Below are 922,746 nucleotides of genomic sequence, written 5' to 3'. Positions count from 1 at the left end.
GAGATTTCCAGATGGCCCGAATGATCTGCAACCTTCAATTGCACATCCTGTCTTTCCGGCCGATTCACAACCATAAGGCTCTGTTTCCCGCTGAACTCCGAATCCAAAGTATAACGGATTCCGGCAATCCCGGGTGTGCAAAATGCGATCTGCATGATTCCGGCAGAGGTGTTTAACGTAACGCCGTTCGCTTCGGTATGAAAATGAGTCAACCTCAAAACTATCGCTACCCTTCCCCGTGGATTTGATAATATAATGATATTATTGTTAATCCCAACATATCTAGCAGATAATTGCGTATTATCGTCACTATATTACGATTTCCAGGAGGGCGCATGTTCGAGCATCGTTACCGGGAAAACAAGCCGCACGGCGTTCCCGACTTTCCGCTGCATATATACCAGGTGGAGCATCAAGCCGGGGTTCTTTCCATCCTTCCCATCCATTGGCATAATGAGATGGAAATCATCTATCTGGCCCGAGGAAAGGCCACGTTCCGCATCGAAAGCCGGGAGTTCGCCATTCGGGAGGGAGAAGCGCTCGTCGTTCACCCGGGCGAACTCCATTCGGGAATGAACGATCATGAAGCAGGGATATGTTATTACTCCATCGTGTTCAAATTATCCTGGCTGTCTTCGCTCCAGGCCGATCGAATTCAGGAGCTGTTCCTCGGGCCGATCCTGCAGGGGACAGCCAGGCTGCCCGCCTTGTTGTCCGCTCCCGCAGGGACGCCTCCCGAATTGCTGGACTATATACGGCAGCTTCTGATCCGCTTCGAGCAGCGGTCGCCCGCTTACGAATTGAGCTTGAAAGGCCTCCTGCTGCTGCTGATTGCGGATGTTTGCCGGCACGGGTTGATGGAAAAAAACGACGATCAAGGAAAACGCCACGCATATGAATATAACCGGCAAATCAAAAAAGTGCTGGCTTATATGGAGGAGCACTCCCATGAAAAGCTTGAGTTGGATCAACTGGCTGCCGTAGCGTCCCTTAGCCGCTCCCATTTTTGCAAATTTTTCAAAACGCAGACCGGGATGCGGCCGATGGAATATGTGAATTTTATCCGGATCAATAAAGCCGCGGGCTTGCTGCGCAGCGGATCGTACAATGTTCTGGAGGCCGCGCTGGAGTCCGGCTACCAGCATGTCAGTTACTTTTCCAAATGGTTCAGGTTTTATATGAATATGACGCCTGCGGAATACAAGGCCTGCTATGCTTCCGGACTTTAAAAGGCAACTTTAGAAAGCGTCAAAATCACAAAAAGGACCCGTCGCCGCTTTGCGTGCCGGTGCGATATTCCTGCGGCGTTAAGCCGGTCCATTTTTTAAAAAAACGGGTAAAGGATTGCGGCATTTCGTATCCGATCAACCAACCGACCTCGGCCACCTTCAACTCGTCCTTCCTCAGCAGCTCCTTCGCTTTGCGGATTCGGAGCTCATCGATATATTCCGACAGATTGACACCCCGTTCCTGCTTAAACAGTCTGGACAAATAGGAGGGATTGAAATGGAATTCTTCCGCCAGTCTCACAAGGGACAGATCTTCGCTAATATTATGTTCAATGTACACGCACATTTTATCGATTGCGCCGGCCGCTCTCTTCTGCTCTCCGCTTTGCCGGAGCGAAAACAGAACCTCGGCCGCGCCTTTCAAAAACTCCAAGGCTTCTCTCCAGGAATGATAGTCCTCCAGCCGCATCAGGCCAAACGAACCGATCTCGCGAACTTCCCAGCGATTGATGTAAGACAGCAGCACAAGCGCAATGGTGTAACAAAGCTCCGTCAGATTGGGGTCTCCCCTCCCGTGTTCGTAAGCTGCCGGCTCGGCCAATTCGTCGAACAGCCTCATGAATTCCGCTCTTCTTCCGGCTTCCAAATGCGCGGCTAACGCTTCGGATTTATCGCGCAATGACCGGCTGCGGATCGAGGCGGACGCCGGGGTGTCCTTATTGGGAAACACCTTTTGGACCATTCGCGTTCCGTCCCCGGTCCGATCATGCTGGTGCCGCCTCATTTTGTCGTAAACGGCGGGAAGTCCTTCCCAGGCAAACGCTTCGCCGCTTAGCGTAACGGCAACCGTCGTATCGAGCGACTCCAGGCAGGCTTGCTGAATCAGCTCAAATGTCCCTTCCAAATACATAACCGTCTGTTCGAAAGCGTCCGTTCTTTCCCCATCGATAAGCCGCTTGGGCTGAAAAAGCCAAATCAGATCGCCGTATCGATCAATGACGCCGATGCTGTTCGTCCGCTCCGCCAAAAACGCCTCCGCCAGAAACTTAACCGCAAGTGCCGTCTCCTGCCGCTCGGCATACGATGGGGACGCCCCCGCCGTTCCGGCATGCGTTAAATTGCCGAGCGCGATCAGCACCGGCAGAGACGCGTCCAGCGGTATCTGCAGCCGCTGGAAATCTTCCGCCAGTACCCGCTCGAAGAGGACGTCGTGGAACAACAGATTTCGAAAATAGTCCCCATGCGCAAGCGTCTCAAGCGTATGCAGCTGCTCTTTCGACCGCCGGATCAGATCGTTCGCGCGCAAGGTATCCGCCAATTCCTGAAGCGCTCGCTCAACGGCTGCGATCAATTTCGGATAACCTTCGTTCTTCAGCACATATTGCACGTCCGGCGCTTGAATCGCCTGATAGACATAGTTGAAGTCGCTATGCCCCGTCAGAAAGATAATTTTACACTGCGGCCAGTTGAGACGTATGGCTTCCATCAGTTCCAGGCCGTTCATACCGGGCATGCAGATATCGGACAAGACGATATCGACTCTGGTCCGGTTTAACAAGTCCAGCGCTTCTTGGCCGGAATACGCCTTATACAGATCGAGATCGAGGTTCAGCTTTCCGAAAATATCCGCCAAGCCATCCGTAATAATCTCTTCGTCGTCAACGATCAGCATTCTGTACACCTGACCGGTCACCTCCATCGGCAAGAAGGATCGTTACCCTAAGCCCTCCAAGCTCGCTCCGTTCCGTTTGCAATCCGCTATCCTCCCCGAATGTGATGCGAATTCGGCGATGAATGTTGACCATCCCCGTGGTCTCGGCCTGATCCCGGACATCGTGCAATGCTTTCCGTATCCGCTTCAACGCTTCATCCGCCAAGCGATCTCCGTTATCCTCCACGATAATTCGGACCTGGCTGCTCGCCTTCTCGAAACGGACGGCGATCAAGCCGTCCTTGACCTTTTTTTCAAGGCTGTGCTTGAATGCGTTTTCAATGATCGGTTGAACGATCAACCGGGGCACGGGAATCGACCGCAGCTCATCGGGCAGCGGATCGAAACGGACCTGAATCCTTCTGGAAAACCGCAACTCCTGTATTTCCGCATACATTCTCGCATGATGAATTTCCTGTTCCAAAGCAACCAGGTCGGAAGCATTTCTCGTCACAAACTCGAAATACTCCCCGAGCAGCGTCGTAAACTGTTCGATGCGTTCCGTGTCCCCCGTCTTGGCCATCGTATTCAAGATAAAAAAACTGTTATATAAAAAGTGCGGGTTGATTTGCGATTGCAGTTGCTTCAGCTCCGCTCGCTGAGCCATGATTTTTTGCTTATAGACTTGATCGATCAAGGAACGCAAATTTTCCACCATCTGGTTAAACCGGCCGTACAAGTACCGAAACTCGTCTTTGGATTCATGGGCGATATAAATGCTCAGATCCCCTTGCTCCATCCTCCTGAAGCTTTTAACGAGCGTCAGCATAGGCTTGTGGATGAACTTATAGGTAGACAACGCAAAAGCGGCAAAAATCCCCAACGCACAGGCGGCGAATACCCATGCCCATTTGTAAAACTTGCTCAACGGCTTTTGCACGACCTGTTCGGGAATGAAACGGTAGATCGATAATCCCAGGTCCGCAGAGTGCGCCTGGACGGCGTAATACCGGTTCCCCGCAATAAGCAGCTTGGCCGTTTTGCCTGCTGCGTCCGGCCGGATTTCCCGGATATAAAAGGGTGCGCCGGCTTTCGACAATTCCCCCGTTCCGCCCGCCAAAGCCACCTTGGCGCTATCCGACAGCAGCAGCGTGCCGCTGCCGGGATAGGTGTTGAATTGGGCCAGCGCCTCCTGAAGCTTTTGCGGATCCAGCTCGATCTCGACCGTAAACAACGGCTCCGCCCCCTTGGTTCCCCGCTGTTTCATCGCGCCGAGGAACAGTCCGCCATTCCATTCGATGACCTGGGAACCGCCGCCAAATACAGAGCGGATTTCGCGGTAGCGCTCAGCTTCGAACCCGCGCACTCCGCCCAGGGCCGACATCGTTCGATCGATCGTCGCGATATGAACGCTCACGTCCTTGATATACATGCTGCTGTTTTGGACGGTGTACAGCCGTTTCATCAGCGAATTCATATTCTCCGTACGGTCGATCGTCGCCATCGTTTCCCAGGCGAGGGCGAGTTCGTTCAGGTTATCGTCCTCCAGCAGACTGAACTGCAATAGCTTTATACGCTCGATCTCATTTTCCAGGTCGGTCAAATAGAATGCAGTTTGCGCGGCAGCCGTCTTGGTTATGTCCGCGCTTGCGGTTTGCACGACCCAATGGTACAGATAAACCGCGGATAACAAAATAGGCAGCATGATCAGCAGAAAAGTGATGATCAACCGTAGAAATATCGTATTTCGCAGCGAAAAGTCCTGCCTTAAAAACAAAGCCGATGCCTCCAGCCATTTTTTCTCAATTATAGCCCGAAACCGAAGAGACAACCAGACATTCGAAGCAGCCCTATGCAATTAATCGCACATTCATCCTTTGACGCTGCCCAAAACGATGCCTTTTACGAAATATTTCTGCAAGAATGGATACGCCAAAATAATCGGGAGTGAACCGAGGAAAATCTGCGACGATTTCAACGTCCGATCGGAAATAAGCGCCAGGTTGAGCATATCGTCTCTCGACATATTCGACAGGTTTTGCTGGATCACGATGGTTTGAATATAGCTTTGCAGCGGATAATTGGACGGGTTGCCCATCAGCAGCAGACCATCGAACCAGCTGTTCCAATGCTCGACCATGGAAAACAAGGCCAGTGTGGCAAGCGCGGGCTTGGAGATCGGCACGAAGATCGACCACATCGTCCTCCAGTGGCTCGCTCCGTCAATGAGCGCCGCTTCTTCCAGCTCCTTCGGAATCTCCCGGAAAAAGTTAAGCAGCAGCACGACGCTGAATACGGGAACCGCGCCCGGCAGAATAAGCGCCCAGATCGAATCGAGCAGCCCGTATTCTTTAATCGTCGAATACCAGGGAATCAGTCCCCCGTTAAACAGCATCGTAATAAAAAAGAGCCACGCATACAGGCTGCGAAACCGAAAAGCATGCGACTCTTTGGCCAGCGGATAAGCGACCAAGATGGTCAACAGCAGGTTAAGCGGAGTTCCCAAGCCAATCCGCGTCAGCGACACGAGCATCGCTTGCCAGAATTCGTTGCGGCTCGCCGTATACATGTAAGAGGCGAATGTGAAATCGACGGGCCACATCCTCACGTACCCCGCCGAGGCCGCCGCGCTCGAACTGAAAGAAACCGCTATGATATGAATCAAGGGCAAGACGCAAATGAGTGAAATCAAGATAAGAATAACGGCATTGACCAGGGGAAACCATTCAAACCGTTTTCCCTGCCGGATGCGGGCATACCCTGCCGGTTTTGGCGCCAACCTTTGCTCCAAAGTTCTCCCTCCTCTAAAAAATCCGATATTTCGCAACCCGATAGGCAAAGAAATAGGAGCCGGAAATCAGCGTAAACGATACGACCGATTTGAATAAACCGACCGCCGTCGCTACCCCGTACTGCGCGTCAAGCAAGCCGATCCGGTACACGAACGTATCCAAAATATCGCCGCTCTCGTAAACTTGCGGACTGTATAAATTAAACACTTGATCAAACCCGGCATTCAGCAGCTGCCCCAGGCTTAATACCGACAGCAGCACGATCACCATGCGCATTCCCGGAATCGTGATATGCCACATTTTGTGCCAGCGATTGGCGCCGTCCATGGTCGCCGCTTCGTACAGTCCCGGATCGATGCCCGTGATTGCCGCCAAATATACGATTGTCCCGTAGCCGAAGTTTTTCCAAATGTCCGAAGCGATCAGCGTGAAGGGAAACCAGTCGTTGTCGCCGAGGAAAAAGATCTTCGAAATCCCAAATAATCCGAGGAATTCATTAACGATCCCTCCGGAAGGGGAAAGAATATCGATCAGAATGCCGCCCAGCACGACCCAGGATAAAAAATAGGGTAAATAAATCGCGGTTTGCACGGAGCGTTTGATCAGATTATTTTTCAATTCGTTTAAAAGAATCGCAAAAATGATTGGAACCACGAGTCCTAAGATAAGCTTAAAGCCGGAAATAAAAAGGGTGTTCCACAAAACCTGGGTGAAATTCGGCAAGTTCATGACATACTCGAAATTGTCCCAGCCGACCCACTTCTGCTCGCCGAACAAGCCTTTGGCGGGAATAAACTTTTGAAACGCAATCATCACGCCGGCCATCGGGATATACGAAAATAACACGATCAACATTAGTCCCGGCAGTATCATTAAATGAAGCGGCAATTCTCTTCGCCATTTCGCTCTCATTTTCATCCTCCACATCGGTGAGCAAGAGTAGGGCCAAGGGAGAGCAATAGCCCCCCTCCGGCCCGGAATCGTTACTTCGTAGTTTCATACCATTCGTTGACTTCCTGGGTAATTTGGTCACCGCCAAGCTTTTTCCAATCGGCCACGAACTGATCGAATTTATCGATGGGATCCCCTAATATGATCTTGACGAACACCTCGTTTTGCAGCTTTTCGAGCGTCGCTTTGCGTTCCACCATGGTCGGAGTCGGGGCGCCGACAAATTTTTCCCGCAGAAACTGATTGTTTTTGTCGTAATGATCGGCGATTCCCATGGAGCCTTCTTCTCCATAAATCCGTTCCCAGCCCCATAATGCAAACCCATCCGACGATCCCGACGCGTAGGCTTCCAGTTTTTCTTGAATCGTCTTGGCCTCCCCGGTCAGTGTGGAGAAATCACCGGCTTTGCGCGCGGCATCAATCGCCCGGAAGGCGTCTACGTTTTTCTTAACCGGATACGGCGTAACGGGCGAGAGCTGCCATACGCTTTCGGCCTCCGGCGGCGCAAAATACTTATCGAACTCCGCGGTCTCGCCCCAGTTTTTCTCCAGATGCAAATTGAACATTTTGATCACCGCTTCAGGATGAGCGGCGCCCTTCTTAACGGCGAAGAAACGGGTAGTGCTGAATTTAAGCGGCACCTTCGGGGTCTCGCCCGACTCCGATACAATCGGGAAAGCCTGCCATTGCGCGTTCGGATCATTATCGCGGTTAAGCTGAAGCGGCCATATAGAATTCCATTGCTCGCCGTACTCCATCCCGATCTTTCCGGCGGAGATCTGTTCGGACACCTTGCCCCCGTCTTTGACCCCGAATTCCTGGTCGATCTGGCCGTTTTTGGCCATATCCTGCAGCACCTGAAGCGCCTTTTTCACTTCCGGCTGAGTGCTGCCAAACACGAGTTTGCCCGAGGCGTCTTCCACCCAAATGTTAGGGTAGGCATCGTATCCGGCCATAAAACCTTCAAGTCCCATCGCCCCGCCCCACAAATCTTTCGTCACGCCAAGACCGAAGGTATCCTTCTTGCCATTCCCGTCCGGATCGCCCTCCGTAAACGCTTTCGAAATCGCCAGCACGTCGGCCATCGTTTTCGGCGGCTTCAAGCCTAATTTATCCAGCCAATCGGTACGAATCCAAATGTACATCGCCCGTTCCATGGAAGATTCCAGCTGGGGAACCGCCATCAACTTTCCGTCGAACGTAGCGGCATCGAACACACTTGTTCCTTCTTCCGAGAGCACTTTTTTCGTAAAAGGAGACGCGTACTTTTCGTATAACTCCGTCATGTCCTCGATTTGGTCGGAATCGGCCAATTGCTTGAGCTGCGTGGCATTCACCGGGATGACGTCCGGCAGGTCGCCGGAAGCCAAAGTAACGTTGATTTTCTGCAGATATTGATCGGAAGTCGGGCTGCCCTTGACGACCCAGTCGTATTTGATCTTGATGCCAAGCTCGTCCTCGTACAATTGGGTCCAGCGATTGTTGTCGATCGTTTCGCCCTTCAGCACGCCAAGCACATTGTTCTCCACAACATCGCTCAAATCTCTGACGAATGATACTTCGATCGCCGGATCGTATTTGCCGAGCGGGCCGTCATCCGCGGCGGAGGCCTGGTTCTGGTTATCCTTTGAAGCTCCGCCCGGATCCCCGTTTGCCCCGTCCCCGCCCCCGCCCGAGCATGCGGCAAGCATAAGCGAAGCCAGCACTATTACGGAGAGACCTTTTAACCACACTGAGCTATTTTTGGTCCTCATTTTCATTTTCATCCCCCAGTTCAATTGTATTCGCCTTCCATTTGGTTACGCTTTCATTATGCATTGGCGCACATTTCGCGACAACGTTCATCTTTTTACTTTACTTCTCCTTCATTTACCGAAACCCATCGACCTACCGTACATGATTATCTTCCTTGCAGAATTTAAAAAAGGGCTGCCCCTTAGGTCAATGTTTCACGACCTTTTGGGACAACCTCTTAATCTGCTTCTTTTTCAGGAGGTTTAACGTAGGTTATCTACGACAGCGTCAGGCAAGGTTGTGTCTGTCTCAGCTTCATTGGCTGCGCTTCTGCCTGAAGCTGTACCAAGATCAGCTACGAAGGTGGTCACGCTTTGGGCTGGGAGATGAGCCCAGAAATTCTCGCCCGTCACCGTAAGCTCCGTTCCGGGTTGAAGATTGCTGCTGCTGTTCGTGATCCATCGGGATACTTTCGAAACCGATCCATTCCGCAGGACAAAGTTCTGATTAACCCCGGAGCCGCTCCTGTTAATGGCAACGATAACGATTTTGTTGTTACCTTTATAGGCAGATACGTAAACGTTCGTTTCAGGATTTTTCGTGGCATCCACCCTAACATAGCCGGGACGGACGAATTTGGAGAAATGAGCCATATTATAACCGCGTTTGCTGATTGTGCCGTCTTCCTTCATCGGACCGTATGATCTGCGGATATACCACCATACGTAAGCCTGAAAATCTCCCTCTACCATCGCATTGTGGATATGATAGGACACATCCAAGGCTTCGGGCCAGCGATCCGCCGAGTTGTTGTCGCTGTTCGGGTAATATACTTCCGTCATCCAGAGTTCTTTTCCCGCTCCTTTTTGTTTGAATAGCGGATAAGCGAAATTGCTGATCTGGGTACCGTATAGATGCGCACCAAGAATATCCATATTGGCAAGCGCCTGCGAATCGTTCAAAATCGGGTCCGACATATTTTTCAGATACTGGAACGATTCCGGCGCGATCACTCTGGCATTAATGGAACCGGCGTTTTCTTTCATGAAGCGAAGCATTTCCTGGGGAGTCCACCACGTCCAGTCATGCGCATAATCGGGTTCGTTTTGTACGGAAATCGCATACAGATTCACGCCATTATTCCTCATATAAGTCACGAAATCATTAAGGTGCTGGGCATACGCAGCGTACTTGTCGTAACGGAGCCGTTTTGCCGACGTATCACCGTTGCGGTTGAAGGTCTCTACCATGTCGGCGGGCGGGTTCCATGGCGACGCAAACACGATGGCTCCGAGGGCGATGGCTCGTTTGGCCGTTTCCAATTCCCGGTACCACTGATTGCGGTCATCATGCACATAGATTCTTAAGATCGAGAAACCTAACTGGTTATTTCCGTTTCCGAAAGCGGTTTCTCTTTGTGCCGCCGTCAAATCTCCGATCCAAGCCGGGTGGTTGATGCCTCCGAAACCGCGAATCACTTGTTTTTCCGCCGATACATTCACGACGGCGTCGCTGGCTGCGGCAACATCGCCCGGCGCTACCATGAGGGTCAATGCTATTACAAGGGCCGAACCTGCACAAATAGCTTTCTTAAACCGTGAAATCATAAATCTGCTCCTCCCTAATTTTTTCGGATCCAAATCTGGACGCACTCGATTGAATAAATATACGGCCTATCAACCTCCTTAAAAAAACATATAATAGTAATTTATTACATTTTTACAATTTCACTATAAATGGATTAGCGATAAAATTTAATAGAATTTTTTTTGATTTTATTGAACTTTCTTTTGAAATATTGATTTAGTGGTTAGCAGATCAATATCCACTGTCCGGACGCTTTGCACGATTATACCGTTTGATCATGAAGCAGAGCTGACGGGAGGGATGGGGCAAGACACCGGGAAAAATGAAAAGACCGTGAGCCTACTGCAGCCTGAATCCGATTGCAGCAACGACTGCACCGTTCAAGCACTTCTATCAGGCTGCAGCCGCAAGGGGCTGATTCGGTTGGCGCGCGATCAGCCGGCGGTAAGAGATCGCCGGAATCGCCACACAGATACGCAGTAACTTCTGCCGCATCGTTTCTTCCGCTCCGGGCAGGCGCAGCCGACGGCGTCCGGCGTACTCGTTCAGGTACGCCTGCAGATGTTTCAGTCCCAAAGCTACATACGTACTCTTCAGCCGATTCCCACGCCTCTCTCACCACTTTCCGCAAGGGCGCATACAGCCGATAGGCTAGAGGAAACGACTCTACCCCCGATGTACGGACATCTGGATCCCTTATCCTTGCCCCCAACCCCTGCCCCCTGAACGAAGGGGATAATCGTGCAAAGCAGCATGCAGGGACACCAAGACACGAACGCTATAAATAGACAGTCCCCTCAGTCCTCAGTACGGCAGCCTCGAATCAATAGAGCTAAAGTCATAATTTATTTCGTCAGCCGCTCCTTCTCATTGTTTAAACTTTAAACAGCAGTTGGGAAAAATAGTACAGATCGTTTTTCCACACGGGCCAATCGTGTCCGCCGCTTTCCTCAACCCAAATGTGAGGCACACCGTGCTCCGCCAAATAAGCGTGCGTCCGTTCGCTGATATGCTTGAGATTATCCTGATCCCCGCAAGAAAGCCACAGCAGTCTGAGAAGGGCCGCCGCCTGCGGATTCGGAACGAGTTGCTCGGGAGCTTTTGTATTGGGGGCCGGGGAAAAAGCCCCGATCCAGGCGAAGCGGTCGAGATGCTTCAATCCTATGTTCAAGGACTGCCCGCCGCCCATGGATAAACCTGCAATCGCGCGGCTCCCCTGATCAGTAGATACCAGGTAGTTCGATTCAATAAAAGGGATCAGATCATGGAGCAAATCAAATTCGAACCTCTCAAACGCCTGGATCTTTTCGGGGGCGAAAATGTCTCCCACCGGACGGTCGTCCGGCATGGCGCGTCCGTTGGGCAAAACGACGATCATAGGCGCGAGCTTGTTGTCCGCGTAAAGATTGTCAAGGATGATATGGGGCTGCCCATGGTTGAACCATTCATTTTCATCCCCGCCTATGCCATGCAAAAGATACAATACGTTATACATTTGGTTTCCGGAATATCCGGGCGGAGTATATATCCTCGTTTTGCGAGGGGTCCCTACCGCTCCGGAGAAATATTCCACCACTTCGACATTGCCGCGGGCTATGTTTTCCCTGTACCGGTCGTATCCGTCAGGAGCTGTTGTTCTCATTTCATTCTCTCCTTTCGTTTTTCTCAAAGCGAATTCTTAACGGCGCATATCCAAATCCCAGGATCGTAAATCGATTATGCTCACGGCCTTGATCATATCACGATAAGCATGCGACTCCCGCGGCGGCTTGATCACCCTTTAACCCCGCCGACCATCATGCCTTTGACGAAATATTTTTGCAAGAAAGGGTACACCATGATAATGGGGACGGAGGCGACCATCGTCATCGTGGCGCGAACGGACAACGGTGTAACGGTGTTTTGCTGCGCCCCGCTGGCGCCCTGGATCATCCCGTCCAGGCTCGAAGTTCCCGAAGTCGTATTGGAATTCTGCAAAATTTTCTGCAGTTCATACTGCAGTGTGCTTAATTCAATGTGCGAAGAATTGTACAAAAACACGTCAAACCAGGAGTTCCACTGAAAGACGCCCGAGAACAAGGCAACCGTAGCCAAAACCGGCGTTGTCAACGGCAATACGATGCTGAAAAAAGTTCTGTAATCGCCCGCTCCGTCAATCCGTCCCGATTCCAGAATGCTCTCGGGGAGGTTCTCAATAAAGGATCGGATGATGATCAGGTTGAACACGCCGATTAATCCGGGCAGGATGTATACCCAGAAGTTGCCCACGAGTTGCAAATCCCTCATCAGCAAATAGTTGGGGATCAACCCGCCGTTAAAATACATGGTTAAAATAAAGGCGACCGTAATAAATTTGCGGAGCACGAAATCCTGCCTGCTGATCGAATAAGCCACCATGGCGGAGCAAAACACCGTAGCCACCGTACCGATGATCGTACGCAATATCGAGACGAGCGTGGCGTGAAATATCGTGGCTTCCCTGAAAATATATTTGTAATTTTCCAGCGTCCAGATCCTCGGAAGCAAGTAAATCCCGCCTTTGAGCGAATCTTGAGCGCTGTTTAGCGACACGGCCAGAACATTTATAAACGGATACAGCGTCACGGCCATCAATAGAACCATAAAAATGTAATTGCAGATATCAAAAATACGGTCAGCGCCGGAAGATTTGATTCGCGTATTCTTAACCCTTCTCGCAGCGCTTGCGGATTTTTGATCCATTGGCTTTGCCTCCTTCTCTAGAAAAGCCTGGCTTCGCCCGCCCGTTTCGCGATATGGTTGGCGAAGAACAGCAAGATGAAGCTGACCACCGTCTTGAACATGCCGGCCGCGATGGATAGCGAGAAGTTGCTTTGGGCGATGCCGTATTTCAATACGAATATGTCAATGTTCTCGGAATAATCCACGTTCATGCCGTTACCCAGCAAATATTGGGGCTCGAATCCCGATTCCAGCAAATAGCCGATATTCATAATTAAAAGGACGACAACGACGGATTTAATGCCCGGCAATGTAATATAGATCATCCGTTTAAACCTGCTGGCGCCGTCGATTTCGGCGGCTTCGTATTGCGCCGGATCAATCGTCGTTATCGCGGCCAAATACACGATCGTGTTCCAGCCGATATCTTTCCAGACGGAGCCGGCTCCAAATATTCCCCAAAAGTATTCGGGAATCCCCAAAAATAATATTTCGTTCCCCTTATCGACCAATCCCGTCCAGCTCAACAGCTGGTTGATGATTCCGTCGGGCGCGAGCGTCGTTTGAATGATGCTTGCGGCCACCACCCAAGAAATGAAATGGGGCAGGTAACTAATCGTTTGCACCGTCCGCTTAAATGCTACGTTCCGGAGTTCATTGAGCAGCAGCGCGAGCGTAATCGCCGTCACAAAGCCGAGAATCAAGTTGATGGAACTCATGGCCAGCGTATTTCGCAATACGCGCAAAAACCGCTCGTCTCCAAACAAAAATGTGAAGTGTTGAAATCCGACCCAGGTTTGATCCAAATACCCGCGCGCCGGTTTATAATCCTGGAAAGCAATCGTCCAGCCCCATAAAGGAACATATTTGAAAATGACCAACCAAATGAAAAAGGGGACGGTCATTACGGCCAAGGCGCGCTGCTGCACCAATTTTTTGCAAAACGGCCCGATCCCTTTCGGCTTTTTGCATGTCTCCGGCCCGGACGCGGCCAGCACCGAATCAGTCTCCATACCATTCTCTCCTCCCCGGCCTTCCGGTAGAATCGATTATTTACCGCCGGTAACGATTTTGACTTTCTCCTGCGCTTGCTCCGTCGTCCACTTTTCATAACCGGCCGTGTCAAGCTTGCCGAATTCGTTCAAGTATTCGCTCCACACCGATTCGAACTTATCCGGCGTTGCAAGCACGAGTTTCGGGAAGTATTTTTTGGTCAATTCATCCTTGGCCGTTTCCCACAGCTGCTGCGGCGAATTTTGTTCCTTGGCGAATCCCCAGGCAGGATACCAAGGGCGGAACTTCGGGGTCGCGAACATTTGGCTGTAAGTTTGCACGCCGTATTTGTCCAAAATGGCCTTATCGGCCTGCGTCAAGCTCATTTGGAATACTTCGGGCTGGTAAGCCACGCTTTTGGCATTCCCGCTCGCGAGCGTGGAATTGGCGTTGTACATCGGCCAGTTCCAATTGTAATATTTAAAGCCGAACTTCTCGTTAAAAGCTTCGTCGATCATGTTGATCTGTTCCTGTGTCCGGTAAAAGCGGCCTTGTTCGTTAACTTCATAGGTTTCGCCTTCAATGCCCCAAGACAACAGGGTTTGGTTATCCTCCGTCAGCATATTGTCGAAATATTGGATGATTCTTGCCGGGTCCTTCGCGCTGACCGTAATACCGATGCCGCGGTTCGTTGCCAATCCGCCTTCGGCGTCGACATACGCATCCGGCGTGTTCTCGTCAAAGGTAACGGGGAGCGGGAAGTAGTTGTAAGCGTCCTGGGCGGGATCCTTGCGGGCTGCGTCCTTAAGGACGTTGAGTGCATTTCCCGCCTGCCAGCGGTAATCAAAAAAGCCCAGCACTTTATGGGAGGTTAATTTGGCGATGTATTGATCGTAATTGTCCACGAAAGAAGCCTTGTCGAACAGACCTTCCGCATTTAACTCGTTCAGCGTCTTCAGCCATCTTTTCGTCGCCTCGGAAGCCGCGTACGTCTTGGCTTCAAAGGTTTCCGGATCGACGATGACTTCGCCGTCGTTCGGGTAACCCATGAGGTGCATCGGCGGATTGGATGTCGCAAAAAATCTCCAGTCATGCGTGAGGGTGATCATGCCCGTCAAATCTTCATCCTTATGCTTCTCGGCATAGTTTCTGATCAGTTCAATATATTGATCCAGCGTGTTGACTTTCGGATAACCGGCCTCGGCCAAGACGCGGCGCTGAATCCAAAATGCGGCTCCGGGCTCCGGGTCCGGAACGAAGTCGCCGACCTGCACGGCGATCGGAAGGAAATAAAGCTTGCCGTCTTCAGCTCTCAGCTGGTCAAAATATGGCCCGAATACCCGTTTGATATTCGGGCCGTGCTCCTCGATCAAATCGTCAAGCGGGATAAATACGCCTGCGTTCAATACGCTTTCCATCGCCGCATCCGGAATCAGCACGTCCGGATACTCGTTCGCGGCGATCATCGTACCGATTTTCGTATTCAGGTCGCCGACCAGAAACTCCAGTTTGAAATTGACTCCCGTTTGGTCTTCCAGTATTTTTCCAAGGGTGGTCTCGTTTGTATTCCGGTCCTTGGATCCGGCTACGCCATTAAAGATCGTAAAGGTGACCTTGTCCTGTTTGTTGCTTTCTTCCGGGTTGTTGCCTGTCTCGCCCACGGCATTATGGTTGTTTTTGCCGCCGGAACAAGCGGAGACTACAGACAACAGCAATGCTGCGACCAGAAAGAGAAGCCAAAATTTCTTTTTTGTCAAAACCGATCTGCCCCTTTCGTTTGTTGAGTGGTATTTACAGGAACAGTATAAAATCGTTTTCAATGTTGGGTTACCCGGAGAACTATAGAGCTTCCTGTAAAAATTTCAGTATTTGTTTCGGCGCTCAACTCTTTTCGTTCGGGATTGCGAGCATGACGCAGGTCCCTTCTCCCGGACGGCTGTTCAGCGAAAAACGGATCTTCTCCCCGTAGATTATTTTCGTGCGGTATATCGCGTTTTGAACACCGATGCGTTCGCCCATGGTTTCCTCGGCCTCCAGGTAACGGTACAGCTTGTTGACCGTTGCATCGTCCATTCCGATCCCGTTGTCTCTGACGGTAAAAGTCAGTTCATCTTCCGTAGCGTCGATGCGAATCTCGATCATCCCTCCGTGTTTCAGCGGCTCGATGCCGTGGATACAGGCATTCTCAACGAAAGGAAGGAACGCCATTTTCGGCACCAGGCATTCATACGCTTCCGGCGCGACGGCGATCCGGCAGTCCAGCTTGTCCTCGAAGCGATATTTCTGAATGTCCAAGAAGCATAAAATAAACTCCAGCTCTTCCTTCACCGAAACCAGGTCTTTGTTCCAGGTCAAGGAGCCTCGGAAGAATTTGGCCATGCTATGGATGATCTTCGCGGTATCGCGCTCTTTTTTCAGCAAACTTCTCATCCGGATCGTTTCCAGGGCATTGAACAGAAAATGGGGATTCATTTGGCTTTGCAATGCATTCAACTGCGCCTTCCGGCGCTCCAGCTCCAACGATTTCTTCTGAATTTCCGCCAGGTACACGTCATGGATCAAGCTTTTGATCTGCAGGATCATCCGGTTGAATTCCAGCGTCAATTGACCGATCTCGTCCTTATAGGCCTCGCCCTGAATCGGTTCAAAACTTTGGCTTTTTACTTTTTTCATCTGCTTCAGGATTTGGATGATGCGCAGGTTAATCGACCGGGTGATGATAAGAATAATTATGGTCGGAATGATCATCATCACGCCGCCGGACCATAAAATAAAATCGCGCGAATCGCGGACTTCTTTAACGATTTCGTCTTCGCTGACGATGCCGGCGATCTTCCATCCTTCCAGATAGCTGACTCCCCGGTATTCCTTCACGAACCGGATCGTTTTGTCCGATCCGAGCGAGGCGAACGCGGTTTCATTCCCGCCCTGCCAGTCGATTTCCCCGTTTGTCGTGTACTCGATCCCGCCGTCCGGGTTGATCAGATACATATCTCCCTGCACGTTTAAGTTCGAAAACAGAGACACCAGATCGATCGTTTTAAAATCGATTTTGAGCAGCTTTTCCTTTGACATCCGGTTCGCAAAATAGTCCAGACGCCGGATCAGCGAGAAACTGGCGAAATGCCCGTCATCCGTTTTCGTGCGCGCAAACACAGGCTGGGTCCGATCGCTGCCCGCCGCCATTCGATACCAATCCTCCGACCTGATATCATCCGACAGGTAGCCGATGTTTCCGGAATTCAGCAGCGTCGGGTTGTTCACGTAAATCATCATGTTCTGGAGATACAGGGAAACGGGGTGATAACTGTTCAGCACCCGTCTTAAATAATCGTCATAAGCTTCGACGTAATCTTCCGTATTGGCAAAATTCCGCTCCAGAATTTCATTGGTCTTGAGGTCGGCGTAAAAAAATGAGGACAAGCCCACCGCATCGTCAACCTGGGAGCGGAATTCGTTTTTGATTTGCTCCACCGCCAGGTCGATATCCTTGATTCTCCCCTCCCTGACATTATTCGAGATGAGACTATAAAAAATAGCGTTGGTCACGATCATCGGCGTAAAGATGCAAAGAAAATAGACCAGCAGCATCTTGTTCCTTAGCCGGGTATTATGAAGCAGTCGGTTCATCGCGCGCCGCCCCCTTCCGCTACCGATGGCTCATGCGATTGCGGTATTCCGTGGGAGTCATCTTCTCGACCTTCTCGAACTGGGAGACAAAATACTCGGCGCTGTTGAATCCGACCCGCTCGGCGATTTCATAAACGCGCATATCCTTTTGCCTCATCAGTTTTTTGGCCTCTTCGATGCGCAGCAGCAGCAAATATTCGTTAAAATAAACGCCATAATGCTTCTTGAACAATTGCCCGATGTACGCAGGGTTCATGAAGAACTGCGCCGCAAGGCTTTTTAAGCTCAAATTTTGCTGGAAGTGCTGGTCCACGTACGATTTAATTTTGTGAATTCCGCTCTTGCCGCTGGAATTATAAAGCTGTTTGACGAGTTCCGCGGCTTCGGACGCGAATTCGCCAAATAATCCGCGCAATTCTTCCAATGTGAGATTATAATCGTGCCAGCCCAGAATCGCCTCGATCAGGCCGAGTTCCTTCTCGTCGCCTTCCACGCTTCTGACGGAGTGCACGATGCCCAGAACACATTGCATGATCGATGTTTTGATCGCTTCGATAGAGAAGTTCCGCTCCAGAAAATCCGCAAAGATGCGGTCGATGGCGCTTCGAATGCCGTCCCTGTCCGATGCTTCGACCGCTTCGATCAAAGCGTGGATCGACGGTTCGCGAAGATGCAAATAGTTCAGTTCCGCGCCGGCGATGTCCGAGTATAGCAGCGCATGGGTGTTGTGACGGAGCCATTTGTGCTGCATCGTTTCCTTCGCGCTGATATAGGAGAACCTCAACCGGTTTAAGGATTCGACGGATTGGCCGGCATAGATTCGCAGTTCCAGGGCGAAAGCATCCTTCAGCCGCCGAAGCGCGGACCGCATAAAAAGACGGATATCTCCGCCGAAAGGGATGAGGTACGTATCCGGCACAATGAAGCCGTACGTGCGGCGATGCTCATACACGATCGGCGGCGAAGCGGCAGCGCCGAGTTCTTGCACCGTTTCCCGGATGGCTTCCATTAGCCGGTCTCTTGCCGGGCAAACCGCATTTTTCCATGGTACGACATTGTTAACCTCCAGCAATATATAAGAAAACGCTTTCGCATCAGCGAAAAACGAAACCTGCCCCCACTCATCCAACGCCGTCTCGTCGATCTCGTCCCGCAGCAGGGTTTCGATCAGTTTTTCGCCCATCTGCCTGCGGTTTTGATCCCGCAACCGTTGTTTTGCCGACAGCTTGTCTCTAAGCTTAACGAGCGCTTGCTGAATATCGTCCGGATCGATGGGCTTGAGCACATAATCCTGCACGCCGAACCGCACCGCCTGCTGGGCATAGCGGAAATCGTTATGCCCGCTGATGATGACGAATTCCGTTTCCAACTGCAGCTTGCTCGCGGCCTCGATCAATTCGAGCCCGTCCAGCACCGGCATACGGATGTCGGTCACGACCAGATCCGGTTTTTTCGCCTGGATGATCGCCAGGGCGTCTTCTCCGTTATCGGACTCGTCAATCACTTTAAAGCCGCTGCTTTCCCAATCGATCATTTCGATTAAGCCTTTCCGGACAAACAACTCATCGTCCACAATAATGACGGAATACATTCAGACCCCTCCTTATGAAGAATTGTAATTACTATACTTTTTCGAGAAAACGCTTTAATTTATTTACCTCCTATTGTGCTATAATATAGCAAAAATAGAAAATATGGAGGATTTTTCTATGCCAATTATCCAACAAGGCGCTTTTTATACGAAAGAATACAGGAACCTGTTCAAGGAGCTCGGCTATCCCAAAGCGGACATCGAGGCTAGGCTCGAGCGGACATGGACCGATTTGTTTTATGGAGATCCGGATGTGCGGATCTATTATCAGTTGGGCGACGATAAAGGCTATATTCTCGATACCGGCAATCTGGACGTTCGGACGGAAGGGATGTCCTACGGGATGATGATGGCCGTGCAAATGAACAAAAAAGAAGAGTTTGACCGGTTGTGGAACTTCTCGAAGACGTTTATGCAGCACAAAGAAGGCCGTTACGCCCATTACTTTGCCTGGCATTGCAAGCCTGACGGCACCCGCATCTCCCAGGGGCCCGCGCCGGACGGGGAAGAATATTTCGCAATGGCCCTGTTTTTCGCCGCAAGCCGTTGGGGAGACGGGCCGGAACCTTATAACTATTCCGAGCAGGCGCGAACGATTTTGCGCGCATGCGTACATCAGGGCGAAGCCGGCGACGGCGATCCGATGTGGGACCCGGAAACGAAATTAATCAAATTCGTACCGGAATCCCCTTTCAGCGATCCGTCTTACCACCTGCCGCATTTTTACGATTTGTTCGCCCTTCGGGCCGACGAGCGGGACGGTGCGTTTTGGAAACAAGCTGCGGATGCCAGCCGCGCTTACCTTCACGCCGCATGCCATCCGGAAACCGGTCTTGCCCCCGAATACGCCAATTTTGACGGAACCCCGGCAGAGCCGCAGCCGCATGGCGATTTCCGTCATTTCTTCAGCGAGGCTTACCGGGTTGCCGCCAATATCGGGCTGGATTGGGCATGGTTCCGAAAAGATCCCTGGCAGGTCGGGCAATCCAACCGGATTCAAAGCTTTTTTCGGAACATTGAAGTTTCCGATTACCGCCGATATACCATAGACGGACAGCCCTTCGACGAACCGGCGCTGCACCCGATAGGACTGCTGGCGACCAACGCGATGACATCGCTCGCCGCCGACGGCCCGGAAGCGAGTCATTTTGTCCGTCTGCTTTGGAATACACCTTTGCGCACCGGCCAACGGCGTTATTACGACAACTGCCTGTATTTTTTTAGCCTTTTGGCCTTAAGCGGAAATTATCGGATTTACTGACGGGCCCGATTTATGCATTTTGAAGCGATTTCAGAGGCGACTTCGGAGGCGATTTTGTGGATCAGCTCCAGCGGTTGCAGTAAAGCGACGCCTCACCTGAGCATACCTGCTTCCAGCCCTAGCTTTCCTGGTCCATGTTGAATAGAATAGTTGCAAAATGTACATTTACTTATCCTGAAATGCTGCCACAGCGCTTGATTAAGTGTAAAACCTGCAATTACTCCGCTATCTTTTGAAGAATGAGGCTAAAATCAGGAAATAAATGTATGAAATGCAATTAAACAGATGATTGGGTGAATGGACGTAAAGTTAGTTGTACGATTTACAGTTAATGGGCAGAGCCAAGCCGGTCAAGCACACTTTTGCGTGTCAACCGGCCCGGCGAAATTAAATAGGAGCCGATTTGGGTTCTGCGAAAGTTGAAACATTAGTTTAGATGCGGGATTCATAAATGCATTAAAGCCGCAAAAAAAGACCAGCGAGGCCAATGATAGCCAAGTGGTCTTTTTTACAACTATAAAGTTTAATATTAACCAAAACCGTGACTATTCGTGGTGATAACGCCGGGGCTTTGCTGCTTTCCGATAGGGACTAGAGTAGTAACTGGGGCCGCCACAGCCGCCAATAAGCTACATGTAAATATCCATATAGCCAACTTTCTTTTCATTCAGTTTTTGCACCTCGCTAATTAAATTTTTATACCGCTCGTTTGCCGCTTCCGATGCAAAATTCCGGTATTGTTCAAATAGCCCTATACATTTTAGCATACCGTATCTGTTATAAATTTCAATCGCAAATGCTAAACTGTCCAGTACATACTCCAGTCCTTGGGCAAAAGCTTTTTTGTTTAAATAATACTCCCCTAAACCTGCCAACAAATTTGCGTATCGATCTCCGGTATATTGCTCGCTAATTTTCTTAATACGGTGGTGTTGCTCTTCATAAGTTAGATAAGATGTGTATTTTTCAAGCGCATCGTCGATGTTTATATCGAACTTGTTCGCAGCAGTCACGATCTCACATAAGGCAGGGAATACTTCATATTCCCTTGCGGAAATATATTCCAAATATTCCGAAAGAACTTCGACCTTGCCGGACACTAATTGATACATATGACGGTTGCCTTCAGCCCATTCTTGAAACTGCTCAATTACAGCCACCTCGTCTTCAGTGGGGTTCTTGACCCAACTGCAATCCGTATACAAGGAGACATAATGGAGTGCATTCTCATAATCTTCTAAAATAAAATGAGCTGCACCCAATGATAAATAAGAATAGAAAATGTAAAAAACAATTTGCTTTTGGGTTTCCGGTGATTTTTTGCTCCCGTTTAACTCATAATGAATGGTCGCTTTTATTTTCAGTTTTTCAGCTAATTCCTTTACCTTTTCCCAGTGACGTAATGAACCAAACACATTGATTAAATCATTCAGTGCATCCAGTTGATAGGGCTCGTCCAGCCGGTCGACAAAAGGCTCAAATTGCACGGTCAACAATAAATTCCGGTTCTGATCTTTAGACAGCCGCAACGTGAACAACCGGTATTGACACAGCGCCAGCCGTTCGGAATGCTGCTTCTGTTCACCTTCCGCTACGGCTTCATACAGCAAGATGGCCGCTTCTTGTTTGCCTTCATGAAAAAACTGCTCGGCCAAGTGAAAAAGTAGGGGTATGTAAGATAGGTTGTCCAACATCAACCGTATTGACCGCTCGATACAGTCCAGCTTGTTCAGTTCGGCGCAACGCCGCAAGAAGGGCCCAAGTCTGCGCCAATCGGGCGCGGCCTGAAAGAAACACTCGTCAACATACAAATCGTAAAAATAACCTTCGGGCAACCCCATCCCCTCCGTAATCCGGTCAAGCTGCTGCATGGCAATGGGACGATGGCCATTGATGATCCCGCTTAACGTCCCGGAATTGATCCCTGTAAGTTCGGTGAACTGATTAAGCGAGAGTCTCTTGTTTTTTAAATAATCCTCCAATTGAGAGCGAATCGTGCTTGCCGGCTTCATACGAACACCTCCTCTGTTCAATAATGGAATTATCAACCATATATTCCTAATGATATTGTTTATTGTAACATTGGTCAATAAATAATAAGGAAAAAAATGTGTCTGTTTCCATCGTAACCTTAGGTAACCCCCTCCTACCACATCTTCGATGATTCCTTTAATACGTGTCCAAGCCATGGGAGAAAACACTCTATATGCTGTCCCGTGTTCAACATTAAGAAGAACGGTGCCGTTAGGTCCTGGAGTTGGATCTTTAGCCATTGCGGTACTTATCGCCCAAAACATATTTCGCCAGGCAAGATCCTCCCTCCTCGGCGCAAAAAAGTCATATTCATCAATATGAGCTCTGGGTTATCCATTATACGGATTATGGAACAATTTCAAAAACAGTACCTTGATTAAAATCAGTCACTTTCATAGAGCCATGCACCCCTAAATATAGCCTGCTCTGATCCAGATTCGTCCCCAAACTAACATAATAAGCGGATTGAGACCCAAAGTTATAATTGGTTTCAATCACACCAAAATCACTTAGTTTGCAATCATATCTTATCCTAGTGTAAGCCAGAACCCCATTAACCGGAGGTCGAGATTCTTCTTTTCGGGCAAGATCGGTAAACACAACGCTTCCTTTTAAATCGGGGATTCCATTCCCCATATATGACTGGACTCCTGTAAGTGAAGTTCCTCCAAACTTATCGGGACGGGGGTCTTTATGAAAATAACTAGTTAAAGGCTGAAGACGCCTCGCTGAAGTTTTTACTGCTTCATTGTAATAAGCGATTGTTTTCTCATCCAAGATTGGGCTCGTGGGGCAATCTCTTATAATCGAAGTCGGAAAAGCACCTTCCCACCCTCGCCAGCCAAAATTAATAAATCCCTCCGAGTCAAGCTCAACTTTCATTAAAGAAGCTTGAATAAGCTGTGTAACCGGTATGGGTTTATAATGAGTGAATGAAAAAATCGACTCTACCAAACCTTGCCCGACATTTCCTACATATTTAATATACTGACTATAAGACCTTTGAAAGGAAACCCCCGGAATATTGCGAACCCCTTTAGCCATTGCCGTAAGCGTTTCCTGAATAGTTGATGGAAGTTCATTAAAACGTGTGACTACAGGCGGATTTTCGATAAGTGTATTCTTAGCCACATCGATTTCAATTATTTTTCCGGCGATTTCCATATCATCCTGACTTAAATTAAATGGGTCATAGCCCGCTCCGCCGTCTCCGGTTGTTAATATCAGTTTTCCATTTTCAGGTGAAAAGTTTAAACTATTGACGCCATTATGATTAAAAAATGGTCTTCTTATGTTAAGCAATGTCCGTCGTTTTTGAGGTTGCCCATTCGGCTGTAAAATCCATTCTTCAACGGTATCAATGTGATCATATTGCGTTTCCCTATTCATCCACTGTAAGTTTAAGGTTTCCGGATCACACGGGTCTGGCTTGAAAGGTTTAGGAAGAGCACCCGGACCTTGTGTTCCGGCCACAGAATAATGAAGATAAAACCGGCCGTTATAATAAAAATCGGGATGAAACGCCAGCCCTACTAATCCGCGTTCGTCATATCCGCCTCTAGAAGCACCTAGTTTTATGATTCGTGGGCGAATATCCAAAAAAGTCCTTATAACTCCGTTTCCTATGTAAAAGATCTCTCCTACCTGGGTTGCAATAAATAATCTTTCAATGGAGTCCCCCGGAAGCACAGCTGTTTTCATTACAGTCGGTAAATTTATCTTACTTACAATGGGCTGTAAACTAACCTTAACTTTTTTCAACTAGCTTTACACTCCCCCCTATTTTTTCTTTTAAAGAATATGAAAAGTACGGTTTCATTAGTACCAATATGCATGATCTTGCAAGGTGTTATTGATGCTTCAGTGAGAAATAATCCAGGAATGTGTACTTGCGTTGGTTTGTACGATATATATCATGGAGGTAATGAGTATTGTTTTGATTTATAAAATAAATAGAAAAAATGAAAAAGAAGATGATTACACGCTCATTTGTGATATTGAAGGTTTTATTGCTTCGTCGTGACTATAATAATCTTTTTTGCACCTTTCGACATCCCTATAGAATTCATCTATTAAATCTTGATATTGCCACGCCATATGAATTACCTCTTATTTTTTTGGAATTTTATTTCCATCATTATGAATAACTTCAACTCCATGATACAGACTTGATAAAACTATATATTCAATTTTTCACGGAGCGCTTTTTCTAAATATTCTTTAAAACTGCTTGCCATAATTTCTATTTCACCAAAATCAAAGTCAAAGACAATGATCCTTTTCATGAATTCGTTCTCCCTCATGATGCAGTGACGACATTTAGTTCTTCCTGGGCTTTCCACTTCCACCATAACAGATATTGACGCTGTACTTAGGAAGGGAAAAAGTAATCGAATTTGCTTGGTTTCATTTTTTTCTACCTCACTAATAATCATGGTATTAGATAGTTGCATATCCTCTAACATAAGTGAGTATTCTAGAGCCATCCCCTTATAAACCTCCATAACCCTAAACAAAAACGGTCGATATTGGTGGTTCTAACCATAATCGACCTGTTCAAGTAATGCTATTCTGTTAAAACTGTGTATATTTTTCTCATATAATTCTGTGCATACATCTTATACTAAAATACATGCGTCATTTAATTAAAATTAAACCCGTACAACAAATATGCTTCCTCTTCTTGGTCATTAACGGTTACTCTGCCATTTTTTCTTTCTAAAAGTACACTTTCTTTACGATATCCCCTCCAATACCCCTGCACTCTCGTTAATTGATAATCTCCAGCAAATCTGGTAGTAACGCTTTTAAAAAAGCTTAACATCTTCTTTAACCTCGCAACATCATCAGAAGTAAAAATATGATCGCACATTACATTTACTGCAGTTCGAACCTTAATAGCATGTATTTGTAAATCATCCCAAACGATAGTAATTCCAGGTGAGTCATCAGAATCTTCTACTACCCTAGCCTTGTCTTCATTCTCAGAGTCTTCTAAAATTTCTAGACTTTTCAGTTTGATTTCTTCTTTGGCAAAACTACCTTCGACTCGTAACACGAAATTTTTATATACTCCCAACTTATAAGAAAGATTTAATACCTTATGATCATCATTAAAAAAGTGGCTGTCTGCATATAAAACATTCCTTTTTCTTTCCAATACTCTATATTCTGAATCCATTAATAGCAAAGCATCTCCACTGCAACTTTTAAGCATATTACTTAAAAACTCTAGAAATTTCTTTTCTCCATCTGTATGTACACTGCAATACAAACTATAATTGATATGGAGATCATAGACCCTAGAAATGTTATTCACATCATAAAGCGAAGTACTGAAGCTGAAGAATGGACATTTAACATACAAATCATCTTCTTCACCTTCCTCACTTTCTTCTTGCTTTGTAAAGCTGAAATTCCCTTCGGATCCAGCAATGCATTTTACCTGATGCAGAAGAAAACTTTCAATTTCCTCTCTATTATGAAAATGGTTTTTAAAATAATACGTTATTTCCAATTTAATCTCCTTTCCAAAACCATCTTGTTATTTTACCATCTTTAACAACAAGTAACTCCTTCAAATTTTTCAAATCACCATTAGGGTTAGCTTTTCTCAGTATTCCTTGTTTTAAGTCGCCTATATCATCAACATTAAAGTCATCAAGATTTAAGATTATTCTATTTGCTTGTTTTTTCGTTTTCTTGTATATTTCTCTAACCTTATTATCTGATAAGATACCTTGAGGAGAATAACAATCAAATACATTACCCTCTATTATAAAGTCTGGGTTTGATTGAGGTGCTATTCCCCAGCCATTTCCACCAGGTATTTCTTTTAACGGTGTTATATCATATCCCTCAGCTTTTAAGAGTTTAAATGTATCTACCTCCCTTTCATATCCAGGATCTTTTCTCTTGGAATCGAACAACTTAAGCTCTTGATCTGTAACTTTTGAGCCTTTAGGTAATGATGGTTCTGTTAATTTATTGTGACTACCAACTTTTTCGATCCTCTCATCCGAACCCTTCCTTCTCTCCCTCTCATCTCCCCCGCCACCATGATGTTTCCGGTAATCATTATTATACTCCACCTCAAAATGACGTCCTAAGCCTCCGCCGCCATTACCTTCGAAGCCGAGGCGTCTTCCGCCCATGCCGCTCATCCAGCCTTGCAGGCTTAGGGAGAGGCCTTCCAGGATTTCCTCAAAAGCTTCCGCCGCTTGCTCCAAAGATTTCAAGCTTCCGGTTTTTAGCTTGCCGTCCCCCAGTTTGGGAACTCCGTGTTCATCGGTGAAAAATGACTTCCATTTTCCTGCGAGCCCCAGGCCTCCGGCTGCACCGGCCGCGCCCATTTCTGCGTTCCCCAGGGCCCGGCCTGCCGCACTTTTCGCTTTCAGCATACTAGATTTGGTTGCAAAGTCCCGGATTGTTTAAGCCAATGACGAAAGTAAACAAGCGACTTCCGGTAGGCTTCAATTCTCAGCGTATTCTTACGAGTTTTCGGAGCAAAAACCAACTTGAAAAAACCGTAAGAAAACGAAGATAACAAAAAACAGGTCTTTTATGGTGGTATCTGACCATAATTGACCTGTTTCGCATAACGCTATTACGTTAAATTAGGTATACTTTTTACAGACATTCAGTACGTACATCTTTATTCATGAAAACTTGGTTCATTCGGCACTGGGTAGCCCCACCCATGATATACTAGAGGACTGGAATTTCCACGTCATTACCAGGAGATTTATCCAATAAGACATCGGGAATATTAGGGTTTGATTTTCTCAGTTTGAAAACCTGTACTTTTGTTAATGGAGGAGCATAAGAAATACTCTTATCTGAGAAGTTGCCATCAAGTAATTTCTTGTACAAGTTGTTAATGAACTCTTTCCACTCCCCAAAAGAAGACCCCGAAATAGCATCATTTGATTCAAGTAAACGATAACCATCAGCACGATAAAACATTAGTAAACCAGTTCCAAAGTCACAATTTTCATTGTCCAGAATAGCCTTAGGAACTTCAAGTCCACTATTCCAGTTATAGTTAGCGGCAAATATATGTAGAAATATTGGATTCTTTATTTTTTTGACTCCTTCACGAATACTATGAATATCTTCATTGTATAACAGTTCTTTTAGATACTGTAATTCCTCGCTATTCATTATTATTTTCCATCCTTTCACAATAATGGAGCTACTTCATCAATTGACTCAATTTCCGTTCCCAAAGTTCTACTGTTGCTCCTTGGTTAGGATAGAGAGGCAATCCTTTTTCTTGAAGGTACCTAAGATTCTTCTGCAAATCAAAAACCTGCTTTTGTAATACATCGACGCTTTCGTTAATATCCATTCGATTTAATGCCCTTTCAACTACTTCATTATAAACGGAATGGTATCCTTGATGTCTAGCCATAGGACTAATCTGGTTGTCAGGTACTCTTAGGAAAACCCCATTTGAAGCATGGTCAAAATCCATTCCAATTTTTTTGATAACTGCATGGTCTTTCATTTCTGAAGGAATAACGTGTTGAGCCTGATAACCAGACCATTTTTGTGAACGTTTTAATCCCATTTCCTCCATCATATTCTTACCTAATTTGGTCGAATTACCCCCAGTTACTACACCTGGGCTTCCAGGAATAAGTCTCTGATTATTACCCGTCCCCTCAGCCTCTTTCTCTTTCTTTTCTTCTTCTCTTCGCCGTCTTTCCTCTTCCTGTCTCTCTTTATTACCTCTATCCTTCCTCTCATCTCCCCCGCCACCATGATGTTTCCGGTAATCATTATTATACTCCACCTCAAAATGACGTCCTAGGCCTCCCCCGCCATTGCCTGCGAAGCCGAGGCGTCTTCCACCCATGCCGCTCATCCAGCCTGGCAGGCTTATGGAGAGTCCTTCCAGGATTTCCTCAAAAGCTTCCGCCGCTTGCTCCAAAGATTTGAAGCTTCCGGTTTTTAGCTTGCCGTCCCCCAGTTTGGGAGTTCCGTGTTCATCGGTGAAAAGTGACTTCATTTTTCCTGCGAGCCCCAGGCCTCCGGCTGCACCGGCCGCGCCCATTTCTGCGTTCCCCAGGGCCCGGCCTGCCGCGCTTTTTGCCTTCAACATGCTGGCGGCTTTTTTGGCGACTCCGGCTCCTCCGGCAGCGGTAAGGCCGATATCCACCGCCAAACCCGCAGTTTCAATCGAGTCATACCCAATCTTATAGCTCTCGTCTTCCCGGTCGGTGAGCGGGTTCGGCAAGCCGTTGTTCCACCATTTGACTAACGGGTTAACGAACTCCTTTAAGGTCTCTCCGCCATCATGCAGCAGCTCGGGGACCGATTTTTGAAACGTCACCGCTTCCAATACGTATTGTCCCGTATGGATGGCCGACTTCACCGTCTCATTGCGTTCCGCCAGCGGCTTGACCTCTTCGTCGGTAAACAGACCGTAGTATGATCTGACCAGAGGATCTCCAAATTGCTGCGTCAAAAGCACGTCCGAGATATCGCTGGCCGTGTTCCATAAACCTTTAACGAAGTCTACGGCTCCATCCCATTCCCCTTTTAAGGTCGCCCCAATATTGTTTAGGGCAACTTCCCCGACGGCATATGCCGCCCCTTTCTCCTTAAGCACCTGCTCAAACGGAGACAAGAGTCTCTCATACGTTTGGTGCAGACTTCCGGCCAATTCGACCTTCTGTGCGCTGAATTCAGCGGATTCATTATGCTGTGCCTTACTGTTCTTTGCTTCTACATCAAGACCGTCCGTTCCTTCCACCCGGATCTGGCCCGCCCGCAAAAACAAACTTTTCGATGTACTGACATTTATTTTTTGCGAGCTCTGAAGACGAACTCCGCCCGTCTGGTTCATCCCGATATACAAGGTATCTTCCTGTGCGCTGATCAACAAGTCCGCATCGCCGAGCACGATTTCTTTGCCTTGCGGGTTGCCGAACGATTTGACGCCCGGGTCCTGCATTTTGCGCTCATATTTGTCAGCCGGACTTTCCGGCAAACTCTCCGCAGGTAACGCTCGCCCGGCTCCTCCAACCACAGGCTTAAACGCTGGAGCAGGCTCCATCCGCACCGACTGAATGACCATCGCCTCGTCCTCGTCCGCGCTGGGAAAATACAGCTTGATCCGGCTGCCGATTTCCGGCATCATATACCAAACCTGACTGCCTTCGGCGGCATAAGGGAACCACTGGGCATCTTTCGGATCCTGCCGTTCGTCCATATCCAGATGAATGCGCACCTGGTTGCGGCTGATTTGTAAAATCTTCCCTTCGATCGCCGCGCCAATCACCGTGGAATTATATTTCTTCGGAACGATCAGCCCTTCCGGACGTCCGCACTCGTAACTCCAAGTCAAAACTCCCTGACGCATCCGGGCCGTGCGTTTGTAAATGGCAAAGGTTACTCCCCCGCACTCCACCTCATCGCCAAGCTGCAAAATTTCCGGCCATTCGAACGTATACCCGGTATGCCGAATAACTTCTTCCCCCGCAGAAGCTTCATTTGCAGCGCTTAACGATGCCAGCGGAATCATTTTCCGCTCGTACACGAGGGGGACATTTTCCAACTTTAAGCGGCGCCGGCCTTGCGGCAGCCCCACCCAGAACTGAATCCGGTGCGCCGTAATATTCGGGACCAGCACCGCCCCGGCATGCGAAGCCAAACGCTGCAAAAAACTCCAATCCGTCTCCTGATACTGCAAGATAAACCGTCCGGTCGCCCGTTTGGCAAACGCTTCATCGATCATATCCGCGCCGGGATAGCCGCCGATCACTTGGCGAATGACCTCGACGTAGGATTGACCCACATGCTGAAAAGAGCGGTTCCGTAGTGTCGTGTCCAGCTTGAAGCTGTGCGACACCGCCGCCAGTTTTATATTCAGCCGGTCCATCGCCTTCGAAATTTCGATATCGTACAATTGCCCTTTAAAAAGCGGCTGATCCTGCCCCGCATCATCGGTGTGCCAAAGCTCGATCAAATCATCCGGACTCGTTTGCCTAAGGATCGTCTCTTCCACAGCCGGATCGGCGCTCCCTTGAATGCTTAGCCGCGCATGTTCCCCGGCCGTATGGCAAAGTTCCACCCCAACCAGGCGGAGCGCACCGTACGGCCAAATCATTTTTAACTGCCCATATGTAATGACGTTATCGGTGGTTGCAGCCACGTTCCTCCCCTCCTTCCCTCGAGAAATCAGCCGCCCTGCCCATCGTTCGTAATGGTAATGATCCCCCCGGGGCTTTTACATGTGCAGCGCAGCGTCGATTTGCTCAGCAGAGCCTGCTCCCCTTCGATCAGAACATCCTCCTTGCCATCCGTCCATTTCGACCCGAAGTCGATTTTCGGCTTGCAGATATTGTTTAACAATTTACACATGCCAAAAGCGCCCACATTGCTAATGTTGGCATCGGGTCCGCAGACGCAATCGGCAATATTCATCACCGGCTTGCCTTTGACATATACGCCGTGGCTGAGCGGCAAATTAAGCACCCCCGGGCGATTCCCTCGATCGCATTCGAGTTCGGCCCCCCGAACCACATAAGAATATTCCGCGTTTAACGCCCCGAAGCTGTATGCCATTAATAATTGCTGCAGGTTCATCGGCTGACCTCCTTTTCGGCTTTTTCCCAGCGCAGCGCCCCCGCCATAGCAAAGGCAAGCGGATAATAAAGCCCCGCTTCCGGCAAAGGAAACTGCACACTGGCCATCAATCCTTTTCCGCTGCTCCCTTCCATTTCACGCTGACAGTAACCAACCAGCACTACCTGGTAAAAGGGCTTGGCACCCGCCAAAAAAAGCGCCTCATAATAAGCAAACGGCTGCTTCTTCCCAGGGTAAACGCCCTTTCCCTGAACCTTCATTTCCGGTTTTGCAAACAAGCTGTTCGTAAGCATCATATCGCGCACCGCCTCCAGCTGCGCTTCACCCAGCTTGATGTCCAGCCATTTCACTCCAAAGCCTGCGGCGGCCGTGCGATCCAGAAAGTAACTGCGCGTAGGATCCGGCCTCCCTTGCCCGATCGGAATGTCAGGGTGAAACGATTCCGGCATCAAAAGCGCCAACTGTCCGCCCAACGCGCTCCGCCCTGCGACGCCGATCGTTTGTCCGTCGCGCAAGTCAATCGTTCCCCGCTCCAGGCCTTCCAGACATTCGTCCATGCCGACGCTCATCCACGAATCGTCGTTGGCGGCCTCGGTCAGCTTCCGGTGCATCAGCCGCTGATTGTACGCCGTCAAATACTGTTCATCCAAATATTCGGTCACAGAGCATACCCTCCATCCAGTTCGGTCTTTTCCAAAACAAAACCGCTTAACCCCCGGCGCAAAAAACTCTCGGCGGCATGGAGGCTGATCGCAAGGTAGCTTTCTCCCCTTCTCGGTCCGCGAATCTGCACGATGTGATGCCCCCGCAGCTTGCCCCGGTCCAGCACCAGACGTTTCACCGACCCGTCATGGACGTGGTATTCCGTAGCGGGCGACAACACGTCCACGGACGGATAATCGGCAAGCCAGTAGACCAGGTCATTCCCGGATGAAGGATCAACGATATAAACCTTCTTGAACCGGATAAAAATGTTGTATTTCTCCGCAATATTTTTCAGCGCGTCCGAGTAAAGCGGTACCGGATCGGCGATCCAGTCCACCGCTTCCATCGCGGGGTCCGGCCTGGCTTCCAGCACCTGTACCGGCGGCAGCTCATGAAAGGGCTTCTTCAACAAGTCGATCTGCAGCACGGCCGGTTTATGTGCTATACGCGGATCGTTTTTCATCACAAAATAGTCAGGCAGCCTCATCATCCCCTCTCTATTCGATCCAATGAACCGATCCTGCCTGCTCCTCGCTCAGGTCCAATTTCTCCCGGTCCAAAGCGCGAAAGCGCGTGCCTTCCAGCGAAGCCTCGTGAAAGCTGACCCTTCCGTTTAAACCCGCCGCAGTAAAATCCGCCCCGTCCAGCCTAGCCCGATCGAAGCGCAAGCCCAGCAGTCCCGGCAGGCGGTAAATGGAATCCAGCGGCTCCAGCCGGCCGATATTCACGAATACCGCGCCCTGCAGATCGCTATCGGTAAAATCGGCGTCGGTAAGCAGGCTTCCGCGGAACTCCGCCCCGTTTAGGTTTGCTCCCCGCCAACTCGTCCCGACCAAGTTGCATTCCACAAAGCGGCAGAAACTAAGGTAGCCCCGGCTGAAATCGGAATACGGCATCTTCTTTCCGTTAAAGCTTTGCCCGGTTAACGACAAGCTGCGAAAATGGGCATAAGCCAGCCTTCCGCGATCCCCCTCATCCGATTCGAGAAGCGCCTGTATTTTTTCCGCCTCGCCCGCCTGCTTCTCCTCCCAGTACAATATCTCGCCCCGGTCCATCAGTTCCCCCGTCCTGATCTGCAGCCGGTCAGCTTTGTCGAGCGCGGCAAACTCGGGAACTTTTACGAGTTCAGGCATAGCTGTCCGCAATAAAGCGGTGACGTATTGGTCAAACGCGGGAGCGCACTCGAGCGCCAGCCGCTCCGCATCGGCCCCGCTCAGCAGCCCCATATATTTCTTGCTTTCCCGTTCCAATTCGGCCAAAAGGCGCGAATAACTCCGGTAGGCCCAGCCGGCGTCATACGTAACCGCACACTCGGCCTCGTCAAAATAAAATTCGCGCGAATCGGCCGCTAGCAAATACGTAAAGGATTGATCCAGCAAGGAGGTGCGCAGCATGGAATAATGAATATAGGCGATCGGCGCTTTTTGCGAACGCTGCTGCATGTCGGAAGCCTGGCGGCATAACGCAGCAAAAGACGCTTTCAGTTGTTCCGTCAGCCGCTGCCGGTTATGCAAAAACTCCAGCTCCGCCTCCTGAAGACAGTCACCAAGCAAAGGGAGTACTTTTTCTTCCGAAAGTTGCCGTAACACATCCTGCTTATTCATAGGCGTTCCTCGCATCAGTTCATTTTGATTTCCGACCCGGACAATAAAATCTCCTCTTCCAAAGACAAGGTGCTGCCCTTGCCGGATAATTCGATTTTGTCCGCCGACAGCTGCAGCATCTGGGAGGACAATACCAGCTCTCCACCCGCCGTAATGCCGATATCCTTGTCGCTTTTGATCGTAATTCCCTCGCTGTCGCTGATGATGATGGACATTCCGCCCGAGGAGATCACGATTTTGTCCGGGGCCAGCACGATTTTTTTGCCGTATTTCGTTTGCAGCGTTTTCACCGCCGGATCGGCCATCACATCCTCGCCATTGTCTGAGCTATGCGGCTCGGAGGCTGAGGCTGCCGCCGCTTTTCCCGGGGCTGCCGCAGCTGCGGACGTCTGGCTTTTTAAAGGTGCCGAAGCCGGGTTTGTCCGTTTTACCGAACTGATCGCGTAGCCTTCTTCCTCTTTGTAGCTGGGAAAATAGATGCGCAACTGGTCGCCGACCTCCGGCATGCAATACCAGCCCGTCTGTCCCTCCGATGCATAGATGGTCGAGTAAGGAAACCAGAAATCGGTGGCCGGATCGACCTGCTCGTCCATATCCAGCTTTACCTGCACCTTGTCCTTCCGCACCGCCAGTACCTTGCCGTGAATGGACGCCCCGATAATCGCCCGATTGAACATTTTGATCGGACGCAGTCCGCTGCGCGGGCTCAGCTTATAGCTGTGCTTCAGCAAGCCTTGCCGCAGCTCGCTTACCGCTTCGGCGACCAGCCACGGCCGCCCCTGAAACAGCACCTCATGCCCCGGCTCCATCAGCTTGTCCGCCTCCACCTCATATTGCAGAAAATCCTCGTTCCGTACCCCGGGAATGCGGTTTTCCGCAGCCGTCTGGTAGGCGGAGACTCTTTTTACGGCTTTGTAGTTATGGACCTGCAGTTCCCCCTTGCTTAAGCCCATCGGCATCCCGAAATACAACTTGGGCACCCCGTATCCGACAGCCGGAATTAGCGGTGAGTAGAAATGGGAAGCCAAGCGCTTCAAAAACTCCCAATCCGTCTCATCGTACTGCATCACAAAGGTGCCGATCGCTTTGCCGCTGGAAGCGACGTCCAACACATCGGCTTCTTTTCCGTACTCCGCCACAATGCTTTTGATTAACTCGGTATAGGTCAGGCGCGGGTTTTGAAACGACCGCTTCCGCCGCTTCATATCCAGCTGGTGCGTATGGGAGATGGCCTCAACCGTCATATAGTTAATCCCGTTAACCGTCTTGACCTTAACGTCCAGGGCGATTCCCCGAAACAGAGCATGCCGGCCCCCTTCCCCATCTTTAACAAAAACCTTCACCTGCGTCTCTTCATCCGAAGCCTTCATGTAATAGTCGCGTAAGTTTTCATCAACCGTCCCGGCAAAAATCAAGCGGGCATGATCGTTCGCCGTTTTTACGACTTTCAGTTCATGAAGATGTATCAATTGGTAAGGCATAATTTCGATTTGGCTAAGCGTAATCTTCCCGTCCATGTTCCACCTGCCCGTATTAATTTTTTAACAATAATCCATATAGTTCCATTAAATCTCTATATATCCCTATATCGGTCAATATTGTATAGGTTTTAATATAACGTAAGGATTGCAGCCCCTGTTATGGACCGTTTAAGGTCGCTGGGGTCCGTCTTAGCAACGCAAAGGCTGTCCAATTCGCATACACGTATCAAGCTGCTCCCTCTTTTGCTTAGTGAGGACCATTGAAGGGAGGCTGATAAATAGATAGCCATAGAAAAAAGCCGCACAGGACCAAATCCCGTACGGCCAATCATCTTGAATTGAGCAAATTGCGTAAATCCAATAAACGTCTTTCGATTTAGTAATTAGCGGATCGACTCGGCAATGCGGATGATTTCGTTTCTGTCCACACTACGACTGGAGAGGTAATATAATGCGTCCTTGGTTTCCCAAAGCAGAGCTCTGTCATCCATCAGGATTGCTTTAACGCCATTCAACTGCAATTCCTCAAGCTTGCCGTCCGTACCCGTGCTGTACGCGGTTTCTTCATCAGGCAGCCGCTGCTGCATGTAGATACTGCCTTTTGTCTCCTCGTTTGTAAAATGGAGAGTGACATATTTGCCGCTTACCTCCTCCGCGTCACGATAAAATTCCGCGCTGTCGAAGGCGTATCCCTCTGGCAAATACTGCGGGAGCTTTACCGGAAAGTCGGCATAGTCGGCCAGCTTCGTTGTGTCCTTTATGCTGAGTATATGCTCCGCGATGTCCGGGTCCCGCTCTTCCTTTTTAACAGACTGCTTGCCCGTTGATTCTGCCGGTTGTGCCTGAGGTTCTGTCTGTGCGACCTCAATATGTCCCAGATTGAACGAAGCCAGCACTTTATCTACTATATCCTGTGCAAAGGAAGGCTGGGCAATGGCTATGCTCAGTACTCCGGCAGCCAGTGTCGCGCTCAGCGCGATGGCAGGACGTTTGAATCCGCGTTTATTTTTCATTGTGTTTGCCTCCTGTTTATTGTTCATGGTCCGTACTTTAAACAGCACGGCGCTGCGGTTGGAATATTGGCTGAAATCCTTGCCGGACAGCGCTTGACTGAGCTCCAGCAGCTCACGGTTTTCTTTTGTATCGGCCAGATCACCGGGAACTGCACCGTGCTGGCAAGCCTCCATATCACGCAAGAACTTATCGTTGTTGCCTTTGAGTCTCATAACTGATCCACACTCCCAAGTTCAGCTTTCAGTTTTTTCATGGCACGGTAGAGAATCACGCCGATATTGCTTTCGGACAACCCGGTAATCTGGGCAACTTCCGTGTTCCGGAGACAGGCTCCGAATTTCAGCGCCACCAGATTCCGCTCTCTTTCATCCAGTTTGTTCAGCGCACCGATCAGTTTGTCGCTCCGCTCTTCCCGCAGGATCAGGTTTTCCGGGTCTTTTTTGCTTGATACCAGTTCCCTGACCGCTTCCAGCGAGAAAAACTGCCGTCTTTTTTGCCTTCTGTAGTAGTCGTTCACGACATTTCTGGCGATCGCGAACATCCATACCTCAAAAGGAGCTTTGTTTTGCGAATACGTATCCAGCTTGCTTAATATTTTCTCAAACACCACACTCGTCAGATCCTCGGCCGTATGAATGCTGCTCACACGATAGCCGATATAGTTGAAAATCCGTTTATAGTAGGCTTCAAAAATCTCTGTAAACAGCCTGTCTATTTCCGTCTCTTCCCTGATCTCCTCCTGCATGAAAGGGTGAAGCAGCGCGCGGTCTTGCATCACTTGAGAATCTCCTTTCGCCAATGTATTACCTGGCCAAGTAATTCAACAGTTAATACGCCTTTCCTCCGGTTCCATTACAAAAAAATACCGGCTCCTGATCCCAGGAAACCGGCATTTTTAACTGTACACCCGTTTATTCTTCCCATATTCCCCACCTTTGTTATAAGACCAGCCATACATGAACATCACTTTCAATAAATTAAAGCGGAATCCAACGCCCCAAACTTCTCGATTATTGAGGTTTGGACGGATCCCGCTCGACTTTCCCCCTTCATTTGCTGCTATTTAGAACCGGGTCGAATGTAACTGAAATTATTGATAAACCCGTCATCTTGAAGAAATATTGGCTCCGCTTTCTTAGTTGTCAGGTCGAGATAAAATACCCCTCTTTGATCTGCTTTGGCATTTGCGTCTTCACCCAAGTAATAAATGCCTTTCCCATCCTTAGACAGAGCTATACCGCTTCTCGCTATAAAAGGTAAATCTATTTTCGTTCTTTCACCTGTGTTAACATTAATCATGCTATACTCCACCGAACTGCCATTAATCACTTTTGTCGTGGCTATCAGAATTTGCTCACCGCTTACGGTTAAACATAGAATTTGCTCCTCTTTCAGTTCGATGATTTTGCGAGTCGCTAGCGTTGCATTGTCGATCTCAACGATCGAGTGATTAGGCGGGATCATATCCTTATGCGCTTTATTTGCTTTCCTTAATTGAATGTAGTCCTGGGCTTCAGAGTATTGGGCCGCATACGTTTTGTTGGTTTCCGGATTATAAGCGATGTCCCACGTAGTGGTATCCAAATCTTGATCATTCACAAAGCGAATATCACCGGTTTCCTTATCAAAAAAGCCAATTTTCAAGTTTCTTTCGCCTTGTTTTACCGCTACCATAATCAGCTTGTTATCGGCAGTAAAAGGAACAATACTGTTGATCGCAAAAAGATTGGAACTTAGCTGCTTTGAAACTTGTGTCTTTAAATCATAAACAAAAAGTTCGTCTTCATCCTGCTCCCCCTCCCCAGAATAGTAAATTTTCTGCTCCGGTAAAGAAGCCGACGTTAGGGGATATTGTGATGTATAGGGTAATTCCGTCACTTTAGTCAACTTTTTGCTGTTAAGCTCATAACTGTACACCTCCATCGTCATGCCATCGTTTGTATCCGTCCCGTTCGTATACTTGGTATAAGTGATGCTCAGATAGTCGCTTAAATCATTATTCAGGGACTTATCGGATATTTTACTATACATAGGACTGCAACTGACCAATGAAGCGGTTAAAAGAAACAATATAACTAATTTCATACCAACGTTTATTCTTCCCATATTCCCCACCTTTGTTATGAAACCCGGGAACAATATATTGTCCCCGGGTACAACCTATTTGTTGTATTAAAAACTGTAATAATACCGCCCACTAAACGATACGTATTCTGACCAGTCTACCCCAAAATCCTCTACGGTCGTTTTCCAAAGATCCAAAACTGCATCATGAAGAGCACCATTATCCCTTTTTTCTACAGTACCCGATTCGTCATTATCCAAATTTCTAACACGCAGTCTAGTTCCATGTTTTGGATTATCAATGTCACCCCGAGTAGCCGCATCGCCACGTTGTAATTTACGTTCGTTTTCTCCCTTTTTATCCGTAAAATTGGTTATTCGCCCTTCACCTTGCACTTTGCTTTTTGAAATGATTATCGTATTATCATGTTTACCATAGGTGTAGGTTCCAACCGGCTTTCTGGTTCCTTCTGGCAAAGCCTTATATTTAAAAGGAACAAAGACACCATCGTCTTGGATAAGAAATTGTTTAATATAGCCTTCGCCGTCATACTCAACTCGCAAACCGGGTTGCGGTGCTGGATTTTCAATTTTATATACCGGATAGTTTGCCGCTTCCGCTTTAATCTCGTTTACTAATTGATTTTCTTCATCAAGCGCCTTTTGTTCGTCCGGGGTAAGGTTGGATTTCAATGGCTTCACACTGGAATTAGATTCAGTTACAGGTGTTCCCTCTTCAACGATCACCATCTGATTATTCGCATCATATTCAATCACGGTTCCAGCATTCATTCTATCAGGGACTTGGTCATTTTGAGATTCAGCCGAAACCATCGATGTAATACAGAGACCTACTAAGCAAGTTGCAGATAGAATTTTGAACATATTTTTAATAACCTGCAATTTGCTGCATCTCCTTTATTTGAGTTTCGACGCCTCGGGCTTTTCATGATGTTGCGAACAGCTTGCAATTCTCTCCTAGTAAGCAAAAGACACCTACACCACATTAACAAATGGTTTCTACCAAAAGTTACAGCTAATGAGTTTTTCATAGATCACCCCATTTTCTACATCTCCTGTTATTTATTTCACGTTCATTATAACAACCATTTCATGTCGAATTTCTTTCAATCATTCAAGTTATTCGACAAAAATGCCTATTCCCTATTTGCCGTTAGCATATATCCGATGCCTTTTATTGAAATTAAATATTTTGGTTTTATTGGATTTACTTCAATTTTCTTCCTCAATCGACTTATGTACACCTGCAAATCACTTACGCTTATTTCAGTAAAAAGTACAGATAAAAGCTCATTATACCGAACGATATGACCTAAGTTCTCTGTTAATCGTGTTAACAACAGAATCTCGCTATGTGATAAAGCACATGGCAGATCATTTTTCATGAAAATAGACTTATCAAAGTCAATATAACTGTCTCTTCCAAGGGGCAACTTATGGATTGTCAGGTTCATATTCTTGTTTCCTCTCTCTATTTTCCAATTATTAGAATAATATAAAAGAGAGCGACTTGTCCTTACAGAATGGTTACACTGGCGGTTACAAAGTCATTACAACTATATACAGCCCCGCCGAGAACTGGAAGAGATAGTTGCAAAATATACATTTACTTATCCGGAAATGCTGCCACAACGCTTGATTAAATGTAAAACCTGCAATTCCTACGCTATATTTCGAACAGCAGCAAAGAGACGAGGAAATACCTGTATGAAATACAATTAAACGATTGATTGGGTAAATGGATATAAAGTCAGTTGTATGATTTGCAATTCATGGTCAGAGCTAGGCCGATCCAAGCACATTTTTTTCCGCCATCCTCCCAGCTCATAAGGTGAAATAAATAGGCAGCGGTGTTTTTCTGTTTTGGTCAAGGCTAAAAAAACCGGATTACTGGTTACGAATAACCAATAATCCGGCTTTTCCGAATGACATATTCGCTTCTAGTGCGTGTTCAAAAAGCCGGCTTTTCAGCACCGAAGCTTATGCTTACGATATGCGTTTTTTCATAACGCTTTAGGTTGGATAAAGCTAGCGACGTCAGGAGCGGAGCGTACGTTTGGGTACGTGAGCGCCTGAAATGTTTCCGTAAGAAACATGCTTCGGAAGCATATGCTTGGCCCGGCTGAATTCAAGATTCGATGTCGAGACCACTTCACGACCTGCTTCGTGATAAGAAAAACTTTATCGATGTACATTCTCAGAAGACAGACCGCCTTAAGATGAAGTTTTTCTTGCGATATAAAGAAGTGCTGCACGGATGGTTTTGCATTTTATATCTTCAAAAGATGACTTTTTGAACAACCTCTTACAGGCAAAAGTTAAGACCCCGCTCCCCGGTACCGCTTCACGCCGTAGTTCCAAGCGGTGATGCCGATCGCCAGGAAAACCGCGCCAACGACCGGAGTGAGCCAAGCCATCATCTGCATCTCCTCCCGGTGCAAAAACAGCGAAGCCGGATAAACGCCGACGAAAGCGAACGGCAAAATCCAGGTCAGCAGCACTTGAATCGCCCGGTTGTAAATCGTCACCGGATACCGGCCATACCCCTGCACGTTGTACATCAGCGGCAAAATGCCGGTCGGCGCGTCGGAATAAAACGACAGCGAGGTCAGCGTCGTGTAAATCCCGGTGTAAATGGCAACCGCGCTTAATGTGAACAGAATCAGGGCCGGGATTGTCCACCACTCAAAATCAAGGCCCAATTGCCCCCCGCTGACGCCCATGATGATTAGGCCGATGATCGAGCCGACGAGCGCCGGCGGATCGACGTTTTCCAGGAAGATCTGGAACAGGTTGTAGGCCGGCCGGGTCATGATCCGGTCCATTTCGCCTTTGACGATATAACGTTCGCTAAAGTTCCACATGTTGACGAAGCAGCTGAACACCCCAAACGGCACCATAAAAAAGCCGTAAACAAACACCACTTCGCTTTCGCTCCACCCGCCGAGGCTGTCGGTATGCATGAAGATGACGAAAATGAAGATCAGGTTTGTCGCCTGGAACAGCAAATCGGAAATGACCTCCACCCAAAAATCCGCGCGATAGGTCAACCGGGTTTTCATATAATTTTTCAAATATTCGCCAATGAGGCCTAAATAATACATGTTGTTCTCAACCTCCTTGAACGAACAGGCGCCGCCGCGACGCGCGGTACAACCAGACCATCGGAATCAGCAAAATCACGAACCAGACGACCTGAATGCCCAGCACGCTCCAGATCGAGGCGCCTTGAATCCGGCCCGTAAACACGGAGCCCGGCAAATAGGTGATCGCCTGAAACGGCAGGTAATTCATGATCCCCGAAAGCCAGGATGGAAACAGGCTGATCGGAATGATGAGCCCCGAAAACAGGTCGACGACGACGCGTTTCATGCGCATGAAGCCTTCGTTGTTTTCCACGAAAAAAGCCATTAGCCCGGTAATCACGTTGAGCTGCGAATTGATCAGAAAGCTGAAAAACAGCATCACGAGGAAACCCGCCCAGGCGGAAGGCGCCGTCGGCAGCTTCACCGGATACAGCAGCATGGCGATGGCCATGCCGGGGATCATGAGCATCATGAAGCGAAACATCCCTTCACCGAGGCCCTGCATCATTTTTACCATCAAATAGTTATAAGGGCGGATAAACTGGATGGCGATGCTGCCGTCGCGGATATCCGTGGAAATTTCCCGGTCGAGATTGTTGAAATAAAACGCGCGGGCCATCCACGATACGGCCAGATACGTGGTCATTTGCGAGGCGGTAAAGCCACCGAGTTCCCCACCCCCGCCATAGATCGCTTTCCACGTAAAATAATAAACCCCGATGTTCAGCGTATAAATCAAAATGCCCGAATAATAATTCACCCGATAGGCCAGCATGGTCAAAAAACGGATGCGGATAAAATCGATGTAAGCTCCTAAGGTGTTAGACATGGACCACCGCACCTTCGCTTTCGGCCGGCTCGTCCGGTTTTTTCTCCGCCGAACCGGCCTGGTAGATGCTGCGCACGATTTCGTCGGTGTTCGTCTCGATGATTTTGATATCGGTGATGTCCGCTTTGCCGACGACTTGCCCCAGCACCTCGGACACGCCGATGTCGAGGGGAATCCAAACCTTGGCGTTCAAATCGTTTTCCGCCGTCCAAACGACCGGCAGCGAACCGGTCCAGGACCGGAGCTGATCCAGCTTGGTCGCCATCCCGAATTGGAACAGCACCTCCCTGCCTGTCCCCCAGCGGTTTTTGAGTTCCTCCAGGCCGCCGTCGTAAATGATCCGGCCGTCGTCGAGCATGATGACCCGGGAGCACAGCGCCTCGATGTCCTGCAAATCATGCGTGGTCAGCAAAATCGTCGTTCCGTGCTCGCGGTTCATGTCTTTCAGGAAATCGCGGATTTCCGATTTGACCACGATGTCCAAGCCGATCGTCGGTTCGTCGAGGAACACGATCGACGGGTTGTGCAGCAGCGCGGCCACGAGCTCGCAGCGCATCCGCTGCCCCAGGCTCAGCTTGCGCACCGGGCGGTTCAGCAGCTCCTGCAGCTGCAGCCGTTCCACCAGCTCGTCGAGCCGCTTCTTGTAATCGGCCTGCGGCACGCGGTACACCTTGCGCAGCAGCTCAAACGATTCGATTACGCCGATGTCCCACCACAGCTGGCTGCGCTGCCCGAACACGACGCCGATATGCTGCACGAATTTCTCGCGCTCCTCATAAGGCACAAAGCCCCCTACCTTCAAATGTCCCGAAGTCGGCACCAAAATGCCGGTCAGCATTTTGATCGTCGTCGACTTCCCGGCCCCGTTTTCCCCAATATATCCGCAGATCTCCCCTTCCGGAATCTGAAAAGAAATATCTTTAACGGCGGCCACTTCGTTGTACTCCCTCTTGAACAAATCAAGAAAGGCCCCTTTGAGGCCTTCGCGGTTTTTCTGCACTTTAAACGTCTTGCGCAAGTCGCGCACTTCAATGGCAGCCATGTCATCCCTCGCTTGTATATAAATTTTAGCCCGCTAAAAATTATATAGTAACTTCCACCAAAGCACCAGACCTTATAAGCGCATTCTTCTATCGGATGTTCGGAAGCGCGGCACGCCTGACTGAACTTCCTGTCACTAAGCATAACCGTCAGGTCTAAAACATCTCTAAACGAATACTTAAAAAAGTATAAAAAAGAGGGGGAAGGTTGCGCCGATACAAAATTTAGTCTGAAAAGCGGTTGGCGAGAAGCCTGTGAGGCGGGCGGTTATACCGAAGAAAGGCGGGGCGCAGTACAGGGCATAGGTACAGGACGTAACACTGAGAATAGCACAGGGAGTAGTAAAAGGTGTTGTATATCAAGCGTGATGAAGTGTTGCACGGGGGATGTGTGAATCGCGGATTTCCAAAGTACTGGACAAAAGTCGCTAGCGCCGCAACAAATCTGAACCTAGAACCGTTCTAACGGTTGCCCTGGCACTAGCGTTGCATTAAATCTGACAAGATACATTTTCTAGCTACACCAATATTCTAACGGTTGCCACAAGCGCTATTTGTTCTAATACCGTTGATTTCAAACTGTAACGGTTGCCATGGAGCTTATTTCGCCGAAAACCGTAATTTTTGCTTGGATTCAGGCAAATAACGGCGCTGGCAACCGTTAGAATTTCGAAAAGGTCTTTTTTCGGCAAATAGCCGCTGCGGCAACCGTTAGAGTTCCGGCTAGGCTGGCGGGCTCGGGCGTATCACGGTAACCGCGGCGGCAAGCTTAATGTTTCCCCAACGCATGGCTTCAGCGTATCGCGAATCACCCGGACGATAAACGGAAACAGTACCGATAGATGGGTTTCCTCCGCGAAACATGTGTAGGATACGCGGAACCCGGGGATGCCGGCGGTATTCAACCGTTCGTACAATGCTTTGGCGTCTTCGATCATATGCGACTTTTCCAGGCTGCCGACGCCAAGATAAAGCCCGCTGGGCGGCTTCGCCTCCCCTGCCGGGGAGTTCACGGTTACCGGGGAATCCCCGGCGAAACCATCATCTGAGGCCGGCCCCGGCCCCGCCGCTTCCCTCCATTGCCGAATCAAGTGTTCCGCGACCGGCACGATACAGCGATTTTTCCACCAGATCGACGGGCTTCCGGCGGCATAATATTGAAAAGCCCGGGACCGCGTAAACAGCGTGTAAAGCACCAGCCAGCCGCCCAGCGAGTGGCCGAACAACGTTTGACGGGTGCGGTTAATCGGCACCTCCCGCTCGACAAGCGGTTTTAACTCCTCTTCGATAAACGCCAGGAACTGCTCCGCTCCCCCGGTTTGCGGCCACGGTACATCAATCGGGCGCTGCGGCAGCTCCTCATGATCAGCATGGATCGTAAAATCGTAGAAACGGGCGTCCGTGTCAAACGGCTGATCCGTCTCATACCCGATGCCGACGACGGCGGAAGCTTCCAGCCGATGGGGTCCGCGCGCATGCATGCGCACCGCCTCCGCCATCGCCCCAAAACAGGCGTTGGCGTCGAGCAAATAAATCGCCGGGAAGCCGCCCTCAGGGGCCGGCCCGTCCGGCTTCCACAGCATGATGCGGTAATCGCGTCCGCCGCGGCTCTTCATTTTCCATTGCTTAGCCCCGGGGATACAAAACGGCTGTTTCTCCAGCGTCTGATTCATGATGGCCCCCTCCTAACTTCTTCTTGCCCGATATAATTGGTAAACGAAATAAGGCACCCCGATGATCGAGATGACGATGCCCACGGGCAACTCCACCGGCGCAAACACCGTCCTGCCGATCAAGTCGCCGATGATGACCATCGCCATCCCGATCGCGCCGCAGGCGGGAATCACATAGCGGTAGTGGATGCCGACCAGCCGCCGAGCGATATGCGGGGCGATCAGCCCGACAAAGCCGATGCTGCCCGACACCGCTACACAGGCGCTGACAAGCCCGATGCTGCAAACGAGCAGCCACTGCCGCTCTGCTCCCGCCCGGACGCCCAGGCCGATAACGCTCGTCTCATGCAACTGCATCATGTCGAGCACGCCCGCTTTGCGCCAAATGACCGGGATGAGCACCAGCAGCCACGGCAGCGTCGTCAACACCTGCTCCCAGCTGGCGCCGTATATGCTGCCCGTCAGCCAGACCGTGGCCATTTCGAAATCCTGGGGATTCATCTTCAGGGATACGTACAATGTAATGGCGCCAAAGCCCGAGCCAAGCGCGATGCCGACGAGGATCAAGCGCTGGGGGTCGATGATTCCATTCCGGCCGGAAAAGAAATAGAGCAGCGTTGCCGCGGCGAGACCGCCGATCCAGCCAAACAGCGGCATCGATAAAACCGAGCCGAAACCGCCGCCATTCACCGTCCCCTGCACAAAAAACATAAACAAAACCACCGCCGTACCCGCCGCGGCATGAATGCCCAAAATGCCGGGATCGGCGAGCGGATTTCGCGTAATCCCCTGCAGCGCGGCGCCGGCCACGCCAAGCCCGCAGCCGACCAAAGCGCCGATCACGATCCGCGGCAGCCGGAATTCGAAGATGACCAGGTCGCGGTCCCGCTGCGGATCGATGCGGAGCAGCGTCCCGAAGACATCGCGAACCGACAGGTCAAACGACCCGTTTGTGAGGCCGAGGTACATCCCGCATAACGCAAGGCCGCAACAGACGGAAAACACCAGCCAAAACCGCGCCGAAGAATAAGGCCTACTCACTTCTTTCCCCTCCTCTCGTCTTGATCAAGTAGAGGAAATAAGGCACGCCAAACAGCGCGGTAACGACGCCGACCGGCACCTCGAACGGCGGATTCAGAAAGCGGCTGAGCAAATCGCACCAAGCTAAAAACAAAGCGCCAAGCAGCGCCGCAAACGGAATCACCCTCCGGTAATCCGGCCCTACCAAAAGCCGCGTAATATGCGGCATGATCAAACCGACAAAGGCGATTTTCCCCGCGATCGCCACGGCGGCGCCGGTCATGACGACGACGCCGAGCATTGCCGCCGCTTTGATCAGCTTGACGTTCAGCCCCAATTCCGACGCCAGCTCATCCCCCAACGCAAGCGCCGTTACCGGACGGGCCAAGAGCAGGGCGAGCAGCAGTCCGAAGATCCCGAAAGGAACGGCCAGCCACAGCATTTCCGGTGCGATATCGTGCAGCCGGGCGTTGTACCAGAAGCTGATATTTTGCGATACCTGAAAATAACTGGCCAAGGCCTGGGACACCCCGCCGAGAAAAGTGCCCAAAAGCGTGCCCAGCACCGCCAGCATGACGGGGGAGGAACCGCCGGGCAGCACCCTGGACAAGCCGAACACGAGACACGCGCCTAGCGCCGAGCCGGCCAGGGAATACCCGATCATCCCCATGTTCGTCGTTCCCGGCATAAACGCCATGCACAAGGTGACCGCAAACGCCGAACCGTCCGAAATCCCCATTATGGAAGGCGAGGCCAGCGGATTTCTGGTAATTCCCTGCATCAAGGCGCCGGAAACGGCGAGCAGCGCGCCGATCAGCAGCGCGCCGAGCGCCCGGGGAATCCGGGACGCGCGGACGATCTGATCATCGATGTTGCCCGCATCAAAATGAACGACCGCGTCCCATACCTTATCGTAGGTGATCGGCTTCGTTCCGTGCAGCACCGACCCCGCGATCGTGACGGCGATGAGCAGAATGCCCAGAGTCAGGAGGCCCGCTATTCTCAGCTTGCGTATTCCCGCCGGCGTCCCGGTTCGAATATTCCCGCTCATTCCATTACTTCGGCAAGCCGTTCCTGCGCCGCTTTGAGGAATTCGATCCGGCTCCACGCAGGGCCTCCTTCCGCCAGCGGATCGATCACGTTCACGAACACTTTGCCGTTCTTCACCGCATTTATGTTTTTGACGATCGGGTCATTCAAAAATTCGTCCAGCGCCGTTTTCGTCTCCTGATTCTCATCGCTCGCAAACTGAATAAACAAATAGTCCGGATTCATCGCGGCAAACTGCTCGACCGTCACTTCTTCCTGCGCTTTGGCCGCGGCAACCTCCGCCGGCGCCTTCAAACCAAGATCCTCATACAAAATCGGGTTCAAAAATACCGTTTCCGGATAAATAAACAGCTTCCCGGTACGGATTCGCACCGTCAGCACGTTTTGATCCTGGAGTTTCCCGGTCAGTTCCGCTTTGGCTTTCTCCAGATCGCTTTGGTACTCCGAAATCGCCTTGTCGGCCGCCGCCTGCTTCCCCGTCAGCTCCGCCAGCAGGTTCAAATTCGCTTCCCAGTCGACGGCCAAATGCGAGACGAGGACGGTCGGCGCGATTTTGCCGAGCTTCTCCGCTACCTCTGCGGGAAATTTCGTCGAGCCGAGAATAACGTCCGGTTTAAGCTTCAGAATCGTTTCGAAATTAGGCTGGATTTTCTCCCCGATCGATTCCGCCTGATCCGTTACCTTGGCAAAACGCTCCGGAAAAGCTCCGCCGAACGAAATCGCGCCTACCGGATGCACGTCCAGCACCAGGGCATCCTCCATCGACTCCATCGATCCGGTAATGACGATCCGCTCCACCTTGGCCGGAACCTGATAGGTCTGGCCCAAATATTCAAGCGTGCGCGTTCCCGTCCCGGCTGCCTGCCCATTCCCGGCGGCATTTGCATCCGCGGCCGGATTCGCCGGCGCATTCGATGAAGCGGCATTCGCGTTCCCCGCAGCGTTTTGCCCCGCCCCCGCTTCATCGCTTTTCCCCGACCCGCACGCCGTCAGCGCCAATGTAAACAGCAGGATAAGCAACGCTGCCCAAGTCAATTTTTTCATCTCTCCGTAGACCCCTTTCCATATGCGGACAAAATCATCATCGCTTATTTATGATAATGATTATCATTGTCGATTATAAAAAGAGGACTTCCGCTTTACCATGGATTATCTTCGGAACAATTATGGACATTCTCCCGGAAACAACCGGGCAAGCTGCTCCAGCATGCGGAGATGCGCATGCGGGGAATATTCGAGCCACGGGTCCGATGTCAGCATGCGCACCTTTTGCCGTTCAACGGCGGGGAGCGCCAGCCATTCCCGGCGCTTTTGCAATCTTCCCCACGCATCGATCGTCTCGCTGTCCTGACGCACTATCATCAAAATATGATCGGGGTTGATTCGTCTTAGCTCCTTCAGGCTTACCGGCCGGTTGTAAACGTCCGTTTCCCCGGCATAAGCGGGAAGCAATTCCAAATCGCCGTACAATAGCCCGGCCATGCCGCGATTGCAGTGGAGAAACAGGCTTTCGTCCACCATGCGGATCACGGCCACCGTTCCCTGGCGGAGCGCAAGCGGCAGCAGTTCTTTCGTCCGCTTCAATTGAAAAGAATAATCTTCCAGCCATGTTCCGGCCTGCCATGTTTCGCCCAATTCCCCGGCCAGCGACGCAAACTGCTCCCGCCAGTCGAGACGGGAAACGGCAAGCAGCTTCACGGGAGCAATCCGCTCCAGCTCGGCTTGTTCTTCCGGCGAAATCGTATCGGCGGCGAGGATCAGATCGGCGGAAATTTGCCGAAGCTGCTCCAAATTGGCCCGCCAGTCCTCGTTGTACCGGTAAGCGCTGAACTGCACCGGAATTTCCCCGCTGAACTCGCGGTAATAGTATTCCGTCCACTTGGGATGGAGCGGCGCCGCGTGCGGCAAAATCCCCAGCGGCACCAGATAGCCGAGCACCGGCGGGCTGTAGGCCGCCAGCTTCCGGCGGCTGCTTTGCATATAGGCGCTCGGCGATACGCCGATCTCCTGTTTAAACTTGCGGCTGAAATAAAACTCATCCGTATAGCCGATCATGTGCGCGATGTCGCGCAGCTTGGCCGGGGACTGCGCCATCAGCCGCTTCGCCTGCCGCATACGCAGTTCCGTAACGTATTCGATCGCACTTTTGCCATATTTTTTCTTATATAACTCCACGAAATATTTCGGGCTTAGCTCCGCGATCCGGGCCAGCCGCTCGATCGTAATCGGCTCGGCGTAATGCTCCTCGATGTAACGTTTGGCGTATTCCACGGCCGCGCCAGCGTTTTCCGGCTTTGACCGGCGGTTCCGGTAAATGTGAAAAAGCATTTCCTGCAAATCGATCTGACAGCGGAAATGCCCCATCTCGTCCTCGCCATGCCATGTCCGATACAGATCGGCGCTCATCGCCGCCAGCTGATCGTTTGGATAAACGAACATTTTTCCCGAACGCGGCAGCGCTTCGGAAGAACGGTCTATTCGGAGGATGCTCCGCCCCTCGCTGTGACCCTTTTGCGGGCAGGCAAACACATCGAAGTAAAAGGCATACAACTCGGCCTCCCCGCTCCGCTCGGCGGCGCCAAACGTCTGCCCCGGAACCGCGAGGAAAACGCTGCTCCGGTCCAGCTCCGCCGGCTCCTGGTCGATGATCAGCCGCACGCTGCCCCGAACCGCCACGATCAAAACAAACGCCATGGCCAGTTGCTGCCTTAAGACACTTCCGGTATCGCCCTTTACGTTCTCAACGGAACGAAGCCGGAATGATAACTCACCCAGCTTGCTTAGTTTCAAGTCATTTTTCGCCTGCTTCATGTTCCGACATCTCGCTTTATCGATATACTTATGTACTAGCTTTAAGTATATGGATAGCCGTACTCAACATCAATCCTTAATCCTTGCCCAGTTCCGCGCTGATTTTATCGATCCGGTTCGTCCAGATCCAGCCGGAGTATCCGGCCGGCAGCCGCTTCAGGTCCTCCGCCGTGTCGAAGCCGCTGGAAAAATCGCTGCCGTCGCCGCCGACCACAACAACCCGCGTGTCGACCGAGTCCATCCGGTTCAGAAACTTGTCCGGCCACCCCCAAATCCACGGGGCGATTTTCTCGGGAATGTGCAGTTCCGTATTCCGGCAAGCGGCCGGAATGTATCCCGTCCACCCGGAAGCCTCGTACGACAGCAAACATCGCTTCAGCGTCGCCTTGGACATGACCCGCAGGTCCGGCAACTGCTCCTGCAGCGTGCGGATCGGCTCGTCGCCGCCATAAACGGTCAGCAAGCTCCGCTCCTCCGGGGGCCTTGTCGATAAGAAATCCGCCAGCTGCGTTCCTTCCTCCGGATCATTGCTTTTGACGTGAATGAGGAACGCTTTGCCGGGAAAATGCTCCAGCACCTCCGGCAGCGACGGCATCAGCCCGATGCCTTTGCCGCGGAACGGGTACGTCGCCCCTTGGTCCGCCGTATACCCGTAGCCGATATCCAGCATTTTCAGCTCGGCCAGCGTATAATCCTTCGTCGTCCTTGGCGCATTGGTCCGGCAATCCAAGGTCCAATCGTGAAACACGGCAAACTGCCCGTCCTTAGTCGGCTTGACGTCAAGCTCCACCATATCCGCCCCCGCCGCAAACGCCGCTTCCATGGAAGCGATCGTATTTTCCAAAAAGGGATGCTCCGGCTCGTAAATCCGCTCCGCGGTGCAGGTATCGTTCTCAACGCCCTCCAGCGGAAAAGTTTGCGCCAGTCCCCGGTGGGCCAGCAATTTAGGCTCGCCGCCCCGCGAAGCCGTGAAGTGCGATGAATTGTTTATGTAAACGAAAACGAGAAAAGCAAGCAGGAGCCACGTCCTTTTTCGCCTTATCATCTTTCTGAGCATGTTATGACTCCTTCTCCAAAATATACCCGCTGCCCCGGACCGCGCTGATCTGGAACGTGTCCCTGCCGAACTTTTTGCGGATGCGGTAGATCAGCGTGCTTAATTCGTCCATCGCGACGTCCGGCAGGCCGTCCGGGCCGCTTTGCCGGTCATACCAAACCCGCTGTTTGATCGCCGGGATCGCCACCAGACGATTGGGATGCTCATGGAGCAATTGAAGCAGCAAAAACTCCCGTTCCGACATCGAAATTTTTACGCCGCCCACGATGCATTCCCGTTTTTCCCAATGAATCACGACATCCTCGCCCTCCGTCTCTTGCCCGTACGGCAGATCATCCGGCGGTTCGAATTCCAGTGTCTGCTCCCCCGGCGAATACGAAAAATGCAGCACGCCCGTTCCTCTTGCCAGCTTAAGGATATCGTTCGTTTCCAGCATATAGGGAGCATTCGGAATCATCCGCACCCCGTTCAGCTCCGTTCCGTGACGGCTGCCGCGGTCGTATGCCACGACCCGGTCCCCCTCTTTCCGCAGGGTCAAATGCTTGCGGGAAATGAAGATATTCGTGAACGCCAGATCCGGGGCGCTCCCGGAAGAGGCGCGGCCGATCTCCATAACGTTCTGGCATAAATTTACGCACGATCCGGGGCGGAACGGCTCCCCCCGAAGAATATAAATACAGGCGAAAGTATCCAGCCCTGCTCCCTCCATTCCATGCAACATCATCATCTTATCTTAATTTGCGGGCGGGCAACATGGCAACCCGGCTAACAATACACTGACAATTGACTGATGGCGTTGGCGCGAGCAAAATGGGCCGGGCGTTTTTCCGATGGTCCCTTTTCTGTTATCATAATGGGAGATCATTGTCGAACGGAGAAAGGAAATAAACCATGAGCTTTCAACTAACGCAGCGTGTGATCAAATTGTTGTGCGGACGCATTTCTTACGAGCGCGGAGAGGCCTATTACCGGGCCGGGAAAGTAATCTTTCAGCAAATCGACCACGCCTCCCGCGTCTACGCAGCGGATGTGTCGGGAACGGGCCTGTATCACGTATCGGTGCAGATCGATCAACACGGGGACGTCCACGCGGAGTGCAATTGTCCGGCTTTTTATACCTATACCAATTATTGCAAACATATCGCGGCGGTACTGCTGGGCGTGCACGATCTGCAGCAAAACGGCAAGCCCCCGGTGCGTTCTTATCCTTCCCTGCTGCATACGGGACTTGAGGAGGACGAGCGATATGGGGAACGCGGGGCAGACGATGCTTTGGGCGCGGCCCGGAACGCCGCTTCCCAAGCGCGTCCGGTTGAAATATCTTCCCGGGACATCTGGATCGCCCGCGACATGATGCATTTGTTCGAGGACAACACGAAGCAGCCGCTGCGCGCCGGAACCCGCTTCGATGCAAGAACGCCGCTGCAAGCCGTTTTTACGCTGCGTCCCGTACCTTACGGGTACCGGAAGTATATGTTTGGGCTGGAGATGAAAGTCGGGGAGAAACGGCCTTATATCGTCAAAAACATCCGGGACTTTCTCGATAAAGCAGGCCGGCGCGAACCGTTCGTCTTTTCCAAGCATTTCTGCTACGATCCGGACCGCCACAGTTTTCTGCCGGCCGACGAGCAGCTGCTGCAGCAGCTCATTGAAATTAACCGCAACGAGCGGATGTACACGGAAACCTTGGGCGGTTATATGCCTGCCAAGAAATACGGGAACGGGGACCGGCTGCTGCCGATCCCGCCGTTTTTTTGGGACCGCGTGCTGCCTCTGCTGACGGAAGCCCCGGCTGCCGAGCTGGAGCAAGATGGACAAACCTGGCCCCGCCTGGCGGTTTCCGATGAACCGCTGCCGCTGCAATTCGAGCTGGGCGAAGCCGGGGACAACCACTTTCATTTTGCCGTCCGCGGTCTTGACGATTGCATTGTTTTGGAAGATTACGGGGTCATTCTGACCGCAGGCAAAATCATAAAAAAGCCGGCGGCGGAGTGCCGGCGTCTGGCGGAAATCAAACATCTGCTGGCGACGGCCCGCAAGCAGCGGATCATCGTTCAGCCGGAGCAGATCGAGCCATTTGCGGAAAAAGTATTGCCCGGACTGGCCAAGCTCGGCAAAATCGAAATCGAGGACAACGTTGCCGGACGGATGGTCCGCACGCAGCTTAAAGCCAAGCTGTATCTGGACCGGGTGAAGGATCGCCTGCTCGCCGGACTGGAGTTCCAATACGGGGACATTATTTTTAACCCCCTGGAAGAACATGGCCCCAAGCGGGGAACCGACCTGATTTTGCTGCGGGACAGCGAAAAGGAACGGCAAATTCTCGAGCTGATGGAAGCAAGCTCGTTCGCGAAAACGGAAAGCGGCTATTTTCTGGACAACGAAGAAGCGGAATATGAGTTTCTGTACCATGTCGTGCCCGAGCTTGAGAAGCTGCTTGAAATTTATGCCACCTCGGCCGTGAAGGTTAGGCTCCTGTCCGACCTGCGGCCGCCCAAAATTTCCGTGGAGCTGGACGAGCGTACGGACTGGCTGGAGTTCCGCTTTGACATGGACGGGATCAATGAATCGGAAATTCGCGGCTTGCTGCTGGCTATCGAAGAAAAAAGACGCTACTACCGCCTTCCGAACGGAGCGTTGATGCCGCTGGAAAGCGCCGAATTCCAGGAAATCGTCAAATTTATGAACGAGTTCGGCATTCGCCGGAATGAAATTAAAGGCAGCGAATTCCGTTTGCCGGTCAGCCGCGGGATTCACCTCCAGGAGCAGACGGAGCCGGGAAGCCCGATCAAGCTTGGCAAATCGCTGCGGAAGCTGCTCCATAACCTGCGGAATCCGGATCATCTGGACTTCCCGGTTCCGGCGCAGCTCTCCGGCGTTTTGCGGGATTACCAGGCTTACGGTTACCAGTGGTTAAAGACACTGGCCCATTACCGTTTCGGCGGGATCTTGGCCGACGATATGGGCCTCGGCAAAACGGTGCAATCAATCGCTTTCATCGTATCGGTGCTCCCGGAGATCGCCGCGTCCGGGCAGTCGGCTTTGATCGTCTCGCCCGCTTCCTTGATATACAACTGGAAAAACGAACTGGAGAAGTTTACTCCCGAAATCAAGGCGGTGATCGCCGACGGCAGCAAAGCCGAACGGGTGAGGGCGCTCAGGGAAGCGGCCGAAGCCGATGTGATCATCACCTCCTATCCCCTGCTGCGCCGGGACATCGAGCAATTTGCCGAACTGTCGTTCCATACGCTTATTTTGGACGAAGCGCAAAGCTTTAAAAACTATGCCAGCCAAACCGCGCAAGCGGTCAAAAGCCTTCAGGCGCGGCACCGGTTTGCCTTGACGGGGACGCCGATCGAAAATTCGCTGGAGGAGTTATGGTCGATTTTCAGCGCCGTGTTCCCGGAGCTTTTCCCAAGCCGCCAAGCGTTTAACGAGCTGTCCCGGGATACGATCGCAAAGCGGATTCGCCCGTTTCTGCTGCGCCGCGTAAAAACCGACGTGCTAAAGGAGCTGCCGGAAAAAATCGAGTCATTGCAGGCGACCGAACTGCTGCCTGAACAGAAGAAGCTGTACGTGGCCTATTTGGCCAAGCTGCAGCAGGAAACGTTAAAGCATTTAAACGAGGACGCCTTCCAGAAAAACCGCATCCGCATTTTGGCCGGACTCACGCGGCTGCGCCAGCTATGCTGCCATCCCGCCCTGTTCGTCGACGGTTACGAAGGCGGCTCGGCCAAATTCGAGCAGTTGATGGAAATGGTGGAGGAATGCCAAGGCGCCGGAAAACGCGTGCTGATCTTCTCGCAGTTTACGGAAATGCTGGGGCTCATCGGCCGCGAATTGGGATACCGGGGACTGCCGTTTTTCTATCTGGACGGGAAAACCCCCGCTTCCGAACGGGTCGAGCTCTGCACCCGGTTTAATGAAGGCGAGCGCGATCTGTTCCTGATTTCGCTGAAAGCGGGCGGTACCGGCCTGAATCTGACCGGCGCGGACACCGTCATTTTGTACGATTTGTGGTGGAACCCCGCGGTGGAGGAGCAGGCCGCCGACCGCGCCCACCGGATCGGGCAAAAAAACATCGTGCAGGTGATCCGCCTGGTAGCGCAAGGGACGGTCGAAGACAAAATGTACGAGCTTCAGCAGAAGAAAAAGAACCTCGTGGAGGAAGTGCTGAAGCCTGGCGAGGAATCGTTCTCGGCGCTCACCGAGCAGGAAATCCGGGAAATTCTGATGATATGAAAAAACCCGCCGTAGAATTCACTCCGGCGGGTTTTTCATGTGCAAATCCATGCTTTTGGCGTAGAGAGGTGAAGTAGGAACTTGGGTAGCTTACGTTGCGCAGCTTATGTTGAGTAGCTTATGTTGCGCAGCTTATGTTCAGTAGCTTATGTTACGCAGCTTATATTGCCGGAAATAAGAGCAATTTATGTCGCTATTTTCGAGATTTACCTCTCCTGCGAAAAATAGCGGTACTTTTGGTCCTTATTTGAAGATCAAGCTTGGAAAACAGCGCCTTTTACCCCCATCTGTGTAGAATAGCGACAAAAAAATCCTCTATTTATGCTATTCTCCCTTTTTTGTAGAATATAAGGACATTTTATGCCGTTATTTCCGCGGACTCCCGGACAACGGGACAGCCGGCCAGCGTGAGTGGCCAGGGGCCAGGGGGCAGCGACCAGCCGTCAGCAGCCAACGGCCAGAGGCTGACGGCCAAGCGCTAGCGGCTAACGGCCAACGGCTAGCGGTTAGCGGCTAGCAGTCAGCGGTCACCAGTCACCAGTCACCAGTCACCAGTCACCAGTCACCAGTCACCAGTCACCAGCGATTATCCTTGCCGCGCTACTGCCCGGCAACCTCAAACTCGTATAGCGAATAGCCGTATGGGGTTCCCCGCTCGATCCCGTACATTCTTACGTATCTGGCCGGCTTGGAGTCCAGCGGGATTTCGTCCACGCCCCCGTCTCCGCTTGTCGCCGTGTAGACGTCCGTCCAGTGCTCGGGATCGCCATTGTCGGTGGATACCTGGATTTTATACTGCGTCGCATAGGCATCTTCCCAGCGCAGCTTAATGCCGGTAATTTGCCGGACCGATCCCAGGTCCACGTAGATCCATTCCGGGTCGCTGCCTTCGCGGCTGGCCCATCTCGTCATTTGATTGCCGTCGACCGCTTGGGCCGGCTCAAATCCCACGCCTTCCACAGAGCTGGACACCGCCGGCTTGTTTAAGGCCAGATTGGGCGTCGAAGGCGGCACGGTCTGGGCCTCCGGTTTCCACCAGTTGCCGGAAAGAAACAGCATGTTCAGCAAATTGTAGGTGTCGCTGAAATAGTCCTCTTTCTGATGGATCATCCAATCCCACCCGGCGTTAACCCATGCCTGATTGGCGCTGGAGGCCGTTCCCGCCGAGATGAGCGGAGCGGCAAACACCGCCGTGGCGTAGTCCCCGACCGCCGAGCCGTCCAGCTTGTACCCGTTTTTGATACCTGCGGGCGATCCCCCGGTCTTGCTTTGAATCCAGGCCGCCAGCTTGTCCGTGATCGCTTTGCCCCGCGTGTCCCCGTACAAGGCGTAATCCATCACGACGCGCAGCGGAACCCGACTTGCATTATAGTAATACAGGTTGGTTTCCTTGAACTCGTCCAAATACCATTCCGGCGCCGGCTTGGGCGGATTCCCCACCACAAAATCCGAGATCAGCCCGGTGTTTGGCGAATAAGCTTCGCTGAATTGCCGGTACACATTGTATAAACTATCGATGACGTGAATCCAGGTTTCATCCTCCGTCACTTCGTAAAAAGCCCGAAGATGGCTGAACATCCAGTCCGAAGGGCGCGTGTTGAGAGCGTCTTTGGAGTCCCAATCGCCCAGGTTCAAGCGGTAGGTCTTGGTCACGTAGCTGGTTTTGATGCCGTCCGTGATCATTTTTTTCGCTTCCTGCAAATAGTTGACCGGTCCGCCCGATCCCCATTGATTGTGAGCGAGAATAAGCGAGTAAGCGATGTCGAGATCGCCGTCGGTGGCCGAACCGAAATGCCCTTGCGCGGCCGGATCGTCCGCCACGACCCAGCCCATCAGGTTGGGATTGCCCGAGCTTTTGTAAGCCCTTGCCGTTTTAAACAAACCGTCGTAAATCGTCCGGGCGTCGGGATCGTAGCCGGCCATCAGCGCGGTAATGATCATCCCGTACCCTTGACCTTCGGAGGAACCTAATGCGGTAAAGCCGTCCGGATCACCCGTGATGTCTCCTTTCACGTAATACCCGCCCGGCAATGATTTTAAGTCGTGTTTGAGGTATTTCGCTTTCCAATAGTCGTAATACTCCGCCACGGCTTGGTTCATCTCCGTTTGCGTCACGTGATTCGGCTTAATAATCCCCGGGTAGCTGACCTGCTGCGGAAAAGGTTTTAATTCTCCGGCAGCGCTCGCACGCCGTTCCGGACCGAGCCATCCCGCCGAAACGAACACCGTCATGCAAATAAGCAGCAGACATAACCTTTGAAGCTTTAGAGCAGGTACTGCGGCTTTCCTTGTCAAACGCATCATCATTCCTCCTCGAATCGAAAGTGTAAATCATGGCTTACGTTTTCGGTTGTCGGATATGAATAGCAAGAATGTCCTTAAATGTATTTTATTACAATTGAACATGAAGTTAAAGCAAGACGGAAAGCGAAAATGTTTGTAATTGCGCGGATCGGGAAACGATAAATAAGGCAAACTACCATTAACAGAGTAAAACAACAAGGAGGAACAGCATGGAACAGCACAATGGACAGCACTCCCGCGACGAAGCCAAACTTCGCAATAAAATCGATCCCGCCGGCGACTCTATGGCCGAGCAAAAGAAAATGAAAAGCGGTGTGGACATCGAACCGGAAGCCGACGAATGGGTGGCCAAACCGGCGCCGTTTGCCAACACCGATTCCGCAAAACAATAAATCGCCGATAAAGATCCGCTTGGCCGCTGGCCATGGCGGATTTTTTTTAGGATATCGCCGGATTTTTTCTTACTGCTGTGGCCTTTTTTTGCGCTTGATCAGCATCGCCATGAACAGCAGCGCCGGAGCGCATATTTGAATCAGCGGGTACCACTTCAGCACAACTTCGAGGCCGACCCATATAAAATGCGAATAATTCGGAGATGTTAAAGCAGCACCAAAAATCGCTACGCCCACCGGAATGATCCATTTTTTATAAGGAACTCCGGTAACCCGGTCGCATCCCTGTACGGCGCCGATATAAAACAGAAGCAATTTGGCGCCTAGCCCGATGAACAAAACAACGACAAACAGCACATCCATCCTCTCAAACACTTCGGCCAATTCGATCAGTTGCACGGTCTGCAGCAGCGGAAAGGCTACCGCGTTCGCCAGTTTGGGGCCGAGCACCAGCACGTTGATTTGATTGACGGCCATTAGGAACACGGCAGTGCTCCCATAGGCGATCAAAAGCGCCTTGCGGGCATTTTGCTTCGTTTTCAGCCGCGAAAAAAATACCAGAAACAGCACCGGTTGAGCGAAAGGGAAAGAGATGATATTCGGGACTTCCTTCCAAACGGGCTTTAAGCCGTTTTCCAATACGGGGAGCATATTTTCAAAGTTCATTAGCCCCAGTCCCCCGATCATCGAAATGAGTGTCATATAACTTAAAACAACGAACGGAAACAAGACAAGACCGCAAAGAAACACGACCCGAAGGCCGTATCTGGCACTGCTGGCCACGATGGCGATCCCGATAAGCATAATGACCACCAGCGGGGTTCGGTTCAGCAGTACGTAAGCGGCCAATTCTCCCAAATCGCGCAAATTACGTGAGGCTTCATAAGCAAAATAAACGACGAACAAGGCGGAAAGCAGCGAACCTGCCGTTTTCCCCAAATATTTTCGGCACAATTCAAACAGATCGAGGTCGGGATCGCGGCGGTGAATGGCCCAGTACATCATTAAAAGAATGAACCCGGCAACGGCGGCGATGGCCATGGCTGCCCACGCATCTGGCCCGGCTTCACCGCCGATTTGAAACAACGTGGTGCTCCCGACCTCAAACAAAACAAATCCGCTTATAAATTCGGCAAGTCCGGATTTCTCCTGCTTCATGATTTACCTTCTTCCTGCTTCATCCGCCACCTGGGGCCGTTTTTTGGGACAACTGCTTAAACGATTTCTTCAATAAGCCGGGACGCTCGATTTTTACCGTCACATGCACTTCCAGTTCGATCTTGGAGAGTTCCTCTTCCCAGTGATCCTTCAGCTGTCTCCAGGCTTTAGGATCTTTCCGATGAATCTTTCCGGCAAATCCCGGCAAATCCACGCGCATTTTTTGCGCGGCTTCCCAACCCGTATTAACCGTATCGATAATCGTAACGCCAACTTCCCGCTCGAGCGCCTGTATCGTCTTTGGACTAAAGGGATCGCCCTCGCACATATATTCCATCAAATCTCCGCTGGCTTGAATGTTGACCTTCATTTTGTAATGATCCCCCGCCTTTACGGGCGTTATATTCGTTTTCGCTGTAATAATACGCAGGGAACCCTTAGAATCGGTCCGCGGACAAGTAAACGACAGAGTACTGCCCTTTACCTGATCGGTAAGCCAGGCAATGCCGTAACTCTGCGCCCGGTTCAGCCATCCCGCCAGCCGATCGCCTTTGAATACTCCCAGCCGCACGATTTTCATTTTAACGGGGGGAGAGGTGGTTTTGTTGATATCCAGGGATTCCAAAGGCTTTTCGCTTCCTTCCGGAACGCTTATAACCGGTACGCCGGCCGCCCGCGAGTCGGACGAAATTTTTAGCGCCAGCTGAAACAGGTTAATGATTGGAAAATAGGAAGAATTGGCACTCTGTTTACGCATGATATCGGCCAGCGCGCTGCCGGGAATTTTCTCCCGAGGCACCATATTTCTCAACATATCCGAGGCCTTGCGATCCGTAACGGCAACCAGTACGGTTTCGCGCGCTTCGACCGTGCGGAAATATAAATCCAAAATTTGGTTAATCCCCGCTTCCGCCGCCTCTTTGCCGATGATCGTGATCTCGGTGTGGCCGAAGTAGAGCTGGCGCGGATTCTCCTCATACCCGTGAGCGACCGCTTCACGAATCGTCTTTCCTTTCGTCGTAAACACGGACACGCTGGGCTGAGAGCCGCCGCCGCCGGCGCCTCCTCCCTGGCTGGCTCCCGTGGCGGAGGGAACGACAATCTGGTAGGAGATTTCCCACTCGTCTCCGGACCGGTCGAATCCCGTGGCCACGGTGATGCCCAGCTCATTAAGTTCCGTACGATTCCAGCATCCGGTTGCAGTAAGAAATATGACCGCTGCAGCGCAGCGCAACAAAAACATCCGCATATTGGCGCTCATTCCCCTACTTTTTATTCAGCCCGTCGTTCGGTACGGAGCCTTGTCTCGTTTTGTTGTCTTCGTTGATGTACGCCGGACGCTTCTTCATCTTCGGCCAGGGCGCCCGAATAAAGACGTCCTTCATATTCGTAAAGCTCAGAGGGGCGATCGGCAATAAATAAGGGACCCCAAACGATCTTAAGGAGACAAGGTGCATCAGGAGCGGGATCAGGCCGGCCAAAATGCCGTACAATCCAAACGTTCCGGCCAAGAGCATTAATCCGAAGCGGATTAGTCTGACCGCGGACGACATGCCGAACGTAGGGATGACAAAATTGGAGATGGCCGTAAACGATACGATGATGACCATCGCGGCGGATACCAAACCGGCTTGCACCGCAGCCTGCCCCAAGACGAGCGCGCCGACGATCGAAATCGCCGACCCGACCACCCGCGGCATACGAACCCCGGCTTCGCGGATGACTTCAAACGTGATTTCCATCAGCAAGGCCTCAAACAGGGCCGGCAAGGGCGTGCCTTCACGCTGCGCCGCCAGACTGATCAGCATCGTGGTCGGCAGCATTTCCGGATGAAAGGTGGTCACGGCGATATATAAGGAAGGAAGCAGCATGGCGACTAAAAAGGAAAGCAGGCGGATCCAACGCAAAAAGGTCGAAATATCGTAACGTTGATAATAATCTTCGCTGGACAGGAAAAATTTGAAAAACGTGACCGGGCAAATCAGCACAAACGGACTCCCGTCCACCAGAATGACAACTTGTCCCTCCAATAAACTTCCCGCCGCGGCGTCGGGACGCTCCGTGTTCATGATTGTCGGAAACGGGGTGAACACTTTGTCCTGGATAAATTCCTCGATATAACCGCCTTCCAAAATGCTGTCCGTATGAATGGCATCAAGGCGGTTAAGTACCTCTTGAAGCACGGCAGGACTGGCAACTCCCTCGATATAAGCGACGACAACCTTCGTTTGCGTATAAGTCCCCACCGTTCTGCTTTCGAAACGCAAATCGGGGGACCTGATTTTTCGTCTCAGCAAAGCCATATTCGTGGACATCTCCTCGGTAAATCCTTCCTTTGGCCCGCGAATGACGGTCTGGGTCGAAGGCTCTTCGACCGATCTGCGCGGTCCCCCCGGTATGGGGGCAACGATGGCGCCTTCCGTCCCGTCGATAATGATCGCGGCCGAACCGCTCAATAAGGAGGAGATCAGATCGCTGCCGCTGGTAATCCGCTTTACGTTTCCGGTACTGATTTGTTCGGCGATCGGCCGGTGCTGATAGTCCCGATCCGCAGCAAAAAAACGCTTGTCCAAATCGTCGATCAATTCGCTTAAAAGCATTTGATCAATAAGCCCGCCAACATAACAGATAGCGATGTCCTCTCCTTCCGGACCGCGGTTTTGCAGCCGGCGAATGACGACGTCGGAGCTGCCCCCCATTTTTGAGCGGAGATAAGCAAGCGTACCGGATAATGAGCCGCCCAAGCCATCGCTTAATGTTTGACCCATTTCCCGATCCGCAGGGGCCGTGGCTCTCCCCCGGCTTCCTTTTCGTAGATTTCGGCCTAGTTTCCTCATAACGCGCCTCCAACCCGTGAACTAACAGTAATATGGCCTATATCCATAATTTGTATTCGATTCAAGGAAAGCCAAAAAGAGCGGGGCACAAAGGTCATTCCTTTGCGCCCCGCTCTTGTCAATAATGTTTTTTAGTTTTCGCTTGCCCGTTCAAGTTTATCGTTCAATGATTTCGAGGTTGCCCTAGCTTGCCCGCTCCGCGCCGCCGCCATGACCAGCAAATAAATGACCATGAACATGCCCATAAACCCGGCGGAATACCGGTACATTACGGCGTAATCCGTAGCGGAAGCGATCGCTCCCAAAATGACCGATCCGATCGCAACGCCGAAATCGGTGGAATTGTAAAACATGCTGTTGGCCGCACCGTATTGCTCGGGCGAGCTGCTTCGGATCATCCAGGCCTGTAGCGTCGGCTGAATCGCGCCAAAGCCAAGCCCGTACAGCAATGCCGACAAAATCAGCATGCCCAGCGACGTTGTGAACGATAGGATCACCATGCTGGCGATCACCGACACGGCGGCGGGCAAAAGAACGGCGGCATGTCCCCTGCTGTCGAAGATGCGGCCGGAGATCGGGCGGATAATGACGATCGTAAAGGCGTTAAACAGGAAAAACAGGCCAACCTGGGACAAATGGACAAACTCTCCGTAAAGCGCGATAAAGCTGAGCAACCCGCTGTAGGTAATCGCCAATACAACATTTAAAAAAGCGGGGAACAAGAGCTTGCGGTTGAAGCCGCGGGTTATCTTGCCTTCGCCTTCCTTTCGGCCGCCGGACGCCTCCTCTTGATTAACCTTGCCCGCTGCTTGGCCGCGGGATGCGGGCGGCAGCGCCCGGGTCAGCAGCAAAAGCGGAATCATGATCACCACCGCTGCCGAACCGGCCAGCGTCAATGTGCCGAATCCAAACAGCCCCATCACGTTAAGTCCGATCATCGGGCCAACCGACATCGCCAAGCTGGTGGACAAACCGAAATACCCGATGCCTTCCCCCATCCGCCGGACCGGTATGATTTGCGAAACGAGCGTCGGCAGAATCGTGCTGGCGATCCCGAAGCCGACCCCGTATCCGGCCCTGACGATCAGCAGCCCCCCGACGGAACCGGCCAGGCTGTTCAGCGCAGTCGTGGCCGCCGCAATGGCCAGGCCGATGAACAACAAGCTGTTCGAAGACATTCTTTTTAACAATGCCGCCGCCAAAAAGCGCGTAACGATGGCGGAAGCCGCAAACACGCTGGTCACCAGACTGACCTGCAAATCTGTGGCGGCCAATTCGTTTTTGACGTAAGCCGAAAATGAAGACAGCAGCATATGCAAATTTAAAAACAGCAAAAAAGTAGAGATCGTTAACGAAATAAACGACCTCGTCCACAATGGCTCGGATTGAATGGATGCTTTCATCTCTGATTTCTCCCACTCTCTATCTGATTGTGCTCCAGCTGCCTGGAAATGTGCGCGTTGACCCGCTCCAGCAAATTCAGCAGCATGAGGTACTCCTCTTCGGACATGCAGCGCTTCACCTCTTCCGTGACCCCTTGCTCCAGCGCGATTGTTTCCCGGATTAACGCCCTGCCGCGCTCCGTACTGAACACCGCAAAGGATCGGCGGTCCTGCTTTCCGGTCTGCTTGTAGATTAAGCCCTTGCTTTCCAATAAATCGAGGATGCGCGTGGTCGTAGGCTTGTCTTTGCCGCAGCGGTCGGCGATTTCTTTTTGAATCAAACCCTCGGATTGGTCAATCTGATTAAGCACGGACCACTGCTCCGGGGTAATGTCGTACTCCTTCAAACGATGCTGCAGCAATGACGCGATTTTCCGGTAGGTCACGCCCATAATGAAGCCGACCGCCAAGTCGGCCCCGCGTTGATCCGCCTCCATCCGCAATACTTCCCTTTCCGCAAATTAGTTGTTATAACAATTATATTATAGCTAACTTTTTTTGTCAAAGCCGCCGGCAGATTTTTTCCGCTGCATAGGTCATTATCCTTTCCTTTCGGACATAGCCGCGAATACACTGCCAGTAAAACGCCGCAAAGGGGAATTTAATCCATGAAACCAGGCCGGCATCCGCGCCATGTAATCAGCAAATGGAAAAAAAACAAAGCGCTCCTGGAAAACAAAAAACTAAGGCCCTTCCTGCCGGAGATGCGCAAGTTCAGCCGGGCCAACCTGCTTAACATGCTTAAGAAGCACAAAATGGTTTACGTCAAACCGGTTAACGGCTCCCTGGGAAGAGGAGTGATGAGAGTGGAGTTGAAACCGGCGGCAAGCGCCGTCCCGTACCGGTACCAGCTCGAAACCAAGGCCCGTTCCTTCAAAACTTTCGACGAACTTTATGTGTCTATCCAACAGCATAAACGAAAGGGGGACTACCTCGTTCAACAAGGCATTCACCTGCTCACCTACCAAAACCGCACGTTTGATCTGCGGGTCATGGTCCAAAAAACGCCGCAAAAAGTCTGGAAAACAACCGGTTACATCGGCAGGCTGGCCCACCCTAAAAAAATCGTCACCAACTATCATAGCGACGGCACGCTAATGCCTGTGGAAAAACTGCTTTCCCCACATATGAAAGGCCCCAAAATCAAGGCATATTGCACAGACTTGCAAGACCTTGGCGAAGACGTCGCCAACCACCTTCATAAGGTTTTTCCCGGGATCCGCGAAATCGGCGCGGATATTGCCGTCGACCAAAAGCTGCGTCCCTGGATCCTCGAAGTCAATACATCGCCGGACCCGTATATATTCAGGAAGTTAAAGGACAAAAACATATTCCGCACGGTCATCCGCTATTCCCGTGCGAACGGAAGAGTTCAGCGCAAATAGCTCTAATCCAAAAACGCGGAGGATTGCCGCATGATGCCTGCAGCAATCCTCCGCCCGTGTTTTCAGGATACATACCGGTTATAAATCTTCATCAGGTTCGCGGCCGTCTGGTTCCAGCCGAACTTGCTTACCGCATCGCGTCTGGCCTGTTTGGACATTTTTGCAGCCGCTTCCGGATGTTTCGCCAACTGTAAAATCCACTTGGCATGCTCCCGGGGGTCCGAATAGGGCTTTACCAAATAACCGTTGTGGCCATGGCCTACGATTTCCCCGATGCCCCCGATATTGGAGGCTACGACAGGCAGCCCGGAGGCCATCGCCTCTACATTGACGAGGCCGAACGCTTCGTGCTCTTGAGAAGGACAAGCAAAGCAGTCGGCCTGACGGAAATAACGGTCGATCTGCCGATGCGGAACCTTCCCCACAAAGCGGACGGGCACCCGATGCTTGCCGGCCAACCGGCGCAGCTCCCGCAAATACCCGGCTTTTCCCCCTCCGACGACCGTCAGGCTCGCTCCGGCGCATTCCCGCCGCACCAGTTCGATGGCTTTGATCAGAACGGGGACTCCTTTGCGGGGGATGACCCTTCCGGCAAACAGCACCCGGAATTGACCCGGAGCGACTGTTCGCCGGGCTGGCGGTTTAAAACGTTCGGTATCGACTCCCAGGTGCACCGTATATATTTTACCCGCCAACCGGGCGAATCGCTCCGACAATTTCGCTTTCAGCGAATCGCTGTTGGCGACGATGAGATCGGGTTTGGCTATGCTGGCGGCCACCGCGGACGTATTTCTCACAAAAGTTAATGAATGAAGGAACAGGGAGACCGGCGTGCGCGGAAAAGCGGCTTTGATTTTGGCCGCGTAATGGGGCCGGTTGTCGACCTGAATCAGGTCATAGTTCCTGCCTTTTAAATAATTCAGCACGGAAGCGATATATCGGTTCGGACTGCCCGAAGGCACGCGGACGATCGTTAATTTGCCGGTGCGGCTCACCGGCGGCAAGCCTTTCGACTGTCTGCTGAGGATCGTAACGGTATGGCGGGCGGCCAGCTCTTTGGCGATCGCCAGCATGCAAATTTCCACCGATCCGTTCCCCGGAACCGGAATCTGCTCGGGCGCAACCATTAAAATGTTCATTTTATCCTCCTTACGCATAGGATCAGATGGCTTATTCACCATATGCGTCCGGAGCTTTGGTTGCTGCGGGGCAAAGGCCGAATTTAGAGTTCTATCATTTGACCATTTGAAAAAACGAACGAAGCGTCTTCACCCACGCGTTTTGCGCCCTTTTGCCCTTGCCGCACCGTTCCCGAATGATCTTGTCGTCTATATACCATGCTTCGTAAAGCTTGCCCTTTGTTTTATGATAATGCTTCAGCTCCCGCTCCCTGCGGTAAAATTCATCGAAACTCATGCGTATGACCTCCTTACGGCTTCCCGTTTGATTCTAGCTGTTTAAACTGCTCTCATTATCCGCTTTAAAAGCAGGAAGAAAAAGTGTACACTATTGCCAAAGCACTTCCCCTTTTAGGGAAACAAGCGGGACATGTCCGGGAATTACGGTTCTTTGTACTTGCAAGCATCAAGATAATATCCGCTGTGGAGGCGATCGCATATGTTAACGGCAGAACGTTATGTAACTTTGCTTAATCATTTTTCCGGGCCGGAATCGACGGAAACGCGGGAAGTGGAGGTGGCGCTGGAGGATTTGACGGAGCTGTTTCACTGCACCGAGCGAAACGTCAAGCTGATTATCCGCAAGCTGCAGGAAGAAGAGCTGATCGAGTGGCATCCCGGCCGGGGCCGCGGCCACCGCTCCCGGCTCGTTCTCCGCATCGGCCGGCCCGCTTTTCTTCTGCAACTGGCGCAAACTTTGGCGCAAAAGGGGGAATACCGGGAGGCGTTTGAATTCCTCAATCAGCGCGAAGAGGATAAGCCGGTGGTGGAACAGTTTATTTTATGGTTAAACGAGCAATTCGGGATCGAGCAACTCGCCGCCGGCCAAAGCTGCAGGGACATTTTTCGTTTGCCCGTATACAAGAAGCCGATGACGCTCGACCCGGCCAACCTGTTTTACGGGTTCGACTCGCATTTGGTCCGGCAATTGTTCGACCGGCTGGTCCAATTCGACGGAACGCTTGGCGAAGTCGTGCCGATGATCGCGCACCATTGGGAGCATAACGAAAACGGTGACGAATGGACGTTCCACCTGCGTAAAGGCGTCCGTTTTCACCACGGCAAAGAGCTGACCGCGGAAGACGTCATGTTTACCTTCGGCCGCCTGAAAGACGGTTCGGCCAACCTCTGGCTGTTGGCTACCGTGGAACGGATGGAGGCGCCTGACCCGAGAACGGTCAAATTTTTCCTGACCCAGCCGAACTGGCTGTTCCCCCGCCTCCTCTGTTCATCCTGCGCTTCCCTTCTTCCCTCCGACCTGCTCGGCCGGGATGAGCAAGCTTTTTGGACGCAGCCGAGCGGCACGGGCCCTTTTCGCCTGACGCACTGGAGCGACAGCCGGATGGAGCTGGAGGTGAACCCGGCGTATTTTCTCGGCAGAGCTTATCTGGACGGCGTGACCCTTGTGTTCCTGCCCGACAACATCCCGAATTCCTCCAGAATCAAATGGGAGCAGATTATCGGAGGCGATACCCGCATTCCCGATCGTGCCGGAACGGATTGGGAACGGATCGAGAAGCTTTGCAAAGGATGCAGCCTGATCAACTGGAACCGCAACAAAAAGGGGCCCCAGCAGTCGCTGGCTTTCCGCCAGGCGGTCAATCTGATCATTGACCGTCCCGGCATGCTCGCGCATACCGGAAAACCGGGATACCCGGCCCGCAGTTTCCGCCCTACCGAAGATGCCGCGCTTGGCATCCACCGCCACGATCCCGCGGCGGCCCGGCAGCTGCTGGAGGAGTCCGGATACGACGGCACCCCAATCCGTCTTATCGCCAATTATCTGGACCGCGATGAAGCGGAATGGATCCGGTGGCAATGCGCCACGATCGGAATTCCTGTGGAAATCCGCTATGCGGATAAATCGAATATGGCCAACACGGCCGATCTTTCCCAGGAAGCGGACTGCGTTTTGTCCTGCCTTGTTTTCGCCGAAGATGAAGTTTGCGAGTTGGAATGCTATTTGATGGATAACAGCTTCCTGCGCCGGACTATGCCCCCGGAACTGACCCGCTGGGTGTTCGGCATGGTGTCCGAGGTGCTGGCTTCCTCCTCCGCGGAACGGCGCCAGGCTTTGCTTCGGCAAATCGAATTCCGGCTGCAGGAAGAGGCGCAGGTGATGTTTTTGGTTCATCAAAAGCTGCACACTTACGTCCACCCGTCGATTCGGGGGCTCGCGATCAACAATCTCGGCTGGATGGATTTTAAGGACATCTGGCTGACCTCTGCGCTGCCGGCGGGATAAAACGGTGATGTCCAATTCCGCCAAGCTGGGGTATAATGGAAGAAAATGCTGGAAATACCGATCCGGGAGTGTATTTAGCCGTGGCGAAAACAAAGGTGTTCATTAGCTCCGTGAACGAAGACGGGTTGAAGCCTCTCCGCAAAACCGCGTTCCGGGAACTGGCCGCTATGGGGCATGAGCCGGTCATGTGGGAGGAGAATCTCGGTCCGTGGCCGGCCGGAACCGATCCTGTGCTACGCTGCCTCGAGGCGGTGGAGGAATGCGACATTTATCTGTTGTTTATCGGCAGCAAAGCCGGGACCTATGAGCCCGATGCCGATCGAACGGTCACTCATCTCGAATTCATCAAAGCGTTTGAAGCCGGGAAAACGATTCTCGTCTTTGGCGACGTACAGCTTAAATCGCTGTTTTTCGGCAGCGTCAAGCCGCTGCTTGAACCGTTCATCGACCGGTTTATCGCCAAGGAAGAACGTTTTCCGAGCTCCAGGCAAATGATGGATATCCTTGCTGCCGAGCCCGGCCTGCCTCATCATATCGATCCTTACATATGGCTGCTGCTTTACGACATCGCCATACGCAAAATATACATTGACGATCTTTCGCTGGGCGTTCCGATCGATTGGCGCGGGTATTTCAGCGACCTGCTCAGGCGCGGCGCTTTGCTGCTGCCGCTGGAGCCGTCAATTGAGCAGAACAGCGAGCGTCTGGAACAGTTCGATCATGCGTTCGAGCTGATCAGCGGCCTGCTTCCGCAGCTGGAAATCGGCGGCCTGCGGGAGCCGGAGGCGTTTCTTCAGAGACTCATCTCCCCTTTTGAAGGCGGAATGATCGCACACCGTTACGGACAGTATATAGCCGAGCAGGTCGGTTACTACAAGGATTGCAGCGCGGCCACGCTATACGTCCGGTCGGACGACAGGCTAAAGGCCGTGGCTCAGGCCGGCGAGGCGAACGGACCGGCTGAATACACCCTCGACAACAACGGCTCCTACGCCGTGTTGACCTACCATTTGGGGAACCAGCAGGAGCAGGTTTTTTTCACGGAATCGAAAAGCATGTTCTATTACTGCATCCGCTCGGGAGAATATGTGCTGACGCTGCACTTCCCGGCCGACCCGTCTTGGGACTACAGGAAATTCATCCGCTACAAAGAGAGCGCCAATCATGCTATAATGAGTAAAAATCCGGTCATCATCCAATTTGTCAAACTATGTTTAGGAGGGATGCCGTCTTGAGTCGCGGCGTATTCGTATCCAAAAACGGAGTCGTCTCCAAAGCCATCGGTTTTCAGCCGAAGGAAGCGCTGCTGTTTGCCCCTTCGGATAAAAATTCCTCCCAAATTTTGCGCGATCAGCGCTCGGCGATGAAACGCAACAACAAACAAATCAAGGACCGTTTTGCCCAGGCCAGCAAAAAGGCTTGAGCTCTCCAAATCATAAACCGCTTTTGCTTCGACATTAAAATGCCGGGCGAAGCGGTTTTTAGCGTTTAGGGCGGCTGAGCGGGGCTTCCCCTTTACGAATCTACTGCAGTCCGACGACAGCGCCTAAAATCATTGTGATAAACAGTTGTTGAATGGAATAGTTGCAAAATGTACAGCTGCTTATCCGCAAATGCTGCCATAGCGCTTGATCAAGTGTAAAACCTGCAATTACTCCGCTATCTTTTGAAGAATAGGCAAAGAGACGAGGAAATAGATGTATGAAATGCAATTAACCGAATGATTGGGCAAATGGATATATAGTTAGCTGTATGATTTGCAATTATTGATCAGAGCGGGGCCGGTCAAGCACACTTTTTCCCGCCATCCGACCAGACGAAATAAATAGACAGCGGCAAAGCCGTTTTTTGGCTCTGCGAAAGTGAGATTTAAGTATAAAAAAGTATCCTATACAACAAAATTGTGCGTACTTGTATCTTTGTGTGGCGTGAATTACGATGGTATAGGATGGTTTTTTTAAATGAGATATCGATAAATATAAAAGGAGTGGTTATCATGAGCGCCAAACTGTTTTCCCCATGGACGGTAAAGCAGGTTACTTTAAAAAATAGGATCGTCATGTCTCCTATGTGCATGTATTCTTCCTCGAACCAGGACGGAAAAATCGCCGACTGGCACCGGGTTCACTACGCCAGCCGTGCCGTCGGCGGCGTCGGACTCATTATCGTGGAAGCGACCGCCGTCGCCCCCGAAGGACGGATTAGCTATGACGACCTCGGCATCTGGAGCGACGAGCATATCGCCGGGCTGAAGGAACTCGCGGACCTTGTTCACCAAAACGGCGCCAAGATCGGGATTCAGCTCGCGCACGCCGGCAGAAAAGCGGTGCTGGACGAGACGATCGTCGCTCCGTCGGCCATCCCGTTCCCGGACATGAAAGTGCCAAAAGCCGCTGACGCCGGCGATATCCGGCGGATCGTCGAAGGCTTCCGGGAAGGGGCGCGCCGGGCGAAGGAAGCCGGGTTCGATGTGATCGAAATCCACGGCGCTCACGGATACCTGATCCACGAATTCCTCTCCCCGGTTTCGAACCATCGGGAAGATGAATACGGCGGCGACGCAAACGGCCGCTACCGCCTGCTCGGCGAAGTGATCGACGCGGTGAAAAGCGTATGGGACGGCCCGCTGTTCGTGCGGGTTTCGGCAAATGAATACGCCCCGGAAGGCAACTCACTGGATCAATATATCGATTATGCCCGGCGGATGAAGGAACAGGGCGTCGATTTGATCGACTGCAGCTCCGGCGGGCTCGTGCCGGCGCCGATCGACGTGTTCCCCGGCTATCAGGTAAATCTGGCGGATCAAATCCGCGCCCAGGCAGGCGTTGCTACCGGGGCGGTCGGCTTGATCAACAGCCCGCTCCAAGCGGAAGAAATTATCGGGAACGGCCGCGCCGACCTTGTGTTCCTCGGCCGCGAATTGCTGCGCAATCCTTATTGGCCTTACGAAGCGGCCAAGGAACTGCGCACCACGCTGGAGCGTCCCGTTCAATACCAGAGAGCCTGACCGCCGCCGGGGAGTGGTAAAAGCCGCTTTTCTAAAACCGGACCTTGAGCTTTTGTACGCAGGTTTGCGTAGGCTCAAGGTCCGGTTTTTGCCGCCTCGGCCCCGGCCGGTACGGCCCGCTGCCAAGCGCTGCAGTTGCTCCGCGGATCGGCCCTGAATTCGGCGGGCCTGGCCGAGCCCCGCTTGGATTTCCCGGGACGAAAGCTATATAATTTGAAGAGTGAGTTTGGTTAAGGAGTTGTCAAGCTGTTATGAACCTTTCTGATTCAATAAATCGTCCCGGGCTCGCCCCGGCCGGCACTGCTTCGTTTCGTGCGCCGAAGCGCGTCCTGATCATGACGGCGGTGGAGGCGGAGCGGGATGCCGTGCAACGCGGCCTGGGCGGACATGCCGGGGCCGAGGTGCGGCTCGCCGGCGTTGGCCCGGCAGCGGCTGCCGCGGCGACGGCGGCAGCGCTCGCTGCGGCTGGCGGCGAATACGAGCTCGTCATCAGCGCGGGCATCGGCGGCGGATTTCGCGGGGCCGCCGAGGTCGGTTCGCTGGTCGTTGCCAGCGAAATCATCGCCGCCGATCTGGGCGCGGAAACGCCGGACGGCTTTGCGAGCGTGGACGAGCTCGGCTTCGGCTCCGCGCGGATCGCGGTGGAACGCCGCCTTGCCGCCCGCTGGGCGGACGCCCTTGCCGCTGCCGGGCTTCCGGCCTATTGCGGGCCGGTCCTGACGCTGTCGACCGCGACCGGTACGGCGGAAACGGCCGAAGCGCTGCGGGCCCGCTTCCCCGGCGCGGGAGCCGAAGCGATGGAAGGCTACGGCGTCGCCGAAGCGGCGCGCCAGTTCGGCCTTCCGTCGCTGGAGCTGCGGGCCATTTCCAACGCGGTCGGCCCGCGCCGGCGCGAGCTGTGGAAAATCGGCGACGCCCTGCAGGCGCTGGAACAAGCCTGCTCAATACTACCGGAGGTGCTGCAATCATGAACATCGCTTTTTCCCCTTGTCCCAACGATACTTTCGTTTTTCACGCCTGGGTGCACGGACTGATCCCCGGCGCGCCCGAGTTGGACGTGACTTATGCGGATATCGACATAACGAACGGCCTTGCGGCATCCGGCCGCGGACCGGATGTGCTTAAAGTTTCCTACGCGGCTCTGCCTTGGCTGCTGGACGAATATGCGCTGCTGCCCTGCGGCGGCGCTTTGGGACGCGGCTGCGGGCCGCTTGTGCTGACCGCCGGAACGGATGGCGGCGCGGACGAGGCGTCCGCCCTGTCCGGACGCCGGGTGGCGGTCCCGAGCGAACGCTCGACTGCCTATCTGCTGTTCCGCCTGTGGGCGGCACAACATGTCCCGGGCGGCGTCGGCGAAATCATCGTCATGCCGTTTGACGAGATCATGCCGGCCGTGCAGCGCGGCGATATCGACGCCGGGCTGGTCATTCACGAAGCCCGGTTCACCTATCAGAACTACGGGCTCAAGATGCTTCAAGATCTGGGCAGCTGGTGGGAATCCGATACGGGGCTGCCGATTCCGCTGGGCGCCATCATCGCCCGCCGCTCGCTTGACCTGGCGGCCCTTGCCGGCTGGACGCGGGAATCCGTCGAATACGCCTGGGCGCATCCCGAAGCTTCCGCCGATTACGTGATGAGCCACGCGCAGGAAATGTCGCCGGAAGTGACGCAGGCGCACATCAATCTGTACGTCAACCGCTATACGGCGGAGCTGGGCGAAGACGGCTATGCCGCCGTGGCCGCCCTGCTCGACCGCGCCGCGGCCGAAGGGCTCGTCCCGAAGGTGGACCCCGCGAAACTGAGATAGAAGCGCCGGCCACTTGGCGGATATGCTAATTATGCGTCGACCCTCCCCAAATCTACTCAAAAAGGAGCCGTACAGGCTCCTTTCATTTTCCCCTTTTCTCTTACTTGAGTCCGGCTCCTAAGCTCCACCGCCAAAACGCTGGCGGTACCCGCATTTCCGGCACAGTTCTTCCACCGCTGTCCGGCGCGAAAACCCTTCGTACAATCGGTTGGCCCGTTCCCCTTCGATAATTTCTGAAAACGGGGTTTTGTACACGTTGCCTAAATTGATCACCCCTTCGCCGTCGAGGCAGCAAGGGATCACCGTACCGTCGACCAAAATCCCCGCCTGATTGCGGAGCGCATGGCAAAAGCCCTTGCCGTCGTCCTCCTGCGCTTTTAAATCCGGCCAGGCGAATTCATGATCCTGATTCAAGTAAATCCGCTCGGCCAATTGAACTCCGCTGCCGGGTACGACTTTCTCCTCGATGCGGTAGTCCAGGCCAAACTCTTTTTCGATGATCTCCAAAGTCTCGCGGTTGCGTTTGCGTTGCAAGTTCGTTTCGTTGTCCTTCGTCAAGTTCCAGAGCCGGAACGAAACGATCAGATCGGACGAAGCGACGGCCTCCCGGACGAAAGACAAAATGGAGTACAAATAACCCTCCCGGTCCGCGGAGCCTTCATGCCCGTCAAAGCTGTGCAGCGAAAAATTCATCTGACGCAGCGCCGGCTTGCCGAGCAGCTTACCCTTAACCTTCGGAATCAATGTGCCGTTGGTCGTGATGTTTACCTGAAATCCTTTTTCGTGGCTGATGTCCAGGAGCCGGTCGATTTTAGGATGCAGCAGCGGCTCCCCTTTAACGTGGAAATAAATGTAATCCGTATGAGGTTTAATGTCGTCCAAAATTTTGCTGAAGTCTTCCGTTTTGATAAACTGCGCGTTGCGGTGCGTCGGCGGACAAAAGCTGCACGCCAAATTGCAAATGCTGGTCGTTTCGATATAAAACTTTTTGAACTTTTTCATGTACTTGAGCCTACTTCACTTTGATTTAGTATTCGGGATTTGTCCGCACTAGTTGTATTAAATCCGACAAGATACATTTTCTCGCCACCACATTCTAACGGTTGCCACAGCCGCTATTTGCTCCAATATCGCCGTTTTCGAATTCTAACGGTTGCCATAGCGCTTATTTAGCTAAAACCCGGATATTTGGAATCAGATTTGAGCAGATAACTGCGCTCACAACCGTTAAAATTTAGAAAGGGGCTTTTTTGGCAAAATAGCGACTAATACAACCGTTAGATTTCTGGCGTGATCTCAAATGAAATAGCGGGCTAGGTGTACCAGAGATTTTGTGTAGGCGTTAATGCAACGCCAGTGTAGAAAAGGTTTTTTTTCGGAAAATAGCTGCTGCTATAACCATTAAATTTCCGGGCTTGTCTTTATTCTAGCTGATACGGGGCAAAAGCCCAACAAAAAATGCTCTAAAGCCGCCGAAGCTTTTCAGTAAAAGGTCATGTGGCTTTTTTCCGCCCGGTAGTAGTCGAGACGATCCGCCAGCGTTCCCGTATGGAATTCAAACAGATGCCCGTCGGGATCGAAAAAATAAATCGATTTTTTGTCCCGCACATCCCTCTCGCGCCCCGGCAGCACTTCTACGCTCAATTGCCGCAGCTTGTCCAGAACAGCGTCAAAATCCGTTTCTTCGATCGTAAACGCGATATGCGTGTATGTACGGTTCTCTTTGTCCCGGGGGATGTCTTCTTGATTCAAAGCGATCCATAAACCGTGTAAATCGAAATAGGCGAGTTTCCTCCCTTTCACGACCATTTTTGCGTCAAATACCTGTTCATAAAAAGCAATCGACCGCTCCAGATCGGCTACCGAAAAGCAGAAATGGTTAATTCCCTTAATATCCATTGGGCTCCTCCCAGCAAAAATTAGGGGCAAGGCCATAACGCCTCGCCCTTTATGCGGCACGCATTATGTGATAAAAATGATTTTCAGATTATGGCTTGGGCCGTAATCTGCACGATTTCGATAATAATCGGCGTCCCCGCCAATATCATATCCTGACCGAGCAAAAGCGTCAAAGCCTGGGGGGACAGCGTATACAGGCTGCCTTCCTGCATTACGCCGTTTATATACAAATTGGCATATGATTCGCTGCCAAGCCCGGAAAATGCGGCCGGCGGATTTCCCTGGTCATCCGTAAACTCGCTCGCCGGGACGGTGACATCCCCTTGTAAATTAGCAGGAGGAAAATAAAAGTAGCGGAACACGGTAGGCGTTACCTGAATCGCGCCGCCGGGAGGTCCGGGGGGGCCAGGAGGCCCCTCGGGGCCTTGCGGGCCTATCGGCCCCTGCGGACCCGCTTCTCCCACCGGCCCTGGATCTCCCGCTGGCCCTTGCGGACCCACTGGCCCCTGTGGCCCCGCTTCTCCCGCCGGCCCTTGCGGTCCCACTGGCCCCTGTGGCCCCGCTTCTCCCGCCGGCCCTTGCGGTCCCACCGGCCCCTGGGGACCCGCTTCTCCCGCCGGCCCTTGCGGACCCACTGCCCCCTGTGGTCCAGCTTCTCCCGCTGGCCCTTGCGGTCCCACCGGCCCCTGGGGACCCACTTCTCCCGCCGGCCCTTGTGGACCCACTGGCCCCACCGGCCCTGGATCCCCCGCCGGCCCTTGCGGACCCACTTGCCCCGGCGGACCTGGATCGCCCGCTAGCCCTTGCGGTCCCACCGGCCCCTGGGGACCCGCTTCTCCCATAGGTCCCTGCGGACCCGCCAGACCGTACGCCCCCGCTTCTCCCATAGGTCCCTGCGGCCCCGCCAGACCGTACGCCCCCGCCTCTCCCACAGGTCCCTGCGGACCCGCCAGACCGTACGCCCCCGCTTCTCCCACAGGTCCCTGCGGACCCGCCAGACCGCGCGGACCCGCTTCTCCCACAGGTCCCTGCATGCCCACCGGCCCCCGTGCACCCGCTTCTCCCGCCGGTCCCTGCGGGCCCACCGGCCCGATCGTTCCCGGTGGCCCGAGAGCTCCATGCGGTCCGGCCGGCCCTGTATTTCCCGCGGGACCCGGTCCCCCCGGAGCGCCTGCCGGGCCATTCGCCCCCGGCAAACCGGGGACGCCGGAGCAGCCACCCGCTCCCGGGCGTTCCATTTGCCCGTGGCGCTCATGAAGCAGATGCTCTATCCGCCGCATCCGTTTCCAGCATATGATAAGACGGCCGCGCAATCTCCGGTTTTGTGCACGCAGAGCATAATATGCGGCGGCCCTCTTTTTGCGGCTTCTCGTGCCTCTCTTTCTTTTTCCCCCTGGGGCACACTTTCCTTTCCCCACTTGCCATTCCTCCCACACGGAAATGCTGTATTGTGCCTCGTTATTCGCCTGCATTATCATACGTGCTTTCGTGTAGAGGCGAAATAGACAAATATCCTGCTCCCCCGCAAAAAATTGCATATTTTGCCGATGAAGATGCGCCGCTTCTATTAAGTCAACCTGATCATTATATGTGATATATCGAGTCTCTCGATAACATTCTAGATTAGGAGGTAATACCATGCCGGTAGTAAAACCCGTCTTTACCGCCACGGCCACCGCTCCGGTTGCATCGGGCGGAGCTATCACCACGACGGTTTCCCCGACCGTCACCCGCTTTTTCGCCACGATTACGGCCGCAATGATCGGAGCCACGGACATCACCATTCCCGCCGGGAGTTTCGTCGATGACACGGACACGGCCGTCACCGCTTTGCCCGCCTTGACCGGGAGCGACTTCTTTAATGTGTATGTCAACGGCGTGATCCAGCAGCAGTCACTGTCCACGTTGACGACGGCAAGCCTGGTTTTGGCTACGACGGATATCAGCGCAGGCGTTCCCGTTCAATTGGAAGTCAACAGCTTCGGCGATGTCACGTCCACGATTACGACGCAGCCCACAATCTCCGCCCCTACGATTACCATTACCACTTAAAGCGGCCATTTAAAGTGTAATATTGACTCCCCGCGTTCCATCGACTAAAATGGACCCAGTATTAAAGGCGATGGAGTTCGCCTGAACCGCTCCCCGAGCTAATGACTCCTACCAGTTGCTGCTGGTAGGGGTCTGTCTATTTTTAGGAGGCTGATCGCTTTTGGATGTAATCGCACTGATCGTTGGCGGATTTTTCGGTTCGCTGCTGCGTTATGGATTAGGGGTTGGGATTCCTTCTGTAGGATCCTTCCCCCTCTCTACCGTCATCATCAACTTGACCGGCTGTTTGTTCCTCGGATGGTTTTTTACCATCGCACCGCTGCGGAAAATCCCTTCCCATCTGCGCCTTGGCCTGGGAACGGGCTTTACCGGAGCATTTACGACCTTCTCCACCTTTTCCGTACAGACCTTGGAAGCACTAAGCTTCAACCGCCCCGGAACGGCGGCCGCTTACGCGCTGGCGAACGTGATCGGCGGCCTGCTCATGGCCGGGCTCGGCGTGCGGATCGCCGGAAAGAACCGCCGCCGTCAGGGGGAAGGTGCGGCATGATCGGCATCTTGGGCGTTGGCGCAGGCGGCATATTGGGGACGCTTCTGCGGTATTATCTGGGAAAATGGATATCCGGCAAAATGGGCGGCGGATTCCCGTACGGGACCTGGGCGATTAACCTTAGCGGTTCTTTCCTCCTCGGTCTTTTGTCAGCCTTACATAGCCGTCACGGTATCCCTGAATGGAGCTGGCTCATGTTCGGGGTCGGCTTTTGCGGAGCTTATACGACTTTTTCCACATTCGGTTACGAAACGATCGGCCTGATCGAGCAAGGGCGGAAGCGAAACGCCGCCGTTTACGTCATATCCTCCGTTTTGCTGGGCGTTCTGTTTGCCTGGCTGGGCAATATGTGCGTCCGTTAGGTCAACAAGCCGGCAAACTCACGGACAGTCAACCTTTCCCGCCGCTGCATATGATAAAGCAAATCCGCAAAAACGCGAGAAAAGGTGATACCTATTGGCCAGTTTTCGTAAAGCTTATTTGCTGAAGCAGCGCATTGCCAAACGCTTGCTCAAACGAAAAGGCATCCACGGCGTCGGCATCGGCCTGCATGATCCCAAACGCCCGCGAAAAGGCGCCGCCATCATCGTTTACGCCGAAGCCCTTTCGTCCACCGCCCATAAAAAAAGAAAAGTCAAAAAACGGCCGCCCGCTGTGCCGCTCCAGCTAAAATCCGCATCCGGCGTGCCGTTTCGCATCGTTCGTTGCCGGCGCTTTTGCAAACACGGTAAACCAGGCGCCCGCTCCACGCTAACCTTCACCGGCCGCATCCGCCCGGTCGTCGCCGGGTATAGCGTCGGTACTTCCGCCGCATCGGGAACCGCCGGCCTGATCGTCAGCGACAAACGTTCCGGGGGCGGCCGCTATATCCTAAGCAACAACCACGTGCTTGCAAACAACAACACGCCGCGATACTCGGCAACGCTTCAGCCGGGAGGGGCGGACGGCGGCCGCGGCCCAAAGGACCGGATCGGAAGTCTGGACCGCTTTGTCAAGCTCCGCAAGAAAAGCGCCAATTATCTGGATGCCGCGACCTCGAAACCGCTGCGCCGCGATTTGCTCAAACCGGCCTACGCCGTTTTCGGAGCCGTCCCGGGGCATGTCGTCACCTATAAAGTCGGGGACCGCTTCAAAAAAATCGGGCGGACCACCGGGGTCGTCACCGGCACCGTCGAGTCGATCCATACGGACATCCGGGTCGATTACGGCGATTACGGCAACCTCGGGACGATCACCTTCAAGGACCAAAGCGTCATTCGCGGCAAACGCCCGGTATCGCTGGCTGGCGACTCCGGGTCCGTCTGGCTGACCGAGCGCGGCAATCTGGCGGCGGCCGTCAATTTTGCCGGTTCCGAAAACGGCCGCCTGTCGATTTCCTATCCGGTGCATTGGTTTATGCAGGTGTTCGGATCGCGAGTAGCCCGTCCCGGCAAATCCGCGCTTCTTCGCGCGCAGCGGAGCCGGAAGGTGAACTATCGCAGCGTTCGCCCGCTCACCTCGAAAGTCCTGGGGCAAATTAGCCTGATAAGAGGGCGTTCTCGTTCAACGCGAAAATAATTGCAGGCAAAAAAAGAAGCGGTCCATCGGTCAAATCCCGATGGACCGCTTCTTTGGTTTATTCCATAAAGTCTTTCAGCCGTTTGCTGCGGCTGGGGTGTCTCAATTTGCGGAGCGCTTTGGCTTCAATCTGCCGGATCCGCTCCCGGGTAACGCCAAATTCCTTGCCAACCTCTTCGAGCGTTCTCGTCCGCCCGTCGTCCATTCCGAAGCGGAGCCGAAGCACGTTTTCTTCCCGTTCGGTCAGCGTGTCGAGCACTTCCTCCAGCTGTTCCTTGAGCAGTTCGTAGGCCGCCGCTTCCGCGGGCGCCGGGGCGTCGTGATCTTCAATAAAGTCGCCGAGGTTCGAGTCGTTCTCCTCGCCGATCGGCGTTTCCAGCGAAACCGGCTCTTGGGCGATTTTCATAATCTCGCGTACTTTATCCGGCGAAATATCCATTTCCTTGGCGATTTCCTCCGGCGTTGGTTCCCGTCCGATTTCCTGCAGCAACTGCCGGGAAACCCGGATCAATTTGTTGATCGTTTCGACCATATGCACCGGAATCCGGATCGTTCTGGCCTGATCGGCGATCGCTCTCGTAATCGCTTGGCGAATCCACCACGTTGCATAGGTGCTGAACTTGAAGCCTTTGGAGTAGTCGAATTTTTCGACCGCTTTAATCAGGCCCATATTGCCTTCTTGAATCAAATCCAAAAAAACCATGCCGCGCCCGACATAACGCCGGGCTATGCTGACGACGAGCCGTAAATTCGCTTCGGCCAAACGGCGTTTGGCATCCTCATCGCCGTTTTCGATCCGCTGCGCGAGTTCGATTTCCTCTTCGGCGGATAGCAAAGGAACACGCCCGATCTCCTTCAAATACATACGTACCGGGTCATCGATTTTTATTCCTGGCGGCAGCGTCAGGTCGTCGGTAAATTCCGTTTCATTATGCTTCAAGTCCTCCGTCATTTTCAGACCCCCACCCTAAATAAATAATTGCCAAGTCTTTCTATCTGGGTCGCCCAAATCCATTTGACAAATCATTGATATTATGCTATTATTGAGTAGATTATTGTATGAAGCATATGTGATTTGGCTATCCGTCATTTTATCATAGAAATTGAAGTAATACAAGTTTTATTTTTTATGTGTCGTTTACATAAAGCTAAACATACGCTGATCCTTAACGGATCAGCGTTTTTTGTCTTTCCATTGTATTCATTCCAAGCTATGCCTGATCCTCCCAAGCGCGCAGCAGCGCTCCTTGAAAAATTTCCAGCGGCTGTGCTCCGGACACCGCGTATTTGCCGCGCAGCACGACGAACGGAACGCCGCGGATGCCAAGCTGTCGGGCTTCCCGCTCATCCCCCAGCACCTGATCAGCGTACCGGTTCTGGTCCAATACCTCCCCGGCTTCCCGGCCGTCCAGCCCTGCCTCTTCCGCCAGCCGAACCAACGTATCCCTGTCGCCGATATGTAATGAGTCCGTAAAATAAGCCCGGTATAATCTTTCCGTCATCTCTTTAGCCTTCCCTTTTTCCCCGGCATAATGCGAAAGCCTGTGAGCGTCAAACGTATTTGTCGGAATGGCCGTGTCGAAATGATAATCGAGCCCCTCGGCCTTTGCTTGGGCCGCCACGTTCTGATTCGATTCCTTGGCCTGGAGCAGGCTTAAGCCATATTTAACGGCCAGCAGCTCGTGGATGCTTAATTCCGCGTCCTTTGGAGCTTCCGGGTCCAGTTCAAAGCTGCGGTACACCACCTGTACTTCTTCCCTGTGCTCAAAAGCTTCCAGCGCCTTCTCCAGACGTCTTTTCCCGATATAACAAAACGGGCAGCTAAAATCCGACCAAACTTCAATTTTCATCATTCATTCCTCCCACCAAGAAGCCGTCCGCATGCGGAAAAGCATGCGGCGCTTAGTCTATACCCCATATTAACCGCCCGCTCCCGCGTAATGCAATCCATTCCTTGGGGATTTTCGGCCCGTTTAATGGATTAACCCGTAATTCCGCGCTTCTTCCTCCGTGAGAATGAACTCCTCCCGCTCCCATACCTCATCCTCTTCGGACAAGCCGAACCGCTTTCTGACTTCAGGCCAGATTCCTTTCTCCACGGCTTCGCTTTGCGTGATGATAATTTTCATTTCCGCCAACGCCTCCCTATGCTGCAGTCCTTTTTTAAGCGTACCCCGTTTCGGAAGCTTCAACCCGCCGCAAAATGAAACATTACTCCAAAATCATATGGTAATTTCAAGCATTTATGAAAAAAAGAACGCCGGAATTTTAGCTCCGGCGTCCCGCCTGCCTTGAAGGATAATTAAATTTTTCCTTCCACGAAAATTTGAAACGTAACGCCAAACTTATCGGTCAGCGAACCGTAGGCCGGACTGAAAAACGTCTCCTGAAGCGGCATATTAATTTGGCCGCCCTCAGCCAGCGCTTCAAACATACGTTTCGCCAGTTCGGCGTCATTTGTCGTCAGGCAGATCGTCACCTGAGTTCCGCTTTGGTGAGGCTGGCCCGGAAACGTGTCCGAAAACATCATCTCGGATTCTCCGACTTTCAGCAGCGCATGGGAGACGCGGTCCTTCGCTGCCTCCGGCAGTGGAAATTCGGGATTTTCCGGCATTTCTCCAAACGATTGAAGCATAATGACCTTAGCTTCCAAAGCTTTTTCGTAAAATGAAATGGCTTCCTTGGCGTTGCCGTCCATCACGAGATAAGGGGTTAACCGCATTGTCATATTGTACGTGCTCCTTTGGTGTTGGATTCTGACTTCCTCATCAGTATGTCCCGTAACATTGTACCTTTTCTCCGAGCCAAAAATTTCTTACCGATTGCTTTTTTGCAGCGATCTCCTTAAAAAACGATTCATCAGCACGGAAAGCGATATCAGAATCGGCGGGTCGTCGGCCCGCGGAGGGTACAGCATAACCTCTTGATAAGGCACCGGAATCCCCGGTTTAACGGCGATCGGATGGTGAAAGCGCGTCCGCAGCGTACGCTGCGGCAGCAAAATATCATTGGCATTCGTGCCCCAATCGAGAGAAGTCGCCATCAGATAATAAGTGCCCGGCTTGACGGCGGTGAAGCAAAACTCCCCCAAGGAAAACAGCAAAGTACCGTAAAGGGGCAGTCCTTCCGGAATCGGTTTGGCAAACAGCCCGATAAAGATCACCCCGGAAAAAGCCGACGCCGCCTGCACCGTCCCACCGATATTCCCCGGCCGGTTCATCTTCCAGCCTCTTAGCCTGCCTTCATTAAAATGCTGCAACGAGCGCAGCAGATCGCCGGCATGACGGGTGGAATTGCGAAAATCCGACGGAGTCATGCCAACCCGTTCGGTGAAGCGGGTCGTGAAGGTGCCAAGGCTCTGCTGGCCGATTTCCAAACCGATGTCGCGGATCGTCATGTCCGTCCGCAGCAGCAGGTCCTTTGCCTTTTGCAAACGCATGGCGGAGACGTAATACAGCGGGGGCAGTCCCATTCGTTCTTTAAAAATGCGCGAAAAATGAAACGGACTGTACGCCGCATATTTGGCCAATTTGGACAACGGGAGCGGCTCGTGAATGTTCTGCTGAATGTAGGCGATAACCTCATCGATTTCGGGATACCGTTCTGTCATCCGGACCACCTTTCTTTGGGGCTTCAAGGACCTATCCAGTTAAAATTTCCAATTCTAGTTTATCTGCCGGCGGCGGGTTAGTCTAGCGTTACTTTTAAAAATGCTATAAATTTGATCACATCAGATCAGATAAAAAAACTCACCGCTGACGAGGTCCTTTGTCATGTAAACCCATACGTTGTAGTACCCTTCCCCCTTTTTCCTAAGCAGCACCACCTGGTACTTCGGCTCTTTCAAATTTGTGGCGCGCAACAGACTTCAGCGACCTTATCCGCCTATTTTCCGGCTACCTTCCACTGGCGTTGCATTAACGCCTACACAAAATCTCTGGTACACCTTGCGCGCTATTCCATCTGTCCTTTACATTTTGCAAACCTCCGTTTTTCCGCAAATAAGGTCCCTATGGAGCCCTTTAGCTCTTACAACCAACCTTTTTTCTCACTTCGCATAAAAAAAGGGCAAACCTCTTGGTTTGTCCCTTGTCATTTATCAATCCTTATATGGAATCACCGTACCGCAGTACTCGCAAGTCGCCGGCTTATCGGGATACACCACCGTTTTGGCCCCGCAGCCCGGGCAATCGAGGGAAACAGGCTCTTTTGGAGCAGGAGGTTTCTCTATTACATCCATTTGCTGCCCGCCAAAAAGGGAACTCATAAATTCGGCGGCGCCTTTGACCACCTCAGGGTCTAAGTCAATAGGCGTAAATGATGGCGAAGAAGCCCCCGGCGATGGCGAGCCCGGTCTTTGTCTTTGCTGCGGATAAGGACGGGATCCGGGAGGCCCTGAATACGTTGGAATCACTTTTTTCTTGGAGCCTTTAAACAAAAGAATGCCAAGAAAGAGAAATAGGCCTGCCGGAATCAGCAAAACTAAAGCTACGATTAATATCGTATCCGGATCTTCAGCGGCGAGAAGAACGATTAAAAATATGCTTCCTAAAAGGCCGGCCAGGACCGTGCAAATAACTCCGAACAAATTTTTAAAGAATGATTTCATGTGGTCCTCCTAATCAACCGTACACATAACTATTTGGACAGCAGCAATCGGGCGTTGCGATCGTCCAGCAGATGCTTTAGTTCTTGCAGACGCAAAAGAACGGACTCTGGAGCGAGACGCTGCTCCTTCTCCCCTTGCTGCAGCTCCTCTTTGAGCATATCGATGCGGAACAAAAGATCCTGGTCCAGATAGGCCAGCGTATCCGGGACGACCGGATCGCTGAAACGAACTTGTTCGATCAGTTTCGTTAGAAAGGATTTGATGTCTCCGGTTCCCGCCTCTCCGTAAGCCTCGATCTTCATCAGCAGGCTTTTGAGGCCGGACTCGATCTCATACAAATGGATTAGCTGCGATTGAGTGGTTTCGTCGCTTTTCAGCGTGTAGTTCAGGAACAGCAAAACCGCTCCTCCAAGCAGCACGGCAATCGTCAAGGTTAGAATGTGCAGCAGCACCAATCCGCTCAAAAACCGGCCATCGATCCCCGCAATAAATGAATACACGAAAACGGCGATCAAATAAGCGGCGGCGATGGTTCCGAGTGCCAGAAAACCGGGAATATTTCTCTTTACGCGTTCGTTATGGTTTATCCAATAGGTAACATACTGCCACATCACGGTTTCGGCCAAAATCAGGGCACCCAGGGAAATCCACGCCGAAAAAGAATCCATTCTCCCCTGCCGGATGATGGCGAATACCGAAATGGTGGAGACAAGTCCAACAAGGTACAGGATCAATACGATGAGTGAAGCGGCCGCATACCGTCGCAACCGCATTATCCCTCCCTTCCCTTCGTTTGATCCGAGCCGCATTCCGGACAAAATTTCTGACTCGGCTGAAGCTCATGTTGGCAGTTGTAGCATTTTAACGTTAATTCCGAACCGCAGTTTCCGCAAAATTTGCTGTCCCCGCTTACCTGATGGCTGCATTTGGGGCAGCGTTTCGGCAAAGGAGACCGGCACTTGACGCACTCGGCGGCGTTCTCGGGATTATCCGCCCCGCAAGTGGGGCATGCGTTATACGGGTCTCCGCAGTTTGGACAGAACTTGGAGGCCTTCATTAACGCCGTGCCGCAGCGATTGCAAGCGATGACCGGTTCCGCTTCCGGCTTCCCTCCCGCTCCGGCCAACGATGCTCCGCACTGGCTGCAAAAGATCGATTGATCCGGGTTCATATGCTGGCAATTGGGGCATTTGCAGGATTCCCCCGATGCGCGCAGCACTTGGGTCATGCGGGACATTTCATGGCCGAGCGGACCTCCGATGCTGTAACCCATGCCCATTCCGATACCGGCCCCCATCAGTCCCGCATTGGCGCCTCCTTCATTTTTGGCCGCGCCTTCCAGGGTATCAAACGTTCTTTCCTGCTGATAGCTGAAGCCGATGATATCCATTTCCGCCTTTTTGGCCAAAGCATCCCGCAAACGGACGACGGACGGGTCATCCTCGGGCACATTGATGCTGTTGACGTAAAAATTGAGCAGGCTAATGCCGTATTCCTCAAGTACAGGGGTCATTGCCGCTTGAAAATGCGCGGACATTTCGCCGATGTACGCGTTGATCTCCAAAATGCTTACTTTTTTATGTACCAAATAAGAGGTTAACGTCGAGTTGATATTCATCGTGACGACGCCCCGAAAATACTCCACCAAATGTTGCTGGTTAAATTCCGCAAGCGTGCCGATCAGCTTCACCAGAAATTTCCGGGAATCCGCGATCTGCACCCCAAACTGCCCAAAAGCTCTTACGGGAACCAGGACATTGTACTTGGGATCCTGCACATGGATCGGTTTGGGCGTTCCCCATTTTACATCCAGCGAGCTTGCTTTGTTGACATACCAGACCTCGGCCGCAAACGGAGAAGTTCCTCCAAACGGGAGGTTGATAATGTTGTTTAAAATCGGAATATTCGCCGTCATCAGCGTATGTCTTCCCGCACCAAACAAATCAAGCGCTTTGCCGTCCTTGAACAGAATCGCTTCCTGGGACTGATTTACGATCAGCTGCGTCCAAGTGCTTAGCTCCGCCTCGGGATGCTTCCAGGCGAAAACATCCGGAGATCCGTCGTATTTGACTACATCAATCAAAGCCATTTGTTAAATTCCCCTTATTCAAAATAATGACAAAATCCGCTATGGTTATATTCGGGGTATTCATAGACATATCCTGCTTTGCGACTAGGTTTTTGGTATGAAACTTCTATGGCATGTGACAGGCCCGCGGGCGGAGGGTATAATAATTTAGGAAGGATATCTTTTCCAATGAGGTGATAGGCATGAAAATCACATACTTGGGGCACTCCTGCATCCATTTGGATACGGGAAAACATCAAATCATCATCGATCCTTTTCTGACCGGCAACCCGCTGGCGGGAGCGGCGGCCGATGAGATCAAAGCGGATTACGTCCTGCTGACCCACGGGCACTCCGACCATATCAGCGATGCGGACAGCATTTCAAGACGCAACCATGCCCCCATCGTCGCGATCGTCGAGCTGGCGAACTATTTCGCCCATGCCGGGCTGCAGACGATCGGGATGAACCTGGGCGGCTCCATCCAATTGCCGTTCGGCAAACTGAAATGGGTGCCGGCGCTGCACAGCACGTCGGTGACTCGGGAGGACGGCGTCAGCCTTTATTTTGGCGTCGCCGCGGGCATCGTGTTGGAGCTGGGCGATCTGACCTTGTATCATGCGGGGGACACGGCTTTGTTCAGCGACATGAAGCTGATCGGCAGCCGCCGGCCAATCGATCTGGCGTTTCTGCCGATCGGCGATCATTTCACGATGGGACCGGAGGACGCGCTGGTCGCGGCCGAGTGGGTCAATGCCAAACATGTCGTCCCGGTACACTACAATACCTTCGAGCTGATCCGCCAGGATGGGGAACGTTTTGTTTCCGAATTGCAGAAAATCGGCATTCAAGGCCACTTCTTAAAGCCGACACAAACCCTGAATACCGAGACATGGAATTAAACGCCCATTAAGAGGCAGGCCCCGGCCGATACTTACCTAAAGTATCCTCCGAGGGCCTGTTTTTTTAAAACATCCAAGTTCAGTCCGCCAATTCCTTCCCTTTCGTTTCCGTCCCCAGCCACCATACGGCCAGCGCTCCGATCACGATCGTCACGAAAAACAGCCAAAAAATCGAACCGACCGCCACATGCCGGGCAACCAGCATGCCGACGAGATAAGGCGCAATGATCCCTCCGATCCGGCCAAACGACGCGGCCAGGCCCACTCCCGTGGAGCGAACCGAGGTCGGATACAGCTCGGGCGTATAGGCGTACATGCCGCCCCATGCTCCCAGATTGAAGAAGGACAGACAGATGCCGGCGGCCATCAGCATCCCTTCGCTGGTGGCGGCTCCGAACCAGGCCGCGCTGGCGGCGGTCAGCAGCAAATAAAGCACCAGCACGAATTTGCGGCCGAACTTTTCGATGAAGTACGCAGCCGTGAAATAACCGGGAAGCTGGGCCAGCGTGATGATCAAGACATATTCAAAGCTTTTGACCAGGCTGAAGCCTTTGAGCACCATTACCGAGGGCAGCCACAAAAACATGCCGTAATACGAAAAAACGACGGTAAACCACAGCACCCACAGCATGACGGTGGAACGCCGGTGCGGCCCTGCCCATACGGAGGCGAACCGTTTGCCGAAGGACGGCGCCTGCCCTTTCCTTCCGGCGGCCTGTTCCCGGTAGCGTACCGGCTCCTGAATCGATTTGCGCAAATATAACGCGTAAAGCGCCGGGACCGCGCCGATCAGGAACGCCGCCTGCCAACCCCATTTGGGAATAACGAAATAGGAAATGAGTGCCGACGCAATCCAGCCGGCCGCCCAAAAGCTTTCGAGCAGCACTACCGCCCGCCCCCGCTCTTTGGCGGGAACGGACTCGGAAACGAGCGTGGAGGCCACCGGCAGCTCTCCCCCGAGCCCAAACCCCGCGATAAAGCGCAGCACGCATAGTACGGCAAAACCGGTTGCCGCCGCCGACAAGCCGCTCGCCGCCGAAAATATAAGCAGCGTCCACAACAGCACGGATTTCCGCCCGAACTTGTCCGCCATAAACCCGGCGACCGCCGCACCAAAGGCCATTCCGACCGAATTGATGCTCGTAAAAAATCCGGTCTGCTCCGGAGTCAAACTCCATTCCGCCGCCAAAGCGGCGGCGATAAACGAGATGATGCCGACGTCCATGGCGTCGAACATCCAGCTGAGACCGGCGCTCAGCAGCAGTTTTCTTTGTTTGGGCGCCGATTTCGTATCTATGGCGTCCCCTGTTGTGGCATTCATATTCATTGCCCCCTATCCGTAAGCATCTAAGTCATCATGCCGCGATCTTTTCCAGCCATCTTCCGGTTTCTCAGGTAAAAAGCGGCGCCAAGCGCCAGCAAAAACGCGGCGTATAACAAGATCAGCTGCCGCAAATCGACGCCCGGGAACACGAGCGGCGCGCTTAAGATCCCGAACAGCCAGATGCTGGACAAGTTCCCGACCACGTTCGACCAAGTGTACGACCACAGTCTTAAATTGGAAATCGCCGCCATAAACGAAATCAAGTTGTTCGGCATAATCGGCACCGTGCGAAGAAAAATAACGGCCCACACCCCGTACCGATCCAAACCTTTTTGCCATTTCTCGTATTTCCTCAAACGGCTCATCCATTTCCGGTTAAACCAGTCGGTGAACAAATACCTGCACAGCAAATATACGATCATTCCCGCCGCGCTTCCGGCAATCCAACTGGCCGCGAGGCCGCCGGCGATGCCAAGCAGCGAGATATGCAGCATCACGATCGTGGCGAACGGGAAAAAGCCGAACAACCCTTGCACGACGGCTAAAGGTATCGTCAGCAGCAGGATGGAATAACCGGTCAAGCCTGTCGTCTGCAGAAACCAATCCGTGATTTGTTTAATCCATTCGTTCAACTTCTTTTTCCCCAATCGCAAAAATTTCGCTACGCTTCAACCCTTCTTCCCAAAATGACAAGGTCCCTCTCCACCCCGTCCAAATTGGCTACCCGCGGCAAAAACGCCCACTCTTCAAAACCGAATTTGCGCAGCAGGGACAAGCTCGGCTCGTTATGGGCAAACACAAAACCAAGCAAAGTCTTCACCCGAATGCCCGGGCAAGCCGCAATTGCCTTGTTCAGCAAGATACTGCCAATACCGCGGGAACGATACTCGCCGCTAATATAAATACTGATCTCGGCGGTAGCGTTGTAGGCCGGGCGGCCGTAAAAGGATTGAAAGCTGAGCCAGGCGACGATGCGTCCGCCTGATTTCATGACCCAGAGGGGGCGGGAATCCGGGGAGTGCTCCTCAAACCATTTCCGCCTGCTTTCCACCGTAACCGGCTCCAGATCGGCGGTGACCATCCGCCCGGCAATCGTTTCGTTGTAAATGGCGACGATCGCCGGCAAATCTTGCAAAGTTGCGTCCTCAACCGTATATTCCATGTCCGTAGGCATATGTATCCGCTCCCGACTTCCTTTCTCCCGTAATTCCGTTAATCCGTTTCATGCCTGATCTGAACGTAGTGCTCCACCGTCGGAAAAGGATCGTAAAAGTGGTGCAGCAGCGCTTTCCACTCCTCGTAATGCGGCGACTTTCGGAACCCGACCTCGTGCGCCGTAATCGACTGCCATCTCACGAGCAGAATATATTTGTTTTCCGTTTCCACGCATTTATGCAGCTCGTGTTCAATATAGCCTTCCGTCTGGGCGATAATCTTCGACGCTTTGCGGAAATTGCTTTCAAATTCGTTGATCATCCCGGGTTTTACGTGTAGTTCCGCTACTTCAAGAATCATTCTCCTCATCTCCTTCGTAAGGCTGATTATAGCACGGACTAAGCGCTTTATGAATCGAAATTGCCGCGGCCGCTTCGCCCCTTAACAATTTATTAGTCGCTCCTTCGTTTATTTCGCGCATACTCCGCCTTTAAGCCGGGGAAATTAACGGCAGGCAGAAGGAGGTGCATTACCGTGAGTAAATTTTTCGTCAAACTGCTTGGAAACGGCATTATCGTCGTGGCCATGTTGCTGTGGTTGAGCAACGCATCGCTGGTCGGGGCGCTGATGACAGCTATAGCGTTGGCCATTTTGGCTTATTTATTCGGGGACTTGTTTATTCTCCCGCGTACCAACAACGCCATCGCCACGCTGGTAGACGCCGTGCTTGTGTATCTGATGTTATGGGCGATTGCCGCCAGCGCGGGGTGGACGCTTTCGCCCGGGGAGATTTTGGCCATCACCGTCGTTGTCGGCGTGTTTGAATATTTCTTTCACCGGTGGCTGCTCAAAGACGGCATCCGGAACGACAGCAGCGTACGAGTGCGGGGGTAAAATTATTAAACCCGAAAACGCCAAGCGACGTACTTTTAAGGGGGTAAAATCCCACGAAATGCAAAAGTGCAGGCGAATTTCGTCGAAACTCCCCGAAACAGGAGGTTCAAATGCAAATGTGCAGTTCATTTCCGGCTAAAGTCACTTTTTGATCAAATCGCTGATATTCAGATGTTCTTTTGCATTTCAATCGCCGAAAAACGGAGTTTGAACAGAAATTCAAATGCGCTTTTGCAGTTGGTCCCACCGCTCCGTTAACAAAAAAAGCCTGCCCCGCGAATGCTCCGCCGGGCAGGCTTTTTATTCTTTAAGGCGATGGCTAGCCTCCTAAAACTACGCGGTCGTCGGACAGCTTATGCCCGCTGATCCGCTCGAATTCGCCGAGCAATCGCTCCATGGTCAGGTCGCGTTTGCGCGACTCGTCCACATCGAGGATGATGCGCCCGCCGTCCATCATGATCAGGCGGTTGCCGAGGCGAATCGCCTGCTCCATATTATGCGTGACCATCAGCGTCGTCAGTTTAAGTTCGCTGACGATGTCGCGGGTCAGCTGCGTAACCAGCTCGGCGCGGGCCGGGTCGAGCGCGGCCGTGTGCTCGTCGAGCAGCAAAATCTGCGGCTCGGTGAACGTCGCCATCAGCAGGCTGAGCGCCTGGCGTTCGCCGCCGGACAGCGTGCCGACTTTAGCGCGCAGCCGGCCTTCCAGCCCGATCCCGAGCCGGCTTAGCTGCTCCTGGAACATCGCCCGCCGCTTGGCGGTGACGCCAAAGCCCAGGCCGCGCCGCTTGCCGCGGGCATAGGCCATCGCCAGATTCTCCTCAATCGTCATATGCGGCGCCGTCCCGGCCATCGGATCCTGAAACACGCGGCTGATCCAGCGGCTCCGTTTGTACTCCGGCAGATGTCCGACATCGGCGCCGCCGATGCGGATTTCGCCGGCGTCGGGCTTAATGACGCCCGAAATTACGTTCATCAGCGTCGATTTGCCTGCACCGTTGCTGCCGATGACCGTCACGAAATCTCCTGGGGCCAAATGCAGATTAATGTCGATCAGGGCGATTTTCTCGTCCGGCGTTCCGGGATGAAACAGCTTGGACACGCGGGAAAGCTGCAGCATCAGAGCCCACCTCCCAAGCTTTTCCGCCCGGACGAACCGGTGATTTCGGCGGCCCGCTCCCGGGCCAGGCTTTTTTGCTTAAGCGATCTGCTCACGGTCGGCAGCACCAGAGCGATAATGACGATGATCGCCGTGATCAGCTTCAGGTCGGTTTGTTCCAGCCATTCGACGCGCAGCGCAAGCGCCACGACGACCCGGTAAACGACCGAACCGAGAATGGCGGCCAGCGTCGCCCAAAATACCGTGCGCGATCCGAAAATCGCTTCGCCGATAATGACGGAAGCGAGGCCGATGACGATCATCCCGATCCCTGAAGAGATATCGGAAAATCCCGATTGCTGGGCGATCAGCGCCCCCGACACCGCCACGAGACCGTTGGACAAGCTGAGGCCCAAAATAATCGTGTTGTCGGTGTGGGTGCCGAAGCTGCGGATCATCCGCTGATTGTCCCCGGTCGCCCGCAGCGCGAGGCCAAGCTCGGTGCGCAGGAACAGGTCCAGCAGCAGTTTGATCGCAATTACCACAAACGGCATCAGCACAAGCGGCGAAACCGATGTGAAAATCGTATCTTCGCCGAGCAATGCCACGTTCGGTTTGCCCATAATCCGCATATTGATGGAGTACAGCGCGATCATCATCAATATCCCGGACAACAGACCGTTAATGCGGCCTTTGGTATGAATGAGCCCGGTCAGGGCGCCGGCGGCCATCCCGCCGAAGAAAGCGGCCGCTGTGGCGATCCAGGGGGAGATTCCCCCTGAGATCATTACGGCGGCGATGGCGCCGCCGGTCGTAAAACTGCCGTCCACGGTCAAATCCGGAAAATCCAGAATCCGAAACGTAATGTATACGCCCAGCGCCATCACCGCATAGAGCAGTCCGGATTCCAGCGCTCCCAGCAGTGAATTTAACATATTAGTACCTCCCCCGAACCTGCGGAGCCTTTATTCGATAATGTTGTTTTCTTTGTCGACCACTTGATCCTTCATCGCGTCGGTTACTTCGATGCCTTGCTCTTTGGCGGCCTTCAGGTTCAGGATGAGGTCAAGCTTATCCGGCACCGTCACCTTCATGTCGCCGACCTTTTTGCCGTTTTTCAGCACATCCACGGCCATTTGTCCCACTTGGTAACCATGGTCGTAATATTTGAAGCCGACGGTGGCGAAAGCGCCGTGCTCCACCGTGTCGCGGTCGCTGGAGAAGAAAGGAATGTCGTTATCGTTGGCGACCTGGATGATCGTGCTGACGGCTTCAACGACGGTGTTGTCGAGCGTAATGTACAGCGCGTCGACGCGTCCGACCAGCGATTCCGCCGCTTGCTTTACTTCCGAGGTGTTTGTGACCGTAGCTTTAACGAGCTCGATGCCGTGGGCCTTCAGCGCCTTTTCGGCTTGATCCGTCATGATGACCGCGTTCGGTTCCCCTTGATTCAGCACTACGCCGACTTTTTTGACATCCTTAAAATTCGCGGCGATAAAGTCCATCAGCTTCGTGATCGCTTCGGGATTGGTATCGGAAGCGCCGGAAATGTTTCCGCCGGGATGATCAAGATTATCGACCAGCTTGGCATCCATCGGATCGGTCACGGCCGCGAACAAAATCGGCGAGTTTTTTACCTGCTGGGCGACAGCCTGGGCCGGAGGCGTTGCAATCGCCAAGACCAGGTCGTAATCTCCGCCGGCGATTTTTTGCGCGATGGCCATATTGTTCGGTTGATCGCCTTGGGCATTATTGTAATCCACCTGCAGGTTTTGGCCTTCCACGAGCCCCGCGTCCTTCAGCGCCGCCATGAAACCTTCGCGGGTCGCATCCAGCGACGGATGCTCGACGATTTGCGAGATGGCAATCTTGTATGTCTTATTGTCCGTCCCGCCCCCAGAACCAGCATTTTGCGCCTTGCCGGCTTCGGCCGCTCCATTGTTTTGAGCGTTTGCGCCACTTCCCGAACTTGCGCTGTTGCTGCCGCAGCCAATGACGCTAAGCAGCATGAGAGATACCGCGAAAAATAGTCCGATTTTCTTCCTCATCTTCATTTTCCCCTTTCAACCATGATCAGGCCCTTTACAATAGAGCTGTAATGCACGATCCCGTTGACGCTTTCATAGATGAAAGTGATAAAGCGAGCGGGAACTTGAATACGCCGCCCCGATTAGGACATGAGTATGACTTCTATATTAAATGGTGGTCAATTTTCCGTCAATAAGCGGCTTCCGGCCAATTCTGGAAACCGCCGCTCATTATTTTATAAAAATATGCTTTGCTCTCAGCCCTTTTGCCCCAATTTCCAATATCCCGAAGCTGTATTTCTCCTCACGCCGTTTGTCGGTCGGGGAACCGGGATTAAACAGCAGCACGCCGCCGCTATGGGCAAGCAGCGGTTTGTGCGAATGGCCGAACAGCACGGCGTCGAGCCGCTTGCCGGTGAATACGCGTTTGGCGTTATCGAAGGCGTTATGCCCGCCTCCCGGCAAGTGGCCGTGGGTCAGACCGATTTTTTTCGTCCCAAGCTCCAGCACTTTGTGGTAGCCGAACCGGCGGACGATGTCCGCGGGATCGTTGTTCCCGGCCACGCCTTCGACCGGCGCAAGCGCGGACAACTGCTCATAGACCTCGAACGTTGTCCAGTCCCCCAAATGCAGGATCAGATCACAGCTTGCAAACTGCCGGAGCAGGGCGGACGGAAGCTCCTTGCCCCGGCGCGGCAGATGCGTATCCGAAACGATGCCGATCTTCATGGGCCAAGCACCGAGGCCAGGCCGTTGTTCTCGTATTTCTCCATGTCCTCACCCCAATTTCAAACGTTTTATCCGCGGCTGCCTTGTTGCAAATACACCCTTGCTTCATAAGGCCGGAGCCGCAGCTGGCGGAGATCTTCCCATTCGTCCGGCTTATAGTTGGAAATCAGCAGCTCGATCCCTTCGATCTTTACGGAATCGGGCCATTCAAACACCGGTTCGCCGGCGAAGAAGTTCAGGATCACGAGCAGCAGGGTATCGTCAAGCGTCCGGGTATAGGCGTAGATCTCCGGATGATCCTCCAGCAGCAGCCGGTACTCGCCGTACACAAACACCTCATGCCGCTTTCGCAAACGAATTAATTCCTTATAATAGTGATACACGGAATCGCGGTCCTGCATCGCCTGTGCCGCGTTAATCTCCTTGCAGTTGGGATTCACGGCGATCCACGGCGTCCCCGTCGTGAAGCCCGCCTGGCCGCCAGCTTCCCACTGCATCGGCGTGCGGGCGTTGTCCCGGCTTTTCAGATGAATGGCCCGCATGATCTCATGCTCCGGCACCCCGGCTTCCACCCGTTCCTTATAAAAATTCAGCGTTTCCACGTCCCGGTAATCGTCGATCGCATCGAAAGCGATGTTGGTCATCCCGAGCTCCTCGCCCTGATAAATATAAGGCGTCCCTTCCAGCGTATGGATGAACGTGGCCAGCATTTTTGCCGAAGGAATCCGGTACGGGCCGTCATTTCCGAACCGCGACACGCAGCGGGGCTGGTCGTGATTGCACAGATAGTTGGCGTTCCAGCCCTTCTTGTGCAGGATCGTTTGCCAGCCTGTCATAACCCGCTTGAGGTCGGCCAGCTTCCAGGGCACGACGTCCCATTTGCCGCTGCCGGGAGAAGCCGCATCCAAGAACATATGCTCAAACTGAAACGTCATATTCAGCTCCCGCCGCCCGTCCCCGACGTAATCGAGCGCCTGCTCGGGCCCCAGCCCCGAGGTTTCCCCTACGGTCATGATATCATAGAAATACAGCACCTCATCGTGCAAATTTTGCAGCAGCGTATGGACATGGTCCAAATTTGAAAACATGCCGTACGCCCGCACGGTCGGCGAATGGTCCGGATTGTCGGCGTCCGGTAGCCCTTTCGCTTTTACGATATGCGCGATCGCATCGAAGCGGAAACCGTCCACCCCTTTTTTTAGCCACCACTGGATCATATTGTGCATCTCGCCGATGACGGCCGGGTTTTCCCAGTTCAGGTCCGGTTGATGTTTGGAGTATAAATGCAAATAATATTCGTCCGTCCGCGCGTCGTATTCCCACACCGAACCGCTGAAATACGACTCCCAGTTGTTCGGAGGGCCGCCGTTTTTCCCTTTTCGCCAAATGTAATAATCCCGTTTCGGATTGTTCCGGGACTGCCGCGACTCCAGAAACCAGGGATGTTCGTCCGACGTGTGGTTCAGCACCAAATCCATCATCAGCTTCATCCCGCGCGTATGCAGCCCGTGCAGCAGTTCGTCGAAATCCTCCATCGTGCCGAACTGCGGTTTTATCTCGCAATAGTTGCTGATGTCATACCCGTTGTCGTGCCCGGGCGATTTATAAATCGGACAGATCCACACCACGTCGACACCGAGATCCCGCAAATAATCCAGCTTGGATATGATGCCGCGCAGATCGCCGATACCGTCCCCGTTCGAATCTTTAAAGCTGATCGGGTAAATTTGATAAACTACGCTTTCCTTCCACCAGGTTCGCTTCATGTTTGCCGCCCTTTCCATATCTTTCGGTTTCCGTATCCGGCCTGTAATATCACTATTAACCTCGGGGCCGAATTGTATAACCGGAAGCCGGCGCGGCAAGCCCCGTTTTGAACAAACAACCCGGAGATCTCTGCAATCCCCGGGTTGAAGCGATAAACCGTTATCCGTAATTCTCTACGATCCGCACATATTTTCGGGTTAACTCGGCAAGCTCGCTTTCGGCTTTTCGTTGGGCGGCGTCCAGCTTCTGCATTAGACGGCCCACCTCGGATTGCTTCTGCTCAACCTGCGCCAGCGTATCTTGAATCCGCCCTTGCACCAGCCAATCGGCGATCAAACCGTCAAAAAAATAGTCGGCAAACGTCAGCATCCCGCTGATTTCCATTTCGACAGGGAGCCCGCCCCCCACGTCGCGAAGCTCGGCCTCAAACCGGGCCAGGCTGCGCTGGGCCTGATAGATATGATCCATCGCCTCGTCGATCCGGTTGTGCTTGATATGCGTGGATAACATGCCGCCGCCGAGCATATCGTACGTGCCCCAATTTTTGGCGGAGTGAAGATCATCCTCGGCGGCGCTTAAATCGCTTTGCACCGATTGGCCGGCAAGGATCGCCTCTTCCAGTTCCTTCAATTGTACGCTTAGCTCGGCCCGCCGGTCGGCCAGTTCCGCCAGCTCTTCGTTTTGCGCCAGGACCTGCCGCTCCTTCTCCTGAAACACGCGGGTATAGGCCGTTTTCCAATTGCGGACCTCCTGCCACTGCCGCTCAAGCTGGGCTATTTGCTGCTCCAAGCTCCGTACCTAGCGATCGGACTCGTCGTATTTCACCTTCGCTTCCAGCACCTGCCGCTGCTCGCAATCCAGCTTTTCCGCCTTGTTGCCAAGAATTGTCGCCAGCAGATTGGACAAGGACATCCCCGACAGCTTTCGGACATCCTCTTCCTCGTGGGCAAGCTTTTGCCGCCACCGATCCCTGGCGCCTTCCGCTTCAGCCAGTTCCTGTTTGTATTGCTCCAGCCGTTTTCTCCATTTTTCCTCGTTCCGCCCTTTTTCCTTCAGCTCCGCCAGTTGTTCGGTTAAGTCCTCAAACAAAAGTATCCCTCCAAATAAAGAGTACAAAGCGCCGGCATCTTTTGCTGCACGATGTTCCCTTGGATGCACCTATGCTTTTAAGTACGTGCTGAACGGCGGTTTTGTTTCATCTCGCCAGGTCCCACGGTTCGCCGCCGCTTGCCGCAGCATACGCCCGCCTGCTGGCGATGCCTACCCAAACCGAAATCGCGCTTAACAGCGCGGCAAGCAAATAAACCCAGACAATCCCGAATATTTCGGCCACGCCGCTCATAAACAGAACGGAGAAACCAAACGTGAAGCTTTGCAAGGCCGATTTGGCCGACAAAACTTTGGGCAGCAATTCCTTATCGACACTACGTTGGGTAAAGGTCTGGCGGATGACGCCGTTCAACTCGGTAAACGGGCCTGTCAGCAGCACGATCAGCAAAGTTAAAAACCCCGACCTGTTTAACGCAAACCAAAAGGTCAAAACGGCGTATCCGAGCAGCCCGACGAGCATCGCGGCGAACATTCGTTTTTCCATACGTGCCACCAGGGCTACGATCAGCAGTCCTCCCAATACGGCTCCGGCAAAATAGCTGGCGTTGATATAACCCCACCACTCGTCTCCTTTCAACAATACCTCCCGGACGAAGACGAGCAGAAACGCTCCGGCCCATACCGAGCCGCCGATCATATCCGTGATCTCCATCAGCGTCAACGAACGAAGCCGAGGCGAGCGCCACAGCGCAACCCAGCCTTGCTTCAGCGTTTCCCGGCGCGACGGCTTCCGCATGTTTCCCGCCGCCGCTTCCATGCCCTGGCATTCTATCGTTTCAGCGACTGCAGCCGTACGAACATCCATCAGATGGCGGCGCGGAGGTTCTGTCGGATCGTCGATGACCGTTGTGGCCAGCATCGCCACCCCGTACCCGGCCGCCACCAGAAGCAGGGTGGGAAAAGAGCCGAACACGGCAACCGCCAGCCCGCTCACCGCCCATCCGGCAAATTGTACGATCTGATCGGTGGCGGCCATGATTCCGTTCGCTTTTAACAGCGCCTCATCGGCGACAAGCCTGGGCACTAACGCGTTCCGGGCGGGCGTCGTCCAGCCGTCGAGGAAGGAAATGCCGAAAATAAATACATACAGCACCCAAAGGCTGGCGCCTCCAAACCACGGCGAGACGTATCCCGCCATAAACCCGAACAGCAGAAATTGCCCGCATTGCGACAACGTTAGCAAGAAAGGAAGCCGATATTGGGCGATCATTAAAGGCGCCAGCAAACCGCTGATAAGCTGGGACGTGACGCGGATAAATGGCACCAGCGTCGCAAACACGACCGAACCGGTTTGGTCCAGCACAAAAGTCGTTAATGCCACTAAATATAAAACATCCGCCGCGTTGGACAGGGACTGCGAACCCCATAAATAGTAAAATGACTTTTTAAACATTCTCTTTTTGTCCTTCCTCTTCCATCCGATCCACGAGATTTCCCGGACTCCAATAAATACAATATTTTGATTGGCGGTTGAAAGCGACACTGATTAAATCGGTCTCATATGAATCCCCTTTTGGAGTTAATTGTTAACTCGGGATATTTTAACATTGGATTTTAAAATGCATCAAGCTCTCCCGGCAAGTTGCTCTGCGTTAACAATCGTGTGATAAAGTGGTAGGAAACGCCTGAACCATGATGGGGAGGCAGCAAAAAGAAAGGAGCGGTACCTATGGAAAAAGAAGGGCAAGATTCTACTGCGCCCGCACCTCCTTCGCACAGCGCACTTCGCCGCGCCGTGGAGATTTTGGCCGTTTCCGCCAAGCTGGGGGTTACTTCGTTCGGAGGGCCGATCGCCCATCTCGGTTATTTTCATGAAGAGTATGCAAACAAGCGCAAATGGCTTAGCGAGCAAAAATATGCGGAATTGGTCGCGTTGTGTCAGCTCCTCCCGGGCCCGGCAAGCAGCCAGGTGGGGATGGGGATCGGCTTGTACCGCGGCGGCGTGCTTGGTGCATTAGCGGCCTGGGCCGGCTTCACCCTGCCATCCGCCTTTTTGCTTGCACTGTTCGCGCTGCTGCTAAAAGGGACGGAACTGGCGCACAGCGGCTGGCTCCATGGCCTCAAGCTCACCGCCGTGGCGATCGTGGCGCAAGCCGTATGGAGCATGGGCCAAAAGCTCGCCACCGGCCGCAGCCGGGCTACGATCGCCGTGCTTGCGGCCGCCGCCGCCCTGTTATGGCCAAACGGGCTTGCGCAAGTGCTGATTATTTTGATTTCGGGACTTATCGGCATATGGCTTTACCGCGACTTGCCCGGTGCGCCGTCCCCGCGCGTGGACGAGGAGCCATCCACAGCCATTGTTCTCGGCAAGAAGCGGGCCATTGCCGCTCTGGCGGCTTTCTTTGGGCTGCTGGTGATCCTCCCGCTCAGCGGTTGGTTATGGCCTTCCCCCGGCCTGCAGCTGTTCGCCGGTTTCTACCGGGCCGGTTCGCTCGTATTCGGCGGCGGCCACGTCGTGCTCCCGCTGCTGGAAAGCGAAGTCGTGCCGCGGGGATGGATCGGCGAAGCGGATTTCCTCGCCGGATACGGCGCGGCTCAGGCGGTTCCCGGGCCGCTGTTCACGTTCGCCTCGTATTTGGGGGCGGTGATCGGCGGAGTATTCGGGGCTGTGCTGGCTACGGTGGCGATTTTTTTACCGGCTTTTCTGCTCGTCATCGGGGTGCTCCCGTTCTGGAGCCGCCTGCGCGTCATGCCGAACATCCACCGCGCGCTGCAAGGCGTCAACGCCGCGGTGGTCGGGATTTTGCTCGCCGCCCTGTACAATCCGATCTGGACCTCCTCCGTCCGGCATACCGGTGACGTTGTCCTGGTGCTCGCCTTATTCGCGCTGCTCGTGCATTGGAAACTGCCCCCCTGGATCGCCGTCCTCGCCGGCGCCGGCGGCGGCGTTCTGCTTGGCTGGGCTTACGGCTCGTAAATCATTTTGCGCGTCATGCCGCCGTCCACGACGAGATGCGCCCCGGTCACGAAAGTATTGTCGGGATGGGTTAAATACAGGCACGCCCGGGCGATGTCCGCCGGTGTTCCGACCCGGCCCGCCGGATGCTGGTCGTGGTCGATTCCGCGCAGCGCTCCGTAATCGCCGGTTTCGATCCACCCGGGACTTACGCAGTTGACGCGGATTCCATCCTGTCCCAGCGATACGGCAAGCGCATGGGTGATCGACACGATCGCGCCTTTGGAGGCCGCATACGCCTCGGAACCCGGCTCGGACATGATCGCCCGGGTCGAGGCGATGTTGACGATCGCCCCGCCGCGGCCGCTCCACCGCATCCGTTTCCCCGCTTCGCGGGAAGCGATGAAGCAGCTCCGCACATTGGTGTTCAGCACATCGTCCCATTCCTCCACCGTCAGCTCAAACAGCGGTTTAAAGCGGGAAACTCCCGCATTGTTGATCAAAATATCAATGCTCCCGAATTCCCGCTCCGTCGTCTCCATAAGCCGTATGATGTCATCTTCCTTCCGGACATCGCAGGGAACGAACAAGGCTTTTCCGCCTATTTGCCGGCTCTCCTCTTCTGCCTTAACCCCTGTTTCGAGATCAAGCTCCGCCAGGACGACCGAAGCCCCTGCCTTGGCGTAGGCTTCCGCGACGCCTCGGCCGATGCCTTGCCCGGCGCCCGTCACGATAACCGTCAATTGTTCAAAAGACATGTTATGTTATTCACTCCCGTTTGTCATTCTGCCGCAATTTGCCGTACTAACTGCGGAAGCCAATCGGTCAATGCTTCAAACCGGAAACCCGCCGCCTTCGCTTTGCCATTGTCCAGAACCCAGGAGGACGGAATCCCAAACGGAGAAGCATTATCGTTGTCGACTGGGGTTTCGCCATGGACAACGGCTTGCTTCCCTGTGATTTCCTCAATCAGGCGGATGATGCCGCCGATCGTTATGCTTCCGTCGGAGCAGGCGTTGATCGGTCCCGTCGCTTCACTTCGTCCAAGCCAGGCCAGAAAGTCCGCGGTTTCCCCCGAGGAAATGAAGGAAATCGCCGCGTCCGGGTTCGGCATGGCGATAGGCAGCCCTTGCCGAATCCGCTCCACATGCCAATGCAGCCTGCGGGTGTAATCATCCGGGCCTAGCACGATCGGAATCCGCAGGGCGCTAACCGGAAAGTCGGCCCGCTGAAAAAACGCCGCTTCCGCCATCCGTTTCCCCTCGCCATAATCGAAATCATCCGGGCCGCCCGGTTTAAGCTCATAAATATAAGGATCGAAACCGGACTCCGAAATCGGATTTTCGCTAAAGCCGTAAACGGACATCGTAGACGTCAGGACATAACGCCGAACCTTTCCGTCAAAGGCCCGTATGGCCGCCAAGGCATCGTTAGGTGTAAAGCAAATATTGTCGTATACGACATCCCAAGGTCCCTCAGCCGCTGTCTGGTGCAACGACGCTTCATCGCCGCGGTCGATTCTTAAGTGACGGACGTTGCCTTCCGCATTGACCGCCGTCAAGCCGCGCGTGGCTACCGTGACCTCATGCTCGCCTGAAAGCGCCAGCAGGCTGACGAGCCTTTTTCCGAAATATCGCGAACCGCCCAGCACCAATATTTTCCCCATGCGTTATGCCCTCCGATATTAAATGAGTTTATTTGCTGGAAAACAGGCTTTTCATCAAAGAGTAGCCGCTAAGCAGACCAATAAAGAACAATTGTACTTGCCCCACCCATTGGTGGTATCCGGCAATACGGATTTGGTTGATATAAATCGTTATCAGCGGGTACAACAGCAGGATGAGGCTGGGCAAAAATACGAAAAAGAACAGCGGGCGGTGCAAGCTTTTCCGGCGCGGCCATCCGCTCAAAAAGCTCAAGTATAGTCCGAAAACAAAAGAATAAACGATATCCCCCAGCAAGCTGTAGTCCATTCTGTACAACGTGCCGGTCTTTTGATCCATCATGTGGGTAAACTGTTGTCCGTAATACACCAGCACGATCGCCCCAACGATCCAAACCAAATAATAAAAATATCCTTTCGAGTTGTTCATCGCTTCATTCCCCCATCAGTAAGTATTCTAAGAAGCGTCGTATGCGGGCCACTCAAATTTTATCACAAATCCGGACGGGGGCGTTGAACTAAATGATCGTACGGGTAGAGGCAGCCGGGTGAAATGTTCCTCCGGTCAAAAAGGCCTGCTGAAGCATATGCTTCCGAAGCTGCTTTTTTTCAGGAAGCTTATATTGCTTTACCTCCTGGCGAAAAAAGCCTGTTCCTACTTAGACAAATATAGAAACAGGCTTTTCGTAAATCATATAATTTTAAATATGTGTTACCGAAAATTACCCTAAATCATACAGAAGTTCTTCCATAGCCGCGTATATTTCTATCATCATTAACGCCCCAAGCTGAAACCCGTCTGTGAAAGTAGATGTAGCATACATCGACTCGGACTGGCGGCACAAATCGAGCATAGCTTCAAGCTGGTTAAAATCATCGGCAGATAGTTTCTCTTTCCATATTTCCATGGCCTCGGATATACTTCTGTTAATTTTACGGTATTCGGGATCTCTTGGAACGATATTTCCTTCTGGATGAATTTCGCCATAATATAATGCTTCCAGCATACTTTTCATTTTTCATCTTCCCTTCGTATCGACTGCAACACTTTAAAGCTTACTTTCACCCCCCAAATTAAAATTATCGGCTGACAAAAATTCCAGTGGCAATCCCTTTCGTTTTCTTGCATCAATTAGTTTCAAGAATGGAAACTCTCCTTTTCTATTTACTTTTATATTAATCGGTTCGTAAAATTTATGTCACACATTTTAATCGGCTAATTATAGTTGGCGTAGTATAATTCGGCGCATAGGCCGTGGAATAAGGGAACACCTGGCTTCCGTCTTTCTCTTAAAATCTTTCACTCTTCTGGCCTATGCCATGCTTTATTCAATTATTTTCGCTTATAAAGACCGGCTTCGGAGGAGCGTCTATGAAAATCAGGTTAAGATTAAAAGAAATCCTTACCGAGAAGGGCATCTCCCAGAGAGAACTTGCCCGAAGAATGGGGATTCGCCACCCAACCATAAACCATCTGTGTTCCGATTCTGTCGACAGAGTTTACATTCGTACTTTGGAGCAGATCTGCGAGACCTTGGACATCACGGTGGACCAGTTATTGTTTCGGTTGAAGACAAAGTGTTTCCAGATAAATCGCATTAAGAAAAAACAGGTTAATCATGAAGGTATCTGACCATAATTGACCTGTTCAATGTAATGGAAAAGTATAATTTAGGGGAGAAAAATCAAGCATTGATGTACTTACAAATAAAATAACTAAATCTTGTACGGTTAATACTGGTTATATATTATTGGTTGAATGGTGATTCAATCGGCAATGGGTAGCCCCAAAAATTAGATTTATTTAAGATAAGTCAATTAATTTTGGGATCTTTATAACACCAATCGGAATCATAAGGTAAAGATTTTAATTTCTTCATATCTTCCCAGTTGTATATCCAATCATAGTCTACAACCCAGAAGTAATCATCCGGATTTAATCTAAGGTATTCATAAATAAAATTAAAAATGAGTTCTTGGACACCAAAAATATCTTCTAGACTATTAATACTATGAACATAAAAAATAAAAGAGTGCTCACTGTTCTTCGTGAATGAGTAAGACCATATTTCTGTTTTTCACCATCATCGATAATTGACCGGGCTAGTTTGTAAGTGGGGACTATTGAGGGAGAAATAACGAAACAGAAAAAAGAATTGGCCGGTTACCGCAAGTTAGCGGCGGCAACCGGCCAGTTGTCCTCCTATACATAAAGCGCTTGGTACATTATTCTTCGATCAGTTGAAGCCGAGGCCACAAACGCAGCCACTCTTTGGCTGTCACCCGCTGCCTGAGCACCGCGGTATCTTGGAAGTACGGGCTTTGCCGAATCTTCAGCGCGAGCAAGTCGTCCAGCCCCCAAGGCGCGAGGAACTCAATATCGTCCGCGGCATGCAGACGCACTCCTACCGCCGTGCACGTTTCGGGCCAGTGCCGCATCGCGTCTTCAACCGAGCGGTACGGTGCCTTCTCCCCGTTCCTCAAATGCATACGGGCCTGGTTTTTGACCGACCAACTCCGGTGCGGATTGCGTGCTCTTAATGCGGCTTCATACCCTTTCTCGACCGCCTCGTCCAAGCATTCGGGGTCATAATACAGCACGTCAACGTCATGCAGCGGCGTTCGGCTGGTGTAACCGTGCAGCACATCCCACGCAAAATTGCGCACGTAACCGGCGGCGATGCAGCCGTGCGGCAGCCCTTGTTCGGCCACCGCCCGTAAATCCTCCAGCATTTCCGGCTGATGGAGGATCGCTTCCCTTAAACCTGCGGCATCATTCATCGCGGAATTACTCGGTTCATATTCAGGATAATGTATGATCATAGTTTCACGCCCCTTGCAGCGTTTTATCCTTGGGCAGCAGTACCGTCAGCAGGCCGATCAGCGGCAGCAGCGAGCACAACTGCATAATAAACAGGATGCCGGTCTGATCGGCAAAATTGCCGAGCACCGCCGAGCCAAGCCCGCCAAGTCCAAAGGACAAGCCGAAAAACAAGCCGGACACAAGCCCCACCTTCCCCGGCAGCAGTTCCTGGGCGTATACGACGATGATCGAAAAGGCGGAAGACATGATCAGTCCAGCAATCACGACAAGCACGCCGGACCAGAACAAGTTGGCGTACGGCAGCAACAGGGCGAACGGAGCCGCACCAAGGATGGACACCCATATGACATTGCGTCGCCCGTAACGATCCGCCAGCGGCCCGCCGAAAAACGTTCCGACCGCGGACGCCGCCAAAAAGGCGAAAATATACCACTGCGCCGCTTCTTTAGTTACGCCGTAATGGTCCATCAGAAAAAACGAATAAAACGTGGAAATGCTGATGGAATAAACGTTTTTGGAAAATAGCAGCAGCACCAGTATGGCAACGGCCAGCAATACTTTTGCCCGGCTGAGATTGGCATGGCGAACAGGTTCGCCTTTCGCGGCTGCCGTTCGTTTTCGGCGCGGCTGCAGATCCTGGGCTCCGTACCATCTCGCGACGAAAAACTGAATGACGATCGCCGCCACGGCGGCCAGCGCAAACCAGGCGACGCTTGCCTGCCCCAACGGGATAAAAATAAGCGCCGACATAATCGGCCCCAGGGAAGCGCCGATGTTTCCGCCGACCTGAAAAATCGACTGGGCCAGTCCTCTTCGGGGGCCGGCCGCCAAATAGGCGACGCGCGACGATTCCGGGTGAAACACTGACGAGCCGATGCCGATAGACGTGACGGCCAGCAAAATCAGGCCGTAGCTAGGGGCAAACGCCAGCATGACGATCCCCGCCAGAGTGAAGCATACGCCAAGCGGCAAAATATACGGCCGCGGCCGGACATCCGAATACAATCCGACCATCGGCTGAAGCACCGAGGCCGTCATATTCATCGCGAAGGAAATCCAGCCGATCTGGCCGTAAGAGAGCATAAGGGATTCGCGCAGAATCGGAAACAAGGCCGGGATCGCCGATTGCATCGTATCGTTCAGCATATGGACGATACTGATCGCGAACAAAATCGGGTAGACCGTTAAAGCGGGGGAGGCGGGTTTCATAGCAGTTGTCTGATTCATCGTCCGCTAATCCGCTAGAAACCGAAATTGTCCGGGTCCGCCCCGAACCGCTTGTTTTGATTTAACCTGTCGATCTCCCGAATGTCCTCTTCGCTTAACGCAAAATCGAATATATCGGCGTTTTCGGCGATCCGCTCCGCGCGTACGGATTTCGGAATCGTGACGACACCGACCTGGAGATCCCAGCGCAAAATGACCTGCGCCGCCGTTTTGCCGTATTTCGCCGCAATCTCCTTTAACGTTTCATGATCAAGCAACTGGCCCTGCCCCAGCGGCGACCACGCTTCCGTCTCAATGCCCTTTGAGCGGCAGTACTGCAGCAGTTCTTTTTGCGTTAAGTGCGGATGCAATTCCACCTGATTCACCGCCGGAACGACCTTCGCATCCGCCAGCAAATCCTCCAGATGGTGGATTTGAAAATTGCTGACTCCGATCGCGCGCACCTTGCCTTCCGCGTATATCTTTTCAAGCGCCCGCCACGTGTCCTTGTATTTTCCCTTGACTGGCCAATGCACCAGAAACAGGTCGATATATCCAAGGTTCAGTTTGCTCAGGCTTGTTTCGAACGCTTGCAGCGTCGATTCGTAACCTTGGTCGCTATTCCATACCTTTGAGGTAATGAACAGTTGATCCCGCGTCAGCCCGTTTTCCTCCATCGCTTCCTTTACCGCCTGGCCGACTCCTTCTTCGTTGCGGTACAAGGCTGCGGTATCAATGCTGCGGTAACCGGTGCGAATCGCCGCTTTGACCGCCTGAATCACTTCTTGGCCCTCTTTGGCTTGATAAACGCCCAGACCGAACCAGGGCATTTCGACTCCATTGTTTAATGTGACGGTATCCTGCAAATGATTGGGCATCGGTCAATCCTCCTCTAATTCTTAAGATGGGCTTATTTTCCGTATCTCCTATTATGGCGGACCCTCCCGCGAATTCCAATCGTTTTCTTCATAAAACAAAAATCAGCGCTTGAGCGCGGGATAAGTGAGAATAGCGTAAAGGCCATGCGAAAAAAATCTAGCAAACGGTTGTGAGCGACGCTATTTGGGCAAAAACGAACGGATACAAAATGTAACGGTTGCCAGAGGGCCTATTTCCCATTTTATCGGCAGTAATAGGCATAAAGTTCCGCTATTTTGAAGGCTGACGGCCGGTTAGCAGGTGGGCTTATGGGCTTGTTGGCCAGCGGCCGGCCATGCCGGCAGCTGGCTGTCAAGCGCCGATTTCTAAGTTGATCCAATCCACAGCAACGCGATAAAGCCGCCGGGTTTTCTACCCGGCGGCCCATAGTTCCTGCGTGCGTTAACGCGCTTATACAATTATGCCGTTTTACCCGCGCCGCGCAGCTTTTGTCTGGCCCGGTACAGCAAAATTTTGAAGTGGGACAGTGAAATCCCCATCAGATCGGCGGCTTCCTGATAAGAGAAGCCGTGTATGTCGTACAGCAGCACCGCGTGCTGCTGGTTGGGCGCCAACACGGAAAGCAGGGCGTACAATTCCTTTCGGCTCTCCTGTCCGAGCACGCGTTGTTCCGGCGTGTCATCGCTGGCGTAGCCGAAGAAAAATTCATTTTCATAAGACGAAGACCGGCTTTCTTTGCGCAGCTTGTCAATGTAGGCGTTATGGGCCACCCGCAGCAGCCACGCTTTAGCCTTGCGCCCTTCCGCCCCGTCCAAATGCTTGAGCGCCCGGCAAAATGTCTCCTGCATCAAATCCTCCGCGGTGTGATGATTGCGGCACATACTGTATAAATAGCGGTAAACGTCGTTTTTATATTCGCGATAAAGAAGATCCATAGAACGGGTTTTCATCTTTTTCCCCTCATTTCTATCCATTGAAATTTCGGCAGCGCCCCGTTTCGTACCGGCGCTTGCCTGGTTCCATGGTTCATTATGAAGGTTATAGTTTGCGTCCCGTCTAAGAAATTGTTAAGTTTTTCTTAAGAAATTTCTTCATTTTTCTTAAACGATTCGGAATTTTGCGGCAGCCGTACGGTAAACACCGTGCGGTATTCGTTGCTGTCCGCCGCTATCGTCCCCTGGTGGAGATCAACGATGTGCTTGGCGATGGCCAGGCCGATCCCCGACCCGCCGGTGTGCGACGCCCGGGATTTTTCCACCCGATAGAAGCGGTCGAACAGATGCGGCAAATCGGATTCGGGAATCGGGTCCCCGTAGTTGGCCACTTCGGTAACGGCCTCCTCCCCTTCCATCCAGCCGCGAATATCGATGTATTTTCCCTCATGTCCGTAACGGATCGCATTTGTGATCAGGTTCTCGTACACCCTTCTCAGCTTGTCCCCGTCCGCGTGAACGTAAAGGTGGCGCCCCTGCAAATACAGCCGGCATTCCATGCCGCTCTCCTGCAGCTGCCAGCCGAAATGGGCGATAATTTGATCCAGCATTTCCGCCAGATTAATCCTTGTTTTCTGCAGCTTCATCTCCTTGTTCTGCAGCCGCGTAAACTCAAACAAATCCTGAAGCAGCTGCTTTAGCCGCAGCGATTCCTCGTACGCCATGTTGACGTAGTAGCGCAGCTCGACCTCATCGCGGTAACGGTCCTGATCGATCAGGCCGAGATAGCCGGTAATGGAGGTGAGCGGCGTCCGCAAATCATGCGATACGTTGGTGATCAGCTCGTTTTTCGTTTGCTCCGCCCGGCGTTCCTCCTCCATCGACGTTCTTAAGCGCTCAACCATGCGGTTGATGTCGGTGGCCAGCTGTCCAAGCTGTCCCACGTTTTCCACCGGTATTTTCCGCACGGAGCCCTCCTCGATCTTATGCACCTCTTCAATCAGCAGCTCCAGGTACTTTTTCTCGTGGCGCCGGACGCTACGGCGGTAGAAATACAGCGCGAACAAGAGCAAAATCGGCACTCCCGCCAAATAATAGGCCAAGGGAAAGCCGATGTTCCGGTTGATCCAAACGATAAAGGTATAAACCGACATCTCCGGATACAGCATGTAAAACAATCTGGCCAGCAGGATGAGCAGCAGCAGCGAAATCAGCGAAGCGACCGTCGTCCAAAACAGCCAGGTCAAAAAGCGCAAACTAGCCTTCAATTTTGTAGCCGACCCCCCACACGGTACGGATCAGCTTTTCTCCGTCCATCTCTTTCTCCAGCTTGTCGCGCAGGCGGCTGATATGCACCGTCACGGAATTGCTGCTCTCCAAAAATTTATCTTTCCAAATAAGTTCGAAAATTTCGTCCGAGCCGAACACCCGGCCGGGATGGCTGGCAAGCAAATATAAGATTCCGAATTCGATCGGCGTCAGCTTCAGCGGATTCCCGTCAACCGCAGCCGTATGCGTCTCCTTGTCGATCTGCAGCGAGCCGATTCGGATCATATGATCCTGGGACGCCTGCGCCTGTACGGACGATTGCGCCTGGGCGGCGTAAGAGGATCTGCGCAGCAGCGATTTCACCCGGGCGACCAGCTCGAGCGGATTAAACGGCTTGACCATATAGTCGTCCGCTCCGGTCATCAGGCCCGTAATCTTGTCCATATCGCCGTCTTTAGCGCTCAGCATCAGAATCGGCGTCGTCCGCGTCTCGCGGATCTTCAGGCAGACGGAAATCCCGTCAAGCCCCGGCATCATGACATCGAGAATGACCAGATCGACCGCCTCGCGCTCCATGATGTCCAGCGCTTTAAGCCCGTCCCCCGCTTTCACGACATCATAACCTTCGTTTACGAGATAAATTTCAATCAGTTTGGCAATTTTATCATCGTCGTCGACGATTAAAATTTGTTTGTTCATAGATTATTTCATCCTTTATTTGAAAAACTGGAATGGCACATCGGTACTATCATACCATGTTCACGCCACCCGTTTACAAATAAAAGATTGTCATCAATCTGGAACTTAGGTCCAATCATACGGGACGGCGATAACGAACCTCGTCCCTTGACCCGGTTCGGACGCTACGGAAATGTTCCCTTGGTGGATTTCGACGATTTTCTTCACGATCGATAGGCCTAGTCCGCTGCCGCCTGCGCTGCGCGTCCGCGATTTATCGGCTTTATAAAACCGCTCGAAAATATGGACCAGATCCTCTTTGGCGATGCCCATCCCGCTGTCGGCGATCCCGACTTCGGCATGCCTTCCTCCGCGCGAAAGCGTCAAGGTAATTTCCCCGCCATGCGGCGTAAATTTAATGCTGTTGTACAGCAGGTTCAACCATACTTGAGCGAGTAAATCCTCGACCGCCTCCACCTCGACAGGCACCAGGTCCAGATTAATCTGGATGTTCTTGTCCAGCCATTGCGGTTCGCAAGCCAAAACGACGGTCTTAAGCTGACGGTCGAGCCGAAACCGGTTGGCCTGAAAAGTGGCGCGCTCCGCCTCAAGCGAGGACAATTTCAGCAAATTGTCGCTCATCTGCGACAACCTGCGGCTCTCCGACTCGATAATTTCCAAGTAATGGTCCCGTTTTTCCTGCGGCAGCCCCGGTTTCCGTAAAGCTCTGGCAAATCCGCGAATGGAAGTGAGCGGCGATTGGATTTCGTGCGAGACATTGGAAATGAAATCCTGGCGCATCGTTTCCATCCGCCCCAGCTCGCTGGCCATTTCGTTAATGCTGTGTACGATCGATTCGAATTCCCTCAATTTCTCAAAACCCTCCAGCCTGACGGAGAAATCCCCTTTGGCGATCCGTCGGATCGCCGCGATGACCGAATTGAGCATCTTTAACTGGTTGTTATGGAGCAACTGGCCGATCAGAAAGGCAATGAAGACAAACAAAATAAATCCAAGAATCACATTCAGCAGTTCGAGCGCATAGTCGGAAAAAGGCGGTTCCCAATGCCGATAGACAACAGAGGTGGTAAAAGTAGCAGCCGTCCATGTCAAGCCGAAAACCGCCAACACCGCCAGAGACCCAAAAATATGGAACAGTACTTTCCAAATTTTTTTCAACCAGTTCACCGTTCCCCCGCCTCCAGGCGGTAGCCCAGGCCGCGGATCGTGCGGATTTTAAACCCGTACCGCTCCTCGGGAAAACGTTCGCGCAGACGGTTGATGTGCACGTCGATCGTCCGTTCGTTCCCCTCGAAATCGTAACCCCATATATCTTCGATCAGCTGCTCCCGCGTCAACGTTCGACCCGCGTGGCTGCCGAGTTTAAACAGCAGCTCGAATTCCTTCAGCGGCAGCGTAAAACTCTCGTTCTGGGCGGAAACTTCAAATGTCTTGCGGTTGATTTTCAGTTCGCCGATCGCAACGACCTGGGACAGCGTCACATGATAACGCTTGAGCAGCGCCTTGACCCGGGCGACCAGCTCCGCCGGCTCAAACGGTTTGACCAAATAATCGTCCGTGCCCAGTTCGAAGCCTTTCACCACCTGCTTCGTTTCGCCTTTGGCCGTCAGCATCAAGAGCGGCATGTCATAATCCCGCCGCAGCTGGCGGCACAGCTCCCAGCCATCCATATTCGGCATCATAATATCCATAATGACCATATCGACTTTTTCCGTTTCCACCAGGGTGAGCGCCTCGCGTCCGTCCTCCGCTTCAAGCACCTGCACCATTCCCGCTTCCTCCAGAAAAACCTTGACCAGTTCGCGAATGTGCTGATCGTCGTCCACCACAAGTATTTTTGCCATAGCCAATTACCCCTTTACAATATCGCCTCTGCGCGTACACCGGTCTTATCTGCGCGTTCACCGGCTTCCGGAAGCTGCAGCTGTTGGGCGGCGAACTCCCGGTACATCGCGTGATGACGCAGCAGCTCCTCGTGCGTTCCCCGGCCCGTTACTTTGCCCTTCTCGATAAAAATCAGCTGATCGGCGCCGACGACGGTGGACAGCCGGTGCGCGATCACGATGGTGGTGCGGCCCTGCATCAAATTGTTCAGCGCCTTTTGCACCACGATTTCCGAGCGGCTGTCCAGACTGGAAGTCGCTTCGTCCAGCATAAGAATTTTCGGGTCTCTGAGGAGTGCCCGGGCGATCGCAATCCGCTGCCGCTGCCCGCCGGACAGCTTCACGCCGCGTTCGCCGACATCGGTGTCGAACCCGTCCGGCAATTCGGCGATAAAGCCGTCGGCATAGGCCATTTCCGCCGCCCGCTTCAGTTCCTCTTCGCTCACTTCGCGCTCGATGCCGTAACATAAATTTTCCCGGATCGTGCCGGCGATAATCGGACTTTCCTGGGATACGTACCCGATCAGCCCCCGCCAGGAACGGAGCGAAAACGCATCGATCGGGTCATCTCCCAGCCTGATCGTTCCTTCCTGCGGGATATAAAACCGTTCCAGCAGGGCAAACAGCGTCGTTTTGCCGCCGCCGCTCGGCCCGACAACCGCCGTCACCGTGCCGGGCTTCATCGTAAAGCTAACGCCCTCCAGCACCGGCTCTTCCGGCTTGTACCCGAACGTCAAGCCTTCGACCGCCAGCGGCTGGTTCGCGTCCGCCACTTCCTTGCCCGAAGCAAACGGCTCTTCCTCCGCGTCCAGCGTCTCCAGCATTCTTTCGGTTGCTCCCATCGCCTTCTGCAATTGCGTGAAAAACGTCGTCAATTGCGTCATCGGCATCACCGTCTGAATCAGATAAAGGATAAACGCAACCAGCTCACCGGCCGTCATTGCGCCGCTTGATACCTGCATGCCCCCATAACCGATCACCACGACCAGCAGCATCATCATTACAAAAGAAGTGAACGGGCTGATCCAGGCCATCACCTTGCCTTCCCGGATGCCGAAAGTCATCAGTTTGCCGATGGCGGCGAACCCGTTCTCATATTCCTTGCGTTCGGCATTGGACGCCTTGACCAGCCGGATTTCCGACAGCACCTGGCTCAGAACCGCCGTGAAAGAAGCGGTCTCGTCCTGCATGCCCAGCGAAATTTTGTACATCATTCGCCCGAGCGGCACCATAATAAGCGCCGCGATCGGGATGACGACAAACATGAGCAGCGTCATTTTCCAGTTCAGGTAAAACAACACCGCGACCGCCCCGATGATCGAAATGATACCGCTGAAAAAACCGGTCACATGCTCGGAAATCAGCGATTTGATGATCCCCGTGTCGTTCGTCAGGCGGCTCACCGATTCTCCGGTGCGGTTGTTATCGTAATAGGACACCGGCAGCCGGAGCAGTTTTTTCCAAAGCCGGTCGCGCAGGCTGGCCACCATTTTTTGCCCGGCGTAATTAAGCAAATAGATCGACAGCCCCGAAGCGATCGACATGCCGATAAATGCCGCCCCGATCATCACGATCTGCTGCGTACTGATTGATGACAGCGAAAAGCCGTCGACCAGATTTTTCGTGAACATCGGAATGACCAAGCTCACAACCGTTGAAGCGACGCTCAGCAAAAGCGCTCCGATCAGCAGCGCCATGTTCGGTTTCGTCTCGCGGATCAGCCGCAAGAACGCCCGCAGGCCGCCCCGTTTTTTAGCTATCTGCTTATTGGGTTCATTGTATAAAGTTTCTCTCTCACGCATGTTCTTCTCTTCCCTTCCTTATGTCCCGTCCCGGATAAGCTTCTATTTAAGCTCAGGAAAAGAATATAACTGTTTTTTAAACTGAATTTAAACGGGCCCACCGGACTATAAATTTTCCACTTCCACGCTGTGCACATGCTCGATCGTCCGCAGAAAATGGTAAATTTCCGTCGTGTATTCTTTCTCCGACGCGGTGATGACCATGTCGATCCGCTGTCTCCCATCCTCCAGGTCTTTGATTTTCAGCCGGCGAATGCGATGGCGGTTTACCCTGTCCCTCCGGTTCTTTTCATCCTTCCGCTCGATAATGCGGATCAGTTCCGTGACGTTGCCCGGATTCTCCATCACGACTTTGATCGACACGTCGCGCTGGCTTAGCTTGTATGGGCCGACCCATTTGATCACGTAGGGAATAAAGTTCACCGAAATGATCAGGAGCACGGTCGTAAGCGCCGCTTCAAGATAAAAACCGATCCCGATCGCAATCCCGATCCCGGAAGCGGCCCAGATCATCGCCGCCGAGGTTAATCCGGATATCCCCTCGTTGCTCCGGCGCAAAATCGCGCCCGCCCCCAAAAAGCCGATACCGCTAACGATTTGTGCGGCGAGTCGCATCGGGTCCATGTTCGGATGCTCAGGCGTGGCGAATTTCGCAAATGATTCGATCGATACGATCGTTACCAGGCAGCTGGCGATGCATATCACCATGCTGGTCTTGATGCCGAGCGGTTTTTGCTTCAATTGCCGGTCGATGCCGATAAACAGCCCGAACAATAAAGCCATGCATAGTTTAAAGGCCATTTCCCATTCCATCATCATGTTGAACTGCATCTCCTTCAGTCATATAAAGTGAGTATAATTGGATTCGGCTGCTCCGTGCAAATTGTTAATATACATGAAATCGTTTGCGTGGAAAAGGGCAGAAACCGGTGTACTAAAGGTATTTTTTGGGGGCAACCTAAGAAATCATGAAAATCATGGAAATCAGTGCATGACTGCCGACTACCGGAATACCTGGAACGACCAACCGTCAGCCTTCAAATAGCGGCACTTTATGTACTTATTATCAGGAACCAGGCAGGATCATCCGCATTAGGGACATTTTTTGTCCTTATTTTCCTACTAATGGTCCAGAATGCGGGCATTTCCTAGCGATTCGAGAAAATAGCGACATAAATTTCCTCTGTTTCTCTTTCAATAGGGGATATCGTAGGAATAACATCATTTTTTGCTCTTATTTTTTCGTTGGAGTTTCTTAGTCAGACCACTTTTCTTACGATTCCGAAGTCTTAAACAAAAAAAGCCGCCCCACGGATCAAAGATCCGAAGAAGGCAGCTTTTTTTAGATTATTTATAACAAGCGGATTAAAACTTGGCGGCAAGATCGGCCGCGCGTTTTACGCCGTCCTGAATGATTGCTTCGGCACGGTCCGGGAATTGGTTGTGGCCTTCCACAACGACGACTTCCGGGTTGTTGATGCCCCAGAAAGCCAGCGTGTTTTTCACGTAATTCAACGACATTTCAAGCGCCGCCATCGGACCTTCCGAGTAAACGCCGCCGCGGGCTTGCAGCAATGCGATCTTCTTGCCGCCAACGAGGCCGACAGGTCCTTGTTCGGTATATTTGAACGTTTTGCCGGCTTGGTTCAAGTAGAACAGATAAGTCAGCAGTTGGGCCGGGATCGTGAAGTTCCAGAGCGGGAAAGCGAAGACGACTTTGTCGGCGCCCAAAAATTGATCGAGATAAGTGTTGGCCAGGTCGGCTGCTTTTTGCTCTTCCGCCGTCGCCTCGATGCCTTTGCCCACCTTGAACAATCCGTTCAGCATGTTCAAATCATAGTAAGGAAGCTCGGCGTCAAACAGGTTGAGTTCGGTAACCGCATCTTCCGGATGCGTTTCCTTGTACGTTTTCAAGAAGCTTTCATACAGCTTAACCGTAGCGGATTGGTCCGCCGGACGGTTATTCGCTTTGACAAATAAAACTTTAGCCATCTGTATTCCCTCCACTTTTTCATTTATTAACTTACTATTTAATAGCTACTTAATATTAAGCTGTAACTATTGTTTATAATAACGGCTAACTAAAACTTTGTCAACAACAGTTACTTAAGTATAAAACCGAGCCTGCAGCCGGCCCTGCGTTATTTCTTCCGCGTATCGATCCATCCCCGTTCCAACGCGTAGCGCGTTAATTGGACGCGATTTTCCAAATGCAGCTTGTGCAAAATATTTTTCAAATGATTTTTCACCGTCTGATCGGAAATTTGCAGTTCGCCGGCAATTTCGCGATTGGTCATGCCTTTCGCCACCCAGCCGAGAATTTCGCGCTCCCGGGCGGTAAGCGGCGGTTCGCCGGCCGCATCTTTTTTCGTGAGCGGAAACTCCTGCAAAATGCGGAGCGCGAGCTCGCTGGACAGCGGGGCTTCGTCGCTGGCGATGGCCCGTAAATATTCCAGCCATGTCCCTGGCTCCAAATTTTTGAGCAAATAACCTTGCGCCCCCTGCTTAAGCGCCTCAAACAGATGCGCGGCATCATCCGAAACGGTAATCAGGACGATCTTGACATACGGGTACCGAAGCTTGATTTCCCGCGTCGTTTCGAGCCCGTCCTTGCCCGGCATCTGAATATCCATCAGGATCAGGTCCGGCATCCACAGCTCGGTCAGTTCAACCGCCCGCTCCCCGTTTTCGGCATAACCGATCACTTCAAACCCGTCGTCCTCCGCCAAAATTTCGCCGATCGCCTCCCGCGCGTGCGGATGATCATCGACGACCAGTACGCGTACCTTCATCCAAACCGTCTCCTCCCGCTATTTCAACCGTCGTTTTTCCCGGCCGGGATGTCACCTGCAGCGTCCACCCCATAGCTTCCGCCCGTTCCCTAATAATTTGCAGTCCGTACCTTCCTTTGGCTTGCGGTTTATCCGCTTGAAAACCGGTTCCTTCATCCATGACGGACACTCGAAACCGCCGGGCATCGCCCGTCCCGGTCACGCAAACTTCCTGAACCCCGCCATGTTTGCCCGCGTTGACGATCGCCTCCCGGATACATGCCAGCAGCTCCATTCGCGTCCTGGGGGACCAATCTTTTTCATTTAACCGCCAATCCATACTCAGCCCCAGCTGCCGCTCCTCCGCCATCTGCCGGATCAGCCCCGGAAAATCGGCGGTTCCGCTTTCGGAGAGCCGGGAGTCCGGGGGAACGCGCAAATCGGAAATCGCCTCCCTGACATAGCGGTTCACCTCGTGGATCGTCTTGCGCAGCTCGTGCCAATCATAAGCTTGTCCGGCCTCCGCCTGCTGCCGTTCAGCCCGGTCAACCTTCACCGACAGCAGAAACAAAGATTGGGCAATCCCGTCATGCAGCTCCCTGGCTAACTGTTCCCGCTGCTCCAGGCGCGCTTTGAGCGCCCGCTCCCGCTGCAGTTCCTCCTGCATCTGTTCCAGATAGGAAAACCAGCGGTGCAATAGGGGCACGCAGACCCCGAACAAGATAAAAGGCGTAAGGATGTTCCCCAGCTCCATGGAAAGATAAGGCATCAAAAATTGATGGCGCACATATTCCCATATACCGACGACAAGCGTCGGAACTATTAGGATCATCCATTTCGTGATTTTATATGACATACAGGGCCTCCGCGATCGATCTCTTTCTCCACCGAATATACTTTACCTGCCGTTTGCTGGCAAGCTTTGGCGAAAAAATGAACGGGGGGCCGATCCGTAAGAAAAAACGTTTATCGACGTATCTTTGAAGAAGCCAGACCGCGTTTAGCGGTAGTTTGTACTACGATTTAAGGAAGCAGAGGCTCCGAAACTTATACTTTCTTATGGCTCAACCTAATAATCAGTGTTTGAGAGTCAAGTACAATCAATCTTGGCAAGAAATGCGGAAGGGCGTTGAAAGCTTGAGAACAGGGAAGGCCAGTGAAAATTTTATTTACAGGAAGCACTTTTTGAATACTTTTTTTCATTTACTATAGTAGTTATTTCACTCCACATATTTATAAAACTTTTTTTAAAATTCTCTTCAGAAATAATGCTACCAACATAATTGTTCACTTCATTTGTTTTATAGTCCTTACTGAAATATAACTCATTAAGTTTATCTACAAGCATTTCAAGCGAGGGAGAAAATTTATATTTTTGCGGAAAAAATCTGGATGCTTCCACCAGATCTGAATCCGGCATAATAGTGCATACACCACTTAAGACAGCTTCTAATGGTGTTATTCCAAGTGTTTCATATCTAGAAGTAAATACGAAAATCCCCTTTCTTTTCATTATTTTAAAGAGCGCATAAAGTTCAAGTTTTGACAATTTTTCAGTAAACATAAATCTATATCTAAGATTCTCTGGTATCAGTTTATAAAGAGCTTCTCTTTTATGCTCATCAACCTTTGATCCTCCTGTTATGATTACTTTTACCGGAATATTCTTTTTTGTTAATTCTAAAGCCGAGTGTATTAATAAATCCATATTTTTAAAGTAATCAATCCTTGCAGCATTCGATGTTAATATTAATTCATTTTCAGAAATGTTCTTCAAAAAATATTGTAACTTTTCACCTAAATTAACTTCACTTACAGTTATCGGAATGATTGGAGGAATAATCGCCTTAATTAAATCTTGCCTAATTCCTTTATTTCTTAAGAACCTGCTTTGCATATTTGAATGCTGTAAAACAAAGATATTTTCATTGCTTAGCAACGTAGTCAAACCTCGTTTTTGCTGTTCTAACATATGATGCACCTTTTCGTTACTTTCAAATGCCTTATAAGCCTCGATTAACGAATAATTTTCAATAAAATCTTCAACAAAAGGTCCATGATGAGTTAAGCAAGCGGGAATATGTTTAGGATGGTACTGTATAATTGTATCTGTATGGTAATAGACAATCAGATTATCCGTTTCACTTCTGTATAACATGACAATAGCCCTGTCTATGGCTTCCATAACACTCTCGTCATTCATTCTAAAATTAAAGAATAATGTTATTGTATTGTAACCGTTTAGAGTTTCGTTTTTAATTGCTGGTTCTGATAATGTTTCATCTCGCTTATATAATATAATTCCTAGTAAAGAACCATTCTCATTTAGACACTTTATTATTTCAAGCGCAAAATGAGTAGCACCTACTTTATAAGCACTCATTTCGGAATCAGGAAAATAATTTCTATTCAAAACAACAATTCCAGGCAACAATTGATTTTCCATTTAATCCGCCTCCTATTTACTCTAAGTTTCTGTAATTTCCGTAAAATTACATCAGTAGTGTTGCATAAACGGTGACACGGTTAGTTGTCGAGTCTTTTTACTCTGCCGCAACGACCGACTTCTGCTTTTTCTATCGCCCATTTGAGGTTCGACTGGGTGTCCTGTTCAGTGCGGCAATGAGTTTATCCCACGGCTTCCATAGAAGCGTCTTGAGCGAATCCATCAATTCCGTTAGCGTGCTGGAGGAGGAGTCACGCCGCCTTTGTGTGAATCCGCCGCCTTTGCGGCCGTCGGCTGTCGGAGACCTCCCTGAAGCAACAGAGACAATGTCAAGCAGGTCATGGCAAATAGCTTCCACTTTTGGGAGAATCGGTGGGTTCTCATCGAATGCATAATTTGAAACCCTCTTTCACTAGAAAATTAAATGAAATAAACCAAGCAAAAAGAGCGCAATCTGGTGCTTCCCAAATCATTATTTGTATAGAGACGAAAGCAAACGATGTGTCCCTTTCCCTCTGACATCCGAAGGAAATATCTGCCATAGGTTACAATTCTATTAAATCATACTCTTCTTGGCGATTAAAGGATAAATTTCTACTATTTGTTCGAATCTTGCCTGTGAGAAATGAGATAATCGCCGAAATAAAACTGGTGGAACGACAAACAAGCACGGCGATCCCGGAAGATCACCGCGCTTGTGGTCAATGCGATTAGATTGCAGTCTGTATCACGTTCATCCAACGTCCGGCTATCGTTGCCCGTCCGGACGCACCTTGCGGGTAGCCGTCGCCTCCATGGGATCATCCGGCCAATAATGCTTGGGGTAACGGCCTTTGAGGTCTTTTTTGACCTCGAAATAGGTCGTCTCCCAAAAGCTGCGCAAATCCGCGGTCACCTGAACCGGCCGACTTGCTGGCGACAGCAGATGCAGGGTGATCGCCACCCGGCCGAAGCCGATTCGCGGGGTCTCCATCATCCCGAATACCTCCTGCAGGCGTACTGCAGCATACGGGGCCTGTGGCCCATCGTAGTGAACTTGGATTTTGGAGCCGCTCGGGACTAGCAAGTGCGTTGGCGCCTCGGCGTTCAGCACTTGCCGCAACGGCCAGTCCAACAGGTTCTCCAGGATGCCGTACAACGATAAAGCTTGCAAATCGGAACGCTTGCGCACGCCGGACAAATACGGAGCCAGCCACGATTCTGCCGTCGCCGCCAGCGTCTCGTCAGAAACGTCCGGCCATCGCTCATCCAAGCGGTGCAAGAACAGCAGCCGCTCTTGCAGCATTCGCGCCCTGTCCGTCCACGGCAGGATGCCCACGCCCTTGACGATAACTGCATCCAACAGGGCGCGGGTAATCTGCTCGGGACCCGGTTGCGGATCCGGCTGCTCCTTCAGGACGATCGCGCCGAACGTTTGGCGGATTCGGGCTCGCACCGCACCGGAAGCGTCGTCCCAAGCCGCGCTGCGCTCCTCGGCAATCTCTTTGCCGTAATAACGATACAGGTCCGTTTCGTCGAGCGGAGCAGCCAAAAGAATCCGCCCTTCCGCCCCCTCGTCGTCGACATCGGCGATGGCCAGAAAAGCCGCGGCCCCGAGGGACTCTTTCATCGGTAAAACCGCGCCGCGCCCGCTTCGCAGCAAATACCGCCCGTCCGGGCGGCGCATGGCGATGCGGTCCGGGTAAGCGAAAGAGACCAGCAGGCCGCAATACCGGTCCGGCTGCTGCGGGTCAAGATCGGCGCGCGGCTGAGGAGCCGTGGGCGCTTGGGTAGACAGCGCCTGGGCCGGCGGCGTTTGGGCTGGCGGCGCTTGAGTCGGCGGCGTTTGGGGCGGAAGCGTCCCGGGCGCCGGCGCCTGGGCGGACGGCGGCGCGGCCAAGCCTTCAGCGGCAGCTTCGTTGGCCGGCTGATCCAGCTCCAGCAGCCGCGCCTCCCATTGGCGGCGGAGCTGCTGGACGCGCTGCAGGGCGGCCGGGTCCGCCTCGAGCGCCGAGCCGGCCCCGCGCGCACCCTTGGCCGCGTCCAGCACCAGCGCGAGCCGGCGGCGCAGGTCGCCGTCCCGGCCGGCGGCGCCTTTGAGCAGGTCGCGCTCTTCGAGCAGCGCGGCCAGGGCGCAGGCCGGCTCGGCCAGGCCTAGCTCGCGCGCCCGCAGCAGCATATGCGCCAGCCGCGGGTGCAGCCCGAGCGCGGCCATCTGCCGGCCGTGCCCGGTGATGCGGCCGGCCGCATCCAGCGCGCCGAGCTGCTGCAGGAGCAGGACGGCGCTGGCGTAAGGCGCTGGCGGCGGCGCGTCGAGCCAAGCCAGCTCGTCCGGCGAGCCGGCGCCCCACGCCGCCAGCTCCAGCGCGAGCGGCGCCAGGTCCGCCTCGAGGATCTCCGGCGGCGTGCGCGCGGGCAGCGCGCGGTCTTCCGCCTCGCTCCAGAGGCGGTAGCATACGCCGGGCGCGGTTCGCCCGGCGCGGCCCCGCCGCTGGTCGGCGGAATCGCGGGCGGCGCGGACCGTCACCAGACGGTTCATCCCGGTCCGCGGGGAAAACAAGGTGGTGCGCCGGAGGCCGCTGTCGATGACGACCGTCACGCCGTCCACGGTCAAGCTCGATTCGGCGATCGACGTGGCCAGCACCACCTTGCGCCGGCCCGCCGGCGCCGGCTCGATCGCCCGCCGCTGCGCCTCCTGCGGCAGCGCCCCATAAAGCGGCGTGAGCAGCACGCCCTCGGGCAGCGGCGATCCCGCAAGCAGCGACTCGACGCGGCTGATCTCCCGGGCCCCGGGCAAAAACACGAGCAGGCTGCCGTCATGCGCCGCCAAAGCGCGGCGCACCGCCCGCTCCACCACGGTTTCGAGCGGTTCTTTCGCGGCTGGCGCTTGCGGAAGGTATAATGTCTCCACCGGATACATGCGGCCGCGGCTTTGAACGACCGGCGCATCCCCAAGCAGCCGGGCGACCGGCTCCGCGTCCAGCGTCGCCGACATGATCAGAAGCCGCAAATCATCGCGCAGCAGCTCGCGGCTCTGCAGCGCCAGCGCCAGCCCCAAATCGGCGTGCAGGCTGCGCTCGTGGAATTCGTCAAAAATGATGAGTCCCGTCCCCAGCAGCGCCGGGTCCTGCTGCAGCAGCCGGGTCAAAATCCCTTCCGTCACAACGGTAATCCGCGTTTTGCGCGACACGCGGCTCTCCCCGCGCATCCGGTAGCCCACCGTTTCGCCGACCCGTTCGCCCAACTGCGCGGCCATATACACGGCGGCGGAACGGGCCGCGAGACGGCGCGGTTCCAGCAAAATGACGCTCTGGCCTTCCAGCCACGGCTCGCTTAACAGCGCCAACGGCGCGCGCGTCGTTTTCCCCGCTCCGGGCTCGGCCAGCAGAACGGCGGCGCCTGCCTTACGCAGGCTGTCTTTTAACGCGGGAATCGCTTCATCTATAGGCATCGGTTTAGGTTCAGACAGCTTCGTCATCGTTCTCTCCTCAAGTCTCTATTCGTATCGATTTTACCACATTCCCCTTAGGTGTGATCAAAACCGCCTTTTTTGAACAACCTTAATAAAGCAACATAAACTCCAGCCCTATGTTCCGGTCCATTGATCCAGAATAATAAGGACAAAAAATGCCGTTAATGGGGATGAACATGCCGGAGCGCCGGATAATAAATACATAAAATGCCGCTATTTTGCAGGCCTGCGATTCGTTAAGTTCCGCAATTTTACAGCCCCGCGATTCGTTGCTCCGCTTGACCGGATGTCAAGCGCCGATTTCTAGGTTTGAGCTGAAATAATTACTTTTCAAGGTCCAAAGGAGTTTTCGAAAAGATGAGTGTGTACGGAACCGATCTGATCAAACTGGCGGTTATCTTTGCATTGATCCCGCTCACCGCCTTGTTCGTGGTTGCCGAATCTTCGCTTCGCGCGCTCCGCCCGGGTCGGGTGAACGCGCTGAGGCGAGAAGGCCGCAAAAACGCAGCCGCGTTAAAAAATCTGGCCGACCGCATGGATCAAGCGCTGTCGACCTGCCAGCTCGCCATCACGGCGATCTCCTTAACGCTTGGCTGGCTGGGACAACCCGCCGTTCGCCGGCTGCTGCGGCCGCTGTTTTTATATATCGGCTTGTCCGAGCCGGTAGAATCGTTTTTTTCCTTTCTGATCGCTTTTATTGTCATCACGTATTTGCATGTCGTGCTGGGCGGACTGGTGCCGCAGGTGCTTGCCTCCCAAAAGGGGGAGTCGTTCGCCCTGGCCGCATCCCGGCCGCTCCTCTGGTTCGCGACGCTGCTCTCTCCAATGATTTGGCTGCTTAACCGCTCTTCCCGCTGGATCGTTTCACTGCTTGGCCTTAAGCCGCCCGCGGAATGGAACGAAGCGCACAGTGTGGAAGAACTGCGGGCCCTGCTCAGCCAAAGCCTGGAAAGCGGACAAATCGGCACCAACGAATTCAGTTTTGTTAGCCGCATATTCGCGTTTGACGATAAGCTCGCCAAAGACATCATGGTGCCGCGGACCGACATGGTTTGTCTGCACGCCGGCAAATCGCGGGAGGAAAACCTGCAGATCATTAAGGAAGAGCAGTATACCCGCTACCCCGTGATCCGGGAAAACAAGGACGATATCGTCGGAATGATCAACACGAAGACGCTGTTTTTGTCCGATGAGGAGACGTTTCGGGGTTCCCTGGACTCGCTTGTCCGGCCCGTGATGACGGTATCGGAAAATATTCCGCTGCCCAAGCTGCTGAAAAAAATGCAGAAGGAGCGCTCCCACATCGCGGTCTTGATCGACGAATACGGCGGAACATCCGGAATGGTGACGATTGAGGACATTTTGGAGGAAATCGTCGGCGACATCCGCGACGAATTCGATGCCGAGGAAGAGCAGGAAATTACCGAAGTTGCGGCGAATCATCTCATTGTGGACGGCAAAGTGTCCGTCTCGCTGATTAACGAACTGCTGCTGACCGACCTGGAGGAAGAGGAAACCGATACGATCGGCGGATGGGTTTACGGGCAAAACATGGACATCGAGGAAGGAACGGAACTTACGCACGGCGATCTCCGTTTTAAGGTGCTGGAACGGGAAGAAAGCCGGATCCGGAAGATCGAAATCGAAAGGATCGAGATTCCCGTGCTTCCGGAAGAAGCTCCCCAGGAACGATTGTAAAGGCTAATCTGATGCAACACCTGATGCAACACCTGATGCAACAAATGTTTCTAACACGATAACTTTCTAACGGTTGCCACAGCCGCTATTTGGTCCCACAACGTTGATTGCAAATTTTAACGGATGCCATAGCGTTTATTTTACTGAAACTCGGCTATCTTTACCTGGATTGAGGCTAATAGCGATGCTCACAACCGTTAGAAATTGGAAACCGCCTTTTTTCGTAAAATAGCGGCTGTTACAACCGTTAAACTTCCGGCGGATGGGGTAATTCCCTTAAAAAAGCACCAGTGCTTCTACGGTTTTCACGGCTTTCACGGCTTTCACGGCTTTCACGGCTTTCACGAATTTCACGAATTTCACGAATTTTACAGATTACACAACTTTCACAACTTTTACAGCTTACACACAACATCATGCACAACATCATAAGGAAGTGATCACCATGAGACGCGGACGCTTTGCGCCGACGCCTTCCGGCGACATGCATCTGGGCAACGCCAAAATGGCGCTTTTGTCGTGGCTGCAAATGCGGGCGGCCGGAGGAGCGTTTGTGCTGCGGATTGAAGATATCGACATCCAGCGCTCAAAACCGGAAATTACCGAACGGATTATCGCCGATCTTCGCTGGCTTGGCCTGGATTGGGACGAGGGCCCCGGTGCGGACGGTCCGTACGGCCCGTATTGGCAAAGCCGCAGGACGGCGATGTACGAGGAGGCTTTGGCCAAGCTGGACCAAGACGGCCGCTTGTATCCGTGCTATTGCAGCCGCGCGGAGCTGCTGGCCGTGGCCGGCGCGCCGCACGGGTTAAGCTCGGAAGGCGCGCCGTACCCCGGGACGTGCCGCCATTTAACTCCAGCGGAACGCCGGATCAAAGCGCAGGCGAAATCGCCTTCGCTTCGTTTCGCGCTGGGCGGCGAAGGCGTCGCCTTCGTGGACGGCATCGCCGGGCCGCAGTCGTTCCCGCCGGGCAGCGGCGGCGACTTTGTGGTGCGGCGGGCGGACGGGCTATTCTCGTACCAGCTAGCCGTCACCGTCGATGATTGCCTGATGGGCATCACCGACGTGCTGCGCGGCGACGACTTGCTGGACTCCACGCCCCGCCAGCTCCACTTGTACGCCGCGCTCGGATGGACGCCGCCCGCCTTCGCCCACGCCCCGCTCATCCTTGGCGAAGACGGACGGCGGCTGGCCAAGCGGCACGGCAACCTCGGCATCGGCGCGCTGCGCCAGGCGGGTACGCGGCCGGAGACCGTCATCGGCTGGCTGGCGTACATCAGCGGCCTGACCGATCGGCCGGAACCCGCCGCCGCGGGCGATTTGGTCCGCGAGTTCCGGCTGGACAACATCTCCCGCGAGCCGTTTATTCTAACGGAGGCGATGGTGCGTAAGCTGCTGCCATAACCGCTGCCGTGTCGCAGCCTTTAGCTGCCTTTAGCTGCCTTTAGCTGCCTTGAGCAGCATACCGGCCTCCGGCCGCTCCGGCCGAGCCCATGTCTCCAGCCGCAGCGCGAGCTTACTCCAGCTTCCGGCGGATCGCATCTTCATACTGGCGGAACGCCGGACTGTGTGTCAGCCCCCGCTGTTCCGCCAGCATGTTCAGCCGCAGCTGCTGCTCTGACAGCTTTTTCTTCAGCTCCCGCTTCTCTTCCTCATCCTGACAGGCCGCGATCAAATCGGCCAACCGCAGGCATTCGCCGTGCAGGTTTAATTCTTCCGGAACGCAGCCGGCGTTTTTCAGCAATTTGTAGGCCATCCGCAAATCTTCGGGAACGGACGACAAATCCTCAATTTGCAGCGGCCGCCCGTTCCCGGGCAGATGATCGAATTCCCCGCGCGCCATCGCTTCGGCTATTTTTTGCTCAGCGAGCCAAGACAACATTTTCTTCTCCTCCTTCGCACCTATTTGCCAATCCCCTTCTATACCAACAAGTTTCGCACATCTGCGTTCGTGTTTAGGTATCCCTGCATGCTGCTTTGCACGATTCTCCCTTTTGTTCAGGGGGGAGAGGGCGGAGGCTAATCACGGTCCTTTCATTTTTCCCGGCGTCTTGCCCCATTCCTCCCGTCAGATCTGCTTCACTTCTCCAACCTCCTTCTCACAAGCCTGTCTAACGATGTCAGACATGTGATCTCGAACATGTGATCTCGAGCATGTCTGCTTCTCCCAAACCTATTTTCTTCTCCTGAATTTATCTTCCTCTCTGCTGCCGGATCAAACGGGATAATCGTGCAAAGCGTCCGGACAGCGGATATTGATATTGATCTGTCGAAATTTCTTGCCACGATCGCTTACCGGCCTCCCCTGCCAAGCGCTGATTATTAGGTTGAGCCTTAATTACAAAGTTGAGTTCACGCTAAATACCGGTTTTACTTGCGATTATACATTGGTTCGGCCCCGCTGAAAACCAGCTCCGGTCCGGCCAGCCGCCGTACATACGGGAAGGCGCGCCGGGAGAAGCGTCATCCACGATCACCGCCGCCATAATTCGGAGTATTAGCCCCTTTCCCTTTCTTGCCTCATGCCCCAATTACGGGCGATCAGCATCAATCTATTGGATTTTTTCCAAAGTGGGGATAGCAAAAAAAAGCTTCCGCCCCAAGGACGGAAGCAAACGCCTGAAATGCCATTTTAAATTTTTGGCTACAGCAGCGATTCCGCGCCGTCGATGACGATTTGGGCGCCGGTGATGTGAATCGCTTCGTCGGAGGCCAAAAAAGCGACCAAATCGGCGACGTTCTCCGGCTGCCCCGGCCCATCGGATAGCGGCTGCGAGCCTTCAGGATATTTGACCGGAATGATGATTTCCTGCAGCTCCTTGCTTTTTTCCGTGGAAGCGTCGATATTCGTGGCGATCGCTCCAGGGCAAATCGCATTGACACGGATTTTGAACTTGGCAAGCTCCAGGGCGAGCATTTTGGCAAAAGCGACCTGCCCGGCCTTGGTGGTGCTGTATGCCGACATGCCGAAACCGGAAAATTTATAGTTGCCGTTAATGGAACTTGTGATGATAATGCTGCCGCCGCCGCGCTGCTTCAAATACGGGACCGCGTTTTTTACCGTCAAAAAAGTGCCGTTCAAGTTGACGCTGAGCGTTTTTTCCCATTCTTCAAAGCTAAAATCCTCCACCGGGGCCAGTCTCCCGTTAATGCCGGCGTTTGCGAAGACGATATCGATGCCCCCAAAATGCCCGGCCGCCTCGCGGACCGCCTTCTCCATACGCGCCGGATCGGCCACATCCACATCGAAGGCCCGGGCCGCCCCGGCGTGGAGGCCGTTGATTTCCCGCTCCGCCTGCCCGGTCCGTTCATCCAGCAGATCGAACAGCGCCACCTTCGCGCCTTCGGCAGCCAATTTAACGGCCGCCGCTTTGCCGATGCCGGAGCCGGCTCCGGTCACGATCGCCGTTTTTCCCTCAAAACGCCCGCGCTTGTTTGTTTGATGTCCTTCCATCATCTGCTCACACTCCTATCAGAGGTAGTTCAAAAAGTCATTTTTCTGCCTCTTTCCAGATTGCCCATCTAGGGGTGTGATTTAGTCACGATGTTTTTCTTAGAGGTCCCGTTTTGCGAAAATCAGACACGATACTTTATAGGAAACGAATACGGCAAGCGCCGCAACGCCGATCCCCATCAGGCCGGCGACATAGGGGTGCGCTCCGATCCGGGCGATCATCCCCATCGCTCTTTCGCTGCCCAGTACGTTGTACACGGTAAAGCTGACTCCAAAAAAGAAGATCATCATGGCGATGTTCAAAAATTGGGCCCCTTTCGGACCAAGCCAAAAATAAAGCGGAATATAAACAGACATGACCAGAATCTGGAGTGCAAACACGCCGAGCAAATATGAAGGCTCCCAGCTAACCGAACCTCCCTGCAGCACAGCGGCTCCTTTATCCAGCACAACGCTCAAGAGGAACGCCGCCAGCATGAAAATAAACGCGGAGGCATATTTGGACAAAACGAGCAGGCTGCGGCGCACCGGCAGGTTGACCAGAAACTGCTGAACCGGCAGCTGCATGTCGGCGCTAAGCGTCAAAATCAGCACCATCCCCGGCAGCATTCCGTACAAAAACGAATTGTTCGCCTGAATAAAACCGGAGAACACGATGGCATAAACCGCCAACACTCCGATATAACGCTTCATCAGCAATAGATCCTTGTGCAGCAATCGAACGATGCTAGACATTTGCTTTTCCACCCTTCACCGTAAAATACATGATTTCTTCCAGCGTAGGCCGGTCGTACAGCACCTCGCCGCCGAACAGCTCGCGGGCTTGTTCACGATCCGGCGCCAAGCCTTCGAATCCAACCTCCGTCTCCCGCACCCCGATCAGGGCCCGGCGCACATCGGCATCGAGCAAGCCGCGGCTGCCTTTGACGAGCACATACCGCTCAAGCACATCGTCCTTTGTATCGGAAAATACGATGCTCCCGCGGTTCAAAAAGGTAACGTAGTCCGCCACCCGATCGAGATCGGCCGTTAAATGCGTGGAGAACAAAACCGTATTCTCCCCGCTCAAGATATACTCCGCAAGCAAATCCAGCAGCTCGCGCCGGAAAACGGGATCGAGCCCCGCCGTCGGTTCGTCCATAATAAGCAGCGCCGGATGATGCGACAAAGCGAGCGCGATCGCATACTTCATTTTCATCCCCTTGGAGCAATCCTTGATCTTCTTGCGTTTCGGCAGTTCGAACCGGTCCATGTACCGCTCGAAAACGTCCTCGTCCCAGCCGGGATAAAACGGGGCAACGATCCGCTTCATTTGCTCCATCGTCAAATAATCATAAAAAATATTTTCGTCTGATATATAGCCGACATGCTGCTTGTACCCGGCATGCTCCGAACCCGCCGTTTCACCGAGCACCGAAATTTTGCCCTGATCCGGCAGCACCATGCCCATGACCGCTTTGATCAGCGTGCTTTTTCCGGCTCCGTTGGGACCGATCAGCCCGGTAATGTAGCCTTTCGGCACTCCGAAGCTCACGTCCGATAATGCAAAGCTTCCGTACCGTTTCGAAAATCCATCAACCTGTATCGCGTTCATTTCTTTGCTCCTCCTTCGCTGTCCAAAAGCTTCATCCATTCGATCAGTTCCTCCATGCTCACCGGTATGCTGCGGCATTCCTCCAGGACCTCCCTCAGCTTGTTCTCAAGCGCTCTCAGCCGCTGTTCGCGGATAAATTCCTGATTTCCGCCGGCAACGAAGGAGCCTTTTCCCACCACGGAATCGATGAGGCCCTCCTGCTCCAGCTCGTTATAGGCCCTTTTCGTCGTGATGACGCTGATTTGCAAATCTTTGGCCAACTGGCGTATGGAAGGAAGCGCCGTACCGGGGGGAAGCTTCCCCTGCAGGATGCTCTCCCGGATTTGCCGGACGATCTGCAAGTAAATCGGTTCGCCCGAAGAATGGGATAGCAAAATATCCATTGTACATCTTTCCTTTGTTGTATACTTTGTCAACAATGTATATATACAATATATACACTCACACATAAAAAATCAACCCCTGAGTTTAAAAACGACAAAAAGAGGCCAACCGGGATTATCCCGTTTGACCTCGTCTTATAAAGCCGTCCCCGCGGGGACGTTCTGATCTTATTTCCGGCCGGACGAATCACCTGGACTTGGCGCGGACTTCCTCTCGGGATTCCTTTTGGGCTTCCGGCGGCTGCCGAAACCACATGTGCAGCATGTCCTGAAATTGATGGCGCGGGGTCGGCGTGGCGATCAGCCAGTCTTCTTCCTCATTGGCGCTGAATCGGATCAGCCAGTTAATATGTTCATTGTTCAGAAAATGTACCGTCTGCAGCTCCCAAGCATCCCCCGCCTTAGCGTAAAAACGCATTTCTCCCTGCGCCAAGGGAGCTTTCAGACAGCGGGCAAGCGCGATGCTGCCTTCCTCGTCATTCGTCAGCGCGGTAAGCGCGCCGGTCAACTTCTCCAGATCCAGCTTGTCCATTTGGCCGGCGATCTCTTCAAACCGGCGTCTGGACATCATTAAAGCGGGGAGCTCGACGCGGAGCGTTCGCGAATTCCATCTCATTTTCAAAGTCAGGTCCTCGCACCACTGCTGCATCCCGCCAGCGCTTTCCAGCAGCAAACGCGGCGATTCCTCGTGAAGCCGCTCTACTTTAACCATTTGTTTTCCGGCCAAATATAAATATTGTTCATATTTCTTCGTCCCGGCCCGAAAATTTAGCCAGCAGGCTTTGCCCGCCAGAAACGCAGCAGTCAGACAGGTCGATACGTGCAGGGGCAAGCTTGGCAGATTCTCGATCAGCGGTGTGGGGGTTTCGTTTTTGCGCAGCCCTCTATGCAAATATTTTAAAAAAGGATGGTCCGCTTCAAGCAGATCTCCTGGTCCTAAAGTCTTCGTCAAATAAAACCAAGAGTATGCATCCAGCTTCACTGTGCCTTTCCGCACAGCACTTGAGACCAACATCTGTCCACCTCCTCATTAGGATCAAAGCTTCATTTTCGTTCCTTTGGTGTAATCATAACACTTATTAATTTTGCAATGCGCGGAAATTTTTCCCATTCTATTACAATATACCCACAAAAATAGGGCATGAAGCATATTTTTGAGCGAGATGAAACTTTTTTAATCCTGAATTCGTAATTAAGGTAAGCGCAAAAAAGAGAGACTTCCGTCCCTCCCCGGTGATATTATGTCATCAAACATTAATCGAATTATAATGTTTTCTTAATGTTTTTTTAAGTTTCTTACTATAGTATTGTACTATGAAACCACTGTATAGAGGTGATTACTATGAGAATTCTCATTAACTTCCAAAACAATCTCGTACCCGTTTACTTTAACGTCGACAGCAAGCAACCTGTACAGCGTACTTTAAAACTGCTGACCAGCGCGCTCGAGTACAAATATTATAACGGCAAACAAGCTTTGAAAAAATGTTTGAGCTCGCTGATCAGCATTGAAATCGAAGGTTCCGAAGCGATCCTTCACAGCAAAAGCGAATTCGACACGCTGGCGCTTTCACTCTATTAATCTGGCGGAAGCCGCGGCAAAAGAAACTCCCCCTCGTTAGCTCATTACGCTAAGAGGGGGAGTTTCTTTTATCTTATCCCGATCTGCCGGCGGCTGAGCCGGGGCTTTTGCCGGCATGTCTGGCTTGGAGCAGCGGCTTCAGGCGCAGCGTCACCGCGGTGATGGCCAGCAATGCGCCGTTCAGCACAAAAACCAGCGGAATGGAAATCCAGCCGCCAAGGGCGCCCCCTGCGATCGGCCCGACCATATTGCCAAGCTGGCTGGCCGATTGGTTCAGGCTGAAGGCCCGGCCGCGGAACTCCGGCTTGGTCACCTCAACGATCAGCGCGTTCAAAGCCGGGAACACCGCGGCAAAAAACAGGCCGTACACAAAACGAAGCGCCCCGAAGCCAACCTGATTGTGGAAAAGAACCTGCAGAATATTGCCCAGACCGCCGCCAATCAGGCCGATCATCAGCGTATTCTTGTAGCCGATACGGCCGCCGATTTTACCCCAAATCGGCGCGGCGATCACGGTCGCGATGCCCACCGCCGAGAAGATAATGCCCGAACTGAAGGAGGCGTCGGACGCCGAGGCGCCAAGATCAAGCACATAAAGCGAAAGCAGCGGCTCCAGTACCATGACTGAAGCCGTGACGAGCATCACCACGAGCAGATGGCCCATAAACGGACGGTTCGCCGAAGCTTCCTTTAAGTCGTCCAGCACATGGGAGCGTTCGCGGTTGCGGTCGAAGTTCTCTTCCTTCACAAAAATCAAAGCGATCAAGGCGGAAAACAACACCACCGCTCCCGCAACCAGAAAGCATTCGCGGTACCCGATAAATTTGCTGAGCGAGCCCCCGACCAGCGGTCCGATAATGCCGCCCGCCGCCCCCGCCGTCGACATGATTCCTAGCGAGTAGCCCACCTGCTTCTCCGGCGTATTCGTCGCCACCAGCGCGATCGCCGACGGCACGTATCCGGCCAATAACCCGGAGAGGATGCGTACGGCGATGAGCTGGTACGGATCCTGAACCAATGAGTTAAGTATATATACGGCGCACAAGGAAAAACCCGAGCGCAGCAGCATCGGCTTGCGTCCGTATTTGTCCGACAGCGATCCCCAATAAGGAGATATCAAAGCCCCGGCCAAAAACGTAATGCCGAACGCAAAGCCCGACCAAAGGGTCAAATTCTTCGTCACTCCGAGATCATGCGCGATAAACAAAGACATGAACGGAATGACCATGGAATAAGCAGTGCTGCAAAAAAACACCCCGATCCACAGCACGTACAGATTTCTTTTCCAGGGGAATTTCATCTTCCCACCCCCAGCGTTGTCACCTCGATACCCTGGAACTAACCCGTCCTTCTTATTGTAGCACGATTTCAGCGGAACGTTTGGAAAGATGAAGAAATTAATCCTGTCCGGCGTTATAATTGAGCTATAGCCATGAAAGGCAGACGAGAGTTGGCCAGGTATGGCTTCATTCCAATCATGCGTTCAGGAAAACGCTTACGCGAAGCGGCACGGCGTTTTTCCGAATCGCATAAGCAAAGGAGCATGTTAAATGGCACTGTTTCAATGCCGCTTTTATTCCGAAGTGCTGGGGCTCAGCACGTCGATGACCGTGATTTTGCCTGAGCCCGCCAAGTCGCAAATCGGAATGTCCGCCAAAGGAGCTCAAGGTCCTTATCCGGCCCTCTACCTGCTGCACGGCATGTCCGACGACGACACCGTCTGGCTGCGCCGGACGTCGATCGAACGTTATGTATCGGGCATGGGGCTCGCCGTCGTCATGCCTCAGGTCGATTTGAGCTTCTACACCGATATGGCCGAAGGCAACCGGTATTGGACATTCGTCAGCGAGGAGCTGCCGCGGCTCTGCCGTTCGTTTTTCCCGTTGTCCGGACGCCGGGAGGACACGTTTGTCGCCGGCCTGTCGATGGGCGGATACGGAGCCTTTAAGCTGGCCCTGCGAAAACCCGAGATGTTCGCCGCGGCGGCCAGCTTATCCGGGGCTTTGGACATGAATGCAAGATTTCGTTTGGACGACGCGAACTTTGCGCTGCTGCGCCGCATCTTTGGAGATGCCGGTCCGCAGAACAGCGAAAACGACCTGCTGGCGCTGCTCGAGCAGACCGGCAAAGACGGCAAGCCGGTGCCCCGGCTGTACCAGTGCTGCGGCACGGAAGACTTTCTGTACGCGGATAACCGGACGTTCCGCGAAGCCTGCGTCCGGCTGGGAATCCCCCTGACCTATGAGGAAGGCCCCGGCGAACATGAGTGGGGATACTGGGACGCCAAAATCCAAGACGTGCTGCAATGGCTGCCGCTGCGGGCCCCGTCATTTTAATGTTGGGTTGCCACAAGCGTTGCATTAAATCTGATCTGACTAGATACATGTTCTAGCCACACAACTATTCTAACGGTTGCCACAAGCGCTATTTGTTCTATGAAACGTTGATTTCAAATTGTAACGGTTGCCATGGCGCTTATTTCACTTAAATCCGGCTATTTTGCTCAGATTCAGGCAAATAACGGCGCTCACAACCGTTAAAATTTAGAAAAGGTCTTTTTTCGTAAAATAGCCGCTGCTGCAACCGTTAGATTTCCGAGAAGCTTTTACGGGAAATCTTTGGCAAAAGTTAATGCAACGCTAGGGGCGGATTATAACCGTTAGAAATTGAATCCGCGTCTTTTCGACGAAATAAGCCCGATCACAACCGTCTGCTATGAACGTTTTTGTCAAGCCCTCCGTGTGAGAGGTGCCTGAGCACGTGGCGCGAGAGCAAAAATGCGAGCGACGGTCGGCACGCTGCTATCCGTGGGTTGGTACCACATGTTATGCCTTCGTCAAGGAGAGCTCTTGCAAGCTAGAAGCGCACGTTCAGTTACTCACCTAGTGCAAACGGTTGACGCAAATTCTCTCCCGGAACCTTCGTTTGCTCCCGGGCCTCGTGCTCAGGCGTGAGCTTGTCAAGCGCTTTTCTTGACAAGCGGTTAGGTTCAAATCAACACTTTTCCTATTCCTCATTGGAAATGAGGAACGCCTCACGGCGAGTGTGGGGGTGCAGGGGGCAACGCTCCCTGCGTCTCCCCAAAGGGGACGGAAGGGGCGTTAGTTAGCCACCGGTTGTTCCACCGTTCGAGCAACAGCCCATATGAACCCGGTTAGCTCCCTGGCCACCGCGCCTACGGCCACATTTTTGTGTTTGTTCTTTCCAAAAATGAGATGACGGTATTTGTAATGCAATCTTTCTTGCGCTTTCCACGACAACAGTTGTATATCGGCCGGCATGCCATCCAAACGCTTGGCGAGATCTCCTTTCACCGCAGGCCGATGACGGTAGCTCCAGGCGGATTCCACCAAGGATCGGCGCAAGCGCCCGTTACCGGCTTTGGTCATACTTCCGCGCCGAGTACTCAGGCCGGTTGAACTCTCACGAGGAACCAACCCTAAATACGCCATGAGTTGGGCCGGGGAGCGGAAGCGAGTAAATGAACCGATCTCAGCAGCTAGAGTGACGGCCGTCAGTAGTCCAATCCCACGCAGGGACTGAAGCACCCGAATCAGAGTTGCCTTGGAGCCGACCGTGGCTTGCTGAACCAAGGCTTTTTCCAAACGCCCCATCCGCTGCTCGATCTCATTTAAGGTATGGAGCATCTCGTCGAAGGCTACTTGCATGGGCTCATAAGGGAATGTCAGTTGCTCCAGCCAGGAACGGTACTTCCGGGTCCAACGACGCTTTATCGTAGCCGGCGGTTCGATTTGATGGCGGAGCAGGAACTTCAATATCCGCTGGCGTGCCCGATGCGCGTCCTCTTTGGCGGCCTCCCGGGCGCGAACCAACTCCCGCAAAGCCTCGTCTTCCCGCTCCGGGACGTAGACAGGAGTCAATTCTCCTGCACGAAACAGACGGGCAAGCTGCTCGGCGTCCCGTCGATCCGTCTTCACGTGATCGCCAGGGCGTTTGGGAATAAGCGACGGAGCAATGACAACGCAATGGGCTCCCATGGAGGTGATCCAGCGATAGGTTTCGTAACCTGTCGGACCTGCCTCATAACAAAACGATAGCGTTTCGGCCGGTCCCAGTTCTTTGATCAGCTTGCGCAGCGCCGCCGGGGTGTGAGGAATGCTCCCGTAATAGCGAGGAGTTTCACCGCTTGCATCTGCAATAGCAACCGAAATTTTTTCTTTGGATACATCTAAACCGACGAATTTTGTGGTAGACTGCATAGTATCAGCTCTCCTTTGCTATGTAGCTCTGAAATGGTTTGGTTTTCACTATCCATTTTAACCTACGAGATGTAGCAATATGGAGGGCTGTCTTTTGTTTACGTTCATCATAGCTAGCGAAAGACTGGAGATCCGGGACGCAGAGACGCAGGGTCGTTAACTCCATACGAATGGATGGCTAACTGACTTTGTCGGGAGATTTCCCGGAAATCAATCACACCCATAAGCCAACTCCCGACTACTCCCACTCCTGCGCAAACCGCCGGCGCTGCTCCCCTTTGCCGCGGGGAGCGCCGCCTTTGCCGGAACCGGCCTTGGCGGCGCTTTTGCCGGCCCCGGCCTTGGCCGCGCGCTGCCGGCTTTGCTCTTTGGCGGCCTGAAATTTAAGCTCCCGCTGCGTCTTAAGGTAATTGTCCAGCCGTTTACGCTCAAGCTGTCCGGTGCGCAGCGCTTCCCGGACCGCGCACCCGGCCTCCTGCTGGTGCCGGCAATCGCTGAAGCGGCACGCCTTGGCCAGCTCCTCGATGTCGCTGAACGCTTCCGCCCAGCCGCCGTCATCGTCCCACAGCTGCAGCTCGCGCATCCCCGGCGTGTCGATCATGACCGCGCCCTGGGGCAGCACGAACAGCTCCCGGTGCGTCGTCGTATGCCGGCCGCGGCTGTCGTCCTCGCGCACGCTCTGGGTCCGCTGCATCTCCTCTCCGGCCATCCAGTTAAGGATGGTCGATTTTCCGGCGCCGGACGAGCCGGTCAAGGCGACCGTCACGCCCGGTTTAAGCAGCGCATCCACCTGCTCCCGCCCCCGGTTTTCCATGGCGCTGACCACGATAACCGGCACCCCGGGCGCGATTCCCTCCGTCTCGCTGACGTAACGCTCCGGATCGGGGCATAGATCCGCTTTGCTCAGAACGATCACCGGCGACGCCCCGCTGTTCCACGCCATAATCAAATAGCGCTCCAAACGCCGCAAATTGAAATCCAGATTCAGCGCGGCCACCACAAACAACAGATCGACATTGGCCGCGACGATTTGCTCGGCCGGTACCGAACCGGCGGCGCGCCGGGAGATCCGGCTGGTACGCGGAAGCAGGCCGTGTATCACCGCATCCTGGCTGTCGTCCGCCAGAAAACGGAGCGCCACAAAGTCGCCTACCGCCGGAAATTCGCTGCGCTCGCCAAGCTCATGCTGCAGGCGGCCGGACATTTCCGCCCAGCCTTCGCCCCGCTCCGTAGCCACGCGGTATTTGCGTCCGTGGTCGGCCACGACTCTGCCCGGCCATACCTGCCCAAGGCCCAGCCCTTTTAATGCGGTTTCCCGCTCATGATTCCATCCTAAATTGGTCAAATTCAATCGGGTATTCCTCCTAAAATGATATCGTTCGGTTTGATTTTTCGCGGTCTCTTGGCGGATCTGCAGCAAGCTAAAACAGCGCAAAAAGACGCGAGGTTCTTCGCCCCGCGCCCGCTTTGGAAGTCGCAGGAAAACCGGCCCCCATTTCCGCGCGCACACGCTCATGCAATCGGAATTAGGGCACTGTTCCCTGCGCAGTTTCTCCCGGCCGCCTAGCGAAATTCGCCGGCGGCCACAGCAAAAAGCCGCGGGACGACAATACGGTCCCGCGGCTGGGTAATCCTGCACCTTATGGCTAGCTTTCATTCATTAACAAAAGGTTAGCGTTAGATGCTTTTCCGCCAAGCAGGCCGTACTTACGTCAAAAGTTTCATGAACATCAAGCTTAGACACATGGACTTTTTTCATAATTACCAGCCTCCTTCAAGATTTTGTATTCATCATATTGGATCGGGCAGGCTTTGTCAATCCTTCCACTTGTAAAATGCCCCTACCCGGTTATTGCTCCGTTCCCGCAAGTTCCTCCAGCAGAGGGGGAATTTCGTCCAACCCATAAACGGAACGCCAAGGTTCTCCTCCGGCCAGCTCCGCGTCCCAGGCATGTTTGCGCCGCAGCCAAATCCCGCGAATCCCGACCTGCGCCGCCCCCCAAATATCGTTGCGGGGATGGTCGCCGACGATCACCGCCTTCTCCGGGGTTACGCCAAGCCGCTCCAACGCCAGCCGGTAAATTTGCGGATCCGGCTTGCGGATGTCCACGTCCCCGGATACGACGATCGTGTCAAAATACGGCCGCAAGTGGAGCAAATCGATTTTTCCGTGCTGCAAACGGCTTATTCCGTTGGTGATGATGCCTAACCGGAGGCCCCGCGAGCGGCAGGCTTCCAATGTCTTGGCCGCGTGATCCATCGCCTTGGCGTGGGTCATATAGTTGCGGTCATAATAAGCCTTTAGTTCCTCCAGGTCGGGCCGCTTCTTCCACGGCAAATGTTCGATCAGCTCCCGGAAGAAGCCCTCTTTCGGCCGGTATCCGTCGGCGTCCCTCTCGATCATATAATCAATCAGCCTGTTCCGCTCCTCTTCTTCCAAGACAGGCACCAGGCATTCCCGCGCCAACTGTTCCGCAAACCGGCGAAACGTATGGTCCCGGTCCATCAGCGTATTATCCAAGTCAAACAACACCGCTTCTAGCTGCAATTTTAAGTTCCCTCTCTCCCCACTTATTCTCTTTCTCTATTGTAAAACAGGCTGTCAAATGAAAAAAGCGCAAGGCCCTGACCGGGCCCTGCGCTCCAGGCTCACATAACACGTCTGGGGCGGTGGGTTAACAGCATCTCCTGCTCCGTAACATACAGCGGAAACGGCGGCATTTCCTTGAGGTAGTGCTCCCGCATTAACAGCCGGTAATCCACCTGGAGCTCGCGGGACTGTTCCAGCACCGGAAGTTTCCCCTGTTCATCCATGTAAGTATCCACCGCAGGCTGAACCATGTCCAAGTAATAGGGAATCAGGCGGTCGGTTTCATCAAAAATCTCATAGGTTTCCCTGGACAGAAAAAATCGTTGCTTCGTAATGCCGCCCAAATAACGCGACAATCGCTTCATTTCCAGACTTCCGTCAGGAAGCAGCAGCGATAACCGGTTTACGCCTTCGGGCATGTCGGCCTCAAAACGCAATACGGCCTGCCTCACCTCGTCGAGCGAAACCGAAACGGTATCCGGGGCTCCGGCGCGAGTTGGTTTTGGTTTTCTTTTGAACCACGACAGCATGTACGGCACCTCCCTAAATCTATCAAATTTATGGCAAGCGCTTACAATATTAGTTTACTCCAAATTTTACGTTTTGAGACAGCCGCGCTTCAATTGTCACTCAATGGACACAACAAGGCCTGATTTCGCCAAAAAACCGTTAATGTCTGGCTATTCTTTGGCATTTGCTGTAGGATGGTATTGTTTTGAAAATTCTTTTTGAAAACCAAAAAAAACAACAAACACAGGAGGAACCCATGCAGGATGTCATCATCATCGGAGCAGGGCCATGCGGACTGTCGGCAGCGATCGAATGCCAGCGGCGCGGACTGCATGTGCTCGTTCTCGAAAAACATTGCTTAGTTCATTCCATCTACTCTTATCCAACCCATATGCAATTTTTCAGTACGGCCGAGCTGCTGGAAATCGGGGATGTGCCGTTTGCTACGCCCAATGACAAGCCTTTCCGCCATGAAGCGCTGGCATATTACAGAAAAGTGAGCGACTTCTACAACGTCCCGGTATCGGCTTATGAGGAAGCCACGGAAGTCCAGCGGCAGCCGGACGGTACGTTTATCGTGCGCTCCGTCAAGCGCGGCGGGGAACACACGGAGTACGCGGCACGAAATGTGATCATTTCGACGGGGTATTTCGATCACCCCAATATTTTGGGCATTCCGGGAGAAAATACCGATAAAGTGTCCCACTATTTCCAGGAGGCGCATCCGTATACCGGCACCAAAGTGACGATTATCGGCGGCAGCAACTCGGCCGTGGACGCGGCGCTGGAGCTCGTTCGCGTGAACGCCGAGGTCACCGTCGTCTACCGGGGTGACGATCTTTCCGGCAACATCAAGCCTTGGGTGCGGCCGATCTTCGAAAGCCTGGTCAACAAAGGCAAAGTCGATCTGCGGCTAAACTCCCGGGTGATAGAAATCCATCCGGATCATGTGGTCGTCGAGGCCAACGATAGCGGCGAAACAACGGCGCTGATCAACGATTTCGTGCTGGCCTTGACCGGATTCCGTCCGGACCGCAAACTGCTGTTTGGCGCCGGGGTGGAAATGGCCGGCGATATGGAGAAGCCGGTGTTCGATCCGGAAACGATGGAGACGAACGTGCCGGGGTTGTACGTCGCGGGCGTCATCGCCTCGGGCCGCAACGCCAACGAGGTGTTTATCGAAACCGGGCGCGGCCACGGCAAGCTGATCGCGAAGCATATTTTGGCTTCCCGTTCCGCCGAAAAATAACGCCCCAAAAGGGGCAAGGCCCGGTTTGGATTTCTCCATAGGAGGAGGTGCAAAGCACCATGAATCAAATCGATGTCACGGCGCTGCTGCTGTTGCTTCTGGCCGCGCTCGGGATCTTCAGCAGCAATATGCCGATCACGGTGGCGATGATCGTCCTGCTGCTGCTGCGCGTGCTGCATTTGAACAGCACGTTTCCCTGGCTGGACAAGTACGGTCTGACGATCGGCATCATCATTTTAACCATCGGCGTCATGAGCCCCGTCGCCAGCGGGAAAATCTCGATCCAGACGCTGTGGGCATCTTTTCTCAACTGGAAATCGCTGCTCGCCATCGGCGTCGGCATGCTTGTCGCCTGGCTCGGCGGCCGCGGCGCGGCGCTGATGGGCAGCCAGCCGACCGTCGTGGCGGGGCTGCTCATCGGCACGGTGCTCGGCGTCGCCTTTTTCCGCGGCGTCCCCGTCGGCCCGCTGATCGCCGCCGGGATTTTGTCGCTGGTGATCGGGAAGCTGTAGGCTGCCGCACCCTCCGCCCTGCCGATAGGACCTAAACGAGGGGCAGTCACCTTAAGTTCACGTAAGTCCAAGCTGATAATCGGCCGGCAACGGCTTCCGATGCTAACGGACCCAGATGCCGCTATTCGCACCATTTCCCGGTATTTCCCAAGCTTACGGACTCAGCGGGCCAGCGGGCGTTATTTGCTCTCAATGAGCATACTCTTGTGCCATTCGGCCAAATAACGCCCACCCAGTCCGTTAGGGGCAAAATCAGCTTGTTTGGGCCCGGATAATTTCGTTCAGGTCCGTTACGAAAGAGAATAGCGGAACTTTTAGAGCTAGAATAAAAAGTGGACACCTCGTTAAGAGAAAAAGATAATGGAACTATCTGAGGAGGTGTTCACATGGGTGAACAACGGAAACGATATAACGAAGAATTTAAGAGACAAACGGTAAAATATCTCCAAGAACAGACAAAGTCGGTGGAGGACGTAGCCTTGGAGCTAGATATCCCAGCAAAGACATTGCATTCCTGGAAGGCGAAATACCGTGAGTTTAAGAACGAACCCATCACAAACGTCGAACGCGTTCGGGAACTCGAACAACTCTTGAAAGACAAAGAGCGTGAACTCCGCGAAAGCCAGCAGCGTATCGCCGATGTGGAAGAGGAACTGGCCATCGTAAAAAAAGCAGTGCACATCTTCAGCAAACCAAAGAAGTAAGGTTTCAGTTTATTGAAGATCACCGCTCCGAGTTTTCTTTGGAGAAGATGTGCCAGGTTTTTAGAGTTTCCCGGAGCGGCTACTACAAATGGCGAAACAAAAAGCCGAGTGAGCGAGCATTGCGTAAGTTACACCTGCTGAAAAGGATTACTTATCACTTCAACGATTCCGAGCAGCGTTACGGGGCCCCTAAAATCACGTACTTGCTGAATCAGGAAGGCGAGAACGTAACGGAGAGGACGATTGGTTTATACATGCGGGAGCTCGGCTTTCGCGCCTGTGTCGCACGTAAATACAAAGTGCAAACTACCGATTCTAACCATGACTTACCGATTGCTCCCAATATCCTTAACCAGCAGTTTCAAGTGAACAAACCCAATAAGGTTTGGGTTACCGACATTACGTACATTCCTTGTAGAGAAGGTCGGCTGTACCTTGCCAGCGTTATGGACCTATGCACCCGTGAGATCGTGGGCTGGCGTTTGAATGACCGAATGACAACCGATCTTGTTCTGGACGCTCTGAAGGATGCCTATGTGGCCAAAAGGCCTAAAAAAGGGCTCATTCATCATTCGGATCGAGGGAGCCAATATGCGTCCCACGAGTACAGAGAACAACTCAAAATTTACAAAATGACAGCCAGCATGAGCCGCAAAGGCAACTGCTACGACAATGCTTGTATTGAATCCTTTCACAGCATCCTCAAGAAGGAGTTGATTTACTGCAAGCGATTTAAGACCAAGCAGCAAGCCTATGACGAGATCTACCGTTACATTGAATTCTTCTACAACCGAAAACGGATCCATGGTTCACTCGGCTATTTGTCACCGGTTCGCTTTGCTGCGCAATTTAATAAGAGAAAAGTTGCTTAAAAGGGTGTCCACTTTCTTGACAGAGGTCCATTTTTGTATCTATTTCCTCGTTGTGAAGGTTGCTTGGTAGAATAGGGGAAAATTATGGTCTTATTTTCTATCCAGCCGCCAAGAACTGTCCTGATTGCTCTCTTCTTCGAAAAATAACGCCATTTTTTCCCTCTATTGCCCGCATTTTCGGTAAATGAACTGAAATAACGTACTTTTTTTCCGTTATTTAATAACTCCCTCACCGGCCGACAATCGGAGCAGGCGGCCTGAGATCGTTGCCGAGCCCGTCATTACCCTACCTCCACCGGGCTTAAATTCTGGATATTGTAGAGCTGCGCATACACGCCTTCCGGTTTAGCCATCAGTTCCTCGTGCGTACCGCGTTCGGCGATTTCGCCGTCCTTCATGACGATGATTTGGTCGGCATGGGTGATCGTGGACAGGCGGTGCGCGACGATCAGCGTCGTACGGCTGTGCGCAAGCTGCAGCAGCGACTGCTGGATCAGATGCTCCGACTCCAGGTCGAGCGCGGACGTCGCCTCGTCGAGGATGAGGATCGGCGGATCCTTCAGGAACACGCGGGCGATGGCGATCCGCTGCTTTTGGCCGCCGGACAGCTTCACGCCGCGTTCCCCGACCTCGGTGTCGTAGCCGCTTGGCAGCTGCATGATGAAATCATGCGCATTGGCCGCTTTCGCCGCAGCGATGACCGCCTCCTCGTTCGCGTCCGGGCGGCCGAACAAAATGTTGTCGCGCACGCTGCCGCTGAACAGGAAATTGTCCTGCAGCACCATGCCGATCCGGCTGCGCAGGCTTTCCATCGTCCACTGCCGGACGTCCCGGCCCCCGACGACGACCTCCCCTTTCTCTATATCGTAGAAACGGGGAATCAAACCGACCAGCGACGATTTCCCGCCGCCGCTCATGCCGACGAACGCCACCGTTTGCCCGGGCGCCGCCGCAAACGAAATATCCTTCAGCACCCACTGCCCTTGCTCCTGGTACCTGAACCAAACGTTCCGGAACGCCACGCCGTGGCTGCCCCGGGGCAGCGCCGCCGCGTCCGGCGCATCGGTCATGTCGTACGGCTGCTCGAGCAGCTCCAGCACCCGTTCCCACGAGGCGGAGGCCTGCGTCAGCGTCGTCGACGCATTGATCAGCCGCTTGAGCGGCGCGTACAAACGGTCCAGGTAGCCGAAAAAGGCCACGAACGTCCCCAAGGTCAGATGCCCCTGAATCACCTGGTAGCCGCCGTATCCGATCACGAGCAGCGGCGCGATGTCGGTCATCGTGTTGATGATGGCGAACGTCCAGGCGTTCCAGCGGCTGTGGGCCATCGCTTTTTGCAAATATTTGCCGTTGATTCCTTCGAATTTCTTGCGGTCGTGCCGCTCCAGCGCAAAGCTGCGGATGACCGAGATCCCCTGAATGCGCTCATGCAAATAAGCCTGAATGCCTGCCAGGGCCGCGGACCGGTCTTTGGTCAGCTTTTTCAGCCGCTTATACAGCACCTTGACCGCGATGGCGTACAGCGGAAAAATCGCGATCGACACCAGCGCCAGCAGCGGGTTCAAATAAAACATAAATCCCAACACGAACACGAGCGTAAACGTGTCCAGCCAGACATTCATCATCCCGACTTCGACGATGTTTTTCGTCTGCTCCGCGTCGTTGATGAAGCGGGAAATGATCTCCCCCACCTTCGTGTTCTGATAATACCTTAGCGATAGCCGCTGCAGATGCCCGTACAGCCGGTTCCGCAAGTCAAACAATATCCGCGCCGTGATAAACTGGGCGAAATACTGCCGCGCATATTCCACCGGTCCGCGGACGATGACGAACAGGAACAGCGTAATTCCCAGTACCATCATCAGCTGCGGCACCTTTTGCCCGGCCGCCATGCTCCCGTTCAGCAATATATCGTCCACCACGTATTTTTGCACGAGCGGGAGCAGCGACGGAATGCCGAACTTCAGCATGCCGATGAACAAGGTTAATATAATCCACTTCGTATAAGGCCGGACAAACGTAAAATAGGCTTTCCAATATTTCAATTTGCGTACACATCCCTCTCCTGAAATGGCAACATATCCCGATTTTGGGGATAAACGCCGATTTTCGTCAAGCAAAGCTGAATTTATAAACCGATTGTGATATACTCCATTATAATTGATAACTCACTATGAAAATAATATAGCAACGAGGCACAGGCCGGTTTAGGAGGATGACCATGTCACGCCGATTTGTCATTGAAGCCGTGATGGTGGCGATTTATGGAGAATTGCTGGTGCCCCAGGCACCTGTTGAATATATTGTACCTTACACCACCGTCATGGAGCTCTATGAATTTCAAAACAGCCCGGAACCGTTGATGAACGATCCGGCCGACGATTTCCACGTCAAACAAAAAATAGCCGAGCTGATCGCTTATTTGGAGGAGCCGCTAAACCGCAAGAAGCTTGAACGCGCGTTAGGCGTGCCCTGGTCCAAAAGCCCGTCCATATTGTTCGGCGATAAAATATCCTGGACCGTCATCAACGCGGTCGACAATGAGCAATACGGCGAATTTCTCGACCCGATCGAAACGGAAATCGTGCTTACCGCGCAGCGGGAGAACGCCCCGATTCTAACCGATCAATTGGAGCTGATCCGGCGGATCATCGAAGCGGAAATGCCGGTTCAAGTGTTTGATATCGGCGATTTTGAATTTGCCATGGAAGACAGCATTATCTGATGAGGAAAAAGACAGAAAAGGCCCGTAAAGATCGGGCCTTGTTTCGTTATGGCATGCGGCTGCTTGCGCTGCCGGCGATAAGGCGGTCAGTTTGGGAGTGCCGCCTCGTATTTATATTCAATGTCGCCAAGCCCCTCGTCATACGTCACATTCAAATGATAGCCGTCCAAATACCACTTATCCTGGTCCTCCATGTAGAACGTGATGCCCTCCACCTCCGAAGTCAAGGCCGGCGATACCGGGCGATCGACTCCGATGCCAAGCGAGAACCCCGGATACAGTTTCCCCCCCGAGCTGTAGCGGGCGAAAAAGCGCACGGCTTGCCCGTTTTTCAGGTTCAACTCCCGTTTAAACCATTCGGCTGCTTCTTGTGTAACGTGGATCATCAGAATCTCCCCTCTCCTTTTTCTCTTATTGTAGACCAAACCGGGCCGATTGCCAAACCCTTGTTCGGAAGCGGAAAAATAAAGTTTGACATCTTCTTGAATCCGGTGATACAATCGGGAACATACGAATCGCATTTTCAAGTAATTACCAATGAAGAAAGGGTGAGCACGGTGTTCAAGTTCAAAGATTCCGATGTACGTCCGCGTACGGATCGCCTACAACCGAATACCGGGGCAGACCCTGCCCGCTTGAAACGAATCGAACGCTAACCGCCAATTGTTATGAAGGGACGGATTCGGCGGCGAAATTATACGCGGGGCTGCTTTTGATAATAAAGCGGCGTACGCGGCATATGTTAAGGTTCTTTAAGGCATATCGTTTACGGACGGTATGCCTTTTTTGCCGTTTTTCAAGCTGTAGAACAACCTGGTATGGAAAAAGGAGGAAATCGCAACATGTTTTCGGTTCTGAAAAATTTGGGCTGGTTTTTTAAGCGTGAAAAGAGGCGCTACACCATCGGCCTGTTCCTGCTCATCGTGGCCGGAATCGCTGAACTCGCCCCGCCGCGGCTGCTCGGCAGCGCCATCGACGAAATCGTGGGCGGCACCGTAACTTGGGGCTCGCTCACGAAATATATTCTGCTCATCATCGGCTTTCTGCTGTTCATCTATCTGACCACCTACATATGGATGCATTCGCTGTTCGGCGGCTCGAACTTGGTCGAGCGGCTGCTGCGCTCGCGTTTTATGAGCCATCTGCTGCGGATGACGCCGCCGTTTTTCGAGCGGAGCCGTACCGGGGATCTGATGGCCCGGGCCACGAACGACCTGCGCTCGGTCGCCCAAACCGCCGGCTTCGGGATGCTGACGCTCACCGACTCGACGGCGTATCTGGCGGTCATTTTTATCGCCATGAGCACGTTGATCAGCTGGAAGCTGACGCTCGCGGCGATCATCCCCCTCCCCTTTATCGCCCTGGCGATGAAGATTTACGGGAAGATCATCCATGAGCGTTACACGCTGGCCCAGGATGCGTTCGGGGACATGAACGATCAGGTGCTGGAATCGATCGCCGGCATCCGTGTCATTCGCGCCTATGTGCAGGAACGGAATGATGAACAGCGTTTTGCCGACATCACCAACGACGTTTACCAGAAAAACCTGGCGGTCGCCAAAGTGGACGCCTACTTCGAGCCGACCATCCGGCTTTGCGTCGGGCTAAGCTATGCGATCGGACTGACGTACGGCATTTATCTCGTCTTTCATAACGAATTAACCCTGGGCGATCTCGTGTCCTTCAACATGTACCTGGGGATGATGATCTGGCCGATGTTTGCGATCGGCGAACTGATTAACATTATGCAGCGCGGCGGCGCTTCGCTCGACCGCGTCAACGAAACGCTGAACGTCAAGCCGGACGTTCAGGACGTGCCGAATCCGGTGCGGGTGGAAACGCCGGAAACGATCGAATTCAAAGACGTCACGTTCCGTTATCCGACGTCGACCGTCAACAATCTGGAGCAGATCGACCTGACGATCCGGCGCGGAGAAACGCTCGGCATCGTCGGCCGGACCGGCAGCGGCAAGTCGACGCTGCTGAAGCAGCTGCTGCACGAGTATCCGCTCGGCAGCGGCGAGCTGACCGTCTCCGGCGTGCCGATCCAGGATATCGCGCTGAAGCAGCTGCACGGGTGGGTCGGGTATGTGCCGCAGGAGCAGATCCTGTTCTCCAAAACGGTCCGCGAGAACATTCAGTTCGGCTTCAAAGACGCGCCGGATGAAACCATCATGGAAGCGATCCGCACCGCCGCATTTGACCAGGACCTGGGTACGTTGTCCGACGGGCTGGACACTCTGGTCGGCGAGAGAGGCGTGGCCCTTTCCGGCGGTCAGAAGCAGCGCGTGTCGCTGGCCCGGGCGTTTATCGCCGACCCGGACATCCTGATTCTCGACGACGCGCTGTCGGCCGTCGATGCGCGGACCGAAGCCCGGATCATCGAAAATATCCGCACCCGCCGGGCCGGCAAAACGACGCTCATCTCCACGCACCGGCTGTCCGCCGTAGAGCATGCCGACTGGATCGTCGTGCTGGAGAAAGGCCGCATCATTGAAGAAGGTACCCACGAATCGCTGCTTGCGCGCGGCGGCTGGTACCGCGAACAATACGAACGCCAGCAGGTGGAATCGAACCTGACTGACTAAGGAGGTGTCCTAAGTTATGCACGCCCATACGGGGAAATCTTTATTCAAATACGCTTTAACGGCCAAAAATACCTTTATACTCGCGCTCGTCATGCTGGCGATCGGCGTAGCCGCCGAACTCGCCGGCCCGTTTATCGCCCGCGCGATGATCGACGATCATATGCTGGCGATCGAACAGCCGTTTTACGAAACGGCAAGCCAGAACGAGAGCACCGTCCTTTACGACGGCCGGTACTTTAAGCGGGGCGACCGCTTTGCGGAAAGCGAAGCCAAAGGCGGTGAGGTGCGCGTGCTGCAGGCCGGAACCAGCTTCCTGTTCATCGATGAGCCGGTCGCGGACGTCACCGGCGACCGCAGCTTTAAGGACGGCGTCCTGACCATCGCCCGGAAGGACGGCACCGTTAGCGAATATCCGGCGCAAAAGCTCAGCGCCTCCGGGCTGTTCGCTTTTTACAAACCCGAGGTTCCCGGCATTATTTCGCTGATTATATGGTACTTCGTTTTTCTGGCCGTCTCCATCGTGATGGAATTTGGCAAAACGTATTGGCTGCAATCGTCCGCCAACAAGGTCATCCGCAAGCTGCGCATGGACGTCTACGCCCACATTCAGCGGCTGCCGGTGTATTTCTTCGACAATCTGCCGGCCGGGAAAGTCGTATCCCGGGTGACGAACGACACGGAAGCGGTCAAAGATTTGTTTATCGCGGTGCTGGCGAACTTTTTTTCCGGGATTATCAATATGCTGGGCGTCTATGTGGCGTTGTTTATTCTCGACGTGCGGCTCGGCCTGATCTGCTTGTTCATCGTGCCGGTCATCTACCTGTGGGTGGTGCTGTACCGGAAATTCGCCACCAAATACAACACGATCATCCGCTCGCGGCTTAGCGAGATCAACGCGATCATCAACGAGTCGATCCAGGGCATGTCGATCATCCGCATTTTCCGCCGCGAGGCGAAAACAAAGGCAGAGTTCGAAAACCTGAACGACGATTATATGAAACATCAGAACAAAATGCTGAACCTGAACGCTTTTACGTCGCATAACCTGGTGAACGTAATCCGCAACCTCGCTTTTGCCGCGGTGCTCTGGTATTTCGGTTCGGCGCAGCTTGGCGGGGACAGCGTTATTTCGCTCGGCGTGCTGTACGCCTTCGTCGACGTGCTGGGGCGTCTGTTCCAGCCGATCACCGGGATGGTCAACCAATTGGCCGCGCTCGACACCTCGATGGTGTCCGCCGGGCGGGTGTTTGCCCTGATGGACGAACCGGGCGAAGACGTCACGGACGGCTCGATGCCGCGTTACAAAGGGAACGTGGAGTTCAAGGACGTATCGTTTGCTTATAAGCAGGATTACGTGCTGAAAAATATTTCGTTCGAAGCGAAGCAGGGCCAAACGGTGGCGCTGGTCGGGCATACCGGGTCCGGCAAAAGCTCGATCATCAACCTGCTGTTCCGGTTTTACGATCCGCAAAAAGGCCTGATCACGATCGACGGCCAGCCGGTGAAGGACCTGCCCAAGCAGTGGATCCGCCGGCATATGGGCATCGTGCTGCAGGACCCTTACCTGTTCACCGGGACGATTCTGTCCAACGTCACTTTGGGCGACGAGCGGATCTCCCGGGAAGCGGCGGAGCAGGCTTTACGCGACGTCGGTGCAACGCGGATTCTCGCGCATCTGCCCAAAGGGCTGGACGAACCGGTCGTGGAAAAAGGCAGCACCCTTTCCGCCGGCGAACGCCAGCTGATCTCGTTTGCGCGGGCGCTTGCCTTCGACCCGGCCATCCTGATTCTCGATGAGGCGACCGCCAACATCGATACGGAAACCGAAGCGCTGATCCAAAACGCGCTGGAGGTGTTGAAGCGGGGCCGGACCACTTTCATCATCGCGCACCGCTTGTCCACGATCCGCAGCGCCGACCAGATCCTCGTGCTGCATCGCGGCGAAATCGCCGAGCGCGGCACCCACGATGAGCTGCTCGCCATGGGCGGACGGTACTATCAAATGTACCGCCTGCAGCACGGAGGCGCGGAAGCGCCCGGCGCGCCGGCGGCAGGCCAGCCCTGGGCGCCGGTGGCTAATCCGCGCTGACAAAAAAAACTTCAGACCCGCTTATTAGGCGGTTCTGAAGTTTTTTTTAGTTTAAAGAAATCTGTAAATTTTCACATGTGCGTTTTGGTCAAGGCAGTTTCTTAACCTCCACCGTATATTGGCTGGAGATGTACGTCTCTGCCCTCGTATCGGAAATGACCTGAATATAATTCATGCCCGGTTCGGGGGACAGCAGTTCGTAATAGACGGTGGCCTTGTCGCCGGAGAACTCCACTTTAGCTACACGGATGCCGTATCCCGGGTTCGGCTGCTCGGCGCGGGTGAGCACCACCTTGTTGATTTGGTCGTTTACTTTTTCGACTTGAAAGCTTACGTTATCCTGCATCCCCTGTTCGGCTTCCTTGTATTTATCGATGTATTCGGCCGCATTATATACGAGCCGGGCCGCTTCAATGCGGGTTATGGTATCCTGCGGATGGAATTTGCCCTGCTCGTCCAGGCTGGCGATCTTCATTAGCAGCAGCTGCTGGATGTGGCCCGAATATTCCACGGTGATCTGATCGGCATCGGCGATTTCGATGAACATTTTGACCATTGGATAGTCGCCAGTCGTACCTACGGCCTGCACCAAAATATCGGCAAAAGCTTCCCGCGTCAGCTCGGCATTGGGGTCAAAGTCTTTGGGCAGCTTGATACCTTTGTCTGCGGCGATCCGCAGCGCGGAGGAATACCATTCATCCTTGGCGGGAACCTGTGATTTGGCGGCGTCCTTCACTTTGAGACCAAGCCCGTTGACGATCATCGTCACCGCCTGTGCTCCAGTCAGTTTGCCCATGGGAACGAACTTGTCCGGCGTAATTCCTTGGATGATTCCTTTTTGTTGCAGTGACTCGGTAATACCGGCGTCATCTCCCTGCACATCGCTGAAAGCAGAAACGGAAGTCGTCAAAAGCAGCGAACCGGCCAGCAGCAGAGCGGCTGAAAGTTTCAATTTTGGCGTTTTTTTCATATCTCATCACCTCTGTCCCCCTAGACGGGAGGCCCGCCCAAAAGGTTGCAGTAATTTCCGTTTCACAAATTTATGTGTGCTCGTAATTGTTCGGCAGCAGACGGTAGACAGTAGACAGTAGACGGTGCGGCTTAATGGTTATTTGACTAACCTATTCGTTTGAAGTTAACAGCCCCTGCTTTCTGGATCTCCAGTCTTTTTCTAACGGTTGTACTCGAGCTTATTTCGCCAAAAAGACGAGAATTCAATTTCTAACGGTTGTGGTTGATCTTATTCAGTGAAAGAGGCTCGAATTCGTAGAAGAAAAGCGAAATAAGCTCTGTCACAACCGTTAAATTTAATTTCACCTCTATTTTATCAAAATAACGGCGATCACAACCGCTAGAATGACAAACTAGGCTTAAAGGCACGCATCTTCATCCTAACTATTCAGTTTTCCAGCACGATGGTATTGGGATCAGGGCCTCAAGGGGGAGAGGGACGCTGAACAAATAAGCCAAGTTGCTTGAGAAACTCCGGCGAAAAAAATAAGTACAAAAAATGTCGTTATTCCGGCGATATCCGCCCATTTGAGAGGAATAGAGGCGATTTATGCCGCTATTTTCCTCCGTCGTAAGGAAATGCCGGTAATCTTCCCCATTTATAGGAATATAAGTATATAAAATGCCCCTAATGAGGATGTACACGCCCAGCTCCGGATAATAAGCACATAAATTGCCGTTATTTTGAACGCCGGCGGCAGGCCGTTCCATTTAACTGGCTGTCAAGCGCCGATACTTAGGTTGAGCCCCACTTTTCACCTCTGTTTCACAGTTCCCAGAACGCTTTGCTGCGGCGCGTGCCGGCAGTGGGCGGGGGGGTTGGACGACTTGGTCTATCCGTCCCGCCGCTTTCGGAAATCGAGGTCCATCCGGCCCGATTTTCTGCACCGCTTCTACGCTTGTTTGCGTTCAAGCTCTTTTAAGCGCCGCGCGATCAGCTCCCGGTCGAAATGCTCGCCGATGAACACGGCCACATCCGGCACCTCGCCTTGCGGCGTAATTTTCAAGTAATCCGCTTCCCGGTAGGCGTATTGGAACAGAAAGCGGCTGGCCGTGTCGGTAAAGGTCAAAACGCCTTTGCCCCGGTACACTTCGCGCGGCAGCTCGGCAATAAACCGTTCGAACTCTTCACTGTCCACCGGCCCGTTAAAATAGTGCGTATACACGGTAACATGCTCATGCGAAGTATGGGGGTAATGGTGATCGTGATCGTGGTTATGGTTATGGTTATGGTCATGGTTATGCTCATGGTCATGTGACGCAAATTCGTGCTCACGTTCATGCTTGCGCTCGTGTTGATGCTCATGTTCGTGTCTGTGTTCGTTCTTATGTTTGTGTTCGTGCTTGTGTTTGTTCTCCAGTTCGTGCTCGTGCTTGTGCTCATGTTGATGCTCGTGTAAAGGTTCAAGTACTTGCCCATGTTCGTGCCCGTGCCCATAGTCGTTCTCTTCATGACCAAGCCGGAGATCGCGCCCCCCGGAACCGGACCGTCCTCCGCTCAACAAACCGGGAATGTCGACCTCACATTTCACGGTGGACACGATTTGCGCGTATGGGTTTAGCTTGCTCAGTAAATCGATCATTTCCCGCTGCCGCCCCCCGCCGATCATATCGATCTTGTTCAGGATAAGGACGGACCCGCAGCGGATTTGTTCCAGCATTAAACGGTAGGTTTTCCCCTTTTGCAAATCGTGCAGTTCGGCCAAATGCGCCGCGTCCACGACGGTGATCATCGGTTTTATCTCCAGCTTCAAATACAGCGACACTTCGGTGACCGCGTCGAATATCTCCAGCGGATTGCCCGCCCCGGTCGCCTCGATGACGACCAGATCCGGCTTTTCCGCCGAGATCAGCTCGGCCATCTGTACGCTTAAATCCCCGCGGATCGTGCAGCAAATGCAGCCTCCCAGCATTTCCGCCATCGGCACTTCGCCCGGGACGAGCAGGCCGTCCAGGTTGACGTCCCCGATTTCGTTCATGATGACAGCCGGGCGCAAACCTTTATCCTGCCAAAACCGCAGCAATCGCTGCAGCAGCGTTGTTTTACCGCTCCCCAAAAATCCGGACAATATATATACTGGCGTAATTTTCTCCATGACTTCCCCTCTTCTCCTTCTAGGCTGACCACCATGCTATGGTTGGGCGGCATTCGTTCCATCTGTACGAATGCGAGTTTACACCAAGCGGCAAGGACATGCAACCCTATTTCAAGCCCTATTTCACGCCGCTGTTTCCCCCCCCTGTTTCAAGCCGCTGTTTCACACTCTTTTTTAAAGTCGCTGTTTCACACTTTATTTCAACCCCTATTTCACGCCGCATTTCATGCCGAGATGTTTTGCCTAGGAAGTGATAAAATGGGATTAACTCTATCTCAACCTGAAAGGAATCGATTTAAAGATGAGATCTGTAGATGAACATCGGAATGAAGCGCCGGATCAAGTATCATGCCTGGTGGTCACGGTATCTGACACGCGGACGGAAGAAACGGACAGCAGCGGCCGGCTGATCAAAGAGCTGCTGCAGCAGAACGGTTACCGGGTTGCCAGGTACGTCATCGTCAAAGACGATTACGACGGGATTCGCCAGCTGCTGCGCGAAGCGGCCTCCGACCGCAGTATCGAAGCGGTGCTGCTTACCGGCGGAACCGGGATCGCGCCCCGGGACACAACGTATGAAGCGGTCCGCAGCTTGCTGAATAAAGAGATGCCCGGATTCGGCGAAATTTTCCGCTATCTCAGCTTTACCGAGGATATCGGTGCCGCCGCGATTCTTAGCCGGGCGATTGCCGGAACGATCAGCAACAAAGCCGTGTTTTCCATGCCCGGTTCGCAAGGGGCCGTCAAACTCGCCATGGAGCGGATCATTATCCCCGAACTGCGCCATGTGATGCGGGAAATTTACAAAAAATAATATCCAAAAAAATAACCAACCTCTTACCGGGTGCGGCCCTGAAAAAGAGGTTGGTTATCGCTTCATAATTATTGGGCGGTGCGGTCCTGCATCCGCATCAAAAGACGGTCAAAGATCGTTTTCATTTGCTCGCGATATTGACTGTTTTTTTGCGCCGTGGAGGCGTAAACCAACGCCGCGTTGTCCCGGGTCCGTATGACGGAAGCCTGGCTGGCTGCAGCAGCCGCGTGAAGCCCCTTCTTTCCATCGCCGGAGCCGTAAATTTCCGTCATTTCGCGAATCCGGTCCTGCTCGCTGGGGAAAACGTGAACGATGATGAAATGCCGCGCGTCTCCGTTAATGAAATAACTGTAGCTGATATTCCCATCAAGCCCTTCGGCATACGTTTCATGCGTTAAACGGATTCCCCGCTCGGCGCACTCCGCCTTTAACGAACGCAGCAAGGAGGTGTTGAGCGTCGTTCCGCTCGTCAGCTGCCTGTGGTTGCCCTTCCGGTAGCTGTTCATATTGTATTTTTCCATTTCCTGCTTCGCCACTTTTTGCATCCCATTACCGCAGCCCGTGGACAGCGATACCGCCAATACCAGGCCAAGACCGAGTTTACACCAATTCATGTCAATACCCCACCTTTGCACAAAGCTTTCGCTTGCCGCTCCGATGGGGTTAGGGTGTCTCATATGCGCCCAGTTTATACCATCCTCTGGGTCTAATCTTTAAAAACGATCACCTGCCGGCCAACGGCCTGGCCGGAAAGGATCGTTTCCAGCGTTTGCGGAAGCTGCTCAGGGGGATATACGTTAATCCCTTCGTTCAGCGCGCGCTCCGGCTTCCATTCCCCGGCCAGCCGCTGCCATAACTGAAGGCGCAGCGGCGTCGGGCAAAAGACGGAATCGATGCCAAGCAGATTCACGCCCCGCAAAATAAACGGATAAACGGTGGTTTCCACGTTACCGCCCGCAGTCAGTCCGGACAAGGCGACAGAACCGCCGTATTTGACCGCTTTAAGCAAATCGGCCGTCATCGCGCCGCCAACCGGGTCGACGATGGCTGCCCAGCGTTCCTTGCCGAGCGCCCCTTTGGCTCCGGACGATGCCTCTTCCCGCGAGATCACGTCGGACGCGCCAAACGCCAGAAGTTTTTCCCTTACACCGGTTTTGCCGGTGACGGCAACGACTTCAAACCCCAGTTTGGCGAGAATGGCCACGGCCATGCTGCCGACGCCGCCGGTCGCCCCCGCGACAAGGACGGGGCCGTCCTCCCGCGCCAGCCCGTTATCGAGCAGGCGTTGTACGGACAATGCCGCCGTAAAGCCGGCGGTGCCGATCGCCATCGCCTCCTGGGCCGTCAGCCCCTGCGGCAGCGGCACGAGCCAGTCCCCGGGCACCCGGGCGATTTCGGCAAAGCCGCCTTCATGCGTTACGCCCAGCACGTAGCCGGTGCACAGCACCAGATCCCCGGGCCGAAACCGCGCATCGCGCGATTCGGCGACTTCTCCGGCCAAATCGATCCCGGGGATAAACGGATACTTTCTCACGATTTTGCCGTCCGGAATGCTCGCCAGTCCGTCTTTATAGTTGACGCCCGAATAGTGGACGCGAATCGTGACCTCGGCATCGGGCAGGTCGGACAAGCCGATCGTCTCCAGCCCGGCGCGAAATCCCTGCTCGTCCTGATGCACGCGGAAGGCGCGAAATTGTTGTTCCATTGTTTTTCCTCCTTTAAGAGGTAGTTCAAAAAGTGCTGTGAACACTCATTTTACATCAAAGATAAGGATGCTCATGCTTGGCCAGCAGCATCTGCCAGCGGCGCTCGACCTCCCGTTCAAATTCGGCCAGCGCTTCGGCATTTTCCGGCTTCGTTAAATGGCGGGTTTTGCCCATCGTTTTCAGCCAGTCCGTCAACGGCACACGTTTACCCTTCTCCTCCGGGTTGTACGTAATCGTCGTCTGTCCATGCTCGACTTCGTACAGCGGGAAAAAGCAGGAGTTCACCGCCGCATCGACGATATTTGTGCCCTGGTCGTCGGGGCTGATCCAGTTGAGCGGACAGGCTATCAATATTTTACCATAAACCAGCCCTTCGTTTTGCGCATACCACTGCGCTTTGGCCGCCTTTTTCACCAAATCCTGAGGATAAGCCTCGCTGCCCGTAAAGACGTAAGGGATGTTGGTCGCCGCCATAATTTGCGCCGTGTCTTTATGCTGGAACGCCTTCCCTTTTTGCACCTTGCCGATATTGGACGTGGAAGTCCGGTGGCCCAGCGGTGTCGAATAGGACAATTGCGCCCCGGTGTTCATGTATCCTTCGTTATCGTACTCGATGATTATCATTTTGTGATTGCGCAGCGCGGCCCCGATCGCCGGTCCCATGCCGATATCCATCCCGCCGTCGCCGGTGACCATCACGAACGTAAAGTCGTCCTTCAGGCCAAGATCGTCCAGTTCGCCCCGGCGTTTTCTTTCCCAAAACATCTCGACGACCCCGGACAGGGTGGCCGCGCCGTTCTGGAACAGGTTGTGAATATAGGTCGCCTTGTGGGAGGAATACGGATACCCTGTCGTTACGACCATCGCGCAGCCCGTATGGAACAGCGCCACGATATCGCCTTCGATCCCTTTGAAAAACAGCTCCAAACCGGAGAAAATCCCGCAGCCCGGACAAGCGCCGTGGCCCGGAGCGATCCGCTTCGGCTTCTTCGTAAGCGAGCGCAGCGGCGGAATCCGCACGCCCAGTTTGCCGGTTTCTTCGTTCCGGGTAACGGTGATCAGCCCGGTCTTCAAATCTTCGAATTTGAGCGGATTCAGCACCCGCTTCGGCGTTTTGTCCGGATCGCCCGGCGTATGGCCGTAATAATCGAACGGAACCTCAACATGTCCCTTCTCCGCGGCATCGATCGCCAGCTTGAAAAAGTGATGTCCGTCTTCGGCGTAAAACTCTTTGCCCCCGAGGCCGTAGATCCGGCTGATCACCTTCGTTGTATGGTTGCCGTGCGTAAACAGCGCCGCCTTGATCTCGTTGACCATGTTTCCGCCGTACGCCCCGTAGGAATCGCCGCGGTCGCCAACGGTGATCGCCTTGACGTTTTTGAGCGCCTCGGCGATTTGCTTCTGCGGGAACGGGCGGATCATGTTCGGCGCGATCGAGCCCGCTTTGATGCCTTGGCGGCGCAAGTCGTCAACCACGTCCTTGATGATTTCGGACGCCGAATTCATCAGGAAGACCGCGACTTCCGCATCCTCCATCCGGTACAGATCAAGCACCTTGTATTCCCGGCCGGTCAGCGCCTCGTATTCGCCGGCAATGCGCTCGAAAACGCGTTCCGCGTTGTACATCGCCACAGACTGCTGGTAGCAGTTGTTGATATAATCGGGCTCGTTCATATACGGGCCGACCGTGATCGGGTTGTTGCGGTCAAGCGTATGCGCAAACCCGGCCGGCGGACGTTCCCCGATGAATTTCAGCACGTCTTCTTGTTTCGCGAAGGTATGCACCCGGCGTTTTTGATGCGACGTAAAATAGCCATCCGAAGCGACGAGCACCGGCAGCCTTACCTCCGGATCCTCGGCCAGCTTGATCGCCATGATGTTCATGTCGTAAACGGCCTGCGGATCGCGGCACATCAGAATCGGCCAGCCGGTATTCAGCGCAAAGTACAGGTCCGAATGGTCGCCGTGGATGTCCAGCGGCCCGGAGATCGCCCGGCAAACCAGATTCATGACCATCGGGAAGCGGGTTCCCGACTGCACCGGCATTTGCTCCAGCATATACAAATAGCCTTGCGCGCTGGTCGCGTTAAATACCCGCCCGCCGGCAGTGGAAGCACCGTAGCAAATCCCGGCGGAGCTGTGCTCGCCGTCCGAAGGAATAAGCTTGATGTCATGTTGGCCGTTCGCTTTCATCAAATCGAGAAACTGCGCGACCTCCGTGGACGGGGAAATCGGAAAATACCCCATGATATGATAATTGATCTGGCTCGCGGCATAAGCGGCCATTTCGTTGCCCGACTCATACACGACGCGCTGTTCGACCGTGCCGGCGCGGCGTTCTGTTTCAATATCGATCGCCATATGTTTGTACCACCTTTCCCCTTAATATTAATGAACCGCCAAATCGAACAGATGCGGAACCCGATGCTCCTCCGCATAACCGTCTTCTTCCCGCTCCCCGGACAAAGCGTCCGTCGGACAAGCGTGAACGCATTTCAGGCAGCCTTTACAGTACTGGTAATCGATGCCTTTCAGGAACATCTGCGGCCGCCCTTTTTTATCCGGCTGTTCTTCCCATACAAAGCAATTGTCCGGACAAACATTGTCGCAAGCCGCACAATTGATGCAAGTTTCCGCTTTAAAATGCGGCATCATCCCGGAGCGGGAAATGCTGAGATCTTTCAGAATGCTGTTGCCCGGATTGACGACAATACCGCCGATCGGCTGGGTTTCATACCCGAGCATCGGCGTATCGGCGCGTACGAAAGCGGGCATGCTGACTCCTTCCGGCAGCGCAAACGTTTCAAACACAACCTCGTTATATCCGCGGTCAAACGTCGCCAAAGCAGGCGCCACCGTCTGCGGATATTTCTTCTCCAGCGATTTGCGGATAACGTCTTTCATCGTTTCCGGATCAAGGAACGGGCATAACCGGAACAAAGCCCCGAGCATCGCCATATTGACCCGGTTCTTCTCCTCAAGCGCGATCCCGGTCGCATCGATGACGGCGATCGTCCCGCCGACAAGCTTCATTTTTTCCTTGAGCTCCTGCGGAGTTTTGCGCGAATTGACAAGTACGGTGCTGTCCTCGTAAATTCCGCTGATGACGTTCACCGTTTTGGACAACGCCTCCTGAAAAATGCCGACGATATGCGGCCGTTCCACCGGCGACGTATCGCGGATCGGCGTATTTAAGTCACAAAACCGGATATGCGCCTTTACCGGGGAGCCTTTTTTCTCCGAGCCGTAAGACGAGAAGCTGACCCCGTTGAAGCCAGCTCCCTCCACCCCGGCTTCCGCCAGCATTTTGCCGGCCAGGTTGGCTCCCAAGCCTCCAATGGATTCCAAACGAATTTCAAAAAAACCAAGTTCATTTACTTTCGGCAACTGTACCACGCGTTTGGCCCCCTCCTTCTCGCATAGCGAGTTTATTAACAGCGTTAAAACAAACTATCGATGAATGACAATACAGCATGACTTTGTTAATTTTTAAAATATCACAGAAGACGTGTGACTTATGTAACAAATGTCATATATACATTCTTGATTTGCGCCGCCAAATAAACAAAAAGCGAGAGCCCTCCGATCTGCCGGAGATGCTCTCGCTTCAACCTATATCCCGTTTTCATTGCATCCTTACTTCATCTAATGTCCGATCATCACTCCAGGGTCCGCCTGAGCCCCTTCGCCGGCTTGCGCTTCGGCAGGTTCGGCCTGCTTTTTCGGTCTGGACAGCATCAGGGTAAGCACAAAACCGGCGGCGGCCAGGCAAGACGCCACAAAGTAAGTATCACCGAACCCGGCAGCAGCGGCCTGCAGCGAATCGCTTCCTCCCTTCAGCGCCGCCTCCGCCATATGGCTGTTGATCCGCGAGGTTAAATACCCGGTTAACCCGGCGACCGCAAAGGAGACGATCACCTGCTGCGCGGCGGTCATCAGCGGCGTGACCCGGGCGACCAAATGGCGCGGCGCGGAGTTCAGGATATGGGTGTTCAGCGGCATCATCGTTAGCCCCATACCGCTGCCGAGCAGCCCGAGCGGAAGCAAAACCATGCCGAGGCTGGTGTCCGCCGTGATCCGCGACAGCAGGAACAAGGCGGCGGATACGATGCCGAGGCCGATAAATGCGAGCGGGCGGGCCCCCACCCGGTCAAACAGCCGTCCGCTGATCGGCATGAAGAAGGCCGAGGCCAGCGCTTGAGGAAGCAGGAAAATCCCGGTTTCGAAGGCGCTGTAGCCTCTTACCTGCTGCAAGTATAGCGGCGTTAAAATCATCGAGCCGAACAACGCCGCCTGGGCAATCCAGACCAGCACGATCCCCCGCGTAAAATGGGAGGAACGGAATACCTTCAGCTCCAGCAATGGCTGCTTATGTCTGAATTCAACGATGATGAAGAGAAGCAAAGCCATAGCGCCAACGCTGAGCCCCGTAATCGTAGCCGCGGAAGTCCAGCCTGCGCCTCCTTCACCTACCCCGAAGGTCAGCATAGCAAAGGCGATAGGGGCCAAAATCATCCCTAACATATCCAACCGCGGCGCTTCCCGCCGTTCGGATTTCGGCAAAAAACGCAGGCCCACCAACAAGGCGATAATGCCGATCGGCAAATTGATCAGAAAAATCCAGTGCCAGCTTAAATTTTCGACCATCCAGCCGGACAAAACCGGACCGAGGGCCGGCGCCAGCAGCATTGGCACGCCGAGCGCGCCCATGACCGCGCCGCGCTTATCCGGAGGAGCAAGCTTGAACACCATCGCAAAACCGATCGGCGAGACCATCCCGCCTCCCAAGCCTTGAATGATGCGGAACACGATTAATTGGGCCGGCGTCTCGGCCAAAGCGCATAAGACCGAACCAATGGTAAACAAGGCGATCGTAATCAGGAAGATCCGCTTCTCGCCAAATTTATCGGTCATCCAGCCGGCCAAGGGGATCACGGCGGATAACGCGAGTGTGTATCCGGTGATCGTCCACTGCACTGTCTTCAAATCCGTGGCAAAATAATCCACCAGCCGGAGAACGGCGACATTGACCACCGTACTATCCAATATGACCATAATCATGCCGACAATGACGGCTAACATCGGCGCAATGATGGAGCGGATGGAAAACTCTTGGGCGTTGGCCGGGTTTCCCGCAGTATTCGGCATACTCTCTCACTCAACTTTCTATCTCAGGTTTAAACAACGTTTTAAACATTGTTTAATTTAATATTAAATATCCCTTCCCCGGTTTTGTCAAGCGAACAGATTTTAATTTAAACTCGGATTCGCGGATTTAATCCCGCGTTGACATTTGGTATACTTAGGCTGAGATGATTTACGCCATAAAGGAGCGGAACTATGGGCTACTGTGCCGATCATGGGCTGACCACCAAAAAAAATATTTTAAACGCAACGCTGGAGCTCATTAAAACGGAGGGTGCCGATCAAGTCACGCTGCGCAAAATCACCGCGGCCGCCAATGTCAACCTGGCGCTGGTCAACTATTATTTTGGTTCCAAGGACAAGTTGATTAACGAGGCGCTGAAAATGCTGCTAACCTCGTTTCAAGCCAACTTTACCGTACTTGACGACACCGCCCTGAATCCGAAAGACCGCTTGAAAGCGTTTATGCTTCAATATGTCGACTACATTTCCCAGTATCCCGGGCTGCTTCAGGAGGTTCTCGGCAAAGGAAACATCACGTTTGAATCCAATCAGGAGTTCAGCAGCTTCTTAAAAACGACCGGTTTCAACAAAATCAGATCTACGGTGGGAGAAATTACCGGGGAGGCGGATCCGGAGATCCTCAACATCATGATGCTGCAAATCAACGCCGCCGTGTTGTTTCCGATCATTATGATGCAGCATATCAAGCATATCGCCGGCGATCCCGACCGCAATGCGGTCGAGCGGCAGATCGATATATTGTTTAAGCATTATTTCGCCAGGTACTGCGAACAGGACGTGTCGAATCAAAACCGGGAGAACGCCGATTTATAGCGGTTTTTGCGCTTTCCCGAGAAATATTCCCCGCGGGTGCCCACGCAAAAAAAGATTGCTTTAACGGCAACACCGCCGCAAAGCAATCTTTTTTCGCCCTAGTCTTCCTGATGCCCCAAATAATCCTCAATCATTTTCTGCTTCAATTCCCAAGCTTCCTGGCTTAAGCTGATGCGGTAGATTTCCGGGTTCAGCTTGCGCAAATACTCCGGCCAAAACAGGCTTAGCTGCGTTTGATGATATTTCCGGATCTCCTCCAGCGACGGCAGCTCGTAAACCAGCTCGCCATCCTCGAAAATCGGCTGCAGCATGGACACGGCCTCGTAGTTTTTCACCGATTTCTTGATATAAGGATGGACGGGGTCGAACAGCCGCAGGTTGCCGCCGTTCCTAGCCTGCTGCTCATGCGGAAAACAAACGTAATCGGCCATCGCCTTGCCGCTTTCCTTACTGACGATGCGCAGCACGTCTTTTTTGCCGGGGGTCGTCACTTTTTCCGGGTTGCCGGAAATTTTGATCGTTGGCTCCATCCGGCCTCCGATTTCCCGCTCCACCAGCTTGTATACGCCGCCGAGCGCCGGCTGGTCCGCCGCGGTAATCAGCTGCGTGCCGACGCCCCAAATATCGATTTTCGCCCCTTGGGCTTTCAGGTTGAAAATCGTATTCTCATCCAAATCGTTGGAGGCCACGATTTTCACGTAAGGCAAACCGGCTTCGTCAAGCATTTTGCGCGCCTTGATCGACAAATACGCCAAATCGCCGCTGTCCAGCCGGATGCTGCTCAGCCGCTTCCCCTGCGCTTCAAGCATTTTAGCCGTTTGGATAGCGTGCGGCACCCCGCTCTTTAACGTATCGAACGTATCGACCAGCAGCGACACCTGGTCGGGCAGCGCTTTGGCGTACCGTTCAAACGCCTCCTGCTCGGAATCGAAAATTTGCACCCATGAATGAGCGTGCGTTCCTTTGGTCGGAATGCCGAAAATTTCGCCGGCCAGCAAATTCGAGGTGGCGTCGAAGCCGGATATATACGCGGCCCTCGCGCCCCAAATGGCGGCATCCGCTTCCTGCGCCCGGCGGGTCCCGAACTCCAGCAGCACGTCGTTCTCCGCCACCCGCTTCACCCGCGAAGCTTTAGTGGCGATCAGCGTCTGAAAGTTCATGAAGTTAAGCATCGCCGTTTCCACGAGCTGTGTCTCCATAATCGTCCCTTCCACGCGGATCAGGGGTTCATTCGGAAAGCAAAGCGCCCCTTCCTTCATCGACAGCAGCGTGCCGCCAAACCGGAAATTGCGCAAAAGCTCGAGAAATTCCGGCTTGTAGTTTTCCTCCTGCTTGGCTAGATAGTTCAGGTCCTTCTCCGTAAAACGCAGATTGCGAATATACTCCACGATCCGTTCCAGGCCCGCAAACACCGCGTACCCGTTGCCGAAAGGCAGCTTGCGGAAATAAGCTTCGAACACCGTCTGTCTCTCATGCGTTCCGTTCACCCAATGGGCGTAAATCATATTGATCTGATATTTATCGGTATGCAGCGCTAACCCTTCGGTCGGCATCTCTCTCATCCTCTCTGGCTGTTGATTACATGTGCTCCCAAACTGGTGCGGAAGTGGCCAAGCGCCCAGGCATGGCCTTCCGGATTAAAGCTGGCCACCGCATCTTCATATACGGTTATGTCAAATCCTTTGTTATAAGCGTCCACCGCTGTGTGCAGCACGCAGATATCGGTGCAAACCCCGATCAAATGAACTTCCCGAACGCCGCGTTCCCGCAGCTTCAGCTCCAGATCGGTTCCGCAAAAAGCGCTGTATCTCGTTTTGTCCATCCAATAAATCCGCTCGGCGTTCCGCTTATACACTTCCGCCAATTGACCGTACAGGTTGCGCCCTTCCGTACCGCGGAGATTATGGGGCGGGAACAACTTTGTTTCCGGATGCCACGGGTCCCCCTGTTCATGCAGATCGACGGCCATCACGACAAAATCCCCTCTGCCCGCGAACTCCTCCGTAAGCCGGCAAACCGCCGGCTCGATCGCCACCGCCGGCTCTCCTACCGGCAGGCTCCCATCCACAAAATCGTTGGTATAATCGATCACGATCAAAGCTTTCATCGTCTCTTCCCCTCTCCTGTTTGATTACGCCCGGGTTCAAAGATATGTAAAAGTAAAGCTTGGGTTACGTGTAAATCGACAGCTGCGGCGTATAATCGGTAAACCGGTACAACTGCGCGGGCCGCTGCGAGTACTGGTTGGACAGCATCGGCTTGCCGTTTTCATCGCGCACTTCCTCCAGAATCCCCTGCCGGCTGCGCGTCGAAGTGATTTTACGGATAAAATTAAGCTCGGCAAAATCCGGAACGACCGTTTGAATAACCTGATACAATTCGCCCAGCGTAAAATGAGGAGGGAGGAACTGCTTGGCGATCGTCGTCTGCAGCATTTGCTGCTGAATTCTTTTGTAGGCGTCCTGCAAAATTTCACGGTGGTCAAACGCCAACTGCAGTTCCTCCAGCGCTTCGCGTACGGTGAACAGGCCCACCTCCTGAGCATCGTCGGCGGATTGGCGTTTTTCCAGAACCCACTCCTCCACCAGCGCAAAAAAAGCGTGGGAGATGATCCAGCCCCGCGGATCCCGCCCCGGCGCGCTGTATACGCCCAAATACTCCAAATGCGACCCGTCGACCCCGGTCTCTTCCTTCAGTTCTCTTCGCGCCGTTTCATACAAGGATTCATCCTCCTGCGAAAAGCCTCCGGGCAGCGCCCAGGCTCCGGCGAAAGGCCAGCTGCGGCGCTTGATCAGCATCACCTTCAGATCGAATCGCGGCAGCGATTTCGTCGCCGCTTTGCGTTCCTGCCTGGTCAGCGTAAACATTACGATATCGGCAGGAATGCCGTCCGGGGTACGATATTTTTTAACCTCATTAATTGGTTTTTTCTGCTCTTCTTTTTCATTCATCCCATATTCACCATCCCTTATTTGGGCAGCCGGAACGTCGCTGTCGAAATGCAGCCAAGCGTTCCTGCTCCATCCCGGACCTCGGAACGGAGCGTCATGGTCCGATGGGTCTCATGCAGCGGAAACGCCGCAGCGACAAGTTCGCCGACCCGCATCGGGCTCAGGAAGTTGACGTTCAGATGGGTCGTGACCCCCAAACGTCCTTTAACGGCGCCCACCAGCATGCCCATCGCCTGGTCCATCATCGAAGACAATACGCCCCCGTGCACAATCCCCATCGCATTCAAATGCGAGGTTCCCGCCGTTAAACCCAGCTCCACGCGGCTTGCGTCCGCCGAAATAAGCCGAAGCCCCAATAGCCCCCAAAACAACTGCTCATCCCGGCGCATGATATCCTCACTCCAACTCATGGATTAGCCTCCTATGCTCTCTATATAATATTCCGAAGATGCCCTGCGTTCAGTCGGGCAAAGCGGCGTTTTCTATTCAAAAAGTGCGGAGGAACATGCCTCCGCACCGCCATAATCAGCCTATTCCCCGTATCCCGAAGTCACGGCCGGTTCGCTGCCGGACTCCACGTTTACCTTGCTCGCCACCGTGTCGCGGATCACCGAAACGACCAACTGGAGCAGGTAGTTTATATCGCTTTGGCTTTGCTGAAACTCCGTCACCAGCGGAATTTCGTCGAGTTCGTCCTGAAGCGCCGCGATCTCTTGTTCGATCTTCTCTACCATCGCCTTGTTTTGGAATGTCTCGAAAGCGACGATTTCCTTTTGCTTCTTCTTGATCGCGCTGATCAAAGTTTGCACCCGCTCATGCTCCTGAATGAGCTTTTCGGCCTTTTTGAACTGCTCTACCTCTTCGCTTGTTCCGATCAACTCGGCCAGTTCTTTCGCTTTAGCCATAATGTCCGCGCGGATCACCAGATCCCGGGAGTCAAATTTCGGAATTCCGCAATCGGTATGTTCGGTATGCTGCTCCACCTTTGATTACCTCCTAACAGTTCTTTGGGACTTACGCCATCTTGGCGGTTTGCGATACAAGGACCCCTTTGGTAAACCATGTCATCGGGTCCGTAATTTCCACATCGACGAAATTGCCGATCAGTTCCGGGCCGCCTTCGAAATGGACGAGCTTGTTGCTGCGGGTGCGGCCGGACAGCATGTTCGGGTTGTTTTTGCTTTCGCCTTCCACCAGCACTTCCACGATTTGGCCGCGCAGTGCGTCGTTGCTGCGCCGGCTGAATTCGTTTACGGTCTCGTTCAGCCGCGCCAGCCGCTGCTTCTTCACTTCGAGCGGCACGTTGTCTTCCATCACCGCCGCCGGCGTTCCTTCACGAGGTGAATAAACGAACGTATATGCAGAGTCGTAGCCGACCTCGCGCACGAGCGACAGCGTCTCTTCGAATTGCTCCTCCGTTTCGCCCGGGAAACCAACGATAATGTCCGTCGTCAGCACGACGCTTGGAATCTTCGCCTTGATTTTGCGGACGAGCTCGAGATAATGCTCGCGGGAATATTTCCGGCTCATTTTCTTCAGGATTTCGCTGCTTCCCGACTGCACCGGCAAATGGATATGCTCGACCAGGTTGCCGCCCTTGGCCAGCACGTCGATCAGCGCATCGTCGAAATCGCGCGGATGCGACGTCGTGAAGCGAACGCGCGGAATATCGATTTTGCGGATATCGTCCATCAAATCGGCAAACGTATACTTGATGTCGGTAAAGTCCTTGCCGTAAGCGTTGACGTTCTGCCCGAGCAAGGTCACCTCTCTATACCCTTGACGCGCCAGCTCGCGCACCTCGGCAATCACGTCCTCCGGACGGCGGCTGCGTTCCTTGCCGCGCGTAAACGGTACGATGCAGTAGGTGCAGAACTTGTCGCAGCCGTACATGATGTTTACCCATGCGCGCATGCCCTCGCGTTTTTTCGGCAGGTTTTCGATGATGTCGCCTTCCTTGGACCAAACCTCGACGACCATTTCCTTGCTGAACAGCGCTTCCTGAATGAGATGCGGCAAACGGTGTATATTATGGGTACCGAAAATCATATCGACAAACCCGTGCTTATGCAGGATGCGGTTGACGACGCCTTCCTCCTGCGACATGCAGCCGCAGACGCCGAGCAGCAGATCGGGCTTCTCCGTCTTTAAGCCCTTCAGATGGCCCAGTTCGCCAAACACTTTATCCTCGGCGTTTTCGCGGATCGCGCAGGTATTCAGCAGGATAATGTCGGCTTCCTTGCGGTCTTCCGTAGGCGCGTATCCCATTTGCTCCAGCAATCCCTTGATCGTTTCGGTGTCGTGTTCGTTCATTTGGCAGCCAAACGTATATACAATGTACCGTTTGCCCGTGCCGAGGCCCTTCAGCTCCTCCGGAACGGCATTTTCGTACAGCACTTGAACGTTTTCCTTGCCCCGCTGCTTCTCCATCCGGTGATTCGGTTCGGATAAAATCTGAATGTCTCTTCCGCGGATTCTAATCTTCTTGCCCCGTTCATCCTCGGATATTACCCGGGCGTCCGAAAAATCAAAATACTTGGAATAATCCTTCGTTTCCTTAGCCATGATGCCCGCTCACTCCTTCAATCTATCTATTTGCGGTCCCAATGGACGATTCTTCATATCTAGAAAAAGGCATTACACTAAATTATAGCATGGTTCCTTTCCGATATCCAGAAAAAGACCCGCTCTATGAAAGAACGGGCCTTCCTTCGAAAAATTCAATTTAGAACCCTTTATATTGAGGCTCTTCGCTCTCCAGCTGCTGTACGCGGCTTTCCACTTGAGTCACGATTTGCTGCGTCTGTTTAGCGGCATCCGTGAACAGGTTTTTGGCTTGCTGGTTTTGCGTGTTCAGCGCAAATTGCTCAAGGTTGGCCTGAGCGCTTTTCAAAGAAGCCAGCGTCGTTTTGACTTGTGCTGCCACCGTCATGTTTTTCACCACCTTTGAAATGCAAAATCGTTGAGACACAGCATAATTTTGCCTGCTAAATGAATCTTCATGCGGCATTTGTTTTTCCATATTTTGTATTTAGTAAAAGTGGTTTGGCTCGCGCATAATGGGTTTAGTTCAACCCGATTTTTGACAAAAGCATTAAGCCGAAAGGAGTATCCGCATGCCGGTATGGCTGGAAGTCATAGTTAGAACGCTGGTGGCTGTCGTTGTTTTATATGTGCTTACTCGGTTGCTTGGGAAAAGGCAGGTTTCCCAGCTTTCCTTTTTCGAATATATCACCGGAATCACCATCGGCAGCATCACGGCTTACATCTCCCTCGATATCGGGAACGACTGGTATTTGGGGATCATCGCCGTCGCCGTTTGGTTTGCCGTGTCCCTTGGCATCGAATTTCTGCAGATCAAGAGCAAAAAGGCCAGGGATTTGATCGACAGCAAAGGCACCGTTTTGATCAAAGACGGCAAGGTGATGGAGGATAATTTGAAAAAAGAGAGGCTCACCAACGAGGAATTGATGGCCCAGCTGCGCAAAAAGAACATTTTCAAAGTTGCCGAGGTCGAATTCGCCGTAATCGAGCCCGACGGGGAAATCAACGTGCTGCCTAAAAAGGAATACCTGCCGCTGACCCCTTCCGATCTGGGCATCAAAGTTTCCCCCGAACCCGAACCGCAAACGGTCATCATCGACGGAAAAATCATGGATGAGCCGCTCGCCACGATGGGGCTGAACCGGCATTGGCTGAACACCCAGCTGGAGAAGCTCGGCGTCTCGCTTGACAATGTCAACCTGGGGCAAGTCGATGCGTACGGTCAATTTTATGCCGATTTGTACGATGATCAGCTGATGGTGCCGCAGCCGCAGGAAAAGGCGGTATTGCTGGCGGAACTGAAAAAATGCGAAGCCGATCTGGAGATGTTTGCCCTTTCGTCGGAGGAGGGCGAAGCCAAAAAGCTGTACGGCGATTGCTCGAACCGCCTGCAAAAGGTCATCGAAGGCGTCAAGCCGCTCTTATCATCGTAAACGAAGGAGGAATGGGATCATGGCCAAGAAAAAAAATAAAAAGCCGACGCCGACGCAGCAGCAATACCAACGGCTGGCCAATTCGCATGAGCCGAAGCGCCCGGTGGCCCTCAACTGCGTGCGGGCGTTTCTGGTCGGCGGGCTGATCTGCCTGCTTGGCGAATGCATCCGCCAGGCTTTTATTCATTTTGCCGGAATGAGCGAAAAAGAGGCGGCGAGCCCCATGGTAGCCGTTCTCGTCATTTTGTCCGTCCTGCTGACGAGCCTTGGCGTCTACGACAAGATCGCCCAATGGGCGGGGGCCGGCACGGCCGTGCCGGTGACCGGCTTTGCTAACTCGATGGCTTCGAGCGCCATTGAACACCGCCCCGAGGGATTGGTGCTTGGCGTCGGCGCCGGGATGTTCCAACTAGCCGGTTCGGTTGTCGTGTTCGGGACGGTAGCGGCGTTTATTATCGGGATCATTTACGCCATCTTCGTTCCGGGCTACGCCGGAGGAGGTCATTGACATGCTGAAAGGACATCAAAGCTGGGTGTTTGAGAACAAGCCGAAAATCATCAGCACGGCCACCGTCGTCGGCCCGTTCGAAGGCCAAGGGCCGCTCGCGGAAGATTTCGACATCATCCACGCCGATTTGTATTTGGGTCAGGACAGCTGGGAAAAAGCCGAGAAAACGCTGATGGAGGAATCGGCCAAGCTGGCGATCGAAAATGCCGGCTTAACGAAAGAGCAGATTTCGTTCCATTTCGGCGGCGATTTGATGAACCAGATCATCAGCACCAGCTTTGCCGCCCGGACGTTAAGCATCCCGTATGTCGGCATGTTTGGGGCATGCTCCACCTCGATGGAAAGCCTGGCGCTCGCTTCCTTTGTCGTGAACGCGGGGGGCGCCAAATACGCGCTGGCCGGCACGTGCAGCCATAACGCCAGCGTTGAGAAGCAGTTTCGCTACCCGACGGAATACGGTTCGCAAAAACCGCCGACAGCGCAATTTACCGTCACCGGGTCCGGTTCGGCCGTCGTGTCGCTGGAGGGGACAGGGCCGTCGGTGACGGCGGCCACCATCGGCAGAGTGGTCGACATGGGCATTACCGATCCGCTTAATATGGGAGCGGCGATGGCCCCGGCGGCCGTCGACACGATTCAGGCGCACTTGCGGGATTTGGAAATCGCCCCGTCCTACTATGATCTCATTGTGACGGGCGACCTGTCCAAAGTTGGTTACGCGATCGCCAACGATCTGTTTAAACGCCATAACGTGCCCATTCAGGAGACAACGTATAAAGACTGCGGGATGATGATTTACGATTATGAAAAGCAGCAGGTGCAGGCGGGGGCGAGCGGATGCGCCTGCTCGGCCGTCGTGACCTACGGGCACCTGCTGAACAAGATGGAGCGCGGGGAACTAAACCGGATACTCGTTGTCGCCACCGGCGCGCTGCTCTCCCCGCTCTCCTACCAGCAAGGGGAAAGCGTTCCGTGCATCGCTCACGCCGTAGCGATCGAACGCTCCGGAGGCTAAATCTATGGAAAAACGTCAAGGGCTTGCTCCCGGCACATCTTCTGCCGGGAGCAAGCCCTTCTCCATTGGTGTATCTATGATCCTATCAAAGCGATTAGTCGATGATCTCCGCCGTGTCCCCCGTTTTGGCGCCGGCGGCGTTCGCTTCGTCCGTATCGATATGCATGTCGAGCGCAAAGTTGTCCGAAACGCGCGCGATCACATTTTCGAACACCAAACCGCGTTCCCCGCCCAAACGGACTTTCAGCAGCTGCTTATCTTTAATGCCCCATTTCTCCGCATCCGAGGTATGGAAGTGAATATGGCGGGCGGCTACGATGACGCCCTTGTCCAATTCGATTTCGCCGGACGGCCCTTTGACTTTGATGCCCGGCGTGCCTTCGATGTTGCCCGATTCGCGAACCGGCGCCTTCACTCCGATCGCGAAGGAATCCGTACGGGAAATTTCCAGCTGGGAAGCCGGACGGGCCGGGCCCAAAATACGAACTTTATCGAATTGTCCTTTCGGTCCGATCACGGCCACTTGTTCATTGGCGGCAAATTGCCCCGGTTGGGACAACGGCTTGAACTCGGTCAGCTGATAGCCTTGGCCAAACAAAATTTCGATGTGCTCCTGGGTTAAGTGGATATGACGTGCAGAAACGCCGACAGGTACTGTCTTACTCATCTTTGCAAACACTCCTCGTATATTCTCTATGTCGATGACGATTCACATCGTTACCCATTATACACCTATTGTGTACAAAAAGGAAAAGACGTCCACCAAAAAAGGACGTCTTTCGAAATATTATCTAAATTCTGCTACAAGATTGTCAAACTCGGCTTCGGATATTGCCAGCTGTTGGTAGGCAAGCGGCTCTTGCTTAAAGCCGTGAACCAGATTTTCGTAGCTCTTCTTCTCCTTGTTCTGATAGATCAGGCCGGTAATCATGCTGCCCGTTTCCATCAGCTTCGCCATCGCCATCGCCCGGTTGGCCGGATCGTAATCCGGAATCGTATCGAGGTTGATAATGTTTTCCTTGAACCAGTCGTACGTATTCACCTTGTTGAAGGTGACGCACGGGCTAAACACGTTGATCAGCGAAAAGCCTTCATGCTGGATGCCCTGCTCGATCAGCGACGTCAGCTGCTTCAGATCGCTGGAGAAGGCCTGGGCGACAAACGTTGCGCCCGACGCCAAAGCGATTTCCAGCGGGGACAACGTCGATTCCACCGACCCTTCCGGCGTGCTTTTGGTCTTGAATCCTTCGCCGCTGCGCGGGGAGGTTTGCCCTTTCGTCAACCCGTAAATCTGGTTATCCATTACGATGTACGTAATGTTGATGTTGCGGCGGATCGCATGCACCGTGTGCCCCATCCCGATGGCGAAGCCGTCGCCGTCGCCGCCGGAAGCGATCACGGTGAGATCGCGGTTGGCCAGCTTGACGCCTTGCGCAATCGGAAGGGCGCGGCCGTGAATCCCGTGCAGGCCGTAGGCGTTAATATAACCGGAGATCCGGCCGGAGCAGCCGATCCCGGAGATGACGGCCAGATTCTCCGGTTCCAGACCTACATTCGCCGCGGCGCGCTGGATAGCGGCTTGAATGGAGAAATCCCCGCAGCCCGGACACCAGTTTGGTTTAATGTTGTTTCGGAATTCCTTAAAGGTTGCCATTTTTCACCAACTCCTCCTGCGCTTTGTTTCCGGCCGCCTTCTTGCATTCTTCGTAAACATCCGAAGGAAGGAACGGATTTCCGTCATATTTCAGCACATTCGCGATCTTATCGTGATGGCCGACATGCAGTTTGATCAGATTGGCCAGCTGCCCTGTCGCATTGTTTTCCAACACGACGACTTTTTTCGCTTTGGCGACTTGCGGCAGCACCAGCTCCGTCGGGAAAGGATGCAGCAGGCGAACCGTCATGTGATTCGTTTTGATGCCGTCCGCTTCAAGCTGTTTACGCGCTTGATCGATCGTACCGCCGGTCGAACCCATGCCGACGATCAGCAGATCCGGTTCGGCGTGCGGGGCCTGGAGGTGAATCGGATCGCTCACTTCCACCTTCGCCAGCTTGCGCAGCCGCTTCTCCATCATCTTTTTGCGGTTGACCGGACTTTCCGACGGGCGTCCCGCCTCGTCGTGCTCCACCCCGGTCACATGGTGGATGCCGTTTTTCTCCCCGGGCAGAACCCGCGGCGAAATGCCGTTTTCGGTAAAGGCGTACCGGTTAAACATGCTCGAATCCTCGCGGTCCGGAATGTCTTTGACCAGGTAGCCGCGATCGATCGTAATTTTGTTGTAATCGAGCAGCTCGCAGGACTGTTTGCCAAGCGACAGCTGCAGATCTGTGGCCAAAATGACCGGCACTTGATATTTATCCGCCAGATTGAAGGCCTGAACGGTATCGTAGAAGCACTCTTCAATGGAGCTTGGCGCCAGCACGATTTTGGGAATTTCGCCGTGCGTGCCGTAGATCAGCGCGTTGATATCGCTCTGCTCCTGCTTCGTCGGCAGGCCCGTGCTTGGACCGCCGCGCTGCGTGTCGACGATCACGACCGGCGTTTCCGTCATGCCGGCGAGGCCGATCGCCTCCATCATAAGAGACAAGCCCGGTCCGGCCGACGCCGTCATCGCCCGCACGCCGCCATAACTGGCGCCGATCGCCATCGTAATGGCCGCGATTTCGTCTTCCGTCTGAATGACGGTGCCGCCGAATTTCGGCAATTTCTTGATTAAATATTCCATGATTTCGGAAGCAGGCGTAATCGGGTACGCGCTCATGATCCGGCACCCCGCGGCTACGGCGCCGAGGCCGATCGCATCGTTGCCGATCATGAACAGCTTCTGCTTGCCGTCGGCCGGCTCCAGCTTAAATTCTTCCAACGGACCGCCGGCCAGTTCCAGCACATAGTCCGCGCCCCGTTTAACCGCTTCGATATTTTTTTCGACAATGGCCGGCCCCTTGCGCCCGAACTCTTCCTCCACGGCTTTGTTGAACACTTCGAGCGGAAGTCCGAGCAGCGCCCAGGATGCGCCCGACGCCACCATGTTTTTCATCAGCGAAGTCCCGAGTTCTTCGGCAATGCTCGTAATCGGAACCGGGAACAATCCGGCATCCACGCCTTCGGGAACGGTGGGGTTAAATTTGGCATCGGCAACGATAACCCCTCCGCTGCGCAGTTCTTTGGCATTCAAGTCGATACTTTCCTGGTCAAAAGCGACTAAGATGTCCAAGTCGTCGGAAATCGCACGAATCGGCTTGGTACTGATCCGGATTTTGTTGTTTGTATGTCCGCCTTTGATACGGGACGAGAAGTGACGGTACCCATACAAATAATAACCCAGCCTGTTTAAGGCCGTCGAAAAAATCCGGTCCGTACTTTCAACCCCTTCGCCTTGCTGTCCACCGATCTTCCAAGACAATTGACTAATCAAGATCGCCCACCCCTTTAATCGTATCGCAATGGAAACTAAAATTATAAATCACACTCATAGAATGTAGACGTGTGAGACCTCACTGTTGGCCTCGCATTTTGTGAACATTCTGTTTCAGAGTCATGTCAATTTTATGTCTCCACCGGACAAAAAGCAAGCGTTTTCTCGACTTTTTCGTATAGTAGTTTTCGATTAATTCGATCTCGCAATTGGATGAATTAAAGCGCTTTCTCTCCTTTGGGCAGCCAGGCCCGCAGGAACGCGGCCGCATGGCCGTACAACCATCCGCGGACAAGCTCCTCCGGGTAATATTTCAGCAACGTTTCCTGCCATTGGGCGTAATGTCCGGCATGCCGCAGATCGCTCAAATGCGATTCGATGCCGTCGAAGTCGGAGCCGAACATGATCGTCCCCGCTCCCCCAAGCGAGCAAATCCGGTCCAGATGCGGCAAAATATCCCGGCTCGCAACGTTTCGGCCCTCTTTGACGAACCAGGGAACAAAGGTGATTCCGATCCGTCCGCGGAGTCGGACGATCTCCTTGATCTGATCGTCGCGCAAATTCCGCGCATGCCCGCAGACGCTATAAGCATTCGAATGCGAAGCGATAAAAGGTTTTCCCGCCCGATCGGCCAGCTCCGCCAGTTCCCAAAACCCTTTGACCGACAAATGCGATACGTCGAGGATAATTCCAAGTTCATGGCAGGCCTTGACCAACTCCAGGCCTTGCGGCGTAAACCCGCGGCCTTTGGGCTCCATTATGCCGTCGGCCGCCCAATTGGCATGATTCCACGTAATGCCGAGAAACCGAACCCCGCGCTCATAGCATATTCGCAGATAATGCAGGTTGCCTTCCAGCCCGTCGGCTCCTTCCAGCGACAGAAAGCCGCCGATTCCGCCTTTCCGCTCCAATGCCTCAACGTCTTCCGCCGTACGGATCTCGGACACGCCTAGGGTTTTTATTTTTTGCCGAAACAGGTCAAGCTGCCCCAGGACATGCTCCATTTTCGGTGTCCCCAAACGTTCGGAAAGAAAAATCGCAAAGCACTGCAGGGCAACGCCCCCGTCCTTCATTCGCCGCAAATTGACGTCCAGCCGTTCATCGCTGGCAAAATCAAGCGCCGGGTCAAGCATCATTTTGCTTAAAGCATCGCAATGAAAGTCAATCACCGGATATTTCAAAGCGGATTCCTCCTGTCCCATTTTCTGAAAATAACAAAAAAACCTGTCTACGTCGGGTTACGTCGTAAACAGGCATCATGTCATCATAACTCTCATTTATCTGGGTTCTACGATAAGTTTAATAGCGGTACGGTCCTCACCATCGATCACGATGTCGGTAAATGCCGGAATGCAAATGAGGTCTACACCGCTTGGCGCGACAAATCCCCGGGCGATCGCTACAGCTTTAATGGCTTGGTTTAGTGCACCAGCCCCAATGGCTTGAAGTTCAGCAGCGCCGCGTTCTCTAAGAACTCCAGCTAACGCCCCGGCAACGGAGTTGGGGTTGGATTTTGCTGAAACTTTTAATACTTCCATGGTCAAGTACCTCCCTGGGAATAATCGGTTGATTCCACTACTTAGAACATATTCGTGAGAGCTCAAATAATTCCTTCTTTTTCCCTTGCTGTACTTTGGGAGGCCTTGATCGGCCGGTTTCAATCCATCCGCCACTCGTCTTCGAGCAAACGGATTTTTTCGATTTTCAGCGCCCGGCCGGTCGCTTCGTCCAGTTCCACGAACACGGCGTGAAAATGCCATTTGCCTTCGCATACTTGAAACCGGACCGGCAGTTGGGTGGTAAATTTCCGCAGCACGGCCGTCCGCTCCATGCCGAGAATCCCTTCCCGGGAGCCGACCATGCCGGCATCCGTCAAATAAGCGGTGCCTTGGGGCAAAATCGTGTCGTCGTTGCTTTGCACATGCGTGTGCGTGCCGACCACCAAAGAAGCGCGGCCGTCCAAATACCAGCCCATGGCGATCTTCTCCGAAGTGGCTTCGGCATGGAAATCGACCAGAATGCATTTGTGCTTCTTGGACAACTGCCCGATGATTTCGTCCGCCTTGCGGAACGGATCGTCCAGCGGCGGCAAAAACGTGCGGCCCATCAGGTTTACGACCGCCAGCTCCTTGCCGCCCGCCTTGATGACCATCGAGCCCCGGCCCGGCGTGCCCGGGGGATAATTGGCCGGACGAATCATCCGCGGCTCCTCGTCTATAAAATCGAAAATCTCTTTATTGTCCCACGTATGGTTGCCCATCGTTAATCCGTGAATGCCCTGCTCAAAAAATTCCTTGGCGATATTGGCGTTGATTCCCCGGCCGGCCGCCGCGTTTTCGCCGTTGGCGATAATGATGTGCGGATTGTACTTGGACTTCAGATGAGGCAGCGTCGCCTTCAACGCCTTTCGCCCCGTATTCCCTACGATATCTCCGATAAACAGAACTTTAATAATGCTCCCTCCTTAGGCATGACTACCCCTATGCAGCATCCGGCGTTCGCCATCTTGCGATAAAATCTCCGAATGCCTTGCGCAACGCAAGCCGCGTTGTCAAGCAATGAAAAAGCGGCCCCCCCAGGGGGCCACTTTTCAGCATATCCTTTACTTGGCGTATTCAACCGCCCGCGTTTCGCGGATGACGGTAACTTTGATATGACCCGGATAATCCAGCTCACTTTCAATCTTCTTGGTAATGTCTCTCGCCAAGCGGAACGCTTCCGCATCGTCGATCTTATCAGGCTGCACCATCACGCGAACCTCGCGGCCCGCCTGAATGGCAAACGATTTCTCGACGCCTTCGAACGACTCGGAAATCTCTTCGAGTTTCTCCAAACGGCGAATGTACGTTTCCAGCGTCTCGCGCCGCGCCCCCGGTCTTGCCGCCGACAAAGCGTCTGCGGCGCCAACCAGCATGGCGATGACGGAAGTCGCTTCGCAATCGCCGTGGTGAGAGGCAATACTGTTGATGACCACCGGATGTTCCTTGTATTTCTTAGCCAGTTCCACGCCGATTTCGACATGAGATCCTTCCACTTCATGATCAAGCGCTTTACCTATATCATGCAACAAGCCCGCCCGTTTGGCCAGCGCGATATCTTCGCCGAGTTCTCCGGCCATCAATCCGGCCAGGTACGCAACCTCCATCGAGTGCTTCAGCACGTTTTGACCGTAGCTTGTCCGGAACTTGAGGCGTCCCAGGATTTTGATCAAATCGGGATGAAGAGCATGCACGCCGACCTCGAAGGTAGCCTGTTCGCCATATTCGCGAATGCGTTCGTCCACTTCCCGGCGCGACTTCTCGACCATCTCTTCGATGCGCGCCGGGTGAATCCGTCCGTCCGCCACCAGTTTCTCCAGCGCGGTGCGGGCAATTTCGCGGCGTATCGGATCAAAGCCCGACAGAATCACCGCTTCCGGCGTATCGTCGATAATGAGATCAATTCCCGTCAACGTTTCGAGCGCACGAATATTACGTCCTTCGCGTCCGATAATCCGTCCCTTCATCTCTTCGTTCGGCAGGGTCACGACGGACACCGTCGTTTCCGCCACATGGTCGGCAGCGCAGCGTTGGATCGCCAGCGTGATGATTTCGCGGGATTTCTTGTCCGCTTCCTCCTTCGCCTGCTGTTCGATGTCCTTGATCATCTGTGCCGTCTCGTGGCGGACTTCCTGCTCAACGTTGTTCAAAATAATCGTGCGAGCATCTTCCATCGTCAGATTGGAGATGCGTTCCAATTCTTGAACCTGATTTTTGTAAATCAACTCGATTTGCTGCTGGGTTTCTTCGATCCGTTTCTCCTTGCTGACCACTTGCTCTTCTTTACGTTCAAGCGATTCTAATTTTTTATCCAGCGACTCTTCTTTTTGCAACAATCGTCTTTCTTGTCGTTGAATTTCATTCCGACGTTCACGAATGTCTTTATCAGCTTCGGTTCTTAGCTTATGGACTTCATCTTTCGCTTCCAGAACCGTTTCCTTTTTCAGTGCCTCTGCTTCCTTTCTCGCGTTTTCCAAGATTTGGCTTGCAGCGTGTTCCGCACTGGAAATTTTAGCTTCTGCAAGAGATTTGCGAATAAAATACCCGATCACGAACCCAAAGAATAAAGCGGCTGCAACGAGAACGAACCAGATTACAGGATTCATCTGTTCACCTCCCCGTTGTTTCCTCCAAGGCATTCCTTGGGATGTTTGCAGTTGTTAGTTACTTTTCTCATTCATCATTCGTACTAAGAATACATGACATGCCCATTCAGTTCAGCTGGTTCATGCTTATGCATGACGGTTCCGCAGAAAATACGGAAGTATCGGCCTCATGATTGGAGAACAAGAATCACATTCGGAGCCCATAATTTTGGAAGGAAAAAAAGGGACTTCAGCGATATGGATTCAAGTATCATTTTATTATTTGATGAAAGAAATTGTCAAGCAAATGACAAGAGTTCCCTCCCGTTCCGGTCTTGTCCGGCTATTCCGCGTCCCACTCGTCTTCAGCGCTCATTCCGTCTTCGCGGCCGAGCTCCCGAAGCACTTTTGAGACGATTTTTCCGGAAAAACCTCTGCGCTGCAAAAAAGCTCCTGTCTTGCGTTTTTTATCTAACGGTTCGCCGGAAGTACCGCGCCATTTCTTGGCCCCCAGCAGCATCGCGCTCGCGAATTCGTCGTCTTCGCTGACTTCGCCCAGCGCGTCCTCGATCAGAGGCTTGGAGACCCCTTTCTGGCGCAGTTCGTGGCGCACCCATAGTTTTCCCTTCCCCCGCAGTTTCACCCGCTGTGCAGCCCATTCCTGCGCATATGCGGCGTCATCGAGATAACCTTCGGCTTGCAGCCGGCCGATAACATCGTTTATCGTTTCCTCTCCCCAGCCTTTTTCCTTTAGGCGCATGGAGATTTCATACGCGGTCCGCGGCTTCCGGCTCAAATACGTCTGAGCGTCCGCATACCCCTGCTGCCGCTCATCCGCCGAAACGATCTCCTCCAGCTCCGCTTTGGTGAAAACCGCCCCTTTGATCATGCGGTATTTGATCATGACATCCTCATGAACCTCAAACGCGTACGCTCCGAAAAAAATCCGGTACCGATGTTTCGGCCGCTTCAGCACCTGCACCGAAGTAATGACCAGCTCCGCGTCTTCCGGAAAAGCGGATAATCCGGATTCCTTCACTTGGACGGAGTCCTCTACCTGGACGGAATCCTGCACTTGCCTGGATCCCTCCACTTGTCTGGATCCTTCCAGTTGTCTGAATCCCTTTCGGTCAGGCGTCCGCAATCTTTCCTGCCAAAACATCTCATCGGATATGTCAACGATATCGTGCCCGCCGCTTTGATCTTTTCCACGGCTTTTCTCCCATTGATTCAACTGCGTTCCTCCTGTGTCACACCCGGACCGGACTGGTACCAGGTGTAGATTCGGCTTTGTGTGTCCAAAAAAATACGCCGCTCGATAAAACTATAAGAAAACCTGCAAACCCAGGCTGCCTGGTATACTCCAGCGAAAAACACAAGAGTAAAAAATGGCGTTATTCCGGCGATTTCCGTCCATTTGAGGGAAATAGAGACAATTTATGTCGTTATTTTCTCGAGTCGCCAGGAAATCCTCACGTTCTGGGCCATTCATAGAAAAATAAGTACAAAAAATGCCGCTAATGAGGATGAACATGCCTGACTCAGGATAATAAGCACATAAAGTGCCGCTATTTTGAATGCCGACGCTCTGTCGTTCCAGTAGCCAGCTGTCAACACGGATTTTTAGGTCAAGCTGTATTTTTACCGTTTTCGGCCAACCGCCCCCAAACTGCAAAAGCGCCCTGCCCCGGCTATTTACCGACGGGGTCAGAGCGCTTCATGGCTGCTGCCTTATTCATCTCCGAAAAGCGCTTGCTCCTCTTGGAGTTCCATTTCCAGTTCGCTTGGCGACGCAGGAGCAACCGCAGTGGTCAAATTGCTCGATTCCCGGATTTTTTGTTCAATCGAATTGGCGATTTCCGTATGCTCTTTCAAGAACTGTTTCGCGTTCTCCCGGCCTTGACCGAGGCGTTCGCCCGCGAACGAATACCATGCACCGCTCTTATCCACGATATCCAATTCCACGCCGATGTCGATGATGCTGCCCTCTTTGGAAATACCTTCGCCGTACATAATGTCGATTTCGGCTTGTTTGAACGGCGGAGCGACTTTATTCTTCACGACTTTAATCCGCGTCCGGTTTCCGACCATATCGTTGCCCATCTTGATCGTTTCCACGCGGCGAACGTCCAGACGGATCGTCGAATAGAATTTCAAGGCCCGTCCACCCGGCGTTGTCTCCGGATTCCCGAACATTACGCCGACTTTCTCGCGAAGCTGGTTAATGAAGATCGCGATCGTTTTCGATTTGCTGATCGCCCCCGACAGCTTCCGCAGCGCTTGAGACATCAAGCGGGCTTGCAAACCGACGTGGGAATCCCCCATCTCGCCTTCGATTTCCGCCTTAGGTACGAGCGCGGCAACAGAGTCGATAACGATGATGTCAACCGCACCGCTGCGCACGAGCGCTTCGGCGATTTCCAACGCTTGTTCGCCCGTATCCGGCTGGGACAAAAGCAACTCGTCGATGTTTACGCCAAGCTTGCTTGCATAGGAAGGATCCAGAGCATGTTCCGCGTCGATAAATGCGGCTTGTCCGCCGATTTTCTGAACTTCCGCAATCGCGTGCAGCGCTACCGTCGTCTTACCCGAAGACTCCGGTCCGTACACTTCAATAATACGGCCGCGGGGCAATCCCCCGGTACCCAAAGCAATATCCAAAGCGATCGATCCGCTTGGGACGATCTCCACTTGCATGTGCGTCGACTCGCCCAGTTTCATGATCGAACCTTTACCGAATTGTTTTTCTATTTGCCGAAGCGCCATTTCCAGCGCAGCTTTACGATCTGACAATCAGCTCACATCCTTAAATGAGATAATAACACGATTACTTCCAACGTCTATAATTGTACCTTGTTTTGGAATGTTTGCCAAGCACTTTTTCGAACATATATTCGCGTAAATTTTCAACCCTCTCAAACCGGGATCTCAACCCTCCCAAACCCTCCCTTACCGTAAGGGAGGGCCCCAAGAGCCTGCTGCCCTTTGGATTCCCGCAAATTGAACTAACGCGGGAGGTTCTGAGGCGCTCCCTTGGCGCTCTCCCTGCGGGATTCGCTTACTTCGTGCTTGGAACGCTTTTCTCCCCTTCGGGGTACGTCTTACTATTGGTGCTCCAGGGCTACCTGAAAACACGCTGCAGGCACTGCTGCTTTCACGTGCACCCGGGTAGCTATGGGGAAGACTGCCGCTTGTCGCCCTTCGGGCACGCTCTGCTTATGGCGCTCCTGCGGGGGTGAACTGCTACGTAAGCTGTTTATTCTGCAATGTTTGTGCTTGCAGCCGCTCTCCCTCCGGGATTCGCTTTACTTTGGCGCAAGGCTTTAGCTTGTTTATCCCTTGCTTGGTGCTCCTATAGTGACTTTTGTGCTTGCAGCCGCTCTCCCTCCGGGATTCGGCTATACTTCGGTGCAGGGCTTTAACTAGTCAATTGATTAGACACAACTAGACATCGACCCAACGTTCGCCAAAACGTACAACTTCGCTCCTCCTCCCAAACAAATTTCCAAACAAAAAAAGAACCGCAGCACAACTGTTCGTTTGCTACGGTTCTTCCGTGTCTTGATTATATGCCAAGCGGCCGAAAAGTGCAAGAAGCATGCTGAGACGGTGAGCATCGTGCGCCATACGACCAGAGCCTCTGCAATCCGGTTGTCCCTTCACCACTCATTGGAAAAATCCAATAGATTGTCGGAACTCGCTCGATTTTTGGAGTTCTCATTGGAAATATCCAATAGATCGCGCTCAAAATCGCCCGTTATGCTCCTGCTGAATCTAATCAATTGGAAATATCCAATCAAACTGCCGGGTTTGCCGTTAAATTTCAATTCTATTGGATAACTCCAATCAGAACGCGGTGTCAATTAAGCTGCGGGAACTCATCGCTCTCACACATGCACATGCACTAAGCTTACGACTCCATCAACGCTCTCCACAACCGGTACAAAATCGTTTTGGCCGAGCGCATGCGGACGGCATCGCGGTTGCCTTTCAGGTTCAGCTCGTATACGGCCGTATCCCCGCCGCGGCGGGAGATCGCGATATAGACGAGCCCGGCCGGCTTGCGTTCGGAAGCGCCTGGGCCGGCGACGCCGGTGATCGAAAGGCCAAAGTCGGTATCGGCGGTCAGCCGCACCTGCTCAGCCAGCACCCGCGCCGTTTCCGCGCTGACGGCGCCAGGAGCGCCATCGCCTTCGAGCAGTTCATGCGGAACGTTCAGCAGCTTCTCCTTCATCGCGTTGGAATAGCAGACGATGCCGCCCATAAACACGGCCGAGCTCCCCGGAATCGCGGTGATCATCTCCATCAGCAGCCCGCCGGTGCAGCTCTCGGCCGCACTGAGCGTCAGCCCGCGCTGGGCCATCAGCTCCAAAATCTTCTGCTCGATCGGCACATCGACGTTCGCGTACAGATGCTCCGGCAAGCGGGAAGCGATTTCCCGCTCCATAGCACCCAGCTTCTCCATCGCTTCCCGTTCGCTCGCCGCCTTGGTGGAAACGCGGATCGTGACCTCGCCTTCCTTGGCGTAAGGGGCCACGGTCGGGTCCGACTGCTCCTTGATCAAATCGAGCAGCTTCGTCTCCAGCGCCGATTCGCCGATCCCGGCAAACTTGAGCATTTTCGAATAGATCGGCATTTCCTCGGATAGCGCATGCTTCAAAATCCACGGCTTCGCCTGGCGCTCGAACATCGGTTTCATTTCCTTCGGCGGACCGGGCAAAACGATATAAAACTTGCCGCCGGCCGCAACCGCATCCCCAACCGCCAGACCGGTTTCGTTCGGAAGCGGGGTCCCGCCGTCAATCGCCAGCGCCTGGCGGCGGTTGTTTTCCGTCATCGGCACGCCCCTGTCCTTGAAAAAGCGTTCGACATTCGCCATCGCTTCCGGGTCGACATAGAGCGGCCGCCCAAGCACCTCGGCCAGCGCCTCCTTGGTCAAATCGTCTTGCGTCGGCCCGAGCCCCCCGGTAAAAATCAGCAAATCGGCGCGGGCAGCCGCCGTCTCCACCGCTTGGGCAAACCGCTTCCGGTTGTCGCCGACCACCGTCTGAAAATATACGTCAATCCCAAGCGCGGCCAGCTCCTGGGATAAATATTGCGCATTGGTGTTTACGATTTGCCCGAGCAGCAGCTCCGTCCCCACCGCGATAATTTCCGCTTTCATTTGCTTTCACGTCTCCTTCCGGCAATCCAAAACAAGCCTCTGCCTGAGCATTAAATACTTCGCTTCAAAACATAGCACGCAAAGCATCGCATTCAAAGCATCTCACTCAGAGCATCACATTCAAAGCATTACACCCCAAGGATCACACTCAATGGATCACACCCCAAGCATCGCACTCAAGGCACTACATTTTCGAAAAAGAAAGCACGCTTTTATTTTTGACGAAATAGTCGATGCCCGAATAAATCGTAATGATCGCCGCCAGCCAGATCGCGATATCGTCAAACGGGATGTTCAGCCAGGCAAACGGGAAATTGTTCAGAAGCAGCACGGTAATCGCGATGATCTGGATGATTGTTTTCGCTTTACCCCATTTGCTGGCGGCGATCACGGAACCTTCGAGCAGCGCTACCTCCCGCAGGCCGGTTACCGCAAATTCGCGCGCGATAATGATGACGGCGATCCAGGCGTTGCATTTGCCAAGCGACACGAGCCCGATCAACACGGTGCCCACCAGCAGCTTGTCGGCAAGCGGGTCGAGCAGTTTGCCCAGATTCGTCACCAAATTGTATTTCCGGGCGATGTATCCGTCGATTCCGTCCGTGCTGGCGGCGACGATGAACAGCACCGCGGCAATCAACTGATGGACCGGCAGCGCGTATGTGCCCGCAACGAGCTCATAAGACAGCCAGCCCGCATCCAGCAGCAAAAAAAGCAGCATCACCGGAATCATAAAAATACGCGTCAGTGTAATGCGGTTGGGCAAATTCACAGGACAGCCTCCCCGGTTAAATCATATTCAAATGCGTGCGTAATCCGCACTTTGGCAATATCGCCGATATTCCCGGAGCAGTTCGTCACGAACACTTCCCCGTCGATTTCGGGCGCGTCGAATTGCGAGCGCCCCACATAAACGTCGCTCCGCCCATCGTAGCGCTCCACAAGGACATCCAGCACTTTGCCGATGTATTTGCCGCTGTTTTCGTTCGCCACGGTGCGCTGAATCTCCATCAACGTATTGGCCCGCCATTCCTTGACGTCCTCGGCGACCTGATCCGGCAGCCGCGAAGCCGGCGTATCCTCTTCCTGCGAGTATGTAAACACGCCCAGCCGGTCGAATTTGATCTCCCGGACGAAATCGCATAGCCGCTCGAAATCTTCCTCGGTTTCGCCCGGGAATCCCACGATCAGCGACGTGCGCAAAGAAACGTCCGGGATGCGGGAGCGGATTTTGGCGATCAGTTCGCGGATATCCCGGTTGCGTCCGGGGCGCCGCATTCTTTTCAGGATCGCGTCCTCGCTATGCTGCAGCGGCATATCCACGTATTTGCAAATCTTCGGATTGGACGCGATCATATCGATCAATTCATCCGTAAAAAAGCCCGGATACGCATAATGCAGCCGCACCCATTCCACACCGTCCACCCGGCTGACGCGGTCCAGCAGCTCAGGCAGTTTATAGTCCCCGTACAGATCGGTGCCGTAATTGGTGGAATCCTGGGCGATCAGGCTGAATTCCTTGACCCCTTGCGCAGCCATGCCTTTGACTTCCTCCACGATCGATTCGATGGAACGGCTGCGGAATTTGCCCCGCATCAGCGGGATGCTGCAGAAGGTGCAGTTGTTGTCGCAGCCCTCGGCGATTTTCACATACGCCGTATAACGGGCCGTCGACAGCTTGCGCGGCAGCACCTGCTCGTAGTTGAACACCGGATTGCCTACATATACCGGCTTCTTGCCCTTCACCGCCTCATCGACGATCTGCGTGATGTTATGGAAATCGCCCGTTCCGACGATTCCGTCGATCTCCGGCATTTCCTCCATGAGCGCTTGTTTGTAGCGCTGCGTCAGACACCCCGACACGATCAGCGCCTTCAATTTTCCGCTTTCTTTAAGCTCGGCCAGCTCCAGAATCGTGTTTACCGACTCTTCTTTGGCGGCGTCGATAAAACCGCACGTATTGACGATGATGACCGTGGCGTCATCGCGGTCGTCCACCAAGGAATAGCCGCGCCGGTCGATCAGCCCCGACATGATTTCGGAGTCAACCAAGTTTTTCTCGCAGCCAAGTGTAACGATTTTCACCTTTTCAGTCATGACGATTTCCCCCATAATTCAAGCCGTGATCAAGCCATGTTCATCGATTGAACAGCCTCTACAAGTATAATATTCGGAAAAGGCGGCTGTCAAAAATATGAAAAGGGTCTCAAGCAGGCGCGGGAAGCGCCGCAGGAGACCTTTCCGGAGTCATTTAAAGTTCGTAAACTGCAAATCGAGCGACAAATCGGCTTTGCGCAACAGCTGAATGATTTGCTGCAAATCGTCCTTGCTTTTGCCGGTGACGCGGATTTGATCGCCCTGGATTTGGCTTTTGACCTTCAGCTTGGAGTCGCGGATCAGCACGTTGATTTTCTTCGCGTTCTCCTGGTCGATGCCCTGTTTCAAGCTGATGCGCTGCCGCACCGTGCCCATCGAAGCGGGCTCCACTTTGCCGTAATCCAAATTTTTGATCGGCAGCCCGCGCTTGATCATTTTGGATTGCAGGATATCGATCACGGCGCCGAGCTTATACTCATCGTCCGCCACGATCACCAGCACGTCCTTTTCCAGTTTAAGTTCGCTTTTGCTTCCTTTAAAATCAAAGCGGCTGGCGATCTCCCGTTCCGTCTGATCGATCGCATTGTTTAATTCCTGCATGTCCATTTTCGAGACGATATCAAATGAACTTTCCGAAGCCATACTTCACGTTCCTTTCTGGTTCCCAATCTTTTCTTCTATCACTCATTATATGTAATAGTTTTCCCGAAGTCGAGCCAACCCGCCATTTCCGAGCTGTTTCCAAGCCATAACCGCGGCGGGTAAAAGATGCGAAAAAGGCGAGATCCAAACCCTTGTCAGGTCCAAATCCCGCCTTTAACAGAGGCCCAAGCGGACAAAGCCGATCCTTACTGCCCGCTTGTTCCGTTTCCGCTCTCGACGCTCTCGACATTGTCTCCGGATGTATCTCCGCCTGCGCCGGCGTCGCCCGCGGAACCGGTATCCGCACCGGTGCCGTCATCCAGGGTAAGCAAAATCCGCGAGGTTGCTTTGCCGTCTTCCACCGTTTGCCCGGCTACCGTAATCGCCGTTTTGTTGGAAGCCCCCGACAAAATAAACAGTCCCTCCGGCGCGATATCATACGTCAGCACATCGCCGTCGGACGTTTTGCCGAAGTAAAGCTTGTCGCCCTTTCTGCCGCCTTTGCGAACCTCGACCCAGCTTTCGCCGGAAGCCGTAATGACAGCCTGCACCGGCTGGCCGCCGGCATTTTGCACCTTGAACTTCGTGGTGCTGCCCTCTTTGCCGTCGGGAACGACTACGATGTCTTGCGGACTGGCCGTTCCGCCGGTGTTATCGGTACCCGTCCCACCGTTAGCGCCCGTGCCAGCACCGGTATTTGCCCCCGTTCCGGCATTGCTCCCTGTTCCGGCATTTCCCGTATTGCTGCCTCCGTTCACGGCGTCGCCCGTACCGGTTTGATGGTTTCCGGGGCTGGTTTGTCCACCGTTTTTGGCGTTCCCCGATCCGTTCGTCCCTTGTCCTTCCGCTTGCGTGGCCGGCGTTACCGGCGTCGGGTCCGGCTTCTCTCCGGCCGACTGGTTCGTTTTCCCCCAAATCGTGAAATACATGTAAATGACGATCAGGATCAGCACGGCAAAAGACCACATCAGCGTGGTGGAGAGCCACTTCGAATTGCGCTCGGCGTGCTGGCGGCTGCGGCGTTTTTGTATCACGGGCTCCATCGTTTGCTCCGGTACGGCATCAGGCACGTTCTGTCGGTGCTCGGCGAGGAGTTCATCCGCATCCACGCCCACCGTTTCGGCATACGTCTTAATAAAAGCCCGGACGTAGAAACTCCCGGGAAGCACTTTATAATCTCCCGACTCGATGGCTTCCAGATATCGTTTGCGAATTTTCGTCATTTCCTGTATGTCATCTAACGACAAACCTTTGGCAAGGCGGGCTTCCTTCAACTTCTGGCCCAATTCCGACATGACCATCACCTCCTGTGTTTATTGGTTATGCTTTATCGAATTACACATCGTCCGTGTAAATCGTCGTAAACGTATCATAAACGATTTGCTCCTCAGGATTGTTACGCAATTCGATAATAATATCAAAATTGTCATAACTGTATTCGGATTCCTTGACGAAAACATCCGGATGCTCGATCACCTTCGTGGAAGGCATCGACATCAATTCCTGGAGCAGCTGATGATGTTTCTCGTTCGAACGCAACGTACTGATAATACCGTCGATGATAAAAACATTGTGCGGATTCATTTCATCCTCCGACAGCTGGCTCCTTACCGTTTGGCGCAGCAGCGTGGAGGAGACAAACGTCCAACGCTTCATCGAACAGACGCTGCCGGCGATAATCGATTCCGTCTTGCCGACGCGCGGCATGCCCCGAAGACCGATGACCTGATGGCCCTCCCGCTTGAAAATTTCGCCGAGAAAGTCCACCAAAATCCCGAGTTCGTCGCGCGTAAAGCGAAAAGTCTTCTTATCGTCGGAATCGCGGTCGATGTACCTGCCGTGCCTTACGGCCAGCAGATCGACAAGCCGCGGACAGCGCAGCGCCGTAACGGTGATGCTGTCCACCTTGCTGAGCATTTTGCTGACCTGGTCGATCTTTCCGTCGTCATCGCTTTCCAGCAGCAGCCCCCTGGTTTTGCCTTCGACGCCGTTGATCGTCAAAATGTTGATTTCCAGCATCCCCAGCATCGAAGCGATATCGCCCAAAAGTCCCGGGCGGTTTTTATGTATTTTGTACTCCAAATACCATTGTTTTAACTCCATCCGAAGACACCTTCTCTATCCTACTCACCCATTTTCGACAAAATCAACCTTGAATCCTTCTTACAGCTTCAAAAAGTTTAGTGCCCTTTCCTTAGCCCGACAATAATCATATGTGTTTTATGATATATAAAATGAAAATGAAAGGCAAGCCACTGGCGGAAAATGGCTGAAAAGCTCCCATAACGCGGGAGCTTTTCAAGCAAAAACTATGAGTTTTTCTTCGCCAGCTTTACCATCAGGCGAGCGATCGTTTTACGCTCGTCTTCGCTGCCTACTTCCCAAATCTCTTTGAGTACCCGGTTGGAATCGTTCTGCGGATCGACCTTATCTTCGAGAAATCCGCCGATTTCATAAGCCAGGTTGGTGATCGCTTCTTCGCTGAACCCCGCTTTTTCCGCATGCTCCACACGGTCGCCCAAAAACTTCTTCCATGTATCAAAATTTTTGAGTACGGTTGACATCCTTAAATCCTCCTTCGCTTGGCGATTTAAAATCAACAGTCGTAATATGTGAAGTTTGCGCGGGTTTTATGCGCTCCTGACGGGCAAAGCGAAAGGCTCCCCCGGGCCCGACCGGAAATTTTCAGGTAATCCAGCCCCCGTTGGGGCTGATGATTTGACCGGTGATGTAGCCCGATTCCGGCAGGGCGAGAAAATAAATAAGGGAAGAAATTTCCTGCGGGGAGGCGAGCCTTCCAGCGGGAATTTCTTCCTCCAGCTGCTTTAGTTCCCCCTCGTCGAAACGTTCCATCATTTCGGTCCGGACGGCTCCCGGGGCTACCGCGTTTACCGTCACCCCGGACGGAGCAAGCTCCTTGGCCAGCGCTTTCGTAAAAGCGTTGACCCCGCCTTTGGCGGCGGAATAAACCGTTTCGCAGGAGCCGCCGGAAATGCCCCATACGGAGGATACGTTGATGATCCGCCCGAAGCGCTGCCGGATCATGTAGGGCATAAACAGCTGGCTGCACATAAAAACGCTTTTCAAATTGACGTTCATCACGTCGTCCCATTCCTCTTCGGCAACGTCCGAAAGCAGCCCGTAATGGGAAATCCCCGCATTGTTGACGAGAATGTCGGGATGCAGCCCGTAATGGTCCAGCCGTTCCTTCATGCGCAAAATCTGCTCCTTGCTGCGCAGATCGGCCGCCACCGTATAGGCTTTGCCCCCAACCTCCAGACATCTGCGGGCCACCTCGTTTGCCGCTTCAAGCGAGTTCCTATAGTGAATAACCACGTTCATGCCCACCGCCGCAAACCGCAGCGCCGTATCCGCGCCGATCCCCCGGCTTGCTCCGGTAATGAGTACGGTCATGTCCGCGATGTTTTTTCCAATCCCATGCTCTTCGTTCATGTTACGGGCTCACCACGACCGACACGGCCATCTGCTCCCAGTTCAAGTGCTCGCGCAGCCGGGCGTTCACTTCGTCCAGCGTCAGCGATTCGTACATCGGCAGCACCGCAAACAGATCGCTGCCCCGGAAGCGGAAGCGCGTGAATTCGTGGGCGATATTTTCCGGGGAGTTAAGCATCCGCAGGTAGCCGCCGATTTTTTTCTTCCGCGCCCGTTCAAAATCTTCCCCGCGGAAACCTGCGGCCAGCACAGCCTTCGCTTCCTCTTTGATCACCGCCAGCATCCGGTCCGGGTCGGGCGTGTCCCCGCCGATCGCCGAAAACGCGTAATTCGGATTGCTGTTGTACTCATGCCCGAAGCTGTCGGAAATCAAATCCATGTCATACAGCTTCTGATACAACTTCGTGCTGGGCCCAAGCAGCAGATCGAGCGCGAGTTTCGTCGTCAAATCCCGGCGCAGCAAAGCTTCACCGGTCAACCCAAGATCCGTTTCCTTGAATCCGAACAGGCATTTCGGCAGCGATACCGGCAGCCGCGATTCCCGCCGCTGCTCATGAACTTCGCGGGGCTCGGGGTCAAACAACCGCTCGATCGCGCCTTGCTTGCCGTACTGCTTCTTCGCCTGATTATTCCGAACCAGCGTAAACACCTCTTCCGGATCCACCCCGCCAACGACGAACAGAAGCATATTGCTGGGGTGGTAAAACGCGTTGTAGCACGTGTACAGCGTCTCCTTCGTAATCGTGCCGATCGATTCGACCGTACCGGCGATGTCGATGTGAACGGGATGCACCTTGTACATCGCTTCGATCAGGCCGAAATAAACCCGCCAATCGGGATTGTCGCGGTACATGCCGATTTCCTGGCCGATGATGCCTTTTTCCTTCTCGACGTTCTGGTCGGTGAAATACGGATGCTGCACGAAATTGATCAGCGTTTCCAGATTAAGCGCGATGTTTTCGGTCGCGGAGAACAGGTACACGGTCTGATCAAAGCTGGTAAAAGCGTTGGCCGAAGCCCCATGGGAAGCAAACGTGGCGAAAATGTCGCCCTCCGGCTCCTCGAACATTTTATGCTCCAAAAAATGGGCGATCCCGTCCGGAACGGAAATCTCCTCCTGACCCTCGACCCGGAAATGGTTGTCGATCGAACCGTATTTTGTGGCAAACGTGGCGTATGTCTTTTGAAAACCCGGTTTCGGCAGCACATACACCTGAAGCCCGTTATCCATCGTTTCGCGGTATAACGTTTCCTGCAAAGCATCATAGCGAAGCGTTTCCAAGCGGCTAAACCTCCTTTTTACCTGTCAAAAAGTAAATCGTATCAAGCTGCACCGTTTCCGCCGCCTGCACAACGTCCCCGGGGGTTACCCGCTCTACCTGGCGCAGCAACTCTTCGGCCGGACGGTCCTTGCCGGACAGCACCCGGTTGAAATCGTAGGCGATCATTTCGAAGGCCGAGTCCTGCATTTCCAGCAGGCTGTTGCGGATCATCGCTTTGGTCTGCGACATCTCCAGCTCGCTGATCTCCCCCGACCGCAAGCTGGCCAGCTGGGCCTGAATAATCTCCAGCGCTTTGTCGTAGTTTTCGATTTCGATTCCCGATTGAATCGCCACGATCCCCTTGTGCCCATCGAACCGGGAAGCGGCGTAATAAGCCAGGCTGGCTTTTTCCCGCACGTTCATGAACAGCTTCGAATGCGGGTAACTGCCCAAAATGCCGTTATACACCAAAGCGGCCGCGTAGCGGTCGTCCCCGTACGTAATCGGCGTGCGCAAACCGAGATTCAATTTGCCCTGATTGACGTCGAGCGCCTCTTTGACGGTGCGCACTTCCGCGGTCTTCATTTCGACGTGCTCCGGCTTATATTCCGGGGAAGCCGTCCGGTTTAAGCTGAACTGCCTTGCGACCAGCTCCTCCACTTCGGCAAGCGATGTGTCTCCCACCACGTACAGGTCCAAATTCGCCTGCTGCAGCCAGTTCTGATAAGCGGCAAAAAGCGACTGCGGCGTGATGCCGTCAAGATCGGCGCGTTCCCCAAGCGGGTGCAGCCGGTACGGATCGTCCTTAAACATCTCCTCCATGCAGCGCTCGGCCGCATAGCGGATTTTATCGTTGATGATCCCTTCCAGCTTTTTGCGTACGGATTCGCGTTCCGAAGCCACATAAGACGAACGGAAAACTCCGTTCTCCGTGGCCGGTTTCGTGACGACTTCGCCGAGAAAAGCGAACGTTTGACCGAGCAGCGAATCGTCGCTTTGCACGAAAGAATCGTTGATCGTATCCATGCGGAACTGGACAATCTGGTAATTGCCCCGTTTATAGACGTCAAAGCCGAAGCCGGCGCCATACAGATGCTCGAGCTGTTCCCGGAACAACGTCGTTTCGGGATAAGACGCGGTGCCCCGCCGCAGCACAAAAGGGGTCAGCGCCGTAGTCGTAACCGTTTGCTCGCCCAGCGGCAAACCTGCGTAGAGAGAAACGGCAAATGTTTTGAATCGGGTTGTAGGCAGCACGTGAATGCGGATTTGGCCCACGCTGCCGCGCTCAAATACCGTTTTGTTCAAAACCAAAACTCCTTTGCGAGTAGACTTTTTGAATAGCGCGTTCATTTCCTGCGTTCCATTCTATACCAATCCAAAGGAAAGAAGCAACCTGACACCAGCGGCTGCTCCTTCATCCAAATCATATTTACATGCAAAAAATATGTTCCCCGATCGTTTTCACCTGCGGGCGGGACCAGATCCATTTGGAGGTTGCCGTTCTCGGGTTGAAATAATAGATGCAGCCGCCGGTCGGATCCCAGCCGTTCAACGCTTGCTGCACAGCTTTGCGGGCCGTCTCGTTAGGCTCCAGCCAGATTTGCCCGTCAGCCACTGCGGTAAAAGCGCCCGGTTGAAAAATGACGCCGGAAACGGTATTAGGGAAGCTCGGCGATTTGACCCGGTTCAAAATCACCGCGGCGACCGCCACCTGCCCTTCGAACGGCTCGCCCCGGGACTCCCCGTAAACGGCGTTGGCCATAATGCGCAGATCGTTTTCGCTTAAGCCCATGCTGTTGGAAGGGGCCAGATTATCCGAATTGTTTTTCGCGGCTTCGGTATTTTGCTTGTTTCCGGTATTCGTCTGCTGGTTTCCGGCGTTCGTCTGCTGGTTTCCCTGGTCCGCGTTGACGTATTCCATGCCAGGCTTCCAATCTTTGGTGGCATTATATAACTTAAGCTTGGTTTTTGGCCCGGCCAACCCGTCCGCCTTCATCCCGAACTCCGATTGGAACCATTTCAGCGCATCGCGGGTTTTCGGACCGAAATAGCTGTCCAGCTTTCCGTGGTAAAAACCGAGAAAAGCAAGCCGGCCCTGCAATTCGTATACGTCTTTGCCGAAAGCCCCGTAATCGATGACTTGCTCGCTGAATACGGCCTTGGCTTTGTCCGGAGCCTCCTTGTTCTCGACGTCAAGCGAATGCCGGAGTACGTTGGCCCCGTAACCGATTCCCAACAAAAGCAGCACTAAACCGGCGGCAAACCATATCTTAGTTTTATTCATACGTTTAGCTCTACCTTTCTTTAGTGGATTAACAAGGATGGGTAACTTTAGTATGACAAGCGGACTCCCTTCCTATGCACCCTAAAGTTTCAAGGCCTGGCTCGCCGGATACGGCCGAAAAAAAGGGAAGAACATCCCTTGACCGCAAAGGTCATGAAGATATTCTTCCCATTTTGTATTGCTCTATGGACATAAGCACCTCGCGCGGTTTGCTTCCCTCGTACGGACCGACGATCCCCCGCGCCTCCATGGAATCGATCAGCCGCGCCGCCCGGGTATATCCGACGCGCATGCGGCGCTGGAGCAGCGATACCGAGGCCTGCTTGGCTTCCAGCACGATTTGCACGGCTTGATCGTACAGCTCGTCCAATTCTTCCTCCGGTTCCTGGACCTCATCGTCGACTTCCGGAACAAGGCTTTCGTCATATTCCGCTTGCCCCTGGGCGCGAACGTAATTCACGATCGTCTCCACTTCCTGGTCGCTCATGAACGCCCCCTGCACCCGGGTCGGCTTCGAAGCCCCCATCGGCATATACAGCATGTCACCGCGGCCAAGCAGTTTCTCCGCGCCGGCCATGTCGAGAATCGTCCGCGAGTCGACCTGGGACGAAACGCCAAAGGCGATCCGCGACGGAATGTTCGCTTTGATCACCCCGGTGATGACGTCGACCGACGGCCGCTGCGTGGCGATGATCAGATGGATGCCGGCGGCCCGGGCCATTTGCGCCAGGCGGGCAATCGCATCCTCCACATCGCTTGCGGCGACCATCATGAGGTCGGCAAGCTCGTCCACAATGACGACGATATACGGGAGGATCGCCTCCGGATTGTCCTTCATCATCTGATTGTACCCTTCCACATTGCGGGCCCCCGATTTGGAGAACAGCTCGTACCGCTTCTCCATTTCGACGACGATCTTCTTCAGCGCCAGCGAGGCTCTTCGCGGATCGGTGACGACGGGCGTGAGCAAATGCGGAATCCCGTTGTATACGTTCAGTTCGACCATTTTCGGGTCGACCATCATAAACTTAACTTCATCCGGCTTGGCTTTGAACAAAATGCTCGTGATGATGCCGTTGATGCAGACGGATTTCCCCGAACCCGTCGCCCCCGCGACGAGCAAATGGGGCATCTTCGCCAGATTGCCGACGATCGTCTGCCCGGAAATGTCGCGGCCGAAAGCGATCGACAGCTTGGATTCGGCCTCCATAAACGTCGGCGTCTCCATCACTTCGCGCATCGTCACCAGCGAAACCTCGTTGTTCGGCACCTCGATGCCGATCGCGGATTTGCCCGGAATCGGGGCTTCCATGCGGATGTCTTTGGCGGCCAAAGCCAGAGCGATATCATCCGTCAAATTGACGATCCGGCTAACCTTGACCCCGATGTCCGGCTGAATTTCGTAGCGGGTCACCGCCGGACCGCGGACGACTTCAAGCACCCTTGCCCTTACGCCAAAGCTCTCCAGCGTAGCCTCCAGCTTGCGGGCCGTCTGCATATAATCGGCCTGGTCGCCGGATTTGCCGGCCCCCGCCGGCTTGGCCAACAGCCGGAAAGGCGGAAGCTTGTACGGTTTCGGGGCCGGTTTCGGCGGGGCCGCCGGCACTTCCGCCGCCGCTTCGGAGCCGTCATTCGGAACTCCAGCCGCGGCGCCGTCGGCGCCCTCCTCACCTGACGCTCCGCTTCCCGGCGGCATATCCGGCTCTCCGTCCGCAGCGCCGCGCAGGTCATCCGCAACCCCGGATTCGCCCCGCCCCCCGTAGGCAGCGTCCGCATCATCCGCGGCCGTATATAATGGACTCTCGTTCTCGTCTTCGTCCTCCCGGTCACCCAGCCCTTCCCGCTGAATATGGTCGAAGAAATCGCGGATGATCGGCCCGGTATCCGCCGCGGTCTCGCCGCTGCCGTGCGGTACGCCCACGGAGCCGCCGTCCGCTCCGCGGCCGGTGTAATCCAGTTCGTTCCAGTTAATGCTTGCTACCGGGGATTCATTGTAATCGTCGGCTTCGTCATCCGGGCCGAAAGGTTCCGGCACTTCCGCGGCCGGTTCTTTGGAACGTCCCTTATACCCGAGCAGTTGAAAGAACACCGGCTTTTTTCGCGGCTTTGCGGAAGGTTCGGGCAGCTCCTCCTCTTCCGACTCGCCGGCATCATACGCCGCATCATATTCCGTAACGGCGGGAATCTTCGGCTCGGGCCGTCTCCCTTTGCCCCGCACCGGCACCGGGCGGAGCAGCCGCATTTTTCTGCCGAAGCTTTCGCTGAGCCCGCCCAATTTGGAGCGGAGCAAGCGAAACAGGTCGACGTACGACAGCCCTGTTACCAGCATGAAGCTGATCGCCAGCATCACGATCATAATCAGCTTGGCCCCGGCCATGCCGAACAAGGAATACAGCAGGACGAATTCCAGCGCGCCGATATAACCGCCGCTGATGTCCATGCCGAGCAGGCTGAATCCGGCGTCGCCCGCAGCCGTCTGAAACAATGCTCCCTGCAGATCGCGTTGGATTTGTCCGAAAATATTGCCCGCGGATAAAGAAACGGCCGGAACAAGCTTGTGCTGCACCGCCGAAATCGTGCTCATCAGCGAAAAGGCCAGCACCGCAAGCAGCAGCCCGCTGCGCCGCGAATTCCACCGGGACGGCCATTTCCGGTTGATCATAACGGCCAGGCCTATGTAGATGCCGATCAAAGGGATCACAAAATAAAACTTGCCGAGGATCAGCGCGGACATTTTCGATAACGTTCTTCCCACCGCCGCTTCCCCGGACAAGGCAATAACCGATAAAGTGATCAGGATGATTCCGTAGATTTCATATTTGAGCATGCTGCCGAGGGCAGCCTTCTTTTTCTTCCGTTTGCGTGCCAAACGAAAACACCCCCTAGATGAATATTATACCATATTCACCAAAGGGGGGCCTAGCTTTACGAGCCTGCTAACTTTTGCAATGGTTATTTCAGCAGTGCGGGATAAAAGGTGATTTGCTTGCCCGGAGCGAAATCCGGATTTAAGTAATCTTCCAGGTTGCAGCGGAGCAGCCTCACGATCGTCGCCCGGTTTCCCGGCTCAAGCCGGACCTGCATCAGGACGCCGCCCAGCTCGATCTCACCGTAAGACTCCTCATGTTCCTCTTGTTCCCAGTAGATTCCATCAGGCAATATGGTATAATGGGTCACTGCGTGATCCCTCCCGCCGTTTTCTCACTGCGGCGCGATTCGATCAGCGAATTCAGCTTGCTCAAGCCTTCGCCGATCCCGCCGATCGCATCGATGAGACCGTATTTCACCGCATCGGTGCCGCCCACCGCGGTGCCGATGTCCCGGTTAAGCTCTCCGGTTTTGAACATGAGCTCCTTAAACTGCTGCTCCGAGATACGCGAGTGGGTGGTGACAAACCGCACCACTCTTTCCTGCATTTTTTCGATATATTCGAAGGTCTGCGGAACGCCGATGACAAGGCCGGTCATGCGGATCGGATGGATCGTCATCGTGGCGCTTTCGGCGATCAGCGAATAATCCGAAGCCACGGCGATGGGGACGCCGATGCTGTGTCCTCCCCCGATAACGACGGTGACGGTCGGCTTCGACAACGATGCGATCATTTCGGCGATCGCCAGCCCCGCCTCTACGTCGCCGCCCACCGTATTTAAAATGATGAGCAGGCCTTCAATCCGCGGGTTTTGCTCGGCAGCTACCAGCTGCGGGATCAAATGCTCGTATTTCGTCGTTTTATTTTGCGGCGGCAGCACCAAATGGCCTTCGATTTGCCCGATGATCGTCAGGCAATACACATTCGACTCGCCCGGAGTAGGCACGGCCGTTTGTCCCAGTTGCTGAATGACGTCGGGCACGGTAGGTTCTTTTTTTTCGGAATCCGGTTGTTGGTTCGGAGGCAGTTCCGCATTTTCGCGGAGATCGGGCGTTTTGCTGGAATCCTTGTTCATCGCTATAGCCATCCTTTCGGTTTTAAGCATACAACTAGTATGCCGACAACCTTCGCTGGTCTATGCAAAAACCCATAAAGTACGTGTCCGGTCTCAAAAAATAAAAAAAGCCCCTTTCCCCGTCAGGAACCGTCCAATTATTGCCTGCGGGAAAAGGGGCGACTGTGTGCTATTCGTCTTTTATACTTCCATAATGATCGGCAGGATCATCGGTCTGCGGCGCGTTTGCTCGTACAGGAAACGGCCGAGCGCGTCTTTGACGTTCGTCTTGAGCGACGCCCACTCGTTGACGTTTTCGTTCATCAATTTCTCCAAGGTGCTGGAGACGATCCGGTTCGCTTCGTCCAGCAAACCTTCCGACTCGCGGACATACACGAACCCGCGGGAAATAATGTCCGGACCGGAGATGATCGTGCCGTCCTGCTTGCTAAGCGTGACGACGACAACCAGGATCCCGTCTTGAGACAGCAGCTTACGGTCGCGCAGTACGATGTTGCCGACGTCGCCGACGCCTAGGCCGTCAATCAGCACGTTGCCTGCCGGCACTTTGCCGGCTTTGCGGGCAACGCCGTTCTGAATCTCGATCGTTTCCCCGATGTCGATCAGGAAAATATTGTCGGGTTCCACGCCCACCGATTCGCCAAGCAGCGCATGCTTGCGCAGCATCCGGTATTCGCCGTGGATCGGAATGAAATATTTCGGCCGCATCAGGTTCAGCATCAGCTTCAGCTCTTCCTGGCTGCCGTGCCCGGACACGTGAACGCCCGAATTGGAGCCGCTGTAAATGACTTCCGCTCCGAGGCGGAACAGCTCGTCAATCGTCCGTCCCACGTACTTCTCGTTGCCCGGAACCGGCGTCGCCGCGATAATGACGGTGTCTCCCGGCAAAATATCGACCTTGCGGTGCGTCGAACGGGCCATCCGCGTCAGCGCCGACATCGGCTCGCCTTGGCTACCGGTGCACAAAATCACCACGCGATCCGCAGCCATTTTGTTGACTTCTTCCGGCTCGATCAAAATACCGTCCGGCACGTTCAAGTAACCCAATTCATCGGCGATCGTCACCACGTTCACCATGCTGCGGCCGATGATCGTGACTTTGCGTCCGGTCTCGTAGGCCGCATCGATCACTTGCTGAATCCGGTGCACGTTGGAAGCAAACGTTGCCACCACGACGCGCTGCTGCGCTTTATGGAAAATATCGCTAAGCACGAGTCCTACATTTCTTTCCGATGGCGTAAAGCCGGGTTTTTCCGCGTTGGTGCTGTCGGACAAAAGAGCTAGAACGCCTTTTTTACCGATTTCGCCCATCCGATGCAAATCCGCATATTGATCATTGACTGGGGTATGATCAAATTTGAAGTCCCCGGTATGAACGACATTTCCTTCCGGCGTTTCAATGCACACGCCCACCGAATCCGGAATACTGTGATTGGTCCTGAAGAACGTCGCCTTCAGCGTCGAGCCCAGCTCGATTTCCGAATCGGCGTTGATCAGCACCCGTTTCGTTTCGCCGAGCAACCCCGCTTCCTTCAGCTTGTTCTCGACAAGGCCAAGCGTCAATTTCGTCCCGTAAACCGGAACGTTCAAGTTCTTGAGCACATAAGGCAATCCGCCGATATGATCCTCATGGCCGTGCGTAAGCAGGATACCTCTTACTTTGTCGCGGTTCTCCGTCAAGTAAGTGATATCGGGAATGACGATGTCGATGCCGAGCATATCCTCTTCCGGAAACTTAAGCCCGGAATCGATGACAACGATATCATTGGCATATTGAACGACATACATGTTTTTTCCGATTTCTGCGACGCCGCCCAATGCAAAGATCGTCAATTTTTCATTATTCATTTTTTTGGACAAGTGAATCTAACCCTCCTATAAGTTTGGACGTCGTATTTTTCATATGGAAATGGCTCCGATCACTGCAGACCACATATGTTTCGCAGGAATAAACGACCGCCTCGCCGGACGGTCCAGCCGTTTCTCAATATTGCTATTTTTTAAAAAAATCACCGCACCCAGTCACTTGAGATCATTATACATGATTAAATTGGCAAAAAACAAGTCAGGCGTTTTACGCGCTTTTAACGTTACCTTGCGCCGCAGCAAAAAAACCGATGCCTCATAACGAGGCATCGGTTTTTGGAAATTGAGCGCATATTTGGCTGAACGCTTACTTCAACAGTTCGCGTATCCGCGCCGCTTCCTCCGCATTCGGCGGAATAAGCGGCAGCCGTACCGTTCCGACCCGGCAGCCGATTTCATTCAGCGCGTATTTCACCGCAACCGGATTCGGGCATTCGAACAAGCCTTTAAACAGCGGCAGCAGCTGGCGATGCAGCTTGCCCGCTTCGCCGACCCGGCCGCTCAGGAACAGCTCGATCATTTCCTTCATCGTGCTGCCGGCCAGATGGCTGGCCACGCTGACGACCCCGTGGGCGCCAACGGCCATCGCCGGAAGCGCTGCCGCGTCTTCTCCCGAATACACGCGGAATCCGTCCGGAGCGCCGCTCACAATTCCGGCCACCTGGTCCAGGGACGCGCATTCCTTGGTCGCCACGACATTCGGAATTTGCGCCAGCCGGAGAGTCGTTTCCACGCTGATGCCGACGATGGTCCGGGACGGCACATTATACAGCATAACCGGCAAGGAGGTCGAAGCCGCGATCGCTTCGAAATGCCGGTAAAGCCCTTCCTGATTCGGTTTGTTGTAGTAGGGAACGACCAGCAAAACACCGTCCGCGCCGCACCGCTCGGCCTCCTGCGTCAAACGGATGGAATGGGCCGTGTCGTTGCTCCCCGTGCCGGCGATGATTTTGCAGCGGCCCGCGGCGTGCTTCACCGCAAATTCGAATAAATCCCGCTTCTCTTCATCGCTTAAAGTAGGGGACTCCCCCGTCGTTCCGCAAACGACCAAAGCATCGGATTTTTGCTCCTCAATCAAATAATCCATTAAGCGAGCGGTTCCGTTTAAATCAACATTCCCTTGTTCGTCAAAAGGCGTTACCATAGCTGTGATCAATCTTCCAAACTCTGCCACACTTTATCCTCCTCCCATTTTCCGCGCGTTCGATTTACCTGCCGAGTTCGAATTTGTCGTGCAAAGCGCGAAGCGCTTGAACCATGTCGTCCTTATGGACCAGCACCCAGATCGTTGTATTCGAATCTGCGGATTGCAGAATTTGAATATTTTGCTCCGTCAAAGCCTCGACGATTTTCGCCATAATGCCCGGAACCCCGTTGATGCCCCCGCCGATGACCGATACTTTGGCGCAGCCGGACAAAATCTCCGGCGACAGCTCCAAGTCGTTCAGAATCGCTTCGGCTTTCGCCGCATCTTTGTCGAATACCGTATAAACGACGCCCGTCGGGGTCACATTAATAAAATCAACGCTGATCGCGTTTCCCGCCATCGCTTTAAAGACCTGAAGCTGCAGGTTGTCGGCCCCTTTGCCGGCGGCTTCGACGCGAATCTGCGTCACGTTCGCCACATAAGCAATCCCAGTCACGTAGCGGTCCACAATGCCCAACTGAACGTCTTTAAAGCCTTCGGGATTGGCCACCAGCGTCCCTTCTCCTTCCGAAAAGGTGGAACGTACGCGCACCGGTATCCCCGATTGCATGGCGATCTCCACCGCCCGGGGATGAATCACCTTGGCTCCCTGATGGGCCATGTTGCAAATCTCCGCATAACTTACATATTCCAGAGGCTTTGCGTCCTCCACGATTCGGGGATCGGCGGTTAAAATCCCGTTCACGTCGGTATAAATGTCTACCATTTCGGCATGCAGGGCCGCACCCAGCGCCGTTGCCGAAGTATCGCTGCCGCCGCGCCCCAATGTAGTGAAATCACCGATTTGATTTTGGCCCTGGAACCCGGTCACAATGACCACTTTGTCCTGCTCGAGCCCTTCAAGCACCCTCGTGGGCACGATGTCCAAAATTCTGGCATTTCCAAAGTGGCTGTCCGTTCGAAACCCGGCTTGGGCGCCGGTTAAAACGACCGAAGAAATGCCGCTTTCCGCGAGCAGGCTGCACAGCTTCGCCGCGGAAATAATTTCGCCGCAAGCCATCAGCAAGTCCTGTTCGCGCGATGGTAAAAGGCCGCTTCCTGCAGAAGCCAATTCCAATAAAGTATCCGTGGCGTATGGATCGCCCTTCCGGCCCATGGCCGAAACCACCACGACGAGCCGGAAACCATTTTCCAGTTCCCGGCGAATGTGTGAGACGACATGATCTCTCGCTTCCGCGGTCGATAGAGATGTGCCGCCAAATTTTTGCACCAAAATGCGCATGGGTATTCCTCCAGTTAAGTAAATGCGGAGTGTAGCTTAACTCCTATCCATCGCCCGGGCACCCCGAGCGGACGAAAAGCCGGAAGCTAAACCTTCACTGCAGTCCTCTCCGCGAATTGCAAAGCGTTCCATGACGCGCCTTGAGCAAATGATCCAAAACGATTTCCGACGGATCAGCGACGTTCCGTTCTCTCTTGCTCATCCAGCAAGTCTCCCATTCTCTTAAAGTGCGTGTTCAAAAAGTCGGCTTTTCAGCACCGAAGCTTATGCTTCCGATGAGCGTTTTTTCAAAACGCTTCAGGCTGAATGAAGCTAGGGCCTGAGGAGCGGAGCGCACGTTTTGGGTACGCGAGCACCTGAGATGTTTCCGTAGGAAACATGCTTCGGAAGAATATGCTTAGCCCGGCTGAATTCAAGATTCGACGTCGAGAACCACTTCCTGACCTGCTTCGTGATCAAAAGATGACTTTTTGAACAACCTCTTAAATCGAACGATTATATTCTAAAATACGAGTATGTTTCCGCCAGCAGGCGGGCTCATCCATGAAAACGCTCGATAATCAGCGGCTGCAGCTGCTTGCCTTCCAGCGCCGCATAGCAGGTTTCCGGCACCAGTTCCATCCTGGCCACCAGCGAATTCGGTTTCCCCGTCGGATTGTCCTGACCAAACGGAACGAAATATACGTTTTTGGCTACGATCAGCTTGGCGATATTCGCCAGATTGAAGCCTAAGCCGTCATTGGTCGACACGGCAATCACGAGCGGGCGCCCGTTCCGCAGCTGGGCTTTGGCGGCCATAAGCACCGGACTGTCCGTGACGGCATTCGCCAGCTTGCTTGTCGTGTTGCCTGTGCAAGGAGCAATGACAAGCACATCGAGCAATTTGCTGGGTCCCAGCGGCTCCGCTTCGACAATTGAAGAAATAATATCATTCCCCGTAATATCTTTCAACTGTTTCCGCCAATCCTCCGATTTTCCGAAACGGGTATCCGTCGTCAGCACCGACTGGGAAATGATCGGGATGACCTTAGCACCTCCATCGACAAAACGCTCAATCTGAGGCATCACCTCAGCGAACGTACAATGCGAGCCCGTAATGGCGTATCCTACCGTTTTGCCCTGCCAATTCACTCTTCATCCCCCCGTATTTGAAACTCATCCAAAATCGACTGACAGATCGTATTGGCCATGATGATTCCAGCCGTTTTGGGAGCGACGATACCGGGGAGGCCGGGGGCAAGGATCGCCTTGATGCCGCGCTTCTCGGCAAAACGGAAATCCGTCCCGCCGGGAGCGGACGCAAGGTCGATAATAACCGCCCTGCGCGGCAGTTTTGAGATGATTTGCGCTGTGATTATCATAGTCGGTATCGTATTAAAAATCAAGTCAACATCGCCGACATTAGCGGCCAAATCCCTTGTGGCAAAAGGCTTCCAGCCCATTTGCACCGCCCTGGCCATATCGTCTTCCCGGCGCACTCCCACCTTCACGGTCGCTCCCAAACCCTGCAGTGTTTTTGCCAGCGTAAATCCCGTACGGCCAATCCCAAGCACGATGCAGGTCGATCCGTGAATCGTAATGTCCGTATTCTGGATCGCCATCATCACGGCCCCTTCCGCCGTCGGTATCGAGTTGTAGATCGCTACGTCGTCGCGCTCCAGCAGTTCAATAATCCGGAACCCGCCCCTGTCTCCCATTTGCCTCAAAAAGCTTTTGGCGATTCCCGTATATACCAACGTATCTTTTCGTACAGCTTCAAACCCTTCCGGCTTGATGACAAGCTCTTCCGCAGAGAACGGGGCCGGTACGACACCGTGATCATCGCAACCGATTACCGGAAGAATGATGATATCAGCCCCGGCCAGCAAGCCGGGGGTCAGCGCTTCATTCGAGACTCCGGGAAGCGGCATATCCAACCGGTCGAAGCCGACGATGCGCACCGTGGCATCCAGCTCCAAACATTTGTCGATGACCTCCACCTGGCGGGCGTCTCCACCAAGGAATACAATCGTGATTCCCGTCAGCATTCTTAGACGGCACTCCTTCCAAGCAACACAGTATAGACCATCTTATGCCGCAGCCTAAAAAGTGGTGAAAGAGGGAGCTGCCGCCGGAAACTGACCAGCGGAAAAAAAATCATTGCTTAAATGCAGCGGCCGTCTGTAAAACTAATCCATTGCCGTGAAGGAGAGTCTCAGAGGAAGACAACCCGTTATTCGGCTTTGACAATTGCCTGTTTGCTCGTATCGCTACTCTTTGGCACGCTTTTAATTTCAGGCTACGAACCAACATCACCCAAGGAACGCTTCTACTTTATTGCCGCCGAAAGCCTCGCGGGTATGCACGACGCTCATACAGCCGTCCGACTAAACTTGTACCCCGGCGCCGCTTCGATTGACCCTTCTTTATTCTGGACCCAAGAAGGTCCCGTGGTTTTATATTCAACTTCAGAGCTGAAGCGCGGGGATCTTTTGCTGGAACTTGGAGGTCGGACACCCGACCAGTTTCTGGAAGAGTTAACCAAGATTATCCCCGCCGAAAATGATCAGTGGATTAAAATGAAAGGAGCCTCTAAGCTTACAAGCGGAGCTGTCTTGGATTACTATCATCTTCTGAAAAACGGAAAAGTTCATGTGAGGGTTAAGCGGGATAATCAGTTTATACCTAATAGGAAATAAATTCTTTCAACGTGAAAGACCGCCCGATCAAATATGTCGGGCGGTCTTGGTCTTCCAGCGGGATGGTGCTTGTATTGAAGGCCTCCGGAGCATCAAAGCAGAGTCTGTCGATAAACCGGCAATGCTCAAAAACCAGACTGTTTGAGGACTCCAGCGCCTAAAAAATAAGGTCTAAAAAGGGTGTTATTCCGGCGATATCGGTCCATTCGAGAGAAATAGGGTAAATTTAGCCGCTATTTTCTCGAATCGCAAGGAAATGCCCGCGTTATGGACCGTTTATAGGAATATAAGTACATAAAATGCCGCTAATGGAGATGCAATGCCAGGGCTTCGGATAATAAGCACATAAAGGGCCGTTATTTTGACGGCTTACGAAAGGCGCCGGTTGTTCCGGTAGCCGATTGCCGCATTATTTCGTTCCGGTATGGCCAAAACCGCCGGCTCCACGTTCGGTTTCGGAAAGCTCGTCCACTTCGGTAAGAGCCACTTCCGGCACGGTTTGAAAGACCATTTGCGCGATGCGCTCATTGCGTTTAATCGCAAAGGGCTCCTGGCCAAGGTTGATGAGCAGCACCTTGATCTCGCCGCGATAATCGGCATCGATCGTGCCCGGCGTGTTGAGACAAGTGATGCCATGCTTCAGAGCCAGGCCGCTGCGCGGGCGGATCTGGGCCTCCAGACCGCCCGGCATCGCAATCGCGATCCCGGTCGGGACAAGCGCCCTCGCCCCAGGCTGCAAGACCAGGTCCTTCGTTACCGCGGCGTACAGATCAAAGCCGGAAGCCAGTTCCGACATCTTACGCGGCAGTTCAATATCTTCATTTCCGGCAAAACGTTTGATTTGTACTTCAAATGACAAGTTCATCTCTCCTTAATCCCGTAATGGCGCGATCGGACCCGCCGACCATCGCCAGTGCGAACGGCCGGCTGAACATGCGCCCCAGCACGTCGTTCACATCGTCCATCGTCACCGCCTCGATGCGGGCGATCATTTCATCCAGCGTATAATGCCGGCCGAGCATCAGCTCGTTTTTACCCAGCCGGTTCATGCGGCTGCCCGTGCTTTCCAAGCTTAAAATCAGGCTGCCCTTGAGTTGCTCCTTGCCTTTGCCGAGTTCGCTTTCGTTAATCCCGTTGACGGACACATCGTGCAGAATCTCCTTCGTCAGCTCCAGAACCTCTTTCGTTTGCCGCGGCGCCGTACCGGCATACACGGTAAACAACCCGCTATCGGCATGTGAGCTGTGATAGGAGTAGACGGAATAGGCCAAGCCGCGTTTTTCGCGGATCTCCTGAAACAGCCGCGAGCTCATGCCGCCGCCAAGCGCGTTGTTCAGCAGGGTCATGGCATACTGCTTCTCGTCGCCGATCGGCAGCCCCGGGAAGGACAAGCAGATGTGATTTTGTTCCGTTTTTTTGCGGTAAAATTTGAGGTCTCCGAGAAAATCGGGCGCGGCCAGCGAACCCCGGTCTCCCCGAATCGCGAAATCGCCGAAATATTTTTCCAGCAGCTCGACCACTTGGTCATCGATATTGCCGGCTACGCTGATCACCGTATTTTCGATCGTATAATGCTCGCGCATATACGCGCGCAAATGGTCCGATTCCATAGCCCGGAGCTTTTCCTCCGTTCCCAGTATCGGGAGAGCCAGCGGATGGTCTCCGTAAGCGGCCTGCGACACCAGATCGTGCACCATGTCGTCCGGCGTATCTTCGTACATGGAAATTTCTTCGACGATGACGTTTTTCTCTTTTCGCAGCTCCTCGGCGTCAAACAGCGAACGGAAAAACATATCCGCCAAAACATCCACCGCGATCGGCAAGTGCTCGTCGAGCACCTTCGCATAATAACATGTGTATTCCTTGGACGTAAACGCGTTTACGTTGCCTCCGATGGCGTCGAATTGCTCGGCGATATCCCTGGCGCTGAAGCGATCCGTCCCCTTAAACAGCATATGTTCGATAAAATGCGAAATCCCGCCGACTTCGGGTTGTTCATTGCGCGAGCCTGTCTTGACCCAAATGCCAAACGAGACCGAGCGGCAGGTCGGAATCTGTTCCATAACCACCCGGAGGCCGTTTTTTAATTGCGTTCTCTTCACGAAAGGCCCTCCTAAAATTTCAATAAACGCAGTTCCTATCCTACCAAAAAAAGGCGCTCCGCTCAACTCTCCGGAACTTCCACCCGATTCGGCGACAGCGTCTCCTCCACCGTGCCGAGAACCAGGCCTTTGCCGCGGATAACCCGGATCACGTCCTTCAGCGCGTCCCGGGTTGGCGCCGTCGGATGCATGAGAATCAATGAGCCCGGACCTACCTGGTTGGCGATCTTGCTTACAATACTTGAGGCCGGAGGCTTCCTCCAATCCACCGTGTCCACTGTCCACAGCACCGTTTTAAGGCCCTGCTCCGCGGCCAGCTTGACGGTTTGACTGTTATAATCTCCCGAAGGCGGGGCGAACCAGCGGTTGTTTACGCCCAGCTTCTCTTTCAGCAACCCTTTCGTTTTGGAGATTTCCAAGCGGGCCCGGGACGCCTCGAGCTGGCTCATGTTGGGATGGGAATAGGCGTGATTTTCCAACAGATGCCCCCGTTTTTGAATTTCCGCGGCGAGCTCCGTATTTTTCTTGAGCCAGCTTCCGTCCAGAAAAAAAGTCGCTTTCACCTTCGCTTCGTCAAGCGTGTCCAGCATCGGGAGGAGGTACTCTTCTCCCCAAGCCACATTGATCATCAGCGCCGCCATCGGTTTGTTCGGATTCCCCCGATAAATGGGCTGCGCCCCCAAATCATCAAGGCTCACCTGCGGCTTAATTTCCCGGTATATGTATTCGATCTCCGCTCCGGCCGGCAGCAGCTTCGCCTTCTGATAAGTGCGCTCGATGTCCACTTCCCGTCCATTATATCCCGGAATCGCCTTCCAGACGCGATCGACGGTGGCGTTGACCGGCTCGATCCGCCTTTTGGCGGCTTCCTCGCGTATTTTTAGCAGCAGATCGTCTTGTTTGTTCCCGTCTTGACCCAACTCATTGCTTTCATAAAAGTCGCTAAACAGACGGAAGGCAAAACTTCCGTCTTGCCCGCCGCCGTTCTCGACAAATGTGCGAATTCCCGCCAATTGCCCGAGAATCACGACAAATGCGATACAGACCGCAATGATCACAAATTTGTTCCGCCCCATGCCAGGTTCATCCCTTCAACCGGTTTTTGTCCCCATCATATGTAGACAAGACCCGGATTATGCACCTTTTAACGGCCCATCGGGGCATGCGCATTAAAAAAGAGCCAGAATTGATTCATTCTGTCTCTTTTCCCGCACATCTTAAGTTCACATGCAGCCGTTCATCGTTTATGAAGGAGCTTTTTCCGTTTGGGCAGTCAAAACCGCTTTGCGGGAAAGATTGATCCGTCCTTGGCTGTCGATTTCGGTCACCTTGACGGTTACCGTATCGCCGATGGCGACGACGTCTTCCACTTTGCCTACACGCTCCGTCGAAAGCTGGGAGATATGCACCAGCCCGTCTTTGCCCGGCAAAATTTCCACAAAAGCGCCGAATTTTTCGATCCGTTTTACAGTGCCGACATATATTTCGCCGACAACCACTTCCTTCACGATGCCTTCGATAATCGAACGGGCTTTGTTGTTCATCTCTTCGTTGGCCGAAGCGATAAAGACGCGGCCGTCCTGTTCGATATCGATTTTCACGCCGGTTTCCTCGATGATCTTGTTGATGATCTTGCCGCCGGCCCCGATAACATCGCGGATTTTGTCCGGATTGATGTTCATGATGAGGATCTTAGGCGCATACGGAGACAAGTGCTCCTTCGGCTTTTGGATGCGCTCCATCATCTTGGCCAAAATAAACATCCGGCCTTCTCTCGCCTGCTTCAAAGCGTCCGTCAAAATCTGCCGGTCGATGCCGTCGATCTTGATGTCCATTTGAATGGCGGTTACGCCCTCCGCGGTTCCGGCCACTTTAAAGTCCATATCTCCGAGATGATCCTCCATCCCTTGAATGTCCGTCAAAATGGAGACATGCTCTCCGTCTTTGATCAGGCCCATCGCCACCCCGGCTACCGGCGCTTTGATCGGCACGCCCGCGTCCATCATCGCCAAAGTGCTGGCGCAAATGCTGGCTTGCGACGTCGAACCGTTCGATTCCAATACTTCCGACACGAGGCGGATCGTGTAAGGGAATTCCGATTCCGGCGGAATGACCTTGGAAAGCGCCCGTTCGCCAAGCGCGCCGTGACCGATTTCGCGGCGGCCCGGTGCCCGCAGCGGACGGGCTTCGCCTACGCTGAACGGAGGGAAGTTGTAATGATGCATGAACCGTTTCGACTCTTCCAGGTCGATGCCGTCGAGAATTTGCACATCGCCCAGCGCGCCGAGCGTACAAACGCTTAGAGCTTGCGTCTGGCCGCGCGTAAACAAACCGGAACCGTGGGTACGCGGCAACAGGCTGATATCGCATTCGATCGGCCGGATTTCGCTGAGCTTACGGCCGTCCGGACGAATTTTCTCATGCGTGATCAAGCGGCGGACTTCTTCTTTAACGATATCGTGCAGCACTTCCTTGACGTCGGCAATGAGCTCCGGAGACTCTATGTATTTCTCTTCGAAATAAGCAACCGTCTCCTCGTTGATGGCGTCAATCGCATCCTGCCGCGCATGCTTCTCGGCGATCTTTACGGCTTCCACGAGCCGATCCTTGGCATAGGCGCGAACTTCCTGGTTCACGTTTTCGTCGACCGCGTGCAGCTTCACCTGCATTTTCTCTTTGCCGGCAACTTGGACAAGCTCTTCGATTACGGCAACGATTTTTTTGATTTCCTCATGGCCGAACATGATGGCTTCCAGCATAACTTCTTCCGGAACTTCGTTCGCTTCCGCCTCAACCATCATAATCGCGTCTTTCGTCCCTGCCACCACGACGTAAATATCGCTGGCTTCCTGCTGGGCTATATTCGGGTTGATCACAAATTCGCCGTTCACCCGTCCCACCGCCACGCCGCCGATCGGCCCGTTAAACGGAACATCCGAAATGCTCAGCGCGGCCGACGTTCCGATCATCGCGGCGATTTCAGGCTCGCAGTCCTGATCCACGCTCATGACCAGATTGACGATTTGCACATCATTGCGGAACCCTTCCGGGAACAGCGGACGAATCGGACGGTCCGTCAACCGGCTGGCCAAAATGGCCTTTTCGCTGGGACGGCCCTCGCGTTTAATGAAGCCGCCGGGAATTTTACCGACCGCATACAGCTTTTCTTCATAATTGACCGTAAGCGGAAAAAAGTCCAGGTCCTTCGGTTCCGAGGAGGCCGTTACCGTGCACAGCACAGCCGTATCCCCATAACGCACCATGACCGCTGCGTTGGCTTGCTTGGCCAATCGGCCCGTTTCGAGGATAAGAGGTCTTCCCCCCAGATCCATTTTCACATGATTCTCCATGTAATCCCTCCTTATCACATTAAAAGTTCGGTACAAAGTTCATTATTTCCTGCTTTATCTTAAATCATTAAGGAGCAATGAACTTGTCCCTTCACAACAAAAGCTCCTGACGGAGCCTTTCGTTTACGCTATTCAAAACACCGCCGAAATACCCGTTCATTTGTAAAAAGCAACCCGGCGGCACATCGTTCGCTTGAAAGCGTCCGACGGCAACCAGGCTGCTTTTTCGTAAAGATGTCAAATTAACGACGCAATCCGAGTTTTTCGATCAATGCGGAGTAACGCTTCACGTCTTTGTTCTTCAAGTAAGCCAGCAGCTTACGGCGTTGACCGACCATTTTCAAAAGACCGCGACGGGAATGATGGTCTTTCTTGTGCGTGCGCAAATGTTCCGTCAAGTTCGTAATGTTCTCCGTAAGGATAGCAATTTGCACCTCTGGGGATCCGGTATCGGACTCATGAGTTTTGTGCTCTTCGATCAATTGTTGCTTACGTTCTTGAGTCAATGCCATCCTGTTCACCTCCTTTTCCTCAATCGCCGTTAGCCTCGTCGCCGGCGGTGAAACCGCACAACCAAGCCAAGGTTATAGTTGACGCCCGGAAAGAAAACCCATGGGCATAACAACGTAGATCAGTATACCATACAACCCGGATAAAAGTAAATGCCGCTTTCCCGTTTACGCTTTTTCCGCTTTCAGCAAGCTTTTGGCGGTTTCGGCATCCTTGGTTATTTGCGCGATCAGCTCATCGATCGAGCCGAATTTGCGTTCCTCGCGGAGGAAATGAACCACTTCGACGGACAGGCTTTCATCATATATTTCTCCGGAAAAGTCAAACAGATGAACCTCGAACGAGGGGACGGTCGCATCGTTGTGAAAGGTCGGCTTGACCCCAACGTTCATCACGCCTTCGTAGGAGTGGCCGCCGTGATGCGCACGCACGGCGTAAACGCCGCTCGCAGGGATCACATAATGCTCGGTGAGCTTCAGGTTGGCTGTGGGAAAGCCGAGCAATCTCCCCCGCTTTTCCCCGTGCATGACCGCGCCCTTCAGCGAATAGCTTCGTCCGAGCCAGCGGTTGGCCAAGCGGATGTCGCCTTCCTGGAGCGCTTTACGGATGCCCGAACTGCTCACCTTCTCGCCGTCGATCAGGAACGGCGGAACCGTGCTTACGTCCAGGACGTTATCGCTCAGCTCGCGCAGCATTCCGGCGTGCCCTTCTCCCCGGTAGCCGTAGCGGAAGTCAAACCCGACCACAGCGGTGTGCACCTGCAGGGGAACCAAAATGCCGGTGACGAAATTTTGCGGGCTCACCCGCGAGAACGAGTCGTTAAACTCGACAATATATACAAAATCCACGCCCATGCTGCGAAGGAGGCGTTCCTTCTCCCGGGGCGGAGTCAAATATCCGTCGTAATCGCCTTTTTTCATGACTTCCTTCGGGTGAGGGTGAAAAGTCATGACGGATGCGGGCAGACCAAGCTCGGCCGCCAGCTTGACGGCCGTCTCAATCACGCTGGCGTGCCCTAGATGGAGGCCGTCAAACTGGCCGATGGCCAGCACCTGCGGCCTCGCGCACGTTGCAATAAATTGTTCGGTTAAAGGGTATGATAAGCTTATCGTTTCCATCTAAAGTCTCACCTGCAATTCCCTCGGATTGGCACAATCGTTCATATGATTCAGTCGGGAAGGAACACCTTGACCGCCTTCACGGCAGGCATTTCTTCATCCGCCTGGAATATCCCCAAAAACCGCTGCTGCGGATCATAAAGCCGGATCAGTTCCCCCCGGTTTGCCCGCGGATGTACCGCGGCGGCGGGCAGGCGCTGACCTTGCAGGGCCGCCTTAACTTTGTCCCCGGCGATCGTATGTGCCGGCAGATGCCGGACTCCCTGGTCGACCGGCAGCAAATAGGAAGCCAGGTCCCCTTGCGCAGCATGCCTGGCGATTTCTTCCAGCGTTAAACAGCTCTCTTCCGCGATCCCGGCCGACACCGTCCGCTTCAGCTGCCCCATCGCCGCCGGCACGCCAAGCGCCCGGCCGATATCGACGCAAAGCGTGCGGATGTAAGTTCCTTTCGAGCAGAGCGCCCGGAACTTGATCTTCGGATGCGGTCCCTCCGGTTGAAAGGACAGCAGCTCCAGCCCATAAATCGTCACCTCGCGGGCTTTGCGTTCGACCGTTTTTCCTTCTCTCGCCAGCTCGTAGAGGCGCTTTCCATCGTGCTTCAAGGCGGAATACATCGGCGGAACCTGGGAAATCGTGCCGACGAATCGCTGAAGCACCTGCCTTACGGCCTCTTCCGTCACCGAAACTTGATCCAGCCGCTCCACGACCGTACCCGACATGTCTTCGGTGTCCGTGGCCACCCCCAAAATCAGCGTGGCCTCATATTCCTTGGGCAGCTCCTGCAAATATTCGACCATCCGGGTAGCCCGTCCCAAGCAAAGCGGAAGCACTCCGGTGACAGCCGGATCGAGCGTGCCCGTATGGCCGATCCGCTTCATTTTGAGGATGCCGCGGCATTTGGCCACAACGTCGTGGGAGGTAAAACCGGCGGGTTTCAAAACCGGCAGGATGCCTTCATACGTGGTCATAGCTGCAGCCTCACCTGCTCCACCACGCGGGGCACGATCGCCTCCAGCGTTCCTTCAACGCGCGCTCCCGCGGCCCGGACGTGCCCGCCCCCGCCAAAGCTTTGCGCCACCTTGGCCACGTCCACTTTGCCGGCGGAACGCATGCTCACTTTTACGGCTTGCTCATCGATCACCTTAAACAGGAGGCCGACCTCCACCCCTTGAATATTGCGGGGATAGTTGACGATGCCTTCCATATCCTCATGAACCGCCCCGGCGAATTTCAAGTCTTCGTCCGTCACGACCACCCAGCTGATTTTACCGTCTTCGGTCAGCTGCAGCCCGTTTAAGGCTCTCGTCAGCAGGCGCAGCTGCGGCAAAGTCATTTGCTCCAGCAACAGTTCGGACAAGCCCGGTCCTTCAACACCGTACTCCAGCAGCTTGGAGGCGGTTGCCATCACTTTGGGCGACGTGTTCGAATAGCGGAACCCGCCCGTGTCGGTCAGCAGTCCGGTGTATAGCGCCGTAGCGATCGCCTCGTTCAACTCCAGACCCATAAATTGGATAAGGTCGAATAAAATCTCCGCCGTGGCTGCGGCATAGGGGACAATCAAATTGACCGTGCCGTATCCGTCATTGGTCGGATGGTGATCGATGTTCAGCAGTTTGGCTCCTTCCGCAAACAGCTCTTTGGTCATCCCGACCCGTTTGAAATCGGCGCAATCGACGCAGATCACGTTGTCGAATTTCCGATTCAAGGGCTCTGCCGACAGGTCACGAATTTGATCCGCCTGCCATAAATAACCCATCCGCTTCGGAATCGGCCCTTCGTTGACCATTACGTATTTTTTACCCAGACATGACAGAAGCCAGCCCACCGCAAGGGTGGAACTGACTGCGTCTCCGTCCGGCTGAACATGCGCCACCACGAGGAAATCATCATGCTCCGTCAAAAAAGCCTGGCTCTGACGCAGCTCCCGTTCATATTGCATTGCCGGTCTCCTTTTAGAGGTAATCAAAAATTCAGAATTTGATCACGAAGCAAATCATGACATAAATTCGGCATCGAATCTTGAATTCAGCCGGGCTCTAGCATATGCTTTCGAAGCATGTTTCCTCCGGAAACATTTCAGGTGCTCACGTACCCCAAACGTACGCTCCGCTCCTGGCGTCCCTAGCTTCATCCAACTAAAGCGTTTTGAAAAAACGCACATCGGAAGCATAAGCTTCGGTGCTGAAAACCTGACTTTTTGATCCCTATTTTAATTCATTTGTCGTGCTCGTGCGTAATTTCGCCCAGAAGCTGCTCGATCCGGCTACCGTAAGCGATCGATTCGTCGATTTTAAAGATCAGCTCCGGCGTATGGCGCAGCCGGATCCGCTTGCCGAGCTCGGTGCGCAAAAATCCGTTTGCCTTCTCCAGCCCCTTCAGCGATTCGCTTTTCTTCTCATCATCCCCGAAAACGCTCAAGTAGACTTTGGCCTGCGACAAATCGCTCGTCACATCCACCCCGGTCACGGTGACAAAACCGATGCGCGGATCTTTCAGTTCCTTCTGGATAAGAACGCTGAGTTCTTTTTTAATCTGTTCGCCTACGCGGCCGGTCCGATTTTTGGCCATTTATGACACCACCTTACTTCCGTTCAACGGTTTCCATGATGAAGGCCTCAATCACGTCGCCTTCTTTAATATCATTGTAGTTATCGAGGGTGATCCCGCATTCGTACCCTTGCGCAACTTCTTTGGCATCATCCTTGAACCGCTTCAAAGAATCGATTTTGCCTTCGTAGATAACGATGCCGTCGCGGATCAAGCGCGTTTCCGCCGAACGGGTAATTTTGCCGGAGGTGACCATGCAGCCCGCAATCGTGCCGACCTTGCTGATCTTGAACGTATTGCGGACTTCGGCATGCCCGATGACGGACTCCTTGTATACCGGATCCAGCATCCCTTTCATCGCTTGTTCGATTTCCTCGATCGCATTGTAAATGACGCGGTGCAGACGAATGTCGACCTTTTCCTGCTCGGCGGTCGCTTTCGTCTGGTTGTCCGGACGTACGTTAAAGCCGATGATGATCGCGTTGGAAGCCGCGGCCAAAATAACGTCGGATTCGGTAATCGCCCCGGCGCCGCTGTGGATGATTTTCACGCGCACGCCTTCGATGTCGATTTTCTCGAGCGCGCCCTTCAGCGCCTCCACCGAACCTTGAACGTCCGCTTTGATGATCACGTTCAGCTCTTTGATTTCGCCTTCTTTAATATGGCGGAACAAATCGTCGAGCGTCACGCGCGTATTCGCGCCCAGATCGGACTGGCGCTGCGTAATCGCACGTTTGTCGGCGATGGAGCGGGCTTTGCGTTCGTCCTCAAACACCATAAACGGATCGCCCGCCTGCGGCACTTCGGTAAGGCCGGTAATTTCCACCGGCGTCGAAGGCCCCGCTTCCTTGAGGCGGCGTCCCCGGTCGTTCACCATTGCGCGGACGCGGCCGAAGCAGTTGCCGGCCACAAAAGCGTCGCCGACTTTCAGCGTGCCGTGCTGCACCAGTACGCGGGCCACCGGTCCGCGGTTTCTGTCTAGCTCGGCTTCGATAACCGCACCGCGGGCGCGTTTGTCCGGGTTGGCTTTGTACTCGTTGACTTCCGCCACGAGCAGGATCATTTCGAGCAGGTCTTCCAGACCCATTTTTTGTTTGGCCGACACGTTGACGAAAATCGTATCGCCGCCCCATTCTTCCGGTACAAGCTCATATTCTGTTAATTCCTGCTTGACTTTATCCGGGTTGGCTTCCGGTTTGTCGATTTTGTTGACTGCCACAATGATCGGCAGCCCCGCCGCTTTGGCGTGGTTGATCGCTTCAACCGTCTGCGGCATCACGCCGTCGTCAGCCGCAACGACGATGATCGTAATGTCGGTCAGCTGCGCTCCGCGCGCCCGCATCGCCGTAAACGCCTCGTGACCCGGCGTGTCGAGGAACGTGATCTTCTTGCCGTTGATCTCGACCTGATAAGCGCCGATATGCTGCGTAATGCCGCCGGCTTCGCCGCCGGTCACGTTCGTCGAACGGATCGCGTCCAGCAGCGTCGTTTTCCCGTGGTCGACGTGCCCCATAATCGTCACCACCGGCGGACGCTCTTTCAAATCCGCCTCATCGTCAACCTCTTCGATCGTTTCAAAACGGTCTTCCTCGACCGGAATTTTCACTTCGACTTCAACGCCGAAATCGCCGGCCAAAAGCTGGATCGTCTCGATGTCGAGCTCCTGGTTGATCGTGGCCATGACCCCGAGCAGCATCAGCTTTTTGATCACCTCGGAAGCGTCTTTATGCAGCAGTTTCGCGGTTTCGCCAACGGTCATCGTGCCGCGGACAATGATTTTCTTCGGCGTATTGTCGATTTTTTCGCGCGGCGGCTGCTGATATCCGCCACGGCCCCCCCGGCCGCCTTTGCCGCCGCGGTTGTTGTTTTTAAAGTTGCCGCTACGGTTGTCGTCAAAACCTTTTTGATTTTTCCCGCCATGATTGCCTTTTCTGCCTTGACCTTGGCCTTTGCCTCCGCCATTGTTATTATTGCTTCCGGCCGAAACAAAATTGCGGTTTGGCGCTTGCCCGCCGCGGTTTGCTCCGCCGTTTCCTTGACCGTTTCCTTGGCGGTTGCCGCCGCCGTCACGGCGCTGCGAATCGCCCCCGGTTTGGCCTTGCCCCCGGTTTCCTTGAGGGTTGCGGCCTCCGGCATTGCCGGCGTTTTGCGCAGAAGCGCGCGGGCCTTGCTGATGGCCTCCGTTTGGACGTTGGTTTCTTTCCTGTACAGCGGTAGTTCCGCCTTTTGCGTTTTGGTTTTGATTAGGTTTATTATTCATACTTACCTGCTTTTCATGTTGATTTTTTTTGGCTTGACCGCCGGGATTTCCGTGAACCTTCGCCTCCCGGCCTTGTTCTCCGCGATTTCCCGCCCCTTCCGGGGCCGGATTTTTCGCAGCCTGGCTTCCTCCTGCGGAAGCCGGCGCCGGCGATTTGGACGGGGTTTCGGCGCGGCCCGAATTTTCCCGCTTGGCGGCAGCGTTCGTCTTAATATCCTTGAAAAATTGCTCCACGCGCGTTACGGCATCATTCTCCATCACGCTCATATGGTTATTCACCGGGATATTAAGTCGCTTAAGAATCGTAATGATTTCTTTGCTGCTCATGTTGAGCGATTTTGCATATTCATATACCCTGAGCTTATCTTGTTTTTCTTGTTTACTCAATATACTCCACCTCCGACGTTTTCGCGATCGCTTTACGAACCATATCGGCAAACCCCTGATCGGTAAGGGCCAGAACGACCCGTTCCGGCTTTCCTACGCTCGATCCGAGCATATCCCTGTCAAATCCGACCATCAAAGGAACTTTGTACGTACCGCATTTATCGCGATACTTCTTTTGCGTATTGGCCGACGCATCGCCGGCTACAATCACCAGTTTGGCTTCCGCGGAGCGGATTGCCTTCAGCACGACTTCATCCCCCGTCACCAGCTTGCCCGCCCGCATGGCAAGGCCAAGCCCGGACAACGCTTTATTCATCGCCATCCCCTTCACGCCCCTGGCCGGCGCGGAACTCCTCTTCCACTTTCAAAAAATCGCGGGCAAGCTGCTCGTAAACCTCCGGACTGACCGGCGCTTTCAGCGCGCGGTCGAGCGCTTTGGTTTTGTGGGCAAGCTTGAAGCAAGCTTCCTTACCGCACAAGTATGCTCCGCGCCCCGATTTTTTGCCGGTGAGGTCGATCGACACCTCGCCTTCCGGCGAACGGACGATGCGGATCAGCGATTTCTTGGGCATCATTTGCTGGCAGGCCACGCATTTGCGCAGCGGTACCTTTCTCTGTTTCATCCTTCAACCGCCCCCGATCAATCTACGGAGATGGAATCCTGAGGCATTTCGTCCTGATCGGTTTTTTCTCTTCCGAATTCCTCTTCCGCTTGGGTTTCGCTCTTGATATCGATTTTCCAACCGGTCAATTTGGCCGCCAGGCGAGCGTTCTGGCCTTTGATGCCGATCGCCAGCGAAAGCTGGTAATCCGGCACGATGACGCGCGCCATCTTCTCGGCCTCAAACACCTGCACTTCCAGCACCTTGGACGGGCTGAGCGCATTCGCCACATATTCCTCGACATTCTCCGAATAACGGACGATATCGATCTTCTCTCCGCGCAGCTCGTTCACGATCGTTTGCACCCGGGTGCCTTTCGGCCCTACGCAGGAGCCGACCGGATCGACCTCGCTGTTGCGGGAGTATACCGCGATTTTGGAACGGAATCCCGCTTCGCGGGCGACGGAACGGATCTCCACCACCCCGTCGAAAATTTCCGGCACCTCCAGCTCAAACAAGCGTTTCAACAGGCCCGGATGCGTGCGGGACAGCAGAATTTGCGGCCCCTTCGTCGTATTTTCCACCTTCGTAATGTAGGCCTTGATGCGATCCCCATGCTTGAATTTCTCGTTTGGCATCAGCTCGTTCAAGGGCAGATGCGCTTCGATTTTGCCGAGGTCGACATAGATGTTGCGCAGATCCTGACGCTGCACGATGCCGGTTACGATATCCTCTTCCTTCTCGACAAAGGCGTTGTAGATCAGTCCGCGCTCGGCTTCGCGAATCCGCTGGGTCACGACTTGTTTGGCGGTTTGCGCGGCAATGCGGCCGAAATCGCGAGGCGTAACTTCAATCTCGGTAATATCGTCAAGATGATAGTTCTGGTTGATCTCGCGCGCGGCCGCCAGCGAAATCTCCGTGCGCGGATCCAGCACTTCTTCCACGACGAGCTTGCGGGCGTATACTTTAATCGCGCCGGTATGGCGGTTCATATCCACGCGAACGTTCTGCGCCGTATTGAAGTTCCGCTTGTAGCTGGAGATGAGCGCGGCTTCAATCGCTTCGAACAAAATATCTTTGCTGATTCCTTTTTCCCTTTCCAATTCATTCAAGGCTTCGATAAAATCCATACTCATTTGCCTCGAGTTCCCCCTTTCATAGTTCCCTGCAGGTCACGCTTAACCAAACATCCGCTGTTCTAGAAAATAATGGCCAACCTTGCGCTGGCTACTTTGCTGTATGGAATCGTGTGACTCTTCTTTCCGACTTCAACGACCAATTCGCCGTTCTCGAAGGAAAGAAGCCGGCCTTCAAACTCCTTCAGGCCGCCTACCGGTTCGTATGTAGTGACAAATACGTCTTTGCCGACGGCTTTCGATACATCCTCGGCTTTTTTGAGCGGACGCTCCGCGCCCGGCGAGGACACTTCCAGAAAATAAGCCGATGGAATCGGATCATTCTCATCGAGCTTTTCGCTAAGGTATTCGCTGATCCGGCCGCAGTCATCGATGTCGATGCCGCCGTCCTTGTCGACGAATACGCGAAGGAACCAGTTGCTTCCCTCCTTGACGTATTCCACGTCAACCAATTCAAAGCCGTGTTCCTCCAAATAAGGCGTGACCATTTGCTCTACGGTCGCTTTGATCTTCGGTGTGCTCAAGCGTACATTCCCTCCATCGCGTTCATTCCTGTATACCAAAGAGTAAAGAGTGGGTTTCCCCACTCTTTAAACAACGGTTCTATCTTCATGATTGCCAAAAAAATTATAACATAGTCCGCCAACAGTGACAAGTAAAACACCTTTACTACTATAGGTAGTTCAAAAAATCAGCTTTTGAAGATTTAAGAATGAATAGTCGCCGGAGTCTCTCTTCCTTAAAATCGCAAGAAAAACTTCATCTTAGGGCGGTCTGTCTTCTTTGATTGTTCATCGATAGAGTTTTTCTTATCACGAAGCAGGTTAAGAAGCTTAATCGACGTCGAATCTTGAATTCAACCGGGCCAAGCATATGCTTTCGAAGCATGTTTCCTACGGAAACATTTCCGGTGCTCACGTACCCAAAACGTACGCTCCGCTCCTTATGTCCCTAGCTTCATCCAACCTTCTCGGTGCTGAAAACCTGATTTTTGAACTTATATTTAAACTCACACTTAAAATAGCGACAACTGGTTGCTTTCGGGAAGTCCACGGAAGCAGCCCATGTTGCCGAGGAGCTCGACGATCGTTTTGCTCGCCTTCGATTTCTGCTGGAAGTCCTCGATCGACAGAAATTCGCCCTGCTCCTTGGCCGCGGCGATATTTTTGGCGGCGTTCTCCCCGATCCCGGCCAGCGCCGAGAACGGCGGAATCAGCGAATCGCCGTCCACGATGAACTTCGTCGCGTCGGAACGGTACAAATCGATCGGTTTGAAATGGAAGCCGCGCGCGGTCATCTCCAGCGCCATTTCCAGAATCGGCAGCATCGCTTTCTCTTTAGGCAGCGCCTGAAAGCCTTTCTGCTCGATCTCTTCGATCTTGCGGTGAATCGCCTCATATCCCTGACAGCAAAGCTCGATGTCGAAATCCTCGCCGCGAACCGAGAAATATGTCGCGTAAAATTCGATCGGATGGTAGAGCTTGAAATAGGCGGTGCGCACCGCGGAAATAACGTATGCGGCGGCGTGGGCCTTCGGGAACATGTACTGGATCTTCAGACAGGAGTCGATGTACCATTGCGGCACCTTGCATTTCTTCATCTCCTCGATCCATTCCGGCGTCAGCCCTTTCCCTTTCCGTACGCTTTCCGTGATTTTGAAGGCGAGGCCGGCGTCCATACCCGCTTTGTAAATCAAAAACAGCATGATGTCGTCACGGCAGCCGATCACCGTTTTGATGTTGCAGGTTCCGTTTTTGATCAAATCCTGGGCATTGCCAAGCCAGACGCCCGTTCCGTGCGACAAGCCGGAAATCTGCAGCAGGTCGGCAAACGACGACGGCTGCGATTCCACCAGCATCTGCCGGACGAACTTCGTGCCCATCTCGGGAATGCCGTACGTGGCGACCGGCGTGCGGATCTGTTCCGGCGTCACCCCAAGCGCTTCCGTCGAGTTGAAAATGCTCATCACCTTCGGATCGTTCATCGGGATGGTCGTCGGATCGACGCCCGTGAGATCCTGGAGCATCCGCATCATCGTCGGATCATCGTGCCCGAGGATATCGAGCTTCAGCAGGTTCGCGTCAAAGGCGTGATAATCGAAGTGCGTCGTTTTCCATTCCGCCTCGGTGTCGTCGGCCGGATACTGCACCGGGGTGATATCCTCCACCTCGATGTAGTCCGGCACGACCACGATCCCGCCGGGATGCTGGCCCGTGCTGCGCTTGACGCCGGTACACCCCGCCGCAAGCCGGCTCAGCTCGGCTCCGCGCCAATGCTTGTGATGCTCTTCCTCGTATTTTTTGGCGAAACCGTACGCCGTCTTTTCCGCCACGGTGCCGATCGTGCCGGCGCGGAACACGTTTTTCTCGCCGAACAGCACTTTCGTGTAGTTATGGGCGTGCGGCTGATATTCCCCGGAGAAGTTAAGGTCGATATCGGGAACTTTGTCGCCCTTAAACCCAAGGAACGTTTCGAACGGGATGTCGTGCCCCTCGCCCTTCAGCGTTTGCCCGCATTTCGGGCACGTCTTGTCCGGAAGGTCGAAACCGCTTGGCACGCTGCCGTCAAGGAACCATTCGCTGTACTTGCATTCCGGGTTTTGGCATATATAATGCGCCGGCAGCGGGTTGACCTCGGAGATGCCGAGGAACATGGCGACGACCGAGGAGCCGACGGACCCCCGGGAACCGACCAGATACCCGTCCTGGTTCGATTTTTTGACCAAACGTTCGGAGATCAGATAGTTCGCCGAGAACCCGTATTTGATAATCGGCTCGAGTTCTTTCTCCAGCCGCTTGACGACGACTTCCGGCAGATCCTCGCCGTAAATCTTTTTGGCCGTATCGTAACAAGTCCGGCGGATTTCCTCTTCCGCGCCTTCGATGATCGGCGTAAACAGCTTATCCGGAAACAGCTCGTATTCCTCAAATTCGTCGGCCAGCTTGGAGGTGTTGGCAACGACTACCTCGTAAGCCTTCTCCCCGCCGAGAAAAGCGAATTCCTCCAGCATTTCCTCCGTCGTCCGAAAATGCGCATCCGGCTTGCGTATATCCTTCAGCGGGCTAAACCCGGTGATGCCGTGAATCGTGATGTCGCGGAACAGCTTGTCCTTTGGATCGAGATAGTGCACGTTGCCGGTAGCCACCACCGGCTTATTCAGCTTCATCCCGATCTCGACGATTTTGCGGATCGCCGTCTCCAGCTCGGCCACGCTGCCGACCAATCCTTTGTCCACCAGATGCATATACATCGTCAGCGGCTGGATCTCCAGCACATCGTAAAACTCGGCCACAGCTTCCGCTTCCTCCACCGATTTGTTGAGCACCGTTTCGAAAAACTCGCCTTTTTCGCAGCCGGACATGATGAGCAGGCCTTCGCGCATTTCCACCAGCTTCGATTTGGGAATGCAGGGCACTCGTTTGAAATAGTCGGTGTGCGACAGGGACACGAGCTTAAACAGATTTTTCTTGCCCGTAGCGTTGAGCGCGTAGACGCCGCAATGAAACGGCCGGGTATTGGACAGATCCTTGCCGACCTTATCGTTCAGCCGGTCCAGCGTCGTATACCCTTCGATTTTGATCGCATCTTCGAGCAGGCCGTTCAAAATTTCCCCGAGCGCCAGCGTATCGTCGATCGCCCGGTGGTGGTTCTCCAGCGACACCTTGTATTTGGCGGCAAGCGTATTTAACCGGTGATTCTTCAGGGTCGGAAACAGCATCCGGGCTAGTTCGAGCGTATCGAGCACCGGGTTGTTCATCTGCGGCAGGCCCAGCTCTTTCAGCTTCGCGTTGACGAAATCGACGTCAAACCGGGCGTTATGGGCGACCAGCACCGCGTCTCCGGCAAACTCCACGAACCGCCGCAGCACGGGTTCCACATCCGGAGCGTCCCTGACCATTTCGTCGTTGATGTTGGTGAGCTGCTGGATATTGTAAGGAATCCGTTCATGCGGATTGACGAAGGTAGCGTAACGGTCCACTTCTTTGCCGTCCTGCATTTTAACGGCGGCAAGCTCGATGATTTTGTTTTGGGTGACGGAGAGACCGGTGGTTTCGATATCGAATACGATATATGTAGCGTCTTTCAAATCGTCCCCGCGCGGGTTCAGCACCACGGCGACATCGTCGTTCACCACGTTGGCTTCAACGCCGTAGATCATTTTTATGCCGTTTTTCTTCGCCGCCTTAGCCGCGTCGGGGTAACTTTGCACCCCGCCGTGATCGGTGATGGCGATCGCTTTATGCCCCCATTTGGCGGCCATCTTCACGTAATCGCCGATCGGGGTGACGGCGTCCATCGTGCTCATCGTCGTGTGCAGATGGAATTCGACCCGCTTCTCGGGAGCATTGTCCTTGCGTCCCGGAGGCGCCGTAATTTCCGTCAGATCGGAAGGGATCATCACCAGCTCGGGCACCTGCATAAAGCGGTCGAATTCGACTTTGCCGCGGGCTTTTACCCACTTGCCGTTGGCCAGCTGGCCCATCACTTTCAAATCTTCCTTGTTTTTCGCAAACAGCTTCATCGCCAGCGAGTCGGTAAAATCCGTCAAATTGAACGTAAACAACGTATTTCCGTTGCGCAGCTCCTTGCGGTCCAGACCGAAAATCGTTCCCTGGATCGTGATTTTCTTCTCTTCATCCTGAATGTCCTGAATCGGCACCGGCGGCTCCTTGATGTCGTATCCGATTTGCAGTTTGACGACTTCGCCGTCCACCTCTTCAGGCGGCGCTTCCACCGTCATGCTTTCCATCATTTTCTGGATGACCTCGCGTTCTTCCTCCACGATCCGCTGTTGGAACTCCTCGAACGCTTCGGCGCTCGTTTCGCCGGTTTGCAGCTTGACCCGCAGCTGCAGAGCAAAATAAGTTTCGTAAAACGTCACGATCGCCCGGTCGATATTTTTCTTGCGGGCCAGCTCCAGTGCGGTAGAATCGCCCAACGTTACGGTAACGAGATCGTTTTCGACTTCAAATCCGGCCCGGACCATCCAGCCGTTGACGGAAGGAACCTGACGCTGCACCCATTCCAAAAACAACTTCCAATACTCTCCAACGATATCTTTGGCCGACACTTCGCCGCCGTACCTGAATTCAAAGGAAATTGCCGCGATGTGCTCCATTTTTTCCTTGATGCGAAGGCAAAAAGTGCGGTAAGCCTGAGCCGGCACCAACGTATCCTTCCTGATCGTGATTTTCCATTCCTTGTTGCTGCGGCTAACCTCAACCCGCTCGATATAACCTTCGAGAAAATAGGGATCGATTAACGAGGCGGGAAGCTCCGCCTGCTTCATCAACAGTTCAAGCCGGTTTCTCTTGTCCTGAGTCTCCGTCATGTCTTCCTCCCCCATCTAAGTGCTGAAAACCCGACTTTTGGAACGCTCCGTTATAAAAGCCAGGTCGATGACTCCACGTCCGCTTGCATGAAAAAGGCTTCCGGCGAGAAAACCGGCAGGCAATGAACCTGCCCGACAATTTACTGCCGAAAGCCCTCTTTTGGCTGTGTTGGTTTGCCCGCACAGGGGTTTCCCCGTATCATGCGTGTTCAAAAAGTCGGCTTTATCGCTTTTTGATCAACCTCTTATGGCTTGGACAAATAATTCAAGTTTTAATAGGCTCTGGCAAAAACGACGGTATGTTTGGCTTGTTCCCCGCAAACAAGGCAAGTATGCTTCTTCTCTTTCGGTTCAAATGGAATGTTGCGGCTGGTCGCGCCGGTTTCCTCTTTCACCTGGCGTTCGCAAGCCTCCGAACCGCACCAGCCGGCCAGCGTAAAGCCGCGTTTTTCTTCAATGCTCGCCTTCATTTCATCCAGCGTGTCCACGGAGTAGAAATGCTCCTCGCGGAACGCCTTGGCGCGATCGTACATTTCCTGATGCACCTGCTCGAGCATCGCCCGGACTTCTACGACCAGATTGGCCTGCTGCACGACTTTTTTCTCGCCGCTGATGCGGGAAACCAGTACGCACACGCCGTTCTCCATATCCCGCGGTCCGATCTCCAGGCGTACCGGCACGCCGCGCATTTCGTATTCGTTGAATTTCCACCCCGGACGAAGATCGGAGCGGTCGTCGATGCCGACGCGAATCCCCGCCTGCTTCAGTTCAGCGAACAATTCGTCGGCTCTTCCCACCACCGCGTCCCACGTTTTCGGCGGGCCGATCGGAATGATCATCACCTGCTTCGGCGCAACCTTCGGCGGCAGAACAAGGCCGCGGTCGTCGCCGTGAACCATGATCAGCGAGCCGATCAGCCGGGTGCTTACCCCCCAGGAAGTCGTATGCACATATTCCCGGACATTCTCCCGGTTCAAATATTGAATATTAAAGGCCGAAGCAAAATTCGTCCCCAAATAATGAGAGGTTCCGGCTTGCACGGCGCGGCCGTCCTTCATCATCGCTTCGATAGAATAGGTGTCCACCGCGCCGGCGAATTTTTCGGACGGCGTTTTTTGCCCGACAATGACCGGAATCGCCAAGTAGTTCTCGACAAAATCGCGGTAAATCTCCAGCATGCGCATCGTCTCTTCCCGCGCGTCCTGCTCGTTTTCATGGGCGGTATGGCCTTCCTGCCAAAGGAATTCGCTAGTGCGCAGGAACGGCAGCGTCCGTTTCTCCCAACGGACCACATTCGCCCACTGGTTGATCAGCATCGGCAAATCCCGGTAGGATTGAATCCATTTCTCATACATATGCCCGATCATCGTTTCCGAGGTCGGACGGATGGCCAGCCGCTCCTCCAATTTCTCGCCGGCGGCTTCGGTTACCCAAGGCAGCTCCGGGTTAAAGCCTTCGACATGTTCCTTCTCCTTCTGGAAGAAGCTTTCCGGAATGAAGAGCGGAAAATAAGCGTTGCGATGCCCCGTTTCCTTAAAACGGCGATCCAGCTCCTCCTGAATGTGTTCCCAGATTTCGTAACCGTCCGGCTTAAAAACGATACAGCCGCGCACCGGCGAGTAATCCATTAAATCCGCTTTTTTAATCACGTCGATGTACCATCTGGAGAAGTCTTCTCCCTGCGGGGTAATCTCCGTAACGAATTGTTTCTCCTCTTTTGCCATAAGAACCCTTGTCCTCCCGTTAAAAAACAACAATTTTTATTTCACCGCGTGATTCGCACGGTTCGGGCAACCGGTCAGCCGTGGAACAAACGCAATATATCATTATAGGTGACCGCGATCATCAGCAGGAACAGCATCGCAAAGCCGATGAAATGCACCATGCCTTCGCGGTTCGGATCGATCGGCTTGCCGCGCAGTGCCTCGACTCCAAGGAACACGAGGCGGCTGCCATCCAGCGCCGGAATCGGCAGCAGGTTGAATATGCCAAGGTAAAGGCTCAGGATTGCCGCCCAATACGTAAGCTGGGCTAACCCTTGTTTGGCGATTTGCCCCGTCATTTCAAACGTGCGCACCGGCCCGCCCAGATCGTCCATGGAAAACTTGTTGATCAACTGCTTAAAGCCGAGAAAAATCCCCTCGGTCGTGGACACCATTTTCTGTCCGGCCACCTGGAACGTCTCGCCGAAGGAGGCGCTGCGGGTCGGGAAAACCGTCACGATCGTGCTGCCCACTTTTCCGTCTTCATTTTCGGCTCCGCGCGGGGTAATCGTAAAGCTCAGCGTTTCTTCGCCGCGTTTGACCGTCCATTGCATCGGTTTGCCCTTGGAAGCTTGAATCTTCCCGATCATTGCGTTCGCATCGGTGCCGACCGGCTGACCGTTGATCGTCTCGATAATATCTCCAGGCTGAAGCCCGACTTCCGCCGCCGGCATCCCTTTCACAACTTCGCCGATCTGCAGATGGCTTGGCGTTTCCAGCGGAATCCCCGCCATTTGCGTATGCAGGGCAAACAACACAAAGGCCAAAACAAAGTTCATAAAAGGCCCGGCGAAGATCGACAACGCCCGCTGCCCGACCGTCTTGCTTCCGTATTGCCGATCCCTCGGCGCGATTTGTGTTTCTTTGCCTTTGGTCACCAGCATCGCCTGCGGATGAACGGGGTAAGAGACCACCTCTCCATCCACATCCAGACGAACTGCAAGATCGTCCTGCAAATCAGCGTGCCGCACCTCGCCGCGGATAACATTTTTGCGGCTGTCCAGCCGGTCCAAATAAATTTTACGTACGGTATCGCCATCCAGGCGCAGCGCGACGGTTTGTCCTTCGGCGATCTGGACCAGTTCGGGCTCTTCCCCCGCCATGCGGGCATACCCGCCGAACGGAAGCAGGCGCAATGTAAACTGCGTCTCTCCTCTTCTGAAAGAAAGCAGTTTCGGTCCAAAGCCAATCGCGAATTCACGCACCAAAATACCTGCGCGTTTCGCGAAGTAATAGTGCCCCCATTCGTGCACCGTGACGATGATGAAGAACATGAGCACCGTCAAAAATATGATTTTAAGCAATTCCAAGCGTAAGCATCCTCCTTTTGGCCACGGATCGTCCTAGGGCGTCTTCTTAGATTAACATTATTCTCCGATCAGGCACAAGAGAATACCGCCGCCGGACTTTTCCGGTGCAAAAGAGGAATTTTATAGAGGTTCCGCCCAAGCGGGCGGGCTCTATAAAGATTCGGCCATGTTCCGGGCCCAGCGGTCGGCGGAGCGAATCCCTTCCAGATCCGGCTCCTCCTGAACGTCGTGTTTGGACAACACCGTTTCAATAATCGTCTCAATCTGCAGAAACGAAATGTTTCCGCTTAGAAAGCGGGCGACGGCCACTTCATTGGCAGCATTGTAAACACAAGTGGCTGTCCCCCCTATTTTACCACACTCGAAGGCTAGTCTTAAACAAGGGAACCGGTTGTAGTCCATCTCCCGGAAATGCAGCTTGCCCACTTCCGCCAGGGACAGCCTTTTGGCTTCGGACGGCCAGCGGCGCGGATAGGAAAGCGCGTATTGGATCGGAACCCGCATATCCGGTGTTCCTAATTGGGCGATTACGCTGCCGTCACGATATTCAACGAAAGAGTGGATAATGCTCTCGGGATGCAGCAGCACTCCGATCTGTTCGTAAGGAAGGCCAAACAGCCAATGCGCTTCAATGACCTCCAGTCCTTTGTTGACCATCGTGGCCGAATCGATCGTAATTTTGGCGCCCATGGACCAATTGGGATGCTTTAACGCATCCTTGACCGTAACGTTTCGCAGCTCTTCACGGGTTAAATCGCGGAACGAGCCGCCGGAAGCCGTCAGCGTAATTTGGCGCACCTCTTCGATTCGCTCCCCGTTCAAACATTGAAAAATAGCGGAATGCTCGCTGTCGACCGGCAGCAAAGCGACGCCCTTGCGCCCCGCCGCTTCGGTAACCAGATGGCCCGCCGTTACCAGCGTTTCCTTGTTCGCCAGCGCAATATGCTTTCCGGCCTCAATCGCCGCGATCGTCGCCGGGAGGCCGGCGCTGCCCACGATGGCGGTGACTACCGTTTCCGCCTCCGTCCCCGCAGCCACCTCGATCAGTCCTTGCTCCCCGTAATACAGCTGCACATCTTCCGGAAGCTGAGGGCGTACCCGCTCGGCCAGCTCTTTCGTGGCCACCGAAGCTTTTTTCGGCCGAAACCGGCTTACCTGTTCGGCAAACAGCCCGATATTTCCGCCGGCCGCAAGCCCCGTAATTTCAAATTGCCCGGGATGCTGCCGTACGACATCCAGCGTTTGGGTACCGATCGACCCCGTCGATCCGATCAACGCTATTTTTTTCATCTCGCACCTCTAAACAATGGAGTTTTGTGATTTTCAAACTCATTTCAATCAATGTTTAAAAATCGGCTTTTCAGCACCGAAGCATATGCTTCCGATGTGCGTTTTTTCAAACCGCTTTAGGTCGGGCGAAACTAGGGACTGAGTAGCGCAGCATAGGTAAAGCCTATGTGAGCAACGGAAGCCCGGCTGAGTTCAAGATTCGATATCGAATCATCATCTAGCAGAATGATCCGGAAATAATATAGCTTATCTGCGGACAGGGGCCATGGATCACTTTATTCTACATTAGTCTTGTGCTCAGCATCGTCCCCATAAAATAGAGGAACTTTAGGGGCCTATTTCCCGAATTTGAGCCAATTCATCACCATAAGGGAACTTTTGGGTCTTATTTCCGATGAACAGGTCGAAAATGCTGCCTTTTGCCACTAGATCGTGAAAATAGCGCCATAAAACTCCTCTATTTCACGCAACATGGGGGACATCGGCTGAAATAGCGCCCTTTTTTTCCTTTATGTTGTCCCCGGGATTTTCAAAAGACTATTTTGCCGTTTTCTCAATTCTTCACTTACCATCATACTGACGTTATTTCTCAGAACCGTCTACTAGTTCTTGCCTCGTAAACAAAAGCCGATTTTTAAACTACCTCTACGGGAGGAGAGAAAGGATATGTATGAATGGGAACACCACAATCCAACTGTCGCAGCGGTCCAAAATCCCGCCATGACCGGGCAGCAGCTTCCCCGTATCCTTAACACCGTATACACGTTTGTAGGCAGACTGAATCAAATCGCCGAATTGTCCGACGACGGCGGCGGATACCCCAACCGCCGCAGCTCGTCCAATACTTAACAAGCCGCCGGAAATCACGGCAAAAACGACCGCAACGATCACCGCCAACGCTACTCCGCCAAGCGCTCCCTCAACCGTCTTGTTCGGACTGATAGCCGGCCACAGCTTGCTCTTTCCAAACCGGCGGCCGGTGAAATAAGCCCCGGCGTCACTGCTCCAAATCGCAGCCAGCAGCAGCAATGTCCAAAACAGCCCGTGGCCGTCCGGCGTGCTGCGCGTCTCAGCGATCGATGCAAACCCGATTCCGATGTAAACGGCGCCCAGAAACAGCAGCGCGGCTTGAGCGATCGGAACCTCGTTTTTGGAAGTCACCGTCACCGCCAAAAACAGAAGCATCAGCAGCCATAGGATCGCCAAGGTCGGGAGCGGCATGGGGATTTGTAAAAGAGTCCAAGGAAAACCCAAATACAAAACGCTCAAATATCCCAAAACGGCGGTTCCGCCAAACGCCGGCAGCCCGGTCATACGGACGAATTCATAGTAGCCGATCAGAGCCATTATTAAGATGAGTACATGATAGGTTAGTCCGCCCAGCCAGCACATGCCCAGAAAAAAACCGCCGGCGACGATCCCTGTAATCAACCGCTGTTTCAAGAGTTTACACCTTCCATCGCTAGCTTAATCCGCCGTAGCGCCGCGTGCGCCGCTGATATTCGGCCACCGCTTCGATCAAATGCTCCTGCTTGAATTCCGGCCAGTAAACATCCGTGAACCACAGTTCGCTGTAAGCCGTTTGCCAAAGCATAAAGTTGCTGAGCCGCAGTTCGCCTCCGGTCCGGATGAGCAGATCCGGCTCAGGCAGCCCCGCCGATAGCAAATGGCTATCAATCGAATCGGGGGTAATGTCTTCCACAGACAGCTCACCGTTCTGCACAAGCCTGGCAACGGCTTTGACGCTCTCGGCAATTTCGCGGCGGCCGCCGTAATTCAGGGCAAAATTCAAAATAAGTCCGGTATTGTGTTTTGTACGCTCGGTCGCTTCTTCCATGGCGGCTATCGTATGGGGAGGCAGCATGTCCGTGTATCCCATCATTCGCACCCGGACATTTTTTTCAATCAACTCGTCAAGCTCAATCGCCAAAAATTCCTGCGGAAGCGACATTAGAAAATCGACTTCATCCTTCGGCCGTTTCCAATTTTCCGTCGAGAAAGCATACAGCGTTAAAACGGAAATGCCAAGTTCGTCAGCCGCAATCGTCGCACGCTTGACGGCTTTCATACCTGTACGATGTCCGACGATTCGCGGCAAACCAAGCCTGCGCGCCCAACGCCCGTTCCCGTCCATAATGATGGCCACATGCTTTGGAATGTTGTCGGGAGCTAAAACAACAGACGCCGGACGCTGCTTTTTTTTCCACCAGGGTTGAAATAACTTGATCATTCCTTTTCCTCCAGCCGATGATGAAAAAGAGACAAAACCCCACCGTAAAAGGAGGGGCCGCTTATCGTCTCTTAAACTTCCATAATCTCTTTCTCTTTCGCAGCAAGAACCTTATCTACTTCCGCGATGTATTTATCCGTCGTTTTCTGAATATCCTCTTGATGCCGGCGCGACTCGTCTTCCGAAATATCCGTTTTCTCCAGCTTCTTGATCTCGTCGTTGGCATCGCGGCGAATGTTGCGGATGGCGACTTTCGCCTCTTCTCCATGCTTCTTCGTCATCTTCACGAGTTCAATGCGGCGTTCCTCCGTCAACGGCGGAATCGTCAACCGGATGGACGATCCGTCATTCGCCGGGGTCAGCCCGAGATCGGATTTTTGGATCGCGCGTTCGATATCGGACAGCGATGATTTGTCCCAAGGCTGGATCAACAATGTCCGGGAATCCGGCGTATTGATGTTGGCCAATTGATTGACCGGAGTCGGCGCCCCGTAATACTCCACCTGAATGCGATCCAAAAGCGATGGAGTTGCTCTTCCCGCACGCAGCGTCGCAAGATCTCTTTTCAGCGCCTGGATTGCTTTGTCCATGCGTTCTTCGGCATGCTTTTTAACTGACTGTGGCATTATTCAACACTCCCTTTAACGATCGTCCCGATTTTTTCACCGAGCACGACCCGCTTAATGTTTCCTTGTTCCGTAATGGCAAACACGATCAGCGGAATGTCATTGTCCATACACAGCGATGAAGCCGTGGAGTCCATAACACCTAAGTTTTTGTTCAGCACATCCAAATAAGTGAGGGATTCGTACTTCACCGCATTCGGATCTACAAACGGATCGGCGGAATAAACACCGTCCACTTTATTTTTCGCCATGAGGATCACTTCCGCTTCGATCTCGGCGGCGCGCAGCGCAGCAGTCGTGTCCGTAGAGAAAAACGGATTGCCCGTGCCGGCGGCAAAGATGACGACCCGGCCTTTCTCCAAGTGACGAATCGCCCGGCGCCGGATATAAGGTTCGGCGATTTGCTGCATCGCGATGGACGTTTGCACCCGGGTCGGAACCCCGATCTGCTCCAGCGCGTCCTGCAGGGCCAGGGAATTCATCACCGTCGCGAGCATGCCCATGTAATCGGCCGTAGCCCGGTCAATGCCCTTGGCGCTCCCGGCAATTCCGCGCCAAATATTGCCCCCGCCGCAAACGATCGCTACCTGAACGCCCAGTTCCACCACTTCCTTGACCTGTTCGGCGATGGATGAAATGGTGTCGGCGTCGATACCGTACCCGTTTTGACCGGCAAGCGACTCCCCACTGACCTTTAATACAACACGTTTAAACACTGGCTGTTCCAAATGTATACCTCCACATCGAACTCATTCGCGACAAACAATAAAGAAAAACGTCTACCAACGCCTTTGATCTTAAAAAAGAAGGAACACGGCGTGTTCCAACTTTCCTTGCGTTTATGATTGGTCTTTAGATTATTTATTTACTTGGGACATTACTTCTTCTACGAAGTTGTCCACTTTCTTCTCCATACCTTCGCCAAGTTCATAACGAACGAAGCGGCGGATGGAAATGTTTTCGCCGATCGTGCTGATTTTTTCATTAACCAGCTGGGAGATCGTTTTGTCCGGGTCTTTAACGAAAGCTTGCTCCAGCAAACAGAACTCTTCGAAATATTTGCCGATGCGGCCTTCCACCATTTTTTCCACGATTTTTTCCGGTTTGCCTTCGTTAAGGGCTTGTGCCTTTAAAATTTCCTTTTCCTTTTCGATTTCTTCCTGCGGCACTTCTTCGCGGCGAACGTAACGCGGGCTCATCGCAGCGATATGCATGGCGATATCGCGGGCGAAATCTTTAAATTGATCCGTTTTGGCAACGAAGTCGGTTTCACAGTTGATTTCCACCAAAACCCCGATCCGTCCGCCGGCGTGTATGTAAGACTCAACCACGCCTTCCGTAGCGATGCGGCCAGCTTTATTGGCGGCAGCGGCAAGACCTTTTTCGCGAAGCAACTCGATCGCCTTCGTCAGATCGCCGCCGGCTTCCTCCAGCGCTTTTTTGCAATCGAGCATCCCTGCGCCCGTTTTTTCACGTAGTTCTTTAACCGTTTTAGCGTCAACAGCCATTGTTTAATTCCCTCCGTTATTGTTATAAAAATCAAAAGCCGATTTTAAACTTCTCTTTAAAATCAAGGTTTAAAAATCGGGTTTTCAGCACCGAGAAGGTTGGACGAAACCAGGGATTGAGGAGCGGAGCGTAGGTAAGGCCTACGTGAGCACCGGAGATCCCGGCCCAAGTTCAAGATTCGACGCCGAAATCTCTCCCACGAAATATCTTCGTGATCAAAATCCGATTTTTAAACTTCCTCTTTAAAAAAAGGGTAGTGAGAGGTTTGACACCTACCAACCACCCTTTTCATTTAATTTATCGCTTATTGTCGGCAATTAGCCGCTTACGCCGTCGTTTGTTCGCCTTGGTTAGCTTCGATCACGGCGTCCGCCATTTTGCTGGTCAACAGTTTAACCGCGCGGATCGCGTCGTCGTTGCCCGGAATGACGTAGTCGATTTCGTCCGGATCGCAGTTGGTATCAACGATACCTACGATCGGGATGCCAAGTTTGCGGGCTTCCGCAACCGCAATGCGCTCTTTGCGCGGGTCGATGACGAACAAAGCGCTTGGCAGGCCTTTCATGTTCTTGATCCCGCCGAGGAATTTCTCAAGACGTTCTTTCTCCTTGCGGAGAATGATAACTTCTTTTTTCGGCAATACGGTAAACGTACCGTCTTCTTCCCAAGTTTCCAATTGTTTCAGACGGTCGATCCGTTTCTGAATCGTTTGGAAGTTAGTCAAAGTACCGCCCAGCCAGCGTTGATTAATGTAGAATTGGCCAGCGCGTTCCGCTTCTTCTTTCACGGAATCTTGAGCTTGTTTCTTCGTGCCCACGAACAGAATGGTTCCGTTCTCTTCCGCAATGCTTTTTACGAAGTTGTAAGCTTCTTCGACTTTCTTGACCGTTTTTTGCAGGTCGATAATGTAAATGCCGTTTCTTTCGGTGAAGATATAACGATCCATTTTCGGGTTCCAGCGACGAGTCTGGTGACCGAAGTGAACGCCTGCTTCAAGCAGTTGTTTCATGGAGATTACTGCCATCTTCACGCACCTCCTAAGTTTGGTTTTTTTATGATGCTTCCTCCGCAGGTTTCATTTCCCGACAAGACTCCCTTGCTTAAAGAGGTAGTTCAAAAAGTCCGCTTTTGATCACGAAGAAGGTCAAGAAGCGGATTCGACGTCGAATCTTGAATTCAGCCGGGCCTTCCGTTGCTCACGTACCCAAAACGTACGCTCCGCTCCTTTCGTCCCTGGCTTCATCCAACCTTCTCGGTGCTGAAAACCAACCTTTTTGAACACACATTTTATTGAGAGAGCACCCTTGTCGAAATCAGCCGGCGTGCGTTATAACACCGTGAATTAATATACCATAAGTGAAAAACGGATGCAACCGATGTTTCCCTTATTTCGCCTTTCGGACGAGTACACGCGAAAAAGGCACCTTTCGGTGCCTTGCGGATGGGCTCCGGTTTATTTTCCCGAAGCCTTTGGCGAAATTTTGGCAATAATCGAGTCGTAATCTTCACCCTCGGTAAACGTGTACGTTCCGGTTCGGATTTTGTTATTGATTTTTTTCGCTTTGGCCGCCTTCAAAAAAGCTTCCTTCTCCGTAATCACGCCGGCCTTATACAAGCCTTCCGCCACGCCGGCAAGCGTGCTGCCGTAAGCGATTTTGTACTCGACGGAAACCGCCGCGGGCTTGGCCGGCTTAGCGGGCGTTTGCGGCTTCTCCGCATCCGCGCTTGCCGGCGGCTTGTTTTCTGCCGAGCTCGGCTTGGCCGGCGCGGCCGGAGCTTGCGGAGCATCGGGATTCTTGGGTGACGCCGGAACATCCGGCTCAACTCCTTCTCCCCCATCCTCCTGGCCGGTGCCGGCTTTCTCCTGCCACTGCTCTTCGGTCAGCAACTCTTCATCCGCAGCGACAACTTTCAGGCCGAGTTGTTCGGCGGCTTGCTTCACCTGCTCCGCCGTATAAATCTTGCCGCCCCCTTGTCCAAGGATCATCAACTGCAAAAGGAGCGCTCCGGCAATCAGACCGCAGCCAAGCCCCAGCATAAAATGGCGGTTTTTAATCATCGGGACTCCTCCTTTTTGGCCAACTGCAGGATGAGCTGCACCTCGCCCCGTTGAAGTCCCGTCGACTTTGCGATCATGTCGATCGACTTTCCTTTTTCATATAAGTCAAACAGTTCCGGATACCTGCCGCGGACATGATCTCCGTCATCCTCCGGTGCAGACGCCGGTTCCGGGGCGGGCCCGGCCGCAAGCGCGGCCGGTTCGGAAGCTTGTCCGGAAACGGCGGCGCTTGCGATCGTCAAGCTTGCTTCCGCCGCGGCTGCTGCCGGAACGGAAACGGCGGAGACGTTCTCCCCTGCGGAAGTCGCCAAGCTTTCCAAGCGCGCTTCGCTCTGCCGGGCCGAAAACTCCACATCGCTAAGCCGCTTGCGCAGCTCGGCGATCTGCTCCTGCTGGGCCAGCTGTTTGGAGGCAAACTCCTGTTTCATCTGGGACACCAAATCGATAAGCTCCTGATTTTCTCTTTCGATTTCCGACATGTATTGTTCCAGCGTGGCTTCCATCTCTTTCGCCGCGTCGTTCTTCGGGCTTGAGGCTTGGCGTCCCGGCAATAGCAGGGCGTATACAAGCGCCGCCGCCCCCAGAAGTACAACATAGAACCAGGGGTCTCCAAATGACAATGTAATCCTCACCTTTTTGCTGTTGAATTGAAGTGCCTAACTTAAGGCCGGCTTGCATCCTCGCCCGATCCCTGAAGTAAGTTCCCCGAATTACAGAGAGAAATCGATATGCCGCCCTTTATACGGATGCTCGGCCAAGTGCTCCGGCTTCGTCTCCGGCTCATCCGGTTTGCCGCCGGACCCGCGTTCCGGTTCCTGCTCCTGGCCGGAGGAGCCATTTCCTTCCCGCCTTACATTCTTATTGCGGTTGCTCTCGTCCATTTCAGCGGTCCGCTGGCGGTCCGCTTCCCCGGTTTTGACGGCTTGCTGCGAAAGCAGATTCTGATCGAGAAGAGGGCGATGCTGCTGATCATGCTGAACGCGGCCGGCTTCGCTGGTACGCGGGACCGCGATTTGCAATTCCACGGGTTTCATATTCATGGGATCACCTCATCCGAAATGAAGGAAAATACTTCGATAAGAACCAGGATTCCTTCCTAATAGGAGCCGTTGTTAGATGTAAGCCGACATGGAAATATCCCCTTCGCTGTAGTAAAAAGACATGCGCGAAATGGGCTCTTTGATATATTTCGTATAGCGGCCAATCACGATTTTGGAACCGCCGTAAATCATTTTCAGTACGTCAACGCGCGCCTTGCCGGTATCCTCCAGCGCTTTTTCGATCGCAAGCATGCGTTCTTTCATCAAATCCAATTCCTGCATATTCGATTTTTTAGTCAAATTCAGTTTGGAACGCATCGCCACCTTGTCCGGCGTCAGCTTTCCGAGCGAGGCGAGTTGATCCAAAAGTGTCAGCGCTTTCTCGGTTTTGTCGAGATTCGCCAGCTGATCCTTCACCTGCTGGCGTAATTCCTGAAGCTCGTTGCGCAGCTCCGGCAGCGCCCCCACCTCGATCGAGGTCGTCGTCGACATCGGGTTGCCGATGATCCGGGCGATCACTTTTTCCCCGGCCTGGACGCTGCCGCCGACGATGAGCCCTTTCGCCCCGCTGCACAAAACGTCGCGCCCGGCGCGGATATTGGAGTGCATAATGCTTTGGGAAACGATGACGTCCTCCCCCGCCTGAACGTTTCCGTCCTGAATAAACGAGCTTTTCACGTTTTGCCCGGCTTTGACCAAACCTTTGTTGTAACCGATGATCCCGCCGGTGATTTCGATAGACCCGTCGGCGTACAGTTCCGCCCCTTCAACCCCGCCAACAACGCGAATGTCCCCGGCCGCACTGATCCTAAAGCCGGTCAGTACATTACCGCGGACAACGACTGTTCCTACGAAATCGATATTGCCGATGCTGTAATCGACGTCCCCGTTGATCTCGTATACCGGGAATACGTTTAGCTTCCCCTTGTCGGTAAGCGTCACCAGACCGTCAATCGCCGCATACAGGGCGGTTTGCTCCGGGTTCAGGACGACGTTCTTCCCGATTTTGAAACGGGCGGCTTTCCCGTCTTTGCAGGGAATCACTTCCCCGGTCACGGCCGTTCCCGGGCGTCCGGGCACAGGAGGGACAAGTTCGGCGATGATTTGGCCTTTACGGATATTGTTCAGCCTCGTAATATCTTTCAAGTCCACTTTGCCGTCTTCGGTTTCCGCCGGTTGATGGCGGTTGTCGTCATCGAGGGAAAGCGCGTAGCGGATTGAACCGTCTTGCCCGTGCACCGGCTCTTGCCCGATGGCAATCGGCGTTCTACTGAAAAAGTACTCCTTCGGATTCGACGCAAAACGTCTGACGATGTCTTCCTGTAGCCCGAATTTAAGCCCTTCGCTATGTAAAAATTGACGCAGCGCGTCCTCCGTACAGGAAAAATCGTCTTCCTTCTTTAAAAACTGCAGGTAGGCTACCGTCTTGTCATCATTTAACGTGACGCTTAAGATCTGCCTTAAATCGTCCATAAGCTCCAAGAAGTCGTTCCTCCTCTCTTCCGATTCACTCGTTCATGATTTACCCGTCAGTCTTCGCACATCAGCAATTCCCGCTGCTTCTCCAAACTGCCGCGAAGCCGTAAAATCGCTTTGGAGTGAAGCTGGGAAATTCGCGAAGGCGAAAGCGACATCACTTCCGCGATTTCGCTTAACGATAAATCTTCATAATAAAGCAGGGAGACGACCGTTCTTTCCTTTTCGGTCAGTTTTTCGATTCCTTTTGCCAATGAATCCCTTAAATAAAACTCCCTGACTTTATAATCCGGGTTTTTTGCTTTTTCGTCAACGAGTAATGTGAGACGAGTTTCCGACTCTTCTTCGCGAATCGGGTCCTCAAGGGAACAAAGTGTCATGACGGCGACTTCTTGGAGCATGCTCTGAAACTCTTTCTCGCTGATATTCAAGTAGGCGCTCATCTCGGCGTCCGTTACGGAGCGGAGATATTTCTGTTCCAAGTGCTGATAGCCTTCTTCGATTTTTTTGGCTTTCTCTCTCACGGAACGGGGAACCCAGTCCCCCTGCCGAAGGCCGTCCAGAATCGCTCCCCGTACCCGCCAGGATGCATAGGTTTCAAATTGAAGGCCGCGTTTGTAGTCGAATTTTTCGACCGCATCGATCAGCCCCATCACCCCATTGCTGGCTAAATCATCTTTGGAAACGTTCTTGGGAAGGCCAACGGCGAGACGTCCCGAAACGTAGTCGACAATATGCAGATATTTTTCGATAAGTTGTTTCTTGGCCTCCAAATCGCCGTGCTCTTTCCATCTTTCCCAAACCTCGGCATAATTCAGAGTTGATGTCTTCCGCTCGTTCAATTGCCTTCACCCTCCTTATTTTTCTGTCAGGTGACGAACGACCTTGGCCAGCTCTTCAGGATCTTTGTCGTCAGGTGTTTTCACGAGTTTCGGCGGACTCAGCGGCGTAAAATCCGCGGCTTCGCCCGGCGAATTCGAGGGCGGCTTCAGCAGTTCATTAAGCTGCTCGCTTTCGTCCGGCGTCGTCAAGTCGAGATTGCCCCCTTTCCCCTGTTCAGAAAGCAAGGCTTCCTGCGGCTCGACCGTTCCGTTTCCCGGAAGCTCCTTCAGAAAACCGAACATCCAGCTTGCCGCAAAGGCAAGCACAAACCAGACGACAAAGGCGATTAGTCCCCGGATAAAGCTGGTCATAAACAAATTGTTCCCCGCCGATACCGCAAATGTAATAAGAAAACCGATAAAGCCCAACAACAAGTAATATCGCGTTTTTCCTGCCATGGCTACAATTCCTTTATCCCCATTTGTACACTTCGCACATATAATATCCCCGTTTCGTTATCCAGCTCGATCGTCCTGCCGTAATTTCCTCCGGTATCCTCCGCCAACAAGGGGATCTTCAATGCTTCCAATTGCAACTTGCAAGATTCCACGTTTCTCGGACCGATTCGCATCGAATCACTGTTCCCCCCAAAGGAAAACATCTGGGAGCCTCCGGCCATTTTGGCCACCAGCCGGGATGGAGAGGCTCCGAGACCGATTAGTTTCTGGTACAGCGCCGGAATGGCCGTATCCGCGTATTTCGCAACGTTCAAAGCCCCTTCCCGGGCGATCTCCGATGAGGGCAGCATGACGTGCGCCAAGCCGGCCACTTTCAATTGCGGATCATATAGCGTAAGCCCAACGCAGGAGCCTAGCCCAGTCGTACGTATCAACCCCTGCTGCGTTATGACGTTCAACTCGGCCATGCCCACTTTTACGACACGTTGTTCATCAATCATGCTGGGCCGGTACTCCCAACGCAGTGAAAATTTTGGCGAATGAATCCGGATCGGGAATCAGGAAAAACTGTCCCTCTACCTCATGGTGTCCTTCGATAAACGTAGTATCGATCAGCAGGGCGGAGTCTCCCATCTCACCAAACTGCAGGAGCCCGTAACTCAGGATCGCCCCCGCCATATCCAGCGCCAGCGCAGGTACCGTGGGCGCCATCGACAGAGACGTAAAATCGGCCAGCGAGGACAAATAAGAGCCCGCCAAAATGTTGCCGATTTCCGAAAGCGCCGACCATTCCATTTCCGAAAAGCTGTCCTCGCTTTCCACTTCGATCCCCGCCAGGCGATGCAGCAATTTTTTGGCCGCTTCCGGGCTAAGAATGAAAAACAGGTTTCCCGGAGCTTCGCCCTCCACGCGGAAAAATACCGCAAGCACGATATTTTCGGCGCCGCCGACGCGTTCGGCTACCGCTTCGAAAGGCAGCATCTGCACCTTCGGCACCGCCATATCGATCGGCTTGTCCAGCAGCTTCGACAGCGCGGTCGCCGCGTTGCCCGCCCCGATGTTGCCGACTTCTTTTAAAATGTCAAGCTTCAAATCCTCAAAGTCTTTAAAGAGCTCCACGGTCTAGTCCTCTAAGCTTTCCAGCTGGATGATTTCTTTCCGGCTTAGCACTTCGGAAAGGTTCAACATCACGAGCAAACGTTCCTCGGAAATTTTGGCCACTCCGTCCAGGTATTTGGCTTTGACTCCGCCGACGACATCCGGCGGCGAATCGATCAAATCGGAATCCAAATCGATGACATCGTTGGCGGAATCGACGATAAAGCCGACTTCCAAATCGTTGGCCGCAACGATGACGATCCGGGTCTGATCGGTGTACTCGGTTTCCGGCAGACCGAAGCGGCCGCGAAGATCGATAACGGGAATAACGACGCCGCGCAGGTTGATAACCCCTTTAACGAAGGAAAACGTCTTAGGCACGCGCGTGATCGGCATCATCCGCTCGATCGTTTGCACTTTGTCCACTTCGATGCCGTATTCCTCATGCCCCAACTTAAAAACGATGACTTTCAATTCCTGTCCCATGTGGAAATCCCTCCTTAATGATTCAAACCTTATTTAATGAATGCATTTGGATCGATGATTAGCGCCACTTGCCCGTCTCCCAAAATGGTGGCCCCGGCCACGCCCTGAATCGCAGGGAGGTATTTGCCCAGGTTCTTGATGACGATTTCGCTTTGTCCGATGAAACTCTCCACCGCAAGCGCGGCCATCCGGTCGCCTTTGCGGATGACCACGATTTCCGTCTCTTCCTCATCGCTTTCCGAAAAGCCCGGAATGTCGAACAATTGCGCCAGCGACATCAGCGGAATATGCGTGTCCCGGTACGGAATCATCGTGTAGCCGTGCAGCTCGCGGACCTGCTCCCGCTTGATCAGTCCGGTTTCGACGATAGAGGAGAGCGGAATCGCGTATTTCTCCGCCCCGACCTTGATCAGCATCGCGGATATGATCGATAAGGTCAGCGGCATCTGAACCGAAAATTTGGTGCCAGCGCCCAGCTTGGATTGTACCGAAACCACCCCGCTGAGCGATTCGATTTTGGATTTGACGACATCGAGGCCGACGCCGCGTCCGGAAATGTCGGAAATCACTTCCGCCGTGCTGAAGCCTGGAGCGAACAACAGCATGTACACCTGTTCATCGGTCATGGAAGCCGCCTCGCTCTCCTTGACGACCCCGTTTTTGAGCGCCTTTTTCAGCACTTTGTCACGGTCGATGCCGTGCCCGTCATCTTCGATTTCGATAAACACGTGGTTGCCGCTGTGGAAAGCGCGGAGGTTGACCGTTCCCGTCTCCGGTTTGCCGGCGGCCACCCGTTCGGCCACCGGCTCGACTCCGTGATCGACGGCGTTCCGCAGCAGATGGACGAGCGGATCGCCGATTTCGTCAATCACGGTCCGGTCAAGCTCCGTTTCGGCTCCCACGATGACGAGATCGATTTTTTTGTCGAGCGATTTGGCCAGATCGCGGACCATCCGCGGAAACCGGTTGAATACGGTATCGATCGGGACCATCCGCAGCTTCAGCACGATATTTTGCAAATCGCTGCCGACCCGGCTCATGTGCTCCACCGTTTCCGTTAAATCGGCGCGTTTTACTTCATTCGCCAACTGCTCCAGGCGGGAGCGGTCGATGAGCAGCTCGCTGAGCAGGTTCATCAGCACGTCCAGCCGGTCGATATCGACGCGGATCGTCCGCGACGGAGCGGGGGTACCGCCGCCGGCGCGAGCGCCGCTTTTATGTTCCCCTTGCTGCGCCGGCGTTTTTGCTGCCGGCGCGGGATTGGCTGCTTTCGTCTCCGGAGCCGGCGCAGGCGCGGGCGCGGCGGATGCCGCCGTTTCCTTGGCGCCGGCCGCAAGCTGGGCGAGCGTCTCGTGATCCAATGCCGCAACCTGAGCCGAACCGATCTCCGAGAGATTCAGAATCATGCTTTGGATTTCAGCAGCCTCTTTCTGCGTTATGTAATAAAGCGAGAAACTGCGGTCGAATTTCTCTTGTTCAATATCCTGCACCGAAGGGTAAGCCTTCACGATTTCCCCGAAGCGTTCCAGCAGGTCGAACACCATGTAAGCTCGCGCCGCCTTCAACTGGCTATCCTCGGAAATCGCGACTTCGACATACAGCACTTGGTGCCCTTCGGCGATGGACTGCTCCAAAACGGAGTATTGGTACTGGTCCAATTGGATCGCACCGGCAGCGGACGCTCCTTGAGCTTCCGCCGCCGGTTTGGCGTCGGAGCCGCCGCCCTGCCCAAAATCGCCGCGCACGATCGACTGCAGATCGGCCACGATGGAACTGACGTCGGCCTTCCCTTCGCCCCCCTGGGTTATGTCCTCAACCATCGACTGCAAAGCATCGAGGCCGCGGAACAGCGTATCGAAAATGAATTCCTGCATTTTCAGCTTCTCGTTGCGAACCAAATCGAGCACGTTCTCCATTTGGTGGGTGAGGGATGACAGATCCTCAAACCCCATCGTAGCCGCCATCCCTTTTAAGGTATGCGCCGACCGGAAAATAACCTGGACGATGCTGATATCGTCCGGGTTGCTTTCCAGCTCCAGCATCTTTTCGTTCAGTGATTGCAAATGATCGTTCGACTCATCGATAAACATGGATAAATATTGATTCATGTCCATGGTGAGGCACCTCCTCCAAGAGATTCCGTTTATTTCACAACTTGTACAAGCTTGGGGCCGATTTCATGCAGCGGCAAAACGTGGCTGACGCAATTCAGTTCGATTGCCGAGCGCGGCATGCCGAACACCACGCAGGTCTCTTCGCTCTCGGCAATGGTGGAGGTCACGCCGGCGTCATACAGCCGCTTCATGGCTTTCGCCCCGTCGCTGCCCATTCCCGTGAGAAGCACGATATGCCGTTTTAGCGATTCCAGCGGGAACAGCGATTTATACAAGACATCCACCGACGGCCTGTGTCCGTTGCAGGGCTCTTCCTGCGACAGATGCAATCTGTAGCTTTCGGCCGGACCAGGCACCACGTTTAAATGGAAACCTCCCGGAGCAATATAGGCCGTACCGCCGAGCAGCTCCATGCCCTCTTCCGCTTCGACCACGTTCAATTCGCTCAAACTATTGAGGCGTTGGGCCAGCGATTTGGTGAAATTCGGCGGCATATGCTGCACGATAACGATCGGGGCCGGAAAATCCGCCGGAATTTTCTCCAGCACGGCTTTCAGCGCTTTGGGGCCGCCCGTCGACGTACCGATCGCAACCAGATCGGTAAAGCTCTTGGCGGCGGCGTTCCGCGGGCGGGACCGTGCGGCGCTGCCGCCGGCCGCTTCCCGGGCCGCCGCGGTCTCCGCCTGAGCCGGCTCCAGCGGCGGCTTCGGCGGCGCCGCAGGCGCGCCCTGCCGCGCGGAGGCCGCGCGCGCTGCCGGCCGCGCTGCCGCGGCAGGCGAAGCCTGCGGCTCCCGGCGCGGCGGCCCGCCCGCAGGGCGCGCGCTGTCCCCGTCCTGCGGCGGGCGCCGGTCCGGTTCGCCCCGGCCGGCGTGCGGCGCGGCCGGGGGCTGCGTCGCGGCACGCCCGGGCTGCGGCCGGGGCAGGCGCGCCTCCGGGCGGCGCGCGCCTTCGCTGCCGCTGCCCGGCGCCCCGGGCGCGGGCGCCTGCGCGGACGCGGCGCTGCCGGCAGGGGCCGCCGACGGCCGGGCCGGCTTCGTCCGGCCTGGCGCAGCCGCCTTACTGCCCGCGTCCGCGCCCGCCTTGCCGCCCGCAGGCGGCGCCATGGCCGAGCGCAGCGCTTCCTCGCGGGCCGCTTTCCGCTCCGCAGCCAGCATCGCGCCGCGCATCTGCTCCCGCAGCTCGCGCCCAACCTGCGCGATGTCGTGCGAGCTGGTCGAGGCCGACGGCTTGCGGATAAAGTCGAAGGCCCCGAGCTCCAGGGCCATGATGGTTTCCCTCATCCCCTGCTCATTGATTCCCGACAGCATAATGACCGGGAGCGGATGCTCCTTCATAATCACTTTGAGCGCGTCCAGCCCGTTCATCTCCGGCATCTCCACATCCATGGTGACGAGGTCGGGCTTCAGCCCCGCGATTTGTTCGATCGCTTCCCGGCCGTTTTTGGCCGTAGCCTCCACTTTGAAATCCGGATCCTGCTCGACGAGGTCGGACACGATTTTCCGCATAAACGCTGAATCGTCTACCACCAATACTCGATAAGGCATCGATTGTTCCACTCCTGTTCCAGAATCATTTTGCTAGTTTCAACCACTTTTGCATGAATCCCTTGATTCCTGACATAGTATCCCTTGGCTTGATTTGTGGAACATTCATATAAGCGATAGCCAAACGCTCAATATCGCGCGCCGCCGCAGAGCCCGGAAAAGCGATGGTAAAGGGCACCTGCTTCTTGACCGCCTGCACGACGCGCGCATCGTCGCTCAGAAACCCAAGAGTAGGGATGTCCATCCCCAAAAAACGGCGGGTTACCAGCGATATTTTATCGGCAACCTGACGGGCCTCCCGTTCCCCGGTAACCCGATTGATCACCAACCGGAACGGCACATGTTCGTCCAAACCGTGCACGACTTTGATCAAAGCGTACGCATCGGTGATCGACGTCGGTTCGGGCGTCGTGACCACCAGGCATTCGTCGGCGGCGGCGATAAATTTCAACGTTTCTTTGGACAAGCCCGCACCGGTATCGAAAATGATGTAGTCCATCCCCTCCGAGACGGATTCGATTTGCGAGGTGAAGTAGTTCAAATCCGCATCGGATAACGCGAACAGATCCGCCAATCCCGATCCGCCGGCAATAAACGGCAATGAATGAGTTCCCAGTTCAATAATTTCCGAGATGCTTTTTTCGCCTTTGAGCAGATGGTACAAGTTGTACCTCGGTCTCACGCCCATCAATACGTCGATATTGGCCATGCCGATATCGGCGTCAAACAACAGCACGTTGCTTCCAAACGACTTTAGGGCCAAGGCAAAATTGAGCGTAAAATTCGATTTGCCGACCCCGCCTTTGCCGCTGCTGACGGTAATGATCCGGGCCGAACCTTTTCTGGGGACCGATTCCGCAGAATCATCCCGCGACGAAACCAGCTGTCTGAGTGACTGGGCCTGATCATTCATATCTTCCGTTCCCCCAAAAGGATGTCGACCAGCAGCTCCCGGTCCGCTTGAAGCAGATCATCCGGGACGTTCTGGCCGTTGGTAATGTAAGAAACCTTGAGCGGATAAGCATTCAACAAATTATAAATCGGCCCGACGCTTTCCGTTTCGTCCAACTTGGTGAAAATCACTTTATCCAGGCCGTATTTGCTGAAATGCTCGGTTATTTTTTTCATGTCCTGCGTTTTCGACGTCAAGCTGAGCACCAGATACATTTCGCTGACATCCGAAGGCGCAAGCAAACTGTGCAGCTCCGCCACAAAAATTTCGTTCAAATAGTTCCGGCCGGCCGTATCCATCAGAATCAAATCGCAATGTTCAAGCCGCTGCATCGCCCGCTGCACATCTCCAGGAGATTGTACGACTTCAAGCGGCACATTCAGGATCGTGGCGTAGGTGCGAAGCTGCTCGACCGCCGATATCCGGTAAGTATCCGCCGTGATGAAACCGACCTTTTTGCGGACCCGGAAAATCTGATCGGCCGCCAGTTTGGCGATTGTCGTCGTTTTGCCGACGCCCGTCGGCCCGGCAATATAGACGATACGCGTCCCCTCTTCGATCCCTAAGCCGATCCGCCCCTCCAAAAACGCGCCGGCTTTATCGCGGAACTGTGCGGTAAGCTCCTCATCGCTGAGCGACTTTCCGGATTCGGCCCACTCCTGATACACTTCCTCGATCCAGGAATCGCAAAGATCGGCCGACACCTCCTGGCCGAACAGCTGATTCTGAATCGACAGGAGGGCCTGCGGCAGCTCGCGGCCGCCTTCCTGGTTTTTGGCAAGCTGGCTGAGCCACATCTTCATCTGCCGGATGTCTTCAAGCAGCCGTTCCTCCCTGGAATCCGCAGCCGGAGCGCCGGCCGGACTTGTGTGCTCCAAAGCCGGGCTCAGCCGGGCAGGCTGTGCACCGTGATTCGGCTTGCCCGCGGCAGGCCAGGCATCGGCGGCAGGCGCCGCCTGCGGAGAGAACGGCGCCCGCTCGGGAGCGGCTGGAAGAGAGGTTCCGATGACCGGCGGTTCCTCCCGCTCTTGCAGCGCGATGGCCGCGAGGCCCGCGGTTGCCGCGGATGACAAAGACGAACTTGCCGCCGGCGACCCGAGCTGCGATGTTTTACGATACGCCTCGGGAACGGCTCCCCTTGCCACCGGAGCGGGCGCCTCTCGGGTTGTCCTAACCGGTTTGGGCCTTGGGGGAGGAGCATCATTGCCCTCCGTCGCAGCGATGACCTCGATCTTCTTCTTTCCGAACAATCCGAGGAACCCCCCGACCTTCATTTCTTTGGTGCTCAGAATAACGGCGTCCGCCCCAAGCTCGCTCCTGATCTTCAGCATCGCGTCAGGCATTGCGTCGACGATATAGCGCTTCACTCTCATAAATTCACCACCCCGACACTTTGGATTTCAACATTGGGTTCAAGCTCGCTGTAGGACAATACCGGGATATCTTGCATGCTGCGCTCAATGATTTGCCGCAAATACATGCGAATGGTCGGGGAGGTCAGCAAGATCGGCTGCTGCCCCATCTGCACAAGCCGGTTGATCTGTTCCGTAAGCTTCTGGAACACGGTTTGCGTCGATTGGGGATCCATCGTCAAGTAGCTGCCCTGTTCCGTTTGCTGGACGCTTTCGGCGATTTTTTTCTCCAGCGACGGACCTACCGTAATGACCCGCATCGTTTCGCCCGGCCGGGTGAACTGCTGCGTAATCTGACGCGACAGCGCCTGTCTGACATATTCGGTCAAGACATCGGGGTCCTTGGTGTAAGTCCCGTAATCCGCCAGCGTCTCGAAAATCGTGACCATGTCGCGGATGGAAATTTTTTCGCGGAGCAGCTTGGCCAGCACTTTCTGCACATCCCCGATCGACAGGATCGACGGAATCAGCTCGTCGACAAGAACCGCGTAATGTTCCTTGAGGTTGTCGACCAGCGCCTTTGTTTCCTGCCGTCCGAGCAGTTCGTGCGCATGCTTTTTAATCAGCTCCGTCAAATGCGTGGCTACGACGGAAGGCGGATCCACGACCGTGTACCCGGACAATTCGGCCCGGTCTTTGATCGTTTCGTCGATCCAAAGGGCCGGAAGTCCGAAGGCGGGTTCCCGGGTCTCAATACCCGTGATCGACTCGTCATCCATCCCCGGACTCATCGCCAAATAGTGATTAAGTAATAATTCACCGCCGCCTACGACATTTCCTTTTATTTTGATGACATATTCGTTAGGTTTTAGTTGAATATTGTCGCGAATGCGGATAACCGGAACGACGAGCCCCATTTCAAGCGCGCACTGGCGCCGGATCATGATGATCCGGTCCAGCAAATCCCCGCCTTGGCTCGTATCGGCCAATGGAATAAGCCCGTAGCCGAACTCGAATTCGATCGGATCGACCTGCAGCAGGTTGATGACGCTCTCGGGACTGCGGACTTCTTCGATCTGCTGTTCTTCCTCTTGCTGCTCTTGCTCGATTTGCTTGCGGTTCATATTTTTTTGCATCCGTATGGCCGCAAAAATCATCAGTCCCGCAAACGGGAACGTGGTCCAAATGCCGATCGGCGTAAACAGGCCGAGCATGGCGATCGTTCCGGCAACGATATAAAGCAGCTTCGGATAATGGAACAACTGCCCGGTGATATCTTCGGCCAGGTTGCCTTCGGAAGAAGCCCGCGTCACGATCAGACCGGCCGCCGTGGAAATCAGCAGCGCAGGAATCTGGCTGACCAGACCGTCCCCGATCGTCAGTATGGAATAAGTTGACAACGCTTCGCCAAACGGCATGCCATGGATCGACATCCCGATGATAAAACCGCCGATCAAATTGATCAGGAGAATGACGATGCTGGCGATGGCGTCGCCTTTCACGAATTTGCTCGCACCGTCCATCGCGCCGTAAAAGTCGGCTTCCCGTTCGATTTTGGAGCGCCGCTCCCTGGCCTGCTGCTCATTGATCAGCCCGGCGTTCAAATCGGCGTCGATGCTCATCTGTTTCCCCGGCATCGCGTCCAAGGTGAAACGGGCCGCTACTTCGGCCACGCGCTCCGAACCTTTGGTAATGACGATAAACTGCACAACCACCAGAATCAGGAAGACGACAAAGCCGACCACGGGTTGTCCCTGCGATATCCATGAGCCAAACGTGGCGACAACGTCGCCGGCTTTGGCCTGTCCCAGAATCAGCTTGGTGGTAGATATGTTCAGCGCCAGCCGGAATAATGTCGTAATCAGCAGCATTGCCGGGAAGATGGAAAATTGCAATGCTTCCTTCGTGTTCATCGCGACCAGCAAAATGATTAGAGCCAAAGAAATATTTACGATCAGAAGAATATCCAGCAGCAACGTCGGGATCGGGACGATCATGAGCAGAACGATGCCGATAATGCCAACAAGAATGAATAAATCTCTATACTTTTTCACGGGGAGTTCCCTCCGTCCCTTCCTTATTTCACTTTGCCTTTTATTCTATATACATAGGCCAGCACTTCGGCGACGGCCTGAAACAGATCGGCGGGAATCGTGTCGCCGATTTCCGTTCTTTGAAACAGCGCCCGCGCGAGGGGCTTGTTTTCCATCGTGATGACGCCGTGCTCCTTGGCGATCTCTTTAATCCGCAAGGCCACGTAATCCTGGCCTTTGGCGACGACCTGGGGAGCATCCATCTTCGAGTTGTCGTATTTTAAAGCCACCGCGAAGTGCGTCGGGTTCGTAATAATGACATCGGCTTTCGGCACTTCCTGCATCATCCGCTGCAGCGCCATCCGACGCTGCCGCTCGCGGATTTTTCCTTTGATCAGCGGATCGCCTTCCTGGTTTTTGTACTCGTCCTTAATGTCCTGTTTGGACATTTTTAGACTTTTTTCGTGCTCGTATTTCTGGTACATGTAATCGAGCACCGCAAGTACAAGCAGGGCGGCGGCGATCTTGATTCCGAGGTTCGTCGTCATCTCCGCGGCAAAATGAAAAATCCCCTCCGCCGGAAGATGCGCCAGTGCGGAAATGCTTCCCCTTAAGCCCCAAATCGTCGAATATACGATATAACCGATCACCGTGAGCTTAAATAATGTTTTTGCGAATTCAACCAGCGACCGCATCGAGAAAATTTGTTTGAACCCTTTGATGGGGTCGAGCTTGCTAAGCTTCATCTTAAGCGGCTCGCCCGTCACCATAAAACCGACTTCCGCCAGGTTGGTGGCGACCGCGACGACCATAACGACAAGCAAGATCGGAGCAATCAGCAGTAAGATCTGCACCGCGTAATCGCCCAGCATCGTCATGACGTTCTCTTTCGTCACCTCGGTTGTAAGCCGATTATAGAACACGTCCACAAACAATCCGACCAGCCGTTCCTTAATGAATCCGCCGAAAAAAAGCAGACATAAAAACCCCGATAATAGGACGAGCGCTCCCGACAGATCCTGGCTTTTGGCCACTTGACCTTTTTTGCGGGCATCTTGCCGCTTCTTGGGCGTGGCTTTTTCCGTCTTCTCGCCGGCGAAAAGCTGCAAGTCAAGCGAATAGCGATACGCCACCTTCAATCCCCCATCCTACGTCGGTCTTTGCCCGATCGTGCTGAGCAGGTCGTGCAGCGCGTCAAACAGCACCTCGAACAAAGCTTGAAAAGCATAAATGAAACTAGGCACAAGCAACAGCATCACAAGCAGCCCGACGATAATCTTCACCGGAATCCCGACGGCAAAAATGTTGAATTGCGGAGCCGTACGAGCCAATAAGCCGAGGGCTACGTCGGTGATAAATATGGCGACGACTAACGGGGCCGACATCTGGAACGCCAGCAGCAGCGCTTGTCCGAACGTTTGAGCCAAAAAATCCGCCAAATTTCCGTTGTAGATCCGCTGAAACACATCGTTGGACAACGGAACCCAGTCATAGCTGCGAATGATCGCATCCAGCAAGTAGTGATGCCCGTTCATGCTGAGGAACACCAGCATCGCCACAACGTACTTGAGGTTCCCCAATACCGGTGCCGTCGCCCCCGTCATCGGATCAAGCACGTTCGCAATCCCGAAGCCGACTTGCAGATCGATAAAGGACCCGGCCATTTGAATGACGGAAAAAATAAGGAACGCGACATACCCCATCAAAAGTCCTACCAGCACCTCGCGGAGGATGTACAATATGTATCCCAGATCGCCGGGAACGGGTTGACCCGGACCGATGATAAATAAAACCATAAAAGCGAGAATGCCCGCTAAACCGACTTTGAACGTTGTCGGCACCGCTCGCGATGAAAACACCGGTGAAACTACAAAAAAAGCTGTCATTCGACAAAAAATAAGCAAAAAGACAGAAAATCCGTGCAATAAAGTATCCATAATCTATACGGCCTAACCGATAAAACTAGATAGGTTGTTTAAGATCCCGTAAGTAAAATCGACCAGAGTCGTTAAGATCCAGGGGCCAAACAACAATAGCGCGACCAAAACGGCGACGATTTTCGGAACAAAGGCCAGCGTCTGCTCCTGAATTTGCGTCGTAGCCTGAAAGATACTGACCAAAAGACCTACGGCCAGCCCTAATATCAGCATCGGCGCGCTGACTTTCAAAACGGTATAAACGGCTTGTCCGGCCAAACCGATGATAAATTCCGAACTCATAAACCGTCTTCCTCTCCTATAAATAAGTCGAATCGAGTTCAAAAAGTCAGGTTTTCAGCACCGAGAAGGGTCAAAAGATGACTTTTTGAACTGCCTCTAAGGATTGAAACTTGCCAGCAGCGACTTGACGACCAAATACCAACCGTCTACAAGTACAAACAACAGTATTTTAAACGGCAGCGAAATCATGGAAGGCGGCAGCATCATCATCCCCATCGCCATCAACACGCTGGAAACGACGATATCGATAATAAGAAATGGGATAAAAATCATAAATCCCATTTGGAAAGCCGTTTTGAGTTCGCTGATGGCAAACGCCGGAACCATGACCGAAAGCGGGATATCCTGATAGCTTTTCGGTTTTTCCATTTTCGTGTAACCCATAAACAACTGAAGGTCTTTGGTTCGAGTATGGGTATACATGAACTTCTTCATCGGCACCGCCGCTTTTTCCAGCGCCTCCGATTGGGTAATCTCGCCTTTGATATAGGGCTGAAGCGCTACCTCATTCACCGTGGAGAGCGTCGGGCTCATGACAAACAGCGTCAGGAACAGCGCAAGCCCGATCAGCACCTGGTTGGGAGGCATCGTCTGCGTCCCCAGGGAACTGCGGACAAAACCCAACACAACGACGATCCGCGTAAAACTCGTCATCAGCACCAGGATGGCCGGCGCAAGGCTGAGCACGGTGATGAGCAGAATAATGGACAACGAACTGGTGCCCGATTCCCCTCCCGTGCCACCGATCTGAATGCCGATGTTCGGAATCGGATCCGCCGGTGCTGCGGAAGCTACGGAGACGGCAAGCACGCTACATAAAGCCAACAGCAAGCTGACGAGTATGACTTTTTTCTTCATGAATCCCTCGACCGATCTGTAGATTGTTCTTCCGGATCCTGCAACAATTCCTCCATTTGCCGTTTCCGGTTTGGCATTTTCCGCAGCTGAGATTGGAACACCTCATGAAAAGCCGTACCTTCCAGCTCCTCTTCCTGAGGGGGTTCCTTTTTGAAGCGGGAGATTACGCCGGACAGAATGGAAGAAAGTCCGGCAAACTCCGTCTCTTCCTCCGCCAAGGCCTGCCGCAGCGCCTCGACTTCAGCCGGGCCGGAGATTTTATCGACCAGGGATATGTCCTCTCCTACTCCGACGACGTAAATGGAGCCCCCGATTTCAATCACCTGCAGCGATTTGTTCGGTCCCAGACCCACGGCTCCCAAAGTGCGGACCGACCGGCTCTGGGACATGATGCGATTTCTTTTGCCGATAAAACGGAGCAATACAACGATTAAAACCAGGATGAGGCCAAGGACAACGATGACCGTTATCAGGTTCCCCCATAGACTCGCATCCCCAGAACCGAACTGGGGAGCCGGCTGATTCGGATTCATCGTACAGGCCTACAGTCCCAGCGTTTTGTTGATCGCTTCGATAACCCGGTCGGATTGGAATGGCTTCACAATGAAGTCCTTGGCTCCGGCCTGAATCGCATCGATAACCATCGCTTGTTGCCCCATGGCGGAGCACATGATCACTTTGGCGTTGGGATCCAGCTTTTTAATTTCTTTGAGCGCGGCGATACCGTCCATTTCCGGCATCGTAATATCCATCGTGATCAGATCGGGATGCAGTTCCTTGTACTTTTCGATCGCTTGCGCGCCGTCTTGTGCTTCCCCTACCACTTCAAAGCCGTTTTTGGTCAAAATGTCGCGGATCATCATTCTCATAAATGCTGCATCGTCTACGATTAGAATTCGGTTTGCCATTGATTTAAAATCCTCCCTAAACTTCTACTATTGTAATTTTTGGATGCGGTCCCACTGGCTGACGATATCCGTTACGCGAACGCCAAAATTCTCATCGATGACGACAACTTCGCCTTTGGCGATCAATTTGTTGTTCACCAGAATATCGACGGGCTCGCCGGCAAGCTTGTCCAACTCGATGATGGAGCCTTGCGATAATTCCAGGATATCCCTGATCTGCTTTTGGGTCCTTCCTAATTCTACGGTCACTTTAAGGGGAATGTCCATCAGTAAGTTTAAATTATTTTCATCAACTTGCCCGAAGGACGGACTTCCCAGGTTCGCAAACTGCACGGGCTGCACATTCACATTCCGGCCCGGAACGCCGCCGTAATGATGCGGTTCCCCGTAAGGCTGGCCTTGCGGCGGATAAGGATGCGCACCTGGCTGTCCGTACGCGGCGGGCTGCTGATATGGATCCGGCTGATGCATCGGCGGCGCTTGATACGATTGCTGAGGCGCTGCCGGCGATTCGTGATAAGCCGGTGCCGAAGGCTGCGGAGCTGCTGCCGGAGCCGGGGCTGCCGCCGCGGCGCTCTCCTTGGACCCCGAGTCGGTTGCCGAACCGCTGATCAGGCTGTTTACCATCTCCTTGGCGAATTTTACGGTCAAAAGCTGCATGATCGTGGAATCGATCAAATCGCCGATCGTCAGCCGGAACGATATTTTAATCAGCGGATCCGCAGGCGGCAGGCTTCCCACCCCATGCCCGTCGGTCATGTTCAAAATATCGATCCCAGGCGGCGAGATGTTGACAAACCGGTTGAATATGGTCGACATCGACGTCGCGGAGGAACCCATCATCTGGTTCATCGCTTCCTGTACGGCGCTGATATGAATTTCATTCAATTCCTCTTCGGCCGGATTTCCTTCCCCCCCGAGCATCAGATCGGCGATAACCTGAGCGTCTCTCGTCTTGATCACCAGGGAGTTCATCCCTTCAAACCCGTCAACGTATTCAACGTGAACGGCAACATGCGGCTTCGGAAACTCGGCTTCGAATTGAGCCCGTGTAATGACGGAAACTTTCGGCGTCGTAATGTCCACCTTTTTATTGAGTAGCGTCGAGAGCGCGGTAGCCGCACTGCCGAACGTAATGTTGCCGATTTCGCCAAGCGCGTCCTGCTCAAGCGGGGTCAATACGTCGTCCACCGTAGGCTCGGACGCCGTTTCCTGGTTGGCCTGTTTGAGCAGGGCGTCGATCTCCTCTTGGGACAAATAATCTTTACTCGTCAAGTTCCTCAACTCCTTCGCTGACAATATCGTTAATTTGCACCGCAACTCGGTCCTTGATGGTTCCCGGGCTGCCGATATACTTCAATCTGTCTCCGATCCGGATCTGCAATCCTTCCTGGACCGGTTTGTTCAAGGAAATCACATCGCCGACCGATAAGCCCAAAAATTCGCGAACGGTGATTTGCGATTCCCCCAATTCCGCTACAATCGGCAGCATCGCCTTATTGACCCGGTGGCGGAGCGCATCGACCTCTTCGGGGACACGCGACTTTTTCTGGGAGACGAACCAGTGGTGAACCGAAAGCTTCGGCATGATCGGTTCAATGACCACATGCGGGATACAAAGGTTGATCATCCCGGAGGTGTCTCCGATTTTGGTACTCAGCGAAATGAGCGCGATCGTTTCGTTAGGCGAAACGATTTGCATGAACTGCGGGTTCGTTTCCAGCCCCTCCATCCGCGGATTGATATCCACGACGGTTTTCCAGGCTTCCTGCAAGCTTTCGAAGGCCCGGCTGAAAATCCGCTCCATGATGATCGTTTCGATTTCGGTCAAGGAGCTGATTTTCGAAGGCGCCGTCCCGATCCCCCCAAGGAGTCTGTCCAGCATGGCAAAAGCAACGTTTGGGTGGACCTCAAGCACCATTCTTCCTTCCAGCGGCTCCGCTTCGAAAATGTTCAGAATCGTCATTTTCGGAATGGAGCGAATGAACTCGTCGTAAGGAAGCTGTTCTACCTGAACCACGTTGATCTGCACGAAGGTGCGCAGCTGCGCCGAAAAGTAGGTGGTGAGATAACGGGCAAAATTTTCATGAATCCGGGTTAAGCTGCGAATATGGTCTTTGGAAAATCGCACCGCTCTTTTAAAGTCGTAAGAGCGGATTTTCTTCTGCGTTTCTTCCTTTTTCAGTTCTTCGGCATCCATTTCACCGGATGACAATGCAGCGAGCAGCGCATCGATCTCGTTCTGCGACAATACATCTACCAAACATCTCACCCCCTTAGAAAAATCAGTTTCGCTCGGGTATGCCTAGATCGCCTGCATAATGAAATTGGTAATATCGATTTGAATCAATTTCCCTTCCGGCAGCGATTTATTGATCAGGTTCAGCAGCTTGGAGCTCAAATTGTCCTTGCCCTGCGCCCCTGTCAGATCCTCCGGCTTCGTATCCGCAAGCGTTTTGATGATAATCGGCTTGATTTTGTAATCCTTGATCTTGTCGAACGCCGCCTTGGACGTTTCCTTATCCAACTGGAAGGCAAAATTCATGACGACGACGTAGTTCGGGTCGGATAAATTCGTCTTGACGTCATCGATCGTCGAAGTCACTTTTACGATTTCGTCGGCCGACATCATTTGGGGCTCTGCCACTGTTTCGACATTTGCCTTCGCTGCGTTGCCTGATTCCGGTTTGTTCATTAAGTTCATCAAAAAGCCGGCGGCAATCACAATCAACGTAATCGCAAGCAAAATCGTAATTAGCCAGGGCAACATTTTTTTCATGACCATTCCTCCGTTTGTTGCACTTTAATAGTCGCTGCGTGGATGCCGATATCCCGGTAATATTCCTCGATCTTTGCGATCACATCGGCCGCCTTCTCCAGCACGATAATCCGCTTGCCCGTTACGAGAGTGACATATGTATCCGGCGTTTCTTCGACAGTTTCGATCATGATGGCGTTAAGCCACATCTGCGAACCGTTCAGGCGTGTTACTGAAATCATGGTACCCCTCCTACGCGGTAACGGGAAAGTTAGGGATGCGGGGGAGGCACATAGCTTACGCTCCCCCGCTGACGTTTACTAACGTTTCAGGTTGACGACTTCCTGCAGCACTTCGTCGGAAGTCGTGATGATACGCGAATTCGCTTGGAATCCGCGCTGCGCGACGATCATTTCCGTAAATTCACCGGTTAGGTCTACGTTGGACATTTCCAATTGGCCTGGAACTAGAGCTCCAGCGCCGTTATTGTTCGGGGTCGCATAGGCCTCTTCAAGATCTCCGTCTTCAATCGCATTTCCTGTCACACGGTAAAGATTGCCGCCGACTTTTTCCAGCCCTTCGGGATTCGATATCATTGCGAGGCCAATTGGGCCGGCAGTACCGGTCGATCCGTCAGCATTTTTCTGTAAGATCGTACCATCCGCAGAAATGGAAATGGACACCACACCTTCCCCAGCAACAGCACCGAGCGCTTCTCCGCCAGTACCGCAAACCAGAAAACCATCGGAAGTAACCAACTGGCCCAGTGCGTCAACATGGAAATCCCCAGCCCTTGTTAGAAAAACGGGGCCATCGTCGCCCATTGTGACCATGAAAAAACCATCTCCGTTTATACGCACATCAAGCGGATAGTTGGTCGTCATCGCACTGCCGCTGGTATGCATCGTATCGATAGAGCCGATCTGCGAGCCAAGGCCGATTTGCTTGGCATTGATACCGCCGTTTGCATCTTCAACCGGAGCGGTAACTCCGGATACCGTCTGGCTCATGATGTCTTTGAACATCACGCGGCCGGACTTAAACCCTACGGTGTTGACATTGGCGATATTGTTGCCGATAACGTCCAGCTTGGTTTGAAATCCGCGCATCCCGGATACGCCCGAATACATTGATCTTAACATCTGTTCCCATTCCTCCCAGTCATAAAATCGTTCGCTTGGCAGCCGCATCAGTCGATCCGCGGCTATTTGGCTTTCCGTACCCGGTCCAGCCAATCAAGAAATAACGACGGCGCTGTCGATCTGCGTAAAAACGTTGTCCTTCATGCTGCTGCCGTCCATGGCCGTCACAACCGTACGATTGCTGATGTTTACGATCAGCGCCATATCCTTCATTAAGATCAGCGAATCCTTGGCGCCTTTTGCGGCCGCGCTGTCGATCGCCGATTTAATCTGATGAAGCTGCTCCGGTTTGATCTCGATTCCCCGCTGCTCCAAACGTTTTACGGCGTGATTGCTGAAATGAATCAACTGGTCCGCGAGCATGTCCTTGAAGGACGTCTCTCCCGGAGCGCCCGCTTGTGCGCCTTTCCCTGGCGATAATGAGCTTGGCGGGATTCGTCCCGGATAAAGATGCCCGATTTTTACCGGATCACTCATGATCCATCAGTTCCTTGCTCAGGCTCATTTGTTTCATCCGGCTCTGTAGCAGGATTCCCAACCTGTTGTACATCGGAAATTTTGATTTCTTTATCCCCGACTTTCACATAATGAATTCCGTCCCGAACGATGATGGAGTCAACGATCCCGCTATCGGTCTCGACGATAACTTCACCTTTTCCCGTTTTTACATCATAATTGCCGGTTTTCGTCTCTACGACCCAGGTGACTTTCTTGCCGATCAAGCCGGATTCATTCCCCAAAGATTCTTTCATGGCGGCGAGCTGGTCCGAAATGTTCACAAGCTGTTCCAACGAAGTGAACTGCGCCGTTTGTGCGACAAATTGGGCGTTGTCCATCGGAGATAACGGATCCTGATATTGCAGCTGGGTGATCATCAATTTCAGAAAATCGTCCTTGCCTAGCTCGCTAGTCTTCGTACTGGACTTTTTCGTATTGGTTTGCGAATAACCCGGCCACGAGATATTGCCCGTATACGCATCAGCCACAAAGCTGCCTCCTTTCTTCTATGCTCTTGCGCTAAAGGAGCTTCCAAAACCTTGTTCCTTCTCCCTTACCTCGGCAATCCACGCGTTCCACTCTTCATTCAAATCACGGATTGCCAAAGCATCTTCCTCGACCAGCGTACGGCGTCTTTCGCTTTGCTGCTGCTGTCCCGCCCCGCTGCCGGATTGCTGTCCGTCATGGTACATATGCGAAGACAGCGCGGTATTTTGCGTCACTTCCAGCTTGTTCACCTGCAGGCCCTGGGATTGCAGCGCCGAACGAAGCTGCGACATCTGCTGTTCCAACGATTCCTTGGCAAATGCGTGCTCGGTCATAAACTGCGCCGTTAATTGGCCGCCCTGCATCGTAATCCTCACATCAACCTGGCCTAAATGTTCAGGGTAAAGCGAAATTTTAGCTTCGGACACACCTTGCAGCTTAACGATCTCCAGTTTGTTTACCAGAAAGCCGCTCATTTCTTTAGCGAAATTCTCCACAGGCACCGGGCGCGGCGTATGCTTTACAGCAGCAACACCGGCATCCCGCAGCGCAAGCTGTCCGGCCGTAACGACACTGCCCGGTTGCAGCGGACTATCCACATCCGCATTATCCGTTGGTTCAGCCTCAACAGCGCTGATCTCTCCGGCAGCTCCGGCGACTCCGGCGGCAACGGAAAATTGGGATTTCCCCGACTCCGCTTTAGGCTGGCTTACCGCAGCGGCCTGCGGGTTTTCGCCCTTCAGGGAGCCGTCATTTCCATGTTGACCCATATTCCCTTGGCTGTTTGTTTCCGCAGGCTTGTTCCCCGATACCAAGTTATGTACACTTGGAAGCTCGGCGGTTTTGCCACCGGTTTGCGCCGGTTCGGAGGAATCCGGAACACTGTCCAGCACGTTTTGCAGCGAATCCAGCAATGCTTGGATTTGAGGTAGTGCCGTCACGTTCGACGGGCCTGCAACTTGCTGCGCATCAGCTTGGGCGGTCAGCAGTTGAACCAGCGCATCCTGCACGGCAAAGCGCACCGTTTCCGGTTGCTGCGCCAAGACCAGGATTTCCGCGTTGCCATCCCCCCCGGATTTCTCCGCCTGAGGCATGATCAAGCTCTGAAAGCTTTGCAGCCAACCCTGGAGCGCCTCAAGCAGCGACGGGTTGTCCTCAAGCGCATCGTCCAGCTTCGGAAGCTGCTGCAGCAACCCTTCGATCATCGACAGAAGGCTTTCGTTCGCATTTTCTTCTTGCGTGCTGCCGCCGCTTTGCAGACCTGCCAAAGTGAGCAGTTGGGCATTGGCTTGCCCTGTTCCCAGCCCCGCATTTCCAAGCAGCATTGAAACCAGCTTTTGATCAAAAGACTGCCCGTTTCCCTGGCCGGCCGCCGCACTGACGCCATTTCCGCCGACGGTGTAAACCAGCGCGCCGGCCGCCGTTCCCGAATTTATCGATACCGATTGACCCATTTATTTTCACCTCCTTTCATGGGCGTTGCCCGCTGTTTTGATATCATTTGGCTAACAGCTGATTCAAAATTTTCACCGAAGTTTTTTCGTCGGTTTTCGTCATGCTTTCCAAAATTTTTGACCGGGTGTTGTCATCGACGGCCTTTAAAATTTTCAAGCCTTTGTCCGGGCTGACTTTGTAAGTTTGCAAAATCAACTGGGAAGCGGCGTCGGACGACATGGAAGCGAACGTCTGGCTAAGCTGGGCATCGTCCAGTCCTTTGGCCGAACCCGCGGCTCCCGAAGCCGCGTCCTTCTTCAGCCGCGACTGCAACGCGGCGATCGCCAAATCATCCGAGGTCTTTACGTCCTTGAGCTTGATCGAAATGGCCGCCGCTTTTTGCGGATCCATTTTTTCGAGAATCGCCACTTTGCTCTCATTGCTCATCGCGTTAAGCATCTGCAGCGTTTCATCCGTCGTTAAATTGCCGAAAATGGCCGCCGCTTTACTGGGGCTCATTTCCGCATACAACTGAGCCAGCTTTTTTACTTCCTTTTGATAAGCCTCGGTTTCGGCGGCCTGCTGTTCCTCCGCGGATTTCTGCTCTGCCGCGGCCAGCTCCTGCTCAAGCTGCTTCACCTTGTCCTGCTGCTCCGCAGCTTGCTGGTTCGCCGCCTGCAACTGCGCCTGTTGACGGGCGACCTGTTCCTTCAATTCCTTGACCGTAGCGTCCGTGCTTTCTTGCTGCTTCTTCTCATCCGCCGGCGCAGCGGCCTTCTCTTCATCGGTTAGCTCGGGATCGGGCACGAAGTTGTTAATAAACGGCACTTTGTTCCCGATATCCAGCAGCGTATTCCGAAAGTTCGTGTTAAACAGATACAATAGCACCGCAAAAAGAACAACCGTAAACAAGATCGGCGTCATGAAAAACAGAAAACGCGAGAACCCGCCGCCCGATTCCTCCAGCTCTTCTTCCTCCAGCTTCAGCTCCGTCTTAGCCATTTTCTTTCCTCCTTCGAAAAACCCATAATTTTCGCCCGCACAAAATTTAACGGGCCCTCATGGCAAACCGGACGGTGGCCATCTCATCCAGCTCGTTTTGTTCCCGAAGAAGCATTTCGTGCTGAAATTTTTCTTTCGCTTTTTCTTTCGCTTTCAACCAAACTTTTTCATCGAGCATCTTTCCGTTTAAAATCGACTTCTTTTGCTCTACCTTCAATTCGGCGCGCTTGACATCCCCCAGCTTCCGGGCGATGGATTGCTCGATATATTCCATGTACCGTTGAAGTTCCTGGAGCTTCAGCATTGAAGCGCTATTTTCCATCTCGTCTTGAATGGCCGAAGCGGTTCTCGCCTGTTCCTCGAACAATTGCTCCAAGGAACGCTGTTCCGACTGCAGTTCCCCGACGGCGGCGGACAACATCCATTCAGCTTGCGTCTTCTCGTTTGATTTCAAATCCAAAACTTTCTGATAGACGTAACGGAATTTCATCCTTTAAGGGTCATCTCCTTGCAAATTCGGAAATTAAGCGTTCTTGCGCTTCGGCGAGCGTTACCTTTTCGCTTACTTTCTGTTTCGAGAAAGCCCAAATGCCCTGTATGTATTCGATCGCTTCGTCGATATCGGCATTGGACCCCCGCTGGTAAGCGCCGATGTTGATCAGATCCTCGGAATCTTTGTATACCGCCAGCAGCCTTTTGTAATTTTCGGCCGCCTCGTTTTGCTGCTCGGGAACAATATCTTTCATAACCCGGCTTATGCTGGCCAAAATGTCGATAGCCGGAAAATGTCCCTTGTTCGCTATGCCCCGGTTCAGCACAATATGTCCGTCCAAAATCCCCCTCACCGCGTCGGCGATCGGCTCATTCATGTCGTCACCGTCAACCAGCACGGTATAGAAAGCGGTTATCGATCCGGCCGGCCCGGTACCCGCCCTTTCCATCAGCTTGGGCAGCGCGGCGAATACCGAAGGCGTGTACCCTCTCATCGCCGGCGGCTCTCCGACGGCAAGCCCCACTTCACGGAGCGCCATCGCGTAACGCGTCACCGAATCCATCATCAGCATGACGTTCAAACCGCGATCGCGAAAATATTCGGCAATCGTCGTAGCGATGAGCGCGCCTTTCATCCGAATCAAAGCGGGCTGGTCCGAAGTGGCCACGATAACGACGGATCGTTCCAGGCCTTCAGGGCCAAGATCCCGTTCAATGAAATCCAGCACCTCCCGGCCGCGTTCCCCGACCAAAGCGATAACGTTGACATCGGCCGCCGTATTGCGGGCAATCATTCCCATCAAGGTGCTCTTACCTACCCCGGAGCCGGCGAAAATACCTACCCGCTGCCCTTTGCCAATCGTCAGCAATCCGTCGATCGCTCGGACCCCGATGCTGATCGGTTCGGCTACACGCGGACGATTCAGCGGGTTCATCGGCTTGTTGAAGGTCGAGTAGTGGCCCATCCGCGAAGGCAGAAGCGAACCGTCGAGCGGCTGGCCCAAACCATCCAGCACTTTGCCCAAAAGCTCGGACCCCACTTGCACGGTGAGCGGTTTTCCGGTTCCGACCACATCGCATCCGGGACCGATGGACTGGAGTTCTCCCAGCGGCATCAGCAGCACTTTGTTGTCCCGAAAGCCGACGACTTCGGCCTGCAGCGGCTGCGACGCTTTCGTCGGATAGATGTAGCAGACGTCGCCGATGCTGGCATCGGGACCTTCGGATTCCACCATAAGACCTATGACCTGAGTCACCTTTCCGTTAATCCGGACCGGATCAAGCTGCCTAAGATGATCGATATAACGCTCAGCGTTCATGCTCATCGTTCGTCTGCCCCCGCTCTTCCGCCTGCATCGCGATGCGCACCAGCTCTTTTTTGATTTCGGCCAGCTGCGTATCGATACGGGCATCCACGCTGCCGAAAGCGGAACGAATCACGCAGCCCCGGTCTTTTACGGTAGGGTCCGGCAATATTTGCAGCTCCGCTTGCGAATCGATCGCCAGGCCGAGCTCCTCCCTTGCAGCCTGCACGAAAGCAAAGTGAGCGGGCGAAACGCACAATGTAATAACGCCTTGCTCCCGTTTGCGCGCCAGGCTCTTCTTGATCAGCTCCAGCGTATAATCCGGATCGACGTTCAGCTGCTTATCGATAACTTTTTCGGCAATCGCACAGCTAAGCTCCACGAGAAACGGTTCAGCCTCCTGAATAATCCGTTCTTTCTCAACGTAAGCCTGCTGCAGCACGCCTCCCGCTTCCCGCATCATTTCGTCGACCTTAGCCTTCAACGTCAACTCCGCTTGAACTTTACCTTCCTCAAACCCTTGGCTGAAGCCTTCCGATTTAAGCGCCTCAATCAAATGCTCATCCTGCTCCCGGCGCTCTTGCCACCAAGCTTCAATCTGCTCGCGGGCTTCGGCAAGCAGCTGCTCGGCTTGTTCCGACGCTTCCCTTACCTGGCGTTCGGCAAACTCCTTGGCATCTTCAAGCATTTGCTTGCGTGTTTGTTCCGCGGCGATATCCTCCGGCGACGGAACGTCTTCTTCAACCACAGGGGACGCCGCTATATCATGGTGCTCCTCCGGAGCCCCAAGCGGCTTCGCCAAATTGAGCTGTTTCAACACATCCACCGGAACGTACTGCGACACCTTAATCACATTAGACAATGATGTCATCTCCTCCGCCGCGGGCGATGATGATCTCACCAGCTTCTTCCAGTCTGCGGATCGTAGCTACGATGCGGGTCTGCGCTTCTTCGACATCACGCAGCCGCACAGGTCCCATGTATTCCATTTCTTCCTTGAACGTCTCGGACATCCGTTTCGACATGTTGCGGAAAACGGCTTCCCGGACTTCTTCGCTGGCCACTTTGAGGGCAAGCTGCAGATCGGCGTTTTCGATATCGCGAATAATCCGTTGGATCGAGCGGTTGTCGATGTTGACGATATCTTCGAAAACAAACATCCGCTTTTTGATTTCCTCGGCCAGCTCCGGATCTTGAATTTCCAGCGAATCGAGAATCGTCCTTTCCGTCCCCCGGTCGACCCCGTTCAAAATCTGCACGATCGACTCGATGCCGCCCGCGCTGGTGTAGTCCTGGGTTACGGTAGCGGAAAGCTTTTGTTCCAACACTCGTTCTACTTGAGAAATCACTTCCGGAGACGTGCTGTCCATCACGGCGATTCTTCTGGCAACCTCCGCCTGCTTCTCCTGCGGCAAGGAGGAGAGGATCGCCGCCGCCTGTTCAAATTGCAGATAAGACAAAACAAGGGCAATCGTCTGGGCATTCTCGTTCTGAATAAAGTTTAAAATTTGGTTCGGGTCGGCCTTGCGGGCGAAATCGAAAGGTCTCACCTGCAAGGTCGCCGTCAGCCGGTTAATGATATCCAGCGCCTTGGACTGTCCAAGCGCCTTCTCCAAAATCTCCTTGGCGTAAGTGATCCCGCCCTGCGTAATATACTCTTGGGCCAGACAAATCTGGTGAAACTCGGCCATGATCATCTCTTTTTCCGCGCTGTCCACTTTGCGGACATTGGCGATTTCCAGCGTCAGTTGTTCGATTTCATCATCGCGCAAATGCTTGAAAATTTCCGCCGATACCTCAGGCCCGAGCGTGATCAACAATATAGCCGCTTTCTGTCTCCCGGTTAACACTGTGCTCGTTGTTTTTGACAATGCGTTCACCTCTAATCGTCAGCTAGCCATGTGCGAAGCAAGTTAACGAATTCCTCCGGCTTCTTCTTGGCCAGCGTCTCCAGTTGTTTGCGCACTTGGTTCTCATTCGTGACCGAATCCAAATTAATGGACGGAAATTCCGGAGTAAGAGGCATCGAAATATCTTCTTCCTCTTCTGCCAGTTGTTGGTTGCGGCGGCGGCGGAACAAGACGAATCCTATGCCTGCCAGTGCCAGCAGTGCAGCCGCGCCCACGCCCCATACTACCGGGTTAGAGAGGCTCAGACCTGTATTTTGCTGCGCTTCATTATGAAATGGTTGCGAGACGACTGAAACTTTTCGCTGCAGTTCTGCGTCTGTATATGTAGTACCGGAATCGGCAAGATAGGAACCGACGATGTTAGTCAAAATATTTTCAATGGCCAAACGGGTCGTATCGTCCAAGGTTTGCTGTCCATCCGGTGGTTCAACGGCAACGTTGATGGTTAAATCTTTAATGACATAAGGGCTGGCAACGATATCCTTCGTAATCCGATTCACTTCGTAATTGATCGTCGAGGACGATTCCTCCGAAGATGAGCCGCCGTTAGCCTGAGCCGAAGGATAGTTGACGACATCCTGCTGGCCGGTTCCCGGAACTCCGCTGTCCGGACTTGCATTGCCCGTGTAGCTCTTTTGCACCTTTTGCGCGCTGATTTCGATCCCTTTCATGTTGTCGGTATCGACCGGCGTCACCAGATTGTCTTTTTGCGTTACTTGGTCAAAATTGAGTTTGGATGCGACCAACACCTCAATTTTGTCCGGTCCCGTCAATCTGGAAAGGAACTGTTTCACACTCTGGCGAACATCGCTTTCGAATTTTTTCTGCAAGGCCATGTTTTCCTGAACCGCCGCCGATAGAGTACCGCTGGTCCCGCCTTGTCCGCTGGGCAATAGTACGGTATCGTCGCTGGATGACATGGAGATGTTTTCAACCGGCAAATTCGGCACCGACGTCTTCACCAGATTGAAGTATCCGTCGATAGCTTCCTGGTTTGCGCGATATCCCGGATTGAAGGTAAGCACGACGGAAGCCGTCGCTTTTTGCTGTTCGTCCGGACTGGCAAACACGTTTTCCGCGGGAAGATTGATCAATACCTTGGCGTCCTTGACACCCTGCATCTGTTTAAGCAACTGTTCGACTTCACCGTTCAGAGCGTTTTTGTATTTGACATTGAATTCATTATCCGTCATGCCGATCAGCGAAGTGCTCTCGTTAAAAGCTTCCAGCCCGATGGAGCCGCTTTTAACGATTCCTTGCGACCCAACGTCCACCTTGACGCGGGACGCGTTTTTGCTCGGAACCGAAATCGCTGTGCCGTCCGGACTCAATTTGTAAGGGATGCCTCCGGATTCCAAATAATTGATAATCCCGGCAGCATCGGTCGAATCCAGGTCCGTAAAAGCTACTTCATACTCCGTTTTGGAGAATTGGATCGTCATCAGGATCACGGCGAGCAGTACGAATGCGATGGTAGCTATCAATAATGTCTTCTGTTTTTTGCTGAATTGGTTCCAGTACCCGGTTAATCGGTCCCGGTACTGAGCGATTCTCTCATTCACAATGTCACCTCATCCGAAGCATCTAAAATCGTTAAATTTGCGTACGCATAATTTCTTGATAAGCTTCTATCACTTTGTTGCGTACTTGTGTCGTCAATTGCAAACTTAACAAAGCTTGCTCTGAGGCGATCATCATCTGGTCGGCGCTTGCATTTCCTAGCATAAATTGATCGTTGACTGTCTGCGCGTTCGTTTCTTGCGCAGCCACTCCGTCCAACGCGTCGCTCAAATAAGAACTGAAACTTTTAATCGATTCGGCGGGAGTCGGCACCTGCGGTTTGCTTGGCAGCTGCGGCCCCACTAGCGATTTGACGGCGTCAAAGCTCATTCTTTCAATCAAAGGTCAACACTCCTAACTGCTTGATTTCTAGCTTGCCTTATGTTTATTTGCCGATTTGCAGCGCTTTGGTGATCATTGCCTTACTGGCGTTCAGCACCGTTACGTTGGCCTCATAGGACCGGGTAGCCGAAATCATGTCCACCATTTCTTTCAAAATGTCCACGTTCGGCATGTACACGTACCCTTCGCTGTCCGCATCGGGATGCGTCGGATTGTACACCGGCTTAAAAGGAGCGGGGTCTTCCTGAATCTTCGTGATTTTAACCCCTTGGCCGTCGAAGCCGCCCTCCAGAGCGGAACTCAACGCGCTGCCAAAGTCAGCTTCCTTGGGAGCCATGACGACGGTTTTTCTGCGGTAAGGAACCGCTTGGCCGTTCTCGATTCTGGCTCTTGTCGTCTCGGCGTTGGCAATGTTCGAGGAAATGACGTCCATCCGGAGACGCTGCGCAGTTAGTGCGGAAGAACTAATACTGAAACTGTTGCTGATCGTCATTTAGGTTATCTCCCTTCTATAGCCGTGCGTTTCATTTTGATCATGTAACTCAGCTGTTCGATGTAAGAATTGTACCGAAGCTGATTTTCGGCGAGTTGGGCCATCTCGCTGTCGATGTCCACGTTGTTCTGGTTGTTGTTCATGATCGTGCTCTCATCCGTTAGGACTTTCGGTTCCGGAATGCCCGTCGACGGCCCTATAACGAAATGCCTGGAATCGGTTCTTTTGCCCTGCAAGGCGGGCATGTCGCCGTTCAATTCGGCCTGCAGCATGCTTTCAAAAGAAACGCTTGAACGCTTATAGTAGGGGGTGTCTTCATTTGCGATATTATTGGCAATAACCCCCTGCCGAAGATTGGCGGCCTGCAATGCGGTCTCCAGTCTGTTAAATCCCAACCCATTCAACAATTGCACCTTATTTCCCCCCCTTAAGTCTTATTGAGTAGTTAATTTTCATAATTCAACAAACAACTAATAAATCCTCTTTTTTTCGACAAATTTTTGCTAATTATTGTCTTTCTCGCTGTCTTTCTTATGTCCTAGTTACAGAAAATTTTCCATGATGTCATATATCCTAAGTTTCATGGAGATTCGACATTATTACAATAAGAAAAAAGCCCTATCTTTAGGACATAATTAGTTATCATTTTCATTAATTGAAGTTTTTTCTATAAAACACCCAAGATTCGACAATTTTCAATCAAACCAAAATTTATCAATTTTGTCGGAATAACAAAAAAACCGCCCCTATTTTCATAGGCAGGCGGCCTTTCTTGAAGAATTTGTGAAAAGAGTGTCAGGTCCTGGGTAAAAAAGCCGATTTGCACAAAAAAATCGTCGAAATGCTTACAAAATAAACTGGCTCAAATCACGATCCTGGGCAATTTCTCCTAATTTTTCCCTTACGTATTCCGGAGTGATCACCATTTTTTCCAACGTTAGCTCCGGGGCCTCAAAGGATAAGTCCTCCAGCAATTTTTCCAGAATAGTGTGCAGTCTTCTTGCCCCGATATTTTCGGTGTTGGCATTTACGGACGCGGCGATTCTGGCGATTTCCCGAATGGCTTCGTCGGAAAACTCGATCTCCAGGTTTTCGGTGCGCAGCAGTTCAATGTACTGTTTGGTGAGCGCGTTTTGCGGCTCCGTCAAAATCGAAACAAAATCGTCCAGCGACAAACTGCTAAGCTCAACGCGGATCGGAAACCGCCCCTGCAATTCGGGAATCAAATCCGACGGTTTGGCGATATGGAATGCCCCTGCGGCGATAAACAAAATATAGTCGGTTTTGATCGGGCCGTATTTCGTCATAACCGTCGAACCTTCAACGATCGGCAAAATATCGCGCTGCACGCCTTCGCGGGAAACGTCCGGTCCGGAGCCTTGCCCCCGGCTGGCCACTTTATCGATTTCATCGATAAAAATGATCCCGCTTTGCTCCGCTCTCGTGATCGCCTCTTGGATAAGATCATCATGGTCGATCAGCTTGGAGGCTTCTTCCTGCGTCAGCACTTTACGCGCTTCTTTTACGGTCAATTTTCTTTTTTTTGTGCGTTTCGGCAAAAGGTTTCCGAACATTTCCTGCATGTTGATCCCGAGCTGGTCATTGCCTTGTCCGGCAAACATGTCCATCATCGTAGGCGTATTGTCCTCCACCTCGACTTCGACAATATCGTTTTCCAGTTGGCCGGCAAGCAGCTTGAAGCGGACCTGGCGGCGGCGTTCGGCCAGGCTGGTGTCCTCCTCGTCTTGCTCCTGGCTCGGAACGCTGCCCTGGTTTCCGCCACCAAACAGCATTTCGAACGGATTTCGCCCGCTCTTGGCCTTGTTTTCGGAAGGAACCAGTATATGGACGAGCCGTTCGTTGGCAAGCTCTTCCGCCTTGTCTTTGACCTTTTCGGTACGCTCCAGCTTTACGGTGCGTATGGCCGTTTCAACGAGATCCCGGACCATGGATTCAACATCCCTGCCGACATAACCAACCTCGGTAAATTTGGTAGCCTCCACTTTCACAAAAGGCGCTCCTACCAGCTTGGCGAGACGGCGGGCGATTTCCGTTTTACCAACCCCTGTCGGGCCGATCATCAAAATGTTCTTCGGCACGATTTCATCCTGTACCTCTTCGTGGAGCAGGCTTCGCCGATAGCGGTTCCGCAAGGCTACGGCCACGGATTTTTTCGCTTGTTTTTGGCCTACGATATATTTGTCCAGCTCTGCGACGATTTGTCTTGGCGTTAAATTTTTCTCGCTCACGATACGTCCCTCCTGAGAAAATAGTGTGGCCTAGGCCGCTTTAAAGCTCTTCCACGATAATGTTGCTGTTCGTATACACGCAAATTTCCGAGGCGATCTGCAGGGACTCCCGTACGATGTCTTTGGCCTCCATTGCGCCGGCATGCCGTTTGAGCGCCCGGGCCGCCGAAAGCGCAAAGTTGCCGCCAGAGCCAATGGCCAACACGTCGTCATCAGGCTCGATGATTTCTCCTCCCCCGGAAATGAGCAGCATTCCCGAATGGTCCATCACGATCATCAGCGCCTCCAGCTTGCGCAGCACCCGATCCTGACGCCAATCTTTGGCCAGCTCGACGGCAGCCCTTTGCAAATTGCCGTGGTGTTCTTCCAGCTTGCCTTCAAATTTCTCAAACAACGTTATCGCGTCAGCAACCGAGCCCGCAAACCCGGCGAGCACTTGCCCGCGGTATAAGCGGCGGACTTTTTTGGCGGTCTGCTTCATTACAACGTTCTCTCCAAAAGTAACCTGTCCGTCGCCCGCAATCGCCCCCTTGCCGTTATGACGAACGGCGCAGATCGTTGTAGCGTGAAAAGTCGGAATCATGTGTATCGCCTTCCTTTCTTCTTATCTCAACCCTCCCAAACCCTCCCTTACCGTAAGGGAGGGCTCCAAGGGCCTGCTGCCCTTTGGATACCCGCAAAGGGGACTAACGTAGGAGGGAGTGAGGCGCTCCTTAGGCGCTCTCCCTTCGGGATTCGCTTGACTACGAGCTGCAACTGGCGCTTTTTTTAACGCTAGTTCTATGTTATGACTTAATGAGCTTGCTGGATTCCCTTTTGTCACGTAGAGTGCAAAAAAACGGTGGTTAGCCCAACCGTTCTTCTGTCATAAAGTTTCTCAAGCTTTGCAGCGCACGCTGGGCGAGCGCTTCGTTTTTTTCGGCTTTTTTGCGGTAGCGGGTATCCAGCTTCGGGAACAGGCCGAAATTGGCGTTCATCGGCTGGAAATGCTCGAAGTCCGCGGTCGTGATGTAACGGGCCATGCTGCCGAGCGTCGTGTCCGCGGGAAAGACGATGCCTTCGGCGCCGGAGGCGGCGCGCGCGGCGTTGATGCCGGCGATCAGGCCGGAGGCGGCGGACTCGACGTAGCCTTCGACGCCGGTCATCTGGCCGGCAAAAAAGAGCGTAGGCCTCGCCTTCAGCTGATACGTCGGGTCAAGCAGCTTCGGTGAATTGATGAAGGTGTTGCGGTGCATGACGCCGTAACGGACGAATTCGGCGTTTTCCAGGCCGGGGATCATCGAAAAGACGCGCTTCTGCTCGCCCCACTTCAAATGGGTCTGGAAGCCCACCAGGTTGTACAGCGTCCCCGCCGCGTTATCCTGGCGAAGCTGCACAACGGCATAAGGGAGCGTGCCGGTATGCGGGTTGACGAGGCCCACGGGCTTCATCGGCCCGAACAGCGCGGTCTGCTTGCCGCGCCGCATCATGACTTCGATCGGCATGCAGCCTTCGAAATACACTTCTTTCTCGAATTCTTTGAGTTGGGCCACTTCGGCGGAAATCAGCGCTTCGTAGAAAGCGTCGAACTCCTCCTCCGTCATCGGACAGTTGAGATAAGCGGCTTCGCCTTTATCGTAACGGGAGGCGAGATACACTTTGCCCATATCGATCGAGTCTTTCTCCACGATCGGGGCGGCGGCGTCATAGAAATAAAAGTAGTCCTCGCCGGTCAGCCGCTTGATCTGTTCCGACAGTGCGGGAGACGTAAGCGGACCCGTGGCAATCACGACGATCCCCTCCTGCGGAAGCTCCCGGATCTCCTCGTTCACCACTTCGATCAGGGGATGCTCGCGCAGCGTGCGCGTAATTTCTCCGGAGAAGCCGTCGCGGTCCACCGCCAGCGCCCCGCCCGCCGGAACCGCATTGCGGTCGGCGGCGCCGAGCACGAGCGAATTCAGCAGCCGCATCTCTTCCTTGAGCACGCCGACGGCGTTGGTTAAACCGTTGGCCCGCAGCGAGTTGCTGCATACGAGCTCGGCGAATTTATCCGTGTGGTGAGCCGGGGTTTTTACGACCGGGCGCATTTCGTAGAGCACGACGGGGACGCCGCGGCTCGCGATTTGCCAAGCCGCTTCGCTGCCCGCCAGCCCCGCACCGATAACCGTTACTTTATTGTTGTTCATAAGAGTAAAATCCCCCCAAGTCTCCTGCTGGGTATCTTAGATGATTTCCCGCTTCAAATATGGATTTGTACGGTAGTGGTTCTAACGGGAGGCCGCGGTTTATTCGTCGGCCCCGTCGTCGTTTTCCTCGATGGCCTCCACGTAATCGCAGGAAGTGCACTGCAGCTTGCCGCCCTGCTTGTTCCGCTTTTCCACAAGCAGCGAGCCGCATTTCGGGCAGGGCTTGGGCGACGGCTTATCCCAGGATACGAAATCGCACTCCGGATAACGATCGCAGCCGTAAAAAATCCGCCCTTTCTTGCTGCGCCGTTCTACCACATGGCCTTCCTTGCATTTCGGGCAAGTAACGCCGATATCCTTGACGATCGGCTTCGTGTTCCGGCAATCCGGGAACCCCGAGCAAGCGAGAAACTTGCCGAACCGCCCCAGCTTATACACCATCGGTTTGCCGCATTTTTCGCAAAGCTCATCGGAAACCTCGTCTTCGATCTCGATTTCCTTCATTTCTTCCTCGGCCACGCTAAGCCGCTTCTCAAACGATTCGTAGAACTCGCTGAGCACCCGGACCCAATCCTCGGCGCCCTCTTCCACATGGTCAAGATCTTCCTCCATATGGGCCGTAAACTCCACATCGAGGATTTCCGGGAAAAATTGCTCCATTTGCTCGATGACCAGCTCGCCCAGCTCGGTCGGCACAAACTTCTTCTCCTCAATCGCGACGTATCCGCGTTTTTGAATCGTCTCCAGGGTCGGCGCATAGGTGCTTGGGCGTCCAATGCCCAGTTCCTCCAGCGTTTTGACGAGGCGGGCCTCCGTATACCGTGGTGGCGGCTGGGTGAAGTGCTGCTTCGGCTCGATCTCTTCCGTGATCAGCTTATCCCCTTGTGCCAGCGGCGGCAAAAACTTGTCATCGTCGTTGGCGCTTCCGTCGTCGTTGCCCTCCACATATACCTTCATAAATCCCGGAAAGCGGATTTTCGACCCGACGGCGCGGAACGTTGCTTCGCCGGCAGCGATATCGACGGACAGCGTATCCAGTACGGCCGAAGACATTTGGCTGGCCATAAAGCGGTCCCAAATCAGCTTATACAGCCGATACTGGTCCCGGCTGGTGAATTCCTTGACCGATTCGGGGTCGCGCATTGCCGACGTCGGGCGGATCGCTTCGTGGGCATCCTGAGCGCCGGCCGCCTTCTTCGAATACTGGCGCGGCGATTCGGGAACGTAGTCTTTGCCGTACTTGCCCAGGATATATTCCTTCGCTTCCTCCTGCGCCGACGCGGCAATCCGGGTCGAGTCGGTACGCATGTAGGTAATGAGGCCGACGGTGCCTTCTTTCCCGAGGTCAACGCCCTCATACAGCTGTTGGGCGACGGACATCGTTTTGGCGGCGCGGAAATTCAGCTTGCGGGCCGCTTCCTGCTGCAGGGAGCTTGTCGTAAACGGAGCGGCGGGATGGCGCAGACGTTCCTTCTCCTTGACTTCGGCAACGCTGAATTTAGCTTTTTCGATGGATTGTAAAATCTCCTTAACCTGCTGCTCGCTCTTCAGCTCAAGCTTTTCGCCGCGGAGTTGATGAAACTTCGCTTCAAACGAAGACTCTCCGGTTTTTAGCCTCGCCGTAATGCTCCAGTATTCTTCGGGCACAAACGCGGAAATTTCGTTTTCCCGGTCCAAAATGATCTTGACGGCAACCGACTGAACACGGCCGGCCGACAAACCCTTTTTGACCTTTTTCCACAGCAGCGGGCTGATCTTGTAACCGACGAGCCGGTCCAGAATGCGTCTGGCCTGCTGCGCGTTTACCAAATCCATATTGATTTTGCGCGGGCTTTTAAACGCATCCTTCACGGCCTGCTTCGTAATCTCATTAAATACGACGCGGCACGTTTCTTTTTCATCCACGTCCAAAACATGGGCCAAATGCCAGGCTATCGCTTCTCCTTCGCGATCAGGGTCGGCTGCCAGATAGATTTTTTTGACCTTTTTACTGGCATCCTTCAATTCTTTTAATACGGAACCCTTCCCACGGATCGTAATATACTTCGGACTGAAGTCGTTCTCAACTTCAACCCCAATTTGGCTTTTGGGTAAATCGCGAACATGGCCCATTGAGGCTTTCACGATGTATTTGCTGCCTAGGTATTTGCCAATCGTTTTCGCCTTGGCAGGCGATTCCACGATGACGAGTGAATCCGCCACAGGTTCGTCCTCCTCTCAAACATACAAACTTCCATCTGATATAGTCATATATTCAGCCACTCTCGGTTAGGAATGGACTATATTAGTTGATATACGGAGCCAGGGAGCTGGACCACCGTTTTTTTCATGATTAAAGATAACAGAACTGAATGTAAAAGTCCAAAATCCCATTCGGTTTTTACAAGCAATTCGTCAAAACTGGCGTTTCCCTGCTCCAACATATGGTATATGCGCCGCTCCTCATCTGTCAACTTGTTTGCGTTTTTCCCGGTTTGGACAGGCATTTTGGGCACGGGAAGGATAGCCCCATATTCCTCCCAAATATCCTGGGCATCGGTCACGATTTTCGCCCCCTGCTTTAGCAGCGCCAGCGTACCGCGGCTTTTGGGCGAGGTGATCGGACCGGGCACGGCAAATACGTCCCGGTTCGCTTCCAGCGCCCAATCCGCCGTAATAAGCGAACCGCTGCGGGCGTCCGCTTCCACGACCACCGTGCCGCGGCTGATCCCGGCGATGATCCGGTTGCGCCGTGGAAACATGCCGGGATGGCCCGGCGTGCCGATCGGGTATTCGGAGACGATCAGCCCCTGTTCCGCAATGCTGCGGTACAGAGAGGCGTTTTCCGGCGGATAGGCGACATCAATGGCCGTACCCAGCACGGCGATTGTCGAGCCGCCCGCCCGGAGCGCCGCCTCGTGGCTGATCCCGTCAATCCCGCGGGCCAAACCGCTGACGACCGTAATGCCGTGGGCACACAGCTCCTCCGCCAGCTGAACGGCAACCTTGCGTCCATACGCGGTAGGCAGACGCGTTCCTACGACGGCTACCGACAGCGTGGAGAGCAAGCGGGGCTCGCCCAGCGTGTACAACACCCAAGGCGGGCGGGCGGTCTCCTTCATTAATAAGGGATACTCCTCATCAAACCGGGTGATCGCTTGAATCCTTTTGCGCCTCATCAGCTCCAACCGGGACTCGATCCAGTTCAAGGTGAAAAGCTCGGACATTTGCATGGCCAGTTCGGAACCGAGCCCCCGCTCCATCCAGTCCGCGGAGGTGAAGTCCGGCGCCTCCCCCCAATCGGGCCGGGACAGAATGCCCCGAATTCTTTTCCAGCCAAGTCCGGGGCTTTCGTGCAGCCCCACCAGAATCCATTTTTTCTCCATCGCCATTCCTCCATTCAGATGTATGCCAGTACAACAAAAAAAGCAACCTTCCCGCCGCAATGGGCCATAAGAAGGTTGCTTACCTTTCAAAGGTAGTTCAAAAAGTCAACTTTTGATCACGAAGCAAGACAAGAAGCGGATTCGACGTCGAATCTTGAATTCAGCCGGGCCTTCCGGTGCTCACGTACCCAAAACGTACGCTCCGCTCCTCAGTCCCTAGCTTCATCCAACCTTCTCGGTGCTGAAAAGCCGACTTTTTGAACTCGCACTTTAGCATATTATACCAAATAAAAATCAATGTGTCGTGCAGAGGTCGAGCAGACCGCGTTCTTCGAGCACGCTGACGAGCGTAGCGCCCATTTCCGAAGGCGTCGGCGCAACTTTGATGCCGCAGGCCTCAAGCTTGGCGATTTTTTCCTTCGCCGTGCCTTTCCCGCCGGAAATGATCGCGCCGGCATGACCCATCCGTTTTCCCGGAGGCGCCGTAACCCCGCCGATGAAACCGACGACAGGTTTCGTCATGTTTTCCTTGATCCATTCGGCCGCTTCCTCTTCCGCCGTGCCGCCGATTTCCCCGATCATGATAACGGCATGCGTATTCTCGTCTTCATTAAACCGGCGTAAAATATCGATAAACTCCGATCCCTTTACCGGGTCGCCGCCGATGCCGACGGCCGAGGATTGCCCGATGCCGCGGGTCGTAAGCTGATGCACGGCTTCGTACGTCAGCGTACCGCTGCGGGAGACGACGCCGACATGACCGGGAAGATGAATGTATCCCGGCATAATGCCGATTTTACATTCCCCCGGTGTGATTACGCCAGGGCAGTTCGGACCGATCAGCACGGTCTTTTTTCCTTCCATATAACGTTTGACTTTAACCATATCGAGCACCGGAATCCCTTCCGTAATGCAGATGACGAGCTCCATTTCCGCTTCTACGGCTTCGAGAATGGAATCGGCCGCCGCCGCCGGCGGCACGTAAATCACGCTGGCGGTCGCACCGGTAGCGGCTTTCGCTTCCTTCACCGTGTTGAAAACGGGCAGGCTGACCGTGCTCCCGTTTTCCAGGGCAATGTCAACCTGGCTTCCCCCTTTGCCCGGCGAAGTCCCCCCCACCATTTGGGTGCCGTAATCCAGGGCGCCTTTGGCGTGAAACAGGGCGGTTTTGCCTGTAATCCCCTGGGTGATGACCTTTGTATTTTTATCGACCAAAATACTCATATTTCGAGCCTCCCCTTCATGGATAGGTAAAACTTAGGATACAAGCGAAACGATCTTTTGCGCGCCGTCAGCCATGGAGTCTGCGGATACGATCGCCAGCCCCGAATCGGCCAAAATCTGTTTTCCAAGAGCTACGTTCGTGCCTTCCAGCCGTACGACGAGCGGACGGTCCAGACCGACCTGCTTTGCCGCTTCAACAATGCCGGAAGCAATGACGTCGCATTTCATGATGCCGCCAAAAATATTGACGAAAATACCCTTCACCTTGGCGTCGGACAAAATGATTTTAAACGCCTCCGTGACTTTCTCGGCCGTCGCACCGCCCCCTACATCCAGGAAGTTGGCCGGGTCGCCGCCATAATATTTAATGATGTCCATCGTTGCCATCGCCAGGCCGGCCCCGTTAACCATGCAGCCGATGTTCCCATCGAGGGCGATATAACTAAGGTCGAATTTGGAGGCTTCGATCTCCTTTTCGTTCTCTTCTTCCAAATCGCGCAGCTCCAAAATGTCCTTGTGACGGAACAAAGCGTTCGAATCAAAATTCAGCTTGGCGTCGAGTGCCAGCACATTGCCGTCACCGGTCACAACCAACGGGTTGATTTCCGCAATGGAGCAATCTTTGTCAATAAACGCATTGTACAAAGCCAGCATAAACTGCGCGGCTTTTCCGACAAGCTCGCTTGGAATGTTAATCGCAAAAGCCAAACGGCGCGCCTGAAACGGCGTAAGTCCGACTGCCGGATCGATCACTTCTTTAAAAATTTTCTCCGGCGTAGCCGCGGCCACTTCTTCGATTTCCGTGCCGCCTTCCTCGGAAGCCATCATCGTAACGCGTCCCGTGCCGCGGTCGACGACAACGCCGACATAGTATTCCTTCTTGATATCGCAGCCCTGCTCGATCAGGAGTCGCTTAACCTCCTTGCCTTCAGGTCCCGTCTGATGCGTGACCAGCACTTTGCCGAGAAGCTCCTGCGCATAGCTTTTGACTTCGTCCAAATTTTTCGCGACTTTGACGCCGCCGGCTTTTCCCCGGCCCCCGGCGTGGATCTGCGCTTTGACAACGACTACAGGAGTCCCCAGCGCTTTCGCCGCTTCAACGGCTTCATCGACCGTAAATGCCACCCGTCCTTCAGGAACGGCAACGCCGTACTGCTTCAGGACTTCTTTTCCTTGATATTCATGGATATTCATGCGTAAAAATCCTCCTATCAACAGGCGGTATTAGAGGTTAAAAAGCCCTCATCATGGAAACATCAGCTGAAACCCAGATTATTGTACCACTTTTTTAAAACGCTTTCCTTAAAAAGTTCATCATTTATACACAACTTTTTTATATCGTTTTCATCTCAAGTTGAGATGAATCATTACTAGACACATTTCATCATTTTTAACTGTCTATCCGATAAAAAAGCTGATTTTTGTCGGAACACACATCTCGCATCGAGATGAATCTCGACTTTTTTTTAACAACAACCCGAACGTTGTCACTATTGTTTCAATGTGAGAAATATGCTTGCAATTCCGGGGCTGTATTCATGCTTTTGGCATGGGTCTGAGGACAGGGGAGTGGAGGGGGGTGAGGCAGATCGACACTCGATGTCCGGAGACTTTGCATGATTATCCCGTTTGATCAGGTAGCAGAGAAACAGACAAGCTCGGGAGAAAAAAATATTAGTGAAGAAGCAGATAGGTTCGAGATAATTTAGACGGGCTTAGGAGAAGGAATCAGGTTTAGGGTAGGTAAAACAGACCGGACAGGAGATCAAGGACCCATTAAGTTGATCTGCATCAAGCTCCCCCCACCGTTCCAGCGTCTCGATCAGGCCGCAGCCGCAAGGGACTGGTTCGGTTGGCGCGCGATCAGCCGGCGGTATGGGATCGCCGGAATCGCCACACACATGCGCAGCAACTTCTGCCGCATCGTTTCTTCCGCTCCGGGCAGTCCTCCTTGCAGGCGCAGCCGACGGCGTACGGTGTACTCGTTCAGGTACGCCTGCAGATGCTTCAGTCCCAGGGCTCCATACGTACTCTTCAGCGATTCCCATGCCTCTCTCACCACTTTCCGCAAGGGCGCATACAGCCGAAAGGCCTGAGGGAACAACTGTACCGCCGATGTACGGACATCCACATGCCCATTGATGAACGCGGTTAGATCGTGACGGTTTGCCCTTTTTTCGCCTCCCCGCTTATGCGGTACCAGGCGGATTTTGACCTGTTCCGGCTCGCCCGACTCCGTGACCGTGCAGCCGGCCACGACCGCCGAGGCGTACGGATGCGAAAGCTGACACCGGGACGGATTACGCCCATACTGATCGCTGTTCACCTTCACGTCTCCGGAGAGCAGCTCCCGGGCATCGAACTCCCCCACGGCATGGCGTATTTTGTGCAGCATCGACCAGGCTGTTTTGTAGGCGACCCGGATCACCTTGCTCAGCCGCAGCGCCGAGATGCCGCCCTCAAGCAGGAATAAATCCAGGGCCTGAAACCACTTCACCAGAGGGAGATGCGTTCCTTCAAAAATCGTGCCGACCAAAGGCGATGTTTGATGCTTGCACTTTCCGCACTCGAACAAAGGGATATGCCGGGAGGTCAGATAGCTGCACCGGGTGTGAGCGCAGCGCGGGCAGACAAAGCCGTTTGGCCACTTCATCGCGATTAGCGCTTCCATGCAGTCCTGCTCGCTGTTAAAACGGCTGCTGAATGATTGAAGTTCCGTTCCCGCATTGACTTCCATATCCGCTCGCCCCCGAATCAAGAATATACGTACATATATTCCATTTATTTCATTATAGCAAACATACGTTCTCTTATCAAGCCGTAAATCTCACCTGAACCACCTCATTTTTTCCTCAGCTTTTTTGTTTTTTCTTCTCTCTTTTTTGGAACCTTTGCTCTAGCCCTCCCCCTGCTCCCTGCTCCTGAACGAAGGGAATAATCGTGCTAAGGCAGCAGCAGGCAGGGACACCAAGACACGAACGCTTTAGACAGTCCCTTTAGACGGCCCCTCGCCTGGCGGCAATTTGTGACACGGCTCGAAACGGCTACGGAGCAAAAGGTAGGTACGCTGACCCCGCCGGATCGTGACGCCTCTGCATCGTTGACGCTTCCTCCGGCCAATGGATTGCTGCTTTACCCAGCTACATCAAGGCGTGTCTGCCGATTTTTTGCTGCGAAAGTTGAGTTATAAGTCTTTAATCTAAAAAAACCGCCGGTACAAAAAACCGGCGGTTCAAACATTTAAGCAACATCCTACAGGCGTATGCCTATTCCGCTTCTCTACTATTGTATATGTTCATCTCCGAATCAGTTACACAAGATGGCAAGCGGCCTGCCGGCCGGAAGACACATCCCTTAACGCGGGGGGCTCCTTGCGGCAGAGATCGGTCGCTAGCGGGCAGCGCGTATGGAATGCGCAGCCGCTCGGCGGATGCTCCGGATTCGGAACATCGCCGGTAAGAACGATTCTTTCCGGACGCTGCTCCGGGTTCGGCACGGGCACGGCGGACATTAGCGCCTTGGTATACGGGTGCAGCGGGGCCGCAAACAGCTCCGCCGTCGGCGCCAGCTCGACTACTTTACCCAAATACATCACCGCGACACGGTCGCTGATAAACTTCACCACGGACAGGTCGTGGGATATGAACAGATAGGTCAAACCAAACCGGTCCTGCAAGTCCTGCATCAGATTCAGCACCTGCGCCTGAATCGACACGTCCAGCGCGGATACCGGCTCGTCGCAGACGATAAACTTCGGGTTCAGCGCCAGGGCCCGGGCGATGCCGATCCGCTGCCGCTGGCCGCCGGAAAACTCGTGCGGGTAACGGTCAGCGTGATAAGGCGACAGCCCGACGACCCCCATCAGTTCGGCCACCCGGTCCTTCAGCTCGCTGGCGCTGCCGGGACTGTGCGTGCGGAGCGGCTCCTCCAGCGTTTGCCGCACGGTCCAGCGCGGATCCAACGAAGCGTAAGGATCCTGGAACACCATCTGCATCTGCGTGCGCATCTGCCGCAACTGCTCCGGGTTCAGCGCCCGCACGTCGGTGCCGTCAAACCGGATTTCGCCGTCCGTCGGCTCGATCAGGCGCAAAATCGCCCGCCCCGTCGTCGATTTGCCGCAGCCGGACTCGCCGACAACGGCGAGCGTTTCCCCCCGCTGCACCGACATCGTGACTCCGTCGACCGCTTTCACCGAGCCGACTTGCTTGGACAGCAGTCCTTTGCGGATCGGGTAATGCTTTTTCAAGTTCCGCACTTCAAGCAGGGTACTCATAAGCTAGCCTCCTGTTCAAGCAGACACCGGCACAGATGGCCTGGAGCGACTTCCTTAAGCTCCGGCTCCGCCTGTTGGCAGCGTTCCTCACGCATCGGACAGCGGGGCGCGAAGCGGCAGCCCGAAGGCATTTCCAGCGGGCTCGGAACCTGCCCCGGAATCGACTTCAGCCGGTCGGCGTCCCCCGCCAGCTGCGGCAGCGAAGCCAGCAGGCCGCGGGTATAAGGATGCCTCGGCTCCCGGAACAGCGTCTTGACGTCCGTCTCTTCCACGACCTGCCCGGCATACATAATGACGACGCGATCGCACATTTCCGCCACGACCCCAAGGTCGTGGGTGATCATCATGATCGATGTTCCTTCTTTGCTCTGCAAATCGCGCATCAAATCGAGGATCTGCGCCTGAATCGTCACGTCGAGGGCTGTGGTCGGCTCATCCGCGATCAGCAGGCTCGGGTTGCACACCATCGCCATGGCGATCATCACCCGCTGCCGCATGCCGCCGGACAACTGGTGCGGATATTGGTCGAATATTTTTTCGGGACGGGGAATCCCGACTTTGGCCAGCATCTCCACCACCCGCCTACGCGCTTCCTGTTTGCCGATTTTCAAATGATAGCGCGCGGCTTCGGATACTTGCTTGCCGACTTTGAATACCGGATTCAGGGACGTCATCGGCTCCTGGAAAATCATCGCAATGCGATTGCCGCGAATTTGGCGCATTTCCCTGCGCGAAGCGGTCAGCAGGTTTTTGCCCTCGAAGCGGATTTCCCCCGCCGCGACGCGGCCTACCCGCTTCGGTAGGAGCTGCATGATCGACAGCGAGGTGATGCTCTTCCCGCATCCCGATTCGCCGACGATCCCGAGCGTTTCCCCTTTGCGCACCGTAAAGCTGACGCCATCCACCGCCTTGATGACGCCTCCCGGCGTCGTAAACTCCGTGCGGAGGCCGGAGATCTCCAGCAAATTGGCCATCCTGGTCCCCTCCTTTGCCAAAAAACTTCAATGATAACTCTTCAAGTTCGCCGTCCTGCTATTTCACGTTATTTCCTGCTATTCCTCATCGACTCCCAAATATTTCAGGGCCGTGAGCGCGTACACTTTCGCGCATTGGATGATTTGCCAAACCGGGGCCTTCTCATTGAAATTGTGGATCGTGGACAGCTCTGCCGGACCGTACTGCAGCACCGGGATTTGATGGGTGCGGAAATAGCGGGCGTCGCTGGAAGCCCATTGCAATACGCCGTAAGCCTCCTCGCCGCTGACCTCGGAAATGCTGTCCACCAGATGGCGGACGACCGGCTCCTCCGGCGGCGTCCAGTTGGCGTTGCCTTGAAAACCAAACGGTTTAATTTCCGTTTCGATCCCCGCGCCAAGGAGCAGCGAATGAGCCCGTTCCATCACCTCGCGGTAATCCACGCCAAACGGCACGCGGGAGTCGACCTGCACGGTGCAGCGGTCGGCTACAACATTGACCTTGGTGCCGCCTTGAATCGTTCCGATATTGACCGTAACATGATCAAAAACTTGATAAGCCAGGCCCTGACCTTCCCGCTCTTTCGCGTACTCCTTGGAAATCTCGATGATTTCCTTCACTTCGTCCGGTATTTTAGGCTCGATATCCCACAGCCGCTGCAGCGCCTCGATGCCTTTGGCCGCTTTGACGATCGCGCTCTCGCCGACGATCGGCGACAGGCTGCCGTGGCCCGGCGTCCCTTCCACGGTGAACTCGAACCAGCAGCTTCCTTTCTGTCCGATCGTCGGATTCAGCGGCCCCGAAGGCTCGGCGATCACCGCCGCGGTGCCTGCGATCAAGCCGCGTTCCAAAACCCACGGCACGCCGAGATGGCCGCCCGTTTCTTCGTCCGGGACAATGAGCAGCGACAGATCGCCTTGCAGCGGCACGCCCAGCTTGGCCAGCAGCGCGGTGGCAAAAATAAGGCCGGCCAGTCCGCCTTTCATGTCCGAAGCGCCGCGCCCCAGCATGTAGCCGTCGCGAATTTCCCCGCTGAACGGATCGAAGTCCCAACGATCCAGATCTCCTGCGGGCACCACATCGGTATGCCCGCAAAAGATCAATTTTTTCCGGCCGTTGCTCGAAGCCGGTTTGTATTTCGACACCAGGTTCAGCATCTGTTCCGTCGCCGCGTGAATGTCCGTCGATATTCCCGCCCGGTGCAAGTAGTCAATGATAAAAGCGCTGATTTCACGCGAGTCGCCGGGCGGATTTTCCGTCGGAAACTGGATCAGTTTCGAGCAAAGCTCAAGCAGCTCGTCCTGCCGCGCGTCGATTTCCTCCAGCACTTTCGTTTTCCAGTCTGTCACAAGGCGTCACTCCTTTTTCTCCGTATAAATCAGTTCTTCGACAACGGATAGAAGCGAATGACTTCATCCGGGTAATACACATAGCCGCTCACTTTGCTGTTCATGCCCACGATGCGGTTGTATTCGTATAAGTAGAGCCATGGCGATTCAGTCGTAATGATTTCCTGCGCTTTAGCGTACAGTTCGTTGCGTTTGTCCAGGTCCGGCTCCAGGTTGGCCTGCTCCCACAACTTGTCCACTTCGGCATTGCTGTAGTTATGGTAGTTGGACGATCCTTTGCTGTACATCAGAAAACCGAGGTGATAGGAAGGATCGTTGACGAAAGACGTCCATTTCGAAATGTAGGCGGTCAGGTTTTTCTGTTTTTGCATTTCCAGAAATTGCGCGCGCGCCACTTTGTTGATGTTCATCGTTACGCCGATTTTAGCCAGTTCCGCTTGAATGAGCACCGCGTCGTCTTCCCAGTCCTGGAAGCCCGAGCCCAGCGTCAGGTCAAATGTGAATCCGTCCGGATAACCAGCCTCTGCCAAGAGTTGCTTCGCTTTTTCCAGACTGTGCTCGTAACCGTAACCTTTGTCGGTGAATCCCGGCGTATTGCTGGCCACGGAGCTTTTCATGATTTTCGCCTGGCCGTGCATAACATCATTGATCAGCTGATCGTAAGGCACCGCGTAAGCCATCGCCTGGCGCACCTTCACATTATCGAAAGGCTTGACTTTGTTGTTCAGAGCGAGGTACAAAATCCGGTTGCTGGCATTCGACTTAACGGCTAACGCGCTGTTGGCTTCCAGGCTGGCCACATCTTTCGGCGGAATTTCAATGGCCATATCGATGTCCCCTTTATCGAGCAGCATCACGCGGTTCGAAGCTTCTTTGGTGAATTTGAGCGTGACCTTGTCCAGTTTCGGAGCGCCTTGCCAGTAAGCTTTGTTGGCCGTCAGCACCGCTTCGCTGGCCGGATCCCATTTCTCCAGCAGGAACGGACCGGAACCGGCCGTGTTCGTGTTCAGAAAGTCGGCGGGTTTGCCTTCCATGGCCACGTCGTCAACGATGGAGAAATTGTATAAAGCGATGATTTGCAAAAACATATGATTTGGTTTGTTCAGCACCATTTGCACGGTGGAGTCGTCGAGCGCGGTTACCGATTTGATGTCCGCCATTCCGTACAGGAAGCTGCCGGAGTTGGAATTTTTCACACGGTCAAACGTATAAACGACCGATTTTGCGGTGAGCGGATTGCCGCTATGGAATTTGACGCCCTCCTGCAGTTTAAACGTATAGGTCAATTGATCGTCGGACACTTCCCATTCCTTGGCCAGCATCGGCTTAATATTGTCGGTGTCGGCTACATCCGCCCCGTCGACGTTTTTCACCCCGTAGGTGACAAGCTGGTCGTAAGCGGCGATAACGAACGTGTCGGACGTAAGGTCGCTGGCTTCCGCCGGATCAAGGGTCGTGCCCCCTTCGGAAAAAGCGACGGTCAACGTCCCGGAGCCGCCAGCCGCCTGGCCGGACGTTTCATTTTGCCCCTTGGAATTTCCTTCGGCTGCCGGAGGATTGGCTTTCGGAGCACATCCGGCCAACACTACGCACAGCGATACCAGCGCCAGAAAATATTTCATGCCTGTCTTCATCACTCGATCTCCCCTTTTGTTTTATTTTTATATGGTCAAGAAAATAAACCCCTATTTACCGGACCGCAAGCGCGGGTCCAAAATATCGCGGAATCCGTCGCCCAGCAGGTTGAAACCGAGAATCGCCGTGGCGATGGCCAAACCGGGGAAAGTGACAAGCCACCATTCGCCCGAAATGATATATTCCCGGCCCTCCGAAATCATGGCCCCCCATTCGGCGATCGGCGGTTTCACCCCGAGGCCGAGGAAGCTTAAGCTGGCCGCGGTCAAGATCGCAAACCCCATGCCCAACGTCGCCTGAACCAAAAGCGGAGCAAGGGCGTTCGGGAGAATATGCTTGAACAAAATGACGCGATCCTTGACCCCGATCGACCGGCTGGCTTCCACGAACTCTTTTTCACGCAGGGAAACGGTTTGTCCGTACATCAGCCTGGCGAATTCGGGAATCCCGACGATTCCGACCGCGATCATGGCGCTGGATAAACCGGCCCCCATGGAAGCCGCGATCGCCATGGACAGAACGAGCGATGGAAAAGAAAGCAGCACGTCCATCACGCGCATAATGATCGTTTCGGTTTTCCCCCTGTAATAAGCGGCGATGCCGCCCAAAGGAACACCGATCGCAAAGGAGATTCCCACCGCGATCAAGCCCGTCCAAATGCTGATTCGCGCCCCGTAAAGAACGCGGCTGAAAATATCTCTCCCGAAGTTGTCCGTACCCAGCCAGTGGGCGGCGTTCGGCGGCTGCAATTTGGCGGCGGTATCCGGTACGTAAGGATCGTACGGAGCGACCCACGGCGCAATGATCGCGGCGATCGTCCACAAGAGGATAAACGTCAAACCGATGGTCGCCAGCCGGTTGCGCAGCAGCAGCCGCAGGAACGTAGCTTTGCGTGCTTTGGCCGGCTGAACCGGAGATTCCGCCGTCATCGTCGACCCGGCAGACATGGCATTTCCCCCTTTCTCTAATCTAGTGAGCTTCGTTGGCCTATTCGTAGCGAATACGCGGATCCAGGAGGCCATACAGCAAGTCCACCAGCAAATTAATCAAGCAGTACAACACGGCGCTGACCAGCGTAAAAGCTTGAATCGGCGCGTAATCCGCCGCTAGAATGGAATCGGTGATATAACCGCCCACCCCCGGCCAGGAAAAGATCGTTTCCGTAATGACCGCGCCGCCCAGCAGATAACCGAACTGCAGTCCAAGCACCGTAAGCGTCGGAATCAGCGCGTTGATTAGCGCGTGCTTTCCGATCACGACCGCTTCGCCGAGGCCCTTGGCCCGCGCCGTACGGACGAAATCCTGGCCGATGGTCTCAAGCATGCTGGAGCGCGTCATCCGGGCCACGATCGCCATCGTGCCGGTGCTAAGGCAGATGGCCGGCAAAATCAGATGGACAATGCTGCTCTTTAAAGCAACAAAGTCCGCGGACAGCAAACTGTCCAAAACGTACAAACCGGTAATGTCCGTCGGCGGATTCAGATCGCCGCTGATTCTCCCCATCGGCGCCGGCGCCCAGCCGAGCTTGGAGTAGAACACGTAAATCAAAATCAGTCCGAGCCAAAAAATCGGCATGCACGCGCCCACCAGCGAAAATACGCGCGATATGTGGTCGATGATCGATTCTTTGCGGGTTGCGGCAACGATGCCTACCGGGATGGCCACGATCACGGCGATCAAGATACTCGCCAGCGTAAGCTCCACCGTGGCCGGGAATCGCGAAGCAAAATCGCTTGCCACCGTATGCCCGGTGTGGTACGCAAAGCCCAAATCCCCGCGCAGCAATTGCCCCAGGTAGTCGAAAAATTGGGCAAACAGAGGCTTGTTCAACCCCATGTCGTGCCTGATTTTCTCGATGACCTCCGGAGGCGCCTGTTCGCCGGCCACCATCACCGCCGGATCGCCCGGCAGCACGCGGGACAGGATAAACGTAATCAGCACGATGCCGATCAGCGCCGGGATCATCTGTCCGAGTCTCCGGATCGTATAAGTGAACAACCTCTCACCCCCTCTCTCTCACCTTCAGTTCAGTCCATGTCAGGTTAGGTGTCCTGCGAAAAAGGTTTTACTGAATTGTGCTCATTCTACATAGTTTCCGAGCGGCTCACTACGTCCCCTCCAACTAAAAAATGCCCGCCCCGTTTGTATCCTTAGGACGAATATGTCTTTAAAAGTTAGAATATATAACACTGCAAATGGAAGTTATAGGTCGGCGGGTGCGTTATCATGCAAATAAAAATAGATTAAACACAAATGGCAGACGAGCTGTTCCCGCGCATCGCTTAGATCAAATCCCGTGATGTCCTTGATCCTCTCCATCCGGTATTTCACGGAATTGCGGTGAATGTACAGCCGGCTTGCGGTTTCGATCAAGCTTCCGCGCGTCTCCAAATAGCAAAGGAAGGTGCGCATTAAATCTCCGTTATGCTCTTCGTCATAGCGGCGCAAAGCGCCCAGTTTCCGCTCAAACAGCTGGCTGAAATCGGTCTTTTGCATCGCCTCTCCCAGCAAATGATAGATCTCCACCTCTTCGTAGCGGATGATCGGCGTTTCCCGGGGCATACGGCGGGCGACGGCCATCGCTTTGCGCGCTTCGGTATAGCTATCGTAAATCTCCCACAAATATTTTTTGCCTCCAACCCCAACCAGGCTGCCCGTTGCCCCCAACGCCTTATCGCCAATCCACTCGTGCAAAGTGTCCGCCCATGGCTTCGGCAGGTTGCGCAAATCCTCGGCTCTTTTCACGTCCAAACTGGGCAGGAACAGGACGGCGCGGTTCGAGCGAAACTCGACATGCGGGCTGACCCGCCGCAGTCTGGCTTCCTCCCCAAGCCGTTTCAGCAGCGCTTCCTCAGCGGGAGCCTGATCCCCTTCGATCACGGCGACTTCCCACAGATGTTCCACATGCATGCCGAGCTTGCGGCCCCGCTGCTCCACTTCATGCCGGGAAGGAACGGGCGGGGTAAGCAATTCATCGATGAAATTTCCGCGCAGCCGGTGCTCCGTATCCGCGACGATTTTCCCGCGCATGATTTCCAGCGCCAGCACAATCCGGGCTTGTTCAATACAGACCTTTTCCATTTCATCCAGCCTGTCCTTCGCTACAAGCAGCTTGGCCACCTGGCGGCGGTCCACCGTGATCCCCCATTGCAAAGGCGAATCCGCCTCTCCCCAGTACAGATCCGCCGGCGAAGACACAATCGTTTTTCCTTCCGTGTCCACCACCTTGACGGGAGCGCGCAGCAAGCCGGACACGCTGTCGCTGACGGCCTGAATCCCGCTGTTCTCCAGCACCATGGCGGTGAGCGTGCGGTATACTTCTTCGGAACGGCGAAGCAAAGCGGCCTGACGGTCCAAAATCAGCTCCATGATCGGCCGGGTGATGTCCGTATACGGAATTTCCGCCGGTATTTCAATGATCGGCAGCTCGATTTCGTTGCTGACATCCAAGGTCTGCTGCGGAATCCCCTGCAAAAAACGGGTCGGCTTGATCGCCAGCGCCGCTCCGCCGGAAGCGTGCAAAATCCGGACAAGCTCGGTCAACTGCAGCGGTTCGTTGCGGATCGCGTACGCCGTAGTCAAAATAAGCACGCCTTCCTTAACCCATCCCTTAAGTTCGGGCACCTCCATAATATCGATGAACTGGATGACGCGATCCAAGCCTTTGTACCCGCTAAGCACTTTGGCCTGCCGCAAGATCGGAAGATTAAGCACTTCCTTGACGGTGGTTCCTGTATTTTTTTCCACATCTTCGCCCCCCTTGTGCCGGCACAGAAAATAATATTTCATGCTAGTTTACCAGAAGACGGCTTTTAAAAAAATCAAAATGGCAAAAAATGTCGAAAAAATAAGCGTCCAACTTGTACCATCAGCACAATCGAACGCTTGTTATGAATTATAAGACGCGTTATTTACTTTCAGAAGGCCCGCAGGGTTATAGGATCGATCATATGGAGGATGTTCATGTTACTGTGCGTAACGTGCATGTCCGGCGACAGCAGTGGCAATTTACAACCAGGATGCCAGACTGAGGTGGTTGAGGTAAGCGGCTAAAGCGGCTCTATAGCATTCGTGTCTCGGTGTCTCCTGCATACTGCTTTGCACGATTATTCCTTTCGTTCAGGGGAAAGGGTTGCAGGTTCTTTCTCATAAATCTGTCTAATGATCTCGAACTTGTCTGCTTCTCCCAACCATATCTTCTTCCCCTGAATTGATCTTCTTCTCCTGAGTTGATCTTCTTCCCCTGAATTGATCTTCTTCACCTGAATTGATCTTCTTCCCTGCTTCCTGATCAAATGGGATAATCGTGCAAAAGCGCCCGGATAGGGGATGTTGATCTTCCGGCCAACCCATCAGCCTTCGCTGTTCACTAGTGTTGAAAACTACTAGAACCGTTGTTGTGCCGCTCGGCCATAACGGCCGCGGCCCCCAGCGAATCAATCGGATCAAACGCAGTCAGCCCAAGCTGCGCCTTCAGTTCCGCGGCAAAGCCGATCGTCGCAAATCCGGTGCAAGCCAGCACAATGCCGGCCGCTCCCCGCCGCGCCAATCTTTGCGCCGCTTCGAAAGCCGCTTCCCGCCCCCGGTCTGTCCGCAAATCCAGGGTGGTCGTGACCCCCTCGGGGCGGTCCATTCCAACGTAAGCCTCTCCGAGAATGGAACGGATGAGCGGCGGAGTCTCCTGCAAAATGGTCAACACGCCGACGCGGGTGCTTTGGGTAAGGCTTAGGTGGGCCGCACAAGAGCCCGCCCCCAGCACCGGAACCGAAAGCGCTTGCCGGCATTCTTCCAGGGCCGGATCGGCCGCGCAGCTGATGCCGATGGCCGTGCATCCTTCATCCGCCAGCCGCTTGGCCAAGGCGACAATCTTAGGCACGGCCAGCCGCTCGGTCCGCTCGTCATAAACCCCGCTTGGCTGGTCCGGAATGCAGGCGCTCCTGACGTCAAGTCCGAATTTTTGACGGATCAGTTCCCCATGCAATTCCGCGTCCCGGCGGTCTTGCAAAGTGATGACTCGAATTATTCCCAGCATTTGAACCTGGCCTCCCCTTCGCACAACTTGACTTCATTTAGACAAGTTTTCCTTGCGACATGATCAACTGGCCGTCCAAATACACGTCCGGCTCCTTCACAACGATATCGATATGCACCCCGGCCGCGATTTGGCCGCCAAACGTGTTGTTGCTGCCAAAAGCGACGTGAATCGTGCCGAATACTTTTTCGTCCTCCAGCACAACGCCGGTAATGCGCGCTTTGTCGTTGGTGCCGATGCCAAACTCGCCAAGCCAGCGTCCGTCGCCATCGCCCAGCATTTCCAGCAGTTCCTTGGCTCCGTCGCCTTCCGCTTGGACAAGTCTTCCCTGCTCCACCGTCAACAAAAGCGGGGCGGCAAGAACGCCGTAACCGGCCACGGAACCGTCCGCCAGCAGCTGCCCCGACGCGCTCCCCTCTACCGGAGCGATATAAGCCTCGCCGGAAGGGAGATTGCCCGACTGCCCCGGTTCCACAAACATGCCCGTGCTCGGCACCCCGTCCCGGTTCTCAATCGAAAATTCCAACGCCCGGCCCGCTTTCTCAACCCGCACATGACGCGCCTGGGTCAGTCTGGCGGTTAATTGCTCGGTCAGTTCCTTGACCTGCAAATAATCGGCCGTCACCGCTCCGTTTAGAAACATATCTTCCGTAATCCCCGGCATCGTGGCTACCCTGGCCCCCGCAGCCGCCGCTCGTTTCCGCGCGTTCGTATGCGTCAGCGAGTGCTCCGTGACGCATACGACGGCCTGGGCGGCCTCCATGGCCGCGGCCACCGCCGCCGGGGGCTCTTCCCCTGACCGGGAGCGCTCTTCCATGACCATCAGCACGGATTCCGCGCCGAGTTCACGGCCGGCTTTTTGCAGCAGCTCGCCCAACGTTTGTTTGGGTCCGTCCGCCACCACCAAAAAGTTTTCCCCGGCCTTAAGCGCCAGGCATTCAGCCAGCAGCTTTTTGCTGGACTTCACAATTCTCTCGTTCATGGTCGTCACCTTTCATTGGCGCGCTTTGCGTAGGCAAAGCCGCCTTACTTCGTTCAGGCGATCACTTCGGATACCAGTTTGCTCATCAGCGAGCTGGACAAAATCGTCGGCAGCCCGGACAGCGCGGTGACCCAGTTTCTGTGCCCTTCGGTATAACCCATGCAATCCAGCAGCAAAACATCCGCCCGCCCCTTCAGTTCTTTGGCCGCAGCGGCAAAATCCTGCCAGTTTCCGGTATAAGGCGATGCCGCGGCGAAAACGGGTTTGATGCCGTATTCCGCGAATTTCGCCTGAAGGGCAGCGGCTTGCCCGGGAAGCGGACAGATCACACCAAGCCGGCGGTTCCCCGCCAGCGCCGCCACGGCAGGAGTCAGAACGCGGTCCGGCTCGATCAAATGGGCCGATGCTGCCTGCAGCCCCGGAAACACGCCCGTGCACAAAAGCAGGATATGGCGGATCCCCTGCGCTTCCAATTCGGCGATTTTGCGCTGCAGCAGGGGCAAGATTTTGTCGCGGGCCACGACTACCGCCTGGCCGTCGGCCAGCCGCGAGGTCAACATGTAACTGCTGCCTGTTGGAGACAACTCGGCTTCGATTGCCTCAAGCCCCCAGCCGTCAAGCACCCCCGCCTGCACCAGTTCGGCCCGTCCTTCAAGCTGCTTCAGCAAGAACGGGGCCACATCAGTGCGCGGGGCCTGGCCGATCGTAATCATGCCTAATTTAGGAACGAGTTCCAGGCCCGTCCGGATCATTGCCGGACCGCCGTCTCTTTCCCCATCGTTTGCAGCACTTTCATCGAACCGTAGAGTTTGGTGATGTGGGCAAACTCTTCGGCACTATAGAAACGGCAGGTCCCGCCGCCCACTTCCTTGGCCGTTTCCACCGCAAAGCGTACCGCTTGGGCGATATCTACTTCATGGCTGGCCCCCGTCCCGCAGCCGGGAACAGCCGATTGCGCCGTAATCGCAACGCCGACCACCGGGGCATCCGTCGCCACGGCAGGCTGCAGAATCGAGTTGATATGATACAAATCGTTCCCGTAAGGCGTAATGTCCTGCATCGTCACCGGAAAAGTGACCGGCAGCTGCCCTGTCGTCATTTCCATGATGCGCAGTAAATCCTCGCTGATGCGGAGAATATACCCTTCCTTCACCGTCGGGGAGATGGCGATTCCTTTATGATTGATCACGCGGTTCCCTTTCGTGGTGTCGATCGATAAAATCGCGTCCATCTCCGGCACGATTTCATGGCGGTTCATGGTGAGAATGTCGATCGGCGAATCCATGAAATCAACCGGTTCATGCGGCAAGGTTGGGGCATCGGGACAAATGTGCGTCGTCACGATCACATCTCCGGGCAGGGTATCGCCCTTCAATTGCATGTCCGCCAGCTTCAAAGCCGAAGCGATAGCCGCCACCGCGCCGTCCGCGTCGGAAACAATCCCGATCCGGCTTGGTCTTGCGCCAATTCCCCCAAGCCGCCCTACAATGCCCAACGTCGGCGCGCTGCCGCCGCTGCTTTTGCCGTTAGCGCCCGGGATCATCACTTTAATGAAATCCGTGCTCCCTTTTTCCCCTGTTACCGTTTGAACCGTAACGGAAACGCCGGGAAATGAGGCGAACAACCGCTTTACCGCTTCACCGTTTACATGAGCGCTGTCCAGCGCGTCGATGACCGTCAATGTCTGTTTCAATGCCATTATTAGTTACCTCCCAATGCTCCTGATGTCAATCAGTTTCATTAATGGTAACCCAGGCAAAAGAACGGCCACAATGTTCTCCTCTACCAAAAGGCCCGCCGGTTTATTGTCCCGGGAGAATAAAAAACAGGCAAAATCAAGCGTTTTCTCTCCCGTTATGTTAGAAAAGCTTACTTTATGATATTTGCCGAAATGATCGCATGAATTTGTCCCAAAACTAAACTATATTTATCGGGATGTCAAGCGGAGCTTTCCTTGGGTGAATAGATTATGGTATAATCTGTTAAGCAAAGTTTGGCAATGGCTAAGCGAATAATATTTAAGCGATAATAAGGAAGCACCTTTTATCCTGAAGGCGGTTTTTGTTGTAAGCCGGAAAATACAGGATTAGGGGTGTTTTTGTTATGTATGGAAAATTGTACAGCGCTTGTTTGTACGGGATCGACGGTATGATGATTGAAGTGGAGGTGGATTTGTCCAGCGGAATCCCCCAAACCAACATCGTTGGTCTGCCGGATTCCGCAGTCCGCGAGGCGGTGGAACGGGTTCGGGCGGCGGTCAAAAATTGCGGCTATAGTTTTCCGCTGCAGCGGGTGACGATCAATTTGGCGCCTGCCGACCTGCGCAAGGAGGGGGCCGCCTTCGATCTGGCGATCGCGCTTGCGCTACTTACGGCCAGCGGGCAAATCGCCCTGCCGTCGCAGGAAAAGCTGCTGATTATCGGCGAGCTTTCACTCGACGGTACGCTGCGCCCCGTTCCCGGCGTGCTGTCGATGGTTGACCGCGCGCGCCGGAAAGGGTTTGGCTCCGTTCTGCTGCCCAGGGAAAATGCCGCCGAGGCGCTCCTTCTGGAAGGAATCCGGGTATATGGACTCCGCCATTTAAACGAGCTTTTTCCCGAAGAGAGAACAGCAGAAGCAGGGGCCAAGGACGCTAAAAGGGCACCCCTGCGATTGACATCGCTGGATCACCTGGAAATAGAACCGCAGCCGGCAACCGCCCGCACACCTTATGAAGCGCCGGAAAACTACAGCGACGTACTCGGCCAACGCCACATTAAACGGGCGCTTACGATCGCCGCCGCCGGTTTTCACAATATCGTTCTGATCGGCCCGCCCGGGACCGGCAAAACGATGCTCATCCGCAGGCTGCCTTCCATTCTGCCGCCGCTTTCCCCGGAGGAAGCGCTCGAAGTCACCAAAATCTACAGCGCCGCCGGCAAATTAAGCGATACGGAGCAGGGGTTAATCACCCGGCGCCCGTTTCGCTCGCCGCATCATACGATCTCGGCGGGCGGCCTCATCGGCGGCGGCACCATCCCCAAGCCGGGCGAAGTGAGCCTGGCTCACCACGGGGTTTTATTTCTCGACGAATTGCCGGAGTTCTCCCGCAACGTGCTGGAGGTGCTGCGCCAACCGCTGGAGGAACGGCAAGTAACCATCAGCCGCTCGCGCGCGTCGTTTACGTTTCCGGCCCGGTTTTTGCTGGCAGGTTCGTTAAATCCGTGTCCCTGCGGCTTTTTCGGGGCCGAACCGCCTTTGCCCCGCTGCACGTGCAGCCCATGGCGCGTCGCCCAATACCGCGAGCGAATTTCCGGCCCGCTGCTGGACCGGATCGACATGCATATCGAAGTACCGCCGCCTAGCGGCTGGCAGGAAGACAAGCAGCCGCTCAGCTCGGAGGAAATGCGCGGGCAGGTGCTCAAGGCGGAGCAGATTCAGGCGAAACGTTATAAAAATTGCGGAATCTCCCGCAATAGCGAATTGTCCGGCAGCCTGCTGCGGCGGTTCGCACCGCTTGCTCCGGAAGCCGGAAAGCTGCTGCAGTCTTCCTTTGAGTCGCTGGGCCTCAGCATGCGGGCTTACGACCGTATTATCAAGCTGGCGCGCACGATCGCCGACCTCGAAGGCCAGCAAGCCATCCAGGCGGAGCATATCGCGGAAGCGATCCAATACCGCCAGCTGGATCGAAGGCTGTTGGATGTGAGAGGGTGATATCGCGGCTGCTCCCGCCTTTCATCACTCGCCTACCATTGGAAAAATCCAATAGATTGGCGGATAGCACCCGCAATGGGGGCCTGATTGGAAATATGGCAGTGTGTATCGCGCAAACCGCACTAGTGTTGTAACAAATCTGACAAAGTTACATTTCTAACTGCAAATCGATTTCTAACGGTTGTCACAAGCACTATTCGTTCGAAAAATGATGATTTCAACTTCTAACGGTTGCCCTGGCGCTTATTTCACTTAAAACCAGCTATTTTTGCTTAGATTCAGGCAAATAACGGCGCTCACAACCGTTAGAATTTGGAAAGGGGACTTTTTCGCAAAATAGCGGTTGCTACAACCGTTAGCGTTCCGGCGGACGATAGTTTCGATTCGATAACTTGAACTTTTGCGGGAAATTCGGAGTTTCAGGGCTACAAGTTGTCTTGTTCAAAAGCTAATGTAACGCTAGTGCTCAAATCGCCCGTATTCAGCCCTACTGACTCGAATCTATTGGAAATATAGGTGCTCCGGTGCCACCAACATCCTTCATCCTTATATCTTCACAAGGTAATTTTTTGAACAGCCTCTTAAAAAGCGTTTTTGATATGTTCTACTGTCGGCTTGTCTTCAGGGCCATACGTGACGGCGACGACGTCGAAGCGGACGTCGGCCAAAGTTTGGCCGGTTTGGTGAAGGTATACGGCGGCCGTGTCGCGGACCTGCTTGATTTTGCGTGGGGTGATCGATTCGGCCGGCGTGCCGAAAGCCGCAGCCCGATGGCTGCGGCTGCGCACCTCCACGATTACGATCGTATGCCCGTCTTTGGCGATGAGGTCAAGCTCGCCGGACCGGCAGCGCCAGTTTCGTTTCAGGATGGTGTAGCCAAGAGTATTCAAATAATCGCCTGCGGCTTGTTCCGCCTCGCGGCCCCGCGCTTTCCGCTCATCCCCGCGCATAGGTTTTAACTCCCGGTTATTCAAGGAACATCCTTCTTTCCGCCATTTTGTCGGACCGGTATATAAAGGTAAGAATTTCCGCCACCAGATCGTATAATTCCGCAGGGATCTGCTGGTCCAGATCGAGCTTGGAAAGCACCTCGACCAGCGCCGCATCCTCCTGCACGGGAATGCCGTGCTCCTTCGCCGTCTCCAAAATGCGCTCGGCCAGCAGGCCGCTTCCTTTGGCGGCGACGACCGGAGCCTCCCCCTGCCCGGGATCGTACTTGAGGGCAACCGCTTTTTTAAACGCAAGGTTTGGCTGCTTCGGCTGTTCGCTCATACGCGGTAATCCACCCCTTTATACGGGCTCGGGGCATAAGTCAGCGGCAGGCTGAAATCCGCTGCGCCGCCTTCCTCGCTCTCCTTTGGGATCAACGGCTCCGACTTCAAGGACAGCAGACGGTAACCGGCGCTGGACAACGCTTCGCTGATCTCCTCTTGCCGGGATTCAAGGAACGCGCCGGTCGCTTCCTGCTCGCTGAATATTTTCAGCAGCACCTTTTTGTCGGCGACCTGCACGTCGACCATAATTTGGCCGAGCGTCTTCATCTGCAGGTCAAACCACAGGCGGCAGTTGGCCGGGTCCAGCTCGCCTTTGCGCCCGCGGCGCGATTCGATATGCACCGAGGCGGTTTGCTTGCCGTCCGGTCCGAAAAAAGGCAGGAACATGGTCACCTGCGCAAACGGCGCGGTGCGGTCGGTATTGAGCAGCAGCTGCTGGCCGGTCAGCTGCTGCACTAGCTGCCGCGCCGCCTCCTGGAGCGGCGCGGGCAGATCGTCGGCCGCCGCTATCTGCAGCAGCAGGCCTTTGAGCGTGTCCTGCGCGGCCCCGCCGGCGGCATTAGGGGCGGCTGATGCGCTGGAGACGCCGAAGGCGGAGCTGCGCATGGCAGCCGCCTCCCCGGCGCTCGCTGGGGCCGGGGTCGAGGCCGGCGCAGCGCCGCCTGTGGCCCCGCCCGGCGCGGCCGCAGGCGCGCTGCCGGGCGCCTGGCCGCCGGGGAGCTCCGCGCCCCCGGCGTGCTTCGCCGAAGCGCCCGCCGCAGGCGGCGCTTCTTGCGCTTGCGCCGGCGCCGCCGCTGCGCTAGGCGCGGCCGCGCGCACCTGCTGCTCGTGCTCCGCACCGAGCAGCTTCAGCACGCGCCCCACCCACGGCTCCGCCGCGGGGGTGGGACGCGTGCCCGCCGGCGAAGGGCCAGCGGCCCCTTCGCCCTGCGCCTGCGGCGCTGCCGCCGCGCCTCCGGCGGCGGCGCCGCTCCCTCCCAGCGTTCCCGCGCTGGGAGCAGCCCCGCCGGCGCCCGTCCCACGCCCGGGCGCCGCCTCGGCCATGCCCTCCTGCAGCATGGCCGCATCCAGCACCGCCAGCACCGCCTGCAGCTTCGCCACCAAAGCGCCGCCGGACAGGCTGGCCGCAGCGCTGCCGCCCGGAGTTCCCGGCTGCGGCGTTTGCCCCTCTGCAGCTTCGGCAAGCGCTCCCCGCAGCGCCATCTGCACGAGTCCGGCCGCTTGATTCGGCTGGGCGGAAGCTCCCGCCGCCCCGGCACCACCTGCCGCAGCGCTCATCGCGGCCGCTCCCGAACCCGAGGATGCCGTATCCGTCAATGTGGCAGCATTTGACCCAGCTTGAGCCTGCTGCCCCAGCGCTGCCGCTCCTCCGGCGCTTCCGCCGCTTGTCCCTGATCCGGGCGTGGCCGTCCCGTCCAAGTTCCCAGCCGTCTGGCTAAGAAAGTTTGCAATCTGCTCGTCCAGCGCAGACAATAACGCGTGCAGCGGCGGCCCAAACACCGCCTGATGCAGTCCCGCCACCGTCTCCCCGGTCAGCGGCAGCCCCCGGCTAAAAGCGATGCCGGCCGCCTGAATCCACTCCGACAGCGGTACGCCGCCCGGCTTTTGCCCGGACACCTGCAAGATCTGCGATACGTTCTCCTTCGTCAACGGCAAACCGCTTTTTTGCATCAACTGCAGCAGCTCGCGGTTCGTCGCCGTATCTTCCAGTCCTAATGATTGCAACGCTTTGGCCAGGGAAGCCGCCGACAGCTCGGCGCCCGGAAGGGAACTCATCGGCCTCAGCACCGCCAGCCCGTCTTTGGATTCCGGCTGAACCTGCAGCAAAGTCGTTTCCCCCGGGCGCATCGGTGTTTCCAACGCGGCGTGCAGCTTCACGCCCTGCACCTGAATGACGGCTTCCTGACCGTTTTCGGATACGGACAAAACCGTTCCGCGGACCACCTGCCCTGTTTTCAGTTCCAGAGTTTTGGGTTCCCCCGCCTGGGCATTTCCCATCATACTGCGCAGCAACGGCCCGATATTCATGAAACTCCCCCCTTGCCTCAAAACATATTGGAAAACCCGCCATCGCTTCGGCGGGTTGGTTAAAGTGCAAGTACAAAAAGTCAAGTTTCCAGCTTTTTGAACTACCTCTTAAAACAACGTTTGCTCCTCGGCAAACAAATTGCCCAGAAAACTTTTCCGATGCATCGGCGTCGGCCCAAGGGCCAGGAGTTGCTCTCGATGCAGCTTGGTAGCATACCCTTTATGTACCGCGATGCCGTATTCGGGATAACGCGCATCCCACTCGCCCTGGCAAAGCCGATCGCGCGTTACCTTGGCGATAATGGAGGCCGCCGCGATCGACTGGCTTGTCGCATCTCCTTTAATGACCGCCAGCTGCGGAATGTCGACATCGACCTTTTCGGCATCCACCAGTAAAAATTCCGGGGCCACGGCAAGTTGCTCCACCGCCCGCTTCATCGCCAGCCGGCTGGCCTGCTTAATATTGATCCGGTCGATCGTCGCCGCATCGGCATACCCGATCCCGACCGCTACCGCTTCTTCCATAATGAGATCATACAGCTTTTCCCGCTTTTTCGGGCTTAACTTTTTTGAATCATTTACGTCCTCAAGCTGCAAATCCTGCGGCAAAATCACCGCCGCAGCCACTACGTCGCCGAACAGGCATCCCCGGCCAACCTCGTCGATTCCGGCTATGCAGCGGTACGAGGACCAATACTCTCTTTCATAGGATAGCAGATCGTCCATAGTGCCTCCTTCACGATTTAACCCTGTTCTAAGCTTAAGGGGTACCGGACATTTTATCAAGCGTTTGGTCCTTGCCCTACGGACGCTAAATCTTTTATCGGTTAACACGTTTGAAAAATATAGAGTTCTTTTAATTTTTTAGAGTTTGTTTAATCGCTTTTAAGGTTTCTTATTTGCACCGGCAGACGAGGCCAAGAGATGTTGTCTGCTTTCATTGGCAAGTTTGCGAATATGGTTCAAGTCGACATTGAGAAGCCGCCCGTGCCGTTTCACCGGACGACCGGCCACAAATACGGCGTCCACGTTGCCCGGGTTGGCAAATTGCACGACAGCGCCTATAGGATCAGATACGGGAAATAGGTTCAAATCTGTCGTCCGAATCAAAATAAGGTCGGCTTCTTTCCCCGGAGCCAAGGTGCCGATTTTATGGTCCAATCTCAAAGCTTTGGCTCCTGCAGCGGTAGCAAAATGCAACACTTGTCCGGCCTGCAAATTTAATTCGCCGGGCATGTTTTTCGAGGCCAAAATATCCTGGTTCACTCTTGCCCGCTCCGCCTGCAGCGCGAATTTCATTTGCGTGAACATGTCCCCTCCGGTTGAGGTCACGACATCCACGCCAAGCGCGGGCGTACCGCCATTCTCAAGGAAGTGCCCGGTGGCGGGATAGCCGTGCCCCATCATCATTTCCACTTCCGGCGTAACGGATAGCGACGCCCCTGCATCCGCCAGCAGCTTGTATTCGTCAAAGCCCATCGTGTTGGCGTGCACCATATTCAAATCCGGACCGAGCAAGCCGGCTTTATAAAGCTTCTCAACAGAGCGGTCGTCCGCTCCCCAACTGCCGAAACCAACATGCATGGAGCATAACGCGCCCAGCTCCCGGGCAAGCCCGATTTCTCGGACCGTTGCCTCCCAACTGCTAAACTCAGGCCCTCTAATCGCCAGCCCCATCGTCAACAATTGATCATCGGAAGCAAAATATTCCTTTTTGACACGGTATACGTCTTCCGGGAAAATCTTTTGGCTGTCACGGCTCCAATAATCGGTTTCACCGGAGACACCATAGGCGAATACGGCGCGTATGCCGGAATCCCGCAAGCCGCGAATCAGTTCGTCAGCATGATCGGGCGAATAAATCATCGTCCAGTCCAAAACGGTTGTCACCCCGGCGTTAAGCGCTTCCAATGCTCCCAGCAAATTGGCGGCATAACTGTCCGCGGGCCGCAATCTGCTGCCGAGTCCGCCATAATAAATGCTTTGCAGATAAGCCGGCAGTGACCAATCCGCGCCGATAGTCCGCAATAAAGACTCCCAGACATGACGATTGGTGTCCACGAATCCCGGCATGACAATCATGTCCGTGGCATCAATGACCTCAATATCCGATACGTCAAGGTCAGCTTGAATCGTTACGATCAAAGAATCCTCGATCAGATGTCGGCTTTCCGAAGGGTTCCTAAAGAGCTGTCCATCGTCAACACGCAACCGTTCTTGATTAAGCGACGCGTACTCATACTTTCCATCTCCTTTGGCTTTGTTTGATTTACAAGAAAAAGCTGACGGAATCTTAATCCTAGGAAATCATTCATATATTAGTTTAAATATGCCAGTGTATAGGTAAATTATAGATTATTTAGAATAATGAGTAAATCGCGCAAATCGCATCTCCACTAAAATAGCGCAAGCCCCGAACCAAATGTCCGGGACTTGCGCTTATTACGTTTCTTTCGCCTCAGCCTGTTCCTCTGCTGCCGGAGCTGCCGGATTTGACTCCGACGTGGTTGCCCGTTCAGCGTACTGCCGGGCGGCTTCCGAGATGATGACCTCGTCTCCGTCTTCGTTGACTTGACCGGCCGATCCGGCTTCCTTGCCGTCCTTCTCGCCTTTTTCCGCCTTTTCTTGCCGGTCTTTCTCCGCGGCCGCAAGCGCCTGCTCCAAACTTTTCTGGATCCGCTCAAAATAGTCCGACTGGTCCTTGCGGTGTGCGGAATTCATATGGTTCTTAGTTCCGAGATCATCTTTCGCTTCTCTTCGGGCGGCCTGCCGCTAAAGTAAATATCCAGAGCCATCTTCAGGAATACGTTATCCTTTTTGCCTGCTTGGCGATGGATGGAATCCGCCGAAGCTTGCCACCATTCCCGGGAGACGGCCGAAGCGCGGCCGGAAATCGCGGAATACGCATTCTCCGCCCTTCTTCCCTCCCTTCAAACTATATATCGGCAGGGAATAGGATATTTCGATAAATTCTGGATGATTTTCAGCGAAAATTAACAATTATCTCTGTGGAGCGGGCTCGCCGCCTTTCGGCTTATACGTTCGGCTCCTCCAGCGAATATCGGCCCATTTTTCCGGCCCGCAGCTCGCGAAGCAGGATTTTTGAAGCTTTTTCAAGGTCAACCCGGCCGCCGCTTTGCAAACAGCCCCGTTTCCGGCCAACCGCTTCCATAATGGCGACGATTTCATCCGGGTCTTCAAAATCGCCGGGAGGCTGCTCAAGCTCGAATCTGTCTTTGAACGGCTCCCAGTAATATCTGGCCAAATATTTTACCGCGAAAAAAGCGATATCCTCGGCATTCAAAATCTCTTCCCGGATCGCCCCCGTTACGGCAAGGCGGTAACCAACGTTTTGATCCTCGAATTTGGGCCACAAAATCCCCGGCGTGTCCAGCAGCTCCATTTCGGTGCCGACTTTGATCCACTGCTGCCCTTTGGTGACGCCAGGGCGGTCTCCGGTCGCCGCAATGCTCTTCCCGGCCAGCCGGTTAATGAGCGTCGACTTGCCGACATTGGGAATGCCGACGATCAGGGCCCGCACTGCGCGCGGATTAATGCCTTTGGCGAGTTGTTTTTCGATTTTATCCTTGAGCAGCTCTTTGGCCAGCTGCGGGATCTCCTTGATCCCTCGGCCGCTGGAAGCGTCCGCCTCGACGGCGGTGTGCCCTTCCTGCTTAAAAAACGCGATCCACTGCCTGGTCACCGCGGGATCGGCCAAATCCGCTTTATTTAAAACGATCAGCCGCGGTTTTCCCTGCAGGATCTCGTCGATCATCGGGTTCCGGCTCGATAAGGGAAGCCGGGCGTCAAGCAATTCGATCACCACGTCGATCAGCTTCAGCTTCTCCTGAATTTGCCGGCGGGCCCTGGTCATATGCCCGGGAAACCATTGTATTGTCATGTTCCTTCACCTCTAGCTTCCGAGAATGGCCCTCTAGCCGCAGATTTTAATGCTTAATGAAATGGAGCTCCTGTAGCGGCCAGAACACCAGATCGGCCCTTCCTACGATGTCGCCAAACGGCACATAGCCGATGCTCCGGCTGTCCGTGCTGTTGGAGCGGTTATCCCCAAGCACGAAAACATATCCTTCAGGCACGGTTCCATCGGAAACCCGCTCATTCGGGAAATCCGCTTCCGTATTATAAAGCTCATTGTTGTTATGCTTCGCATTTACCGCTTCTTTAATGTAAGTTTCATCCACGACCTGCCCGTTGACCGTGACGGTATCGCCTTCGACCTTTACGGTATCGCCCGGAACGCCGATCACCCGCTTGATGAAGTCGCGCCCTTCGGACGGGACGTGGAACACGATGACCTCCCCATGCTTCGGCTGACGGATATCGTAAATGATTTTGTTTACGATAATTCTTTCGCCCGTATGAAAATTCGGCTGCATCGAGGGACCATCTACAATAAACGGCGCAAAGAAAAGCCAACGAATCACAAGAACGAGCACGACCGCGATGACGATCGCTTTAAGCCACTCCATGGCCTCGCTCGATTGTTTTTTGCCCGAAGCAGGGGCGGGTGCCGTTTCCGCTGGGCTTGATTCGTGATCATTCAACTGCCCCGGCACTTCCCGATCGTCCGGATGGTTTGGTTGCTCATGCTTTTCCATGGACCGCGACCTCACTTTGTTTTGGAATATGTAAACGAAATTCCTCCGTTAAAAACAGCAAAAGGGCTTGAATGGATACAAGCCCCCTGTTCGTTAAACAAATTAACGACGCACTTCTTTAATTCTCGCTGCTTTACCGCGCAATGCACGAAGATAGTACAACTTCGCACGACGCACTTTACCACGGCGAGCCACTTCGATTTTATCGATTTTCGGGGAATGAAGCGGGAAAGTTCTTTCCACGCCTACACCGTTGGAAATTTTACGAACCGTAAAAGTTTCGCTGATTCCGCCGCCGCGACGCTTGATAACAACACCTTCGAACAATTGGACACGTTCACGAGATCCCTCGATAACCTTAACGAACACTTTCAAAGTGTCACCAGGACGAAAGCTCGGAATATCTTTGCGAAGTTGTTCTTGCGTAATCGCTTGTACGATATTCATCTATGACTCCCTCCTTCCACTCAGGTGTTCATGCCTCTTCCGGAGAACCCCATGTTCTCCTTCATCATCCGCAGCGGACCACCGAATTCACAACAAGGAGAATTTTATCATAATTCCATAGGCATAGCAAGGAAAATCTAATTTTTTAAAGGGGCTAACTTATACCTCGTCATTCTAATCATATCCCTTTTTCATAAAAAAATGCCCGTCTTCACCGGATGGACCGGCTTTTAATCCTGCTGCATCATCTGCAGCCCTATTTATCCTTAGACCTGATGACAATTTTTCTGAATTTTTGGATACTGCCGCATTTTTCTGTTTTAAGTTATTTGTAGCGTTAAGCGCAACAATATTGAGATACAATCATTTTATTCCTCCGTTAATATCACCATAGAAAAATATCCCCATTCATATTAACAACTTTCCCTACGCAAATATTCTAGTCGTAAAATGCGATTGAGTGAAAAAACCGCCAAAGTTGGCGGTTGGAAAATTATTTACTTTTAGTATTGTCCCTAATACTGATTAACAATTTGATCACTTCAGAAAACCCCATAAATAAAAGCCCGCTTATCGATGTAGAAATAATTATTCCAATGCCATATAACCATCTTAATGGATGAGGATCAGGAAAATAAGCACCTGAATCCGGGTCTTTCAATAAGGCGATTACAATTACTCCCGCTAGTAAACCTAATCCTATAAAAGCAATCCCAACATAATGTAATGCTGAGCCTATTGAACTGGAGTTTGAGTTATCATTAGATTTATTTTTTTCATCTTGTTCTTCAATGATTTCATCAAGCAATGAATTCATGATTATTTCCCTCTCTTATTTTGGGCTTTTAAGAAAGAGACGGAGAAGATAAGAACTGTGACAGCAAAAATACCATTGGCCAGACTCAGCAGAAAATTATGTACTTGATAATTGCCAACATTAAGTTCGATGATTCCTAAACTAAAAAAGGAATTATAGAAGATGCCCAATAAAAAAATGAGAGATCCAACCATCAGAATTTTTGTTGCAGTATTCAATTTCACTCAAACATTCCCCCAAACCTATATTTTCCACCATATTATCATTATCGGCAAAATAGGTCTACAGAATTAGTCTATATTTCCATAAGAAGACTGCCCCGACAAAGGTATGCAGCCTATTTTCACAAAATGTCTTAGTATCCCTGCATGCTGCTTTGCACGATTATCCCTCTTGTTCAGGGGGGAGGGGGTGGGGGCTAATCACGGTCCTTTCATTTTCCCGGTGTCTTGCCCCATTCTTCCCTTCAGGACTGCTTCACTTCTCCTAAACCCCCTTCTCACAAACCTGTCTAACGATCTCGAACAGGTCTGCTTCTCCCAAACCTATTTTCTTCTCCTAAATTTATCTTCTCTCTGCTTCCGGATCAAACGGGATAATCGTGCAAAGCGTCCGGACAGCGGGTATTGATCTGCCGCTATTTCTTGCCATGATCGCTTACCGGCCCTCCCTGTCAAGCGCTGATTATTAGATTGATGAAACTCATTTAGAGATTTAATGCTAGGTTTTAACTACAGAAAAGACCACCCCCTATAACAGATGTTAATCTGGTATAAGGTGTGGCCTTTTTTTGCAAAACCGTTTCTGCTATCGACCGCATTCTTTTTTGTTCATCAGAAAGCAGTGAAACCCCCTGATATTATCAGTTTAAATCGGAGTAGCGGGATTCGAACCCACGGCCTCACCCACCCCAAGGGTGCGCGCTACCTGACTGCGCCATACCCCGATGATACTAAGCATTGTATCAACGTTTCCGTACCGTTGGCCCAACGCTTATGAATAGCGACATATGTTATTATACGCTATAGACATGCACCCTTGCAAGAGTTAGACGCGCATAACTGCGAAAATTTTCCCAATAAAATAACGTTTAAACGTGCGTTGATCGCCGATTCTCCATTTCACCCCAAATTGCAAACAAATCGTAACCCATTTTTTTTAAGACCATATAGAATAGATATGTTGGACAATTAGACAGGATAGGAGTTTATCAAGGAATGAGAAAAAGAATCTCACAGTATGCATTATTCTCGCTGGCCATTCTGGTGCTGATCTATGCGGTGGCGGTGACCCATCCGAGCAACGTATTATCGCGAAAGGCTTGCACCTCATGGGGCATGGTCAAAAATACAATGTTTACCTTGACCCACAAAAAGCATGAAGTATACCCTAAGCTGCCCGAAGGTTTTTCCGTCAAACCCGGCACCGCCGAGCAAGTTGCCGTACTCATGTATCACTACATCACGCCAAAGAAATACAATAAGTATCCGGGCAACGAATCCGTCATCAATTTGGAGGCTTTCGAACAAGATATGGCTTATCTACATGACCACGGGTACTATACGGCTTCGCTAAGCGAACTGGAACAATACGTCAGGGGGCAGATCTCCCTCCCGGCCAAAACCGTTGTCATTACGTTTGATGACGGATATCAAAACAACTATATATATGCCTACCCGATCCTCAAAAAATACGGATATAAAGCAGCCATTTTTGTCATCGGCAGTAAGTTGAAAGAGCAGACTCAAACCTTTGACCCCGCCAAAAAAACGTTTTTATCGAAGGAAGAAATGGAGTCTGCTCGAGATGTGTTCGAGTTTCACAGCCATACTTACGATCTGCATCGCAAAGGCTTTGAGAAATGCGGGGTAATGAAAGCTGCGGGACAAGACCCTTCGTTAGTGGAAAAAGATATTGCCTTGATGAAAGAAAAGGTGGTCGACTCTCCTTACTTCGCCTACCCATTCGGAGAAAAGACCCGGCAGATGATTTACTATCTCCAGGAAAACGGTTATCGAATGGCCTTCACCGTCTACCAGGGCTTCGTAAAACCCGGGGATCGGCTAATGACCTTGAAGAGATTGACGGTCACATCGGACACAGACATAGATAAATTGCTCAATCCTTAATTTCCGGAGGATGAGCTTTCATTTGCTCCAGCCATTTCAAATCCTGAGGCGATAATTCCAGCTTCTCAAGCAGGTCCGGGCGGCGCAAAAGGGTGCGCCGAAGCGCTTCTTTTCGCCGCCATTCCTCCACATTGGCATGATGTCCGCTGAGCAGAATATCGGGCACCTTCCAGCCGCGAAACTCCGCAGGTCTCGTGTAATGGGGATACTCCAGCATTCCGGTGCTGAAGGAGTCGGTGACCGCACTCATTTCATTCCCCAGCACGCCCGGGAGAAGCCGGGTCACGCTGTCGATCACGACCATCGCCGGCAGCTCGCCGCCGGTCAGTACATAATCGCCGATCGATATTTCGTCGGTTACGAGATGTTCGCGAATCCGTTCATCGTATCCTTCGTAGTGGCCGCAAATAAAGATCAGATGTTCCTCGGCGGCAAGCTCCTCGGCCTTCTTCTGCGTAAAAGCCTCGCCCTGCGGACACATCAAAATAACCCGCGGTGAGCGGGTCTTCGCCCCGGCATCACCATGCTTCCCTTCCAATACAGCTTCTACCGCCGCGAAGATCGGTTCCGGCTTCAGCACCATCCCGCCTCCGCCGCCATACGGCGTATCGTCTACGGTCCCATGCTTATTGCCCGAATATTCCCGGAAATTGATCGCATTTAGCGCAACGATTCCTTTTTCCTGCGCTTTGCCGAGAATGCTGCTGCCGAACACGCCTGCAAACATTTCCGGAAAAAGCGTCAGCACATCCACGCGCATCCTACAACAGCCCTTCCATCAGATGAACTTTGACCAGCTTGTCCTGAACGTTTACGTCCAGCACGACGTCGTCGATAACGGGCAGCAGCAGCTGTTTGCCGGAAGGCAGCTTGGCGACCCACACATCGTTCGCTCCCGGACGCAAAATCTCCTCGATCACGCCGAGGTCCTCGCCTTCGTCGCTGACGACGCGGCAGCCGATGATTTCATGGAAATAATACTCGTTTTCCGGCAATTCCACCGACTCCGCTTTCGTTACTTTTAAATCCCGGCCTTTAAATTTTTCAACTTCATTAATATCGGAAAATTCATTGAATTTTACAATATACATCTGTTTGTACGGTCTTGACGATTGCACCGTGACCGCCAACTGTTCCCCGCTCTCCGGGTGAATGATCAGAAGACGGTTTTTCGGTGCAAACCGGACATCCGGAAAATCCGTTTGCAGCAGCACCTTCAACTCACCGCGGATCCCGTGCGTATTTACGATTTTACCAACCGTCAACAAAGAATTCGACATAACAACCTCCCAGTATTATAAACGGCTGAGGCTGCAACCCAGGGAAACATCCAGCCGCTTTAAAAGCCTTATTTCATAATAGCCATAGTATCCTTAACACCGTGTCCTTTACGCTTCAGCATGTACGAAAAAGGGCTAGGACAAACATCCTAACCCGCTTTCGTACATCTATAAGAGGTTGTTTAAGACATGATGTCCACGGAAACCCGCTTATCCATCTTGACCGCTGCCGATGTTACGACCGTGCGGAGCGCTTTGGCGATTCTCCCCTGCTTGCCGATCACTTTCCCCACATCGTTGGGATGCACGGACAGCTCATAGACAACCAGGTGATCCTTCTCCACAACCTCCACACGAACATCGTCCGGATGGTCAACAAGAGCCTTCGCGATAACGCTGACTAATTGTTCCACTTACGACCCTCCGAATCAGCAATTATTTCTGCTGTCTGAGCTCATGAAACTTCTTCATTACGCCTGCTTTGCTCAGCAGATTGCGAACGGTATCGGATGCTTGCGCGCCGTTTTGGAGCCATTTGAGCGCCTTCTCTTCGTCGATGTTAACTACAGCCGGCTGTGCAACCGGGTTGTAGTAACCGATCTCCTCGATAAAACGGCCGTCACGCGGGGAACGGGAATTCGATACCACGACGCGGTAAAAAGGAGCTTTATGAGCACCAATACGTTTCAAGCGAATACGAACTGCCACGAAATTCACCTCCTTCAAAAAATAAATGATCCGCCGATTAACGGAACGGGAAGCGCATGCCTTTTCCGGCTTTGCTCAGCTGCTTCATCATTTTATTGCCTTTGCCTTTCGGGCCCATCATGTCGGAGAACTGCTTCATCATCCGGCGCATCTCGTCAAACTGCTTGATCAGGCGGTTGACGTCGGCCAGCGTCGTCCCGCTTCCGGCGGCGATCCGCTTGCGGCGGCTGTGGTTGATCATGTCCGGATTTTGCTTCTCCGCTTTGGTCATCGAATGCACGATGGCTTCCACCCGGCCCATTTGCTTCTCGTCGACCTTGATGTCCTTCATCTGCTTCATCTTGCCCATGCCCGGAATCATGTCCAGGAGCTGATCCAGCGGACCCAGCTTCTTCACCTGATCCATCTGCTCCAGGAAATCGTCGAACGTAAATTCCGCGTTGCGCATTTTCCGTTCCATTTCCTTCGCTTTTTCGGCGTCGATGTTGGCCTGGGCTTTCTCGATCAGCGACAGCATGTCGCCCATGCCCAAAATCCGCGAAGCCATCCGCTCGGGATGAAACGGTTCAAGAGCATCGATCTTCTCGCCGAGCGCGGCGAACTTGATCGGGCAGCCGGTGACCGCTTTAACCGACAGCGCGGCCCCGCCCCGGGTATCGCCGTCCAGCTTCGTCAGCACGACCCCCGTCAAGGTGAGCTGCTGGTTAAAGCTTTCGGCGACGTTAACGGCGTCCTGACCGGTCATCGCATCGACGACCAGCAGCACTTCGTCCGGCTTCGTCACCTCATGGATTTGCCGCAGCTCTTCCATCAGCTCCTCATCGATATGCAGCCGGCCCGCGGTGTCGATCAGCAAATAATCGTTGCCGTTGTCCTTTGCGTGCTGCAGCGCCTGACGGGCGATCTCCACCGGGCTGTTGCCTTCCGGCAGCGTAAACACCGGCACCTTGATCTGTTCGCCCAGTACCTGCAGCTGCTTGATCGCGGCCGGACGGTATATGTCTCCGGCCACCAGGAGCGGCCGGTGGTTTTCTTTCAGCAGCAGCTTTGCCAGCTTGGCCGATGTCGTTGTCTTCCCGGCCCCCTGCAAGCCCGCCATCATAACGACGGTCGGAGGACGGTTGCTTTGGGCTAGCCTAGCTTGACTGCCGCCCATCAGCTCGGTCAGTTCCTTGTTGACGATGTCGATGATGACCATGCCCGGCGTGAAGCTCTCCATCACTTCCTTGCCGACGGCCTTCTCCTTGACTTTGGCGATGAATTCCTTGACGACTTTAAAGTTGACGTCCGCCTCCAGCAGAGCCAGCCGGACCTCGCGCATCGCTTCGTTGACGTCGTCTTCCGAAACCTTGCCCTTGCCCCGCAGCTTGCTGAACACGCTCTGCAGCCGGCTCGTCAATCCTTCGAATGCCATGTTGCCGTCACCTCCATTCGCTAAAATTTGTTTCCTAACGCCATATTACAATTGCTCCGCCCGGCGAAGCAAATTTTTCGCTTCTTCTTTATCGGACGCCGACATCGCGCTGCCTTCCACCAGCTTCTCCAGGCGGGACAATACGCCGCTGCGCGCCTCGTGCTTCTTAAGCAGCCCGAGCTTCTCTTCATACGTTTCCAGCATGCCTTCGGCCCGTTTAATGTGCTCGAACACCGCTTGGCGGCTAATTTCAAACTCCGCGGCGATTTCGCCGAGCGAAAAGTCGTCCAGAAAATAATATCGTAAAAAAGTCTGCTGCTTTTCCGTCAGCAGCGCTTCGTAAAAATCAAACAAAAGGTTGATCCGGTTCGTCTTCTCAAGTCTATTCTCTTGACTCACTTGGGCACTCCCCCTCCGTCAAGGAAAAACACTTTACAGCGCATCAACTTTTCCTATGATACCTCAGTCCCGAATAAGATGTCAAGCATTTTCCCTTAACATGTCGAAAAGCCCGGCACACCGCCGCTTGCGCAGCAATAAACATCCCGAAAACAACAATAAAGCCGCTTTGCGAACGGAGCGCAAAGCGGCTGTCAAAAATGTAAACTCAGTGATGGGGAAGCAAATACAGCAGGATCGCAAAAAAATGAGTAACGCTCCCGCCCAGCACGAACAGATGCCAGATCGCATGGTGGTACGGAAATCCCCGCCAGACGTAAAACACGGTGCCCAGCGTGTACAAAACGCCGCCCGTAACGAGCAAAACGATGCCCTGGGACGCGACAGCCGCCGTTAACGGCCCCCACGCAATCACGATCAGCCAGCCCATGATGAGGTAAAATACCGTCGACAAAAACAGGAATCTTTTTACGAAAAAAGCTTTAAACACGACGCCGAGCAGGGCGATCCCCCACACCGTCCCGAACAGGCTCCACCCGAGCGGGCCGCGCAGCACCACCAGCAAAAAAGGTGTATACGTCCCGGCAATGAAGATGTAGATGGAGGAGTGGTCCAAAAACTCGAACAAATCCTTCGCTTTGCCTTCTTTAAAGCTGTGCACCAGCGTCGAGCACAGGTAGAGCAGCAGCATGCTGGCCCCGTAGATCGTAAAGCTCACAACATGCCAGGCCGTGCCCTTGATGCTGGAAAACACGATCAGCAGCACCAGGGCGGCCACGCTCAGCAGCGCCCCGATCCCGTGCGTCACGGCGTTGGCGATTTCCTCCCTGCGGTCAAAAGTATGCGTACTCGCCATCCCTGCCACCTCCTTATTTTTGCCTTGCTAAAAAATCTGGGCTCTTACCCATTCTACGTTATCGGCCTTCATGCGGTGCATGAGCTCTGCCCATCTCCGAATCAGACTTCCGCCGAAGCCTCTTCGTCGTTGATCAGCCCGGCGAACAGTCCGTGCACGAACTGCTCGGAATCGAACTTCTGCAGGTCGCCGATTTTCTCGCCGAGGCCAACGAATTTCACCGGCAGGCTCAGCTCCTGGCGAATCGCGACAACGATCCCGCCCTTGGCCGTGCCGTCCAGCTTAGTGAGCACAAGCCCGGTGACGCCGCTTTTTTCCCCGAACAGCTTGGCCTGATTCAGAGCGTTTTGGCCGGTCGTCGCATCCAACACCATCAGCACCTCATGCGGCGCGCCGGGAATTTCCCGCTGGATGACGCGGTAAATCTTGTTCAACTCCTCCATCAGGTTGGACTTGTTCTGCAGCCGGCCCGCCGTATCGCAGAGCAGAATGTCCGCTCCCCGCTGCTTGGCCGCCTGCACCGCGTCAAACATGACCGCCGCCGGATCGGACCCGGCCTGCTGCTTGATCACATCGACGCCAACCCGCTGGCCCCACACCTCAAGCTGTTCGATCGCCCCGGCCCGGAACGTATCGCCCGCCGCCAGAATTACTTTTTTGCCCTGCTGCTTGTAGTAATGCGCCAGCTTGCCGATCGTCGTCGTTTTGCCGACGCCGTTGACGCCGACGAACAAAATAACGCTGATCCCGTCTTGGCTCAGATGTATTTCGTTGTCCTCATCGCCGCGCAATAGCCCGGTCAGCTTCTCGGACAGCAGCGGCTGCAGCTCGGCCGGGTTTTCGATCCGGCGCTGCTTGACTTCTTTGCGCAGATCGTCGATCAGCGTAAGCACCGTATTCACGCCCACGTCGGCGCCGATAAGGATTTCCTCCAGCTCCTCGAAAAATTCTTCATCTATTTTTTTGCGGCGGGTAACCAGCTCCGCAACCTTCTCAACAAAGCCCTTGCGGCTTTTTTCCAGACCGTCCCTGAACTGTTTCGTTACCGATTCCGTTTTTGCCGCGATGCTTTCCCGCAGTTTCTTAAAGAAACTCATACAAGCTATATCCTCCTTTGGTCTGTCCGGGTATGTATATGTAGCGATCCTATCACAACTTAAAGGAAAAAAGGGCGTTATTTAAATCCATTCGGACGTCCCCCGCAACATAGCGCAATAATATGGCGCTATCCCTGGAAAACCTACGCAAAATCCGCTTTATTCACGCTTGTCTCCAAAATAGCGCCATGGATTACCGTTAATTTTGAAAAGACGCTCGGTTGCCCTGAAATAAGGCCATAAAATGCCGTTATTTCACTTCGGGCGGCCCTCTTCATTATCGCACAATGCTTGCCGCCAGGCAATTTTGCGCCAGTTGCTTCAGGGGCCTTGCATCCCCGGATCAAGCGATTTCCATCGTATCCTCGTCGTCCAGCTTGACCGAAACGAGCTTGGAAACGCCGCCTTCCTCCATGGTCACGCCGTACAGCACGTCGGCCTCCTCCATCGTGCCTTTGCGGTGCGTCACGACGATAAACTGCGTCTGCTCGGAAAACTCCCGCAAATATTGGGCAAACCGCGACACGTTCGCTTCGTCCAGCGCCGCCTCGACTTCGTCGAGCACGCAAAACGGCACCGGCTTCACCTGCAGAATGGCAAACAGCAGCGCCATCGCCGTCAATGCGCGCTCTCCCCCGGAGAGCAGCTGCAGGTTCTGCAGCTTTTTGCCCGGCGGCTGGGCGACCACATCGATCCCCGTCTCCAGCAGGTTGTCCGGATCGAGCAGCACCAAATCGGCGCGGCCGCCGCCAAACAGCTTGGAGAAGACGATGACGAACTCGCGCCGGATGGCGTCAAACGTGACCTTGAACCGTTTGGACATTTCTTCGTCCATCTCGCGGATGACCTGGTACAACGTCGTTTTCGCTTCCACCAGGTCGTCCTTCTGCTCGGTCAGGAATTGATACCGCTCGTTGACGCGGTTGTATTCCTCGATCGCGCCGAGGTTCACCTCTCCGAGCAGCGTGATCTGCCGCTTCAGTTCCTTCACCTCGGCCTGGGTCTGCGGCACGTCCTCCGGCACCGCGTAGCGCTGCTTGGCCAATTCGTAGCTCAGCTCATAGTCTTCCGACAGCTTGCGCAAAATATTGTCCAGCTCCACGTCGAGCCGGTTGGCCTGGATTTCCGTTTGCCGCAGCTGCTCTTCCACGGCCTTCAGACCGATCCGCTGCTCTTTCGTCTCGCTTTCGCCTTCCTCCAGCTTCTTCACGAGCACGGTCCGCGAAGCCCGCTCCATTTCCAACTGCTCGCCGGCGCGCTCCTTCTTCAGCTTGAAATCGTTGAGCTCTTCACGCTGCCGCACGCTCTGCTCTTCGTTCTGCTGCAAATCCGCTTCGATCGACTGCAGGATCGTGCGGTTTTGCTCCAGTTCGCGCTGCTGGATTTTGTATTCTTCCTCGGCGCGCCGCAGCTGTTCGCGAAGCGAGGAGCACTCCTGGTCCAGCTTGCCTTCGCGGACCTTGAGTCCGGTCAGCAAGTCCTGCAGCTCTTCCTTGGCCGATTCGCTCGCTTTGCGGGCAAATTCGGCCGCGCGGATCGACTGCTGCACGGACTGCTCCTCTTTTTCCAGCTCCGCGAGGCGTTCCTCGGCCGCTTTTTTCGTCGCCTCCAGCTCCTCCAGCTCTTTCTGGTAATGGCCTTTTTCCTGGCCGTAGAGCTCGAACTGCTCCGATACATGCCGCCATTCGTGCTGAGCCTGCTTCAAATCGCCGGCGACGGCTTGTTCCTCCGCCCGCTTGGCGTCGCCCGCCTCGCGCAGCCGGTTCAGGTCGCTCTCCGACTTGGCGACCTGGCTGCGGACATCGGCCAGGCCTTTGCGCAGCTTATCCAGCATTTCCTCGCTTTCGCGGATGTCGGCGGCCAATTGGTCCAACTGGCGCTTGCGGCCCAGCAGGTTGCTGTTCTTGCGGTGCTGGCTGCCCCCGGTCATCGAACCGCCGGCGTTAACGACATCGCCTTCGAGCGTAACGATCCGGAAGCGGTATTGGCAGCGGGCCGCCATTTTGTTCGCTTTTTCCAAATCGGTGGCAAACACGACGTTGCCCAGCAAGCTGCCGACGATATCGGCGTAACGCGGTTCATAGCCGACCAGTTCGGCGCCGATGCCGACGAAGCCTTCGGCGTCCTCCATGAGCCGCTTGTCCGCCGGAGAAATTTGCCGCGGGCGGATGACGTCGAGCGGCAGGAACGTAGCCCGCCCAAGCTGCCGCTGCTTCAGAAAGGCGATCGCCTGCCGGGATACGGCTTCGTTCTCCATGACGATGTGCTGCATCGCCCCGCCGAGCGCCGTTTCCACCGCGATTTCCAGCTTTTCGGGAACGCGGATCAGCTCGGCCACGGCCCCGTGCACCCCGGGCAGCATCGATTTCTTGGCGGCTTTCAGCACTTCCTTGACGCCAAGCATAAAGCCGTCGTAATCCTCTTCCATTTCCTTCATCGTATCGCGGCGCGACACCAAGCCTTCGCGCTTCTGCTCCCATTTGCGGATGCCGCCCTGGCTTTCCTCCACGAGCTTCTGCAGCGATTGGTGGCGTTCGCTTTCCTGGATATATTTGCTGCGCAAATCGGAAATCTCTTTGCCCAGCTTCTCCAGCGCCGCTTCCAGCTCGCTTTTGCGCGCTTTCAGGCGCTGCTGCTCCTCGGTCCACTTGACGCCTTCCTCTTCGGCCCGATCCATCCGCCGCTTTACGCTTTCCTTCTGCTGCTCGGCATAATGGATTTCGTTGCGCGCCTGCGCCATCTGATTCATGATCTCCAGCAGCTGGCCCTTCAGGCCTTCCTCCTGGGCCTGGCTGATGCCGCCGGTTACCCCGATCAGCTTCGCCTCTTCATCCGCCAGCTCGCGGCGCAGCTCCTGAAGCTGCTGCTCGGCGGCGGCGAATTTGGCCGTAAGCTGCTCCAGCTCCTGCGAACGCTGAGCGTAGCGCTCCTCGCTGACCGCTAAAGACTGCCGCAGCTGCTCCCGGTTCTGGGCCAGGTTTTTGGCCCGTTCCTTGAGCACCTCGCCGTAGCCTTCGCTCTTTTCGTAGCTTTCGCTGTACTCTAGCAGTTGCGCCTGCAGCTGTTCGATCCGGTCTTCGACCTGACGCAGCGCCAAGCGGTCGCTTTCCAGCTTGGCGTCATGGGCGGATACGACCGTGGACAAAGCGAGCTGTTCTTCCTGCAGCTTGGTGAGTTTAGCGTTGGCCTCGCTCCAGGACTCATGAATTTGCTCGATCTGATGGACGTACAGCGAAATCTCTTTATTTTTCAGCTGCTCGCGCAGTTCCTTGTATTTCAGCGCTTTTTCCGATTGCTCCTTCAACGGTCCGACTTGATCCTCCAACTCGCTGATCAGATCGTGAATCCGCAGCAGGTTCTGTTCCGTGTCATCCAGCTTGCGGCGGGCGTCTCGCTTGCGGCTCTTGTACTTCACGATTCCCGAAGCCTCTTCAAAGATACCGCGGCGATCCTCCGAACGCGTGCTCAAAATCTCCTCGATCCGGCCTTGTCCGATGATCGAATACGCCTCTTTGCCGATCCCGGTATCCATAAACAGCTCGGTAATATCCTTCAGGCGGCAGGCCTGCTTGTTGATGTAATATTCGCTTTCCCCGCTGCGGTGGACCCGCCGGGTTACCGTCACTTCGCTGAAATCGAGCGGCAGCGCCTGGTCGCCGTTGTCCAGCGTCAGCGAAACCTCCCCGTAGTTCACCGCCTTGCGCGCATCGCTGCCGGCAAAAATGATATCCTCCATCTTGCCGCCGCGAAGCGATTTGGCGCTTTGTTCCCCGAGCACCCAGCGGATACCGTCGGAAATATTGCTTTTACCGCTGCCGTTTGGTCCTACTACAGCGGTAATGCCGCGGACGAATTCCATTTCCGTCTTGTCCGCGAATGATTTGAAACCCGCTAGCTCGATCCGTTTCAAAAACATACGTTCACGATCACCTCTAACGACTATTGTAACATACAGTAAGGCGCGGAGCACAGGGCAAACGAGCGGGCGCCGAGATAAGCGGGAGTCCGCCTTGATCGCCCGCGAGCCTCTTGAATTCTCCGGCACGTTTTGCTAGTCTGGTAGACATACTAATATTCGGTAAAAGGAGCTCTGATGATGAGGCACTACATGCAATCGATCCGCAACTACTCCAAAAACCAAAGCCGAGCTGGGCGCACCGCCGCGATTCTGTCCCTAGCCGTAACCATTACGTTTTCGGCCGGCGCCGTTCTCTATCCGGCGGCCACGGCAAACGCCGCAGCCGTATCGCAAATCGCCTTTGAAGGACAGGCCGCAACCAGTGTCGAGCCGTTGATGTACAAAGGCACAACCTTTGTCTCGTTAAGGGAAACCGCCGAACAGCTTGGCGCTACCGTGCGCTGGAACCCTGCCGAACGCGTTACCGAACTGAAGCTCAATGGCGATACGATTCAGCATCGGCCGGGAACGGCCGTTTTTCAAGTGAACTCTTATTCCGTTCAAGCCGCTTTGCCGTCTTTTCAAAAGAACGGAAAGACGATGGTGCCGCTAAGAACGCTGGCCGAAGTTCTGAAAGCCGACCTTTCAACTCTTTCGCTTTCCGGGGGGACCTCCGTCAATCTGACGCGTGATACGGCAACGCTCGTTTCCGGAAAAACCAAACAAGCGGACCAATATTTGATCGACCAACAATATTCGGGCATCGCCCTGATCGCCAAAAACGGGCAAATTCTGCTCCGTAAAGGCTACGGCTACAGCGATGAAAACCGGCTGGTCCACGCCGACCAAAAATCGCGCATCGCCTCCTTGACTAAGTCGTTTACCGCCGCAGCGGTTATGAAGCTGGCCGAAAAGGGCAAACTCAAGCTGGACGATACGCTGGAATCCTACATACCCGGATTTCCGTCCGGCGACCGGATCACCATTCATATGCTGCTCTCCCATACCTCCGGGATAACTTCCAACATTCCCCGAGAACAAGGCATGTCGCTGCAGCAGACGGTCGACGCGATCAAAAGCAAACCCTTGCTGGCGGAACCCGGGGCCGAATTCAAATACAGCAACGGAGGTTATGTGCTGCTTGCTTCCATCATTGAGCAGGTATCCGGGATGAAGTATGGGGATTATCTGAATCAGCAGTTTTTTCAGCCGCTCAATATGGACGATACCGGAGAAGCGGATTCATCGACTCAGGTCATTAAAGGATATATCCGTCAAGGGAAGGATTGGACGCTCGCGGGCGACTACATCTCCCCCTCGGGAACGGGCAGTTTGTATTCCACCGTGGACGACCTGTTGAAATGGGATTTGGCCTTAAATACGAATAAAGTGCTGCAAAAAGCTTCGCTGGAAAAGATGTTCACCCCCTATTCCGAAAAAAACTACGGATACGGCTGGATGATTAAGCAGCAGGGAGACCGTACGATCGTCTTTCATAATGGCAGCGGCACGGGATACGCCACAGGGTTGTCCCGGGAAGCCGGCGGAGGCGTTACGATCATCCTGCTCGGCAATCACGCCGGGATCGATATGCTGGAGCTGATGGATAACTTGCGCGGGCTGGTTAAATAGGAACCGGAAAAAAAGATCGAAGATCAGAGCTCTGTTAAAGAGCCTGTCTTCGATCTTTTCGCATATCGTTTTATTGCGGACTTCCGCCGAGACGAACTTCCCCGGTCTCCCGGTGCCAATCCAGCGGGATTCCCAGCTTCTCGCAGATAAGCTCAATAGGGTACAGGGTGGAGTTGGCCAGGAACGGCAGCTTAACCTCCTCCTTCGCCGCCTTCCCGTTTATCAGCAGCACCGGCCGGCTGCTCTGTTTAAATGCCACAGTCTGCCCGTTATAAGAGAAGGATACCACTGAATAGGAGCGATTGTAGTTTTTCGGATCGGGTTTGGACTGCACGGAGTTGGCTTTGACGCCCAGCGCTTCAAATACACTACTATAAGGTACGTACAGTTTACCGTCAACGATAGCCGCTGTCGCGTAAAATTGCACATCCTGCCCGTTAACCTTAAAGGAGAACGGAGGAAGCACTTGAGCAATTCCGCCATCCTTTATCTGCTGCGAGCCGCTGTCCGTTCCCATTCCGGAGTAGTAGCCGTCGCCCCATGCCAGCAGTTTTCCATTTTTGCCGATCGCATACCCGGTTTGATCGTAAGTACCCCCAATCGCCTTAATTCCGGTGAGTCCCTTCACCTGAAACGGTTTGGCTGACTGACCCGTGTTATAATTCCACTGCCAGACGGTCCCGTCGCCCTTTAACATATACAGGCGATTATATCCCGTCTTAATCTCCTTGATGTCCTTGACGCCGCTGAGATCCTTGACTACAGCCGGCGGCCCTTTCGTATCGGCATTCCAACGAAGGATGCTGCCGTTTTGATGCAAAAAGAATACGTCCCTCGCCGATACCGCCATCTGCTCAATCGATGAAGCAAGCGGTTTTGCTTCTTTCAGTTCGCTCTCTGTACGGTATCTGTCATAATAGCTATTGTACAGATTCAAAGCGCTCGCGTTTCCGTCCTCCGTCAGAACTACTCCTTCGTAACCCGCAATCACGGCATCCCGAACATTGGAAAAGCCTTTTAGCGGAGTAAGCTTGATATTATAGGATTGATAGTCCTCCTTGAAAGAAGGGTACCATAACGAAGCTGTGCCGTCCTTGTGAATGGCGATAGAAGCATACGCGTTCGAATAGGCAAGGCGCTGCACGTCCTGCAGCTGCTCTATCTTAACCGGCTCCCCGCGCTTCTGATAGGGAAGAATGGAATCCCCGCTGACATAACGAGAATACAAATCCCCCCAGGCCCAGACTTCTCCGTCTTTGTTTAATGCAAATGAAGTGCGCTCACCGGCCTGAACCTGGACAATATCCGATAACCCGGCAATCGTTTTGGGTACAAACTGATCTATGGAGGTTCCGTCGCCAACCTGTCCGAATTTGTTGTAGCCCCAGCCCGTCACCGAGCCGTCGCTCCAAGCGGCGATCCCGTGTCCAAACCCGCCCGCGGCACTTACCGGCTGTACGGATGACGCCGCCTCCGCATCGTGAACCCAGGCAGAAGCACCAACCGCCGCCGCAATGAAAGCCGCCAAAAATCCGCTTGCCCAGCGTTTCCTAGTTTTCAACTGCAAGATCTCCCTTCTTCTATAAACTGCAAACTGCGAATAGTTGTGCGATATACTGACGCCGATTAACGGAAAATGTTTCGCCGGCAAGTAAAATTTCCCTTCAAGCCAGCCGGTATTGGCCTGCCGGAAATCTAACGGTTGCATTAGCCGCTATTTTACGAAAAATGAACTTTCAAAATTCTTACGGCTATCGAGCGGCGTTATTTGCTCTAATCCAGGTTAAAATAGCCGGTTTGTCCGGCTTGATCTTGCAAATTGATTTTTCGTCACAAAAAATTAACCTATTGGTTTAATTTAACCCATTGACCAACCTTCAAAATATGGCTATATTTACTATATAACGGAAGCGAATCCGTTGATTAGCTTCGCGTCTTCTATTGAATCAGCGCGGGGTTTAAGGGGTGGTTTATTTGAATCATACAGCCTCGATTCTTACGCAAATCAAAAATTTTATGGAGCAAAACGGTTTAACCTTACACCGGTTAAGCCAAAAAGCCGAAATCAACACCGGCTCGTTAAGCTCGATTTTAAACGGGAAACGTTTGTTGAGCGCGCCGCATCTAGATTCGATCACCGCCGCGTTGGCTTTACCCAAAGGTTATTTTTACGAACAGTATATTGAGGAATTTCTCGCCCAAACCGCACCCGATTGGCGGAGGGTCCGCCCTTTTTTGGACCGGTGCGCGGAATTGGACAAGCTGGAATGCATTCGGCAGGTCACGGGCATTTTACTTGACAACCTAATGTATTTACCCCTGTTGTTTGAAACCGCGGAGGATTTTTTTCATCGCGGGCGGAAGGAGGCCGCCGCCATCCTGTACGAAAACGTGGCGATGAGCGAAAAAATGCAGCACTCGGAGCGGCTTGCGATGTGCCATTATCGGCTTTTCCTAATTGCTTTAAGCGATGATCAAGATAGTAATTTAAGGGCAGCAGCACAGTTTGAAGATCATGTAAGCCGGCTGGATGTTGCCGATCAATTGGATGCTCTCAAACAACTTGGTCATATTTATTATTCATTGCACCAATGGAAAAAGGTGGATGAGATCGCTCAGGAAATGCATAGAATCGCTTCCATTCAGTACAAGCACCATTGTCAATCGGCACGTAAAGAACCCGAGCAGAAGCGGTCGAAGAGACCCTTGTATTTTTACATTATGTATTCACATTTGTTGCGCTCGGCGGTTTGCGAAGAATGTAATGACTATGAACAGGCCCTAAAATTTGTTGCTTACTATGCGGATGGCAGTTGGATACAGGAAAAAGATGAGACAGCTAAACAAACAGCAGAACAATTTCAGGAGTGGGCAACGGCCAATTCCTATTTGTACCGTGTAATGAGCGGAGATATCGAAGTATTACCTGATTATGTAGAGTGTATTTTAAATAGGAGAGGCGAAATAACCCAGGCTTTATACAAAATTTTGCAGGCAGCAAACCGATACTGCTGGAATGTGGACAACGTTCTTGAGCGTCTCTCTGCTCATATTCCTTATCAATCTCATCGAAGCCGATTTGGTGATTATAATAAACAAATAACAACAGATCAGTACGCCAGATTTCTATTTGAATTAGCAAATTACTACTTACAGCGTCAACGGCACGAAGGCATTGAACTATTACTGCAAAGCTTGGACTTTTCAGCCAGTATTAACTGTGAAAGCAACGTAGTTCGCTGCGTGGATTTATTTGAACAAAATCGCCATAATGCTGGAGAAGAGGAAAGACAAAAATACAAATTTCTGATTAGAAAGGTGGTGGAGAAGCTCAATGAAAAAGATTATGACAATGTGCTCAGCAGCGTTTAGTTTCATTTTCCTCATTGCTGTATCTGCTGATTACACTCAAGCATTGATCAAAACAATGATACATGGAGTAGGCGGCGGTTGAGACCATAATTTAACTTTCGCAGAGCCAATATCGGCTTAACCTCCATGCTTGACCGGCCTGGTTCTGTCCATTAATCGAAAATCGTACAACTCACTTTGCTTCCATTTGCTCAATCATTCGTTTAATCGCATTTCATACAATTATTTCCTCTTCTCTTTGTCTCTTTTTCAAAAGGTAGCGGAGCAACTGCAGGTTTTACACTTTATCAAATGCTGTGGCAGTATTTCCGGATAAGTAAGTGTACATTTTGCAACTATTCCTTCTACAATGGCCTCCTACATTTCTAGAATAGAGGAATAAAGCTCCTCTACGCAAAAAAGGCTGCTCCCAGGTACTAAAACCTGCGGAACAGCCTTTTCATTTCATGACTTAATCTCGGGAATCGGACGCCTTCAACACATTCAGCGCTACAGCCGCGGCCTGCTGCTCGGCTTCCTTTTTGGACCGGCCGGTTCCCCGGCCGAGCGCGCGGCCTTCCATCCAAACTTCGGAGACGAATTCGCGCTCATGGGCGGGCCCCCGCTCTTCGATGATCCGGTATTCCAGCGTACCCATATTATGATGCTGCGTCAGCTCCTGCAGCTCTGTTTTGTAATCGCTCGTCTGTAGTTTCCCGTCAAAGGTCAGCTGGGAAAATACATGGCGATGAAGGAACGCAGTAACGGCTTCCAGGCCCTGATCCAGGTATAACGCGCCGATAAAAGACTCAAACACGTCGGCCAGCAGCGCCGGGCGCGTCCGTCCCCCCGTCAGTTCCTCCCCTTTCCCTAACAATACGTAATGGCCGAATTCCAGACTTTCGGCGAATCTCACCAGCGACGGCTCGCATACGATCGCGGCGCGCAGCTTCGTCAATTCGCCTTCGGGACGGTCCGGAAATAACCGGTATAAATGCTCCGAAACGGTCAATTCAAGCACGGCATCGCCAAGAAACTCCAGGCGCTCGTTATCCTCATACTGACTGAAGCGGTGCTCGTTAACGTAAGATGCATGGGTGAAGGCCTGTTTCAAAAGCTGCCTGTTTTGGAACGACAGCCCAAGTTTTTGCTGTAACTGCTTCAGATCTCCATTCACCGGACTTAACCCCTTATGCTTCGAGTTTCTTCATAATGATCGTGGCGTTGTGTCCGCCGAAACCGAAGGAATTGGACATGGCCACCCGCACATCGGCCTTTCTCGCTACGTTGGGAACGTAATCCAGATCGCATTCCGGGTCCGGATGCTCCAGATTGATCGTCGGCGGGATCACGCCGTGCTTCAGCGTCAGTCCGCAAATCACGCCTTCGACGCCGCCCGCGGCGCCCAGCAAATGCCCGGTCATCGACTTCGTCGAGCTGACGGCCACCTTGTAGGCGTGATCGCCCAGCGCGTTTTTGATCGCGATCGTTTCCGAGCGGTCGCCGACCGGCGTCGAAGTGCCATGGGCGTTGATATAATCGATCTGCTCAGGCGCAATGCCGGCATCGCGGATCGCCATCTTCATGCAGCGCTCCGGCCCGTTCGGGTCCGGTTCGGTCATATGGTGAGCGTCCGCGCTAAGCCCGTAGCCGATGATCTCGCCGTAAATTTTCGCGCCGCGCTTCTTCGCGTGTTCCAGTTCTTCCAAAATAAAAATCCCCGCGCCTTCGCCCATAACGAATCCGTCGCGCTCAAGGTCAAACGGCCGGCTCGCTTTCTCCGGCTCGTCATTGCGCGTCGACATCGCCCGCATGGAGCAGAATCCCGCCAGACCGGTCGGGCGGATCGTCGCTTCCGCGCCGCCGCAAATCATCACATCGGCGTCACCCCGCTGGATGAGCTTGTACGAATCGCCGATGGAATGAGTTCCGGTAGCGCACGCCGTCACCGTCGTCGTGTTGGGCCCTTTGGCGCCGAACAAAATCGAGACGTGACCGGAAGCCATATTCGCAATCATCATGGGAATAAAAAAGGGACTCACGCGCTTCGGGCCTTTTTCCAGCAAAATGTTATGCTGATCCTCCCAGGTACCGAGACCGCCGATCCCTGAACCGATCATCACGCCCACCCGCTCGGGGTCGGCCTGCTCGCCAATGTTCAAGCCGCTGTCCTGCAAAGCGCTTTTGGCTGCCGCCGTGGCAAACTGAACAAAGCGGTCCATTTTCCGCCCTTCCTTGCGGTCCATGTAATCTTCGGGATTAAAGTCTTTCACCGATGCGGCAATACGCGTCGGATATTCACTAACATCAAACGAGTCGATAGCGGAAACGCCGGACTTCCCCTGCACCAGGTTGTTCCAAAACGTATCCAGATCTTGTCCGAGCGCGGTTATGGCGCCCATCCCCGTTATCACTACTCTATGCCTCAAACACACTCACCTCGTATGGACTACATGTGTACCATGCAAATGTTTTTTAAAAAAAGAAAACGACCTCATGTCAAAATGAGGAGAAGTCCCGCCTACTTATAAGGAGGTACGGGACTTTGGAATGACATTAGGTATGAGATTGTATGTAGTTTACAACTTCACCTACGGTCGTAATCTTCTCAGCATCTTCGTCTGAAATTTCCAGATCGAATTCATCTTCCAACTCCATGACCAATTCAACTACGTCGAGCGAATCAGCACCAAGGTCATCTTTGAAAGACGCTTCCAGCGTCACTTCGGCTTCGTCAGCGCCGAGGCGATCCACTACAATGCGTTTTACGCGTTCCAATACATCGGACATCCGGTTCACCTCCTCTTTGGTATTATACGAGAATTGCCGCTAAAATGCCATAGAAGCGAGGGATGCAATTACATATACATCCCGCCGTCGACATGGAGCGTTTGTCCGGTCATGTAGGACGCGCCGTCCGAAGCGAGAAATACGGCGACATTCGCGATTTCCTCCGGCTGGCCCAAACGCGCCAGCGGAATGCCGGCCAGCGTGCTTTGACGCAGTTCATCAGACAACTTGTCGGTCATGTCGGTTTCGATAAACCCGGGCGCAATGCAGTTCACCGTAATACCGCGCGAGGCCAGCTCGCGGGCCGACGATTTCGTCAGACCGATGACCCCGGCTTTGGCCGCCACGTAATTGGCCTGCCCCGCATTGCCGAGCACGCCGACGACCGAGGAAATGTTGATGATGCGCCCGGAGCGCTGTTTCATCATCGGCCGGGTCACGGCTTTAATGCCGTTGAATACGCCTTTGAGATTCGTCTCGATGACCTGATCGAACTCTTCTTCCTTCATGCGCATAATTAAATTATCTCTAGTAATGCCCGCGTTATTCACCAGAATGTCGATCCGGCCCCAGGCGTCCAGCATGCCTTTGACCATATCCTCAAACTGCTGGCTGCTTCCGACATGGGCTTTGACGGCGTACGCTTTGACGCCAAACGCCTCGATTTCCGCGACAACGCCCGCCGCGGCCTGTTCGTTCCCGGCATAATTGACGGCCACATCGGCCCCGGCTGCGGCGAACGCCAGCGCGATGCTGCGCCCGATGCCGCGCGACGCTCCGGTAACGAGGGCGGTTTTGCCCTGAAGCGGTCTATTCATCATGTTCATCTCCTTTCAGCAAATTTTAGAGGTCGTTCAAACAGTCATCTTTTGAAAGCCTGACTTTTTGAACTCGTACTTTATGAAATTTCCATTTTGTCTATGTCGCCATTCTTGAAGCACGGCCCGCTGCTCTCCATCCGGCCGGCTTGCCGCCGAACGCGGGATCCTTCAGCCAGCCGTATCGCTCCTTTGCGGCGATCCGCACCGTAGCATCAGATGCGGGTCTGAACGCTATCCCAGCGCGGCCGCGGTCTGCTCCAGGCTCTCCAAGCCGCTTACGTTGAACAGACGCACCGATTTGTCGATTTTTTTGATAAGTCCGGTAAGCACGCTTCCCGGCCCGATCTCCACGAAGGTGTCTACACCCTGCGCAATCAGCCAGGCAACGCTGTCCTCCCAAAGCACGGGCGAATACACTTGCTCAACAAGCAGCTTGGAAATATCGCCCGCGCTTTGAACCGGGCTTGCGGTCACATTCGCAACGACCGGAACGGAAGCATCCTTGAACGTTACGCCCTTAAGCTTGTCCTTCAGACGCTCCGCCGCCGCTCTCATCAGCGAGGAATGAAACGGTCCGCTGACTTCAAGCGGGATCGCCCGTTTGGCCCCGATCTCCTTGACGCGTTCGGCGACCTGCGCCACGCCTTCCTTGCTGCCGGAGACGACGATCTGCCCCGGGCAGTTGACGTTGGCGAGCTCCACCAGCGCTCCGCCGGCGGTAATATCGGCGCAGAGCTGGGCCAGCGCCTCGCGTTCGCCGCCAAGCACCGCGGCCATCGCCCCCTGCCCGCCGGGTACGGCCTGCTCCATGTATTCGCCGCGAGCGCGCACGATCGAGACGGCGTCTTCAAAAGCAAGCGCCCCGGCCGCCGTTAACGCGCTGTACTCGCCCAGGCTGTGTCCGGCGACATAATCCGGCGCAAAGCCTTTGGCCGCAAACGCCTGGTGCAGCGCCACACTGGTCGTAAGCAGCGCCGGCTGCGTGTTGGCCGTCTGCTTCAATTCGCTTTCCGGCCCTTCAAAAACAAGCCGGGTCAGCGGAAAACCCAATTTTTCATCCGCGATATCAAATAAGTTCCGGGACGAAGGCAGCGCGTCATATATATCCTTACCCATTCCGACGCTTTGGGAACCCTGTCCGGGAAAAACAAATGCCAATTTGCCCATCTTGCAGCACTCCCCATTTAAAAAATACCCTTTGTCAAACCCGGCGGCCTACCACACCAGCACGGAAGCCCCCCAGGTCAAGCCGCCGCCGAAGCCGACCAATAGCAGCGTGTCGCCTTCCTTCATCCGGCCTTCTTCCGCCGCTTCAACGAGCGCGAGCGGAATCGAAGCCGCCGACGTGTTGGCGTATTTGTCTACATTAATGACGCATTTCTCCTCCGACAAATTCAGCCGCTGCATCGCCGATTGAATAATGCGGATATTGGCCTGATGCGGCACGAACAAATCGATGTCCTCTTTGCTCTTGCCCGCTTTGCGCAAGACTTCCTCGGTCGCATTCTCCATCACGCGTACCGCGAATTTGAACACTTCGCGGCCGTTCATATAAAGGTAATGCTTACGCTCCGCAACCGTCGCCTCCGAAGCCGGAAGCCGGGAGCCGCCCGCAGGCAGGTTAAGCTGCACGCCGCCGGCGCCTTCCGCGCCCAGGTCGAAGGAGAGGAACCCGCGTCCTTCCGGCACCTCGCCAAGTACAACCGCGCCCGCCCCGTCGCCGAACAGCACGCATGTATTGCGGTCCGTATAGTCGGTGATGCGGGACAAGGTGTCGGCGCCGATCACCAATGCGTTTTTGTACATTCCCGTCTGAATAAAACCGTTGGCTGCGGCCATGCTGTAGACGAACCCCGAACAGGCGGCGGACAGGTCGAACGCGGCCGCTTTTTTGGCTCCGAGCTTATCCTGTAAAATGCAGGCCGTGGACGGAAACGCCATATCCGGCGTAATCGTGGCCACGATAATCAGATCCAGATCCTCCGCCGCCAAGCCCGCGGACTTTAACGCCTGCACCGCAGCCTCATACGCCAGGTCGGACGTCGCTTGCTCCGGAGCGGCGATATGGCGTTCCCGGATGCCCGTCCGCGACACGATCCACTCGTCATTGGTATCCACCATTTTTTCCAAATCGGCATTCGTCAACACTTTTTCGGGAACGTATTTCCCGGTCCCGATAATCCCTACCGAACTTAACTTCATTAGCTTCAATCACTCACTTCCCGCTGATTTCCCGTGCTATGCTCTCCGTCAGTTTGTTTTGCAGCGCTAAACGCGCCTGGCGCACGGCGTTTTTGATCGCTCCTCCGTCCGAAGAGCCATGCCCTTTGACGACAAGTCCGCCAAGCCCAAGCAGCGGCGCTCCCCCGTGCTCCTTGTAGTCGAGCGTCTGCTTCAGCCCGCGCAGCGACGGCATCAGCACCGCCGCGGCCAGCTTGTTTTTCCATGATTTCGTAAATTCCCGCTTTAAAATCGAAAACAGCGTGCCCGCCGTGCCTTCCAGCGATTTGAGCAAAATATTGCCGGCAAACCCGTCGCACACCAGCACATCGCAAGCACCGGTCAAAATATCGCGGGCTTCCACATTGCCGACAAAATTGACCGGCAGCTCCTTCAGCAGCGGATAAGCCGCCTTGGTCAGCTCATTGCCTTTCATCGCCTCGGTGCCGACGTTCAAAAGCCCGACGCGCGGCTTCGCGATCCCGTGCACCTTCTCGCGGTAAACGCTGCCCATCAGCGCGTACTGCGCCAAATGCTCCGGCTTCGCGTCCATGTTGGCGCCAAGATCGAGCGCCAGCACGCCGCGCTCGTCAACGGTCGGGATCATCGGCGCCAGCGCCGGCCGCTCGATCCCTTCCATACGGCCGACGACGAGCAGCCCGGTGGTCATGAGCGCACCGGTGTTGCCGGCCGAAATCATCGCATCGGCTTCGCCCTCGCGGACGAGCCGGCCGGCGACGACCATCGAAGCGTCCTTTTTGCGCCGGACGGCTTTGACCGGCTCATCCTCCGCTTCGATAATTTCCTCCGCGGGATGAATGCGCAGATTGGCCGGAGCGCCCTCCAGCATCGGCTTTAGCACCTGTTCTTTGCCGACCAGCACGATCTCCGTGTCGCTCCATTCCCTGGCCGCGGCCAGCGCCCCATCGACGGTGCTTTGCGGCGCATGATCCCCGCCCATGGCATCAATGGCGATTCTCATGATGATTTTCCTCCTTCATGTCTGTCCTCTCCCGTAGAACGGTAAATGACGAAGTTTCCTTGAAACACCATCTCTTCGCCGACATATGTAAAAACCTCTACCCGGGCTTTTCCCTTTTGCCCCGAGGAGCGCACATACGCTTTGGCGATGCACTTCTCCCCCAAATGCACCGAACGGATAAAGCGGATATCCGCGGAAAACGTCAGCGCGATTTCGTCATTGATAACGGCGACGGCCAAGGAGTTGGCCTGGGCGAATACATGATGGCCGCGGGCGATGCCGGTCCGGGAAAACACATGCTCCTCGCGAATTTCAAAGATCGAGATCCCGCTTTTGTCCAGCTGCAGGTCCACGATTTCCCCGATGACTTCATGGAGCGGCAGCGACCTGACCTGGTCGTAAGAACGCTCCGCCATCAGCTTCATCCGCTCCCGCAGCTCCGGGATCCCGAGCTCCATCCGGTCGAGCCGGATCGTCTGAATGCTGACTTTCAGCCGCCGGGTGAGCTCCTGGTCCGTGATGAACGGATTTTCTTCGATAATTTGGACGAGCTGCTGTTGTCTCGCCTTTTTGGGCAAACGTTCGATGGGTGTTCCCCTCCCTGATGATCATAGAGACAGTTCGTCACTGAACTGAACCGGCTAAGCCTCTATACTTCCAAATTTCCAAAACATGTCGTCCAAAGTCTGCAAAACTGCAGTTCTTTTCGGCTGTCCAAGCGAATTAACGCAAATTCCCGCAAAAATGCAGGAGCTGCAGGCCTTCCCTCGCCGTTCATAATTCACGCCGAAAAAAACTGCACTTTTGCAGGAATCTATTTTTAGCATTAGAACCTGGTACTAAATTTTAGTATAAAACATCCCAGGGCAAAAAGAAAGTGGCATTGCCGGAAACGTTGCGGGCCGGGGACTTTCGGGCAACCTCCGCGGAGCGGCCGGGAAGCGGCTGCCCGCATATTCTTCCGCCATTCACGCGGAACCTCCCGGCAAAAAAAATAGCACCTCACCGAAATGAAGTACTACTTGGAATTCATGATACAGCTTATTGGCCAATAATTTCTCTCGATTTGTATGTTCCGCAAACTTTGCATACGTGGTGAGCAAGCTTCAATTCTCCGCATTGTTCACATTTCACCATGCCCGGCACAGCCAATTTGAAGTGCGTGCGGCGTTTGTCGCGGCGCGTTTTGGACGTTCTCCGTTGAGGTACTGCCATGGTTCCCACCTCCTTATTCAAGTCAACCCATTTCACGGTGTGCTTTATTCGTGTTTTACTGCTTACTTTTGAAAAAATCACCGAGCGCTGCGAGGCGCGGATCGATCACTTCGGTGTTGCAGCCGCATTCCCGTTCGTTCAGATCGGCTCCGCAGTTGGGGCAAAGCCCTTTGCAGGATTCCTTGCAGACAGCGGCAAACGGCAGATTCAGCAATAACGTTTCCTCCACATATGGCGTCAAGTCCACTTTGTCCTCGGCGACATATTGCAGATCGTCGTCTTCATCCTGCGCTTGCATGTCCATCTCGGGATCGTCACTTTGTTTGAAGCTCTCCGCAAATTCCGCTGCGACCGTGCGTTTCAAAGGCTTCAGGCATCTGGAGCAAGTCATGTCGAGTTCGGCCGTCAGCTTGCCCTTGACATCGACCACTCCGCCGCCGGAGGCTTCCGCCCGCAGATCAACCTGAAGCGGACTGATCCCGGTGATGTCCCTGCGGCCTTTAATAATCCGGCTGACATCCAAGGTCTGATGGATCTCCACCGGAGCTTCCGACGATGCCACCTGGCGAAAATGAATAAACATCAGCATCACTCCAAACAAACAAAATTTATTATACCGATTTCAAGCAAGTTTTGTCAACAATATAGCTTAATTCGTGGTATATTTTGTAGGAAAAGCGGCTCAACACATAAATCGGCGCATAACCGCAGGACAAGTGCAGAAGCGTAATAAGCACGAAAAAACTCCAACGGTTGTGAGCGACGCTATTTGGGTAAAAATGAGCGAGTACAAAATGTAACGGTTACCGCCGAGCTTAATTCCCGTTTTCCGGCAGAATTGGGGCGGTTTCGCCTAAATAAGCGCGAGTACAACCGTTAAAAAAAGAAACCACTGTTTTTCGCTCGAATAAGCACGGGTGACAACCGTTAGCGCAGAGAATGCCAATGCCCGGATAGCCAGATCAGCCAGATCATTCGTGATTAACCCGTTAGTCATGGCTGATTTCTAGGTTGAGCCAAATAAGTCTTTCACAAAGGAGTCGATCCGCAACGTGAATGTCGTCGGAATCATTGTTGAATATAATCCGCTCCACAACGGGCATGTTTACCACTTCGCCGAGGCGCAGCGCTTGACGGCGGCGGACGCGGTCATCGCCGTCATGAGCGGCGATTTTTTGCAGCGCGGCGAGCCGGCGATCGTGGACAAATGGGCGCGGGCGGAAATGGCGCTGCGCCTCGGCGCCGATCTCGTGCTCGAGCTGCCGATCGCATACGCGGCGCAGCCGGCGGAGTGGTTCGCCTACGGCGCGGTGGCGCTGCTCGAGGCGACGGGCGTCGCGACGCATCTGTGCTTCGGCAGCGAGGCCGGCGCGCTTGAGGCGCTGCAGCCGCTTGCCGAGCGGCTCGCCGCCGGCGGCGGCGCACTGAAGGCGGCGGTCGCGGAGGAGCTCGCCACCGGGGCGAGCTTCCCCGCCGCCTACGCCGCCGCGGCCGCGCGCCTGCTCGCCGGAGGCCCTGCCGCCGGCGCCGACGCCGCCGCAGCGCGCGCGCTGCTGGAGCAGCCCAACAACAGTTTGGGGCTGCACTACCTGATCGCGCTGCGGCGGCTCCACAGCGGCATCGCGCCGGTCACGGTCCGGCGCCGGGCCGCGGGGTACAACGATGCCGCGCCGACGGACGCGCGCATCGCCAGCGCCACCGCCGTGCGCCGGCTGATCGCCGGCGGCGGCCTGGACGCGGCTGTGCCGTATCTCCCGCCCTTCACGGCGGACATCCTCGCCCGCGAATTCGCGGCGGGACGCGGCCCCGTGACGTGGGAGAACCTGGCCGCGCCGCTGTTTCACCAGCTGCTGCTCGCTTCGCCCGAGCAGCTCCGCGCCTGCCACGAAATGACCGAAGGCTTGGAGTACCGCATCAAAAAAGCGCTGCCGCTGCTGGAAAAGCCGACCGTATCCGAGCTGCTGGCCAAGCTCAAGACGAAACGGTACACCTACACGAAGCTGCAGCGCACCTTGCTGCATGCGTTGCTGCAGCATCCGCGGGATCTGCTGACACCCGAGGCGCTGGCGGAAGGTCCGGGCTACCTGCGCGTGCTGGCGTTTAGCAACCGGGGCCAGGAACTGCTGAAGCGAATGAAAAAGCGCGCCAAACTGCCGGTCGTTACCCGGGCCGCAGAGCTTGATCATCCCCAGCTAACGCTCGATATCCGGGCCGCCGCCGCATATGCCAACGGCATGCCCGTCCGCCAGGCCGAGCAGCTGTTCCGGGAATACCGTCAGCCCCCGATTCGGGTTTAGGCTTTCGGCTTAAGCGCCTGCAAATAATTCAGCGCGTCGTCGAGCTTTTTGACCGGCACGAGCTCCATTTTCGAACCGATTTTCTCCGCTTTTGCTTTGGCGTCTTTATAATTCGCTTCCGGAACGAAAAATATTTCGGCCTTCTCCCGCTCCGCAGCGACGATCTTGAACTGGACGCCGCCGATCGGCCCGACGGTGCCGTCCTCCGAGATCGTGCCGGTTCCGGCGATGCGGTGTCCTTTCGTTAAATCCCCGGGCGTCAGCTGGTTGTAAATTTCCAGCGTAAACATCAGTCCCGCCGAAGGACCGCCGATCTCCGTATCGGCAAAAGTGACTTCTTTCGCCTTGTCCGCCGCCTCCACTTTCAGCACTTCCCCGACGCTCACGCCCAGCCCCGCTTTGCGTATGCCTTCCGCATCGACGATCTGAACCAGCTCCACCTGCTCCTCGACCGTTTTTCCATCCCGCGAAAGCTGCACGGGAACGATGTCCCCGGGCTTTTTCCCTTGAAGCGAAGGGGCCAGATCCTCAAACCGTTTCACCGGCTGGCCGTCCACCGCGCGAATAATGTCTCCGGACAGGAAGTTGCCTTTCGGTTCGCTTTCTTTGGACAGTCCGATAATAAAAACATACTGGGACACCACGTCGTATTTCACCCCGGCTTTGCGGTAGGCCGCCATCACCGCGCTGGACTGCGAACTGCTCATATAATAGCGCTGCTCCGTCTCATATTCCGCATCGTTGCGATCCGGCTCCTTGCGGACCACTTCGGCATCCTTGTTGAACGGGGATGTGGCGAGCATCCACAAATTGGCGTAGCTGACGGATACCGTCGTTAGCATAAAAGCGCCTTTCTCCTCCTTATCCCCCGACTCGATGCTGACTATCGGTTTAACCTCCTCGGCGGTCCCCGGCTGATTGATCATGTACGGCGTATTCATAAAAACGACCACATATACGATCACGGCCATCGTCAGGACGTATAGCCCCGCTTTTATCGCTATGGATCTTGATTGACGCATGATTCGCTCTCCCTTCATGACGCGGCGGCAGACGGTTGATGGCCGGACGGGCGTAGCGCCCGGCCGCAAACGGCTAGTCTGCATTTCACGGCTGCTGCATAGCATGTACTATATGATCTACTTATGAAGAAGGTGAATCCGAATGAACTTAAAAAGCTTCGCCGGCAGCCGCGCTTCCACCGCTTTCACGGGGCTGCTGGCCGTTCTGCTTGTCGTGTGCGTCGTATATGCTCCGGGCGAAGCGTTTAAAGCCTCCGGACAGGGACTTTCTATCTGGTGGCACATCGTTTTTCCCGCTTTGCTCCCGTTCGTGATGTTATCGCAAATGCTCCTCGCAGGCGGATTCGCCCACGGCATCGGCACGCTGCTTGAACCTTTTACGCGCAGGCTGCTCGGTCTTCCCGGCTCCTTCGGCTGGGTGCTGCCGCTTGGCATGACCGCCGGCTTTCCGGCCGCCGCCGATACGGCGGCAACTTTATTCAAGCAGGGTAAAATCTCCGCAAACGAAGCGGAACGAATCGCCGGTGCGGCCCATTTTTGCAGCCCGATGCTGCTGGTGATCGTCATCGGCGCCGGTTTTTTCGGCCGCCCCGAATTCGGCTTGCTTCTGCTCGCCGTGCACTGGGCCGCCGGACTGGCCGCCGGGGTCACGCTGCATGTTCTTTGGCGGGATCGTACCCCGGCCCGGAACGCCGCGGAACCGTCCGCTTCGAACAGCTGCAGCCGGCGCCGCTCGTCCCGGCTTCGCCAGGCGCTCCGCAATACGGAGCGTGCCCGCCAGGAGGACGGCCGCAGCCTCGGCAAGCTGCTTGGCGATACCGTGACTTCCGGCGTGCAAACGCTGATGATCACCGGCGGCTACATGCTTATTTTTTCGATCCTGATTCATGTCATACTCCTGGCTTTGCCGGGAACTTTTTTTTCCGTCACCGTCAAAAGCCTGCTGGAGGTTCACCTCGGCTCGTACGCCATGTCCCGGCTGTCTTCCCCGGCGCTGCCGCCGGCGGTATTCACCGCCCTGCTGGGCGCCGCCCTCGGTTGGAGCGGTTTATGCGCCTACCTTCAGGTCCGGGCGATTCTCGGGCCGGCCGGAATTCGCGAACGTTTTTTCCTGCTGAACCGCCTGCTGCATGGAGCTTATGCGTACGCCATTACGCTGCTACTGTGGAAGCCGCTTAACGGCTGGCTGCCCGGCGCCTTTCCCGCCTTTGCCTTTGCCCAGGAAGGACAAACCGGCACAGGACACGACACCCCGGCGGCCTGGCTGCCGACCTGGCAGCAAGCGTTCGGGGTGATGGGATGGCAGCTATGGATGCTGGCGCTGTTAACGCTCGGATTCGCTACCATTGCGCTCGTATGGAGCCGCCGGAGCGAACGTTAATTTTTGCCCGTCCGGCCGGCGAATTTATGCTGCAGCGCCAGTTCTACTTCCGGCGGCACAAGGTCGCTGACGTCTCCGTGAAAGCTGGCGATCTCCTTGACAATGCTGGAGCTTAAATAAGAATATTTCGGATTCGTCATCATAAAAATCGTCTCCACGTCGCTGTTCAGCTTGTGATTGGTTGACGCGAGCTGGAGTTCGTATTCGAAATCGGTGACGGAGCGGATGCCGCGCACGATGACGTGAGCCTGCTTGAGGCTCATATAGTTGACGAGCAGGTCGCGGAAACTGTCGATCTCCACGTTCGGCAAATGTCCGGTGGCCTCGGTCAACAGTTGTTTTCGTTCTTCTACCGTAAACAACGGGTTTTTGCTTAAATTGTTCAGCACCGCCACAATCAGCTTGTCGAATTGGCGCGAAGCCCGTTGAATGATGTCCATATGCCCTTTGGTTACCGGATCGAAGCTGCCCGGATAGACGGCGATTCGCGGATGATTATTTCCTGGTTCTTTCATGCCTTTTGTTCCTCTCCAATCTTAGCGGTTAGACCGCGCTGGTTTCTCGTTCGTAATCATAAACGGATACGGCCGTTTCCCCGTATTCCGCCTTGCGGCGCTGCGTAAAGTTTCCAAACCGTTCCGGATACGCATAGGAGGATTCGTACTCCAGAACGATCGTAGCCCCTTCCTTCAGCAGCTTAAGCTCGTCCATTTGCTCCATCAGCTTATCTCCGTGCTTTAGCCGGTAAGGCGGGTCCAGAAATACCAGATCAAAGGCGGCTTCGCGTTTGGCCAAAGCTTTCAGCGCTCTTTCCGCATCGTTTTTGTACACCTCGGCCCGCTCCGTCAGCCCGGTTGCCTGCAAATTGGCGCGGACGGTTTCAATGCTTTTGTACTCTTTGTCGATAAATACGGCCTTGTCCATGCCGCGGCTCAGCGCTTCGATGCCGAGGCCCCCTGTGCCGGCAAACAGATCCAACGCCGCTCCTCCTTCAAAGTAAGGACCGATGATGCTGAACACCGCTTCCTTCACTTTATCCGTCGTGGGCCGCGTCCCCATACCGGGAACCGCCTTAAGCGCCCGGCCCCGGGCGCTGCCCGAAATGACTCTCATGAATATTCACACCCTTATGTATGCCTGAAAATTCCTGTCGATATCGTACCACAATCCGCCGCGGATTGAAAAATCAATAGATCATAATTTTTTTCTTCGTGAGAGGTATATAATCGTACTTCCCGGACACAATTGTAGTATCGACATCACCAAATGTCGTAGACAACCGCGGAGAAGACTTACGTTTCCCCATAAGCTCTTCGTCCGGTTTCTCCTCTCCCATGATGGGGCCCTCGCAAGGGGGCCCCGATTTTTTTATGATCACGGCAGAAAAACTCCCCATTTTATAACTCGACTTTCGCAGAATGAAACACATTCATTTTTCGAGATTTTATGTTAGTCTAAAGAAAGAAATAGATGGAAGAAGGTAATTGGTTATGAGAAAGTACTTTTTAAAAACTTCCCGCATAGCTTTTTCCCACTGGGATAATAATGACATTGACTTGGCATATACACTATGGGGAGATCCAGCTGTCACAAGATACATTTCTGCAAATGGCTTGTTTTCACTCGAACAAGTTAAAGATAGATTGAATAAAGAAATGAATATGCAGAAGGAATTCCAAGTTCAATACTGGCCTCTTTTCAGTCTAACAAACGAAGAATTCATTGGTTGTTGTGGCCTGCGCCCGTACGCCATAGAAAAAAATATTTGTGAGATTGGAGTACATCTTAAAAGTAGTCATTGGGGGAGCGGCTATGCAACAGAAGCCGTAAATGCTGTTATTCAATATGCCTTCGATATAAAGAAAGTTGATAACTTATTTGCAGGCCATAACCCCAATAACGAAGCTTCTAAAAAAATGTTATTGAAGTTAGGTTTCAAGTATTCGCATGACGAATTTTATGAACCGACAGGTTTATACCACTCTTCTTACTTTTACAAGTAACTTTTCCTTAAATGAAAGCCCCTTGATGCACCTGTATTCAGATCGGGGCCTTTCTCAAAAGAAAAAGCACCCGAAGGTGCTTTTAAATGTATACTAATAACCCATCATGCCAATTTCGCTTATATTAACCAAGTTCCCTCCATTATTGGCGGTTATTCTAAGTCTATATTTATTATACGGGGTTGCGTTCTGGAACGAAAACTCTTTGGTGATATCCGGGTTCCAGTCCGTAACATTGCTCTGAGTATCTAACACTACCCATTCTTGACCATCATATGCTTCAAAAAACCAAGAGTTCGGTGATTGTACAAAGCCGTGATTTGGATCATTTTGTTTCATACGAATCGAGTATTTATTAACTACTTTTGCATCAAAAAACTCGTATTGAATCCAACCTGACTTTTCACCATTTGCGGATTCCCAAGGAAAACAACTGTTGTCGAAAGCATGGAACGGCTGCGTATCATAATATGTGTCATAGCTGCTTGCCGCAGCAACCCCATACTGATCGCTATTCGAAGTCATTGCATGGATTAATGAATCGTTATTTTCTACACTGCAAACATCAATAGGAGTATTTATCGGATTGTTTATAGGAGTATCGCCATTTTCACCATCGCCCCCATCGTACTGCCACGGAGATCCATTATTGATTATGATCGGAACACTCCCAAGCGAACCAAATACAAACCCTGATGCAACGAACGTTGCATCGTCACCCCCAGCAACAAATGCACCGGAAAAAGGTCTGTCCTCGCAATTCGATAATTTACCCCCAAAAGAGACGTGATAGGTCGCTGTTTCAAGTGGGGATAAAGTTACATCCACACCTGGAACAAGGCTGGAAGAAACTCCATTATATGAGGAGCCTGCCTCCGCAAATGAACTTCCATCGTAACGGTTTAGCTCTAATTTTACGCTAGAGCTTGAACGGTTTAGATTTGTTATGTTCAGTGATAGCTCTAAGGTATGTGACTGATCACAAAAAGTATTTGCTGGAATCGAAAACGCTAAGGATGAACTTTTAGAACCCTCTGCTGAGACGGGTGTCACAATGGAAAACAACAGATAAAAGACAACCATCAATCCAGAAATACACTTTCTCCTAATCATCAAAAAACATCACTCCCCCAATACGGATATATGTTAATTATCGGCAATTAAATTCCAAATTTTAGGACTAGTTCTAGTTTGTGTTGAGTTGGTTTTCACGTACGGGCTACTAGGAAGAGGGGATATCCCACGAAATGCAAAAGCTTTTGCAGTTGATCCCAGCGGGCCGTCCCTCTTCCCATAAAAAACGATAAACCCGGTTTTCAGCGTCAACTCCACCAGTCATTAATATGCAGAGAGAATTCCAAGTTCAATATTGGCCTCTTTTCAATCTTACAAACGAAGAGTTCATCCTTCTTCGGATCGCGCTTTCACTAATTCCAGCCGGAAGAAATCACCAGTAAAAAAGAAAATCCGCTGCCGCCGCATCGGATTGATTTACTTGATTCTTTTCAGTTCTGCTTCCTGCTGGATAGAGCGAGTAGAGAGCAGTTCAATGATTTTATGCTGGTTCTCCAGGACGGATTCCATTTTCATCACTCGTTCGTTGGTGTCCAACACTGCACGTTTAATTAAATGTTGATCCTCTTTGATTTCTCGAATGTCCTGATTGATTTTTTGAATGTCTTGTGTGATTCCTTGAACGTCCTGTTTGACTCCTTGAACTTCCAGTTTCATTCCTTGAACTTCCTGTTTCATTCCTTGAACTTCCTGTTTGACTCCTTGAACGTCCTGTTTCATTCCTTGAACTTCCTGTTTGATTCCTTGTACGTCCTGTTTGACTCCTTGTACGTCCTGTTTCATTTCTTTCTGTTCAGCTTCAATCTTATCAAGGCGCTCATTCATTGGAGCCAATTCTTCTTTGATAACGGACCGCAACAGTTCAGTTAAATCATTTTCCATAAGTTCCGCTCCTTCAACTTTATGAGGATATTGTACCAGAAGCGTTCTTCAATCTCTACTTGTTTTCAATTGAATTGATGACTAAATCCGCAAATATCGTCGTTGCCTACATTCGATCATAGATATTATCAATGCCAATAATATAAATATCGACATTGATCAATCGTTCGCTTTTTTCTACAGTGGTAATAACTATACAAGAGGAGGAAACTATCATGTTTGAACCAGTGCTTACAATCACTTCACTGAAGACTCCCGATGAAGCTCGTGCATTCAAAACACTTAACGAAGAATGGATCACCCGCGTCTTCGCCATCGAAGATGCGGACCAAGTTATCCTAGATAATCCGGTAGAGAACATCGTAAACATAGGTGGGGATGTACTTATTGCGCGTGCAGGAGATTCGATCGTAGGTTGCGTTGCACTTGTGCCGAGCGGAGCTGGGGTGTTCGAGCTCTCGAAGATGAGCGTGAAACCCGAGTCGAGAGGACACGGATACGGACGGAAGATAGTCCAGGCCGCTATTAACCGTGCACGAGATCTTGGCGCAGAATCTCTCTTTTTGGGCAGTAGCACCAAGCTGCCAAACGCCGTTCATCTTTATGAATCGGTGGGGTTCAAACATGTTCCAATCGAGCAAATCGGGCCAATGCCATATGTAAGAGCAGATGTGTTTATGGAGTTGAAACTAACAAGCAGTTAATGAACTAAAGAAAATATTAGTTTAATCATGTAGCGGAAAACCAAGACATATTTCACATCTTAGTTTTCCGCTTTTTGTTGCCGCAAAATTTCAAAATTGACCGGAACGGGCAATTATTTATTTCAGTTCCTGCGCCGACTTTTGAACTTCGGAAAGCGGGGCGCCGGAATTATTGCCGCCGACAATAACGATGGCGTCATCGTATCGTCCGAACAGCTTTCCCAGATCCTCGTCGTCTTTACTATTGAGAAATACAACGTAAGCCTCCTGCTTGTCGCTGCCCGGGTAAACTTGAGATATGGATATGGAGCCTTGGCCCTCTCCAATCGGATACGTATAGGTTTTTCCAGGGATCAAATTTGTCTTAGCTCCTTTGGGCGTTGAATAGACGGCGGCCGCTTCCTTCGGCAAAGTAAAAGTCAGCTTGCCGTTGGTTACTTTCATATTATCTGTAAACAGCGTTTTAGCTAATTTTGTAGAACCTTCATCCCATGCAAAATCATCATTATATTTGTTGTTCCCTTCCGGTACAGGGTCCGGATCGGTCACTTCTTTCCCGGTACTGACGCTAACAAGCTTCTTGCTTTGATCCCAATCGACTTTTGCCCCGAGCGCTTCGCTAACAAACCGAAGCGGCACGTAAGTGCGCTCATGCTGCAGCCGGGCGGGAACATCCAATGTTACGACGGTTTCTCCGACTACAACTTGCGTGCTGTTAATATTCATGCTCATCTTTTTGTCCCCTAAAGAGGTAATGACCGTCTGATTCATGATAGATCCGGACACGGTTTTCTTAAACCCTACCTCCGCTCCAAGCGCCTCGCTGACAAACCGTAAAGGGATCATCACCCGGTTATCTTCATAGTATGGCTGGGCATCCGGAAAAGAGACCGTCTTCCCGTCAACCTGAACGGTTACATTGACCTTAGCGGCGGAAGCTAAAGATACGGCGAAACCAAACCCCATCGTAATAGACATCAAGAGTAAAATCATTCTTTTTCTTAAAATCATATAGTCATCTCCAATTCATATTCCCTCAATTATAATCCAATCGCTATTTTCCTACAATTCATATAAACTCCCATTTCAGTTAGCCGCGCTTTATCCGGCAAAACAAACAAACCGCTCAAGGTACGAGCGGCTTTCAATTATGTATTGACTTCAACCAAACAGCCCTTTGGAAGTGGTGAACCTTATCTAACAACTATAAGGCCCACCACAGTAAGGTACTCCTAGTAGTGATGCTTTTTGTGCTTTTCGCATTTAACTACTGCCGTTTGCCCGGGTTTGAGAATCACAACAATAACCTTTTTATGATGACGTCTCATAGGGTGCTCCTCCCTTCGAACAAGAGCTAATTTATTTTATGTAAATCGCCGAATATTGAATTTGGACTAATAAATCAATGAAAATGTCCTATTCAAAGCCGATCGTGCGCAAAATGGCAGCCTAGTCTATTTTTACACCCTTCTCGTGATCGGTCCATAAAAAAAATCGTACTTAAAGGCGGGACCCTTTAAGTACGATAAGGCAAGGCTGTTATTCAAGAATCCAGTCGGGATTGGCCGCTTTTTCTATTTTGGTCGAAGTACGGCCTTCGCTTCCGAGATAATGTTTTTCGACGGGTTTTAAATGCTCGTCAAGGGAATAAACAAGCGGTGTTCCGGTTGGAATATTGACATCGACGATCGCTTCGTTGCTGATATTCTCCAAATATTTGATGAGCGCTCGCAAGCTGTTGCCGTGGGCCGCAATGATGACTTTTTTACCGGATTTAATTTGGGGTACGATTTCCTTTTCCCAGTAGTCCTCGACCCGAATGCCCGTCTCCTTCAAACTTTCGGTTAACGGGAGGAATCGCTCTGGAACGTCGCGGTATTTGGGGTCATTGCGCGGATTTCGCTCATCTTCGGCGGTGAGAGCCGGAGGGAGAACATCATAGCTGCGCCGCCATTTCATCACCTGTTCCTCGCCATATTGGCGGGCGGTCGTCTCTTTGCTTAAGCCCTGAAGGGCGCCGTAATGCCGCTCGTTGAGGTGCCAAGTTTTGTGGATCGGAATCCAGAGCAGGTTCATTTCATCGAGGATATAGTCCAATGTTTTTATGGCACGTTTCAAATAAGAGGTAAACCCAATGTCAAATTCGAATTTCTCCCGTTTCAGCAGCTGCCCTGCTTCCTTCGCTTCCATAACGCCTTTTTCAGATAGATCGACATCGGTCCAGCCGGTAAACAAATTGGATTTATTCCATTCGCTTTCACCGTGTCTAACAAGCACTAGTTGATGCATGTACTTTCCCCTCCTTTTTCCTTTCTCTGCTTCAAACATACTCTCCTTTCCGCACAGTTGCAAATTTTTGCGGACTGCGTCCATTCGGCCTCGGTATGCATATCGCTGCACGACCAGGGCAACCTAACTTTGGTTCAATCACCAACCTATATCTTTTAGAGGAGGATTCTCATTTTATGTACAGTAATGTAAGTCAACAGCTTCGCGAAATCGAGCAAACGATGCGCCAATTGGAGCAGCAAACGCGCCAAGCTACGATGATGTATCAGCAAATGCTGCAGCAGGAGCAGCATAATGCGATGCAGCTTGAAGAGCTGGCGCAGCGCGAGCGCAGAGCGTCGCAATCGATCCAAAACGCGCTTCAGGGCCATCAAACGGCGGTGCAGTCCTATCAGCGCGTAGTCCAAATCTGCAGCCAGTTGGAAAACAGCATTCACTCGATGAACGCTGGCGCAAACTTCGGCCAAGCCGGAATCGGGCAAAGCTCGTACGGCGTTCAGCATATCGGAGCATCCGGCTACAATCCGGGAAGCGTAGGAAGCTTCGGCGCTTCCGGCATCAGCCATTCGATTTCCGGTTCTTCAGGCTTCAGCAGCGGCATTTCCTCTGCTTCCGGGATCGGCAGCGGCATTGGCAGCATGTCTGGGGCGTCCGGCATCGGCAGCGGAATCTCCTCTGCTTCCGGCAGCGGCATTGGCAGCGCTGCGTCCGGAGCATCCGGCTCCGGCTCCGCCTCGACGGCTTCCGGCGGCCATATGCGCGGATTTCAGTAATTTCAAAAAGAACAAGCCGTCCGGTGCGGACGGCTTGTTCTTTTTCGCGCTCTCCCGCCCTATGTTATAATGGGAATTAATTCATTTGTTGGAGGACGCTTATGAGCAAGTTTATTCTGTTTTTTGCCTTAACCTGGTTGACCGGAAGTCCGATTGTCGCCATCGTGATTTTGCTCCTCATTTTCTATTTCCTGGACCGGCGGTTTATCGGCATTTTCCCCAGCGTAACAAAGCCATTCAAACGTTTACGCAGCATCTCCCGTTTGCGGCAGCAGCTTGCGCTAAGCCCTTTTGACGTTTCTTCCAAACGCGAGCTTGCCCGTCTGCTGCTGGAACGAAAACGATATCGCGAAGCCTTCGGGCTGCTTGAGGATGTCAAGTCGTCCTCGGAAACCTCAGCCGAGTTTTGGAGCGATCTGGGTACGGCTTCATTGGGGCTGGGGCAACTTGAGGAAGGCGAAGAACAAATGCTTCGCGCGCTTTCTCTAAATGATCGCGTCAAATACGGACAGCCCTATCTTCAGCTCGCCTCCGCCTTTCGCGACAAGGACCCGCAAAAAGCGCTGGAGTACGCGGCCAAATTCGGGGAAATCCAGTCCTCCTCCAGCGAAGCCTACTATTTGCTCGCCGGCCTTTATCAGTCGCTCGGACGCAAGGAGGAAGCAAGACAGGCGCTCAATGAATCCATCGCCGTTTACCGCAGCTTGCCGAAATACAAAAAACGGCAGGAACGCAAGTGGGCGCTGCGCAGCCTGATTAAACGAAGCACTTTGAACTAAAACGCTTTGAACTAAAACACCGGATTAGAAAGACCGCCAGAGCAGATTTCTCCGGCGGTCCTTCAATATCCTAACCTATATTTCTGTGCCCGCAAAGATTTGCCGGAATCCCGTTGAAGACAAATTCCTCGAAATGCAAAAGTGCAGTTCGATAACGCCCAAATGCCCCGGAAATAGTTTATCAAATGCAAAACTGCAGTTCATTTTCGATTAAAACAGTCTTTTTTATCAAACTGCGCCAAAACAGATGCATTTTTGCATTTCAATCGTCCCAAAGCAGGTGAATTCCTTCAAATGGAATGCACTTTTGCAGTTGATCCACACAGACCGTAAATAACTGCTCTCCGAGAATTAATCCTCATTCTCCTCGTCCACATTGTACACGCAGCGGAAACGCTCTTCGCCGTAAGGGCCGCCGCCAAGTCCGGTAATTTGAAAGCCGATGCTGCGGAAAAACTGGGCCCCCTCTTCGTCCGTGACCGAGGCGATGCTTTCCGGATTGGCATGAGACAAAGCCAGCAGCACCAATCCCCGGCCATACCCCTGCATCCGGTTCTCGGGCCGCACGACGAGATGAATGATTTCCAGCACGCGTGAGTCATTGACCCGAAAACCGATCAGCCCAACGACTTCGCCTTCGTCCTCATAACCGTACAATTGGCCGGCGCCGGAGCGGTACAGCGCTAGCGCCTCCTCCAGCGCATCGGGCTCCAAAACGACGGCGTATTCCAGCAGCTCGCGGATTTGCGGCTCGTCCACCCGCGAATTTATTGGTTTGAACATGCGGCCTCCTTGATTTCCGTATGCCCGTCATCGTAGCCGACGACAACCGTATCGGCAATTCCGACGAATAAACCGTGATCCACGACGCCGGTTATCGCTTTTAATTCCTCGGCCAGCACGGCCGGGTTTGCGATTTTGCCGAACGCGGCGTCTACGATATAGTTTCCGTTGTCGGTGACATACCGCTCCGCTCCCCGCATCCGCGTCTCAAACGGAACGCTGTAGCGTCTTTCGAGTTGCTTCAGCGTCCATTCATAGCAAAACGGCACAATTTCAATCGGCAGCTTGAATTGCCCCAGATGCGGCACGATTTTCCCGCTGTCGGCAATCACGATAAACCGTTCGCTATTCATGGCGACCAGCTTTTCGCGCAGCAGCGCGCCGCCGCCGCCTTTGATCAGCGAGAGCCCCGGGTCAACCTCGTCCGCCCCGTCGATGGCGATGTCCAGACGATCGACTTCGCCGGCCTGAAGCAGCGGAATATTATATTTTACGGCGAGCTCCTCCGAAGCGTTGGAAGTGGCGATAGCGCGGATGCGCAGTCCCTCGGCGACCATTTGGCCGATTTTCTCAATCGCGTAGTAGGCCGTGGAGCCGGTTCCAAGCCCTACCTTCATCCCGTCCTTAACCCACTCCGCCGCGCGGTACCCCGCCGCCTGTTTTGCATTCATATGATTCCCCTCCAAAAAATAATGGCCCTAACGCCTATGTAATACCTGTCCATTCATTCATGACACTCGCTTTTAATCATACCAAAAAAGCCCGCACAATAGAACAGCGGAGGCGATTTCCGCTCCGCTGTCCAGGCGCGAACCATATGGAGTTTAACCTTGATGCAGCGGCCGCGGCGCTTTCGTGGACCGGGAGACTCCGCCGCGCCCCGAATGGGGTTTAACCATCAGCAGAAGCAGCAGCATCCCCGCCAAAGCCACCCCCGCGATGGCAAAAAACATCGTCATATGCCCCCGCTTCATCAGCAGCGACATCACCGGCGGCCCGGCCGACACCCCGATAAAACGCATGCTGCTGTAGAGGGAAGTGATTGTGCCGCGCATTTCTTTGTCTATGCCTTCGGTAATCAGCGCGTCCTGGCTGGGGAGCACCATGCCGATCCCCGTGCCGCAAACGATCAGACAAGCGATGACGAAATAAATGTTATTGAAAAATCCGATGCCGAAGAGGGCCCCTGTAGCGAGCACCAGCCCCGCCACTCCCAGCCACTTCATGAGGATTTTGTTTTTCCCGATCTTTTTCCCGGTCAAATACGAGGCGAGGCATAAAGCGGCCAGCGGAACGGCCAGCACCAGACCTTTGATTACGCCGTTCAACCCGTGCTTGACTTCCAACTGCTCCGACAAGTAAAAAAGGACGCCGAACAGCAAAAACATGCAGATACCGCCGATGGCGAAAATGGCAAACAGCCACCGCCCCTTCAGCTTGAGTACTTCCTTGACCGCGCGCAAAAACTCGGGCAGCGGCTTCGCGTTGTCCCTTTCCTTCGGTTCCTTGACCGAAAACAGGACGAGCAGCAGCGAAATCAGGCAAAGCACCGGTATCGCCAGCAGCGGCACGTACCACATCCAAGCGCCCAAAAGCGCGCCAAGAATCGGGCTGAGCACCTTGCCGAACGTATTTGACGTTTCGATGACGCCGAGGTTATGGCTAACCTCCTCCTCGTCTTCGAACAGGTCGCCGACGAGCGGCAGCACGATCGGAAAGGCCCCCGCGGCTCCGATTCCCTGCAAAAAACGCCCGGCCAAAATCAGCCAATACACGGCGATGCCATCGGCAAACCAATCGGCAACGCCCGACACGGCGCCGCCGATCCCGGCAAGGATCAGGCTGGGAATGATGATCGCTTTGCGGCCGAATTTATCCGACAGATAACCGGCCACGGGGATCAACAAAATCGCGACAACCGCATACACCGTAATCAGCATGCTGACCTGAAACGAAGTGACGCGGAGCGCACGGGCAATTTCCGGTAAAATCGGGATCAGCATGGAATTTCCCAGCGTCATGATGAGCGGTATCGAAGCCAACGCAATCAAATCGCCTTTTTTGCTAACCATAAGGTCATCCGCCGTCCTTCCGTATAACGTATATAACCGACCCGGTTAGTGTATTAATTTACGGCGAAATTATACCTGCTAAAGGGTTACTCCGTTTTTGAAAATGGCAATCTCCCGAAATCCGTTTTTCTCGTTATTAACCAACCTGCCGCTGGCGATATCGATAATGAAGCCGAGAAATTCGTCCAGCACCCGATCCGGATCCCCTTCCTCAACCAGAACGCCGGCATTGTAATCGATCCAATGCGGTTTTTCGCGATACAATGCCGAATTGGTCGATACTTTTACCGTCGGCACAAATGTGCCGAACGGGGTGCCGCGGCCGGTCGTGAACAGAACCAGCTGGCATCCCGCAGCCGCCAGCGCCGAAGCCGCAACCAAGTCGTTGCCGGGCGCGCTTAGTAAATTGAGGCCTTTCGTTTTCAGGCGTTCGCCGTACCGAAGAACGTCATTGACCGGAGAAATTCCCGACTTCTGCGTACAGCCCAGCGATTTATCCTCCAGCGTCGTAATGCCTCCCGCTTTGTTGCCCGGCGAAGGATTTTCGTAAACCGGCTGCTTGTAATCGAGAAAATATTGCTTGAAGTCATTAATCAGTTCCACGATTTTGCCGAATACCTCTTCATCCTTGGCGCGTTCCATCAAAATCGTTTCGGCCCCGAACATTTCCGGCACCTCCGTCAGCACCGTCGTCCCGCCCTGGGCCGCCATATAATCCGAAAGGCGCCCCAGCAGCGGATTGGCCGTAATCCCCGACAGCCCATCGGAACCCCCGCATTTCAGCCCGATGTTAAGCGCGGACAGCGGAACGGTCTCCCGGCGGTCTTCGCGCGCGGCCTCATAAATCTCTTTAAGCAGCCGTACTCCTTCGCCAACCTCGTCGGACACTTCTTGCGAGACAAGAAATTTTACCCGGGAAGCGTCGTAATCGCCCAAAGCCTCTTTAAATTCGCTCATCGTGTTGTTTTCGCAGCCTAATCCCAGGACCAGCACGCCCCCGGCATTCGGATGTTTTACGGCGTCGGCCAGCATCGTCCGGGTATGGACATGGTCGTCGCCAAGTTGAGAGCAGCCGTAATTGTGCTTCAGAACAAGCGCGTTCTCAAACGGCAGGGTCGAGCCGACTTCCTGGATAAAAGCGGACAATATCAGGTCGGCCACCCCGTTCACGCACCCCACGGTCGGCACGATCCACAGCTCATTGCGGATGCCTACGCTGCCGTCCTTTCGTTTGTACCCCTCAAAGCTTCGATTCTCGAAGGAATACGGATTGGGCGCGATTTTTGGAGTGTATCTGTAATCCTCCACGCCCGTCAAGTTCGTTTTCGTATTATGCGTATGCACGTGGCTGCCGGGGGCGATGTCCCGTGTGGCATGGCCGATCGGATAGCCGTATTTGATCACATTTTCGCCGTTAAAAATCGGGGTGAGCGCAACCTTATGCCCCCGTCCGATCGCTTCCGTCAATTCGATGTCGCGCCCGTCGACGCTGAGCGTTTCGCCGGGGGTGTAATCCCGAAGCGCAACGGCCACATTGTCTCGTTCGTGAATCCGGATATACTCTTTCATTCGCAGCCCCTCCCGGTCATTGCTCGGCACCGGCGGATGCCCCAAGCAAATCTTCCAGCGCCCGTACCATACCTGCCGATTCGATATGATATAAATCTTCCGCCAATTGGCCGGCCAGCCCGTTCACCTCGTTCAAATCCATGCCCCAGCGTTCCTTCGAGGCAAGAACCTCGGCCACAAGACGCCGGACGGCTTCACGGGAACCGTCGCAAACCCGCCACAATGCGGCAAATTGATCCAGCACATCCCGGTCGTCCGCAAGCTCGATCGGCTCCCCGCCGCGTTTTCCTTTGTAGAACGCCAGCAGCGCGGCGAACGCAAACGTAAGCTTCCTTGGCAATTTCCCCTGCTCTTTGGAATAGGTTAGCAATGTCGGCAGGTCCCGGGTTTTGAATTTGGACACGGAATTCAGCGCAATGCTCATTAAGTAATGGCGGACAAAAGGATTGCGGAACCGTTCAAGCACCGCCGCCGCGAACGACTGCAGTTCCTCCTTCGGCAGCTCCAGGGTGGGAATGATTTCGTCATAAATCAGCGACTCTACGAATTTTCCGACGACCGGGTGATCGACGCTTTCGCCCACCGTGTCTAGCCCGTAAAGGTAAGCCACCGGGGTTAAGGCGGTATGCGCCCCGTTCAGTATTCTCACTTTGCGGGTCCGGTACGGAGTCATATCGTCCACCACCAGCACTTGCAGTCCCGCAAGCTCCGCCGGAAATTCCTCCTTGATCCATTGCGGCCCCTCGATCACCCACAGATGGAACTGCTCCCCCACAACGACAAACCGGTCCTCATACCCCAGCTCTTCCGTAATTTCCCCGATCCGTTCCTTCGGATACCCCGGCACAATCCGGTCGACCAGGCTGCAGCAAAACGTGTTGGCTTCATGCAGCCAGTTTACAAAATCGGCGCCCAGGTTCCAAAGTTCGGCATACTTCAGCACGATCGCTTTCAGCTCATCGCCGTTGCGGTCGATAAGTTCGCAAGGAATGATAATGAAGCCTTTGGACCGGTCGCCGCCAAAGTATTGGTAACGGCGGTGCAACAACGCGGTCAATTTGCCGGGATAGCTGGATTGCGGCTGATCCTCCAGCCGGTCCGCCGGGGCAAAAGCGATCCCCGCCTCCGTCGTATTGGAGATAATAAAGCGCAGATCGGGATTTTCCGCCAGTTTGGCATAAGCCTCGTATTCGCTGTAGGGATTGATGCCCCGGGCCACCGACTCGATCAATGAATGCTCCCGGACAGGGCGTCCCTCCTTCATCCCTTCCAGATAAACGGTATAAAGTCCGTCCTGCTCGTTCAGCGCCTCGGCCAGCCCGGCCGGCAGAGGTTGGACGATTACTACGTTTCCGTTAAAACCGGTTTTCTTGTTCATGATATCGATCTGCCAATCGACAAAAGCCCGCAAAAAGTTGCCTTCCCCAAACTGCAGCACTTTCGCCGGACGAACAGCGCGCCCCGGCGCCATAGCTTGCGTTAATCGATTCATCTTAAAACTCCTCCATCGCATCAGACTATAAGATCATTCGAATATATATTGATTCATAATTGCACACGTTAACATATTAACAAACTATTAAAGTAAATCAATCGAATCATCAATATGTTCACAAATTATGCACACGTTAAAATAGACCGGCGATTGGACGACCGGTTACAGCTAAGCAACCGGTCCAACCTAAAGTTAAATCGCCTCCAGCCCAGCCGGCTTAGCGGTGGAATTCCGCCGCATCAGCTCCGTCTTCAGGAACAGCGTCTCTCCCGCGGCCGACGGATCGTCGATCAGCCGAAGCAGCTTACGCGCGCCCTCGGCGCTGATCTCTTCGATCGGCCGTTTAATGGTGGTCAGCGACGGCGTGGTGAACTGCGCAAACTCAATATCGTCAAAGCCGATCACCGAGATGTCCTCCGGCACTCTTTTTCCCCGCTCAAACGCGGCTTTCATCGCCCCGATCGCCATATCGTCATTGGCGCAGAACACGGCGGTGGGAGGCTGCTCGAGCTTAAGCAAATCCAGCATGGCCTGGAACCCGCTTTCCATATCATAACGCCCATGCACAAAATAATCGCCGACGATCGGAATGCCGCTGTCGATCAGCGCATTCAGCAGTCCTTCCCTTCTTTGCTGCGTCGACTTGAATCCCTCGACTCCTTCGATCATGGCGATGCGCGTATGGCCTGCGGCGATCAGATGTTTTCCCGCCGCGTACGCCCCTTCCTTGTCATCCGACAAAATATTGATAATCCGCGAATCCGCCACTTGGCGGTTCAGGACCACGAGCGGAATCTCCTGCTGCAGCACATGGTAAATAAACGCGTTGTCCGACTCGCTTTGACTCATCACGATAATGCCGTCAAACCGTTTGCGGTGGATCGAGGCATAATCCGCGTAATCTTCGATGCCGCGCGTAAACAAATTGTATTCGACATCGATCACCTGATTGACGCCGCTCATCGCGTCGGCAAAAAAGCTCGAGGAGGTCCCTCTTTTTAAACTGGTAAAAAACAGGCCGATCGTGTACGACCTCTGCATCACCAGGCTTTTGGCGTTGACGTTTGGCGTATAGTTCATTTGCGCCGCGAGTTCCATTATTTTACGTTTCGTTTCTTCCTTGATGAACGGGCTGTTGTTCAAAGCCCGGGATACCGTTGTATGGGATACGTTCGCCAGCTTGGCGAGATCTTTAATCGTTACTGTCATACGAATGAGCCCTCTCTTATCAAGCATCCTGTACTTGCCGTATTTTCTTTTAACAATAGCATAATCCGGGCAAGCAGATAAACGCCTCATAAGACTTGGGGAACACATTCACACATTTTTCTTATTTGCCGGCCGCTTGCAGCTCCTGTACGATCTGCTCGTGTTTTTTGTCCGTCAGTTTATACATGTAACCGATGACCAGCGCCGCCAGCGTTAAAGCCACCGCCGGATAGAGCAGCAGCAGTCCCTTGATGCCGACTAAAGTGCCCGCCTTCTGGGCCACATTGGGGACATACCCCACCAGCCAGAGACCGATCCCGGAAAGGAATCCGGACAGCGACTGCGCCAGCTTCCGCGAGAAGTTAAACAGCGAGTAGGTCGTTCCCTCTTTGCGTTCGCCGGACACCCATTCCCCGTAATCGATAATGTCGGAGACGAAGGCCCAGGTTACGCCGTTCGGAATGCTGATGCCGATAAAAGCTATGCTTGCGAGCACCGTAAAAACCACCACATTGGACGGCATAAAGAAGTTCAGCAGATCGGCGGCAACGCTGACGGCCATCCCGATCAAAGCCGTTTTCTTCTTGCCGAATTTAGCGACCAGCTTAGGCAGGAAAAGCACGCCGATAAAAGAAGAACCGATGATGATGAAGTTCATATAAGCCATGAGTTCCACATTGCCCAGGTTATATTCCGCGAAATACACCAGCATCGCCGATTTCAAGTTGTAGGCGGAAATCGTAAAAATCGTCATCAGCACCAAAACCAGCAGCGGTTTATTGGAGATGAAGGTGCGGACGATCGTCATGAAGGTCAGTTTTTCCTGCGGAGCCGCCTGCTTTACGATCCGCTCCTTGGTTCCGCGGTAGCAAAAGAAGAAGGCAATGACTCCGATGACGGACATCAGTCCCATCACGACCGGATACCCGATTTTTTCGTTCGGGAAGCGGACGATCAGCGGCATGACGACAACGCTCGTCACAAACAACGCGCCCAGCGAGCCGGCCTGCCGGAAGGAAGACAGCGACGCCCGTTCTTTGGTGTCCTGCGTAATGGCCGCCCCCAAAGAACCGTAAGGAATATTTACGAAAGAATAGCCGATGCCCCAGATCATATAAGAGGCGTAAGCGTAAATCAAATTGCCGCCGGAAGAAAGTCCCGGGCTAATAAACGTCAGAACCGTCAGCACGGCGAGCACGAAGCTACCGTACAGCAAAAACGGTCTGAATTTGCCCCGGGGGCCGATTTTTTTGCGGTAATCGATGGAAGAGCCGACGATCGGATCGACAAAAGCGGCAAATAATTTGCTCACCAGAAAGATGCCCGCCGCCGCTTGCGAGGAAATCCCCGCGACGTCGGTAAAGTATTTCAACAAATACAATTGTCCAAGGTCAAACATGAATCCGTTTCCAAAGTCGCCCAAACCGTAGGAAATCTTCTCTTTTAATCCAATACCCCGATTAGGGCTCCCCGTGTTGTTCAGGGTTTCCGCTTGTTCAGCAACAGCCACTCCCATATGCTATCCTTCTTTCTATTTGTGTGAAAATAAATGTGAAAATATTCACTTGTAAATTTGCAGCGGGCGGTATTTTCCGGTTAAAGCGGCTTATTCGCAGCCTTTTGCCCTCTTTTGCGGTATTCACATTAGGGCAAAAGATAGCGGCAAAAGGCTTCGAACCGCCGCCCTTAACCCGGGAACGTCGCCATGGCCGGAAAAGCAAAATAGCGTTTGGCGTTTTCATAGCAAATATTTTGCACCATTTTGCCGAGCAGCTTCATATCATCCGGCGCTTCTCCCTGCTCCACCCAGTTTCCGAGCACCGCGCACAGCAATCTGCGGAAGTACTCATGCCGAGTATACGACAGAAAACTGCGCGAGTCTGTAAGCATTCCGACAAAGGCGGACAATACGCCCAAATTCGCCAGCGTCTTCATCTGCTCGGTCATTCCGTCGATATGATCGTTGAACCACCATGCTGTTCCAAACTGCATTTTACCGGGAACGCCGGATTCCTGGAAGCTCCCCATCACACTGGCGAGAACCGGGTAATCGTTCGGATTCAGAGAATAAAGAATCGTCTTGGGAAGCGCGCCTTCGCGCTCGAGTCCGTCGAGCAACGCCGCGAGCGGCTTGGCAATCGCCCCGTCATTGATGGAATCGTATCCCGTATCCGGTCCCAGACGGTTAAACATCCTCGTATTATTGTTGCGCAGGGCGTGAATGTGCAGCTGCATCGCCCAGCCGAGCTCCGCATAAAGCTTGCTCATATAGCGGAGGGTGTGCGATTTGTACATCGCTTCCTCTTCGGCCGTAACCTCTTCCCCGCGGAGCGCCTTGGCAAATATAGCGGCGGCTTCTCCGCGCGTCGCATCCTTATACGCAAGCACATCGATCGCGTGGTCGGATACCCGGCCCCCGGCCGAATGAAAGAAGCGGATACGCGCTTCCAGCGCTTTAAGCAACTGGTCGTAATCGGCGATGGTTTCTCCGCTTACGCCGGACAGCTTTTCGATCCACGGGAGGAACGTCGCGCGTTTGATCTCCAGCGCTTTATCCGGACGGAAACTTGGCAGTACAGCGGTTTCAAAACCGGCAAGCTCGCGGATCTTGAAATGGTATTCCAGCGAATCCGCCGGATCGTCCGTGGTGCAGACGACAGCCACCTTCGATTTCGTAATGAAGTCCCGAGCGCCGAACCCTTCGCCTTGCAGTTGACGGTTTACTTTCTCCCAAATCAGCGGAGCCGTCTCTTCACTCAGCAGCTCGTATACCCCGAAAAAGCGCTGCAGCTCCAGATGCGTCCAATGATACAAAGGGTTGCCGATCAAGGTCGGCACGGTGCGGGCCCAGGCCAAAAACTTATCGTAATCGCTGGCCGCGCCGGTGATACACTCTTCGTCCACGCCGTTTGCGCGCATTACCCTCCATTTGTAATGGTCGCCATAAAGCCAGGCCTCGGTAATGTTGGCAAACTGTTTGTTCTCATAAATTTCCTGGGGACTCAAGTGGCAATGGTAATCGATAATCGGCATGTCCTTGGCCCAATCGTGGTATAACCGTACGGCTGTTTCGGTGGAGAGAAGAAAGTTCTCGTCCATAAATTTCTTTACCACATCCGTATCCTCCCATTAAATATTGTTAACGTGAACAATTTGATTCAAAAAAAACAACTGCGCGCAGGTGAGGTGAGAAAAAAATCACATAATTGCCGGCAATATGGTCATCTCAACCCTTAAATGTTCACGTTACCATTATATTGTATCCGTTTTGTTTCCGCGCGCAAGATTTTATTTGCAATCTATTGTTACAGAACTATGAATTCGCGTACAAAAAACGGACAACCAAAATCTATAAAAGCTGAACTACTGATCGAACGGAAAGAGGCAGCCTTCCCCGTCGATTCCATATTTTCAACTTAAATAGATGGGTTGTCCGTTTGATTCTCATTATCGCTATCCCGCTTTCGAAAAACCGCTTTATCCCGCTTCAGACAGGCTGCCGCTCGCTCACGTAAAGGGCGGCGTCCTGGCCGGTAACAAACGGGCTGGGCTCGCCAAGCGAGTAGATATATAGAAGGTGCATCGCCCGCGTACAGGCCGTATAGAACAGCTTCCGCTCGCTCTCCCGGGAATACTGGCCCGCCGACGCGTCATAGATCAGTACGGCGTCGAATTCGACCCCTTTGGCCAAATAGGCGGGGATTACCTGCACCCCTTTTTCAAAACCGAGCGTCGTCTTCTTCACCAGCTTCGGCGGCGCGGGCAACAGCGGCTCCAGCGCCCGCTGGACCTCCGCGCTCTGCTCGGCCGTTTTGCAAATGACCGCCACCGACTCGTATCCTTCTTCCGCCAGGCGTTTCAATTCCTCCGCTATAGCCCGGAGCAGCCCTTCCCGGGTGTCCAGAACCGTTACGCGCGGACGCTCCCCGCTCCGGTTAAATGGAACGATGTGCTCTCCGCCCGGAACCATGCCCCGCGTAAATTCGACGATCTCCTTGGTGGAACGGTAGCTGCGCGTCAGCGAAATGACCTCGGTTTCCTCTGGACCGTACAGGTCCACCAAAAGGCCGGATTCCTGCAGCACGGAGCCGTGCGCGTAGATCGCCTGGTTGAAATCGCCCAAAGCCGTGATCTTGGCCCGCGGGAACAGCCGCTTCAGGAAAAACAGCTGAAATGCCGAATAATCCTGGGCCTCGTCGATGATGACATGGCGGATGGACGTATTGGATCTGAAGCCCAGGAGCAGCTCCTTCAGATACAATAGCGGCGTGATGTCCTCGTAAAACAGCTCCCCTTCGGCGATTTTCCGCAGCGTCTGGGAACAAATCTCATCCCAGCGCTCCGGCAAAGCTCCCGGATGCACTTCGCGGAACAAGGAAACGTCGCTGAACAGCTGCGTGTACAGCCGGGTCACATCGACGAAGCGCAGCGATTTCACCCATTTCCGCAGCGGCTTGAGCCGGTCGCTCACGACCATTTTGGCCAAGATCGTTTTTTCGTCCTCGTAGTCGCTGAAGGAATCTCCCTTCCCCTGATTTTTGCGGCGCATCCGCTGGTAAGCGCGCTGGTAATCCTCGGTGTCGAGAAGTTGAATCTGCTCCTCGACCCACGGCTGGTTCAGCTCGTTTTTGCCGAAAGCGGCCAGTTCTTTAAGCAGCCACTCCTTCAGCAGTTCGCAGCGGTTGCCGAGCCGGATCGCCGGATCGTAACCGTAAAATTGCGCGGCGATCGCCTCCGCGCCGATCACCTCGCGCCCTTGAAACCGCAGCGGCTTGAACTTCATCGCCTTCTTCTCCAGCAGCTCTTTGTAGCGGGCAATCGCCTCCAGGTATTGAACGGACGATTTGAAGCGGATGGCGTCGATCCGCGCTTGATAAGCCTCGTCTTCCCTCGCGGACAAGACATATTCGATCTGGACGAACGGATCCTCAAGCTGGAAATCCCGGCCCAGCCGGTGCTCGAGGTATTCCTGGAACGTCGTTTGCTGCATGTTCTCTTCCCCAAGCTCGGGCAGTACCGTCGATACATAGCTGTTAAACATCGGATTTGGAGAAAACAAAATCATCTGATCCGCCTGCAGCACGTCGCGGTGCTTATACAGCAAATAAGCGACGCGCTGCAAGGCCGCCGACGTTTTGCCGCTGCCCGCGGCTCCCTGCACGATCAGCATCCGGCTGCGATCGTTGCGGATGATGCGGTTCTGCTCCCGCTGGATCGTGGCCACGATGCTTTTCATCTGCGCGTCGGAGCTGCGCCCAAGCACCTGCTGCAGCAGCTCGTCCCCGATCGTCACGCCCGTGTCGAACATAAGCCTCAGTTCGCGTCCGCGGATGACGAACTGCCGTTTAAGCTTCATCTCGCCCGATATGGTCCCCGACGGGGTTTCATAAGAAGCCGGCCCGGGCACGCTGTCATAATACAGGTTGGAGATCGGCGCCCGCCAATCGTAAACGAGAAATGTCTCGTCTCCGTCTTCCAGCAGGGAGGCAATGCCCAAATAGATCGCCTCGGCCGCGGCTTCTCCTGCTTCGGCGAAATCGATGCGGCCGAAATAAGGCGACTCTTTCAGCCGCTTCATTTTTCCGAGCATGGTGGAAGCGTGCAGGTGGCTTTTTTCCCGCTCCGCGAGCACCTGGGATTGCTGCCGCAAGCTCGTGGACGTTTCCCCCACATCATCGGCCTCGCTGAAATTGACGGTCACTTCATCCCAAAAATCTTTGCGCATGGCAACGACATCCCCGCGAACCGAACCGACCTCCCGCTCCAGTTTGCGGATTCTGGCGTCGATTTGATCGGCGACATATTCTATGCGGCGCTGCTCTTCAAGCCAAGCCTGGTCTTTATTGTCCAATTCAATCGCTCCCTTGGTTTCGTTCAGACTATTGACAATCAAATAAATACATGATATAATCTAAAAGGATGAACATTTTTATTTCATTCTATTTGCAGTCCGTTTTTTATTGTATCAACTTTGCCCTTAATTTTCAATCTATGTATTATTTTTTCCGTCATGAAAGTCCTGCCGCTTTGGCAGGACTTTTCTGCGTTATGCGCCGAAATCTTACTCCCCCGCGGCCGCGCCGGCATGGTCCGCCAGCCTGTTCAGCCTCTCCAGCTGATGGCCGTATTCGTACATTTCCGCCGATACGATCGACAACCGCAATACCCCGGTCCGCTCCGCCGCGTACCTGTCCAGCATCCGCCGCAAAAACGCGTCGTTTTCCTGTTCGAACTGCATGGCCTCCCCGTAATTGGGCTTCAGTTTGTCATCGAATTTCAGCATGATATGCTCGTGGAACTTGGTTAGCTTCTCCAAGTGCTCATCGAATTCCCGGTTCAGCTCCGGGGAACGGACCGCCTGAAAATAATGCTGGTCCACCGCATTCAGCACCTCGAAGCCCTTGCGCAGGGCGCTGAGCATCTGTTTGTAGACGACGAGTTGGCGATTGTCGCTGAACTTCGGCTTGCGCAGCTTCTTTTTCTCCTCTTCCATCAGCTTGTACTTGTCCGACAGCGAACCTATCGTATCCTCCAGCGTTCTTTTTTCGCTGCGGAACACCGTCTCCTTCATCTCGTCGGAAATCGCCGTCCGCAGCAGCAGCGACAGCTGGTCGAACGTCTCCCGGACCTGCCGCTCGAACTGTACCTTCGGTTTGGGCGGGAGAACAAGAATGTTAATGATAAACGCGGACAGGATGCCGATCATACTCAGCGCAAAACGGTTTAGCGCAAACTCCCACTGCCCTGAAGCTTCCATCACCGATACGACCGTAACCAGCGTCAAGCCTATCGTATCCCCCATTTTGAGCTTCAAGCAGATCATGATGACCAGAACACAGATTAATCCGACGGCGATCGGTTCATTGGAAAACAGCATTCCGCCCAGCATCGCCAAAACGGCGCCCAGCGTATTCGTTTGCAGTTGGTCGATCAAATAGCGCCAGGAACGGTAAATCGTCGGCTGCATCGCAAAAATCGCCGCAACCGCCGCGATGACGGGGGAAGACAGATTCAGCAGCACGCCGGCATATAAAGCCAGCGTTACGGCAATGCCCGTTTTGAGCATTCTTGGACCAAATGTCACGGATAATTCCTCCCATGATCAACAACATTTCGTATATTTTATCCCTTCTCAGCCTGAAAACCTGACTTATTCAACTCGCGCTTTAAGCGGAATTTTATGAAATATTAAGCTTCCATTAAGATACTTGGCGCGATTTTGGTCAAGACTGATGGAGGCGAGGACCAAATTATTCTAAACGAAGAGGTGAAGAAAGTCTATGGTTAAGCAGAAACGAAAACCTTTTGCGATGAAAAGCGCCCTGGCCATCCTGTTGGGCTGCAGCCTCGCGGCGGCGGCCATCCCCGCGTACGCGGAAGAGGCGACAGCCCTTGCAGGCCAAACGCAGGAGCCCCCGCAACCCCCAAGCCCCAAGCCAAACGAATCGCGGTTTCACCATCACCGCGGCCACTTCCGCGGCGGCCATATCGTCAAGGAAACGGCCGAAATGCTGGGCATGGAACCCATGGCATTGGTGGAGCAGCTGAAACAAGGCAAAACGCTCCTGCAGGTCGTTCAAGCGCAAAAGGGCTGGAGCGAAGAAGAGTATCTGAAAAAGCTGACCGAGACCGCCAACCGGAACATTGACCAAGCGGTCGCCGAGGGCAAGCTTGACCGGGATAAAGCAGACCGCATCAAAGCGCAACTTCCGGAAAAGCTGAAAAAAGCGATCAACCGTTCCTGGAAGGACCGGATGCCCGGGCATCCCGCGGCAGACTATCAGAACAACCAGGTGAAATGGAAAAATTAAGTCTGAACGAAAAGGCGATAGAAAACCGCTGGACACATCATCCAGCGGTTTTCAAAATGCCTCGCGCGGATTACTTTTCCTTGACCGGTTTCGGCAGGCTTCGCTTAGGCAGCGTTTTTCCGACCGGCACTTCCATAATATCGAGCAGGAACATGAAAATCGGCACCCCGACAATCAACCCCCATACGCCCAGAAAGTGCTCGGAAACGAGCAAAATCATAAACGTGTAAAAAATCGGCAGATGCGTTTTGTTGGACATGAATTTTGGATTGAGGAAATACGTTTCCACCGCATGCACCACGGCCACCATCACGAGTACGTAGATGATTTTGACCACACCGCCGATTTTAAAGGCGATCGCGCACAGCGGAACCAGCGATACGATCACGCCCATAACCGGGACCAGACCGAGCAAGAAGATCATAATCGCCAAGGCGAACAAATTCGGGAATCCGAAAATCCACAAAAATATGGTCGATAGGATGCAGTTGACGAGGGCGATCAAAAATTGCACTTCGATCACTTTCCCGAAGGACTGCACGAATTTTTTGCCGAAATACTCCAGTTCCTTAAATAGGCCGCCCACACGGCTCTCCCGGAATTTCACCGTAAAGTTCGTTACTTTTTCCTTTTCCAGCAGGAAGAATAAGCTGAGGATGATCGCGACAAACAAATTCAGGCTCCATTTGCCGATGTCCGACAACGTGCTGAGCAGGAAATCGACCCCGTTATGGATGTAAGCGGACAAATCGAAATCCTTCAAGTACTCCACTACGTAATTCAGGATGGTGTTATCCGGAAATTCGGGCGGGTTCGCATAAAAGGACATGACCTGGTTGACCAGATCTGTCAGTTCCACGGTAAACACCGGCAAATAGTAGTAAAGCGCGACGCCCAAAAGCGAGATCATGACAAGATAAATGAACACCAGGGTCACGGCCCGATTGATGCGGATGACCTTCGCCACGTTGCGGCTGATAAAATTGTGCAGCCGATTGATCAAATAAGTGAGGATAAAAGTGATCAAAAGCATATTAAGCATGCTGCGGGCAAAATACAGCACGAGGACGACAAACAGCAGAGCCAGCGCTCTGCGGAATCCCGCCATTTGAAAAAGCTCTCTAAAAAACGTCATTATCGGCTACCTGCTCCTTCGTCGGTCGGATAAAAAACTAAAAAAACCTCTGACGTTAATCTTAAGCGAGGCTTTGCCACTTTGCAAATGCAAATGCCTAAAAATTAGGTAAATTCATTGTAAAATTTTCATTGACCGCATTGGCCGCCTGATTTCATGCTTTATCGTACCGCAGATTCAAAGTTTTGATGCGTTGCCTCGGCCTATTGCATCTCATAAGGGTTCGGCATATAATTTCGTAAAACGTAAAAGCGACGATGAAGGAGAAGAGTAAGGGGAAACGCCCTGTCAGGGACGGCGGTGCCATAGACTGAAAGCACCCCGCAGGAGACGCCCCGCCGAAGTTCGCTCCCGAGTCGACCTCTGAACTTCCGGGCGCTCCGGCCAGTAGGAGGATCCGGCCGCACGCCGTTATCCGTGCCCGAAGCCGAGCAACCAAAGTTGTCTAACGAGGGTGGTACCGCGGAATCGCTTGTATTCCGTCCCTTGATGGACGGCTTTTTTTGTTTATTTGGCACTTATTTTTGAACAATCTAAAAAAGGAGAGAGCAAAGTGAGCGAAGCCTTAAACAAACTGCGCCAACAGCTGGACGCCATCAACGATGAGCTGCTGCGCCTGCTGAACGAACGCGCCGCCGTCGTCCGCGAAATCGGCGAAATCAAGGAAAAACAGGGGGTCCCCAAATTTGACCCCGTCCGCGAAAGAGCGATGCTGGAGGAGCTGACGCGCCGCAATCCCGGCCCCTTCAAAGATGCGGCGGTCAAGCATATTTTCAAGGAAATTTTCAAAGCCTCGCTGAACCTTCAGGAGGAAGACCATACCAGACAACTGATCGTCAGCCGGAAAAAACAGCCGGAGGATACGGTCCTCGACGTCAAGGGCAATATCATCGGCGGAAGCGCGCAGGTGATGGTCGCCGGGCCGTGCTCGGTCGAATCTTACGAGCAGCTGCGCACCGTCGCGGCCGCCTTGAAAGCGGCCGGCGTCAAAATCATGCGCGGCGGAGCTTATAAGCCGCGTACCTCCCCGTACGACTTCCAGGGGCTCGGCGTCGACGGGCTCAAAATGCTGAAGGAAGTCGCCGATGAATTCGGGCTGGCCACGATCAGCGAAATCGTTCACCCCGCCCATATCGAGCTGGCCGAACAATATATCGACGTGATCCAGATCGGCGCGAGAAACATGCAAAATTTCGAGCTGCTCAAAGCCGCCGGCGAAGCGCGCATCCCGGTGCTGCTCAAGCGCGGGATATCGGCGACGCTGGAGGAGTTCGTACATGCCGCGGAATATATCGCGGTCAGCGGCAACACCCGCGTGATGCTGATCGAACGCGGCATCAGAACGTACGAGAAGTGGACGCGCAACACGCTCGATATTTCCGCGGTTCCGCTGCTCAAGCAGGAAACGCACCTGCCGGTTCTGGTCGACGTCAGCCATTCCACCGGGCGGAAGGACATCCTGCTCCCCTGCGCCAAAGCGGCGCTGGCCGCCGGAGCGGACGGCATTATGGTCGAGGTGCACCCCGATCCGCAAACCGCCTTGTCCGATGCCGCGCAGCAGCTCGATATTCCGCAGTTCGAGCAGCTTTGGGCCGGAATCCGCGAATCCGGACTGTTTAAGGAATGATCAGGCAGATAAGAAAAACGCCTGCCGGCGTCCTTTTATGACTCTGACTTCTAAGTTGGAGCGATTGGAGGGATAGGGATGGGGATGGGTTTTCACCCTATACCCATTCCCTCTTTCTGTCCTACTACGTACGAGTACCGTTACCCTTCTATTAAGAGCCGAAGCGCCGTGGACTGAGGCTATTTCTAGTCTGTGGACAAAATTATGATTTTGACTCTATTGATTCAGTATGCTGGACTGAGGCGGCTGAGGTAAGTGCAAAGATGGGGGGCTATAGCGTTCGTGACTTGGAGTCCCCGCGTGCTGCTTTGCACGATTATTCCTTTTGTTCAGGGAGGGCAGTATCCCCCCATTCGAGTGCGGAAGGTGCAAGCATCAAACATGGGCTTTTAGTCGGCACGATATTTGAAGGAATCCGACTCCTCTGTTGAAGTGGTTCGAGCCCCTGGATGTGTTCCTGCTGCATGGCGGCATCTCAGCGATGCGGCTGCGCCAGCTGATCGGGGCACCTACAAGGCACCTCCAACCGAATCAGCCCCTTGCGGCTGCAGCCTGATAGAAATGCTTTTTAACGGTACGGACGTTACTGCAAACGGATTCAGGATGCAGCAAAATCACGTTTTTTTCTTGTTCCGGTGTCTCGCCCCATCCCTTCTGTCAAATTTGCTTTACTTCTCCTAACTCCTTCTCACCAACCTGTCTAATGATCTCGAACATGTCCGCTTCTCCTAAACATATTTAATTCTCCCAAATGTATCTGCTTCTCCTGAACCTATCTTCTTCTCTGCTTTCTGATCAAACGGGATAATCGTGCAAAGCATTCGGACAGCGGTTGTTGATCTGCCGGCCAACCCACTGGCCTTCCCTGTTCTCTAGCTTTCAACGCCCTTCATGCATTGCACAATCGGTTGCCGGCTTAACTGTCAAGCGCTGATTATTAGGTCAAGTCCCAGTATAACAAAACCGGCCCTGCTCGCTAGTGACGAGCAGGGCCGGACCTGCGTTCGGGGGGTTCTATACGCTGGCCGCCTACAGGTTAAAAAAACACCGGCTTGACGCATACCGGCTTGGATACTTCGGCGGTGTGGCCGGTGAACTTCAGCCGGCCGGTTTCCCCATCCACCGTGAACAAAGCCAGGTTGTTGGAATCGCGGTTGGCCGCGACCAAATATTTCCCGTCCGGCGTCAGCGCAAAATGGCGCGGGTGTCCGCCTTCGCTGGATACGTGCTCCACGTAAGTCAATTTGCCGCTCGTCGGGTCGATGGCGAACTGGACGATGCTGTCATGGCCGCGATTCGAGCCGTACAGGTAGCGGCCGTCCTTGGAAATGGCGACCTCCGCCGTCGTGTTCTCCGCGGTAAACCCGGCAGGCAGGGTCGGCACCGTATCCAGCAGTTCCAGCCGGCCCGATTCCGGATCATACGAAAAAGCGGAGAGCGAAGAATTCACCTCATTGATGGAATACAGGAAACGGCCGTTCGGATGGAAAGCCATGTGGCGCGGCCCCGCTCCCGGCGGCGTCTGCGCTTCACTCTTGCGGACCAGCCGCCCGCCCTGGGCGTCCAGTTCGTACACTACGATGAGATCCAGTCCCAAATCCGCAACCAGCGCAAACCGGTTGTCCGGGCTGAAGATAACCGAATGCGGATGCGGCCGGTCCTGTCTCGACGGATCGGCTCCTTTCCCTTCGTGCTGCCGTTCATCGGCCAGCTTGCCGACAAGCCCGTCCGCCCCGACATTGACGAGGCCGACGTTCCCTCCATGATACCCCGATACCGCCACAAAACGGTTGCTCAGGTCCAGTTGAATATGCGAAGAAGACGGACGAATCGTCAAGGTGCGGTTCAGTTCGCTTAGCTCCCCTTTCGCGGAATCAATGGCAAAAGCGGCCGCTTCGCCGATGCGTTCGCCTTCCGAAACGGTTTCCGAAATGGCGTACAACCGGCCATTCGCTTCATCGACGCTGACAAACGTCGGGTTCTTAAGTCCGGATACCGCGCTTAACCGGTTCATTTTACCGCTGGACATGTCCAGTTCGTATACATAAACTCCCGGATCCGCCGCCTCGGCGTAGGACCCTACAAATAACAGCAAACGTTGTGTCTGTGACAATTCGCATACCTCCTGGTAAATTGAAATCTAAAGTTGTCGTTCCCTATATTGTTCCCCACTTTGCCATAAAAGTCCAGTCCTCCCCATGAGATTCCCGGCAGCAAAAGCCCAAAATTTTTAATATTTCGCCCTTTTCCCTACCCAAATTTTGAAAAACATGATATACTGTAAGCGCTTCCGTAGCATCATCTAAAGGGGGATTTGGAATGATGAATGTCGGACTGGAAGAAAGAAACGTCTATGAGGATCTCGATCCCCATGACACGTATTTCTTCAAGATTGGAGTTCACGGACTGGTTTGCTTTCATGGCAGGAATTACAGCATCAAACAGAGACTATCCGCCGAACAGACCTCGAAGCTGATCTCGGACCCTAACTTTTACCGCATTAGCACCAACTGTTACGTCAATTTGTCCAAAGTCTCGGACATCCAGGACAATGTCGTCTATTTTCGCGATGAACGGCACGGCATCAAAACGATCCATGTGCCCAAACGCAATCTGGGGCAAATGAAGCGGCTGATTCCGTCCACCCGACGTAACGTAACCGCTGGGGTCAACTAAACCGGCATATCTTCGGAGCCGAATGGCCAGAGAAAAAGCAGCCTCGCTTAAGCGTCTCTACAGACGCCGGCGGGCTGCTTTTTCTTGGTTCATGCTTGCCTTCTACTTCACGTAAAAACGGGCGGTTTCTTCCCAAATTTCCCCGGCGTTCAGGCTGAACAAGCCGATTTCTTCGCTCGGCAGCTTGACATTGGGGGCGTTGACCAGATTAATTTGCGGCTCGGGACAGAAAAAACCTTCCTTCGCCCCGTTGTTCCAGATCATCCACTGCTTGTAGGACGTCCCGACATCGTACACCAGAGTGACGCCAAGCTTCGTATCGGTTAGTTCCATTCGGTTTCGGCCGTTTTGCGGCGCGGCGGTGTAATGATTGTCCAGCGACGCGAAAAACGGATACACGCCCTCCCCTTGCATTTGCTTTTCCTCGCCGGTAAGCGGCTGGAACGAACCGGTCGGAAGCATCCGTTCGCTAAGCTGCCAACGCTCGCCGATCGTGAGCTTGACGCGGTAATCCTTAGCGTTGCTTCCCGGCGCAAACGGAGCGTTCACCGCCGTATGGAAAGCGAGCAGGCAAGGCATCTCCTTGTCCCCGTCATTGCGCACGAACAACTGCTGCGACAAGCCGTATTCGCTGAGCGTATACTTCAGCCTTACCGTAAATTTAAACGGCAAATACCGGTACACATCATGCTGCTCGTCGACGGTCACTTTGACCGTAACATAGCTTTCCAAAGGCGTCTGCCCAAAGTCCTCCACCTGCCAAGGCGTCGTATGTAAAAAACCGTGCAGATGGTTGCCGGTCGAAGCTTCGTTTACCGGAAAACGGTACACTTCGCCTTTCCAGGGGAACAGGCCGTCCTCGTACCGGTTCGGCGGAAACAGCACGGGGATCCCATGCACGCCGGGATTGCTTTTGAAGCTTTCCATTTCGTCCTCCGCCGGTTCGCGCAGAAAACGGTAACCGCTTTCGACATCGCGGAACGCAATCAGATTGCCGCCGATTTCCGGCAGCATGACCGCTTCATACCGTCCGGATCTGAGCCATACCGCTTTTTCTCCCTGATAAGTTCCTTCATAAGCCGTTCTTTCTGCCATCGTTGCAACTCTCCCTTCCATGATTGGCCTTAACACATTCAACTAGTAATATACCTAAAGCGCGTGCAAAAGTCACCTTAAACCCGCACATCAAAACGAATCGCCTATGAAGCGTCGCGCAAAATACGGCGGCCCAGCGATACGCCCAGCAGCGTTTGAAAAATGGTGGGGGGCACGCCTTCCCAGGTAGCGGTAGTCAGATTGCGGCGCTGCTTGGAAACTTTGCGGCGCGTATACGGTTTGCTTTTCGCGTAACAGCATGATGTCGAATTCTCCTTGCTCCACTCGAATAGTTATCTACTGATTTATGCATACTTCAACTGAACATGGTTCGAAAAAAAGATGAATGGAGTGAGAGCACTAATGCGCATCTCGGTTTGGAAAACAATCTTGTGTTCTTTGCTCGCTTCCGTGCTGCTGACTACCGCCGTCTCCTGCGGCAACAAGGCCGGTCCCGAAGCCAATTCCGTTCCCCCGGCCGCCTCCACCCCGGTCAGAACGGAAGCGTTTACGGATGTCCGCGGCACCCAATGGATTCCGCTTTCCCAAGTAGCCGACACGTTGGGTCTTCGCGCTTTGGAAACGGACAGCTCCGCCCGGATCGGCTATACCGATGTCATGTTTGAGGTTCAGCCAAGCCAACGGCACGCCGTTTCTTTCGGCAAGCCGGTATCGCTGCCGCAAGCGCCCATCCGCCAGAACGGCGAGCTGTATATGACGACCGCATCGGTCTCCGCCCTGCTGCAAAGCAAAGCCGTGGTTGACCCGCTGTCGGGACGGCTTAATATCGGACCGATTAACGCCGACGGCGGCGTTGCCGAAAAGAACCCGCAGATCGGCGAATCGAACCGCTACGGCATCCTCGGGGTCGCCGAACACCGGGGCGAGATGGTTGCCTATGCGAAAAGTTTTTTAGGCGTTCCCTATGAATTCGGAGCAGCGCCTTACGAGCAATCGAAAGCGTTCGACTGCTCGTCCTTCACCCGCCATGTGTTCAAAAAATTCGGGCAAGACTTGCCGCGGCTGGCCAGAGATCAGGCGAAAGAAGGCATCCCCGTCACCCGGGACAACCTTCAAACCGGAGATCTGATCTTTTTCACCGTGCCTGGCCGGTTTGAAACCGACAACATTCCCGGCCACGTCGGCATCTACATCGGCAACGGCCAATTCATCCATACCTGGGGAGATCCCGGTGTGGAGATCAGCCCGCTGGATACCGGGCATTGGAGCAGCGTCATCCTCTCGATGCGCCGCATGCGCTGAAAGATTCATCAGCGCCCGAATTCGCAAGCCGAGCGCCGCTCTAGGCCGCCCGGCTTTTTCGCTTGTTCAGCTTATTTCCCTTCATTACAAATACAAAGTATAATAAATGTAAGCGTTACTTTCCATATAATAATATGACAGGATTTCAGAGCTAAATCAGAGGAGATAGGGCGATGGAGAAAGACATTTTAAAACAGGCATATGAGCAATTGGGCCTGCCCGAAAACGCGCCCCGCGAGGATGTCGATAAAGCGTTCGACATTCTGCTGCGGAAATCCCGCTCTCGTCAGCAGGATGACCGGTTCGAGCAGGAGTACGAAGCCAAGGTCAAAGCCTACAAAATGATTATCGAAGCGGAAGAGCGAAGCAAAGTTGAGGAAATGAGCCGCCAAAGATACGCGAAATGGGGAAAATTCGCCGGCACCGCGGAGAAGATCGACGATTTTTTCCGGCTTTACAAAACGCACTGCATCATCGCTCTTGTGGCCGTGATCGCAATCGTTTTTGGCCTTAACGCCTACCTGGATCACCGCGAGGAGCAAAAAAGACTGGCCGCTCTTCCACCTGTCGACTTGTCCATCATCATGGTCGGCAATTTCCTGACTGATGAGGTAAGCGGCGGGACGGACGCGCTGGAGCAGGCGATGACCGCCCAGATTCCGGACTTCAAACGCTTGGAGCTGGAGATGCTGTACTTGCCGGGGCAAAGCGAATCGGGCATGAGCGGCGCGGACATGGCCTACCAGCAGAAAGCGCTGGCCGTGATCGCCACCTCGTCGCCGGATATTTATATTACGGACAAAGCTTCGTTCGATTGGCTGTCCGGAGGCGGCGCCTTCCTCAGCCTTGACAAGGAGACGGCCGAACTGAAGCCGCTGCTGACCGATGACCGGATCCTCAAAGCCAAATCCGAGGAGGACGGACAGGAGCATGTCTACGGCATCGACGTCACAGGCAGTGCCCTCGCCGACCAGCTGCCGTTGGCGAAACAACAAATGATCATCTCGCTGCGGGCGGACACGCCAAACGCCGATAAAGCGCTCAAGATGATCCGCGAATACCTCGAACACCTTCCTTAGGCGGCGGACTATATCCCCGCTGCCTTTACCCGTACAATCATTCGTTCAACTTATTATGGCCAACGCCGCTTTTTCACCATTGATTATCTTCCGGATATCCTTTACAATAACCTCATAAACGCGCGTTTACGAAAGTGGGGACCTATATGCGCAGCGAAGACATAGCCAAATTGGCCGGGGTGTCCCGCAGCACGGTATCACGGGTGATCAACAATTACCCGAATGTTCCCGAAGCGACGCGGGCCAAGGTGCTCCGGGTCATCGAGCAGCACCAGTATGAGCCGAACAGCTTTGCCAGAGCGCTGGCCGGCAAACGTACGGATACGATCGGCCTGTTTGCGATCAGCATGTCGGAACAGGAAACCGCCAGCCGGATTTATCAAAACAGCTACTTCGCCCCCATCGTCGACATGGTCGTCGATACGGCGAACGCCCGCGGGTTTTACGTTCTGATACATACCGTATACTCGCGCGGCGAGTTTCAAAAGGTCAAGCAGGCATTTCAGCAAAAGCGGATCGACGGCGGCATTTTGGTCGGCACGCAAAAAGACATCGAGCTGGTGCGGGAAATGGTCGATCAGAAAGCGCCGCTCGTGCTGGTCGATTACGACATTTCGGAAATCATGGCAGAGCGGCTGAACAAAAACCATCTCGCCGTCATCAACTCGATGGACTACGAAGGCACGGCCGAAGCGATCGAATACTTGATCGGCCTGGGGCATCGCGAAATCGGCATCATCAAAGGGAGCATGAACACCTACTCCGGGCGCGAGCGCTATCTGGCTTACGAAAGCACCTTGCAAAAACACGGCCTGCCGCTTCGGGATGACTTTGTTCTGGAGGGAGAATTTCTGAAGGAAAGCGCCTATCGCGAAGCGAAAAGACTTGCGCTGCAAGAGAAACTGCCGACCGCCCTGTTCTGCTCCAACGACGACATGGCTATCGCCGCGATGGAAGCGTTTGCCGAGCACGGGATCGCCGTGCCCGACCAACTGTCGATCATCGGCTTCGACGATGCTCTGTTGGCTTCGCGGATTACGCCCAAGCTGACTTCCGTCCGGCTGCCGGTCGATGAAATGGCCAAAGCCGCGGTGCTGAAGGTGATCGAGCTGTGCGAAGCCGACGAGGCGACGTTCAGCACGGTCAGCTTCCCGACCAAGCTTGTGGTCCGGGACACTTGCAAGCCGCCCGTCCGCTGATCCGGCTGCGGCGGACTGCTTCCCCTGCATCTTTCGAAGCAGCCTGTCCGCAGGCGGCTTGCCGAATAAAATAAACGCGCGTTCACAAATGATAGGAGAGTGTTGTTTCCATGAAATTCGGAGCTTTTGACGACAAGCGTAAAGAATATGTGATTAACACGCCGCAAACCCCTTATCCCTGGATTAATTACCTCGGCAACGAGCAATTTTTCGGACTCATATCCAATACGGCCGGCGGCTATTCGTTTTACCGTGACGCCCGCCTGCGCCGCTTGACGCGTTACCGCTACAACAACATCCCGCTGGATACCGGCGGCCGCTACTATTACGTCCGCGACCATGACAACGGCGACTTTTGGACGCCGGGCTGGATGCCCGTGAAACGCGAGCTGGACTTTTACGAATGCCGCCACGGCCTTGGCTACACTTCGATCACCGGCGAACGCGGCGGCGTTTCCGTCACCCAGCTGGCGTTCGTGCCGCTCGGCTACAACGGCGAAGTGCATCGTCTGACGGTGAAAAACACCGGCTCCCAGGCGAAAAAGGTATCCCTGTTCTCTTTTGCCGAGTTCTGCTTGTGGAACGCCCAGGACGACAATACGAACTTCCAGCGCAACCTGAGCACCGGCGAAGTGGAAATTTTGGATTCGGTCATTTACCACAAGACGGAATACCGTGAACGCCGCAACCACTATGCTTTCTACTCCGTCAACCGGGACATCGACGGTTTCGATACCGATCGCGAAGCGTTCGTTGGCCTGTACAACGGTCTGCATGAACCGCAGGTTGTCGTAGCCGGCAAAGCTTCCAACTCCGTGGCCAGCGGCTGGTCGCCGATCGGCTCCCATGAAGTGGTGCTGCAGCTCGCCCCCGGCGAGGAGCAGAGCCTTGTGTTCATCCTCGGCTACGTGGAAGTTCCCGAGGAAGAGAAATGGGAGGCGCCCGGAATCATCAACAAAAAACCGGCGCTTGAAATGATTGAACTGTTTGCCACCGATGCCGATGTGGAACGGGCGATGGCGGAGCTGGCGGCTTATTGGGAAGGACTGCTTTCCAAATACCAAATCCAAAGCGGCGACGACAAGCTGAACCGGATGGTCAACATCTGGAACCCGTATCAGTGCATGGTTACGTTCAACATGTCGCGTTCGGCATCCTATTTTGAGTCGGGCATCGGCCGCGGGATGGGCTTCCGCGATTCGAACCAGGATTTGCTCGGGTTCGTGCATCAAATTCCGGAGCGGGCCCGCGAGCGGATTCTCGACATCGCCGCCACCCAATTCGAGGACGGCAGCGCCTATCACCAATATCAGCCGCTCACCAAAAAAGGCAACAACGAGATCGGCAGCGGTTTTAACGACGACCCGCTTTGGCTCATTCTCGGCACGGCCGCTTATATTAAAGAAACCGGCGATCTGAGCATCCTTGACGAGCAGGTTCCGTTCGACAGCAACCCCGACAACACCGCTACGCTGTTCGAGCATTTGAAACGTTCCTTCTACCATGTCGTCGAAAATCTCGGGCCCCATGGCCTGCCGCTGATCGGACGCGCGGACTGGAACGACTGCCTGAACCTGAACTGCTTCTCCAAGGAGCCGGGCGAATCGTTCCAAACGACAGCCAATATCGAAGGCCGGGTGGCCGAATCCGTCTTCATCGCCGGATTGTTCGTGTTCGTCGGTCCGGATTTCGCCGAGCTGTGCCGGATACGCGGGCTTGAATCCGAAGCGGCCGAGGCGGATGCGCAAGTGAAAAAAATGCGGAAGACCACGCTCGAACACGGCTTCGACGGCGATTGGTTCCTGCGCGCCTACGACCACTACGGTGAAAAGGTCGGCAGCAAAGAAAACGCGGAGGGACAAATCTTCATCGAACCGCAAGGCATGTGCGTCATGGCCGGCATCGGCGTCGAAGAAGGTTTGGCCGGCAAGGCGCTGGCCTCGGTGGCCGAACGCCTGGACACGAAATACGGGATCGTGCTGCAGCAGCCGCCGTATTCCAAGTATTATTTGAACCTGGGCGAAATCTCCAGCTATCCGCCGGGTTACAAAGAAAACGCCGGAATTTTCTGCCACAACAACCCGTGGATCATGATCGCCGAAACGGTGCTCGGACACGGCAACCGCGCGTTTGAGGTATATGCGAAGATCGCTCCGGCTTACCTGGAGGACATCAGCGAAATCCACCGCATGGAGCCTTATGTATATTCGCAAATGATCGCCGGCAAAGACGCCGTCCGCCACGGCGAGGCGAAAAACTCCTGGCTGACCGGCACGGCCGCCTGGAATTACGTTGCGATCACGCAGGCGATCCTCGGCATTCAGGCCGATTTTAACGGCCTCAAGGTAGATCCTTGCATTCCGTCCGCTTGGGACGGTTATGAAATCACCCGCGTCTTCCGCGGCGACACGTACGTGATCCGGATCAGCAATCCGAATCACGTGGAAAAAGGCGTGGCCAGCATCACCGTGAACGGCCAGCCGATCCAGGGCAACGTTATCGCCCCGGCCGGCGACGGCGGCGTGCACCAAGTTGAAGTGGTACTGGGCTAATGAAAAAGCAGGGAAAGGGTGATTATTACCCCTTCCCTGCTTTTTTTATCAGCTAGTATGCTGGCCCGCACGAGACGAACCCAAATATTCCTTTATGCCATCCACAATGGCTTGAGCCGCTTTATATTGCATTTCATCGGAAAACATCGCTTCCTCATCCGCCGGGTTGCTAAGAAATCCGACCTCCAAAAGAACCGCCGCCATCTTGGTCTCTCTGATGACTTGAAAATTACCGTTTTTCACTCCGCGGTCCTTAAAACCCACGGCTTCCACTAACCGCTTATGAATGGTATTGGCTAATTCTTTGCTGCTGCTTCGCTCATAATAATAGGTTTCCGTCCCGGTCGTTTGCGGTGAGGAAAGAACACTATTGCCGTGAATCGAAACAAAAATATCGGCATTCAATTCATTGGCCAACTTCACGCGCTCTGAACGGGTGGGATAAACATCGCTTTCACGAGTCATCACGAGATTAATGCCCGGCTCATTTAAAAGAAGCTCCTGAACTTTCAAAGCTAAAGCCAAAGTAAATTCCTTTTCGTGCCGATTGCTGAAGCTGGTTGTCCCCGGATCGCTGCCGCCATGCCCCGCGTCAATCACTACCGTTTTAAGTCCTGGTTTAACAACAGGATCAACTAGATCAATGGGATCAACAGGATTAGCTGGATTAACGGGATTAACGGGATTAACGGGGCCGGAATCGGAAAGATCAGAGTTATTCTCCGAAAGGCCTAAATTAACAACAAGGTTACCTTCATTAAATTCATAATTAAACGGAATTTCTTGATTTTCCATTAACTCAACAACGATCCGGACTTGCTTCGGCTCCTGACTAAATAGCGAAAATCTGATGTCGGCAATCTGTGAAGATCCGCTTACATCCAATTTTCCGTTTAAGCCGGCATTTAATGACTGGAACGTATCCGAAAATACCGTGTTCGGCAAATCGATTACAATTCTTTCCGGGTCCTGCAGCGTAAATATGGTTGGAGTAACTTGACCGTCCATTGATGCAACAAGCTGATGATCGCTAAAATGGATTTCGTTGATATGTATCAAGGAGTCATCGGTATTTGCTTCGGACAGCACCGCCTTTTCTCCATTGCTCGTCAAGTAAACCGTCTTATCGGTATTATTCCAACTTACCTTAAGCCCCATTTGTTCACTAACGAAACGAATAGGAACCAGAACCGTATTGTTCCGCATCAAAGGTGCAGTGTTTAATAATACGGGCTCATTGGAGACTTCCGCTTCTTGTTGCCCCACATTTAAAGATATCGCATTCGAATTATTATGGATTTTAACATTCTGAGTCTTTTGGTCCCACTTGACCTTAAATTTAAGATTTTCAGCAACAACTCTTATGGGAATCAGCACATTATTATCTATATTGGCAACTTCGACATTCTCCGGAAGAGCGATTTCCTGACCATCCAGCACAATCTTGGATTGCGCGGCTTTCGCATCGATTTCATGCGGCGATAGAACGATCAGAAAAATCAAACTCAAAAAAAATAATAAAATGGATTTTTTCATTTTACACCTCTAGTAATGGCTTAAAACGTCGTTATTCCGACGATCCCCCGGCGATACCCGTTTGCTTTCGCTGCTGATATATTTCTACACTTATATACATATTTCCTTCTAAGGCTTCATTTTTTCTCATATTCCGCTTTATCGGCCACACGAAAAAAGCCGGCGCCACGATCGGCGTCGACTTTTTTTCGTCCCGTATCTCAAGCCTTGGCGTGCTTCATGCCAGGCTCTTTTTTGTTTTGGCCGTCTTTGCCAACCTGGACTTTCCGGATGAAGAAAGACAGGACAAAGGCCACCAGCGTGATTCCCGTAGCGACCACAAAGGCGAAGTCGATGCCGTTGATCGTCGCTTCTTTGGTAATGAGCGCGACCTGCTGGGCGTTCGCCGGGTCCTGCGGATTGATGCCCGCGGACATGATCATTTCCGCCGCCCGATCCTTTGTCCGGCTGGACATAATCGTGACGAGCAAGGCGGTGCCGAGCGCGCCGGATATCGTCCGCAGCGTATTGGCCATGGCCGTGCCATGCGCGTTCAAGCTTGCGGGCAGCTGGTTTAAGCCGGCGGTCTGAATCGGCATCATCAGCATGGACATCCCGAACATGCGAAGCGTATACATGAGGATCAGATGAGCATAAGTCGTACTGTCGGTCAAATTGCTGAATTCCCATGTCGTGACGGCGGTAATCGCCAGACCGACGACCGCTAGCCAACGGGCCCCGATTTTATCGAAGATCATCCCCGTAATCGGCGACATAATCCCCATCAGAATCGCGCCCGGCATCAGCAGCAGGCCGGATTCCAGCGGCGAAAAGCCGCGGATGTTTTGCAGGTAGATCGGCAGCAGGATCATGGCCGCGTACATCGCCATCGTAACAACCACGTTGATCACCGTAGTCAGGGAAAACATATCGTATTTAAACACCCGGAACTCCAGCATCGGTTTTTCCGATTTCAGCTGGCGCCACAAGAACAACGCCAACGCAATCACGCCGACGAACAGACCGATGATGACCTCGGGTTCGCCCCAGCTTGTGCTGCCCGCTTCGCTGAAGCCGTACAGCACGCCGCCAAAGCCCAACGTCGACAAAATGACCGATAACATATCCAGCTTCGGCCGGGCCACCTCGGTCACGTTCCGCAGAAAAATAATCCCAAGAAGTATGGAAAGGATGGCAAACGGCAAAATGATCCAGAACAGCACATGCCAGGACTGATGCTGGATAACCCACCCCGAAAGCGTAGGTCCGACCGCCGGAGCGAAAACCATCGCGATCCCCATCATCCCCATCGCCTGGCCGCGTTTTTCAATCGGAAATATCGTCAGGAACACCACGGTCATCAGCGGCATCAGCACCCCGGCGCCGGCCGCTTGGAACAAACGTCCGATCAGCACCATCGGAAAGCTTGTGCCAATCCCGCAAATCACCGTTCCGACAGCGAAGATCGCCATGGCGGAAATAAACAGCATCCGCGTCGTAAAACGTTCCATAAAATAAGCGCTAAGCGGAATAAGTACCCCGTTCACCAGCATGAAGCCGGTGGTCAGCCATTGAATCGTCGTAGTCCCTACATTCAGATCTCTCATCATTTGCGGAAGCGCCACATTCATCAAGGTTTGGTTCAAAATCGCCACAAACGCCCCGATAATCAGCGCCATGACGATCGGCCATCTTTTAAAAGCGGCGCCCTCTACAGCAGCGGTATTATTCATTGGTTTCTTCTCTCACTTTCTCTAATGAAGCTATAATTTTTCGATGAGTCTGCAATAAATGCTCAAAATCCTCTTCCGAGTTCTCCAGTACGGCCGCAATCGCTTTGGAATATTGAAGATCGGTAAGCCGGTAGACCTCCTTCCCCTGCTCCGTCACCTCCAGCGATACGGAACGGCGGTCGCTCTCCAGACGCTTTCTTTCCACCAGCCCGGCTTTGACAAGCCGATCGATGACGCCGCTCGCCGTACTGTTCCCCAAACGCATTAAATCCGCGAGCTCGGTGATCCCGATTTGCGGATTGTCTTGGATCGTTTTAAGGGCCTTGAACTGAATGCCGGTAATCCCGTATTTGTCCGCTTGTTTGGACAACAGCTGATAGAAAGCTTTTTTGACTTCCCGAAAAGATTCCACGATTTCGTGCATGCGTTGTTTTTGATCCAAACCGGTTCCATCCTTAAAAATTTAATTATACTTTTTAATATTTCGTATACGAAATATTTTCTGAATATATGTAACAACGTTTCGGGATATTTGTCAATACGATCAACCTGATTTTATTCGCCGGAATTTTTTCAACCTGAAGGTAGCATTTCTCGGAATATTTCGTCCTATACCCTTTTTAGTTCGGATGTTATAATCATGGTAAAAATAACCTACTTTCGAAGGAGGCAATGAATCCAATGTCATGGTTCAACAGACTTCCCCTTAGCGGAAAAATTAACGCCGCCTGCTATCTCGTGGCCGCGCTGTTCGCCGTTCCCGCCCTGATCGTATTCGTGATTCTCGGCCACATCTGGGTCGGATTAATTCTCATCATTTTTTTGGCAGCGCTTACTTACCCGCTCTCCCGCTATCTCGAGCGAGAGCTCACGGATTCATTTTCCGACATCTCCAGCGCGTCCGCGCAGATCGCCAAGGGAGATTTCACCGCCCGGGTGAACCAAAGCGGCGGGATGAACGAGCTCAGCCGCTCGTTTAACGGTATGGTGGACAAGCTGCGCAAAATTTTGCAGGAAACCTCGGACATTACCCGCAAAGTGATGGACTCCAGCCGCAGCATTTCGGAACGTAATCAGGGGCTTATTGAGGTGATGACCCAGGTGACGCAATCGTCCAATGAATTGGCGCTTGGCGCAAGCGCCATCAGCGAGGACGTTGGCGGCATGACGGAGGCGATCGGCGAAATTGAAGAGAAAGTCGGCAATTACACCGATTCGACCCGGCAGATGAATCAGCGTTCTGCGGAAACGCTGCAGCTTGTGGAACGGGGCCGGGAATCCGTGTCGCGACAAGCGGAGGGTATGCGCAAAAATATCGAGGCGACGGAAAAAGTCGCCGAATCGATCGAAGCGCTGGCGCAAAATGCGCAAGGCATCACGAAAATTACCCGGGCGATTTCGGAGATCGCCGAGCAAACCAACCTGCTTTCGCTGAATGCCTCCATCGAAGCGGCGCGGGCCGGCGAGCACGGGGCCGGATTTGCGGTCGTCGCCCTTGAAGTGCGCAAGCTGGCCGAGGAATCGAGCGCCTCCACCAAAGAGGTGTTTAACCTTGTCCGCAGCATTGAGCAGGATGTGAAGCAAGCCGGTCAAAACATCAAAATCAACGAGGAAGTCGTGCGCCAGCAAAGCGCCATCCTTCTCGAAGCGGAGCAAATTTTTCAGGAAATCGTCCAAAGCGTCCAGTACATTTCCGAAGAAATTTCCGCTTTTGCCCGGGAAAGCGAAGCGATGCTGGATAGCGCGCACAACATTTCTTCGGCCATTCAGAACATCTCCGCCATCACGCAGCAGTCGGCTGCCGGAACCGAGCAGGTGTCCGCATCGATGAACGAGCAGATCACCTCCATCCGCGCGATGGCCGATGAGATTGAAGCGATGAAAAACGCCGTATTCCAACTGCAGAAAACGATACATATTTTCAAATTTTAAAGTCCCAAGTCTCGTATGACCTTGTTTCTGTCACAAAAACACCCCCTCCCTTGTCTTACTTGTGATAACTAGTTCCAGTTATCCATTATCATTTGGAGGTTGATGTATATGAAAGTAAGAATTGACCATTACGCAGCCAACCCGGACATTTACCGGGCGATGAGCCAATTGGAGAAACAGGTGACCGCAAGCGGGCTGGACCGCGTCATTTACGAGCTGGTGAAAATCCGGGCATCGCAAATCAACGGCTGCGCTTTTTGCCTCGATATGCATACGAAGGAGCTGCGCAAGCTTGGAGAAAGCGAACAGCGCATCAATTTAATCAGCGTGTGGCGGGAATCGCCCTGCTATACGGATCAGGAAAAAGCCGTGCTGGAACTGACGGAAGCGGTCACGCTTATCGCAGAGCGCGGCGTCCCCCAGGACGTGTTCGACCGGGTCCGCTCCTTCTACAGCGAAAAAGAAACGATGGATCTGATCTTTGCGATCAACGTCATCAATTGCTGGAACCGCATCGCTATTTCTACGGGGATGTTCCCGGGCTGCCGCGATTAATTAAAAAAGCCCTGTTATCTGCGCATATGCGGAAAACAGGGCTTTTCGTTTCCGCTTCAATCGCCTCATCAGATTAAAAAAATCAAAAGCAGTTGCCGTAGGTGATGGGCATTTCCCCGTCTGATTCCCGGTGATATTTTGCGGAACCGTGAGGTACGGTAGAGGCCAGCTTTAAAACCAATGTTTATAGGGTTCGTGTCTTGGTGTCCCTGTATGCTGCTTGCCTTTGCACGATTATCCCCTTCGTTCAGGAGCAGGGAGCAGGGGTGGGGCTAGAGCAAGTCAAGGATTCCAAAAAAAAGAGAAGAAAAAACAATAAAGATGAGGAAAAAATGAGGCGTTTCAGGTGAGATTTTTAGCTTGATTAGAGAACGTACGTTTGTTATAATGAAATAAATGGAATTTATGTTCGTGTATTCTTGATTCGGGAGGTAAGCGGATATGGAAGCCAATGCGGGAACGGAACTTCAACCATTCAGCAGCCGTTTTAACAGCGAGCAGGACTGCATGGAGGCGCTGATCGCGATGAAATGGCCAAACGGCTTCGTCTGCCCGCGCTGCGCTCACACCCGGTGCAGCCGTCTGACTTCCCGGCATATCCCTTTGTTCGAGTGCGGAAAGTGCAAGCATCAAACATCGCCTTTGGTCGGTACGATTTTTGAAGGAACGCACCTCCCCCTGGTGAAGTGGTTTCAGGCCCTGGAGTTGTTCCTGCTTGAGGGCGGCATCTCGGCGCTGCGGCTGAGCAAGGTGATCCGGGTTACCTACAAGACCGCCTGGTCGATGCTGCACAAAATACGCCATGCCGTGGGGGAGTTCGATGCCCGGGAGCTGCTCTCCGGAGACGTGAAGGTGAACAGCGATCAGTATGGGCGTAATCCGTCCCGGTGTCAGCTTTCGCATCCGTACGCCTCGGCGGTCGTAGCGGGATGCACGGTCACGGAGTCGGGCGAGCCGGAACAGGTCAAAATCCGCCTGGTTCCAAATAAGCGGGGAGGCGAAAAAAGGGCAAACCGTCACGATCTCGCCGCGTTCATCAATGGGCATGTGGATGTCTGTACATCGGCGGTGCAGTTGTTCCCTCAGGCCTTTCGGCTGTATGCGCCCTTGCGGAAAGTGGTGAGAGAGGCGTGGGAATCGCTGAAGAGTACGTATGGAGCCTTGGGACTGAAGCATCTGCAGGCGTACCTGAACGAATACACCGGACGCCGCCGATTGCGCCTGTCCGGAGGACTGCCCGGAGCGGAAGAAACGATGCGACAGAAGTTACTGTGCATGTGTGTGGCGATTCCGGCGATCCCTTACCGCAAGCTGATCGCGCGCCAACCGAACCAGCCCCTTGCGGCTGCGGCCTGATCGTGGCACTTGAACGGTAGAGGTTATTTGATGCGGATCAACTTGATTGGTGTGGGTTAGCATGATCGGCAGGGGCATTGCTGCTGACGGAAGAGTTCAAGCTACAGCAATGTCACGGTCTTTTCGTTCCCCCGCATCTGGTCCTTCATCTCCCGTTCGATCTGCCTTACTTCTCCGAAAAACCTGCTTTCTTCTCCTATGCCCATCTAATTTATCTTGATCCTATCTGCTTCTTCACAAAATATGTTCTTCTCCCAAGCTTGTCTATTTCTCTGCTACCTGATCAAACGAGATAATCATGCAAAGCGTCCGGACAGCGAGTATTGATCTTCGAAAGCAAATTTCGCATCCCGGTATACCTTGGAATAAGCCGATCTACATACTCCTCTCATCATCCGAACGTTTTCCATTCTCGCTAAAAAAACCTGAAGGAAGCCATTTCGCCTCCTTCAGGTTTTTATTTAGTGCACGGCTTTCAACCGCACCAATATGCTGCTGAAATCGCGGCTCACCGACGCGACGGACAACCCCGCCGACATCAAGCGGTCGCCGCCGTACACTTTGCCGTTGTCGACTACGGCGTAGTCCTTGGCAGGGTCAAGCCCTTCCAGCTTGACGCTGCGCAGCGGGCCGTTCGGTTCGGCGAGCACGCGGAAATAGAACAGCAGCGCTTCGTTTTTGTCCGGGCTGACGAACATCCACGCCGTTTCGCCGCCTTCAAACGGACTTTTCAGGCGGTACAGCTCCCCTTGCTGCACGAGACCGCGTATTTCCTTATATATGGCGATTTGTGCCTTGGCAATTTCCTTCTCTTCGTCCGTAAACTTGGTCAGGTCGAGCTCATAACCGAAATTGCCGGACATCGCTACGTCTCCCCGGAACTTAAGCGAAGTCGTGCGTTCCACCTGGTGGTTCGGCACCGCGGAAACATGGGCCCCCATCGTCGATACGGGGTAAACGATGCTCGTGCCGTATTGGATTTTCAGGCGCTCCACGGCGTCCGTATCGTCGCTCGTCCAGGTTTGCGGCATGTAATAGAGCATGCCCGGATCAAAACGGCCGCCTCCGCCAGAGCAGCTTTCGAACAAAATGTGCGGGAACTCGCTCGTTAGCCGCTCCAGCAGCTCATACAGCCCCAGGATGTAACGGTGGGCGATTTCCCCTTGCCGCTCCGCCGGGCTGGCCGCCGAACCGACCTCCGTCATGTTCCGGTTCATGTCCCATTTGACGTAGGAAACCAGCACACTGGAGAAAATATCGCTCAGCCGCTCGTACAAATACTGCCGCACATCTTCCCGCGACATATCGAGCACGAGCTGATCGCGGGCTTCGGTCCGCCGCCGTCCCGGCACGTGCAGGCACCAATCCGGATGGGCCCGATACAACTCGCTGTCCGGCGACACCATCTCCGGTTCGACCCACAGACCGAACTGCAGCCCGGTTTCCTTCACACGGCGGGCCAAATCGCCAAGCCCTTGCGGCAGCTTGCGGCGGTCTTCATACCAGTCGCCAAGCGAGCTGTTGTCGCTGTCCCGGTGCCCGAACCAGCCGTCGTCCAGTACGAACAGCTCGATCCCAAGCTCGCTGCCCGCCTTGGCGATCGCTTCGATTTTATCCGCGTTGAAATCGAAATAGGTCGCTTCCCAGTTGTTGACGAGAATCGGACGCTCCTGGTCGCGGAACTGCCCGCGGCAAAGTCTTGTCCGGTACAAGCGGTGGAACGTGCGCGACATGCCGCCCAGCCCTTCGGACGAATAGACCAGCACGGCTTCCGGCGTCTGGAACGTTTCGCCCGGCGCCAGCTTCCAGTTGAATTCAAACGGATTGATCCCCAGCGACACACGGGTCGTCCCGAACTGCTCCACCTCGGCCTCGGCGGTAAAATTGCCGCTGTAGATCAGGCTAAAGCCGTATACTTCGCCCTGCCGTTCGTCGGCTTCCGGCCGCAGCAGCGCGAGAAACGGATTTTGCTGGTGCGAGCTGGCCCCTCTCCGGCTGCTGATGCCGGTGAGGCCCGGCGCAAGCCGTCTGCGCTGCACGTGGCGTTCTCTCGCCCACGCGCCGGACAAATACAAGGCGTCGTAAGACGCGTCCGCAAAATCCACCGAGGCGCTCAGCGCGCGTTCGATTTGCATCGCTTCGCCGCTGTCATTGCGGAACCGGGCCGATCTGGCGATCGCGTCAAAATCTTCAAAGACGGTATAGCATAAATACACGGTCAACCCGGACACCGCGTCGAACAGCTCAAGCTCCAGCGTTTCGGCTTCGCTCTCGCGCTCGACATAGACGGACGGCAGCCCCTCCAGCGCCGGTTTGCCCGGAATGATCCGGTGCGACTTATAAGAGAGCTCGGTCGCCCGGGCGCCGTTCGCCAGCCGGACTTGGTACGCCGGGCTGCGGAAATCGCCGGTGCCGTATTGCGGATATTCCTGCGGCAGCGTATCGAGCGAGATCGTTTTGTCGTCCGGAAGCGGATTCGGGCTGAAGGAAGCCCGTTCCTTAAACGTCAACAGTTCATCGAGATTGCTGTCCTGGCGCAGCTTGGCGCCGAAATACGCATGGGCGGCATACCCCCGGACCAGTTGAATCATGTAGCTTGTATTGCGGGATTGCAGATGGAAAAGGCCTTTAGTTTCATCGAAAAAAATAGGCATTTCGCGGTCCTCCTGGAAATGTGCTAATCTGACTTTTCTTGTATGCTTTTTTTCCATTCTACTATCTTATCCGGGAGGAGTAACGATAATAAAGTGATCTTCTATATGGATTTTTGTGAGTTTTATCGGAGATTGAATTGTGTTTGGCGCCACGGTTTATTAACGCCGGGGTTGGATTGAACGAGGTCTTCCGGGAGCACCCGCTCGCCGAAAACGCAATAGCGGTTTTTGCCAAGCCGTTTGGCATGATACATCGCGGCGTCGGCTTCCTGCATCATGCGCGTCTTTTCGGCCCGGTGCCCCTGGCAAATGCTGATGCCGATGCTTCCCGTAATGGACATATCCCTTCCTGCAATATAATAAGGCCTGGAGATTTGACCCAGGAGCAATCCGGCCATAATCTTCACCTGGTTCGGATCGCAATTTTTCATGATAAACAGAAACTCGTCCCCTCCGATCCGAAACGCGAGTTGGTTCTTATTCGTCAACTGTTCCAGATATCGGCTTACTTCCCATAACAGCTGGTCGCCCGCTTGATGTCCGTATGTATCATTGATTTCCTTGAAACAATCCAGATCGAGATTCAGAACGGCGAGGTTTTCCTTACCTTTGTATTTGGTCCAAAAATGATCCAGCCCGTTCCGGTTCAGCAAACCCGTCACCGGATCGCGGTAGGCCAGCACCCGGAGCGCGGCAATCTCCGAATACAAAGACCGCAAATAGAGTACGGCGCCGGCCAGCAATACACAGCCTACCCCGTATATAATATAAGACCCCGTAATACTCATCCCTTTTCACCAACCATATCACGATTTAATGGCACATTAACCTGCTTCATCTTGGCTTGAACGATAAGACGATGGGTTGGATTTTTCAGAGGATCGCATGTGATCAAAGTCAGGATTTTATCCTTCCCGTTCGGCTTGAGGACGGAGACTTCCGTCGGTTCGACTATCGAGATTTTATAAACCTCATAGGTGTAGCGATCAGATTCGGTAGTTATGACGATCTTATCTCCTATCTCGACTTCGTTCAAGCGGTTGAACAAACGGCCCTTTGTACGCGCCCGGTGGGCGGCAATCGCCGCGTTCCCCTCCGCGCCGAGCGGCGCCGTTTCGGTCATATGCGCGGCCGCGTGCTTCATGTTAGCCTTTGTGGCCCCTTCCAAGACGGGCAGCTTTACATCGATCGCCGCGATTTCGATCATAGCGATCGACGTTTTCCCGTCCACCGTCATAAGCTGCGGGACGGCGGCCGGTTCGGAATCGGCGGCGGAGGACCCTTCCTCCAGCAAATGTGAGAGCCGCTCGAAACCGGCGGCCAGCTCGCGGCTCATCGCCGCTGCTTCCCGCTGTTTCCGCGCCTGTTCCGCCTCCGCCAGCAGCCTTTGCTGCTCGCGGTCCGCCTGCCATTCCATCAGCATCGGCGCCACGATCACGGCAATGCCGAGCAAAATCAATAAATAAGACAGCTTTCGCATAGGATCGGCTCCTTATCGTTAACCCGGTATTCCACTTCGTTTTAATACAATTACTTCCAATTTGCACAACGTATTATATTATATCAGCAGCATCTCAACAATTTCTGAACATAAAAAGCAAAGGGGACAATCCCCAAAAATCGTCCTCAGATTCTTGGAGATGCCCCCTCGGCGTTTATGCTATTTGCGCTGCAAGTATTTCTTTCTCAGCAGCAATCCCAACAAGATCAGGGCTGCCCCCGCCGCTTGGAACGGCAACGGGCTGCCTTCCCCGGTTTTCGGCAGGACGCTGACTCCCGGGAATTCCTCGCCCGCTGGACGATCGCCGCGGGTTCCACCCAGCGGATTCCCTTCGTCGTCAAGCTCCAGGTCCGTCGGTTTCTCCGAATCCTTCGGCTTGTCCACGGTTGGCTTGCCGCCCTTCGGCTTGCCGCCATCCGTTCCGCCAGCCGGAATCGTACCGTCCGGAACCCCGGCATTATCGTCGGCGTCCGGGTTTGAGTTGTCCACCGGCGGATTAATCACCGTACCCGGAATGGTTGGTACACCCGGGTCGGCCGGATCGTTTGGAGTGCTCGGGGTGCCCGGAGTGCTTGGATCGCTTGGATCGCTTGGATCACTCGGATCGCTCGGACTTCCCGGGTTGCTCGGATTCGTCGTCCGCTTACGGTTCTCTACCGTAATGGCAAGCGTGTTATCCGTTTGTTCAAGGCTAGCGTCGATCGTGATCAGCCGCTCAGCCTGGCCTTCAATCAGATAACCTGCCGGTGCTGCGGTTTCTTTCAGGATGTAATTGCCGTACGGAAGATCGGTGAATACCGCTGTTCCGTATACATCCGTCGTCATCGCAATCGGAGCTTTGGACCGGGCTTCGTCCTGAAGCTCGAAGGTGGCGCCGGCCAACACTTTTGCGTGGTCGGCTTTATCGACCTTGGTGATGACCAGCTTGCCTTTCGGCTCTGCCGGGTCCACCGGCGGACCGGTCCGCTTCTCGTTTTCTACCGTGAGTTTTGTGACACCGCCGGTCGATTTGGCTTTTTCGTCAAGCTTAACGGTCAGCGGCGTACCGTTGAGAAGATATCCGGCAGGCGCTCCCGTTTCCACCAGGCTGTAAACTTGGTCGTACCGCAGCTTGGTAAAGGTCAGTTTGCCTTCCTCATCGGTGGTCTTCTCTCCGAGCAGCTTACCGTCGCTGTCCAGCAGTTCAAAGGTAGCGCCAGCCAGTTTTTGGGTTGGATCAGCCTTATCGACCTTCGTTAGTTCCAAAGAACCGCGGAGGCCCGAACCGGTGCCCGAACCGTCGGTAAAGCGCACCTGAATCTTGTTCGAAGACTCCTGGGAAACGTTTTTGATACCTTCGCCCGCAAAGCTTGCCGTATTCGTTACTTCTTCCCGGTCGGCAGAGACCGCGATTTCCGACGAATACTGCAGAACGCAGGCGTTTTCTATGAACTCTGCGGCAAACTTAAGCTCAAACGCTTGGCTGTCGTTTTCCGGGTCCGTCTTGATCGTCAGGAAGTAATCCTGGTCCTTCGTCAGCTTCCCCCCGACCGGAGTCACGCTCTTGTCCGAGTTCACGACCGCTTCGTATAGTTCGAAGGAGTCGGGAAGCAAAACCTGGTTTGGGCTCGGCGTATCGATGATGGTTGCGTTCTCGACGTAGGATTGGCTTCCGTTGATCACGATTTTCCAATCGATTTTGCCGCCGTTTTGCGTACCGCTTTTGTTGACGTATTCGCCGCCGCGCGGGATCGGCAAGTCGGCGTGCCAGCTCCAGAGTTTACCGTCGCCTCCGGTCATAACCGCCGTATTCGGCACTTTATCGACGACCAGCACGTTCTCCAGCTTGGTTTTGAACGTGATTACGTAAGGCGAGTTGATATCTCCCAGTTCGATGCGGAACGTATTATCCGCCGCCTCGGTAATTTGGGCGGGATCCGTTACCTCGGTTCCCCGAACTACCGAACCATCAGCCCCTATGGTCGCTTTATAAACTTTCACTTCATCTTTCAGCAGTTTTTGATCCGCTTCTAATTTGTCGGTCAACACCGCGTTGTTGACCAGGTTGCCGTTATAGTTGGCTACGATCTCCCAGGTGAGTACCTTGGTCTTCGGATCATAACTTTTTCCAACTTTACGGCCGTTTTGCTGTGTTTCGGTATTCGGTTTAAACGGAGCCTGGAGTGGGTACGCAACTCCAGGCGTGTTTTCCGTCCAATCCAATGTTGCCTCGTTCAGATACGGATATTTGTCCGGAGTAAACTTCGTACTGTAGGTAATGGTGTACTTATCCGTTATTTCTTCGTTAAACGTTAAAGTAAACCCTTTGGTTGGGTCTTCAACCTCTAAATCGTATGTGGAACTGGTTACTGTTTTCCCCGGTGAGGTTACTTTAACGCTGCTCGGAATAAATTCCAGACCGCCGCTCGTAAACGTATCCTTGATCACCAGATTCGTCATCGGCTGCTTATCTTCGTTGACGACGATGTTCCAGGTGATTATCTTAGCGCTGTAATCGACACCGCCAAATGATTTTACCCCAATTCCGCTCTTAAAGGTGAACGAATCGGAACCCTTTCTCTCCTTGCCGTCGACCGTTGCATAGATGTCGTTAGTAACCGGAGTATCCTTATAAATGCGGTCTATCGCTTTGGTTTGATATTCAATGTCATAGGCGGTAGTAACCTCTGATTCAAATTGCAAATCGAACCCGTTTTTGCCGTTGTCATCGGTCACCGGAATTACTTTGTACGTGATGCCGTCAGCCGGTTCGTTCGTTCCTGGCTTAAGCACTTTGACCGAATCCTCCACCAGCACCATGCTGTTGTTGAAACGGTCATGAATCAGCCTTTCGCCGGCTGGGGTTATCGTCTTTTCACCATAATTGTATTGCACTCTCCAGGTCACCGTCTGAGTCTCTTTATCGTAGGAGGTGTCCTTTTTGGTGAAAAGCGGCGTGCGGGTAATCGTAATCGTCTCATCATCCGCCTTCGAAACGCCATTGTCTCCGGTCAACTTCGCGCTGTTCGTAAATTCGGTCTCTTCCTCACCCGTTACCAAAGTCGTGTATTGAATGCGGTAAGCCGAATTGATGCTTGGCTGATTAAAATTGACCTGGAATCCCGAACCGTCCGGTTCAACGGCCGTTCCGTAGGTTGTGGAGCCAGGTTCGACCAAATTCCCCAAGTCAGGCCCTCTGTCGACATTCGGCAGCAGCTCGTAAACCTTGATCGAGCTTTCATCCAGCTTCAGTCCCGGCGGAATCTGGTCGGATACTTTCGCATTGTCGATCTTGTCGAGCGAGGTATTGACGTCGATCGTCCAGGTGATGGATTTGTCCTTGTCGGCAATCCCGGTCTTTTTCAGGAGCGATCCGTCCTTCGGCGCGAGCTTGATCACAGCATTCTGCTCTCCGCCCTGAATCGGGAAAGAAATCGGCACATCCGCTCTGCCCTTGATCTCTTCGCTAAGCACCGTATTAACCTTAAAGGTGCCCCAGACTCTCGAATTGTCGACGTTTTCGTTGAACACGATCTTCACATCGCCGTTCGTGCCAACCGTGAAATCGGCGATTGAACTGCCGTCGTCGATCGTCAACTTGCCGTTTACCTCGTTGAAAATTTTAAACTCCTTAGGGATTTTGAATTCAAATGTGCTGCCGTTTGTGTAGCCATGTCCATCCGGCAGCTCCCATTCGTATTCGATGCTGACGGCGTCTCCCAACTTGGAACGCTGCTGATTGGCGGGATTGTAAACCGCGTCGATTACCGTCCCCTTCGCATCCTTAACTAGGACTCCCTTAATGATGCTGTCTGCATTTTCGGCCGCAGCCGCAGCCGCACCTGCAGGGGCAGCCAGTCCATACGTAGCATCGGTCGCACTGTACGCAGCCTCTCCGCCGGAAGCTTCATCCGGATTTGCGCTGACCTGCGCCGCTCCCATACCAAAGACGCCTTGGAAGAACAACGCGCCGGCCATGAGTAAAGCCATCCATTTTTTCTTCATGCTTTTAGAGCACTCCCTCCTTATCTCAAATGTGTTCATTTATAATATCTTAATTTTTTTCCAATTCCCTCCTCGTCCGGTTTATGTAATTGGGCGACGCTTTCATCTTAATTCGTCGTTCTGAACAAATTCTCAACAAATTATAAAAAAATTCAACAAAAATTATGATTATTTTAATAGCTCCCGCAGTTCTATTGTGAAAGTTGTCTGATCCCCTGCTTCAAAACCCAACGTATAAAACGCAAAGAAATTTTTTTTCTTTACGGCCTCCACCAGCCAGTGGCAAAAATCGCTAACTTCGTCGGTTTCCCGGCTTCGGCCGTCCCGATAGACTACCTGGGGGTAAACGAACCTCAGCTTGAACTCGCCGCGCCACTCAAAACGAAAAAAATTTCTGCCCTTCCGGCGTTGCAGCGAAAAATGATAGTCCCGCTCCCGCTCTTGCAATAGATAAAACTGACCGTTGCAAAAAAATACAGGGCCATGCCGCGTGGCTACGATCCCTACCCGGTTCCCCCGGTAATCCATATAGAAACCCCTGCTCCGTTTCCTTTTATCTTGTTTCGTCAATTCGATCTCCGTAAGCGAGGGCAGTTCCACCCCCCGTGAATCGTCCCTGAAATGGCCGACTACATTCATCTCCAAAAAACTCCCTTAATTGCGAACGTTGCGAAAAGGCCGCAGAAAATTCGACTGAAATGGTTCATTCGGAGTATACGCGCAAGATCTATACAAATTCTGAACAAAAAAACCGGCCAACGGCCGGTCAAGATTGCTTGTTCTATGATAAAAAAACGCCGGAAGCGGGCGGCTTAACGTGCCTGCCCCGCTTTCTCCGTAAATTGTCCATACCATTCCGTTATGTAGTGGCTGGGCTCCACGTTCAGTTCCTCCTTCAGTACGGCTGCGAGTTCGCGGTACTGACGGTGCACCATGGCAAAGTTCTGCTGCAGTGCGTATATTTTCATGAGGGCAAAATAAGGCGCCTCTTCCTGGGGATGAAGGGTGCGGATGTTGTGATAGTAAGCTCCCGCCTTCTCCCAAAGCTCTTGCCCGAGGTACCAATCGGCGATCGCCAGCGAAGTGTGAAGCCAAATGGCCTTGAGCCGCTGGCGCTCGCTTTCCGTCCACCAGTAATCGTATTCCTGCAGATAATCTCCGGTGTAGATTTTCATCGTCTCCAAATATGCGTCCAGCGAATCGCCGGACACGGGCGGCAGCGCAGCCAGCTTGGCCTCCCATTCGTCGATATCCAAGCGGACCTGATGGGTATTCAGGATGTAACCCTCCATCGTATTCACAATTTGAAAATGGTCTCCGTAAGGCTTAAGTGTTTTCCGAATATGGTACACGGACGTATATAATTGCGAGTTGACCTTGTCCGTCTCGTATTCCGGCCATAAGACATCGATCAAAGTAGACTTTCGGACCAACCTTCCCCGGTGCTGCAAGAGATAGAGAAACAACTCCTGCGCCTTCGTCGTGCGCCACTGCAGGAGGGTCGGCTGTCCATGCCGCGCCTCCACCTTTACCTGTTTGAACAAGCATATTTTGATATCCTGTTCGGAACCGGCGACTTGCTCCTGTCCCGCTTTCAGCCGCTCCTGAATCCGATCCACGGTTTTGGCCAGGCGCTCGGCTCTGATCGGCTTGAGCACATAATCCAGAGCGTTTAACTCAAAGGCTTTTATGGCATATTCATCATACGCCGTGACAAAAACGATATGTATCTCCGGTCTTGCTTCCAAAATCCGTTCCGCCAGTTCAATACCGTTGATTTCCGGCAGGCTGATGTCCAAAAACAGCACATCCACACGTTCTTGGAGAATTTCGCCCATCCCCTTGACGGGGTCGGTAAATTTCCCGACAACCTCCACGTCGGCAAGCTTCAGCAATAACCGTTCCATATAATTCAAGGCCAGTTGTTCATCATCCACAAGTATTACTCTCATAAGAGCCAGACTCCCCCGCTTGGATACTCTTCCCCTTTATAAGAAGATTAGCATATCCCGCCCAAACAAAGAAGCCTTGAACAGTCGTTCAAGGCTCTTTTTTTTCCTATTCGTCTTATTATTGAACTGGCTTAGTATAACTTGTCCGCCTTATATTTCGAAGCATCTTTGATCATTGTAAAAGCGGTCGTCGTTCCATTCCAGCCGGCATCGGCCGTCGTGTCGATAACCACCCAGCGTCCGTTTATATAAACTTCATTCCAGGCGTGATATGTTTTTACATAGTCGGAAGATCCCATCGCCAGCTTGGCCGGAACCCCAACGCTGCGCAGCATCCCCGCAAACAGGGAGGAAAAGCCGTAGCAGGTGTCCTTCTTGGCAGTCAAGGTACGCTCGATATTCGGCAGGTAATTCGATGTAGCGGTAAACGCCAGGCTGTCGTCGTATTTGATGGTGCGGATGATGTAATTATAAATGGCCTTCACTTTATCTTCATCGGCAGCCGCATCTTTCGTCAGCTCCGCCGCCTTCTTTGCCGCCAGACCGTCTATATTCCAATTCACATTTTGCGTCGAACTCAGATAGACCGGCGTCTCATCCTGCAAATCAAGCTTCACCGTATCCTTCTGCACAAGGCGGTACGTAGTCCCTTTAATCTGTTCCAACAGGCTGATCGTGTAATCCCCGTTGCCCATTTGCAGCGGGAACGTCTCTCCTTGGGCACCGTAGGTCAGATTATAGGTATACTTATTGTTCCCTTTCTCGATCACCAGCTTGGTCTTGACATTCAGCTTCACGTCGTAATGAATGGTCACCGCTCCCTGAGACAGGTTGTCCTTATTGAGCCAGCCCTCAAGTTCGGCCGCCCGCGCCCCTGTCCCGCCGAAACCGGCAAACAAAAGTACAAGGGTCAACGTTGCAAACATCAATTTACGCATAAAAAATAAAACCTCCTTCGGTAACTGGCTGCCAGTAAAAAATTTACAGGCCCTGTAGCTTTGCGTCCCTGCCTTTCGACAGGTTTGCCATTATCGTGTAAAGTTTTATGTCCTTCTCTATCTCTATCGGAAGCGTTGGCGTCATTTATTAGCCCAATAAGACGAAAAAATCTAAAATTTTTAGTATTTTTTTGCGACTTTAGCCTCAGTTGATAGACGAACTTTGCAGACGGGGCCGTTCATTTCGCAAAAAGTAAAAATAATAAAAAAGTACCATAATCATCTCCAAAGCTGCGAGAATGAGATAGATATTACTGTAAACACCGGAATTCGCAAACAGGTTTAACGGGTTCCAATGCACGCTGCCGCCTTGATCCACAGCCTTGCTGTAGACGCCGGCCGCCACCGCGCCGGAAAGAAAGTTCGACATCGACAACAGCCCCATGCCAACCCCGGTCTGTTCCTTGGCCAGCGTCCGCGATATCGTGCCTGTCAAGGCAATTTGCATAAACATCTGTCCGACGTTGCCAAGGATCAATAATATTGCAATGATGGGGACCGCCGCTCCCGCGAAGATCGAGATCAGGGTAAAGCAAACCAGCAGCAGCATGGACGCGCTGCAAAACACAAACGGGTTGCCCTTGGCATCCGCCAGCTTGCCTCCAGCTCTGCCCAGAACAGCCGACACCGCCGCCCCCGGAACCATAGCGAAGCCAATCCAGCCCGAGGCAAGCCCGTTGACATCCGCCAGCAGCTGCGGCGTCAAGAACGGGAGCGCGTAACCGATCCCCATCGCCAGTATGGCTATGAGCAGCCCCAGGGAATAACTTCTGTTGCGGAAAAGCTGCGGATCCACGAACGGGTGAGCCGCAGTCCGGTTGCGGATAAAAAACAACAAGAACAGGAGCAGGCTGCCCAGATAGAAGGTAATTCGGCCGTAAGTAACGCCCAGCAGCAGCAACGCAACCGCACCGCCCAGCAGACCGGCCCCCAGCCAATCGACTTTGGCGTATTTGGGCGCCTGCTCGCTTAAATAACGGCGGTAAAACGGCAAGGTGACAAGCATCAGCATCGGAATGCAAAACAGCCAACGCCAATCGACCAGACTGACGATTAGCGCCGAGACGACCGGTCCGATCGCCCCCCCGACAGCCAGTCCGGTTGCCGTGATGCCGAGCGCGTATCCGCGGCGTTCGGGCGGAAAGTGGCGGACGGGAATGATCATCGCCGCCGCCGGAATGACCGCCGCTCCCGCCGCCTGCAAAACCCGCCCGGCCAGCACCATCCAAAACGCCTGGGCGGCAAGCCCGGCGAGCGAGCCCAGACAAAACACGGCCAAGCCAAACGTGATTAAATTTTTGAACCTGAATACGTCGGCCAATTTCCCGTAGATGACCGATCCGATCGCATAGATCAGCATATAAATGGTGGATACCCAGCTGACCTGCGCCACGGATAATTGGAACTCGTTTTTAATTTCCGGCAGCACGATATTAAACATCGTAGCGCTCATCGACGAGAGCACCATCGTAAACGCCAAAATACGGATCAGCTTTTCGGCTGAATCGCCCTCTGCCTGCTTTCTCATAACAAATCATGCCCCCTCAAAAACCTTTGTTATGAGATATTTTATATTTGCATATTGATAATTAAAAATATATATTTAATTATAAAATCATATACTACAGTATATTAATAGAAAGGAACGAACGGTATGGAATTGCTGCAGCTGCAATATTTTCAGACGGTCGCCCGCTTGGAGCATATGACAAAAGCCGCGCAGGAGCTTCATATCGCCCAGCCCGCGCTGAGCAAAACGATCGCCCGCCTGGAACAGGATTTGGGCGTGCCGCTGTTTGACCGGCAGAGCCGGCAAATCCGGCTCAACCACTTCGGCAGAGCGTTTTTGAAAAAGGTGAATCTCGCGTTGAACGTGCTTGAGGAAGGTCGGAAGGAAGTCGCCGATCTGGCGGGAACCGAACGGGGAAGCATTCATCTGGCGACGAACAACCTGGGCCGGATTACTTCCGCTATAAGCGCCTACCGGACTGAGCATCCGGAAGTGAATTTCCGCATTTTGCAAACGCCGCCCGCTTCCATGGAGGAGTTGGTAAATTTGCTGGAAAACGGCGAGGTGGATCTGTGTTTTACCGCCGCTTCCATCGATCATCCGGATATCCGCGAGCAGCCGGTGCTGGACGCCGAGGTGTTTTTGGCGGTGCCGCCCGGCCATCCCTTGGAACGGCGCAGCAGCATCCGACTGGAGGAGGTGGCGGCCGAGCCTTTCATCGAATATAAAACCGGCCATCCGTTCCGGAAAATAAACGCGTCATTTTGCCGCGAAGCGGGCATTTCGCCGAACATCGTCTGCGAGGTGGACGAACCGTCCGCTTTGGGCAGCCTGGTGCAGGCCGGACTTGGCGTAGCTTTTATGCCCGCATGCCGCAAAGACGAGACGCCGCCTTATAAAATGCTGCGCCTCGAAACCCCCGTATGCCGGCGCGTCTTCCGGATCGCCTGGCTGGAGCGGCGGTATCTTCCCAAAGCCGCCCGCAGCTTCGGCCGGTTTTTGGCCGAATATTACGCGGAGCTTCAGGCGCCGTAAGCTGCAGCGCCATCCTCCGGCGTCCGGCGGGCCGCCGGTCAAGTAAAATACTCCAGCTTCGCCTTTGGAAAAAAATCTTTCATATAACCGAACAGATGCGTTTTCAAATCCTCCTCTTCCTCTTTCGGATAGATATATTTGCCGATGCCGTATTTGCCCCATTTGTATCTGCGTTTTTCTTCATCCAGTTCCAGCTTGGTCATCGGGTAATTTTTCTCGATCACCCGTTTGGCCGGTTTTGTGAAGCGGTGCTGAATGAATTCAAACGTAAGGTCCTCTTTCGCCTTGGCCGGCAGTTCGGCATCCAGCCGTTCGAACATATGGCGGTACCCGTCCTCCCATCCTTCGTGAATGTAAATGGGCGCGACGATAAAGCCAAGCGGATATCCGGCCCGGGCCACCTTCCCCGCGGCTTCGATTCTTTGCTCCAAAGGCGAGGTGCCCGGTTCGAAGTTTTTAATGATGTAATCGGCGTTGACGCTGAACCGGAACCGTGTTTTTCCGTTATGCCTCGCATCCAGCAAATGATCGACATGATGAAACTTCGTGACGAACCGCAGCTTGCCGTACTCGGACTGTCCAAAGTGCTCGATCGCCCGCCTTAGCGTATGGGTCAGATGGTCGATGCCGACGATATCCGAAGTGCAGGAAGCTTCAAAACGGGTGTATTCCGGGGCGCGTTCGGCCATATACCGGTCGGCGGCGTCCAAAATCTCCTCCACGTTGACATAAGTGCGGATATACGGCTTGCTCCCCATCGTCGTTTGCAAGTAACAGTAATGGCAATGCCCCATGCATCCGGTGGCAAAAGGGATGGCGTACTCCGCCGAAGGTTTGGATGTGTCGAATTTCAGCGTTTTGCGAATGCCGACGACCAGCGTGGACTTGGCCACCCGGTATTTTTGCAGATCGCTTTCGCCCGGCAGGTTTCTGACCTGGTTGTGGGAAGTCGTGTACCGGATGTCGAGATCCATGTCCTTGAATTTGTCATACAGCGTTTGACCGAGCGGATAATCCAGCGCGTCCGGCTCAAAGTAAACGAGCTTGGGAACAAACGGCTTCATTCCAGGCCCCCCTCGGCGGCGTCCCCGAAGTAGTAGCTGTAGGCCTGCTCCGCCTCATCCGCCGACGCGTATACGGCCATTTCACTGGTCAACGGGTAATAGGTTTCGTACAAAAAAACGGCGAGCTCCCCCGGCCGCTCCGGGTTGTTGACCACCGCGGCCTCCTGGATGTTGGCGACGTCCTGGGTATGCGGGTTGCGGTAAAACACATAAACGATATCTCCCGGCGCAAAGGTTCGGGCTTCGTCTAACATCTTCATCGAATCCCCTTCTTTTTATGGAATGGTGAAGCTTTCCCTTTGCTTTAAAATATTTCCTTGGCCGGGAGCAATTATTTTTCCACGTTGTGGAAAAACAGGCAACCCAGGAAAACCTTATTTCCCCTCCGATTTCGAAGCGGCGCTTTTCCACAATATCCGGTGCTGTGTCCGGCTTAGTTTCTCGTAGAACAGCGTGGAGTTTTTGCGAAATACTTGAATGACGACGTGAATGAAAAACGCCAGATCCATCAGCAGAACCAGCATGGCCAATAACGCCCTTGCTCCCTCCGGCAACGATCCGGAAGGAAAGGCAACCAAACGGTTCATGCCGAAAATCCCCCAATAAAGCAGGCCGTAGCGGACGATGATCGACATGGTTCCCGGCCGCGCTTCATCACCTTGCTTATTTCTGCCTCGGGTCAATTGGGCTGCGTAACCCGCATCGGCATCCCGCTTTTCCGTCGGTTCCGCTTCCTCGATCCTGATGCGAACCAGCCATTTGCCGAAGGTGCAGCCGCCGGTTAGGTATGGAAGCAGCATAAAGTAAAGACCTGTCGCGACGAAATAAGCCGCCGGAATCCGCAGCACGTGGCAGACGGCCAACAGCACCGCGCAAATGACAACATCAAACATCCAGGCCAAACCGCGGCGGGTGTAGCTCACCCTTTTGGCGGACAAATCCACACCCCGGTCCAGATGCTCGATCCTGGGCAAAAAGCGCGACAGCCATTCGGCGGCGAGAAAGCCGATCATTCCGCCAAGCGTGTTCGTCATCAGGTCGTCGATATCGAACACCCGGTAGGCGTTGTCAAAAATGCCGAATATGCCCGTCAGCTGCGTCACTTCAAACAACAGGGACAGCAAAAAGGACAGCAGCAGGCAGCGAATCGGCCCAAACCGGAAGTAGTAACGTATGATCATCCCGAACGGCACCGTCAACAGGACGTTGAAGGCCACCTGCAAAAAAGCCCGCTCCTTCAGCAGCCGCCAATACGTTGAAGGCTCTCCTTTAACGACGCTGGTCTCCTTCAGGATATCCTGGATGAAATGAAACGGAACGAGCTGAACAGGCGATTGGGCGAGCGGCGGATTGTGCCGCGTGGCAGGAAAGGGCAGCATGATCAGAAACGCGGCGTTCATCAGGTACAGCAGTAACAGGTACAGGACGAACGCCCGCACTTTGTTGATATACCCGTGCCGGCGGTACTGGACGACGAGAAAAGGCATCGTGAACAGCAGCGCGGCGAAAGGAAAAGCCATAAAGGCATAGGAAATAGGGAACAAATACGTTTCAAATTTCAAAGTTTAAACCCCTTCTGCTCATAAAATCTTAACTATCTTACCATAGGACGTTCGAAGCCGCATTTTAGTTAGCCAAAAAGTCCGGCAATTTATGCAAAAAGCTTTCCCGCGCTCCAACTAGTGGAACGGGGAAAGCTTTTGCCGTTTTGGTGGATTGCAGCGAATAATGACTTACTCCGGTTTGTCCGGCGTTTTCGGCGGAACGTCCATGCCGGCCGCTTCCCTGGAGACCGGTTCCTGCGGCGCCCGCACTTGTGAGGCTGGCGCCTGCTGGGCGGGGTCCTGCGGCGGCGGCACCTGCAAGGACGGCGCTTGCGGGGCAGGCTCCTGCGACAGCGGCACCTGTGAGCCGGCTGACTGCTCGGCCGGCGTCTGCGCGGGCGCTGTCTGCGTTGCCGGTTCCTGCGGAACCTGCGCCTCGTTGGGACGAGCCTGCACGGCCATCCCGTTCGCTAGCATCGCGTTCGTTTGCATCCCGTTCGCTTGCTTCCAGGCTTCCCGCTGCGCGGCTCTGTTCTGCGCCTGACGGCGGCGCAGAAGCCAAAGCGGCACCACGATAACCGCAGCGATGGCGATCACCGGCAGCGCCCCCGCCAACAAGACGATCAGCCACTGCAGGATCAGCGACAGCACTTCGATGCTTCCCGTCAGCGCCTGCTTGGCTCGCTCCAAGAGCGGGGGCTCATCGCCCTCTGCCATGGCGGATCCCGCCTGCTCCGGTTGATACAAACGGATTTCGACCGTGGAATAGGCGACGTTGCTGTCGATGTACCGCATCCGGCCTTTGATCTGCTCGATTTCCGTCTGAATCCGCTCCAGCTCATTCACGAACTTAACCAGTTGGCTCGTTTGAGTTGCTTCCTCCACAAATTTAAGGTACCTGGCCTCCATCGCTTCCTTGACTTTAAGCCGTGATTCCAGGTCCACGTACTCCTCGGAAACGTCCTGTCCCTGAATGGTGCGCTGCATTGATTTGAGCTTGAGCTGTTCCAGTTTGTCCAGGAACGGGGAAAACCCGGCGGCCGGCACCTTTAGGATAAAATTCCCGCCAAGCTCGTGCTGGGACTGATTTTCGGAGAACTCGACGATATAGCCGCCCGTTAATGTCACGAGATTGCGGATTTCGGATTGCGCTTTAGCGTAATCCTCCACTTCCATCGCGACGTTGGCCCGGTATATCAGCTTCTTGTTGAAGCCGGTGTCCGCTGTTGCCCCTTGAAATCCCGGGGAGGTTTGCCCCGCTCCCGCAGCGGCATTGGCGGTGCGTCCGCCTTCCCCCGCTCCCGCCGAAGATCCGGCCCCTCCGCCGGAGGACTCGGCTTCTTCAGTCCCATCGGCCGCATCGGACTTCTCCGCGACCGATTTGTCCGTGCTCCTGGCTCCACCCAGCCCCATTCCGCCATCGGCGGCCTCATTGGAAGCTTGATCGCCTACGGCCATGTCAGCCGCCGGTAAAGCGTTTTCCATGGATTGGGATGCGCTGCCCGAATTATCGCTTGCGTTCCCGCATCCGCCCAGCAGCCATAACCCTAAAATGACCGCTCCTAATACCGCAATCTTTTTACACCATTTCCCCAATGAAATGCCCCCCTTGTCATAAACAGGCTTGAGCGCTCCGCATTTTCTTATCTGCTCTGTACTGTTTTATCGCGGAACGTCTCTTACCTGTCTTGACGCCTCCAAAGTCTGGAAGGTTGCCGTCTTCGAAAAATAAAAATAGTCGAACCTTCCAGCATGGTGGCACTTGGACCAAAGGCCCCCTAACTTGGCTGCGACTCCGCTGAACATTTAAAGCAAGCATCCGCCGTTAAGTCCCCGGTGCCCTTTTGTATAGCGCCGAGAAAACCTTCGTAACCAGGTTGTCTGAGAAGCTCAACTGCCCCATAGCGCAAAACATAAGAACAAAAAATGCACTAGCGTTGCAAGAACACTAACATCAATTTTCAGCAAAACCCACATTTGGATTATTGAAACTATAAATGGATTTTTTTACAGTCATTTTTTAAGCTTAAGACCAAAAAGTCAAGGTTACCTAATGCGTAGGTCGCGATGTCCCATTAAATGTATATAATGGATATTATTACTTGAATTTGCTTGGCTTAATTATCCCAACCATTGTGCGCACCGATAACGCTTTGGGACCTGACCCCGGACGTCTCCCCGGACTACTTCGACTGGGTTTCCGATCCAGTTCGGTTCGAAAGGATCGCCATGAACGGTACAAGTACTCGCGGAGAATCCGGAGCACTTGCCAGTTTGTTTTTGCCGTTTGGGTGCTGTGCCGGATGTGCTCCACGAGCAAGGCAGTAATTAAAGCCAAGAATAACTGGTTCCAAATAGCCTGTGGTTTATGACTGTGCAGCTTCTTCAATCGCAAATGTTGCTTCAGCCATTTAAAATACAACTCGATGAGCCAGCGATTTTTATAGATCTGCGCGATTTCTTCAGCGGTCTTATCCCATACCGATGTAAAAATACGATAAGTCCGTTCCTGCTCGTCATAAAACTCCACCAAACGAACGGAATGTTCCATGGATCGGAAGGAACTGCCCACGCAAACCTTGGCGTCCCGCGTGATGTTCGAGCCTTCCGGAACAGGATACTCCTCAATGACGGTGGCAAGCGCGCGATCTCGCATACGGATCACAAACTGGATGTTGTCCTGGACCCATTGATCCATCCGGGCATAATCATCATAACCGCGATCCATCACATAAATCGCATCCGAGGGGACGACCAGTTCAACGGCCCCCGCACGATCCCCTACATTGAGCGAACTGGGGATCATGGCATCAGGAAATAGCTTGTCGGGAGCTGTAACAACGAGGCGCAGATGCATCTTGACGCCGCTACTCTTATTTGACATCTTGGCCCAACTTCCAAGTTGAAGCGGCAGTCGAATGCTGGAAGAATCAATGATGTGCAATTTCCCGCTCTGGCCCTGGTGGCAAGCACGTTGCTGTGTTTGTGATGCCAGATGCTGAAACATCCACTCCAACAGCTCCGTTGGGATCTGATCGAGTTTTCGGGATAATTGCGAGCCGCTGATACTCTCCAACTGTAGAAGCTGCTGAAGTTTCGGCTCAGCACGAAGTGCAATTTCCATTTCACCGTAAGATGACCATTGTTTCAACTGAGCATTGATGAAGAGCATGATCGCTTTCATCGTGGTAAGTTTCTTGGTGTAATGGTCGAAGAGTAAACGTTGATGCACATCGATGGGCAGTAAGGAAATCAGTTGACGAATGACCGTTTTAGCTTTAACGTTATCCATGGATGGTCTCCTTTTGTAGAGAGTTATGGACAACGTACCTACCTCTTTACAATAGGAGATTTTTTATGCTTTTTCCATGAAAAATGATCATAATTACCCATATTTAACTAATATTTGATTATTCGCGTTAGGTTTTATGCAACGCTAGTGCAAAAAATGTCCTTATTCCGGCGATAACCCCCATTCAAGGAGAAATAAAGGCAATTTATGCCGCTATTTTTCCCGATCACCAGGAGATGCCCACATTCCGGACCACTTATAGGAAAATAAGGACATAAAATGTCGCTAGTGGGGATGAACATCCCTAGGTCCGGATAATAAGTACATAAAGTGCCGCTATTCTGATGGCCGGCGGTAGGTCGTCCAAGTAGCCTACGGTCATCGAACTTGTAGCCACTTGTTCGCTTCCTGCGCCGGACGGTTCATCGCTGCTGTAGCCTGCGGTTCGTTGTTCCTGCAGCTGTTCGTCGTCCAGCATCCGACGGTTCGTCGTCCGGCAGCCGGCTGCCGAGCACAGATGTCCAGGTTGTGTCCGGAGAACCTACGATCAATCACATATGTATGAAAAAAACAACGGAGACCCTGCTGTACAGTCAGGGTCTCCGCATCTATGGTTAAGGGGGATGGCTTTATACTACAAGGCTATACTTAAAACAAGATGAAAATCAGTTTAAAGTTTAATGAAATGTCTCATAATTCATAATTCATAATTCACGATTCATGATATTTCTTCAGCACTATGACCGCGTTATGTCCGCCGAACCCGAACGAGTTGGACAAGCCGATGTCAAGCGCGGCCTTTCGCGCAGCGTTCGGCACGTAATCCAGATCGCATTCGGGATCGGGATTCGTCAGGTTGATCGTCGGCGGGATCACCCCTTCGTTCAGCGTCTGCATCAGAGCGATTGCTTCCGCGCCGCCCGCCGCGCCAAACATATGGCCGATCATCGATTTGTTCGCCGTGATCGGAATTTGCCAGGCACGCTCGCCGAACGCTTTTTTGATCCCCAGGGTCTCCCCGCGGTCGCCCACCTCCGTGCTTGTGGCATGAGCGCTGATCACGTCAACCTGCTCCGGGGACACCCCGGCGGACCGCAGCGCCCGCTTCATCGCCTGAGCGGCGCCTTCCCCTTCCGGATGGGAAGCGACCACGTGATAGGCGTCCGAACTGGCCCCGTATCCGATCACCTCGCCATGAATCCGCGCGCCTCTGCGCAGCGCATGCCCCAGCGATTCCAGGATGACGATGCCGGCGCCTTCGCCCATCACGAAGCCGTCGCGGGCCGCGTCAAACGGGCGGCTGGCCTGCTCCGGCTCGCCGCTCCGCTTCGACAGCGCCGTAGCGTTCCCGAAGCTGGCCAAGGCCAAAGGATGAATCGCCGCCTCCGTCCCGCCGGCGATCATAACATCCGCCTCGCCGCTCTTAATCAGCCGGAACGCTTCCCCGATCGCCGTATTGCCGATCGAACAGGCCGTCACCGGCGACAGCGTGGGCCCAAGCGCGCCGTAGCGGATGCTGATTTGCGCCGCCGCCATATTCGAAATCATCATCGGGACAAGGCTCGGGCTTACCCGGCCCGGTCCGCGGCTATCCAAGACCCTCATGTTTTCGGCCAGCGTCTCGATCCCGCCGATGCCAGATCCGACGTAAACGCCAAACCGTTCCCGGTCAACCCGTTCCGGCTGCAGCCTCGCATCCTGCAACGCCTGTTCGGCGGCATACATCGCGTATTGGCAAAAGCGGTCCATTTTCCGCGCTTCCTTCCGGCCGAACAGCCCCTCCGCATCGAAATCCCGCACCTGGCCGGCGATTTGGGTGCCGAATCCCGTAACATCAAAGCGATCGATCCGGGAAATTCCCGATCTCCCTTCCTTAAGTCCGTTCCAAAACGTATCCACATCGTTGCCCAGCGGAGACAAAATGCCCATACCGGTAATGACAACCCGTTCCATACCAAAATCCTCCTTCAAAAAAACATCTGTTGTCCCCTATTTTATCCGCTTCTTATCCTATTACAAGTTTTTAATTATCCTAGTATAATAGGTAATACAATAAGCGACGTTAAAGGAGAATCTCAAAGTGAGTACGGAACCGAGACTTAAAGCGCTCTCCGAATTTTTAAAAACCCGGCGGGCCAAGCTGAATCCGCAGGCGGTCGGACTGCCGCCGGGCGGGCGCCGCCGGACGCCTGGACTGCGGCGCGAAGAAGTCGCCCAGTTGGCCGGGGTCAGCACAACCTGGTACACCTGGCTGGAACAGGGCCGTGACATCAAGGTGTCCGCTTCGGTCCTGGACGCCATCGCCGGGGCGCTCAAACTGAATGCCGATGAACGCAAATATTTGTTTGATCTGGCGATGGACAGCGGCTTGCACCCTTCCTTCACTCAGGAGCCAAACACCGCCATCAGCCCTTCGCTGCATAAAATCCTGCAGGAGCTGAAGTTTTGTCCCACGATCATTTCCGATCGCCATTGCCATATCGTCGGCTGGAACGCCGCCGCGTCCCACGTATTCGTCGACTTCGAGCATCTTAAAGGCGAAGAGCGGAATCTGATCTACCTCGTATTCGCCAAAAAAGAGCTGCGCAGCCTGGCGGTCAACTGGCCGCATTTCGTGAAAGGTTTTTTGGCGATTTTTCGCGCGTATTACGGCCAATACGTGGCCGATCCGTGGTATGCCGGGTTTATCGAGAAAATGACGCAGAGCTACCCCGATTTTCACGATTTGTGGGAGCAAAGCGAAGTCAAGGCCGCTCCCGAAGTCCTGATCGAATTCCGCCACGCCAAAGCCGGAAAAATGCTGTTTAACCTGACCTCATTACAGGTGCAGGGAGAGGCCGATTTGCGCTGCAGCATCTATACACCGATCGAAGGCACGGCCACGGAGGCGAAATTGAAGAAGCTGCTCGAGGGAGCGGGCCAGAAACATTGAAATGTTCGGAAACAATCGGGCCGAGCCGCATCCCCAAAAGGAAACGGCTCGGCCCAACGTTTATCTCTGGCCGGCAAACATTTTGTCGCGGTATTCGAAAGGCGAAATTCCTTCCAGCTCTTTGAAGACGCGGGAAAACTGCTTCGTATTTTCGAAGCCGACCGCCGCGCCGATTTCCGACAATTTCAGGCTCCCGGCGCCGATCAACTGCTTCGCTTTGCGGATGCGCACCTTTTTTAAGTACAGCACGAAGCTTTCTCCGGCATAAGCTTTAAAAGCCTCGCTGAAATACGAGTAATTCAGCGAAACATGGTTGCTGACCATCGCCATGTTCAGCGGCCGGTGATAATTTTCTTCGATGTAGGCGATGGCCTCCTTCATATCCCCGTGCTCGCTGTGGGCGGAACGGATTTCCCGGATGTAATCGTCCAAACTTAGCAGCAGCTGCTCCAGCGCGCGAAAATAGTCGTGGAAATGGCGGAAATTGTTCATCGTCCCCACCTGGCGGTACAGCTTCAATACCTCCACCGAAGCTTCGCCGTACAACCGGAACACTTCGTCCAACACCTGTTCGTTCATGCGCCGGCCAACCGTTTCCAGATAGGAAACATCGACATCCGGCAGTTCGCCGACGCGGAAGATCGTGCGGAGCAGCGCCCCGATCTCCTTTTCCCGCTTCGTGCCGAGGATGTTGCCCAGCTTGCGGAGTTCCTCCTCCGGTACGGGGAAAACGCGTTTTTCGCCCGGCAGCTCACTGTAGCAAATCAGGCTCGTGCCCGGATAGATAAACGTGTGTTCCAATGATCTTTTGGCCTCCGCATAACAGCGGGGGATATCCTCCAAAAGGCGGCCTTCCCGGCTGACGCCCATCAGCAGGCCTTCCAGCTCCTTCTCCGCGGCAAGCCGCGACAGTTCGGCAAAATTGGCTTGCGGCCCCCCGATCAGCACAACCCGCCCTTCGCGGTCGAACACCGCGGCGTTCAGGCAGCCGTTCACGGTTAGCAGCATGTGTTCCGCCAGCGCTTTCAGCTCTTCCTTGTTCATGCACCGCCCATCATCGTACTTATACATCAGCACTGCCGCCGAAAACGGTACGGCGTAACGGTCAAACCCGATCTCCTGCCCCAGCTTCCCGGTTTCCTCCCCGGCTATTTCCCCGATCTGCAGCAGCTCCTGCAAACTTCTCGACTGCAGTTCGGCGCGGTACATCTCCGACATCGCCATTTGCTCCTCCATGCGGGAAAGCTGGTTCAAATGCTCTTCGCATTTGCGCAAAGCCGCAAACAGCTCGTCCCGGCGGATCGGCTTAAGCAAGTAGTCCTTCACCTGGTATTGGATCGCCGCTTTGGCGTATTCGAAATCCTCATAACCGCTCAGAATGATGACCAGCGGCTGAGGGTGTCCCGAAGCGCGGGGTTCCTCGGCCAATTTGCCGATCAAGGCGATCCCGTCCATCCCCGGCATCCGGATGTCCGTGATGACAATATCGGCTCCTTCGGAGCGGTAATGTTCCAGCGCTTCCCCGCCCTGGCCGGCGGTGATCAGCCGGTACCGGCCCGGATACTCGCGCTCAATCATCGTCTTTAACCCCAAGCGGATATTTTTCTCATCATCCACGATCAAGAGTGTTCGCATGTTCGCCCATCCCTCCTGTCAATAACATCCGCGGAATCGTCATCACAACCCGGGTATAGCGCCCCGGTTCGCTGATTACTTTCAGACCATAAGCCGCGCCAAAAAACAGCCTCACCCGTTCCTGGACGTTCAGCAGACCGATGCCGCGGGAGCGGACGCCCGTTTCAAAGGTGCCCGTTAACCTTTCTCTTAGCCCGGCCGCGGCCAATTCCGCATTCAATCTGGCCAGTATGGCGGCCTCGATGCCGCAGCCGTTGTCCGTAACCGTAATTTGCATCCGGTCTTCCTCGCAGACAGCGCCGATATGAAGTTCCCGCTTTCCCGGGGGCTCCCCCGTCCAGGCGTGCTTCACCGCGTTTTCCACGATCGGCTGCAGCGACATTTTCAGCACCTCCAGCTCCAGATCGCCGTCGCTAATCTCCGTGATCAGCGCGACCGGCTCGTCAAAGCGGATGTTCATGACCTCCAAATAATTTTCGATATGGCGGATTTCATCGCGCAGCTTGACGTATTCGCCCGACCATTTGAAGTTATAGCGCATCATGCCGCCCAAGGAGGTCAGCGCGTCGGAAATCGTGCGCTGGCCCTCGATCTCGGCCATCATCTTGATATTTTCCAGCGTATTGTACAAAAAGTGCGAATCGATCTGACTATGCAATGTCCTTAGTTCGGCTTCCTTGGTCATCGCCTGCTTGCGGACCCCTTGGGCGATCAGTTCGTTTATCGTCTGGATCAACTTGCTGAAATGATGCGCCAGCTCCCCGACTTCCCCTCCCCCTTTAATGCGCGGGACGTCGATATGGAAATCGCCTTTGCGCATTTTTTTCATCGCTTCGGTCAAACGCCGCAAATTTTTCAGGATAATCGAATTCAGCAAAAAGGTAATGGTCGACAAAAGCACGATCAACAGGATATTGGCGGCCATGATTTGCTGCTTGGAGCGCAGGATGTTATCGAGCACGCCTTCCAGGGACACAACGTACAGCAGGTGCGCGTCAATCCGCTCGATCGGGGCGGAGATGAGCAAAAACTCAGCCCCCTCCAGTTCGAATTGGGTTTGCAAGGCGGCGTCCGCGGGCTGTTCCCGGAGCAGTTCCCGCACTTTTTGCCGCATAATGCCGCTGCCGCCGAGCAGAGATTGCCCGCGATCCATATATATCGCGCCATGAGCATCAAGCAAAGCCATCTGGGATTCATCGTCCGCAATGCCCGTATACACCCTGGGCGCAAAATCCTTCAGCAGCATTTCGATGCCGATGATCCCGATATGCGCTCCGCCCGAATTGATCTCTTGAAACAGCGAGATTTTCGGCTGGTTTTCCGCGGGTTCGGCCGTATACCTTTTCATGATGTCGCGGTCGGTCTGCTGCAGCACCCACAGCTGTCCGCCATCCCGTTCATTGACCTCAGGGTACCACGGCTCGGCGGAGATCCGGTTCTCCCGGAACACGGTCGGCCAGATTTCATGGGTCAGCGGGTTGTTCGTAAATATCCGCCAGTGAACGATTTGCGGCGTGCCTAATTGAATCAGACCGAAATCGGCGAACTTCCCCATATTCCAATCGATCAGCTCGCTGGTCTCCGGCTCCCGGTCCAGAGTCAAATAATCCATCAAATCCTGATGGGATATGGAGATTTGGGCCGCCAGCTCCATCGCCTCGATCTGCTTTTGGATTTGAATGCTTTCCAGCTCGATCGTGAATTGGCTTTTCTTGAGCGCATCGGCGATATAGTTTTGATGAATCTGGTTAAACAGATAGTTCGATACAATAATGCTCGGAATAAAAAAAATAACGATATAAGCCGTCACAAGCCGGCTTTGCATCGATCTGCGTCCAAGCCAGTATAGAAAATGATCCGCGGTTGACTGAATCCATCGTTTCATCGCTGCGATTTCTCCCGGGGAATGCGGACAAAGGGGAACCTCGCGGGCGGGTTAGCCGCCAGCCAAGGAACCCCAGGATTGTCCTGCTTCATTTATATAGTCATTTGATGAACTCGGCGAGCTTCGCCATGTTCTCCTCGTATTTCTTCTGTTTGTACTCCCACACTTTGGCATATCCGAGCTCATCGCGTTTCTTCAAGTAATCGTTCCAGATCTGATCGAACTCGGCATCCGATTTCGCCAACAGCAGCTTAGGCGCCACTTTGCCCCATTCCTGCAAAATTTTCGTATTCATTACGCCTTCCTCGGAGTTGCCTTGCGGATCGATTTGGTCGAATTGCGAGAAGCTATGCGACTTGCCGCGGGTCCAATCTTCCGTCTGCTTGAACGGCTCGACGGCCGGAGGCGCCCAAGCCAGGGTCGTGTTCGTATCCATCAGCATCCAGAAGGTGTGGGACGCGCCGTACTTTTTGTCGAACGCGCCGCGGTCGCTGTTGAGCAGCTCCGCAACTTCAGGAAGGAACTGGTCTTTGCCGTCAATCGTGTCCCAAGTGACGCCTTGCTTGCCCAGGTACGTGTCGCGTTGTCCTTCCTCGGAGATCATATAGCTCAGAAAGCGGATCGCCCGCGCTTTGTCCTTGACGTTTTTGGAGATCAGCGTCACCGTCCAGCCGGAGATGGACGGTCCGGCCAGCGTCGGCTGGTCCAGCCCGGCGTTCGCCGGTCCGTCAACCGCGATATAGACGGAGTTCGGATCGTTCGCGTAGAGCACGTTTTGCTGGTTGGCCATGTCGCTGCGCTGATACAGCATCGCGAAGTAGCGGCCTTGCGCAATCTTCTCTTCCATCTGCGGACGTTTATCCACGAAGATATCTTTGGCCAGCAGCCCCTTCTCATTGGCCTGGCGCAGCGTTTTCAGCCACTTGACGTATTCCGGATCGGTGGTGCGGTCGTACAGCTTGCCGTCCTTCTCCTGCGGAATCGCCAGGAAGTTCTGGATGTAGGCTTCGAGCGAGTAATTGCCTTTCTCGTGGAAATCGTGCAGGCCGAACGGAATCAGCGGCTGCCCGTTCACGTCAGGGAACATTTTCTTCGCGTCTTCAAGCGCTTTCAAAAACCCTTCAGGCGTGCGCATATCCGGCTTGCCAAGCGCTTCGTACATATCCTTGCGCACGAGAAACGTCTGGGTGGACGTGAAATTGTCGCCGAATTTCTCGTAATCCTTCGGTGAAGAAGACGCGTTCGGATAGCCGTAGATATTGCCGTCCTCCTGAGTATACCACGACACCTTGGCCGGATCGGTCACTTTATGGAAATACGGATCGTATTGGTCCGCCAGTTCGTTCAGCGGCAGCACCAAACCGCCTTCGATCATTTTTTTGACCGCGTCCTCGCTCCAGGCGATCGTGATGAAATCCGGAAGCGAACCCGAGGCGATCATCGCGTTCATCTTCTCGGTCTCGTTGCCGGCAGGTACGATTAAGTTGAGGTTCACGCCGGTTTTCTCCGTCACGTATTGGGAAGTAATGTCCTCGCCCCATTTGTTCGGAAACCAGGCAAAGTTGATGTACCAGTCGAACGTAATCGGGGAGGTATCCACCTTCCAGCCCGGATCGTCCCGGGTCAGCTTCACTTCCTCCGCCGCCGGCTGCTCTTCCCCTCCTTTCACGGATGCCTTGCTGCCGCCGCCGGACGAACATGCCGCCGTAAAGACCATGACCAGCGCGAACATTAACAGCAGCAGGCTTTTTGGCTTATGCATCTTGCTCATGTGTTTTCCCCTTTTCTCGTTTAGAAATATGATTATATAGAACCCCTGCCTGGATAGGCAAGAAGCAGCTACCTTGCTTATTAGGCAAAACGTTTTATCCCTTGATCGAGCCGATCATCATGCCTTTGACGAAATAACGCTGCAAAAACGGGTAGACGAACACGATCGGCAGCGTCGTGACGACCATCGTCGCCAGTTTGATCGACTGCGAGGTCACCGTCTTGGAAATGCCTCCCGGCACCTGGGCCGCCATCTGGTTGGAGCTGGACTGGGCCACGACCCGGTACAAGTAAGTTTGGATCGGCTGCAGGTCCATATTGTTAAGGTAAATGACCCCGGTAAAATAGTCGTTCCATTGATACACGCCGTGGAATAACGCGATCGTCGCCACCACCGGCATTGATACCGGGAGTACCACGCGGAGGAAGATCGCCCAGTCGTTGGCGCCGTCGATTTTCGCGGCTTCTTCAAGCCCGTCCGGGATTTCGCGGAAAAAGGTCATAAAGATGATCAGATCGAAAAAGCTGAACAACGCGGGAATGATGTAGATCAAGAAATTATCCAACAGGTGGAGGTCCCTCATCAGCAGGTACGTCGGGATCAACCCGCCGCCGAAAAACATCGTGACCGTGCCGAGCAGGATATATAATTTCCCGCCGATCAAATCTTTGCGGGAGAAAGCGTACGCCACCATCGCCGTGAACAGCACGTGCAGCAGCGTCCCGACGAGCGTCTTGGCCACGGTGATGCCCATCGCCAGCATGATGCCGGGGCTTTGGAACACGGCGCCGTAGTTCTCGAAGCTGAACGCGCGGGGCCACCAATAGATCCCGCCGCGCATCCCGTCCATCCCCTCGTTGAGGGAATTGACGAGCACGTACCAGACCGGATAAAGCGTCACGAAGCAGATCAGCAGCATTCCGATATTGTTGCACAGGTCGAAGAAGGCTTCTCCCTTGGTTCTTCTTTTTAGATTCAGCATGTTCTCAGGGCTCCTTCATGAATTGGACTTGGCCTCACCGGCTAAAACAGGGACGTGTCGTTCAGCTTCTTCGTCACCCGGTTGGCCAGCAGCAGCAGGATGAGCGCGATCACCGATTTGAACAGCCCCACCGCCGTCGAATAGGAATAACGCCCGGACAACATCCCGGTTTGGTAAACGTAGATGTCGATGACGTTGCTGGCGCTTTCGTTCAGCGCGTTGCGCAGCACCAGGATTTGATCGAAGTTGGAGTTCAGCACGCCGCCCACCGCAAGAATGAACAAAATCGAAATCGTCGCCTTGATGGAAGGCAGGGTAATATACCACATTTTCTGAAATCTCCCGGCCCCGTCGATCGTGGCCGCCTCGTACATTTCCGGCGATATGCTCGTGATCGCGGCCAAATAAATGATGGCGGACCAGCCCAGCTCCTTCCAGACATCCGAAGCGACGACGATGCCCCAGAAATAACTCGGCTCGGCCAGATACGAAATCGGCTCTTGAATCAAGTGCAAAGCCAGCAAAAGATCGTTGATAATCCCGACGTCCGACAGCCAGGTGGTCAATATCCCGCCGAGGACGACCCAGGACAGAAAGTGCGGCAGATACGAGATCGTTTGCACCGCCTTTTTGAACCGGACCGAACGCATCTCGTTCAGAAACAACGCGAAGATGATCGGCAGCGGAAAACCGACGATCAGCTTGATCAGGCTGATGCCCAGCGTATTTTTCATCACATTAACGAAATTGTCGTCCTGAAAAAACTCCTTAAAATGGTCAAAGCCCACCCACGGCGCCTCGGCGACCGACCTCACGATGTTGTACTCCTTAAAAGCGATGATAATGCCGTACATCGGCACGTAGTTGAAGACGATCATCCAGGCGACGCCCAGCAGCGCCATGATTTGAATATGCCTTTGCGCGTACAGGCGCCCCCACCGTTTGCCCCATACCGATGGCGGCTTGTTTCTTTCCGGAGCGGCCGCCGGTTCCGCCATCTGTTCCGTCATCTGTTCTATATCCATTCCTCTGACCTCCATGCTGTTCAAAAGCTAGTTATGTAAGCACTTCCAATTCCCTGTATTTATTGTAAACGGGGATGAGGGCGAGGGTAAGGCTTCAGATTTCGTATTGGGGGTCTCATTTTTCGGCTCCAAATCAGCCCCAAAAAAATAAGAACCAAAAATGTCGTTATTCCGGCGAAATCCATTCATTTGAGTGAAATAGCGGCAATTTATGTATCTATTTTCCCTCGTCGCAAGGAAATGTCCGTGTTCTGGACCATGTATAGGAAAATAAGCACATAAAATGCCGCTAATGAAATGTACATGCCAGGGCTCCGGATAATAAGTACATAAAATGTCGCTAATTTGAAGGCCGTGCTAACCGGTCTTTCCGGCGGCCGACCGTCATGAAGCTGATTTCTAGGTTAAGCCCATTTTTCGGCTAAAAAAAAGAATGACGATCCGGGGTTACCGTTTCGTCATTCTTCCATGGAGCGGCTATTACCGGAATTCCTCCACCAGCACGCTCATGATGATCAAATCGCTGTATTTTCCGTTTTTGAACTCTTTTTGCCTCAGCCGTCCTTCTTCTTTAAAGCCGCAGCCGAGATAACAACGGTAAGCCCGTTCGTTAAAATCAAGAACCTCCAGCTCCAGCCGGTTTAAGTTCAGCCGTTCGAACACGAACCGTTTCATCAGCTCGATCGCTTCCCGGCCATACCCTTGTCCCAGCAGCTCCTTGCGTCCGATAACGATGCCAAGCACGGCCGAACGGTTTTGCCAGTCGATTTTATGCAGATCGATTTGACCGATGTACTCCAGCGTATCTTTTTCCGCAATGACAAAACCTTTGCTCCCGGTTTTCCCTTCCATCGTCATTTTCAGAAAAGACTCGGTTTCGTGAAGCGTATGCGGAAACGTAAAAATACCGCTCAGCGTGCCGGTAATTTCCTCATCGTTCACCCATTGCCGGATATAAGGCAGATCCTCCATCCGGTACTCCCTTAACGTGATCCGGTTTCCGTGAATATGCGGCATACTCCAAACCTTCTTTCCTCCCGAACATTAAGCAAACTGGGCATAGATCATAATTCCAATATAAGGGACCACCCACAGCAGGGGGAGCATATTCCACCATACCGAGCGCTTCCATTTGCCTTTGGCGAAAAAATACCAGCTTAATATAAGGGCAAGCAGCAGCCCGCCGGGATAAGCCTCAAGGTAATATAAAAAGCTCCTCATTCCCCTGTCGCCAGCCGAGCCGGGCGAATCGGACAGAAACGCGGAAATGCCCAGCACGACGAGCCAAACGGCCATAAACAACACATATACGATCTGCGACAAGATGAGAAAAAGCATCGTTTTCCGTTTGGCCATCCCTCGCCACCCTTTCCAAGGTTCTTATCCGCAAATCTAATCGAACCAAACCTCGTTCGGCTGATGGCGCAAAGCAAACAGGCGCCCAATCTGCTCCAAGGTGTTTCTTTCCGTTGATAACGGCGGCAGTTCGTCCTCCCCGAAAAAGCCGACCTGCAGCGTCTCCATCCCGGCTTCCGCCCGGCCTCCGACCTGCTCGCATAAAATAAACATCTTATATACATGCCAAGGCTCCGGGGGATGCTGATGGAATTTTTTGTCCAACACGGCCATCAAGCGGACCGGCACGACATCCAGCCCCGACTCTTCCTTCACCTCTTTGACGGCGACCTCTTTCGGCGACAGTCCGATGTCGGCCCAGCCGCCGGGCAGAGCCCACGCCCCGTCGATCCGCTCCTTAACGAGCAGAATCCGATCGTCCTGAAACACGACGCCGCGGACGTCCACCTTTGGGGTCGCATACCCGGTTTCAGCGGCAAACAGCGACCGGATCTTCTCCGTCTCCACCTCGGTGTAGCGGTTCATGATGTCCACGCTGAGGTCTCGCAGCATTTCAAAGCGCTCAAGGTCGTACTTATCTTTGGAATAAGCCAAGCCCGCCTGGCTAATCGCCTGGATCTGCTTCGCCCACTCCAGCCACAACGGCTGCGGTACATGATCCGCCATCGCCCATCGCTTCCTTTCTGGTCGGCCCGCCTCGCGCCGGCGGGTTAAATTTTCTTCACGTATTTGGCCAGCGTCATGCGGTAGCCGAATTCCACTTTTTCGCTCTCTTCGGTAAATGCAAACCCGTTTGATTTATAAAATAAAGTGCCGATTCCGTTTTCCCGTTCGCACCAAGCAAATATCTCCTTCAGGGACGCATTGAGACGGATCAATTCGCCTAGCAGCGCCTTGCCGATTCCTTTCCTTTGATGTTCTTTCAAAATATACAATCGGGTCAGCTCGCTTTCCCCGTTCACGGGATCGCTCAATTGTCCGAATCCGACAATTTCCCCAGCCAGCTCAGCGACCAAAAACTTTCGGGCCGGGTCCGCTTCATCCCGGGTGATGCTGTGCTCCAGGCTGCTTTTCGAATAGGCGTGATTCAGGAATGTGGCGATAAAATGCTCCGGATAAATCGTTTCATAAGTGCTGTTCCAGGTTTCGACCGCAACCTCGCGAATTCCGTCGATATCATTTAGCCGTGCCGGACGGATCTGCAATGCCTCCATCTGCTTCAATCCTTTCTCTGTAAATAACTTGACCCAGCCGACAGATAAGCCTATCTCCAGCCGGGTCGTTGCTCCTTACGCCTTAACCTATGTTTACAAAACTATGATACACTGCCGCCTACGGTAAACGCTACCCCAATCCGATGAAATCAATTAGGCATTTTAACAATGTAATCCACGAAGCCCTGCCTGATTTTTTCCCCTTCATAAATGCGCTCAAGCACCCTGTCCTCTTTGTATAAGATTTCCATACCGGCGAACAAACTGTCGGGTTCCTGCGGATCGTAATAGGAATGAATCACCGGCAAGTCATCGTCAAATTGCTCATATTCATGATTTCCCAGATGAGGACCTTGACCGCAGCGGAAATCATTCGTGGTGAGAAAGTTAACGAACATAAGGCCCCCGGGCATCAGCACACGCTTCATTTCCTTCAAAGCTTGTTCGACATCCTTTTTACGCATATGAAATATCGTGTTATAGGAGTAAACGAACCCCATCGAATCATCGGCAAATTCCAACCGTCTCATATCCCCCTGGCGGATGTTCAACTCCAGCCCTCTTTGTTTGGCGTAATCGCCGGCAATTTCGCATTGCTTCGGGTCAGCGTCTATACCGTAAGTCGTGTAACCATAGGACCGGAACAAACTTAAAGGCGGCATATCGCCGCCGGCCCCGCAATCCAATATCCGCCTGGGCATCTCCGTCTCCTGACAGTACATTAAAAACCGGTATAAGGGAATCTGTTTGAAGATATCCTGCATTTTTCAAAAGGCCTCCTTATGGACTTCTTATGGACTTCTTCTATTTCACGATCCTTCTCCCTAACTCATGCCCAAGCAGGACGCAGGGGGCCAGGATGAACCCGACGGGGACGCTGAACAAAATCTCTCCCCAAGTGACCCATTTTTCGCCGAGCAGCCGGGAAAACAGATATACGGTATAGGGAAGAACGACCAATACCGCGGTCACGACGCCCGGTGTGTACTTCCTCAAGTAAAGCGACTGTCCGAGATGCGTAAACACATGCAAAAAGAACAGGGTGTTAAACGCCAAAAACATGAAAAAGCGGCCTTTCTCCGCTGCTATGTACGTAAAGGGAATAAAGATGATGAACTCCATGAGGACCGCCACGGCAAATTGGCTGCTGGTCAACCGCGACATCTTTTCGAACGCCGGCCTCATGCGGAGCGGCAGGGCAGGCGCCACCCGGCGCGCGTTTTTTTTCATCCATGGTTCCACCCAAATGATTTCTTCCAAATCATGAATGACAAAAGCGACGATAAACAACCATACCAACGTTTGCAGACTTATCGAATCCATTGGAAATCCTCCTCACTTTCCGTATGTACGCGGGCTTTGCCGTCAATATCCGCCGCAAAAAAAGCTGCAAACGATAGTACGACTTTTACTATATCATCTGCAGCTGTGTTGTTCTATGAAATTGTTACTAACGAAGAACCTCCGGCTTGGAAAGGTGTTACTTTGGTTCATCCGGACCCTTTCGGGAGGGCCGATCCGAGTTGGCGACTTCTTCGGCGGCTTCCATTTGCGCCAGCGGCATGCCAACTCGGCCTTTTCGTCCCGGGGCGTTGCCGGAATATTGCCCCATGCCCGGGGCTCGCCGGCCGGCAATCCATGTTTTCAAGTAGTACGTTCCCGCCAGCAAAGCAACCAGAATGAGGCCGATGATCAAGCCGGTCCCCTGTCCCGGAATAAAAGGCATGCTGGCGATGATCGCAACCAAGGCGGTCAGCCCCAGCCAGGAGGTATAAGGAAAACCCGGGAGCTGACAGGCGGCTTCCGGGGAGCAGGGGGTGCGCCTGCGCCACTTATAATGGGCAGCAAGGATCATGAAATAGGAAAACAGGAGCGAAAATCCCCCGAGGCTGAGCAGGAACAGATAGACCTGCTGCGGCAGCAGGTAGCCGAGACCCAAGCCGGCCAACATGGCCGCGCCCGAAAAAAGAATTCCCCGGTAAGGAACATCCGTTTCATCTTTTAGCCAATTTGGAGCATGCCCTTCCCCCGCCAGAGAACGGATCATCCGGCCCAGTCCGAACATCGCTGCCAGCATCGTGGACAAAATGGCGGTGATCATGACGATGTTCATCAGCGTGCCGGCCCACCCCATCCCCCAACGGGTTAGGGAGAGCACGAGCGGGCTTTCGTCCGCGATGATTCCCCGGCTCGGAAACAGCGGCAAAATGACCGCAATCGCTCCGACGTAAAGGCCGATCAGGCTGATTAAGGTCAAATTAATCGCGCGGGGAATTGTTTTCCGGGGATTGCGCACCTCCGAAGCGGCCAGCCCGATCACCTCAAAGCCGGCATAGGTGAGAACGACCGTGAGCATGCTGCCGGCAATGCCCGCGATTCCTCCGGGCAGCCACGGTTCGGAGCGCAGCTCGCCGGCCCCGACGGCGGGAGCGCCGGGCATCAGGCCCGCTATAATCGCCAGGCCGATCGCGATAAACCCGGCGATGGCGATCAGCTTGACCGCCGCAAGGCTGCTTTCCAGCTTGCTTAAATGTTGGGCGCCCAATAAATTGAGCAGCGTAACGCCAACAATGATCACCGTCCCGGCAACCCCCGGCGAAAGGTTGGGGAACCACACCCGCAGAAACGTCGAAGCCGCGATCGATTCGCTGGACATCGCAAAGATCAAGCCGATCCAGTACACCCAACCGGTGACGAACCCGGCCCCCGCTCCATAACTCCTTTCGGCATACGTCCGGAAAGAGCCGGAAACCGGATCGGCCACCGTCATTTCCGATAAAGCGTACAAGATGATGTATACCAACACGCCGCCAATGAGATAAGCAAGCAGGATCGCAGGCCCCGCCGCTTTAATGCCTACCCCCGAACCGAGGAAAAAGGAACCTCCGACCACCGTTCCCAGCGCCATCATCGTTAAATGAAAGGTCGTTAAGCCTGCCTTGGCTTCGCCCGTCTTTGCCATAATAACTCCCTCCAGCATCCGACTTAAGATCACTGGAAGTATTTGCGAATTACAGCAAAAGTATGTTATCGCCTCAAGTTAGACGTTTCCTTTTTGAGGTACGGCGTCTGGCCTTAAAGGTTATGCGCCTCTTTTTTCCGTCTTCGCGTCCGTCTCTTCCTCGCTCCGCCACCGCTTCGCGTAATTCTGGATTAACTCCAAAAACTCCGCGAGCGCCGGGGATCTCCACTTTTTCTGATGATAGGCAAGCTGTGTGGCCACGCGCTGCGATACGTCGTCCCAGTTTAACTTGACCAGCTTGCCCTCGCGCAGCTCGGTGCGGACGGCAATCAGCGGCAGGAACGATAAACCAAGGCCCGAAATGACGCACTGCTTGATCGCTTCGATACTCCAAAATTCGAGGTTCGGGTCGGGAAAAACGCCGTGGCTGTTCAAATAATGTTCAAACAACGTCCGGTAGGAGCAGCCGCTTTCGGTATGCAAAATCGTTTGATCTTTCAGGTCCGCAGGCTGGACCTCCTTCTTCGTTTGCAGAGGATGATCGGCCGGAGCCACCAGCGCCATCGGCTCCTGAACGAGCGTCTCGATATGCAGGTCCCGGTCCTCCACCTCCGGCTGCAGCAGAAAAGCCACGTCCAATTCCCCCGAGCGCACCCGCTCCCTTAATTCCAAGCATTGTCCCGGCTGCAAAATGATCTGCACCTCCGGATACCGGAGGCGGAAATCGCGAATAATCTCCGGCAAGCGAAAAGCGGCCAGCGATTCGGGGGCGCCGATTTTCAGGGAACCGGACACCTCCGCTTCCGCATGCAGGGCATCCTTGGCCATGGAATGAATTTTGGCGATCTCCTGCGCATACGGCAGCAGCCGGCGTCCGGCATCGGTCAGCATGATTTTTTTGCCGATCCGGTCGAACAAAGGCAGTCCCAGTTCGGACTCCAGCGCCTGAATTTGCGCCGTGATGCTGGACTGCGCGTAATCCAGCTTCTGCGCGGCGCGGGTAAAGCTGCCGGTTTCCACCACGACCAAAAACGTGAATAAATGGCGGGATTCCATAGATAACGGCCTCCTTCTATCGAACCATCGAAAAATCGAATGGATAATATTCAATAATTCTGTTTTTCCTATGAATAGATTATCTGATACGCTAGAAAAAAACACAAGGAAAGCAGGATAACTCGAATGAAAGAAGACTCAACCAAACTACAACGGGGGATCGGCCTGCCGCAGGCCATCGCCCTTTATATCGGAGCCGTGCTGGGCTCGGGCGTGCTGATCGTTCCCGGCCTGGCGGCCGAACTGGCCGGCCCGGCCTCCTTGCTCGCTTGGGGCTTTATGATCTTGCTGATTCTGCCGATGGCTTTGTCCATGGGCTTGCTGTCCGCCAAATATCCGAACGCCGGCGGCGTCTCCCACTTCGTTAAGCTCGCTTACGGCGAGCGGGCCGGGACGCTGGTCGGGTGGTTTTTTCTGATGTCGGTGCCGATCGGGGCGCCCGTGGCCGCTCTGACGGGGGCCGGCTATCTGACGGCCGCGCTGGGCTGGGGCGAAGGGGCCAAAATCGCCGTAGCCGCGGCTATGCTGGCAATCGGGCTGTTCACGAACTGGATCGGCATGCAGCTTGCCGGCAAAATCCAAATCGCCGTCGTGATCGCGATCGCCGCCGTGCTGGTTTTTTCCTTTGCGGCGGCATTGCCGCGGATGGAGAGCGCCCACTTTACGCCGTTTTTGCCGCATGGCTGGCTTAGTGTCGGTCAAGCGGCGTCCATGCTGTTCTGGTGCTTTATCGGCTGGGAAGCGGTATCGCATATGTCCGAAGAATTTAAAGATCCGCAAAAAGCGGCGATTAAAGGCGTGACCGCCGCCGCGATCATCGTGGGCATCCTGTACTTCCTGTCCGCGCTGGCCACCGTCGGGACGCAAAGCTATTTAAAAAGCGGTTCGGATTCTTCGATGGTGTGGATCATCAGCCAGCCGCTTGGCGCTTGGGGCGGAATCGTCGCCGGGGTGACCGGGCTGTTCATCTGCATGGCCGGCATTATCGCGTACACCGGCGCCGCCGCCCGAGTCGCTTACGCCATGGCGCGGGAAGGAAAAGCGCCCAAATGGTGGAGCGGCCTTTCCCCCCGGTTTCACACGCCGGTTGGCGCGCTGCTGTTCCTCGCCTTCTGCTTTGCGGTGGTGATCCTGCTGTACGGCGGCGGGGCGCTCTCTTTGGCTACGCTGATCCAGTTCCCGAACGCCACGTTCATTTTGACGTATATGGGCGGGTGCGCGGCCGGCATCAAGCTGCTAAAAGGCAACCGCGCCGGCGTTATCATCAGCTGGATTTCCTTTATCGCCACGGCCGCCGTTTTTCCGTTCACCGGCTGGGCGATGCTGTATCCGCTGCTGATCGCGCTGCTGTTCCTAGTCATCGGGCTGCGCGCCGGCCGGCGCAAAACAACTTCATTGGAGCACTAGATCGAAAAAGGCCTCCCGGTGACGGCTTATCATCCCGGCAGGCCTTTTTTCTTATATCGGGGCTGCTTAAATTTCTCCTTCATCAAAATAAGCAACCTCCACGCCTTTGGCGACAATGGAGCTGATTCCTTCCGGATAATAAGGCATCAGCTTATCGGCTCGCTTCACGTCCACCCAGGCGATGTCCAGGATCTCCTCGGGCCGGGTAATCTCCGGTCTGCCGCCTTTGATTTCGGCGCGGAAGGTCAGCAGTACGACGTGCTCCATTTTTTCCGTATGCACGAATTCATTGACGGCGACAACGCCAAACACGTCGACATCCAGCCCGGTTTCTTCCTTCGCTTCGCGGATCGCCGCCGTCTGGAGCGTTTCGCCCGCTTCCACCGCGCCTCCCGGCAACGTCCAGGCTTCATTTTCGTTTTTCACCATTAAAACCTGCGTCTTCGCCTCGTTTGTGATCAGCAGGTACACGACATCCGTTCGTTTCATAACAGGCCAACTTTCCTCGAATTTATGACCCCGCTTAGAAATCGGTTGCTCGACAGCCGGATACGGGATGGACGAACCGTTGGCCGCTGGGCCTTCAAAATAGCGGCATTTTTTGTGCTTATTCGCCGTAGCCAGGCATGTTCATCCTATTAGCGGCATTTTTTGTCCTTATTTTTCCAAAAATGGTGCAGAGCGCGGGCATTTTCTTGTGACGTGGGAAATAGCGGCATAAATTTCCTCTATTTCTCTACAATTCACAGATATCGCCGGAATAACGCCCTTTTTTGCCCTTATCTTTTCTCGCCAGCGTTTCTCGGGCAGCCTGGTTCCCGCAAGCAAGCTTTTTCAATTGTTTTGTTAACCAAGCTTTAGCGGCCAAACAAAAGATCCAGGATCGTTGAGAACTTGCCCGATGTATGCCCGCTAAGCACATCCGGATTATAGATTTCCACGTAGCCGCAATTCAAACAAGAGACAAACAGATAGTGGTTATAATTGATGTCCATGATTTTGCTAATCCCGGTGCCGCTCATGGTCACTTCCTTAACCGAACCTTCCCGGCTGCCGCATTTTACGCATTTAAAGCGATTTTCCAGCACTGTCTCCAGATCGAAATACTCCATATCGCCGCCGGCGTCAACCGGCGTTTTGTCAGCAGCGTTTTCCCGACCTTCCAAATGCTCAGGCAGCACCTCATGCTTGCACTCAGGGCAAACATCGCCAATCAGTACCACCCGCTCTCCGCACCACGGACATTGAATCATGAGAGCCTCCTTCCGGGGAATGAACTAAAACGTCTTGCCCATATAATACTCGTCGACGTAGTTTCCGTCCATCCGAATGGAATTTTTTTTCGTCCCTTCGATTTCAAAACCCACCTTTTTGTACAGCGCGATGGCCGATTCATTCGGCACCATGACCGTAAGTTCAAACTTCGTGATGCCGGAACCGGAACGAGTCCGCCAAGCCTCGGCGGCTTGAAAAAGGGCCGTTCCGACGCCTTTCCCGGTGTAGTCCTTCAAAATGCCGATTACGATGTGGCCGAGATGCTTTATCTTGTTGGCGCCCCCGCCATTTACCGCCAGATAGCCGACCAACTCCCCATTAGCTTCAGCCACGATGATCGTGGAATTGGGCGATTCGGTAATCGAACGAATCCGTTCTTGATGCGTCTCCGCGGTCGTTTTGCGTTCTCCCGGTTCCAACAGCATAAATTTCGTTTCCTGATCCAGCTTCAAACATAAATTCAAATGCCGCTCGGCATCCTCTTCCCTAATTTCCCGATATGTAATCAATTTGTATGGGCCTCCATTTGTATTTGACTCAAGATTTTAGACATGATCAAATTTTGGCTTTCAAACGCAGCAACCGTTTTCCCCGCTTCGATTCCGAAAGGGTATATTTTCAAGTGTCCGCTCACCTCACCCGGAAATGATAAATATGCTGCAGGCCTTTGGGGCCCATCTTGGTTAAGCCGCGATCTTCAAAGCCCGCCCCGGCATACAGCTTCTGTGCGGCGTAATTTTGATGGTTGACGGCCAGCACGATCTCATCCGCTTCCGGAAAATGCTTCCGCACAAACGAAGGCAGCCGCAGCATTGCCGCTTTGGCGTAGCCTTTTCCCTGGTGCTTGAAATCGACCGATAGCGCGCGCAGCAGCAGGGCCCGCGGATTCCCGACCAGGGGGACGAACTCCGAGTTTCGATGCAGCACGAAAAATCCGGCCGGCACCCTCCCATCGGCCAATATAACTATCGGGTAACGGTCCGGATCGTTCACGGACATTTCCAACGCCCCGGAAGGCAAAGCGGTGAAACCGGCCTGATTTTCGGGAAGCTCAAAGCGTTCTAGCGCCTCGAGGTATTTTTGATCGTATAAACTAAGACTGATTGCTTGATTTGGCAGGTTCATATTCAACTCCGTCTGGCTTCACTTTGATTTGAACGGACGCAACACGTTCCCCATAATTATACTCTATTTGAGGAAGTTTGGACTCAACGCAAACGTCTGCGCCAGCATTTCGTGAACCCCGGGCAAACCCTCGATTTCCACGCTTTCGGAGGTTTCCGTATAAACGATCGAATGCTGCTTGTAGAAACTCCGCCAGAACGCTGCGGCTGCTGCATTGTTCTTAAGCTGCTCTACCCTCACCCGTCCCGTCAACCGCCCCATGACTTCCGCCACCGCCGTTTGCGCGATCTGCCGGCCCCGGTATTTTTTCAGCAAAAACAACTCCTGCACCGCATAATCGACCTCATCCGGAACAAACGGAGGCGAACAGACAAGGACAAAACCCGCTACTTTGCCGGAACAGTATATAAAGTAAGGGAACAATTCGTTTCGCTCCAAATACAGGTCATTGTTCGACGTATCGAATCTTCCGTCTTCCGCCGGGTCCTCGCCCGTAAATGCGGATAAATCGTACAAATAGAGGTTATAAAGGTTTAGAAAAAGTTCTTTTTGTTCGGGGAGAATTTCCGTTATGCGGATATCCATTGGGCGGCCCCTCCTCCGTTCTCGATTTCAACGGCGATTACCTTCCCCGCTTTTCGTACAGGTAAATATCCAAGGCCTCGATTCCCCGGCGGGCGAGCTTGATAAACAAGACAAGGGCATAAATCCCTAAACAAACAACTACAATGTATACCAGCAGCATCAATACAGGTAGAATCTCGAACATACCAAAGCTTGGTCCAACGGCATTCATCCTTGGATCACCCTCCATCAATGGTTTTCTGAATAACTATATTCTCGGTACTTTCTGAATATCCTGTCATGCGTGCTCCCCCCGAAATCGCGCGAAATGCGTGGGGAAAGTGAAGTTGGATTCGACCAAAATCCCCTGCCTAGACTGATGAAGTGCAAAAATGCAGCTCATTCACAACAAATCTACTAATTTTTTACCGATATCAAGCCAAACAACTGCACTTTTGCACTATATTTTGGCTAAAGCGCCTCTTGAGGAATTAGGCTCTAAAACATCCACTTGCTTAACTCTCATATATTGCTTCAAAAAATAAACGCTTAATAGCCCCATGGTCCCCATACCGGTAACTAATACTTTATCTTTTTCCCCCGGAAGAAGCTTTAAAACACCTTTGGCCGCATCGCAAGACAATATGGTTAACAGGGCAGCTCATTTGTGATCCATTTCAGCTGCCGTTTCCCGAGCAAAATAAGCGATTTCTGTTCCATGTAAACTCCTTGGCAAGCCTAAGTTATCCTCCGGACCACCTGGTAATTCGGATCCAGTTAACCTATCCGTATTATACCATCTTCAGCGAAGCTCACATGAAAAAGAGCGCGCAAAAAAACAAAAAACGCCCAAAAACCAGGGCGCTTTACTGTTGCTTTTATAAGCCGCGGCAGTTGCCTTAACACAAGGCTTGAATCCGGATCCGGCCGGCTTAGAAGAAAAACGCGAAATAGATTACGATCGCCAGCAAAATCCGGTACACCGCAAACGGCACCAGCTTGACGCGGTTGATCAGCTTCAGGAAAAAGCGAATCGACAGCAAAGCGAACACAAATGCGCTTATAAACCCGGCGATGAAAAAGGGCAGTACATCCGGCGTAAAATATTGCAGGTTCTTGACCAGCGAAAGAGCGCTGGCTCCGGCCATAATCGGCACTGCCATGATGAAGGTGAAATCGGCGGCCGCCTTGTGGCTTAAGCCCAGCAGCACCCCGCCGGAAATCGTCGATCCCGAACGGGAGAAGCCCGGCCAAATCGACAAGCATTGGAAGAGGCCGATCGCAAACGCCTGCTTGTAAGTGATTTGGTCGACGGTTTCCACCTTGGCCCCCTTCGGCGCAAACCGGTCGGCCGCAATCATGAGCAAGGCTCCAACCACCAAACCGATCAATACCGTAGCTGTCGAGAACAGATGCTCATCGATAAAATCCTCAAGCAGGACGCCCAATACGCCGGCCGGAATCAGCCCGACAATGACCTGGGTTAGCTTGAGCCGCGATCCGCCGCCATGTTTAAGCTGCCGAGGCCGATACGACCCGTCCTCCGCCACGATCATCTCGTCAGACCACGCCGAAGCGCTCCCTTTCTTTCCCATAAAACGGGACAGTCCGAGCAGTTCCATAAACCGGTTCCAGAACACGACTACCACGGCCAAAATCGAGCCGAGCTGGACCACAACTTTAAACGTGTTGGCTACGTATTTGGAACCCAGCAGTTGTTCGGTTCGCAGCCACATATCGTCCACAATGATCATATGCCCTGTCGACGAGACGGGGGCAAATTCCGTAAGTCCTTCCACCATCCCCAGAATAATTGCTTTGATCAGATGCAAAAAATCAATCATTTCAACTTCTCCTTTGCTAGTCAATCATCCCATCCGTCATTCTACCATTCGTCCATTCTACCATTCCGCCTATGATTTCGTCCATCAGTCCGCCGACTTCTCCGGCGTCCGGCGAGCGCCGCCGCCCCTTCTTTTGCGCAGCCAAAATACCAGCACGGCCGCCGCGGCGGCGGCAATCACTCCGTAGGCGATATGGGAATAAACGTCCATAAACGCGACGATTTTTCCCCAGTTGCCTCCCACCGCCGCACCGACCAATACGAGGGTTACGTTCCAAATCAACGTGCCGACCGTTGTAAACAGCAGGAACAGTCCGAACTTCATTTTGGCCATCCCCGCCGGCACGGAAATCAGGCTGCGGATCAGCGGGATCATGCGGCAGAACAGCACCGTCCAGTAGCCGTAGCGGTCAAACCAGGCGTCCGCTCTGCGGATGTCCTCCTTTTTGAGGCGGAGAAAACGCCCGTAGCGTTCAACCCAGCCTTCCAGCCGGTCCACGTTAACCAGCAAGCCGATCCCGTACAGGATCACCGCCCCCAAGATCGAACCCAAGGTGGAGGCGAGGATGACACCGGCCGGAGTCAGGCTGGTGTAAGTGGTCATAAATCCGCCGAACGTCAAAATCACTTCCGATGGAATCGGCGGAAATACATTTTCCAGGGCGATGAGCAGAAAAATACCGAAATACCCATACTGCTCCATAAAATCCGTAATCCAATTATTTTCCACGTCGTACCTCCAAACCGTTTTATCGAATCGCTTTTTTCACATTGCGCAAATAACGGGCCCGAATCAGCAGAAAATAGGCGGCTTGCGCAAGCAAAAAGCTGGCCAAAACCGCAACCGTCTGCCAGGCCACGGAAAAGCTGAACAAGCTCTGCATCGCCTTGAACGCGAATAAGCTGTGCACGATCGCCAGCGCGATCGGCACGAAAAACAACAGGCCCACCTGTCTGGTGACGATGCCGGCCAATTCTTTTTCCGTCAGCCCCAGCTTCGCCAGCGCCCCATACTGCCGCCGGTCATACTCCAGATCGCTGTACAGCCGGAAATAAAGGAAGCTTCCCGCCGCGATGAAAAACACCGTACCGACCAGCAGGGCAAACAGCAGCAGCGCCCGGTACGTTGTCCGCTGCACCTCGTATAACGTGCCGCTTACCGTCAAGGCATAGGGCTTATCCATGTCGTAGCGCATTCTTCCGTGATCCGTCAACTCCGCCGCTACGCCGAGCGTCGATTCCACTTTATCAACATAGAAGCCGGTAAATCGGTCGACCCGCCGCTCCCCATCCTTCGCCGCCGCCTCCAGACGCTTCAGCAGTCCGTCGCTTACGACCAGGCCGGAAAAGGAGCCCTCCAGATCGTTCCCCGCCCGCTCGATCAAAGATTCCGGAATCGCCACATGCCGCGTCAGTCCGCTTTCCCGGACCCGGGTGCCCGCCGCCCCTCCGGCAAACACATAGCCGGCCGGTTTTCGCTGCTCCAGCAGGCGAAATTCCCGCTCCGAGCCGAGCAGCACCAGCGCTTCCCCGTCCGCGGGCTCCTTCTCGTCAAAAGCGATCCCCGCCGCCGTCACGGCCCGTTTATAACCGGAAAACGAAATCAGCGGCATCCACGCTACGGGAAAATCGGATGTCGAAGATACGACTTTGGCATAAAAAATCGGCAAACTTTCCGTACGATACGCCACCCCTTTGGCGTCCAATTCGCCGCGAATCCGCCGCAGATGGTTCTCCTCCACGCTGCTTCCCGCCTTGGCGACATACCCGATATCGGCCGGATAATCCGCCGCAAACCCGTCCGCCAGCCGGTTGATCGAGGCAAAAGTTCCTACCGCGCAAAACGCCATCGTCGCGATGATGGTGACGAGAAAAAACATCCGCGCGTTTTCCTTCATCCGGTAGGCCAGGCTCGACACCGTGACCATATTCGTTTTTTTCCAATAAAAACGCAGCCGTTTTTGCGCCGCCCTGATCAAAAAGACGCTGAGCTGCGTATAGAAAAAATACGTTCCCACGATCGTCATCGCCGTTACCGGAAGCATGCGGACCAGCACGCTCGAGGCCGTCGCCGTCGCCGCCAGCGCATATGCGCCGCCAAGCAGCCCGGCCGCGAGCAGCGATAAGGCGGCCGACGTCTGCGGCGGCCCCGCCGGCTTCATCCCGGCCTGAAACAGCTCGATCAGCCGATGGGAGCCGAGCAGCAGCGTCGTGCAGAGCGAGATCAGCAGAAACAAGAGCAAAAACGCGGCGACCGTCAGCAGCAGGCTGGGCCAGGGAACGTGAAACGGCAGCGGAGATACGCCCAGCAGCTCGGAGCCGGCCAGCAAAAACAGCTTGGCCGTCAGCAGCCCTACGCCGATCCCGCACAGTATCGAGCTTGCGCCGATCAGCATATTTTCCAGAAATACGAGCTTGCGAAGCTGCCTTTCCGTCATTCCATGCAGCAGCATGATCCCGAAATCCCGTTTACGGGAACGCAGGAACGAGCCCACGGAATAGATCACAAAGAAAAAAGCGAACACATACATGACCACTTCCGCCGCAGCGAGCACGAGCAGCGCCGAGCTGTACACGACCTGCCCGCGCAGGCCGGGATGAAACAGAAACAGCGCGCAGACGAAAAAGATCATCACGGAAAACGAGCTGCTCAGGAAATAAGCGGCATACGTCCGTTTGTTGCGGAGCACGTTGTTAAAGGCGAATTGACGAAAGGTCATGGCTGTCCCCTCCCAGCAGCGACAGCATGTCGATGATTTTCTGGAAAAAAGCCTGACGGTTGTCCCCGCGGTAGATCTCGTTATACAGCTTGCCGTCTTTGATAAAAATAACCCGGTGACAGTAGCTTGCCGCCAGCGCGTCATGCGTGACCATCATGATCGTCGCTTCGTACGACCCGTTCATGGCGGCGAACGCCTCCATCACGTCCCGCGACGCTTTGGAGTCGAGATTGCCCGTCGGCTCGTCGGCCAAAATCAGCGACGGCTCATGGATCAGCGCGCGGGCAATCGCCGTCCGCTGCATTTGCCCGCCCGACATTTCATAGGTACGCTTGCTTAGAACGCCTTCGATGCCGAGCCGGCGCGCCATTTCCCGCGCCTTCGCCTTCATTTCCGGGACGGGCGCCCCGTCCAGCGTTAAGGGCAGGACGATGTTTTCCTCCGCCGTCAGCGTGTCGAGCAGGTTGAAATGTTGAAAAATGAACCCGAGCTCGCGCCGCCGGAACAAAGCCGTCTGCTCCTTGTTCAGCCGGTGCGGATCCTGCCCGTTCAAGATCACTTCTCCCGAGGTCGGCTCGTCGATGGTGGAGATGACGTTCAGCAGCGTCGTTTTGCCGCTGCCCGACGGCCCCATAATGCCGACAAATTCCCCCTTATCGATCCGGAAGGTGACGCCGTCCAGCGCTTTGGTGGCGATTTTGCCTTCATATATTTTGGATAGTCCATGCACTTCCAGCACCGCCATATGGCCTTAAACTCCTTTACTTCGGTGGGATGTCTCCATTATATAAAGACGGCCGCGCCCGGCACCATGGCTCAATCTTACAGTTACCTTACAGGGTTGTAAGATTGAACGATTCCGAAAAACACGATCCGCACCGTCGTTCCACGGCCGGCCCGGGACTCCAGCTCCACCCGGTGCCCCAATTTGCCGCAAACCTGTTTGACGAGGTACAGGCCCATCCCGGTGGATTCCTGGAAACTCCGTCCGTTTTCCCCGGTAAAATAGGCGTCAAACACCCGCGGCAAATCGCTCTCCGGTATGCCCACGCCTTCGTCGGCAATTTCCAGCACCGCCTCGCGCCCCCGGGCAAACCCGCGGAAGCGGATTTTGCCGTTTTCCTCGGTCGTATAACGCACGGCGTTCGTTACGATTTGCGTCAGCACGAACGACAGCCATTTTTCGTCGGAAGCGATCGTTAGCGTTTTTTCCATCTCGATCACCGGAAACACTTTGCGCCGGATGAACAGACGTTTTTGCGCTGAAACCACCGACCTCACAAGCTGCTCCAAATCAAGCGTTTCGACCAGAAAATCATGCTCAAACGTGTCCAAACGGGCGGTATAAAGCACCATCTCCAAGCCTTTGCGCAGCCGGTCCACCTCGTCGCCGATCGCCACCGCTTTGGGGTCGTCGTCGTTTTGCACCATCAAATGAATCACAGACAAAGGCGTCTTCATCTGATGCACCCATTGATTGATAAAATGCCGATGTCCCTCGATTTTGCTCTGCTGTTCACTGATTTCCGCCAAATAATAACGGTGCTGCGTTTTCAGCAGCTGCTGCAAACTGTCGGACAACGGCGAGCCCGGCTCTGCTTCGCCAAACCCGCGAATCGCCGCGCGCGGATCCTCCAACCGGCGGTAAAACGACCGGTTCGTTACGTAGCGGAAAACGAGGTAGGCGGCCAACAAGCAAGTGCTCAGCAGCGCCGCATACAAGCTGATCGTCCAATGGCGGTAGCCGTCCAGCCAGTATACGAGCGTGATTACGATGAGCTGCAGCGCATATACCGCGATCAGCGGACGCTGCTCCCGCATAAACAGGCGCATTCCCTATTCCCCCCAGTTCGGCGCCAGCCGGTAGCCTTGGCCGCGCACGGTTCGCAGCGCATCGTCGATGCCTAACGCGGACAGCTTTTTGCGCACCCGGGTGACGTAAACGTTCAGCGTATTGTCGTCGACGAAAGCCTGGTCGTCCCATATCTTCTCTAGCAGCCGGTCGCGGCTGACCACCTGTTCGCTTTTGCTCATCAATTCATTCAATATTTTCATTTCGGTCAAACTGAGCTCCACCCGGTTCTCGCCCAGGCTGAGCTGCAGCCGGTCGCGATCCAGGCGCAACCCTGCCGCCGTGACGTGGCGTTCATTCCCGTTTCCGGCGTACGTTCCGTACGCGCGGCGCAGCTGGCTTTTGATTTTGGCGATAACGATGTCGTAATCAAACGGTTTGGTGATGTAGTCGTCCCCGCCGTTTTCCAGCGCCATCACTTGATCCATTTTTCCTTCTCTCGCCGATAAAAACACGATCGGGCAGGTGGATAAGTTACGGAACTGGCGGCACCAGTAATACCCGTCATATTTCGGCAGGTTCACGTCCAGCAGCACGAGATGGGGAGCGTAGCGCTCGAACTCCTCTTTCACTGCGCCGAAATCCGTTACCGCAAAAGTGCCGTAGCCGAACTTGTGCAAATATTGCTCCAACAAGACTACAAGCTGTTTGTCATCCTCGACGATAAATATTTTAAACATCGCTCGATTCTCCTTTTTAGCAGGACCTACTTTTGCATTGTAACAAATTCGGACTATGAAAAGAAAATAGAGAGATTCCCGCCACTAGGGCAAAAATCTCTCTAATCTATCACAAATCCTCGCCGCTCCAGAGATGGTCTCGCCGCTTCGGTTTGAGCAGCAGTTTCAATCCGCCGCCGATCAGAACCACGGCCACAACGAGCGGGCGCAAATATTCGCGAATCCGGCTGTGAAGCCTAAGCTCGGGGAACTGGGCGTCGATCGCCGGTACGATCAGCTCCATGCCGATAAAATAGATCCCCAGCACGATTAGAACGATGCCCAGCAAATGCTGATGATTTCCCCCGGTTTCAATAAGCGGCCTGTCCTCCATCGGCAAAATGCCGTAGCGGCTCGTTTGCTGCAGGCCGTCAAAAAAGCAATAAAACCAAATGATCGGAATAAGGAACAGAAATACCGACAACCGCAGTATGTCGATGATGTAGAAGCTCCCTATGAACAGCACCATCATTTGCAGGCCGCGTTTTTGCAGGCCCAGGTACATTTGGCCGGCGCCGGGGAAAGCGGACAGCAGCGTGGCCAGCACTTTGCTGCGGCGCCCTTCGATCCGCCCGGATTCCCAATCATCCAGCAAAGTGCGGTCGACGATTATTTCCCCGGCCAGCTTCCGGTGCACCAACTGCACCGCATCAAACATGGCGTAAAGCCAGATGATCGGCAATAGGCCCAAAAACAGCAGAAATCCCGATTCATGGGTAACGCTCGTAACGAAAATCAAGACCGTAATCAATCCGAAAAAAGCGACCAGAAACGACAAACCCCGCTGCATCAGCCCAAGCTGAAAATGCCCCAAGCCCGGTACGAACGACAGCAGAATCGTGAAAAATTTTTCCGACTCCCGCCCTTCTCCGGACATCTGCCGCATATGATCGCGATAAGCCTTCACTTCCGCCGGCTCGCGAAGCATGGAAATGAGCAGATCGGCCATCGAAATCAGCCAAAGAACTACCGTCAAAACAAAGGTTAACAGTGCCAAATCCTCAGCACCGGTCATGAGCGCCACTGTAAAACCAAACAGCGATCCTCCAAAAAAGCAAACTGAATAAAAAACTCCTCTCCCCCGGTTCCCCCAATATAAATGGCCCAAACCCGGGATAAAATTCAACAGCAAACCGAGCAGCCGATTGCGCTCATACGGCATGTGTATTCATCCTTTCTACCTGTCTGAATGTTTATCGTTTCCATTTGTCAAGCCAGCCCGAAGCGGCATCCATCATTTGCCGGCTGATCGAAGCGTCCTGCGAACAGTTCAAGTCCATCATATGGTTTGCGCCGGCGGCAAGCCGGTCAAAAAAGCCGCCGCTAAGCAGCAGCACGGTCACGGACGCGGCGATCATATAATGAAACAGAGGATGCCTGCTCCAGCGTTTGGCTTGCTTATCCATGTACCGCGGCTCCGTTTCCGGCAGCGCCGCGAGCACGCTTCGCATAAACGCACGCTCGTCCACAGGTTGCGGCAGCTCCTGTTCGAGGGATGACAAAGCTTCCCCATAAGCGGCAAAAGCCGCCTCATCGCCGAGCAGCAGCGCCTCCATCCGCTCCGCCGTCCCGGCTTCCACGTTCCCGCGAACATAATCGATCCACAGCCGGCGGTCCATTTTCTTCTCCACGCTCATCCCCATCCCTCCCTTGTCCAATGCCGGCGTATGTATGCCCTGGCCCGGTACAGCCTCGATTCCACCGTTTTTACCGCAAGGCTCAGGTCCGCGGCAATTTGTTCATGGCTTTTTCCCTTCAAATAAAACTCCGTCACGATTTCGCGGTGTCCCTCCGGAAGCTCGGCGATTTTGCGGCGAAGCTCCAGGTTTCGTTCCGCATCCATTAATTTAAGCAAAATCTCGTCATCCTGAACGGGAAGCTTTACAGCCAAATCGGCCGGATCCCAGTGCTCTTCCTTGCGGCGGTCGCGGCGCCGCTTCAGATCGATCGCCTTGTTGACGGCGATGCGCGTCATCCAGGTTTTAAGCCCCTGGGACCGGTATTCCGGGAGGGATTTATAGATTTGCAGGAAGGTCTCCTGAGCGGCATCCTCCGCTTCTTTGGCATCGTGCAGCACCGAGTAAGTTACGCGGTAGATGTAGGTTCCATACTCCTGAACCAGCCAGCGGAACACGCTGCGATCCCCCTGCCGGAATCTTAAAATAAACGACGCTTCGTCAATCGCTCTCCCCTCCTCCCTAACAATAGACGTCGGCCGTTCTTTCTGCCCCTGCACTCTTTTTTAATTAACGTTTAAGAACGCCGATTTTCTACAATCTTATAGGTATATCCTGTGCACCCCAAAAGAATTTTCCTAAATAAACCTTATTCGCATTAGTTATTATGTGAGTTTATCTAACATAAAAAAACGACCATAAAACTGAACCATTCATTCCTCCATGCATAAATTAAAGTAAATTAGCCGATTTAACTTAAAAATACGGATTTTAACCGCTTACTTCAAACCATAAGCAGTTTGTCAAATAACCTGACATAAATCTATAATCGTTTCAAGTTAACACATATTATGTCATTATACATTACATGCCATTAACTTGATCACACATCTTGGAGGCTGATCGAATGAAGAAATGGAGTTCCCGAAATTTAAAAAATTTATTGGTTGCCGGACTTGCCGTAACCGCTCTGCTGCCTAATCTGTACCTTTCTCCCGCTTCCGCCGCCGAAGCGGCCGTAAACGCCACAGCGGCAACCGAAGCGGCCAAAGAACTGCCCAAAGTTCAGGTGATCGCCACCGGCGGAACGCTCGCCGGATTATCCACGGATAAAACGAGCTTTCAGACCTATAAGGCCGGCTCGCTGCCGATCGCCGATCTGGTCGCTTCCCTCCCGAATAAAGAGCAAATCGCCGAAGTCACCACTTATCAATTCGGCAATTCCGGGTCCAGCGCCTATACGATTGAGCAATTATACGATCTATCCTTAAAAGTTGACGAAGCGCTTAAAACCCAGGACGGCGTCGTCGTAACGAGCGGAACGGACACCATGGAGGAAATCGCCTATTTCCTTGATCTGACCGTACGCAGTCCGAAACCGGTTGTCGTCACCGGATCGATGAGACCGTGGACCGTTATCGGCACGGATGCTCCGGCCAACCTGTACAACGCGATCAAGCTCGCGGCCAGCGGGAAAACGAAATATTTCGGCACCGTGCTGATGCTGAACGACGAATTCCATGCCGCCCGCGACGTGACCAAAACGAATTCCTACCGGACCGACACCTTCGTAACACCGGAGATCGGGGCGCTTGGATATATCGATGAAAACAACATCCGCGTGTACCGCGCCCCCTTTCGGGCGTTGAAGCCGGCAAGCGAATGGGCCACGCCGTTTGACCTGGGCAAAATCTCCAAAGCCGATCTGGCCAAGCTCGAAATCGCCTACTCCTATCAGGATGCCGGCCCCGGGGCGATCAGCGGTTTTGTGGCGGGCGGAGCCAAAGGGATCGTCACCGCCGGAACGGGCGCCGGCGGCATTTCCAAAGCGATGAGCGAAGAGCGTAAAGCCGCGATCGAAAAAGGCGTCGTATTCGTCACGACGACCCGCACCGGCTCGGGCAGCAATTACTCGAGCGGCGACGGCATCATCGCCGGCGACAACCTGAACGCGGCGCACGCCCGCATCCTGCTCTTGCTCTGCCTGTCCTTTACAAGCGACTTCGACACGGTCAAAGACTGGTTTACAACGATCGGCTACGGACAAATCGAACTTCCGGAAAAATAACCGGATCATACCGCTGCAAGAGGGCGAACGCGCAGCCTGTAAAGGAGGGAATCGCTATATGCGCCGGGAAAAATCGAGCCGTCTCAAAATCATGCTGGCCGTTAGCCTCGCCGCGGCGCTGCTGCTCCCCGCGGCCGTCCATGACTCGCTCCGGACGGAACGGCACAACCGGAAGTAAACGAAACCGCCCTGAACGCGATAAGTCGTTCGGGGCGGTCTTTTGGCTTAAACGTTCGATATCGAAATCCGGGAGCTATTTGTTAAACAGCTGCTCCGCGTTATCCAAAGCCATTGTCTGGCCGAGGGACGAGTAATCCAACCATTTTTGGCCGTCCAGCACGTAAACGTGTTTTTGCTTCACCGCTTTTAAATTTTGCCAAACCGCGTTTTTTTCCAGTTCCGCAAAATTGGCGGCCGCTTCGTTGCCGCTGCTGACGATAACAAATATCGCGTCGGCGTCAAAATCGGGCAACACCTCTTTGGAAATCACTTCATAAGGCTCATCTGCGGAAATTTTGTCCACGCCGTCCGCCATGCTTAGCCCCAGATCCTTGAACAAGATCGGACCGAGCGGTCTGGCGGTGCTCATCACGCGCAATTCCTTGGCGGTCATTCGAACGGCCATCACCTTGGCGTTTTCGCCCAGCTTGGCTTTGATCTTTTCGCTTACCCGCTGCGCTTTGGCGTCATAATCGGCGATAAAGCTCTCCGCTTCCGCCTCGCGGCCGAAGTATCCGGCAATTTGCTTTAAATGGTCGCGCCAGGTGCCCTCATCCAGATTGATGGAGATCGTAGGCGCGATTTTTTCGAATTTGGCGAGGTCCGCTCCCGAATACGTGGAATCGATGAAAATATAATCCGGTTTGCTGGCCAGCAGCGCTTCCATATCCGGGTCGGCAACGACGCCGTATTTAACCGTCCCTTCCAGCCGCTCCTTCACATGAGGCAGAAAATCCTTCACATCTCCGCCGATAACCGAACCGGCCGGTTTAATCCCCAGAGCCAGCAAATTATTGGTAATATGGATGGACATTGAGGCGATCTTGGCGGTCGAAGGATCGATGACGAGATCGGCGCCCGACGAAGACGGTCCGTCCCCTTTCGGATTTCCGCCTGTCCGATTGCCCGAACCGTTTGCGGCCGGCTGGCCCTCCAAATGCGCCGCCGATTTGGCGGCACCGCCGCAGGCCGTAAGTACCCCCATGATGAACATTAAAGCAAGCAGCATACTGAACATTTTTTTCATTTTCCAAGAAGACCTCCCGATAAATCTATTCATGTTTGGAACGAAACAGCAAATAAAGAAAATAAGGCCCCCCGATCAGCGAAACGACCACGCCCGCCGGAATGGAAACCGGCTGAAACAACGCCCTTCCGGCCGTATCGGCGCCGGTCAGGATAATGACGCCGATCAGCGCGGCCAAAGGCAGGAAATGTCGGTGCGCCGGACCGGCCAGCCGCTTGGCGATATGCGGGGCGATCAGGCCGATGAAGCCGATACCGCCTACCGTGGCGACGCTGATGCTGGATAAAGCGACCGCCAGCAGCAAGAGCATCATGCGCTTGAACGTCAGCTTCGTGCCGACGCCGACCGCCAATTCGTCTCCCAACCCAAACGCATCCATCGTACGGGAGTTTAAATATACGATCGGCGTCAAAACGGCGATCCAGGGCAGCAGGGTCCAGACATGAACCCACTCCCTCCCCCAGACGCTTCCCGCGAGCCAGCGGGCCGCAAACGCATAAGTCGTTTCGTCCAGATGAAGCGACAACATCAGCGTTAAAGCGCTGAGCCCCGCGCCGATGCAAATCCCTACCAAAATCAAGCGGATCGGGACGATGCCGCGGTGCCGGTCGTAAGCAACGGCAAAAATGACCAGCGCGGCGACCAGGCCGCCGGCGAAGGCAAACAGCGGAATAAACAGCGATAACGGACCTTCCATCGTCCGAAAAAAAGAAACGAACACCATCAGGCCAAACGCCGCGCCGGAATGAATGCCGAGGATCCCGGGATCGGCCAGCGCATTGCGCGATATCCCCTGCAGAACGGCCCCCGCAATGCTCAACCCCGCTCCCGCCAGGATCGTGATGATAATTCGCGGCAGCCTGTAATCGAAGAGAATCAAATTTTCCTCCGCCGTACCGTCTCCAAACAGCGTTCGCGCCACCGCCGCGGGAGACAAGCGGATCGTTCCGGTATTGATGCTGATCAGCACCACCGCGGCCGCGATTCCAAATAAAACGATGCCCGCCGCCACAGCGCGCCGCAAACGGTTTGCCGCCATTTACAGCTCCCTCCTTTCCTGCCGGGCGAGGTACAAAAAGAAGGGCACGCCGACGATGGCCACGAGAATACCGATCGCCAGCTCGCGCGGCGGATTGATCATGCGGGCTCCGAAATCGGCCCACAGCAGCAGCACCGGCCCCAGCAAAGCCGATAACCCGATAATGTTGCGGTAGTCTACGCCGGCCAGTTTTCTGACGATATGCGGAACCGCCAGGCCGACAAAGCTGATCGATCCCGCCACGGACACGGCGGAACCGGCCAGGATGACGACCGCCGCCATGCCGAGCAGCCGGATTCTTCCGATCTCTACGCCCAAACTGGCGGCGGACTCTTCGCCCAAAGCCAAAAAAGATAAAGGTCTGCCTAACGCAACAGTCCCGAGCAGCGTTAAAACGATGACCGGCGAAAGCACGCGAAGATGTTCCCAGGTCACGCCGGCCACGCCTCCGGCGTACCAGAAGGCGAGATCCTGGTTAAGGTCAAAATAAATGGCGATGCCGCTGCTGACCGAACTAAGGATCGAAGCCATTACCGTCCCCGCAACCGTCAGGCGCAGCGAGGTCATTCCGCCGGCGGACAAGGCAGCCAGCGCCGTAATGATCAGACAGGCCGCGGCAGCCCCCGCAAAGGACAACAGCATGAGCCAGGAATAAGAAAGCCCCGGCAAAAAGGCGAAACTTACAGCTACCATGCAGGCCGATCCTGCGTTGATCCCCAAAATCCCCGTGTCCGCCAGCGGATTGCGCGTAATCCCCTGCATCAACGCGCCGGCCACCGCCAAAGCCGCGCCTACCAGCGCCGCTCCAAATACCCGGGGCAGCCGCAAATCATGGATGATTTGATGCGCGGTAACGGATGGATCATAACGAAAAATGGCCGAATACACCGTACCCAGCGTCATCTCTTTAGCCCCATATGATATGGCGAGGAACATCGTAACGAGCAATATCGATACAGCAGCCAGGTAGCAAAAACTTATGCGCATTACGTTTCCTGGTATTTTCATGGTCTTTTCATGGTGAAACCGAATCCTACCCTTTCCCAATTTTAGAGCTGGAACCCCAGATGCTTAAGCGTAAATCCATGTACATGATGTTGATAATGATTATCATGATCAATTATAGCTTGGCTGCCCATGAACGACAAGCCATTTATTTTTACCGATTGCTCCCATATCTGCAGTAGAGTAATATAGTAACGAGGTGATCAGTCGTGCAAACATTGCTTGCGCTTGGCGGAATCATGATGTTTATCGCCGTGGCTCTAGGCGCGTTCGGCGCCCATGCCTTGAAAAAAATCCTCACCGGGGAGCAGCAGAAGACATACCAAACCGGCGTCCAATATCATATCGCCCACGGTTTGGGGCTGGTGCTGCTGGGGCTTGCCGCCGCTCAGTCTGCGCACGCCTCGCAGATCGTCCTGGCCGGCTGGTTTCTGCTTGCCGGGATCGTGTTGTTCTCCGGCAGCCTGTATGCCCTAAGCCTGACGGGCATCCGTAAGCTTGGCGCGATCACGCCGCTCGGCGGCGTGTGCTTCCTGATCGGGTGGGCCATTTTCGCGGTGGCGGCAATTCAGGGATAAACCCCGGTCAACTTGAACAAAAGCAAGAAGGCACAAAAAACCGCCGGAGAAATTCACTCCGGCGGCAATAGAAGCTCCAGCAAAAGCATAAAGGCAAAAAATGTCTCTATTCCGGTCATATCTATCCATTTGAGAGGAAATAGAGGCGTTTTATGGCGCTATTTTTCTGGAAACGCAAGGAAATGCCCCAGTTCCGCACCTTTCATAGGGAATAAGTGCAAAAAAATCCGCTAATAGGGATAAACGTGCTCATATCCGAATAATAAGCACATAAAAATACGCTATTTCAAAGCGGTCTCCGCAAAAGCGCGCAGGCAGCGAGGCAGCGTCCCTCGTCCCTCTCTCGAGTCCCCCTCTCGATCCGAATTTAATCCTATTCAAACACGTTCAACCGCACCCGCAAAAAATTGTAGATCTCCTCGGCGATATTGGCCCGGCAGCAGGATTCAAGCCCCTCAAATCCCGGGGAGGAATTAGCTTCGCAAATTTTGTAATGGTCTCCGTCGAACAGCAGGTCGATGCCGGCAATGTCAAGGTTTAGCAGCCTTGCGGTCTCCAGCGCCAGCCACTCGATTTCCGGGTTGATTTCAAACGGCTCGACCGACCCGCCGCGGGAATAGTTTGCCTTAAAGCTGTCGTTGCCGGACATCCGCTTCATCGCCGCAACGACGCGCCCGCCGATCGTCAGTACGCGCAGGTCCATTCCCCGGCTGGACTCGACGAATTCCTGAAGGATCATCGTGGCATTTTCTTTATAAGCGTTGATCATCTCCAGCAAATCGATGAATTTCGATTTCGTTTCCGCCAAAAACACGCCGCTCCCCTGCGAGCCGGAAATCGTCTTGACGACAACCGGGAAACCCAAATGCTTCTCAACCAGGTCCACATCCACTTTCGAGCGGATCAGCATCGTTTTCGGGACGGGCAAATTGTATTCGGCTAAGATTTGCAGGGTGAAAAGCTTGTCTTTGACCGTGTCGATGCTTTGTGACGAATTAAACGTGCGCACCCCCAGCCGCTCCAAGTGGCGGATCAGCGCCAACGCGAAATAATTCGTTCCCGCACCCATCCTCGGCAGCACGAAATCGGGCAGCTGCAGCACTTCCCCGCCCACCATCACGCTTTTGCGATCGTCCCGGGTCACGATCAATTCAAACTGTTCCGGAGTAAACACCCGCACATTGACCCCTTGCTTTTCAGCCTCTTCCATCAGCCGTTTTATTTCATAGGTTTCCGGCTTTACATCATTGGCGGAGCTTTTGTAAATGATCCAGCCTTGCATACGAACGACCTCCAGTTAAATTTACAATCTCCCGATCCCATCATACGATGATAGATAGTTACTAGTATGTTTTTAAATCAAGATTCATGTAAAATGCAAAAAAAAGACCCCCGCTTTCTTCCGAAAGCGAGGGTCTCTTCTTCCTTTGTTATCGCATGCCGCCGCGAAACCGCTGCGTGTAGGCTCTTGCGTCCTCCGCCGTCCGAACGCGGTTGCGGCTCCATTCAAGCAGAATACGGTCAATGTAACGGAAATGCACTTTCCCGGCAAACACGGCTTCCTTCAAAGCCAGCAAAATGAGCTCTTCCGGATATTGATCCTGGTCCACCCAGCCGGAGATCGTTTCGCATTCCATCGGAGACAACGGGCGGGCAAATTCTTTCTCGAAAATGACGAACAGATTGCGCTCCTGGCCTTCCGGCGGCTCGGCCCCGAGCTCTTCCCGAAGCAGGTCCCTTTCCAAGGAGCTTTGCCTTTCCGCGAGAAATTGGCCCAGCCGCTCGTACATCCCCGATAAATTGTAGCGCTCCGCCTGAACTCCCGTAATCTCATCGACCGTTTCATCGATGCTGATCCAGCCTTCCTTCAGCAGGCGGCGCAAAACGGCGGCAAGCCCTCCGGGGGCGATATCCAGCCGCCGCTCCAATTGCTCCATCGAAGGAAAATCGTTTTGTTCGGCCTGCTGGAACGCCAGCAATTGGATCAGCAGCATCGCTTCCGTATCGCTTAAATGAAGATCGCGGTAATGGACCAGCAGCGGATAAGGCACAGTCACGGATCCGCTGCGCATCCCCAAAGCGATGCCCTTCATCAGCGATTTTTTACTATCGGCCATCGCCCTTGTCCCACCTTCCTCTTCCGCCGTCCGTTACGGATACAAACGATACAGCATACGCGGGAACGGAATCGTCTCCCGCACATGGTCAAGTCCGCAAATCCAGGCGACGGTGCGTTCGAGGCCAAGCCCGAATCCGGAGTGCGGCACCGAGCCATACTTCCGCAAATCCAGGTACCACTGATAGGTTTCCGGAGACAGGTTATGCTCCCGGAACCGGTCCTCCATCAATTCCGGATCGTCGATCCGCTGGGAGCCCCCGATAATTTCGCCGTATCCTTCCGGCGCAATCATATCGGCGCACAGCACCACTTCCGGCCGGTTCGGGTCCGGTTTCATGTAAAACGCCTTGATCGCCGCCGGATAATGCGTAATAAACACCGGCTTGTCGTAACGTTCCGCGATCGCCGTTTCGTGCGGCGCTCCGAAATCCTCGCCCCAAGGAATGTCGAAGCCCTGCGTATGCAAATATTCAATCGCTTCATCGTAGGTAATCCGCGGGAACGGAGCTTGGATGTTCTCCAGTTTGGAGATATCGCGTTCCAATGTCTCCAGCTCGGCGCGGCAGTTTGTCAGCACTGACCGGACGACATGGGTAACGAAATTCTCCTGGATCACCAAGCTTTCTTCATGATCCGTAAACGCCATTTCCGGTTCAATCATCCAAAATTCGATCAAATGGCGCCGCGTTTTCGATTTCTCGGCCCGGAACGTCGGACCGAAAGAGTACACTTTGCCCAGAGCCATGGCGGCCGCCTCCATGTAAAGCTGTCCGCTTTGCGTCAGATAGGCGTCTTCATCGAAATATTTCGTATGGAACAGGTTGGTTGTGCCTTCCGCGGAGGTTGGCGTCAAAATCGGAGGATCAACCAATGTAAATCCGTTTTGGTCAAAAAACTGCTGCACGGCGCGGATGATCTCCGCGCGGATGACCATGATCGCCCGCTGTTTGCTGGAACGGAGCCATAAATGACGATGGTCCATCAAGAAATCGACGCCATGTTCCTTTGGCGTTATCGGATAGTCTTCGGTCAAATGAATGATTTCCAGGCCCGTTACCGTCATTTCGTAACCGGACTTGCTGCGCGGCTCCTCGCGAATCACGCCCGTCACGTACAGCGAGGATTCCTGGGTTAAGCTTTTGGCGGCGTTCCAGGTTTCCTCGGACACTTCGTTTTTCACGACGACCGCCTGGATGTATCCCGTACCGTCCCGCAGCTGCAGAAACTGGATTTTTCCGCTGGAGCGTTTATTGTTCAGCCAACTGCCGATGACGACGGTCTCTCCGACATGCTCATTCACTTGACGAATCACGGTTTTGATCGCCATGTCTTTATCTCTCCTCTAACGTCGCAATATGGATATTTAACTTATACTCCTTTGTATGTTCGGCAATCAGCCCTTCGATTCCTGCACGATCCGGAGCGTGTCGCGGGCGATCATCAGCTCTTCGTTCGTCGGCACGACCAGAACCTCGACTTTGGAATTCGGCGTGGAGATGCGGCGCGGATCGCCGGAACGAACCTTGTTCAGCTCTTTGTCGATTTCGACCCCAAGATAAGTGAGGTTTTGGCACACCGCCTCGCGGACGATCGCCGAATTTTCGCCGACCCCAGCGGTAAAGACGATCACGTCGACGCCGTTCATCGCCGCCGCATAAGCGCCGATATATTTGCGCAGGCGGTATTCATACATTTCAAACGCGAGCGTTTCATTGGGCTTGCCGGCTTCCCAACCGTCCGTAATGTCCCGCATGTCACTGCTGCTGCCGGAAATGGCCAGAAGTCCGCTGTGCTTGTTCAACATCGAGTTCACTTCGTTCATCGTAAGTTCCTCTTTGTTCATCACGTACGGAACGATCGCCGGATCAAGGTCGCCGCTTCTCGTGCCCATGATCAAGCCTTCGAGCGGGGTCATCCCCATCGAGGTATCGACGGAGATCCCGTCTTTAACCGCGGTCAGGCTGGCGCCGTTGCCGATATGGCAAGTAATGATCTTCAGGTCTTCGATCGGACGCTGCAAAAATTCGGCGGCCGTCTTGCTTACGTAAGCGTGAGAAGTACCGTGGAAGCCGTAACGGCGAACCTTATGCTTCTTGTAGAGCACCTTCGGAATCGCGTAGAGATAAGCTTTCTCCGGCATCGTTTGGTGAAACGCCGTGTCGAATACAACCGTGTGCGGTACGTTCGGCAGGTTCGCTTCAGCCGCGCTAATCCCCATCATGCTTGGCGGATTGTGCAGCGGCGCCAGGTCGAACAGGCGGCGGATTTCCGATTTCACTTCCCCCGTGATCAGCGCCGAGCTCTTGAAAGCTTCCCCGCCGTGAACGACGCGGTGGCCCACCGCATCGATCTCATCGATGGAGTTCAGAACGCCGTGCGTTTTGTCCACAAGTTTCTCCAGCACTTTGCGCATTGCCGTGGTGTGCTCCAAAATATCGCTGACCTCGGTAACCTCTTCCTTCCCTGTAGGTTTATGGGTCAAAATGGAGGAGTCCATGCCGATCCGTTCAACAAGGCCTTTCGCCAACACGGATTCGTCCGTCATATCATACAACTGGTATTTCAGCGAGGAACTGCCCGCGTTAATAACTAAAATTTTCACAAACGGTCACCGTCCTTATCGTATTTGAAAAATCCTTCGCCCGTTTTCACGCCCAGGTTGCCGGCGCGAACCATTTTCTTCAGCACAAAGGATGGACGGTATTTCAGTTCGCCGAATTCGCGGAACATCCGTTCCAGCGCGGCCAGCACCGAATCCAGGCCGAAGCGGTCGGCCATTTCCAGCGGCCCGTATTGGAATTGGTAGCCCATGCGCATCGCTTCGTCGATATCTTCCGCGGAAGCGACGCCTTCGCCGAGCACATGCAGCGCTTCATTGATCATAACGCAAATAATCCGGGACGTAACAAAGCCCGGGGATTCATATACCATGATGCCGCGCTTCTCCACAACTTCCTCCACGAAACGTTTCGTTTCTTCGAACGTGGAGTCCGAAGTTTTCAGGCCGCGGATAATTTCAACCAGATCGATTTTGGCAACGGGATAAATAAAGTGCATGCCAATCACCCGTTCCGGATATTTCGTGGAACCGGCGATTTCCGTCAAGCTGAGGGTCGACGTATTGCTCGCCAAAATGATATGGCTTGGGCAAACCTGATCCAACTGCTTGAAAACTTCTTTTTTGGCGTTCACATCTTCCGAAATGGTCTCGATGACCATATCGCAGGTGCCGAGTTCGGCGAAATGAGTCACTTTGTGGATCCGGGATAAAATCAGCTTTTTCTCGGCCTGCGTAATCGCCCATTTTTCGAGTTTTTTATCGAGACTCGTCTCAATCATGCTGTAAGCATGGTTCAATTTTTCGGTCGTTTCCTCCACCAGCAGCACATCGAGCCCTTTGCCCGCAAGCATTTCGCTGATGCCTTGCCCCATCGTACCGCCGCCGATGACGCCTATTTTTTTGTAATTCATGGTCCTCTCGCTCCATCCTTTCATGATCTCTGCATAATATTGTTCCCCAGATGTCGAATAATACATCTTTTACACCCAACATATAATAATATCTTAGCATGACGAAAAAGTAAAAAAAATAACCGGCATCATGTTTTATGCCGGTAAATGCACGCTGTCACGAAATTGACAACGGAATTGCTCGCCCGAAAGGCGCTCTTCTATTAATAAAATTTCGAGAGATTTGTCGAATACTGCCGAATGCTGGATCAGCATTTCTTTCGTTCTAGCGGCCAGCTCATCCAGTATCCGCGCATTTTCATGCATCAAAACCTCCGTCGTTACCATTTCCATATTCACGATGCCAAGTGAAGTCAGCCCGGAGGTCATCATCGTATGAACGATTTTCAGCGCCTGCTCAAAGTCGTTGCTCGAGCCCGTGCTGCGTCCGCCGTAATAAATTTCTTCCGCGGCCGCGCCGGCCAGGGCAACCATGATTTGCCCTTCGAGATAGTCTTTGGTGTACAAATACTTTTCGTCCTGCGGATTATGCCGCACATAGCCGAGCGCCCTTCCGCGCGGGCTAAGCGCCACTTGATTCACGCTGCCCGGAGCCACGACCTCGGCGGCGATCGCGTGGCCAAGCTCATGAATCGCCACCCGGCGCTTCTCTTCCTCGTTCGCCTGGCGGTCCGTCTTCTCACCCATCATCACCTTATCGATCGCCATCGACAGATGGGGCTGCATGATCTCGGCCGCCTCTTCGCGCATCGCGTAGATGGCCGCCTCGTTCATGACGCTTTCGAGCTGCGCCCCCGAGAACCCGAACGATTCCTCGGCCACCTTCTCCAGGCTGACGCTTTCGTGCAGCGGCTTGTTCTTCCCATGCAGCTCCAAAATGTGGAGCCGGCCCTTTTTGTCGGGAAGATCGACCTGAATATGACGGTCGAACCGCCCCGGCCGGAGCAACGCGCCGTCCAGCATTTCCTTGCGGTTGGTCGCGGCGATCAGGAGAATGCGCGGCGTGTCCGACGAATAAATTCCGTCCATTTCGGTCAGCAGCTGGTTCAGCGTCTGATCGTATTCGCGCTGCTGCCCGCCTTCCCGTTTGCCGCCGATCACCTCGATCTCATCGATGAAAATGACCGCGTTCTCCTTGTTTTCTTTGGCCGCGCGCATCTTCGCTTCCTTAAACAGCTCGCGGATGCGGCTCGCGCCTACGCCGACATACATCTCCACAAATTCCGAGCCCGAAGCCGCCACGAACACCGCGTTGGTGTACTGGGCGGCGGCTTTCGCCAGCAGCGTTTTACCGGTTCCGGGAGGTCCGGTCAGCAAAATCCCCTTGATCGGCCGGATCCCGAATTTGCTGATTTCCTCATGGCGCACCATAAAATCGAGCGCTTCGCGCAATTCCTGCTTGGCGCTCTCCTGGCCGCCGATTTCCTCAAACGTCAGCTTGTCCGGGCCTCTCTGCCGGCGCTTCCGCTCCTGGGCCGCCCCAATCGCTATTCCGCCTCCGCGCATCTTGATCGCCGCAAACAACACGCCGAACAAAACAAACAAAATCACGAGCGGTACGACGTTGTAGCCAACGATCGCCAGGAACAATAGCAGCACCGGAATAAATCCTATGGCCGCCTCCACCATCCATTTACGCATTCGGCCATGCCCCCAATCGCTGTGGAGTCCGCGGCAAAATGATAAACTTGCTGGCTTGTCCGTCCGTCAGCGTAATGTAAACATTGTCCTCATCCATCTCCGCCTTGGCCGTCACTTTGGAATTCGCCTGCTCCATTTGCTCCAGCGCGGACGTAATTTCCGTATATTTCTTCGTCTCCATCGCCTGCGCCACGCTGAACAGCGCTTTCTGCCACAGCTCGTCCAGAATCGGCGAAGAATGGTCTTTCACGTCCAGCTTCAACGTCCGTCCGCCGATTTGCCGTTTTCCGTCCTGTTCGATTTTCCGCACCAGATCGCCGAGATCCGTCCCGGGTGCGAGGTCCAGCTTCACGGCAAGTTCGTTCGGCTTAATGTCCAACTGTACATCGTTTACGCCATCATAAGTTTTTACGATATTTTCCAGCGGACGCTCAATCGCCCACTGCCGATATATGAACCATCCGCCAAACAGCAATACGGCGGAAATGACAACACTCGACACAACTGGTCCAATACGCAGTTTCACGTGATGTCCCCCTTATCTATATTTCTGAAGTGGTTGCTTTTTCAAGAACCGTCGCTTAGTCGGATATATAATTTGATATATCATTTCTTATATCAAATCCACAAATAAGAGTATATCACATGATCTATCAAATATCGAAAAAAAGTATGGCTATATTTCAAATTTTAAATGGGTAGACTGCTACATATTCTCAAGCAGAAGCGGCAACTCGCCCAGATGGCCGGCGAGCCAAATCATTTCTTTGGCAAACCGGGCAGGCGGAGCGCTGTGCCGATCCATGTTTTCATGAATCCACCAAGCGCTTTCCATATACCAAAGCAGTTCCAGCGAGCGGACCAATAATCCTTCCTGCAACGGGCATTCTTTGCCGTATCCTTCAAGAAACGCCGCGGCTAACGAAACGTCCAAAGTCTCCTGAAAGGCGCATGACATGACCGCCCGGGCGACGTCCAGCCAGGGATATTCAAAATTGAGCCGGTCAAAATCCAAAATAGCCGATAAGCGATCATCGTCGAACAACAGGTTGTCCGCCCACAAATCGCGGTGCGCCCAGCCTTGCCGGATCCCCTCAAACCTTTGCGGATCCACCGATTCCGTGGCCAGCAGTTGTTTTTCGACAGGTTCGAGAATATCGGTTTTGCCTGACGATTCCGCTTCAGCCCGGACCGCTTTCCAATGAGCCAAACGTTCCTCACGGCTAGGCGGGATAAATTGCGGGGCCTGTCCCCTTCCAAGCGTCCCGTCGTTTAGCAGCAGGTGCATTTTCCCCGTCATTCTCCCCAAATCATGAATTTGGGAGGCGTTGGCTTCCCCGGGAGAGATCAATTTGCCTTTGCAATATTGCATGGCCACGAACTTCTCCCCACACTCGGACTCCAGCATGATTTGGTCTTGGTATGTAAAAAGCTGAGGACAGGCGATACCTTGGCGGAATAATCTGATTTGTTCGGAAAGCGCCGTCGAAAGCTGGCTTGGATTGTACAGCCGGTACCTCTCCTTATTGTATTGTTTTAGCACGTATTCTCCGGAATCCGTTTCAACTTTCCACTTTAAATTAAGCCAGCCGCGTTTGATTGGGGTTGCTTGCAGGATACGCAATCCAAAATAATCCTGGAACGATTTCATTACATCGTTATAAATCCTTTGCTCGCACGGCGGTTGATCGGAATTCACCAAGCGCATGCCCTCCTAATATGAAAATATTAAAATTCAATCGAACGTATGTTTTCATATTACAAAAAACGGCCTCCACGTCCAAGTTGCTGAACATAGAAACCGTATGCTTCAAATCTCCTATTCGGTTCACTTCATGGCGGATCAGCGGTTCGGAAGCGTAAATACATCGTTCAACGCCTCACCGGTGCCGAAATCGTAAAAACGGTAGTAGTGGTGATCCTTTTGTTTATAAAACAGCTGCCATACCAGCCGTTCATTGTAGATGCCGGGCACCAGCCTGACGATAGTAATCCCGGGCAGGCTTTCGTTAATGATCGTCCGCACCCGGGTCTCCGACACACCTTCCGAGAGCAGCCGCACCACGGGTTCATGACCTTCCCGGAGCCATACCATCATCTCCCGGCCTGACCCGTCTTTGCCCTGGACCACCCAGCACACATCGTCCCACACCGATTTCCACACTTTATCGCCCTGGACCAGGTCCGTCTCCTGTTTCGCCTGCTCAATCACTGCATTTTCGCTTGCCCAGGTATCCTGAAGAACGTAGATATAAAAACGGTGAAGGGCAAAAAGCACGATCACTAAAATCAGCAGCGAAAGCAGGAGCCACTTGGTTCTCTTTCTCAACCTTCTCTTCCTTTCCCCTGTAGCCAGTCGTCTAAACCCACATTCGCGCACATTCGCACAGTCGCAGAAAAATAACGTTAATTCCGGTCGTTATTCCGCCGTTTTTCCTCCGCATCGTTAAAATAACGGCTATGTTAGTTCTTATTTTCCCCGAGGACGGCGATATCGTCAATATCACGGCCTATGCCGGGAAATAGCGACAAAAAAGTCCCTTATTGCAGCGGAAACCTCTTCAAATCCGAAAATAACGCCCTTTTTTACCGCTAAATCGCCGTAATTACAGGCACAGCCACAGGTGCAGCCACGAACATGACACGTCCACGTCCACGGCCGCAGCTTCACGCGCCATTCAAAAAGCAGCAAGCAACCAGTGCCAAGCCTCCAAGCGCCTACCGGGCCAGCAGCCCTTCGAAGGCCTCTTGCGCCTCGCGCCGGATACGCTCCTCGTCGAGGGTGAGGCAAGCCCCGTGTTTGACCAACTGCTCGCCGTTAACCCACACATGCTCTACATCTTTGGAGCCGGCCGAATAGACGACATGGGAAACGTAATCCGTCTTCGGCAGGAAATGGGCCTGTTCCGTATTCAGCGCGATAAAATCCGCCTTCATGCCGGCCGCGAGTTTCCCCGTATTCGCCAAGAACACCGACTTCGCCCCGTATTCCGTGCCCATTTTGAGGGCTTCCAGCGCCGGAACGGCGGTAGGATCGCCGGAAACGCCTTTGTGGATCAACGCGGCGAGGCGGACCTCCTCGAGCATATCGAGGTTGTTGTTGCTGGCGGCGCCGTCCGTTCCAAGCGAAACGACCACGCCTTTGCCAAGCAGTGCCGGCACCCGCGCCACGCCGCTGGCCAGCTTCAGGTTGCTGCCGGGATTGTGCGACACCGCCACGTTATGGGCCGCCAAAATATCGATCTCCTCATCGGTCAAATGCACGGCGTGAGCAAGCAGCGACGGACGGGAGAACATCCCGAGGTTCAGCAAATGCTGAACGGGTCTGACCCCGTAATCGTTCACGTTTTGCTCCACTTCCGCCCGCGTCTCCGACATATGCGTATGCATCGGCAGATCCAGATCATTAGCCGCTTGCACGAATTTCTCGAAAAATTCCGGCGGACAGGTGTACGGCCCGTGCGGCGAAATCATCGCCGTGATTCGGCCGTCCGCCTGACCGTGCCAATTTTTCGCAAACGCGATCGCTTCGTTCAGCTTCTGCTGCTGCACGTCCGGCGGGCACAACCCGATGACGCCGCGCATCAGCACGGCGCGGATGCCCGACTGCTGAACCACTTTGGCCACTTCATCCATATGGTCGTACATGTCCAGGAACGTGGTCGTTCCGCCTTTCAGCATCTCCAGCACGGACAACGCCGTCCCAGCGTACACATCGCCGGCGGTGAACTTGGCTTCCATCGGCCACATTTTTTCCTGAAGCCAGGTCTGCAGCACCATGTCGTCGCCGTATCCGCGCAGCAGCGACATCGCCGCGTGGCCGTGCGTGTTGATCAGCCCCGGCATGAACAGCAGCCCTTTTCCGTCGAAGGTTTCCGCGTCTTCCGCCCCTTCAGGAAGCTGCTCGCCGATATAGGAAATCGTATCGCCCTCAACGAGCATATAGCCCTGTACAATGGAACGATCTTGTTCGAACACGACAAAGGTTCCGTTCTTGATTAACCATTTACGACTCATGGGCAGGTTGTTCCTTTCCGTTTCCATCATTCAAATAATAAGCCAGACTGAGCAAATCGGTCGTGAAATCGGCGGCATGGATGCGGACTTCCGGCGGCACCTTCAAAATCGTCGGAGCGAAGTTCAGAATGGCCCCGATTCCCGCCGCCACCAATTGATCCGCCACGCGCTGCGCTTCGTAATCCGGGACGGTAATGATCCCGATCCGGACATTTTTCTCCCGCACCGTTTCCGTCAGGTCTTCGATCGGCTGGATCGTGATGTTGTTGATTTGCGTGCCGATCTTGGCCGGAGAGGCGTCGAACACCGCCACGATTTTCATGTTGTCTTTCAAATAAGCGTTGTAATTCGAAAGCGCCTGCCCCAAATTACCGGCGCCGACCAGCGCAACGTTGATCTGCTGGTCCAAGTTGAGGATTTGCTGGATTTTCTCGATCAAATACGCGACATCGTAGCCGATGCCCTTTCGCCCGAAATCGCCGAAGTAGGCCAGATCCTTGCGGATCTGGGCCGGGTTGAGGTCCAGCTTCTGGCCGAGCTCCTGCGAGGACACCGTAGGCACTTCGCGCCGGCTCAGCTCGTTGAGGAACCGCAAATACACCGGCAGCCGGCGGACGACGGCATCGGAAATTTTTTCGGATTTCATACGTTTATCCCCCTATTCTGACGCGGACTTAGAGACGTTTTCGTCTCCCGGATTTAACCATTCCGATATGCGCGGAACCATCTGAGTGAGCGGCATATGCTCCATCTTCGGCCCGGGCAGTGAATATAAAAAGTATTTCCCGTAGTAAGACTCCAAGATGCGGGTATCGTAAACAACCACGATCCCCCGGTCCTGCGAGGAGCGGACGAGCCTGCCGAATCCCTGCTTGAAGCGGATGACCGCCTGGGGCACGGACAGTTTCATGAAAGGATTTTTCTTCTCCTTCTGCAGCCGTTCGCTTTTCGCTTCCACCAGCGGATGGTTGGGGGGCTGGAAGGGCAGGCGGACGATCGCCAGGCTCGTCAACGCTTCGCCCGGAATGTCCACGCCTTCCCAGAAGCTGCTCGTCCCCAGCAGCACGGACGCCGCCTGGCCCTGAAAGCGCCGGGTCAGCTTGCTGCGGCTGCCGCTGTCCATCCCCTGGCCGATGACCGTGATTCCTTGCGCCGACAATAGCTCCTTCAACGGCTCGTAAACCTGCCGCAGCATCCGGTACGATGTGAACAGCACCAGCATGCGGCCTTGCGTCGCAACCGCGGTATCGGCGAGCGAACGCACCAGCGTGCTGACGAAATGGTCGTCGCCCACGCTCCCCTTTACGCTCGGAAAATCGCGCGGGATGACGAGCAGCGCCTGGCTGCGGTAATCAAACGGCGACGGCAGCATCGCCGTGTTCAGCCGTCCTTCCCCGGCCGCTTCCGTCAGTCCCAGCTGTTCGATCATATACTGGAACGACTTGTCGACCGACAGCGTCGCCGAGGTCATCACCACGCTTTTTTTTCTGTCGAAAAAGTATTCCTTCAATTGCGCGCTAACGTCGATCGGAACGGCATACATCTGCAGGGAGCGGCTGCGGAAATTCCCGTTCGCTTCCATCCAGTACACCGTCTCCTCGTTCTCCAGCTTCATGAAGAAACGCAGGGCCTCCCGCTCGTTGGCCAAATCCTTGAATAACCCGTTGATGTCGGTCAGGAGGCTTTCGGAACCGTAATCCTCCTGCTCTTCCCGGATTTGCGCCAGCATCCGGTCGCCTTTGCGGAGCACGTCCCCTAGCGAGACATAGATCTGGTTCTCCAGCGCCAGCAGCTTATCCCATTCTTTCGGTTTCTTTAGCGGAAGCAGGCGGTAAACGAATTGGCCCGGATCGCCGGGCGCGGCGTCGCTCCGTTCCGGCATCAGGGCAAACAGCAGCTCGCTGAGCTTGTCCCAGCTTTCCTTCACATCGATCAGCGTCGGGTACATTTCGTCGATGACCTGGCACCATTCGCCCGTTTTTTCGCCCCCCGCCGCCTGCAAAGCGATGCGGAGATTTGGCAGCTGGCCGGTCTTGCTGTCTTTAAACAGCCGGGTGAGCGTATGAATGACAGTAAAATACTTCATATGAATGCCCAGGTGTTTCCCCGCCACATCCTCCAAATGATGGGCCTCGTCGATGACCAGACGCTCGTATCCCGGCAGCAGCTGATGCCCGGCCTGGATATCGGTAAACAGCTTGGAGTGGTTCGTAATGACCACATCGGCGACCCCGGCTTCATGTTTGGCCCGATGGTAGAAGCATTTGCGGAACCATGGGCAGGACCGCCCGAGACAGGAGTCCGACTCGCTGGCCACCGTTTCCCAGAAATCGCCGCCGCGATTGCCCAAATTGAGCTCTTCATCGTCGCCGTTGACCGTTTGCGTCAGCCACACTACCAATTGCGCCGCCGTCATCACCTCTTCTTTCGGCGTGGCAAAGTCTCTTCTATTTATTTTATGTTCAAATTTGCGCAAGCACAAATAATGCTGCCTGCCTTTAAATACGGCAGCCAGGAAAGGAAACGGCACCACCTCGGCGAGCAGCGGAACGTCTCTTTCCCGAAGCTGCTCCTGCAGGTTGATGGTATGCGTGCTGACCATTACTTTTTCTTCCCGTTTGACGCTATGGTAGATCGCGGGCAGCAAGTAACCAAGCGATTTCCCCGTTCCGGTCCCCGCTTCGATCAGCAGATGCTTGTCATCGTTAAAAGCCCGGCTCACTTCCTCCAGCATCTTGTTCTGAGCATCGCGCTCCTCGTATTGGGGCAGCCTTTCGCGCAGCCGCTCCCTCACCTGCTCCATGAACTGCTCAAAGGACACACCCTCCAGCGGATTGTCCGCCATAGCGCCCCGCGGAGATTCGATATCCATCCAATCCTCGGCCTGCAGCGCGAACTGGCGATAAAAGATGTAACCGTCATCGCTTTGCTCCGTTTCGCGTTCCTTCTCCTGGACCATGGCATCGAAAAACCAGCCGAGGTCGCTGTCCTCGCCCGCAAACAAATCCGCCAGGCGCTGCAGGGTCAACAGCGGCAGCCGCTCGCATTCCTCCAGGCATTTCAGAAAAATCAGCGCCGTCGCCAAGGCGTCGCTGTCCGCCTGGTGCGGACGCTCGTGCTGCACCTCGAATTCGGCGGCCACAAGCCCCAGCTGATAGGAGGTCAGCGAAGGAAAGAGGATTTTCAGGAAGTCCATCGTATCCAGAATCCGCCCCGTAAACGGCAGATAACCCGTTTTGTCCAAAGCGCTTTGCAGATAGTTGAAGTCGAAAGCGACATTGTGCCCGACCAGCACTACATCGTTCAGCAGCGGAACCATCTCCATCATCACTTCGTCGAGGTCCGGCGCATCCTTGACATCGTCTTCGGTGATGCCGGTCAACCCCGTGATGAACGGCGGAATCGGTATTCCCGGTTTGACGAAGGAGTTGTATACCTGCGAAATCGACTTATCCGGTTCTATAATGGCAAGTCCCACTTGAATAATTTCATCGGAGGACTGGTTGCCCGTCGTTTCAAAATCGAGCACGGCATATTTCATTGCTTTTTAAGTCCCTTTCGTTCCAGTCTCTAATACAGCATAACAGAAGAAGAGCGATTTGAAAATTCATGCCGGGCGTTATGTGTAATTAAAATCACAAAATAAAAGAGCGATGCGCCCGCGCTCATGGGCGGACTTACGCATCGCTCAACCGGTTCTGCCATAAAAAGTTCGATCATGCCAACGATTAAGACGGTTTACAGCAAAGAGGCCAATTCATTGCCATAATACAATTTGCCCGTGCTGCTCAAACATGCCTCAAGATTCGCCAAAGGCTCGGCGAGGGACGGATCGCTGTGATGAGCCAGGGTAAAGTATTCCTTGGCTTTGGCCAAAATGCCTTTTTGCGCCTCGATGCAGCCGAGCGCATTATAAATGATGGAGCGAAGCCTTTTGTTTCCGGCTTTCTCCAGAACGAGCCAAAACTGCCGCGCGGCTTCCTCGCTTCGCTCCAGATGCAGATGGCACATGGCCAGGTAGGTACGGCCAAGCGCGCTGCCGGGATACTGCTTCAGCACCTGCTCAAACTGCTCCAGCGCTTGGGGAAACATCATCAATTTATAATAACCTTGTCCTTTGATAAACGGACCCGTTTCGATCTCGGGGAGCGACAGGACCTCCTCGGCTTCAAGGCTGCCCCATTTTTGGCGCAGCGCGGCCATCTTCTCTTCGAAACAAAGCCACTCTTCAATGATCCCGTCGCTCATGTGCTTGAGCAGTCGCCATGCTTGCGCGAGCTCCTGCTTTTGGGCGCCCGCGGCCAGCGGATATTTACGCGAAATATCATCCAACATCTCATTCATTTCCGCAAAAACATGCTGAAACATCATTCGCATCCCACCCTTAACGAAAATGAAATCAGTCCGAGCCTTAAGATCATTTTTTGTTTCGGGCGGGCTTTTCATTCCCGCAAGCGTCAATTGCATATATTTGCTTCCGATTGGCGGCGAAATTCAGGCGCGCGGTACGGGTTTATTTAACGAATGGCCGCGTGCAGCTCCTGATGGGCTTTTTCCACGGGCCGGTTGCTTTCGTCCACGAAAACGACGGTCGGCTGGTGGCTGCGCACTTCCTCGGGAGACATCGCCGCGTAGGAAATGATAATGACGTTGTCGCCGGGCTGCACGAGCCGCGCGGCCGCGCCGTTCAGGCAGATGACGCCGCTGCCGCGCGGTCCCGGAATCACGTACGTTTCCAGGCGCGCGCCGTTGTTGTTGTTGACGATCTGCACTTTTTCGTTCTCCAGAATATCGGCGGCCTCCATCAGCTCTTCATCGATCGTAATGCTGCCGACATAGTTCAAATTCGCTTCGGTCACGGTCGCGCGGTGGATTTTTGATTTCATCATCGTTCTGAACAATTAGGCCATCCCCTTTTTGGTCAAAATCACGTTATCGATCAGTCGCGTCGTGCCGAACTTCACGGCCACCGCGATAAGCGCGTCGGCGCCGCGGCCGGCATCGTCAAGGCGTTCAGTGTCGGCGAGCGGAGACAGTCCCGGAAAATCGGCGATCTCCACGTAATCGATATCGGCCAGCGGTTCACCGCCAATGCTCCGGGTCAGATCCGCGCGGATTTCGCCGGCTGTGACCGCCCCGCCCGCTTGCGCTTTCTCCCGCGCCTGAAGAAGGCTTCTGGACAGCACGAGCGCCGCCTTGCGCTCCTCGGGGCTCAAATATACGTTGCGCGAACTGAGCGCGAGGCCGTCCGCCTCCCGTACGATCGGGCACGGAACGATCTCCACGTCAAAATTCAAATCCTCCGTCATCTGGGCGATCACGGCCACCTGCTGGGCGTCCTTTTGCCCGAAATAGGCGCGGGCCGGCTGCACGATGTGAAACAGCTTGCTCACGACGGTCGTCACGCCGTCGAAATGCCCCGGCCGCGAAGCGCCGCAGAGGCGTTCCGTCAGCTCCGCGACTTTGACCTTGGTCCAGGTCGGGCGGGGATACATTTCCTCTACGCTCGGCATAAATACAGCATCGACGCCTTCCCGTTCGGCGAGCGCCAAATCCTTTTCCGCATCGCGCGGATACCGTTCAAAATCTTCGTTTGGTCCGAACTGGATCGGATTGACGAACACGCTCAGCACGACGAGGTCATTCTCGCCGCGCGCTTTGCGCAGCAAGCTGGCATGGCCTTCATGCAAGTAGCCCATCGTCGGGACGAGTCCAACCCGCAGGTCCTCCCCTTTCCCCGCCGCGGCAAAACGCTCCGCCTGCAAATGCTCCCGAAGCGCCCGGATTTCCGTAAAGGTCTTCATGCTTTTGTTTCCACCTTTCCTTTGCCGTACAACGTCTCAAGCACGCCGTCTTCCGCGGCGAACACATGCTCCTGAGCCGGGAAAGCGCGGGTTTTGACCTCGCGTACGTATTCCGAAATGCCGCTGCGGATTTGCGTTCCGATGTCGGCATACGTTTTGACGAAACGTTTGTCCCGGTAATCCGGGGTATATTTAAGAACATCGTGAAACACGAGCACCTGGCCGTCGCAGCCGCGGCCGGCGCCGATGCCGATCGTGGGAATGGAAAGCTCCTTGGAAATCGCCTCCGCCACCTCCTCGGTGACCAGCTCCAGCACGATCCCAAACGCCCCCGCGCGCTCCAGCGCCTTGGCGTCCTCCAGCAGGCGCCGGGCGTCCTGCGCATCTTTGCCCTGGATGCGGTAGCCGCCGATTTGGTTGACCGACTGCGGCGTGAGCCCGATATGGCCCAGCACCGGCACCCCGGCCTGCACGATCGCCTGGACGGCCAGGGCGATTTCCGCCCCTCCTTCCATCTTGACCGCGTGCGCATGCCCTTCCTGCATCAGGCGGCGGACGTTCTTCAGCGTCTCTTCAACGCTGCCGTGATACGTCATAAACGGCATATCCGTCACGATAAACGTATGCTGCGCCCCCCGAGCCACCGCGCGGCTGTGATGGACCATATCGTCCAGCGTCACCGGAATCGTCGTATCGTAACCCAGCACCACATTGCCGAGCGAATCGCCGACGAGCAGCATATCCGCGCCGGCCTCTTCCGCCAATTGCGCCGACGGATAATCGTAGGCGGTAATCATCGCAATCGGCGTACCGTCCTGCTTCATTTTTTTCAATTTCACGATGTTTAATGCTTGTTTTCCAGCCAATTTTCCCATCTCCTTCGGTTTGGCCTGCCGCGCCGCGTCCATTCGCGTACCCGCGTACCTTTGTACAACGAAAAAACGCGCACGACAAAAAAACCTTTTAGTTTGGCACTAAAAAGGTCCGAATGCATAGAAGGAGTCACTTGCTTCGTTCCTTCTGTCTCGGTCCTCTTCGGCTCAGAGCAGAATCCAACGCAGGCTTCATCACATTAACCTACAGCTGCTGGGGAGTGCAGTTCGAACGTGTGCCGATACCGCCTCCTGAGCACAGTATAACAAATTGCGTCACGTTTTTCATCCGCCAATTTGCACTTCGCCGGAAAAAATAGTGCGCATGTTTCCGTCATCTTCGGCCAGCACCAGCGCCCCGGAAGGATCGAGAGCCGTAGCCAGCCCGCTGACGTCTCCGGCGGGCGTTTTGACCGTGACCCGCTGGCCCAGGGTAACCGATAAAGCTTCCCACAGATGGCCGATCGGCGCAAAGCCCTCTTGAATGTATAGCTCATACAGCTGTTCCAGCTCCGCCAGCACCATCCCGATCAGCTCGGCCCGGTCGATGCGGCGGCCGCTTTCAATGTACAGTGACGTCGCGACGTCCTGAAGCTCTTCAGGGATATCTTCGGCCTCCAGATTGACGTCGATCCCAATACCGGCGATGGCGTAGCGGATCAGCTCGTCCTCGCCGACCGATTCGACGAGGATGCCGCAAAGCTTGCGGCCGTGCACAAGCAGATCGTTGGGCCATTTGATCCCCGCATCGACGCCGGCGGCCCGGCGCACGGCGCGGCATACGGCCACCGCAATCAGCAGCGTGAGCTGCGGCGCAAAGGACAGCGGCTGCCGGTCCGGGCGAAGCAGCAGGCTCATCCACACGCCTTTGCCCGGCGGCGAATACCACGCCCGGCCCTGACGGCCGCGGCCGCCCGTCTGCTCCTCTGCGACGACCAGGGTGCCGGACGGAGCCCCGGCCTCGGCCAGCTCCCGAACCTCCGCCTGCGTGGAGACCGTCCGTTCGAGCAGCCGGATTTGCCGCCCGAACAGAGCGCGGCCCTCAAGCGCCCGCGCCAAGGCGGAATGGGCAATTTTGTCGGGCTTGCGAATAAGCCGGTAACCGCGCCGCGGGGCGGATTCAAACTCATACCCCTCATCGCGCAGCTTGGCGATCTGCTTCCATACCGCCGTCCGGCTGATCGCAAGGCGGCGGCTGATCTCCTCTCCGGATATATATTGCCCCGGATGCTCCAGGAGCATGTCGATCAATCGGTTTGCTTCCATGCTACGTCTAACCCCGCTTTCACGTACTCCAGCAACGCTTGTTTATCGTTATGTACCTCCCCGGCGGCGACCGATAAAAGAAGCTGCTTCATCAGTTCGCCGAGCCAAGGGCCGCCTTTTTGACCGGTCAGCTCAAGCACGTCTTTGCCGCTGACGGCCAGCTCGGACAAGGCGTGCGCCCGCACTTCCCCATGCCAGCGCCGGGCGAGGTCAAGCCGCTCCCGTTCAGCTATCCGCTGCGCTTCGGAGAGAGGCGCAGCCGCCAATACGGCAGCCTGCCGGCCTAGCCAACACGCAGCCGCCGTTTGACCGAGCGTCACCTGCAGGACGACCCAGCGGCGGCGAAGCGACGCCGCATCGCGCTCCTCGGCCCCGGCCCGCCGCCAAGCCTCGTCAAAGCGGACGATCGCCGCCGTCTCCTCGGCGGCCTTGTTCGGAAACGTCCACCGTTTCATCAGCGGGATGACGTCTTCGCCGCCGGTGCCAAGCGCCTGCAGCAGCAGCGACCAGCGCAGCGCTTGCGGCTCCGGCGGCAGCTCCGGCAGCGCGGTCAGCAGCTCCCGCCGCGGCGCGGCCGCAAGCAGCTGCCGCGTCAGCCGCGCCTGGCTCTGCCGCTCCGGCTCCGCGTCGCCCGCCACGGCCTCCGGCAGCGCCGCCTTCACATGCCGCAGCAGCCCGCTGCGCTCCAGCAAGGCCAGGCCGCGCAGCGGGCGCGGACCGAGCACGACCTTCTCCAGCTCGGTCCGCACGCGCTCCATCGCGATGTAGGACAGCTTGTCCTTGCCGCGCAGCAGCGCTTTCCACAGGCTTTTGGCCGGGCGGAAGCCAAACACCGAAGCGAAGCGGACCGCCCGCAGCATGCGCAGGGCGTCCTCCTCGAACCGCTCCTCGGCCGCGCCGACGCAGCGGATCAAGCCGCGTTTGATGTCGCTTTGGCCTCCGTACGGATCGATAAGCGCCCCATCGATATCCCGGGCGATGGCGTTCATCGTAAAATCGCGGCGCAGCAAATCCTCGTTAACGGCGTCCACGAACTCCACCGATGCCGGCCGGCGATGGTCCTCGTATTGCGACTCCTTGCGGAACGTCGTCACCTCGAACGCATAGTCATCCATCAGCACCGTAACCGTGCCGTGCTCGATCCCCGTCGGAACCGTGCGCTCAAAAACCGCGACCACGTCCTCCGGTTTGGCCGAGGTGGCGATATCCATATCGTGAACCGGCCGGCCCATCAGCTCATCGCGTACGCAGCCGCCGACAAAAAAAGCCTGGAACCCGCGTTCCAGCAAAGTATGCAGCACCATTTCCCCCTGATTCACCATCAGGGGGTCTACCTGTGTCCAGCGATTCATTGGCTTGCCTCCAAACGTTCCTTCGCTCCCGGCCGGCATAGGCGGGTACGGCGCGCCGTGCCCCTTTAGCTGCACGCCGGCTTCAACTGCGGAGCCTCAAGGTTTAACACACGGTAATAAATCTCTTCATAATTGGCCATCGTTTGCTGGCTGCTGAATTCTTTTCTCGCCCGGGTCAGGCAGGCTTCCCGCATCTTTGCCCCGAGCTCCGGACTTTTCAGCAGCGTCAGGCAGTATTCGGCCATCCGTTTCGTATCGCCGATCGGGGCGAGGAAGCCGGTTTCGCCGTGCTTCACGAGCTCCGGGATGCCCCCGGCAATCGTTCCGACCGTCGGCACGCCGCAGGCCATCGCCTCCAAAGCGACCAGGCCGAAGCTTTCCTTCTCCGATGGCAGCAGCAAAATATCGGCCATCGAAATGACGTGTGCGATATCGTCCTGCTTGCCGAGAAAATGCACCCGGTCGCTTAGCCCCAACTCTTTGATTTTCAGCTGGATTTTCGGAAGATCCGGTCCTTCGCCGACAAGCAGCAGCTTCGACGGCACTTCTTCGTTGACGCGATGGAAGATGTCCACGACGTCCGCCACCCGCTTGACCGGGCGGAAATTGGAAATATGCATCAGCACTTGTTCGCCGGGTTCGGCGAAGTCCGCGCGGCAGCCGGCCGCGTCCCGGGGGTAATACACCCGCTCGTCGACGAAATTATACGTCAAATCGATATCCCGGGTGATGTCCAGCACCTCCCGCGTCTCCCGCGTCAGATCCAGCGAAACCGACGTGACCGCGTCGCTCTCGTTAATCGCCAACCGGATCAGGTCCTTCAGCGATTCGTCCTGGGCCAATACGGTAATGTCCGTCCCGTGCAGCGTGGTGACGACCTTCAGCGAGTCGCCGATCATCTGTTTGGCCAAAAAAGCGCAAACGGCATGGGGAACGGCGTAATGGACATGCAGCACATCCAGCCCCTGCGTTTTGGCGACCTGCGCCATTTTCGTCGCAAGCGACAAATCGTAAGGAGGGTAGCGGAACACGTAATAATCGCTGACTTCCACTTCATGATAAAAAATGTTTTTATGGTAACCACCCAGACGGAAAGGAACGCTATGCGAAATAAAGTGCACCTCATGCCCTTTTTCCGCCAGCAGTTTCCCAAGCTCGGTGGCGACAACCCCCGAACCGCCCAAAGAAGGGTAACAGGTGATGCCTATTTTCAAAAATGGATCCATATGGCGGGGGCCTCCTTCATGTTCTAGTTCCCTGATTATGATTATGTGCGTCGGGACCCGAATAGATTAACTTGATAAGCCGATTTTACCGCAAAACCTTCGGCGTACGGAATGAGCTTCCGCTGCCCGAGCAGCGCGTCCCGGGCCTTGACGCGTTCGACATAGCCCTGGTTCAAAGGCGTCTCGGCGACATCCTCGCCGGGAGCGCCTTGCCCGAATTGGGAACGATAGCAGCCGAGCGCCCGCTCTTTTACCTCATAAAAATCGCTGACGTCCACTACCAGGTCCGGCGTCTTCCAATCGTTGATGAAATAAAAATACAGCTCCGGCTCCGGAACCGTCGGCTTGTCCGGCATATAACGGCGCAGCTTGGCGTTAAACACCGCCTCCTCCACCAGCTTGCTGCAGGCGATATGATCGGGATGCCGGTCTTCCCAATAAGGGGCGAACACAATGCGCGGCGCATGCTCGCGAATCGTTTCGGCCACGGCGGCGATTTGTTCGGGCGTACCGGACAGCCCGCGATCCGGCAATCCCAAATTCAGGCGCACGGCCAGACCAAGCTCCTGCGCGGCCCGCTCCGCTTCCTGCTTGCGCAGCTCGGGATTGCCGTTGGAGGACAGCTCGGCTTCCGTCAAATCGCAAATACCGACCCGGTATCCGGCGTGAACGTGTTTGGCGATCGTGCCGGCCATTCCGATCTCGGCATCGTCGGCATGCGCGCCGAAAATCAAAATATCCAGCGGCCCGTTCATTGTCCCAGCCCCGGTTTATACTGTTCCACCAGCTCGCGCCAGGCGAAATCGCCGCGGTCCAACGCCCGCACCAAAATTTCCGCCGTGGCCATGTTCGTGGCGACCGGAATGCCGTGCACGTCGCACAGGCGCAGCAGCGCCGTGATGTCCGGCTCGTGCGGCTGAGCCATCAGCGGATCGCGGAGGAAAATGACCAGATCCATTTCATTTTGGGCGATCAATGATCCGATTTGCTGATCGCCGCCCAGCGGGCCGGACAGGAAACGGTGGATTTTCAAGCTCGTATTCTCCATAATTTGTTTGCCCGTCGTTCCGGTGGAGTACAGCTTTTTATCCTTAAACACATGTTCATAAGCGATGGCGAAATTAACGATATCTTCTTTTTTACGATCATGAGCAATAAATGCAATGTTTATCATACGGTCATAATCTCCTTATCATTCAACAAAATAGTCGAATCCGTAAACCATGCCTTCGTATTCCAGCACCTTCTTGATCGCCAGGTTAACCCCCGGCATATATCCGGCCCGTTCATAAGAGTCGTGGCGGATTTTCAGCGTTTGGCCAAAGCCGCCGAAAATAACCTCCTGTTGGGCGAACACGCCCGGCAGCCGCACGCTGTGAATCCGGAAGCCGTTGTAATACCCGCCGCGCGCCCCTTCGATCGTTTCTTCCTCGTGCGGATTGCCCTGCCGCAGCTCCTGCCGGTTTTGCGCGATCAGTTCGGCCGTTTTCACCGCGGTCCCCGAAGGGGCGTCCAGCTTCTGATCCCCATGGTATTCGATAATCTCCAAATGCGGGAAATACTTCGCCGCCTGCGCCGCGAATTTCATCATCAGGATGGCCCCGATCGAAAAATTCGGAGCGATCAATCCGCCGATCCCCCGGGCTTGGCACAGCTTGTCCAACTCTTCGATTTGCTCCGGGGTGAACCCTGTCGTGCCGACAACCGGAGAAACGCCGAGCCGGATCGCCAGTTCGGTGTTGGAGAAAGCGGACGCCGGCGTCGTGAAATCAACCAGCACCCGCGGGCGATGCTCCGCCAAAGCCTGTTCCAGGTTGTCTGACAGCGCCACTCCGCATTCCGGCAGGCCGGCCACAACTCCGGCGTCCAGCCCGGCTTTCGATACACTAACGGCCGCCACCAGCTGGAGATCGGGGTCCTCAAGCACCATTTTAACGACTTCCTTCCCCATTCTGCCAGCCGCGCCGGCCACGGCAACTTTAATCGGATCCGACATGTACATCTCCTCGCATTCTTTACTATGATGATTGTTTGATTTTGGACTTGAAACGCTGCTCCAACTCTTGCAGCTCTTTCGCTATACCGGGGTCCACAGGCAGCGCGGCCGCTTCTCTCACGGCGTGCAAAGCTTGCTCATACCGCCCCAGCTCCCCGTAGGCAATCGCCAGCCATACCTGAGCATCCGCGGATAACGGATCAAGCTCCACGGCCCGCTTGAGCATGCGCGTGGCCGGTTCGGCCGCGTTCCTGCCGCTCTCTTCGCGGCCCTCCAGCCGTTTCTTGGCCATATGCGTCAATTCCATCGACTGCAGCCGGTCATAATGCAGCCTGTATTCCTCCTGGTCCGGGGCCAAAGCCGCAGCCAGCCTGGCATGCATCAGCGCTTTGTCCAAGCGGTTGCTGCGGGCGCACGTAATCGAGTAACGGTAATGGATATCCGCATGATCCGGCTCGGCGGCCAGCGCCTGCTCAAACCAATGCTGCGCTTGCTCAAAGTCGTTTTCGTAGATGCTCCGGTAAGCTTTATACAAAAATTCCTCCGCCTTCATACGCCGCCCCCCTATTCTATAGTGCGTGTTCAAAAAGTCATGACTTTTTGAACATCCTCTTGTAGGGATGATCATACTGACAGCATATGAAAGTTATGGTTGTTCGGTGTCCTTTTTCGTCCACCTATCGGCGTCGCGGGTCGCGAATTTGTGCATCACTCTGTCATGCGCCTCCGTCAGGTCGATGCCCAGGGAATTGGCGAAACAGATCGTAATAAATAAAATATCGCCGAGTTCCAGCTCGATGGAGTTTTCGGCTTCATCCGGCTTTTTCGGCTTCTCCCCATACGTATGGTTTACCTCTCGGGCCAGCTCGCCTACTTCTTCGCTCATGCGGGCCAGCATGGACAACGGGCTGAAGTAGCCTTCCTTAAACTGCGATATGTACCGGTCTACTTCGCGCTGCATCTCCGCCAGAGTTTTTTCTTTCAACGTCATAAAGCGCCTATCCCTCCGACAATATTCCCGTTTTTCCCTATGTTATCGTAAAGGCGGGGCGAAAACAAATCCTTTTTTAATCGGGGCGGAAAAAGGTATACTAATATAGGTTAAAAAATGCAAAGGTTCATCCTTTGGAACAGGTGAGGGATCGGATGTTTTCCAACAAGCTGGCCGTTTTTTTCAAAACGCTTTTGCCGATACTGCTCGGAACCGCGGTATACGCGTTTGGACTTCTTTATTTTATATTGCCGAATCAATTGATGGAAGGCGGCGTTACCGGGATTACGCTGCTGCTCAATTATGCGTTTGGCATTTCGCCGTCGCTCTCCAACCTGCTGCTGAACATTCCGCTTTTTCTTCTTGGGTGGAAAGTTTTGGGCGGCCGCTCCATCGTCTGGACCGGCATCGGCATCGGCTCGCTTTCTTTTTTCCTGTGGCTGTTCGAACGGCTGATCGATCACGGCTGGATTTTGCCGTTTGAAACAAAAACCGACTATATTCTCGTTTCCTTGTACGCGGGAGTGACGCTGGGCGCCGGCCTTGGCATCGTCTTCCGCTTCGGCGGCACAACCGGAGGCTCGGACATCGTTGCCCGGATTTTGGGGCGGAAATTCGGGTTCAGCATGGGCCAGGTCATCCTGACGCTGGACGTGATCATCATCGGGCTGTCGCTGTTCTATATTAGGAAGGAGAATATTTTGTATACACTGGTCGCCGTGTTCATCGCCTCCAAAGTGATCGATTTCATTCAGGAAGGCGCGTATTCCGCCAAGGCGTTTACGATCATCAGCGATCACGCCCCGGAAATCGCCGACATCATCACGAAGGAGATGGAGCGCGGCGTCACGCTGATACCGGCGATCGGCGCCTACTCCAAGCAGGCGAAGCATATGGCCTACTGCGTCGTGTCGCGGCAGGAAATCCGGCGGCTCCAGCGCATCGCCAAGTCGGTCGATCCGCGGGCGTTCGTCATTATCAGCGATGTGCATGATGTGCACGGGGAAGGGTTTAAGGAAGATTAAGACGAAAAATACCACGGCTACCGTCTACAAGACCAAAAAATAGCCGGCGGCAAGGGAGTGGAATGATCCCTTGCCGCCGGCTATTTCGCGGTGTTAAAAGCGGTGCCGGTACGAATCCTCGTCGGTTCTGCCTACCGCTGTGACCGTCTGAGCAGCCTGGAATTTACGTAAGCCCGTGTATCCTAAAGCGAGCACGATCCATAATCCGATCAAACCGCTCCAATACCACGGATTTTCGTAGCCGGCGATCGGCAGGAACACAGGCTCTTCGCCTTTGCGGCCGAACAGCGCCTTTAACGCGCTTTCCCCCTGGCGAATCGCCTCCATAAGCGCCGCTTCGTCCATCGGTTGGTCATTGCTAAGCCGTTCGGCGTAAGACAGCCACGAATCAAACCGGTTGACCGTGGATGGATCGCGGCGAATGACGGCGGCCGGGCGGATCGTCTCGTAATGCTGCTGCAAATTCCCAAACGCCGCGCGCAGCTTCTCCGATTGCCCCCCTACGCGGGCGTTGTTCATCCGCTGCATGTCATCGGCCATTACTTTGTAATATTGCAGCCATAACCCCTTGTCCTTATGAAGCAGGCTGTTTACGGCCAGCCGCAGCACGGCCGAAGAGCGCGACCACTCATCGGGGACGATCTCGGACCGGGCAAGCGTTTCTCTCGCGTCCATAATGCTTTCCGCAAGCGCATGAATGCCTTCCACCGAGGTCAAGCCTTTAAAAGAAACGCCTTCAAGCGCGGCGATCAACCGTTCCATCTCGGCATGGGCCTCCTCGACGCGCCCTTGCTGCATATGGCCGTACAGCGCTTCCGCCGCCGTTTCCAGCTGCTTCAGTTTATCCCCGCGCTCTTCGTCGGACAATTGCGAGACCGGAGCCGGGGCCCGGCCGCCGTCTAACCCCTTCCCTGCCGGGGAGGCCGCGGCCGCCGGACTGCCTGCCAGCAGCAGCAGCGGCAACAGCACAAAAAGCCACCCGAGCTTTCCTTTCGTTTTCACGGACATCCCTCCCTACCATCATCGTATGGCAGGCTGTCCATGGGTAGAACCTTCAACGTTTAAGTACCTGTTCAAAGATTCGATGACAAGTCCGCTTCGTGACCTGTTTCGTGATTAAAAGTTGATCACTTTGTTCTATATTAGTCTTGTGTTCAGTATCGTCCCCATAAAATAGCGGAACTTTTGGGTCTTAATTTTCGATGAACAGGTCGAAAGACGGTCCTTCGCCACTAAATCGTGAGAATAGCTCCATAAAATTCCTCTATTTCACGCAACAAGGGGGATATCGCTGAAATAGCGCCCTTTTTTTCCTTGATGTTGTCACCCGAAATCTTCAACAGACTAATTTTGCCGACATTATTTCCAAAATCGTCTACTAGGCTCTCTTTGCGCCTTTCAGCGCCAACCACCCCGCGACAACGCTGGCGGCGGTCAAAGCGACGGTAAACACCGTAACCGCAGGCACATCGTCCCACAACGTTTCCGGCAGCCACGGATACACTTCATATGTATAATCGACCGTATCGTTCAGCAGCGTCCAAGCCCCGGCGCCAAGCAGCATGATCGGCCCAAACCGGTACAGACGCACGTACAGCAGCGCTTCAACGGCCATCGCCAAATGCGATGCGACCAGCATCCAATCCTGCCAGACCAGCGGGCCGCCCTGGTAAGCGCCGGCAAAGATCATCGACACCGCCCATACGCCGTACTTCACGCTTGTCACGACAGCCAGTCCTTCAAGCAGCGATCGAACCCCCGTAAACCTCCCCAGCGCCTGCGGAAACAGGAGAAACAACAGCGTTAACGTGAAAAAGAGACTGGCCGTTGGGCTGTCGGGCACAAATATAATCTGCCAATGCGGATGGTTCTCCCAGGTATACCGCAGCTGCCCATCGTACCAAATATACCCGTAAACCGTGCCCAGCAAGTTGCATACGAATAAGGCCCATAAAATCGGACGGGACGCCAAAAAGGCCCGGCTCCAGAAATACGATAATTTCAACGGACTGCTCCTTCCTCAAAAAAACCTGATCGAATCAACGATCAGGTTTTCGCATACTTCCTATTTTACTGTTCCGTTTTTTGTTTCGCAAGCCATTCGGCCAGGTGGTCGAGTTCCTCGTCCGTTACGCCGGCGCCGATCGCCGTGTCGTACACGGCCGGCATTCTGCCGTTGTAGCCTTCTTTGATGATCGACATGATTTCTTCCTTGCCGTGCTTGTCGCCTACACCGCGCAAGGAAGGACCGGCAACCCCTTTCAGGTCGGCGGCGTGGCAGGAAACGCAAGTCGCTTTCTTATAGGTTTCCATCGCCGGATCATCCTTGTCCACGATCGCCACTTCCTGCTGTTTGGTCGCATTGGAAGTCGGCAAGCCTTTTTCCCGTTTCTCCCGGGCTTCCTCTTCCCGCTGAATATGCTCCGGAACTTGCCCCGTAGCTTTCAGTTCCTCCTGGTAATGCGTCCAGGCGAAGTTCGTCAAATAAACGATCGACGCCAGCGAAAGGAACATCAGCGAGGAAGCGATCGGACGTTTGTAGAAGCGGCGTTCTTTACCGCGGTCCAAAAACGGCGCCAGCAGCAGGCTCCCGAAAGCAACCCCGGGAATCCCGAGCGTGCCGAGCACGACGTAATCGCCCGATGCGTACGGATATTTCAGAAATTGGTACAGGAACAAGAAATACCAGTCCGGCATCGGAATGACCGAAGCGGTCGGATTGGCCGGATAACCCAGCGGAGCCGGTTCGGCGATCGTCAGCACCAAAAAGCCGACCAGCACCACGACGCCTACCATCCATTCCTTCAGCAAGAAGTTAGGGATAAACGCTTCGGATTTACCCGGGTATGCCGTGTAATCCGGAGGCGTGATAAATCCGTTGCCTTTACGCACACGCGAATCTCCGACGTATACGATCTTTTCCTTCGAATTGTTGTGGGCCATAACCTCTATGCCCTCCCTTCTCCATTTTTAGTTAGAGGTAGCTTATAGCGGGCCGGAAATCCCTTGACGGCGGATCATAATGAAATGCCCCACCAGAAGGATCAACAGCACGGCCGGAAGGAAGAACACGTGAATCGCGAAGAAACGGGTCAGCGTTTCCGCGCCGACAATCGTACCGCCCTGCAGCAGTTCTTTAATGACCGGGCCGAGCACCGGAACGGAGTTGGCGATTTCCAAAGTAACCTTTGTCGCAAAGTATGCTTTGTTATCCCACGGCAGCAAATATCCCGTCAAGCCGAGCCCGATCATGACGAAGAAAATCAGCATGCCCACAACCCAGTTCATTTCGCGCGGCGCCTTGTAGGAACCGGTAAAGAACACGCGAAGGGTATGTAAGAACATCATAACGATAACCAAGCTCGCTCCCCAGTGGTGCATGCCGCGGACGATCTGGCCAAAGGCCACCTGCGTCTGCAAATATTCGACACTGGCGTAAGCGTTGATGATATCGGGAACGTAATACATCGTCAGAAACATCCCCGATAAAATCTGGATGACCGTAATAAAAAACGTCAAGCCGCCGAAGCAATAAACAAAAGCGGAAAAATGATGCGCCGGGTTAACGTGCTCCGGAACCTCGTGATCGGCGACATCCCGCCAAATCGGCGTGATATCCAGACGTTCGTCAATCCAGTTGTATACGTTTTTAAACATCCGTATCTACGCCTCCTTATTTCACGATCGTATTCGGGACCGTCTGACCCAAATACACCCAATTGTCTTTCACCATGACCTTGTACTCGTCAAGCGGCTTCGGCGCAACCGCCAGCTGCTTGCCTTCGATCGTGTAATGCGCTCCATGGCATGGGCAATGATATTCGTTCGGAAAATTTTTGTCATTGTTCCAGCCAACCGTACAACCCAAATGTTTACAGATCGGTGAAAGCGCATAAATTTTTCCACTCTCGTCTTTACGGATCCACGCCGTAAGCGATGCCGTACTTTGATACCATCCATCCTGCTGCTGCAATTCAAAGGAAAATTCCTGCGGCTCATTTGTAATTTTGCTGACTTCAACCACTTTTACAAAAGTGCCTTCGCCTTTTTTGTGCAGAATTGGATCTACGGCAAACCGAACCATGGGCAGCGTCACACCACCCACCATAAATGCAGTGGCGCCCCCAAGGGTGTATGTAAGAAATTGCCGACGGGACATTTCTTTGCGAATGGGCGGTTTGTGCGATGATTCATGCTGGTCGTGCTGATTGCTCATATGTCTTCAACCCCCTTTGCAACCAATTCTTCCTGACTTTCAATGACAATAATCACAACATCATCTAAGACATATTAATAATATATTAGCGTTTTAGGAGCGTCAAGAATTTGACACATCTTTTTCCGGCGGCAAAACCTTGCCCTACTTAAAAATGTCAACAATTTGTCACATTCAGTCCCTTGACCCGCCTGTCCACAAATGCTGGACTTTTTCCTTAACCCGTCCGGCCGCAGATCCGCCATCCGGATCGGGATTGGAAAACCGTCCCGGCGTGATAATAAGATCGGCATTCGGCAGCTCCTCGTCAGCCCAATTCAGGTCGGCGGATACAACGATCGCATAAGCAAATCCGCTCCGCTTGACATTTTCGCAAACCTTGTTGATCGCTTGGGATAAACGATCTCCCGCATATTGAATCGAGGGATATGTGACGACTCTGCCCTTAAAAGGGATTTCCACCCAATCCATGACACTTTGAAGTCTTTCCAATTTTTCCGTCACTTCATACGGCCGTTCCAAACCGGTTAATCCCGTGACCGGGACGAGGCAGGTGTCCAAATACGGGCGCAGCTCCTCCCACCCGGAAGCCTCCACTTCACTGAATTTCATACATCCATATCCCCTTTACTGATGATTTTCCTTCCCAATTATAAACACGAACGATTGACAATGCCATCTTCGATAAAAAAAGATCGAGCAGCGTTTTTTCGTCGCCGATCGACCTTTTTCTACATTATATATTGCTGCGGATGATCCGATTTTCAACGTTCTTCCAATGTCTTCAGTTCATCCGTCAGGAGCCGGAAGGCAACCTCATCGCCATTCGCCAAGGCGGTATCGATTTCGCTGTAGATTTGTTCCGAGCGATGCTTCCGGAGCGCTTCGTCCCATATCATTTCTGCCGCCAAACCAAGCATTGCTTCATAAGTAACCTTCATCTGATCCATAGGATGCACCTCCAAACCATGGTTTTAAAACAAGTTTAAAAAGTTTAAGTGACCCTATATTCCTTTCCTTTGGCCACATAACTTTCCGCCGTCCGCTTCATGCGCTGCAGGTCTTCTTCCGTCAGTTCGCGTACGACTCTGGCCGGCGAGCCCAGAGAAAGAGTATAGGGGGGAACTTTTTTGTTTTCCGTAACTACCGAACCTGCTCCTATTAAAGCATATTCACCGATGTCGGCGCCGTTTAGGACGATCGCCCCCATCCCGATTAATGTGCCATGGCCTATACGGCAACCGTGAATGATCGCGGAATGTCCGACGGATACGTCGTTTCCTACGATCAACGGCTGGGATGTATTGACATGTCCGACCACGCCGTCCTGGATGTTCGTCCGATCTCCGATCACAATTTCCGCCAAATCACCGCGCAGCACGGCATTGTACCAAATACTGGCCATACTGCCCACCGTTACATCGCCGATCAGTTTGGCACCATCGGCGACAAACACGCTTGCATCCACGACCGGCAGCTTTCCTTGATAACGAATCAACACACTGCTCACGCTCCCCTTTAGCCTAGAATTTGGGAGTGATTGTAGCAGTACCTTCAGGCGTTGTCAAACCTATTTCTCGTGCAGCTGCGCCACCGCTTCGCGGCCAAAAGGCGTCGCCTGAACGTAGCGTTCGCGCTGTTCGTCCTCCCCGATGCGCACCATGCCGAGATGCAGCATCATGATCAGGATACGTTCCTCGAATATCGACGCGGGAGCGTCATAATAAAACGGCTTGATCAGCGATTCTATTCTGCCGTACAGCGAGGACACCGTCACCCACTGTTTCGAACAGCGCTCGATCCAATAGACAAGCGACAGCAAATTGGGAATGGGACCTTTGTACAGCCTTAACCAAAAACGGACGAGCTGGATCGCCGGCTCTTTTTTGCCTTCCGCCAGATACGAGTTTCCGGTCTCCGTCAACTCTAGCTGGCTGCCATTCTCTTGAATGAAACGGCAATGGTAGGCATAATCGTACAGCAAAGCAAACCGGTTGGGATAATCCTTGAACCGCCTTCCATACCCGAACCTCCAGCCTTTGCCGGCCAGCGCCTCGGACACGTGCAGCGACTCCAAAATTTGCAGCTGGTTTCGCCGGTACATCACGCCTTCATTGTTCAACGGGACGTCATGATGGGATACATACCGTAAAAACACCAGCAGATCGGCAGCCAGCATGTCCGGCTCTTCCCGGTAGACCGGCGGTTCGGCCGGCGCCGATGCCACTTCGGACTTAAACCTGGCCTCCAGCGCTTCCCTGAACCGCCGCTTCAAGTCCTCGGGCACTTCAAACAGGTAGCGGGTCTGATGGGTGGTTCCGTTAAACAACCAGCCGCGCTGCCGGAACCTGGCGATCATTTCCCGCGGACTCTCGCGGTCTTTGGCATCCTGCGTAAACCGCGACGCCTGCGCGCAAGCGACCAGCTCCTCCAGGCTGAACTGACGGCGCCCGTCGAATAACAGCGAATTCAAGAAACGCAAGTCCTCCATGCTCATTGCGCTGACGTGCCGATCGATAAAATCGCGGCGTCCCACCGTTTGCAGGATGGACTGGATCAGTTCATGCTTGGAATGACCGCTGCACTCGCACCTGTAATGATCCGCTATTCTGCTTAGCTGTCCGATATCGGCAAAAGAAAGCATATCCGCCAGATTCATAGTTTACCGCCTCGCCGTTTTAATTCCATTATGGGATTATTTACCGGCGTTTATTCTGCGGCATGCGAATTTATGCAAAAAAAGGGCTCAGAACCGAGATCAGTGCTTGACAAAATAAATTATAATAGCGATCGTGTCTTGGTATCCCTGCATGCTGCTTTACACGATTATCCCTCTTGTTCAGGGGGAAGGTGGGGGGGCTAATCATATCACGGTCCTTTCATTTTTCCCGGTGTCTTGCCCCATTCCTCCCGTCAGGTCTGCTTCACTTCTCCTAAACCTCCTTCTCACAAACCTGTCTAACGATCTCGAACATGTCTGCTTCTCCCAAACCTATTTTCTTCCCCTGAATTTATCTTCCTCTCTGCTTCCGGATCAAACGGGATAATCGTGCAAAGCGCCCAGATCAAATGGGATAATCGTGCAAAGCGTCCGGACAGCAGATATTGATCTGCCCACCAACCCACCGGCCTTCCCTGTCCTCAAGCCTGAAATCTTGCACGAATGTTATATGATTGAAGTTGGAATGAAAAATCAGGGAGGCAAAACTTAATGGAAAAGGGGCATTTTGCTTTAACGTACCGGAACCTAAAGCCCGGCGACTTCATTACGTTTGGTACGTATCCGCAAACATGTAGACGGTAAAGAACTGGCGATTAAATGGCGTGTTCTTCACAATTCAGAAAGCGAGCTGTTTGTTTTGAGTGAGTATGTTTGGGACTGCAAGAGGTATCACGGCAAAAGCGCTGATCTGAAGTGGCGCGATTGCATGGAAATTACATGGCATGACAGCGATTTGCGCAAGTGGCTGAATGATGAATTCTATAACACCGCATTCCATGCCGCCGAAAAGCAATTCATAAAGACGACTTATTGCGCGGACAACGGAGAAGGCTGCCCGGATATGGAGGACAAGGTCTTTCTGCTTAGCGCTGCCGAGATAAAGGATTTATCTGCGATCCACGGCGAGGATTTGCGGCGCGCTGTTGGAACCGATTTTGCCAAGACGAAAAAGCCCGATGGATGCAGCTTATATGTATATGATAAAACGAACAAAGATAACTATATCATCAGAGACGGCGAAGAAGTTGGCTGTTCCTGGTGGTGGCTGTGGTGATAAAAGCGGGAAGATCGAGAAATTGGAGAAGGGCGAATTATATGCCCTTTTCCCCTATGAAAATCCGAATCCTCTTACCTTTCTTCGATCGCTTCTTCCAAATGGCGGGTGCAATTGTACAACCTCATTTGCCAATCCTCATCGTTTTTCTCCAAAATCGTCAACGACAAATTGCCGATCCGCTCGCTGTATTTATTTTGGTACAAGGCGATATACAGTTGGGCAAGCAATCCGCCGTGCGAAACGACGAGCACGTTATTGTCCGGGTACCGCTCCGCCAAATCCTTCATAAAAGCAAGCGCGCGTTTGCGAATATCCGCGTCTTTTTCCTGTCCCAGCTCCAGGTCATCCCAATTTTTGCCCCATAACGTTTCACGCTCTTCCGCCGTCATCCCTTCGGCCTGGCCGAACGCGCGCTCCATCAGCCGCGAATCGGGATCGTACAGCGGGATGCCCAGCGCTTCGGCAATGATGGAGCCGGTCTCCTGAGCCCGCGACAGACCGCTTGTAATGACAAAATCCCAGCGGTACTCCTTTTCCTCCTGCAATCTGCGCGCCAGCCGTTTCGCTTGCTTTCTCCCCTCTTCATTCAGCGGAATATCGCTTTGACCCTGGATTTTTCCCGCCGCGTTCCAGTCGGTAAGTCCATGGCGTATTAACCCGACAAGCATAATCATCCTCCTTATGTGTGCATCGCATTCAACGTTTATGGCTTTAGCGAGTATTTCTTTATTATAAGAAAAATTCATATCGGCGTACACCCATAGAAGACAGACCGCGTTCTAAGGAAATTTTTCTTGCGATTATAGAATTATTCAGCTCTGCCATTTTCCATTATTAGGTTGGCCTTCTGTGAAAAACTAACGTATACTAAATCTATAAGACTATTTTTTTCTTATACATAGGTTGTGATTAGGTCTTTTGCCCGCGCAAGGCGGCAAAAGGGCTCGGCTTTAAAAAAAGCGCTTGACGATGACCTTTGAGAGAGCCGTGGTCGCCGAACTTCGGCTGACGGACTGAGACGCTCTTTTTTTTGCTAAAAACAGGAGTTTTATTTTCTAAGGGACCGCAGAGACCTTATTGGCCCGAAAATATCTAGAAACCGGCAGTTCCAGGTAAAATAGCGGCTCTGGTGGCCGGTAACTTCTGAAATCTCCCGATTTTACTGAAATGGCGGCTTTACAGCCCGTCAGAAATTGAAGTGTGTTTCGTGCTCCATCGATGGGTTAAGCGCCTTTTTTTTCGGCAGAGCCCTTATTTTCATTTGGGAAAAGGGGTAGTAACAGAAGATGAAACCATGGAAAAAAAGTTTAGCTGTAATGATGACATCAATCCTAATGCTTTCCGCATTAGCGGCCTGCGGCGGGGGAAAAAGCGATAGCAGCGAGCCTGCAAACACCGCTCCCGCAAACTCCACTCCAACAAACGCGTCCGTCAAAGAGAATTCCGGAAACCATGTGGAAACGGCAGATGAAGAAAACGAAAGCCAAGGCAAGGATTTGCTCGATTCCAAAGGTTTGGAAGGCATGGACGCCAGTGATTGGGAAAAAGTACATCTATCGCACAAAGATTTCAAGGCATTTCTCGATGAACTCGCTAAACCCACAGAAGACGGAGAAGAGACACCTTTTAAAAGCGCAGCGATGGTTGATGATCAAACCATTGAATTTGTTCTTGACCCGGCCGAATCCGGCGGAGAACTGGGTGTAGGGATTATGACCGCCTTGTTTGATCCTATTATCCGTCAATTGTATGAACACTCCGATTACTATAAAAACGATAAACAACCGCTAATCCGTTTTCTCGATACGGACGGAAATGTTCTTAGTGAAAATAACGAACCGATGCAAACCGGGCAAGCGGAATAATGATCAGCTGTCGAGCTCGCTCGGCAGCTCTTTTTTTCCACTCTAAAGTGATGCCTGTACAGGAGTATACGAAAAAAACGCTCCGCCCGCTTTTGTAGCGAAAGAAGCGTTTCAAACCCGTTTATTATCTTTTGGAACGGCGGATTCCTTTCCAAGAAATCAAAGCAAGCAGCATGCCCGCCATCGAAAGCAGCATCCAGTATTGTGGATAGGCCGGTCCCATTTGAGCGGCGAACGGCTCAACAATCCCCGGAGAAATGCTCGGCAGAGTAAACGACATGGGCTCGGATGTCTTCGCATCGGGAGCGGCAACGGCTGTGGGAAGGATGCCTGTCGCCGGTTGCGAAGCCTCGGGCTGGCCAGAATGGTCCACGAGCAGAAAAATAAAGCTGCACAGGAACACGACCAAAAAGCTAGCGGCCCAGCCGATAATCCGCCGGCGGTAGCCTCGGGTCACGCCGGCCTTGACATCCGGCGCCAGCCACGGAGATTCCGCATAAATACGGTCCATGACCTTACGGTTTACGGCCTCGGCCTGCTCCTCGGTCACTTCTATGGGTATGTACTGCAGCATGTCCATGCTTTCCCGCCAGTAATGGTACTCAGTATTGCAAAACTCGCAGCCCAAAAGATGCCGCTCCAGCTCTATACGCTGGGGATGTTGTTCGGGCAAATCCCGCATCAAACCGAACAGTTCTTGGGCCTCTCTACAATTCATCTGCTTTTCATCCCTTCGTAATGCTCGTAGACCGGTTCGTAAAAGTAGGGTTCAAGCTGGCTTTTGACGCTGCTTCGTGCGCGGAACAAAAGCGATTTTACGGCGCTGACGCTCTGGCCCAAAATACTGGCGATCTCCTGGTAGTCCAATTGATCGTATTCGCGCAATATCAAAGCGGACCTTTGTTTCTCCGGTAATTTGTTGATCGCTTCACGCACCATACCAACCTTCTCGCTGCGCAGAACGGCTTGTTCCGGGGCGACCTCGATTGGCGCCAAAGGAATGTACCCGCTCTCTTCGAGCGGAACACTTCCGCTGCGCTGTTTGCGCAGTTCGCTAAGCACTGTATTCCGTGCTATCGTGTAAAGCCAGGTGGAGAAAGAAGCGTCCACCTCCCGAAACGAATGCAAGCTGCGAAACGCTTTGTAGAACGTCTCCGAGCATAAATCTTCGGCAAGCTGCTCCAATTGAGCGCTTTTCAACATGTGATAAACGAAAGCCAATATTTTTCGCTGATACCTTCGCATCAACTCCGAATACAGTTCCGTGTTGCCTTCTTTAATCTCGCGTATCATCTGGGAATCGGTCATTTCGGGGCGAAACCTCCTCGCACTTCCATGTGCTTCTTCCCGTTCGATTCTTACATTAATTATTACCGAACAGGATCAAAAAAGTTGCGGTCGTTTATATAAACTTCTGTTTGTTCCGTTGGAGATCGTTTGGCGAAGCCATACATTATAGCCAAAAACAATTCATATTATACCACAGGAGCCGGAATTTAAAAAATAAACCCATGGTCATTTGTTGAAAAATATTACAGGGCCGTCCGGTCATGGATGGCCCTGCTTTGCTTTCTGGTCATTTCATCCGCGGCCTAAAGCGGCGGCGGCGTGAAGCTCCTCCACCGCTTTGCGGACATCGGCGGCCTGCGTTACGGCGGAAATGACGGCGATTCCGTCCGCCCCGGCGCGGATCGCTTCCCCGGCGCTTGCGGCCGTGATCCCGCCGATCGCGACGAGCGGCGCCTCGATGCCGCATTCGCGCAGCCGCCGGATGAAGCCGGGGCCCTGCGGCTCGCGGGCATCGGCTTTGGACGCGGTCGGATAGATCGGCCCGATGCCGAGATAGTCCGCGCCGCTGTGAATGGCCAGCCGGGCTTCTTCCACGGTATGCGCGGATACGCCGAGAATCCGCTCCCCGATCCGCGCGCGGACCCGGCCGGCCGCTTCGTCGTCCTGGCCGACGTGAATTCCGTCCGCATCTATCGCCAGGGCCAAGTCGACATCGTCGTTAACGATAAAAGGAACCCCCGCCCTGCGGCAGGCGGCCTGCAGCTGTTCGGCGAGCCTTAGCTTCGGCCCCCCGGTCAGCGCGCCGGGCCCCTTTTCCCGGAATTGAATCATCGTTGCGCCTCCGGCCAGTGCCTGCTCGGTCACCTGCAGCGGATCTTGCCGGCAGTTGGCGCTGCCGATCACCAGGTACACGCCGAGAGATTTGCGCATAGCCGCTGCTGAAATACGCCCGTTCACGGCCGCACCCCCTGTTCCTTCCTGCGCCGGTACGCCCAATGGTTCGTCGGGCCGTGCCCCAGCCCCAGGCCAAGCTCGTCTTCGATCGCCGCCTGAATGAACGCCCGCGCGGTCGATATCGCCTCGGCGGCGGCCGCTCCCTTCGCCAGCTCGGCCGCGACCGCCGCGGAGAAGGTGCAGCCCGTACCGTGCGTATGCCGCGTCATGATCCGCCGTCCGTCAAACTCGGTAAAACCGGCGCCGTCATACAGCAGGTCGACGATCCGCCCCCCGCCGCTCTCGTCATGCCCGCCTTTGATGACGACGTGCTTCGCCCCGAGGCTGTGGATGCGCTTAGCCGCCTCGCGCCGGCCGGCCATGCCGGTGATCGGGATGCCGGATAACGCCTCGGCCTCGGGGATATTCGGCGTCACCACCTGCGCCAGCGGCAGCAAATACTCCTTCAGCGCCGCAACCGCTTCGGGCAGCAGCAGCGCGGCGCCGCCTTTGGCGATCATAACCGGGTCGACGACGACCCGGGCCCAGCCGAAAGCGCGGATTTGCCCCGCCACGGCGCGGATAATTTCGGCGCTGAACAGCATCCCGGTTTTCAGTGCGTCCGGGGCCAAGTCCGAGCCGACCGCCCCGATTTGCTCCGCCGCGGCCTCCGGCGGCAGCGGGTACACGTTCCGCACGCCCAGCGTGTTTTGGACGGTGACGGCGGTAATCGCCGACATGCCAAACACGCCCAGCTCCTGGAACGTTTTGAGGTCGGCTTGAATGCCGGCCCCGCCGCCGCTGTCCGACCCGGCGATCGTCAGCGCCTTCCGGACCGCGCCGCTCATCCGAGCCACCACCCGCCGGCCGCGGAGGCTTCCCGCTCGCTGACCGCCGCATGGCCTTTCAGCGAGTGCGGGTGCAGCTTGGCCAGCTCGTCGAGGAAGGCGATCTGGAAGCTGCCGGGCCCGGCGGACGCAGTACGCTCCGCGGCGCGGGACGCGGCGGCGCCGTAGAACGCCAGCCCGGCGGTGCCGGCCAGCAGCACGTCGCGTTCCACCGCGGCGAAGGCGCCAAGCACCGACGTGAGCAGGCAGCCCGTGCCGGTCACCTGCGTCAGCAGCGCGTCCCCGCCGCTGACGGCCCGGCACAGCTTCCCGTCGGTGATCACGTCCTCGCGTCCGGTGACGGCGACGACGGTGTTCAGCTTCCGTGCCGCCCGCACGGCCAGCTCCACCTGATCCCCGCCGCTGCTCTCCCCGGCGTCCACGCCCTTGATGTCGCGGCTTTCCCCGAGCAGGTGGGCGATTTCCGCCGCGTTCCCCCTTAGTAGCGACACTTTGACCTCGCGCAGGATGCGCAGCGCCGATTCCGTGCGGAAGCGCGTCGCTCCCGCCCCGACCGGGTCCAACAGCACCGGAACTCCATGGGCGTTCGCCGACGACCCGGCGATGATCATCGCCTCGACCTGGGCGGCGGACAGCGTTCCCAGGTTCAGCACGAGGGCGCCGGCGATCTTGGCCATATCGGCCGCTTCCTCCGGTGCGTAAGCCATCACCGGGGATGCGCCAAGCGCGTACAGGCCGTTGGCCGTAAAATTGGTTACGACGACGTTGGTCATATTGTGCACGAGCGGTTTCGCGTTCTGCACTTTTGTAAGCAAAGCGGATAATTCTTTTTCCAATATGCTCATTTGTAGTTCGCCCCCTTCGTTAATTCGCCCGCGACAACGGGTCATCGCTCCGCCGGCCCGTTTGCACCGGCCATTCCTCCAACTTGTAGGCCATGTCCCAGAACAGGTACTCCAGTTGGCAGCTTTGCATGAAATGCTCCTCCATCCTCCGCCGTTCCGCTTCCGCCGCGGTTTCCGCCCATTGGTCGAGAACGTCCCGGAACCGCTGCGTCACGTCCGTCAACCGGCCGCCGTAAAACTGGATCCAATCGTGAAAAGGATGTTCCGGCGCCGGCCTCACTTCCGCCAGCAGCTTGCGGCCGATTTCCAGATACGTCCAGGGGCAGGGCAGCAACACGGCCAAGATTTCGCCCAAACTGCCTTCATGCGCTACCGTCAGCATGTGGCGGATGTAATGATGCGCAGACGGCGCCAAGGGGAAACCCTGCAGATCTTCAAAACGGACCCCTGCGACAGCGCAAAAATTTTGGTGCGGATGGATTTCACTGTTCAAAATAAAAGAGATCTGCTCGTTGAACAGGGCGATATCGCCGCGGCTTTCGCACTTCGATATGGCGATCCCGTAGATCCGCATGTACGCGTTCAAATACTCGTAATCCTGTTTGACGTAATGAATCAATTGCTCTTTCTGCAGATTGCCGTCGGCGATTCCCCGCACAAAAGGATGCTCAAAAATCGCTTCAAAAACCTCGTCCGCCCGCTGGCGCAGCGTTTGCGTAAAACTCATCGTCTCCACCTCCGATAAAATGTGAACTGCGATACAGGAGCATCCATCGTAAGGGCGTAGGGGCTTAGGGTCGGGTGAGAGGCGGGCCGCTTACGAGACAGCAAAAAAGCCGCCCCGTAGAGGGAGCGGCTTGAACGCGCAAAACCTGTCGCATGATACTTGCGATAACGTGCGGACGGCGCGATACCGGCTCCACTTTCCTACGCTAGTACGAACTAGATCAGGTTCAAAGGGTCCAAGATACGCTCTTGTCTCAGCCGAATACGGCGCCCCTAGTGGAATTTCCTATTCGATTCACTATCACTACTTTACCTGGATCTTCCTGGAGTGTCAATCCGCGTTGAATGGTTGCCGGGCACCCCCGCCGCCTTAGCGGAACTCGAGCCGGACCGTTTTGATCTCATACGGCGAAATCTGCAGTTCGGCAGGACCCCGATTGAGTTCGCCGGCAGGGCGTTCCATCAGGTCGGTTTCCTGCCAGGAGACAAAAGTGAGATCGCTCTCCAGGCGAATCGTCCCCCGGCCCCCTTTATACTCGTGGAAGCGGACGATCAGAGCGTCGCCGTCCTCCGCTTTTTTGACCGCGTCGATCGCTGCTTCGCCGCTGCCGCTGACGCGCACGGCCCGCAGCAAGGAGAAATTGGATGCCGCCGCTTGGCCGCGCGTAGCGTACACCGGCTGATTCAGGAGCGCGGCGGCCTGTACGGTTTCGCCTTCGGACCAATGCCCCTCGTGCGGATACAGCGCATACGTGAACGTATGCTCCCCGCGATCGGCCTCCGGATCGGGGTAAGTCGCCGATTTCAGCAGCGACAGCCTGATCACATTGTCTTTAATGTCATGCCCGTATTTGCAGTCGTTCAGCAGGCTGACGCCGTAACCGTGCTCCGACAGATCCGCCCACTGATGCCCGACCGTTTCGAACCGGGCCAAATCCCAGGAGGTGTTCCAATGCGTCGGGCGTTTGACGTTGCCGAACTGGATGTCGTAGGTGGCCTCCGTCGCCCGCACATCCACCGGAAATGCGACCTTTAAAAGCTGCTGGCGCTCCTGCCAATCCACCTCCGTCCGGAACTCGATCCGCCGGTCACCCGAGTACAAGATCATCCGCTGGCTGATCGTGGAGTTCATATACCGCCAGGTAAAAGCGACTTCCGCCCGCAGCTTGCCGGCCGCAACCCGGCATTCCTTCAGATCTTCAACCTCGCGCATCTTCTCCTGATAAAAAATATCGATATCCCAAGCTTCAAACATTTTCGGCTTGTCTTCGAACACCTGGAAGACGTTGCCGCGTTCCCCCGGGGCGAGCACCTCGCGGCCGGCAGCCCGGTCGAACACCGAGGTCAACTGGCCATGTTCGTTCCAAGCGATCCGATACAGCGGAGTCTCGATGCCGTTCGGCAGCGCATTAAACGGCGTTTCTATGGCCGCTTCGCTTCCCGCAGACGCTCCTTGCGAAGCGGTTGCCTCCTCCTTCCCGCCTTCAGAGCCGCGGCTTATCGCCATAAATCCCAACGGAGGAACGTTTTCCACCTTTACCCATACCGTGCTTCCGTCAAACTCGGCGGCGAGCTCCCGGCCGAAGGCATCGGTCCAGCGGCCGCCGGGTTCGGCGCCATGGACCGGGACCAGGCCGCTATACGTCCAAGAAGACGGATTCCAAACGGTATAGGTCGGCTCACCTTCCGGGGCGCCGATGACAGCATCGCCGGACACGGCAGCGCCCGCCGCAGCGGCACCGTTTGCTGCATCGCCGCCCACCCGGCCCCCGGTCAACGCGCGGATCGCCTGGCTGCGGCATTCCTGCAGCAGCGCCGCAGCATGCTCGTATTCCAGCTTGGAGTCGCGGTACACTTCGGGAATCGACGAGCCTGGAATAATGTCGTGGAACTGATTGCGCAAAATCGTTTTCCAGCTTTCGTCCAGCTTCGCTTTCGGGTACGCGGCCCAGTCACCCCCGCCCAGCAGCGCCTCCAGGCTGAGCAGCCATTCGGCGTCGCGGGAGAGCAGTTCGAGCTTGCGGTTCATTTTTTTGTTGTAAGCCTGGCTCGTATAAGTGCCCCGGTGGTACTCAAGATACAGCTCGCCGTCCCAAGTGTGGACATAACGGTCCGCCTTTTCCACCGTCTCGTGCAGTTTGGCGAAATATTCGTCGGCCCGCCCGGTGACGACGTTCGGCAGCCCCGGCATCGCTTCGAGGCGGCGCCGCAGCTCCAGATGCTCCCGGTTGACGCCGCCGCCCCCGTCTCCGTAACCGTAGGACAGGAGCAGCTCTTTGTTGATTTCCTTGTCCCGGTACGTATCCCAGATGCCCTGCACGCTGGACGCTTCGATATTGCCGTTGTAGGTGTACCACCAGAAACTGCCGTCCTGCGGGGTAGTGATGAAATGGGTCAGCACTTCGCTGCCGTCGATCCCGCGCCATTTAAATGTGTCGTGCGGCATCCGGTTGTATTGGTTCCAGCTGATTTTGGTCGTCATGAACGTATCGAAACCCGACTTGCGCAGGATTTGCGGCAAGGCCCAGCTGTACCCGAAAACGTCGGGCAGCCACAAATATGTGCATTCCGCACCAAACTCTTCGCGCAGAAAACGGGTGCCGTACAGCAGCTGCCGCACCAGAGATTCGCCGCTCGTCAAATTGCAGTCGGCCTCCAGCCACATCCCTCCGGCCGCCTCCCAGCGTCCTTCCTTGACCCGCTCCTTGATTTGCTCGTAAAGCTCCGGATAATCCTGTTTCAAATACTCATACAGCTGGGGCTGCGTTTGCAAAAAAACGTACTCCGGAAACATTTCCATCAGCCGCAGCACGGTGCTGAAGGAGCGGGCCGCTTTTTCCCGGGTATGCTTGAGCCGCCACAGCCAGGCCACGTCGATGTGCGTATGCCCGATGCAGCGAACCGTGACCGGCGACGACTTGGGCAGCGCCGAAATCGTCCGCGTCAGCTGCTCTTCGGCCGCCGCCAGCGAGGCGTAAAACGCCTCGGAGCCCGGCTGCGACCAATCGATCCGCAAAAACGCCCGGTCCAGCGCCGTCAGCAGGTCGGTCCGTTCGGGAGCGTGTTTATGTAGTACTTCCACGGTCTGCATCACGGCCCGGGCCGTATAATACAGACGGTCGACCGTCCCGTCGAGCCAAGCGATTTCCGCCCGCTTCAGCCTGTGCTCCTGAACCTGCGGCTTACCTCCGCCCTCCAGACCGGACCAAAGCCGAAATTGCAGCAGCACGGAAGTTCCGGCGGCTTCTGCGGGGAAAAACACCTCCTGATGGTTGGAGTCCACCCCTTGATAAGGCTCTCCGTTGACATACAGCAATGACTCGAAGCCGGAGTTGTTCCCTCCGCCCGTCTTCCCGAAATCAAATACCCCGACGACCCGGCGGCCTTTCCACGTTTGGGGAATTACCGTCTCGGCCTCCAGCCACAAGTAAAGGTCGCGGCCTTCCCAGCGTTCACCGGCCGGCATCGCGCTCCACTCCCCGCCCTTCGGCGGTCTGGCTGCGATCCGCCCTTCCTCGTCGACCAACGCGCGGAATTCGGCGATCGGCACCCCATCGCGGTAGCGATAAGCTTCAAGCTCGCGAATCCGCGCGTTTAATTTTTCTTCCGTCCAAAACATGAACTGCGTTCCTCCCTTGGAGCAAGTTTCAACTTTTGACTTCACCCCCATTTTGCGTTCCGGGACGGCCTGAAGTAAATTACTAATCCTCATCAATTTTTGTCCTATTATGATATGATTGGGGCAAAGGAACAAAAAGGAGCATCTCTATGGACTTGAAAAAATGGAGGCAAGAGCTGGCCTCCGTGCTGAACGGGCTGTGCCGCGAAATCCGGGTCGATGACGCCGTGATCGACTGGGCCGATATCGTGATCGAACAAACCGGCGGCGCCGGAAGATGCCCGGCCCACGCCCACACCTGGTACGAATTTAACTACGTATTGTCCGGCCGGATGCAAACCCGGTTTATGGACAAAGACGTCATGGTCCGCGAAGGCGAATTTTTCCTGATCCCTCCGGGCATGACCCATTCCCATATATACTATCGTGACGATCCGCACGAGGGCGTTTGTTTCCGTTGGCGGTTCAGGCCCGTATCAGGCACCCGCCCGGATGCGGGCGGGCAGGGCTTGTTCGAACGGCTGAGCCTGCTCAAAGACTGGCCTCCCGGCGCTTACCGCGACGATTACGGGATTCGGCCGCTGCTGGTCCAACTGTTTCACGAGGCGGAAGCGGGCCGCTCCCCGCTTTATTTGCAGCTGCTGCTCGTGCAGTTCCTGGAAATTTTAACTTCGATTCCGGGCTCCGGACGCCTGGCCATAGCGGAGCCGGGCGAAACCAAGGACGCCCTCGTTCGCAAGGTGGAAATCTATTTGGAGGATTTTCATGGAGAACGCCTGAACGTGGAGGAACTGGCCGCTTCCCTGCACATGAGCTACGGCCATCTTTCCCGGCTTTATAAGCGGAAGACGGGGCGAACCCTCATCGAGGAAATGAACCGGATCCGCCTGGCCAAAGCTTGCGAGCTGCTGCTCAAGCCCGAGCTACTGGTCAAAGAGGTGGCGGAGCAGTCCGGCTTCCCGGATATTTACTATTTCAGCAAGGCATTCAAGAAAAACCACGGTGTTAGCCCGCAGGCCTACCGCAAACAGCATTTGGGCCGGGAGGAACCTCGGTAGGGGTAATCTCACTGGGACAACGTCTAGCTAGAGCAACATCTAGCTAGGGTAACGTTTGCCTTGCAACGTCTGCCGGGGTATGAGCCCCTTGGCTAAGGGACCATCGAGCCGTTATTTGCTCATTTCCCCGGTTATTTTAGTCTACATCCATTTTCCAGCCTAGTTAAGACACCATCGACCTTCTTCCGAGCATTTCCCCGACAAATCCGGTGAATTCAGCTAAATAAGTGCGCCTGAGTCACTAGCGTTGTATTAAATCTCGCCATCACATTCTAACGGTTGCCACAGCCGCTATTTGCTCCAATATCGCCGTTTTCAAATTCTAACGGTTGCCATGGCGCTTATTTAGCTATACCCCGGCGATTTGGGCTCAGATTTGAGCAGATAACCGCGCTCACAACCGTTAAAATTTAGAAAGGGGCTTTTTGGGCAAAATAGCGAATAATACAACCGTTAGATTTCTGGCGTGATTTCAAATGGAATTGCGGGCAAGGTGTACCAGAGATTTTGTGTAGGCGTTAATGCAACGCCGGTGCACTTGAGTCCGTTACAATTTTATAGCGGCTGTATTTTCGGAATAAGATTTCCCTGTCCGTTAGCCTCATCCAATACCTCCATTCGGCCGCCAACAGGCCGCCAAAAGCAAAAAAAAGACCGCTTCTTTCGAAGCGGCCCTTGCTCACGCTGGAGCAACAGATATTGGATAGGAGTGGAGAGAAACCATACTGTAGTCTTAGTATATTGTATCCGTTTTCATTTTGTCAACAACTTTTTTTAGCGCTTTCATAATTTGGGCGTACTCAAAGCCTAAACGGCCTTGCGCACAGCGAAATACGGTATAATACGGCTTACCCAAATTGCGGCCTCTAAGACGCACACGCCCGGCTTTTCCCGGGCGCTGCGTTCTTTTAGTCATCTCTCGGACCACCTTACGGGCTGCCTGTCCCCCGGCTTAGACATAGACCGAGTAACCAAGCCCCTGCAGCAGCTCTTTCGCACGCTCCATCTCCGCTTCCTGGCGAAAAGAAAGGCGCATCACCCCCGGCACGTCCTCCCGGCTTTCAATAATTTGCATATTGCTTAAATTGATGTGGCGCGTTCCCAGCTCCGTGGCGATCTGTCCGATAATGCCCGGATGGTCGGGCACGTCGATGTAGATATCGAACAAGGAAGTGATCGCGCCTTTGCGCCGTTCCGGCAGCTCGCTGCGGAAGCGGTTCGCTTTTTGGAAAGCGTCCTCAATCCCCGCTCCGTTTTCGTCCTCCAGCAGCTTGACGAAGCCTTCGATCTCCCGGTTCCAATCGTTCAGCAAATCCAGCACCACCTTGCGGTTGCTGAGCAAAATATCCCGCCAGATAACAGGATCGCTGGAGGCGATGCGGGTAATATCCCGGAACCCCCCTGCCGCAAGCATCCGGTACAGCCCGTTGGAGCTGTTGTAATCGCACACCTGGTTGACCAGCGCAACCGCGATAATATGCGGCAGATGGCTGATCGCACCGACGATTTCATCGTGCAGCATCGGATCGACGCGGACGATTTGCGCCTTCGTATACGACAACAGCCGCTCAAGGCGTATGTATGCCTCCTCCGGAATGTCCGAAGACGGAGTCAGCACATAATAGGCGTTCTCGAACAGCAAGGAAGAGGCCGCTTCCACGCCGGAGCGCTCGGACCCGGCCATCGGATGGCCGCCGATAAAATGCACGCCGGGGCGCGAAATGGCCGCGGCACGGGCGGCCACCGCCGCTTTGGTGCTGCCTACGTCCGTTACGATGCAGCCCGGCTTGAGCGTAAGGCCGTTCAGCTTCACCAAATACTCTTCCAAGTTTCCGACCGGTACGCACAAAAAAATAAAGTCGGCATCCTCGGCCGCCTCTTCCATGGAAAGCGTCGCGGCATCCACGACGCCGCGCTCCACGATGCGTTTTAAAGACTCGGGACGATGCGCGTGCCCCACGACGGTGATGCCGGGCTTGCCCTTAAGGCAAAGCGCCAGCGATCCTCCGATTAAACCTACCCCAAATATGGCGATTTTTGTTGTCATGTAATCTCACTCGTTTTCTGCGAATATGCAAACCAAAAATTGAATTATACCTCTGTGGCCGACTTGCTCAGCACCTGTTCCAAAGCGTCTATAAATTTCGCGTTTTGCTCCGCCGAACCGACGGTCACCCGAATCGAATCCGGATATTTGGGAAAACCGGCGCGGATGATAACGCCAAGCTTCAGCAGCGCTTGAAACATGTCCGCGGCCGGGCGTTTAACATCGACCATGATGAAATTCCCGTGAGCCGGAAAATAGGACAAGCCCAAGCGATCAAACTGCTCATATAAATACTGGATTCCACTGCGGTTTTTCTCGCGGCAGCCCTGCACGTACTCCTGGTCGGCCAAAGCCGCTTTGGCCGCCGCCTGCCCGATGCGGGACGTATTGAACGGCTCGCGCACCTGGTTGATCAGCTTGATCACCGCCGGCTGGCCCACGCCGTAACCGATCCGCAGCGAGGCGAGCCCGTAAATTTTCGAGAACGTCCGCAATACGACCAAGTTCGGATATTTCTCAAGCAAACCGATTCCGTCGGAATAAGCGGCATCGGTCACATACTCGGCATAAGCTTCATCCAGCACGACGAGGACATGGCCCGGTACCCGATCCAGGAAAGAAACGAGCTGCTCGTGCGGAACAATCGTTCCGGTTGGATTGTTCGGGTTGCAAATCCATACGATCTTCGTTTTTGTGCCGAGGCGGGCGAGCATCGCCTCCAGATCATGCGTGCCGTCTTTCAGCGGCACCTCGATGCTGACCGCGCCTTCGATATCGGCGTTGCTCTTGTAAACGCTGAACGTCTGATCGGCCATCACCGTTTCGTCGCCGGGCAGAAAAAACGCACGGGCAATCAACGCGATAATTTCGTCCGAGCCGCAGCCGAAAATAATTTGCTCCCGGTTGACGCCAAGATGCCCCGCCACCGCCTCCGTCAATTCCGCCGCGCTGCCGTCCGGATACAGGCTGATGTTCATAAACTCCTGCTCAATGGCGGCGCGGACGCGCGGGGAACAGCCGTACGGATTTTCGTTAGAGGCCAGCTTGATCACATCATCAAGGCCGAGCTCTTTTTTTACTTCTTCGATCGGTTTACCGGGCTGATATACCGGCAGACCCACGATCTGGGGTTTGGGCAACATGCATTTTTCCTCCCTTTGTAACTTTCTCCCTGCTATAATCAGTTGAACTAATGAAAAACGGTGAGTTAGCCAATCGAAAGAAATCTGCGAACAACAGCGATCGTAAGAACATTTCACGGCTGCCCTATCATCTGCATTCAAAAGTTCAACTTAAATAGCCGCTATACCCTCAATTGTGCCACAAAGTCGCGAATTTGCAACAATCCCTGTTCCTTGGAAGACTCGCTTCCCAGCAGCGGCAGCGTTTCTTCGATTTTTCGCACGATCGCGCTGCCAACGACGGCTCCGTCGCAAATGTCCGCAAACCGCTCGACCTGCTCCCGGTTGGAGATGCCAAAGCCCACAGCCACGGGCAGATCGGTCTCGGCTTTGACCGAAGCGATGAATTCGTCGACGCTGGCGTGAAAAGAAGCTCTCTCCCCGGTAACCCCGAGCGAAGACACGCAGTACACGAAACCGCGGGCGCGGGCCAGAATCTGCGTGATCCGGCCGCTGGAGGTCGGAGCCACGAGCGGAATCAGCCTGACGTTTGCGTCATCCGCCAGCTCCAGCACCTCCGCCGCTTCTTCGTACGGCAAGTCGGGAATGATCAGCCCGCTGATCCCCGCTTCCCGCAGCAGGTCAAAAAAGCGCGGGAGCTCCATCTGCAGCACGGGATTGTAATACGTAAACAGCACGAACGGCAGCTTGATCCCGCGCGCCTTGGCCTTTACCGCCGTTTGAATGCACGTCTCAACCGTAATTTGGTGCGCCAGCGCCCGCTCGGAGGCGCGTTGGATGACCGGACCGTCGGCAAGCGGGTCGGAATAAGGCACGCCCAGCTCGACGATATCGGCTCCGGCCTGCTCCAGCACGGCCAGAATGTCCAACGTCGTTTCCGGATCGGGATCCCCGACGGTAATGAACGGAATGAGCGCCGTTTTCCCGGACGCTTTCAGCTTCGCAAACGTCGCATCCAGCAAATTGACCAGCGCCGTACTCATAACGATCCCCTGCCTTCCGTATATGCCATAATCGATTCAACATCCTTGTCGCCGCGGCCGGACAGGCAAATGACGACGATCTCACCCGGGCTCATCCCGGGCGCCAGCTTCACAACCTGGGCCACGGCGTGCGCCGATTCCAGCGCGGGGATAATGCCCTCCGTCCGGCTGAGCAACTGCAGCGCCTCCAGCGCCTCCCGATCGGTGATCGGATAATACTTGGCGCGCTCTATATCCTTCAAATAAGAATGCTCCGGCCCGATGCCCGGGTAATCCAGCCCGGCCGAAATCGAATGCGCCGGCTGCACCTGGCCGTATTCGTCCTGCAGCAAATAGCTCATCGAGCCCTGGAACACGCCTCTTTTGCCCTTGGTCATCGTGGCCGCGTGGAATTCGGTATCCACGCCTTTCCCGGCCGCTTCGACGCCGACGAGCCGGACGTCCTTGTCCTCGATAAACGGGTAAAACATCCCGATCGCGTTGCTTCCGCCGCCGACCGCGGCCACCAGCATGTCCGGCAGCCGTCCTTCAGTCTCCAGCATTTGCCGTCTCGTCTCGTCGCCGATAATGCGCTGGAAGTTGCGCACCATCATCGGATACGGATGCGGCCCGGTCGCCGAACCGAGGATGTAAAACGTGTCGTGCACGTTGCTGACCCAATAGCGCAGCGCCTCATTGCAGGCGTCCTTCAGCGTCCGCGTCCCCGACATGACGGGGATAACCTCGGCGCCCAGCAGCTTCATCCGAAACACGTTGAGCTGCTGGCGTTTCGTATCCTCTTCGCCCATAAACACCTTGCACTCCAGACCAAGCAAAGCGGCGACGGTGGCGGTAGCTACGCCATGCTGCCCGGCCCCGGTTTCGGCGATCACTTTTTTCTTGCCCATCCGCTTGGCCAAAATCCCCTGACCGATCGCGTTGTTGATTTTGTGGGCTCCGGTGTGGTTTAAATCCTCGCGCTTCAAATAAATTTTCGCTCCGCCCAAATGCTCGGTCAGACGCTCCGCGAAATACAGCGGCGTCTCCCGGCCGGAATATTGCTTCAGCAAATAAGCGATCTCCTGCTGAAAATCAGCATCGTCTTTATATTTTAAATAGGACTCTTCCAGTTCAATCAGCGCGTTCATCAGCGTTTCCGGCACATAACGGCCGCCAAACGGACCAAAGCGTCCGTGTTCATCAGGCACTTGCGCTTGCTTCATGTTATGCTTCACCCTCTCTACGAAGGCGGCAACCTTCGCGATATCTTTAACCCCATCCGTCTCCACGCCGCTTGATACGTCGACCCCGTCGGGGCCAAGTGCATCAAGCAGATCACGCACATTTCCGGGATGCAGCCCGCCGGCAGCGAGAAAAGGAATGCCCTGTGCCTTAGCCCAACGCCGGTACGGCGCTGCGGCGCTCCAATTGAACGTCACACCCGATCCCCCGCCGTATTTCGGATCGTAAGTGTCGAGCAAGATCCCATCCAATATGCCGCTATATGCTGCCAAGGACCGTTCGCCATGAACCGATCCGTCTTGTTTTACGGAAAATGCTTTGAAAATTTTCACATGAAACGCCGCTTTGACCGCCCGGCAAAACTCCGGGCTTTCCGTGCCGTGCAGCTGCAAAATATCCAGCGGCGCCTGCCGTATAATACCCGCCAGTTCCTCGATCGAGGGGTTGACGAAAACGCCGACGCTTTGCGGACGTTCTCCCCCGCTCCACTCGCGAAGCACCGGAAGAAGCTCCGCCGCCCGGGCGCCGTCGATTTGCCGCTTGCTTGGCGCAAACACGAATCCGACGTAATCCACGGGCAAGTTCACCATTGATTTTAGCACTTCAACGCTTTGAAGTCCACAAATTTTTACCGCCGTTTCCCGCTGTTTAACCGCTGCCGCATCACTCATGAGCAGCCCTTCTTTCCGCGGTCCCCCCGGGCGCGGCCGCTTGCGGCAAAAGCCCCATCAACTCATGAACGGCCTGCCCGACATCCGCCTGGCGCATAAACGTTTCGCCGATCAGCACGCCTTTGGCTCCGTTCGCCGCCAAATACGCGATGTCTTCCCGCGTCCGGATGCCGCTTTCGCTGATCAGCGTCACTTCGGGCGGCACTAGCTCGGCAAGCGCGGCCGTCGTCTCTAGAGACACCTCAAACGTCCGCAAATTCCGGTTGTTGATGCCGATGAGCCCCGCCGTCCCTAACGCCAGCACCCGCTCCATCTCCTCGCGGTCGTGCACTTCCACGAGCGCATCGAGCCCAAGCGCCGCCACCGTCTTCAGATAATCGCGCAGCTGCGCATCGCTGAGGATGGCCGCGATCAGCAGCACGGCATCCGCGCCAAGCAGCCGCGCTTCGTAGATTTGCCGCTCGTCGATGACGAAATCCTTGCGCAGCAGCGGTACCTTAACCGCCTCGCGAATGGCGGACAAATAGGCGCCGCTCCCCTGAAAATACGTCTCGTCCGTCAGCACGGAAATGCAGTCCGTCCCCGCCGCTTCATAGCTCTTCGCCAGCTCCACCGGATGGAAATCGGGGCGGATCAGGCCTTTGGACGGCGATGCCTTCTTCACCTCGGCGATCAAGCCCATTTCCCGTTTACGCCCGGAAGCGAGCGCGCGGTGGAAGCCCCGCGCCGGCGCCAGCTCCGCGATGCGCCGCTCGGCGTCGGCCAGCGAAAACACGGCGGCCAGATGCTCGACTTCGCTTTTTTTGGTCTCCACAATCCGCTCAAGATACATAACTTAATTCCCCCGTTGTCCGAATTAACTGCTCCAATTTGCTGTAGGCCTTGCCCGAATCGATTGCCGCCGCGGCGATGGCGACGCCTTCGCGGATGCTGTCCGCCAGCCCGGCGACGTAAATGCAAGCGCCGGCGTTCGCCAGCACAATGTCCCGGTAAGCGCCTTTTTCTCCGCTCAGCACCCGCTGCACAATCGCCGCGTTCGTCTGCGGATCGCCGCCGATCATTGCGCCGAGCGGATACTTGCCAAGTCCCAAATCCTCCGGCTGCAGCTCGTACGTCGTCACCACGCCGTCCTTCAGCTCCGATACCCGCGTTGCCGACGAGAGGCTGATTTCGTCCAGCCCTTCCTCGCTGCTGACGACCAGCGCCCGCTTGGAACCGAGCTCGCGCAGCACCTCGGCGATCGTTTCCGTTCTCGTGCGGTCGTAAATGCCGAGCACCTGGCGATCCGCGCCCGCCGGATTGGTGAGCGGCCCGAGCATATTGAACACGGTCCGGATGCCGAGCTCTTTGCGCGGGCCGGCCGCATGCTTCATCGAAGGATGATAAAGCTGCGAGAACATAAAGCAGAGGCCGATTTCGTCCAGGCACCGCTTGGCCTGCTCGGCGTCGAGCTGAATGTTCACGCCCAGCGCTTCCAGCACGTCAGCGCTGCCCGAACGGCCCGAGGCCGAGCGGTTGCCGTGCTTCGCTACCCGCACCGACTCCGACGCGGCCACGATCGCCGCCGTCGTCGAGATGTTGATTTTGTGGATGCCCGATCCGCCCGTACCGCAAGTATCCAGCAGCCGGCTCGTTTCCGTCGCAATCCGGCTCGACGCCCCGCGCATCGCCTCCGCAAAACCGGTGATCTCCTCGACCGTCTCGCCTTTGATGCGCAGCGCCGTCAGCAGCCCGCCGATTTGCGCCGGCGTCGACTCGCCGTTCATGATCGCCTGCATGACGCCCCGCGCTTCCTCCCGTCCCAAATTTTGTCCTTGAATCAGGCGGTTGATCCCGTCCTGCACCGCTTGCTGTCCTGCCATGGCCATTCGCTCCTTTCTTTATTTTCCCGGGATATATTCGTATAAATAGTCTTGGTTCAGCACATCGCCGTCCTTGGCTGCGGGCGGAAACATCTGCTCCGCCGTGCGGATCGCCGTCAGCAGCGCTTTGGCCTTGTTCACCGACTCTTGATATTCGTTTTCCGGCACGGAATCCCAGACGATCCCGCCGCCGGCCTGCACGTAAGCTTTTCCGTGCTTAAACACGATCGTCCGGATCGTGATGCACGAGTCCATATTGCCGGAAAATCCGAGATACCCGATCGCCCCCGCATAGGTGCCCCGGGCTTCGTTCTCCAGCTCGGCGATGATCTCCATCGCCCGCAGCTTCGGCGCCCCGGATACGGTGCCCGCCGGCAGGCAGGACAGAAAAGCGTCGAAAAAGTCCTTGTCGCCGCGCAGCCGGCCGGAAACCTTCGAAACCATGTGCATCACGTGCGAATATCGCTCGATTTCCATGTACGACTCGCATTGAACGCTGCCGAATTCCGAAACCCGGCCCAAATCGTTGCGGCCCAGGTCGACCAGCATCAGATGCTCGGCGCGCTCTTTTTCGTCCGCAAGCAGCTCCGCTTCCAAGGCGAGGTCGGCCGCCTCCGTTGCCCCGCGCGGCCGGGTGCCGGCGATCGGCCGCGTCTCGACCCGCCCGCTGTCCACCTTCACCAGCGCCTCCGGCGACGTTCCGACGATGATCTCGCCGTCCAGCTTGAGATAGTACATGTAAGGAGAAGGATTGAGCGTGCGCAGCACCCGGTACACATGGAGCGGATCGACCTCGGTTTCGATATGGAACCGCTGCGACAGCACCACTTGAAAAATATCTCCGGCGCGGATGTATTCCTTCCCTTTCTCCACATTAGCGATAAACTGCTCCTTGGTCAGGTTGGAACGGACATCGCCCAAATCGGTCACGACCGGCATCGGGCGGCGGTTGAAGCTTTCGCCCGGTCCTTCCTGGTGCAGCAGGTCGGCCGCCTCGTCCAGCTTCCGTTCCGCCAGCTCGTAAGAACGCCGGATGTCCTCGTCGCGGTCGCCTTCCTTAACGTGCACGTTGGCGACCAGCAGAATCCGCTGCTTGACGTGGTCGAACACGATCACCTGATCGCAAAACATAAACTGCATATCGTCCATATTCAGATCGTCCACCCGGTGGGCGGGAAGCTTTTCGTAATACTGCAGCAAATCGTAGCCGAAAAACCCGATCGCTCCGCCGGTAAACGGCGGCATTTCCGGAAGCTTCGGACTGCGGTAACTCCGCAGGATCGCTTTCAGCTCATCGAGCGGCTTCGCCGAACGCAGCGTTTCTTTGCCGCCTGCACGTTCCAGCACCACTTCTCCTTTTTTCGCCGCAATCGTCAAAAACGGGTCGGTGCCGATAAAGGAATAGCGCGCCCACTGGCTCCCGCCCTCCACGCTCTCCAGCAAAAATGCCCGCTCCCGCTGGGCGACGCGGCGGAAAATGCGGATCGGCGTCTCCAAATCGGCGAGCAGCGTCCGGGTAATCGGGATCAGATTGTAATCTTTAGCCAAAGCAATGACCTGTTCTACTTGCGGGGTTGCCATGTCTCTCACTTCCTTATCGGGATATAAAAATAAAAAAACCTCTACCGAAGTAGAGGTCCAAAGATTTGCGGTTTATAAGGAAAGCCATCCCGCCCACGTGTCCCGCACTGCAAATGTCAAAGGTTGCCCTGCGCTCGACATACGGCAAACCAATAACCTGCGTGAACTGCTATAGTGCGTATTGGCTATCGCTCAACTAAACTCGACTCATCTCAACTATACTCTACTCGGCTCTAAATCATCTCAAAAACTTAGCTGGCTCTAGGCAAACACTAACTCACAATAACTGAACTATACGATGCAAAAACTCGCTCATCTAAAATCTTAAACTTACTATACCTTATGTCGAGCCCGTTTGGCAACACCGGTTTTTAGGCAGCCCGGCCGCTCCTTAAGAATTGGACGCGCTCAAGTCCGGGCGCAGGCTTTTCGCTTCGTTCAAATAAACGTGTTTCATTTCCCGCTGCCCTTTGGTCGTGTTCACGTGAATCAACAGGCGGATGCATTTCGGCAGACCGCCTTTCACCGGGATTTCCGTCGAACACATCAGCGGCACCATATCCCAGCCGCTCAGGCCGCGGATGGCCCGGGCCGGAAAGGTGGCGTCCAGATCGGGGGTTACCGTAATCCAGACGCTGGCGATATCCTCGGGTACGATTTCATTCCGGTTCACGATTTCTTTCAGCAATCCGGCCGTCGCCTGCAAAATTTCCTGCTCTTCGTTGCGGGTCACGGTCGTCGCCCCGCGAATTCCTCGGTTATACATGGGGTTCCTCCTCTTTCAATTCCGCGATCACCCGCCGCACCTCGCCCAGCGCCACATCGCTGACGATTTCCACCTGGCCGATAGCGACGGGCAAAATAAACACCAGTTGCTGTTCCTTGAACTTCTTGTCGTGCATCATCGCTCCGATCAGCTTCTCCTCGTCCAAATGGCGCGGCATTGCCGTCGGCAGCTCAAAGCGCTGCAGCAAAGCGACGGTTTCTTGATACAGGGCGGCATCCCGGCCCCGGTTCACCGCAAGCTTCGCCGCCGCCGCCATCCCGATCGAAATCGCTTCTCCGTGCAAAAATTCGCCGTACCCGCCGATCGCCTCGATCGCATGTCCCAGCGTATGCCCCAAATTCAGGATCGCCCTGAGGCCTTGCTCCCGTTCGTCCACGGACACGACCTTCGCCTTGATAGCGCAGCCCTGCGTCAGCCCGAAGCCGAGCGCCTCCGGGTCAAGAGCGAGCAGCTCGGACGCGTGTTCGCGGCACCAGGCGGCGAACTCGGCGTCCCAGATCAGCCCGTGCTTTACCATCTCCGACAAGCCGGCGCGCACGTCCCGGGGCGGCAAGCTTTGCAAGCTATCCACGTCGTACAGCACCATTTCCGGCTGATGAAAGGCGCCGATCATGTTTTTGGCCAGCCGGTGGTTGACGGCCACTTTGCCGCCCACGCTGCTGTCATGCGCCAGAATCGTCGTCGGCATCTGCACGAACGGCACGCCGCGCATGTAGCTGGCCGCCACAAAGCCGGCCAAATCGCCGACGACGCCGCCGCCGAGAGCCACCACAGCCGAGCGGCGGTCCAGACCGCCTTCGATCGCCGTCGTCATGACGTCTTCGTAAACGTCCAGCGACTTCGATTTTTCCCCGGCTTTCACCACTTTGCTCACCGTCGTGTACCCGCTTGCCTGCAGCGAAGATTCCACCGTTTCCAAATATAGGGGAGCCACATGCTCATCGGTTACGAGCAGCACCGGGCTTTTTTTGGACAACTGATGGTTCTCGAAAAACTCTCCCGCTTTCCCAAGCAAACCGCCGCCGATATAGATCGGATACGAACGCTCTCCCAAATCGACCTGCAGCGTTCTCATCAGTAACTCTCCAATTGGTTCAGGTAACCCTGATAATTCCGTTCGACTTCTTCGATGGAGTCGCCGCCGAATTTCTCCAGGAACGCCTTGGCGATTTCCCAAGCCACGACATGCTCCAGCACAACGCTGGCCGCCGGAACGGCGCAGGCGTCGGAGCGTTCCACCTGAGCCGCAAACGGCTCGCGCGTGTCGATGTCCACGCTTTGCAGCGGCTTGTAAAGCGTCGGAATCGGCTTCATCACGCCGCGCACCACGACCGGCATGCCGTTGGTCATGCCGCCTTCAAATCCTCCCAGGCGGTTGGTCGCCCGGTAATACCCGCGCTCCTCGCTGTAGAGGATTTCATCGTGCACCTGCGAGCCCGGAATCGTCCCGGCTTCGAAGCCGATCCCGATCTCCACGCCCTTGAAGGCGTTGATCGACACGACCGCCTGGGCGATCCGGCCGTCCAGCTTGCGGTCGTATTGCACGTGGCTGCCGAGCCCGACCGGCACGCCCTCCACGATGCATTCGACGATCCCGCCGATGGAGTCGCCTTCCTCCTTGATTTTGTCGATATAGGCTTCCATCTTCTTCTCCGTTTCCGGATCGGCCACCCGAACCGACGACGCTTCCGTGACCCGCGCCAGCTCATCCAGCGGCAAGTTATGCGGCGGCGCTTCGATCTCGCCGATGCGGATGACATGCCCGGCGATCCGCATGCCGAAGCGCTCCAGCAGCTGCTTGGCTACGGCGCCGACGGCTACCCGCACGGCGGTTTCCCGCGCGCTGGAGCGTTCCAGCACGTTGCGCAGGTCTTTCAGGTTGTATTTCAAGCCCCCGTTCAAATCCGCATGTCCGGGACGGGGCCGGTGCACTCTGCGCTTCTCTTCGTCCGTCCCTTCGATCGGCCAGGTGTTCATAATTTTTTGCCAATGCTTCCAGTCATTGTTTTCCACCACCAGCGCCACCGGCGCCCCGGTCGTAAAGCCGTGCCGTACGCCCCCGACGATTTGCGCCGTATCCTTCTCGATCTGCATCCGCCGGCCGCGGCCGTACCCTTTCTGACGGCGGGCCAACTCAAAATTGAGCGCGTCGGGATCCAGCTGAAGATTGCTCGGCAATCCCTCGATAATCGCAGTCAACTGGGGTCCATGCGTCTCCCCGGCGGTCAAATAACGTAAACTCATGATGATGCGTTCCCCCTTTAAACTGTTAAACTGTAAAGAACTAAAATCCGATAATTTCTTTGCTCATTATAATATTTATCACCGGGTCTGTCACGCGCGCGATTCAACATTGCGGCAATTTCTTCTTTGTTTCCGCCTCTTCCTTTGCGGACGAGACAGGAAAAAAACAATGCCGTCCGAGAGCCCCGGCGAAAACTTAAGGGCAAAAAAGGGCGTTATTCCGGCGCTATCGCCCATTGAAAGAGGAATAGGGACAATTTATGCCGCTATTTTCCCGAACCGCAAGGAAATGCCCGCGAACTGCACCATACATAGAAAAATAAGTACAAAAAATGCCGCTAATGGGGATGAATATACGTGACTCCGTACAATAAGTACATAAAGTGCACTAGCGTTGCATAAAACCTAACGCGAATAATCAAATATTAGTTAAATATGGGTAATTATGATCATTTTTCATGGAAAAAGCATAAAAAATCTCCTATTGTAAAGAGGTAGGTACGTTGTCCATAACTCTCTACAAAAGGAGACCATCCATGGATAACGTTAAAGCTAAAACGGTCATTCGTCAACTGATTTCCTTACTGCCCATCGATGTGCATCAACGTTTACTCTTCGACCATTACACCAAGAAACTTACCACGATGAAAGCGATCATGCTCTTCATCAATGCTCAGTTGAAACAATGGTCATCTTACGGTGAAATGGAAATTGCACTTCGTGCTGAGCCGAAACTTCAGCAGCTTCTACAGTTGGAGAGTATCAGCGGCTCGCAATTATCCCGAAAACTCGATCAGATCCCAACGGAGCTGTTGGAGTGGATGTTTCAGCATCTGGCATCACAAACACAGCAACGTGCTTGCCACCAGGGCCAGAGCGGGAAATTGCACATCATTGATTCTTCCAGCATTCGACTGCCGCTTCAACTTGGAAGTTGGGCCAAGATGTCAAATAAGAGTAGCGGCGTCAAGATGCATCTGCGCCTCGTTGTTACAGCTCCCGACAAGCTATTTCCTGATGCCATGATCCCCAGTTCGCTCAATGTAGGGGATCGTGCGGGGGCCGTTGAACTGGTCGTCCCCTCGGATGCGATTTATGTGATGGATCGCGGTTATGATGATTATGCCCGGATGGATCAATGGGTCCAGGACAACATCCAGTTTGTGATCCGTATGCGAGATCGCGCGCTTGCCACCGTCATTGAGGAGTATCCTGTTCCGGAAGGCTCGAACATCACGCGGGACGCCAAGGTTTGCGTGGGCAGTTCCTTCCGATCCATGGAACATTCCGTTCGTTTGGTGGAGTTTTATGACGAGCAGGAACGGACTTATCGTATTTTTACATCGGTATGGGATAAGACCGCTGAAGAAATCGCGCAGATCTATAAAAATCGCTGGCTCATCGAGTTGTATTTTAAATGGCTGAAGCAACATTTGCGATTGAAGAAGCTGCACAGTCATAAACCACAGGCTATTTGGAACCAGTTATTCTTGGCTTTAATTACTGCCTTGCTCGTGGAGCACATCCGGCACAGCACCCAAACGGCAAAAACAAACTGGCAAGTGCTCCGGATTCTCCGCGAGTACTTGTACCGTTCATGGCGATCCTTTCGAACCGAACTGGATCGGAAACCCAGTCGAAGTAGTCCGGGGAGACGTCCGGGGTCAGGTCCCAAAGCGTTATCGGTGCGCACAATGGTTGGGATAATTAAGCCAAGCAAATTCAAGTAATAATATCCATTATATACATTTAATGGGACATCGCGACCTACGCATTAGGTAACCTTGACTTTTTGGTCTTAAGCTTAAAAAATGACTGTAAAAAAATCCATTTATAGTTTCAATAATCCAAATGTGGGTTTTGCTGAAAATTGATGTTAGTGTTCTTGCAACGCTAGTGCATAAAGTGCCGCTATTTTTGAAGTCCGTTATAAACATGCTCAATCCGGATAACCCCGATAACCCGGATAACCCGGGATAATCCGGCTAACAAGAACAAAAAGTTCCGCTAGCCCCAAATAGTTATCCGAACTTCTACTCCGCAGCGCAAAAAGGCATAACCTGCCATCTCCTGGGGTTCCTTTCAAGAGAGCAGGCTATGCCTTAAACATTCAAGCACCGCGAATTTAACGTTATTCCTGTGTTTCACGGACATTTACCCCGAAGCCGGGCGGTTGTCCAAAGCGGCGGGCCGCCGCGAATCCGCCGGGAAATCCTCAAGCATCCGCTTCAGATGGGAGCCTTCGATGCCCAGCACCTGAGCGCATTCCTGCGGCGTCAAAAACCCGCGTCTGTAAGCTTCGATCACTTTTCTTTTGTCCATGGCCTGTCCTCCAATGCCAAATGACCTTATGGCTACAAGTATTGGAAAATACAGCCTGGAATATACAGTCGGCTTTTGAAGATATAAGAATGAAACCGCTTGGAATTTTCGCATCCTTATATCGCAAGAACAAACTTCCTCTTAAAACGGTCTGGCTGGCCTTTTAGAAAGTATATCGAGATGAGTTTTACTTATGGCGAAGTATCTCGCAGCAGCAGATTCGGCATCGAATCTTGAATTCAGCCGGGTGGGGCGGGGCGGATGCTTCCGAAGCATGTTTCCTGCGGAAACATCTCCGTTGCTCACGTAGGATTTACCAGCCAATGCTTGCGAGGCCCATTGGCGTTGCATTAACTATTGCTCAACATTTCTTTAAAAGCGTTGGCTTTCGAATCGATACAGTCGCCCGCCGGCAATCTAACGGTTGTAACAGCAGCTATTTATCGAAAAAAGACCTTTTCTAAATGCTAACGGTTGCCAACGCCGTTATTTGCCTGACTCCAAGCAAAAATTGCCGATTTTCAGTGTAATAAGCTCCATTGCAACCGTTACAATTTGAAATCAACGTTTTTGGAACAAATAGCGCTTGTGGCAACCGTTAGAATATTAGTGTGCTCAGAAAATGTATCTTGCCAAATTTAAATGCAACGCTTGTGTACGAGGCCGTTTTCTACGATACCGTTTAGCTCCGCTGCTCACTCCCTGGCTTCATCTAACCTAAAGCGTTTTGAAAAAAACGCACTTCGAAAGCATCTGCATCTGCCTCGCCCCTCAAAACCCCGACTCAACCTTGATGGCTTCAGGATTCTAAGCTTGTTTCCGGTAAAAAAACGTTTCGGTCGCTTCCAAACCGTATTGGCCCGGCGAAAAAATCTGCTCCGTGCTGCCGACGAACAAAACGCCGCCCGGGCGGAGCGCTTCGGAAAACTTATGATAAAGGCCCTGTTTGGCTTCCTCCGTGAAATAAATCATCACGTTCCGGCAGACGATAAGGTCAAAGCCTTCTTCAAACCGGTCCAGCAGCAGGTTTTGCTTCTTGAACGTCACGGCCTTCTTCAATTTGGCGTCAAACCGGTACATCGCGCCATCCGGCGCGAAATAGCGCTGCGCTACGTCCTTGGGCACATCCTTGAGCGAACGCTCCAAATACAGCCCTTCCTGCGCTTTGGCCAGCGCCCCGTCATCGATGTCCGAAGCCAGCAGATAGGTGCGGGGGAGCAGGCCCATATCCGCCAATATCATCGTCAGCGTATACGGTTCTTCCCCCGTGGAGCAGGCGGCGCTCCAAACCCGCAACTTGCCCCCGTCCTTTGCGAGCTCGGGCAAAACCTTGTCCCGCAGCACTTCCCAACGATTCGGGTTGCGCCAGAACTCCGAGACGTTGATCGTCATCTTGTCGAGAAATTCGTAAAAGAGCGCCTTGTTCCCCATCATCGCCGCATAGAAATCCGCGAACGAGGAAAAGCCGTTTTTGTTGCGAAGCGTCGTCAAACGCCGCTTCATTTGCGCTTCCTTGTACTGGGCCAGATCGATGCCCGTGCTCTTCTTGATGTTTTGAATAAAGCCGAGGTAATCCGGATCCGGTGCCGTTTCTGCGTTGTCTGTCCGAGCAAGGTCGGGAATGATCCGGTTCATATCCATCGGCTTACACTTCTTGAATAATTGATGAGTTCATGCGGAGCGAAAAAATTGGCGATCTCGCGTTCCGCGCTTGCCGGTCCGTCGGAACCATGGATCAGGTTAAACGGCGTATGGGCGGCAAAGTCGCCGCGAATCGTGCCGGGGAGCGCCTCCGTCACTTTCGTCTTGCCGATGACCATCCGGGATAAAGCAATGATATCGTCGCCCTCCCACACCATGGCGAATACCGGCCCGGACGTAATGAAGCCGACCAATTCGTCAAAAAAAGGCTTTCCCTCGTGCTCCGCATAATGCTTTTTGGCTTGGGCTTCGGATACTTGAACCAGCTTGCCGGCGATCATTTGAAACCCCTTATCCTCAAACCGGCTAATGATCCGGCCGACCAGACCGCGTTGTACCCCGTCCGGCTTAACCATCAAAAACGTTCGTTCCATGGATTCCCTCCCGAAAAATCGCGTCGTCGTTATAAACTTTATAAACATCGCCTTGAAGAAGGCGGTTTCACCTGCATTTTACCAAAAAAAAGCGAAACCCGTAAAGCTAAATAATTCGTGTTTTGAACTACCGCTAATAGGAGCGTTTGTTGACAAAGTGCGCAATTTCCTGCAAATGAGCCCGGGATTTGTTGTCGGGAAGTTCGCTTAAAGCGTCCAGCGCCTTGCGGATGAAACGGTCCGCCAGCTCCTCGGCCCGGCGGATTCCCGGGCTGGTCCGGATCATCTCGATCGCCCGGGACACGTCGCCGCTGCCGTCTCCCGCTTGAATCCCGCGGATTTCCCGCAGCAGCGGCTCCCGAAGCTCCGGCTCCTGCAGGGCGTAAAGGACCGGCAGCGTAATGTTCCCTTGCCGCATATCGCTGCCGGGCGGTTTGCCGATCACCTTCTCCGTGCCGAACAGATCCAGCAGATCATCGCGGATTTGAAACGCCATTCCGACATTGTAACCATAACGATAAAGCAATAAGTTCACTTTGTCCGGGGCCTCCGCCGCCATCGCGCCAAGCTGGCAGCTGATGGCGATCAGCAGCGCGGTTTTGCGGCGGATGCGCAGCAAATAATCGCGGACGCTTTGCTCGGTGTTGAAGAAATCGCGGATTTGCTCCATTTCCCCGATCGACATCTGCACCATCGCTTTGGCCAATGTCCGGTGTATGTACGGGTTGCCTAGCTGCGTAACCTGCATTAGCGCTTTGGCGTAAATATAATCTCCTGTATACATCGCGATCCGGTTGTCCCATTTCGATTTGACGGTCGGTTTGCCGCGCCGGGTTTCGGCATCGTCGATCACATCGTCATGCACGAGCGATGCCGAATGGATCAGCTCCAGCGGAACGGCGATATATTGCAGCTGCTGCAGATCGTAGTTGCCGAACTTGCCGCCGAGCAGCACGAACACCGGCCGCAGCCGCTTCCCCCCCGCCTTCAGCAGATGCAGGGACGTTTCGCTTAGGATGCCGTCATCGCCGTCGATGCTCCGGTACAGCTGCTGCTCGATAAAATCCATATCCTTTTTGAGTGCGCCGAAAATGTCCATAATCTTCATTTCTTCACCCGCGTCAACGAATTGTCACTCCACATCTCTATTTCCACCCGATGGTCAAGCAGGCCCATCTCGTAGGCGTACCTAAAATATAAAGCCAGGCCGGCCCGGCGCTGTTCGCCGAAATCATAACGGATATGGCTGCCGAAATACCGGGTCCAATATTCCGGCGTTCCGCCGATTTCGCGGCAAGCCCGTTCGACGAGCGGCGTCAAATCGCCCAGGCTTTGCCGTTTGCTCGCCTCAAACGCCTCGCATACCGCGGCCAGATATTCGCCGTGTGCTTCTGCAAACGTCTTTTGCACGGCCCACACCGCAAAGGTCATGCCGTAACCGGTCCATTTTTTCCAGACTTCCCCTAAATCGGTCACGATATAACCGTGATCCCGCCAAGAAGCTTCGATGGCATGGTCCCCGATCAGCAAGGCGGCGTCGCTCCTATCCATCATGGCATCGAGCTCGGGTTCGCTGTCCCAATAGGTCGGACGCCCGCCGTAAGCTTTCTCCATAATGATTTTCAGCAGGTTGACCGAGGTCGCCGACGTATTCGTCAGCGCGATCGTTCCGCCCGCAATCTGTTCCGGGGGTTTACGCGAAAACAGCAAAATCGATTTAACCGGGCCGTCCGAGCTGACGGAAAGATCGGGAAGCAGCAAAAACCGCTTCGCACCGTAGCCGTAAGCAAAAGAAGACACCGGGGATATATCCAGCGCGCCGCTCAGCATTTTGCGGTTCAGCGCCGAAGGCACCTCGGTGACCAGACGGCTGCTTTGCGGCAGGCGCGGCACGTCGAAATGATGAAATACGGGCCATACGTTGCTGTATTTGATTTTTCCGATGAGGATGTCGTTATTCTCCCGGTTGCACATGGTCATCCCCCCATCTTTTGAACAAGGCATGCTCAATGCCCAAATTATCCAGCACCTTGCCGACCAAAAATTTAACCAGATCGTCGATCGTTTGCGGTCCGAAATAAAACGCCGGCATCGCCGGGATGATGCGTACGCCCAACCTGGCCAGCTTCAGCATGTTTTCCAAATGGATCGCATGAAGCGGCGTTTCGCGCGGAACGAGCACAAGCGGCCGGCCTTCCTTCAGCATAACGTCCGCGGCCCGGGCCATTAAATTATCGGATGCGCCGCTGGCGATCGACGAGAGCGTCCCCATCGAGCACGGCATCACGATCATGCCGCATGTGAGGAAAGAGCCGCTGGCGATCGACGCGCCGATGTCGGCCACGTTGTGGTACACGAGCTTTCCGGGCAGACGCCCGAACTGCTCCTGCAGCGTTTCCTCCCGGCTGGCAGTATTCCAGCCAAGCTCCTCCTTCAGCACGCGCCAGCCCGCGCCCGACACGACCAGGTGCACCGAAAACTCCATCTCCAGCAGCGTTTCGATCAGCTTGACGCCATATACCGAGCCGCTGGCCCCCGTGATCCCAACGACGATAGCCTTTTGTCTGTCCATCAGTAATGCCGCACCACCAAATCAATCAAAGTAAAGGAAAAGACCACGATGCTCAGCACGCCGTTCATCGTAAAAAAAGCGGTTTGCAGCCGGCTGAGATCGCCCGGGGACACGATATGATGCTCGTAGAACAAAATTAAATAAGCGATGATCATGCCCGCGATATACCACCAGCCGAGATCGGTCATCAGCAGCAGCGCGATAAAGCCGAGCGCCGTGATGATATGGAAGGCCTGGGCGATTTTCAGCGATTTGGCGACGCCGAAGCGAACGGGGATCGAATGCAGCCCTTCCTTGATGTCGAATTCTACGTCCTGGCAAGCGTAAATAACGTCAAAGCCGGCGATCCAAAACGTGATCGTCACGAAAAATACCATGGCCGTCCAATCCACCGTGCCGGTCACGGCCGCCCAGCCGCCGAGCGGCGCCAGCGCGATCGTCAGGCCAAGCACGACATGGCAGAGCCAGGTGAACCGTTTGGTGTAAGAATAAAACACGAGCATAAAGACCGCGATCGGCAGCAGCTTCAAAGCCAGCGGATGCAGCTCCGCGGCGGCCCAGAACAGCAGCGCGAACGAAACGATGACGAAGGCGACCACTTCCCCGATTTTCAAAAGTCCCGCCGGGATGGCCCGGTTTTTCGTGCGCGGGTTTTTGGCGTCGCTGACCCGGTCGATCAGCCGGTTCAGCCCCATCGCCGCGCTCCGGGCCCCGAACATCGCCAGCAGCACCCAGCCGATCTGCGGCCAGGAAGGAAGGTGGTTGTTTATGGTCTGGGATCCGAGCAGCGCGCCCATGAAGGCGAAAGGCAGCGCGAATACCGTATGTTCGAATTTGATCATTTGCAGGAAAATTACGAGTTTTCTAAACATGAGGCGTCTCCTTTGTTCCAAGATGCAAGGCGGCAACCCCGCCGGTTAAAGGATACGCTTCGACCTTCGTTAATCCGGTCTCCCGGAAAATTTGCGCGAGTTCCTCGCGGCCGGGAAATTGCATCAGGGACTCCGGCAGCCATTTGTACTGTTCGTAGCGATTGGCCACCAGCTTGCCCAGCATCGGAAGTACTTTTTGGAAGTAAACATAATAAATGCTCTTAAACGGCTGCCAGGTGGGCTTGGACGCCTCAAGGCAAACGACCATCCCGCCCGGCTTGACGACCCGTTTCATCTCCCGCAGCACCTGGTGCAGGTCGGGCACGTTGCGCAGGCCGAAGCCGATCGTGGCGTAGTCGAACGAATCATCGGCAAACGGCAGCTCCATCGCGTTGCCTTGAACCAGGGTAATCGCCTGCTCCAAACGGCGTTCCTTGATTTTGCGGCGGCCGTATTCCAGCATGTGTTCGCTGAAATCGAGCCCGGTAATCTGCCCGCCGCTCGTCTCGGCCATGCTAATCGTCCAGTCGCAGGTGCCGCAGCACAAATCGATGGCCGTAGCCCCCGGCGGCATGTTCATCTTGGCCATCGTAAATTTGCGCCAGGCCTTATGGCGTCCGAAGCTGATCAAATCGTTCATCATGTCGTATTTGGGCGCGATGTTCTCAAACACTTCGTGTACATACTGTCCCTTCGAGTCGGGCGACATCTGTCTCATGAATAACACCTACCCTTCTTGCGCGGAACGGCGCGCCGGGGACAAAGCGGCGATAAAAGGCTCAAGAATCGCTTTCAGCTCGCTTTGCGCCGTTTCCATCTTGCATTCATGAAGCAGCGCCTGCACCCGGTCCACCGATTGGCGGAGCATGGACATCAGCTGTTCCTTCACGTTGTACTTGACCAGCAGGAGCGACCAATCCCGCTCCCCGACCTTCCGCTCGGCAATCGATTCAAGATCCTCGGCGGTACCGGTCTCCAGGATGCGCAAAAAAGCGTATCCCTGGCGGTTCTGAGGAAGCTCGCCGCTCGATTTCATCTCGTCCAGCATCACTTCGCAGCGGCTTAATTCGGCCAGCAGCAGGCGCCACAAATTTTGCGCCGGCTTGTCCAGCAGATGGGAAAAAGAAAGAAAAAGCCCCATTTTGACATGGACGCATTCTTTCAGGTACTCTTCCGCGGACAGCAGCCTCCTCTTAAGCTTGCTGTACAGTTCGACCTTCAGGCGGTTCACCTCGCAAATCGCCGCGCTCATGGAGGACACCATGCCGATTTCTCCGGCCTGGGCCAGCAGGTCGTAAAACACTCCGCTGAAATAATCGCCCGCCAGCACCTTGAGCTGGCGCGAACGCATGGCGGTGGTTTCCCTCCCCGAGCGTTCCTCCACATCGATCAGATCGTGCGTATCCATGCCGAGCTGAACGAGAAAAGCAGCCAGCGCGCAGGTTTCGGCCGCATCCGCCGCCCGGCTCTGCCGGTCGTTTAAAAAGGCATAAAGCAAACGAACACGGGGCACCGGAAAATCCGGAAGCGCCGTGTGGGCTGAGATCATGTCATAGGAGACATATTTTTTTGCCAATTCTGTTATGCGATAAGGTTTCATCCTTTGCCTCCGTCCGAGCCGCTTGTTCTTACCACGTTTCAAATTAAAAATAGGTCGTAATCTTGTATATTATATCACATGTTAATTCCCTGCGCACAGAGGTTGGACGCGCAGGATCCCGCCAACCGGCCGGGCGGCAATCGCGGCGGGAGCAAGCCTCCGGCGACGGCGGCGGCCGGTTAACGGCCCGCCGGTGCGCGAAGAAAACGCGACATCCACAGCTGCGTTTCAGTCACCCTTAGCCGCTGCCTCAGCGCCTCGGACAGCTGACGGTCGCCCGTTTGCCGCAGCTCCGCCAAATCGGTTGTCCGCCAATCGCTGCGGCGGACATCGGCGGCGAGCAGCAAATATTTCGTGCCGAGCCAACGGTCCTCGGCAAACAGCCGCAGCAGCAGTTGATCGACGTTGCTCGTCCGTTCGAACGAAAACGCAAGCATTTCCGCCATCCCTTGATAAATGCGGTCGGCGCTGAAATCCTCCTCGGTGACTTTAAGGTCCACGGACAAAATGCCTCCGGTCAAATCCACCTTGCCGATCGGCACCGGAAGATCCAGCGAGGAGAGACCGTCCACCAAGTTGTCGTTTGTTAATTCGGCCGGCTTCTGCCCCGCGAACACGGCGGCCGTATGCGGCGGCGTTCCGCTTCGTTCGCCGAGCCACGAGACGAAAGCCAGCGCCGCCGCACAGCCGAGCGTCAGCAGAGCCGTTTTTATGAGCGGTGTATACTTCATGGGGCATCCCCCTTTGATATGCTCGGCCATTCGGCGCGAGGTTATCCGAGTACTCCTATACCCCATTGTACATAGAAAAAAAGCAGGCTATGCCTGCCGAAAGAAAATTCACTCTTCCGTATCGATCGTACCGTATTTCGTGTAAACGACAGCCTTGCCGCGAATCTTCACCGCGGAGGTGTGGTCCGTGAACTGGGCGATCAGCACTTCGCCCTTATCCAGTTTCTCGGTATGATGAAAACGGGTATCTTTGCCCCGGGTCAGCCCGATGACGGTAACTCCCTGCTCCTTGGCTTTAATCACCCAATAATCCCCGCTGGCCGCGCCATATTCATTTCCGCCTGCTTGCTGATGGTTATCCATATTTGCCGCGCCTCTCCCTTCAACTTATCTTTGTGCCATGCTTTGGTTCACGCGAAAAGAAAAAGCCGTGAACGAGAAGCCCACGGTCTTTTTGTGCACGGAAGATATGTAGAAATCTTTATTTAATTCCGTCTTTGAGCGCTTTGCCCGGCTTGAACGCAGGGATTTTGCTCGCAGGGATTTCGATTTCCTCTCCGGTTTGCGGGTTGCGGCCTTTGCGCGCGGAACGCTCGCGGACTTCAAAGTTGCCGAAGCCTACCAGTTGAACTTTGTCACCGTTCTGAAGCGCCGTAGAAATCGCTTCGAAAACAGCATCCACCGCTTTCGTCGCATCTTTTTTGGACAACTCCGTGCTTTCTGCTACTTGAGAAATCAAATCGGATTTGTTCATGTTGATTCACCTCCCACTGTAGGAAAATAATACCTCTTGCTATTTGTGTTTCCGTTTTACCGCAGAATATACGTAATTTTCGTATCCTATGCGTACAAATCCCCTAAAAAATACCGAAATGGCACGTTCCCAGGGGCTTCGGAACAAATTTATAGTAATACAGCCCATATATAATTTCAAGTGATTTCATAGCCGCGGGCCAACTTTTTCCGTGAACCTCCGGTACACGCCCCGTTTCCGCGCAAGCAAGACGCCTCTAAAGCATCGCCGATTAAGCGATCGGGCTTTTAGAGGCGTCTTTGGAACAAAGGTCATTTTCCAAGCCACATATGTTCCATCTGTTCAAGCGATCTGCCTTTGGTTTCGGGAACCTTGCGCCATATAAAAACTACAACGAAAAGCGAGATGACTCCGAATGTCCAGAAGGTATTGGACGGACCGGCCGAACTCAGCAGCGGAGGGAATAACTGGGATACCAGATAGTCGCCGGCCCACAATGCCATCGAAGCGATGGCGACCGCTTTGCCGCGAACGCGGTTGGGAAAAATCTCCGAAATCATTACCCATACGATCGGTCCGAGCGATATGGCATAGGCGGCCACGTAGATCAAAATCATGATCAGCACCAGCGGTCCGGCGGTCAAATCCATTTTAAAAGCGGCTCCGATAACGGCCAAACAAATAGTCATTAAGGAGGTGCCGATCATCAGCAAAACTTTTCGCCCCGCTTTGTCGATCAGCCATACGGAGACGATGGTAAACAACACATTGATCAATCCGATCCAGATGGTCTGGGTCAAAGAGGCGTCCGTACCGAGACCCATTCCTTTAAAAATAACCGGCGCGTAATACAAAATGGCGTTGATGCCGGTAATATGCTGTATAATGGCAAGCATAACACCGATGAACAGAGCAACCCGAATGCCGGGAGCGAACAATTGTTTGAATGAATCGCTCTCGTTTTGAAACGATTCCTTGATTTCAAGCACTTCCTGTTTAGCGGCTTCTTCACCGTGAATTTTCAGCAGTATCGGCAGCGCTTCATACGGCCGATTCTGTTTAATAAGCCATCTTGGACTTTCCGGTATAAAAAACATCAAGATCATAAAGACCAGCCCGGGAACGGCTCCCGCGCCGAACATCCAGCGCCAGGCCGTCGAGACGCCCCAGGCTTCATCCCCCATGCTGACGATCCACGAATTTTGAAAATAAACCAGGAAAATGCCCGTTACGATCGCAAGTTGATTTAAAGCAACCAGACGGCCCCGGTATTTGGCGGGAGCGATCTCCGCGTTGTACACCGGACAAATGGTCGAAGTGATCCCGATCCCAACGCCGCCGATCATGCGAAAGATAACATACCCGGTGAATGTGTCTTGAAGCGCCGAGCAAATCGAGCCGACGATGAACAAAAATCCGGCGGCCAGCAATACCTTTTTTCTGCCGATCCTTTCGCTCATGTAGCCGGATAAAGCCGCCCCCGTGACACTCCCGACAATCAGACTTGACACCGCCCAGCCAACCTGAAATTCGTTCAGCGAAAAACGCTGCTGCAGGAAGTCGATTGCCCCTGAAACAACCGCGATATCAAAACCGAACAGGATACCTCCGAGCGCGGCTACGATGGATACCAGCGTAACAAAAAGCATACTCTGTTTTTCCCCTTGAAGCGCTTTCCGTTTAGCGCTTTCAGACTTAATGGCTACTGCCATCTTATCATCTCCCCTCCGGATTTCTAAACCTATCGTCGTTCTTCGAGGAGAAGTATAGCATGCGCTGAGGGCAGGAAGGCCGGTTATCGTCTGCACTAAACAGACCTTTTCATGCACGATTTTGGCTTCGGCTCCCGAATTGGAGACGTGTGGGCTAAACCTAGCATTACTTTCACACTCGAGCTTAAAAAAATCCATGCCGATGGCCGGCATGGACGAATCAGTCTATTCTTTTTGGCCTTTGAACTCGGTAGGCGGGACGCCCATGATCTTCTTAAACACGCGGCTAAAATAGTTCGGGTCCTTATACCCCACTTCAAAGCTGACTTCCTTAAGGGTAAGATTGCCGGCTTTAATCAGAGAAATGGCCTTGTCAATGCGCAGCCGGGTTACGAAGTCGATGAACGTTTCCCCGTATTCCTGCTTAAAAATTTTGCTGAAGTAGTGAGCATTCAAATGGACGTAATCAGCCACTTCTTCCAGCGAAAGATCATCGGTGAACCGTTCCTCGATATACAATTTCGCCCTGGCCAGCACGGACAGCGTTTGGACCTCCCGCTGTTCACGCAACCGTTGCAGCGCCGACATGACGTAGGTCTGCTGCTGGAATCCTTTCGCCGCTTCTACGGCAAGCAAAGAAGCGTTTCCGGCCTCTGACGGCTTCAGTTCGTCAAAGCGGCAATAACCCTCGCCTTGCTTGTGCAGGGTGGAGGCAAAAACGGCTTCGAAATAGGACTTGCGGAACCCTTCCTCGCCGCTATGCAGCGATCCGATGCCAATGGCCGTCTGTATGCCAAGCTGCTGCCGGGCCAGATCGTGGAGCTGGCGGACAAGGCATTCGACCAACTGCCGCCAGCCGTTGTCTCCGGTGGCGGGCGGCTTTCGCAAAAAAACGGCTATATGATGGTCGATCAAGGAGCTGACAAGGGAATCCGGGCCGTGCGTTTTTACATAACTTCGGAAATGATCGTAAATTTTCTTTTTGTCCTGCTCGTCCGTATATCCGTCAAAGGCGGCAACGAGGGCGCTCCCCCGATCAAGGGGAAAGTCCAGCCATTCCGACAGCTGGGAAGCGCTGGAATCCACCGTCTGGTCGACCATAAGCATTAAAGCCAGCTCGTTTTCCGCGAGCGGCATCAGCTGAGAAATTTTGTGCCTAAGCTCCAATTCTTCTTTGCGTCCCCGCTTCTCGCGCTCAATTTCATCAATCAGCCTTTTTAGCGTACCGACAACCATTTCCCGCTTGGCCGGCTTCAGGATATATTCTTTTACGCCTAAAGAGAGCGCCTCCCGGGCATAGGCAAAATAGTCATAAGCGGTGACGAGCACGAATCGGGTATCGGGAAGCCGCTCCTTTAATTCGCGAAGCGCTTCAAGCCCGCCGATTCCCGGCATGTTGATGTCCAGCATGGCAATATGGGGCCGATGCTCTTCCGCGCATTCGATCGCCATACGGCCGTTGCCGGCATGCATAAACCGGAATACCCCCGGCATGGCCCGTTCCACGGTCAATTCCAGCCCCTCCCTTTCCAAAGCCTCGTCATCCGCGATCAACAACCGATACATCCGTCCGCTCACTCTCCTTCCTGGCTGGAATTCGTATTGTTATAGCCGTGCCTTGTCCGTTGCTGCTGCCGATTTCAACCATTCCTTCCTTTCCGTAGAACAACTGCAGCCGCTTAAACACGTTTCGCATTCCCAGTCCTGTTGAACCGCCGCTTTCGGCTCCGCCTTCGAGACGGAGCGCGGACAGACGGGTTTCCTCCGGCATGCCCTTTCCGTTGTCCGAAATTTCAATCTGCACATCCGTACCCGTTCTCGACAACGTCAACGCGATTACGGCTCCGTCTTCCATATCCTTCACACCGTGAAGAAAAGCGTTCTCAACGAGCGGCTGGATCGTCAGGGCCGGAATCTGCTGATGGAGGACGGAAGCCTCAATGTGAAGATCAAAGCGAATTCTGTCCCGGAAGCGGGCCTGCTGGATGGTTACGTATTCGCGGATATGATCCAGCTCTTCCTGGAGAGTGACGGGCTTGTCCAGCTTTTGCAGGCTGTACCGAAGCAGATTGGACAGCGAAACGATCAGGTCGCTGGTCTCCTCCGCCCCTTCCAGAATCGCCATTTGCGAGAGCACATTTAAGGTATTGAACAAAAAATGCGGATTAATTTGATTTTGCAGGGCCCTAAGCTCCAATTCCTTCACGAGCCGCCGCATTTCCAGGCTCTGTTTGTCCTTCTCGATGAGGATGCTCAAATCGGCGGACATTTGCGAAATGGCCTCCGACAATACGCCAAGTTCATCGTCCCGCCGCGGCTGGGGCCCGATATTCAGGTCGCCCGTGGCGATCCGTTTCGCCAGCCCGACAAGCCGGCCGACAGGGCCGGTAATGCTGCGCGAGACCCAGATTGCAAGCAATACCCCCAGCAGCGCGTTCATGCCGAACAACGCCGCTCCAAGTCCGTTCATTCGCGCATTCTGATCGCGGATGTTCTCGATGATCGGCCGGTAATAAGCCAGTTCGGCGTCGATCAGCCGCTGTCCCTCCTCATGGATGTAGCTTACGGTTTTCTCCGCTTCAATATAATGTTCAAAAGCCGATCCGGGATCCTGCGCATTCGCATCCAAAACGGCGGCTTGTTTCTGTTCCAGAAATGTGGCCAGCAAGTTCATGTAGTCCTCCTCGGAGAAAGAAGAATCCGCCGTGCCGGAGACTTCCCGGATTTTGCCTTGCAGCTGCATCAATTGGCGTTCTGCCGGGCCTTGCACGGCCTTATCGTCGCTTGGATTAAGCAGATAAGCGTACAGGAGCTTTAAGCTGCTCTCCGCCGCTTCGGAGGTTTGCTCGATGAGCAGAATGCGGCCAAGCATTTCATCGTAGCTCTGTTGTACGACCTTTCCGCTTTGAAAAACAAAATAAGCGATGAAATTGGCGAACACTACCAGGAGGGGGATGAACAGCAGCAGCTTTGTTCTAATCGTCATCGGCCGCCATCTCCGGACGTTTTGTCGGAAGAGTCCGCATGTATTTCATAAACCCTGGTGTATGTTATTTCCTGGGGATCGTTCCCCTTTAAATAATCATTCAGCAGTTTTATGGCCATGGCCCCCATTTCCACGGGCTGTTGAACAATCGTCAGCTCGATTTTGTTATCCCTGACGGCTTCCAGCGTTTCGGCCATATCGTCAAAAGCGAATATATGCAGACTCCTCGAGCCAATCCGCTCCGAGGCTTCCAGAATGCCAGGGCCGTCCAGCGCACTGAATCCAACCACGTAGCGGATCTCCGGATACCGGGCGAGCATGTTCTGAGCTTGCTGGGCTGCCTGAAGCCGCGAAATGTCCGAGGAGCGGATCTCCACAATGCGGAGCCCGGGATAACGGCCGATCACGGAACGAAAGCCGGCCAGCCTGAGCCGCTGGTTCTCGACCCGCTCGTTGCTGATCACAACTCCAATGTCGCCGCGCTCCCCGGAAGCCTTCGCCACCAGCTCGCCCATCCGCTTTCCGGCCCCCTCGTTATCCGTTCCGACGTAAGCCAGTCTTTGGGAATCCGGCTCATCCGTATCGATCGTGATGACGGGGATGCCAAGTCCGGCCGCTTTGTCGATTAATCGGCGGTACTCCGGATCATTGATGCCTTGAACCAGAATGGCATCCGCCCTGGCGGCGATCGCTTTATCCAGCAGCTTGATCTGCTCGGACGGATTGATGCGGCCCGGCCCGATATAATCGAGCCGCATCCCGTACTGTTCCGCTTCCTTTCGGGCTCCTTGTTCGATGGACCGCCAGAAAAAATTGTCCAATTCCTGCGATATCAAGACCACTTTTGTTCCGGAACCGCCGTCTGTTGGCGAAACCGTCTTCAATTGCTCGGCAAATTGGTGAATTTGAAGAGAAGACAGAGTAAATTGTAACAGCAGCCAGGCGAATGGCAGGAAGACAGGGATAAGGATCAAAGTCCATTTACGGTTTGACATGTCTTGCTCCTTTGGAAACTATTAACTTGGATCATTATGTAAGTTTAATATATAAACACCTGCCGCGATATAAGAAAAACGTCTAACCAATCGCAAATCATACAACTAACTTTATATCCATTTACCCAACCATTCGCTTAACTGCATTTCGTACAACTACTTCTTCGTGTCTTTGCCTCTTCTTCGAAAGATAGCGGAATAACTGCAGGTTTTACACTTCATCAAGCGCTGTGGCAGCATTTCCGGATAAGCTGCTGTATGTTTTGCAACTAATCCATTCAACAAGGGACCAAGAAAGCTGGAGTAAAGAGCAGGCCCGCTCGGGTAGGACAAATCGCTTTCCTACAACGGCTCGTTCTGATCCGCGAAGTCGATAGCCGCTTTGCCCAGATCGAACCTGGACGCAACAAAACAACCGCACGCGGCCAAAGATCAGCACGCGCACGGTCATTGAGGAGGCAATTATAGCTACAAAATGATGGCGATGAGGCCGCCGGAACCTTCGTTGATGATCCGCCCCAGCGTTTCCTGCAGCTTGTAGCGGGCATTGTCCGGCATCATGGCGATTTTGCCCTGGATGCCTTCGCGTACGATCGAGTGCAGCGAGCGCCCGAAAATGTCCGATTCCCAAATTTTGATCGGGTCGTTTTCGAAGTCCTGCATCAGGTAGCGGACCAGTTCCTCGCTTTGCTTTTCGGTGCCGATAATCGGGGCGAATTCCGATTCGACATCGACGCGGATCATATGAATCGACGGAGCCGTCGCTTTCAGTCTGACCCCGAATCTGGAGCCCTGGCGGATCAATTCCGGCTCGTCGAGCATCATTTCGGCCAACGACGGAGCGGCGATGCCGTAGCCGGTCGTTTTGACCATCTCCAGCGCTTCGGCAAACCGGTCATATTCCCGTTTGGCATGCGTAAATTCCTGCATCAGCTGCAGCAGATGGTCTTTGCCGCGGATTTCCACGCCGACCACTTCCACCAGGATGCGGTCGTACAGATCGTCCGGGGCGTACAGATCGATTTCCGCGACACCCTGCCCCATGTTCAGGCCGCTGAGGCCGGCCCGTTCGATGAAATCGTATTCCATGAAGTTTCCGACGACGCGGTCGACATCCCGCAGCCGGCGGATGTCCTTCACCGTATCGCGGACGGAGTTTTCATAATTGCTGCGCAGCCAGTGATTTTCGTTCAGCACCATAACCCAGCTGGGCAGATTGACGTTGACTTCGTGAACCGGGAACTCGTACAGCACTTCGCGAAGCACGCCGGTCACGTCTTCTTCGGTCATCGTCGCCGCGCTGAGCGCGATGACGGGGATATCGTATTTCGCCGCCAGCTCTCCCCGCAGCTGCTGCGCTTCTTCGCTGTTCGGGCGCGTCGAGTTGATGACGAGCACAAAAGGTTTGCCTACCTCTTTCAATTCGGCAACGACCCGTTCCTCCGATTCGACGTAGGAATAGCGCGGAATATCGGCGATCGTCCCATCCGTCGTAACGACAACCCCCAGCGTGGAGTGCTCCTGAATTACTTTGCGAGTTCCGATTTCCGCCGCTTCCTGGAACGGGATCGGATCTTCGAACCATGGCGTGGAGATCATTCTCGGCCCGTTCTCATCCTCGTAGCCTTTTGCGCCTTCCACGGCGTATCCGACGCAATCGACGAGCCTTACGTTGACCTCCAAACCTTCCGCCACTTTGATCTGAACCGCATTGTTCGGCACGAACTTCGGTTCGGTCGTCATGATCGTTTTTCCGGCGGCGCTTTGCGGAAGTTCATCCACGGCGCGAACCCGGTCCGCTTCATTCGCGATGTTCGGAAGCACGACGGTTTCCATAAAACGTTTGATGAACGTCGATTTTCCGGTGCGGACGGCTCCAACGACGCCCAGATAAATATCGCCCCCGGTTCGTTCGGCAATGTCCTTAAAAATGTCCACTTTCTCCAATACCAATGATATCCCCTCCTCAAATTTCGCCGAAGGAAAAATGCTCCCCGAGCATCCGCTTCGTTGATTTACCAATATTTCGGGCTTCACTGTTACGGCAGGAGCGGCAGCTCCTCTTGCCCATGTCCGCCGCCGTAAACCAAGGCTTGGATCGAAGCTGAACGAAGCGGCGTAAACTCGTACCTGCATTTGGACTAGTAACAGCATATGTACCAGATGCGGAAATATGACGGCATTAACCGTCCAAGCCCATTTTTTTTGCTTTAAGAGGTAGTTCAAAAAGTCATCTTTTGATCACGAAGCTTTTTGAACTGGCAATTTATCGTCCGATTCGCGCCGAACAAGACGGGCATTTATCCGCCATGCTCCATTTGTATGATTCTATTGAAAAAAGTATGACTGTATAAGCTGCCTAGCAAAAAAGGCCGTCCGGAAAATATTCCGAAGCGGCCTTGCCATCCATCGCCTCACCTGGCCCGCGGCCCGTCAATCCGCCTCGACTACCGGGACCGGCGCCCCGTCGATAAACCGGTAGGGCAGCGACTTGACCGGCACAAAATACGAATTGCCGGTTAATATCGTTCTTAAGTCCTCGCCTTGCTTTGGAGCCGCCTGGGTCTTGTCGATGATTTGCATCATGTCAAAGGCATAGTCCACATATACCGTGCCCTGGGAGTCCATAATGTAGGACAACGTTTCGCCGGAGTATACACTGACCGGTTCATCGTTCTCGGCCCCGATGAGCGAAAGATCGACCGTATACAGCCCCGGATACGTCTCCCCCGCCTCCTCTCCCGGCAGCCGGCCGCCGTGGGAGGAACGGTAAGCGGTTACGCTCCGCTGGACATCGTTGACCTTTTGCACGGTAGGGAGATCCAGCACTTTTACCGCAGGGTCCACCTCTTCATTGATAACGAGAAAATAGACGCTGCCCCCTTTTTCAAAGGCGGCCGACGGAATTTCGTCGAGATATCCCAGCCGCTTCAGGCGGTCCAGGTCGATCCGGTACTTCTCGTACCGCGGCGTCTCCTCCCCGGCGGTGATGATCGGGAGAATCCCCTCCCGCTCCTGAAAACGGTCCAGCGCCCGCTGGACGCGGTCGACGCTATCCATATAGGAAACCGGTCCGGCCTGCTGCTCTCCACGATACATACATCCTGACAGGAGCGTTATGAGGGCGAGCAGCAGCATGCCCAAACCGATTTGCCGCGCCATGGTTTCTTCGAATCTACGGATATTTCGATTTCCCGGCATTGTTCGCTTCCATCCTTTTCATTTCTTTCTTCCGGTTCCCCGATCGGGGCTGTGGCATTATTACCACAATCTGTCGTCTTCCTGCTGTTCCAGCAGTTTCTTGCGTACGGCCGCCTTTAACGGGTCCTCCGGGAGATGGATTTCGGCATTTCCGATCACTTTGGCCTGACAGGCGAGCCGGATGCCTTCCTCCGCCAGCGCGCCAAGCTTGCGCGCTTCCGCCGCGGAGAGCGGGGATAACGCGCTCCCGCCTCCCTTCTCCACCCGGACCTTGCACAGCAGACAGGCGGCTTGGCCGCCGCAGCGGGTCGCGATATGGAGCCTGGCCTCCCGGGCCGCCCTCAACACGTTTGTTCCCTGCCGTACCTTCACCTTTTTGCCCTGCGGCCAAAACATGACCTGAACCTCCACCGGCGCACCTCCTTATGCTTGTCCGCCGCCGTATTCGCCCCACGGCCCGGACAGCAGCGGGCGATCCAGCACCTCGGCCATTTTTCCGACGATACCGGCCGTCCATTGATTTCTCCGCAGCAGTTCGCGAAGCAGCGGCAAGTGGCGGTCAGCCTCGCCGCGGATAACTTCGGCAATCGCCAAATACCGGTCCGGCCGCGCGCGCAGCACGTTAAAAACAAACTCATGGGCGAGCGGCATCAAGCGAAGCTCCGCCTCGCCCAAACGGACAAGGGGAGCGTTCTCGTCCAGAATCCCCGCGATTTCGGTCCGGTAATATGCGCTGTCCGTTTTCACCTCAAATCCGCCGACCAGTTCAACCGTCACGCCGTCAAGCCGGTAATGGCTAAGCAGCGACGCGTACGAGCCGGTCCGGTCTTGCCTGGGGATATCGGTAGCATACTCGCTCATTCGCTCATGCACAAGCCGCGCGTCCCCTTCATCGGCATACACGTCGATATCCCTGGGCCGCGTATCGAGCCGGACGCCCTGCAGCCACAAGCCGCAGCTGCCCCCGAGCAGCCACTTGGCCTCGGCCCCCGCGCACAGCCCGGCCATTTGCCCGATGGCCGCGGTTAGTCCCGGAAATGCATAGCTCCGATTTCCATTCATGTTAACTCCCTCTTCTCTTTCCTGCCAAGAATTTCACGCTGCTTCCTAACGAAATTTATGTGATGGAAACGAGGCCGGTCAGAAAGCCCGCCAGCATGATGACAAAAGCCAGCAACGAAAGGATTCCCTTAACGATGCCTTTCGTTTTCGCCCGTGCAAACGTAATCAAAAACACGGATAATCCCATAATCAAAACGGCTGCGATCGATAGCCACATTTTCGTCATTGCATCCATCGGTTTGATTCTCCCATTTCGTTTGGATTGATATGATCCATATTATAGCATCTCGCCGCTTTATAGGCTACGCGCCGAAGGGACTTAAGAAAAACGTCTACCGACGTACTTGCAAAAATGACGGATGAAAACCTAAATTTCTATATTCTTAAAAAAACGCCCTGCAGCTTTCACGCCGCAGAGCCGATGTTTGGGGGATGGCCCCGTATCATTATTTTTTCATCATCATTTTCATCATGGCTTCCATATTGGCCGGGTTCATGCCGCTCTTTTTCACGGCGTTGACGATTTCCGACACGGTGCTTTCCGAAACGGGGATTTTGGCCATCGCGGACACCTGCTTGATCAGCTTCCGCAGCTCCGCTTCGTTTTGCATCGTTGACGGTTTAACCGTGCTGGCCAGTTTTCTTACCGAGCTTTCCGTAATATTTTTGCCCGTTTTTTTGTTGATGGTGTTCAGGGCTTCCTTGGATATTTTGCTCATGCATTCGCCTCCTCCGCTGTCCTCTTCACCAATGTATGAGGAGGCTTGCGTAAAGGTGAAGCTGTCTATGCAAAACGGGCTCTAGGAATGCCACTGCTCCCAGGTCTCCAGCGACATGACCTCCATTTCGGTCTTCCGGTCGCGCCCCATCAGCGCTTCCACCGCCGTCCGCGGGTCCAGCCCTTCGAACAAGACGTGATGCAGCTGCGCGGCGATCGGCATCTGCACCTGGTATTTCTGCGAAATGGCATGGGCCGCTTTCGTCGTGCGGATCCCTTCAACCACCATGCCCATCGAACTCAGCACTTCCGGGAGCGGCTTGCCCTGTCCGAGCATATATCCGGCCCGCCAATTGCGGCTGTGCCGGCTCGTCGCCGTCACGACCAGGTCGCCGATGCCGGCCAGTCCGGCGAACGTCAGCGGATTGGCGCCCATTTCCACACCGATCCGGGTGATTTCCGCAAGCCCGCGGGTCAGCAGCGCCGCTTTGGCGTTGTCTCCAAAGCCAAGCCCGTCGGACATCCCGGCCCCAAGCGCGATGATGTTCTTCAGCGCTCCGGCCAGTTCGACCCCGACCATATCGCGGTTCGTATAGACGCGGAAATACGAATTCATAAACAAGTCTTGGGCCAAATCGGCTTGTTCCTCCACCAGCGAAGCGACCACCACCGTGGTCGGGCTGCGCTTGACGACCTCCTCCGCATGGCTCGGTCCGGACAACACGACGATCCGGCCCTCCTCGCAGCCAAGCTCTTCCGAGATGACCGTCGACATGCGCTTGAGGCTTTCGATTTCAAAGCCTTTGGTGGCATGGACTATCAGCATATCCTCGCGCCAATACGGTTTAAGCGAGCGGGCCACCTCGCGCACGGCGGAGGAAGGGGCGACCATGACCACCGCTTTGGCCCCGTTGACGGCGGTTTCCAAATCCGTGGTGGCCTTCAGGTTGCCCGGCAACGCCACCCCCGGCAAAAAACGCTCATTGCGGTGCAAGACGTTGATCTCTTCCTTTTGCGCTTCATTTCGCGTCCATAGGGACACTTCCATATTTTTGTCGGCGAGCACGCTGGCTAGTGCCGTCCCCCAACTGCCCGCCACCAGCACGGCGGCTTTCTCAGACAACTCGTTTTCCTCCTTTGGAACCCAGCTTGTTTTCCTTTCCTTGAACGATTTTGACGATATTCGTGCGATGTCTCCAGAAGGCGAACACGCCAATGATCAGACTCGTCCAAAAATAGGGGCCGAATTCGCCGGAAACCGCAAGAAAAATCGGCGTCAAAAACACGAAGATCAAGGAACCTAAGGATACGTAACGGGTAAACACAATCGAGAGAATAGCGATGATGCCGGCGTACAAGGCCGGGAAGAAAAAGAGAGTGGCCATCACGCCGATCGTGGTGGCGATCCCTTTTCCCCCGCGAAAGCGAAAATACAGCGGCCAATTGTGGCCGATGATCGCCGCAATACCGCAAAGCGCCGCCGTCCACGCGTCGCCGCCTCCCAGCCAGCGTCCGAGCCATACGGCGGCGATCCCTTTTAATACGTCAAGCGCAAGCACCAAAATCGCCGGACCCTTGCCGAGCACGCGCAGCGTATTGGTCGCTCCGGCGTTGCCGCTGCCGTGCTGGCGGATGTCGATCCCTTTCAAGAGCTTCGACAGGACCACGCTGAAGCTGACCGAGCCCAGCAAATAACAAACAACTACTGATACGATGGGTAAAATCACCTTACTCTCCCCTAACCTTCATCAGACTTGCGCCGCGTAAACAGCCGGATCGGCGTTCCTTCAAAATCGAATGCCGCCCGGATTTTGTTCTCCAAATACCGTTCGTAGGAGAAATGCATCAGCTCCGGATCGTTCACGAACACCACGACTGTCGGCGGCTTCACGGCTACCTGGGTCACGTAGTTGATACGCAAACGGCGTCCTTTGTCCGTCGGCGGCGGATTGATCGCGATGGCATCGGAAACGACGTCGTTGAGCAAATGCGTCTGCACCCGTTTAGCGTGCTGGTCGGCGACATGCTGCACGACCGGCAGCAGCTTGTGCAGGCGCTGCTTCGTTTTGGCCGACAGGAATACGACCGGCGCGTAGGTCATGAACAGGAAATGGTCGCGGATTTTTTGCTCGAACTGGTGCATCGTTTTATCATCCTTTTCGACCGCATCCCATTTGTTGACGACGAAGACGGAAGCTTTGCCTGCTTCATAGGCGTAACCGGCGATATGCTTATCCTGCTCGATGATGCCCTCCTCGCCGTTGATCACCACCAACACCACGTCCGCGCGTTCAATCGCTTTCATCGCGCGCATGACGCTGTATTTTTCGGTCGTTTCATAAACCTTGCCGCGCTTGCGCATCCCGGCCGTATCGATCAGGACATAACGCTGACCATCCTTCTCGAAGGGGGTATCGATCGCATCGCGCGTCGTACCGGCAATGTCGCTGACAATCACCCGTTCTTCTCCCAAAATGGCGTTCACCAGTGAAGATTTTCCGACGTTGGGCCGGCCGATGAGAGCTACGCGAATGACATCTTCGTCGTATTCGTCCTCCGTCTCTTCCGGAAGATTGTCCGTAATCGCGTCGAGCAAATCGCCGATGCCTGTTCCATGGCTGCCGGAGACGCCGATCGGTTCGCCGAAGCCCAAATTGTAAAATTCGTAGATGTTCTCCATCCGCCCGATATTGTCCACCTTGTTGACGGCCACGATGATCGGTTTGCCGGAGCGGTACAGCAAGGCCGCCACCTCTTCGTCCGAAGAAGTAACCCCCGTTTTGCCATCGCACATAAAGACGATGACGTCCGCTTCTTCGATGGCAAGCTCCGCCTGCATCCGGATCGACTTCAAAATCGGTTCTTCGTCATCCAGCTCAATACCGCCCGTATCGATGATGCTGAAGGGCTTGCCGTTCCATTCCGAAACCCCGTATATCCGGTCGCGCGTAATTCCCGGCTTATCTTCTACAATGGCGAGGCGGTCGCCGATAATGCGGTTGAAAATGGTAGACTTCCCCACGTTCGGCCTCCCGACAATAGCCACTACGGGTCTTGCCATAGACATTCCTCCTAGGTTTGTAAGCGTTCCATCTTATATGATTAAAATCACCTTGTTTCGTCGCAATACACGTATTTCATCATAGCAAAAAAAACATAAAATGGCTAACACGCCCTTAAGTCCCCGGCCCCAAGGCCGGCAAACAAAATCGGCGAACCCGCTTCTTCAGGGTCCGCCGATGATCGAGCCTGCTACACCATTTTATTTCAATTTGCTCAGTTTGTCGCCAAAGCGCTCTCCGAGCGTAATGCTAAGGCCTTGGTTGCTCAGCGAAACATTCGGGTTATCGCCCAAATCTTCTTTTCTCACGCCGCTGCCTTTGGACGGTTTTTCGCTTCTCGGAGCTGGAGCCGGAGCTTCTTCGGTTTCCTTGATGCTGAGGCTAACCCGTTTTTCGGCCGGATTGACGTCAAGCACTTTGACTTGCACCGTTTGGCCTTCCTTCAGCACTTCATGCGGGGTACCGATATGTTTATGCGAAATTTGAGAGATATGAACGAGTCCTTCCACGCCCGGCGCGATTTCCACAAACGCGCCAAAATTGACGAGGCGTTTCACTTCGCCGCTCACGATATCGCCGGTATGGAACTTCTCGGCTGCCGTATCCCAAGGACCTGGAAGAGCGGCTTTGATGCTGAGGCTGATTTTGCCCTTTTCCGGGTCGACTTTCAGCACCTTCACTTTGACCTTCTCGCCTTCGCTCAGAACGTCCGCCGGTTTGTCGACATGGCTCCAGGCGATTTCGGACACGTGGACCAGGCCGTCTACGCCGCCTACGTCAACAAACGCGCCGAATTGCGTCAAACGCTGAACCGTGCCTTCCAGCACTTGCCCTTCCTGCAGTTCGCTCATGACCTTTTGTTTGTTGGCTTCGAATTCCTCGTCGAGCACGTCTTTTTGGGAAAGGATGACCTTGTTGTTCTCGCGGTCCAGTTCCTTCACCTTAACGCGCAGCGTACGGCCTTTGTAGTCGCTGAAGTCTTCCACGAAGTGACGCTCCACCATCGATGCCGGAATGAAGCCGCGGACTCCTACGTCAGCCACAATACCGCCTTTGACAACATCGGCCACCGTAACTTCGAACGTCTCTTGGCTGGCGAATTTCTTCTCCAGGTCTTCCCAAGCGTTTTCGCTGTCGATCGCGCGTTTGGAAAGCACGAGGCGTTCTTTCTCGTCGTCGATGCTCACGACTTTGGTTTCGACTTCTTGGCCGACTTGAACGGCGTCCGCCGCATTGTCCAAGTGTACGGAGGACAATTCGCGGATAGGAATAACACCGTCATATTTATATCCAATGCTTACGTAAGCTTGGTTATCCTCGATTTTGACGATCGTCCCTTTGACGGTGTCCCCCTTTTTCAAGGAAACGATTTGTTCCATTTCGTCCTGGCTTGCCACTTCCGCAGCTTCCTGAACATTTTTTGTTTCTTCCGACATGTCAATAACCTCCTCAATTCAAAAACCCATTTATTTAAACCCGCATGAAGCGAAGTTCAAAACATTTCTAAAATATAGCTTCCCAAAAGTTCCCCGCCTTCATGCATTGCTCCGGCAGGGCCGGTCATTCTCACAGATTTTTGAGCGCTGCGATGGCCGCCATAATTCTCTCCGTGGCTTGCTCGGCCGCATCCGGAACATCCTTCTCCTTAAATTCGGACAAGTCGACGGGCGGACCATACGCCACCTTCAATTTGCGAAACAATTTATAATCGCCTACGATAGCTACCGGAATCACGACCGCATCGCTGCGAAGAGCGAACGTGGCCGCACCTTTCTTGCCGATCCCGCCGCCTTCCCCGTTTTTGACGCGGCGGCCTTCGGGGAAGATCCCCATCACATGCCCCGAACGGAGCAGCGTTAACGCCGTTTTGATCGACTCCTTGCTCACGCCTCCCCTTTTGACGGGAAAAGCGCCAAGTTTTGTAATCAGCCAACCGAAGCCAAATATCCGGAACAGTTCCTGTTTGGCCATAAAATGCACCTTGCGTTTCAGCATGACGCCGATCGTCGGCGGATCCAGCAACGTAAGATGATTGGAGCAAAGAAGCACGCCGCCCTCTCGCGGAATATGCTCCAAACCGGTGACTTCAAGGCGAAACAGCAGCTTGTAAAGCGCGCGAAGCACAGCGCGGCAGAAGCGGTAAATCATCTTGTTCCTCTCTCACTTCCATAATTTCTGCACAAGGAAACGATCCGGTCGGCGACTTCATCCAGGGTCATCTCGGTCGTATCCAGATAGGTCGCGTCATGCGCTTGCCGCAGGGGGGAAACCTCCCGTTCCTGATCCAGACGGTCGCGTTCCGCGATAGAGTTCACCAGTTCTTCGAACGAAACCCGATCCTGCTCTTTCATTTCCTTGTATCTCCGGCGCGCCCGTTCCTCAACGCTGGCCGTCATGTAAATCTTGACTTCCGCGTCGGGCAGCACGGTGGTGCCGATATCGCGCCCGTCCATCACGACGCCTTTGCGCAAAGCCATTTGCCGCTGCAGCGAGACAAGCCTGGTTCGCAGCCCCTCGATTTGCGCATATCGGGACACCTTCGCATTTACCGCCATGGAACGGATTTCTTCCGTCACGTCCTGGCCGTTCACAATCACCTGCTGCCCCTGCTCGCCGGGCAATAATTCAATAACCAGATCGGGGACGATTTGCAGCACTTTGTCCACCTCGTCCGGTTCAATGCCCTGCCGCAGGAAATACCATGTCGCCGCCCGGTACATTGCGCCGGTATCGACGTATACGTAGGACAATCTGCCGGCAACCATGCGGGCTATCGTGCTTTTCCCTGCCCCAGCAGGACCGTCGATCGCGATGTTGATCTTAGCCTGTGATGTTGACGCCTCGCTTGCCAAAGGGGCATTCCTCCTCAAAACTGATCCTCAAGAAAAAAGCAGGCATTGCCTGCGACGTGAAAATTATACCACAGATAGCAAAGGGATGCAAAAGAAACAAAAGGCTTAGCCGCCCGATTTATCCTGCCGGCTTTTCATCACGAAGTAGGTCAAGAAGCGGATCGGGCGTCGAATCTTGAATTCAGCCGGGCCTAAGCATATGCTTCCGGCGCATGTTTCCTGCGGAAACATTTCAGTTGCTCACGCAGGTTATTCCTACGCTCCGCTCCTTTCGTCCCTAGCTTCATCCAACCTAAAGCGTTTTGAAAAAACGCGCTTCGGAAGCATAAGCTTCGGTGCTAAAAACCCGGCTTTTTGAACTCGTCCTTATAAAGCGGGGCACCTTCGAATTGATCCGCCGAAGCGAGAAAGGGCCTGAGTTCGGGAATCCGCAGCAATCCCTGGAACAGGCACAGCGCCGCAAGCAATGCGATCGCCGCCTTCTTCAGCGCCTTTTCAACCTTCCCGGAAAACTCTATAAACAGCGCTGTATATGCTTCGTCATCGTTCAATTTCACCATCTTCATTTCCTCCTCGCGCCATTTTCATGATCAGCCGTTAAAATATAGCTTCTCCAAATGCGAAAAGGAGAAAACCCGCCGGATTAGCGGTTTTTGAAATCAAACTGGCGCTCGAAGCAGTAGCGAATCAATTTCTGCCGCTCCATATCGGAGATGCTGACGAATTTGATCATGATCATCGCTTTTCCGGTTTCCAGCTTCTTCGTGCGCACCACTTCGGCTTCGAAAGGAACGTGATCGATCGATCCGTTCTTGAACGAAAGCAGCAGCCAGCAGAACAGCTGGTCGCCTTGAACGAGCTTGTACGTGCCGTCGCAAATAAAAGAAACGCCGCCTCCGCTGACGTCTTCGGTATAGGTAACAAAGCGAAGATTGTTTTTCGTTTTAACGGCGATTTCCAGCGAAGCGACAACCCGCAAAAAATGGCGGCGCTGAATTTTGGTGATCGTCTCCGCTTCCGGTTTGCGGATGCGCACCAGCTGTACGACCTCGTCGGCAAAACCGAGCACATATGTATTGAAGTAATTTTTAACTCCGTCATCGGTCAAAAAATAAATGGAAAGCTCGTCCCCGATGTAAAGCTTCTTGATGCGCCCGCTTCCGCTCTCGATCGGAACCTCGATCAGAAACGATTCTTCTTCCACGTCCGCGATCCGCGATTTACATTCCTTATCCGTATCCTGCTTGTCTGTCGAGGCGACCTGAATGTATACGAGATCGTTCACTTTAGGAAACAAGTTTTCCCACCGTCCTATTTCAGTTGTTGGCTTCCCCCTGATTATATCACGCCTGGACGGGATTGTAGCGGAAATCTTCGCAAAAGCGCATAAATATAAAACGCGAGCATTTAAAGGCGATAAACCCTCGCATACTCGCGTGTTCCTTTAATAGGTTGAACCTTGACTTTAGGACTGAACGGCCCCTTTTTTGTTTCTGACTTCCTCGACGATTTCCTCGTTGCCGTTATCCGCATTGATGTAAATCCGGTAGTTCGAACCGTTAATGGCTCCGCCGAATTCGTAAGTAAGCACTTTTTCCGCTTGGTCGTTTTCGATCTGCGCCAGCCGGTGATACGTTTCCTTATATTCCGGATTCAAAAATTTGCGGGCTTGCTGCAGCGTTAATTTCGGCGACTTGACCGCGCTTCTGTTCTCGCGCTCGTATACATAGTCGCTGGCCTGGAGCCCGGTTACCTGGCCGTTGTCGAGGGCGACGCGAAGCGTGACTTTTTCGGGGTAAATCAGCACGTCCCCATCTTTGCTTACATAAGTGAAGTTCCCTTCGTTGCCGTACTCGTCGTAGGAAACCGGGGTTAAACCGGAATAGCCTTTGCTGGCCAAAAATTCGTCGGCGCGGGTTCTGGCCGTGTTCATATCGACCGCTTTCTGGCCGATGGGGCGGTTATTGTTATAGGAAATCAAGTGTCCGCCGTTTTTCGTAAAATCGAGCGACCAGGCTTCCCCGTCGCGTCCTCCGGGAACGTTCGCCGTGTATGAAGCCCATTCCGTGCCGCGTCCGTTTTCCGCCACCTGAATCGCCGACGGATCTTTCATCCCCGTAAAATCAGCGGCTTTACGCTGGATCTCCTGAATCGTGACCGGTTTGCCCCCCAGCTTTTTGACCGACCGTTTGTTGTACATGCTGGAAACGGACGGCCCCCAATCGAGCTCAGGGTATTCGCCAACTCTTTTGTCCACCGTTTTGAAGCCGTCGATAATCGTGTTGTCCCGGGGTTCTCTCTCGCTGGCCAACGCCGTCTCGACGTCCATCCAACGCAGGCGGTTGGCGATGACCTTGTGCTGAACGCCTTGCAAATCCTGGGAGATTAGCGCCGAGCTTTTATACAGCTCCTTCAGGTTTTTGACCTCGTTATCGGTCAAAGGCTGCTTGGTTAAATCACGGACAGCCGTCTGATAGGAAAATTTCGAGATCCGGGACAAAAACTCCTCCGTTTTGTTAAAGGGTAATAAAGTTAGCGGGAGCTCGTTGATTTCGTTTTGCGCCTCGCTCGTAATCCGCCACACGTTGACCAGACTTTTCCGATGCGCTCCGGTGGAAGCCGAGTGAACCGCAAGGGTATTGCCCAATTCGGTATGCAGCTTGTCCATATGGTAGGACAGATCGTGAAACGCCCGCTGATACTGGTTTTCCGCTTTGATCAAGATCGAATTCTTTTCCTGGTTTTCCTGGTAACCCCATACTAAGGCGCCGATCAATAAAATCGCCGTAACCGGAAATAATATCGCACTCAGACGTGTATACATTAGGCTAGTGCTCTCTCCCTTCTTTAACTGGTTGGAATTAGTTTGACAAGAAGGAAGGAACTTTATGCATGCTAAAGAGGTCGTTCAAAAAGTCATCTTTTGATCACGAAGCAGGTCACGAAGTGGATCGGGCGTCGAATCTTGAATTCAGCCGGGCCTTCCGGTGCTCACGTACCCAAAACGAACGCTCCGCTCCTTTCGTCCCTAGCTTCATCCAACCTTCTTGGTGCTGAAAACCTGACTTTTTGAACACATGTTATAAGGGCGCTTCTTCTTCGATTTCGAAGTCGTGCCGATTGTTGCACAAGCATTGCTTAAATCCGGTTTCGATATGGCCACGCTCTTTTTTACCGCGCAGCACAAACCGTTCTCCGCATGATTTGCACGTGATTTTCACCTTGACGCGCACGAAAAAGGCACCCCTTTCCAGTTCATAAAGCCGCAATTCCGCAGCCATTCCTGAAAATAGGATGCCCTATTCGTCCTAAAATTAATCTTGCCCTTTGGCCCCCGTCGTCAAGCGAAACGGCGAGCGGCTGTTCGCCCGGGTCATCTTGCCCAATCCGCCGTACCACAATAAGACCATTAGAGGAACGATGTACCAAAGCCAATATTGGGTCGTATTATTAAGAATCCAGTCGTACACCCCATGGTAAATAACCGGCAGCAACAAGGAAAAAATCAAAAACTTCCGGCTTACCGCACCTTCCGAAAACTTGGCCCGCCCCAAATAGTACCCCATCATGACGCCGAACATGGCATGCCCGGAAACCGGGAGCAGCGCCCGCACCAGCAAAGATCCGAGCGTGGCATGGCTGGCAAAGGCGTAAATGACGTTTTCGACCGTGGCAAAGCCAAGCGAAATCGCCGCCGCATACAAAATACCGTCATAGGGTTCGTCAAATTCCGTATGATTGTAGATCATGTGATACAGGACAAACCACTTGAAGGCTTCCTCGACGCCGGCCGAAATCCCGAACGAGGAAACCCATGGATTGTCGCCAAGCCACAGCGTCAAACCGCGCTGAATGATCATGACCGGCAATACGATCAAAAAGCCAAGCAAAAATACTTTGACGACCATATGCAGCGGTTCCGTGTCATACTTGTCCTTAAGATAAAAATAAGTAAGCAGGGCAAGGCCGGGAGCTACCGCTGCAGTGGCAATAGAGAAAAAGAGCAACGGTTATCCCCCCCTTGTCTGCCGCTTGCTGTTCCTTGTCTCTCTCTCATCATGAATCCATACTCGCGTTCCTGGCACGCCGATTAATCCTGACGTTTGAAATGGCTGCAAATAACCTCGATCGCGTTGTCGGCCATGACCAGATTTCCGTATTCTTCAAGCATCGCCGTGGTGACCGACGTCGCTTCGCCAAACTCGGCCAATACCGCGATTAAAGCCGGATGTTTGCCTTCATCCAACTCGTCAGGCTCCAGTTGAAGAACCCATTTCCCATTATATTTATACAGTCTGCCAGCATTTTGGAGCATAGGCTGCAAAACGTGAGCTGCTTCGATCAAGTTTTCGAAATCGTCAAACGAATACAGAATCGTGTCGCTTTGTTCCAGCGTTACTTCCATTTCATAAACTTCTTCCGGCAGTTCATCCTCATATGGCGATCCGATCCCGTGATGATGATGATCGTATTTACCGCGCGTTACGATGACAACCATCCCTTGAGCGGGGAGGGCGAACACTTCCACGGCGAGAGGGCCCGTGGCGTCAAAGCCCACTTCGTTATAAGCCTGATCCATCATTTCGGTGAACAGGTCGTGGACTTTTGGAATTTCCTGCCACATGTCCTCTTTCTGAATGCCGCGTTCGCTCAAGTCGTCGAACGTGAGGAAAATCCGTATTTTATCCTGGCCAAGTCTTTCTATCTTCATACAGGATCCTCCTCTCTTTATACCGTGTAATAACAGATTATGAAACCTGCTGTAATGTGTGATGGAAATGGTTCTTTGATATGTATGTTATCATTTATTCACCTTAAATGCACGCAATAAAATAGACAAAAAAGAATCATTTTCCGCCGAACTTTACCGCAGCGGAAAATGATTCCGTCATTTTGGGGGTTATAGTCCCGGAATAACCGTATTCGTCTCCTTTAGGATCGATTCCACTTCCCGTCGCACATCCGCGTCGCCTTTAATAAAATCGGTGATTTGCTTTAAATTGTATTCCTTCGAATGTTTCTCATCGGACGCAGAAACCGAACTGGGATACACCTGGGCGTTTCCTGCCCCGGCCCGATGTTCTTCGGTTGCCTTGGAAGTATACCCCTTATGATGCGATTCGGAACCTTCCGAACCATGCCGCCCTTGGCCGCCTCCCAGGAAATCGGTTTTCAGACCCGCAAGCTTCAGGGCGCTCCCCGCCCCGTTCATGATGGACATCATCCCGCCTCTCCGCCGCGAGGCCCACATCGCCGCAATGGCTCCGACCAACACTCCGCCTAAAAATGTGGAAGATCTCACCAAAATACCTCCTTAGATATGTTAAAATCATCTGTAGTGTTCGCGGTTTGCGACAAACTCATGCGGCATAAATACAGGAAAGCGAGATGACCCGTTTGCTTTACAAAAAAATCCTGCTCGCCTTGGCGGCTTGCGTTTTGCTCGGCTCTTGCGGCCAGCCCGATTCCCGCGTTAGGCAGCCCGATTCAAGCGCGCCCGGCGAAGAAAATGCGGCGAGTGCCGCCGCTTCCGCGCCGGAGTCTCAAGAAACCGCCGGCTCCCCTGACGGAAACGAAGTCCGGACAATCCCGGAGACGCCGCAGGATGAAAATTCCGCGTCCGGACCGGGAGTAGCCGCCGAAGCGGCGAAGCCTGAGCAGCCGAAGCTGCTGTACCACATCAACAAAGCGTACAACGTCGTGCCCAACGAGGAAGAAACCGACAAAAAAGTGGTTCTATTGACGTTTGACGACGGGCCGAAAGAACGGGAAATGATCGAGGGATTGATCGATACGCTGGATAAGCACGGCGCCAAGGCGATCTTTTTCGTCAACGGCTACCGGGTCAAAGCGCATCCCGAGCTCCTGCAGCTTATTCACGACCGTGGGCAGACCATCGGCAATCACAGCTGGGACCACATCGATCTCAAAAAAGAGAGCAAAGCAAAAATGCGCCAACAAATCGAGGATGTGCAAACCATTGTCAAAGAGACGATCGGCGAAGCCCCGAGATTTTTCCGTCCTCCGTTCGGTTCCGGGAACGAGGTTACGCACGGGATCGCCGACGACAATGGCTTGATCTACATGACATGGTCCAACGGGTCTCTGGATTGGGACAGCAAAAACAAAAACAAGCCCGACGCCGTCATTCAAAATGTGCTGGATCAACTGCACGCCGGAAGCAACATTTTGATGCATGAACTCCCCTGGACCGTGGAGGCGTTGGACGAGCTGCTGACGAAACTGGAAGATAAAGGCTACGGCTTTGTTGACCCCGACAGCATCGGGCCCGCTCCGGCGGCGGATCAGACAGCGGGGCAAACGGACGCCGGCCGGCAGAAAGCGAAGTAATTCGGAGGAAAAAGATAAACAAAGGCCGCCCTAGCGGGTGGCCTTCAGCAGCGCTAACGGACATCAGAGACTCTAATCGGCCCCCGAACGAAAGGTTTCCAAATTGCAAGACCCAGCTGTTCATATTACGCTCAAATTTGCTCAAATGGCCTCCATTTAAGCTACAATAGGGCACTGGCGTTGCATTAACGCCTACACAAAATCTCCGGTACACCTTGCCCGCTAATCCATTTGAGATCACGCCAGAAATCTAATGGTTGTATTAGTCGCTATTTTGCCAAAAAAGCCCCTTTCTAAATTTTAACGGTTGCGAGCGCTGCTATCTGCTCTAATCTGAGCCCAAATCGCCGGGTTTTAGCTAAATAAGCGCTATGGCAACCGTTAGAATTCGAAAACGGCGATATTAGAGCAAATAGCGGCTGTGACAACCGTTAGAATGTGGTGGCGTGAAAATGTATCTTGTCGGCGCTAGTGTGAATAGGGGCGTAAACTGCAAAAGTGCATTTGATTTCCCCGCGAATCTCCCGTTTTATGCTGTTGAAATGCAAAAGTACATTCCATTGAAGTCCATTCGACAAAAAACGATGCTTTGGACCGAAAATGAAATGCACTTTTACATTTGGTGAGCCACTTTCAGTGCTTTTGACCGAAAATCGCCTGCACTTTTGCATTTGGCAGCATTTTGGCGCGGGCTCCCTGCGTTTCCTTCCTCGAATCGAGAGACAAGCGGCCGGACCTCACAAGCCATGGCTTTGGCCCCAAGGCGAATCGCTGACCCCCCACCACAGCAAAAAAACTAAAATGATGACGAATATATATAATAGCGAATTAAAAAACCATCTTGTCCATTTCAGCCTTTGCGAAGGAAACAATTCCCTGCGGGCGGGCAATTCCATAACGTCCTGCTCTGTTCCGGTCAAAGCGGATGCCGCCCTAGCGGGCGAAACCGAGGTCCTCAGCCGCGGCATCTCGAACGGAACCTCCGCTTCCGCGGCTGTTGTGTTATGGTCTGGCGGACTTGGCTTTTCCCGGGATTTTTCGGTTTTCTCCACTAGGTGAACGCGGCTGCGGCGGCTTCTTGGCGTTGTTTTCGACCTGCCGCGGCCGTAACGTTCCAATCGACTCAAACGTTCGCTCATGACTCCCTCCGAAATTTGATCACTAATCCCGATACGAAATCGATCAGAAAATGGCATACAATCGGCGCCCATAGCGTTCCGGTTTGCATGTATATAAATCCTAACCCGTAGCTGCTGGCAAATACCCATCCGGTCGGAATCCAGTGCCGCAGGTAGCGGACGTGGATGGCGGCGAACAAAATGCTCGTCCAATAGACGCCGATGCCATGCTGGATCGCTCCGCGAAACAGCAGTTCTTCACAGACGGCGACCATCGCCGAAATAACGGCAATATGCCAGACCGGGCGGCCCCGGAACAACTTGGCGTTGATCCCCCCGTCATCCATGCTTTCCTCCGAAATAAACCGGGAGAGCAGAAAATCGGCGCCGAACATCACCGCGGCAAGCCCCAGGCTCCAATAGAGGAATGCGGCATGCTCCGGCCAGGCCAGCAAAGACAGCGGATTTCTTTTTTGAAAAAAAATGATGATTAAGCCGATAAATAAAGTAAGCCCTTGCGTCAAATATAAATTGATCAAAAGCAAACGATCGTCCAGCTGCCCGGGATCGACTTTCTGGATCTTCACCTTGCCGAATTTGAATTTTTTCATAGTTTTTGTCAATCCCTGTCCTTTATTATTATTCTAGCCTATTCAATACCATTTGTAAGGAGGAATTCATAATGAACAGCAAAAAAAATACCCGTCAGGAAGCGTTTTTTATCATGGGCTTTCTGTTCACGCTGATCGTCGGATTCGGCACGTTTCTGTGGGGCTTTCAGACGGGCATGGAAAAAATCGAAGCAAAATACGCTTACCTCAAAGTCGTGCCGCCGGGGCAGGAAACGGCCGTCTCCTATCAGCAGCAGGATTTGGTCTCTTTTTATTACGTTGTCTTTCAGCCGTATCAGCAGTTTAAGGAAGCCTATCTTTCCCGCCTGGAGCTATTGGAACAGGACGCAACTTCATCCGAATCAAGCGCTTATCTGAAGGAGATCCGCGAAATTGCCGACCGTGGGTATGAGCAGATCGCAGCCCAATACATAACCGATTCTTCTCCTCTGCTTAAGGAGGCGCAAACCGATTATATGAAAAGCTTGAAGCTGTTCAATCAAGGCGCCGGAGCGGTAAAACACAAAAAAGGAGCAGCGCTCGCGGCTGCGCTGAAACAAAACGAGTTCACCGTTGAAGCGGTAAACTTCGGGCTTGAGGCGCAAAATAAATTTTATTCGTCGATTCTTAAATGGACGGCGAAGACGAACAGTCGAATCCCGGCCACGTTCGATTATAAAGCAAACATCCCGGTCCAGGAATGGTCCAAATATCCCTTGGCCGTCAAAAACAAAGCTGTCGCCGATATGATGCAAAGCGAAAAGCGGTATGAAGCCTACCTTCCCCAAGACATGACCGCGAAAATTGACCAAATGATCAAAAGCGGCCGAGCCAAGGCTTTAAATCTTAAAACCGTGTCTTCCATTGTGAAAATTGTCACAGAAACTGAAGCTGTCAAAGGGGATGAATTTTCCCGCTTCAAATCGTCGTATTATGCGTCCGAGCTGCTGCCCGAGCTCCCTATTTTCATGGAATACTAACCGGAAGATCGGCCGTTCCCCGGGGATAACAGACGTTTTTCGACATTATCAAAATCATAACCAAAAAATCAGCCGGGTTCAAGTTTGGCAAAAGCCCCGGGATACGGGCCCGGGTTATTGCCGCTATTTATTCGGGAAGTAGTTGACACCTTGAGGCGGGGCGTGTTACATTATGAAAAATTACATTTGACGAAAGGCTTTGAAGGAAGGAAGTTGTCGGAAAGCTCCCAGAGAGCCGGTGGTGCTGCAAACCGGTAGCGGAACGATGAACTTTAGCGATCCTGAGTCACTGCGTTGAACGTTCAGTAGGCGCAGTCGGTGAACTCCGTTATCAGTCTGTCAGCGATGACAAATGAGGCTGCTTCTGCGAAGGCGCAGCGAATTAGGGTGGTACCACGAACAACTCTCGTCCCTTACTACGGAAGTAGTGTGCGGATCGGGAGTTTTTTTAATGCCCGCACGCCCTTTTATGGGCTGGCATCTTGTGGGGCGCCCCCCATTATCTCCATTCTTTTCTGCAGTAACGAAAAAAAGCGCTAATGCACTACCGTAAGCTTATGCTTCCGAAGAGAGTTTTTTACGGCGAACTTTCGAGGAAGCCTTGCTATACAAAACTTAAGCTTATGCTTCCGAAGGAAGTTTTGTACGAAGAACTTTCGAGGAAGCCTTGCTATACAAAACTTTTAGGAGGTTCAAACATGTTTAAAGTTTTAGTATCGGATCCGATCAGCGATATGGGGATTCAGCAGCTGATGGATGCAGACGACATCGCGGTCGAGAAGAAAACGGGACTCAGCGAGGACGAGCTTGTACAAATCATCGCCGAGTATGACGGTTTGCTGGTGCGCAGCCAAACGAAGGTCACCGAAAAAATCATGGCCGCCGCTTCCCGCTTGAAGGTGATCGGCCGCGCAGGAGTCGGGGTCGACAACATCGACCTGGAAGCCGCCACGAAACGCGGCATCATCGTGATTAACGCGCCGGACGGCAACACGATCACGACCTGCGAACACGCCTTCGCCATGATGATGGCGCTCGCCCGCCATATCCCGCAGGCCTACGCCAAAACGATCTCGGGCCAGTGGGACCGCAAGTTCCTCGGCGTCGAGCTGCGCAACAAAACGCTGGGCGTGCTCGGCATGGGCCGGATCGGCAGCGAGGTGGCCAAACGCGCCAAGGCGTTCGGGATGGAGATTTTAGGCTACGATCCGTTCCTGACGGAAGATCGCGCCGAGAAGCTTGGGGTCAAGCTGGCCACGGTCGACGACATCGTTAGAAACGCCGACTTTATTACGGTCCACACGCCGCTGACGCCGGAAACCAAGCATATGATCGCCCGTCCGCAATTTGAAGTGATGAAAAAAGGCATGCGGATCATCAACTGCGCCCGCGGCGGCATCGTCGACGAGCAGGCGCTGGTTGAAGCGATCGATCAAGGGATCGTGGCCGGCGCCGCCTTTGACGTCTTCGAAAAAGAACCGCCGGAAGCGGATCATCCTTTCCTGCACCATCCGAAAATCATCGTCACGCCTCACCTTGGCGCTTCCACGGTGGAGGCTCAAGAAAACGTTGCGATCGACGTGTCGGAGCAGGTGCTGCATATTCTGCGCAGCGAGCCGTTTAAAAACGCCGTCAACATGCCGCCTGTCGCACCTAGCGTTATGAACAAGCTGCAGCCTTATTTCGAGCTTGGCGAAAAAATCGGCGTGTTCCTGTCCCAGCTTAACAATCAGGCGGTCAAAGAAATTCACGTCGATTACGCCGGCGACCTGGCCGAGGTGGATACGCAGCCGCTTACGCGCTACATCATCAAGGGCGTATTGTCCCGCCATTTCGGCAGCGACGTAAATATCGTCAACTCCATGCATCTGGCGAAAGTCCGCGACATTAACGTTGTCGTGTCCCAGGCTTCGGCGACGAAAGGCTTCACCAACCTGATCAGCGCCACCCTGAAAACGCAGGACGGCGCGGAACGCCGGATCGCCGGCACGCTGCTTAACGGTTACGGAGCCCGCATCGTGCAAATCGACAAGTTCCCGGTCGACGTTGCTCCGGAAGGGCATCTGATCTTCATTTCGCACAATGACAAACCGGGGATTATCGGCAACGTCGGCACCCTGCTCGGCAAAAACGACGTCAATATCGCCTCCATGCAGGTCGGCCGCAAGCTGGTCGGCGGGGAAGCGATCATGGTATTGACGGTGGACAAGGCCGTGACGAAAGAAGTGCTTGACGATCTGACGAAGCTGCCCGAACTGAATAAGGCGCTGCAAATTATTTTTGAATAATGTTCCACGGTGAACAAGATTTATCTGCGGTATTCAACAAAAAAACATCCTTCTCTTGCGAAGGATGTTTTTCTTTTTACGATTATTGTCCCGTTTCGACAGGGAGCGCGATGTGAAAAACGGTGCCTTTGCCGACGCCGCTTTCGGCGCGAATCGAACCGTGATGGGCGTCGATGATGTTCTTCACGATGGAGAGGCCCAGTCCCGTTCCCCCGTTCTCTCCGCGCACCCGGGCTTTGTCCGCCTTGTAAAAACGCTCGAAAATAAACGGCAGATCGTCGCTTGGAATCCCCACCCCGCTGTCCTTAATCGAAATGTGCAGCTCTTTGCCGGGCTCGCCGTTCCGGATGGCCTCCGAAATGCCGATCGTCCCCCCTTCCGGCGTATGCCGGAAAGCGTTGTCCAGCAGATTGGTGAGCACCTGCTCCATCCGGTCTTCGTCCGCTTCCAGGCAAAGCGGGCCTTCGCCCAACTCAAGCTTCAGATCGATGCCATGCTCTTTGGCCCGGACCATGAACTTGCGGTACACCCGCTCGGCAAGCCCGCGAAAATCGACCGGCCGCTTGTCCATATCGATATGCCCCGCTTCCATCCGGGCAAGGTCGAGCAGATCATGGACAAGCCGGCCCATTCTCAGCGATTCCTCATGGATCACCCGCGCCAGTTCCGCGCTTTCCTCGGGAGAAGCCGCCATCCCGTCCAGCAAAGCTTCGCTGTACCCCTGCATCATCGACAGCGGCGTGCGGATTTCGTGCGAGACGTTGGCCACAAAATCCCGGCGCATCTTCTCCAGGCGCACCTCTTCGGTAACGTCGCGCAGGACGGCGACCGCGCCGCGGATTTCCCCGTCCGACGACAAGGGGGCCATATGGACCGACCACACGCCTTTCATGACATGCACGTTCATCCGCTGGTCGCCTTCCCGGTCCAGCACCCGGCGAAACATCTGCAGCAGCGGCTGCGGCGCCAACCTTCCCCCGGCGTCTTCTCCGCCTATTTCGAAGCGGGCGTCTTCTTCATCCAAATCTCCCCACATGCTGAGGATTTGATCCCCCGGCGGGTTCGTCAAGATGACGGCGCCTTCCCGGTCCAGCGTAATGACCGCGTCATTCATGCTGCGCAGCACGCTGGACAAATGCTCCTTCTCGTGCCTGAGGCTGCGGATCGTATTTTCCAACTCTTCCGCCATATGGTTGAACGCAATCGCCAATTCACCGATTTCGTCGCTCGTTCTCAGCGAAAGACGGGTATCGTATTTGCCTTTGCGCACCGAATCGGTAGCCTGAATCAGCTTCTGCATCGGCTGCGTGATTTTTGTGAACAGAAACAACGCAAAAAACGTCGTAAGCGAGAACCCGATCATCGCGACGATGACAAACAGTCTCTTCACGGCTCCGGAATTGGTGAAATTCGTATCGATGTAAGGCAGCAGAAACAACCCCATCAACATCAACACGCAAGCAACGAGGCAGGTTATCGTGATCCAAAGCTTGCCGACCAGCGTTCTCCAGAAATTCACTTACTTCGCGACCTCCAGCTTGTAGCCCACGCCCCATACGGTAGTGATCATCGCGGCGGCTTCCGGCGAAACCTTGTTGAGCTTCTCCCGCAGCCGCTTTACGTGGGTGTCGACCGTCCGCAGGTCGCCGAAAAATTCATAGTTCCAGACGTCCTTCAGCAGTTCCTCCCGGGAAAACACTTTATCCGGGGAAACCGCCAAATAATGCAGAAGCTCATATTCTTTAGGCGTCAGGCTGACCTCCTGGCCGCTTGCCGTAACCCGGTGAGCGTCATGCTCGATGACGAGATGAGGAAACACGATATTGTTGCTAGTCCCGCTTTCTTTGGACAAATAGGCTGTCGCCGAGGCCCGGCGCATGATCGCTTTCACCCGGTAAATCACCTCTCTGGGGCTAAACGGCTTGACGACGTAATCGTCGGCGCCCACCTCAAATCCCTGAACCCGGTTGATTTCCTCGCCCTTGGCCGTCAGCATCAGCACCGGCGTCGATTTGATCTGTCTCAGGCGGCTGCAAACTTCGACCCCGTCGATTCCCGGCAGCATAACATCAAGCACGATCAACCCGTAGTCGTTGACCGTCGCTTTTTTCAAAGCCGTTTCGCCATCCTCGGCCTCATCGATGTCGTAGCCTTCTTTTTCCAAATACATTTTAAGCAGCCGGCGGATTCTTTCCTCATCGTCGACTACCAAAATGCGGTTCGTTTCATCTGACATTAACAACAACCCCTTCATCTTCTTACCTATTGCGCGTGAGCTTCCATTTGATTTGCTGCTATTTAATCGGTGCCCGCATAAGAATGCAGGCCGGCGATAACCAGGTTAACCCCTACCAATGTGAACATGACCACGAGGAAACCCAAAACCGCTAGCCAGGAAGCCCGGCGGCCTTGAAAGCCCCTCGATAAACGAAGGTGCAGATACGCGCTGTAGAACAGCCATGTAATCAGGGCCCATACTTCCTTCGGATCCCAACCCCAAAATCTTCCCCAGGCCTGCTGCGCCCAGATCATCGCAAACACAAGCGCGCCCAGGGTAAAGATCGGAAACCCGATCGCGATCGCCCGATAGCTGATTTCATCCAGGTCGTCCGGATCGATGGCCCGCACCGCCGGAGTCAGCGCCTGAGCCAGCGGTTTGCGAAGGAGCGCACGAATCAGTACATAAAGCACCGCTCCCGTTAATATTGCCCAGATGATCGTATTCAGCTTGCGTCCGGCATTGGCGCCGTTCATCCAGGAAGGGGCCTCGAACAAAGGCTGCGCCATTCCCAAAAACGGTTTGATTTGCTCAGGTTCGCTATGATACGGTGCTACGATCGGCGGAAGTTGATAAACTTCTTTTCCTATTGTACTATCCCCTTGTACTTGGCTGTCAATCTTTGTCTCATTTTGTATGAACACCGCTTCATATCCGGCAGCCCGGAAAGCGAATACGGAAACAAGAAAGCCCACTACTATCATAATCGAAAAAAACGTAAATTCAATCCACCGTTTTTGCCGGCGCGCGGATTTATCGGTTCCTCTAAAGTCGATGACCCGCAGCAAATACATTAATCCGGCGATAAAGCCGACGGCAAAAAAAGATTCTCCCGTAGCCGCCAGCGTGACATGGATATACAGCCAAATGGAGCGCAGCGAAGGAATCAGCGGCTGAACCTCCTGCGGAAACACGGCGGCATAGGCCATAATGATAATCGCCAGCGGAAGCGCGAACACGCCGAGCAAAATTTTGCGGTAGATCAAAAAGACGACCGTAAAGGCGATCATAATCATCATCGACAAAAACGTCATGAACTCGTACATATTGCTGACCGGCACATGCCCGCTGTAGGCCCAGCGCGTTCCGCAATAGACTAAATGCGAGACGAGGCCCAACGAGGAGGCCGCAAACGAGATGCGGCCCCATTTTTGCTCATGCCGCTTCGGGTCGCGGTTTCTCCACGTTTTCCCGGTCACGGCAACGATATAAAAAATAAAGGCAGCGCAATACAGGAAAAATGCGATCATAAAAGCTGCCCGGCTGATTTCCAAAAATATCATGGACGTTTCCCCCCGTTTTCCAATGACTTCTCATCCACATCGATGCCCATCGCTTTCAGGAACGCGGACACTTCGCGGCGCATGCCAAACCAGTTTTTCGTCGTATGGCCGCCCAGCGTCAGCTTGCCGCCGTCCACGCGCAGCCAAATCCGGCGATGCTGCCAGTAGAATCCCAGAACGAGCCCGAGCATGACGATCGCCAGCCCCAGCCAGACAAAGGGCATCGCCCGGTCGACGCGGATGTTCAGGTAACTGGAGGCGCTGATGAAATCGACATCCTCCATCCCGAGGACATCAAGCGTAAGCTTGTTCTGCAAACCGCCCAGCTTCTCGTTGATCGCATCCTGCTGGAAGCGTTCCTTGTCGACCTGTTTCGGGAAGTAAATGTATTGCGCGCCTTCTTTGGGCAAATCCGGACCTTTGACCAAAAATAAAAAGGCCGGCGCGTTCGGCTCCCCGGACAAGGAGACCGGCTGCCCTTGTTCATTCAAGGAAAATTCCATGTATTTGTTCTGAAGCTCCAGCGTGTAAGGCCCCAGCTTAAATTCGCGCTGCGGATTCTTCATCTCCAGCTTGAATTTCCCGTACTGCTCCCCCGTCCCCTTGTCCACCAGCACCGGCTGCACGGAGCGCAGCTTCGGCGTCAGATCGAAGTCGAACTGATACGCCTTCAGGCCTTTATAGCTTAGCGGGTCGTTGACCCGGATCGCATGCCGCTCCACTTCCTTGAGCTGCGGCTGCTTCGAGGGATCGTCGCAATCGGCGGTGCATTCGTACAGCACGGCCTGCGTTTCGTACAGCTTCGGGACGATCTTGCCGGTCTTTTTGAAGTCCTCCGACATTTCGTCCTCGTTGTAATATTCCACCGTGAATTTTTCGTTCTTCAAATAAAGGTTCGTATCGGGAATCCGGGTGATTTCCCCCTCCGGGAACCAGTAATGTTTGTCCATGTGCAGTCCCGGAAGCCCGCGGAACAATACGGCCAGCAAAAAAACAATCAGCCCGATGTGGATGACATACGGCCCCCAGCGGCTGAACCGCTGTTTTTCGGCGAGCAGCGCATCCCCGTCCGTATGGACGCGGTAATGTTTTTTGCGGAGCGGCTGGACCGCCCGCTGGACCCAGGCCTTGCCGTCCTCGCCGATTTGGCCCTGGTAGACGATTTTTTGCCGGGTCAAAAACTCCGGATGTTTGCGGATCTTCTGTTTTGAAAGCGCTTTGTAAAGCGGCAGCACCCGGTCCAGGCTGCAAATGACGAGGGAGGCCCCGATCATCACCAGCAGCAGAATGAACCACCACGATTCGTACGTGTGCGATAAGCCCAGCCTGTAGTAAATCTCGCCGATCGTTCCGTACTTATTTTTGTAAAAGGTGGAAGGATTGAAATTGATAAAATTGCTTTCCTGCTCGAATATCGTGCCGAGGCTGGCGCCGATCAGGGTGATGATGATCAGATAAACCGCGACTTTCACCGAGGAGAAAAAATTCCATATCCGGTCGATAAAGTTCGGGTTGGCCCGCTGCGATCTTCTGGCCACGCCGTCGTAGCGCATTTCCAGCAACTCTCCGGGAGCTCCGTCATCCTGCAGCGGTTTTCCGCAAGATTCGCATAGTACGGTGCCGACCCGGTTCTGGTGGCCGCATTCGCATTTTGTATTTTCGATGAACGCCATTTTCCCCCTCCTCTCCTATCAAGGGTTAACCAACTGAGCAATTTGATCGTCGAGGGTGTCAAGATTCAGCTCTCCCTGATGGATGGAGGCGATTTTGCCTTTTTTGTCCACAAAAAACGTCGTCGGCATCGGCACGATCCCATAATCGCGCACCGCCGTGTTGTCGCTGTCGAATAAAATAGGAAATCCGGCGCCGGTCTGCTTGACGAAGTTTTCCACGGTCATCTTGTCCTCCCCCGTATTGATCCCGAGGATGACGACGTCCTGATCCTTCCACTTTTCCCACTGGGTCTGCAAAGCGGGCATTTCCTTGACGCAATACGTGCACCAGGTCGCCCAGAAATTGATGACCACCGCTTTGCCTTTGTAATCGCCAAGTGTATGTACGTTGCCGTCGAGCCCCAGCAGCTTGAACGCCGGCGGCTTCTCTCCTACGACGGGCTTGCCGGAGTCGTCGCCAAACACCGCGTTGCTGATCGCATAACCGCCAAGGATAACGATCAGCATTAAGATCACGATCTGAATCGGCCGTCTTGCCTTTCCCATCGAAAACTTCCTTTCTATGAACATAATCATAAAGTGTTGAACAAATCGTGAACACTCTATGAACATTATAACGAAAATTGCCACAATTTCAGCCTTGGGAAATATGAATATTATGTGACGCGCAAAAGTGCGGTTCGAAATGATCGTGCGGATAGGGGCAGCCGGGTGAAATGTTCTTACGATCGCTGTTGTTCGCGGATTTCTTTGATCATGTAAATTCACAAGCTGTAGAAATCCGCTCACAAAGGCGAACGCTGCCGCTTCTTCAGAATCATTTCACCCTCTTGCCTTTACCGCCGTTTCATTCACGCACTATTTGCGCTTGGGGGAGGTGGGGGAGGCGCTGCGGGCTTGCTTGTAGAGGCCGTCGACCTCTTCTTTGGTCAAGTGGCGGTACAGCCCCCGCTTCAAATTGCCGAGGTACAGATCGCCGAAGGAAATCCGCTTCAGCTTGGACACGGGGTGAGAAATCGCATCGAACATGCGCCGCACCTGACGGTTTCGCCCTTCATGAATCGTGATGGAAATGGTGGCGAACTTCCCTTCCGGATCGACGTCATGGTACTCTACTTCGGCCGGAGCCGTGATGCCGTCCTCAAGCATGATTCCTTTCTTCAACTTTTCCAAATCATCGCCGTGCGGCACCCCTTTGACCGTGGCATGATACGTTTTGGGCACATGGTGTTTCGGATGCGTCAGCAAATGGGCGAATTCCCCGTCATTGGTCAGGAGCAGCAGCCCTTCGGTATCGTAGTCAAGCCGTCCTACCGGATAAACCCGCTCCTTGACGCCTTTTAAATAATCGGTGACGATTTTTCTGCCTTGCGGATCCGCCGCGCTCGTAATAACTCCTTTCGGCTTGTTGAATACGAGATACAGCTTCTTTTCCGCGCCGATCGGTTTGCCGTCCACCGTAATGACGTCGGCGGCCGGGTCCGCCTTGGTGCCCAGCTCCGTGACGGTTTCGCCGTTCACCTGCACCTTGCCGCTCAAAATCAGTTCCTCGCATTTACGGCGGGAAGCCACGCCCGCACCGGCTAATATTTTCTGTAATCTTTCCATGATCAATAGTCACCTCATACACATGATACCCATAGACGCACAAAATCACAATAGCCGCCGCACGTACAGAAAAAAGCCGCCCACAGCGGCTTGGAAAACGCCATGAACGGCCCTGGCTTCATATAATCGTCTAATCATCCGAACAGCACTAAACAAACGGCGATCGCGGCCACAAATCCGACCGCATCGGAAAACAGCCCGACTTTCAAGGCATACCTGCCGTTTTTGATGCCGACCGCGCCGAAATAAACCGTCAGCACATACAGCGTCGTGTCCGTGCTTCCTTGAATCGTCGAGGCGATGCGGCCGATCATCGAATCCGGGCCGTACGTTTTGATCAGATCGGTCGTAAAAGCGAGCGATCCCGTTCCGGTCAACGGCCGCAGGAAACCGAGCGGAAGCACCTCGGGCGGCACGTTCAGCCGCGCGAGCAGCGGCGCCATCCAGCCGACCAGCGCGTCCAGCGCCCCCGAAGCGCGAAACACGCTGATCGCCACCATCATGCCTACGAGGTGAGGGATGATGCCGATCGCGGTGGAGAAACCGTCCTTGGCCCCGTCAACAAATGATTCATAGACAGGCACTTTTTTTAAATAAGCATATAACGGTATAAAAGCGATCATTACCGGCACCGCCCAAGCGGATACCACGTTAAGCCAATCCAGCAAGCGGCATCACCTCTCCAGCAAAGTCGCAGACGGTGTGGTCGGGGGGGCCTGGGGCGGCGTCCTGCGCAGGCTTCGCCTCCGGTACCAGCGGTCCGCCACAATGGCGGCCGCAGTGGCAATCGCGGTAGCGAGCAAGGTGGAGCCGACGATTTCGGCCGGATTCGCCGATTGGAAATTGATGCGGATCGCGATCAGCGTCGTCGGAATCAGCGTGATGCTCGCGGTGTTCAGCGCCAGCAGCGTGCACATCGCCGGCGACGCCGTCTCCTTGTCGGGATTGAGCTGCTGCAGCTCCTGCATCGCCCGGATGCCCATCGGCGTGGCGGCGTTGCCTAGGCCCAGCAAATTAGCGCTCATGTTGGACAAAATGTATCCCATGGCCGGATGGTTTTTCGGCACGTCCGGGAACAGATAGGCGACCACCGGACCGAGCAGGCGCGAAATCGCCTTGACGAGGCCGGAATCCTCCGCCAGCCGCATGATGCCAAGCCAAAACACCAGTACGCTGATTAGTCCGAAGCAGACGGTAACCCCCGTTGCCGCCCCGTCGAAGGCGGCCTGCGTCACCGTCCCGATTTCCCCTTTGGCCGCCGCAAACGAAAATCCGATCAGAATAAGTGCAAGCCATATTTTATTGACCAAATGGTTTCCCCTCCTCTGCCCAATATATATCTTCCCATAGCCTTCCCTGCATGAGGCAGCCGCATTAATCGGCCAGCAGCAGGGTTTGGATTACTTTTTTGAACGTTCCGCCCCAGGCTTCCGGGAATTTTACCCGGTTGGCATACGCCCCGCCCGAATCTTTGGCCCCCCGGGTATCGGCCGTCCGGCCCGGTGTCTGCCGGTCCGTCCCTTGTTCATAAACGGGAACGGCGCCGATTTCTTTGCCGTCCAGCATCACGCTGATTTTTCCCCGATAGCCAAACGAGGCGGCGGCCGGCGAGCTGAGCTTCAGCCTTCTTTCGACTTTCTCCTGTTCCCCTTTGGCCAGCGGGTAACTGAAGCCTGTTCCCGTAATCAAACCGCTTTGTACCGTTTGGCCCTCCTCGATAATTTTCGTCAGCGGAAAATTCGCGAACCCGTAATCGAGCAGCTTCCGGTGATCGTTCCAATCATCCCCGTCGTTTAGCGTGACGACCGCCAGTTGCTGGCCGGCCCGGGTCGCCGAGCTGACAAGGCAGCGTCTGGCGATTTTCGTATACCCGGTTTTCACGCCATCCGCCCCTTCGTAGAAACGGAGCATTTTGTTTTTGTTCAGCCATTTATAGTCCCAAGGGTCGTTCGGATTCGGCGCCTTTTTGCTCGGCGTGCGGACGATTTCCTTAAACTGCGGATTTTTGAGCGCGTAGGCGGTCAGCTTGGCCAAATCGTTCGCCGAAGAGTAGTGGCCTTTCGCATCCAAACCGTGCGGATTTTGAAAATGCGAATGCGCCAGGCCCAGCAATTTGGCTTTTTCGTTCATCAGGTATACGAAGCCTTCCTCGGAGCCGCCGACATGCTCGGCAATCGCCGTGGCGGCGTCGTTGCCCGAACGGAGCATCAGCCCGTACAGCATATTTTCCAGGCTCATCTCTTCGCCCAACCGCAAATACAAAGACGACCCTTCTTTGGCGTAAGCGTTTCTCCCCACGGTGACGGTATCTTCCAGCTTCCCGTGCTCAATGGCGACGATGGCGGTCATGATTTTGGTCAAACTTGCGATCGGCAGCTCCTTGTCCCCTTCAAGGCTGTATAAAATCCGCCCCGATGTCACATCGATCAACGCCGCCGCCTGAGCGTGAATTTGCGGCTCGGCCGCGGCAGGAGCGGCCTGAACCGTTCCGGTCTGCAACAGAAGCGGCAAAATCAGTATCCCCGCCACCTTTCCGCAGAAGCTTCTCAGCGCGCGGGATCGTGATAAATTCCTCATCATAGATTCCTCCGGTAATATGTAGCGAGTTCTTGGTTAACTATATGCGGCGGAAAGAGGGAGTATGTCCAAGCTTTCCGCCAAAAAAAGACCCCTCCCGGAGGTCCCGGAAAGGATCGGTCGGTCAGGCGAAAGGATTAACGGCAGGGGCAGGGTTCACATTCGGCTCGTTCATGCCGGCTTGAGCGGTCTGAGGGGCTTGCGCGGCCTGAAAGGTTTGGCCCATCATCATGCCTGCATTTGCGGTGCCGTTGCCCGGAAACATCGATTGGATTTTGTCGATGAGCCCCGGAACAGAATCGATGATTCTTTCCACCAGATGGGTTTGGTTGTCCAATGGAACGATATGAACGCCCGCTTTTCCGACGACGAGAAAGGCGATCGGATTAATCGAAACGCCGCCGCCGCTGCCGCCGCCAAACGGATGAAGTCTGCCCCCTTCATGGGAAGCACCGTTTTTTTCGTCCACGTTGAAATCGCTGCCCCCGGCGGCAAATCCGAAACCGACGCGGCTGATCGGCAAAATGACGCCGCCGTCCGCCGTTTGCACCGGCTCGCCTACGATCGTATTGACATCCACCATTTCCTTGATGTTTTCCATCGCCGTTTGCATTAACCCTTGGATAGGATGTTCAGCCATTTTTTCACTCCTCCCTTCACTTTTAACACGCGAACTATAAGTACCAGTCCTGCATATATAGCATAACCGCAGCGAATTTCCGCTATGCAGCTGAGTTCCGTGGTAAATAACGGCTTGCCGCCGAATACAGGAACGACAAACAGCTTGGGTCTTTGCTGTAAAGAGATATGGCGGGTCAACCATCCGACCAGCGTCGATTTAAGTCCCCAAAGCGCTCCCGTTAAGGTCGCCGTATGGGCGGCATCGTCCAGCGCGACGTTTGTGGACCATTCCAATCCTTGAAAAGTAACCCGGCGCAGCGTCTTTTTCAGCCATTTTTTAAACCCCTTCGTCGCCTTTATCATTCGATCCAAATCATCGATCCACGAATTCACCTTATCCTTGTTGACGTCCCGCTTGCTGTCGGACGAATCAAAAATCATGTTTTCGCTTCGCTCCTGCTCGATCTCCAGTCCTGCCCGCCAGTTTTTCAGCAGGATGGAAGGCACCTGATAGTGCATGGATAACAGCCCGTAAAGCATCGTAATATCGAGCTTTATCGTATCGTCATCGTTTACTTTCCGGATGAACAAACGCAGGCGGACTTTGGATATCAAAATCAAAAAAATGATGAGCAGCAGCAGGATCAGGATGCCTCCGAGCCAAATCCACACGGGAAAGCCCTCCATACCTATCAAATAAAATTCTCCATGGTAGTATGCCTTCCCGGACAGGAAAAAATTCGCGAATTAAGAAAAACGCCTGACGGCGTTCTTTTATGGCTCTGACTTCTACATTTGAGCGATTGAAGGGATGGGTATTCCTGTCAAAACAGGCCGTTCAAAAGGTGGAGCCACCTTCCAAACGGCCTGCATTCAAAAATTTTCCTTGGATCCGGCGCCTTCTTCGCCGTCCACGTCGTCGAAGGTCAGCTGCTGCTCCTCCAGCTTTTGAAACAACAGCTGCGTCTCTTCCTCCAGCTGTTCCGGACTTTCGAAATCGGCCAAATCCGGCAAGTCGTCCAGGCTGGCCAGTCCGAAATAATCCAGAAACGCTTTGGTTGTCCCGTACAATATCGGACGGCCGATCGCATCCGCACGTCCTACTTCTTCAATCAGATCCTTATTCACCAAAGTATGGATAGCCCTTTCCGATTTCACGCCGCGGATCTCTTCGATTTCAACCCGTGTAATCGGCTGCCGGTAGGCGATGATCGACAGCGCCTCCAGCGCGGCCTGGGACAAGGAAGAACGGGACGGAGAGTAGGCCAGCCGCTCGAAATAAGGAACGTGCTCCGGCAGCGTCGCAAGCTGATAATTGCCCGCGATCTGCACGATCTGCAGCCCTCTCCCGGCCCGCTCGAACGACGACTTCATGTCCTCCAGCGCGTCGGCGACGAGTTCCTGCCGCTGCTCGGTTACCTCGGCCAGCTGTTTCAAGCTGAGGCCTTCTTCCCCGGCCAGAAACAGCAACCCCTCAATAATCGATTTCAATTCCTGAAAATTCATCGATGTTTCCTTCCCCTCTCCACTCCATGACAATATCATCAAACAATCTGTTTTGGTAACAAACGATCTGCTTCATCTTCATCAGCTCCAGCACCGCCAAAAAGGTTACGACGATCTCATGCCGGTACATCCCGTCATGCAGCAGCTTCGAAAACAGCAGTCTTCCGCCCCTCCCCAACTCCTGAAGGGCCGACACCACTTCCTTGATCCGGTCCTTGACCGATATTTCATCCCGATGGATTCGCGCTACCGTATTTCGTTTGGCCGCCCGTCTCAGCGCTTTCTGGAACACGGCGATCAAATCGGCGGCGTGCAGTCCTTTGACCGGATTCTCCACCACCTCGGGCATAAATGGAGTTAAATCCTCGGGCTCCTTCGAGAAGATCAGGCTCCGCTCCCATTCGCGCTCGTGCAAATGCCCGGCGACTTCCTTATACTTGCGGTATTCGATGAGCTTGCGGATCAGCTCTTCCCGCGGGTCCTCGTCATCCTCCAGCAAATAATCGAAATCATCGTCAAATTCGATTACGGGCGGCTTGGGCAGCAGCATCTTGCTTTTCATCGACAGCAGCGTCGCCGCCATCACCAGGAACTCGCTCGTCACTTCGAGCTCAAGCTCCTGCATGTCTTGTAAATATTCGAGGTACTGATCCGTAATTTCGCTGACGGAAATATCCTGAATGTCGATCTCCGCCTTGTCGATCAAATGCAAAAGCAGATCCAGCGGCCCCTCGAAGGTTTCCAGCTTGTACAATACTGTCGTCAATGAACATCCTCCACCCGTAACCATACATATGTAAATAAGTTTACCTTAAAAATGAAAAAAGTAGTACCCTAACGTCGATTAGAGTACTACATTAAATAAGCACTATTTTAGCTGTTTCGTCAAGTTTGCCATCTCGATCGCCGTTATCGCCGCGTCCCACCCCTTATTTCCGGCTTTGGTGCCGGCGCGTTCGATCGCCTGCTCGATATTTTCCGTCGTCAAAACGCCGAAGATCGTCGGAACGCCGGTTTTCAGGCCAACCGCCGCGACGCCCTTGGCGACTTCGTTGCAGACGTAATCGTAGTGCGAGGTGGAGCCGCGGATAACGGTGCCCAGCGTGATGACCGCGTCGTATTTGCCGCTTTCCGCCAGTTTTTGAGCCGCAAACGGAATTTCAAATGCGCCCGGCACCCAGGCGACGCTGACTTCCTCGTCCTTGGCGCCGTGCCGCTTCAGCGCGTCCAGCGCGCCGGACAGCAGCTTGCTCGTGATAAACTCGTTGAAGCGCCCCACGACGATCGCATATTTTAACCCTTCCGATATTAAATGCCCTTCAAATACGTTTACGTTAACCATATCGAATCATACCTTTCATTATTGGAATGAAAATCGCTAGCGGTTCGTCCGCCGGCCTGTCAGACCCGGGGCGACTCGTCTTGCTCCAGATCGTCGAACTTCAGCAGGTGGCCGAGCTTCGTCTGCTTCGTATGCAAGTACTTGGCGTTATCGGCGTTTTCCTTCATTTGAATCGGCACCCGCTCGACCACTTCCAGGCCGTATCCCTCCAGGCCTTTGATTTTGCGCGGGTTGTTCGTCAGCAGGCGGATTTTCCGCACGCCCAAATCCTTCAGGATTTGCGCGCCGATCCCATAATCGCGGAGATCGGGCGGAAAACCGAGCTTCAGATTGGCATCGACCGTATCGTAACCTTCTTCCTGCAGCTTATAGGCTTTCAGTTTATTGATCAGCCCGATGCCGCGTCCTTCCTGGCGCATGTACAGCAGTACGCCGTTCCCCGCTTCCTCGATCTGCCGCAGCGCCGCTTCAAACTGCGGGCCGCAATCGCAGCGATGCGAATGGAACACATCGCCGGTCAGACATTCCGAGTGAACGCGGACGAGCACCGGCTCAGTGCTGTTGATTTCGCCTTTAACCAGCGCCACATGTTCTTTCGAATCAACCTCGTTCGTATAAGCGACCGCGCGGAATTCGCCGTAATCGGTGGGCATCCGCACTTCGACTTCGCGGTTGACCAGCTTTTCCTTTTCGTTGCGGTAATGAATCAAGTCTTTGATGCTGATCAGCTTCAGATCAAACGTTTTGGCGATCTCGGCCAAATCCGGAAGTCTGGCCATCGTCCCGTCTTCCTTAATCACCTCGCAGATGACCCCCGCCGGATACGAGCCGCACATGCGGGCCAAATCGACCGCGGCCTCCGTGTGGCCCGCGCGCCGGAGCACGCCGCCTTTTTTGGCGATCAGGGGGAACATATGGCCGGGCCGCCGGAAGTCCGCCGGCTTCGCGTTCGGGTCCATAATCCCTTTGACCGTAAGCGAACGTTCATAGGCGGAAATCCCGGTCGACGTATTTGCATGGTCGATGGACACGGTAAAAGCCGTCCCGTGATAATCGGTATTTTGCGCAACCATCGGCTGCAAATCAAGCTCTTCGGCCCGCTCCTGCGTGATCGGCAGGCAGACGAGCCCGCGCCCTTGCGTGATCATAAAATTGATCACTTCCGGCGTCGCTTTTTCCGCCAGGGCGACGAAGTCCCCTTCGTTCTCCCGGTCTTCATCGTCCACGACGATGATAACTTTGCCTCGCATTAACTCGTAGATCGCATCCTCCACACGGTCCAATCGTATCTCGCTCATTCTTTTTCCCCTCCTGTTTCAACAAACTTTAGGCAAAACCGTTGGCGGTCAAAAACGGCAGATCGATTCCGGATTGGCCGGTTGGGCTGCCGGGACCTTCATCCTCAGGTTCGCCGTGATTTCTTCCGTATTTCAGCAAATGCTCCACGTATTTTCCCAGCACATCGCATTCCACATTTACCGTATCTCCCGGGCGTTTAAACGCAAGCACCGTCTCGGAAAGGGTATGGGGGATGATCGAAACGGCAAATTTCCCGCTCCCGGCCTCCACGACCGTCAGACTGATGCCGTCCACCGTAACCGAACCTTTGGGAATGATGTATTTGAACAAAGAAGATCGAAGCGGTGCGATTTCGTATACGACCGCGTTCTGGTCCCGGCCTGTGCCGACGATTTTCCCGACGCCGTCGACATGCCCCTGAACGATATGGCCGCCGAAGCGCCCGTTTGCCGCCATCGCCCGTTCCAGATTGACCCGGCTGCCCGGCTTCAAATCTTTCAAATTCGTATTCCGGTACGTTTGCGGCATCACATCGACCGTAAAGGAGGCGGCGCCTACGGCGGTGGCCGTGAGACAGACTCCGTTGACGGCGACGCTGTCCCCGATTTTGATATCTTCGCTGACCACCTGCGCGGAGATTTCCAGCAGCATCGCCTCTCCCTTGCGGCCGATCGACTTCATCGTTCCGATTTCCTCGATAAGTCCCGTGAACATCTCTTTTCCCTCCTCTGGTTCATTTACGTTTCGCTCCAAACCGGATAACCCCGGATGCACACATTATCTCCGATTTGCGTTATTTCCATATCCCGCAAGGTGACGGCGTCCCGCATCAAATCGAAGCCGGCAAACCTGAAATTCGCCGCCGCCTCTTGGCCGCCGCCGATTAGCTTGGGGGCAAAAAACAACACGATTTCATCCACAAGCCGGTTTTGCAAAAGCGAGCCGTTTAAGCGGCCGCCGCCTTCCGCCAGCACGGACGAGATGCCTTTGGCTCCGAGCTGTTCCAGGGCAAGTTTGAGGTCCACCTGCGGCCCGTTTCCGCAGCGCATCACTTCGGCGCCCAGGCTTGTTAGCAGCTCCGCCTTGGCCGGATCGGCCCGCTCCGTCGTCAGCAGGATCGTCGGGGCCGCATGATCCTGCAGCACCTTGGCCGTTTCGGGAATCCGCAGCGTGGAATCGACGATCAACCGGACCGGCGACAGCCCCGGAACGGAAAGCCGGGTTGTGAGCTGCGGATCGTCGGCAACGACGGTGGAGACGCCGACCATAATCGCCTGATGCCGGTGCCGCATCGTATGCACGATTTCCCGCGCGCTTTCATTGGAAATCCATTTGCTGTCCCCGGTGCGGGAGGCGATTTTGCCGTCGAGCGTGCTGGCCGTTTTGACCGTGACGTAGGGGAGCCCCGTCGTAATAAATTTGATAAACTTCCGGTTGATCTTCACGGCCCTTTCCCGGAGCACGCCCACCTTTACCTCAATCCCCTGATCGCGGAGCATGGCGATGCCCCTGCCGGCAACCTGGGGATTCGGATCCTCGCAGGCGATCACGACCCGCTTGACCCCCTCGGTAATCAGCCGCTCGGCGCAAGGCGGCGTCAAACCGTAATGGCTGCAGGGCTCCAGCGAGACGTAAACGGTGCTGCCCTTGGCGTTCGCTCCGGCCATGTTCAGCGCGTGAACCTCCGCGTGCGGCGTGCCGCGCTCAAGATGCGTCCCCAGGCCGACGAGCGCGCCGTCTTTTACGACCACCGCGCCGACCACCGGGTTGACGCCGGTTTGGCCTTGGGCCCGCTCGGCCATATCCAGGGCCAGCCCCATGTAGTATTCATCGTCGATCACTTGCATTGCCTCTCGCCTCCCGCCGAAATCCAAAATCACATAAATCTCAAACCAAAACCCCAAACAAAACCAAATAACCCTGCCGAAACCAATCCGGCAGGGTTGTATGAGAGTTATCCTACGCAAGACGCAAGCCAAAAGAGCGGACGGCAAAGACAATACCGCCAAAAAGACGGGTAGCCTAAAGACGCCGTATTTTCAAGCCGTCATTTCATCGCGCAACTAAACTTTGTGAAATGCGGAACTTGAAATACAAAAAGCTCTTTGGTTGCAAACACACCGAAATAGTAAATAATAAAGAATAACTAAAACGTGCGTGTTTTTTCGCGTTTTCCTTCTCCCATCCAGACTATACTGTCGGTCCCGGAATCGCACCGGCTCAGCCGCTTGCGCTTGTTCAGCGCTTCGCGGGTCACGGACTCGTGCTTGAAACGGAGGGGATTAATACCGACCGGCGAAAATCGCCGCTATCCGTTTCAGCCATCACCGTCGGTAGGGAATTTCACCCTGCCCCGAAGGATTGTAGCTTATTTGGTTGTGGTCCTATGACATGTCATAGGCTCTGCGGTAATGTTACCACCACAAAATAAAAAATGCAACAACTCCCATCCCCAAATTAAATTACATGTCTGAATTATCCGTGCCTTACAGCCACCGAAAGAACGGGTCTCTTGGAACTTTAATCAGTTTCTTGCCGCCTCATTTTTTCTTTATTTATCGGTTCATCTCGCCGTCTCCACTTTGCATACGGATCAATAATTTCACTTTAATCTCTACACCCCAAAATAATGCCCTTCTTCGAGATCGGCGATCAGTCCGGGCTGCACCGGTTTCCAGCCCAGAAGCTCCCGTGTTGCCAGACTCCCCTGCGCAGTGTTGAACACGCCTGCGATGTCGAATGCCGCAATGGGGCCAAGAAAGCCGAAATGGGCGGTTGCTTCTTCAGGTGTGATGCTAACCGTCGGCACGTTCAATTGCCGCCCGATGACCTCGGCGATCTCGCGGAACGGAATGCCTACATCGCCGACGCCAAGCAGCCGTGAGCCCGCCGGGGCGGATTCCAGCGCCAGTCGGTACAGAACCGCCGCATCCAGACGGTGAACCGCCGGCCAGCGGTTCATTCCGTCGCCGATGTAGGCGGCGAAGCCCTTCTCCCGGGCGATGTTGATCAACATCGGCACAAGGGCCCTATCGCCTTCGCCGTGCACGGTCGGTGCAAGCGTGACGATGGATGCCCGAATACCCCGCTCTGCCATGGCGAGCACGGCATCGTCCACGGTATGTCCATTTTCGTGAGGGTGACCCGTGGTAATAAACGGCTTCCCGGAGCCTTCGAGCGCCGCCCCCATGGCTTGGGCGGCCCGCAAATCCAGAGCCAGCGCAGCTTCAAAGTCGGAAAAGTCGCCGGTGAACGCCAGATGAATCACGCCGTCCGCAGCTGCAGCGGCGCTGCGCAGAGTATCGAGATCGTCCAGCGTGCCGTATAGCGCTTCAGCTCCCGCTGCCTTTAATCCTGCGCTTCAGAACGGCAAAGACCCGTTACTGTATGTCCCGCGCCGATCAGTTCCCGGACAACTGCGGAACCGACATACCCTGTTGCTCCTGTAACAAAAACATGCATAATGATATCCTCCTTCATGAGTTGACTGCTTGAACGTGTTAAGTATAAACTATGAAGTGAACTCTAGGGCAAGCGGCCCAAAGGAGAAATGATCATGAGAATTCAGGAACTGGCGGACAAGATGGGATTAACGATCCATACGATCCGCTTTTATGAAAAGGAAGGCTTGCTGGATGCTCGGCATGTCCGGTGAGAAAGCAACAATTACCGTAACTATTCGGAAGAGGCTGTCGAGCGGAAAGCAAGAAGAAAGAATACGACCAAATGCTGGACACCCTTAACAAGATGCTGGAGTACAAGACTCTACTCATGGACGATCCGCAAAAAGTTCAAGAGATGCAAAGGACTTGGTATGCCAGTTCTTCCGATTGAGTTGCTTATGGCTTTGTTTGAAATGGATAATTAATGGCATAAGCCATCGTTTCCCGATGGCTTAATGAAGTGACTTACATTCTTTCTTCTCCTAAATTTTTGTCTCATCTTTCGTAAGAGCTCGTACTTTCTCCAAGGTTTGGATTAAACAAAGGTTCAATATACGTTAGACAATAGCTTTCATACTGCTGGGGATAACACGGATCCACTTTACGGCAAACTCCTGTGACTACCCCCTCCTCCATTAACTGCTTGGGCTGGGGATTGTCGGTGCCCTTCTGGCTTTGCTTCTACGCAAGCTAAACCAAGTTTCCGAGTGAGAATCTCATCACAGGTTCACCAATATGGGAAAGACAGCTCAATAAAGAAACATTCTTTGTTTTACTCTCTAAACTTAATTGCCGATAAAAATTGCTATGGAATTGCCCCCGTTACCCCGTAGTTGATAATTCATATCAATTACGGGGTAACCATATATGTTCTTATTCTTAAGGTATATTTCCAAAACAGAATTCGAATGATATCGGGTAGTCTCTGTATGAAGCAGTGATACCAACGATATCAGCCAAAGGAGATTTATGATCATGAAAGCAGCAGTTGTCACGAAGGATCAAAACGTCCATATCGAGGACAAGCAGCTTCGTCCCCTAAAGCACGGCGAGGCTTTGGTCCAAATGGAATACTGCGGGGTATGCCACACCGATCTGCACGTTAAAAACGCGGACTTCGGCGACGTAACGGGCCGGGTGCTGGGCCACGAAGGCATCGGCAGAGTCGTTGAACTGGGCGAAGGGGTCACGAACCTGCGCGTTGGAGACCGGGTCAGCATCGCATGGCTGTTCGAGAGCTGTGGACGCTGCGAATATTGCCTGACAGGCCGGGAAACGCTGTGCAGAGAGGTCAAAAATGCGGGATATACCGTAGACGGCGCGATGGCGGAGCAATGCATCGTCAGGGCGGATTACGCGGTCAAAGTACCGGAGCAGCTCGACCCGGCCGCTGCGACCAGCGTCACATGCGCCGGGGTGACGACCTACAAGGCGGTTAAGGTCAGCGGCATCCAGCCCGGACAGTGGATTGGCATCTTCGGTATCGGCGGCTTGGGCAACCTCGCCGTGCAATACGCGAAGCACGTATTCAATGCCAAAGTAGTGGCTTTCGATATTAGCGACGAGAAGCTGGAGCTGGCGCTTAGTGTCGGTGCGGATTATGCCGTGAACAGCCTGAAGGAGAATCCGGCCGACAAAGCCAAGGAGCTGACCAACGGAGCCGGCCTTGACGCCACTGTCGTTACCGCCGTGGCCAAGAAGCCGTTCAACCAGGCGATTGACGTGGTCAAGGCAGGCGCTCGTGTTGTAGCCGTAGGCCTTCCGACGGACAAGATGGACCTGGACATTCCCCGTCTCGTTCTGGACGGTATTCAGGTCATCGGTTCCCTGGTTGGAACCCGCGAAGACCTGAAGGAGGCTTTCCGCTTCGCCGCGGAAGGCAAAGTCGTGCCGATCGTCAGCAAACGTCCGATTGAGGACATCAACCATATCTTTGAGGAGATGGAGGAAGGCAAAATCCAGGGCCGTATGGTCATTGACTTCACCTCTTCTTCCCAATAGAATCCAAAGAAACAGGCTCTAGAGCACCATAGCCTGTTTCTTTTGCAGCTCGATTCGGACGATCACCGCTAACTGCAAATCTTCATGGTCCAGCCAACGTTTAAGTTTAGATATTATTCACAAGCTGCGCATCAATGAGATAAGTTAGTTACTCCAGATTATTTGTGATAACAATAAGGTGGGTAAAGGTGCCGCCGATTGCATTTTCTACTTCCATTCTTCCGACGACCAATCCGTTAATCGACACTGCGTCATCTTCTTTTAAGTTACCACTTGGAACTGTTGAAAGTATATCTATAATAGTGTTATCTTCAGTTGACAGTAATACTTCTGAACGTAAAAAAGTTTCAGATTCAGGTGGGTAGTCTTGGACTAAACTAACGATTCCTTCAAAGGCAATGGGCTTTCCATAATAATCCCACGGAGCCTTAAAAACTTTGGCAATATCTTCATGACTGCCTTCCGTTAATGGTCCAGACTCAATTAAGTAATCTAAAGCAATGATAACATTTCCATTCGTCTCTGGGTTTTCATCAGCAAGGTTCCATTCATAAGAACCGTTAGTTGCTTGATTTTGAGACGCTGCTTGACTCTCCTCGGCATTCTTTTCTATATCGCTGACCACGAACGACCCAAATACATTTTTGACTAAATCTTCTCCGATCGATTTATAAGAATCATTTGATAAAGAGATAGAAACTGTGTAGATATTTGACTCTAGCGGTACAATAAACTGAGTCAAAATAACTTGGGCGCCAGTAGCGCTGTGCTTGTATTCACATATTAAAATACCTGCATCCCTACTAAAGAACATTTTATCCTCGAATTTCAGCTTCTTAAAATTATCCATCCCCGCAGCACTTTGATTTTGCTTTAAATTTTCTACGGCATACTCTGCAATATCTTTGGCCGACATGCTCGAGAAATTGTTGGGTTCGACTACCACATTGATATTGTCAGCAAACGAATTTTCAGAATTATTGTTTTTCACAGCCATTTTGATCATGGGGTTATTAAATATAGTGATATCGAACTCATCCCAATCCTCCGGATATTGGATGGTGAATTCTTCATTTGCAAAAGTTTTATAGACTATCGGCGAAACTGATTTTGTTTCGCTTTCGGGATCAGTTGCATTTGGTTCAATAATACTGGATTCATGATTACACCCTATTAAAGTTAATGCACAAATTAGTACAGTTAATAATTTTTTCAAAACGGTATCTTCCTTATTATTTCCTCATCGGCTGAGGGATTTGCTTTATTCAGTTTGTTAATCTTCAACTTACAATCTTTTTTATTCTCATGCATCATACTGAAAAATCTTTCATTTTCCCCATCCCATTGTTGAAAAAGGGCAAATTTTCATCTCCAAAATTAAAATCTTATACATCGTTCATATCTTAGTGTCCCTGCATGCTGCTTGCACGATTATCCCTTTCGTTCAGGGGGGCAGGGGGGTGAGGGCTGTGACGGGATAAAGAAAAAGAGTTTAGGGAATAAATGAGGCGGTTCAAGCGAGATTTCCGGCTTGAGTAGAGTACTAGGCATGAGAATCGCTGAAGGGTACGTATGTAGCTTTGGGACTGAAGCACTTGCAGAAGTACCTAAACGAGTACACCGGACGGCGTCGGCTGAGCCTACCCGGAGCGGAAGAAAACATGCCCACCTATCTCAGACATATCCCCTACTCCAAATATATCTACCTTGCCCAATTATATCCCCTTCTTCTGAATTTGTCTTCTTCTTTGCCTCCTGAGCAAATGGGATAATCGTGCAAAGTGTCCGGCCACCGGATGTTGATCTGCAACCAACTCATGCAAAAAAAGACCAGTTTATCACAAAACTGGCCTTTTGATCTTCAAAACTTAAAATAAGCATGAAACCGCTGATCCTGGATTTGATACAACGGAACAAACCGCGTGCCGTCCAGAGTGAAATGCAAATCTCCTTCCGATTTTTTCATTCGCTCTACGAATTGTTCTTCACTGTAAGGCCAGGCGATAAAATCCTGTTCCTCATGGATCGCCGCCAGAACATAAGGCCCGAACAAAACGCTTTTTATGCGAGCATCGTCCGGAGTGCTTACCAATCTTAAAGAGTAAGGAAAAATAAGTTCTACTTTATCGTGTTCCCAGACATTTTGGATTTGAATATATCCGTCCTCTTGGCGCGGGGCCGCTACAATTTCATCGTTCATCTTTACCCTGATGGAGCGCTCCGCCGCCCACTCGGGAATTCTAAAGCGGATGTTTAACTCCTTCCCGCCGTCAACAAAAAACTGCACGGTCTCGGCAAACTCTCCTCTATTTCTTTTTTGGGATACGGTAATCCCCTTCTCTTTCCACGACAAAGTGGACGGTATATACAGGTTGACGAACAAGTTATCCTGATCATGGAAATAAATGCTTTCCTGATATTTAAAATGGTTTTCCAAACCGGTGCCATGGCAGCAGGTATTTTCATGGGTATCGAATTTCTTGCAAGAACCCGGGGCTAAAGGCAGGAAATAGGTGCTTCCCCCATCTGCCCGCTTGCTGTTTCCCGTTGCCAAAATATGATTGTAAAGCGTTCTCTCATAATAGTCCATGTATTCCTTTTTAGGTTCGAAACAGAACAGTTCTTTGGTCAGCTTTAACATATTGTAGCTGGCGCAGGTCTCTGCGGTTTTATCGGTCAAATAAGCGGCGATCTTGCCGGGCTCTTTGAACATTTCCGTCTCGCCGACGCCGCCGATTTGATAAGCGTGGTCTTCCGTAACCATACGCCAAAAGTTTTTGGCCGCCTCATAATAGGCTTTCTCGCCTTCCGCCTCAAATAGTTTCAAAGCGCCGATGATTTGCGGAATATGCTGATTGGCGTGCATATCGCCGAGGGTATCGATATTTTCCTTCATCGGGAATAATAATTGCTCATTATCAAAATATTTTGCGGCTGCCAAGTAGTTCCGGTTCTGCGTGATCAGGTACAGGTTCGTCAAAACCTCGTTCATGCCGCCGAATTCTCCGGCAATATAGAGTGACCACATTTTCTGGCGTTGTTCCTTGGAGAGCTGGCTCAGCCGCCGGTATACCCAATCGCCTAAGCGAACACACATCACCAGGGCGTGTTTATTCCCGGCCAGAGTATAGCAGTCCAGCAGTCCGGCCATAATTTTATGCAAGGTATAATAAGGCGCCCAAATCGTCGGATAAGTGGAATACTCTTCCAACAGATTAAACTGATCCTCCGAGTAAGCGCTAAGAAATCCCTGATGATAACCGGGCAGCTCCGACATGACGTTTTGGCAGCGGCTCAACTCGGCAATCATATAGTCCATTTTGTCTTTGATGGCCGAATTTCCCCCTGTAGCACTATAGGCAAGCGCTAAAGCGGATAGATAATGCCCTGTCGTATGCCCCTTTAGGTTGCACTCCGGAGCGTCCCAGCCCGTCATCGGTTTGGCGCCTTTAACATCCAAATGGGCGGCCGCCCTAAAATTATACAGCATCTGATCGTCATCCACGGATAACAGATACTCCAGTGAACGGTTCATCGCCGCTGCAAACTCCGTATCCGCCTCAAGCCGTACGCTTTGACCGCCAAAAGCATATACTTTTGGGGTGTGCGGAATCACTTCATCCGTATCCGTCATCACTGTCACTTTTGCTTCAGCCTGCCATCCGGTTTCCTCCAGCTTGCCTTGGATCGTAAAGCCACCCGTTTGTTGATACCTTTCCCTTTCGATCGGCTCCCAGGAGACATGGCTTACTGTCCGGCTTCCGGTATCGTTTCGGACGACAACGACGGTCGGCAATTCCGGCTTGATTCCTGCTGCCGTTTGGACCTCAACTGGATAGACCTCAACGATTTCGGCTTTATACTCTTCTTCCAGCACGGTGACATCAAAGGTTCTCTGTAGGGATTCCCCTTCAAAGGTAACCGTGGCTACCAGAGGAACGATTCGATTTCCAACGCCAAAAGTTGGTCTGGTGACCTTGCCAGTATGACTTAAAAAAAGAATTTCTTTCGATTCCCAGGTAATGGATGAGCCATGCTTGCCTGTGGAAGGCAGCTCCAGATCGGTATCCACCGTATACAAATTACCTATATAAATGCTATCGCAGTCCAGTTTCACGATCTCCTGGCGGTGTTTTTTGACCTCTTCCCTATCCATATGCGTACATCCTCTCTAATCTCAAGCTTGTGTCAAGTTGCCGATTTTGTTTTTCACCCAGTTCTTCCCTTCGATAATCCGCGCAATGACCATGCTTATAGCCGTGTCACCCGTCACGTTCACCATCGTGCAGAACGGATCCGTAATCGTGCCCATAATCACCAGAATCGGAACCGCTTCCATGGGAAAGCCAAAAGCAGTACAGATAAACATCTCGCCAATGAATCCTCCGCTCGGGATCGTGCCAACGATAATTCCGCTGATCAAAGCCACGAGAATCGCCGTAACCATATCCGCCGGCCCCATCGTTATGTTTAAAATTCCGAACAAAAACACGATTTTAATCATTTGAACGCTGACAACCCCGTTTTTATGCACGCTGGCCCCTAGCGGAATAATGATATCGCTGATTTCATCAGGGATGCCCATATCTTTGGCAGCCAGCCGGTTGACCGGGATGCAAGCCGTACTGCTGCAGGTTCCCATGGCGGTCGTCAGCGGCAGCCATATATTTTTCCAGAACCTCTTAAGCCCGGTGGTCCCCCCGCCGTAATATGAGGCTAGAACCGAAAATAAGATGAAAAACAAGATGCAGAAGACGGAGTAAATAATGGAAGCCCGGGCCACGGACCATACCACCTGGTTGCCGACTTTTCCGATTAATGTGGCGAAATAACAGGCGATGCCGACGGGCGCGTAATACATGATGATCGATACGATTTTGTTCAGCACGGCGGACAAGCTGTTTAGCAGCTTGACCACAGGCTCTCCAATCTCCCCGATCGAGCTTACGGATATCCCGAACAAGATGGCAAACACGATTAAGGCCATCATATTTTTTAAAGACAAAAGCTCGACAAAATCGGAAACCGTAAACAATCTCACAAGATCCAAAGAGCTGTTGTCGGTTTGCACCGCTTCCCCGAAAGTTACGTGCGAGTTCAGCGCCGGATTAAAAATGAGCCCGCTGATCAGCGCCAGTACGGCAGTAATCAAGCCCGTAACCACAATCACCATAAAAAAGATGCCAAGAATTTTTCCTAGCTTTTTCAAGTTCGTCATACTGGCGATCGAACTGGCAATCGACACAAAAACCAGCGGAACGATAATGCAGAACACCAGATTCAGAAAAACATCCGCAAAGGGCTGCAATACGGATGAGCGTTCGCCAAAGAATCGTACCGGCAATCCCGCCGACCAACACGCCGGCCAGCAAAATAATCGAAAATTTATAATTTTTTAAAACACCCAGCATTGCTCTCACCTCATTCATGATGTTGTTTACCTTGGATAATAACGCTTACAAAACTGCTTCACCGTCGACGGAATGAAAAAGTTTTATAACCTAAGTATGGAAGCCGGGACGGGTTTTTAAAATTATTAAAATTAGCAAAGAATAGTTCATTATTAACTTTTAAAATATAACATTATTAGCATTTTATAAACTTCAGCACCTTCGCCGAATCCGGTCTCCAACTCTTGTCATTGATTTCTCCCCATTTAAAGTGATATCTTAAATAAAACAAAATGAACATGGGAGGAATTCGGAATGTTATATATCAATTTCAGTTGTCCTCCACTGCCCCATCTGATTGTTGGGGGCATTTCACTTTTTCGGAAAGGCGATATTCATGAACGGCGCATTCTTAACAATACCTTTGATTTGATCTTCGTATTTAGCGGAGCGCTTTATCTGGAGGAAAACGGACGGAAATATATCGTGGAGCCTGGGCAATTTTTAATTTTGCCGCCGGACAATCTGCATAAGGGATACAAACCGTGCACGACCGACACTGCCTTTTCCTGGATTCATTTCTCCACAACGGGCAGTTACTCTTATTCGGAAAGTCCCATTTCCTATGCATCCGCCAAAATGAACAAACACAAGTATTATAAAAAAGATACTTTTTACATTTCACTGCCGCAGTACGGAATGATCGATAAGAGCCTACACGACGTCCTAAAAAGCCACATGGACGATATCTCGCAAGTCAAAATCGATAAATATCACAATGAAAAGCTGTTTTACCCTTCCACCATTTCGCAAATACAATATCAACAGCTGTTTCTTAAAATATTGACCATTTTTTGCGACTCTAATGAACGTACCGTTGAAAAAGACGTTGCGGCGGAGATTTACGATCTGTTTACTTTAAACTATGGGCAAAGTTTTACTTTGAACGAGCTCGCCGAGCAATACGCCTTCCATCCCGCGCATATTATTCGCTGCGTAAAACATAAATACGGTATGAGCCCTCTGCAATTGTTGTTGTCGATCCGTCTGAACAAAGCCAAGCAACTGCTCGCGGACCAGGATAAAACGGTAAACTGGATTGCGGCTTCCGTTGGTTTCTCCGATACGTCCTATTTTTGCAAGCAATTCAAAAAATCAATCGGCATGACCCCATTGGAATATCGAAAAATCATCACCACGCCCGCCAAAAGTGAATAAATCGCGCCGAAAAAGGCAACCATAACCACGGAAATCCCCAACGAATAATCATTACACTTCAGGAGGAATTTAACGTGGCCAAACCAGATGACCGTTCCGATAACGTGGAGAAACTGCAGGATAGCATTCAAGATACGATCGAAAACTTCCGTGAAGGACAGGATTACCTAAGCGAGCATGCCGACGAAATCTCCGGCGGAGAGAAACAGCATATCGAGGAGAAAAACGAAAGACGGCTGAACGCCATTGAAGGTATGCGCGAAGAAGTGAAGGATGAGGCTGCGCATCAGAGAAAATCCTAAAGAGGTTGTTCAAAAATATTAAACCAAGAAAAGGGGTGCTCCACGGCCAAGTTGTTTAGCCATGCGGGCACCCCTTCGCTATGCTTTTCGTTTAGGCTTCGTCCCAAACGCTAACTTCCTTCATCTTGTCGCCAGGGCGGATTTCATCCACGAGTTCCATCCCCGAAGTAACCTTGCCAAATACCGTGTGAACCCCGTTCAAATGCGGCTGCGGCTCATACACGATGAAGAACTGGCTGCCGCCCGTGTCTTTGCCGGCATGCGCCATCGACAGTACGCCGCGTTCGTGCTTCGTCGTATTGGTTGCCGTCTCGCATTTGATCGTGTAGCCAGGCCCGCCGGTGCCGGTGCCGATTGGACAGCCGCCTTGCGCCACGAAGCCCGGAATCACGCGATGGAACGTTAGTCCGTTATAAAATCCGGAGTTGGCCAGCTTCTCGAAGTTGGCTACCGTACCCGGAGCTTCTTCCGGCAGAAACTGAATTTCTACTTCTCCGCCTTTTTCCAAGACGATTTTGCCTTTTTTCATATCGTTACACACCCTTCTTCTTTAAGGTCTTAGACAAACCTCTTTCAGTTTACTAGAAAAAAGCCCGGCACGCAAAACAGCGGAACAGGTCCGCTTTCGCTGGTGGAAAGACGCAACCGGTTCCGCCTCTTATAAAAGATCTGATTATTTCAGCGAAGGTTGCTTCGAAATCCGCTCCGGAATCACGTCGCACGCGACCAGATCCTGCAGCGATTCCCGCTTCACGACCAAATCGCTGTGCCCGTCTTGGACGAACACGACCGCCGGACGGCGAATCCGGTTGTAGTTGCTGGCCATGGCGTAGTTGTAAGCCCCCGTGCAAGCGACGGCAAGCAGGTCGCCGCTATTCACTTTCGGCAGCTCCACGTCCCAGATCAGCATATCGCCGCTTTCGCAGCATTTGCCGGCGATCGATACGGTCTCCTCGTTCTCGTCATAAGCGCGGTTAGCCAGCATGGCTTCGTATTTGGAGTCGTACAGCGCCGGACGCGGGTTGTCCGTCATCCCGCCGTCGACCGCCACATATTTGCGCACGCCGGGGATGTCCTTGCTCGTTCCCACCGTGTACAGCGTGGTGCCGGCGTCGCCGACGATGCTCCGGCCCGGTTCCACCCAAATTTCCGGAAGCTCGGGATAGCTCGAAAAATGCTGCTTCACCGCATCGGTGATCGCGCGGACGTAGTCCGCCACTTTAAGCGGAGTATCTTCTTCCGTATAACGGATGCCGAACCCGCCGCCCAAGTTGACCACCTTAAATACGACGTTCAGCTTCTCTTTCACCTGCATCGCAAACGCGGCAACGCGCTCCACGGCAAGCTGGAAACCTTCCGTTTCGAAAATTTGCGATCCGATATGGGAATGAACCCCGAGCAGATTCAGATTAAGGCTCCGGGAAGCCAGTTCCACCGCTTCAAACGCGGAACCGTTGCCAATGTCGAATCCGAATTTGGAATCCGTCTGCCCGGTGGAAATATATTCATGCGTATGAGCTTCAACGCCCGGCGTCACGCGCAGCAGCACGTTAACCTTGATGCCTTTCTCCGCGGCGAGCGCCTGCAGCATGTGGAGCTCGGTAAAATTGTCCGCCACAAAACAGCCGATGCCTGCCGACATGGCCATTTCCAGTTCATCCAGCGTCTTGTTGTTGCCATGAAAATGGATGCGCTGCGCGGGAAAGCCTGCTTGCAAAGCCGTATACAATTCGCCTTCGGAGACGACGTCAAGCGACAATCCCTCCTCTTCGGCCAGCCGGCACATCGCCATGACACAGAATGCTTTGCTGGCGTAAGCTACCTGAAAGGACAGCCCCGATGCCCGGAAAGCATCCATATATTCACGGCATCTTTGCCGAACGAGTGCTTCATCTACGATATATAGCGGCGTGCCGAATTGTTGTTTCAGCTCAACCGTGTCGCAACCGCCGATCTCGAGATGGCCTTTTGCGTTGATTTTGCTGGTACCGTGTAAATACATTCTATGCAGTCCTCCACTTTCAATTTTACACCAGTATAGCAAACAACCGGTGCGCTGAAAAATGGATTTTTTCGAATAACATTTGTGTTTTGTGCAAGACAAGCCAATAACCCTTATTTTTTCGGCATTCTCGTGTTGTCCCGTGTTCTGTTGGACGACGGTCTTTGTTTGGAAGTCATGACCGGAACGCGGACCAACACGGCCGCCATAGCCTTTGCATTAAATGGTATAAATGGCCACAAATATGAAGCGTTGTACGAGCGCCGCATCGTCAGCAGCACGATAAACGCAGTTACCCCGACAATGAATCCAGGGGCCCCGAATGCCGCCACCGCAAGCAAAAGAGCAAGCCGGATGATCCGGTTGGCCAAGCCCAACTCATAACTCGGCGTCGCAAACATCCCGATCGCCGCCACGGCCATGTACAATACGACCTCATTGACGAAAAAGCCGGTCTGTACGGCGATGTCCCCGATCAGGATGGCCGCGATCAGACCCATAGCGGAGGCCAGCGGGGTTGGCGTGTGGACCGCGGCCATCCGCATTAAATCGACGCCGAATTCCACGATCAGAAACTGGGCGATCAAAGGGATTTTCGCGGTTTTCTCCGGTCCGAGAAAAGCGAGCAGCGCCGGTTTGTATTCGGGATGAACGACGATCAGAAGCCAGAGCGGCAGCAGAAACAAGGATGCCAGGATGCCGAAAAAGCGCACCCACCGCAAATAAGTGCCCATAAACGGCGTTTGCCGGTTTTCCTCCGCGTGCTGGCACAAATCGAAAAAGGTCGTGGGCAAAATCATGACGCTGGGCGAAGTGTCCACAAACACGACGACCCGGCCCTCCAGCAAATGGGAAGCGACCACATCGGGGCGTTCCGAATAGCGCACCAGCGGGTACGGATTCCAGCCCCGGTGCACGATGGCCTCCTCCAACTGCTTATCGGCCAACGGGATACCGTCGATATTAACCGCCTTGATTTTTTCGCGAACCGAATCCACCTGCGTTTTATCGACGATATCGTCCACATAGGCGATGCAAACATCGGTACGCGTGCGGCGTCCGACGCTCACTACTTCGAACTTGAGCCCGGGGTCGCGAAGTCTGCGGCGTACGAGCGTGACGTTGGTGACGAGCGTTTCGGTGAATCCGTCGCGGGCGCCGCGAACGACCCGTTCCAGCGACGGCTCCTCCGGGCTGCGGATCGGATAACTGCGCGTATCCATCAGCACGGCGGTTTGTTCCCCGTCGATGAACAATACGCTCATGCCGGTCAGCGCTTTGTTTACCGCATCGCTTAATTTGTCCGTCTTCTCCACCTGAATATGGGGGATATACAGCTCGAAAAATGAACGCAGCGCTCCCTCCGTGAGATCTTCCGCAGTCAGGTAAGTCAAGCGCTTAAGGATTTCCTGCATTACTTCAGTCCGGGCAAAACCGTTGATAAAAAACAAAAACGTGCTTTTGCCGCCGAAAGCCATGTCCCGGATTACCATGTCAAAGCTTTCGCCCAGGCCGACGACTTCCTTCAGCGTATGTTTCGTTGTGGACAAGCTTCTGCTGATATTGTCGCTTTTTTGCCAGTATATGATCGATTCCTTGATGTTATCGGACCGTTCCATCTCCTTTTTCCGATATTCCGTTCCGCTCTCCGGGTGGTGATCGCTGACGAGCACATTCTCCTCTTCACCCGGAACGAAATCCGGAATCACCTGCGGATGGTCCGCATCATCTTGCCTCGGTCCGTTTTGTTCATTTTCCATCATTGTACCGGTCAACCTCCCTACTATACAAATTTAAGGTCCGTAAACAAACCATTCAAATAAAGAGCCCGCCATCTTGCCGAACACCATGGCCAGCATAAGTCCAAATAAATACCGTTGCATATGCAAGCGTTTGGCCAAAATCGGCAGCACATTAAGCACCTCGGTCAAGGCCGCCGCTAGCATGCCGACGAAGATCCCGTTCAGCAGGCCGACGAGCCCTTCGGCCGTCCAGGAACCGGCCATCTTCCAATTCCAGAAATCGGCGACCGTTCCCAAAAAAGCGCCGCTCACCATCGCGCCTTCATACCAATGAACTTTACCGTAAGAGTTCGTGAGCTGAGCCAGTCTGGGAATGATGTCCAGCACAATAAAAAACGCGATCATGCCCGCCCCGACGGCAATGCCTCCTGAGAGGCCGATAAAAACAGCCACTCCCGCGGTTAAAGGGGGCATCAGGACTTCTCCTTCGGCGCGCCGGTTTGATGCATTTTTTTGTATTCCTCGGCGATGACGTATTGATTCAAATTTTCTTGATACAAAAACATTTCCACTTCCAGCGGGGTAGGCTCTTCGTTCCATTTTTTCTTGAACAAGTGATTGAAAAAGACGATCATCCCTAGGCCGATGCCGACGGAATAAGCAGCCTGAAACAGGTAAGGATGCTCGTCCCGCTCGCCGGTGAGCATTTCCACGATCCGCACCTGCACCTCCGGCATGCTCACATCCGCATGAAAGTTCATAATCGTCAGCGCGGCTCCGAAAAACAGCAGCAGCCATACGAAACAAAACAAGATCAGCGAAGGTTTTTTCTCCTCTTTGACCATCTCGACAAGCACCTGGGGTTCGCCGATAAATTCGACGCGCAGACCGGGGAAACGCTCCCGGATCACGGAGATCACCAGCATCATGTCAATCACGATCAAATTTCCGTCACGTTGCTCCGGACGGATCAGCACCAGCTCCAGCAGCCTCCGTTCAAGCCCGGAATCCGCCAGTACGCTGGCCACATCCCCCAGCCGGATCGGAACTCCGGCAGGCAGGCCCGCCTGCTTGCGAAGACGCAAATAGACGGCCGAAGCGGCATCCTTCTCCAAACCGTTTCACCCCTTCACTAACATATGCCCATAGTATGCCAAGGGAGGGGGAGGTTTACTCTTAGGCGGGAGTGCTGAGCAGGAAGTCGGCCCGGCAATTTGACAGACGTAGACCAAGTTTTACTTTCCATTTACATCCCCCTAACCATTCGCTGACTTATCCCGCTTATACTTCTTGTTAGGTAACCGGTTACCCTATTTGTATTAACGGAGGGAAAGCATGTTAAAAAAGAGGCATTGGATAAGGACGCTGGCGGCCTGCATAACGGCCCTGACCATCGTTCTTGCGGGATGTTCACCGCATTCGGCTTCAGGCGGCAAAACGCTAAAGGTATGGGCAATGGGATCGGAAGGAAAACAGATGCAGGAATTCGTCAAGGATTTTGAAAAAAAGCACGGGGTCAACGTGGACGTGCTGGCGATTCCGTGGGGCGACGCCCACGATAAGCTGCTGACGGCCGTAGCCGCCGGCAAGGGGCCGGACGTGCTGCAGGTCGGCAACACGTGGGTGGCCGAATTCGCCGAAGCGGGAGCGTTCCTGGATCTGACCGACCGGTTGAAGGATTATCCGAATTTACAGCCGGAGCGGTTCTTCGAAAGCGCTGCGGCAACGACGGTGTATCACGGAAAAACGTATGCCATCCCTTATATTATCGATACCCGGGTGCTGTTTTACCGCACCGATCTGCTTGGGGAAGCCGGCTATCCCAAGGGCCCCGAAACGTGGGACGAGGCGGTGGATGCGGCGCGTAAACTGGCCGCACGCGGCAAAGGACTGTACGGGATCGACATCGACAAGGGCAGCCACCATATCCCGATGATGATGGCCTGGGAGCACGGTTGGGTTTACGATCCGGCGAAGGGCGCGGACAGCTTCGACGATCCGCGGTTCAAAGCGGCGATGGAGCTCTACGCGCAGTTTTTTAAGGAAGGACTGGCCCAGTTGGAAGCCGGTAAGGAAACCGTCCAGGGCTTTAAAGACGGCACCTATCCGATGTTCATCAGCGGACCTTATATGGTGAACACGATTAAAGAGCAAGCGCCGGAAATCGGCGGGAAATGGGCGGTGCGCGTTATGCCGAAGGTCGAAAGTAACGCATCCATGGCCGGCGGTTCCCACCTCGCCGTGTTTCACAATACGGACAAAGTGGACGAAGCGCTGACATTCATCGACTACATGGCCGACCCGCAAACCCAGGTGGCCTGGTATCAAGCCGCCTCCACCCTGCCGACAACGAAAAAGGCGTGGGAAGACCCGGTATTCGCAAGCGATCCGACCATGCAGACCTTCGGCGAGCAACTGAAGACAACGCAGGCTTTCCCGGTCATCGCCGAATACGAGTTCATCGCTTCCAAGCTGCTGAAAACCTTGGAGCAGGTTATTCGCGGCGGAGCCGATATCGACCAGGCACTGACCGGCTACCGGGAAGAAGTGCGCAAAATTCTAGCCAAATAAAGCGATTCTATAGGGGGACGAATCTTGTACGGTTTCCGCAATGTACGCAAAAAAATAATTCCTTATGTGTTCGTCGGCCCGTCCGCCGTCTTGCTGCTCGTTTTCTCCATCATTCCGATCGCGGTTTCCCTGGCCGCCGGATTCACCGATCTGGATCTGGCCGGCCTGGCAAACCGGGCGAATATCGGGTTTGTCGGGCTGGATAATTTCCGCGAACTGTTCCGGGACGAGACGTTTATCGTATCCTTCGGAAACACGCTTTTTTACGTGCTCATCGGAGTTCCCGCCGTGGTGGCGCTGTCGCTGGCCGTCGCCTTGCTGCTGAACTACGGAACAAGTGCGCTCTTCTCCGTATTCCGCGCCGTTTATTATTTGCCGACGATCACCAACATCGTCGCCATCGCCGTCATCTGGAGCTACTTGTACAATCAGCAATACGGGCTGTTCAACTACTTGTTGTCGCTGGCCGGTACAGGTCCGGTGCCCTGGCTGGAGCAGCCCTTTATGGCGAAGATCTCCCTGCTGGTTCTGGCGGTCTGGCAGGGCCTAGGCGTGAACATGATCATCTTCCTGGCCGCCCTTAAAGCGGTGCCGCCCATGTATTACGAGGCCGCCGCCATCGACGGCGCGGGCCGCTGGCAGCGTCTGCGCTACATTACACTGCCCTCGATCCGTTACGCGATTTTCTTCGTTGTGGTCACCAAGCTGATCGGCTGGCTGCAATTTTTTGAGGAGCCCTTTGTCATGACGGGCGGAGGTCCTTTGGACGGAACGATCTCGATGGCTCTGTTCATTTACCAGGAAGGATTCCAGTACAGCAAATTCGGGTATGCCGCCGCAGCCTCAACCGTGCTGTTCGCGATCATCATGATCGTTACGCTGGCGCAGTTTAAATTAAGAAAACAAGAGTAACACGGTCAAATCACGACCTATAGGGATACCGAGGTGATATACGAAATGATAAAGAGCCGATGGGAGCAAGCGGCCGTGACTTTGGTTCTGGCGGCAGGCGGTCTGGCGATGGCCCTCCCGTTCATTTGGATGCTTTTGAGCTCGTTCAAAACGGAAAGCGAAGCCCTGGCCGTGCCGCCGACGCTCTTCCCGAAGACGTTTAGCTTCCAAAGCTATATCGGTCTGTTTGAGCGGCTGGATTTCGGCGTTTATTTAACCAACACCCTCATCGTCGTATTGTTCTCGATGCTCGGCTTGCTGCTGGATACGATGGCCGGCTACGCTTTCGCCAAATTCCGCTTCCGCGGCAACCGGGCGCTGTTTGTGCTGGTGCTGGCCACGATGATGATTCCCGGGCAGGTTAAAATGATTCCAATGTACATTATCGTCAGCGAAATGAACTTGACCAATACGATGGCCGGCATCGTCATTCCCGGGCTGGCGTCGGCCTTCAACATTTTTCTGGTGCGGCAGTTCATGTCTACCATCCCCGACGAGCTGCTGGAAGCGGCGAGATTGGACGGCGCGGGCGAGTTCCGGATTTTTGCCACCATGATTTTGGCCTTGTCCAAATCCGTGCTGGCGGTGCAGGCCATTTTCACCTTTATCGGGGCATGGAACAGCTTTCTGTGGCCGCTCATCGTCGCAAATGACGATGCGCTCTTTACCTTGTCGGTGGGAATGTCACTGTTAAAGGGCCAATACTCCACCGACTTCGCGCTGCAGATGGCCGGATCCGCTTTTATGGTCATTCCGGTGCTGATCGTGTACACCGTGTTCCAGCGGTACATTATTCAAGGGTTCAATCTGTCGGGGCTCAAATGATGGAGAAGAAATATACCATTCGGGACATCGCCAGGTTGGCCGGGGTCACGCCCACCACCGTGTCCAAGATTATCAACGATACGGGAAACATCAGCGAGGAGACCAAAAACAAGGTCCGCCAAATCATCGCGGAAACGGGCTATCGTCCAAGCTTCTCCGCCAAAGCGCTTGCTTCCAGGAAATCGAAGCTGATCGGCGTGATCATCGGCGGGAGATACAACGTCGGGTTTACCCATCCCTTCTTCAGCATGATCTTGAACAACTTTAAAGATATTATCGCCGCCATGGGCTACGACTTTATTTTTTTCTCGGAAAACAGCGATTACGTGGAAAGATGCGGCTACTACAATGTCGCCGGCTGCCTGATCATTTCCGGGGACCACCGGGACAAAGGGAGCCGGGCGCTGGACCGCAGCGGCATACCGACCGTCGGCGTGGACATGGAGCTGACCGGCAACAAATCAAGCTATGTGATGACCGACAATTTCCTTTTGGCCGAGGAAGTGGTGCGGCATGCCTGGGAGAACTCTATTCGCTCCGCGGCTTTTATCGGCGGCAACAAGAGTTCGTATATTACGGTACAAAGAGAAGCGGGCTTTCGCCGGGCGATGCAGAAATACCAAATGGAAGTGAAAGAAGAATGGGTGGAGTACGGCGATTATTTTGACCAAAGCGGCTATGCCTGCATGCGGCGGATTTTGAAGAAAAAAGCGCGGCCGGAGCTCGTGTTCGCCTGCTCGGACTTTATGGCGCTGGGGGCCATCGAGGCGATCAAAGATTGCGGTCTGGACGTCCCCGGCGATATTTCCGTTATCGGCTGCGACGATATCGACGCCGGCCGGTTTTCATCGCCGAAGCTCACGACCGCCGGACAGGACAAGGAGCAAATCGGCCAATGGGCCGCCGAATTGCTGCTTGACCTGATCGAGAAGGACCAGCCGGGACGTGGCGTCCTGGTCGAACCCAAACTGATGCTCCGGGATAGCTGCGTATCGCGGATTTAAAGCGGATTGAAAGGCGTGCCGGACAGCCGCCTTAAATGAACAGGACCATCCCCCCGCGAATGGTCCATAATCCGGAACCGGGATACATCGTAGAAGCGGAGGGCACATTCTGCGCGCTCAAGACCTGCTTGATGAACTGCCCGAAATATGATATTTTGAAAAAAACGGTGTGAAGCACATGCCGCTCTGGCCATACAACTCTGTTCGGGTTGTCTGTCAGGGCGGCTTTTTGTTTGATTCCAAAAGTTAAGGTGGTGCAGATGCTTTGTTTGAAGAGGTCTATCAGGATTGGCTAGAAAAGCAAATTGCCGAAGAGAAAAGTCCAAGAAGAAGAGAATTGCTGCAGAGTGGATTAGGTCATGGAACGGTTGATTTTTTGCGCGGTATCTGGTTTCCGGCCATTGGAAGCTTTGATCATTATATCCCGAATATGAGGTGCGAGACTTTAACAACGGTTATCGCTATCTCGATCTAGCCTATATGCCCGGCGATGCTAAAGGATGTATTGAAATCCACGGTTATCGCTTCCACGCCCGGGACGTAGAGGTTTCCCGATTTAAAGATTTATGTATGAAACAAGCTTTGCTCGTTCTTGACGATTGGTATTTCCTGCCTATCGCCTACTTGTCCATACGTGATGATCCCGGAATGTGCAAGCAACTGGTCCTTTCTTTTGTCGGAAAATTTTTATCTATGGACACCCCCTCCGAACTAAGCTGGGCGGAAGCGGAAACGTTGCGGTTCGGACGCAGATTGCTGCGTAAATTTGAAACTCGCGAACTGGCCGCACACCTGCACCTGTCGGAAAACCGCACGAGGATTGTGCTCCGTTCACTAGTAAACAAGAAACTGCTGATGGTCGCCAGCGGAACACAGCGATACCGCACATATCGGCTCAGGAACGTACTTTAAATGTTCTTGCTGTGATGCTCTTGCTGTGATGCTCTTGCTGTGATGCTCCTCTGCTATGTTCTTGCTGTGTAATCTGCTCGTGCTTCAATGTTCTAACGGTTGCCACAAGCGTTATTCCCGCAAAAATGAGGCATCCGAATTTCTAACGAATGTAATCGACGCTATTTGCCCCATAATCACCCTTAACGGACGAAAATAGCTCAAATAACGCCGGTGGCATCCGTTAGATTTTTTAAACGAACAAAATCCACGATTTAACGGCGATGGCAACCGTTAGAAGTCCATTAAATACGAATCGACCTGGTTTGATCGAATTAGGCGCCCTAATACCGTTGCAATCAGAAATCGACACTTTTGGGCCTCCTTCTCGCCGCTGCTTCAAATTACCCGGATATCGAAGCCTTTGAAATCGGCGCAAGGCGTTGAACTTGAACTTAAGCCTGAGCAAGCGGTTCTTGACGGCGCCGCCGGCCGGCCCTCCCGGGAGGCCTGGCTCGGCCAGCCAGCCTGAGACGCTTGGCTCGAACGTCTGGCCCGGTTCGCCTCAAACGCGCAGATGCCCACCTTCGCTCCGACCCATACGCCTTTTTCCGCGATAAACGATTCGCCGATATCCATAAACCGGCAGCCGCCGTCCAGACTATACCTGAACCGGCAGTTCCCCGGCTCTTGCACGACAGCTTGCAGCACAATCCCGGCGGTATCCACCGCCACGCCCGCGACGATCGCGTCGTTCGGCCGCCCGCTTTCCGAAGCGACCTGCTCGAGCAGGAATCGTCCGTCCTCAAGCGGTGTAACCAGCAGCGCCATCAACCGCCGGCCGAACACGAGAAGCCCCGCCCGGCCCGCCGGGGTAAGATGCTCCAGCGTCAGCTGCGTTGTCGCGCTGAAAGAGGGCGCCGGGAACTTTTGCAGCAGCAGCGGCGGCGCATCGTATAGGCGTTCGCACCCGTCCGGCAGCGGCAGCGCGTAAAGACGCAGGCATCCAGCCTCCGGCCGCAGCTCGTACCACTCCGCCCCCGGATTGGCCTGCCACTGCCACTGCAGCCCCAGCGCTCCGGCGCGAAAATCGTCCGAGGTCTGCGGAATATCCGGATTCACGCTGCCGGATAATACTGCCCGCGTCCGCGGTTTGCTCCAGCGCTCCACCGGCTCCCCGGGGCCACTTTTGTGCAACTTATTTTCACCTATCCCGCTCGCTCTTGACCTGTACTCATCGGGCGCACGCTCGTCTAATCCACACTCACCTAGCTCTCTCGCACTTGGCCCACCATCACCGAGTTCTCCCTCGCCTGCTTCATCTATACCGAGCTCTCCCCTACTTGCTCCAGCAGACTCACCGGGTTCGCCCGGTTCACCGCTTGAACCGGGTGAAACCCGCCCCATCACAGGCCAATCGTCGACCCACCGCATCGGCTGCAGATGAACGATCCGCCCGTAAGCGCCCTTGTCCTGAAAATGAACGAACCATGACTCGCCCGATTCAAGCTCGACGTAACCGCCCTGATGCGGGCCGTTTACATCCGTCTCTCCTTGATGCAGCACGATTTTGTCCTCGTAAGGCCCGTCAATCGCCCTCGCTCTGAACACGCTCTGCCAGCCGTTCTCCACACCGCCCGCCGGGGCAAAAATATAGTAATACCCGCCCCGTTTATACATTTTCGGGCCTTCCAGCGTCGGATGACGAGCCGTGCCGTCGATAATGATCCGCCCTTCATCCAGCAGCCGGGTGCCGTCCGGCGCCATGCGGAAAAGCTGCAGCAAATGCTTGCGGCCGGAGCGGCTGAAGGCGAAGGCATGCACCAGGTAGGCCTGGCCGTCCTCATCCCAGAACGGACAAGGGTCGATCCAGCCTTTGGCCGCGCGCACGAGATGGGGCGCGGTCCACTTTCCAAACGGATCGGCGGCTTGGCACATAAAAATCCCCTCGTCCGGCGTGCTGAAGAACACCCAAAACTTCCCGTCATGATAGCGCAGGCTCGGCGCCCAGATGCCTTTCCCATGCTGCACGCGGTCGTATCCGGGCCAATCGAAACTCGGGACCACATGATTAATGATCGTCCAATTGACCAGATCGCGGGAATGCAGCAGCGGCAAGCCGGGCATATGATTGAAGCTCGACGAGACCATATAAAATTCATCATGAACCGCGATGATATCAGGGTCGGAATAATCCGCGAAAATAATCGGATTCCGGTACGTCCCGTCCCCCAGGTCGGGAGCCCACCCCCGCCGCCCGATCTCATTGATCCGCATTACATGTTCCTCCAATCGCATGATGACCTCCGCCCTGTTAATTGGCGGATTGGTCGTAGCTCGCTTTTTCTCTAGCCAGCAGGTCCGCCCACTCGTCAAGCAGTTCCCGGGCGCTCATCCGTTTGGCCATCGTCTTTTGAATCAACGGCTCCACCGCTTTTTGCACATTGCTGTATCCCGGCAAATAATAAGGCGTGTCGGCGAACTTCGTGTCCGGAGAGTTTAGCAGCTCGGAAGCCGATTTCATGTACGGAATCTCCTGCACCCAGGCATCCTGCGCCGCCTCCTTGTTGGCGGGAATTTCCCCATATAGCTTGGAGTAGCGGCTGTTGATGTCATGCGACAAGTAGAAGGTCATAAATTTCCACACCGCGTCTTTGTGCTGCGCCGATTTCGACATTGTCAGCCCCAGCGGCGCAAGGCCCGGATGCTCCCTATACCCTTTCACACTGGCCGGAAAAGGAACCGCCGCGAATCTATTGCGGTCGCCGCCAAACGCCTTTTCATGCGAACTGGCCGAGCCAAGATTGTGCACGACGATCGCCGCTTTGTCCGACTGAAACGTGGCCGCCAGTTCGCTCCACCCCTTGTTCAAGTCGTCTTCCGGGGTGAACACGTTATAGGCGCCCAAATATTTTTCGACGAATTCCACATGCAGCGGGTCATTGATCGTAGGCTTGCCATCCGCGGTAAAATAATCGGTAATGCCCGAATAGGAATACATCAGCATCTCCAGCGTGTTGGCGCTGCCCGCCCCGCCGCGGATGCTAAGCCCGTAACGGCCTTTCCCCTTATCCGTGAGCTTCTCCACCGCCGTAAAGAAGTCCGGCCATGTCTCGGGCAGCTTAAGCCCGGCTTCCTTAAACCAGTCCGGCCGCACCCACAAATTCCACGTTTGCGAGCTGTAGGGCAGCGCGTACAGCTTTCCTTCTTTCGCATCCAGCTTCCGGTTGCTCGCGATGATCTCCGGCGAAATCAAGTCCTTGTCTTCCCAAGCCGCAAAATAATCGTCCAGCGGTTCAAGCACGTCGCGGGTGATCAGATCGGCCTTGAAATCGTTCATAATATCGGGCGCCTGTCCGGCGGAAATCGCCACATTGACCTTCTGCTCATAGGCGGACAGGTCTCCTGGAACGCCGAGATAGTCCACCTGGATATCCGGATTCTGCTGCTCAAACTCCTGGATGATTTGTTCAAAAAAAGCGTTGCGCTCCGGCGTAACGGCAGCGGCCCAAAAGCTGATTTTCGTTGGCGCGGCGGCCTCCCCCTGCACCCCGCCGCCGGAACCGCCCTCCCCGCTTTTGGCCGCGCTTCCGCAGCCGGCAAGCACCAGCACCAGAGAAAGCGTTAACAACAATAATGAGCGAAAACCTGTTTTTTTCATACTTCATCCCCCTGTAAAATAGATTTGGCGCCGGGCCCGGACTAACCTTTAACCGCGCCCCCGCCAAGGCCCTGGATCAAATAGCGCTGGATGTACATAAACAGCAGTACCGGCGGGATCAGTCCGATGATGCTGCCCGCCGCAAGCGAGGCGTACTCGACGCTGAATTCGCCGATCATAAATTTCAGCCCGATCGGTATCGTAAAGCGCTCCGGCGTCGTAATAAAGGAAAAAGCGACCAAAAATTCGTTCCACACGCCGATAAACGCAAACGCGCTCGTCGCCACGATCCCCGGCAGCACAATCGGCGTGATGATGGAGAAGATAATCCGCATCCGCCCGGCCCCGTCGACCATCGCCGCCTCGTCGATTTCCTGCGGCGTGCCGGAGATGAACCCGCGCATCAGGATCGTGTTGAACGGCACCTGCGACACGATGTAAAACAGGATGAGCGCCAGCGGCGAGTTGATCAGTCCTAAATTTTTGAAAATGAGAAACAGCGGAATGACGAACAGGATCACCGGCATCATTTGCGTGGCCAGCAATATCAGCATGAACGCCCCCCGTCCCCGGAACTTGAAGCGGCTCAGCCCATAACCGTTCAGCAGGGCCAGCACGGTGATCACCGCGACCGACACCACCGACACCAGCAAACTGTTGAGAAAATAACCGGAGAAATTGTTCTGCGTCCACACTTTTACGTAATTTTCCAGCGTTACCGGTTGCGGGATGTAAGAAACCGCACTGCTTATGACATCGGACTCGCGCTTCAGCGAAGTCGACAGCGCCCATAAAAACGGAACGAGCACAAACAACAGCGTTAACGCCAGCGGGACATAAAACAGCAGCAGCCTGGCCCCGATACGGCCCCATCGCCGGCTCATTTACACCGCCTCCGATCGGTTCAGTCTCAAGTAAACGACGACAAACACCAGCAGCAGCAGGAAGGTGACGGCTCCGAGCGCCGATCCGTATCCGTAATTCCCTTCCAGAATCGCCGTCTTCATCATGTAAATCGGCAGCGTTGTCGTCATATTCATCGGTCCGCCGCCGGTCATGGTGAAAATCATGTCGATCGAGTTGAATTCCCAAATCGCCCGCAGCAAAGTGGCGAACACGATCGACTCCTTCAAATACGGCAGCGTAATATGCAGCAGTTTGCGGAACCTGCCCGCGCCGTCCACCTCGCAGGATTCGTACACTTCGCGGGGAATCGTCTGCAGTGCGGCCAGCAGCGTAATCGCGAAAAACGGAATGCCGCGCCACAGCTCGGCCACGATGACCGAGCCGAACACCGTGTCCGTGTTGGCCAGCCAGGCGATATTTTCCTTGATCAAACCAAGCCGCATCAGCAGATCGTTGATGACCCCGATATGCTGGTTATACATCAGCGACCACAACATCGTCGTCAGCACCCCGGACACCGCCCACGGAATCAGCACGAGCGAGCGCACCAGCCCGCGCAGCTTGAAGCTCTCATGAAGCAGCAAAGCAACGATCAGCCCAAATATCAGCTGCAGCGCCACCTCCAGCAGCACCCATTTGACGGTGATGCCAAGCGATTCGTAAAATAGCGCGTCCTCCGTGAAAATACGGCGAAAATTAGCCAGGCCGATATACCCGGCCTCATGCAGACGAGTGAAATCGTAGCTCTGCAGGCTAAGGTCAAACACGCGCAGGATGGGAAAAACCATCACTCCCGCAATCAACAGCAGCGTAGGCGCGATAAACAGATACGGCAGAAATCTCTCTTTTTCCCTGCCGCCCCGCGTTAAGCCAGCAGCCGGGGCTGACCCCGCGCTTTGCGCCTGTCTTGTTGTCTCCATAACAGCACCTCCGCGTCTATCGTAATCCAGACCCGTTAGACGGCGGAATTCAATATTTTTTAAATAATGTTTGTTTTCTTTAAATACGTGTTCAAAAAGTCGGGTTTTCAGCACCGAGAAGGTTGGATGAAGCTAGGGACGTCAGGAGCGCGTACGTTTTGGGTACGTGAGCACCGGAAGGCCCGGCTGAATTTCAAGATTCGATGTCGAGCCCGTTTCCTGACCAGCTTCGTGATCAAAAAACGACTTTTTGAACTACCACTTTAAATGATCAAAATGGTTGAGGCGGCTGATGCTTCTTCCGGTAATCCGTCGGGGACAGCCCGTGATGCTTTTTAAAAAGAACGCTGAAGTAGTGCGGGTTCGAATAACCTGTCTTTTCGGCAATTTCATACGCTTTGAAATCGGTTTTCACCAGCATTTCCGCCGCCCGCTCCATCCGTGCCGAGATGATGTAGTCGACCAGGTTGACTTGTTTGTATTTTTTAAACAATGTGCTGACGTAGGGGGGCGAAATGTGCACCGCGGCGGCGATGGCCGTGAGACTCAGGCTCTCGTCGCAGAGATGGGCGTGAATGTAGGCTTCCATTTTTTTCAGCAAGAGCTGATGCGAGCTCTGCTGCGATAAAATCTCGCCGCTGACAAAAACCCCCGGTTCGCCGGCCACCTCCCGGACCTGAACCGCCGCCAGCGCTTCACGGTATGATGCGGCGATCCCGTCATACCCCGAAAAACATCCGCCCAATCCGATGCTGAACGGAATTTTCAGTACCTGCGCAAGCGCCCGCCGCGTCCGTTCCAGCAAAGGCAACAGCTCGACCGCAGCGCCGGGCTGGGGCAAGCAGAAGACCAAATTCGCCTGCCGGTTGTAAACCGCGAAGAAACACTGCGGCCAGGCGCCGCCATCGCCGCCGTCCACCAGCAACTCCGTACATACATTGCGGATGGAGAATAACAGCAGGTCGATTTCTTCGTAATCGGCGGATCTGGAGTAACGCATCAAATTTTCCGGCCGGATGACGGCCACCTGAAAATCATTCCCGCACAGCTTCAAGCCCAACAGCTCCAGCTCGCGCGACACCCACTCCCCGTTAAAGCAGCCTTCAAACAGATGGGCAAACAGCTGATTTTCCATCAGCGTCCGGCTTTTGCTTAACTTTTCCTCCTCCTGCCGTTCCCGGAGCAGACGCTCTCCGGCGGCAACGACCGTTTGCAAAATTTTGCCGTTGTCCTCATATTTCAAAATATAGTCAAACGCCTGCAAGTTCAGCGCTTGTTTGGCGTAGTTGAAATCGTCGTAACCCGTGAGGAAAATCGTTTTGACCCGCGGGCTCAGCTCCCGCAATTTCGCGGCCAGCTCCAGCCCGTCCATAAAAGGCATGCGGATATCCGTCAGCACGATGTCCGGCGTAAGCTCAAGCGCCAGCTCCCAGGCGGCTTCACCGTCAGAGGCCGTGCCGACCAACTCTACCCCGGCCACGCTCCAATCGATATTTCGCTTCAGCCCTTCGCAAATCCACTCGTCGTCGTCAGCGATCAGCAGCTTCACTGTCATATTCCTCCCCCTTCTCCGTAAAAGGCAATTCAACGATCACCCGGGTGTATTCCCCGTGCACGCTTTCCAATTTTAGACCATACGGAGCGCCAAAATGCAGCGCCAGCCTCCGGTGGCAATTGCGCAGACCGTAAGTGATCGGCTCTTCGGCTTCATCGATTCTGTCGGCCCGGATAGAACCCGCTAGCCGCTCCAGCTTGTCCGGGGCGATACCCGAGCCGTTGTCGTACACTTCCAGGATCGCTTTACCGCCCGTCCGGCGCCCGCTAATGGAAACGGTCCCCCGGCCCCGCTTCGTTTTGATGCCGTGGTAAATCGCGTTCTCCACCAACGGCTGCAGCGTCAGCTTAGGGATGGATAGCGTAAGCAGCTCGTCCGCCACATCAATCCTAAACTCGAAATCTTTGCTGTAGCGCAGGTGCAAGATTTGCAAATAACTGCGGACATGTTCGATCTCTTCACCGATCGGAATAACCTCTTTCCCTTTGCTGATGCCGATGCGGAAAAAACGGGTCAGCGCCGCGACCATTTGCGACGCTTTCTCCTTCTCCCGCAAATCGATCAGGTGCTTGATCGAACACAGCGTATTGTACAAAAAATGCGGTTGTATTTGCGCCTGCAAGGCATGGAGCTCAATGCGGCGTTTTTGCCGCTCTTTGTCGCGGACCTCCTGCAGCAGCTGCCGGACCGCCTCCGACAGACTGGCCAAACCGTTCGCCAGCACCCCGATTTCGTTGCGCTCATCGAGCTGAAAGTTCACCTGCATATTGCCTTGCTCGAAGCGTTTCACCTGTTTGGACAAGTAACGGATCGGGTCCGTCAGCTTGCGGGCCACCCAGGCGGCCACGATCATAAACACGAGCAGGACGATGAGCGTAATCCCAAGAGATATGTATTTAATCGAATGGACACCCGCCAAAATATCGCGTTCCGGCACGATCGCCGCCAGCACCCACTGATTCAGCGGCAGCGTGTCGTAGGCGATGGTCAGCTTCTCCCCCCTGGAGCTCCGCGCGGTCAGGCTCCCCCGTTCTCCGGCCAGCGACCGCAGCTCTGCGATCGTCTCCTCGGCAACTTCGTAACGCTCGTCCAGCGGCTTGGAGAACAGCGTCCCGTCCGGGCTGATCAGCGCCAGCGTCCCGCTTGGGCTGATTTTGACGTTTTCCATAATGTCGCGAAAATAACTCTCCCGCAGGTTGATCAGAATCAGTCCGCTCACTTCCGAGCTTGGCGTGCCGATGATCTTGAAATTGCTCAGCACCTTTCGCGACTCTACCGTATCGAACACCCTGTCCCGATGGCTGTTCAGCCAGTAATAACCGCGTTCGGCCTGCTGATATTCGCCCACCCAATCGGCAAGGTCCGCGCTCACCCGGCGGGGGACGAATTCTTTTTGCAAATTAAATGAACGCCCATTGTTGAAGCCGACATAAATGGAATCGATCATCTGAAAATAAGTATGGTAAATCTCCTCGAAGCGGTCATGCAGCCCGATGATGTCGTCATAACGGCGCTGGTCGTAGCCCTGCCCTTCCCCCGCCAAAATGCTGCGGAACGAAGGATGGTCCTCAATGCTCACCAACTGCTCGAACACCGTGGCGAATTTGTCGTCCAGAAACAGCGAGGTTTGCTGGACCAGATCGGACAGCGAATAATAAGTCGTCTGCTGCAGCTTCCCCGCAACCGAAAGATAAGAAAACCATCCGGTCATCGCCACCGACAGCACCAATATCGGCAAAAAAGAAATCAGCAGTTTGGACTGGATCGGCCGATCGGTAAAAATTCTTTTCATAGCTTGTCTCCTCCCCAGGACAATTTGGATAACATTAGCGGCAGCCGGCTCGCACCATACGTCAGGAAAGCGTTCTCATTTTATTTTAGTTTGAAACGGCAGCCGTTGCTAAAGCCATCGGTCAATCCATGAGTTTAACATAAGGCCAACAAAATTCAATGAGAATGCCCATAACGCCAAAAAACCGCCGGAGAATTTTCTCAGGCGGTTTTTTGAAGTGTGGATGGTGACGGCATTTTTTAGCTGCACCAATATTCTAACGGTTGCCACAAGCGCTATTTGTTCCAATACCGTTGATTTCAAATTGTAACGGTTGCCATGGAGCTTATTTCGCCGAAAACCGGTAATTTTTGCTTGGATTCAGGCAAATAACGGCGCTGGCAACCGTTAGCATTTCGAAAAGGTCTTTTTTCGGCAAATAGCCGCTGCTGCAACCGTTAGATTTCCGGCGGGCGGACAGTATCGATTCGGAAAGCCAACGCTTGTAAAAAAACCTTGAGCAAAAGTTAATGCAATGGCAATGGTAAAAAAGGCCTTTATTGGGGTCATGTCGCCTTTTTTGACGAAAATAAGGATCATTTTTACCGCTATTTCCGCGGCCTCCATAAAACGCAGGCAGTGCGGTCCCTCTACTTCTGAAATCCGGCTTGATCTTACAACGTCACCGCGGTGTCCAGCGCCACTTCCATCATCTGCTTGAAGGTCGTCTGCCGTTCTTCGGCGGTCGTCTCCTCGCCGGTCAACAGGTGGTCGCTCACCGTCAGAATCGTCAGCGCGTTTACGCCGTATTTGGCGGCCAGCGTATAGAGCGCGGTCGTCTCCATCTCCACTCCAAGCACGCCGTATTTCATCAGCAGCTTCGTGACGGTCGTATCGTCGCGGTAGAACATGTCCGAACTGAAAATGCTGCCGACATGCAGCTTCAGCCCCTTTTTGACGCCAAACTCGTAAGCGGTTTTGAGCAGCGGGAAGCTGGCGATCGGGGCAAAATCAAAGCCGCCGAACACATGGCGGTTCATGCTGGAATCCGTGCAGGAAGCCTGGGCCAAAATAACGTCTCGCACATGCACATGCTCCTGCATCCCGCCGCAGGTGCCAACGCGGAGCAAATTTTTGACCCCGTATTCCTTGATCAATTCATTAACGTAAATCGAAATGGAGGGAATGCCCATGCCGGTTCCTTGGACGGATATTTTTTTGCCTTGGTAGGTTCCGGTAAATCCGAGCATCCCGCGCACTTCGTTGTAGCATATTGCATTTTCCAAATACGTTTCAGCAATAAATTTCGCCCGCAGCGGATCGCCCGGCAAAAGAATCGTTTCCGCAATGTCGCCCGGTTTGGCAGCGATATGTACACTCATCGTTAAAATCTCCTTGCTTTCAATTTATAGTCGAACATGCTTCTATTATATAGGATGTCGCATCGCCCGTATAGAATACGCGAGCTGTTGCAGTCGCGAACACAAAAACATCCCCTCCAAGTCAAAGCGCCGCATTGGCAACGCCTGCTTGGAGGGGATTTCATCCCTGGAAGGGTTCGGCTCTATTCATTTGCCTGTTAACTGCCCGTTAACTTAACCGTTATTGCGCGATCTGATCGCGGATGTTCTGCAGTATTTTTTTCTCCAGCCGGGAAACCTGCACCTGGGAGATGCCCAGCCGCGTAGCGACCTCGGACTGGGTCTGGTCCCGGTAATACCGCAAATACACGATCAGCCGTTCCCGGTCGGTCAAACCGTCGATCGCCTCGTGCAAGGCGAGCTTGTCGAACCAGCGTTCCTGGGATTCGTCGGCGATTTGATCCATCAGCGTGATCGGATCCCCGTCGTTTTCAAATACCGTCTCATGGATGGAAGCCGGCGGCTTATTGGCCTCCTGGGCAAAAACAACGTCTTCCGGCGTCACCCCAAGCTCCTCGGCCACCTCTTTGACGGTGGGGAGACGGCCCATCAGCTTCGACAATTCATCCTTCTTCTTGCGCACTTTGTTGGCCATTTCCTTCAGCGACCGGCTGACCTTCAGCGTCCCGTCATCGCGCAAAAAACGCTGAATTTCCCCGATGATCATCGGAACCGCATAGGTCGAAAACTTTACATCGTAGCTGAGGTCAAACTTGTCCACCGACTTCAGCAGTCCAATGCAGCCGATTTGAAACAAATCTTCGGGTTCATACCCTCGATTCATAAACCGCTGCACGACCGACCAGACGAGCCGGATATTGCAGCCTACCAGCCGGTCCCTGGCAGCGTTGTCCCCTGCCTGGCTCAGAGCGATTAACCGCTTTACTTCCGCGTCGTCCAAAAACTCTCTCGAGGTTTGCTTCACTTCGGCATCCATAGATCCAACCCCTAATTGTATAAAGCTTTCTTGGATACAATCCTTTTCTTCATCCGGATGCGTGTGCCGCCGCCCACTTCGCTCACGACGTCGAATTCGTCCATGAAGTTTTCCATGATCGTAAATCCCATGCCGGAGCGCTCCAGCTCAGGTTTGGACGTATACAGCGGCTGTTTGGCCAGCTCCACGTCTTCGATTCCGCGGCCCTGATCCTCGATGATCAGCGTGACGGTATCGCCTTCAATCTCGGCGGAAATCGTCACAATCCCATCCGGATTTCCGTCATAGCCATGAATGATCGAATTCGTCACCGCTTCGGACACAACCGTCTTCAAATCGGTAATCTCGTCCATTGTCGGGTCGAGTTGCGATACGAATGCGGCCACCGTTACCCGGGCAAACGATTCGTTTTCGGATCTGGCGGCAAACTTGAGCGACATAAAATTGCTGCCTTGATTCATGCTCACAGGGCCACCTCCAAATCCGAAAGCGCCAATCCCTCGTTTTCAAAGATCGGCATGATTTTAAACAATCCCGACATTTCCAATAACCGGTAAACCGGCGGATTCACGTCGCACACGACCATTTTGCCGCCCTTTTGCTTGATCAGCTTGTATCTTCCGAGAATGACGCCGATCCCCGAGCTGTCCATAAACTGCAGTTCTTTGAGACTTAAAACGAGATTGCGGCAGTTCCCCCGGGCGATCTCTTCGTCCATCCGCATCCGGACGCCGTCCGACGTATGATGGTCCAATTCTCCGCTTAAGCGTACGATCAGCGTGTCGCGGCGCGTTTCCATTTCCACATGCAAATTCACGTTTTGTTCACTCTCCTCCCTGACATGAACACAACAATTCTACGGCCCGCCGGCCGATTCCTGCCGGGTGACAAAACTAGAAGAAAAGCCCTATTAATCTACAAAAAACAAGTGTGCGGCCGTCCGTTTGAACAGCGTCCACCAGCCCGCCTTACCGATATCGGCCGGAGCGGTCAGCTCAAATTCGGTAAGCACCTTTCCGTCCTGATAAACGACGAGCTTGCCGATCGATTGCCCCGCTTTAACCGGCGCCGCCAATTTTTCCGGAGCGATCAGCTTGTGCGTAATGCTTTCCGCCGGAGCGCCTTTTTTTACCAGCACATTGAGCGCCTTGGCGGCGGTCAGGTCGATCTGCGCGCTCATCCCCTTCTGCACCTTCACCTTGCCGATCGTTTCCCCGGCTTGATATATCGGATGCAATGTATATTGGGAAAAAGCATAATCGAACATCGCCGAAACTTCGCTGTTCCGCGTCTTCGTATTCGGTTCGCCGAGCACGACGGCGATCAGGCGCAGTCCGTCGCGTTTGGCGGTAGCCGCCAAGCAAAACTTCGCTTCCGAGGTGTAGCCGGTCTTCAGACCGTCGGCGCCGCTGTAGAAGCGGACGAGCTTATTCGTGTTGACAAGCCAAAACGGCTTTTCCGTGCCCTGGCGCAAGTAATCTTGATAAGCCCCGGTATACTTCGTGATCCCCTCATACTTCAACAGCTCCCGGCTCATGATGGCGATGTCGTGAGCCGAACTGTAGTGATTTTCCACCGGCAAACCGTTGCAGTTGGCAAAATGCGTGTCCTTCATGCCAAGCTGCTTGGCCCGTTCATTCATCAGCCTCACGAACGCTTTCTCCGAGCCGGCGATTTTTTCCGCAAGCGCCACGGAGGCGTCGTTCCCGGAAGCCATCGCCACGCCTTTCAGCAGCTCATCCACCGTCATCACTTCGCCCGGCTCCAGGAAGATTTGCGAGCCGCCCATCGACGAAGCGTATTCGCTGGCCGTCACCTTGTCGCTCAGCTTCAGCGTCCCTTTGTCGACCGCCTCCATCGTCAGCAGCATCGTCATGATTTTCGTAATGCTGGCCGGAGGCAATTGCTCATGGCTCTGCTTTTCGTAAATTACCGTGCCGGTATCCGCATCGATCAGCACGGCGGATCGGGCATTGTCCGCCAGAGCGATAGCGTCATCTTCTTCATGCGGGCCGCCGTGGTTGGCGAATGCGTAATTCGGCCAAACCGAAACGGCCAGAACGAACGCGGCTAACCAGATTAACAGCCGTCTGTTCAAGATTAGTCCCCCTTTAAAAACTCTGGATTCTGCTAACCTAGTATCGGCTGCAAAGTGGGATTTTATTCCTGAACGCAAAAAAACGGCACCTCCCGGAAATCGCGAACCCCGCGATTTCCGGAAAATGCCGTATAAAGCTCTATTGATTGTTCAAAAAGTCGGCTTTTCAGCACCGAGAAGGTTGGATGATCGACGAACAATCAAAGAAACAGACCGCCCTGAGTTGAAGTTTTTCTTGCGATTTAAGGAAGAAACGCTTCGGTGACTATTCATTCTTAAATCTTCAAAAGACGACTTTTTGAACTACCTCTCAGAACCTTTTGACGCCGTCCGGCGTGACCAGCGCAAACACCAGCGGCCTTCTCGGAACCTTCGTCCCCGAAATGCCGTAAGCTCCCAGCACCCGGCGTTCCGCCTCGGCCCGGCCGCTCTCGCGGGCGGGGTTTAAGTGCAGCACGGCCAGCGTGTCGCCGATTTCGACCGGATCGCCGATTTTTTTACGCAGTTCGACGCCGGCGCCCAGATCGATGACGGAATCCTTCGTTTCCCGTCCGGCACCGAGCATCATCGCCGCCAGTCCGATCTCCTCGGCCTGGATCGAATCGACGTAACCTTTGCTTTCGGAACGCACCTCGATTTGCAGCTCGGCGCTCGGCAGCAGGTCAAGGCGATCGATCTGGGACGTATCGCCGCCTTGGGCGGAAACCATGCCCTTCAGCTTGTCCAGCGCCTCGCCGCTTTGAAGTTTAGCCTTCAGCAGCGCATGGGCTTCTTCTTCGTCAGCCGCTTTTCCGCCCAGAATCAGCATGTGGGAAGCCAAAATCAGGCAGACCTCCTCCAAATCCGCCGGCCCTTCGCCGCGCAGCGTGGCGACGGCTTCCTTGATCTCCAGCGCATTGCCGATCGCGTAGCCGAGCGGCTGGTCCATATCGCTGATCACCGCCACCGTGCGCCGTCCGACCTGGGTGCCGATATCGACCATCGCTTTGGCCAGGCGAATCGAATCCTCCAGCGTCTTCATAAACGCGCCGCTGCCCGTTTTGACGTCCAGGACGATCGCGTCGGCGCCGGCGGCGATTTTTTTGCTCATGACGCTGCTGGCGATCAGCGGTATCGAGTCCACCGTCGCGGTGACGTCGCGCAGCGCGTACAGCTTCTTGTCGGCCGGCGTCATATTCCCGCTTTGGCCGACGACGGCGAGGCCGAGCTCGTTCACTTGCCGAAAGAACCGCTCCTTGCCCAGCTCAACGGAGAATCCGGAGATCGCTTCCAGCTTGTCGATCGTTCCGCCGGTATGGCCCAAGCCCCGGCCGGACATTTTGGCGACAGGCACGCCCGCCGCCGCCGCCAAGGGACCGAGCACGATCGTCGTTTTGTCCCCGACGCCGCCCGTGGAATGCTTGTCCACCTTGACGCCGCGAATCGAACCTAAGTCGATCGTTTCGCCGGACGAAGCCATCGCCATCGTCAAATCGGCCGTCTCCCGCGCGCTCATGCCTTGATAATAAACGGCCATCGCCCAGGCGGACATTTGATAGTCGGGAATCCGTCCTTCGCTGTACCCCCGGACCAAAAAGCCGATCTCCTCGGTCGTCAGCTCCTGGCCGTCTCTTTTTTTGCGGATCAGATCTACAGCTCTCATCGATCCTTACCTCCGTTCTTCTTATGGGATTACATTTTAGGAATAATGGCCAAAACAAGGCTTAAAAATTTCTCGCGCACGCGGTCGGTCGTCTCCATGACTTCCGCATGGGAAAGCGGCTGATCCAAGATCCCCGCAGCCATGTTGCTGATGCAGGAAATGCCCAGCACCTCAAGCCCCGCATGTCTGGCGACGATTACTTCGGAAACGGTCGACATCCCGACCGCGTCAGCTCCCAGCGTATGGAGCATGCGGATTTCCGCCGGGGTCTCGTATGACGGACCCAGCAGCCCGGCATAGACGCCCTCCTGAAGCGGAACGCCTTTTTCGCCAGCGACCTGGCGGGCTGTTTCCCGCAGCCGCCGGCTGTACGCTTGGGACATATCCGGGAAGCGCGGTCCCAGTTCCCCATCGTTTGGCCCGATGAGCGGATTTTTGCCGGTCAGGTTGATGTGGTCCGAAATCAGCATTAAATCGCCCGGCGAATAGGAGGTGTTCACGCCACCGGCCGCATTGGTCACCAGCAGCGTCGATACCCCAAGCTCCTTCATGACGCGCACGGGAAACGCCGTCAGCTCCGGGCCGTATCCCTCATACATGTGGAAACGGCCTTTCATCAGCACGACTGCCGTTCCCTGAATGGTGCCGATCAGCAGCTCGCCCGCATGCCCCTCCACCGTGGATTGCGGAAAATAAGGAATGTCCTTATAGGCGATGGTGACCGGCTGCTCGATGTGATCGGCGAGCACGCCGAGGCCCGAGCCCAAAATAAGGCCCACCTTCGGCGTGTGCGCCGCCCGGGAGCGGATATAGTCCGCCGCGTCCCGGATCATGCCTATCGTTAAAGTTGTCGTCATACACATGGTCCTCCCGTATCTTATTTCAATTGGCTTAAAAAGCTGATGCCGTGCTCAGGGGCCTGAACGCCGAAATTGTCCGCGATCGTGGCCGCCAGATCGGCATACGTTCCCCTCACCCCGAGGCTGCCCGGGTTCTTTAAGGACGGCCCGTAAATGAGCAGCGGCACGTATTCGCGCGTATGATCCGTCCCGGAATGGACCGGATCGTTGCCATGGTCCGCGGTAATCACCAGCAGGTCGTTTTCGCCGACTTTGGCGAGCAGATCCGGCACAGCCGCATCGAATTCCTCCAAGGCGCGGGCATATCCTTGCGGATCGCGGCGATGGCCGTACAGGGAATCGAAATCGACCAGATTCGTAAACAATAGGCCGGAAAAATCCTGATCCAGGCGCTGCAGCGTTTCCTCGATGCCGTGCCGGTTGCTCTTCGTCGGGAACGACGCCGTAATGCCTTCGCCGGAGAAAATGTCGCCGATCTTGCCGACAGCCACCACTTCTTTACCGGCGTTTTTCAGCGCGTTCAGCACGGTCGGCTCCGGCGGCTTCACCGCGTAATCGTGCCGGTTCGGCGTGCGCTGGAAGTTCCCCGGCGAGCCGACGAACGGGCGGGCGATAACCCGGCCGACCGAATGCTCCGGCTCAAGCGTCAGCTTGCGCGCGATTTCGCACGCGCGATAAAGCTCGGGCAGCGGGATGATCTCTTCGTGCGCGGCGATTTGAAACACGCTGTCCGCCGACGTATACACGATCCACGCCCCCGTTTTCATGTGCTCTTCCCCGAGCTCGACCAAAATCTCCGTCCCCGAAGCCGGCTTGTTGCCGATCACCTTGCGGCCGGTCTCCTGCTCGAAACGGGCGATTAAGTCCTGAGGGAATCCGTTCGGGTACGTTTGAAACGGCGTTTCGGTTTTAAGCCCCATCAGCTCCCAATGGCCGGTCATCGTGTCCTTGCCCGCGGAAATCTCCGCCATCTTTCCGTAATAGGCGGCAGGGTCTGTGGCAGGAGCCAAATTCGGCAGCTCCGCGATATTGCCGAGGCCCAACTTTTGCAGATTCGGCAGCTTGGTGCCATGAGCCGTTTGCAAAATATGACCAAGCGTGTGCGCCCCCTCGTCGCCGAACTGCGCCGCGTCGGGCAGCTCGCCGATTCCGACGCTGTCCAGCACGATCACCGATATTTTTCTGAACCGATTTCCGTTTTGCATATGGGATCTCTCCTTTTTGAACTACCTCGTTAATGTTCGCTGCTTAGTTATTCCTTGCCAGGCCAAAACCATACCGCCGGTTAATACGACGGAGCCGCCGTGCCTTTCCCCTGCTCCGGCTTGCGCCCGGCACGCGGGTGGGCGGCGTCATACACCGATTTCAGGTTCGGTCTCGCTTGATTTAAGTACATCTGGATCGTGGCCATATCGGCATGGCCCAGCATCTCCTGCACCGATCTTACGTCCGCTCCGCGTTCCAGCAGATGGACGGCAAAGGAATGCCGCAGCGTATGGGGCGTAATGTCGGCGTTAATTCCGGCCTCTTGCCCGTATTTCTTGATCACCTTCCAGAAGCCCTGGCGGCTGATCCGCCCGCCGCGCCGATTCGGAAACAGCGCCTGTTCGTCCTCCGTTTGCGCCAAATGAGGCCGGCCTTCCCGCAAATAGCGTTCCAGCCATTCCGCCGTCACACTGCCAAACGGAATGATGCGCTCCTTCCCGCTATCTCCGCGGCAGCGGCAAAACCGCAGCGCCGTATCCACATGCCGAACGTCCAGCGAGATCAGCTCGGACACGCGGATTCCCGTCGCATACAGCAGCTCCAGCATCGCTTTGTCGCGCAGGCCCAGCGGAGCGGCCGGATCCGGCGTCTCCAGCAGTTTCTCCGTTTCCTCCACCGTTAATGTTTGCGGCGGCTTTTTGTCGAGCTTCGGCAGCTCCACCATGACAAACGGGTCCTGATCGATCACCCGCTCCCGCAGCAAATACTCGAAAAAAGCGCGCAGCGTCACCGACACGCGCATCACCGTGGCGGGAGCCTTGCCTTCCTCTTTCATCGCCGAGAAATAAAGCTGGATTCCGGCCCGCGTCACTTCCCGGAAATGCTCCACCCGCCGCCGCCGCAAATAATTTATGTACTGCTTCACATCCCGTGCGTAGGCTTCCAGCGTCGAACCGCTTAATTCCCGCCGCTCCACCAAAAATGCAATAAAAGAGGCCGCATATTGTTCCATGCTCCGCGCCCCCCTTTCTATGGTCAGATCAATATTCCACGTTCACGGTCCGATTCCCTGCCGATCGTCCCAAGAAGTTGGACAAAAAAGTCCATCATTCTCCGTACCAATAAAACAGCTTAAGCCGGTCGGCCAATGACGCCCTCTCCCCGCTGGCGGGAAGATCGGCATGAAACACCTTCACGGCAGAACCGTCCGGAATCCGGTACTTATCCTCGTAAAACATATATGCCTCCAAAAGCCCAAACGTTCTATACAAAGTATACGTGAGCGCCGCAAACAGGAGCAAATATTTGACGGACCGCAGCCAGCGGCGAAGCGAAATCACCATCGGTCATCCCTCTTTCCTCGAACTTCGCCCCCCTTGCCGGCAAGGGGCAGGCGCCTTCTCTTTCAGTATATAAAGAGGAAAGGACGAGTATGCGTTAGCCTCGGAAAAAGCGGGGAGCTTTAGCTCGGCTTCCGCTGACATAGAAGTCCCGACACACAACTAAAAAGCCCCTTACGGCACGCAGCCGTATGGAGCTCACCTTGAACATTATTTCGTATCCCCAGTCCCCGACGGGTCGTTGTTTTTATCTTTACACCGGTGACAGATCCCCTGAAAATCCAGGCGGTGGTCCAACACCGTAAAATTAAACTCTTTCTCCAGCCGCTCCTCTAACGGGCCGAGCCAGTCCTCGCGAATTTCGTCCATCGCCCCGCACTGCACGCAAATCAGGTGATGATGGTGATGTTTTGTCGTGTCCGTGCGCAAATCGTACCGGGCCACCCCGTCGCCGAAGTTGATCTTCTCGACAACATGGAGCTCGCTGAGCAGTTCCAATGTGCGATATACGGTCGCCAGTCCGATTTCCGGCGCTTTATCCTTAACGAGCATAAAAACATCTTCCGCGCTTAAATGATCGTCTTCGTTTTCGAGCAACACGCGTACCGTGGCTTCCCGCTGGGGCGTCAATTTGTAACCGTGGGATTGCAGCTGTTGTTTGATTTTTTCGATCTTTGCTTCCATGTTCTCCCTCCCCCAGCCATTCCCGCACATCCAATTAAACTTCAATAACCACTTCTTTCATTATAGGGGGAGTCATTCCACAAAGTCAAACATTTTGCTAGAGTCTGAAACCATACCCCATCCTGCCCGTAACATTTGTTAAGGAGATGATCCAGTGCTTTTTACTATTTTTCTGCTCCTGCTTGGAGCTCTAGTCGTCTGTTTGGGCATATTTGCGATCAAGAAGCCAACGTCTTGGCTTTTTCGGCCAATAGGTTTGCAAAAGGACTCGGACCCAAGCGCCGGCTTTATCGGCTACATCAAATTTGCCGGGGTTATCAGCATAGCGTTAGGTGTAATTTTTTGGATATTCGGCATTCTGAGCCTGCTGTGAGGAGCTGGACTCCTCTTAAAATCAGCGGCAGCGGTGCTTTTTTGTGTTGCCACCGAAACAAAACCTGCCAAAAATCTCCCCAAGCAACTCCAGCGAAAAATAAAGGAAAAAAAGCCCGCTATTCCGGAGATTTCCGTTCGTTCGAAAGAAATAGAGGCGGTTTATGCCGTTATTTTCCCCGCCGCAATGAAATCCCCGTATTTCTGGACCATTCTTAGAAAAATAAGTACATAAAATGCCGCTATTTTAAAGGCCGATGTACTCCCAATTCTACAATCCCTGCCGGCCTTTGGTTGGCAGGCGGCTGCACCAGCATCCGAACGTCCGTCATATTCCGGACGTACTGCCCGGGCCTATACGATCCGAATCTGTATTTCGTTCGCGGCGACGGGAACGTTCCCTTCTAAGAGAAAATGAAACAGGATGCTTCCGAAAAAGTGAAAATTCACTTCGGTAGCATCCCGAATGCAGACGATTTGCAGTAAATGCGACTACAAGGCATTCGGCGATATCATAGGAGTAACCCAAGCCATCATCGCGGGGGTGACCCATGTTTCGAACGAAGATACCGCGAGCAGCACGGCTGCCATCGCCAGCGTCAGGCCGGTGTAGGAGAGAAACGGGCGCGATGCGTTGCCGCTGCGGCTGAGCAGGACCCGCGATCGGATGATGTTCAGCGAAAAACTGACGGCGGCCACGCTCGCAATCAACAAAGCGGGGATGACGATCAGATTATGCGGCGCAATCGAAACGAGGGCGAACAGCAGCCCTTTCCAAGTGTATTGCCCGACCAGGCAGCCCACCGTAAAGCCGATTAATACGCCTTTCAAAAAATCGAGAATCAGTATCCCCGGAAGACCGATCACGGAAAGTCCAAGCAGCCATATCAAACCCAGCCATTTCAAATGTAAAACGGCGACCTCCCAGTACGACATCGGCTGAAACTCCGTTCCGCCTTCGTTGATCGATAAGAAAAAGTCGCCGAAATATCGCGATAAATCCTGCTGCTGCTCCAGCGTCAGCGCATTGACCATCAGCGCTCCGAACACGACGCCCATTAAAAACAGCACCGCAACGAATACGTACAACGGGGTTTGATCCTTAAGCGCATGGCGTATCGGTTGAAGCATGTAAGAAAGCCTCCTCGCTTGTTCAAATACTTGTGCCTTAGAAAAAATTTATGAACAAGCTTCCTTCCTTATGCCTAACCAGCGCCTGCCAGCGCTCAGGATTTCTTCACTTTGCCGTAAATCCCCCCGCCCCCGGCGGCCAGCTCCAGCCTGCCGCTTCGCGCCTCGGCAATCCGGGCGGCCAGTTCCGGCCCGGCGACTTCGGCGAGCTTCGCTTCCGGGACATGGTGCAGGATGTTCATCTCGGTGCCGAATGCGGCAAGCAGCAGCTCCAGCTTCGCCGGGCCCAGGCCCGGGATAAACTCCAGCGGCACCTGGTAGTGGTACGGCGGCCGGTGCGCCGGAACAGCGGGCGCCTGACGGTCCGCGATCGAGCGAATCCGGTCGTATACGCCGCGCACCAGCTTCGGGCTGCCGCAATACGGGCAGCGTTCCACCGCCGCCTCCGCTTCGTCGATAATATAGCTGCAGTTGCCGCAGTATGTCCGGTGGTATTTGCCGAGCCGGGGATTCAGCCCGTAATTGCCGGCGACGCGCCGGCCGTCCTCTTGCTTCAGCGCTTTGGCGAACTCCCGGTAATTTGCCGCGACAAGCAGCAGCTCGTTGTATTCCCGGCCGATCTTGCCGAGTGAATGGGCGTCCGAATTGGTCAGGATCGTAAACGGATCCAGTTCGCTGATCAGCCCGGCCATTTCGCTGTCGGCGCTTAGGCCCAGCTCGACGGCGCTGATCAGCGCCGTGTCGAGCACGTCGTCCATGCGCGGCGCACAGCTGCCGTAAATGCTGCGGTGCGGCGTAAAAATATGCGCCGGAATGATCATTCCCCCGCGCGCATACACCTCTTCCTGCAGTGTACGCGCCGGCGTGTATACGCGCTGCGAGCTTAACATGACGTTTTTCATCCTTTTTTCCAGCCAGCCGGTAAACCCGCGAATCGCGGCAAACGTCGGAAAAAACGCCAGCAAATGCGCCGGCCCCATCCCCGGCTCGCGAATCTCCAGCTCGCTGCCGAGCAGCAGCGTCGTCTCTTGATAAGCGACGCCTCCCTCGGCCAACTCGTGCATCTCCCCCCGCTCCAGACATTGGGCAATGTCCTCCTGCACGCCGGGGGAATGGCAGTCGATGATGCCGACCAGGCCGATCCCTTTGCGCAAGGCGGCTTCCCTCGCAATGTTGGCAAAGGTCAGATCGCGGCTGCCGCTGATTTTGACCGGCTCCCCCCGCCCGGTCCGGCCAATATGAATGTGCAGATCGGCAAACACGGTGTGCAGTCCTTCTGTTTCCAGCCGCATGATTTAGCGGACCGCCGTTTCCCAAGTGAGCCGCAGCTGCCAGATGTATACGGCCAAAATCGTCTTCGCATCGGCGATCCGGCCCTCGGCGATATGCTGCAGCGCTTCCTCCAGCGTCGCCTCGTGGACTTCGAGAAATTCGTCGGCATCCGGGGCCATCTCGCCGGCGCTTAGCTCCTCGGCCCAATACAGATGGATGATCTCATCCGCGAACCCCGGGGACGTGTAAAAAGAATGCAGATGCGTCAGCTTGCCGCAGGTATAGCCCGTCTCCTCCTGAAGCTCTCTAGCCGCCGCCTCCAGCGGATCTTCTCCCTTTTCCAGCTTGCCTGCCGGAATCTCCAGCTCGCAGCGCCCCATCGCCTGACGGTATTGATCGACGAGCAGCAGCCGCCCCTCATGGACCGCCAGCACCGCAACGGCCCCGGGATGCTTCACAACCTCCCGCGTCGCCAGCGTACCGTCGGGAAGCTTGACCGTGTCGACTTGCAAAGAGATCATTTTCCCGGAAAATACCGGATCGGTCGAAACCGTCGTTTCTTTTAATTGATCAGCTGCCATGTTTAACGTCCTCCTTTTATATAACGCGTAAAGAAACGCGCGAATTCTTGCACATAACTTGTCCAATAAGGGCATATGCTGTTATTATACCAAACCTGCTCAGGAAAGGAGCCTTTGAAAATGAAAAGCTGCTTTTCTCCGACCGCCGTCCGGGCCCAGGGCAAGGCGTGGCAAATCCGCGTTTTGCTGGCGCAATGGCTGAAAGAAGCGGGGCCGGAGGCAAAACTGACGGATCTGATCGATTCCCGGCTCCCGGTTATTCAGTTGCATCGTTTCAGGTTAATAGAAAGCGGGGGGTGAATTATGCGTAGTCCCATCGGACAACCTCAGAACATGGCCAAAATGGTCCAGTTGATTCAAAACTCCGTTGAGAAAGGACGAATCCAGTTTGCCGATAAAATCGCAGGACAAAGCGATATCCATCTGCTCAGCGCGCTGGTGCAGTCCTTATATAAAGCAGGTTACGCGGAGCTGGCCAAAAAACGGATCGCCCTGATCGATCCCGAAACGCTAAGCAGGCCATCTCCCCCTTTTTTGGAGCTTAGCTACATTTGGGCGGAAATGCGTTATGACGAGGGATATTATCGGGAAGCCGCAGCGATCTTTGAGGCGATCGCCGAACAGAGCGGGAATTTGGCCGCCGCCCGCTTCGGCGCGGCTTCCTGTTATTTGCAGGAAGCGATGTTAAACCTGCGGCGCAGAATGGAAATCTACCATCCGCCCGAAGCGGAGCGAATCAAAATCCGCAAGTATTTGGAAGATTTCAACCAAACCCTACATATTATTCAAACCTCGGGCTGGCGCACCGTTAGTTCCGCGGAACAAACGGAACCCAGGCCGGCCCGGGCGGCAACGCTGCTGCATTAACATAACGGCAGCCCAGGGAGCCTTTCCGGCCCTGGGCTGCCGCGTTCCCGGACCGTTTACACGATGCAGGACTGCCGGACGATTTCAAGCGCGAATTCCGCCGCTTTGACGATATCGTCCGCCTTGATTTTTTCCTCGGTGGTATGAATGTTCTCATAACCGATCGCAAGGTTTACGGTCGGAATCCCGTAGCCGTTCAGCACGTTGGCGTCGCTGCCGCCCCCGGAGACGAAAGTATCGCCGGACATATCCAGCGCTGCCGCCGCCTTCCGGGCAATCCGCAGCGCTGTCTCCTCCTCGGAAATGAGGAATCCCCGGTACATGATCTCGCTGTGAAAATTCCCTTTGGCTCCGTACTCCCGGCAGACCGCCTCCACGGCCTCCTTCATTTCCTCCAACTGCCGCTCCACCTTGACCTGGGAAAGGCTGCGCGCCTCGCCGTACAATTTGACGTGATCCGGTACGACATTGGTCGGGCCGCCGCCTTCAAATTTTCCGATATTGGCCGTCGTTTCGTCATCGATGCGGCCGAGATTCATCCGGGCAATCGCCTTGCCGGCGACCTGAATCGCGCTGATGCCGTCTTCCGGATTGACCCCGGCATGCGCCGATTTGCCGAAAATTTCGATTTCGACCCGCGCCAGGGTCGGAGCCCCGACGCAAATCGTCCCGACTTCGCCGTTCGTATCAAGGGCGAATCCGAATTTGGCGTCCAGATGCTTGACGTCGAGCGCCCTTGCCCCTCTCAGGTTCGACTCCTCGCCGGCCGAGATGACGAACTGGATTTTTCCGTGGGGGATATTCCGTTCGCGCAGCACCTGGATCACTTCCAGCAGTACGGCCAGACCGGCTTTGTCGTCCGCGCCCAAAATCGTCGTTCCGTCGCTGCGGATCCATCCGTCTTCGCCGACGACCGGTTTGATCCCTTTCCCGGGCTCTACCGTATCCATGTGGCAGGAGAACAGGAACGGCTCGGCGTCAACGCTTCCGCTGGCCGCCAGGGTCGCGATCAAATTGCCGGCGCCGTGGCCGGTCTCGGCTTGCGAGCCGTCCTCCACCAGACCTAAGCCAAGTTCGGACAACTTGTTTTTCAAATAATCCGCAATAAGGCGTTCGTGTTTGGTCTCGCTGTCGATTTGCACGAGCTCCAAAAACTGTCCGATGACTCTGGTTTCGTTGATCATTGGACTTTCCTCGCTTTCTTCGTTACGATAGAATAAGTGAAAATATACGTTTATGTTGGAGGAGTTTTCTCTATGCAAAAAAAATGGATGAGAATCGTCGTATATTTGATGCTGTTTGCGATGCTGGCTTCCACGCTGCTCGCCTTCCTGGAGCCGCTTTTTATTCGTTAACCGCCGGCTCGAACGCTCCGGACCGGCCGAACACCGCGGAAAACAGCGGAACGAGATCGCGCGCAGCCTCTTCAACGGTAAAGTTCCGGCCGGTGACGTCTTCCAGCGAAGTTACCCCGTATTCCTGAATGCCGCAGGGAATGATGCCGCGGAAGCCATCCTCCTGGATGCCCGACTTCACATTCAAAGCAAAGCCGTGGCTCGTAATAAACCCTCTTTTATGACGGCATTTATTAAACTTCACGCCGATGGCGCAAATTTTGACATCCCCGACCCAAACGCCGGTGTATTCCGGTTTCCTGCTGCCTTCCACCCCAAAACGGGCCAAATAATTGATAATCACCTGCTCCAGCTGGCGCAGATAACCGTGCAAATTAAGGCCCTGGCCGGCTTCCAGCCAGAGCAGCGGATACCCGACCAGCTGTCCCGGACCATGGTATGTAATATCTCCGCCGCGGTCGATTTCAAACACGGAAATCCCCCGCTGCTTAAGCTCTTCCGGACCAAGCAGCAAATGCTCGGGGTGGCGCTGGGAACCGATCGTATATGTCGGCGGATGCTGAAGCAGCAGCAGGTGCTCCTGCTGCTGTTCTCCGTCTATCGCTTTAACCAAGCGCTTTTGCAGTTCCCACGCTTCCCCGTACTCCATCATCGGATAATACATTACTTTCAAGGGAATGTTGTTCATCTGCTTTTCGCCTCTTTTAGGTTGGAATTAATATACCTGAGTATCCAAAGAGTAGCTTTCCATATTGTCCTTCACCCGCTGCATGAAACGGCCGCAAATGACCCCGTCCAGGATGCGGTGGTCAAGGGACAAACAAAGGTTGGCCATGGAACGTACGGCGATCATGTCGTTGATGACGACCGGTCTTTTGACGATCGACTCGAACGTTAGAATAGCGGCCTGCGGATAATTGATGATCGGCTGCGTCAAAATAGAACCAAAGGACCCCGTGTTGTTCACGGTAAACGTTCCGCCCTGCATATCATCCAGCTTCAGCTTGCCGGAACGGACTTTCGACGCCAGCTCTTCAATTTCCCGGGCAAGGCCGGCGATGTTTTTCTGGTCGGCTTTTTTGATCACAGGCGTCATGACGGAATCTTCGGTGCCTACGGCAAGCGAGATATTGATGTCCCGTTTGACGATGATTTTGTCCACCGCCCAGACCGAGTTCATGATCGGATAATCCTTGATCGCGCCGACAACGGCTTTAAGAAGGAAAGCCAAATACGTTAAATTGACGCCTTCCTTTTTCTTAAACTCATCCTTCAGCTTATTACGGAGCTGCACGAGGTTCGTCACGTCCACCTCGATCATCATCCAGCCGTGCGGAATTTCCGACACGCTTTGGCGCATCCGCGTCGCAATCGTGTTGCGGATCGGGGTCACGTCGATGAAATATTCGGAGCGGTCGCCATTCTCCACTTCGATCGTCGGAATACGCGGCGTTTCCGTCAAATGCAGGCCGGAATTGCGAACCGGCTCGGAAACGGCGGCGTTCAGTCCGGCCGGGATCGGGCTGGCCGGAGCGGCGTACGGGGCCGGCTCAACCGGTGCCGCTGCCGCAGATGCTGCGCCCGGCTGAGCCGGCTGCTGCTGCGATGGCTGCGCCGGCTGGTTGGCCGCTGCTCCCGCGGATGCAGAAGCCGCCGAAGCGGCCCCGCCGCGCTCGATAAAGGCCAGCACGTCCTTGCGGGTCACGCGCCCGCCCAGCCCGGTGCCGGCGATCTGGCGCAGATCCAGGCCGTGTTCGGCCGCCAGCGTCTGCACCGCCGGCGAGTAACGGCTGCGCTGCGTACCGTCGCTTGCCGCGAGGCTCGGCGCAGGGGCCACCGTCGAACCTGGTCCGGCGGTAGCCAGGGATGTATCGCCGGCTGTGGAACCGGCCGCCTCCGCAGCCGTCTCGATCCGGCAGATGACCGTTCCCACCTGGATTTCCTGACCTTCCTGGGCCAGGAGTTCGCCCATAATCCCGTCCACCGTCGACGGAATTTCAGCGTTGACTTTATCCGTGATCACTTCGCAAATCGGTTCGTATTGCTCGACCGGATCTCCCGGCTTTTTCAGCCACTTTCCGATGGTCGCGGAAACGAGCGATTCCGCTAGCTGGGGCAACGCGACGTCGGTAAACGTTTTTTGGTTTGGCATGAAATCCTCACTCCCGTTAATAAAGCGCCAATTGAAGCATCGCTTCTTTGACTTTATCCTTGCTAAGCATAAAAAACTTCTCCATCGGCGGACTGATCGGCATCGCCGGCACGTCCGGCCCGCACAATCTCCCAATCGGCGCATCCAGCTCGAACAGGCACTCCTCGGAAACGATCGCCGCCACCTCGGCGCCGATGCCGCCGGTTTTATTGTCCTCGTGCACGATCAGCACTTTGCCGGTTTTACGGGCCGCCGCAATAATCGCCTCGCGGTCCAGCGGCTGGAGCGTGCGCAAGTCCAAGATATGCGCGCTGATGCCCTGCTCCGCCTCCAGCTCCGCGGCGGCCTGCATCGCGAAATGCAGCGGCAGACTGTAGCCGATCACGGTAATGTCCGTGCCTTCGCGCAGCACCTTCGCCTGGCCGATCGGCACGATGTAATCGTCCTCGGGGACGTCCTCTTTAATCAGCTTGTAGCATTTCTTGTTCTCAAAGAACAGCACGGGATCGGGGTCGCGAATCGCCGCTTTCAGCAAGCCCTTGGCATCGTAAGCCGAATAAGGGGCGACGATTTTCAGGCCCGGGGTGCCAAAAAAGATCGATTCCGGGCACTGGGAATGGTACAGCCCGCCAAAAATGCCGCCGCCGATCGGCGCGCGCACCACGACAGGACAATTCCAGTCGTTGTTGGAACGGTAGCGGATCTTCGCCGCCTCGCTAATAATTTGGTTCGTGGCCGGCAGCATAAAATCCGAATACTGCATTTCGGCAATCGGCTTCATGCCGTACATGGCCGCGCCGATCGCCACGCCGGCGATCGCCGATTCCGCCAGCGGCGTATCGATCACGCGCATCTCCCCGAACTGCTCCTGCAGCCCTTTCGTCGTCGTAAACACGCCGCCCTTGACGCCGACGTCTTCCCCTAACACAAACACGCTTTCGTCGCGCTCCATTTCCTCTTTCATCGCCAGACGAATCGCGTCGATATATTCCATTACCGGCATAACTTACACCTCTCCTTCGCTGGCGTACACGTGCAGCAGCGTATCCTCCGGTTTCGGGTACGGCGCGTCTTCCGCCGCCTTCAGCGCGTCCTTTAGCTGCTGCTGGATATCCTTAAGCAGCGCTTCTTCGCGTTCCTCACTCCATAAGCCGTGTTCGATCAGATAGGATTTCATTTTCGGGATGCCGTCCTTTTTCCAGTTCTTATCGACTTCTTCTTTCGTCCGGTAAGCCAGATCGTTATCCGAAGTGGAGTGCGGGGACAAACGGTACATCATCGCTTCGATCAACGTCGGCCCCTCTCCGCTAACGGCCCGCTCCCTGGCCTCCTTCACGATGCGGTAAACCTCAAGGGCGTCGTTGCCGTCGACCCGGATGCCCGGAAAGCCGTAGCCCTGGGCCCGGTCGACCACCCGGCCGCCAAGCTGCTTCTTGATCGGCACCGAGATGGCGTATTGGTTGTTTTCGCACAGGAAGATGACCGGCAGCTTCTGAACGCCGGCAAAGTTCAGGCCTTCGTGGAAGTCGCCCTGGTTGCTGGAGCCTTCCCCAAACGTTACGTACGAAACGCTCGTCTTTTTTTGCATTTTGGCGGCCAAAGCAAAGCCGACGGCATGCGGGACCTGCGTCGTTACCGGGCTGGAGCCCGTCACGATGCGCAGCCGCTTGCTGCCGAAGTGACCCGGCATTTGCCGTCCGCCGCTGTTCGGGTCGCCCGCTTTGGCGAACGCCGACAGCATCAGTTCCTCCAACGTCATGCCTACCGCCATTACAAAGCCGTAGTCGCGGTAATAGGGCAAAAAGTAATCATGCTGCCGGTCAAGCGCAAACGCTGCGGCAACCTGAGCCGTTTCCTGCCCGATGCCGGAGACATGAAAATTGATTTTCCCCGCCCGCTGCAGCAGCAGACAGCGCTCATCGAATTTGCGCGCGAGCACCATGTATTTGTACATCTCGACGACTTCCGTGTCCGACAATCCGAGTTGCTCATGTTGCGGTTTGGTTTGCACTGAACTTTTGGCGTTCATGGGAGTTACCTCCTTTGTTTAACTTACATTGGGTTGAAATGCAAGATTAGCACCTTGTTACATCTAATCTTAAAACCTGGTACTAAGACTTGGAATAACCTTATTATAAACGCTTTTCCGCCAAAAAGAAAACTTTATCCGCGAAATGCTTATAAGTGCGTGTTCAAAAAGTCGGGTTTTCAGCACAACCTCTATAAAGAAAGCGAGTTTCCTTCGACAACCAAGGCCGCTTCCCCGATAATTTCCGAGAGCGTCGGATGGGCAAACACCGCTTGTCCGATTTCCCACGGTGTCGCGTCAAGCAGCTGCGCAAGCGCAGCCTGGCTGATCAGCTCGGTGACATGCGGACCGATCATGTGAACGCCCAAAATGTCGTTCGTGCGAGCATCGGCGATCATTTTGACGAACCCTCCGCTTTCCCCCTGCACCAGCGCTTTCCCGATCGCCGAAAATGGAACTTTGCCCTCCTTCACTTCATATCCTTTGGCTTTGGCCTCTTTGGCCGTAAGCCCCACTGAAGCGACCTCCGGGCGGGTATAGACGCAGCGCGGCACTTGGGAGGCGTGATAAGCATGCGAGCTCTCTCCGGCCAAGTGATGCACGGCCGTCAGCCCCTCATGGCTTGCGGCATGGGCCAGCTGCAAACCGCCGATGCAATCGCCGATCGCGTAAATATGCGGTTCCGTCGTCTGCATATTTTCATTTACCCGGATGAAGCCCCGGTCTAAACCAATGTCGGTATTTTCCAACCCGATGTTCTCCACGTTCGCCTGCCGGCCGATCGAAAGCAGCAGCTTGTCCGCCTGCAGCCGCAGCGGCTTTTCTCCCTGCAGTGCCGCTATATGTACCTGCCCCTCCTGAATCTCGCAGGATTCGGGATCCACCTTCACCCCGGTCAGCACTTTTACGCCCCGCTTCTCCAACTGCTTGCGCAGTTCGCGGGCCACATCCTCGTCCTCCGCCGGGAGCAGCTGATCCGCCGCTTCCACGATCGTGACTTCCACCCCGAAATCGCTCAGCAGGGAAGCCCATTCGACACCGATCACCCCGCCGCCGACGATGATCATCGAACCCGGAAGCTCCTCCAACACGAGCGCCTCGTCGCTGCTAAGCACATGCTTTCCGTCGGGAACCAGACCGGGCAGTGTACGCGGCCGCGAACCGGTGGCGATGATCAGATTGGCCGGGACGACCGTCTCCATTTCACCATTCGCCAGCTCCACGGCAACCGCCCCGCTTTTCGGAGAAAAGATCGAAGGACCGGTGACCCTGCCCCTGCCCTGAATCACCTTGATATTATGCTTCCGCATTAAATATTGAACACCTTTGTGCAGCTGCTCGACGATTTGCCCTTTTCTTTCCTGCACTTTGGGAAACACCAATGTCAGTCCGCTCGTCTCAATGCCGAAAGCGGCGCTCTCCTTCATTTGCGCATACAGCTCCGCGCTCCGCAGCAGCGCCTTGCTCGGAATGCAGCCGCGGTGCAGGCAGGTTCCGCCAAGCTTGTCCTGTTCGATAATTACGACCTCCTTGCCGAGTTGGGCAGCGCGAATCGCGGCAATATAACCTCCCGTGCCCCCTCCTAAAATCGCCACATCACATTGGATTGCCATAATCAAATCTCCACCATTCTTTTAAAATCGCTATATATAAGTCCCATGCGTTTGCGCCATAAATCCAACTCCTATTTTACCCTGTTTTGCCCTTAATACAAATCCGGTCCTGAAATGGACAGAACATGCCGAACAAGGTATGATGAAGAGGAATGCCATTTCTGATCGGAAAGGACGATCCTGCTCCATGAAGCTGATGATTTCCCGGTTCATTGCCATTCTTATGCTGGTGATACCAGGCATAGCCGCCATGACCGGGTTCCTTAAAATAAAGGATGCCCTATTTGATTATATGTCCAAACACGGTGACGATTCGCTTGCCAAAGTCACGTTCGACTGGCTGCAATTCGGTTTTGGATTGCTGCTGTTTGCCGCAGGCGTCGGCTTTTTGGGCGGCTGGATTTTTTTCCGCGACCGCAAACGCAATTATGTTGGACCAAGATTTCGTAAAAAAGAACCCGCGCAAACAGAGCAAAATCAATCCGGCACATGAATAAAAGCTGTTCCCGGCGAATTGACTTCACTTACGCGGGACAGCTTTTTTTAGTTTATTCGTATAACGCTTCTTTGAGTTTGCTCGACATCCGCGCCCCGTTCCGGGAAGCCCGCAGCAGCGCTTTGCGCAGCCGGACATTCTCCGCCGACAGCTTTTCCGCTTGGCCGATCAGCTCGCGCACAAGTTGTCTGTCCGCTTCGCTTAGCCCGGAACGCTCCGCCAATTCCCGGCAAGATTCCAAATCAAAATCCAACTCCAAATCGTTCTCCATCATCCCCTCATCCTCTCTTAATCGCATTTAGCGTGCTGGATCGCCTGGGTCAGCAGCGAGATGACATGCCCGTCATCGCAGCTGTAGTACAGCGTGTTTGCTTCCCTGCGGTATTTCACCAGGCGCAAATTCCTCAGCATGCTAAGCTGATGGGATACCGCCGATTGCGACAAGTTCAGCACCTCCGACATATGCGTCACCGAACATTCCTCTTCGGAGAGCAAATACAAAATTTTAATTCGGGTAGGATCCGACAGCGCTTTGAAAATCGTCGAAACTTTTTCGAGCGTATCCGGACTCAAAAACGAATGCACATCTTTTTCCATGAAAACTGCCTCCAGCAATTATTGTACATGAGCATATGTTCTTTGGCAGAATATCTCTGCCGGCGCATCTTGTCAACCCGCACAACCCGCAAAAATGAAAAGCGGCCGCTTGCATTGGTGATCTAGTACATGTATGTTCCGGCAAGATGATTTACAAATTTCGTTTTATCTGTTGTCTTTGACCCCGCCTTAGTGTCGCCGTTACGCTTCATGCATTCCGTTCGAATAAAAAAGCTCAAAAGTTATTAATACTTTCCGAGCTTACTGTCAGTGTTATCAGCGATGCGTGACTCCATATCAATTTCGGATTAACTCACGGCTTAACAAAAAAACAGCTGATTTGCAGAAGAATAAGGAGGCCATTCTATGCACAACCTGTAGGTAAACGAATTTTTGGAACTTCGCGTTCCGCTTCATAAAGAGTTGGTCAGCAGATCAACATCCGCTGTCCGGACGCTTTGCACGATTATCCCATTTGATCCGGAAGCAGAGAGGAAGATAAATTCAGGAGAAGAAAAATGAAAGGACCGTGAGTATCCCCCACCCTCTACCCCCTGAACAAGAGGGATAATCATGCAAAGCAGCATGCAGGATACCAAGGCAGTCATAATTTATTTGTCAAGCACTGATCTCGGTTTTGAGCCTTCTATAATGTTAAAAAACACCGCTCCTTTACCGGTTTCCGAAGGAACCAATAAATAAGCGGTATTTTTGGTTTTTTTGGATATTTGCCTCCAAAATTAAACTGGCTAGATGCCGTTGCCAAAATCCGAAATCCTTTGCCGTACCATTACTCCTTACCCTTTCACGACACTTTGTGCTCAATTCTCAGCTTGTCGGCCACCATTGCGATAAATTCGCTGTTGGTTGGTTTGGATTTGGAAATATTGATCGTGTAGCCGAACAAATGGCTGATGGAATCGATGTTGCCACGCGTCCAGGCGACTTCAATCGCATGCCGGATGGCGCGTTCCACACGGGATGGCGTCGTCTTGAATTTCTCCGCGATCGCCGGATACAGCGTTTTCGTGATGGCACCCAAAATTTCGATGTTGTTGTAAACCATCGTGATGGCTTCGCGCAAATACTGGTAACCCTTAATATGCGCCGGAACTCCGATTTCATGAATGATCGAAGTAATATTCGCATCCAGGTTTTTGCCTTTGCCAAGCGGAACAACGTTCGATTTCGTAAAGACGGCCGCAGGAGCTCCGCCGGTCGTCATATGCTGTACGCCAACGAGCTGACGAATTCGATTGGCGAGCACCTCCATGTCAAACGGCTTCAAAATGTAGTAAGAAGCGCCGAGCTGGACGGCACGCTGCGTAATGTTCTCTTGCCCGAAGGCAGTCAGCATGATGATTTTAGGCTGCGGATTCAGATTCAAATCACGGATACGTTCCAACACGCCCAAACCATCCAGGTGCGGCATGATGATATCCAAGATCAGAACATCCGGTACTTTGGCCGCGTTTTCGATCATCTCCAGCACTTCTTCTCCGTTATAGGCGATTCCGGAGACGATCATGTCGTCCTGCTCCGAAATATATTCCGCAAGCAAATTCGTAAATTCCCGGTTATCATCCGCCAACAACACTTCGATTTTCTGCACTTTCCAACTTCCTCCTTCAAGTAAATGGATAGTTTTTTGTTATTCTCTTCTTCCCAGAATAAGGATTCGACACACAAAAGTAAATTCCTTCTGTCGAAAATTATTTTTCTTTATTTTTTTGCGGAGTTAAGATATAATAAATTATTTATTTACACAAAGCGATGTTGTTCGTATGTTTTCGACAAACCTATACATCATTCTGCTTGCCGCATGTCGACAAAAAGGAAAAAATCTTAAGGCTTTTAGCTCGCCTTAAGATTTTGGAAAGTGTTCTGGGGACGTTCCAATATTCCCGCATCCTGCAGCATCCATTCAATAAAGCAACCGTAACCGGATTTCGGATCGTTTACAAACACATGGGTCACGGCGCCGATCAGCTTTCCGTTTTGCATAATCGGGCTGCCGCTCATCCCTTGCACGATCCCGCCGGTTTTCTCGACCAGCCGTGGATCCGTGATCCGCAGGACCAGTCCTTTCGTTTCCGGCACGCTTTGTTTGGAAACATGCACGATCTCGACTTTAAAACGCTCGACCCGCTGTCCTTCCACAACCGTTAAAATTTCAGCGGGACCTTCTTTGACTTCCTCGGCAAACGCTACGGGCACCGGTTTCTGATAAACGCTGTGCTCCGGATTTTGCGACATCTTTCCGAAAATTCCAAAATGCGTGTTGCGTTCAATAGTACCAAGCATTTTGCCTTCCTTCAAAAAGTGGGCGCGTTTTTCACCGGGCTCCCCGCTTTCGCTTTTGGAAATCGAGGTAACGCTGGATTGCAAAATTTGACCGCTGCCCACGACAATCGGCGTTTGGGTATTCATATCGGTAATAATATGACCTAACGCCCCATATACACCTTGTTCAGGAGCGTAAAACGTCAAAGTGCCTACCCCTGCCGCTGAATCGCGTATATACAGCCCCAGCCGCCATGCGCGATCTTGCTTGTCAAATGCCGGAGTTAAAGAAGTCGTGTATTCCTTGCTGTCCCGTTGGTAGGTTACCTGCATCGGTCGTTTGCTCTTACCGGCCGCTTCGGCGATTTCCGCCACATCTCGAACATCCTTCAACTTAATGCCGTTGATGTGCGTGATCAAATCTCCGGCCTCAATTCCCGCCGCCTCGCCGGGAGACAGCTTGCTCGTGTCCGTGAGCACCTGATGGTGGCCAACCACTAAAATTCCCGCTGATTTCACTTTAACTCCAATCGTTTGACCGCCGGGAATCACTTTTAAATCAGGAATTACGTTGACCTTTACGGTCTTAAGAGGAATTTGACCGAATAATTTCATGCGGAGTTTGGCTTCTCCGCTCCGAAGCGACGAAAGCTTGAGCGGATGTCCCAAAGACACTTTCATGGAAGGGTTAGGCTGCCCGTTTAAGCGGATGACATCGGGCCGATCGACGCTGACTTCGGCCTGTACGGGAAGTGCTAACGAAATTTGCGTGCCTTGGCCTTGGAACAGGCGCAGTTGGTCCGGCAGAACAGGCGCGTGTCCCTTTGCTGCGGACGTACCGATGAAACAAAAGAAGAAAGCAAGTAAAAGACCGAGCATTCTTTTCCTGAGGTTCGGGTTCAATGGCTGTCACGCTCCCTTAGCTTCTTTCGCTTGACGAAAAGGTGGTCGCCAATTGCGTACCCTTAAGATACCCCGGGGCAGGTCTTTTATTACTGTCAATCATTGTGCCGTACTTAATAAGCCATCCTTCTGCGCCTGTGCCAGCTTCAGCATTTCATGAGCATGGTGCCGTGTCTTTTTCGTGATTTCCACGCCGCCCAGCATGCGGGCAAGCTCGTTTACGCGCCCTGCCGCATCCAAGGGGTTTACGCGGGTCATCGTCCGGCCATCGTCCACAATTTTTTCGATTAAATACTGACGATCCGCCATACAAGCCACCTGAGGAAGATGCGTAATGGCAAAAACCTGGCACGCGCCGGACAACCGCGACAGCTTGTTGGCGATCGATTGGGCGGCGCGCCCGCTAACTCCCGTATCCACCTCGTCAAAAATCAATACAGGCACTTGATCATGGCGGGCAAAAATGCTCTTTAAAGCCAGCATCATCCGGGACAATTCGCCGCCGGAAGCGATTTTACTCAGCGGTCTGAGCGGTTCCCCCGGGTTGGGGGAAATGAGGAATTCCGCGCTGTCGATTCCCTGCTTGCCGGGCCTTACCTTTTTGCCTTGCCACTCCAAGCCTTGCGGGTCTTCATTCCAGGTTAGTTTGACCTGCAAACTGGTCCGCTCCATTTGCAAATCCTTCAATTCGCTTTCGATTTGTTCCGCAAGATCCGTGGCGATTTGCTGCCGTACAGCGCTTAATTCGGCAGCCTCCGCCAACAGCTTGGACGTCATTTCCGAACGTTTGGCTTGCAGCTGCTCCAGCAGTTCGTCCTTATTTTCAAGCGTGTCCGCTTCCTTGCGGATTTTTTCGTAATAATCCAAAATCCCCTGAACATCGTCTCCGTATTTGCGCCGCAGGGTGGAAATCAAATCAAGCCGTTCCTCCACTTCCTCGAGCCGTTCGGGGTTAAATTCGATGCGCTCCCGGTATCCCCGCAAACCGTATGCCGAGTCCTCCAATTGGTAATAAGCGGACTGCAGCTGTTCGACCAGCGGAGCAATCCCTTTGCTGTCGTAGCCCGCGACCTCGCTTAAGCGGGCGATCGCCTTGGCGACGGCATCGAGCCCTTGCGGCCCGTACAGCAGTTCATAAGCCCGGGACACCGAGTCCATCATCTTCTCGCTATGGGATAGCTTGACCTTTTCCTCGTTAAGCAATTCATCTTCGCCCGGTTTTAAGGAGGCCGCGGCGATTTCGTTGATCTGGAACCGGTACAGATCCAGCATTTGCAGGGCCTGCTGACTCGTATTGCGAAGCTCGCTGTATTCTTTATCGATCCGGACAAATTCGGCATAAGTCTGCTGATATTTCGTTTTGATCGGCTCGATCGCGCCGGCGCCGTAGGCGTCCAGCAGCTCCAGGTGGCGCTCCGGGCGGAGCAGCGTCTGATGCTCGTGCTGTCCGTGCAGATTGATCAATTGATCGCCGACTTCGCGCAGCATCGACAGATTGACGAGCTGGCCGTTGACTCTGGCCGAGCTTTTGCCCTGCATGCTGATTTCCCGGCGGATGATCAGCAGTTCTCCGGGATCGCCGCCGATGCCTAACCGGCTTAACGCAGTCCAAACCGGATGATGCTCGGGCAGGTCGAAGGATGCCTCCATTTCGGCTTTGTCGCAGCCGTAACGGATTAAGTCGGCCGAGCCGCGGCCTCCCGCAATCAAGCCAAGCGCATCGATAATAATCGATTTGCCGGCGCCCGTTTCGCCCGTCAGTACATGAAAACCGGAAGCAAACGAAATATCCACCGCTTCAACAACAGCCAAATTGCGAATCGATAAATGAACCAACATGTGAAGGCCACTCCCCTCTTTAAATCAGAGATTTTCAGGAATTCACCCGGAAATATAGCTCATAATCTGCTCAATCACATATAAACCGTACTCCTCGCTGCGGCAGATCAGCAAAATCGTATCGTCCCCGCAAATCGTCCCAAGCAGGTCGGGCCATTCCATGTTGTCGATCAGAACAGCCACCGAGTTCGCCGTCCCCGGCAGGCATTTCATCACGACCAAATTGCCCGTGTGATCGATATGTACGAAGCTGTCGATCAAGGCCCGCTGCAATTTCTGCACGGGATTGTAACGCTGCGCGGTCGGCATCGAGTATTTGTACCTGCCGTCATCGGTCGGCACCTTGATCAGCATTAATTCTTTAATATCGCGGGATACGGTCGCCTGCGTCACCTGGTAACCGGCCTCACGCAAAGCCTCCACCAGCTCGTCCTGGGTTTCGATTTCCTTCGCTGCGATGATCTCGCGAATTTTAATATGTCGTTGTCCTTTCATAAATGCCCTCCATAAGCCCTACAAGGCTGCTTCGTCTTCATCTTCGTCTTCATCCGTCGTCAAGGAGATTTCCCGGATGTCGCCCTGCTCCGCGTCCACATAAAGAACGCCGGCGCATTCCGGATATAAGAGCAGGTAAGGCAAAAGCTCTTTCCGCACACCGCTGCCCGTCCACTCGATCGCGATGCGGTCCCTTGCCGTCCTTACCAGATAGAATTCCCCGTCTTTGATCGCGATATAGTCAATGAACAAGCGGCTGTGCAAAATATCCCGATTCACCCGAAAGGCGAGCGGCACCTTCAGCTTGTCGCTGACGACCGTATATCCGGCTTGTTCCAGAAGGTCGACCGCCGGATGATCCAAGATTTCCTCGTTCAAAGCAAAACCGATGCTGGTTCTTAAGGATAACGGCTTGCGGACCCAGGAGCGAAATCCGCGATAAAGCAGATACACCGCAAACGCGGCGATAAGCACCATCAATAGACCGTCAGAGAATGCCCCCACTCCAAATCACCTCAAACAATCTATTTCGACGCTTGCGCCCAAGCTCCTGTCAGGAATAATCAACAATTTATCGTCATATGGGACTAGCTTCATCTTCTTTTATTATAGGGAACAAATGTTCGTTTGGCAATAGTTTGCAACAGAAAAAAGACCCATCATTGCGATGGGCCTCCGCTAAAGGTTTCGGACGCTTCCATGACGACGCGCTCGGCCGTTTCCCGTATCCGTTGTCGCCGTCCGGCTTCTCCGCTGCCGTCCAGATCGGCTGAGCCGCCGTTCGTCTCAAGGCGAAGATGGGCCAAAAATTCGATATTTCCTTCCCCGCCGGTGATTGGTGAAAAGGTCAATCCACGCACGCAATACCCCAGCTCCTCGGCAAAGGAAAGCACCGTTTCCAGCACATCCAGATGCACCTTGGGATCCCGCACGACCCCGGATTTCCCGACTTTTTCGCGCCCCGCTTCAAATTGCGGCTTGATCAGCGCCGCGATATCCGCAGGCCTTTCCAATAAAGCCAGGAGCGGGGGCAAAATGATTTTCAGCGAAATGAACGAGACGTCGATGCTGGCAAAATCCGGCTTCGGCCCGTCCAAATCCTCCGGCGTCATATAGCGGAAGTTCGTCCGCTCCTTTACGTTAACCCGCTCATCGTTGCGGAGCGACCAGTCAAGCTGGTTGTATCCGACATCGATGGCGTACACGTAGCCGGCCCCGTGCTGCAGGGCACAATCGGTAAACCCGCCGGTGGACGACCCGATATCCAGCATCGTCCGGCCCGTCAAATCGATCCCGAACCGCTTCAGCGCCTTCTCCAGCTTAAGCCCGCCGCGGCTGACATAAGGATGGATCGCGCCCTTCACCGTAAGCTCCGTATCGCGCGGTATTTTCGTGCCGGCCTTTTCGATCCGCTCCTGCCCGCCGAACACGAGCCCGGCCATAATGGCCGCCTTCGCTTTTTCCCTGCTGTCGAAAAATCCCTGCTCCACGAGCAGGACGTCTATGCGTTCCTTGGAAACCGACATAAAATCTCCCGTCTATCTCACATTTACTTAAACCGGCTTAACCTTCTTGGCGAGGGAATACGGCTGATCGGAACGGAATTTTTTCAATTCCATAATAACGCCCTCCGCCGTCAAACCGACTTCCTCCAGCTGTTCTTTAATGCTGCCGTGTTCGATGAACCGGTCCGGCACTCCCATCAGGCGGATGTCCAGCCCGGTGATGCCGCGCTCGGCGTAAAACTCCAGAACGGCGCTGCCCAAGCTGCCCGCCTGGGACGCTTCCTCAAGCACGATCAGCTCGCCGCTGCCATGCGCCAGCTTCAGCAGCATGCTTTCGTCGAGCGGCTTTAAAAACCGGGCGTTGACGACGGAGGCCGTCACGCCTTCCCGCTTCATCATGTCGGCGGCTTCTTCGGCCACCTGCACCATCGGGCCGACCGCGATGATCGCCGGTCCTTCCCCTTCGCGGACCATTTCCCAGCTGCCGATCGGAATCAAGGCGAGCTCCTCGTCCAGCGGAACGCCGGGAACGTTAATCCGCGGATAACGGTAGCCGATCGGACCGTCGTTGTATTCCAGCGCGGTTTTCATCATATGGCGCAGTTCGTTTTCATCCTTCGGCATCATCAGCACCATGTTCGGAATATGCCGCAAAAAGGCGATATCGAAAACTCCCTGGTGCGTTTCCCCGTCCGCCCCGACAAATCCCGCCCGGTCGATGGCGAACATTACGTTGGCGTTATGCCGGCAAATATCGTGTACGATCTGGTCGTAAGCGCGCTGCATGAAGGTAGAGTACACGGCGAAAACCGGCTTCATGCCCTCCATCGCCAACGCCGCGCACATCGTCGCCGCGTGCTGCTCGGCGATGCCTACGTCAATCATCCGGTCCGGGAAGCGCTCGGCGAATTTCACCAGCCCCGAGCCGCCGGGCATCGCCGGCGTGACCGCGACAATGCGCTCATCCTGTTCGGCCAGCTCGATCAGCGTTTGTCCGAACACTTCCGTATATGTCGGATTGCCGACCGCCTTGAGCAGCTGGCCCGATTCGATTTTGTACGGCGTGCTGACGCCGTGCCATTTGTGCGAATCCATTTCCGCCGGCGTATACCCTTTACCTTTGGTTGTCAACACGTGAACCAATACAGGGCCGCTTACATTGTTAGCTTGCTTAAACGATTCGATCAATCCCGGCAAATCATGACCGTCCACCGGGCCGAGATATTTAAAACCAAGCTCCTCGAACAAAACGCCGGAAACCATCATGTATTTCAAGCTGTCCTTCATCCGCTCCACGGTTCTGGCCAGCTTGCCGCCAATCGCCGGGATCCTCCTGAGCAACTGCTCCACCTCGTCTTTGGCCCGCAGATAATTGCGGTCGGAGCGGAGTTTGGTCAAATAGTTATGCATCGCTCCCACGTTGGGCGCAATCGACATCTCGTTGTCGTTCAGGATCACCATGAGATCTTTTTTCTCGTGACCGATATGATTGAGCGCTTCAAACGCCATGCCCCCGGTCAGCGCACCGTCGCCGATGACGGCGACGACCCGGTGCGATTCGCCTTTCAAATCGCGCGCCAAAGCCATGCCCATGGCCGCCGAGAGCGAAGTGCTGCTATGGCCCGCTTCCCACACGTCATGCTCGCTTTCGCTCCGCTTGACAAACCCGCATAACCCTTTGTACTTGCGCAGCGTGTCAAACCGGTCCATCCGCCCCGTCAATATTTTATGTACATAGGCCTGATGGCCGACGTCAAAAATAAATTTGTCTTCGGGACTGTTGTAGCAGTAGTGCAGGGCGATCGTCAATTCCACCACGCCCAGATTGGGAGCCAGATGCCCGCCTGTCGCCGACAGCTTTTCGATCAAAAACCGGCGGATTTCCGCCGCAAGCGAAGTCAATTGGTCCACGGACAGGTTTTTCAGATCGGCAGGCTCATGAATTTGTGAAAGCAGCACAGCCATTCCCCGCTTTCCTAAAATGGATTTCCCTCTGGATGTTAATAACGTTCATTATACCATATGTCACGATGTTGTCGAAATCGATCAAGCCCCGTCTAACGGTAAAAAATAAACTTAGTGGTCCCTTCGCACCAGGACATCGGCTATATCCAACAAACGCTCCGGATGAGGCACGATTCCGCTTCCGATCGCGGCTTTGGCCGCGGCCGTGAGCTTTTCCACCTCGGCGCGGGAAGCTTCGAGGCCCAGAAAATAAGGAAAGGTCACTTTCTGCTGCTTGACGTCGCTTTGCGTTTTTTTGCCGAGCTTGCGCTCGTCGCCGACGAGATCCAGAATATCGTCCTGAATCTGAAAAGCAAGTCCGAGGCAGCGGCCGTATTGTTCAAGCGCTTTCAGCTGTTCTTCCGCCGCCGCGGCGATTCTTCCGCCGGCCTTGACGGAAAAAACGATCAGATCCGCGGTTTTATGCTCGTGGATATACTGCAGCTGCTCCAGTTCGGTTAAGCCCTGCTCCCCTTCCATATCGGCCACCTGCCCGCCGACCATGCCGGAAGGGCCGGCATAACGCGCCAGATCCTCCACAATCGCGAGCACCTGCTCCGCGGGCACCCCGTACCCCCGTCCCGCCTGCGCAATGCTGTAAAAAGCGTGGGTGAGCAGACCGTCCCCGGCCAAAATCGCCATCGCTTCCCCGAACACTTTATGATTGGTCAGCTTCCCGCGCCGATAGTCGTCGTTGTCCAGGGCCGGCAAATCGTCATGGATCAGCGAATACGTATGCACCATTTCCACGGCGCAGGCGACGGGCAGCGCAGCGTCCCGGCTTCCTCCCAGCGCCTCCGCCGCAGCCACGACGAGCAGCGGCCGCAGCCGCTTGCCCCCTGCCATAAGTGAATATTTCATCGAACTGCCCAGCGTCTCCGGCACGGTCCATTCCGCGGGGATCGCGGATTGCAGGCGGGAGGCCACCAGTTCCGAGACCTCCGCCATATATTGTTCAATCGCCGAATTTTGCAAAGCTATTCACCGCTCTCCTTAGAAATCTTCGCTGTCGCCTGAAGGCGGCTGAAAAGGCTTTTTCCCTATTTCTCCATCCTCTTCAACGATCATTTCGATCTTGCGTTCCACCTGGGCCAGCTTTTGGCTGCACAGCTGGGAAAGCCGCATGCCCTGCTGGAACAGATCGATCGCTTTTTCCAGCGGCACATCGCCGCGCTCCAGCTCCGAAACGATATTCTCCAGCTCGTTCATCGCTTCTTCAAAGTTCTTTTCCGGTTGCTCCGCCATCCCCAAGTCAAGCGCTTCCCGTTCCTTCATCTTGTCCAGCTCCTTCCCGCATCATGCTCCTTACCTCACAATCGAGTTCCCCGTCCGTTATTTTCACCTTTACTATATCGCCGGGCTCAACATCCGCCAACGTTTTGATCAGCTTTTCCCCCCGCTCATCGTAGACGAGGCTGTAGCCCCGGCCCATGACTTTGAGCGGGCTCAGCGCGTCAAGCTGGCGGATGCCCGCCTGAAGCAGCCGGGATTTCTCCTTAAGCGCGCCAAGCATCGCCTGCCGCAGCAGCCGGTCGGCCTCTTGCCGCCGCCGCTTGACGAACCGCAGCGCCTCCTGCGGGTGGTATCGCAGCAGCCGCTGATGCAGGCGGTCGTGGGACGCGCCGCTTAGCGTAAGGCGCGTCTCCATGCGGCTCGCCAGCCGCATGGACAGCCGGTCCAGCCGCTCCGCGTGCTGGAGCAGGCTGCGCCGCGGCTGCAGAAGCGCCGGCGAGCGCTGCAGCCGGCGCAGCCGTTCGCGCGCCTGCTGCAGGCGGTGCTGCAAGCCTTGCTGCAGCACCTGCTCGCGCTGGCGCAGCAGCGCGCGCAGCTCGGCCGTATGCGGCACGGCGAGCTCGGCGGCGGCGGTGGGCGTGGCGGCGCGCAGGTCGGCGGCGAAATCGGCGATGGTGAAGTCCGTCTCGTGGCCGACGGCCGAGATGACGGGCACCGCCGATTCATAGATCGCCCGCGCGACCTGCTCCTCGTTAAACGCCCACAGCTCCTCGAGCGAGCCGCCGCCGCGGCCGACGATCAGCACGTCGGCTTCGCCCATGGCGTTCAGCGCCCGGATCGCCTTGACGATAGACGGCGCCGCGCCTTTGCCCTGCACCAATACCGGGTACAGGATCACGGCCGCTTGCGGATAACGGCGCTGCAGCGTCGTCAGGATATCCCGCACCGCCGCGCCGGTCGGCGACGTCACGACGCCGATCGTGCGCGGAAAGCGCGGCAGCGGCCGCTTGCGCTCCGGCGCGAACAGTCCTTCCGCCTCCAGCTTCTGTTTCAGCTGTTCGAAGGCGAGATACAGACTGCCGATCCCGTCCGGCTGCATCTGGGTCGCATAAAATTGGTACTGCCCGTCCCGCTCATACACCGTCACATTGCCCCGGGCGATCACTTTCGCCCCTTCCTTCGGCCTGAACGGCAGACGCTGGTTGTACGAGGCGAACATGATGCATTTGACCCGGCTGCTTTCATCCTTCAGCGTAAAATACATATGGCCGCTGGAATGGTGCGTAAAATTGGAAATCTCCCCGCGAATCCACACCTCCGAAAGCAGGCGGTCCGAATCCAGCTTCATTTTGATATAGCGGTTCAATTCCTTGATCGTTAATATCCGCTGCTCCACGACAGACCGGCCCCTTTACGCCAATCCTTGCAAACGTTTGGCGGCGATCAGCGTGTTTTGCATCAGCATCGTAATCGTCATCGGGCCGACGCCGCCGGGCACCGGCGTAATCGGACCGGAAACTTCCTTGACGCTGTCGAAATCGACGTCTCCGGCCAGCTTCCCGTTATCGAGCCGGTTCATGCCGACGTCGATCACGACCGCGCCCGGCTTCACATAGGAAGCGTCCACGAAATTGGCCCGGCCGATCGCCACGACCAAAATGTCCGCCTGCTTGGTCAATTCCTTCATATTCGCCGTCCGCGAATGGCACATCGTGACCGTCGCGTTCTCCCGCTGCAGCAGCAGGGACACCGGTTTGCCGACGATATTGCTGCGCCCGATCACTACCGCATGCTTGCCCGCGATTTCTACGCCCGCGCGCTTGATTAATTCGATGACTCCCGCAGGCGTACAAGGGAGCAGGCTGTCATCTCCGATCACCAGGTTGCCGACATTGACGGGATGGAACCCGTCGACGTCCTTGTCCACGGCAATCGCGTCGATAACGGCCTTCTCGTCGATATGCTTCGGCAGCGGAAGCTGCACCAATATCCCGTGGATGTTGTTTTGGCGGTTCAGCTTGTCCACCAGCGCCAGCAGCTCCTCCTGCGAGGCGGAAGCCGGCAAACGGTGAACTTCGGAATAATAGCCCAGGTCATGGCAGGCTTTTTCCTTGTTGCGCACGTAAACCTGGGACGCCGGATCTTCGCCGACGAGAACGACGGCAAGACCGGGAGTAAGCCCTTGCTTCTTAAGCTCTTCCACTTCTTCGCGAAGGCTCGCGCGGATATCCTGCGAAACTTGTTTTCCGTTAATAATCGGTGCTGACATTGTCATCTCTCCTCTGCCGGTATAATGGTTTAGATTTTGCTTTTAAGCTGATCCACGTCCTGAATCATTTTGCCGAGCACGCCGTTTACGAATTTGCCCGATTCCTCGGTGCCGAAATGCTTGGCGAGCTCGATCGCCTCGTTGACGGCCACTTTGCCCGGAACGTCGTCGCGGAATATCATTTCGTACGCCGCCAGCCGCAGCACTTGGCGGTCGACTTTCGACAGCCGGCTGATCTGCCAGCCCTTCAAATAGTCGGACAGCAGTCCGTCAATCGCGTCTTTTCGGCTCCAGGTCCCGTTGACTAGCTCAAGGACAAACGCCTTGTCTCCTTCGGCATCGGACAATTTGACTTCGCCCTCGTTATCGCCCGCGGCTTCGGAAAGCAGCATCGAAACCGCTTCTTCCGCTTCCACTTCGTTCATTTCCATATGATACAAACTTTGAATTGCAATTTCTCTCGCCAATCGCCGTTTCATCTGCTTCCTCCTTATAATCACGATCCTACTTTTCAGCATGGACCAAAAACGTGCCGATCATCACTTTTTCGCCAAAACCTTCTCTGCGCACAAAAAAAACCCGCAACAAGCTTTCTCCACAAAATGGCAACATCGTCTTTTTCCGGAGAAAGCTTATCACAGGAATCATTTGAAAGGACGCCAGCGCGAAGACAACCATTCCCAGATCTCGCCCCAGGGCAACAGCGGGCCTTGATCCAAATCCTTTTGCTTGCCGATCGTATACCCGATAAACAGAAGCAGCGCGCAAAACAGCATATTCCAAAATCCGAAAAACAGATAAATCGGGCATAGAAACACCGCCGCGGCCACGCCCAGCAAGCGTCCCCTGTGACTCTCCCACAATTGCTTCCAGAACACCCCGCTACTCACCCCTATTCAACCCGGCTTTTGACGGCAGGCGAATGAACCAGGTTGGCGATGTAAACCGAAACATAGGATACGGGAATCCCCGTAATTTCCTCCACATGATCGTGAACCTGTTTTTGCACTTCCTCCGTTAGGGCGGGAATCGAGGTTTCTCCATCCACAAGGGCTCTTACCACGATTTCCAAGCCCGCTTCCGTAATCCGGATTCGCGTCTTGACCTCTTTGATGCCGCGCACGCGGGTAGCCGCTTTGTACGACAAGTTTTCGATCGTATCCACGGAAATTTGAATATCTCCGTATTCCGTACGTTGATTGATGGACGGCAGGGAGCCGCGCTCTCTTTTTACCGAAATGTAAAAAAAGCGGATGCTCAGCAAAAACAACACGACGGCCACCACCCAAGCCGCTATGTACAGGTTTCTTTCCTGGGCCGCATAGAAATCGGGCGGCACGGCGTCCGTCAACAGGAGGATCGCGATGACGGATAAAATTCCGATGCTCAAGCTGTAAATAAACAGCAAAAGTCTGTCTAAAATTTTGGCCACGACGGGTACAGCCTCCTTAAAAGAAACCCCTGACCCTGATTGGTCGGGGGCTTTCACCTAAGAGTTCACTATTTTACGCGATGAGTCGGTTCGGCTTCTTCGGCTTTTTCAGCCGCCTTAAAAATGACGTCATGGATATGCACGTTCACTTCCACTACGTTCAGGCCGGTCATCGTTTCGATGGAACGCTTGACGTTGCGTTGAATTTCCGAGGCGACTTCAGGCAAACGGTTGCCGTACTCGATGATGACGGATACGTCTACGGCCGCTTCACGTTGTCCGACTTCGACTTTAACGCCCTTGGAAAGATTTTTTCTCCCCAGCAGTTCGGCGATGCCGCCGGCGAAACCGCCGCTCATGCCGGCCACGCCTTTCACCTCGACGGTGGCCAAACCGGCGATCACTTCGATCACTTCCGGAGCGATCTGGATTTCCCCGATATCCGTGCGTTCGAATTCCGTAGGCAATGTACTCATTTTCTATTCATCCACCTCTCAATAAGTATGACGCTGCTCAAATCCTTGATACTGCGCACTTATTATACATACTATATCATTTTGGATTCATTATGACAAACTTCCGGCAAGCGTCTTAAATCTCGTTTTCTTCCAAAAATTTAATATCGAAATCGCCTTTGACGAAGGTCGGATGATTCAACAGCTTCTGGTGAAAAGGGATCGTGGTATGAATGCCTTCAATGGCGAATTCGGACAAGGCCCGCTTCATCTTCGCAATCGCTTCTTCCCTTGTCGTCCCCCAAACGATCAGCTTGGCGATCATCGAATCGTAATGCGGGGAGATCGTATATCCGGGGTATGCGGCGCTGTCCACGCGAACGCCGGGGCCGCCCGGGGCCAGGTAAAAGCCGATTTTGCCCGGCGAAGGCATGAAATTGCGCGACGGGTCCTCGGCGTTGATCCGGCACTCGATCGACCAGCCGTTCAGCTGCACATCGTCCTGCGTGAAGGAAAGCGGGTTCCCTTCGGCCACCGAAATCATCTCGCGAATGAGATCGATGCCGGTGACCATCTCCGTGACCGGATGCTCGACCTGAATCCGCGTATTCATTTCCATGAAGTAAAACCGGCCGTCCGGGCCCAGCAAAAACTCCAGCGTTCCCGCGCCGGAATAATTGACGGCCAAGGCCGCGCGCACGGCGGCCGCGCCCATTTCGCGGCGTTTGTCCGGAGTCAGCACCGGGCACGGCGCTTCCTCCACCAGCTTTTGCCGGCGGCGCTGCACGGAGCAGTCGCGTTCGCCGAGGTAAACGGCGTTCCCGTGTTTGTCGGCCATGATCTGGATCTCCACGTGCTTCATGCCGGTCAAATATTTTTCAAGGTACACCCCGGCGTTGCCGAAAGCCTTTTGGGCTTCCTGCTGGGCCGTGGTGATTTGCTTGATCAGCGATTCTTCGTCCTCGGCGATGCGGATGCCTTTGCCGCCGCCGCCGGCGGTCGCTTTGATGATCACCGGATAGCCGATATCGCGGGCGATCATGACCGCTTCGTCCAAATCCTCGATCAGGCCGTCGGAACCGGGGATAACCGGAACGTTCGCATCCTTCATCGTTTGTTTGGCCACCGCTTTATCCCCCATGCGGGTGATCGCTTCCGGAGACGGGCCGATAAACGTGATGTTGCAGGACCCGCAAATCTCCGCGAAATCGGCATTTTCGGCCAAAAAGCCATAGCCCGGATGCACGGCGTCGCATTCGGTGAGCGTCGCCACGCTCATCAGATTGGTCAGGTTCAGGTAGCTGTCCTTGGACAGCGTCGGGCCGATGCAGTAAGCTTCGTCGGCAAGCCGCACGTGCAGCGAATCCTTATCGGCTTCAGAATAAACCGCGACCGTGGATATCCCCAGCTCGCGGCATGCCCGAATGATTCTCACCGCGATTTCGCCGCGGTTCGCGATCAATATTTTATGAAATTTCATCTGTCATCCATCCTCCTTGCCCTCTCACTAAAAATCAGGGGCGGCTGGCCCCCGACTTACTCCGGCTTCACCAAAAAGAGAGGTTGTCCGTACTCTACCAATTGGCCGTTTTCCACAAGAATATCGATAATTTCGCCCTTGACCTCGGCCTCCAGCTCGTTCATCAGCTTCATCGCTTCGATAATGCAGACCGTGGTTTTTTCGCCAACCTTGTCCCCGATGTTGACGTAAGGCTGAGCATCCGGGGAGGATGAACGATAAAAGGTTCCCACCATCGGCGAAGCAATGGTATGCAGGTTAGCTGCGTTTTCGGCCGGTTTCGCAGGCTGAGCCGCCGGTTCGTTCACGGCCGGAGCGACCGCCAAGGCCGCCGGAACGTTTTGCGGAGCGGCAGCTGCCAGCTGCGGCTGCACTTGGACGATTTCGCTTTTTCCCGGCTTGCGAATGCAAAGGCGCGCGCCTTCGTTTTCAATTTCCACTTCCTGAATGGACGTTTTGTCTACCAATTCAATCAATTCTTTAATTTCGTTCAAATTAAACATGTCTTCACTCTCTCCTTCACTTTGTCGGGAAAGCCTTAGCCTATTGCTTGGACCATCAGTTCATAGCTTTATGTATTATATCACAATCGATCAAAATGGAAAGAGTCCAAGCTTCCCCGGACTCCTCCTAACCTTTGCATATTCTCCATCCCAACATACGGCCGTGCTTTACTGCGTGACGTATTGCACGCTTACTTTATCCTGGGACACGTCAAGCTCCTTCATCACCAGGTCCATAATGCTTACGGCCTCTTTGGCCTCCATTTTTTCGCTGACGACCACGACTTTGTATTTGTTGCCATCTTCGGCCACGACGGCGTTGGCATATTGCTGGCGCAGTCTTTCCTCGATATCGTAAATTTTCTCTTCTTTTTCCTCCAAAGCGCTTAACTCTTGCTGCGCCATGGCGGACTCTTCCAGCGATTTTTTTTCATCGTTGATCGCCTGCATCAGCTCTTCCTGCTTTTTCAGGTTTTCCTGCGTCCGCTCAAACTGATAGGCCGTCAGCGAATCGGAGGAAGCGATGCCTTGCGCCTCCATTTGTTTCAACACATCTTCGTCGGTTTTGGTTTGCTGCGGTCCCCCTGCGCCTGCGGAAGGTTCTGCCGTTTTGTCCCCTTCGGCCGCGCTATTCCCCTCTTTGGCCGCTTCTTTTCCGCCATTTTGGGAGGACGCGTCCGCCGCGCCGCCGGCCGCGCCGCTTTCTTCGGTTGCGGCTTCTTCTTTTGCAGTCTGGGAATCATCCGTCTTCGCGGCGGCTTCGTCGTCGGTAACGGCAGCGCTGCCGGCTTCGCCGTCGCTGGCGACTTCGGAAAGGATCACTTCATCTTGGGCGGACAAGCCGGACCCCTCCAGGCCGCCGTTTTGAGCCGTTCCGCCGTCCATGCTGACCTGCTGGCCGTCGGTTTTCGCCGCAGGCGCCGGCCCTTCTTCCGTAAACAGATAATAAGCCGATAAAACAACCATCAAACTGAGCATCGATACAAGCCAAATCGTTTGTCTTTTGGATTTCATAAAAAGATTCCTCCTAAAAGTTTTGTGAGCGTTGCTTCCTGAATAAGCTTCGAACAAAACTTGCTTCGGCAGCATCCGCTTTGGTTTGTGAGCATAACTCCCTCTTCTTAAGAAAGCGGCTCTGAGAACTACTGGGACTGCTTGCGGGGAACGACGGATATCCGGTACGCCGGAACATTTAATCCCTTCTCGACAGCGTCCACGATCAGGCCTTTCACCGTTTTGTTTTCTGCCCCCCTCGCGACGACGAGAACCCCGCGGATTTTCGGCTTGATTTTTTTTGTGACGATGGGCTGCTCGCTGCCGGAATTTTCGTAAGTCACGATTTGACCGTCGCGGGTATATTGCGTCACATGGCGCCTCCCCCCGTCCGCGTCGCTCTCCTCCGTCAATTCCTGGGTATCCTTTACGTTGCGCTGCACGACGACCTCCTCCGTCGAATCGATCGTAACGAGGACATCCACCGCGCCGACGCCGACGATTTTTTCCAAAATCTCCTTCGTTTTGTTCTCCAGCGACAACTCAATGCTGTTGAATTCGCCGCCGGCGGCGCTCTCTTCCATGGCCTCGGACGCCAGATCCTGCATCACCGGCGGTTCTCGGCCTTCCCCCCCGTTATCCACCTCCTTAACGTTCACAAAAGAGTTGAACAGCATAATCGCGATGCCTGCCAATCCGAGAATCAGCAGCAGGCGGAACGTATTTGCGCGCTTCTTCCCGTCCGCGCCTTTGCCGATCCATTGCTCAAGCTTTTTCAGCCATCCCGGCATGTCCCTTCACCTCCCGACTAGCTTTTTTCCGCCTGCGGCCGGATGATCGTTACGGCATTTTCGGCAACCCCCCAGTTTTTGCTCAGCAGCTCCTCAATTTGTGTCACGAGCATTTCCGGCACCGCTTCATTCACGAGATTCCCATTCTCTCCGGAACGCTTCCTTTCCACCGTGTCGCCACCGGAGCCGGCCATCGCCTCAGTGGTTGGGTCGTTCGCACCGCTGCTTGGCCTTTGTTCGGAACTCTCATTTGTGTTTGCGCCAACGCGGACCGTTATTTTTTCGATAGGTGCAACCGTTATCTCCGGCCCCCGCCCGGAAGCATTGCTGTCCGCGTCGGACGATTCCGTCTTGGCCTCGGCCATGACCACCTCAACTTCGGAGATGACCGGCTCCGCTGCCGGCGGGCTCGCGCCTTCCTTGTCCGCCCCCGTCTTCGCGGGTTTTGTGGTCAGTTTAACCGATACCCGCTCTACTGGCTGCCCGGTCTCGCGTTCGATCTGCTCCTTCATTTGCCGCGCCGTTTCTTCCCCCGCCCACTGCAGCGCCTCGGCTTCCTGCTTCTGGCGCAGTTCTTCGCCCTGCCGCAAAATCGCTTCCGTGCTTTGCCCGGCCGCTTCGTTCTCCAGCCCTTCGATGCTTTCGGAAAAAGCCGTTTCCAGCTCTTTCTTGGCATCGGAGCTTAAGAAGCGCATGACCGGGGAGATCAGTGTCAGCAAGATCAGCAGGCTCACGACAAGCTTGACGTAGCGTTCCATCGCGCGATTGGGGAGAAGCAGATCGACAAAGACGGCGATGAGTACGATAAAAATGATTTCTTTCAGCCATTCCGCTAGCCAGTTCATCGCTTGGATCACCTTCCCGTTTCCGGCGGGGCGCCCCCCGCGCTTACCTCATCATGACCGTAATGTTGCCGGCGGTGAGCATGATCGTAATCGCCAGAAAAAACATCAGCCCGACGGCCGCGAGCGCGGCAAAAACGTACAGCATGCTCTTGCCGATCGTTTCCAGGCAGGTGACGATCGGCGAATCGCCAAGCGGCTGCATCACCGCTGCCGAAAGGTTGAAGATCAGCGCCAGCGTGATGATTTTGATCGCCGGGAAAGCGCAGAGAAACAACAGAATGATGACGCCGACGAGCCCGATCGAGTTTTTCACCAGCAGCGACGCGGAGATCACCGTGTCCGTCGCGTCGGCGAACACCTTGCCGACGACCGGCACGAAATTGCCGGTTAAATATTTAGCCGCCCGCAGCGTCACCCCGTCGGTCACCGAACCGGCGATGCCTTTCACGGAGATGACCCCCAGGAAGACGGTCAGCAGCACCCCGAGCAACGCCATGCTGATGGAGCGCAGCAGATCGGCGAGCTGGGTCAGCTTGTATTTGTCCGACAGGGAGCTGACGATATGCAGCAACGCCGAGAAAAAGAGCAGCGGGAAAACGATCGTATGCACCGCCGTGCCGACCGCGTGCACCATAAACACGACGAGCGGATGAGTGACCGTGACGGTGACCGCGCCGCCCATGGAGGCCAGCAGCGTGAACAGCAGCGGCACCATCGCCATCATGAAGTCGATCATGCCGCCGATGGCATTGCTGGCGTACGTAATCGCCACATGGAAGCTGTTGATCGCCAGCACAAGGATGACCAGATAGCAGATGGAGTACGCGACTTTGCTGACCTGATTGCGTTCGAACGCCGTTTGCAGCGTCTCCAGGATCATGCTGAAGATGGACAGCAGCACGATCGTTACCAGAATGCGGCCGTTATACAGGACCTCGTGCCACATATATTTCATCAGACCGGTTAATCCCGTCTTTAGGCTGAAGCTTTGATCTTGCGCAAGCAGCATATCCATAAAGGACGGGAGCTTCTGATCCGGAAAAAATCCGCCGTAATCTTTCATCAACTGCTGCCAGTAAGTCTCCACCTGGTCGGTCGGCAGCTCTTCGGCTTGCCGCTTGATCCAGCCTCCGTCCGCGCCTTCGGCAAGCGAGACCTGCGGGATCAACCACACCAGCAGAGCGCCGAGGACGATCAGAAACAGCGTTTTGCAGCGCCAGAGCTCGTTTGTCGTTCCTATCATCCGTCTCCCCACCCTCTTTAAGAGGTTGTTCGGTGCTAAAGCCTGACTTTCTGAACTTTCACTTTAAGCCGGCAGCAGCTTGATTACCGTTTCTATAATGATGCTGATGATCGGGATCGCGAGCACCATGATCAGCACCTTGCCCGCCATTTCAATTTTCGAAGCGATGGCTTCCTGCCCCGCGTCGCGGACGATTTGCGCCCCAAACTCGGCGATGTAGGCGATGCCGATGATTTTCAGGATCGTTTTCAGATAGATCATCTGCACGCCGGATTTTTCGGCCAAATCCTCCAGCACCTCGATGATGCTCCCGATTTTGCCGATCAGATACAGAAAAATGAGGATGCCCGTGCTGGCGGCGATCAAAAAGGCAAACATCGGCTTTTGTTCTTTGATGACCAGAATCAGCACCGTCGCGATCAGTCCCAGCCCTACAACCTGGATAATTTCCACCGGAGCTCACCTACTGAAACAAAAAGATCGATTTGATTTCTTGAAACAGATTGTCCAGCAGCCGGATGACCATAAACAGCACGACGACGAACCCGATCAGCGTTACCCAATGCGCCATGTCCTCTTTTCCCATCTGCTTCAACACCGTATGGATCATGGCGATAATAATGCCGATGCCCGCGATTTGAAATATGGCGTTCACTTCTATGTTCATTGATTTGGCACCTCACGATCGATTTCACAGGCGACAATCAGCCCTGGAGGGAAATGAATTCAGTAGAACAGAATGACGATGAACGCTCCGCATAAAAGCCCCAGGCTGCGGTACATTTTCTCATAGCGGGCTTGCTCTTCCCGGGCCGCGGATTCCTCGCTCTCCAGCTGCCGGACGGCCGTCGCCAGATGTCTTAACTGATCCTTCCGGTCGCTTGTCCCAAGCGTATAGCTGAGCTGGCGGATCACCTCCTGCTCAGGGGCCTTCATGGCGGTAAATTGCCAAACGTTGATGGCGGCCTGCTCCAGGCTTTCCTGGGCGCTCAAACGGTTGGAGGCGCTCATGTTGTCCGCCGCGGTGACGAAGATGGCTCTCACCGGCTCCTGGCTTTGTTCCCCGATCCGCCGCAGCGCGTCGGGAAGCGGCGTAAAACCGTACATGATTTCGGTTTCCAGCCGTTTTAGCGCCAGGATCAGCCTGCGGATCTGGTTCGGCCGGCTGGCGAACTGCCTCGCCTGCACCCATCCGGCTAAAGTTGCCGCCAAAATGACGAGCGCGGCCCCGAACATTTTAAGCATGCTCCTCCCTGCCTTTCCATTCCGCCCCGTGCAGCTGAATTCCCCGCCGTTTTCCGTCCCAGAGCCTGAAAGCCAGTCCCTTTTCCGTCCGCGCAAGCACCGCGTACATTTGGAAAAAGCCGGTTTCCGACAGCTTGGCCAACGCCGGCCGCGAGGACAGGTCGTCCAAACTCGCCCCATGCGCCGTGCAGATGACGCGCACCCCGGCATGCAGCGCCTCGGCCAAAGCATCGGCATCCTCCGGCCGCCCGATCTCGTCCACGATCAGCACGTCCGGCGACATGGAGCGGATCATCATCATGATCCCTTCCGCTTTCGGACAGCCGTCCATGACGTCCGTGCGGGGACCGACGTCAAATCCGGGAACGCCTTTTTTGCAGCCGGCGATCTCCGAACGTTCATCGACGACGGCCACTTTCAGCCCCGGCCAGGACGCCTCCGGGTGCCCCCAGGTTCCGCTGCTGATTTGCCGGGCCAAATCGCGGATCAATGTCGTTTTGCCTTGCTGCGGGGGAGACAAAATCAGCGTATGGTATACGCTTCTGCGCTTGAAATCGAGCAGCCTTGGCAAAATCGGGTCGGCGATGCCTTTGACCTCCCGGGCGATCCGCACATTAAATCCGCTGATATCGCGCAAATGCTCCACCTTACCTCCGCTTAGCAAAGTCCTGCCGGCCAGTCCGATCCGGTGCCCCCCCGCTATCGTGATGAAGCCTTTGCGAAGCTCTTCCTCCATCGTATAAAGCGAGTGGTTGGTGATCAGATCCAGCAGCCGGTTGCCGTCCTGTTTTCCCGGCTTGTAGGCTGCCTCCGGATTTTGCGTCAGGCTTCCGTCCGGTGTCACAAAATAGTAGCGGCCGCCTGAATTAATCTCAAGCGGGCGTCCCTCGCGAATGCGAATCTCTTCCAGAACGGGAAAAATGGAAGGCGGCAGCTTGAGCAGCAAAGCCCGGATGTTGTCGGGAAATACGGTTAACCAACTTGGGTTCATGGCGTACCCCCAAAACTCTTAATCTTAAGAGGCTGTTCAAAAAGTCATCTTTTGCTCACGAAATACCTGACTTTTGAACTCTAACTTTAATGATTTTTTTTGCTATACCTCATATGTATGCCTGTACTTTGTCATTATTCCGGGCAATCTATCATTTCTTCAAAATCCCAATTAAGAGACAGGCGACGCCGCAGCCGATCCAAATCATTTTTCCCCAGGACAGCTTGTCGGCGATTCCGGCCAGTCCGATGGACGTCGTGACAAGCAGAACCGTCGGTCCGACGAATGCCAGCGCCGAATTGACGGCCAGCGCCTTATCCACCCTTCCCAGCTTCAGCATGAGCAGGGCCGCCAAAATCTCGACGGTCCCGGAGAACATTCGCAGCGTCGCCATGCTGACTACAAATTTATCGAGCATATCCACCTTCGCCTCCTTGTCCAAATGGTGCTCTCTTAACGATATGCCCGTATTTTTCTATTTATTAATCGAGTAGGAGAGGGTGACTAACCCCCGTCCTCTCACACCACCGTACATGCGGGTCCGCATACGGCGGTTCCAAAAGGTTAACAAAGCTCCAGGTAACGAGAAAGCAAACTCTTCAGCCCTTTCACTTCCCAGTAGGAAGTCGGAAGGGCGTTATTTGTGTTTCGAGACATTTCCCATGCACCCCGGCGGGAGTTTGCCATAACATAGCAGGCCCATTCTGGGACTCCGAGTGCCCGAAGTTCACGAATTCGGGTGCGTACCCGCTTCCATTGTTTCCATAGGCACATTCGAAGTCTTCTTCGAATCCACTGGTCGAATCTTTCACAGTGGCTCTTCGCCGATGCGATTCGGAAATATCCAATCCATCCCATGAGGTAACGGTTCAGTCTAGATATACGTTCCTCCATGGAGACTGATTGGGTACGGTTTGTCAACTCCCGGATCTTCTCTTTAAATCGAGAGATTGTCTTGGGAGCCAATCGAATCGTCGCCTGTTTATTCGACAGGAAACTAAAGCCAAGAAACTTCCGGTTCCATGGCCTGTCCACTGCACTTTTGTCCCGATTCACTTTCAGTTTCAACTTTCCTTCCACAAATCGTGTGACCGATTCCATGACTCGTTCACCTGCTCGCCTGCTCGCTACAAAGATGTTGCAGTCGTCCGCGTAACGAACAAACCGCAGCCCCCTCTTTGTCAGTTCTTTATCCAAATCATCGAGTAAGATGTTTGCCAGAAGCGGACTTAGCGGACCGCCTTGCGGAGTTCCCTCGTCCGTCTTCTGGCAGATGCCACCTTCCATCATTCCGGCTTCCAAGTAGGCCCGAATCAGCTTCAAGACTCGCTTGTCTGTCACTCTCCTTGCCACTCTTGCCATGAGAATGTCGTGGTTCACCCGGTCAAAGAACTTTTCCAAATCCATATCTACGACCCATCGCAGACCGCTTTGGATATATCGCTGGGCTTGCTTCACGGCATCGTGTGCTCTCTTCCCCGGTCTAAAGCCGTAGCTGTACCAAGAGAAGGGGGCATCGAAAATCGGGTTCATCACTTGCAGAAGTGCTTGTTGGAGGAAGCGGTCCATCACGGTCGGGATACCGAGCAGCCTTACACCGCCTCCGGGTTTGGGGATTTTCACCCGTCTGACAGGTATCGGTCTGTACGTTCCCGTTAGGAGTTCATCTTTCACCGTTTCCCAGCGTGTGTTCAGGTAAGCCTGTAGCCCCGCTACCGTTACTCGGTCTACACCGGGGGCACCTCCGTTTTGTACCACTCGCTTATAGGCGAGCCTGAGGTTCTCCCCTTCGAGCATTCGCTCCAACAAGTCGTTACTTGCCTCGTGAGAGGAAGGATCGATTTGTGCCGATGAAGAACTCGGCGCTCCAACATACCCTGACGGCTTCACCGCTTCTCTTTGTTGGCAGCTCCCTTTTGGGATATTCGGCTGTCTTTGCTCTTCACGCGAACGCATCGGTTTCCTCTCTCCTTTCGGTTCGGCCCTTCCGCTTTCCGGCGTCCCGTACTTGCGTACTATGGCCTCTGCTGACTCCTGCGGGTTCAGCGCAGCCTCTCGGTTGCGGTTACGAAGTGACTTCGCATTTTTTTTTTCTCCCGCAGGCCTCCCCAGATAAGAACGTCATCTTTCCGCCCACGACCACTGGAGTTTACAGGAGTGATCCTTGGCGGCTTTGGATTTCGCTGTGTTATGGCAGCTCATCCGGTTCATCCTGCCTCAAATCCAGTTTGTGTACCTTGGCCCGTGCTTTTGCCTCCGGCTTCCTTCAGATTCCACCTCGCGATGGACACCCTTGCCCTTGGCTAGCGGTAGGCGCTCGCCAGCCCCCGCTCGGGACTTTCACCCTATAGATGACGCCCATGCTGGGCGTACATAGAAAAGAAAGACCCCGCCGCCGGCGAGGTCCTTCATCGTATATACGTTGTGTGCAAGGGGAGGGATTGATGGGTATGCGGGTATGAGGTTTCCCCTGCCGCTCCTGCACAAGACAACTTGTTGCCTTGATACATTTCAGTTTTCCCGGGAAAGGCTTAGGTGTTCGAATTAAATTGAGCTTGCAGGAAATCTAACGGTTGCAGCAGCGGCTATTTATGAAAAAAGCCCTTTTCAAAATTTTAACGGTGGTGAGAATCGTTATTTGCCTGAATCTAAGCAAAATATGCCGGGTGTCAGTGAAATAAGCGCTATGGCAACCGTTAGAATAGTTGTGGAAAGAGGCACCCCCAAGCCGCCGGCTTGAAGATGCCTCTTATGCAAAAAACGTATATCCGCTTCGTTTTGCGCCGGTCTACCGACGGTCCTTAGGCCCGCCGACAAACGCCTGCGTTTCCGTATCCAGGCCGTAAGCGGTGTGCAGCGCGGTCACGACCTCATTTAACTTGTCGGCGTCGATGACGCACGATACTTTGATTTCCGAGGTGCTGACCATCTTGATGTTGACCCCCTGTTTGGAAATCACGTCGAACATTTGCGCGGCAACCCCGGGATGGCTGACCATGCCTGCGCCTACGATCGAAACCTTGACCAAGCCGTCTTCCGAAGTCACATCTTCATACGGAAGCCCGCTGCGGATGCCTTCCAGCACCTGCAGCGCTTTTTCGCAGTCGGACAAAGCAACGGTAAAGGAGAAATCGGCCTTGCCGTCCTGTACGCCGCTCTGGACGATAATGTCGACGTCGATTTTCGCTTCCGCCAGCGAACCGAACACTTTGGCGAGCACGCCGGGAACGTGGGAAACCCCCATAATGCTGATCCGGGCTACATTTTTATCGTAAGCGATCCCGCTGACAACTACTCCTTGCTCCATCTTGGCTTCCTCCTTCACTACTGTGCCTTCATTATGGTTAAAGCTGGAGCGGACGACGAGGCGCACCTGGTGATGTTTGGCGTATTCCACCGCGCGGGGATGCAGCACGGCCGCTCCCAGATTGGCGAGCTCCAGCATCTCGTCATACGAAATTTCATTCAGTTTGCGTGCGTTTTTTACGATCCGCGGATCGGTCGAATAGACGCCGTCCACGTCGGTATAAATTTCGCAGGTATCCGCCTTGGTCGCGGCCGCCAACGCCACCGCCGTCGTATCGGAACCGCCGCGGCCGAACGTCGTGATTTCGCCGTCCACGGTCATGCCCTGGAATCCGGCAACGATGACGATGTAACCTTCCTCCAGCGATTTCAGCACGCGCTCCGGCTGGATATCGGTGATTCGCGCTTTGCCGTGAACCGATTCTGTGCGGAAGCCGGCTTGCCATCCCGTATACGAAACCGCTTTGGCGCCAAGCGCATCTATCGCGATCGCCAGCAAAGCAATGGAAATTTGTTCGCCGGTCGTCATCAGCATATCCATTTCCCGAAGCGGCGGTTCCTTGCTGAGCAGCTTCGCCTGATCGATCAGATCATCGGTGGTGTCCCCCATCGCCGAGACGACCACCATGACCTGGTGCCCTTCCTTTTGCTTGTCGACAACGCGCTTTGCCACACGCTGCATCCGCTCCGTGTCGCCGACGGAGCTGCCTCCAAATTTCATCACGTATAAAGCCAAGTCAGACCCTCCCTAATGTGCCCGTTATCCTATGAGCATTCAACCATTTGAACCAGTAACGCTTTAAACCAGTATAATACGAAGGACCCGAAGGTCGTCAATGCTTTGGCGGTCATTACAAAAAATTCCCCCACCTTGAAAGGTGGAGGATGCAGCATTCTTAAGGGAACGCCAGGTTCACCGCCCTGCCGCCCCCGTCCGAAACTTCATCGCTAAACCGCTTAGGCCCGCGAAATATATTTACCTTCGCGCGTATCGATCAGCAGCACGTCGCCTTCATTAATGAAGAGCGGCACCTGAACGTTGAGTCCCGTTTCGACCTTGGCGTTTTTGGTTGCGCCGGTGGCGGTGTTGCCTTTGATGCCCGGCTCGGTTTCGATAACTTTCAGCTCCACGCTGTTCGGCAGGTTGATCCCGATAATTTCGCCCTGGTAGCTGACGATTTTAACGTTCATGTTCTCCTTCAGGAAGTTCAGCTCCCATTCCAACTGATCCGACGACAGCGTAAATTGGTCGTAAGTCTCGTTGTCCATGAAGGTGTGCTCCTGGCCGCTGGCGTACAAGTATTGAACGTCGCGGTTTTCGATCATAGCGCGGCTGATCGTCTCGCCGGCGCGGAATGTTTTTTCCACCGTGTTGCCGTTGCGCAGGTTTTTCAGCTTCGAGCGGACGAAAGCCGCGCCTTTGCCCGGTTTAACGTGCTGGAATTCCAGCACCGTATAAATGTCGCCGTCCACCTCTACGGTCAAGCCTGTTTTAAAATCGTTTACTGAAATCACAAAAGTACCTCCTCAAGTGGGTTAACAAATTTATTATATTTATTTTAAAAGAATACCCTAAATTAACAGTGACGTTTGTTAGCTGCTGTTACCCCACATTCGGGGAGTACCCGCGTAACCCCGCCATTCCCCCGGCTTTTGCCTTTGGCCTACCCGCCGAGGCCGCTTGTCAGCCGATCGCGATATAGTCCTTCGCCGATTCGGTCAAACGCCGCACGCCGGAATCGGTGATGACGACATCGTCCTCGATGCGCACGCCGCCGAGACCCGGCAAATAAATGCCCGGCTCCACCGTGACAACCATGCCCGGCTGAAGCACGGTATCGCTCGTTTTGGATACGCGCGGATTTTCGTGAACTTCCATGCCGAGACCGTGTCCGGTGCTGTGCCCGAAATACTCGCCGTAGCCGTAGCGGGCAATCACGTCCCGGGCCAGCGCATCCGCCTCCCGGCCGGTCATGCCCGGACGAAGATGCTCCAGCGTGTGCAGCTGCGCCTCCAGCACGACATCGTAAATTTCGCGCAGCTTGTCGGCCGGTTTGCCTAAAGCGACGGTACGGGTGATATCGGAGCAATACCCGTTCATAAACGCGCCGAAGTCCATCGTCACCAGTTCGCCCGTCTGCATGATGCGCCCGCTGGCCCGGCCGTGCGGCAGAGCTGACCGTTCCCCGGAGGCGATGATCGTATCGAACGAAGTGCCCTCGGCTCCGTGCTTGCGCATGAACGTTTCCAGCTCCAGCGCCGCGTCCCATTCGCTGACGCCGGGCTTCAGAACGTCCAGCATATGTAGATACGTGCGGTCGGCCAGTTCCGCGGCCTCTTTCATCAGCGCCAATTCCTCGCTGTCCTTGTACAGCCGGAGCTCCTCCACCAGCCCGCTCACCGGTACAAGCGCGATCGGTTGCAATTCGCGTTCATAGGTGCGGTAAACCGAGAAAACGACATGCTCTTCCTCAAACCCGAGGCGATCCAGGTTCTCCTTAGCCAGCAAAGACTTGATCGCTCCCGTAACGGATGCGCCGTGGTCGACGATCTCAAACCCGGGCGCCTGTTCGGCAGCTTGGGTCAAGTAACGGAAGTCCGTCAGCAGCCAAGCTTTGTCCAGGGTAACCAGCACGTAGCCGGAACTTCCCGTAAATCCCGTCAAATAGCGGCGGTTCACCTCTCCGGTAATCAGCACCGCTTCGATATTCTGAAGCTTCATCGCTTCGCGAAGCCGAACAACTCGAGTGCTCGCCATAAAAAACTCTCCCTTATTTTCGCTTAGAGCCCGCTATCGCGATCCGCCAGTTCAGGCCTTTTTCGTCTGTAGATGGCGTTTGAGCGCAAGCAGTCCCATTTCATAACCGTACGATCCGAAACCGGCAATTTGTCCCACCGCAATCGGGGCGATGACCGAAGTATGCCGGAAGGCCTCGCGCGCGTGGATATTCGACAAATGCACCTCCACGACGGGAATGTTCACCGATGTCAAAGCATCCCGCAGAGCATAACTGTAATGCGTAAGCGCGCCGGGATTGAGCAAAATTCCGTCAACGGCCCCGAAGGCTTCATGAATCCGGTCGATCAGCGCGCCTTCATGGTTCGATTGAAAGAACGAGAGCTCAAATTCATGGTCCTCCGCCAGCTTCCGCAAACGCTCTTCGATGTCGCCAAGCGTCTCGGATCCGTAGACGCCGGGTTCGCGAACGCCCAGCAGGTTCAGGTTCGGTCCGTTCATAACCAGGATTCGGTGCATAAGCTCTCCCCTTTCCCGAAAAATAACCAAAAGTAATTTTAACATAGAAGAGAGCCGCTTGAGAAGCTTTTTGTCTTACTGCAGCACGCCCCCCGGAGATTTCTTCGGTTCGCGTTCCCGCTCGTCCGTATATTCCTCCGCAGTCGTATAGCCGATAAACAACCCCCATAATAAATAGAGGCAAAATTCGCTGATAAGCGTATCTTTCGAAAGCTCAAGCAGCGGGCGGGTCATTCCGAACGCCGGGCCAAGGATGCCGAAGATGAGCCCCCACCAAACGATGCCGTACAAAATTCCCGGTCCCGGACCTTTCAGCTTGCGGAACAGGAGCGTATAAATGAGCGTTGCCAAAATGGAAAAAACGATGAAGGAGAGCCATCCGACATAATAGCCGGGTTGACTGTATAAAAATGATCTTTTAAAAAAGGGCTCCACCAGATATCCGGGGATAACCGTCGTGAACCGCAAGAAATAAAAAAAACCTTTGATGCCTCCCCAGATCAGGCCGGCAAAAAAACCGATCTCGAGCGAATAGATCCAAATGTTCGTCCGCTCCCTCCTGTGTTGGCGCCAGCCCTGCCCGTAAAATTGCAGGTTTTCTTCATGCCCGCCTCCCCGCGAAAGCTCCCGCTCGTTCCCTTCGGGTTCCCGTCTTTCCCGCTGCGGTTGATTCATGCGCTTTCATCCTTCCCAATTAGAAATATTTTGTTGGTTAGTATGCTCAATTCCAAAAAGCCTAAACAACTAGAATTTGCCCCTAAAGTTCGATACAATGGATTTATTACGAATGACGCCCGCCGTCCGTTCGCACATAACTTATATCATTGTAGGAAGGTGAAATGCTTGCCTGAGCAATCTGCACCCGCGATTTACGGCGGCCAAGCCGTTATAGAAGGCGTTATGTTCGGTGGTAAACATGTTAATGTGACGGCCGTGCGCCGTAAAACGGGAGAAATTACTTTCTTTGAAGTTCCCAAACAAGATAAAGACTGGGTCAAAATGCTGCGCAAAATTCCGCTCATCCGTGGCATTGTCAGCATCGTCGATTCCAGCGCCAAAGGCTCCAAACATCTCAATTATTCCGCCGAAGCCATGGCCGATGACGAGGTGGAACCGGAGGAACGCGCCAAACAGAAGGAAAAGGAGGAGTCCGGCTTTTCGCTGACGATGCTGGTCGGCGTTGCCGTGGCCGGGGTTTTGTCTTTTATCGTCGGCAAACTCATTTTCACGCTGGTTCCCGCCCTGCTTGAGCAGTATTTGTTCCAGCACGCTTTTGCGGGCCAAACGCTGCATACGCTCGTGGAAGGCGTCATCAAAATCGCGCTGCTGCTGACTTACCTATGGCTTATCTCGCAAACTCCGGTCGTCAAGCGGTTGTTCCAGTATCACGGCGCGGAGCATAAAGTTATCTCCGCCTATGAGGCGGGAGAAGAATTAACGCCCAAAAACGTGCAAAAATACAGCCGTTTGCATTACCGCTGCGGCAGCAGCTTTATTATTTTGACGGTTATCGTCGGCGTCATCATTTATTCGCTGCCGATCTTCAGCTGGGATACGGTATGGGAACGGATGTACATCCGGATTCTGCTGCTCCCGCTGGTTATTGGCATCTCTTTTGAATTGCTGCGGTTCACCAACGCCGTGCGGGATATTCCGGTGCTGCGTTTTCTCGGGTATCCGGGTCTTTGGCTCCAGCTTCTGACCACTAAAGAACCGACCGACGATCAAGTGGAAGTGTCGATCGCTTCTTTCAACCGCATGCGCGAGCTGGATGCCGAACTGGAGAAAGTTCATGTCGTGGAATCGCCGGTAAGTTCAGCTTTGGATCCTTTGAAAGGGTGATGAAAGCATGAAAAAACAAGGCATCATGTTTTGGATCATCATGCTCCTGGTCGTAATCGGCATCGTTAACGGAATATTCGTTAGCCATATCATCAGTTTGGCGAACATCATCGTTCCGGTCGCCATCGTCGGCATAGTATTTCTGCTATACAAGTTCCCGCCGCGGAAATACCGGAAGAAGCAGCAGCCCAAAGTCAAGCCTTCCGCGCGGACGATGGCCAAAGTGGCCGCTGAACAACGGCGCAGTTCTTCCGGCGAAAGACGCAAATCTTATCCTTTTCAAGTCATTGACGGCCAAAAAGGCAAAAATGACGACGACTTGCCCAAATACCACTAAAATAGGTTGTTCAGAACTTTCGCTTAAAGCAATCTATCTGAAAAAAGCAGGACGTATAGCCATACAAGATGGCTTTCGCCCTGCTTTTTTAGATTTCACCCACTAGCCGTTGCGTTAAATCTGCCAAGATACATTTTCTAGCCGCACCAATATTCTAACGGTTGCCATAGCGCTAGCCATGCAAACAACCTGACATGAAAAGTTAAAATTATGGTCTAATTGCTATTTTGGTAATTAATGAAATATATTTACAGGTTTATTTCGGTCTTAGATTCAAAAAGGAGAATGTCCGCGGAGAAGTGGCACAGTTTTCCTTTTAATGGAAATATGCAGTTCGACCTATCGCACGATAACTTTCTTTTGAACCGGTTGCGGCTCACGGGGAGCCGGCAAGCGCTGCCTGCCCTTAGAGGTGCGCGACGGCTTTCGTTCTAGCGCCTGTAGTAACGCCGCCCACGGATAATGGGCATAGATGCGTATCAGTTTAAGGACCTCCCATGCAGTCTTTGAGGTCGCGGTCTGAAGGCGAACGAGCGTGCAGAGCGCAAATGCAATGAGCACCAAGTACAACTGATTCCAGATACCCTGTGGTGAGTAGCTAAACACCTTCACCATCCGCAAGTGCTGCTTGATCCATTTGAAGAACAGTTCGATGAGCCAGCGATACTTATACATCTGTGCAATCTCCGCTGCGGAGACCTCAAAGCAGTTGGTAATCAGGAAATAGTCCTTCTCCTCTTCGTCGCGAAAGACGATGAGCCGCAACTTGCGACTGCATTTGTTGAGGAGCACCTTGCGATCCGACACGATGAAGCTCCGATCGGCTTTGGGGATCCGGAAGTCCCGTGTCACGACGAACTGCGTATTCTCGCGAATGCGGGAGACAAAGTTGATTTTGTTCGCCGGCTGGTCCCATCGTTCAAAGTGTTCATGCTTTTGGTACCCGCGGTCCATGATATGAATGGCCTCAGGGTCGGTCACGAGTTCAAGCGACAATTCCGTCTCATTTACATCTACGGTGCTGGCGATGATGCGGTCGGGATAGACCAGTTTCGCCGGATCCGCGACGACCACACGCGTATGCATTTTGACTCCGTGTTTGCTTTTGGAGCAATTCGCCCAACTGGCCCGCTGCAGGGGCAGCGTCAACTCGGTCGCATCCAGGAGGCGCAGCTTTTTTCCGCCGGGCAGTTTGTCCGGTCGATCCGGATGGAGATGCTGAATCGCTTGGACCAATTTCACAAATACAGCTTGCAGCGTGTCGGTGCACAGGGTGGTCGTTTTCCGGGACAACGTCGATGGGCTGATGGACGAAAGCCCGGTAATTTCTTGCAACGGCACATGCGCCTGCAGTTGTTCGGTGATCATGTCGTACGACGTGGCGCCGAGCAGTTGGCCCGCGACATGCAGTTGAATGGTGTTGCCGGTGAAGAGCTTCTTTGCCCAGTGATCGCCCAGAAGTGAACGGAAATCTTGAAGCTCCAGCAACTTTAGGCATTGACAAATGGTCGATAAATTCGGTACGTTATCCATGGGAATTTCTCCTTTTGTGAGTGTGACGGATAACGTGTGCCACACTTCCACATTAGGAGAATTTTTTTTACTTGGGAAGGCCAAATCCTGGAAAGTGTTTGAACTTTTTCGTTCCCTTTAATTCCTAACGTTTCATGTTAGATTTTACGCATGGCTAGTGTTGCCATAGCGCTTATTTCACTGAATTCCGGCTTAGTTTGCTTAGATTCAGGCAAATAACGGCGATCACAACCGTTGCTATGAACGTTTTTGTCAAGCCCTCCGTGTGAGAGGTGCCTGAGCACGTGGCGCGAGAGCAAAAATGCGAGCGACGGTCGGCACGCTGCTATCCGTGGGTTGGTACCACATGTTATGCCTTCGTCAAGGAGAGCTCTTGCAAGCTAGAAGCGCACGTTCAGTTACTCACCTAGTGCAAACGGTTGACGCAAATTCTCTCCCGGAACCTTCGTTTGCTCCCGGGCCTCGTGCTCAGGCGTGAGCTTGTCAAGCGCTTTTCTTGACAAGCGGTTAGGTTCAAATCAACACTTTTCCTATTCCTCATTGGAAATGAGGAACGCCTCACGGCGAGTGTGGGGGTGCAGGGGGCAACGCTCCCTGCGTCTCCCCAAAGGGGACGGAAGGGGCGTTAGTTAGCCACCGGTTGTTCCACCGTTCGAGCAACAGCCCATATGAACCCGGTTAGCTCCCTGGCCACCGCGCCTACGGCCACATTTTTGTGTTTGTTCTTTCCAAAAATGAGATGACGGTATTTGTAATGCAATCTTTCTTGCGCTTTCCACGACAACAGTTGTATATCGGCCGGCATGCCATCCAAACGCTTGGCGAGATCTCCTTTCACCGCAGGCCGATGACGGTAGCTCCAGGCGGATTCCACCAAGGATCGGCGCAAGCGCCCGTTACCGGCTTTGGTCATACTTCCGCGCCGAGTACTCAGGCCGGTTGAACTCTCACGAGGAACCAACCCTAAATACGCCATGAGTTGGGCCGGGGAGCGGAAGCGAGTAAATGAACCGATCTCAGCAGCTAGAGTGACGGCCGTCAGTAGTCCAATCCCACGCAGGGACTGAAGCACCCGAATCAGAGTTGCCTTGGAGCCGACCGTGGCTTGCTGAACCAAGGCTTTTTCCAAACGCCCCATCCGCTGCTCGATCTCATTTAAGGTATGGAGCATCTCGTCGAAGGCTACTTGCATGGGCTCATAAGGGAATGTCAGTTGCTCCAGCCAGGAACGGTACTTCCGGGTCCAACGACGCTTTATCGTAGCCGGCGGTTCGATTTGATGGCGGAGCAGGAACTTCAATATCCGCTGGCGTGCCCGATGCGCGTCCTCTTTGGCGGCCTCCCGGGCGCGAACCAACTCCCGCAAAGCCTCGTCTTCCCGCTCCGGGACGTAGACAGGAGTCAATTCTCCTGCACGAAACAGACGGGCAAGCTGCTCGGCGTCCCGTCGATCCGTCTTCACGTGATCGCCAGGGCGTTTGGGAATAAGCGACGGAGCAATGACAACGCAATGGGCTCCCATGGAGGTGATCCAGCGATAGGTTTCGTAACCTGTCGGACCTGCCTCATAACAAAACGATAGCGTTTCGGCCGGTCCCAGTTCTTTGATCAGCTTGCGCAGCGCCGCCGGGGTGTGAGGAATGCTCCCGTAATAGCGAGGAGTTTCACCGCTTGCATCTGCAATAGCAACCGAAATTTTTTCTTTGGATACATCTAAACCGACGAATTTTGTGGTAGACTGCATAGTATCAGCTCTCCTTTGCTATGTAGCTCTGAAATGGTTTGGTTTTCACTATCCATTTTAACCTACGAGATGTAGCAATATGGAGGGCTGTCTTTTGTTTACGTTCATCATAGCTAGAGTTTTGAAAAAGGCTTTTTTCGCAAATTAGCCGCTGCTACAACCGTTAGATTTCCGGCGGGCGCATTATCGGCTTGAAAACATGATCATTTCCCCAGTTCATGCAACGCTAGTGGATTTCGCCCGTCTTTTTCCCGGGACATCCTTACCTGTCATTTAAAAGCGCCCGGATTCGCCTGCTGATATTTATTAAATTGCTCCTCATAATATTGAGCGTTCCATTTGCCGAAAAACCGCTCGCCGGCGCGCAGGCCCGACTCGTAAAGGAGCAGGCTCTCCTCCTCGCTAATTTCAAACTGCGTCGTCGGAAACCCTAACGTCGGAATTTTTATCGTCCGGTAGCGGTTCGATTGTTCGATATAACGTTCATCGTGCGCCGACAGCATCGTTTCCACGATCGCCTGCAGCATGGAAAACGGCCCGCGAATGTCGTGGGGCTGGTTGGTGTTTTTGCCGACCATTTGAAACCCGACCGTCGGAATCCGCTCTCCGCTGCGCGGCGTTTCCTGGTCAAACAGCCAAAGCGGGAAGTTGCTGAGCAGGCCGCCGTCGACGATATGAAGGAACTGTTCGGAAAAAGGCTTGCCTTTGGCCAGCTTCGGCGGCAGGCGCAGCAGCACGGGATCGAAAAAATACGGAATGCTGCAGCTCATGCGCACGGCCCTGGCGACCTCGAACGATTCCGGCCGCAGGCCTATTTTGGCCAAATCGTCCGGCAGTATCAGGATTTTGCCGTTCGTAATATCCGATGCGATGATCGTCAGCTTGCCTTGGGGGAGGTCGGCAAACGTCCTTACGCCTTTGGCCAGCAAAACTTGCCTGACCCAATCCTCAAACCCCTCGCCCGAGTAGAGCCCTTTTTTCAGCAGCACTCGGAGCGCCGGCCCGACGAGGGCCATATTAAAAATCCGCGCCCGTTTAAGAAAACGGGAAAACGACGTGGACAAGATAATGTCCTTCATCTCTTCCGCGGTATACCCGGCCGCGATCAACGAGGCCACGATTGACCCGGATGAGGTGCCGGCTACGCGATAGAACTTCCCCCCGTATTTTTCGGCCGCCCTTACCGCTCCCGTCAGCGAAATGCCTTTGACGCCCCCGCCTTCAAACACGCCGTTCATCAGCATCGCATTCCAAAGCCCCCCATCCCATACACAAGTCTACTGCTTATGTATGATGGCGGAGGTTGTACGTATGCGGAGATTTATTCTAACGGAGCCGTGATGCGGGAAAGCGCCTCCTCTAAGGTCATCTTCTCCACTTCCGCTTCCCCGCGTTTCATAAATTCGATCTCGCCTTGTCCGGCGGCTTTCCCGACAATAATACGGTAGGGGATGCCGATCAGGTCGGCATCATTGAATTTGATGCCCGGGCGTTCGTCGCGATCGTCCAGCAGCGCCTCGATTCCTTTGCGGGCCAGTTGCTCATACAGTTGTTCGGCCAGTTCGATTTGCTGCCTATCCTTCACGGATACGGGAATGATATGCACCCGATAAGGAGCCAGGGCCGCCGGCCAAACGATTCCGCGCTCGTCGTAATGCTGTTCAACCACGGCGGAGAGCAAACGCGAGATACCGATGCCGTAGCATCCCATAATCATATCCTGCCGCTTGCCGTTCCGGTCCAAATAGGACGCCCCGAGCATCTGGCTGTATTTTGTACCCAATTTAAAAATATGGCCCACTTCGATTCCGCGAGACAACGTCAGCTTGCCGGCCTGACATTTCGGGCAAGTCTCGCCTTCCATGACATTGCGGAAATCCCCGATATAACTCGTTACGATATCTTTGGCCGGACTAACATGCCGCAGGTGGTAATCACGTTCATTCGCTCCCGCAATCCCCTCCGGCAGTGTGCTGACGTCCCGGTCGAGAAGAATCGGAATCTTTAATCCGAGAGGCCCCGCAAAACCGGGCGGAGCGCCGGTTGCTCGTTCAACCGCAGCCGGGTCGGCAAGCTCAATGCTTTCGGCGTTCATATAGGCTTGCACCTTCAGTTCGTTGACTTCATGATCCCCGCGTACGACCACAGCCACCGGTTGTTTGCCGTCCAGCACGTAAATCAACGTTTTGATCAGCGCGGCGGACGTAACTTGCAAAAACTGTGTCAATTCCTCGATGCTATGCACTCCGGGCGTATGAATTTTTTCCCAAGCGGCATCACCGGGCAGCGGCGGTATAGTCGCGTTGTGATGCAGTGAGGCGGCTTTTTCGATATTGGCCGCGTATTCGCAGTGATCGCAGACCGCGACAACGTCCTCGCCGATGCCGGCAAAAGCGATGAATTCATGGGACCCGCCTTCGCCCCCAATCGTGCCGGAATCCGCCTCCACGGCGCGATAGTTCAGTTCGCAACGCTGCATAATATTCCGGTACGCCTGGTACATCATTGAATAGGAAACATCGAGACCGGCCCAGTCCGCGTCAAAAGAATAGGCATCCTTCATCAAAAATTCCCGGCCGCGCAGCAAGCCGAAGCGGGGGCGCCGTTCATCCCGGAACTTGGTCTGAATTTGATATACCGTAACCGGCAGCTTCCGGTAAGAATGAACCTCCCCTTTAAGCAAGCTGGTAATCGCTTCCTCATGAGTCGGTCCAAGCACAAATTCCCGGCCGTGACGGTCGATGAGCCGCATAAGTTCGGCTCCGTAACGGGAATAACGGCCCGACTCGCGCCAGAGCTCGGCCGGCTGCAGCGCCGGCAGCAGCAACTCCTGCGCCCCGGCCCGATCCATCTCCGCTCTGACGATTTGTTCGAGTTTGTGAAGAACGCGTCTTCCTAGAGGCAAATAGGTATAAACCCCCGCAGCCAATTGGCGGATATAACCGGCCCGAAGCAGCCAAGCATGGCTGGCCGAGTCGGCTTCCGCCGGAACCTCCCTTAGCGTAGGCAGCAATAACTGGCTTTGACGCATCGCAGATGACCTCCTTATCGTTTCATGAAATAAGCCGTATAAACGCAAAAAGACACATTCGTCAGGGACGAATGTGTCGTGGTACCACCCTATTTTCACCGTTACCGCAAAAAGCAACGCTGCTCTAATCCGGATAACGGCGGAATCCGGTACGGGGTTAATGCGAAGTTCTCCCGTACAGCTCCTAAGGCGGGAAGCAATCCCACGCGGCAGAGGCCTTTCAGCTCTACGGACCTCCTCTCTGGGGGCGCGAAATGGATGCTTATGTCCTTAATCACGGCTATTTCATATGAGATAGTATGAGTACGAATTTATATGATCCAAACTCCGTTGTCAAGCAAATTCAGTAAAAATCTTACATACCGTAATAATCCTTAAGCAGCGGAATCAGTCCAAGCGGATTTTTGCGCAAGTCTTTGGCGCTGAAAAAGATGCTGCCGCTGATTTCCGGAACCTGGCGGTTATACTCCAGCTGGCTGATTATTTCCGATGCGCTGGACCAGCCGATTTCCGGCGTGCCGATCTTGTACGGGGCATGGCCGATGTACAGCTTCACGCCCGTGCCGCGCACTTCGCCGGCCCACCAATTGGCCAGCACGTCGTATTGGACTTCCTTGCGCGTCATGCTCCAGTAGAGCTGCGGAGCGACGTAATCGATCCATCCGCGTTTGATCCAGGTGCGCACATCGGCATAAGTGCTGTCGTAAGCCGTGATCCCCGCTTTAGTGTCGGAGCCGGTAATATCGTTCGTTTTGTTGCGCCATACCCCAAACGGGCTGATGCCGAACGAGACCTTCGGTTTTTCCTGCTTAATGCTGGCCCCAAGTTCTTCTACAAATTGATTGATGTTATCCCGGCGCCAGTCTCCCTTGTTGGAAATTTGCTTGGCATTGTATTGTTTGTACGTGCTGTCATCGTTAAACTTGCTCGATGCCGTTTCCCCCGTCGGATAAAAATAATCGTCCAGGTGAACGCCATCGATATCGTAGTTTTGGACGACTTCCATAATCGCCTCGATCACATGCTCCCGGGCTTCCGGAATGCCGGGGTTAATATAGAGCTTGCCGTCGAATTTCACGATCCAATCCGGATGCGCGTTGGCGACATGGTTCGCCGGCAGCTTGCTGGCGTTCCCGCCCGTGCTGGCCCGGAACGGATTAAACCAGGCATGGAACTCCATCCCCCGGCGATGCGTTTCCTCGATCAAAAACTGTAGCGGATCGTACCCCGGATCTTTACCGGCCGTACCCGTCAAGTAAGAGGACCACGGAACAAGCTTGGAAGGGTAAATGGCGTCCGCCGAAGGACGGACCTGGACGAACGCCGCGTTCATCCCCATCGCCTGCACATCGTCAAGCAGCTTGATGTATTCCGCCTTTTGCGCTTCCGCTTTTCCGTACGAGCTAGTGCTCGGCCAATCCAGATTGGCAACGGTGGACACCCAGACGCCGCGCAGACCGTCCGCGTCCACGGGCGTTCCCGCCTGCGGCGTTTGCGGCTTCTGCGGCGTCTGCGATGTTTGCGGCAGGCTGCTCTGTGAATCGTCCTTGCCGGTATCCTTATCCGTATCGGCGGCAGGCGTTTCCGCTTTCCGTCCCGTGGAAAGCGAGATCGTCTTCGATTGCTGATCCCAATCTACGTCCAGCCCAAGCTGCTCGCCGACAAAGCGCAGCGGGACCATCGTGCGCCCTTGCGTACTTTCCACCGAAACGTCGAGTCCTACAGGAGCACCGTTGACCTGAGCCGTTTGCTCGCCTACGACAAGAGCCAGGGTGCTGCCGTCCTTTTGGATCGTGACCGTTTTTGCGGCCTGCGACCACGCTACCTGCGCGCCCAAACCTTCGCTAATCACCCTTAGCGGAACCATCGTTACGTTTTGCTGCGCTTTGATATAAGGCGGGGCATCGGTGGTCAGCTTCGTCCCGTCCAATAGAATCGTAATGGCGTCGGCCGCGTTCGCCTTCATCTGTCCGCCTATCGGCCACGCAAGCAGTAAAACGAGAAGAGGAATAAACCAAGTGCGAAATTTCATCAGTAACCTCCACAAATATTATGTATGGACAAATCCGTCTATTTCTATTAACGCTTTGGATAGCCGAAGAGTTGCGGTTCCCCCGAAAAAAAGAGCATCTGCCTTGTTCATAAGACAGATGCTTCTTCTAAGATTCGTTTAACAATTCCTGATGCACGTTTTCCAGGTCGCGAATCCGCGAGTTGTCGCGTTTGAAATATTCCACCAGCGTTGCGATGCGGGTAATGGAATCCCAGCTCAGGTGATGTTCGATTCCTTCCACGTCTTTATAAATATTTTCATGATCGACCCCGATCATGCCGAGAAACTCCTCCAGCAGATGGTGCCGGTCCACGAGCCGTTTTCCGATTTTTTTGCCTTTGCTGGTCAATACCAGCCCTCTATACTTCTCGTAAATCAAGTATTCATCCTTGTCCAATTTCTGAATCATTTTCGTGACAGACGAAGGATGAACCTCCAAACCTTCCGCGATATCGGATACTCGCGCGTATCCCTTCTCGTCGATCAGCTTGTAGATACGCTCTAAATAATCCTCCATACTGGGCGTTGGCATCTGATGATTCCCTCTTTTCCATGAGTTGAAGCGGACTTCATTGTACGCAAAAAACACTACTCTGTTTATGATACATGTTATGATTGTCCGTTGGCAAGTGCACTTTTGCACACTTTCCCGCTTCCGCCCACGTCAGAATTTCAGCCACTCCGGAGTAATTTGCTGCAGCCAAATGGTGATTTGAGCCATGCGGTTCGTAAACAGAAGAACGCCCATGAGCAGCATGAGGGCGCCGCCGATTTTCATCATCACCGCGGAATAGCGGACGATCCATTTGGTGGAACCGATAAAAAACGCCAGAATAAAAAAAGGAACGGCAAATCCGAGCGTATAGGCCGTAATCAGGCCAAGCCACGTCCCCGGTTCGCTGACCGCAAGCGCGATAATCGCCGCCAAAATCGGTCCGACGCAGGGAGACCAGCCGGCGGAAAAGCCGACGCCGAAAATGAACGATCCGACATAGCTGGCCCGCTTGAATTTGAGATCGAGCTTGCGCTCCTTCATCAGAAATTGGGGCTGGAAAATACCAAGCAAAAACAAGCCCATCAATATGATCAAAATGGCGGAAAGCTGGCGGATCAGACCCCGGTATTGGTTAAACAGTTCGCCAAACAACCCCGCGCCAAAACCAAGCGTGAAAAAAACGACGGAAAACCCGAGGATAAACGCGAGCGTATGGGTCATCGTCCGGAAGCGGACCTCCCGCTTGGTTTGTTCCGTCTTCAGCTGCTGAACCGACATCCCGGTGATATAGGATAGATAGGAAGGATATAAAGGCAGGCAGCACGGGGAAATAAACGAAGCCACCCCCGCGCCGAAAGCGAGTCCCAAATTGATATCGGCCATCGTAACCTCCAAAGCGTCTTTTTTCGCTGCTTGTCAGCAGCTTATCCGTGCCTTAGCAGCCGCAAGCGGCTTTCCGGGCCATAAATTTCGGTGTTCCAACCGCCAAAACCTCACTTAAGCGGACAAGCCTTTTTTGCCAAGCAAGGTGAGGATCAGCATAAAAATCAGCAGAAGCACGATCGTCGCTCCAGGCGCCAGGTTCCAAATTCCCGCTGTCAGTAAACCGGCAACCACGGCGATTTCGGCCACAATCACCGAGAAAATGACGGAAGTTCTGAAGCTGCGGGCGATCAGCAGGCTGCAGGCCGCCGGAATCGTAAGCAACGCGGACACCAGCAGAGCGCCGACGATTTTGATCGCCGTGCTGATCACAAGTGCCGTCATCACGGTGATGAGCAGATTGAGCAGCTTTACGGGCAGCCCGCTGACCGACGCCGCGTCCTCTTCAAAAGTGAGCAAAAAGAATTCCTTGAAAAACAAAGACACCACCGCGACGACAACGACGGTTACGCCCCCTACGACATACAGATCAGTGGTGTCAAGCGTATAAATGCTTCCAAACAAATAACTGGTGACATCCGTATTGTACCCCATCCCCAGCGTAAAGAACAGGGAGGCCAGGGCAACACCGCCCGACATAATGATCGCGATCGAAAGCTCGGCGTAACCTTTGTACGCTTTACGCAGCTTTTCGATGGCAAAGGATGCGGCAACGGCAAAGGCCAGTCCGATCCCTACGGGATATGCGCCCACGAGAAAGCCCAAAGCGACCCCGGCAATCGTGACGTGCGCCAGCGTATCCCCGATCATGGACAAGCGGCGCAGCACCAGAAATATCCCGATGAGCGGCGCCGTCAATCCGATGAGCAGCCCCCCGGCCAGCGCTCTTTGAAAAAAATCAGCGGTTAAGATTTCCAAGATTCACAACTCCTAAAGGTTACTAGATCAGCGAATGCTGCAGGTCCGGGATGGCGCAATCCTGCTCATGCGAATGGCGCACATAAAATTTGATCGCACCGCACCGCTCGCGCGGTTCGCTCCCCAGGCGCCCTTCGATCATTTCAATATCGTGGGAAACCATCAGGAACGTCATATGATGGTGAGCATGCATATGAAAGATCAATTCAAAAAAATCGGCCTGCGTCTGGGCGTCGATCCCGACGGTCGGCTCGTCCAGCACAAGCAAATCCGGTTTGTTGACCAGCGCCCGGGCCAAAAAAACGCGCTGCTGCTGCCCGCCCGACAGTTGGCCGATCCGCTTGCCCGCGAGATCGCCGATCCGCATCACCTCCAGCGCATCGTCGCATTTGCGCTGCTCCTCGCGCCCGATGCGGCGGAGAAGCTTCTTGTTGTTGTACAATCCCGACAGCACCACTTCGCGAACGGTCGCCGGAAACAGCGGGTTAAAGGCATTTTTCTGCGGCACGTATCCGATCCGTTCCCAATCGCGAAAACGCCGGATCGGCTTGCCAAACAAGCGAATTTCCCCCTCCGTCGGCGACAGCAAACCGACCATCATGCGCAGCAGGGTTGTTTTTCCCGCCCCGTTGGAGCCGATTACCCCGACGAAATCCCGCTCCCGGACAACGAAGCTGAAGTCGGAAATCACTTTTTGTTCTTTATAGGCAAAAGAGACATGATCCAGCTCGATAATGCTGTTATGGCAATCGGCCTCAAGGGCCGCGGTAGTATCGGATTTCATAACGTCTTCCTTCCGGTACGAGTCTTCTTTATTTATCTTTGGATTACGTGATTTATCTTTGAATTACGTCGATGGCTGTTTCTTCTTACTTTATTGTAGAGCGAGAATCAAATTTTGCAAATTTTTCTTCATCAAGGTGAAATAATTGTCCCCGGCCTGTTCCTGCGCTTTGGTCAAGCCTTCGACCGGGTTCAGCACCAGCGTCTTTACGCCGGCTTCGGACGCCAGCGTTTTGGCCAATTTGTCCGAGACCAATTCCTCAAAGAAAACATACTTGATACCGCGGTCCTTTACCAGTTTCGATAAAGCGACCAAATCCTGCGCCCGCGGCTCGGCTTCCGGCGAAAGCCCCATAATCGCATGCTGCGTCAGACCGTAATCGCGGCACAGATAACCGAACGCCTGATGCGAAACGACGATTTCATGTCGGGACACGCCGGACAATTGTTGCGTAAATTCGGCGTCCAGCGTCTTCAGCTTGGCGGCCAACGATTCGTAACGCGCTTCGTAATCCGCCCGGTGCTCCGGGTCAGCGGAGACGTAGCTGTCTTTGATGTTTTCCGCCATGACCATCGCGGATTTGGGGCTTACCCAGGTATGCGGATCGACGGATGCGTCGACGTCATGCCCTTCATGCGAATGCTGGGTTCCTTCCGTATGCGAATGGCCGGCTTCCTCAGCTTCCTCGGATTCCTCAGCCACCGCCCCATGTCCATGACCATCATCGCCTTCCGCCCGAATCAGCTCAATGCCTTTGCTGACCTCCACCGTTTTAACCTTGGCGTCATTCCCCAGCCCTTTCAGGAAATTGGGCACCCATCCCTCAAGTCCGGCACCGTTGTAGAGAAACAGCTGCGCCTTCGAAGTATTCAAAATATCCTGGCTGCGCGGCGTCCAATCATGCGGCTCCACGCCCGTTGGCAGCAGATTGATGACGTTCGCGTGCTCCCCGCCGATTTCCTTGGCGAACTCATAAATCGGATAGAAACTCGTGACTACGTTAACTTTGCCCTCCACAATGTTCCCGCCGGAGTTCTTCCCGCACGCGGAAAGCAGCAACGCTCCCGCAAGCAGCAAAACCGCCGGCATAATCCAGCTCTTTTTATGTAAACGCATGGATTAACTCCCCTTTTCTTAATCGTAATGATTACCAAAAGGATTATAGGACCTTTCCCAAACGATTGTCAACTATTAAATTCAGCCTGCTTTGTATATTTTCGACACACATCGCCGACATTTCGCGGAAATCAAGGAGCCTATCTTCTAGTCTTCCTCGAAAAAGCCGGCAAATAACAAAAACCGCCAAGGAGTACGTTGACTCCCGGCGGTTTTGCGGGCGAATAGCCGCTGCTCCGTTTAGCTTACTTGACGACCGCGCCGTTTGGCATCGAGTCCGGCACCGTCGCCAGCGTCAGCTGATCGCCTTGCGAAGCCGCGAGGATCATCCCCTGCGACAGCTCGCCGCGCAGCTTCACCGGCTTCAGGTTGGTGACGCAAATGACCTTGCGCCCGACCAGTTCCTCCGGCTTGTAGAACTTGGCGATGCCCGATACGACCTGGCGCTGCTCGAAGCCGAGATCCAGCTGCAGCTTCAGCAGCTTGTCGGCCTTCTCTACCTGCTCGCAGGCGAGCACCTGGGCTACGCGCAGCTCCACCTTGGCGAAATCGTCGATTCCGATTTCGTCCTTCAGCTCCGGCTTCTCCGCCGCCGATGCCGCCGGCGCCGCCGAAGCAGCGCTCGCCGCAGCCGCTCCCGCCGCTTCCTCCGCGGCCGGCGCTCCCCCGCTCATCGAGTTTACGATAAACTCGATTTCCTGCTCCGCATCGAGCCGCGGGAAAATCGGCTCGCCTTTAACCAGCTTCGTGCGTGCCGGAATCAGGCCGAACGTGCGCAGGCTCTCCCAGGCCGTCAGCTCCCCGGGAGCGATCCCCAGCTGCGCCCAAATTTTCGCCGGCGCCTGCGTCAGGAACGGCTGCAGCAAGATTGAGGCGATACGCAGCGATTCGGCCAAATGAACCATGACGGAGGCGAGCTCCGCCCGCTTGGCCTCATCCTTCGCCAGCACCCACGGCTGCGTCTCGTCGATATATTTGTTCGTGCGGCTGATAAACGCTCCAATGTGGGTCAGAGCGACGGAAAACTCCATATTCTCCATCACTTCCTCCACCTTGCGGACCGTTTCTTCCGCCGCTTTCACCAGCCCCGCGTCAAACGGCGTTACGTCAGGCCGGTAAGCCGGCACCTCGCCGCCGAAATATTTGTCGACCATGGCGACCGTCCGGTTCAGCAAGTTGCCCAAGTCGTTGGCCAGATCGGAATTCACCCGCTGCACAAAGCTTTCCGGCGTAAACGAACCGTCCGAACCAAACGGTACCTCGCGCAGCAAATAATAGCGGGTCGCGTCCAGACCGTAGCGGTCGATCAGCACGTTCGGGTCCATAACATTGCCTTTCGATTTGGACATTTTGCCGCCCTTCATCAGCAGCCAGCCGTGGCCAAACACTTTTTTCGGCAGCGGCAGCCCCAGCGCCATCAGCATGATCGGCCAGTAAATCGTGTGGAAACGCACGATCTCCTTGCCTACCAGATGCACGTCAGCCGGCCAATACCGTTCGAACAGCTCCTGGTGGTCCGTGCCGTATCCCAGCGCGGTAATATAGTTGGACAAAGCGTCGATCCACACGTACACGACATGCTTCGGATCGCCTTTCACCTTGACGCCCCAGCCGAACGTCGTCCGCGATACGGCCAAATCCTCGAGCCCCGGTTTGATGAAATTGTTAATCATCTCGTTTTTGCGCGATTCCGGCTGAATGAAGTCCGGATTTTCTTCATAATACTTCAGCAGACGGTCCACGTAATGGCTCATCCGGAAAAAGTAACACTCTTCCTTCACCAATTCGACCGGATGTCCGCTTTCGGGGCTTTTACCGCCGACGATTTCGCCTTTTTCGTTCCGGACGACATCGACAAGCTGCGATTCCGTATAGTAGGTTTCGTCGGGAATACTGTACCAGCCTTCGTATTCGCCTTTATAAATATCGCCCTGCTTCACTAGACGGTCGAAGATCTCTTCAACAACCTGCTTATGCCGCGGTTCCGTCGTGCGGATGAAGTCGTCGTAGGAAATATCCAGCTTCTCCCACAGCTGCTTGATCCCAGCTACGATACCGTCCACGAACTGCTGCGGCGTTTGCCCTTTCTCCTGCGCTTTGCGCTCGATCTTCTGCCCATGTTCGTCGGTCCCCGTCAAGTAGCGCACATCGTACCCGCGCAGCCGCTTGTAGCGCGCCATGGCGTCGCCGGCCACCGTCGTGTAGGCGTGCCCAATGTGCAGTTTGTCGCTCGGGTAATAAATCGGCGTCGTGATGTAGAAGGTTGGTTTGTTGTTAGACATACTCTTTTCATCTCCTTGTTCTTAATGAGGTTGTCCGGAAGGCATCGGCTTCGGTGGTAGAAAACCCGCCTTTTTGAACACGCATTTAAATGCAACAAAAAAACTCCCGCCCCCTATGGGACGAGAGATTGCTCACGTGTTACCACCCAAATTCCCCGCGCCTTTACAGGCGGCGGGCTCCGCAGGTCGATTAACGACCCCTCCGTTAACGCCGGACTTACGCCGTCCCCTTACCCGCCCGTTCGTAAAACGCGGACGCCGGCTCGAAAACGGTTCCTCCCGGACCATCTTCCAAAGCGGATTCAGACCGGTTTGCAGCTTCCCCGGCTCTCTGTAGCTGAATTCCTTCTTCGTACTCATCCGTTCACTGGAAGTATATAACTTTCTATATCTTATGAAAAGTTTCAGGCCGTGTCAAGCGAAGTGCCGCCGCTTCCGCGCCTAACTTCGGGCCCGACCGTCCCTTACCGGCGGCGTTCCGCCGCTCCCGCGGCGCTTCTCCGCTTTCGGCGGAACCGGATCGATGCCCCCCGGATGAAAGGGATGGCATTTCGCGATGCGCTTAGCCGCCAGCCATGATCCCTTCAACGGCCCGTGAACCTCGATCGCCTCAAGAGCGTAAGCCGAACAGGTCGGATAAAACCGGCAGGTCGGCGGCTTCAGCGGAGAAATGAATTTACGATAGACGTAAATCGGAGCCTGAAACGTCTTGCGAACCACGCCCATTTTCAGGACACCCCGTGCTGCTCCGGAACCTGCTTATCTTTTGCGTCCGGACGGCAATTTTCACAATACCCGAACACTTCGAATTTATGTTTCACTACCTGAAACTGTTCGGGCGCATCGGTCAGCGGCATTGGACAAAAATGAATCGGGTACGTCTTTTCGCACTGCAGGCAGATCATATGATGGTGATGTTCTCCTTCACTGCAGGAAACCCTGAACTTCAACCCGTCCTCGAATACAACCTGCTCCAAAACACCGAGTTCCTCCATCACGCGCAAATTGCGGTATACCGTATCAAAGCTGAGCCCGCTGTATTTCTTGCACATATAGTCATAAACGTCCTTTGGGGTCAGATAACCGTCCGTCCCGGCAAACAGCTTCGCCAAACTTCTGCGTTGATCCGTAATCCGCAACCCCCGGCTGGACATCACCTTAATAATATCCTCTGTCGACAGCATGTGACATTCCTCCTGTCTTGAACCGTTTCTACATGCGTCTTCTTTAATAATGCCGCAAATCGCAAGCCCCGTCAATGAGACAGGGCTGCGGGCGCAAAATCCGTCATAGATCAGCGAGGAACGACATTTTATGATTCATATAGAAGTCCTTAAGGGGGTTGTCTCTCCAAACCACTTTGCACGATCATCTCTTTGGTTCAGGAAGCCAAGTCACCTGGTCAAACGGGATAATCGTGCAAAGCCTCCGGACAGCGAGTCTCGCTCCAGGCCACGGTCTGTTGTCGGCTTGACTGTCAAGCACTGATGATTAGGTTGAACCATAAATCTTTCATTTCAAAATAAACAGGCACGGCGATCGTCGCCGTGCCTGTTTATTGTTTAATTTTTCGTTGCGGGCATTTGCTGGAACAGAATATTGAAAGGCAGGTTGCTGCCCGGGGCCGCCGTAAACAGCAGCTCTACCGTCTGTTCTTGGTCCCCGGTGCGGAACAATACGCCGTTTTCACTCGGCGCGCTTAGGCTGGAACCGTTGGCCAACTGTACGACGCTTCCGTTCACCATTATGACGCCCATGTATTTTCCGCCCCGCGGGTTAAACGTCACAAGCGTATTTGGGGCAACACGGTGCAGTTTAATTTTATACAACATTCCAAAATTGCCGGCATTCGTTTTATAGGCTTGCGTAATTCCGTCCGCACCGACCTGGAACGGGTCGCTTACGTTGTCGCCGATCGCCAGGCGGGATGGCGTCGTCCCGATCAAATCCGTAACCTCGATGATCCGGGTTGATTCCATGTACGTTCCCCGGTTGTGAACATCCTCCGGCGGAGCGATTAAATTAGGCAGCGCGCTAATCGGATCCTCTCCTTGATCGACCATCACTACGTTATATTGCAACATATGATCGCTGTATAAATCCGCAAACAAAGAGATGACATCTCCCTGCTTCAGGGGCTTTTCGCTCAGCTCGTTCAAAATGATTTTACTTTCGCCCGGAGCGAGCCACATATCTTTATATTTGGTGCCGTTTTGCATCGATTCGAAATACCGCTGCACGGATACTTTCCCCGCTGCCGTGGCAAAAGGGCTTGGTCCGCCGAAGCCAAGGAACGATTGGGACAGATGGGTCGCTTCCGCATTATTGTTTGTGGCAATCACGTACATGTTCTTCGGCGTACCGGTGGAGTTCACGTGATGGACCATAAAGCGGGTAGCCCCGATCGCGTTCTCCCGATACAACAAGCCTTTACTGTAAACCGTTTCCGGGCTGTTGCTGCGAATCAGGGTTACCGGTTCGGAAGTATAGGAATATTGAATTTTGTTCCAGCTTGGCACTTGCCCGCCGTCGAAGGTGAATTTGTCGCCGACCGGAACGAATATCTTGTTGAATTCGTCTTCAGGATACAGCAGTTCATTCGTAATGTTGATCGTCTTCTCGGTCGTTGAAGACAGACCGAACTGGTTGACGACCGTCAGCCGAATCGTCACCGGGCCCGGCGTAAAGAAGGCCAGCTTTTTGTTTTCCCATTTGCGATCGGTAATGCCCACTTCATCGGTACTAAGGTCCGTATACAAAATCAATTCGCCCATTTTGTAAGTATCTTTGTCGGTCGTGAAACTGGCGACCGGCGGCGTATGCGGTTTCGATACGTTTACGGTCAAGGAGAACGGATTACTCCACTGGCCCCTGGAATCCTGAACCCGATAGGTAACGGTGTAGCTTCCAGGCTCCGCGAACACGTCCTGGCGGCCGGTCCATTCCTCATTGACGATGTCCAGGCCGCTCGGAGAAGAGGATTCGGTAATATACTGCACCTGCGTCTCGCCGGCAATAATCTCCTGGTTTCCGATTTTAAAGGAAGCGACCGGCGGCATCGCCAAATTTACGATGACCCGCTTGCCTACCGAATCATATTCATAAGCAATGTTCAAAGCTTTGGTGATCGCCGTCAACGGCACCATGAAATTGTTTTTGACGGAATACGATTTGCCCCGCATCGTCTGCGTCACGCCGTTGACTTTGTAGTAGGTCGTGTCCAGTTTAAAACGCAGCTCGTCGCCGCCGCGCTTGATAATCGTTTCTTTGGTACTATTATCGAAAGAGAGTTCAAATCCGGCCCGCTCTACGATGGCACGGATCGAAATATAGGATACGCCGTCTTTAACCTCCATTGGATAGCCGGCAAGGTATTCTTTTCCGTCTTGGTACATTTTATTGCTGTTTACCATCAAAATCAGTTGGCCCGGACCCGCCGTCGTTGTCGTTTGCGAGCCAGGAGTTGTCGTCGTGGCCGGATCCGTTACCGGCACTTCGCCGTTCCCATCGTTCGTTCCATCCTGCCCTTCCGCAGGAACTGCAGTTCCGTCCGTTTCGCCGTTTCCTGTCTGTTCTAAGTCCCCGGTCTGGCCTTCGGTTTGAACCTGACCCGCATTGTTTTCGTTCATTCCGTTTTGATCAATCGATGCGACCTGATCTATCGATTGCTCCGATACGCTGCCCGCGTTCGGATTATTCCCCTGGACGAGCTCCTCGGCGCTTGCCGGAAGAACCATGGCCATTTGCGATGCTGCCAGAATCGTGGTGATTAACATTCGTTTCAAATTCATGCCTTAACTCCCTTTACTCTCCCATTTTATGTAGATCCCTCGCGATCTCACAATCTATTAAACGCATGTAAAGGGGAAAAGTTTCTAAAGTTTATATACAAAATTAGACAAACTATTTGTCCCCCGCGCTCCCCGCGGAATAACGGGCATTCAGGCTTACCGGCAAGACTCCGTTCGCCCGAAGTTTTCCGGTCAATACCCCGGCCAACGCCTGAAGGGCAAAAGGACGATTTTCGTAAAGACACAAGTACGTACCGACGTCCGGAAATGCGCGGATATCGTAAGGATTCCGCGAAGAAGCGACGATCAGCCGTGAACCCCGGGCTTGAATGAGGGCATTCACCAAGCTTTTCTGCCCCTCGTCGATTTCTCCCTCCGCCGTGTAGGTGACCGCGACGATTTGTTCAAAACCTTCGCTCTGCCGGAGCACCGCGGCGATTTCCGCGGCCGCCGGACGCGAGCCGATGAGCGCAAGGACGACCTGCTCATGCAGGGGCTTTAACGCATCGGCGAGCGTGTAAGAGTGCACCGCCGGCTCATCCACCTCGGTGCGGTGGCGCAGCTCCGGCCACACTACAAGCACGGGCTTGGCCGGATCGAGCGGCAGGTTGCCGGCCTCGCAGACGAGCGTGACGCTGCGTTCGGCGCAGCGGCGGAGCAACGCGGCGCTTTCCGCCTCCGGCGTCAGCGGATGCGGCAGCTCCGGCGCCTTCTCCGGCTTAGGCCCGCCGCCGAGCCCAAGCCGCTCCGCCTTCAGCGCCAAAATCCGCGCCGCCGCCGCATCGATCCGCTCCTCGCTCAAGCGCCCGCTGCGCACCGCCGCGCACACCTGCCGGATCGCGGCGATCTGCTCCGTCATCGTGTGGCTGACGAGGATCAGGTCCGCCCCGGCTGCGATCGCGCGCACGGCGCCTTCCGCCACTCCGAAATGGCGGGAAATCGCCTGCATCTCCAGGCAATCGGTGACGATCAGCCCCCGGTACCCCAGCTCTTCGCGCAGCAATTCGGTCAACACGCGGCGCGACAACGTCGCCGGAATTTCGTCAGGCTCAAAAGCCGGAAAAATGACGTGCGCCGTCATGATCGCGTCTACTTCCGCCGCGATGGCCCGCCGGAACGGAACCAGCTCGACCTCGCGCAGCCGCTCCTTGCCGTGAGGCACCACGGCCAACCCGAGGTGGGAATCGGCGTCCGTGTCGCCGTGCCCGGGAAAATGCTTGGCCGTGGCGATCACGCCCTGGCTCCGGTAGCCGCGGATCGCCGCCGTCGCATGCCGCGCCACAAGCTGCGGATCTTCCCCGAAGGAGCGAACGCCGATGACGGGATTCGCCGGATTGTTGTTGACGTCGACGCAGGGCGCAAAATTGAAGTTGATGCCAAGCAGGGCCATCTCCCTTGCGGCCAGCGCGGCCACCTGTTCCGCCAGCTTCGGATCGTTTGCCGCTCCAAGCGCCATATTCCCCGGAATCCGGCTCATCCCTTCATGATCCAGCCGGGCGACCATGCCGCCTTCCTGATCGATTGAAATGAACAGCGGGACTTGGGACGCCTCCCGGTTGATCGCTTGCAGGCAGCGCGACAAGCCGGCAAGCTGCGCGGCCGATTCGATGTTGCGGCGGAAATAGACCACCCCGCCGATATGGTATTGCCGGATCAGCGTCCGAATATGCTCATCCGGCGTTGTGCCGTGAAAACCGCAAATAAACAGCTGGCCGACCTTTTGCTCCAAGGTGAGTGCTCCTAAGTTCAAATCCCGTCATCTCCCCGTTCAGGATGCGTTTGTCTCCTTCAGACGGTAATCGGAAGGCGTCATCCCGGTATATTTTTGAAACACTTTGGTAAAATAGCGCCGCTCCTGGTACCCGATTTCGCTGCCGATTTGCGCGATCGAGCGTTCGCTTTCACGCAGCAGGCATTTGGCCAATTCGATCCGCTGTTTGGTCAAATATTCCACGAACGTTTCCCCGAAGTGGTTTTTGAACAGCAGGCAGAAATAACTCGTGCTGATCCCGAGGTGATCGGCCAGTTCCTCGATGCCGAAATCATCGCCCAAATGCCGCTGAATGTAGTTTTGCGCGGTCATCATCAGCAGTTCGGAGGTCTTTTTGGAGGAGAGGCAGGCTCGCGACTGCCCGATCAACGACACGATCAGGGACAGCAGATCCTTAAGATCAAGCGAGCGCTGCAGCCTTTGCCACAACGCTTCCTCCTGCTCGCCAGGCAGCATCTGCAGTTCGCGCATTTCGCGCAGCAGATGGATCAGCAAGTAATGCAGCAGTTTAACGGCTGCGTACGCATGGTGCTCATCCGCGTGCCCGACATACCGTTTGAGCTCCGCCACCACCTGCTCCAGCACCTCCTGATTTCCGCTTCGCAGGCCGCTGCCAAGCAGCTCGATCCAGCGCCAGTGCATCCGCGAATCCTCCGCGGGCCAGATTTCCCTTAAGTCCTCCGCACGTCCTCCCCCGGCCTCCAAAAACCATTCCTCCGGCGGGTTCAAGATGAGCATTTGCTGCAACCGGTTGTACGCGGCGCGCAGCTCCTGAGCCGCTTGCGGCCGCGGTTCCAGGCAGAAACGGACCGCAAGGCCATCCTCGCCCCCTTCCCGGAGCCGCTGACGTAGGCGTTCAAACCCGGGGAGCAGCGACCGTTTCGTGATCGGCGGGCTGTCCGGCTTGGCCGGGACCACCAGACACCATTCCCCCTCGCGAATTTGCAGCACCGTGGCCCCCGCGGGGAAAACGCCGCCAAAAATTTCTTTGATCGCGTGTTTGGTCCGCAAATTCCAAGCTTTCCGTTCATGTGCGCTCCAGGGCAGGGAATGATGCGAGTAGCCCTCGAAATCCAGCAGCATAACGGCATAACGCCGCTCTTCCGCTGGTTCTTCCTCCTCCTCCCACAAGGCGCCGTTTTCCGTTTCCTGTCCCAGCAGCGCATGAAGCAGGAAATTTTCGGCGGCCAAATCCCTGGCCTGATGGAGGCGTTTCTCCATGCCCAGCGTTTTGCGTTTTTCCCGAATTTCGCCGGCGATGCGGCCTACCGTTTCCTCCAGCTCGGCATAATGGATCGGCTTGCAGATGTAATCTTTGACCCCGTAGCGGATCGCCGTTCTTGCATATTCAAACTCCTGATACCCCGTCAAAAGCAAAAATTCGCAGGGAAAATTCAGCTCGCGAATTTTTTGCAGCAGCGTGATGCCGTCCATGACCGGCATGCGAATGTCGCTCAAGATCAAGTCGGGACGATGCAAGTTCGCCGCTTCCAGCGCATCCTTGCCGTTCCGGGCCAAACCGACGATTTCAAACCCCATATCCTGCCAAGGCAATATTTTCGACAAATTGCTCAAAATATGAATTTCATCGTCAACCAGCAGCGCTTTTAGACGCATCCTCATCACCCGCCCCGTATTTAGGTATCACACATTGAATGATCGTTCCGTGTCCGGGCTGCGAGCAAATAAACAAGCCGTATTTGCGGCCGTACTTAAATCTTAGCCGATCATACACGCTGCGCAGCCCCAGCCCCCGCCGCTCATGGCTCGGATAAGGCGCCACCGTCTCGCAAGCCGGTTCCCCCAGATCCGCGTATTGAATCGTCGCCAGCTGTTCGCTCGTCATCCCAATTCCGTTGTCCGCTACCTTCAGCAAAATCCGGTCTTGTTCCATGCTCCCCGTTACCGTGATCCTGCCTTTATACTCAATTCCTTCAAAGCCGTGCTGAATGCTGTTTTCCACCAGCGGCTGCAGCGTCAATTTAAGCACCCGGCAATTCAGCATCTCATCCGGAATGTTGATTTCATAATCAAACAAGTCGTCGAACCTGAACTTCTGGATCTCCAAATAATTGCGCAAATGCTCGATTTCCTGGCTCAGCCCGATCTCTTCCCGCCCCTGGATACTGATGCGCAAAATGCTGGCAAGGCGGACGACCATTTCGCTGACCTTGCGCCCTTCGTTTTGCACGGCAAGCACGTTGATCGATTCCAGCGTATTAAACAGAAAATGCGGTTTGATTTGCGCCTGCAGCACCCTGAGCTCGGCATTGGCCTTCTGCAGCTGCTCCCGCTTAACCTGCTTGAACAATTCATTGATTTTGGCCATTTGATTGTTGAAGCCTTTTTGCAGCAGCAGCAGCTCGTCGTCGCCCTTTTCGTCGACCCGGGCTTGCAAATCGCCGCTTTCGACCTTGCGCATGAAACGCACGATCACGCCGATCGTTCCGGTAATCCGGTTCATGAACAGGACGTTAAACAGCATCGCCGTCAGCACGCACACGCAAATGATCGCCACAAACCATTTGGCGAACGTCGTCACCTCCCGGGACAAATAACTCCAGGAAGTCACCGACACCAGGCTCCAGGGGTAATCCTGCAGCTTATAGATCGAAATGACGCTTTCCTGCCCGTCAAATTTCCCTTTGAAACTGTGATAGCTTGCGGGGAACCGCCATTTGTGCGAAACATACTCCCCGATTTGCCGGCCATCCAGCTCCGCCTGATAATCGTACAAAATAAGCCCCTGATCGTTGACCAGCATAAACCGGGTATCCTGCAAACTGCTGCCCAGATTCAAGTTTTGAAAAATCTTTTCGAACTCCCAGTTTTTGATCTGCACCACCAGCACGCCCACACGCTCCAGATTGCTCAGCTTCTTGATCAGCCGAATCTGCGTGAACACGCTGTCCGACCCGGTCAGTTCCGGATATTCGTGCGGACCGATCCACTTCGGCATCCCGTTTAACGCCATCACTTCATTATATAAAGGATGCTCTTTGAATTTTTCGTAGGGCAGTGTCTGAAAATTTTCCTTGTTAAAAATCGCGATGACATTCGAGCGTTCCCCGCCGTGGAGATTGTACAAGAACGCGTAATCGATGGCGGGATGGCTGTACAGCAGGGAACGGAAGTTCCGCTGGTTGGCGTTGAGCTCCAGTTGGGTTGTCGCCGTCAAATCCTGCGAATCCGGATCCTTCGCCACCAGCGCATCCTGGAACACGCCCTTGGCAATGCCGTTGTCGGTTACGTTGTCCATTTCATGCAGCGCGCTTTTGATGCTGTAGCCGATCGCCTTCAGCGAATATTCGGCCTGCTGGCTGTATTTCGTTTCGATCGAACGGAACGTGACCCAAAACGTAATAATCCCCAAAATAAACAAAGGAATAATGACAAGCCCCAAAAAGGCGGTAAACAATTTAATGCGCAGATTCATCGGCGGCAGCTCCCATGCTTTGAGCGAATATGCTTGACGTCTACTTAGGCGTTTTACCTCATTTTACCACGCCGCCGCTTATCCTTTAACGCTTCCCGCCGTCACCCCTTCAATAATTTTTTCCTGCAGCACGGCGTAAATGATCATGACGGGAAGCACGCTGAACACAATCCCGGCCGACATTTGGGCATAGTTCGTATTGTAGGCGTCGCGGAAACCGACCATGCCTACCGGCAGCGTGCGCAGCTCGTCGCTGGACAAAAAGTAGTTCGCCAGCAAAAACTCGTTCCAGTTCCCGAGAAAATTGACGATAAACACCGTGACGATAGCCGGAACGGTCAGCGGAACGATGATCCGCGCGAACAGCCTGGCGGAGCCGAGCCCGTCCATGACGGCGGCTTCTTCGATCTCCCCGGGGATCGAGCGCATGAAGGCGGCCAGGATAATGACCGAAAGCGGAATCGCATTCGCCACATAGGGCAAAATGAGCGCCAGATGCGTGTCGAGCACGTTCAGCCTGCGCATCATTCCGTAAATCGGCAGCAACAGCGAGTTGTTCGGAATCAGCATCCCCAGCAAAATCAGCTGAAAGATGACCATGCTGATCCGGCCATAGCGCATCCGCGTTACCGCGAACGCCAGCATCGCCGCCAGCAGGATGGACAGACAGGCCGACAATACGCCAATATACAAACTGTTGAAAAAATACGTGCTGATCTTGGCGTTCACCCAGGCGTTGACGTAATTGTCAAATATGATCGAGCCCGGCGGCCCAAACGGGTTTGCAGCGATCGCCTGGTTGTCGCTTTTGACCGAAGAAAACAACACGAACAGAAACGGATATAAAATGACGAGCAAATAAGCCATCAGAAAAATATGCGGGATCGTTTTTTTGAGCGCTCTCATCAATATTCAATCCTTTCCGTTCGTCTGGAGACGAAGAGCTGGTACGCCGCCGTAATGAGGATCGTAAACACGAAAATGAGCACCGCGATCGCGTTGCCGAAGCCGTGGCGGAAGCTGGTGATCGCGTAGCGGATCATATACGTCGCCATCACGTCCGTCGATCCCGCCGGACCGCCTTTGGTCATGACGAGCACGATGTCCGCCGCTTTCATCGCCCCGGCGACCGACAGCATGATGACGACGGAAATGATCGGCATGATGAGCGGAATCGTGATTTTTAACGCCCGCTGAATCCCGCTCGCCCCGTCGATCGCCGCCGCTTCTTCCAGCTCTCGCGGAATGGCGAGGATCGCCGCCAGCACCATCACGATGTAGAAACCTGTCCACTGCCAGGCATTGGTAATCAGAATGGAAAGCATCGCCCAATTTTTGTCGGACAGCCAATAGACCGGCGGAATCCCGAACATGCCCAGCACCTTGTTCATCAGCCCGAAATCCGGGTTATAGATGAACCCCCATAAAATGCCGATGACGGCGGTCGACATGATGGACGGCATAAACACGGCCGTCTTGTACAAGCCTTTTAGCTTTTTCACACTCGCGATCAGCAGCGAAAAAAAGACGATCAGCGGCACCTGGATCAGGCAGGAAAACAGGATGAAATACGCGTTGTTGCGCACCGATTTCCAAAAAGCTTTATCATGCATGGCCGTGGCGTAATTGTCCAGACCGATATAGCTTAGATTTTTCGAGATTCCGTTCCAGCTGGCAAAGCTGTGATTAATGGCGGTAAAAATCGGATATATAAAGAAAGCCAGAAAAAGCACAAAAGCCGGTAAAACAAACAGCACGTACAGCAGGGGATTTCTAAGCGCTTTGTTCATGCCAATAACCTCCGTAGTCGGGAGCAAAGGCGCCCCCTCGCCATCGAGGCGAGCGGCGCCCTTGCCAAAATTCATTCGTGATCGGTTACTCTACGGCGTTGGCTGCATCCTGTGCGGCCTGGACGTTTTCCAGCATTTGCTCCGGCTTGATTTCTTCGCCGATAATTTGCTGAATCCCCATGCTCAGCGCCGTATTGACATCAGCCTGCACCAGAGCGTCAAACGCCGGGAACGAGGTCCCGATTTCGCTGACGCCCTTGAAAATGTCCTGCATAAGCGGATCATCGGACGCCGTTTTCATTTGCTCAAGATCCATTTTCATCGCCGGCAGCACGCCGTCTTCTTTAAGGCCGCGCAGCTGCATTTCTTCCGTCCACATGTTTTTGATGAACTCTTTGACGGCCGCCAGCTTCCGCGGATCTTCAGCGACGGCGCTGGAGAAGCCGTAACCGTTGTTGGCGTCCTGCATGACGATGACCGGGTCGCCTTCGTTTAGCGGCGGCATGTTGAAGTAGCCGATTTTACCGACCATGTCGCCGGCCTGCTCGGGATCGCGGAAGACGGAGTTGGCCCAAGAGCCGTCCATCATCATCATCGCTTCGCCCGTGATGATCTGATTTCGCATGTCCGCGTATTCAAAGCCCAGCTCGCCTTTTTTGAAATATCCCTTTTGCACCCATTCCTGGTGTTTGGCGATCGCTTTAACCATATTTTCGTCCGTCCATTTTGTCGCGCCGCTTTTGAACCCGTACGTAATTTCAGGCCCCGCGTAATACGACCATAAATTGTTGGTGGTCATCAACGGAATCCAGGCGTCCTTGGAGGCTTGCGCAAACGGAATTTTGCCGTCGGCCTTGATCTTCTCGGCGATTTGCTCCAGTTCGCCCAGCGTTTTGGGCACCTGCAGCCCTTTTTGCTGAAAATATTCTTTATTGTAGAAGAAACCTTCGATCGATCCGCCGATCGGCAGTCCGTACACTTTGCCGTCATGGGTAAACGGATCGAGGGTCGTAAATTTATCCTTGATGCCAAGCTCTTCGATAATCGGCGTCAAATCGAGCATCAAGCCCTCTTTGGCATACAGTGCCGCATCCGGGCTGCCGAACACGTCGAAGATTTCCGGCGGTTTCCCGGCGGCCATTTCGCCGCGCAGCTTCTCCTTGCGGTTGACTTCGGAGTCCACCGCATCCAGCTTGATCGTGAGGCCAGGGACGGCCGCTTCCGTCTGCTTGACGATATCCTCGAGCATCGCTAACCGGAACTTCTTCGATTCCCCGACTTGCGTGTGGCGAATCGTAATCTCGAACGGTTCATTGCTTGTCTCTGTCCCGGATCCGGCATTCCCCTTATTCTCGGTCCCTTGCCCTTCGTTCGCCGGAGCTTTATTCCCCCCGTTGCCTGATGATCCGCAGCCGGCGAGCAGCGCGGAGGCGATAAAAATCAAAGACAGCAACAGCAGCAAACTTTTCCTCATATTTCTAGACCCCTCCTCAAACGCGGTAGATTCACTTACACCCCCATTATAGAAAGCGTCTTCTTCTTTGGTAAGGAGGACATTTTTCTTTTAGAGGGATAATATCATCCAAAAGACAAAATGAAAACGGTTAAACCTGACATATAATTGTCCGATTTAACCGTTTTGGTCAAGATTATTAAGTTTTACGTCATGTTAATTGACATGAACTTCTCTTTGCTCTGCCGCTTCCCGTTCTCCCTCATGAATGATCCGGTACGCCCATTCGATTTGTTCCTCCGTCGGCGATGGAACGCCGTCAAGCGGATAATCCCAGCCAAGCTCCTGCCATTTGTAGATCCCCATTTGGTGGTACGGGAGAATCTCGAACTTCTCAACGCCCTGCAAGCTGCCGATAAACCGCCCAAGCTCCCGCAGATCTTGTTCGTCGTCATGGATGCCGGGCACGAATACGTGGCGGATCCACATGCTCCGTCCATGATCGGACAGCCAGCGGGCCATGTTCAGCATCCGGTCGTTCGGTTTGCCGGTCAGCTTGATGTGCTTTTCGTTGTCGATATGCTTTAAATCGAGCAGTACGAGGTCGGTCACATCCAGCAGGTCGCGGATTTTATCCCCTTCATTATACCCGTTTGTATCCAGCGTAGTATGAAGGTTCCAGCGTTTCTTCGCTTCCCGGAACAGCTCGGTCACGAACGGGGCTTGCAGTGTCGCTTCCCCGCCCGAGACCGTGAGCCCTCCGCCGGACGGGCGGTAGTAGTTCAGGTAGGGTTCGATTTCGCTGAGCACTTCCTCTACCGTCATTTCTTTTCCGCCCGACAGGTTCCAGGTGTCTGGATTATGGCAGTACTGGCACTGCAGCAGGCAGCCTTGCATGAAGAGCACGAAGCGAATACCCGGGCCATCGACCGTTCCGAAAGTTTCTAATGAATGTATGCGACCTTTTAGCATTTTCGTCACCCTTTCTGTGGCAGGTTGAACCGGAGGTTCAACCTGAAATCGGCTGCCTGTATGCAGGAAATGGGATTACATTTTGCCGTGGAATGTCCGGTTGATGACATCCAGCTGTTGTTCGCGGGTCAGCTTGATGAAGTTCACCGCATAACCCGATACGCGGATCGTCAACTGCGGATAATTTTCCGGATGATCCATCGCATCCAGCAGCGTTTCGCGATCGAATACGTTGACGTTCAGGTGATGGGCTTTGCTGCCGAAGTAGCCGTCCATCATCGACACCAGATTCGATTTGCGGGCGTCGAGTTCTTTGCCCAGCGCCTTAGGCACGATCGAGAACGTGTTGGAAATGCCGTCCAAGCTGTGTTCGTACGGCAGTTTGGCCACGGAGCTCAAGGAAGCCAGCGCGCCTTTCTTGTCGCGGCCGTGCATCGGGTTGGCCCCCGGCGCAAACGGTTCGCCCGCTTTGCGTCCGTCCGGCGTAGTCCCCGTTTTCTTACCGTATACGACGTTCGAGGTAATCGTCAGGATCGATTGCGTCGGCAGCGAGTTACGGTAAGTTTTGTGTTTGCGGATCATGCCCATGAACGTTTCCACGAGTTCAACCGCAATTTGGTCGACACGGTCGTCGTTGTTGCCGTAGCAAGGGAATTCGCCTTCGATTTCAAAGTCGACGGCGATGCCGTTTTCGTTGCGGATCGGTTTGACTTTGGCGTATTTGATCGCGCTCAGCGAGTCGGTCGCTACGGACAAGCCGGCGATACCGCAGGCCATCGTCCGCAGAATGTCGCGGTCGTGCAGCGCCATTTCGATCCGTTCGTAGCAATATTTATCGTGCATGTAGTGGATGACGTTCAGCGCGTTGACATACAGCTTAGCCAGCCACTCCATCATCGGAATCAGACGTTTCTTGACTTCATTGTAGTCGAGATACTCGGACGTGATCGCCGGATATTCCGGACCGACTTGGACGCCGGATTTTTCGTCTTTACCGCCGTTGATGGCGTACAGCAGCACCTTGGCCAGGTTGGCGCGGGCGCCGAAGAACTGCATTTGTTTACCGATTTCCATCGCCGACACGCAGCAGGCAATGCCGTAATCGTCGCCGTAGATCGGACGCATCAGGTCGTCGTTTTCGTATTGGATCGAACTGGTCTCGATCGATACTTTGGCGCAATATTTCTTGAACGCGTCAGGCAGTTGTTCCGACCAAAGCACCGTCAGGTTCGGTTCCGGAGCCGGGCCGAGATTGTACAGCGTGTGCAGAAAGCGGAAACTGTTTTTCGTAACGAGCGTTTTGCCGTTCACCGACATGCCGCCCAGCGATTCCGTTACCCAAGTCGGGTCGCCGCTGAACAGTTCGTTGTATTCCGGAGTTCTCAGGAATTTCACGATCCGCAGCTTCATGACGAAATGATCGACCAGTTCTTGCGCCGTTTCTTCCGTCAGCGTTCCTTCGGCCAGGTCGCGTTCGATGTAAGCGTCCAGGAAGGAGGATACGCGTCCGAGGGACATTGCGGCCCCGTCCTGTTCCTTAACGGCTGCCAGGTAACCGAAATACAGCCATTGGAAAGCTTCTTTGGCATTGTTTGCCGGTCTGGAAATATCGAATCCGTACATTTCGCCCAGCTGTTTCAGTTCGCCGAGCGCACGGATTTGTTCGGACAGTTCTTCGCGGAGGCGGATCACATCCTCGTCGATGACATCCACTTCGAGAGCTTTCAGTTCCTGTTGTTTTTGCTTGATCAGGAAATCCACGCCGTACAGCGCCACCCGGCGGTAGTCGCCGATGATCCGGCCGCGGCCGTAAGCGTCGGGAAGCCCGGTAATAATGCCGGCTTTACGAGCCGCTCTCATCTCCGATGTATAAGCATCAAAAACGCCTTGGTTATGCGTTTTGCGAATATGCGTAAACAAGTCTATAATTTCCTGCGGCAGTTCATAGCCATAAGCCTTACAGGAGTTGATGACCATATTGATCCCGCCGAACGGGCGAATCGTGCGTTGGAATGGGGCCGAGCCCTGTACGCCTACGATTTGCTCCTTGTCCTTATCCAAATACCCCGCAGCGTGGGAAATGATCGTGGATGGCGTGTTGACGTCCACATCCAGCACTCCGCCGGCTTCCCGTTCTTTCTTGGACAGCTGCGACACGATTTCCCACAAAGCTTTTGTGTTGGCCGTCGCGCCCGCCAAGAAGGATTCGTTGCCTTCATAAGGTTTGATGTTGGTTTGGATGAAATCGCGGGTGTTCACTTCTTTCATCCATTTGCCCGGTTTGAATCCTCTCCAAGCATTGTCCACGGTTTGTACTTCCTTTTCGATCACCGACATCTTTATTCCCTCCATTTATATTTTGGTCGCGGTTCGAAGGAGATGTACCGCGCCTCATGATCCCTTAAAATTTGTGATATTTTTCACATAATTTACGTGATAATTTTCACATTTATAGCGTTAAATGTACCCGATTAAGGCTTCGATTGAGCCCCCGTTGTTATTCCCGGGGCTAATCCGTCATCAAACTTTGAGGGATCATTTATACTGTAATCATAGCTCAATTTGTCGAATAAGATTGTGAGAAATATCACATATAGTGATATTTCTCACGTTTTCAAAGCCCTTTGTTCACTTAATCTTCAAATCTTCCGTAGAAAGCGTCGCGATAAACTTCCGCCAGCTCCGTCACCAGCGGCAGCTTCGGATTGGCGGTCGTACATTGGTCTTCGAACGCGCGGTCGGCCAAATAATCGACGCGGGATTCGAACACTTTCGGATCGAAGCCGAGATCCTGGAACGTTTCCGGAATGCCGAGCTTTCTGTTCAGGTCGCGGATCGCATTGATCAGGCTCTTCACGCCTTCTTCCGTCGTCCGCGCCGGCAGCCCCAAGATGCGGGCGATTTCCGCATAACGTTCGTCGGCGACGAAATGCGTGTATTTCGGCCAAGCGGCAAATTTCGTCGGCTTCTTGGCGTTGTAGCGGATGACGTGCGGCATCAGAATCGCGTTGGTCCGTCCATGCGCGGTATGGAATTCGCCGCCCCATTTATGGGCCAAGCTGTGGTTGATGCCGAGGAATGCGTTCGAGAACGCCATCCCCGCGATCGTGGAAGCGTTGTGCATCTTCTCGCGGGCCAGTTCGTCGCCGGTCAGCGCCGATTTTTCAAGGTACTGGAAGACGAGCTGGATCGCTTTAATGCACAGTCCGTCCGTATAGTCGTTGGCCATGACGGATACATAAGCTTCGATCGCATGCGTCAGAACGTCCATGCCCGTGTCGGCCACGGCGGTTTTCGGCAAGCTGTATACAAAGACCGGGTCGATGATCGCCACGTCCGGCGTCAGTTCGTAATCCGCCAAAGGATATTTCGTATTGCCGTTGATTTTGTCCGTGATGACGGAAAACGACGTCACTTCCGAACCGGTACCCGAGGTCGTGGGGATCGCCACGAATTTCGCTTTTTGTCCGAGCCGCGGATATTTGTAAAGGCGTTTGCGGATATCCATGAATTTTTGTTTAAGGTTAAAGAAATCTTCATCCGGGTATTCGTAGAACAGCCACATCCCTTTCGCTGCGTCCATCGCCGACCCGCCGCCGAGAGCGATAATGCAGTCCGGCTGGAACTTCGCCATCATCTCCGTACCGCGTTCCACCGTCGTGGTCGAAGGATCCGGTTCAACGTCCGCGAACACTTCGATCGCCACCGGCGTTTGGCGTTGGCGGAGATAATGCTCGACTCTTTCCACGTAACCCAGCTTCACCATCATCGGGTCGGTGACGATCATGACGCGGGAGATGTCCGGCATTTTCGCCAAATATTGCGTCGAATTCTTCTCGAAATAAATTTTGCTCGGCACTTTAAACCACTGCATATTCACGGTACGACGGTTCACCCTTTTCACGTTGATCAGATTGACGGCCGTGACGTTCGACGAAGTCGAGTTGCGTCCGTAAGACCCGCAGCCCAGCGTCAGCGAAGGCAGGTTCGAGTTGTAAATGTCGCCGATGCCGCCTTGCGAGGAAGGCTGGTTCACCAAAATCCGGCAGGTCGGCATCCGGTCCGAGAACTTCTGGATAACTTCCTGGTTGTTCGAATGAATGACCGAAGAGTGGCCCATGCCGCCGAACTGCACGACTTCCAACGCGCGTTCGATGCCCTGCTCGGCGTTTTTCACTTTATAGCAAGCGAGCACCGGGCTAAGCTTCTCCGCAGAAAGCGGGAATTTCGGTCCGACGCCTTCGATTTCGGCGACGAGAATTTTCGTTCCGGCCGGCACGTCGATGCCGCACATTTCCGCGATCTTCGTGGCCGGTTGTCCAACAATCGCCGGGTTCACCGCGCATTTGTCGGCGATGATCGCGCCCGCCGTCAGTTTTGCCGCTTCATCTTTGTTCACGAAATAGCAGCCGTTCGCGATCATTTTCTTTTTCACCTGATCGAATATCGGTTCTTCAATGATGACCGCTTGCTCGGATGCGCAGATCATGCCGTTGTCGAAAGTTTTGGAAAGAATCAGATCGTTGACGGCCTGATCGAGATTCGCGCTCTTCTCAATGAAGCAAGGCACGTTGCCGGGGCCGACGCCAAGGGCCGGTTTGCCGCAGCTGTAAGCCGCTTTTACCATCGCGGAACCGCCGGTAGCGAGAATGCAGGCCACATCCGGATGGTTCATCAAAGCGTTCGTGCGGTCCATGGACGGATTTTCGATCCACTGGATGCAGTCGGCGGGCGCCCCGTGCTTCACTGCGGCCTCCAGTAATATTTTAGCGGCTTCCGCGCTGCAGTTCTGAGCGGACGGATGGAAGCCGAAGATGATCGGGTTGCGTGTTTTTATCGCAATCAGCGATTTAAAAATCGTGGTCGACGTCGGGTTCGTCACCGGAGTAATCCCCATGATGATGCCGACAGGCTCGGCGATTTTTTGGAAGCTGTCAAAATCGTTGTCCTCGATAACGCCTACCGTTTTGTCGTACTTGATGCTGTGGTAAATGTACTCCGTGGCGAACATGTTTTTAATGATTTTGTCCTCGTAGACCCCGCGCCCTGTTTCTTCCACCGCCATTTTCGCCAAATGCATGTGCTTGTCGAGCCCCGCCAGGGCCATCGCCTGCACGATTGCGTCGATCTGCTCCTGCGTCATGCTCATGAACGCTTCGGAAGCCTTTTTCGCTTTGTCAATCAAGGTTTGGATGTAAGCTTCCGGGGTGGGCTGGGCTTTTGTTGTCGCTTCATTCTTTACGGCCATTTCTCTCATCCTCCTAAGTTCTGTAAGGACCAACCTGCAGTGTAGATAGACAAATCATAAGTTCGTGAAATTTTTCACTTGCAAGTTCATCCTTAAAAGATGTATTGCTTCTCTTTATGTTTTGATCATAGCATAGGAATTTGATTTTGTATAGTGAATTTTTTCACAAAATTGAAAAAGTTCTGAAATTATTTCATTTAGCAAACAAATTTCGTGAATTTAGTCACAATGTTAGAATTTCGACACTTTTTCGGCCTTCCGAGCCCCCAAATTTTGCAATAATCGTTATATAATTAATTAAAAATTTCATAAAAATCAGGAATATAAAGGGGAAATCCATGATGAGTGAAATCGTAAACGCCACCCTGCCCCGCGGTAACACGAGCTGCTTCACAGAACAAAACTTCAACCGCCTTCTCGTTACAATGAAAGATAAAGCATATCCCGAGGGGACGCATTTGTTCTGGGAAGGTGATTTTTCCGATAAACTGTTTTACATCAAACGCGGACGCGTCAAACTGACCAAATCGACCGACGAGGGTAAAGAACTCATTCTGTATATGTACGGACGCGGCGATATGGTCGGCCAGGCCGATCCGTTCTTCAGCACCAAGCACAGCTTCACGGCCGAGGTGATTGAGGATTGCGAAATCGGCGTAATCGATCAGAAAGACCTTGAAATTATGATTTGCCAGCACTGCGATTTTGCGATCGACTTCATGAAATGGATGGGCATCCACCATCGCCTGACGCAGACGAAGTTCCGCGATTTGATGATGTACGGCAAGCCGGGGGCCCTTTGCTCGACGCTGATCCGCCTGAGCAACACGTATGGCGAGCAGCATGGGGACACGATTCTGATCAACAAAAAAATCACCCATACCGACTTGTCCAATATGATCGGGGCTACGCGCGAAAGCGTTAACCGGATGCTCAGCGACCTGCGCAAAAAGGATGCGCTCGAATACGAAAACGGCATGATCGTCATTAAGGATATGGTCATGCTGCAGGATATTTGCCACTGCGAGCTGTGCCCGAACGAAATTTGCCGGATCTGACATGCCGCTTGCGTCCGTCTATATGTGCCTGCCTTTCTTTGCGGAACTGCCCCGAAATGACCGGGACGGTTTTAAACCTATACGTTGGACGCGCGGGAGGGAATGGGTATGCCCCCATACCCATTCCCTCTTCAGTTCTATTTCGAGCCCCTACCCCTTTCCGGGGTATTTCCCAGCCCCAGCAACGGACCCATACGACTCTAGTTCGCTCTAAAGCAGCTCACCCGAGCCGCTTCGAGGGAAATTTCGTCATATGGGTCCGTTAGTCTTAGCGGCCTCTGTCCCGCCGGAAATTTGATAAATATTTTGATAAATATAATGAAAAAAACGGCTCGGGATGAGCCGTTTTTATGCTGCCTTTCCATCTTCCGCTTGTTTCGCCTTTTTGCGCACCGGGGATATGAACCAATACGCCATGCCCACAAATACCCCGCCGCCGATAATATTGCCCAGCGTCACCGGAATCATATTGTGAAACCAGCCCGCGAGCGTAATCGTGTCGGGGTGGTTCGGCAAAAGCAGCGACAAACTGAGCAGCGTCATATTGGCCACGCTGTGCTCGTAGCCGCTGGCGATAAAGGCGTACAAACACCACCAAATCAGCACCAGCTTGGCGATATCTTCCTTGGAGCGGTTCGCCATCCATAAAGCGAGGCAAACGAGCCAGTTACACAAAATGCCGCGAAAAAACAGTTCAGTGACCGGAGCGCCCATCTTCTTCGCGGCAGAGGCAAAAATAAGATGCTCCGGCGCCGCCGTTTTGAACAGCCCGCTGCCGACGATCAGCAAACAAAGCACAACCGCCCCCGCCAGGTTGCCGAGAAACACGATCGTCCAGTTTTTCGCCGTATCGCCTACCGTTGTTCGCCTCGCCAGCGTGCTCGCCGTAAAAAACATATTGTTCCCGGTAAACAGCTCCGAACCGGCAAAAACGACCAGCGTCAGGGCGAGCCCAAAGGACATCCCCATCAGCATCGTCTGGTACGGCGATTTCGCCGCCGCCAGCGGCGCGCCGATGCTGAAAATGAGAATGATGCCGAGCCCTACATAAGCGCCGGCAAGCATGGCCGAAACGATATACCTCGGAAGGCTTTCGTTCATTTTTTCTTTTTTCTTGACTGCTGTTTCTACGATGGTTTCCACATTTGGCGTATACATCGCCGCTTCCTCCCTCTGTCGATCCCCCGATTTAAAAAATAAGCGCGGCGTCCCTCCCTTTGCACACCGCGCTTATTTCGCTCTAACCTATACCTCCTGCAAGGCGCTGGCGGCGATCCACACCTGTCCGTCCTCCACCTTGACCGGGAACATCGGCACCTGCCCGCTGTCCGGGGCCTGGACAAGGCCTGTCGTCAGATCGATTTTCCAATCGTACAGCGGATCGTAAAGGTAATGCCCGGACACGATGCCTTCGGCCAGCGGCCCTCCTTTCGGATGCGGGTTTTGATTCAGGGCGGCGAAAATGCGCCCGTCGGATAGGCGGAACACCGCCAGTTCGCGGCCTCCCGCTTCCACCACGCGCCCGATCTGGGGCAGAAACTGCTCCACATGCCCAACCGGGAAAAATGCCTCTTTACTCATGTCCTTGTTCATGCTCCTCTTCCCCTTTCCTGTCATCCGTCTAACGGCTTTAGTTCGCCTGTTTACTCATTTCCAGGCTGTGGAACAGCTTGCCGCGGGTTTCTTCGTCGTTCAGCATCTTCTTCCACGGATCCGTGACCTGCTTCAAGGCGAACTCAATACGCTCCACCAGCGCTTTGCGGTTTTCCGCGTCTTCCACTACCGCCGCGCGGATATTGTCCAGCCCTATCCGTTCAACCCACTCCGACGTTCTTTCCAGATAATTGCCGGTCTCGCGGTAATACTGCATGATGGCTGCGCACAGCTCGATCAGTTCCTCGTCGGTCTTCACCTTGCACAGCGAATCCGCAAGCCGGGCCTTGATCCCCCCGTTGCCGCCGATAAAGATCTCCCATCCGCCGTCGTTGCCGACGATCCCGATATCTTTCGTGCACGATTCGGCGCAGTTGCGCGGGCAGCCGTTTACCGCCATCTTGAATTTGGCCGGAAAGTCGAGCCGTTCGAATTTCCGTTCAAGCAGCGCGCCCATGCCCATCGAATCCTGGGTGCCGAACCGGCAGAACTGCGAACCGACGCAGGTTTTCACCGTGCGGAGCGATTTGGCGTAGGCGTACCCCGACGGCATGTCGAGCTCGGCCCACACTTTCGGCAGATCTTCTTTTTTCACGCCGATCAAGTCCAGCCGCTGGCCGCCGGTGACCTTAACGACTTTCACATCGTATTTCAGCGATACGTCGGCGATTTTCTTCAGATCCTCCGGCGTCGTCACACCGCCGTACATCCGCGGAACAACCGTATAGGTTCCGTCCTTTTGGATGTTGGCGCTCATCCGCTCGTTGACGAAGCGCGATTCTTTTTCGTCCTCGTGCGTTTCCGGGTACAGCATGCCGAGATAATAGTTGATGGCCGGGCGGCATTTCGAGCAGCCTTCAGGCTGGCTCCAGCCAAGCACGTTCATCACTTCTTTGGTCGTCTGCAGCCCTTTCGCCTTGATCTCCGCCACAATTTCATCGCGGCTCAGCGTCGTGCAACCGCAGATGCCCTGTTTCGCCGCCGACTGAAACCCGTCTCCCAGCACGTATTGCAAAATTTGCTCAACCACCGGCTTGCAGCCTCCGCAGGAGCGGGTTGCCCCGGTGCAGGCTTTGATCTCGTCGACGGTCGTCAAACCCTGATTGGCAATCGCGTCGACGATCGTGCCTTTGGTTACCCCATTGCAGCCGCAGACGATTTCGTCGTCCGCCATCGTTTCCACCGAAGCTTTCTTGGCTCCGCCGCCGCCGCAGCAGCCCGTGCCCATCAGCGCGGCGTACAGTTCGTCCGTCATCTCCGCCTTCTGCTTGATCAGCTTCTGCAGCTCGGCCGAATCGTTAATATCGCCAAACAGCACCGCGCCGACAAAAACGTTGTCCTTCAGCAGAATTTTTTTGTAGGTCCGCTTCCAGTCGTCTTTGCTGCAAATCACCGTATGTTCCGGACCATCGATAAATTCGCCGGTCGAAAAAACGTCAACCCCGGAAATCTTCAGCTTGGTCGAAACGACCGAACCGGCGTAAGGCGCGGTTTCCACGCCGCTGATATGCTTCGCCAGTACCATGCCCTGCTCAAACAGCGGAGCGACCAGTCCGTAGCAGACGCCACGGTGCTCCGTACATTCGCCGACGGAATAAACGCCCTCCAGCGATGTCTGCAAATAGTCGTTGACGACGATCCCGCGGTTCACTTCGATGCCGCTCGCTTTGGCCACCGCAACGTTCGGCTTGATGCCGACCGCCATGACGACGAACTCCGCTTCCAGTTCCGTGCCGTCGGCGAACCGCAGCCCGCTTACCCGCGAACCGCCAAGCAGTTCGGTCGTCTGCGCGCCCATTTTAAATTTGATGCCCTGGCGCTCCAGTTCCGCTTTTAGCATCCCCGCCGCCTGATGATCCAGCTGACGCTCCATTAAATCTTCCATTAAATGCACGACCGTCACGTCCATGCCGAGCTGAACGAGCCCTTTGGCCGCCTCCAGTCCGAGCAGGCCTCCGCCGATGACCGCCGCTTTGCGGCAAGTCTTGGCCGCCTGGATCATTTGCTCGCAGTCCGAAATGTCGCGGAAGCCGACCACGCCTTCCTTATCGCTGCCGGGAATCGGCAGGATAAACGAAGTCGACCCGGTAGCGATCAGCACCTTATCGTAAGGCACGCGCTGGCCGTCCTCCGTGACAACCTCCTTCGTATCCTTGTCGATCCGGGCCACCGCCGTTCCGGTATGCAGCGTAATCCCGTTATCGCGATACCAGTTCAAATCGTTCAGAATAATATCGTCTATCGTTTTGCTGCCTTCAAGCACATAGGAAAGCATGATCCGGTTATAGTTGGGATGCGGCTCGCTGCCAAACACCGTTATTTCGAATTTGGAAGTTAGTTTCAATATTTGTTCAACGGTACTGATGCCCGCCATTCCGTTACCGATCACGACCAGTTTCTCTTTTGCTGTAGCCATCTTCATCCAAGCCCCTTTCAGAATAAGACTGTTCCGAATTGTTAGTTGATTACCTGCAATCCCTTATGCCGAAAGTATACATTTAAAATTATGAATAGTTTGTGATTTCATTCACATTAATTGTGAAAGTTATCACATTTAATTGTCACATTTTTTTTTGCATACCTATTGAAAAATCCGCAGCCTCTTATCTAAGAGAACTGCGGATTTGCTTTTTCTCCGAAACTTATTTTCGCACCAAAGCGATTTCCACATTGTCCTGGGGTTTTAACCTCATGTCAAGGCCGGTGTCCAGCAATTTCTTATGATTGACCTTCAGCACCCATGCTTCCGTCTCCTCCGGACGATAACCATTGACGGAAACGATATGTTGCCCGGTTTTGTTCAGCTCCACGATCCCGCTGCGCTTGAGCAAATCCCTCACGGTCGTGTTTTCATTGTATTGATGGACAAAATAGCTTTTAAGCTGCGGATTTTGACTGCCCCCGTTCACGGTCAGCAGCAGCGATGCTCCATTTTGCCCCGCCGTTGCGCTGCCCGCGGTTTTAACGTAAACGAGTATGTTGTCCCCCGCCTTGAGCTGTTTGTCCCAATCGCGGGACGGCAGCTCCTTGTCATTTAGGCGGATCCCCCACTCCAGCGTCGAATCAAGCGAAACTTCACCCACGGATTGAATTTTGCCCCTATCCTCCGTCAGTTTTACGATACCGCTGCTTTCAAGCGCCTGAAGAACGGTAATCCCTTCCGTATAATCAAAATGCAAACTGCGCGTCACATCGGGGATAAACGTCCCCCCGTCAATCGTTAAAGTAATGTCATCGGCATGCCCATCCTCGCTTTGCAGCTCCTCCGAAGGGTCCGGTTTGTCGATCGTCCCGCCATCGGCGCAGGCTGCCGTGAAGAACGCGGCCAAAACCAACAGTCCTGCCAGCCATTTCAATCTCCAGCGCATCGCCGCCCCGCCTTTCCTTTAATCATTTTCCCTGATTCAATCCAGGAATATTCCATATCTTAAGCATACCGGACCGGCAGAAAGTTCTCAAATTTCGGGGCAGGCGCAAAGAACCCTTCCCTAAGCAGGGAAGGGCGAGGCCTGAATACTTCAAGTTATATTGTATATCGCGGAAATAATATATTGTTCTCCAGGTGCACATGCGTAAAAGTCATGGCTTCCAGCTCTTCTAGACGCGAATAGGTCAAACGGTACGTCGTGCACGCATGGCCAGGCGGCTGAAAATCGTCGGTCAACTCCCGCAGTTGTTTGAGAATGTCGCCCGCCGCGTCGTGTTCGGATTCCAACTCCGCGATGGCGGACTGCAATTTTTCCAGCACTTCCGGGTCCCGGCTCTTCTCCCAAAGGATTATCTTAGGAAACTCCTCTGCCTCTTCCTTGTCGGTATGCTCCAGCAGCTCGCGCCGAAGCTCACCGAACAACCGCTCGACCTCGCGCAAATGCGTATCCGCATCCCCATGGACCCGGGACACCTTGGTCACGTTTTTTTGAATTTCCGGCAGTTCCTCGCGCAAATAGCGATGGTGCGTGTTTACGATATGCCCGATCAAATCGGCCGATTCCGCCTTTGTCCAATCCTGTTCTTCCTCTGCCCGGGGATGTTCGGCCGCCAAGCGGTTTAAGTCCGTGAGCAGCGTTTCAACCGGAATCCCCCGCTCTGCCGCCGCTTCCCCCAACGGACGCGCGCCGCCGCAGCAAAAATCGATTTTCCGCCCGCGGAAATAATCCGCCGATTTTGGAAAACGAAGCACGATATCACGAACCATGTCTTGTTCCTTAAATAATGCTTGTATGTGATTCATCCGGAAAGACCTCCTGAGCTAATGTCGTAAGCTTACGTTTTTAACTTAACGCATAGAAGCGCCTCTCCTTGTGATTTTAATCACTTTTGTTTTTCTTGCTTCCGCTCAAAATATTTAAAGGCCGCCCGTAACCGGGAGGCCTTGTTATCGTCTGGACTTGCAAATAAGTTCGTTTTATTTCAGCACATCGTGATCCACGTACCGTTCGCCGTTTATTTCGCTGATCAACTCGATGGCGACCTTTGCCCCGTCGCCTGCCGTAATGATCGTATGAACGCTGACGCCCGCCGCCGTGCCGGCCGCCCAGATTCGCGGAACGCTGGTCCGGCCTTGCCCGTCCGTAGCGATGACGGTTTTGATTCTCGGCTCGCGGCCTTCTTTCAGCTCCAGGCCGGTAGCGCTTGCAAGATCGGTCAACGCGCCGGTGGCCAATATGATATGGGACGCCTCGTAGCTGCGGCCGGATTCCGTTTTTACGGTTACTGTCGAACCTCCGTTGGCATCGATATGCGTCACTTTTTCTTCAATGAACTTGGCGCCGAATTTTTCGGCCTGCTCCCGTCCGATTTTGAGCAAATCCGGTCCGGAAATGTCCTTTGCCCCGTAATGGTTCTCAATCCAGGCCCGCTTCGTCATGCTTGCGTTGCTGTCCAGAACAAGCGTTTCTTTGCCCGCCTTGGCCAAAAATAACGCCGCGCTGGCTCCAGCCGGCCCTGCCCCGATTACAATTACCTCAGCCACAAGTACACCTACTTTCTAAAATTTTCATGCCGCCTTCGCGACCCGAAAACGGCATGAGCTTATTTAATCCACTGCTCCGCCCAGGACTGCACCTGCTCCATCACCGGACGAAGCGCCCGCCCTTTTTCGGTCAATTCATATTCGATGCGAACCGGCGTTTCCGGATAAACATGACGGACCAAAATCCCCTCACATTCCAAATCCTTCATCCGTTCCGATAACATCTTATCGCTCATGGAAGGAATCTGATTGGAAATATCCTTGAAGCGTTTCGGCCCGCTCATCAGGGTTTGAATAATCAAGCCGTTCCAGCGTTTTCCCAAAAACGAAAAAGCCGATTCAAATCGCGGACACATTCCATACGAATGCTCATCCATAACATTCACCTCATTATTATAGCAAGCCTACAAGCGTTAAACTTACGTTAAGTAAGTTAATATATTTCATAATAGCATATTTACACGCGGAAAGTAAGGGGGGACTCTTCATTCACGCCCCGTATCCGAAAAAACGGCCGCCTTGGCGGCAGCCGCTAATATAGTATATTACGTTTATGGTCAGTTATACCCACCACATCTCGGCGGCGGAATCTTCCATAAGCACTTGCTGCAGATTGCGCACGGCTTTGGTAAATCCTTCATCGATCGACATTAGCCCGTCTTCGTGCTCGATGCTTACCGCGTAATCGTAGCCGTACAGCCGAAGCGCGCTGATAATGTCGGCCCACGTCTTCAGATCGTGGCCGTAACCGACGGTGCGGAACTGCCAAGCCCGCTCCTGCATGTTCGTGTAAGGCTGCATATCCGTGATGCCGTAACGGTTTACGTTCACCGGATCAATCGTCGTATCTTTGGCGTGGAAATGGTGGATGGCGCCGGCCTTGCCAAGGATCGCAATCGCTTGCACCGGATCGATTCCCTGCCACCACATATGGCTCGGGTCGAGGTTGGCCCCGATGACTTCGCCGGCCGCTTCGCGCAGGCGCAGCAGCGTCGCCGGCGTGTGCACGGAAAATCCGCCGTGCAACTCAAGCCCGATCTTCACATGGTGATCGGCGGCAAATTTGCCCCATTCCGTCCAATACGGAATGACTTTATTTTTCCACTGCCAGTCCAGAACTTCCTGGAAGTCGTTGGGCCAAGGCGCTACCGGCCAGTTGGGATACTTGGCATCCTCATGATCGCCCGGGCAGCCGGAAAACGTGTTGACGACCGGCACTTCCAGCAACTCGGCCAATTGCACGGTTTTGACGAAAACGTCGTGGAACTCCTTGGCGATCGCCTTTTGCGGATGCAGCGGATTGCCGTGGCAGCTAAGCGCGCTGATAATGAGTCCACGGGACTCCACCATTTTTTTGAACTCTTCCCGGGCCGCCTTGTTTTCCAGCAGCACATCGGGATTGCAGTGGGCGTTCCCGGGATGTCCGCCGGTGCCGATTTCCACGGCTTTCAGCCCTTGTGCGGCCGCCTTATCGAGCGCTTGTTCGAGCGGAAGGCCTCCAAACAGAACCAGAAATACTCCTAATTTCACCTCTATGCTCCTCCTTGCTTCGTGGTTTGGCCCAAGGCCGGGTTAGTCAAAATATACGGTTTGGCCGGTTTTGGCCGATTTATAGATGGCTTCCAAAATTTCCGTGACCACAAGCGCCTGTTCCGGCTTCACGAGCGGCTCTTTATCTTCCAAGATCGCTTGCACCCAAGCTCTCGCTTCACGGGTGGATTCGTTTTCCTGTTTGCCTTCGTAGAAAGCGACCCCGCCGGATCCGAGATCGACGTTGGTTTCGTACAGGCGGCTCAATTTTTCGCCGTTCAGGCGCAGGCCGTTCGTCATGTCGGCGCCGCCCTCCGTTCCGCATAGCAGCGTTTTCGCTTCTCCAACCTCGACGATATTGAGCGCCCAGCTGGATTCCAGAATAATCGTCGCCCCGTTCTTCATCGTAATGAAGCCAAACGCGGAATCCTCGACTTTAAATTGCTCGGGATCCCAAGGGCCAAACGCATTCGCCGCGTTTTCGCGGTTTCCGAGTTTGTGGAATACGGAACCGGTGACGCTTTTCGGCTCGTAATTGTCCATCAGCCACAAGGTCAAGTCAAGCGCATGGGTGCCGATGTCGATCAGCGGACCGCCGCCCTGCTTCTCTTCGTCCAGGAACACGCCCCAGGTCGGAACGGCGCGGCGGCGCAGCGCCAGAGCTTTTCCGAAATAGATGTCGCCAAGCTCACCGTTTTCGCACAGTTCCTTCAAATAAAGGCTGTCGCTGCGGAAGCGGTTTTGGTATGCGATCGACAGCTTTTTCCCCGTGCGTTTGGCCGCGTCCAGCATTTGACGGGCTTGCTCCGCCGTTTTGGCCATCGGCTTCTCGCACATCACGTGGCGGCCCGATTCCAGCGAAGCGACGGTAATTTCCGCATGCGAATCGTTTGGCGTGCAGACGTGAACCACTTCAGCGTCGCTTTCCGCCAGCAATTTCCGGAAATCGGTAAATACTTTGGCTCCCTCTACGCCGTATTCGGCGGCCGCTTTTTGCGCGCGTTCCTCCACGATGTCGCAGAAGGCGACCAGCTCTACCTCTGGTTGCTGCTTCAGACTCGGCAAATGTTTTCCATTGGCGATGCCGCCGCATCCGATGATGGCGACTTTTAATGTTTTAGACATGAAGTTTTCCTCCCTTTTCGGCATAAGCGCGTACCCATTCCATACTTGCGGCGATGCTTTCCAGCGAATCTCCCGCGCAGTGATCCTGCTCTACGATCAGCCATTCCGCGCCCGCGTCGATCGCGGCATCCCCAATCGCGGCAACGGCGACTTCTCCCCGGCCCAGCTCCACCGTTTCCGGCGAACCGTCCGGCTTCTTAAGAACATCCTTCCAGTGCACGAGCGGAAGCCGATCGCGATATGTAGCGATGTATGCCAGCGGATCCGCTCCGGCAAAGGCTACCCAGCAGGAATCCAGCTCCATGTGCAGCAGGGAGGCGGGCACCTGTTCGTAAATCGCATCCAGCACCGGTTTGCCGTTCAGCGACTGGGTCAGCTCAAAATCATGATTATGATAGCAGAGAATCATTTCTTCCTGTTTGCAGCGTTCCCCGAATTTTTTCAAGTCCTCGATGACCTCGGGCCAACGGTTGCGGTCTTCCTCCGACAGATACGGCACGACGATATACCGGTTGCCGATCGCCTTGTTGAAAGCAATCTCTTCATCAAGCGCGGCCTTTAAACGGTCGTAAGCCGTATGGGCACCCACCGCAACCAGCCCGGTTTCCTGCAGGATTTGCTGTACTTGTCCCACAGTTCTCCCGTAAAATCCGGCAAACTCCACGCCCTTATACCCAAGCTCGGCTACCTTGCGCAGCGTGCCTTCAAAATCGCGTTCCAAATGATCTCTTACCGTATAAAGCTGCAGTCCAACCTTTGCCATAAAATATCACCTCTCCATAAAAATGAAAGACTCTACTTTAAACTATCCGCGCTTTCCAGCAAAATATGCCGGCCTTCGCGCGATGAACGGGCCACGGCATGCATCGCCTCCAGCACATGGTAGCCGAGTTTGCCGCTGGCCCGGTGTTGCCGGCCTTCAAGAATCGCCCTGGCCATATCCTCGATGCCGCGGCCGCGCTCATTTTCGCCGCATTCAAACGCCGGCGGGACGGTTTCCCAAACGTCGCTGCCCGAACGGCGGACCTTCACGTCCCCGTTAAAGTAGTTCGGGTCGGGGACAAGCAGCGTCCCTTCGGTCCCATAAATCTCGATGCGGGGCAGGACGCTTCCGCCGGGGACATCGAAGCTGGTCACGAGCGTGCCGATGGCGCCTCCGGTAAAATCCAGCGTGGCGCTGTAGTGCGTCGGCGTATGCACCGGAATCGTTTTGCCGGCGTTGGGTCCGGTTTTGACCGTGCGTTCGGGAACCGGGTTGCCCGCCGAGCCGCTGATGCGCGCGATCGGCCCGAGCAGCTCTACGAACGCGGTCAAATAGTACGGCCCCATGTCGAACATCGGTCCCCCGCCTTCCGCGTAGAAAAACTCGGGATTCGGGTGCCAGCTTTCCGGCCCGCCGCCCATCATAAACGCGGTGGCCGCCACCGGACGGCCGATCAACCCGTCCGCAATGGCCTTGCGGCTCGTCTCGATGCCTGCGCCAAGAAACGTATCGGGAGCGCAGCCCACGCGGAGATTTTTGGCCGCCGCCTGTTCCAGCATGCTTCGCGCGTCCTCCAGCGAGATCGCCAGCGGCTTCTCAACGTACACATGCTTGCCATGGGCAAGCGCTGCCATATTGACGGCGGCGTGGGACGACGGTACGGTCAAGTTCAACACCATGTCGATATCCTGCCGTCCCAGCAATTCCTCCACGGTGTAGACGTTTTCAATTGCGAATTGCTCTGCCCGCTCGCGGGCCTTCTCCGGGAGAAGATCGGCTACCGCCGTAATCCTGGCGAATTCGCTTTGCCCGAGGTACGTCAAGTATGCCGGACTGATGTTGCCGCAGCCGATCATGCCTATCTTCATCGTCATTTCTGGTCACTCCCGCCAAGCAGATGTGTGTATTCTGGGTTGTTTTCATGTACAATGGTATTTCAAATTGCGCTGATTTAAAATGAATAATATGATTAAAACATGAACAATCTGGTCATTATTTTTAGAGATCCCAACGGAGGTCGGTTATGAAACCTAATTCGAACCTGCAGATTTTATTAGCCGGCTATTCGGTGCACCACAAGCCGTTTCATACGGTGCAGCCGGACGGGCACGAAAACTATTTGATCCGGCTGCAAAGCTCGGGCAAATGCCGGTCCCGCTTAAACGGCCGGCTGGAGCTGATCGAACCCGGCGATCTGCTGCTGTTTGCGCCGGGCGAACCCTACGAGCTGAAAATTGAAGCTGAAATGAGCGGACTGGGCGAAACGGTGGTGTCCAGCGGCGATTATCATATTTTTTTGGCCGGGCCATGGATCGAAGCTTGGTGGAACAAACGGTCAAGACCCCATCGGGTGAAGGTTCCTCTTTCCGAAGGCATCGTCGGCGCTTTCCGGCAAATCATGTTGGAGCAGCGCCGCATCGCCAACCCGGCCCCGGAAATCGCGGAATATTATTTGAAAATACTATGCATGGACATCGACCGGAACCTGCTGGATCAGCCGCGGCCCGCTTATCCGACTTATCTTGCCCATCGGATCAAAAATTATATTGAAGAGAACGCCGCCACCCCCTTCAAATTGGAGGATGCGGCCGCCTATGCCGGCATCAGCGTTTCCCGGGCGGTGCATCTGTTTAAGGACACGTTCGGGACAAGCATCATTCAATATACGCTGGAGGTCAGGCTGAACATGGCGCGCGAACGGATTATTTTCAGCCCGCTTTCGCTGGAGCATGTCGCGGAGAGCTCCGGTTTCCCCAGCTATAATTATTTTCACAAAGTGTTCCGCAAAAAGTTCGGTATGTCGCCCCGGCAGTTCCGGCAACAAGCGCGCGGCCAGCATCCGGTTTAAAAAGCGAAAAACGCCGCAGGGGTTAGTTGCTCCCCGGCGGCGTTTCATCGTTTGCGGACTTTCAGACCTGAGCCTGCGCCGCTTCGCGCAAGCGCGCTTTTCTTTTCTTCATTTGCGTGCCGATGCCGATGACGGCGATGATTACAAGCACCTCAAATCCGTATTTGATCCAGTTGCTTGCGAACAGTTCGTCAATAAGCGGTTCCTGCACGATCATTTTGGCCGCGGTCCAGGCCAGGACGGCAGCGCCGATCGTGATAACGATCGGGAAGCGCTCCGTCAGCTTCAGAATCAGCGTGCTGCCCCAGACCATAATCGGAACGGAGACGGCCAGCCCGATAATGACGAGCAGGAAATCGCCGTGCGCCGCGCCGGCCACCGCCAGCACGTTGTCCAGACCCATCATCGCGTCGGCGATGATAATGGTCCGGATCGCCGCCCACATCTGGTTGCCCGCATTGATCTCGTGGCTTTTTTCATCCACGATCAATTTGTAGGCAATCCAAACGAGCGCTAGCCCCCCGGCGAGCCGCAGCCCGGGAATATTCAGCAGCTGTACGACGAGCAGCGTCATGACGACGCGGATGAGAATGGCGCCGACGGTCCCCCAAATAATCACTTTTTTCTGATCTTTTTGCGGCACGTTGCGTGCGGCAAGCCCGATCACGATCGCATTGTCCCCGGCAAGCACGAGATCGATCAATATGATGGATAGCAGTGCGGCCCAAAATTCCGGAGATAATAATTCCATGTTTCTCTCCCCTTTCATAGTTTCCCATGCATCGACCCATTTTTTTGCTTCAGACGGATCTACGGGAAGAAACGCCTTCTTCCATCCAAAAAAATGCGCCGTGTCCGTATTGGGCACGACGCAAAAACGCATCAAAAAAAGACCTTTACCCAATACTCGCTACGGGCAAAGGTCTCGCTAACAACTAAGTTACGTTGCCAATAAAGCCGGGGTATGTATAACTCCCGTAATGACGACTTTATTGTATAAGCTACTCCCCTTTGGGAACCATGCATGTTTTCTTGGAGCAATTATACCACGTCCCGTTGAAGAGCACCAGTCTTTTCGGAGAATCGTTTTGGCTTTTTCGGAAAACACGCTATAATGATATCGAAACGGAGGGATCATAATGAGTTCAGCGTCAAATACAAAGGTAGAACTGGCCACTTTTGCCGGAGGCTGCTTCTGGTGTATGGTTTCGCCGTTTGAGGAACTCCCGGGCATACACGGCATTGTATCGGGATATACAGGGGGAAGCACGGTAAACCCTACTTATGAAGAGGTTTGCGCCGGCGGAACCGGCCATTACGAAGCCGTGCAAATCCAATTTGATCCGGCGGTGTTCCCGTACCGCAAGCTGCTTGAGCTCTACTGGCAGCAAATCGACCCGACCGATGAAGGCGGGCAATTCCACGACCGGGGCGAATCGTACCGGACGGCCATATTTTATCATAACGAGGAGCAGCGCCGGGAAGCGGAGGAATCCAAGCTGGCGCTGGAAAGAAGCGGCCGCTTCGACAAACCGATCGTTACTCCGGTGCTTCCGGCGGCTCCTTTTTATCCGGCCGAAGAATACCATCAACAGTACCATAAAAAAAATCCGCTGCATTACAAGCTGTACCGTAAAGGCTCGGGCCGCGAGGATTTCCTGGAACGCCATTGGTCCGTTCCCGCAGGCCGGGAGGAGCTAAAGCGCCGGCTTACGCCGATGCAATACGAGGTCACGCAAAATAACGCCACCGAGCGGCCCTTTACCGGCGAGTACTGGGATCACGACGAGGAAGGCATCTACGTGGACATCGTCTCGGGCGAACCGCTGTTCAGCTCGCGCGACAAATTCGACGCCGGCTGCGGCTGGCCAAGCTTCACCCGTCCGATCCGCAGCTATCACATCAAGGAACGGACGGACACCAGCCACTTCATGATCCGCACCGAGGTGCGCAGCCGCATGGGGGATTCGCATCTGGGCCACGTGTTCGACGACGGACCGGAACCGACCGGCCTGCGGTACTGCATCAACTCCGCGGCGCTGCGGTTCGTTCCGAAGGCCGACATGGAGAAGGAAGGCTACGGCGAGTATCTCGTGTTATTCGATGAGCCGCGGGAGTAGCTGCCTTCTAAAGATAATAAGGTGTACTTTTGCAGTTGATTCACCTAGTCTAACAAATTCGCACCGCATTAAAATGGTTGCCCCAAGACCGTGCTGTTCTCAAAATGGTCTGGGCAACCTTTTTTTGATTATGGTCATCGACGATTCGCCCTACGCTTCGGCGTCGCCGTCCGAGTTTTGTTCCGCTTTTTTCCGGGCGCGGAAACGCCGCACCTTCATCAGATTGCCGCACATTTTGTCGTCGCAGTATTTCTTCGTCCGATTCCGCGTATCGTCATAAAATATCCACCTGCAGTCCGGGTTGTCGCAAACGCGGATGCGGCCGGCCTCCCCCTGCGAAACGGTCTGGCCGAAGCTTGCGGCCACCTCCGCCAGCACCTGCCTCCACTCCGCCATAGCCGGCCGGTATTGCAGCTTGACGCTTCCTTCGCGATCAGCCGCAAACTCCCGGTACACCGTCCCCGGCTTCATATACTGATTCAGCAAGTGCCAGGCCCCTTCGCCCATCTCTCCGCCGCCGGCCAAATCAACCGCCAGGGCATGCAGCTTTTCCCGAAACTCCCGCATCGCCGCGATGTCATCATCCGCCGCCGGAACCGGCGCCCGCAGCCGCCAATCGTTCAGAAACCCCGACTGCCATGACGGCTTCTCCAGCCGGTCCTCGCTTCGTCCGCCGCCTTTCCAGTCATGCCATTCGCTGTTGATAAAATCACTCCAAAGCGTCTCCAATTCAACTTGCCTCCCAAAGCTGCTCGTAACTATCTAAATCAATATTAAGTGGTTACAATTCTCCGGATATTTTGCTACAATTACATTGTAGCCTTTTAATAAATAGTTAGCCAGTTACATTGATGGGAGGAAGTAAGGATGAGCGAAAACGCAGTTGATTTGTTGCTAGTGCAAAAAGACAACACCTGGGAGCTGGAAGAGTGGGTCGTCCCTTTGTCCGCCGCGCTTGCCAACGTCACGGCCGAACAGGCCGCCTGGGCGCCGCCGGGCGGGGGCAATACGATTTGGCAAACCGTAAGCCATATCAATTATTTCAACCAGCGGATACTTAGCCGCTTGCGGGGGATCGATCCGGGCCCCGATGCAGGTACAAACGAGGAAACGTTTGGCGGGCCGGGAGACGCCCAGGACGAGAACGGCTGGAGCCACACGCTCGCCGAAACAAAACGGATCGAGCTGGAGCTGCGCGAGGCGATTGCTTCCTTAAGCGAAGCCGATCTGGAAGCTCCTTTTGGCTCAAGCACGGAAACGATCGGCCGTGAACTTTCCCGCTGGATGCTGCATGACGCCTACCATGCCGGGCAAATCGTGCTTATCCGCCGGCAGCAGGGCTGCTGGAGATCCTAGGGCGTTCCGCCGGCAATTCGCCGGACGGGAAGCGGCAAAAAAAAACGGCCCGAGCCTTAAGCTCGAGCCGTTTTTTCCTTAACTTTAACCCGGTGCGGGACGCGCAGCGGCGTCAACTGACCGTGTCCGTAATGAACGGTCCAGGTGATCACTTTACCTGCTATAAGAACTGCCATAATCGTAAATAAGGTTTCCTTAAAAGGCAGATATAATAATGAAATCGTTAGAACGATGGCATCCATCAGCACAAACATGGCACCGATTTTGATTCCGGACCATTGGCTAAGCAGCATCGACAAAATGTCGTCTCCCCCGCTCGCTCCGCCCGCCCGCAGCACCAGACCCGCTCCGATCCCCGTCAGCAAGCCCGACAGCAGCGCCGCCAGCGGCAAATTCGCGCGCAAATCGATCACGAGTGGAGAGAATTGCTCGCACAATTCGTAAAACGCCGAAAACGCAAGCGATGAGAATAGCGTATTAAGGACAAACTTGCGGCCCTTCAAAAACCAGGCCAGCAGCACGATCGGCACATCAAGCGCGATCATCGTCAGCGCCGGCGGCAGGTTAAGCAAATATTTTCCAAGCAGGGCCAGGCCCACAAAGCCGCCTTCCGACAATCCGTTCTGAAAGTTAATGTGATAATAAGCAAAAGCCAATAAACAGGAGCCAAACAGCATCATCAATAGCGATTTTCCGTCAACTTGCCATCTTGTCTTGTTCCTCATACGGGATCCCTCTTATCGTAGTTTGGTTGACCTTACGCCAACGCCCTACGGAGAAGGTCCTTGAGGACTTTATCCTTCGCATGATGTCACGCCTCTTTCGTAGGGTTGTTGGCCGTAACCGACAGTCCATGAAAGAAGCTAAGTATAAGAGAGATCACAACGTTTCCAAATCGTCCTTGGGGAATTCGTCCTTCGGGAACTCATGGTATCCTGATCCTTTCTTTAGATTTTTCTTATATTTATATTATACCACAAAGCAAAACATGACGACAGCAATCATCCAAATCTCAAATAATTAAGGCGAATAATGTGACGTATATCATTGCAATCTACAAATAGTTCACATTTCGGAAAATTTCGGTGTGACGAAGATCACCTTTTAGGGAATTACCCCTGTCTATACTGAGGTGGAAGCAAATCGAAATTCCGAGAAAGAAGGTTTTCACTAATGCTTGATGCCAAAACGATCGAGATCATCAAGTCGACCGTACCCGTACTCGAAGTTCACGGCGAAACGATAACCAAAAAGTTTTACGAAACGATGTTTAAAAATCATCCCGAACTGCTCAACATATTCAACCATGCCAACCAACGCCAAGGCAAACAGCCGACGGCGCTCGCCAACGCCGTTTACGCCGCCGCCGCGCATATCGACCGCCTTGAGGAAATCCTCCCGGTCGTGCGCGGCATCGCGCAAAAACACCGGGCGCTCGGCATTATGCCGGAGCATTATCCGATCGTCGGCGAAAACCTGCTGGCGGCGATCAAAATGGTGCTCGGCGACGCCGCTACCGATGAAATTCTGGAAGCCTGGGGCAAAGCCTACGGTGTAATCGCCGACGTGTTCATCAGCACGGAAGCCGAGATGTACAAGGAAGCCGAGCAACAAAAAGGCGGCTGGCGGGGATTCCGCCGGTTTGTCGTCGACCGCAAAGTCAAGGAAAGCGAAGTCATCACCTCATTTTATTTGAAGCCGGAAGACGGCGGGGAGATCGCCCCCTACAAACCGGGCCAATACATCACCGTACGCGTAAAGCCGGAGGGCCAGGAATTCACCCATCTCCGCCATTACAGCCTGTCCGCGGCTCCCGGCCAGCCTTTTTACCGGATTTCCGTCAAACGGGAAGACGCCGTGGAGGGCCAGCCGGCCGGCATTGTATCCACTTATTTGCATGAGCGGATCGGCGAAGGCGACGTGCTTGAACTAAGCGCGCCGGCCGGTGATTTTACGCTCGACCAATCGCAGCAAATACCGCTTGTTCTGCTGAGCGGCGGCGTCGGGCTCACGCCGATGATCAGCATGCTGGAGACGGCGCTGCAAAGCGGCTCGGGGCGGGAGATCGTTTATATCCATGCCGCCCGGAGCGGAAGACACCACGCGATGAAGGAGCATGTAGACGAGCTTACGCGAACCCATGACAATCTCCGCTCCTATTTCATCTACGAAACGGCGGAAGCCGGAGAAACCCCCGACAAAACGGGCTACATCGATCTTCCGTGGCTGAAGAGCGTCACGGACGCGGGCAGCGATTTTTATTTCTGCGGTCCGCTGCCGTTCATGAAAGCAATTAACCGGGTGCTGAAAGAATGGGGCGTTCCCGGAGAGCGGATTCACTTCGAGTTTTTCGGACCGGCCGACAGTCTCGAGGATACGATGAGCAAATAAACTACGTGGGCCAGACGGAAACATCCAAAACTCAAAAGCGCGGGATCAGGGATTTCCCTGTACCCGCGCTTTTTAAACGCAAATCTCTCATCTTATTTTTTCAGCTGAATGTCAAAGCGGGCGCGTTCCCCGGCGGCAAATACAATCGTGCCGTTCTCGGGCAGCTGCACTTGATTACTCCCGCTGACAACCGTGAAGTTCACACAAAGCCCGTTCGCGTCATATACCGCAAAGGCTCCGTGCTCAGGCATCCCGACCGTCATCGTCTTGCCGGCCGCCGCTTTAGGAACGGTGTACCATCTGGCCGTTTCACCAGCCTGCAGCATGACCGTAGACTTCTTGCCGGCATGCAGCGGTTTGACCCCATCTTCGCTTATATAGACCGAACCCAATGCCTCAAAATATTCTACGCCCTCCCGGGAAAAGAAGCGGTATTCCGCCGTATCCCGGCTTCCCGTGCCCGGAATTTGATGCCGGCTCACCGCGGTATTGGAATCTATGATCTTCTTATCCACCAAATACCCCGGCAAGTCATCTGTCCGGCCGATCCGCAAGGTCGGCCTCATCAGTTGATAGATCACCGAGCTGTACTTCTCGTTGACGGGATAGTAAGTCTTCCCTTCCCGCTTCTCCCAAGCTGCTTCTATCTCGGGAGGCAGTGGAGTCCCTTCGGCTTCTTCCAGCTTTTCGGCCGAATACACATTTAGCGCCGCCTGTCCCAATTCAGGAACCGTTGCATAGTGCCTTTCCCGCAAGTAGGTGCGGCCGTTCTTTTCGGTAACGAAGCTGACCTGCACGCTGCCGTCTTCGCTGACAAAAGCGCCTTCAGCGGTGTAGACAAGCTTTTGCTCCGGAGCTTCCGGGTTGAGCGGTGTCGTGATTGACATTTCGCCATCGGCAAAAGCCACTTTCACCTGCTGATTGGTAGCGACGTAATAACCGGCATATTTGAACATATTGCCGGGAATTTCTGTTTTATCCGGCTTGCCAAACGACTTCGCCGGCTTGAATTCTTTAATGGTCCCTTTTTGCTTCAAACTTTGGAGCAGCAGCTCGGCCGCCAGCATCTGGTTTATTGAACTGGAGCCGCCGGAGGATAAGACGGCTGCCGCCATGTTCTGTTCCGGAAGCACAATCAGCGAGGCATGATACAGCAGGACGTCTCCGCCTTTGGACAGCGCTTTAATGCCGTAATCATTAAACGGAAACAACTTTACGCTATCCCAGCCCAGCCCGTAATTCACCACGGAAGTATCCGCTTCTTCGGGCCATAGTCCCTTTTTGTATTCCTCCTGCTCCATAGCATGAACCGACTGCTCGGACAAAACGCGGTTTTGCGAGTCCTTCATAAATACATCCGCAAATTGCACCAGATCCTCGGCGGTGGAATAAATCCCTCCCGCCCCGATGACATTTGCGGTTAGGCTAGGCAGCTGCCCCTGGTAAGCCGGATAATAAAGAGCCGCCATGTTGCTTACATCAAGCTGATCCTTGGGAGTCTTGGTATGGCTCAGTTGCAGCGGTCCGGTCAAATACTGATGAATGAATGCCGTATAATCCATTCCGCTAACTCGCTCTACCAAGATTTCAGCCAGGGTAAAACCGTCGTTGCAATAGACCGAGAAGGCCCCCGGATCGGCCTTTAGAGTTTGAGCGGATAGTTGCTTAAGTAACGTATCATGGGCATGGGAGTCGTTATCCTCAAAAAGAAAGGCGCTTCCCAGGCTTGAGCCCGGCAGCCCCGAGGAATGATTAAGCAGCATCCGCGGCGTGATCCGTTTATAGCGTTCGTCCTGCATTTTGAAGTCCGGTATGTACTCAATCAAGGGAGTATCCAGATTTACCTTCCCCTGGTCTGCCAGCATCATCACCGCGGCGGCGGTAAACATCTTGCTCGTGGAACCTATTCCGTACATAGTGTCGGAGGTCAACGGGATTTTGCCGCCGGCATCATTAAGCCCCGCCTGACCGGATATCGTAATCTTGCCCTGATCGATCAGGGCATATTGGATGCTTGCGGTCTGATACTTTTTGGTAATCAGCTCCGCTTTCTCAGCCGCCAGTTTCTCCAATGACCCGCCTGAAAGGACGGGAACGTTAGGCTCCGCTGCAAATGCGCCTGCCGGCAGCAGCAGCATAATCATGAGGCCGGTTAACAGCGTGCTCTGGAATCTTTTTTTCAAAGAAAAAGCCTCCTTTAAAATAGGGTTCCTAATGTAGTACGTTTCACCGGATCATTCGTTTCCCGATCCGCAAACAAAAAAAGACCACTTGCATAAGCTAAGTGGTCTCTTAATCATCTTGCTTTTGGCGTCCGGTCCAATCGATCCAGGGAAGGGCTATGGTCCGCCGCGGCCTATTCCTTGTGCTGGCCGCGCAGCAGCCGGTTGACGGTTTCCCGTCTTACGCCGATCAGCTGTCCGATCTCTTCCTGGGTTAAGTAATCGGTCAAAGGGATGCCGTTGGCATGCCGGTTCAGCCATTTGCTCAGGAGCTCCAGCCGTTCGGCCGGCGTGCCGACCGTTAAATGATCCAGGCGCTCCTGCATAAACCGGACCTTCTCCTGGAGAAGTTCCGCCACTTCCAGCGGCTTCTTCGGGTCTTCCTGCAGCTCACGGTACCAAGTCTGGGCGGGAATCGCCTCGACCTCGCTGCGCATTAAAGCGATCGCCGTGCCGTGGATCTCCTTCGGCGAAATCAAGGAATGATGCGGAACCGTCTCTCCCGGATATAAAATATTAAATAAAACCACGTTGCCGTTCTCATGCAGGCGCGTCACTTTGAACAGGCCGCTTTTGATATGGTATAAAAACGAACCGTCATCCCCCTGCCGGAATAAGATTTCGCCTTTATGCAAAATCATAAGATCTCTCTCCATTCCCCTGATTCACAATTATTACTATTATAGCAAAAATGCCAGGGGCTGTCTTATAAACCTTTGGGAACGCCGGTTTCTCATTTTTCGCCAGGTTCATCCGGTTTAATTGTTCAGAAATTATACAATCAAGGCTGCCCTTTGCGGAGCAGCCTTGATATCGGTTATTTTGCCGGTTGCCGGAGCTTGCTATTCCACGACTCATAGCTATGGACCGCTACGCCGGCAAACGAGGCGTGCCGCCCTCCGAGCTGCTCCAGTTGCTTCATCTCCCGGTTCAGCGAAGCAAGCGGCTGTCCATGAAAGGAAACGCCCGGTCCTTCCGTGCTTTCCCCCAGCTCAACGCCCACCCAGACCTGCTTCTTCTGGCGGTCGGCTTCGGACAATGTCGTTCGCGCCAGCTCGTAGCTCCGCCCGGCCGTATCGCGGTAGGCCATGATCGCCAAATAATCGAACCGGTCGACCATCCAATTACCGAGCGGCAGCTGCACGCTTTTTGAAGGGTGGTCGATTTCATCGAGCCAGAAAGGAACCGCCGCCCCTATCTGCAGGTTGTTGTATTTGGCCGTTTCCGTCCAGGCCCGGATGCCTTCCATCCACTGCTCGACAATCGACTCCCGCTCTTTGGTCCACGTCTTCAGCAAATAGGGCTCGACGTCGAACTGCACGCCTTTGAACCGTTCCTCGGGCGAAACCCCGCGGTTATAAACCGCCACCCAATTCAGGAAGTCGCCCCCCTCCCGGCGCTGCTCCCGCAGCGCCCATTCGGGGTGTCCGTTCAAAGCGTGAACCTCGATCCCATGCGACGCGGCCAAACTTATAAAACGGCGGTAGCTGTCATTGCCCACTCCGCCGCCGATCTGCAGGAAGATGACTTTGACATCCTCCCGTTCGGCAAAATCCACGATCTCTTCGGGCCGCTGCTCAATTTGCGCGGTGTCCCAGATCCAGGTCGCTTTCGGCTGCGGGTCGTTTGCAGGGAGTAACACAAGCGTCAGCACTACCGCCAGCATCAGCAGCATCCCCCCCATGACAATGACGGCCAACCGCTTGCGCTGCGCGATGATTCCGGCCACTCTCATCCGCAGCGCCGCTTTCTTGCGCAAGGTTCCGTTACCCGACAATCAGCGCTGCGGCTTCCACGTTCACCGGATGGACGGAGTGGCCGATTTTGTAGATGTGCGGAAGCGGGTAGTCGCGGAAAGCGTTGCGCGTATCGACGATCGGCACGCCCAGTTCGGCGATGGCGCCGTAATCCAGATTGCTGTGATTCGTCACCAGCACGAAGCAATCGTACGTTTTGAACTTGTCCAGCTCGTAGCTGACGCTATGCACCACGCCGCCCGATTTTTCCCGGAAGCTGGACGCGTAAGGATCGTAATAATCGACTCTGGCGCCGCTGTCCTTAAACAGCTCGTACACCGCAAGCCCCGGCGATTCGCGCAGGTCGGCGATATCCGGCTTGTAGGCCATGCCGAGCACGAGAATTTTCGATTGTTTGACCGACTTGGCGTATTCGTTTAAAATTTTCGACGTTTTGTTGACGACGTAATAAGGCATGTTGTCGTTCGTCGACTGGGCCAGTTCGATAAACTGGCTGTAAAAGCGGAAGCCTTTCGCTTTCCAGGACAGGTACATCGGGTCCAGCGGAATGCAGTGGCCGCCGATGCCCGGGCCCGGGTAAAACGGCATGAAGCCAAACGGCTTCGTTTTGGCCGCGTCGATCACTTCCCAAATGTCGATGCCCATCCGGTCGCACATCATCGCCATTTCGTTGACGAAAGCGATGTTGACGCTGCGGAACGTGTTTTCCAGCAGCTTGGACATTTCCGCAACCTTCGGCGAGGATACCGGCACGACCGTCTGGACATACCGGGAATACAGCGCCGTTCCCAACTCGAGGCAGGCTTTGGTCGTCCCGCCGATGACCTTCGGCGTATTGTAAGTATTAAACTTGGAGTTGGACGGATCCACCCGCTCCGGCGAGAAGCACAGGAAGAAGTCCTCCCCGGCGGCATATCCCAGCTTCTCCAGCTCCCGCTGGATCAGTTCCTCCGTCGTTCCCGGATACGTCGTGCTTTCCAGCGTAATCAGCATGCCTTTTTTCATATAACGTTTGATTTGCTCCACTACCGTCACGATATAAGAGGTATCCGGATCCTGATTTTCACTTAACGGGGTTGGCACGCAAATGCTGACCGCGTCGATCTCCGACAGCACGGCATAGTCCGTCGTCGGCTTAAACCGGCCGCTCGCCATCGCGGCGGCCAGCGTTTCGGACGGGATATCGTGTATGTACGATTCCCCGCGCTCAATCTTGTCGATTTTTCCGGCATCCAGATCGATTCCGACGACCCGAAAGCCCTGCTTCACCATCTCGACAGCCAGCGGCAATCCGACATATCCAAGGCCCACGACACCAAGCACGGCCGTTTTCGACTCAATCGCATTCAACAGTTTATAGTAGTTATTATTCACAGGTTTCAACCTCCATTTTGTCTGTATAGGATTAGGTTACCTTTAAATAATGCAACGGCGGATCCGCGCGTCCAGTTCGACAGGGGAAAACGGCTTCGTAATGTAGTCGTCCACCCCGCTTTGAAAGCACAGGCTGATCGTTTTTTCGACACGCTGTTCGGTAAGCACGACGATTCTCGGCGTTTCGCCTTCTTTGATCCGCTGGATTTGATGGATGTACGGAAGCCCGTCAATGCCGTAAAGATTGAGCTCGGTCAAGACCAGGTCAGGTTTCCAGCTCTCAATCAGCTCCAGCGCGGAAATACCGTTATCGGCCGTCACCGTTTCGTAATTTTGCATCCCCAGCCGGATCTGCAAAAATTCCCGTACGGTGGGGTCTCCTTCCACAATGAGGATGCGGCTTTTGGCCAACGGCGTATCGTGTTTCGTAAAAATATGAATATCGTCGGAATAGTTCTGTTTGGCCGCTTCTTCCAACTGCTGCAGCACCTGCAGCGTGATCTCCTCCTGGCCGGCAAAACCGGCGACCGCCACCTGCGGACGGTAGTTTGCAATTCTTTCCTGAAGACGCAGCTTCAGCCGCAGGCCCTCAAAATGGACCGTGTCCAAGGCTTGTCCCGGAAACAGGACGGCGATGCTGCCCGGCTCTTTCCCGCTCCAAACTTCAAAATCAAGCCCCGACTCGGAATCCAGAATTCCCCGGACCTGCGTTTCCGCATTGGATGGTCCGCCCGCGGAATAAATGAACACCATCCCGTTGACCTCGCAGGCGTTTTTCTCCACGCTTTGCTTCATGCTTGCATACACTTCGGATTGTTCCACTTCGCTTTGCACTGCCGTTATGTTTGGCATCATTCATTCCCGCCTTTCTCGAAACTTAGATTTTGGATAGCAATGACCATGAAATGGAAAAGCTTCACGGTACTTGCCAACAGTTTGTTTTCGCCATATCAGCCCCCTTCCGGCCCCGGCAAGGAGAGCGGAGGTTACGCGGTTTTGGCCTGCTCCGCCGGGGTTTCCCGTTTTCCCGCCGGCGCCTTGTCCTGCCAGCTTTGCCGGGTCATCGTGCCCCAGGAGTTGTTGTTGCGCAAAAACTGGATATGCCCCTGGATCCGCCAAAGTCCTCCGAGCTGGGCGTAACCGAAAAATTTGAAAGCCGAATAAAAGAGCAGCCGGCATAAATCCGACAGCTTGCTGAACCGCTTGAAAGCCAGTTCCTCCAGCAGGAGCGCGCCGATGCTGAGCAGGTACCCGCTGAGGAAATTGATCAGCCAGAACACGGCCAAAATCCGCCAGTGGGTCATATCGAGCATCGTATACCCGATCAGAGCGAGCAGCCCCGTAATTTTGAAATAAGGATTCAGCGCCTCGAAAATAATGTTGTACGGCATCGTCAAAAGCCCCATCACCTTGTATCTCGGGTTGAACGCCATGTCGTAGTTTTCGATCATGTTTTTCAGGTTTCCGCGTCCCCAGCGTTTGCGCTGATTGGACAAAATCCGGTACGTGTCCGGCGCCTGCGTCCAGCAGACCGCCTCCGGACAAAAGGCGATCCGGTACTTCAGCTTGTTCTCCAGCATATAGCGGTGCAGCTTGATAATGATGTTCATGTCCTCCCCGGGGTAACCGCCCCGGTAGCCGCCCACCGCGACGACGTACTCTTTGCGGAACAGGCCGAACGCCCCGGACACGATGATCAGCCCGTTAATCGAGCTCCAGCCGATGCGGCCCCCGAGAAACGCCTTCAAGTATTCCGTGGCCTGGAACATCGGCCACATTTTGCGCGGCAGCGAAACCTGCTTCACCGCCCCGTTTTCGATCACGCAGCCGTTGGCAATGCGGACGTCGCCGCCGATCGCCACCGTCTCCTCCGGATTTTCCATGTACATCCGGGCCATCCGGATCAGCGCGTCCTTCTCCAGCAGCGAATCCGCGTCGATGGATGAAATGAGCGGATAATGCGATAAATTAATGCCGGCGTTCAGCGAATCGGCCTTGCCGCCGTTCGGTTTGTCGATCACGTACAGATGCGGATATTGCGGGTTATGGTACACGGCCGTGATCGGCTGGCAGTCGATCGTCTGACGAATATCCGGATTCGGCAGCGGCTCAAGCCCAAATTCCTCCCGCAGTACCCCGAGCGTATTGTCCTTGGAACCGTCATTGATCACGATGACCTCGTATGTCGGATAATTCAAAGTAAGCAGGCATTTAACGTTTTCGATGACGGTAACTTCTTCGTTATACGCCGGAACGAGCAGCGAAATCGGCGGCACCAGCTCGGAGCCGGACAGCGTATTGTATTTCGAATATGCCGCGCGCCGGAAAATCGTCATAATTTGGCGAAACGAAAAACCCATGATCGAGAAATAGATAAGATTGACCGTTATGACGTAATACGAGGCAAACAGCCCGTAGATCAGCAAAATATCCCTAAGCAGTGGAATCCCCCCTAACCGCCGCCAGTTGACGGACCGGGCGCGTTTCGGAAGCTCCGAAATACCGGTCGTACAGCAGTTTCATTTTGTTGAAATCGACCATTTGGTCAAGTCTTTGTTGTTCACGGTGCTGCCGCATCGTCTTTTCGATTTGCTGCATGGCCGTCTCGCGTTCGTCGCCGGAGCCGTGCTTGGCGATTTGACACAGCACCTCAAAGCCGGTTTCGCCTAAGCTTGCCAGGCTTTCGGCGCTGTTTTGACGCACCTGCCAGTTGGCGTCCTTCAGTGCGCTGCGCAAGAGCGGGATGCTGCCGGCCGCTTGCAGCGAGCCCAGCGATTTGGCGACGGCGGCGCGGACTCCCGCGCTTTTGTCCGCCATCAGCTCGCGGATCGTTTCGTCCTTCAGCTCCGGACTGCCTTTTAAATACAGCTTCACCGCTTCCGTGCGGACGTCTTCCTCGGCCGCCCCGACGAGCCGCCCCAGCGCCGGCGCCGCTTCGGGAACCGCTTGTCCCCACATGGCCACCAAAGCGACTTTGACCAGATCCTTGCTTTGCTCCTCCAGCAGCTCGGGGAGCAGCCGGCTTAGATCGAGCCGTGTCTCCATCACGATATCGGCCGCCAGATGGTGGATCGGCTTGCCGTGGCGGAGCAAATGCCGCAGCATGTCCTTCAGCTGCTCAGGCTGCTCCGCCGACTTCGCGATCGAGCGGGCGATGACGATGCTGAGCGGGCTGTACCGCTGGCTCTTCAGCATCTCAAGCAGCCGCGGCACCGCTTCGGCCGCCCGCATCCCGCCCAGGCGGTAGGCGGCGGCGATCCGGCGGCCGTAGAACAAGCTGTCCAGCAGCTTGATATCGTCGGCGACGAACCCCGCTTCATAACATAGTGCGATCAGCTTAAGCTGCAGATCTCCCCTGAACTGCTCGATCCACTCGATCATCCGCTGCTGGATCACCCGCCGCTCCAGGCGCCCGAGCTTCCCGGGCGGCAGCCGCAGCGAGGCCGCGCCGCTTAAATGCGTCTGAATATAGGTGAAGTAATCTTGATGTTTTCGCAGATACATGTTCGTTTGGCGCGTAATCCGCAAATGCTTGATTTTCAAGTAAAACAATAGCGCAATACCAGCAACGATCAGTCCCAGGCACACGTAAATGAAATAGATAGCCAGGGTAAGATGCTGAGCCATAAATTCGATTTCCTCCTTTGGTTTGCTTCATCTGCCGGCCCATCGCCTAGCGCTCCGGCAAGCTTTTGTAAAATGCCTGCAGCGCATAATATCCGGATTTCAGGTGTTCGGTATATTTCACCGTTTCCCATGCGGGCCACACGTATTTCGGATAGCTCTCCAGTTGAAGCACCCCTTGCCGGCTTCCGGGCCCGGCGGTCCCTTTCCCCGTGCCGGAGCCTATAACCTGCCCGCTTGCACGGTCCACCACCCACGGCACGAAGGTGATCCCGCTCGTCTTCGCCGTGCCGAAGGTCCGGTCCTTTTTCAAAGGCCCGTAATCAACGACCTGCAGCGAGCTGGGATCGGCAAATCCGAGCAGCATCCAGGGGACGCGCAGCTCGATTTCTTTACCGCTGTATTGCCATGAAGTCAGCGAATTGAAATCCTCGCTGCCCCGGTTCGACGTGCCGCGGGTCAGCTTCCCGACCGTCATGTCCTGAAAAGGATGGGCCGTACGGGTGTCCGGCGGCGTCATCGTCAGGCTGACCGCCAGCTTCCAGGGCTGGAATTTCACTTTTTCCTGCGCGGTTCGATCCTCCAGCATCCAGTAGCCGTAGCGGCCGTACAGCCGCTGGTGGAAATCGTAGCTGGGCGCGGTCAGCACCTCGGTTTCATCGTCGTTGCCGATCATGATCAGCCCTTCAAGCCCATCGCTCAGCGTTTGGCCGGGAAGTTCGGCAACCGGCTGATCTCCGCCAGGCTGCGTATCCGTACCGAGCGCGATCTTGCGCTTCTTGGGATCAAACGGTTCGCTCAGCGTGAGCCCTACGTAAACGTAAGCCTCGTCATGCGTCACCCTAAGCCGGTCGATGCCGGGCGCGGGCCGGTCCCAGGACTGTACTTCCCCTTCCGGGAGCAGATCCCAATCGTCCAGCTTGCCGTCGATCGTAATCTCGTCCTCCTTGCCGGGACCCATCGATACGAGGCCGAACATTTTTTCGTTGGTCAGCACGTTCAGCCAAAAAGCGCGGCGGTCCTCCGGAATCTCAAACCGCATCGTGTTCCACGTTTTCTTGAACCATTCATCCTGCCACATGAACAGGATCGCCCCGGCGTATCCGGTATCGTAAATATCCTTCGTCAGCGAGACGTCGATCTCTCCCTGCTCCTGCTCGTTATGCCCTCCCTGGTTGCGGCCGCCGCGGCCGAGATGGGATACGCCGAGCGAGGAAGGCACGCCGTATTCCGTGACCATGACGGGAATGTCCTTGTAATAAGCCTTAAGCTCCTGTAAATAGGCCTTGTATGTGTTGTAATCGCCGTTCCCGTCCGGAATCGTCTCCAGCGTCTTGTCCAGATGGAAAAAGTCCGGATAATAGGGATACACGTGGTAGGCGGCAAAATATCCGGCCTCCCAGTCCAGCGGCTTGATGTGGGTGGCGTCGACGCTGGCCAAGTCCTCTTCGAACAGCGGTTCGCCGGGATGCTTCAGCACATCGGTCGTCACCCAGTTGGTAAACGTCATCGGATGCTCCCATCCGTAAGCGCGCTCCTGCCGGGCCGTGTCGTCGACCAGCTCGGCCAGCCAGCTTTCAAAGGGACTGGCTTCCTTCGTCGCCCCGAAATACTGCCCTTGGTACGGCTGAACATCGGCATGCTTGCGGTTGGTGTTGTCCACCATCTCCGGATCCCATTCGGTGCCGATATGCCAAGCCATCAAATAGGGGCCGGCGTTCGCGGTGTATTTGCCGCCCGACGTGCCGGGCTGAACCGGGGTGTTCAAATCCCCGTAGACGGCTTTGACCGCTTTTTCGATTTCTTTGTGAAAAGCTTCCTTGATCCCCGGAATATACGCGTCCTGCTGCTCGATCAGCTGCTCCTCCGGGGACCAGATCCCCTGAATGAAGTACAGCGGATCGCCCTCTTTGTCGCGGTTGTATTTCACGAGCGCCTTGTAGAACACCGGGTTGTGAACCGTATAAATGCGGATGACGTTGGCGCCCATGTCGTCGATTTGCTTGAACCAGCGCAAATAATCCTCTTCGGTAAGCGGAAATTCTCCGGGAAAATGGCCGGGGACCGTCGCTCCCAAATTCACGCCTTTGACGAACATCTTCCGCCACTGGCCATCGCCTTCGTAGGCCATAAATTGATCCTTGGAGGTACGGAATGTAAGCTCCGCCCCATCCGCAGCCTTAAAGCTGTTAATAGGCGGCGGCAATTGCTGGAGCACCAGATAGATTCCGCCGGCGATCAGGACCGCCCCCAGCGCCAGCCATACCGCCAGCCTTTTTCTCATTAGTCTTGTCATCGGATTTTGGGTTCTCACCTCGCTGTTTTTATGGTGCCGGCCCTCTCATTCGGATTTGATCCGACAATAACTTTTGGATGCGGCCTTTTCTATGCAGGTGACGAACAGTATGGCCTTCCACACCTCCATGTCTCAAAGTACTTCTATCATTAACCAAGTTGACCTATCATGTAACTAGGCTGATGGAAGTATTTTACTTTATAGGCCCGTCTGGGCCCGTATTCCGGGGTGCGGTTGGCCCCCTCCATTTTCCCTGCCGGACGATTCCGTCAATAATAGACGCGCAAAAAATTGCTAAGTTTCGCTGGAATTTTACACCATTTTCCATAATGGTTACAAAATTGATACCAAAGTCATATTTAAAAATCGCGTAATCACGCGGTTTTTTGCGATTTCAGAAAGTTACAAACCACGTCAAAAAAAGCTTCCCTGGTCCCAGGCTAGGCCTAGCGCTTTTTCGTGTTTCCCGGAAGCGAAACTCCGTCATGTACGAAGTCCTTGGTTGGCGACTTATTTCCTAAAGGCGGGGCTTTTTCGGGGGGGATTTTCTGGACAAAACCTCAATAAATAAAACGCTTTCAATTGTTTTTTCGCATATTTTGGGGCAAGTTTTCAGCTTTAAGCGCCATTCAAATTAGTAATATTAAATAAAAATATGAATTTAATGGTAAATAAAGCGGCTTGATTGGATATTTTCAGCACATTAGAGTTTCTGCGCCATGATGACAATAATGGCGGTACAGCCTTTGGCCGCACACGCCATTCATTGCCCCGTTCATCAATGCTGCACGAAAATAAGAGGGTTATTTTTCATTTGCTATTCGGCCAACGATTTCTTTAATATATTTTTTCAACTGGACGCTGATTTCCGAACGCATAACATCGCGGGTCATCCCAAAACGATCCTCGTATCCTCGACACAGAAAACGGTGATAAACGACCACATCCGCATGTTCGTCACTGATGATCTTTATGTTGCGTTTGGTCAATTCACGCCTTAGATCATACATGTCTTTGCTTATTTTGTTTATGACCGCTTGGCCGGCTGCCAGATAAAGCTGTTTTAGAAGGTTAGGGCTGCGCTCAATGTCATCTACGCTCTTTTGCACCATCGTAAGCATGTAAGGCAGCAAGATATAGTCGCGGATCATACTGAGCTCCTCTGTTGTGGGCCGAGACGTCTTTTTGGGATCATTTCGGCTTTCATATTGCTCTTGATGCTCGGTGAGCAGCATCTTTGATTTCCACCGCTCATTACCGTCCAGTTTGCTCATTTGTAATGACCTCCTATCTGTTCCGCTCGTTCTCGTGCTACTCCGGCCGATAATAAAGAGGATGCCCGCATAATAGCGGCGCTGCCGAATCGATCTTTAATTTCATCAGTCGCTCTTTCCAAACCGTAAGCTTTCTCCCGGTCCTCGAATAACGTAAGCTGATAGACGCTATCGTCCACCAACTGAGTGAGCGAAATATGCAGGTGACTTACGGGCATACCATTCCAATATTTATGAAAAATTCCCAGCGCTGCCGCCGCTACTTCATGAGAAAGCGACGTAGGTTGCTGCAGTGTTACCTGCCGGCTAAACCCTGTAGACCGCTCTCCGTCAGTCTCCGCCGCACTCACTGTCACCACCTGGCCCATGTATCCGTGCCTCCGGCTGCGCCGGCAGACCTCTATGACCAGCTCCAAAAGGACAACCTCAATATCTTCAAGCTTTCGATAAAGGCTGCTTCGCAGTGCCTTGCCATGGCTAATCGATTTCAATTGGTTACGAATACTCGGCACGACCGGGCTAGGATCGATGCCCCTCGCCGTCTGCCAATAGTACTCCGCTTGAATATCGCTTTGCTTTCCCATCTCCCGGCGCATGCGCCGTTTGAATTCGGACAATTCCAACCGTGCTATGTCGCCAATCGTATTTAATCCCATTCTCATAAAGTGGCGGGACATCCTCGAAGCCACCATAAACATTTGGTGTACGGGCAGCGGCCACAACGTAGATTCAATATTGTCAAAGCCAAGTCTGAAGATCCCTTCAGGTCTTTTTTTCGCGAAATTATCCGTGGCCATCTTGGCTAATACTTTTGTTGGTCCGATTCCGCAGCGCGTCCAAACTCCCGTCGACAACAGCACGCGGGATTGGATTTGTTTTGCAATTTCTGCCGGAGGACCAAAACAGGCAGTTGAGCCGGTAACATCGAGAAATTGTTCGTCAATGCTGTAAGGTTCAACTTGATCGGTAAACGACTCGAAGATCTCGGTAATCAATAAGGATATGGTGATGTAGGTCTGCATTCTCGGCCGAATGACCTTTAAATCCGGGCATTTTGCCAGCGCCTCACCTACCCTTTCAGCCGTCGTCACCCCACGCGACTTGGCAACCGGGCAGGCTGCGAGAATGATGCCTGACCGGCGCGCAGGATCGCCTACGGCTACCGGTTTATCTTTTAGCTCCGGATGAGCAGCCTTTTCGATAGAAGCGTAGAATGATTGGCCGTCGACCAGAAAAATCGTCCGTTCAGGCATAAGGTTTCACGAGAACATCCCCTCTTTCGTCATGTCAATTCCCCAGATAGCTGTAGAGGCGCTGCCTGATTTCAGCTTTCACCATGCCCCGAAGCATGGAAAATTCGCAAGTGTCCCCCGGCACAAATAACGCGCCTCGATGCCCGGATCCGTCCGCCGCTCCTCGAACACCTTCATGCATTTTCCAACAAGAACGTTTGTTCTTATTATATTCATAATACGAACAAATATTCGTTCCATCAACAGGTTTATGCTGGATAATTTGGCAGACCGGCCGGCGCAAAAAAAAAGCCGCTCCCAAAAGCCTTTCAGGCATTTTGGAAGCAGCTTCGTTTCCCATTTTCGGGCTGCTCTAAGTTTGAGTTCAACAAGTCGGGTAAGACGACTTTTATTGGGCGGTTAAAATAAGCGGTCCATCCGCCGTAACCGCGATCGTGTGTTCAAACTGAGCCGACAGCTTGCCGTCGGCCGTGCGCGCCGTCCACCCGTCGTCATCGATCATAATGCGGAACGTGCCTTCATTGATCATCGGCTCCACCGTAAACACCATGCCTTCCTTGAGACGGATGCCCTTGCCGGCAACGCCGATATGCTCGTAGTTCGGCTCTTCATGCAGGCTCCGGCCGACACCGTGCCCCAGCAGATCGCGCACGACCGAAAACCCGCCTTCTTCCGCGTGCTTCTGGATCGCCGAAGTCACGTCGCCGAGACGGTTGCCGGGAAGCGCTTGAGCAATCCCGAGCTCCATGCATTCCTTCGTAACCTTCATCAGCTTCCCGGCTTCCGGGCTGATCTCGCCTACGGCGTAACACCAGCACGAATCGCCGAACCAGCCGTCGTATTCCACCACAATATCCAGCTTAAGCAGATCCCCGTCCTGCAGCGGGCGGTTCGAAGGAAAGCCGTGCGCCACCACGTCGTTGACCGAGGCACATGTTTCCGCGGGGAAGCCGTTATAACCTTTCGTAAACTGCTTGCCGCCCAATTTGACGATATGTCTAGCGACAAAATCATTGATTTCCTGCGTCGTGATGCCCGGCTGAATCAGCTTCGCCACCTCGCGGTGGCACTCGGCTACGATTTGGTTCGCGGGCTTCATTTCTTCAATTTCTCTCGGCGATTTCAAAATAATCATTTTTTTCACTCCTCAAATGGACGATCTGCACAATATGTTCCGCATCCTGGCGCAGCGTTCCCCGGCGAAGCGGGAGCGAGGCGCAGCCGGCCAGCGCGGCCAGCAGCATTTCCGCCCGCCGCATTAGCTCCTCCGGGATTTTTCGGCCAAAAGGCCACCGGCCAGGGACAACCCGGCCGCTGCCGGGCGGCTCGCCCGGTTCGCCCGCCCCGCCCGGTTCCATCCCAAGCGCGGCGGCAAACGGGAGCAGCACCTCCCGCCGAAAGCAGTCCGCCAGCGGTACCGCCCGGGCCTCGGGGAGAAGGCGAAAGCCGTCCCCGGCGAGCTTGTAGAGCAGGTACAAGCCATGATCATCCGCCCACTCCTCAATCAGACGGACAACCTGGGCGCTTAAACGCCCGCCATCCGGTTCCATAAGCCAGGCCCCGGCCCGCTCCATCGCCACCCACAGCACATCGTGCAGTAGATCCCCTTTGTTGCTGTAGTAATGATATACCGTCCCGTAGCCGAGTCCGGCCTGCGCGGCGACATCGCGAATTTCCAGAGCCATCCCTTTATCCAAAAAAACATCGGCCGCCGCTTTGCGGATTTGCACCAGGCGGCGCAGCCGGATCTCTTCATTTTGTTCTTTCGTCCGCGGGGTCATAACTAAACTCGCAGCCTCCTCTCATTGTTTAGATATCGTTCCCATTTTTGTTTTGACCTACTCTCATGTCAATATAAAACAATGGCAAGCAAATTGCAAGGGAGTCCGACCGGAGCACGGCAGAAAAAGAAGGCCCCGGTACCGGTACAAACCATTCCAGGGCCCTGGCATACGAATTCGCTGTCATTTCTGTCTATTTCACCTACCGATGAACGTTTCCGCGCCTACCGGAACATCCCCCACAGCCGAAGCAGGTGAAGCGTATTGCGCGGATCGATTTTTTGGTCGATGACGAACTGCACGATTTGTTCCTCCTGCGTGCCGCTCAGCCGTTCGCCAAGCACGGAGGCGGCCGTTCGGACGAGCCTGCGCACCTTGGGACGATCCTGCAAATCCGCCCGGGTAAGGCCGTCGACCATCTGCTTGATCCGATCCTTGATCGCCGGATTTTTCATTTTCAATTTTACCCGCTCCACAAGCTGCGGACTGATTCCATATTGATGATAACTGGGCACCGTTTGACTAGCACCTCCTGTCCCGTCAATTCCGGACTTCAACCCTAATATATGACGAATAGGCTGTACATAGTTCAGAAAAAGTAAACGGGGCCCAGCCGGCTGTTCAGCTTTGTTTAAGAAACGCCGTCGCTTCGTGGGTTTGTCCCAATCGGACGATCGTCTCCTCATATTGCGTTGAAGCGTACGCAAAAAACAAAATGTCGATCATCACGAGCTGGGCCAGCCGGGAGCCGGAAGCCCCGCTGCGCAGCGTCGCTTCCGGGGCCTGCGGCGTATACAGCATCAAATCGGCCAGCTCGGAAACTTTATGATTGCCGAAACGGGACAAGCCGATGGTGCGCACTCCGTACTTTTGGGCAACCCGGAACAATTGCAGCACTTCCTTGGTGTTGCCGCTGTACGAAACGCCCATAAACAAGGCGCCCGGCGGAGCGCTGGCCAGCGCCGCGGCAATCAGATGCTCGTCCTGAAGAGCAAACGCCTGCTTGCCGAGCCGCAGCCATTTTTGCGCCGCATCCGCCGCTACGATGGCCGAAGCTCCAACGCCGTACATATGGATGACGGGAGCTTTCCGGAAGCTCTCCACCACCTGTTCGATCAGCTGCGGCTGCAAGTGAAGCATCGTGTCTTGAATCGCTTGGACACTGTTGGAGACCGTTTTTTGAATAATGTTTTGAACCGTTTCGCCCTGCTCAATATCGTAATACCCGGGCTTTTGCGTTTTGGCGTTGTCCACGGACAGCCGTATTTTCAAATCGGGAAATCCGGTGAGGCCGAGCGAACGGCATAGCCGGGTAATTGCCGCCGCGCTGGTCCCCGCTTTATCGGCCAACGCATGGATGCTCAAACCGGAAACTTCCGCCGATTCGGCCAAAATATATTGCGCCGCCTTTCTTTCCGAATCGGGCAACTGCCCCAGCACCGCTTCCATTTGCGTAAGAATGCTTCCTGTCGTCACTTGTCCGCCCCTTTCGTTTTCCCGTCCGCGTTCTTTAACGCAAAAGAAACGCGGCGGCCCGGCAAAGATCCGCCAACGTTTCTTTCTGGTTGCTCCTATTATCTATTATGCTCCAGAAGCATCTGCTTTGTAAAACCGAAGAAATAAGTGAGCAGGAAACCGGCAATGTAAGAAAGGATCAGCCCGGCCAGATAACCGAGGATCGTCATGCCGATTCCCATCGGGCCTTGAATCAGCGGGATGAGCACCAGACCGGAAGGACCGATCGCCACCGAACCGACGAAATTTCCCGTCATCGCAAACAACCCGAGCAAGGCGCCGCCGAAACCGCCGCCGAGGCAGGCGGTTACAAACGGCCGGCCCAAGGGGAGGCTGACCCCGTAAATGAGCGGCTCGCCGATGCCGAGGAAACCGACCGGCAGCGCCCCTTTGATCATATTGCGCAGCCGCGCGTTAGCTTTCAGTTTGATGTAGATGGCGATCGCCGATCCGACCTGTCCCGCTCCCGCCATGGCCAGAATCGGCAGCAGCGCCGTATATCCGACCTGAGAAATGAGCTCGGCGTGAATCGGGATCAGCGCCTGATGCAGGCCGAACATAACAAGCGGCAGGAACAGCGACGCCAGAACAAATCCGGAAAGCGGTCCGCCGTGCGCCAACAGCCAGGTCGTTGCCTGCCCGATGCCCTGCGAGATGATGCCGCTGACCGGCATCAGGAAGAACACCGTGATCAGGCCGACGATAAGCAGTGAAATGGTCGGAGTGACGATGATATCGATCGCCGCGGGCATCCGTTTGCGGATCCATTTTTCCAGCAGCGAAATCAGCCCCGCCGCCAAAATCGCCCCGATAATCCCGCCCTGCCCCGCGTTCAGCTTGATTTCGCCGAAGAAGGGGTACGTATATGAAATATTCGCCACCGCCGGCGCGACGATAATCGCGGCCACCGCGCCGCCTAGCGCAGGCGTGCCGCCGAATTCTTTGGCCGCGTTAACCCCGGCAAAGATCGTCAGATACCCGAAGAACGCCGAGCCGATAACGCCTATAATCGGCTGCAGGGTAACGAGCCAGGCCGCGCCGTTGCCGGAGGTGATCAGGTTGTTCATCAAGCCGGCGATCCCGTTGATAATCCCCGCGCCGACCAGGGCCGGAATCAATGGAATAAAAATATTGCCGATTTTCCGCAAAAAGTTTTTGAACGGCGTGTTGTTTTTCTGCTTGAGCTCCGCCTTTATGTCGGCGCCTTCCCGCAGGGGGGCCGCCTTGCCGCCCGAAGGGGAACCCGCTTCGCCCCCTCCCCCGGCTTGCAGAAGTTTGCCGAACTCCTCCGCAACCTTATTGACCACGCCCGGTCCGAGGATAATTTGATAGGTCTCGTCGTCGACCACGCCGAGCACCCCGTCGATTTGTTTCAATCCGGCCTCGTCGATCCGGCCGTGGTCCACGACCGAAACGCGCAGCCGGGTCATGCAGTTCGTAAATTGCTCCACATTGCCGGAACCGCCGATGGATTCCAAAATACGTTCTGCCATGCCTGCAAATTTACTCATCGGTTAGCCCTCCTTACCTGTTGTTGGTATTATTCTGGTTTAGAAGCTTTTTTCACGGCCTTGCCGATAAACCCCCGGCTCTGCTCCAATTTTTCCAGCGCTTCCGCGTACGTGCATCCCGTCAGGATCATCAGGATGGCCGGCTTGGGCTTCCGTCCGGCTTCGCGCAAGGCGTCCTCGGCGGTTTGCGCATCGCAGGAAGTCGCCTCCATCACGATCCGTTTGGCCCGCTCGGCCAGCTTTTCGTTGGTCGGCTGCACGTCGACCATCAAATTGCCGTAAACCTTGCCCAAACCGATCATCGAAGCCGTCGACAGCATATTGCAAACCAGCTTCTGCGACGTTCCCGCCTTTAGCCGCGTCGACCCGGTCAACACTTCGGGACCGTTCTCAATCTCGATGGCGATATCGGCTTTTTCGCTGAGCGCCGCGTTCTTGTTGCAGCTGATGCCGATCGTCGCGGCGCCGGCCGCTTTCGCGTATTCCAGCCCGCCGAGCACATAAGGCGTCCGGCCGCTGGCGGCCAATCCGACGACCGCGTCATTTGCGGTGAGGTTAAGGTTCTCTAAATCGGCGCGCCCTAGCTCGGCCCGGTCTTCAGCCCCCTCCACCGCTTTGATAAAAGCGTTGCTTCCGCCGGCGATAAGCCCGACTACCTGATCCGGGGAAGTGCCGAACGTGGGCGGGCATTCCACCGCGTCAAGCAGCCCGATCCGCCCGCTCGTTCCGGCGCCCATATAGATCAGTCGGCCCCCGCGCCGCAGCGCATCCGTAATGGCCGCGACCGCCTTCGCGATCTGCGGAATCGCTTCCTTAACCGCCCCGGCCACCTTCGCATCCTCTTCGTTCATCACCGTCAGCAGCTCGATCACGCTCATTTCATCCAGGCGCATCGTGCGTTCGTTTCTTGTCTCGGTTGTCAGATTTTCCAGCATGTGAAACTCCCCTTTGATGTATAAGATTCAACCTGTGTAACCGTTTACGATTCAATTATAATTCATCTAATACAATATTTCAATAATATTATTGTTATGTGAAATAAAATTTCAAGACAAATATCATTTGCGCTAATCCCCTGCCAACCAGCCTGATTCCCTTAATTTCTGCAATAATCCCCATATTGTCTTCTCCGAAAGGAATGTGATATCGTAGGTTATAAAAAATTGAGCTGGATGAAAACGATGTTCTACATGCATGGATTTTATCAAAAGGGGCGAACGGTTCTATCATGATTATCCGCCAAATCTTTAACAACAACGTGATTCGGGCTGAGGACCAGGTCGGTCATGAGTTTGTGGTGATCGGCAACGGTCTGGGCTTTAAGAAAAAGCCGGGGCAAACAGTGGATGAGGAAAAGATCGAAAAAACGTTTATTCTCAAACCGGATAAAGTTCCGCAAAAGTTAATCGATCTGATCGGTGAAACATCGGCGGACTATTTCTCTCTGGCCGACGATATCGTAAGCTGCGCCAAGGCGGAGATGGGAAATATATTCAACGATAATATTTACATCACGCTGATCGACCATATTCATTTTGCGGTATCCCGATATAAAAACGCCATGAATCTGAAAAACGCACTGTTTTGGCAGATCAAAAAGTTTTACCCTAAGGAATTTTCGATCGGCTTGAATGCGCTTCAGTTGATCAAAAAGCATTTTGATATCGAGATGGACGAGGACGAGGCCAGCTTTATCGCCATGCATTTCGTGAATGCCAGACAAGACGGTCAGGGCATGCAGCGGACGGCCGAGATTACGAAGGTGATGAGCGAAATCGTCGACATCGTCGCCCGGTTCTATAATTTGGAGCTGGATGAAAAATCGTTTAATTACTCCCGTTTTATTACCCATATTCAATACTTTGCGCAAAGAATGCTGAGCGGCGAGCAGGAGCGTTCCGCGGCGGGAGACAATTTTCTCTACGAGCAAATTAAGATAAAGTATCCCAAGGCATTCGAATGCATGAATTTAATCAACCGCTATCTGGAACAAAATTATGAAAACGCGATGTCGATTGATGAAAAAGTGTATTTGACGATTCATATTCAGCGGGTAACCTCCCGCAGCGAGGTTTAAAAAAATCATAAACGGGTTGCAAACGGTTACGGATTGGTTTATAGTAATCTTACAACTTAAATTTAAGGATTGTTACTGGTAAAACAGGCGATACCTAAACGAATGGCATATGATCACTCCGGTGATCCCGCGGGCCTTTCGTTTAGGTATTTTTTTATGCCCAAAACATGTGCAGGCAAAGGAGAATGACATATGGACAACAAGAAGTTGGCCGACGACATTGTTCGTCTGGTCGGCGGCGAGGAAAACATTAACGATCTCGTCCATTGCGCGACAAGACTTCGCTTTAGTTTAAAGGATTCCAAAAAAGCCGAAAGGGAAACTTTGGAAAAGCATGAAGGTGTGATCACCGTCGTGGAAAGCGGCGGTCAGTTCCAGGTCGTTGTCGGCAGCCATGTCGCTAATGTGTACGCCGAAATCGCCAAAAGCACCAGCTTTCTAAATAAAGCCGCGGAGAATTCGGCAAGCGGCCAGAAGGTATCGGCTGTGTCCAAAGTTTTTGAAGTGATCTCGGGCAGCTTCTCGCCGCTTATTCCGGCAATGGCCGGCTCCGGGATGCTGAAGGCGCTTCTTACGGTGTTAACCATGGCCGGCTGGATGTCCGACACCAGCGATACTTACATGATCCTGTCCGCCGCCGGGAATGCCGTGTTCTACTTTTTGCCTATATTCCTCGGCGTTACGCTCGGAATCAAGCTCAAAACCAATCCGTACGTTGCCGGAACCATCGGAGCAGCGCTGATGGAGCCCAGCTTTACGGGCTTGATGGACAAAGGAACCGACGGTTCTTTCCTGGGAATTCCGGTTGTCCTGATGAATTATTCGTCCAGCGTGTTCCCGATTTTTATCGCCATCAGCATATATGCCGTTTTGGACCGGTTCCTGAAAAAGATCATTCTTAAGGACCTGCAGGTTTTCCTGGTGCCAATGCTGTCGCTCATGATCATGGTGCCGTTGTCGGCCATCGCTTTTGGCCCCTTGGGGACAAGCGTCGGGGATTGGATCGCCGCGGGAGTCACTTGGCTGATTAACGTTAGCGGCATACTCTCGGGCATGGTGCTTGGCGGAGGTATGACCTTTATGGTCGTGCTCGGCTTGCATTGGGGCTTTACGCCGATCACGCTGCAAAACATCAACAACGGCGGCGATCCGATCGAGGCCATGGCCGCCGCGGCCGTGTTCGCCCAGATCGGGGTTGCGCTCGGCATTTTCCTTAAGGCCAAAAAGGATAAAGCGCTAAGATCCATATCCGGCTCTTCCGCCGTCACGGGCCTGCTGGCCGGGGTAACCGAGCCGATCGTATACGGGCTTATCCTCCGCTACAAGAGAGTCATTCCCATCGTCATTATTGCCGGCGCGATCGGCGGAGCGGTTAACGGCCACTTTGGCGTTAAATATACGGCTTATGTATTCCATAACATCTTTTCCATTCCGGTCGAGAAGCCATCAGGCATCTTTGTCATATCGATGATCCTGTCCATGGGCATCGGCTTGCTGCTGACCTTGATCTTTGGGTATGAGAGCAAAGGCAAGGCGAAGACGGCGGAAGCTGAGTCCGTAGTGCAAGCGGAATCCGGACCGCAAACGGTTCAGCCGGAAAAGCATGCCGAATCCGCTGCCATAAGCATTAAGAAAGAGCAGGTTCACAGCCCGCTGACCGGCAAAGTCGTTCCGCTTAGCGCGGTTGACGATGAGGCTTTCTCTTCCGGAGCGATGGGCAAAGGCTTGGCTGTCCTGCCCAGCGAGGGGATCGTAGTCGCGCCGATGGATGGAGTGGTTACCTCCCTGTTCCCGACCGGTCATGCGCTCGGGTTGACCTCGGCCGCAGGGACGGACATCCTGATCCACATCGGCATAAATACGGTGTCTCTCAAAGGGAAGTACTTTAAACCCGCGGTTAAAGAGGGGGACGCGGTGAAGCAAGGGGACGTTCTGATTGAATTTGATCTGGAGCAGATTCAGGCGGCCGGATACCAGACCGTAACGCCGGTGATCGTCACCCTGACGGAACGAGAGGTTGAAATTTTCGAGACCGACCAGGAGAAGATTGAGAAAAACGATGTGTTGTTGACCCTGATTTAAATTTCAAATGGGAGTTCAAAAATTTAAATGCGAGTTCAAAAAGCCAGGTTATCAGCACCGAAGCGTATGCTTCCGAAGTGCGTTTTTTCAAAACGCTGTAGGTCGGATGAAGTTAGGGACGTCAGGAGCGGAGCGTACGTTTGGGGTGCGTGAGCAGCGGAAATGTTTCCGTAGGAAACATGCTTCGCCAAGCAGTTGCTAAGGCCAGGCTGAATTCAAGATTCGACGCCCGATCCGCTTCCTGACCTGCTTCGTGATAAGAAAAACGCTATCGACGAACAATCAAAGAAGACATACCGCCCTAAACTGAAGTTTTTCTTGCGATTTAAGGAAGACATGCTTCGGTGACTATTCATTCTTAAATCTTCAAAAGACGACTTTTTGAACTATCTCTATAAATTTATTAAACTGGAGGAATCAAATCATGCTGCACCAACATCTGAAACCATTTCCCGAAAACTTCCTGTGGGGAGGCTCCACCTCGGCTTATCAATTCGAGGGGGCGTGGAACGAAGACGGAAAAGGCCCGTCCGTCGTGGACCTGGCGAATCATGTCGTAGGAGTTACGGATTTTAAAGTAGCGAGCGATCATTATCATAGATACAAAGAAGACGCAGCTTTAATGGCCGAAATGGGCTTTAAAGCGTACCGGTTCTCCATCGCTTGGACGCGGATTTACCCGGAAGGCTCGGGAAAGCTGAATATGAAGGGGATCGAATTCTACAGTTCCCTGATCGATGAACTGATCAAGTATGGGATCGAGCCGATTGTGACCATGTATCATTTCGATTTGCCTTATGCGCTGGAAGCTAAGGGCGGCTGGTCCAACCGCGAAACGATCGCCGCGTTCGAACAATACGCCAAAACTTTGTTCGAGCATTTCGGAAACCGGGTAAAATATTGGCTGACCATCAATGAACAAAACATGCTGATCCTTCATCCCGGTTCGATCGGAACGCTGAATGAACAACTGGAAAATCCGCAGAAGGAGCTGTACCAGCAAAATCATCATATGCTGGTGGCCCAAGCCAAAGCGATGGCATTGTGCCATCACATGCTGCCTGACGCCAAGATTGGTCCAGCGCCCAATATCGGGGCCATTTACCCGGCCAGCTCAAGTCCGGAAGATGTACTGGCGGCCGACAATTATGCGGCAATCCGCAATTGGCTTTATCTGGACATGGCGGTGTTCGGAACCTATAATCATATCGCCTGGAGTTACTTGCTCGAAAAAGGATATGAACCGGTGATTGCAGACGGCGATATGGAGATTTTAAAACAGGGCCGCCCGGATTTTATCGCCTTTAATTACTATACCTCGCAAACGGTCGGCGAAAGCAAAAATGACGGAAACGACTTTTCGCATACGGGCGACCAGCATGAAATCGTCGGCGAGCCGGGAGCTTACAGAGGTTCGGTCAATCCTCATTTGCAGAAGACGGAATTCGGCTGGGAGATCGATCCCGTAGGTTTTAGAACCACGCTCCGGCAAATCTATTCCCGTTACCGTCTGCCGTTGATTGTCACGGAAAATGGCTTGGGCGCCTTCGACAAACTGGAGGACAACGATGTGGTTCAAGACCCCTATCGCATCGATTTTTTCAGAAAGCATATCGAGCAAATTCAATTGGCCATTACCGACGGCGTAGACGTTTTCGGTTTCTGTCCTTGGTCGGCGATCGATCTCGTAAGCACTCATCAGGGATCGAGCAAACGTTACGGATTTATTTATGTGGATCGCGACGAGTTCGATCTCAAAGAACTGCGCAGAATCCGAAAGCAAAGCTTTTACTGGTATCAGCAACTGATTCAAAGTAATGGGGAAATTCGTTGAATTTTAAAAAACCGCCTGGTGATTTGCCGGGCGGTTTTTTAGGGAGAACTCCAACGGGGCTCATGGGAACGAACGCCACGCCTACCTTCCCAGAAATAGCGGTAAATAGTGGCGTTATTTCCGGAATTTAGCCCCTCGCTCGCATAATAGAGGAACTTTTTGGTCTTATTTTCTCGCCATGCCTGAAAAAAGCACCATTTTGCCTGCATTCTCCAAAAATAGCAGTGAAAATTTCCTTTATTTAGGATAAACCTCTTTCTTCCCATAAATAGAGCCCTTTTTTGCCGTTATTTCCACAGACCTCCACAATAGGGAGCCTGCTCCCTTCCGCATTCTGAAAAAAGATACGGCGGCGGCTAATCGATCAGCTCGCCCTGGAAAACCTGCTCCCGCCGCAAATAATCCCGTAGCGCCCCGTATTCCGGCGACGTCCAGAAGGACGCGTCGGCCACCAGCCGGGCGGCGTCGTCCCGCGCCGCCTCCAGCACCGCATAATCGCTGACCATGTCCGCGATGCGGAAATCCGGCACCCCGCTTTGCTTGGTGCCGAAAAAATCCCCGGGACCGCGCAGCTCCAGGTCCCGCCGGGCCACTTCGAAGCCGTCGTCCGTATCGGTCATGACCTTCATCCGTTCCTGACCGACCTCCGACTTCGGATCGGCGATGAGCACGCAATACGACGCGTGCTCGCCCCGGCCCACCCGCCCGCGCAGCTGGTGCAGCTGCGACAGGCCAAACCGGTCGGCGTCCATCACGATCATCAGCGTCGCATTGGGCACATCGACACCGACCTCGACCACGGTCGTCGACACCAATAGCTGGACCTCGTTGTCGTAAAACGCCCGCATTACCTCGTCCTTTTCGGCCGCCGTCATCCGCCCGTGCAGCAGGCCGACCCGGAAGTCCGGGAATGCCTGCTGCATCGCCACGTACAAATCGATGGCATTCTGCACGTCGAGCTTGTCCGATTCTTCGATGAGCGGGCAGATGACGTAAGCCTGCCGGCCTTGCAATACTTCCCGGGAAATAAAACCGAGCACGCGGTCCATCATCTCGTGTTTGACCCAATACGTGGAGATCGGCTTGCGCCCTTTCGGCCGCTCCGACAAGGTCGAAACGTCCATGTCGCCGAAGGCGGTGATCGCCAGCGTGCGCGGGATCGGCGTCGCCGTCATCGTCAGCACATCGGGATTAAAGCCTTTGCGCCGCAAAATGCTGCGCTGGTTGACGCCAAAACGGTGCTGCTCGTCGGTGACGACGAGGCTGAGCGAGCGGAAAAACACGTCCTCCTGAATCAGCGCGTGCGTGCCGACGACGATTTCGACCAGCCCCATCTGCAGCGAAGCCAGCAGATCCTTGCGCTTGCGGCCCGTCAAGCTGCCGGTCAGAAGCCCGACCGTAATGCCGAACGGTTCAAACAGCTTCGTCAAGGAACGCATATGCTGCTCCGCCAAAATTTCGGTCGGAACCATAAAGGCTCCCTGGTGGCCCGATTTCACCGCCGCGAATAAAGCGATCGCCGCGATGACCGTTTTGCCCGAGCCGACGTCCCCCTGAAGCAGCCGGTTCATGCAGTACGGGGAACGCATGTCGCGCAAAATTTCCAGCTCCACCTTCTTCTGCGCGTCGGTCAGCTCAAACGGCAAGCTGCGCACGAACTCCCGCACCGTGGCGTTGTCCACGGTATGCGCCACGCCGTCCATCCGCTCGTGGTTCATCGCCCGGTACGCCTGCAGCTTCAGCTGAAACAAAAACAGCTCCTCGTACACCATGCGGCGGCGGGCCTGCTGTCCCTCTTCGTTGTCCTGCGGCTGGTGAATGCGCTGAATCGCAAACTTGCGGGACATGTGGCCGTACTTGCGCAGCAGCTCCTGCGGCAAAATTTCCGGAATCATCTCCCCGTACTGCAGCAGCGCCTGCCCGATCGTCTTGCGAATCCATGCCTGCGTAATTTTTCCGCCGACCGAATACACCGGCTGCAGGCTGCCGCTGCGCAGCGTCCCGCGATCCGGAAACTCCGATTCCGATACGGTCAATTGGCTGCGGCGCATATCCCATTTTCCCGTCAAAATGATCTCCCGGCCGCTCGTCAGCTGATCCCGCAAAAAATGACGGTTGAACCAGGTCGCCGTAAACATCCAGTCCTCAGCGACCATTTTGCAGGTTAACCGCGATTTGCGGCCATACCGCTGCAGAACGGGGACGCCCATGATCTTCGCCTGCACCGTCACTCTGTCCCCGTCCTTCACTTCCGTCAGGGAGCGGAGGCGGTAATCCTCGTACCGGAACGGATAATATTCGATCAAATCATTCACCGTAAAGATGCCAAAGGCGTGAAGCTCCTCCTGTTTAAGAGCGCTCACGCCGCTGACTTGCCTCACGGGAATTTCATGCAAATCCATATTGAAATCCCTCGCTTTACACACCCATTGAACCTTAAAGCGGAAACTACTCGCCGGCCCCGGAAGCCGGCCACATAAACACGGCCAAAATGCCGGGCCCCACATGCGTCCCCACCACGGCGCCGATGCTCGTGCGAACAACCTCGTGCAGCGTAAAATGCTGCGATAGCAGGCTCAGCATCTCCGCCGCGCCTTCCGGGTTCACGCCGTCGCACACCGCCACGTTCAAATCCTTGCTCTCGCCGAAGTCGTTCACGAACAACTCAATAACGCGGGACAGCGCCTTTTTCCGGCCCCGGGCCTTATCGACGGCATAAATCACGCCTTCCCGGTCCACCGACAAAATCGGCTTGATATTGAGCAAATTTCCCAAAATCGCCGCCGCTTTGCCGATCCGGCCGCCTTTTTGCAAATACTCCAGCGTATCGACGAGAAAATAAAGGCGGCGTTCCCGTCCGAGCCGCTCCACCTCTTCGCGAATCCGTTCCACCGTCGCCCCTTGTCCCGCGAGCCTGGCCGCATGGACGACCTGCAGCCCAAACCCGTAGGATGCGCAGAGGGAGTCGATAACGGTAATGCCGGACTCTTGACCCAGCTCCTCCTCAATCATTTCCTTGGCGAGCCGCGCCGATTGGTATGTACCGCTCATGCCGGAGGAGATATGGATCGAGATGATCGGCGCGCCGGGATGGGCATCCAACAGGCCTCGGTACACTTCCGCATATTGGGAAGGCGAAGTTTGCGAAGTCGTCGGCAGCTCGCGCGACTTCGTCAGTTTAGCGTAAAACTCCTCCGCAGTAATATCGACGCCTTCAACAAAAGATTGATCGCCGAAGGCCAGCCGCATCGGCACGATATGAATGCCTAGCTCCGAAGCGATGGACTGCGGAATATCCGCCGTGCTGTCGGCCACAATAACCGCCTGCCGCATAAGGTTCTCCCCCTTTCCTCTATCGTCCGCTTTCTTTCCTGCGCCCGTCAGGATTCCACCGAAAACAGATAGTAGTAGATCGGTTGCCCGCCGGAGTGAACCTCCACTTCGACATCCGGATACTTGTCTTGCAGCCAGGCCACGAGCCGGTCCGTCATTTCTTCCTCGGCTTCCTCGCCCGCCAGGACGGTGACGATTTCATCGCCGCCGGCCAGCATTTTGTCCAGCAGCCCCTGGCAGGTTTCCAACAGCCCCTCTTCCGTAGCTACGATTTTCGCGTCCGCAATCCCGATGTAATGCCCGGCCGTAATTTTCAGATCGTCAAACATCGTATCGCGAACGGCATAAGTCACCTGCCCCGTTTTTACATGCTGCACCGCGCTCAGCATATTCGATTCGTTGACCTCTACGTTCTCTTCCTCCTGGAAAGCGAACGCCGCCGCAATACCCTGCGGAATGCTCTTGCTCGGAACAACGATGACGTTGCGTTCCCCTTCAAGCAGGTCGCGGGCCTGCTGCGCCGCCAAAATAATGTTCGAATTGTTCGGAAGCACGAACACGTGCTGGGCCGAAATGGACTCGATCGCTTTCACGAAGTCCTCCGTGCTCGGATTCATCGTCTGTCCGCCGGACAAAACGACGTCAACGCCCAAGCTGGTGAAAATATCGGCAATGCCTTGCCCCGAAGCGACGGCGATAAATCCGTAAGGCGCCAGCTCATCGGCCGGCAATTCGGCCGGGTCCGCCGGCCGCAGCGTTTCCGCCGGAATGTCGGCGAACAGCTCCGGCATCGGAGCGGCGTCCATGCCCGCGGTGAGCAATTCGCGATGCTGCTCCCGCATGTTCAAAATATGGATCTGCGTTATTTCGCCGTACTGCAGCGCCAAATTAAGCACATCGCCCGGCGTTTTGGAATGGACATGCACCTTAATAATCTCGTCGTCGGCGATCACAATAATGGAATCCCCATTCAGCGACAGCGCTTTCCGGAACTTCTCCTCGTCAAAAACGGCCCCCTGCACGCCGCCAAGCTTGCGGTTGATAAAAAATTCCATATCGTATAAAAACTCGATATCCTCGGTTTCCAGCTTGGCTTGGGCCGGCGCGGGCGCATGCACCGCAGCCGCCGGAGCAGGCTGGAGGATTTCCGGAGCCGCGGGCTTAAGCGGAGCTTGTCCCGGCCAGGCTTCAGCCGCGCCTTCACCGGACAGCCATTCCATAAATCCTTCATAAATATACACAAGTCCTTGACCGCCCGAATCGACGACGCCAACCTGTTTCAGCACGGGCAGCAATTCCGGCGTACCGGCAAGAGCTTCCTTGGCTTTGGCCAGCACCTCGCCCATCAGCTCCGTGATATCATGAGTTCTTCTCGCGTAAAAAACCGCGTGTTTGGCCGCTTCCTTCGCCACCGTCAAAATCGTTCCCTCCACCGGCTTCACTACCGCTTTATAAGCGGTATCCACGCCGCTTTGCAGGGCGGAGGCGAATTGAATCGGATTCAGTTCCTCCAACGAAGCGACATGGCGGCTGAAACCGCGGAACAACTGGGACAAGATAACGCCGGAGTTCCCGCGGGCGCCCATGAGCAAACCTTTGGACAAGGTTCCCGCTCTGCTGCCGACACCTCCGCTTCCGTTATTCTGCAATTCGGTTACGCCAGCCGTCATCGTCAAATTCATATTCGTACCGGTGTCCCCGTCGGGAACCGGGAATACGTTCAGGGAATTGACGTGCTCCGCATGCTCCGACAGCCGCTTTGCACCGGCCAACACCATGGCGGTAAAATCAGTTCCATTTAAAGAACGCTTACTCAATGAGAATTCCCCTTCCTAGCTTGATCCACGTACGCTTGGACTGCGGGCAATCGCATAAAACGGCCTCGATCCGGCCGGCCCCGGGTCCAACTATCTCGCAAAAAGCAATAATATAAAAGATGATGAAATTATTATGGACTAAACCATATTGTACTATAAGAACACGTAGAAATAAACTTTAACGATCTGTTGACGCAGCTTTTTTTGCTGTGATATTATATATAAGTATTGTTTTATGCGGTCCATGAGAAATCAAACCGTTATTTTCAAGACAGGTGTACCTGGAACAGGAGGTGTAATGAATGGCTCGCAAATGTTATGTGACTGGCAAGAAGCCAGGCAGCGGTAACCATGTATCTCACGCAAACAATCGCAATCGGCGCTCTTGGGGCGTAAACGTGCAAAAGGTCCGGATCTTGGTAGACGGTAAACCGAAACGCGTATACGTCAGCACTCGGGCTTTGAAATCCGGTAAAGTGACCCGCGTGTAATCTCGGGACGGGACATATAGACAAAAAGCACCTTTTTATGGAGGTGCTTTTTTCATGCGTTTTTTTGCCTGGAAGTCTCGGGTAACAACCGGTACCGGTCAAAGCCACGTCAGCCAAAGGGCCCTTTCGTGAATGGCAGGCGGGAACCGCTAGGGGCGGGCCCTTCGCTCCTCAGGCGGCCTGCAGCCGCCTAGTTTTTGTGAAACGTATTTAGAACGGCTTTGACGAATCCTCCCAAAAACTTAGGCAGCTTGAATGTGTAAAATTTCATCGTTCACCCTCCCCAATCGTGCTCATGCTCACCCATATTCTATGTTCAATTTCATTTACCCGTGTATTCCCGCCACAAAAAAAAGGTTACATGAGAACCCTGCTCATGTAACCCATTGTATGCGCATCTTTTGGCGCCTATTCCAAACCGGCCAGGCTCTCCCGGATTTCTCCGATCGCCCTGCGGCGGTCGGCTTGGCCAAACACCGCGTTGCCGGCAACGAGCACATCCGCCCCCGCTTCCACGACGAGCGGCGCCGTCGCTGCGGAAATGCCGCCATCCACCTCGAGCCGCAAATCCGTTAGGCCAAGCTCGTCTTTCCATGCTTTCAGCTGGCGGATTTTGCTCAGCGTTCCCGGAATGAACGCCTGCCCGCCAAATCCCGGGTTTACGGTCATCACCAGCACGAGATCAACGTCCTCCAGCACCTCGTGGACCGCCGAAGCCGGCGTCGCCGGATTGATCGCGACCCCCGCCTTGACGCCTTGCTCTTTGATCAGGTGCAGCACGCGGTGCAGATGAACGCAGGCCTCGGCGTGAACGGTAATGAGATGAGCGCCCGATTTGGCGAACGCGGGAACGTATTCCTCCGGCTTCTCGATCATTAAATGGACGTCCAGCGGCAGCTTCGTCAGCGGCGCGATCGCTCCCATGACAAGCGGACCAAACGTGAGATTCGGCACGAAATGCCCGTCCATCACGTCGACATGCAGCCAGTCGGCTCCCCCCCGCTCCACATCGGCGACCTCTTCGCCCAGCTTGGCGAAATCCGCCGACAAAATCGACGGCGCAATGTAAATTGGATTCATGCGGCTAATACCTCCGTTTTTTCTCTTTCATTTCTTCCTGGAACTGCACGTAATGCTCGTAGCGGCTCGCAGCGATGACTCCCCGGTCCGCCGCTTCCCTAACCTTGCAGCCCGGCTCGTGCAAATGGCTGCAGCCCCGGAATTTGCAGGCTTCGGCGTATTCCGCAAACTCGCGGAAGCAGCCGGACAGCTCTTCGACGCCAAGCTCAAGGAAGTCAAGCTGGCTGAAACCCGGCGTATCGGCCACGTACCCGCCGTTTTCCAGCTCGATCAGCTCCACATGGCGGGTCGTATGGCGGCCGCGGCCCAGCTTCAGGCTGATTTCGCTCGTTTCCAGCGAAAGCCCCAGCATCGCGTTCAGCAGCGACGATTTGCCGACGCCCGACTGCCCGGAGAACACGCTGATCTCGCCGGCGAGCCGCGCTTTGACTTCCCCCGTCCCGGCGCCGGTGGCGGAGCTCGTGACGATCACCTCATAACCGATCGAGCGGTAAAGCTTTTGCACCCGGAGGAGGCTCTCCGCTGCTTCATCTTCCTCTTCGTCCAGCAAATCGCCTTTGGTCAGGCAAATCAGCGTCTTAAGTCCGGCATGCTCGATATGCACCAGGAACTTGTCCAAAAGCTGCAGATTGAGGTCGGGTTCCCGCAGAGAGAACAGCAGCACCGCCAGCTTGGCGTTGGCGATCGGCGGACGGATCAGCTCGGTCTCACGCGGCAAAATTTCGTCCACCGTGCCTTCTCCGTTTTCCGTCGGGGTATAAATAACACGGTCCCCGACGAGCGGAGTAACTCCCTTTTTTTTAAAGATGCCCCGGCCCCGGCACTGCACGTTACCTTCCGCAGCCGCTAGGGCGGGCTTTACGTAGTAATATCCGCTTAATGCCTTCACGATTAAGCCTTCCGGCATAAAATGCAGGCCTCGCTTTCATCTCGGTTTGCCTTAATGTCCATGCTTGTTCCCCTTACCGTTGCCTTTGCCTTTACCTTTTACCTTGTCGCTCACGGCCGAGACCAGGTTGCCCGATTGAACCATGCCGGTATCCGGGATCTCTCCCGAATCCTGGTCCATCGTATTCTCATCGCCCCATGTCTCCTCCGAGCTGCTGGCCGGAAACTCCGGAACGGGCACCGTCCCCTGCTTGGCGTCGATATAGTTTATCTGGTAGGTATCCAGCAGCACCCCGTCCCGAGTCACGGAAACGTAGCCGTTCTTGTTGGGCGCAAGCACGAGGTCGACGGCGAGATATTGCGCTTTGCCGATCGTTTTGGTACCCCACTGCTGACTGTCGCCGCGCGCGTCCCCGTAGCTGATGCTGATCTTGCTTTTCTGTCCTTCCACCGCAGGCACGACCGGAACCTGATACGTATACGTGATCGCCTCCGGCGGATAACCGGTGCTGACGAACAAAGTAACTTGCGAGCCCGGCGGGACTTCATCATTCGGCGCGTACGGCCACTGCTTGGTAACCTTGCCCGCTTCGACTTCGTAGCTCGGTTCCTCTTTGATGCCGTCCTCGGCCAGCTTTAGCCCCCACTTCTTAATTTCGGCTTCCGCTTCGGCCTGGGTTTTGTTCACCAAGTTCGGCATTTTGACATTTTCCGGCCCCGTGCTGACCGTCAGCACGATTTCCTCCGTTTCGGGATCAAACTCCGTTCCGGGGTCGGGGCTTTGGCCGATGATCTGGCCCGCTTCCTTGTCGTCGCTGGGCTCCTCCTTTTTCGAAATGCGGTCTTCGTCGATCCCCAAGGCAACCAGCTGCTTCACGGCTTCATCGTAAGTCATCCGATCCGTCGTCAGCGTCGGCATCTTGGGCAGCGGCTTGGCAATACTGACCTTGAGGTCGACCGTGGAGCCTTCCTTCACCTTCATCCCTTCCGGTTTGCTCTGTTCCCAAACGACCCCTTCGGCAAAGCCATCTTTATACTTGCGGTCGATGTCGCCGACTTCGATCCCGTTGTCTTTAAGCTTGGCGATCGCATCCTGTTCCTGCAGGTTCACGACACTTGGTACGCTGACCTCCGGTACGGTGACCAGACTGCTGAGATACCATGCGACGCCCGCCATCGCCAGCAGAATGACCAAGGTCAACCCGACCCATAACGCCGGCTTGCCCCAAGCTTTTTTCTTCGGAACCTGGCGTTCTTCGAGTGCAGCCGCATTGTCCCGCTCCCGCGGATTGTCCCGGGTCAGCTTGGCCGAACCTCCCGGCTTTGCCCCGGCTTGAGGGCGGATGGCCGGGATGATTCGCGTGCTATCTTCATCATCATGTTCAATAAAGGCCAGTTTCGATTCCATCCGCCGTTCCGGCAGCAGGCAGGTTTCCAGGTCGCGCAGCATTTCTTTCGCCGACTGGTAACGTTCCCCGGGATTTTTGCGCATCGACTTTAAAATAATATTTTCCACGCTTTGCGGAATCATCGGGTTGACCGTCCGCGGCTCGTCGAAATGCTCCTGCAGGTGTTTCAGCGCCACGCTGATCGGGCTTTCGCCCAAAAAAGGAAGCCGCCCCGTCAGCATCTGATAGAGCACGATCCCCAGGGAATACAGGTCCGATTTCTCCCCGGTCGCCACCCCTTTGGCATGCTCCGGCGAAAAATAATGCACCGAACCGACCACCGACCCCGTCTGCGTAATCGTTGTCGACGTGACGGCGCGGGCGATGCCGAAGTCGGTAACCTTCACCCATCCGTTGCGCCCGATTAATATGTTATGAGGTTTAATATCGCGGTGAATGATTTGATTCTGATGGGCGTGATCCAGCGCGTCGGCGATTTGCGACGCGATGCGGACGGCTTCCTCGACTTGCAGCGGGGCCCGCTCCTTGATGATTTCATTCAAATTTTGGCCTTCCACGAACTCCATCACGATATAATGAACGTCGTCTTCTTGTCCGACATCATACACGCTGACGATGTTCGGATGCGATAAGGATGCGGCCGACTGCGCTTCCCGGCGGAAACGCCGGATAAATTCCTCGTCATTCACAAATTGTTGACGCAGCACTTTTATGGCCACGTAGCGATTCAGCAAAATGTCCTGCGCTTTATAGACGAGCGCCATCCCGCCTCCGCCGACTCGTTCGACAACCTGGTAACGACCGCCCAATTCGTGTCCGATCATGAATTCCACTCCTTTGTGCCTGACCCGGCATCCTCATGTTGTTCCAGCAAGGCGATGCTGATGTTGTCGTCGCCTCCGGCATGCAAAGCCATCTGAAGCAGACGATCGGCGCGATCGTACAGCGCAAGATCATCCAACCCCAGCGTCAGGGTCATTTGTTCCGGCGTAACGTAATTGCTGAGCCCGTCGCTGCAGAGCAGCAGGATTTCCCCAGGCTCCAAAGTTACTCGGTTCATGTCGACATCGACCTGTTCGTCGGTGCCCAGCGCCCGGGTCACCACATTGCGGTGAGGATGGACATTCGCCTCCTCGGCGCTGATCTGGTTGCTTTTCAGCAACTCATTGACCAAGGAATGGTCGTCGGTCAGCTGGACGATCTCCCCGCGCCGGTACTTGTACGCCCGGCTGTCGCCGATATGGCCGACCATGCCATCGCGCCCGGCCAGCAGCACGGCCACGACCGTGGTGCCCATGTTGCGGTACTCCTCATGCTCCGACGCTTTGCGGAACACGACTTCGTTGGCGTGGAGGATCGCTTTTCTAAGCTCCTCGCCGAAATCCCGGACCGACAAGCCTCCCGGCAGCCCGGCCAAATCCCGGGTGATCGTCTCCACGGCCAGGCTGCTGGCGACATCGCCGGCCTGATGGCCGCCCATTCCGTCGGCCACGACGCCAAGCGTGTAGCCTTGCTCGAGCCGGTCCACCCAGGTGCAGTCCTCGTTAACCGAACGGACTCGTCCCACATCACTCAAATAAACCGTCTTAATCACTTTCGTTCACCTCGCACCAGACTCCATATGCTTTGCCCGCAGTTGGCCGCAGGCCGCCGCAATATCATGGCCTTGCTCCCGGCGAATCGTCACATTGACGCCCTTGTCCGCCAAGACCCGTTGAAAATTAAAGATATCGTTTCTGGACGTTCTCACGTATTTGCGTTCCGGCACGTAGTTGACCGGAATCAGGTTGACATGGCAGAGCATGTCTTTGATCACGCCGGCCAATTCCTCCGCATGCTCCGGCTGGTCGTTGACCCCGCCGATCAGCGCGTATTCGAAGGTGATCCGGCGGCCGGTTTTGGCGATATAGTAGCGCAGCGCCTCCATCACGTCGTCAAACGGAAAGCGCCGGTTCACCGGCATCAGCTTGGAACGGAGCGCATCGTTGGGCGCGTGAATCGAGATCGCCAGATTGATTTGCGTATTCTCGTCGGCAAACCGGTAAATGTTCGGCACAATACCGCTCGTTGATACAGTAATATGCCGTTGTCCGATGTTCAAGCCCTTTTCGTGGATCATAATCCGCAAAAATTTCATCGTGGCGTCATAATTTTCGAACGGCTCGCCCGTCCCCATGATAACGATGCTGCTGACGCGCTCGCCTTTGGCGTCGAGAATTTTCTGCGCCTGCACAACCTGGGCGACGATTTCGCCGGGCGTCAGGTTGCGTTTCAGGCCGCCGAGCGTGGAAGCGCAAAAGGTGCAGCCCACCTTGCATCCGACCTGCGTCGTCACGCAGATGCTGTTGCCGTAATTATGCTTCATGATGACCGTTTCGATCGCGTGGTCGTCATGCAGCCCGAACAGAAATTTAACGGTACCGTCCTTGGATTCCAGCTTCGTAATTTCCTGCAGCGTAACGAAAGCAAACTGCTCGTCCAGCTTCTGCCGCAGCGATTTGGACAGGTTGGTCATCTCGGCGAAGGAACCGACGCGCTTCACGTACAGCCAATCGAAAATCTGGCCGCCGCGAAAGGCCGGCTCTCCTTGGCTCACCGCCCAATCCTGCAGCTCTTCCAAAGTATAATCATATATAAAAGGCTTCATTTTCACACACCTATCCTATGTTTTATCAAAAAATCACCCACTCATTCCACCTATTTTATCATAAATCACCATGACACTAAAGTATGCGCCGGATAGGGCCGCTCCTGACAGCCTTCCGGGACTTTGGGAGGCGGGGGAAAATGTGCGGCGGAAACGCTGGACAGTTGGGCCGAGAAAGGTTGGGCAAGCTGAGGACGAGCGAGAATAGGACTGGGGGAGGTAAGCAGGAGGAGCCAATGATGGACGGTCCTGAAATTATGCGAGTATGGCGATGGCGGCTCTTTTGCGAAGCGAAGGCCTAGGAAAAATTGCAAAGTTAGCTTGTTGAAAAACCCAGGCGAAAACATAAGAACAAAAAATGTCGCTATTTCGGCGATATCCCCCATGTTGAGCGAAATAGAGGAACATTTTGTCGTTATTTTCCCAAATCGCGGGGAAATGGCCACCTTTCGCACCGCTCACTAAAAAATAAGGACCAAAAATTCCGCTAAGGGTGATGATCGTGCTCATATCCAGAAATAAGAGCATAAAGTTCCGCTATTTTTTATGAAGGGGTTCAGAGGAGGGAATTATCGGCCAGTTCCCATGCCTAATTCAAAAAGGCCAAGCCCGGCGGCAATGACCGTGAGCTTGACCTCTAAAAAAACCGAAACTAGTCTCATTCTATTTGCCGCCGCGCTTTCGCAAACGGGCGATATAAAATCCGTCCGAATGGAAGTCCTGCGGCAAAATTTGCAGCCCTTCCGCCACCCGGCCGGCGGCTTCGGCCAGCGGCCGCCGCTCCCAGCCGGCCGGCTCCTCCGCCGCCAAAGCGAACTCCGGATGGCGGTTCAGGAACCGCCGAACCATCTCGGCGTTTTCCCGGGGTTCGATCGTGCAGGTGCTGTAAACGAGGATGCCCTCCGGTTTCAGCAGTCCGCTGACCGCGTCCAGCAAACCTTCCTGAACCCCGGCGATCTCTTCAACGTCGCCCGGCGTCTTCGCCCACTTCAAATCGGGCTTGCGGCGGATTACGCCAAGGCCCGAGCAGGGCGCGTCGAGCAGGATGCGGTCGAACGATTCCGGCGGGAAGCGACCGCTTAGCTTCATCGCGTCTCCCGACAGCGCCCGCACGTTCCCGAGGCCCAGCCTGTCGGCGTGATCTTCAATCAGCTTGGCTTTGTGCGGGTGGATATCGTTCGCGACCACCTCGCCGCTGCCCTCAAGGATCTCCGCCATATGGCAGGTTTTCCCGCCGGGCGCCGCGCAGCAGTCCAGCACCGACATGCCCGGCTGCGGATCCACCGCTTCGGCCACCAGCATGGAGCTTTCGTCCTGTACGGAAACCAGCCCGTCCCGGTACCAGGACGTCAGGGCCATGTTGCCGCCGCTATGTACGATGATGCCGTCCGGCGATATCGGGGAAGCCGACGCCGCAAGGCCCTGCTCCTCCATCAGCCGCAGCATCTCCTCCCGGCTCGTCCGGGCCCGGTTGACCCTGACGCTGACCGAAGGCGGCTCGTTGTTGGCCCGGCAGATGGCTTCGGCCGCAGCAATGCCGTACTGCCGGGCCCAGCGGGCGACCAGCCATTCCGGATGCGAATGGGCCAGGGCGATTCGGCTGACCGGCGGCAGATCCTCCGGCAAGGTCAGCTCCTCCTTCCGGCGCAGGACGTTGCGCAGGACACCGTTCACCATCCCGGATATACCCTGATGCCCCCTCTTTTTGGCGATATTGACCGCTTCGTTGACAACGGCATGCGGAGGGATCCGGTCCAGGTAATGAAGCTGGTAAAAGCTAAGCCGCAGCAAATTGCGCACCCACGGAGCAAGCTTGCCAAGCCCTTTCGTCACGAAAGGCGCCAAAAAAAAGTCGATCGTGTTCAACCGTTGAATCGTACCGTATACCAATTCGGTCACAAGACCCGCGTCCGGACCGGACAGACCGGATTTTTGCAGCGCCCCGTTGAGCAGCAGGTTGCTGTAGGCGCCCTCCTGCTCAACCGCGGTAAGCACCTCCAGCGCGACGCTGCGGGCGGACGGCTTCGCCTGTCCGCGGGCCGCTCCCCCCGACGGGCCGGCGCCTCCTCCGGCACTCGCCTTTTGAACGGCGCCGCGTGCCGTGCCCGCATTTGGAGCAGAGCTGCGCCCGGCGTCCCCCTTTGGTGCGTTTCCGCGCACAGCGCCCGCCCTGGAAGCGGAACTGCCCCCTGCCTTTGAAGCGAAACCGCCGCCCGCGCCTGTCTTCGAAGCTCCGCCCCGTTCCCTGCCGCCTTTTCCTCCGCCAACGCCACCCTCTAGACTCATCCCAATACCGTTCCTTTCTTCATCACGCCGCCGCGCACGAACTCCGCGGCCTCCATCGCTTTTTTGCCGGCCGGCTGCACGCGGGTGAGCAGTACGGAGCCATCTCCGGTTTTCACCTCAATGCCGCGTGCCGACAAGTCGAGCACCGTCCCCGGAGCCTGTCCGGACGCGGATCCGCCCGCGGAAACGGATGCGGTAGTGGAAGCTTCGCCCTCCGCAGGCTTGGCGACCGACCATATTTTAAACACTTCGCCGTTCCATAACGTAAAACCGCCGGCAAAAGGAACGAGCCCCCGCACCCGGTTGAAGATGTCCCGTGAAGAAGCCGACCAGTCGATGCGTTCATCCTCGCGGCTCAGGTTCGGCGCATAGGTCGATTCCTCGTCGTTTTGCGGAATCCGCTCGGCCTTGCCCGCCACGATCAGCGGCAGTTGCTCAAGCAGCAGCCTGGCTCCCGCCTCGCTCAGCTTCTCGAACAACGTGCCGGACGTGTCCTCGTCCTCGATCGGAACGACGGACTTCGCGATCATATCGCCGGTGTCCAGCCCCTCCGCCATATACATCAGCGTGATGCCGGTCTCCTTCTCGCCGTTTATGATCGCGCGTTGGATCGGCGCGCCGCCCCGATATTTCGGCAGCAGCGAACCGTGAACGTTAAGGCAGCCGTAACGCGGCAAATCGAGCACCGCCTTGGGCAAAATTTGCCCGTACGCCGCCGTGACGATCAGGTCCGGCTGATAGGCCGCGACCTCCGCCACCGCCTCGGGGGCGCGCATCCGCGCCGGCTGCAGCACAGGCAACCCGTGCCGCAGCGCCGCTTCTTTAACCGGCGTCGGCGTCAGCACCTTTTTGCGCCCCTGCGGACGATCCGGCTGGGTTACGACGGCGGCCACATCGTACCCTTCGCGCAGCAAAGCCTCCAGGGAAGGAACGGCAAACTCCGGGGTTCCCATAAAGACGATCTTCACCTGCGACGTCACTCCTTCTCTTCACCTTCCGGCGTAATTTCGTACACTCGTTCGGCCACATCGGTGTAGAGCACTCCGTTCAAGTGGTCGATTTCATGCTGAAAAGCTCGGGCCAACAGCTCGGACCCGGTATAAGACACTTCATTCCCGTTGCGGTCCAGCCCTTTGACCGTCACCGTCATCGCCCGGCGCACATCGCCGCGGTAACCCGGGATGCTCAGGCACCCTTCGGGCCCGAACTGCTCGCCTTCCGTGGACACGATCTCCGGATTGATCAGCTCGATCAGCCCGTGCTCATCGCCTACGTCCACCACGATCATCCGTTTTAGAATGCCGATCTGCGGGGCGGCCAGTCCCACGCCTTCCGCGTCGTACATCGTATCCGCCATATCGGTCAAAATTTTCTGAACGTTTGGGGTAATTTTCGTCACTTCTTTGGCTACCTTATGCAGCACTTCATCCGGTTCTTTTACGATAATACGTATCGCCATACGGCACTTCCTTCCGTCGCTTCATGAGTTTTCGAGAAATATTTATAGAGGAGCATTCTTCAAAAAATATATATGCCGTAAACCCGAGGTTTGATCATACATTGCATACAGCCATTACATCAGCATTTGCGGATCGACGTCGATGCTGATTTGCAAACTGGCGTCGCGCAGGCCCGCCAGCGTTGCGGCCGCCGTTTCCCGCACCAGGCCGACCGCGTCCAAATCGCCGCGGTACTTCACCATGCACTGGAACCGGTAGCGGTTCTTGATGCGCGGAATCGGCGAGGCGACCGGGCCGAGAATGTCCAGAGCCGCCGGCGCGAACCGGTCCAGGCTGCCGAACCAGCCGAGGCGCTGCGCCTTGGCCCGCAGATCGCCGGCGAAATTTTCCGCCATGCGGAGCAGCAGCGGCAGCTTCTCATGCGAGAGCGTGACCAGAATCAGCCGGCTGTACGGCGGATAATGCAGCGCCTTGCGGTGCCCCAGCTCTTCGCGCACGAACGATAAATAATCGTGCCCGCTGGCATGGACGATGGAGTAATGCTCCGGCATATAGGACTGGATAAACACTTCCCCCGGCAGCTGATGGCGCCCGGCGCGCCCCGCCACCTGGGTCAGCAATTGGAACGTTTTCTCCGCAGCGCGGAAATCGGGGAAATTCAGCGCCGTGTCCGCCGCGATTACGCCGACCAGTGTCACATCGGGAAAATCCAGCCCCTTGGCCACCATCTGCGTGCCCAGGAGCACGTCGCCTTTTTTCTCCCGAAACGCCTGCAAAAGCCTTTCGTGCGCGCCTTTTTCGCTCGTCGTGTCCACATCCATGCGGATGACGCGGATGCCCGGAAACAGCTTGGCCAACTCGGCTTCGACCCGCTGGGTGCCCGTGCCGAAGTAGCGGATATGCTCGCTGCCGCACTCCGGGCATACGGACGGCGCCGCTTCGGCGTAACCGCAATAGTGGCAGCGCAGATTGTTCGATTTCTGATGGTAGGTGAGCGAAATGTCGCACTCGGGGCAGCCGGCCACGTATCCGCAGGTCCGGCACATCACAAACGTGGAATAGCCGCGCCGGTTGAGGAACAGCACGGTCTGTTCGCCGCGCTCGAGGCGGGCTGAAATCCCCCGGTGCAGCGCGCGGCTGAACATCGAACGGTTGCCTTCCTTCAGTTCTTCCCGCATGTCGACGATTTGAACCCCCGGGAGCCGGCTGCCGGACGGACGCTGCTTCATTTCCAGCAGCACCGGAGCAAAGCCGCCGTGATCCCCGCCCGCGGAGCGCGCCGCATGGTAGCTCTCCAGCGACGGGGTCGCCGAGCCCAGAATCACCGCGGCCCCGTGCTGCCGGGCGCGCCGGACGGCGACGTCGCGGGCGTGATATTTCGGCGTTTCCTCCTGCTTATAGGAGGTTTCGTGCTCCTCGTCCATGACGATCAGCCCGAGTTTGGCAAACGGCGCAAACACCGCCGAACGCGCTCCGATCGCCACCTCCACCCGGCCTTCGCGGATTTTCCGCCACTCGTCGTACCTTTCCCCGGTGGACAACCGGCTGTGCATCACGGCAACCTTGCCGCCGAACCGCCCTTTGAACCGCTCGACCATCTGCGGCGTAAGCGAAATTTCCGGAACGAGCACGATCGCCTGGCGCCCCAGGGAAAGACAGCGCTCAATCGTTTGCAAGTAAACCTCCGTTTTGCCGCTCCCGGTCACCCCGTGCAGCAGGAACACTTCGGACTTCCCGGCGTCAAGCGCCGCGGCCAGCCGATTATATACGATCTCCTGCTCCGGCGTTCGTTCCAGCGGCGCGCTGCTCTTAAAGCGGCGTCCCTGGAAAGGGTCGCGGAACACTTCGACGTCTTCGATCGCGGCGTAGCCTTTTTCCGCCAGCTTCTTCACCGTGCCCGCCGTCACCCGCAGGGTGGACAGCACCTCTTGGAGAGACAACGGCATGCCGACCTCCAGCAAAAACTGCAGCACTTCTTTCTGGCGTTTGGCCTGCGGCCCGAAAGAAGCGAGCGCGTCTTCCGCCGCCTTGCCGCTGACCGCCGCGGCCACGCTTTTCACCGTTTTTTTGCCGACCTTGTCCTTGATCGCCTGGCTTTCCGTCAGTACGCCCCGGCTTAGCAAATCCTTGATGATCGCCGCCCGGTCCGGAAACCGGCCGCCAAGCTGGGTCATCGTCACGGTTCCGGACGCCTTGACGTGGGCGACGATTTCCTCCTCTTCCCGGGTCAGCAAAGCCGACAAAGAGGGCAGGCTGCCGGTTTCCCGGCGCAGTTCCTCTTCCTCCTGCCCGCCCCGAAACGGCTCCGCTGCGCTTCCCGCCGCGACCAGCTCCGCAGCGCCTTCGCTTTCCGGCGCATCCTCCGGCCCGGCCGCGCGGATATACCGTTCCGCCTTGCCTTTCAGCGCCGACGGAATCATCGCCTGCAGCGCCGAAATCATGCTGCAGGCGTATGTCCGGCTTATCCAGTCCGCCAGCTCCACGAGGTCGGGCGGCAGAGGGGGCAGCAGGTCCAGCAGTTCCTGAATCGGCTTCATGCGCGCCGGATCCATTTCCGGCTGTTCATGCAGCGAAACGACAAACCCCTGCACCGTGCGGCGTCCGAACGGAACGCCGACCCGGCTGCCGACCTCGATCCACCCCGCCAGCGGCTGAGGAATCAAATAATCAAAAGGCCGGTCGGTTTCCCGGCTCGGCACATCCACGATCACTTTGGCCATTCGGTAGGTCATCGGCCCGTTCCCTTCAAGCGGCCGGCCGCAAGCTCCATAATCCGCATGCCCACTTCGTCTTTGGCGAGCCGGGGCAGCGAATCCACCAATCCGTTCGCATCATAAACGTTTACGATGTTGGTTTCGGCGCCGAATCCCGCTCCCTCCGCGGTGACGTCGTTGGCGACGAGCAAATCGCAATGTTTGCGCTTCAGCTTGTCCATAGCATGCTGCTCGAGATTTTCCGTCTCCGCCGCAAAGCCGATCAGCAGTTGGGTCGTTTTCTGTTTCCCGAGCGTTTCCAAAATATCGATGTTTTTCACCAGCTCCAGCACCAGGGAATCGCCGGTTTTTTTGATTTTGTTCGGCGCGGTTTCCTTCGGCCGGTAATCCGCCACGGCGGCGGCCTTCACCATGATATCCGTATCGTCCCATTCCCGAAGGGCCGCTTCGTACATCTCCTGCGCCGAGGAAACGCGCGTCAAGGATATCCCCGCAGGCGGTTGCGCTTGCGTCGTTGCGGCGATAATCTTCACGTCCGCCCCCAATTCCCGGGCCGCTTTAGCGATGGCAAAGCCCATTTTGCCCGAAGAGTCGTTGGTGATATAGCGGACCGGATCGATCCGCTCGACCGTGCCGCCGGCGGTCACGACGACTTTTTTGCCGGCGAGCGGCTTATCCGCCCGTTTGGCCTGGCGCGCAAAATAGCCGTTCACCACGGCCGCGATCGACTCCGGCTCTTCCATCCGCCCTTTGCCCGTATAACCGCAGGCCAGCAGCCCTTCGCCGGGCTCGATCATCATGACTCCGCGCTCCACGAGCTCAGCCATATTGCGGACGACCGCCGGGTGCTCGTACATATGCACGTTCATCGCCGGAGCAACCATGATCGGCGCCTGCGTGGCGAGCAGCGTCGTCGACAGCATGTCGTCGGCGATTCCCGCAGCCATTTTGGCGATGATGTTGGCCGTGGCCGGAGCGACCAGCACGAGATCGGCCCAATCGGCCAAATTGATGTGCGAAATCGATTCAGGATGCTTTTCATCAAACGTATCGGTGTACACGAAATTTTTCGATAAGGCCTGCAGCGTCAGTTCCGTAATAAACTTGGTCGCCGACCGGGTCATGATGACGCGGACCTCCGCTCCTTCTTTCACCAGCTTGCTGGTTAACGACGCCGCTTTGAACGCGGCGATTCCGCCGGTGACGCCTAGCAAAATTTTTTTGCCGGATAACATCGGTATCCCCTGCCTTTCTCCCAAACCAAAAAAATAACAACCTCGCGGTTGTCGTAAAGCAGCCCGGAGGCCGGAATCTATTCTTTGTCTGCCGGCTGTTCTCCGTCGTTTTTGATCTTGACGTAGTCGCCGTAAATCTCTTCGAGCGCAATGCCGACCTGCTTATGCGACTTCGGCTGCTTCAGCTCGCTTTTGTCTCCTTCGCGCAGTTGTCTGGCGCGGCGGGACGCGGCCACGACCAAGGAGTATTTGCTCCCTACTTTGCCGAGCATCTTGTCAATGGATGGATACAGCATAACGTAACACCTCTTCTTATTGGCTGATCGCCGGATTTAGCATTTCCCCTGCTTGCGGATTCTGCAATGTTCGGCGATAATGATGGATTGTATTCTTTGGCAGGCATGATCGATTTCGTCATTGACGACGGCATAATCATAATTTTCCATCAGTCCGATCTCATGCGCGGCCACCGACATGCGATGGTCGATCGTTGCCTGGTTTTCCGTTCCCCGGCCTTGAATGCGGCCCTTCAGTTCGTCAAGCGAAGGCGGGAGCAGAAACACGAACACGCCCTCCGGGAATTTCTCCTTCACCTTGAGCGCACCTTGAACTTCGATCTCCAAAATAATGTCCTTGCCGCCGGCGATCGTCTCTTCCACGAAATCGCGCGGGGTGCCGTAAAAGTTGCCGACGTATTCGGCATACTCCAGCAGTTGATCGTTTTCGATCATTTCCAGAAACTGCTCACGGCTTTTGAAAAAATAGTTCACGCCGTTTTCTTCGCCAAGGCGAGGCTGCCGCGTCGTTGCGGAGACCGAATAAATCAAATCCGGCATGCGCTTGCGCAGTTCGCTGCAAACCGTTCCTTTCCCGACGCCCGACGGTCCAGATAACACAATAAGTAACCCTTTAGACATAATTCTCTCCATTTTATTCGTCGTTGTCTTCATCTTTGGTCGACAGCCGGTGGGCGACTGTCTCCGGTTGCACCGCCGACAAAATAACATGGTCGCTATCCGTGATAATAACCGCGCGCGTCCGGCGCCCGTATGTAGCGTCAATCAGCATATGGCGATCTCTCGCTTCCTGAATGATCCGCTTGATCGGCGCCGACTCCGGACTGACGATCGAAATGATTCGGTTGGCCGATACGATATTTCCGAAGCCGATGTTAATAAGTTTAATTCCCATGTTCAGGTAGTTCCCCCTATATAATTGACTCCTGCCCTGCGTCAAAATACGTTATTCGAGATTCGCGGCTTGCTCGCGGATTTTCTCCAACTCCGCCTTCATTTCGACGACAAGGTTGACAAGAGCCAAATGATTGGCTTTAGATCCAATCGTATTGGTTTCCCGATTCATTTCCTGTATGAGAAAATCCAGCTTGCGCCCTATCGGCTCAACAGCCTGCAGCAAACTGCGGCATTGCTCGAAATGGCTCTTCAAGCGGATCAGCTCTTCGTCGATATTGGAGCGGTCGGCAAATACGGCCACTTCCATCGCAAATCTCTGCTCGTCAAAACTTCCCTCAAGCAGTTCGGAAAGCCGGGCCTTAAGCCGGCTTCTGTAATCATTCACAACCTCCGGCGCAAGCCGCACCAGCTCGGCGTGAATCGCCTCCAGGCGGGCCAGCCGCCCATTCAGGTCGGAAACGAGGTTCCTCCCCTCGCGCTCGCGCATGCCCAGAAGCCCGATCAGCGCTTCCTCGAGGCCGTCCTGCAGCACCCGTTCCCACTCCGGCTCGCTTTCGCCAAGCTCAGGCCGCTCGGGAGCCGTCAACACGTCCGGCAGGGCAAGCAGGTCCTTGGCATTCAGCCTGGCGTCCACGCCGTAACGGCGGCCAAGCTCTTCGGCTGCCCGCAGGTAAGACTCCGCAACCGGAGCGTTCAGCACCAAAGGCAGGACGCTCGTATCGTCAAGCTCTTTGCCGATGAAAACATCGATTCGTCCCCGTTTTACATGGCGTTGAACCAACCGTCGCAGTCCGTCCTCGTAGCACGACCACTCCCGCGGCATACGCAAAACGATTTCCGCGTATCTGTGATTGACGGATTTTATCTCGAATTGAACGATGTAACCGCCGTAAGATCTGACGGCCCCACCGTATCCTGTCATACTGTGCGACAATGGCATCACATCCGTTACCCTATTGTAATTGATTATGTGGAGCGAGACAAGTGGGACGCCCCCTGTTTCGATTTCTCCCTGACATAATTCACTAAAGCGACATTCATTTCATAGAACATAAACGGGGTCATCAAATAAATGCCGTTAAAATGCTCCATCGCCGTGTCGAGCAGCTCTTTGGCGATTTCCACGCCCGCTCTGCGCCCTTCCGGGCCCTGCAGTCCCTCCATCCGCTTCAGAACCTCCTCCGGAAGCTGGATGCCGGGCACCTCGTTATGCAGGTACGCGGCGTTTTTGCCGCTGGCCAGCGGCATGATTCCGATAAAAATCGGAACATCCAGATGCGCCGTCGCTGCTTTGACCGCCGCGATCAGCTTCGGGTCATAGACCGGCTGGGTCATAATGTAATCGGCGCCGGAGGCGATTTTTTTCTCCAGCCGCTCAACCGCCTTGTGCAGGTGCTTTACGTTCGGATTAAAGGCGGCGCCGACGACGAATTTGGCTTTCTGCTTCAGCGGCTTCCCGGAAAAGGAGATCCCGGCGTTGAGCTGCTTGATCATGCGGATGATCTCAAACGACGTCAAATCGTAGACGGAGCTTGCGCCCGGCAGATCGCCGAAGCGCGCCGGATCGCCCGTCACGGCCAGCACATGGTCGATGCCCAGGGCGTCGAAGCCCATCATATGCGACTGCGTGCCGATCAAATTGCGGTCCCGGCAGGCGATGTGAATGAGCGGGCGAAGGCCCAGCTCGGACTGGACGAGATGCCCCAGCGCCATGTTGCTCATGCGCGTCACGGCCAGCGAATTGTCCGCCAGCGTCAAGGCGTCGACGCCCGCCGCCTGAAGCGCGGCCGCCCCTTCCATAAACTTGCCGATGTCCAGATCGCGCGGCGGATCGAGCTCGACGATGACGGTGTGCCGTTCCTTCGCCAGATCGACGAGACTCGGCCGGTTTGGGCGGCCGTAGAGACCGCTTTCGGCAGCCCCGCTTTCCGTCTCCGGAGCCGCGGCCTCGTTCAGGACCACGGACGAACTCGCCGCAGCAAGCTTCCGCTCATCGGCCAGCGGCGGCGCGGCGTATCCAAGCAGCGCCTTCGCGGTTGCCGCGGTGTGCTCCGGCGTCGTGCCGCAGCAGCCGCCGATCAGACGCGCGCCCAAATCGGCGAACGATGCCGCGTTTTCGCCGAAATATTCGGGAGTTGCTCCATATACATATTCTCCATCCACATAATCCGCCAAACCTGCGTTTGGAAATACGGACATCGGAACGTCCAGCGGGCCGTTCATTTCGGCCATCACGCTCATAATTCCTTTCGGGCCGGAATGGCAGTTGAAGCCTAGCACATCGGCGCCCTCCCGAAGCAGCGCGCCGAACGCTTCTTGCATCGCGTATCCGTCCAGCGTGCGGCCGACCTGGTCGACGGCAAATTGGCAGATGACCGGCAGATCGGTGAGAAGGCGCGCTTTCCCCAGCGCGATCCGGATTTCCCGCAAATCGTAAAACGTTTCGAACAGCAGGGCGTCGACCCCTTCGGTTAGGAGCGCGGCGATTTGCTGCTCATAATAATCTCCCAGCTCCTGCGCCGTGACGTTCGCCCGCTTCCCGCCGCGGATCGAACCGACCGCGCCCGCCACGTAAGCAACATCCCCCGCGGCTTCCCTGGCGATGCGCACGGCGGCGCGGTTGATTTCCTCCACCTTCGCCTCCAGGCCGAATTTGGACAATTTATAGTAATTTGCCGAAAACGTGTTGGTCTCGATCAACCGGGCTCCGGCCCCGACGTATCGCCGGTGCACGTCGCCGATGACGTCCGGACGCAGCAAATTGAATTCTTCATAGGAAATGCCGACCGGAAAGCCCAAATGGTACAAATACGTGCCCATGGCTCCGTCGCCGACAATCACTTCGTTTTTCAGCGCCTCGCGCAAATCCGGCTTCATGCTCGTCCCTCCCGACAACCTGACGTAAACTATTATCATACTAATCTAACATAATTCTATAAGAATGATAAGATAGAATGTGATGCGTTTGGCAGAAATCTTTCATGTTGCTGTATACGCCCATAGTTTAAGCCTTAGGAGGGAGCGACCGTCCTGAAATAGAGGTGTTTTGTGGCGCTATTTTTGCGAATTTTTCCCTCGCGAATAAAATAGAGGAACTTTTGGTCCTTATTTTCTTATTAGACTTGAAAAACCGCGTTTTGCCCCCACCCGGCGAGAAATAGAGGAAAAAAGTTCCTCTATATCGCATCTGGTCCCTATTTAGCAAGAATAACGCCCTTTTTTACCGCTATTACCGCTGCCTCCGCAAATGCATGTCACATATCTTAAAAAAAGCCGGGCCCCCCAACCTCGGGTGTCCCGGCTTCGTTTGCCGCCTGCCGCAACGCCGGCCAAACGGCTGTTAGATTTCTATGCTGCCCTTGTACACCGCTTCCGCCGGGCCGGTCATATATACGTGGTTGTCCCGTTCATCCCATTCGATAAACAGGTCCCCGCCCTTCAGCCCGATCCAGGCCGCCCGGTCCGTCAGCCCGTTCAGCACGGAGGATACCAAGGTGGCGCAGGCCCCCGTTCCGCAGGCGAGCGTCGGCCCGGCTCCGCGTTCCCAGACGCGCATTTCCACCCGGTCCCGGCTCGTCACGGTCGCAAACTCGACATTGATTTTACGCGGAAAATAAGGATGCACCTCAAGCTTCGGCCCCCACGTCGTCAAATCGAAGTTCGGGGCGTCGTCCACGTAAATGACGCAATGCGGATTGCCCATCGACACGGCCGTGAAGGAAAACTCGCGCCCCCCCGCCTCGATCGGCCGGTTCAGCACCGGGCTGTCCTCCAGCGTGGTCGGAACGGCCAGGCCGTCCAAAATCGGTTCGCCCATATCGACGCGCACCGTTTTGACGGCTCCGTTCTCCACCTGCAGGCTGACCTGCTGCACCCCCGCGCCGAGCGTTTCGATCGTCACGTTCTCTTTATCAACCAAGCCGTTGTCGTATACGTACTTGGACACGCAGCGGATCGCATTGCCGCACTGCTCGGCTTCCGTACCGTCCGAGTTGATGATCCGCATTTTGAAATCGGCCTGCTCCGACGGAAGGATGAACACGAGCCCGTCCCCGCCGACCCCGAAATACCGGTCGCACCAGGTTACCGCCAGCTCGGATACATTTTCAGGCAGCTCCGTATGCCCGTAAAAAACGAGGAAATCGTTGCCCAGTCCATGCATTTTCGTAAATTCCATCTTAACCCCACTCCTGCATCGTCAATATATATCAAGGGAAACGCATCCCTTGCGACAAAGCTTGCCTATGGGGTTAGTCTAAAGTTTGACGGCCGGAAAAGGTATTGATTTTATGCACGAATATTTGTACTTTTCGCGGTTCCCAGCGGACGCGGACCGCTGAAGCCGCGGCGCTTGCGGTTGCCGGACCAGACGCTGCCCGCGCCCATCAGGAACGTGGGAATGCCGGCGGCCACCAGCGTAATCGCCCATTCTCTCGTGCCGAGCGGAACCGTCTTAAAGATCGGCTGCAGCGGTTCGATGTACATAACGCCAAGCATCAAAATGATGGAGGACAACACCGCAAACACAAGATATTTGTTTTGCAAAATGTTGCGGTGAAAAATCGAACGCGAGCTGCGGCAATCGAACACGTGAATCAGCTGCGCCATAACCAGGGTAGCGAAAGCGACCGATTGCGCTTTGGCCAGCTGGCCCGGATCGTCCGGCGCGTATTGCAGCGTCAGCCAGAAGGCGCCCAGCGTACACACGCCGATCAGCACGCCGCGGCTGATGATTTTCCAGCCCAGACGCCGGGCAAAAATATTTTCGTTCGCCCCGCGCGGCTTATGCTCCATCAAATCTTTCTCCGGCTGGTCGACGCCGAGCGCCATCGCCGGCAGGCCGTCGGTGACGAGGTTCACCCACAAAATCTGGATCGGCAGCAGCGGCAGCGGCAGCCCGGCCAGCATAGCGAAAAACATCGTCAAAATTTCCCCGACATTGGACGCCAGCAAATACCGGATGAACTTGCGGATGTTTTCGTAAATGTTCCGGCCCTCCTCGATCGCGGCCACGATCGACGTAAAGTTGTCGTCGCTAAGGATCAAGGATGAAGCCTCTTTGGATACATCGGTTCCGGTCATGCCCATCGCGATGCCGATATCGGCCGCCTTAATCGCCGGGGCGTCGTTGACGCCGTCGCCGGTCATGGCCACGACATGGCCTCTGCGCTGCAGCGCTTTGACGATCCGCAGCTTATGTTCCGGGGAAACCCGGGAGTACACGTAGATGTTTTCTACCTGGCGGTCGAGTTCTTCGTCGCTCAGCCCTTCCAACTGCTGGCCCGACATCGCGGAGCCGCCGCGCGGCAATATGCCGAGCTCGGAAGCGATCGCTTCGGCGGTGAGCCCATGGTCCCCGGTGATCATCACCGTTTTGATGCCCGCCTTGCGGCATACGTTGATGGCGTCCCGCGCTTCGCGCCGCGGCGGATCGATCATGCCCGTCAAGCCGACGAAAATCAGCTGCGACTCCGCGCCGTCCTCGTCATCGGCCCCTTCATGAGGCCTTAACTCCCGGTACGCCATACCGAGCACGCGCAGCGCGCCGCGGGCCATCTTTTCGTTGGCGGCCTGCACCTTCTGGCGGAACGTCCCGGTAAAAGGCACCACTTTCCCTTCCCATAAAATATATGAACAGCGCTCCAGCAGCATATCCGGCGCGCCTTTCACCAGCGCCATTTTGCCGCCTTGATGGGAGACGATCACGGACATCCGCTTTCTCTTCGAATCGAACGGAAATTCCCGCTCGCGCACATACATGCCGCTTAAGGAAGCCGGGGACAAGCCCATTTTTGAAGCCAGCGTGACCAAGGCCCCCTCGGTCGGGTCGCCTTTTAATTTCCAAACGGGACCCGCAGCCGCTTCGTCCTTCGTCTTCCGCCGGCCGCGTTGTTCCGGATCTTCCTCATAAATGACGGCGTTGCTGCACAGCGCGCTGATTTGCAGCAGCCGGCGCAGGCTTTGATCCTGGCGCAAATCGACCGGGCTGCCGCCCTCGAGGATGTTGCCGACCGGCTCGTAGCCTTCGCCGGTGACCTCCAGGGAACGGCCCTCCAGCCAAAGGCGGGTGACGGTCATTTTGTTTTGCGTCAGCGTGCCGGTTTTATCCGAGCAAATGACCGATGCGCAGCCGAGCGTCTCCACCGAAGGCAGCTTGCGGACGATCGCCTTGCGTTTGATCATGCGCTGCACGCCGAGCGCCAGGGCGATCGTGACGATGGCGGGCAGACCCTCGGGAATCGCGGCGACCGCCAGACTGACCCCGGCAAAAAACATCCCGCTGGCCGGCTGCCCCTGCAAAATGCCCACCAGCACTACAAGCACGGTCAGGCCAAGCGCCATGTAGATCAAAATTTTCCCGAGCTGCTCAAGCCGCCGCTGCAGCGGCGTTTCCTGAACCTCGGTATTTTGGATCAGGTCGGCGATTTTCCCCATCTCGGTGCCCATGCCCGTCCGGATGACGATGCCCCGCCCGGTGCCGCGCGTAATCATCGTTCCCATAAAGCCGATGTTTTTCTGGTCGCCGAGCGGCACTTCGCTTTCGCTTAAGACCCCTGCATGCTTGCCGACCGGATGCGATTCGCCCGTCAGGGCGGATTCCTCCACGTCCAAGCTGTTCGTGGACAGCCAGCGGATATCCGCCGGAATCCGGTCGCCGCTCTCCAGCACGACGATGTCCCCGGGAACGAGTTCCCGGGCCGGCACATGCTTTACGGTTCCCTCCCTTAACACGTTGGCGTGCGGCGCGGACAGCTGCTTTAGCGCGCGCAGGGAGCGCTCCGCCCGGAATTCCTGGATGAACCCCAGCACCCCGTTCAAAATAATGATGGCTATAATCGTCACGGCGTCCAAATATTCACCGAGAAATCCCGAGATCAGCGTGGCGCCCATCAGCACCAGCATCATAAAATCCTTGAACTGATTGAGAAACAACAGGATCGGGGAGATCCGTTTCCCTTCTTCGAGCTCGTTCCAGCCGCTCTCCTCGCGTCTTCGCCGCGCTTCCTCGTCGGACAACCCCTGATCACGCGTGACGCCAAACCGTTCCAAAAGCGCTTCAGCACTCCACTGGTGCCAGTTTTTTTGTTCCATCCCCTATTCCCCTTCCGTTTTTAATGCAGTTTCCGCGTGAAGGCTTTTCCACCTAGGGTAAATGTATTCCGGCCAGTCCCAAATTATCACAGCGGAGCCCTTAAGTTTTTGCCCGAAGTATGGCATCATAGAAGAGGCGTCTTATTAAAATACGTGTTCAAAAAGTCAGGTTTTCAGCACCGAGAAGGTTGGATGAAGCTAGGGACGAAAGGAGCGGAGCGTACGTTTTAGGTACGTGAGCAACGGAAGGCCCGGCTGAATTCAAGATTCGACGTCGAATCCTCTTCATGAACCGCTTCGTGATAAGAAAAACTCTATCGACGAACATTCAAAGAAGACAGACCGCCCTAAGCTGAAGTTTTTCTTGCGATTTAAGGAAGACACGCTTGGTGACTGTTCATTCTTAAATCTTCAAAAGATGACTTTTTGAACTACCTTTAGACAGGAGATAACAAACTTATGGCACTCGACGGCATTGTAACCCGTGCGCTCGTTCATGAACTGCAAGTCTGCATAGGAGGGCGCATCAATAAAATACACCAGCCCGCGGCCAGCGACATCGTGTTGGCCCTGCGTACGCAGGGTGGCAACCGGCGCCTGCTGCTGTCGGCGAATCCGACGTATCCGCGCGTTCATTTTACGGAAAGCTCGTTTCCGAATCCGCTGGAAGCCCCGATGTTCTGCATGCTGCTGCGCAAGCATTTTGAAGGCGGAACCATCGAAGCGATCAGCCAGGTCGGCATGGAGCGGATCATTCATATCGATGTGCGCACGCGCGACGAGCTTGGCGATCTGTCGCTGAAGCGGATCATTATCGAACTGATGGGCCGGCACAGCAACATCATTCTCGTCGATCCGGCGACAGGGGTGCAGCTTGACGGAATCCACCATGTGACGCCGGCCATCAGCGGCTACCGCGTCGTCATGCCCGGCTTCGCCTACACCACCCCGCCCGAGCAGCATAAGCTCGACCCGCTGGGCGCGGAGCGCGCCGGGTTTTTGGCGGCATACCGGGAGGCGGAGCAGGCCGGAAAAAGCAGCGGCTGGCTGGTCGAGTTCTATAACGGATTAAGCCCGCTGATCGCCGGGGAAATTTACGCCCGCGCAGGTCTGGCCGGACCCGATAAGGAACAAAGCGGACGTGATCTTGACCCTGCCGAGCGGCTGTGGCAAGCCTTTTCCGCGCTGATGGAAGCAGTCCGCAGCCATGCCTACACCCCGGTGACGGGCGAAACCGCCAAAGGAAAAAGCGTGTTTTCCGCAATCCGGCTAACGCAAATCCACAGCGGGCTGCGCACCTACAAGTCGATCAGCGAATGCATGGAGGACTATTACGGCGACAAGGCGCTGCGCGACACCGTCAAGCAGAAGACGGGCGACCTGCTGCGCTTTTTGCAAAACGAACGGAACAAAAACATCAAAAAGCTGGCCAATCTGGAAAAAGACTTAAACGAGGCCGAGGACGCCGAACGCTACCGGATCTGGGGCGAGCTGCTGCTGCCTTCCCTGCATGCGATCCGCAAAGGCGACCGCTCCGTGGAGCTGGTCAACTATTACGACGAGGAGCAGAAAACCGAAACGATTCCGCTCGACCCGCTGCTCAGCCCTTCGGAGAACGCCCAGCGGTATTTTAAGAAATACAATAAATTCAAAAACAGCCTTGCCGTCATTCACGAGCAGATGAAGCTGGCCGGGGAGGAAATCGCTTATCTCGAAGGGCTGCTGCAGCAGCTGGACGACGCCACGTTAAGCGATATCGACGAAATCCGCGAGGAGTTGACCGGGCAGGGGTATTTGCGGGACCGGGGGAAAAAGGGCGGCAAAAAGAAGAAAAAGGGCGATCGCCCGACGCTGCACGTCTACACGTCCTCGGAAGGCATCGAAATTTACGTCGGTAAAAACAATCTGCAAAACGAGTACATCACCAACCGGCTGGGCAAACCGAACGACACCTGGCTGCATACGAAGGATATTCCGGGCTCGCATGTGCTGATCCGCAGCGACAGCTATGGGGAGGCTACTTTAAATGAAGCGGCCCAACTGGCCGCGTATTTCAGCCAGGCCAAACAATCCAGCAGCGTGCCGGTCGACTGCACCCTGATCCGCCACGTGCGCAAGCCGAGCGGAGCGAAGCCCGGTTTCGTCATTTACGACCATCAGCGGACGTTGTTCGTCACGCCCGACGAGCAGATGATCAAGGCTCTGCCGGGCTCCGTCAAAAACGGTTAGCCTTTCAATACGGCGCATCCGGGTAAACCGCGCAAAAAAAGCTGCCCTAAAAGTCCATGTGGACCTCTGGGGCAGCTTTCGTATTTGCCTTCATTCCGTCCGGGCGGCCGGGGCCGCTCTTTTAAGCCGCTCCACCGTCCCCGGCGGGGCGGTGCGGCCGCCGAGATCGCCGTGGAACACCACGCCCTGGCGGACGCCGTGGTAATCCGAGCCGCCCGTGGCGATCAGCCCGAATTGTTCGGCCATCGCCATATATCGCTTTTCCTCGTCCGGACCGTGATCGGAATGGTAAACTTCAATCCCCGCGGGTTTCCCGCGCTCCAGAATCGCCCGTACCAGATCGTCGTCGCCGTACAAGCCCGGATGGGCCAGCACCGGCGCCCCGCCGGCCTCGCGGATCCACTCCATCGCTTCCTCGGGGCCGATTCTAGGCTGGGACGCATACCCGGGTTTCCCCTCCGCCAAATAGCGGGCGAATGCGTCGCGCATGTCCTTCGCGGCCCCTTTGCGGACAAGCGCGTCGGCGATATGCGGCCGCCCCAGGCTTTCATCCGGCCGAAGCGGCCGAGACAGCCCGCGCTTTACCTCCTCCAGCGTGATCGGAATGCCGAGCTGTTGCAGCTTGGCGATAATTTTTTCGTTCCGTTCTTGGCGTACCGCCCGCAACCGCTCAAGCCTTTCCAGCAGCAGTTCGTCCCCGTCGTTCAGAAAGTAGCCGAGCACATGGATGTCCTTGCCCCCGGCCCGCGTGCTGATCTCGACCCCCGGGACAACGGCTACCCCGAGCCGCCCCCCCGCTTCCCGGGCTTCCGCGATGCCGGCCACGGTGTCGTGGTCGGTGATCGCCAGGCCCGCCAGGCCTTTTTCCTTGGCCAGCCTGACGTTTTCCGCCGGAGCGTTCATGCCGTCCGAAGCCCGCGTGTGCGTATGTAAATCAAACCGTCCTTCCCCTGCTTGCCGTTCCTGTGCCATCCATCCACATCCTTTGCTGTCTTTTTTATCCCCCGTACTCCCGTAAGAAAGTCAGAAACGTCACCGCGCTGACCGGCAGCAGCGTCGATTTCAAGTGGATCGAATAAAATTCCCGCTTAAAAGAAACGCCGTCAATGTCGAGCGCCTCCATCAGGCCAAGCGCCTGTTCATGCTTGACGGAAGACGGGGAGATGATCGTAATCCCGATTCCCGCTTCGACCGCCGATTTGACCGCTCCCGTACTGCCAAGCTCCATAACCGTTTGGACCCGGCTCATTTCGACTCCGCGGCGCTTAAATTCGGCTTCCATCACCTGGCGCGTCCCGGAGCCTTTTTCCCGGAGCACAAACGGATAAGAAACAACCTCCTCCAGCGTCGCCGTCTTTTTGCCGGACAGCGGGTGCCCCGCCGGAACGATCAGCTTCAGTTCATCCTCCATGACCGGCTCCGATACCATATCCGGGTGCTGGACGGGCGCCTCGACAAGCCCGAAATTGAGCTGGTGGCCTACGATCTCCTCGATAATTTGCGTCGTATTCATCACTTTCATTACTATCGAAATGTGCGGATACCGCTGCCCAAAAGGACCCAGCAGCCGCGGCAGCACGTATTCTCCGATCGTCAGGCTCGCCCCGAGTTGAAGCCTGCCCTCCAGCATCGAAGTGTACCGCGACATCGCCTGCTCGGTTTCCCGGATCATCTCGACGCTTTTCCGGGCAAACGGAAGCAGCGTCTGTCCCGCTTCCGTCAGCTCGATTTTTTTCGTCGATCTGACCAGCAGCTTGCAGCCGAAATAATCCTCCAGCGCTTGGATTTGCATCGTTACCGCCGGCTGCGTCATATGGAGCGCTTGGGCCGCCGCCGAAAAGCTTCCCCGCTCCGCGACCGTGTAAAAAATGTGGAGCTGGTGGTAGTTCAACGCCATCGTCCGCTATTCCCCTTTCTTTATCCCTACAATAGCATGTTCAAGCCAACAAAAAAAGCATGCCGCTTGGGCATGCCGAACCTCGCTTTACGTCCAGTCTCCATCCGTATGACACCGCTTATCTGCGTTTGCGGCTGTTCTTGATCAACGTCATCCGCCGGGAGTGGCGCAGCCAGGAATAGTAGGATTTCAAATCGCGCAATTCAATCGTCTCCGACATCCTTCCGAGGAACGTGACGATAATCATCCGGTGCAGCGGTCGGCCGGCCAAATCGAATTCGCCCGGAATTTCCGTAAATTCGGCGACCATGACCAAATCGTCGTCAATCAAATAGACGTCCTCTTCCTTCCGGTAGTATGGAGTGATCCGCCCCTGCTTCAAGCATTCCCATGCCCATCCGGCAATTTGCTCGTAACCGATGTTTTCCCGGTTGATGCGGTCGTGATATCTGCTTTTGGCGTGGTTCGTCACCACGATGTCCGCTACTCTTTTGTCCCCTAAAATAATATGGAAAGCTTCATAGGTTCCCCAGCGTTCTGTCGCCCTATCTCTCATGCCGCACCTCACATTTCATAGGCTTGTTCAACAAACTAACAGACAATTTCATTGTTCATAAGCCTCTTTGCCAGCAAATTTCTTTAGAATCAACCGGACTTATGAAACGATATAGGTCTTTTGGACTAAGTATTTGTACCTAATTATATTACATGATCGCTAATTTTTCTACAAGACTAGCGCTCGTATATAGCAAAAAAAGTATACGCCTAGATTCTTTAGACCTATTTTCGGCATCGACAACATGACGCATCCATTATTATAGCCGATTTTGCAATAGGCTTCCGCCTACGATAATATGCAGAACCGCGATGCGGGATGCCGGCGCACAGTTAGAAAAGCTTTTGCTCTGAATCCAAGTGACAATGCCGATACCCGGCATAACTCAAAAAAAGCGTCAGGCCGCTGTTTTTATCAGCAGCCTGGCGCTTTGGCGCTTATTGTCTCTATAGTCCGTAATACCGGGTTTTGTCCGGAACATCTTTGCTGTATTCCGTTTTGATTTCACCGCGGTATGATCGCTCGATTTTGCGGACATAGGAGAGCTTGCGGATGTTGCGCATAATGTCTTCGGCGCGGTCCGCGTCCACATACATGACCACATAATGCATGCGCCGGGACAAATAGTGCACGCTCCCGTATTTCTCCAAATTTCTGGCCGCCTTTAAATCGCTGACCCAAATAATATAGCCTGTACGCTCCGGAAACATCATTCCCCTCCTCCCGGGTACGTTTGCAATTTTCGCGGCCCCGGGCTGCCCGTTAGCTCAGCTGGGCCGCGCTTCGAATTTAATGGCGGCATTCGCCGCTTAACCGCAGCTGCACTTGCCGCCGCTTCCGCATCCGCCGCCTTTCGGGTTCGGATCGTTGCTCGGCACCTTGATGCTGTCCGAGACGGCATAAGCGATCGTTTCCGACATCTCGTGGAGGATGTCGTCAAGCTCGCTTTCGGCCGCTTTGAATTTGCGGACGGCCTCAAACCGCTCCAGCTCCTTCTCCACCGCAGCCACTTTGTCTTTGGCTTCATGATAGTTGGGATGAAAATGGCCGAAGCGTTCCGTCTCCCGGAAGAGCTCTTTCTGCGAATCCAGCTTCTTGACCAATGCCTGAATCTCGGCATCTTCCTCCACGCGGCGCTTCCAATATAAATATTCGGACACGGCGTGCGAGTTATTTATCATATCGCCCAATTCATAGGCGTATGTCAGCACGGCGGCCATATCGACCGTTTTCCTCTCGATTACGCTCATGAATTTTCAACTCGATTCTGCTTCTTATTATCCACCCGAGGTAGACGACATAATCATATCATAATCCGGCTATAAGAAGAAGAGGTTCATCCTTCCTAATCCCCGCTTTACCGGGCAATTTCGGGCAAGATCAGCCGCATGGCCCGCCAGTCCCCGGGGGACAGCCACAGCTCGCTTTCCTCGCCCCGCCCCTCTCCCGAAGGGGAGGGAAGCGTGCGAACCTTGACGCTCCATTCCTCATCGCCGCGCAGTTCCAGAGGCAGGCAGAGAACCGTGTCCCCGCCGATTTGCAAGGCGATCTTCGTTTGCCAGCCTTTTGCCTGGGCGACGATTTGGCGTGCCGTTGAATGGTGGTAGGCTCTCAGTTCCTTCCACCACATCGGCGGCAGCTCCCGAAGTCCGGGGAAAAGCTGTCCGTCGTCGGGAAGCTCGTCATCAGGCTCGTAAAAATGCAAATCCGTTCCTTGGTAAATCCAGCCTTGTCCGCCCGTTCCCTCCTGCCAGCCGAAAGCGGAGGCATCCGCAGGCGGGGAACTCCGGCCCGTCAGCCGCGGATAATCCGGCTCCGCCTCGGCAGACCGGCGGCCCGGCGGCGCGAGCCGTTCGGCCGCCAGCGCCTTTCGCACCTCCGCCTCACGCTCCGCGTTAACGATAAAATCCAGCGGCCCGATCCGCTCAACCGCGCCATGCAGCGCGGAAAGCGAAGCGATTCTGTCGGCCGCGCCGGCGTCGGCGCAGCGCAGCAGCAGCACTTCGGCAAACGACGTCCGGCCGATTTCCCTTCCCCACTGCTCGAGCACGTTCAGCACCGGCTCCGGGACGAAGGCGGCATGCCCGGTCAAGAAGGCGGACACCTCTTCCGGTGTGCGGCCGTAGCGGGACGCCCCTTCGACGCTCGCCCGGGTCAGCCGGTACACGCTCATTACATCCGTCGCAACGTGCTCACAGCAGGCTTCAAGCTCGAACCGCACCGAAAAAGCGACGTCCGGCGGCACGAGAATTTCAAAATCGGGCTGGACGATGATTTTTCCCGGAGCAGCCTTCGGTTCATACGCCCTGCCTTCATATGAAGCAGCGGGCTCGTCCCGCCCGACCCGCCAGCGAAACATGAGACCGTCTTCCGGATTTTCCCCGAGATCCAGCCAGCCAAAGCCCGCGCAAGCCTCCAGCCAGCTGCCGATCCAATCCTGGCGTTCGCGGGGAAGCGGGCCGGCCAGTATTCCCTGGTCCAGCAGCGTGCCCAGCAGCTCCTCAAGCGAATACCACTCGCCCGCCTGCAAATCCGCTGCGGCCAGGCGCAAAACAACATGCGCCGTCCCCGGCTCCGCCGGAACGTAGCGCTGCAGGGCGTGACGAATCAGCACCCGGTTCATCGCCGTGGCGTCCAAAGCGAGCCAGGCCGCCAGCGCCCGGTCGTTCAGGCGCCAAGCCGCCCGCTCTTTGGCGATCAGCCCCAGCGCCTGCAGCAGGTCAAGCACAACGGCCAGCTGCGGCGAATACACGTCGGGATGCGGATACTTTAGCCCCAGGCCGGCCACATCCCGTTCGGCCAGCAGCAGGCGGCCCGTCAGCTTGCCGAGCTCCTTTTGGTGGATCGTTCCTTTGGCCGTCAACTTCAAGCCGTTTCCGGCGATATAGGTTAGCGCCCGGAACAAGTCGAACGCAAGTCCGGCTTTGGCTTCCCGCCGCAGCCTGGCCGGTCCCCCGGCCAGCGGTTTCAAGGCCGGATACCCCCACACGCGCTGCCGCTGCAAAGACATGTCCAGCGGCAAATAATACAGCCTCTCGCCCCAAGCTTTGCGAACGGCCTTGATATCGCCCCGGCGCAGCAATGCCGGCATCGCCGCGCGCAGCTCCGCTCCCGATACGCCGCCCGCGGCCGCCGAATCAACCTGCTCCAGCTTAAACGGCTGCCCGGCAAAACGGTAAAACAATAAGCGCAGCGCCCGCTCCGCGGACGAAGGCAGCGGCGGCTGCTTGGCATCGCCATTCCAGGCCGCCGAATGATTCGCTTGCGGACCCGTCATGCTTCAAACACCTCCCGCTCCCGCCGCACGGCGTATTCGTAGCCCTGCTCCAGCAGGAACAACTGGCGCCGCAGGGCGAAATCCTGCTCGCGCGTATTCTCCGACACAAGCGTGTAGAAATAGGCGCGGCCGCCATCGCTTTTCGGGCGCAAAATCCGCCCGAGCCGCTGGGCCTCTTCCTGGCGCGAGCCGAAGCTTCCGGAAATTTGGATGGCCACGGAAGCATCGGGCAGATCGACGGCGAAATTGGCCACCTTGGAGACGGCCAGGACGGGAAGCTCCCCTTGACGAAACGCCCCAAACAGCTTTCCCCGTTCCGTTTGCGGCATGCTGCCGGTAATGAGGGGAACGCCGAGTTCGGCGGCTATGCGTTTCAATTGTTCCAGATACTGCCCGATGATCAAAATTTGCCGATCCCCATGCCGCTCAAGCAGTTGCTTTATAACGGCCAATTTCTCCGGGTTTTCCGCGGCAATGCGGAATTTTTCCTTTCCTTCGGCCCGGGCGTATTTTTCCTGATAATCGCCTTGCATCGGCACGCGGATCTCCTGGCAATCGACGCGGGCGATAAACCCGGTTTCCTCCAAATCTCTCCACGGCACGTCGTACCGCTTCGGCCCGATCAGCGAAAACACGTCGCGTTCGCAGCCGTCCTCGCGGACCAGCGTAGCGGTAAGCCCGAGCCTGCGGGTCGCCTGTATCTCGGCGGTCGCCCGGAAAATCGGGGCCGGAAGAAGATGAACTTCATCGTAAATGATCAGGCCCCAATCCCGTTCGTTGAAAAGCGACATATGCTTGAAGCCCTCCTCCTTCCGGTTCCGATGGGTCAATATTTGATAAGTTGAGACGGTGACGGGCTTCACCTGCTTTTTCTCCCCCGAATATTCCCCGACCGCTTCGGGAGACAGGGTCGTTTTGTTTAGAATTTCGGAAATCCACTGGCGCACCGAAGTAACGTTGGAAGTCAAAATCAGCGTTTCGCACTGAAACCGCGCCATCGCCGCCAGCCCGACCACGGTTTTTCCCGCTCCGCAAGGCAGGACGACAACGCCGCTTCCGCCGTCCCCTTTGTGCCCCGCAAAAGCCTCAACCGCCCCAAGCTGGTAAGGTCTCAGCCGAAACGGCCTGCCATCCGGCAGCGACGAACACAACGTAAAGCTCAACGCCCTTCCGCTGTGGTAACCGGCTTCGTCCAAAACGGGATAACCGAGCCGGGCCAATTCCCGCTTAAGCGGCCCGCGGTGCTTTGCCTCCAGCCGCACCCTGCGGGCGCCGGCCGCCGCCGGCTTCCCGCCCGGAAGCGCAACCCGGCCGATGAGCTCATCCAGCAAGCCGTCTTCCCGGCTCAGGTTTTCCAGCTCGATCAGTTCGGGATTTTCCATCACGGGATACAGCCTTAAAGCGCCGTATCTGGACATCCATTCGCGGATGTCGAGGGCGGCGCCTTCGGGCAAATCCCAGCGCGCCACCGAGCGCAGCCGCCCGATGACCGCCTCCGCGTCCAGTCCGCCGGCCGCGGCATTCCATAAAGTAAGCGGAGTAATCCGGTATGTATGATAAACAGCAGGGCTTTTCACCAATTCGGCAAACGCGGACAATATTTCCCGAGCGGCTGCAAAACCCGGATGCTCCTTCTCCAGCAGCACGGTTAAATCGCACTGAACGATACAGGCTCCCGCTTCGTTCACAAGTTGTTCCTCCTTTCGTGCCGTACGCTTAGGTACGGGCAAAAAAAGAGAAGTCCGCTTGCTTAAGGCCCGCGAACTTCTCCCGGATGTGTCCGGCCGCCGCTTAAGGTCCGGCCGGTTAATGCACCCGCTCCGATATTTCCGACAGCGCTTCTCCGGCATTGTCCGCAAAAATATTGCGCACGGCCAAATCGCCGATCGATACGATGCCGATGAGCCGGTCGCCCTCGGTGACCGGCAGGCGCCGGATCTGCTGTTCGGCCATGAGCTCCGCGGCTTCGTCCACGGACATTTCGCGCGATGCCGTTTTGATCCCGCGGGTCATGATCTCATCGACGGCCGTGGAATTCGGGCGTTTCTCGGCCATGCAGCGAATGACCAAATCGCGGTCGGTGATGACGCCGAGCAGCTTGTCGCCTTCGACGACGGGAATAAAACCGGTATCGTTCTCTTTCATTTTAACGGCAACCTCATAGATGTTATCCCGGACGGTTACGGTAACGACTTCGTCCGTCATGATATCGGCTACTTTTCTCACTATAAAATCCCTCCTTCGGATATAGAATTCCAAAGCGGGAAAACAATTATGCATGCTCCTGCTGATACGATTCCGCCATCGCGATCAGCAGACCGGCCGCGTGGAGCATGGCGTCTTCGTCAATATCGAACTTCGGATGATGATGCGGGTAAACGGCCTCCTTCTCAGGGTTCCCCGCACCGACAAACATAAAACAGCCCGGAACCTTCTGCAGGTAATAGGCAAAATCCTCGGCGGGCATAATGGGGGGCGACGTCTCCGCGCGAAGTCCAAACACCCCTGGCGCCTCTGCGAAAAAACGCCGGGATTCTTTCTCGTCGTTGACGAGGCTGGGATAACCCATCATATAGGTGACGTTGGCTTTCGCCCCGTAGGCTTGGGCCGTCCCCTCGGCAAGAGCGTGGATCCGCTCGCGGATCAGTTCCCGCGACTCCTCGCTGAAGCAGCGGACCGTTCCCGCCAGTTTGCAGCGGTCGGCAATAACGTTTTGCGCCGTCCCGCCCTGGATCGATCCGATCGTCACGACGGCCGGGTCGAGCGGGTTTACGGAGCGGCTGACGACGCTTTGCAGCTGCAGCACCAGCGCCGAGGCCGCAACGACGCTGTCGACCGTTTTATGCGGCATTCCGCCATGTCCGCCTAGCCCCTGCATCTCGATGAAAAACTCATCGGTCGAAGCCATCAGCGGCCCTGCAGCGCTTGCCGCCGTTCCCGCAGGAATCGGCGTCCACAGGTGCACGCCGTAAATGACGTCCACGCCGTCCAGCGCCCCGGCCTCGATCATCGCCTTGGCTCCGCCGGGGCAGGTCTCCTCCGCCGGCTGGAACAGCAGGCGGATTTCCCCGCGCAGCTGCGGGCGAATCCGGCTGAAATATTCCGCGACCGCAAGCAGCGCCGCCGTATGCCCGTCGTGGCCGCAGGCGTGCATGACGCCGGGCACCTCGGAGGCATAATCGCAGCTTTTTTCGTCCTGAATCGGCAGGGCGTCCATATCGGCCCGCAGGGCAATGGTCTTGCCCGGCAGCCCGCCGCGGATTTTGCCGACCACGCCAAAACCGCCCACGTTCACGATCGTTTCGACCCCAAGCTCCCTCAGCTTCTCCGCCGCGAATCCCGAGGTCTCCTTCTCCTGATAAGACAGCTCGGGATGACGGTGCAAATGCCTGCGCCGTTCCACCATGGCCGGAAACAACGCGCGTACAACGTCCTCTTCCATGGTCTTTCACTCCTCTTCACCCAGGTACCGTTTCTTTAGCCTGCAAAGCCGGCCCGAATGGAATCTAGCTCTATTGTAGCAGAAAAAGGAAAGCGGAATCACTCCAGGATAACGAAACCGTCCTTAAGGCAGCGTTTTCCCGCGCTTGCACAAGCGGTGGAAACATAATATCATGGGGTAGAGAATCAATCGAATTTGTTGAAAAGTCATAATTAAGGGGGCATTTCTTGCATGATCGTGGAAAATAGCGGTTTGAACGGATTAAAAAGCGATTTGGCTTATTTGGACGAATCCGCTGAAAAGGTCGGATTTGTGCGCTGGCAATGGGAATATTACCGGGCTACATACGACTATAAAATCGAACACAACAACGACGAATATTACCTGCGCATCAACACGCGCGCGGTAGAGGGCAAATTGGAGCGTCCGGACACGGTCCTGGCTGTTGAAGCGGTCTACATGGGGCGGGCCACTTTCCCGCACGGGCTGGAATACGAATCGGAAATTCCCGCGACGGTGATGAAAACCGCAACCCATAAATTGACCGAATTGAAGGAACTTCTTGAGGCTTAAGGCGGCAAGCCTATGAGAGGCGAAACGGATAAACCCAGACGCGGGGCCCCGGATTTCCAATTGCTCATCCTCACCCTGCTGCTGGTGGGGTTCGGGATCGTCATGGTGTTCAGCTCCAGCTCCAGCATTACGCTGATCGACGCAAAATTCGGAAACGATCCTATGTATTTTACGAAACGGCAGATCATTTTTGCCTGTCTCGGCCTGGTTTTCATGTTCGTTACGATGAACATCCGTTATGACAAATACAAAAAACTGTTCGTGCCCGTGTTTATTTTGGCTATTATGATGCTTGTGCTCGTTCCCATAATCGGCGACAAAAGAAACGGTGCGACGAGTTGGTTCGCCATCGGCACGCTGGGGATTCAACCGACGGAGCTGGCCAAAATCACGACGATTTTATACTTGGCCGCCCTGATCTCGAAAAAAGGCGAACGCTTCCGGGATCTAAGGACCGGGTACATCCCGGTTATGGTCATCGTCGGCTTTGTCGCCGGTCTGATCATGCTGCAGCCCGACTTCGGCTCCTGCATGATCCTCGTCGCCACCTCCGGGCTGATTATTTTCGCCGGGGGCGCAAACCTGAAGCACATCCTCGGTTCGATCGGACTGCTCGTGCTTGGAGCCAGCATCGTGCTGGCCGCCGGAGCGCTGTGGGACAAAATTCACCCCAGCGAATCCGCGACAGACCAAGTTAACTATAAGGTGGGCCGGATTCAGGCCTATCTGGATCCGATGAAGGATCCCCTGGGAAACGGCTATAATCTGCTTCAATCGCTTACGGCCATCGGGCACGGGGGGCCTACGGGAACCGGCTTCGGACAAGGCATTCAAAAGCTGCACTATTTGCCCAACGCGTACAACGATTTTATTTTTTCCGTGATTGGCGAAGAGTTCGGTTTTATCGGCACGCTGCTTTTCCTGCTGTTTTACATTTATTTCATCTGGCGAGGCCTGCTTATTTCACTGCGCTGCCAGAGTACGTTCGGTACGTTGACCGGCGTCGGCATCATGGGGCTTATCGCCATTCAGGCTTTCATCAATATCGGCGGGGTTACGAACACCATCCCCATGACCGGGGTAACGCTGCCGTTCATCAGCTACGGGGGCTCTTCCCTGCTGGCCATGATGATGTCCATGGGCATCTTGCTGAGCATCTCGCGCGAATCGACGCTGCCGGCAAAACAGGAGCGGACCAAATCGGTTGTCGTCAGGGAATCGGCCGTATACGACTTTCGGAGCCGGCGGCAAATTTAAATAGCGATTTCCCGCATCAAAAAGGGGTTGCCCAAGCAGCGAAACTGCTTTGGGGCAACCCCTTTTTCTATGCCAGCTTATGTTGCGGTTAATTCGAGACCCAAGTCCGAACCCTTATATTACTGCAGAAGGTCGAAAAAATCGATTACATCTCGTCATCTTTAAACGCTACGCCTTCGACTTTCACATTGACTTCCACAATTTTAAGCCCCGTCATACTCTCTACCGCTTCACGAACATTTTGCTGAAGCATCCGGCATACCTCGTGAATCGGCGTCTCGTACAGGACGATAATCCTTAGATCAATAGCCGCCTCCAATTGACCGACTTCCACCGTGACGCCTTTTTGCACATTTTTGCCGCTTAACCGTTTCGCCCAGCCTTCAGACAGCCCGCCGGACATCGCTGCAATTCCCGGTGTCTCCAGGGCCGCCATTCCGGCAATTTTCGCAACGACGTCATCCGCAATCCGAATCAGCCCATTTTCCAACTGCAGTTGTTCGGTCATGGTCATACCTCCTTCAACCTCATTAATTTCATTGTAAATGGTAAGTCGCTTTAAAGCAAATGTAGACTCGCTAATTATTTTTGATTTATAATTTTCGCGTTATTGGTTATATTTAGTTAGAATTGTTAATTCGGAACCCGACAATTTATTACAAATTGAGGTGGATTATGAGAAAGTTTGCGACCCCATTCTTGCTCATCCTTTTCTTTGTACTGAGCGCCATCGGGCATTTTGCCATTGGCCGGCGACGCTGGAGTTCATCATTTCCGCGATCGCCGTTATTTTCGTGGCCGGCTTCCTGGGAAAAGCGACGGAAAGCGTGGCCCATTACGCCGGACAGCGCCTCGGCGGTTTTCTAAACGCCACCTTCGGCAACGCGGCCGAACTCATCATCGCTATTCTGCTCGTCAAAGAAGGCTTGTTCGATATGGTGAAGGCCAGCATTACCGGCTCGATCATCGGCAACCTGCTGCTCGTGTTGGGGGCGAGCCTGCTTGCGGGCGGTCTGAAGCATAAGGTGCAAAAATACAATCTGGCCTTGGCCAATATGAGCGGTTCGCTGATGATCGTGGCGATCATCGCGCTGTTCGTTCCGGCGGTATTTCTGCAAACCCATGTACTGCATGAGGAGGACCGTACTACGTTAAGCCTGGTCGTCGCCGGCATCCTCATCGCCGCCTACTTGCTATGGCTTGTTTTCTCCATGATCACCCACAAAAGCTATTTGGCGGATATTACCGAAGATGGCGATGAGCTGCCGGGCGAGCACGGAGCATGATCCGGCCTGGTCCAGGGGAAGATCCATCCTGTATTTGATTCTAGCCACCGTTATGCGCTTTCGTCAGCGAATGGCTGGTGCACACGCTGGACACCTTCTCGGCCAAGTTCGGGCTGAGCGAACTTTTCGTCGGGGCCTTCGTGGTGGCGATCGTGGGCAATGCTGCCGAACACAGCGCCGCCATCATGCTCGCTTTGAAAAACAAAATCGGAGCGGCCGTGGAGATTGCCGTCGGCAGCAGCTTGCAGATCGCCCTGTTCGTCGCGCCGGTGCTGGTCTTCGTCAGCCATCTGTTCGGCCGGCCCATGGATATCGTGTTTACGGTCATTGAACTGGCGGCGATCGGCGTATCCGTATTTATCGCCAAATCGATTACGCAGGACGGTCAAACCAACTGGTATGAAGGCTTGCTCCTGCTCGCCGTATACGCGATTCTCGGCGTTTCCTTTTACCTCGTGTAGAACGCTTGGCCCCCCTGCATAACTTATTTGACGCAGAAAAAACAAGCGTATGGCCGAAAATTTCCGGATCATACGCTTGTATTTTGTCTGATGAGCTATATGCATGCCTGGCCTGCAGGTCACTTTTTCTTGTTCATGGCTTCATAAAGCGAGGCAAGATTCCGTTCCAATCTGCTTATAATTTGCTTGCCGACCATTTCCTCAATCAGTCCGACGCGAATCGCGTAATCCACCTGCCTTGAGAATCCATACATCTGGGTATCCAGCACTTCCTCATAGAGAGGGCAGTAACGTGTGGCCAAGTTCTCCATCTGTACTTCAATCAGCTTCTCTATTTTATCTGCATCTTCCTGCAGAAGATTAAGTGCTTTCAGGTTCAGTTGCTCCTGTAACTCAGATGAAGTCATGCTTCTTCCCCCCTATGTCCAATGTTCCTTTCACAGCTACTCTATTCCTAATATTAGACGAAATCGAGGGCCAATACAAGAACCTGCGGGAAACAAACTCTATCATTGTAAAAAGACACCCCTGCCAAACAGCAGGAGTGTCTTTCCCATTTCGATTAATCTTCTACCAATTTTACATTCAAGCCGTGCTTGGCGAAAACTTCGCTCATCGCTTTTTTCGCTTCATCGGCGTCCGGTCCGTGAACGTGGAGCTCATAGCTCATTGTATTCACCAGTGTAGTGAAAAGGCCGAGGATACTTTTTACGTCGATGTACTTGTTGTCAGCTTGGAGCACGATGGAAGAAGTAAACTTGCCCGCCGCTTGGGCAATTTCAACTACCGCTTCATTGTTCGTGGCCATAGGGATCCCTCCGTGATTAACATTGAAAATAACATACTTCAATCATACATTGAATCCGCTTTCCAAGCAAGGATTTTCCTCGTTATTTCAAGTTTTCCGGATTTAGCGCCGCAAGCTCCGGAAGCACGAAAATACCGTCTTTGCGGATCAGCACATCATCGAAATAAATTTCCCCGCCGCCGTAGTCCGGACGCTGAATCAGCACCAGATCCCAATGGATCGAGGAGCGGTTGCCGTTATCCGTTTCATCGTAAGCCTGGCCCGGCGTAAAGTGCAGGCTGCCGGCGATTTTCTCGTCAAACAATATATCCTTCATCGGATGCAGGATGTACGGATTGAAGCCGATCGCAAATTCCCCGATGTATCTTGCCCCTTCGTCGGAATCGAGAATTTCGTTTAAGCGTTTCGTATCGTTGCCGGTCGCTTCGACGATTTTGCCGTTTTCAAAACGGAACTTGATGTTTTCGAACGTAACGCCGTTGTACAGCGTCGCCGCGTTGTAGCTGATCGTTCCGTTCACGGAATCGCGCACAGGGGCGGTGTATACTTCGCCGTCCGGAATGTTTTTCTGGCCGGAGCATTTCTCGGCGCCGATGTTTTTGATCGAAAAGGTCAGGTCCGTTCCCGGGCCGGCAATGCGCACCTTATCCGTGCGCTTCATCAGATCGGCCAGCGCGTCCTGAGCCCGGTCCATCTTGGCGTAATCGAGATTGCAAACGTTGAAATAAAAATCTTCAAACGCCTCTGTGCTCGTGTTGGCCAATTGAGCCATGCTGGCGTTCGGATAGCGGAGCACTACCCACTTCGTCTTCTTGACCCGCTGTTCGCTATGTACGGGATGGGAATACAGCGAATTGTACAGCTTCATTTTGTCTTCAGGCACGTCGGACAAATCGTTGACGTTGGAGCCCGCCCGAATTCCGATATAGCAGTCCATCATTTCCATCCGCTTCAAGTCGTATTCCGCCCACGTCTTCATGCTTTCCGCGGTGGCGTATTTCAACTGCGTACGCTGAACGGTGCGGTCGGTTATTTCCACGAACGCGTTTCCGCCCCTTTTTCCCACTTCCTCAATAACCGCTTTTAACAAATCGCGCTCTTCGCCGATCATTTCAACCAGCACATTTTCTCCGGGCTGGACATCTACGGAGTAACCAACCAGGTTTTCCGCCAGTTTTTGTATTCTAGGATCTCGCATATGGCTTTCCCTCCTCAAAAATGGAGCGGGACTTCCCTTCGCCAAGAATGCATGCTCAAGGAACCCGCGTGTTAACCAATGGTTAATTCTTCTACTATTGTAGCACGGCCGTCACAGGAAGTCAGCCCGCCTCTAAGTCTACTTATAATGATCAAACCTGTTGTCCGTGCGCAGCACTTCCTGCTGAGGCAGTCCCTGCGGCGTCAAATATTTCAGCTTGGTCTCCGAGGTCAAACGGGAGGGCAGCCCGGTTTTGCGGTTGATCGTCAGATGGTAAACCACGTTCGCCTCCATATCCTCAAGCATCCCGAGCAATTGCTCGCGGCCCGCCGACAAGATTGACGTAAGCCGGGTCCGCACATGACTTCTCCGGCCCGGGGAAACGGCCGCAAGCTTGCTGTCCAGATCCGCCCCAAGCAGGCTCATCTCCGCCAATAGCTCATCTTTTAACCGGATTCCGGCTTCACCGGGGTCCATTTCGATCCTCAGCACCTTGGTCCCGCGCGCCGCTCCGCTTTCCAGCGTAATTTTTTTCCTGACGGCATGGTGGATGTCCTCCAGTTGATCGAGCGGGTTCAAGCGGCTCATTCCATGCAGGAGAGCGCTGCTTTCGTTCGCCTGCAGCAGCCAGGTGCCGTTTTCCAGGCGGAGCTTCGCTTCGTACCCTGAGGCGGCGGTCAATCCGGCCGCGCGAAAGCGATTCTTGCCGCCCCGGGCCAATGAATCCGCGCTCATGCTCAGTTCGCGATGGTTGTTAAGCCGCCCCGTATAGCTGATGCTCTCTTCCGGCGTGCTGTGTTCTCCCCGCTGCAGCGAAGCAAGCCCGCGAAAGGTCAGGGTGTCGCAGCCCGCCAGCCCCGACCAGGTAAAGCCAAACCATTGGTCGCCGGTTTTCGGCTCGCCGCAAGCGGGCAAAACGGCTGCAAGCAAAAATATCCAAATCAGTTTCCGATAACCGGCAACTATTTTCAGCATATGCTTCCCGCGCCTCTCATTTTTGAAATTCGCCGCTGCCTAACGGCGGATTCAAAATTTGCATTCAGCAATATCCTGCCTCCGGCGCGGGAAATCTATGCGCCAAGGAAAAAGGCGTTCCGTTTGCGGACTTGCCGCCTTTCCCGGAACACCTCTTCATCTGGAATATTTCACACGGCCGCCCTGATCCGTATTTTCGATAGTTCAACTTAAGTAGCTTCCTTACCCGGTTTGCGTCTGGTTTCTCCCGTTGTTTTTGGCTTTGTAGAGCGCCATGTCCGCCTCATAAAAAAGCGTCTCTACGCTGACCTTACCGTCTCCCTGCGTCCATTCGGCAATGCCGCACGACACCGTAACGGCGGGATCGGTATCCATCGCAGTGCGGAGGCGAATCGTCTCCGCGATCCGATAGGCATTTTCGGCGTCGGCCCCCGGCAGATATATGGCCAGTTCCTCGCCTCCCCAACGGGCGGCGATATCCGTTTTGCGGATCGAGCTTTTGACAATTGTGCATACCTGCTGAAGGATTTTATCCCCGGTCTGATGCCCGTAGGTGTCGTTGACCTGTTTAAACTGATCGATGTCGACGATGATCAACGAACCGTTGCTGTCTTTTTTCTGAAATTGCTGGATGGCTTCATCCACATAGTGGCGCGCGTAAAGTCCGGTCAGCATGTCCCTGTTGGCCATTCTGCGCACCTCGGCATGCAGCAGGGCGTTGGCGATGGCCAAACCGATATGCGAGGAAAGAACCTGCAGCAGTTTGTAATTGTCGTAGGAAAAATACCGCTCTTCCCGGTGAGCCAGCATAATCGCCCCGTCTACTTCCCCCCGGACGATCAGAGGAGCGGCAATCAGCGAGCGCGCCTTCGTCTCTTCCATCATGCGGGAGGATACTTTGCCGTACGCTTGATAATCCGACAAAATGATCGGCTCCTGCGTGGAGCACACCAAACCGCAAAACCCGTAATCTTCCGGAAACGTCTGTTTCGAAAGGCCGGGCACATTCGTGGACATTACTTCAAATGTCCCGGTTTCTTTATGAAGCTGGGAAATACAGCAATACTCCGCCTGGAAAATGGAGAGCAGCTCATCGCCGGCAAATTGAAAAACCTCTTTCAGCCGCAAGCTTTGATTCAGCCGTTTGGTGAGTTCATTGATCAGCCGCAGCTCGTTGATCAGCAAATTGGACTGCTGGTACAGCTTGGCATTTTCAAAGGCAACCCCTGCGGTATCTGCCAGCATGCCGATAAGCTGCAGATCGAACTCATCGACTAAACCGCGCCGAATCAGCAAGCAAAACACGCCGTAGATCCCCTGCTTTCCGCCGAGCGGGGCGGCGATTTCAAGCAGCGGTTCTCCCGCGGGGCCACGCAGTTCCCGGGTGAGCATCCGGCCTTCCATAAACGCCTTGACGCAAAACCGCTCCCCGGGTCCCTGCAGCTGCAGCAGCTTTACCCGCGGATCGCGGCTTAAATCGTCCTGGGACATCAAAAGTTCAAGCTTGGCCTCCGGATACATGCCGGAAACTCGTTCAAACACTTCCGACAGGACGGAATCGACATCGATTTTGTCGTAAAGCTTCTGCACTGCCTGAAACAGCTTCGACCGGCGGTGCTCCTCGCGTTTGGCCCGCTGCTGAACGAGCAGTATGTCCGCGATGAACAAAGCTTCAAAAGCTTTGTAAAAACATGTCCGGAAATGCTGGGCAACCGCACGGATAAACAGCATGGCCGCCGCTCCCGCATATTCGGGGGCATTCGGCAGCCGGCAGCCGAACACGGCGAACACCCCCCCTTCCTTCCGCGTAAAGACAGGGGCGGCCGCGTAAACGAATTTCCCGTGCGGAAGGACCATTGGACCGGCAAGCTCAATGCTGCGGGATACGGTCCCGGCAACATAAGAGGCATCCATCCTTTCCTCGGCAGGCTCGTCCTCCCCCGTCCCTGAGATTACCAGGCCTCCGTCGTGGCGCGCGACAAAAAAGCAGGCTCCGCCCAGTTCGGCGATCTCGGTAGTATTTTGGCATAAGTCTTTGTAAGCTTGTAAAATAACCGGTTCAATATAGGGGTAATCGTAGGAGGTAATATCCAGCTGCTGCAGCCAATCTGCACAGTCTTCTTCCTGTTCCGGGCGCGGCAGCATTGAAGAAATGTTCATGTTCAACGTAGGGTGTCCTCGGGATTGGTCTGCCATAGGAAAACTCCTTTATAGAGGTTGTTCAAAAAGCCGTCCAAAACCTGGCTTTCTGAACTCTCATTTATACCGCATGGCCAACGCCTTGTTGCAGTTTACTGACAGCTACCTGTATTTTACTATCTTCCCCATCGTTTTGCATCAAATTTTTAGGACAAAAGCCCTATCGACAAAAAAACTCCTTTTAAAACAATTTTCCCATCTTGACTTTAGGCATCCGTTTCATATAATATATATTGTTGATAAAGACTGGATAGAGTCTTGATTAGGGCGTAACGCATGCGAGCACCCTCTCGGTTTTTGTTGCTGACAGGACAGCGGCTGAACTTTCTTGTCAGTGAGCGTAATTATCATCTATCCTACGCTCAACAAACAAAACCCGCATAAGTAGAACCCTACGCGAAATTTCAAACACAAAGGAGTCTACCTATACAATGGCACGTTACACTGGTCCTAAATTTAAACTCAGCCGCCGCCTTGGCATTTCCTTGAGCGGTACAGGCAAAGATTTGAAACGCCCATTCCCTCCGGGACAACATGGTCCCAACCAACGCAGAAAAGTAAGCAACTACGGCGCACAGCTGCTCGAGAAACAAAAATTGCGCCATATGTACGGTTTGGGCGAGAAGCAATTCCGCACCCTGTTCGAGAAAGCGCAGAAACTTCCTGGTATCGCCGGCGAAAACTTCATGTTCCTGCTTGAAAGCCGTTTGGACAACCTCGTTTACCGTCTGGGCTTCGCCAACTCCCGCGCGGGAGCGCGCCAGTTGGTATCCCACGGCCACGTAACCGTCAACGGCAAGAAAGTGGACATCGCGTCTTTCCGCGTAAGCGTTGGCGACGTCATCAGCCTGCGTGAAAGAAGCCGCGGCCTTTCTTCCATCAAGGAAGCTTTGGAAAACCGCACGCATCTTCCGGCTTACCTGGAGTACAACGACACCGCCATGGAAGGCAAACTGATCCGTTTGCCTGAACGTTCGGAGCTGTCGCAAGACATCGACGAGAAGCAAATCGTCGAGTTCTACAACCGTTAAGATTTTGCTTACACGCAAAGGGCCCAAGTCGATATCGACTCGGGCCCTTTGGCCGTATGTAAGGACGGCCTGTTTGCGGGCTAACGCGGGCAGAATCCCCATACTCCGTTTCTATTTATTAATGTTCAATGACAAAAGAATGGAACTCGCCTTTGCTGTTAAAATACCCTTTTACCGCAGGCGAACCCTTTTTGCTAAAGACGACATACGGATACGTGTTGACGTCCTTTAACTCCGCACCATACCCCGCCAAATTCAGATTCATGATCTCCTTGGCTTGCTTTACGGCCGACTTCTTTAAATCGTCCAGAGTGTAAGATTTCACTTTATCTTGGATAGCCTTTGTTTCTTCGCCCGGGTTTTCTTTGCTTACATTGCCAAGCTCCTTAATCAAGGACAAATATCCCAGGTCGATGCCGAGCAGCCGGTTGGTCGTCTCTTCAATCTCCAGCTCAATATTGCCTTTATTGGTGGAATACTCTAATTCATACACCTTCTTCTTGTTCGGCTTGAGACTGTAGTATATTCTCGGACTGCCCTTCGCCTTCGCTCCGACGCGGGAAAGCGCCTGGGCCGCCGCTTTTTGGATTGCCGCCGGCACCAATTTCAATGATCCGCCGCCGCTTTCCACTTTTCCGTCCACAAGGGTAATCCGCTCATTATTGCAAAAAGCCATGATATCGGTAGAACCATCTTCCAAATAATTAACGTCCAGACTCGTAAATCCGGAGGGCGCTTTTTGGTATAACTGCTTCCAGGCGCTGCTCAGCTTAGATTTCAGCGTATCGTTAAGTTGTGCGTATTTTAGATCAAGATAGACTCTAACCACTTTACCGTCAGGCTTCACATACACCGAACCGGACAATTGGCCGTTTTTTTGCCAGGAGAGACTGACTACCTCGCCGTTATATTCGGTCGTCTCCGCCTTGCTGAAGGAAACCGATCCCTTGGCGCACTCTTTGAGCTTGGCCTGTGCGGCGTCGACCAGCTTCTTGTCCACATTTTTTATATTGACTTTGCCCGTTTGCTCGGTTTGTCCGGCTTCCGCCGCCGATGCCGCCTGTACCGTCCCGGTCGCGCCGATGGCTCCCGTGCCGGCAATGATCGCCGCCAGGGCGGCCGTGCTTACAACCTTGTAAAAACTGGATTTCATTTTATCTTCCCTTTCTCTTAACTTCTTTAGTGCCCGTTCCCGATTTGAACGGCACATTGCGTAAACGGATATCCGGAACAGCTTCGTCCTGTACGTTCAGCCTTCGACACGCTGGCACTTGGACTGAGACGAAAAACATAAGGACAAAAACGCGCGTTATTCCGGCGATTTCCGTTCATTTGAGAGAAATAGAGGCGATTTATGTCGCTATTTTCCCCTGTCGCAAGGAAAATCTTTCATACCAGACTGTTCATAGGAAAATAAGTACCTAAAATGCCGCTAATGGTGATGAACATGCCAGGCTCCGGATAATAAGGACATAAAGTGCCGCTATTCTCAAAGCCGACGGGCACTCGTTCACGTAGCCGGTTGCCAAGCACCATTTCTAGGTTAAGCCGGCCCAAGTCAAAAATCGGCTCGAGCCGGGTTGCGCTTAAAAACTCAGCCTATTCGCAGTCAAGTATACTCAGGTTATTGCTCAATATTAAAGCCGTGGAAGAACCCTTTGGCGTTAAAGTAACCCGTTACGCCGGGAGCGCCTTCTTTGGTAAAGACTATCGAATTATGGTAAGAAGACTTGGATGTTTCATCCCGCTTCGCGGCATAGTCCGACAAATCCAGATTCAGCATCGCTTTAGCCTGCTCTACAGCCGCCTTCTTTAATTCGTCCAACCCGTATCCGTTCACTTTTTCACGGATGGCGTTCGTTTCCTCCTCCGCGTTTTCCTTGCTTACTTGGGAGAGGTCCTTGAGCAGGGACGAGTCCTCCAAGCTCAGGCCGAGCAGCCGGTTGGTCGTTTCTTCAACGTTAACTTTCACTTCCCCCTTATTCGTCTCTCCGTACGTAAAATAGTACACTTTCTTTCCATTCGGTTTGTTGCCGAAGGTTACGTCAGGGCTTCCCTTCGCGGTCGCTCCGGCGCGGGAAAGAGCCTCGGCCGCCGCCTTATTGATTGCGGCCGGCACTTCTTGCTCCTCCAGTTTTCCGCCGCTATAATCCAGTTTTCCGTTTATCAGGTCTACGGACTCTTTTTTACCGTTGGCGGCTGTTATGTTGGTATAATCCAACCCCGTGAAATAAAATTCGGAATTTGTATAATGAACGAACACGCGCTCAATGCCGCTTGAATCTTTGTTATAGGCCTGCTTCCAGGCGAGGTCCAGCTTTGCCTTGACGTTATCGTTAAGTTCTTTGTACGAGGTGCTAAGATAAAGATTTACCACCGTACCGTCGCGTTTTACCGTTACATTTTCGTTAGGGGAAGTCTCGGAGCCCATCTTTGTCTCGCTGATTACGAAACAAACGGCCTCCTCATCGCCAAGCTTTGCGGTTTCCGCCTTGAGGAAAGCAACCGGTTCCTTAACAAACTCTTTGAGCTTCGCTTGCGCGGCGTCGATCAGCTTTTGATCCACGTTGTTCAGACCGGCCGTTTGCCCGGCATGTTCGGTCTTTTCGGCTTGTGAAGTTTGTGAAGTTTGTGAAGCTTGTGAAGCTTGTGCGGCCTCTTGCGGCACAGCGGACTTCGCTGCCGGAGCAGCCTGAACAGCCCGCATTACGCCAACCGTCCCCGCGCCGGCAATGATTGCGGCCAGTGCGGCCGTACTCAAAACCTTGTAAAAATTGTGTTTCATTTTATCTTTCCATCCTTCCGCCTATTTTTTAGTGTCTTATGTTCCGATCGGTCGACACATGGCGTAAACGGATGGGCCTGCGAAAAAGTTTTAAAAGCCCAAATTTTTTTCCGCGAAAGCCGAAATTCTCATTAAGTAAGCATTAAAACTCAGGAAATTCGTCTCATGATTTTAAATATCGCCGCGCCCTCTCAGGCCATAGAAAAAAACGCCGGAGCAATTCGCTCCGGCGTTTCTATAATGTGTAAATCTTCCAAACGAATGAGTTGAAATCTTTTTATTTCACCGTCAGCTTGGCGAATTTCCGTTTTCCCACCTGAATGACTTCCCCGCCGGACAAAGCGACCTCCGCGTTTGGGTCGGTCAGCTTCTCTTCGTTAAGTTTAACCGCCCCCTGCTGGATGCTGCGTCTCGCTTCCCCGTTTGAGGCGGCGAAACCGATCAGCGTCAGCAGCTTGATCAGGCGGATTTTCCCGTCCTCCAGCTCTCCTGCGGGGATCTCCTTCTCTTCGATATCCTCCGGCAAAGCCCGCTGCTGGAACACCGTTACGAAATGCTCCTGCGCGGCATTCGCCGCATCTGCGCCATGGTACATCCGGACCAGCGTGAACGCCAGCTTCATCTTCGCATCGCGCGGGTGGACGCTGCCCGTTTTAAGACCTTCCGCAAGTGCCTCCAGCTCTTCTCCAGGCAAATCCGTCACCAGCTCGTAATATTTCAGCATCAGCTCGTCCGGCACGGACATCGCTTTGCCGTAGATTTCGTTCGGCTCCTCGTCGATGCCGATGTAGTTGCCAAGGCTTTTGCTCATCTTCTGCACACCGTCGAGACCTTCGATGATCGGCGTCATAATCGCGATCTGGGTATCTTTGCCGTATTCCTTCTGCAGCGTCCGGCCCATCAGCAGGTTGAACTTCTGGTCGGTTCCGCCAAGCTCGATGTCGCTCTCCAGCGCCACGGAGTCCATCCCCTGCATCAGCGGGTAGAAAAATTCGTGAATACTGATCGGTTGCCCGCTTTGGTAGCGTTTGGTGAAGTCGTCCCGCTCCAGCATCCGGGCTACCGTCACTTTGGCCGCCAGCTTGACGACGTCGGCAAACGTCAGCGGAGCCAGCCATTCGGAGTTGAAATGAACCTTCGTTTTTTCCGGATCCAAAATTTTAAAAATCTGCTGCCGGTACGTTTCCGCATTCCGCAGCACATCTTCCTCGGTCAACTGCTTGCGGGTTTCCGATTTGCCGGTCGGGTCGCCGATCCGCCCCGTAAAATCCCCGATGATGAGGTGGACCTGATGGCCGAGCTCCTGAAATTGGCGCAGCTTCTGCATTACGACCGTGTGCCCGACGTGAATATCGGGGGCCGACGGATCAAGCCCCAGCTTGACCTTAAGCGGCGTTCCGGCGACGACCGATTTCATCACCTTTTGCCTCAGTTCATCCTCGGGGACAATCTCGACGACCCCCCGGGAAATTACTTTCAACTGGCGCTCCACCTCCGCCTGCTGCTCAGGCGTCAACTCTTCCCATTTCATACCAAACACTCCTCCAGATCAAAAATTGGAACAACCGTCAAACCCACAAGCGCAAAAAAGCTCCTTCCGTCCCAAGGGACGAGAAGGAGCGCTCGCGTTACCACCCTAATTAAAACCGCGTTAACCCGCCGCAGGCCGCAGCAAAGCAAACGAAACGGTTTTCACTTCATTCTTATAACGGTCATCCCGGAACCGGACTACTTGCGGCTTAGGGCCGCGTTCCCCCGGACGGCTCCAGACGGTAATTCAAAAGGGATCCGCCCATTCGGTTCGCAGCGACCACCGATTCTCTGAGCGGCGGGATTCCGCTTTCTACTAAGTCTTTCCACGCCTTTGAAAATATGCATTTAAATTATTTTATAACATAATCCCGTTTACGAAGTCAAACCTCAGCCAAATAGGATGAAAAAACAACCAATAGACCATTTTTATGCTATAATGTTGCTGTTTATAAAGGAGGATCATTGATGGTTCATGATAACGAAAACAACTCCGGCCAGCAAAAAAAGCGCAGGTCAAAGAGCGGCAAACCGGTTCGGCGGCCCAGGAAAGGCCGCTGGATCTGGGCGACGCTAGGCTGGCTCGTTCTCCTTGGATTTGCGGGAGTTCTGTTTGCGGGGGGCGCCGTGTTCGGTTACGTCTCCTCGATCGTCAAGGACGATCCCGTGCGGTCGCGGGCCGACATTGAAGCAAAAATCAATTATAACGAGATGACGGGGTTCGCGTATTTCCGCGACGGGCAGGCGATCGGCCAGCTTCGCTCGGAGGAAGACCGGCGTCCGGTCACTTACCAGCAAATCCCCCAATCGGTCATCGATGCGGTGATCGCGATTGAGGACAATCATTTTAACGAGCATATCGGGGTCGACTTTAAAGGAACGCTCCGGGCCGTAAAGCAAAGGCTGCTCCATGAGAGCGTACAGACCGGCGGGAGTACGCTGACCCAGCAGCTCGCGCGGCGCGTCTTTCTGAATTTGGAACGCACGGAAGACCGGAAGGTCAAGGAAATACTGCTGGCGCTCCGGCTGGAACGTTTTTTATCCAAGGAAGAAATCATTACAGCTTATTTGAACAAAGTTCCCTTCGGCAACGGATCGAACGGATACCAGGTCTACGGGATCAAGGCGGCGGCCAAAGGAATCTTCAACATTTCCAATCTGGAGGACCTGAACATCGCGCAGACCGCTTATTTGGCCGGACTTCCGCAGCTTCCTTCCTCCTATTCGGCCTTTAACGGCAAAGGGGAATTTAACGAGGAAGCCTTCGGAAGAGCGATGAAGCGCCAACAGCTGGTGCTGCAGCGCATGCTGGAAGAGAACAAAATTACCCAGGCCCAGTATCAGGAGGCGCTGGCTTTTGATCTGAAAGGTTCGCTGGCGCAGCAAACCAAAAAAGCTTACGACACTTACCCTTATCTGATGCTGGAGACGGAACGGCAAGGCGCTATCGTGCTTGCGATGCTGCGCAATCCGGAGCTGACCAAGGAACAGGCGGCCAGCCGCCCGCAAATTCTCGAGGATGCCCGGCAGGAGCTGTTGACCGGGGGATACAAAGTGTATACCACGATCGATAAGCAGGTATACAACTCGATGCACAAAGTGTCCGAAAATGCGGATAATTTTTCGCCATCCAGTGAAAAGAAAGGCCTGGAGCAGGTTGCGGCAATGATGCTCGACAATGATACCGGCGCGATTTTGGGCATGATCGAGGGACGCGATTTCTATACAGAGCAAATGAACTATGCGACGCAAATGAAACGGCAGCCCGGCTCCACGATGAAGCCGATCGCCGCTTATTTGCCGGCGCTTGATGCGGGCTTGATTCAGCCGGCCAGCATCATCGACGATTCGCCGATCATCCTGCGGGATTACCAAAAGGGCTATCACATCCCCGTAAACTCCAGCGGCGGCTACAAAGGCCTGGTTACGGCGAGAACGGCGCTTAACGAATCCCGCAACATCCCGGCGCTCAAGGTGTTCAACAACATCGTCGGGATTGACAAAGCTTGGGATTTCGCGAAAAAACTCGGGATCACCACCCTCGAAGACGAGGATTACAATGCGCAAACCGGCGTGCTCGGCGGTCTGAAATACGGCGTTACCGTAGAGGAACTGACGAACGCCTACAGCGCGATCCCGAACGGCGGAAAGTTCGTCGACGCCTATATGATCGAAAAAATCGTCGATGCCAAAGGAAAGGTCGTTTACAAGCACAAGAACGAACCGAAGCAGGTGTTTTCCGAGCAAACCGCCTATTTGATGACCGATATGCTGCGCACCGTCATTCGGGACGGGACGGGCAGTTCGATCAAAAGAGACTTTAAAAACTACGGAAAAATTCCCGTCGTCGGCAAAACCGGCACCACGCAAAATTACGCGGACGTCTGGTTTATGGGCTACTCGCCGGACGTTACGCTCGGCGTATGGATCGGCTATCGCGATTCCGTAAACACGCTCTCCGATGCCGGTAAATCGCGGGCCCGGAAAATATGGTCGCTCGTCATGAACGAGGTCACCGCAAACGAACCGGACCTGTTTGCCACGAAGGAATTCAAAAAGCCGGACGGAATCGTCACCAAAACGGTCTCCGGCTATAGCGGCAAACTGCCGACCCAATTGACGCAGCAGGCCGGCAAGCTGGTGACGGATATCTTCAACGCCAAATACGTCCCGACCAAATCCGAGGACGTTCTGGTACGGGCGAAATATGTCACTTACGATGGGGTGAACTACGTTCCCCTGGAAACGACGCCGTCCGATATGCAGCGCGAAAAAGTGGTCGTTCGCCGCGAGAAGCCGATCGCCGAGCTGGTGAAAGAGCTGCAGAACGCGTTTTCCGTCATGAAGGGCAGCCACAGATCGCTGAGTTACTACATGCCGAGGGACGCCGGCGAGGACGCGCCGTATAAGCCTGACCCGCGCACCGACGACGGCAATGCCCCGGCGTCCCCGGGGGGCGTCGCGCTCAAGATAAACGGAAGCACGGCCACGGTAACGTTTGGCGCGAACAGCGAAAAAGACGTTGTCGGCTACCGACTGTACCGCTCGGATGACGGGGTGGAGTTCCAATATACCGGCAAAGCGGCGCTCATCGGCGACGATTTGTCGATCACCGACGCCAACGCCGCCGGCCCGGCCACTTCTTATTACGTTACGGCCGTGGACGTAGCCGGCAAGGAGTCGGAACCTAGCGCGGTTGTCGGTTTATTGGGAGGCATAAACCCGGAAGGCGTCACGCCTCCGGACAGCAGCGGCGAAACGCCGGAAGATGGGGGAACGGCCGGGGAGAATGGCACGGACGGTTCGCTCCCCGCTTCTCCCGCCCAGGTGAGCATTAAGAAGGACGAACGAGGGTTTACGGCAAGCTGGGAAGCCAACCCGGCTCTGGACCTCGTCACCAGCTATAACGTGTACGTGTCCGATGCCGCGGACGGCACGTATTCCAAAGCCGGCTCGACCGCCGATACGCAGTATTCTTTCAAAACCGACTCCGGCAGCGTCTGGGTCAAGGTTACGGCGGTGAACGTGCTGGGCGAATCCCCGGCATCGTCTCCGGTGCAGTACAGTAAATAAGCTGGCGCCAAAACCAGATAAGCAAGGGAAAGCCCCTCCGAGCGCTCTTCGGAGGGGCTTATTGCATCTAGCGGGAAAATCCGCTTTAATCCTCAATCGTCGATAAATCTCCGGCCGGGAGGTTAAGTTCCCAAGCTTTTAACACGCGGCGCATGATTTTGCCGGAGCGCGTTTTGGGCAATTTGTCTTTAAATTCGATTTCCCGCGGCGCGGCGTGGGCGGACAGCCCTTCTTTGACGAATTTGGCGATTTCCGCCTTCAGTTCCTCGGAAGGCGCGAACCCTTCGCGCAACGATATAAAGGCCTTGATGATCTCTCCGCGCACGGGATCGGGCTTGCCGATCACGCCGGCTTCGGCCACGGCCGGATGCTCGACCAGTTTGCTCTCGACCTCAAACGGCCCAATCCGCTCGCCGGAGGAGTTGATGACGTCGTCAATCCGCCCTTGGAACCAGAAATACCCGTCCTCGTCCATATACGCCGTATCCCCGGAAATATACCACCCGGGAATCCGGAAGTACTCTTCGTATTTCGGCGCGTTGTTCCAGATCAGCCGCATCATCGACGGCCATGGCGTGCGGATCGCCAAATTGCCCATCCGGTACGGCGGCAATTCCTTGCCGTTATCGTCGATGATGGCCGCATGGATGCCGGGAACCGGTTTTCCCATCGAACCGGGTTTGATCGGCATCGACGTGTAATTGCAGATCAGTTGCCCGCCCGTCTCGGTCATCCACCACGTATCGTGAATCCGGCGGTTGTATACCTTCATCCCCCAGCGGACAACCTCGGGGTTGAGCGGCTCGCCGACGGACAACACGTGGCGCAGCGAAGACAGATCGTATTGCGTAATGATGTCCTGTCCGGCGCCCATCAGCATGCGAAAAGCGGTCGGCGCGCTGTACCAGACGCTCACTTGATATTTCTGAATCGTCCTATACCAGTCGGCCGGGCTGAAGCGTCCGCCGCGGACAACATTGGTCGCCCCGTGCAGCCAAGGAGCGAAAATGCCGTAGGACGTGCCGGTCACCCATCCGGGGTCGGCCGTGCACCAATAGATATCCCCTTCTTTCAAATCGAGTACGACATGGCCGGTATGATAGTGCTGAATCATCGCATTGTGCACATGGTAAACGCCTTTCGGCTTGCCGGTAGAGCCTGAAGTATAATGTAAAATGAGTCCGTCCTCGCGGTTCACCCATTCGATTTCGGCCTCGGGGGAAGCCGCCGCCAGCTCGGATTTCCAATCGACGATTCCGGGTTCCGCGGCTACGTTGTCGCCGACGACGAAGATCGTTTTCAGCGCCGGCAGCTCCTCCCGTTTGACGCGGGGCAGCAGCTCCGGCGTCGTAACCAGCGCTACCGCTCCGCTGTCCTCCAGCCGGTCTTTGACCGCCGTCTCCATAAAAGCTTCGAAAAGCGGGCCCACCACGGCTCCCACCTTGATAATCCCAAGCACGCTGATGTAAAGCTCGGGCGACCGCGGCATAAACACGAATACCCGGTCCCCCTTAGCGATCCCGTATTTGCGCAGCACATTGGCGCAGCGGTTCGTCTGCTCCCGCATCTGCTCAAACGTGTAGGATTCTTCGCGGACCGGATCGCTGAACAAGAGCGCCGGCTTATCCCCCTTCCCGGCATCGACATGGCGGTCGATCGCCTCGTAAGCCATGTTTACCCGGCCTGTAACATGCCAGGAAAACTGCTCTTCCACATCGTTCCAATTAAAATTGGCGCAGGCTTCTTCGTAGCTGTTCATGTTGGACGACGGTACACCCGCCGCAATGATTTCCCCTTGCAGTTGACTCATCGTTTCATCCTCCTTAATCTTTGTAAATAAGAAAACAGTAGATCAAAGTTCATGAAAACGGATACACAGGAGCGTAAGGTAAATCTTTTGCTTCAGCTTTTGTTGGCGGGCAGGCATCCGTTCTAATCGAAAGAAACGGGAATTAAAACTTCCGAACCGTTTGTCAAGCTCAACCACCATATTAACAGCCTTGAATTGTGAAAATTTTATGTCGGAGAACATTATATCACAGGTTTTTCCGCACAGGCTACACTTTTCAATTTTTCATTTTTCTGTTATAAGTGAGGTGAACGAGCAAAGGAGGCGGCAAAATGGAACACCGCAAAACCTATATCCGCCATACCCTGCCCTACCATGAACGCGAAATTATCGTGGAAGGTCCCGTTACTCCGTCCCATCTCCAAACGCTGCGGATGCATCCGGATCTGGACGCTTTTCGGAAGCCCGAGGATCAGCACGCCGCTCTGGTCGAAATCGCCTCACTCCCGGAAGGCCGGATCATTTTGGCCCGGAGCGAAGCGACGATTGTCGGGTACGTTACTTTCCATTATCCCGACGCGCTGGAGCGCTGGTCCCAGGGGCGCATGCCCGACCTGATCGAACTGGGGGCCGTCGAGGTGGCCGATGAATACCGCAGCGCGGGACTCGGCTCGAAAATGATCCGCACCGCTTTCGAGGATGGGCAAATGGAGCGGTATATCGTGTTTACGACCGAATATTACTGGCATTGGGATTTGAAGAACAGCGGCCTCAGCGTTTGGGATTACCGCAAAATGATGGAACGGCTTATGAAGACGGTCGATATGGTCTGGTACGCGACCGATGATCCGGAAATTTGCTCCCATCCGGCCAATTGCCTGATGGTCCGGATCGGCAAGGAGGTCCCGTTATCCTCCGAGGAACAGTTCGACCGCATCCGTTTTCAGCAGCGTTTCATGTATTAGCAAGCATCAATAAGGAAGGCGTGTGATTCCATGCCTGGAAGCGCTTTATTTATTCACCATGAACAAGAGCGGAAATACCGGTTTCATGACCGGCACCCGTTCCATCCGATCCGCTTGGAATTAACCATGGATTTGTTAAAAGAGGTTGGCGCCTTGAAGCCGGATCATCTGCTTCGGCAGCGTCCGGCAACGGAGGAGGAACTGCTGTGGGTTCATCAGCCCGCATACGTGGAAGCCGTAAAAAATTTAAGCCTGACTCCGCCCGATCCGGCCTGGGTCAGCCGCGCCGAGCAATACGGCCTGCTGGATGAAGACACCCCGTACTTTGCCGGGATGCACGAGGCGGCGGCCTGCATCTCAGGCGGCACCGTAGCGGCGGTTGAAGCGGTGCTGTCGGGGGCGAGCACGCATGCCCTGCATTTGGGCGGCGGGCTGCATCACGCCCTTTCGGCTAAAGCCGCGGGCTTCTGCGTTTACAACGACGCCGCCGTGGCGATTTCCTACGCCCGCCGCCGTTACGGCGCGCGCGTGCTTTACGTGGACACGGACGTCCACCACGGGGACGGGGTGCAGTGGAGCTTTTATTCGGACCCGGAGGTATGCACGTATTCGATCCACGAAACGGGCAAATACCTGTTTCCGGGGACCGGATTTTTGCCGGAGCGCGGAGAGCACCAGGGCTATGGCGCGTGCATGAACCTGCCCCTGCAGCCGTATACCGAAGACGATTCGTGGATGGAGTGCTTTGAACAGTCCGTTCGGCGCCTGGCCGGTCATTTTCGCCCGGATCTGATCGTCAGCCTGCACGGGTGCGACGCCCATGCGCTGGACCCGTTGTCCCATATGCACTGCAGCATGGCGATTTACCGGCGCATGCCCGAAATCCTGCACGAGCTGGCCCATACGTACTGCGAAGGGCGCTGGGTCGCGGTCGGCGGAGGCGGCTACGATTTCTGGCGGGTCGTTCCGCGCGCCTGGAGCCTGCTCTGGCTTGAGATGAGCGGCCACCCGCTAAAGGAAACCTTAACGCGGCAGCCGGACGCCAGACTCCCGGAAGCCTGGACAAAGCGTTGGCAAAGCCAAACGTCCTTTTCGCTCCCGGACGCCTGGCTGGACGACCTGTCGCATTGGAACGGCATCCCCCGCCGGGCGGAAATCACGGCCAAAAACCGCGAGACGCTCGCGGTTGCCCTGCAGGACTATTTATAGATGCTGCACCATATCGTTTAAGATTTCAAACGAACGCTGCGCGGCCAGCTTTGTAAACTCGGCGAAATTCACGTCCGCCGAACCGTCCGCTTTATCGGAGATGGAGCGCAGCACGACGAACGGCACCCGGTTCATGCCGCACACTTGCGCAAGCGCGGCGCCTTCCATTTCCACGCAGGCGCCTTCCATCTCCCCGTACAGCACCGAGCTGACGAAGCCGCGGTCGGCGATAAATTGATCGCCGGACAGCACCCGGCCGACGATGTATTTATGGTCCCGGCACAGCCGGGTGCAGGCCTCTTCGGCCAAAGCGATAAACACCGGGTCCGCGGGAAAGTCGGATACTTCCTGATAAGGCACCGTTCCGCGCGGGTACCCGAGCGGACTTGCGTCCATATCATGCTGCTGGCAGGAAGATGAGATGACGATGTCGCCAACGTCCAGATCCGGGTGAACCGCTCCGGCCACGCCCGTAAACCATATGGCGCCGGCCTCAAAGCGGTCGATCAGCAATTGCGCCGCTAACGCCGCATTGACTTTCCCGACCCCGGATTTGCAGACGACGACGTCCTTGCCGTGCAGACTTCCTTTCACAAAGCGGATGCCCGCGATAACGGCCGTTTCCTGATTTTCGACCCGCTCCAGCAGCAGGGCGATTTCTTCATCCATGGCGCCCATCAGGCCAATCGTTTTAGCCATGCTTATCACTCCTTTGACCAAGTATCCCCCAATACTCAAAAAAGCTCCTAAAAAGGAGCTTTTCCGTCGTATAACCTTTTTCATATATATTTTTTCTGTGTCTCATCTCTCTCTACAAAGAAAACACATTACACGTGGCTGACCGACAATCGCAAAATCGTCTCATGCGGCAAAATCACGCGAGGATTCTCCACGTTCTCTTTCTTCATCAGTTTGGTCAGCAAACGCATTGCCACCGCACCCAAATCATACATTGGCTGGGCGACGGTTGTGAGCTGCGGACGCACCATCGAAGCCATGCGAATGTTGTCGACGCTGATGATCGAAAAATCGTCGGGAACCTTCAGCCCCTCATCCTGAATGCTGTGAATCGCGCCGATAGCCATTTCGTCCGTTGCCGCAAAGATGGCCGTAGGCCGTTTCTTAAGCCCCAGGAAATACTTCATCGCTTCCACGCCGGATTCGTAACGGTAGTTGCCGATCCGCACCAGGTCTTCCTGGTATTGAATTCCCGCCGTTTCCAACGCGCGCTTGTAGCCCTGGAAGCGGGCATAACCGTTCGCCGGATCCTGCAGGGTTCCGCTGATCATCGCGATATCCCGGTGGCCATGGCGGATCAGCGTGCTGACCGCATCAAACGCAGCCGCTTCATGGTCGATATCCACCGAAGGATATTGCCCTTTCTCATCGCTTGTCGCGCAAAGCACGATCGGAACCGACGACGTTTGAAACGCCTGAATATGCTCGTCCGTCACGGTGCCGCCCATAAACAGGAGCCCGTCCACTTGCTTCTCAAGCAACGTGTTGATGACGCGGATCTCCTTCTCCTTGCGCTTGTCGGCGTTACATAAAATAATGTTATAGTGATACATGTTCGCAATATCTTCAATACCCCGAGCGATTTCCGCAAAAATCGAATTCGAGATATCGGGGATCACCACGCCTACCGTGGTGGTCTTCTTGCTGGCGAGACCCCGCGCGACCGCGTTTGGACGGTAGCCCAACCGTTCGATCGCTTCGTATACCTTTTTCCGGGTCTGCGGTTTCACATTGGGGTTGTTGTTGACAACCCGGGAAACCGTGGCCATCGAGACGCCTGCTTCACGTGCCACATCGTAAATGGTAACCGTCACAATCTTCTCTCCATTGCCATAGATTTTCACTCGTTCTTCCGGTAAAGTTCCAGAGTTCAATTAAATTTATGATACGACAAAATACTACTTTATGCAATGACAACGCTTCATACTTTCAGAATTCCCTGCAGCGCCGCCTGTGTAATGCTTGAATGGGAAGTGTGCCAGACGGCTTGTCCGTCCTTTACCAATATAGCCTGTGGGGATTCGTGTTTAACGCCCAGCCGCTCGGCGGCCTCATTCGACACAGCCCGATCTTCAATGACATATATCAGCCCGTATGTAACGTCTTCGCGCGGATTGCCGTTCAAATAGGCTTCCGCTTCCCGGAGCGCGCCGGCGCTGATGGGACAGCGTGTACTATGTTTGAAGAGCAGAAGCGGCCCGCTTGCTGAAGCCTCAAGCGCCTCATGGAGCTGCTTAGGCGAAGTTATTCTGATCCACTTGGACATGATCGTTCCAACCCCTTTTCAATAACACTCAGCACAGGTTCTTTTGATATATTATCAAAAAGGGAAATAAAAATACAACCTGAAATGAAAAAAACGTGAAAATGTCAAAACTTTGCTTAAGAAAGCTGACGATTTTTTATAAATTTGGACAATTGCGCCAAACGTTGGGAAATATCGTCCATCCACGCCGTGTCGCCCAGATTTTTTGCACAGCCGAATAAATCCAACAGAAGGTTAATCCTCTCCTCGCATTGCCGCTCGAGCAGGGCTTCAAATGAAGATGTCTCCATCCGGTTCCACTGGCGGTAAATTCCGAAAATCAGATCGGCCAGTTCATTCCGCTCGGTAAAATCGATCCGCTCTTCCGCCCGCTCCCGCTTAAGCTTGGCCAGCATGTCGGTTAAATCCGTTTTCACTTCCGGCAGCACTTCGTAATAACTGCAATCTTCGCATTCATAAATCGGAACCCGGTTGATTTCATAGATTCCTTCAAAAATAACCACCCTGAAGCCTAGATTCATCATTTGCCCGCAATGACAGTGCTTTCGCACGGTACCCACCTCATCTTAATCTACTACATTTTAGTTGCTACGATGAATAATATATATATTCGACCTTCCCGAGGTATCTCCTTCCATTAGCAGAACATACTTATATTTACCATCCATGGAAAGCGTTTTGGAGCCTCTGGGCATGAAAATACTTATCATTTTTGATACAATTAAAATATTGAATGGGAATTTCGTCAAGGGCGCTAAATGATAGGAGGAGATGATTTTGAGACTTACTGGTAAAAAGATTATCGCTTTAGTAGACGAAGAATTTGAGGATCTGGAGCTCTGGTACCCGGTCTATCGCGTTCGTGAGGAAGGTGCGGAAGTCCATCTCGCCGGTGCGGAGAAAGGCAAAAAATACATAGGGAAGTACGGCGTCCCCGCCGAAGCCGAACTTTCCTTTGAGGAAATCGATTCCAGCCGGTACGACGGCATTCTCGTTCCCGGGGGTTGGGCTCCGGACAAGCTGCGCCGGTACGGGAAAGTGCTGCAGATCGTCCGCGAGATGAATGACGCGAAAAAGCCGATCGGCCAGATCTGCCACGCCGGCTGGGTGCTTGTCTCCGCCGGAATTTTAAAGGGCGTGACCGTGACCTCCACCCCGGGGATCCGCGACGATATGGAGAACGCCGGAGCCGTCTGGAAAGATGAACCGGTCGTCGTCGACGGACATATTATTTCCGCCCGCCGTCCGCCGGATTTGCCGGAATACGGGAAAGCTTATGTTGATGCGCTGGCCGCGGCAAAATAACGTGCACGTGCCCAGTCTCCAATTCGATTGGATATATCCAATGACCATACCGAGTTTATACTTTAATTAATCGAGTAGGAGAGGGTGACTAACCCCCGTCCTCTCACACCACCGTACATGCGGGTCCGCATACGGCGGTTCCAAAAGGTTAACAAAGCTCCAGGTAACGAGAAAGCAAACTCTTCAGCCCTTTCACTTCCCAGTAGGAAGTCGGAAGGGCGTTATTTGTGTTTCGAGACATTTCCCATGCACCCCGGCGGGAGTTTGCCATAACATAGCAGGCCCATTCTGGGACTCCGAGTGCCCGAAGTTCACGAATTCGGGTGCGTACCCGCTTCCATTGTTTCCATAGGCACATTCGAAGTCTTCTTCGAATCCACTGGTCGAATCTTTCACAGTGGCTCTTCGCCGATGCGATTCGGAAATATCCAATCCATCCCATGAGGTAACGGTTCAGTCTAGATATACGTTCCTCCATGGAGACTGATTGGGTACGGTTTGTCAACTCCCGGATCTTCTCTTTAAATCGAGAGATTGTCTTGGGAGCCAATCGAATCGTCGCCTGTTTATTCGACAGGAAACTAAAGCCAAGAAACTTCCGGTTCCATGGCCTGTCCACTGCACTTTTGTCCCGATTCACTTTCAGTTTCAACTTTCCTTCCACAAATCGTGTGACCGATTCCATGACTCGTTCACCTGCTCGCCTGCTCGCTACAAAGATGTTGCAGTCGTCCGCGTAACGAACAAACCGCAGCCCCCTCTTTGTCAGTTCTTTATCCAAATCATCGAGTAAGATGTTTGCCAGAAGCGGACTTAGCGGACCGCCTTGCGGAGTTCCCTCGTCCGTCTTCTGGCAGATGCCACCTTCCATCATTCCGGCTTCCAAGTAGGCCCGAATCAGCTTCAAGACTCGCTTGTCTGTCACTCTCCTTGCCACTCTTGCCATGAGAATGTCGTGGTTCACCCGGTCAAAGAACTTTTCCAAATCCATATCTACGACCCATCGCAGACCGCTTTGGATATATCGCTGGGCTTGCTTCACGGCATCGTGTGCTCTCTTCCCCGGTCTAAAGCCGTAGCTGTACCAAGAGAAGGGGGCATCGAAAATCGGGTTCATCACTTGCAGAAGTGCTTGTTGGAGGAAGCGGTCCATCACGGTCGGGATACCGAGCAGCCTTACACCGCCTCCGGGTTTGGGGATTTTCACCCGTCTGACAGGTATCGGTCTGTACGTTCCCGTTAGGAGTTCATCTTTCACCGTTTCCCAGCGTGTGTTCAGGTAAGCCTGTAGCCCCGCTACCGTTACTCGGTCTACACCGGGGGCACCTCCGTTTTGTACCACTCGCTTATAGGCGAGCCTGAGGTTCTCCCCTTCGAGCATTCGCTCCAACAAGTCGTTACTTGCCTCGTGAGAGGAAGGATCGATTTGTGCCGATGAAGAACTCGGCGCTCCAACATACCCTGACGGCTTCACCGCTTCTCTTTGTTGGCAGCTCCCTTTTGGGATATTCGGCTGTCTTTGCTCTTCACGCGAACGCATCGGTTTCCTCTCTCCTTTCGGTTCGGCCCTTCCGCTTTCCGGCGTCCCGTACTTGCGTACTATGGCCTCTGCTGACTCCTGCGGGTTCAGCGCAGCCTCTCGGTTGCGGTTACGAAGTGACTTCGCATTTTTTTTTTTTCTCCCGCAGGCCTCCCCAGATAAGAACGTCATCTTTCCGCCCACGACCACTGGAGTTTACAGGAGTGATCCTTGGCGGCTTTGGATTTCGCTGTGTTATGGCAGCTCATCCGGTTCATCCTGCCTCAAATCCAGTTTGTGTACCTTGGCCCGTGCTTTTGCCTCCGGCTTCCTTCAGATTCCACCTCGCGATGGACACCCTTGCCCTTGGCTAGCGGTAGGCGCTCGCCAGCCCCCGCTCGGGACTTTCACCCTATAGATGACGCCCATGCTGGGCGTACATAAAAGACCAGTAAAGCGCGGGGCGCTTTACTGGCCTTTTTGCGCTTAAAAGCTTATTTGCCAAGCCGTTCCTGCTCCAGCCGGCAACCGAAACGGACGAGTTCCGCTTCGATCTGGTAGCTGGTCGGCAAGCGGTAGCAGGCGGCGCCAGCCTCCCGGCTTTCCCCTGCATAACTATTCAAAATGCGGTGTTTTACCCGGAGCAGCGACTGCGGCGACATGCTCAAATCGCTGACCCCCAGATGGAGCCACAGCGGGACCGCCTTCTCGTCCCCGGCCATTTCGCCGCAGACGCTTACCGGAATCCCCGCCTCCTTCGCGGCTTGAACGGTTTGCTTCAGCATGCGGAGAACGGCAGGGTGATACGGGTGATACATGTGCGCGATTTTCTCGTTCATCCGGTCCACGGCCAGGACGTATTGGACCAGATCATTGGTGCCGATGCTGAAAAAGTCCGCTTCCTGGGCCAGCAGATCGGCGATGGCCGCCGCCGCCGGAACCTCGATCATGACGCCGACCTGAACGCCGGGATCAAATCTAAGGCCGCGGGTGCGCAAATCCTGTTTGGCCGCCTCCAAAATCCGGTTGGCAGCCCGAATTTCCTCCAGGGAGGAGATCATCGGGTACAGGATTTTCACGTTGCCGTAAGCGCTGGCGCGCAAAATTGCGGTCAGTTGGGTTTGGAACAGTTCCTTGCTGTCAAGGCTGATGCGGATCGCCCGATACCCGAGCACCGGATTGTCTTCTTCCGGCAGTTCGAAATATTCGAGCTGTTTGTCGCCGCCGATATCCAGCGTCCGGATTACGACGGAATGCGCGCCGGCTTTCTCCGCCACCTGCCGGTATACTTCAAATTGCTCGTCTTCCCCGGGGAACGAGGCCCGGTCCATGTACAAAAACTCCGTACGGAACAAACCTACGCCTTCGGCCCCGTATTTCACCGCCAGCTCCAAATCTTTGACCGAGCTGATATTCCCCGCCAGACGCAGGCGGACACCGTCCTTCGTTACCGCTTCCACCGCCGCCAGCAGCTGCAGCTGTTCCTTCCGGCGGCGCTGCTTCTCGGCGATCTCGGTGTAGCGCTTGACGATGTCCGGACCGGGATTAAGATATACCTGCCCCTCGTCGCCGTCAATGACCAGCAGATCGCCCGTCTGCACCGGTTCCGCCAGTTTATGCTCAAGTCCGGATACAAGCGGGATGCCCAGAGCCCGGGCCATAATGGCGGAATGGGACGTTTTGCCGCCGGCCATCGTCACCATCCCCAGCACATTGTCCGGGTTGAGGTGCACCAGCTGGGACGGGGACAGCTCCTTGGCCACCAGAATATACGGCTGCGTATCCGCGGGCAGCGTAATGTCCGGCGTTCCGAGCAAATGTTTGAGCAGCCGGTTGCCGACGTCCTTGATGTCGAGCGCTCTTTCTTTCATATACTCATCGTCCAGCAGATCAAACATCGTGACGAAATGATCGATCGCTTCCTTGACGGCCACCTCCGCCGCCTTGTATTGCCTTTCGATAATCCCCCGGATTTCGCTCATAAAAACAGGATCTTCCAGAATGGCCAGATGGGCATCGAAAATCCCCGATTCCTCCGCGCCGACCGTTTCCTTAATTTCGTTCTTCAGACCCTCGATTTCGGTTTTGGACGTCCGTATGCCTTCGTACAAACGCTCGAATTCCATGGCGAGATCCACCTTATCCATCCGCCGATCCGGCACATCCCATTCCCAGGCGGGCAGCACAAAAGCTTTGCCGATAGCGACTCCCGCTGCTGCTCCGATCCCCTGTATCATGTAGTGACCCCCTATGTCCTGCTTTGAAGTTCCGGTTTTCGAAACCGCGGTTCCTTTATAGGATACCCTCTCTCTATTCCATTATGGTAAGCCTAGCCCGATAAATTTGTCAAAGGAAAAAGCCACAGTCCAAAAGGCCCCTCTTTGCAGACGGGCCTCCGGCAAAAAACTGTTCAGCTTCGCTTTCCGATCAAAATGCTGTCCTCCACCTTGATGCAGCGGTCCATAATGACCGTAAGTCCGCCTTTTGCGGCGATTTCGTACGCTTCCTCATTGAAAATTCCGAGCTGCAGCCACAGCACGCGCGCTCCGATCTTCACCGCTTCCTCGGCAACCGGAGGCGTCAGTTCGCTGCGGCGGAAAACGTTGACGATATCGACCGGTTCGGGAATGTCCGCCAGGGAAGCGTACACCTTTTCGCCGAGGATTTCTCCGCTTACGGTTGGATTTACCGGGATGATGCGGTAGCCGTTGCTTTGCAGGGCCTGCGCGACCATGTAGGAGGTCCGGTCGGGCTTATCCGACAGGCCGACAACGGCGATGTTGCCGGCGTTCAGCAATATTTGCTTGATCTCTTCACGGCTTGGATTTTCAAATGGCATTTTTAGCTTCCTCCCTTTCAGATAAATACTTTTATAAGTGCATGTTCAAAAAGTCAGGTTTTCAGCACCGAAGCGTATGCTTCCGAAGTGCGTTTTTTCAAAACGCTTTAGGTCGGATGAAGCCAGGGACAAAAGGAGCGGAGCGTACGTTTTGGGTACGTGAGCACCTGAAATGTTTCCGTAGGAAACATGCTTCGGATGCTTCGGAAGCATATGCTGAGGCCCGGCTGAATTCAAGATTCGACGCCCGATCCGCTTCTTGTCCTGCTTCGTGATCAGATGACTTTTTGAACTACATCTATAAGTTTATTCTACCCGTTCCACGGATGCACCAAGCGAGCCAATATGGTCGAAAAACTGCGGATACGATTTGGCCACATGATGCGCATCCTTAATGACAAGCGGCTGCCGGCAGCGCAGACCTACGACCGTGAGCGCCATAATCACCCGGTGATCGTAATGCGCGTTGATCTCTACGCCGCCTTCAAGCCCGGCAGGACGGCCGTGCACGATGATTTCCGCCCGGCGTTCCTCTACGTTGGCCCCGGCTTTTTTCAGCTCCTGCAAAAAATCCGTAATACGGTCGCATTCTTTGTAACGCAGATTTTCCACATTGTAAAAACGCGAGGTGCCGTCGGCGAATACCGCGGCCGCGACCATGGCCAGCACCGCGTCGGTGGCGGCGTCGCCGTCGAATTCGACCGGGCGCAGCCGGCCGTTGCCGCGCACGTGCACGGTTCCGTCGCTATGGGTGAGCGGCACGTCCATCATCTGCAGCACGTCGACGATGGCTCTTTCCCCCTGCTTGCTGCGCTCGGCCAGCCGGTGCACCTTCACGTCCGATTTCGTGATCGCGGCCGCCGCCAAAATCGCCGCCGACCCGGGGTAATCGCCTTGCACCGTGTAGGTTTTCGCCTGGTAGCTTTGCCGTCCCGGCACGCGGAAATGCATATAATCGCCGCTCGCATGTATGACGATGCCCGCTTGCTCCAGCACCTCCAGCGTTTGCCCGACGACCACCTTCGATTTGAGATCGTCCAGCACTTCGATTTCGCTGTCCTCGTCCAGCAGCGGGGTCAAAAACAGCAGCGCGCTCAAATATTGCGAGCTGACCGCGCCGGACACGCGGATTTTCCCGCCTTTGGGCGCTCCGCCGCGGATGCGGATCGGCAGCCGGCCCTCGTTGTGTTCGACCTCTACCCCAAGCTGGCCAAGCGCTTTGATCAGGTCGTCGTGCGGGCGTTTGCCCAGCGAATCGGGGTACGTATTGACGAACGTCACATCCGGACACAGCGAGGCGATCGCCATTAGGAAGCGGAGCACCGCTCCGGCGTTGCCGACGTTCAGCTCTTTGACGTCCTTCGGGCGGCGGCCAAAGCCGGTGATGACGATTTTTTCCTCGTCCTCGTCAAGCACCGCGCCCAAATCGGCGATGCAGCGGCGCATCGCATCGCTGTCTTCGCTGTGTGCGGGATAATATACGGTGCTTGTGCCCTCCGCCAAAGCGGCGACGAGCAAATACCGGGTCGTATAGTTTTTGGAAGACAGGGCTCCTATTTCTCCAGTCAGCTCAGGCGTAGGCCTTACGATTACGTCCATGTTTCATTCCTCTTTTCGTTGTTGATCGTTAACCGCGGCAACGCGTTAAAATCTCAAGCGCCACCTGCTCTGCGTTTTTCCCCGTCGTATCCACGGTGTGATGCGCGAAATCATAGGCGTTTTTCCGTTCCTCCAGCAGCGCGGTTACCCGTTCTTTGGCGCCGCCGGCCAGCAAGGGGCGGTTTTCGTCCTCGCCGACGCGGGCGATGATGTCGTCCGCCGAGGCTGTCAAAGCGATGACCAGCCCGTTCTCCAGCATCGCGCGGCAATTGCCCTGCCGCAGCACGACGCCGCCGCCGGTCGCCAGGACGATGCCGTCGTCCGCAAGCACTCGACAGAGAAGCCGCGATTCGGTGTCTCTAAAGAATGCTTCGCCTTTCTCGGCAAAAATTTCCGGGATCGACCGCCCGGTTTCCATAACGATCATCTGATCGAGATCGACAAGACGGAGGCCGGCTTCGGCCGCCAGCAATGCCCCGACGGTCGATTTGCCCGTGCCCATCATGCCGATCAGCACGATATTATTTTTGGCAGTGCGCATGTTTTTTCACCTACTTGCAACTTTCCCATATCATAACACAGGCCGGCATATTTTCAATACGAACTTGCTCCGCAGCATTTCCTCCGGGTGCAAAAAAGCCGCCGAAGAGACAGACGTCTCTCCGGCGGCTGGGCGTATCGTTCTATCCACTTTACGTCCTTCTTAGAACCATTGATGGTGGAAGACGCCTTCCTTGTCGACCCGTTTGAACGTATGCGCGCCAAAGTAATCGCGCTGCGCCTGCAGCAGGTTCGCCGGCAGACGCTCCGTGCGGTAGCTGTCGTAGTAGGACAAGGCGCTGGCGAAGCCCGGAACCGGAATTCCGTTCTCCACGGCAGCGGCAACGACTTTGCGCCATGCGTCCTGATAGCTTTCGACCACGTTTTTGAAGTACGGGTCAAGCAGCAGGTTTTTGAGCGCGGGATCGCGGTCGTAAGCTTCTTTGATGTTGTGCAGGAACTGGGAACGGATAATGCAGCCGCCGCGGAAAATCATCGCGATGTTGCCGTATTTCAAATTCCAGCCGTATTCGTCGGAAGCGGCGCGCATTTGGGCAAAACCTTGAGCGTAAGAGACGATTTTGCTGGCGAACAGCGCTTTGCGGACGTTTTCGATGAATTCTTGTTTGTCGCCGGCAAACGGTTTTTTGGCCGGGCCGTTCAAAATTTTGCTGGCCGCCACGCGCTCTTCCTTCATCGCCGACAGGAAGCGGGAGAATACGGATTCCGTAATCATCGACAGCGGCACGCCGAGATCCAGCGCGCTTTGGCTTGTCCATTTGCCGGTTCCTTTTTGCCCGGCGGCGTCGAGAATGACGTCCACCATCGGTTTGCCGGTTTCTTCGTCATATTGGGAGAAGATGTCGGCGGTAATTTCGATCAGGTAGCTGTCGAGCTCCCCTTTGTTCCATTCGCTGAAAATTTCGTGCAATTCCTTGGCGCCAACGCCGAGTACATCCTTCAGCAAATGATAAGCTTCGCCGATCAACTGCATGTCGCCGTACTCAATGCCGTTGTGCACCATTTTGACATAGTGCCCCGCGCCGTCCGGACCGATATATGTACAGCAAGGATCACCATTCACTTTGGCGGAAATGGCCGTTAAAATCGGTTCAACCAGCTTGTAGGCGTCTTCTTGCCCGCCCGGCATGATGGCAGGGCCTTTCAGCGCGCCTTCTTCGCCGCCGGATACCCCGGTGCCGATAAAGCGGAAGCCTTTAGCCTCAAGCTCTTTGCTGCGGCGCTGCGTGTCCGGGAAGTGGGCGTTGCCCCCGTCGATGATGATATCGCCTTGATCCAGGTAAGGAAGCAGTTGTTCAATCGTCGCGTCCGTAGCCGGGCCGGCTTGTACCATAATCAAAATTTTGCGCGGAGTTTCCAGCGAGTTGACGAACTCCTCGACGGAAAACGTGCCGACAAGGTTTTTGCCTTTGCCTTCGTTTGCCAGAAGGTCATGCGTTTTTTCCGGGGAACGGTTGAACACCGAGACGCTGAAGCCCCGGCTCTCAATATTCAGGGCCAAGTTTTTGCCCATAACGGCAAGGCCGATAACGCCGATTTGTTGTTTTGACATGGTCTCCATCCTTTGCTCACTATATTTTTGTTCAATAATATCATTTTAACAGTTTTGTGTACAGAAGTGAACCCTGCTCTGCCATCAAAAAACATCCCCCGACAATCGCTTGGGGGAACCGGAAAAATATATTCTATTTTGCGCCAAGCGGATCGTTACCATTCCAGGCGGATCAGTTCCAGGCGAAGCTTGCGGAGTTTTTCCTTGCAGGCTTCCGAGGCGGCTTCGTCGCCGCTTTGCAGCGCTTCAAACAGCCTGCCGAGCTCGTCGTCCAGCTCCCGCTCCAAGTCTGCAAGCTGCCGTTCCGCTTTGTCGGAAGCGAACATTTCGGCAAGCTGCTCCGTGTTTAGCGTCGGGCCTTTCTGAAAAATGACCTTGTGCTCCATCCCGGATATTTCGACCAGACGGATGACTTCGCCAAACAAAATATTTTCGATCACAATTTGCCTGTCCTTGAACCGTTTGACCACCGCGTGACCGCGCAGCTCCCCGATCAGTTTCTCCAGCCATTCGGCCAGCTTGGCGTCGCGGATTACGTAATCGCCGGCCAGCTTGTATCCTTTGGCGAGACGTTGAAACTTCAGCTTCGTCAGCTTGCGTCCGGTGCGGACGGAAATGATGAATACGGATTCGTTTTCGCTCCAATATAAAGAATACCCGTCTTGGATCAAATCGCGGATCAATTGTTGAATGTGCCGGCGGTCAAATCGGAGTTCCAGATTACAATACTCAACCTCATAGCTTTTATTCACGGCACTCCCTCCTAAAAGTTTTTGTAGGCGTTGCATCTGTGGTTGCGCTTCGTACAAAAACTACTTCGAAAGCATTAGCTAAGTTTTTGTGAGCGGTACATCTTAGCTGCACTTCGAACAAAAACTCGCTACGGAAGCATGACTTAGTGTTTTGCGTTTCGAACAGACTCGCTGCGGCTTACCTTATCTTATACTCCATCTTATGTTATGGAACTTGGTTTATTGATTATTTTTACCCGTTTCGGGCCACGGTTGACGCATCCTTGGGGGCGGTATGTTATACTGATGGGAGGCAAATAACACCTTAATGAATTTCCGATTGATGAGGCTGGAGGTATTAAGCATATGACATTTCCCGGTTTTGTGCAGGAGGATTTTGAAGCGTTGACCGTTCCGGGACTCGAGGGCCGGATGGAAGCGATTATTAGCCGGATCAGACCGAAGCTGGAGACGCTCGGGACCGAGCTGGCGCCATACTTGTCCGCGCTTTGCGGAGAAGAGATGTACCCGCATGTCGCCAAACACGCCCGGCGCACGGTCAATCCGCCAAACGATACATGGGTGGCCTGGGCCGCGAGCAAACGGGGCTATAAAGCGCTGCCTCATTTTCAAGTAGGCCTGTTCCCCACTCACTTGTTCATCATTTTTGCCGTCATCTACGAAAGTCCGAACAAGCTGGTATTCGCCAATTATTTGGACAAGCATGCGGCAAAGGTGAAAAAAACAATCCCGGGCGGCTTCTATTGGTCGCTCGATCATATGGATCCCGGCGGCACGCCGCATCAGGAGGCGGACAGCAAGCTGCTGAAGCAATGGGCCGAACAGCTGAAAAAGGTGAAAAAAGCCGAGATCATGTGCGGACTGCGCCTGGAACAGGACAACCCTCTGCTTGGGGATGGGAGCAAGCTGGTGCAAACGATCGAGGAGACGTTCCAGACCCTGCTCCCCCTCTACAAAAGCGCATTTTAAAGTGTTACGGCGAGAGCCGTGGCGCGGCCAGCCTTCGGGATTATCCCCGAAGGCTTTTGGTCTTTCCCGCAATTCCGAGATGCAGAAAAAACAGCAAGGCCATCACCGCCGAACTGGCCAGAAACGGAGCGGAAGGCCCCAAAACATCCCACATTTTGCCCGATACGATAGGCCCTACCACCATTCCCGTGCCCTGTATCGTCAGAAACAGCCCCCACACCGTGCCCTTCTCCCCTTCCGGCAGCAAATGCGAGAGCATTGTATCCCAGGTTGGAAGAATGAAGGCGTAGCTCACCCCGATCAACATGACGAGCAGCCATACCAGGGATACGGAGCTCGTTACCGCGAAAATGCCGATCGCTACGGCCGCTAGCGCGAACCCGACGTGCAAAAACCAGCGTGTCCCGAAGCGGTCCACCAGCTTCCCGATCGGGATAAGTCCCGCCACCGTGATGCCTCCGCCGATCACCAGCATGAAGCTGAACGTTTCCGGCGGCAAACCGAGCTCGGACCGGACATAAAGCGTAATGACGGGCGTCAGCAGCCCCACGGCAAAAGACCGCAGAAACAGCGCCGGATAAAGCAGCGGACTGACATGCAAATTTTCTCTGATCTCGCGGAGCGTGGCGCGGATATGGCGCCATATTCCCCCCTGCCGCAGCGCCTTTCCCAAGGTTTCGGGATCGGCTCCCCCCCGCTTGGCCCCGGGCCTGCCGCCGGTTTTGCCGGGAAGAAACAGCGATACGATCACCACCAGCCCAACGCAGGCCAATAGGAGCCAAAACACGGGACGGTAAGAGCCGTCTACGAGAAAATTGATCAGCACCGGTCCCAATCCGGTTCCGCCGAGGCTGGAAATTTGCATGACCCCCATCGCCGTGGCGAAATTTTTGTTTTCTTCCGCCACCGCCGTAATTCCCATTAGGACGCACGGCCACAGCGGCGCCGTACCGATTCCCAGCAGGGCGCAGCCAAGCACGAGAAATCCCATCGTCTTCAAAAAGGCGATCATCGCCACCGCTCCGAGCGTAATACAAAGCCCCAGCGTCATCGTCAGGCGAAAGCCGATCCTCTCGATCAGCCAGCCTGCCGGGCTGCGGAACAAATTATCTCCGATATATTGGAGCGAAAAAGACAAACCGATTGCAAAGGCGCTCAGCTTCAGCACGTCCCCCATATAAACGGGCAGTACCGCAACGATGAGCGCTCCCTTTACGAATTCGACCAAAAACATAATGACCCAAAGGCAAGCGAACGTAGGATTAAGCAGCTTTTTGCGCGCGATTCTTGAAGTTAATTCCATGGCCAATCTCCCCTCCGCTATCTCTCCAAGTATGATTTTTCCGTTTTAGTTTGTCCTTTTGGGGAGCGTTCTTACCCGCTGCAATCGCATTTTTCTTTCCCTCGCCAATGTTCACTTGCATTCCGAACCGTTTTTGTTATACTCAAGCTTGTTTATATTTTAACGATGAAAGGCAGGGATGGCCCATATGGATCATCAAAGCACGCCGCTTTTTACCGCACTCAAAAGACACGCGGCCGGCAATCCCGTTCAATTTCACATTCCCGGGCACAAAAAGGGGCTCGGCACCGATAAAGAATTCCGTGAATTCATCGGCGATAATGCCTTGTCGATCGATTTGATCAACATCGCGCCGCTGGACGATCTCCATCAGCCGACCGGCGTGATCGAGGAAGCGCAAAAGCTCGCCGCCGACGCGTTTGGCGCGGACCATACGTTTTTTTCCGTTCAAGGCACAAGCGGGGCCATCATGACCATGATATTATCCGTTTGTTCGCCGGGCGATAAAATTATCGTTCCAAGAAACATTCACAAATCAGTCATGTCGGCGATTATTTTCGCCGGAGCCAAGCCGGTCTTCGTGTCGCCGGCCCAGGACTTTAGTCTCGGCATCGATCACGGCATTACGACGTCCTCGGTGCGCCGCGCTTTGCAGCGCCATCCCGACGCCAAAGCGGTTGTGGTCATTAATCCGACGTATTTCGGGGTATGCGCCAACCTGAAGGAAATCGTCGACCTTGCCCACAGCTTTCATGTTCCCGTGCTTGTGGACGAAGCGCACGGCGTGCACATCCATTTTCACGAGCAGCTGCCGATGTCGGCCATGCAGGCCGGCGCGGATATGGCGGCGACGAGCGTTCACAAGCTTGGGGGTTCCATGACGCAGAGTTCGATTCTAAACGTCAACACGAAAAACGGTTATGTAAATCCGCAGCGCGTGCAAACGATCATCAGTATGCTGACGACGACGTCGACTTCCTATTTGCTGCTGGCTTCCCTCGATACCGCCCGCAGAAATCTCGCGCTGCACGGCCGCGAGTTGGCCGAACAATCGGTGGAGCTGGCGCAGTACGTCCGCGAAGAAATCAACAAAATTGAGGGGCTGTACTGCTTTGGACGGGAAATTTTGGGCAGCGAAGCGGCCTATGACCATGATCCGACCAAGCTTACGATCCATGTCCGCCATTTGGGCATCACCGGCTACGAAACGGAAAATTGGCTGCGTGAGCATTATAATATCGAGGTTGAGCTCAGCGATATGTACAATATCCTCTGTCTGATTACGCCGGGGGATACGCGGGAAACCGCCGACATATTGCTGAAGGCGCTGCGCGAACTGTCCGGCATTTACTATAAAGAAGGCAATGCCAACGAGTTGATCGTCAAAGTACCGGAAATCCCGCAGCTCTCCCTGATTCCGCGGGACGCCTTTTACGCCGATACCGAAGTGATTCCGTTCAAGGAGTCGGCGGGCCGGATCATTGCCGAGTTTATTTACGTATATCCGCCAGGGATTCCGATTTTGCTCCCCGGCGAAGTCATTTCCCAGGATAATATCGACTATATCGTCGACCATGTGGAGGTCGGTTTGCCGGTGAAAGGGCCGGAAGACCGGAAGATCGAAAATGTAAAGGTCATCGTGGAGGCAGACCCGATCTTCTAAAGCCTAAACTTATGCAAATCAAAAGCTCCCCGAAAAATCGGGGAGCTTTTGATTATTGCGCCGAGGCGTTATTAAACTTCATCAAGCTGGGAGACAAGTTCGTTGTATGCTTCCTCCACTTGCTTCCATTCTGCTTCGTCTTCGATATTGTAAAGCACCATCTCTTCATTTTCTTCTTCCATGCGGAGAATGATGCCGTCCGCTTCCGGATTGTTTCGCTCCAACAGAAGTGCGTACACTTTTTCGCCTACGTCGAACGTTTCGACGAGCACCATTTCTACGTCGTTGCCTTGTTCGTCCGTCAGCGTCAACACAAACTCTTCGTGCTCATGATCGTGGTCATGGTCATGCCCGCATCCGCACGCTTCGCCGTGTTCGTGATTGTGGTCGCTCATTAAATTACCTCGCTTTAATGGTTTTAATGGTTTTAAATAGTGTTGCCTTATCCCCCGTATCGTAACATTTTCGGATGGACAGGTCAATTTTCCCAGCCCCGCTGTGTAGATTATTTTGCACCTATTCCAGGACATTGATACCTTTCTCCGATACCAGCACAAAATCCGTTCCGCCGGACGGCTTCATATAAAATCCGACCGTATACCGCCCGGTTGCTTTGAAATCGTACGTGTAGTCTTTAGTGCGGAACCAGAAATTATCCTTCTGATCCTTGATTTCATCGGTCTGGATTTCCTTCGAGGTTCCGTCGGGCGCCGTGATCGAGACGCGAACCGCTGAAATGTTAGTCTTCAAATTATCGATTTGCGAAAATACGAAAAATTTAAGCTTGCCCGTCTTTTTGATATCCCCGAACACTCCGTCCTCCCTAGACAAAGACATATGAACGTTCGGTTTATAGTAATTGACCGTTTTCGTTTCTTCATTATACTCCACCAATCCATCGAGACTCCGTAAAGGGACGTAGGTTTTCCCGTCGATAACATATCCGCCGTCTTCCATTTCGCGGCCGTTCAGCAGCAGTTTCACCTTTTGGGTGGCCGCATCGGCAAATAACATGGACCCTCCCATTAAAGAGAAGGCTATGACAAGGAAAGCAATTCTTCTCCATTTCAAATTCATTGGTATGAACCTCCATTTGATTCATGTTGATATAAATTTATACTCCGCCTGTACGGGCAAGTTGCGGTATTACCGGTAAAAGCCGGATATTTTTTCCGTCTTGTCCGCTAGCTTTGCTTCGCTCCGGAGCCGGGGGCTTTCGTTTGGAAGGGAATTGGAGTACATTAAAGGAAAGGATGCAACTTTCACAAGGAGGATATTTATGACACTTCGTCTGCAAATGCTTGGCACAGGCGGGGCATTCGCCAAAAAGTACTTTAACAATAACGGCCTCTTGTATGCGGAGGACTTTACGCTGTTGATCGATTGCGGCATTACCGCGCCGCTTGCACTGCATTCGCTTGGCAAACCGTTGGATCAAATCGACGCTATTCTGATCACGCATATCCACGGCGACCATGTCGGAGGCCTCGAAGAATTCGCCTTTCGTATGAAATACGGCTCCGGGAAGAAGCCGGTACTCTACATTGCCGACAAGTTGGCCCAACCGTTATGGGAAAATACGTTAAAGGGCGGAATGAGTCAGGATGGGGTGATTGGCTCGCTTGACGATATCTTTGACGTCCGGCTTCTCGCGGAAGGAAAAACCGAGCGGTTGTCGCAGGGGATTTCCGTTGAAATTATCCAAACGCCGCATATTCCGGGTAAAGCAAGTTATTCGCTTTATTTTAACGGCGAGGTTTTTTACAGTGCGGATAAAACATTCCAACCGGAGCTGTTGACCCGGCTCGTAACGGAAAGAAACTGCCGAAAAATTTTGCACGAGGTCCAGCTTACCGGCCCTGGCGAAGTACATACCACGCTTCAGGAACTGCTCTCCTTGCCCCCGGAGATTCAAAGCAAAATTTTGCTGATGCATTACGGGGACGAGATGGAGTCTTTTATCGGGAAAACCGGGGAGATGGAGTTTCTGCGCCAGCACGAAATTTATACGCTGTAGAAGGCAAAAAACAACCTTCGGCCGTAAAGCCGGAGGTTGTTTCGCATATTGGACAAGGACGGATGCGGGTTCCTATTCGAAGCTCGGCAGGTTGTCCAGGTTGTTCGACGGATCTCCGTCGGCGTCGCCGCGGATATACATTTCGCCGTCCCGGCCTTTAAAGACGTTGACTCCGGCGATGGCGCCGGCTTTAACTTCCTCAAGCGCCTGCTCGTAATTGAGCACCCGCCCGCTCGACGTTTTAAACTCCCGCAAGTCGCCGTTGCCGTTTTTGCGGACTGCGATAAACGTTTCTCTGGTATCCAGGGCCATCTTACGATCACATCTCCTTATCAAGAGTATGATTATAGATTGCCCCATAACCCGAAAACTATGACTTTAACGGTTTGACCATACGCACATGGGAGATACCCGCGTCGTCGAACGGCTCGGCCGAAATCGTCTCATAACCCAGCTTCGCGTAGAAGCCCTCGGCCTGACACTGCGCATCGAGCACCGATTTCTCCAGGCCAAGCTCGCGCGCCAGCTCTTCCAGAGCGATCAGCAGTATTTTTCCGACGCCTTGCGAGCGAAAAGGCTTGCGCACGGCAATCCGCTGCATTTTCGCCGAATTGTCTTTATAATAAGTCAGCCGTCCTGTGGCGGCGTATTCGCCGTTCAACTCGATCAGCACATGATGGACATCCGGGCCGATTTTGTCGAATTCGTCTATTTCCAAATCGATCGGCACCTTCTGCTCCTCCACAAAAACTTCCTTGCGGATATCCAGGCATTTCTGCAATTGTTCCTCTGTTTTGGCGTGTATAATCGTAGCGGCTGACACCAGGCTTCCCCTCCCAAGGTTTGCTCGTATATCTATAATTTTAACTGCACTATTATACAAAAAAATAGTTTCCATGTATAGTTGAACCTACGGATACTCCCGGAAACCTAATCCTTGGAGTACACATCTTCCGCGATCGTTGGTGAGTACACATCGTTCGAAACGGATACGCCAAACGGCCACGGCCATCCCTCCGCCTGCTTTTTCATCGTCGCCCGGTCCGGCGCCAGGCTGCAGGCGCTGACCAGCGCAAGCAGAACGGCCGCAGCCAAAACGGCGGCCCAGCCGGCGTATTTGTTCCGCCCCTGTCCCGCCGGGGACGCATTGAAGTTACGCTGCATATGAAACATCCCTTCCTGGTAATAACCTTGCCCTAAACTGGCATATTCCATTGTTGTCTCATCCCGCTCCGGATATACGCAAAAAAAAGTATTTGACAGAGTCGTCTCTGCCTGTTATTATAAATTTTGTCTTCACAATATTCTGATCTGCTAGCTCAGCTGGGAGAGCACCATCTTGACAGGGTGGGGGTCAGTGGTTCGAGCCCACTGCAGATCATTGAGAAAGGACCCTTACAGAGTAAGGGTTCTTTGCTTTCTAGCTACTTTTTTATGCATGACAAATAAACCATTTTGATTCAAATGGTCAAGTTTTGGTCAAGAAGGTGTTGTTTTGGTCATTTCATCGTGATTTTCAAGCCTCTGACTAGTTCAAAATAACCTCCTCCTTTTCTTCCTCAAATAGCATTTTTCCTAACATAATCGCGGTTTCTTTCTGCATACTCGGAAGTAGGTGGGAATAAGTATCGAGGCTTATTCTGACGTCTGCATGGCCCAAACGTTCACTTACAATCTTCGGATTTACGCCTTGAATTAGAAGTAGTGTAGCGTGAGTATGTCTCGTGTCATGGAATCGGATTTTGGGGAGTCCCAGCTTGTTGATCTGAGCATTGAAAAATCTCCTGATATTGCTTTTGTTTGTCGGAGTGCCGAATTCCGTACAAACGACCAAATCCAAATCATGATACAACGGTGACTTACGTTCCTTATCAATTCGCTTCTTATGCATTTCCAAATATGAGATCGTCTCAGGGGGCAAGTCGATTGTTCTCATTCCTGAGGCAGTTTTGGTGTAAGGCATAAGTTCTTTTCCATCACTGCTCAAGGTTTGAGTTACACGAATAAATCCCCGTTCAAGGTCTACATCTTTCCAACGCAAACCTAATATCTCACCTACTCGCATTCCAGTGGTTAATCCCAGAAGCGGGGCTATAAAATACCGAGCATTTAAATCAGCGTTCTTAAGGAACAGCTTAACTTGCTCCAGATTCCAAACTTTTATTTCTTTTTTTACCGCCTTAGGCCGATCAACCAGCGAAGCGGGATTCTTCTGGATCAGTCCCCAACGTTCAGCTTTTTTAAGCGAATCATTTATTAGCGTATGGACTTTTTGAATGTTTTCATCGGACAACGACTTCTCCTTGGTAAGGCGGTTGTAAAGTTGCTGAATCATCATTGGAGTAAGCTGGGTAAGTTCTACATGCCCTAGTGTTGGTAAAATATGTAGCTCAACCAACCAACCAACGATATGTTCCGATGGTTTGCTGCTTTACCCTAGTTTGTTTATCCTCAAGCCACTGTTCAAGCATGTATTGCCGATAGGTCATTTTGTGGGGCTTTATATAGGTTCCGGCAGACAGAGCATGTTCGAGTTCATTCATTGCTTTTAGAGCTTCCTGTTTGGTTTTGAAGCCCCGCTTTTTATATTGCTTCGGTTTACCGTTGTCATTGGTACCAAAGGTATGAAAAATACAAATGTATTACATTGAATCTAAGTGACGAATCAATAGAAAAAGGAAACTGGCTGACCACAACATTTATTGATCGTGATTTTTTAGTGTATAAGTAGGATCAATATAGATATCTTAGAATTGCAATAAAGTTATCATCGCGCATTATAAGAACAAAAGCTAAGAAGTTTTTTTTCAATGATGAGTGGCTTGAAGATGAAGATGCATTAGAGTATATATCTAGTACTAAAAATAGTCGAGAAATGAACTCCCTCTTGAACAAGGTGACTGAACAAGAACCTAATGTCCAGAAGGACTTCGATGCTCAGGAATTTTTAAAAGCTCAAAAGCTGTACATTTCTGAGATAAAGCTGTTTCCATTAACAGAAAGTCCTTCAGACGAAACTGACAATTTCGGTTGGGAAGATGATAGTTACTACTATCTTCCTTACTCTAATACGTGGAAGTGGATTCGTGCTTATTTTATTCGTAATGGGATTAAGTTGTTAACCGCAGAAAAAGATTTGGATCATTACATGGTTGAAGCAGGGATCTTTGAAAGCAATGAAAAAAGACCAAAATCTCGCTTAATGCGAGCTGATCGAAGGACACCACCATTAAGAAAGCGGGTATTTATGATAAACAAAGCAAGGTTTGATGAGTTTTTAGCCCAAAAGTGAAATAAAGCTTAACCGTTATATATATATATATATATTTATATATATATTATCTCAAAGATTTTATATATGTCTGTTACGTCTATCGTCAGTAATTTTGTAGTGTTGACTCTATTTGTAACAAATTAAAAGTGCGCAAACACATTCAGAAAAGGATGTGTTTGCGTGAAAATAGGGTATCATACTGTAATGTTGTCAATTCCGATTAATTTCTATACTGAAGAAGCTTTATTTAAGGCTCTACAGCAATGTTCAGAAAGATTGAAGGCCAAGTATTACCCACAAAAATGGAACCATATATCATGGACAACTTTCGAGCTTTTCAAAGATAATGGACTTTTAATCTACTTGATAGATAGGCAATACCAAAGCAATAATCAAAAATATATTTACAAAGCACTTGAAATTAGGTTGAATCCTAGAACTGATTGACAATGATCAATATTTGGAGGTCAGCAAACACAGTGATTACAATTTGATTTCAGCCGCATTTCGTAAACTATTTGAGCCAGTTCGACTTGCATATAAACAGCAGTTAATTAGCTACTATAGTTCATTTATATTTAATGATATTTCAAAGTATAAAGTTGATCGTATCGACTACTGCATTAATATTCGGACGCCGTATATATGGAGCTAATTCGCCGTGCCGACAAGCCAAAAAAATTTGAAGTGTGTCTTGAGGCAAACCTGCGTACAAAACGCAAAGAGCCTTATAAGAATGCATTCCGTATACAAAGTAAATCGGTAGTTGTTCATTTTTATAACAAGCAGTTTCAGATGAACAAGGTATTCGGTGATGAATTTCCAAAAGGACAGGATGCTAAAGATATCATTCGATTAGAAGTGCAATGTAAAAAGAGGAAAATGAACAACCTAAAACAATACTATCAGATTTCTGGAAAGACTTTGGAAGATTTTTCGGACCAAGATTTATCCGAGAAGGTATTATTGTCGTATTACAGGAAAACGGTTGGATACGAGGATTACTTTACCTTAAAAGAAGCTAGAGAATTGATAAGTAACTCTGACTATAAGCGAAAATATCGTGAGAATATGATTGAGGTAATAGAACTGATCAATCAGAAGAGATCAATTTGGAAAGCAAGGGAAGAATACGATGGAGAAATCAAGAAATTTAATGAAGCAGTTAAACAAATAAAAAAAATGGGCATAAACCCTGTCACAATTCCGGCATGGTGGAAGATTGATCGACTCCCCAACCTTATACATGAAATAGACATTAGTTTACGACAATCCATCACTAAAGGTTCACATGAAGCCGATGTTATTTAGTTCCTAGCCCCCGCAATAAATGGGGGCTAGGACTAGTCTTAAATTATTGTTGAACTGTCAAATCACTTGCATCAATCCAACTGCTTGATTTGTACTTGATACCTGCTAACATAGCCATGTAATCGGCATCTTCATCTTTGAGCCAAAGGTTATCCTTACTGTCCCAATAGACAAGAACTCTACCACCGTTAATCTTAGTTACTTCGCCATAAAAGAAGCTAAATTGGACGCGATCTCCCACCTTGATGGCTACGCCTTCTTTTGAAATAGGTTTATCGCTGGTGGTATTTTGGTTGCTGTTATCATGAGAAGAGTCACTACTTGTATCCTCTGAGGCGATCGGAAGGAAATAACCGCTATAGTCTGTAAGTATATTGTCAAAATCACCTTGATAAAGTGCAATAATTTGATTTTTTTGATCCCAGACAAGCTGCAAACCTAAGTGGTCGCTAACGAATCTTAATGGGACCATTGTTCTGCCGGATATTGTGGTTGGGGCAACATCTAGATCAATTTGTTTTCCATTGACATACGCCTTCCTGCTGTCGAGAGTAAGAATAACTTTATTCATGTTTAGATTAATGGTTATCTTTTTTTGAGTAGGTTCCCAATCCGATGTTCCACCAAACTCTTTAATGATGTTACTTATAGGTAACAAAACTCTGTTGTTAACAACTATTGGCGCAGCATAAGTTACCGGATCAATAAATGTCGTAAATTGAGCATCATCGATAAACATACCGGTATCGTTAACTTTAAGAATGATTCTTTTATTTGGAGCTTCAGCAGCAGATATAAAATTCTGCCCGATCAAGCTGGATGATATAAGTATAGATGCACTAAGGATAATAAGTTTCTTCAACATGTAATATTTTCGCTCTCCTTTATCAATTTATTAGAAAAATTACTTGTTCTTTGAATCCGATTTCTCATAGGAATCATTTAATTCCTTGGCTGTTTTAAAAACATCAAAACCATTTTCTAAAGTAAGTTTTACTGCTTCTTTAGCTGACGATAATACTTGCTCCCATTTTTCATTCATGAGCATCTCCCCTTTCTAAACCATTTTTGGGTGAGCTTTATACTTCCAAGCCCCCCCCCACCCCAACTCCTATCAAATAACCTATACTCGTCCCAATACCCGGGCAAGCTATCGTCCCTAAACCAGCGCCAAGTGCTGCTCCTGTGAGCGCTCCACTTCCAGCTATTGAAGCCCTGCAAGTGGACTCCATCAGCTTTTGAGACATGTTGTCACCTCCCATCTTCAAACTTCAATAAATTGGATTGCTCCGATATTATTTTTGTATCAACTAATACTTCCAAAAAGCATTGCTTAATCTTTTCGAGGGTCAGTTCAGTCATAATGTATTTACAGAATGGTTCCACGCCCTGTTTTGGAGGATAAGAAGGATACAATAAGTCGATTATTTCGATGCTTAATGCCGAAGCAATTTTTTCTAGTGTCTTAATCGTCGGGTTCTTTTCTCCCCTCTCGATTTGTCCTATATATGATGTATTTACCCCAGCATTTAAAGCCAATTGTTCCTGACTTAGACCCCTTTTAATTCGTACGAGTCTGATATTTTCCCCAATAGATTCAATGTTGCTCATTGTCCCCTCACCCCTATTCAAAACGATAGAATTTTTAGGAAAGAGGCTCAACAGGATATAGTATTGATTTACATGGATATAGTAAGGAATTGATACAGAGCGTGGTTAAAGTGTGGATAAAAGTATGGTGGAATTTGAAGGCTGAAGTACGAGAGGCTATTTAGAAATGGCCGTGTTCCTTTAGACTGTAGAACTGATTGTTACCAATGAAGACGTGATCCAGAACATCAATACCGATGATCTCTCCCGCTGCCTTCAGCCTCTTTGTTACAGCAATATCTTCATGGGATGGTTCCGGGTCGCCGCTAGGATGGTTATGAGCACATATAAGCGAAGCACTGCAACGTCTGATTGCTGCATGGAATACTTCTCTTGGATGGACAATAGATGCGTTCAGTGAGCCAATGGAGATGATTTCTTTAAAAATAAGGTGATTTTTGCTGTTAAGGAAGAGACATATGAAGAGTTCTTTTTGCTCGAAACGGAGTTCTGGCTCAAGGAGGGCAAATACATTTTGAGGACTGCGAATAACAATCTGCTTCTGTTCAGGATATGCTAAGACTTTTGAAAGTTTTAGCATAGCCAGTATTTGCCCCGCTTTTCCTTTTCCAATCCCCTTTATCGAAATTAATTCTTCTTCTGAAGCATTCATTAACTCTGTAGTTGTAGGAAACCGATGAAATAGCTCTTGAATCAAGTAGCTATCAGTTGTTTCCCTTAATGATTCTGACACTACTTTTTTCAAATCTTGTACTTTATCAATTTCCATTCGACTTTCCCCTCCAATTTTAATTATTTGACAATTATATAATATAGATTTCATTTCTTTGAATTTACACGTAAATAGAACACACGTTTGGAAGGGAGTGGTAACTTTTTGGCGAATTATGTAATTTGATTTAGTCTCTTAAAGTCCTTTCATGTTTGTGTTACTCATAACGTTAAATATTTTTATTTGAACAGGGGAGATTTGCTATTTCTAGTCACGTTAACAAACATGTAGTTCCTGGTAGCATATCTGGATATCTGTTTCAACCTGAAAGAGCTTTATACTGGCTTGCGAAGAGTAGAATTGGAGCATTGATTGGAATCGAAACAGATGATGATGTAGCCAGAATAGCTAAAGAAGGAGAGGCAAATGTTTATGAACAAGATAAACATTCAATCTCTGATAATATCCCCTTCGGTGATCATAGCAAAGACTTATGGAACACTCTATGTATTTGGCTAAGAGCGGCGGCCAAACCTGAATTTGATTTAGATAATGTAGAATTTCATTTAGTTACAAATAAAGTAATAATGGATGGCATTGTAATATCAATTGCTGAGGCAAAATCAGATAAAGATTGTGAAAGTTGTGTAAATGCATTAAAGGCTCTCGCAAAAAATGTTCCTCAGGGAGTTAGAAAATATGCTGAAGAAGTTTGCCAATATGATAATGAAACTCTTAAAAAATTTGTAAAAAGGGTTGTTTTATCTGACGCAAACAATAATAGTTATGGAAACAAATTAAAGGAAGAAATCAAATCTTTGTTACATGTCTCGGATATTTTACCTTTTGAAGAAATTTATAATTCTTTATTAGGTTGGGTTCATAACACCGCTATGAATTGTTGGCGAAATAGTATGCCTGCATGGTTATCAAGAGACAAATTTACAGATTATTATCAAAAATTACTTAGTAGATATAGTCTTAAGCGTTTTGACGAAACAGACCAATCACTTATACCTCTCTCCTTGGTGGATAAAGAAGCACAGTACAATGAACTATTCGTCAGACAACTCTATTTATTGGCTTTAGAAAAAAATGACGACATCCTTATATCCTCGATAGAAGATTACTTGCGTTGCAGTTATGAAAGAACTCGATTTAGCATCGAGGGAGATATCACCAAAGAAGAATTGGAGAGATTTGACCAGAATTTAATTGACAGATGGAAAATTATTTTTTCTCAATTTGAGCGTAAATACAAAAGATCTTTAAAAACATGTAGTGACATTACAGAATTAGGCGAGGATATAGGATTTGATATCCTTTCAGAAACGCTTAATCACAGGGAGCCTTTAGCTAATCAGCCTACTGAGCAATATTATTTGACACGTGGTAGTTACCATCGACTTGCTAACAGTAAAAAGTTGATTTTAGGCTGGCATCCTGAATATAAAACTCTGTTAATGCAAGGAGAATGAAATTGGATCATTTAGATGAATATGACATAATTCAAAATGTCGCATTAGCTTCTTTAGTAATCTGGTCATTTTCAGCAAAGTACTACACCACTAATGAGGAGAAAAGAGGAATAGACTTACAAGTTCTAATGCTTATACTACCTCTGCTATTTAACGAATCTTTTGTAAATTCTGCCTATAGAAGAAATTTCAAAAAAGGTTTTTTTGCCGTCCTGAATGATAATAAAAGCACCTATATTGGATTACAAGAACGGATGGAAAACATGTCAAAACTTACTCTTAGATCAATTAATGCATGCATTTCAAGTAAGTTACTTATGTACGATACAGAAACTTATTCCTTTGTTCCAATAAGAACTATAATCCCAAAATTTAACGAAAGTGAAGATATAAAAAAAATCTTCGCTGCTTCTGAACGATTAGGTTACTGGTTTGCAACAATCGATTTTCAAGAAATCTGCACACTCCTAAAAGTGAGGTTTTAAATGTGAACTTTAAAATCAATCACATTGTTTTGTGGCCTAAAGATAAAAGTAAAAAGGAAAGAGTCTTGACATTCAATTTGGAAAAAATAAATGTAATTACCGGTGATAGTCAAAAAGGAAAGTCTTCTATCATACCTATTATTGACTACTGTTTGGGCAGTTCGAAATGTGCCATTCCAGTTGGAATTATAAGAGAAAAGACAGAGTGGTTTGGTATTGTTGTAGCTGTTGACTCGAAAAAGATATTAATCGCTCGTAAGGAACCCGGGGTAAATATCCAAAGTGGTGAGATTTTCATTCAAGAAAATGCGGATATAAAGAACATTCCTCTACCAGTACCGGAGAGGAATGTTGAATTTCTGAAAAATATGCTAAATGAAATAGCTTCTCTTCCCTATTTAACACTTTCTGATGATAACGACAGCGATTCTTCTAATAAAAGAGCTAGCTTTAGAGACTTTTCAGCTTTTCAATTTCAGCCTCAACATATCGTTGCAAATCCATATACTCTTTTCTATAAAGCTGATACATATCAAAATAGAGAAAGATTAAAAAACATCTTCCCCCTTGTAGTTGGAGCAATTGATAGAGAAATACTGTATTTAAGGCAGCAATTAAAAGAGCTAGAGAAAGAATATAATAAATATAGTAATGAACTAAATGAATTACGTAGAATTACGCAACATTGGTTTTATAATGTAAAAAGCTATTATACCCAAGCTAAAGAATACGGTTTGATAACGAACTCAAATTCAGAAGAATTAGGTTGGTCAACACAAACCTATATAGATCACTTAGCAAAGATTCCAGATCTAACAAAATTGAAGAATTTTTCTTATGGTGAGATTGATACTTCTGCTGCTATTGCAGAATTGAATAATTTACTCAATCAAGAATTAAATTTATCTCGTGAGATAGGTACAGTAAGACAAAGATTATATAAAATGACAAGGCTTTTTGAATCTGAAAAGCTGTACCAAGAATCTCTTGAATATCAGCATGCAAGATTACAGGCTTCTAATTGGTTGATAAATTTGATAGAACCTAAGACAATTTGCCCATTTTGTGGTTCTGAAAATAGTAAAGCTTATGATGAAATTCATCAACTTTATAATCATCAATCAAAAATTAGTTCAATTTCGAATAACATTGAAAAGTCCTCAGCAATGTTAGACAGAGAAATCACTAAGCTTAGAAGCCGCCTCAAAGAACTAGAAAGTTCACTAAATTATGTAAGAAAACAAAAACTAGAATTAGAGATCGAATCAGAGGAATTGAGAAAATCTAGGCAGACGGAGCAAGAAATATTTCGATTCATAGGGAGATTGGAAAAGTCCCTAGACGACTATAAATTAACACACGAGAATCGTGACTTAGAAAATAAAGTAAAAGAGTTAGAAGGTCAAATTCTGAGCTTAAGACGTAAAATTGATCCAAAAAGTATTGAAGCTAAATTAAAACAAGCTTTAAAGACAATTTCTAAAACGATTAATAGATATGCAAATTTCTTGGGCGTTGAGGATGCCGATCAGCCAATCGAACTTGATATTACAAATTTAACCTTAAAAAAAATATCCGAAAAAAGAGAAGATTACCTGTGGGAAATTGGTAGCGGAGCAAACTGGATGGGCTATCATATTGCAACTCTTCTGGCTTTGCATGAATATTTTGTAGATTTGAAGTGGAACCCTGTGCCGCAATTTCTAATAATCGACCAGCCTAGCCAAGTATACTTCCCAGAAAAAATTATTCAAAACCAAAGCGAACAAGAAGCTGATTTAACACCTAACTATAAGCAAGAAGATATCGTTAGAGTTCAAAAAATTTTCACAGCCCTCTCAAACAATTTGAGAATTACAAAACATTCTGTACAACTAATTATTATCGAACATGCTGATGAAATTACTTGGAGTGGTACTGAACAAGACGTTCATGTAGTTGAAAGATGGAGAGGTAAAAACGACGCATTGATTCCAAAAGATTGGTTATAGAACTTAAGATTTAAATTTTTTTATGAGAGGATTATTCGTATGTTAAAAAATTGGACACTTCAGCATTTTAAATCTGTTTCTGATAAAACTACTTTGGAACTAGCTCCTCTTACAGTATTTTCTGGGGCTAATAATTCTGGTAAAAGCACCATTATTCAAAGTATTTTATTAACCGCTCAAACGCTACAGAATCCTGTTAAAAATAAACCGATAATCCTGAATGGGCATATAGTACGTCTAGGATCGTTTGAAGATATAGTCTCAGCCACTGCTACTAAAGATATAACAATTGGATTCGAGCTACACCTTGATGAGCCGACTGACAGAGCATCACGAATTGTTTTTTGGGGAGGTAGACCCAGAAGACGGCATAAAGATACAGTAATAAATTTCAACTATTCTTTTACTTGTGAAGGTGATATTGAAATAACTAATCTATACCCCCTATTAAAGCAATGTGATATAAGAGTCAAAGAGGGAAATCAAAACGAAGAACTATTAATAAAGCATAGAAATGATTACAGTGTGTTGGAAGAATATGCTCTTTCAAGTGAATATTTAGAATCATTTGACGAAGCCTTAAACTATGAAGTTGTAAAGCAAACACAAAGTACTGGAAGTAGAAGGTTTTATAAAAATCAACCAACTAACGGAAAACCGATTGGTGCTACATTAGAACATTTCATGCCAAATAAAATCACTCTTGTCTACAATATAATTGAAGAAGATATAACAAATTTGTTGAAAATGTGCACTTATCCAGATAGTTATAGTTTTTATCGACCAATTGATTTTACTCAATATGTATCTAGTAAATTTCATAAACTCATTATTCAATGTTTTAAAGAAATTTATGAAAAAAGCAAAACGAATTATGCAGAAAAACGAGCTACTACTCATCAAAAAGCTCTCAAAAAATTTGTAGAATCTCCATTCTCATTCGATAAACTAAAAAGATGCTTTGAAACACTATTAGTTGATGATCAAAGACAATACAGCAATGCAATTTTAGATATGAATACAAAATTAAAAGAATCTTTAAACTTGAATGGAGAAGCTGAATATGCATTAACTAATACTGAACTTAATGAACTTATTGGTTATTCGTCAGAATCCATCATAAATTACTTTACTAATAATGTAAAATATCTAGGTCCGTTAAGAGATGAGCCAAAGGCTATTTATCCTCATTCAGGGGCAACCGACTCACATGATGTGGGGTATAAAGGTGAGTATACTGCAGCAGTATTAGAAATTCATAAACTAACAAAAATAGACTACATCAAGCCAGAAGATATAGAATCAAATAATAAAAAAATTAGTAACGATTATTTACTCACCGCAGTACTTGATTGGTTACAATATATGGGAGTTGTAAATAAAGTAGAGACTCACGATAGAGGGAAATTAGGCCATGAGCTTAAGGTCGGTGTTAGTGAGAAGGACAAATGGCACGATTTAACACATGTTGGAGTTGGAGTTAGTCAAGTTTTACCAATATTAGTTCTCTCCTTACTTGCCAATAAAGGAGCAACTCTAATTTTTGAACAGCCTGAATTACATCTTCATCCTAAGGTACAAACAAGATTGGCTGATTTTTTCGTATCTATGTCATTCTTAAATAAGCAATGTATAGTTGAAACGCATAGTGAATATCTTATTAACCGTTTAAGGTACCGAACTGTTGTATCTAGCGATGAGAATTTTTCTAATTCTATCATTCTCTATTTTGTCGAAAAAGAAGAAGTTAGTTCACAATATAAACCGATTAGAATAAACAAATTTGGAGTTATTGAAGACTGGCCAAAGGGATTTTTTGACGAAAATGAAGAAAGCTCAGCTTCAATATTAAAGGCTGCACTTGCAAAAAGGAAAAAGGAGATGCAAGCTAAAGAATGAACTCAATTTATCTTGACCCATATACACTAGCTTATCCAAATAATCATGAAGAGCTTGAGCCATATGAATTTGAAAATTATTTAGAGAATATACTGCTTTGGAGACAACTGAAAGATATTCCTTTAACAGAAGTTATGGTAAGTAAACAAACTAGTCGCATATTAATGGAGCAAAACAACTACCCGTATTGGGACAGTTTAAGGGAAGCATTATTAAAAAAAGGATTAATAGGATTTTATCAACCAAAAGATATTATTGAGGTAATTGATGGTTTTTTACAACAGCCAACCATAGAAGAATCATTAGGATTAGTAGATATACTTTTCGACGATGTAATAGTTTATCCTGACGAACACCTAGAGAGACGTCCAACTATGTATATTGACGAATACAAAAAGGTGGCATTATTTTATTTGATCCACGATCTTATTCGAGAAGGCGAAGAAAGATATTTTATAACAAGAGATTCAGTAAGTGAGATTGAAATAAAGGGAGAAGTATATGCTTGCGATTTTATAAAGAAGGACTCTGATAATTTTAAATATCCCATCCTTATAAACGGAAAAGTCCATTCTCAAACTAATTGGTTACAATTAATAACCAATTTCAATGTTGTTAGTAGTTGGAAAATTGCTGAAACTGATGAAGACTATTTTAACCTAATAAATCTTTACTTACTTCAAAGACTTTCAATAATTGGAGAAAATCCTCTTGATACTGATATCCCTACTTGGAAATATGGTCATAGCTTTTTTGAAACCTGTAGAAGTTTAGGGTTCACTCATGAAGAGGGAAAAATAAAGGCATTACTAAAAGCCTGTGCAGATACTATACTGGATCAAAATCTATCGTCCACTCATACATTAAGAATTGACGAAAGTGGAAATAGCCCTCAACTTATGAGAAATAGAGATAAAGCCTGGAGAAGAGATATCGATTATGAATACCATTTACATTATTGGAAAACAAGCAATGGCCCCGAACTAGCTGCTGTAGTGGTACATAATAATATGTGGATTCCTATATAGTTACTAAAAAGCGTTAAGGTTTGGTCAATATTTTGGTCAATTTATCTCACTTTTCTATTGCTTGATTTTCACCGCAGAAGCACGATTTTGGGTCAAATATCTTTACCCTGCTTGACTCCCTTATATATTTACTTTATGTTTTAAACTACCTTTTCATCTTGACAGGGTGGGGGTCAGTGGTTCGAGCCCACTGCAGATCATCTCCGGGAAGCCTTGATATACAAGGCTTCTTTTGTTTTTGGTTACGGATGAAAGTTGTATTAAAATTGCTCCTGGGGGTTGAATGGGGGCCAAAAACGTTTTTAGCAATGGTGAAAAAAGCCCTTTCTATAATTTTACAAATGCTCCCGCTACTTTCGAGCAATTATATTGTCTTCCACGCCCTATCGGCACAAAACGATAAAGCACTTCTTTATTTTCTTTCCCTAAACATTCACAAAATCTCGATGGCATAAATAAATAGCTTTTGATAAAATATCATCATAAAGTTAGTTTGAAGGAGCGGAATCGATTGGATAATCAATTTTCTGAACTGTTGCGGTCCGTTATCAAAGAGGAGTTAGAGCCGATTAATAGGCAGCTTGTCGAATTAACATCCGAACAGCAACAAATGAAACAAGAGCAAGAACTCATAAGACAAGAGCAAAAAATTATGAAACAAGATCAAGAACTTATCAAACGCGCTGTACTTGAAACCAATGATCGTCTGAAAAATGTGGAAACCATTCTCGAGAATCAGCACAAAATCATCGAGTTGCTTTCCGCCCGCTCCATCCAGCAAGAAGCCGAACTGAAAAGAATCAAGTAGAAAATCCGGTGCCCCCATGCATTCGGATTTTTTTTGCAGATATCCGCAATCGAGCAAGTCCCCAAATTTCCCCCTCCATAAAATGGACAACTGTTGCCCGGAAGGCGGTCTCATGCCAGGTTTAACCAAACGTCAGATCCTCCTTGTTGCGCATAATTCCGCCAAGTGCCGGGGCAAATTGCGAAATGGCGCCCTTAAAGGATAAAACTGCTGTTTTTAGCCAAACTAAGCGAATAACGCACCGATGCAGCAGTGTAACTCGCCGTGCATAACAAGTGACAACAATGGAGGAACAAAGTGCTGATGCTAAAAAACAAACTGGGCGCTGTCTTGGCTTTAGCCTTAACGACCTCTCTTTTATGCCCCTATACGGAGGCTTCCCCCCATGCTCTAGTCAAAGGAAGAAGCTATTATGAAGAGCGCGGGGATATCGTTTGGGAGGTTCCGACGCACGAAAAATTTGTCGCCTTTACTTTTGACGACGGACCGGACGATCGGCAAACTCTGGAAATTTTGGATATTTTGGATCAAAACCAGGCAAAGGCAACCTTTTTCGTGGTAGGGGACAGGGTGAAACGTTTTCCTGAAATCGTGCAATTGGAGCTGGCGAAAGGACATGAAATCGGGAACCATTCTTTTCATCACCCATCCTTTCACAACATAACGACAAGCTCCATTATGTCCGAACTAAGCCAGACCCAGCAGGCGGTTATTGAAGCAACCGGACAAAGACCTGTGCTGTTTCGTCCTCCGGGAGGGCATTATAATGAAAAAATCGTAGAAGCTACGAAAAATAACGGACTGCAAATGATTCTCTGGTCATGGCATCAAGATACGTTGGACTGGACCTCGCCAGGCGTTTACAAAATCGTACGCAAAGTCGTTAACAATGCCCGCAATGGAGATATCATTCTGATGCATGATTATGTTCACAACAGCAAGCAAACGGCCCAAGCGCTCAAAATCATTTTGCCCGAGCTTAAAAGCCGGGGCTATTCTTTTGTGACGGTTTCCGAACTGCTAAGCCATAAAGTGACCCCCGATCACCACATTAAGGCCAACCATTGAGAGCAGGGTTCAAAAGAATCCCTCAAGGAAAGGAGTTCGACCATGGATACTAAAACGGGACAAGGCCCCGGCGTCGATCCGATACCGGTGCCGAACCGCCACCCCACCGCCGCAACCGAGAAACTCGAGGACCTCGTCGGCGCGGTTATGAACGAAGGGACGGAAGCATCAGCCGGGGAAGACGGCCGGCAAAGAGAAAAGCGCAAATAGGTTAACGCAAGGACATACGGCAAAAAAATACCAAAAAAGGAGGTTCTCTTCGGGGAGAACCTCCTTTTTTGCTTGTTTACGCCGCAGCGATGCGATTTCGAGAACAGCAGGCAAGGCCTGAATACACGAATTAACGGACAAGGATACAATATCCACTGGACCTGTATTAATATACTTACTATACTTTAATATTGACTAAGCTTATAAAATTCAACTACAATGCAGTAGAATCCAACATAGATAGGTGATTACTTATGGAACAACACGTTTACCGTGTTTTATTGTTTTATAAATTCGTGCGTATCGATAATCCCGAGCAATTTACCGCCGAGCATTTGCAGTATTGCAAGGATCTCAGAGTTAAAGGGCGTATCCTGATCGCCTCGGAAGGCATTAACGGTACCTTGTCCGGGACGATAGAACAAACCGAACGCTACATGCGGGATTTGCGGGCCAATCCGTTATTTTCGGATATCGTGTTCAAAATCGATGAAGCGGACGGCCATACGTTCAAAAAAATGTTCGTCCGCCACAAAAAAGAACTGGTCACGTTCCGTTACGGGAAGGAACTGGATCCGAACCGGGTAAGCGGCAAACGGCTCTCGCCCGCCGAATTTTACGAGCAGCTGCAAAACGAGGATGTCATCGTCCTCGACGGACGCAACGACTATGAATACGACATCGGCCATTTCCGCGGAGCGATCCGCCCGGAGGTCGAATCTTTCCGCGAATTTCCGGAATGGATTCGGAACAACCTGAGCGGCTATAAGGACAAAAAGGTACTGACGTACTGTACGGGAGGCATCCGCTGCGAGAAGCTGACCGGCTTCCTGCTGAGCGAGGGCTTCAGCGACGTGGCCCAGCTCGAAGGCGGCATCGTCACCTACGGAAAAGATCCTCAGGTGCAAGGCCGCCTGTTCGACGGAAAATGTTACGTGTTCGACGAGCGGATCTCCGTGCCGATCAACCGGACCGAGGAGGACGTCGTTATCGGCCATTGCTATCATTGCGGAACCTCGCACGACCGTTACATCAATTGCCCGGTCTGCAACCTGCAGCACATTTGCTGCGAGGAATGCGAGGCGGAGCACCACGGCTTCTGTTCCGACGCCTGCAAGGAATCGTTCGTGACCGTGAAGCACGGCTGACCATTTACCCGAAAGGGAGTGTCTTTGTGAACCAGATCAAGGAGCTTACCACCCGCGAACGGATTCTCCACATGATGAAAACGTCCGGACCGCTCAGCGCCAAAGAAATCACAAGCGAGCTGAAAATAACCGAAATGGCGGTACGCCGCCATCTCGGGACGATGGAGCGGGACGGATTGATCGAATCCAAAATGATCCGGCAAACGCTGGGCCGCCCGACGGCAGTTTACGGCTTGACCGAAATGGCCGAGGGGCTTTTCCCGAAAAAATATCATACGCTCACGCTCGACTTGCTGGAAGAACTTGAGGAGGAAAGCGGCGGGCGCATGGTAGACCGGCTGTTCGAGCGCCGCCGGGACAAATTAAACCGGAAGTACCTGGCCGAGATGGACGGTAAAACGCTTCCGGAAAAGGTGCAAAAGCTGTCGGAAATTCAAAACGACAACGGCTACATGACGGAGCTCGAACGCAACGAAAGCGGCGAATTCGTGCTGATGGAGCATAATTGCCCGATTTCGCAAATCGCTTCCCGGTACAACCATGCCTGCGATTGCGAACTGAATCTGTTTGAATCGCTGCTGGACGCCGAAGTCAAGCGTACGGAATGCCTGGCCCAAAACGGCAAAAAATGCGTTTATGTCATTCGTGAGCGGAAGAAGGGTACATCCGGGGAATAACCCTACGGATTGCTCAGCAGCTCCTTCTGCCCGGCATAAGTCCTCCGTTCACTCTCGGGGGATAAGGCTGTCATGATGGCGTAAACCTGATTAAACTGTTGTTCAATCATATTCAAAATCCCCCAATCTTTTTCAGGGCGGGTAAACCCGCGCATGAAGATAAAGGCAGCCGGACGGCTGCCTTTTCTATATATCATAAGCTTTTAATTCATCTTCGATCGCCTGCTTGACCGATTGGACGCACTCTTCCGTCGTTTTGCCGATCACCCTTTTTCCGTTGACCAGGGCATAAGGTCTGAGCCGGCACAATCCGCACAAGCTGAGACATTCCGCCCGCATAACGGCAATCTCGGGATACTCCTGCTCCAGATTTTCCAGATCGAGCGCGCTCATTAGGTTGCTGTCGCAAACTTCGACGATGACGATGCCAAGTCCCATACAGGATCACCCCAAACTTTGCAAATATTGCCCGATCATTCATTATGATCAAAGCGGCTGGGTTTGTCAATGTCTGCAATAGATTTAACATACTTAACATACATTTATGTTGACTAAGTCGAAATAGAGATTTATAATAAGGTTTGTCGGAATGAAACTACATATTATAAGGAGAAAGGAAGGATTTAGCATGGCACATCAATTACCTGCTTTGCCTTACCCCAACAACGCACTGGAACCTCATATCGATGAAACAACGATGATGATTCACCACGATCGTCACCATAATACGTACGTTACGAACCTGAACGCCGCTCTGGAGTCCGCTCCTGAACTGCAATCCAAATCCGTGGAAGAGCTGATTTCCGCTTTGGACAGCGTACCCGAAAGCATCCGCACCGCGGTTCGCAACAACGGCGGCGGCCATGCCAACCACTCTTTGTTCTGGGAAACGATCGGCCCGAACGGCGGCGGCCAACCGTCCGGCAAACTGGCTGAAGCGATCAACAACGAGCTTGGCGGGTTCGACAAATTCAAAGAGGATTTCACCAAAGCGGCTACGACGCGTTTCGGCAGCGGCTGGGCATTCCTCGCGGTAGACGGCAGCGGCAAATTGTCCGTTTACAGCCTGCCGAACCAAGACTCCCCGCTGATGGAAGGCAAAACGCCGATCCTCGGCCTTGACGTATGGGAGCATGCTTACTACCTGAAATATCAAAACAAACGTCCTGACTACATCGCCGCTTTCTTTAACGTCATCAACTGGTCTGCCGTTGAGAAACGTTACGAAGCTGCTGTCGGCAAATAAGAACCGCGCGGGGCATTGAAATCTCTGCGGCAAATCGGAAGGGGTGTCCTAAGAGCCTTTGGCTTACGGGACACCCCTTCTTGCTTTAACCGAATCGCGGACGACCAGCGCCGGCTTCACCTGCCAGCGAACTGCCTCCCTGCTTGTTCCGAACTCCGAGAGCAGCAGCGAAACCGCCGCATCGCACATTTTCTCCTTCTCCACCCGCATCGTCGTCATCCTTAAACTAACCGGGCCGGCGTAATTCAAGTCGTCAAAGCCGGCGATGGACACCTGGTCCGGCAGCTTGATCCCCCGTTTCTGGAGTTCCCCGGCAAGAAGATAGGCAATCCGGTCGTTACCGCAAAAAAAAGCCGACGGCCATGATGCCATATCGTCCAAAAACGCGGAGATCTCCCGGTCCGTGCAGTCATAACCCGCAGATCCGGTTAACGTATGCTCGGAACGAACGGTCAAACCGTGATCCTGCATCGCCTTCCAATAACCGTATCCCCGTTCCTCGTGGCTGGAAGAGAGGTTCATCGGCGCGATCATCCCGATCTCCCGATGGCCGGAGGCGATCAAATGGGAAACCGCCGCGTACGCCCCTTCCACATTCGCCGACGTCACGGCGGGGCACGGCAAATCGCGGTAATACGAATCCATCAGCACCAGAGGAATGTCCATCTCCCAAATCAACCGGGCGTATTCCCGGCCGATGATCCCGAACAAAATGACGCCGCAGTGCGGAATGTCCGCAAATTGCCCCGGCAGCGCCCGCCGCGATTCCATCTCCTCGTCTATGGGGGTTATGATGGCATTAACGCCTTTTTTGCGCGCGCTTTTCTCCAGGCCCCAAATCATATCGTGAAAAAATTGAAAATGGTCGTTATCCTGATAACTCATGATCCGCTCCGGAACAACGACCAAAATGTTGGCGTTTCCCGCTTCCTTCGCGGCAAATGGGCCATATGCCATCTCCTTGGCCGCCTGCAGCACCCGGCTCCGCATATCCTCACTGACGCCCTTTTTGTTCATTAGGGCGAGCGATACCGCATTTTTCGAGATTCCCAGCTTGTCGGCGATATCCTGCATCGACACTTTCTTTTTGCGGCCCATTCTTTTCATTCCTTTCGAAACATGATACACTTGACTCGCATATTACTTTACAAAATATAATTTTGTCAAGTTTGTCAAGCCTAATAAGTGAATTACACAAAAGGAGAAAGATGAGATGAGTGAACCGATCTTTTTGCAGCCGATTTTTCAAGAACGCATTTGGGGCGGAACGAAGCTCCGGGAATTGTTCGGCTATGAGATTCCGAACGATCTCACCGGTGAATGTTGGGCGGTTTCGGCGCATCCGAACGGACAAAGCACGGTCAAAAACGGTCCTAATCAGGGAATGAAGCTGGGGGATTTATGGTCGGCCCATCCCGAGCTGTTCCGCTCGGAATCCGCCGTGTTCCCGCTGCTGACGAAGATTCTCGACGCCTCCGACGACCTGTCGGTGCAGGTTCATCCGGATGACGAATATGCCGGCAAACACGAAAACGGCGAGCTCGGCAAAACGGAGTGCTGGTACATTGTCGACGCCGAGCCGGGCGCGGCGATTATTTACGGCCATGAAGCCAAAACGAAGGAACAGCTTGCGGAGATGATCGACAGCGGCGATTGGGACAGGCTGCTGACGAAGGTGCCGGTCAAAGCGGGCGACTTCTTTTACGTGCCAAGCGGTACGATCCACGCCCTGGGCAAAGGCATCGTCGTGCTGGAGACGCAGCAAAGCTCGGATACGACTTATCGCGTATACGATTATGACCGCAAGGACAAAAACGGCAACACCCGGGAGCTTCACCTGGAAAAAGCCGTCGACGTGACGACCGTGCCCCAAGCTTATCAGCCGATCACATACGACACCACTAAACAGGAAGGACTTACGGTAACCTCCTTCGTTTCCAACGCGTTTTTCACGGTGCAAAAATGGGAGGTGGCCGGCGACGCTTCCCTCTCAGGGAACGAGAAATATACGATCTTCAGCGTGCTTGAAGGCAGCGGCTCGCTCACGGCAGGCGATCAAACCTATCGATTGGCGAAAGGGGAGCATTTTATCCTTCCGGCCGGATTTGGTCCGTACCGTTTAGGCGGAGAACTGCAACTCATCATGTCACACGAATAATCCGCAGCATACACAAAAGGGACAGTGCTTATTCCAGATAGGAAGGCTCCGTCCCTTTTTGATTTTCGCTGAAACCGTTACTTTTGCAAATAACGTTCCCGGATCATGCTTAGATGATGTTGGGCATGGCCGGCAATCACGTACGCCAGCGCCCTCGCCGATATCGTTACCCCGCTGGCGTTGCCTTGGCGCAGCCAAGCTTCGTCATCCAGTTGGCGGATTAACGACAGCGTGGATTCGCGTACGACGGAAAAATCATGCAGCAACGCGCAAACGGGCTGCCGGGCAAAAGTCGAATGGCGGACGAACAGTTCCTCGTCAAATCCCGGAAGCGGCGTCGTGTCACCGCGCGATATCCTAAGCAGCCGATAGCTCATCACCCGTTCCGTATCGCTGATATGGCCCAGCACTTCCTTCAGGCTCCATTTGCCTTCCGCGTAACGGTAATTCCCCTGCTCTTCGGTTAAGGAACCCCATTCTTCCTTAGCGAACGCGGGCTGCGTCTGAAGCAGCTCCAGCAGATCGCCTTCCGGCACCTTATCGATATATACGGTAAAATGCTCCGCGTATTCCCCCGCTTGCGGCTTCGTTAACATCATGATTCCTCCTCGCTTTTTCGTTTCATTTAATCTTCCCACAGCTCATCCATCAGCGACTTGATTTCTTTGCTGCGGGAGGCGGTTTGCTCCCGGTTCGCCACCCATTTCCCGCCGCTCCATTCCACGACATCCCCCGGTTTGACGCCGGGATCGACCAGCTTGCGCGGAACGTCCCGGGTCACTCCGTCACTTTCAATAATACAAAATTCTCCTTCAAAACGGTCCACAACATGCAGCATGCTTGCTCACCTTTCCGTGAGGATTTGTAGCTCCCGCCCGTCGGAATCGATCTCCACGGTCCCCTGAAGATCGTTGCGGTACACTTGAATCCGCTGTTTGGCCAGCCGGTCAAGCACCGTTTTGGTCGGGTGCCCGTACGAATTGTCTCCCACTTGAATCACCGCGTATTCCGGCCTGACACGATCGAGAAAACGCGGCGAGGTGGACGATTTGGAGCCATGGTGCCCCACCAGCAAAACATCGGCGCGAAGGTCGGCCCCCGACTCGATCATCGCTTCCTCGCTTTCCCGCTCCGCATCTCCCGTCAGCAAAAAAGAAGTATCGCCGTAGCTCACCTTTACAACCGCGCTCATATTGTTTTTGTCATCCGTCGTCGCGACGGGTGCGATCATGTCTACGCGGACTTGTTCATCCCAATCCAGCGAAAGCCCGGCCTTGGCGGTTTTCACTTTAAGCCCTTTCCCGCGGATCGCCCGCAGCAAAGATTCAAAGGTTTTCGTGTTGGAGGAAATTTTCGGCATATAGATCTGGCCGACGTCAACATTCTCGATAACGCGGTCCAAACCGCCGATATGATCCGCGTCCGGATGGGTGCCGATGACGATATCCAGCCGGGTGACGCCGTATTCCCGCAAATAATCGAGCATGTGCTGCTCCTCGCTGTTGTTTCCGGCATCGATCAACATCGTTTCGCCGGACGGGCTAATCAGCAGCTGCGAAGCCCCTTGCCCCACATCCAGAAAAATAACCCGCAGCGAATGGCCGGAATCACCGTCAGCGGTAGAATGATGCGCCTTCTTGTTCGGCTGTCCCGCCGTTCCGGCCGGCTCAAATCCGTTTAACGCACAGCCGGAAAGCAAAGCGCAAATCACGCCGAGGCATATCAAAGCGCTAAACGCCCTGACCATTTCGCCGCCAAAGAAGCTTTTCTTACGTTGCGTTAATAATCTTTTAAGTCTGATCATCGATGTCGTCCTTTTCTCTTCAGCCTAGAAGCAGTATGTAAAGTTCATCAGAACATTTGTTCCAATTATACGTTATTGCGCAACCCGAAATCAATCTAAAAATGAATAATTTTAATAAAAAAGAGACCGCCCTGCATCAGCCATGCAAGGCGGTCTCTCGCTATTGCGCTAATCCAAGTTATTTCTTGGCTTTCTCGACTTTAACGGATACGGAAACCGTTGCCGTTTTGCCGCCATACTTTGCTTTGATCGAAGAGCTGCCTTTGGCCACGGCTTCGATCTTCCCGGCCGTCACTTTGGCGACGGAAGGCTTGGAGCTGGTCCAGGTTGCGCTTGAGGTGACTACAACCGTTTCACCCGTATCGTATTCCGCGGTGACAACAACCGATTTCACCGCTCCCGGGGACAATGCCAGCCGCTTCTCGTCCACGTAAAGCTTCTTCAGCTTCGGTACGACGTTAACTTTAACGCTGACATCATTACCTTGGTAAGAGGCGGTCAACGTTGCCGTACCGATAGCGACCGCTTTTACCGAACTGCTCGGGATCGTGGCAACTTTTTCGTCCGAAGATTTCCAGTCCATTTTGCTCGTCAGGTTGATCTTCGTGCCGTCCGTATAATAGCCCGTTACTTTAATCGATTTCGATTTTTTCAAGTTCAATTCGATCGATTGCGGCTCAACCACGATTTTGGAAATCTTCTTCTCGATCGTTACCGGAATGCTGATCGTTTTGTTGGAATAAGTTCCTTTTAACGTAGCCGTTCCTTTCGTCAAGCCTTTGATTTTCTTTCCGCTGCCAGCCGTTTTGAGCACCGCGTTTGTCCCCGTCACGCTCCAGTCGATTTCGGACGGATCGACCACTTCTTCCCCGTTCTCAAAAACGGCCGTTATCTTCGGCAGGCTTGATTCCTCGCCCATCACAATGCTCATCTTCTCTTCTTCCGAAATCAGCGTGAGCACTTTTTCCTTCACTGTAACCTTGACGGTGACTACGCTATCCTGCGTTCCCCGGATTGGGAATGCCGCGTTCGGAGTTAAGCCCGATCCGATATCCTCGAGTTTGCCCGTAATCGTAGCCGTTGTGGACAGCTTCAAATCATTGCTGTCTTTGGCGACGATCTTACCGTCTTCAATGGTTACGACTTCTTCATTGTCGGAAGACCAGACGATTTTATTGTTGAAATTCACTTTGTCGCCATCGACCTTCGTCGCCTTCACGTCCGGCAAGCTCGCGGATTCTCCCCGCAGCAGCTCCATTTCGGTCTTCTCGGCTTCCAACTTGGTGATGGTCGGATGAACCGTAACCGTCAAACTTTTGCTGATGCCTTGATATTTTGCTTTAATCGTGGCCGTACCGGCCGACTTGGCCGTAACCCGACCATTGTCGTCCACGGTGGCGATCAATTTATTGGATGATCTCCACTCAGCTGAACTGCCGACGTCCGTCGTTTCGTTGGCCGCTACCCTTACTCCGGCGCTAATCTGCAGCGTTTCGCCGACAAACAGCAGTGGATCGGACGAAGGGGTGAGCAAGATCGCTTCATACGGCGCCCGCACATAAATGTCTACGCTGACCGTTTTTCCCATGTAGCTTGCCGTAATTGTCGTTTTGCCCATAGAAATGATCTCGACGGTCCCATCGTCAACGGTGGCCACGCTCGTGTCCGAGGAGGTCCAGGTCGCTTTCTTCGATACATCAGTAGCAGACTTATCGCTGGCCGGCACCGTTTTCGCCAACAACTCGATTTTGCTGTCGGCAAGAATCAGTTCCAGATCTTCGTTTTCCCCGATTTCGGTTCCACCCGCAGCCCGATACAGCTTCAGGCCGGCATAAGGGGAACTAACCGTCGCTTCGAAGGAAGCGGTCATGCCGGAATACTGCGCCTTGATCGTCGCTTTCCCTTCGCCGACGATCTTAATAACGCCTTTCTCGATGGTTAGCACGCTCGAATTGGAGGAACTCCAATCCGCATCTTCGGTCACATCCTTCGGATCGACGGCACTGTTGTCGTTAAGCGCCAGCGCTTTAACCTTGAGATCGTCCCCGTCGCTGTCCAGGCTGTATTTCCCACCCTGTTTATATTCCAGCGATAATTTCGAATATGTATCTACCGCTTTAATCGTAATCATCGAAACGGAGCCCTGATAGCTGGCTTGAATGATCGATGTCCCGCTCTTGAACGGAGTTACCATCCCGTTGTTCAAGCTCAGGATATTTTCCGAAGATGTCCAGGTGACCACTCCGGTTACATCTTTTTTGGTCGTCGAGCCCTCGATCGAAGCCCATACCTTCAGCTGCTTGGAACTTCCAACTTTGAGCTCGATCGTCGTATTCTCCCCGTCAATGGAGATTGCGCTGACATCGCCGGTGGCTGCAAAAACTCCGGTCGGAAACACCACGGCAAGGAGCAGCGCCAAAACGAGGAACCACTTCGTCATCTTCCTTTTAACAACCATGCATTTCTCTCCTTTTAGTCTTGTTCTTCGGATAAAGGAACCTTTTTCCAGGCCTATGTATTTATATCGACATTTGGTAGATATTTCGTAACGTTTTTCAACAAAAATAAGCCCTTTGTCCTATTAAAAAAATGAGTGTTTTACCCAATACGACAAAATTCGACGATCATAGGAATAAGAACGGCCTTCTCAATATGAAAAAACAGCCCCTCCTCCACGAAAAATGAACTGCTTTTTACGCGCCAAGCCAACAAAAAAAACGCACGATATCCGCACTGCCTGCGAAAGTCATGCGTTTCTTTATGCAACCATGCCGAGGACGGGAATCGAACCCGTACGGGTGTCACCACCCCCAGGATTTTAAGTCCTGTGCGTCTGCCTATTCCGCCACCCCGGCGAATATGTCGGGACGTGTCAGCTCACGTCATCCTGAAAAACCCGCATAACAAATTATAAACAGATTTCGGAATAAATTCAACATGTTGCGCCTTTCGGCCGATAAAACAATTATAAGAAGATTTATGGCAAGTTAAATTTGATAGATTTCCAGCCATCATCACAAGAGGAAGGTGTATGTATGCATGAACTGAAAATCGCCGTTACGCTGGGTCATCAGGTCGTCGTAAAACTGGAAAGCGGACAAATAATGACCGGTTTGCCGAAATGGGGATCGGCTCCCGACAGGGTTCAACTCCGCACCATCGAAGGGGCCGTTTGGGTCAAGCTGAACGAAATTTCGCACGTTACCCGGATTATTCCGTTTGAAAGATAATCTCGTTTCGCCAACTCCAGCCCGCCCTGCAATATATTTTTTAACTAATATTTTATTGGCTTTCGACATTTTTTTGCAAATGTTTCTCTTCTTCAAGGGAGGATTTACAAATTCAGACATAGAATGTATTACTACCACTTTAGCCTGGTGCGGAACAGATATAAAGTGGGATTCCGCATGACGGTCGCCAGTGCACAGCGGACGTATTACATAGATATTTAAATACTAGGAGTTGTTCGCTTTGGAGCTGATTCTAAAAATTGAAGAACTCCGGTTGGAATTAAACAAGCTTGCTGCGTGCAAACGTCTGGCCGACCGGGAGCTCGTTTTGGTAAGTCAACGACTGGACGAGCTGTTGAACGAATATCATCGTTTGATCTTAGAACAGCAAAGCAAATGATTCAGGGGGAGTCGCTTTGGCGACTCCCTTTATTTTTCTTTTTTTCATAAAAACGCAAAAAAAAACCGCCTAGCCTACAGACGGCCGAAGCGATGTTGTTAGTATCAAATCAATTGTACATTACAGTTCTTTGGTCATAAAAACGCTGTTCGGATCCTCTTTGTAATCCGCAAACGGACTGCAGTATTCAAACCCGAAGCTTTCATACAAGTTTCTGGCCGGCTTAAAAGCGTCCATCGAGCCCGTCTCCAGGCTTAACCGCCGGTACCCCCTCCGTCTGGCCTCTTCCACGATATGGGCCAGCAAGGCCCTGGCGACGCCTTTGCGCCGATGGGATGACGCCGTCCGCATCGATTTTATTTCGCCTTGCTCCCGGTCAAGCTCCTTTAACGCGCCACAGCCCGCTAATATCCCTTGCTCCCATGCGCTCCAGAACGTAATTTCCGGCTTTTTCAGACCCTCCAGATCAAGAGCGTGAATGCTTTCCGGAGCGAGGTTTCCGCCATGTTCGCCAGGTGCTCCCCGATCAACGCCCTAATTTCCGGACCGTTTAAGTCGTCCAATTGAATCTCCAATGATTTCACCTCTCCCACCCATTTGCGATAGATTTGTTTTATAGAATATATACTATCATTAGCGCGCCCACTCAAGTCAATTGCCGAATTTCAGTCCTGTTATCGCGACTGTCATTTACCTAGTTCCGAACCCGTGGACAAACAGCCATCGCCAAGCCGCCGTTAGCAAATCAAATTTCCCGACCATTTTACGATGGCAAAAAGCCAACTCAACCATCCTTTAAAATAGCAAAAACCCCTTGCCTGGCAAGGGGTTTCGGCTTATGGGCCCTACAGGACTCGAACCTGTGACCAATCGGTTATGAGCCGACCGCTCTAACCAACTGAGCTAAGGGCCCGAACCACATCAATTGCGGGGGCAGGATTTGAACCTGCGGCCTTCGGGTTATGAGCCCGACGAGCTACCGGGCTGCTCCACCCCGCGTCATTAAAATAGCGACTTAATTAATATACAATATAAGTCATGCGAATGTCAAGGGGGGGATGGGAGGAAAAAACCGCCCATCATCCCCTTGTTTCTACATTCAATCTCCGCCCTGTGGCTCTTTTTTAAATTTGGCCAGTATTTCATTTCCCGCCTGTTCCCATTCCGCCAGCGCTTCTTTTGGCGTCGCTTGGCTGTCCGCGACTTGCTCGAAAAAAGTCTCGCCCGACATCTCCACTTCCCAAAACAGCTTCGAAAGCTCGAGGCTAGACAGCAGGGGCTCATCCGAAACGGACGGGGGAACCGGCTTCCGAGCGGAAAAGGCCTCAATATGATAGTCCAGTCCGCCTTGGGGACGGATATATTTCTTCCGGGCGACGAGTTCGGAGCCGCTATGCGATCTGATCTTGGCGTAATCATCACCGTTTAGAAATTTGACAAATTCCCAGGCGTCCTCTACATTTGGAGCGGCGTTGTTAATCGCCGTAAGATTGTTTAACTTGATGCCGCCGGTTTCCGGCGCCTCCGGATGCATTGGAAAGGCCGCTACGTCCCAGTCTATAGAAGAACCGTTATTCTTCTTGGCATATTCAATCGCGTCGTTCAATTGACCCACATAACTGTAATCGGCCACCAGCATGGCCGTATCGCCCGAGATAAAAAGGTCTGTATCATATGTAGGCGTCTGTTCAATATACTGACCTTTGTAACCTCCAAATAACACCTTATCGGCCACCAGCTCACTGATAGTGGTCAAGACCTTTTCCCATTGCGGCGAATTAACGGCCATCTTCCCTGTCTGCTCATCAACGAGCTTGAGTTGAAGCGGGGCGACGTAATCCGAAACCATATAATTAAACGGCCCTAGGCCGTCGCGCCATTGCGTAAAGGATATGCCGTAAATTCGATTCTGCCCCTCACCTCTAGCCACGCGGCGGGCGAGGTTAAACACCTCATCCCAAGTCATATTGTCGGTCGGCGGTTCCACCCCGGCTTCCTGAAAAATTTTCTTATTATAAAACAGCGCCGAAGCCGTAAACGTCGGACTTAATCCGTAAATGTGCTGGTCTCCAATAGCCTTGGCTCCTTCCAACACAGCGGGAACGATGCCGGAGGTATCGAATTTATCCTTTTGAATGAGCGGATCCAGCGGTTTAACCAGGTTTTCCCGCACCAATCTCGTCAGGACCTCGTCGCTTACGATGACCACATCGACCGGGTTGTCGCCGGTCATGATTTTTTTCAGATTTTTCATAATATCTTGGTCTTCTTCTTGCTTCGCATTTCTTCCGTAGGAACCTCCATAAATGGCCGGAACAAGTTCTATGGTAAGGCCGGGATGGGTCACCTCAAAGGCATCCACATATGCTTGCCGGAAATTTGCTTCATTCCCGCTTCCGTACACCATCCCGATTCGCAACACCCTCTCTTCATCATAGGCGGGCTTAGCCGAAGTGCAGCCCACGGAAAGAGATGCGATCAGACTTAACATGGCTATAACAGCCCATAACCTTTTTCCCCAAAAACTGCTATTCAATTGCAAACTCCTCTCCCTTATCATCAGCTTTGTCTTGTAATAATCCGCTCCTATTCACTATAACGCGCGCTAGGGCCTCCTTTGTGACAGGTGTAATCACGGGATAAAACGGACGCCGTATTTTCCTTTCCGAGAGCGGAAAATTTCAATTTCGCGCATGTCGTCAAAACCGTAAATCCAGCCATCCTGCTCGAGTCTGCGGGCCAGGCAACCGGCTTGAAACTTCGTTCTGTACAACTTATTGAAGTATACCCAACGCATGGCTTGTCAGTTCATCCTTTCGTTATTTCATAAATCTTCTCCCTGCCTATAGATTACCCAGGAGCGGCCAAAAAAAGCCGCCGGGATCGTTCCCGGCAGCTGCTTTTGGGTTTAGTAAATTTTGTTTACACGCCTGCTTAATATTTGACTCCGGAAGTTCCGCTTTCGTTCGGGATGTACGGAGTGCCGTCTTCCTGGAATTGGGTTTTCGGGTTGTTTTTGATTTCCAGCAACATCTTGTTGCCCTTTTCTTCCCATTCCTTGAGCGCTTCCTCCGGCGTTTTTTTGTTCTCCAGCACTTCCTGATAGTAATTGCGCCCGATGTTGGTTACGCTGTACAGGCCCGGTTTTTCGGCGAACATTTTGTCGTCTTTCGGGTCCGTCGGCGGCGTAGGCTTGAGCAAATAAAACGCCTGAATATTGTAATCCAATCCTTGTTTCGGCTCAATAAACGACTTGCGCGCCACCATCTCGTAAGAATTGCTGCGGGATTTTAGTTTCGCCCAATCCGGGCCGTTGATGAATTTGATAAAATCCCAGGCGGTCTCCGGATTCGGCGCCGCACTGTTGATGGCAAACGTGCTGCCTAGCCAAATATTTCCCCCGACATCCGGTTTTTCGGAATGTACCGGCACCGTAACGATATCCCAATCGACCGCTTTGAAGTTTTTGATTTTGCCGGCATTGTTGTTCGCATCGGCAATCTCGCTGATATAATAGTTATCCCCGATCGTCATCGCGACTTTGCCGGACAGGAACAAATCGCCGCTGATCGGCGTCCATTGGTCCATGGCTCCATCCGACATGCCCGCCGAGGAGTCCGGAATGATTTTATCCTTGACCAGTTTCGACATCGTTTCCCAAACTTTGATCCATTGGGGCGAATTAACCGTCATCATTTCCGCTTTATCGTCATACGTTTTGAGCTGCAGGGCGTTTAGGTAATTGCTCTGCATATCGTAAAACGGATCGCTGCCCTGGTAGCGGCTGAAAGCAAATCCGTAGACCCGGTCTTTTCCTTCCCCTTTGGCAACGCGGCGAGCCAAATTAAAAACGTCATCCCACGTCATCTTGTCCGTCGGAGGTTCGACGCCGGCGTCGGCAAATATCTTTTTGTTATAAAAAAGCGCCGATGAAGTGAAGGATGGAGTTAAAGCGTACAGTTTCCCGTCCCCTAAATCCTTGATGCCTTCAATCACCGCAGGCACGTAATCCGCAGTGTCAAATTTATCTTCCTGAATCATCGGGTCCAGTTGCTTGACCATGTTTTCCTGGATCAATTGGTTCAGCACGCTCGTATCCGTAACAACGATGTCGACCGGATTGCCGCCGGTCATAATCTTTTTTATGCTGTCCAGGTAATCCGGCGGTTGATTCTCTTCCGTGCCGTCGGAATAGCGGTATTGGCTTTGATCGACGGCCGGAACGATCTCGATCCGGACTTTCTGATGCGTAAATTCATAGACATCGGTATATTGCTGGCGGAAATACGAATCATCGTATCCCCCGTACAGCACACCGATCCGCAGCACCTTCTCCTGCTCTTTGTCGGCGGCTTTGCCTCCGCTGCAGCCCGCAAGCAATCCCAGCGCAAGCGTTGCGGTCAGCAGCGCCGTCGTAATTTTACGAAAACTCCCTCTCCTCATGCTCATTTTACCCCATCCCCCTCTAAGGCTTTTGGCGCCGTGATAATGATTTTTTCTCCGTCAAACTCCATGCTGGCCCGCCCGCCGATACCGACGGCTTCCAGATATTCTTTCGGCACCTGAAGACGACCGACGCGGTCGACCACCACAAACGCTTCGTGTACCTCCTGCAGTCCTCCGCCCAAGCCCTCCGCTGCGGCCAGATCAAGGTTAGGATTCCGCTTCACAAACTCGGTGCTCGTCAAACCGTCGCGGATCGCCACGACGCGGTCCACTTTGCCCGCCAGCGTCAAATCATGCGTAACGATGACGACCGTGATGCCGATATCCCGGTTGACCTGGCGAAAAATCTGCATGATTTGATCGGATGTCGCCGTATCGACCGATCCGGTCGGTTCGTCGGCAAGCAGCAGTTTCGGACGGTTCGAAAGCGAAATGGCGATCGCCACCCGCTGCTGCTCCCCGCCGGATAGCTGGTGGAGCTTGTTGTGCATCCGGTGCTTGAGTCCAACCCGCTCCAGCAGTTCCTTGGCATAATTGCGGTCCAGCTTGCCGGTCAGCAGCATCGGCATCTCGACGTTCTCCAGGGCCGTTAAATAAGGCAATAGGTTGCGCGCGTTGTTTTGCCATACGAAACCTACCGTGCTGCGCTTATATTCCACCAGTTGATCGTCGCGAATCTTCAGCAGATCCCAGCCGCCGACGGACACCTGGCCGGCCGAAGGCCGGTCAAGGCCGCCCAGAATGTTCAGCAGGGTTGATTTGCCGCTGCCGCTGTTCCCGATTATGGCCATCATTTCGCCTTGCTCCACGGTTAGATTAAGACCCTGAAGCGCTACGACTTCGATGTCCTCGGACTTGAAAATTTTGACCAATCCTTCGCAGTGTATCATCGGCTACCGCTCCTCTCCCATTTTCACGGCTTGATGCACGCGCAGCCGCCGGATTTGCCACAGCAGCAGGCCGGCTCCGAGCAGCAGCATCACCAACACGACCACGTAGAGCTGCAGCGTATCCTGCGAGTCGAACACGATCCGGAACGGCGGAACCTGCGTGGTCACGTTATCGGCGGTTTGCAGGAACGGCAGGTACAGCCTGCCGGCGATTTTGCCGATGACGATGCCGAGCACGATCGATAAGCCCGCCGTCAATATTTGCTCGGTCAGCAGCATAAAGGTCAGCTGCTTGCGCGACAAGCCCATCGCCCGCAAAATCCCGAACTGAACGACCCGCCCGGATAAATTAAAGAACCAGTAAAGCACGTATCCGATCAGCGACACGATGACCGAAACGAGGAAGCCAAGGCTCAAAATGCCGAACACCCCGCCGCGGGTCGGGTGCTTGCTCTGCGCCGCCAATTCGCTGCGCACATCGCTCACCTCATACAATTCGATGTTCTTTTCGGCCAGCTTCGGAATAAGCGGCGCCACCTTGGCGCCCGGCTTCATCTTCAGCCAAACCTCGTAAGGAATAAGCGGAACCTGATCGTAGATATAATCGAGGTTGGCGATAACAAATGGTGTCTGGTCCGGATATTGGCTGGGCCAATACGGAATGATGCCGTACACGGCGAATTCCACCGGCTGATCGTTAAGCGAAACAGTGAATACATCCCCCAGCTTCAGCTTGTATTTCTCGGCCAGATTGGACGGAACCAAAGCCGCGCTTTCGTTCATGCCCAGAAAATTCAAATAATTGTACGGATGCGTCGGGAACAAATCGTCCCGGAACCAGGCAACCTTGGCAAAATCGACATTGTCGATCCCCATCACGTTGCCCTGCCCGGCCGAGCGGCCGGAAATGATAATATTGCCTTTCGTTTGCAGGACGCGCGCCGCATTTTCCACGCCATCCAGCTGGCGGAAAATTTCAAACGGCGGCTCCGACGCATAGATCACCTTGGTCGGTCTCTGGTTTTGTCCGCCGCCCGGGCCGCCTCCGCCCGGCGCTCCCGGATTCCCCGATTGGCCGGAACCGCCGCCCTGCCCTTGGCCGCCTTGGCCCGACCCCTGCGATGGACGCTTAATTTCCGGCGTTCCATCCCATACCGTCTTCATGATTACATCCGCCCCGTATTTGTAGAGCGTCCGCTCCGTCGAGTTCAGATCGATCGTCCGGGCGGCGGATGCATTGTAAACGCCGAGCCCGAGCGTCAATACCAGCAAAATCATCAGCGGATAATAGGACAATGATGACCGCGACAGTTGGGTCAAACTTAAATAATAAGGCACGGGCAGCCATTTTTTGCCGAGCCAGCCGATCAGCTTGAGCAGCCACGGAAACACGCGCAAGAAGAACAAACCGATCGAAAAGATGGCCAGCGCCGGGACGAAAAACAGGAACGGCTGAACCTGCAGCTCATCCGTGGTCAACCCGGTTTGGAACGTCAGCATTTGGCGTTCCTGGAACATATAGTAGCCGTAAGCGGAAATCCCCATCAGCACGATGTCCAGGAACCAGCGCTGCCAGAAGGGCGCCCGGTCGGAGCGGGCCTGCTTTTGCTTCGCTTTGACGATCGAGGCGCGGGCATAGGATACCGCCGGCAGCAGGGTCGCCAGAATCGCGATGACAACCGCCAAAGCCCCTAACACAAGCGCATCAAAATTAAAGCCGACCGGAATCGATTTGCGGTTGACGAACGTCAAAAACCCGTCGGCCGCTCCAATCGATTTGGACATAAACCAGCCCAGCAGCGGTCCCAGGATCAGCGCCACGACACCTAGAATCAAGCTCTCCAGCAAATAAATAAAAACGATTTGCTTAGTCGACGCTCCCCGGCTGCGCAGAACGGCGATGTCGCTTTGCTGCTTGTCGAGAGCTTGGCGGGCATTCATCACGATATAGTAGAACACCATGGCGATCATCGGCGCCGCCAGCGTAAACAGCAGCGTCTGCATCTGCAGGCTCTGCTTGCGGAAATCGTTCAGCAGGCTTCCAAAAGAGACATCGACTTTTGCATCCTTCAGCTTCTGGTACAGTTCGATGTTCAAACGATCCAGCGTACCTGCCAGCGGCGATAGCTGGCTCGTTTTAATCTCCCGAAGATCAAAGGCATAATACCAGCTCGAATTGTGAAGCGGTATCGACATGCGCTGAAGCAGATCTTCATTAAACACTTTGTCAGGGAGGTAGAAGCTGTTCATCATCCCCTCAAAACCCTGGTACCAATACGGATCGCTCTCGTTTTTGGGCTGAAACGCGCCGACGATTTTTACTTTAAGCGTAATGCCCGAACCGCCGCTTACAGGATACTCCATCACGTCGCCGACGTGCAGGTCCTGGCGGTACATCGCCTCCTCCAGCATCAGCGCCTCGATCGTATCTCCGCTGGCCTTTTCTGAAAACATTTTGCCTCCGGACAGCTCGACATGATCCTGGAGTCCGCTCATCGAGGAGAGCGTCATCGTTCGCGTCCGGCTCGCATCGACCTTGGTCGGGTCAACCGGGTACACCTCGGTGCTCCGGATCGAACGCGTATTGACATAGGTTTCATGAGGAAAACCGATTTCCTTCGGCACCTCGTTGACAATATATTCATCCACGGCCTTTAAGCCGCCGATGTCCGTCTTCGTTCCCCCCGGCGCCTGGTAGCTCATGATCAGGGAACCTGCGGGAAGTCCTTCGCTTTCGCCTTTTAACGTACTCGAAACGACCCGCTTCAGCGAACCGTCCGAATACATCGGTATGCTGACGGTAAACGAAACAGCAACGATAAGACCAAGCAGCGTACTGAACGTCAGCCATTTCGTGTTCCACATTTTGCGGAACAGTAAGCGCAATAAAGGTACACCCATTAACGACCCACTACTTTCTGCCCCGGCGTAAGACCTTTAACGATTTCAATATCGGTCGAAGTCTGCAGGCCAACTTCAACGTCGGCTTCGCGTTTGCTGCCGTCCTTTTCGACGACCTGCACATAGGTACGCGAACCAATCGTGCGCAGGGCGGAAATCGGAATGAGCACGGCGTTTTCCTTGCGCTCGGTGACGATGGAAACGCTGAGCGGTCTGCCCCGCTCGATGCCTTTAGGCCATTTGTCCAGCTGTACGATCACGTATTTGTCGATCGAGTCTTTTTCCGGCTGGTTGCCATTGTTGTTATCGCTATCCGAAGAACTGGTGTTGACCGGCATCACCTTGACCTTGCCGTTGTATACACCGGCGGCGTTAATATCGACTTTGGCGTCCATGCCGACCGCGATTTTTTCCAGATCCTCCTTGGCAAAAGAAGCGGCCACGACCAGTGATGAAGTATCCGAAATCACCGCCAATGTTTTGTAAGCTTCAATGGTCTTGCCTTTTTCGGCCGAGACGGACACGATCGTGCCGGAAAACGGCGCTCGGAGCGTCCCGTCCGCGATCGTCTTCTCCAAATCCGCAAGGTCCTGCCGCGCTTCTTCAAAAACAATCGAAGCCTCCTCGAATTCAACCGGATCCTTCTCGTCTTTCGTGCGGAGAAGTTCCTTCATTTGTATTTCCTGCTTGCGGAATTCCAGCTTCTTCTTGCGCAGGTCCTTCTGCAGTTCCTCCACGTCCAGCTCGATCAGCGGATCTCCCTGCTTCACCTTATCCCCGGCTTTGACCAGCACATTTTTGATGTGCAGATCGCCCTTCGTAAAGAACAGCGGCTCTTCTCGCTGGCTCATAATCTTCCCGACCGCGCTCACGTCAATCACGATCGGTCCCTTCCTCACTTCGTACTCCGGTTTTTTCGAAATGGTCGGCGGCGTAATGACGGGAATATCCTCTTCCTCGTCTTCGTTCGGAAGCAAGGCGCAGCCGGATGCGGCAACGAGCGATGCGCAAATCGCCAGCAAGCCCAGCGTCCGCGAAAGCTTTCTTCCTTTAGTTGATAAATCTTCCATCCACCATTTCGTAAACATGGTCGGCTACCTCCAAGATTGTAGGATCGTGTGTCGTCATGCAAATCGTCACTCGTTCCGTATGTATGATGTTTTTGAAAACGGTCATGACTTGCGCGCCCATTTGCGAATCCAAATTCGCCGTCGGCTCGTCCGCCAGCAGCAACTTGGGCCTATGGGCGATCGCTTTGGCGATGGCCACCCGCTGCTGCTCACCGCCCGACATTTCGAACGGCCGGTGAAACATCCGTTTGCCGAGTCCGACCAGTTCCAGGCAGTGTGTAACGCGCGGTTTCCATTCCTGCGTCGGCACCCCGGCCATGCGCAAAGACAGCTCCACGTTCTCCCACGCGGAAAGCAGCGGCAGCAGCGCATAAGCCTGAAAGATAAAGCCGATTTGATCTCGCCGCAGCACCGTACGTTTGTCGTCACTTAACCGGTGCAGAGGCTGATCGCGGAAAAAAATCTCCCCCGACGTCGGCTGATCAAGCCCGCCCAACATGTTGAGCAGCGTCGTTTTCCCCGAGCCGGACCTCCCTTTGAGCATGACAAGCTGGCCGGGATGGACCTCCATGTTGATCCCTTTCAATACCTGAATTTCTCCACCGCCGACCGGAAAAGACCTGCGGACGTCTTTAACCATCAGCAGCGGCCCCTTCTCCATTTCTTGCGTAGGTGCATCGTTTATCCCTGAAGCGGCCGCAGCCTCAAGCTTCTCCGGTTCGGACGTCCCCTCGGGAAGCTCCGGCAAGTCCCCGTTAACCTCCGGAATAGGCGTCTCCGCTTCCGGCTTAACTCCTATTTTTCCTCTCTTGCGAAGCCAAAGCTTCATCTTGTATCGTTCTCCCGTTTTTTCAATTTGCTGCTCCCCCTCTGACTCGCGAAATATCTTTGTCTAAGAATGCTTTACGTCTAGCATTATAAACGAAATATTATGCCAAAAAGTTACAACTTTTTTTACGATTTGATATTTTTTAGAGGCTTTGATTTCCATATTTTTTACACTGATCATATTCTATTAGTCTGTTAAAATAAAGGGGATTTCTACTAATTTAGGCAAGGAGTCCTACTTCATGAAAAAAGTATTATCCATGCTCCTGTTGGCATCCCTGATGTTGACCGCTCCCGGCGTCGATCAGCTGCCGGTGTCCGCCGAGAAACTGCCCTATGACGATATAAACGGCAGCTACGCCAAAGAGGCGATCGTGCGATTATATGAAAATAATACCATGAAAGGTACATCCCCAACCGAATTTTCTCCTGCACAGGCGATTACCCGCGCCGAATTTATGACCACGCTGACCCGCATCCTGCATCTGGAACCCGTGTCCTCGGCCCTCCCGGCTTATACCGACGTTGCCGCTTCGGCATGGTACTACGGAACGATTCAGGCCGCGACCGAACTCGGGCTTACGGAAGGGCTGGGGGGCGGCATCTTCAAGCCGAACCAACCGATTACCCGGCAGGAAGCCGCGGCCTGGCTCGTCAGAGCGCTGAAGCAAAAGACGGGGGCGGCGCCGGTTTCCGGCTATAAGGATGGCGCTAGCATCGCGCTTTGGGCCCGCCCTTACATAAGCTCCGTTTCTCTACTTGGTCTGATGGAAGGCAGCGACGGGAAGTTTTATCCGAACCGGGCGATGACCCGCCAGGAAACCGCCGTCATTCTCGATCGATTGCTGCAGGGCGACATGTTTCCAAAAGCGATAGCCGCAACCGGAGAGCAGGCGATACAAATCGGCTGGCAATTCGGCCAATCAACCGAAGACTACCGGAGGTCCGTACAACAGTCCAGCGTCAACGTGCTTGCGCCGAGATGGTACTTTTTGGAGAACACCGGAAAAATATCCAATTCCACGGACCCTTCCCTTGTGACATGGGCCAAAAAAAGCGGAAAACAGGTTTGGGCCATGGTGGGCAACCGTTTTGATCAGGAAACGACGCATAAGCTGCTCTCCTCATTTTCCTTGTCTTCTGCCGCGATCCAGGACTTGAAATCGTATGTAAGCAAATACGGGCTGCAAGGCATCAATCTTGACTTTGAAAACGTGCAGGCGGCCGATAAGGCGCTTTTTACCGAGTTCGTCGCCAAACTGGCCAAGGAGCTGGACAGCGTCTCCGCCGTTTTGTCCGTGGATTTGCCGCCCGATTTGGGCAACGATTGGTCGGACGCTTACGATTACGCAAAGCTCGCCAAAAGCGCGGATTACATTGTGCTGATGGCTTATGACGAACATTGGAGCGGTTATACGGCCGGTTCGGTCGCTTCTTTAAATTGGGTGCAAAAACGGGTCGGCGAACTGCTGGCCAAAGTGCCGGCAGACCAAATAATTTTAGGGATGCCGCTCTATACCCGGGATTGGACCGTCAATGGCAACGGGGCAACCGTATCGTCGGAGGATTTGAGCATTCCTGAGCAAAACAGCCGGATTAAGCAATACGGGGCAAAAATCCAATGGAATGCAACGGCCGGCCAGTATACGGCCGAATACCGGAAATCCGGCCTGCTGCACCGAATCTGGCTGGAAGATTCCCGCTCGCTGGCGGAAAAATTCCGGATGGGCTTAAGTACGGGGATCGCCGGCTTCGCCTATTGGCATATCGGCGGCGAATCTCCGGAAGTTTGGACAAGCTTGAAAAATACGGAGAAGTACGAAGGGTATAAGTTTAATTAAGCCGTTCGGCTTATTTTTCTCATTATAAGATTTTGATACTAGTATCTGGTTTGAGCTTTTAAAAAAGCGAAACTTTTGCCAAAATGCAAAAGTTTCGCTTTTTGCATCCTTCTAAGCCCCGAAGGAAGCCGGATCCTTACGCCACGATTTGAGCAGCTCCAAGTCTTCGGCTTTGATGTCGCCGCGCTTCACGGCTACGTCGATCAGCGCCGAATAGTTGGACAACGTCTGAAGCGGGATGCCCGCCTCGGCAAACGCGCTGACCGCTTTGTCCAGCTGGTAGCTGAAAATCGCCAGCACGGCGAGCGGTTCGGCCCCCGCCTCCCGGACGGCCAAGGCTGCCTTGAGCGAGCTGCCCCCGGTAGAAATCAAATCTTCGATGACGACGACCTTTTGACCGGGTTTAATCAAACCTTCGATTTGATTTTCTTTGCCGTGGCCCTTGGCTTTGTCGCGGATATAGGCCATCGGCAGGCCCAGCTTCTGCGCCGCAAACGCGGCGTGCGGAATGCCCGCCGTCGCCGTTCCGGCAATGACCCCGGCTTCGGGATAAGCTTCGCGGATCAGAGCCGCAAACGACTCCGCGATCAAGTCGCGGATCGCCGGATAAGACATCGTCAAGCGGTTGTCGCAGTATATCGGCGATTTGATGCCCGAGGTCCACGTAAACGGCTGGTGCGGCCGAAGCGCCACCGCTCCGATTTCCAGCAAATTTTCGGCGATTTGGGCCGCTGTGTCAGTTGAGTTTGCCATGATTACATCATCTCCTCGATAATTTTCTCCGCCGCTTCGCGGGGACTGGCTGCCGCGCTGATCGGACGCCCGACGACGATGTAATCCGTCCCTTGGGACATCGCTTCGGCCGGCGTTAGAGTGCGGGATTGATCGTCCGCCTGGCTGCCGGCCGGCCGGATGCCCGGCGTTACGGTCAGAAACGCTTGTCCGCACCGCTCTTTCACCGCCGGCACTTCCAGCGGCGAAGCGACGACGCCGTCCAGGCCGGCTTCCCGGGCCAGAGCCGCATAATTCACCACGGACGCTTCCACGCTTCCGGGAATGCCGATTTCACGGTTGAGCATATCCCGGTTTGTGCTCGTCAGCTGCGTCACCGCAATGATTTGCGGCATGGACAGAGATATGCCGCTTTCCAAAGCGGCAAGCGCTCCTTCCTTGGCCGCTTTCATCATATTTACGCCGCCAGCGGCATGAACGTTAAACATATCCACACCGAGCTTGGTGACGCTGTTTGCACCGCCTTTAACGGTGTTCGGGATATCATGCATTTTTACATCCAGAAACACCAAATAGCCCGCTTGCTTCAACTCCCGGATAAAATCCGGACCGGCCGCATAAAAAAGCTGCAGCCCTACCTTCATGTAGCAAGGAATGCCTTCCAACGTCTTCAGCAGCTTTCTCGCCCGCTCCGCATCGGGAAAATCGAGGGCGACAATCAGCCGGCCCGCCGCCTGTTCAAATGAACGCATTACCGCTTACCCTCCTGTCATGCCTGCGGCTCCGAAGCAAGTTGCTTCCGAGCCGCAGCATTTTTTTGTAATCGAATTATCCGTCCAAATGACCCCTCTTAATAGTTAGTGTTCAAAAAGGTCGGTTTTCAGCACCGAGAAGGTTGGATGAAGCCAGGGACTGAGTAGCGGAGCGTACGTTTTGGGTACGTGAGCAACGGAAGGCCCGGCTGAATTCAAGATTCGATGTCGAGTTACTTCTTGATTCACTTCGTGATCAAAAGCGGACTTTTTGAACTTACCTCTTATAAAGAAGGCATCGCTTGGGAGGAGAAGTTGATCGCCTCCAACATCTCGAGCAGCGCGCGCACCGTATCGAGCGAGGTCATGCAGACGACGCCGTTCTCCACCGCTTCCCGGCGGATGCGGAACCCGTCGCGTTCCGGTTCCTTGCCTTTTGTCAGCGTGTTGATGACGAAGTGCGCTTCCCCGTTCCGGATCAAATCCAGGATGTTCGGCACGCCTTCCGACAGCTTGTAGACGGTTGTCACATGGATGCCCGCGTCGATCAGCGCGGAAGCCGTCCCGTCCGTGGCGATGATTTTGTAGCCCAGGCGATAGAAGCCGCGCAGCAGCTCGACCGCTTCCTGCTTATCTTTATCCGCCACGGTCGCGATGATCGCACCGGTCGCAGGAATTTTCATTCCGGCCCCGATAAGGCCTTTATACAGCGCCTTGGCATACTGCGGATCGCGGCCCATGACTTCTCCGGTCGATTTCATTTCCGGACCGAGCGTCGGCTCGACCCGGCGCAGCTTGGCAAAGGAGAACACCGGCACTTTGACGGCAACCTGCTCGCTTTCCGGCCATAGGCCGTCCTTATAGCCAAGATCGCTCAGCTTCGTGCCGAGAATGCACTGCGTCGCCACGCCCGCCATCGGGATGTTCGTCACCTTGCTCAAGAACGGCACCGTCCGCGAAGAGCGCGGGTTAACCTCGATGACGTACACTTCATCCTTGTAGATAACGAATTGGATGTTGACGAGACCGATGGTTTTCAGCTCTCTGGCGATTTTGATCGTGATTTCGACGATTTTCTCCTTCAGTTCGGCGGACAAATGCTGCGGCGGGTACACCGCAATCGAGTCTCCGGAGTGCACGCCGGCGCGTTCGATATGCTCCATGATCCCCGGAATCAGCACGGTTTCCCCGTCGCAGATCGCATCGACCTCCACCTCTTTGCCCAGCATGTAGCGGTCGATCAGCACCGGATGCTGCGGGTTGATGTTGACCGCTTCCTCCATGTATCTCAGCAGCTCGCCATCGGAGTAGACGATTTCCATCGCCCGGCCGCCCAGGACGTACGACGGGCGCACCAGCACCGGATAACCAAGCGCTTGCGCGGTTCCCACCGCCTCCTCGACCGAGGTGACCGTGCTGCCTTTAGGTTGGGCGATATGCAGCCTGGAGAGCAGCGCTTCGAACTTTTTGCGATCCTCCGCCTCGTCGATCGATGCCAGGGAGGTGCCGAGGATGCGCACGCCGGCCGCCTCCAGCGGCGCCGCCAGGTTGATCGCCGTTTGGCCGCCGAACTGGACGATGACGCCAACCGGATTTTCCTGCTCGATAACGTTCATCACGTCTTCGAAGAACAGCGGCTCGAAATAAAGACGGTCCGAGGTGTTGAAATCGGTGGACACCGTCTCCGGATTGTTGTTGATGATGACCGCTTCATAACCGGCCTTTTGAATCGCCCAAACCGCGTGCACCGTGGAGTAGTCGAACTCGATGCCCTGGCCGATCCGGATCGGGCCGGAGCCGAGCACGACGATTTTTTCCTTCGCGGATTGGACGACTTCGTTTTCCGTTTCATAGGTCGAGTAATAGTATGGCGTGGAAGCTTCAAACTCCGCCGCGCACGTATCGACCATTTTATATACCGGCCGCAGGCCACGCTCCTTGCGGAAGCTTCTGACCTCGGCTTCGGTCAAATGCGTGCCCAGCGGCTGCCCCGCCGCGCGCAGCTCGGCGATCGCCCGGTCGGTAAAGCCGAGCCGCTTGGCTTCGTACAAGGTTTCATAGGACAAAATTTCTTCGCCGGCGATCCGCTTCTCGAACTCGACCAAACGTTCGATTTTGTCCAGGAACCACCAGTCGATGCCCGTCAGGTCGTGGATCTGCTGCAGCTTGTAGCCGCGGCGGAACGCTTCGGCGATCAGGAACAGGCGCTCGTCGTCGGCTTTGATCAAGCGGGCGTCCAATGTCCCGTTGTCGATCTTTTCCGCCCCTTTCAAGTACAGGCGGTGTGTGCCGATCTCCAGCGAGCGGACCGCTTTGTGAATCGACTCTTCAAACGTCCGTCCGATCGCCATCACTTCGCCGGTCGCTTTCATCTGCGTGCCCAGCTTGCGGTTGGCGCTGACGAATTTGTCGAACGGCCAGCGCGGGATTTTGCTGACGATGTAGTCGAGCGTCGGTTCAAAACAAGCGTATGTCTGGCCCGTAACCGGGTTGACGATTTCGTCGAGCGTATAGCCGAGGGCGATTTTCGCCGCCATTTTGGCGATCGGGTAGCCCGTCGCTTTGGAGGCGAGCGCCGAAGAACGGCTCACCCGCGGGTTTACTTCGATAACGTAGTACTGGAAGCTTTGCGGATCGAGCGCGAACTGGACGTTGCAGCCGCCTTCGATGTTCAACGCGCGGATGATTTTCAGCGACGCCGAACGCAGCATTTGATACTCGCGGTCGGAAAGCGTCTGGCTCGGAGCTACGACGATGCTGTCCCCGGTATGTACGCCCACCGGGTCAAAGTTCTCCATGTTGCAGACGACGATGCAGTTGTCATTTGCGTCCCGCATGACTTCGTATTCGATTTCCTTCATGCCGGCGATCGATTTTTCGATCAGGCATTGGCCGATCGGGCTGTAGCGGATCCCCGAAGCGACCGTTTCCTTAAGCTCCTCCTCCGTGGCGCAGATGCCGCCGCCGGTGCCGCCCAGCGTATAGGCCGGACGCACGATGACCGGATAGCCGATCTCCGCGGCAAAGGACAGCGCCTCATCGACCGAGGTGATGATCGTGCTTTCCGGCACCGGCTGCTCCAGCTCGCGCATCAGCTCGCGGAACAGGTCGCGGTCCTCCGCCTTTTCGATCGAGGTCAGCTGCGTGCCGAGCAGCTTGACGTTTTCGCGCTCCAGCACGCCGGCGCGGGCCAATTCGACGGCCATGTTCAGGCCGGTTTGGCCTCCCAGCGTCGGCAGCAGGCCGTCCGGGCGCTCCTGGCGGATGATTTGCGTCACGAACTCAAGCGTGATCGGTTCGATGTATACTTTGTCGGCCATATTGGTATCCGTCATGATCGTCGCCGGGTTGCTGTTGATCAGCACCACCTCGACGCCTTCTTCCTTCAGCGCCTGGCAGGCCTGCGTTCCGGCATAGTCAAACTCCGCAGCCTGGCCGATGACGATCGGGCCGGAACCGATGACGAGTATCTTCTTGAGGTCTTTGTTGATCGGCATGGATTACAGTTCTCCTTTCGCAGCGGCCATGAGTTCGGCCTGACGGGGCTTTTGCGGATGCAGGCGCTTATGCTCCCGGATCATTTCGATGAAGCGGTCGAACAGGTAGCTGTTGTCGTAAGGTCCGGGAGCGGCCTCCGGATGGTACTGCACCGAAAAAGCCGGATATTTTTTATGCTTCAAGCCTTCGATCGTTTTGTCGTTATTGTTGATATGCGTTACTTCTAGGTCCGTTCCGTTCAGGGACGATTCCGTTACCGTGTACCCGTGGTTCTGGGACGTGATGTAGCAGCGTCCCGATTCCAGCTCTTTGACCGGATGGTTGCCGCCGCGGTGGCCGAATTTCAGTTTCTCCGTATCGGCTCCGCATGCCAATGCGAACAGTTGGTGACCCAGGCAGATGCCGAAAATCGGATATTCGCCGAGCAGTTCGGAGATCATTTCCGCCGCGTAAGGCACGTCTTTCGGGTCTCCGGGGCCGTTGGACAGCTGAATCCCGTCGGGATGCAGGCGGCGGATTTCCTCCGCGGTCGTGTTATGCGGCACGATGACCACATCGCAATCCCGTCTGTTGAGTTCGCGTAAAATACCGCTTTTGGCGCCGAAGTCCACAAGCACGATGCGCTCCTTCGAGCCCGGGCTGCTGTAAACGTGCTTCGTCGAGGTTTGGGCCACCTGATTGCGCAGTTCCTCGATGCTGGTGGCGAGCATCATTTCCTTCAGCTCTTCAACCGATTTCGAGGAGGTGGTCAGGATCCCCCGCATCGTCCCCTGATGGCGGATGATGCGCGTCAGCATGCGGGTATCGATATCGGCAATGCCGGGAATCCCGTATTCCTTAAGCAAATCGCCCAGGTTGTACTGCGCCCGCCAGTTGCTGGGCGTCGGCTCGTACCGGCGTACCACGAACCCGTGGATCGACGGTACGATCGATTCGAAATCATCCCGCGAGATGCCGTAGTTCCCGATCAGCGGATAGGTCATGGTGACGATTTGTCCGCAGTAGGACGGGTCGGACAAAACCTCCTGGTATCCCGTTATTCCCGTATTAAAAACGACCTCGCCCGTTTTTTCGCCTTCCGCCCCGAATGAGGTTCCGGTAAACAACGTGCCGTCTTCCAACAACAATCTTGCTTGCATCCTGCAGCACTCCTTTAGAAGTTCTATATTCATCAGAGCCCATGATTGGGCTTATGCCTCAGACCTATACCTCGGACCTGCCTTGGCCCTATGCCTCAAGCCTATGCCTCAGACCAAACCAGGTTTCCGCCCACGATCGTCGCCACCGGCCAGCCCTTCAGCTTCCACCCGGCAAACGGCGTGTTGCGCCCTTTCGAGGCAAAGGCCGCCGGATCGACGGGCCGCTCCTCCTGCAAATCGACGATCGTCAGATCGGCGGGAGCGCCGGGAGCGAGGCGTCCGGCCTTTAGCCCGAACACTTTCGCCGGATCTGCAGTCATGCGCTGCACCAGCATCCCCAAAGTCCAGCGGCCTTCGGCCACAAATTTGGTGTACAGCAGCGGGAACGCCGTTTCGAAACCGACGATGCCAAACGGCGCAAGCTGCATGCCCTTGGCCTTTTCTTCCTCGCTGTGCGGCGCGTGATCGGTGACGATGATGTCGATCGTTCCGTCCTCCAATGCCGCGATACAAGCCTCCACGTCCCGGCGGGAGCGCAGCGGCGGATTCATTTTCCAGTTGGCGTCCAGCCCAGGGATATCTTCGTCCGCCAGGATCAGATGGTGCGGGCATACCTCGGCGGTCACGTTGATGCCGATCTCTTTGGCCTGCCGGATCAAGCGGATCGACTGCTCCGTGCTGACGTGGCAGACGTGGTAGTGAACGCCCGTCGCTTCCGCAAGCAAAATATCGCGCCCGACATGGATCGCCTCCGACTCGTTCGGGATGCCTTTCAAGCCGTGCCGTCTGGCGAATTCCCCCTCGGCGACCGGCGCTCCTTCCACCAGCGAGTTGTCCTCGCAGTGGGCGATGACCGGCATAGCCAGCGACGCCGCCAGTTTCATCGCGTCCTTCATCATCTGCGCGCTCTGCACGCCTACGCCGTCGTCGGTGAAGCCGATTGCGCCGGCTTCCTTCAGCGCGGCAAAGTCGGTCAACTCGCGGCCAAGCTCGCCTTTCGTGATCGCCGCGTACGGCAGCACATTGACGAGCCCCGCTTCGTCCGCTTTTTGTTTTACGTATTTTACCGTGTCGGGATTATCGGTCACCGGTCTCGTGTTCGGCATGCAGGCGATCGTGGTGAAGCCGCCTTTGGCCGCCGAGCGCGAGCCCGTTTCGATCGTTTCTTTATGCTCAAAGCCCGGTTCGCGCAAATGCACGTGCATGTCGATAAAACCCGGGGTTACCAGCTTGCCGCCGGCGTCGATTATCCGCGTATCCGGATCGGCCGCTGCGGCCTCCCCGGCCCCGTTAACCGAAATACTTTCGACGATTCCGTTATGGACGGTGATTCGAGATAATTGCAGTTCCCCGTCGCTATTTAGGATATTGGCATTTATAATAATAAGTCGCATGGAATGTTCATCCTCCGCTCTTTCGTACGATTTTGGAATAGGACGGCGGGTTACGGCGCTTTATTTCCCTGCACGGCCCTAGCGTAGGGCCCGTTCCAGGACGGCCATGCGGATCGGCACGCCGTTTTGCATCTGCTTAAAGATGCGCGACTGCGGGTGCTCCACAAGCGCGTCGTCGATTTCCACGCCCCGGTTTACCGGAGCCGGGTGCATGATCAGCGCGTGCGGCGGCAGTTTGGCCGCTCTCTCTTCCGTTAAACCATAATGGAGACGATACTCGGCCGCCGATTTCAAGATGCCGTCCGTATGGCGCTCCAGCTGAACCCGGAGCATCATCACGACGTCGGCGCCAAGCGCTTCTTCCATCGATACGTAAGAAGCGTAAGCTTCAAGCTCCCGGGCCTGCATGTTTTCCGGCGCGCACAGCTTCACTTCCGCGCCGAATTTTTGCAGGGCCCACAGGTTGGAGCGGGCAACCCGGCTATGTTTGATGTCGCCGATGATCGACACCTTGAGCCCCTTCAATTCCCCGAAATGGGCCTTCATCGTATAAAGATCGAGCAGCGCTTGCGTCGGGTGCTCGTTGTTGCCGTCGCCGGCATTGACGAGCGGAACGCCGATTTTTTCCGCAATTCCTTCAAGCATGCCGATCGGCTTAAGCCGGATGACGCCGGCGTCGATGCCCATCGATTCCAGCGTGCGGACGGTGTCGTAAATCGACTCGCCTTTTTCTACGCTCGAGACCGCCGCCGCGAAGTTAAGCACCTGCGCGCCCAGCCTTTTCTCCGCCATTTCGAAGGAAAAGCGGGTCCGCGTGCTGTTTTCAAAAAACATATTGGCTACGAAACGGTCCTGCAGGACCGGGATCACTTTATCTGCTTTAGCGTCCCAGTGGGCCGCCCGGTCCAAAATGGAGGAAATCTCCGACGCGCTCAGGTTTTTGAGTCCCAGCAAGCTGCGTTCCTTCACTGCCGCCATCGTCAGCGCCATGTCAGTTCCCCTCCCGGTTGTGGAGGATACGGACAAGATCGCTTCCGTCATGTTCTTGAAGCAGCACTTCGATTTCTTCCGTGCGCGAGGTCGGCACGTTTTTCCCGATATAATCGGCCCGAATCGGCAGTTCCCGATGGCCCCGATCGGCGAGAACCGCCAGTTGGATCGATTCCGGCCGTCCGCAGTCCATGATCGCGTCCATCGCGGCCCGGATCGTGCGGCCCGTATACAGAACATCGTCGAACAAAATGACTTTTTTGCCTTGAATCGATACTGGGAACGTGGCTTGCTTGGCTCCTCGCACCGTTTCGGTGTTGTCGTCCCGGTAGGACGTTACGTCAAGCTCTCCCCACGGAATCGCCGATCCTTCGATGCTTTCCAGCCGCTCGGCCAGCCGTTTGGCGAGATACACTCCGCGCGTTTTGATGCCGGCCAGCACCAAACCTTCGATCCCTTTGTTTCGCTCCAAAATCTCATGCGCAATTCTGGTAAGCGCCCTCCGAATCGCCTGCTCATCCATAATGATATGACTTTCGATGCTCACAGCCTTGACCTCCTTGGGACAATTGATGGTCACCCGTGTTCGTTCCGTGATCAGCGCATAAAAAAACTCCTTGCCTGATCCAGGCAAGGAGTCTCCAGCCACAGTTAAACTATGACTGTCACGGGGGATTGGGCATGCCAGAGCTCATGAAAATTAAGCGCAGTTCGGCCTGCTTCCCCATTCACGTTACCTTGCCAGCCTCACGGGACTGAATTAAAGGTGCTATTGGTTTACATGCATTATGACAGAACGATGCCAGCCTGTCAAGACGCTCTGCCTTAAAACCGTTCACACCTTGCTCACGACGGAACCACCCGAATCCTCCGTTTAGCGGAAGCGCGGCTGCATATCATTGTTAATAATTATACATTTATATTTATATTTATTCAACCGAATTTTTGGAGCGGCATTTCGCTGGCAGCTTGGCTGAGACCTTATAACTCAACTTTCGCAGCAAAATATCGGCAGACAAGCTTTGATGAAGCTGGGCAAAACAGCAATCCATTGCCGAAGTTGGCGCTGAATCAGAGGCGGACAATATCTTCCCGGTATTTTGGCTGCTTCGTTGAGGAAGCCTTAACGATATAGAGACGTCACGATCCGGCAGGGTCGGTGTACCTACCTTTTGTACTATAGCCGTTTCGAGCCGTGTCACAAATCGATGCCAGGTGAGGGGCTTTCTAAAGGGACCATCTAAAGCGTCGTGTCTTGGTGTCCCTGCCTGCTGCCTGCCTTTGCACGATTATCCCCATTGTTCAGGAGCAGGGAGCAGGGGGGCTAGAACGAGGGTTCCAAAAAAGAGAGAAAAAACAAAAAAGACGAGGAAAAAATGAGGCTGTTCAGGTGAGATTTTCGGCTTGATTAGAGAACGTGTGTTTGGTATAATGAAATAAATGGAACTAAAGTTCATATATTGTTAATTTGGGGGCGAGTAAACATGGAGATCAATGCGGGAACGGAACTTCAATCATTCAGCAGCCGTTTTAACAGCGAGCAGGACTGCATGGAAGCGCTGATCGCGATGAAGTGGCCAAACGGCTTCGTCTGCCCGCGCTGCGCTCACACCCGGTGCAGCCGTCTGACCTCCCGGCATATCCCCTTGTTCGAGTGCGGAAAGTGCAAGCATCAAACATCGCCTTTGGTCGGCACGATTTTTGAAGGAACGCATCTCCCCCTGCTCAAATGGTTCAAGGCGCTGGATATGTTCCTGCTTGAGGGCGGCATCTCGGCGCTGCGGCTGCGCCAGGTGATCCGGGTCGCCTACAAGACCGCCTGGTCGATGCTGCACAAAATACGCCATGCCGTGGGGGAGTTCGATGCCCGGGAGCTGCTTTCCGGAGACGTGAAGGTGAACAGCGATCAGTACGGGCGTAATCCGTCCCGGTGTCAGCTTTCGCATCCGTACGCCTCGGCGGTCGTAGCGGGATGCGCGGTCACGGAGTCGGGCGAGCCGGAACAGGTCAAAATCCGCCTGGTGCCGGATAAGCGGGGAGGCGAAAAAAGGGCAGACCGTCACGATCTAACCGCGTTCATCAATGGGCATGTGGATGTCCATACATCGGCGGTACAATTGTTCCCTCAGGCCTTTCGGCTATATGCGCCCTTGCGGAGAGTGGTGAGAGAGGCGTGGGAATCGCTGAAGAGTACGTATGGAGCCTTGGGACTGAAACATCTGCAGGCGTACCTGAACGAGTACACCGGACGCCGCCGGCTGCACCTGTCCGGAGGACTGCCCGGAGCGGAAGAAACGATGCGGCAGAAGTTGCTGCAGATGTGTGTGGCGATTCCGGCGATCCCTTACCGCCGGCTAATCGCGCGCCAACCGAATCAGCCCCTTGCGGCTGCGGCCTGATTGTGACGCTGGGAACGGTGGAGGAGGGAGTTTGATGCAGATCAACTTAATGGGTCCTTGATCTCCTGTCTTGATCTCTTGTCCGTCTCCTAAGCGCGTCTAAATTATTTCGAACCTATCTGCTGCACCACCAAATATTTTTTTATCCCGAGCTTGTCTTTCTCTTTGCTACCTGATCAAGCGGGATAATCGTGCAAAGTCTCCGGTAGCAAGTGTTGATCTGCCGCCCCTCTCCCCTACTTCCCTATCCTCAAGCTTTCACCCCCTTCCGTGTCCCTTGCTTACGATCGGTCTTCGACTTGACTGTTCCCGCGAAAGTTGAGTTATAACTCAACTTTCCCAGCATGAAATTGGCAAATAAGCGTTTGAAACTTTACAAATTCTAGATATTAAAAAAGGCCGGCCAAGAACATTTCTTGGCCAGCCCATGCAACACATGCAGTTAAAAAATAAACTTCAAATCGCCCAAGCGGCGTTTGATTTCCGAAATCACACGCCGCTCTTCCTCTTCGCCGTCGGCTATAAACGTCACGGAGAAACGGATGTAGTGACCGGCGTCGTCCCAAGGCACGGTCGAAATCAATTTCTCGCGGATCAAAAATTGCGAGAAGTCTTCCGCCGTCGCAAACGTCGGACCGCCTTCCACACCCTTCGGCGCCTGCACGTACAGGAAAAAGGATCCCTGCGGCTTCTTCGCATTGAAGCCCAGCTCATTCAGCGCGTTCACCAACAGCTCGTGGCGGCGCGAATACTTCGCGGCGATTTTCTCGGTGATTTCCGGATGCGCCAAACCGTAGGCTGCCGCCTTTTGAATGGCGATAAACTGCCCGGAATCGTTGTTGTCCTTCACGTCGCTGAACGCTTTGACGACCAGCGGATTGCCGGCGACAAACCCGATTCTCCAACCCGTCATGTTGTACGACTTGGACAAGGAGTGCAGTTCCACACCTACGTCCTTAGCGCCAGGCACGGACAGGAAGCTGAGCGGCTTAAGTCCGTCATATGTTAAGGCTGCGTACGGAGCGTCATGCACGACGACCACATGATATTTCTTCGCCCATTCCACCACTTTGGCGAAAAATTCCGGCGTTGCGCTCGCTCCGGTCGGGTTGTTCGGGTAGTTCAAATACAACAGCTTCGCCTTGCGGGCGACCTCTTCCGGAATCGCATCCAGGTTCGGCAGGAAGTGGTTTTCTTCGGTCAAAGGCACCGTATACACTTCGCCGCCTAAATATTTGGTATGCGTACCGATGATCGGATAGCCCGGGACCGTCATAATCGTAATATCCCCCGGGTTGATAAAGCAGGAAGGCAGCATCGCGATCGCCGGCTTGGAGCCGATCGAATGCACAACCTCCGTAACTGGATCGATGCTTTCCACGCCGAACACATCGCCTAAATATTTCGCCGCAGCTTCCTTGAATTCCGCAATCCCGTTGTCCGCATAGCCGCGGTTTTCCCGTTTGGCCGCTTCTTCCGCAAGCTTGGCCACGATGCCGGGATCGGCCATATCGTCGGGTTCGCCGACGCCCATGTCGATTAGCTCAATGTCGGGAAAATCTTTTTTGGCCGCCGCTTTGGCGCGTTTAATTTTCTCGAATTTATAAATAGCGGTATCTTTACCGTAATTCGCTCCGCCGATCCGGTCCGCAAATATCTGCTGAATGTAAGTTTCTTGTCCATTCGCCGTACTCATTTACCGTCCATCCCCTTCATATTCTTTAAAAAAATCTACCTTTTAAATATGAGGGAAGACGGCGGAATAGAGAATGGATTAATTACCCGATCGTTTGTACTTTTTGATCAAGCTGTCTCCTGGAGACGAACATTTCCCGGGAATTAATCAACGGTTTCGCAGCGACAAAAGCACATCCTCCATGTCGTCCGGAATCGGCGCGCTGAATTCCAAATACCGCCCGTCGGCCGGGTGGTCAAAGCCCAAAACGGCTGCATGCAGCGCTTGTCCGTTCATTTTGACGCCTTTGCTGCGTCCGTACAGTGGGTCTCCCACTAGCGGATGCCCGATGAACTTCATGTGCACGCGGATTTGATGGGTGCGTCCGGTTTCCAGCTTAAGTTCCAGCAGAGTGTAATCGCCAAAACGCTCCACCACCTGAAAATGTGTTACTGCCGATTTGCTGTTCCGGTCGATCACCGTATACATTTTGCGGTCGTACGGGTCGCGGCCGATCGGCGCGTCCACCGTCCCCTGGTCATGGCTGACATTGCCGTGTACGAGGGCGTAATACTTACGGGTGACCGAGTGGGCTTTGAGCTGCTCCGCCAAAGAGGCGTGGGCTTTATCGTTTTTCGCCGCCATAATGAGCCCCGATGTGTCTTTGTCAATGCGGTGCACGATCCCGGGACGCAGTTCCCCGTTGATGCCGGACAAATCCTTGCAGTGAAACAGCAGCGCATTGACGAGCGTCCCGGAAGCATGGCCCGGCGCCGGATGCACGACCATGCCGCGCGCTTTGTTGACGACGATCACATCGCTGTCTTCGTAGTAAATATCGAGCGGAATGTCCTCGGGAGCGATTTCCACCGCTTCCGGCTCGGGGATCGTCAGCACGACGCGGTCGCCCTCCGCCAGCTTATGGTTCGCTTTGACCGGAGTTCCGTTAACGACCAGATTCCCCGCTTCGATCCACAGCTGAATTTGGCTTCGCGAAACCTCCTCGTCGAGCTGTCCTTTAACGTATTTGTCAATCCGTTCCTTGGCGGCCGCAGAATCGATCGTCCACTCGAGCGTGCCGTCCTCGGATTCTTCATAAAGCTTGTCTAAACTCATACCTTCTCCTCTTGCTCATGGTTGGCCCTGGACGTCTGTTTTTCCCGGCGCATCTCCAGCAGCGAATCCAAAATGATCAGCGCAACGCCGATCACGATACAGGAATCCGCAACATTAAAGATCGGAAACGTGTAGGAGCCGAAATTAAACTGCAAAAAATCGACGACCTCGCCGCTGACAACCCGGTCCAGAAAGTTCCCGACCGCTCCGCCAAGCACCAGAGACAGCGCCGTGGGCAACAGCTTGTTCCGCTGTTTTTTTATTTTTATTAAATACCAAATGATCCCGACCACGACGACGGCCGTCACCGTGACAAAAAACCAGCGCTGATCCTGCAATATGCTAAAAGCCGCGCCGCGGTTGCGGTGTGAGGTAATCAGAAAAAAGTTGCCGATGACGGGGATTTGCTCTCCTATCGTTAGACCGGTTGCAATCAAATATTTGGTGCCCTGGTCAATCAGAAAAACAATCAATGCAATCAGAAAGTATACCACGCGGTAAGTCACCTCGTTTTTTCATTTCCAGCGGTTCAACACCGGCAGGATTATCCACATGTAAGCCTTGTATATTGTAGCACAGCCGGAATTGGCCCGTCCATGCGCGAAAGGATTTTCCTTAGGTAATTCGCCTTACTTCTGCGCAAAATACCGCTATAAGAGGTTGTTCTCGCACTAAATGAGACCGTTCAAAAAACGGTTCCAGGATCAGGAAAGAAAGGAGCAACGCCCATGTCGTATCTAACGAAAACCCAACTGTCCGAACTTTCCGCCAAACTGAAAGAAGCACAAGCCTCGCTCAGCGAAAGGCTTCAAGAAAACGACCATTACGGAATGAATGAATCAATGCGGTACAATACCAATGAACTTAGCCCGATCGACAACCATCCCGGAGACCTGGGCTCCGAAGTGTTCGAACGGGGCAAGGACCTCGCCCTGGCGGAACACCATGAACTGCAGCTCGCCCGGGTCGAAGATGCGCTTCAGCGCATCGAGGACGAAAGCTACGGCTATTGCGCCACCTGCGGAAAGCCGATCGGCTACGATCGTCTCAGCGCGATTCCGGAAACGGCGTACTGCAAGGAGCACAGCCCGCAAACCTTCGTTTCGGCCAAGCGCCCGATTGAAGAGATTTTCTTGTCTCCGCCTTTCGGACGAACCAGTCTGGATGAACGGGACGATCAAAACGGTTTTGACGGAGAAGACGCCTGGCAGATCGTGGAGAGCTTCGGCACCTCCAACACCCCGGCATTCGCCGATGAATCGGAAGTCGACGATTACAATGACATGGAAATTGAAGCCTCGAACGAGCTTGACGGGTTCGTGGAGCCTTACGAATCTTTTGTCGCCACCGACATTTACGGGAAAAACGTTTGTTTTTACCGCAACGGCGTATACCGTAAACATATGAGTGCCACCAAACATCTGGAAAGCGAAGATTCCCTGGGAACCGGACCTAATACGTATTAAGCTCGAGCTGCCTTTGCACGATCCGCACAATGTCCGCGATATAATCGCCGATGATCGGCAGATTCAGCTTGCCCAGAACTTGAAGCACGTAAATAATCGTTGCGGCGAAGAAAGTAAAACCGATCGCAATGCCGACGCCCCTCGCCGTACCGGATAACAGATTCAGCCAAATCAGGCGCCAGGGACGGTTTAAAAGCTGGGTATATTCGGTGATCCGCGATTTTTCCAACTCTCTGGTCCAGTTCTGGGTCAGGCGGTATACAGCATTTATCCGCTCTTCCGGGGTCTTGGGAAACTCTTCGGCCGGCGGCTCGGCTGCCGTTTTGCGACGCAACATCGTTACCCCATCCTTTGAACTCGCATTTAAATTACAAACGAGCCCGTCTCCCTTTCGCTGCAAAAGGAAAGACTATCTGGGCTCGTTTGTTTTAGGTTGCTTCTAGTATGACCGTCCTTGGCGCGGTCCATGCAGTTTTCGTAGATTACGCTTGAATGGAGATTAAAATCGTCTTGGTTCCGAGGTCAGCCTTCTCCGCCGACTCGTCCAGCTTGGCGAAGGCGACGTCCGTGATCAGCACGTTTTCGCGCAGCACGTTCTCAAACGCCGTAATCGCCGCTTTCAGTTCGTCATCGACGTCAAGCGTAAGATGCACTCTCTTTTCGATCGGAAGATCCAGCTTCTTGCGGGTATCCTGAACCGCGCGCACCACCTCGCGAACCCAGCCTTCCTGCTCAAGCTCCGGCGTGATGTCCGTATTCAGCGCCACGGTGATCCCGTAACCGGAAGCGGACGCAAAACCCGGCTTGGCCTGCTTTTCGATCAGCAGTTCGTCAGCGGCAACGGTCAATTCCTCGCCCTCCGGCGAAGTCACGGTAAACCGGCCGTTGTCCACGATCGCCCGCGTCTCGTCCGCAGACAATCCTTTCAGGTAGCCCTGAAGGAAGCCGACGTTTTTGCCGTACTTCTTGCCGGCTACCTTCAGGTTCAGCTTCAGCGTAAAATCGACGAACCCGCTGTCGCTCGTTTCGATTTCGATCGCCTTGACGTTGATCTCGTCCTTGATGATTTCTTCGTAGTCCGCTACGGCAAAGTCGCGGTCCATAGACACGATCAGACCGGACAACGGCTGGCGCGTTTTGATGCCCGTCTCGTTGCGCACGTTGCGGGCCAGCTCGACGATTTGCCGCGCGCTTTCCATGTCCTTCTCCAGCGCGAGGTCGATCAGGCTTTCATCCGCTTGCGGGAAGTCGGCCAGATGAACGCTGTCCCCGCCGCCGAGGTTCGTGAAAATGTCTTCGGCCAGCATCGGGGCAAACGGCGCGATCAGCTTGGACAACGTCAGGAGCACGCCGGTAAGCGTTTGATAAGCCGATAATTTGTCTTCGCCAAGGCCGCTTCCCCAGAAACGGTCGCGCGAACGGCGGATATACCAGTTGCTCAACTCGTCGATAAACCCTTCGATCGCCTGGGCGGCGTTCACGAAATCGTTCACCGGAAGGGCCTTGTCGACGACGAGGATCAGACTGTTCAGCCGCGATAAAATCCAGCGGTCCAGCTTGTTCGTCGATGGCCGCAGCGGATGCTCCTCCGGCTTGTAGCCGTCGATGCCCGCGTATAGTGTCAGGAAGGCATGGGTGTTGACGAGCGTATCGACCACCTTCGATTTCGCTTCGGCGACGATGCCTTTGGAGAAGCGTTTGCTGTTCCAAGGCGCGCTGTCGGATAGCAGCGCCCAGCGGAACGCGTCGGTGCCGAATTCATTAATGATGTCCCACGGGTCGATGACATTGCCTTTCGACTTGGACATCTTTTGCCCGTTTTCGTCCAGCACGTGACCGGTAGCGATCACCGCTTTATACGGCGCTTTGCCCGTAAACAGCGTAGACACGGCCAGCAGGCTGTAAAACCAACCGCGCGTCTGGTCGATCCCTTCGCAAATCATGTCCGCCGGGAACTGCTCGGCAAAGGTCTGTTCGTTTTCGAACGGATAATGGTGCTGGGCAAACGGCATTGAGCCGCTGTCGAACCAGACGTCGATCACTTCGCTCGTCCGCTCCATGACTCCGCCCTCGCAGTGCGGGCAGCGTACCTTGACTTCGTCCACGTACGGCTTGTGCAGCTCCAGGTCTTCGCTGACGTGACCCACTGCATGTTCGCGCAGCTCGGCCAGGCTGTGCGGCGCAAACTGCCCGCCGCAGTCCGGGCAAACCCAAACGTTCAGCGGGGTCCCCCAATACCGGTTGCGGCTGATGTTCCAATCGACGAGGTCCTCGAGGAATTTCCCGAACCGGCCTTCGCGTACATGGCCCGGAAACCACTCGACCGAATTGTTGTTGGCGATCAGTTGGTCTTTCACGGCCGTCGTTTCGATAAACCAGCTCTCCATCGCGTAATAGAGCAGCGGCGACTTACAGCGCCAGCAGAACGGATAGCTGTGCTCGTATTTTTCTTTGCTGTACAGGAGGCCTTTTTCCGACAGCGTTTTGACGATATCAAGGTCGCAATCCTTCACAAAGCGGCCGGCAAAATCGCTGACGGCGTCCGTGTAGCGGCCTTGGCCGTTAACGACGCTGACGAAGCTGATGCCGTTCTCGCGGCATGTGCGGTAGTCGTCTTCGCCGTGGGCCGGAGCCATGTGCACGATCCCCGTACCGCTGGCGTCGGTTACGAACGAAGCGCCGACGATCACATTAATTTTATCGGCTTTGATGTAGTTGAACGGCGGCGTGTACGTTTTGCCGATGAATTCCGCGCCTTTGTGCGTCGACAGTACGGTGAAGTCGCCTTTCATTACTTTTTCCACGAGGTTTTTGGCCACGATATAAACGCCGTCTTCCTGCTGCACCCGGGCGTATTCCATATCCGGGTTCATCGCCAGGGCGACGTGGGCCGGCAGCGTCCAAGGCGTAGTCGTCCAGGCCAGCACATATTCGCCGGTGTCGTCCAGCTTGAATTTGGCGGTGGCGCTAAGGTCCTTGACGTCCTCGTAGCCTTGGGCCACTTCGTGCGAACTCAGCGACGTCTGGCAGCAAGGGCAATACGGGCTGACGCGGTGCCCCTTGTACAGCAGCCCTTTGTCGTGGATCGTCGCCAGGATGTTCCAGACGCTTTCGATGTAGCTGTTGTTCAGGGTGACGTACGGATCGTCGAGGTCGACCCAGTAAGCGATCGCTTCGGTAAACTCGCGCCACTGCTTTTCATAGCCGAATACGCTGTCCTTGCATTTTTTGATGAATGCTTCGATGCCGTATTTTTCGATTTCCTGTTTGCCGGAAATGCCCAGCTCCTTCTCCACGCCGAGTTCGACCGGCAGGCCGTGCGTATCCCAGCCCGCCTTGCGGACGACGCGGTAGCCTTTCATCGTCTGGTAGCGGCCGACGAAATCCTTGATTACGCGCCCGAGTACGTGCCCGATATGGGGCATGCCGTTGGCGGTCGGCGGTCCTTCAAAAAATACATAGTTGGGGCGTCCCGCGCGTTTTTCGATGCTGCGCTTGAACGTATTCTCCCGTTTCCATTTGTCCAGAATGCGCAGATCGCGCGCACGGGCGTTTTCCTTGACATCCACTTTTTTCATACTTCTCTTCCTTTCATTCATTCATGGAAACCAACAGGCTCAAAGCTCAAAGCCAAAGCCGGAGCTTGAATAGTGGCGGCAAGGAGGGGCGGAATTTTAACGGTTGCGAGGGCCGCGATTTCCGCAAAAACGGAGTCGCCAGATCAACTCACCTTGCGGCACCTTTTCGTCAAGCCGATTTTTGCCTAAAGCCAAACAAAAAAAGCCCCGTCCCTAAGGGACGAGACCTGGCTCGCGTTACCACCCTTGTTTCATGCATTTTCCGCCGGACGTTACGCCGCCCGAAAAAAGCATGACACCTTGATCCCATACGCTTCATATGGGGCCGGTATAACGGCCGACAGCCGGCAAAACTTACTCTTTCCATTGCTAAGGAAGTCAAAATATCGGCTTTTGATCACGAAGCTGATCGAGATGCCGATTCGACGTCGAATCTTGAACTCAGCCGGGCCTTCCGGTGCTCACGTACCCAAAACGTACGCTCCGCTCCTCGGTCCTCAGCTTCATCCAACCTTCTCGGTGCTGAAAAGCCGCGATTTTGAACACCCATCTTACAAAAAAGTCAAAATATCGGCTTTTGATCTTTCCTTATGTTGGAAATTCAGTTTTGCTTCTCCGGGAGGATATTCCGACTGCGCTTTGAACGTTGGCTTTCAGCAGGCCGCCAACTCTCTGGGGAACAAACTCGCAGCGTACTGGTTCCCTTCATCGAATCCAATCGATTCATTTGCAAATTCAATATGTCATAGTTATAACGCATTCGCCAGCCGCATGTCAATATTCTATAGACGTTGCGACATGCATTAATACAATTCCTGAACTTCCTGCGCTTTATCCGCGGGGCGCTCGCGCGTTTCCAGCGCATCCCAGCTGTCGCTGCTCAGCAGATCAAGCTGCGCCTCCACAAGCGTGCGGAATCTGGCCCGGTAGATGGAAGCCTGCTTTTTCAGCTCCTCGACCTCCATGGCGATTTTACGCGATTTGGCCAGCGACTCGTTGACGATCCGGTCGGCGTTTTTCTCCGCTTCCTTCACGATCAGCTGCGCTTCTTTTTTCGCGTTGTTCTTTACTTCATCCGCCGCCTCCTGGGCGACGATGATCGTTTTGCTCAGCGTTTCTTCAATCGTGGCAAAGTGATCCAACTTCTCCTGCATAGCCAACAACTGGTTGTGGAGCTCCTTATTCTCCCGGATCACGATTTCGTAATCCTTGATCACCTGGTCAAGAAATTCGTTGACTTCATCCTCGTCATAACCGCGAATACGTCTGGAGAACTCCTTGTTATGTATATCCAGCGGCGTTAATGGCATGATCCCCACCTCCTCAAATTTCAAAACTTCCCGACGGACGGGAAGGCGTTAGATATTCACGATATTTAGAGGTTGTGCTAAAAAATCCGACCTCTTGAACTCAGACATTACGGAACAGTACGAGACTACTAATTCGACAAGAATCCGCCATCTCCTGCAAAAGCTTCACACAAATTTGCCGATTTTGACACGATGCCGGCCTTTTTTCGTAAGCCCTTCCGTTTCAAGCACTTTAAAACGGCCGAACCCCTGCAGCGCCACAATGTCGCCCGCCTTCAACGGCTTGGAAGGGTCCTCCTCCGTCCGCCAGTTGACCCGGCAGCGGCCCGCCTTGATCGGAATCAGCACTTTGCTGCGGCTTAAATGGAATACATCGCTCACAATTCCGTCCAGCCTTAACGAAGCCACCGTCAAATCCATCGGTGCGAGCTCTTTTTCCGCCGTTTTCAACTCGCTTGGCTCCAAAATATCCGTGATCACGCCAACCCGATGCACCTGATGAAGATTTAAATTGAGGAACGGGGCGATCTCTTCGGCGACAACGACATGGCAGCCGTCTTCACGCACATGAATGTCGCCGATTTTATCCCGCTTGAGTCCAAGTCCCAAAATAGCGCCTAAATAGTCCCCATGCTGGAGCGAAATGAATTTTTGGTCCCCCGAGGCAATGCTGAGCACTTTCAGTCCCATCGGCTCCTGGCTCAGATCCCGGTAATCCGGGGCAATGAGCGCCCGCCGGCGCTCCGCATCTTCGTACCCGCCGTCAAAGCGGATTTGCACATCAGGGTGGCGGTTCGCCAAGGTTTCCAAAATATAACACTGCCGCGGATCCAGGAAGTCGCTTCGCTTGACCTCGTGGTATTCCCCGGCATTCGTTACCCATTCTGAGGCCCGGTCCGCAAAAGGACGCTCCTCCGGCCTGAAATGTTCGTATATGTCCGCCTGCATATCTAAATTACCCGAAGACAAAAATCAAAAGACTTTTTAATCCGAAAGAAGCTAGCCAAAGTGCCAACAAGGCAACGATTGGGGAAAAATCAATCATCCCGAGAGGCGGTACGATCCGGCGAAACGGGGCCAAATAAGGCTCGACCATTTTTCCGAGAAACTCGCCAATAAAGCTTTCACGCACATTCGGAACCCACGACATAAATATATAGATTATTATCATCCAATAATAAATTCTATATATTATGTCAACTACGTCCAACAAAGTTCCTACCAAGCTGTCATCACCTCATTCTGTTGTAATCGGAATCCTCGGCCAGCATTTCCGTAATGGATCCTTGAATCTCGACCGTATCCGGCGTGCACAGGAAAATATTGCTGCCGATTTTGGAGATGCTTCCGCTGAGCGCATAAATCGTCCCGCTTAGAAAGTCGATAATACGCAAGGCTTGGTCATTCCGGACCCGCTGCAAATTAACCACCACCGACCGGTGGGAACGCAGATGGTCGGCGATTTCCTGGGCCTCGTCATAGGAACGAGGTTCATAAAGGATCACTTTTACGTTTTTCTGGGAGTGAATGCTGACAACGTTGCTTCCTCTTTGATTTTTACGGGGTTCAAAGCTTGGGGTTTCAATTTCTTCCTCCTGGGCGGGAAATTTTTCACGCTCCACGATTTCTTCTTCCTCCTGAAGTCCCAGAAAATTCATGAACCGGTTCATGACTCCCATTACGTCTTTTCCCCTTTCCCTACTAAAAGAGTACCAAGGCGCACCCATGTCGCCCCTTCTTCGATCGCCACCTCAAAATCTCCCGACATCCCCATCGACAGTTCCGTCAGCGGTTCCTTAAGCGCCCCGCCCGCCCCGGCGTTCAGCTCGTCCCGCAGCTCCCGGAGCTTCCGGAACACCGGTCTGGCCAATTCCGGATCGTCCACGATCGGCGCCATCGTCATAAGGCCGATGATTTTAACATGGGCCAGGCCAGCGGTTTCCCGCAGCAAGGCGGCCGCTTCCTCCGGCGCTACTCCCTGCTTGGAGGCTTCGCCGGAAACGTTGACCTGCAAAAAAGCCGAAACCGTCAGATCCAACGCCGCAGCCCGCTTCTCCAGCTCCTTGGCCAACGACAGCCGGTCCAGCGAATGAACGTATTGGAATCTTCCGACGACGTCCTTCACTTTGTTGCTTTGCAAATGGCCGATAAAATGCCATATCCCTTGTCCGCCAAGCGCTTCCCATTTGGGCACCGCCGCTTGAGGGCGGTTTTCTCCGATATGAAGTATCCCTTCCTCCAACACGGAACGGGTCATGTCGGCCGACACGTATTTGGTGACGGCAACGATATTCACGTCATCGCGGTTTCTTCCGCTCCGCTTGCAGGCCGCTTGAATGCGCTCTTCCACCATTTCTATCCGTTCTTTCAGCGACAAAGAAAGGATCACCTCTCTTTCATGCCAATCCAGCTCGCCATCCTCCCCGTCACCCCGTTATGCTTGCGGTAGGAGAAAAACATTTCCGGACGGCAGCTTGTACACCATGTTGTACATTCGATATGAGTCGGCAATATTCCTGCTTTAATCATAATGATTCGATTCATTTCTTTCAAGTTCAGCATCGTTTTGCCTTCGTTCTTGGATGGCGTCGAAATCGGCTCCCCTTGCATATCCGGCGCCGCGCCGGGCAGCGCCTCCCTGACTTTACCCATCACCGCTTCGTCCACTTCATAGCAGCATTCTCCGATGCTCGGGCCGATCGCCGTCCGAATGTCGGAGCGCCGGCTGCCGAATTCGCGTTCCATCGTTTCGATCATCTTCCCGGCGATGAGCTGAACGGTCCCCTTCCATCCGGCATGAGCCAATCCGACGGTTTTGGTGACCGGATCGGCAAAATATAGCGGTACGCAATCGGCGTAAAAGGAGGCCAGCAAAACTTCCGGCACATTGGTCAGCAGCCCGTCCGTCGCCTGAAAGGCGCTGCTCCGGTCCAGATACCCCTTGCCGCGGTCCTCCTGCCGAACGATGGCGATTTGCGCGCCGTGCACCTGTTCGCCGCATGTCCAGCCCTCCGGGGAAAAGCCAAGCGCCCGGGCCAGGCGCCCCCGGTTTTCCAACACGTCCGAGGGATCGTCCCCGACATGATAAGCCAAATTCAAACTGCCGTAGGGCGGTTTGCTTACGCCCCCGCCGCGTCCGGTAAAGCCGGCGCTTAGGCCCGGCGCCAGATCGCGCCAAGCCTCCAGTTCAAAACGCTCCGGCTGCTGATCTATAGCATTTCTTATAAACGGTTCCATCATCCATCTCCCTTTGATCTTGCTTTTTTCAAACACTCCCGGTGCTGAAAACCTGATTTTTTTGAACACGTACTTAAAGTGTACCATAATTCGCTTTGCCTTTCGCGGATCAGCCGCGCCGTTCCGCCCGGCCGTCCCGGTCGATGTACACGGTCGTTTCGTATGCGGATTGCACCCTTGGTTCCCGCAGCTCCTCCATCTTCACGAGCACGACGTCGGAGCCGATTTTTACGATATTTCTCCAGGGAATGATCAGATCGCTGCCGCCTCCGAACAATCCCATGAATTTCGTATTGACCGGTACGACGATCGCCTCGATCACGCCCTGCCGCAAATCCAGCTCCAGGTCGCTGATATGCCCCAGCCGTTTTCCGTCCACCACATTAATGACATCCTTGGTCTGAAAATCGGATATTTTCATACTCGCTCTCACCACATTGTCCATGTTTAACGCCCCCGTCCCGCCAAATACTTTCCGTCCCTTTACTATATGATCCGGCTTTTCCGCTGATGCGCTTCCGACAGCGGGAAAAGGGACCTTTCCGAAGATCGCGGCGGTCCGCACGGAAAGGTCCCTTGGATTGCAAGGCTTATTTTTTTATTTTCCGAGAGCGCCGGCCGCGGCGCTTTCGCCGCCGAGACGCCCCGAAGTGAACGAGTAGCCGATGCCTACGCCGTTGCCGACATAAGTATCGTTAAACAGCACGCCTTCCGATTCGAGCCCAACCGCATAAAGCCCTTTGATCGGCACCCGGCCTTCGCCCAGAACCTGAAACTTGGGATTGACGAGCAGGCCGCCGACCGAACCGAGGTTGTTGATTTCGGCGATGATCGCGTAATAAGGCCCTTCGCCCATCGGAACCAGGTACTGCTTCGCTTTGCCGAAATCCGTGTCTACTCCGGTTTTTGTGGCCACGGTATAGTTATCGAAAGCCTCCTTGAACACCTCGGCGTCCATTCCCGCGTTTTGGGCCAATTCCCCGATCGTATCGCCTTTATATCCGCCGCCGTTTTTCACCATGGACTCAAAGACTTGCTCTACGTTTGTCCACGGTGTGTCGAGCTTGAACTTATCGGAGAAGTCGGCGTAAAATTCCGGCGGCATCCCCGGAAGACCCGGAGCCTTGACGCCGTTCATCCCTTTCGCTTCCAGGGCGTCAAGCTGCGATTTCGAAACGATGACCAGGTGGTAAGGGCCGTTAAAAGCGCTCGTATTCGCCGCGGCTACCGACGTCAAGGTGGCCGCTTCGTCCCTGAATCTGGCCCCCGAAGGCCCCACGTTCATCAGCGTCGGAAGATAGCTCAGCATCAGCGGGTAGCTGGCTTCAAACGAGGAATATTCCTTTTTCAAACCGCTCGTCGCTCTCGCCAGCGTCTGATGGAGCATTTGGCCGCCGAAGTTGTCCGGGACTTTGGCGCCGACCGCCCAGGACATTTTCAGCCCCTCCCCGATGTTTTGGCCGAGGCCCCCATTTACGCCTTCAAAGCCAAACGCTTCCTTGACCATTTCCTTGTTGCCCGCGTATCCGCCCGTCGCCATGACCACGCTTTTCGCGGAAATTTCCAGGGTCGTGCCGTCGGCCTTTGCGGCTTTTACGCCGACGACCGCACCGCTCGCATCGGTCATCAGCTCTTTGGCCGTCGTTTCGGTAATAACCTGGCCGCCGTTTTTCTCCACGGATGCGGCCAGCATCTTGCGCAGCGTCTGCTCCCGCGTATCGTAAGCCGGAAGCACGTGAAGCTGTTCCCCGGCAAAGTTCAGGAACGTCGTGACATAACCTTTGCTTTTCAGCCAGTCGTAGGTTTCACCGGATTTGGTGACGTACTGGCGGATCGCAGCGGCGTCCACACGCCAGTGGTTGTTGGCGATCCAGTCGGCGATTTCTTGCTCGACATTCACCTTTATCCCGTTTTCAACCGCGGCGGACGAGTTGTAAAATTTCCCTGCCCACGATAAGTTGCTGGCGCCGCCGATAACGCCAGTTTTTTCCACGATAATGACTTTGGCTCCTTTATCCGCCGCCGTAACGGCGGCCGACACGCCGGATGCGCCCGCGCCGACGACGACGACGTCAGCCTGGAGCTTTTCCGTTTTGCCTTCGCCGGCTTTCGCCACGCCGCCCGATTTCAGAGCCGTTAGATCCCCGCCCGCCTGCTGCACGGCCTTTTCCACGGCGGTCAGCATCGCTTCGCTCGACTTGCTGGCGCCGCTGACGGCGTCCACCGCCAACGTTTGATTTTGCAGAATCTGCTCTTTGATTTTTTCGAGCGCGGCATCGCCCAGTCCTTCCGTTTCGGTTTGGCTGACGATTTGAATGTCCTTGATTTGATCCGGCTCTTCCATCGTGACTTCCACTTTGACCGTTCCGTCTTTCCCCTCGGCTTCCCCCGTATACGTTCCGGCTTTAAACGAAGATTGTTCCGGCGCGGACGATGGGCCGGATTCCCGGGAATTCCCCGCTGACTGGCATCCGCTTAGCACGGAAACCGCCAGCGCAAGACAAACGGTAAATACCAACCATGATTTGAAGCGTTTTTTGCTGCTCATGATGTTCCTCCCCCTACCCCATAATTCGAAGCCGCAGAAACGTGATTATTTTCACATGAACTTACGTATTTCCATCATCGGCCAGCTTCAAAAAAAGTCTAAACCTTGGTGCGGCACCAAGGTCAACTCCCCTTTCGAGAGCCCCTAATCACGACACCGGGATATTGACCTCCAGATACGAACGTTTTTTCCCGTCCCGGTTTTCCGTCAGCATCAGCTTCCCGATCACGTCTCCGCCAATCGAATACCCCTGCTCGTCCACATGATCCAGCATAAATTGCAGCGCGCTTTTCGTAAAAAGATCTCCATCCGCGGATACAATGACCGCCGAAACGCACTTGGACGCAGGGATAAATTCCAAATGATCCTGAATTTCCAAGCCAAGCTCCCCGGCATCGTCCTCCGACACCGTGATTCCCCAACTGTACTCCAGATTATCCGAATTGTCCGCCAGGACGATCTCCCGCTCGATGCGAAAGCAATAAAATGTATACGGAAGTACTTCCATCAAAGCGTTAACCGTTTTTTCCAAGCCGCGGTTTTTAAGCAGGCTGTTTTTGTCCGTTTGCTTCAAGCGGTATAAGCCGGGCTTCTGTTTGAGGCTGCACCGGTAAAGGGACGCTTCGATCGATTGGATCTCCCGGTTCAGCTCGTCCAGTTTATTCAGCAGCATCGCGCTTTTGCGGATCTCCGCCTCAAGCTGCCCACGGCTGGCCTTCAGCTTTGCCGATACGGCGTCTATGGAAGAATGTTTGATCAGTTCGGCCACGTCCTGCAAAGGGATTTGCAAGCTGCGGTACCAACGGCTCATCAGCAGGTCCCTGGCGTCCAAATCGTTAAAATACCGGTAGCTGTTGTTATGGTCTTTCACCGGCCGGACGATGCCATGCTTTTCGTACAGCCGCAGCGTATCCCTCGTAATGCCCAGAAGCGAAGAAAACTCGCCGATGCAATATTTCATGCGTCCCCCTCCGTCCGTCTCCATCCGCGCTAGTGCTTCATGCTATTTAAAGTTGAACGAATGATTGTAAGGTTCAACTTAATATAATTTTACAGAAGCTTAACGCTAGGAAGATATGGAGTTGTTCACAATGATCGTAAGCGAGTCTAACACGCTTGTTTCCATTAAAAAAGGCCCCCAAGGGACCTGTCATTTACGACTTCACATGCTTTTGCATTTGTAAAATAGCGGATTTCTCAAGCCGGGATACCTGGGCTTGGGAGATGCCGATCTCATCGGCCACCTCCATTTGCGTCTTGCCTTCAAAAAAACGCATGGAAAGGATCATTTTTTCGCGGCGCCCGAGCCGCTGCATCGCCTCGCGCAAAGCGATTTCTTCAATCCATGACACATCCTTGTTCTTATCGTCGCTGATTTGATCCATGACGTAAATCGGGTCTCCCCCGTCATGGTAAATCGGCTCAAACAGCGATACCGGGTCCTGGATCGCATCCAGGGCAAACACGACATCTTCCTTCGGCAAACCAAGCGCTTCCGAAATTTCGAAAATCGTGGGCTCCCGCGAATTTTGGTTGGTTAGGTTGTCCCGCATTTGCAGCGCTTTGTAGGCGATATCTCTGAGGCTGCGGGATACGCGGATCGGATTGTTGTCGCGCAAGTACCGGCGGATTTCCCCAATGATCATCGGCACCGCGTAGGTCGAAAACTTGACGTTTTGCGATAAATCGAAATTATCGATGGCTTTCATGAGTCCAATGCAGCCAACCTGGAACAGGTCGTCCACATACTCCCCCCGATTGTTGAATCGCTGGATGACGCTCAGCACGAGTCTCAGATTGCCATTCACTAACTTTTCTCTGGCTGATCTTACGTGGTCCTGCTGCAACGAGTGGAACAATTCACGCATTTCCGCATTGGTTAGAACGGGCAATTTTGCGGTATCGACACCGCAAATTTCGACTTTGTTTCGGGTCATCGTGTCTTACCTCCCAAGGAGTAAACTAATGATCATTATCTCCTTGGGCTGCATTTTTATTCCTTGCATGAACCGCCGTAAAGCCGGGCCTTTACACCATCTTATTGAATTCCTTGCGCAATCGCTTGATGATCCTTTTTTCGAGGCGGGAAATGTACGATTGGGAAATTCCCAGCAGATCGGCCACATCCTTTTGCGTTTTCTCGTCGCCGTCCACCAGGCCGAACCGCAGCTCCATGATCATCCGCTCCCGTTCGCTCAGCTTGTCGAGCGCTTTATGCAGCAGCTTCCGGTCCACCTGCTCTTCGATGTTCCGGTAAATCGTATCGTTCTCCGTCCCCAGCACATCGGACAACAGCAGCTCATTGCCGTCCCAATCAATGTTCAGCGGCTCATCAAAAGAAACCTCGGTGCGGATCTTGCTGTTGCGGCGCAAATACATCAGGATTTCGTTTTCGATGCAGCGCGAAGCGTACGTAGCCAGTTTAATCTTTTTCTCCGGATCAAAAGTGTTGACCGCCTTAATCAGGCCGATGGCTCCAATCGAAACCAGGTCCTCGATATTGATGCCGGTGTTTTCAAACTTTCTTGCAATGTACACGACCAGCCGCAAATTGCGTTCGATCAGCATCGCCCGGATCGCGGAGTCGCCGCTCGGCAGCCGCTGGAGCAAATACTCCTCCTCTTCGCGCGTCAATGGGGGCGGCAGCGCTTCGCTTCCGCCTATATAATAGATTTCCTCGCTTTTTAGTCCGAATAGAAACAACAACCGATAGTACTGAAGCTGCAGCAACAACTTCCATTTTGCACGCATGATTTCTTTCCTCCTATACAAGTTCCCGTTTTACCGGTGAAGTCCGGACCTCCCGCCCACGTCGGCAAGCGGGGCCAGCCCGGAAGATATGTTCGGCGAAGGCTGGCGCTCCGCTTCCCTGCCTTCCACTAACGCAGGATGCACGATGGCCCGATAGGCCCCTTCCGCTGACAAACGTCCTCCATCCAATCCGATAAGCACCCGGGTAGAATGAAAGTTCCGACCCTCCAAGGTAATGCTGACTTCATCCGGCTTAAGCGCAAGCATAAATTGCGTTCCTTTGTTGATTCCGCGATACGGCACCAGACGCAAACGATCGGGCCAGGGAAAAGCTCCTGCTTCCGTCCACTCCATAATGAGGTTGTCCGCCCGCTCCTTGGCAAGCTTGCCGCGAAAAGATGGGGGAAGCAAATCCTCCCACAGCGACGCCTCCATCACCATTACCGGCAACCGGCTGAGCGGATCGGACAACTGGTTGCCCGTATCGACCAGGCCCGTGCAGCAAACCTCGGAATCTCCAATCCGAACCCGGACCTCTCCGACAAAAGAGGAGATCCGCTCCTGCCGATGACGCGCCGCAATGACCCGTTTAAACCACCACAACACGGCAAAAAACAGGACAAGCGTAAACAAGGCCCCTATTTTCAGCGAAAACCCCATCCCTCCGGTCGCGGAATACCATATTCCGTTCCATAAGTCGCCATAGTCCTGCAGCAAATAATGCACGCCCAGGATGCCGCCCGCCGCCGCAAAATTAACCATGTAAAAAGCCCCCATGTTCCGCAGATAGTTTTGCAAACTTCCAAAGCCGAAGGCGATCCATAACATAGCGACGGAGAACAGGAACTTGACCAAAAACGTATACAAAAACCCAAGCTCCGGCAAAAACATCATGACGACATACATGGCTCCAACGCACGCCGAAGCGGCGATCCGCCATACTTTGATCTTCTGCTTCCGCATCCATGCCGTAGCGAGCAGCAAACTTGCGTCGATCAATAGGTTCATCGCAAATATGAGATCGATATACACTACCAACGGCGTTCACCTGCCTGGGGAGATGCTTATCAGTATAAAGAGATTGGCTTATAAAGTCTGTCTAAAATTGAAAGCAGAATCCCACTAATTTTGTCGACCCAAGGGGCCTTGCGCGTACACGGGGCATAATATATGGAGTTGGAGTCCTTTAGCCTCCAGTTCCCTCCTCTCCTCCCTACCAGCGCACCGTCTTCTACCCCGCTATGAAATTTCATAACTCAACTTTCGCAGCAAAAAATCGGCAGACAAGCCTTGATGGAGCAGGGTAAAGCAGCGCAAAGTGGAGGGGCAGATTTCGTGTCTTGATGTTCCTGCCTGTAACCTTTGCACGATTATCCCATTCGTTCAGGGAGCAGGGGATGGGGCTAGAGCAAAGGTTCCAAAAAAGAGAGAAGAAAAAAGAAAGGGGAAAAAATGAGGCGCTCAGGTGAGATTTTGCGTTTGATAAGGGAACGTGCGTTTGGTTTAATGAAATAAACCGAACGTATGTACCTGAATTCTTGATATCGGGGGCGAGCAGGCATGGGTGCCAATGCAGGAATGGAACTTCAACCATTCAGCAGCCCGTTATAACAGCGAGCAAGCCTGCATAGAAGCGCTGATCGCGATGAAGTGGCCAAGCGGCTTCGTCTGCCCGCGCTGCGCTCACACCCGGTGCAGCAGCCTGGCTTCCCGGCGTATTCCCTTGTTCAAGTGCGGAAAGTGCAAGCATCAAACGTCGGCTTTGGCCGGTACGATTTTTGAAGGAACCCGGCTGCGCTTGCCCGGAGCGGAAGAAACGATGCGGCAGAAGTTGCTGCGTATGTGTGTGGCGATTCCGGCGATCCCTTACCGCCGGCTGATTGCGCGCCAATCGAACCAGCCCCGTGCGGCTGTAGCCTGATCGTGGCGCTGGAACGGTGGGGGGGTTTGATGCAGATCAACTTATCGGGTCCTTGATCTCCTGTCCTTGATCTCCTGTCTTAATCTCTTGTCCGGTCTGTTTCACCTCCCCTAAACCTGATTCCTTCTCCTAAACCCGTCTAAATTATCTCGAACCTATCTGCTTCTCCACCAAATATTTTCGCCCGAGCTTGTCTTTCTCTCTGCTATCTGATTAAACGGGATAATCATGCAAAGTCTCCGGACAGCGAGTATTGATCTGCCGCCCCTTCCCCCCACTTCCCTATCCTCAAGCTTTCAACGCCCTTCCGTGTTTCTCGCCACGATCGCTTTTCGACTAAATTCTAGCAAAAAAAAGACCCTGTCCCTAATCGGGACAAGGTCTTCGGGGAGACGTACTACCCTTGCTTAGTCGTTATTGTTCCGCGAACGGTTACGGAGAAACGTCGGGATGTCGAGCTGATCTCCGCTCGGCTGGTTGCCGAACGGTCGCAGATTCGAAGCCGGACGCGTGTCCTGCGGCTCGGATACGCCCGGAGCAGCGGCCGGTTTGCGGGCTGGCTGCACCGCAGGCTTATTCTCGAACCCGGTCGCAATAACCGTCACTTTGATTTCTTCCTTCATATTCTCGTCAATGATCGCGCCGAAAATCATGTTCACTTCCGGATCGGAAGCGGCGATCACGATTTCCGCGGCCTCGTTGACTTCATACAGGGACAGGTTGGCTCCACCCGTAATGTTCATGATAACGCCGCGCGCACCTTCGATGGACGTTTCCAAGAGCGGGCTCATGATCGCCTTGCGGGCGGCTTCGGCGGCCCGGTTCTCGCCGGTAGCGAGGCCGATGCCCATCAGTGCGGAGCCGCGTTCGGTCATGATCGTCTTCACATCGGCGAAGTCGAGGTTGATCAGACCCGGTACGGCGATCAAGTCGGAGATGCCCTGCACCGCCTGACGCAGCACGTTGTCCGCTTCGCGGAACGCTTCCAACATCGGCGTTTTCTTATCGACGATTTCCAACAAGCGGTCGTTCGGAATCACGATCAGGGTATCGACTTTTTCTTTCAACGATTCGATGCCAAGCTCCGCCTGGGAAGAACGCTTACGGCCTTCAAACGTAAACGGACGGGTCACGACGCCGACCGTCAGCGCTCCGCATTCTCTGGCGATTTCGGCGATGACCGGAGCCGCCCCGGTGCCGGTGCCGCCGCCCATTCCGGCCGTGACGAACACCATGTCCGCGCCTTTTAACGTATTTGCGATCAGCTCGCGGGATTCTTCGGCCGCTTTCTTGCCGACCTCCGGATTGGCGCCGGCGCCCAGTCCGCGCGTCAATTTATCCCCGATCTGCAATTTATGTTCGGACTTGGCCAAATGAAGCGCTTGGGCGTCCGTATTTACCGTAATGAACTCGACGCCTTGCACGCCGTTTTCGATCATCCGGTTGACCGCGTTGCTTCCGCCCCCGCCTACCCCGATGACCTTGATTTGAGCCAAGCTCTCCATTTCGAAATCAAATTCCAACATACTCTTCCATCTCCCCCTCAATGTGCATGGATGGCCCGTTCTTCATCCTTGAATTTGCTATATAAATTCGCTGAACAGATTTTTAAGACGTTCCATCAGGCCGCCCGATTTGCGGGCCGGCTCCTGTGTCGGCGAAGCGGGTTTGCTCCGGCCGGCCGTCTTCTTCGCCCCGGAGTTCCGAACGCGAATGCTCTTGATTACCTTGTACAAAATGCCTACGCCGCCGGTAAACCCGGGGTCGCGAACCCCGATATAATCCGGAACGGCGATTCTGACGGAAGCCGCCAGCTCCTGCTGCGCGATCTTAAGCAGCCCCGGCATCGATACGGTTCCCCCCGTCAAAATATAGCCTCCCGGCTGCTCGCTGTAGCCGAGCCGCTTGACTTCCTGGCGGATCAACTGGAAGATCTCCTGAACGCGAGGCTCGGCGATGGCTGCCAAGTCTTCCTGCGTAAATTCCTTGTCCACATTGCTGCCGATCCGCGTTACCTTAAAGGTTACGTCCGGCGCGGCGTCCTCAATCGAGGCGCAGCCGTATTTCAGCTTCGCCTTCTCCGCATGATCGGTCAACGTGCGGAGACCGTAAGCAATGTCGTTCGTTATAAATTCTCCCCCAATCGGAAGCGTGGATGTGGACACGATCGTGCCGCCTTCAAACACAGCGATCGTAGTGGATCCGGCGCCGATATCCACCAGCACCGAACCCATGGTTTTTTCGTCCTTGGATAAGGCGAGCTGCCCTGCGCCCAGCGATAACAATACCAAATCCCGGACCTTCAGCCCGGATTTCTCCACGCAGCGGAGCAAATTGTGAATCGCCGTCTTCGCTCCCGTGATAATCGTCGCTTCCACTTCCAGGCGGACTCCGATCATGCCGCGGGGATCCTGAATGCCTTCAAGCCCGTCCACCACATATTGCTTGGCCACAATATCGATAATTTCGCGTTCCGGCGGCAGGGCGATGACTTCGGCCGCCTTCAGCACGCGGTCGATATCGTCCTCGCCGATTTCCCGATCTTCATTTTGTACGGCTACTACTCCGTGGCTCGTTTGGAGTCCGATGTGGTTGCCCGAAATGCCGACATATACTTCCGATATTTGAATACCTACCATCCGTTCCGCGTGATCCACGGCGTTGCGGATCGATTGGACCGTTTGGTCAATATCTACAATCGCGCCTTTTCGAATTCCTTCCGAGTCGGCAGATCCAACTCCAATAATATTAAAGGTTCCATTGCCAATTTCCCCAATAATAGCACGAACTTTGGATGTACCGATGTCCAAACTAACAATGATGTCATTGTTGCTCAAGCCCTGGCACCTCCTATTTCCCATTCTAAATATTCTTGCCGTGTTAAATGCACTCTCTACATATTCAACGCCGTTTAACCTTTCCCTCTTTTTTCTACAAATTTTTTGACTTCCAAGTTTTACATCTATCTGACGATAGGACCGCAAAAATCAGAAGAAAAAAGAGGGAGATAGGAAACTAGCCCATAAAATGTATTTTAACATTGTTTTTCACTCATGAGTAGTGTCATTTTGGCCGTTCTCTTCGCCTTCCGGCGGGGGATACGGCACATAGGAATCGGCATCCAGCATTTTCAGCTGTCCGGGATCCTGGTTTTGCAAAATCTCGTTCAAATACTCCGCCTTTTTCGGCAGCAGCGAGATTGCGGAAATCACTTCGAATTCCGAGCGCGTATACATTTTGATCCGGTCCGGATAAGACAAGGTTGGCGAAGGAACGATCTCGGAAATATCGGCGGTCAGCTCGCCCGGGATTTCCGACAACGTTTTGCAGAGTTTCACCAGATTGGGGTCATTCTCTTTCCACCCGGTCAAAATAGGCTTGTCCACCGGCATGGAGCCGTTTTGCAGCGGGATCTTGGTGCCGTTCGCCAGCAGTCCGCTCAGCTTGCCGCCGTCGGTAAGCTCATAGGCCGCAAGCGGAAACTCTTCGATCCGGATCTCGATCTTTCCCGGGAATTTTTTGTCCACGACCGCATGCTCCACGGAAGGAATGCTCTCCAATTTGCGCTCAACGTTCCCCGAACTGACGGCAAAAAACGGCGCCCCGACTTCCAGTCCGGCGGCCTTTAGAAGCTCGCTCTCCGTCGAATACATATTGCCGTGAAACGTAATCGCCGAAACCTTGCTTAAGGACGAGCGAAAAAAAAGCACGCAAAGTAACGAAACGAACAGCAAGATGAGGATCACTTTTACTTTTCGGCCGCTTTTCCTTTTCGGTTTTACCGGCTCTTTCAGGACAGGTACATTCGCTTTGGGCATGTCATTTCTCCGCAACTTTCTGAATAAATAATATAAAAGAACGTCCAAAAGCCTTGATCCCCTCCGGACGGAGGGGATGTAAGGCCAAGCCTCAGGCTAAATCAAGCTGCTTCAGCACGGGGGTTTCGCGATGGATCGCGCCCCCGAGACGCTGGAACATCGTTTCGATCCGGTCGTAGCCGCGATCGATATGATGAACCTGCTCCACGATCGTTTTGCCTTGCGCCGCCAGGCCCGCAATGACTAGCGCGGCGCCGGCCCGCAGGTCCGTGGCCTCCACGGTGGCTCCGTACAATCTCGGCACCCCGCGAATGAAAGCCAGATTCAAATCGACCGAAATGTCGGCGCCCATCCGGACCAATTCGTCCACATGCTTGAATCTGCCCTCGAACACGGTCTCCTTCATTACGCTGAGTCCGTCCGCCAACGCAAGCAATACCATGATTTGCGACTGCAGATCGGTCGGAAAGGAAGGATACGGCGAAGTCACGATCCGCTCCACCGCTCTAGGACGGCCTGCGCTGCTAATCGTTATTATATCATCGGCAGCTCCAATTTGAACACCTGCCCGCCGCAGCACATGAAGCAGGGACACCAGGTGCGCCGGATTGCAGTGGGTCAGCGTCACGCTGCCGCGCGTAGCGGCTACGGCGATCAGCGCGGTTCCGGCAACGATACGGTCGGGGATAACCTCGTAATCGCAAGGATACAGGCGCTCTACGCCGCGAATCGTAATCGTGTCCGTTCCGGCGCCGATGATGCTCGCCCCCATGGCGTTCAAGAAGTTTTGCAGATCCTGAATTTCCGGTTCCCGGGCGGCATTGGTGATTACCGTCGTCCCTTCCGCCAGCGCGGCCGCCATCATGATGTTTTCCGTCGCCCCGACACTGGGAAAATCAAGGTGAATATCGCAACCGACCAGCCTGCTGGCCCGGCACCGGATTTGCTGCTCGCTTTCCTCGATTTGCGCCCCCAGGGCTTCCAGCCCTTTCAAATGCAAATCGATTTTTCGTTCGCCGATGGCGCACCCGCCCGGCTGGTAAATGCAAACCTCCCCGAACCTGGCGAGCAGCGGCCCCATCAAAAAAATCGACGACCGCATCTGCTTCATCAAATCCTCCGGCACATGGCTTGAATCCGCGCTTCCCGTGTCGACCGTAACCGTATCCCCTAAATGGACGGCTTTGCAGCCAAGGCGGCCGAGTATGCCCAGCATGACATCAATATCGAGCAGACGGGGGACATTTCGAAGTTGCACCTTGCCTTCGGACAGCAAACTAGCGGCCAGAATCGGCAGTGCGGCATTTTTTGCTCCATGGATACGAATGGTTCCTGATAGGGGTCTCCCGCCTTCGATCACCAATTTGTCCAATGTATCACCTCCGAGTTTACCGTTCGCCCACGAAAAAAACCTCCGGCACCAAGTTTACGCCGAACTTGTCTTCGACGGATGCCTTGATTTGCTCCATGAGCGCTAGAACGTCCTCTGCTGTCGCTTGCCCGGTATTGACGATGAAATTGGCGTGCAGCGTGGATACTTCGGCTCCTCCGACCTTTAAGCCTTTAAGTCCGGCCGCCTCGATCAGCCTGGCCGAATGGTCTCCCGGCGGATTGCGGAAGACGCTGCCGGCGCACGGCTGCTGAAGCGGCTGCGTTTTGCGGCGGCGGTCCTTGTAAGCCGCCATGGCGGCGGCAACTTCCAGCCGATCGCCGGCAGCCAGCGTAAATTCGGCTTTGGCCACAATGCCGCGCTGTTCGTGCAGGACGGAATGCCGATAGTCAAATTCCATATCCTCTGCGTTGTAAGTGACCAATTCACCCGTCTCCAGAACAATGTCAGCGGATTTAAATATACGTGACACATCGGACCCGTGAGCCCCGGCGTTCATATATACGGCTCCCCCCACCGTCCCGGGGATGCCTCCGGCAAACTCCAGGCCGGTCAGCCCCTGTTTGCCCGCCATGATGCTGAGTCTGACGAACGAAGCGCCCCCTCCGGCCTGGACCTTGCTTCCGTCAAATTCGATCTGCTCCAATCCGGAGCCAAGCCGGATCACGCACCCCCGAATTCCCCGGTCGGAGACCAGCATGTTCGAGCCCTTGCCGACCACCATCCAAGGGATCCGCTCCTCATGAAGCAGCCGGACGAGCTTGGACAGCTGCCCGGGATTCTCGGGTACGACCATCGCGTCAGCGGGACCGCCGATTTTCCATGTTGTATATTTTGACATCGGCTCGTTCGGCAATACCGTTCCGACTCCCTGCCGGGTCAAATTCGATATCCAATGCTGCATCGTAAAATCCCTCCTTGACTTGTAGGCGGAAAACCCGGCTTGTCGCCTGAAGGCACAGGCAGGTTCATGCCATAAACGAAGCCGCGGCCCGGGTCCGTCGGAGCAATTCATGCTAACCGTGTCCTTGTCGCTCCGCTTGGATTGTCACGATTTATAGAGTATCTTATGCCTCCCTCACGGAGAGTGTGACAATCGCCCAGGTCCAGTTCCGCCCTTCGCTTCCCCGCGATTAGCGGCGATTTGCGCGGCTTTGGACAAGACGCCGCATTTCTTTCACCAGCAAATGGGCGGAGTCCGGTTGGCCGAGGCGGCGGGAAGCCGCCGACATCGAGGCGTGGACGGACAGGTCGCTCATGATCCGCTGAACCGAGCCGAACAGGCTTTGCCCGCTCAATTCCGGCTCCAAAATGACTTCGGCGGCTCCGGCCCGCTCCAAAGTCCGGGCGTTTTTCTCCTGATGATTATTCGTTACGTTGGGCGACGGAATAAGGATCGCCGGAATTCCCAGCGCGGTGATTTCCGCCAAGGAGGAAGCTCCTGCTCGTCCCACGATCAAGGAAGTCGCGGCCAGCACCTCCGGCATGTTGTGCACGTAAGGAAGCACCTGCAAATGGTCCGGAAGCCCGCCCAGTTTGCCGCGAATCGCTTCGAGCGTCGCTGCATGGTAAGCCTCGCCGGTAACGTAAACGAACTGCAAATGCGGCGCTTCCGCAAGCAGCGGCGCCATGCCGATCATCGCTTCGTTGATCGCTTTGGCCCCCCGGCTGCCGCCGACGACGAGCACGACCGAACTGCTCGCAGCCAGTCCCAGGGAGGCAAAGCCCTTCGCTCTGTCGGCCGCATGAACGGTTGTGGCCCGCGGATTGCCGGTGTATACGACATTCCCGGCTCCCGGGAACGCAGACTCCGAGCCTTCAAAGCTCACCGCCACGGTCGACACGTATTTGCTTAAAAAGCGGTTGGTCAGCCCCGGAATGGCGTTTTGCTCATGGATGATGCTCGGAATGCCCAGCTTGGCGGCCGCGTATACGACCGGACCGCATACGTAGCCGCCCGTCCCGATGACGACGTCGGGGTTAAATTCCCGCAGCAGTTTTTTGGAGGTGCGCACTCCTTTGAGAAAACGCATAACGGTCTTTATATTTTCGACCGACAGCTTGCGGCGGAAGCCGGTGATGTCGATCGCTTCAAACGGGATGTTGTGCTTCGGAACCAGCGAGCTTTCCAGCCCCCTCCGACCGCCGATGTATAAAAATTCGGAATCGGGAAATTCCTCGGCGCATTGGCTTGCGACGGCCAGCGCCGGGTAGATATGGCCCCCGGTTCCGCCGCCGCTCAGTACGACGCGCATATTCTCACCTCGCATAACGGGATAAATTAAGTAAAATGCCTAACGCGGTCAGCATCAGCGTCAGCGAAGATCCGCCGTAGCTGATGAGCGGCAGGGTAATGCCGGTGACGGGCATCAGGCCGATCACGACGCCGATGTTGATCACCACCTGAACGGCGACCATCCCGACGATGCCGACGGCCAGCAGGCTGCCGAACGTGTCGTCGATCGTCATCGCAACCCTCATGCCGCGCCATACCAGGATGAGGAACAGCAGCAGAACAAGCAGTCCGCCGATAAAACCAAGCTCCTCGGCCAAAATGGAAAAAATAAAGTCGGTTTGCGGCTCGGGCACATAGCTGTATTTCTGCCGGCTCATCCCGAGCCCCAGCCCGGCAAGCCCGCCGGGACCGATCGCGTACAATGATTGAATGATCTGATACCCTGCGCCAAGCGGATCGGACCAGGGATCGAGAAAAGCGGTAATCCGCTTCAGGCGGTAAGGCGCCGCCAGAATCAGGCCTACGAATCCTAGCGCCCCAAGGCCCGCCAGCCCGGCCAGATGCAGGATTCGGGCTCCGGCCGTAAAGACGATCAGCAGCGAAGCGCCAAGCATGACCGTGCCTGTCCCCAAATCGGGCTGCAGCATGATCAGACCGAAAGCCAGCCCGATCACGCCAAGCGGCGGCAGCAGTCCCTTGGCGAAATTCGTAATCTTGTAATCTTCCTGGCTAAGGAAGTAGGAAAGAAACAAAATCATGCCCAGCTTCATGAACTCGGACGGCTGAATGCCAAACGAGCTGATGCCCAGCCAGCTGCGCGCTCCCCCGCGCACGACCCCGATCCCCGGAATCAGCACGATCACGAGCAGGGCGAAGCAAATGAGCAGCCCCACCTTCGCGTATTTGCGCAGCAGCCGGTAATCGAAATTCATCATCAAAAACATCGCGACCAGCCCGAGCACGGCGAACAACAGCTGACGCTTCACAAAGTAGAAAGAATCGCCGTAATCATGAAAAGCGAGCACCGAACCCGCGCTGTACACCATCACAATTCCGATCGCCAGCAGTCCGAGAATGCTGGCCATAAGCCAAAAATCCGGGGCCGTACGGCTCTTGCTCATCGTGGATGCCACCTCTTGACAGAAAGTAGGGGCTTTTCCACCCCCCTACTTAAAGCGTATGCACCGCCTCTTTAAAAATGCGTCCACGCTCTTCATAGGAGGAGAACATATCCCAACTGGCGCATGCCGGAGAGAGCAGCACGGCATCTCCGGATGCGGCCAAAGCCGACGCCTCCTTCAGCGCGGTCCGCAGCGTTTCCGCGGCGCTGTCACCATTATCGACCACCACGATGTTGGATAGACCCGCAAGTTCTCCGGCTTCGGCGATTTTTTCCTTCGTTTGCCCCAGGGCGACAAGCGCCTTCACTTTCTGTTTAAAAACGGGCACCAGCTCCGTATAATCCGAGCCCCGGTCCAGCCCGCCGGCAATCAGCACGATCGGAGCCGTTAAAGCGCCCAGCGCCATAATCGTCGCCTTCGCGTTCGTCGCTTTGGAGTTGTTGTAATAAACGACGCCGCGCTTCTCCTCGACGTATTCCAAGCGGTGCTCCACACCGCGGAACGTACGCAAAGGCTCCACGAGGGCCTCCGGCGGCGCACCCGCGGCCAGGGCGACGGCCACCGCCGCCAATGCGTTCTCCACATTGAACCGTCCGGGCAAGGCGATATCGCGCACATCGACGATTTGCCGCACCTCGCCGTCCGCTCCCCGGTACACAACGCTGCGGTCAAGCCCGTCCTCTACGTCCGGAACATAAGCCGGCCGGATGTACACCCCTTCCGATTTCAGCTCCTCCGTCATCGAAAATGGGATCAGCTTCGCCCTGATATACGGCACCAGCTTGCGGCATGTAGGGTCGTCCCAATTGACGACAGCCGTATCCGCCGCTTCCAGATTGGCGAACAGCTTGGCTTTGGAAGCCACATAGTCATCCATCGTACCGTGGTAATCCAGGTGGGTCTCCGCCACATTAAGCAGGCAAGCAACCTTAGGGCGGAATGCCTGCGTTCCTTTCAGCTGAAAGCTGCTAAGTTCGGCTACAAGCCAGTTGTCGGCGCTCGCCGTTTCCGCCGCTTCGCACAGCGGCGTGCCGATGTTGCCGGCTACGATCGGGCGAAGCCCGGCGGCTTCCAGCATTTTGCCGACCCATGTCGTCGTCGTCGTTTTTCCGTTGGAGCCCGTAATCCCGATGATTGGCGCCGGGCTGAGCCGGTAGGCGATCTCCACCTCGGTCACGACGTCGATCCCCAACTCCAGCGCTTTGGCCACGGGCGGGGCCGAATACGGGATGCCGGGATTTTTCACGACCAATTCGACGCCGGGATGGACAAGTCCGTCCGGATGTCCGCCGTATACAACAGAAATTCCCAAAGCTTCCAATTCGGATGCTTCGGGACACAGTTCCCTCTCCTTTTTATCGTTAACCGTCACGACGGCTCCAAAACGATGCAGGGTTTTCGCGACCTGAACGCCGCTTCTCGCTAAACCGATCACGACCACCTGGCGTCCCCGGTATTCTTCTGGATGCTTCATGATTACAACCCCTTGTTTAAATAAAGTCCAATGCCCGCCAGGATAAGTCCGGCCGCCCAAAACGTCACCACAACCCGCCATTCCGACCAGCCTGACAACTCAAAATGGTGATGAATCGGGCTCATTTTGAAAATCCGCTTTCCTCTCGTTTTAAAAGAGGTCACCTGAATGACGACGGACAGCATTTCGATCACGAAGATGCCGCCGATCACCAGGAAAAGCAGCTCGCTTTTCGTGATAACGGCGATCGCGCCGATCGCCCCGCCGATCCCCAACGATCCGGTATCGCCCATAAACACCTTGGCCGGATGCGCGTTGAACACGAGGAAGCCCAGCACCGCCCCGATCATCGCCGCCGCGCAGACCGCGGAAGGGATCGAAGTCGCCTGCATCGCGATCACCGCGTAGGCGCCGAAGGCGATCGCGCTCACGCCGGACAAAAGTCCGTCCACACCGTCGGTGAAGTTCACCGCGTTGCTGATCGCCAGCATCATGACAATGATAAAAGGGTAGTAGAACCAGCCTCCGAGGTCAAAGGACCATCCGGTTCCCGGAATGCCGATCGCCGTGCTGTGCCCTTCCGAAATGAGCAAAGCGCACATGATACCGGCGAACAGCAGCTGTCCGAACAATTTTTGTCTGGGCGTCAATCCCAAAGACCGTTTAAACACGATTTTGATGTAGTCGTCGAGAAAACCGACCAGCCCGAAGCCGAGCGTAGCGATCAGCAGCACGTAGAAATCGGTGTTGATGACCGAAAATTTAAGGAAAGACAACGTGAAGGCAAGCAAAATAATCACGCCGCCCATCGTAGGCGTGCCCGCCTTTTTCTGGTGGCTTTGCGGTCCTTCCCCGCGTATTTGCTGGCCGAATTTAAGCCGTTTTAGCAGCGGAATGATCAGCGGAGCCGAAATGACGGCCAAAATGAAAGATACGCCGATCGTTAACAGAATTAGTCCGAAATCCATGGGATTCCCCCCCCTCTCGCCGGTAGTTAATGCTTTAAGATGTTATGTTTTACCGCGTCCACGACTTCCTCCAGCTTCATGCCCCGGGAGGCCTTGACCAGCACGACGTCCTTCGGATGGATCAGCGAAGTCAAATCGCGGATGAGCTCAGTTTTATCAGTATATGCATGAATGCGCGCAGGTTTCAAATGCCCGGCTGCGCCTTCGGCGATTTTCAGGCCCAGAGTTCCGTAAGTAAAAAGCTGATCCACTTTGTCCGGTGTCAGGGAAGCGCCGATTTCTCGGTGGTATTCCTCTTCGGAAGCTCCAAGCTCGAGCATATCTCCGAGCACGGCGATTCTTTGGCGGAACCCTTTCATTTTTTCCAGCACGCCGATCGCCGCTTTCATCGACGTGGGACTGGCGTTGTACGCATCGTTCAAGATCGTCACGCCGCTTGCGCCGACGATGCGCTCGATCCGCATGCCGGTCAGTTCGGCATGGCGGAGCCCGTCCCGAATCGCGGCTTCGCCGACCCCGTAGCGGCGGGCGACCGCGAGCGCGGCCAAAGCGTTCACCACGTTGTGCTCGCCCAGCAGAGGCAGCTCCAGCGGCTCCCCGCCGATCCCGCGCGAAGTGAACAGGGTGCGGTCCTCCATGAACATCATTCCGGTCGGGTATTCATCATTGCCTTGGCCCAATCCGAACGTGACGGTCCGCAGCCGGTCCGGCTTATGCGTGTCCGCCTCATTGAGCACCCGGGGAATCAAAGGTTCGTCCCCATTGTAAACGAACAATCCCCCGGGCTTCATCCCCGCGAGGATCTCCAGTTTCGCCCGCGCGATTTCCTCCCGCGAGCCGAGCTGCAGCAGATGCGCTTCGCCGATGTTCGTAATGACCGCCGTCTCGGGTTCGGCCAGTTTGGACAGCAGCTCGATTTCGCGGCGGCCGCTCATGCCCATCTCCAGGACGGCGATCTCCGTATCCTCGGGCATCGCCAGCACCGTCAGCGGCAGTCCGATGTGGTTATTAAAATTCCCTTTGGTTTTATGCACTTTGTACGTTGTGGACAAAAGCGAGTAAACGAGGTCTTTGGTCGTCGTTTTCCCGTTGCTGCCCGTAATGCCGACCACCTTGGCGCCCGTCTGGATCAAGTAGGACTTGGCCAGCGTTTGCAGCGCCTCCAGGCAATCGTCCACCAGTACGGCCGGCCCGGGAGGCGTTCCCTTGGACCGCTCCCACAGGGTTGCGGCAGCTCCGGCCACGAGACAGTCCGCCGCAAAATCGTGGCCGTCGAACCTTTCTCCGGATAACGGAATAAACAAACAGTCCTGCGTGATTTGCCGGGAATCGGTGACCGCTCCGCGCACCGCAATGCCGGAATCGGCCGCCTCCCGCACTTGTCCGCCGCACATCGCGGCTATATCCGCCAGATTTCTAATTATCACTTCGCCAAACCCCTTATCGCTTCTTTTGCTACGATCCGATCATCAAAATCGAGCACTGCGGTTCCGATCAACTGATAGGTTTCATGACCTTTCCCCGCAATCAATACTACATCTTCACGGCTTGCCATTTCAATAGCCTTTTGGATGGCCTCGCGGCGGTCGACGATCAGCTCGTAACGGTTGCGGTCCACCCCGTCGCCGATCAATCCCTGCTCGATGTCGCTTAGTATAGCATCGGGATCTTCGGTGCGCGGGTTGTCGGAAGTCACGATGACGTGATCGGCGTATTTCGCGGCGATCCGCCCCATGATCGGGCGTTTCGTGCGGTCCCGGTCGCCGCCGCAGCCGAAGACGCAGATGACGCGGCCTTTGGCAAATTCGTTTACGGTCCGCAGCACGTTTTCAAGCCCGTCGGGCGTATGGGCGTAATCGACGATGACGGCGAAGGATTGGCCTTCATCGACCGCTTCAACCCGTCCCTCCACGCCTTTGACCGCTTCCAGGCTGGCCTTGATCCGTTCGAGCGGAATCCCTTCGAGCAAAGCGGCCGCAAGCGCCGCAAGCGCATTGTACACGTTGAACTTGCCGACCATCCGCAGCGAAATGTCGGCGCTGCCTTGAAATGTATCGACATGGAACGAGGTGCCTTTCGCCGTAACGGAAATATCCGAGGCGCGGACATCGGCTTCGTTCTCCACCCCGTACATGACCGTCTCCGCGGCGGTTTGCTTGGCAAAATAAGAGCTGGCGGGATCATCCGCGTTAAGGACCGCGTAGCTGCGCTCGTCAGGATTGAGCGGATAGTTGTTGCCAAGACGGGAGAAGAACAGCCCCTTGGCCCCGCGATACTCTTCCATCGTGTTGTGATAATCCAAATGGTCCTGCGTCAAATTCGTAAAGACGGCCGTCCGGAAATGCGTTCCTTTGACACGGCCCTGGTCCAGCGCGTGGGAGGACACCTCCATGACGCAGTAAGCCGCGCCGCCTTCGGCCATCTCGTGCAAATACCGCTGCAGCTCCAGCGATTCCGGCGTCGTTCCGGACATCGGATACGTCCGGCCGGCGAATTTGCGCTGAATCGTTCCGATAAGTCCCGTAGAGCGCCCTTGATCCTCAAGAATGCGTTCGATCAAATAAGTCGTTGTCGTTTTGCCGTTCGTTCCGGTAACGCCGATGACCTTCAGCCGCCGGCTGGGGAAGCCGAAAAACACGTTGCCCAAAACCGACATCGCCAACCTGCTGTCTTTCACCTTAAGCTGCGGCAGCGGACAATCGTCAAGCCAACGCTCCACGACGAGCGCCGCCGCTCCTTTGTCTGCGGCTTGCCGAGCGAAGTCGTGCCCGTCGACCGTATGGCCGGGAAGGCAGATAAACAAATCCCCGGGCTGAACTTTCCGCGAATCGATGGCGATGCCATCGCACGCCAGCTCCCCGCCGCCTCGTATTTGCGAAGCTATCAAATAAGTTGCCAATTCCTTAAGCTGCATAGCTAACCCCTCCGTATTTCAACAACGTTCGTAAACACTCACTCTATATTATCACCAAAAATTGCAAAGTTCAGGAGAATTATTCATTATGGTTATGTTGTTGTTCCGCATCCGCCTCGCTGCCCATATAAATTCGGATCGTCGACCCCTTTTCGACCCGGGCTCCGGCTTTCGGCGCCTGATTGATCACGACGTTCCCCGCCCCCGATTTCGCCAAATTAAAATTCATGTTGAGGTCCTCGTAGATTTCCTGCGCCGTATGTCCGATCAGATCGGGAACCGTGACGATCGGCGTCTCGCCGTATTTGTATTTCTTGGTAACCTGCTGCTGGCGGGGCGGAACTTGCATGTATTCCAGCGCATCCTTCATGATATTCCGCACGATCGGAGCGGCTACCACGCCGCCGAATTGGATCCCTTGCGGATTGTCGACCGCCGTATAAACGACGATTTGCGGATCGTCCGCCGGAGCGAAGCCGATAAAAGAAACGATATGCTCGTTTGCGGAATAACGCCCGTTTATGACCTTCTGCGCCGTCCCGGTCTTCCCGCCCACGCGGTAGCCGTCGATAAAGGCGTTGCCGCCCGTGCCGTTGGCCACGACGCTTTCCAGCGCGGAACGAATCTGCTTGGACGTCTCTTCCGAAATGACCTGGCGCACCAGTTGCGGCGCCGTTTCCGAGACGACCTCGCCCGTATCGGGATTGGTCCACGCCTTGGCGACGTAAGGTTTATACAGCTTGCCGCCGTTGATCGCGGCCGAAACCGCGGTGATCTGCTGAATCGGCGTCACCGACACCCCTTGGCCGAACGAGGTCGTCGCCAGCTCCACCGGGCCGACACGGGACAGCTTGAACAGGATGCCGTTTTCCTCGCCGTTCAGGTCGATGCCGGTTTTGCTGCCGAAGCCGAAATTTTTGATGTACTGGAACAGCGTTTCTTTGCCCAGGCGCTGCCCGAGCGCTACGAACCCGGGGTTGCAGGAATTCTCCACCACCTGGAGGAACGTCTGGCTGCCGTGCCCGCCCCTCTTCCAGCAGCGGAGCGTGGCCCCGCCAACTTTGACATACCCCGGATCAAAAAACCGCTCGCCCAGCAGATCCACCTTCTTCTCTTGGAGCGCGGCGGCCAGGGTGATGATCTTGAACGTGGAACCCGGTTCGTACGTCATCCAGATCGGAAGGTTCCGGTTATACACCGCCGAATCGTATTCCTGATACTGCCCAGGCTCAAATCCCGGTCTCGCCGCCATGCCTAAAATTTGTCCCGTTTTCGGATCCATCGCGATCGTCAGGGCCGAGTCGGCCTGCAGCCGGTCCATCGCCTGATCCAGCTCGCGCTCGATAATGCTTTGGATCGATTTGTCGATCGTCAGCGTCAGATTCAGCCCGTCTTTCGGCTCCACATATTTCTCCGAGGACCCCGGCATCAATCTGCCCCCGGCGTCTGACAAATAGGACACGCTGCCGTTCATGCCGCTCAGCAGGCTCTCGTATTTGCTTTCCACTCCGGTCAGCCCCTGATTGTAATTGCCGGTAAAACCCAAGATATGAGCGGCAAGTCCTCCATAAGGATAATATCTTTTGTTGTCTTCGGCAACAACAATACCCGGAAGAGCCAAATCACGAATTTGCTGCGCTTTTTCCATCGTAATTTTGCGTCCGCCGGGTTGCAGCCTGACTATGGATTGTTTCTTGGTGATCGACTTCAAAATCGCGTCCTCGCTCATGCCGAGCAGAGGCGCCAAGCTTTTGGCCGTTTGCTCCGGATGTTTGATTTGCACCGGGATGGCCATGACCGTCGGCGTCGTGATGTTATATGCAAGCACGTTGCCGTTCCGGTCGCTGATTTCGCCGCGTTTCGCCGAATAAGGGATGTTCCGGCGCCAGGAGTCCTCCGCTTTGGCCGACAATTCCGCTCCCTTTCCGATCTGCACATAGGCAAGACGCACGGCAAGGGCCGCAAACAACAAACACAACACCATCAACAGCCAGAACAGTCTTCGTCTGACGGTAAACTTGGAAACTTTCACTGGTTGCCCCCCTATCCCATCCTGACGCTTGAATGTTTTCATATCAAGGATATTCAGGACAACCAGGGGTTAGAACAAGCTATGGCAAGTTCGCGGACTGGCCGGGGGCTTCGCCGTTCCCCGCCTCACCGCCGTCCCCCGCCGCTTCCCCCTTCGTTTCCTCCTTCGTAACCGGGGGCTTCAAGGTCAATTCCACCCTTCGCGTTCCGTTCTCTTCGATCACTTTTTGCGAGTCGACATACCCTTCGCCTTCAGCCGTAACCGGCACCTGCAGCACGGATAACAGCTCCATGGCATCGCGCAGCGATTTCCCCCTCAGGTTGGGGATCTTCACGTCGGTCCCCTTTTCGGTCAGCAAATACACGAACTGGCCCGATTTCAGCACGCTCCCCGCCTTCGGGTGCTGGGTGATAATGTCCTCGCCGCTGCCCAGCGTCACGTAGGAAATCCCCTGGCCGGCGAGTTTGTTTTTGGCCTCCTGAACCGGCAGCTTGCTCAATTCGGGAACCTTCGGCCCGCTCGCGGCCGGTTTCGTTTTCCCGGTCCCGCCATCGTTCAGTTTGGGCACACCCATATACTGCAGGATTTGATTCATAATTTTTTGGAACACCGGACCCGCGGCCGTCCCCCCGCCCAAATCGGGGTCCTTCGGTTCATCGATCAGGACCAGCAGGGCAACCTTCGGATCGTCCACCGGCGCGTAACCGAGAAAGGAAACGACCTGCTTCAATTTAGTGTATTCCCCGTTAACGGGCTTTACCGCCGTTCCCGTTTTCCCGGCGACCCGGTACCCCTCGATATAGGCGTGGCGGCCGGTCCCGTGCTTCCGGTCGGAAACGACCTGCTCCAAGTAGCCTCCGACTTCCTTGGCGGTTTCCGGCGTGATTACCTGGCGCACCACTTTGGGTTCGGTTTTTTCCGTTTTGCCGGTCTGAGGGGCGGTCAGCGATTTGACGATATGCGGCTCCATCAGCTTGCCGCCGTTGGCGATGGCCGATATCGCAACGATCTGCTGCAGCGGCGTAACGAGCAGCTTGCCGTGCCCGTAGGACAGCGCCGCGAAGTCGGCCTGCTGCTCCGGATTCACGAGCCCTTTGTATTCACCCGGCAGCTCGATGCCGGTTTTTTGCCCGAACCCGAAGTTTTCGGCATAGGTTTTGAGACGTTCGGGACCCAGCTTTTCGTAACCCAATTTGACGAACGCAACGTTGCTGGAACGTTTGACGCCTTCCAAATAAGTGATCGGCCCCCAGCCGGATTTTTTAATGTCACTGACCGTCCGGCCCGCGATATGAATACTCCCGGACATATATTTATCTTCCGGATTAAACAAACCTTCCTGAACAGCCCCGGCCAAGGTGACGATTTTAAACGTTGAACCCGGTTCGTACACCGATTGGACGGCATGGTTGTAAAAATTTCTCTGATCGACGCCGGCCCAATATTCGTTGGGATTATAGGTGGGCATGTTCGCCATCCCAAGAATTTCCAACGTGTTCGGATCGGCCGCGATAACGGTCATGCTGATCGGCTGCAGCTCGTTATACGCTTCCTTCATCGCCTGTTCGATGTAATACTGGATCGTATTATCGATCGTCAGCTGCAGGTTCTGCCCGTTTTGGGCCGGCTGGTAAATTTCGCTGGCTTTCGGGATTTCGATCCCTCTGCCGTCACGTTTGTATTCAAGGAAGCCGTCCTGCCCCTTAAGCTGTTCGTCATAAAAAGCCTCTAGGCCGGATACGGCGTTGCCGTCGCGGTCGGTATAGCCCAAAACATGCGCCGCCAGACTCGTTCTGGGATAATAGCGCTTCTGCTCCTTCATCAAGTAAATGCCGGCGTCTTCCACTTTTTCATTTTGTTTCAGCAGCTCGTTGATAAAAGCCTCCACTTGATTCTTTAGCTCCTGGTCGATTTTCAAACCTTCGTTGCGCACTTCCCGGTGGGTGGAATACTTCCCGTTTTTCTTGGCGTTGACAAGCTCGCGCATCTCCTGCTCATCCTTGCCGAGAATCCGGCTTAGCCCTTGAACCACTTCATTTTCCAGCCCGTTGGCATGGATAATTTGCGGATTGACCGCCACCGTATAGGCGGGAGCGTCCACGGCCAATACGTCGCCTTTGCGGTCCGTGATCATTCCCCGGCTGGCGGGCAACACCTTTTTGGTCGACCAGAGCTTTTCGGCATGCGCCTGCCAAAAATCCCCCTGCACGATCTGCAGCCAAAACACTCTTCCTATCAATACAGCAAAAAAGAGGGTAACGCATCCCCCTATCAGCAGCGTCCGCAGTCTTACTCTTTTCAACATGGCAAAACCTCTCCAATTGCCGTTATTTCCAAACCGGCCATCGGCCGGCAGCCTGCCCGGCGGTGCCTTAACCGCTCGGACCGCCGCTGCCGGCTTGTCCGCCATCGCCGCTAGTGCCCGCGGCGGCCGTGGACTCGCCGCCAGCTTCACCGTCGGCCGCCTTATCGCCGTCCGCCTCGCTGCCGTCCGCCGCTTTCCCGTTCGTCTCCTCCTCCGTGACAGGCGGTTCCAGCGTTAATTCGACCCGTCGCGTTCCGTTCTCTTCGACCACTTTTTGCGAGGCGACGTATCCTTCGCCTTTCGCCGTGACCGGCACTTGAAGAACCGATAGCAGCTCCATCGCATCCCGCAGCGATTCGCCTTGCAGATTCGGGATTTTCATATTTGCTCCTTCTTCGGTAAGCAAATAAACGAATTGACCCGTTTTCAAGACGCTTCCCGCTTTGGGGTATTGGGAAATGATCTCCGTTCCGCTTCCCAAGGTGGCATAGGAAATTCCGCCGGCAACAAGGGTGTCTTTGGCTTTTTGCACGCCCATTCCCTTAAGGTTGGGAACCTTCGGCCCGCTGCTCTCGGCCTGCTTGATTTTGTCGGCGTTGGGATCGGTGGTTTTAGGCACACCCATATATTGAAGCGTTTGATTGACGATTTTTTTGAACACCGGGGCCGCCGCCGTTCCGCCGCCCAGCTCGGAATCCCTCGGTTCGTCGATCAAAACGAGGACGGCGATTTTCGGATCGTCCACCGGCGCATAGCCGATAAAAGAAACGACCTGTTTGGAATAGTTGTATTCGCCGTTGACGACTTTTACGGCCGTTCCCGTTTTCCCGGCAATCCGGTAACCCTCGATATAAGCGTGACGGCCGGTACCGATTTTTTGGTCGGATACGACTTGCTCCAAATAACCGCCAACTTGCTTGGCGGTTTCCGGCGTGATCACCTGGCGGATAACTTTCGGATTGATCTCCTCCGTCTTACCGGTTTGCGGATCAGTGATGGATTTAACGATATGCGGCTCCATCAATTTGCCCCCGTTCGCCACCGCCGCCACGGCCACGATCTGCTGCAGCGGCGTAACGAGCAGCTTGCCGTGCCCGTAGGACATCGCCGCGAAGTCGGCTTGCTGCACCGGGTCCACGATCCCTTTGGCCTCGCCCGGCAGCTCGATGCCCGTTTTTTGCCCGAACCCGAAATTGTCGACATAGCTTTTCAGCCGTTCGGGTCCCAGCATTTCGTAGCCCAGCTTGACAAAACCGACGTTACTGGAGCGTTTTACGCCTTCCAAGTATGTGATCGGCCCCCAGCCGGATCGCTTTAAATCGTGGATCGTTCGCCCCGGAACACGGATACTCCCCGACATATAAGTGGCATTCGGGTTAAAAAGACCCTCCTGAACAGCCCCGGCCAAGGTCACAATTTTAAACGTGGAACCCGGCTCGTACACCGATTTAATCGCATGGTTGTAAAAGTTTTTCTGATCGACGTCGGCCCAATACTCGTTGGGGTCGTATGTAGGCATGTTCGCCATTCCGAGAATTTCCATCGTTTTCGGATCGACGGCGATGACGCTCATACTGATCGGCTGCAGCTCAGCATACGCTTCCTTCATCGCCTGCTCGATATAACGCTGGATCGTATCATCTATCGTTAACTGCAGGTTTTGCCCGTTTTTCGCCGGCTGGTAAATTTCGCTGGCTTTCGGGATTTCGATCCCTCTGCCGTCGCGTTTATATTCGATATAGCCGTCTTCTCCCTTAAGCTTCTTATCGTAATAAGCCTCCAGGCCGGACACCGCGTTTCCGTCACGGTCGGTATAGCCCAAAATATGAGCGGCCAGGCTCTTTTGGGGATAATAGCGTTTTTGTTCCTTCATCAAATAAATGCCGGTGTCTTCCACTTCCTTATGCTCTTGCAGCAGCTTGTTTCTGAATGCCTCGACTTGACCTTTAAGCTCCTGGTCGATCTTTAAGCCTTCGTTGCGCACTTCCCGATGGGTGGAATACTTTCCGTCCGACTTCTTTGCATTGACGAGTTCGCGCATCTCCTGCTCATCTTTGCCGAGAATCCGGCTTAGCCCCTCAGTCACTTCATTTTCCAGCCCTTTGGCATGAATGATCTCCGGATTGATCGCTACAGTATAGGCGGGAGCGTCCATGGCCAATACGTCGCCTTTGCGGTCCGTAATCGTTCCCCGTGTGGCCGGCAAATCCTTTCTGGTGGACCAAAGCGCTTCAGCATGCGCCTGCCAAAAATCCCCCTGCACGATCTGCAGCCAAAACACTCTTCCTATCAATACAGCAAAAAAGAGGGTAACGCATCCCCCTATCAGCAATGTTCGCAGCTTTATTCTCTTGATCATGGCAAAACCTCATTAAAATAGAGTTGATTTCGGATCGCCGTTAGGCCGTCCGCATTGTCCGTACTTTCCGCACCCTCGTTGGGCCCTAATTGCCGGCTTGGTCCGAGGGTGCGTCCGTTTCCGAATTCGCCGCCATTGAAGCACCCGGCGGAACCTGAACATGGAACCCCTCTACTTCGGGCTCAACGTAACCAAGCTTGGCCGCTTCCTCAGGGATTTGTTCCTCCAGTTTCTCTTTTTTGACCGTTAGCTCCTTGATCTCGGCGCTCATCGCTTGAATATCCGCATTCAAATTAAACATTTGCCGCTTGATGTTGTAAAGTGTAACATTTTGCCATAAAAGACCAGCCATCACCGCCACGCAAAAAATAATCGTTACCATGTACAACAGTTTCTCGCGAACCTGAAGCGTTGAGCGGCGAGTGACGACCTTCGTCGTTTCACGATAGCGCTGCGTTGACGGATTTTTGCGTTCCGCTGATTTCTGCTTAACTGCCAAATTCCCCCGCGTATAAGCCATTTACGATTCCTCCACTAAGGTTTGCAATTTCTCCGCCACGCGCAATTTTGCCGACCGCGCCCGCGAATTCTCCGCCAGTTCCCTCTCCGACGGGACCACCGGTTTCCGGTTTATCAACTTCAGCGATCCCTTTCCCCCGCATACGCACATCGGAAAGTCGGGGGGACAGGTACATTTCTCCACATAACTAGAAAAAATTTGCTTGCAGATGCGGTCTTCCAAAGAATGAAAGGTGATGACCGAAACTCTCCCGCCCGGCGCCAAACAACGAATCGCGGCATGGAGTCCTTCTTCAAACGCGCCAAGCTCGTCGTTTACGGCGATCCGCAGCGCCTGAAAGCTTCGTTTGGCCGGGTGCCCGCCCGTTCGCCGGGCCGCCGCCGGGATTCCTTCCTTGATCAGCTCGACCAATTGACCGGTCGTTTCTATCGGTTCCTGTTCGCGCCTCTCCACGATGACTTTGGCGATGCGTCTGGAAAACTTCTCCTCCCCGTACTGGAACAAAATGCGGGCAATTTCCCGCTCCGGCCACTCGTTGACGATGTCCCGCGCTGTGAGCCGCGCCGATTGATCCATGCGCATATCGAGGGGGGCGTCAGCGTTGTAGCTGAATCCGCGTTCCCCCTCGTCGAACTGCGGAGACGAAACGCCCAGGTCAAACAGCACGCCATCCACTTGCGGGACGCCGTTCTGCTGCGGGATGCCGCTTAGCTCCAGCAGCTTTTGTTCCAAATGGCGAAAATTGCTTTTCACCAAAGTTAACTTGTCCGCATAAGGGGCCAAACGCTCTTTGGCGTTGTCCAGCGCCCAATCGTCCTGATCAAAAGCGATCAGCCTGCCGCCTTCGCCAAGCTGGGACAAGATGACCGAGCTGTGGCCGCCGCCCCCCAGCGTACAATCTACGTAAATGCCGTCCGGCTTGATGCGCAGCCCTTCTGTCGCTTCTGCTTTAAGCACCGTGATGTGATGAAACACGACTAACGCCCCTCCAGACTAGAACTCGATTTTAAATTCTTTGTGATCAAAAGCCGGCTTTTTAATTACCTTAAGATATTGTTAAAAAGTCGGGTTTTCAGCACCGAGAAGGTTGGATGAAGCTAGGGACGTCAGGAGCGGAGCGTACGTTTTGGGTACGTGAGCACCGGAAGGCCCAGCTGAATTCAAGATTCGATGCCGAAGCCGCTTCTTGACCTGCTTCGTGATCAAAAGCCGGCTTTTTAACTACCTACAGGTCGAAATTGAAGTCGACCAGCTTCTCGGCGATTTCGTTAAACGTATCCTCCGACTGCTGGAAGTATTGCTCCCAAATGTCCTTGCTCCAAATCTCAACCCGATTCGATACGCCCAGAACGACGCAATCTTTCTCCAGCTTCGCGTACTGCCTTAAATTGCCTGGCAGGTTTACCCTTCCCTGTTTATCCCACTCGCATTCCGTAGCTCCCGAGAAAAAAAAGCGGGTAAACGCACGCGCATCCGACTTCATGAGCGGCAAAGCTTTCAGCTTCTGTTCCAGTACTTCCCATTCCTGCATCGGATACACGAAAAGACACTGGTCCAAGCCGCGGGTAACAACAAAAGAGCTTCCGAGGAGATCGCGAAACTTAGCCGGGATAATTATCCGGCCCTTGTCGTCAATGCTATGTTGGAATTCCCCCATAAACATTGGTGTCTCACTCCCTACCTCTTTCCCCCACTTTACACCACTTTGCCCCACATGTTAAGTACCTATTCTGCATTTAACGGAAAAATCCTGCTAGTGCGCGGAAATTTTTTGAGAAGAGGGAAAGGCGGGAGGCTAGCATAACTGCTAAAAAGTTGAGACAAGCACTCTACATTGGACACGCCTCCTCAACTCTTGCGAATGCTGTTGCTATCGGATAAGTCCAATTTAGGCAGTTCCAAACTATTCTCCGTTACGGCGTATTAGAGAAGCAGCAAAAAGCCCCTTTTCCTTATTTTTAGGAAAAAGGGCTATTCTGAAATTCTTTTTTTCGCTTGCTCAGCTCCGTACCGATTCTTTGGGGACGCGCTTAATAGTTGGAATAGCCGGCTACTTGAACGACCACCGTTCGCTTCAAAATAGCGACAATTTATGTACTTAATACCCGGAGTTCTCGCCAGTTCATCCCATTAGCGGCATTTTTTGTACTTATTTTCCTGTGAATGGTCCAGAACGAGGACAGCTCTTTGCGACCTTAAGAAAATAGCGGCATAAATTGCCTCTACTTCTCTTAAATGAGCGGATATCGCGGGAATAAAGACATTTTTTGCCTTTATTTTTCACGCTGGAACATCCCAGGCAAACTTGTTTTTGCAGATTGTCCCGGCGCAATGCCAAAGCGCGTACAGCCGGAAGTATCGCTCTTCCAAGCCGCTCGCGCTGTTTTAAAAATTCCTGGTCTTTCTGTCTACAAGGGAACCCCAGCCACGTTCGGCCAGCCGATCAATGCTCCTGCCAGCTGTCGAGGTAGGCGCGCTGCTCGACGGAAAGCGTGTCGATGCCTACGCCGAGGCTTTCCAGCTTGAAGCGGGCCACTTGCTCATCAAGCTCGTACGGCACGTTTACGACCGTGCTGCCGATTTCCTTGTACCGGTCGTTAACGTATTTCAGCGACAACGCCTGAAGCGCAAACGTCATGTCCATGATCTCGGCCGGATGTCCGTCGCCGGCGGCGAGGTTGACGAGACGACCTTCGGCAAGGATGTACATTTTTCGTCCGTCCTTCAATTGATATTCCTCGATATTGCGGCGAACGGTCCGCACCGAGACGGAACGTTCCTGAAGCTCCGGTTTGTTCACTTCCACGTCGAAGTGGCCGGCGTTCGACAGAATCGCGCCGTCTTTCATCACATCATAATGCTCGCCGCGAATGACGTCACGGTTGCCGGTTACCGTCACGAAGAAATCGCCGAGCTTGGCGGCGTCCAGCATCGGCATTACGCGGAACCCGTCCATGTAGGCTTCGACGGCTTTGATCGCATCAACTTCGGTGACGATGACGTTGGCGCCAAGCCCCTTGGCCCGCATCGCCACGCCTTTGCCGCACCAGCCGTAGCCGACGACGACCACGGTTTTGCCGGCGACCACCAGATTCGTCGTGCGGTTGATGCCGTCCCATACCGATTGTCCGGTGCCATAGCGGTTGTCGAACAAATATTTGCAGTAGGCATCGTTTACTGCGACCATTGGGAATTTAAGCTTTCCTTCCTTATCCATCGCTTTCAGGCGCAAAATGCCGGTCGTCGTTTCCTCGGCGCCGCCGCGGACATTTTCCAGCAGGTCCGGCCGTTCGGAATGCAGAATCGTGACAAGGTCGCCGCCGTCGTCGATGATCAGATCGGGTTTCGTTTCCAGCGCCTTGATCAAAAGCGCTTTGTACTCCGCCGGTTCCGGGTTGTATTTGGCATATACCGTAACCCCGTCTTCCACGAGCGCCGCGCAGACATCATCCTGGGTCGACAGCGGATTGCTTCCGGTGATCGTCACTTCGGCTCCTCCGGCTTGCACCACCTTCGCCAAATAAGCGGTTTTCGCTTCAAGGTGCAGCGAGATCGTCACCTTCAAGCCTTTGAACGGCTGCTCCGCTTCAAACTGCTTGCGGATCCGGTTCAGCACCGGCATGTGGGCCTCCACCCAATCGATTTTGAGGTGCCCCTCCGGCGCTAGCTTCAAGTCCGTAATAATACTGTTTTGAATCGCTGCTGAACTCATTTTCGATCTGCCTCCTATAAATATATAATTCGGTGCGTTCCCGTGATGTCATAAGGAATATCCATCAGAGCGTCAATCCATTCCACGCCAAACCGGTTCATATAATAAAATATGTTATAAACCCGTTCCTGCGGCTTCCGAAGTGGAAACAGCGATAGCTCGATCCGCTCGAAATGGCGCAGCCCCGCTTCATTGCTTTTCTCCAGGGCGTCCTTCGCCTTGCCGCGCAAATATTCGATCTGATCGTAGACTTTATCGCGATTGGCGGCCCCTAATTTCAGCAGCCCGTTTTGGATGCCGGCCAGCTGCTCGATCAACGGATCGTACATTTCGCCAAAAGCCGATTTGATTTCGTCAAACCGGGCGTCAATCCGGATCGCGTCCTGGTTCGCCAGCCACGCTTCACGCTTTTGCCGCAGCACTTCAAGGTCCTTGACGTCGTCCCAACTGAGGCCGTATTTTTCCATATGCTTCTGCAGCGTGCCCTCTACCACGGTAAAAGATTCCCGAGCCAGCAGCAGCGGCATTTTCAAGCCCAGCTTGCCAAACGCTTTACGTATTAACGCCCAGTAGGAGATTTCCCCCGGACCCAACACTGCGCCGAGTACCGGCAAAAGGCTGTCCTGCATCAGCGGCCGGGTCAGCACATTGTTGCTGAAACGCTCCGGATGCTCGCGAAGCTCGGCCAACAGTTCATCCCGGGTGAAGGAAACCTTGCCTTTCCGGTCGGCGAAGCCGCCTTCCCGCTTGAACAGCAGCAGCCGCTCCTGCTCATGTATGTAAAACAGATTGGCTCCGCCTTCGCTCACTTCGGCTTGCGGTTCGTATCCTAGCGCGGCCAAATCGCGGGCGCTTTCGAAATAAGCCGTTTCCAGCTCGTCGTTTTGCCGGATAATCGACTCAAACACCGGGGTTTCCAGCTGGCGGAGTTCGCCATCGGCGGAATCCAGCAGCACAAGGCCGTATTTGCCGAACCAAGCCCCCATCAGCTTGGCGAAGCATTCCGACAGGCTCGCCGATTCCGCGGCGGAACGTCTGAACAGCTCCATCAAGCCGGACTTAAACTCGCTGCCCGGAAGCAGTTGCTCCAGTTCATCCGCCGCCTGCTCCCAATCCTCGCTTTGAACCTGGCTAAAGCTGACCGGCAGGCGGTTGTCCGGGTCGCGTTTAATGCGGATGCGCTTGACCTGCAAGTCCGGAGACAAAATGTAGGAATGATTCACTTCGTCCCAATCATGGTCTTCCCCGGCGATCCAAAACACCGGCACGACCGGCCGATTCAGTTTAGCGGCGGCGGTTTTGGCCGCTTTAATGATCGTGATCGCCTTGTAAATCACCAGCAGCGGCCCGGTAAACAAGCCGCTTTGCTGCCCGCCGACGATGACCGCCGTCCCCGGCTGCTCAAGCTTGCCCAGCGCCTGTTCCACCGCGGCATCCGGGTTGTGCAGGCGGTTGTACTCGCGCAGCCGGCTAACCAAGGCGGTCCGGTTTATCCGGCGATGCTCCGTTTCATCCAGCCATTCGAGCCGGCTGGACCAACTTTCATCCAGCGCCGGATCATATTCGTAAAGCTGAGCAACCGCTCCAAAACGATGCGCATACGCATCCGCAAGCGGACCGGTTGGAGCCAAAGGATCTTGTACTATATTCATCAGGTTACCTGCCTCCTGTTCTTCCATGCAAACCTTACTTGATTGTACCGGATACTCCGCGTACCCGTCAAAGCTAACCTTACTTTTGTTAAATTTCTCACTTTCCGTAAGCCTAAAACGGCAAAAAACTCCCGCAGCCGGTTTTAACCGTGCAGCAGGAGTCTGCATCTGAGCAGCTTATCCTTTTTTCGGCATCGCCACAAAATGGCCTTTGGACACTTCAACCAGCTCCGAATTGTCCAGATCAAACAATCCGCCGTCGGTTTTGCCGTCCTTGGAAGTAATCGGGCCGTTCCCCGTATCCTCCAGATGAATCCGCTTCTTGTTCGCTTCGATCTCCGGGTCCGGAATCGGAATCGCCGACAGCAGCGTTTTGGTATACGGGTGCTGCGGGTTGGCGTAGAGCTCTTCGCTTTCCGCAAGCTCAACGATCCGGCCCAAATACATGACGGCTACGCGATCGCTGATATGCTTAACCATCGACAGATCGTGGGCGATAAACAAATACGTCAAGCCGAGGCGATCCTGCAGTTCTTTAAGCAGGTTGACCACCTGCGCCTGAATGGACACGTCGAGCGCCGATATCGGTTCGTCACAGATAATGAACTTCGGATTTACCGCCAGCGCGCGGGCAATCCCGATCCGCTGCCGTTGTCCGCCGGAAAATTCATGCGGATAACGCGTCGCATGATCGGGATTCAAGCCGACCATATCAAGCAGTTCTTCCACGCGTTTTTTGCGTTCGGCCCGCGAGCCGGCCATACCGTGGATGTCCAGCGCTTCACCGATGATATCCGTCACCGTAAACCGCGGATTCAGCGAGGCGTACGGATCTTGGAAAATCATCTGCATATCGCGGCGCATCGCCTTCATTTTCCGCGGAGCCAGTTTCGTAATATCGGTTCCGTTGAAGCGAATGCTGCCCCCGGTCGGCTCGTACAATCGAAGAATCGTTCGTCCGGCAGTTGATTTGCCGCAGCCCGACTCGCCAACGAGGCCTAGCGTTTCACCTTCGGCAATCGAGAAGCTAATGTCGTTGACGGCTTTCAGCACATTGCCGCCGCCGACGTTAAAATATTTCTTGAGTCCTTCGACTTCGATCAACGTTTTTCCAATGCTCATGACGACTGTCCCTCCTTGGCCATCGGGTGAAGATCCCAGCACCGGGCCATATGCGTATCGCTGAATACGGTCGCTCCCGGATCGATGCGTTCGCAGATCTTCATCGCATGCTCACAGCGGGCCGCAAACGGACAGCCAACCGGCGGTTTAATCAAATCCGGCGGAGTGCCGATAATAGGGATAAGGGGCTCCCCTTTCTTTTGATCCAACCGCGGCATTGAACGCAGCAAACCCTTCGTGTAAGGATGCTGCGGGTTTTTAAAGATTTCCCACTTCGTTCCGGTCTCCACCACCTCGCCGGCATACATAACGATAACGCGGTCGCACATGCCGGCAACGACGCCGAGGTCGTGGGTAATCAAAATGATGGAAGTGCCGAGATGCGCCTGCATCTCTTTCATCACGTCCATGATTTGCGCCTGAATCGTAACGTCAAGCGCCGTCGTCGGTTCATCGGCGATCAGCAGCGCCGGCCGGCAGGCAAGCGCAATGGCGATCATGGCACGCTGCCGCATGCCCCCGGAAAATTCGTGAGGGTATTGGTTAAAGCGGGCTTCCGCATTTTTAATGCCGACAAGCTTCAGCATTTCAATGGCACGTTCTTTTGCTTCGCCCGCTGACATTTTCTGATGTTTGATTAACACTTCGGTGATTTGTCGGCCTACCTTTATCGTAGGATTCAAAGAGGTCATCGGGTCCTGAAAAATCATGCCGATATCTTTACCGCGAATGGCTTCCATTTCTTTATTGCTTTTGGTCAACAGGTTTTCGCCTTGAAAAATAATTTCACCTTGCTTAATGATTGACGGAGGGGACGGAATCAGACGCATGATCGTTTGGGCCGTTACACTTTTACCGCTGCCGGATTCGCCGACAACCGCAACCGTTTCCCCTTTCCCAACTTCAAAATTCATCCCGCGAACAGCTTTCACTTCGCCGCCTTTGACTTGAAAGGATACATGCAAATCTTTGACTTGTAAAATCGGCTCCATCATTCCACCTCCTATTTCTTCAGTTTAGGATCCAGCGCGTCGCGCAAGCCATCACCCAGAATATTAAAAGCAAGCATTGTCAAACTGATCAATACGGCCGGGAACAACATCCGCCAAGGATAATACATCCAACCGGTCAAAGCATCGTTAACCATCGAACCAAGCGACGCCGCCGGAGATTGAACCCCGAGACCAAGAAAGCTCAAGAACGCCTCCGAAAAGATCGCATTCGGCACGGACAACGTCAAAGTTACGATAATCGGGCCCATTGCATTGGGCAACAAGTGCCGGAACAGAAGGCGCATCGATCCCGCCCCCATCGACCGGGATGCCAGAACGAATTCACGATTTTTCAGTTGCATAATTTCGCCGCGAACGATCCAGGACATATTAATCCAACCTGTAATCGTCAGCGCCAGTATAATCGTCCCAAGACTCGGTTTAAGCACGACCAGCAGCAAAATCGTCACGAGCAGGTAAGGAATCGAATACAGAACTTCCGAAAATTTATTCATGATTTCATCAACGCGTCCGCCGAAATATCCCATAATTCCACCGTAAATAACCCCGATCATCAGGTCGACCAAGGCCGCTACAAGCCCTACAATCAACGAGATCCGCGCTCCCATCCAGGTTCGTACGAACATGTCGCGCCCCAAATCGTCAGTACCGAACCAATGATCCCCAGTAAAAGGAGGAAGATTTGTGCTCATCAAATCGTTCGTGCGATCGTCGTATGGCGACATCATTGGGCCGAATATAGCCATCAGGACAATAATGGCAAGAACCGTCAACGCTACCATAGCCAGTTTATTTTTCAACAAACGCTCCCAGGCGTCGCGCCAAGCCGAAATACTTTCCCTTTGAATCTCTTCCGCTTGTTTTTCATTGGCCCCGATTTTCCGAAAATCCTCCTGGGTCAGATCCGTTGAATTAACAGGCGTTGTCGTAACTTTATTTGCCGACAAAATTACCCCTCCTTACCTTTAACCAGTTTAATTCGCGGATCGATAAAAGGATATAACAAATCGGTAATAAACCGTGTAAACATAAGCAAGGCGCCATAAAAAATCGTGATCCCCATAATCATCGGATAATCCCGATCCCCTATGGATTGGACAAACTGCTTACCGATACCTCCAATCCCGAACACCTGCTCAATGACCACAGAGCCTGTAACAATATTCGCGGTCATCGTTCCCAAATAAGTAACTACGGGAAGGATGCCGTTGCGGATCACATGTCTAAACATGATCGTTACCCAGTTTAGACCTTTTGCCTTTGCCGTTTTAATATAGTCCGCATTGAGTACTTCCAGCATGCTGGAACGTGTCAAGCGAGCGATAAACGCGATTGGCTGCGCAGACAACGCCGCAACAGGAAGCACAAAGTCCAGCGGACTCTGAAGTCCCGCAACATTGAATAAGTGCAATTTAAAAGCCAGGAAAAATTGCAGCAAGGCGGCGATGACGAAGCTTGGTACGGCGATGCCAAGCACCGCCAAAACCATCGCGATGTTGTCAATCAGTTTCCGGTGATATAACGCCGCGAGCATCCCGAGCAATACCCCGATGATTACCGAAGCGACGATCGCCACCAACCCCAAACGCAGCGAAGCTGAAAAAGTCTGCAAAATACGATCCGTAACGTCTTGATTTATTATTTTCATTGAAATACCTAGATCGCCCCGGATCACCTTGCCCAGATAGTCGATGTATTGGACGAATACAGGTTTATCCAAACCATACTGATGAAATAGCTTCTCTCTGATTTCCGGCGATACGGCCTTTTCCGACAAAAACGGATTGCCGGGGATGGCTTTCATCAAGAAAAATGTTGCCGTAATCAGAATGAATAAGGAAACAAGCAAATAAAAAAACTTGTTTGCAAAATAACGCACCATATCCGCAGAAACACCTCCTTAGTAATGTCACAATAAAACTGCGCTCTTATAAAATAGTAGTTTATATAAATAGGTATGTCTAATGGGGATACATAAAAAAACGGGATATATGTGGCAGTTCCACACATATATCCCATAGCTATATGCTGCTTTTATAACACCGTTTTCTAGTTCGGGATATTAATGTTCCAAAAGATAAGCCCGGTCGTAGTAAACAGCGCCGCTATAATCCATTGTTACGCCTTTAAGATACGGCTTTGTCAAAGAAGGCTGCACATAGTAATAAATCGGCATTACACCCATCTCTTCTTTAATCAGAATTTCTTCAGCTCTAGCCATGTTGTCCATACGTTTCTGGTTATCCGCTTCTTTATACGTATCGGCTACCAGTTTGTCATACTCTTCATTTTTGAGTCTAATCTTGTTGTTGCCGCTGTTGGTGGTCCACATATCAATGAACGTCATCGGGTCGTTATAATCCGGTACCCAACCGGCGCGCGCAATCTGGAAGTTGCCGTTGGTACGGTTATCCAGGAATACTTGCCATTCCTGGTTTTCAAGTTTAACATCTACGCCCAGGTTCTTTTTCCACATGTCAGCGATTGCCGTAGCTAGTTTCTTATGATTTTCGTCCGTGTTGTAGATCAAAGTAATTTCCGGTAGCGTTGTGTAACCTTCCTCCTGCATACCTTCCTGCAGCAGTTTTTTGGCTTCTTCCACATTTTCGCTAAACAACGGTTCGCTATGCTCCTTGCGGAATTCGTCGTTTACGCCTTTCATACCCGGCGGAACAAAGCCGTATGCTGGAATCTGTCCACCCAGGGTAATCTTATCCACGAGATCTTGACGCGAAATTGCCATCGCAAACGCTTTACGGATTTTCGCGTTCGTAAACGGTTCAGCCTCCGTGTTAAATTCATAGTAATATACATTCGCGATCGACGGCAAAGCCAGTTCATTAGGAAGTTCCTGTTTCAAAATCGGGATCTGGTCCGCGGGAATGTTGCCGTTCGGCATGCCTGCGCGATCAAGCTCTCCGTTTTTGTAACTGAGCACTTCGGTTGCTGCGCTGTTCACGATCGTAAACTTAATCGTATTGAGCTTGATTTCGTCCTTAGCCCAGTAATGATCGTTTTTAACATATTCCATCGATTGTCCGGGCACGCGGCTCTTCAGCACGAACGGTCCGTTGGTGATCATCGTGCTTGGATCCGTAGCCCATTTGTCATTGCCTTTAACCGAAGAATGGACAGGGAAGTAGGTATAGAAAGCGGTCAAGTTGACAAAATACGGCGTCGGATTATTCAACTCGACTTGTAGTGTGTAATCATCGACTGCTTTTGCGCCTACTTGCGAAAAATCTGTAATTTCGCCCTTATTGTACTGCTCCGCATTTTTAATGTAGTAAAGTTGGTAAGCATATGGAGGAGCCGGTTTAGAATTAGGATTCAGAACGCGCTCCCACGCGAACAGAAAATCGTTCGCGGTTACCGCATCACCGTTGCTCCACTTAGCGTCTTTGCGTAGATGGAAAGTATAGGTCAAGCCATCATCGGAAACTTCCCATTTTTCAGCTACACCGGGTAATTCCTTATTGCCTTCAAGACGCGCCAAACCTTCGTACATAAGGCTGAGCGCCAGGTGTGCCTGGTTATCTTGAGCCAGCGCCGGGTCAAATGTCGGCACGTCCGCCGCAGCGTTCAAACGAAGCGTTTGATCCGCAGCCAATTTTTCTTCGCCGCTGTTGCCGCTGTCGGAAGCTTTATTGTTGCCGCCGTTTGCAGCGCCGTTGCCGCCGTTCGAACCGCACGCGGAAAGCAACGTGCCCACGGCGAGAACGAGCGTCAGAAGCAGGAGTAGACTCTTACTCTTCTTCATCTAGCGTTATCCCCCTTAAAATATTGTGGTATATGTTTTTAGATTATACAACCAGCGGTCAAAAAAATCCAACATAAATTTTCGGTAATTCCGCGTTTTTCGCCAAAAAGGGCCCGCTCATGTAACAAAATCGTCCGTTATCCCATATTGACAATTGCTGTTTCTTAACAATTAACCTTGGGTGTCATGGTTTCATTCGTTATTTGGCGGTCCCTGGTTTGTATATTATAGTTTAAGCGGTCAAAATATATGTAATGAAACTGATTAAAAATAAAAGAATGTAAGCTGCCCCCGTCCCCGCAAACGCCAAGCGCCAAACCGCGCGCAGCAGTCGCCGCACGTCCACCTTGCCTTTCAGGCGGTTTTGCGCCCCGCCGATCAATCCGCCGGCAATAAGCAATACAAGCAGAATCAGGTAGAAGCCGAATGAGGAGTGAAACACATTGTTGAACAAAGCGGCCGCCCCCAAGATCAGAAATAGCGTCGTGACGTCCATCGCCAGCATAATGGCGGCTTTTTTCTCGCGTTTTGCCCCATAGTAGTATATGAAATAAACGAGCAAAAACGGAATGACCGGAATCATGGAAAACACGATAAGAAAAGTGGCCAAAACACTCAAAAACCCACCTCCTTTATGTTGGAAAAGAAAAGCTTACACAAAAAGTAAGTAACTATATTTTTATATGCATGTCAGGTTGCATCCCCCGAATCAGCTGCCAAACCAACTCATGTCCAGGGGCGTCAACCTGCTTGGCACGCGCCATTTCCGCCAGACGGCCGTTAATAAAATCGATTTCCGTCGGATTTCCCGCAAGGACATCCTTCAGCATCGACGAGGTGTTGCCGGCCGTAGAGCGGCAAACCTCCAGGATTTGCGCATAGATATCCGCATCGTGTGCGATTCCGTTTGCCCGAAAAATGCGTTCCCCTTCGTCGCACAGCTGCCGCATCGCCGCTATTCGCGCCTCCGATTCCAGCAATTGGCCGTTCGGAATCCGCCAAATTGCCGTAAGCGGATTAATAACCGCATTGATGAGCAGCTTCCTGAACATTTCCTTTCCGATGTCATTCGACAAAAAGGCGTTAAATCCTGCCTTTCGAAGCAAATTTACCAAACTTTCCCCCGAAAATTCGGGAAAATCAACTCCCGTGCCGCCAGATTCTCCATCCTTGTAGATCCCGGCACGCGTTTCACCAAACCCGGCCCGGGTTACGCTGCGTCCGTCCGCTCGTTTTGCGCCTTCCGTGGTGATCGCCGCATATAACGCTTGCCCCGGGATGATTTGCCGAATCCGTTCCAAGTGCCCCGCTCCATTTTGAAAACAAACGATGCGGGTATGCTTTCCGGCTAGCCGGCCGCAAGCCGTCAATAAAGTTTCGGTGATATGGCCCTGCTTCGTCATCAGCAGCAGCCAATCGGGCGCCTCCGCCATATCCGTTTCGGCCGTCTGATCAAGTGCGTCCGCAGCAAACCGCTTTCCTTCTATTATATGGATCGTTCCATCAGGCTCCGTCAGCTCGACGCCTTCCCCTCGGAGCAGCTCTGCCTGCGCGGCCGTTCTTGTCCAAAAACGCACCCGTTCTCCCGCCTCAGCAAGCTTTCCGCCAAACAACAGCCCGAGCGCCCCCGCCCCAATAATATCTATCTTCACCTCAACTAACTTCCTTTCGCCGTCTTATCGCAAATCCTCTATAATTGTTCCTCTTCATTTTATACCAAACCCTTCCCCCAAAACACAAAAATCCCGCCATATGGCGGGATGGATACTAAGCTTGGGCAGTTCTCTTGTCCATTAGTGAATCTTAGCAAAGAAATCGATTCAATTCTAAGCTATGTAACGGATAAAATTGAACGAAAGAACCGGTATGTTCCATGCGGGAGGTGTGAAATAATTCTGAAGAAACGGCAGTGGTCGCCTTTGCGAGCGGATTTCTTCCTTGTTGGAATCTATAAAATCAATAGAAATCCGTGAACAACAGCGATCGTAAGAACATTTCACACGTTTACCGCAATTGCATACCTCTAAAGTTCAATCAGCTCATCCGTCTGCAACAGCGATCTTAAAGTCAAACGATATCATTTACCATGATTCATTTTACAAGAAGAGATTTGCCATGCATTGTCCCCGCCCAGGCGGGATTTTTGCGTTTTGCGGCTCCTACTCGATACGCTCCAAATTCCCGTTCGCGTCCATCTTAAACCGCGATTTGCTTTCTTCGTCCTCTTCGTTCAGAAAGGCAAGGCGACGAGCACGGTCCATGATTTGGATTAAAGCTTTGTAGTCGTCGTTAACCGCTCTGTAGTCGGTTTGCACTTCATTAACCTGCGCCGAGAGGCGTTCGTTCTCCTCCTTCAGCGCGGCGATTTCTTCTTCCTTTTCCCGCAATTCCTTTTCCAACGCTTTGACATGCCGGTTCGTTTCCTGCACCGTGTTTTTCCAACCGCGCAAAAAGCGGATGACCGCGTCGATGGAAATCGTCTCCTCCGTCACGCCTTCGCTGCGGTAACCGTCCTCCGTTTCCACCGAAGCGAGGGAAGCGATGCCGGAACCTGCGGAGAGCGACGATTGCTTTTTCATATAATTCCGTTTTTGCCGCTGGGCTTTGGCTATGCTGATCGCCGCTTCATATTTTTTACGGACGCAGCTGTTCCAGCGGAACCCGCATGCGGCCGCCGTTCTGCCGATCCGTTCCCCAACCTCCTCGAATGCGGTAAGCTGTGTGCTGCCCTCCCGAATATGGCGAAGAGTCACCTCGGCCAAAATCAAATCATCTTCCGCGCTCCATGCGTCTTGTCTCACTGCTGTCATGCTATAAAAACCTCCTAACGACATCCTAGTCTTAAACCGTTTTCCCGCCGGCATACCGGCGGACGAATAAGTAAAAAGCTTCTTACTCCATTTCTATGCCTCTCATAGAGTTCATAGAATCTATTTGATACTAAAATGTATTTCCAAAATCCGGGTTCTCCATACCTGATGTATGAACGCAATGGAAAACGCTGACGAAAACCGGGCAATTACCATAATATTCATCACATTTTACCAGGCATACCCAGGTTAATTGCTGACTTTTCGTTTACACTTATCGGGCTAACGGGTATAATGAGTAAAGAAATGGGACCTTCGTCGATACATATGAAAGGGGGATTTATTCGTGGCACGCATGTTCCGCGTCCTTGGTTTCTTTACCCTTGCCATTGGACTCATGGCCTTTGCCGGCGGTATGACCGAAATGGCGCTGCTGTTTTTTCTGCAAACCGCCTTTTTCGTTCTTTTCGGTTACCTGAAGTTTACGGAAAGAACGTATATCCTGCTGTTCTGGGGATATATGATCGTCGCCTTTACAGGTTTCAGCTATTGGACGGTCTTCAAAATGGGTTTGCCACTATAATCCGAATAAAAAAAGCGTTGCAAAAGGCGGTTCGACCTCGGGTCGAGCCGCCTTTTTTCATGATCCCTGCTATTTCCTCGCTTGGTAACATATATATAGTACAACTACTCACGGGAGAGGATCTTCTTTGAACAAACGTTATCCATCCTTGGTGCTGCTGGTGCTCTGCATCTTCGCTTTCCTTCTTCCGGCGGCGTCATGGGCCGAGACGCTTACGGAAGAGGAGCAGCAAATATTGGAGCAAAGCTTGTCCATCAAGGAGATCGATAGAGAAATCGCCCGCATTGAAGCAAGGCAGCAGGAGACGGAAACCGCGATCCGGAAGCTGTCAGGACAACTGGCCGCGAAAAACGAACAGATCCGGGTCAGCCGGGAACAGGCCGGGGCGCGCATCCGGGCATATTATATGGGGGAGCGGGAAAATCTGTTTGCAGCTCTGCTGTCAGTGGGCAGCTTAAAAGATTTTTTTACCGTATTGGATTATTATCAATTGATTTTGGAGCGCGATCGCATCGTGCTGGGAAAGTACAAATCCGAATATGCCGATCTGATGAATACGAAACATGAGCTGGAAACCGTGTCGGACGATCTTGCCCGGATGAAAGCGGAGCTTCAGCTTCAGCGGGAGCGCGTCGCCGCCCTGCAGCAGCAGGTGGACCGGTCCCTCGGCCTTAGCGCGGATCCGGAAAAGTTGAAGGCGATGATCGAAGATTTGATGGTTTATTGGGAAAACGTCGGACTGAATGAGCTGAGAAAATATTTCGCCGCGCTGTCCGCAGTGATGTCCGAGTTTCCCGACTTTTTGAACGAATACGAGGACAGCCTGGTTGCCGAAAAGGGAGGTTACACCCTGACGGTTCGGCAGGAGGAGCTGAACGAATTTCTGCATCGCAAAAATGAACTATTAAAAGACATCCGCTTCTCCTTCCTGGAAAATCAAATCACGGTGCAGGGCAGCCGGGAAGGGCTTGAACTTAAGGTGGATGGACATTACACGGTGGAGCGGGAGCCGGAAAACTCCATTACTTTTCACGTCGACCGTTTGCTGTTTAACGGCCTGGAGCTCCCGGACACGACCCGGGCCGAGCTTGAACGCGACTTCGATTTGGGTTTTTACCCCAAAAAAATAGTCCCCTTTGTGGAAGCCACCGAAGTGACGATTTCCCGGGGAACCTTAGTCGTCAAATTGAAGTTGTCGTTCTGATTACTGCCCGCTCCGTCCGAACTTGTCCGCCAAAGACGCGGCGCTCGCCTTTCCGTTCAAATAATTTTCCACAAGCCCGGAAAACTCCTCCAGCTCGGCCGGAAGACCGCTTCCGGCCGGCATCGCGGACTTCGCTCCCGATGCCGCGAACGCCCCGCTCCAATCCGGCAGCTTATATTTCGCAGCCTCATCGTAGACCGCGTGCAACACAGGGAGATGACCCGTTGCTTCAAACCATTGGCTTTGGCTTTCTGAGGAGGTCATTGCCTCAATCCATTCCCCAGCGGCATCGGGGTTTTGGGAATGCGAAGAGACCGCGTAACTCCGCCCGGCGATCCAGCCCGAATACCGCCCCTGCTTCTTCTCGGGCAACACGGCTTTTGTACCCGCCTGCGGATGGCTTGCGGCCTCCGAAGCCGTCGTTAACAGCATCGCAAGCTCGCCGCGCTGCAGTTGGTTCCACAAGCCCTGGTCCTCCGCCGGCGGCGAACCTTTCGATACCAAATAAGGCCGAAGCTGCTCCAGCCGCATTAGCGCGGTCTGCATTTCACCGGTAAGCGTAAATGGGGAAGCTTGTCCATTTTCCTTAGCGCCGCCGCCAAGCTGCCAAAGCAGCGTCAGGGCCGCATAAGGATCGCTTCCGTCCACGCCCAGCAAATGCTGCGGAAGCCGTTTTGGTTCGGAGCCGGAAGCTAGCAACGCGTTCCACGCGTCCGGCGAATCCGGGGGCGCCTCCATTCCCAGCTCTTTCATCGCCTTATCCGAGAATACATATACATAAGGATCGACATCCGCAGGAACTCCCCACACGTAACCGTTCCACTCGTTTGGAACGAGGGAAACGCTTAACACTTCTCCCGACAAAACTCCCGAATAATAAATTTCCGTCGGCAGCAAATATCCGTCCGCCGCAAATTGACGCACCCAGGCGTTGTCCAACAGCAAAACGTCAGGCGACTCACCAAGCTTCAACAAGTTTTGGAACGACGCGTAGGCTTCTTCCGAAGCAACATTCGTCAATTCGACCTGGACCTTATGGCTGTCCATAAACGTCCGGGTCATTTGCTCAAGCTGGCGAAAATCGGACTCGTTCATCTGCACCGCTACCCGAATATGTCCCGTTTCCTGGGGTACCTCGGTTTGCGGAACGCTGGCCGGCGGTTCGTCGCCGCGTTCTTCGGAACGGACCAGCGCCGTTTCCTCGCTGGGGGACAAATTGATCAACGCCAGCAGAAGGAGGGCAAAAAGCACCCAATGGTTTTTTCGCTTCACACCCGTTCATCCTCTCCGCCCCAGGGGCACCAACCCCTAACCCCTGTACGGCCCTGTCATAAAGCTATCGCTATTTATTGTAACAAATCGCGAATCCGGTTGTCCCGCCAAAAATTAGAAAACCCTCGCCGCTGACGAGGTTCTTTGTCATGTAAACCCATCCGCTAAGTGCAAGGGGAGGGATGGATATGGCGTTCCCCCCGCTGTTAGAGTCAGGTTAACTCTGTTTAGAAAGGCGCGGACTGGATCAGTTCGCGCCTTAATAATTTTTGGACTTTTTGAACTACCTCTTACAGCAAATCCGCCGCCACTTGCGCCAGCTTGGAGCGTTCGCCTTTCTCCAGTGTAATATGCCCGCTGATCCCCTGATCCCTAAAGCGTTCCACGAGACCCGTCAAGCCGTTGCTGGAAAAATCGAGGTAGGGATGGTCGATTTGTTCGGGATCCCCCATAAGCACGATTTTACTGCCTTCTCCAACCCGGGATACGATCGTTTTCACCTCATGGCGCGTCAGGTTCTGAGCCTCATCCACGATAATAAACTGCCCGGGGATGGAGCGCCCGCGGATATACGTCAGCGCCTCCACCTGGATGCTGCCGAGCCCCATCAATATTTTCTCGATATCCCCCGATTTTTTCGTATCAAACAGGAATTCCAGGTTATCGTAAATCGGCTGCATCCAGGGGCGCAGCTTTTCTTCCTTTTCCCCGGGCAAAAATCCGATGTCCTTCCCCATCGGCACGACGGGGCGGGCGATCAGCAGCTTCTTGTATTTGTGTTCGTCCTCGACTTTAAGCAGGCCGGCGGCCAGGGCCAGCAGCGTTTTGCCGGTTCCCGCCTTGCCGGTGATCGTCACCAGCGGAATATCGTCGTTCAGCAGAAGCTCCAGCGCCATTCGCTGCTGCGCGTTGCGGGCGTTGATTCCCCATACCGGCTCATTGCTTAAAAACAGCGGCTCAAGCCGGCTGGCATCTTCGTTCAGCTTCAGCAGGGCCGATTTCCCGCTGCCCATCTCATCTTTCAAAATAACAAACTCGTGCGGATAAAGGGAATAATGAAGTCCCAGCAGCTTGACCGGCAAGGAACGGTAGGTGTAAAATTCATCGATGATTGAAGGATGGACTTTAATGGTGGAGTATCCTCCGTACAGATCGCTGGGTCCGACCGTACGGTCCGATAAATAATCCTGGGCGGTCAGCCCGAGCACATCCGCTTTGATACGGACCAGCACGTCCTTGCTGACCAGCACGACCGGCCGCGGATCGGGCAGCTCAATTTGTTCCAAATGGTAATTAAGCGCCACGGCCAAAATCCGGTTATCGTTCGTCGCCTCGCCGAACATCTCCTGAACTTTGATGAAGCTGCGATGGTTTAACTCCACCTTGATCCTGCCGCCGCCTTCGAGCGGAACTCCGTCATGCAGACGGCCCGTTTCGCGCAATCCATCGAGCAGCCTGGAGACGCCCCGGGCGTTGCGGCCCAGTTCGTCGGCGTTGCGCTTCTTCGTGTCGATCTCCTCCAGCACGACGGCCGGTATGACCACTTCATGTTCATCGAAGGCAAAAATCGCATGCGGATCGTGCAGCAGCACATTGGTATCCAATACAAAGATTTTTTTCATCCTTATCCCCTCCACCGCGGTCATTGCAGCCTTGTGACTTCATACATATTTTTCTCCGCCCCGGGAAATCTATATCTGATGACTTATCGTCGAATCAAGAGATCATTTCCGAAAGGACGGATCCAACATGCGAATATGGCTGTGTTTGTTATTGACGGCTACCCTGCTTACAAGCTGCGGAACTGTTAATAAAAAGGCATCACCCTCTCCACAGAATCAAACGGGCACCGTTCCCCGGACGCAAAGCGTAAGCCCGAACGCTAATCCGAATTTGGCAAACCGAGGAAAGATGTCAGATCGGGATAGACAAGTTTATTTGGAACAGCTGGTAAAAAGAGTGCCTGGCGTCCAAGGCGCGCATTGCGTCGTAATGGGCAACACCGCTGTCGTCGGCATCGATGTCGACAGCCGGCTGGAACGCGCCCGCGTGGGAAGCATTAAATATACAGTGGCTGAAGCCCTTCGTAAAGATCCCCAGGGGGCCGGCGCCATCGTTACGGCCGATATGGATTTGAACCAGCGCCTCGCGGAAATCGGTAATAAAATCCGGCAAGGCCATCCTGTAGCGGGCGTGGCCACCGAACTCGCCGATATCATCGGACGGATCGTTCCGCAGATGCCAAACGACACCCGGCCGCAGACGGGCGAAAGCCCAACGCGGATGAATATGGCCCCGGGCGGCCAAAGCGGGCAAATCCCGCCAAGAACCCGCTAAGTTTGTCCCAATAAGGCAAAAAAGCCTGGCGAACAAGTCGCTAGGCTTTTTTCATTGCGGCAAACACTTGGCTGTCCAGCATGTCCGCGGCACGCTGGTCGTATACTTTGGCATAAACCGGAGCGGAAACTAGTTGCGCGCCGTAAAACAAAGCGTTGCGAACCGCGTCGATGCGCACATCGAAGCAGCACATCTTGAACGGAACCCCTTCTAATGGGTCCTGCACAACGGTTGCCCGGCCATTAATGGCATAAATCGTTTCTTTGCCGAACACCGAAACCGTAACTCTGGGGTTGGCCTTAATGTTGCCGACCAGCCTCGAACGATGATCCAGAGCCAGCCGCAGCGTGGCATGATCAACGGCGTAAAGCCATGAAATGGCGCTGGACGTCGGCCCCCCGGATTCCCGATCCACCGTATTCAGCAGCACAAACGTCTCGGACTGGAGAGAGGCGTAAAGCGAATCGGACAATTGGGTGACGGTTTCTGACATCATTACCAGCCCTCCTGCACTTAAACCTTCAAGGGATGAAACTTAGGGAACTTCAGTCATCCTGTTGTTAATTATATTATAGCACGAGGCAAAACTTGCCTTCAATCGTTCAATGACCCGTCCGCCGCCTCCGCGGCGTTATCTTCCCGGGCCGGCTGCTTCGTCCCGGCAAGCTCATCCTTCAAAGCTTGTTTGGCCGCGTCAAGCTCGTCCTGGTGCAAATATACGAAAGGGCTTTTCCAATCCCCGGTGACCGGCATGAAATCCACGTTTTCCTTGGAAATATCCCAATAGGCGGAAATCAGGTTTTTCATTTGTTCCGATTCCAGGTCCGTCTCCAGGTTTTTGCCGACGGATTGGATCACTTTGCCCGCTCCCAAAACCCCGTTAAGCGATTTGGCCTGATCGATCAAAGCATGGAGCACTTCATTCTGGCGCCGGTTGCGGTCAAAATCGTCGGAGCCTTTCGTTCTCGGTCTGCAGTTGGACTTCCGGTACCGGACATACCCAAGCGCATCTTCCCCGTTCAGGTGCTGCGCCCCCTTCTTCAAGTTGATATCCGTGCCGTCGGCTCTGTCCCGGTAACACATATCGGCGTCGACATTGACATCCACACCGCCCAAAGCGTCGACGATATCGCGAAAACCTTGGAAGTTGATCACCGTCACGTAATCGATCGAAGTACCGAAAAATTTGCTCATCATCGTCTTCATTTCCTGTTCCGCCGGAATGCCGCTTTTTTTCTCCGCCACCAGGAAGTTCGGATAAAACGCGTTGATTTTGTTCGTTTTATAGCCGTCCATTTCAAGCTTGGTATCGCGAGGCAGCGACACGATCGTAGCGGATTTGGTGTTCGGATTCATCGCAACCACCATCATCACGTCGCTGAGGTGCGTCCCGGTTTCCGGACGATAATCCGTTCCGAGCAGCAGCATCGTAAGCGGCTTGACCTTGGCCGATTTCTCCGGAGCCACCTTTCCCGATGTGCCCGTTGCATCGATCACCTGATCGGTCGTGTAGATCAAATATCCCGCATATAACCCGGCGCCGATGATTGCAACGATCATGACCGTCAGCAGGATTTTGAAAAATGTCCTGATACCGCTAGGTTTTTTTTTCTTCTTTAGCGTTTTTTTCGTGGACCGGCTTTGGGTTTGCTTTCTGGGAGGCAAACCGCTGCGATTGGAACTCATACAATTAAACACCTTATTTCTGTGATATTAAGCCGCATCTAAAAGACGAACCGCATCGCTGAAAAGTTACCGGTTTATTTCCCGGAAAATTATGCCGACTTGTCGCCCGAGGTCGGGTTCGCCCCATCTTTTTTCTTTTGCCGCCCTTCGACAAAATAGCGGATACGCACCATCAGCATCAGCGCAACGGCAACCAGAAGGCATTGGATAATCGGCAGCTTATCGATTTGAAAAATAAGCAGCAGGAAAGAACCTATCGCCATAAGCAGATACAGAATCGCTTCCTTCCATAGCGGAAGCTTTTGCTGCGCGCGAAATACCTTGTTGTACACGAAAATGATCAGCACCAAAATCAGCAGATACGAAATGACCGGATGTTGCGCAAACCAAGCTTGCAATGGGGCGTCCTCCTTTATTACGAGTTCAAAAAGTCAGGTTTTCAGCACCGAGAAGGTTGAATGAAGCTAGGGACTGAGTAGCGGAGCGTAGGTGAGCCTACGTGAGCAACGGAAGGCCCAGCTGAATTCAAGATTCGACGTCGAATCCGTTTCCTGTCCCGCTTCGTGATCAAAAGTTGACTTTTTGAACTACCTCTTTAAAAGGATAATGCAAGTACCATTTCATTACCTTTTTATTATAAATTGGCCTCCGACATTTTGCGATGTTTTTCGGCCCGTTCGCGTTCGCTTTTGTTCAAAATCTTTTTGCGCAGGCGAACCGATTTCGGCGTAATCTCGCAGTACTCGTCGTCGTTCAAATACTCCAGCGCCTGCTCCAGCGAAAAAAGCCGCGGCGTTTTCATCTTGACCGTTTCGTCCTTCGTTGCCGAACGGACGTTGGTGAGCTGCTTTTCCTTGCAGATGTTCACGACAATGTCGTTGTCGCGCGTATGTTCGCCGACGATCATGCCCTCGTAAATTTCGGTGCCCGGTTCAACGAACAAAATCCCGCGATCCTCGATGGACAAAATGCCGTACAGCGTCGATACGCCGTTTTCGCTCGAAACGAGCACGCCTTCATGGCGTCCGCCGACCTGGCCGCCCGCATAAGGACCATAGCTGTCAAAAGCATGGTTCATAACGCCGTAGCCGCGGGTCAAGGTCAGGAAATGCGTACGGTACCCGATGAGTCCGCGGGCCGGGATCAGGAACTCAAGCCGCACCTGGCCGCTTCCGTTGTTGATCATGTTCACCATTTCGGCCTTACGGGAGCCCAGGCTCTCCATCACCGCGCCCATGCTTTCTTCAGGAACGTCGATCAGCAGCCGTTCGATCGGCTCCATCTTCACGCCGTCAATCTCGCGGACGATAACCTCCGGTTTGGACACTTGGAGCTCGTAGCCTTCGCGGCGCATATTTTCAATCAGGATGCCGAGGTGCAGTTCGCCGCGTCCGGACACGACAAACGCGTCCGGGCTGTCGGTCTCGTCCACCCGCAGCGATACGTCCGTTTCAAGCTCCTTGAAGAGGCGTTCGCGCAGCTTGCGGGAGGTGACCCATTTCCCTTCGCGGCCGGCAAACGGACTGTTGTTGACGAGGAACGTCATTTGCAGCGTAGGCTCGTCAATTTTCAGGACAGGCAGCGCCTCGGGCTGATTCGGGTCGGCGATCGTTTCGCCGATGTTGATGTCCTTGATCCCCGCCACGGCGACAATGTCGCCGGCGCCGGCTTCCTCGATTTCCACGCGGCGAAGGCCTTGGAACCCGAACAGCTTCTCGATGCGGGCCGATTTTTTGCCGCCGTCGCGCGTCATCACGGCCACGGGCTGTCCCTGGCGGATGACGCCGCGGTTGACGCGTCCGATCGCGATCCGCCCCAAATATTCGTTATAGTCCATCAGCGTAACGAGGAATTGCAGCGGCTCTTCGACGTTTTCGGTCGGCGCCGGAATATGTTCAATAATCGTTTCGTACAGGGCCAGCATGTTGTCGTCCTGTTTTTCCGGATCAAGGCTGGACGTTCCGTTCAGAGCGGACGCGTAAACGACCGGGAAATCCAGCTGCTCGTCGCTAGCTTCCAGCTCAATGAACAGGTCCAGAACCTCGTCGATGACTTCGGCCGGACGCGCGGCCGGACGGTCGATTTTGTTGACGACGACGATCGGCGTCAAGTGGTGCTCCAGCGCTTTGCGCAGTACGAATTTCGTCTGCGGCATGCAGCCTTCGTAAGCGTCGACGACCAGCAGTACGCCATCGACCATCTTCATGATCCGTTCCACCTCGCCGCCGAAATCGGCGTGTCCCGGGGTATCCACGATGTTGATCAGATAATCTTTGTACGTGATGGCCGTATTTTTGGCCAAAATCGTGATGCCGCGTTCGCGTTCCAGGTCGTTGGAGTCCATCGCCCGCTCCTGAACGGCTTCGTTTTCCCGGAAAATCCCGGATTGCTGCAGCAGCTTGTCGACTAGCGTCGTTTTGCCATGGTCTACGTGAGCAATAATCGCAATGTTGCGGATTTGACTTCTATCATGCATAGGTTTATCTCCATATCCTTTCGTCTCTTTATTTCTATAAAAGTTGAACGAATGATTGTAGGGAATAGGGCAGCCGTGTGAAATGTTCTTACGATCGCTGCTGTTCGCGGATTTCTATGATTTTATAGATTCCAACAAGGAAGAAATCCGCTCACAAAGGCGACCACTGCCGTTTCTTCAGAATCATTTCACACTCCCCGCCTAGCTCCCGCCTTTTCTTTAGTTCAACTGCCACAAAACAAAGCGCCGGACAAAATGCCGACGCTTGACTTATCCCTTATATTATACGCGAAATCGCGCAGAATTCAAGAACTTGCATGTCGTTACCAGATGCTCCGGTTTTTCCCGCGGCCTCTCGCCACGATAAGCCAAATCCCGCCGATAATGAGCAGGATGGCAAGAACATAAATCAGCGACAGCGAAAATAACGTCCACCCCAGCAGAATGACGGAAATCGCACCGATGATCAGCGCCGCGATGAACATTCCGCTCTGGCGGCGCGGCGAAAAATAGTCGTATTCGAACAAACCGACGGCAATTCCCAAGAAAAACAGCGGCCAGGTGTATTTCAGCGTTCCCCACCCGCCGATGATGCCGATGAAGAAAACGATGCTATATACGACCAATATCGCCCCGGGCAGGAGCAGCTCGGAAGGTCCCTTTCTCCAGAAATGCCACAGGTGCAGCACAATTCCGGGAATCAGCAGAAGCAGCGGCCAAAACGCTCTTCCGAGAAAACTGAAAAAACCCAATTTCCCCAGGAGGATGACGATCCCGGCAGCCAGAATCAAAATCCCCGTCATCAGCTTGTTGTTGTCGGACACGATCCATCACACACCTTCCAGAAGACAATGAGGGACAAGCCGCAGCAAATTACGACATCCCTGTTCTCTTCCAGTTTAGCTGAAAATCGGGCAAAAAACCACTCCTCCCCCCTGCGCTTCCGAAAAATGATTTTCGCTAGGCCCGAAAGGCGACCGTTCCCTTGCTTCCAGGCGATTCAGCCGCGGCCGGCCTTATATTTTTTCATCCAGCCGAACATAATAACGAGCACGGCAACCGCGGCCGGGACGGCATGGGTCACGTTGGGCAAGGCTGCCGCCAGCGCCGGGCCCAGCTGCGGATCCTGCAGAAACATGTCGCCGGCCGTATAACCGAGGATGCCGGCCCCCGCGTAGGTTAGGATCGGCAGGCGCTGCAGCCAATCGGCGATCAGATTGCTGCCCCAGACGACGATCGGAATACTGATGGCGATGCCGATCACAAGGATGGACAAGTCGCCTTTCGCAAGCGCGGCAATGGCTAGGACGTTGTCCAGGCTCATCACGAAATCCGCGGCCAGAATCGTCTGCACCGCTTTCCACATCGATGCCGCCCCGGAAACGCGGGTATCGTCCTCATGCGCCGGAAGCAGCAGCTTGAAGGCGATCCCCGCAAGAAGAAGCCCTCCCGCTGCGTGAATAAAAGGAATCTTCAACAAAATGACGGCGATCCAGGTAAGCGCGCAGCGTAGCAGAACCGCTCCCAGGGCGCCCCACCAAACCGCCTGTTTGCGCTGCTGCAGCGGCAGGCTTTTGCTGGCCATCGCGATAACCACCGCGTTATCGCCGCTTAGCACCAGATTTATAATCAATATTTCCGACAATAAAATCAACTGCTCCACGCTCATCCCTCCCTTACAACTTGTATGAGGAATTGAGCCAAGCTATGCCATTCTGAAACATCGTCTTTCGGACAAGTGAACCCTTTTGGAGCGTTAATACGTATTTACGTTTATAAGGAAGTGACCTTAATGGAATTATTTAGTGCGGCTTTTTTCCTGTCCTTGATCAATATCGTATTTATTGATCTGATTTTGGCGGGAGACAACGCCATCGTCATCGGGATGGCCGCGAGAAAGCTCCCCCGCACCGTGCAGAAGAAGGCGATTATTTACGGAACCGGCGGCGCCGTCATTCTGCGGATTGCGGCGACCTTGATCGTCGTTTGGCTGCTCGGCATTCCGTGGCTGCTGGCTGCCGGCGGACTGATGCTGATTTTTATCGCCTACAAAGTGCTAGCCGATGAAGGCGACCACGACAGCATCGAAGCCAAGGATAAGCTATGGCCGGCCGTGCGGACGATCGTCATCGCCGACGCCGCCATGGGCCTCGACAATGTGATCGCGGTCGCCGGCGCTTCCCAGCGCCACATGGTCCTCGTCGCAATCGGCCTCTTGATCAGCGTGCCGATCGTGGTCTGGGGAAGCACGTTGTTTATCAAGCTGCTGGAGAAGTTTCCGTGGATCGCCTACCTGGGGGCGGCCGTGCTGGCTTATACCGCAGCTAAAATGATTACGGAGGAACCGCATTTTCTTGCGTTCTTTGAGGACAACCCCGGCCTCCGATACGGGTTGATCGCCGTCGTAATCTGCGGTGTACTGCTGGCCGGCTTCTTGAAGAAAAGACGCCAGCAGAAAGAAAAGGACAACGCCAGCACTCATCCGGCAACCCGCTAAAGGCCGAGAAAAGTCAGGAGACTCAGCGCAAAAAAACGCGAGCATCGAGGGATCGCACCTCTGTGCTCGCGCTTTTGCATTGCGACCGTACCTATGTTCAAAACCACTTGCTCTGCACGACTTCCTCTTCCGCAGACGATTTACGTTTGATTTCGCGTCCCGGCCGGATCAGGATCGTCTCCGTCTCCTCGACCGCCCGATCGATCTGCTGCGGCAAATCCGTCAGCGAGCGCTCGACATTTTCCAATATCCGCAAATTCGGATTGGTCGAAGGCGATTTGGGCACAAACAATGTGCAGCAGTCTTCGTAAGGCAAAATCGACAAATCGTACGTTCCGATCTGCTGCGCCAAGGCGATAATGTCCAGTTTGTCGCTCATGACCAGCGGACGGAGCAGCGGCAGGTCAGTGGCCCGCCCAATCGCGTTCATGCTGGACAACGTTTGGCTCGCCACCTGGCCTAGGCTGTCCCCCGTCACCAGCGCCAAAGCGCCGCTGCGTTCGGCTAGCTGGGTAGCGATGCGCAGCATCGCCCTCCGCATCAGGGTGATGATCAGATTGTCCTGCCCCGTTTGCGCCAAAGACGTCTGAATGTCCGTAAACGGCACGAGATGCAGTTTGATTTCCCCGGCATATTTGGACAACACGGCGGCCAGATCGATCACCTTTTGCTCCGCCTTCTTGCTCGTGAACGGGTAGCTGTGGAAATGCACGCATTCGATTTCAAGCCCCCGCCGCATCGCGGACCAGCCGGCCACCGGACTGTCGATTCCGCCGGACAGCAGCAGCATCGCTTTGCCGTTCGTGCCCCGCGGGAACCCTCCGGGACCGGGAATGACCTCGGAGTACAAATAGGTTCCCTGCTCGCGAATTTCCACGCGCAGTTCGAGCTCCGGCTTGTGCACGTCCACTTTCAATTGCGGACACGCATTCAGGATCGGCTTGCTGACCAGGTGGTTCATTTCCTGGGAGGAATGGGGGAACGCCTTCCACACGCGCCGGGCATGCACTTTAAACGTCGTTCCTTCTTTGACGGACGCCTCCTCCACAAAAGATACGGCCGCGGCCACAATGTCCTCCAACCGCGAGACGGCCACCTTGACCGGGCTGATCGAAGTCAAGCCGAACACATTTTTCAGCGACTCGATGATCGCCTGGGCGGGCTCGCCGTTCAGCACGATGTAAATCCGCCCGAACTCCCTGCGGATTTCCGTTCGCGGGTAATTGCGAAGAAGCGCCTTTACGTGCTTGAGCGCTACATGTTCAAAGCGGGGACGGTTCCGCCCTTTGACCGTAATTTCTCCGAAACGGAGCAGCAGCATATCGTACAACAACATAACCGTGTTCTCTCCTATCGTAAGCTTTGCAGACGCTGAACCGATTTTTTCAGTGCGGCGAGCAAAGCGTCAATATCCTGTTCGTGGTGTTCTTCCCCCAGGCTGATGCGAATGCCGGACGATGCCGCCTCCGGGCTTCTTCCCATGGCCAGCAGCACACGGCTCGGTTCGCTTCGCCTGGAAGAACAAGCCGAGCGGGTCGATACGAAAAACCCTTCCTCCTCCAGCATATGGAGCAGCGCTTCCGCTTTCGTTCCCGGGTACGAAAAATGAACGATATGCGGCGCGGAAGCCCCCGGCGTATTGATCAAAAGCTCGGGCAGCGCTATCATTCCCCGGAGCAGGCGATCCTTCAGCGCCCCGAGTTTGGCGGCCCGGCTAGGCTGCCCTTCGCTCGCAAGACGCAGCGCCTTGGCGAAAGCGACGATATAAGGAATGTTTTCCGTACCGGAGCGTATACCGCCTTCCTGGCCGCCGCCGGCCAGCAGCGGGGACAGCTTCAGCCCTTCGCGGACGTACAGCAGGCCGACCCCTTTGGGCCCTCTTAGTTTATGCGCGGACAAGCTGTATAAATCAATCCCGGAGCCTTTGACCGCAAGCGGAAGCTTTCCGAATCCCTGCACCCCGTCCACATGGAACAACACCCGCGGCGCCTTATCCTTCAGCATCGCGCCGATTTCCGCCACCGGCTGAAGCGTCCCGGTTTCATTATTGACATGCATGACCGAAACGAGCACGGTGTCTTGACGAAGCGCCGCCTGCACCTGTTCCGCGGCGACCAGACCGTCCGCATCGACCGGCAGATAGGTAACCTCCCAGCCCCAGGACTCAAGCTGCTTGCAGCATTCGTAGACCGACGGATGCTCGGTTTCCGTCGTGATCAGATGTTTTCCCCGGTTAGTATACTGCAGGGCCGCCCCTTTAATCGCCGTATTGTTGCTTTCCGTGGCCCCGCCCGTAAAGACAATCTCCTTAGGGTTTACCGACAGCGCCGCCGCGCACACCTCACGGGCCTTGTTCAGCAGCCTATCGCTTTCCTCGCCGAGCCGGTGCAGGGAAGACGGGTTCCCGTAATGGCGGGCCATGACCTCGGCCACCGTTTCGGTTACTTCCTTGTATGGAGGCGTTGTCGCCGCGTGGTCGAAATAAATCATCGATTCACCTTCATTCCAAAAAAGACCAAAAGAAAAAACGCCGAAATTCAAAAAGCATTCGGAGCGTTTTTCTTTGCGATCTCTAAATTTTAATAAGTTCAACTGATCAGCCTTGTAAACTTGGCATCAGACTTCGTATTTGGCTTGCGCCGTCAAAATTTTGCGGATATAGTTTTGCGTTTCCTGCGGGAGCAAATGCAGCTTCTCCATCAACTGCTCGTCGTTGCCGATCCCCAGCCTTTGCAAACGCCCCGGGCCGGCATTATAGGCCGCCAGCGCCGTCTTCAACTCACCGCCGAAGCGGCTTAGCTGATAGGACAAATACCGGGTGCCGCCGTCGATGTTTTGCGCCGGATCAAACGGGTCGCTGACTCCAAGCCCCCGGGCCGTTCCGTCCATCAGCTGCATCAGCCCTTTGGCCCCTGCGGACGAAACTGCCGTCGGATTAAAAGAAGATTCCGTATCGATTACCGCCTTGATCAGGCTTTCCGGAACGCCGTAAGTTTGGCTGGCCCGGGCGATCAGCGCTTCGATATTATCTCCGGCTTTGACCGGCAGCGCCGAAGCTTCCGCGGGTTCTGCGGAAACCGCGTCCGCATAATCCGTATTCGCCATGGACGGCGATAGCATGGCCAGCCCCTCCGATAGATTCAAACCGTTTCCCGGGAGGTATCCCGGTAAAGACGAATCTAAAGCGCCCGTTTCCCCCTGCTCCGCCAACATTATTTCCTGCAGCAGAATATCGAACAACGAACCATCGGTATGGGCGGCCGTCCGCTCCACCGAAGTTCCCTGCAGATCCAGGCCGTTCATCGTCTGCAGTTGAATGAGCTGTCCCAAAGTGCGCGGGTCAATTTGCATGCGTGATACTCCTCTTTCCGTGTACAAGTTCGATGCCTTTATTTTACACGCAAACGCCGCCAATAACCACCACTTTTTGCGAAAAAAGCGAAAAATGAAAAAGGCCAACGTCCGGAAAAGCGACGTCAGCCAGCCGTTATCGGCAAGAAACAAGAGGAAAACGGCGAAAATTATCGAGTAAACGGCATGAGGACAAAATAACTAAGCGTCGACACGATCCCCAGCCCGATCGCCCATGCTCCGGATGTTTTATTGCCTTGGCTGTATGCGTAAAAACCCATCACGGCAGCGAGCGGACCCAAAATAATCGACCACAGGAAAAGCGAGGCGATCCCCAAACCAACACCGACGTAGCCAACCGTTCGTCCGGCCGTGTTCGCATCTGTATCGGCGCGTTCAGCCCGGTTCGCATCGCCGGCTTCTCCATCCGTATCTTCCCGGCGTTCGCGAACCGCGTTTCCGCTGAATGTTCCCGCCGGCGTTACTTCGGCGGCATATTCCTCGCGGTGGTCTTTACGCGGATAATCGATCCGGCTTTGCTTTTCGGTTGACGGCAGATCCGTTTTGTCTTCTTCATTCAAGGAATCAGTCATCAATAAGCACCTCCGCTAGTAGGTTGGTTTTTGCGGTTAAGACGATTTCGGTTTAAACGTATGGCAGCAGGTGGCCGAGGACGACACTGCCGTATCCCGATGTTCCGTATCGAACGTTTCGCCGGCAAATTCCGCTTTGTAATGTCTACCCGCGTGCTGGTCAATATCGATCATAATCACATCGGCGTTGCACACGTTTTTTTCTCCCCAATACGTGCAGTTGGAGACGCTGCATTTGACCATGGGTTTGTCCCCGTTTGGCATATTGATCACCTCGGTTAACATTTTCCCCGCAGCGGCGGATCGCTATACAGACCAGAGGCTGACAAATCGGGGCAAAAAAAGAAAAAAGATGCCGAAATCGGCATCCCGTGTTCAAATCGGTGAATTCGGTTATTTGGAATGAGCGCGGTTCAAGCGAAGCTGAATCAAATAATCGCTTTCATAATAGGTCAGATCATCGCGCAGTTCCTCGAACGCCCGGGTAATGTCGAGCACGGCGTCGCGCGCCGGACGGGACGGCTTCTTGCGGAAACGGATGGCGTCTTGCCCGGTATATGCATATCTTCCGTCCTCGGAGTAACTTTCGTTTTTGGGATAGAAGAAGTTATTTACGCAGTCGTGATATACATGATACAGCGCTTTTTCGGCCGCTTCCTCATCAAAGGTGCCGCGGCGAAGCACGATCCCCAGCTTCTCATAGCAATCTTCGCAATAAACGAGCAAATGCCGCAGGTCCGACAGCAACCCCTTGTAAAATAAACCTAGCTCTTCGTTTTGGCCTTCCGTAAGCTGCGGCAGCGAATAATGGTTCAAAAACGCTTCGATCCGGCCGGCCGCGCTCTTAAGCTGTTCCCTTGCAGTTTCACAAAGTTGCCTGATGTTATTGGCTTGTGGCATGCAAACAATTCTCCTTCACCTGTAATGATCGGTATAGTCATTAACGCCCTTATCGTAACACAATTTGACCATTTAAGGTATCCCTCAAGAATAAAAACGGGCAGTTCACCTCACGATATACCCATCGGCATTACGAATGTGAAGGAGGAACAACGATGAACTGGCGCAGATGGGCCGCGATCGGCTTGACGGGAGCCGCCGCCATTGCGGCGATTTCCCTGTTTCCGAGAACGGACAACGACGCAAGGCCAAGAAATCAAATTGCCAAACTCTCCGTACCGAAACCGGCGGAGGAACAGCAGTTGAAGCAAAACATGCTGCGGCGCGATGTCACCGCCACGGAACGCCTCTACCGCCTGGACGCCAAAGGGCATCTTCGCACCCTAGCTTCCGATTTTGCCCAGGCTCCATCCGGCAAGCTGCCGAATTCGGCCCGGGAGCTGCAAAAAGATCACAAGCAGTTTCAGGCGATTTTTTGGTACGATGCGGAAAACCGGCAGGAAAAGCAGTTTCGCCGCGCGGATTTCCGGCCGGACCCGGCGGTGAAAGAACAGCTCGATACGTACGTAAGTTACGCCCGCAAGGCGCTAAACAAAGCGAAGTCCTACGAATCTCCCGTGTTTCCGGCAAAACAGCCCAAATACTTTGTGTCGGCGGAGCCGGCCAAAACCGGAAAAAAGGGCGTTATCGCGATCATGGACGCCGGCATTTTGAGCCGTGTTGAAGAACATCAGCACAAAAATTTGCGGCTGATTCCCTACCCGAAGGAAGGTAAATTCAAAGTCGAATCCGTGCACGCCGACACGCTTCGCGACATCACCGTCAAAACCGGCCATGACAACGAAAAGGCAAGCCATTATTATGAGAACGAAATCGTAGTTACCTTCGACAAGAAGCCGGCGCCGGAGGAAATGCGGCGGATCGAAAAAGACATCGGCGGATCGATGACGCGGAAGCTCAACCATACGTATATTTTCCGCTCGGAAACGATGGACATGAAGCAGTTGAAGCGCTACTTCCAGAAAAAGTGGAGGCCCAAATATATCGAGCCGCATTATTTGTATCTTACCAATGAGTTCGGCGGCGGATTTTGGGACGGCGGTTTATTCAACAATGATGCGAGTACCGGGATGCAAGAGGATACGCCGGTAATTCCGAACGACCTGCTGTTCTCGGAATACCAATGGAACTTGCCGATCACGGAGACGAACCGGGGCTGGAAGCTGTCCAAAGGCAGCAACGACGTGATCGTGGGCATCGTGGACACCGGCGTGGACCTGAAGCATCCCGACCTGAAAGGACGGCTGCTGAAGGGCTACAACGTGATTAATCCCGACAAGGCACCGACGGACGATGTCGGCCACGGCACCCATGTCGCCGGCATCATTTCCGCCAACGTCAACAACGGCGAAGGGATCGCCGGGATGATGTGGGGCGGCAAAATCCTGCCGGTCAAAGCGCTCGACAAATCCGGCTCCGGGACGACCTATTCGGTGGCCCAGGGGATCATTTGGGCGACGGACCACGGGGCCAAGGTCATCAATATGAGCCTCGGCAACTATGCGGATGCCCAGTTTCTGCATGAGGCGATCAAATACGCTTATAATCATGACGTTGTGCTGATCGCCGCCACGGGCAACGACAATACGGAACGTCCGGGCTACCCGGCCGCTTATCCGGAGGTATTGTCCGTTTCCGCCACGGACTTTAACCTAAAGAAGGCTTCCTTCTCCAATTACGGGGACTACATTGACGTCATGGCCCCCGGCGAAAGCATTGCCAGCACCTATCCGGACAATCAATACGCCGCTTTATCCGGCACCTCGATGGCCAGCCCGCATGTGGCGGCCCTGGCGGCTTTGATCCGCTCGATCAATCCCGACCTGAAAAATACGGAGGTCATGGACATTATCCGTAAAAACGTGATCGATCTCGGCGATGCCGGGCGGGACAAATATTACGGATACGGACAGATCGACGTGTTCGCCGCGCTGCAGGCCGCCGGCGGCGGCAACGCTCCGCTCCAGTTCTGGCCGCAATCGATCCAGCGCAAAATGGACCGCGTAATCGATCAGAACAAGTAAAGCTATATAAATTAAGTAAGGCCCGTCCAAACCAAAAGCCTCCGCAGCGCGTATGTGCATTCACGCGCTGCGGAGGCTTTGACCATAAATATAAGTATGCTTGTGCCTTGCAGTGTTGAAAGTTTGCCGTAAGCCGGGTTCTGTACTCTTTGCGGTATTAACGGGAACTACCCTCCCGCCCTTGAGCGACAATCATCTATCTAGGCCGTCCATTACTGAACGGCTCCAGCAACCAACCCGGACGCGCCTCGGGCAAAGGCTGCTTCCAAAGAAGCCGCGTCCCATTAGGTCTTGCTCCAGGTGGGGTTTACCAGGAACGAAGTCGCCAGCGTTCCTCGGGGTCTCTTACACCTCGGTTCCATCCTTGCCTGTGCGCGCCTTGCGGCGGCCATCGGCGGTCCATTTCTGTGGCACTATCCTTCAGCTCGCGCTGACTGGACGTTATCCAGCACCCTGCCCTGTGGAGCCCGGACTTTCCTCCCGCGGCCTTAAAGCCGCCGGCGATTGTCTGTCAAACTTTCATAGGCAACATTACATAGTATACAGACATTGACGGCCGCTGACAAGTGTGAATCAGCGGAAAAACTGGCGTTTCATGGTTCCTCATGGTTCTACATAAATACGAACGGTTCCGTATCGATGGCGGAAACATGCACCTTGGTGTCATATTTGCCTTCATTAAGCTTCTCCGTCAGCCACTTTGCCACTTTCCGCTTCATGATTTTTTCGGCGTTGTGCCCCGGATCGACGATGGCGATCCCGGCCATCAAGGCGTCCTGAGCCGTATGGTAATCAACGTCACCGGTGACGAGCACATCGGCGCCGCGGAACTGCGCCTGCTTCCAATAACGGCCCCCCGATCCGCCCAGCACGGCGGCTTTGCGGACCGGCCGCTTCAGATCGCCGACAACGCGCACCATCGGCACGTCCAGCCGCTCTTTAACCCGCTGCACGAAGTCTTCCAGCGTGACCGGTTCCCGCAGCTTGCCGACGCGGCCAAGCCCCAGCGTCCGTCCTTTGAGCTCCATCGGATACAGGTCGTAGGCGACCTCCTCGTAAGGATGCTGCTTCAGCATCGCCTGAATCACTTTGCTGCGCAGGCTCTGCGGAACGACGGTTTCGATGCGGATTTCCTCCACCTTCTCCAGCTTGCCCTGCGCCCCGATATAGGGGTCGGTGCCTTCGCCGGGCTTGAACGTGCCGTATCCCTCGATGTTGAAGCTGCAGTGGCTGTAGTTGCCGATAGCGCCCGCTCCGGCGCCCAGCATTGCGTCCAGCACCTTTTCATGATGGTCCTTGGGGACGAACACGACCAGCTTATACAGGTTGTCGGTATGCAGGTCCTCCAGCGGCGCGGCGCTTTCGATGTCCAAGGCTTCGGCCATCCAGTCGTTCATCCCGCCGTCCGTCACATCCAGGTTCGTATGGGCGATGTACACCGCGATATCGTTTTTGATCAGCTTCTCGTACACTTTGCCCATCGGCGTATCGCTCTGCAGATTGGCAAGCGGGCGGTATATAATCGCATGGTGGGCGATGATCAAATCGGCGCCTGCGGCGATCGCTTCATCCGCTACCGCCTCGTTGACGTCCAAAGCGATCAGTACGTTTTTGATTTCCTTTTGCAGGCTGCCGAGCTGCAGCCCGATTTTATCGCCTTCCATCGCCACATGTTTCGGAGCAAGCTGCTCCATGTATTGAATTACCGTTTGACCTTTTGCAAACATGCCAGCACCTCCTGGAGTTGTTCCGTAAGCCGCCCCAGTTCTTCTTCCTTTTCCCGGGACGCTTCCAAGGCGGATGAGGCCACCGAACGGCGGATCTTTTCCAGCTTGCGGATTTCCGATTCCCATTTCTTTAAAAAAACATCGTCCGGTTTAAGCGTCAGCCGCGGTCCCATCAAATAAAGCAAATCCTTCGCAAGCGCGATTCCCCGCCCCTCATGATCGGTCAATTCGCGCTCCGCGTACAGCTGGGCATTCCGCGCCGCGGCATCGGCAGCCGACTCCGCCATCATCACTTCGTATATTTTGCCGTCTTCCTCCAAAATAGCCTCTTCGGCCAGGTACCAATCGTTTTCGGCAAGCCAGCGGCGCACGAGCTCTTCGCCTACATTCGGCTGCAGCACCAGCCGCTTAACCCCTGCAAGCTTGGGTTTGCCGCCGCTCAAAATCGAAACGATCAAGGCTCCGCCCATGCCCGCGATCGTAATCGCGTCCACTTCGCCGGGAGCGATGACGGCCAGCCCGTCTCCCTTGCGGACGGAAATCCGCTGCGTCTCCCCGGCCTCGGCGACCTGGCGTCTGGCCGCCTCCAGCGGCCCGTCGTTGACCTCGCCGGCCACGGCAAATGCGGCCCGCCCGCTCTGCACCGCCGATACCGGCAGCAAGGCGTGATCCGACCCGATATCGGCAAAACGGCAGCCCTTTGGCAGCAGATCGGATATTAGCTGCAATCTTGCGGACAATCTCATGAAGCGATCCACACCACCCATTTTTTACGTAATACGAACAAGATTAGGAAAACCGCGGCCATTTTCAGCAGCGCCAGCGCCGCCATCCCCTCGTAGGCCGCATGCCGCAGCAGAAATACATCCGCCTCCGGCATAAACCACAGCGTAAGGGAAACGGCGAAAAACACGCGGGCCGACTGCTTGAGCCGATGGTGACTCAACCAGCTTAACCAAAACAGCAGGGCGGCAACCGGCAGCCATAACAGCTGCAGCAGCGCCCAGGACGTTTCGGGATGCAGCCTTTCGAACAGGATAGCGTACAGCAAAATGCCGCAAACGAACCCGCAGTATGTCAAAATCCCCAACCGCAGGCTGTAGCCCGCGGCAATCCACACGATCCCGCAAACGGCGATCAGCAGCGCGGCTCCGCTGTCCGCTTCCCAGCCTTGAAGGCGGATCGTCCAGCCCCCGAAACCCAGCAACAGCAAACTGCCCAGGCCCGCCGCGCACAATGCGTACAACGGCCGGTTGCGCCGATGGTACGCCGCCAGGGAATAACAACCGAAGCAAAGCAGCAGCGCAGCCGCGATTTGCAAACCCCAAGGAAAAGCGCTAAAATAAAAAACAATAAAGAAAAAGAAGGAAATTATGCCAAATGAAAGGGACCAAAGTTTCCAGCTTCCTTGCTGAATTTGTCCCAAGGAGAAGAAGCTTCGGGAATCCCCTTCCGGCTCGTCGCTGTACAAATTTTGCAGGAAATCGCAGTACTGTTCGGGAAGCAGCCGGCTCCTTCTCCAGTGCTCGATTTCGTTCAGGATGATTGCTTTTTTGTCCTGATTCAAAGGCAGCACCTCTTTTAACAAAAATGACCTTGCTGCTTTGGCTGCAGAAGGTCAGAGCTAACACGCCTACCCGCGACGCTTATTCGAGAAAATCCTTCAACCGCTTGCTGCGGCTCGGATGGCGCAGCTTGCGGAGCGCCTTTGCTTCAATTTGCCGGATTCTCTCCCGCGTTACGCCGAACACCTTGCCGACTTCCTCCAGCGTTCTCGTCCGTCCGTCGTCCAGTCCGAACCGAAGCCGAAGCACGTTCTCCTCCCGTTCCGTGAGCGTATCCAAGACGTCCTCCAATTGTTCCTTCAGGAGTTCGTAAGCGGCGGCGTCCGCCGGGGCCAAAGCTTCATGGTCTTCGATAAAATCTCCCAGATGGGAATCGTCCTCTTCCCCGATCGGTGTTTCCAACGATACCGGTTCCTGGGCGATTTTCATGATTTCACGAACTTTCTCGACGCTTAGATCCATCTCGGCGGCGATTTCTTCCGGCGCGGGTTCGCGTCCCAGCTCCTGCAGCAGCTGGCGGGAGACGCGGATCAGCTTGTTGATCGTCTCCACCATGTGAACCGGAATCCGGATCGTTCTGGCCTGGTCGGCAATCGCCCGCGTAATCGCCTGGCGAATCCACCACGTTGCGTACGTGCTGAATTTAAAGCCTTTTTTGTGGTCGAATTTCTCGACCGCTTTAATGAGGCCCATATTGCCTTCCTGAATGAGATCGAGGAACAGCATTCCGCGCCCTACATAGCGCTTGGCGATGCTCACCACGAGGCGGAGATTCGCTTCGGCCAGGCGGCGTTTGGCTTCCTCATCCCCGTTTTCGATCCGTTTGGCCAATTCCATTTCATCATCTGCGGAAAGCAGGGGAACCCGGCCGATTTCCTTCAGGTACATGCGGACAGGGTCGTTGATTTTGATGCCCGGCGGCAGGCTCAAATCATCGTCAAAGTTAAAATCGTCATCATGCGCGGCATCCTCGTCCCCGCGCCGATGCTCTTCATCGCCGTCACCCGTAACGTCGATGCCCAAATCCGCCAATTGTTCATAAAATTCGTCCATTTGTTCCGGATCCTGGTCGAAGGGCGAGAGCTTCTCCATAATTTCTTTATATGATAATGAAGATCTTTTCTTGCCTTGCTCAATCAGCTGATCCTTTACCTGGTCCAGCGTCAATTCAGTTTCTAGTTCAGTATGCTGGTCATTCGTCATATCTGGCTCCCTCCTCCCTAGAAACGTCACCGAAAGTCCATCGTCTTACTGTCTCTCTAGGGCAATAATCTCACTTGCAATTTGCGCCGCACGCATAAAATCCCCGGCTCGTTCCGCGGACACCATTTCTTCCTTCTTTTGCTTGATTTGCGCGAGAAGCGGCACTTTGCGGATCTCCCGAATGCAATCGTCCAGCTCTTGCGTCGTCCATTCCTCCGGCGTATCCGTCATGGCGATCGAGATAACCGTCCGCTCAAGCCGTTCATCCTGAAGCGAGGAGATAAACCGGCTGGCATCCGGGGTTTTTCCCTGCGCGTAATAGGCGTATAGATAAGCGGCAATCGCCACATGATCTTCGATGTTAAAATTGGTGCCAAGACGATCGCCCACATAACGGGCCACTTCTTCGTCCTGCAGCATAAAAGAAAGCAATCTCCGTTCCGCCACCTGATAAGCGGGCAGCAGAGCCGGCATGGAAGCCTGCCCTTTTTTATGCCTACCATTATTCCACCTTTCGGGCTTATTATCCCCGGCGTTTGCCTTTTTTTGCATGGCTGTTCTAAGTTCGTTGCATTCCTGCTTCAAACTGTCGAAGGACACCTGCAAATCGGCGGACAATTCCTTCAAATATATCTCGCGTTCGCTTGGCGAAGCCAGCGCCGCGATAATGGGCATCGCTTCTTTGATGTAAGCGACCTTTCCGTCTTCTTCTAGCAGTATATGGTTTTTTTTCAGATATATAAGCCTAAATTTGACGGATGAGACGGCGCCGTCCAACACTTGATGTTTGAATCGTTCCGCCCCGTATTTACGGATAAACTCGTCGGGATCGAGCCCCTCGCTGAGCAGCGCGATTCTGACCTGAAAACCGGCGTTCTCCAAAATCGGAATACTCTTGAGCGCGGCGGCTTGTCCGGCCTGATCCCCGTCGTAGCACACCAGGACCTCGTCCGCCAGACTTCTCATGATCGACGCGTGGCTTTCCGTCAACGCGGTTCCCATCGTGGCCACTCCGTTATGAACCCCCGCCTCCCAAGCGCTGATCACATCGCCATAACCCTCAAACAACACAATTTGCCGCGATTTCCGGATTTCGTTTTTCGCCTGATGCAAATTGTAAAGCGTCCGGCTTTTGCTGAACAGCTTGCTTTCCGGGGAATTCAAATATTTCGGCTGCCCTTCGCCAAGTACCCTGCCGGCAAAGGCTATGACTTTACCGCTCCGGTTGTGCAAAGGAAAAATGACCCGATCGCGAAACCGGTCGACAAACCCGCTCCCATCCTGTTTCGAGGACAACAGTCCGCCTTTCTCCATCGCGCCGAGATCGAAAGAACGCTTGTCCAAAAACTGAACCAGCGTATCCCATCTGGCCGGGGCGTAACCGATTTGGAACGTATCGATCGCTTTATCGGTAAAACCGCGCGATTTCAAATACTCCATGGCCGGTTTGCCGTATTCCGTATTTTTCAGCAAATAGTGATAGAACTTGGAGGTCCATTCATGGGCTTGCAAGAGCTGCTCCAATTCCCGGTTTTGCGGCGAATCCCCAAAGCTTCTTCCTTTGTCTTCAAAAGGAATATGCGCCTCTTCCGCCATGATCCGGACGGCTTCGGGAAAAGTTAATCCTTCGATTTCCATCCTGAACTTGATGGCGTTTCCGCCCTTGCCGCAACCGTAACAGTGGAAGATTTGACGTTCGGGGGTTACCGTAAAAGACGGGGTTTTCTCCGAATGAAACGGACAAAGCCCCTTCATGTACTTGCCCTGTTTTGTCAGATGAACGTGCTTGCTGACCGTGTCGACGATATCATGCTGCCGCAAGACGGCCTCGATGACTTCTTCCGGAATGCCGCGTCCGGTGCTCATTCAAATCACCTTCATCTTTCGCAAAGAGAATTTCAACACGTCAAAATTTCGGACATTTCGAAGTTTCTCTATGACACGTAAATAGTAATTCGCTAAAACTATACATTCTCCTGCATATGTTCCAAAAGTTTTGACAGCACTTCGGCAAAATGTTTGCGATCCTCGTTCGTAAATGGCTTCGGCCCTTTGTGGCGCTGCCCTCCGCGCCTTGCTTTGGCGTGAGCATGCCGCCGCTCCAGCAAACGGTCGATGTTCCCCGGATGAAAGATTTCGCCGCGCGGCGACAAGCTGGAGCAGGATTTGGCCAGTACCAGCGCGGCAAGACCGTAATCCTGGGTGACGACGATGTCTCCCTTCACGACATGGTTCGCGATATACAAATCGGCGCTCTGACTGCTCCGGTCCACCTGAATGACGGCAACTCCGTCCGCCGGCTGCAGCGTGTGGTCATAGGAAGAAACCATCACCACCTGAACGCCGTAGCGGCCGGCCGTTTCGGCGATCTCCGCCTTTACCGGGCAGGAGTCGCCGTCCACGACAACGCGCATAATCACTCGCCTCGCCTTCCCGGGAATGTACCTTGAATGCTACCCGCTAAACTATTCTAACGGTTGCCGCAAGCGTTGTTTGTTCCAAGAACGTTGATTTCAAATTCTAACGGTTGCCGTTGCGCTTACCCCGGCTAATTTCGCTTAGATTCAGGCAAACCTGCGCACAACCGTCAGAATTCAGAAAGGTCTATTTGCGGAAAATAGCGCCTGCTGCAACCGTTAGATTTCCGGCGGGCGATCGTACGATTTGAAAACCTGAGCTGATGCGGAAATCTAGGAGTTGTCCGTTGCTCTCGCCACTACTTTAAGTTCCGTTCTACCAAACCAATTTGCCGAAATCGGCGAATGCCTTGAGATCCTCGTCGATGGCGGCGAGCAGCGCCAAACGGTTCGTGCGGATCGCTTCGTCTTCGGCCATAACCATGACGGCATCAAAGAAAACGGTGATAGCGTCCTTCAAACCACTGATTACGTCAAGCGCCTCGGCGGCATTCCGATTTGCAAGCGCCTCGCGGTATTTGTCCGTGATCGCGCGCCATGCCTCGTGCAGCGCTTGTTCCGCCGGTTCGGCGAGCAGATCGGAACGGACTTTCTCGCCGGTCGCTTTGGCGGCCAGGTTGCTGACCCGCCCGAACGATTCGACCGTCAGCTTAAAGTCAGCTTGGGTGGTTACGGCATCCATCAGCGCGTTCCCCCGGGCAACGACGGATACAACATCATCATATCCTGCGGCGATAACGGCATCCACGACATCGTAACGCAGGTTGTCGGACAGCGTTTTTTTGACGCGAAGCCCGAAGAACTCCAGCAGATCTTTCAGGATTTCCTCTTCCCCGCGTTTCAGCCCCTGGAATTGCCGGTGGGTTTCCAAGGCGATTTTGAAAATATCCGTCAGCAAAATCGGCAGCTTGTGCTCCAAAACGATCTGCACGATGCCGGCCGCTTGACGGCGCAATGCGTATGGATCCTGGGAGCCCGTCGGAATGATCCCGATCGAGAAGCAGCCGGTAATCGTGTCGATTTTGTCGGCGATGCTGACGATGGAACCAACGGTGGACGCAGGCGCCGCATCACCCGCGAAACGGGGCTGATAGTGCTCGAAAATTCCCCGGGCGACCGCTTCCGGCTCCCCGGCTTTGCGGGCGTAATCCTCGCCCATCACGCCTTGCAGCTCGGGAAACTCGTAAACCATTTGCGTGACGAGGTCGAATTTGCAAATTTCCGCGGTGCGCGCGGCCGCTTCGGCCGTACCGCTGTCGGCGCCGAGCAGGGCGGACAGCTTCTCCGTATTGCGGCGAATGCGGCGGACCTTGTCGCCGATCGTGCCGAGCTCGTCATGGAACACAATGCTTTCCAGCTTGGACAACGCGTCCTTGATCGCCAGCTTTTGGTCTTCCTCGTAAAAGAACTTCGCGTCGGACAACCGGGCCCGCAGCACCTTTTCGTTCCCGCGGGCGATGACGTCCAGGGAAGCGTCGTTCCCGTTGCGGACGGTAACGAAATAAGGCAGCAGGCGCCCCTGGCCGTCCAATACCGGGAAATAACGCTGATGCTCGCGCATCGACGTGATGAGCACTTCCTGCGGAATGTTCAGGAACGATTCCTCGAACGTACCAAACAGCACAGTCGGCGTTTCGACCAGGAACAACACTTCTTCCAGCAGATCGTCCTTCACCGCGATATGCCAGCCTTTTTCCTTGGCCAAGGCGTCGATTTGGCTTTGGATCATGTTTTGACGTTCATTCACGTCCGCGATCACGAACTGGGCGCGCAGCGTGTCCACATACGCCGCCGGCTCATTGATGATGGCTTCGGCACCGAGAAAACGATGGCCGCGCGTAACGTTGCCCGATTTGACGCCGGTGATTTCCAGGTCGATCACATCCTTGCCGAACAAGGCCACCATCCAGCGGATCGGGCGTACGAATTTAAAGTCGTAGCTGCCCCAGCGCATGTTTTTCGGAAAATTCATCGCCTGCAAAATGCCCAGCAAACCTTCGGCCAAAATCCCCGCTGTCTCCACGCCTGTGCGGCTTTTGCTGACATAGACATACTCCGTGCCGGCAACCTCGCGGAACATGAACTGCTCCGGATCGGCCCCTTGGCTGCGGGCGAATCCGAGCGCCGCTTTGCTCCAACCGCCGTTTTCATCCAGCGCGATTTTGCGCGACGGCCCCTTAACTTCCTCGTGCACATCCTCCTGCTTTTCGGCTACATCTCTTACCAGTACGGCCAAGCGGCGCGGCGTAGCGTAAGCTTCGACGGCGCCGTGGGCAATGACCGACTCCTCCAGCCATTTTTCCGTCCGTTCCTTCAACTGCTCCATCGCTCCGCGGATAAAGCGGGCCGGCATTTCCTCTAAACCGATTTCAAACAGCAGATCTTTAGCCACGTGCAGCTCCCCCTTTCTGAAGCATCGGGAAGCCGAGCTTCTCGCGCTCCTCCAAATACGTTGCGGCGACTTGCCGCGACAAGTTCCGCACCCGGGTGATATAACCGGTCCGTTCCGTTACGCTGATCGCGCCTCTGGCGTCGAGCAGGTTAAACGTATGCGAGCATTTCAGCACGTAATCGTACGCCGGGAACACCAGATGCTGCTCCATCGCCTTCTCCGCTTCCTGCTCGTACATATTGAACAGCGTAAACAGCATTTTGACGTCGGAAATTTCAAATGTATATTTAGAATGCTCATATTCCGCTTGATGGAAAACGTCGCCGTAAGTCGTACCGTCCACCCACTCTAGCTCGAACACGTTTTCCTTGTCCTGAATATAGGAGGCAAGCCGTTCCATCCCGTAGGTGATTTCCACCGCGACCGGATTCGCTTCAATCCCGCCGACCTGCTGGAAGTAGGTGAACTGGGTGATTTCCATCCCGTCCAGCCACACTTCCCAGCCGAGGCCCCACGCGCCGAGACCCGGATGTTCCCAGTTGTCCTCGACAAAACGGATGTCATGCTCCAGCGGATTAATGCCGAGCCGTTTCAAGCTTTCGAGGTAAATTTCCTGGATGTTGTCCGGAGACGGCTTAAGGATGACCTGAAACTGGTGATGCTGATACAGCCGGTTCGGGTTTTCCCCGTAACGTCCGTCGGCCGGACGCCGGGAGGGCTCCACATAAGCTACGTTCCACGGCTCCGGACCGATCGCCCGCAAGAAGGTCATCGGGTTGAGCGTGCCAGCACCCTTCTCCACGTCGTACGGTTGTACGACGATGCAATTTTGTTCCGCCCAAAACTGCTGCAGCGTTAAAATCATTTGCTGAAAATTCATCTACCACATCTCCTTTGCACTATAGAGGATACCCAAAACAAAGCGGAGCGGACTCGGCCGGTGCCGAAAGGCTCGTCGTCCTGGGCTTTGGAACTTGGAGAAGCGCCGCCCGTAAAACAAGGCTCAGCCGCTCCCGTATCAGCCGATCGTAACGAAGCAAGCCAAAAAGCCCCCGCCTCCTACGCCTGCTGACAGACGTAGGGACGAGAGCTGAAAGTTCCCGCGGTTCCACCCTACTTGATTTGCAACCGTTTATCGTTCATACGTGCGACTTGCGCCAAAGCACGAACCCGGTAGGCAAATCCTCTTTTCACGATCATTTCATGCTCCCGGGGCGCCGTTTCGCGAGAGTATCCAGCCAGGCTCCCACCATCCCCAGCTCGCTTCAAGGTAGGCAAAAAAACAACTTTTGATCACGAAGTTATTCATGAGGCTTACTCGGCATCGAATCTTGAATTCAGCAAGGCCTTCCGTTGCTCACGTACCCAAAACGTACGCTCCGCTACTCAGTCCCAGCTTCATCCAACCTTCTCGGTGCTGAAAAGCTGATTTTTTGCCAAAACCAATACGGATTCCCATCTCGTTACTTTTCCCGTTCAACGCATGGCTCCAAAAGGAGAAATTCTTATTTATAATATATGATTTAAGGCCGTTCGTCAAATCTCGTATTTATCCAGCTGATCGAGGAAATTGCGCGATTTCAGCTTAAGGCCAAGCTGCATGTCCATAAAGGCCCGCATTACCGTTTTCAGTTCCTGCTTCGTTTCATCCTTAACGTTTGCGTTGCCGAGCCTGCGCAAATCCATTTTTTCGAACAGCGACAATAGCTTGTAAGTACCGGGCGTCACTTTCATCGCCGCCGGGTCTTGGTGCCGGCAGCCGCTGCACAGCTTTCCGCCCAAGCGGGGGCTGACATACAGCGACTCATCGGTTCTCCCGCAGGCAATGCAGCTGGCGAAAGAAGGACCGTAGCCTGCGGCCTGCAGCATTTTCATTTCGAACAAATGGGCGACGATTTGCGGGTCCTTCCCGGACGAAAGCGCGTCGAGACAAGCTTTTAATTGCGTGAACCAAAAGCTCCCGACCTCCTCGTCCTGCAAGGTCCGGTCCAACAGCTCGCAGACATAAGAAGCATAGGCCGCCAAAAAAAGGTCCTCACGCAAAGAAAAGTGAGATTCGATGATCTCACCTGAATTCAGCGTTCCGAGCCCGCCGTTTTGACGGAAGAACACATATTCACCGTACGTAAAGGGCTGGGTCAGCGCCGCATGCCGGCTTTTCACCTTTTTGGCTCCGCGCGCCAGAACCCCTACTTTACCGTGGCTTTCCGTGCATAAAGTAATGATTTTATTGCCTTCACCATAATCCATGCTGCGGATGACGATTCCTTCCACCCTGTAAAGCATGATATTTCCCCCAAACCGTCCTGGCTGCTTCTCCCCGATTCTTCGCTCCGGTCACTCGGCCTCTTCTTCCAAGACCAGCTCTTCGGCCGCGGCCTCCTCGTCGGAACTGCCGCAGGCTTCTTTATACAGCAAGTAAGCATCGACATCTCCAGTCATCACAAAATACTTCCACGAAAAATCTCGCATTCGTATTCATCCTTTCTTCGGAAATGACGCCTGCATCTTCAAAGAATAGGATGTGCCGAAGGACCGGAACTATGCGTTGCAATAACTCCCAGTATAGAATACGCCGGACTTAAGCACAGGCTTAAGCGTCCTGGTGGAAGCCGAGATCCCGCAGAATCCGCTCCTGATTGCGCCAGTCTTTTTTGACTTTCACCCACAGCTCCAGAAAAATCTTCGAGCCCAGCAAATTTTCGATATCCTGGCGGGCCAGCTTGCCGACTTCCTTAAGCAAGGCCCCCCGCTTGCCGATGATGATCCCTTTTTGCGAATCGCGCTCGACGAAAATGACGGCCGAAATATAGACGACCCCGTTCTCCTGCACGCGCATGTCTTCGATCGTCACCGCGATCGAGTGCGGAACTTCCTCGCGCGTGAGATGCAAAATTTTCTCGCGGATCAACTCGGCGCACACAAACTGCTCCGGATGGTCGGTCACCTGATCCTCCGGATAATATTGCGGTCCCTCCGGCAAATACTTGCCGATTTGCTCGATCAGCGTGTTTACGTTGTTGCCGAGCTTGGCCGAAATCGGCACGATTTCCGCAAACTCGTACAGCTTGCGGTATTCCTCCATGATCGGCAGCAGTTGCTCCGGCTCGACGCGGTCGATTTTGTTCAGCACGAGAATGACCGGCGTTCCAACGCCCTTCAACCGTTCGATGATAAAGCGGTCCCCGCCGCCCAAACCTTCCGCGACGTCGACGAGGAACAGCACCGCTTCCACCTCTCCCAGCGTGTTCAGCGCCGTCGTATTCATATAGTCGCCAAGCTTCGACTGGCGTTTATGGATGCCGGGGGTATCCAAAAAAACGATCTGCATCGATTCCGAGGTGTACACCCCGTGGATTTTGTTCCGCGTCGTTTGCGGTTTGTCGGACATGATGGCGATTTTTTGGCCGATAATGTGGTTCATCAGCGTCGATTTGCCGACGTTCGGCCGTCCGACGATCGCTACGAAGCCGGATTTGAATTTCGCTTTTGACATAAGCCTGTTGTTCCTTTCGTGTAGTGACTTGGCAGTGACTTGGCGGGTTACTTCCCGGACTCCTCCAAATGCGAAGGAGCAAAGGCGTACGGAAGCAGTTCGCGAACCGTCGTATGGCGGACATCGCCCCGCAGGTTGCCGAGAATGACCGGCATGTCCGGACCGCACAGCTCAAGCATCACCTGGCGGCAAACGCCGCAGGGAGCGACGGGGTCGTCCGTGTCCGCGACGACGGCGATCGCCTGAAAGCTGCCGGGACGGTGTCCGTCAGCAATGGCGCGAAACACGGCCGTGCGCTCGGCGCAGTTCGTCGGGTTGTAGGCGGCGTTTTCGATGTTGCAGCCGCGATGCACATGTCCGCGCTCATCGAGCAGCGCCGCGCCCACGCCAAACCCCGAATATGGGATATAAGCCGCTTTACGGGCCTCTATAGCTTCTTGAAGCAGTTTTTCGTAATCCATAACCATATCATCTCCTTAAATGAACAAGATAACAAGGCCCAACACCAAAAACAGCGTTTGACCAAGCGATCAGGCGCACATCTTCAGGTTAACCTGTTCATCCTTCAAGTGCGATGCTACTTGGACCGAAGGGCCCCAGGCAAGCGGGATGCCGCTGAATATCAAAGCAGGAGTCCGCCGATAAGTCGGCGGCGCTATTTGGTATTGCACCGAGAAAACCGGCAAAAACCAGGCTGTCCGAGAAATTCCGGCGAAAAACATAAGGGCAAAAAAGGGCGTTATTTCAGCGGTATCCGTCCATTTGAGAGAAATAGAGGAAATTCAAGTCGCTATTTGCTCAAATCGTAAGGAAATACCCATGTTTGGGACTATTCATAGGTAAATAAGGACAAAAAATGTCGCTAATGGGGATCAATATGCTGCGACTCCGGATAATAAGAACACAAAGTTCCGCTATTTTGAAGGGCGGAGGGTTCGTCGTTCCAGTTGCCGTCTGGTTCTGGCTCTAGTTGCCGGTGTCATGCGCCGATTTCTAGGTTTCAGCCGAACAAAGCGTGAAACCAGGCTATAACCGGCCGGTAGAAGATCAATACCCCGATCACGACGGCAAACACCGCCGCAGCCAGCACTGCCCCGGCAGCGGCATCCTTGGCCAGTTTAGCGAGAGGATGCCGCTCCGGGGTGATGAGATCGACCGCCGTCTCAACGGCCGTGTTCATTAGCTCGAGCGATATCACCAAAGCGATCGTCAGCAGCAGGACGGCGATATCGCGGGGCGGAAGCCGAAAATACAAGGAAGCCGCGATCACGAGAACGGCGGCAAAACAGTGAAACCGCAAGTTCCGCTGCGTCTTCAGCGAAGCCGCAATCCCTGCGAACGCATACCGGAACGAAGCGCCCCACCCGGCTTTGGGCTTCATCAGCGGGTCAGCCCCACCTTGGCCAGAGCCGCTTCCTGCTTGCCCATCATTTCCGCTTCGCTCGCCGCATCCTGATGATCGTAGCCAAGCAAATGCAAAAACCCGTGAACGAACAAAAAGCCGATTTCGCGTTCGATGGAATGCCCGTATTCTTCGCTTTGCGCCTTGGCCTTCTCGACGGAAATGATGATGTCGCCGAGCACGTCGGTCAAATCGTCCAGTTCCTCATCTTCTTCAAGCTCGTAAACGATTTCCGGCTCCTCGTCCAGCGACTCGTTCATCGCAAACGACAGGACGTCGGTCGGGCGGTCGATCCCGCGGTAATCCCGGTTCAGCTCATGGATCGCGGCATCGTCCACGAACGTCAAAGCGACTTCCCCTTCGGTAATGCCCTCCGTTTCTCCCGCGATCTGCAGCACCCGGTCAAGCAAATCGATCAGTTCCTGGCCGATCTCCATTTTATCTTGCTCATTGCTCCAAGCCAGTTGTAGGCCCATTTACGCCCTGCCCCCTGTCCTTCTCTTCATTCTTGTTTTCCCGGCTTTTCTTGATTTCCTCCGGATATTCGATCCGGGAATGGAAGATCCCCATGACGGTTTCCTTCAGCGTTTGGGCGATGATATCCAGCTCGCGCAGCGTCAAATCGCATTCGTTGAACTGGTGATCGTCCAGCCGGCTTTTGATGATTTTCTCGATCATCGATTCAACTTGTTCCACCGTCGGCTTACGCAGCGAGCGCACCGCCGCCTCCACGCTGTCGGCGATGCCGACGACGGCCGCCTCCTTGGACTGGGCTTTGGGCCCCGGATAGCGGAAATCCTCTTCGGTGAAGTCGGGCTCTACCCCTTGCTCTTCAGCCAGGCGCAACGCCTTGTGGTAAAAATAATGCAAAAAGGTCGTTCCGTGATGCTGCTCGGCGATATCGCGAATCGGCTTGGGGATTTTATATTCCTTCTGCATTTCCGCGCCGTCCCGGGCATGGGCGATAATGATCGATTTGCTCAGTTTCGGATCGATGAAGTCATGCGGATTTTCCATATTGTTCTGGTTCTCGATAAAATAACTTGGCCGCTTCGTCTTGCCGATATCATGGTAATACGACCCGACCCGGCAGAGCAGCCCGTTGGCTCCGATCGCCTCCGCGGCCGCCTCCGACAAATTGCCGACCATGACGCTGTGGTGGTACGTTCCCGGCGTTTCCGTCAGCAGCTTGCGCAGCAGCGGGTGGTTCGGGTTGGACAGCTCCACCAGCTTCAGCGCGGACAAAATGCCGAACGTCACCTCGAAAAACGGCATCAAGCCGATGACGAGGATCGTCGTTAACAGGCCACCCGCCACGGCAAAACCCAAATCGTACAGCGTGCTGGTTTGCGTCCAGTCGTTGTTGTCAAGCAGGGTCAGCGAAAAGACGGCAAACGAACCGAACAGGCAAATCATAATGCCCGCTTTGAGCAGCGTCGACCGCTGGCTGGCCCGATGAATGGCGAAGATCGAAGCAAAGGAGATGACCAGGGCGAAAAAACCGAACTTGAAGTCAAAAATCTCCCCTTGATGCACATTCAAAATGATGCTCGCCAACACGCTGAACAGGATGGAGCAAATATAAGCCAGCGGCACTTCCAGCAGCAGCGTGATCAGCATCGCCCCCGTGGCGATCGGCGCCAGATAGCCGATGTACGGATGCTGCTCGTCTTGCAATAGGTTGATGACATGCATCGAAACGATCGTAATCAAAATAATCATCAGCAGCATGACGAATTGGGCGTTGTTGTATTTAAACCGGCCGGTTCCTTCCGAATGGCGGATATACATAATCAGCCCCGTCGCCATCAGCAGGGACAGCAAAGTCAGGCCGAACTGCGGCGAATAGTCGACCTCGTCCTTCAGCAGCCCGTTTTTCTCCAGCAGGGTATACATTTCCTCGGTGATTTTCTCACCCTTTTTAACGAGGACGTCCCCTTGCTTGATATATACGGTAGGCGTATTTTCGCGCGCTTCGACCTTGGCCGCCTTCGTCGCTTCCTCATCGTAAAACTTGTTGGCCGTAATCGACAGGCGCGCCAGTTCCTGCACAACTTCCCGGGAGGTCCGCTTGCTCAGGGAACTCGTGCTGACCATTTCCGCCACCTTGGTCCGGGCCGTTTGAGCGTCCACGATCGAATCGGCCGTCAACCGGGCCACGATGTCGGCCGCCACCGGTTTCATTTCGTTGATATCTTCGGCGGTCAACCGCGGAATTTTGATGAACGTTTCCTCGGAAATATGATATTGCTGTTCATCGATCCGCTGGGTGACTTCCTCAAACAAGGTCGCCGAATAAGCGCTATTGTTGCGGTTGTTCATAATAAAAGTTTGAACGTAGTCCTTAACGCGCTGCGGCAGCTCTTCGCGGTAAATTTGGATTTTGTCGTCTTCGGACACCTGATCGTCCTGATTCAGCCGGAAAATCCGGTCCAGCAGCTGGCCGACCAGCGCTTCATTGCGAAGCGGCAGGATCGTATAAACTTGTCCGACCTTCTCGGCCGCGTCCTCCTGGGCCTTCAGCGTCGCTTTGGTGTCCGGGATGTCCATCGGCGCCAGAATCTCTTTGTCGCTGGGCAGCCCCACGGCGATGTCATAGGTTTCGGGCAGCAGTTTGGGCGCCATGCCGGCATACAGCATAACGACAAGCACCACGTACAACAAATAACGCACCGTTGTGCTATGTTTCCATCCCGCAAAGGTGGATTGAAACGCGCCTTTATTTTGCTGATCGTTATTCGTCATAAAGACAGCCCTCCTGCTTACCCTTGATTTTCAGCAGCACGGTCATATGCAACAATGATTTTCTGTACCAGCGAATGGCGGACAACGTCCGATTCGGCAAAATAAACGAAACCGATCTCCTCGATGCCGCTTAAAACCGCTCTGGCTTCCACCAGTCCCGACTTCTTGCCTTTGGGCAAGTCGATCTGCGTAACGTCTCCGGTAATGACCATCTTGGAGCCGAAACCAAGGCGGGTCAGGAACATCTTCATTTGCTCCGGCGTCGTATTTTGAGCCTCGTCCAAAATGATAAACGAATCGTCCAATGTCCGGCCGCGCATATACGCCAGCGGCGCGATCTCGATCAAGCCCCGCTCCAGCGCTTTGGCCGTTTGCTCCGGCCCCATTACGTCATAGAGCGCATCGTAAAGCGGCCGCAGGTAAGGGTCCACCTTCTCCTGCAGATCGCCCGGCAAAAAGCCGAGGCTCTCTCCGGCCTCCACCGCGGGCCGGGTTAAAATGATCCGTTTGACCGTTCCTTCCTTCAGCGCCGCGATCGCCAGCACGACCGCAAGATACGTCTTCCCCGTACCGGCCGGACCGACCCCAAACACGATATCCCGTTTCTTGATCGTCGTGACGTAATGCTTCTGTCCGATCGTTTTGACGCGGATCGGCTTGCCCCGGTAGGTGACCGCAATTTCGCCTTTATATAGATCAAGCAGTTGATCCGCCCGGAAATCCTTGGCGAGTTCGATCGCATAGAGGACGTCCCTTTCGGTCAACACGTACCCGTTGCGAATCAGTTCAAGCAACACCTCAAACAACTGCTCCACTTTCTCCGCCTCATGCTGCTCGCCGCGGATCGTAATTTCCGATTCGCGCAAAACGACGCCTGCGCGCAAATGCTCTTCGATTAATTTCAGGAACGCGTCTTGGGGTCCAAATAAAGCAAGGCCTTCCCCCGCGCTCTGAAGCGGTAACTTGATGCTCACCAGTTGTTCAGACAAATAGCCTCATTCTCCTTGATCTTGTACTATCGGAAGTTCTTCCGCAATGTTTTGCTCTACTTCAAAATGCACTTTCATATAAACTTTACCATTGTCTGTGTTCTCATGCAAAATTTTTTGATTCATAATGACGCTGTCCACGCCGTATTTGGCCAAAATATCCCGTTTCGCCCGCTCGATTCCCTCCTGCTTGGCCTGCTCCGCGGTCCGTTTCCATTCCATGTCCGTCGTTTCCAGCACCTTTTCGGTCATCCAGCCGATCGGCAGTTTGAACTTCCTCCAGGTGAGCGGATCAAGCTCGGTCAATGTCTCCGACTGCTTGAACGGAATTTTGCCGTAACCGGTGAGTTGGATCGCCGTATTTCCGAAATACAGGAACCCCCGCTGCTTTCGTTCCCCGGTGTACACTTTCTGTTTATGCAAAAGCGGAACCTCGATCTTGTATTCATGCCACACGATGCCGCGCACCACGCCTTTGGAGACGACGGCCTTCCCGCCTTGGAAACCGGATACGAGCACCTGTCCTTTTTTGACCCGGTCGTTTTTGCCCACTTCCGGCTGGCCTTTTTCCGCGTATATATGGGAAACGACCGCATCGCTTTTGCTGACGAGATGGCGCGGGCTGAGCAGCGTTTGTTCCTTCGGCTTGGTCGCCTCCACCACCTGAATCGTGATCCGCGTGCCGGTCCGGGAGACGCCGACCCAGGAAGTCCCCGGAAGCTTGCGCGTCAACTCCGCCGACAGCTTGTCCTGTTTGGGCAGGCGAAAAATCCACTGAAACGGATAAAGCCCTTCCTGCTTGGCGGCGGCCAGCACGTCCTCGGTGGCGATTTTTTCGTTGCCCTGGACGTTGATGTCCCATACCAGCGAGGATAAACAAAAGATCGCCGCGATAAAAAAGGCAAAGCCGGCGATAAACGCTTTTCTTTTCCGGACCCGCGTCAAAATAAAAGGCAGCCCTGACCGTCCTTTGACCGACATCCGGCAGCCTGTCCGTTTTAAAAAGGGACGCAAGCGAAAAAAATCGGAAAGCCCCACTTTCATTTCCATTTGTCCTCCCGGCAAAGGCATTACGTCCCAGACCTCGATGCCTTGTCCGGCCAGCTCGTTGACGAGCTGTTCGATCTTCTCCCCGCGGACCAGGATGGTGACGACGCCGCGCAGCTTGGTGATGGCCGGTGATCTCACGTTTTACTCCTCCATTCCTCGATATTTAATGCCGAATATTCGGCCCTCAATAACCACTTCCTCGGGCATGATCGCTTTGATGACCAGCTCTTTGCCCTCTACCTCCAGAGTGCCTTGGCTTAGCGCCAAATGCAGCTCCTCGGGAGAAAAGTTGACGACGCCCCGGTGATTCTCTATGTACAGCTGCTGACCTCCGATCAAGGTGAGCCTCGGCAAATCGTATACAAGGTCGCTGGGCAGGTCGAGCGCATCGACCGTCCATTTGCGGATTTTGCGGACAAACCGGCTCATATGAGGCAATCCTCCTTCCCCTACTGTACAAATTATGCGGGGGTCCGCGGATTTATGAAAATGGAAAAAATCCCGCCCTCGCCAGGAGAACGGGATTAAATGCGTGTTCAAACAGCCCGGCTTTTTCAGCACCGGCCAACATAATGAAAAAACACCCTCTACATCGTCTATAACGTAGAAGGTGTTCGTCTGTGAGTTATTGCAAAAGCTGTTGAACCGCCTGGTTTACGAGCTTGCCTTCTGCCCGGCCTTTGACCTTCGGCATGAGCGCGCTCATCACTTTCCCGATATCGGCTTTCGAAGAAGCACCGGTTTCCTGGATGGTCTGCTGTACAATGACTTTAATTTCTTCTTCGGTTAGCTGTTCGGGAAGGTACTCAGCAAGGATCTCCGCTTCCGCTTTCACTTGTGCGGCAAGATCGTCGCGACCCGCTTTTTCAAATTCTTGGAGGGCATCTTTGCGCTGTTTGATTTCACGACTAAGGATATCAAGCACTTCATTATCGTTCAAAGTTCTTTTCAAATCTATTTCAAGATTTTTCATCGTAGCGCGAACCATTCGTATGGTGGAGAGCTTGAACTTGTCTTGATTCTTCATCGCTTGCTTCATATCTTCGTTCAATCGCTCGCTAAGATTCATAGCAGCTAAATCCTCCTAAAACTTTCTCTTACGAGCAGCCTCGGACTTTTTCTTGCGCTTTACGCTTGGCTTTTCATAATGCTTACGTTTCTTCACCTCAGCCAATACTCCATCTTTCGCGATGGAACGTTTAAAGCGACGAAGTGCAGCATCAATTGTCTCGTTTTTGCGAACTTTAGTTTCAGACACCAGTTTTCCCTCCCTCCGACCAGACCGTCCAAGAGCATAACACGGTTCATCAAACTTCATTATAGGGGAAAGTGAAATAGAGTGTCAACCTTCTAAATGCCCTTTACAGCGCATGCGAGTCGGAAGATTGTGCCAAAGCCCCCAGCTTCGCACCGCCAAGCAGATGGTAATGGATATGCTGCACCGCCTGTCCGCTGTCCGGGCCGCAATTGTTGATCAAACGGTAGCCGCTTTCGGCGACGCCAAGCTGTTTGGCGACGTCCTGGGCGATCCGGTGCATTTCGCCGATCAGAACAAAATCCTCCGGAGCGACCTCGTTCATCGAACCGATATGCTTCTTCGGAATGATCAGCACGTGCACGGGCGCGGCCGGCTGAATATCGCGGAAAACGAGAAACCGCTCATCTTCGTAAACTTTGCTGGACGGAATCGATCCTTCTACGATTTTACAGAACAAACAGTTGTCCATCTTGATCCTCCTAATTTCGGTTGTCATTTCACGATAAATCCATCATACCGAAAAAAGGCAAAAAAAAGAAGCACCCTGCTACTCCTATAAGAGTCGCTGGTCGCACGGACGTATTGGACGGAAAAACAGGAATCTCTCCTCACCAATACGTCCGGCGGGGTGCTTGCAAAGTGATGTCGGCTTAACTGTAGTATAACAGCGGGGTGTTACTGTATCTGTGATCTGTATCACCTAAAAAATGATTTTCCCTTTACTTACACAAACTGTCTTGTATCATTATTTCTTCCCATTCGTCTGCACCGTCTTGAAAGCCTGATAGTCAGGAACCTCACCAATCCGGTAATGAAACGTGCGCTCCATGTCAACAGCGGCGCAAAGCACCAATCCACCAGCAAATAACACAACGATACTTGAGGCATTACGCTCAAAACCGGCCAGTCGGATCGCTTCATCCAGCGGCATGGAGAGCAGATACAAGGCCAGGATGCCGGCATAGCACAGTACAACCACCACATTCAGTGCAATCAGCACTTTCCACAGATTCCAATTTTTCTTAAGCACCACTAGGCCACAATCGAGGCTGCAATCGCCGCAATTTGAAAAATAACAAGGCCCAGAACAGGTCTAGTCGTAATATCCACGCTGGATTTCAAGAAGAGCACCAGGATCTCCCACTTCTGGTCTGCTGTTTCACCTGCCTTTAGTGCCGCAGCGGCCCCTCGAACTTGTTGCTCGCACCGTGGAATACCGTTGCCATGCGCCAGCTCCAGCCAAAATACGGCAGCAATGCCCCTGCAATTGTACATATCATCATACGCGGTATCCCATAGATTCATCTGCTCCGGACATCCTCCTGCGCCCGTATCCGTTCATTCTCCCGGTATGCGCGGCGCCCAATCATGAAGAATAAGGCGTAAAACAAAGCGATCAAATTATGAACCAGCCAGAAAATCAGAATCTGCCAAAAGGTTGTATTTACGATCTGGAAATCAAACAAGGCAAACAGAATCGGAGACAAGATAAAGATCAGCCGATTGAAAAAAGACCACCAGTATAAAAAACTGCTCACATAGGTCACTCTTGTCCAGAAAGGAAGTTTTCTGGGGAGGGGTGCACGCGTATTTTGCAAACTCTGAATAATGCCCCTCGCCCAGCGAATCCGCTGTTTGATCAATGTTTGGAATCGTAGT

At 53.9% G+C, this 922,746-nt stretch carries 844 protein-coding genes, 5 tRNA genes, 1 other RNA gene, 14 pseudogenes, 4 riboswitches and 2 other annotated features (2 of these 870 running past the window's edge); of the genes and pseudogenes, 131 read left to right on the top strand and 733 right to left on the bottom strand.

Going from position 1 to position 922,746, the window contains the following annotated elements; translation table 11 throughout:
• On the bottom strand, positions 1-218 hold the beginning of the coding sequence (locus DYE26_RS04795) for a glycoside hydrolase family 31 protein (protein ID WP_036622648.1). Its footprint begins 2,209 nt before the window's first position; 218 of the gene's 2,427 nt are visible here — the first part of the coding sequence; it begins with the start codon at positions 216-218; the stop codon falls past the left edge of the window.
• 117 nt (positions 219-335) lie between these two features.
• Here DYE26_RS04795 and DYE26_RS04790 point away from each other — a divergent pair, with 117 nt between their 5' ends.
• Positions 336-1,229 carry a helix-turn-helix transcriptional regulator gene (locus DYE26_RS04790; protein ID WP_036622646.1) on the top strand — a complete coding sequence of 298 codons (894 nt, stop codon included), beginning with the start codon at positions 336-338 and terminating at the stop codon, positions 1,227-1,229.
• 25 nt (positions 1,230-1,254) lie between these two features.
• Here the strand turns inward: DYE26_RS04790 and DYE26_RS04785 are convergent, their stop codons facing one another.
• The 13 genes from DYE26_RS04785 to DYE26_RS04725 form a co-directional block, all read right to left on the bottom strand.
• Entirely contained in the window at positions 1,255-2,901 is a 1,647-nt protein-coding gene (locus DYE26_RS04785; RefSeq protein ID WP_240534228.1) for a response regulator, read from the bottom strand.
• Complete coding sequence (locus DYE26_RS04780; protein WP_036622643.1) at positions 2,888-4,657, bottom strand: sensor histidine kinase; 1,770 nt, start codon at positions 4,655-4,657, stop codon at positions 2,888-2,890. Before DYE26_RS04780 ends, DYE26_RS04785 begins: the two co-directional genes overlap by 14 nt.
• A 93-nt stretch (positions 4,658-4,750) precedes the next feature.
• Complete coding sequence (locus tag DYE26_RS04775; protein WP_082207757.1) at positions 4,751-5,671, bottom strand: carbohydrate ABC transporter permease; 921 nt, start codon at positions 5,669-5,671, stop codon at positions 4,751-4,753.
• A 13-nt stretch (positions 5,672-5,684) separates the two neighbouring features.
• Positions 5,685-6,584 carry an ABC transporter permease gene (locus DYE26_RS04770; RefSeq protein WP_115311178.1) on the bottom strand — a complete coding sequence of 300 codons (900 nt, stop codon included), beginning with the start codon at positions 6,582-6,584 and terminating at the stop codon, positions 5,685-5,687.
• Between the two features lie 71 nt (positions 6,585-6,655).
• Entirely contained in the window at positions 6,656-8,377 is a 1,722-nt protein-coding gene (locus DYE26_RS04765) for an extracellular solute-binding protein (RefSeq protein ID WP_082207756.1), read from the bottom strand.
• A 243-nt stretch (positions 8,378-8,620) separates the two neighbouring features.
• Positions 8,621-9,964 (bottom strand): glucuronoarabinoxylan endo-1,4-beta-xylanase XynC, encoded by a 1,344-nt coding sequence (gene xynC, locus DYE26_RS04760; protein WP_036622637.1) that lies wholly within the window; start codon positions 9,962-9,964, stop codon positions 8,621-8,623.
• A 373-nt stretch (positions 9,965-10,337) separates the two neighbouring features.
• Entirely contained in the window at positions 10,338-10,520 is a 183-nt protein-coding gene (locus tag DYE26_RS04755) for a hypothetical protein (RefSeq protein ID WP_036622635.1), read from the bottom strand.
• 298 nt (positions 10,521-10,818) lie between these two features.
• A complete protein-coding gene (locus tag DYE26_RS04750; RefSeq protein ID WP_036622633.1) occupies positions 10,819-11,586 on the bottom strand; it encodes an alpha/beta hydrolase in 768 nt (255 codons plus the stop codon).
• Between the two features lie 131 nt (positions 11,587-11,717).
• Positions 11,718-12,665, bottom strand: coding sequence for a carbohydrate ABC transporter permease (locus tag DYE26_RS04745; protein WP_036622631.1), 948 nt, complete (start codon positions 12,663-12,665; stop codon positions 11,718-11,720).
• A 17-nt stretch (positions 12,666-12,682) separates the two neighbouring features.
• On the bottom strand, positions 12,683-13,657 hold the full coding sequence (locus DYE26_RS04740) for an ABC transporter permease (RefSeq protein ID WP_036622629.1): 975 nt from the start codon (positions 13,655-13,657) through the stop codon (positions 12,683-12,685).
• Between the two features lie 36 nt (positions 13,658-13,693).
• Positions 13,694-15,394, bottom strand: a complete 1,701-nt coding sequence (locus DYE26_RS04735; protein WP_036622627.1) for a type 2 periplasmic-binding domain-containing protein — start codon at positions 15,392-15,394, stop codon at positions 13,694-13,696.
• 124 nt (positions 15,395-15,518) lie between these two features.
• Positions 15,519-17,267: a sensor histidine kinase gene (locus tag DYE26_RS04730; RefSeq protein ID WP_036622625.1), complete on the bottom strand. Its 1,749-nt coding sequence runs from the start codon at positions 17,265-17,267 to the stop codon at positions 15,519-15,521.
• 19 nt (positions 17,268-17,286) lie between these two features.
• The gene (locus DYE26_RS04725) at positions 17,287-18,858 is read right to left on the bottom strand and encodes a response regulator (protein ID WP_036622623.1); all 1,572 of its coding nucleotides are present in this window, start codon (positions 18,856-18,858) and stop codon (positions 17,287-17,289) included.
• 118 nt (positions 18,859-18,976) lie between these two features.
• On the opposite strand from DYE26_RS04725, the gene DYE26_RS04720 reads away from it, so the two are divergent.
• The gene (locus DYE26_RS04720) at positions 18,977-20,119 is read left to right on the top strand and encodes a family 8 glycosyl hydrolase (protein ID WP_036622621.1); all 1,143 of its coding nucleotides are present in this window, start codon (positions 18,977-18,979) and stop codon (positions 20,117-20,119) included.
• Positions 20,120-20,748: 629 nt separating this feature from the next.
• Here the strand turns inward: DYE26_RS04720 and DYE26_RS04715 are convergent.
• From DYE26_RS04715 to DYE26_RS04580, 29 genes and pseudogenes are all read right to left on the bottom strand, one after another.
• A complete protein-coding gene (locus DYE26_RS04715) occupies positions 20,749-22,131 on the bottom strand; it encodes a helix-turn-helix domain-containing protein (RefSeq protein ID WP_036622619.1) in 1,383 nt (460 codons plus the stop codon).
• 135 nt (positions 22,132-22,266) lie between these two features.
• Positions 22,267-22,470 (bottom strand): annotated as a pseudogene (locus DYE26_RS34770) (4-hydroxyphenylacetate 3-hydroxylase C-terminal domain-containing protein); the annotation flags it as partial.
• 28 nt (positions 22,471-22,498) lie between these two features.
• Positions 22,499-23,914: a PQQ-dependent sugar dehydrogenase gene (locus tag DYE26_RS04710; protein ID WP_036622617.1), complete on the bottom strand. Its 1,416-nt coding sequence runs from the start codon at positions 23,912-23,914 to the stop codon at positions 22,499-22,501.
• Between the two features lie 416 nt (positions 23,915-24,330).
• Positions 24,331-24,639, bottom strand: a complete 309-nt coding sequence (locus DYE26_RS33725) for a hypothetical protein (RefSeq protein WP_036622615.1) — start codon at positions 24,637-24,639, stop codon at positions 24,331-24,333.
• A gap of 155 nt (positions 24,640-24,794) precedes the next feature.
• Entirely contained in the window at positions 24,795-25,670 is an 876-nt protein-coding gene (locus DYE26_RS04700; protein WP_036622612.1) for a hypothetical protein, read from the bottom strand.
• Position 25,671: 1 nt separating this feature from the next.
• On the bottom strand, positions 25,672-26,505 hold the full coding sequence (locus DYE26_RS04695) for a CdiA C-terminal domain-containing protein (protein WP_051985416.1): 834 nt from the start codon (positions 26,503-26,505) through the stop codon (positions 25,672-25,674).
• Positions 26,506-26,860: 355 nt separating this feature from the next.
• Positions 26,861-27,316 (bottom strand): DUF4274 domain-containing protein, encoded by a 456-nt coding sequence (locus DYE26_RS04690; RefSeq protein ID WP_036622610.1) that lies wholly within the window; start codon positions 27,314-27,316, stop codon positions 26,861-26,863.
• A gap of 31 nt (positions 27,317-27,347) precedes the next feature.
• On the bottom strand, positions 27,348-30,314 hold the full coding sequence (locus DYE26_RS04685) for an AHH domain-containing protein (protein ID WP_082207754.1): 2,967 nt from the start codon (positions 30,312-30,314) through the stop codon (positions 27,348-27,350).
• Between the two features lie 26 nt (positions 30,315-30,340).
• Positions 30,341-30,748 (bottom strand): DUF4280 domain-containing protein, encoded by a 408-nt coding sequence (locus DYE26_RS04680; protein WP_036622608.1) that lies wholly within the window; start codon positions 30,746-30,748, stop codon positions 30,341-30,343.
• The gene (locus DYE26_RS04675; RefSeq protein ID WP_036622606.1) at positions 30,745-31,410 is read right to left on the bottom strand and encodes a hypothetical protein; all 666 of its coding nucleotides are present in this window, start codon (positions 31,408-31,410) and stop codon (positions 30,745-30,747) included. Before DYE26_RS04675 ends, DYE26_RS04680 begins: the two co-directional genes overlap by 4 nt.
• Positions 31,407-31,940 (bottom strand): hypothetical protein, encoded by a 534-nt coding sequence (locus DYE26_RS04670; RefSeq protein ID WP_051985415.1) that lies wholly within the window; start codon positions 31,938-31,940, stop codon positions 31,407-31,409. The genes DYE26_RS04675 and DYE26_RS04670 overlap by 4 nt, the downstream gene beginning before the upstream one ends.
• A 10-nt stretch (positions 31,941-31,950) precedes the next feature.
• Complete coding sequence (locus DYE26_RS04665; RefSeq protein ID WP_036622604.1) at positions 31,951-33,057, bottom strand: pentapeptide repeat-containing protein; 1,107 nt, start codon at positions 33,055-33,057, stop codon at positions 31,951-31,953.
• Between the two features lie 14 nt (positions 33,058-33,071).
• Positions 33,072-34,574: a phage baseplate assembly protein V gene (locus DYE26_RS04660; protein WP_036622602.1), complete on the bottom strand. Its 1,503-nt coding sequence runs from the start codon at positions 34,572-34,574 to the stop codon at positions 33,072-33,074.
• A 347-nt stretch (positions 34,575-34,921) separates the two neighbouring features.
• Positions 34,922-35,764 carry a DUF4367 domain-containing protein gene (locus DYE26_RS04655; protein ID WP_051985414.1) on the bottom strand — a complete coding sequence of 281 codons (843 nt, stop codon included), beginning with the start codon at positions 35,762-35,764 and terminating at the stop codon, positions 34,922-34,924.
• Positions 35,761-36,327: a sigma-70 family RNA polymerase sigma factor gene (locus tag DYE26_RS04650; RefSeq protein WP_036622600.1), complete on the bottom strand. Its 567-nt coding sequence runs from the start codon at positions 36,325-36,327 to the stop codon at positions 35,761-35,763. The genes DYE26_RS04655 and DYE26_RS04650 overlap by 4 nt, the downstream gene beginning before the upstream one ends.
• A gap of 284 nt (positions 36,328-36,611) precedes the next feature.
• A complete protein-coding gene (locus DYE26_RS34025) occupies positions 36,612-37,658 on the bottom strand; it encodes a hypothetical protein (RefSeq protein WP_051985413.1) in 1,047 nt (348 codons plus the stop codon).
• A gap of 66 nt (positions 37,659-37,724) precedes the next feature.
• A complete protein-coding gene (locus tag DYE26_RS04640) occupies positions 37,725-38,519 on the bottom strand; it encodes a hypothetical protein (RefSeq protein ID WP_051985412.1) in 795 nt (264 codons plus the stop codon).
• A gap of 254 nt (positions 38,520-38,773) precedes the next feature.
• Positions 38,774-39,091, bottom strand: coding sequence for a winged helix-turn-helix domain-containing protein (locus DYE26_RS04635; protein WP_051985411.1), 318 nt, complete (start codon positions 39,089-39,091; stop codon positions 38,774-38,776).
• Between the two features lie 864 nt (positions 39,092-39,955).
• Positions 39,956-40,741: an ABC transporter permease gene (locus tag DYE26_RS04630; RefSeq protein ID WP_036622598.1), complete on the bottom strand. Its 786-nt coding sequence runs from the start codon at positions 40,739-40,741 to the stop codon at positions 39,956-39,958.
• Between the two features lie 7 nt (positions 40,742-40,748).
• Complete coding sequence (locus DYE26_RS04625) at positions 40,749-41,552, bottom strand: ABC transporter permease (protein ID WP_036622596.1); 804 nt, start codon at positions 41,550-41,552, stop codon at positions 40,749-40,751.
• Positions 41,545-42,594 carry an ABC transporter ATP-binding protein gene (locus DYE26_RS04620; RefSeq protein WP_036622594.1) on the bottom strand — a complete coding sequence of 350 codons (1,050 nt, stop codon included), beginning with the start codon at positions 42,592-42,594 and terminating at the stop codon, positions 41,545-41,547. The genes DYE26_RS04625 and DYE26_RS04620 overlap by 8 nt, the downstream gene beginning before the upstream one ends.
• A gap of 659 nt (positions 42,595-43,253) precedes the next feature.
• Positions 43,254-43,331, bottom strand: a pseudogene (locus DYE26_RS34765) (PEP-CTERM sorting domain-containing protein); the annotation flags it as partial.
• A 7-nt stretch (positions 43,332-43,338) separates the two neighbouring features.
• On the bottom strand, positions 43,339-44,265 hold the full coding sequence (locus tag DYE26_RS04610; RefSeq protein WP_036622592.1) for an alpha/beta hydrolase: 927 nt from the start codon (positions 44,263-44,265) through the stop codon (positions 43,339-43,341).
• 12 nt (positions 44,266-44,277) lie between these two features.
• Positions 44,278-45,306 carry a FecCD family ABC transporter permease gene (locus DYE26_RS04605; RefSeq protein WP_036622590.1) on the bottom strand — a complete coding sequence of 343 codons (1,029 nt, stop codon included), beginning with the start codon at positions 45,304-45,306 and terminating at the stop codon, positions 44,278-44,280.
• A complete protein-coding gene (locus DYE26_RS04600; protein WP_082207752.1) occupies positions 45,299-46,336 on the bottom strand; it encodes a FecCD family ABC transporter permease in 1,038 nt (345 codons plus the stop codon). The genes DYE26_RS04605 and DYE26_RS04600 overlap by 8 nt, the downstream gene beginning before the upstream one ends.
• Positions 46,333-47,379: an ABC transporter substrate-binding protein gene (locus DYE26_RS04595; RefSeq protein ID WP_036622588.1), complete on the bottom strand. Its 1,047-nt coding sequence runs from the start codon at positions 47,377-47,379 to the stop codon at positions 46,333-46,335. The genes DYE26_RS04600 and DYE26_RS04595 overlap by 4 nt, the downstream gene beginning before the upstream one ends.
• Positions 47,380-47,499: 120 nt before the next feature.
• The gene (locus DYE26_RS04590; protein ID WP_051985410.1) at positions 47,500-49,146 is read right to left on the bottom strand and encodes an AraC family transcriptional regulator; all 1,647 of its coding nucleotides are present in this window, start codon (positions 49,144-49,146) and stop codon (positions 47,500-47,502) included.
• 76 nt (positions 49,147-49,222) lie between these two features.
• Positions 49,223-50,203, bottom strand: coding sequence for a glycerophosphodiester phosphodiesterase family protein (locus tag DYE26_RS04585; protein WP_036622586.1), 981 nt, complete (start codon positions 50,201-50,203; stop codon positions 49,223-49,225).
• A gap of 1 nt (position 50,204) precedes the next feature.
• Positions 50,205-50,924 (bottom strand): FHA domain-containing protein, encoded by a 720-nt coding sequence (locus tag DYE26_RS04580; protein ID WP_244927432.1) that lies wholly within the window; start codon positions 50,922-50,924, stop codon positions 50,205-50,207.
• A gap of 170 nt (positions 50,925-51,094) precedes the next feature.
• Here DYE26_RS04580 and DYE26_RS04575 point away from each other — a divergent pair, with 170 nt between their 5' ends.
• The gene (locus DYE26_RS04575) at positions 51,095-54,445 is read left to right on the top strand and encodes a DEAD/DEAH box helicase (protein ID WP_036622584.1); all 3,351 of its coding nucleotides are present in this window, start codon (positions 51,095-51,097) and stop codon (positions 54,443-54,445) included.
• Between the two features lie 600 nt (positions 54,446-55,045).
• Here the strand turns inward: DYE26_RS04575 and DYE26_RS34020 are convergent.
• A complete protein-coding gene (locus DYE26_RS34020) occupies positions 55,046-55,405 on the bottom strand; it encodes a discoidin domain-containing protein (RefSeq protein WP_227872773.1) in 360 nt (119 codons plus the stop codon).
• 66 nt (positions 55,406-55,471) lie between these two features.
• Positions 55,472-56,626, bottom strand: a pseudogene (locus tag DYE26_RS04570) (family 8 glycosyl hydrolase); the annotation flags it as partial.
• A 332-nt stretch (positions 56,627-56,958) separates the two neighbouring features.
• Here DYE26_RS04570 and DYE26_RS04565 point away from each other — a divergent pair.
• Positions 56,959-57,141, top strand: coding sequence for a hypothetical protein (locus tag DYE26_RS04565; protein WP_036622582.1), 183 nt, complete (start codon positions 56,959-56,961; stop codon positions 57,139-57,141).
• Between the two features lie 69 nt (positions 57,142-57,210).
• On the opposite strand, the gene DYE26_RS04560 is transcribed toward DYE26_RS04565, so the two are convergent.
• From DYE26_RS04560 to DYE26_RS04540, 5 genes are all read right to left on the bottom strand, one after another.
• A complete protein-coding gene (locus tag DYE26_RS04560) occupies positions 57,211-58,299 on the bottom strand; it encodes a GerAB/ArcD/ProY family transporter (RefSeq protein ID WP_051985408.1) in 1,089 nt (362 codons plus the stop codon).
• Between the two features lie 19 nt (positions 58,300-58,318).
• Positions 58,319-59,548: a Ger(x)C family spore germination protein gene (locus tag DYE26_RS04555; RefSeq protein ID WP_051985407.1), complete on the bottom strand. Its 1,230-nt coding sequence runs from the start codon at positions 59,546-59,548 to the stop codon at positions 58,319-58,321.
• 16 nt (positions 59,549-59,564) lie between these two features.
• Complete coding sequence (locus DYE26_RS04550) at positions 59,565-61,136, bottom strand: spore germination protein (RefSeq protein ID WP_036622580.1); 1,572 nt, start codon at positions 61,134-61,136, stop codon at positions 59,565-59,567.
• A gap of 131 nt (positions 61,137-61,267) precedes the next feature.
• A complete protein-coding gene (locus DYE26_RS04545; RefSeq protein WP_036622578.1) occupies positions 61,268-62,539 on the bottom strand; it encodes an MFS transporter in 1,272 nt (423 codons plus the stop codon).
• Positions 62,536-63,015 (bottom strand): MarR family winged helix-turn-helix transcriptional regulator, encoded by a 480-nt coding sequence (locus tag DYE26_RS04540; RefSeq protein WP_036622576.1) that lies wholly within the window; start codon positions 63,013-63,015, stop codon positions 62,536-62,538. Before DYE26_RS04540 ends, DYE26_RS04545 begins: the two co-directional genes overlap by 4 nt.
• 171 nt (positions 63,016-63,186) lie before the next feature.
• Between DYE26_RS04540 and DYE26_RS04535 the strand changes: the two genes are divergently transcribed.
• Positions 63,187-63,963, top strand: coding sequence for a YheC/YheD family protein (locus tag DYE26_RS04535; protein ID WP_036622574.1), 777 nt, complete (start codon positions 63,187-63,189; stop codon positions 63,961-63,963).
• 62 nt (positions 63,964-64,025) lie between these two features.
• Here DYE26_RS04535 and DYE26_RS04530 read toward each other — a convergent pair whose 3' ends face one another.
• Both DYE26_RS04530 and DYE26_RS04525 read right to left on the bottom strand, forming a co-directional pair.
• On the bottom strand, positions 64,026-65,102 hold the full coding sequence (locus tag DYE26_RS04530) for a glycosyltransferase family 4 protein (RefSeq protein ID WP_036622572.1): 1,077 nt from the start codon (positions 65,100-65,102) through the stop codon (positions 64,026-64,028).
• 94 nt (positions 65,103-65,196) lie between these two features.
• A complete protein-coding gene (locus tag DYE26_RS04525) occupies positions 65,197-65,379 on the bottom strand; it encodes a hypothetical protein (RefSeq protein ID WP_036622570.1) in 183 nt (60 codons plus the stop codon).
• Positions 65,380-65,580: 201 nt separating this feature from the next.
• On the opposite strand from DYE26_RS04525, the gene DYE26_RS04520 reads away from it, so the two are divergent.
• The 6 genes from DYE26_RS04520 to DYE26_RS04495 all read left to right on the top strand — a co-directional run bounded on the left by DYE26_RS04520 (position 65,581) and on the right by DYE26_RS04495 (position 72,200).
• Positions 65,581-67,386 carry an SgrR family transcriptional regulator gene (locus DYE26_RS04520; protein ID WP_036622568.1) on the top strand — a complete coding sequence of 602 codons (1,806 nt, stop codon included), beginning with the start codon at positions 65,581-65,583 and terminating at the stop codon, positions 67,384-67,386.
• A gap of 80 nt (positions 67,387-67,466) precedes the next feature.
• The gene (locus tag DYE26_RS04515; protein ID WP_164815282.1) at positions 67,467-68,621 is read left to right on the top strand and encodes a DUF4062 domain-containing protein; all 1,155 of its coding nucleotides are present in this window, start codon (positions 67,467-67,469) and stop codon (positions 68,619-68,621) included.
• The gene (locus DYE26_RS04510) at positions 68,618-68,809 is read left to right on the top strand and encodes a hypothetical protein (protein WP_036622564.1); all 192 of its coding nucleotides are present in this window, start codon (positions 68,618-68,620) and stop codon (positions 68,807-68,809) included. Before DYE26_RS04515 ends, DYE26_RS04510 begins: the two co-directional genes overlap by 4 nt.
• Positions 68,810-69,382: 573 nt before the next feature.
• Positions 69,383-70,393 carry an NADPH dehydrogenase NamA gene (namA, locus tag DYE26_RS04505; protein WP_036622562.1) on the top strand — a complete coding sequence of 337 codons (1,011 nt, stop codon included), beginning with the start codon at positions 69,383-69,385 and terminating at the stop codon, positions 70,391-70,393.
• 251 nt (positions 70,394-70,644) lie between these two features.
• The gene (locus tag DYE26_RS04500) at positions 70,645-71,364 is read left to right on the top strand and encodes a futalosine hydrolase (protein WP_036622560.1); all 720 of its coding nucleotides are present in this window, start codon (positions 70,645-70,647) and stop codon (positions 71,362-71,364) included.
• A complete protein-coding gene (locus DYE26_RS04495) occupies positions 71,361-72,200 on the top strand; it encodes a 1,4-dihydroxy-6-naphtoate synthase (RefSeq protein WP_036622558.1) in 840 nt (279 codons plus the stop codon). The genes DYE26_RS04500 and DYE26_RS04495 overlap by 4 nt, the downstream gene beginning before the upstream one ends.
• Before the next feature lie 117 nt (positions 72,201-72,317).
• On the opposite strand, the gene DYE26_RS04490 is transcribed toward DYE26_RS04495, so the two are convergent.
• The 3 genes from DYE26_RS04490 to DYE26_RS34490 form a co-directional block, all read right to left on the bottom strand.
• Positions 72,318-73,202 carry a radical SAM/SPASM domain-containing protein gene (locus tag DYE26_RS04490; protein WP_036622556.1) on the bottom strand — a complete coding sequence of 295 codons (885 nt, stop codon included), beginning with the start codon at positions 73,200-73,202 and terminating at the stop codon, positions 72,318-72,320.
• A gap of 480 nt (positions 73,203-73,682) precedes the next feature.
• Positions 73,683-74,099: a metallothiol transferase FosB gene (fosB, locus tag DYE26_RS04485; RefSeq protein WP_036622554.1), complete on the bottom strand. Its 417-nt coding sequence runs from the start codon at positions 74,097-74,099 to the stop codon at positions 73,683-73,685.
• A gap of 83 nt (positions 74,100-74,182) precedes the next feature.
• Positions 74,183-75,379: a DUF4183 domain-containing protein gene (locus tag DYE26_RS34490; RefSeq protein WP_164815250.1), complete on the bottom strand. Its 1,197-nt coding sequence runs from the start codon at positions 75,377-75,379 to the stop codon at positions 74,183-74,185.
• Between the two features lie 358 nt (positions 75,380-75,737).
• Here DYE26_RS34490 and DYE26_RS04475 point away from each other — a divergent pair, with 358 nt between their 5' ends.
• From DYE26_RS04475 to DYE26_RS04460, 4 genes are all read left to right on the top strand, one after another.
• The gene (locus DYE26_RS04475) at positions 75,738-76,151 is read left to right on the top strand and encodes a DUF4183 domain-containing protein (protein ID WP_036622552.1); all 414 of its coding nucleotides are present in this window, start codon (positions 75,738-75,740) and stop codon (positions 76,149-76,151) included.
• A gap of 57 nt (positions 76,152-76,208) precedes the next feature.
• A riboswitch (Fluoride riboswitch) is annotated at positions 76,209-76,269 on the top strand.
• Between the two features lie 42 nt (positions 76,270-76,311).
• The gene (gene crcB / locus DYE26_RS04470; RefSeq protein WP_036622550.1) at positions 76,312-76,701 is read left to right on the top strand and encodes a fluoride efflux transporter CrcB; all 390 of its coding nucleotides are present in this window, start codon (positions 76,312-76,314) and stop codon (positions 76,699-76,701) included.
• Positions 76,698-77,063 carry a fluoride efflux transporter CrcB gene (gene crcB / locus DYE26_RS04465; RefSeq protein ID WP_036622548.1) on the top strand — a complete coding sequence of 122 codons (366 nt, stop codon included), beginning with the start codon at positions 76,698-76,700 and terminating at the stop codon, positions 77,061-77,063. Before crcB (DYE26_RS04470) ends, crcB (DYE26_RS04465) begins: the two co-directional genes overlap by 4 nt.
• A gap of 94 nt (positions 77,064-77,157) precedes the next feature.
• A complete protein-coding gene (locus DYE26_RS04460; protein WP_036622546.1) occupies positions 77,158-78,258 on the top strand; it encodes a hypothetical protein in 1,101 nt (366 codons plus the stop codon).
• Between the two features lie 58 nt (positions 78,259-78,316).
• Here the strand turns inward: DYE26_RS04460 and rpoD (DYE26_RS04455) are convergent, their stop codons facing one another.
• The 8 genes from rpoD (DYE26_RS04455) to DYE26_RS04420 all read right to left on the bottom strand — a co-directional run bounded on the left by rpoD (DYE26_RS04455) (position 78,317) and on the right by DYE26_RS04420 (position 84,956).
• Positions 78,317-79,210, bottom strand: a complete 894-nt coding sequence (gene rpoD / locus DYE26_RS04455) for an RNA polymerase sigma factor RpoD (protein WP_036622545.1) — start codon at positions 79,208-79,210, stop codon at positions 78,317-78,319.
• Between the two features lie 259 nt (positions 79,211-79,469).
• On the bottom strand, positions 79,470-80,108 hold the full coding sequence (locus DYE26_RS04450) for a DsbA family oxidoreductase (RefSeq protein ID WP_036622543.1): 639 nt from the start codon (positions 80,106-80,108) through the stop codon (positions 79,470-79,472).
• Positions 80,109-80,231: 123 nt separating this feature from the next.
• Positions 80,232-80,387 (bottom strand): hypothetical protein, encoded by a 156-nt coding sequence (locus DYE26_RS33275; protein ID WP_164815249.1) that lies wholly within the window; start codon positions 80,385-80,387, stop codon positions 80,232-80,234.
• Positions 80,388-80,560: 173 nt separating this feature from the next.
• Positions 80,561-80,986 (bottom strand): VOC family protein, encoded by a 426-nt coding sequence (locus DYE26_RS04440; RefSeq protein ID WP_036622539.1) that lies wholly within the window; start codon positions 80,984-80,986, stop codon positions 80,561-80,563.
• Between the two features lie 87 nt (positions 80,987-81,073).
• Positions 81,074-81,868 (bottom strand): helix-turn-helix domain-containing protein, encoded by a 795-nt coding sequence (locus tag DYE26_RS04435; RefSeq protein ID WP_036622537.1) that lies wholly within the window; start codon positions 81,866-81,868, stop codon positions 81,074-81,076.
• Between the two features lie 489 nt (positions 81,869-82,357).
• Positions 82,358-82,867, bottom strand: coding sequence for a hypothetical protein (locus DYE26_RS04430; RefSeq protein ID WP_036622535.1), 510 nt, complete (start codon positions 82,865-82,867; stop codon positions 82,358-82,360).
• A gap of 29 nt (positions 82,868-82,896) precedes the next feature.
• A complete protein-coding gene (locus tag DYE26_RS04425; RefSeq protein WP_127463439.1) occupies positions 82,897-83,634 on the bottom strand; it encodes a hypothetical protein in 738 nt (245 codons plus the stop codon).
• 5 nt (positions 83,635-83,639) lie between these two features.
• Complete coding sequence (locus tag DYE26_RS04420) at positions 83,640-84,956, bottom strand: SPFH domain-containing protein (RefSeq protein WP_036622531.1); 1,317 nt, start codon at positions 84,954-84,956, stop codon at positions 83,640-83,642.
• Between the two features lie 182 nt (positions 84,957-85,138).
• Here DYE26_RS04420 and DYE26_RS04415 point away from each other — a divergent pair, with 182 nt between their 5' ends.
• Complete coding sequence (locus DYE26_RS04415; protein WP_036622529.1) at positions 85,139-85,837, top strand: metal-dependent hydrolase; 699 nt, start codon at positions 85,139-85,141, stop codon at positions 85,835-85,837.
• Between the two features lie 79 nt (positions 85,838-85,916).
• Here the strand turns inward: DYE26_RS04415 and DYE26_RS04410 are convergent, their stop codons facing one another.
• From DYE26_RS04410 to DYE26_RS04395, 4 genes are read right to left on the bottom strand one after another with little or no spacing between them, the layout of a single operon-like run.
• Positions 85,917-87,158 (bottom strand): MFS transporter, encoded by a 1,242-nt coding sequence (locus tag DYE26_RS04410; protein WP_051985404.1) that lies wholly within the window; start codon positions 87,156-87,158, stop codon positions 85,917-85,919.
• Between the two features lie 26 nt (positions 87,159-87,184).
• Positions 87,185-87,793, bottom strand: a complete 609-nt coding sequence (locus tag DYE26_RS04405) for a TVP38/TMEM64 family protein (protein WP_036628044.1) — start codon at positions 87,791-87,793, stop codon at positions 87,185-87,187.
• Positions 87,794-87,822: 29 nt separating this feature from the next.
• Positions 87,823-88,335, bottom strand: coding sequence for a GNAT family N-acetyltransferase (locus DYE26_RS04400; protein WP_036622527.1), 513 nt, complete (start codon positions 88,333-88,335; stop codon positions 87,823-87,825).
• Positions 88,336-88,373: 38 nt separating this feature from the next.
• Positions 88,374-88,676, bottom strand: a complete 303-nt coding sequence (locus DYE26_RS04395; protein ID WP_036622525.1) for an antibiotic biosynthesis monooxygenase family protein — start codon at positions 88,674-88,676, stop codon at positions 88,374-88,376.
• A gap of 174 nt (positions 88,677-88,850) precedes the next feature.
• On the opposite strand from DYE26_RS04395, the gene DYE26_RS04390 reads away from it, so the two are divergent.
• Entirely contained in the window at positions 88,851-89,210 is a 360-nt protein-coding gene (locus tag DYE26_RS04390; RefSeq protein WP_082207750.1) for a DUF2512 family protein, read from the top strand.
• A 319-nt stretch (positions 89,211-89,529) separates the two neighbouring features.
• Here the strand turns inward: DYE26_RS04390 and DYE26_RS04385 are convergent, their stop codons facing one another.
• The 8 genes from DYE26_RS04385 to DYE26_RS04355 form a co-directional block, all read right to left on the bottom strand.
• Positions 89,530-90,327, bottom strand: coding sequence for an ABC transporter ATP-binding protein (locus DYE26_RS04385; protein ID WP_036622521.1), 798 nt, complete (start codon positions 90,325-90,327; stop codon positions 89,530-89,532).
• Positions 90,327-91,241 (bottom strand): ABC transporter permease, encoded by a 915-nt coding sequence (locus tag DYE26_RS04380; RefSeq protein ID WP_036622519.1) that lies wholly within the window; start codon positions 91,239-91,241, stop codon positions 90,327-90,329. Before DYE26_RS04380 ends, DYE26_RS04385 begins: the two co-directional genes overlap by 1 nt.
• A gap of 30 nt (positions 91,242-91,271) precedes the next feature.
• Complete coding sequence (locus DYE26_RS04375; RefSeq protein WP_036622517.1) at positions 91,272-92,354, bottom strand: ABC transporter substrate-binding protein; 1,083 nt, start codon at positions 92,352-92,354, stop codon at positions 91,272-91,274.
• Positions 92,355-92,564: 210 nt separating this feature from the next.
• On the bottom strand, positions 92,565-93,062 hold the full coding sequence (locus tag DYE26_RS04370) for a metallophosphoesterase family protein (RefSeq protein WP_036622515.1): 498 nt from the start codon (positions 93,060-93,062) through the stop codon (positions 92,565-92,567).
• A gap of 68 nt (positions 93,063-93,130) precedes the next feature.
• Positions 93,131-94,828, bottom strand: coding sequence for a glycoside hydrolase family 13 protein (locus tag DYE26_RS04365; RefSeq protein WP_036628043.1), 1,698 nt, complete (start codon positions 94,826-94,828; stop codon positions 93,131-93,133).
• 160 nt (positions 94,829-94,988) lie between these two features.
• A complete protein-coding gene (locus DYE26_RS04360; protein WP_240534127.1) occupies positions 94,989-95,618 on the bottom strand; it encodes a hypothetical protein in 630 nt (209 codons plus the stop codon).
• A 9-nt stretch (positions 95,619-95,627) separates the two neighbouring features.
• Complete coding sequence (locus DYE26_RS34010; protein ID WP_240534126.1) at positions 95,628-95,918, bottom strand: hypothetical protein; 291 nt, start codon at positions 95,916-95,918, stop codon at positions 95,628-95,630.
• A 106-nt stretch (positions 95,919-96,024) separates the two neighbouring features.
• Positions 96,025-97,332, bottom strand: a complete 1,308-nt coding sequence (locus tag DYE26_RS04355) for an MFS transporter (protein ID WP_036622513.1) — start codon at positions 97,330-97,332, stop codon at positions 96,025-96,027.
• Between the two features lie 276 nt (positions 97,333-97,608).
• Here DYE26_RS04355 and chrA point away from each other — a divergent pair, with 276 nt between their 5' ends.
• Positions 97,609-98,856 (top strand): chromate efflux transporter, encoded by a 1,248-nt coding sequence (gene chrA / locus DYE26_RS04350; protein ID WP_051985403.1) that lies wholly within the window; start codon positions 97,609-97,611, stop codon positions 98,854-98,856.
• Here the strand turns inward: chrA and DYE26_RS04345 are convergent.
• The 4 genes from DYE26_RS04345 to DYE26_RS04325 form a co-directional block, all read right to left on the bottom strand.
• Positions 98,844-99,593: an SDR family NAD(P)-dependent oxidoreductase gene (locus DYE26_RS04345; protein WP_036622511.1), complete on the bottom strand. Its 750-nt coding sequence runs from the start codon at positions 99,591-99,593 to the stop codon at positions 98,844-98,846. The genes chrA and DYE26_RS04345 overlap by 13 nt on opposite strands.
• A gap of 23 nt (positions 99,594-99,616) precedes the next feature.
• On the bottom strand, positions 99,617-100,501 hold the full coding sequence (locus DYE26_RS04340; RefSeq protein WP_036622509.1) for an NAD-dependent epimerase/dehydratase family protein: 885 nt from the start codon (positions 100,499-100,501) through the stop codon (positions 99,617-99,619).
• A 28-nt stretch (positions 100,502-100,529) separates the two neighbouring features.
• Positions 100,530-100,928: a hypothetical protein gene (locus tag DYE26_RS04335; RefSeq protein WP_036622507.1), complete on the bottom strand. Its 399-nt coding sequence runs from the start codon at positions 100,926-100,928 to the stop codon at positions 100,530-100,532.
• Between the two features lie 292 nt (positions 100,929-101,220).
• Positions 101,221-101,514 (bottom strand): DUF6809 family protein, encoded by a 294-nt coding sequence (locus DYE26_RS04325; protein WP_036622503.1) that lies wholly within the window; start codon positions 101,512-101,514, stop codon positions 101,221-101,223.
• Between the two features lie 299 nt (positions 101,515-101,813).
• Here DYE26_RS04325 and DYE26_RS04320 point away from each other — a divergent pair, with 299 nt between their 5' ends.
• A complete protein-coding gene (locus DYE26_RS04320) occupies positions 101,814-102,131 on the top strand; it encodes a helix-turn-helix domain-containing protein (protein WP_371861007.1) in 318 nt (105 codons plus the stop codon).
• Between the two features lie 593 nt (positions 102,132-102,724).
• Here DYE26_RS04320 and DYE26_RS04310 read toward each other — a convergent pair.
• The 15 genes from DYE26_RS04310 to hrpB form a co-directional block, all read right to left on the bottom strand.
• Positions 102,725-103,279: a nucleotidyltransferase family protein gene (locus DYE26_RS04310; RefSeq protein WP_036628037.1), complete on the bottom strand. Its 555-nt coding sequence runs from the start codon at positions 103,277-103,279 to the stop codon at positions 102,725-102,727.
• Between the two features lie 46 nt (positions 103,280-103,325).
• Positions 103,326-104,549 carry an MFS transporter gene (locus tag DYE26_RS04305; RefSeq protein ID WP_036622501.1) on the bottom strand — a complete coding sequence of 408 codons (1,224 nt, stop codon included), beginning with the start codon at positions 104,547-104,549 and terminating at the stop codon, positions 103,326-103,328.
• 14 nt (positions 104,550-104,563) lie between these two features.
• On the bottom strand, positions 104,564-105,406 hold the full coding sequence (locus tag DYE26_RS04300) for an aldo/keto reductase (protein ID WP_036622499.1): 843 nt from the start codon (positions 105,404-105,406) through the stop codon (positions 104,564-104,566).
• Positions 105,407-105,865: 459 nt separating this feature from the next.
• A complete protein-coding gene (locus tag DYE26_RS04295; protein ID WP_036622497.1) occupies positions 105,866-106,357 on the bottom strand; it encodes an RNA polymerase sigma factor in 492 nt (163 codons plus the stop codon).
• A gap of 128 nt (positions 106,358-106,485) precedes the next feature.
• Positions 106,486-107,607 (bottom strand): sensor histidine kinase, encoded by a 1,122-nt coding sequence (locus tag DYE26_RS04290; protein WP_036622495.1) that lies wholly within the window; start codon positions 107,605-107,607, stop codon positions 106,486-106,488.
• On the bottom strand, positions 107,597-108,307 hold the full coding sequence (locus DYE26_RS04285; protein WP_036622493.1) for a response regulator transcription factor: 711 nt from the start codon (positions 108,305-108,307) through the stop codon (positions 107,597-107,599). The genes DYE26_RS04290 and DYE26_RS04285 overlap by 11 nt, the downstream gene beginning before the upstream one ends.
• A 105-nt stretch (positions 108,308-108,412) precedes the next feature.
• Positions 108,413-109,474, bottom strand: coding sequence for a sensor histidine kinase (locus DYE26_RS04280; RefSeq protein ID WP_082207749.1), 1,062 nt, complete (start codon positions 109,472-109,474; stop codon positions 108,413-108,415).
• Positions 109,471-110,151 (bottom strand): response regulator transcription factor, encoded by a 681-nt coding sequence (locus tag DYE26_RS04275; RefSeq protein ID WP_036622491.1) that lies wholly within the window; start codon positions 110,149-110,151, stop codon positions 109,471-109,473. Before DYE26_RS04275 ends, DYE26_RS04280 begins: the two co-directional genes overlap by 4 nt.
• Before the next feature lie 14 nt (positions 110,152-110,165).
• Positions 110,166-111,992: an ABC transporter ATP-binding protein gene (locus DYE26_RS04270; protein ID WP_051985401.1), complete on the bottom strand. Its 1,827-nt coding sequence runs from the start codon at positions 111,990-111,992 to the stop codon at positions 110,166-110,168.
• Positions 111,993-112,097: 105 nt separating this feature from the next.
• Entirely contained in the window at positions 112,098-112,811 is a 714-nt protein-coding gene (locus tag DYE26_RS04265; RefSeq protein ID WP_227872861.1) for an MgtC/SapB family protein, read from the bottom strand.
• A gap of 546 nt (positions 112,812-113,357) precedes the next feature.
• Positions 113,358-113,984, bottom strand: coding sequence for an FMN-dependent NADH-azoreductase (locus DYE26_RS04260; RefSeq protein ID WP_036622488.1), 627 nt, complete (start codon positions 113,982-113,984; stop codon positions 113,358-113,360).
• 149 nt (positions 113,985-114,133) lie between these two features.
• Positions 114,134-114,784 carry a response regulator gene (locus DYE26_RS04255; RefSeq protein ID WP_036622486.1) on the bottom strand — a complete coding sequence of 217 codons (651 nt, stop codon included), beginning with the start codon at positions 114,782-114,784 and terminating at the stop codon, positions 114,134-114,136.
• Positions 114,756-115,619, bottom strand: coding sequence for a sensor histidine kinase (locus tag DYE26_RS04250; protein WP_036622484.1), 864 nt, complete (start codon positions 115,617-115,619; stop codon positions 114,756-114,758). Before DYE26_RS04250 ends, DYE26_RS04255 begins: the two co-directional genes overlap by 29 nt.
• Positions 115,620-115,928: 309 nt before the next feature.
• On the bottom strand, positions 115,929-117,209 hold the full coding sequence (locus DYE26_RS04245) for a glycosyltransferase (RefSeq protein ID WP_036622482.1): 1,281 nt from the start codon (positions 117,207-117,209) through the stop codon (positions 115,929-115,931).
• A 748-nt stretch (positions 117,210-117,957) separates the two neighbouring features.
• Positions 117,958-120,666, bottom strand: coding sequence for an ATP-dependent helicase HrpB (gene hrpB, locus DYE26_RS04240; protein ID WP_036622480.1), 2,709 nt, complete (start codon positions 120,664-120,666; stop codon positions 117,958-117,960).
• A gap of 351 nt (positions 120,667-121,017) precedes the next feature.
• On the opposite strand from hrpB, the gene DYE26_RS04235 reads away from it, so the two are divergent.
• Positions 121,018-122,358, top strand: a complete 1,341-nt coding sequence (locus DYE26_RS04235) for a hemolysin family protein (protein ID WP_036622478.1) — start codon at positions 121,018-121,020, stop codon at positions 122,356-122,358.
• A gap of 445 nt (positions 122,359-122,803) precedes the next feature.
• Positions 122,804-123,763 (top strand): tRNA glutamyl-Q(34) synthetase GluQRS, encoded by a 960-nt coding sequence (gene gluQRS / locus DYE26_RS04230; RefSeq protein ID WP_036622476.1) that lies wholly within the window; start codon positions 122,804-122,806, stop codon positions 123,761-123,763.
• Positions 123,764-123,875: 112 nt separating this feature from the next.
• On the opposite strand, the gene DYE26_RS04225 is transcribed toward gluQRS, so the two are convergent.
• The 6 genes from DYE26_RS04225 to DYE26_RS04200 all read right to left on the bottom strand — a co-directional run bounded on the left by DYE26_RS04225 (position 123,876) and on the right by DYE26_RS04200 (position 128,805).
• Positions 123,876-124,241 carry a DnaJ family domain-containing protein gene (locus tag DYE26_RS04225; protein ID WP_036622474.1) on the bottom strand — a complete coding sequence of 122 codons (366 nt, stop codon included), beginning with the start codon at positions 124,239-124,241 and terminating at the stop codon, positions 123,876-123,878.
• A gap of 762 nt (positions 124,242-125,003) precedes the next feature.
• Complete coding sequence (locus DYE26_RS04220; protein ID WP_115311278.1) at positions 125,004-125,813, bottom strand: SDR family oxidoreductase; 810 nt, start codon at positions 125,811-125,813, stop codon at positions 125,004-125,006.
• 99 nt (positions 125,814-125,912) lie between these two features.
• A complete protein-coding gene (locus DYE26_RS04215; protein WP_036622470.1) occupies positions 125,913-126,548 on the bottom strand; it encodes an ABC-2 transporter permease in 636 nt (211 codons plus the stop codon).
• Positions 126,541-127,407: an ABC transporter ATP-binding protein gene (locus DYE26_RS04210; protein WP_036622468.1), complete on the bottom strand. Its 867-nt coding sequence runs from the start codon at positions 127,405-127,407 to the stop codon at positions 126,541-126,543. Before DYE26_RS04210 ends, DYE26_RS04215 begins: the two co-directional genes overlap by 8 nt.
• On the bottom strand, positions 127,404-127,790 hold the full coding sequence (locus tag DYE26_RS04205; RefSeq protein ID WP_036622466.1) for a GntR family transcriptional regulator: 387 nt from the start codon (positions 127,788-127,790) through the stop codon (positions 127,404-127,406). The genes DYE26_RS04210 and DYE26_RS04205 overlap by 4 nt, the downstream gene beginning before the upstream one ends.
• A gap of 187 nt (positions 127,791-127,977) precedes the next feature.
• The gene (locus tag DYE26_RS04200) at positions 127,978-128,805 is read right to left on the bottom strand and encodes a hypothetical protein (RefSeq protein ID WP_036622464.1); all 828 of its coding nucleotides are present in this window, start codon (positions 128,803-128,805) and stop codon (positions 127,978-127,980) included.
• 327 nt (positions 128,806-129,132) lie between these two features.
• On the opposite strand from DYE26_RS04200, the gene DYE26_RS04195 reads away from it, so the two are divergent.
• The gene (locus tag DYE26_RS04195; protein ID WP_036622462.1) at positions 129,133-129,372 is read left to right on the top strand and encodes a hypothetical protein; all 240 of its coding nucleotides are present in this window, start codon (positions 129,133-129,135) and stop codon (positions 129,370-129,372) included.
• A 73-nt stretch (positions 129,373-129,445) separates the two neighbouring features.
• On the opposite strand, the gene DYE26_RS04190 is transcribed toward DYE26_RS04195, so the two are convergent.
• A complete protein-coding gene (locus tag DYE26_RS04190) occupies positions 129,446-130,672 on the bottom strand; it encodes an MFS transporter (RefSeq protein WP_036622460.1) in 1,227 nt (408 codons plus the stop codon).
• A 250-nt stretch (positions 130,673-130,922) separates the two neighbouring features.
• Here DYE26_RS04190 and DYE26_RS04185 point away from each other — a divergent pair, with 250 nt between their 5' ends.
• Positions 130,923-131,708: an alpha/beta hydrolase gene (locus tag DYE26_RS04185; protein ID WP_036622459.1), complete on the top strand. Its 786-nt coding sequence runs from the start codon at positions 130,923-130,925 to the stop codon at positions 131,706-131,708.
• A gap of 765 nt (positions 131,709-132,473) precedes the next feature.
• On the opposite strand, the gene DYE26_RS04180 is transcribed toward DYE26_RS04185, so the two are convergent.
• From DYE26_RS04180 to DYE26_RS04165, 4 genes are all read right to left on the bottom strand, one after another.
• A complete protein-coding gene (locus tag DYE26_RS04180) occupies positions 132,474-133,592 on the bottom strand; it encodes an IS110 family RNA-guided transposase (RefSeq protein WP_036623922.1) in 1,119 nt (372 codons plus the stop codon).
• Between the two features lie 238 nt (positions 133,593-133,830).
• Positions 133,831-134,943, bottom strand: coding sequence for a ribosome small subunit-dependent GTPase A (gene rsgA / locus DYE26_RS04175; RefSeq protein WP_240534125.1), 1,113 nt, complete (start codon positions 134,941-134,943; stop codon positions 133,831-133,833).
• 498 nt (positions 134,944-135,441) lie between these two features.
• Complete coding sequence (locus DYE26_RS04170; RefSeq protein ID WP_082207747.1) at positions 135,442-136,140, bottom strand: HAD family hydrolase; 699 nt, start codon at positions 136,138-136,140, stop codon at positions 135,442-135,444.
• Between the two features lie 101 nt (positions 136,141-136,241).
• Positions 136,242-136,712: a DUF3939 domain-containing protein gene (locus DYE26_RS04165; protein ID WP_036622453.1), complete on the bottom strand. Its 471-nt coding sequence runs from the start codon at positions 136,710-136,712 to the stop codon at positions 136,242-136,244.
• Positions 136,713-136,948: 236 nt separating this feature from the next.
• Here DYE26_RS04165 and DYE26_RS04160 point away from each other — a divergent pair, with 236 nt between their 5' ends.
• From DYE26_RS04160 to DYE26_RS04145, 3 genes and pseudogenes are all read left to right on the top strand, one after another.
• The gene (locus tag DYE26_RS04160; RefSeq protein WP_036628027.1) at positions 136,949-137,941 is read left to right on the top strand and encodes a YpdA family putative bacillithiol disulfide reductase; all 993 of its coding nucleotides are present in this window, start codon (positions 136,949-136,951) and stop codon (positions 137,939-137,941) included.
• A 59-nt stretch (positions 137,942-138,000) separates the two neighbouring features.
• Entirely contained in the window at positions 138,001-138,453 is a 453-nt protein-coding gene (locus DYE26_RS04155) for a DUF441 domain-containing protein (RefSeq protein ID WP_155619469.1), read from the top strand.
• Between the two features lie 386 nt (positions 138,454-138,839).
• A pseudogene (locus DYE26_RS04145) lies at positions 138,840-140,029 on the top strand (IS3 family transposase).
• Between the two features lie 281 nt (positions 140,030-140,310).
• Here DYE26_RS04145 and DYE26_RS04140 read toward each other — a convergent pair.
• On the bottom strand, positions 140,311-142,074 hold the full coding sequence (locus DYE26_RS04140; RefSeq protein WP_036622446.1) for an ABC transporter ATP-binding protein: 1,764 nt from the start codon (positions 142,072-142,074) through the stop codon (positions 140,311-140,313).
• Positions 142,075-142,250: 176 nt separating this feature from the next.
• Here DYE26_RS04140 and DYE26_RS04135 point away from each other — a divergent pair, with 176 nt between their 5' ends.
• Positions 142,251-142,754, top strand: coding sequence for a hypothetical protein (locus DYE26_RS04135; RefSeq protein WP_036622444.1), 504 nt, complete (start codon positions 142,251-142,253; stop codon positions 142,752-142,754).
• 86 nt (positions 142,755-142,840) lie between these two features.
• On the opposite strand, the gene DYE26_RS04130 is transcribed toward DYE26_RS04135, so the two are convergent.
• Entirely contained in the window at positions 142,841-143,143 is a 303-nt protein-coding gene (locus DYE26_RS04130; RefSeq protein WP_036628024.1) for a HesB/YadR/YfhF family protein, read from the bottom strand.
• 453 nt (positions 143,144-143,596) lie between these two features.
• On the opposite strand from DYE26_RS04130, the gene DYE26_RS04125 reads away from it, so the two are divergent.
• Together DYE26_RS04125 and DYE26_RS04120 are read left to right on the top strand one after the other, a co-directional pair.
• Entirely contained in the window at positions 143,597-145,342 is a 1,746-nt protein-coding gene (locus tag DYE26_RS04125) for an ABC transporter ATP-binding protein (protein WP_036622442.1), read from the top strand.
• A gap of 16 nt (positions 145,343-145,358) precedes the next feature.
• On the top strand, positions 145,359-147,431 hold the full coding sequence (locus tag DYE26_RS04120) for an ABC transporter ATP-binding protein (RefSeq protein ID WP_036622440.1): 2,073 nt from the start codon (positions 145,359-145,361) through the stop codon (positions 147,429-147,431).
• An 88-nt stretch (positions 147,432-147,519) separates the two neighbouring features.
• Here the strand turns inward: DYE26_RS04120 and DYE26_RS04115 are convergent, their stop codons facing one another.
• Both DYE26_RS04115 and DYE26_RS04110 read right to left on the bottom strand, forming a co-directional pair.
• A complete protein-coding gene (locus DYE26_RS04115) occupies positions 147,520-148,401 on the bottom strand; it encodes a protease complex subunit PrcB family protein (RefSeq protein ID WP_036622438.1) in 882 nt (293 codons plus the stop codon).
• A 934-nt stretch (positions 148,402-149,335) separates the two neighbouring features.
• Positions 149,336-150,538 carry a CobW family GTP-binding protein gene (locus DYE26_RS04110; protein ID WP_036622436.1) on the bottom strand — a complete coding sequence of 401 codons (1,203 nt, stop codon included), beginning with the start codon at positions 150,536-150,538 and terminating at the stop codon, positions 149,336-149,338.
• A 301-nt stretch (positions 150,539-150,839) separates the two neighbouring features.
• Here DYE26_RS04110 and DYE26_RS04105 point away from each other — a divergent pair, with 301 nt between their 5' ends.
• Positions 150,840-151,352, top strand: coding sequence for a MogA/MoaB family molybdenum cofactor biosynthesis protein (locus DYE26_RS04105; protein WP_036622434.1), 513 nt, complete (start codon positions 150,840-150,842; stop codon positions 151,350-151,352).
• Positions 151,353-151,420: 68 nt separating this feature from the next.
• Here DYE26_RS04105 and DYE26_RS04100 read toward each other — a convergent pair whose 3' ends face one another.
• The 5 genes from DYE26_RS04100 to DYE26_RS04080 form a co-directional block, all read right to left on the bottom strand.
• Positions 151,421-151,966: a hypothetical protein gene (locus DYE26_RS04100; protein ID WP_036622432.1), complete on the bottom strand. Its 546-nt coding sequence runs from the start codon at positions 151,964-151,966 to the stop codon at positions 151,421-151,423.
• A 92-nt stretch (positions 151,967-152,058) separates the two neighbouring features.
• Positions 152,059-153,057 carry an acrylyl-CoA reductase family protein gene (locus tag DYE26_RS04095; protein ID WP_036622430.1) on the bottom strand — a complete coding sequence of 333 codons (999 nt, stop codon included), beginning with the start codon at positions 153,055-153,057 and terminating at the stop codon, positions 152,059-152,061.
• A 55-nt stretch (positions 153,058-153,112) separates the two neighbouring features.
• Complete coding sequence (locus DYE26_RS04090; RefSeq protein WP_036622428.1) at positions 153,113-155,419, bottom strand: thiamine pyrophosphate-dependent enzyme; 2,307 nt, start codon at positions 155,417-155,419, stop codon at positions 153,113-153,115.
• Positions 155,420-155,446: 27 nt separating this feature from the next.
• Complete coding sequence (locus DYE26_RS04085; protein WP_036622426.1) at positions 155,447-156,454, bottom strand: 2-oxoacid:acceptor oxidoreductase family protein; 1,008 nt, start codon at positions 156,452-156,454, stop codon at positions 155,447-155,449.
• Between the two features lie 249 nt (positions 156,455-156,703).
• Positions 156,704-158,206 (bottom strand): DHA2 family efflux MFS transporter permease subunit, encoded by a 1,503-nt coding sequence (locus DYE26_RS04080; protein ID WP_036622424.1) that lies wholly within the window; start codon positions 158,204-158,206, stop codon positions 156,704-156,706.
• A gap of 192 nt (positions 158,207-158,398) precedes the next feature.
• Here DYE26_RS04080 and DYE26_RS04075 point away from each other — a divergent pair, with 192 nt between their 5' ends.
• Entirely contained in the window at positions 158,399-159,040 is a 642-nt protein-coding gene (locus tag DYE26_RS04075) for a TetR/AcrR family transcriptional regulator (protein WP_051985400.1), read from the top strand.
• Positions 159,041-159,138: 98 nt separating this feature from the next.
• Here DYE26_RS04075 and DYE26_RS04070 read toward each other — a convergent pair whose 3' ends face one another.
• The 7 genes from DYE26_RS04070 to DYE26_RS04040 form a co-directional block, all read right to left on the bottom strand.
• Positions 159,139-160,593, bottom strand: coding sequence for a nicotinate phosphoribosyltransferase (locus DYE26_RS04070; protein ID WP_036622422.1), 1,455 nt, complete (start codon positions 160,591-160,593; stop codon positions 159,139-159,141).
• Positions 160,594-160,598: 5 nt separating this feature from the next.
• A complete protein-coding gene (locus tag DYE26_RS04065; RefSeq protein ID WP_036622420.1) occupies positions 160,599-161,147 on the bottom strand; it encodes a cysteine hydrolase family protein in 549 nt (182 codons plus the stop codon).
• Between the two features lie 64 nt (positions 161,148-161,211).
• A complete protein-coding gene (locus DYE26_RS04060) occupies positions 161,212-161,991 on the bottom strand; it encodes an NUDIX domain-containing protein (protein WP_036622418.1) in 780 nt (259 codons plus the stop codon).
• A 17-nt stretch (positions 161,992-162,008) separates the two neighbouring features.
• Positions 162,009-162,401, bottom strand: coding sequence for a PaaI family thioesterase (locus DYE26_RS04055; RefSeq protein WP_036622416.1), 393 nt, complete (start codon positions 162,399-162,401; stop codon positions 162,009-162,011).
• 120 nt (positions 162,402-162,521) lie between these two features.
• Positions 162,522-162,974: a YlbF/YmcA family competence regulator gene (locus DYE26_RS04050; RefSeq protein WP_036622414.1), complete on the bottom strand. Its 453-nt coding sequence runs from the start codon at positions 162,972-162,974 to the stop codon at positions 162,522-162,524.
• A gap of 31 nt (positions 162,975-163,005) precedes the next feature.
• Positions 163,006-164,556 (bottom strand): tRNA (N6-isopentenyl adenosine(37)-C2)-methylthiotransferase MiaB, encoded by a 1,551-nt coding sequence (miaB, locus tag DYE26_RS04045; protein WP_036622412.1) that lies wholly within the window; start codon positions 164,554-164,556, stop codon positions 163,006-163,008.
• Positions 164,557-164,716: 160 nt separating this feature from the next.
• On the bottom strand, positions 164,717-164,923 hold the full coding sequence (locus DYE26_RS04040; protein WP_036622410.1) for a DUF1657 domain-containing protein: 207 nt from the start codon (positions 164,921-164,923) through the stop codon (positions 164,717-164,719).
• A 184-nt stretch (positions 164,924-165,107) separates the two neighbouring features.
• On the opposite strand from DYE26_RS04040, the gene DYE26_RS04035 reads away from it, so the two are divergent.
• From DYE26_RS04035 to spoVAD, 3 genes are read left to right on the top strand one after another with little or no spacing between them, the layout of a single operon-like run.
• Complete coding sequence (locus tag DYE26_RS04035) at positions 165,108-165,968, top strand: DUF421 domain-containing protein (protein ID WP_036622408.1); 861 nt, start codon at positions 165,108-165,110, stop codon at positions 165,966-165,968.
• 19 nt (positions 165,969-165,987) lie between these two features.
• Positions 165,988-166,476, top strand: coding sequence for a stage V sporulation protein AC (spoVAC, locus tag DYE26_RS04030; RefSeq protein WP_036622406.1), 489 nt, complete (start codon positions 165,988-165,990; stop codon positions 166,474-166,476).
• A 1-nt stretch (position 166,477) separates the two neighbouring features.
• Entirely contained in the window at positions 166,478-167,491 is a 1,014-nt protein-coding gene (spoVAD, locus tag DYE26_RS04025) for a stage V sporulation protein AD (protein ID WP_036622405.1), read from the top strand.
• Positions 167,492-167,585: 94 nt separating this feature from the next.
• Here spoVAD and pduL read toward each other — a convergent pair whose 3' ends face one another.
• From pduL to DYE26_RS03480, 110 genes are all read right to left on the bottom strand, one after another.
• Positions 167,586-168,158: a phosphate propanoyltransferase gene (pduL, locus tag DYE26_RS04020; RefSeq protein WP_036622403.1), complete on the bottom strand. Its 573-nt coding sequence runs from the start codon at positions 168,156-168,158 to the stop codon at positions 167,586-167,588.
• Positions 168,159-168,278: 120 nt separating this feature from the next.
• Positions 168,279-169,145, bottom strand: coding sequence for a 2-oxoacid:ferredoxin oxidoreductase subunit beta (locus DYE26_RS04015; protein WP_036622401.1), 867 nt, complete (start codon positions 169,143-169,145; stop codon positions 168,279-168,281).
• A complete protein-coding gene (locus DYE26_RS04010; RefSeq protein WP_036622399.1) occupies positions 169,132-170,907 on the bottom strand; it encodes a 2-oxoacid:acceptor oxidoreductase subunit alpha in 1,776 nt (591 codons plus the stop codon). The genes DYE26_RS04015 and DYE26_RS04010 overlap by 14 nt, the downstream gene beginning before the upstream one ends.
• Positions 170,908-171,125: 218 nt before the next feature.
• On the bottom strand, positions 171,126-172,088 hold the full coding sequence (locus tag DYE26_RS04005; RefSeq protein ID WP_115311175.1) for a dipeptidase: 963 nt from the start codon (positions 172,086-172,088) through the stop codon (positions 171,126-171,128).
• Between the two features lie 96 nt (positions 172,089-172,184).
• Complete coding sequence (locus DYE26_RS04000) at positions 172,185-172,445, bottom strand: stage V sporulation protein S (protein WP_006286829.1); 261 nt, start codon at positions 172,443-172,445, stop codon at positions 172,185-172,187.
• A gap of 119 nt (positions 172,446-172,564) precedes the next feature.
• The gene (locus tag DYE26_RS03995; protein WP_036622393.1) at positions 172,565-173,359 is read right to left on the bottom strand and encodes a TIGR00282 family metallophosphoesterase; all 795 of its coding nucleotides are present in this window, start codon (positions 173,357-173,359) and stop codon (positions 172,565-172,567) included.
• Positions 173,360-173,509: 150 nt separating this feature from the next.
• Positions 173,510-175,051, bottom strand: coding sequence for a ribonuclease Y (gene rny, locus DYE26_RS03990; RefSeq protein WP_036622391.1), 1,542 nt, complete (start codon positions 175,049-175,051; stop codon positions 173,510-173,512).
• Positions 175,052-175,373: 322 nt separating this feature from the next.
• The gene (locus DYE26_RS03985; protein ID WP_240534124.1) at positions 175,374-176,264 is read right to left on the bottom strand and encodes a regulatory protein RecX; all 891 of its coding nucleotides are present in this window, start codon (positions 176,262-176,264) and stop codon (positions 175,374-175,376) included.
• A 90-nt stretch (positions 176,265-176,354) separates the two neighbouring features.
• The gene (locus tag DYE26_RS33075) at positions 176,355-176,705 is read right to left on the bottom strand and encodes a hypothetical protein (RefSeq protein WP_124332740.1); all 351 of its coding nucleotides are present in this window, start codon (positions 176,703-176,705) and stop codon (positions 176,355-176,357) included.
• 56 nt (positions 176,706-176,761) lie between these two features.
• Positions 176,762-177,823 (bottom strand): recombinase RecA, encoded by a 1,062-nt coding sequence (gene recA / locus DYE26_RS03980; protein WP_036622389.1) that lies wholly within the window; start codon positions 177,821-177,823, stop codon positions 176,762-176,764.
• 1,117 nt (positions 177,824-178,940) lie between these two features.
• Entirely contained in the window at positions 178,941-180,194 is a 1,254-nt protein-coding gene (locus tag DYE26_RS03975) for a competence/damage-inducible protein A (protein ID WP_036622387.1), read from the bottom strand.
• Between the two features lie 184 nt (positions 180,195-180,378).
• Positions 180,379-180,966 carry a CDP-diacylglycerol--glycerol-3-phosphate 3-phosphatidyltransferase gene (gene pgsA, locus DYE26_RS03970; protein ID WP_036622385.1) on the bottom strand — a complete coding sequence of 196 codons (588 nt, stop codon included), beginning with the start codon at positions 180,964-180,966 and terminating at the stop codon, positions 180,379-180,381.
• Complete coding sequence (rimO, locus tag DYE26_RS03965; RefSeq protein WP_036622383.1) at positions 180,963-182,291, bottom strand: 30S ribosomal protein S12 methylthiotransferase RimO; 1,329 nt, start codon at positions 182,289-182,291, stop codon at positions 180,963-180,965. The genes pgsA and rimO overlap by 4 nt, the downstream gene beginning before the upstream one ends.
• Before the next feature lie 150 nt (positions 182,292-182,441).
• Positions 182,442-182,933 (bottom strand): YajQ family cyclic di-GMP-binding protein, encoded by a 492-nt coding sequence (locus DYE26_RS03960; protein ID WP_036622381.1) that lies wholly within the window; start codon positions 182,931-182,933, stop codon positions 182,442-182,444.
• Positions 182,934-183,139: 206 nt separating this feature from the next.
• Positions 183,140-184,228 carry a helix-turn-helix domain-containing protein gene (locus DYE26_RS03955; RefSeq protein ID WP_036622380.1) on the bottom strand — a complete coding sequence of 363 codons (1,089 nt, stop codon included), beginning with the start codon at positions 184,226-184,228 and terminating at the stop codon, positions 183,140-183,142.
• Between the two features lie 40 nt (positions 184,229-184,268).
• Positions 184,269-185,036 carry a DUF3388 domain-containing protein gene (locus DYE26_RS03950; protein WP_036622378.1) on the bottom strand — a complete coding sequence of 256 codons (768 nt, stop codon included), beginning with the start codon at positions 185,034-185,036 and terminating at the stop codon, positions 184,269-184,271.
• 206 nt (positions 185,037-185,242) lie between these two features.
• On the bottom strand, positions 185,243-185,497 hold the full coding sequence (locus DYE26_RS03945) for a DUF3243 domain-containing protein (protein WP_036622376.1): 255 nt from the start codon (positions 185,495-185,497) through the stop codon (positions 185,243-185,245).
• A gap of 121 nt (positions 185,498-185,618) precedes the next feature.
• Positions 185,619-186,386, bottom strand: a complete 768-nt coding sequence (gene ymfI, locus DYE26_RS03940) for an elongation factor P 5-aminopentanone reductase (RefSeq protein ID WP_036622374.1) — start codon at positions 186,384-186,386, stop codon at positions 185,619-185,621.
• Position 186,387: 1 nt separating this feature from the next.
• The gene (gene yfmH, locus DYE26_RS03935) at positions 186,388-187,668 is read right to left on the bottom strand and encodes an EF-P 5-aminopentanol modification-associated protein YfmH (RefSeq protein WP_036622371.1); all 1,281 of its coding nucleotides are present in this window, start codon (positions 187,666-187,668) and stop codon (positions 186,388-186,390) included.
• Positions 187,669-187,672: 4 nt separating this feature from the next.
• Positions 187,673-188,953 (bottom strand): EF-P 5-aminopentanol modification-associated protein YfmF, encoded by a 1,281-nt coding sequence (gene yfmF / locus DYE26_RS03930; RefSeq protein ID WP_036622370.1) that lies wholly within the window; start codon positions 188,951-188,953, stop codon positions 187,673-187,675.
• 124 nt (positions 188,954-189,077) lie between these two features.
• Positions 189,078-189,932: a spore cortex-lytic enzyme gene (gene sleB / locus DYE26_RS03925; protein WP_036622368.1), complete on the bottom strand. Its 855-nt coding sequence runs from the start codon at positions 189,930-189,932 to the stop codon at positions 189,078-189,080.
• A 151-nt stretch (positions 189,933-190,083) separates the two neighbouring features.
• Complete coding sequence (locus DYE26_RS03920; protein WP_036622367.1) at positions 190,084-192,801, bottom strand: FtsK/SpoIIIE family DNA translocase; 2,718 nt, start codon at positions 192,799-192,801, stop codon at positions 190,084-190,086.
• A gap of 83 nt (positions 192,802-192,884) precedes the next feature.
• Complete coding sequence (locus tag DYE26_RS03915) at positions 192,885-193,109, bottom strand: YlzJ-like family protein (protein WP_036622365.1); 225 nt, start codon at positions 193,107-193,109, stop codon at positions 192,885-192,887.
• Positions 193,106-193,876 (bottom strand): ClpP family protease, encoded by a 771-nt coding sequence (locus DYE26_RS03910; protein ID WP_036622364.1) that lies wholly within the window; start codon positions 193,874-193,876, stop codon positions 193,106-193,108. Before DYE26_RS03910 ends, DYE26_RS03915 begins: the two co-directional genes overlap by 4 nt.
• Before the next feature lie 180 nt (positions 193,877-194,056).
• Complete coding sequence (locus DYE26_RS03905) at positions 194,057-195,736, bottom strand: ribonuclease J (protein WP_036622362.1); 1,680 nt, start codon at positions 195,734-195,736, stop codon at positions 194,057-194,059.
• A gap of 313 nt (positions 195,737-196,049) precedes the next feature.
• Complete coding sequence (dapA, locus tag DYE26_RS03900) at positions 196,050-196,916, bottom strand: 4-hydroxy-tetrahydrodipicolinate synthase (RefSeq protein WP_082207746.1); 867 nt, start codon at positions 196,914-196,916, stop codon at positions 196,050-196,052.
• Between the two features lie 34 nt (positions 196,917-196,950).
• Entirely contained in the window at positions 196,951-198,171 is a 1,221-nt protein-coding gene (gene dapG / locus DYE26_RS03895) for an aspartate kinase (RefSeq protein ID WP_036622360.1), read from the bottom strand.
• 537 nt (positions 198,172-198,708) lie between these two features.
• A complete protein-coding gene (locus tag DYE26_RS03890) occupies positions 198,709-199,302 on the bottom strand; it encodes a dipicolinate synthase subunit B (RefSeq protein ID WP_036622358.1) in 594 nt (197 codons plus the stop codon).
• Positions 199,299-200,198 carry a dipicolinate synthase subunit DpsA gene (dpsA, locus tag DYE26_RS03885; protein WP_036622356.1) on the bottom strand — a complete coding sequence of 300 codons (900 nt, stop codon included), beginning with the start codon at positions 200,196-200,198 and terminating at the stop codon, positions 199,299-199,301. Before dpsA ends, DYE26_RS03890 begins: the two co-directional genes overlap by 4 nt.
• Before the next feature lie 1,060 nt (positions 200,199-201,258).
• Positions 201,259-201,714 (bottom strand): dUTP diphosphatase, encoded by a 456-nt coding sequence (dut, locus tag DYE26_RS03875; protein WP_036622352.1) that lies wholly within the window; start codon positions 201,712-201,714, stop codon positions 201,259-201,261.
• Positions 201,698-202,951 carry a M16 family metallopeptidase gene (locus tag DYE26_RS03870; protein ID WP_036622350.1) on the bottom strand — a complete coding sequence of 418 codons (1,254 nt, stop codon included), beginning with the start codon at positions 202,949-202,951 and terminating at the stop codon, positions 201,698-201,700. The genes dut and DYE26_RS03870 overlap by 17 nt, the downstream gene beginning before the upstream one ends.
• Positions 202,952-203,013: 62 nt before the next feature.
• Complete coding sequence (locus DYE26_RS03865) at positions 203,014-204,027, bottom strand: polysaccharide deacetylase family protein (RefSeq protein WP_036622348.1); 1,014 nt, start codon at positions 204,025-204,027, stop codon at positions 203,014-203,016.
• 168 nt (positions 204,028-204,195) lie between these two features.
• The gene (pnp, locus tag DYE26_RS03860; RefSeq protein WP_036622346.1) at positions 204,196-206,301 is read right to left on the bottom strand and encodes a polyribonucleotide nucleotidyltransferase; all 2,106 of its coding nucleotides are present in this window, start codon (positions 206,299-206,301) and stop codon (positions 204,196-204,198) included.
• A 242-nt stretch (positions 206,302-206,543) separates the two neighbouring features.
• Positions 206,544-206,813: a 30S ribosomal protein S15 gene (gene rpsO / locus DYE26_RS03855; protein WP_036622344.1), complete on the bottom strand. Its 270-nt coding sequence runs from the start codon at positions 206,811-206,813 to the stop codon at positions 206,544-206,546.
• A gap of 165 nt (positions 206,814-206,978) precedes the next feature.
• A complete protein-coding gene (locus DYE26_RS03850) occupies positions 206,979-207,929 on the bottom strand; it encodes a bifunctional riboflavin kinase/FAD synthetase (RefSeq protein WP_036622342.1) in 951 nt (316 codons plus the stop codon).
• 50 nt (positions 207,930-207,979) lie between these two features.
• Positions 207,980-208,897, bottom strand: a complete 918-nt coding sequence (gene truB, locus DYE26_RS03845) for a tRNA pseudouridine(55) synthase TruB (RefSeq protein ID WP_036622340.1) — start codon at positions 208,895-208,897, stop codon at positions 207,980-207,982.
• Positions 208,894-209,868, bottom strand: coding sequence for a DHH family phosphoesterase (locus tag DYE26_RS03840; protein ID WP_036622338.1), 975 nt, complete (start codon positions 209,866-209,868; stop codon positions 208,894-208,896). Before DYE26_RS03840 ends, truB begins: the two co-directional genes overlap by 4 nt.
• A 275-nt stretch (positions 209,869-210,143) precedes the next feature.
• Entirely contained in the window at positions 210,144-210,497 is a 354-nt protein-coding gene (gene rbfA, locus DYE26_RS03835) for a 30S ribosome-binding factor RbfA (protein WP_036622336.1), read from the bottom strand.
• 13 nt (positions 210,498-210,510) lie between these two features.
• On the bottom strand, positions 210,511-213,123 hold the full coding sequence (gene infB / locus DYE26_RS03830; protein WP_036622334.1) for a translation initiation factor IF-2: 2,613 nt from the start codon (positions 213,121-213,123) through the stop codon (positions 210,511-210,513).
• A complete protein-coding gene (locus DYE26_RS03825; RefSeq protein ID WP_051985856.1) occupies positions 213,116-213,439 on the bottom strand; it encodes a L7Ae/L30e/S12e/Gadd45 family ribosomal protein in 324 nt (107 codons plus the stop codon). The genes infB and DYE26_RS03825 overlap by 8 nt, the downstream gene beginning before the upstream one ends.
• Positions 213,432-213,746, bottom strand: coding sequence for an RNase P modulator RnpM (gene rnpM, locus DYE26_RS03820; RefSeq protein ID WP_036622330.1), 315 nt, complete (start codon positions 213,744-213,746; stop codon positions 213,432-213,434). Before rnpM ends, DYE26_RS03825 begins: the two co-directional genes overlap by 8 nt.
• Before the next feature lie 17 nt (positions 213,747-213,763).
• Complete coding sequence (gene nusA, locus DYE26_RS03815; RefSeq protein ID WP_036622328.1) at positions 213,764-214,861, bottom strand: transcription termination factor NusA; 1,098 nt, start codon at positions 214,859-214,861, stop codon at positions 213,764-213,766.
• A gap of 62 nt (positions 214,862-214,923) precedes the next feature.
• Positions 214,924-215,385: a ribosome maturation factor RimP gene (gene rimP, locus DYE26_RS03810; protein WP_036622326.1), complete on the bottom strand. Its 462-nt coding sequence runs from the start codon at positions 215,383-215,385 to the stop codon at positions 214,924-214,926.
• 491 nt (positions 215,386-215,876) lie between these two features.
• Positions 215,877-220,193 carry a PolC-type DNA polymerase III gene (locus tag DYE26_RS03805; protein WP_036622324.1) on the bottom strand — a complete coding sequence of 1,439 codons (4,317 nt, stop codon included), beginning with the start codon at positions 220,191-220,193 and terminating at the stop codon, positions 215,877-215,879.
• 272 nt (positions 220,194-220,465) lie between these two features.
• A complete protein-coding gene (gene proS / locus DYE26_RS03800; RefSeq protein WP_036622322.1) occupies positions 220,466-221,917 on the bottom strand; it encodes a proline--tRNA ligase in 1,452 nt (483 codons plus the stop codon).
• Positions 221,918-221,991: 74 nt separating this feature from the next.
• On the bottom strand, positions 221,992-223,266 hold the full coding sequence (rseP, locus tag DYE26_RS03795; protein ID WP_036622320.1) for an RIP metalloprotease RseP: 1,275 nt from the start codon (positions 223,264-223,266) through the stop codon (positions 221,992-221,994).
• Between the two features lie 150 nt (positions 223,267-223,416).
• The gene (locus tag DYE26_RS03790) at positions 223,417-224,556 is read right to left on the bottom strand and encodes a 1-deoxy-D-xylulose-5-phosphate reductoisomerase (protein ID WP_036622318.1); all 1,140 of its coding nucleotides are present in this window, start codon (positions 224,554-224,556) and stop codon (positions 223,417-223,419) included.
• Between the two features lie 645 nt (positions 224,557-225,201).
• The gene (locus DYE26_RS03785) at positions 225,202-225,999 is read right to left on the bottom strand and encodes a phosphatidate cytidylyltransferase (protein WP_036622317.1); all 798 of its coding nucleotides are present in this window, start codon (positions 225,997-225,999) and stop codon (positions 225,202-225,204) included.
• Between the two features lie 19 nt (positions 226,000-226,018).
• A complete protein-coding gene (locus DYE26_RS03780; protein WP_036622315.1) occupies positions 226,019-226,786 on the bottom strand; it encodes an undecaprenyl pyrophosphate synthase in 768 nt (255 codons plus the stop codon).
• A gap of 71 nt (positions 226,787-226,857) precedes the next feature.
• On the bottom strand, positions 226,858-227,412 hold the full coding sequence (frr, locus tag DYE26_RS03775) for a ribosome recycling factor (RefSeq protein WP_036622313.1): 555 nt from the start codon (positions 227,410-227,412) through the stop codon (positions 226,858-226,860).
• The gene (pyrH, locus tag DYE26_RS03770) at positions 227,412-228,140 is read right to left on the bottom strand and encodes a UMP kinase (protein ID WP_036622311.1); all 729 of its coding nucleotides are present in this window, start codon (positions 228,138-228,140) and stop codon (positions 227,412-227,414) included. Before pyrH ends, frr begins: the two co-directional genes overlap by 1 nt.
• Before the next feature lie 129 nt (positions 228,141-228,269).
• Positions 228,270-228,920, bottom strand: coding sequence for a translation elongation factor Ts (gene tsf / locus DYE26_RS03765; RefSeq protein ID WP_036622310.1), 651 nt, complete (start codon positions 228,918-228,920; stop codon positions 228,270-228,272).
• A 326-nt stretch (positions 228,921-229,246) separates the two neighbouring features.
• Positions 229,247-229,945, bottom strand: a complete 699-nt coding sequence (gene rpsB, locus DYE26_RS03760) for a 30S ribosomal protein S2 (RefSeq protein ID WP_036622308.1) — start codon at positions 229,943-229,945, stop codon at positions 229,247-229,249.
• 429 nt (positions 229,946-230,374) lie between these two features.
• Positions 230,375-230,980, bottom strand: coding sequence for an MltG/YceG/YrrL family protein (locus DYE26_RS03755; RefSeq protein WP_036622306.1), 606 nt, complete (start codon positions 230,978-230,980; stop codon positions 230,375-230,377).
• Positions 230,977-231,600 (bottom strand): hypothetical protein, encoded by a 624-nt coding sequence (locus DYE26_RS03750; RefSeq protein WP_036622304.1) that lies wholly within the window; start codon positions 231,598-231,600, stop codon positions 230,977-230,979. Before DYE26_RS03750 ends, DYE26_RS03755 begins: the two co-directional genes overlap by 4 nt.
• 90 nt (positions 231,601-231,690) lie before the next feature.
• The gene (locus DYE26_RS03745; protein WP_036622302.1) at positions 231,691-232,020 is read right to left on the bottom strand and encodes a hypothetical protein; all 330 of its coding nucleotides are present in this window, start codon (positions 232,018-232,020) and stop codon (positions 231,691-231,693) included.
• Between the two features lie 72 nt (positions 232,021-232,092).
• Positions 232,093-233,502 carry a flagellar assembly protein A gene (locus DYE26_RS03740; RefSeq protein WP_371861068.1) on the bottom strand — a complete coding sequence of 470 codons (1,410 nt, stop codon included), beginning with the start codon at positions 233,500-233,502 and terminating at the stop codon, positions 232,093-232,095.
• A 47-nt stretch (positions 233,503-233,549) separates the two neighbouring features.
• Positions 233,550-234,338: a FliA/WhiG family RNA polymerase sigma factor gene (locus DYE26_RS03735; protein ID WP_036622300.1), complete on the bottom strand. Its 789-nt coding sequence runs from the start codon at positions 234,336-234,338 to the stop codon at positions 233,550-233,552.
• 15 nt (positions 234,339-234,353) lie between these two features.
• Positions 234,354-234,776, bottom strand: coding sequence for a hypothetical protein (locus DYE26_RS03730; protein WP_036622298.1), 423 nt, complete (start codon positions 234,774-234,776; stop codon positions 234,354-234,356).
• 2 nt (positions 234,777-234,778) lie between these two features.
• A complete protein-coding gene (locus DYE26_RS03725) occupies positions 234,779-235,276 on the bottom strand; it encodes a chemotaxis protein CheD (RefSeq protein ID WP_036622296.1) in 498 nt (165 codons plus the stop codon).
• Positions 235,269-235,895: a chemotaxis protein CheC gene (locus DYE26_RS03720; protein WP_036622294.1), complete on the bottom strand. Its 627-nt coding sequence runs from the start codon at positions 235,893-235,895 to the stop codon at positions 235,269-235,271. Before DYE26_RS03720 ends, DYE26_RS03725 begins: the two co-directional genes overlap by 8 nt.
• A 3-nt stretch (positions 235,896-235,898) precedes the next feature.
• Complete coding sequence (locus DYE26_RS03715) at positions 235,899-236,360, bottom strand: chemotaxis protein CheW (RefSeq protein ID WP_036622292.1); 462 nt, start codon at positions 236,358-236,360, stop codon at positions 235,899-235,901.
• 29 nt (positions 236,361-236,389) lie between these two features.
• The gene (locus DYE26_RS03710) at positions 236,390-238,474 is read right to left on the bottom strand and encodes a chemotaxis protein CheA (RefSeq protein WP_036622290.1); all 2,085 of its coding nucleotides are present in this window, start codon (positions 238,472-238,474) and stop codon (positions 236,390-236,392) included.
• A 29-nt stretch (positions 238,475-238,503) separates the two neighbouring features.
• A complete protein-coding gene (locus tag DYE26_RS03705) occupies positions 238,504-240,018 on the bottom strand; it encodes a protein-glutamate methylesterase/protein-glutamine glutaminase (protein WP_115311173.1) in 1,515 nt (504 codons plus the stop codon).
• 25 nt (positions 240,019-240,043) lie between these two features.
• The gene (locus DYE26_RS03700) at positions 240,044-240,931 is read right to left on the bottom strand and encodes a MinD/ParA family protein (RefSeq protein WP_036622286.1); all 888 of its coding nucleotides are present in this window, start codon (positions 240,929-240,931) and stop codon (positions 240,044-240,046) included.
• Entirely contained in the window at positions 240,928-242,343 is a 1,416-nt protein-coding gene (gene flhF / locus DYE26_RS03695) for a flagellar biosynthesis GTPase FlhF (protein ID WP_036622284.1), read from the bottom strand. Before flhF ends, DYE26_RS03700 begins: the two co-directional genes overlap by 4 nt.
• Entirely contained in the window at positions 242,340-244,376 is a 2,037-nt protein-coding gene (gene flhA, locus DYE26_RS03690; protein ID WP_036622282.1) for a flagellar biosynthesis protein FlhA, read from the bottom strand. Before flhA ends, flhF begins: the two co-directional genes overlap by 4 nt.
• 23 nt (positions 244,377-244,399) lie before the next feature.
• Entirely contained in the window at positions 244,400-245,488 is a 1,089-nt protein-coding gene (flhB, locus tag DYE26_RS03685) for a flagellar biosynthesis protein FlhB (RefSeq protein ID WP_036628015.1), read from the bottom strand.
• 15 nt (positions 245,489-245,503) lie between these two features.
• Positions 245,504-246,292, bottom strand: coding sequence for a flagellar biosynthetic protein FliR (gene fliR, locus DYE26_RS03680; protein WP_036622280.1), 789 nt, complete (start codon positions 246,290-246,292; stop codon positions 245,504-245,506).
• A gap of 12 nt (positions 246,293-246,304) precedes the next feature.
• Positions 246,305-246,574 (bottom strand): flagellar biosynthesis protein FliQ, encoded by a 270-nt coding sequence (gene fliQ / locus DYE26_RS03675; protein WP_036622278.1) that lies wholly within the window; start codon positions 246,572-246,574, stop codon positions 246,305-246,307.
• Positions 246,575-246,670: 96 nt separating this feature from the next.
• The gene (gene fliP / locus DYE26_RS03670; RefSeq protein WP_036622276.1) at positions 246,671-247,432 is read right to left on the bottom strand and encodes a flagellar type III secretion system pore protein FliP; all 762 of its coding nucleotides are present in this window, start codon (positions 247,430-247,432) and stop codon (positions 246,671-246,673) included.
• On the bottom strand, positions 247,429-247,965 hold the full coding sequence (locus DYE26_RS03665) for a flagellar biosynthetic protein FliO (protein ID WP_036622273.1): 537 nt from the start codon (positions 247,963-247,965) through the stop codon (positions 247,429-247,431). The genes fliP and DYE26_RS03665 overlap by 4 nt, the downstream gene beginning before the upstream one ends.
• A gap of 9 nt (positions 247,966-247,974) precedes the next feature.
• The gene (locus DYE26_RS03660) at positions 247,975-248,340 is read right to left on the bottom strand and encodes a response regulator (protein ID WP_036622271.1); all 366 of its coding nucleotides are present in this window, start codon (positions 248,338-248,340) and stop codon (positions 247,975-247,977) included.
• 27 nt (positions 248,341-248,367) lie between these two features.
• Entirely contained in the window at positions 248,368-249,615 is a 1,248-nt protein-coding gene (fliY, locus tag DYE26_RS03655) for a flagellar motor switch phosphatase FliY (RefSeq protein WP_036622269.1), read from the bottom strand.
• Positions 249,605-250,603 carry a flagellar motor switch protein FliM gene (gene fliM / locus DYE26_RS03650; protein WP_036622267.1) on the bottom strand — a complete coding sequence of 333 codons (999 nt, stop codon included), beginning with the start codon at positions 250,601-250,603 and terminating at the stop codon, positions 249,605-249,607. The genes fliY and fliM overlap by 11 nt, the downstream gene beginning before the upstream one ends.
• 42 nt (positions 250,604-250,645) lie before the next feature.
• Positions 250,646-251,119 (bottom strand): flagellar basal body-associated FliL family protein, encoded by a 474-nt coding sequence (locus tag DYE26_RS03645; RefSeq protein WP_036622265.1) that lies wholly within the window; start codon positions 251,117-251,119, stop codon positions 250,646-250,648.
• A complete protein-coding gene (locus DYE26_RS03640; RefSeq protein WP_036622262.1) occupies positions 251,116-251,340 on the bottom strand; it encodes a flagellar FlbD family protein in 225 nt (74 codons plus the stop codon). The genes DYE26_RS03645 and DYE26_RS03640 overlap by 4 nt, the downstream gene beginning before the upstream one ends.
• Before the next feature lie 78 nt (positions 251,341-251,418).
• Positions 251,419-252,240 (bottom strand): flagellar basal body rod protein FlgG, encoded by an 822-nt coding sequence (gene flgG, locus DYE26_RS03635; protein ID WP_036622260.1) that lies wholly within the window; start codon positions 252,238-252,240, stop codon positions 251,419-251,421.
• A gap of 93 nt (positions 252,241-252,333) precedes the next feature.
• A complete protein-coding gene (locus tag DYE26_RS03630; protein WP_036622258.1) occupies positions 252,334-252,717 on the bottom strand; it encodes a TIGR02530 family flagellar biosynthesis protein in 384 nt (127 codons plus the stop codon).
• Positions 252,714-253,226 carry a flagellar hook capping FlgD N-terminal domain-containing protein gene (locus tag DYE26_RS03625; protein ID WP_036622256.1) on the bottom strand — a complete coding sequence of 171 codons (513 nt, stop codon included), beginning with the start codon at positions 253,224-253,226 and terminating at the stop codon, positions 252,714-252,716. The genes DYE26_RS03630 and DYE26_RS03625 overlap by 4 nt, the downstream gene beginning before the upstream one ends.
• An 18-nt stretch (positions 253,227-253,244) precedes the next feature.
• The gene (locus DYE26_RS03620) at positions 253,245-254,678 is read right to left on the bottom strand and encodes a flagellar hook-length control protein FliK (RefSeq protein WP_036622254.1); all 1,434 of its coding nucleotides are present in this window, start codon (positions 254,676-254,678) and stop codon (positions 253,245-253,247) included.
• 43 nt (positions 254,679-254,721) lie between these two features.
• Entirely contained in the window at positions 254,722-255,660 is a 939-nt protein-coding gene (locus DYE26_RS03615) for a MotE family protein (protein ID WP_036622252.1), read from the bottom strand.
• 46 nt (positions 255,661-255,706) lie between these two features.
• On the bottom strand, positions 255,707-256,150 hold the full coding sequence (fliJ, locus tag DYE26_RS03610) for a flagellar export protein FliJ (protein ID WP_036622251.1): 444 nt from the start codon (positions 256,148-256,150) through the stop codon (positions 255,707-255,709).
• 10 nt (positions 256,151-256,160) lie between these two features.
• Positions 256,161-257,477, bottom strand: a complete 1,317-nt coding sequence (fliI, locus tag DYE26_RS03605; RefSeq protein WP_036622250.1) for a flagellar protein export ATPase FliI — start codon at positions 257,475-257,477, stop codon at positions 256,161-256,163.
• Positions 257,461-258,318, bottom strand: coding sequence for a FliH/SctL family protein (locus DYE26_RS03600; RefSeq protein ID WP_036622249.1), 858 nt, complete (start codon positions 258,316-258,318; stop codon positions 257,461-257,463). The genes fliI and DYE26_RS03600 overlap by 17 nt, the downstream gene beginning before the upstream one ends.
• Positions 258,311-259,327, bottom strand: coding sequence for a flagellar motor switch protein FliG (fliG, locus tag DYE26_RS03595; protein WP_036622248.1), 1,017 nt, complete (start codon positions 259,325-259,327; stop codon positions 258,311-258,313). Before fliG ends, DYE26_RS03600 begins: the two co-directional genes overlap by 8 nt.
• 11 nt (positions 259,328-259,338) lie before the next feature.
• Entirely contained in the window at positions 259,339-260,928 is a 1,590-nt protein-coding gene (gene fliF, locus DYE26_RS03590; protein WP_036622246.1) for a flagellar basal-body MS-ring/collar protein FliF, read from the bottom strand.
• 31 nt (positions 260,929-260,959) lie between these two features.
• The gene (fliE, locus tag DYE26_RS03585) at positions 260,960-261,256 is read right to left on the bottom strand and encodes a flagellar hook-basal body complex protein FliE (RefSeq protein WP_036628012.1); all 297 of its coding nucleotides are present in this window, start codon (positions 261,254-261,256) and stop codon (positions 260,960-260,962) included.
• Between the two features lie 55 nt (positions 261,257-261,311).
• Positions 261,312-261,761: a flagellar basal body rod protein FlgC gene (gene flgC / locus DYE26_RS03580; RefSeq protein ID WP_036622245.1), complete on the bottom strand. Its 450-nt coding sequence runs from the start codon at positions 261,759-261,761 to the stop codon at positions 261,312-261,314.
• Positions 261,762-261,766: 5 nt separating this feature from the next.
• Complete coding sequence (gene flgB, locus DYE26_RS03575; protein ID WP_036622243.1) at positions 261,767-262,174, bottom strand: flagellar basal body rod protein FlgB; 408 nt, start codon at positions 262,172-262,174, stop codon at positions 261,767-261,769.
• A gap of 432 nt (positions 262,175-262,606) precedes the next feature.
• The gene (hslU, locus tag DYE26_RS03570; RefSeq protein WP_036622242.1) at positions 262,607-264,010 is read right to left on the bottom strand and encodes an ATP-dependent protease ATPase subunit HslU; all 1,404 of its coding nucleotides are present in this window, start codon (positions 264,008-264,010) and stop codon (positions 262,607-262,609) included.
• Between the two features lie 40 nt (positions 264,011-264,050).
• Entirely contained in the window at positions 264,051-264,593 is a 543-nt protein-coding gene (hslV, locus tag DYE26_RS03565) for an ATP-dependent protease subunit HslV (RefSeq protein ID WP_036622240.1), read from the bottom strand.
• Positions 264,594-264,855: 262 nt separating this feature from the next.
• Positions 264,856-266,175: a methylenetetrahydrofolate--tRNA-(uracil(54)-C(5))-methyltransferase (FADH(2)-oxidizing) TrmFO gene (trmFO, locus tag DYE26_RS03560; RefSeq protein ID WP_036622238.1), complete on the bottom strand. Its 1,320-nt coding sequence runs from the start codon at positions 266,173-266,175 to the stop codon at positions 264,856-264,858.
• Positions 266,176-266,274: 99 nt separating this feature from the next.
• On the bottom strand, positions 266,275-268,377 hold the full coding sequence (gene topA / locus DYE26_RS03555) for a type I DNA topoisomerase (protein ID WP_036622237.1): 2,103 nt from the start codon (positions 268,375-268,377) through the stop codon (positions 266,275-266,277).
• A 77-nt stretch (positions 268,378-268,454) separates the two neighbouring features.
• On the bottom strand, positions 268,455-269,540 hold the full coding sequence (gene dprA, locus DYE26_RS03550; RefSeq protein WP_036622236.1) for a DNA-processing protein DprA: 1,086 nt from the start codon (positions 269,538-269,540) through the stop codon (positions 268,455-268,457).
• A gap of 294 nt (positions 269,541-269,834) precedes the next feature.
• On the bottom strand, positions 269,835-270,764 hold the full coding sequence (gene sucD / locus DYE26_RS03545) for a succinate--CoA ligase subunit alpha (RefSeq protein WP_036622235.1): 930 nt from the start codon (positions 270,762-270,764) through the stop codon (positions 269,835-269,837).
• Positions 270,765-270,797: 33 nt separating this feature from the next.
• A complete protein-coding gene (gene sucC, locus DYE26_RS03540) occupies positions 270,798-271,958 on the bottom strand; it encodes an ADP-forming succinate--CoA ligase subunit beta (protein WP_036622233.1) in 1,161 nt (386 codons plus the stop codon).
• Positions 271,959-272,586: 628 nt separating this feature from the next.
• A complete protein-coding gene (locus DYE26_RS03535; protein WP_115311172.1) occupies positions 272,587-273,501 on the bottom strand; it encodes a transposase in 915 nt (304 codons plus the stop codon).
• 573 nt (positions 273,502-274,074) lie between these two features.
• Positions 274,075-275,037: an ABC transporter ATP-binding protein gene (locus DYE26_RS03530; protein ID WP_036622229.1), complete on the bottom strand. Its 963-nt coding sequence runs from the start codon at positions 275,035-275,037 to the stop codon at positions 274,075-274,077.
• Complete coding sequence (locus DYE26_RS03525) at positions 275,034-276,011, bottom strand: ABC transporter ATP-binding protein (RefSeq protein ID WP_036622228.1); 978 nt, start codon at positions 276,009-276,011, stop codon at positions 275,034-275,036. Before DYE26_RS03525 ends, DYE26_RS03530 begins: the two co-directional genes overlap by 4 nt.
• Positions 276,012-276,089: 78 nt before the next feature.
• Positions 276,090-277,361 (bottom strand): M20 family metallopeptidase, encoded by a 1,272-nt coding sequence (locus tag DYE26_RS03520; protein ID WP_036622226.1) that lies wholly within the window; start codon positions 277,359-277,361, stop codon positions 276,090-276,092.
• Between the two features lie 29 nt (positions 277,362-277,390).
• Positions 277,391-278,995 carry an ABC transporter substrate-binding protein gene (locus tag DYE26_RS03515; RefSeq protein WP_155621577.1) on the bottom strand — a complete coding sequence of 535 codons (1,605 nt, stop codon included), beginning with the start codon at positions 278,993-278,995 and terminating at the stop codon, positions 277,391-277,393.
• Between the two features lie 51 nt (positions 278,996-279,046).
• Positions 279,047-279,943 carry an ABC transporter permease gene (locus DYE26_RS03510; RefSeq protein ID WP_036622223.1) on the bottom strand — a complete coding sequence of 299 codons (897 nt, stop codon included), beginning with the start codon at positions 279,941-279,943 and terminating at the stop codon, positions 279,047-279,049.
• 40 nt (positions 279,944-279,983) lie between these two features.
• Positions 279,984-280,994 (bottom strand): ABC transporter permease, encoded by a 1,011-nt coding sequence (locus DYE26_RS03505; protein WP_172531692.1) that lies wholly within the window; start codon positions 280,992-280,994, stop codon positions 279,984-279,986.
• 204 nt (positions 280,995-281,198) lie between these two features.
• Entirely contained in the window at positions 281,199-282,743 is a 1,545-nt protein-coding gene (locus DYE26_RS03500) for a PucR family transcriptional regulator (protein ID WP_036622222.1), read from the bottom strand.
• Positions 282,744-283,102: 359 nt separating this feature from the next.
• On the bottom strand, positions 283,103-283,258 hold the full coding sequence (locus tag DYE26_RS33270; RefSeq protein WP_155621576.1) for a hypothetical protein: 156 nt from the start codon (positions 283,256-283,258) through the stop codon (positions 283,103-283,105).
• Between the two features lie 107 nt (positions 283,259-283,365).
• Complete coding sequence (locus DYE26_RS03495) at positions 283,366-284,028, bottom strand: aspartate/glutamate racemase family protein (RefSeq protein ID WP_036622219.1); 663 nt, start codon at positions 284,026-284,028, stop codon at positions 283,366-283,368.
• A 37-nt stretch (positions 284,029-284,065) separates the two neighbouring features.
• Positions 284,066-285,010 carry an aminopeptidase gene (locus DYE26_RS03490; RefSeq protein WP_036622218.1) on the bottom strand — a complete coding sequence of 315 codons (945 nt, stop codon included), beginning with the start codon at positions 285,008-285,010 and terminating at the stop codon, positions 284,066-284,068.
• A gap of 53 nt (positions 285,011-285,063) precedes the next feature.
• Positions 285,064-285,762, bottom strand: a complete 699-nt coding sequence (locus tag DYE26_RS03485; RefSeq protein WP_036622217.1) for an AroM family protein — start codon at positions 285,760-285,762, stop codon at positions 285,064-285,066.
• Positions 285,759-286,709: a DUF1177 domain-containing protein gene (locus DYE26_RS03480; RefSeq protein WP_036622216.1), complete on the bottom strand. Its 951-nt coding sequence runs from the start codon at positions 286,707-286,709 to the stop codon at positions 285,759-285,761. The genes DYE26_RS03485 and DYE26_RS03480 overlap by 4 nt, the downstream gene beginning before the upstream one ends.
• Before the next feature lie 404 nt (positions 286,710-287,113).
• On the opposite strand from DYE26_RS03480, the gene DYE26_RS03475 reads away from it, so the two are divergent.
• Positions 287,114-288,703, top strand: coding sequence for a YifB family Mg chelatase-like AAA ATPase (locus tag DYE26_RS03475; RefSeq protein ID WP_036622215.1), 1,590 nt, complete (start codon positions 287,114-287,116; stop codon positions 288,701-288,703).
• A gap of 581 nt (positions 288,704-289,284) precedes the next feature.
• Here the strand turns inward: DYE26_RS03475 and DYE26_RS03470 are convergent.
• From DYE26_RS03470 to DYE26_RS03410, 12 genes and pseudogenes are all read right to left on the bottom strand, one after another.
• On the bottom strand, positions 289,285-289,653 hold the full coding sequence (locus tag DYE26_RS03470) for a YraN family protein (RefSeq protein ID WP_036622214.1): 369 nt from the start codon (positions 289,651-289,653) through the stop codon (positions 289,285-289,287).
• A gap of 16 nt (positions 289,654-289,669) precedes the next feature.
• Positions 289,670-289,975: an EscU/YscU/HrcU family type III secretion system export apparatus switch protein gene (locus DYE26_RS03465; protein ID WP_036622211.1), complete on the bottom strand. Its 306-nt coding sequence runs from the start codon at positions 289,973-289,975 to the stop codon at positions 289,670-289,672.
• Positions 289,972-292,005, bottom strand: a complete 2,034-nt coding sequence (locus tag DYE26_RS03460) for a flagellar hook-length control protein FliK (protein ID WP_115311171.1) — start codon at positions 292,003-292,005, stop codon at positions 289,972-289,974. Before DYE26_RS03460 ends, DYE26_RS03465 begins: the two co-directional genes overlap by 4 nt.
• Before the next feature lie 108 nt (positions 292,006-292,113).
• On the bottom strand, positions 292,114-292,788 hold the full coding sequence (locus DYE26_RS03455; protein ID WP_255310318.1) for a ribonuclease HII: 675 nt from the start codon (positions 292,786-292,788) through the stop codon (positions 292,114-292,116).
• A 102-nt stretch (positions 292,789-292,890) separates the two neighbouring features.
• Positions 292,891-294,245, bottom strand: a pseudogene (locus tag DYE26_RS03450) (amidohydrolase family protein).
• Positions 294,246-294,447: 202 nt separating this feature from the next.
• Positions 294,448-294,726 carry a hypothetical protein gene (locus DYE26_RS03445; protein WP_036622203.1) on the bottom strand — a complete coding sequence of 93 codons (279 nt, stop codon included), beginning with the start codon at positions 294,724-294,726 and terminating at the stop codon, positions 294,448-294,450.
• A 313-nt stretch (positions 294,727-295,039) separates the two neighbouring features.
• Entirely contained in the window at positions 295,040-295,906 is an 867-nt protein-coding gene (gene ylqF / locus DYE26_RS03440) for a ribosome biogenesis GTPase YlqF (RefSeq protein WP_036622202.1), read from the bottom strand.
• A gap of 46 nt (positions 295,907-295,952) precedes the next feature.
• The gene (gene lepB / locus DYE26_RS03435; protein WP_227872864.1) at positions 295,953-296,495 is read right to left on the bottom strand and encodes a signal peptidase I; all 543 of its coding nucleotides are present in this window, start codon (positions 296,493-296,495) and stop codon (positions 295,953-295,955) included.
• A gap of 231 nt (positions 296,496-296,726) precedes the next feature.
• The gene (rplS, locus tag DYE26_RS03430; RefSeq protein WP_036622198.1) at positions 296,727-297,071 is read right to left on the bottom strand and encodes a 50S ribosomal protein L19; all 345 of its coding nucleotides are present in this window, start codon (positions 297,069-297,071) and stop codon (positions 296,727-296,729) included.
• 231 nt (positions 297,072-297,302) lie between these two features.
• Positions 297,303-297,434: pseudogene (locus tag DYE26_RS03425) on the bottom strand (flagellin N-terminal helical domain-containing protein); the annotation flags it as partial.
• Between the two features lie 130 nt (positions 297,435-297,564).
• The gene (locus DYE26_RS03420) at positions 297,565-297,888 is read right to left on the bottom strand and encodes a hypothetical protein (RefSeq protein WP_036622193.1); all 324 of its coding nucleotides are present in this window, start codon (positions 297,886-297,888) and stop codon (positions 297,565-297,567) included.
• 872 nt (positions 297,889-298,760) lie between these two features.
• A tRNA-Pro gene (locus DYE26_RS03410) sits at positions 298,761-298,834 on the bottom strand.
• A gap of 271 nt (positions 298,835-299,105) precedes the next feature.
• On the opposite strand from DYE26_RS03410, the gene DYE26_RS03405 reads away from it, so the two are divergent.
• Positions 299,106-300,017 (top strand): polysaccharide deacetylase family protein, encoded by a 912-nt coding sequence (locus DYE26_RS03405; protein WP_036622189.1) that lies wholly within the window; start codon positions 299,106-299,108, stop codon positions 300,015-300,017.
• Here DYE26_RS03405 and trmD read toward each other — a convergent pair.
• The 9 genes from trmD to smc form a co-directional block, all read right to left on the bottom strand.
• The gene (gene trmD, locus DYE26_RS03400; protein ID WP_036622188.1) at positions 300,007-300,777 is read right to left on the bottom strand and encodes a tRNA (guanosine(37)-N1)-methyltransferase TrmD; all 771 of its coding nucleotides are present in this window, start codon (positions 300,775-300,777) and stop codon (positions 300,007-300,009) included. The genes DYE26_RS03405 and trmD overlap by 11 nt on opposite strands.
• A gap of 1 nt (position 300,778) precedes the next feature.
• Positions 300,779-301,297, bottom strand: coding sequence for a ribosome maturation factor RimM (gene rimM, locus DYE26_RS03395; protein ID WP_036622186.1), 519 nt, complete (start codon positions 301,295-301,297; stop codon positions 300,779-300,781).
• Positions 301,298-301,479: 182 nt separating this feature from the next.
• Positions 301,480-301,710: a KH domain-containing protein gene (locus tag DYE26_RS03390; protein ID WP_036622184.1), complete on the bottom strand. Its 231-nt coding sequence runs from the start codon at positions 301,708-301,710 to the stop codon at positions 301,480-301,482.
• Positions 301,711-301,732: 22 nt separating this feature from the next.
• A complete protein-coding gene (rpsP, locus tag DYE26_RS03385; protein ID WP_036622182.1) occupies positions 301,733-302,005 on the bottom strand; it encodes a 30S ribosomal protein S16 in 273 nt (90 codons plus the stop codon).
• 37 nt (positions 302,006-302,042) lie between these two features.
• Positions 302,043-303,419, bottom strand: a complete 1,377-nt coding sequence (gene ffh / locus DYE26_RS03380; RefSeq protein ID WP_036622181.1) for a signal recognition particle protein — start codon at positions 303,417-303,419, stop codon at positions 302,043-302,045.
• Positions 303,420-303,464: 45 nt separating this feature from the next.
• Positions 303,465-303,818, bottom strand: a complete 354-nt coding sequence (locus DYE26_RS03375; protein ID WP_036622180.1) for a putative DNA-binding protein — start codon at positions 303,816-303,818, stop codon at positions 303,465-303,467.
• 208 nt (positions 303,819-304,026) lie between these two features.
• The gene (gene trhA / locus DYE26_RS03370; protein ID WP_036622178.1) at positions 304,027-304,674 is read right to left on the bottom strand and encodes a PAQR family membrane homeostasis protein TrhA; all 648 of its coding nucleotides are present in this window, start codon (positions 304,672-304,674) and stop codon (positions 304,027-304,029) included.
• A gap of 101 nt (positions 304,675-304,775) precedes the next feature.
• Entirely contained in the window at positions 304,776-305,771 is a 996-nt protein-coding gene (gene ftsY, locus DYE26_RS03365; protein ID WP_036622177.1) for a signal recognition particle-docking protein FtsY, read from the bottom strand.
• Positions 305,772-306,114: 343 nt separating this feature from the next.
• Entirely contained in the window at positions 306,115-309,687 is a 3,573-nt protein-coding gene (smc, locus tag DYE26_RS03360; protein WP_036622175.1) for a chromosome segregation protein SMC, read from the bottom strand.
• Between the two features lie 180 nt (positions 309,688-309,867).
• Between smc and DYE26_RS03355 the strand changes: the two genes are divergently transcribed.
• On the top strand, positions 309,868-311,301 hold the full coding sequence (locus tag DYE26_RS03355; RefSeq protein WP_051985398.1) for a serine hydrolase domain-containing protein: 1,434 nt from the start codon (positions 309,868-309,870) through the stop codon (positions 311,299-311,301).
• A gap of 70 nt (positions 311,302-311,371) precedes the next feature.
• On the opposite strand, the gene DYE26_RS03350 is transcribed toward DYE26_RS03355, so the two are convergent.
• Complete coding sequence (locus DYE26_RS03350; RefSeq protein ID WP_164815233.1) at positions 311,372-312,862, bottom strand: stalk domain-containing protein; 1,491 nt, start codon at positions 312,860-312,862, stop codon at positions 311,372-311,374.
• Positions 312,863-313,275: 413 nt separating this feature from the next.
• Between DYE26_RS03350 and DYE26_RS03345 the strand changes: the two genes are divergently transcribed.
• Complete coding sequence (locus tag DYE26_RS03345) at positions 313,276-314,673, top strand: helix-turn-helix domain-containing protein (protein ID WP_230877117.1); 1,398 nt, start codon at positions 313,276-313,278, stop codon at positions 314,671-314,673.
• A gap of 451 nt (positions 314,674-315,124) precedes the next feature.
• Here DYE26_RS03345 and rnc read toward each other — a convergent pair whose 3' ends face one another.
• The 10 genes and pseudogenes from rnc to DYE26_RS03295 form a co-directional block, all read right to left on the bottom strand.
• On the bottom strand, positions 315,125-315,829 hold the full coding sequence (gene rnc, locus DYE26_RS03340; protein WP_036622174.1) for a ribonuclease III: 705 nt from the start codon (positions 315,827-315,829) through the stop codon (positions 315,125-315,127).
• Between the two features lie 13 nt (positions 315,830-315,842).
• Positions 315,843-317,081: a beta-ketoacyl-ACP synthase II gene (gene fabF, locus DYE26_RS03335; protein WP_082207743.1), complete on the bottom strand. Its 1,239-nt coding sequence runs from the start codon at positions 317,079-317,081 to the stop codon at positions 315,843-315,845.
• A 127-nt stretch (positions 317,082-317,208) separates the two neighbouring features.
• Complete coding sequence (gene acpP, locus DYE26_RS03330; RefSeq protein ID WP_019638123.1) at positions 317,209-317,442, bottom strand: acyl carrier protein; 234 nt, start codon at positions 317,440-317,442, stop codon at positions 317,209-317,211.
• A 68-nt stretch (positions 317,443-317,510) separates the two neighbouring features.
• Positions 317,511-318,260: a 3-oxoacyl-[acyl-carrier-protein] reductase gene (fabG, locus tag DYE26_RS03325; RefSeq protein WP_036622170.1), complete on the bottom strand. Its 750-nt coding sequence runs from the start codon at positions 318,258-318,260 to the stop codon at positions 317,511-317,513.
• Positions 318,261-318,494: 234 nt separating this feature from the next.
• Positions 318,495-319,430 (bottom strand): ACP S-malonyltransferase, encoded by a 936-nt coding sequence (gene fabD, locus DYE26_RS03320; protein ID WP_036622168.1) that lies wholly within the window; start codon positions 319,428-319,430, stop codon positions 318,495-318,497.
• 48 nt (positions 319,431-319,478) lie between these two features.
• Positions 319,479-320,465 (bottom strand): beta-ketoacyl-ACP synthase III, encoded by a 987-nt coding sequence (locus DYE26_RS03315; RefSeq protein WP_036628004.1) that lies wholly within the window; start codon positions 320,463-320,465, stop codon positions 319,479-319,481.
• 13 nt (positions 320,466-320,478) lie between these two features.
• A complete protein-coding gene (gene plsX, locus DYE26_RS03310; RefSeq protein ID WP_036622166.1) occupies positions 320,479-321,465 on the bottom strand; it encodes a phosphate acyltransferase PlsX in 987 nt (328 codons plus the stop codon).
• Positions 321,449-322,043, bottom strand: a pseudogene (gene fapR / locus DYE26_RS03305) (transcription factor FapR). Before fapR ends, plsX begins: the two are co-directional and overlap by 17 nt.
• Before the next feature lie 463 nt (positions 322,044-322,506).
• Positions 322,507-322,680, bottom strand: coding sequence for a 50S ribosomal protein L32 (rpmF, locus tag DYE26_RS03300; protein ID WP_009222962.1), 174 nt, complete (start codon positions 322,678-322,680; stop codon positions 322,507-322,509).
• A gap of 55 nt (positions 322,681-322,735) precedes the next feature.
• The gene (locus tag DYE26_RS03295) at positions 322,736-323,263 is read right to left on the bottom strand and encodes a YceD family protein (protein ID WP_036622164.1); all 528 of its coding nucleotides are present in this window, start codon (positions 323,261-323,263) and stop codon (positions 322,736-322,738) included.
• A 469-nt stretch (positions 323,264-323,732) separates the two neighbouring features.
• Here DYE26_RS03295 and DYE26_RS03290 point away from each other — a divergent pair, with 469 nt between their 5' ends.
• Positions 323,733-324,977: a nucleotidyltransferase gene (locus DYE26_RS03290; protein ID WP_115311170.1), complete on the top strand. Its 1,245-nt coding sequence runs from the start codon at positions 323,733-323,735 to the stop codon at positions 324,975-324,977.
• Here DYE26_RS03290 and DYE26_RS03285 read toward each other — a convergent pair.
• Entirely contained in the window at positions 324,974-325,999 is a 1,026-nt protein-coding gene (locus DYE26_RS03285) for a SepM family pheromone-processing serine protease (RefSeq protein WP_036622160.1), read from the bottom strand. The genes DYE26_RS03290 and DYE26_RS03285 overlap by 4 nt on opposite strands.
• A 142-nt stretch (positions 326,000-326,141) precedes the next feature.
• Here DYE26_RS03285 and DYE26_RS03280 point away from each other — a divergent pair, with 142 nt between their 5' ends.
• Positions 326,142-327,380: a nucleoside recognition domain-containing protein gene (locus DYE26_RS03280; protein WP_036622158.1), complete on the top strand. Its 1,239-nt coding sequence runs from the start codon at positions 326,142-326,144 to the stop codon at positions 327,378-327,380.
• Here the strand turns inward: DYE26_RS03280 and coaD are convergent.
• Both coaD and rsmD read right to left on the bottom strand, forming a co-directional pair.
• Positions 327,377-327,895, bottom strand: a complete 519-nt coding sequence (coaD, locus tag DYE26_RS03275) for a pantetheine-phosphate adenylyltransferase (protein ID WP_036622155.1) — start codon at positions 327,893-327,895, stop codon at positions 327,377-327,379. The genes DYE26_RS03280 and coaD overlap by 4 nt on opposite strands.
• Before the next feature lie 28 nt (positions 327,896-327,923).
• Positions 327,924-328,493, bottom strand: coding sequence for a 16S rRNA (guanine(966)-N(2))-methyltransferase RsmD (gene rsmD, locus DYE26_RS03270; protein WP_036622153.1), 570 nt, complete (start codon positions 328,491-328,493; stop codon positions 327,924-327,926).
• Between the two features lie 377 nt (positions 328,494-328,870).
• Between rsmD and DYE26_RS03260 the strand changes: the two genes are divergently transcribed.
• On the top strand, positions 328,871-329,383 hold the full coding sequence (locus DYE26_RS03260) for a GNAT family N-acetyltransferase (RefSeq protein ID WP_036622149.1): 513 nt from the start codon (positions 328,871-328,873) through the stop codon (positions 329,381-329,383).
• 93 nt (positions 329,384-329,476) lie between these two features.
• On the opposite strand, the gene DYE26_RS03255 is transcribed toward DYE26_RS03260, so the two are convergent.
• Positions 329,477-330,499 carry a hypothetical protein gene (locus tag DYE26_RS03255; protein ID WP_124332702.1) on the bottom strand — a complete coding sequence of 341 codons (1,023 nt, stop codon included), beginning with the start codon at positions 330,497-330,499 and terminating at the stop codon, positions 329,477-329,479.
• 375 nt (positions 330,500-330,874) lie between these two features.
• Positions 330,875-331,339: a hypothetical protein gene (locus DYE26_RS03250; RefSeq protein ID WP_227872856.1), complete on the bottom strand. Its 465-nt coding sequence runs from the start codon at positions 331,337-331,339 to the stop codon at positions 330,875-330,877.
• 215 nt (positions 331,340-331,554) lie between these two features.
• Here DYE26_RS03250 and DYE26_RS03245 point away from each other — a divergent pair, with 215 nt between their 5' ends.
• On the top strand, positions 331,555-332,043 hold the full coding sequence (locus DYE26_RS03245; protein WP_036622148.1) for a GNAT family N-acetyltransferase: 489 nt from the start codon (positions 331,555-331,557) through the stop codon (positions 332,041-332,043).
• 117 nt (positions 332,044-332,160) lie between these two features.
• Here the strand turns inward: DYE26_RS03245 and DYE26_RS03240 are convergent, their stop codons facing one another.
• A complete protein-coding gene (locus DYE26_RS03240) occupies positions 332,161-333,054 on the bottom strand; it encodes a copper amine oxidase N-terminal domain-containing protein (protein WP_036622147.1) in 894 nt (297 codons plus the stop codon).
• 528 nt (positions 333,055-333,582) lie between these two features.
• The gene (gene gpmA, locus DYE26_RS03235) at positions 333,583-334,332 is read right to left on the bottom strand and encodes a 2,3-diphosphoglycerate-dependent phosphoglycerate mutase (protein WP_036622146.1); all 750 of its coding nucleotides are present in this window, start codon (positions 334,330-334,332) and stop codon (positions 333,583-333,585) included.
• A gap of 176 nt (positions 334,333-334,508) precedes the next feature.
• On the opposite strand from gpmA, the gene DYE26_RS33720 reads away from it, so the two are divergent.
• Both DYE26_RS33720 and DYE26_RS03225 read left to right on the top strand, forming a co-directional pair.
• Positions 334,509-335,105 (top strand): hypothetical protein, encoded by a 597-nt coding sequence (locus DYE26_RS33720; protein WP_063836304.1) that lies wholly within the window; start codon positions 334,509-334,511, stop codon positions 335,103-335,105.
• Positions 335,106-335,206: 101 nt separating this feature from the next.
• Positions 335,207-335,884 carry a tetratricopeptide repeat protein gene (locus DYE26_RS03225; RefSeq protein WP_036622145.1) on the top strand — a complete coding sequence of 226 codons (678 nt, stop codon included), beginning with the start codon at positions 335,207-335,209 and terminating at the stop codon, positions 335,882-335,884.
• Between the two features lie 351 nt (positions 335,885-336,235).
• On the opposite strand, the gene DYE26_RS03220 is transcribed toward DYE26_RS03225, so the two are convergent.
• From DYE26_RS03220 to DYE26_RS03175, 10 genes are all read right to left on the bottom strand, one after another.
• On the bottom strand, positions 336,236-336,667 hold the full coding sequence (locus tag DYE26_RS03220; protein ID WP_036622143.1) for a GNAT family N-acetyltransferase: 432 nt from the start codon (positions 336,665-336,667) through the stop codon (positions 336,236-336,238).
• Positions 336,652-337,338 (bottom strand): ribose-5-phosphate isomerase RpiA, encoded by a 687-nt coding sequence (gene rpiA / locus DYE26_RS03215; protein ID WP_036622142.1) that lies wholly within the window; start codon positions 337,336-337,338, stop codon positions 336,652-336,654. The genes DYE26_RS03220 and rpiA overlap by 16 nt, the downstream gene beginning before the upstream one ends.
• A gap of 153 nt (positions 337,339-337,491) precedes the next feature.
• Complete coding sequence (gene bcbE, locus DYE26_RS03210) at positions 337,492-338,739, bottom strand: bacillibactin exporter BcbE (RefSeq protein WP_036622140.1); 1,248 nt, start codon at positions 338,737-338,739, stop codon at positions 337,492-337,494.
• A 78-nt stretch (positions 338,740-338,817) separates the two neighbouring features.
• Positions 338,818-340,308 (bottom strand): UxaA family hydrolase, encoded by a 1,491-nt coding sequence (locus DYE26_RS03205; protein WP_036622138.1) that lies wholly within the window; start codon positions 340,306-340,308, stop codon positions 338,818-338,820.
• A 16-nt stretch (positions 340,309-340,324) separates the two neighbouring features.
• Positions 340,325-341,800 carry a tagaturonate reductase gene (locus DYE26_RS03200; RefSeq protein WP_082207742.1) on the bottom strand — a complete coding sequence of 492 codons (1,476 nt, stop codon included), beginning with the start codon at positions 341,798-341,800 and terminating at the stop codon, positions 340,325-340,327.
• A 195-nt stretch (positions 341,801-341,995) separates the two neighbouring features.
• Positions 341,996-343,012 carry a LacI family DNA-binding transcriptional regulator gene (locus DYE26_RS03195; RefSeq protein WP_036622137.1) on the bottom strand — a complete coding sequence of 339 codons (1,017 nt, stop codon included), beginning with the start codon at positions 343,010-343,012 and terminating at the stop codon, positions 341,996-341,998.
• Between the two features lie 121 nt (positions 343,013-343,133).
• Positions 343,134-344,528: an MFS transporter gene (locus tag DYE26_RS03190; RefSeq protein WP_036622136.1), complete on the bottom strand. Its 1,395-nt coding sequence runs from the start codon at positions 344,526-344,528 to the stop codon at positions 343,134-343,136.
• A 170-nt stretch (positions 344,529-344,698) separates the two neighbouring features.
• A complete protein-coding gene (uxaC, locus tag DYE26_RS03185) occupies positions 344,699-346,126 on the bottom strand; it encodes a glucuronate isomerase (protein ID WP_172531691.1) in 1,428 nt (475 codons plus the stop codon).
• Positions 346,127-346,499: 373 nt separating this feature from the next.
• Positions 346,500-348,863: an RNA polymerase recycling motor HelD gene (helD, locus tag DYE26_RS03180; protein ID WP_036622135.1), complete on the bottom strand. Its 2,364-nt coding sequence runs from the start codon at positions 348,861-348,863 to the stop codon at positions 346,500-346,502.
• Between the two features lie 210 nt (positions 348,864-349,073).
• Complete coding sequence (locus DYE26_RS03175) at positions 349,074-350,096, bottom strand: FUSC family protein (protein WP_036622133.1); 1,023 nt, start codon at positions 350,094-350,096, stop codon at positions 349,074-349,076.
• Between the two features lie 196 nt (positions 350,097-350,292).
• On the opposite strand from DYE26_RS03175, the gene DYE26_RS03170 reads away from it, so the two are divergent.
• Positions 350,293-350,823, top strand: coding sequence for a hypothetical protein (locus DYE26_RS03170; RefSeq protein WP_051985395.1), 531 nt, complete (start codon positions 350,293-350,295; stop codon positions 350,821-350,823).
• Positions 350,824-350,893: 70 nt separating this feature from the next.
• Here DYE26_RS03170 and DYE26_RS03165 read toward each other — a convergent pair whose 3' ends face one another.
• Positions 350,894-351,958 carry an AI-2E family transporter gene (locus tag DYE26_RS03165; RefSeq protein ID WP_036622132.1) on the bottom strand — a complete coding sequence of 355 codons (1,065 nt, stop codon included), beginning with the start codon at positions 351,956-351,958 and terminating at the stop codon, positions 350,894-350,896.
• 553 nt (positions 351,959-352,511) lie between these two features.
• Between DYE26_RS03165 and DYE26_RS03160 the strand changes: the two genes are divergently transcribed.
• The gene (locus DYE26_RS03160; RefSeq protein WP_036622130.1) at positions 352,512-353,585 is read left to right on the top strand and encodes a bifunctional 3-deoxy-7-phosphoheptulonate synthase/chorismate mutase; all 1,074 of its coding nucleotides are present in this window, start codon (positions 352,512-352,514) and stop codon (positions 353,583-353,585) included.
• A 1,036-nt stretch (positions 353,586-354,621) separates the two neighbouring features.
• Here DYE26_RS03160 and DYE26_RS03155 read toward each other — a convergent pair.
• Positions 354,622-355,698, bottom strand: a complete 1,077-nt coding sequence (locus DYE26_RS03155; protein ID WP_036622128.1) for a lactonase family protein — start codon at positions 355,696-355,698, stop codon at positions 354,622-354,624.
• 206 nt (positions 355,699-355,904) lie between these two features.
• On the opposite strand from DYE26_RS03155, the gene DYE26_RS03150 reads away from it, so the two are divergent.
• A complete protein-coding gene (locus tag DYE26_RS03150; RefSeq protein ID WP_036622126.1) occupies positions 355,905-356,261 on the top strand; it encodes a LytTR family transcriptional regulator DNA-binding domain-containing protein in 357 nt (118 codons plus the stop codon).
• 102 nt (positions 356,262-356,363) lie between these two features.
• Here DYE26_RS03150 and DYE26_RS03145 read toward each other — a convergent pair whose 3' ends face one another.
• Complete coding sequence (locus DYE26_RS03145; RefSeq protein ID WP_036622124.1) at positions 356,364-357,356, bottom strand: aldose 1-epimerase; 993 nt, start codon at positions 357,354-357,356, stop codon at positions 356,364-356,366.
• Between the two features lie 363 nt (positions 357,357-357,719).
• Between DYE26_RS03145 and DYE26_RS03140 the strand changes: the two genes are divergently transcribed.
• From DYE26_RS03140 to DYE26_RS03125, 4 genes are all read left to right on the top strand, one after another.
• Positions 357,720-358,619 carry a C40 family peptidase gene (locus DYE26_RS03140; protein ID WP_036622122.1) on the top strand — a complete coding sequence of 300 codons (900 nt, stop codon included), beginning with the start codon at positions 357,720-357,722 and terminating at the stop codon, positions 358,617-358,619.
• A 173-nt stretch (positions 358,620-358,792) separates the two neighbouring features.
• Positions 358,793-359,698, top strand: coding sequence for a hypothetical protein (locus tag DYE26_RS03135; protein ID WP_036622120.1), 906 nt, complete (start codon positions 358,793-358,795; stop codon positions 359,696-359,698).
• Positions 359,699-359,844: 146 nt separating this feature from the next.
• Positions 359,845-360,897 carry a LacI family DNA-binding transcriptional regulator gene (locus tag DYE26_RS03130; RefSeq protein ID WP_036622118.1) on the top strand — a complete coding sequence of 351 codons (1,053 nt, stop codon included), beginning with the start codon at positions 359,845-359,847 and terminating at the stop codon, positions 360,895-360,897.
• Between the two features lie 110 nt (positions 360,898-361,007).
• Positions 361,008-363,449 (top strand): glycoside hydrolase family 94 protein, encoded by a 2,442-nt coding sequence (locus tag DYE26_RS03125; RefSeq protein WP_036622117.1) that lies wholly within the window; start codon positions 361,008-361,010, stop codon positions 363,447-363,449.
• A 48-nt stretch (positions 363,450-363,497) separates the two neighbouring features.
• Here the strand turns inward: DYE26_RS03125 and DYE26_RS03120 are convergent, their stop codons facing one another.
• The 3 genes from DYE26_RS03120 to DYE26_RS03110 all read right to left on the bottom strand — a co-directional run bounded on the left by DYE26_RS03120 (position 363,498) and on the right by DYE26_RS03110 (position 367,139).
• On the bottom strand, positions 363,498-364,985 hold the full coding sequence (locus DYE26_RS03120) for an N-acetylmuramoyl-L-alanine amidase family protein (RefSeq protein WP_036622115.1): 1,488 nt from the start codon (positions 364,983-364,985) through the stop codon (positions 363,498-363,500).
• 200 nt (positions 364,986-365,185) lie between these two features.
• Positions 365,186-366,697 carry a DHA2 family efflux MFS transporter permease subunit gene (locus DYE26_RS03115; protein ID WP_051985394.1) on the bottom strand — a complete coding sequence of 504 codons (1,512 nt, stop codon included), beginning with the start codon at positions 366,695-366,697 and terminating at the stop codon, positions 365,186-365,188.
• The gene (locus DYE26_RS03110; RefSeq protein ID WP_036622114.1) at positions 366,690-367,139 is read right to left on the bottom strand and encodes a MarR family winged helix-turn-helix transcriptional regulator; all 450 of its coding nucleotides are present in this window, start codon (positions 367,137-367,139) and stop codon (positions 366,690-366,692) included. The genes DYE26_RS03115 and DYE26_RS03110 overlap by 8 nt, the downstream gene beginning before the upstream one ends.
• 239 nt (positions 367,140-367,378) lie before the next feature.
• On the opposite strand from DYE26_RS03110, the gene DYE26_RS03105 reads away from it, so the two are divergent.
• From DYE26_RS03105 to DYE26_RS03095, 3 genes are all read left to right on the top strand, one after another.
• Positions 367,379-368,629: a methyl-accepting chemotaxis protein gene (locus DYE26_RS03105; RefSeq protein ID WP_036622112.1), complete on the top strand. Its 1,251-nt coding sequence runs from the start codon at positions 367,379-367,381 to the stop codon at positions 368,627-368,629.
• Positions 368,630-368,737: 108 nt separating this feature from the next.
• Complete coding sequence (locus DYE26_RS03100; RefSeq protein ID WP_036622111.1) at positions 368,738-369,184, top strand: carboxymuconolactone decarboxylase family protein; 447 nt, start codon at positions 368,738-368,740, stop codon at positions 369,182-369,184.
• Positions 369,185-369,625: 441 nt separating this feature from the next.
• Positions 369,626-370,540 (top strand): transposase, encoded by a 915-nt coding sequence (locus tag DYE26_RS03095; protein WP_115311169.1) that lies wholly within the window; start codon positions 369,626-369,628, stop codon positions 370,538-370,540.
• A gap of 461 nt (positions 370,541-371,001) precedes the next feature.
• Here the strand turns inward: DYE26_RS03095 and DYE26_RS03090 are convergent, their stop codons facing one another.
• The 8 genes from DYE26_RS03090 to DYE26_RS03055 all read right to left on the bottom strand — a co-directional run bounded on the left by DYE26_RS03090 (position 371,002) and on the right by DYE26_RS03055 (position 383,157).
• Entirely contained in the window at positions 371,002-373,194 is a 2,193-nt protein-coding gene (locus DYE26_RS03090; RefSeq protein ID WP_036622108.1) for an alpha-galactosidase, read from the bottom strand.
• A gap of 122 nt (positions 373,195-373,316) precedes the next feature.
• On the bottom strand, positions 373,317-373,982 hold the full coding sequence (locus tag DYE26_RS03085; RefSeq protein WP_051985392.1) for a GGDEF domain-containing protein: 666 nt from the start codon (positions 373,980-373,982) through the stop codon (positions 373,317-373,319).
• Positions 373,979-374,674 (bottom strand): class D sortase, encoded by a 696-nt coding sequence (locus DYE26_RS03080; RefSeq protein ID WP_036622107.1) that lies wholly within the window; start codon positions 374,672-374,674, stop codon positions 373,979-373,981. Before DYE26_RS03080 ends, DYE26_RS03085 begins: the two co-directional genes overlap by 4 nt.
• Before the next feature lie 180 nt (positions 374,675-374,854).
• Positions 374,855-378,679: a collagen binding domain-containing protein gene (locus DYE26_RS03075; RefSeq protein WP_036622106.1), complete on the bottom strand. Its 3,825-nt coding sequence runs from the start codon at positions 378,677-378,679 to the stop codon at positions 374,855-374,857.
• 168 nt (positions 378,680-378,847) lie between these two features.
• Entirely contained in the window at positions 378,848-379,318 is a 471-nt protein-coding gene (locus DYE26_RS03070) for a hypothetical protein (protein WP_036622104.1), read from the bottom strand.
• 173 nt (positions 379,319-379,491) lie between these two features.
• Positions 379,492-380,631, bottom strand: a complete 1,140-nt coding sequence (locus DYE26_RS03065; protein ID WP_036622103.1) for a response regulator — start codon at positions 380,629-380,631, stop codon at positions 379,492-379,494.
• Positions 380,632-380,762: 131 nt separating this feature from the next.
• Positions 380,763-381,569 carry a transglutaminase-like domain-containing protein gene (locus DYE26_RS03060; RefSeq protein ID WP_036622102.1) on the bottom strand — a complete coding sequence of 269 codons (807 nt, stop codon included), beginning with the start codon at positions 381,567-381,569 and terminating at the stop codon, positions 380,763-380,765.
• Positions 381,570-381,585: 16 nt separating this feature from the next.
• A riboswitch (cyclic di-GMP riboswitch) is annotated at positions 381,586-381,668 on the bottom strand.
• A 106-nt stretch (positions 381,669-381,774) separates the two neighbouring features.
• On the bottom strand, positions 381,775-383,157 hold the full coding sequence (locus tag DYE26_RS03055) for an MFS transporter (RefSeq protein WP_036622100.1): 1,383 nt from the start codon (positions 383,155-383,157) through the stop codon (positions 381,775-381,777).
• Between the two features lie 126 nt (positions 383,158-383,283).
• Here DYE26_RS03055 and DYE26_RS03050 point away from each other — a divergent pair, with 126 nt between their 5' ends.
• Positions 383,284-384,174 carry a LysR family transcriptional regulator gene (locus DYE26_RS03050; RefSeq protein ID WP_036622098.1) on the top strand — a complete coding sequence of 297 codons (891 nt, stop codon included), beginning with the start codon at positions 383,284-383,286 and terminating at the stop codon, positions 384,172-384,174.
• A gap of 38 nt (positions 384,175-384,212) precedes the next feature.
• Here DYE26_RS03050 and splB read toward each other — a convergent pair whose 3' ends face one another.
• The 7 genes from splB to fabF (DYE26_RS03020) all read right to left on the bottom strand — a co-directional run bounded on the left by splB (position 384,213) and on the right by fabF (DYE26_RS03020) (position 392,027).
• On the bottom strand, positions 384,213-385,238 hold the full coding sequence (gene splB, locus DYE26_RS03045; protein ID WP_036622097.1) for a spore photoproduct lyase: 1,026 nt from the start codon (positions 385,236-385,238) through the stop codon (positions 384,213-384,215).
• Positions 385,235-385,498 (bottom strand): transcriptional regulator SplA domain-containing protein, encoded by a 264-nt coding sequence (locus DYE26_RS03040; RefSeq protein WP_036622095.1) that lies wholly within the window; start codon positions 385,496-385,498, stop codon positions 385,235-385,237. Before DYE26_RS03040 ends, splB begins: the two co-directional genes overlap by 4 nt.
• Before the next feature lie 114 nt (positions 385,499-385,612).
• On the bottom strand, positions 385,613-386,758 hold the full coding sequence (locus DYE26_RS03035; RefSeq protein WP_051985849.1) for a VanZ family protein: 1,146 nt from the start codon (positions 386,756-386,758) through the stop codon (positions 385,613-385,615).
• Positions 386,759-386,971: 213 nt separating this feature from the next.
• Positions 386,972-388,378, bottom strand: coding sequence for a DUF4349 domain-containing protein (locus DYE26_RS03030; protein WP_051985391.1), 1,407 nt, complete (start codon positions 388,376-388,378; stop codon positions 386,972-386,974).
• 502 nt (positions 388,379-388,880) lie between these two features.
• Complete coding sequence (locus DYE26_RS03025) at positions 388,881-390,074, bottom strand: IS4 family transposase (RefSeq protein WP_036618208.1); 1,194 nt, start codon at positions 390,072-390,074, stop codon at positions 388,881-388,883.
• Between the two features lie 304 nt (positions 390,075-390,378).
• Positions 390,379-390,552 (bottom strand): hypothetical protein, encoded by a 174-nt coding sequence (locus DYE26_RS33265; protein WP_164815238.1) that lies wholly within the window; start codon positions 390,550-390,552, stop codon positions 390,379-390,381.
• Between the two features lie 233 nt (positions 390,553-390,785).
• A complete protein-coding gene (gene fabF / locus DYE26_RS03020) occupies positions 390,786-392,027 on the bottom strand; it encodes a beta-ketoacyl-ACP synthase II (protein WP_036622091.1) in 1,242 nt (413 codons plus the stop codon).
• 127 nt (positions 392,028-392,154) lie between these two features.
• Between fabF (DYE26_RS03020) and DYE26_RS03015 the strand changes: the two genes are divergently transcribed.
• Positions 392,155-393,006 (top strand): helix-turn-helix transcriptional regulator, encoded by an 852-nt coding sequence (locus DYE26_RS03015; protein WP_036622090.1) that lies wholly within the window; start codon positions 392,155-392,157, stop codon positions 393,004-393,006.
• 60 nt (positions 393,007-393,066) lie between these two features.
• Here DYE26_RS03015 and DYE26_RS03010 read toward each other — a convergent pair whose 3' ends face one another.
• The 13 genes from DYE26_RS03010 to DYE26_RS02950 all read right to left on the bottom strand — a co-directional run bounded on the left by DYE26_RS03010 (position 393,067) and on the right by DYE26_RS02950 (position 406,892).
• Positions 393,067-394,641 (bottom strand): response regulator transcription factor, encoded by a 1,575-nt coding sequence (locus DYE26_RS03010; protein ID WP_036622088.1) that lies wholly within the window; start codon positions 394,639-394,641, stop codon positions 393,067-393,069.
• Positions 394,616-396,526 carry a sensor histidine kinase gene (locus tag DYE26_RS03005; RefSeq protein ID WP_036622085.1) on the bottom strand — a complete coding sequence of 637 codons (1,911 nt, stop codon included), beginning with the start codon at positions 396,524-396,526 and terminating at the stop codon, positions 394,616-394,618. The genes DYE26_RS03010 and DYE26_RS03005 overlap by 26 nt, the downstream gene beginning before the upstream one ends.
• Positions 396,527-396,626: 100 nt before the next feature.
• Positions 396,627-398,297 (bottom strand): extracellular solute-binding protein, encoded by a 1,671-nt coding sequence (locus DYE26_RS03000; protein WP_172531690.1) that lies wholly within the window; start codon positions 398,295-398,297, stop codon positions 396,627-396,629.
• Positions 398,298-398,391: 94 nt separating this feature from the next.
• A complete protein-coding gene (locus DYE26_RS02995; RefSeq protein ID WP_036622084.1) occupies positions 398,392-399,279 on the bottom strand; it encodes a carbohydrate ABC transporter permease in 888 nt (295 codons plus the stop codon).
• A gap of 41 nt (positions 399,280-399,320) precedes the next feature.
• Positions 399,321-400,277 carry an ABC transporter permease gene (locus tag DYE26_RS02990; protein ID WP_051985848.1) on the bottom strand — a complete coding sequence of 319 codons (957 nt, stop codon included), beginning with the start codon at positions 400,275-400,277 and terminating at the stop codon, positions 399,321-399,323.
• A 507-nt stretch (positions 400,278-400,784) separates the two neighbouring features.
• Positions 400,785-401,321: a GNAT family N-acetyltransferase gene (locus DYE26_RS02985; RefSeq protein WP_036622081.1), complete on the bottom strand. Its 537-nt coding sequence runs from the start codon at positions 401,319-401,321 to the stop codon at positions 400,785-400,787.
• A gap of 27 nt (positions 401,322-401,348) precedes the next feature.
• Positions 401,349-401,660, bottom strand: coding sequence for a hypothetical protein (locus DYE26_RS02980; protein ID WP_036622080.1), 312 nt, complete (start codon positions 401,658-401,660; stop codon positions 401,349-401,351).
• A 36-nt stretch (positions 401,661-401,696) separates the two neighbouring features.
• A complete protein-coding gene (locus tag DYE26_RS02975) occupies positions 401,697-402,326 on the bottom strand; it encodes an NUDIX hydrolase (RefSeq protein WP_036622079.1) in 630 nt (209 codons plus the stop codon).
• 44 nt (positions 402,327-402,370) lie between these two features.
• Entirely contained in the window at positions 402,371-402,874 is a 504-nt protein-coding gene (locus DYE26_RS02970; protein WP_036622077.1) for a GNAT family N-acetyltransferase, read from the bottom strand.
• A gap of 149 nt (positions 402,875-403,023) precedes the next feature.
• The gene (locus tag DYE26_RS02965) at positions 403,024-403,638 is read right to left on the bottom strand and encodes a class I SAM-dependent methyltransferase (RefSeq protein ID WP_036622075.1); all 615 of its coding nucleotides are present in this window, start codon (positions 403,636-403,638) and stop codon (positions 403,024-403,026) included.
• A gap of 40 nt (positions 403,639-403,678) precedes the next feature.
• Positions 403,679-404,197 (bottom strand): HXXEE domain-containing protein, encoded by a 519-nt coding sequence (locus tag DYE26_RS02960; RefSeq protein ID WP_036622073.1) that lies wholly within the window; start codon positions 404,195-404,197, stop codon positions 403,679-403,681.
• Positions 404,198-404,354: 157 nt separating this feature from the next.
• Complete coding sequence (locus DYE26_RS02955; RefSeq protein ID WP_036622071.1) at positions 404,355-405,836, bottom strand: amino acid permease; 1,482 nt, start codon at positions 405,834-405,836, stop codon at positions 404,355-404,357.
• A gap of 120 nt (positions 405,837-405,956) precedes the next feature.
• Entirely contained in the window at positions 405,957-406,892 is a 936-nt protein-coding gene (locus DYE26_RS02950) for a LysR family transcriptional regulator (RefSeq protein WP_036622069.1), read from the bottom strand.
• 126 nt (positions 406,893-407,018) lie between these two features.
• Here DYE26_RS02950 and DYE26_RS02945 point away from each other — a divergent pair, with 126 nt between their 5' ends.
• Positions 407,019-408,299: an APC family permease gene (locus DYE26_RS02945; RefSeq protein WP_036622068.1), complete on the top strand. Its 1,281-nt coding sequence runs from the start codon at positions 407,019-407,021 to the stop codon at positions 408,297-408,299.
• 66 nt (positions 408,300-408,365) lie between these two features.
• Here the strand turns inward: DYE26_RS02945 and DYE26_RS02940 are convergent, their stop codons facing one another.
• The 16 genes and pseudogenes from DYE26_RS02940 to DYE26_RS02870 all read right to left on the bottom strand — a co-directional run bounded on the left by DYE26_RS02940 (position 408,366) and on the right by DYE26_RS02870 (position 420,531).
• Entirely contained in the window at positions 408,366-408,788 is a 423-nt protein-coding gene (locus tag DYE26_RS02940) for an NUDIX hydrolase (RefSeq protein ID WP_036622065.1), read from the bottom strand.
• A 368-nt stretch (positions 408,789-409,156) separates the two neighbouring features.
• Positions 409,157-409,552, bottom strand: a complete 396-nt coding sequence (locus tag DYE26_RS34655; protein WP_082207740.1) for a zinc ribbon domain-containing protein — start codon at positions 409,550-409,552, stop codon at positions 409,157-409,159.
• A gap of 24 nt (positions 409,553-409,576) precedes the next feature.
• Entirely contained in the window at positions 409,577-410,083 is a 507-nt protein-coding gene (locus DYE26_RS02930; protein ID WP_036622063.1) for a GNAT family N-acetyltransferase, read from the bottom strand.
• 121 nt (positions 410,084-410,204) lie between these two features.
• The gene (locus DYE26_RS02925; RefSeq protein WP_036622061.1) at positions 410,205-410,699 is read right to left on the bottom strand and encodes a GNAT family N-acetyltransferase; all 495 of its coding nucleotides are present in this window, start codon (positions 410,697-410,699) and stop codon (positions 410,205-410,207) included.
• Positions 410,700-410,762: 63 nt separating this feature from the next.
• Complete coding sequence (locus DYE26_RS02920) at positions 410,763-411,284, bottom strand: GNAT family N-acetyltransferase (RefSeq protein WP_036622059.1); 522 nt, start codon at positions 411,282-411,284, stop codon at positions 410,763-410,765.
• A gap of 37 nt (positions 411,285-411,321) precedes the next feature.
• Complete coding sequence (locus DYE26_RS33260; protein WP_155620374.1) at positions 411,322-411,495, bottom strand: hypothetical protein; 174 nt, start codon at positions 411,493-411,495, stop codon at positions 411,322-411,324.
• Positions 411,496-411,729: 234 nt separating this feature from the next.
• Positions 411,730-411,918, bottom strand: a pseudogene (locus tag DYE26_RS34000) (alcohol dehydrogenase); the annotation flags it as partial.
• 277 nt (positions 411,919-412,195) lie between these two features.
• Positions 412,196-413,107 carry an undecaprenyl-diphosphate phosphatase gene (locus DYE26_RS02910; RefSeq protein WP_155620375.1) on the bottom strand — a complete coding sequence of 304 codons (912 nt, stop codon included), beginning with the start codon at positions 413,105-413,107 and terminating at the stop codon, positions 412,196-412,198.
• Positions 413,108-413,191: 84 nt separating this feature from the next.
• Positions 413,192-413,809, bottom strand: coding sequence for a DedA family protein (locus tag DYE26_RS02905; RefSeq protein WP_036627974.1), 618 nt, complete (start codon positions 413,807-413,809; stop codon positions 413,192-413,194).
• 46 nt (positions 413,810-413,855) lie between these two features.
• Positions 413,856-415,826: an ABC transporter permease gene (locus DYE26_RS02900; protein WP_036622057.1), complete on the bottom strand. Its 1,971-nt coding sequence runs from the start codon at positions 415,824-415,826 to the stop codon at positions 413,856-413,858.
• Positions 415,801-416,571, bottom strand: a complete 771-nt coding sequence (locus DYE26_RS02895) for an ABC transporter ATP-binding protein (protein ID WP_036622055.1) — start codon at positions 416,569-416,571, stop codon at positions 415,801-415,803. Before DYE26_RS02895 ends, DYE26_RS02900 begins: the two co-directional genes overlap by 26 nt.
• Positions 416,572-416,654: 83 nt before the next feature.
• Positions 416,655-417,659 carry a HAMP domain-containing histidine kinase gene (locus DYE26_RS02890; RefSeq protein ID WP_051985390.1) on the bottom strand — a complete coding sequence of 335 codons (1,005 nt, stop codon included), beginning with the start codon at positions 417,657-417,659 and terminating at the stop codon, positions 416,655-416,657.
• A 3-nt stretch (positions 417,660-417,662) separates the two neighbouring features.
• Entirely contained in the window at positions 417,663-418,358 is a 696-nt protein-coding gene (locus DYE26_RS02885; protein WP_036622054.1) for a response regulator transcription factor, read from the bottom strand.
• A 109-nt stretch (positions 418,359-418,467) separates the two neighbouring features.
• A complete protein-coding gene (locus DYE26_RS02880; RefSeq protein WP_036622052.1) occupies positions 418,468-419,559 on the bottom strand; it encodes a hypothetical protein in 1,092 nt (363 codons plus the stop codon).
• A gap of 31 nt (positions 419,560-419,590) precedes the next feature.
• Complete coding sequence (locus DYE26_RS02875; protein WP_051985389.1) at positions 419,591-420,034, bottom strand: hypothetical protein; 444 nt, start codon at positions 420,032-420,034, stop codon at positions 419,591-419,593.
• Entirely contained in the window at positions 420,031-420,531 is a 501-nt protein-coding gene (locus DYE26_RS02870; protein WP_227872855.1) for an RNA polymerase sigma factor, read from the bottom strand. The genes DYE26_RS02875 and DYE26_RS02870 overlap by 4 nt, the downstream gene beginning before the upstream one ends.
• Before the next feature lie 449 nt (positions 420,532-420,980).
• Here DYE26_RS02870 and DYE26_RS02865 point away from each other — a divergent pair, with 449 nt between their 5' ends.
• Complete coding sequence (locus DYE26_RS02865) at positions 420,981-422,141, top strand: asparaginase (RefSeq protein ID WP_036622048.1); 1,161 nt, start codon at positions 420,981-420,983, stop codon at positions 422,139-422,141.
• 253 nt (positions 422,142-422,394) lie between these two features.
• Here the strand turns inward: DYE26_RS02865 and DYE26_RS02860 are convergent, their stop codons facing one another.
• The 3 genes from DYE26_RS02860 to DYE26_RS02850 are packed head-to-tail and all read right to left on the bottom strand — an operon-like array spanning position 422,395 to position 425,413.
• Complete coding sequence (locus tag DYE26_RS02860) at positions 422,395-423,387, bottom strand: iron-hydroxamate ABC transporter substrate-binding protein (protein WP_036622045.1); 993 nt, start codon at positions 423,385-423,387, stop codon at positions 422,395-422,397.
• Positions 423,388-423,412: 25 nt separating this feature from the next.
• On the bottom strand, positions 423,413-424,426 hold the full coding sequence (locus DYE26_RS02855) for a FecCD family ABC transporter permease (protein WP_036622042.1): 1,014 nt from the start codon (positions 424,424-424,426) through the stop codon (positions 423,413-423,415).
• Entirely contained in the window at positions 424,427-425,413 is a 987-nt protein-coding gene (locus DYE26_RS02850) for a FecCD family ABC transporter permease (RefSeq protein WP_240534123.1), read from the bottom strand. It lies immediately after the preceding gene.
• A 227-nt stretch (positions 425,414-425,640) separates the two neighbouring features.
• On the opposite strand from DYE26_RS02850, the gene DYE26_RS02845 reads away from it, so the two are divergent.
• Complete coding sequence (locus tag DYE26_RS02845) at positions 425,641-426,009, top strand: DUF423 domain-containing protein (protein ID WP_036622037.1); 369 nt, start codon at positions 425,641-425,643, stop codon at positions 426,007-426,009.
• Between the two features lie 373 nt (positions 426,010-426,382).
• Here the strand turns inward: DYE26_RS02845 and DYE26_RS02840 are convergent, their stop codons facing one another.
• The 24 genes from DYE26_RS02840 to DYE26_RS02725 all read right to left on the bottom strand — a co-directional run bounded on the left by DYE26_RS02840 (position 426,383) and on the right by DYE26_RS02725 (position 450,764).
• The gene (locus DYE26_RS02840; RefSeq protein ID WP_036622036.1) at positions 426,383-427,291 is read right to left on the bottom strand and encodes an ATP-grasp domain-containing protein; all 909 of its coding nucleotides are present in this window, start codon (positions 427,289-427,291) and stop codon (positions 426,383-426,385) included.
• 148 nt (positions 427,292-427,439) lie between these two features.
• The gene (locus DYE26_RS02835) at positions 427,440-428,126 is read right to left on the bottom strand and encodes a DnaD domain-containing protein (RefSeq protein WP_036622035.1); all 687 of its coding nucleotides are present in this window, start codon (positions 428,124-428,126) and stop codon (positions 427,440-427,442) included.
• A gap of 33 nt (positions 428,127-428,159) precedes the next feature.
• Positions 428,160-429,455, bottom strand: coding sequence for an asparagine--tRNA ligase (gene asnS / locus DYE26_RS02830; RefSeq protein ID WP_036622032.1), 1,296 nt, complete (start codon positions 429,453-429,455; stop codon positions 428,160-428,162).
• A 66-nt stretch (positions 429,456-429,521) separates the two neighbouring features.
• The gene (locus DYE26_RS02825; RefSeq protein ID WP_036622030.1) at positions 429,522-430,730 is read right to left on the bottom strand and encodes an acetate/propionate family kinase; all 1,209 of its coding nucleotides are present in this window, start codon (positions 430,728-430,730) and stop codon (positions 429,522-429,524) included.
• Complete coding sequence (locus DYE26_RS02820; RefSeq protein WP_036622025.1) at positions 430,727-431,599, bottom strand: 3-hydroxyacyl-CoA dehydrogenase family protein; 873 nt, start codon at positions 431,597-431,599, stop codon at positions 430,727-430,729. The genes DYE26_RS02825 and DYE26_RS02820 overlap by 4 nt, the downstream gene beginning before the upstream one ends.
• 135 nt (positions 431,600-431,734) lie before the next feature.
• A complete protein-coding gene (locus DYE26_RS02815) occupies positions 431,735-433,240 on the bottom strand; it encodes an AAA family ATPase (RefSeq protein WP_036622023.1) in 1,506 nt (501 codons plus the stop codon).
• Positions 433,233-433,766 carry a hypothetical protein gene (locus DYE26_RS02810; RefSeq protein ID WP_036622021.1) on the bottom strand — a complete coding sequence of 178 codons (534 nt, stop codon included), beginning with the start codon at positions 433,764-433,766 and terminating at the stop codon, positions 433,233-433,235. Before DYE26_RS02810 ends, DYE26_RS02815 begins: the two co-directional genes overlap by 8 nt.
• A gap of 180 nt (positions 433,767-433,946) precedes the next feature.
• Entirely contained in the window at positions 433,947-434,948 is a 1,002-nt protein-coding gene (locus tag DYE26_RS02805) for a phosphotransferase (RefSeq protein WP_036622020.1), read from the bottom strand.
• Between the two features lie 135 nt (positions 434,949-435,083).
• The gene (locus DYE26_RS02800; protein WP_036622019.1) at positions 435,084-435,569 is read right to left on the bottom strand and encodes a cell wall elongation regulator TseB-like domain-containing protein; all 486 of its coding nucleotides are present in this window, start codon (positions 435,567-435,569) and stop codon (positions 435,084-435,086) included.
• 389 nt (positions 435,570-435,958) lie between these two features.
• Positions 435,959-437,257, bottom strand: a complete 1,299-nt coding sequence (locus DYE26_RS02795) for an amidohydrolase (protein WP_036622018.1) — start codon at positions 437,255-437,257, stop codon at positions 435,959-435,961.
• Positions 437,247-437,903 carry a redox-sensing transcriptional repressor Rex gene (locus DYE26_RS02790; RefSeq protein ID WP_036622016.1) on the bottom strand — a complete coding sequence of 219 codons (657 nt, stop codon included), beginning with the start codon at positions 437,901-437,903 and terminating at the stop codon, positions 437,247-437,249. The genes DYE26_RS02795 and DYE26_RS02790 overlap by 11 nt, the downstream gene beginning before the upstream one ends.
• 12 nt (positions 437,904-437,915) lie before the next feature.
• Positions 437,916-440,798 (bottom strand): ATP-dependent DNA helicase DinG, encoded by a 2,883-nt coding sequence (gene dinG / locus DYE26_RS02785; RefSeq protein ID WP_036622013.1) that lies wholly within the window; start codon positions 440,796-440,798, stop codon positions 437,916-437,918.
• Positions 440,799-440,995: 197 nt separating this feature from the next.
• A complete protein-coding gene (locus tag DYE26_RS02780; RefSeq protein WP_036627970.1) occupies positions 440,996-441,625 on the bottom strand; it encodes a tetratricopeptide repeat protein in 630 nt (209 codons plus the stop codon).
• 149 nt (positions 441,626-441,774) lie between these two features.
• Entirely contained in the window at positions 441,775-442,158 is a 384-nt protein-coding gene (gene panD, locus DYE26_RS02775; RefSeq protein ID WP_036622012.1) for an aspartate 1-decarboxylase, read from the bottom strand.
• On the bottom strand, positions 442,159-443,061 hold the full coding sequence (gene panC / locus DYE26_RS02770; RefSeq protein WP_036622011.1) for a pantoate--beta-alanine ligase: 903 nt from the start codon (positions 443,059-443,061) through the stop codon (positions 442,159-442,161).
• Complete coding sequence (gene panB, locus DYE26_RS02765; protein WP_036627969.1) at positions 443,058-443,927, bottom strand: 3-methyl-2-oxobutanoate hydroxymethyltransferase; 870 nt, start codon at positions 443,925-443,927, stop codon at positions 443,058-443,060. Before panB ends, panC begins: the two co-directional genes overlap by 4 nt.
• 291 nt (positions 443,928-444,218) lie before the next feature.
• Positions 444,219-445,199, bottom strand: a complete 981-nt coding sequence (locus DYE26_RS02760) for a biotin--[acetyl-CoA-carboxylase] ligase (RefSeq protein WP_036622006.1) — start codon at positions 445,197-445,199, stop codon at positions 444,219-444,221.
• The gene (locus DYE26_RS02755) at positions 445,181-446,551 is read right to left on the bottom strand and encodes a CCA tRNA nucleotidyltransferase (RefSeq protein WP_036622005.1); all 1,371 of its coding nucleotides are present in this window, start codon (positions 446,549-446,551) and stop codon (positions 445,181-445,183) included. Before DYE26_RS02755 ends, DYE26_RS02760 begins: the two co-directional genes overlap by 19 nt.
• A 65-nt stretch (positions 446,552-446,616) precedes the next feature.
• Positions 446,617-447,777: an N-acetyl-alpha-D-glucosaminyl L-malate synthase BshA gene (gene bshA / locus DYE26_RS02750; RefSeq protein WP_036622003.1), complete on the bottom strand. Its 1,161-nt coding sequence runs from the start codon at positions 447,775-447,777 to the stop codon at positions 446,617-446,619.
• Between the two features lie 41 nt (positions 447,778-447,818).
• Positions 447,819-448,532 carry a bacillithiol biosynthesis deacetylase BshB1 gene (bshB1, locus tag DYE26_RS02745; RefSeq protein WP_036622002.1) on the bottom strand — a complete coding sequence of 238 codons (714 nt, stop codon included), beginning with the start codon at positions 448,530-448,532 and terminating at the stop codon, positions 447,819-447,821.
• Positions 448,529-448,951 (bottom strand): methylglyoxal synthase, encoded by a 423-nt coding sequence (gene mgsA, locus DYE26_RS02740; protein ID WP_036621989.1) that lies wholly within the window; start codon positions 448,949-448,951, stop codon positions 448,529-448,531. Before mgsA ends, bshB1 begins: the two co-directional genes overlap by 4 nt.
• 18 nt (positions 448,952-448,969) lie before the next feature.
• Positions 448,970-449,773: a 4-hydroxy-tetrahydrodipicolinate reductase gene (gene dapB, locus DYE26_RS02735; RefSeq protein WP_036621986.1), complete on the bottom strand. Its 804-nt coding sequence runs from the start codon at positions 449,771-449,773 to the stop codon at positions 448,970-448,972.
• Between the two features lie 22 nt (positions 449,774-449,795).
• Positions 449,796-450,326, bottom strand: coding sequence for a tetratricopeptide repeat protein (locus DYE26_RS02730; RefSeq protein WP_036621983.1), 531 nt, complete (start codon positions 450,324-450,326; stop codon positions 449,796-449,798).
• A 93-nt stretch (positions 450,327-450,419) separates the two neighbouring features.
• Positions 450,420-450,764 (bottom strand): nucleotide pyrophosphohydrolase, encoded by a 345-nt coding sequence (locus DYE26_RS02725; protein WP_036621981.1) that lies wholly within the window; start codon positions 450,762-450,764, stop codon positions 450,420-450,422.
• A gap of 155 nt (positions 450,765-450,919) precedes the next feature.
• Between DYE26_RS02725 and DYE26_RS02720 the strand changes: the two genes are divergently transcribed.
• Positions 450,920-451,789, top strand: coding sequence for a YitT family protein (locus DYE26_RS02720; RefSeq protein WP_036621975.1), 870 nt, complete (start codon positions 450,920-450,922; stop codon positions 451,787-451,789).
• A gap of 93 nt (positions 451,790-451,882) precedes the next feature.
• On the opposite strand, the gene DYE26_RS02715 is transcribed toward DYE26_RS02720, so the two are convergent.
• From DYE26_RS02715 to DYE26_RS02675, 9 genes are all read right to left on the bottom strand, one after another.
• Positions 451,883-452,791, bottom strand: coding sequence for a sporulation protein YpjB (locus DYE26_RS02715; RefSeq protein ID WP_051985388.1), 909 nt, complete (start codon positions 452,789-452,791; stop codon positions 451,883-451,885).
• 376 nt (positions 452,792-453,167) lie between these two features.
• Positions 453,168-453,794 (bottom strand): DUF1405 domain-containing protein, encoded by a 627-nt coding sequence (locus DYE26_RS02710; protein WP_036621973.1) that lies wholly within the window; start codon positions 453,792-453,794, stop codon positions 453,168-453,170.
• 65 nt (positions 453,795-453,859) lie between these two features.
• Positions 453,860-454,732 carry a menaquinol-cytochrome c reductase cytochrome b/c subunit gene (locus DYE26_RS02705; protein WP_036621971.1) on the bottom strand — a complete coding sequence of 291 codons (873 nt, stop codon included), beginning with the start codon at positions 454,730-454,732 and terminating at the stop codon, positions 453,860-453,862.
• Between the two features lie 42 nt (positions 454,733-454,774).
• Positions 454,775-455,446 (bottom strand): menaquinol-cytochrome c reductase cytochrome b subunit, encoded by a 672-nt coding sequence (gene qcrB, locus DYE26_RS02700; protein WP_016311825.1) that lies wholly within the window; start codon positions 455,444-455,446, stop codon positions 454,775-454,777.
• Positions 455,447-455,462: 16 nt separating this feature from the next.
• Complete coding sequence (locus DYE26_RS02695; protein ID WP_036621968.1) at positions 455,463-456,005, bottom strand: Rieske (2Fe-2S) protein; 543 nt, start codon at positions 456,003-456,005, stop codon at positions 455,463-455,465.
• Between the two features lie 174 nt (positions 456,006-456,179).
• The gene (locus tag DYE26_RS02690) at positions 456,180-456,617 is read right to left on the bottom strand and encodes a DUF2487 family protein (protein WP_036621967.1); all 438 of its coding nucleotides are present in this window, start codon (positions 456,615-456,617) and stop codon (positions 456,180-456,182) included.
• Positions 456,618-456,769: 152 nt separating this feature from the next.
• Positions 456,770-456,955: an IDEAL domain-containing protein gene (locus tag DYE26_RS02685; protein WP_036621966.1), complete on the bottom strand. Its 186-nt coding sequence runs from the start codon at positions 456,953-456,955 to the stop codon at positions 456,770-456,772.
• Between the two features lie 44 nt (positions 456,956-456,999).
• Complete coding sequence (locus DYE26_RS02680) at positions 457,000-457,506, bottom strand: gamma carbonic anhydrase family protein (protein ID WP_036621965.1); 507 nt, start codon at positions 457,504-457,506, stop codon at positions 457,000-457,002.
• A gap of 69 nt (positions 457,507-457,575) precedes the next feature.
• Positions 457,576-458,664 (bottom strand): hypothetical protein, encoded by a 1,089-nt coding sequence (locus tag DYE26_RS02675; protein WP_036621964.1) that lies wholly within the window; start codon positions 458,662-458,664, stop codon positions 457,576-457,578.
• A gap of 613 nt (positions 458,665-459,277) precedes the next feature.
• Here DYE26_RS02675 and DYE26_RS02670 point away from each other — a divergent pair.
• Positions 459,278-459,781: a DUF6273 domain-containing protein gene (locus DYE26_RS02670; RefSeq protein WP_227872853.1), complete on the top strand. Its 504-nt coding sequence runs from the start codon at positions 459,278-459,280 to the stop codon at positions 459,779-459,781.
• Between the two features lie 74 nt (positions 459,782-459,855).
• Here the strand turns inward: DYE26_RS02670 and DYE26_RS02665 are convergent, their stop codons facing one another.
• On the bottom strand, positions 459,856-460,452 hold the full coding sequence (locus DYE26_RS02665; protein WP_036621962.1) for a histidine phosphatase family protein: 597 nt from the start codon (positions 460,450-460,452) through the stop codon (positions 459,856-459,858).
• Between the two features lie 618 nt (positions 460,453-461,070).
• Here DYE26_RS02665 and DYE26_RS02655 point away from each other — a divergent pair.
• Positions 461,071-461,649: a hypothetical protein gene (locus DYE26_RS02655; RefSeq protein ID WP_124332669.1), complete on the top strand. Its 579-nt coding sequence runs from the start codon at positions 461,071-461,073 to the stop codon at positions 461,647-461,649.
• A 124-nt stretch (positions 461,650-461,773) separates the two neighbouring features.
• On the opposite strand, the gene DYE26_RS02650 is transcribed toward DYE26_RS02655, so the two are convergent.
• From DYE26_RS02650 to DYE26_RS02620, 7 genes are all read right to left on the bottom strand, one after another.
• Complete coding sequence (locus DYE26_RS02650; RefSeq protein ID WP_036621959.1) at positions 461,774-462,367, bottom strand: anti-sigma factor; 594 nt, start codon at positions 462,365-462,367, stop codon at positions 461,774-461,776.
• Complete coding sequence (locus DYE26_RS02645) at positions 462,364-462,957, bottom strand: RNA polymerase sigma factor (RefSeq protein WP_036621956.1); 594 nt, start codon at positions 462,955-462,957, stop codon at positions 462,364-462,366. The genes DYE26_RS02650 and DYE26_RS02645 overlap by 4 nt, the downstream gene beginning before the upstream one ends.
• A gap of 273 nt (positions 462,958-463,230) precedes the next feature.
• Positions 463,231-463,896: a thiamine phosphate synthase gene (gene thiE, locus DYE26_RS02640; protein WP_036621954.1), complete on the bottom strand. Its 666-nt coding sequence runs from the start codon at positions 463,894-463,896 to the stop codon at positions 463,231-463,233.
• Positions 463,893-464,720: a bifunctional hydroxymethylpyrimidine kinase/phosphomethylpyrimidine kinase gene (gene thiD, locus DYE26_RS02635; protein WP_036621952.1), complete on the bottom strand. Its 828-nt coding sequence runs from the start codon at positions 464,718-464,720 to the stop codon at positions 463,893-463,895. Before thiD ends, thiE begins: the two co-directional genes overlap by 4 nt.
• Entirely contained in the window at positions 464,717-465,565 is an 849-nt protein-coding gene (gene thiM / locus DYE26_RS02630; RefSeq protein ID WP_036621951.1) for a hydroxyethylthiazole kinase, read from the bottom strand. Before thiM ends, thiD begins: the two co-directional genes overlap by 4 nt.
• A gap of 19 nt (positions 465,566-465,584) precedes the next feature.
• Positions 465,585-466,292 (bottom strand): thiaminase II, encoded by a 708-nt coding sequence (gene tenA, locus DYE26_RS02625; protein WP_051985387.1) that lies wholly within the window; start codon positions 466,290-466,292, stop codon positions 465,585-465,587.
• A 180-nt stretch (positions 466,293-466,472) separates the two neighbouring features.
• A riboswitch (TPP riboswitch) is annotated at positions 466,473-466,576 on the bottom strand.
• 85 nt (positions 466,577-466,661) lie between these two features.
• Positions 466,662-469,910 carry an alpha-mannosidase gene (locus DYE26_RS02620; RefSeq protein ID WP_036621950.1) on the bottom strand — a complete coding sequence of 1,083 codons (3,249 nt, stop codon included), beginning with the start codon at positions 469,908-469,910 and terminating at the stop codon, positions 466,662-466,664.
• Positions 469,911-470,059: 149 nt separating this feature from the next.
• On the opposite strand from DYE26_RS02620, the gene DYE26_RS02615 reads away from it, so the two are divergent.
• Entirely contained in the window at positions 470,060-470,968 is a 909-nt protein-coding gene (locus DYE26_RS02615; protein WP_051985386.1) for an AraC family transcriptional regulator, read from the top strand.
• A 733-nt stretch (positions 470,969-471,701) separates the two neighbouring features.
• Here the strand turns inward: DYE26_RS02615 and DYE26_RS02610 are convergent.
• From DYE26_RS02610 to aroC, 12 genes and pseudogenes are all read right to left on the bottom strand, one after another.
• Positions 471,702-471,884 (bottom strand): hypothetical protein, encoded by a 183-nt coding sequence (locus DYE26_RS02610; RefSeq protein WP_036621949.1) that lies wholly within the window; start codon positions 471,882-471,884, stop codon positions 471,702-471,704.
• A 36-nt stretch (positions 471,885-471,920) separates the two neighbouring features.
• Positions 471,921-473,015: a prephenate dehydrogenase gene (locus DYE26_RS02605; protein ID WP_036621947.1), complete on the bottom strand. Its 1,095-nt coding sequence runs from the start codon at positions 473,013-473,015 to the stop codon at positions 471,921-471,923.
• A gap of 44 nt (positions 473,016-473,059) precedes the next feature.
• A complete protein-coding gene (hisC, locus tag DYE26_RS02600; RefSeq protein WP_036621946.1) occupies positions 473,060-474,157 on the bottom strand; it encodes a histidinol-phosphate transaminase in 1,098 nt (365 codons plus the stop codon).
• A 161-nt stretch (positions 474,158-474,318) separates the two neighbouring features.
• Positions 474,319-475,140: a tryptophan synthase subunit alpha gene (gene trpA, locus DYE26_RS02595; RefSeq protein ID WP_036621945.1), complete on the bottom strand. Its 822-nt coding sequence runs from the start codon at positions 475,138-475,140 to the stop codon at positions 474,319-474,321.
• Positions 475,137-476,342, bottom strand: a complete 1,206-nt coding sequence (trpB, locus tag DYE26_RS33995; RefSeq protein ID WP_036627961.1) for a tryptophan synthase subunit beta — start codon at positions 476,340-476,342, stop codon at positions 475,137-475,139. Before trpB ends, trpA begins: the two co-directional genes overlap by 4 nt.
• A 27-nt stretch (positions 476,343-476,369) precedes the next feature.
• A pseudogene (locus DYE26_RS33990) lies at positions 476,370-477,032 on the bottom strand (phosphoribosylanthranilate isomerase); the annotation flags it as partial.
• Positions 477,025-477,864, bottom strand: coding sequence for an indole-3-glycerol phosphate synthase TrpC (trpC, locus tag DYE26_RS02585; RefSeq protein WP_051985385.1), 840 nt, complete (start codon positions 477,862-477,864; stop codon positions 477,025-477,027). The gene trpC and the pseudogene DYE26_RS33990, both read right to left, overlap by 8 nt.
• On the bottom strand, positions 477,854-478,894 hold the full coding sequence (gene trpD / locus DYE26_RS02580) for an anthranilate phosphoribosyltransferase (RefSeq protein ID WP_036621944.1): 1,041 nt from the start codon (positions 478,892-478,894) through the stop codon (positions 477,854-477,856). The genes trpC and trpD overlap by 11 nt, the downstream gene beginning before the upstream one ends.
• Before the next feature lie 18 nt (positions 478,895-478,912).
• The gene (gene trpE, locus DYE26_RS02575; protein ID WP_036621943.1) at positions 478,913-480,475 is read right to left on the bottom strand and encodes an anthranilate synthase component I; all 1,563 of its coding nucleotides are present in this window, start codon (positions 480,473-480,475) and stop codon (positions 478,913-478,915) included.
• Between the two features lie 391 nt (positions 480,476-480,866).
• A complete protein-coding gene (gene aroH, locus DYE26_RS02570; protein ID WP_036621942.1) occupies positions 480,867-481,241 on the bottom strand; it encodes a chorismate mutase in 375 nt (124 codons plus the stop codon).
• The gene (gene aroB, locus DYE26_RS02565) at positions 481,234-482,337 is read right to left on the bottom strand and encodes a 3-dehydroquinate synthase (RefSeq protein ID WP_036621941.1); all 1,104 of its coding nucleotides are present in this window, start codon (positions 482,335-482,337) and stop codon (positions 481,234-481,236) included. The genes aroH and aroB overlap by 8 nt, the downstream gene beginning before the upstream one ends.
• Positions 482,337-483,506 (bottom strand): chorismate synthase, encoded by a 1,170-nt coding sequence (gene aroC / locus DYE26_RS02560; protein ID WP_036621937.1) that lies wholly within the window; start codon positions 483,504-483,506, stop codon positions 482,337-482,339. Before aroC ends, aroB begins: the two co-directional genes overlap by 1 nt.
• 536 nt (positions 483,507-484,042) lie before the next feature.
• On the opposite strand from aroC, the gene DYE26_RS02550 reads away from it, so the two are divergent.
• Complete coding sequence (locus DYE26_RS02550; protein WP_036618208.1) at positions 484,043-485,236, top strand: IS4 family transposase; 1,194 nt, start codon at positions 484,043-484,045, stop codon at positions 485,234-485,236.
• Positions 485,237-485,660: 424 nt separating this feature from the next.
• On the opposite strand, the gene DYE26_RS33255 is transcribed toward DYE26_RS02550, so the two are convergent.
• The 34 genes from DYE26_RS33255 to DYE26_RS02380 all read right to left on the bottom strand — a co-directional run bounded on the left by DYE26_RS33255 (position 485,661) and on the right by DYE26_RS02380 (position 516,322).
• Positions 485,661-485,828, bottom strand: a complete 168-nt coding sequence (locus DYE26_RS33255) for a hypothetical protein (protein WP_164815325.1) — start codon at positions 485,826-485,828, stop codon at positions 485,661-485,663.
• Positions 485,829-486,635: 807 nt separating this feature from the next.
• The gene (locus DYE26_RS02545; protein ID WP_036621932.1) at positions 486,636-487,469 is read right to left on the bottom strand and encodes a CheR family methyltransferase; all 834 of its coding nucleotides are present in this window, start codon (positions 487,467-487,469) and stop codon (positions 486,636-486,638) included.
• The gene (ndk, locus tag DYE26_RS02540) at positions 487,460-487,903 is read right to left on the bottom strand and encodes a nucleoside-diphosphate kinase (protein WP_036621931.1); all 444 of its coding nucleotides are present in this window, start codon (positions 487,901-487,903) and stop codon (positions 487,460-487,462) included. The genes DYE26_RS02545 and ndk overlap by 10 nt, the downstream gene beginning before the upstream one ends.
• A 133-nt stretch (positions 487,904-488,036) precedes the next feature.
• The gene (locus DYE26_RS02535; protein WP_036621930.1) at positions 488,037-489,011 is read right to left on the bottom strand and encodes a polyprenyl synthetase family protein; all 975 of its coding nucleotides are present in this window, start codon (positions 489,009-489,011) and stop codon (positions 488,037-488,039) included.
• A complete protein-coding gene (locus DYE26_RS02530) occupies positions 489,008-489,877 on the bottom strand; it encodes a menaquinone biosynthetic enzyme MqnA/MqnD family protein (RefSeq protein WP_036621928.1) in 870 nt (289 codons plus the stop codon). Before DYE26_RS02530 ends, DYE26_RS02535 begins: the two co-directional genes overlap by 4 nt.
• Positions 489,858-490,475, bottom strand: a complete 618-nt coding sequence (locus DYE26_RS02525; protein ID WP_036621927.1) for a UbiX family flavin prenyltransferase — start codon at positions 490,473-490,475, stop codon at positions 489,858-489,860. The genes DYE26_RS02530 and DYE26_RS02525 overlap by 20 nt, the downstream gene beginning before the upstream one ends.
• Entirely contained in the window at positions 490,475-491,347 is an 873-nt protein-coding gene (locus DYE26_RS02520; RefSeq protein WP_036621926.1) for a UbiA-like polyprenyltransferase, read from the bottom strand. The genes DYE26_RS02525 and DYE26_RS02520 overlap by 1 nt, the downstream gene beginning before the upstream one ends.
• A complete protein-coding gene (locus tag DYE26_RS02515; RefSeq protein WP_371861045.1) occupies positions 491,340-492,065 on the bottom strand; it encodes a demethylmenaquinone methyltransferase in 726 nt (241 codons plus the stop codon). The genes DYE26_RS02520 and DYE26_RS02515 overlap by 8 nt, the downstream gene beginning before the upstream one ends.
• A 9-nt stretch (positions 492,066-492,074) precedes the next feature.
• Positions 492,075-492,947, bottom strand: coding sequence for a heptaprenyl diphosphate synthase component 1 (locus DYE26_RS02510; protein WP_036621925.1), 873 nt, complete (start codon positions 492,945-492,947; stop codon positions 492,075-492,077).
• A gap of 179 nt (positions 492,948-493,126) precedes the next feature.
• Complete coding sequence (locus tag DYE26_RS02505) at positions 493,127-493,678, bottom strand: hypothetical protein (RefSeq protein WP_036621924.1); 552 nt, start codon at positions 493,676-493,678, stop codon at positions 493,127-493,129.
• Positions 493,679-493,786: 108 nt separating this feature from the next.
• Positions 493,787-494,041, bottom strand: coding sequence for a trp RNA-binding attenuation protein MtrB (gene mtrB, locus DYE26_RS02500; protein ID WP_036621922.1), 255 nt, complete (start codon positions 494,039-494,041; stop codon positions 493,787-493,789).
• Positions 494,042-494,159: 118 nt separating this feature from the next.
• Entirely contained in the window at positions 494,160-494,432 is a 273-nt protein-coding gene (locus DYE26_RS02495) for an HU family DNA-binding protein (protein WP_036621920.1), read from the bottom strand.
• 311 nt (positions 494,433-494,743) lie between these two features.
• Positions 494,744-496,144, bottom strand: a complete 1,401-nt coding sequence (locus DYE26_RS02490) for a sugar porter family MFS transporter (RefSeq protein WP_036621919.1) — start codon at positions 496,142-496,144, stop codon at positions 494,744-494,746.
• A gap of 225 nt (positions 496,145-496,369) precedes the next feature.
• On the bottom strand, positions 496,370-497,710 hold the full coding sequence (locus DYE26_RS02485; protein WP_036621918.1) for a response regulator transcription factor: 1,341 nt from the start codon (positions 497,708-497,710) through the stop codon (positions 496,370-496,372).
• A complete protein-coding gene (locus tag DYE26_RS02480; protein ID WP_036621917.1) occupies positions 497,685-499,130 on the bottom strand; it encodes a sensor histidine kinase in 1,446 nt (481 codons plus the stop codon). The genes DYE26_RS02485 and DYE26_RS02480 overlap by 26 nt, the downstream gene beginning before the upstream one ends.
• A complete protein-coding gene (locus tag DYE26_RS02475) occupies positions 499,127-500,125 on the bottom strand; it encodes a sugar-binding protein (RefSeq protein WP_036621916.1) in 999 nt (332 codons plus the stop codon). Before DYE26_RS02475 ends, DYE26_RS02480 begins: the two co-directional genes overlap by 4 nt.
• 468 nt (positions 500,126-500,593) lie before the next feature.
• A complete protein-coding gene (spoIVA, locus tag DYE26_RS02470) occupies positions 500,594-502,072 on the bottom strand; it encodes a stage IV sporulation protein A (protein ID WP_036627955.1) in 1,479 nt (492 codons plus the stop codon).
• A gap of 486 nt (positions 502,073-502,558) precedes the next feature.
• Positions 502,559-503,326, bottom strand: a complete 768-nt coding sequence (locus tag DYE26_RS02465; RefSeq protein WP_051985384.1) for a DUF3939 domain-containing protein — start codon at positions 503,324-503,326, stop codon at positions 502,559-502,561.
• 60 nt (positions 503,327-503,386) lie between these two features.
• Positions 503,387-503,737, bottom strand: a complete 351-nt coding sequence (locus DYE26_RS02460; RefSeq protein WP_227872852.1) for a 2Fe-2S iron-sulfur cluster-binding protein — start codon at positions 503,735-503,737, stop codon at positions 503,387-503,389.
• Between the two features lie 12 nt (positions 503,738-503,749).
• Positions 503,750-504,388: a nucleotidyltransferase family protein gene (locus DYE26_RS02455; RefSeq protein ID WP_036621914.1), complete on the bottom strand. Its 639-nt coding sequence runs from the start codon at positions 504,386-504,388 to the stop codon at positions 503,750-503,752.
• 55 nt (positions 504,389-504,443) lie between these two features.
• The gene (locus DYE26_RS02450; protein ID WP_036621912.1) at positions 504,444-504,623 is read right to left on the bottom strand and encodes a DUF2768 family protein; all 180 of its coding nucleotides are present in this window, start codon (positions 504,621-504,623) and stop codon (positions 504,444-504,446) included.
• Positions 504,624-504,834: 211 nt separating this feature from the next.
• A complete protein-coding gene (locus DYE26_RS02445) occupies positions 504,835-505,107 on the bottom strand; it encodes a stage VI sporulation protein F (RefSeq protein WP_036621911.1) in 273 nt (90 codons plus the stop codon).
• A gap of 81 nt (positions 505,108-505,188) precedes the next feature.
• Positions 505,189-506,229, bottom strand: coding sequence for an NAD(P)H-dependent glycerol-3-phosphate dehydrogenase (locus tag DYE26_RS02440; protein ID WP_036621910.1), 1,041 nt, complete (start codon positions 506,227-506,229; stop codon positions 505,189-505,191).
• A complete protein-coding gene (gene plsY / locus DYE26_RS02435; RefSeq protein WP_036621909.1) occupies positions 506,222-506,833 on the bottom strand; it encodes a glycerol-3-phosphate 1-O-acyltransferase PlsY in 612 nt (203 codons plus the stop codon). The genes DYE26_RS02440 and plsY overlap by 8 nt, the downstream gene beginning before the upstream one ends.
• Positions 506,834-506,844: 11 nt before the next feature.
• Positions 506,845-508,167 (bottom strand): ribosome biogenesis GTPase Der, encoded by a 1,323-nt coding sequence (gene der, locus DYE26_RS02430; protein WP_036621908.1) that lies wholly within the window; start codon positions 508,165-508,167, stop codon positions 506,845-506,847.
• 201 nt (positions 508,168-508,368) lie between these two features.
• Positions 508,369-509,604, bottom strand: coding sequence for a 30S ribosomal protein S1 (gene rpsA / locus DYE26_RS02425; RefSeq protein WP_036621907.1), 1,236 nt, complete (start codon positions 509,602-509,604; stop codon positions 508,369-508,371).
• A gap of 130 nt (positions 509,605-509,734) precedes the next feature.
• A complete protein-coding gene (locus DYE26_RS02420) occupies positions 509,735-510,316 on the bottom strand; it encodes a lysophospholipid acyltransferase family protein (protein WP_036621906.1) in 582 nt (193 codons plus the stop codon).
• Positions 510,313-511,020: a (d)CMP kinase gene (gene cmk / locus DYE26_RS02415; protein ID WP_036621905.1), complete on the bottom strand. Its 708-nt coding sequence runs from the start codon at positions 511,018-511,020 to the stop codon at positions 510,313-510,315. Before cmk ends, DYE26_RS02420 begins: the two co-directional genes overlap by 4 nt.
• A gap of 338 nt (positions 511,021-511,358) precedes the next feature.
• Positions 511,359-511,580, bottom strand: a complete 222-nt coding sequence (locus DYE26_RS02410; protein WP_240534122.1) for a hypothetical protein — start codon at positions 511,578-511,580, stop codon at positions 511,359-511,361.
• 83 nt (positions 511,581-511,663) lie between these two features.
• Positions 511,664-512,317 (bottom strand): flagellar brake protein, encoded by a 654-nt coding sequence (locus tag DYE26_RS02405; RefSeq protein WP_036621902.1) that lies wholly within the window; start codon positions 512,315-512,317, stop codon positions 511,664-511,666.
• A gap of 168 nt (positions 512,318-512,485) precedes the next feature.
• Entirely contained in the window at positions 512,486-513,844 is a 1,359-nt protein-coding gene (ypeB, locus tag DYE26_RS02400) for a germination protein YpeB (RefSeq protein ID WP_036621901.1), read from the bottom strand.
• Between the two features lie 490 nt (positions 513,845-514,334).
• Positions 514,335-515,027, bottom strand: a complete 693-nt coding sequence (gene prsW, locus DYE26_RS02390; protein WP_036621899.1) for a glutamic-type intramembrane protease PrsW — start codon at positions 515,025-515,027, stop codon at positions 514,335-514,337.
• A gap of 83 nt (positions 515,028-515,110) precedes the next feature.
• On the bottom strand, positions 515,111-515,731 hold the full coding sequence (locus DYE26_RS02385; protein ID WP_036621898.1) for a genetic competence negative regulator: 621 nt from the start codon (positions 515,729-515,731) through the stop codon (positions 515,111-515,113).
• Between the two features lie 189 nt (positions 515,732-515,920).
• Positions 515,921-516,322, bottom strand: coding sequence for a hypothetical protein (locus tag DYE26_RS02380; RefSeq protein ID WP_036621897.1), 402 nt, complete (start codon positions 516,320-516,322; stop codon positions 515,921-515,923).
• An 86-nt stretch (positions 516,323-516,408) separates the two neighbouring features.
• Here DYE26_RS02380 and DYE26_RS02375 point away from each other — a divergent pair, with 86 nt between their 5' ends.
• Positions 516,409-517,371, top strand: coding sequence for a polysaccharide deacetylase family protein (locus tag DYE26_RS02375; protein ID WP_051985383.1), 963 nt, complete (start codon positions 516,409-516,411; stop codon positions 517,369-517,371).
• Positions 517,372-518,108: 737 nt separating this feature from the next.
• Here DYE26_RS02375 and DYE26_RS02370 read toward each other — a convergent pair.
• Both DYE26_RS02370 and DYE26_RS02365 read right to left on the bottom strand, forming a co-directional pair.
• Entirely contained in the window at positions 518,109-518,510 is a 402-nt protein-coding gene (locus DYE26_RS02370) for a hypothetical protein (protein ID WP_036621895.1), read from the bottom strand.
• Positions 518,507-519,100, bottom strand: a complete 594-nt coding sequence (locus DYE26_RS02365; protein ID WP_036621894.1) for a CPBP family intramembrane glutamic endopeptidase — start codon at positions 519,098-519,100, stop codon at positions 518,507-518,509. Before DYE26_RS02365 ends, DYE26_RS02370 begins: the two co-directional genes overlap by 4 nt.
• Before the next feature lie 71 nt (positions 519,101-519,171).
• Between DYE26_RS02365 and DYE26_RS02360 the strand changes: the two genes are divergently transcribed.
• Positions 519,172-520,080 (top strand): hypothetical protein, encoded by a 909-nt coding sequence (locus DYE26_RS02360; protein WP_036621893.1) that lies wholly within the window; start codon positions 519,172-519,174, stop codon positions 520,078-520,080.
• Positions 520,081-520,270: 190 nt separating this feature from the next.
• Positions 520,271-520,497 (top strand) — a binding site (T-box leader).
• Positions 520,498-520,778: 281 nt separating this feature from the next.
• Positions 520,779-522,368 carry a phosphoglycerate dehydrogenase gene (gene serA / locus DYE26_RS02355; RefSeq protein WP_036621892.1) on the top strand — a complete coding sequence of 530 codons (1,590 nt, stop codon included), beginning with the start codon at positions 520,779-520,781 and terminating at the stop codon, positions 522,366-522,368.
• Positions 522,369-522,450: 82 nt separating this feature from the next.
• Here serA and DYE26_RS02350 read toward each other — a convergent pair whose 3' ends face one another.
• The 18 genes and pseudogenes from DYE26_RS02350 to DYE26_RS02265 all read right to left on the bottom strand — a co-directional run bounded on the left by DYE26_RS02350 (position 522,451) and on the right by DYE26_RS02265 (position 540,017).
• Complete coding sequence (locus DYE26_RS02350) at positions 522,451-523,887, bottom strand: ATP-binding protein (protein WP_036621891.1); 1,437 nt, start codon at positions 523,885-523,887, stop codon at positions 522,451-522,453.
• On the bottom strand, positions 523,888-524,604 hold the full coding sequence (locus DYE26_RS02345) for a response regulator transcription factor (RefSeq protein WP_036621890.1): 717 nt from the start codon (positions 524,602-524,604) through the stop codon (positions 523,888-523,890).
• A gap of 62 nt (positions 524,605-524,666) precedes the next feature.
• The gene (gene ccsB / locus DYE26_RS02340; RefSeq protein WP_036621888.1) at positions 524,667-525,929 is read right to left on the bottom strand and encodes a c-type cytochrome biogenesis protein CcsB; all 1,263 of its coding nucleotides are present in this window, start codon (positions 525,927-525,929) and stop codon (positions 524,667-524,669) included.
• Complete coding sequence (gene resB / locus DYE26_RS02335) at positions 525,926-527,602, bottom strand: cytochrome c biogenesis protein ResB (protein WP_036621887.1); 1,677 nt, start codon at positions 527,600-527,602, stop codon at positions 525,926-525,928. The genes ccsB and resB overlap by 4 nt, the downstream gene beginning before the upstream one ends.
• Positions 527,603-527,620: 18 nt before the next feature.
• The gene (locus tag DYE26_RS02330; protein ID WP_036621886.1) at positions 527,621-528,148 is read right to left on the bottom strand and encodes a redoxin domain-containing protein; all 528 of its coding nucleotides are present in this window, start codon (positions 528,146-528,148) and stop codon (positions 527,621-527,623) included.
• A gap of 312 nt (positions 528,149-528,460) precedes the next feature.
• Positions 528,461-529,210: a pseudouridine synthase gene (locus DYE26_RS02325; RefSeq protein ID WP_036621885.1), complete on the bottom strand. Its 750-nt coding sequence runs from the start codon at positions 529,208-529,210 to the stop codon at positions 528,461-528,463.
• Between the two features lie 134 nt (positions 529,211-529,344).
• On the bottom strand, positions 529,345-529,878 hold the full coding sequence (locus DYE26_RS02320; RefSeq protein WP_036621884.1) for a spore maturation protein: 534 nt from the start codon (positions 529,876-529,878) through the stop codon (positions 529,345-529,347).
• Between the two features lie 6 nt (positions 529,879-529,884).
• Positions 529,885-530,520, bottom strand: a complete 636-nt coding sequence (locus tag DYE26_RS02315) for a nucleoside recognition domain-containing protein (RefSeq protein WP_036621883.1) — start codon at positions 530,518-530,520, stop codon at positions 529,885-529,887.
• 64 nt (positions 530,521-530,584) lie between these two features.
• On the bottom strand, positions 530,585-531,787 hold the full coding sequence (locus DYE26_RS02310) for a D-alanyl-D-alanine carboxypeptidase family protein (protein WP_036621882.1): 1,203 nt from the start codon (positions 531,785-531,787) through the stop codon (positions 530,585-530,587).
• Between the two features lie 124 nt (positions 531,788-531,911).
• Positions 531,912-532,427: a GerW family sporulation protein gene (ytfJ, locus tag DYE26_RS02305; protein ID WP_051985382.1), complete on the bottom strand. Its 516-nt coding sequence runs from the start codon at positions 532,425-532,427 to the stop codon at positions 531,912-531,914.
• On the bottom strand, positions 532,400-533,080 hold the full coding sequence (locus tag DYE26_RS02300) for a DUF2953 domain-containing protein (RefSeq protein WP_036621879.1): 681 nt from the start codon (positions 533,078-533,080) through the stop codon (positions 532,400-532,402). The genes ytfJ and DYE26_RS02300 overlap by 28 nt, the downstream gene beginning before the upstream one ends.
• 201 nt (positions 533,081-533,281) lie before the next feature.
• On the bottom strand, positions 533,282-533,914 hold the full coding sequence (gene scpB / locus DYE26_RS02295) for an SMC-Scp complex subunit ScpB (protein ID WP_036621878.1): 633 nt from the start codon (positions 533,912-533,914) through the stop codon (positions 533,282-533,284).
• The gene (locus tag DYE26_RS02290) at positions 533,883-534,704 is read right to left on the bottom strand and encodes a segregation and condensation protein A (protein ID WP_036621877.1); all 822 of its coding nucleotides are present in this window, start codon (positions 534,702-534,704) and stop codon (positions 533,883-533,885) included. Before DYE26_RS02290 ends, scpB begins: the two co-directional genes overlap by 32 nt.
• Before the next feature lie 78 nt (positions 534,705-534,782).
• Positions 534,783-535,256, bottom strand: coding sequence for a 6,7-dimethyl-8-ribityllumazine synthase (gene ribH, locus DYE26_RS02285; protein WP_036621876.1), 474 nt, complete (start codon positions 535,254-535,256; stop codon positions 534,783-534,785).
• A gap of 59 nt (positions 535,257-535,315) precedes the next feature.
• Complete coding sequence (locus tag DYE26_RS02280; RefSeq protein WP_036621875.1) at positions 535,316-536,554, bottom strand: bifunctional 3,4-dihydroxy-2-butanone-4-phosphate synthase/GTP cyclohydrolase II; 1,239 nt, start codon at positions 536,552-536,554, stop codon at positions 535,316-535,318.
• 28 nt (positions 536,555-536,582) lie between these two features.
• Positions 536,583-537,269, bottom strand: coding sequence for a riboflavin synthase (ribE, locus tag DYE26_RS02275; RefSeq protein WP_036621870.1), 687 nt, complete (start codon positions 537,267-537,269; stop codon positions 536,583-536,585).
• Positions 537,270-537,292: 23 nt separating this feature from the next.
• Positions 537,293-538,402, bottom strand: coding sequence for a bifunctional diaminohydroxyphosphoribosylaminopyrimidine deaminase/5-amino-6-(5-phosphoribosylamino)uracil reductase RibD (ribD, locus tag DYE26_RS02270; RefSeq protein WP_036621868.1), 1,110 nt, complete (start codon positions 538,400-538,402; stop codon positions 537,293-537,295).
• Positions 538,403-538,724: 322 nt separating this feature from the next.
• A riboswitch (FMN riboswitch) is annotated at positions 538,725-538,920 on the bottom strand.
• Positions 538,921-539,169: 249 nt separating this feature from the next.
• A pseudogene (locus tag DYE26_RS02265) lies at positions 539,170-540,017 on the bottom strand (SDR family oxidoreductase).
• A 94-nt stretch (positions 540,018-540,111) separates the two neighbouring features.
• On the opposite strand from DYE26_RS02265, the gene DYE26_RS33985 reads away from it, so the two are divergent.
• Positions 540,112-540,210 (top strand): MerR family DNA-binding transcriptional regulator, encoded by a 99-nt coding sequence (locus DYE26_RS33985; protein ID WP_230877047.1) that lies wholly within the window; start codon positions 540,112-540,114, stop codon positions 540,208-540,210.
• A 763-nt stretch (positions 540,211-540,973) separates the two neighbouring features.
• Complete coding sequence (gene adhP / locus DYE26_RS02255; protein ID WP_036621866.1) at positions 540,974-541,999, top strand: alcohol dehydrogenase AdhP; 1,026 nt, start codon at positions 540,974-540,976, stop codon at positions 541,997-541,999.
• Positions 542,000-542,147: 148 nt separating this feature from the next.
• Here the strand turns inward: adhP and DYE26_RS02250 are convergent, their stop codons facing one another.
• The 3 genes from DYE26_RS02250 to DYE26_RS02240 all read right to left on the bottom strand — a co-directional run bounded on the left by DYE26_RS02250 (position 542,148) and on the right by DYE26_RS02240 (position 547,307).
• Entirely contained in the window at positions 542,148-543,215 is a 1,068-nt protein-coding gene (locus DYE26_RS02250; RefSeq protein ID WP_036621864.1) for a hypothetical protein, read from the bottom strand.
• Between the two features lie 645 nt (positions 543,216-543,860).
• On the bottom strand, positions 543,861-546,155 hold the full coding sequence (locus DYE26_RS02245) for a beta-L-arabinofuranosidase domain-containing protein (RefSeq protein WP_036621862.1): 2,295 nt from the start codon (positions 546,153-546,155) through the stop codon (positions 543,861-543,863).
• A 21-nt stretch (positions 546,156-546,176) separates the two neighbouring features.
• Entirely contained in the window at positions 546,177-547,307 is a 1,131-nt protein-coding gene (locus DYE26_RS02240; protein WP_240534224.1) for a dicarboxylate/amino acid:cation symporter, read from the bottom strand.
• A 397-nt stretch (positions 547,308-547,704) separates the two neighbouring features.
• Here DYE26_RS02240 and DYE26_RS02235 point away from each other — a divergent pair, with 397 nt between their 5' ends.
• Both DYE26_RS02235 and tlp read left to right on the top strand, forming a co-directional pair.
• The gene (locus DYE26_RS02235; RefSeq protein WP_036621861.1) at positions 547,705-548,607 is read left to right on the top strand and encodes an AraC family transcriptional regulator; all 903 of its coding nucleotides are present in this window, start codon (positions 547,705-547,707) and stop codon (positions 548,605-548,607) included.
• A gap of 74 nt (positions 548,608-548,681) precedes the next feature.
• Positions 548,682-548,909: a small acid-soluble spore protein Tlp gene (gene tlp, locus DYE26_RS02230; protein WP_036621859.1), complete on the top strand. Its 228-nt coding sequence runs from the start codon at positions 548,682-548,684 to the stop codon at positions 548,907-548,909.
• Positions 548,910-549,000: 91 nt separating this feature from the next.
• Here tlp and DYE26_RS02225 read toward each other — a convergent pair whose 3' ends face one another.
• From DYE26_RS02225 to DYE26_RS02205, 5 genes are all read right to left on the bottom strand, one after another.
• Positions 549,001-549,438 (bottom strand): peptidylprolyl isomerase, encoded by a 438-nt coding sequence (locus DYE26_RS02225; protein ID WP_036621858.1) that lies wholly within the window; start codon positions 549,436-549,438, stop codon positions 549,001-549,003.
• A gap of 144 nt (positions 549,439-549,582) precedes the next feature.
• On the bottom strand, positions 549,583-550,911 hold the full coding sequence (lysA, locus tag DYE26_RS02220; RefSeq protein WP_036621857.1) for a diaminopimelate decarboxylase: 1,329 nt from the start codon (positions 550,909-550,911) through the stop codon (positions 549,583-549,585).
• 113 nt (positions 550,912-551,024) lie between these two features.
• A complete protein-coding gene (locus DYE26_RS02215; RefSeq protein ID WP_082208039.1) occupies positions 551,025-552,671 on the bottom strand; it encodes a spore germination protein in 1,647 nt (548 codons plus the stop codon).
• A gap of 33 nt (positions 552,672-552,704) precedes the next feature.
• Positions 552,705-553,127: a stage V sporulation protein AB gene (locus DYE26_RS02210; protein WP_036621855.1), complete on the bottom strand. Its 423-nt coding sequence runs from the start codon at positions 553,125-553,127 to the stop codon at positions 552,705-552,707.
• Positions 553,127-553,768, bottom strand: coding sequence for a stage V sporulation protein AA (locus DYE26_RS02205; protein WP_036621854.1), 642 nt, complete (start codon positions 553,766-553,768; stop codon positions 553,127-553,129). Before DYE26_RS02205 ends, DYE26_RS02210 begins: the two co-directional genes overlap by 1 nt.
• Positions 553,769-553,988: 220 nt before the next feature.
• Between DYE26_RS02205 and DYE26_RS02200 the strand changes: the two genes are divergently transcribed.
• From DYE26_RS02200 to DYE26_RS02180, 5 genes and pseudogenes are all read left to right on the top strand, one after another.
• Positions 553,989-555,224, top strand: a complete 1,236-nt coding sequence (locus tag DYE26_RS02200; RefSeq protein ID WP_036621853.1) for a sugar ABC transporter substrate-binding protein — start codon at positions 553,989-553,991, stop codon at positions 555,222-555,224.
• A gap of 24 nt (positions 555,225-555,248) precedes the next feature.
• Complete coding sequence (locus DYE26_RS02195) at positions 555,249-556,136, top strand: carbohydrate ABC transporter permease (protein ID WP_036621852.1); 888 nt, start codon at positions 555,249-555,251, stop codon at positions 556,134-556,136.
• 45 nt (positions 556,137-556,181) lie between these two features.
• A complete protein-coding gene (locus DYE26_RS02190) occupies positions 556,182-557,000 on the top strand; it encodes a carbohydrate ABC transporter permease (protein ID WP_036621851.1) in 819 nt (272 codons plus the stop codon).
• The gene (locus tag DYE26_RS02185; RefSeq protein WP_036621850.1) at positions 557,000-558,004 is read left to right on the top strand and encodes a LacI family DNA-binding transcriptional regulator; all 1,005 of its coding nucleotides are present in this window, start codon (positions 557,000-557,002) and stop codon (positions 558,002-558,004) included. The genes DYE26_RS02190 and DYE26_RS02185 overlap by 1 nt, the downstream gene beginning before the upstream one ends.
• A gap of 265 nt (positions 558,005-558,269) precedes the next feature.
• Positions 558,270-558,916, top strand: a pseudogene (locus tag DYE26_RS02180) (transcriptional regulator).
• A gap of 378 nt (positions 558,917-559,294) precedes the next feature.
• On the opposite strand, the gene DYE26_RS02175 reads toward DYE26_RS02180, so the two are convergent.
• The 17 genes from DYE26_RS02175 to fur form a co-directional block, all read right to left on the bottom strand.
• Complete coding sequence (locus DYE26_RS02175; RefSeq protein ID WP_082207735.1) at positions 559,295-561,172, bottom strand: glycoside hydrolase family 43 protein; 1,878 nt, start codon at positions 561,170-561,172, stop codon at positions 559,295-559,297.
• A 37-nt stretch (positions 561,173-561,209) separates the two neighbouring features.
• Positions 561,210-562,556 carry an ABC transporter substrate-binding protein gene (locus tag DYE26_RS02170; RefSeq protein WP_051985381.1) on the bottom strand — a complete coding sequence of 449 codons (1,347 nt, stop codon included), beginning with the start codon at positions 562,554-562,556 and terminating at the stop codon, positions 561,210-561,212.
• A 41-nt stretch (positions 562,557-562,597) separates the two neighbouring features.
• Complete coding sequence (locus DYE26_RS02165; protein WP_036621848.1) at positions 562,598-563,440, bottom strand: carbohydrate ABC transporter permease; 843 nt, start codon at positions 563,438-563,440, stop codon at positions 562,598-562,600.
• Positions 563,441-564,382, bottom strand: a complete 942-nt coding sequence (locus DYE26_RS02160; RefSeq protein ID WP_051985380.1) for a carbohydrate ABC transporter permease — start codon at positions 564,380-564,382, stop codon at positions 563,441-563,443.
• Between the two features lie 271 nt (positions 564,383-564,653).
• Positions 564,654-565,937, bottom strand: a complete 1,284-nt coding sequence (locus tag DYE26_RS02155) for a response regulator (RefSeq protein WP_082207734.1) — start codon at positions 565,935-565,937, stop codon at positions 564,654-564,656.
• Positions 565,912-567,729, bottom strand: coding sequence for a sensor histidine kinase (locus DYE26_RS02150; RefSeq protein WP_051985379.1), 1,818 nt, complete (start codon positions 567,727-567,729; stop codon positions 565,912-565,914). The genes DYE26_RS02155 and DYE26_RS02150 overlap by 26 nt, the downstream gene beginning before the upstream one ends.
• Positions 567,730-568,382: 653 nt before the next feature.
• On the bottom strand, positions 568,383-569,090 hold the full coding sequence (gene deoD / locus DYE26_RS02140) for a purine-nucleoside phosphorylase (RefSeq protein WP_036621845.1): 708 nt from the start codon (positions 569,088-569,090) through the stop codon (positions 568,383-568,385).
• Positions 569,091-569,310: 220 nt separating this feature from the next.
• The gene (gene sigF / locus DYE26_RS02135) at positions 569,311-570,066 is read right to left on the bottom strand and encodes an RNA polymerase sporulation sigma factor SigF (RefSeq protein ID WP_036621844.1); all 756 of its coding nucleotides are present in this window, start codon (positions 570,064-570,066) and stop codon (positions 569,311-569,313) included.
• 11 nt (positions 570,067-570,077) lie between these two features.
• Positions 570,078-570,527 carry an anti-sigma F factor gene (spoIIAB, locus tag DYE26_RS02130; RefSeq protein ID WP_036621843.1) on the bottom strand — a complete coding sequence of 150 codons (450 nt, stop codon included), beginning with the start codon at positions 570,525-570,527 and terminating at the stop codon, positions 570,078-570,080.
• A gap of 2 nt (positions 570,528-570,529) precedes the next feature.
• On the bottom strand, positions 570,530-570,883 hold the full coding sequence (spoIIAA, locus tag DYE26_RS02125; RefSeq protein WP_036621841.1) for an anti-sigma F factor antagonist: 354 nt from the start codon (positions 570,881-570,883) through the stop codon (positions 570,530-570,532).
• A 93-nt stretch (positions 570,884-570,976) separates the two neighbouring features.
• A complete protein-coding gene (locus tag DYE26_RS02120; protein WP_036621840.1) occupies positions 570,977-572,164 on the bottom strand; it encodes a D-alanyl-D-alanine carboxypeptidase family protein in 1,188 nt (395 codons plus the stop codon).
• 310 nt (positions 572,165-572,474) lie between these two features.
• On the bottom strand, positions 572,475-573,806 hold the full coding sequence (locus tag DYE26_RS02115) for a pyrimidine-nucleoside phosphorylase (protein WP_036621839.1): 1,332 nt from the start codon (positions 573,804-573,806) through the stop codon (positions 572,475-572,477).
• A gap of 29 nt (positions 573,807-573,835) precedes the next feature.
• On the bottom strand, positions 573,836-574,663 hold the full coding sequence (locus tag DYE26_RS02110) for a purine-nucleoside phosphorylase (protein ID WP_036621836.1): 828 nt from the start codon (positions 574,661-574,663) through the stop codon (positions 573,836-573,838).
• A 20-nt stretch (positions 574,664-574,683) separates the two neighbouring features.
• Positions 574,684-575,871 carry a phosphopentomutase gene (locus tag DYE26_RS02105; protein ID WP_036621834.1) on the bottom strand — a complete coding sequence of 396 codons (1,188 nt, stop codon included), beginning with the start codon at positions 575,869-575,871 and terminating at the stop codon, positions 574,684-574,686.
• 80 nt (positions 575,872-575,951) lie between these two features.
• Positions 575,952-576,884 carry a site-specific tyrosine recombinase XerD gene (gene xerD, locus DYE26_RS02100; RefSeq protein ID WP_036621833.1) on the bottom strand — a complete coding sequence of 311 codons (933 nt, stop codon included), beginning with the start codon at positions 576,882-576,884 and terminating at the stop codon, positions 575,952-575,954.
• 94 nt (positions 576,885-576,978) lie between these two features.
• Complete coding sequence (locus DYE26_RS02095) at positions 576,979-577,215, bottom strand: DUF4227 family protein (protein WP_036621831.1); 237 nt, start codon at positions 577,213-577,215, stop codon at positions 576,979-576,981.
• A gap of 207 nt (positions 577,216-577,422) precedes the next feature.
• Positions 577,423-577,896, bottom strand: coding sequence for a ferric iron uptake transcriptional regulator (gene fur / locus DYE26_RS02090; protein WP_036621828.1), 474 nt, complete (start codon positions 577,894-577,896; stop codon positions 577,423-577,425).
• Positions 577,897-578,050: 154 nt separating this feature from the next.
• Here fur and DYE26_RS35050 point away from each other — a divergent pair, with 154 nt between their 5' ends.
• Positions 578,051-578,269 carry a DUF6199 family natural product biosynthesis protein gene (locus DYE26_RS35050; RefSeq protein WP_036621827.1) on the top strand — a complete coding sequence of 73 codons (219 nt, stop codon included), beginning with the start codon at positions 578,051-578,053 and terminating at the stop codon, positions 578,267-578,269.
• 491 nt (positions 578,270-578,760) lie between these two features.
• On the opposite strand, the gene spoIIM is transcribed toward DYE26_RS35050, so the two are convergent.
• The 3 genes from spoIIM to DYE26_RS02065 all read right to left on the bottom strand — a co-directional run bounded on the left by spoIIM (position 578,761) and on the right by DYE26_RS02065 (position 581,252).
• Positions 578,761-579,399: a stage II sporulation protein M gene (gene spoIIM / locus DYE26_RS02075; RefSeq protein ID WP_036621821.1), complete on the bottom strand. Its 639-nt coding sequence runs from the start codon at positions 579,397-579,399 to the stop codon at positions 578,761-578,763.
• A 95-nt stretch (positions 579,400-579,494) separates the two neighbouring features.
• Complete coding sequence (locus tag DYE26_RS02070) at positions 579,495-580,691, bottom strand: endonuclease Q family protein (protein WP_036621818.1); 1,197 nt, start codon at positions 580,689-580,691, stop codon at positions 579,495-579,497.
• A gap of 3 nt (positions 580,692-580,694) precedes the next feature.
• Complete coding sequence (locus tag DYE26_RS02065; protein ID WP_036621815.1) at positions 580,695-581,252, bottom strand: NUDIX hydrolase; 558 nt, start codon at positions 581,250-581,252, stop codon at positions 580,695-580,697.
• Between the two features lie 120 nt (positions 581,253-581,372).
• Between DYE26_RS02065 and DYE26_RS02060 the strand changes: the two genes are divergently transcribed.
• Together DYE26_RS02060 and DYE26_RS02055 are read left to right on the top strand one after the other, a co-directional pair.
• Positions 581,373-581,552, top strand: coding sequence for a hypothetical protein (locus DYE26_RS02060; RefSeq protein ID WP_036621812.1), 180 nt, complete (start codon positions 581,373-581,375; stop codon positions 581,550-581,552).
• A 3-nt stretch (positions 581,553-581,555) separates the two neighbouring features.
• The gene (locus DYE26_RS02055) at positions 581,556-582,119 is read left to right on the top strand and encodes a hypothetical protein (protein WP_036621811.1); all 564 of its coding nucleotides are present in this window, start codon (positions 581,556-581,558) and stop codon (positions 582,117-582,119) included.
• Positions 582,120-582,175: 56 nt separating this feature from the next.
• Here DYE26_RS02055 and DYE26_RS02050 read toward each other — a convergent pair whose 3' ends face one another.
• Positions 582,176-583,303: a M20/M25/M40 family metallo-hydrolase gene (locus DYE26_RS02050; protein WP_036621808.1), complete on the bottom strand. Its 1,128-nt coding sequence runs from the start codon at positions 583,301-583,303 to the stop codon at positions 582,176-582,178.
• 72 nt (positions 583,304-583,375) lie between these two features.
• On the opposite strand from DYE26_RS02050, the gene prli42 reads away from it, so the two are divergent.
• Positions 583,376-583,474, top strand: coding sequence for a stressosome-associated protein Prli42 (gene prli42 / locus DYE26_RS02045; protein WP_115311167.1), 99 nt, complete (start codon positions 583,376-583,378; stop codon positions 583,472-583,474).
• On the opposite strand, the gene lipB is transcribed toward prli42, so the two are convergent.
• The 5 genes from lipB to lpdA form a co-directional block, all read right to left on the bottom strand.
• Positions 583,464-584,162, bottom strand: coding sequence for a lipoyl(octanoyl) transferase LipB (gene lipB, locus DYE26_RS02040; protein ID WP_036621805.1), 699 nt, complete (start codon positions 584,160-584,162; stop codon positions 583,464-583,466). The genes prli42 and lipB overlap by 11 nt on opposite strands.
• A gap of 27 nt (positions 584,163-584,189) precedes the next feature.
• Positions 584,190-585,626: a dihydrolipoamide acetyltransferase family protein gene (locus DYE26_RS02035; protein ID WP_036621802.1), complete on the bottom strand. Its 1,437-nt coding sequence runs from the start codon at positions 585,624-585,626 to the stop codon at positions 584,190-584,192.
• A gap of 16 nt (positions 585,627-585,642) precedes the next feature.
• Entirely contained in the window at positions 585,643-586,629 is a 987-nt protein-coding gene (locus tag DYE26_RS02030) for an alpha-ketoacid dehydrogenase subunit beta (RefSeq protein WP_036621800.1), read from the bottom strand.
• A gap of 3 nt (positions 586,630-586,632) precedes the next feature.
• Entirely contained in the window at positions 586,633-587,655 is a 1,023-nt protein-coding gene (locus DYE26_RS02025) for a thiamine pyrophosphate-dependent dehydrogenase E1 component subunit alpha (RefSeq protein WP_036621798.1), read from the bottom strand.
• Positions 587,656-587,846: 191 nt separating this feature from the next.
• Positions 587,847-589,268, bottom strand: a complete 1,422-nt coding sequence (lpdA, locus tag DYE26_RS02020) for a dihydrolipoyl dehydrogenase (RefSeq protein ID WP_036621795.1) — start codon at positions 589,266-589,268, stop codon at positions 587,847-587,849.
• Between the two features lie 187 nt (positions 589,269-589,455).
• Between lpdA and DYE26_RS02015 the strand changes: the two genes are divergently transcribed.
• Positions 589,456-589,761 (top strand): DUF2627 domain-containing protein, encoded by a 306-nt coding sequence (locus tag DYE26_RS02015; protein ID WP_036621794.1) that lies wholly within the window; start codon positions 589,456-589,458, stop codon positions 589,759-589,761.
• Between the two features lie 55 nt (positions 589,762-589,816).
• On the opposite strand, the gene DYE26_RS02010 is transcribed toward DYE26_RS02015, so the two are convergent.
• The 34 genes from DYE26_RS02010 to DYE26_RS01845 all read right to left on the bottom strand — a co-directional run bounded on the left by DYE26_RS02010 (position 589,817) and on the right by DYE26_RS01845 (position 620,146).
• A complete protein-coding gene (locus DYE26_RS02010; protein WP_036621790.1) occupies positions 589,817-590,035 on the bottom strand; it encodes a hypothetical protein in 219 nt (72 codons plus the stop codon).
• A 17-nt stretch (positions 590,036-590,052) separates the two neighbouring features.
• Complete coding sequence (locus tag DYE26_RS02005; RefSeq protein WP_036621788.1) at positions 590,053-590,361, bottom strand: ArsR/SmtB family transcription factor; 309 nt, start codon at positions 590,359-590,361, stop codon at positions 590,053-590,055.
• Positions 590,362-591,166: 805 nt separating this feature from the next.
• On the bottom strand, positions 591,167-591,973 hold the full coding sequence (gene spo0A, locus DYE26_RS02000) for a sporulation transcription factor Spo0A (protein ID WP_036621785.1): 807 nt from the start codon (positions 591,971-591,973) through the stop codon (positions 591,167-591,169).
• Between the two features lie 242 nt (positions 591,974-592,215).
• A complete protein-coding gene (gene spoIVB, locus DYE26_RS01995) occupies positions 592,216-593,547 on the bottom strand; it encodes a SpoIVB peptidase (protein WP_036621783.1) in 1,332 nt (443 codons plus the stop codon).
• Positions 593,548-593,646: 99 nt separating this feature from the next.
• Positions 593,647-595,386, bottom strand: a complete 1,740-nt coding sequence (gene recN / locus DYE26_RS01990; RefSeq protein ID WP_036621781.1) for a DNA repair protein RecN — start codon at positions 595,384-595,386, stop codon at positions 593,647-593,649.
• 42 nt (positions 595,387-595,428) lie between these two features.
• Positions 595,429-595,881: a transcriptional regulator AhrC/ArgR gene (gene ahrC / locus DYE26_RS01985; RefSeq protein ID WP_036621779.1), complete on the bottom strand. Its 453-nt coding sequence runs from the start codon at positions 595,879-595,881 to the stop codon at positions 595,429-595,431.
• Between the two features lie 18 nt (positions 595,882-595,899).
• A complete protein-coding gene (locus tag DYE26_RS01980; protein WP_172531689.1) occupies positions 595,900-596,385 on the bottom strand; it encodes a hypothetical protein in 486 nt (161 codons plus the stop codon).
• A 155-nt stretch (positions 596,386-596,540) separates the two neighbouring features.
• Entirely contained in the window at positions 596,541-597,407 is an 867-nt protein-coding gene (locus DYE26_RS01975; protein WP_036621775.1) for a TlyA family RNA methyltransferase, read from the bottom strand.
• Between the two features lie 27 nt (positions 597,408-597,434).
• Positions 597,435-599,351 carry a 1-deoxy-D-xylulose-5-phosphate synthase gene (dxs, locus tag DYE26_RS01970; protein WP_170180067.1) on the bottom strand — a complete coding sequence of 639 codons (1,917 nt, stop codon included), beginning with the start codon at positions 599,349-599,351 and terminating at the stop codon, positions 597,435-597,437.
• A 111-nt stretch (positions 599,352-599,462) separates the two neighbouring features.
• Positions 599,463-600,338, bottom strand: coding sequence for a polyprenyl synthetase family protein (locus DYE26_RS01965; protein WP_036627941.1), 876 nt, complete (start codon positions 600,336-600,338; stop codon positions 599,463-599,465).
• A 45-nt stretch (positions 600,339-600,383) separates the two neighbouring features.
• Positions 600,384-600,635 (bottom strand): exodeoxyribonuclease VII small subunit, encoded by a 252-nt coding sequence (gene xseB / locus DYE26_RS01960; protein WP_036627940.1) that lies wholly within the window; start codon positions 600,633-600,635, stop codon positions 600,384-600,386.
• 7 nt (positions 600,636-600,642) lie between these two features.
• Positions 600,643-602,019 (bottom strand): exodeoxyribonuclease VII large subunit, encoded by a 1,377-nt coding sequence (xseA, locus tag DYE26_RS01955; RefSeq protein ID WP_036621771.1) that lies wholly within the window; start codon positions 602,017-602,019, stop codon positions 600,643-600,645.
• Positions 602,020-602,034: 15 nt separating this feature from the next.
• Positions 602,035-602,892 (bottom strand): bifunctional methylenetetrahydrofolate dehydrogenase/methenyltetrahydrofolate cyclohydrolase FolD, encoded by an 858-nt coding sequence (gene folD / locus DYE26_RS01950; protein ID WP_036621769.1) that lies wholly within the window; start codon positions 602,890-602,892, stop codon positions 602,035-602,037.
• Between the two features lie 29 nt (positions 602,893-602,921).
• Positions 602,922-603,371: a transcription antitermination factor NusB gene (gene nusB / locus DYE26_RS01945; protein ID WP_036621766.1), complete on the bottom strand. Its 450-nt coding sequence runs from the start codon at positions 603,369-603,371 to the stop codon at positions 602,922-602,924.
• A gap of 165 nt (positions 603,372-603,536) precedes the next feature.
• Positions 603,537-603,770 carry a DUF2273 domain-containing protein gene (locus tag DYE26_RS01940; protein WP_036621763.1) on the bottom strand — a complete coding sequence of 78 codons (234 nt, stop codon included), beginning with the start codon at positions 603,768-603,770 and terminating at the stop codon, positions 603,537-603,539.
• 14 nt (positions 603,771-603,784) lie between these two features.
• Entirely contained in the window at positions 603,785-604,324 is a 540-nt protein-coding gene (amaP, locus tag DYE26_RS01935; protein WP_036621759.1) for an alkaline shock response membrane anchor protein AmaP, read from the bottom strand.
• 68 nt (positions 604,325-604,392) lie between these two features.
• On the bottom strand, positions 604,393-604,800 hold the full coding sequence (locus DYE26_RS01930) for an Asp23/Gls24 family envelope stress response protein (protein WP_036621756.1): 408 nt from the start codon (positions 604,798-604,800) through the stop codon (positions 604,393-604,395).
• Between the two features lie 115 nt (positions 604,801-604,915).
• Positions 604,916-606,259, bottom strand: a complete 1,344-nt coding sequence (accC, locus tag DYE26_RS01925) for an acetyl-CoA carboxylase biotin carboxylase subunit (RefSeq protein ID WP_036621753.1) — start codon at positions 606,257-606,259, stop codon at positions 604,916-604,918.
• A gap of 56 nt (positions 606,260-606,315) precedes the next feature.
• Positions 606,316-606,801: an acetyl-CoA carboxylase biotin carboxyl carrier protein gene (gene accB, locus DYE26_RS01920; RefSeq protein ID WP_036621750.1), complete on the bottom strand. Its 486-nt coding sequence runs from the start codon at positions 606,799-606,801 to the stop codon at positions 606,316-606,318.
• A gap of 168 nt (positions 606,802-606,969) precedes the next feature.
• Positions 606,970-607,815: a SpoIIIAH-like family protein gene (locus tag DYE26_RS01915; RefSeq protein ID WP_036621747.1), complete on the bottom strand. Its 846-nt coding sequence runs from the start codon at positions 607,813-607,815 to the stop codon at positions 606,970-606,972.
• A 128-nt stretch (positions 607,816-607,943) separates the two neighbouring features.
• Positions 607,944-608,585 carry a stage III sporulation protein AG gene (gene spoIIIAG / locus DYE26_RS01910; protein ID WP_036621744.1) on the bottom strand — a complete coding sequence of 214 codons (642 nt, stop codon included), beginning with the start codon at positions 608,583-608,585 and terminating at the stop codon, positions 607,944-607,946.
• 17 nt (positions 608,586-608,602) lie between these two features.
• Positions 608,603-609,430 (bottom strand): stage III sporulation protein AF, encoded by an 828-nt coding sequence (spoIIIAF, locus tag DYE26_RS01905; RefSeq protein ID WP_036621741.1) that lies wholly within the window; start codon positions 609,428-609,430, stop codon positions 608,603-608,605.
• A gap of 43 nt (positions 609,431-609,473) precedes the next feature.
• Positions 609,474-610,673, bottom strand: a complete 1,200-nt coding sequence (gene spoIIIAE / locus DYE26_RS01900; RefSeq protein WP_036621739.1) for a stage III sporulation protein AE — start codon at positions 610,671-610,673, stop codon at positions 609,474-609,476.
• 63 nt (positions 610,674-610,736) lie between these two features.
• Positions 610,737-611,126 (bottom strand): stage III sporulation protein AD, encoded by a 390-nt coding sequence (gene spoIIIAD / locus DYE26_RS01895; RefSeq protein ID WP_036621737.1) that lies wholly within the window; start codon positions 611,124-611,126, stop codon positions 610,737-610,739.
• Between the two features lie 10 nt (positions 611,127-611,136).
• Positions 611,137-611,340 carry a stage III sporulation protein AC gene (gene spoIIIAC / locus DYE26_RS01890; protein WP_036621734.1) on the bottom strand — a complete coding sequence of 68 codons (204 nt, stop codon included), beginning with the start codon at positions 611,338-611,340 and terminating at the stop codon, positions 611,137-611,139.
• A gap of 59 nt (positions 611,341-611,399) precedes the next feature.
• On the bottom strand, positions 611,400-611,918 hold the full coding sequence (gene spoIIIAB, locus DYE26_RS01885) for a stage III sporulation protein SpoIIIAB (RefSeq protein WP_036621732.1): 519 nt from the start codon (positions 611,916-611,918) through the stop codon (positions 611,400-611,402).
• Positions 611,911-612,909: a stage III sporulation protein AA gene (gene spoIIIAA / locus DYE26_RS01880; protein ID WP_036621730.1), complete on the bottom strand. Its 999-nt coding sequence runs from the start codon at positions 612,907-612,909 to the stop codon at positions 611,911-611,913. Before spoIIIAA ends, spoIIIAB begins: the two co-directional genes overlap by 8 nt.
• A 151-nt stretch (positions 612,910-613,060) precedes the next feature.
• Positions 613,061-613,327: a YqhV family protein gene (locus DYE26_RS01875; RefSeq protein ID WP_036627938.1), complete on the bottom strand. Its 267-nt coding sequence runs from the start codon at positions 613,325-613,327 to the stop codon at positions 613,061-613,063.
• A gap of 146 nt (positions 613,328-613,473) precedes the next feature.
• A complete protein-coding gene (ltrA, locus tag DYE26_RS01870; RefSeq protein ID WP_036621729.1) occupies positions 613,474-614,865 on the bottom strand; it encodes a group II intron reverse transcriptase/maturase in 1,392 nt (463 codons plus the stop codon).
• Positions 614,866-615,697: 832 nt separating this feature from the next.
• On the bottom strand, positions 615,698-616,951 hold the full coding sequence (locus DYE26_RS01865; protein ID WP_036621726.1) for an aspartate kinase: 1,254 nt from the start codon (positions 616,949-616,951) through the stop codon (positions 615,698-615,700).
• A gap of 221 nt (positions 616,952-617,172) precedes the next feature.
• Positions 617,173-617,730 carry an elongation factor P gene (gene efp, locus DYE26_RS01860; RefSeq protein ID WP_036621724.1) on the bottom strand — a complete coding sequence of 186 codons (558 nt, stop codon included), beginning with the start codon at positions 617,728-617,730 and terminating at the stop codon, positions 617,173-617,175.
• 169 nt (positions 617,731-617,899) lie between these two features.
• Positions 617,900-618,973, bottom strand: coding sequence for a M24 family metallopeptidase (locus DYE26_RS01855; protein WP_036621721.1), 1,074 nt, complete (start codon positions 618,971-618,973; stop codon positions 617,900-617,902).
• Between the two features lie 51 nt (positions 618,974-619,024).
• The gene (gene aroQ, locus DYE26_RS01850; RefSeq protein ID WP_036621719.1) at positions 619,025-619,471 is read right to left on the bottom strand and encodes a type II 3-dehydroquinate dehydratase; all 447 of its coding nucleotides are present in this window, start codon (positions 619,469-619,471) and stop codon (positions 619,025-619,027) included.
• A 75-nt stretch (positions 619,472-619,546) separates the two neighbouring features.
• Positions 619,547-620,146 carry a YqhR family membrane protein gene (locus DYE26_RS01845; protein WP_082207733.1) on the bottom strand — a complete coding sequence of 200 codons (600 nt, stop codon included), beginning with the start codon at positions 620,144-620,146 and terminating at the stop codon, positions 619,547-619,549.
• A gap of 168 nt (positions 620,147-620,314) precedes the next feature.
• Between DYE26_RS01845 and DYE26_RS01840 the strand changes: the two genes are divergently transcribed.
• Both DYE26_RS01840 and DYE26_RS01835 read left to right on the top strand, forming a co-directional pair.
• Positions 620,315-621,313, top strand: coding sequence for a DUF1385 domain-containing protein (locus tag DYE26_RS01840; protein WP_036621717.1), 999 nt, complete (start codon positions 620,315-620,317; stop codon positions 621,311-621,313).
• Between the two features lie 7 nt (positions 621,314-621,320).
• A complete protein-coding gene (locus DYE26_RS01835; protein WP_036621715.1) occupies positions 621,321-621,650 on the top strand; it encodes a hypothetical protein in 330 nt (109 codons plus the stop codon).
• 339 nt (positions 621,651-621,989) lie between these two features.
• On the opposite strand, the gene DYE26_RS01830 is transcribed toward DYE26_RS01835, so the two are convergent.
• The 23 genes from DYE26_RS01830 to adhE form a co-directional block, all read right to left on the bottom strand.
• Positions 621,990-623,183, bottom strand: a complete 1,194-nt coding sequence (locus DYE26_RS01830) for an IS4 family transposase (RefSeq protein ID WP_036622946.1) — start codon at positions 623,181-623,183, stop codon at positions 621,990-621,992.
• 625 nt (positions 623,184-623,808) lie between these two features.
• Positions 623,809-624,927 (bottom strand): IS110 family RNA-guided transposase, encoded by a 1,119-nt coding sequence (locus DYE26_RS01825; protein ID WP_036623922.1) that lies wholly within the window; start codon positions 624,925-624,927, stop codon positions 623,809-623,811.
• Positions 624,928-625,196: 269 nt separating this feature from the next.
• The gene (locus DYE26_RS01820; protein ID WP_036621713.1) at positions 625,197-626,171 is read right to left on the bottom strand and encodes a patatin-like phospholipase family protein; all 975 of its coding nucleotides are present in this window, start codon (positions 626,169-626,171) and stop codon (positions 625,197-625,199) included.
• A 77-nt stretch (positions 626,172-626,248) separates the two neighbouring features.
• Entirely contained in the window at positions 626,249-627,958 is a 1,710-nt protein-coding gene (locus tag DYE26_RS01815; protein ID WP_036621711.1) for a proline--tRNA ligase, read from the bottom strand.
• Positions 627,959-628,313: 355 nt separating this feature from the next.
• Positions 628,314-629,990, bottom strand: a complete 1,677-nt coding sequence (locus DYE26_RS01810) for a family 10 glycosylhydrolase (RefSeq protein WP_036621709.1) — start codon at positions 629,988-629,990, stop codon at positions 628,314-628,316.
• 127 nt (positions 629,991-630,117) lie between these two features.
• Positions 630,118-630,543, bottom strand: a complete 426-nt coding sequence (mntR, locus tag DYE26_RS01805) for a transcriptional regulator MntR (RefSeq protein ID WP_036621708.1) — start codon at positions 630,541-630,543, stop codon at positions 630,118-630,120.
• Between the two features lie 132 nt (positions 630,544-630,675).
• Positions 630,676-631,389 carry a cytochrome c biogenesis CcdA family protein gene (locus DYE26_RS01800; protein ID WP_036621706.1) on the bottom strand — a complete coding sequence of 238 codons (714 nt, stop codon included), beginning with the start codon at positions 631,387-631,389 and terminating at the stop codon, positions 630,676-630,678.
• A gap of 114 nt (positions 631,390-631,503) precedes the next feature.
• Positions 631,504-632,307, bottom strand: a complete 804-nt coding sequence (locus DYE26_RS01795) for a metal ABC transporter permease (protein ID WP_036621704.1) — start codon at positions 632,305-632,307, stop codon at positions 631,504-631,506.
• A 22-nt stretch (positions 632,308-632,329) separates the two neighbouring features.
• Positions 632,330-633,091, bottom strand: a complete 762-nt coding sequence (locus tag DYE26_RS01790; RefSeq protein WP_036621701.1) for a metal ABC transporter ATP-binding protein — start codon at positions 633,089-633,091, stop codon at positions 632,330-632,332.
• 90 nt (positions 633,092-633,181) lie between these two features.
• Positions 633,182-634,207, bottom strand: coding sequence for a metal ABC transporter substrate-binding protein (locus DYE26_RS01785; RefSeq protein ID WP_036621696.1), 1,026 nt, complete (start codon positions 634,205-634,207; stop codon positions 633,182-633,184).
• A gap of 245 nt (positions 634,208-634,452) precedes the next feature.
• Complete coding sequence (gene metG, locus DYE26_RS01780) at positions 634,453-636,489, bottom strand: methionine--tRNA ligase (protein ID WP_036621694.1); 2,037 nt, start codon at positions 636,487-636,489, stop codon at positions 634,453-634,455.
• A gap of 441 nt (positions 636,490-636,930) precedes the next feature.
• The gene (gene yidD, locus DYE26_RS01775; RefSeq protein ID WP_051985378.1) at positions 636,931-637,215 is read right to left on the bottom strand and encodes a membrane protein insertion efficiency factor YidD; all 285 of its coding nucleotides are present in this window, start codon (positions 637,213-637,215) and stop codon (positions 636,931-636,933) included.
• 2 nt (positions 637,216-637,217) lie between these two features.
• Positions 637,218-637,673: a Fur family transcriptional regulator gene (locus DYE26_RS01770; RefSeq protein WP_036621692.1), complete on the bottom strand. Its 456-nt coding sequence runs from the start codon at positions 637,671-637,673 to the stop codon at positions 637,218-637,220.
• A 378-nt stretch (positions 637,674-638,051) separates the two neighbouring features.
• Entirely contained in the window at positions 638,052-640,280 is a 2,229-nt protein-coding gene (locus DYE26_RS01765) for a copper amine oxidase N-terminal domain-containing protein (RefSeq protein ID WP_036621690.1), read from the bottom strand.
• 112 nt (positions 640,281-640,392) lie between these two features.
• Complete coding sequence (gene nagZ / locus DYE26_RS01760) at positions 640,393-642,030, bottom strand: beta-N-acetylhexosaminidase (protein WP_036621688.1); 1,638 nt, start codon at positions 642,028-642,030, stop codon at positions 640,393-640,395.
• An 18-nt stretch (positions 642,031-642,048) separates the two neighbouring features.
• The gene (locus DYE26_RS01755; RefSeq protein ID WP_227872909.1) at positions 642,049-643,674 is read right to left on the bottom strand and encodes a response regulator; all 1,626 of its coding nucleotides are present in this window, start codon (positions 643,672-643,674) and stop codon (positions 642,049-642,051) included.
• Positions 643,643-645,487, bottom strand: a complete 1,845-nt coding sequence (locus DYE26_RS01750; RefSeq protein WP_036621685.1) for a cache domain-containing sensor histidine kinase — start codon at positions 645,485-645,487, stop codon at positions 643,643-643,645. Before DYE26_RS01750 ends, DYE26_RS01755 begins: the two co-directional genes overlap by 32 nt.
• A 78-nt stretch (positions 645,488-645,565) precedes the next feature.
• Positions 645,566-646,393, bottom strand: a complete 828-nt coding sequence (locus tag DYE26_RS01745) for a carbohydrate ABC transporter permease (RefSeq protein WP_036621683.1) — start codon at positions 646,391-646,393, stop codon at positions 645,566-645,568.
• Complete coding sequence (locus DYE26_RS01740) at positions 646,393-647,277, bottom strand: carbohydrate ABC transporter permease (RefSeq protein ID WP_036627931.1); 885 nt, start codon at positions 647,275-647,277, stop codon at positions 646,393-646,395. The genes DYE26_RS01745 and DYE26_RS01740 overlap by 1 nt, the downstream gene beginning before the upstream one ends.
• Positions 647,278-647,362: 85 nt before the next feature.
• Positions 647,363-648,751, bottom strand: coding sequence for an extracellular solute-binding protein (locus DYE26_RS01735; RefSeq protein WP_036621681.1), 1,389 nt, complete (start codon positions 648,749-648,751; stop codon positions 647,363-647,365).
• Positions 648,752-648,946: 195 nt separating this feature from the next.
• On the bottom strand, positions 648,947-649,702 hold the full coding sequence (gene pflA / locus DYE26_RS01730; RefSeq protein ID WP_036621680.1) for a pyruvate formate-lyase-activating protein: 756 nt from the start codon (positions 649,700-649,702) through the stop codon (positions 648,947-648,949).
• A 75-nt stretch (positions 649,703-649,777) separates the two neighbouring features.
• Positions 649,778-652,039, bottom strand: a complete 2,262-nt coding sequence (gene pflB, locus DYE26_RS01725) for a formate C-acetyltransferase (protein WP_036621677.1) — start codon at positions 652,037-652,039, stop codon at positions 649,778-649,780.
• Between the two features lie 295 nt (positions 652,040-652,334).
• Positions 652,335-654,950, bottom strand: a complete 2,616-nt coding sequence (adhE, locus tag DYE26_RS01720) for a bifunctional acetaldehyde-CoA/alcohol dehydrogenase (RefSeq protein ID WP_036621676.1) — start codon at positions 654,948-654,950, stop codon at positions 652,335-652,337.
• Positions 654,951-655,291: 341 nt separating this feature from the next.
• On the opposite strand from adhE, the gene DYE26_RS01715 reads away from it, so the two are divergent.
• The gene (locus DYE26_RS01715; RefSeq protein ID WP_036621673.1) at positions 655,292-656,008 is read left to right on the top strand and encodes a Crp/Fnr family transcriptional regulator; all 717 of its coding nucleotides are present in this window, start codon (positions 655,292-655,294) and stop codon (positions 656,006-656,008) included.
• Positions 656,009-656,356: 348 nt separating this feature from the next.
• Here the strand turns inward: DYE26_RS01715 and DYE26_RS01710 are convergent, their stop codons facing one another.
• The 11 genes from DYE26_RS01710 to DYE26_RS01660 all read right to left on the bottom strand — a co-directional run bounded on the left by DYE26_RS01710 (position 656,357) and on the right by DYE26_RS01660 (position 667,145).
• Complete coding sequence (locus DYE26_RS01710) at positions 656,357-657,166, bottom strand: formate/nitrite transporter family protein (protein WP_036621672.1); 810 nt, start codon at positions 657,164-657,166, stop codon at positions 656,357-656,359.
• Between the two features lie 87 nt (positions 657,167-657,253).
• The gene (gene nirD, locus DYE26_RS01705) at positions 657,254-657,601 is read right to left on the bottom strand and encodes a nitrite reductase small subunit NirD (protein WP_172531688.1); all 348 of its coding nucleotides are present in this window, start codon (positions 657,599-657,601) and stop codon (positions 657,254-657,256) included.
• A 37-nt stretch (positions 657,602-657,638) separates the two neighbouring features.
• The gene (gene nirB, locus DYE26_RS01700) at positions 657,639-660,077 is read right to left on the bottom strand and encodes a nitrite reductase large subunit NirB (protein WP_036621671.1); all 2,439 of its coding nucleotides are present in this window, start codon (positions 660,075-660,077) and stop codon (positions 657,639-657,641) included.
• 226 nt (positions 660,078-660,303) lie between these two features.
• Positions 660,304-661,029 carry a hypothetical protein gene (locus DYE26_RS01695; RefSeq protein WP_036621670.1) on the bottom strand — a complete coding sequence of 242 codons (726 nt, stop codon included), beginning with the start codon at positions 661,027-661,029 and terminating at the stop codon, positions 660,304-660,306.
• A gap of 155 nt (positions 661,030-661,184) precedes the next feature.
• Positions 661,185-661,883 (bottom strand): iron-sulfur cluster repair di-iron protein, encoded by a 699-nt coding sequence (gene ric, locus DYE26_RS01690; protein WP_036627926.1) that lies wholly within the window; start codon positions 661,881-661,883, stop codon positions 661,185-661,187.
• 183 nt (positions 661,884-662,066) lie between these two features.
• A complete protein-coding gene (locus tag DYE26_RS01685; protein WP_036621669.1) occupies positions 662,067-662,633 on the bottom strand; it encodes an FAD-dependent oxidoreductase in 567 nt (188 codons plus the stop codon).
• 59 nt (positions 662,634-662,692) lie between these two features.
• Positions 662,693-663,010, bottom strand: a complete 318-nt coding sequence (locus tag DYE26_RS01680; protein ID WP_036621667.1) for a winged helix-turn-helix transcriptional regulator — start codon at positions 663,008-663,010, stop codon at positions 662,693-662,695.
• A gap of 184 nt (positions 663,011-663,194) precedes the next feature.
• Positions 663,195-664,163, bottom strand: coding sequence for a sugar phosphate isomerase/epimerase family protein (locus tag DYE26_RS01675; RefSeq protein ID WP_036621666.1), 969 nt, complete (start codon positions 664,161-664,163; stop codon positions 663,195-663,197).
• A gap of 42 nt (positions 664,164-664,205) precedes the next feature.
• Complete coding sequence (locus tag DYE26_RS01670; RefSeq protein WP_036621665.1) at positions 664,206-665,288, bottom strand: Gfo/Idh/MocA family protein; 1,083 nt, start codon at positions 665,286-665,288, stop codon at positions 664,206-664,208.
• A complete protein-coding gene (locus DYE26_RS01665) occupies positions 665,281-666,051 on the bottom strand; it encodes a sugar phosphate isomerase/epimerase family protein (RefSeq protein WP_036621664.1) in 771 nt (256 codons plus the stop codon). Before DYE26_RS01665 ends, DYE26_RS01670 begins: the two co-directional genes overlap by 8 nt.
• A 32-nt stretch (positions 666,052-666,083) precedes the next feature.
• A complete protein-coding gene (locus DYE26_RS01660) occupies positions 666,084-667,145 on the bottom strand; it encodes a Gfo/Idh/MocA family protein (protein ID WP_036621663.1) in 1,062 nt (353 codons plus the stop codon).
• Positions 667,146-667,294: 149 nt separating this feature from the next.
• On the opposite strand from DYE26_RS01660, the gene DYE26_RS01655 reads away from it, so the two are divergent.
• Entirely contained in the window at positions 667,295-668,119 is an 825-nt protein-coding gene (locus DYE26_RS01655; RefSeq protein ID WP_036621661.1) for an AraC family transcriptional regulator, read from the top strand.
• Between the two features lie 61 nt (positions 668,120-668,180).
• On the opposite strand, the gene DYE26_RS01650 is transcribed toward DYE26_RS01655, so the two are convergent.
• Complete coding sequence (locus tag DYE26_RS01650) at positions 668,181-668,870, bottom strand: TerC family protein (protein WP_036627924.1); 690 nt, start codon at positions 668,868-668,870, stop codon at positions 668,181-668,183.
• Between the two features lie 388 nt (positions 668,871-669,258).
• Here DYE26_RS01650 and msrB point away from each other — a divergent pair, with 388 nt between their 5' ends.
• Positions 669,259-670,239, top strand: a complete 981-nt coding sequence (gene msrB, locus DYE26_RS01645; protein WP_036621659.1) for a peptide-methionine (R)-S-oxide reductase MsrB — start codon at positions 669,259-669,261, stop codon at positions 670,237-670,239.
• Between the two features lie 150 nt (positions 670,240-670,389).
• Here the strand turns inward: msrB and DYE26_RS01640 are convergent, their stop codons facing one another.
• Positions 670,390-670,968, bottom strand: a complete 579-nt coding sequence (locus tag DYE26_RS01640; RefSeq protein WP_036621656.1) for a CGNR zinc finger domain-containing protein — start codon at positions 670,966-670,968, stop codon at positions 670,390-670,392.
• A 138-nt stretch (positions 670,969-671,106) separates the two neighbouring features.
• On the opposite strand from DYE26_RS01640, the gene DYE26_RS01635 reads away from it, so the two are divergent.
• A complete protein-coding gene (locus DYE26_RS01635) occupies positions 671,107-671,595 on the top strand; it encodes a DinB family protein (RefSeq protein ID WP_051985377.1) in 489 nt (162 codons plus the stop codon).
• Between the two features lie 56 nt (positions 671,596-671,651).
• Here the strand turns inward: DYE26_RS01635 and DYE26_RS01630 are convergent, their stop codons facing one another.
• On the bottom strand, positions 671,652-672,320 hold the full coding sequence (locus DYE26_RS01630; RefSeq protein ID WP_036621653.1) for a YitT family protein: 669 nt from the start codon (positions 672,318-672,320) through the stop codon (positions 671,652-671,654).
• A gap of 448 nt (positions 672,321-672,768) precedes the next feature.
• On the opposite strand from DYE26_RS01630, the gene hmpA reads away from it, so the two are divergent.
• On the top strand, positions 672,769-673,986 hold the full coding sequence (gene hmpA, locus DYE26_RS01625; protein ID WP_036621651.1) for an NO-inducible flavohemoprotein: 1,218 nt from the start codon (positions 672,769-672,771) through the stop codon (positions 673,984-673,986).
• A 92-nt stretch (positions 673,987-674,078) separates the two neighbouring features.
• On the opposite strand, the gene DYE26_RS01620 is transcribed toward hmpA, so the two are convergent.
• The 17 genes from DYE26_RS01620 to murQ all read right to left on the bottom strand — a co-directional run bounded on the left by DYE26_RS01620 (position 674,079) and on the right by murQ (position 693,528).
• A complete protein-coding gene (locus tag DYE26_RS01620) occupies positions 674,079-676,169 on the bottom strand; it encodes a serine hydrolase domain-containing protein (RefSeq protein WP_036621649.1) in 2,091 nt (696 codons plus the stop codon).
• A gap of 173 nt (positions 676,170-676,342) precedes the next feature.
• On the bottom strand, positions 676,343-676,849 hold the full coding sequence (locus DYE26_RS01615) for a Crp/Fnr family transcriptional regulator (RefSeq protein WP_036621646.1): 507 nt from the start codon (positions 676,847-676,849) through the stop codon (positions 676,343-676,345).
• A gap of 176 nt (positions 676,850-677,025) precedes the next feature.
• Positions 677,026-677,985, bottom strand: coding sequence for a hypothetical protein (locus DYE26_RS01610; protein ID WP_240534120.1), 960 nt, complete (start codon positions 677,983-677,985; stop codon positions 677,026-677,028).
• Positions 677,975-679,339, bottom strand: a complete 1,365-nt coding sequence (locus DYE26_RS01605; RefSeq protein ID WP_036621644.1) for a nucleotide sugar dehydrogenase — start codon at positions 679,337-679,339, stop codon at positions 677,975-677,977. Before DYE26_RS01605 ends, DYE26_RS01610 begins: the two co-directional genes overlap by 11 nt.
• Positions 679,340-679,381: 42 nt before the next feature.
• Positions 679,382-680,194 (bottom strand): response regulator, encoded by an 813-nt coding sequence (locus DYE26_RS01600; RefSeq protein WP_082207732.1) that lies wholly within the window; start codon positions 680,192-680,194, stop codon positions 679,382-679,384.
• Positions 680,195-680,325: 131 nt separating this feature from the next.
• Positions 680,326-681,699, bottom strand: a complete 1,374-nt coding sequence (locus DYE26_RS01595; protein WP_051985845.1) for a glycosyltransferase family 2 protein — start codon at positions 681,697-681,699, stop codon at positions 680,326-680,328.
• A 73-nt stretch (positions 681,700-681,772) separates the two neighbouring features.
• Positions 681,773-682,966, bottom strand: a complete 1,194-nt coding sequence (locus DYE26_RS01590; RefSeq protein ID WP_036621642.1) for a HEAT repeat domain-containing protein — start codon at positions 682,964-682,966, stop codon at positions 681,773-681,775.
• A 46-nt stretch (positions 682,967-683,012) separates the two neighbouring features.
• Entirely contained in the window at positions 683,013-685,259 is a 2,247-nt protein-coding gene (locus DYE26_RS01585) for a glycoside hydrolase family 5 protein (RefSeq protein ID WP_036621640.1), read from the bottom strand.
• A gap of 803 nt (positions 685,260-686,062) precedes the next feature.
• Positions 686,063-686,533 (bottom strand): YhjD family protein, encoded by a 471-nt coding sequence (locus DYE26_RS01580; protein WP_036621638.1) that lies wholly within the window; start codon positions 686,531-686,533, stop codon positions 686,063-686,065.
• A complete protein-coding gene (locus DYE26_RS01575; RefSeq protein WP_036621635.1) occupies positions 686,530-687,786 on the bottom strand; it encodes a DNA polymerase IV in 1,257 nt (418 codons plus the stop codon). The genes DYE26_RS01580 and DYE26_RS01575 overlap by 4 nt, the downstream gene beginning before the upstream one ends.
• A gap of 34 nt (positions 687,787-687,820) precedes the next feature.
• Positions 687,821-688,126, bottom strand: coding sequence for a hypothetical protein (locus DYE26_RS01570; protein WP_036621633.1), 306 nt, complete (start codon positions 688,124-688,126; stop codon positions 687,821-687,823).
• Positions 688,127-688,174: 48 nt separating this feature from the next.
• A complete protein-coding gene (map, locus tag DYE26_RS01565) occupies positions 688,175-688,921 on the bottom strand; it encodes a type I methionyl aminopeptidase (protein ID WP_036621630.1) in 747 nt (248 codons plus the stop codon).
• Positions 688,890-689,567: a helix-turn-helix domain-containing protein gene (locus tag DYE26_RS01560; protein WP_051985376.1), complete on the bottom strand. Its 678-nt coding sequence runs from the start codon at positions 689,565-689,567 to the stop codon at positions 688,890-688,892. Before DYE26_RS01560 ends, map begins: the two co-directional genes overlap by 32 nt.
• A 224-nt stretch (positions 689,568-689,791) precedes the next feature.
• Complete coding sequence (locus DYE26_RS01555; RefSeq protein ID WP_051985844.1) at positions 689,792-690,022, bottom strand: stage VI sporulation protein F; 231 nt, start codon at positions 690,020-690,022, stop codon at positions 689,792-689,794.
• A 166-nt stretch (positions 690,023-690,188) separates the two neighbouring features.
• Positions 690,189-691,043, bottom strand: a complete 855-nt coding sequence (locus tag DYE26_RS01550; protein WP_082207731.1) for a MurR/RpiR family transcriptional regulator — start codon at positions 691,041-691,043, stop codon at positions 690,189-690,191.
• A gap of 98 nt (positions 691,044-691,141) precedes the next feature.
• The gene (locus DYE26_RS01545; RefSeq protein ID WP_036621624.1) at positions 691,142-692,593 is read right to left on the bottom strand and encodes a PTS transporter subunit EIIC; all 1,452 of its coding nucleotides are present in this window, start codon (positions 692,591-692,593) and stop codon (positions 691,142-691,144) included.
• A 29-nt stretch (positions 692,594-692,622) separates the two neighbouring features.
• Complete coding sequence (gene murQ, locus DYE26_RS01540) at positions 692,623-693,528, bottom strand: N-acetylmuramic acid 6-phosphate etherase (protein WP_036621622.1); 906 nt, start codon at positions 693,526-693,528, stop codon at positions 692,623-692,625.
• 293 nt (positions 693,529-693,821) lie between these two features.
• On the opposite strand from murQ, the gene licT reads away from it, so the two are divergent.
• The 3 genes from licT (at position 693,822) to DYE26_RS01525 (ending at position 698,586) form a co-directional block, all read left to right on the top strand.
• Positions 693,822-694,670 carry a BglG family transcription antiterminator LicT gene (gene licT, locus DYE26_RS01535; protein ID WP_036621620.1) on the top strand — a complete coding sequence of 283 codons (849 nt, stop codon included), beginning with the start codon at positions 693,822-693,824 and terminating at the stop codon, positions 694,668-694,670.
• A 192-nt stretch (positions 694,671-694,862) separates the two neighbouring features.
• Positions 694,863-696,752 carry a beta-glucoside-specific PTS transporter subunit IIABC gene (locus DYE26_RS01530; protein ID WP_036621617.1) on the top strand — a complete coding sequence of 630 codons (1,890 nt, stop codon included), beginning with the start codon at positions 694,863-694,865 and terminating at the stop codon, positions 696,750-696,752.
• A gap of 424 nt (positions 696,753-697,176) precedes the next feature.
• Positions 697,177-698,586 (top strand): glycoside hydrolase family 1 protein, encoded by a 1,410-nt coding sequence (locus DYE26_RS01525; protein ID WP_036621615.1) that lies wholly within the window; start codon positions 697,177-697,179, stop codon positions 698,584-698,586.
• A gap of 356 nt (positions 698,587-698,942) precedes the next feature.
• Here DYE26_RS01525 and recG read toward each other — a convergent pair whose 3' ends face one another.
• The 3 genes from recG to DYE26_RS01510 are packed head-to-tail and all read right to left on the bottom strand — an operon-like array spanning position 698,943 to position 703,736.
• Positions 698,943-700,988 carry an ATP-dependent DNA helicase RecG gene (gene recG, locus DYE26_RS01520; RefSeq protein WP_036621614.1) on the bottom strand — a complete coding sequence of 682 codons (2,046 nt, stop codon included), beginning with the start codon at positions 700,986-700,988 and terminating at the stop codon, positions 698,943-698,945.
• Positions 700,989-701,034: 46 nt separating this feature from the next.
• Entirely contained in the window at positions 701,035-701,919 is an 885-nt protein-coding gene (locus tag DYE26_RS01515) for a DegV family protein (protein ID WP_036621613.1), read from the bottom strand.
• Between the two features lie 47 nt (positions 701,920-701,966).
• Positions 701,967-703,736, bottom strand: coding sequence for a DAK2 domain-containing protein (locus tag DYE26_RS01510; protein ID WP_036621611.1), 1,770 nt, complete (start codon positions 703,734-703,736; stop codon positions 701,967-701,969).
• 302 nt (positions 703,737-704,038) lie between these two features.
• Between DYE26_RS01510 and rpmB the strand changes: the two genes are divergently transcribed.
• Positions 704,039-704,227: a 50S ribosomal protein L28 gene (rpmB, locus tag DYE26_RS01505; RefSeq protein WP_009225259.1), complete on the top strand. Its 189-nt coding sequence runs from the start codon at positions 704,039-704,041 to the stop codon at positions 704,225-704,227.
• A 190-nt stretch (positions 704,228-704,417) separates the two neighbouring features.
• On the opposite strand, the gene spoVM is transcribed toward rpmB, so the two are convergent.
• The 19 genes from spoVM to DYE26_RS01415 form a co-directional block, all read right to left on the bottom strand.
• Positions 704,418-704,498: a stage V sporulation protein SpoVM gene (gene spoVM / locus DYE26_RS01500; protein ID WP_036621610.1), complete on the bottom strand. Its 81-nt coding sequence runs from the start codon at positions 704,496-704,498 to the stop codon at positions 704,418-704,420.
• A 137-nt stretch (positions 704,499-704,635) separates the two neighbouring features.
• A complete protein-coding gene (gene rpe, locus DYE26_RS01495; RefSeq protein WP_036621609.1) occupies positions 704,636-705,307 on the bottom strand; it encodes a ribulose-phosphate 3-epimerase in 672 nt (223 codons plus the stop codon).
• A 4-nt stretch (positions 705,308-705,311) separates the two neighbouring features.
• The gene (gene rsgA, locus DYE26_RS01490) at positions 705,312-706,214 is read right to left on the bottom strand and encodes a ribosome small subunit-dependent GTPase A (RefSeq protein WP_036621608.1); all 903 of its coding nucleotides are present in this window, start codon (positions 706,212-706,214) and stop codon (positions 705,312-705,314) included.
• 33 nt (positions 706,215-706,247) lie between these two features.
• On the bottom strand, positions 706,248-708,428 hold the full coding sequence (gene pknB / locus DYE26_RS01485; RefSeq protein ID WP_036621607.1) for a Stk1 family PASTA domain-containing Ser/Thr kinase: 2,181 nt from the start codon (positions 708,426-708,428) through the stop codon (positions 706,248-706,250).
• Complete coding sequence (locus DYE26_RS01480) at positions 708,425-709,198, bottom strand: Stp1/IreP family PP2C-type Ser/Thr phosphatase (protein ID WP_036621605.1); 774 nt, start codon at positions 709,196-709,198, stop codon at positions 708,425-708,427. The genes pknB and DYE26_RS01480 overlap by 4 nt, the downstream gene beginning before the upstream one ends.
• Before the next feature lie 6 nt (positions 709,199-709,204).
• Positions 709,205-710,251 (bottom strand): dual-specificity RNA methyltransferase RlmN, encoded by a 1,047-nt coding sequence (gene rlmN, locus DYE26_RS01475; protein WP_036621604.1) that lies wholly within the window; start codon positions 710,249-710,251, stop codon positions 709,205-709,207.
• Positions 710,252-710,506: 255 nt separating this feature from the next.
• Positions 710,507-710,779, bottom strand: a complete 273-nt coding sequence (locus DYE26_RS33065; RefSeq protein ID WP_127463425.1) for a hypothetical protein — start codon at positions 710,777-710,779, stop codon at positions 710,507-710,509.
• Between the two features lie 135 nt (positions 710,780-710,914).
• The gene (gene rsmB, locus DYE26_RS01470; RefSeq protein WP_240534119.1) at positions 710,915-712,537 is read right to left on the bottom strand and encodes a 16S rRNA (cytosine(967)-C(5))-methyltransferase RsmB; all 1,623 of its coding nucleotides are present in this window, start codon (positions 712,535-712,537) and stop codon (positions 710,915-710,917) included.
• On the bottom strand, positions 712,534-713,505 hold the full coding sequence (fmt, locus tag DYE26_RS01465) for a methionyl-tRNA formyltransferase (RefSeq protein ID WP_036627912.1): 972 nt from the start codon (positions 713,503-713,505) through the stop codon (positions 712,534-712,536). The genes rsmB and fmt overlap by 4 nt, the downstream gene beginning before the upstream one ends.
• An 8-nt stretch (positions 713,506-713,513) precedes the next feature.
• Entirely contained in the window at positions 713,514-713,996 is a 483-nt protein-coding gene (gene def, locus DYE26_RS01460; protein ID WP_036621603.1) for a peptide deformylase, read from the bottom strand.
• 114 nt (positions 713,997-714,110) lie between these two features.
• Entirely contained in the window at positions 714,111-716,729 is a 2,619-nt protein-coding gene (gene priA, locus DYE26_RS01455; RefSeq protein WP_051985375.1) for a primosomal protein N', read from the bottom strand.
• Positions 716,726-717,946 (bottom strand): bifunctional phosphopantothenoylcysteine decarboxylase/phosphopantothenate--cysteine ligase CoaBC, encoded by a 1,221-nt coding sequence (coaBC, locus tag DYE26_RS01450; protein ID WP_036621602.1) that lies wholly within the window; start codon positions 717,944-717,946, stop codon positions 716,726-716,728. The genes priA and coaBC overlap by 4 nt, the downstream gene beginning before the upstream one ends.
• A gap of 77 nt (positions 717,947-718,023) precedes the next feature.
• Positions 718,024-718,242, bottom strand: a complete 219-nt coding sequence (gene rpoZ / locus DYE26_RS01445; RefSeq protein WP_036621601.1) for a DNA-directed RNA polymerase subunit omega — start codon at positions 718,240-718,242, stop codon at positions 718,024-718,026.
• A gap of 36 nt (positions 718,243-718,278) precedes the next feature.
• Positions 718,279-718,863, bottom strand: coding sequence for a guanylate kinase (gene gmk, locus DYE26_RS01440; protein WP_036621600.1), 585 nt, complete (start codon positions 718,861-718,863; stop codon positions 718,279-718,281).
• A 13-nt stretch (positions 718,864-718,876) separates the two neighbouring features.
• Positions 718,877-719,137, bottom strand: coding sequence for an extracellular matrix/biofilm regulator RemA (gene remA / locus DYE26_RS01435; protein WP_036621599.1), 261 nt, complete (start codon positions 719,135-719,137; stop codon positions 718,877-718,879).
• A 51-nt stretch (positions 719,138-719,188) separates the two neighbouring features.
• Positions 719,189-720,073, bottom strand: a complete 885-nt coding sequence (locus tag DYE26_RS01430; protein ID WP_036621598.1) for a YicC/YloC family endoribonuclease — start codon at positions 720,071-720,073, stop codon at positions 719,189-719,191.
• A gap of 32 nt (positions 720,074-720,105) precedes the next feature.
• Positions 720,106-722,016 (bottom strand): bifunctional homocysteine S-methyltransferase/methylenetetrahydrofolate reductase, encoded by a 1,911-nt coding sequence (locus DYE26_RS01425; RefSeq protein WP_036621597.1) that lies wholly within the window; start codon positions 722,014-722,016, stop codon positions 720,106-720,108.
• Between the two features lie 463 nt (positions 722,017-722,479).
• On the bottom strand, positions 722,480-723,316 hold the full coding sequence (gene dapF, locus DYE26_RS01420) for a diaminopimelate epimerase (protein WP_036621596.1): 837 nt from the start codon (positions 723,314-723,316) through the stop codon (positions 722,480-722,482).
• A gap of 110 nt (positions 723,317-723,426) precedes the next feature.
• A complete protein-coding gene (locus DYE26_RS01415; RefSeq protein ID WP_036621595.1) occupies positions 723,427-726,231 on the bottom strand; it encodes a calcium-translocating P-type ATPase, SERCA-type in 2,805 nt (934 codons plus the stop codon).
• A 459-nt stretch (positions 726,232-726,690) separates the two neighbouring features.
• Here DYE26_RS01415 and DYE26_RS01410 point away from each other — a divergent pair, with 459 nt between their 5' ends.
• A complete protein-coding gene (locus DYE26_RS01410) occupies positions 726,691-728,460 on the top strand; it encodes an Rqc2 family fibronectin-binding protein (protein WP_036621594.1) in 1,770 nt (589 codons plus the stop codon).
• Positions 728,461-728,550: 90 nt separating this feature from the next.
• On the opposite strand, the gene DYE26_RS01405 is transcribed toward DYE26_RS01410, so the two are convergent.
• The 9 genes from DYE26_RS01405 to DYE26_RS01365 all read right to left on the bottom strand — a co-directional run bounded on the left by DYE26_RS01405 (position 728,551) and on the right by DYE26_RS01365 (position 737,632).
• A complete protein-coding gene (locus DYE26_RS01405) occupies positions 728,551-729,432 on the bottom strand; it encodes a PHP domain-containing protein (RefSeq protein ID WP_036621593.1) in 882 nt (293 codons plus the stop codon).
• A 25-nt stretch (positions 729,433-729,457) separates the two neighbouring features.
• Positions 729,458-730,357, bottom strand: coding sequence for a selenium metabolism-associated LysR family transcriptional regulator (locus DYE26_RS01400; RefSeq protein WP_036621590.1), 900 nt, complete (start codon positions 730,355-730,357; stop codon positions 729,458-729,460).
• Positions 730,358-730,475: 118 nt separating this feature from the next.
• Entirely contained in the window at positions 730,476-730,913 is a 438-nt protein-coding gene (locus DYE26_RS01395) for a hypothetical protein (protein ID WP_036621588.1), read from the bottom strand.
• A gap of 446 nt (positions 730,914-731,359) precedes the next feature.
• Positions 731,360-731,623, bottom strand: coding sequence for a YlbG family protein (locus DYE26_RS01390; protein WP_036621586.1), 264 nt, complete (start codon positions 731,621-731,623; stop codon positions 731,360-731,362).
• A gap of 99 nt (positions 731,624-731,722) precedes the next feature.
• Positions 731,723-732,163: a YlbF/YmcA family competence regulator gene (locus DYE26_RS01385; protein WP_036621583.1), complete on the bottom strand. Its 441-nt coding sequence runs from the start codon at positions 732,161-732,163 to the stop codon at positions 731,723-731,725.
• 107 nt (positions 732,164-732,270) lie between these two features.
• Positions 732,271-734,190: a helicase-associated domain-containing protein gene (locus DYE26_RS01380; RefSeq protein ID WP_051985374.1), complete on the bottom strand. Its 1,920-nt coding sequence runs from the start codon at positions 734,188-734,190 to the stop codon at positions 732,271-732,273.
• Entirely contained in the window at positions 734,187-735,878 is a 1,692-nt protein-coding gene (locus DYE26_RS01375; RefSeq protein ID WP_036621580.1) for a DNA repair helicase XPB, read from the bottom strand. Before DYE26_RS01375 ends, DYE26_RS01380 begins: the two co-directional genes overlap by 4 nt.
• A 118-nt stretch (positions 735,879-735,996) precedes the next feature.
• Complete coding sequence (locus DYE26_RS01370; protein WP_036621576.1) at positions 735,997-736,416, bottom strand: CBS domain-containing protein; 420 nt, start codon at positions 736,414-736,416, stop codon at positions 735,997-735,999.
• 46 nt (positions 736,417-736,462) lie between these two features.
• Positions 736,463-737,632 (bottom strand): amidohydrolase, encoded by a 1,170-nt coding sequence (locus tag DYE26_RS01365; protein ID WP_036621573.1) that lies wholly within the window; start codon positions 737,630-737,632, stop codon positions 736,463-736,465.
• Positions 737,633-737,863: 231 nt separating this feature from the next.
• Between DYE26_RS01365 and DYE26_RS01360 the strand changes: the two genes are divergently transcribed.
• Both DYE26_RS01360 and ftsW read left to right on the top strand, forming a co-directional pair.
• Positions 737,864-738,205, top strand: coding sequence for a YugN family protein (locus DYE26_RS01360; RefSeq protein WP_036621569.1), 342 nt, complete (start codon positions 737,864-737,866; stop codon positions 738,203-738,205).
• 12 nt (positions 738,206-738,217) lie between these two features.
• On the top strand, positions 738,218-739,462 hold the full coding sequence (gene ftsW, locus DYE26_RS01355; RefSeq protein WP_036621565.1) for a putative lipid II flippase FtsW: 1,245 nt from the start codon (positions 738,218-738,220) through the stop codon (positions 739,460-739,462).
• Positions 739,463-739,607: 145 nt separating this feature from the next.
• On the opposite strand, the gene DYE26_RS01350 is transcribed toward ftsW, so the two are convergent.
• On the bottom strand, positions 739,608-739,970 hold the full coding sequence (locus tag DYE26_RS01350; RefSeq protein WP_036621562.1) for an Asp23/Gls24 family envelope stress response protein: 363 nt from the start codon (positions 739,968-739,970) through the stop codon (positions 739,608-739,610).
• A 167-nt stretch (positions 739,971-740,137) separates the two neighbouring features.
• On the opposite strand from DYE26_RS01350, the pseudogene cax reads away from it, so the two are divergent.
• Positions 740,138-741,209 (top strand): annotated as a pseudogene (cax, locus tag DYE26_RS01345) (calcium/proton exchanger).
• A 119-nt stretch (positions 741,210-741,328) separates the two neighbouring features.
• On the opposite strand, the gene DYE26_RS01340 reads toward cax, so the two are convergent.
• The 5 genes from DYE26_RS01340 to DYE26_RS01320 all read right to left on the bottom strand — a co-directional run bounded on the left by DYE26_RS01340 (position 741,329) and on the right by DYE26_RS01320 (position 746,386).
• On the bottom strand, positions 741,329-741,616 hold the full coding sequence (locus tag DYE26_RS01340; protein WP_036621560.1) for an Fpa/YlaN family protein: 288 nt from the start codon (positions 741,614-741,616) through the stop codon (positions 741,329-741,331).
• Between the two features lie 155 nt (positions 741,617-741,771).
• The gene (locus DYE26_RS01335) at positions 741,772-742,017 is read right to left on the bottom strand and encodes an HPr family phosphocarrier protein (protein ID WP_036621558.1); all 246 of its coding nucleotides are present in this window, start codon (positions 742,015-742,017) and stop codon (positions 741,772-741,774) included.
• 82 nt (positions 742,018-742,099) lie between these two features.
• On the bottom strand, positions 742,100-743,215 hold the full coding sequence (locus DYE26_RS01330; protein ID WP_036621556.1) for an aminopeptidase: 1,116 nt from the start codon (positions 743,213-743,215) through the stop codon (positions 742,100-742,102).
• Positions 743,216-743,353: 138 nt separating this feature from the next.
• Positions 743,354-744,190: a hypothetical protein gene (locus DYE26_RS01325; protein ID WP_036621554.1), complete on the bottom strand. Its 837-nt coding sequence runs from the start codon at positions 744,188-744,190 to the stop codon at positions 743,354-743,356.
• A gap of 222 nt (positions 744,191-744,412) precedes the next feature.
• Positions 744,413-746,386 carry a sensor domain-containing diguanylate cyclase gene (locus DYE26_RS01320; protein ID WP_036621551.1) on the bottom strand — a complete coding sequence of 658 codons (1,974 nt, stop codon included), beginning with the start codon at positions 746,384-746,386 and terminating at the stop codon, positions 744,413-744,415.
• A gap of 434 nt (positions 746,387-746,820) precedes the next feature.
• Here DYE26_RS01320 and rpsD point away from each other — a divergent pair, with 434 nt between their 5' ends.
• Positions 746,821-747,420, top strand: coding sequence for a 30S ribosomal protein S4 (rpsD, locus tag DYE26_RS01315; RefSeq protein WP_036621550.1), 600 nt, complete (start codon positions 746,821-746,823; stop codon positions 747,418-747,420).
• A 118-nt stretch (positions 747,421-747,538) separates the two neighbouring features.
• Here rpsD and DYE26_RS01310 read toward each other — a convergent pair whose 3' ends face one another.
• The 3 genes from DYE26_RS01310 to tyrS form a co-directional block, all read right to left on the bottom strand.
• A complete protein-coding gene (locus DYE26_RS01310; protein WP_036621547.1) occupies positions 747,539-748,573 on the bottom strand; it encodes a hypothetical protein in 1,035 nt (344 codons plus the stop codon).
• Positions 748,574-749,044: 471 nt separating this feature from the next.
• Complete coding sequence (locus DYE26_RS01305) at positions 749,045-750,205, bottom strand: hypothetical protein (protein WP_036621545.1); 1,161 nt, start codon at positions 750,203-750,205, stop codon at positions 749,045-749,047.
• Between the two features lie 277 nt (positions 750,206-750,482).
• On the bottom strand, positions 750,483-751,736 hold the full coding sequence (gene tyrS, locus DYE26_RS01300) for a tyrosine--tRNA ligase (protein ID WP_036621543.1): 1,254 nt from the start codon (positions 751,734-751,736) through the stop codon (positions 750,483-750,485).
• A gap of 71 nt (positions 751,737-751,807) precedes the next feature.
• Positions 751,808-752,073: a binding site (T-box leader), on the bottom strand.
• Between the two features lie 130 nt (positions 752,074-752,203).
• Between tyrS and DYE26_RS01295 the strand changes: the two genes are divergently transcribed.
• Positions 752,204-755,308: a penicillin-binding protein 1A gene (locus DYE26_RS01295; RefSeq protein ID WP_036621540.1), complete on the top strand. Its 3,105-nt coding sequence runs from the start codon at positions 752,204-752,206 to the stop codon at positions 755,306-755,308.
• Positions 755,309-755,393: 85 nt separating this feature from the next.
• Here DYE26_RS01295 and acsA read toward each other — a convergent pair whose 3' ends face one another.
• On the bottom strand, positions 755,394-757,118 hold the full coding sequence (gene acsA / locus DYE26_RS01290) for an acetate--CoA ligase (RefSeq protein WP_036621539.1): 1,725 nt from the start codon (positions 757,116-757,118) through the stop codon (positions 755,394-755,396).
• 311 nt (positions 757,119-757,429) lie between these two features.
• Here acsA and DYE26_RS01285 point away from each other — a divergent pair, with 311 nt between their 5' ends.
• Both DYE26_RS01285 and DYE26_RS01280 read left to right on the top strand, forming a co-directional pair.
• Positions 757,430-758,062: a GNAT family N-acetyltransferase gene (locus DYE26_RS01285; protein WP_036621537.1), complete on the top strand. Its 633-nt coding sequence runs from the start codon at positions 757,430-757,432 to the stop codon at positions 758,060-758,062.
• Between the two features lie 30 nt (positions 758,063-758,092).
• Complete coding sequence (locus DYE26_RS01280; RefSeq protein ID WP_036621534.1) at positions 758,093-759,271, top strand: acetoin utilization protein AcuC; 1,179 nt, start codon at positions 758,093-758,095, stop codon at positions 759,269-759,271.
• Here the strand turns inward: DYE26_RS01280 and DYE26_RS01275 are convergent.
• From DYE26_RS01275 to DYE26_RS01260, 4 genes are all read right to left on the bottom strand, one after another.
• Positions 759,266-759,970, bottom strand: a complete 705-nt coding sequence (locus DYE26_RS01275) for a 5'-methylthioadenosine/adenosylhomocysteine nucleosidase (protein WP_036621532.1) — start codon at positions 759,968-759,970, stop codon at positions 759,266-759,268. The genes DYE26_RS01280 and DYE26_RS01275 overlap by 6 nt on opposite strands.
• 128 nt (positions 759,971-760,098) lie before the next feature.
• The gene (gene ccpA, locus DYE26_RS01270) at positions 760,099-761,103 is read right to left on the bottom strand and encodes a catabolite control protein A (protein ID WP_036621529.1); all 1,005 of its coding nucleotides are present in this window, start codon (positions 761,101-761,103) and stop codon (positions 760,099-760,101) included.
• Positions 761,104-761,210: 107 nt separating this feature from the next.
• Positions 761,211-761,555, bottom strand: a complete 345-nt coding sequence (ytxJ, locus tag DYE26_RS01265; RefSeq protein WP_036621527.1) for a bacillithiol system redox-active protein YtxJ — start codon at positions 761,553-761,555, stop codon at positions 761,211-761,213.
• Between the two features lie 116 nt (positions 761,556-761,671).
• Entirely contained in the window at positions 761,672-762,106 is a 435-nt protein-coding gene (locus DYE26_RS01260) for a hypothetical protein (protein ID WP_036621525.1), read from the bottom strand.
• Positions 762,107-762,329: 223 nt separating this feature from the next.
• Between DYE26_RS01260 and DYE26_RS01255 the strand changes: the two genes are divergently transcribed.
• Entirely contained in the window at positions 762,330-762,860 is a 531-nt protein-coding gene (locus DYE26_RS01255; RefSeq protein WP_036627906.1) for a type 1 glutamine amidotransferase domain-containing protein, read from the top strand.
• A 148-nt stretch (positions 762,861-763,008) separates the two neighbouring features.
• On the opposite strand, the gene ltrA (DYE26_RS01250) is transcribed toward DYE26_RS01255, so the two are convergent.
• The 7 genes from ltrA (DYE26_RS01250) to DYE26_RS01220 all read right to left on the bottom strand — a co-directional run bounded on the left by ltrA (DYE26_RS01250) (position 763,009) and on the right by DYE26_RS01220 (position 771,682).
• Positions 763,009-764,400 carry a group II intron reverse transcriptase/maturase gene (gene ltrA / locus DYE26_RS01250; protein WP_036621729.1) on the bottom strand — a complete coding sequence of 464 codons (1,392 nt, stop codon included), beginning with the start codon at positions 764,398-764,400 and terminating at the stop codon, positions 763,009-763,011.
• Positions 764,401-764,873: 473 nt separating this feature from the next.
• Positions 764,874-766,616: a phosphoenolpyruvate--protein phosphotransferase gene (ptsP, locus tag DYE26_RS01245; protein ID WP_036621523.1), complete on the bottom strand. Its 1,743-nt coding sequence runs from the start codon at positions 766,614-766,616 to the stop codon at positions 764,874-764,876.
• A 173-nt stretch (positions 766,617-766,789) separates the two neighbouring features.
• The gene (locus tag DYE26_RS01240; RefSeq protein ID WP_036621521.1) at positions 766,790-767,218 is read right to left on the bottom strand and encodes a CoA-binding protein; all 429 of its coding nucleotides are present in this window, start codon (positions 767,216-767,218) and stop codon (positions 766,790-766,792) included.
• A 306-nt stretch (positions 767,219-767,524) separates the two neighbouring features.
• Positions 767,525-768,817, bottom strand: coding sequence for a 3-phosphoshikimate 1-carboxyvinyltransferase (gene aroA / locus DYE26_RS01235; RefSeq protein ID WP_036621519.1), 1,293 nt, complete (start codon positions 768,815-768,817; stop codon positions 767,525-767,527).
• 28 nt (positions 768,818-768,845) lie between these two features.
• A complete protein-coding gene (locus DYE26_RS01230) occupies positions 768,846-769,358 on the bottom strand; it encodes a shikimate kinase (protein WP_036621517.1) in 513 nt (170 codons plus the stop codon).
• A gap of 162 nt (positions 769,359-769,520) precedes the next feature.
• The gene (gene gndA / locus DYE26_RS01225; protein WP_036621515.1) at positions 769,521-770,930 is read right to left on the bottom strand and encodes an NADP-dependent phosphogluconate dehydrogenase; all 1,410 of its coding nucleotides are present in this window, start codon (positions 770,928-770,930) and stop codon (positions 769,521-769,523) included.
• A 155-nt stretch (positions 770,931-771,085) separates the two neighbouring features.
• The gene (locus DYE26_RS01220; protein WP_036621512.1) at positions 771,086-771,682 is read right to left on the bottom strand and encodes a hypothetical protein; all 597 of its coding nucleotides are present in this window, start codon (positions 771,680-771,682) and stop codon (positions 771,086-771,088) included.
• Between the two features lie 345 nt (positions 771,683-772,027).
• Between DYE26_RS01220 and DYE26_RS01215 the strand changes: the two genes are divergently transcribed.
• Positions 772,028-772,651 (top strand): DUF1054 domain-containing protein, encoded by a 624-nt coding sequence (locus DYE26_RS01215; RefSeq protein ID WP_036621510.1) that lies wholly within the window; start codon positions 772,028-772,030, stop codon positions 772,649-772,651.
• A gap of 40 nt (positions 772,652-772,691) precedes the next feature.
• Here DYE26_RS01215 and DYE26_RS01210 read toward each other — a convergent pair whose 3' ends face one another.
• Positions 772,692-773,954, bottom strand: coding sequence for an MFS transporter (locus DYE26_RS01210; protein WP_036621507.1), 1,263 nt, complete (start codon positions 773,952-773,954; stop codon positions 772,692-772,694).
• A gap of 187 nt (positions 773,955-774,141) precedes the next feature.
• Between DYE26_RS01210 and DYE26_RS01205 the strand changes: the two genes are divergently transcribed.
• Positions 774,142-775,617 (top strand): aminotransferase class I/II-fold pyridoxal phosphate-dependent enzyme, encoded by a 1,476-nt coding sequence (locus DYE26_RS01205; protein ID WP_036621504.1) that lies wholly within the window; start codon positions 774,142-774,144, stop codon positions 775,615-775,617.
• A gap of 71 nt (positions 775,618-775,688) precedes the next feature.
• Here the strand turns inward: DYE26_RS01205 and DYE26_RS01200 are convergent, their stop codons facing one another.
• Complete coding sequence (locus tag DYE26_RS01200) at positions 775,689-776,012, bottom strand: DUF1292 domain-containing protein (RefSeq protein WP_036621502.1); 324 nt, start codon at positions 776,010-776,012, stop codon at positions 775,689-775,691.
• Between the two features lie 121 nt (positions 776,013-776,133).
• A complete protein-coding gene (locus tag DYE26_RS01195) occupies positions 776,134-776,688 on the bottom strand; it encodes a stalk domain-containing protein (protein ID WP_036627903.1) in 555 nt (184 codons plus the stop codon).
• A 208-nt stretch (positions 776,689-776,896) separates the two neighbouring features.
• On the opposite strand from DYE26_RS01195, the gene DYE26_RS01190 reads away from it, so the two are divergent.
• A complete protein-coding gene (locus DYE26_RS01190) occupies positions 776,897-777,634 on the top strand; it encodes an MBL fold metallo-hydrolase (protein WP_036621500.1) in 738 nt (245 codons plus the stop codon).
• A 72-nt stretch (positions 777,635-777,706) separates the two neighbouring features.
• On the opposite strand, the gene DYE26_RS01185 is transcribed toward DYE26_RS01190, so the two are convergent.
• The 3 genes from DYE26_RS01185 to DYE26_RS01175 all read right to left on the bottom strand — a co-directional run bounded on the left by DYE26_RS01185 (position 777,707) and on the right by DYE26_RS01175 (position 778,849).
• Positions 777,707-777,946 carry a DUF3892 domain-containing protein gene (locus DYE26_RS01185; protein WP_036621499.1) on the bottom strand — a complete coding sequence of 80 codons (240 nt, stop codon included), beginning with the start codon at positions 777,944-777,946 and terminating at the stop codon, positions 777,707-777,709.
• 58 nt (positions 777,947-778,004) lie between these two features.
• Positions 778,005-778,457, bottom strand: coding sequence for a GNAT family N-acetyltransferase (locus DYE26_RS01180; RefSeq protein ID WP_036621498.1), 453 nt, complete (start codon positions 778,455-778,457; stop codon positions 778,005-778,007).
• A 107-nt stretch (positions 778,458-778,564) separates the two neighbouring features.
• Positions 778,565-778,849, bottom strand: a complete 285-nt coding sequence (locus DYE26_RS01175; protein ID WP_036621497.1) for a hypothetical protein — start codon at positions 778,847-778,849, stop codon at positions 778,565-778,567.
• Between the two features lie 93 nt (positions 778,850-778,942).
• Between DYE26_RS01175 and DYE26_RS01170 the strand changes: the two genes are divergently transcribed.
• Positions 778,943-779,015: transfer RNA gene (locus DYE26_RS01170), tRNA-Val, on the top strand.
• A 147-nt stretch (positions 779,016-779,162) separates the two neighbouring features.
• Here DYE26_RS01170 and DYE26_RS01165 read toward each other — a convergent pair.
• Positions 779,163-780,273, bottom strand: a pseudogene (locus DYE26_RS01165) (tyrosine-type recombinase/integrase).
• A 248-nt stretch (positions 780,274-780,521) separates the two neighbouring features.
• Between DYE26_RS01165 and DYE26_RS01160 the strand changes: the two are divergent.
• The 3 genes from DYE26_RS01160 to DYE26_RS01150 all read left to right on the top strand — a co-directional run bounded on the left by DYE26_RS01160 (position 780,522) and on the right by DYE26_RS01150 (position 782,219).
• Entirely contained in the window at positions 780,522-780,926 is a 405-nt protein-coding gene (locus DYE26_RS01160) for a hypothetical protein (RefSeq protein WP_127463441.1), read from the top strand.
• A gap of 162 nt (positions 780,927-781,088) precedes the next feature.
• Positions 781,089-781,355 carry a hypothetical protein gene (locus DYE26_RS01155; protein ID WP_036621494.1) on the top strand — a complete coding sequence of 89 codons (267 nt, stop codon included), beginning with the start codon at positions 781,089-781,091 and terminating at the stop codon, positions 781,353-781,355.
• Positions 781,356-781,553: 198 nt separating this feature from the next.
• Positions 781,554-782,219, top strand: a complete 666-nt coding sequence (locus tag DYE26_RS01150; protein WP_036621493.1) for a hypothetical protein — start codon at positions 781,554-781,556, stop codon at positions 782,217-782,219.
• Positions 782,220-782,262: 43 nt separating this feature from the next.
• Here DYE26_RS01150 and DYE26_RS01145 read toward each other — a convergent pair whose 3' ends face one another.
• The 4 genes from DYE26_RS01145 to radC form a co-directional block, all read right to left on the bottom strand.
• Positions 782,263-783,084 carry a copper amine oxidase N-terminal domain-containing protein gene (locus DYE26_RS01145; protein ID WP_051985373.1) on the bottom strand — a complete coding sequence of 274 codons (822 nt, stop codon included), beginning with the start codon at positions 783,082-783,084 and terminating at the stop codon, positions 782,263-782,265.
• Between the two features lie 39 nt (positions 783,085-783,123).
• On the bottom strand, positions 783,124-783,261 hold the full coding sequence (locus DYE26_RS33250; RefSeq protein ID WP_164815252.1) for a hypothetical protein: 138 nt from the start codon (positions 783,259-783,261) through the stop codon (positions 783,124-783,126).
• A gap of 209 nt (positions 783,262-783,470) precedes the next feature.
• On the bottom strand, positions 783,471-783,830 hold the full coding sequence (locus DYE26_RS01140; RefSeq protein WP_051985372.1) for a helix-turn-helix domain-containing protein: 360 nt from the start codon (positions 783,828-783,830) through the stop codon (positions 783,471-783,473).
• A gap of 160 nt (positions 783,831-783,990) precedes the next feature.
• Positions 783,991-784,599: a RadC family protein gene (gene radC, locus DYE26_RS01135; RefSeq protein WP_036621491.1), complete on the bottom strand. Its 609-nt coding sequence runs from the start codon at positions 784,597-784,599 to the stop codon at positions 783,991-783,993.
• A gap of 311 nt (positions 784,600-784,910) precedes the next feature.
• Here radC and DYE26_RS01130 point away from each other — a divergent pair, with 311 nt between their 5' ends.
• The 10 genes from DYE26_RS01130 (at position 784,911) to DYE26_RS01090 (ending at position 795,334) form a co-directional block, all read left to right on the top strand.
• Complete coding sequence (locus DYE26_RS01130) at positions 784,911-786,020, top strand: ABC-three component system protein (RefSeq protein ID WP_036621488.1); 1,110 nt, start codon at positions 784,911-784,913, stop codon at positions 786,018-786,020.
• A gap of 2 nt (positions 786,021-786,022) precedes the next feature.
• The gene (locus DYE26_RS01125; RefSeq protein ID WP_036621485.1) at positions 786,023-786,505 is read left to right on the top strand and encodes a three component ABC system middle component; all 483 of its coding nucleotides are present in this window, start codon (positions 786,023-786,025) and stop codon (positions 786,503-786,505) included.
• 2 nt (positions 786,506-786,507) lie between these two features.
• Positions 786,508-788,496, top strand: coding sequence for a DUF3732 domain-containing protein (locus DYE26_RS01120; RefSeq protein WP_036621483.1), 1,989 nt, complete (start codon positions 786,508-786,510; stop codon positions 788,494-788,496).
• Between the two features lie 39 nt (positions 788,497-788,535).
• Entirely contained in the window at positions 788,536-790,395 is a 1,860-nt protein-coding gene (locus tag DYE26_RS01115; RefSeq protein WP_036621481.1) for an AAA family ATPase, read from the top strand.
• Positions 790,392-791,423: a hypothetical protein gene (locus DYE26_RS01110; RefSeq protein WP_036621480.1), complete on the top strand. Its 1,032-nt coding sequence runs from the start codon at positions 790,392-790,394 to the stop codon at positions 791,421-791,423. The genes DYE26_RS01115 and DYE26_RS01110 overlap by 4 nt, the downstream gene beginning before the upstream one ends.
• A gap of 511 nt (positions 791,424-791,934) precedes the next feature.
• A complete protein-coding gene (locus DYE26_RS01105) occupies positions 791,935-792,231 on the top strand; it encodes a hypothetical protein (protein WP_036621479.1) in 297 nt (98 codons plus the stop codon).
• 303 nt (positions 792,232-792,534) lie between these two features.
• A complete protein-coding gene (locus tag DYE26_RS01100) occupies positions 792,535-793,299 on the top strand; it encodes a polysaccharide deacetylase family protein (protein ID WP_036627897.1) in 765 nt (254 codons plus the stop codon).
• A gap of 42 nt (positions 793,300-793,341) precedes the next feature.
• On the top strand, positions 793,342-793,509 hold the full coding sequence (locus tag DYE26_RS33245) for a hypothetical protein (protein WP_164815251.1): 168 nt from the start codon (positions 793,342-793,344) through the stop codon (positions 793,507-793,509).
• Positions 793,510-793,763: 254 nt separating this feature from the next.
• Positions 793,764-794,657 carry an oxygen-dependent tRNA uridine(34) hydroxylase TrhO gene (gene trhO, locus DYE26_RS01095; protein WP_036621477.1) on the top strand — a complete coding sequence of 298 codons (894 nt, stop codon included), beginning with the start codon at positions 793,764-793,766 and terminating at the stop codon, positions 794,655-794,657.
• Positions 794,658-794,683: 26 nt separating this feature from the next.
• A complete protein-coding gene (locus DYE26_RS01090; protein ID WP_036621475.1) occupies positions 794,684-795,334 on the top strand; it encodes a helix-turn-helix transcriptional regulator in 651 nt (216 codons plus the stop codon).
• 186 nt (positions 795,335-795,520) lie between these two features.
• On the opposite strand, the gene DYE26_RS01080 is transcribed toward DYE26_RS01090, so the two are convergent.
• Positions 795,521-795,772, bottom strand: coding sequence for a YuzB family protein (locus tag DYE26_RS01080; RefSeq protein WP_036621471.1), 252 nt, complete (start codon positions 795,770-795,772; stop codon positions 795,521-795,523).
• A 190-nt stretch (positions 795,773-795,962) separates the two neighbouring features.
• Here DYE26_RS01080 and DYE26_RS01075 point away from each other — a divergent pair, with 190 nt between their 5' ends.
• The gene (locus tag DYE26_RS01075; protein WP_036621469.1) at positions 795,963-796,580 is read left to right on the top strand and encodes a superoxide dismutase; all 618 of its coding nucleotides are present in this window, start codon (positions 795,963-795,965) and stop codon (positions 796,578-796,580) included.
• Between the two features lie 63 nt (positions 796,581-796,643).
• On the opposite strand, the gene DYE26_RS01070 is transcribed toward DYE26_RS01075, so the two are convergent.
• Positions 796,644-797,678 (bottom strand): substrate-binding domain-containing protein, encoded by a 1,035-nt coding sequence (locus DYE26_RS01070; protein WP_036621467.1) that lies wholly within the window; start codon positions 797,676-797,678, stop codon positions 796,644-796,646.
• Between the two features lie 115 nt (positions 797,679-797,793).
• Between DYE26_RS01070 and manA the strand changes: the two genes are divergently transcribed.
• Positions 797,794-798,738: a mannose-6-phosphate isomerase, class I gene (gene manA / locus DYE26_RS01065; protein WP_036621465.1), complete on the top strand. Its 945-nt coding sequence runs from the start codon at positions 797,794-797,796 to the stop codon at positions 798,736-798,738.
• Positions 798,739-798,815: 77 nt separating this feature from the next.
• Here manA and DYE26_RS01060 read toward each other — a convergent pair whose 3' ends face one another.
• The 5 genes from DYE26_RS01060 to DYE26_RS01040 all read right to left on the bottom strand — a co-directional run bounded on the left by DYE26_RS01060 (position 798,816) and on the right by DYE26_RS01040 (position 803,397).
• Positions 798,816-799,334 carry a DinB family protein gene (locus tag DYE26_RS01060; protein ID WP_036621464.1) on the bottom strand — a complete coding sequence of 173 codons (519 nt, stop codon included), beginning with the start codon at positions 799,332-799,334 and terminating at the stop codon, positions 798,816-798,818.
• Positions 799,335-799,363: 29 nt separating this feature from the next.
• On the bottom strand, positions 799,364-799,576 hold the full coding sequence (locus DYE26_RS01055) for a DUF3006 domain-containing protein (protein WP_036621462.1): 213 nt from the start codon (positions 799,574-799,576) through the stop codon (positions 799,364-799,366).
• Positions 799,577-799,582: 6 nt separating this feature from the next.
• The gene (locus tag DYE26_RS01050; protein WP_051985371.1) at positions 799,583-800,542 is read right to left on the bottom strand and encodes a ComEC/Rec2 family competence protein; all 960 of its coding nucleotides are present in this window, start codon (positions 800,540-800,542) and stop codon (positions 799,583-799,585) included.
• Positions 800,543-800,720: 178 nt separating this feature from the next.
• Positions 800,721-803,000, bottom strand: coding sequence for an Ig-like domain-containing protein (locus DYE26_RS01045; protein WP_036621461.1), 2,280 nt, complete (start codon positions 802,998-803,000; stop codon positions 800,721-800,723).
• Positions 803,001-803,311: 311 nt separating this feature from the next.
• A tRNA-Leu gene (locus tag DYE26_RS01040) sits at positions 803,312-803,397 on the bottom strand.
• 180 nt (positions 803,398-803,577) lie between these two features.
• Here DYE26_RS01040 and DYE26_RS01035 point away from each other — a divergent pair.
• The gene (locus DYE26_RS01035) at positions 803,578-803,772 is read left to right on the top strand and encodes a hypothetical protein (RefSeq protein WP_036621460.1); all 195 of its coding nucleotides are present in this window, start codon (positions 803,578-803,580) and stop codon (positions 803,770-803,772) included.
• 241 nt (positions 803,773-804,013) lie between these two features.
• On the top strand, positions 804,014-804,172 hold the full coding sequence (locus DYE26_RS01030) for an aspartyl-phosphate phosphatase Spo0E family protein (RefSeq protein ID WP_036621459.1): 159 nt from the start codon (positions 804,014-804,016) through the stop codon (positions 804,170-804,172).
• A gap of 120 nt (positions 804,173-804,292) precedes the next feature.
• On the opposite strand, the pseudogene DYE26_RS01025 reads toward DYE26_RS01030, so the two are convergent.
• The 10 genes and pseudogenes from DYE26_RS01025 to DYE26_RS00985 form a co-directional block, all read right to left on the bottom strand.
• Positions 804,293-804,747, bottom strand: a pseudogene (locus DYE26_RS01025) (GNAT family N-acetyltransferase).
• 264 nt (positions 804,748-805,011) lie between these two features.
• Positions 805,012-805,085 (bottom strand) — tRNA-Ile (locus DYE26_RS01020).
• A 12-nt stretch (positions 805,086-805,097) separates the two neighbouring features.
• Positions 805,098-805,171 (bottom strand) — tRNA-Met (locus DYE26_RS01015).
• 100 nt (positions 805,172-805,271) lie between these two features.
• On the bottom strand, positions 805,272-806,708 hold the full coding sequence (locus DYE26_RS01010; protein ID WP_036621458.1) for an ABC transporter substrate-binding protein: 1,437 nt from the start codon (positions 806,706-806,708) through the stop codon (positions 805,272-805,274).
• A gap of 96 nt (positions 806,709-806,804) precedes the next feature.
• Positions 806,805-806,969, bottom strand: coding sequence for a hypothetical protein (locus DYE26_RS33240; RefSeq protein ID WP_170180026.1), 165 nt, complete (start codon positions 806,967-806,969; stop codon positions 806,805-806,807).
• Positions 806,970-807,106: 137 nt separating this feature from the next.
• Positions 807,107-808,621: an ABC transporter substrate-binding protein gene (locus tag DYE26_RS01005; protein WP_051985369.1), complete on the bottom strand. Its 1,515-nt coding sequence runs from the start codon at positions 808,619-808,621 to the stop codon at positions 807,107-807,109.
• Entirely contained in the window at positions 808,618-809,508 is an 891-nt protein-coding gene (locus tag DYE26_RS01000; protein WP_036621456.1) for an ABC transporter ATP-binding protein, read from the bottom strand. Before DYE26_RS01000 ends, DYE26_RS01005 begins: the two co-directional genes overlap by 4 nt.
• A 3-nt stretch (positions 809,509-809,511) precedes the next feature.
• Positions 809,512-812,409: an ABC transporter permease gene (locus DYE26_RS00995; RefSeq protein ID WP_036621454.1), complete on the bottom strand. Its 2,898-nt coding sequence runs from the start codon at positions 812,407-812,409 to the stop codon at positions 809,512-809,514.
• Positions 812,409-813,497: an efflux RND transporter periplasmic adaptor subunit gene (locus tag DYE26_RS00990; protein WP_036621450.1), complete on the bottom strand. Its 1,089-nt coding sequence runs from the start codon at positions 813,495-813,497 to the stop codon at positions 812,409-812,411. The genes DYE26_RS00995 and DYE26_RS00990 overlap by 1 nt, the downstream gene beginning before the upstream one ends.
• A complete protein-coding gene (locus DYE26_RS00985; protein ID WP_082207727.1) occupies positions 813,460-814,308 on the bottom strand; it encodes an ABC transporter ATP-binding protein in 849 nt (282 codons plus the stop codon). The genes DYE26_RS00990 and DYE26_RS00985 overlap by 38 nt, the downstream gene beginning before the upstream one ends.
• 241 nt (positions 814,309-814,549) lie before the next feature.
• Between DYE26_RS00985 and DYE26_RS00980 the strand changes: the two genes are divergently transcribed.
• Positions 814,550-816,148 carry an S-layer homology domain-containing protein gene (locus tag DYE26_RS00980; RefSeq protein ID WP_036621449.1) on the top strand — a complete coding sequence of 533 codons (1,599 nt, stop codon included), beginning with the start codon at positions 814,550-814,552 and terminating at the stop codon, positions 816,146-816,148.
• Between the two features lie 111 nt (positions 816,149-816,259).
• Here DYE26_RS00980 and pyrE read toward each other — a convergent pair whose 3' ends face one another.
• The 7 genes from pyrE to pyrR all read right to left on the bottom strand — a co-directional run bounded on the left by pyrE (position 816,260) and on the right by pyrR (position 825,200).
• Positions 816,260-816,901, bottom strand: coding sequence for an orotate phosphoribosyltransferase (gene pyrE, locus DYE26_RS00975; RefSeq protein WP_036621447.1), 642 nt, complete (start codon positions 816,899-816,901; stop codon positions 816,260-816,262).
• A gap of 2 nt (positions 816,902-816,903) precedes the next feature.
• Entirely contained in the window at positions 816,904-817,632 is a 729-nt protein-coding gene (gene pyrF / locus DYE26_RS00970) for an orotidine-5'-phosphate decarboxylase (RefSeq protein WP_036621446.1), read from the bottom strand.
• 284 nt (positions 817,633-817,916) lie between these two features.
• On the bottom strand, positions 817,917-821,129 hold the full coding sequence (gene carB, locus DYE26_RS00965; RefSeq protein ID WP_036621445.1) for a carbamoyl-phosphate synthase large subunit: 3,213 nt from the start codon (positions 821,127-821,129) through the stop codon (positions 817,917-817,919).
• Positions 821,130-821,132: 3 nt separating this feature from the next.
• Positions 821,133-822,269 carry a glutamine-hydrolyzing carbamoyl-phosphate synthase small subunit gene (gene carA, locus DYE26_RS00960; RefSeq protein ID WP_036621443.1) on the bottom strand — a complete coding sequence of 379 codons (1,137 nt, stop codon included), beginning with the start codon at positions 822,267-822,269 and terminating at the stop codon, positions 821,133-821,135.
• Between the two features lie 101 nt (positions 822,270-822,370).
• Positions 822,371-823,663, bottom strand: coding sequence for a dihydroorotase (locus tag DYE26_RS00955; protein WP_036621441.1), 1,293 nt, complete (start codon positions 823,661-823,663; stop codon positions 822,371-822,373).
• A 78-nt stretch (positions 823,664-823,741) separates the two neighbouring features.
• A complete protein-coding gene (locus tag DYE26_RS00950; RefSeq protein ID WP_036621438.1) occupies positions 823,742-824,653 on the bottom strand; it encodes an aspartate carbamoyltransferase catalytic subunit in 912 nt (303 codons plus the stop codon).
• 1 nt (position 824,654) lies between these two features.
• Positions 824,655-825,200, bottom strand: coding sequence for a bifunctional pyr operon transcriptional regulator/uracil phosphoribosyltransferase PyrR (pyrR, locus tag DYE26_RS00945; RefSeq protein ID WP_036621436.1), 546 nt, complete (start codon positions 825,198-825,200; stop codon positions 824,655-824,657).
• A gap of 937 nt (positions 825,201-826,137) precedes the next feature.
• Here pyrR and DYE26_RS00940 point away from each other — a divergent pair.
• Positions 826,138-827,052, top strand: a complete 915-nt coding sequence (locus DYE26_RS00940) for a transposase (RefSeq protein WP_115311165.1) — start codon at positions 826,138-826,140, stop codon at positions 827,050-827,052.
• Positions 827,053-827,494: 442 nt separating this feature from the next.
• On the opposite strand, the gene DYE26_RS00935 is transcribed toward DYE26_RS00940, so the two are convergent.
• The 3 genes from DYE26_RS00935 to lspA form a co-directional block, all read right to left on the bottom strand.
• Complete coding sequence (locus DYE26_RS00935) at positions 827,495-828,748, bottom strand: LL-diaminopimelate aminotransferase (RefSeq protein WP_036621434.1); 1,254 nt, start codon at positions 828,746-828,748, stop codon at positions 827,495-827,497.
• A gap of 147 nt (positions 828,749-828,895) precedes the next feature.
• Entirely contained in the window at positions 828,896-829,843 is a 948-nt protein-coding gene (locus DYE26_RS00930) for an RluA family pseudouridine synthase (RefSeq protein ID WP_036621433.1), read from the bottom strand.
• Complete coding sequence (gene lspA, locus DYE26_RS00925; protein ID WP_036621431.1) at positions 829,840-830,337, bottom strand: signal peptidase II; 498 nt, start codon at positions 830,335-830,337, stop codon at positions 829,840-829,842. The genes DYE26_RS00930 and lspA overlap by 4 nt, the downstream gene beginning before the upstream one ends.
• 234 nt (positions 830,338-830,571) lie before the next feature.
• Between lspA and DYE26_RS00920 the strand changes: the two genes are divergently transcribed.
• Positions 830,572-831,309 carry a TraR/DksA C4-type zinc finger protein gene (locus tag DYE26_RS00920; protein WP_036621429.1) on the top strand — a complete coding sequence of 246 codons (738 nt, stop codon included), beginning with the start codon at positions 830,572-830,574 and terminating at the stop codon, positions 831,307-831,309.
• On the opposite strand, the gene DYE26_RS00915 is transcribed toward DYE26_RS00920, so the two are convergent.
• The 14 genes from DYE26_RS00915 to spoIIGA form a co-directional block, all read right to left on the bottom strand.
• The gene (locus tag DYE26_RS00915; protein ID WP_036621427.1) at positions 831,296-831,646 is read right to left on the bottom strand and encodes a DUF5665 domain-containing protein; all 351 of its coding nucleotides are present in this window, start codon (positions 831,644-831,646) and stop codon (positions 831,296-831,298) included. The genes DYE26_RS00920 and DYE26_RS00915 overlap by 14 nt on opposite strands.
• A 145-nt stretch (positions 831,647-831,791) precedes the next feature.
• The gene (gene ileS / locus DYE26_RS00910) at positions 831,792-834,887 is read right to left on the bottom strand and encodes an isoleucine--tRNA ligase (protein ID WP_036621425.1); all 3,096 of its coding nucleotides are present in this window, start codon (positions 834,885-834,887) and stop codon (positions 831,792-831,794) included.
• A gap of 803 nt (positions 834,888-835,690) precedes the next feature.
• Complete coding sequence (locus DYE26_RS00905; RefSeq protein ID WP_036621423.1) at positions 835,691-836,197, bottom strand: DivIVA domain-containing protein; 507 nt, start codon at positions 836,195-836,197, stop codon at positions 835,691-835,693.
• A 165-nt stretch (positions 836,198-836,362) separates the two neighbouring features.
• Entirely contained in the window at positions 836,363-837,145 is a 783-nt protein-coding gene (locus DYE26_RS00900) for a YlmH family RNA-binding protein (RefSeq protein WP_036621422.1), read from the bottom strand.
• Between the two features lie 7 nt (positions 837,146-837,152).
• Positions 837,153-837,407 carry a YggT family protein gene (locus DYE26_RS00895; RefSeq protein ID WP_306308152.1) on the bottom strand — a complete coding sequence of 85 codons (255 nt, stop codon included), beginning with the start codon at positions 837,405-837,407 and terminating at the stop codon, positions 837,153-837,155.
• Between the two features lie 22 nt (positions 837,408-837,429).
• Positions 837,430-837,876, bottom strand: a complete 447-nt coding sequence (locus DYE26_RS00890) for a cell division protein SepF (protein WP_036621418.1) — start codon at positions 837,874-837,876, stop codon at positions 837,430-837,432.
• The gene (locus DYE26_RS00885; protein ID WP_036627886.1) at positions 837,876-838,574 is read right to left on the bottom strand and encodes a YggS family pyridoxal phosphate-dependent enzyme; all 699 of its coding nucleotides are present in this window, start codon (positions 838,572-838,574) and stop codon (positions 837,876-837,878) included. The genes DYE26_RS00890 and DYE26_RS00885 overlap by 1 nt, the downstream gene beginning before the upstream one ends.
• 8 nt (positions 838,575-838,582) lie before the next feature.
• Entirely contained in the window at positions 838,583-839,434 is an 852-nt protein-coding gene (gene pgeF / locus DYE26_RS00880) for a peptidoglycan editing factor PgeF (protein ID WP_036627885.1), read from the bottom strand.
• 109 nt (positions 839,435-839,543) lie between these two features.
• Entirely contained in the window at positions 839,544-839,879 is a 336-nt protein-coding gene (locus tag DYE26_RS00875; protein ID WP_036627883.1) for a YlmC/YmxH family sporulation protein, read from the bottom strand.
• A gap of 153 nt (positions 839,880-840,032) precedes the next feature.
• The gene (locus DYE26_RS00870; protein ID WP_036621415.1) at positions 840,033-841,982 is read right to left on the bottom strand and encodes an FAD-dependent oxidoreductase; all 1,950 of its coding nucleotides are present in this window, start codon (positions 841,980-841,982) and stop codon (positions 840,033-840,035) included.
• A gap of 148 nt (positions 841,983-842,130) precedes the next feature.
• A complete protein-coding gene (locus tag DYE26_RS00865; RefSeq protein ID WP_036621414.1) occupies positions 842,131-842,943 on the bottom strand; it encodes a MerR family transcriptional regulator in 813 nt (270 codons plus the stop codon).
• Positions 842,944-843,136: 193 nt separating this feature from the next.
• Complete coding sequence (gene sigG, locus DYE26_RS00860) at positions 843,137-843,919, bottom strand: RNA polymerase sporulation sigma factor SigG (protein WP_036621413.1); 783 nt, start codon at positions 843,917-843,919, stop codon at positions 843,137-843,139.
• A gap of 91 nt (positions 843,920-844,010) precedes the next feature.
• Positions 844,011-844,733: an RNA polymerase sporulation sigma factor SigE gene (sigE, locus tag DYE26_RS00855; protein ID WP_036621412.1), complete on the bottom strand. Its 723-nt coding sequence runs from the start codon at positions 844,731-844,733 to the stop codon at positions 844,011-844,013.
• A 30-nt stretch (positions 844,734-844,763) separates the two neighbouring features.
• Entirely contained in the window at positions 844,764-845,771 is a 1,008-nt protein-coding gene (spoIIGA, locus tag DYE26_RS00850; protein WP_051985368.1) for a sigma-E processing peptidase SpoIIGA, read from the bottom strand.
• Between the two features lie 532 nt (positions 845,772-846,303).
• Between spoIIGA and DYE26_RS33965 the strand changes: the two genes are divergently transcribed.
• Positions 846,304-846,654, top strand: a complete 351-nt coding sequence (locus DYE26_RS33965) for a transposase (protein WP_036621410.1) — start codon at positions 846,304-846,306, stop codon at positions 846,652-846,654.
• A gap of 407 nt (positions 846,655-847,061) precedes the next feature.
• On the opposite strand, the gene ftsZ is transcribed toward DYE26_RS33965, so the two are convergent.
• The 27 genes from ftsZ to DYE26_RS00710 all read right to left on the bottom strand — a co-directional run bounded on the left by ftsZ (position 847,062) and on the right by DYE26_RS00710 (position 881,860).
• Positions 847,062-848,180, bottom strand: coding sequence for a cell division protein FtsZ (gene ftsZ, locus DYE26_RS00840; protein ID WP_036621409.1), 1,119 nt, complete (start codon positions 848,178-848,180; stop codon positions 847,062-847,064).
• A gap of 57 nt (positions 848,181-848,237) precedes the next feature.
• Complete coding sequence (ftsA, locus tag DYE26_RS00835) at positions 848,238-849,491, bottom strand: cell division protein FtsA (protein WP_036621407.1); 1,254 nt, start codon at positions 849,489-849,491, stop codon at positions 848,238-848,240.
• Between the two features lie 210 nt (positions 849,492-849,701).
• Positions 849,702-850,472 (bottom strand): cell division protein FtsQ/DivIB, encoded by a 771-nt coding sequence (locus DYE26_RS00830; RefSeq protein ID WP_036627876.1) that lies wholly within the window; start codon positions 850,470-850,472, stop codon positions 849,702-849,704.
• Positions 850,473-850,563: 91 nt separating this feature from the next.
• A complete protein-coding gene (gene murA, locus DYE26_RS00825) occupies positions 850,564-851,844 on the bottom strand; it encodes a UDP-N-acetylglucosamine 1-carboxyvinyltransferase (protein ID WP_036621405.1) in 1,281 nt (426 codons plus the stop codon).
• Between the two features lie 16 nt (positions 851,845-851,860).
• Positions 851,861-852,766: a UDP-N-acetylmuramate dehydrogenase gene (gene murB / locus DYE26_RS00820; protein WP_036621402.1), complete on the bottom strand. Its 906-nt coding sequence runs from the start codon at positions 852,764-852,766 to the stop codon at positions 851,861-851,863.
• Between the two features lie 229 nt (positions 852,767-852,995).
• Positions 852,996-854,117 carry an undecaprenyldiphospho-muramoylpentapeptide beta-N-acetylglucosaminyltransferase gene (gene murG, locus DYE26_RS00815; protein WP_036621401.1) on the bottom strand — a complete coding sequence of 374 codons (1,122 nt, stop codon included), beginning with the start codon at positions 854,115-854,117 and terminating at the stop codon, positions 852,996-852,998.
• A gap of 4 nt (positions 854,118-854,121) precedes the next feature.
• A complete protein-coding gene (gene spoVE / locus DYE26_RS00810; protein WP_036621400.1) occupies positions 854,122-855,219 on the bottom strand; it encodes a stage V sporulation protein E in 1,098 nt (365 codons plus the stop codon).
• Between the two features lie 49 nt (positions 855,220-855,268).
• Positions 855,269-856,693 carry a UDP-N-acetylmuramoyl-L-alanine--D-glutamate ligase gene (gene murD / locus DYE26_RS00805; protein WP_036621398.1) on the bottom strand — a complete coding sequence of 475 codons (1,425 nt, stop codon included), beginning with the start codon at positions 856,691-856,693 and terminating at the stop codon, positions 855,269-855,271.
• A 2-nt stretch (positions 856,694-856,695) separates the two neighbouring features.
• Positions 856,696-857,661: a phospho-N-acetylmuramoyl-pentapeptide-transferase gene (gene mraY, locus DYE26_RS00800; RefSeq protein ID WP_036621395.1), complete on the bottom strand. Its 966-nt coding sequence runs from the start codon at positions 857,659-857,661 to the stop codon at positions 856,696-856,698.
• A 26-nt stretch (positions 857,662-857,687) separates the two neighbouring features.
• Positions 857,688-859,085: a UDP-N-acetylmuramoyl-tripeptide--D-alanyl-D-alanine ligase gene (locus tag DYE26_RS00795; protein ID WP_036627873.1), complete on the bottom strand. Its 1,398-nt coding sequence runs from the start codon at positions 859,083-859,085 to the stop codon at positions 857,688-857,690.
• Entirely contained in the window at positions 859,085-860,575 is a 1,491-nt protein-coding gene (locus DYE26_RS00790) for a UDP-N-acetylmuramoyl-L-alanyl-D-glutamate--2,6-diaminopimelate ligase (RefSeq protein WP_036621392.1), read from the bottom strand. The genes DYE26_RS00795 and DYE26_RS00790 overlap by 1 nt, the downstream gene beginning before the upstream one ends.
• A gap of 79 nt (positions 860,576-860,654) precedes the next feature.
• Positions 860,655-862,607 carry a stage V sporulation protein D gene (locus tag DYE26_RS00785; protein WP_036621390.1) on the bottom strand — a complete coding sequence of 651 codons (1,953 nt, stop codon included), beginning with the start codon at positions 862,605-862,607 and terminating at the stop codon, positions 860,655-860,657.
• Positions 862,608-862,686: 79 nt separating this feature from the next.
• A complete protein-coding gene (locus DYE26_RS00780; protein ID WP_240534116.1) occupies positions 862,687-865,062 on the bottom strand; it encodes a penicillin-binding transpeptidase domain-containing protein in 2,376 nt (791 codons plus the stop codon).
• A complete protein-coding gene (locus tag DYE26_RS00775) occupies positions 864,980-867,271 on the bottom strand; it encodes a penicillin-binding transpeptidase domain-containing protein (RefSeq protein WP_051985367.1) in 2,292 nt (763 codons plus the stop codon). Before DYE26_RS00775 ends, DYE26_RS00780 begins: the two co-directional genes overlap by 83 nt.
• 85 nt (positions 867,272-867,356) lie before the next feature.
• Positions 867,357-867,791, bottom strand: coding sequence for a hypothetical protein (locus DYE26_RS00770; protein WP_036621388.1), 435 nt, complete (start codon positions 867,789-867,791; stop codon positions 867,357-867,359).
• Positions 867,792-868,766: a 16S rRNA (cytosine(1402)-N(4))-methyltransferase RsmH gene (gene rsmH / locus DYE26_RS00765; RefSeq protein WP_036621386.1), complete on the bottom strand. Its 975-nt coding sequence runs from the start codon at positions 868,764-868,766 to the stop codon at positions 867,792-867,794.
• A gap of 250 nt (positions 868,767-869,016) precedes the next feature.
• Positions 869,017-869,454, bottom strand: a complete 438-nt coding sequence (mraZ, locus tag DYE26_RS00760) for a division/cell wall cluster transcriptional repressor MraZ (RefSeq protein WP_036621384.1) — start codon at positions 869,452-869,454, stop codon at positions 869,017-869,019.
• Between the two features lie 780 nt (positions 869,455-870,234).
• Positions 870,235-871,503: an adenosylhomocysteinase gene (locus DYE26_RS00755; protein ID WP_036621382.1), complete on the bottom strand. Its 1,269-nt coding sequence runs from the start codon at positions 871,501-871,503 to the stop codon at positions 870,235-870,237.
• A 14-nt stretch (positions 871,504-871,517) separates the two neighbouring features.
• Positions 871,518-873,155, bottom strand: a complete 1,638-nt coding sequence (bshC, locus tag DYE26_RS00750; protein WP_036621380.1) for a bacillithiol biosynthesis cysteine-adding enzyme BshC — start codon at positions 873,153-873,155, stop codon at positions 871,518-871,520.
• A gap of 177 nt (positions 873,156-873,332) precedes the next feature.
• Entirely contained in the window at positions 873,333-874,277 is a 945-nt protein-coding gene (locus DYE26_RS00745; protein ID WP_036621378.1) for an ABC transporter ATP-binding protein, read from the bottom strand.
• Positions 874,274-875,269 carry an ABC transporter ATP-binding protein gene (locus DYE26_RS00740; RefSeq protein ID WP_036621377.1) on the bottom strand — a complete coding sequence of 332 codons (996 nt, stop codon included), beginning with the start codon at positions 875,267-875,269 and terminating at the stop codon, positions 874,274-874,276. Before DYE26_RS00740 ends, DYE26_RS00745 begins: the two co-directional genes overlap by 4 nt.
• Before the next feature lie 11 nt (positions 875,270-875,280).
• The gene (locus tag DYE26_RS00735) at positions 875,281-876,240 is read right to left on the bottom strand and encodes an ABC transporter permease (RefSeq protein ID WP_371861052.1); all 960 of its coding nucleotides are present in this window, start codon (positions 876,238-876,240) and stop codon (positions 875,281-875,283) included.
• Positions 876,240-877,172: an ABC transporter permease gene (locus DYE26_RS00730; protein ID WP_036621374.1), complete on the bottom strand. Its 933-nt coding sequence runs from the start codon at positions 877,170-877,172 to the stop codon at positions 876,240-876,242. The genes DYE26_RS00735 and DYE26_RS00730 overlap by 1 nt, the downstream gene beginning before the upstream one ends.
• Before the next feature lie 180 nt (positions 877,173-877,352).
• Entirely contained in the window at positions 877,353-879,050 is a 1,698-nt protein-coding gene (locus tag DYE26_RS00725; RefSeq protein ID WP_036621372.1) for a peptide ABC transporter substrate-binding protein, read from the bottom strand.
• A gap of 232 nt (positions 879,051-879,282) precedes the next feature.
• Entirely contained in the window at positions 879,283-879,669 is a 387-nt protein-coding gene (locus DYE26_RS00720; RefSeq protein WP_036621370.1) for a DUF3397 domain-containing protein, read from the bottom strand.
• 52 nt (positions 879,670-879,721) lie between these two features.
• On the bottom strand, positions 879,722-880,702 hold the full coding sequence (locus DYE26_RS00715; RefSeq protein ID WP_036621369.1) for a ketopantoate reductase family protein: 981 nt from the start codon (positions 880,700-880,702) through the stop codon (positions 879,722-879,724).
• Between the two features lie 507 nt (positions 880,703-881,209).
• Complete coding sequence (locus DYE26_RS00710) at positions 881,210-881,860, bottom strand: RsfA family transcriptional regulator (protein WP_036621367.1); 651 nt, start codon at positions 881,858-881,860, stop codon at positions 881,210-881,212.
• 346 nt (positions 881,861-882,206) lie between these two features.
• Between DYE26_RS00710 and DYE26_RS00705 the strand changes: the two genes are divergently transcribed.
• A complete protein-coding gene (locus DYE26_RS00705; RefSeq protein WP_036621366.1) occupies positions 882,207-882,443 on the top strand; it encodes a DUF2626 family protein in 237 nt (78 codons plus the stop codon).
• A gap of 127 nt (positions 882,444-882,570) precedes the next feature.
• Positions 882,571-883,647 carry a coiled-coil domain-containing protein gene (locus DYE26_RS00700; protein WP_036621364.1) on the top strand — a complete coding sequence of 359 codons (1,077 nt, stop codon included), beginning with the start codon at positions 882,571-882,573 and terminating at the stop codon, positions 883,645-883,647.
• Here DYE26_RS00700 and DYE26_RS00695 read toward each other — a convergent pair whose 3' ends face one another.
• Both DYE26_RS00695 and DYE26_RS00690 read right to left on the bottom strand, forming a co-directional pair.
• Positions 883,648-884,919, bottom strand: a complete 1,272-nt coding sequence (locus DYE26_RS00695; RefSeq protein ID WP_051985366.1) for a sugar ABC transporter substrate-binding protein — start codon at positions 884,917-884,919, stop codon at positions 883,648-883,650.
• A 290-nt stretch (positions 884,920-885,209) separates the two neighbouring features.
• Entirely contained in the window at positions 885,210-886,541 is a 1,332-nt protein-coding gene (locus DYE26_RS00690) for a PhoH family protein (RefSeq protein WP_036621362.1), read from the bottom strand.
• Positions 886,542-886,668: 127 nt separating this feature from the next.
• Here DYE26_RS00690 and DYE26_RS00685 point away from each other — a divergent pair, with 127 nt between their 5' ends.
• Positions 886,669-887,256: a YhcN/YlaJ family sporulation lipoprotein gene (locus tag DYE26_RS00685; protein WP_036621361.1), complete on the top strand. Its 588-nt coding sequence runs from the start codon at positions 886,669-886,671 to the stop codon at positions 887,254-887,256.
• Between the two features lie 40 nt (positions 887,257-887,296).
• Here the strand turns inward: DYE26_RS00685 and DYE26_RS00680 are convergent, their stop codons facing one another.
• From DYE26_RS00680 to DYE26_RS00655, 6 genes are all read right to left on the bottom strand, one after another.
• Complete coding sequence (locus DYE26_RS00680; protein ID WP_036627867.1) at positions 887,297-887,749, bottom strand: pyridoxamine 5'-phosphate oxidase family protein; 453 nt, start codon at positions 887,747-887,749, stop codon at positions 887,297-887,299.
• 101 nt (positions 887,750-887,850) lie between these two features.
• Positions 887,851-888,942 (bottom strand): LCP family protein, encoded by a 1,092-nt coding sequence (locus tag DYE26_RS00675; protein WP_036621360.1) that lies wholly within the window; start codon positions 888,940-888,942, stop codon positions 887,851-887,853.
• Between the two features lie 89 nt (positions 888,943-889,031).
• Positions 889,032-889,340, bottom strand: a complete 309-nt coding sequence (locus tag DYE26_RS00670) for a YlaH-like family protein (RefSeq protein WP_036621358.1) — start codon at positions 889,338-889,340, stop codon at positions 889,032-889,034.
• A gap of 236 nt (positions 889,341-889,576) precedes the next feature.
• A complete protein-coding gene (typA, locus tag DYE26_RS00665; RefSeq protein ID WP_036621355.1) occupies positions 889,577-891,418 on the bottom strand; it encodes a translational GTPase TypA in 1,842 nt (613 codons plus the stop codon).
• A gap of 323 nt (positions 891,419-891,741) precedes the next feature.
• Positions 891,742-892,242: a hypothetical protein gene (locus DYE26_RS00660; RefSeq protein WP_082207726.1), complete on the bottom strand. Its 501-nt coding sequence runs from the start codon at positions 892,240-892,242 to the stop codon at positions 891,742-891,744.
• 176 nt (positions 892,243-892,418) lie between these two features.
• Positions 892,419-893,081: a TerC family protein gene (locus DYE26_RS00655; protein WP_036621352.1), complete on the bottom strand. Its 663-nt coding sequence runs from the start codon at positions 893,079-893,081 to the stop codon at positions 892,419-892,421.
• A 129-nt stretch (positions 893,082-893,210) separates the two neighbouring features.
• Here DYE26_RS00655 and DYE26_RS00650 point away from each other — a divergent pair, with 129 nt between their 5' ends.
• Positions 893,211-893,915, top strand: a complete 705-nt coding sequence (locus DYE26_RS00650) for a TerC family protein (RefSeq protein WP_036621349.1) — start codon at positions 893,211-893,213, stop codon at positions 893,913-893,915.
• 97 nt (positions 893,916-894,012) lie between these two features.
• On the opposite strand, the gene thiI is transcribed toward DYE26_RS00650, so the two are convergent.
• From thiI to DYE26_RS00615, 6 genes are all read right to left on the bottom strand, one after another.
• On the bottom strand, positions 894,013-895,248 hold the full coding sequence (thiI, locus tag DYE26_RS00645) for a tRNA uracil 4-sulfurtransferase ThiI (protein WP_036627862.1): 1,236 nt from the start codon (positions 895,246-895,248) through the stop codon (positions 894,013-894,015).
• A gap of 17 nt (positions 895,249-895,265) precedes the next feature.
• Positions 895,266-896,405, bottom strand: a complete 1,140-nt coding sequence (locus DYE26_RS00640) for a cysteine desulfurase family protein (RefSeq protein WP_036627860.1) — start codon at positions 896,403-896,405, stop codon at positions 895,266-895,268.
• Positions 896,406-896,531: 126 nt separating this feature from the next.
• Complete coding sequence (locus tag DYE26_RS00635) at positions 896,532-897,266, bottom strand: lytic transglycosylase domain-containing protein (protein ID WP_036621346.1); 735 nt, start codon at positions 897,264-897,266, stop codon at positions 896,532-896,534.
• Between the two features lie 170 nt (positions 897,267-897,436).
• The gene (locus DYE26_RS00625; RefSeq protein WP_036621342.1) at positions 897,437-897,859 is read right to left on the bottom strand and encodes a hypothetical protein; all 423 of its coding nucleotides are present in this window, start codon (positions 897,857-897,859) and stop codon (positions 897,437-897,439) included.
• A gap of 36 nt (positions 897,860-897,895) precedes the next feature.
• A complete protein-coding gene (locus DYE26_RS00620) occupies positions 897,896-898,102 on the bottom strand; it encodes a DUF1540 domain-containing protein (RefSeq protein ID WP_244927431.1) in 207 nt (68 codons plus the stop codon).
• 150 nt (positions 898,103-898,252) lie between these two features.
• The gene (locus DYE26_RS00615) at positions 898,253-898,759 is read right to left on the bottom strand and encodes a YpuI family protein (protein ID WP_036621340.1); all 507 of its coding nucleotides are present in this window, start codon (positions 898,757-898,759) and stop codon (positions 898,253-898,255) included.
• 155 nt (positions 898,760-898,914) lie between these two features.
• Between DYE26_RS00615 and DYE26_RS00610 the strand changes: the two genes are divergently transcribed.
• A complete protein-coding gene (locus DYE26_RS00610; protein ID WP_036621338.1) occupies positions 898,915-900,843 on the top strand; it encodes a S8 family peptidase in 1,929 nt (642 codons plus the stop codon).
• 114 nt (positions 900,844-900,957) lie between these two features.
• Here the strand turns inward: DYE26_RS00610 and rnpB are convergent.
• From rnpB to DYE26_RS34760, 26 genes are all read right to left on the bottom strand, one after another.
• An RNA gene (gene rnpB / locus DYE26_RS00605) (RNase P RNA component class A) lies at positions 900,958-901,363 on the bottom strand.
• A gap of 91 nt (positions 901,364-901,454) precedes the next feature.
• Positions 901,455-902,570 (bottom strand): Nif3-like dinuclear metal center hexameric protein, encoded by a 1,116-nt coding sequence (locus tag DYE26_RS00600; protein WP_036621336.1) that lies wholly within the window; start codon positions 902,568-902,570, stop codon positions 901,455-901,457.
• Positions 902,546-903,316 (bottom strand): tRNA (adenine(22)-N(1))-methyltransferase, encoded by a 771-nt coding sequence (locus DYE26_RS00595; protein WP_036621333.1) that lies wholly within the window; start codon positions 903,314-903,316, stop codon positions 902,546-902,548. The genes DYE26_RS00600 and DYE26_RS00595 overlap by 25 nt, the downstream gene beginning before the upstream one ends.
• On the bottom strand, positions 903,313-904,137 hold the full coding sequence (locus DYE26_RS00590) for a hypothetical protein (RefSeq protein ID WP_036621332.1): 825 nt from the start codon (positions 904,135-904,137) through the stop codon (positions 903,313-903,315). The genes DYE26_RS00595 and DYE26_RS00590 overlap by 4 nt, the downstream gene beginning before the upstream one ends.
• A gap of 79 nt (positions 904,138-904,216) precedes the next feature.
• Entirely contained in the window at positions 904,217-905,338 is a 1,122-nt protein-coding gene (rpoD, locus tag DYE26_RS00585) for an RNA polymerase sigma factor RpoD (protein WP_036621329.1), read from the bottom strand.
• A gap of 45 nt (positions 905,339-905,383) precedes the next feature.
• On the bottom strand, positions 905,384-907,204 hold the full coding sequence (gene dnaG / locus DYE26_RS00580; RefSeq protein ID WP_036621326.1) for a DNA primase: 1,821 nt from the start codon (positions 907,202-907,204) through the stop codon (positions 905,384-905,386).
• Positions 907,205-907,302: 98 nt separating this feature from the next.
• Positions 907,303-907,752 (bottom strand): YaiI/YqxD family protein, encoded by a 450-nt coding sequence (locus DYE26_RS00575; RefSeq protein ID WP_036627858.1) that lies wholly within the window; start codon positions 907,750-907,752, stop codon positions 907,303-907,305.
• Between the two features lie 319 nt (positions 907,753-908,071).
• Positions 908,072-910,147 (bottom strand): glycine--tRNA ligase subunit beta, encoded by a 2,076-nt coding sequence (gene glyS, locus DYE26_RS00570; protein ID WP_036621324.1) that lies wholly within the window; start codon positions 910,145-910,147, stop codon positions 908,072-908,074.
• Entirely contained in the window at positions 910,140-911,027 is an 888-nt protein-coding gene (gene glyQ / locus DYE26_RS00565; RefSeq protein WP_036621322.1) for a glycine--tRNA ligase subunit alpha, read from the bottom strand. The genes glyS and glyQ overlap by 8 nt, the downstream gene beginning before the upstream one ends.
• A 656-nt stretch (positions 911,028-911,683) precedes the next feature.
• A complete protein-coding gene (gene recO, locus DYE26_RS00560) occupies positions 911,684-912,433 on the bottom strand; it encodes a DNA repair protein RecO (RefSeq protein ID WP_036621320.1) in 750 nt (249 codons plus the stop codon).
• Between the two features lie 51 nt (positions 912,434-912,484).
• Positions 912,485-912,619 carry a YqzL family protein gene (locus DYE26_RS00555; RefSeq protein ID WP_082207725.1) on the bottom strand — a complete coding sequence of 45 codons (135 nt, stop codon included), beginning with the start codon at positions 912,617-912,619 and terminating at the stop codon, positions 912,485-912,487.
• Between the two features lie 121 nt (positions 912,620-912,740).
• Complete coding sequence (gene era, locus DYE26_RS00550; protein ID WP_036621318.1) at positions 912,741-913,643, bottom strand: GTPase Era; 903 nt, start codon at positions 913,641-913,643, stop codon at positions 912,741-912,743.
• Between the two features lie 47 nt (positions 913,644-913,690).
• The gene (locus DYE26_RS00545) at positions 913,691-914,104 is read right to left on the bottom strand and encodes a cytidine deaminase (protein ID WP_036621317.1); all 414 of its coding nucleotides are present in this window, start codon (positions 914,102-914,104) and stop codon (positions 913,691-913,693) included.
• A 539-nt stretch (positions 914,105-914,643) separates the two neighbouring features.
• On the bottom strand, positions 914,644-915,024 hold the full coding sequence (locus DYE26_RS00540) for a diacylglycerol kinase family protein (protein WP_036621316.1): 381 nt from the start codon (positions 915,022-915,024) through the stop codon (positions 914,644-914,646).
• Entirely contained in the window at positions 915,024-915,521 is a 498-nt protein-coding gene (gene ybeY, locus DYE26_RS00535; RefSeq protein ID WP_036621314.1) for an rRNA maturation RNase YbeY, read from the bottom strand. The genes DYE26_RS00540 and ybeY overlap by 1 nt, the downstream gene beginning before the upstream one ends.
• Positions 915,493-917,790 carry an HD family phosphohydrolase gene (locus tag DYE26_RS00530; protein WP_036621312.1) on the bottom strand — a complete coding sequence of 766 codons (2,298 nt, stop codon included), beginning with the start codon at positions 917,788-917,790 and terminating at the stop codon, positions 915,493-915,495. Before DYE26_RS00530 ends, ybeY begins: the two co-directional genes overlap by 29 nt.
• Positions 917,791-917,807: 17 nt before the next feature.
• Entirely contained in the window at positions 917,808-918,779 is a 972-nt protein-coding gene (locus DYE26_RS00525; RefSeq protein ID WP_036621311.1) for a PhoH family protein, read from the bottom strand.
• A gap of 6 nt (positions 918,780-918,785) precedes the next feature.
• Entirely contained in the window at positions 918,786-919,967 is a 1,182-nt protein-coding gene (gene yqfD, locus DYE26_RS00520) for a sporulation protein YqfD (protein WP_036621310.1), read from the bottom strand.
• 3 nt (positions 919,968-919,970) lie between these two features.
• The gene (gene yqfC, locus DYE26_RS00515; protein WP_036621308.1) at positions 919,971-920,258 is read right to left on the bottom strand and encodes a sporulation protein YqfC; all 288 of its coding nucleotides are present in this window, start codon (positions 920,256-920,258) and stop codon (positions 919,971-919,973) included.
• A 196-nt stretch (positions 920,259-920,454) separates the two neighbouring features.
• Positions 920,455-920,898, bottom strand: coding sequence for a GatB/YqeY domain-containing protein (locus tag DYE26_RS00510; RefSeq protein WP_036621306.1), 444 nt, complete (start codon positions 920,896-920,898; stop codon positions 920,455-920,457).
• A gap of 15 nt (positions 920,899-920,913) precedes the next feature.
• The gene (gene rpsU / locus DYE26_RS00505; RefSeq protein WP_005547957.1) at positions 920,914-921,087 is read right to left on the bottom strand and encodes a 30S ribosomal protein S21; all 174 of its coding nucleotides are present in this window, start codon (positions 921,085-921,087) and stop codon (positions 920,914-920,916) included.
• Between the two features lie 103 nt (positions 921,088-921,190).
• Positions 921,191-921,556 carry a histidine triad nucleotide-binding protein gene (locus tag DYE26_RS00500; protein WP_036621304.1) on the bottom strand — a complete coding sequence of 122 codons (366 nt, stop codon included), beginning with the start codon at positions 921,554-921,556 and terminating at the stop codon, positions 921,191-921,193.
• Positions 921,557-921,832: 276 nt separating this feature from the next.
• A complete protein-coding gene (locus DYE26_RS00495; RefSeq protein WP_036621302.1) occupies positions 921,833-922,117 on the bottom strand; it encodes a hypothetical protein in 285 nt (94 codons plus the stop codon).
• Positions 922,118-922,119: 2 nt separating this feature from the next.
• Positions 922,120-922,392: a hypothetical protein gene (locus DYE26_RS00490; RefSeq protein WP_036621300.1), complete on the bottom strand. Its 273-nt coding sequence runs from the start codon at positions 922,390-922,392 to the stop codon at positions 922,120-922,122.
• Complete coding sequence (locus DYE26_RS33805) at positions 922,389-922,625, bottom strand: hypothetical protein (RefSeq protein ID WP_036621297.1); 237 nt, start codon at positions 922,623-922,625, stop codon at positions 922,389-922,391. The genes DYE26_RS00490 and DYE26_RS33805 overlap by 4 nt, the downstream gene beginning before the upstream one ends.
• Positions 922,546-922,746, bottom strand: the final stretch of a protein-coding gene (locus DYE26_RS34760) for a glycosyltransferase family 2 protein (protein ID WP_227872910.1). The gene runs 291 nt beyond the window's last position; 201 of the gene's 492 nt are visible here — the last part of the coding sequence; its start codon lies off the right edge, out of view; it ends in the stop codon at positions 922,546-922,548. Before DYE26_RS34760 ends, DYE26_RS33805 begins: the two co-directional genes overlap by 80 nt.

It is taken from the genome of Paenibacillus macerans (assembly GCF_900454495.1).
GTDB classification, from domain to species: domain Bacteria; phylum Bacillota; class Bacilli; order Paenibacillales; family Paenibacillaceae; genus Fontibacillus; species Fontibacillus macerans.
The sequence above is the reverse complement of the archived record's forward strand: the minus strand, read 5'-3'. Positions and strand labels throughout refer to the sequence as shown.

Excerpts from the sequence above, each read along its gene's own strand:
- DYE26_RS04790 (WP_036622646.1), top strand. The coding sequence starts at position 336 with ATGTTCGAGCATCGTTACCGGGAAAACAAGCCGCACGGCGTTCCCGAC.
- DYE26_RS04785 (WP_240534228.1), bottom strand. The coding sequence starts at position 2,901 with ATGCTGATCGTTGACGACGAAGAGATTATTACGGATGGCTTGGCGGAT.
- DYE26_RS04770 (WP_115311178.1), bottom strand. The coding sequence starts at position 6,584 with ATGAGAGCGAAATGGCGAAGAGAATTGCCGCTTCATTTAATGATACTG.
- DYE26_RS04765 (WP_082207756.1), bottom strand. The coding sequence starts at position 8,377 with ATGAGGACCAAAAATAGCTCAGTGTGGTTAAAAGGTCTCTCCGTAATA.
- xynC (WP_036622637.1), bottom strand. The coding sequence starts at position 9,964 with ATGATTTCACGGTTTAAGAAAGCTATTTGTGCAGGTTCGGCCCTTGTA.
- DYE26_RS04750 (WP_036622633.1), bottom strand. The coding sequence starts at position 11,586 with ATGAGAACAACAGCTCCTGACGGATACGACCGGTACAGGGAAAACATA.
- DYE26_RS04745 (WP_036622631.1), bottom strand. The coding sequence starts at position 12,665 with ATGGATCAAAAATCCGCAAGCGCTGCGAGAAGGGTTAAGAATACGCGA.
- DYE26_RS04740 (WP_036622629.1), bottom strand. The coding sequence starts at position 13,657 with ATGGAGACTGATTCGGTGCTGGCCGCGTCCGGGCCGGAGACATGCAAA.
- DYE26_RS04730 (WP_036622625.1), bottom strand. The coding sequence starts at position 17,267 with ATGAACCGACTGCTTCATAATACCCGGCTAAGGAACAAGATGCTGCTG.
- DYE26_RS04725 (WP_036622623.1), bottom strand. The coding sequence starts at position 18,858 with ATGTATTCCGTCATTATTGTGGACGATGAGTTGTTTGTCCGGAAAGGC.
- DYE26_RS04720 (WP_036622621.1), top strand. The coding sequence starts at position 18,977 with ATGCCAATTATCCAACAAGGCGCTTTTTATACGAAAGAATACAGGAAC.
- DYE26_RS04715 (WP_036622619.1), bottom strand. The coding sequence starts at position 22,131 with ATGAAGCCGGCAAGCACGATTCGCTCTCAATTGGAGGATTATTTAAAA.
- DYE26_RS33725 (WP_036622615.1), bottom strand. The coding sequence starts at position 24,639 with ATGGCTCTAGAATACTCACTTATGTTAGAGGATATGCAACTATCTAAT.
- DYE26_RS04695 (WP_051985416.1), bottom strand. The coding sequence starts at position 26,505 with ATGGGCGCGGCCGGTGCAGCCGGAGGCCTGGGGCTCGCAGGAAAATGG.
- DYE26_RS04690 (WP_036622610.1), bottom strand. The coding sequence starts at position 27,316 with ATGAATAGCGAGGAATTACAGTATCTAAAAGAACTGTTATACAATGAA.
- DYE26_RS04680 (WP_036622608.1), bottom strand. The coding sequence starts at position 30,748 with ATGAACCTGCAGCAATTATTAATGGCATACAGCTTCGGGGCGTTAAAC.
- DYE26_RS04670 (WP_051985415.1), bottom strand. The coding sequence starts at position 31,940 with ATGAGGCTGCCTGACTATTTTGTGATGAAAAACGATCCGCGTATAGCA.
- DYE26_RS04665 (WP_036622604.1), bottom strand. The coding sequence starts at position 33,057 with ATGAATAAGCAGGATGTGTTACGGCAACTTTCGGAAGAAAAAGTACTC.
- DYE26_RS04660 (WP_036622602.1), bottom strand. The coding sequence starts at position 34,574 with ATGGACGGGAAGATTACGCTTAGCCAAATCGAAATTATGCCTTACCAA.
- DYE26_RS04655 (WP_051985414.1), bottom strand. The coding sequence starts at position 35,764 with ATGAGACTCAAAGGCAACAACGATAAGTTCTTGCGTGATATGGAGGCT.
- DYE26_RS04650 (WP_036622600.1), bottom strand. The coding sequence starts at position 36,327 with ATGCAAGACCGCGCGCTGCTTCACCCTTTCATGCAGGAGGAGATCAGG.
- DYE26_RS34025 (WP_051985413.1), bottom strand. The coding sequence starts at position 37,658 with ATGGGAAGAATAAACGTTGGTATGAAATTAGTTATATTGTTTCTTTTA.
- DYE26_RS04635 (WP_051985411.1), bottom strand. The coding sequence starts at position 39,091 with ATGAACCTGACAATCCATAAGTTGCCCCTTGGAAGAGACAGTTATATT.
- DYE26_RS04630 (WP_036622598.1), bottom strand. The coding sequence starts at position 40,741 with ATGTATTATTTAGGCCTCATTGGCGAATATTTGAAAAATTATATGAAA.
- DYE26_RS04625 (WP_036622596.1), bottom strand. The coding sequence starts at position 41,552 with ATGTCTAACACCTTAGGAGCTTACATCGATTTTATCCGCATCCGTTTT.
- DYE26_RS04620 (WP_036622594.1), bottom strand. The coding sequence starts at position 42,594 with ATGGCTGCCATTGAAGTGCGCGACTTGCGCAAGACGTTTAAAGTGCAG.
- DYE26_RS04610 (WP_036622592.1), bottom strand. The coding sequence starts at position 44,265 with ATGAATCAGACGCTGGAGAAACAGCCGTTTTGTATCCCCGGGGCTAAG.
- DYE26_RS04600 (WP_082207752.1), bottom strand. The coding sequence starts at position 46,336 with ATGAGCGGGAATATTCGAACCGGGACGCCGGCGGGAATACGCAAGCTG.
- DYE26_RS04595 (WP_036622588.1), bottom strand. The coding sequence starts at position 47,379 with ATGAAAAAATTGACTTGGGCAGCGTTGCTTATCCTGCTGTTTACATTG.
- DYE26_RS04590 (WP_051985410.1), bottom strand. The coding sequence starts at position 49,146 with ATGAAGCAGGCGAAAAATGACTTGAAACTAAGCAAGCTGGGTGAGTTA.
- DYE26_RS04585 (WP_036622586.1), bottom strand. The coding sequence starts at position 50,203 with ATGCTCAGAAAGATGATAAGGCGAAAAAGGACGTGGCTCCTGCTTGCT.
- DYE26_RS04580 (WP_244927432.1), bottom strand. The coding sequence starts at position 50,924 with ATGTTGCATGGAATGGAGGGAGCAGGGCTGGATACTTTCGCCTGTATT.
- DYE26_RS04575 (WP_036622584.1), top strand. The coding sequence starts at position 51,095 with ATGAGCTTTCAACTAACGCAGCGTGTGATCAAATTGTTGTGCGGACGC.
- DYE26_RS04565 (WP_036622582.1), top strand. The coding sequence starts at position 56,959 with ATGGAACAGCACAATGGACAGCACTCCCGCGACGAAGCCAAACTTCGC.
- DYE26_RS04560 (WP_051985408.1), bottom strand. The coding sequence starts at position 58,299 with ATGAAGCAGGAGAAATCCGGACTTGCCGAATTTATAAGCGGATTTGTT.
- DYE26_RS04555 (WP_051985407.1), bottom strand. The coding sequence starts at position 59,548 with ATGCGGATGTTTTTGTTGCGCTGCGCTGCAGCGGTCATATTTCTTACT.
- DYE26_RS04550 (WP_036622580.1), bottom strand. The coding sequence starts at position 61,136 with ATGAGGAAACTAGGCCGAAATCTACGAAAAGGAAGCCGGGGGAGAGCC.
- DYE26_RS04545 (WP_036622578.1), bottom strand. The coding sequence starts at position 62,539 with ATGAAAGCATCCATTCAATCCGAGCCATTGTGGACGAGGTCGTTTATT.
- DYE26_RS04540 (WP_036622576.1), bottom strand. The coding sequence starts at position 63,015 with ATGGAGGCGGATCAACGCGGGGCCGACTTGGCGGTCGGCTTCATTATG.
- DYE26_RS04535 (WP_036622574.1), top strand. The coding sequence starts at position 63,187 with ATGAAACCAGGCCGGCATCCGCGCCATGTAATCAGCAAATGGAAAAAA.
- DYE26_RS04530 (WP_036622572.1), bottom strand. The coding sequence starts at position 65,102 with ATGAACATTTTAATGGTTGCGCCCGAGCAGATTCCGGTTCCGGGGAAC.
- DYE26_RS04525 (WP_036622570.1), bottom strand. The coding sequence starts at position 65,379 with ATGAGTTTCGATGAATTTTACCGCAGGGAGCGGGAGCTGAAGCATTAT.
- DYE26_RS04520 (WP_036622568.1), top strand. The coding sequence starts at position 65,581 with ATGTTAACGGCAGAACGTTATGTAACTTTGCTTAATCATTTTTCCGGG.
- namA (WP_036622562.1), top strand. The coding sequence starts at position 69,383 with ATGAGCGCCAAACTGTTTTCCCCATGGACGGTAAAGCAGGTTACTTTA.
- DYE26_RS04500 (WP_036622560.1), top strand. The coding sequence starts at position 70,645 with ATGAACCTTTCTGATTCAATAAATCGTCCCGGGCTCGCCCCGGCCGGC.
- DYE26_RS04495 (WP_036622558.1), top strand. The coding sequence starts at position 71,361 with ATGAACATCGCTTTTTCCCCTTGTCCCAACGATACTTTCGTTTTTCAC.
- DYE26_RS04490 (WP_036622556.1), bottom strand. The coding sequence starts at position 73,202 with ATGAAAAAGTTCAAAAAGTTTTATATCGAAACGACCAGCATTTGCAAT.
- fosB (WP_036622554.1), bottom strand. The coding sequence starts at position 74,099 with ATGGATATTAAGGGAATTAACCATTTCTGCTTTTCGGTAGCCGATCTG.
- DYE26_RS34490 (WP_164815250.1), bottom strand. The coding sequence starts at position 75,379 with ATGCGGCGGATAGAGCATCTGCTTCATGAGCGCCACGGGCAAATGGAA.
- DYE26_RS04475 (WP_036622552.1), top strand. The coding sequence starts at position 75,738 with ATGCCGGTAGTAAAACCCGTCTTTACCGCCACGGCCACCGCTCCGGTT.
- crcB (WP_036622548.1), top strand. The coding sequence starts at position 76,698 with ATGATCGGCATCTTGGGCGTTGGCGCAGGCGGCATATTGGGGACGCTT.
- rpoD (WP_036622545.1), bottom strand. The coding sequence starts at position 79,210 with ATGACGGAGGACTTGAAGCATAATGAAACGGAATTTACCGACGACCTG.
- DYE26_RS04450 (WP_036622543.1), bottom strand. The coding sequence starts at position 80,108 with ATGAAAATTGAAGTTTGGTCGGATTTTAGCTGCCCGTTTTGTTATATC.
- DYE26_RS33275 (WP_164815249.1), bottom strand. The coding sequence starts at position 80,387 with ATGAAAATTATCATCACGCAAAGCGAAGCCGTGGAGAAAGGAATCTGG.
- DYE26_RS04440 (WP_036622539.1), bottom strand. The coding sequence starts at position 80,986 with ATGACAATGCGGTTAACCCCTTATCTCGTGATGGACGGCAACGCCAAG.
- DYE26_RS04435 (WP_036622537.1), bottom strand. The coding sequence starts at position 81,868 with ATGACAGAACGGTATCCCGAAATCGATGAGGTTATCGCCTACATTCAG.
- DYE26_RS04430 (WP_036622535.1), bottom strand. The coding sequence starts at position 82,867 with ATGAAATCATTCTTTAAAAATTTGTTCGGAGTTATTTGCACGGTCCTG.
- DYE26_RS04420 (WP_036622531.1), bottom strand. The coding sequence starts at position 84,956 with ATGGCTTTGATTGATGTAGTCAAATACGACGGATCTCCGGATGTTTTC.
- DYE26_RS04415 (WP_036622529.1), top strand. The coding sequence starts at position 85,139 with ATGAAAATCACATACTTGGGGCACTCCTGCATCCATTTGGATACGGGA.
- DYE26_RS04410 (WP_051985404.1), bottom strand. The coding sequence starts at position 87,158 with ATGAATGCCACAACAGGGGACGCCATAGATACGAAATCGGCGCCCAAA.
- DYE26_RS04400 (WP_036622527.1), bottom strand. The coding sequence starts at position 88,335 with ATGCCTACGGACATGGAATATACGGTTGAGGACGCAACTTTGCAAGAT.
- DYE26_RS04395 (WP_036622525.1), bottom strand. The coding sequence starts at position 88,676 with ATGATTCTTGAAGTAGCGGAACTACACGTAAAACCCGGGATGATCAAC.
- DYE26_RS04385 (WP_036622521.1), bottom strand. The coding sequence starts at position 90,327 with ATGCTGCAGCTTTCCCGCGTGTCCAAGCTGTTTCATCCCGGAACGCCG.
- DYE26_RS04380 (WP_036622519.1), bottom strand. The coding sequence starts at position 91,241 with ATGTTAAATTCACTGCTGGGAGCGCTGGAATCCGGACTGCTCTATGCG.
- DYE26_RS04375 (WP_036622517.1), bottom strand. The coding sequence starts at position 92,354 with ATGAGGAAGAAAATCGGACTATTTTTCGCGGTATCTCTCATGCTGCTT.
- DYE26_RS04370 (WP_036622515.1), bottom strand. The coding sequence starts at position 93,062 with ATGAAGATCGGCATCGTTTCGGATACGCATCTGCCGCGCCGGGGCAAG.
- DYE26_RS04365 (WP_036628043.1), bottom strand. The coding sequence starts at position 94,828 with ATGAAGCGAACCTGGTGGAAGGAAAGCGTAGTTTATCAAATTTACCCG.
- DYE26_RS04355 (WP_036622513.1), bottom strand. The coding sequence starts at position 97,332 with ATGTTTAAAAAGTCATTTTACTATTTATGGGGTTCGCAGTCCCTGTCC.
- chrA (WP_051985403.1), top strand. The coding sequence starts at position 97,609 with ATGGAAAAAGAAGGGCAAGATTCTACTGCGCCCGCACCTCCTTCGCAC.
- DYE26_RS04345 (WP_036622511.1), bottom strand. The coding sequence starts at position 99,593 with ATGTCTTTTGAACAATTGACGGTTATCGTGACGGGCGCCGGGCAAGGC.
- DYE26_RS04340 (WP_036622509.1), bottom strand. The coding sequence starts at position 100,501 with ATGGGGAAAATATTGGTGCTGGGCGGTTCGCGATATTTCGGAAAAAGG.
- DYE26_RS04335 (WP_036622507.1), bottom strand. The coding sequence starts at position 100,928 with ATGAACAACTCGAAAGGATATTTTTATTATTTGGTTTGGATCGTTGGG.
- DYE26_RS04325 (WP_036622503.1), bottom strand. The coding sequence starts at position 101,514 with ATGAAAAGTATGCTGGAAGCATTATATTATGGCGAAATTCATCCAGAA.
- DYE26_RS04320 (WP_371861007.1), top strand. The coding sequence starts at position 101,814 with ATGCCATGCTTTATTCAATTATTTTCGCTTATAAAGACCGGCTTCGGA.
- DYE26_RS04310 (WP_036628037.1), bottom strand. The coding sequence starts at position 103,279 with ATGAATGATGCCGCAGGTTTAAGGGAAGCGATCCTCCATCAGCCGGAA.
- DYE26_RS04305 (WP_036622501.1), bottom strand. The coding sequence starts at position 104,549 with ATGAATCAGACAACTGCTATGAAACCCGCCTCCCCCGCTTTAACGGTC.
- DYE26_RS04300 (WP_036622499.1), bottom strand. The coding sequence starts at position 105,406 with ATGCCCAATCATTTGCAGGATACCGTCACATTAAACAATGGAGTCGAA.
- DYE26_RS04295 (WP_036622497.1), bottom strand. The coding sequence starts at position 106,357 with ATGAAAACCCGTTCTATGGATCTTCTTTATCGCGAATATAAAAACGAC.
- DYE26_RS04285 (WP_036622493.1), bottom strand. The coding sequence starts at position 108,307 with ATGAACAAACAAATTTTAATCGTCGACGACGATGATAAAATTGCCAAA.
- DYE26_RS04275 (WP_036622491.1), bottom strand. The coding sequence starts at position 110,151 with ATGGCAAAAATACTTGTGGTGGACGACGATCAGCACATTCGCGAACTG.
- DYE26_RS04270 (WP_051985401.1), bottom strand. The coding sequence starts at position 111,992 with ATGCGTGAGAGAGAAACTTTATACAATGAACCCAATAAGCAGATAGCT.
- DYE26_RS04265 (WP_227872861.1), bottom strand. The coding sequence starts at position 112,811 with ATGATGATGGAATGGGAAATGGCCTTTAAACTATGCATGGCTTTATTG.
- DYE26_RS04260 (WP_036622488.1), bottom strand. The coding sequence starts at position 113,984 with ATGGCTAAAGTTTTATTTGTCAAAGCGAATAACCGTCCGGCGGACCAA.
- DYE26_RS04255 (WP_036622486.1), bottom strand. The coding sequence starts at position 114,784 with ATGAAGGTACGCGTACTGGTCGTCGATGATCATCCGCACGCGCGGGAG.
- DYE26_RS04250 (WP_036622484.1), bottom strand. The coding sequence starts at position 115,619 with ATGTCATATAAAATCACGAAATGGATGATCCTAATAGTTCCGACGCTT.
- DYE26_RS04245 (WP_036622482.1), bottom strand. The coding sequence starts at position 117,209 with ATGGAAAATCAATTGTTGCCTGGAATTGTTGTTTTGAATAGAAATTAT.
- hrpB (WP_036622480.1), bottom strand. The coding sequence starts at position 120,666 with ATGACGAAGCTGTCTGAACCTAAACCGATGCCTATAGATGAAGCGATT.
- DYE26_RS04235 (WP_036622478.1), top strand. The coding sequence starts at position 121,018 with ATGAGTGTGTACGGAACCGATCTGATCAAACTGGCGGTTATCTTTGCA.
- gluQRS (WP_036622476.1), top strand. The coding sequence starts at position 122,804 with ATGAGACGCGGACGCTTTGCGCCGACGCCTTCCGGCGACATGCATCTG.
- DYE26_RS04225 (WP_036622474.1), bottom strand. The coding sequence starts at position 124,241 with ATGTTGTCTTGGCTCGCTGAGCAAAAAATAGCCGAAGCGATGGCGCGC.
- DYE26_RS04220 (WP_115311278.1), bottom strand. The coding sequence starts at position 125,813 with ATGGAAGGACATCAAACAAACAAGCGCGGGCGTTTTGAGGGAAAAACG.
- DYE26_RS04215 (WP_036622470.1), bottom strand. The coding sequence starts at position 126,548 with ATGTCTAGCATCGTTCGATTGCTGCACAAGGATCTATTGCTGATGAAG.
- DYE26_RS04210 (WP_036622468.1), bottom strand. The coding sequence starts at position 127,407 with ATGAACGCGATACAGGTTGATGGATTTTCGAAACGGTACGGAAGCTTT.
- DYE26_RS04205 (WP_036622466.1), bottom strand. The coding sequence starts at position 127,790 with ATGGATATTTTGCTATCCCATTCTTCGGGCGAACCGATTTACTTGCAG.
- DYE26_RS04200 (WP_036622464.1), bottom strand. The coding sequence starts at position 128,805 with ATGTTGGTCTCAAGTGCTGTGCGGAAAGGCACAGTGAAGCTGGATGCA.
- DYE26_RS04195 (WP_036622462.1), top strand. The coding sequence starts at position 129,133 with ATGAGAATTCTCATTAACTTCCAAAACAATCTCGTACCCGTTTACTTT.
- DYE26_RS04190 (WP_036622460.1), bottom strand. The coding sequence starts at position 130,672 with ATGAAATTCCCCTGGAAAAGAAATCTGTACGTGCTGTGGATCGGGGTG.
- DYE26_RS04185 (WP_036622459.1), top strand. The coding sequence starts at position 130,923 with ATGGCACTGTTTCAATGCCGCTTTTATTCCGAAGTGCTGGGGCTCAGC.
- DYE26_RS04180 (WP_036623922.1), bottom strand. The coding sequence starts at position 133,592 with ATGCAGTCTACCACAAAATTCGTCGGTTTAGATGTATCCAAAGAAAAA.
- DYE26_RS04165 (WP_036622453.1), bottom strand. The coding sequence starts at position 136,712 with ATGCTGTCGTGGTTCAAAAGAAAACCAAAACCAACTCGCGCCGGAGCC.
- DYE26_RS04160 (WP_036628027.1), top strand. The coding sequence starts at position 136,949 with ATGCAGGATGTCATCATCATCGGAGCAGGGCCATGCGGACTGTCGGCA.
- DYE26_RS04155 (WP_155619469.1), top strand. The coding sequence starts at position 138,001 with ATGAATCAAATCGATGTCACGGCGCTGCTGCTGTTGCTTCTGGCCGCG.
- DYE26_RS04135 (WP_036622444.1), top strand. The coding sequence starts at position 142,251 with ATGTCACGCCGATTTGTCATTGAAGCCGTGATGGTGGCGATTTATGGA.
- DYE26_RS04125 (WP_036622442.1), top strand. The coding sequence starts at position 143,597 with ATGTTTTCGGTTCTGAAAAATTTGGGCTGGTTTTTTAAGCGTGAAAAG.
- DYE26_RS04120 (WP_036622440.1), top strand. The coding sequence starts at position 145,359 with ATGCACGCCCATACGGGGAAATCTTTATTCAAATACGCTTTAACGGCC.
- DYE26_RS04115 (WP_036622438.1), bottom strand. The coding sequence starts at position 148,401 with ATGAAAAAAACGCCAAAATTGAAACTTTCAGCCGCTCTGCTGCTGGCC.
- DYE26_RS04110 (WP_036622436.1), bottom strand. The coding sequence starts at position 150,538 with ATGGAGAAAATTACGCCAGTATATATATTGTCCGGATTTTTGGGGAGC.
- DYE26_RS04105 (WP_036622434.1), top strand. The coding sequence starts at position 150,840 with ATGAGATCTGTAGATGAACATCGGAATGAAGCGCCGGATCAAGTATCA.
- DYE26_RS04100 (WP_036622432.1), bottom strand. The coding sequence starts at position 151,966 with ATGAATTGGTGTAAACTCGGTCTTGGCCTGGTATTGGCGGTATCGCTG.
- DYE26_RS04095 (WP_036622430.1), bottom strand. The coding sequence starts at position 153,057 with ATGGAACAACAATTTCGCGCCTTCCGCGTGCATCAGGACGAGCAGGGA.
- DYE26_RS04090 (WP_036622428.1), bottom strand. The coding sequence starts at position 155,419 with ATGGCGATCGATATTGAAACAGAACGCCGCGCCGGCACGGTCGAACAG.
- DYE26_RS04080 (WP_036622424.1), bottom strand. The coding sequence starts at position 158,206 with ATGCCGAATACTGCGGGAAACCCGGCCAACGCCCAAGAGTTTTCCATC.
- DYE26_RS04075 (WP_051985400.1), top strand. The coding sequence starts at position 158,399 with ATGGGCTACTGTGCCGATCATGGGCTGACCACCAAAAAAAATATTTTA.
- DYE26_RS04070 (WP_036622422.1), bottom strand. The coding sequence starts at position 160,593 with ATGCCGACCGAAGGGTTAGCGCTGCATACCGATAAATATCAGATCAAT.
- DYE26_RS04065 (WP_036622420.1), bottom strand. The coding sequence starts at position 161,147 with ATGAAAGCTTTGATCGTGATCGATTATACCAACGATTTTGTGGATGGG.
- DYE26_RS04060 (WP_036622418.1), bottom strand. The coding sequence starts at position 161,991 with ATGAATGAAAAAGAAGAGCAGAAAAAACCAATTAATGAGGTTAAAAAA.
- DYE26_RS04055 (WP_036622416.1), bottom strand. The coding sequence starts at position 162,401 with ATGAGTTGGAGTGAGGATATCATGCGCCGGGATGAGCAGTTGTTTTGG.
- miaB (WP_036622412.1), bottom strand. The coding sequence starts at position 164,556 with ATGGCTAAGGAAACGAAGGATTATTCCAAGTATTTTGATTTTTCGGAC.
- DYE26_RS04040 (WP_036622410.1), bottom strand. The coding sequence starts at position 164,923 with ATGACGGTGGCAGCACAAGTCAAAACGACGCTGGCTTCTTTGAAAAGC.
- DYE26_RS04035 (WP_036622408.1), top strand. The coding sequence starts at position 165,108 with ATGCCGGTATGGCTGGAAGTCATAGTTAGAACGCTGGTGGCTGTCGTT.
- spoVAC (WP_036622406.1), top strand. The coding sequence starts at position 165,988 with ATGGCCAAGAAAAAAAATAAAAAGCCGACGCCGACGCAGCAGCAATAC.
- spoVAD (WP_036622405.1), top strand. The coding sequence starts at position 166,478 with ATGCTGAAAGGACATCAAAGCTGGGTGTTTGAGAACAAGCCGAAAATC.
- pduL (WP_036622403.1), bottom strand. The coding sequence starts at position 168,158 with ATGAGTAAGACAGTACCTGTCGGCGTTTCTGCACGTCATATCCACTTA.
- DYE26_RS04015 (WP_036622401.1), bottom strand. The coding sequence starts at position 169,145 with ATGGCAACCTTTAAGGAATTCCGAAACAACATTAAACCAAACTGGTGT.
- DYE26_RS04000 (WP_006286829.1), bottom strand. The coding sequence starts at position 172,445 with ATGGAAGTATTAAAAGTTTCAGCAAAATCCAACCCCAACTCCGTTGCC.
- rny (WP_036622391.1), bottom strand. The coding sequence starts at position 175,051 with ATGAATCCTGTAATCTGGTTCGTTCTCGTTGCAGCCGCTTTATTCTTT.
- DYE26_RS03975 (WP_036622387.1), bottom strand. The coding sequence starts at position 180,194 with ATGAAAGCGGAAATTATCGCGGTGGGGACGGAGCTGCTGCTCGGGCAA.
- rimO (WP_036622383.1), bottom strand. The coding sequence starts at position 182,291 with ATGACTGAAAAGGTGAAAATCGTTACACTTGGCTGCGAGAAAAACTTG.
- DYE26_RS03960 (WP_036622381.1), bottom strand. The coding sequence starts at position 182,933 with ATGGCTTCGGAAAGTTCATTTGATATCGTCTCGAAAATGGACATGCAG.
- DYE26_RS03955 (WP_036622380.1), bottom strand. The coding sequence starts at position 184,228 with ATGTCGGAATTGGGCCAGAAGTTGAAGGAAGCCCGCCTTGCCAAAGGT.
- DYE26_RS03950 (WP_036622378.1), bottom strand. The coding sequence starts at position 185,036 with ATGGAGTTAAAACAATGGTATTTGGAGTACAAAATACATAAAAACCGC.
- DYE26_RS03945 (WP_036622376.1), bottom strand. The coding sequence starts at position 185,497 with ATGTCAACCGTACTCAAAAATTTTGATACATGGAAGAAGTTTTTGGGC.
- ymfI (WP_036622374.1), bottom strand. The coding sequence starts at position 186,386 with ATGAACGAAGAGCATGGGATTGGAAAAAACATCGCGGACATGACCGTA.
- sleB (WP_036622368.1), bottom strand. The coding sequence starts at position 189,932 with ATGAATAAAACTAAGATATGGTTTGCCGCCGGTTTAGTGCTGCTTTTG.
- DYE26_RS03910 (WP_036622364.1), bottom strand. The coding sequence starts at position 193,876 with ATGAACAAGGATTCCAGCAAAACGCCCGATCTCCGCGAAAATGCGGAA.
- dapG (WP_036622360.1), bottom strand. The coding sequence starts at position 198,171 with ATGCGCATTTTGGTGCAAAAATTTGGCGGCACATCTCTATCGACCGCG.
- dpsA (WP_036622356.1), bottom strand. The coding sequence starts at position 200,198 with ATGCTGACGGGAATCACGATTGTATTCCTTGGTGGAGACGCCCGCCAG.
- dut (WP_036622352.1), bottom strand. The coding sequence starts at position 201,714 with ATGAACTTGTCATTTGAAGTACAAATCAAACGTTTTGCCGGAAATGAA.
- DYE26_RS03865 (WP_036622348.1), bottom strand. The coding sequence starts at position 204,027 with ATGGGGCGGAACAAATTTGTGATCATTGCGGTCTGTATCGCATTTGTC.
- pnp (WP_036622346.1), bottom strand. The coding sequence starts at position 206,301 with ATGGAGAATCATGTGAAAATGGATCTGGGGGGAAGACCTCTTATCCTC.
- rpsO (WP_036622344.1), bottom strand. The coding sequence starts at position 206,813 with ATGGCATTGACTCAAGAACGTAAGCAACAATTGATCGAAGAGCACAAA.
- DYE26_RS03850 (WP_036622342.1), bottom strand. The coding sequence starts at position 207,929 with ATGGAAACGATAAGCTTATCATACCCTTTAACCGAACAATTTATTGCA.
- truB (WP_036622340.1), bottom strand. The coding sequence starts at position 208,897 with ATGACCACGTATGAAGGCATCCTGCCGGTTTTGAAACCCGCCGGTTTT.
- DYE26_RS03840 (WP_036622338.1), bottom strand. The coding sequence starts at position 209,868 with ATGCAATATGAACGGGAGCTGCGTCAGAGCCAGGCTTTTTTGACGGAG.
- rbfA (WP_036622336.1), bottom strand. The coding sequence starts at position 210,497 with ATGGCCAAAAATCGGACCGGCCGCGTAGGCGAACAGATTAAAAAAGAA.
- DYE26_RS03825 (WP_051985856.1), bottom strand. The coding sequence starts at position 213,439 with ATGAATAAAGCGTTGTCCGGGCTTGGCCTTGCCATGCGGGCGGGCAAG.
- rnpM (WP_036622330.1), bottom strand. The coding sequence starts at position 213,746 with ATGAAACAGAGAAAGGTACCGCTGCGCAAATGCGTGGCCTGCCAGCAA.
- nusA (WP_036622328.1), bottom strand. The coding sequence starts at position 214,861 with ATGAGTATGGATTTTATCGAAGCCTTGAATGAATTGGAAAGGGAAAAA.
- DYE26_RS03805 (WP_036622324.1), bottom strand. The coding sequence starts at position 220,193 with ATGACGGAGACTCAGGACAAGAGAAACCGGCTTGAACTGTTGATGAAG.
- proS (WP_036622322.1), bottom strand. The coding sequence starts at position 221,917 with ATGGCAAAAGAGGAGAAACAATTCGTTACGGAGATTACCCCGCAGGGA.
- DYE26_RS03790 (WP_036622318.1), bottom strand. The coding sequence starts at position 224,556 with ATGAAAAAAATAGCGTTGATCGGATCGACGGGGTCGATCGGTACCCAA.
- DYE26_RS03780 (WP_036622315.1), bottom strand. The coding sequence starts at position 226,786 with ATGATCAAGTTATTTCAACCCTGGTGGAAAAAAAAGCAGCGTCCGGCG.
- frr (WP_036622313.1), bottom strand. The coding sequence starts at position 227,412 with ATGCCACAGTCAGTTAAAAAGCATGCCGAAGAACGCATGGACAAAGCA.
- tsf (WP_036622310.1), bottom strand. The coding sequence starts at position 228,920 with ATGGCTGTTGACGCTAAAACGGTTAAAGAACTACGTGAAAAAACGGGC.
- rpsB (WP_036622308.1), bottom strand. The coding sequence starts at position 229,945 with ATGGCAGTAATCTCCATGAAACAACTGCTTGAAGCAGGCGTTCACTTC.
- DYE26_RS03755 (WP_036622306.1), bottom strand. The coding sequence starts at position 230,980 with ATGATTAAAAACCGCCATTTTATGCTGGGGCTTGGCTGCGGTCTGATT.
- DYE26_RS03745 (WP_036622302.1), bottom strand. The coding sequence starts at position 232,020 with ATGAATATGAAACCCGTGGAATTGCAAATCGCGGTCCCGCGTACCAGC.
- DYE26_RS03730 (WP_036622298.1), bottom strand. The coding sequence starts at position 234,776 with ATGGCAGGAAAAACGCGATATTACTTGTTGTTGGGCTTTATCGGTTTT.
- DYE26_RS03725 (WP_036622296.1), bottom strand. The coding sequence starts at position 235,276 with ATGATTGATGAACAACGTGTCGTAAAAGTGGGCATGGCCGAGTTGAAC.
- DYE26_RS03715 (WP_036622292.1), bottom strand. The coding sequence starts at position 236,360 with ATGGGACAGGAATTGAAAGTCATCGTTTTTAAGTTGGGGCATGAGGAA.
- DYE26_RS03710 (WP_036622290.1), bottom strand. The coding sequence starts at position 238,474 with ATGGACATGAATCAATATTTATCCATGTTTATCGATGAGTCGAACGAT.
- DYE26_RS03705 (WP_115311173.1), bottom strand. The coding sequence starts at position 240,018 with ATGCCTTATCGAGTATTGGTGGTAGACGATTCAGCGTTTATGCGGAAA.
- DYE26_RS03700 (WP_036622286.1), bottom strand. The coding sequence starts at position 240,931 with ATGAATGATCAGGCCCAGTCACTCAGACAGCTGGTTTCGTCGCGGGAT.
- flhF (WP_036622284.1), bottom strand. The coding sequence starts at position 242,343 with ATGAGAGTGAAGCGCTATATCGTCGACGCAATGCCTGACGCGATGCTG.
- fliR (WP_036622280.1), bottom strand. The coding sequence starts at position 246,292 with ATGGATACTTTATTGCACGGATTTTCTGTCTTTTTGCTTATTTTTTGT.
- fliQ (WP_036622278.1), bottom strand. The coding sequence starts at position 246,574 with ATGAGTTCGGAATTTATCATCGGTTTGGCCGGACAAGCCGTTTATACC.
- fliP (WP_036622276.1), bottom strand. The coding sequence starts at position 247,432 with ATGAAGAAAAAAGTCATACTCGTCAGCTTGCTGTTGGCTTTATGTAGC.
- DYE26_RS03665 (WP_036622273.1), bottom strand. The coding sequence starts at position 247,965 with ATGAATCCGAATCAGCCGGCTCCCCAGTTCGGTTCTGGGGATGCGAGT.
- DYE26_RS03660 (WP_036622271.1), bottom strand. The coding sequence starts at position 248,340 with ATGGCAAACCGAATTCTAATCGTAGACGATGCAGCATTTATGAGAATG.
- DYE26_RS03645 (WP_036622265.1), bottom strand. The coding sequence starts at position 251,119 with ATGAAAAAAATGTTGCCCTGGCTAATTACGATTTTGCTTGCGATTACG.
- DYE26_RS03640 (WP_036622262.1), bottom strand. The coding sequence starts at position 251,340 with ATGATTTCAGTAACACGCCTGAACGGTTCGCAGATGTGGCTTAACGCC.
- flgG (WP_036622260.1), bottom strand. The coding sequence starts at position 252,240 with ATGTTAAGATCAATGTATTCGGGCGTATCCGGGATGCGCGGATTTCAA.
- DYE26_RS03630 (WP_036622258.1), bottom strand. The coding sequence starts at position 252,717 with ATGAGTGATCCGGTAAAAATCGGGCATCTTTATCCGGGACGAATCCCG.
- DYE26_RS03620 (WP_036622254.1), bottom strand. The coding sequence starts at position 254,678 with ATGGGTCAATCGGTATCGATAAATTCGGGAACGGCGGCCGGCGCGCTG.
- DYE26_RS03615 (WP_036622252.1), bottom strand. The coding sequence starts at position 255,660 with ATGGCTAAGACGGAGCTGAAGCTGGAGGAAGAAGAGCTGGAGGAATCG.
- fliJ (WP_036622251.1), bottom strand. The coding sequence starts at position 256,150 with ATGAAATTCCGTTACGTCTATCAGAAAGTTTTGGATTTGAAATCAAAC.
- fliI (WP_036622250.1), bottom strand. The coding sequence starts at position 257,477 with ATGAGCATGAACGCTGAGCGTTATATCGATCATCTTAGGCAGCTTGAT.
- fliE (WP_036628012.1), bottom strand. The coding sequence starts at position 261,256 with ATGAGCTTTGACGCCGTCAAATCGCTAGTGGGGCCGCAGCTGCCAAGC.
- flgC (WP_036622245.1), bottom strand. The coding sequence starts at position 261,761 with ATGACGATCAGCAACAGTTTCAGTATTAGTTCTTCCGCACTAACTGCG.
- hslV (WP_036622240.1), bottom strand. The coding sequence starts at position 264,593 with ATGATTCCGACTTTTCACGCTACAACGATCTGCGCCGTTCGTCATAAC.
- trmFO (WP_036622238.1), bottom strand. The coding sequence starts at position 266,175 with ATGAACAACAATAAAGTAACGGTTATCGGTGCGGGGCTGGCGGGCAGC.
- dprA (WP_036622236.1), bottom strand. The coding sequence starts at position 269,540 with ATGGAGAAAAAATGGATTCTGGTGGGGCTGCACGAAAGCCCCGGACTT.
- sucD (WP_036622235.1), bottom strand. The coding sequence starts at position 270,764 with ATGAGTATTTTGGTCGATAAAAATACAAAGGTCATCACCCAGGGGATT.
- sucC (WP_036622233.1), bottom strand. The coding sequence starts at position 271,958 with ATGAATATCCATGAATATCAAGGAAAAGAAGTCCTGAAGCAGTACGGC.
- DYE26_RS03535 (WP_115311172.1), bottom strand. The coding sequence starts at position 273,501 with ATGGAAGTCAATGCGGGAACGGAACTTCAATCATTCAGCAGCCGTTTT.
- DYE26_RS03530 (WP_036622229.1), bottom strand. The coding sequence starts at position 275,037 with ATGAGTACCCTGCTTGAAGTGCGGAACTTGAAAAAGCATTACCCGATC.
- DYE26_RS03525 (WP_036622228.1), bottom strand. The coding sequence starts at position 276,011 with ATGGCCAATTTGCTGGAGATCTCCGGCCTCCGCACGGAGTTTACGACG.
- DYE26_RS03515 (WP_155621577.1), bottom strand. The coding sequence starts at position 278,995 with ATGAAGACAGGCATGAAATATTTTCTGGCGCTGGTATCGCTGTGCGTA.
- DYE26_RS03510 (WP_036622223.1), bottom strand. The coding sequence starts at position 279,943 with ATGTCTGCCGGGTCGACGATGACGGCGGAATCTCCGGTTCAGCCGGCC.
- DYE26_RS03495 (WP_036622219.1), bottom strand. The coding sequence starts at position 284,028 with ATGCTGGGAATAATTCGAGTCATCACTTTGCAAGACCGCCGGGACGCG.
- DYE26_RS03490 (WP_036622218.1), bottom strand. The coding sequence starts at position 285,010 with ATGAACGAGAGAATTGTGAAGTCCAGCAAAAAGCTGCTGGCTGAATGC.
- DYE26_RS03485 (WP_036622217.1), bottom strand. The coding sequence starts at position 285,762 with ATGATCCGGACGGGCCTGGAACTCGTTCCTAAATTAGGCATGATTACG.
- DYE26_RS03480 (WP_036622216.1), bottom strand. The coding sequence starts at position 286,709 with ATGGCATTGAAACAGACATTGACGGTCATCGACGCGCTGGACAGCGCT.
- DYE26_RS03475 (WP_036622215.1), top strand. The coding sequence starts at position 287,114 with ATGTATGGAAAATTGTACAGCGCTTGTTTGTACGGGATCGACGGTATG.
- DYE26_RS03470 (WP_036622214.1), bottom strand. The coding sequence starts at position 289,653 with ATGCGCGGGGATGAGCGGAAAGCGCGGGGCCGCGAGGCGGAACAAGCC.
- DYE26_RS03465 (WP_036622211.1), bottom strand. The coding sequence starts at position 289,975 with ATGAGCGAACAGCCGAAGCAGCCAAACCTTGCGTTTAAAAAAGCGGTT.
- DYE26_RS03460 (WP_115311171.1), bottom strand. The coding sequence starts at position 292,005 with ATGAATATCGGGCCGTTGCTGCGCAGTATGATGGGAAATGCCCAGGCG.
- DYE26_RS03445 (WP_036622203.1), bottom strand. The coding sequence starts at position 294,726 with ATGAATTCCGCACACCGCAAGGACCAGTCGGACTATTTTGAGCGGATC.
- ylqF (WP_036622202.1), bottom strand. The coding sequence starts at position 295,906 with ATGACAATACAATGGTTTCCCGGGCATATGACCAGGGCCCGCCGGCAA.
- lepB (WP_227872864.1), bottom strand. The coding sequence starts at position 296,495 with ATGGAGTGGCTTAAAGCGATCGTCATCGCGGTCGTGCTCGTTCTTGTG.
- rplS (WP_036622198.1), bottom strand. The coding sequence starts at position 297,071 with ATGAATATCGTACAAGCGATTACGCAAGAACAACTTCGCAAAGATATT.
- DYE26_RS03420 (WP_036622193.1), bottom strand. The coding sequence starts at position 297,888 with ATGAATTCATTGCTTGATGAAATCATTGAAGAACAAGATGAAAAAAAT.
- DYE26_RS03405 (WP_036622189.1), top strand. The coding sequence starts at position 299,106 with ATGAGAAAAAGAATCTCACAGTATGCATTATTCTCGCTGGCCATTCTG.
- trmD (WP_036622188.1), bottom strand. The coding sequence starts at position 300,777 with ATGCGCGTGGATGTGCTGACGCTTTTTCCGGAAATGTTTGCAGGCGTG.
- rimM (WP_036622186.1), bottom strand. The coding sequence starts at position 301,297 with ATGTCGAATTCTTTGTTGACGGTTGGTAAAATCGTAAATACGCACGGG.
- ffh (WP_036622181.1), bottom strand. The coding sequence starts at position 303,419 with ATGGCATTCGAAGGATTGACGAGCCGGCTGCAGAGCGTGTTCAGCAAG.
- trhA (WP_036622178.1), bottom strand. The coding sequence starts at position 304,674 with ATGGCGAGTACGCATACTTTTGACCGCAGGGAGGAAATCGCCAACGCC.
- ftsY (WP_036622177.1), bottom strand. The coding sequence starts at position 305,771 with ATGAGTTTCTTTAAGAAACTGCGGGAAAGCATCGCGGCAAAAACGGAA.
- smc (WP_036622175.1), bottom strand. The coding sequence starts at position 309,687 with ATGTTTTTGAAACGGATCGAGCTAGCGGGTTTCAAATCATTCGCGGAC.
- DYE26_RS03355 (WP_051985398.1), top strand. The coding sequence starts at position 309,868 with ATGAGGCACTACATGCAATCGATCCGCAACTACTCCAAAAACCAAAGC.
- acpP (WP_019638123.1), bottom strand. The coding sequence starts at position 317,442 with ATGTCCGATGTATTGGAACGCGTAAAACGCATTGTAGTGGATCGCCTC.
- fabG (WP_036622170.1), bottom strand. The coding sequence starts at position 318,260 with ATGAATAGACCGCTTCAGGGCAAAACCGCCCTCGTTACCGGAGCGTCG.
- fabD (WP_036622168.1), bottom strand. The coding sequence starts at position 319,430 with ATGGGCAAATTGGCATTTGTTTTTCCCGGACAGGGTTCCCAAAGCGTC.
- DYE26_RS03315 (WP_036628004.1), bottom strand. The coding sequence starts at position 320,465 with ATGAAGTTAAGTTCGGTAGGGATTATCGGGACCGGGAAATACGTTCCC.
- plsX (WP_036622166.1), bottom strand. The coding sequence starts at position 321,465 with ATGAGAATCGCCATTGATGCCATGGGCGGGGATCATGCGCCGCAAAGC.
- rpmF (WP_009222962.1), bottom strand. The coding sequence starts at position 322,680 with ATGGCAGTACCTCAACGGAGAACGTCCAAAACGCGCCGCGACAAACGC.
- DYE26_RS03295 (WP_036622164.1), bottom strand. The coding sequence starts at position 323,263 with ATGTTTATTCATTTTCGCCAGGTGGCATCGTCGGAAGCTCCGGTGGAG.
- DYE26_RS03285 (WP_036622160.1), bottom strand. The coding sequence starts at position 325,999 with ATGCGTCAATCAAGATCCATAGCGATAAAAGCGGGGCTATACGTCCTG.
- DYE26_RS03280 (WP_036622158.1), top strand. The coding sequence starts at position 326,142 with ATGAACTTAAAAAGCTTCGCCGGCAGCCGCGCTTCCACCGCTTTCACG.
- coaD (WP_036622155.1), bottom strand. The coding sequence starts at position 327,895 with ATGAAAGAACCAGGAAATAATCATCCGCGAATCGCCGTCTATCCGGGC.
- rsmD (WP_036622153.1), bottom strand. The coding sequence starts at position 328,493 with ATGAGAGTCATTTCGGGCAGCGCCCGGGGCCGGGCGCTTAAGGCGGTT.
- DYE26_RS03260 (WP_036622149.1), top strand. The coding sequence starts at position 328,871 with ATGAGAAAGTACTTTTTAAAAACTTCCCGCATAGCTTTTTCCCACTGG.
- DYE26_RS03250 (WP_227872856.1), bottom strand. The coding sequence starts at position 331,339 with ATGGAAAATGATTTAACTGAACTGTTGCGGTCCGTTATCAAAGAAGAA.
- DYE26_RS03245 (WP_036622148.1), top strand. The coding sequence starts at position 331,555 with ATGTTTGAACCAGTGCTTACAATCACTTCACTGAAGACTCCCGATGAA.
- DYE26_RS03240 (WP_036622147.1), bottom strand. The coding sequence starts at position 333,054 with ATGATTTTAAGAAAAAGAATGATTTTACTCTTGATGTCTATTACGATG.
- gpmA (WP_036622146.1), bottom strand. The coding sequence starts at position 334,332 with ATGCATCAACTAGTGCTTGTTAGACACGGTGAAAGCGAATGGAATAAA.
- DYE26_RS33720 (WP_063836304.1), top strand. The coding sequence starts at position 334,509 with ATGTACAGTAATGTAAGTCAACAGCTTCGCGAAATCGAGCAAACGATG.
- DYE26_RS03225 (WP_036622145.1), top strand. The coding sequence starts at position 335,207 with ATGAGCAAGTTTATTCTGTTTTTTGCCTTAACCTGGTTGACCGGAAGT.
- DYE26_RS03220 (WP_036622143.1), bottom strand. The coding sequence starts at position 336,667 with ATGTTCAAACCAATAAATTCGCGGGTGGACGAGCCGCAAATCCGCGAG.
- rpiA (WP_036622142.1), bottom strand. The coding sequence starts at position 337,338 with ATGAATGCAAAACAGGCGGCGGGGTACCGCGCGGCGGAGTGGGTTAAG.
- bcbE (WP_036622140.1), bottom strand. The coding sequence starts at position 338,739 with ATGGTTAGCAAAAAAGGCGATTTGATTGCGTTGGCTTCGATACCGCTC.
- DYE26_RS03205 (WP_036622138.1), bottom strand. The coding sequence starts at position 340,308 with ATGAAAGAGTATATCCGGATTCACGAACGAGACAATGTGGCCGTTGCG.
- DYE26_RS03200 (WP_082207742.1), bottom strand. The coding sequence starts at position 341,800 with ATGAATCGATTAACGCAAGCTATGGCGCCGGGGCGCGCTGTTCGTCCG.
- DYE26_RS03195 (WP_036622137.1), bottom strand. The coding sequence starts at position 343,012 with ATGACAGTAACGATTAAAGATCTCGCCAAGCTGGCGAACGTATCCCAT.
- DYE26_RS03190 (WP_036622136.1), bottom strand. The coding sequence starts at position 344,528 with ATGGGAGTGGCTGTTGCTGAACAAGCGGAAACCCTGAACAACACGGGG.
- DYE26_RS03170 (WP_051985395.1), top strand. The coding sequence starts at position 350,293 with ATGGTTAAGCAGAAACGAAAACCTTTTGCGATGAAAAGCGCCCTGGCC.
- DYE26_RS03165 (WP_036622132.1), bottom strand. The coding sequence starts at position 351,958 with ATGACGTTTTTTAGAGAGCTTTTTCAAATGGCGGGATTCCGCAGAGCG.
- DYE26_RS03150 (WP_036622126.1), top strand. The coding sequence starts at position 355,905 with ATGATGAATGTCGGACTGGAAGAAAGAAACGTCTATGAGGATCTCGAT.
- DYE26_RS03145 (WP_036622124.1), bottom strand. The coding sequence starts at position 357,356 with ATGGCAGAAAGAACGGCTTATGAAGGAACTTATCAGGGAGAAAAAGCG.
- DYE26_RS03140 (WP_036622122.1), top strand. The coding sequence starts at position 357,720 with ATGCGCATCTCGGTTTGGAAAACAATCTTGTGTTCTTTGCTCGCTTCC.
- DYE26_RS03135 (WP_036622120.1), top strand. The coding sequence starts at position 358,793 with ATGGAGAAAGACATTTTAAAACAGGCATATGAGCAATTGGGCCTGCCC.
- DYE26_RS03130 (WP_036622118.1), top strand. The coding sequence starts at position 359,845 with ATGCGCAGCGAAGACATAGCCAAATTGGCCGGGGTGTCCCGCAGCACG.
- DYE26_RS03125 (WP_036622117.1), top strand. The coding sequence starts at position 361,008 with ATGAAATTCGGAGCTTTTGACGACAAGCGTAAAGAATATGTGATTAAC.
- DYE26_RS03120 (WP_036622115.1), bottom strand. The coding sequence starts at position 364,985 with ATGAAAAAATCCATTTTATTATTTTTTTTGAGTTTGATTTTTCTGATC.
- DYE26_RS03115 (WP_051985394.1), bottom strand. The coding sequence starts at position 366,697 with ATGAATAATACCGCTGCTGTAGAGGGCGCCGCTTTTAAAAGATGGCCG.
- DYE26_RS03105 (WP_036622112.1), top strand. The coding sequence starts at position 367,379 with ATGTCATGGTTCAACAGACTTCCCCTTAGCGGAAAAATTAACGCCGCC.
- DYE26_RS03100 (WP_036622111.1), top strand. The coding sequence starts at position 368,738 with ATGAAAGTAAGAATTGACCATTACGCAGCCAACCCGGACATTTACCGG.
- DYE26_RS03095 (WP_115311169.1), top strand. The coding sequence starts at position 369,626 with ATGGAAGCCAATGCGGGAACGGAACTTCAACCATTCAGCAGCCGTTTT.
- DYE26_RS03090 (WP_036622108.1), bottom strand. The coding sequence starts at position 373,194 with ATGCCTATTTTTTTCGATGAAACTAAAGGCCTTTTCCATCTGCAATCC.
- DYE26_RS03085 (WP_051985392.1), bottom strand. The coding sequence starts at position 373,982 with ATGAGTATTACGGGGTCTTATATTATATACGGGGTAGGCTGTGTATTG.
- DYE26_RS03080 (WP_036622107.1), bottom strand. The coding sequence starts at position 374,674 with ATGCGAAAGCTGTCTTATTTATTGATTTTGCTCGGCATTGCCGTGATC.
- DYE26_RS03075 (WP_036622106.1), bottom strand. The coding sequence starts at position 378,679 with ATGAAGAAAAAATGGATGGCTTTACTCATGGCCGGCGCGTTGTTCTTC.
- DYE26_RS03070 (WP_036622104.1), bottom strand. The coding sequence starts at position 379,318 with ATGAATGTAGTCGGCCATTTCAGGGACGATTCACGGGGGGTGGAACTG.
- DYE26_RS03065 (WP_036622103.1), bottom strand. The coding sequence starts at position 380,631 with ATGAGAGTAATACTTGTGGATGATGAACAACTGGCCTTGAATTATATG.
- DYE26_RS03060 (WP_036622102.1), bottom strand. The coding sequence starts at position 381,569 with ATGCGTAAATTGATGTTTGCAACGTTGACCCTTGTACTTTTGTTTGCC.
- DYE26_RS03055 (WP_036622100.1), bottom strand. The coding sequence starts at position 383,157 with ATGAGAAAGCAGGCAGAGGGCGATTCAGCCGAAAAGCTGATCCGTATT.
- DYE26_RS03050 (WP_036622098.1), top strand. The coding sequence starts at position 383,284 with ATGGAATTGCTGCAGCTGCAATATTTTCAGACGGTCGCCCGCTTGGAG.
- splB (WP_036622097.1), bottom strand. The coding sequence starts at position 385,238 with ATGAAGCCGTTTGTTCCCAAGCTCGTTTACTTTGAGCCGGACGCGCTG.
- DYE26_RS03040 (WP_036622095.1), bottom strand. The coding sequence starts at position 385,498 with ATGAAGATGTTAGACGAAGCCCGAACCTTTGCGCCGGGAGATATCGTT.
- DYE26_RS03035 (WP_051985849.1), bottom strand. The coding sequence starts at position 386,758 with ATGGCTTTTCCTTTCGCCGCGCTGCTGTTCACGATGCCTTTTCTCGTC.
- DYE26_RS03025 (WP_036618208.1), bottom strand. The coding sequence starts at position 390,074 with ATGGATAACGTTAAAGCTAAAACGGTCATTCGTCAACTGATTTCCTTA.
- DYE26_RS33265 (WP_164815238.1), bottom strand. The coding sequence starts at position 390,552 with ATGCTGGACGACGAACAGCTGCAGGAACAACGAACCGCAGGCTACAGC.
- fabF (WP_036622091.1), bottom strand. The coding sequence starts at position 392,027 with ATGGAACGGGTTGTCATTACCGGTATGGGCATTTTGTCTCCGCTGGGC.
- DYE26_RS03010 (WP_036622088.1), bottom strand. The coding sequence starts at position 394,641 with ATGCGAACACTCTTGATCGTGGATGATGAGAAAAATATCCGCTTGGGG.
- DYE26_RS03005 (WP_036622085.1), bottom strand. The coding sequence starts at position 396,526 with ATGAAACGATGGATTCAGTCAACCGCGGATCATTTTCTATACTGGCTT.
- DYE26_RS03000 (WP_172531690.1), bottom strand. The coding sequence starts at position 398,297 with ATGAGCAAGATGCATAAGCCAAAAAGCCTGCTGCTGTTAATGTTCGCG.
- DYE26_RS02995 (WP_036622084.1), bottom strand. The coding sequence starts at position 399,279 with ATGCTGAATCTAAAAAGAAGAACCAAGGGAGAAGCCTTCTTCGACCTG.
- DYE26_RS02990 (WP_051985848.1), bottom strand. The coding sequence starts at position 400,277 with ATGGCGGAACCGGCGGCCGCTCCGGAAAGAAACAAGCCGCCATCGGTA.
- DYE26_RS02985 (WP_036622081.1), bottom strand. The coding sequence starts at position 401,321 with ATGCCGCATATTCACGGAAACCGGATCACGTTAAGGGAGTACCGGATG.
- DYE26_RS02980 (WP_036622080.1), bottom strand. The coding sequence starts at position 401,660 with ATGGCCAAACGGAAAACGATGCTTTTTCTCATCTTGTCGCAGATCGTA.
- DYE26_RS02975 (WP_036622079.1), bottom strand. The coding sequence starts at position 402,326 with ATGGCGGATCATGTACCGCAGCCGTTGTGGCTGGAGTGGGCGAAGCAG.
- DYE26_RS02970 (WP_036622077.1), bottom strand. The coding sequence starts at position 402,874 with ATGGAGGCATTGCAGATCCGTCCGGCACGGCTAAATGATATCGACGGA.
- DYE26_RS02965 (WP_036622075.1), bottom strand. The coding sequence starts at position 403,638 with ATGCAGGATATCTTCAAACAGATTCCCTTATACCGGTTTTTAATGTAC.
- DYE26_RS02960 (WP_036622073.1), bottom strand. The coding sequence starts at position 404,197 with ATGGATTCGATAAGTCTGCAAACGTTGGTATGGTTGTTTATCGTCGCT.
- DYE26_RS02955 (WP_036622071.1), bottom strand. The coding sequence starts at position 405,836 with ATGGCAAAGACGGGCGAAGCCAAGGCAGGCTTAACGACCTTTCATTTA.
- DYE26_RS02950 (WP_036622069.1), bottom strand. The coding sequence starts at position 406,892 with ATGGAATCCCGCCATTTATTCACGTTTTTGGTCGTGGTGGAAACCGGC.
- DYE26_RS02945 (WP_036622068.1), top strand. The coding sequence starts at position 407,019 with ATGAAAGAAGACTCAACCAAACTACAACGGGGGATCGGCCTGCCGCAG.
- DYE26_RS02940 (WP_036622065.1), bottom strand. The coding sequence starts at position 408,788 with ATGAAACGAACGGATGTCGTGTACCTGCTGATCACAAACGAGGCGAAG.
- DYE26_RS34655 (WP_082207740.1), bottom strand. The coding sequence starts at position 409,552 with ATGATTCAATGTCCGTGGTGCGGAGAGCGGGTGGTACTGATTGGCGAT.
- DYE26_RS02925 (WP_036622061.1), bottom strand. The coding sequence starts at position 410,699 with ATGAACCTGCCAAATCAAGCAATCAGTCTTAGTTTATACGATCAAAAA.
- DYE26_RS02920 (WP_036622059.1), bottom strand. The coding sequence starts at position 411,284 with ATGGATATCCGCATAACGGAAATTCTCCCCGAACAAAAAGAACTTTTT.
- DYE26_RS33260 (WP_155620374.1), bottom strand. The coding sequence starts at position 411,495 with ATGAATGCCGTTGGACCAAGCTTTGGTATGTTCGAGATTCTACCTGTA.
- DYE26_RS02910 (WP_155620375.1), bottom strand. The coding sequence starts at position 413,107 with ATGATTGATTTTTTGCATCTGATCAAAGCAATTATTCTGGGGATGGTG.
- DYE26_RS02905 (WP_036627974.1), bottom strand. The coding sequence starts at position 413,809 with ATGGAGCAGTATGGGTATTTCGGTATTTTTCTGCTCATCGCCCTGGAA.
- DYE26_RS02900 (WP_036622057.1), bottom strand. The coding sequence starts at position 415,826 with ATGACCTTTCGTCAATTCGCCTTTAACAACGTGCTCCGCAACAAACGG.
- DYE26_RS02895 (WP_036622055.1), bottom strand. The coding sequence starts at position 416,571 with ATGGCGGTGCTGGAAGTGCATGGACTATCCAAAATATATGAAGGCAAA.
- DYE26_RS02890 (WP_051985390.1), bottom strand. The coding sequence starts at position 417,659 with ATGCGCCTGTTTATGCGGGAGCAGCGTCCGCTGATCGCGGTATATGCG.
- DYE26_RS02885 (WP_036622054.1), bottom strand. The coding sequence starts at position 418,358 with ATGTTTAAAATATTTATCGTCGAGGATGACAAACAGCTTGTAGTCTTG.
- DYE26_RS02880 (WP_036622052.1), bottom strand. The coding sequence starts at position 419,559 with ATGCCGTATGAGCGCAATCGGCTGCTCGGTTTGCTGTTGAATTTTATC.
- DYE26_RS02875 (WP_051985389.1), bottom strand. The coding sequence starts at position 420,034 with ATGAGCGTGGAGAAGAAAATGGACCGCCGGCTGTGGATCGATTATGTT.
- DYE26_RS02865 (WP_036622048.1), top strand. The coding sequence starts at position 420,981 with ATGAAGAAATGGAGTTCCCGAAATTTAAAAAATTTATTGGTTGCCGGA.
- DYE26_RS02860 (WP_036622045.1), bottom strand. The coding sequence starts at position 423,387 with ATGAAAAAAATGTTCAGTATGCTGCTTGCTTTAATGTTCATCATGGGG.
- DYE26_RS02855 (WP_036622042.1), bottom strand. The coding sequence starts at position 424,426 with ATGGCGGCAAACCGTTTGCGGCGCGCTGTGGCGGCGGGCATCGTTTTA.
- DYE26_RS02850 (WP_240534123.1), bottom strand. The coding sequence starts at position 425,413 with ATGCGCATAAGTTTTTGCTACCTGGCTGCTGTATCGATATTGCTCGTT.
- DYE26_RS02840 (WP_036622036.1), bottom strand. The coding sequence starts at position 427,291 with ATGCAAGGCTGGATCATTTACAAAAGCTCCGCCAATGATGTAAAGCCG.
- DYE26_RS02835 (WP_036622035.1), bottom strand. The coding sequence starts at position 428,126 with ATGGCCGATAGTAAAAAATCGCTGATGAAGGGCATCGCTTTGGGGATG.
- asnS (WP_036622032.1), bottom strand. The coding sequence starts at position 429,455 with ATGGCGATCAAAACCGTGATTCGTCAAGTGAATGAGCATGTCGGAGAG.
- DYE26_RS02820 (WP_036622025.1), bottom strand. The coding sequence starts at position 431,599 with ATGAATTACAAAAAAATAGGCGTCATCGGCGGCGGTACGATGGGGCAA.
- DYE26_RS02815 (WP_036622023.1), bottom strand. The coding sequence starts at position 433,240 with ATGCGTAAATGGATGGTGGAGGCGGCCATAGGATTTATTCCGGTGCTG.
- DYE26_RS02805 (WP_036622020.1), bottom strand. The coding sequence starts at position 434,948 with ATGCGCTTGGTGAATTCCGATCAACCGCCGTGCGAGCAAAGGATTTAT.
- DYE26_RS02795 (WP_036622018.1), bottom strand. The coding sequence starts at position 437,257 with ATGAGTCGTAAATGGTTAATCAAGAACGGAACCTTTGTCGTGTTCGAA.
- DYE26_RS02790 (WP_036622016.1), bottom strand. The coding sequence starts at position 437,903 with ATGAAATCCGAAAAAATTTCCGATGCCGTCGTCCGCCGGCTGCCGGTG.
- dinG (WP_036622013.1), bottom strand. The coding sequence starts at position 440,798 with ATGAAATATGCCGTGCTCGATTTTGAAACGACGGGCAACCAGTCCTCC.
- DYE26_RS02780 (WP_036627970.1), bottom strand. The coding sequence starts at position 441,625 with ATGTTTCAGCATGTTTTTGCGGAAATGAATGAGATGTTGGATGATATT.
- panC (WP_036622011.1), bottom strand. The coding sequence starts at position 443,061 with ATGAAGACCTTTACGGAAATCCGGGCGCTTCGGGAGCATTTGCAGGCG.
- DYE26_RS02760 (WP_036622006.1), bottom strand. The coding sequence starts at position 445,199 with ATGGAAGCAAACCGATTGATCGACATGCTCCTGGAGCATCCGGGGCAA.
- DYE26_RS02755 (WP_036622005.1), bottom strand. The coding sequence starts at position 446,551 with ATGAATCGCTGGACACAGGTAGACCCCCTGATGGTGAATCAGGGGGAA.
- bshA (WP_036622003.1), bottom strand. The coding sequence starts at position 447,777 with ATGGATCCATTTTTGAAAATAGGCATCACCTGTTACCCTTCTTTGGGC.
- bshB1 (WP_036622002.1), bottom strand. The coding sequence starts at position 448,532 with ATGAACGGGCCGCTGGATATTTTGATTTTCGGCGCGCATGCCGACGAT.
- mgsA (WP_036621989.1), bottom strand. The coding sequence starts at position 448,951 with ATGATAAACATTGCATTTATTGCTCATGATCGTAAAAAAGAAGATATC.
- dapB (WP_036621986.1), bottom strand. The coding sequence starts at position 449,773 with ATGTCGGATCCGATTAAAGTTGCCGTGGCCGGCGCGGCTGGCAGAATG.
- DYE26_RS02730 (WP_036621983.1), bottom strand. The coding sequence starts at position 450,326 with ATGAAGGCGGAGGAATTTTTGTATAAAGCTTACCGGAGCATCTACGAA.
- DYE26_RS02725 (WP_036621981.1), bottom strand. The coding sequence starts at position 450,764 with ATGACGTTGAAAGAAAAAACTCTGGCGGAGATGCAGCGCGAAGTAGAC.
- DYE26_RS02720 (WP_036621975.1), top strand. The coding sequence starts at position 450,920 with ATGTTTTCCAACAAGCTGGCCGTTTTTTTCAAAACGCTTTTGCCGATA.
- DYE26_RS02705 (WP_036621971.1), bottom strand. The coding sequence starts at position 454,732 with ATGGCCCACAACAATTCGAAGGAAAAGATCGTATACGTCGGAGATTCG.
- qcrB (WP_016311825.1), bottom strand. The coding sequence starts at position 455,446 with ATGTTTAAAAACGTATACAACTGGATTGACGAACGTCTGGATATCACG.
- DYE26_RS02695 (WP_036621968.1), bottom strand. The coding sequence starts at position 456,005 with ATGAGCAATCAGCACGACCAGCATGAATCATCGCACAAACCGCCCATT.
- DYE26_RS02690 (WP_036621967.1), bottom strand. The coding sequence starts at position 456,617 with ATGAAATTCAGTGAAGTGGAGGCTTCCGGGTGGGAGGAGCTGCGCCCG.
- DYE26_RS02685 (WP_036621966.1), bottom strand. The coding sequence starts at position 456,955 with ATGGATCAGATGAAGGTTACTTATGAAGCAATGCTTGGTTTGGCGGCA.
- DYE26_RS02675 (WP_036621964.1), bottom strand. The coding sequence starts at position 458,664 with ATGAATCTGGCGGATATGCTTTCTTTTGCCGATATCGGACAGCTAAGC.
- DYE26_RS02665 (WP_036621962.1), bottom strand. The coding sequence starts at position 460,452 with ATGCTTGTCGGGTTAATACGCCATGGACTTACCGACTGGAACGCGGCG.
- DYE26_RS02655 (WP_124332669.1), top strand. The coding sequence starts at position 461,071 with ATGAAACCATGGAAAAAAAGTTTAGCTGTAATGATGACATCAATCCTA.
- DYE26_RS02650 (WP_036621959.1), bottom strand. The coding sequence starts at position 462,367 with ATGAATTGTAGAGAGGCCCAAGAACTGTTCGGTTTGATGCGGGATTTG.
- DYE26_RS02645 (WP_036621956.1), bottom strand. The coding sequence starts at position 462,957 with ATGACCGATTCCCAGATGATACGCGAGATTAAAGAAGGCAACACGGAA.
- thiD (WP_036621952.1), bottom strand. The coding sequence starts at position 464,720 with ATGAGCGGCGCGGTCCGGAAGGCGCTGACGATCGCCGGGTCGGACAGC.
- thiM (WP_036621951.1), bottom strand. The coding sequence starts at position 465,565 with ATGAGCATATTGGAAAAAGAATTATCCGCTTTGCTTACAAAAGTGCAG.
- tenA (WP_051985387.1), bottom strand. The coding sequence starts at position 466,292 with ATGAGTTTTACGCAAACGCTGCGCCAGCGGGCGGACGAGGTTTTTGAA.
- DYE26_RS02620 (WP_036621950.1), bottom strand. The coding sequence starts at position 469,910 with ATGTTTTGGACGGAAGAAAAATTAAACGCGCGGATTCGCGAGCTTGAA.
- DYE26_RS02615 (WP_051985386.1), top strand. The coding sequence starts at position 470,060 with ATGGACTTGAAAAAATGGAGGCAAGAGCTGGCCTCCGTGCTGAACGGG.
- DYE26_RS02610 (WP_036621949.1), bottom strand. The coding sequence starts at position 471,884 with ATGACTAAAAGAACGCAGCGCCCGGGAAAAGCCGGGCGTGTGCGTCTT.
- DYE26_RS02605 (WP_036621947.1), bottom strand. The coding sequence starts at position 473,015 with ATGACAACAAAAATCGCCATATTTGGGGTAGGTTTAATCGGAGGATCG.
- hisC (WP_036621946.1), bottom strand. The coding sequence starts at position 474,157 with ATGTTGCCCAAACCCCAGATCGTGGGTCTGCCGGTATATCAGCCCGGT.
- trpA (WP_036621945.1), bottom strand. The coding sequence starts at position 475,140 with ATGAGTACGGCGCTGGTCAATTTGCTGGATGCGACGTTTGCGAAGCTG.
- trpB (WP_036627961.1), bottom strand. The coding sequence starts at position 476,342 with ATGAAGCAAGCGCAAGTGCCTGATGAACACGGACGCTTTGGTCCGTTT.
- trpC (WP_051985385.1), bottom strand. The coding sequence starts at position 477,864 with ATGTATCTTGAGCGGATTGTGGAGACCAAAAAAAGCGAAGTCGAGCAT.
- trpD (WP_036621944.1), bottom strand. The coding sequence starts at position 478,894 with ATGGCAGGACAGCAAGCGGTGCAGGACGGGATCAACCGCCTGATTCAA.
- trpE (WP_036621943.1), bottom strand. The coding sequence starts at position 480,475 with ATGGCAACCCCGCAAGTAGAACAGGTCATTGCTTTGGCTAAAGATTAC.
- aroH (WP_036621942.1), bottom strand. The coding sequence starts at position 481,241 with ATGTATAACCGAGGAATTCGCGGGGCGACGACCGTGACCCGCAACGAA.
- aroB (WP_036621941.1), bottom strand. The coding sequence starts at position 482,337 with ATGAGAACGCTGCAGGTCGATTTGGGAGAGCGTTCGTATCCGATCTAT.
- aroC (WP_036621937.1), bottom strand. The coding sequence starts at position 483,506 with ATGAGTTTACGTTATTTGACCGCCGGGGAGACGCATGGACCCCAGTTG.
- DYE26_RS02550 (WP_036618208.1), top strand. The coding sequence starts at position 484,043 with ATGGATAACGTTAAAGCTAAAACGGTCATTCGTCAACTGATTTCCTTA.
- DYE26_RS33255 (WP_164815325.1), bottom strand. The coding sequence starts at position 485,828 with ATGGACAAAAGAAAAGTGATCGAAGCTTACAGACGCGGGTTTTTGACG.
- DYE26_RS02545 (WP_036621932.1), bottom strand. The coding sequence starts at position 487,469 with ATGGATATGAACCGGATCATTCCCGACCTTGCTCGGACAGACAACGCA.
- ndk (WP_036621931.1), bottom strand. The coding sequence starts at position 487,903 with ATGGAACGAACGTTTTTGATGGTTAAGCCGGACGGGGTACAACGCGGT.
- DYE26_RS02535 (WP_036621930.1), bottom strand. The coding sequence starts at position 489,011 with ATGAAGATTATGGACATTTTCGGCGCACTCAAAAAGGATATGGATTTT.
- DYE26_RS02530 (WP_036621928.1), bottom strand. The coding sequence starts at position 489,877 with ATGTGCAACCGGGAGAATAACGACATCCTCATCGGAAAAATCAAATAC.
- DYE26_RS02525 (WP_036621927.1), bottom strand. The coding sequence starts at position 490,475 with ATGGACAGACAAAAGGCTATCGTCGTTGGGATCACGGGGGCCAGCGGC.
- DYE26_RS02520 (WP_036621926.1), bottom strand. The coding sequence starts at position 491,347 with ATGTTTAGAAAACTCGTAATTTTCCTGCAAATGATCAAATTCGAACAT.
- DYE26_RS02515 (WP_371861045.1), bottom strand. The coding sequence starts at position 492,065 with ATGAGACAGATGTCGCCCGACTCGAAGGGACAGTATGTACACGAAGTG.
- DYE26_RS02510 (WP_036621925.1), bottom strand. The coding sequence starts at position 492,947 with ATGAAACCTTATCGCATAACAGAATTGGCAAAAAAATATGTCTCCTAT.
- DYE26_RS02505 (WP_036621924.1), bottom strand. The coding sequence starts at position 493,678 with ATGAAGTATACACCGCTCATAAAAACGGCTCTGCTGACGCTCGGCTGT.
- mtrB (WP_036621922.1), bottom strand. The coding sequence starts at position 494,041 with ATGGATAACCATCAGCAAGCAGGCGGAAATGAATATGGCGCGGCCAGC.
- DYE26_RS02495 (WP_036621920.1), bottom strand. The coding sequence starts at position 494,432 with ATGAACAAATCCGATTTGATTTCTCAAGTAGCAGAAAGCACGGAGTTG.
- DYE26_RS02490 (WP_036621919.1), bottom strand. The coding sequence starts at position 496,144 with ATGGCAGTAGCCATTAAGTCTGAAAGCGCTAAACGGAAAGCGCTTCAA.
- DYE26_RS02485 (WP_036621918.1), bottom strand. The coding sequence starts at position 497,710 with ATGTATCGGTTGTTGATCGCGGATGACGAGGCTTTGGAAAGGGAGGGG.
- DYE26_RS02480 (WP_036621917.1), bottom strand. The coding sequence starts at position 499,130 with ATGACGATTAGAACAAAGCTGCTGCTGTTCATCCCCCTCCTGGTAGTG.
- DYE26_RS02475 (WP_036621916.1), bottom strand. The coding sequence starts at position 500,125 with ATGTCAAACCGTAAATGGACTTTGATCCTTATCCCTGTCTTCCTGCCA.
- DYE26_RS02465 (WP_051985384.1), bottom strand. The coding sequence starts at position 503,326 with ATGCCGGGAAATCGAAATATCCGTAGATTCGAAGAAACCATGGCGCGG.
- DYE26_RS02455 (WP_036621914.1), bottom strand. The coding sequence starts at position 504,388 with ATGAATGGAAATCGGAGCTATGCATTTCCGGGACTAACCGCGGCCATC.
- DYE26_RS02450 (WP_036621912.1), bottom strand. The coding sequence starts at position 504,623 with ATGGATGCAATGACGAAAATGTGGCTATCGATCGCAGCCGTTTTGATT.
- DYE26_RS02445 (WP_036621911.1), bottom strand. The coding sequence starts at position 505,107 with ATGAGCAAAATATCCAAGGAAGCCCTGAACACCATCAACAAAAAAACG.
- der (WP_036621908.1), bottom strand. The coding sequence starts at position 508,167 with ATGGCAAGACCCGTAGTGGCTATTGTCGGGAGGCCGAACGTGGGGAAG.
- rpsA (WP_036621907.1), bottom strand. The coding sequence starts at position 509,604 with ATGTCGGAAGAAACAAAAAATGTTCAGGAAGCTGCGGAAGTGGCAAGC.
- DYE26_RS02420 (WP_036621906.1), bottom strand. The coding sequence starts at position 510,316 with ATGATTTACCGCTTCTGCCGCGCTGTGCTTCGCGCGCTTTACAAGCTG.
- DYE26_RS02410 (WP_240534122.1), bottom strand. The coding sequence starts at position 511,580 with ATGGTGAAATTGAACGATGACGAAGCATATACAGCGCTGTTTATAGAG.
- ypeB (WP_036621901.1), bottom strand. The coding sequence starts at position 513,844 with ATGTATACACGTCTGAGTGCGATATTATTTCCGGTTACGGCGATTTTA.
- DYE26_RS02385 (WP_036621898.1), bottom strand. The coding sequence starts at position 515,731 with ATGAAGATAGAAAGACTTGGCCAGGATAAAATACGGATTTTCCTCACG.
- DYE26_RS02375 (WP_051985383.1), top strand. The coding sequence starts at position 516,409 with ATGACCCGTTTGCTTTACAAAAAAATCCTGCTCGCCTTGGCGGCTTGC.
- DYE26_RS02370 (WP_036621895.1), bottom strand. The coding sequence starts at position 518,510 with ATGAGCGAACGTTTGAGTCGATTGGAACGTTACGGCCGCGGCAGGTCG.
- DYE26_RS02365 (WP_036621894.1), bottom strand. The coding sequence starts at position 519,100 with ATGAAAAAATTCAAATTCGGCAAGGTGAAGATCCAGAAAGTCGATCCC.
- DYE26_RS02360 (WP_036621893.1), top strand. The coding sequence starts at position 519,172 with ATGAACAGCAAAAAAAATACCCGTCAGGAAGCGTTTTTTATCATGGGC.
- serA (WP_036621892.1), top strand. The coding sequence starts at position 520,779 with ATGTTTAAAGTTTTAGTATCGGATCCGATCAGCGATATGGGGATTCAG.
- DYE26_RS02345 (WP_036621890.1), bottom strand. The coding sequence starts at position 524,604 with ATGTCAGATGAAACGAACCGCATTTTGGTAGTCGACGATGAGGAAAGA.
- ccsB (WP_036621888.1), bottom strand. The coding sequence starts at position 525,929 with ATGATATTTTTGGAAATCAGCCGGGCAGCTTTTATGATCGCATTTTTC.
- resB (WP_036621887.1), bottom strand. The coding sequence starts at position 527,602 with ATGGCGTTCATCGAAAATACAAAATGCGAATGCGGCCACCAGAACCGG.
- DYE26_RS02330 (WP_036621886.1), bottom strand. The coding sequence starts at position 528,148 with ATGGGAAAGGCAAGACGGCCGATTCAGATCGTGATCTTAATGCTGATC.
- DYE26_RS02325 (WP_036621885.1), bottom strand. The coding sequence starts at position 529,210 with ATGGAAAGATTACAGAAAATATTAGCCGGTGCGGGCGTGGCTTCCCGC.
- DYE26_RS02310 (WP_036621882.1), bottom strand. The coding sequence starts at position 531,787 with ATGAGGAATTTATCACGATCCCGCGCGCTGAGAAGCTTCTGCGGAAAG.
- ytfJ (WP_051985382.1), bottom strand. The coding sequence starts at position 532,427 with ATGGCTGAACATCCTATCCAAGGGTTAATGCAAACGGCGATGGAAAAC.
- scpB (WP_036621878.1), bottom strand. The coding sequence starts at position 533,914 with ATGAATTTTCAGGAATTGAAATCGATTATTGAGGGGTTGCTGTTTCTG.
- DYE26_RS02290 (WP_036621877.1), bottom strand. The coding sequence starts at position 534,704 with ATGGTTACGGGTGGAGGATGTTCATTGACGACAGTATTGTACAAGCTG.
- ribH (WP_036621876.1), bottom strand. The coding sequence starts at position 535,256 with ATGGTTAACGTAAACGTATTTGAAGGGCATTTAATATCGGAAGGGTTA.
- DYE26_RS02280 (WP_036621875.1), bottom strand. The coding sequence starts at position 536,554 with ATGAGCGAGATACGATTGGACCGTGTGGAGGATGCGATCTACGAGTTA.
- ribE (WP_036621870.1), bottom strand. The coding sequence starts at position 537,269 with ATGTTCACGGGACTTATCGAGGAAATCGGAACGATGAAGTCGATCGGC.
- ribD (WP_036621868.1), bottom strand. The coding sequence starts at position 538,402 with ATGCAAGTGATCGACGATGAATACTACATGGGGCTGGCCCTGGATATG.
- DYE26_RS33985 (WP_230877047.1), top strand. The coding sequence starts at position 540,112 with ATGAGAATTCAGGAACTGGCGGACAAGATGGGATTAACGATCCATACG.
- adhP (WP_036621866.1), top strand. The coding sequence starts at position 540,974 with ATGAAAGCAGCAGTTGTCACGAAGGATCAAAACGTCCATATCGAGGAC.
- DYE26_RS02245 (WP_036621862.1), bottom strand. The coding sequence starts at position 546,155 with ATGGATAGGGAAGAGGTCAAAAAACACCGCCAGGAGATCGTGAAACTG.
- DYE26_RS02235 (WP_036621861.1), top strand. The coding sequence starts at position 547,705 with ATGTTATATATCAATTTCAGTTGTCCTCCACTGCCCCATCTGATTGTT.
- DYE26_RS02225 (WP_036621858.1), bottom strand. The coding sequence starts at position 549,438 with ATGAAAAAAGGCAAAATCGTCTTGGAAAAAGGCGGAGAAGTAGAAATT.
- lysA (WP_036621857.1), bottom strand. The coding sequence starts at position 550,911 with ATGTATTTACACGGTACCAGCAAAATCAACGCAAAAGGCCATCTCGAG.
- DYE26_RS02215 (WP_082208039.1), bottom strand. The coding sequence starts at position 552,671 with ATGGAAAATGAACAAAACGGACCGAGGCAAGATGATGCGGACCATCCG.
- DYE26_RS02210 (WP_036621855.1), bottom strand. The coding sequence starts at position 553,127 with ATGCCCCCTTTAACCGCGGGAGTGGCTGTTTTTATCGGCCTCTCAGGA.
- DYE26_RS02200 (WP_036621853.1), top strand. The coding sequence starts at position 553,989 with ATGTTAAAAAAGAGGCATTGGATAAGGACGCTGGCGGCCTGCATAACG.
- DYE26_RS02190 (WP_036621851.1), top strand. The coding sequence starts at position 556,182 with ATGATAAAGAGCCGATGGGAGCAAGCGGCCGTGACTTTGGTTCTGGCG.
- DYE26_RS02185 (WP_036621850.1), top strand. The coding sequence starts at position 557,000 with ATGGAGAAGAAATATACCATTCGGGACATCGCCAGGTTGGCCGGGGTC.
- DYE26_RS02175 (WP_082207735.1), bottom strand. The coding sequence starts at position 561,172 with ATGCGGATCAATGAGATCGGGCGGCGGGGGTGGGCTCCCGACCTGGGG.
- DYE26_RS02170 (WP_051985381.1), bottom strand. The coding sequence starts at position 562,556 with ATGAAAAAAACAGGTTTTCGCTCATTATTGTTGTTAACGCTTTCTCTG.
- DYE26_RS02165 (WP_036621848.1), bottom strand. The coding sequence starts at position 563,440 with ATGAGCCGGCGATGGGGCCGTATCGGGGCCAGGCTGCTGCTGTTTTAT.
- DYE26_RS02160 (WP_051985380.1), bottom strand. The coding sequence starts at position 564,382 with ATGGAGACAACAAGACAGGCGCAAAGCGCGGGGTCAGCCCCGGCTGCT.
- DYE26_RS02155 (WP_082207734.1), bottom strand. The coding sequence starts at position 565,937 with ATGACAGTGAAGCTGCTGATCGCTGACGACGACGAGTGGATTTGCGAA.
- DYE26_RS02150 (WP_051985379.1), bottom strand. The coding sequence starts at position 567,729 with ATGAAAAGAATTTTTACCGATCGGCCGATCCAGTCCAAACTGCTGATT.
- deoD (WP_036621845.1), bottom strand. The coding sequence starts at position 569,090 with ATGAGTGTACATATCGCTGCCAAACCGGGCGACATTGCGGAAACGATT.
- sigF (WP_036621844.1), bottom strand. The coding sequence starts at position 570,066 with ATGGATGCCGAAGTGAAGCAAACCTCGAGAGAGTTTTTGGACGACGCG.
- spoIIAB (WP_036621843.1), bottom strand. The coding sequence starts at position 570,527 with ATGAATCAAGGCAGCAATTTTATGTCGCTCAAGTTTGCCGCCAGATCC.
- DYE26_RS02115 (WP_036621839.1), bottom strand. The coding sequence starts at position 573,806 with ATGAGAGCTGTAGATCTGATCCGCAAAAAAAGAGACGGCCAGGAGCTG.
- DYE26_RS02110 (WP_036621836.1), bottom strand. The coding sequence starts at position 574,663 with ATGACGACAACTTTAACGATAGGCATGATCCGGGACGCGGCGGACTAT.
- DYE26_RS02105 (WP_036621834.1), bottom strand. The coding sequence starts at position 575,871 with ATGCAAAACGGAAATCGGTTCAGAAAAATATCGGTGATCGTGCTGGAC.
- xerD (WP_036621833.1), bottom strand. The coding sequence starts at position 576,884 with ATGGAACAATATGCGGCCTCTTTTATTGCATTTTTGGTGGAGCGGCGG.
- DYE26_RS02095 (WP_036621831.1), bottom strand. The coding sequence starts at position 577,215 with ATGGTGATTTCGCTTCGCCGCTGGCTGCGGTCCGTCAAATATTTGCTC.
- fur (WP_036621828.1), bottom strand. The coding sequence starts at position 577,896 with ATGGAAGCAAAGATCGAAAAAATCAAACAACAGCTGCAATCCCACGGT.
- spoIIM (WP_036621821.1), bottom strand. The coding sequence starts at position 579,399 with ATGCTTCAACCGATACGCCATGCGCTTAAGGATCAAACCCCGTTGTAC.
- DYE26_RS02070 (WP_036621818.1), bottom strand. The coding sequence starts at position 580,691 with ATGCGGCTGGAAACAGAAGGACTGCACACCGTGTTTGCCGATCTGCAC.
- DYE26_RS02065 (WP_036621815.1), bottom strand. The coding sequence starts at position 581,252 with ATGGCAGCTGATCAATTAAAAGAAACGACGGTTTCGACCGATCCGGTA.
- DYE26_RS02060 (WP_036621812.1), top strand. The coding sequence starts at position 581,373 with ATGAAAAGCTGCTTTTCTCCGACCGCCGTCCGGGCCCAGGGCAAGGCG.
- DYE26_RS02055 (WP_036621811.1), top strand. The coding sequence starts at position 581,556 with ATGCGTAGTCCCATCGGACAACCTCAGAACATGGCCAAAATGGTCCAG.
- DYE26_RS02050 (WP_036621808.1), bottom strand. The coding sequence starts at position 583,303 with ATGATCAACGAAACCAGAGTCATCGGACAGTTTTTGGAGCTCGTGCAA.
- prli42 (WP_115311167.1), top strand. The coding sequence starts at position 583,376 with ATGCAAAAAAAATGGATGAGAATCGTCGTATATTTGATGCTGTTTGCG.
- lipB (WP_036621805.1), bottom strand. The coding sequence starts at position 584,162 with ATGAACAACATTCCCTTGAAAGTAATGTATTATCCGATGATGGAGTAC.
- DYE26_RS02035 (WP_036621802.1), bottom strand. The coding sequence starts at position 585,626 with ATGCCAAACCAAAAAACGTTTACCGACGTCGCGTTGCCCCAGCTAGCG.
- DYE26_RS02030 (WP_036621800.1), bottom strand. The coding sequence starts at position 586,629 with ATGCCGGTAATGGAATATATCGACGCGATTCGTCTGGCGATGAAAGAG.
- DYE26_RS02025 (WP_036621798.1), bottom strand. The coding sequence starts at position 587,655 with ATGAACGCCAAAAGTTCAGTGCAAACCAAACCGCAACATGAGCAACTC.
- lpdA (WP_036621795.1), bottom strand. The coding sequence starts at position 589,268 with ATGGCAATCCAATGTGATGTGGCGATTTTAGGAGGGGGCACGGGAGGT.
- DYE26_RS02015 (WP_036621794.1), top strand. The coding sequence starts at position 589,456 with ATGAAGCTGATGATTTCCCGGTTCATTGCCATTCTTATGCTGGTGATA.
- DYE26_RS02010 (WP_036621790.1), bottom strand. The coding sequence starts at position 590,035 with ATGGAGAACGATTTGGAGTTGGATTTTGATTTGGAATCTTGCCGGGAA.
- DYE26_RS02005 (WP_036621788.1), bottom strand. The coding sequence starts at position 590,361 with ATGGAAAAAGATGTGCATTCGTTTTTGAGTCCGGATACGCTCGAAAAA.
- recN (WP_036621781.1), bottom strand. The coding sequence starts at position 595,386 with ATGTTGGTTCATTTATCGATTCGCAATTTGGCTGTTGTTGAAGCGGTG.
- ahrC (WP_036621779.1), bottom strand. The coding sequence starts at position 595,881 with ATGAAAGGACAACGACATATTAAAATTCGCGAGATCATCGCAGCGAAG.
- DYE26_RS01975 (WP_036621775.1), bottom strand. The coding sequence starts at position 597,407 with ATGTCGGTTTCCAAGGAACGCATAGACGTCCTGCTCGTGGAGCAGGGA.
- dxs (WP_170180067.1), bottom strand. The coding sequence starts at position 599,351 with ATGGCTGTGCTGCTTTCACAAATTCATGAGCCTGCCGATCTGAAAAAC.
- DYE26_RS01965 (WP_036627941.1), bottom strand. The coding sequence starts at position 600,338 with ATGGCGGAGGTCTCGGAACTGGTGGCCTCCCGCCTGCAATCCGCGATC.
- xseB (WP_036627940.1), bottom strand. The coding sequence starts at position 600,635 with ATGGCGGAGCAACCGGAAAAGAACTTTGAAGAAGCGATGAACGAGCTG.
- folD (WP_036621769.1), bottom strand. The coding sequence starts at position 602,892 with ATGTCAGCACCGATTATTAACGGAAAACAAGTTTCGCAGGATATCCGC.
- nusB (WP_036621766.1), bottom strand. The coding sequence starts at position 603,371 with ATGAAACGGCGATTGGCGAGAGAAATTGCAATTCAAAGTTTGTATCAT.
- DYE26_RS01930 (WP_036621756.1), bottom strand. The coding sequence starts at position 604,800 with ATGAGTACATTGCCTACGGAATTCGAACGCACGGATATCGGGGAAATC.
- accC (WP_036621753.1), bottom strand. The coding sequence starts at position 606,259 with ATGAAATTTCATAAAATATTGATCGCGAACCGCGGCGAAATCGCGGTG.
- accB (WP_036621750.1), bottom strand. The coding sequence starts at position 606,801 with ATGTTTAATTTGAACGAAATTAAAGAATTGATTGAATTGGTAGACAAA.
- DYE26_RS01915 (WP_036621747.1), bottom strand. The coding sequence starts at position 607,815 with ATGAAATCCAAAAGACAAACGATTTGGCTTGTATCGATGCTCAGTTTG.
- spoIIIAG (WP_036621744.1), bottom strand. The coding sequence starts at position 608,585 with ATGCCGGGATGGCTGAAAAAGCTTGAGCAATGGATCGGCAAAGGCGCG.
- spoIIIAF (WP_036621741.1), bottom strand. The coding sequence starts at position 609,430 with ATGAACTGGCTAGCGGAATGGCTGAAAGAAATCATTTTTATCGTACTC.
- spoIIIAE (WP_036621739.1), bottom strand. The coding sequence starts at position 610,673 with ATGATAGGAACGACAAACGAGCTCTGGCGCTGCAAAACGCTGTTTCTG.
- spoIIIAC (WP_036621734.1), bottom strand. The coding sequence starts at position 611,340 with ATGAACATAGAAGTGAACGCCATATTTCAAATCGCGGGCATCGGCATT.
- spoIIIAB (WP_036621732.1), bottom strand. The coding sequence starts at position 611,918 with ATGCTTAAAATGTTCGGGGCCGCGCTCGTCATTTTGGCGGCAACTTTA.
- spoIIIAA (WP_036621730.1), bottom strand. The coding sequence starts at position 612,909 with ATGAACCCAAGTTGGTTAACCGTATTTCCCGACAACATCCGGGCTTTG.
- DYE26_RS01875 (WP_036627938.1), bottom strand. The coding sequence starts at position 613,327 with ATGCTCGATAAATTTGTAGTCAGCATGGCGACGCTGCGAATGTTCTCC.
- ltrA (WP_036621729.1), bottom strand. The coding sequence starts at position 614,865 with ATGCGTTCGCGTGAAGAGCAAAGACAGCCGAATATCCCAAAAGGGAGC.
- DYE26_RS01855 (WP_036621721.1), bottom strand. The coding sequence starts at position 618,973 with ATGGCGAGCACTCGAGTTGTTCGGCTTCGCGAAGCGATGAAGCTTCAG.
- aroQ (WP_036621719.1), bottom strand. The coding sequence starts at position 619,471 with ATGCACCGAATCCTGGTTATGAACGGACCGAACCTGAACCTGCTGGGC.
- DYE26_RS01845 (WP_082207733.1), bottom strand. The coding sequence starts at position 620,146 with ATGAATCAACCGCAGCGGGAAAGACGGGAACCCGAAGGGAACGAGCGG.
- DYE26_RS01835 (WP_036621715.1), top strand. The coding sequence starts at position 621,321 with ATGAAAAAACAAGGCATCATGTTTTGGATCATCATGCTCCTGGTCGTA.
- DYE26_RS01830 (WP_036622946.1), bottom strand. The coding sequence starts at position 623,183 with ATGGATAACGTACCGAATTTATCGACCATTTGTCAATGCCTAAAGTTG.
- DYE26_RS01825 (WP_036623922.1), bottom strand. The coding sequence starts at position 624,927 with ATGCAGTCTACCACAAAATTCGTCGGTTTAGATGTATCCAAAGAAAAA.
- DYE26_RS01820 (WP_036621713.1), bottom strand. The coding sequence starts at position 626,171 with ATGCTGATGAACGGCGTGTTTGAAGGCGGGGGCGTCAAAGGCATTTCG.
- DYE26_RS01815 (WP_036621711.1), bottom strand. The coding sequence starts at position 627,958 with ATGCGTCAAAGCCAGTTATTGCTGCCTACGCTAAGGGAGGTTCCGGCG.
- DYE26_RS01810 (WP_036621709.1), bottom strand. The coding sequence starts at position 629,990 with ATGAAATTTCGCACTTGGTTTATTCCTCTTCTCGTTTTACTGCTTGCG.
- mntR (WP_036621708.1), bottom strand. The coding sequence starts at position 630,543 with ATGCCAACGCCCAGTATGGAGGATTATTTAGAGCGTATCTACAAGCTG.
- DYE26_RS01800 (WP_036621706.1), bottom strand. The coding sequence starts at position 631,389 with ATGGCCGATATCAATTTGGGACTCGCTTTCGGCGCGGGGGTGGCTTCG.
- DYE26_RS01790 (WP_036621701.1), bottom strand. The coding sequence starts at position 633,091 with ATGAAATCCGATACTACCGCGGCCCTTGAGGCCGATTGCCATAACAGC.
- DYE26_RS01785 (WP_036621696.1), bottom strand. The coding sequence starts at position 634,207 with ATGCGTTTACATAAAAAGAGCTGGATTATGCCGGCGGTTTTGCTGCTT.
- metG (WP_036621694.1), bottom strand. The coding sequence starts at position 636,489 with ATGTCTAACAACAAACCAACCTTCTACATCACGACGCCGATTTATTAC.
- yidD (WP_051985378.1), bottom strand. The coding sequence starts at position 637,215 with ATGGGCGTGGTTCGCAAGACGTTTCAGGCTCCGATTTACGTCTATCGT.
- DYE26_RS01770 (WP_036621692.1), bottom strand. The coding sequence starts at position 637,673 with ATGCTGTCGACAGAGGATATTATTAAGGTGATGTCCAGCCGGGGGTTG.
- DYE26_RS01765 (WP_036621690.1), bottom strand. The coding sequence starts at position 640,280 with ATGAATTTGAAACGAATGTTAATCACCACGATTCTGGCAGCATCGCAA.
- DYE26_RS01755 (WP_227872909.1), bottom strand. The coding sequence starts at position 643,674 with ATGAGGATGCGTCTAAAAGCGCTGCTGGTTGACGATGAAATTCATATT.
- DYE26_RS01750 (WP_036621685.1), bottom strand. The coding sequence starts at position 645,487 with ATGAATCTGCGCATTAAATTGTTTACCGCCTTTTTGGGGCTTGTCATT.
- DYE26_RS01745 (WP_036621683.1), bottom strand. The coding sequence starts at position 646,393 with ATGAGAGCGCTCAAAAAAACGATCCCGCATATTTTTCTGATGGCTTAT.
- DYE26_RS01740 (WP_036627931.1), bottom strand. The coding sequence starts at position 647,277 with ATGAACAAAGCGCTTAGAAATCCCCTGCTGTACGTGCTGTTTGTTTTA.
- DYE26_RS01735 (WP_036621681.1), bottom strand. The coding sequence starts at position 648,751 with ATGAGGAAAAGTTTGCTGCTGTTGCTGTCTTTGATTTTTATCGCCTCC.
- pflA (WP_036621680.1), bottom strand. The coding sequence starts at position 649,702 with ATGCTAAAAGGTCGCATACATTCATTAGAAACTTTCGGAACGGTCGAT.
- pflB (WP_036621677.1), bottom strand. The coding sequence starts at position 652,039 with ATGTCGGTGATCGAAAAGGAAGTACAAACCGTGGACAATGCTTGGAGA.
- adhE (WP_036621676.1), bottom strand. The coding sequence starts at position 654,950 with ATGGCCGTAAAGAATGAAGCGACAACAAAAGCCCAGCCCACCCCGGAA.
- DYE26_RS01715 (WP_036621673.1), top strand. The coding sequence starts at position 655,292 with ATGAGTGAAATCGTAAACGCCACCCTGCCCCGCGGTAACACGAGCTGC.
- DYE26_RS01710 (WP_036621672.1), bottom strand. The coding sequence starts at position 657,166 with ATGTATACGCCAAATGTGGAAACCATCGTAGAAACAGCAGTCAAGAAA.
- nirD (WP_172531688.1), bottom strand. The coding sequence starts at position 657,601 with ATGAACAAGGACATGAGTAAAGAGGCATTTTTCCCGGTTGGGCATGTG.
- nirB (WP_036621671.1), bottom strand. The coding sequence starts at position 660,077 with ATGGCTACAGCAAAAGAGAAACTGGTCGTGATCGGTAACGGAATGGCG.
- DYE26_RS01695 (WP_036621670.1), bottom strand. The coding sequence starts at position 661,029 with ATGCGCTGGAGATTGAAATGGCTGGCAGGACTGTTGGTTTTGGCCGCG.
- DYE26_RS01680 (WP_036621667.1), bottom strand. The coding sequence starts at position 663,010 with ATGGATGAGCATTCGTATGGAATGTGTCCGCGATTTGAATCGGCTTTT.
- DYE26_RS01670 (WP_036621665.1), bottom strand. The coding sequence starts at position 665,288 with ATGTCTAAAACATTAAAAGTCGCCATCATCGGATGCGGCGGCATCGCC.
- DYE26_RS01665 (WP_036621664.1), bottom strand. The coding sequence starts at position 666,051 with ATGGCAAAGGTTGGACTGCAGCTTTATACGGTAAGAGATCATTTGGAA.
- DYE26_RS01660 (WP_036621663.1), bottom strand. The coding sequence starts at position 667,145 with ATGACGATGAAGATAGGCATGATCGGCTGCGGCAACATCAGTCCGGCA.
- DYE26_RS01655 (WP_036621661.1), top strand. The coding sequence starts at position 667,295 with ATGAAACCTAATTCGAACCTGCAGATTTTATTAGCCGGCTATTCGGTG.
- DYE26_RS01650 (WP_036627924.1), bottom strand. The coding sequence starts at position 668,870 with ATGGAATTATTATCTCCGGAATTTTGGGCCGCACTGCTATCCATCATA.
- msrB (WP_036621659.1), top strand. The coding sequence starts at position 669,259 with ATGAGTTCAGCGTCAAATACAAAGGTAGAACTGGCCACTTTTGCCGGA.
- DYE26_RS01635 (WP_051985377.1), top strand. The coding sequence starts at position 671,107 with ATGAGCGAAAACGCAGTTGATTTGTTGCTAGTGCAAAAAGACAACACC.
- DYE26_RS01630 (WP_036621653.1), bottom strand. The coding sequence starts at position 672,320 with ATGAGGAACAAGACAAGATGGCAAGTTGACGGAAAATCGCTATTGATG.
- hmpA (WP_036621651.1), top strand. The coding sequence starts at position 672,769 with ATGCTTGATGCCAAAACGATCGAGATCATCAAGTCGACCGTACCCGTA.
- DYE26_RS01615 (WP_036621646.1), bottom strand. The coding sequence starts at position 676,849 with ATGATTTTGCATAAAGGCGAAATCTTATTCCGGCAGGGGGATGACGGT.
- DYE26_RS01600 (WP_082207732.1), bottom strand. The coding sequence starts at position 680,194 with ATGATGCCAAACATAACGGCAGTGCAAAGCGAAGTGGAACAATCCGAA.
- DYE26_RS01595 (WP_051985845.1), bottom strand. The coding sequence starts at position 681,699 with ATGGGTTTTTCGTTTCGCCAAATTATGACGATTTTCCGGCGCGCGGCA.
- DYE26_RS01590 (WP_036621642.1), bottom strand. The coding sequence starts at position 682,966 with ATGGCTCAGCATCTTACCCTGGCTATCTATTTCATTTACGTGTGCCTG.
- DYE26_RS01585 (WP_036621640.1), bottom strand. The coding sequence starts at position 685,259 with ATGACAAGACTAATGAGAAAAAGGCTGGCGGTATGGCTGGCGCTGGGG.
- DYE26_RS01580 (WP_036621638.1), bottom strand. The coding sequence starts at position 686,533 with ATGAGCAAACTGGACGGTAATGAGCGGTGGAAATCAAAGATGCTGCTC.
- DYE26_RS01575 (WP_036621635.1), bottom strand. The coding sequence starts at position 687,786 with ATGCCTGAACGGACGATTTTTCTGGTCGACGGCCAATCATTCTACGCT.
- DYE26_RS01570 (WP_036621633.1), bottom strand. The coding sequence starts at position 688,126 with ATGGGAAACGAAGCTGCTTCCAAAATGCCTGAAAGGCTTTTGGGAGCG.
- map (WP_036621630.1), bottom strand. The coding sequence starts at position 688,921 with ATGATTATTTTGAAATCGCCGAGAGAAATTGAAGAAATGAAGCCCGCG.
- DYE26_RS01560 (WP_051985376.1), bottom strand. The coding sequence starts at position 689,567 with ATGACCCCGCGGACGAAAGAACAAAATGAAGAGATCCGGCTGCGCCGC.
- DYE26_RS01555 (WP_051985844.1), bottom strand. The coding sequence starts at position 690,022 with ATGAAAAATCCGGCGATCAAGGATCGGATCAAGCAGATGGTCGACGGC.
- DYE26_RS01545 (WP_036621624.1), bottom strand. The coding sequence starts at position 692,593 with ATGAGTAAATTTGCAGGCATGGCAGAACGTATTTTGGAATCCATCGGC.
- murQ (WP_036621622.1), bottom strand. The coding sequence starts at position 693,528 with ATGCTGGAAAATCTGACAACCGAGACAAGAAACGAACGCACGATGCGC.
- licT (WP_036621620.1), top strand. The coding sequence starts at position 693,822 with ATGATTATCCGCCAAATCTTTAACAACAACGTGATTCGGGCTGAGGAC.
- DYE26_RS01530 (WP_036621617.1), top strand. The coding sequence starts at position 694,863 with ATGGACAACAAGAAGTTGGCCGACGACATTGTTCGTCTGGTCGGCGGC.
- DYE26_RS01525 (WP_036621615.1), top strand. The coding sequence starts at position 697,177 with ATGCTGCACCAACATCTGAAACCATTTCCCGAAAACTTCCTGTGGGGA.
- recG (WP_036621614.1), bottom strand. The coding sequence starts at position 700,988 with ATGGATTTGCATGAAATTCCCGTGAGGCAAGTCAGCGGCGTGAGCGCT.
- DYE26_RS01515 (WP_036621613.1), bottom strand. The coding sequence starts at position 701,919 with ATGCGGCAGGCGGTTATTGTGGCCGACAGCACGGCGGATATTCCGCAG.
- rpmB (WP_009225259.1), top strand. The coding sequence starts at position 704,039 with ATGGCTCGCAAATGTTATGTGACTGGCAAGAAGCCAGGCAGCGGTAAC.
- spoVM (WP_036621610.1), bottom strand. The coding sequence starts at position 704,498 with ATGAAATTTTACACATTCAAGCTGCCTAAGTTTTTGGGAGGATTCGTC.
- rpe (WP_036621609.1), bottom strand. The coding sequence starts at position 705,307 with ATGAATCCAATTTACATTGCGCCGTCGATTTTGTCGGCGGATTTCGCC.
- rsgA (WP_036621608.1), bottom strand. The coding sequence starts at position 706,214 with ATGCCGGAAGGCTTAATCGTGAAGGCATTAAGCGGATATTACTACGTA.
- pknB (WP_036621607.1), bottom strand. The coding sequence starts at position 708,428 with ATGATCGGACACGAATTGGGCGGTCGTTACCAGGTTGTCGAACGAGTC.
- rlmN (WP_036621604.1), bottom strand. The coding sequence starts at position 710,251 with ATGAAGCCTTTTATATATGATTATACTTTGGAAGAGCTGCAGGATTGG.
- DYE26_RS33065 (WP_127463425.1), bottom strand. The coding sequence starts at position 710,779 with ATGCTCTTATTTCTGGATATGAGCACGATCATCACCCTTAGCGGAATT.
- rsmB (WP_240534119.1), bottom strand. The coding sequence starts at position 712,537 with ATGAGTCTAGAGGGTGGCGTTGGCGGAGGAAAAGGCGGCAGGGAACGG.
- def (WP_036621603.1), bottom strand. The coding sequence starts at position 713,996 with ATGGCGATACGTATTATCGTAAAAGAACCGGATGAAGTGCTGCATAAG.
- priA (WP_051985375.1), bottom strand. The coding sequence starts at position 716,729 with ATGACCTACCGAATGGCCAAAGTGATCGTGGATGTGCCGAGCCGGGAA.
- coaBC (WP_036621602.1), bottom strand. The coding sequence starts at position 717,946 with ATGTTATCCGGCAAAAAAATTTTGCTAGGCGTCACCGGCGGAATCGCC.
- rpoZ (WP_036621601.1), bottom strand. The coding sequence starts at position 718,242 with ATGCTGTATCCATCCATTGACAAGATGCTCGGCAAAGTAGGGAGCAAA.
- gmk (WP_036621600.1), bottom strand. The coding sequence starts at position 718,863 with ATGTCTAAAGGGTTACTTATTGTGTTATCTGGACCGTCGGGCGTCGGG.
- remA (WP_036621599.1), bottom strand. The coding sequence starts at position 719,137 with ATGGGAATTAAACTTATTAACATCGGCTTCGGAAATATCGTATCGGCC.
- DYE26_RS01425 (WP_036621597.1), bottom strand. The coding sequence starts at position 722,016 with ATGAAGCCGGATTTGCGCGAGGCGCTGAAAAACGAAGTGATTGTCGGC.
- dapF (WP_036621596.1), bottom strand. The coding sequence starts at position 723,316 with ATGGAATTTACGAAAATGCATGGACTGGGCAACGATTTCCTCGTTTTT.
- DYE26_RS01415 (WP_036621595.1), bottom strand. The coding sequence starts at position 726,231 with ATGGAACAAAAAAACTGGCACCAGTGGAGTGCTGAAGCGCTTTTGGAA.
- DYE26_RS01410 (WP_036621594.1), top strand. The coding sequence starts at position 726,691 with ATGGCACTCGACGGCATTGTAACCCGTGCGCTCGTTCATGAACTGCAA.
- DYE26_RS01405 (WP_036621593.1), bottom strand. The coding sequence starts at position 729,432 with ATGGCACAGGAACGGCAAGCAGGGGAAGGACGGTTTGATTTACATACG.
- DYE26_RS01400 (WP_036621590.1), bottom strand. The coding sequence starts at position 730,357 with ATGGCGTTGAACTACCACCAGCTCCACATTTTTTACACGGTCGCGGAG.
- DYE26_RS01395 (WP_036621588.1), bottom strand. The coding sequence starts at position 730,913 with ATGAGAGATAGGGCGACAGAACGCTGGGGAACCTATGAAGCTTTCCAT.
- DYE26_RS01390 (WP_036621586.1), bottom strand. The coding sequence starts at position 731,623 with ATGTTTCCGGAGCGTACAGGCTATATTATTTGGGTCAGCGATTTAAAG.
- DYE26_RS01385 (WP_036621583.1), bottom strand. The coding sequence starts at position 732,163 with ATGAGCGTAATCGAGAGGAAAACGGTCGATATGGCCGCCGTGCTGACA.
- DYE26_RS01380 (WP_051985374.1), bottom strand. The coding sequence starts at position 734,190 with ATGACGGGTCCGCAAGCGAATCATTCGGCGGCCTGGAATGGCGATGCC.
- DYE26_RS01365 (WP_036621573.1), bottom strand. The coding sequence starts at position 737,632 with ATGGAAGAGGACGTTGTACGCGCGTTGTTTCCGGCCATGGTGGAACGG.
- DYE26_RS01360 (WP_036621569.1), top strand. The coding sequence starts at position 737,864 with ATGATCGTGGAAAATAGCGGTTTGAACGGATTAAAAAGCGATTTGGCT.
- ftsW (WP_036621565.1), top strand. The coding sequence starts at position 738,218 with ATGAGAGGCGAAACGGATAAACCCAGACGCGGGGCCCCGGATTTCCAA.
- DYE26_RS01350 (WP_036621562.1), bottom strand. The coding sequence starts at position 739,970 with ATGACCGAACAACTGCAGTTGGAAAATGGGCTGATTCGGATTGCGGAT.
- DYE26_RS01340 (WP_036621560.1), bottom strand. The coding sequence starts at position 741,616 with ATGACTTCATCTGAGTTACAGGAGCAACTGAACCTGAAAGCACTTAAT.
- DYE26_RS01335 (WP_036621558.1), bottom strand. The coding sequence starts at position 742,017 with ATGGCCACGAACAATGAAGCGGTAGTTGAAATTGCCCAAGCGGCGGGC.
- DYE26_RS01330 (WP_036621556.1), bottom strand. The coding sequence starts at position 743,215 with ATGCGAGATCCTAGAATACAAAAACTGGCGGAAAACCTGGTTGGTTAC.
- DYE26_RS01325 (WP_036621554.1), bottom strand. The coding sequence starts at position 744,190 with ATGCTGAAAATAGTTGCCGGTTATCGGAAACTGATTTGGATATTTTTG.
- DYE26_RS01320 (WP_036621551.1), bottom strand. The coding sequence starts at position 746,386 with ATGGCAGACCAATCCCGAGGACACCCTACGTTGAACATGAACATTTCT.
- rpsD (WP_036621550.1), top strand. The coding sequence starts at position 746,821 with ATGGCACGTTACACTGGTCCTAAATTTAAACTCAGCCGCCGCCTTGGC.
- DYE26_RS01310 (WP_036621547.1), bottom strand. The coding sequence starts at position 748,573 with ATGAAATCCAGTTTTTACAAGGTTGTAAGCACGGCCGCCCTGGCGGCG.
- DYE26_RS01305 (WP_036621545.1), bottom strand. The coding sequence starts at position 750,205 with ATGAAACACAATTTTTACAAGGTTTTGAGTACGGCCGCACTGGCCGCA.
- tyrS (WP_036621543.1), bottom strand. The coding sequence starts at position 751,736 with ATGAAATGGGAAGAGTTGACGCCTGAGCAGCAGGCGGAGGTGGAGCGC.
- DYE26_RS01295 (WP_036621540.1), top strand. The coding sequence starts at position 752,204 with ATGGTTCATGATAACGAAAACAACTCCGGCCAGCAAAAAAAGCGCAGG.
- acsA (WP_036621539.1), bottom strand. The coding sequence starts at position 757,118 with ATGAGTCAACTGCAAGGGGAAATCATTGCGGCGGGTGTACCGTCGTCC.
- DYE26_RS01285 (WP_036621537.1), top strand. The coding sequence starts at position 757,430 with ATGGAACACCGCAAAACCTATATCCGCCATACCCTGCCCTACCATGAA.
- DYE26_RS01280 (WP_036621534.1), top strand. The coding sequence starts at position 758,093 with ATGCCTGGAAGCGCTTTATTTATTCACCATGAACAAGAGCGGAAATAC.
- DYE26_RS01275 (WP_036621532.1), bottom strand. The coding sequence starts at position 759,970 with ATGGCTAAAACGATTGGCCTGATGGGCGCCATGGATGAAGAAATCGCC.
- ytxJ (WP_036621527.1), bottom strand. The coding sequence starts at position 761,555 with ATGTCCAAGTGGATCAGAATAACTTCGCCTAAGCAGCTCCATGAGGCG.
- ltrA (WP_036621729.1), bottom strand. The coding sequence starts at position 764,400 with ATGCGTTCGCGTGAAGAGCAAAGACAGCCGAATATCCCAAAAGGGAGC.
- ptsP (WP_036621523.1), bottom strand. The coding sequence starts at position 766,616 with ATGATACAGGGGATCGGAGCAGCAGCGGGAGTCGCTATCGGCAAAGCT.
- DYE26_RS01240 (WP_036621521.1), bottom strand. The coding sequence starts at position 767,218 with ATGCCATTTGAAAATCCAAGCCGTGAAGAGATCAAGCAAATATTGCTG.
- aroA (WP_036621519.1), bottom strand. The coding sequence starts at position 768,817 with ATGGACGTAATCGTAAGGCCTACGCCTGAGCTGACTGGAGAAATAGGA.
- DYE26_RS01230 (WP_036621517.1), bottom strand. The coding sequence starts at position 769,358 with ATGCGCACTGCCAAAAATAATATCGTGCTGATCGGCATGATGGGCACG.
- gndA (WP_036621515.1), bottom strand. The coding sequence starts at position 770,930 with ATGTCAAAACAACAAATCGGCGTTATCGGCCTTGCCGTTATGGGCAAA.
- DYE26_RS01215 (WP_036621510.1), top strand. The coding sequence starts at position 772,028 with ATGACATTTCCCGGTTTTGTGCAGGAGGATTTTGAAGCGTTGACCGTT.
- DYE26_RS01210 (WP_036621507.1), bottom strand. The coding sequence starts at position 773,954 with ATGGAATTAACTTCAAGAATCGCGCGCAAAAAGCTGCTTAATCCTACG.
- DYE26_RS01205 (WP_036621504.1), top strand. The coding sequence starts at position 774,142 with ATGGATCATCAAAGCACGCCGCTTTTTACCGCACTCAAAAGACACGCG.
- DYE26_RS01200 (WP_036621502.1), bottom strand. The coding sequence starts at position 776,012 with ATGAGCGACCACAATCACGAACACGGCGAAGCGTGCGGATGCGGGCAT.
- DYE26_RS01190 (WP_036621500.1), top strand. The coding sequence starts at position 776,897 with ATGACACTTCGTCTGCAAATGCTTGGCACAGGCGGGGCATTCGCCAAA.
- DYE26_RS01185 (WP_036621499.1), bottom strand. The coding sequence starts at position 777,946 with ATGGCCCTGGATACCAGAGAAACGTTTATCGCAGTCCGCAAAAACGGC.
- DYE26_RS01175 (WP_036621497.1), bottom strand. The coding sequence starts at position 778,849 with ATGGAATATGCCAGTTTAGGGCAAGGTTATTACCAGGAAGGGATGTTT.
- DYE26_RS01150 (WP_036621493.1), top strand. The coding sequence starts at position 781,554 with ATGGAGCTAATTCGCCGTGCCGACAAGCCAAAAAAATTTGAAGTGTGT.
- DYE26_RS01145 (WP_051985373.1), bottom strand. The coding sequence starts at position 783,084 with ATGTTGAAGAAACTTATTATCCTTAGTGCATCTATACTTATATCATCC.
- DYE26_RS33250 (WP_164815252.1), bottom strand. The coding sequence starts at position 783,261 with ATGAATGAAAAATGGGAGCAAGTATTATCGTCAGCTAAAGAAGCAGTA.
- DYE26_RS01140 (WP_051985372.1), bottom strand. The coding sequence starts at position 783,830 with ATGAGCAACATTGAATCTATTGGGGAAAATATCAGACTCGTACGAATT.
- radC (WP_036621491.1), bottom strand. The coding sequence starts at position 784,599 with ATGGAAATTGATAAAGTACAAGATTTGAAAAAAGTAGTGTCAGAATCA.
- DYE26_RS01115 (WP_036621481.1), top strand. The coding sequence starts at position 788,536 with ATGTTAAAAAATTGGACACTTCAGCATTTTAAATCTGTTTCTGATAAA.
- DYE26_RS01110 (WP_036621480.1), top strand. The coding sequence starts at position 790,392 with ATGAACTCAATTTATCTTGACCCATATACACTAGCTTATCCAAATAAT.
- DYE26_RS01100 (WP_036627897.1), top strand. The coding sequence starts at position 792,535 with ATGCTAAAAAACAAACTGGGCGCTGTCTTGGCTTTAGCCTTAACGACC.
- DYE26_RS33245 (WP_164815251.1), top strand. The coding sequence starts at position 793,342 with ATGGATACTAAAACGGGACAAGGCCCCGGCGTCGATCCGATACCGGTG.
- trhO (WP_036621477.1), top strand. The coding sequence starts at position 793,764 with ATGGAACAACACGTTTACCGTGTTTTATTGTTTTATAAATTCGTGCGT.
- DYE26_RS01080 (WP_036621471.1), bottom strand. The coding sequence starts at position 795,772 with ATGGGACTTGGCATCGTCATCGTCGAAGTTTGCGACAGCAACCTAATG.
- DYE26_RS01075 (WP_036621469.1), top strand. The coding sequence starts at position 795,963 with ATGGCACATCAATTACCTGCTTTGCCTTACCCCAACAACGCACTGGAA.
- DYE26_RS01070 (WP_036621467.1), bottom strand. The coding sequence starts at position 797,678 with ATGGGCCGCAAAAAGAAAGTGTCGATGCAGGATATCGCCGACAAGCTG.
- manA (WP_036621465.1), top strand. The coding sequence starts at position 797,794 with ATGAGTGAACCGATCTTTTTGCAGCCGATTTTTCAAGAACGCATTTGG.
- DYE26_RS01060 (WP_036621464.1), bottom strand. The coding sequence starts at position 799,334 with ATGTTAACGAAGCCGCAAGCGGGGGAATACGCGGAGCATTTTACCGTA.
- DYE26_RS01055 (WP_036621462.1), bottom strand. The coding sequence starts at position 799,576 with ATGCTGCATGTTGTGGACCGTTTTGAAGGAGAATTTTGTATTATTGAA.
- DYE26_RS01050 (WP_051985371.1), bottom strand. The coding sequence starts at position 800,542 with ATGATCAGACTTAAAAGATTATTAACGCAACGTAAGAAAAGCTTCTTT.
- DYE26_RS01045 (WP_036621461.1), bottom strand. The coding sequence starts at position 803,000 with ATGGTTGTTAAAAGGAAGATGACGAAGTGGTTCCTCGTTTTGGCGCTG.
- DYE26_RS01035 (WP_036621460.1), top strand. The coding sequence starts at position 803,578 with ATGCATGAACTGAAAATCGCCGTTACGCTGGGTCATCAGGTCGTCGTA.
- DYE26_RS33240 (WP_170180026.1), bottom strand. The coding sequence starts at position 806,969 with ATGCGTTGGGTATACTTCAATAAGTTGTACAGAACGAAGTTTCAAGCC.
- DYE26_RS01005 (WP_051985369.1), bottom strand. The coding sequence starts at position 808,621 with ATGAGCATGAGGAGAGGGAGTTTTCGTAAAATTACGACGGCGCTGCTG.
- DYE26_RS01000 (WP_036621456.1), bottom strand. The coding sequence starts at position 809,508 with ATGATACACTGCGAAGGATTGGTCAAAATTTTCAAGTCCGAGGACATC.
- DYE26_RS00995 (WP_036621454.1), bottom strand. The coding sequence starts at position 812,409 with ATGGGTGTACCTTTATTGCGCTTACTGTTCCGCAAAATGTGGAACACG.
- DYE26_RS00990 (WP_036621450.1), bottom strand. The coding sequence starts at position 813,497 with ATGTTTACGAAATGGTGGATGGAAGATTTATCAACTAAAGGAAGAAAG.
- DYE26_RS00985 (WP_082207727.1), bottom strand. The coding sequence starts at position 814,308 with ATGAAGCTTTGGCTTCGCAAGAGAGGAAAAATAGGAGTTAAGCCGGAA.
- DYE26_RS00980 (WP_036621449.1), top strand. The coding sequence starts at position 814,550 with ATGAAAAAAGTATTATCCATGCTCCTGTTGGCATCCCTGATGTTGACC.
- pyrE (WP_036621447.1), bottom strand. The coding sequence starts at position 816,901 with ATGGCAAACTCAACTGACACAGCGGCCCAAATCGCCGAAAATTTGCTG.
- pyrF (WP_036621446.1), bottom strand. The coding sequence starts at position 817,632 with ATGCGTTCATTTGAACAGGCGGCGGGCCGGCTGATTGTCGCCCTCGAT.
- carB (WP_036621445.1), bottom strand. The coding sequence starts at position 821,129 with ATGCCGATCAACAAAGACCTCAAGAAGATACTCGTCATCGGTTCCGGC.
- carA (WP_036621443.1), bottom strand. The coding sequence starts at position 822,269 with ATGCAAGCAAGATTGTTGTTGGAAGACGGCACGTTGTTTACCGGAACC.
- DYE26_RS00955 (WP_036621441.1), bottom strand. The coding sequence starts at position 823,663 with ATGCGACTTATTATTATAAATGCCAATATCCTAAATAGCGACGGGGAA.
- DYE26_RS00950 (WP_036621438.1), bottom strand. The coding sequence starts at position 824,653 with ATGGCGCTGACGATGGCGGCAGTGAAGGAACGCAGCTTGCTGGGACTC.
- DYE26_RS00940 (WP_115311165.1), top strand. The coding sequence starts at position 826,138 with ATGGAGATCAATGCGGGAACGGAACTTCAATCATTCAGCAGCCGTTTT.
- DYE26_RS00935 (WP_036621434.1), bottom strand. The coding sequence starts at position 828,748 with ATGAGTACGGCGAATGGACAAGAAACTTACATTCAGCAGATATTTGCG.
- DYE26_RS00930 (WP_036621433.1), bottom strand. The coding sequence starts at position 829,843 with ATGAGTTTAGACAAGCTTTATGAAGAATCCGAGGACGGCACGCTCGAG.
- DYE26_RS00920 (WP_036621429.1), top strand. The coding sequence starts at position 830,572 with ATGTCGTATCTAACGAAAACCCAACTGTCCGAACTTTCCGCCAAACTG.
- DYE26_RS00915 (WP_036621427.1), bottom strand. The coding sequence starts at position 831,646 with ATGTTGCGTCGCAAAACGGCAGCCGAGCCGCCGGCCGAAGAGTTTCCC.
- ileS (WP_036621425.1), bottom strand. The coding sequence starts at position 834,887 with ATGAAAAAAGTGGATGTCAAGGAAAACGCCCGTGCGCGCGATCTGCGC.
- DYE26_RS00905 (WP_036621423.1), bottom strand. The coding sequence starts at position 836,197 with ATGCCATTAACGCCGCTGGATATACATAACAAGGAGTTCTCCAGACGT.
- DYE26_RS00900 (WP_036621422.1), bottom strand. The coding sequence starts at position 837,145 with ATGCAGGCGGACATATACGAACATTTCAGGCCGGAGGAGCGTCCTTTT.
- DYE26_RS00890 (WP_036621418.1), bottom strand. The coding sequence starts at position 837,876 with ATGGGAGTCATGAACCGGTTCATGAATTTTCTGGGACTTCAGGAGGAA.
- pgeF (WP_036627885.1), bottom strand. The coding sequence starts at position 839,434 with ATGGAACCGTTTATAAGAAATGCTATAGATCAGCAGCCGGAGCGTTTT.
- DYE26_RS00875 (WP_036627883.1), bottom strand. The coding sequence starts at position 839,879 with ATGGACAATGTGGTGAGAGCGAGTATGAAAATATCCGATTTTCAGACC.
- DYE26_RS00870 (WP_036621415.1), bottom strand. The coding sequence starts at position 841,982 with ATGAGCAGCAAAAAACGCTTCAAATCATGGTTGGTATTTACCGTTTGT.
- DYE26_RS00865 (WP_036621414.1), bottom strand. The coding sequence starts at position 842,943 with ATGAAATATTGCATCGGCGAGTTTTCTTCGCTTCTGGGCATTACGAGG.
- sigG (WP_036621413.1), bottom strand. The coding sequence starts at position 843,919 with ATGACCCGAAACAAAGTCGAAATTTGCGGTGTCGATACCGCAAAATTG.
- sigE (WP_036621412.1), bottom strand. The coding sequence starts at position 844,733 with ATGCGTGCAAAATGGAAGTTGTTGCTGCAGCTTCAGTACTATCGGTTG.
- DYE26_RS33965 (WP_036621410.1), top strand. The coding sequence starts at position 846,304 with ATGCAGGAATGGAACTTCAACCATTCAGCAGCCCGTTATAACAGCGAG.
- ftsZ (WP_036621409.1), bottom strand. The coding sequence starts at position 848,180 with ATGTTGGAATTTGATTTCGAAATGGAGAGCTTGGCTCAAATCAAGGTC.
- DYE26_RS00830 (WP_036627876.1), bottom strand. The coding sequence starts at position 850,472 with ATGCCCAAAGCGAATGTACCTGTCCTGAAAGAGCCGGTAAAACCGAAA.
- murB (WP_036621402.1), bottom strand. The coding sequence starts at position 852,766 with ATGCAGCATTGGATATCGAATTTGACCCGGCAGGGAGTCGGAACGGTA.
- murG (WP_036621401.1), bottom strand. The coding sequence starts at position 854,117 with ATGCGCGTCGTACTGAGCGGCGGCGGAACCGGGGGCCATATCTACCCG.
- spoVE (WP_036621400.1), bottom strand. The coding sequence starts at position 855,219 with ATGAGCAAGAGCCGTACGGCCCCGGATTTTTGGCTTATGGCCAGCATT.
- murD (WP_036621398.1), bottom strand. The coding sequence starts at position 856,693 with ATGAAGCATCCAGAAGAATACCGGGGACGCCAGGTGGTCGTGATCGGT.
- mraY (WP_036621395.1), bottom strand. The coding sequence starts at position 857,661 with ATGGATTTCGGACTAATTCTGTTAACGATCGGCGTATCTTTCATTTTG.
- DYE26_RS00790 (WP_036621392.1), bottom strand. The coding sequence starts at position 860,575 with ATGCAGCTTAAGGAATTGGCAACTTATTTGATAGCTTCGCAAATACGA.
- DYE26_RS00775 (WP_051985367.1), bottom strand. The coding sequence starts at position 867,271 with ATGATCAAGAGAATAAAGCTGCGAACATTGCTGATAGGGGGATGCGTT.
- DYE26_RS00770 (WP_036621388.1), bottom strand. The coding sequence starts at position 867,791 with ATGGCTTATACGCGGGGGAATTTGGCAGTTAAGCAGAAATCAGCGGAA.
- mraZ (WP_036621384.1), bottom strand. The coding sequence starts at position 869,454 with ATGTTTATGGGGGAATTCCAACATAGCATTGACGACAAGGGCCGGATA.
- DYE26_RS00755 (WP_036621382.1), bottom strand. The coding sequence starts at position 871,503 with ATGAGTTCAGCAGCGATTCAAAACAGTATTATTACGGACTTGAAGCTA.
- bshC (WP_036621380.1), bottom strand. The coding sequence starts at position 873,155 with ATGAATATAGTACAAGATCCTTTGGCTCCAACCGGTCCGCTTGCGGAT.
- DYE26_RS00745 (WP_036621378.1), bottom strand. The coding sequence starts at position 874,277 with ATGAGCATTGGAAAAACGTTGATCGAAGTCGAAGGACTCAAGAAATAT.
- DYE26_RS00740 (WP_036621377.1), bottom strand. The coding sequence starts at position 875,269 with ATGGAGCCGATTTTACAAGTCAAAGATTTGCATGTATCCTTTCAAGTC.
- DYE26_RS00730 (WP_036621374.1), bottom strand. The coding sequence starts at position 877,172 with ATGGTGCGTTATTTTGCAAACAAGTTTTTTTATTTGCTTGTTTCCTTA.
- DYE26_RS00725 (WP_036621372.1), bottom strand. The coding sequence starts at position 879,050 with ATGAAGAAGAGTAAGAGTCTACTCCTGCTTCTGACGCTCGTTCTCGCC.
- DYE26_RS00710 (WP_036621367.1), bottom strand. The coding sequence starts at position 881,860 with ATGACAGCAGTGAGACAAGACGCATGGAGCGCGGAAGATGATTTGATT.
- DYE26_RS00690 (WP_036621362.1), bottom strand. The coding sequence starts at position 886,541 with ATGAAAAAAATCTTTGTATTGGATACCAATGTGCTGCTGCACGATCCG.
- DYE26_RS00685 (WP_036621361.1), top strand. The coding sequence starts at position 886,669 with ATGCGAATATGGCTGTGTTTGTTATTGACGGCTACCCTGCTTACAAGC.
- DYE26_RS00680 (WP_036627867.1), bottom strand. The coding sequence starts at position 887,749 with ATGTCAGAAACCGTCACCCAATTGTCCGATTCGCTTTACGCCTCTCTC.
- DYE26_RS00675 (WP_036621360.1), bottom strand. The coding sequence starts at position 888,942 with ATGAGTTCCAATCGCAGCGGTTTGCCTCCCAGAAAGCAAACCCAAAGC.
- typA (WP_036621355.1), bottom strand. The coding sequence starts at position 891,418 with ATGCATGATAGAAGTCAAATCCGCAACATTGCGATTATTGCTCACGTA.
- DYE26_RS00650 (WP_036621349.1), top strand. The coding sequence starts at position 893,211 with ATGGAATTATTTAGTGCGGCTTTTTTCCTGTCCTTGATCAATATCGTA.
- DYE26_RS00640 (WP_036627860.1), bottom strand. The coding sequence starts at position 896,405 with ATGATTTATTTCGACCACGCGGCGACAACGCCTCCATACAAGGAAGTA.
- DYE26_RS00635 (WP_036621346.1), bottom strand. The coding sequence starts at position 897,266 with ATGCAAATTGACCCGCGCACTTTGGGACAGCTCATTCAACTGCAGACG.
- DYE26_RS00625 (WP_036621342.1), bottom strand. The coding sequence starts at position 897,859 with ATGACTGATTCCTTGAATGAAGAAGACAAAACGGATCTGCCGTCAACC.
- DYE26_RS00620 (WP_244927431.1), bottom strand. The coding sequence starts at position 898,102 with ATGGTCAAATGCAGCGTCTCCAACTGCACGTATTGGGGAGAAAAAAAC.
- DYE26_RS00615 (WP_036621340.1), bottom strand. The coding sequence starts at position 898,759 with ATGCCACAAGCCAATAACATCAGGCAACTTTGTGAAACTGCAAGGGAA.
- DYE26_RS00610 (WP_036621338.1), top strand. The coding sequence starts at position 898,915 with ATGAACTGGCGCAGATGGGCCGCGATCGGCTTGACGGGAGCCGCCGCC.
- DYE26_RS00600 (WP_036621336.1), bottom strand. The coding sequence starts at position 902,570 with ATGTTTGCAAAAGGTCAAACGGTAATTCAATACATGGAGCAGCTTGCT.
- DYE26_RS00595 (WP_036621333.1), bottom strand. The coding sequence starts at position 903,316 with ATGAGATTGTCCGCAAGATTGCAGCTAATATCCGATCTGCTGCCAAAG.
- rpoD (WP_036621329.1), bottom strand. The coding sequence starts at position 905,338 with ATGACGAATGACCAGCATACTGAACTAGAAACTGAATTGACGCTGGAC.
- dnaG (WP_036621326.1), bottom strand. The coding sequence starts at position 907,204 with ATGAGCACCGGACGCGGCATTCCGGAAGAAGTCATCGAGGCCGTCTTG.
- DYE26_RS00575 (WP_036627858.1), bottom strand. The coding sequence starts at position 907,752 with ATGCGCGTTGTCGTGGACGGCGACTCCTGCCCGGTAAAGGCGGAGATC.
- glyQ (WP_036621322.1), bottom strand. The coding sequence starts at position 911,027 with ATGAATTTTCAGCAAATGATTTTAACGCTGCAGCAGTTTTGGGCGGAA.
- recO (WP_036621320.1), bottom strand. The coding sequence starts at position 912,433 with ATGCTTTACAGGGTGGAAGGAATCGTCATCCGCAGCATGGATTATGGT.
- DYE26_RS00555 (WP_082207725.1), bottom strand. The coding sequence starts at position 912,619 with ATGCGAGATTTTTCGTGGAAGTATTTTGTGATGACTGGAGATGTCGAT.
- era (WP_036621318.1), bottom strand. The coding sequence starts at position 913,643 with ATGTCAAAAGCGAAATTCAAATCCGGCTTCGTAGCGATCGTCGGACGG.
- DYE26_RS00545 (WP_036621317.1), bottom strand. The coding sequence starts at position 914,104 with ATGGATTACGAAAAACTGCTTCAAGAAGCTATAGAGGCCCGTAAAGCG.
- DYE26_RS00540 (WP_036621316.1), bottom strand. The coding sequence starts at position 915,024 with ATGAAGCCCAAAGCCGGGTGGGGCGCTTCGTTCCGGTATGCGTTCGCA.
- ybeY (WP_036621314.1), bottom strand. The coding sequence starts at position 915,521 with ATGGGCCTACAACTGGCTTGGAGCAATGAGCAAGATAAAATGGAGATC.
- DYE26_RS00530 (WP_036621312.1), bottom strand. The coding sequence starts at position 917,790 with ATGACGAATAACGATCAGCAAAATAAAGGCGCGTTTCAATCCACCTTT.
- yqfC (WP_036621308.1), bottom strand. The coding sequence starts at position 920,258 with ATGAGCCGGTTTGTCCGCAAAATCCGCAAATGGACGGTCGATGCGCTC.
- DYE26_RS00510 (WP_036621306.1), bottom strand. The coding sequence starts at position 920,898 with ATGAATCTTAGCGAGCGATTGAACGAAGATATGAAGCAAGCGATGAAG.
- DYE26_RS00500 (WP_036621304.1), bottom strand. The coding sequence starts at position 921,556 with ATGGACAACTGTTTGTTCTGTAAAATCGTAGAAGGATCGATTCCGTCC.
- DYE26_RS00490 (WP_036621300.1), bottom strand. The coding sequence starts at position 922,392 with ATGAATCTATGGGATACCGCGTATGATGATATGTACAATTGCAGGGGC.